Source organism: Rhodanobacter glycinis (genome assembly GCF_006438785.1).
Classification (GTDB): domain Bacteria; phylum Pseudomonadota; class Gammaproteobacteria; order Xanthomonadales; family Rhodanobacteraceae; genus Rhodanobacter; species Rhodanobacter glycinis_A.
In genome coordinates this window covers 113,697-1,024,128 of the sequence record NZ_RCZB01000001.1, presented here as the reverse complement: position 1 = coordinate 1,024,128, position 910,432 = coordinate 113,697, and the positions used below count along the sequence as shown (strand labels likewise).

Sequence of the window (910,432 nt, the reverse complement as noted above, 5' to 3'; positions counted from 1 at the left end):
GCCGGCAACCCAGCTCGGCGCTTCCGTTTGCAGCCGCTGCGAATACAGCCAGTGGTTTTCGCCACCTTGGGCGACATACAGCACGTTCGCCGCCACATCCTTGCCGACCACATACCAGGCCTCGCCACTGGCGCCGTGGCGACCGCCGATGCCCAGCCCGTTGCGCTGGCCGAGGGTGTAGTACATCGCGCCCTGGTGTTCGCCGATCAGTTCGCCGTCGGGTGTGCGCATCTCGCCGGGGCGGGCCGGGATGTACTGGGAGAGGAAGCCGCGAAAATCACGCTCGCCGATGAAGCAGATGCCGGTGGAGTCCTTCTTGGCATGGGTTGGAAGCGCCGCCTCGCGCGCAAGTTCGCGCACGTGTGATTTCTCCATCCCACCCAGCGGAAACAGTGTGGCAGCCAATTGCCGCTGACCCAGTGCATGCAAGAAATAGGTTTGGTCCTTGGCCGCATCCACCGCGCGCAGCAGGCGGTAGCGGTCTTCGTGGAAGTCGACGCGGGCGTAGTGGCCGGTGGCGATCTTGTCGGCGCCCAGTGCATGGGCCTCGTCCAGGAAGGTCTTGAACTTGATCTCGCGATTGCACAGCACGTCAGGGTTCGGCGTGCGCCCGGCGCGGTACTCGGCCAGGAAGTGCTCGAACACGCCGTCCCAGTATTCGGCGGCAAAGTTGCGCGCGTGAAACGGGATGCCTAGCCGGCCGCATACCGCCACGGCGTCCTTGCGGTCGGCATCGGTGGTGCATGGGCCGGAGCGGCCATCCTCTTCCCAATTCTGCATGAACAGGCCTTCCACCTGGTGGCCAGCCTGTTGCAGCAGCAGCGCCGCGACCGAGGAATCGACACCGCCGGAAATACCCAGCATCACCTTCACGTCGTGACACCTTCGGGCAGGTAGCTGAGCGTATCCAGCGGCAGCCGCTGGCCGGCCAGCCAGGCGTCGATGCTCAGCAGCACCATCGGGCTGCGCAGGCGCTCGCCGAGGCTGGCGATCTCGGCACGGGACATCCATAGCGCGCGCCGGATGTCGGTATCCAGCGGACGATCCGGGTCATGGCTGATCGTGCGGGCGGCAAAGCTGAAGCGCACCACCGCGTCGCCGTGCTCGGTGCTGCGCCACTGGTGCACTCCGATCAGGTGCTGCAGCTGCACCGTCCAGCCGGTTTCCTCCAGGGTTTCGCGCAGCGCGGCAGCGACCAGGCTTTCGCCATCGTCCAGGTGGCCTGCCGGCTGGTTGTAGGCAAGCCGCCCATTCACTTCTTCCTCCACCATCAGATAGCGGTCGCCATCGGCCACCACGCAGGCGACGGTGACGTGAGGGCGCCAGATCTCGACAGTGCTGCTGGAATCGGTCATGGGGGAGGCGGGGACTGGAAAAAGGGACATTGTGCCATCACCTCTGCTGACGCACCGCCGCGGCAGAGCTGCATCCATCGCGGCGTATACTTCGTATCAGAGATCTCACCCCAAGAAATCATGGCCCACGAACCAGAACATGAGCACGACAGCGGCCGCGGCCTGGCGCTGGAAACCGCCAAACCGGAGGTGGCGCGACCCCCGTTATTCCAGGTGCTGCTGCTGAACGACGACTTCACCCCGATGGATTTCGTGGTGGAGGTATTGCGCAACTTCTTCAGCCTGGACCAGGAGCAGGCGGTGCAGGTGATGTTGCACGTACACACCCGCGGACGGGGCGTGTGCGGCGTTTTCACGAGGGAGGTGGCGGAAACCAAGGTTACCCACGTCAACGAATATTCACGTTCCCATCAGCACCCATTGTTGTGCACTATGGAAAAGCTCTGAGCGCCCCCATTTTGTGCTCATCGCGGCGCTGAAGGCCGCTCAACTTTTCAAGCGGAGACGATCCGAATGTTCAGCAAGGATCTGGAAGTCACCATCGGCCATTGCTACAAGCAGGCCCGCGAACAACGCCACGAGTTCATGACGGTGGAGCACCTGCTGCTGGCGCTGACCGAGAACCAGTCGGCCCTGGGTGCCTTGCGCGCCTGCGGCGCGGATCTGCCGCGGCTGTCGGCCGAACTGGCGCGCATCATCAACGAAACCGTGCCGGTCTTGCCGCAGGGCGACGAACGCGACACGCAACCCACGCTGGGCTTCCAGCGGGTGCTGCAGCGCGCCGTGTACCACGTGCAATCCTCGGGTCGAAAGGAGGTCACCGGCGCGAACGTACTGGTGGCGATCTTCGGCGAGAAGGATTCGCATGCGGTGTATTTCATGCACCAGCAGGAAATCACCCGGCTCGACGTGGTCAATTACATCTCGCACGGCATCGCCAAGATCGGCGACGAGCCGGCCGCTGGCGTGTCCGGCGGCGAGCGTGAGGGCGAGGAGGGCGGCGAACCGAAAGGCAACCCGCTGCACGAGTTCGCCAGCAATCTCAACGAGCTCGCGCTGGAAGGCAAGATCGACCCGCTGATCGGCCGCGCCGACGAGATCGAACGCACGATCCAGGTGCTGTGCCGCCGCCGCAAGAACAACCCTCTCTACGTGGGCGAGGCCGGCGTGGGCAAGACCGCGCTGGCCGAAGGTCTGGCCAAGCGTATCGTCGATGGCGAAGTACCGGAGGTGCTGGAAAGCGCCACGATCTGGTCGCTGGACCTCGGCGCCCTGGTGGCCGGCACCAAGTACCGCGGCGACTTCGAGAAGCGCCTGAAGGGCGTCATCGCGCAGCTGAAGAAGCAGCCGGGTGCGATCCTGTTCATCGACGAGATCCATACCATCATCGGCGCCGGCTCGGCGTCGGGCGGCACCATGGACGCGTCGAACCTGATCAAGCCGATGCTCGCATCGGGCGAGTTGCGCTGCATCGGCTCGACCACATTCCAGGAATACCGCGGCGTGTTCGAGAAGGATCGCGCGCTGGCTCGCCGGTTCCAGAAGATCGACGTGGTCGAGCCCACCGTGGCCGACAGCATCGAGATTCTGAAGGGCCTGCGCTCGCGCTTCGAGGAACACCACCACGTTGCCTATACCAACGAGGCGTTGAAGGCGGCGGTGGATCTGTCGGTCAAGCACATTCCCGACCGGCTGCTGCCGGACAAGGCGATCGACGTGATCGACGAGGCGGGCGCGCGGCAGCGGCTGCTGCCGGAAGATCAGCGTACCGGCACCGTCGACGTGACCGAGGTCGAATACATCGTCGCCAAGATGGCTCGCATTCCGGCCAAGCAGGTCTCCGCGTCGGATCGCGACGTGCTGCGCAACCTTGAACGCAACCTCAAGATGGTCGTGTTCGGCCAGGATCAGGCGATCGAGGCGCTGGCCGCATCGATCAAGATGGCCCGCTCAGGCCTGGCTGATCCGTCCAAGCCGATCGGCTGCTTCCTGCTCGCGGGTCCGACGGGAGTTGGCAAGACCGAGGTGACCAAGCAGCTGGCGATGCAGCTGGGCATCGAGATGATCCGCTTCGACATGTCCGAGTACATGGAAGGGCATTCGGTGTCGCGGCTGGTCGGTGCACCTCCGGGCTATGTCGGTTTCGACCAGGGTGGCCTGTTGACCGAGGCGGTGACCAAGCATCCGCATGCGGTTCTGCTGCTGGACGAGATCGAGAAGGCGCACCCGGACGTGTTCAATATCCTGCTGCAGGTGATGGATCGCGGCGTGCTGACCGACACCAACGGTCGCGAGGCGAACTTCAAGAACGTGGTGGTGGTGATGACCACCAATGCGGGTGCGGCGATCGCTGCGAGGCGCAGCATGGGCTTCGTCGAGCAGAAGCACGAGTCGGACGCGATGGAAGTGATCCGCCGCATCTTCACGCCGGAATTCCGCAACCGGCTGGATGCGGTCATCCAGTTCGGCGCGCTCGACTTCGAGCACATTCTGCGCGTGGTCGACAAGTTCCTGATCGAACTGGAAAGCCAGCTGACCGAGAAGCGCGTGAGCCTGGACGTGGACGCCGATGCTCGCCGTTGGCTGGCCGAGCATGGATTCGATCCGCAGATGGGTGCCCGGCCGATGGCGCGGGTAATCCAGGAGAAGGTGAAGCGTGCGCTGGCTGACGAACTGCTGTTCGGCAAGCTGGCCGAGGGCGGCGTGGTTCGCCTGAGCGTGCAGGGCGGCGAGCTGAAGGTGGATTGCGAGGCCGCTGAGAAGCTGCCGGCCGTGGTCGAGTAGGTTCTTCAATCGCCAAACGCGAGGCAAAGCAAAGGCGGCGCAATGCGCCGCCTTTGCTTTTCTGACACCATCATCCCGCTACCTGTTCGCTGCGCGCAGGCGCGTCAGCCGCCGGCCAACCGCATTACTTCATGCGGTAGGTAATGCGTCCCTTGCTCAGGTCGTACGGGGTCATTTCGATCTTGACCTTGTCGCCTGTGAGGATGCGGATGTAGTGCTTGCGCATGCGGCCGGAGATGTGGGCGATGATGACGTGCCCGTTCTCCAGTTGCACACGAAACATGGTGTTGGGCAGGGTCTCCTGGACCGTGCCTTCCATTTCGATGACGTCGTCTTTGGCCATGTGTTCCGGGGTTCACGCACGGCCGTCATGGCCGCGTAAGCCGGCGAGTATGCCATGGATAGGCGTTTGGTTAAAGAATCATCAAGGATGATCAGGCGAAATGTTCATCCAGCTTGCGCCGGATTTCCTGCTCGACCATGCCTTTCAACGGCGCCAGCATCATGCCCAGCTCGGCCTTGACCTGGATGGCGTCGCTGCCGACAGCGATCGTGCCGCTCACGCCCGGGCGTGAAAACTGCAGGGTGTCGCCCTGCCATTGCCCATCCATGCCGAACTTTTCACGCATCCGCGCGGCCACCTTGTCGACCACCACACGGGCCTCCGCGATCGAGAGCTGATGCGGGCGGCGAATATCGATTTTCGGCATGGCGGGCTCCGGGTAAAAACGGTGCATCTTAATCCCAGCGATGTACTGGAGCGTGACGGACCGCATGCTAGAGTTTCGCGGCCCTCGACTGGTTCACACATGCGTATCGAATTTCCCAATGCGGCCCGCGAGGATTTCCATTGGGCACAGACGCAACTGCGTATCGGCAGCGCGCCCGACAACGACCTTGTGCTGGCTGCCAGCCAGGCGGCACCCCAGCACTTGCGAATCCAGCAGGATCGCCGTGGCTGGGTGTTGCAGGTGGTGCCGTCGGCCGATCGCATCTACGTCAATGCGCGACCCGTGCGCGAACGTGCCTTGCTGCGCGCGGGTGACGTGGTCAGCGTCGGCGATTGCCGCATGCTGCTGCGCGACGATCGCGATCCAACCGCTCGCCCGCCCCTGATCGTGCCGGAGCAGGGGCGCTGCACGGTGGCCTTGCGTGCCGTGGCCGGCCCGCTCTCCGGCCGCGTATTGCCGCTGCAGGACAGTCTCGAGCTCGGTCCGCAAGGGGGCTACCCGCTGGAGTTGCCGCAGGGCGACGTTGCCACGTTGCGCATTTTCTGGGACGACGGCCAGTTGCTGCTGCAGGCCGCCCAGACATCCGAGCGCCATCCCTTGCGGGTCAATGGTGCCGTCGTGTCGAGGTTGGCGTTGCAACCTGGCGATCAGATTGGCCTGGCCATGCATCGTTTCGTGGTCGAGGCGCCGGGGATGGAGCCGGAACCGGAGATCGTCATGCCCGCACCATTGCCGACGCATTTGCCGGAAGAGGTGGCTGGCCCGTCGGGCGAAGTGTGGTGGTTGATCGTCACTGCTGCCGTGCTGGCGCTGGGCATCGCACTGGTGCTGCTGATCCGTTTCTGACGTCACGCAGCCGATCGCCCGACGGGCAGTTGACCGTCATATGCTGCGCCGCGCCATAATGCGTGAACCACCTCGACGGGATGCACGCGCACGTGAGCAGAGTCTGGAATTTCAGCGCCGGTCCGGCGGCGTTGCCGCAAGCGGTACTCGAACGTGCCCAGCACGAGATGCTGGACTGGAACGGCAGCGGCGCCTCGGTGATGGAACAATCCCACCGCGGCAAACGCTTCATCGAGATGGCTGCGCGTACCGAGGCCGACCTGCGCAGCCTGTTGACGGTTTCGGCCGATTACGCGGTGCTGTTCCTGCAGGGCGGCGCCACCCAGCAGTTCGCGCAGATCCCGATGAACCTGGCCGGTGACGGCGACAGCGCCGACTACATCGTCAGCGGACACTGGAGCGCAAAGGCGGTCGCTGAAGCTGCGCCGTACGTGCAGGTCAACACGGCCGCCAGCAGCCAGAAGGACGACTTCCTGAAACTGCCCCCCCGCGACGGCTGGCAACTGGACCCGCGCGCCGCCTACGTGCACTACACGCCCAACGAGACGATCCACGGCGTGGAATTCCACGACATCCCCGACGTCGGCACGGTGCCGCTGGTGGCGGACATGTCCTCGAACATCCTGTCCGAGCCACTGGATGTGTCGCGTTTCGGCCTGATCTATGTCGGCGCGCAGAAGAACATCGGTCCGTCCGGGCTGGTAGTGATGATCATTCGCCGCGACCTGTTGCAACGCGCGGGCCGGCCGATGGCGAAGATCTTCCGCTATGCCGAACAGGCTGCGAACGATTCCATGCTCAACACGCCGAATACCTGGGGCTGGTATGTGGCCGGTCTGACCTTCCAGTGGTTGCATGCGCAAGGTGGGCTCACGGTGATGGCAGAGCGCAATCGCGCCAAGGCCGCGCTGCTTTATCAGGCCATTGATGGCTCGGACGGGTACTACAGCAACCCCATCGAACTGTCCGCCCGCTCGCGCATGAATGTCCGTTTCACCCTGCACGACAGCGCGCTGGATGCCGCCTTCCTCGCGGAATCGGAAGCCGCCGGCCTGATGGCGCTGAAGGGCCACAAGGCGCTGGGTGGCATGCGCGCATCGCTGTATAACGCGGTACCGCTGGAAGCAGTGCAGGCTTTGACGGCATTCATGCAGGACTTCGCGCGACGGCATGGCTGATTGGCCACACACGGCACTATCAGGCAAGATGCAAGCTATTCATTTGGACTTCTATCCATCCAGGCGGCTAAAGCATGACTGATACCAAGACACCGCTGAGCGAGATGCGCGAGCGCATCGACAGCATCGACCGGCAGATTCAGCAGCTGATTTCCGAGCGTGCGAATCATGCGCAGACGGTAGCGAAGGTGAAGGGAGCAGGGCTTTCGGCCATCGACTATTACCGTCCCGAGCGCGAAGCGCATGTGCTGCGCATGGTGGTGGACCGCAACGACGGCCCGCTGTCCGACACCGAGATGGTGCGGCTGTTCCGCGAGATCATGTCGTCCTGCCTGGCGCAGGAAGACCCGCTGAAGATCGGTTTCCTCGGCCCGGAGGGCACCTTCAGCGAGCAGGCAGTGCGCAAGCATTTCGGCCATGCCGCCTACGGCCTGCCGCTGGGCAGCATCGAGGAGGTTTTTCAGGAGGTCGCCGCCGGGCACGCCGACTTCGGCGTGGTGCCGGTGGAGAACTCGGGGCAGGGCATGATCCAGGTCACGCTGGACATGTTCCTCACCTCCGATGCCACCATCTGCGGCGAAGTGGAGCTGCGCGTACACCAATGCCTGCATTCGCAGGCCGGCAAGCTGGAAGACATCAAGCGCGTCTACGCGCATGCGCAATCATTGCAGCAGTGCAAGACCTGGTTGCGCATCAATCTGCCGGGCGTGGAATGCATTGCAGTCGGCAGCAACGCCGAGGCGGCGCGGCTGGCCCGGCATGCCGATGACGCGGCGGCGATCGCCGGCGAAACTGCGGGGAAAATCTACGGCCTCAAGATCGTGGCACAGGGCATCGAGGATCGTGCCGACAACACCACCCGCTTCCTGGTCATCGGTCGTTCGCTGTTCCCACCGTCCGGCAACGACCGGACGTCGCTGCTGATCACGGTGAATGACAAGCCCGGCGCGCTATATGACGTACTCAGTCCATTCGCCAAGCATGGCATCAGCCTGAACCGGATCGAGTCGCGGCCGGCGCATACCGGCAAGTGGCAGTACGCATTCTTCATCGACGTCTCCGGCCATATCGATGGCGACGCGTTGCAGGCGGCTGTGCATGACATCGGTGAATCGGCGGCGACGATACGCGTGCTGGGTTCCTACCCGGTGGCACTGCCCTGAGCCGCATGGAGACATCGGATTGAATCGCCTCGACTGGAGCAGCCGACCGGGCCAGCCCCTGCACGGCAGCGTGCGCGTGCCCGGCGACAAGTCGGTATCGCACCGCGCGTTGATGCTGGCGGCCATCGCCGAAGGGGATTCGCGCATACGCGGCTTCCTTGAAGGTGAGGACACCCGCGCCACCGCCGCCGTACTCGCGCAACTGGGCGTGCACATCGAAACACCATCTGCCGGCGAGCGCGTGGTGCATGGCGTCGGCCTGCATGGATTGCGCGGCTCGTCGCAGCCGCTCGATTGCGGCAACGCCGGCACCGGCATGCGCCTGCTGACGGGTTTGCTGGCCGGACAGGCTTTCGACAGCAAGCTGATCGGTGACGCCTCGCTGTCGAAGCGGCCGATGCGGCGGGTCACCGATCCGCTGGCCTCGATGGGTGCGCGCATCGACACGCACGACGGCCTGCCACCGCTGCAGGTGCGCGGTCGCCAGCCACTGCATGGCATTCGCTACGAATTACCGGTAGCCAGTGCGCAAGTGAAGTCCGCGCTGTTGCTGGCAGGCCTGTATGCCGCCGGCGAGACAGAAATCATCGAGCCGCACCCGACGCGCGACTACACCGAGCGCATGCTGGCCGCATTCGGCTGGCCGATCACGTTCGAGCCGGGCCGCGCGAAACTGGAAGGCGGCCATTCGCTGCGCGCTACCGATGTGGACGTGCCGGCCGACTTCTCCTCGGCGGCATTCTTTCTGGTCGCCGCCAGTATCGTGCCCGGTTCCGAATTGAAGTTACCCGCGGTCGGCCTCAACCCGCGCCGCACGGGGCTGCTGCAGGCACTGCGCCTGATGGGTGCGGACATCACGATCGAAAACCCGCGCGAAAGCGGCGGCGAACCGGTCGGCGACCTGGTCGTGCGTTATGCGCCACTGCATGGCATCGAATTGCCCGAGTCGCTGGTGCCCGACATGATCGACGAGTTTCCCGCGTTGTTCATCGCCGCGGCCGTGGCCAGCGGCAGCACCCTCATTCGCGGTGCGGCCGAGCTGCGGGTGAAGGAGTCTGATCGGATCGCCACGATGGCCGTCGGCCTGCGCACGCTCGGCGCGGCGATCGAGGAAACGCCGGACGGCGCGCTCATCCACGGCGGCAAGCTCGGCACCGGCAGCGTGGAAAGCCATCTCGACCATCGCATCGCGATGAGCTTTGCAGTCGCCGGGCTGGTTGCTGCTGGCCCCGTGCGGATCAACGATTGCAGTCATGTCGCCACGTCCTTCCCCGGCTTCCTCGAGCTGGTCAACGGTTGTGGCTTCGCCTTGCGTACCGTTGCTTGAACACCGCCACCTGGTGGTGTTGCGGTAGGCTTGTCGCCTGGTAAAAGGAACCCCATGTCCAACGCTGTGCCGCCTTTCATCGTCGCCATTCCCGCCCGCTATGGCTCCACCCGCCTGCCAGCCAAGCCGCTGCGCGACATCGACGGCGTACCGATGGTGGTGCGGGTGGCGCAGCGTGCGCTGCAGGCCGGAGCCAGCCAGGTCGTGGTGGCGGTGGACGACCAGCGCATAGCCGACGCTCTGGTCGGGCAAGGGGTGGAGATATGCATGACCCGCAGCGACCATGCCTCGGGCAGCGACCGGCTGGCCGAATGTGCCACCCGCTACGGTTGGGCCGACGACACCATCGTGGTGAACCTGCAGGGCGACGAACCGTTCGCACCGGCGGCCGGCATTCGTGCGGTGGCGCAGGCGCTGGCCGGTGACGATGCACCGATGGCGACACTGGCCACCCCGATCATCGACGCCGAGGAACTGTTCGACCCGAACGTGGTGAAACTGGTACGCACGGCCAACGGCCGCGCGCTGTATTTCAGCCGCGCGCCGCTGCCGTGGGCGCGTGACGCATTCGCCGCCGACCGGCACACCCTGCCATCGGGCTCGCCATTCCTGCGACACATCGGCATCTATGCATACCGGGCCGGCTTTCTGGATCGCTACAGTCGCCTGCCGCGCACGCCGCTGGAGCAGACTGAATCGCTGGAGCAGCTGCGCGTGCTGGAACATGGCTACGCGATTGCGGTGCGGCTGACCCCGGAACCGTTCCCGCCGGGCATTGATACCGAAGCTGACCTCGAACGCGCCGAACTATGGTTGCGCACGCAGCATTGAGCCACCACTTCTGACGGCAACGCGCCGGCGCGTCCGGCCACCTCCCACCCGTTAGAATGCCCCCATGCAGTCCGCGCAACCACCCCCCTTCGACGGCAAGGCCTTCGTCCGCACGCTCACTTCCTCGCCCGGCGTCTACCGTCATTTCGACGCGTCCGGCGAGCTGCTGTACGTCGGCAAGGCCGGCAACCTCAAGAAGCGGGTCGGCAGCTATTTCCTGAAGCCGCGGATGGAACCGCGCATCGCCGCGATGGTGGCGCAGATCGCCCGCGTCGAGATCACCGTGACGCGCACCGAGGGTGAAGCGCTGCTGCTGGAATCGCAGCTGATCAAGTCGCTCAAACCACGCTACAACATCCTGCTGCGCGATGACAAAAGCTACCCGTACATTTACCTGTCCAGCGGCGAGGATTACCCGCGACTGGCCTTCCATCGTGGTGCACGCAACCTGCCGGGTCGCTACTTCGGCCCGTACCCGAGCACTTATGCGGTACGCGAAAGCCTCAGCCTCATGCAGAAGCTGTTCAAGGTACGCCAATGCGAGGACAGCTATTTCCGCAACCGTTCGCGGCCCTGCCTGCAATACCAGATCGGTCGCTGCAGCGCGCCGTGCGTGGGGCTGATCAGCGTAGAGGATTACCGCAGCGACGTGCGTCACGCGGAGATGTTTCTGGAGGGGCGCAGCAACGCGGTGATCGACGAGCTGGCCGAGGCGATGGAGCAGGCCAGCACGGCGCTGCAGTTCGAGCGTGCGGCCAAGCTACGCGACCAGGTAGCCGCTTTGCGCCAGCTGCAGGCGCAACATCATGTGCAGGGTGCCAGCGCCGACATGGACGTGATCGCCTGCCGCATCGAGGCGGGCATGGCCTGCGTCAGCGTACTGTTCTTCCGCAACGGCATCAGCCTGGGCACGCGCGATTTCTTTCCACGACTGCCGCTGGATGCCGAGCCGGCCGATGTGCTGGCGCAGTTCATCGCGCAGTACTACCTGGATCGTCCCGTGCCGCGCGAGCTGATCCTTGGCGAGACGCTGGTCGACCAGGCCATCCTGACCGAACTGCTGACCCAGCATGCCGGTCGTGCAATCGAATTGAAATCCAGCGTGCGCGGCGATCGCGCGCAGTTCCTGCAGATGGCCGAGCGCAATGCACAGGCCTCGCTGACCGCGCGACTGGCCAGTCGGCAGACGCTCGGTGCGCGTTTCGATGATCTGCAGAAGGTGCTTGAACTCGCTGCGCCACCGCGGCGCATCGAGTGCTTCGACATCAGTCACACGATGGGCGAGCTGACCGTTGCTTCCTGCGTGGTATTCGGGCCGGAAGGTCCGGAGAAGTCGCATTACCGGCGCTTCAATATCGCCGGCATCACGCCAGGTGACGACTACGCGGCCATGCATCAGGCGTTGACCCGGCGCTTTCGCAAGGTCGTTGAAGGCGAGGGTGCGCGTCCTGATGTGTTGCTGATCGACGGCGGCAGTGGCCAAGTGGCACAGGCATTGGACGTGCTGAAGGACCTCGGCGTCAGCGGCATCGAAGTGGTCGGCGTGGCGAAGGGGCCGGGCCGGCGTGCCGGCGAGGAAACCCTTGTGCTCGCGCGGATGGCTTCGGGAAGCCCGGGGCGCGAGTTGCATCCAGGCTCGTCGTCGCCCGCACTGCATCTGGTTGCCGCCGTACGCGACGAGGCCCATCGTTTTGCGATCAGTGGCCATCGCAAGCGACGCGAGAAGGCGCGCGAGCGCAGCGTGCTGGAGGATGTGCCGGGCATCGGTGCGCGCCGCCGCTCGGCACTGCTCAAGGCCTTCGGCGGCATGCAGGGCGTGGAGAGTGCCGGCATCGAGGAACTGATGCAGGTGAAGGGCATCGACCGCGGCCTGGCCGAACGCATCTATGCCAGCCTGCATGGCTGAACATCGACCAGCGCCTTCGCTCGGCAGTGGCCCGTCGACGTGCGAAACTGCAACAAATCACTGGATCGAATCATGCGCATCAACCTGCCGACCTGGCTGACCCTTTTCCGCGTCGCATTGCTGCCGGTCATGGTGGTGGCGTTCTACCTGCCGTTCCCCGGCCACAACATCACGGCGGCGATCGTGTTCGTGCTGGCGGCATTCACCGACTGGCTGGACGGCTATCTGGCGCGGCGGATGAATCTCACCTCGGCATTCGGCGCCTTTCTCGATCCGGTCGCCGACAAGCTGATGGTGGCGGTGACCTTGTTCCTGCTGGTGGAGTCGCACCGTGGCGGCTGGCCGGGCATCCTGATGGCGGTGACTGCGGCGGTGATCGTCGGCCGCGAGATCAGTGTGTCGGCGTTGCGCGAATGGATGGCCGAGATCGGCATGCGTGCCACCGTCAAGGTCGCCTTCATAGGCAAACTCAAGACCGTCATGCAGATGGTCGCGCTGGTGGTGTTGATCGTGCAGCACGAGAAAGCCGCCGAGGCGTTGCGGCTGTATCACATCGGCGAGGCCCTGCTGGTGATTGCCGGCGTGCTCACGATCTGGTCCGGCCTGTACTACCTGCGCGCGGCATGGCCGATCTTGCGTGGCGACACACCGCCGCAACCGACCAGTGGAAATGATCACGCATGATCGCCATGACGCCCGCCCGATCATTACGGGCTTGACGATCTGCATTCACGTATTAGAATGCGCGGCTCCAATGCGGGAATAGCTCAGTTGGTAGAGCACGACCTTGCCAAGGTCGGGGTCGCGAGTTCGAGTCTCGTTTCCCGCTCCAGTTTGCAGACAAAGCCCCGATCCGATCGGGGCTTTGTCGTTTTTGCCGGAGTGTCTGGCGGCATGTCACGCGGCGTGCAGATACGGATCGAATAGTGGCGTCATGGCTATTCACAAGCGACTGCGTTCTGCTATGATTCGCGGCTCCGATGCGGGAATAGCTCAGTTGGTAGAGCACGACCTTGCCAAGGTCGGGGTCGCGAGTTCGAGTCTCGTTTCCCGCTCCAGTTTTCCGCAAAACCTCGGTTCACCGGGGTTTTGTTTTTTGAAGCAACTGCGATCATCACGGTCGCACTGCACCAAGCAATGGCCAGGTGGCAGAGTGGTCATGCAGCGGCCTGCAAAGCCGCGTACGCCGGTTCGATTCCGACCTTGGCCTCCATTGCGCAACAGGCTGCGACCCAGCCCTCAAAACCCGCCACTGGCGGGTTTTTTGTTGCCTGATGCGTGTTCAAAATCCGCTGAAGCTGGCTACAACAGCGCAACGAATACCTGTCGGAACGAAGCCATTGCGGCACCACAGGCGACATCGATTGATCCAGCTCGCCTGATTTGACGACCAGAATGCACTTGTTGCCACTCAAACCCGTTGGCTACAACGCAGAATTCCCCTACATTCACCCTGCCGAGAGGCAATGCAAACATTCCATCATTTATTGACGACGGGGAAATCCATGGCAAAGACGCAGAAGGCAGTCAAGAACAAAACAGTATCCAAGGCGAAGGCCGCACCCGCCGCTCCCAAACCGATCAAGGAAGTCTTGAGCAAATCCGGTCTGGTGACGCATATCGTCGAGGCGAGCGGTGTCATTGCCAAGGACGTGCGCGCCGTGCTCGCTGCGCTGGAAGGCGCTGTAGCCGGATCGGTGCACAAGAAGGGTGCAGGCTCGTTCATGCTGCCTGGCTTGCTGAAGATTTCCGCGGTCAGCGTACCGGCCAAGCCCAAGCGCAAGGGCATCAATCCGTTCACCAAGGAAGAGCAGTGGTTCGCCGCCAAGCCGGCATCGGTCAAGGTCAAGATCCGCCCGCTGAAGAAGCTGAAAGACGCTGCTGCCTGATCCCGTCGTACCTGACGACAGTCGATCACCGGAGTGCGGCGGCGTTGTCCGCCGCACTCCTCGAATCAAGACCGGAAAGCCACGAAGCATGCGCGACATGCGGCTGTTGGTGCCCGGGCCCGGAATCGAACCGGGATACCCGTGAGGGTGAGGGATTTTAAGTCCCTTGCGTCTACCAGTTTCGCCACCCGGGCAAGAGTGTTCGAGTGCGCTGCGAACAGGCCACAGGCGGCGCGAATCGTAGCATGGGCCGTGCTGACAACTGCCGTGAGACCACCGGCTGTAACGCTCAGATCAGGCTTTTGAAGATGTGGATCCCGGCGCTGTACTCGCCGATGATCGTGCCCACGCTGACCAGGAAGAAGTTGAGCAGGGTGCGCGCGACGCGGTTTTTCCACCAGCCGCTCCAGTGCACGATGTCATCGCGCAAGGTGTCGAAATCCACCACGCGTGGTCGGCGCACCCAGGCTTCGGCCATCGCGCTGATGCCACCGGCAGGAATGCCGGGACGGAACGGCTTGATCGGTGCGGCGATGAAGGCCGCGAGGATGCTGAGCGGGTGTCCACCCGCCGCCAATGCGCCGATGGCAGCGAAGCCACCGGTGAACAGCACCCAGGCCATCAGTGCCTGCGTACCCAGCGCCGCATTGCGGTGGAATGCCCAGGCGATCGCCGCGAATACCAGCAACACGAGTGCTGCTGCCAGCCATTTGGGCCAGCGTGCCTTCGCAGGCGTGGCCGCCAGTTCGGCTACCTTGCCGGCAGGATCCTCCTGCTGTTCACGCAGCAACGTGCACAGACCCTTGAGGTGGCCGGCGCCGATCACCACCAGCACGCGGCGATTTTGCGTGCCTGCCGATTCGACCGGAACTGACTGGGCCACCTCCTGGCGCAGGCGTGCCGCCATGAAAGCGTCGCGCTCGCCGATAAGGCTTTCATACAGCGGTTTCGATTCGCTGGCGAACTCGCTGAACGCGCTCTCCAGCAGATCGCCTTGCTTGAGTTTCTCGATCTCGGCCTGTTCGATTTCCTCACGTTCGAACACGCTGGCCAGCAGCCCGCCGAGCAGGCCGAAGCGCTGCCAGAAGCCGACGCTGCGCCAGGCCCGCTTCAACGTGGTACCCACTTCGCGGTCGATCAGCCACAACGGCAGATTGCGCTGTGTGGCGCCGTCCATCGCGGCCTTCATCTCGGCCCCGGGTTGGATGCCGGACTTGTCGGCCAGGCGTTTCTGGAAGGTCGACAGCACCAGACTGGCGGCCACCATGCCGGCCTTGCCCTGGCGGATCACCTTGAACAGGTCCATCTGCTTGAACGCTTCCGGATCGCGCATGCTCTGGGCCCGGCTCTCGCACAGCTCCACCGCAACGGCATCGAAGGGTTCGTGTGCCAGCAGTGCGTCGACGGCTTCCATGCTGCTGCGCGAGACGTGCGCCGTGCCCAGCACCACATACTCCACGCCATCACGCTGCACGCGCTCGATCGGCTGCCCCTGCAAGGCGGGCAACAGGGTGACTTCGGTTTCGGAAACACTCATGCGGTCAGCACGCCGTTCACTGGGGAAAATTCAAGGATGGGGACGGCCACTGTGCGGAACAAGCAGCGTGGGTAGCTGTAGACGCCGCTTCAGTCACGAAAGCGCCTGAGCAGATCGGCGTAGGCGTCGATGCGGCGGTCGCGCAGGAACGGCCAGATCCGCCGCACGTGTTCGCTGCGCGCCAGATCGACTTCGGCTACCAGCAACTCGCGCGCATTGGTGCCGGCCTGGGCCAGGAACTCGCCTTGCGGCCCGGCGACGAAACTTGAGCCCCAGAACTGGATGCCTGCACCAACCTGGCTCGGGTCGGCTTCATAACCGGTGCGGTTGCACGAGAGCAACGGCAAGCCATTGGCGACCGCATGGCCGCGCTGAACGGTGATCCAGGCGTCGCGCTGGCGATCCTTCTCGGCCTGCTCGTCGTTGGGATCCCAGCCGATCGCGGTGGGATAGAGCAGCAGTTCGGCGCCGGCCAGCGCCATCAGGCGCGCCGCTTCCGGATACCACTGGTCCCAGCACACCAGCACGCCGAGCCGGCCGACTGAAGTGTCGATCGGCTCGAAACCGAGATCACCCGGTGTGAAATAGAACTTCTCGTAGAACGCTGGATCGTCCGGGATGTGCATCTTGCGATACTTGCCGGCGATCGCGGCCGAGCGGTCGAACACCACCGCGGTGTTGTGATACAGCCCGGCGGCGCGACGTTCGAACAACGAGGCGACGACGACAAGCTTCAGCTCTTCGGCCAGCTTGCCGATGCGTGCGGTGCCGGGGCCCGGGATGCTCTCGGCCTGATCGAATACCTCGACCGATTCGTGCTGGCAGAAGTACGAGCCGTTGTGCAGCTCCTGCAGCAGCACCAGCTCGACGCCGGCCGCGGCCGCTTCGCGCAGACCGGCTTCGATCGCATCCAGGTTGGCATCGCGGCTGCCGCGATCGGTTTCCTGCAGCAGCGCGACCTTGAGGGTCTTGCGGGTCATCGGTGTGAATCCTCGGCGTTTGCCAGACTTGCCAGTTTAGCCGATGCGACTCAGGCGATGCCTGCCGGCAGCTGCATGGTGATGCAGTGCAGGCTGCCGTTCTGCCAGATCAGTGGACGGCAGGGCACCTGCACGATCTCGCGGCCCGGATGCGCCATGCCGATGCCGCGGGCGGCCTCGTCGTCGGCCGGATCGCCGTAGGCGGGCACCAGCACGGCGCCATTGACGATCAGGTAATTCGCATACGAGGCGGCCAGACGACGGCCCTGGTCGAGGATCGGCTGTGGCCACGGCAAGGGATGGAGCTGATAGGGACGGCCATCCGGCGTGCGCAATGCGGCGAGCTCGGTTGCCATCCGCTGCAGTTCGTCGTGATGCGGATCAGTGACGTCGGAGCAGGCCTGGAACACGATGCGCTGGCCCGGCGCGAAGCGGGCGAGGGTGTCGATGTGCGCGTCGGTGTCGTCGCCTTCGAGGTAGCCGTAGTCCAGCCAGAGCACGCGATCAGCGTGCAGGCTATCGCGCAGGATCGCGCTCATTTCCTCGCGTGACTGTTCCGGATGCCGTTGCACCAGGCAGCGCCAGGTGGTGAGCACGCTGCCTTGGCCGTCGCTCTCGATGCCGCCGCCTTCCAGCGCCCAGTCGATGCGCTTGTGCGCGGCATGGCCGAATACGCCCGCGTCGACCAGCCCGGCGACCAGCGCGTCGTCCTGCTCGGCGCCAAACTTGCCGCCCCAGCCGGTGAAGCGGAAATCGGTGAGCTGGAAATATCGTTGGGAATCGGCATCGCCGCCGCCCTGCAGGGTGATCGGGCCGGAGTCGCGCAACCAGGTGTCGTCATACGGCAGTTCGACGAAGCGGACCTTCGACAGATCCACGCCCGCGTCACGCAATTGTGACTGCACGTGGGCATGCAGCCCGGCATCGCCTACCACGATGATCAGACGCTGGAATCGGGTCACCGCAGCGGCCAAAGCCACGTAGGTGGTTTCCACCGAGGCCAGCCGATCGGCCCAATCGGTGCCTGCATGCGGCCATGCGATCAGCACCGCGGCCTGCGGTTCCCATTCGGCCGGCAGGCGCAAGGAGGGGTCGGTCATGCTGGGCTGTCTCATGCGATGGAAGAGGGTGCCGCTGGAGGCGTCAGGCGGCAAAGTGTACGACGAGGTGATCGCTGCACACACGAAAACGCGGCCTGTGTCGCCACAGGCCGCGCCGTCGGAAGGGTTGATCAGTTGACGCTGGCCGGATTGGTGTTGTTGCCGGCCGGCGTGTTCAGCACTGAGTGGATCACGTGGCTGTGTTCGAAATACACGATGAAATTCGCATACTCCCAGCGGTTGATCTGCGGGTGCTTGCTGGTGTCACCACCGCGTGGCGACAGCTTGCGCTGCGGGGTGCCCCAGGTTTTTTCCACCTGCCCCATGCTCATGCCGCGACTGGGCAGGTTCATGCCCTTTTCCTGCTGCACGCGATGAATCAGCAGATTGTCCCCGTGCTGGCGTGCCTGGGCGACCTGTGGCACGGCAAAACCGGCGGTGACCGCCAACATGACGATGAGCGGCAAACTGCTTGTGAACTTGACCATGGCTCCCCTCTCCATACAAGGCTGTATGCGGCGTCGTTGTAGCAGAACTGTCTATGCTACGCCATGCCGGTTTGTGCCGATTGCGATGGGCTCGGCATTCAGCCTTGTGCGGCATAACCGGCCGGTTCGTCGAGAATAGCGCCATCACCGCTATCATGGGCGGCTGCAGATGATTGCCTGCCCCGGTTCGGACACCTGTTATTCCATGATTTCCTTTCGACACTTTGCTTTGCGCCGCGGCACCCGCCTGCTGCTTTCCGATATCGACCTGGTGATCCAGAGCGGCTGGCGCCTGGGCGTGATCGGCCGCAACGGCTGTGGCAAATCCAGTCTGTTCGCGGCCCTGCAGGGCAAGCTGGAGAGCGATGCCGGCGAGCTGGACATGCCGGCCAAGCTGCGGCTGGCCTCGGTGGCGCAGGAAACCCCGGCGTTGCCGGATGCGGCGATTGACTACGTGCTGGGCGGCGACGAGGAACTGGCCGCAGCCATGCGCGACGAAGCCGACGCCGGCGAGCGTGGCGACATGGATGCGATGGCCAGAGCGCATCACCGCATCGAAGAGTTGAACGGCTACGACGGCCGCGCCCGCGCGGGCCGCTTGCTGCACGGCCTGGGCTTTCCGCCGGAAACGCACGAGCGCGCCGTGAAGGAGTTCTCCGGCGGCTGGCGCGGGCGCCTGAACCTGGCACGAGCGCTGATGTGTCCGTCGGATTTGCTGCTGCTCGATGAGCCGACCAACCATCTCGATCTCGATGCCGTGCTGTGGCTGGAGGAGTGGCTGCGCCGCTATCAGGGCACCTTGCTGATCATCTCGCACGATCGCGAATTCCTCGACGGCGTGATCACCCACACGCTGCATCTCAACGACGGCAAGGCGACCCTGTACACCGGCAACTACAGCGCATTCGAACGCCTGCGTGCCGAACAGTTGCGCCAGCAGCAGATCTCGCATGAGCGGGCGCAGGCCGAGCGGGCGCACCTGCAGTCGTTCGTCGACCGTTTCAAGGCGAAAGCCAGCAAGGCCAAGCAGGCGCAATCGCGCATGAAGCGGCTGGAGAAGATGGCCGGCACCGAAGCGGTGCGCGCCGAACGTCCTTTCAGCTTCCAGTTCCCGGTGCCTGGACGGCTGCCCGATTCGATGCTGCAGCTGGAAGACATCACGGCGGGTTATCCGACTGCGGATGGCGAGGATCTCAACATCATCCTGCGCGATGTCCGCTTCAGCCTGGAGGCGGGTGAGCGGATCGGTTTGCTCGGCCCCAACGGCGCCGGCAAATCGACCCTGGTGAAGACCCTGGTCGGCGAGCTCGATCCATTCAGTGGCGAGCGCAAGGCGCACAAGGATCTGAAGATCGGCTATTTCGCCCAGCACACGGTCGAGAGCCTGCGCGCAGGCACCAGCGCGCTCGATCATCTGCAGGACAAGGCACCGGGCGTGGCCACGCAGGTCATGCGCGATTTCCTCGGTACCTGGAATTTCGCCGGCGAACGCGCATTCGAATCGGTCGACGGTTTCTCCGGCGGCGAGCGGGCGCGCCTCGCGCTGGCGCTGATCGCGTGGGACAAGCCGAACCTGTTGCTGCTCGACGAGCCGACCAACCATCTCGACCTGGACATGCGCGAAGCGTTGGCTGACGCACTGGCCGACTTCGACGGCGCGCTGGTGCTGGTCTCGCATGACCGCCATCTGCTCGGCATGGTCTGCGACAGTTTCTGGCGCGTCGCCGATGGCGACGTAGAAAGCTTCGACGGCGATCTGGATGACTACGCCAAGTGGTTGCGCACACGCGGTGCGACCAGCAAGAAGGCGGCCAAGGCTGGAGCGGCCTCGGCGGCGGCCAAACCGGTGCTCAAGATCGTGCCGGACGAATCGCCCGAGGAACGCCGCCGCCATGCAGCCGTCCAGCGCGAGAATGAAAAAACCTCACGCCAGCGCGTGAAGCGGATCGAAACCCGCAACGCCACGATCGACATCGAACTGGCCACCCTGGAAATCCAGCTGGCTGATCCAGCCACCTACAACGGCCCGACCCAGGAAATGATGCGGCTGGGACAGCGTCAGACCGAACTGCGCCGCGAGAAGGAAGCGCTGGAAGCGGAATGGCTGGAACTGTATGAACAGCTGGAAGCGTAGGGGATAGCGGTGAGCGCGAAGCCGGAACGATCGTTGCAACTGTGGCTGCCCGCGCGGGCACACTTCGAGCCCGACCATCCGTTGCGTGAATGGCTGGTTCGTGCCGATCGACTGGCTGACGGAAGCACAGGTTATCTGGACGGCCTCGACGATTATTTCCAGGGCATCGATGCCGATGTGCCTGCGGCAGCCATCACCCGCGAGTTTCTCGCCGGCGATGCCGCCGGCGCCACCTGGCTGTCGGCCGACCCTGCCTGGGTGCAGCCCGACATGAATGGCGTGCGGCTGCTGGCCTGCGGGCGGTTGCAATTGGGAATGGACGAGGCACACGCACTGGCTGCGCCGCTGCGCCCTGTATTCGACGAGGCCGGCATTCAACTGGAAATTTCCACGCCGGACCGCTGGCATCTGAAGCTGCCAGCCAACACCCCGCTGCCCGGCTTCGCGGCACCGGAACAGGCATTGGGCGAAGACCTTTCGCAGCATCTGCCACAGGGTGCGGAAGGGCGGCGCTGGCGCTTGCTGCTCAACGAGATCCAGGTGCTGCTGCATCAGCATCCGTTGAATGCCGAACGGCGTAGCCGGGGGCTGGCCCCGGTCAACAGCCTGTGGTTGTGGGGCGGCGGCAACCTGCCTGGTCACCTGAAAAGCAACCTGCATGGCGTGATCAGCGACGACCTGCTGCTTCGCGCCCTGGCCGCGCATGCCGGCATGATCCAGCACACGCGTACGCCCGATTCCGTCGCCGCAGCCACCCCGGGCTGGCTGATTGACCTGCAGGATCTGCCGGCCGGCGAGATCGCCGCGCACTGGTGGTCCACGCTGCAGCCGCTGCTCAACCGCCAGTCCACCGTGCTGCATTTCGCCAGCGCCGAACGCTGGCAGCGCAAGCCGTGGCACCGCTGGCGACTGTGGCGTGGGGCAGGGCGTTGAGCATGCTGCAGTTGCGCCTGCGCGAAAGCAGCGGTGTGCCCAGCGGCTGGCCCGCTTCGGTGCATCCGGTGCTGCAACATATCTACGCGGCGCGTGGCGTGCTGGGTCCGGCAGAGATCGAACATCGACTGGCTCGCCTGCTATCGCCACAGATGCTCGGCGGCATGCCGCAAGCGGTCCATCTATTGACCGAGGCGATTCGCGGCGACTGGACGATCTTGATCGCCGGCGACTACGACTGCGATGGCGCCACCGGTACAGCCGTGGCCGTGCGCGGCTTGCGGCTGCTTGGCGCGAAGCGGGTGAGCTACGCCATCCCGAATCGCTTCACCCATGGCTATGGCTTGAGTCCGGCGCTGGTCGCATCGCTGCAGCCGTCGCCACAACTGATCGTCACTGTCGACAACGGCGTCGCCAGCGTGGCCGGCGTGGCCGCGGCCAAGGCACGCGGTATCCGGGTCATCGTCACCGACCATCATCTGCCCGGCGAGCAATTGCCGGATGTCGATGCGATGGTCAACCCGAACCTCGCCGGCGATCCTTTCCCGAGCAAGATGCTGGCCGGTGTGGGCGTGATGTTCTATCTGCTGCTGGCCTTGCGCGCGCAGTTGCGCGAGCAAGGTACATTCAATGGCGCTGAGCCGGATCTGTCCGTCTTGCTCGACCTGGTGGCACTGGGCACCGTGGCTGATTTGGTGCCGCTGGATTTCAATAACCGCGTGCTGGTCGAGGCCGGGCTGCAACGCATCCGCAGCGGTCGCGGCTGCGCCGGCATCACCGCACTGGTCGAAGCCGGCAAGCGCAGCGTGGCGACATTGTGTTCCAGCGATCTCGGCTTCGCCGTCGGCCCGCGATTGAATGCGGCGGGCCGGCTGGAGGACATGCGCCTGGGCGTTGAGTGCCTGCTCACCGACGACGTGGCGCAGGCACGCGGCTACGCCGAGCAGCTCAGCGCGATCAACCAGGAGCGCCGCGACCTGCAAGCCTCGATGGTGGCCGAGGCCGAACAGATGGTAGTCGGCCTGACCGACATCGACGCAGTGGGCGTGGCGTTGTATGAGCCGTCGTGGCATGCCGGGATCGTCGGTCTGGTCGCATCCAAGCTGAAGGATCGCCTGCATCGCCCAGTGATCGCCTTCGCTCCCGCCAGCGAGGACGACGTCGACAATCTGCGCGGTTCGGCGCGCTCGATCGCCGGCTTCCACATCCGCGATGCGCTGGCCGCGATTGATGCCCGCCAGCCGGGCCTGATCGAACGCTTCGGCGGCCATGCGATGGCGGCGGGGCTGAGCCTGAAGGCCTGCGATTACCCGCGTTTCAAGGCGGCATTCGATGCGATCGCCCGCGAGCTGATCGACGCCGAGCGCCTGCAAGCCGTGCTGTACACCGATGGCGAGCTGCCGCCGGGTGCCGCCACGCTGATGCTGGCGCGGCAACTGCGGCATGCCGGCCCGTGGGGGCAGGCCTTCCCCGAGCCGTTGTTCGACAATCGTTTCGAGTGCGCCAGCTGGAAGGTGATGGGTGAACGGCACCTGCGCCTGCAATTGCGCGATCCGCGCGACGGCGCCATGCACGATGCAGTGATGTTCAACGCGTATCACGGCCAGCCGCCACCATCGTCTTTGCGCGCCGCCTACGTGCTGACCATCAATGACTGGCAAGGTCGCGAAAGCCCGCGTCTGCTGTTGCGGCACATCGAGCCGGCCTGAACCAGCGGGCTGATCCACTAGCGAGTTTTTCACGCGGCCTGATCCAAGCTGACGTGAACACCGCCCATGGAGAACGCCAGTGATCGCACAGATCGAAGGATTGCCTGCAGGCACGCTGGGCTTTCGCGCCCACGGCCAGGTTACGGCTGCCGATTACGAGAACATCATCGTGCCGGATGTCGAGGCGGCGTTCGCACTCAACCGCAAGCTGCGCCTGTTGTATGTCACCGCCGAGGACTTCACCGGCTTCGACCCCGGTGCCATGTGGGACGACGCCAAGCTGGGCATGCGCCATTTCAGCAGCTGGGAGCGGATCGCCCTGGTTACTGATGTGGGCTGGTTGCGCACGGCGGCCACGGCATTCGGTTTCGCCGTGCCTGCGCAGTTTCGACTGTTCCATGGCGCTGAACTGGTCGAGGCGACGCAGTGGGTGACCGGGAACCAGCCCGCATAGCGCGCGTCCGACCGCCCCAGCACTTGCCAAGGCCGGAGCAATCTGCTCAAGTTGACCCATGTACTCCATCACGACCAGCTTCCTGAACCTCACCGCGCCTGTTGCGCGGGGCTTCTCGCTGGGCAGCAACAATAATCGCGCGAACAACAATAACGCCAACTTCTGGCGGGCCCGCGCGTAGCACCAAGTCTCCACGAAACCATACGCGACGAAGGCCCGCCCAGTGCGGGCCTTCGGCTTTTTGTTCCACACGAATCCGTCCACGAAAACAAGAACCAGCCATCCATGGCCGGACTTTTCAACCAAGGAAACATCCAACCCAAAGGACAGCAATCATGTGTGCGATCTTCGGAATGTTCGATCTGCAGCCGGGTGACGACCTGGCCGCGTTGCGCCGGCAGGCGCTGGAGCTGTCGCAGCGCCAGCGTCATCGCGGACCGGACTGGAGTGGGGTGTTCGTCGACGCCGGGGTAATCCTGGTGCATGAGCGTCTGGCCATCGTCGATCCGGCCAGCGGCGCGCAACCACTGCGTTCGCGCGATGGTGCGCTGGCGCTGGCGGTGAACGGCGAGATCTACAACCATCGCGAGCTGCGCGGTGCCAGCACGTATGACTTCACCACGGGTTCGGATTGCGAAGTGATCAACGCGCTGTATCGCGAGCACGGCGCCGCCGAATTTATCGAGCATGGCCTGCCGCGGCTCAACGGCATCTTCGCTTTCGCGCTATGGGACGGCGCAGCGCAGCGCTATCTGATCGCCCGCGATCCGATCGGCGTCTGCCCGCTCTACTGGGGCCACGACGCGCATGGCCGTTTGTGTGTGGCCTCGGAGATGAAGGCGCTGGTTGGCGTATGTGCCGACGTCGCGCCGTTTCCACCTGGCCATGTGTACGACAGCGTCAGCGGCGAGTTGCAGTGCTATTACGACAAACCCTGGCGCGACTACACCCACACTCGTGGCCATGAAGTTGCGGCGCCCGCCCTGCGCCAGGCGTTCGAGCAGGCCGTGCATCGCCAGCTGATGACGGACGTGCCGTATGGCGTGCTGCTCTCCGGTGGGCTGGATTCGTCGCTGGTCGCTGCCTGCGCCGCGCAGTTCGCACGCGAGCGGGTCGAGGACGACGATCGCAGCGAGGCATGGTGGCCACGACTGCATTCGTTCGCGATCGGACTCGATGGCTCGCCCGACCTGGCTGCCGCGCAGATCGCCGCCGACGCATTGGGTACTGTGCACCATGGCTTCGTCTACACGTTCTGGGAAGGACTGGACGCACTGCCCGAGGTGATCCGCCACATCGAGACCTACGACGTCACCACCATCCGGGCCGCCACGCCGATGTATCTGCTGGCGCGGCGGATCAAGGCGATGGGGGTGAAGATGGTGCTGTCCGGCGAAGGTTCGGACGAGCTGTTCGGCGGTTATCTGTACTTCCACAAGGCACCGTCGGCGGAGGCGTTTCACGAGGAAACCGTGCGCAAGCTCGACGCGTTGCACAGCTACGACTGCCTGCGCGCGAACAAGGCGATGATGGCCTGGGGCGTCGAAGCTCGCGTGCCGTTCCTTGATCTCGAGTTCATCGATGTCGCCATGGGCATGGACGCGACATACAAGATGGCAGGGCAGGGACGCATCGAGAAAGCGGTGCTGCGCGAGGCGTTCGCTGGTGCGCTGCCCGACGCGATCCTGTGGCGGCAGAAGGAACAATTCAGCGATGGCGTCGGCTACGGCTGGATCGACGGACTGAAGGCACATGCGGAGCAAGCGGTCAGCGATCGCGAATTCGCCGCGGCCGCAGCGCGCTATCCATTCAACACGCCGGCGACGAAGGAGGCGTATTTCTACCGGCGCATCTTCGAGCAGCATTTTCCCGGCGAAGCCTGCGCAGCAACGGTGCCAGGCGGCAAATCGATCGCCTGCTCGTCGCCCGCCGCGCTGGCCTGGGATCCGGCGTTCGCGAACGCGGCCGATCCGTCGGGCCGCGCGGTCAAGGGAGTGCACGACCACGCGCTGGCCTGAGCCATCAAAACAGTACCGTGAGCAGCGAAGCCGTCACGCACCATCCGGTGATGGCAAGCGCCGGCCATCGTGCCCAGGCGAGCAAGGCGAAGGCACTCAGCGCGATGATGACATCGAGCGGGCGATGCACGGCACTGATCCACACCGGGTTGTACAGCGCGGCGGCGAGCAAGCCGACCACCGCAGCGTTGACGCCAGCGAGCACGCGTGCGGCATCATCCCTCGCGGCCAGCGCCTGCCAGAACGGCAGCGCTGCGGAAACCAGCAGCAACCCCGGCAGAAAGATCGCAAGCAGGCAGACTGTGGCGCCAAGCGCGCCACTATGTCCGACGCCGATGCGTTCACCGAGAAACGCCGCGAGGCTGAACATCGGGCCGGGCACCGCCTGGGCCGCACCGTAGCCGGCGAGGAAGCTGTTGCCATCGAGCCAGCCCGGATCGACCACGGTCTGCTTCAGCAAAGGCAGCACCACATGGCCGCCGCCGAATACCAGCGCGCCAGCACGGTAGAACCCCGCCGTTAGCTGAGCCCATGCTGGCGCGCCAGGCCACGGCGCCAGGGAGAGCAGCAGCAAGATGGCGAACACGGCCAGCAATGCGATGCCGCCGCGGCGCCCATGCTGCAGAACCAGACGATCGCCCGGATGGGCCATTACCGTGCGGCACAGCCAGGGACCCAGTACTGCACCGAAGGCGATCACCAGCAATTGCATCCATGCGTTGCCAACGATCACGATCAGCACGGCAGCGAGCGCGGCGAGTAGCAGACGCGGTACGTCCGGTGTGAGCCGGCGTACCATGCCGAGCAGACCATGGGCGACCATCGCCACGGCTACTAGTTTCAGTCCGTGGATCGCCGCCTGGCCCAGCGCACCGGACAAATGGGTACTCAGCACGGCGAAGGCAAACATCAGCAGGGCCGAGGGCAGGGTGAATCCGACGAAAGCGGCGAGGCCGCCCCATCCGCCCGCCTGCAGCAGGCCGATGGAAAACCCCAGCTGGCTGCTCGCCGGTCCCGGCAGGAACTGGCACAACGCCAGCAGCTGGCCGAAACGCTCGTCATCCAGCCAGCGTCGCCGTTCGACAAACTCGCGATGGAAATAGCCCAGATGCGCGATCGGTCCGCCGAATGAGGACATGCCCAGCTTGAGAAATACGGCCAGTACCTCCCATGCGGACCCGGAGGTGGCCAGGGCAGATGTGCGTGCTGCGTGGTTCATGCGCAATCGAACAACGTCATGAAACCGAAATCCATGTGCAGCTGCATGTGGCAGTGGAACAGCGAGAGCCCACGCTGCTCGGCCGTGAAATCGACATCCATGCTCTGGTAGCCACCCAGCATCGCCACGTCTTTGATCACGCCGGCGACAGGCTGGCCGGCGATGCGGGTGATCTCGAAGCTGTGTCGGTGCAGGTGCATCGGGTGGATGTCGTCGCTGGCGTTGTGCATGCGCAGCCGGTAGCGCTTGCCGTACTGCAGTCGGTAAGTGGGTTGCATCGTGCGCATGTCGAACGGCTGGCCGTTGATCGTCCACTGGTTGAAGCCATGGACGGCCGCGTTGCGCTTGGCGAAGGTCAGCTTGATGGTTTCATCGGGGGTGGCCGGCGACGGCGCATTCGGCACGGCGAAACGGCGATAGTCCCACTGGAACGGTGGCGGCTTGACCCATTGCGGCTTGCCGCCGTATCCGGCGTACTCGACCACGATGCCCATGCCGCGTGTACGGTCGTCATCGGCCAGGTCGCCGAGTATCCACACCCCCGGATGCGTCATCTCGACGATGGCTGAAATGCGCTCGGCGGTGCCCAGCCACAACACCGGCACCGTTGCCGGATGCGGCACCGGATTGCCGTCCAGCGCCACCACCGTGAACGTGTGGCCGGGCAGGGCGAGGCTGCGGATCTCGGTGGCGCTGGCGTTGACGATGTGCAGCAATACGCGCTCGCCGGCGCGCACGCGGACAGGTTCGCCGTGGCCGAGCATGCGGCCGTTGATCGAGAACGACTGATAGCCGACTTCGTATCCGTGCGACATGCCACCGGCCAGCGAGGCTTTCATCGTCTTTTCGCCGCGCTGCTGCAAGGTCGGATCGCGTTCGCCCGGCCGCAGGAAATCCATCGCCATGTCGCCGCCCTTGCTGAAGAACGGATCGAACTCCTTCAGCACCAGGAACACCTCGCGATCATGGGCGCCCGGCTCATGCCGCGGCTCGATATACACCGGTCCGGCCAGGCCGCTGTACTGGCCAAGGTCGAGATCGGCACCGGCGCGCAGATGCGTGTGATAAAAGCGCAGCCCCGCCGGCCCCGGCGTGAAGGCGATCCGACGCATGCCGTAAGCCGGAATGTACGGAGTCCCTTCTTCGACTGCGCCATCCACCGCTACGGGCAGGAACTGTCCGTGCCAGTGCAGTTGCTCCGGCCTGTCAGTGTCGTTGAAGATGTCCACCATCACCGAACGGCCTTGTTTCAGTCGCAGCAGCGGCCCGGGAAACCGACCGTTGTAGGTTCGGGTGGAAACGATGTGATCGGGCGCAAGCTCCACCAGGCTCCGACCGATGCGCAGCGTGTAGTCGGCATTGCCATGCGGCCCGGATGACCGCATGGCCACCACATCATCGGCCTGCAACAGTCCCGGCATGGCACCACCCAAAGTGGCCAGGCCACTCAGCTTCAGGAACTTTCGACGGTCGATCGGCATGGCGAGCTCCGTTCGGAAGTGGGTATGGCTAGTGTAGTTGCAGTGCGTTGTACAGCGAAGGCAGCGTCTCCTCTGGTATTCTTGTGCGCTTGCATTCTGGACCGCCATCACATGATCGAGACCAATCCGATCCTTGCGCAGATCGCCGACCTCCGGGGCCGCGTCGAGTCGCTTAGGGGGTATCTTTGACTACGCCACAAAAAGCGAACGCCTGGAAGAAGTAAGCCGCGAACTGGAGAACCCGAACGTCTGGGACGATCCGGCGCGCGCGCAGGAGCTGGGCCGCGAACGCGCCCGCCTGCATACCATCGTCAATGGCATCGACACGCTGACCGCCAGTCTCACCGACGCCAGCGAGTTGCTGGAAATGGCCATGGCCGACGGCGACGACGAAACTGTCAGCTCGGTGATCGAGGACCTGGCCAGACTGGATGCGCAGGTCAGCAAGCTGGAGTTCCAGCGCATGTTTTCCGGCAAGATGGACGCGACCAACGCGTTCGTCGACATCCAGGCCGGCGCCGGCGGCACCGAGGCGCAGGACTGGGCTGAAATGCTGCTGCGCATGTACCTGCGCTGGTGCGAATCGCGTGGCTGGACGACCGAGTTGATGGAAGTCAGCGGCGGTGATGTGGCTGGCATCAAATCCGCCACGTTCCGTGTCGAAGGCGACTACGCCTACGGCTGGCTGAAGACCGAGATCGGCGTGCACCGACTGGTGCGCAAGAGCCCGTTCGATTCGGACAACCGCCGGCACACCAGTTTCACTTCGGTGTTCGTGTCGCCGGAGGTCGAGGACGATATCGATATCGACATCAACCCGGCCGATCTGCGCACCGATGTATACCGTTCGTCCGGCGCCGGTGGTCAGCACGTCAACAAGACCGAATCGGCGGTGCGCATCACGCATATCCCGACCAATACTGTGGTGGCCTGCCAGACCGGCCGCAGCCAGCACGCGAACCGCGCCACCGCGATGAAGATGTTGGCGGCCAAGCTGTACGAGCTGGAAGTGCAGAAGCGCAACGTCGAGCGCGATGCGCTGGAAGCGACCAAGTCCGACATCGGCTGGGGCAGCCAGATCCGCAACTACGTGCTCGACCAGAGCCGCATCAAGGATCTGCGTACCGGCATCGAACGCACCGACACGCAGAAAGTTCTGGATGGCGACCTGGACGAGTTCATCGAGGCCAGTCTGAAATCTGGCCTCGAGGCGGGTTCGAAGCGCAGCGACGCGTGAGTACTGATCCGTTGAATCGGCCCGATCGCCTGCAAGGAGTCCCGGCATGAACAGCAAGAAAATCTGCGGAATCCTTGTCGCACTCGCCGCACTTGCGGCGTTCGACGGCACGGCTGGAGCGCAGCAAAGCTCATCCGGCCAGGGCGTCAAGCAGGATGCCAAGGCCGTCGGCCATGGCATCGGCAACGGCGCCCGCGACATCGGCCACGCAACCAAGCACGTCGCCGTCTCGGTCGGGCATGGCGCGAAGGAGGCTGGCGTCGGCATCGGGCACGGCGCAAAGAAGGCCGGTATCGCCGTCGGACACGGCGCGCGCGATGGCTGGAATGCGACCCGACACGCGGTCAAGCACGTGTTTCACAAGGACGATTGACGGGCGACGCTGTTCCGAAGGAAAACCTCCCCTGTTGTTTGCGACCCAACCATAGACAAAAGAACGTCCGCCGCTCCGCGCGAGCGCCGACAGTAACGGAATCCCCATGAGTGAACCGACCGACACCCTGCCCATCGACGAGAACAAGCTGATTGCCGAGCGACGCGAGAAACTGACGGCGCTGCGCGGGCAGGGCATCGCGTTTCCGAACGACTTCAAGGTCGACAGCTTCGCCGGTGACCTGCAGGCCGAATTCGCCGACAAGGATGTGCAGACAGCCGAAGTGATCGAGGCCGCAGCGCGACGCGTGAAGATGGCCGGTCGCATCGTGCTCAAGCGGGTACAGGGCAAGGTCAGCTTCGTGCAGTTGCAGGATTTCAGCGGTCGCATCCAGCTGTTCATCCACCAGGGCACGGTCGGCGAAACCTACGACGCGTTCAAGGGCTGGGACGTGGGCGACATCGCGGGTGCCGAAGGTGTGCTGATGCGCACCAAGACCGGCGAGTTGTCGGTTCGTGTGGATAACCTGCGCCTGCTGACCAAGAGCCTGCGCCCGCTGCCGGACAAGTTTCACGGACTGGCCGATGTGGAGCAGCGCTATCGTCAACGTTACGTCGACCTGATCGTCACCGAAGAGGCACGCCGCACCTTCATGCAGCGCTCGCGAATCATCGGCTACATGCGCCAGTGGCTGGAGGCGCCGTCACGTCGCTTCATGGAAGTGGAAACGCCGATGATGCACGTGATTCCCGGCGGCGCCACGGCGCGACCGTTCGTGACGCACCACAACGCATTGGACATGGATCTGTACCTGCGCGTAGCGCCCGAACTTTACCTCAAGCGCCTCGTGGTCGGCGGCTTCGATCGCGTCTACGAGATCAACCGCAACTTCCGCAACGAGGGCGTGTCGACGCGGCACAACCCCGAATTCACGATGCTGGAGCTGTACCAGGCGTACGCGACCTACCACGAGATCATGGATCTTACCGAAGGCCTGATCCGCGACACCGCGCAGAGCGTGCTCGGCACCACCGAACTCGGCTGGGACGGCGCGGCGATCGACGTTGGCCCGGCGTTCCGTCGCTGGCGCATGGAAGACGCCGTGCTGGAACACAATCCTGAAATCGGGCGCGAGGAACTGCGTGATCGCGAGGCAATGGCCGCGCACGCGAAGCGCCTGCATGTGCAGGTCAAGCCCGGCTACGGCTGGGGCAAGCTGCTGCTGGAAATTTTCGAGAAGACCGTCGAGCACACGCTGATCCAGCCCACCTTCATCACCGACCATCCGGTCGAGGTATCCCCGCTGGCGCGCGAGAGCGATACCGACAAGGGCATCACCGATCGCTTCGAGCTGTTCGTCAACGGCAAGGAACTGGCCAACGGCTTCTCCGAGTTGAACGATCCGGAAGACCAGGCCGCACGCTTCCAGGCCCAGGTCGACGCCAAGGACGCCGGCGACGACGAGGCGATGCATTTCGACGCCGACTACATCCGCGCACTGGAAGTGGGCCTGCCGCCCACTGGCGGCCTCGGCATCGGCATCGACCGGTTGGTGATGCTGCTGACCGACTCGGCCTCGATCCGTGATGTGCTGCTGTTTCCCTATATGCGCCCGGAGGCTTGAACCATGTGGTACGCGATCATCGGCACCGACAATGCAAACTCGCTGGAAGCGCGCAAGTCCGCGCGTCCGGCACACTTGTCCCGCCTGCAGCAGTTGCAGGACGAAGGCCGCATGCTGCTGGCCGGGCCGTTTCCGGCGATCGACGCGGAAGATCCGGGCCCGGCCGGTTTCAGCGGCAGCCTGATCGTGGCCGAGTTCGCTTCGTTGGCCGAGGCGGAAGCCTGGGCAGCTGCAGATCCCTACATCGCCGCTGGCGTGTATCGCGAAACCTCGGTCAAGCCATTCCGCAAAGTGCTGCCGTGACCGCGGGCGTGGCGATGACCGGGCAACCCGTCATTGAGCAGATCCGCGCGCGCTTGCAGGTCGCATTCGCACCGAATGAACTGGAAGTACTGGACGAAGGCCACAAGCACGCCGGCCATGCAGGTGAGGGCAAGGGACACTTTCACGTGCGCATCGTCAGCGCCGCGTTCGCCGGCCAGGCGCCGATCAAACGCCATCGGATGGTTTACGCGGCGCTCGACGAGCTGATGGATAACGGCATCCATGCGCTATCGATCGACGCCGTTCAAGACAAATAACAATTGGCAACATGTAGTTATGTTTCACTGTTGAAGTGAAACTTCATACGAACCCGCATTGCAGCGCCGCCCCGCGTTTGGCACAGTGCCCTGTCGCCCCACCAGCGGGCGTTACCTGACTGACCCACTGATGACCGCATGCGCCTGAGCACGATCAAACTCGCCGGTTTCAAGTCCTTCGTGGACCCGACCACCCTGCATCTGCCGAGCAACATGATCGGCGTGGTAGGCCCGAATGGCTGCGGCAAATCCAACATCATCGACGCGATCCGCTGGGTGATGGGCGAGAGCGCGGCCAGCCGCCTGCGCGGCGATTCGCTGACCGACGTGATCTTCTCCGGCTCCAACACGCGCAAGCCCGTGGGGCAGGCCACCGTCGAGCTGATCTTCGACAACGCTGACGGCTCGATCCAGGGCGAGTATGGGCAGTACGCCGAGATCTCGGTGAAGCGCCAGGTCACCCGCGACGGCCAATCCGCGTATTTCCTCAACGGTGCGCGTTGCCGTCGCCGCGACATCACCGATCTGTTCCTCGGCACCGGCCTGGGCCCGCGCAGCTACTCGATCATCGAGCAGGGCATGATCAGCCAGATCATCGACGCGCACCCGGAAGAGTTGCGCATGCACCTGGAAGAGGCCGCCGGCATCTCCAAGTACAAGGAGCGCCGCAAGGAAACCGAGAGCCGCATCAAGGCCACCCGCGAAAACCTCGACCGCGTGCGCGACGTGCGCGATGAAGTCGACAAGCAGCTCGACCACCTCAATCGCCAGGCCCGCGCGGCCGAGCGCTGGAAGGCACTGAAGGAAGAGCAGACGCGCAAGGAAGCCGAACTGCGCGCATTGGAATACCGCGGATTGAAGAGCCAGCACGACGGTGAAGGCGCCGACCTTTCCGCAGCCGAGATCGAGATCGAAAAGCAGCTGGCTGGCCAACGCCAGATCGAGGCACAACTGGAAAGTGTGCGCGAACGTCACACCGACGCCAGCGAACATCTGAACGCGGTGCAGGCTGATGTTTACAAGGTCGGTGCCGAGATAGCGCGGGTCGAGCAGCAGGTCCGCCACAATCGCGAAACCGCCGATCGCCTGCAGCGCGCCCATGGCGACGCCGAGCGTGAACATGCCGAGCTGGCCGCACATATCGCCACCGACAACGCTCAAATCGAAACGTTGCGCATGGCGTTGGCCGAAGGCGAGCCGAAACTCGAAGCATTGCAGCAGTTGCAGGACGACACCGCCGAGGCCCAGCGCAGCACCGAAGCGAAACTGGCCGATTGGCAGCAGCGCTGGGATAGTCACACCCGCAACGCCGGCGAATCCAATCGTGCGGCCGAGGTGGAACGTACCAAGCTCAACTATCTGGATCGCCAGGGCATCGATCTGGCGCGCCGCCGCGAAGTGCTGGAGACCGAACAGAAAGCCACCGACGTGGCCGCACTGGATGCTGCCGGCGAACAGTTGCACAACGAACACGACACCCAGCGCGAGCGTGTGGAAACGCTGGGCAGTCTGCTCGACCAGCACAAGTCCAGCCACGAAAAGGTGTTGGAGGAAGAACGTCAGGTCCAGTCGGCGTTGAACGAGGCGCGCCAGCAATTGCAGACCGCACGTGGCCGGCACGCCTCGCTCGAAGCGCTGCAACACGCTGCACTTGGTCAGGAAGAGAGTGCCGCCAGCGGCTGGCTGGCTCGTCTGGGACTGAACAAATCGCGTCGCCTCGGCGAATCGCTGCAGGTCGAAGCGGGTTGGGAAACTGCGGTGGAAACCGCCCTGACCGGTTTTCTGGACAGCGTGCTGGTGGACGGATCGCATGCGTTGGCCACGGAATTCGGTGCGCTCGACAACGCCGACGTCGCGCTGCTCGATGCCGCCGAGGGTGGCGCCAACACCGCTGGCACACTCGCCGCACACGTGCGCGGGCCGGCGGCGGCGATGGCCATTCTCGGCCACGTGCTGACGGCTGAATCGCTTGCCGACGCCCATCAACGTGTGGCCTCGCTGTCTGCACTAACGCCATATCAGTCAGTGATCACCCGCGGTGGCGAATGGCTTGGTCCAGGCTGGGCAAGAGTGCGCCGGGCGCAGGGCAGCCAGGTCGGCGTGCTGGCACGCGAGCGTGACCTGCGTTTGCTCGGCGAGCAGATCGCCACACTCGAAGCACAGCTTGAGGAAGCCAGCGAACAACTCGACAACTTGCGCACCAGCAAGTTCGAGACCGAGCGCGCGCGGGACGACGCGCAACGCGAGTTGTACAACGCGCATCGGCGCCAGTCCGAATTGGCCGGACAGTTGCAGAGTCATCGCGGCAAGCTGGAAACCGCCCGCGCGCGCGCCGACAAGGTCAATGGCGAGCTGGCGGATCTGGCCACGCAGATCGACGAATTGCAGGGCCAGACCCGTGAAGCGCGGGCCCGGCTGGATGAGTCGGTCGGCCTGATGGGCGACTTGGAAGACCAGCGTCGCGAGCTGGAAAACGAACGCCGCGCGTTGCTCGAATCCCGCGAGGAAGCACGCATGAATGCGCGCGAGGCAGCCGACCAGTCGCATTCGTTGGCACTGTCGCTGGAATCGAAACGCTCGTCGCTGGCTTCGCTGGAACAGGCATTGGGGCGCATGGATGCCCAGTTGCGCCAGATCGAATCACGCCGTACCGAGATCACCGAACAACTCGCAGCCGGCTCCGACCCCATCGCGGAACTGGAGGCTGAGCGACAGGCTTATCTGGATCAGCGCCTGCTGGTCGACAAGCAGCTGGTCGACGCGCGTCGTGCGCTGGAAGATTGCGACCTTGAATTCCGCAAGCTGGAACAGCAGCGCCATGTGGCGGAGCAGGGGCTTTCGAACTTGCGCGAAAGCCTGTCGGAGAAACGCCTAGCTGCGCAAGCGCTGCATCTGCGTGCCGAGCAGCTGGCCGAGGCGATCACTGCCTCCGGCCTTGAACTGGAAACCCTGCTGGCAGAACTCGCTGACGACATCGACGCAAATCAATGGCGCCTGCAGTTGGGCGACATCGGCCAGAAGATCGCCCGGCTGGAGCCGGTCAACCTCGCTGCGATCCAGGAACATGCCGAGCAAAGCGAGCGCAAGACCTATCTGGACAACCAGCTGGCCGACCTGGTCAGCGCGATGGATACACTGGAAGGCGCGATCAAGAAGATCGACCGCGAAACCCGTCAGCGTTTCAAGGATACCTTCGACAAGGTCAACGCTGGGGTGCAGGAGCTGTTCCCGCGCCTGTTCGGTGGCGGCCATGCATACCTGGAGCTGACCGGCGACGATCTGCTCAGCACTGGCGTGTCGATCATGGCGCGTCCGCCGGGCAAGCGGGTTTCCAACATCACCCTGCTATCCGGCGGCGAGAAGGCCCTTACCGCGGTATCGTTGGTGTTCGCGATCTTCGGGCTCAACCCCGCACCGTTCTGCCTGCTCGACGAGGTCGATGCGCCGCTGGACGAGGCGAACGTTGGACGCTTCTCCAGTTTGGTTCGCGAGATGAGCGAGAAAGTACAATTCATCTTCATCAGCCACAACAAGGCCACCATGGAAGCGGCCACCCAGCTGTGCGGCGTGACCATGCGCGAGCCGGGCGTGTCACGACTGGTACAGGTTGATCTGGCCGAAGCGGCTAAACTGGCAGGCGCTGCCTGAGGAACCCATGATGACGCTGCAACCCGTGATTGCCTTTGCCTGGAATCCTGCCGTCGGCATTCCGCTGCTGATCGTCGGCGTGATCGTGCTGGCGCTGATATGGCTGTTCGGCCAGCCGAAGAAAGAGCAGGGCAAGCGTCGAATCGTGCCCACCCAGCATGGCGGTGATCGCCGCGAACCCACGCTGGGCGAGCGGGCTGTCGACGAAGAACCGTCGTTCACCGGGTTCGACGCGGTCATCGACGATCCGTTGGCCGGCGGCGCAAAACCCCAGCAGGGTGAACTTGAAGTTGGCCTGCGCGAAGAGCTGGAGCGTCTGGGTGCCACGCTTTCCGGTGAGCGCAGTCAGCCATCGGCTCCCGCCGCGGCGGCCAAGGTCAAGCCACCGCAACTCAAGCTCGCGGATCACGTGTCATCGATCATTGACGCCTTGCGTGCCCCCAGCTCCAGGGAACCGGCTCCACAGGACGCCCCGGCGATGGCACCCGTGGCAATGCCGCCATCGCCGACGACAGCGGCTACGTCGACCGGTACGCCACCGCGTTCGGATCTCGGTCGGCGACCGGCGCAGCTGCCGGTCGAGCGCATCGTCACGTTGTTCGTGGTTGCGCGCGAAGGAGGGCACTTCAATGGGCCGGACCTGGTGGTTGCCGCCGAGAAGGCCGGGCTCGAATTCGGCGACATGGGCATCTATCACCGCTTGGTCGATGGCAAGCGCGAACTCGGTCCGATCTTCAGCGTCGCCAACATGCTCAAGCCAGGCAACTTTGACCTGAGTCGTCTAGACACACTGCATACGCCCGGTGTGAGCTTCTTCATGACCTTGCCGGCACCGTTGCCGGCACTCGACGCATGGGACGCCATGCTTCCCACCGCACAGCGTCTGGCCGAACTGCTGGATGGCCAGGTCCTCGACGAAGAGCGCAACGCGCTCGGTCGCCAGCGCATCGCCCACATCCGCGACCAGCTGCGCGGCTGGGATCGCGATCATGAAGGCAAGGAAATCATCTTCGGGCGCTGAGCCAATCCCAACCGAGGGTCGGCAGTGGTCGTTGTCTAACAACAAGGAATTGCCTCAATTATAAGTAATTGAATTTGCATATTATATTGAAATCGATGTGGTGATTTTTGAGCAGATGTCTAGTCCAACAAGCCGCCCTCAATTTCGCCGAGATCGAAGAAACTGCCCCCAATTAGCCGAAAAAGCCGATAAATCGCCCTGAATTCAGAAAGCCAACCATCGTGCGTGTTCCGGCAGCAGCGAATGAGCAGCCGATTGGGTTAGCGTGCTTGACGCTTTCGCGGCGCTTGGTTCGGTGAGGGTGGTTTACGGCCCCGTCGGCGAAGTCTTTTACGAGATGCCTTGCCGCCTTTTTGGGGCCGCGGACTTGACTCGACAGTTGGCGGTTTTACGGGGATCCAACAGACTCTAATGCTCTCTAGATGTCCTTTTTGTCCGCGTATTTCAATCACGGGCACCCGCCATGCTCGAATGCGCGTGCGTTGTTGTAAATGAACGCGACACAAGGCGTCGAGTCCTTGGGCGAATCCTCTCGCTAGCATTTCCTCGAGTGCCTGAGCCAAGCGCCATCGTCCATTGACGCGGTCCAAAGCGTCGGACTGCTGGACGTGGGGTGATCGCAATGCATCCCCTTGCGCGGGTTCTCCGAGGAGTTGGTACACCGATTCTGCCAGCCGCGCGCACATCTGAAGTGCACAAGGATCAACAGCCGACAAGTGGAGCCAAACGGTGTCGGCTCCTATGCTGCCATGGGGCAGGATGAACCTCTCCATTTGACTGTATTGCTCGCTGCGATCGGTCAAGCCGCCCGAGGGCTGGTCAGGCATATCGTCGGCGCCAGAGAGTGTCGCGGTGGGGGCGGTTAGGCGCGCTCGTGTTACGGCAGCCAAGCGGTGATGAACCGAAGCCGGCAAGGGGGCAATAGTCAATGACCTGTCTGACCCGAGCAGACTCCATCCCCAGAAGGTACGAGCCGATGGCTCTCGCCTTCCCTCCATGGGTTCTAACAGGGTGCGTTGATGTGGAGGGTCTCTAATGGCGGGCTGCCAAGCCATGGGGGCACGGGCTAAGTTTGCGAAGCCCTCACGAGATACACGGTCGTGGGATGGAGCGATGAAGTGGCGGTGAGTGCGTTCGCGCTCGGCCCAGGCAAGATATTGGGTGAGTGTTTCCTCTGCGGTTTGGTGTGGGAAGGTCCACATGGCTGTACTGGCGATATCACTGTCGAAACTATCGTGACCGCAGGCACAGCAACCGAGCTCAAGATCGAGATGTGAACGGACGGAATATGGAGCACCACATTGTGGGCAGCTATCGCGAATTGGCTGCTCATGCCACGGGCAGTGTGTAATAGATGGAAGCTGAAACAATCCGCAGTGATAGCCAAAGCGTGCGCACTCAGGGCAGTGGCGAATAGGTAGATCCTCATCGCTCCAAAGTCCATGCAGGTCGAGTGGACTCCACGACTGAGCATTCCAGTACGCCGGTACCTGCGTGCCATCCAAGCCGCAGATGGCTTCGAACCGGGTGCGCGAGGCACCCGGTCGATGGCAAGCTTTCATCAGGTTCAGGTCGGCGGGTGCTCGGATCCCGAGCACCGAAAACAAGTTCTTGGATTCGAGGCAATTAAGCCGATAGACGCGCCAGGCAATGCCATACCCGGAGATAAACGGGAAGGGCTCGAGCTCCAATCCAAGCAGGCCGGGTTGCGGTATGCGTAAGGCAAGCAGATTCCTCCAGTGACTCATGCGACAGCCTCCCGCATAAGAAGATTGGCTCGCACATATTCGAGGCGCAGGTAACCGCTAACGGAGAGAGCGTCAGCGATCTGTTCGGTCGTGAATTCCCGAAAGCCAGGTACTTTGGCGGCAACATTGGCGAGGAGGTAGCGTACTGTCCCCGTGAATGTCGCCATCGGCCAAGCATTGCTAGGAGGAAGGTTGGCCTGACTACGGATAGCATTGACGACATCCACGATCAAAGCAGCTTGGCTGGCCAGCCGCCAACCATCATCGAATGCTGCCCTGGCGAAGTAGCGCGTGAACGGCATGTCGGGAGTCGGCCAGAACGCTGACCCATCAAAGCGATCGAGGGCATGGGTGACCTCATCCAATCCAGTGAGCGGCAGAAAGGGATGCGAACCCATGAACCATCGGCGGAGCATGTGCGATGGGTAGTCGGACCAATCGTCGGCGACCTCTACACCCGAGGCGTCGCTTTGACGCATGAACACCACAAACAACCGGAGCTTTGCGTCAGTGATTTGCTCGTCGATGTCAGCGAGATAGTCGTACTCTGCTCGCGTGATCCGCTGTGCGTTATCAATGAACATCACCATGAGTGTTTGTTGGGCTTGGCCGCAACGCGTCTTGATGAAGTTCACCAGGCGTTCTTTGCCTTTCTGCGGCGTAAGTCGGTCCGCGTTGGTAAGCCGGAGACTATTGGCCACGGCGGTATAGAAGGCACCATCGCTGCGCCGCGCGCCGCTAGGCATGATCAGGCGAGAAGCCACGCCGATGGGGGCGTCACTCTCATCCACCAGCCAGCGTGAGGCATGGTCGGTCATAAATTGCTGTGCACTGGTTTTTCCAAGCCCACCGCCTCCGTAGAAGGCGGTGCCGTGATGGTCGTTTTCGATGTGCTGCAGAACGAAGTTGGCCGCGGCTTCAGTAGGCTTGGTGTAGATCTGAAAGCCATTCGGAATGAAGATCGGATGCTTGTCCATGCGGGTGCTCCGAGATCAAAAGGGATGATCTCCGGGCGGACCCACGTGGTCCGCCCGGAGGGCGCCATGGCAGATGAAGTTAGGCGTCGCGCATCTTGTCCAGGCTGACCCAGCCACGACGCGGCGCGCGAATGGGTGTGTCCATGAGCGAGTGCCGTGCGGGAGGGACCGGCATCGTTGGATGCTGCTGCTGGATGCGAGCCAACTGGTCCACGGCCTGTTGGGACTGCTTGGCGGATTGACGCAAGAAGTTGATATAGGCGCTGACCGCGCAGTCCGCTCCGGCGAGTGACAGGCCGCCCGGTTGCCGCGACCACTGATAAATCAACTTCCGTGTGGTTTCGTCGTGTCGGGTGTGTGACCACGGGCCAGTGGCCCGCAGGATGCCTACAGGTTGTGTGGCGGTGCGGTACAAGGCGATGGTGCGCAAGTCCTGTCGAAGGACGCGTGCAGTGAGAGTCTTGCCGATCAGCTCCCAACTATTGTCGAGCTCGGGACTCCGATAACGCACGTAGGCATAGTTGATGTGAGGCATGACGCCGGTCTTGCGATTGCCCAACACTTTGACCGGAACCAACACGCTGCTCATATCAACCGCGCAGGCGTCGGCATCGCTTGGCTCATAGAACCAATGACGCTCATGCGAGCGCTGCTGTAGGTATTGCAGGGGGCTCATATTGCCCAAGGCCGGGTGGGGCGTGGCGTTGTAGTTGGCAACAATGACGTCCAGCAGTTCTTCCAGCAGATGAAGTTGGATGGGGTGATCTTCCGGTGCAAAGTTGCTGATGCGCAACTTGTGCTCGCCCAACTTGGTCGCGGGTTCGAAGCCACCTGCGATGTCGCGAAAAGCGCCTTTCTCCAGACGTGAGAAGAGCTGTTCAATGATGGGGCGCGTGCGGGGTTGATGCGGCAGGCCAAAGGTGAGGATCCCGTCATGGGCGCGACAGAAGGCCTGTTCCACGTCATGCGCGTGGTGCGCCTTGTGGTTGTCGAGAGCCAACATCCGCCCGCGGCGGAATTGAATCGGCGGAGGCAAGCCAGAGGGCATGCCCGCACCAGGCGCGTAGGCAAGATTGGGGATTGTCAGGTCGCGTGGAACCCATGATTGCAAACTGCTCGCAATGCACTCTGTCACATCCAGACTGTTGTAGTTGCGTCCCACGCGCAGGGTCCAAGATGTGATCGCGCGCGACTCACACTCGACTTCGGCCAGGAACCACAACGCCGTCAGATTGCGGGTGGCCAATCCCCCCTTGGGCATCTTGATCTGCATGGCCGCCTCGATGTCGATGCGGTGACCATCGAGCTCCATCCGGTCAAACGGGTGCCCACGAAAGATTTCTGCCAAAGCGGTGGGCTGGACGGCGTCCAGTTCGTCCATGCCAGGCATGGGAGCCGTTTCGATACGACGCGTGCGGATGTACCGGAGTAACGCCCGTTTGCCCTTATCGGGCTGGTTCAGGGGGTAATACGCGTGGAGATCCAGGCGTTTGAGTTCCTTGACGATCTTGTCGTGCAGGCGAATAAAGCTGCGCGGCGCCCTGCCGGGCGGCAGCGGTCGGCTGTAGGCACCTACCCAAGTGCCGATTTGCGGCTGTGCCAGCAATAGGGTTGCGATCGCATGGGGCACCGCCCGCGTGGGCATGCTCACCTCGATAGACGTCTCAGCCTTGCAATACCCGCCCCACGGAACACAGACACGAAAGCCATAGGGCTGACCATCCGGTGCGAGGCGAAGGGCGCGTTCGATCATGGACCGAAGCCGCTTGCGACAAAGACTGTGATCTTTGGCGGCAGCACTGAGATTGGTCTCACCAATCAGAACGGCATGAAGGGCGGCGCACCGAGCGTTGTAGCGAGCCCGATACTTCTCCGCAACCGTATCTTGAGGCGGGCGGTACCACTTGCTCAGCTCTTCCTCGCTATGGATCGCATTTCGTTCACGCAGCATGGGTCACCTCCAGCATCGTGTGCAAAGACAGGGGCGCAGAGTCGACAAGCCGAAGGCCTCCTTCGTGAACCATGGCGGCTGCCACGGCGACGACATGGTCGGGGCTGAAGTTGTCGAAGGCGGCGGTTAGCTGTTGGAAGCTAGCCCGCGGCATGGTGTTGAAATACGCCAGCAACCCTTGGCGGATGGTGGTACGTGCCAGCACGCGACGGGCGGATTGCACATGCGGCAAGAGCAGGAAGTGCGTCCGCAGTTGCGTGCTTGCGGCCAGGAGCTCCTGCTCGACGATGTACGTCAAATGGATGCCATGGCGTTCGGCGGCACCTTCCATGCGTGCGCGGTCACGAAGAGCAGTGCTGTCGCGAGCATTGCCTACCGTACCGGCCTTCGGGATGGCCAGCAGGAAACGTTCCTGCCCAGTTTTCCCACTTTCTCCACTTTTGTCTCGGGTCCAAAAGGCGACATCAATGGTTTGCTTGGGTCCCAGAGCGAGTCGGCATGGACGCTCCACATAGGTCGTCAGCGTAGGCGTGAATTCCAGTTGCATCGCCAGTGCCAGATGCAGGTATTCACAGACGGTGACGATGCGCTGGTTGCGTGGTGAGTAGAAGACGAAAATCTCGCGACTCGTGGCTTCTCCACGGGATAGCGCGCGAGGCTTGTAGGGCAGCTCAGGCGTCACATAGTGACCCGTGCCCGGCGTGGGTGTGGCGGTCGCACTCGTTCCAGCACTCATAGAAAATGCTCCTCTTCACGAATTCAAGGCGTCGACGTCCCCGCAAGGGGCATCGAAATGGGCCGCCGCTGTAAGGCGACGATTCGGATGAAATTCAATAGAGCTTCGCCCGGGGCGCTCTAGTCCCCGGGGAAGGTCGTTGGGTCAGCCGGTCCGCTACTAGAACGAGGGGCAGGTGGGAGCGAGGCGAAGCCGATATCAGGATGTGGGTCCGCAAACCCAGAATTGGGCCTGCAAGGACGCGCTCCATCACCTTTCTTGATGCACTCCCTGGAAGGGCATCGTGGGTGGATAAGTGTGGCTGCGAATAGATCGGCGAAACGGTCGTAGGTCATGACAGATATCCTCTTGTTCGGCAAAACCTGCCCGTCGCGTACCCGGTGACGGGACGCGAAAAGGGCTTGACCTGGAAAAAGGAAAATGGGAACCTACAGACGTGTGATCAGTAAGTCCAAGTCCCCGCCGCCAAGCGGGGATTTTCTTTTTTTCAGGACTAAAAGTGCGATTGAGCTGCCTGGGCTCATGCGGCCGGCGCGGCCACCGCAGCCAGACAATATGGCGTGCGCGGCGATAGCCGCAGAAAGTTCTCCTCGTCGTACGCACCATTGCGCACGGCCGAAGCTATAACCGTGTGTTGCGTCCGGTCAATAGAAATTTCATTTACGAAACAATGTGGTATGACGTCATACCGTATGGTATGACACCATGCAGGCTGGCCCGTGTAGGGCTTCCACCTAGATGGTACAAACCATGTCTAGGACCGCAGCATCTCCTCCATCTCTCGGAGCAGAGCATCTTGCTTTTCCCTTGAAAGCCGCGAAAAGGCAATGATTGCGCGGGCGAGGCGCTCATCCCCAGAATAGAGATAGGCAAGCGGTACCGTCAAAACTCGTGCAAGGCGCTCAGCCGTCTGCACATCAGCCTTGTGAATGCCTTTCTCGTAGCGGTTGATTCGCGTGCTCGCCACAAACCGATCCAGTCCGGCGAGTATGCCTAGCTCTTTCTGTGAGAGTCCCGCCGCTTCGCGCGCTTGCTTGAGGCGAGCACAAAAAACGGCCCGAGGATCTACTTTCGGCGGCATTGAGACGAATCGGAAGCTTGGGGCTACGAGATTCGTAACTTTGCCTTGCCACCGATACTACGAATTACGTAGCATAGGAGCAAGCAGAGCCCGGGCGGCCGCCTTTCAGCGAGAAGTATCTGTGACACGCCAGTCTTATTCGGACGATGTGTGGGTCATTCCGATCGCCGCCGATGCCTACATTCGGGAGGCTTGGGAGGCACAGCAGTCGAGGGCGGCCAGCAAGGGGACGTCGGGAGACCTAATGCTTCGTCTTGCGGAATGCTTGGCGGCTTCCGTGACAGAGTGTCTCGACCCGGATCTCAAGCCGCCGACTCCCGCCCAGATCGTGTATGCGACGGACATTGCCCGAGTGTTGGGGCTGGCGATTCCGCCAGCGGCCATTCGCTATCGCGGTGCCATGGCGGTCTTCATTGAAAGTCACGTGGACGGTTTCAATTTGAAGCGAAGACCTCGTTTCCTTGGCACTCAAAGAACGATGTCATGTGGCTCCCGAAAGGTTCGGGACTCAACCCAGTAGTGCCGCCCCATAAACGTACACCCATAGAGAAATTGAAGCTGGTAGCCTTGGCCCATGAGCAAGCCTCTCTGCCACTGCGAACGAATACCACGAACCCGCATTTGAGCGAGTTCTCAAGCGTATTTCTTCGCCCCCGTGGCCGAGAGGTTAAGGCGACCGGCTTATACCCGGTTGAGGCAGCGGCCAGATAAGCCGCTCACGTAGGTTCGAATCCTACCGGGGGCACCAATTCTAGGTGCCCGTATGAACTCTGAAAATTCTCAACGACTACAGTCAGCCTTCCCGCAGCTATACCGATTGCAAAGGCTTGACCCCGTTCGTCAGGATAGCCCCACCCTGATCGCGCTCTGGGGCTTCGAGTGCGGGGATGGATGGACGGACTTGATCCATCGCCTTAGTCAGGCGATTTCCACACATATCGAATCCATTGGGTTGGACATCGTTGCGACGCAGGTCAAAGAGAAGTTCGGCACGCTACGGTTCTATGTCGATGGTGGGGACGAGGAAGTTTTCCGGCTAATCGATGCCGCGGAACAGGAGTCAGCAACGATTTGCGAGCTATGTGGCGCACCCGGAGCGCTTGTCATGAAGGGGTGGTGTTCAACGCGATGTTCGTCATGCAGGCAGAAGTGCTAACGGGCTTTTTCCACCCTGACTTTTTGTGCATCAACGCGACAGCGTGTCGAGGAGGTTCGATGTGACAGACCACCAGGGTTCCTATTCCGATTGGCGAACCATCGCCCCGGTAGGCCGTTGCCCTCAATGCAGCGGAACGCATCTACGATCACGAGACTGCCCAGTAGGCATGGAGGTCGAATGCGCCAGCGGCTGTAGCTATCGCGAAGTTCTCACGGATTTCACTGGCAAGGACTTTGAACTATGGATGGGACGCATGCGCTCGCAAGGCCGTTCGTGACTTTCCGGCACTCGTGTCTATGCCCGCCCTTTTCAACTATGGGATAGACAGCAGGGCGGATGATTAGGGTGCGTTATCGAGGGTAGAGGAGGGTAATCTCGCGCCGAACCGTCGTCCTGCTCGATGGGGCCCTTGGGCGCTGACTGTTGCTGAGCCACTTCGCCAGATCCCAAGAGCCTGCATACGTTCGCTCCGAAATGAACTCGACTGAATCCGATCAGGGTGGTTGCTGGATCTAAGGGATCAATACCGCCATGTCGGCTGGTGACCCAGAGAGCATCCTCCATGATCGATGCGCACCTCGTCCTGTCTGAATGTGCCTCGCCAATCTGATCTACGCGAGGTAATCGCGAGGTTCTGGCTGCGCAGGTTCGTGGCCACTTCGATATCCTGGAACAGGTCGGGCTGGTCCTTCAGGTGCCATACGGCACCGCCGATATCGAGCACCGCCGAAGCGGAGCGGAACCTTGCCCGGTTGGCGGGACGGCGCGCCACAACGCACTGGGCGTACGCGCGCGAGATGCAGAAGCGCTTTCCGGACATTCGCGTGGAAGAAGACCGCATCTACATTGTCGACGGTTCGGTCTGGACTTCCGCCGGCATGACGGCCGGCCTGGACCTCGCGCTTGCGATGGTGGAAAAAGATCTTGGCGGGGACACGGCCCGTTCGGTGGCGCATGGCCTGGTCATGCATCAGCGCCGGGCGGGCGACCAGTCGCAGCATTCCGAGATGCTGGACCTGGCACCGAAGTCCGATCGCATCCAGAACGCGTTGAACTATGCGCGCCAGAACCTGAGCCGCGCGCTGACCGTCGAGGAGTTGGCCGAAGCGGCCCACTTGAGTCCGCGTCAGTTCAGTCGTGTCTTCACGCTCGAAACGGGACAGTCCCCTGCGAAAGCCGTGGAAAGGCTACGACTGGAGGCTGCGCGGCTGATGATCGAGCAGAGCCGGCATCCGTTTGACGTGATCGCCAAAGAGACCGGCTTTCGCGATCGCCGCCACTTGCGCGACGCCTTCATGCGGGGGTTTGGTATTCCGCCTCAAGCGGTCAGGCGCGACGCGCATCTGGAAGTCCAAAGGACCTTCTAGGCATCGAACTCAGAGCGGCTTATCCGGTTGAGCGAGGTGATGGTCATCCAGCGTGGATGACCATCACCAAATCATGGTGGAAAATGAAAGAAAGCTTCACCTGGCGTAGGCGTGAGTGCTTCCTGCTCTTCATGACAGAGAATCAAACGAACTCACGCCAGATCGAAGCGGTCAAGATTCATCGCCTTGACCCAAGCCGCCACGAAGTCCTTCACGAACTTCTCCTTGGCATCGGAGCAGGCATATACCTCGGCCAGCGCGCGCAGTTCGGAGTTGGAACCGAACACCAGATCGGCACGCGTTCCGGTCCATTTGGTAACGCCAGTCCTGCGATCCTTGCCTTCGTAGGTACCATCGGTGGCCTGTTTCCACTCCGTACCCATATCGAGCAGATTGACGAAGAAGTCATTGCTCAATGTGCCAGGCTTGCTAGTGAACACACCATGCTTGCTGTTGCCGGCATTGATGTTTATCGCGCGTAGGCCACCGATTAGTACGATGAGCTCCGACGCAGTAAGGGTGAGCAACTGGGCCTTGTCGATCAGCAGGGCTTCGGCCGGGATGCTGTATTTAGCTTTCTCATAGTTTCGGAAACCATCGGCGAGGGGCTCCAGTACCGCGAAGGATTCGACATCGGTCTGCTCCTGCATGGCATCGGCGCGTCCAGGTGCGAAAGACACTTCTACGCTTACGCCTGCTGCCTTGGCGGCTTGCTCGATGCCCACGCCACCGGCCAAAACAATCAGGTCGGCGAGCGACAGTTTGCCGGAAGCTTTCTGGATTTCTGCCAGCTTGGCCAGCACCTTGGCCAGCTTGGCCGGTTCGTTTGCGGCCCAGTCCTTCTGCGGAGCGAGGCGGATACGTGCGCCGTTGGCGCCGCCACGCTTGTCGCTGCCACGAAAGGTGGATGCGGAGGCCCATGCCGTGGATACCAGTTCGGACACCGTGAGGCCAGAGGCGATGATCTTCGCTTTCAGGTCAGCGATATCCGAGGAACTTGGCGACGGCAAGGTTGCCTTGGGGAGCGGGTCCTGCCAGATCAGATCTTCGTTGGGCACTTCCGGGCCGAGGTAGCGCGCCTTCGGGCCCATGTCGCGATGGGTTAGCTTGAACCACGCGCGGGCAAAGGCGTCAGCAAAGGCCTGCGGATTATTGAGGAACTTACGCGAGATCTTCTCGTAGGCTGGGTCATAGCGCAGCGAGAGGTCGGTGGTGAGCATGGTCGGCAAGCGTTTCTTTGACTTGTCATGCGCGTCCGGGATCACTGCTTTGGCGCCCTTGGCGACCCACTGGATGGCCCCGGCCGGGCTCCTGGTCTGCTCCCACTCGTACTTGAACAGGTTCTCGAAGAAGTGATTGCTCCATTGCACTGGAGTTTGCGTCCAGGTCACTTCAATGCCCGAAGTGATCGCGTCGCCAGCCTTGCCGCTGCCGAACTTGCTCTTCCAGCCCAAGCCCTGTTCTTCCAATGAAGCGGCTTCCGGTTCGGGACCGACGTTATCGGCTGGGCCGGCACCGTGGGTCTTGCCGAAGGTATGGCCGCCGGCGATTAGCGCGACGGTTTCCTCGTCGTCCATCGCCATGCGGGCGAAGGTTTCACGTATATCCCTGGCAGCGGAGATCGGATCGCCATTCCCGTCCGGGCCTTCCGGGTTCACGTAGATCAGGCCCATCTGCACGGCGGCCAGCGGATTTTCCAAGTCGCGGTCACCGGAGTAGCGGCTGTTGGGGTTGTCGGTCGGCGCAAGCCACACTTTTTCGCTGCCCCAATAGATATCCTCATCTGGCTCCCAAGTGTCCTCGCGCCCTGCGCCGAAGCCAAAGGTACGAAAGCCCATGGATTCCAGCGCGACGTTGCCTGTGAGAACCAGGAGGTCCGCCCAGGAAATCTTCTGGCCGTATTTCTGCTTGATTGGCCAGAGTAGGCGATGTGACTTGTCGATGTTCACATTGTCCGGCCAGCTGTTGAGCGGGGCGAAACGTTGCTGGCCGCGGCCGGCACCTCCGCGGCCATCTCCAGTGCGATAGGTGCCAGCGGCGTGCCATGCCATGCGGATGAACTGCGGGCCGTAATGGCCGAAGTCGGCGGGCCACCAATCCTGCGAATCGGTCAGCAGTGTCAGCAGATCCCTTTTAAGCGCTGCGTAATCGAGTTTCTTGAACTTCTCGGCGTAATTGAAGGTTTCACCCAGCGGGTTCGACTTGTTCGAGTGCTGGCGCAGAAGCTTAGCGTTGAGTTTGTTCGGCCACCAGTCGGTATTCGATGCGCCGCCGCATGTCACGGTGTGGTTAAAAAGGCACTTCGCTTCGGTTGACATGTAACTTCTCCTTCGAATGGGCTACAAGTGCAGGACTGATAAGTGGACCAAAGCATCAGGAACATCTGCATAGGGCAGTGCCCAACTCTGTGGAGCTTGTGCGCTCGACTGGAGAATGCACTGACGAGAGAGCTGATCCGATGTATCTACGACAAGGAACGCGCTTGATCGTCCAGCCTGCGACGAAATAGCACAAATCGTTTTTCTATAGTTTCGATAGTTAATATCGATTGTCAGTGTCGATGACTTCTGTCAATAAGGGCGATTGAGTACGGTTATAAGGTAGTGCCTAGCGTGGTCGTGCCATAGGCACCGAGGTCCGGGTCGATGGCCTGATCATGTCCCGTTGCGGCCAGGGCGCGACGCATAGCGCTGCGCGCTGGCACTCATACGCACCACCGCAGTGCGCGTCGTTTGCCCAATCCTCGAGTCGTCTTCTGCCGCACCAGCTGTCGTCGTGCAGGTGCGGTCACCGCTTTTTTTTCGAAGCGCTTCCCGGGTGATCGCGCTCTCCAGCATCGACTCGGCCAGTAGCTTCTTCAGCCATGTGTTCTCGGCCTCCAGCTCCTTCAGTCGTTTGGTTTAGGAAATCATCATCCCACCGAACTTGCTACGTCATATTTTCAGCATTTCGATCGAAATTCATTGAAGCCAGATCTGGTCACCCTGGTCACATTCGTGATCCAGGAAGGTCTCGGTGAGCGATTAGAGATTAAGGGCGAATCCTACTAGCGCCATCGTTTCCCCACGATTGGGTTTGTGAAGCGCACCGTTGGAGATATGACGAATCTGAAAACTGAAGTGCTGCCCCTGCCAACCGACTGTGCTGACGAATTCATAAGCGCTGCTCAAAGCCTGCGTTCGCCCGCTATGAAGCGCTGGCTGAAAGCTGACGAACAGTGACCGGTACCAATCGCCAGCGTCGCCGTAGTGGACTCGTACTCCGCATGCGACCAGTCCGATGGGGTTCTTCGTCGTGTAGCGGCCGTATTGGAAGCGCTGAATTTCGCGACCCTCGATCCAGCCCAGCGAGACTTCCGGTGACCAAGTAAAGCGACTTGAGCCGATGCTCTTCTCGTTGAATATGCTCTCGACGAATACAGCGGTCGTGCTGGTGGAGTCCATATAACTTGGACCACTCTGGATCTCCCAGCGGGTTGCCGCCATGGCGGGATGGATAGGGGCTGCAATGCTAAACGCGAGGAGGCCACGAAGGCACATGACATTGCGGTGGCGTATGGGCGACGCGCCGGCGAGATCGGAGGGGAGGTGGTTGCAGTCAGCTTGATAACTCGTCTCACCGTTTTGGATCATGGTGTCTGTCCCGACGTGTTGCTGTCAGGTACATCTTCCCTTCGAACAATCGCAGCTGTATTTCACGAATTGGCTGTGCATTGGATCAATGTGCTTTCCGGCGACGGATGGGCCAACTTCAGGTTCAAAGTGTTCGAAAATTGGGGCGACGACGTCTCCCCCAATCTGAGTAGCACGAAGCTTTAGAGTCCGATCCCATGTGACCCACCCCGATTCCAGGGCCATCAGCCGGTAGAGATTTCGACCTTGGATGTTGATCGCTTTGGTTTTGATCTCGCAGCGCACTTGAGCCCCTCAACGAATACTCAGGGCACGATGCTTGACTGTCTCTCAATATTGACTTCGCCGAGCTTTGGGTACACACGTCTCGTAGGTAGCACACGAGGCGAGGTGAATGTGTAAATCAACAACCAAGTTGTCATTTATTCCAATTCTTTATTAAGTGGTTCGGTGATAAAAGTTTGCGGATGATTTCAGTGGCAATGGCCTCGCCGATGCCTCACACACATTAGTCGTTCCGAAGGCAAGCCATGCCGCAGCACGCAAATATCGTTTCGGTTCTAAAAGTCGCTGATTTGGCCGGTCACATCGCGGGACCTGCCGCAACGACCATCCTCTCCGACTTCGGCCAAAACTTCGGAAGTCGCCGAACATGCCATTGAAACGAATCATCATTCTTGGTGGCGGCTTCGGTGGTGTCGCGGCTGTTCGCGCGCTGAAGGGATGCGATGCAGAGGTCCTACTGCTGGATCGTCGAAACCATCACATATTCCAGCCACTACTGTATCAAGTGGCAACTGCTGTGTTGGCCCCATCAGAAGTGGCTGCGCCGCTACGGCAGCTCTCCCAAGAGCAACCCAATCTGTCGGTGATGATGGGCGAAGTCACTGGTGTGGATCTTGCCTCCAAGATCGTGCGCCTTAAAGCCCCTGGGCTGCCAGAGCGAAGGCTGGCCTTCGACTATTTGGTAGTTGCCACAGGAGTGCACCCGACCTACTTCGGGCACGACGAATTTGCGGCCTACGCACCTAGTCTTAAAACACTGGCGGATGCAGAAGTAATTCGTGCACGGGTGCTCAGCGCTTACGAATTAGCCGAGCAGACAGACGATCTTGAGGAACGCTCCCGGGCCCTCACTTTCGTTCTGGTAGGCGGAGGTGCGACCGGTGTGGAACTCGCCGCTTCAATCGCGCAGATGGCTCGCATTACGCTGCGTCGCAACTTTCGACGCATTGACGCTGTCGACACTACGATTCTCCTTCTTGAAGGCGGCAAGCGCATTCTCGCCAATTTCGACGAATCACTTTCTCACAAGGCAGCTCGGCGGCTCGAGAAACTAGGGGTAACTGTCCGCACCGGCGTCGTAGTTGAAGTTGTCGACGAACGAGGTGTGTTCACTTCCGGTGAGAGAATCGAAAGCGCAACAGTTTTGTGGACGGCGGGTGTCCAGGCATCTCCGATTGTCAAAATGCTGGACACGACGACAGATCGTGCAGGCCGTGCTTGTGTTGGACCTTTTCTTTCTCTGGCAGATCACCCGAACGTATTCGTGGTGGGGGATGCCGCTGCGTTCATTCAGGCAGATCGGCCACTGCCTGGCGTTGCACAGGTGGCGATCCAGCAAGGTCGCTACGTTGGCAAACGGATTGCCGGAGAAATTCGGAAGCGCCGGTCAGATTCGAAACCCTTTGAGTATTTCGACCGAGGCAACATGGCCGTGGTTGGAAAGAATTTTGCTGTCTTGGAGCGCGGCCGCATCCGCACAAGCGGCTTCGCAACCTGGCTCCTCTGGGCGTTCCTTCACGTGATGTTCCTGCCGCAGCTGCAAAACCGTCTACGGGTTCAAATGCAGTGGCTCTGGTCCTATTTCAGTGGGCAACGCAGCTCGCGTTTGATACCCGAACCTCTGAGCGAAAAACCTGAGAGGGTCGTGCCGCCAGTGGGCACTCGCTAGTGGAATCACGCTGCTACCATTCTCGTGCGAGCCATTCGTTTTGCGTTGAAGCTAGCCAGGAGGCCGTGGTGCCGCGGCCATAGGCGGACTTGGTGCGGCCTGCCTGCCACGATATCTATGTCGTCGGGCGTTGTCGTCCGGCGAACTGATCGAACTCTTCGACACGGAGAGCACCTGGGCACCCCATGCAGGGAAGTTGTATGCCTTGCTGCCTACTCGCCGTTGTAACACGCTGGCCGTGAAAGTGTTCCTTGAATTTGTGCTGCCTTGTCTTGGCGAAGTGCTCTGAGAAGTTGACTGGAAGCAGCGATGACTCGAAAGAGTAGAAAAATTTTACCGAAAGTGAGGTTGGCTATTGGAAGGGCTTCGTAGAAAGTAGTAACAATCATCAAAACTCATGTCATTACGAGAGGTGCGGTGGCGACATGAGTAAAGAGGTGCACATTCATCCCGATCTCATGCTCTGCGAGCAGTGCGATGAGGTCTACGACCGACAGACCATGGCGCAAGGCGCCAGTTGTTTCTGCAGGCGCTGCGGTTCACGGCTTGGAAAGGGGGCGCTGCTTTCGATCGGTGCGTGGCTAGCATGGACGATCACAGCCGGATGCTTGTTCATTTTTGCCAATACGTTCCCAATGGCGACCATCAGTCTCGACGGTTTGCAAAGCGAAGCGACCGTGTGGCAATCCATCTCGGCGTTGGCGCAAGGGCCTGGGACGCCTACGGCAATCGCCGCAGGAATCGTCATCATTGGAATACCGGGATTTCAGATCGTACTCCTATTGTGGCTGCTGTCATTTGCCGTTGCTGGAAGAGCGTGTCCTTACTTCGTCAACATCTTGCGCTTTCTTCATGTCAGCCGCCCCTGGGGCATGACCGAAGTTTTCTTGCTCGGCGTGTTGGTGGCCATCGTTAAGTTGTCCAGCTACTTACATGTGGTGGCCGGGGCAGGGGTGGTCTGCGTCGCGTTGCTTGCGCCACTTATGGTGGTTATTACAGCGCACGACACTGACGAGCTGTGGCGCCTGTATGAGAGGCATTTGCCATGTCGAATGGTGTGAGGGCGTGCGAACTCGATTTGGTCTCCTGTCACCTCTGCGGAATGGTTCGCGACGGTCGATCCCGCTGTGAGATTGAGACGCTCTATTGCGGGCGATGTGGAAGCGCCTTGCGTGTTCGGAAGCACAATTCACATGCGCGATCAACCGCCTATCTCATCGCGGCATTGGCGTTGTATATCCCCGCGAATATCTATCCGGTGATGTATACGAAGATGCTGGGTGATGAAGCTGATAGCACGATCGTCGGCGGCATCATGGAGTTTTGGGAATCCGGCTCGTGGGATATCGCTCTGCTGATTTTTCTGGCCAGCGTCGCCGTGCCATGCACGAAGTTCATCGCCATGAGTTTTCTATTGTGGAATGGATCGACCACGGAACACGCGATGGCAGGCAAGACTCGACTTCTGAAGTTCGTCGAAGGGATTGGCTATTGGTCGATGCTCGATGTCCTTGTCGTAGCCATTGTTGCCGCGCTTATTCAATTTAATGCGCTTGGTGTCGCCGAGCCGCGGCTCGGTATCGTTTTCTTTGGTGCTGTGGTGGTGCTGACCATGATGTCTGCGCTTAGCTTTGATGGGCGCTTAACGTGGGATCGAAAGGTGGATCATGGCTGAGCCTACAACCTCTCCTCCAGGCCCATTTCGCGATCCCCGTATTCAACCTCGAAGGCACCGCACACCGATCGTGTGGGTCATTCCTATCATCGCGATCGCGATCGGCATTGGCCTGCTGGTCCATGCAAAGCTTCAACAGGGCCCCTCGGTCGTGGTGACCTTCGACTCAGCCTCCGGTTTGCAGGCGGGCAAGACCCTCGTCAAATATAAAGAAGTCGTTGTCGGCACAGTCAGTTCGGTTGCACTGAATGACGACGACCGCGTTCTGGCGACGGTGCAATTTGAGAAGAGCGCGCAGCGCCTGCTCCACGCCAATACGCAATTTTGGATGGTGCGTCCACAAATTGGTCCTGGGGGGATATCGGGAATCGATACATTGCTTTCCGGGGCCTATATCGCACTTGATCAAGGCACCTCAGGAAAGTCAAAGAAATCCTACGTCGCGCTTGAGAACCCTCCGATGGTTACCAGCGGAGAGCAGGGGCGTAGTTTTGTATTGAAGACGGATGACCTGAATTCGATCAATGTGGGTTCGCCCTTGTATTTTCGACACATCGAAGTGGGAAGAGTATCGGCATACTCACTCGACGGTGCGACGAAGACCGTTGCAATTAGTGTCTTCGTTCGCGCGCCTTACGATCAGTTTGTCAGTGACGCCACGCGATTCTGGAATGCCAGCGGGCTGGATGTATCGCTCACCTCCACCGGACTCAAGATGCGAACTCAGTCGTTGGCGACGATTGTGTCCGGAGGCATCGCATTTGATAACGCCTCCGAAGCGAAAGACTTGACCGAGGTTGCACCGGACACGGTATTTCCGTTGACGGTCGACCAGGACACGGCGATGTCCGATCGCGAGGGCACGCCTATCTTTTTTCAGCTTCGCTTTCCGGAGGCCCTTCGAGGTTTAGAGAAAGGGGCTGCGGTTGAGTTCTTCGGAGTCAACGTGGGAGACGTGCGCAAGGTCGCCCTCGATTACGACCCACCTACACGAAAGTTTAGCGTGGTCGTCGATCTGGTTGTTTACGCACATCGATTGGGGCCGGTGCTAGCCAAGTTTCCGTCAAGCGAGGGCAATGAAGCGCAAGTGGCCAGCTTTGTCGGATCCATGGTGAAAGATGGATTGAGAGCACAAGCGCGCTCGGGAAATTTGCTCACTGGGCAGCTCTACATATCGTTCGACTTTGTCCCCCATGCATCTACCGTATCGTTTGACGAGCAGCGCAGGCCTCTGTCGATACCCACCGTTCCGGGCAGTTTGAGCCAATTGCCAGAACAACTGGCCGGCATGGTCAATAAAATCCAGAAAATTCCTTTCGATTCGATCGGAAAAGGGGTCGATCACGACGTCGCTGAACTGGGTAAGACACTCCATCTCCTCAATACGCAGACCATTCCTACTGCGCATGCGACCCTGGGGCAGGCGACATTGACCCTCCAGACAGCCAACGGCGCGCTGCAACCCGAGTCGTCTCTACAAACGAACCTCAACCAACTCCTCGTCGAGTTGACCCGACTGAGTTACTCCCTGCGAGGTTTGTCGGATATGTTGAACGAACATCCGGAATCCTTGATCCGCGGTCGTCCGAATGCTTCGTCTTCCGACCACTCTTCGGGCGGCGAAGCACCGCAAGGCGGTCATCCATGAAGATCTATGCGATGGTGATCGTGTTGGCGCTTCTTGTGGGATGTGCTTCCACTGGTTTCCGATTTCACACCCTGCAACCGGGGACCAGCAATCCAGAGACTTCGGCCTCGAAGTTCAAGGCACGCTTGACAACGGTGCAAATCCCCGCAGAAGTGGATGCCGCGGAATTGGTGGTTCGCGATAGCGGCAACACCTTGATCCGAGAGCCAGCAGATCGATGGGCCGCGCCTTTAACAGATGAAATCAGGGCTGCCTTGGGGGATGCCTGGCGGCAGGACTACGGTTTGGATGATGTTCAAGGCGTCGACAGTACGGGGGCCTCCATCCCGCAAGTAGGCGTCAAAATTCAAAAGCTCGATGCGACGATGGGATCTCATGTTGAGCTTGTGGCCAGCTGGTGGGTTTCTCTGGACCAAGGGGAAAAGATGAAGTCATCGTCATGTCAGCGTGTTTTCTTCGAGCATGCGACCGGCGGTATCGATGAATTGGTCGACGCCGAGCAACGCGTCTTCCGCTCCCTTGCTGGGGACATGGCCTCGTCTGTGATTGCCATGACCAACCGCCAGCCTCCCTTCTGCCCTGAGCATTAAATCGATTCGCGCCAAGACCTACATGTCGCCACTCATCTTAGCGGCGACATATAGCAACGTCTCTAAATTCCAATGTTTTCTATCGAGCCTGAGCATAGGCGTCAAGCAACTCTCGGAAGAGGAGCCAGCCGCCACAGCGGCTGACTAGGCCACGAATTCGATCGATCTCGACCACGTGTCCGGTTCGTCTCTGGCTACGGTGTTATCTGACATGCCCAGGCCTAAGCGGTGATGTCCGCCTTCCGACACGAAACGAACTGCTCTGACATGTCGACATACACTTTTGAGCCATTCGAATTATTCCTTTGGGTCAAGAATTCTACCCTGATGGAGGCATCGGGCAGCTCTGAATGCGCGTAACGTTTAGATGAGCGCAGGTGTACATATCAGGTTGAGAGAGACGGCTATGTATGAAGGTGCATATGGTGAAAGGTTAGGACGTTCGTTTCAGATAAGTAGTCCGCCTACGCTTCAGAGTCAGACAAAGGAAGGAAGCCGACTCGCTGTTACAGAGCTGAGTATCGACAAAGTCGGCTACGGAATGACCTCGCCGATAGGAAACGATGATGCCTATCTAATCTGCTTGAACTTCATGCAGCAGACCGCGCACGAGTTGTGGTGCGATGGTCGATCGGTATGTTCGACGGCATATGAGGCGGGCACCACATATCTCCTAGATTTACGCAGAGATCCTTTTATATACATTGGCGATCCGCTTCATTCGTTGTATTTCTACATGCCGCGAAGCGCGATCGGCGAAGTAAACGGAGAATTCGATGATCCGAGTGCCGGGGACATTGCTTTGCAGCCTGGCGAATGCGTCAAGGATTCAACCATCCTGTGCATTGGCCAAACGCTGTTGACTATCCTTCGTAATCCACAGGGTTTTCATCAGCCGCTCGTAGACCACCTCCTTCAGGGCGTATGTGCTTACTTCGCTTCAAACTACGCCGGGTCTTCGTCTACTAGCACCATCGTCAAAGGTACGCTCGCCCCATGGCAACAGCGGCTAGTCATGCAGATGATGCGTGATCGACTATTTGAGGGCATTTCGATCTCTGAGCTCGCGGAAGCCTGTGGCCTGTCCGCCGGGGCGCTAGTGAGAGGATTTAAGAGGAGTACCGGGGTGTCGCCACATCAGTGGCTACTCAACCGTCGCATCGACCTGGCGATCGAACTCATGTCGAGCACCGATGCGTCCTTGGCACAAATTGCCTTTAATGCTGGCTTTTCGGATCAAAGTCACTTTAGCCGCGTCTTTGCGCAAAAATCGGGTGTGACCCCCGGTGTATGGCGCAAGTCCCAAGCCTCCTCCAGAAGAGCGGAAAGTGCGTAGTTGGTTAGGGCGCCAGCTCGCTAGGGTAACGAATCCAGGAAGCCACGCTTGACGGCGATCATCACGGCGTGAGTGCGGTCCTCAGCGCCCAGTTTGGCCATGATGCTCTTCATGCGTGCCTTGACCGTATCTTCGGTGACATTCAGTGCCTCAGCGATATCGCGATTACTGCGTCCTTGAGCCACAAGAGAAAGAACGACAACCTCACGATCAGTCAGTCTCTCTCGTCCCGTATGGCTTGCAATTTCTTGAGCTACCTCAGGGGCCACGATATGGCGACCAGCGAGTGCACCACGTATCGCCTTAATGATTTCGTCACGACGAGCGGTCTTCAGAAGGTAGGACGTGGCGCCGAGCGTAAAGGCTCGAACCACTCGCGCGTCTCCAGGGAAGGTCGTTAGCACGATGATGATCGCGTCGGGAAATTCGGCACGAATGGCGGTAATGGCCTGCAACCCGTCCATGACAGGCATCTGGAGGTCGATCAACATGACGTCGGGAAGCAGCTTTCGAAACTGATCGATCGCTTCCTTGCCATCGGCGGCTTCGCCGGCTAATTCCATATCGGATTCTTGTTCGATGACTGCCCGCAACCCGTCTCGCATGACGGGATGGTCATCCACAACGAGGATCCCGAATCGTTCTTTGGTCTCGCTCAAAAGAGTCACCTGTTCTCCACCACACGCACCAAAAATCCGGATGTGAGCGGGATCCCCACTTTGTCCTCAAGCGTAGCGACTATGCGCTGACGTATGGGGCAATTCAATGCTCAAAAGTGTATTTTTCTTCGTTACCTAGCACGGCCTATTGCTCCCCGCATACGGCGGTGCCAACCGGCGTGGATTCCAGCGGGCGATTTGGAAAAACCCACATTCCAGTGCAAAAACCTACAAGAAGAAGATCGGCATTGTGCGTACTGTAGCCTGCACTGGCCCGTGATGAGGATTGCACGATGGCGACACACCTTTTGGCGGCCACATGGCAGAAGGCTCCCACAACCAATGCCGCTCACAATGGTGTATTGGATAAGGACTTCGAGGCTGTGCTGCGATTGGCTAGAGAAATCGACCATGAAGAAGAACGCTTACGCGATTGGTACCTGACGGCGAAGATAAGTGAACTCGGCGGCAAGACGGCTAAGGAATTGGTCCAGGCGGGTGATGTCGGCCTCGTTATAGGTTTTTTGAGATCGATTGGGCGTGGCTATCGCGACTGATTTTTGGGGTCACGCACATGAGAGAGAGAAATCCATTCGAGACGGTGAGCGCGCAACTCGAAGAGGCCTATTCCATGAAGGAGAAGACAGCCTTTGTCGCGTTCTCGATCCTTGAGGAGCACCTCAGCGATTTCTCCAATACGCTGATAAGCGGGCTTGGCGACCGGGCGCGCGCGGTGCGATGGATGTGCATGCATCACAGGGTGTTTGAAGGTAGAAACGCCTATCAAGTCATCGCCGATGGCGAGACTGATCGGCTTTGGGAGGAAGTGACCCGTGCTTGCGGCCTGGCTGACTGAGTTCGTTAGGTATCTGCGAAGGAGTGATTTTTCATCCTTCGTCGTCAACTTTGTCCAAGAACGGAGTGGTTTCGGGTGCCATAGTCACCTTGATTGAGTCCGCATCGCAACACGCTTCGTTTCATGAAGCATCTATCTACTTCTCACGAAAAACTCGCCAAGCTCGTAAAGAACGCTTAGTGCGCTGAGTGCGGAGGAATTCACCATGACAAATATTTCGTCGATCATCAGCTGTCTTTTCGCGGCCCTCTCCGGGGCGGCGTTGACGTGGCTCGTGATCCGTATACCGGGTGAATACGCCTATGCGAGCGTGTGGCTCATGCCAACGGTAGCCGCCTTCTCTGCGTGCGCGACGGGGTTTGTGGTTATGTATCGCAGCATGGAACATAAAGTGGCTTTAGCCGGGAAGCCATCTAGCTCTCCTCAACTACTCTCGGGCCACCTACGCATGGCCGGCGTGTTCGATTCCGTCGGTAGGGTATGCATCGGTACAGGCGTCTTGAGTGCATTGATTCAAACAATTTCCAGTCCGGCTCATTGCAGTTGGGAATTGCCGTTCGCCATGGGTGTGGGCATCTTGGTCGGCGTCAAAGTCTTGAGAAAAATATCCGTTCAGCGTGTTGAAACAGGGTCCGGGCCTTTTTCAGGATTTACTGTCAGTTGAGCATGTTGCTTACCGTTGAGTGTTCGGTCGAATGACCGATGGCGAAAAAGATCGTCTCTGGCAAATGCTGGAGGAGCTGTTCGGGACACAATAACTCTGATCAGCATTCACGTCGCGGCGTAAGTTTTCTGCTTTTGTAGTCATATTTGTTCATGACCCGTCGAGCTGTGAATGTCATCGTATTCGCCCGGGCCATAGTCGTGTCGACGGGCCGCTCTTGTCTGACGTTCATCCAGGAGATGCCATATGAAACGCAATTTTTTCGTTCCCCTGACACCCCGCGGTCTCTCCAACATCTCTCCGCCTCCGCCTTGGCACTACGCCGGCGATTTCCTCGTCATTGACTTCTGGGCGCGTCCAGACGCTGTTGCGTCTCTTCTGCCTGCGGAGCTGCAGGAAGATACCAAGGCGGAAGGACACGCGCAGGCGTACTTCATTGATTGGCAATTCACCGGCGAGCATGACGAGTTACTGAATCCGGCACGATATCAGTACCGGGAATTCTTCATACTCGTTGATGCGTTGTTCGACGGTAAACCGGTTGCATTCTGTCCTTATATCTTCGTTGATAACGACGCGGCGATTGCGCGCGGTTTGGCGCAGGGTTTCCCAAAGCGCCTAGGCTCGGTTTTCCAGACGCGCACGTTTAGTGCGAAAGGCCCCGCTGCCACCAAGCTCGCAGCCGGAAGTCGATTTGGCGCGAGTGCGTCAACGAACGGGCAGCGCATAGCGAAGGGTATCGTTACCCTTGAAAAGCCTGTAACGGACCCTGCTGCCCTGGGTTCTCGTCCTACTATCAATATGCGTCATTTCCCCAGACTCGCAGCTGGACAGTGGGAGCGTCCTGCTGTGCACGAATTGGTGGAATCCATCATGGATAATTTCACGGTGGCTGATGCATGGATGGGTAAGGGCGAGCTGACGCTGCCGGAGTGCGAGAACGAGGAGATTTCGGACCTTTCACCCGTGCGATGCGGCAACGGTTATCGGATGTGTGTCTCGTATTCCGTGACTGATCTCAAGACGCTGGTCGATCATTCGGTGAAGTGACGCCTGTTGCGCTGCGCTGGTGCCATCAAGCATTAGGGATAGATAAACTTATGCCTCTCTACACGCTAGTGACACAGAAAGGAACGCTCGATGGTCACGCCAAAAATCGCTTGGCGAAACAATTGACATCGTTTCACTCCGAATATGCTGGTGTACCGCAAAACTGGGTGCATGTAGTGTTTCAGGACTTTGAGCCGGGCGATGGTTTTAGTGCGGGCGAAGAGGCGCCTACTGCTGCGCTTACCGTGCTCATTCGGTCGGGGAGGTCGGCGGAATACAAAAGGAAATTTCTCACCGAGTTGTGGGCCATGTTTCAGGCAGCAACCGCTGCGCCTGACGAACAAATCGTCATCGGAATACAAGAGGTGTCTCCAAGTCAGGCTATGGAAATGGGGAAGGTCATGCCTGACGTCGCAGGAGAAGAGTAAAGCGGATGCCCATGTACGGTGTTAGTCCATGGCTTCCTCTTGGTCACACTGTTAGGCGGCCTATCAATCTGGAGGCGTCGCGGTGGATCTGGGAATCACAGGAAAGACCGCCTTGGTTTGTGGTGCCAGTCAGGGACTGGGGCGGGCATGTGCCGAAGCGCTAGCTGCAGAGGGTATCAACGTGGTCTTGCTGGCGCACACACACTAGCGACGCTTGAAAGCGCTCCGGATGAAATACGTCAGCGCTACCAGGTAAACGTCTCAGCACTACCTTGCGGCGTCACCACGGAGCAGGGGCGCCGCGAAGCTACCCGCGCAGACAGTCAATTGGCCGGTCAAGGCTGCCTCGCAGCCGGCGGCGAAGGCACCTGCTGCTTCATGGCGAACATGCACCCATTCAATGGTGCTCTTGTCGAGATGTTCGGCGATCAGATTAAGGGTATCGCCGACGATGCCGTAGCAGCGTTTGACACCCGCTTGTTCGAGGACTTCCACGATGATTTCGGCGACTTTCTTGCTCATGGCACACTCCACTGCTTGGATGATGCAAGAGATGGATGGCAGGCGTTATGGCGATACCGGTTGACGACCGAGTGCAAGATCGAGCGCGGCCTTGGCAATTTGCACATCGGCATCTGCGTCTTCCTGATCCGCCTGCGCTTGCGCGAGAACCGCCTCGTTATTCATGAGATCGGTAATGCTGCTGAGACCGCGTCGATAGGAATCCAAGGTCGCTTGATAGGCGACGTCTGAGGCCTTTGTGTAGGCAAGCGACTGCGCGCGGTTATCGAGGCTGGTTTTGAGATTGTTATAGGCCTGCACGACTTGCTGTGAAGCACCGTTCTTGGTGGCTGCCAGGGAATCTTCGGCAGCGGATTTCTCGGAAAGGGCGACTGACACGTTGGTCGCGCGCGCGCCGCCATCGAATAGTGCCCATTCGAACGAAACGAACACGGCATTGCCGGTACGGTTAATCGACGAATAAGGGCTGCCGTCGCTGCTGATTTCGCCAATGTTCTGAAACATCTGTGCAGCCAAACTGATCGTGGGACGATAGGCCGCCCTCGTTGTGTCGACTTTGGCTTCTGACGCTGCCACCTTGTCCTTGGCAGCGAGAATGTCCGGTCTTGATTCAAGCGCATCATCGATCAGCACGTTAAGCGGCCTCAAGGAAGCCGACGTTGCGACGTCCGATGGTGTGGCGACTTGAAAGTGACTTTCGGGTGGTAAACCGACTGTCGCGACAAGGCCTGCAAACGCGATATCGGCGGCACCGGATGCTTTGGTGAGCGCCAAATGCATGGCAGCTGTCTGACGCTGAGCTTCGGCCAACTGCACTACCGTGGCGCGTCCATGATTGCGTTGGTCGAGGACGGCCTGTTCGGCAAGTCCGGCAGCGTCGAGGGCTTTCTGCGCGGCACGAATGCGTCCTTGCGCGGAGACGGTATCGAAGTAGGCTTCCGACACTTCGTAGATCAGCTTTTCCTGCGTCCCCAAGACCGCCGACTGCGCGGCATCGGCGTTGTGTCGGGCCTCTTCGACTTCACCTTTGCGCCGACCGAAATCGAACAGGAGCCACTTCATTTCGAGGGTTGGAAAAACCTCACGCGTCGACGAAACGAAGTAACCCTTCGCCGAGACGGTCGGTGGAATGGCTAGCGGCGTGCGTTGGATACCACCTAGCGCCTTGAGGCTAACCTGCGGCGCGTATTGGCTCTTGGCCAATCGCGTCGCCAGGTCCGCCTGGTACGCCTGTTCTTCAACTTCGCGCGTTTGCGGGTTGATCGACAACGCCAATTTCAACAGTTCAGCCAGCGAATAGGCTCGGTTTTCGACCGCGGGGGTATCCGCTGCCGCCGGCGCGGCGGTGGTTGTCGACGCCTGTGCCCACGAAACGGGCGCGTCGTTCGCGAATGCAGGCGTGGAGTGAGCCCAAAGCGCGATGGTAACGCCACAGCCGACAAGGAGCGACGATCTATAGCAAGCGCGATGCATGATCGATCTCTTCGTTCAGGCGCAGACGGGCACGGCCGGCAAGTGACGTCGGATCCGGCAGGTCAAGGAGTAGCGAAGCGGGAGCAGCTCCTTTGGAAAGCGCGAGCAGGCGCTGCGACATGTGAAGATCGGCGGCAGCTGGGGAGGGAACCGAAGACTGCAGGCGTCGTAGGACAAAGGTCGAATTGGCCAACCGTTCCATGGCAGATGCTTCGAGTTCGGCGGTATGAGCTGGCCGACGGCGCTGAATCCATGATCCTTCGAATACCGAGCGCGACTTCAGCAACTCCGCTTGTTGGGCATTGGTGTTGATGTCGATCCGCAGGTCTGCGGCAGCTTGTGCCGACGGGGCGACAAGGAGTGCGCTTAGTTTCTCCAGCGACGACAACCAAAGGTTGCGTGCGTGCTGAAGCGCGCTGACGGGCCAAAGACTTGTGAAAAAGACACTAATCCAGATGTTTCCGATCACGATGCCGACAACGCGATCCCGAAGTACCGTCAAGTCGCTTGCCGGTGCGTACCCTTGTAACACCCCTAGAAAAAACGCAAACGCCATTTGCATGCCGGCGTATGAAATGTTTTCGCTGCTCGTGGAGATGCATGCGCAAAATGCGGAGACGGTAGCGACAAGCAGGCATAACTGACCGATATCTGTCAGCAACGGGATGACGAAGACCAGGCACAGGCCGCCGAGGATACCTCCCAAAACGGCGCCAGAAATTCGTAGTGTCAGCTTATGCACACTTTCGCCGAAGGTGGTCAGAGAAACGAAGAAGCATGTCGTGACGGCGGTACTGATGCCTGGCCAATCCAGCAGCGAGTAGGTGGCGTAGGCGGCCAAAACGGCAAAAGTCACTTTGAGCGAGTAGCGCACGTATGCCGGGTTGTGAAAGGCATCGGGCACAAACAGCCGACGAGCAGCGGTGGCGTGAGCATTTGAAGTGCCCACCTGGGCGTGCCCGCTGGCTTCCCTACGCAACTCCCAAAGCGCCAGACGAAGGGCTGCATACACGGGGTCGGAGTCGGATTTTACGCCCCCTTGAGCCATCGGAACGGCCGCGTCGTCGATTCCTCTGCGCTCGAGAAAGAGCGCCCGGCTTTGGCGAACGCTCGAAGCCAATCCATGCCGGGAGGTCGCTGGAAGCTGCGGCGGCAAAGCCCGGGCGATCTGAAGTATCTCGAGCATGAGCCCCAACAACCGTTGATCTTCTCCCGCGAATGCCTTGAGCTTTTTGTCCCACAAAAGGGCTTTCCCTTTTAGCTGGTTAAGCGCTACAAGCTTTTCGCGCAGCAAGGACGGGTCCTGGGAAAGCGGCAGTTCGATGTAGTCCGCGACGGCGTCCATCAACGCCGCGGCTCGTTGACGGGAAAGCGAAACGGGGCTTTGTCCGGTCAAAAGATTGAGCACGATGACGGTAAAGACAGGTATGGCGACCACGACCCAAAGCCACAGCACGATGTGCGTAACCGCCTCGGTATTGGGTGCGTTATCGACAAGTGTTTGCGAAAGCACCAGGACGAAGCCAGAGAGAAAGGCGATGGGGCCCAGCGTGCTCGTCCGCGACAGGAACATGCCCAAGAACGTACTCAGGGCCAGCAACGGAATCCGTAGCGCGGGTTCCGACGCGTCGAACACGTAGAACAGCAGCGAGAGCGCGGCCGCAAGCGTTACGGCGACCAGTCCACCGATCGCGCCGATAATCGTTGAAGCCGTGTCTTCCTGACTAAGAAGAAAGATCAGGTACGCCACGTAAGCGGGCAGGGGTATTTGAAATACCATGGCGACCGTAACCGCGATGGCCGTGCCTGTCGCGATGCGCGCGATGGAGCGAATCCGCACTGCATCAAGCTGTAGCTCACGGCGCAGTAGCGTTGGTAGTCGTGCAGGGGAGGCGCTGTCGCTTACGGCAGTCATTTCGCCACCTTGACCGAAGCGGTGGCGCCGATGCGCAAGAAGCTCGTTTCGGCATGATCCAAGCGCACCCATACCGGGAAGCGCTGCGCAACGACGACCCAGTTGAGGTTTCGATCGACCTCGGGCAATCCAGGGCCAGCCTGTCCCTCCGGTTGTACGCCTGCTCCAAGGCTTTCCACCGCGCCTTGAAGCGGATGCTCGTCGTAGCCCATTACCCAGACCGTGGCACGATCGCCTACCTTAAGGTGATGCAGATCCGTTTCACGGAAATTGGCGATCGCATACCAATGGTTGTTGTCGATCAGCGTGAAAAGCGGATGGCCCACGACAGCGAACGAGCCGATCGACAAATTGAATCCGGCGATTCGGCCATCGACCGGCGCCCGAATCACCGTCTCACGGACGTCACGCGCGGCCAGGTCCCGGGCTGCTTGGGCTCCGAGCAGCTGCGCCTTGAGGCTCTCCACGTCGCCGATGGCTTCCTGGGCTTGCGAGGCCTGTTGAATCGTTGCTGCCAACTGTGCGTTGGCCGTGCGCTCGCTCGTACGCGCTTCGTCCATTTGCTGTGCTGTCACGAAGCCTTTCGCCAACAGAGGCGCCATGCGCTCGACCGTGTTGTGCTCTAGCGCAAGTTGTTGGCGTGCGCGATCGACTTCGCGAGCAGCTGCTTGCGCACCCGAACCTTGCGCTGTTACCTGACGACTGGTCAGGTCTATTTCGGCCTCCAGGGCCGCGACCTGCGCATTCGCCTGACGAAGCTTCATCTCAAACGGTTCGGGATCGATGCGAAGCAGCACGTCGCCCTGGTGGACAAATTGGTCGTTCTTGATGTCGGACTCGACGATGCGACCGCTCACCTCCGGCGTAATGCCTGCGCTGTAGGCAAACACGTAGGAGTCATGTGTGCGAGGGCGCTGGTCCAGGACAATCATCGTCGTGATCAGCATCACTACTGCGCTGGCAATCGCAACAAATGCGATGATTCGACCCAGAGTTGTCTTTTCGGACATGCGTGGTGTCTCCTTCATCCCAGCCATAGCAGCCAGATCGCCAGGGTGACGGCCACCCACGTGCACAAGTAGACGACCACCGGAATCGGTAGCCCCGCGTCGATGCCAGTTTTTCCAAACACGGCGCGCAGAACCACTACGCCGGCCAGTCCAAGCAATGCGCAAATCATCCAGGTCGGAAAATAAGATCCCAAGATATTTCGAGAAGGGGACGCGCTACACGCAGCCAACGCGGCGACCGAGGTCAGGGCTAGCGCGGCACGCCACCAGGCTCTTGCTTGCAGTAATGAAACCCGTGGCTTCGAGCATCGACGTGAATTCATGGTGCGTTATTTCCTGGTATCAGCGTCATTTGCGCGAGAGTCATAGGTGGATTTGGCGGCCAGTAGCGGAGCAAGTACTTTTCGAAGATGCGCGACTTGTCCGGCGTCCACGGTCGTTTGTTGATCTCCCCAACCGGTCCTGACGAAACTCGGAATGTCCGCAATATCGTGATCCGAGAGGTGGTCTGCGAAAGGCGGCATTGTGAACTGAGCGGGAGTCCTGACCCCTCGGTGCAAACGCGTGATGCGATTCTCCTGGTCAGCGAAGTAGGTTAACTTTCGCCAAGTCGACCAACTGGCTTCCTCGGCCATCGAGAACCGCCTTGATCATGAAGAGACCGAATTTGTAGGCTTCATCGAACGTTGTCGTCGGCGGCATTGCCAATTCCTGGCGCGCGCTAACAACGTCCACTAGCGCGGGGCCGTCGTGGTTGAACGCTTCAACGAGCGCCGCGCGAAGGTATTGTGGATCTTCAACGCGAATGCCTCTGACACCCGCGGCGTTCGCCATGTCTGCGAAATTGGGATTGACTAGGTCGCAGCCGGTATCCACAAAACCGTTGGCCTTCATCTCCATCTCAACGAAGCCCAAGGTTCCATTATTGAGCAGGATGATCTTGACCGGGAGCTTAAGTTGTACGAGCGAAAGGAAATCGCCCATCATCATGGAGAAGCCGCCGTCGCCAGACATTGAGATCACTTGGCGTTGGGGGAAGGTGACCTGCGCGCCTATTGCGTGCAGCATCGCGTTCGCCATGGAGCCGTGGTTGAACGAGCCGACGATACGGCGCTTACCGTTGACTTTGAGGTAGCGCGCCGTCCAAAGAACGGGGGTACCGACGTCGCATGTAAAAATCGCATCCTCAGCAGCTAACTCGCTGACGAGTTGAGTTACGTATTGCGGATGGATTAACTTGCTGCCTTCCCTGGGTTCGGCCAGTTTATCAAGGCCTTTCCGCGCCTCTTTGTAGTGAGCGAGAGCCGCGTCCAAATGGCTGGAGTCGACCTTTTCGGGAATCGAGGGAAGCAGGCTCTGAAGTGTTTCCCTCACGTCACCAATGAGGCCAAGCTCAAGTGAGCAGCGATTGCCCAGTGCTTCGGGGCGAATATCGATCTGCGCGATCTTGGCGTGTGTTGGAAAGAATTGGCGGTATGGAAAGTCGGTGCCTAGCAGCAACAATGCGTCGCAGTCCTTCATGGCGGCATAACCCGACGAGAAGCCCACGAGTCCAGTCATGCCGACATCGTACGGATTGTCATACTCAATGAATTCCTTGCCGCGCAAGGTGTGAACGATCGGTGCTTTCAATCGCTTGGCGAGCTCGATCACTTCGTCGTGCGCTCCGGCGCAGCCTGCACCACAGAAAATGGTGACGCGTGTCGCATCCCTCAGCAGGTTCGCCAGTCGTTTGAGATCCTTCAAGGAGGGGTGAATGATCGGCCTGGTCGGCACCACCCAGCGTGGCGGCTCAGCAACCGCGTCCTTAAGTGCGACGTCGCCAGGTATGACGATAACCGCCACGCCGCGTCGAGCGACAGCAGCGCGGATGGCGCGCCCAAGAATCTGTGGGAGCTGGCTTGGATTCGATACCAACTCCACGTAATGGCTGCATTCCTTAAAGAGTGATTCCGGGTGCGTCGACTGAAAGTAATCGATGCCAATTTCGCTACTTGGAATGTGCGCCGCGATAGCGAGAACGGGAACACCGCTGCGATGACAGTCGAAAAGACCGTTGATGAGGTGAAGATTGCCCGGACCACAACTGCCAGCACAAATAGCCAGTTGACCCGTCAAATGCGCTTCTGCACCGGCGGCGAACGCAGCGCTTTCTTCGTGACGTGTGTGGATCCATTCGATGGCGCCGGACTTGCGGAAAGCATCTGTCAGGCCGTTGAGCGAATCTCCAACGACGCCGTAAACGTGTTTGATGCCCGCTAGCTCGAGTACGCGGGCAATGTATTCGGCAGACGTCATGGCCATACCTGCGATCTCCTTACAATGAAAGTCAACGCACACCTGGGTGCCAATCATGCGAATCGAACGAATCCGAAGGTAGTTGGACAGCCTGAATCGGCTGATGTCCGTGCAGTTCTTTCTTGAAAGAACCAAGCTCTAACCGAAGACGACGTTAGCGCCAACGTAACCCGATAGGCTTGTACGCGATTGACCGGATATGTACGAAAACCACGTGACTTGTTTGGTCTACGACTTTGTCGAGTAAATCGACACTTTTGAGTCAGGGTGTGCGCCACTCTATTTGCAACGATCACGACGACAGGTCTCATCTGTTCCTTGCGGGGCAGTTTTGTCCAAGACCGCGTTGGTGGTTGCGACCTAACGTCTCCGCATTGTTATGTCGCGCAGTGGACGAATTGTGGCCACCCATCGGGCCGCCGATCGCGGAGACCAATCATGATGCTTAGAAATACGATCTCGTCGTCCTTGGTTCGTTTGACGACGGTGGCGGTCTGTACGTCTTTGGGCGCCTGCAGCGAAGGCGTGCTTTTACCTAAGGGACCTGTTGGGGCGCAAGAAAAACAGCTTCTGCTGGAAGCGCTCATTCCGATGCTGATGGTAGTTACACCCATCATCATTCTTACGCTTTGGTTCGCCTGGTGGTTCCGCGCATCCAATGCAAGGGCGAAATATCGGCCGCAGTGGGAATACTCCGGGGCCATCGAGTTTTCCATTTGGATGATTCCCATGCTCGTCATCCTGTTTCTCGGAAGCTTGGCTTGGGTCGGTGCACACCAACTCGACCCGTATCGGCCACTGGCGTCAAAGCAAAAGCCGCTTGTCGTCCAAGTCGTCGCCATGGACTGGCGCTGGCTGTTCATCTATCCGGAGCAGGGCGTTGCCAGTGTCAATGAGTTGGCCATACCGATCGACACGCCGGTCGCCTTCAAGCTGACATCGGCGACCGTGATGAATTCGTTCTTCATCCCCTCATTGGGCGGTCAGGTCTACGCCATGCCAGGCATGCAGACGCAGTTGCAACTGCAGGCGAACGAGGCGGGCAACTACCGTGGCCTATCCGCGCAGTTCAGCGGCGATGGATTCTCCGACATGCATTTCCAAGTGCTTGCGACCGATGCGGCAGGCTTCGAAGCGTGGGTCGCGCGGACGAAGTCGGCGGCGACACAACTGGATGCGACGGCCTATGACCGTTTAGTGGCGGATCACAAGGTCGGCGAGGTCACGTACTACTTCCCGGTATCAGGCGATCTGTTCGACCACGCCATCGACCACGCCACGGAACGTCCGGAATCGACGTTGGCCGTCTCTGCAAGCGCCCCTGGCGCCGCGCACATACCCGCACGATCGGAGCACTGACATGTTCGGAAAGCTTACGTTAAGTGCGATCCCCTTCGACCAGCCTATCGTCATGATCACGTGTTCCGTGCTCATTGTCGGCATCCTGGCGATCCTTGCTCTGATCACCTACATGCACAAATGGACATGGCTTTGGACCGAGTGGATCACGACCGTCGACCACAAGCGCATCGGCATCATGTACACGTTGTTGGCGACGGTGATGCTTCTTCGCGGATTCAGCGATGCGATCATGATGCGTTCGCAGCAGGCGTTGGCAAGCAGCAACGCCCACGGCTTCTTGCCACCTGAGCACTACGATCAGATCTTTTCCGCGCATGGCACGATCATGATTTTCTTCATGGCGATGCCGTTCGTGGTGGGCTTGATGAATTTCGTCGTGCCGCTGCAGATTGGTGCGCGCGACGTGGCGTTTCCTGTACTGAATTCCGTCAGTTTTTGGCTAACCGCAGCCGGGGCACTCCTGATCAACCTTTCCCTTGGTATTGGTGAATTTGCGCGCACTGGCTGGTTGGCCTACCCACCTCTATCCGAGTTGCCTTTCAGTCCTGGCGTAGGAGTCGACTACTACCTTTGGTCGTTGCAAATATCGGGAGTCGGAACGCTCCTCTCGGGCGTAAATCTGGTGACGACGATCCTGAAGATGCGTGCTCCCGGCATGCGCTTGTCGATGATGCCTATTTTCACGTGGACGGCGCTTGCGTCAAACATGCTCATTGTCGCAGCGTTTCCGATCTTGACGGCAACGTTTGCGATGTTGCTGTTGGATCGCTATCTAGGAATGCACTTTTTTACCAACGATGGCGGTGGGAACCCCATGATGTATATCAACCTCATATGGACATGGGGTCATCCAGAGGTATACATCCTCATTCTTCCGCCATTTGGCGTGTTTTCGGAGGTCATAGCAACGTTCTCCCGCAAGCCGTTGTTCGGATACCGGTCGATGGTCATAGCAACAATGGTCATCACCCTTTTGGCGTTCACCACGTGGCTGCATCACTTTTTCACGATGGGCTCGGGCGCGGACGTCAATGGATTCTTTGGCATCACCACCATGGTGATTGCCATACCGACAGGCGTGAAGATCTTCAATTGGCTCTTTACGATGTATGGCGGGCGCGTGCGTTTTGCCTCGCCGGTACTATGGACCATCGGATTCATGGTGACGTTCACAATCGGCGGCATGACCGGTGTTTTGATGGCGGTGCCTCCGGCGGACTTTGTACTGCACAACAGCCTGTTTCTCGTCGCGCACTTCCACAACGTGATCATCGGCGGTGTTGTTTTCGGCTGCTTTGCAGGTTTCACCTATTGGTTTCCGAAAGCTTTTGGATTTCGACTTCACGAAGGTTTGGGCAAAGCCGCGTTTTGGTGTTGGTTCTTCGGCTTCTATCTTGCCTTTATGCCGCTCTACATTCTTGGCTTCATGGGCATGACACGTCGTATGAACCATTACGACGATCCGGCATGGCTGCCATACCTGCTCTTCGCCGAGGGCGGAGCCGTGTTGATCCTGATCGGCATCCTGCTTCAGGTCACCCAATTGGTATGGAGCATCAGGCACCGCGAGACGTTGCGTGGCGGCGCGGCGGACCCGTGGGATGGACGCACCCTGGAGTGGTCAACGACCTCGCCGCCTCCCGCTTATAACTTTGCGCGAGTACCGAAGGTGAGTGGTCTCGACGCGTACTGGGGAGCAAAGCAGGAGGTCATGCCTGCCTCAAGCGAATCTTTCGAGGCTATTGAGATACCAAAGAACTCGGGGCTTGGATTTTTCATGAGTTTCTTCGCCGTCATCGGCGGGTTCGGCATGATCTGGCACATCTGGTGGATGGGTGTCCTGGCGATCATTGCGTTTATCGCGTTGATCGCGTGGTCGTCCTGGGACGAAAACGATGAATTCGAGCTTTCGGCCGCTGAAGTAGGCCGGCTCGAGCGCACACAACCTCACGTCGTCTGATCAGGAAGGGACAGACTTATGTCTAGCAATGTTGCATCGTTGGATATTCCCGTAGAGGGCTCGGATGAGCAGTTGTCCTCCAGACAACATATCACTGGCTTTGGCTTCTACATCTACCTTTTGAGCGATGGCATCCTCTTTGCTGCGCTGTTCGCCGTGTTCGCCGTATTGAGGACTGCGACGGACGGTGGTCCTGATGGACACATGCTCTTCAGTGCGCACAACGCATTTATCGAAACGGCTTGCCTTCTTACAAGCAGCTTTACATGCGGTATCGCCATGCTGGCGTGCGATCGGCGAAACAAGTTCGTGGCGCTAATCGGATTTCTTGTTACGGCTGCGCTTGGCCTGACATTTCTAGCGCTAGAGGTTCATGAGTTTGCCGACCTCATATCGAGGGGCGACGGCCCCGATCGCAGCGCGTTCCTATCCTCGTTTTTTACGCTCGTCAGTACGCATGGTTTGCATGTGACATGCGGGCTCCTATGGCTCGGCGTTCTCCTTGTCCAATTCCTTGGACGCGGATTTACGCCAGCAATGGTGCGTCGCTTCCTATGCTTCAGCCTTTTCTGGCACGTCCTCGACGTGGTTTGGATTGGCGTCTTCACATTTGTCTATTTGGTCGGAGGCTATCTATGACGACACATCTACGGCACGCCCCCCACCGCGGGGATTCACATACCCCTGGATTGGTGACTCGAGAGGCCCACGGAGGCCTACGCGGCTACATTGTTGGCTACGTTTTGGCGGTCATGCTCACGGTCGCCGCATTCAGTGTGGCACGCAGCACGAATATGGCTCCGTTCAGCGTCGAGGCCGGATTGGCTGTTTTGGCGATCGCTCAGATGCTTGTTCATCTCATCTTCTTTCTGCACATCAACACTGCTCCCGCGCAGAAGATCAATGTCATAGCGTTCGCAACGACAATGCTGATCATCTTGATCGTCGTCGTCGGATCCATGTGGATCATGGGTCACCTCAATCACAACATGGTCCCTATGGATCATCTGATGCAAATGCAACGCTAAGGTCCTCAGCACGAAGTGACACCATCGACGGATAGCGGGTGAGGCTCTGATATTCACGAAGACCGCGATTTCGTCGACATCGCGTGGTGGTATCGAAGGCATCAGCCTGGGACTTTCCGCAGGCAGGGCATCGATTATCAAGCGCAGATTCTGAAATTTCGAGAACAAAGGGCGCCGCACGGCGCCCTTTGTTCTGTTGTGCTCCGGTTGAAAGGCTAGACTGGAAACCGGCAGCCTTTTGAGTTCTCGCATAAGTCTTCTACCCAGCTGTGGGCTTGGGAACGATCACTACCTAATTGTGTCGGTGCAAAGATGAAAATTCCAAAAGTAACGGGAAAACTTCGCGAAGTGACTGCGGAATATGCGAGAGATCCGAGCATGATTGTCGAGAGGTCCTATCGGGCGATCTCGCAAAGTGACGGGACTTACAACAACCTGTCATCGAGCACCAAGAGCGATGTCATGGAGTCGATTCGGCTCTCAGCAGCGCTTTGGTTCAACTCCATGTTGACGGGACAAAGTCCTTCCGATGAAGACATGGAGATATTTCGAAATCTTGGGCGAAGACGTGTTCATCAAGGTGTTGACCTCGCGTCACTCCTAAGAGCCTATCGAGTCGGCTCAAAAGAGCTGTGGAACGCTTACCTGGAGCTCGCGTCAAAGCACCAGGGAGTACAGAACGAGCTTCTTTTCACCGTATCACCGTATCTTCTCGATCATTTCGACGAAATGGCACAGTCGATCGCAATCGCCTATATGGAGGAGCAACACGGGCAGTCAAGGTGGAAGGACGCACTGCGATACGAACTCTGCAATCTGATCTTTAGCCCACCCGGCGATATAGACGAGTTCAATCGAGTCTCGGAGGCCATTGGCATCGATCCGACCATCGCGAGGGTCGCGTTGGCGTTCGATACGAATGCGATAGATACGATGCCATCCCGCATGGAAGCCGAGCTAGACCGAGTGCAATTGGTTGTCACGCGCATGGCCAAGATTAGCGGGTCGGATCTTGTGAGGGTGATGTATCGCGGGCGATTGATTTTTTGGATGCCCTGCATTCGAGGTGATTCGCTTCTCGCTAGTGATCGAAGAATGGGAGAGTTGGCTGCGCGATTAGTCGAGACCGTCCCCGAGTTCAAACAGGTAGGTGTCGGGATGATGGGATTGGGCCCATCCGGTTGGTCCGGTTCCGTGGACGAAGCGGTCAAGGCACTGGAAGTCGGTGAGCGCGATGAGAGCGGCAATCGTGTGTATAGGTATTCAGACATCGCGCTGAACGAAGGCGCGAGACGTTCAGATAACGTTCTTCGCTACTTAGAGTCCCTCATTGAGCGGCTGTCGCATGAACCGGATCTATTGAGAACCTTGGAGTGCTATCTGGATCAGTTCCAAAAGCGCAAGCAAACGGCTGACATCTTGGGGATCCACCCCAATACGCTGAACTATAGGCTTGAGCGGATCCAAGAGGTTACTGGAGGGACTATTCAAGATCCTGCATGGCTGGCGAAGCTGCATGTGGCGATACGGCTTCGCAAAGGGAGCTTGTGAAAGCAGCTTGGGCCCGCGACGTCACCTGTCGCGTCGGACTTACCTCAGATACCTCGGCATTTCTTTGCCGCGGCTGCCCATTTGCGCTTAGAAAAAGTTCGTAGCTAGCGAGCCGTCAAATGCGAGTTGCCTACACGCTTTCCCGCCAGGCGTTGTGGGTTTCTACAAAAGAGATCAGGAATCTTCCAATTTCTATCAAGAAGGCATGCAGATATACAGGTGGCCGAAGGCAAGTGTGCCGGCTACTGAGGCTGTATCTGTGTGGAGCGGGCTATCCATTTCTTCCTCGAGCTGGATGTGGCTGCTGGGGAGTGGCGCGACACTGGTCTTCGCGCGTTGGAACTTAAACAGATTACGGCCTGGATGCACAGAACAAGGGAATCTTCCTCTGGAAGATGAGAGGCGTGCCGAGCGCAAGCGCATAGCGCGAGAACTGCACGATACCTTGTTGCAGGGGCTGCAGGGAATCCTGCTTGAGATTGAAGTTCTTTCCTCCAGGCTTCCGGAAGAAGAGCGCGAGCGCGCGACAACGATTGAGAAAAAGCTTCGTCATATCGTCGTGGACGGGCGCAACGCAATCAATGCGCTTCGCTTGCCCGACGACGACGAAAAAGATTGGGTGGCCACGACCCTGGAAATGGGAGAACGCGCTGCCTCAGATTCGAAGGCCAAATTCACTTTAAAGATCAAGGGTTCGCCCTGGAAACTGCGGCCAAAGGTACGAGTCGAGGTGTTAGCTGTTGTTCGCGAGGGTTTGCGAAATGCTTTTGAGCATTCGCTTGCAAAAAACATCTCTGTTGTCGTGATCTACGCGAAACGCGGATTGAAGATTTCGATTCAAGACAACGGTATCGGTGTCAGCGAGCAGCGCCTTGAGTTATGCCAGAAAGAAGGCCACTGGGGAATCGCTGGTATGCGCGAGCGAGCCGAGAAATTGGGAGGAAGGTTGATCATCAAGAGCCGACTCTCCAGAGGAACGACGGCCAGTCTAGTCATGCCAAGGGAGCCTGTGCTTATGGGGCATCGCCTCACATGTATGCCTGAGGCAACGGTGGCCATTGAGTGACAGTAAACGCCAAGGGAAGTTCTCTCTGCCACGGTGGTAACCGCGTCAATCTTGCAGCAGGTGGAGTGAGAAACGGACGAACAAGCGGTAGGCACCTCGTGCGCAGATATCGTTCATCCCGACGATTTCCGTGAGCATCGACGATGCGCTCGTGTTTGCAATCGTTGGCGTGGGAAGTCGGATCCAGCCGATTTTCATAGTTGTCTTGGTTCTCTCATTTAGATGAAACAAAAATGAAATAACAACCATTTGAAACGCAATTAGTGACTCGAAGCTCGCCTGAAATCGAATTAGTAAAAATCACAATCGTCCCTATGGTGGCGGTTTCATTCAATACCAGAAGCGTCACTCGCGGCACTGTAGCGCTTTGGATCTGACCAATTTCGTGTCAGATCGATAGATAGGTATCCCATGTCTGAAACTATCAAAGGAAACAATCGAGACGTTGACGTCAAAGCCACCGTCTCTCGTCTTTTTGTGCTTGAGTTGAACGCTGGGCGCATTCATTCCATGAATCCGGATGGTTCGGACCGTAAAACCATCGTAACGGATTGCCGGTTGCCGGATGGCATCGCGGTTGACGTAGATGCGGGTCACATCTATTGGACCAACATGGGTGTGCCGAGTCTCAACGATGGCTCGGTCGAACGCGCGGACATTGACGGCAAGAATCGGAAGACGATCATCGCGCAGGGAGAAACCCACACGCCGAAGCAGATCATCCTTGATAAGCGAGACGGCAAGCTCTATTGGTGCGATCGCGAAGGAATGCGTGTCATGCGCTGCAACCGTGATGGCTCGCAGCTGGAGACACTGGTCGAGACTGGCCATGGCGACACCGATCGCCACGATCAAAGGCGCTGGTGTGTCGGACTGGCGATCGATGGGAAATACGAACGGATCTACTGGACGCAAAAAGGACCCGATGATGCCGGGCTCGGCCGCATCTTGCGCGCTAATCTCAACATTCCAGCGGGTCAAACGGCAGCAACCAGAACCGACATCGAAATCTTTTTCGATGACCTGCCGGAACCGATCGACCTTGAACTCGACGTCCATAGCCGTGTGCTCTACTGGACCGACCGCGGCGATCCTCCGCGTGGCAATACCGTCAATCGCGCCTCTATCGACGACAAGCCGGCCGAGCCGGAGATCCTGATACACCATCTGATGGAAGGCATCGGCATCGCCCTGAATGTAGCCGGCGATCGCATGTTCGTGACCGATCTTGGCGGATCGATTTACTCCGCACGGCTCGATGGCTCCCATAGACAAAATGTTCTTTACGCACAGGGCAACCTGGCCGGTGTCGCCTACGCCGAAATCCCGCAGGAGCAATGACGATGTCGCAAAACAAACCCATTCGCCGGATTGCGATTATTGGCACAGGCGTCATCGGCGCCAGTTGGGCCGCCCTCTTCCTTGCCAAAGGTCTTGATGTAGTCGCCACCGACGTTGCGCCGGACGCGGAAGCAGCGTTGAGGCGCTTTGTAGCCAATGCCTGGCCGGCACTGCAGCGGCTCGGTCTCGCAGCTGGAACCTCACAGGATAGGTTGTCGTTCACGGCGTCCCTTCCCGATGCCATTAAAGATGCCGATCTCGTGCAGGAAAATGGGCCCGAGAAAATCGATTTCAAAAAGACGCTCTACCGTCAACTCGATGAGCTATTGCATGCCGACGTGATCATCGCTTCCAGCTCGTCAGGCTTGACGATGAGCGAGATCCAGTCGGCATGTGCCTTGCACCCCGAGCGCTGCGTCATCGCTCATCCCTTCAATCCGCCGCATCTGGTGCCCTTGGTCGAGATCGTCGGTGGTGCCAAGACCTCAGAAAAAACCATCGAACGTACCGCTGAATTTTATACCGGCCTCGGCAAGCGGACCGTCCGCTTGAACAAGGAAGTACCTGGGCATGTGGCGAACCGTTTGCAGGCCGCGCTGGCACGCGAGGTCTACCATCTCGTCGCCGACGGCGTCGTCAGCGTCGCCGATGTCGATACCGCGCTGTGCTGGGGGCCTGGTTTGCGCTGGGGCATCATGGGCCAGGTGATGCTCAATCATCTCGGTGGCGGCCAAGGCGGCATCGAGCACTTCTTCCAGCAATTCATCGGGCCGATGACCGCTTGGTGGCATGTGCTGGGCAATCCGCAGCTGACGCCCGAAGTCCAACAAAAACTGATCGATGGCGTGCATGCCGAGGTCGGTTCGCGCTCGATCGATGAACTGGCGGCGGAGCGCGATGAAGTTCTGCTCGGACTGATTGAGCTGCGCAACAAAGCCGACAAGTTCCGCTCAACTACATCGAACTGAAATCAGGCATCAGCGCCAAGATCGATCACACCTTTTCAAATCCTCCGGCTTTCCAGCCGCAGGAATAGGAACTCTACATGTCCACAGCGACCGAAACGAACAGGGCCGCCGGGCCGAAGCCTGTGCCAGTACCGAATGGCGATTTCTATCTGCTCGTCGAGCTTCTCACGCCCGAGGAGAGAGCGGTCGTCAAAAAAGTGCGGACCTACATGGAAACCAAGGTCCAGCCAGTTATCAACAAATACTGGTCCGATGACGCGTTTCCGTTCGAACTGCTGCCTTCGTTCAAGGAACTTGGCATCGGCGGGCTTGGCTATGAGGGTTATGGTTGCGCCGGCGGTAGCCAGAAACTGTTCGGCTACGTCACGATGGAGATGGCGCGCACCGATGCATCCATGTGTACGTTCTTCGGTGTACACAGCGGCTTGGCCATGGGCTCGATTTTTCTCGACGGCTCTGAAGAACAGCGCCAGAAGTGGCTGCCGCCGATGGCGCGCTTTGAAAAGATCGGTTGTTTCGGGCTGACCGAACCGCTGGTCGGTTCGGGATCCAGCGGCGGTCTGAATACGACGGCCAAGCGCGAAGGCGATACCTGGGTTATCAACGGCCAGAAGCGCTGGATCGGCAACTCGCCATGGTGCGATATTTCGATCATCTGGGCACGCGATCTGGATGACAATCAGGTCAAAGGCTTCATCATCGAGAACAAGACCACGCCCGGTTTCGTCGTCGAAAAGATGGAGCACAAGATCGCGCTGAAGGTCGTTCAGAACGGCCAGATCACGCTGACCAACGTCCGGGTGCCGGAGGAGAATCGCCTGCAGGGCGGCAACTCGTTCCGCGACACCGCACGCGTACTGCGGATGACGCGCTACATGGTGGGCTGGGCTTCCACCGGCATCCAGATGGGCGCGTTCGAGGCCACGCTCAAATACACGCAGGAGCGCTCGCAATTCGGCAAGCCGATTGCCTCATTCCAGTTGGTGCAGGACATCCTGGCCAAGATGCTCGCCAATGTGACCGCGTGCCAGTGCATGATGCTTCGGCTTGCGCAACTCGATGACGAAGGGAAACTCAGCGATCACCAGGCCGCGCTCGCGAAAGCATTTTGCACGGCCAAGTCGCGCGAAACCGTCGCCTGGGGGCGCGAGCTGCTAGGAGGCAACGGCATCCTCGCCGACTACAACGTCGGGCGTTTCTTTGCCGATGCCGAGGCGCTCTATTCCTACGAAGGCACGTATCAGATGCAGAATCTGATCGTCGGTAAAGCCATCACCGGTCATGGCGCCTTCGTTTGACGCGCGTCGCGGCGACCAACCAGAAAATCTAAGGAGATGGAAATGCCTGAGATCGTGACCGAGCGCTTCGAGAACATACTTCGAATCCAGTTCAATCGACCGGAAAAGAAGAACGCAATGACCTCCAACATGTACTCGACAGTAGCCGAGCTGCTCAATGCCGCTGCCAAGGACGACGAAACGCGGGTTGTGCTCCTGCACGGAGCCGACGATGCATTCTGCGCGGGCAATGACCTCGAGGATTTTCTCCATAACCCCCCCAAGAGTGACGACAGCCCGCAGGCCCGCTTCTTCGCTGCGTTAATCGAGTTCGACAAGCCACTTATCGCCGCGGTGCATGGCGTCGCCATCGGCGGGGGCACGACCATGCTCACGCACTTCGACTTCGTGTATGCCGCGGAGCATACGAGATTCCAGATGCCTTTCGTGAATCTCGCCCTGGTACCGGAGCTTGGAACGAGCTATTGGCTTCCCGCCCAGATCGGCTACCTCGCCGCAGCGGAATTGGTTTTACTAGCGCTGCAGTTCGATGCACGCCGTGCGGCGGAGCTGGGGTTCATCACGCGCATCGTGGCCGAGGCAGACCTCATGGCAACAGCTCTGGGCACGGCACACAAATTGACACGACAGCCGGCTGGGGCCGTTCGCGCGAGCAAGCGGCTAATGAGGCGCACCTTGACCGCTCAAATGACGGCTGCCGCGGAACTCGAATTCCGGGAGTACGCATCGCGTTTGCAGTCGGGTGATGCTAGGGAAGCCATCACGGCATTCTTCGAAAAGCGCCAGCCTGACTTCACAAAGTCGAAGGCTACAGTTGGAGGGTCCTTACAATGACCTCGCCCATAACCACTTCGGCACTCGAACCATCTTCAACGACGGGGCCGAACCTCGAGAACGTTCTATACGAGAAAAAGGGTTTGATTGCCTACGTGACAGTCGATCGACCCAAGGTGCTCAACGCTCTGAATACGTCGACATGGGCAGATCTGAAAGCTGCATTCGAGGATGCGAAAGCCGATACCTCCGTGCGCGGCGTGATCCTCACCGGTACGGGTGACAAGGCATTCATTGCTGGCGCCGATATCGGTGAACTCGCGCATTTGAACGCCTACGAAGCGGAGGAGTCCAGCCGGTTCGGGCAAGGTGTGCTGGACCTTATAGAAAATCTCGGCAAGCCGGTGATCGCTGCGATCAATGGTTTTGCACTTGGTGGAGGCTGCGAGACGGCCATGGCCTGCACCATGCGAATCTCTGTGGAACATGCCAGATTCGGACAGCCCGAAGTGAAATTAGGCCTGTTGCCCGGCGGGGGTGGAACGCAACGTTTGCCGCGTCTTGTAGGAAAAGGGCGTGCGTTGCAACTGATCCTCACCGGCGAAACTATTTCCGCGCAAGAAGCCTACCGCATTGGCCTTGTCAACGAAGTCGTTTCTGCGGACAGCCTGATTGGTCGTGCCGAAACCATCCTGAAGCAGGTCGCGGCCAACGCGCCCATCGCTGTGAAGTTTTCCTTGGATGCGGCGAACAAAGGCATGGAGACCAGCCAAAGCGCAGGGCTCGCACTGGAAGCTGCCTACTTCGGCATTTGCGCCGCCAGCGAAGACAAGATGGAAGGTACCTCTGCTTTCCTCGAAAAGCGTGCACCTGAGTTTCGGGGGCGTTGAAGTCACTGCCGCACACTGCGAATTAAAGAGAATAAACATGGCAAGCGAAAATATTTTTTCGGGGCTGAAGGTAGTCGACTTGGCGAGCTTCATCGCAGGCCCGAGTGCTGCGGTAATTTTGTCCGACTTCGGCGCTGACGTCATCAAAGTGGAGCCGCCGAGCGGCGAACTTTGGCGGCATGCGCACAACGTCCCACCACAACCGAGCGCCGAGGATGCATACCCCTGGCACTTGGCCAATCGCAACAAGCGAGGCATGGCGCTTGATCTCAAATCCCCGCGCGCACAGGAGGTTCTGGAAAGGCTCGTCAAATGGGCAGATGTTCTTATCGTCAATACGCCGCATCCGGCACGCGCACGACTCAAGCTTGAATATCAAGATGTTGTTCGATGGAACTCGCGCTTGATCTATGCAGACATCACAGGATTCGGCGAAAAAGGGCCTGACGCTGATCTCCCTGGCTTTGACATTACGTCGTATTGGGCTCGCAGCGGGTTGTTGTCGATGACGCGGGATGCTGGGGCGCCGCCCACTTGGCCGGTGGCGGGCAGCGGCGACAATGCAACCGCCGTCAGCCTCTATTCTGCGATAGTTACCGCGCTGTATCGTCGAGAGCGAACGGGGGAAGGCGCACATGTCACCACCTCGCTACTTGCGGGAGGCATCTGGTCTGCAAGCGTGTCTATCCAGGCCGCGCTATGCGACGCGAAGTTCTTTGGGTTGCACGATCGCAAAAACCCCGCGAATGCAGCGATGAATGTCTATCGCGCCGCGGATGACACATGGTTTGTTCTTGTCGTCACATCCGACAAGTTGGCGGCTGTGGCGACAGCAATTGGACGCCCCGACCTCCTGACCGACCCGAGATTTTCCGTGCCGGCGAAGCTGATGGCGAACATGCCCCAGCTCACTGCCATCCTCGATGAAGTTTTCGGCACACAGCCGATGGAGTATTGGTACAAGGTATTCCAAGGTATTCATGTGACGTTCGGCGCTGTGCGAGATCCGAGAGAGGTCATTAGCGATCCACAGCTTCTGGCAAATAACATCATTGTTCCGCTTGAAGGTGCGGGTGGAAAGCTGACCTCCACCATCAGTAGCCCACTTCAGGTGCATGGTGTCGATAAAGTGTCCGCCAGGCGCGCTCCGAAGATCGGAGAGCACAATGACGAAATTCTCCTGCAATTGGGATTCGGCGTAGCCGAAATAGAAGGGCTGCGCGCAAGTGGGGCTGTTCCGGTAACGAAGGAACATGCAGGCTAGTACAATAGAACGGCCGCATGATCATGAGGGGCGCCGGTACCCAGCCCTTTCTAGCTGCCAGCTAATTGTCGAGTGGCGGAAAAGGTACATGATGTCGTGACAATAAAGCGTATGGGAGCTGGATAAGCGTCCCTACATCATCTCGACCCTAATCTCGTAAGAGTGCTTATGGAAACGGCATTGATTGGCACATTGTCTGCTCTCACTGGCTCTGCTATCGGCGCGCTCGCGCCAGTTCTAAGTAACGTCATTTTGCAGAGGAGCACGACTCGCAGAGAATTCCTGACCAGGAGCGTGGCGTCCAGGGAATCCCTATATTCTGAATTTATTAACCAGGCGTCGCACTTGTACGTCAGTTCGTTAACGCGTGACATAGAGGACTTCGAGAACTTGCTGCAAGTCCACGCGCTGGTAGGCCGAATGAGGCTTACATCTTCCAGCGAAGTCGTGAAGGAAGCTGAGGCACTTATGCGCAAGATAACGGCTAATTTTTCTAAAAAAAATATGACGCTGAATGAAATACAGAAGCTCTCGCTGAGCGCTGGAAAGTCGCCCATTGAGCCATTTAGCCTGGCCTGCCGCATTGAACTGAATACCATCGTACAAACCATGCATCTTCCTCGATACAAATTGGATCATGCGTAGCAGTGAGCAACGTCGCATCATGCATGTGAGTGCGGCCAATCTTTAGTCGGGGTTATTTTGCAGGCGAGAGTCTGCCTATAAAATCCATCTCCAACTCGCCTTCATACGTTTCGGCGCCGACCGTCAATGCTTCCTTCACGAGCGCCTGCGACACCTCGCTAGCGACACTCAAATCGGACTCATGGGCTTCCACCAGAAGCCCCTCTGCCAAGGAGCCAAATGCTCCAATGTCCACCGCCGCCTTGACATGAGCGATGGTATGCGCAGGAAATGCAGCGATACGGTGAGCCAGTTTCTCGACAAAGGGCGTCAACTCATCCGCCGGCAACGCTCGATTGATATAACCGTAAAGTTCTGCCAGCTCCGCCGAGAGATCATTGCAACTCAGCAGCACCTCCAAGGCGCGCGCGCGCCCCATGACCCGTGGCAATCGTTGCGTAGCGCCGCCACCCGGAACAAGCCCAACCGCAACCTCTGGATGGCCAAAGATCGCTTTGCCTATGGCACCAAAACACATGTCAGCGGCTAGCGCGATCTCACTCCCGCCGCCCCGACACCGTCCTTCGATTTTGGCAATGGTGACCTTGGGCATGTTTCTGAAGCGCTCGCCGATCATCTGTGTAAGACGGAAGCTGCGCGTATGCGATACCAATTTGGAAGCGGCTCCAACCCGGCCCAAACCAGAGTGGGCAATAAAGAAATCAGGAAGAGCGCTCTGCAAGACGATCACGCGGACACTCTCATCGAATTCGAGTTCTCTGCCGAGTTTGTCGAATTCCGGCGACAGAACTTCATCAAGAAGATTTATCGGCGGATGATTGATGCTAACGAATGCGACTCCGGATTCGAACTTTATGTGGAAACATTTGTAGTCAGAATATGGCATGGGTGGCTCCTATTCGGTGATCGTTTTAGTGAGGCCCGATTTCAGCGGGATCCAAGTTTTTGCTTGCGTGGCCTTATGCGGCATTTGGCAACTCGCGAGCAGCGGCGAACGAGGCCGAGTTGGATGTGGTGAGGCATAGCGCAACAGTTCTGCTGGCCACTATTCGCAATTTACCGAAGCGTTCATGGGGGCGATCTGTCGGTAAGAAAACAAAACGTCTCGATGCGCTCGGGTCGTTCGTCAGCGCGCCTCCGGACGACTCAACTCTTCGAGCAGGAAAACAAACGACTCATACGGTCGCCCGGTCGCATGCCGAAGTCCCATCTCACAGGTTCGGTTCGCTGAAATGTAGGCCTCAGCCGGGTGAGCATCCAGAACGGCTTTGACCTCGCGGGTCGACGAGACGACGAGTTCGGGATGTAGGAGGCCTCTATCTCCGGCTGTGCCACAACAGGTCGTACCAATCGGCACCTCGACATCATCGGCCAAATGCGTCGCGATTTGCTTGAGCGCCCCAGCTAATTCCAAATGCGTGATCGAGCACGTTGGATGTACGGCGATCCGTCCGAGTTTCCGCCGGATCGTCAACTTCGGAAGCAGGTCGCGACACCACGCAATCGAGTCGATGATGGTCAGACTCTCGTACTTGGCCTTGGTTTCGGCGTCGAGTATTGAAGCAATATCCTGGCTGAGTGCGAGGGTGCACGATGCTGCATCAACGACGATCGGGAGCTTACCGCCGTCGCTCCACCGCAGCATGGCGTCGGCGATGGATTTGGCCATGAACTCGTGGCCTTTGGGATAGCCTTTCGACTTCCAAGGGGTGGAGCAACATAGACCGGCGACATCAGGCGGAATCCACAACGGCTTTCCGGCTCGTTCGGACAGTGTGACGAAAGCCTCCGGCAAGGAAGGCGAAGCCGGACCATCCGGATCGCGGCCAAACATCCGATTGATGCAGGCGGGAAAGTAGACGGCTGCGGCACCGTTCTTTTTGGTCGACGACGGAGCCCGAGCTGCCCGAGGCATAGGACCCGGCACACTGGGTATCAGATCGGGACTCACGACTGCTCGCGCAATCCCGGTCAACGCCTTCAGCGGCTTGACTCCGAATAGAGTGTAGAAAGCATGCGTGGCGGACAGACTGCCTCGGGCTAGCGTCTCGACCGCGCTCCAGTTCTTGGCAAGTCGCAATGCGACGCTGTCGGCCGCCGACGTGGTCTCCTTCGCACGGAATTCACGAATCAGAGCACCGGTATTGATTCCGATCGGGCAGGGAATGGCGCATGTACCATCACCGGCGCAGGTCTCGATGCCGTCGTATTGATACTCCTCCTGCAGTTTGGCAAGCATCGGTGATTCGGGCGATTGACGGGCCATTTCGCGCCTAGTCACGATCCGCTGCCTTGGCGTCATGGTGACATTACGGCTGGGACAAACCGGTTCGCAAAATCCACACTCAATGCATTGCGTGGAGTCCGTGACGTTCTCGATCAACGGCACCGATTTCATATTCTCCAGGTGGATTTTTGCGTTGCGGGTCAGGATCACATTCGGCCCAAGAATGCCCTTAGGGTCGGCGAGTTCCTTGATTCGCCACATCATGGCGGTGGCCTTTGCGCCCCATTCGGCCTCGACGAAGGGCGCCATGTTGAGACCGGTACCGTGCTCGGCTTTTAGCGAGCCGTCATGTTTGTGGATGACGAGATCGACGAGTTCTTTCATGAAGACCTCGTACCGTGTGTGATCCTTTGGATCGCCAAAGTCCGCGACCAGCGTGAAGTGAAGATTTCCGTGGGCTGCGTGGCCCGCAACTCCTGGGATAAAACCGTGCTTACTGAGCAATTCCTGGACGTCCCTAGCCCCTTGCGCCAGTCGTTCTGGCGGAAAGCACACGTCCTCGGTTATGAGCGTCGAGCCCTTCGGACGCAGCTTGCCGATCAGTCCGAGCAGTCCTTCGCGTACGTGCCACGCCAGCTCAACGGCTTCCTCCATGCTAGTGAACTCTACGGAGTGGAGTAGATTGGCGTGGGAGGTCAATTCGAAGACTTTGTTCTGCAAGGCTTCAAGCGCTGGCACGTCCTCGGCACCAAACTCCACGAGCAGGGCAGCCGCTTTTGGATCGAGTGTTTTCCAATAGCAGGGGGTCTTCGCGAAGGCGTTGCCGGCAGCAGTGAGAGCGGGGGCGACCATCAACTCAACGGCAGTGGCTCCGAGACCGACGAGGCTTGGGACAAGGCTGACCGCTTCGTCGATGGTTGGGACCGGTATCCAGGCGACGCTGGTCACGTTAGGAGCAGGAAGTGTGCCGATCACAGCCTCGGCGACGAACGCCAGTGTGCCCTCGGATCCCACAAGAAGACGACGAAAGATTTCGAGTGGCGTCTCGCCGTCGAGCAGCGCGCAGAGCCGGTAGCCATGGGTGTTCCGTATCGAATACTTTCGTCGCACGCGATCGGCTAGTTCCCGATCGGCGAGCAGCTCTTCGCGAAGTGCCAGCAGCCCTCTTGCTAGGTCCGGTTCGGCTCTTTCGAACGCTGCCTCCGCGTCGGACGCCGAGGTGTCGATTACAGCGCCGGAAGCCATTACGAATGTCATCGCCGAGACGGTCTGATAAGCGTCGTTCTTGACGGTGCAGCGCATCCCACCGGAATTGTTGGCTATCACGCCACCGATGGTGCACGCTTTCGAACTTGCCGGATCCGGCCCGAGCCGTCGGCCGTATCGCCCGAGCATTGCGTTGATGTGCGCTAGGATCATTCCTGGGCGCGTGCGCACTCGGTAGCCATCGTCCTCCACTTTGGCGCCGTACCAATGCCGGCGCACGTCGATGAGTAGATCGTCCGATAGGGATTGACCGTTCAGGCTAGTTCCCGCGGCGCGGAGCGTCGCGTGCCTCCCGTTCTCTCGGCAATAGCGGAAGAGCTTGACGATGTCATCGGTGTTTTGAGGCTGCACGACAACCTGAGGGATGAGCCGATACGGGCTCGCATCGGAGGCAAACCGGACGAGATCGATCGCTCTGTGGAGGACGTTCTGTTTTCCCAGGAGAGCGATGAGATCCGTCTTCAGATCAGTTGGTGTCCCATCGACCAGAGAGGCGGGGACTGCATCGTTCTCTGATGGCCCATTGCCTCGTCCTATGCGTGCAGGGGTCGCGGAAAATAGCTTTCTCATCGCGGCGTCTCCTCTTGTGATTCGCGCTGGACAGGGTTGCTCAAGATACCCATCCCCTCGATCTCAACTTCGAAGACATCGCCTGGCTGCATGTAAACAGGTGGTTTGCGCGCAGCCCCAACGCCACCGGGTGTTCCAGTGATGATCACGTCACCCGGCTCAAGAGTGATCGCGACGCTGATCATTTCAATCAGCGTGGGGACGCTGAAAATGAGCTTGTCGATAGACGAATCCTGCATCACCTGGCCATTCAAGCGACCTTGAATATGCAACCCGTGAGCGCCAGGTGGCAGTGCATCGGGAGTCATCAGCCAGGGGCCGAACGCCCCTGTGCCATCGAAATTCTTGCCCATCGTCCATTGCGGCGTGCGCAGTTGAAAATCGCGGATCGTCGCATCGTTGAAGAGGGAGTAGCCCGCAACGTGGTCGAGGGCTCTGTCGTGGTTGATACGGCGTCCGCCCCGGCCGATCACCACAGCGAGTTCTGCCTCATAGTCAAGCGCGAGCGATTCGCGTGGCAGACGGATCGGCTCACTGTGGGCGATAAGACTCGTCGCGAACCGCGCGAAGATTTCGGGATAGACCGGCTTTTTGAGTCCGCTTTCCTCGAGGTGATCATCGTAGTTGAGACCAACGCAGAGGATTTTCGGCGGCTTGGGCACCGGTGGCATCAACCGTACTGAGCTCAGGTCGATTGAGTGCATGGGAAGAAGGTCTCTGCCTGTGCGCAACAGATCTGCACCTTGTGCAATCAATTCGGGGAGAGTTCCTGGAAATCCGGCTTCGCGCTCTGTAAGGCCGTACCAGCCCGAACCGTCATCCGCCGCAATGCCGGGGACGCCGCCCTTGTCGAAATTGACGATGCGCATGGGTTTCTCCTTCAGTGGTCTGCGGACCCGCGCCTCAGCCCATAGATTCGTTCTGGCCAAAGAGAATTTCTAAAATCAAAAAAGCGCTTCCGGCGGGCCCATTGGTCAAGCGGCTTCGCAATGCTCACGTTGATACCAAAGCTAGCGCAGCGCAGTCTCCATCGCTTGTACGAGGTTGATTGGGAATGTATAAAAGCTACGTGCGTTAGAAGAGATTGAGCGAAGGCTAGCCGCGCTGACAACCTGCCTGGAATCATCCCGCATGACGATCCGTAGTCATTTTGCGCAGGAAGAGATGGGGGTCTTTGATTTCGTGATGCGCCACAAATGGAACGCGACTCGGGCATTCTGTGGATGGGTCCTGGTCGCCGTCATCCTTTTGCTGTCATGCCAGATCCACGCCGAGTCGCGACCATGGACACTTGATCGTTACCAGCATGTTGCATGGACGGGCAAAAGCGGCGCGCCCACCGGAGTAGCCGCATTAGCGCAAACGTCGGATGGCTATTTGTGGATCGGCACCGATCACGGTCTATACCGCTTTGACGGAGTGCACTTCGAGCGCTTTGAAGAACTGCCGGGAGAATTGTCTTCGGGACGCCCCGTCTACGGCTTGTATGCCAGTACCGATGGCGGCCTATGGATCTGTTACGAATTCGGCGGCGTAGGTTTTCTCAAAGATGGTCACATCACTCAGTACGGCTCAAAGGCCGGGCTTCCTGAGCATGGCCAAATTGAAGGGTTTGCTGAGGATCAGCATGCTGCGATTTGGCTTTACGGTGCTGGAGGTCTCTACACCCTCGTCGGAGGGCATTGGGAAAACATTGGTGGCGATGTGGGATTCAAGGGTAACTACGCGACATTCCTGTTGATTGCGCGTGACGATGCTTTTTGGGTGGGCACTCCAGCGGGGCTGTTTTACCGTGCCGCGAATGCCAAGCAATTTGTGCCCCTGGAACGAGAGGGGTCCGTGCACCACATCGTAGAAACCTCCAACGGCAGCATATGGGTCGCGCATTTGCGCGGCACCATTGAACGCTGGACAACCGGCACCTCGACGCCAGTCCGGGTTCCCGGAAACATAGCGACGAACTCTGCAGATCGCATGCTATTCGATCGTCAGGGTGGGCTTTGGATCAATGGATTGGGCGACGGCATACGCCATATCGCGTCAAATGCGATCAATGAACAGACGAATCTGTCTGCGCTGAACGAAAAAGTGGAGCTGTTTAACAGCTCCAACGGACTTAGTGGCGACTACGCGTGGCCACTGCTGCTCGATCGAGAAGACAATATCTGGGTCGGTACCGGCGCTGGTGTGGATCGATTCAGTCGCAGCAATTTCACGCCAGCCCCGTTTCCGGCAGGCGCACACGATTTCGCATTGGCTGCCGGAGCGGATGGATCGATCTGGACAGGAAGTTCCTCGAAACCGGTCATGGAACTCAAAGACTCGAAGGTCAAGACGTTTGACGTTCCGCCTTACACGCTTGCCGCATACGCTGACCGCGACGGTGTGGTGTATATCGGAGGCGTAAGCGGCATCTGGAAGATGAGCGATGCAGGTGCCGAGCATCTCGCAAGTCGCCCCAATGCTAAAGCGGCGGCATTTGCGCTTGTCTTGGCAATAACCAAAGACTTGCACGACACGTTATGGGTGTCGGTCGGCGGCACATCAGAGGCGGGCCTGTATACATGGGCAAATGGTCAGTGGAAGAAATCGTCTATCAGCGGCACGCCGCGCGTCGACTTCACCGACACCGCCGGGAGGATCTGGCTGGGCTACAGGGACAATCGAATTGTCATCGTTGACGGGGATAACGTCACGGTGTTGGGGTCCAATCAAGGCGTGGCAATCGGCGATGCGAAAGCCTTTCAACAGGATGGTCATAGCTTATGGCTAGGAGGTAGCGACGGACTGGGCTACATGGATGGGCTGCGGTTGAAGATGGTGGGGCTGGCCGATGGCGGTTCGCTGAAAAACGTCACGGGAATTGTGTTCTCGGCGCAGGGCGATTTGTGGTTCCACACGCTGGACGGCGTCTTCCAGGTGCAAGCAAAAGACGTGCGCCAAGCTGAAATGAATCCGTCCTATCCGATGCATTTCCGAAAGTTCGACACACTGGATGGACTACCTGGCTCACCAGCACTGCAATTTCCGCTCCCATCGATCATCAGAAGTACCGATGGAAGACTCTGGTTCGCGACAAGTAACGGGGTCGTTTGGCTCGACCCTGCGCAGTTGATCTCCAATCCCTTACCACCTCAAGTGGTCATCGATTCTGTTGAGGCGGATGGCAAGACCTATACGCCACAAGACGGGATTACATTGCCGGCGCATACCGAGAATGTTCGGATCACCTTTTCCGTGCTGAGCATGACCATGCCGGAACGTGTGGACGCAAAAATTCGTATGCGTGGCCTAGACAACGAATGGCGAGACGTGGGCTTGCAGCGAGAGGTGAGCTATTCAAATCTTAGGCCAGGTCAACACCACTTCGATGTCATCGGGTCCAATGGGGATGGTGTCTGGAACAACGCGGGCGCCCACGTAGGGTTCAGCATAAAGCCTGCGTTTTATCAGACGCTCTGGTTTATGGTGCTCTGCGCATGCATGGTGGCTCTCGTACTTTGGCAAGTTTTTGCATTTCGTGTGCGTCAGGTAAATCGCCGACTGCGCCTTCGCTTAGAAGCACGTCATGCGGAGAGGGAACGGATCGCGCGTGATTTGCACGACACGTTGCTTCAGAGCTTTCCGGGACTGCTGATGAAAATGCAGGCTGGTGTAAACAGGCTTCCACTTCCGGAAGGGGCTGCCGAGCGACAATTTCTAAATCAAACACTTGAGCAAGCTCGTGGGATCATTGTGGAAAGTAGGGATCAAGTGTCCCGGTTGCGGTCCGATGACTACGGCAACCTCGCTGAGGCTATATCAGCCTTTGCCAACGATCATGCAAGTCGCTCTGGAATGGTGTTGAAGGTGTCGGTTGAAGGCGTCGAACGAGATCTGAAGAAGGAGATTCTTGAAGAGGCGTCATTCATCCTGAAGGAAGCCATGTTCAACGCCTATAAGCATTCTGGTGGAAATCTACTGGACGTTCACCTGGATTATTGTCCCGACGCACTGATTTTGGAGGTGCAAGACAATGGCAGCGGCATCGACCCGGCCATCCTAGATTCAGGTGAGAAGCCGGGACACTGGGGCTTGACGGGTATGCGCGAGCGCGCCAAACAGATGTCGGCGAAGTTCTCTATCGAGTCGTCACCGGACAATGGGACTCGTGTCGCGCTCTGCATTCCCGGGCGCATCGCTTATACAACGCTCCCGAAAGTACGCAATTTTTTTGGTCGAGGCGTCACGTAGCTGAAGGCAACGCAACGCGAGGCAACGAGTAACGAGAAGGCGGCCGACAAGGCGTTGTGGAGCTCCAGGAGCAACCGATCGCCGGCCTCAACACCGACCCCGCAGCCACTCGGCTAAATGCGAGTGGTCTCATCAAGCGTGGTGTCGGGGCGAACAAAAGCCCTCCAAAGCTCGGTGATTAGATCGGGTTATCGAGGGTAGGGGACGGCCGCTTTCGACTGCGGATTCCGGCCGGTGGCCTCGCGCCGGTGAGGATGCAGATGCGCTGATCATGATCGATCGGTGCTACTGGTCACCTTCATCGGTGTGCGCAAACGGATGTACGCAGTGTCGTCCGGAAGTCGGCGCCATGTAGTGATTTTTCACGTTGCCAGCGATGGCGATATCCAAGCTGGCAGGCATGCGTTTCCGATGGCTGCGGTCCGGGAGCATCAGGTTTCCGGCTTCGCCAGTTGATGCTCATAGAACGGACGCACACGCCGGTCGAGAATGGCGTAAAGGGTTGGGAGGTCATTTGGGTCTGGATCGAGCCACGCATCGATGTCGTCTTCGTGTAACGGAACGGGACACCGGTCGTGACCGGCCTCGACGACCTCCAAGGGCGGGTCGTCTGTGATCACCGCAAACGTGTAGAAGCCGGGATCGTCGCCGGCAGCCTCGACGTATGTCCAGAGACAGGCCACAAAGAGATTCTCACCGGTCGCTGGCGTGAATAGGATTTCAACGCTCTGCTCGCGCTCCCCTGGCACCAACTGCCGCTGCTGCAAGTTGTGGAGATAGACACTTTCGTAGAATCGGTCGACAACCATGATGCCGTGGTGGTGGCCGAATACCCTCCGCCACACCGTAGAAAGCTTGTCTCGTCGTGCGTTGTAGGTGCCGGGCTTCTCGATCTCGTCGGCTTCCGTCCAGCCAGGTAAGCGACACCGGTAGCGCATGGGCACCACCGAGCGCTCGCCTGTTTCCGGGTTGCGAATCATCACCGGGGCAAAGTAACCCGGCCAGATCCGGTCAATACCATCGGCCGGCGCGGGTGAGGCCATGTCGTCGAGCTTCTTCTTTCCGGCGTCAATCTTGTTGGTCGCAACGCGGCGATCGTTCTCGGCCTTCTTGGTCGGTTTCGCTGATGCAAGCTTGGCGTTGGCCTCGACCAAGCGCGCTTCCTGGACACCGATCTCCGAGGCGATCAGGGCGATCGCCTCCGCGTCTGCCTCGCGCGCCAACTCGACCGTGCCGATGTCCAGCACGCCGCTCGTAGCATCGGACATGGCGCGGCGCATGGCCTTGGGCACGACCTTCACCCAGTTGCCCTTTTTCTTCGTCCAGCCGGCGAGCTTGGTGAATTCCTTGATATCTAGGTTGCCGCCGAAGCGTTCGTATTTCCGGAAGTCAGCCCAGATCTGCGCGCTGTAGCACATGGAATTCTCCATTGGTTGGCGGACAGGATACCGGCGACGAGTCTTGCAGACGCCATGTGACGTGCCCATGCAACGTCATCGCGACAACGCCGCCAAGTGAAGCAAGAATCCCGCCACGCTTTTGAGATCTTGGCTGTTGTGCGTGAGCACGCGCCGGAGGTTCACTGCGGAGCCACCACGCAGATAGTTCAACCATGCCGCAGGTGCTTCGGAACCAGGTAGATCGTCCTCTCTGATCACACCCAGCAGCTCACGCTCTGCGGTCGCCAGCCGGCAGTTTTCCCACACTCCTTTCCAATGTCGACGCACGGGATGCAGCAGATCGAGGTGACCTAGGCCTGTGAGCGGGCAAGGCAAGCGGGCCAGCCGATAGCGCGTTTTCAGCAGCGGTGAGTCATAGCTCTTGCCGTTGTAGCTCACGAGAACGGTATCCGAACGTAGCCAAGTGGCGAACATCCGCAGCATGTCGGTTTCGGCGCCCATGCGCGTGATCGTCAGCTGACGCAGCCTGAAATGCCCATCATCAAGCCAGTCGGCGGCGCCGATCATCCAGGCACGCGTGCCGGTGCCGCCGGCAAGGCCCGTGGTCTCGGTATCGAAGTGCAGCAACCGATGGTAAGCGACCGGCTCTTCCCACCGCGCGAATGTGGTGTCGATCATTGGTGTTGGCCGGCCCCAGTCCACAATAGCTTGGGTGAGGAACAGACCCGGCGAAACTTCAGTCCCTGGCACAGTACGATCGGCCGAGGTGAGCGGCTGTCTGACACCTTGCAGGCGGGAACGGCCCTGGATCAGCCGCAACACATCGGATGACAGGGAGGGTTTGGTGGGAGCAACGGGCAACGCCTGTCCCGATTGCGTGCGCAGTTGCCGCAGCTTCGCAGCAAAGGCGCTCACAGGGCCACCAGCAGCGCCAGCACGCGCAGGGCCAACGCCTTCGGTGTTGTGGCCGCGTCTTCATCGGCGGCCAGCGCCGGCCCCACGCAGCCCGGACACCCACCGCGGCAATCACAGCGCTCGATGAGGGTCACCGATCGCGCCACCAGGTCTTCGCGCCGGTTGAACAAGGGTTCGCTCTGGCCGATCCCGCCGGGAAAGGCATCGTAGAGATAGACCGTCGGGGTGAAGGGAGTGTCGGCCGCCAGAGCAGCAGGCTGGCCGTCGGTGCCTCGGATCTGGCCGCGACCGCTGATGTCGGCACTGACAAACCACGCCCCGTCGCCACTGCCCACGGACTTTTGCAGGTCGCGTGCTTCGGCCATCACGGCGACAGTCGCCACGATGTGCAGTGCGTAGGCCGCGCCGAGAAAACCGTCGAGCGCCTGCTGGCGCTGTTCGAACGCGGCATCCAGCACGGCCTGTGGCAACTGCCACCACACAGCGGTGGTGTGCAGTTCCTGGTCGGGCAGGTTGACCGGACCGAAGCCGATGTTCTCGTGCGAGTAGAACCGGATCTTCTTGTAACCGGGCACGCGCCGCACGACATGCACTTCGCCGTGGTGGGCCTGCCCACATCCGGCGTTGGACGTGTCGAAGCAATCGAGCACCTTGAGTTTCGTGTAGTCGATGGCGTCGGTGTAATAGTCCACGTGGGTGCGCGTGACGTAGGCCTTGCGGCCTTCCCAGTCGAGCCGTTCCACTTGGTAGGGCACGGACTGAATCATGTGGATGGCGCCCTCGTAGAGCGTTACTGGCGCTGCGGTGTAATCGACCTCCGCGATGATCGTTTGCCGACCGTTCGTGCGATCGACCACCACGAAGTTGCCATCGGCCACAGACCGGAGCGACACAGCAATGGCCGGGTAGCTGTCGGCGATCCACTCCCAACGATCGCCTTCGCGATGCAGCACGCCCTCCTCGCCCAGCACGTCGAGCCAGGGCGTCGCCACTTCGGTGCCGAACATCTCGTCACCGATGAAGGGCAACTCGAAGGCAGCGCAACGGATATGGTCGAGCAGGATCAGCGGTTGATCAGGCTGGATGCGTGCGTGTTCCGGCGTGGCACCCTGGAAGAACTCCGGGTGCCGCACGAGGTATTGATCGAGCGGATCAGAGCTGGCTACCAGCACACCCAGCGCCGACTGCTGCCGGCGACCGGCGCGGCCGAACCGCTGCCAGGTAGCGGCGACGGAACCGGGATAGCCGTTGAGCACGACAGCGTCGAGGCTGCCGATGTCCACACCCAATTCTAAGGCCGACGTACTCACGATCCCGTCGATGGTGCCGGCGCGCATCTCGCGCTCGGCGGCGCGCCGTTCCTTGGGAAGATAACCGCCGCGGTAGGCGCGGATCCGCGCGGGCTTGCGTGGATCGCTGTCGAACACGTCTTTCAGATACTTGGTCAGCACTTCGACCATCGTGCGCGACTGCGCAAACACCAGCGTCTTCATCCCCGACTTGATCGCCAGCCGGGCGATCCGGTTGGTCTGCGATCGCGCCGAGGCGCGCAGACCGAGATCGGGGTTCACCACGGGCGGGTTCCACAGCAGCACGTGCTTGTCGCCGGTCGGCGCGCCACTTTCCGTGATCGCCGTGACGGCATCTTCAATAAGTGCTTCGGCGTGCTCCTTCGGGTTGCCGATCGTGGCCGAGCAGAGGACGAATTGCGGCGTCACGCCATAGAATGCGCACACGCGTTTGAGCCGGCGAATGACATTGGCGACGTGCGAACCGAACACGCCGCGATAGGTATGCACCTCGTCGATCACTACGTAGCGCAGGTTCTCGAAGAACTGCGCCCACTTGGTGTGATGCGGCAGGATGGCCTGGTGCAGCATGTCCGGGTTGCTGACCACGATGTCGCCATGTAACCGGATGGCTTGGCGCGCATCACCGGGTGTGTCGCCATCGAAGGTGAAGGCTTTGACGCCCAGATCGCCGGCTTGGTTGAGTTCGAGCAGGTCGGCCACCTGATCCTGCGCCAGCGCCTTGGTCGGGAACAAATAAAGCGCCTTGGCATGCTGCGTCATCGCAGCGGTGATGACAGGCAGCGTGTAGCAGAGCGACTTGCCGGAGGCGGTAGGCGTGACGATGGCGACATGCGCACCGGATTGCGTCGCCGCCCATGCCTCGGCCTGGTGGCTATAGAGCTGGTCGATGCCACGCGAGCGCAAGGCGTGTGCGAGCGCTGGGGGCAAATCTTCCGGCAACGGTGCAAACGACCCCTCACGGCCGGGCACCACGAAAGCACCGGTGATCCTCGCCGCATACCGCTTAGAGAGACGCAGTGCCAACGTGCGGCCGTCACCCGGTTCCCGCAGGACCAGTTCATCGGAAGCGTAGCGGTCGGGAAGAGCGTTCATGCGGCGGCCTAGTCGAGTAGTGGCTGCAGTGAATCGCGGCGCCATCTCATGCCGTGAGACCTCGACCCGCGAGGCTGAGTCCGAAGCCGGTCATCGAATACGGATACGGTTGATGTCGTAAGCCGTTGATCCGTCGTAATTGCCGAACGCAGCGAGTTCCTTTTGCCGCCATTTTCGCCTAAATAGGCGAAACTGATACTTCCATTTTCGCCCATTTAGGCGAAAACTCGTGACCTATGACTATTCAGATCACTTCCCGTCAATCGAACATTCTTGCATTCATCCGTGCGTCGATCGAACGCGATGGCGAAGCGCCCACGCTCGAAGAAATTGGCGCGGGTTTGGAGATCGGGCAGGTGAGCTCCGTGCTGAAGCATCTGCGTTCGCTGGAAGCCAAAGGTCGTCTGATCATCGAGCCCAACCGACCGCGTGGCATCCGACTGGTGCGTGAAGTCGACCCCCTGGATGCAGACACGCTGGATCTGCCGCTGATCGGTCGCATTGCGGCCGGTGAGCCATTGTTTTCGGAGTCACGGGTCGATCGCAGCGTGCGCGTGTCTCGTTCGTTTTTCCGGTTGCGACCGGACTTCTTGGTGAAGGTGGTGGGCGATTCGATGAGCGGGGAAGGCATCTTGAATGGCGATCTGGTGGCGGTGCACGCCACGCCGGTGGCCCGCCACGGCCAAGTGGTGGCTGCGCGTGTGGACGGCGACCGTTTCACGATCAAGCGTCTTCACTGGAAAGGCGATGTGATCCGGTTGATGCCCAACAGTCCGGGCTTCAAACCCATCGACGTGGATCCCACCGAAGACTTCGCGATTGAAGGTCTGTTTGCAGGCCTGCTGCGGGGCAGCTGATGAACGCCGTGGTTCCACTTTCCGCCTTGCTCGATGCCCGTCAGGTCTGGCGTGGTCGAGCTCCCGAGGTGCCAGTCGGTGACCAACCCACCGGTTGGCGTGCACTCGATGCCATGCTGCCTGCAGGCGGTTGGCCCGAGGCTTCGCTGTCCGAGATCCTGTTGCCCGTCGATGGGGTGGGCGAACTTCGCCTCGTACTGCCCACACTCGCACGGTTGACCCAAGGCCAGCGCAACGTCGTGATCGTGTCGCCGCCGTATGCGCCTTGTGTCGCCGGCTGGCGCCAGCAAGGCCTCGATATGCGTCGCGTAGAAATCGTGGATGCCGGCGAGAAGGATGTGCTCTGGGCCACTGAGCAGTGCCTGCGATCGGGAAGCTGCGCCGCCGTGTTGGCGTGGCCGCATCACGCCGACGATCGCGCCTTGCGTCGCCTGCAGGTGGCCGCAGTCACAGGCCAGGCCCTCGCTTTCGTGTTCCGTGATCGCTCCCACCTTTCTAACGCATCGCCGGCCGCGCTGCGTCTAGAATTGGAAGCCCCGCCACGTCCGCAAATCTGGGTGCGCAAATGCCGAGGCGGCGCCGTGCCTGCCCAGGCGATCCCGTTGCCACGTGTCGTCCATTGATGGCGTGCAGACATGCTTTGGGCCTGCATCACTTTGCCAAGTCTGGCGCTGGACGGGATTCTCCGACGCCGGCCCACGGACGATCCGTTGGTGCTCATCGACGGACCGGTCAACGCACGGACGATCGTTTCTGCCAATGATGCCGCCCGAGCGGCAGGCTTGCATGTCGGGCAGCGGCTGAGCGCGGCGCAAGCGCTGCTGTCGCACTTCGAAGCCATCCCGTATGACCGCGAGTCGGTAGCGCGGTGGCTCCGGTTCCTGGCTGCTGTGGCATACCGCTACAGCTCCGAAGTCAGCTTGCTGCCGCATGCGATCGTGCTGGAAGTCAGCAAGAGCATGGGCCTGTTCGGACCGTGGCCGCGGCTTGAATCCATGTTGCGCGCCGACTTCACCGACCTGGGATTCCGTCACCGCATGGCGGCAGCGCCGACGGCCCATGCCGCGCATGTGCTGACCACGGTTTCCGACGGGCAAGCAGTGCTCTCCATCGACACGTTGCGCAACGCCTTGCAGCGGGTGCCGATCGCGAAGAGCCGCTTGCCCGCAAATGCCATCGCCGCGTTGCCGAGCATGGGCATCCGCACGTTAGGCCAAGTCCTGGCGTTGCCACGCGATGGGTTGCGTCGACGCTTCGGTGCAGAACTGCTGGCGTCGCTAGATCGCCTGACCGGCGACCTGCCCTCAGGCTTGGAACTGTATCGGCCGCCGGACACGTTCGACCTTCGCATCGAGTTGCTCCATGAAGTCGAGAACCAATCCGCGCTGATCTTCCCCGTGAGGCGCATGGTCGATGATTTGGCGGCGTATCTCGCCGGACGCGATGGCGGCGTGCAGCGCTTCCTGCTGCGCCTGGAGCATCGCGAGGGTCGCTTCACGGATGTGTCGGTCGGGCTGCTGGCATCGGAGCGCGATGGCGCCCTGTTGTTCGAGTTCGCACGGGGCCGGCTGGAACACGTGACGCTGCCTGAGCCGGTGCTGGCATTGCGCCTGATCGCCCGCGATCTGCCGGCGTTCGTGCCCGCGGGGCGGGATCTGTTCGATGAGCGACCGGCGAATGCGTTGCCGATCGAGCAGCTGCGCGAACGACTGCGCGCGCGATTAGGCGATGGCGCGGTCTATCGGCTGGGGAGCACGCAGGATCCCCGGCCCGAACGTGCGCAGCGCGAGGCCACGCATGATGAAGTGCCGATCGAGCCGCACCCGCGCCCCACGTGGCTGCTTCAAAGGCCCATTCCGTTGCGCGGTGGCAACCCGATCATTCTGGCCGGTCCAGAGCGCGTGGAAACCGGCTGGTGGGATGGGGGCGAAGTCTGTCGTGACTACTACGTCATCGAAACTTCCTTGGGGCAGGAGGCCTGGGCGTTTTGCGCGCCCGATGAGCAGACCGGCTGGATGATCCACGGGTGGTTCGCATGACGGCCTATGCGGAGCTCCATTGCCTCTCGAACTTCTCCTTCGGCCGTGGGTCATCCAGTGCGCGCGAACTGTTTGAGCGTGCGAAGACCTGTGGATACGCGGCCCTGGCGGTCACCGACGAATGCTCACTGGCCGGCATCGTCCGCGCGCTGGAAGCCTCACGTGAAACAGGCGTGCCGTTGATCGTCGGATCGGAGATCCAGCTCGCCGACGGCCCGAAGATCGTCGTGCTGTGCGAAACGAAGGCCGGCTACACGTCGTTGTGTGGCCTCATCACCACGGGGCGCCGTGCCTCAGAAAAGGGCACCTACCGCCTGACGCGTGCCGACCTGGCCACCGGCTTGCCGGGCACGTTGGTCCTATGGGCTCCCGACCTGACTGTCGACATGGCTCACGGTCGCTGGGTGCAGCAGACATTCGGCGATCGCGCCTGGCTAGCCGTCGAGCTGCATCGCGGACCGAACGATGCTCGGCGAGTGCGTGAGTTGGAGGCAATCGGCCGGGAGGTCGGCCTGCCTCTGGTAGCAGCGGGCGACGTGCATATGCACATCCGACGCAGGCTGGCCTTGCAGCACATCCTTACTGCGATCCGACACCGCGTACCCATCGCCGAGGCTGGCGGATTGATTGCGCGCAATGGTGAGCGGCACCTGCGCCGCCGCCATGTGCTGGCCAAACTCTACCCCGAGACCTTGCTCGAAGAGAGCGCACGGATCGCTGCAAGATGCACCTTCACGCTCGACGAGCTGCGCTATCGCTATCCGGCTGAGCTCGTGCCGGATGGCCACACCGCAACCAGCTGGTTGCGTCAGCTGACAGAGGACGGCGCGCGGTGGCGCTGGCCCGAGGGTGTGCCGGAGAAAGTGCACAAGCAGATCGAGCACGAACTGGGGCTAATCGAGGCGCTTCGCTACGAATCCTATTTCCTCACCGTGCACGACATCGTGCGCTTCGCGCGTAGCCAGAACATCCTGTGTCAGGGCAGGGGATCCGCTGCGAACTCGTCGGTGTGCTTCGCCCTCGGCGTGACCGAGGTCGACCCGATGAAGATGAGCCTGCTCGTCGAACGGTTCATCTCGAAAGAGCGCAACGAGCCGCCGGACATCGACATCGACTTCGAGCACGAGCGTCGTGAAGAGGTCATTCAATACATCTATCGCAAATACGGGCGGGAGCGTGCTGCCCTGGCGGCTACCGTCATCTGCTACCGCGGCAAGAGCGCCGTGCGTGACGTGGCCAAGGCCATGGGACTGCCGCTGGATCAAGTCGATCAGTTGAGCCAGGTGTTCGCTTGGTGGGACGGTGAGGAGTCACTCGCCGAGCGGTTGCGCGAGCGTGGTTTCGATCCCGAGAGTGCGGTCATCCGACGCATCCTCAAACTGACGGCGGAGATCCTGGATATGCCGCGACACCTGTCGCAGCACGTTGGTGGATTCGTGATCGCCGATGCGCCCCTGAGCGAATTGGTACCGGTGGAGAACGCCGCGATGCCCGATCGCACGATCATCCAGTGGGACAAGGATGACCTCGACACGATGAACCTGTTAAAGGTCGATTGTCTGGCCCTGGGCATGCTCACGTGTGTGCAGAAATGTCTGAACATGCTGCGCAACCAGCGAGGACAGGACTACTCGATGGCCACCTTGCCATCGGAAGATCCCGTCACCTACGCCATGATCCAGCGGGCGGACACGGTGGGTGTGTTCCAGATCGAGTCACGCGCCCAGATGGCCATGCTGCCGCGGCACCGCCCGGAGAACTTCTTCGACCTGGTGGTGCAAGTGGCGATCGTTCGGCCAGGTCCTATCCAGGGCGACATGGTGCACCCGTATCTTCGGCGACGAAGGAAAGAAGAGCCCGTCGACTATCCGTCCGAAGAATTGAAGGAGGTGTTCGAGCGCACGCTGGGTGTGCCGCTGTTCCAAGAGCAGGTGATGAAGCTGGCGATGATCGCCGCTGGTTACACGGCAGGCGAAGCGGATGGACTTCGGCGCGACATGGCCGCATGGAAGCGGCGTGGTGGATTGGAGAAGCACCGCGAACGCATCCTGACCGGCATGACCGATCGCGGCTACACCACGGCCTTTGCCGAGAAGCTGTTCGAGCAGATCAAAGGCTTCGGAAGCTATGGTTTTCCTGAGAGCCATGCAGCCAGTTTCGCCGGCATCGTCTATGCAAGCTGCTGGTTGAAGTGTCACGAGCCGGCAGCCTTCGCCTGCGCGTTGTTGAACAGCCAGCCCATGGGCTTCTATGCGCCGAGCCAGATCGTGCAGGATGCCCGACGTCATGACATCGACGTTTTTCCGATCGACGTTCAGTGCAGCGATTGGGACAACACGCTCATTACCCGGGAAGAAGAAGCGCCGGCGATCCAGCTTGGTTTGCGCCAGGTGCGCGGCTTCAGTGAAGAGGCCGCACAGCGGATCATGGCAGCCCGCGCGCAATGCCCGTTCGCCGACATCGCGGACCTCTGCGCGCGAGCGGCCGTGGACAAGCGCCATCAAGACTTGCTGGCGCAGGCCAGCGCGTTACGGGGACTGTCGCGGCACCGATATCACGCACACTGGGAGATCGCCGGTGTGGAGAAGCAGCTGCCGCTCTTCGGCAACGTCAGTCCAGTAGAGATCGAGGTGACGTTGCCGAAACCGACGCAGGCCGAGGACACGCTCGCGGACTACGCACGGACGGGCCTCACGCTAGGGGCCCATCCCATGGCCCAGATCAGAGATCGATTACGCGCAGCGCGATGCACCGATTCACGGACTCTGCGCAAACGGCCGCATAACAGCTATGCGCGTGTGGCTGGCATGGTCACAATGCGTCAGCGGCCGCAAACGGCCAGCGGGGTGACGTTTCTGACGATGGAAGACGAACACGGCATGATCAACGTCATCATCTGGTGCGATGTCGCCGAAACCCACCGGCGCGTGTTGCTGGAATCGGAGCTGCTGGGAATCGACGGACGTTGGGAGGCTGTCGATGGCGTATGTCATTTGATTGCCAGTCGCCTGCTCGACATGAGCGAGCTACTCGGTGGGCTGGACGTGCGGTCGCGCGATTTTCATTGATACATCCCGGGCTTGGCTGTTGATAACAGCCAAGAACGATCCACAACCCACAAAAAAGGCACCCCGAAGGGTGCCCTGGTTTCTCAAATTCGGTATTTCTTAGGCCTTCTTGGCGGGAGCCTTCTTGGCCTTTTTCACCGCTGCCTTTTTGGCCGGCACAGCTTTCTTTGCCACAGCACCACCAATCAGCAGGCTCTGAGCAGTGACGGCGCGTTTCTTGAGCGCTTCAGAGAACCACGCCGGCTGTCGACCACGGCCAGACCAAGTCTCACCGCTGACGGGGTTGCGGTACTTCGGAGCAACCACGCCTTTCTTCCCAGTAGGCTTCTTGCCACCGCGGGTCGGATAGACCTCATTGATAGACAGGCCAGCAGACTTGAGCACTGCATCAATCTTTTCGCGAACTGAGCGAACTTGATTCGAGTACGCTTCTTGCATCTGCGCGTTCGCGCCAGCGATCAGGGCTTGGAGTTCTTTTGGCAGACAGTGCTTTCAGATCGATTGCCATTGATTGGCCTCTTCATAATTGGTCAGATTAATTAGGATAACACCTTACTTCTTAACGAGTTTGGCCTTTTCAGCTTTGGCTGAAGTCAAGTCGCGCAAATATCTAAGCCTGTCGATCTGTCGATTTATTCCATCCGATCATTAAAGCTTGCGACCGTTCGTTGAGCTTGGTGTGGGGGGTACCTCGACGGGTTTGAGATACGTCGTGTTGCGCAAGCGTCCTAGCCACTGCCAGCCCATCGCCTCGACGACTCGGAACCAAGGCCCATGGAAGCCGGCATCGGTCACCAGAATCGGGCGCACGTCCCATCCGCACCGTTTACGCGGTGCCTAGTCCGCACCGAGCGTGGCGCCGCGTTTCACCTCGGCAGCGGTCAGCAGATCCAGTGCACCGTCGCGTTCACCGGTGCCGCTGGCGTGGCGCACGTCCACGGCCACCAACAGGCCGTTACGGTTTTCCATCAGGGCATTGGCCAGATAGCTCAGCTTGGCCTCCTTGCCTTTGCCCTTGCGGATCAGGCGTGCGTCCGGGTCGGTGACCGCGACGATGCGTCGTAGTTTCTCAACAGCCTGTTAGACGCATTCAGAATGAAGGGGCGCCTTTGTCTTGGTCTGGCTCCGAAAGGTGTTTCTCCTGTTGTTCGGCAGCGAGCTCAATTCCCCAACTCGCACCAAGCACCGTTGCGAGACCTACTTCCGTGGCCGTGGCACTCCGTGCAAGCCCGTTAACCCACTCACCGATCACTTGCCTGGTGTCATCCGAACTGCCTTTGAAGAGCGGTGCAAGTGCAGCGGCCTGCGTCATCAAGTAGGTTTCTGCTTCAGGCTGCGCTTTGAATACCGCATAGATCCGCCGAATGAAGTCGTCAGCTTTGTCGACGAAGCGCCCATCTTCAATCAACGCGGGGCCGCCTGCCGTGAGCACGGGCTGCAATGGCGTCGCGGGGTCGACTGTCAGAATGCGGTCGCGAAGGGTCTTGAGAAGCGTTCGGCGGTTCGCGTCAGGCAGGAGAAAAGCCAGGAAAAACCACCGTGCAAGCCATTCTGGCGAGGGTGATGCAAAGGTTGTTTCCATGGTCCGGGTCAGCGGGACTGCGAGCGCGGGAAGCTCAAGGCGACCGAGGTCGTGGAGCTTGTAAAGCTCAATGGCAGCGGTGGCATCGTTCGGGCCCGCAATGGCAGCTGTCCAGGTCTCTTCAGGTACCTTGCCAAGGATAGAAGCCAAAGTTGTGAACGCCTGCGGGGCGAACGTTGGATCCGCGCTCAGCTGACGGAGAAGAGTGACCGAGACGCTGTCCACAGGACGTGCCGCAATGGCTGTCCAGAACGAGGCTTGTTCGGCCATCAAGCGCGACAGTGCAGTGGACTCCTGCTCAGCGAACACCGACACCAGCAAGGCAAATTTGGCGAAGTGGTCGTCAACGGTAAAGTCTGAAACTTCGCCAGTTTCGATGGATCTCGCAAGGGTCGGGTGGAGGACGAAGCGAGTGGCTGATGCCGCATGGACAATGTTCAAGAGCGCGCCAAAAGTCATCCGCTCCGGTCCGGCAAAGTCAGCGAGGGCCTGCGTGACAAGGAGTGAAAACTGGTCAGGGGAGGGCAGTTTGAGCGCCGGGCGCGCTGACGGGAACATGCCCGGGTTGTTCAAGAGCAGCAACACGCTGGCCCTTGCATAAATGAGCAGGGTGTCTAGGGTCCAGGCATCATTGACGATCTCGAGCAGGCGATTGCTCGACACAAGCTGGCTGATATGTTCAATAGCCGCCTTGTTGCCCGCGCGAGCTGCCAGGCCAAGCGCGAGGAGCGCTGTCTCAGAACCAGGCCCGACCGGGTTTCCAAGACGTGTGGCAACTGCGTCAATGTAGGCCCTGTCTTGTTCACCATAACGCGTCTGAAGGACAGCCCTAAATCTGGCTTCAGTTCGCTCTGCGTCGAGAAGGTTAAGATCGGTGGCGAGCACGCCAAAGATGGCGCCGCTTTCCGCATCAGTCGATAGCCGCGCCAAGACCTGTGGATGTGAACTGCAAAGCTCGGCCACCCGGGCGAGCGTTTCCGGCGGGTTGGGAATGACTAGGGAGTCAACGCCCTCCACAAGGTCCGGGAAGCGCGCATCGATTTCGTTGAAAAACACCCCAAGGGATTCGGCATTGGATGCCTCGGCAGCAGTGACGGCATCGATAGTGTGCGAAAGAGTCGACACGAGTACTTTTTTCTTCTGTTCGAGCAGCTCTCCGCGCTCAATCAGGTGCAGGCTGGCCGAGCGCAATGGCTCGCCAAACATGTTCCACCGGCTTGTCTTGATGAACGCTTGCTGCAGCAGCGCCCACTCCTCCGCATGGTGACTCTTCAAGGCCGGCGAAGCGTCCTGGAGGTGGTTGATACAGGCAACCACACCTTCAGTGGCAACACTGTCTGGGCTTTGCAGCTGTTGCACGAAACGACGAAAAACAGGGTCAAAGCCTGGAGACTCCATCAGCTTGCCAAGTTCTCCCTTCTTTTCGCTGGCCAGGGCTGCCCGGATGGGGCCCTCAAGCAACACCTGGTAGGCGACCTTTGGCGGAACCCCAAAGTGCAGCGCCGCAATGGACCGCTGCCAGTTTGCATCATGCTGGTCAATGGACGCCTGGGGTGTCGCGATTTGCATCATCAAACCATCATCGATACGCCTTTGGAAAACGCAGTAATAGGCCACCGAAACGAAGCTGACGTCTTCCATTTTCCACTGCCGCCAGGTCACCGCAATCGTGTTGAGGATGGAGTTGATGCGACGCGGTGTAACGGGAATACCTGTTGGAATGAAATAAGCGTCCAGAAAATCAGTCGTGCGACGAGTCCAGCTGTCTTCGAGATCGGTCCCAAAAAGATGGACCATCTGTGACTTGACGTAATCCTGCCATCCGGTGAGCACAGGACGGGTCACCCGGAAGGTCAAATCAAAGGTCTTTTCCATGAACGCGGCCGTCCGGCTCATCTCGCCTGATTCCTCCACACCGTCCTTGTAGATGTTGCGCAGTGCCGTCTCGTCAAAAGGTAGCACCACGGTCGGCAGCTCGTACAAGGGAGGGTCGCCAGCAGACGATTTACCGAGGAAAAAGCTCCGGATAGTCGCCCACATTTCCAGAGCATCCTCGGCTGGGAGCCGGTCGAGGTTGTCGATGACAAAGACAAATCTCCGCGCTGGCTTGCCGACCTCGTGCATGATGGTGCGAAGCAGGTTCTGGAACTCGATCGCCGTCGGAATCGGGTCCCGCGTGATGCGATTGAGATGGTTGGTAACATCTTTACTCATGAACATCGCAAGGACCGACTTGCCCTTCATCTCATCACGGTGCTCCGTGAGGTTTTCCTTGTTCCAGAACTTCTGGCTGAACACTTTTTTCCAGGGTCGCCAGCTCAGATAAATCCGTCCAGCAACCACCAGGGGTGCGGCAAGAAACGCGAGTCCGAATAGCGAAATGATGCCTGTTGACAAGGATGGCCAGAATCCTTCCAGTTTCAGTGCACTTTCAATGGTGGACTTCATCAGCAGGGATAGGCCGATGGGGGCCAGAAGCAATGAGATAAAGACGCTGGCCCCTTCCTTGGTCAATAAGGGTGTCTTGGTGATTTCCGTCACTTCGATGCGGCCATTGAGGCGGTCGAGTTCTTCCTTCCAGCTTTTTTCGGTACCAAGTTTCGAATCAATCAGGAAGTGGATAAAGCCCTCGGGGAAGGCCCTGCGCGGTGGGTCGCTCTGGTGAAGCCACGCGTCGTAGGTAAACACGTAGCTTTCAATGTCCTTATGATCTTTGAGGTTGCGCTCGAAAAAGCGCACCACCGTCGACTTACCGCTGCCCCAGGGCCCAACCAACCCGATGACGCCGAGGGCTGGATTGATGAGCACAGCGTCGGCCATGCCCCGGGCAATCCGGTCGTGACTGCCAAACTGGTCCGCGTCTGCAGGCAGATCGCGGAGGTAGGTGTAGGTACCCGGTGTTGCCGGTGGCGTCCCTGCGCTCATGGTTAAGTCCCCTTGTTGGTGGCCTGAGCCTACGCGCCATCGCCCCCTCGTGCCAGCGCCCACAACCATCCAAGTGGCGCGCTCGAGCCTTGACGAACAAGGCTGGAATGCTGATCGCGGTGCCTATGCTTATCCTAACGCTCAATCGATTCTGGCTAAGAAGCAGATGACAATGAATAGCCCGTGTTATCGGGGGGTAGGGTGTCGACTACCGACCCAAGCGGTCGTCCTCGTAATGCAAACTGAGAAGCCGACTATTTTCACTCTTCCGGCAGCTATCCCGTATCGTGGGTAGGTTGGCAATGGGGCAGTGAAGTCGCGTCGGAGGCGCAAACCCATGGTTCGAGGCATCCGTCCGTCGTGCTCACCTCAAGGTCCGTCGCGCCAGAACCACTACGTGCCCGAATGGTACCAAGCCGGGTTTGGTGTCAATGGTGCCGATAACTGGCTGCTCAATCTCTTGCCGTCCGGCCGTCGGCCCGACGGCCGCCCAATCGTATTCGTGCCGCGCCAGCGACCGCCCAAGGCGTGCTTTTGGGAGCGGGACCTGTACATCACGCGCTTCGGCGAACAGCTCAACGACCAGATCGAAACGGTGCTGTTCCAGGACATCGACGACTTCGGCGCGGCGGCGGTGCGCGCCTTTCTCAGTGGCGATCCGGTTCAGGTGCACAGACAGTACGAGGCGCTTTTCGCGTACCTCGGGGCGCAGAAGTTGCGCACCCCAAAGGGCCTAGACTGGATCCGAAGCCGGTATCCAGCGTTGTCGCAGGTCGAACTCATGGTGGAGTTGCAACACCTTCGCCAGATGTTCGGCACCTTGTGGGCAGAGTCCGTTCGCGAGATCGTGTCGGCAGAGGACGCCGGGGTGAAATTCCTCGTGACGGATCACCCGCTCACAACTTTCAATGTCGCCTTGTCCGACAAGGCGCCGCAACTGGCCTATCCGCACGACGCGCCAATCGCATGGAACGGCACCCAAACTCTGTTCCCGCTCGACGCCAACCATTTGTTGATCCTGACGCATGTTTCTTATGCCAAGGCGCCGGACGACGTCGTGCTCGCGGCCAGGCGCGTCAATGCACGCCACTTCGGCGACACCTTGATGCGCACCGACGCCCTGATTCGATCGCGCCGCCTGGACACCGGCCAAGTGACGGCCATCAACGCTTGGCTCAAATCACGGGCCAGCCGCTACATCGCGGCAGGGCGTGCCGAGTGGCTATATCCCGAACGGAAGCATCCGGTCGAACGCGCGGAGCTCGCAAAAATGCTGCGGCCGCCCGAGGGCGAATTGTGGCATTTCGGCGGCGAAATCCACATCGGCTACGCGGACGGCACTTTCGGCTATCGGGACGAATTCGGGCGCACGTCGAAAGACCACGAGTTTGTCGCCAAGGACGCGCCGGCCGCCCCGCCGGCCGCGGAGGCCCCCTGTCCTTGCGGCAGTGGCGAGTCGTACCGCGCGTGCTGCCTGGACCGCGCCGCATGGGAGCGCCCACCTTGGGATGTGATGAGTCTGCGCGAACGCAACCTGGCGTTCGTTCGCGCGCTGACGGGCGTGCTCGGCTTGGACCAGGCGACCCCATGGGTCTCGGTGCAGCGCGGGCTTTCGGAGGAACAAGTCGCGCGCCTCCATCGCATTGCGCAGTATCTATGGCCAGAAAGCACAGACTTGGCAGAACTGCTTCCCCGCCCGGCGGCGGGTCGAACGCGCGCTGTGTACATGGGGCCGTCTGATCCAAGGACCGTTGCCATGAGCGTAATTAGCCTAGTGCCGCTATTCGATCAGGTCCTGGTGATGGACCCATTCCTGACCCCACGCAACCTGCGTCCAGAGTACAGCCCCGTCACAACCCCCGGTGCGCATAAGCAGCAGCTGTTGAAGAACGCGATATTTTGGCTCACGCTCGCGCCGCTGATCGACGCGGGCAAGGTTGTGGTATTCCCCGATCCGGGCGATGTAAGCCCGCAGTTTCAGAATGCGATGCGCACCATGGCGGAGCAACGGACCGCTGAGTGGCAGATGGACCCGAAGGACCTCGACGAGCTTCGTTGGCTTGGGCGCGACGACTTCGAGCGATCATTGCTGGTGTTGCACGACGAAGCGCTTCGGTCGATGTTCAAGGACGCATCGCCGGGGCTGTCCGATGTGCAGGTGCAGGGCGTCATCGATGAAGTACGCCAGCAAGGCGAACGAGACCCCTTCGCACTTCTGCAGATCCTGGCCTTTGGTGAGCGCGGTGCGCAGCACCATGTCATGCGCTGTACCAACCTGGAGTTGGCACTATTCATCGCGCAACTGACAGAAGCGGTGATCGTGACCGATGTTCGCGCGCTCTGGACCCATTTACACCTGCACACTCGGGCGACGCTCGCCTCGGGTGAAGCCACCCAAGCATCCCATGAACCCCTGCGCTTTCGCACGTCCTTATACCCCTTGGATGCACTGACTATCGCCGCGCAATCACCCGCCCAGGCAGTCCATGACGCCATGCGCGACCTGAAGATGGCAGCCGAGAAGCGCGCGGATGATGCGACGACACGTGCTCGTACCGAGGTGCTCCAGGCAACTTTGGGGGAACTGTGTCCAGATTCGGACTGCTTGGTGCACCCCGAGCTGCAAACGACGATGACCTTGACCCCGTCGATCCCGCCTTATGGCTTTGAGTCGCCGACAGCGCAGCGGTTGGTCGTAGGCTTTGGGCGTGATGACGTGCCGGTGTCCCTCGGGCTGGCATTTTTCCGCCAGACCGACAAGTGTGATGTTGCTGAGGCGCCGGAGGCTGCGACGGAATAGAACGCTGTTGAACGGCCATCGCAAGGATTGGTATGAAATTAGTCATACTCTGTCGACAGCGGGGGCGGGCGCGCAGTGAGATCACGAGGAAACGTAGTTGAAACTGGGTGCGCCACAGGATTCGGAAAGATGCATCTGGCTGCCCGAGTGTCTACAAAACTCGGGCAAATCCACGCGACGCCCTGCGGTTAGCCTGTGTTATCGGGGAAAGGGGCGGGGCCGATTCCACCCATTACTGCCGGTCGTCGTGGATGGATGTCAGCTGGATCTTCGCCGTCTACCAGGCTGAGACTTCTCAAATCGAGGCTCAGATTGGCGCGATGATCGAGCGATAAGGTCGGTAGTCGGCCTATTCAGCCGGCCCCGGAGCCCTTCTACGGTTTTGCCTTCCAGCGGTCATATAGAATGCAAACCTGTCGTTGCAGCTGCTGGAACGTGGGGGACATGGGCAGAAAGGGAAATCTGCGGCGCTGGAAGGCGAAGCGCATCGGGGCGAAGCGACTTCGCAAGAGTCTCAAGCGGCTCCGAGTGTCACGGCGGACGCCTGAGACTCTGGGAAGAGTCTTCGTGAGCACCGACGGTGTCTCGGGCATCTACATGCCAGAGTTGATTTCACTTTCGGATCAAGCCCTGCATGAGACGCTTGCTTGGGCCATGGCTAGCCTCCGCTCGGCGTTCACTTCTGGCGCCCGCGAAGTCCGAGTGGATTTTGGCTACACCACCGGACTGCACGCTGAGGGCATGCTCCTCGTTTACGCGGAGCTGACGAGGCTCATCGACGCATTTCCGGAGATACAAGTCTCGTGCGTTCCGAGTAGGGTGGCAAAAGTCGATCAAGCGCTACAACATCTTGGGGTCTATGGCATGTTGGGACACAAGAGCCCAGTTGCTCCAGAGCTTCCGGATGCTGTGAACTGGCGCGTGGCGCAGGGTGCTAACGTGGACGGCCCGAAAATGGGTGAGCTGATCGAGGAGATTGGGCGACTATCCAGTGAAACGGCGAGCAGGTTGTTTCGGAGCGTCACTGAAGCCGTGACCAACGTAACCCACCACAGCGATCTCGCGAAGCGCTTGGATGGGTTAGAATTGGAGCCCACCAAGGAATGGTGGATGTTCTGCCGGCCTGAAAAACACTCTCTCTATGTGGCGGTTTGCGACCTGGGCATCGGTATCCCCAGGTCATTGCCACGTACTCATCCTGAGATCTGGGCGGATGTCCTATATCGGATGTTTGGCGACCGGCGTATGACAGATGGCCGAATGATCAAGGCGGCGCTTCGAATGCGCCGGACGAGGACTGAGGAAGAGCACCGCGGCATGGGATTCTCCGACATTACGCGGGTGTTGGAGGAGGTTGATGGAAGTCGACTTCGCGTATACAGCAATCGCGGTAGCCTCCAGTACTCAAACCCTTCATTGATGCCGGCGATACACATCCACAACTTTAAGTATTCGATACTCGGCACAATATTGGTGTGGAGCTTCCCATTTCGGGACGATCAACATGTCAGGTGAGAAAGTCGTGGACGTTGCCAGAGACTTCAGCAGGTTCCCAGCTGGTCGCTTTAAGGAAGATGGTCCTTTCAGCGGGCAAGCGTTTAGGGATGAGGTGCTTCTACCTCGCCTGCGACAGAACCAAGAGGCCCTAACCATTGAGCTAGATGGCGCGCTTGGCTACGGCTCGTCGTTTTTGGAGGAGGCTTTTGGTGGCCTCGTGCGTCTTTGTGGCTTCAAGGCCGCCGACCTCCTGCAACGCCTGAATCTGCGCTCGGTCGATGACTCCCTTGTCCGCGAGATTCGCAGTTACATCACGCGAGCTGTCTGAGGGTGTGGTCCACATTAGGGTGGCTCATAGCTTGGCTCACCGTAATTATCGGCTGGGTCGTCGTAAGCGACCAACAAAATCACCGGGAACTGAGGAAGGATAGATCGACGCGACTGACGGATCTGAGGGCGGAGATCGCGGGCGTTGAACAAGATGCGATCGCTTTCCACACCGCGGACACATGCGATCGCGAAAAGGCCCTCGCTTTGATCCGCCGTCTGTCACATCTCACGCGCGAGATCGCTCTGCTTCGCCGCTGCGAGTACTTGAACGACGACTGCGGTGAAGCCAGAGTCCTGTTTCGGCAAGCGTGCACGGGCGAGAACTTCGACCTCAATGACGCTACCTTCGTGAAGCAGCATACGGAGTCGCCGGTTGTGGGCTCCATCATGGCTGCGCGTGATGGATTGGAGGAATTGGTTATTGATTCTCTTACGCACACGCTGACGGTGAACAAGTCGGTCTGGGCGTCGGTGGGAACCGGCTATGACTATGTGAGGAGTCGGACCGTGCCCTTGTGGCGTCGACTGGTCGGTCCACCCGCATATCGCGGCGAAGAAAGCGAAGAGGACACGTGAGAGGAGGAGGGTGGTTCGAGTCCTCAAGGGGGAATCGTGCCTTGGCTTTCCGCTATGCTGCCAGCTGGATTCGGGGGAATCATGCGAGCAGGGACGTACTACGCTATTGCCGTGTTGCTCGTGCTCGCGACGGTGCCGATGTATCGCTACATCTTCGCTCACGCTCGTGACGGGACGGCCGGCATGGAGGCTGCTCGATCGAGTGAACCGCTCCCTTCGCCTCGGATCGACGTTGCTTCTCTTCGCCGGCCCGTGGAGTTGCCCGGGTTTAAGGTTCATTACCTGTACGGCGAAGCATTGCCCGATGGCTATAAGTGTTCCGGCGCAGGCGGTACCGTCTATCGAATGAGTGCACGTGACGGCGTGACCGAGCTGGAAGTGCTCAAGGTTGGCGGTGTCGTGGTCACCTGCAACGGCGATCGACGTTCCAGCATTCGGTAATCGGCTGCTAAAACTGCGTGAGTTGTCGGCGGCTTGTTTCGCGGCGTTCCCAGTCGCATGCCTGCACCAGGTTACGCATGGTGTGTTCCGGGACCCTGATGGACCGAAATAGGCTTTGTCATGGACCAGTGGCCAAAAGCCATAGGCGTAGACTGGGGCCTGCCGTCACGGTCAATTGGCGCTTTGCGGCATGTTGATCGCGAGCATGCATTGCAGGCTGGCAGGCATGATAGGGGCGACCATTTCTCGCCCACAAGGAAGCCCTTAAAGATGTCCATCGAGATGCCGCATGCCGACCGTTGCGCCTTTTGCGACTACCTCAGCGGCAAGCGGCCATACACAATTCTTCTCACCACCTCTCTTTCGGCGGTGCTCGTGACCCGGGAGCAGCGAGGCGTCGGACACTCGCTGGTGATTCCCCGCGCGCACCGGGATACCATCTTGAACGTGACCGAGGAAGAGGCGGCGGACCTCGGGGTTCTAGTCATGCGTATGGCGCGGGTCATTGATGCTACGTATAACCGGCCAGGCATCACGGTATGGCAAAACAACGGAATGCCGGCACATCAGTCGATTGGTCATGCGCACTTTCACGTGGCCGGTACAGTAGCCGGCGGCGGGACAAGGTGGGGCAGAGTCGATGAGCTATCGATAGCGCAGACCGATGCCATCGCTCGGGAGTTGCGGCACGGCCTCAAGAACATTTGAATCAGAAAACTCTAGGGAGCCTGGGAAGACGACTGAAACGGAGTAGTGTTGTTCCTACGTTAGAATCATCCGCAGCTCGCGCCGTCATAGGGCACGATTCATCATCATCAGTGGGGGGAAGCCGAGCATAAGCTGACAATGTATGTTCCGCTGGCACGGAAGGGCGCGCCTCCGCGGTCGGTGGAGCAGCGGCAATGCCAGTGCCTTATCGCGAATCCTGCCCGGCCGGCAAATAGGTCAAGCAGCGGAGTCAGCCGGGATACCCAAAGTTGCGGTACGCCTCCGTGTTGTAGATGCCTAAGCCGCCTCCTCGTGGGAGGGCGTCGTGGCCGAACTGGCCGATGGCGTCGAGCAACGCCTTTTTGTTGAACGGGATGTGGATGACGTGGGCCGTGTTGTTCCTGATACGGCTTTCGAGCGCGGGCGGCCAGTATTGGCTGAAACTGGTGGGCATATATATTGGCGCCGTGACCTTGGTGTAGGTAGCGATGATGGGAATTCGATAGTCATCAACCGCCTTTACAATCTCGAATGGCACCCAGTCGGTGTCGGCCTTGGTCGTGGGTCCGAGGATAAGGACCATGTTCTTCGAGTTTCGCAGGCGCTCAAGGAGAGAGCGGCGCAGAGTCTCCTTGGCGCTCGTATCCCGGATCTGACCGGTCTTCTCGTGGCTGTTGACGAGGGGAAATTCCCTGTTGAGCTCTGCCCACGCCTTCATCAGGTTGTAGTAATCAATGTCGGAATTCCCGCCCGGAATGTTCGTGCCGTTGGCGTGAAAGGCGATGTAGGTGCCGTTGCGGTAGGCCATTACTGCACGCTCCAGTATTTCTTGACGTCACGAAGATCCACCGCGTCCTTGCGGTCGTCGTAAAGAACAATGCGGATGCGGCCTGCAACCCGCTTTGCCTTTGTCGCGGTAATGATGGACAAGATGAGTGCGTTCAATGCTTCCCGGGTCGGAAGATCGACCCCCGACTGACCGGTGCCAACGAGAGGAACATTGACGGTCTCGCCGTTTGATTCAGCGCGCGCACGATGCCAGGCGGCAGCAAGTGCGACAAACATTTGCGGGACGTCGGCGGTCGCCTTGTGGTCGATGGGGTCCGATTTAGCTAGGGCAAAGAGGAGGTACCGCTCTTTGGCAGCCTCGACCATCGCGGTGGTGCCGACGGGATACACCTTGTCCTTGCCCTGTGCTGTGGTGATGACCGAAAAGGATGTCTTTGCAAGTTCGGCGTCTACGCTTCGGTCGAACGCGTCCGGGTGACCACCGAACCCGCGTTCGATAAGTTGGCCGTGGAGGGATTTCGGAGCAACCGGTTTGCCAAGTTTGCTGTCGAAGTAATCGTTGACCGGGATGAGGCGAATGCCGTCCTGGTCGAAGAGGTTTCCGAAACACACCTCGATAGTGGAATCCGTGGTGGCGACCTTCCATGAGACACTGGTGGGCTTTCTTAATCGCCACAGCCCGATAAGCAGACCGATAACACCGATGGCGATACTGACCGAGACGTTATCCAGCCAAGTCTTGGTGAACGGCAGGACAAACGTGACCGTCTTGCTGATGCCGAACAACGAACTGTATGCGGTGAAAACAATGCCACCCCTCTTCGTCCACTTTCCCATCCCGCCTCGCCCCTATCGATGTTGTTGTTCCCAAGGGTTGTTGTGCCTCGCGCGCAACGCCCCCCTGACGCATGACCCGCTCCTATCAGCTCGCAAGATGCGTGTTGCCTAGAAAGTTCTCAAGTCATAAGGACCGCTTTTTTGGATCAACGACCGCCCAAGAGTCTGGGGTTAGGATCGGGAACCCGCTCATAGAGGATGTCGAGTGCCATGGCGCCGACCAGGGAGTCTCCCAGAGTCTCGCGAGCCTTGCGCACGTCGACCTGCCACGCGCCAAGGTCGACAACGCCTATGCTGGCGAGGTGGGCCACGGGCGCTTTGTAATTGACGTGCATTTCAAGGCTCGCGCTATCCATCGTGATGTGCTCACGCTGTGCCGTTTTCTTTGCGAAACGCGGTCGTGACAAAGGGTTGCGGCGAATCAGGCGACTGGTGTTGAGCTCGTGGTAAATCCAGGGCGAGGCTGTTTTCTCCTCAGCCCTCTCCTTAGCATCCTTGACCTCGATGGACTCAGGCGTATTGAGAAAAATGATGCACTCGCAGCGATCGATGACCTCACTCAGCGACGCGGCGAGCATCATATGCACGTGACTGGTTGAGTAGTTCCGCTTTTTGTACTCGTATCGATAATCGCTGCCAAGTTCGGACCGGCAATAAAGCTCGTCGAATTCCTTGAGGAGGCCATCGGCGCTGCTCCACACGAAAGAGTCGACGAACGGCGTGAGGCCAAGCTCCTTGTGCAGATAGCCCGCGAAGCCATGCGCGAGCCCAAGGTCATTGTGTGAGTGCGAAATAAACACGTTGGCGTCGACCTGCTGGAACCAGTCCTGCATTATCTTGTCGCCATCAATGGCGTCACTGCCGCTCAACTTGGCGAGGCTTGGCTCAAGCTTTGGCCAGCGCTTCTTCATGAATTGCTCGCCCGTGGCGCGGTATGCCTCGAACTGCGTCAGTTCGCGGTCGAGAGAAAGGTTGAATCCCCTGTACATGTACGCTCCCTAGCAATCAATTTGGACGGCTCAGAATCCGTCGACCCGTCAGAATGGCGCGCACGCGCTTGCACGCCCATTCTCCCGGTGTGTATCCGCTTATCGGTTCTTCAAGCAAAACACTCGACCGGGTGCGCCGGACAGAGTGCCGGCACTACTCCTCTCAAAATTCAGCGGAAATAGTACTAGGCACAATTCAATCATGACCGATATATGCGACGGCTACTGCTTTTGGTCATGAAGGCCCTGGGACGACGGAATAGCCAAGACCGATAGAATGCAGACAATATTGCGTTCGGGCTATGGAGGAGATCGCTTCATCCGGGACCCGCGCTCTAATGCTTCACCTAAGATTCGTCGAGGAGGTGCGCTGCCGGGTTGTCCGCCGCGCTGCCCGTGTGAAAATACCCCATGACGCTGGACACTGCTCGGTGCTCCGTCATCGCCATGATCGCCGGCAACGAGACGCCCTGGCGGCTGGCCTCGGTCACGAACCCCGAACGCAGGCTGTGCCCGCCAAAGTCCCCCTCCAGACCCGCGAGCCTCGCCCGGCGCTGCACGATCTCGCCTACCGCAGCTGGGGAGAGTGCAGGGCCGACCCGCTGCTTCCACAGCCGCCGAAACATCGACCCCTCGGTGATCCCCGCGGCACTCAGCCAGGCCTCCAAGGCTTGCGCGGCCCGATCGAGAATGGGCTTGTCCGGCGTCGAGGAGGCGGTCACGCCGGCCTGCTGCGTCTTGCTGTGCTCCAGCCGGTAGATATAACCCTGCGGGCCGATCCGGCGCAGATCGCGCAGATCCGCCGCGGCGATCTCGCTGCGCCGGCGGCCACCGCTGGCGAAGCCGAAGCAGAGCAGGGCGCGGTCACGAATCCCTTCGAGGGTGTCATCGCAGGTCGCCAGCATCGTCTCGAGTTCCGCCAGGGTGATCGCGGTCTTCTTGCGCGGCCGCACGCCGCGTTTCACGGCCGCCCGGGCGGCGCGGCTGAGCACCGTGCGGATTGCCGGCTGCTCGCACGGGTTCGGCACCTGCTTGAGCCGATGCGCGGTCGACAGCACCGCGACCCGATGACGGACCGTCGCCAGCGTCCAAGGGCCGAGCTTGGCCTTGAGGCCGGCGGCCACCAGCGTCCGATCGACCGCCGGCGGCAGCTCCCAGGCGAGTTCGCCTTCGGCCGAGCGACGGACGACGTGGTCGACAACGAACTGCAGCACGGTCGCTTCCGGCACCGGCAGGTTGAATTCCACGCCGTAACGCGCCGCGTGCCAGCCGGCCCAGTAGCGAAGGGCGCTGGCGTAGCTGCGGGTGGTGTTGGCGGCGGCGGCTTCCGCCAGCAGTTCGCGCACGGCATCGGCGGCTTGCTGCGCCAGCTGGATCGGCAGAGTCAGGCTGGAACCCGGCTGGGCGAGGGTAGGAATCAGAGAATTATCTTTCATAGTATGTAATGTATACTACAGAATAGGGCGCCTAGCCACGATAATCATCACTTATCACCAGTACGTCAACCAGCGGGCAGGGCGCCAATCAGGGAGACACCAGCAATGGCCAGAGGCATCACCCAAGACCAGGTCAGCGCCGCGGCCGACGCGCTCGTGACCGCCGGCGAGCGGCCGACGGTCGAGAAAATTCGGGCGCAGCTCGGCACGGGCTCGCCCAATACGGTGACCCGCATGTTGGACACCTGGCGTGGCGCGCTCGCCACACGACTGAGCCAAGTGCTCGTGTTGCCCGAGCTGCCGGCCGACGTGGGGCAGGCGTTTACCGAGGTTTGGCGCCTCGCCATGGCCCAGGCGGGTTCGCTGGCTCAGACTGCACTCGCTCACGAGCAGAACGCCCTGCTGGCCGCGCAATCGTCGCTCACGCAAGAACGCAAGCTCTGGGACATCGCGCTCGCCGAAGCCCAGGGGCAGGCACAGAGCGCGGATCAGGCCCGTGAGGTGGCTGAAACGCGACTGGCGGATATCCAACGTCTCGTCGAGCAACAGGCCGGCCAACTGGCGGAGCTCCTGCAACAACGCGATGGGTTGCAACAGCGTGTGGAGCAACTCGGCGAGGCGTTCGAGGCGCACAAAAGTGCGGTGACCTCCGAACGGGAAGCCCAAGCGACCCATGTCCGCGCCGTCGAGGATCGCGCGCACACGGAAATCGATCGGGCCCGGGAAGAAACCAAGACGCTCCGGGCGACGCTGCGACAGAAGGAACGCGAAGCCTCGGCAGTCGCCGCACGGCTGGAAACGGCCGTGGCGTCGGCCCGTGCCGCCGAGCACTTGGCCACCGAACACCGAGCTCGCGCAAACGCCCTGGAGCAGCAACTGACACGAATGGACGGTCTTCCCGCCGCCTTGCTCGCGGCTCAGCAGGCGCTGCAGGCGGCAACCCTGCGTGAAGCGGCGTTACGCACTAAATTGGAGAGCCCCAAGGTGAAGCCATCGGGTACTAGAAAGAAACGAGATCCGCCTGGAGCCCGCCGGTAGCCTATCGCCGTCCAGCAGGAATTAGCACGCTTTTGCTCTTCTTGCTAATTTTAGCTAGGTTCAGCTAATTCTTCAGAACCAATCACTTATGATTGGTTGTCGATGAAAGGCTTGAGGCCAAGTCACCGAGCGAGTGCCCACTTATTTGCGCGACTTTGCTTGAGCACACGATATGACCACCGGATTTCCGAGGCGGTTTGTTAGATGTACATCGTTGGTTGGTCAGCGACTATTAGGCTGGTACCGCTGACCCTCAATGTCACGGTCAGACCGCGCCATGGCCGCCATTTTGCTAGCGAGCTCGATCACGGCCTGTGGGTCCTCAGCAAAAACGTCGGCCGGGTTACGGGCCTGTGCATCCCGGCGCGTCGCGGTCTCGATCCACTGACTGATCATTGCCAATGCGCCTTCAGGGCTGCCATGCAGGGCATGATCGACGCCGAGAGGGTACGCCGTTGCGAACGCGTTCGCTCTACGACTCAACGAGCGGAAAGGCTGGTACAACCAATAAGTGCGTCGCCAACCGTTAGGGTCGGACCGGGGTGTCCAATCCGGATGCTCGGCCATCACGGCGAGCAGCTCTTGCACCTCGGGGCGGATGGAACCGTCGGCAGCAAACTGAAAGTCAGGATGACGGTATGTATGCTGGACGTCGTCCCAGACCCCAAGCAAGCGCCCACCTTCCCGGGCATCCTTCGCCCACTGACCGGCGTTGCTGGGGTTCTTGGTGGCGCGCTTCCCAGCCTCGATTGACGTGGGCCAGCCGAAGGCAAGCAGCCTGACTCGGCGAGCTTCGGCCGGGTTCCCCCGTGAATCAGTAGCAGCGAGCTCGGTCATAGCTGTGTACTTCTAGGGTCAGCAACCAAGTGTATTCAAGGTGGGCGACGGCAAATCGATTCGTTGAGGCTCCAAGATAAAGCCTACGCCCGGGAAGAAAAAGCGAGTCGCGGCTGGAACGTCCCATATTGTCAATCAATTTGGCCCAGATTTCGTGGCCACATTCAGCAACTGAAAATGATATTCGGTCGGAGAGCGGGCAAAGTGTGACGGAGTAACAAAGCCAGTTGGCGCCACATAACGGAAACAGTTGTTCCGGCTTAATTCGCGGCGGTTTGTTAGCGACGACGGCGAGAATGAGGCACATCGTTGGTCGATCAGCGACTATGCGGCAGTTTGTTGGCTGCTAGGAGGCGGGTTTTTAGTTGCTGCTGGGGCAGTTCGTCGTCGTTAGACAGTCGTCAGCAGGGCGAGAGTGTTCTAGTTATTTGCGCAGCTACCGATCCTCTATAATTTCGCATAATGTATATTATGTAAAATGTTAGGTTCTACATTAAGAACATCACATAACAGTTTGATTTATCGGCAACAAACCGGCTTGTTGTGGGTCCACTACTGGACCCCATGTGTGATACCACGCCGTTACGGTCAAATAAAGCGCCAAACTGGTGAAAGCGTGGCGCTGCATGTGGACCTGCAGGATGCGCTGGCGCGGTTTGCGCGCATCCTGATGGGAAGTCGGTCGCCGACGACGGTACGGCTGTACGTCGGCGTGGTTCGTCGCTGGTTGGCCTACGGCGGCGCAGCTGACCGGCTCGATGCCGATCTGCTGCAGCGCTGGCTGGCCGATCGCCGCCGGCAGCGCGCTGCGCCGGCCACGATCAATGTGGATTTGAAGGCCCTGCGATCGTTCTACGACACGATGGCGTTGATCGGTGCCTGTCCGCAAGCAGAATCGAATAACTGTCCGTCCAATCGTCGCGTGCCGCCCAAGCTGGTGCGCTCGTTCGATGACGGCCAGGTGCTGGCCATGCTGGCCGCCCCGGACGTGGCCACCTTTATCGGCTACCGCGACAGCGTGCTGATGCGCACGCTGTGGGAAACCGGCCTGCTCGCCAGCGAGTTGATCGGCCTGGGCCTGGGTGATGTGCTGCCCGATGCCGTCTATGTCGCCCACGGCAAAGGCGGGCGAACGCGCTGGGTGCCGATCAGCGACGAGCTGTACCAGCTGCTGCTGGGATATATGGAGCTGCGCGCCACCACCCGGCCCGGCAAACGCGCCGCGCTGTGGGTGTCGCAGCGTGGGCAGGCCCTGCGCAGCCGTCGCAGCGTGTGGGCCATCGTCAGTCATTGGGCACGCGTCACGTTGGGTGGCGCCGTCGGCTATGAGAACGTGCGTCGCGCGGCACGCAGCAGGCCATGGACAGGGCAGTACCCGCACCTGCTGCGCGCCAGCATGGCCACCACCCTGCTCCGCCACGGCTGCCCGCTCACCGCGATCATGCAGATGCTTGGGCACACCAGCCTGGAAAGCACGGCGCGCTACCTGGAAGCGGATATAACCCACCTGCGGGTAGCGATCGCGAAGCTGCCAAGGTTTCATCGGTCACCCAGCCTTAGCGAGTCGGCCGCGCCGGCCGGCGTGGCGGGATCCGGCGATCCACCGCGGCGAGTCCGGCAGCGCACGAAGCCCCACCAGTAACTGGTGTAACTGATCGCGGCCCAGCTTCAGCGAGGTGCTGACACCCACGGCGGCCAGGCGCAGCCGGTACTCCTCGTCGGTGAGCCCTTTGCGCGCCCTGGCCAGCACGTGGATCATGCGCACCCGGTCGTGCGTCATCCGCCAGCGCTTGCGTGCCAGCAGGTCGATGCCGCAGCACCAGCGCTCGGCGGTCAGTTGGGCGCAGCGTGGACAGGTGTGTTTTATCATGGGGCCGCGTCCCTCTCTTCGTTGTAGAGGCCGTCCTGCCGCTCTTCGAAGCCGCTGACAGGCGTAAACCAGTGCGCATCGATCCAGCCGCCCAGGTCCGGCAGCACCCGGTACATCACGCCGGATTCGCAATGGGCATCGAGCTTGCGCGCCACGATCGCGTGGATGGATTCGCGGCCATGATTGAAAGTGGTCGACACGTGGGCGCCGGCTTCTAGATCAATAGGCGCATTGCTCATGGCTTCACCCACTCGATCAGTGGCGTGTCATAGGCCAGCATCAGCGGGTGCAGCGGGTCGCCTGACCTGGCGAGTCCGAACACGCGCACTGGGCGGCCGGAGCAGTTCATTAAGTCACGCATCCAATCAAGCCGACCATGCAAGCGTTTCGGCAGCTTGTTGCGAGTGCCCCAGCATGGAACTAGCACGTCTGCCTCGGCGATGATGCATGCCAGATGGTTGTAATTATCCGGCCCGATGGCCTCATGCGATGGCATGTCCGCAAGGCGTTTCACATCGGTGGAACGATAGGCGAACGCATTGCCAACGATGAACCGGCTGGCACCAAGGCGCTGGCTGAAGCCCCGCCACTTGCGCACCGTGGCATCGTCAATATCGGCATCAGCGCGCGACGGATTCACGCCGAAAAAAGCGATCACTGGGCCGGCATGGCTGATGCTGCGCTCCAGCCGATAGCGGTACTGGCCGCAGTTGGAAATGACCGCGCTGTTGGTGTTCGGCTGCTCGGATCGTTCGGTCATGGCGCGTTGTCTCCGCCGCACTTGGGGCATGCGGTGTACTGCTGGCGCTCGCTCAGATAGCCGCCGCAGTGAATGCAATGGCTCACCTCGCGCCGGCGCAGCGCTGGCTTGATAAGCACGATGCCGGTACCGGCCAGCGCTTCAGCTCGCTTGCAGGTCTGCATGTCGACCACCGGGCGAAGCCGCGCGTCGATGTAGGCCACGGGCCACGGGATGTCTGTCTCGCGCGACTGGTGGTGTTTGATCGCCTCGGCCTGGGTGAACTTCGCTGCCAGCCGAAGATCAGTGGTGTATCCCCGCCCTTCGACGCACCAGAACTGCATGTCGTTTCCCACGTATTGGCGACTGTCCTGCAGGTAGAACATCGGGTGTTCGGTCGCAGTGTTATCAGCCATAACGCCTCCCTTCGCGTGGAACACCAATCCATTCGGCGAAGCTGTAGCCTGGATCAGCGCGAAGCCATTCCCGGTACCGCTTCTGCGATTGCGTCAGCTTCGGTTCCGGCTGTGGTGCCGGACTATGTAGGGCGACGTACTCAATGCCCGCTGGCGTGACGCGGAAGAGGTCATCGCCGCCGGTGAGCGTGTGGCCACAGGTACGCGTCATCAGTCCGGCATCGACCAGTCGCATGCATACGGGATGGTCGATGGAGCCCTCACCCGTCACGAAGTGATTGCGGTATTGATCGCCCTGGCCGTACTTATCGACACCGAGGGCGTGCTGAAGGATGTGGAGATCGTCAGCCATTCGCCTTCTCCATCTCCATCAGCACCCGGCGCCGCTTGTCGGCGCACGCCTGGCACACCTTGCGACCGCGGATGATCACGGGCGTGCCAATGGCGCGGTGCGCTGACGACGAACAGTAGAACTTGCCGGTGGCGCGGTCGGCGACAGCGGTCAGGCGGCGGTCCTCGACCTTCCTTGCAGCGTAGCTGAGCTGTCGGCTGCTCATGGCTGCGGCGCTCCCGGCGCTGAAGTGGCGGCGAAGACATTGAAGCCGGCCGCATTTTTGGCAGCGTTTCGGGCTGCAAAATGCGCCAAGGGTTTCGACAGGATGCGTTCGATCTCTTTTGTTTCCGATGCATCAGCATCGAGACCGGCGGCCTGAGCTAATGCCAGCATGGTCACGCCGACACCACCAAGCTCCTGTGATAGGTCACCCGTGGGCTTGCCATAGATGTGATCGACCAGGCGATGCACCATGTCTGGCTGGCATCCGCATGCCTGTCCGGCTTCGATCGCTTCCTCAACGAGACGTATGCCGCGCTGCTCGATCGATGCCGCGTGGTCGTCGCCGAATGCAGCGACGCACCAGGCGTGGACGACGCGTTGACGATCCAACCGACCATTCAGCGACTCACGCGGCTGGGCGCAGTGTTCTTCAAGCCGCTCGCGCAAGCATGCATGAAAACTTCCCAGCGCATCCTCATCGTTGCTAAGGTCGTATCCACCGTGGTCGGTCATGACGTCGCTGACGATCGACAGGATCGTGCCCACACCGTCACCCTGCGCTATCGGCTCGACAGCGATGCTCGCGCGTCGAATCCCATCAGCGATCAGTCCGCGAAAATCGAATGAATACCTCGGAACACGATCGCCCCACGCTTGCATGGTTTCTTCGGCGATGCGACCAGCATCCACCTGCGCCGGTAATGGCTTGGCAGTGGGTGCGGTCGATTCGCCGTGGTGCCATAGGAACGCGCAGTACGCCGCCACATCGCGCGGATCACCCTTGGCGATGTGCTGCATGAGGTGATTGCGGCACTCGTCCATCCAGTCCGGACGCATCCAGTTATTGCTGTAGCCGTATTTCTTCTCAGCGGCCGCTAGCTTGCAGGCGAGCGCGTAGGCGAACCGCTGGATCAGCAACAGCGTGTCGCGGTGCAAGCCGTAAAACCCGTCGATGCCGCAGTCCAGGTCGCCATCCACCTGCGCCGCCCGTACTGGCGGTTTCATTGAATCCGTCATCGTGAAACCCTCAAGGTAAGTTGTCGCCCTTCCAGCTCGTGGCTGTAGCGCCGCCGCACACCGGTAAGCGATGCGAGCCACGGCTGGCGTGCGAGAATGTGTTGCTGCAGCCGCCAGCTGTTGGCGTGCCGCAGGTGGCCCTGCTGGCTGGCCCAGCGCGAGCTGAGCAGCCGCAGGTCGTCCGGCGTGGCTGTCGCTACGCCATCGCGAATGTGGTCGTGCTTCCACTCGGCCAGCGCCTGCTGCGCATGCCGCAGCACCCGTGGCCGCACGCGGGTATGGGTGGGGAAAACCACGTAGCCAAGGAAATCGCAGCCGGCAGTCAGCGGCCGCAGGCGAATGTCCGCCTTGAACTTCAGGTGCAGGCGTTCGGCGAGAAACTGCTCGATCTGTGCCTGCCAGCGTTCCAGCTGCGCGCGGTCGTGGTGCACCAGCACGAAGTCATCCACATAGCGCAGGTAACGGGGCACCTTCAGCACGTGCTTAACGAACTGGTCCAGTGCGTCCAGATAGACGTTGGCAAAGAACTGCGACGACAGGTTGCCGATCGGCAAGCCACAACCAGGCGCCGCGTTCTCCAGCCGCTTGTGCGGCGGCACCTGTGCCCGCTCGTCGGCGTTCGAGCGATGCACCACGCCCTGCCGGCTCACCGGATACCGCAACAGTGCATGCACCGACCGCAGCACCCGCTCCGGTACGCCCGCGCGTTGTAGCCGCGGCTTGAGCATGCCGTACAGCGTCGGCCGATGGATGCTGTTGAAGAAATTGTGCACATCGAGCTGCAGGTACCAGCCGCCGCCCTGCCCGCTTTGCACCTGCCGCACGAACTGCTGCAGCCGCTGCACCGCGGCGTGGGTGCCCTTGCCCTTGCGGTTGGCGTAGCTGTCGTGGATGAACCCCGGCTCGTACAACGCCTCCAGCTGCGGCACCAGCCAGTGATGCACCACGCGGTCGCCAAAGTCCGGCGCGTGGATCTGCCTGGCTTTGGGCCGCTGGGCGATGAAACATGTCGCGCGCGCCGGCTCCCACCGTTGCGCATTCAGGCGCTGCTGAATGCTCAGCAGGCCGTCGATCCAGTTCGATTCGAACGCCAGCTGGTTGCTGCTGGGCTTCTTGCATCGGCGCGCTGCCCGCCAGGCGCGGTACAGCGCTTTCAGTTCCACCTCACCCTGACACTCACCGGACGGCGACACGGAACGCACCGCCCGGCACCAGCACCGGTTGTTGCGGTTGTTGTTGTTCACGTTGCCGTTGTTGAAATTGACGATCCACACGTAGCCCGAAGAGCCCGCGTCCCCACGCACTTGCGATCCGGCCACACATCCAACGGGGTAGCGTGGCGTCGTCATGAATTGACCTCACACGTCGAGGCGGCATGGGTACTCAGTGTCATGGCACGCTTCTCCGCCGCTCGCGGCGGGGAATTCTGGCCTTTGGGGTTCAGCTGTTTGTTCCACCCACCGACCTGCCGGCCGAGGTTGGAAAGGTCCCGCGATAACGCTTCAAACTCCGCAAAGCTGCCGAACGCATGCAGCTCCTTGGCCAACTGCATCGTCAGCCGCAACTTGTCTACCCGCTTCACCAGCTTGCGCACCAGGTGCGCCTGCCGATCGCGTTCGATCCACGCCTGCTGCGCCGTCTCCCACACCTTCATCGCCCGGCGCCGCAGCTGCGCGCCGATGACGTATTTCTGCGAATGCGCAAACCGTGTCACAGCCTTCTCGATGTCACGAGTCAGGCCGCTGGCAAGGCGAACGATGGGAGGGAGTGCGTTCATGGAGTTAAGAGCCCAAAAGCCCGATCACTGACCGGACGGCGACACGGAACGCACCGCCCGGCACCAGCACCGGCCGTTGCGGTAGTTGCCGTTCACGCTGCCGTCGCTGAAACGGACGAACCACACGTAGCCCGAAGAGCCCGTGATGGCATGCTTGGTCCGGTACCAGTCGTTCTTCACGTTGCGGAAAAATCGCTCGTCGATGGCCGGGCCATACTTCGACAGGTCGAGGATCGCCTCCAGTTCGAAACGGTGGCTGGGCTGCGCCCAGTCGGTAAAGCCGCCAAGCGTCAATGCGCTGCAGGCGGCGTCGGCATCCTCTTCATCGAGCCTCTTGCCGCCCACGTTGTCGGCGCTATACATCAGGCCCAGCTCGGGCACGTGCACGGCGTCCCATTCAGTCGCCTCGATGGGCAAGGCCTCGCCGGTGGCGCCGATCTTGATGAAGGTCAAATTCTGGAGGAGTGACATAGAGATTCCTTAGGTGGGGTAGATGGCCAAAAAGCCAATCACTGACCGGACGGCGACACGGAACGCACCGCCCGGCACCAGCACCGGTTGTTGCGGCCGTCGTCGCCCACGCCGCCGTGGTGGAAATGGACGATCCACACGTAGCCCGAAGAGCCCGCCGGCTTGTCCTTGTCGAGCTTGTAAGGCGTCGACGTGAGCAACCAGCCGCCCTTGCTTTTGAAGATCGGATGACACGCCGGTTCACGCAGCGATCGATCGACGATCGTCTGCATTTCCATGTCATCGGCGATGCGCCAGCGGAAGCCGCCGAGGTTCATCTTGGCCACGTACTTCTCGGCCGCGTCCGCATTCGGGAACTCGCGCTCCTCCGCGTCCCACGTCAGGCCGGTTTCGTGGTCGGTGATCATCGTGCCGTCGCTGGACAGCTCGTAGCGCTCTTTGTTGTCATCTGCCGGCCTGATCAGCGAGCTGAGATCAAGGGGCTCGGCCGACAACAGCAGGCGCGATGACGGGCTGTGGATATGGACAACGCAGTGGTTGAAAACAGCGGGTTTCATGGTCGGTTCCTTGCCGGCGTGTCCGGCGTCTTAAGATCGAATAGATGGAGGTTTAGAGATCGGCCGGCCGCGGCAGACCGAACACGTCCACCAGCTTGTCCAGCATCCGGCGCAGCTCGGCGGTCATCAGCCACCACGTGGCGGTGGCTTCGGTCTCGGCGTCCTGCATGTCGTCGCCGAGTTGATCCATCACCACATCCAGAAACCGCAGCTTGCGCACGCTCAGGTCCTCGCCCAGCACGAAGCTGATGCGGCCATCGAACACCAGGCCCAGCGCGAAAACCTGCTTGCCGTTGCGCAGGTGTTCCTTCACCTCCTCCGCGTCCAGATCCTGCCGGCGGGCGCGCACGATGGCGCCGGTGGCGGTGGCCGGGTCGCGCAGTTCGCACTCGTCGCCCAGCGCGAAGCCGGCCGGCAGGTTGCCGTTGGCCAGCCAGTCGGTCATCAGCACGCGCGGGCCCTCCTCCGGCGCCAGCGGCACGGCGGGGAAACTGCCCAGCGCCTCGCGCCATTGCGTCAGCACGCTCTCGGCCTGCTTGCGGCTGGCGGTGTCGATCACCATCCAGCCGTCTTTGGTGTCGACGTAGGCCGGCGTGATCGAGCGCCGCACAAAAGCACGCGGCAACAGCTCGGTCAGCAGATCCTCTCGAATGCGCTTGCGCTCGCGCCCGCCGACCTTACGGCCCTCCTCCTCGGCGATCTGTTGCACCTTGCGGCGCAAGGCATCGTTGAGCACCGCCGCAGGCAGCAGCTTGTCCTCGCCGGCCACGGTGGCGAACAGGCAGCTGTTGATGTCGGCGGTCATGGGCGCGTTGGCGTCGCCGACCGGCGGCACAAAGCCCTTGGTGTACATCTCCAGCGGGCCGCAGGCGCGCAGCGGGTGCTCGGCGATACCCTCGGCCAGGCGCTGCACTAGGTCAGCGGCTACGGCCGGGGAGAATCGCATCAGGGTGAGGTGGCGATAGAACATGTTGCGATGCTCCTAAGCGGTAGTGGTCAGGCGCGCTTGGCAGCGCGGCGTTTGATCAAGCTGTATTCGGCTACGCGCACCACGTGCCGGCGGCGATCGCGCACGGTCACCATCTGCATGCCGATCTGGTAGCCGTGGCGGGTTTTAAGCTCGTGCATGCGGGCGCTGACACAGATCACGCCGCAGCGCAGGATCAGCTGCATGGTGGTCATCGGTCCGCGGCGAAGCTCGGCGAGGATGGCCTGGTGCTGGGGGCTCAAGTGGTTGTTCATGCGGCCGCGGCCTCCGGTGTTCCTACGGGGATAAGTCGCAGCGTCGGGTGCCGCTCCCTGCCGCATTCCTTGGCGGTGAACAAGCCGGCCTTCTGGCGCTCCCGCGTATAGCCGCGTGCCTCCGGTCGCCAGTACAACTGGTGTTCGTTCGACCAGATCAGGTACATCGGCTCTTTCGAGTGCGCGGCCAGCGCGTCGCGGATGGCGGCGGCACGTTCGAACTGCTCGCTGGCGATCGCCTTCGCTTTGGCATCCACCAGCCGTGCGCGCACGCGCGCCGGTTCGAACCAGCGGCCCTTCATGGGCGTGAGCGGGCGCGAGGCGTACAGCTCGAACGAAGCCATGTGCTCGACCACGCCACCAGCCACCAGCACCATCCACATGTTGTTGGCGCAGTGCCAGGCCTCACCATGCCGCAGCCGTCCATCGCGGCCGCGAACCCACACCGCCTGCCCATCGCTGAGGCTCACTCCGTCGGCGCTGCCGGCGTTGTACGCGGGGATCGGTTGGCCGTACATCTTCGGCCCATGTGACTTCACCCATTCCGCACGCCGTTGCTCGATGTAGGCGCGTCCGCGTAATGGCATCGGCTCGCGATTCAGCGTCACGTCCAGCTCCGTGAGCATCCGTTGCAACGACAGCACGGTATGGTCGTAGCGCAGCCGGATCAGGTAGGGCATCTTCGATCGCCTGTCGAAGTCGTACGCGCCACCGTTACGGTTGACGGTGACCAGGTTCTGGTAGAACTTCAGTTCCACGACCCGGCCACGCTGCTCGATCGCAACGCGCAAATGACCATGAAATCCCAGACGGGTGCGAGCGCTCAACGAGGGGTAGTACTTTTTAACGCGTGGATCTGGGCCCACCTTGAACCCGATACGGCGCAGGTGTCGGATCACTGCCCCATATGTCTCCGCGACTTGGGGATCGTCCGGCGATTCGTACCAAATGCCGATCTGTGTGTCGTGCTCGCGCGCTTCCATGCTCACTCCTCCCACCCAATACAACCGGGCGTGCGGCACTGGCCCTTGCTGTGCACCACCTTGGCGCCGTCGTACTGCACCTCCACCTCGCAGCGCGTGCCGCAGGCCTTGCAGCGGTAGCTGCCGCGGGTGGCCATGAAGCGGGTCGCCTGGTTCAGCACGAACGCCTTGGCGGACAGGCCCAGCGGGGTCTGCATGATGTCGGGCAGTGCGGCGGTTTCAGCGCTGGCGTGCATGGGTCATGGACTCCGCAGTGGTGCGGTTGAGGGCGTCGAGCAGCGCGTCGGCGTAGCGCACCGCGCTGCGGGCGTACTGCTCGGTGTTGCTCGCGGCTTGCGTGGTGGCGGGCGTGGCGGCGAGCAGACCGGTCAGGGCTGCCTTTGCCGCTTCGAAGCGGCGCGCCTCGTGTTCCGCCTGGCCTAGACGTTCGGCCGCGATTCGCACGGGTGAGGGCGGCGCCGGTGGCGCCGGCGGGCGGGCGGTCGTCGGCGCTGGATTGGAGCCATTTCTCAAGCTCATCCCTGCACCCTCCCCTTTGCCCGCAGCGGCCGCACATTGGTGGGCGCCACCAGCGGAAGCGGCAAGGTTTCGCCCAGCAAGCCCCACGCCCGCTCGGCCTCGGCCAGCGACGGCTGCCACCCGGTGCAGCGGCGGCACAGGCATTCCAGCTGGTGCCGCTCGGGGATGGCGGCAAACGTCACGCCCTCGCGCGTGGTGCTGCCAGTGGCCGCGTAATGCCGTGGCTCTTTGCTGCAAGTCGCGCAGGCGGAAAACGTGCCGGGCGCGTGGGTAATCTGACGCTGTTTCATAAGCGCAACTCCTTGGTCTCGTCGCCGGCATCGAGCATCACCACCAGGGCGGTGCCGATGTCCGACAGCCGCAGGCAACGGTCGCCTGCCTCGCAATAGCAGCCCTCGCCACAGCCTCGGGCCGGGCATTCGAAGGATTCGATCAGCTCCGCATCGCTGGCAAAATCCTGCAGGTCGCCGCCATCCACGCCACTCACGTCGCCGGGCATATCGCCGCGGTGCGCGTGCAGCACCCGGGCGGCAAACATCGCCACGCCTTCGCTGTAGGGAATGTCCAGCGCGGTCGCCAGCTGGGTGAACAGCGACAGCGCCGCCTCGCGCGGCAGGTAGGAGTACGTGCTGGCGATGTAGACGGCTATGCGGCCGTTCTCGTGCTTGCTGGCGATGGGGTTGATCTTCTGCACGGCGTTCATGCGTCACCGCCGTCAGCTGGCAGAATCGCCAGCCCTTCATTCACCAATCCGGCAAGCACCCGCCCCGCCTTGGTTAGATAGACACCCTCGCCAGCCCGCTTCTCGCAGATCCATTTTCGGAATTTGCGATGCCCGCAGCACCAGCCTTCAAGGTGGTCGTAGTAGTCGTCGGCAGACATGGCACCGAGCACGGCGCCATCGAAGTTTTCAGCGCCGTCATCGCCCTGCTGCTCCAGCAGCGTGATGATGAATGCACACAATGGCCCGGCAACGTCGTCGGCCACGCCGTTGCGCGTCAGAATCTCGCGTGCCTTGGTATCCCTGAGCGCGTTCATACCCCACCCACCCGCGCCCGCGGCGCATCCAGATCGGCGTGCTCGCGCAGCACGTGGCGTACCACCGCAGCCGCCTGGGCGCCGTACACGTTGGCCGTGGTGCTTTTCTTGGCATGGCGCGCCAGGTGCTGGCCGGCTTCCAGCCCCAGCGTTTCCACCACGTCGCCCACGCGGCGGTGGCGCAGCAGCTGAAAGTGCAGGCCCGGCAAGCCGAACTGCGCGCCCCAGTATTTGATGCGGTTGTGTGCCTGCTGCCGGGTGATGCGCGTGCCGCGGTTGCTCACGAACATGGCCGGCTCACCGCCACGCGCCACGTCGGCCCGCACCGCCAGCCACGCCTCCAGCCACTGCACTGTGCGCTGGTTGATCGGCACACAGGCCGGCTTGCCGCCCTTGCCCACGGTGTGAATCTCGCGACGCTGCAGGTCGACGCTGTGGCGCGCCCGCATCACCGGCTGCTGCACGTCCAGCCCGATCACGTCGCCGATGCGCAGCGCACCGTCCAGCGCCAGGCGAAACATCGCCCGATCGCGCAGATCCTGCGCGGTGGCCACCGGCACCTGGTCCAGCATGGCCAGCAGCGGCGCCAGCTCCGGCGCGATCACCGGCAGCGTGTTGAAGCGCACGCCGCAATCCTTGGTGGGGTCGTGCTGCAGCCAGCCCTCGCGCTGGGCGTGGCGCACCAGCTGGCGCAACACCACCAGCTTGCGGCCCTGCGTGCGCAGCGACAGCCCGCGATGGCCCAGCATGTCCAGCCAGCGATCCACCAGGTGCTCACCCAGCAGCCCGATCAGGCCCACGCCCTGCAACTCGGCGAACGCGGCGAAGTCGTGCAGGTCGCCGCCGTAGGCCACCAGCGTGTTGAGCGCGGCGCCGCGCAGCCGTTTGCGCTGCAGGTAGTGCGCGATCGCCTGATCCATCGACACGGGCACCACGTTGTGGCCGGCGATGGTGATGATGTTGGCGGTCATGCTGCACCGCCGTTGCGCTGGAACGCGCATCGCGCTTGGAGCTCACGAGCTGCCCGAAAAGCCGTTAGAGCATTGAGCTCAACGCCGGACAAAATGCAGTAAGCCGCGCCCGGCTTCCCAGCGTCTGAAAGATCAATCGCATGCTTGCGCCAGCGCTCTACCTTTTCGGCCTCAAATAGAATCGTTCGAACAAGCTGCTGACCACCCTTGACGCGCTTCATGCCGCCACCTCGCGTAGCTGCTTCTGCAGTGCATCCCACTGCACCTTCACTGCCTCGATCGCGCGCTCCTGTGTCGGCAGCAGGTGGCTGGTGCGCGCCTTCACGCTGCCGTCGTTGCCGATCACCTGGCCACGCCAGTCGGCGCCCTCGCGCACACCGTGAAAATAGACGTCCATGGGCTTTTTCATGCGGCACCCCCGGTGTACCAGTCTGGCCGGTGCTGCTTGCCGGCGAGGTCGCCCGCCATCAGCCACAGCGACGGCACGTTGAGCGCGCGGGCAAGGGCGCCGATCAACTCGGGCGACGGCGGCGCGCTTCCGCCCATCTCCATCGAGGTCATGCGCTTGGCGGTGATCTTGACGGTGCCGGCCAGCGCCTCCTGCGTCATCCGGGCGCGTTCGCGCGAGGCGCGCAGGCGCAGGGCAAAGCTGTCGCCGTGTGCCGAGTGTCGAAGTTCCAAGGCGCGCATCAGGCAGCCCTCCGCTGCGGGGCTGCTTCGTCGCGTACGGCGTGCAGCTGGAAGCGTTGATCGCCCACCAGCAGATACCAGCCGGGAAGCTCCAGGCCTTTCAGCGTGCCTGGGTATTCGCGGAACGCAGCCACGGCTGCAGCCATCGCACCCTTGGGCGTGATGACATGGCATACCGCCATGGGCGCCGCACCGTCGCGAGCCAGTTTCACCTGATACTCGCGCATGGCTTTGTGCGCCTCGACCATCCGCCGCAAGGTGCCACGCGATACGCCCAGATCCACCGCAATCTCTTTCAACGTGTCCTTGTTGGTCTTGGCCGCCGCCACGGCTTCCGCCGCCTGTGCGCAGCGGGCCGGCGAGCTTGGCCCAACGTAAATGGGGGGGGGCGTGTTCATCGCGCCGGCCCCTGCGCCGCCTTGTCGCCCGCCATCAGCGGGTAGCCGGGGCGGTGCAGGCGGATCGCATCGATCAGCCGCAGCGGCATGGCCGGGTACCAGCGCATGAGCGCGGCGCGAGCCGCAGCCATCTGGCGCGGCGGTAGTGCCTGGGTTACGATGTTCATGTCTTCCGTTCTCCAAAGCGCGGTGGGACAACCTGAACGCCTGGGGTAGCCGCCCCGGGCGTTCTTCATTTCGGGTAGCGGGTGCTGCGCTGATGGCCCGGCCGGTGCCGGCGTTCTCGGGGGGAGAGGCGAAGCCACCTGCGTGGCGGCCAGGCCATCAGCGAAACAACCGCTCGTTACTGCATACGTCGCAGCCGACAGGCGCTGCGCAGATGGCCGTGCCGTCTCCTGACAGGCCGAGCGCGCACCATGCGAGCCCGCCACGTCACGGCCATCTGCAAAACGCCCGCTTATCACTTCACGCTCCGCAGGCAACCGCCCTGTTTCAGAACGTTCTGGCGTATGCCATCGCACAAGGTGGCGGCGCGTGCCTGCAGCGCTTCCAGCCCGCGTAGCGCGGCCTCGGCATAGACGGCATCGCGTTCATCCAGCACGCCGTCGTCCAGCATCGGCGACAGCCGGTCCAGCGCTTTGCCCACGTCGCTGATCAGGTCGCCCACCTGGTGCTGCTGGCCGGCCGGGTTGGCGCTGGGCAGCTCGGCGGCCATCAGGCCAAGGCGCTCGGCCAGCTCCGCCTGCAGATGCTGCTGGTAGGGTTGCGGCAGCGCGAGGATCAGCGACTCCTCCAGATCCACCGGCATGCGCACGCGGCCGTCCAGCAGGCGTTTCACGATCTGGCCATTGCGCCGCGCGTCGTCGTAGGGATCGCGGCTGCTGTGAAACTCCAGCGTGCGTGCATGCAGCGGCGTGCGTTCGTGATAGATGTCCACCACGGCCTGCGCGTAGACCCGCTCGATCATCGAGCAACGGCTCAACGCCAGCGCCACGTGGGCGGCAATGATCTGGCTGCGGCACTCACGCATGGCGCACCTGCTTGCCCAGCAGGGCCGTGTCCAGCAGGCGATCGACCGCCGCCGCTTCGTGCGCATCGCTCACCAGGTCGGGATCTATGCTGATGCGCCGCGCGCGCTCGGCCAGCATCTCGCCCACCAATGCATGTACCTGCTCCACCGTCGTCAGCCCACGGCTACGGATGCGCGCATTCAACGTGCGCAGCGTCATCGCCTCGTGTGCCGTGGCGTGGGTCAGCCGCGCAAAAGCGGCGCGCGCCTCGGGCGTCATGGCCGGCATGCCGTCGGCCTCCATCTGCAACTCAGACATGAGCAGAAACTCCAGCTTCAGTTGCCGCGGTGGAAATCGTGGCAACGTGGTCAACGTCAGCCATGGGGAGGGATGCAAGGGAGGCGTGATGCGTACGCAATTCGCGCAGGGTGTTGAGGCTCCACACACGTCGGCCGGTGGGGCTGGGGATGCCGCGTTCCAGAAGCTCGGCGCGCAGCGTGCGCAGGGATACGCCCGCGGCCAGATCCTCGACGATCGTGCGGCGCCAGCCCCACGTGAACGGCTGCCGCATGAGTCGGCGTGCATCGCCCTCGCCCACCGCGATGCAGCCATAGGGCACGGTGCCGTACACCCTGCCCGACTCGCGCATGCTCACGCTGCACTCGGTGGCACGCTGCACGGCCAGATCGCGCTCGTACTGCGCGGCAGCCAGTTGAATGGTCAGGCTCAGCTTGCCGGCGGGCGTGCTGCTGTCGATCAGCTCGCTGATGCTGTGCACGGTGGCGCCGGTGCGATCGGCGTGGCGAAAGAACGTGAGGCCGTCCAGCGCATCGCGAAACAGGCGGTCCAGCCGCACCACCACCACGCCCTGCACGTCCTTGCCCTTCAATGCCTCCAGCATCAGCCGGCCGCCCGGGCGTTTGGCCACTGGCATGCTGGCGCTCACGCCTTCATCGCTGTAGCCGTCCACCAGTACGTGGCCGTGCAGCGCGCAATAGGCTTTCAGCCGCTCAGTCTGCTGGCCCAGGCTCACGCCCTCGCGGGCCTGCTCCTCGGTCGACACGCGCACGTAACCGACGAGGTTCATGCGGCCGCCCTGCTCTGCGGATAGATATGTTCGAACTTCAGGCCCGGCAGCAACGTGGTCAGAAGCATGGCGCGCGCCGGGTCTGGCCGGGTGCCCTTGACCATCTCCCATTGCGCGACGGCGCCGCGCGAGACGTTCATGTGGTCGGCGAGTTCCGACTGGGTCCAGCCCTTAGCTTTACGAGCGGTCTTGATGTCCATGACGCATAGTATAGCTAGCAATTTATGGATTGCAAGCGATACGAGCGGCATGGAATTGTTCGCGCAGCTATACAGCGCGCACAGGGGGCAATTCCATCGGGAGACACATGTTTTGGGCGATATGCATGCGCGTATTCGCGAGGCTAGAAGCCGCGTTGGCGTATCTCAGGAAGAGTTCGCGGCACGGCTCGGCGTAAGCCGTGGCGCCGTGGCGCAATGGGAGATGGAGAAAGGCACATCACCCAGCGTCAAGAATCTTGAACAGGTCGCAATTCATAGCGGCTTTGCCTTCGAATGGCTGGCAACAGGACGTGGCCCGCGCGTTTTCGGCGAGCCGATGATCAAGGAGCCGACCGCAACGTATGGTGTTGCACTGTCAGTCGACGAACACTTGGTCGTGGCAGCGATGCGGCGAATGGAGCCAGCGCGGCGTTCCGGATTGGTAAGCTTGCTAGCGCCGCCAAAGTGACGGGAACTTTGAACTGATCTGCACACGAACAGGGCTTGCGAATGAAAATGATCTTGGGAACATTGCTCATGCTTGCATTGCTTTCTGTGGGTGGCCGCGTAGCGGCCGCGTCACAAGATTCAGTGCAAGGCCTTGCCACCGTTTTGGCGAGCGCGCGCGATGCCTGTGCACAGCAAGCGCAGCAGGCCGCCGAGGGTGCCAGCACCGCAAACTACAAGGCCGCACTTGACCTGCAGACGGCACAAACACAAGCCGAGATGGATGCGCAGGTGTACGGCGTTGGACATGGCCACCGCGAGACGCGTGATTTCCTGTCGAGTCGACTGCAGCAAGCCAGCGATGCGTCCGTGGCTGAATCTCAGCGCATCGCGGACAAACTGAGCTCCGACAAACAGGCGGTCGCGGCATGCGTAACCCAGGCTCAAATGCAGGGCAAAGCCGACTACAGCGCTTTCAAGGCAGATAAGCGGCATAAGCGCGCCATGCCGGAAGCCGAATCGCTGATGACGGCATGGCTCACGAACCTTGGTGAAATTGATACCGGGCATCCGCAGGGCAGCGATGCATCACTGGCCGCGTGGCGTTCTGCGAAAACTCACACTGAGCTTTCGGCGCTGTAATCCTTGCGCCTACGGGTGTGCCGGCTCCGCCGGCTGCGCCGCCCGTATAGCCGCCTTGTCGGCATTGCACTTCTGCAGCGCCAGTTTGCGGGCATTGGCGACCGCGACCGCCTCGTACACGGACCGGTTCGCCGGTTCCGCGATCGGGCAATCATCCAGCAGGGTGGGATCGAGCGGGACAAACTTGTCCACCTCGACATACACGGTCTTTGGCAGCTGCGGCTGCGGCCTCACGTCGCCCGGGCAGCCCGTCAGCACGAACGGAACGGCGAGGATCAATAACCCATGGCGGATTCGCATATCTGCTCCTGCAGGGTTTCGCACCCCTTCGCGCCCTGTGCCGCCTTGAACTTGGCTTGCCATGCGGCGTTGGCGTTGGCCAGCGCTTGCTTGGCTTCATCTGCGTGCTTAGCGGCGGTGGCGGCGATGGCGCGCGCAGCCGCGGCGGCGTCACGATTGGCGATGGTCGCGGCGCTGGCGGCGCGCAGTGCGGCGGCAGCGTTGGCCAGCGATTCGCCGGCAGCGCTCAGTGCCAGGGTCTTCTGCGTGATCACGGTGGCATCGACCGCCTGCTGCGATACCGCGCCGCGATGGTGCGCCCAGGCATAGGCGCCGAGCAGCAGCAGCACGACGGCACCGAGCGCGATCAACTTGGATTCGAGGGTGGCCAGCATCACGCATGCTCCGCATTGTCGTCACTTTCCGACGGCTCGCGCAGCTTGGGTTGCGGGATGCCGCGCGACAGGATGCTGGCGAAAGTGCACAACACGGCAGCCAGCACCAGGACGCCAACGGCCTGTTCGGGCACCCATCGAACCAGCGCGGCATCCATGGCCTTGAAGCCTTCGTAGGCAGCAACCGCGCCAGAACAGGCGCCTGAGATGACGCCCCACCGAACCGACCAGAATTTCCACAGCTTGAGCAGCTTGCCATCGAGTTCGTCAATCAGTTTCATTTCAGCCGCCTCGTCTGCTGCAGCTCGCGAATGTCGGAGGTGTTGCGTTCGATCTGCACCTTGGCCTCGGCCATGGCGCGCGTCAGGCCGGGCACGTCGGCGAGCTGCTGGCTCAGGGTCTGCAGCTGCGCGTTGGTCACGGCTTGTTGGGTCACGACGGTTTGCATCGTGGAGCCCTGCGCTTCGGCCCGCATCGAAGCTGTGGAACACGTAACCGAGCAGGAACACCAGCAAACCGAAAGCGCCAGCGATCACCCAACGCTCCACCGGTCCGAGCTTGAATTGCATGTGATCGTTGTCCAAACGGGTAATGTCCATCGAGCTCTCCGTCATGCAGCGAGCGATGCAGCGGCGAGATACGTTTTCACGGTGATCGCAGGCGCGGCCGGCAGGGTGACCTGCTGATCCATGGCCATGCTCCAGGCGCGATCGATCACGCCGGTGTCGGTCATCTGGTGGCCGGGCATGCTGCCCATGACGCGACGCGTCCAGCCGGCACCAAACGTGATGTAGGTCGGCAGGCTGCGCAGAAACTGGTCGCGCGCCGTACACAGCGAGTCGATGAGCGCGGTGGCGCCATATTGGTTGGCGTAGCGCTGCACACTTGCCAGTGTGGCGGGGCCCATCGCCCCGTCTGCGGTGGCGCCAGTCACCTGCTGCAGCGTGGTCACGGCCCGGCCCACGCCGCTGTTCACCGCAAAGTCGAATACCGCGTAGTCGACGCCGGGCGACAGATCATCGCAACGGGCAAGGTTCCAGTAGCGCTTGTGATAGATCGCTTCGCGCTCGGCCTGCGTACTCAGCCGCACCGGCTGGCGCGGCAATCGCCGCGCATCGCGGTCCTCGTCATACACGCGCTGGGTGATGCCGCACATGGTGGCGCCGCCGGGGTCTTTGGGGTTGTTGGAGAACAACCCCTCATAGACCAGGGTCAGGGCCAGGCTCGCGGCAAAGTTGCCGGCACTCACCGTCAACCGCCCTGAGTATCGTTGTCAGCCATGCCCTGCCCCGCTGCGTGAGTCTGCATGCAGCATCGGCGGCTGGCGCGCGGCGCTTCAAGGCCATGGGCGCCGCAATCAGGCGGTGATCGAGCGGCTCCTGCGCCGGCTCAAGGAGACATAGCGCCCATCACCTCGCCACGCCAATGGCCGCCCGTACTGCCGCCTCCCACCGCTCGCGCGCACCAAACGCCAGCACATCCGCGTCATAGGCCGCGGATGCCGCCTGCAACGCCGCCAACGCCACGGCCTGTTGCTTCGCCACTGCCAGCTTGGGTCGCACAACACGCCACCAATACAGCCCGGCCGCCACCGCAACGATCGCTGCCGCGATCATGGCAGCGGATCCCGTGACAAGGTAACCCGCTCGCGCGCCAGCTGCGCGACGTAGCCGGCCGCCTGCGGCGCCACCAGCCCAGTAAACGACTGCTGCAACACGCCGCCCACATCCTGATAAATGCGGTGCAGATTGGTCAGCAGGCCGGAGCTGTAAAGCCGCTGTGCCTGCACGAACAGCGCGTCGGCCTCGGCAGCTGTTGAAGATTGCACGCTCACGCCGACAATGAATGTGGTGAGCATCGCCAGGTCGCTGGTGTTGACGTTGGCGAGAAAGGTGGGGTAGTCGACAGGTTGCGGCATGGTGTGTCTCCGGTTAGAGGCCGAGGGCGGCCAGTTTTGACGCGTTGTCGATTTGCGCATCGAGTGCATCGGCAAAGCTCTGCGCGGCTTTGTTGAGGCAGCCCTGCTGATACGTATAAGGCTGATCGGCCGCGGTGTCGTAGTAGCCACTGCCGTAAGCGGGAGTTGTGCTGGGTGCGCCGCTACCGCTAGTCCAGCCTTCCGGCAGCGTGGTGGCGTTGATCGTGGTCTGCGAAGCCGGCACGTACTTGCACCAGCCGTCGTACAGGCTGCGCGTGCCGGCCAGCACGCCCGACAACACCACGGTGCGCTGGCTGTCCGTGGTGGCAATCGGCGCTGCGGTGGTGGCATCGAGCACCGGCACACCGGCCTCGTCGATCTGGTAAGCCCAGCCGGTCATCACCAGGTTCTGCCCATCGTTGCTCACCGTGCCGAGTACCACGCGGCAGTAGCCGGGAGCGATGGTGAAATCAAAAACGGGCTTGCCAGCGGGGCGGTTCGCAATGGTGGTGATAGGTGTGCTCATGGTGTCCTCAAGGTTTCAGGTTGTGGTGCGAGAACAGGCACTCCGGATCGTCACCGACCCAGAAGAAATCGTCTTCGCAGGTGATGTGCTGTACCCAGCGATCGCCAATGTCATCGATGGCATTGATGCGGATGCCGTCGATCCAGTGGCCCGCGCGCGACATGACGTACTCGTCGAGCGCTTCGGGTGCGAGGACAGGTGCGCCCTCTTCCAGTCCGAGCGGTGCCGTGCGTGAGCAGCACAGCGAATAGCCCACGGTATTGGTCACCCGAACGCACGGCACCAGCTTCGGCGCCGATTGCGTCACCAGCCCCCATCGACCCGAAGTCAGCAGCAAGTAATCGCCGACAACTACATCGCCAGCCCGCACCTGCTCATGCTCACCGTTCGGGCCGCGACGAAGCACCCACGCCTCACGCACCGGGCATCCGCCCGAGCCGCCACCACCCGACGAACCGGTGCTTGGGATAGTGACCTGGCCGCCCAGCACCACGTCATCGCCCTGCTGCATCGCGGCCTGCACGCTCGTTGCCGCAAACCACGTTTTCGTTCCGCCTGTCGGTGGCGAGGGGTCGTGGCAGTAAATCTGGTATGTCGACCCCACCGTGAGGCCAGTGACAGCGTTGCTCACGGCGCTATAGCTGACAGACGCGCCGCCGAGATATGCCGTAAATGCACTGACGCTCACCGCGCCGGCAGACGTAGCCGTCAGCGCCGTCGTGCTGCGCACTGAGCCATAAGCCATCGTGAGCGAGTTGGGGGCATTGAACTGGTTGCCGAGCGTACTGCCGCTGTTGGCGATGGCCAGTGCGTTGTCATAGCTACTGCAGCGGGCCATGAATAGGGCGTCGAACTCGACAGCCACGGAGCCGGGATTGAAGTTCGCCATGATGAGCTTGGCGTAAACAGCCGTGGCGGGCACTTTCCCGGTGTTGGTTTTATAGGCCCATCCCGACGTGTTGCTGGCGATGGCAATGTTGCCCACCTGCACGTTTGCCGCATTGAAGAAATAAAGTGCATAGACGGCCGCCCCGCTGGCGCCGACCACAGCGCCACCGATGGCGTAATAGTCGCCCGGGTTGACCTGATACGATCGGATCGACTCCACGCCGTTGTACTGCGTGGCAGTGAATCCATAGGCCCGCGTGCCTGCATACATGCTGATAGTGTCGTAGCTTTGAGATACGACGCTGCTGCCAACGATCAGCGTGCCGAGCGCCCATCCAGGCGGAGGAAACACCCCCGCCGCACCGACCTCGAAATCACCGTTCTCTACTAGGCCTTGAGCTCGCGCCAGAGACTTGAGATAGGTGGCGCTGTTCGGTACTTCGTCCAGGCTATTCGGCTGATAGTTCCAATCGGCCGCCGTGTAGGTGTAGTACCCGACGGTGTGGCTGTAGGCGCCTACCTCGATGTGCGCGTAGACCGCACCAGCCGGCGCCGTACCCGTGACGCGCGACATGCCGGTGCCGGTGGCATTCGTGATCTGGTTGCCTCGATCAACGCGGATTTCCGCTTGCGACGAGTTGCGCCACGAGATACGCACGTCAGCCGTACCATCGGGTCCGCCTGACGGGCGGATCAACACCGATGCGCTGATGATGTGACCGGGATTCACTACACCGAACCCGGTGTTGCGCAGCGCTGTCGTCGCGATGTGGTTGGTATTGACCGCAACGGTCGATCCGGCATGCACAGCATAGGTGCCGATCAACGGGCTGGGCGAAACACCACCAGTCTCGCCGTACCAGCCACCGGGGAAATAATCGACGGCCCAGTAGTTGATCCCGCTGATGAAATTGGGGTCGATGATGTAGAGGTTCGACTGGGCGATATTCGCCGTCGCCTGCGCCGCATCCGCCTTCGCCTTCGCCGCCGCATAGATCGCATTGAGCAGCGTCTGCCGCGTGGTATAGACATCCGCGAACTTGCTGCGGAACGTCGCCCCGACAATCGTGGTGTTGCCGGTCAGGTTGCTCCACAGCACCGGTGCTGTGAGCGTGGCCAAATACGTGGTCAGCGCACTGACGGCGGTGTCGTAGGCGGTTTTCTCGGTGGTGATGGCATAGGCCGTGGCCTGCGCATCGATGCCGGCCTGCTCGGTGGTGATCACGTTGTAGTCGCGAATCACCACCGGCTTTTCGCCGGGCGTCAGCAGGTTGTCGCTGGCAATGTCGGCCAGCGCGGCATTGGCCGCATCGGCATCGGCCTGGGCGGTGGTGACCTCGTTGGCGATGTCGGCCAGCACCAGCGTGCCCGGGGGCGCTATCGGTACGGTATTCGATGCCGTGCCCCAGGCGCTGCGCGCACCGCAGGCCGATACCGCACGCACTTCGAAATCGTATGGCTTGGTGCGGTCCAGGCCTTCCACCACGATCTCGCCCACCGGTGAGCAGGGCGCGATGTCGCTCCATTGTTCGGTGCCGGTGACGCGCCAGCGCACCTCATATTTTACCGCGGCAGAAGCGGTCATCGGTTGTCCTGCAGTCGCGCGCGTTTGTTATGGTGCAGCAGGTAGCCGGCGCTGCCGGCGGCGCCTGCCCAGAAACAGCTGTCCTCGCAGGTGATGTGCTGCACCATGCGCGCGCCGAGGGTGCGCAGGTGGGTCACCCGATCCCATCCGGCCACGCCATCGATCAGCACGGCCACGCGGCGGCCGGCAAGGTTGGGCGCCGTGATGCACCCGCGATCCGTGGCGATGGGTGCGCTGATCGAGCAGCGCAGCACCACGCCGCGTTCCGTCACGATCTCCACGCAAGGCTGCAACGTGGGCTGGCTGTAACTGACGGTGCCGGTGCGGCCTGCCAGCGTGGACTCGTCCGCCAGCTGCATCGTGTCGCCCACGGCGATCGTGCCGGCTTCGCGGCCGTCAGGCAGCACGCTCTCCACCACCACGCAGCCGCCGCCACCGTAGATCGGTACGCGCAGAATGCCGGGGGTAGGCGCGCCCGAGACGCCCTGCACAGCATGGATCACGCCGGCATCGTCGGGCGCGCTGTCGCCGCTGCGGATGGACACCACCGGCACCGCTGGGGCGGAGCACCATGGCGTGCCCGTGATGGCCGACACGAACGGCGGCGGCGTGCCGGTACCGGCAGCGGGCACGGTGGGCTCTGCATCCACGCCGGTAAGCCGCGCGGTCAGATCCTGCATCGGCTCGATCATCTGCACGATGATGTCGCGCGTGCCCAGGCTGCGCTCGCCGATCACGCACAGGTCACCAGGCAGGATGGTCGAGGGGATCGCGCTGGCAAACACGAAAGTCTGCACGTCGCCATTGCCGGTGGTGGTGGTGTTGATCACCTGTTGCACGCCATCGTTCTGGCGTACCTCGATGGCGTACAGCTGCCCGGTCACCAGCGGCATCGCGCCATCCAGCGTCACGCTGAGCCGGTCGCCGCTGATCGACTTGATGCGCCCGCTGCCCACGCCCCACTCCACCACGTCATGCGCCACTCGCACCAGGTCGCCGCGCTCGCACACCAGGTTCTCCACATCAGCCATCCAGGTGTAGGTGTTGGGTCGTTTCTTGGCCGCTTCGAGGTGGTAGTTACCGATGCGCCACACCGGCAGTGGATCGGTGCACATGCGCAGATCCATCACCTCGTAGAGCGTGGCAAGGGTGGTGCCACCACTGCCGTCGGCGCTGTAGCCGTCGGCATACACCACCAGTTCGTCCTGCTGGTTGCTGGCCGTGGGGTTGATCCATTGGCAGCGCAGCGCATGCGGTGCGTTGTAGAACGCGCGCTGGCCGGCGAACTGCCAGCTGTTGTAGGGGGTAAACATCTGCACTGGCGTGGTTTGCACCACGTCGCGCACGCAGGCGTATTTGCCGTTGCGCATGCCGAACGTTGCCCGCCCGCTGGCCAGCACATCGCCCAGCAGCGCAAACAGCGTGCGGCCGGATTGCTCCAGCTGGTTGTAGGTGTAGCCCATGGCATCGCAGTCGGCTGCCCACGCCACGATGGCGTCGATATCCACCCGCGATGTATCGATCAGGCGCGCCACGCCCGGGCACGCGGTGAGCAGCCAGTGATAGACCCATGCGTTGTTGCTGGTGGCCACGCTGCTGGTCCACAGCCCGGTACCGGGGTCGTAGGTGCGAATGCGCTGGCTACCCAGCACGCTGACCGTGCTGACCACGCTGTTCAATTGGTCGGTGGCCTTGATGCGTATGCACAGCTTCAGCGTGCCGGTGGTGCTGGGGTTCTGCGCGCTGATCGAGCGCAGCACCGTCCAGGTCATGTCGGCGTAGTTGGTCGAGGTAGTGGCATCCCACGTGGTGCTGCCGCGCGTGATCTGTACGTCGTACTGGCCGGGAGGAACCTGCCAGCGCACGCCGACACGCACCGCCTTGCGCACTGAGCTGCTGATCGTGAACGCACTGACGCCGTCCGATACGATCTGCCCCGACGAGGGCGACAACCCAGTGGCCACGGCGGCATTCGACCAGGTGGGGCTGCCGGTGAGCCGATACTGGATTGTCACGCCGACATGACCGGTGATGTCGTTGCCCTTGTTGTCCACTCCGAACAGGCCGGAGGGAAACTGCACGTCGACTGACAGCTCGCTGCTGTTGGTCTGGCTGGTACGCAGGCCATTGTTGCCGGCTGCATTCAACGCAGCGCCCACCTGCAGCTCATAGATGTCATTGGTGTACAGCGTGGGGGTGTGCGTCACCTCCCACTGCACATCGCTGTAGCTGCCGATGGGCGTGCTGCCGATCTGGATGTCGCTGATATCCAGATCGCCCGGACCCAGATCCAGCATCATGCGCAGCCATTGGTCGTTGCCGCTGATCTCGGTGTACGGCAGTGCCGCATGGGTGGGGAAAAACCGCACCGTGCCTATCACCATGGGGATCGGGCTATAGATCGCCGCGTTGTTCTGCGTGCCGGTCAGCGACAGCAGCGGGTCAAACGCGGCACCCGGGCCGGGCAGCTTGGGCTGCGGCGGCGGTACCAGGATGTTCACGGCGGTGAAGCCGTAAGCAACGATCTGCGCCGCGCCCTGAAAGTCCCACGTGTAGTACAGATAGACGGCGGCCACGACCAATACCACCAGCTTCAGCAGCTTGTTGTTATTGCCACCGCCCTGCGGAAACGCCGTGATGGTCAACCGCTGGCCAGCCTTGGGCCGCACGTGATGCCATAGCGTGGCGGGCACCTCGATGCCGCCCACCTCCACGCGCAGGCTGTGCGAGGCGCCTTTGCCGAGCAGCTGCGCGATGGTCTGCCCGGCTTCTGCCTCCGCGTACACCGTATCGGTGTCGAACGGATGCGGGCGGGCCACCAGGGTCACCATGCCGGTGTTGCGGGCGCCGTCAGTCATGCCGGTATATCCCCTCGATGCGCCGCGCCCAGCGCGGCGTGTCCAGTCGCTCGATCACCGTGCTGTCACCCGGTGCCGCATGCAGAAAATGCAGGCCGCTGAGCATCAGTCCGCAATGCCACGGCCGCATGGCGATCGTGAGTATCAGCAGGTCGCCTGCCCGCGGTTGCTCGGTGCGCTGCCAGCCATCGGCCAGGCCGGCGCGTACAGCGGCACCGATCGCTTCCCAGTCCTCGCCGTCACGGTAGGTGTCCAGATAGTCGGGCGTGTCCACGTGGAACACCTCGGCCAGCACCAGTCGGCAGACACCCCAGCAGTCAACGCCATGGCGGTCACGCCCCTTGTCGACATAGCGGATGCCCACATAGGGCTCGGCAAAGGCAGGAATGATGCTCACAGGAAAAGTCCCGGGCTGTTCGTTGGCGTGTATTCCATCGCCGGCACTTTTTGATTCAGCACATCGTCGGCGTAGCCGATCGTGCCGGTCAGCACCATCACGTCGTAGGCGGCCACGAGCAGCGAAAAATCGAACGGGCCAGCCTCCACTACATCCGGGCTGCTGGCCAGCACTACCTCCATGGTTACCTGCGGTATGCCGGCCACCGTGCGGATCTGCTCGAGCACCGTGCGATCGACGTTGTCGATCACCAGGTTCACCTGCGGTATCTGGTCACTGCGCTGCGCTGGCAGTGTCATTTGCATGGGGCATGGCGTATAGGTGCCCGCCGAGCGTACGAGCGCCTGCGGATTGTTCACCAGTCGCTGGGTGACGATCGCCGGATGCGTGATGGTGATGCAGCACAGGAAAACCTCGGCGGTTTCCTGTGCCAGCATGGCGCGCAGCGCATTGACGCTGACCACCCTCATGGCAGCAGCTCCAGCGGCAACGTCACGAGCCAGCGATCGATGCTGCCGGCGACATAGCTACCAGCTGGCCGCTTAATGAAGCGATACGTGGCCACTGCGCCGGTGCGGAAGTCGAGCCAGTCGAACGGCAGAACGTCCAGCAAGGTCGTGGTGTAGAACGCCATCAGCGTGGCGTACTGCGTTTGGGTCAGCTTCACCGTGCAGGTGAACGGCGTCGCCACGGCCGTGAAGCGGCGGCGTACCTTGTTCACGCCGGCCTCGGTGTTGCTGCGCACGGCGTTGTCCACCGCATCGAAAGCGGCGGTGGTGTCGGCGAGCGGTGCCGGCAGGGTGCTGGGCCAGGTGGGGTTTGGCATGCTCAGCCCCCCGCCGTCGCATAGCTGCGCGCTTGGCGTTGCACGCCGAATGCGCTGCTCATGGCCTGCCCTAGCCGACCGCCGCGTGCCACGTCCTGCGCAGCGGCGTTGATGAACACATCGATATAACGCAAGCCATCTCCGCCGTCGCGCTGCTCCACACGGGCGCCGTCCTGCGCGCCGTAGATGTTGACCGTGATGGGCTGGCTGGCGACAGCCCCGCCAGCGCCCGCCGACGATCCCACCGGACCACCCTGCGCGAAGCGTGGCAGGCGCATGTTGTTCACATCGTCCATGAATTTCTGGCCGTAATAGCTGGTGGCTTTCTCGGTGATCACGTTCTCGCCGTTGGACAGGCGGGCGAGAATGCTGTCGCTGGTGCCGGTACCGGGGCCGTTGATGCGGCCGCCGTCCGCATGACCGGCGCCAAGCGTGCCGTAGCTGCCGCCGCCCACGCTCGCCATGTCACTGCCGAAGCTGCCGCTATTGCCACCCAGGTCAGCTATCGCACCGCCGCCACCGCCGGCAAACATGTTGAGCAGCGCTGTCTCGGCCTGGGCAATCAGCGCCTTGGCCACCATGTGCGCCAGCATGTTGTCGAAGTCCTTTTCAAACGTGTCCATCGACTGCTTGCCGCTAGTACCCCACGTCGCCAACGCGTCCTCCATATCGGTGGACATGCCAGTGAAAGCCTGCTTGGTTTGATCGGCGACATCCTTGGCCTGGTCAACGTAATTTTGCAGTGCCGACTTTGCGCCGTTCGTCCAGTCGGCCTGCGCGGCATCCATCGCCGCATAGCCAGTGCGCATGATCTGGACTTTCTGGGCAGTGGCTGTACGCAACGCCGCCACGTCGGCCTCGTAGGCTGACTGCGACAAGCCGCCCGACTGCCCATTGATGCCCGCCTGGCGCTGCAACGCCAGCTTCTCCAATGCATCGGCTTCGTCCTGATAGGCCTTGGCGATCTGCTGGGTCTGCTGGTATTCCTTGTCGCCCATGCCGATGCGGGCGATCTCGTTATTCACCCGCAGCTGCAGGGCGGCATTGCTCTTGTTCAACGCCTCGGCGTACTGCTGCTCCGCCAGCTGTTCCTTTACATGATTGGCATCCAGCGTCTTCTGCAGATCCTGCTGGCCGCGGTTGAACAGGTCTGCGGCCTTGGTGGCATCGCCACCCTTGGACATATAGATGGCCATCTGATCGGCCAGCTTCGCAATGCCCTGCTCATACTGTGTCAGTGCGGCACTGTCGGCGCTGATAGATTTGACATCGAGCGCATCCACCTGCGAGGAGAACGTGTCGTAGGCTGATATCTCGGGGGCGCGCTTTGCTTTTTTGGGCGGGTTGAGCTTTTTGACGATCGCATCCCAGCCCGCACCCTGCGGCAGGTCGGCGGCCGATCCGTTGAAATTTACGCCGGGAAAATTGACGCCGGCCAGGTGGGCCTTGTACAGCGCCGCGGCGGCGTCGTTGACTTTCTCCTGCTTCGTTTTCAATCCGTCCAGCGTGATGCCGAGCTTGGCAAGGGTCTGGGTGGCTTCCACGCCATCGTCCTGCACGCCCTGCACCACGGCGGATATCTGTTTCTGGTCGCGCTCTTTCTGGAAATCCGGGCTGTTCCAGATATCCATCACGTTGTTGTAGGCGCTCTGCGCCGACGACACGTTGAGATCGTGCGCAAGACCGGTCCGGCCGTTGGCCCGATCCATTTCCAGTTGCTTCACCGCCTCGTTGTATTTCTTGACGGCATCGGTGTACTGATCGATCTCGGTTTTCTTGCCGCCCAGCGTCAGGATGTCGCCGACGCCGGCACCAATGTTGGAAACGCCCTGCTTCCAGTTGTTGAACGCCGTGGTGAACCATGGCGCATCCTCTTTGGCCTGCATGGCGCGCGCATGCATCACGGCGCCAAGCGCATCAAAGGCCACCTTGGCGGCATCGGCCTTGTTGCCAGATGCCTCCAGACTGATGATCTGCTCGTTCTGAGCCGCCGTCAGAAAATGGAATTCATCATTCAATGCCGCCGCTGCCGTGACTGGGTCCTGCCCAAGCCGCACTACCGCCGATACAGCGCTGTCCATGCTCTGGCCGGTGAGCGTCGCCATGTCCACGGCGGCCTGACCGGCCGTCAGCAAACTGTCGCCGGCCACCTTGCCAGACGCCGCCAGCTTGCCCAGCACGTCGATGGACTGGCCGTAGCTGGCGCCACTGGATTGCAGCTGCGATGCCATGCCCTGCAATTGATGCACGGTCACATCGGCATAGTTGCCAGTAGCCACAATCGCGCGGCTGAGCTCGTCCTCCTGATTCACCGCGTGCACGCCGGCAGCTACCAGCAAACCGATCGTTCCCACCACGCCAGCGATCGCCAGGCCGGTGCTGGTGAACACTTCCTGCAGCAGGCCGGTGCGGTTGGCCAGGGTGATCGTGGAGCCTTCCAGCCGCGTGTAGTTTCCGCGTGCGACTTCGCCCACCAGCACGCCCATTTCGCGTGCCACACCGCCGTTGATTGCCGTGGCTTCGGTGTTGGCGATCTTGGCCGCGGTATCGCGCGTCGTGGCGGCGGTGGCCTCGGCCTCGGCGGCTGCAAACGCTTTCATGCTGACCATCTGCGCGTCCTGCGCAGCGACAGCGGCACGCGTAGCCGCTACCTCGGCGGCGGTGGCTTCCGTGCGCAAGCCGGCCCGCTCGACAATGCTGGCCTCGCTCTCGGCGATGCCGCTATTGGCCGCCTGCTGTTCCAGCGACAGGGCAATGGCAGCTTTGATGCGTGCCGTTTGCTGATCGTAGGATTCGCCCGTCACGGCGGTGGCGGATACGATGGCCGCCGCCGACTCCTGCGCAGCGAGGCCGGCCGCCGCCGCCGCGGCGGCATTCTCGTGCAACGCCGCCGTGGCCTTGCCGGCCGTCTCGGCCTGCGCCTGCTGCGCCTTGTCGACAGCGATAACGCTCTGCTCTGCACCGACCAGCGACGCCTTCAGTGAACCGTCGTCGGCACCTTCGATCTTGACCCGCAGGGTGTTTTCGGTGATCACTCGTGGCCTTCGCTTTCGCGTTGTTGGCGTTCTTTCTCGGCTTTCTCGGCCATGCCGGTGAGCATGGCCTGCTCGATCGTGCGCAGATCGTCCAGCAACTCCGGCACGGTCAGGTCAGCGGTCGGCAGTTCCTTGTTCCAGCGCGGCAGGTACAGCGTCAGCGTGGCAATGCAGGCGGTGTAATCGAGGCCGACCGCACCGCCGGCACCCACCCGCCATTGCGTTTCGCAGGTGTCGTAGGCGCGCAGCGCGGGCAGGTTTTCCGGCAGCAGATGCGGGCGCGGGCATATCTCCCCTTTCGTCGCATCGCAGCCACCGGCGATGCGACATTGGCGGCAATACGCCGGCAGATCGGTATCGGGGTATTGCTGCTCCGCATCCCATAGCTGCTCCTCGACACCGTGGATGTTTACGCCTGGGCTGGCACCGGCAAGCCAGCGAGCCCAGGCAATGAGTTTTTTGTTTGCGCACCCGCGCTGGCATCAAGCAAGCCGCGCAGCAAGGTGGTACGCAGCAGCTCGTCGTTGATGAAGGCATCCAGCGCTGCCGTGCTGAACGGCAAGGCGTTGCCGTCCTGGTCGGCGATGTTCGCCCAGCCCTTGACGCGGGCGCGCAGCAGCTCGTCATCAGCCGCGATGCGGGCATCACTCAGTGCGGCGCGCTTGGCGGTCAGCTCGGCGGTATCGTCGGCGCCATCCGTGGGAAGCGCGGCGCGAAACTGCTGGGTGAACGCCAGCACCTCGGCGTCGCGCTGTTTCTTCTCGGCGCGCGTCAGCCGTTCATAGGTGACGATGAACGACTGCTCCGCGGCGCTGCCGTCGTCCTGCATCTGCTGCAGGGTGACCGGCCAGCGTACGCAGCCATCTTTGGCGAATCGGAACATGGTGTCTCCTTACTGGATCGTCGCCAGCGGCGTTTTCAGCGTGAAGGTCACGCCGGTTTCGCCGGTGGTGCGGTGGCTGTCGAACGTGCCAGTGAGCAGCAGGCCCTTGGGACCGGGCACGGTCGGCGAGGTAGCGGCGAACACGAGCGCCGGGATGTTGATGGCCAGCGATTCATTGCCGGCCGTGCCATCGCCCGTGCCGCGCGTCAGCGTCAACAGCAGGCTGGTGTCGGCATCGGTCAGCGCCAGTTGCAGCAGGCTGTCATCCTTCAGCAGCGTCTCGATGCTGCCGGTGACGGCGATCAAACCTTCAGGCAGATCGCCCAGGCGCCCGTTGCCACCGACCACATACCCGGTGGCATCCAGGTTGTTGTTGATAGCCAGATCCACCTTGGTGCTGTCCAGCGTCACGCTGCCGCCACCAAAGACGAGCGCGGTGGTGAGCGTGCTGAAAGCGGCATGACCGGTGTCGGTGGGTGCGGCATCCAGCACCGTGGCGCCGGCCACGAAATCCGCGCCACTGATGGTGGGGTTGAACTGCATGAAGCCTGACGGGGTGATGCTGATGGCGGCCGACGCAATGCGGCAGCCGAGGTAACGCATATAGCGCGAGGCCGAGGTAAACCCGGCACCCATGTCCTCCTCCATCGTGAAGCTGGGCGGCAATGCGTTGGCACCGCTGGCGGCCGGGGAGAACACGTGCGTGGTGACGCCGGTGGCCGTGGTGCTGGTGGGCGCGCCGATCAGGTGCTTCAGCCAGAAACCGATCGTCTGCGGCGCCGCATTGATCTGCAGCGCGCCGCTGACCTTGCGGGCACCGGCAACGCTGCGTACCATGCCGCGAAATCCGCTGATGGTCTGGTCCTGATCGCGGGTCTGATCCGCTTTCACGTTGTTCTGCACATACGGCAGGATCAGGCTGCTTGGCGTGACCGGCGGCGTGCCGAACGTGGTGTCGGTGACACCGATCAGGCGAACAAGGGAACCACGTACCTGCTTGGCCATGATCAGTGCTCCTCGGAGGATTGTTCAAATGTGGAATCGGCAGATGCTTCGTCGGATCGATCCGGATGCAACTCCGCGTTGCGTTGCTTCACTTCGGCTGGGTCGAAGTCACTCCCTCGAGAGAACCAGTTCGGATCACGGCCCATGATCAGAGCTCCTCTTCATGGGTAGGACTTTCATCGCTATGCGGCAGCGGCGGCGGCTGGGGTGCGGCGAGCTCGGCGCGCGCCTCGGCATCGCTGTCGGCACTGGCAAAGGCCAGGCCTTTCACGTCGACCAGTCGCACCGCCTCGGCGGCCTCGACGGTGGCGCTCTGTCCACGGCGGATGCTGCCGATGGCGAAGACGCCGGGCAATGCATCCGTACCGAAAACCACTTCGTAGGTCTTGTTCATGGCGTCCTCTCGATCATGTATTCGGCGTGGATGCGGGCCATCCAGCATTGCCGCGGATGCAGCACGCCCTGGTCGGGCACCCACTGCTGCAGCCACGCGCCGTCGACATCGCCGGGTTGCGGGTTGCGCATCATCAGTTGGGCAAAAAGGTCGGGTAGTTGCGCGCGCTGGTCGGCGGCGGCCTCGCGGCTTGGCTCGTTCCACAGCACGCACACATCGAGGTCACTGGCAAAAGCCTGCGAGGTCTGGCCGATGGTCAGCCCGCTGGCATCGCTGTTGCCATGCGGCGAGGTCTGCCCATCGCCCTGCTCGATCACAAAGCACGGCAGCTGACTGGCGGCGATCTGCGCCCACGGCGTGTTGGCCTTCAGCACGGTGACCACGGTGGTGCCGATCAGCGCTTCCAGCTCGGCCACAAACGGCTGCTCGGTGGTCAGCAGCACGCGCAGCGCATCGGTAAAGGTCTTCACGCCCATGCGTTGAGTGCCTCCACCACTTCGTTCTGAATCACCATCAGCGGCTGCGCGGCTTCCACCGCGTCATCGAGGTAAGGGCGTGGAAATGCCTTCATGCGCATGCTGTGCTTGCCGCGCCCGGCCCACTGGCTGACGTAGCCGTTGTGGATGGCCGCCGCATAGGCGGCGGTGTTGAACACGTAGGCGCTGGTCGGCGACTCGATTTGCATCTGTTGCTGCGCGCGCAGGCCGCCTGGCGTGCGTACCGGTACCGGGTACGTCCATGGCTCGGCCTTGCGATTGCCGCTGAGGTTGTCGATAGCAGCACGGTTGGTCACGGTTGCCGCTTTTTTCACACCACGGCTGAGCGCTTTATCCAGCGCCGCGATCACCGCCCGCACCTTGGTGCCGAATTCCTGTGGCGTATACATGCTCATGCCGTACCACCGGGTGCGGTGCTGAGCGGGTAACGGCCGGTTTCCACGAAACCGCTGGTGACGCCGGTGCCGTCATACAACCCGGATTCGTCGACGCCCATGGCGCGCATCGCCTCGCCCAGCCAGTAGGTGGCGTCCTGCAGGCGCATATCGGCATGCTTGCGCAGCTCGGCCAGCACCATGGCCTCGTCCTTGTTGTTGCCGCTGGCCGCGTTGCTTTCGTAGAACACGACACGGCGCCGAAACAGCACGGCGCTGGCATAGTTCACTTCGGCCTTTTGCGCGCAGTCGCCGGCATAGGTGCTCAGGGTGGCTGCCGCATAGGCCGCCGCCGTGCACTTCTGCTCCACCCACAGGCTCGCCGACTGCAGTACCTTGCCCAGATAGATGACGAAATCGGAGTCGCTCAAGCCACCAAACTGGATGGCGATGAACCCCTCGTCTTTCAGGTCGTCGGTGGTGGCCTTGGGAGTGCTCATGCTGCCTCGTTGAAAAAATGCCGCACGGTGTCGCCGCGCGGCATTTTTGGGTGCCTACGGTGTCGGGATCAGGTGAACAGCACGCGGGCGACCTGGTCGGTGTCGCCGATGGCGGCATTGGTCTGGAAGGTGCCGACGTAGTCGTTGGCGCGCACGTAGATGTTGCGCTCGCTTTCGACGGTGAGGTCTTTCCAGTCGCCGCGCTTCATCTTGCGACCCGGCAGGCACAGGTAGTAACCGCCGATGTTGGCCGGGATATAGGTGCTTGCCACCACCTGGCTCACGTGCACGTTCACCGGCTGCACGTTGGCGTTGTAGGCCACGATCAAGGTGCCGGCGGTCGCCGTCAGCATCTTGGTGATGCGGCCCACATCCTCCGGCGCGCAGACGATCACGAAGCCGGCGTTCTGGCCGGCGCCGTAACCCTTGGCGCGCACCGCACGCAGGATCTTGGCCGCTGCCTTGTTGAGCGTCTTGGTGTCGTCCGTGTCGAACGCCACGTTCACACTGGACGAAAGTGCGGTGAGCAGCGCGTAATGCCACGACGCCTTCTGGTCCCACGCCTTGGCGTTGAACTCGGACACGGTGTCGCTGACCTGCCACCACTTCTGGAAGCGCAGCCAGTCGTCCTCGATGCCCACGCCGTCGGCGAAGGTGCACACCGGCACGCTCATCTTGCTGTCGGTCACCGCGCGGCGGATCTTGACGCTCTCGCCGGACTTGATCTGACCGAACGTGATGCCCTGGTTCGCATCGAGGATATCGAAGCTGTCCAGGATCGAGCTGCGCATGTCCACCATGTCGAAGATGGCGGTGTACCCCGTGTCCATGTCCGGCATGTTGGTGTGGAAGAACTGCACCACGCGGTTGGTCGGGTCGACCAGGTTGGGGTTGTCGCCCGGCACCGACCATTTGACGGACAGTGCCGCCTTGACCTGATCGACGCTGGGCACCTGCACGTGGCTGTGCTTGCCGCCGATGACCTTGATGCCGCCCTCGGTGGTCGACACGCTGCCGCCCAGGTCGCGGAACATCGCCGGCAGCGAGAATTCCATGTCGATGCACTGGGCCAGCGCCTTGAGCTTCGCTTTCCCGTCGGCGATCGCCCCGAGCTTTTCGAACTTGCTGAAAGTTTGCATGGGGTGGGCTCCTTAAGCCGCGAAAGCGTTGAAGGCCACAAGGCCCGTGATGGCGTCACCGCTCAGGGCATCCTGCAGCGCGTAGCCGATCAGCGTGTTGCTGGTGGCCACGTTGGTGATCACCTTGGCGGTGTTGTCCCAGTACAACTTGTCCAGCGCCGACCAGGCCACGGCGGCCTTCGGTGCGTCGCTGATCTCCGACTGGTAGACGAAGCCGTTGATCGCGTTGGCCAGCGCGTAATCGGTGGGGATCAGCAGGTGCCCGTTCTGCAGCACCGGCACATGAGCATTGGTCGCACCCGCCAGCGTGAGTTGTACGGTTTTGATCTGGTCGAACGAGGAGCGAAGTTGCAGCGACATGGTGATATCTCCTGGTGCCGTAGCGGCGGGTTAGGCCGCGATGGCCGGGTTGGCGAGCACGGAGCCTTCGGCCGGCGCTGCCGAACCGGCGGCTGCACGGTTCGCATCAGCGCCCTTGATCTGGTGCTGGGTCGGCAGGCGCGCCTCCAGGCCTTTCTGCATCGCCTTCAGGCGATCTACCGGCATCTCGGACAGGAACGTCTTGGCGGCGGCCACGTCGCCCTCGGCATCGCCGGTGATCTTCAGCTGGCGCTCCATGCCCACGATGTCGTCAACCAGCGACGACTTGTAGGTCTTGGCATCGGTGATGTGGGCTTTCAGCGTGGCCGGGTTGTCGAGCAGCGCGGCATCTTCGCCGAGCGCCGTCTTGATGGCAGCCAGCTGCGTGGTGGACTTGTCGCCGTTGGCAGCCTTGGTCTGCAGCGCGGTGATTTCTTCGTTCGTCAGGCTCATGGTCTGCTCCGGTTCGGGATTCGTTTTTGCGTTTTTCACAGCCCGCGCGCCCTGCTGCGCGCCGAGCCATATGAGGGACATTTCCAGCGCTTCGCCCGGCGCCATCCAACGGCGTGCCGTCAGCTCGCGGCCATCCACGTCTTTGATCGGCACAGGGCCGACCGCGTTGAAACCCACGCTGACATCACCAGCGATGCCGGCATCCTGTTTGATCAGCAACGCGGTGTTGTCAGGCGTCTTGGCGTAGTACGCGCTGGCAAAAAGAACCTTCACCTGGTTGCGATCGGGCGGCAGCATCAGGTTGGGTTCGCGCAGCAATGCGCGAGCGGCATCCAGCGTCATCGACTCAGTGCGCGAGGCATACACCTTGCCTTCGGCCGGTCCGCCATCACTCTTCCAACTGGTCGGGTGAACGATGTGAACACCCTGGCCGGTCAACGTCGTGGCGAAGTTGTCCAGCAATGCCTCGTCGAAAACTTCGTTATCGCGGTCAATGCAGTTGTGCGCCAGCACATACTCGCGCAACTGCAGTTCGTCGGCAGCGAAGGGGCGGAGCGTGAAGCTGTTGACGAGCGCCAATGCTGCATCGTCGGCGGCCGGAGCCGCCTTGACGTTGAGCATCAGCGCCTTGGTGTGGCTCACTTGGTGCGCACCTTCTCGACCGGCTTGATGTTCGCCACGCGCCAGTTGGCCTGCTCGCCATTCAGCGGGCCGGCATAGTCGGGGTGACGGAAATCATCCTTGGTGATCTTGGCCGGCGGCTTGGGTGCCTCGGCGGCCTTGGCGGTGGCTTCCGCTTCCTCGGCCGCTGCTTTCTCGGCTGCTGTCGGCGCTGCGCCGGCAGCATCGTCGCCACCAGCATTGCCGCCCTCTTCCGCAGCATCCAGTGCAGCCAGCTGCTTGTCGATTGCCGTCTGCAGCGTGGTGCGTGGCGCAGTGCTCGCGGCCTCCTGCGCAGCCAGCTCGATCAGCGATACGCGATCCAGCGTGGGCAACTGCTCGGTGATGTTCGGCACCGACTGTTGCTGCAGGTTGGTGATTGCTGCCTTGTCCATCACATGATCCGCCCCATGAGGTCTGATGCCCGCTGTAGGCTGCATCAAACCGTTGCACGGGGCGGCGCATCAAGGCCGCGGGCGCCGCCTCTTCAACCCGTTTCGATGGGTGCGCCGATCCAGAACTGGAAGCTGGGCGGATCATTCGGGAACAACAATGGGCGCAGGGTCCCCTCCACGTGATGCAGCACCGTCATGACGTATTCCATCGGTGCCCACTTCGTGGCGACCAGCAAGCCACCGGATTCGTCGTCGACGTTTCCGACCCATAGGGGCACGCCGAAATACTTGCCGTGATGCGTGAAGCCCGCGGCGAGCGCATCGGCGATCGTGATATAGCCAGGCATCTTCATGAAACGTGCCCGTTGATCACGCAGAAGCACCCCGGGTGCGAGTCGCGTACCGGCATCGGCCCGCTGCCCACGGTGTAGGGGCCAGCCTCGGCGATCTTGGTGCAGATCGGGCAGGCATCGGGGGCGAGGATCCAGTCGTATTGCGCAATGCCCATGCCCTTGAGCGCATCGGCATTGCCCTGTGCGTGCGCGGCCGCCATTTCCGACTCGGCCAGGCGCTGGAAATCGTAGTCGTGGCCGTCGAACTTCTTGCGCAGCTGCGCCGCCACTTCGCGCGGGTTGGTGCCGTTGTAGACGCCATCGGTAAGCGACTGCACGATGTCGTCCTGATAGACGCGCATCGTGGTTTTCTGCAGCGACGCGCGCAGCCCGGTTTCCACGTTGGCGGCATGCAGGGCGCGGGCGTTAGCGATGACCTGCGCGGCCTCGGCTTCGCGATCCACGCCGGCGGCGGCGTTCTCGATGCCGCGCGCCCAGATTTCCAGCGCCAGTTGCACCAGTACTGCATCGGCCGACGTGCTGGTGGCGACAAATTGCGCCTGCAGCTGCGTCAGCTGTTGCAGCTGGCTGCTGATGTCGAACGTGAACACCTCGCCTTGCGCCTTGGTCACGGGCAGCTCCAGTGCCTGCAGGGTCTGGTTGGCCAGCACCTTCCATGCCGATTGTAGCGCCGCGATGGCCGCGGTCTGGATCCGCGGCAGGTTGGGGTCGTCGATGGCCCATGCTTCCTTGCCGGCGCCCTTGGCGTGGGTGTGCCCAGGCTGCTTGTGCACAAGCGACAGCAGCGCGGCGCGCACGATGGGGTCATCGAAGGTGCTTGCGGCGATCTCGATCGCCGATTTGCTGGGTCGTGGCAGCGCCTCCACAGCTTGCGGCCCGATGGTCACCGGGTCGCTGTTCTGCGCTGGCACGCCGGCACTGGACAGCATCATCTGGGTTTGCGCCTCGAGGAACTTGGCCTGCGCCCGCTTGAGCTCGTCGCGCAGGTTGGGCAGGCGTTGCACCAGCTGCCAGTCGCCAGGCTTCCACGTTTTGCCGCGGCCGCGCAGCCAGTTCGTCACCAGCACCTGAAGTGCAGGGACACGCGACTCGAAGCGGGTTTTACTATCCTGCAGCATCATTTCCGCCTGGTTGTCGGCCAGCCCGGCGGGAGCGCGACCCAACTGCACGCCAAGCACCCATGACGCCAGCCCGGTCTTGGCGAGGATCTGCTCGAACATCTGCTGCGCCGGCATTTCGATGCTGAGCGCCTTGCCATCACCCCCAATGATGTTGATCACGATGTCATCGTCGGCGCCCACGGCGGTAACGAAGTCCGCACTGTTGCCCTGCCGCTTGGCATTCAGCGTGGTGCCGAAATTACTGGCGATCTCCAAGCGGCGTGCCTCCAGCGTGGGACCCTTCAACATGCGGTTCTTGGTCTTGTAATTGACGTGGAACGAGGGGTCACCGAACCGGTCCCATGCCTGCGAGGTTGCGTTATGCATGCGCAGCAGGATCTGGCTGACAAACTCGATGCCGCGGAACAGGCTCACGCCATAGGGCAGATCGTTCTCGGGGTTGAATACGCTGTAAACCAGCGTGTCCGGGTTCAGAAACTCGTAGCCGCGCCCCTGGATCAGGTTGACGTTCAATTGCCGCGGGCTGTTGCGCAGCACGTTCTGCACGCTGTCGGTGCCATCGCGGCGGCCCAGCGCGTTGGGCATGGGCGGCAGGTACCAGCTTTCCATCACGCCGGTGTCGAGATTGCGGTGGAACAGCACGCCCTTGCTGTCGGCTACGCGCAGCGCGACGATTTCGCGGCCGCGCCGGTCGTACACCATTTCACCCAGCGAGAAACCTTGCTCGTACTGTTCCTGACCCATACCGGTGTAGAACGCCTGCAGGCCGGCGTTTTTGTCGCCCACCGGGATGGCCCCGATCAGCTCACGCTGGATCAACTGCACCAGCGCATCGTTGCCGCCCTCCACGTCGATGATGCCGTCGATCGTCACCATGCGATTCACCGCGCCATCAAGGATGCCCAGCGATTCGCGCAGCGCCTCCAGAAACCACGGGTTCACCTCGCGCGGGATGAACATGCCGAGCGCCTGCTGCCATGGGCCCATGGCCATCTGCGCGCGCACCAGCGCGCTGGAGCTGACGGGGTTGGAGGTGCCTTTGCTGCCGGCGAACCAGGTGCGGGGGTTGATGTTCATTGCGTCAGTCCTGATCAGAATGGGAGGTGATCGATAGCATCGTCATGCCGACCAAACCGCTGGCCGCACTCCTCGCACCGATGGAAAAGGAAAAATCGGACGCCGACCGCCAAGCGCACAACCCACCGTGCGGCGAGCACCGCGCGCACCTTGGTCCGCGCGATCGGAAATCGCCCGCAGCCGAACTCACGGCCGCAGTGCTCGCACTGATCAATGCCGTAGTAGTACGACGCGTCGACGTGGAAGCAGTGGCCGAGCCAGCGGCAGCGGAGAGGGATGCGGATCACGTGGCCAGCGGCTCGGTGTATGGCGCAAGCCCATCGACCCACTCCAGGACATCCCTGAGGCTATCGAACTGATTGAATTCCAGTTCGCCGAACGAATCGGCTACTTCTGCCGATAGCTGGATGTTCCATGCAGGCACTGATTCGCCGGGCGTTGGCTCCCACTCATAGGAAATTCTCTCCACCTGAATGCCCTTGCGCTTCATCGCGCTCAATATCTTTCGCTTGCTCATGCCGCCCTCGCCTCCGACCCGCAACTGAAAACATCGACCTCGCCGCCCACGTCGTCGTACAGCTTGCGCAGCATCTGCATGCGGCGAGCGTCGATGTCGTGGTCGTCTTTCTTGGCGTAGATCGGCCATTTGGTGCCCTGCCGGGCGGTGTGGTTGGTCATGTGGTTGAGCACTTCCACGTCATACGCCAGCGCGTAGCCGATGGCCTGGGCGCGCTGGGTGATGCATTGGGTGGCCCAGTGCTTGGCCGGCGCCCGCACGATGGCTTCGCCGCTGCCATCGTCTTTCGACTTGTCCACCAGTGGCTCGCCGTCCTCGCCCACGCAATCGACGGCGTTGGAAAACTGCAGGCCGGTCATGACTTCGTCGAAGCGCATGTCGGCATAGGCCTCCATGGTCTGCAGATCCTTCACCACGACGGTGCCGGCGCTGCCCAGATCGACGCCCCAGTGCGGCAGGCCGCCGAACAGCTCCTGCAGGCAATAGATCAGCTCGCGCTGGATGTAGTAATCCACGCCGCGCGCGTTGATGCGCAGCACATCCTGCAGCACGGGCCCGCGCTGCTCGCTCAGGATGATCTCGGTGGGATCGTTGGTTTCGCCCAGATCGGCGCCGGCCCAGTACACCCCAGCGGTGGCGCCGGTGAGGTGTTCGCGCAGCAGTGCGCGCATCGCTTCGCGCCGCTCGCTGTCGTCGCGACTGGAAAACGGGGCCAGCGGCAGCGTGATGTCGCACAGCCAGTCGTAGCTGCCACTCTTGCGGCCTTGTTCCACGTGGAGAACAACGCGTTTCACGGCCACGTGCAGCTCGCCGCGCGCCCGGTCGATGTTGAGCGCAAGCACGCGATAATCGGGCAGGTCGTGCACGTTGGGCAGCAGCAGATCCCAGCTCCACACCGGGTTCTCGGCCTCGCCCCACTCGCCCAGCACGTTGCGCTTGTAGCCCGGCGTGTGCCGGCCGCCGAAGTCGCGGATGAACTGCGCATCGCGCTCAGGGGTCCAGAACGGTGCCGGCATGATGGTCTTGGGCCACAGGAACAACCGGCGTCCCGGCTTGCCTTCCGGCAGGTTCACCACGGCGTCGTTGCACATGGCGAAATACTGGGTGCTGCGATCGCCGTCCGGCACGCTGTAGGTCTTTTTGATGCAGCCCGGCTCGCACGATCGCCAGAACTCCGACCACTGCACCGCGCGCTTGAGCTTGGCCGCCTCGTCCACCAGCGCCATGGCGTTGACGTGCACACCGCGGAATGCTTCGCCGTCGAACCCGGCGGGGCGGTAATACACGCGGCCGATGCCGGGCTTTTCGTTCTCGCCCAGCGGGATGGTGAGAAACCGCTGCATCATGTGCGGCGTACGTTTCGGCCGCATCCAGAACTGGCTGAGCAGTGAGCCGGTGGCCTTGTCGCCGCCCTCCTGCGCGCCCACCTGCGTTTCGATCGCCAGGATGATCTCGTCCAGGTGTGTTTGCTGCGGGGCGCCCACCAGCATCCACGGCCGGCGTACCGTAAACCCCATCGACGTGCACATGCCCCACAGGATCAGCACGGTGATTTCGCGGGTCTTGCCGACCTCGGCGCCGTCCTGGTGCACCACGTCCTGCCGCCAGGCGCGCACGCTCTCGCGCTGGTAATCGAAAAACTGCCACGGCTCGCCTGTGCGTGGTTCCACGAGAAACGTCTCGGCCCAGCGCACCGGATCTTCGAACACGAACAGGAACATGGCCTGCTCCAGCGTGATGCCATAATCGCCACGGTCCAGTGCCTGCCACGCCCAGCCCTGCTGGCACAGCCACGCATCGAACTCCTCCGGCGCAAACACTTCGCGCTCCGCCATCTGGCGCAGCACGTCGTGGTTGCTGTCGGGGCGGCGCAGCTTGGCCATCAGTCGTCAGCCTGTGGTGCGGGCAGCTGCTTGCGCTTGGCGCGATTGAAAATAGCACCCATCAGCTGCTGCAGGCCTTGCGCGGCATCATCGTCGTCCTTGAGTTTTTCGCGGGCGCGCGGTGTTGCCATCAGCTCGGCGAAGTTGATGCCGAGCGATTCGTTGAACTTGATCAGGTGGCCCATGATCGGGTTGACCTGCATCGCGGCGATGTAGGGCTTGCCGCTCCTCTCGTCGATGATCACCTTGCCTTCCTTGGTGACCATCGGAACCTCAATCATCAGACCCTTGTTCGCAACTTCCTCGCGAATCTGCCGCAGCAGTTGCAGGTTGCTGGCCATCTCGGTGGCGAGCAGACCGTGCATGCCGTCCATGTCGCCGTCGGCAAATACGCGCATCAGCGCATCGAGCGCATGCACGTAAACGGTTTTGTCCAGACAGCTGCCGCCGGCATGCGTGAGGCCATCCAGCACCAGGCTGCAGGGTGACTCGGTGCGGTTCGGATTGTCGGGATGGAACGGGCATGTGGTGACGCACGGCTTGCCGAACATCTTGGCCATGCTGGTGGCGCCCAGTCCGAACTGCGCGCGATTCACTGCGCTGTAGCGGCCGTGTTCCCACCCATTGCGGCTGCTGGCTGCCTTGCCCTCGATCGTGACCGGCCCGGTGGCTGCTGCCGCCGCCGCCGGCAGATTTGCCCGGCGCTGCTCGATCGCGGCCGGGCTCATCGTGTAGGGGCGCTTGGGTTTGTCGGTCATGCGCGCTGTTTCGCATGGATCGGGGCGGCGCTTACAGGCCGGCGATGGACAACCCGGCGGACGGTTCGCGGCTTTACGCCCAACCGCAGGCAGATTTCGTTGGTGGTGAGGTGCTGTTCATCGCGCAGCCGCTGGATCTCGCGATCGCGGATGGCCAGCCATACGCGCCGCACCAGCTGTTCGCGCGTCGGCACCCACAATTTCAGGCTGCCAAGCTCATCCAGCACCACCAGCAGGTTCTCGGCGCCGATGCGTTTGCCGAGCATCAGCCACAGGTCGTCGTCGGTTCGTGGCGCGAGCGTGGCGTGATTCGCCAGCAACTCGCGCTCGAACGACGTGGGGTGCTCACCGCGGCGGGAGAATGCCGGATCCATCGCGTTTCCTCTCGATGTCTTGCGCCCACAAGGGCAGATCGTCCGGCACGGTGCCCAGGGCGGCGTGCTGACGGTGGGCTTTCAGGCTGTGGCGGTTCATGCGGCTGCTGACGGCGAGATAGCGGCGGGTGGTCTCGATGGATTCGTGGCCCATCAGCACGCGGATGCGCTCGATGTCGGTGCCGTCGTCGTAGAGCATCGTGGCGAACGTCACGCGGAACCGGTGCACGCCCCAGCTGCCGAGGCCAGCGCGGCGGGCGGTGCGCTTCACGGTGTTCTCGACACCCTTCACGCCGAGCCCGGCGCCCTTGTCGCCGGATCGCGACAGGTTCACGAACACGGCATCGGTGTGCAGTTCCTCGATGCGGCTGCGCGCCTCCAGCCACTTCACCAGCTCGCGCACCACCGGGCCGACGATCGGCACGGTGCGCTCTTTCGCACCCTTGCCGAACACATGCACCTGACCCTTGCGGTCGCTCACCAGGTCCAGCTGGTCGACGCGCAGCGTCGAAATTTCCTCGCGCCGCAGGCCGGCGGCCAGCAACAGCAGCAGCATGGCGCGGTCGCGCTGCACGATCAGCTCGCTGTCGCCCTCGTGCACCACGGCAAACAGCGCCTTGAGCTGGACGGTGCTGTACTTTTTCGCCTGCGTGGTGACGCGTTTTGGACCCTTGTAGCCCTTCGTCACGTCAGTGCCTTCGCCACGTGAGTCGAGGTAGCTGTACAGGCTGCGCACCGCCATCAGCGCCTGCCGGCGCGACGATGCCGACAGCCGCCGCCGGGTGTACAGCCACCGCTGCCAGCCGTCGAGCTCGCTGATCGTCAGCTGGCGAAAGTCCAGGCCAGCCTCCTCCGCCCAGCCGATGAACCGCGCCACCGCCTCCACGTAGTCGGCCACCGTCGTGGCGTTGCGAAACCCGCGCACCACCACCAGGCACTGCACCCACAGCCAGCACGTGGTCAGCCATCCGGCACTGCGCCACTCCCGCGCCTCGACCGCCCGCATCGAAGCCGCCAGCGGGCCACCCTGCCCGAGCAGCTGCGCCCGAATCTGCAGCTCCTGCGCCGGCAACGCGAGCCCAGCCGGTGCGGTCGGCACGTCAACCACGAGCCACCCCCGCAAAAGCTGAAAACCCTTCCCATTTTTCGAGGGGCAACCAGGTAAGGCGTGCTGCGCCGCAGCATGGGGTTTTGGGTAGGGGGTGGGTGCGAATCACTCGCATCCGTCCTGTCCCGACCCCGACCGCCTGCCCGCAGACCGCGCCACCGTTGGGCTGCCAGCTTTCGGCTTTCGGCTTCAGTTCAGTCTCACGAAGGTATGAGACGGTAAGAGAGCGCGCAGCGGGATAGACCGCACCACGTAGCCATCCACAGCCCTGCATCGCGGCTGGTTGGATGGTGCAATGAACAACGGTAAGGCGAGCAGTCATGGTGCGAGCCCGAGCTGGCGAGCCAACTTCACACGCTGTTCCGTGATGTGCGCGGGCTCGGCGCCCAGCGGAATCGGCGTTCCGATCTCCGCTGGCAACGCACGTGGAATGGGCATATCCAGCGACTCGCCACGCGCCAGGCGCTGCAGCGCTGTGGCATATGCAGCACCAAACACCCGCCGCAACTCCCGCTCATCCAGCGAGCGAAGACTCCACTGCCCAACCGACCTCGCGGCCGCACCGATCGCCGCGTGACTGAACTCGTGCGATGCCGCGCGGCTCCAGGCCTGTGCTTCGCGCAGGGCAGTATCGACAGTCGGCGCGCTCAGCACGCACAACTCGATGAACTCCTCGTCACTCGGCGGCCAGCCTGCATTCCCCGGTGCGCGAGCGCCCGGCACTGACAGCTTCGCCAGTCCCCGTTTCACCATTGCCGCCGTCACACCAGCAGCGCGCAGTGAGGCAAACCACGTCGGGCGGGCTGCCGGATCCTCGAAGCGATCACGCCAACGAGGCCCGTACTTGCGCTGGAACACGCTGAACAGTTCCGCCACCGCCATCTTCAACTCCTGCTGCTCAGCGAACGTCGGCGAATTCACGGCTGAGCTGATCTCCGCGCTCATGGCCACCTCCTGTCGTGGTTTTCATGGGTGCACCGCTCAACACCTCGTCGGCGAGACAGGCGAGGAAACCGAGATTCACTGGTGCAGTGCTGTTGTCATCCGCCCGCCGCTTCTGGGCGCGCTTCATCGCTTCGGCCAGGTGCTGGTCCGTCAAGCCTTGCTGCAACCAGCCCGCTATGCGTTGGCGGTTGAAGGTGCGAGTACCGATGTTGGCTGGGATTCCTGCAGCGGCGATCCACGCCCAGATTTCACCGACATTGATGAACGCACGCGCCTGCTCGCGCACGCTGCGCGGGGTATCTAACTTTAGCGAGGAGTTTGTATCTTGCTCAGAGCTATCGGAGAACGAGCACTTGCTGTGCTCTTTCTCCTCTGTGGTCGTTACTGTCGTTACGTCGTTACCAGTAACGTCAGTAACGCCGTTACTGTTAGTCATCGATTGAGGTTGGCGGCTCTCGTCCTGAAGCTTCTTGGCCTTTGCGCGATGGCGCTTCTGGCGGTCTGCGTTGGTCGCATCCAGCTTCACCGGCTGCTTTTCCAGCCAGTCAACGATCACGCCATCAACGATCAACCCGCGGGCGCATATGGCATCAACTGTGCCTGTGATCTGCTCCAGTGGCCAGCCGGTAAAATCAGCGAGGGCGCTGGCGTCGAACCTGGTGATGATGCCGCGCGGCGATGCCCTGGACGCGGATTCTTTCAGGTAGCTCCAGACGACATACACATGTCCTGGGGTAACACCGTTACCAGCTTCCCGGGCAATGCCCAGCCAGCGCGGATCGCACACCTCGCCGTGGTAGTGGCGCAGCCAATCCATCAGCCACACCTCGCCAATGAAAGTCCCGCGTCATGCACGAAAGCCACGGACGTGGCAGGCTCACACTGCGGGTTCAAATGCCCCGCAAAGCCTTGCTCTACAACAGTCTGTTCCACCATGGCCCATCCCGGGCCGGCGCGTCAGCTGATACTGTCAAACTGTATATTATGTCAACTTGCATTGTTGGCCTCATGGCGGTTGGCACTGTCGTCACTCAGTTAACCCTGTCTGTACTTCTGCCACAACGTCGATGGGCGCATGGCACGCCGCATCAATCAGATGTCAGGTGCGACCATGTGTTAGTGGCGTAAGCACACAAGTTTGATGGAGGCCTATGATAGATGTGCCGGACATCCAGATGGCTCTTGGTCGGCATTGGGCTGCATCTGCTGCAGGTGATCAAATTGCCGAGCATGAGATCTATCACGATGATGCCGTTTGCGAGTACCCACAGTCAGGCGAAATCATTCACGGCCGACATAACCTTCATTTGTTGCGTAGCCATCACCCAGGCAAGCCGTCGGGGTTCGTTGTGCGGCGTATCGTAGGCGCGGGCAATCTCTGGGTTACCGAGTATGTGATTACCTATGAGGACAAGCCCGCCTACACCGTGAGCATCATGGAGTTTCGGGATGGAAAGGTGGCGCGCGAGACCCAATACTTCGCCGATCCGTTCACAGCTCCCGCTTGGCGCGCTCAGTGGGTCGGTCGAGGGGCGTGATCAACGGCGCGGATCAGTTGCAAAACTCGCGACGAGAGGTGGTGTATGAGCCATAGGTCCAACCTGTCCTGGGTTCAGCCATGACTCGCGCTTTTGATGCAATCGTCATTGGCGCCGGGCAAGCCGGGCCACCCCTGGCGGGTCGCCTGACGGCTGCTGGGCTGACTGTGGCGCTGGTGGAGCGTCATTTCTTCGGCGGCACCTGCGTCAATACCGGGTGCATGCCCACCAAGACCCTGGTGGCCAGTGCGCGCGTTGCGCATCAGGCACGGCGCGCTGCGGATTATGGTGTCGTGTTAAATGATGGCGTTAGCATCGACCTTCCGCGCGTCATGGGCCGGGCGCACAAGGTGACAGAGACATCCCGCGGCAACGTGGAAGCTTGGCTCAACGGCATGGAACACCTCACCGTGTTGCGTGGACATGCCCGCTTCGAACGTTCCGATACACTGTTGGTCAACGGCGAAGCCATCACCGCGTCACGCATTTTCGTCAACGTTGGCGGCCGTGCGCGAATACCAGATGACATGCCTGGTATCGACGATATCAACTATCTAACGAATACGTCGATACTCCAGCTTTCCGAGCTTCCGCGACATCTCGCTGTGATCGGCGGAAGCTACATCGGCCTTGAGTACGCGCAAATGTTTCGCCGCTTTGGCAGCAATGTCACGGTAGTGGAACGTCAGTCGCGGTTGATTGCCCGTGAAGATGAAGACGTCTCGGAAACGCTCCGAAGCATTCTTGAGGCCGAGGGCGTTGCCGTACGCACAGACGCTGAATGTATTGCATTTGCATCGCGTGCCGAAGGCTCGATAGTAAAAGTCGATTGCACCTCCGGCGATAGTGAAGTCGTCGCCAGTCATGTGCTACTGGCGGTGGGCCGCTACCCGAATACAGACGATCTTGGACTAGAGCATGCTGGTGTCAAAACTGACCAACATGGTTACATCGTCGTTGACGATATGCTCGCCACGAACGTACCAGGCATCTGGGCCATGGGCGACTGCAACGGCAGAGGGGCCTTCACGCATACGGCCTACAACGATTTTGAAATCATTGCCGCGAATCTGCTCGATGGTGAGCAGCGGCGTGTTTCATCGCGCATTCCCGGCTACGCGCTGTTTACCGACCCGCCATTAGGACGGGTTGGCGCAACTGATGCGCAGGCGCGTGCCAGCGGCAAGCGACTGCTGATGTCCAAACGCCCCATGACACGTGTCGGCCGTGCTGTTGAGCGCGGCGAAACTCAAGGCTTCATGAAAGTGGTCGCTGACGCTGATACGAGGCGCATCCTTGGCGCCGCGATTTTAGGCGTGGGCGGTGACGAAGCTATTCATGGCCTGCTCGATTTGATGAGTGCCGATCAGCCTTTTGACGCGATGAAATGGGCCGTACCGATTCATCCCACCGTGTCGGAGCTATTGCCCACCCTTATTGGCGACCTCAAGCTTATTTAATGCCACGTGGGTTCTACCCCCTATCGCGCAGCGATCCGAGTCGCCTGGGCACGTTTGATCTGGTGCAACCAGTCATAGCCATCTCTTGTTTCAAGACTCGCGATGTCGGCTACACCCTGGGATTTCGAGATTCGGCGGGTGTCATGGATGCTTTCGATCTCGACGCGCTTGCGTTGCAACAAGGAAGTGAGGTGACTTTTCATCTTGCGGACCCTGGGGTAATTGGACGATGACCGGATCAATCACGCGGTATCAGTAACGCCGGCCGGCCTGCTGGCGTGTACAGAACATCGGGGTTTCGGCAGCTCGGATAAACGGCCTGAATGTGATCTATCTGTTCCTGTGGACGAACAACGAGTTGATGCTGGCTGCAAGCCTGAGGTTCCCGATTGATTGTTCATGCAGGGAAACTCATTGGCGCACGGCGAAGACTTTCATCGGGAGTTGAGCAGACCCATGTTTGCGGCAACAAAAGTCCTGGTGCTGAGTCATGTACAGATCATTGCTGTCGCTGCTGACAATCGCGCTGCTGAGTGTTGTCGCTGTCACGATGCCTTTGAACAGCCGCGCGGCCACACTCAACGATAACGACTACGTGAGAATCGGCGTACCGAACCTGCCGCAAGCTGTGAGCTTTTTCCAGGATGTCCTGGATTGCCAACTGGTCGGTCCGATATCCACTGCATCGAACACGTTGAAAGACACGAGCGAATCACGACTTCTGGCCTGCGAATCCGGCTCGATCGTGGAGCTGTTCGACAATCATGCAGCTGCCTCGCCTTCCCCGCTGCGACGTGCGACCCAATCCGGCAACGAGCCCGTTCAATTCATTTCAGGAAACGTTGCCAACGCAGATCAGTGGCTACGGCGTGCGGGCGTTCGTGTTGTCGGCTCGCCGCAGAAGCTGAAATCAGGCCCGTTTACGGGCATGACGGTGGTGAATTTCATATCACCGTGGGGATTGCAGCTGCAGCTGGTGGGCTTGGACACGAATGTAGCCACAACGGGGCATTGACCTCGCTGGCACTCAGCGACGCGCGCGGAAAAAGTCACGCAGCAGGCGGGCGGATGCCTCGGCGAGCAGGCCGCCGGCAACTTCGATGCGGTGGTTGTGGCGCGCATCAACGAGCGTGTCGAATACGCTGCCCGCAGCTCCCGTCTTGGGGTCGGCAGCGGCATAGACCAACCGACCGATACGTGCATGAATCATCGCCATCGCGCACATCGAGCACGGTTCCAGGGTCACGTAAAGCGTGGCACCTGACAGCCGATGGTTCGAAAGCTTTTCGCCGGCCGCGCGCAGCGCCATGATTTCGGCGTGGGCGGTGGGGTCGTGCAAGATGATGTTGCGGTTCCAGCCCAGACCCACGATCTTGCCGCCCTGCACCAGCACTGCGCCCACCGGCACTTCATCCTCGGCATCACGCGCATGCACGGCGAGCTGCAATGCACGCTGCATGTATTGCACATCCTCGGCCGAGAATGCCCCGGCTGGGTTGGAAACCTCGTCAGTCATTTCGGTACATCGCTACGGCGGACGCCCTATTCCCACTCGATCGTGGCAGGTGGCTTGCCGCTGATGTCGTAGACGACCCGCGAGACGCCACGCAGCTCGTTGATGATCCGGTTGGAAACCTTGCCGAGGAATTCGTACGGCAGATGTGCCCAGTGCGCCGTCATGAAGTCGATCGTCTCCACCGCGCGCAGCGCGATCACCCATTCGTAGGCGCGTGCATCGCCAACCACGCCGACGGACTTCACCGGTAGAAACACTGCGAACGCCTGGCTGGTCCTGTCATACAGATCCGCCTTGCGCAACTCGTCGATGAAGATGGCGTCAGCCTGCGCAAGCAGCTCGGCATACTCGCGCTTCACTTCACCGAGTATGCGCACGCCCAAGCCTGGGCCCGGGAACGGGTGGCGATAGACCATCGCGCGCGGCAGACCCAGTTCCACACCGATGCGGCGTACCTCATCCTTGAACAACTCGCGCAGCGGTTCGACCAGCTTGAGCTTCATGTGCGCCGGCAGGCCACCGACATTGTGGTGGCTCTTGATGACGTGAGCCTTGCCGGTCTTGCTGCCGGCCGACTCGATCACGTCGGGATAGATAGTGCCCTGTGCCAGCCACTTGACCTTGCCACCGGCGGCGATCAGCTTTTCCGACTCCTCGTCGAAAATCTCCACGAACAGTCCGCCGATGATCTTGCGCTTGGCTTCTGGATCGGCCACGCCAGCCAGCGCGTCGAAATAGCGATCGGCGGCGTTGACGCGGATCACCTTGACGCCCATGTGTTCGGCCATGGTGGCCATCACCTGGTCACCTTCCTGCCAGCGCAGCAGGCCGGTGTCGACGAACACGCAGGTCAGCCGATCACCGATCGCCTTGTGCAGCAGCGCGGCGACTACCGAGGAATCGACGCCACCGGACAGACCGAGCAGGACATGGTCGTCTCCGATCTTTTCACGCACACGGGCTATCTGGTCGTCGATGATGTTGGCGGCGGTCCACAACGTGGCGCAGCCGCAGATCTCGGCGATGAAACGCTTCAGCAGCACCCCGCCCTGCTTCGTGTGCGTCACTTCCGGGTGGAACTGCACGCCGTACCAGTGTTTGGCCTCGTTCTCCATCACCGCGACCGGAATGCGGTCGGTGGTACCGGTGATCGCGAAACCTGGCGGTGCCTTGGCGACGTGGTCGCCGTGGCTCATCCAGACGTCAAGCTTGTGTGCGCCGGCATGATCACTGAGGCTGTCAAACAACCGACTCGGTGCCACGATATCGACCTCGGCGTGACCGAACTCGCGCGCATCGGCGGCCTCGGTGGCACCACCCAGTTGGGCGGCCATCGTCTGCATGCCGTAGCAGATGCCTAGGATCGGCACGCCGGAGTCGAACACCTGCCGTGGTGCTTTCGGCGCACCTTCGAGCGTGGTCGATTCCGGACCACCCGACAGGATGATGCCCTTCGCACCGAACGCGGCGATCTCGGCCGGCTCGTGATCCCATGCCCAGATTTCGCAATACACGCCGAGCTCGCGGATGCGTCGCGCGATCAATTGCGTGTACTGCGCGCCGAAATCGAGGATCAGGATCTTGTCGCTGTGGATGTTGGTCATCGTCCGGTTCCGTCATGTGGCAGCGGGGCCACGTCGACGCCTTTGATCTTGAAAGTCGCGCAGCGCCGGGTCGGCCCCGTCGCTGCCTGCAAAGCAAGGCGCCGGCCCTCGGGCCGGCGCTTCAATCACGAGTTGAGCCGGTAGTTTGGCGCTTCCTTGGTGATCTGGATGTCGTGCGGATGTGCTTCGGTGACACCAGCCGAGGTCACCTTGACGAATTGTGCGTTGTGACGCACGTCCTCGATGGTGGCCGCGCCCAGGTAACCCATCGACGCGCGCAGACCGCCAATCAGTTGATGGATGATATTGCGCAGCGGACCGCGGTACGGGACGCGGCCTTCGATACCTTCAGGCACCAGCTTGTCGGCGTCGGCTTCTTCCTGGAAATAGCGATCTTTCGAGCCCAGCTGCATCGCGCCGATCGAGCCCATGCCGCGGTAGCTCTTGTACGAGCGGCCCTGGAACAGCTCCACTTCACCGGGCGATTCCTCGGTGCCGGCGAACATCGAGCCGAGCATCACCGTGGATGCGCCGGCGGCCAGCGCCTTGGGGATATCGCCGGAATAGCGAATGCCGCCATCGGCGATCAGCGGAATCTCGTCCTTCAGTGCAGTGGCCACCAGATCGATCGCGGTGATCTGCGGCACGCCGACGCCGGCCACCACGCGGGTGGTGCAGATCGAACCGGGACCCACGCCGACCTTGACCGCGTCCACGCCCACGTCGAGCAGTGCGCGCGCCGCTTCGCCGGTAACGATATTGCCGGCGATCACCTGTACCTGTGGATAGTGTTTCTTGACCCAGCCGGCGCGTTCGATCACACCTTGCGAATGGCCGTGAGCCGTATCCACCACCAGTACGTCGACGCCGGCATCGACCAGCGCGGCGATGCGCTGCTCGGTATCGCCGCCCACACCGACGGCGGCACCAACCAGCAGGGCCTCGTGACGATCCTTCGCCGCGTGCGGATTGTCGCGCGCCTTCTGGATGTCCTTGACGGTGATCAGTCCGCGCAACTGGAAATCATCGTTGACCACCAGCACCTTCTCGATACGATGCTTGTGCAACAGCAGCAGCACGTCGTCCTGGCTGGCCCCCTCGCGTACCGTCACGAGCTTGTCCTGCCGCGTCATGATGTTGCGCACCGGATCGTCGTGCTTGCGCTCGAAGCGCAGGTCGCGACTGGTGACGATGCCGACCAGCTTGGCACCATCCACCACCGGCACGCCGGAGATGTTGTGCGCATGGGTCAGCCGAAGCACTTCGCGGATCGAGGTATCCGGGCCAACGGTGATCGGACTGCGGATCACGCCAGCCTCGAACTTCTTCACCAGGCGCACTTCGGCGGCCTGCTGTTCGGCCGTCATGTTCTTGTGGATGATGCCGATGCCGCCGTTCTGCGCCATCGTGATGGCGAGTCGTGCTTCGGTGACGGTATCCATGGCGGCAGATACGATCGGAATGTTCAGGCGCAGGTCGCGGGTGAACCGCGTTGACGTATTCACATCACGCGGCAGCACGATGGAATGGCCTGGAACAAGGTAGACGTCGTCGTAGGTCAGGGCCTCGGCGAGGATGCGCATGCGAAAAGTCCCGCTGCAAAGAGGGAATTATACGCGCCTGGCCGTGAGGCTCGCCAGCCGTGCAGCCGAATGCAACGTCTGTCAGCGGGCCTTTCGGGATGCTGCATGGGCCTCGGCGGCTTCCAGCGTGTTTTCCATCAGCGTGGCTACGGTCATCGGACCGACTCCGCCGGGTACCGGAGTGATCCAGCTGGCGCGCGCCGCCGCAGCATCGAATTCCACGTCTCCGACCAACCGGCCATCGTCGAGCCGGTTGATGCCGACGTCGATCACCACGGCACCGGGCTTGATCCACTCACCCTTGACCAGGCCGGGCTTGCCGACCGCCACGATCACGATGTCGGCTTGGCGCACGAAGCCTGCCAGATCACGCGTGAAGCGATGGCAGGAGGTGGTGGTGCACCCGGCAATCATCAGTTCCAGCGCCAATGGTCGGCCCACATGATTGGACACGCCCACCACTACCGCATGCTGGCCGCGCACCGGACGATCGGTGTGGCCGAGCAGGGTCATCACACCTTTCGGTGTGCATGGGCGCAGGCCGAACCGGCGCAATGCGAGGCGACCCACGTTCACCGCCTGGAAACCATCCACGTCCTTGTCGGGGTCGATGCGGTCGACCAGTGCATCCTCGTCGATATGTTCAGGTAACGGTGATTGCACCAGGATGCCATGCACGTCCGGATCGGCATTCAGCTGATCGATCAGCGCGAACAACTCGTCCTGAGTGGTGTCGGGTGGCAGATCGTAGTCGAACGAACGAAAACCGACCTGATGGCAGGCCTTGCGCTTGTTGCGCACATACACTGACGACGCGGCATCGCTGCCAACCAGCACCACCGCCAGCCCCGGCGCAGCCAAGCCTTGCGCCACCCGCTCGGCGACGCGCAAGCCCACGCGCCCCAGCAGTTCCTGCGCGATGCGTTTGCCGTCGAGAATGCGTGCGCTCATGTTGATGCCTGGCTGGAAGTTGCTCATTATCGCGACTGACAGACATGCATACAAACGAAAGGACGGCTGATGTCCACCGAACCAGCCTTGCCAGCGCCGGAACTTGTCGAGGGACCTCTGCGGCTGCGTCCATGGCAGACGCAGGATGCTGAAGACTTGTTCGATGCCGTGCGTTCGTCAGTAGCCCACGTGGGGCGCTGGCTGCCTTGGTGCCATGCCGATTACCAGCTGGGCGACGCAAACGCATGGATAAGCCACTGCCAGGACGGCTGGTCACGTGGCGAACACTTTGCCTTCCCGATTTTCGACCGGCGAACCGGCGAGCTGCTGGGCGGGGTCGGACTCAACCAGCGCAATCGTCAGCATCGCAGCGCCAACCTTGGCTATTGGATACGCCAGTCGCGTCATGGCGAAGGCATTGCTGCACGCGCCGCCAGCTTGGTCGCGCGTTTCGGCTTCGAGCAGCTGGGACTGATCCGCATCGAGATCATCACCATGCCTGACAATCATGCAAGCCGACGCACCGCCGAAAAAACAGGTGCGCGCTTCGAAGCGATTGCGCGGCAACGCCTGTGGGCGAACGGGCTGGCCCATGACGCTGCAGTGTACGGTCTGACTCCGGCGGATCTGCGCGGTGCGCGCCATGAGCCCGCTCATTCGCTGTAGCCAGGCACGCGTGTGGCGGAGAATCAGCGTGTGCGCTTGATCAGATCGCTGACCCTGCGCCGGGCCTTTTGTTCCTGCTCCTTGGTCAGCACTTTCTTGCGCCCCGCGAACGGGTTCTCACCCTCGCGGAAAGCAATCCGGATCGGCGTGCCCTCCAGCTTGTAGCGCTTGCGGAAAAAGTTTTCCAGATAGCGCTGATACGCCGGTGCAATGTGCTTGGTGCGAGTGCCATGGATCACGATGGTCGGCGGATTGTTGCCGCCCGGATGCGCAAAACGCAGCTTCGGCGAGTGGCCATGCACCAGCGGCGGCTGGTAGCCCTCGTAGGCTTTCTCAAGTGTCTTGGTGAGATCGGACGACACCAGCACCTTGGTTGCCGACGCATGTGCACGCACGACCGCGCGCATCAGTTCGCGCAGGCCCGATCCGTGCAGCGCCGAGATGTGCACCTGCTTGGCCCAGTCGACGAACACCAATCGGCGGTCCAGCGCACGCATGCACTCGTCACGCTGATACTGGTCCAGGCCATCCCACTTGTTGATGGCGATCACCAGCGCCCTACCCTCGTCCATCGCGTAGCCGATCAGGGTGAGATCCTGGTCGGCCAGATTTTCTCGCGCGTCGATCATCACCACCACGACCTGGGCAGCGGCGATCGACTGCAGTGTCTTGATGACGCTGAATTTCTCGACGGCCTCCTCAACGCGCGCCTTGCGCCTGATGCCGGCGGTGTCGATCAGCGTGTAGCGCTTGCCGTCGCGTTCCAGCGGAACGCGGATTGGATCGCGGGTGGTGCCAGCGACATCGGAGACGATCAGCCGATCCTCGCCCAGCAGGCGATTGATCAGGGTCGACTTGCCGGCGTTCGGACGGCCGACGATGGCGACGCGAATGCTGCCGCCCTCGCCTTCCGCCTCGATTGTGCTTTCCTCATCGACCGGCAGCAATGGCAGGATCAGCTCGATCAGATCGCCAGTGCCGCGATTGTGCGCAGCGGACAGCGGCAGAATTTTGCCGACGCCGAAGGCAGCAAACTCTGCCAGCACGGCTTCCTCTTCCAGTCCGTCGGTCTTGTTGACCGCCGCGATGATGGTTTTGCCGCTACGACGCAGCTCGCCCAGAATCACGTAATCCTGTGGCAACAGGCCCTCGCGCGCATCGACCACGAACACCAATACGTTCGCTTCCTCGATCGCCAGGCGCACCTGTTTCGCGGTCAGCACATCCATGGCCTCCTCGACACCGGACAAACCACCGGTATCGACTACCACGAAGGGCCGCTCGCCTGTGCGGCAGACGCCGTAATGACGATCGCGGGTAACGCCCGGCATGTCGGCCACCAAGGCGTCACGGCTGCGCGTCAGTACATTGAAAAGGGTCGATTTACCGACATTCGGACGACCAACCAGCGCGACGACGGGCAGCATGATGTGTACTTCGTTCCAGCGATCAGTGCGCAGACAGACGGTAGGCGCCGATACGGCCCTCCACGTCCTCGACGTAGACGATGTCACCCACTACCAGCGGCTGGGCGCGGATCGCCTTCTTCGACAACCGCTCGCGTGCAGCCAGCGCGCCGTCACCAGTCTGCAACCAATGCACATAGCCTTCCATGTCGCCGACGACAACATAGTTGCCCTGCACGGCCGGGCCAGTGAGCCAGCGATACTTCAGGGCATCGTTCTTCCACATGTCGGCGCCGCCGTTCTTGTCGAACGCCCACACCTGCGACTGGTCATTGACGCCGAAAATCGCATTGCCGCCAACTGCCAGCGAGCCGAAACTGGAGAAAGGATGCGACCATAACGGCCGACCGCTGGGGCCATCCACGGCCGCCAGATTGCCGTGGTAGGCGGCGCCGTAAAGCGTGGCGCCATCGAGCAGGATCGCGCCGTCGACGTCATTCAGACGGTCGATCTCGGTACGGCCCTCACCGCTGGACAGTTTCTGCTCCCACAGCTTCGAGCCATTATCCAGACGCAATGCGACAAGCTTGCCGTCGTCACTGCCGAAAAACAGCACGCCATTGGCTACCAGCAACTGGCCGTTGCCGCGAAGGCTCAATAACGGCACGCTGCCTTGGTCATACACCCAGCGACGCTGGCCGGTCGCGCTATCCAGCGCATAAACCCGACCGTCGCCGGTACGCACCACTACCTGGTCACCGACAATCACCGGTGACACCAGTACTTCGGCATTCAATTCGGCTTCCCAGCGCGGGCTGCCATCTTTTGCATTCACGCCATAGACATGGCCATCCAGCGTTCCCACCGCCAGCAGATCACCCGTGACAGCTGGCCCGCCGGCATACAGGGCGTCCTTGCGTTTCTTGTCGCCCCAGCCGAACCAGCCGTGCGTGCGCGAGCTTTTCGACCAGAGGGTCTTGCCGCTGGTGGCGTCGATTGCGACCAGCTTGCCGTCCGTGCTGTCGGCATAGAGCACGCCATCGACCACGGCTGGGCGCAGGGGCGCGCCACTGACGCCAGCGCCATCACCGACGCTGGTGCGCCACAGGCGGGTTACCTGCAAGGTGGGTTTGAAATCCTTGGCCAGCGGAGTCGGTGGCTGGACGTTTTCCTTCTTGAACGAATGGCAACCGGCGAGGGCCACCAATGAAGTCAGCGTGATCAGTAGAAATCTTTTCATGCACCCTGCTTCCCGGCCACAGCCAAATCATCGAGTTTCATCTGCAAGGCGCCGCGTTGCGGCGCTTCCCCGCTCAACGTCGACAAGGCCGTCTGATAGGCCTTGCGCGCTTCGTCGGAACGTCCAAGCTTGACCAGCACATCACCGCGGAGTTCCTGGGCGAGTCCCTTGTAGGCATCGGCCGGGATGCGATCCAGCGTGGTCAGCGCGGCCTTGCCGTTGTCGCGAGCCACTTCAACCTGCGCTATCCGCAACAGCGTCAACGACTTCAACGCCGGATCCGCAGCATGGCTTTCGGCCCATTCCAGCGAGGTCTCGGCCTTGTCCAGCTGTCTGGCCTGCACCTGTTGCCTGGCCCGATCGCTGACCGCGAATACGGCGTACGGCGACTTGGCGTAATCCTTCATCAGCTGATCTGTCAGCTGTGTTGCAATATCCGGCTTGCCCGATGCCTGCGCGATCTGCACCTGCTGATAGAGCTGCGAGGCTTCGCCCGCGTAGCGCGCCTGGTGATTGCGCCATTGCTGCCAGCCGAAAATGCCGACCAGGCCGATCGCGATGCCGACGATGATCGACACGCCATTCTCGCGCAGCCATTTCTGAACCAGCTCGCTTTGTTCGTACTTGTCGTATTCTTCAAATGCCATGCAATCACCATTCAAAAGGCTGCGCACCCGCAAGCGCGTGCACTGGCCTGCGCGGTAAACAAGGGGAAACACTGTTTATGTCCGGCGCCGATTGCACCCGGCCGCTCGCGTTCGCCAGTTGCCGGGCGAACAATGGGCAAGCATAACCGAAATGGACCGCCCGGAGCGGTCCGGGGCGGCGATCAGAGGCTCGCTGCGGAGGCCTTGCCGTCCTGCATTTGCACGCGGAAACGCGCCACATTGGCATGACGGAAATCATCCAGCCCCACCGGCTGGCCATCGATGCTGATCTGCGCGCCACTGGCGTTGCCGATGCGCACATCCAGCGGCTGATCGCTGTGATAGGTCTTGCTGCTGCCGGCCGGCAGCAGACCGTACTCCAGCCGCGCGCCACCTGATCCGATTACTTCGACCCAGCTGGCTGCGCTGAGGCTGAGCGTCAGGCTGTGGCCACCGGTGCCGGCATCGACAGCGGCGGAATTGGAATTGGGAGGCGACAAACTGCCGCTCTCCAGGTTCGGGAACGGCGCCATCGACGCCATCAGCGGCTCATCCTGCGCCTGCGGCAGCATTACCTTCGGCGGCACTACCGGCGCCAGTTGGGTGCTCGGGCCGTTGTTGACCGCAACCCCGGTTGCCGGCGCATCCATCTGCGCCACCGGTGCCGCATCCAGCGGCGCGAGATGACTGAGGTCGCGATCCAGTGTGCCGCGCACGCCAAGCCAGATCATCGGCACCACAATCACCGCCGTCAGCACCACATAGGTAGCCGCCGTGGCATAGCGGTCCAACAGGAAACGCGAATGCGAGATACCACCCGTGGCCACCAGCGGCGGCTCGATCTGCCGGATGCGGTCCACCTCGACCTGGATCGATGCCTCGTTGATGCCGAGGTAGCGCCCGTACTTGCCGATATAGCTGCCCAGATAAACCTTCGAGTCGATATCATCGTACTGGTCACGTTCCAGTTGACGCAGCACGCGAGCGGGCAGTTTCAACGTATGCGCGCAGGTTTCCAGGTCCACTCCGCGGGCTTCACGCGCCGCATGCAGGCGACTACCGAAACTGACGCCGTGGGGCTCTGTCGAGGGCACATCCATATTGGCCAAATGAATGCCGAACAAATCGGATTTGCTCGACCCCTGTTCGTTCGGATTAGGCTGCATGGATGTCATGGGCGGGCGGCGGTTTCAAGAGTGTGCGCCTGCTCCGAGTCCGGGAACTGGCTGAGCAATCGCTTGCTGTAAACGAGGGCACCTTCCGGGTTGCCCAGACGAGATTCGATATCGTGACCAAGCTTGAGTGAGGCAGCCGTGGGCTGGCCCAAGGCATCAAATCGTTGAATGAAGGCCCTGGCGCGAAACATATCCTTATTCAGATAGAGCATGTTGGCAAGCTGAAAGAGTGCCTCTGCATTATTGGGATTTCGCGCGATGGCGTCACGAAAACTCGCTTCGGCCCCTTTCGCGTCGCTGGCTTGCAGCTGGCATACGCCCTCGTTCGTCAGTGCCACGTCGGGCGTCTGGTAGAACGGATCGGCAACCGCCTTCTGAAAATATCCGGTCGCCTCGGCGACCTTACCGGTGTGGCACAGGAACACGCCAAGATTGTTGTTCGGCGCGCCTTTGCCGGGTTCCAGAGCCACCGCCTTGCGGTAATGCTCCTCGGCTTCGGGCAGCTTGTGGATGCGCTCGTACAAGACCGCGATCACGGTATGCGCCGGCGCGTAGTTGGGATCGAACTGCAACGCCTTGGTCAGCTTGCCCAGCGCCGTCTCGAGGTCGCCGGCGGCCATGTAGCGCTGACCCAGCTCGGTATGAATGCGCGCGGCATCCGACGCCTGATCGGCCTTGCTGCTCTGCGGCATGCTCTTGCCGAGGCTGCTGCTGTCGGTATGCGTGGTGACACAACCCGCCAATGGCAGCAACAGGCTGAAGATCAGTACCCGGTCAAATCGCATGCAATGCCCCCTCATCCTGCCGCTTGCGAAGATCGGCGCTACGTCGGGTGCGATCGGTGACCTGCCCGGCCAACTGACCGCAGGCAGCATCGATATCGTCACCACGGGTACGCCGCAACATGGTCAACACACCGGCATTGAGGAGCTGCGTCTGGAAGTCGTGAATGTCATTCGCGTCCGAGCGCTCGTAGCGGGTGCCAGGGAATGGGTTGAACGGAATCAGGTTGACCTTGCAGGTCGGCAGCTTGCGCATCAGCTTGATCAGCTGGCGCGCGTGCTCGGGCTGGTCATTGATACCCTTCATCAAGGTGTATTCGAACGTGATCGAAGTGCGCGGCTTGCGCGCAACCCAGCGCTGGCAGGCGGCCAGCAGCTCGGCGATCGGATAGCGCTTGTTGATCGGCACCAGTTCGGTGCGCAGGTCATCGTTCGCCGCATGCAGAGACACCGCCAGCGATACGTCGATGGCGTCGGACAGCTGGTCGATCAGTGGCACCATGCCGGCGGTGGACAGCGTGACGCGCTTGGCAGCCAGGCCAAAGCCGAGGTCGTCGCGCATCAGGCGCATCGCCCGCACCACATTGTCGAAGTTCGCCAGCGGCTCACCCATGCCCATCATCACCACATTAGTGATGCGACGGTTCTGGTGAGTGATGTTGCCCAGGTACTTCGCCGCCACCCACACCTGGCCGATGATCTCGGCGGTGGACAGGTTGCGGTTGAAGCCCTGTGCGCCGGTGGAGCAGAAGCTGCAGTTGAGCGCGCAGCCGATCTGCGATGACACGCACAGCGTGCCACGGGTCGGCTCGGGGATGTACACCGTCTCGATCGCGTTGCCGCTGTCCATGCCCAGCAGCCACTTGTGGGTGCCGTCAGTGGCGGCCTTGTCCAGCAGCGTCTTCGGCGCGCCGATGTAGCAGACCTCGGTGAGCTTGGCGCGCAGCGCCTTGCCCACGTCGGTCATGTTTTCGAAGTTGTCTTCCAGGTCGTGGTAGATCCACTTCATCACCTGCTCGGCGCGATAAGGCTTCTCGCCGGTCTGCGTGAAAAAATCACGCAGACCCTGACGATCGAAATCGAGCAAGTTGACCTTGGCGGGCGGATTCACAACAACCTGGTTCACAACTCATGCCTCACAACATTGATGCCTCAGCGCGACAACACATCCGTCGCGGCGAAGAAGTAAGCGATTTCCACCTTGGCGGTATCCACCGCATCGGAACCATGCACGGCATTGGCGTCGATGGAATCGGCGAAGTCGGCGCGGATCGTGCCCGGCGCGGCTTCCTTCGGATTGGTGGCGCCCATCAGATCGCGATGGGCCAGCACGGCGTTTTCACCCTCGAGCGCGGTGATCATCACCGGACCGGAGATCATGAAGTCGACCAGTGCCTTGAAGAACGGACGCTCGCGGTGCACCGCGTAGAAGCCTTCGGCCTCCTTGCGCGACAGCTGCTTCATCTTCGCGGCAACGATCTTGAGACCAGCCTTTTCAAAGCGGGCGTAGATTTCGCCGATGACGTTCTTGGCAACGGCATCGGGCTTGATGATGGAAAGGGTGCGCTCCAGCGCCATACGGGTCTGCTCCGGGAAAACGGATTGAGGAAAGGGGTGGTGGCCAGCCTGGGCCGGCAGATGAGCTAAACCTGACAAGGATTGAGGCCTTAGCTCACGAAAGTTTGACAGATTCTAACTCATACGCAAATAACCTGCGGTTTGCAACCGCCAATGGTTTGACGGCTGCGGAGCCCTCCGCGTATCCTCAAACGATCGTTTGAACCGACCGTCTGGTCGATGGGTGCTCCGCAGTGAACAGCTCTGGCTCAACCAAGGAACGCATACTCGGTGCCGCCGAGGTGCTGTTTGCCCAGCGCGGCTTCGACGGCGCCTCGCTACGTCAGCTGACGACCGCCGCCGGAGTCAATCTGGCCGCGGTCAATTACCACTTCGGATCCAAGGACAAGCTGGTCGAGCAGGTATTTCGCCGCCGGCTTGACGCACTGAATGCCAGCCGACTGACTGCCCTGGCCAAGGTCGCCGGCGCCGCCGACACCACCCTCGAAGACGTGCTGGATGCCTATATCCGCCCGGCACTGGACCTCTCACACGACGGCAGTGGTTCGTTGTTCATGCGCGTGCTGGCCCGCGCGTTCGCCGAACACGACGACACTCTGCGCCAGTTCCTGTCCGCCAACTACGGCCACGTGATGCGCCAGTTCACCGCCGAATTCGCCCGCCTGCTGCCGCAGCTGAGCAAGCCGGAGCTTTACTGGCGCATCGATCTGGTCACCGGCGCGCTGACCCACGCAATGTCCGGCTTCGGCATGATCCAGCGCCAGAAAGACGTCAGCGAAAACGCGCATCGCGAAGAAACCGCGCGGCACCTGATCCGCTTTGCCGTTGCCGGCCTCAGCCACCCCTGATTTCCCGTCTCAACCGCCTCATTCCTGTTTGTACCTCGGAGAAGCCAATGACCGCTGCATCGTCAACCCATCCCGCACTGCGCATCCGCAAGGCCGCCGTGCTGGGCGCCGGTGTCATGGGCGCGCAGATCGCCGCGCACCTGACCAACGCCGGCGTCGAAACCGTGCTGTTCGACCTGCCCGCCAAGGAAGGCCCGAAGAGCGGCATCGCGCTCAAGGCCATTGCCAACCTCGCCAAGCTCTCGCCTGCCCCGCTGGCCGACAAGAACCTTGCCGCCGCGATCATCCCCGCGAACTATGACGAGGACATGGCGCACCTGAAAGATGTCGACCTGGTGATCGAGGCGATCGCCGAGCGGATGGACTGGAAGCTGGACCTGTACAAGAAGATCGCGCCGCATCTGTCGAAGACCGCGATCCTTGCCTCCAATACCTCGGGCCTGTCGATCAACGGCCTCGCCGAGGCGCTGCCGGAAGAAATGCGCCACCGCTTCACCGGCGTGCACTTCTTCAACCCGCCGCGCTACATGCACCTGGTCGAGCTGATCCCGACCAAGCTCACCGACCCGGCCGTGATCGCTGGCCTCGAAGCCTTCCTGGTCACCACCGTCGGCAAGGGCGTGGTGATCGCCAAGGACACCCCGAACTTCATCGGCAACCGCATCGGCGTGTTCTCGATGCTGTCGGCGATGTACCACACCGACCAGTTCAAGCTCGGCTTCGACACCGTCGACGCGCTGACCGGCCCGGCGCTGGGCCGTCCGAAGAGTGCCACCTACCGCACCGCCGACGTGGTCGGCCTGGACACCATGGCGCATGTGATCAAGACCATGGCCGACACCCTGCCCGACGACCCGTGGCACCAGTACTTCAAGGCGCCGGCGTGGCTGCAGGGCCTGATCGACCAGGGCGCGCTGGGCCAGAAGACTGGTGCCGGCTTCTACAAGAAGGCCGGCAAGGACATCGTGGTGCTCGACCCGGCCGCGAAGGATTACCGTCCGTCCGAACAGAAACCCTCCAATGAAGTCGCCGCGATCCTGGCGATCAAGGACCCGACCGAGAAGTTCGGCAAGCTGCGCGCGTCCAGCGATCCGCAGGCGCAGTTCCTGTGGGCCAGCTTCCGCGACCTGTTCCACTACACCGCCTATCACCTGGCCGACATCGCCGACACCGCGCGCGACGTCGATTTCGCGATCCGCTGGGGCTACGGCTGGAAACTCGGCCCGTTCGAGACCTGGCAGGCCGCCGGCTGGCAGCAGATCGCCGGCTGGATCAACGAAGACATCGCCGCCGGCGAGGCGATGAGCAAGGCGCCGCTGCCGGCGTGGGTCACCGATGGCCGTAAAGGCGTCCATGGCAAGGACGGCTCGTACTCGGCCAGCGCCAACGCCGACAAGCCGCGTTCGCAGCATCCGGTCTACAAGCGCCAGCTGTTCCCCGATCCGCTGATCGGCGAGAAGTTCGACCAGGGCACCACCGTGTGGGAGAACGACGGCGTGCGCCTGTGGACGCTGGGCGACGACGGCGTCGGTATCCTCTCGTTCAAGACCAAGATGAACACGGTCAACGACTTCGTGCTCGACGGCGTGCAGCACGCGATCAAGCTGGCCGAGGAAAAGCTCAAGGCCGTGGTGATCTGGCAGACCGGCGAGCCGTTCTCCGCCGGCGCGGATCTCAAGGGCGCGCTCGGCCTGCTCAAGGAAGGCAAGATCGCCGACTTCGAGAAGATGGTGGAGAACTTCCAGCGCACCAGCATGGCGATCAAGTACTCGCTGGTGCCGGTGGTGTCCGCCGTGCGCGGCATGGCCTTCGGCGGCGGCTGCGAGTTCCAGATGCATTCGGCACGCACCGTTGCGGCGCTTGAGAGCTATATCGGCCTGGTCGAAGCCGGCGTCGGCCTGCTGCCGGCCGGTGGCGGCCTGCATGAACTGGCCGTGCGTGCCGCCAAGGCAAACCCGGGCGACCCGTTCGAGGAACTGAAGAAGGTGTTCGAGACCGTGGCGATGGCCAAGGTTTCCGCCAGCGCCTTCGAAGCGAAGCAGCTCGGCCTGCTGCGCGACAGCGACGTGGTGGTGTTCAACGCCTACGAGCTGCTCTACGTGGCCAAGCAGGTGGCGAGCGCACTGGCCGAAAGCGGCTACCGTCCGCCGCTGCCAGCACGCGCCATTCCGGTCGCCGGCGACGTCGGTACCGCCACCTTCAAGGCCTCGCTGGCGAACCTGCAGGCGGGCTACTTTGCCTCCGAGCACGACGTGAACATCGCCACGCGCATCGCCGATACCTTGTGCGGCGGCGTGATCGAGCGTGGTTCGACGGTCGACGAGGAATGGCTGCTGGCGCTGGAGCGCAAGCATTTCGTGGAACTGGCGCAGACCGAGAAAACCCAGGCCCGCATCGCCCACACCATGACCACCGGCAAACCGCTGCGTAATTAATCGAAGGCTCGTCATTCCGGCGAAGACCGGGATGACGACAAAGAAAATCACAGCGCGTCGCCGCGAACCGCGCGACGCAACGGAGCAAAGATCATGACCAAGCAAGTGCAAGACGCCTACATCGTCGCCACCACCCGCACGCCGGTCGGCAAGGCGCCGCGCGGCGTATTCCGCAACACCCGTCCGGACGACATGCTCGCCCACGTGATCCGTGCGGTGATGGCGCAGGCACCCGGTATCGACCCGCACCGCATCGGCGACGCCATCATCGGCTGCGCCATGCCCGAGGCCGAGCAAGGCATGAACGTGGCGCGCATCGGCGTGCTGCTGGCTGGCCTGCCCGACACCGTGCCCGGCGTCACCATCAACCGCTTCTGCTCGTCCGGCCTGCAGGCCGTGGCGATGGCGGCCGACCGCATCCGTCTCGGCGAGGATGATCTGATGCTCGCCGGCGGCACCGAGAGCATGAGCATGGTGCCGATGATGGGCCACAAGATCGCCATGAACCCGGCGATCTTCAGCAACGAACACATCGGCATCGCCTACGGCATGGGCATCACCGCCGAGAACGTGGCCAAGCAGTGGAAGGTCAGCCGCGAGCAGCAGGATGCGTTCTCGGTGGAAAGCCACCGCCGCGCGCTTGCCGCCCAGGCCGCCGGCGAGTTCAACGACGAGATCAGCCCGTTCCTGCTTGATGACCATTACCCCAACCTCGCCACCCGCGGCATCATCACCGACAGCCGCAGCATCGGCACCGACGAAGGCCCGCGCGCCGGCACCACACTGGAAGTGCTGAGCAAGCTCAAGACGGTGTTCCGCAACGGCCAGTTCGGCGGCAGCGTCACCGCCGGCAACTCCTCGCAGATGTCCGACGGCGCCGGCGCCGTGCTGCTCGCCAGCGAAAAGGCGATCAAGGAATACAACCTGCAGCCGCTGGCCCGCTTCGTCGGCTTCTCCGTCGCCGGCGTACGCCCGGAGATCATGGGCATCGGCCCGAAGGAAGCGATCCCCAAGGCGCTCAAGCAGACCGGCATCACCCAGGATCAGCTGGACTGGATCGAGCTCAACGAAGCGTTCGCGGCCCAGGCCTTGGCCGTGATGGGCGACCTCGGCCTCGACCCGAGCAAGGTCAACCCGCTCGGCGGCGCCATCGCACTCGGACACCCGCTCGGCGCCACCGGCGCAGTGCGCATCGCCACGCTGCTGCACGGCATGCGCCGTCGCAAGCAGAAGTACGGCATGGTGACCATGTGCATCGGCACCGGCATGGGCGCGGCGGGTATCTTCGAAGCGCTGTAATCGAGCTTTACCGAAAACCAGGAACGGCGCCGCTGCAAGACGGCGCCGTTTCTTTTTGGACGATGCTCTCCAACCTGATATCAGGCGGTTGAGTGATCTGTCACCGCCCGGCGACATCGCGATGTCAGCCACCTGCGCGGCCGGCAAACTGCACCTGACCTGCCACCGACGTTCCAACCGTCCGAACGGAAGCACTCTTTTTTTGCCGGGCGGCTCGCTATAGTGCGCCGAGCATGCCGGGTACCCTGCCCGGCCACAAATCACGGAGAGATGTCATGGGTCTTTTTCAGGCAGTGGCGGGTTCGGTGGGTGGTGTGCTGGCCGACCAGTGGAAGGACTTCTACACGGTTCCGGAGGGTTTGCCCGCGACGGTAGCGCTGTTCGCCGCTGTGCCGCATGGGAGCAACGCCGGACGCGGTTCGAATACCAAGGGTTCCTCGAACATCATCACCAATGGTTCGAAGATCGTCGTCCCCGAAGGCTACGGGCTGCTGCTGTTCCAGGATGGCAAGATCACCGGCTTCGCCGCCGAGCCGGGCGGCTATGAATGGCGCTCGGACGACCTCAACTCGAAGTCGATCTTCTCCGGCGACGGCATCGTCGATTCGCTGGTCAAGCAGAGCTGGGAGCGCTTCAAATTCGGCGGTCAACCAGGTTCCCAGCAGGCCGCCTTCTTCGTCTCGCTGAAGGAGCTGCCGGACAACCGCTTCGGCACGCAATCGGAAATCTACTGGGACGACGCGTTCCTCAACACCCAGGTCGGCGCGGTGACGCGCGGCTCCTACACGTTGAAGATCGTCGACCCGATCCTGTTCGTGAAGAACTTCGTGCCGGCCGCCTATCTGCAGCCGGGCCAGGTCTTCGATTTCACCGACATCGACAATGCCGCCGCCAGCCAGCTCTTCAACGAAGTGGTGGGCTCGCTCGCACCCGCCTTCAGCCTGTACTCGAATGACGCCGACAAGGGCCATCGCATCACCAAGCTGCAGCAGGATTCGATCGGTTTCGCCAAGAGCCTGTCCGATGCAGTGGAAAATGCCTACCAGTGGAAGTCCGATCGCGGACTGGTCATCGTCAAGACCGCGATCGTTTCCATCGAATACGACCCGAACACGCGCGAATTGCTCAAGACCGTGCAGCGCGCCGACGCGCTTTCCGGTGCACGCGGCAATGCCAATCTGCAGGCAAGCGTCGCGGCGGGCATGCAGTCGGCCGGCGAAAACGGCGGTGCGGCCGGCATGGTGGGCCTGGGCATGGCCTCGGGCATGATGGGCGGCATCGGCGCCTTGCAGCAGCCGGTGGCACCGGCCGCGCCGGCTGCCGACGACCCGCTGGCCAAACTGAAGAAGGCCAAGGAGATGCTCGATCTCGGCCTGATCACGCAGGCCGACTACGACGCGGCAAAAGCCAAAGCCCTCGGTCTGTAAGTCGCAAACGGCGCCCCCACCATGTCGAACGCCACCAATCCGCCGCTGCCGCCCACCGGCCCCGGGTCACCGCAGGATGTGCCGCCGCCACCCGGCAGTTTTCCGATCGACCCGACCACCCTGCCACCGCCGATCCGCGACGAAGTGCAGGCGCCCGACCCGGCCGCCATCGACACATCGGCCGCTGAACTCCAGGACGGCCTCAACCGCTGCCCGAAATGCGGCTCGACCGAGATCCGCCAGAAACCCGGCACCGACCTGCTGATCTGTCTGTACTGCCGCAACGAATGGCATGGCGAGGGAGTCGAAGAGGAATTCGGTCTCGGCGAGGGCATCGACCAGCTCCAGGGCACCGTCATCGCTTCCGGTGCCAGGGATATCGCCGCCGATGCGGCCAGCGTGATGACCTTCAAGTGCCCCGGCTGCGGCGCCGAGGTGACGGTCAATACCGCAAACGCCATGACGGCGCGCTGCCACTGGTGCCGCCACGTCTTCGGCGTCAACGAGCAGATCCCGAACGGCGCCGTGCCCGACGCGGTGCTGCCCTTCCACATCAAGAAGGACGACGCGGTCGCGCGCATCCGCCAGTTCGTGGACAAGCGGCGCTTGTTCGCGCTGAAGGAATTCAAGGAACAGTTCACGCCCGAGAACGTCGTCGCCGTCTACCTGCCCTACATGATCGTCGACGGCAATGTCAGCGCAAGCGTCGCCGGCCAGGGCGAGATCAAGACGCGCGAATACACGCAAGGTAGCGGTGACGACAAGAAGACCTACTACGACGCCGACGTCTACTCGGTGGATCGGCAGGTGGACTTCACCGTCGACGACCTGCCGCTGGAATCCTCCGCCCAGCGTGGCAACCTGGACACGCGCAGCAACACCAACAACATCATCAACACGATCCTGCCGTTCGATACCAAGAACGCGGTGAAGTGGAACGCGTCCTACCTTGCGGGCATCACCTCGGAAAAGCGCGACCTCGACGTGGAAAAACTGCGTCCGCACCTGGAAGACGAGTTGCTGTCGATTGCCCGCGCCCAGGTCGAAAAATCGGTGGCCCGCTACGATCGCGGCGTGCGCTGGGAACAGGAACGACTCAGCGTGCACGGCACGCGCTGGGTCTCGATGTACCTGCCGGTATGGCTCTACTCGTACCACCAGCCGGGCCCCAACGGCGGCATGCTGCACTACATCGCCGTGAACGGTCGCACCGGCGAGACCATGGGCAGCGTGCCCGTCCAGCAGTGGAAACTCCTCATGACCGCGCTCACCGTCGGTACCTTTCTCGAAGCCATTGCACTCTTTCTCGTGGGGCACTCGTCATGAGCGGCGATGGCGGAACATGGCTGCTCCTGCTCGGCCCAGCCGGTGCAACCGGGCTTTACTGGGCCTTGTACCGGTATTACCGCAACACCGACAAATCCCACGACTTCGAACACGAAACCACCGTCGTGGCCAAGCCGGTCACCGGCTCGGAGCAGAAGGTCGACGAGGTGAAGGGCACGCGGGAAACGCGCATACGGGGCGACAATGTGCGCGAGTACCGCAGGCGCGTGCAGCGCATCCAGGGCGACACCAGTTAAGCGGCGCGCATCCATCGCTTCACCACAGCAACGGCGCCGCAGCGATGCGGCGCCGTTGTTCGTTGCGGCAAGCCCATGGCACTACCATCTGCATCGGCGTGCTGTATCGGCGTGACCCGCTCCGCCATGCGGGCGTCAACGCGACATTCATTACCGGGGACCCTGATGCGTGCCGAGACATTGCTCGTCGTGAGCGTCATGTTGCTGCTGTTGCTGTCGCTGCCGTTCTACCTGCGCTGGTACTTCCGGCAACAGGACGCGATGCTTTCGTCGTGGGCGGCGGCGAACGGGCTGAAGATCCTCCAGGCCCGCCGCAAACTCTTTCCGCCGTTGAATCAATGGCTGACCTCGAGCAACCAGCAGAGCTTCATGGACGTCACCGTGCTTGATCTCTCGACGCAGCGGATCCGCCATGCGCGGATCCGTCTGGGCGGCTACTGGCTCGGCGTGCTGAACACCGACGCCATCGATGTCACCTGGCAGCCGGACTGAGCGGGAGCCGTCTGCCCTCCCAGTGCTGACGGCCCCGCAAGTCGGGCGCGTCGCGCCACGGACCGATGACGCCGAGCTTCGAGGACGGCGCAGCCATCTCACACGATGAGACGTGCCCGCGGCCTAATGCCCCGACTCATTCGGGACATGCCATGAACGCCTTGCCAGACCGCTACGCCACCGACGAACTCGTGCTGCGCGATCCCGGCGATGGGCGCTCGCTGGCGCAGCGCCTGTCTAAACGTTATGCCGCGCGGATCACCGGTGCCTTCGTGGTGCCCGGTCGGGACGGCAGCTACGCGCCCCTGCCGGATGACCTTCCGCCTGCACTCGCGCAGGCCCTGCGCTCGCGCGGCATCGACCAGCTCTACAGCCACCAGGCCGAAGCATGGAAGGCCACGCAGGCGGGCGCGCACGTGGCCATCGTCACGCCCACTGCCTCGGGCAAATCGCTGTGCTACACCCTGCCCGTCATCACCGCAGCGATGACGAACCATGCCAAGGCGCTGTACCTGTTCCCGACCAAGGCGCTGGCACAGGATCAGGTCGCCGAGTTGCTGGAGCTGAACCAGGCCGGTGCGCTGGGCGTCAAGGCGTTCACCTTCGACGGCGACACGCCCGGCGATGCGCGCCAGGCGATCCGCCTGCATGGCGACATCGTGGTCAGCAACCCGGACATGCTGCACCAGGCGATCCTGCCGCATCACACCAAGTGGGCGCAGTTCTTCGAGAACCTGCGCTACGTGGTGATCGACGAGGTGCACACCTATCGCGGCGTGTTCGGCTCGCACGTGGCCAACGTGATCCGCCGGCTGAAACGCGTTTGCGCGTTCTACGGCGTGACCCCGCAGTTCATCCTGTGCTCGGCGACCATCGGCAATCCGCAGGAGCACGCCGAGGCGCTGATCGAGGACGCCGTCACCGCGGTCACCGAAAGCGGCGCGCCCACCGGCGACAAGCACGTGCTGCTGTGGAATCCGCCGGTGGTGAATCCGGATCTTGGCCTGCGCGCCTCGGCCCGCTCGCAGACCAACCGCATCGCGCGGCTGGCGATCAAGTCGGGGATGAAGACGCTGGTGTTCGCGCAGAGCCGCACGATGGTCGAGGTGCTGACCAAGTACCTCAAGGACGTGTTCGACCACGACCCGCGCAAGCCGCCACGCATCCGCGCCTACCGCGGCGGCTATCTGCCGAAGGAGCGCCGCGCCGCCGAGCGCGAGATGCGCGCCGGCACCATCGACGGCATCGTCAGCACCTCGGCGCTGGAGCTGGGCGTGGACATCGGCAGCCTCGACGTGGTCGTGCTCAACGGCTATCCCGGCTCGGTGGCCGGCACCTGGCAGCGCTTCGGACGCGCCGGCCGGCGCCAGCAATCCTCGCTCGGCGTGCTGGTGGCCAGCTCCGATCCGCTCGATCAATACCTCGTGCGTCATCCGGAGTTTTTCCAGGGCGCCACGCCGGAACACGCGCGCATCCAGCCAGATCAACCGTTGATCCTGCTCGACCACATCCGCTGCGCCGCATTCGAGCTGCCCTTCATCGGCGACGAGATGTTCGGCACCGAAGTCGCCACGCCGTGGCTCGACCTGCTCGGCGAGGAAGGCGTAATGCATCGCGAAGGCGATCGCTGGGAATGGATCGCCGACAGTTATCCGGCCATCGCGGTGTCGCTGCGTTCGGTCGCCGACGGCAACTTCGTGGTGGTCGATCGCACCAACGGACGTCAGACCATCATCGCCGAGGTCGATTACTCCGCCGCTGCCGTGACCCTGTACGAAGGCGCCATCCACATGATCCAGTCCACGCCCTACCAGGTCGAGCGGCTGGACTGGGAAGGCCGCAAGGCTTACGTCACCCGCACCACCGTCGACTACTACACCGACGCCATCGACTACACGAAACTCAAGGTGCTCGACTGCTTCGACAGCTCGCACGCCGGCTGCGGTCACGCGCACCACGGCGAAGTGCACGTGGTGCGCCGCGTGCCCGGCTACAAGAAGATCCGTTTCTACTCGCACGAGAACATCGGCTACGGCCCGGTCAACCTGCCCGATCAGGAGCTGCACACCACCGCGGTGTGGTGGCAGCTGCCACAGGCGGTGCTGGAGTCAGCGTTCGAGCAGCGCCAGCAGGCGCTGGACGGTTTCCTCGGCGCCGCCAACGCGCTGCATCTGGTCGCCACCGTGGCGGTGATGGCCGAAGCACGCGACCTGCAGAAATCCGTCGGCAGCGGCGACGGCGCTTGGTTCGTCAGTGCCGACATCAGCGGACGCGGCCAGCTGCGCGGCAGCGATGGCCAGCCCACTGCGCTGGCAGCGGATGCGCCGTTCACCCCCACCGTCTATCTCTACGACGCGTTTCCCGGCGGCATCGGCCACAGCGAGCCACTGTTCCAGCGGCGCGAGGATCTGATCGCGCAGTCGGTCAGCCTGATCGAACGCTGCGACTGCCGCGCCGGTTGCCCTGCCTGCGTCGGCCCGATACTCGCCGCCGACGAACAGGCTGGCGACAACGTTGCCGACACCACACCCAAGGCGCTGGCCCTGCGCGTGCTCGCCCTGCTGGTGGCACTGTGAGCGCACTGATCGCGCGCATGCGCCAGCTGCGCGCAGAGGCAGGACAAGCAGCACCCGCGCTCGCCGACGTTCGTCCCCGGCGCAACGAAGCACCCGCAAGGAACGACCTGCCCTCCCCGCGCCCGCCGATACGTTCCAGCAAAGCCGGCGTCGCCCCGCCCAGCCGGGCGATCTCGGCCGATCTTCGCCGGCTGCTGCAGCGGCATGCGCAAATGAAGCACGCGCCGGCGGCGCTGCCGTCCAGCGATCGCGACGTATCCGGCATCGAGATCGCGGCGGGCCTGCGCTACACCGAAGTGATCGTCGACTGGCTCACGCCGCCGCCGATCATCGACGCCGCCTTCGCACGCATGGAACCCGTCCATCACGATCGCCTGCTGCACTTCGACACCGAAACCACCGGCCTGGCTGGCGGCACCGGCACGCGCGCCTTCATGATCGGCGCCGCCGACTGGATCGACGGCCGCTTTCGCATCCGCCAGCTCACCATCACCAGCATGGCCGCCGAAACCGCGATGCTGCGCACCTTCGCTGGCTGGCTCGACCACGACACCGTCCTCGTCAGCTACAACGGCAAGTGCTACGACGCACCGCTGCTGGCCACCCGCTACCGCCTCGCGCGACTGCCGAATCCGCTGCTCGGCCTGGGCCATCTCGACCTGCTGCACCCGGTGCGCCGCCACTGGAAACACCAGTGGGAAAACTGCCGCCTCGCCACCGCCGAACGACAACTGCTCGGCGTGGTGCGCGAAGACGACCTGCCCGGCGCCGAAGCACCGGCCGCGTGGCTCACCTATCTGCGCGGCGGCTCGGCAAGAAACCTGCGCCGGGTCGCGCAACACAACGCGCAGGACCTGAAGAGCCTGGCCGGTGTGCTGGTGCACATGGCGATGATGGAAGGTGAGTTGGTGACGTCCGTCACCGCTACACAATGATCAATGTCAAAGCCATCGATGTTCGCGCGCTATGCTGAATGATCGGCGATCGGGTTCGCCGAAAACAGGGGAAAACATGAAGCACGTGATTACAGCTCTATCGGTGTTGGCGCTTGCCGCCTGCACCAGCGTCAAAGTGAAACCCGTCGATGCCAGCGTCGCTATGAAGCACGTCTGCATCCACAATAACCCGGCAGTGGCCGTCGACGACTTCGTCATGGTCATGCAGGACGGCTTTCAGCGGCACGGCATTGCAGCGGAAGTTTACGACCGGGACGTGCCTGCATCCTGCGAATACGTCGTGGACTACACCGCGCTGCGCTCTTGGGATTTCAAACCCTACCTGTCGCATGCCGAGATCCGCATCACCGAACATGGCCGACTCGTCGCCTCGGCCACCTACCATCTCAACGGCAAGGGTGGATTCGACATGGGCAAGTGGCGAGGCACCAAGGCCAAGATGGATCCGGTGATGGATGAGTTGCTGGTCGGGTTTCATTGATCGCTTAGGATCAGTCCAGAGCACTTGAGCGGCGCCGTGGAAACGCGGCGCCGCTCTTTTTAGCTAGTGAGACTGGTTCAAGTAATTTGCACTACTGGCGTTTCTAGAATCGCTTCGATAGGCGGAAGTGGTACATAGTCTTCCCGCATCATCAGTTGGTAGTGCGACTCTTGACCCGAGCGGAAGAAGATTTCGTGGAAAGCCCTCAGGTAGACGTCCACTGTGCCTTGGTCCGCTGCTACGTAGATATCGTCATGTACACCATGCGAGCCATCGTTGACCCAGGACAATAGGGACGCGCAAACCGTTTTTTTGATGCCCTCAAACTTGCCGAGCAAATTGTCTTTATCAATGCCACCCAGAATCTTGAAATAGCTCTCCATGATTCTCCGCAATGTATTCTGTATGCTCAAGCCGACATTTTCGGGCTTTCTCACATCTTGCCAAAGAAGCTCATACGAGGTCTTAATAGGGTTGCCGTCATGGCGGACTAGCTCAGAAACATCTTCGCGCTTTCGAACGGTCCAAAACGTCTCCTCGTTCATTGAGCCGGTGCCCCGATTTGAAGCAAAAGTCACTTCCTTGTGAAAATAGACGTTATGGGTCAATACGAAGACCTGTTTAATGAGCCCTTTACCATGCCTAACTTCGTTGATGGTGTCACGGATTAAACTAGAGACGATAAAGAGGATGTCGCTGTCAAGGCTCGACACTGGATCATCAAAAACAACGATCCGATTGGTTGTTATCCCACTGTCGGAGTCGCTGCCTTTCAGCAGCTGGTAGAAATACAAAAAAGTTACAAAGGTCCTCTCGCCTTCGCTTAAGGATTTTCTGGCATCGAGACCATTCGCCCGTACTAGCCGATATGTGTGGCTGTCAGCCGGCACAATCTTGAAGCTTGAGAAATTGAAGGATTTCAAGATTGAATTGATGGCATCTACCGCAGGTTGTGTGCTTGTGGTCTGCTTCTCGAGCTCACGAATCTCGATGTCCTTTTCGGTAATCGCATTGTTGGCGGTCGCAATCCCGCCCTGCAGCCCTGTGATGGCTTTCTCCACCCCAGCGGATTTTGCTGTGTAGTCTGCCAAGGGCTGTTTGAGCTCGACATCCAATATGTATCGCCAGACCCGATCGGTCAGTTTTTTCTTTTCCTTTACCAGATCCGCAACCATCTGATTATGTCTACCGATTTGCTCATTTGTCCCTGCAATGAGGTCATTTGTATCAGTCAGCACATCCATCAATGATTCAAGTGAAACGGAACTACTCGGCTCCCTGACCTTTTCCGCGATTCGCTGAAGGTTTACCGTCGTTCTGGCTTCAAGGAGCTCTTTCTTCGCAAAAATCTTTGCTGTATCCAAGAACAGCGACGGGCTTATCAGCAGAATGTCGAGTACTTGCAGCACCGTCTGTACTGCGCCTTTGTAGTTAATCTGCAGTTCATTAATAGCCTTAGTGTCGTTGATGAACGCCTCGTCAAAGTACTCGGTAAGACTCTGCTCCAGAGTATGAGGTGCGATTTGCTGGCAAAACGGACAACTTCCATCGTTGGCTTCAAAAAATACACGACCCTCTTTTACCCAGTCGGAATTGCTTAGCTTTTTAATCATCGCTGCTATATCAACGTCCTCACGCCCGACAATTTTTCTAGTCAGAATTGGATCTATCTCGCAGGAAAGCAGTGATGCTGTTGCAATGCTGGATAGTAACTGTTCGGCAACGGGAGCCTTTCCAAATACTGTTTCCGCTTTAACCGCCAACACATCCAATGTTTCGAGTGGAGCTTTATTTGATTTGCTTTCAAGAAGTACTTGACCAAGAAATTTTTCAGAGTCACCACGTACGCCGTGGGCCGCAAAGGCATGCTGGAACTGAGCGTCGTGCTTCTTTTTTTGCTCCCAGCACTTTTCCTTTAGCGCCAGTCGCAGCGCGCTAAGCTCACCCATTTTTCCCCCAGCACCATTATTGCCTTGAAGCGTTTCAGTTAAGCCCGCAATCTTTTCGGCCCAAGTATCCCGAATTTCTTTTGCCGCTTCGATCGCCTGAATTGTCGCGATGTTTTTATGGCCAAGGGTGAAAATACCTTTTATCGAGGTAGACGGATCGAGGTTTGTATCAACAAAGTCACGGTTGTAGACCAGAGCCTGCAGCGGTATTCCGCCTTTCCATCCGATGTTGCAGCCCTTGTACTCGTCGTCAGATGGGCCGTTTATCAGCTTCGACAAAGTGGTCTTTCCAGCTCCGTTTGGCCCGTAGATATAGTTGAACGCGGAAAGGTTGGCCATTTCCCCCTTGTCCGGGCCATACGTCGCCACGTTGGCAATGCGGATTGTCTCAATCATCCGTCGACTCCTTCGAATTTCCCATGTTCCAAATACAAGTAACGGGCCAACCTGTAGGAGCAGAGCTACCTATCGCACACCCTGCTGCGCCCGAAACGCCCGCCTCACCTCCGGGTCCAGGACATCCACCTGCCGCTTCTGCTGAAACATCGCCCGCTCCCCTGCCCCGAGCTGGCAATTCCGCGACAACGTATCCGAGCCTTCCGACGTGGTCGCCATCACGTCCTGCACGTTGACGACGACGCTCAGCGTGTCGCCCAACGGTTCCAGCGCGAGGCAGACGTTGTCGATGGTGGTCATGTTGCGGTACTGGCTGCCGCCGACCATCACCAGCAGGTTGGCATTGTCGATCCACACGCTGGATTGCACGCCTTGCACTGGGCGCACGGCGGCGCGGGCGGCTTCGTGGTCGATGCGGCGCGACGGGTCGGCCAGATGCATGGAGCGCATCGTGTCCTTCTGCATCGCTTCGATGTGGCTGCGCATGGCTTGCTGGTCGCCGGTCAGGCCTGCGGCTTCGACGCCGGCCAGGTGGGCAGCGGTGACGAGTGGATGGGTCGGGCCAGCCTGCGGCTGGCGTTCGGTTTGCGTCGTCGTTCCTTGTGGCGCTTCGCTACAGCCTGTAGCGGCGACGCAGGTCACGGCGGTGGCTATCAGCCAGCGCTGCATGGTCATCCATTCCCCCCGGAATATGTCGGCCGAGCATAGCGCGATGACCGCCGCCACGCAGGCTGTCGAACGCTGCCGCCGGCAAGGCGCCGCTTCCTGCCACCCGGAGTGCCGCCGCAGCTCTGCAACGCCCAGCCGCCCGGACCGGCGGCGTGCCATGCGGGACGCGGGGCCTGACATGGCCAGATGGTCTCGCCAAACGAGGGGACTGCCACCCGGCCATCCGGGCTTTTTACCAGGCTTGCCGAGCTTTTTGCCTGACTCGCCGAGCTTCGTACTCGACGCTTGCAGCTTTTTGGCTGGCACGCCGAGCACATCCACTCGACGTGTCGAGCTTCTGGCTCGGCGCTTCGGGCTTTTTGCTCCGCGTTCCGAGCTTTTTGCTCGACGCCCCGAGTTATTTGCTCGGCGTTCCGGGTTATTTGCCTGACGCGTCGAGCTCATCAGCTCGGCGCTCCGGGCTTTTTGCTCGGCACGCCGAGCTTCTTGCCCGGCTTGCCAGGCTCCGGCCCGCGAAGCGGCACGTTTTATGGGCGTGGCTGGAGCATCGGACTTGGCGTGTGGGGAGTGTCAGGAATCGTGTGTGCACACCATGGACTGCCCAACAGGCGGGGGCCATGTCGCAAGACCTTCGGCGTCACCGGCGGGACGTTCAGTCCGTCGGCCACGGCGCCGCTTTCCAGCACGCGCTGAAATACTTCTTCAAGTCCTCCCTGACCGGGTCGAGCTCGAACACGAAGCCGTTGCGGAACGACTTGTTCTTGCCGTCGACCCAGGCGCCGATGGTGCGCGCCAGCAGCAGGTGGCCGATCTGGGTGGGCGGATAGGTGTGCATCATCGTCAGCGAATCGTTGACGACGCGGGCGCCGCCGGGCGGCTGCAGCAGCGTCTCCTGCCGGTTGATCTCGATATAGGCGCGCGTGCCGCGGCGCAGGATCTCCCGCGCAGCGGCGGCGCCGACCATGTCGAACGAGGTGATCGTGAGCTGGCCGGGCCGGCACTGGATGACCAGCCGGTGGCGGCCGTTGCGGTCTACCTGGTCGAGCGTCACCGAAGGCGCCGGCGACACCAGCAACGACCGTACCGTGAGCGGGAGACGCGCGTTGTTGGCCAGCCCCGCCGAGATCAGCTGGTCGGTGGTCAGCCACAGCACCGGATCGCGGGCTGTCGCCAGGCTCGCGGTGAAGGCACCGAGGTCGATACCCATCTCCTTCAGGTAGGCGGCGACATCGTCCGCGCCTTGCACGTCCACCGCATGCGACGAAGGCAGGCCGAAACGGTCGCTGCCGGTGGGCGCCCAGCGGTAGAGCCCACCGAAGTACGCATAGCTGCACGCACCGGCGCAGGTGGCCGTCTTGCTGACCTTCGCGGCAAGCCGGCTGCGCCGTGGCGTGCCCAGGTGGGTGACCATCGCGTCCTTGCGGAACAGCCGCCCCAGCGCCATGCCGGCGCGCAGGTCGCCGCTGGAGGCATTGAGGTAGATGTCGGAGCCGCGCGGGATCTTGCCCTCCGCCACCATCGACTCGAACCGCTGCGGCGCGTCGGCGTCGATGACGCCATAGAGATAGACCTGCGGCACCTTGGTGATCGCCAGCGTCATGCGGTCGTTGTTGAGCTGGATGGACAACCGTCCGGCCGCCTGCCCTTGCGCACTTGCCGGGGCTGGCGCACTTGCAGTGGATGGCGTGCCGGCGCCATGTGCATGCGAGCCCATCGCCACCAGGCAGCCGACCAGCCACAGGCTGCATGGCGTCAGGTATCGGCGCAATCCGCGCCGGCTGGAAGAACGTTCAATCGCATGGCCGTGATGCACTGCAGCTCCCGTGGTTCAAACCATGAAGTCTCTGTCGTTGCAGATGTCCTGCGAGTGAACGCGGTATGTCGCGGATGCGCGGCAGGTGTGCCCTGCACGCCCGCATCACGCGGGCCAGTGCCTAGTGGATGAGAGCACTTCAACATTTTTCGCGAAATGATGCGGCCAGGGCAGCAGGACAGAGCCGGCTACTTTTCGCACCCACCCACCTGACGCAAGGCATTCGCGGTCGCACAGCCGGCCGCACACAGTGCGCTGTGTCGGTCGTCATCCAGAGCCACAGCATCGACTGCGCGGGCACTACGTCCGTCGTGGCGAGGAAAGTTGTTCTCGTTTTCAAGTCACACGTTGACCTCCGGGGTGATACGCCAAACGGGGACTGACGAGCGTTCCGCACCTGCTGACCCAGTGGGCCAAGCACTACCGCGAGCTTCGTTCGCACACCCTGCAGGACATCCCCGTGAAAAAAACACTCCTCATTCCCCTCCTCGGCTCGGCCATGGTGGCCTGGTTGCCCATGACCGTGGCGCGCGAAGTCGTCGTGCTGCCCGGTGTGGTCAATCCGGTCGGCGTGGCCAGTGGCGTCGATACGCAAGGCCCCGGTTTGCTCACCGTGGGCGCGCAGGACATCAACACGGGCAATGACCCCGGTGGCGCGATCACCACCGATGCCGCCAATACCGCGAGTGTCCTGTTCAGCAACAGCTCGACGGTAACCGGCTTCGTCGGCTCGACCGGCAACACCTTCCTCAACATTTCCGCCGGCACCAATGCCAGCACGGTTACCTTCAACGGCCCGGTCTACTCGACGACGTTCTCGGTGGCCGGCACCGGCACGGTCAATTTCAACGGCGGCTTCATCAGCAACACCGGATCGACGATGGATTTTGCCGGTGACGGCTTCATCAATGTCGGCGCGGGCCAGACCGTCAAGGCCGCCATCACCAATACGGCGGGCGCCAGTACCGGCACGCTGACGCTGCAGGCCAACAGCATTCTGGATGGTGCCGTGGGTGCCGCCAGCGGGCTCAAGCAGATCAACGTGGTCGGCGGCAATGCGCTGATTACCGGCCAGGCGAATTCCGCCGCCTACACGCTCGATACCAACACGCTCAATGTGGCAGGCGCCTTCAAGATTCCGGTGGCCGGCACCATCAACACCACGATCTTCAGTCCATCGCTATACGGCAAGATCGTGCCGGTCGGCGCGGCTACCATCGGCAACGCGCTGCAGGTCAACGTGACGGTCACCGGGCCAATCCCGGTGGGCAGCATTTTCAACATCGTCGATGCCACCAGCGGCACCAATGGCAGCACCGTGACCGCGACCAGCAACACCACGCGCTATCTGTTTTCGGCCGCTCCCACCACGAACGGCCAGGTGCAGATCATCGCGACGCAGATTCCGCTGGCGACGGTGGTAGCCCCGGTAACCAATCCGACCGCCCCGATCATCGCCCCGGTCATCGACGCACTGCCGCTGACACCGGGCACCGCGCCGCTGCTGACGGCGATCACGCTGCTGCCGGATGCCGCCGGCGTTGCCGATGCGCTGGCGCAGCTTCAGCCAAGTGCCGTCAGCCTCGCCTCGCCGCAGGCGAGCTATCGCGTCACCCAGCAGTTCCAGGGGCTGTGGGCCGAGCATATGGAAGCCATCCAGCCATCGTGCGACCAGCGCGACCAAACCGATGAGCGGAACCGGCCGCGTCAAGATGACGCCGCGGCATGCCAGTCCGACAAGCGACGTCCACAGGTGTGGGGCGCGGCGTTCGGCTATGCAGGCACGCAGCGCGGCAAGCAGGGCTACGAGGGCTATACCGACAACAGCTATGGCGCGATGCTCAGTGTGGATTTCCCGCTGAGCCAGGCGACCACGGCCGGTGTCGGCGTCAGATACGCCCGCTCCACGCTCGACGGCCTCGACTCGGCCAGCCGCGGCCATATCCGTTCCTACCAGGCCACCGCCTATCTGGGTTATGCGCCGGGCCCGTGGTTCGTCAACGGGGCTCTGGTCTATGGACTGGATGATTATTCCAGCTCGCGCCGGGTCGCGTTCCCGGGGATCGACGAGACGGCACGCGCCGACTACAGCGGTCATCAGTACACCGCGTTTGGTGCTACCGGTTACCACTTTTACGTCGGTGATGGGCGCAGTGTGATCACGCCGACCGCCACTGTGCAGTACACCCGCATGAACATGCCAAGCTACCGCGAGTTCGGCGGCAACTCGGTCAATCTGGCAGTCGATGCGCAGACGTACCATTTCCTGCAGTCCGGCCTGGGCGTGAAATTCTCCCGCGACCTGGCCACCTCCGGTGACCTGACCGTGCGCCCCGAGATGCATGTCAACTGGCTGCATTCGTTCAGCGGCCGCAGCGTGAGCGAGAGCGCGCAGTTCGCCAGCGGCGGGCCGTCGTTCACCGCCACCGGGGTCAAGCCGGGCCGCGATCTGGCCGAGCTGGGCGCGGGCCTGCTGATCGCCGGCGGCAATCGCTGGTCGCTGGCCGGCACCTACGACTACCAGTTCAACCACAGCTACAAGGCAGGCCAGGTCATGGTGAAGTTCGCCGTGGCACTCTGAGAGCAACTCCTGTCCGAGATGGCAGGCGCTGATGGGTTGACACGGTGCTCGCACGGGTCCGGGTTAAACGGCAAAAAGGGAGGCCCCGCGATGCGGGGCCTCTCGCGTTGCGACTTCCCTCACAGCGCCGACAGGAAAGCCACCAGATCGCGTTTCTGCTGCGCGGTGATGTTGATGTTGAAGCGGGTGTTGTAGAAATCGACCACGTCGCCCAGCGTCGCCGCCGAGCCGTTGTGGAAGTACGGCGCGCGCGCCACCACGCCGCGCAGGATCGGCCCCTTGAACTTGCCGATGTCGGCCCACTTGCCGGTCCGCAACGCCAGGCCGGGATCGGTGGTCTGCACGGTCTGGCCGGTGCTGTAGTTGGTCAGCGTATACAGCGGCATGTCCAAGGTACGCCGGCTGGCGTCGGCGACGCCGATGTTGATCGGCAAGGCTACCGAGTGGTTGCCGATGTTGGGCGAGTTGTGACAGGTGGTGCAGGTTCCATGGATGACCGGCAGGCCGGTCGCGTCGTTGAGGCCGCCCACGCCGCTGATGGCGATCGGCAGGGTGTTGAACAACTGCTCGCCGCGGGCGATGGCGGCACGCGCGCGGCCGCGGGCGTCGTGGCTGAACTGCGCATTGGGATCATTCCAGTCATCGAACAGGCGCATGGATTTTTCATCGAACAACTCGCCGGTGGGATCGTTGCCGAGGGTGTCGTTGATGCCAATCCAGAAGCGTTGCTGGGCGACGATGTTGGCGCCACCCATGCCATTGTCGTTGTTGAGCCGGCCGGCATCCTGGTCGGCGAGCTGGGCGGTGAACAAATGCGATTCGAAATCGACGATCTGGTCGATGACGGCGGCGCTGGGTGCGGCGCCGGCCTGTTCATGGCCGACGATCGCATCGCGCGCCTGCGTGGCGAGGCTTTCGAGCAGGTCTTCGTGATTGATGCCGGCATCCATCGGCGGCTTGAACGGCGCGGCGGTCTCGCGACCGTCCCACATCACCGCGGTGAGCCAGATCAGGTTGGTGGAAGGCAGCGGACGGCGGAACAGCGACAGCTCGCGTGCGCTGGCGTAGCCGTAGGGGTCGTCGACGCGGGTTAGGCGGAATTCGGCATTCGCCGGCAACGGCATGCCGACGCGTATCAGACCGCGGCTGAGCAGCATGGAATACGCATTGCGCCGCGCGTAGACGCTGGAGACATCCGCCAGCGGCGAGTTCGCACCATCGACCAGGGCGAAGATCGGATCGTTGCCGTTGGTCCTGGTAAAGCGCTGGCGCAACTCATCCGGCGTGATCGACCAGCCCTGCGCCTGGCGATGGCAGGAGTCGCACGAGCGGCCGTTGGTGCCGAAACTCTGGAAGAACGGGTTGCTGTTGTCGATGCTGTCGCCGGGTGCATGGGTCTGCAGCGTGCCGGAGGGATCGGTGGTGATCAGCGGGCTGGCGTGCGGCGACTGGTTATTCGCCGCCTGGACCGGCGTGACGCTGGCACCCGCCAACAGAAGGAGCACGGCAGCAGCAGTCAGTCGCTGGCGTACGGCGGATCGGTTAATGCGGTAAAGCTCCATGACGATGTCTCCCCTCGGTTTGTCGTTGCGCGGCCCCTGCCCCTGCCTCCGACCTTTGCGGACGTGGCATGACGAGAAACACCGCTTGGCGGCAAACTGCGACATGCGCCCGCGCGCACGGCTCCGGCCATGAAACAAGGCGGATCCGGCAGGTCATGCTCAGGTGGCGCCCCGCCTGGCGGGGCCTCGGGGCACTGGCTACTTTCCCGACGCCAGCTGCGTGAGTTCCTCGACGAGCTGTGCATCCCGCGTCGCCGGCGTTGCCTTGATGGCGAGCGCGTCACGCGCGGCAACCGCAGCCTCGCCGGTGCGATGGGCACGCGCCAGCGCGCGCGCCTCCAGGGCCGTGATGTCGAAACGCGAGTTTCCGGTGGGAAACATCGCCGCGTACTTCGGCGCGATATCGAGCAGCTCGGTCAATGCCTCGGCGTTGCGCCCGAGGGCGAACAACGCCTGCGCCCGCACCAGGCGGGTGCCCAGTTCGCGCTGGATCATGCCGCCCTTGGCCGCGCGATAGATCGCCAGCACGCGGTCGGTGGTGGCGATTGCCTCGGCGTAGCGTTGCTGACGCAGCTGCAGATTGGCTTGCTGTTCGAGCACATACGCGTAGTTCGGGTTGTTGTCGCCGCCAAAGGCACGCTGCGCGTCGAGCGCGGCGTGGATGTCCGCCTCGGCTTTGACGAACTGCCCCGCCGCGCCGTAGGCAAGCCCGCGCAGGCCCAGCAAACGCGGACATACCAGCTTGTGCAGCGCGACGCGCCGGCAGGTGTCGATACCCTGGGTGTACCAGTCGGCCGCGTCCTGGTAGCGCCCCTGGCCATAACGCAACTTGCCCATGCCGGCCACTGCGTAGAGCGTGCGCGGATCATCGCCACCAAACACACGGCGGCGTAGCTCAAGCCCGCGCGTGGCGTAGGGTTCGGCCTCGGCAAAACGGCCCTGGGCAATCAGGAACGAGCCGTACATGCCCACGTTCCACGCCTGTCCGGGATTGGGTTTGTCGAAGAAGCGATCGCCGAGCGTGATCGCCTGGCGATAGGCGTTCTCCGCACGCACCATGTCGCCGCCGGCCTCGGCACCCAGCGCGATGCTCTCGTACAGATCAAGAATGCGCGGATTGGCCCGTGCGCCGCTGGATTGCCACAGGGCGAGCGCCGCATCGGCCCGTGCCAGCCCGGCCCGGAAGTGCTCGGCATCGAGCAGCGCGGTCGCCTCGTCGATCGAGGCCGACAGCTGGGCATCGGGCAGTTGCGCATGCGCGGCGGTCTCGCGGGCCTGATCCAGCAGCGCCAGGCCCTCATCGATACGGCCGTTGTGCAGCAGCGCATTGCCCAACGCGCGCAGGCCCTCGATGCCGATCGTGTCTCGGCGGGTGAGCAGCTCGGCGCGCAGGGGCTGCAGCAGGCGGATGACGTCGATGTCGTGCGCCCCGTCCTCAAGCACGCGGGCGCGCAGGACGCGGGCATCCCACCATGGTGTATCGCGCGGACCATACAGCTGGTCGATGATCGGCTCGCCGCGGTCGAGCAGCGCCAGCGCCTGGTCGGTCGAGCCGACGCTGCGCGCGACCTTGGCCAGAGTCAGCAACAGATCCACGCGCACGGCCTCGGGCACATTGTTTCTTGTCATCAGGCGCGAAGCCGCCTGTTTGACCAGATCCTCCGGCGTGGGTCGCTGGTCCTTCGGCAGGTCGGCCCCGGCCGACTGGAACACCGACACCAGGAAATCACGCACCGTGTTCGCGCGTGCAGCCTGCTCGCGTGCCACGCCCGTCTGCCACAGCGCGATACCCAGCGCGGCGAGCACCGCGAGCAGAAACACGCCCGTGACGACGACGCCACCGCGATGCCGCGCCACGAACTTGCCGGCGCGATACCAGCGCGACGGCGGATGCGCCAGCACCGGCTGGCGGTCCAGATGGCGCTCGATGTCTTCGGCCAGCGCACCGGCCGAGGCGTAGCGACGCTCCGGTTCGGTGGCGGTGGCCTTCAGCACGATGTTGTCGAGGTCGCCGCGCAGCTTGCGCCGTATCGAGGCCACCGATGCCAGCGCCTGCCCCGGACCATAAGCAGTGACGATGGACGGCGGCGTGATGCGCGACGATGGCGTGCCGGTATCGCCGGCGGCGCGTCGGCACCCGGTGATCAGCTCGTCCAGCAGGATGCCCAGCGCATACACATCGGTGGCGGTGGTGATCGGCTGCTGCGCGAACTGCTCCGGCGCGGCATAGGCCGGCGTGAGTGCGCGATGCTGGGTGCGGATGGCATCGGTCGCGTCCTCGTCGAGCAGTTTGGCGATGCCGAAGTCGAGCAGCTTGACGTGGCCGCCGGCGGTGACCAGCACGTTGGACGGCTTCAGATCGCGATGCACGATCAGTGCGCGGTGCGCCGTCTCGACCGCACGGCAGACCATCAGGAACAGTACCAGCCGCTGGCGCAGATCCAGGCCGTGCTCGCTCGCGTAGCGCGTGATGGGCAAGCCATCGACCAGCTCCAGCGCTATATAGGCGTGGCCGCTATCGGTGATCCCGCCCTCGATCAGGCGCGCGATGCCCGGATGGCGCAGCCGCGCCAGCGCCTCGCGTTCGCGGCGGAACTGGCGCTGGGCATCGGCGGTATACAGGCCACGCGCCAGCAGCTTGATGGCGACTTCCTGGCGCACGCTGTCGGCATCGCGAAACGCGCGGAACACCGTCGACGAACCGCCCTCGCCGAGCACCTCGACCAGTTCGAACGGACCGATGTAGCTGCCGGCAGGCATCGCTTCGACGACGCTGGTATCGCCGATGACGCGCGCGGCGTTGACGGCATCGCCGGTCGACAGCAACTCGCCTTCGACAGCATCGGCAGCCAGCATGCGTTCGATCTCGGCCCGCCGCACAGGATCCGGGCAGCGCTCGGCCAGCAGGCGCGCGTGCGCCGCAGCGGGCAGCGTGAGTGCTTCCTCGAACAGGTCGCGCAGTGACGGTGTGGATTCCACGACAGACTCTCCCCGCGATGCCCTGCCTTCGATAAACCCCAACTGCGCGCCAACTGCGACCTTGCCCCGGCAAGGCACCCCGTTCTATTCCATGCGTGCCTTGATGTACGCGCGGGCAAAACGCCAGTCCCGGTCGATGGTGCGCCGGGCCAGTCCGAGGGTTTCACCGACCTGCTCCAGGCTGAGCCCGGCGAAGAAACGCAACTCCACCACTTGCGCGGCACGCGCATCGGTCTGCTCGAGCGTATCCAGCGCGGCATCCAGGGCCAGTGCCTGCTCGGCGGTGTCGAGCGCGAGTTTCAGGTCGCGATCGTCCAGCGTCACCCGCATCCACTGCCCGCCAGCGCAAAGGCGTAGGCGATCGCGCGCGCGATTGATCAGCAGGTGGCGCATGGCGCGCGCGGCGTAGCTGAAAAACTGGGCCGGATGCTCGAACTGCAGCGACTGCCGCTGACCCATGCGCAGGTACAACTCGTGCACCAGCTCGGTGGTGTCCAGGGTGGCGTTGCGGCGACAGGCCAGTTGCCGCGCAGCCATCGCCTTGAGACGCGCATAGACCGCGATAAACAGCACATCCGTCGACTCGACGGTGGGCACCTGCCGGGTATCGGGCATAGCGGAACCCCTCCATGCAGATGCATGCATCCACCGCTGCATGGTACGCCGCTGTCGACATGTCGGAGTGCTGTCGAGGAAAGCTGCGGCGACAACGTTCGCCGACTTCGGAGCGGAAGCTATCGCAGCGCCCGCTGATTCCCGTGACCGGCGTTCAGCCGAACGCGGTGAACACCGGTGCAGCCGCTGCGACACTTGAGTCGCCACGCCGCCAGCCGTGCACGAATGTGCGCAGCCGGCCGCCCACGACGGCGATCACAGGGCGCACAGTCAGGTTCAGTTCGGGGAATACCTTCGGCGACATGGCCAGCCCGATCTGGTGTTCGGCCCGCATGCGCGCGGCCTTGGCGGCGAACCATGCCTTGGGACCGGTCAGCAGGACGCCCGAGGCGGACTCCGCCTGGCGCGAATTCTCGATGGTCTGGCGCAAATGACCGAGATGGCATTCGGTGAAGGCCTGCGCCAGGGCGTCGACCGTGAAAGGCGAGGCAACGTATTCGTCCAGCAGGCTGCCCAGCATCGCCGCGACGCGCAATGCGATCTGGCGATTCGCGTGCTCGCCATGCGATGCACCGGCGCAAGCGTGCCAGACCCCATCGATGGCGTTGACCAGGATGTGGAACTCGGCCTGATTGAGCGGACGCTGCTGCAGCGGGGTGTGGCGTCGATCGATCAGCCACGCCTGATCGGCAGCCGGCAGCGCATGCGAGCGACGGGCGGCGCGATGCCGCGCCTCCTCCATCGACAGGCCTTCGGTGGCAGTCAACTGTGCAGCGAGAGCTTCCTGGGTCAGCGGTTGCGCACGCGCGGTGCCGTCCGCGTGGTACCAGCGGCGGTACTCCAGCGTGGCGGCATGGAACAGCCCGTGCGGCGGCCGCACCATCGCACGCGCCTCGGCGGCATGGTCGAGTGCCGGAACCATCGGGCGAAGCCCGGCCGCATGGGCGGCCAGCACGCGATCAAGCAGCACTTCGGCTGTGACCAGATGCTGATGACAGGCCGTCCAGCGATCGTTGCCGTCGGTCGTCGGGAAGTAGACAAAGCGGATGCGGGGCGCGCGCGGAACTGCGGTGGAGCCTGCCGTGCCGGAAAACTTTCTCGCGCCATGGCAGCCCTGCCCGGCAATCCGGCGCCCGATCGGTGGAGCACGATGCGCGGTGGGCAGATCCCCAAGCATGAGGTCGATGGCCGGGGTTGAAACAACGACAGACGGGGCCGGTACGGCCGCTTGCTCATTCACAGCAACTGCTACTTGCACACTCACGAAACAACCTTCGCCGCTGTGGGTGGTCATGGCGCGCAACTCCGCTGGCGCCATGTCCCCCGGGGATATTCATGCCGTCCCGCCTGGACAGCCACGCCGCCACTTTTGCATGAGCCATGCCATCGAAGTGTGCGGTGGCCTGCAGTATCGGCACCCCGCGGTTGCGGCGGGTGCGACTATATGGCTGCAGCGGCTCCGGGCCGCATGACCCGTTTCCCCCGAAATCCGGCCGGAACAGGCAAAATACGCGGTTGGCGGCCGGCGATGCCGCCCCGCTGCCTGTAACGAAGGCGCCCTGTGCGCCACCCCACTCGACGACGGATGACACTCTTGACGATCACGACGGCCACCACACCTCCGCCGGATGACACGGATACGGCCCTGCTCGAGCGTCTGCGCGCCGCCGCGGAACTGCTGGAATCGGTGGCGGCCGATCGGCAACTGCTGGACCGGCTGCCGGCGGATGACCGCCAGCGGCTGCACCAGGCGGTGGCAAAGGCCTATCACCCCGATCCGGTCGCCCGCCGGATCCAGCTGAAGGCGGCCGAGAAAGCACGGCATGCGTCGAAGATCCAGGCCGAGGACAACGTGCTCAACCAGACCGGCATCCGCGCACTGCGCCGCAAGCCGGTGTTCACCACGCCGAACGTGTTTGTACCGCTGGGCTTCGACGCACACGACGTCGACCCCGCGGTTGACGCCACGCAACCGCGCGAATCGATCGAGCCGAAGCATTGCTACGTGTGCAAGCAGAAGTACTCGATGATCCACTTCTTCTATGACCAGCTGTGTCCTGCCTGTGCTGCGTTCAATTACGCCAAGCGCACCGAGCTGGTCGACCTGCGCGGTCGCGTGGCGCTGCTGACGGGCGGCCGCGTGAAGATCGGCTACCAGGCCGGCCTGAAGCTGTTGCGCGCCGGCGCCGAGTTGATCGTCACCACGCGCTTCCCGCGCGATTCGGCCGCGCGCTACGCCGAGGAGCCTGACTTCGCCGAGTGGGGCCACCGCCTGCAGGTCTACGGCCTCGACCTGCGCCACACGCCCAGCGTGGAAGCGTTCTGCCAGGAACTGGTCGCCACACGGCCGCGGCTGGACTTCATCATCAACAATGCCTGTCAGACCGTGCGCCGTCCGCCGGATTTCTACGCGCACATGATGGACGGCGAGACGGCTGCGCTGCATGACATGCCCGAACATGTGCGCAAGCTGGTCGGCCACTACGAAGGCCTGCGCGGCTCGAACATCCTGCCCGAAGCCGGCGCATCGTCGAGCACGCTCGCCGGTCGCGAATCGAGCATTCCCGGCCTGACCCGCGCTGCCGAACTGTCGCAATTGCCGCTGTTGCCGGAGGAGCTGCTGGCGCAAAGCCACCTGTTCCCCGAGGGCCGGCTCGATCAGGACTTGCAGCAGATCGACCTGCGCGAGCGCAATTCATGGCGGCTGCTGATGGCCGAGGTGCCGTCGGTGGAATTGCTGGAGGTGCAATTGGTGAATGCGATCGCGCCGTTCATCATCAACGCGCGGCTGAAGCCGCTGATGCTGCGCACGCCCGAACGCGACAAGCACATCGTCAACGTGTCGGCGATGGAAGGCCAGTTCTACCGCAGCTTCAAGACCACCCGCCACCCGCATACCAACATGGCCAAGGCCGCGCTGAACATGATGACGCGCACCTCAGCCACCGATTACCACAACGACGGCATCCACATGAACAGCGTCGACACCGGCTGGGTGACCGACGAGGATCCCGCCGAGCTGGCCGCGAAGAAGGTGCTGGAGGAACGCTTCCACCCGCCGCTGGACATCGTCGACGGCGCCGCGCGCATCGTCGACCCGATCATCAGCGGCATCAACACCGGCGAGCACGTGTGGGGGCAGTTCCTGAAGAACTACAAGCCGACGGACTGGTGAGGTCATGTCCGCTCGCGGACCGAGCGGATAGCGACGTGTCCGGCGCCTTTCAACGCTGGACACGTCGCGGCGCGACAAGCGCTACTGCGTGGCTAGTCGTTTGCCGGTGCTGCGCATTGGTCGTGAGGACAGGCAAAATCAACCTCGGCGCCACCGCCCACGGTGAGCTTGATGTTCGAGCGCGTGTCGACGGCTTTCCCGTCCTTCTCCAGCGTTACCGCGTAAACCCCCATCGGCAACGCGCCGATGGTGTAGCGGCCCTTGTCATTTGCCTTGGCATGACGACGGGCACCGGATGTGCTGTGCGCCGTGATGGTTTCGCCCGCCGGGGCCCAACCAAAGACCCTGCCGACGGTGGCCTGCGCGTGAACCGCAACGGACCCCGCTGCGCCATAGACGCCAATGGTGACGGCAATGAGCAGGCTCCACGCAGGGAAACCCGCGCGACGCCTGAGATGGTTTATCCCGATATACCTGCTGCTTTCCATGGAACCCCCTGATTTCATCGGTGACAACTCCGACATTAAATGTTCCAAACGATCGATGATCGATTCGCCTGCCAGATGATTTTATTTACGACACTTCTGTTCCGCCTATCGTTCGACAGCCTGCCTCATGACGTCGCCGTGTACGGCCAGGCGAGCCGCGGTCAGCCTAAGCTGGCCAGGGGTGTTTGCCGAAGGGTCAAAGGTCATGGCGCGACGCGATCATTCGGCCGTCGCGGCAGCGGTGTCTTCAGCTTCACGACTGGATGACCGAAAAGGACCCGTCCGAACTGGACGCGAAGAAAGTGCTGGAGGAACGCCTCCCTCCAACGCTGGATATCGTCAGCGGTGCCGCGCGCATCGTTGACCGGTTCATCAGCAGTATCGACATGGCGAGCACGCCGGGCAGTTCCTGGAGGACCACCAGCCAGCGAATGGGGCCCGCATGGCCGAGTCGCATAACAAGATGCCCGACGCCTTTCGGCACCGGGCATCCTGATATCGACGTGACTTCAGGCTGACTGGCTGCAGCCAGGCTGCGTGTTTACCTGCCTCCCTGGTAGTGCACAGAAAGCTGACCCGGTCAGGGCCCGTTCGGCGCTTTACTGATTGCCTGCCGATTCCGTGCACTGGCCTTGGGAACAGGGAAAGTCGACCTTGATGCCGCGACCCACGGTGAGCTGGACGTTGTTGTGCTGCAGAACGGGAGTGCCATCCTTCTCCAGCGTTACCGTATACACGCCAACCGGCAGCGCGCCGATGTTGTAGCGACCCTTGGCGTCTGCCTGGACATGACGGCTGAGTCCCGTCGTGGTGCTTTTCGCGGTGATGGTCTGGCCTGCCGGCGCGATGCCAAAGACATTGCCCGCGGTAGATTGTGCATTGACTGCAGCGGAACCGACCACGCCACCGATACCGATGATGACCGCCATTGCCAGACTCCACACGGAGAAGGCGCGGCGACGCATGGGATGGTTGTGTTTGATGTGCATGCTGTTGTTCATGTGACTTCCTTATTTCATTACGACCATGGGGATACGAGCCTGCAGAACTCACTTTCGGCGATTGGCTCATGGGGAATACCGGACGGTTCTATCTGCCTGCCATGCATACAACTGAACACTGCACGCGGCTTCATTTCGCTCGCCGTCCACAGCCATCTGGCGAATGGCTAACGCCAAATACCAGCTGGCCGAGCGCAGCCTATGCCGACCCATATCTTTGTCGAAGGGTCAAAGGTCATGCATCAACGCAACGCGCTTGAGAGAACAATCGGCATGCCATATCCGGCGTCGTGGCAGCGGTGTCCTCACACCCCGCTTTCCCTCTCTCAGATCAATGTGGCCCGCTTTTTTGCAGGTCAGCCTGATCGACGTGACGTGTCCTTGAAAAGCGTGCGACGGATGGCCGAGATCGCGCCACACGCAGCGTTGCAAGGCGCGGGGAAGAACACGCCGCGACCGGGAAAGCGCATGCAAATCCGCAATCCGGTGACAGTCCGTTTCTCAAATGATCATTTCAAGTTGATGTGCACAGCTCTATGTTGTCCGCCATGCGCCATGGCGGCGCCATGGCACCCGGAGAATCACCATGATTGAACGCAGACCCTTCGACAGTCTGGGCGGAGCCGACCACGGCTGGCTCAAGGCCAAACATCATTTCTCGTTCGCCAGCTACAACGATCCCGGCCGCATGGGCTGGGGCGCGCTGCGCGTGTGGAACGACGACACCATCGCGCCGCAGACGGGCTTTCCGCCGCATCCGCACGCGGACATGGAGATCATCACCTACGTGCGCGAGGGGGCGATCACCCACCGCGACAACCTCGGCAACGAAGGCCGCACCGAGGCGGGCGACGTGCAGGTGATGAGCGCCGGCAGCGGCATCACCCATTCGGAATACAACGTGGAGCCGGGCACCACTCGTATCTTCCAGATCTGGATCATTCCCGACGAAAGCGGCAAGCCGCCGTCGTGGGGCGCACGGCCGTTTCCGAAGGGCGAACGTTCGGGCCGTTTCGTGGCACTCGCCAGCGGCTTCAAGGAGGACACCGAGGCCCTGCCCTTGCGCACCGACGCCCGCGTGCTCGGCGCCACGCTGAAGGCCGGCGACACCGTCGACTACACGCTGGAGTCCAGCCGCTACGCGTATCTGGTGCCGTCCACCGGCGCCGTGGAAATCAACGGCACCCGGCTCGACGCGCGCGATGGCGCGGCGATTCGCGACGAGTCCGTACTGCGCATCACTGCCATCGAGGATGCCGAGCTGGTGCTGGTCGACACCGCGGCCTGACCAGTGGTTGTTGAGGGCTGTCCAGCCCTCAACAACGCGCCACGGTACCTGGCTAACCGGCCGCTTTGCCGAACGACGGCGGCCGATCCGCCGGAGCCGCGCCGAACTCGATATTCGGCGTGCTGCCCATCTGGAACACCAGGGTTCCGCCGGCGGCCAGCTCGGCATGGCTGATCCAGCTGCGGCTCCACGGCTGGCCGTTCCAGCTGACCGACTGGATGTACGGACTCTCCGGTCCGTTGCCCGGCGCCAGCACCATCAGCTTGCGCCGACCGGCCAGCTCGATCTCTGCACGATCGACCAGTGGGCTGCCGAACACGTAGTTCGCACTGACCGGATCGACCGCATACAGGCCCAGCGCACTGAGCACGTACCAGGCGCTGGTCTGGCCGCAGTCCTCGTTGCCGGCGAGTCCGTCCGGCTGCGCCTCGTACATGCTTTCAAGCAGCATGCGCACACGCGCCTGCGTCTTGTGGTGCGCGCCGGTGTACGCGTACAGGTAGGCCACGTGGTGGCTGGGTTCGTTGCCGTGCGCGTATTGGCCGACCATGCCGGCGATGTCCGGCGGCGCGTCGGCCGGCAACGCCGAGCTGGTGTTGAACAGTGCATCCAGCTTGCGCTCGAAGGCCCGCTCGCCACCGAACAGCTTCATGTATTCGTACAGATCGTGCTGGTTGAGGAAGCTCGCCTGCCACGCGTTCGACTCGGTGAAGTCGCGCCATTTCGCGGCGTGGCCCATGCCGCGCGGATCGAATGGTTCCAGCCAGCGGCCGTCGCTGGCGCGTGGCCGCACGAAGCCCAGCTTGCGGTCGAACACGTGCCGGTAATTGCGCGATCGGTGACGCAGCCGGGTGGCGTCGGCGTGCGCGCCGGCAGCATCGGCGATATGCGCGACGGCCCAGTCGTCGTAGGCGTATTCGAGCGTCTTGCTGACCGCCTCGCCTTCCCTGTCGCTGGGGATGTAGCCCAGCTTGCGGTAGAACGTCAGGCCACGATAATCGTCGTCCATCGCGCGCTTGCGGAACAGCGGCCACGCCTTCGCGTAGTCGATGCCGGTGAAGCCTTTCGCATGCGCCTCGGCTACCACCACCGCCGAGTGGTAACCGATCATGCAGCCGGTCTCCACGCCCTGCAGCGGCCATACCGGCGGGCCGTCGGGACTCTCGCCGGCCATCCGCACCAGGCCGTTGACCAGATCCGGCACGCGATCGGGCTGGTACAGGGTGAGCAGCGGATGCTGCGCCCGGTAGGTGTCCCACAGCGAGTAGGTGCTGTAGTTGTTGGCACCCTGCGGCAACTGGTGCACCGCCAGGTCCATGCCGCGATAGCGGCCGTCCACATCGCTGAACAGGGTCGGCGCCAGCATGGTGTGATACAGCGAGGTGTAGAAAATGCTGCGCACGTCTTCGGACACCGTGTCGATGCGGATGCGGCCGAGCTCGCGTTCCCATGCCGCGGCGGCGGCGCCACGCACCTGCTCGAAATCCCAGCCCGGAATCTCCGCATCGAGATTGCGCAGCGCGCCCGCCACGTCGACGCCGGAAATGCCGACCTTCACCAGCAGTGGTGCGCTGGCGATGTTGTCGACATGCAGCGCAGCCTTCAGGTGTGTGCCGTGCGCTTCGCCGGTGCCCGCGGGTAGCGGGGCATCCTCGACGTACAACGTGGCCTGGGCGATGGGCCGCGACAGCTTCATCGCGAAATAAATGTGCCGGCCGCCGGCCCACTGATGCACACGACGCTCGCCGACCAGGGTGTCGTTGCCGACCAGTTTCAGCCGCGCGTCGCTGACCTTGCACGGCACCGCGGCATCGTCGTGATAGCCGTGCGCGAGGTCGACCAGCAGGTGGCCGCCGCCCTCGCCCCGGAACGTGTAGCGATGCAGCCCCGCGCGCAGCGTCGTGGTCAGCTCGGCGAGGATGTCGTGATCCTTCAGGTGCACCTGGTAGTAGCCGGGCTGCGCCTGCTCGCGGTCGTAGCGCGAACGGTAGCCCGGCCCGGGCTGCACCTCGCTGTCGGCGGCAAGCCCGGCACCAGCGGCCGCGCCATCGTGGCGTGAATGGTAGTTCTGCTCCGGCAAGCCGCGCGCGCCGGGCTGCAGCAGCACCGGCCCCTGCGCCGGCATCACCAGCACGTCGAGCATGTCGCTGGCGCCGGTGCCGCTCAGATGCGTGTGCGAGAAACCCATGATCGAGCCGTCGCCCTGGTGATAGCCCGAGCAGGCATCCCAGTTCGCGTCGTTGGTATCCGGGCTCAGCTGCACCATGCCGAACGGCAGCGAGGCGCCGGGATAGACGTGGCCGTGGCCGCCGGTACCGATGAAGACATCGACATGCCGCGCAAAGCCATCCGGCGCGGGTGCCGGCGACATCGCACTGCCACTGCGGGGCGCCGCGAATGCAGCCAGCGGTTCAAGCCGGCTGCCGAGCAGGCTCAGTGCGGCTGCGCCTTGCAGGAAACGTCTGCGTGTCACCATGGTGCGTTCTCCATTGCGTATTCGGGATGGCTCGGGGTATTCATGCGCGCCGCAACAGCTCCGGTCGCTGCGCCGCCAGTTGCACGATCAGTTCGCCGAACAGGGTATTGGCCCAGGCGAACCACGTGCGGGTGAAGTGTGCCGGATCGTCCTGATCGAAGGCCTCGTGCATGAAGCCGGTGCCGGCGTGGGTGGTCTTCAGCCAGTGCAGGCATTGGCGGATCTCGCCGTCGTCGTCACTGGTCAATCCGCGCATGATGATCGACATCGGCCAGATCATGCGCAAGCCCTCATGCGGACCGCCGATGCCCTGCGCTGCGCTGCCGTGGAAGAAATACGGGTTGCGCGAACTCCATGCCAGCTCGCGACTGCGCCGGTAGCGCGCATCGTCGCTGCGGCAACAGCGGAGGTAGGCCAGGCTTGACAAGCCCGGTGCGTTGGCGTCGTCCATGAACAACTGATTGCCATAGCCATCGACTTCGTAGGCCCAGAACTCGTTGCCGTGCTCGTCGTGCATCACGCCGAACTCCTGCAGCGCACGCTCGATCTCGTCGGCCAGTGCGTTGCACTCGGTGGCGAAGGCGCGGTCGTCGTGCAGCGCCGTTGCCAGTTGCGCCAGCTGTCGCAACGAGCTCACCGCGAACAGGTTGCCGGGGATCGACAGCAGATAGATGCAGGCGTCGTCCGACGGACGGAACATCGCATGGATCAGCCCGACGGCACGGGTCGGATTGCCGTAGCCGCCGAGGAACTGGGTATCGGTCGGGTTGGCCGAAGGTCGCTGGAAGTGGTATGGACCGGGACCGTGCTTGCGCTGCTGTTCGCGGAAGGTCGCCAGCACCGCATGCATCGCGGCGCGCCAGTCATCATCGAACGGCCGACGGTCGCCGGTGGCCTGCCAGTAGGCATGCGCGAGCCGGATCGGATAGCACAGCGAGTCGATCTCCCATTTGCGTTCGGCCACGCCCGCATGCATCTCGGTGAGGTCCTGTTGCGCCCACGACAGCGGTGTCTTCGCCTGCGGGTCGGGCAGGAACGCATTGGCGTACGGGTCGATCGAGATGCACAGCGCATGGCGCCGGATCAGGCCGCGAAACAGCCGGCGCAGTGATTCGTCGTGCGCCGCCAGCGGCACGTATGGCCACACTTGCGCGGAGGAATCACGCAGCCACATCGCATCGATATCGCCGGTGACGATGAAGGTGTCCGGCTTGCCATGCAGGCTGCCCAGCTGCACCGTGGTGTCCAGCGTGTTCGGGTAGCAGTTCTCGAACAGCCACGCCAGTTCGGGGTCGCCGATCTTCGCCTTGGTGCGGGCGATTAGCGCTTCCACGGCCGGACTGACGAACTTGCGCTGGCCGATCGGCGGGCGATGACTGATATAGCGCGGCGCAGCCTGTGCCATCGGCATGCGTCCCAGCATCACGCCACCGGCGGCGCCGGCCATCAACTTCAGCAGGGAGCGGCGCGAAGTAATCATGGTCGTGCCGTCTCCGGGGTGGTTGGTGCGCTTTCGCGCATGGTGGCACCGAACAGCGAACGCACATGCAGTGCATCGCGCAACGATGCAATGCCAGCCGTGCCGGTGACCTGCAGTTCGACATGCTCACCGGGCAACAGGTCGAACGCATTGTCGGAGACCTGCGCATCGAGCGTACCGAAATCGATCCAGACCTCGCGCGCAAGGCGCTCCGCACGCACCTTCAGCACGATGCCGTGGCCGCTGTCGACGAGCTCGGCGTGCAGCCCCGGATCGGGCAGCTGCAATCTGAGTGCAGGCTCGAAGTAGAGCAGATGACGCGATAGCAGCCTGCCCTGCCCGACCAGTTCGAACACGGCGAAGCTGCGCTGCGGATCGGTGCCCTGCAGCAGCGCCGCATCGGTCAGCTCGGCGGCACGGCTGCTGGCCAGCACAGGCACATGCACCGTGTCGACATGCTCGTGCAGCAGCCGTCCATCCATGTCCATCACGCGCGTGCGCAACTGCGCATCCAGCGGCGTGGTTCGATCGGAAACCAGAAACACTTCGGTGCGCCCGTCGCGGCGGATCGGCGCCACCCGCAGCGGCGCGTAGAAACGGCGCGCATGGAATTGCAGCGCCTTCCAGCGCCCGAAATAATCGATGCTGGACCACGATGCCCCGGGCCATACGTCGTTGAGCTGCCAGTACAGCGAGCCCATGCTTTGCGGTCGCGCGCTGCGCAGATGATCCGCGGCCAGCTCGATGCCCTCGGCCTGCATCACCTGGCTGAGGTAGATGAAGGAGGCGAAATCCTTCGGCTCGCCGTAGTACTTGCGGATGTAGAGCAGCAGGCGCTGGTTGCCATTGCCGCCGTCGAATTTCTGGTGCGCGCGCATCACCGGCGAATCCGGCGACAGGTCGGCCGGCGCGGCGAAGGTCTGGATCGTCGCCAGCGCCGGCAACGACTGCAGGCCGTACTCGGACTGGAACCGCGGCGTGGTCTTCAGATAGTCCTCGATCGGTGCGGAGCCGGCCCAGACATCCCATACATGCATGTCGCCGTCATCCGGCACGTTGGCGGGTCCGTCGAAATCCGTGCTCGGCGAACTGGCCCAGTACGGCACGTCCGGCGCGTAGCGCTGCACCACACCGCGCAAGGTTTCGCCGAACAGAGTGCGCATGCCGCGCTCGACGCGCGCGCGTTCGGCCGGTCCGATCGCCTGTGCGAACGCCTTCCGATCCGGCCAGGACTCCCAGCCCGTCTGCACTTCGTTGTTGCCGCACCACAACACGATGCTGGGATGGTCGCGCAGGCGCATGACCTGCTCGGTCGCCTCGATCCGCGTGTTCTCGCGGAACGCGTCGTCATACGGCGGAACCGCGCCGCCGAACATGAAGTCCTGCCAGATCATCAGGCCTAGCCGGTCGGCCATCGCGTAGAACGCATCGCTCTGGTAGTAGCCGCCTCCCCACACGCGCAGCATGTTCATGTTGGCGTCGCGCGCGGACTGCAGGATCTGCTGCATGCGCGCCTCGGTGACGCGCTCGGGAAAGCTGTCGAACGGAATCAGGTTGGCGCCCTTGGCGAAGATCGGCACGCCGTTGACCACGAAGGCGAAGCTGCGCCCCCAGCGATCACGCTGCCGCCGCAGTTCCACACTGCGCAGTCCGGTGTCGCGCTCGCTGCTGGCGACGATCTTTCCGTCGACGACGACATCGGCGTGGAAGTGATACAGATTCGGCGCACCGTAGCCGGCCGGCCACCAGCGTTGCGGGTGTTCGATGCGCACGGGCAGATCGAGATGGTTGTCGCCCGCCTCCAGCGATTTCTCCAGCGTCGTGCTGTGAGGAATGCCGTCGGGCGCACTCCACGTCAGCTGCAGCCGGGCTTTGCCAGCATGGTCGGCACGGATATCGAACTGCGCCAGCAACTGCGCGACATCCGCATCGACATGCTGCTGCGCGATATGGAAATCCGCCAGCCGCAGATCGTCCCAGCTTTCCAGATGCACCGGCTGCCAGATGCCCTCGGTGACGTAGCGCGGACCCCAGTCCCAGCCGTACTGGTAATTGGCCTTGCGCACGTAGTTGGACGTCTGCCGGCCTTTCGGCTCGTCGCCGAACGCGGAATCGAATTCGCCCGGCAACGCATGGGGCTGCCGCAGCAGCCATGGCTGCAGCCGGGTGATCGGCGAATGCAGCGTGACCAGCAGCGTGTTGCCACCTGCGTGCAGCACGTCCTTCACCGGCACCCGCCAGCGTCGGAACATGTTGTCGGCGGCCAGCAGCTCGCGGCCATTGAGCGAGACATCGGCAAAGGTATCCAGCCCATCGAAGACCAGGTCCACGTGATCGCGCCGCAGCGTCGCTTCATCGACCGTCAGCGGCAATTGATACTGCCAGTCCGCCAGGCCGATCCATCGCAGCCGGGCCTCGTTGTCCCGATCGAACGGGCCGCCGATCGCACCGGCGGCCAGCAGGTCGGTCTGCACGCTGCCCGGCACGCGGGCGGTGCGCCATGCTGCCGCTTCCGGATGCGCCTGCACGGCTGCCGAGCCGGGCAGCAGGCGAAAGCGCCAACCTGTAGCGAGCGTCTGCGTGGCCGCCATGACCGTGCCCACGCTGCATGCCCATGCGAACAGGACCAGGATCGCCATGCGCCCACGCAGGAAGACCGCGGCGGTTGAGGAGACATCCCTGCCCTGTCGCATCCCATGCTTCGTCATGCGCGAGCCTTTGGCCAGATGATATGGCGCCGTTGCGGATTTTCCATGCAACGACTCCATGAAGGTATACGCGATCAGGCGCGCGGTAAATCTGACTTTCCGCACGGGTCGAGCCTCCCGTGCCGTGCAATGCGGACACTTGATATATCGCGCATCGGCGCCAGTGTCTGATTACTGATTCACCAGGCGAAACCGTCATGACCATGCGAGCCATCGAGATCACCCGCTTCGGCGCACCGGACGTCCTGCAGCTGGCGCGGCGCCCGATCCCGCAAGCCGGGCCGGGCGAGGTGCTGATCAAGGTAGCGGCATCCGGCGTGAACCGGCCGGACGTGTTCCAGCGACAGGGGCATTACGCACCGCCACCGGATGCGTCCGACCTGCCCGGCCTGGAGGTGGCCGGCGAACTGGTGGATGGCGACTTCGATGGGGACAACCCGTTCGGCCTCAGACGTGGCAATGCCGTGTGCGCCCTGCTCGCCGGCGGCGGCTACGCGGAATACGTGGTGGCGCCGCTGGCGCAGTGCCTGCCGGTGCCGGGCGGACTGTCGCTGATCGAGGCGGCCGCGTTGCCGGAGAATTACTTCACCGTGTGGAGCAACGTGTTCGATCGCGGCCAGCTCGGTCATGGCGAAGGCGGCATCCACGAAACCCTGCTGGTGCAGGGTGGTTCCAGCGGCATCGGCGTCACTGCGATCCAGCTGGCGCATGCGTTCGGTCATCGCGTATTCGCCACCGCCGGCAGCGCGGAGAAGTGCGCGGCGTGCGTGCAGCTCGGTGCAGAGCTCGCGATCAACTACCGCGACGAGGATTTTGTCGCGGTGGTGAAACAGGTCACCGATGGCCGCGGCGTGGACGTGATCCTCGACATGGTCGCTGGCGATTACATTCCGCGCGAAATCGACGCATTGGCCGAAGGCGGCCGGTTGGTCTTGATCGCCACGCTGGGCGGCAGCAAGGCCGGCATCGACGCGGCGACGATCATGCGCCGCCGGCTCACCCTCACCGGTTCGACGCTGCGGGTGCGCCCGGTCGCGTTCAAGGGCGCGCTTGCCCGCCAGCTGCACGACAAGGTCTGGCCGTTGCTCGAGGCTGGCAAGCTGCGGCCGGTGATCCATCAGGTGTTCCCGGCTGCCGAGGCGGCCCAGGCGCATGCGCTGATGGAAAGCAGCGCGCATATCGGCAAGCTCGTGCTGCAATGGTGAATCACACGAATTCAAGCGCAAGACCCGGAGTGTCGCAGGCACCACCGATCCGTAGATTGGGCAGCACGCGATAATCTATCGGAGAGAACTCCCATGAAAACGTCTGACAAACATGCCTCACTTGCCGCCACCACACAGGCTGACCCGCGCTGGGCCGCGGTGCAGGCGCGCGATGCACGCGCCGACGGCACGTTCTTCTATTCCGTCAGGACCACCCGCGTGTACTGCCGTCCTTCCTGCGGCGCTCGCCCGGCCCGACCCGAAAACGTGGCGTTTCACGATACCGCTGCCGCGGCGGAGCGCGCCGGCTTTCGTCCATGCAAGCGCTGCAAGCCGGACCAGCTGTCGTTGCCGGAACAGCACGCCGCCATGGTCACCGAAGCCTGCCGGCTGATCGAGAACGCTGAGACACCGCCCACGCTCGAACAGCTGACGAAACCGAGTGGCCTGAGCCCGTTCCATTTCCACCGCGTGTTCAAGGCTGTCACCGGATTGACGCCAAAGCAGTACGCCACAGCCCATCGCGCCAGCCGCGTGCGCAGCGAACTGGATCGGGGCGGCAGCGTGACCGAAGCGATCTTCGACGCCGGCTACAACGCCAGCAGCCGATTCTACGAGTCGTCGAACCAGATGCTCGGCATGACGCCGTCCAGCTATCGCGCTGGCGGTGTCGACCACGACATCCGCTTCGCGATCGGTGAATGCTCGCTGGGCGCCATCCTGGTCGCGCAGAGCGGGCGCGGCGTCTGCGCAATCCTGTTCGGCGACGATCCGGATGCGCTGGCCCGCGACCTGCAGGATCGCTTTCCCAAGGCTAACCTGATCGGGGGCGATCACGCGTTCGAGCAGTTGGTGGCGCGGGTGGTCGGTTTCGTCGAAGCGCCGGCGCTCGGCCTCGACCTGCCACTGGATGTGCGCGGTACCGCGTTCCAGCAGCGTGTATGGCAGGCGCTGCGCGACATACCAGCTGGCGTCACCGTCAGTTACAGCGACATTGCTCGACGCATCGGCTCGCCCAAAGCCGTGCGTGCGGTAGCCGGAGCCTGTGCAGCGAACATGCTGGCGGTGGCGATCCCCTGCCATCGTGTGGTGCGCAATGACGGCGGCCTGTCCGGCTATCGCTGGGGCGTGGAACGCAAGCGCGTCCTGCTCGCACGCGAGGCGCAGGCATGAGCGCACAGCTGCGCGCGATGCCCGTCGCGACGACGGATGACGCCGGTATGCGGTTGCAGGTTTTCGACTGGGCCGGCATCGCAGACGACCTCGACGCACAGGGTTGCGCGATGCTCGAAGCCCTGCTGTCGCCGCAGGAATGCCGCGCCTTGGCCGCCCTCTACGCGGACGACAGGCTCTTCCGCAGTCGTGTCGTGATGGGCCGGCACGGCTTCGGACGCGGTGAGTACAAGTACTTCGGCTATCCGTTGCCGGACACGGTGGCCGCCCTGCGCACCGCAATCTATCCGCGACTGGCGCCGATCGCGAACCGCTGGAATGCAGCGATGGGGATCGACGTGCGATACCCGGACACGCACACCGAGTTCATCGAGCGCTGCCACGTCGCCGGCCAGCAGCGCCCCACGCTGCTGCTGCTGCAATACGGTGCGGATGACTACAACTGCCTGCATCAGGATTTGTACGGCGAACATGTATTCCCGCTGCAGCTCGCGATCCTGCTGTCCGAACCGGAACGCGATTTCAGTGGCGGCGAGTTCGTGCTGACCGAGCAGCGCCCGCGCATGCAGTCGCGGCCGCAAGTGGTGCCGCTGCGCCAAGGTGATGCCGTGGTATTCGCGGTGCACCAGCGTCCAGTGCAGGGTACGCGCGGTAGCTACCGGGTGAATCTGCGGCATGGCGTGAGCAGGATACGCAGCGGTCATCGGCATACGCTGGGCATCATCTTTCACGACGCCACATGATCACGACCGATCTGTTTCCCGCTGTGCCCGATCCCTCGCGCCGGGACGAACCACTGTGCGATGGCGCCGCAGTGCTGCGCGGGTTTGCGCTGGCGAACGAGCCGCCGCTGCTGCAGGCGATCGACACCATCGCGGCGCAGGCGCCGTTCCGTCACCTGATCACGCCGGGCGGCTTCCGCATGTCGGTGGGCATGACCAATGCCGGCCCGCTGGGCTGGGTCAGCGACCGGCGCGGTTATCGCTACGACCCGATCGATCCGGATAGCGGCCAACCGTGGCCGCCAATGCCTGATGTCTTTCTGGAACTGGCTGGAGCCGCCGCCGCACAAGCCGGCTTTTCCGGTTTCGTGCCGGATGCCTGCCTGATCAACCGCTACGAACCGGGCACCCGGCTGACCCTGCATCAGGATCGCAACGAGCGCGACTTCGAGCAGCCGATCGTTTCCGTATCGCTGGGCATTCCGGCCGTGTTCCTGTTCGGCGGCATGCAGCGCACGGATCGCGCGATGCGCGTGCCACTGGCCCATGGCGATGTGGTCGTATGGGGCGGCCCGGCGCGGCTGCGTTACCACGGCGTGCTGCCGCTCAAGCCGAATCTTCACCAGGCGTTCGGCGAATGCCGCATCAACCTGACGTTTCGTCGTGCCGGTTAGCAAGGGAAGTCCCGCTCCGATGAAAAGCCGCAAGCCATCATCCGCCGATGCGTCGAAGTATCTGGCATCGATCGACGCCGACTGGGCGCGGCTGGTGGCGCAGCTCGGCCCCTGCGGCCACGAACCGAAACCCGCGCGCGAACCATTCGAGGCACTGGTACGCGCGGTGGCGTATCAACAGTTGCACGTCAAGGCAGGCGACGCGATTCTCGCTCGCCTGCTGGCGCTTTATCCGCAGCAACCGTTTCCGCCGCCGTCGCAATTGCTCGATACCGGTTTCGACGCCATGCGTGCCTGCGGTTTCTCGGCGCGCAAGATCGAAACGATCCACGGCATCGCCGCCGCCACGTTGAGCGGCGTGGTACCGGATCTCGCCGCAGCACAACTGCTGCCGGACGACGAACTCATCGCACGGCTGAGCGCGCTGAAAGGCATCGGCCGCTGGACGGTGGAAATGTTCCTGATCTACAGCCTGGCCCGGCCCGACATCCTGCCGGTGGACGATTTCGGTGTGCGTGAAGGCTACCGGCTGCTGAAGTCGCTCGACCTGGCGCCCGCGCCGAAGGCGATGGCGCTGATCGGCCAGGCCTGGAGCCCGCATCGCACCGCTGCCGCCTGGTATCTGTGGCGCGTGCCGCGACCGACAAAGGCGAAAGGCTGAACCCGCTACGGCGGACTGACGCCTAGCCGATGCCCATACACCAGCTTGCCGCCGAGCCAACCCGCCGCGGCCAGAAACAGGAAACCCAGCACGCTCATTCCGATCGCAAGGAGGCCCGGTTCGATGAGATGAGTACCTTGCAGACGCAGGAACAGACTGGCCGTATAGAAGGCCAGCGCGCACATCACCACGATCATGTGCCGGTTGACATCCTTGATCGCCGGGTTGTCTTCGGCAACCTTGGCCAGTTCGAGAAAACCGGCCAGCATGGCGGGGATCGAGAAACCGATCCCCGCCACCAGTAACACGCCGGCAAGGCGCCACGCCGGTTCACCCCAGACCAGGCTGGCAAGATCCGCCACTGTCGCCAGCGACCAGCAGGCGATCGGAAAATGAACCAGCGCGGGATGGAGTGGATGGCGCATGGCTCAACCCAGCAGGAGGCTGAGCAGGGTCAGGAAACCGGCCACCGCGACACCGGCATGCACGAACACCACAGCCTTCGGCGCGACCTGCTTGCGCAGGTGGAACGAGGCAAGGAAGAAACCACCCAGCGCGGCGACCACCAGCAGACCCAGCGCCGCGGTGAGGCGACCGGGCGCGGCGCCCTTGAGCACCTCGATGATCAGCAACACCAGGCCGCTGGCACCCAGCAGCGCGTGCAATACCGAGATCGCCCACGGCGCCAGCTTGCCACGCAGAACGCTGGAAGCCAGCACCAGACCGCCGATGGCGGCGATCGCAAAAATCAGAACTGCATAGAGCAACATGTCGTCTTCCCCTGGTTGCATCGCATTGATGAAATGGAATCGCTACAGATCGGATGCGCCAGCGCACAGGAGGTTCCCGTGTCGCGCAAGGATGTCCTTCGCCGGTCGCTCAATAGATCAACCGTATGCCCAGCTGTATCTGGGTAATCGCTGACGCCGCCGGCAATCCGGCATCCACGCGCTGCGTCCGCACGCTGTCGATACGCAGCACTTCGGCGGTCAACCGCAGCCATTCGCGGGGACGCCAGTTGAGTGCCGCCGTGATGGCATTGCCGTGCTCACCCTGGGCGATCCCCGGATCGGAATGGGGGGCGCGTGTACTGAAGTGCTCGATGCGAAGCGTGGGACGCCAGGCGCCGCGATTCCATCCGGCCAGCAGGAAAGCCGAGCCGAAGTGTGTCTCGAACTGGAGTCCGTGCAGCGGTTCGATCACCGTGCCGCCATCCATCGCCTGGGTGATCCAGGTGACCGGGCCGGTGTCGGCGGTGGCGCCCAGGGTCCAGAAGTACGTGTGCCAGGCAAACACGCCGCTATCGCTGTGTGCTGCTGGATCGGCGCGATTGTCATAGCGCATCAGGCTCACGCTGCCGCGGCCCGGCGCACGCCAGCTCAGGTCGGCGTACCAGCCATTGCGGTTGCCGATGTTCTGGAACGGATCGTAGCGGCCGGGTGGTTGCCGGCCGTCTTGGCGCACCATTGCATCGGGTTCGCGCAGGCGGCTGCCCAGGCCATAGGTGAGATCGCTGAGCGACCAGCCCCGGATGGCCAGCAGGTTGCCGGCCGGATCGTTGTGCCGGAACAGCGCGCTGCGCAGCTCCCAGGTATCGGCGTCGCCACGCCACTCGACATGCCCCTCCGCACCGACCGCGCGCAATTCTTCGCCCACCCAGCTGTTGATGGCCGACGGCGTGAGCGTCCATGGGCTGGTCCAGCCGATCGCCTCGTTCTCCAATGAGATCGGCGGAATGAAGGCGCCGGCCTGCACCGACCAGCGCCAGCGCGAGAGCGATACCGGGCGGTAGCGCAGGTACGCCTCGACCACACTCATGCTGGGGTAATCGGTGTTCTGGAACTGCACCTCGGCCAACGCCAGCAGCGCCGGCGTGAACTGGGCGGCGCCGACGAGGCCGGCACCACCGAAACGGACATCGACACCGCCATTGCCAAAGCGTGTCTTGCCAAGGCCGCCATGCGTCCAGCTGGATTCATCGGGTGCAGCGACCAGCCGTCCGTCCAGCCAGGCATGCAGCTTGAAATCCTGTGCGCAGGCAGCGGACGAGGACAGCCCCAGCAGGCACAACAGCCATGCGCAGCGCATCACCGCAACAATCCTGCGGATACGTGACCGGCCTGCCCGGCAACGAATGCAGCGAAGGCATCGACCGGCATCGGCCGGGCAACGAAAAAGCCTTGTGCATGATCGCAGCCGATCGAAGCCAGATAATCCTGCGCGCCCTGGTCCTCCACGCCTTCCGCAGTGACGCGGTAACCCAGCCGGTGGCTCAGGTCGACGATGGAACGCACGATGATCTGGTCGTTCGTATCGGTGGCCAGATGCTTCACGAACATCTGATCGATCTTCAATTCACTGACCGGCAGGTGCCGCAGGTAGGCGAAGGTGGATTGCCCCACGCCGAAATCATCGATGGCGATGCCGATGCCCTGCCCGGCCAGCCGGCGCAGGATCCGGATCGCGGTATCCGACTCGCCGATCACCGCGCGCTCGGTCACCTCGACCGTGAGATGGCTGGCCGGTATCTGGTGGATCGACAGCAGCCGGCCAATCCGCTCCGGCAGCTCGGCCTCCTCCAGGTCGCGGGCCGACAGGTTCACCGCGATATGCAATGGCAAACCCTGCTCGATCCACTGCTGCGCCTGCGCCAGTGCGCTTGCCAACACCCAGCGTGTCACCCGGTGGATATTGCCGGTGTCCTCGGCCATGCCGATGAACGCCTCGGGCGATACCCAGCCGCGCCGGGGATGATTCCAGCGCAGCAACGCCTCGGCACCACCGAACCGACCGCTGGCGAGGTCCAGTTTGGGCTGGTAGTACAGCGACAGCCCGTTGCAGTCGAGTGCCTCGCGCAGGTCGCCCATCAGTGACAGACGCTCCGGACGATGCGGATCGGTGGCGGCGTCGTAGAAACTCAATGCGCTGGCCGAGCCACTGGCAGCGAACTGCGCCACCTCGGCATGACGCAGCAAGGTGCTGGCCTGCACGCTGCTCAACGGCGCCATCGCGATGCCTACCGAGGGCAGCCGGTCGATGCTGAGGTCGGTTTCCTGGTAAGGCTCGTTGAGTACATCGAGGATGCGCAGGGCCACCGCGACAGCGGCTGCCTGGTCGGCCGACGACAGCCACAGCATGAACTGCGTGTCGCTGGCGCGCGCAAGATAGGCGCCGGCCGCAACCCGCTGGATCCGCTCACTGGTATCACGCATCAGGCGATCGCACAGCGCGTGCCCCATCGTCTTGACGATCTCCGGCACGCGGGTGAGGCCGATCATCAGCAGCGCACCCCGATTGCCATCATCGGCGGCGAGGGCATGGTCGATGATGGTTTCGGCCGCCACGCGATTGGGCAGGTCCGTGACGCTGTCATGCATGGCCTGGTGGCGGATGCGCAGCTCGCGCTGGCGGACTGCCTCGGTCATGCTGCCGAAGGCGCTGGCCAGCTGCCCGATCTCGTCGTGCCGCTGCATGCCCGGCGCTGCGCGATAGTCGCCGGCCGCGATGCGTCGCACGGTGGTGGCGAGCAATTCGATCGGGCGCGATACGCTGCGCGCGGTGAACCATGCACCGAGCAAGCCCACGCCCAGACCCAACGCCAGCAGCGTGGCCCAGGCGATCGCCACGGAGCGGAACGGGCTCAGCGCGTCGTCCAGCGAATAGCCCAATACGGCCACCACCGGAGTGCCCTGCTTCGGCTGCTTGAGGCGCTGCGCGAGCACCATGTACTCCTTGCCACCAACCTTGGTCAGCAGTGGCTTCCACGGCAAGGCATGGTGTGCGGCGGAGAGGCTGTCGACCAGCCCGGATCGGCGGTCGCCGCGCGCTACGACCGTCCAGCGGCCGGATGCCGACTGCGCTGCCAGCTCGATGTCGCGCGGCAGCGCGGAAAGTTGCTGCATGTGGGTCAGCAAGGCGTCGTCCAACGGCACGTTCACCACCACCAGACCCACCGGCTGAGGTGCGTAGATCGGCACCACCACCATCCACGAAGCCTGGCCATCCAGCGCCACCACCGCGGCGGTGCGGCGGTTGTAGGCACTGTCGATCAGGTCGGGAAAGGGAAAGCGCCCTGGCGCGGTGGCGACTGCGCCGGTGTCGGCCTCCACCGTTCCGTCCAGATCGATCAGCAGCATGCGCGACGCTCCCACCCGGCGACCATGGTTGCGCAGCACCGACAGCACCGTGCCACGATCGCGTTCGGCGATGGCCGAGCGCAGGGCGTAATCGAGCGAGAGCACTTCAACGTTGCCGGCTACCCGCGCCGAGATGTCGTCCATCTGCGCCACGAACGCCTGGGCATTGGCAGTCAGCTGGCGCTCGCCTTCCGTCACCAGTGCGCGCCGGGTCACCTCGTAGACAAGCCCTGCGGTCAGCAGCTGCACTGCCACCAGGGTAGCCACGAAGAACAGCGCGAGACGAAGCCGGAAGCCCATGGTTCGCATGGCAGACTCAGTAGTCCAGATGCTCGCGATCCATGGACATGCGCGGATCGGGCATCAGCGACAACGTGAAAGCCAGATGCAGCACATCCGCATCACTTGCGATGGTCACCTTCTGGATAGGCTCCGGATGCCCGGGGTGCAATTGCGGATGCCATACATGTGCCGTGTAGTGGCCCGGGGCAAGATGGCTGAGCATGGCATCGCCGCCATGGCTGGACATGGTCGTCGCCGGCACCGCTGACACAAACAGGTAGGCGATCATGTGGTCGTGGATGTTGCATCCGACTGCGGCGATGCCGGTCTTGTCCATGCTGAGTTCCGGCGAGCTTTCACCGGGGCGCAGCACGAACTCGAACGTCCTGATGGCCGCGAATGAATACACGTGGTGGCGCGTGGTGTCGCTGTTGCGAAATACAACCTTGTCACCGGGTCTAAGCACCTGCACGTACGGAATGAAGGTCTCGTTGCGCTGGTCAATGATGTGCGTAACCGGACGTTCGGGCACAGGAGCCGTGGCTGGCGCTGCGTCCGTCGTCAACATGACCACGGCATCGTTCACCGCATGGCCCTGGCCATCGCTGAGGTGAACGGTGACTTCCGCTGCCATGGATGACCAGGCAGACCCGAGCAGGAGCGACGCGACAACGAGCAGGCAACGCATTGACGGATTCCCCGATTCCCCATCGGCAACTAGCCTACCGCAGTTTTGTCCGCGCGCCGGGCGCGGTGACTGCGCCAACGTCACTTTGCCCGACCAAGGTGCAAGTGCCGGCTGCGTGGCGACTTGCTACCCTCATGGATCGGCCAACCACGAGGCAGGCATGATTTCCGTCCACGGCATCCACACCATCGATACCGGTTTTGTGCGGCCGCGGTTCGACGCGGCATATCTGATCGTTGAGAAGGGACGCGGCGCGTTCATCGACTGCGGCACCAACCTTGCCGTACCACGCCTGCTGGCGGCACTGCACGACGCCGGGATCACAGCCGCCGATGTGGACTGGCTGATCCTCACCCACGTGCATCTGGATCATGCCGGCGGCGCTGGCGAGTTGATCGCGCGCTTGCCGAACGCGCGACTGGTGGTGCATCCGCGCGGGGCACGGCACATGATCGATCCATCGGTATTGTGGGCCGGCGCCAGTGCGGTATATGGCGAGGCGGTGATGGAAGAGACCTACGGCCGACTGCGCCCGATCCCGGTCGAACGCGTGATCGAGGCCGCGGACGGTCACGTGGTGGAGCTGGCGGGTCGACCGCTGTTGTGCATCGACACGCCCGGCCATGCGAAGCATCACCTCACTGTCCATGACAAGCGCGCCAACGTGTGTTTCACCGGCGACGTGTTCGGGCTGTCGTACCGCGATTTCGACACCGCCAGCGGGGCATTCATCCTGCCCACCACCTCGCCGGTGCAGTTCGATCCAGCGGCGCTGCACGCGTCCATCGACCGCCTGGTCGCGCTGAAGCCCGCCGCGATGTACCTCACCCACTATGGTCGGGTGGAGCACGTGGAGAAGCTCGCAGCCGACCTGCACGCACAGATCGACGCGATGGTTGAGCTTGCCCGCACCGCGCACGGCAAACCCGATCGGCATGTCGTGCTGATGGAATCGCTCACTGACCTCTACCTTGCCCGTGCGGAAGCCCACGGCTGGAACCGGGGGCGCGACGTGTTGCGCCAGCTGCTGGGCATGGACATCGAGCTGAATGCGCAGGGGCTGGAGGTGTGGCTGGACCGCTGACCATTGCGCAAGCCGGCGACGGATCACTTGCCGGTTGCGTGCGCGTCCTGCCGCTCCGTCACCAGCCGTTCCTCGAAGCGTGGGCGCGCCGCCGCGGCATACGCGCGGCAGGCACCGGCGTCGATCAAGGGCGCCGGCGAACGGCTGCGATCACGTGCGGCGATCTTCTGCATGAAGCCGCTGGCGTCCGGATGCGGGGTGATCAGGATGTCGCAGGGCAAGGCGGCGACGGTCGCGAACGACTGGCGAAAGCTCGCGACCCGCGCCGCATCATCGCTGTAACGAAAGCCGTCGCGGCCGAGTGCGGTGAGGCTGTCGACGTAGGCCAGGGTCAGGCAATTTGCCTTTTCGCAGGAACGCCAGGTCCACGAGGTACTGCCTGGCGTGTGACCCGGCGTGTAGTGCGCGACGATCGTGATCGGCCCCACTCGCTCGGTTCCTCCATCAGCAACCACCTTGACCTTGCTGACCGCTGGATAGCGTGTCGCCATGCCGTATTGCGGATCATCCGGATCATCGCCGCCCGAACGCAGCTCTTTGGCGCCCGCCACACTCGCCGCCACGGTGGCGCCGCTGTCGCGCGCCAGCTGCGCAATCGCCCCGGCATGATCGGAGTGGGCGTGCGAATTGAGGATCAGCTTGATGTCGCGCAGCCGGAAGCCGAGTGCGCGGATATTCGCCTCGATCTGCGCCGCATTCTCTTCCAGCGTGCCGTCGATCAGCACATGTCCCTGCGGCGAGGTGACCAGGATCGCGCTCAGCCCCTGGGTGCCCACGTACCAGCTGTTGCCGTAGATGCGAAACGGCTGCCGCGACTGGCTCCAGCTGGCATCGTGCGCATGCGTCAGGCTTGTCGCGAACAGGGCGGCGCCGATCCACAGCGTGCGGAGGATGGGATTCATGCTGGACTCCATGGCGGGGAAAGGCGTCATGGTGGTCAACGATGGTGCGCACGTGCTGGCACGTTGCTGGCAAATCGCGGGCAACGCAAATCCGCCTCAGGCCAGCCGCGTGCCGTTCGGCACGGGTCGCTCGATCGCCGTGACCACCACGCCTGCATCGGTGTGGAACCCGGTCAGCAGGAATTGCGAGCGGAACGGGCCGATCTGTTTCTCCGGGAAGTTGATCACGCCGAGGATCTGCCGGCCGACCAACTCCTCAGCGCTGTACAACGCGGCGATTTGCGCGCTGGTCTTCTTCTCGCCATGCGGGCCGAAATCCACCCACACTTTCCACGCCGGCTTGCGCGCTTCGGGGAATGCTTCCACCCGCGTCACCGTGCCGGCGACAATCAACACCTTCTCGAAATCGGCCCAGCTGATTTCTGCGGAATCTGCTTCAGTCATCCTTCCAGCCTCGCCTTCAACCAGTCACGGCCCTGTTGCCACCAGTACGTGGCTTGCGCGCCAAGATAACCGAACGGCCGGTGCGTGCTGCTCAGGCCATAGTCGGTAAATTGTTTCCAGCGATCATCGCCTTCGGCAATCGCCGCCGCCAGCAGTTCGCCGGCGGCACAGGTCGGCGCCAGCCCGTGGCCACCGAACGCCTGCGCCCACCATAGGCCATTGTCGATGCCACCGATCTGTGGCATCTGATGCCTGGCGTAGCTCATCAGACCTGACCATGCATAGTCGACTTTGACGTCCTGCAATTGCGGGAATACCAGTAGCAGGTCTTTCGTCAGCAACCGCTGCACCGCTTGCGGCGAACGGTTGAGGATCGAGATGCGGCCGCCCCACAGCAGCCGCGTATCCGGCAAAGCGCGGTAGTAGTCGAACGCGAAACGACTGTCGTAGACAGCCGCACGGGTATGCAGGCAATCATCCATACGATGACCCAGCGGCTCGGTCACCATCACGTAGGTCGCGATCGGCAGGATCGCCCGATCGATGGATTTCTGCAGGCCAGCCAGATAACCGCCGCACGCCAGTACGACCTGATCGACCAGCAAATCGCCTTGCGTGGTGCGCACACGCCATTGCAGGCCATCGCGCGTGAGGCTGCGGACGCCACTGTTCTCATGGATGCGCACGCCGTGCCCGACTGCCGCCGCGGCAAGACCAATCGCGTAATTGAGCGGATGCAGATGCAAGGCGTCACGCTCGTAAAGGCCGTCGTGGTAACGCTCGCTGCGGACGCGCTCGCGCAGTTCGGCCTTGGGCAGCCATTGCCACTGCACGCCGTAATGCTCGGCCAGCAGTTGCTGGCGCTGGCGCAACACGGCAGGGTCGCGGAACCAGTTGGCCCAGATGACGCCCTCGTCGACTACATCGCACGCAATGGCATAGTCGGTGATGCGCTGGCGGATGCGTTGCACCGCCTCGGTGGTGAGCTTGAACAAGGCCTGCGCATGCGCTTCGCCCAGTTGATCCAGCAGCGATTGCTCACCCAGCGAATACCCGGCAAACACGAAGCCGCCATTGCGACCGGACGCGCCGAAGCCGATCTGTTCGCGCTCCAGCAACACCACGTCGCGCACGCCGCGCTCGGCCAGTCCCAGCGCCGTGTTCAATCCCGCAAAACCGCCGCCGATGATGGCCACTCGCGCATGCTGCCTGCCTTGCAATGGAGCAAAACTTTCGTACGGCACGGCCGTGGCACGGTAATAGGATGTGGCCTGGGATGGCGACATGGGGCGGCGGACATCTTGGGTGTGGTGCTGAGACAGCAAGCATAGCGCAGCGTTCCAGGCGCCACCCGTGCGGCTACTCAACCAATCCAACAGTCAGCGGTCGCTGGTCGCTGCGACCGTGATCGTCGACCACCCGCACGTTGTAGCTGCCAGCCGTCTGCGGTTGCCAGAACAGCGATTCGCCCGGTGCACTGCGGCCAACATAGGCATCGTCGACGAACCAGTACAACGCATGCGCGTCGGCATCCGTCGTGGCCACGAAGGCGATGCGCTCCTGCCCGAGCTGGGCCAGCCGCATCGCATAGGTGCTGCCACGCAGCGGCGAGGTGATCTGCGGCGGATCGCCATCGGGCATGCCGGCATTTCTGCAATAGACGTTCTGCGGTGGTTTGCGACGCGGAATGCCGGCCTGCGCAAACACGTGCTGCAGGTCGGACGGCCAGAACTCGTAGACCTCGACATGGGTACGCTTGCCGGCATACGGCGGGCACGCCGGCTGGCCGCTGGCGTCGTCGATCACCACCGGTCGATGCACGTTGCTGACGCGGATCGGCGACTTGCCTGGAATGAACCAAGTCATGCCCTTCTGCGGACACCACTGGTTCGGCAGATCGCCGCTGGCGAGACATATCTGCACGCGCTTGAGGTTGGCCGGCATGTGCCGGATCGGCTCGGACAACTGCGGGCGTTCGGCGCGCAAGGCGTCGATGATCTGGAAGAACAGCGGCGCCGCGGCCTCCGCACCGACGAAGGCGGGATTGCCGGTGCTGTCGAAATTGCCCACCCACACCACCAACACGTAAGGGCCGAAGCTGCCGGCCGTCCACGCATCACGAAACGCCCAGGACGTGCCGGTCTTCCAGTACACCGGCAGGTGCGAGGGTTGCGCGCCAGTGGTCTCGTCCGGACGCGGGTTTTTCCGCAGCATGTCCATCACCATGAAGCTGGCTTCCTCGCTGAGCATGCGCGTGCCGGCGACCTGTGGTTCGTCGGCGAGCAGGCGCAGCGGCTTCAGTTCGCCGCGGTTGGCCAGCATCGCGTACAGGCCGGCGAGCTCCTGCATGGTCACCTCGCCTCCGCCAAGTACCAGGGCCAGCCCGTAATGCTTCTCGCTGGCCATGCGGCTGATCCCGGCGTCGCGCAGGAACTGGTAGAGGCTCGGCTGCCGCAACTGCGAGGCCACCCACACGGCGGGAATGTTGCGGCTGCGGATCAACGCATCGGTGGCAGTGATCGGACCGAAGAAATGGCCATCGAAGTTCTCCGGCGTATACGGGCCGAACGAGGTCGGCACATCGCGCAGCACGGTCTGCGGATGCAGCACGCCCTGGTCGAAACCCAGCGCGTAGATGAAGGGCTTGAGGGTGGAACCGGGCGAACGCTTGGCCAGCGTGCCGTTGACCTGGCCCTGGATCGTGCGGTCGAAATAATCCGCCGAACCCACCATCGCCTTGACGCCCATGTCACGCGTGTCGACCAGGATCGCCGTCGCGTTGCGGATGCCGCGCGACCCGTTGTGGGCGACGTATTGCGTGATCTGGCGTTCCAGCGTGTGCTGCAGGTCCAGATCGAGCGTGCTGACCACACGCTGGTCGCCAGCGTCGCCCTCGATCTGCCGTTTCGCCAGGATCTGCTCCACCGCGTGCGGCGCCTCGAACGGCAATTGCGACAGCGGGCGAAGATTCAGCGGCAGCGCGAACAGCGGCTTCAGCGCAGCGTCCTTCGGATGATTGCGCAGCCAGCTGGCGTAGAGCCGGTTGCGCGATGCCGCCAGTCGCGGATTGATCAGGTTGTCGGCGGCAGCGCTTTGCAGTCGTCGCGTCGGATCCTGCGGAATCACCGCGAGGGTCAACGCCTCGGGCAGGCTCAGCGCACTTGCCTGCTTGTTGAAATACGCCAGGCTCGCCGTGCCCACGCCCTCGACATTGCGGCCATAGGGCGCGGCATTGAGGTACGCCTCGAGGATCTGTCGCTTGGAATAGAACAGCTCCAGCTGGACGGCCCGCGCGATCTGCCGCAGCTTGCCCAGTGGCGAGCGTGTATTGAGCTGCCACAGCAACCGCGCCAGCTGCATGGTGACGGTCGAGCCGCCTTGCGGATTGCCGTTACGCACGTAGGTGATCCATGCGCCGCGTGCCAGCCCATACGGATTGATGCCGGGATGCAGCCAGTACCAGCGATCCTCGTGCAGCAGTACGCCATCGACCAGTTGTGGCGAGATTTCTGCCAGTGGAACCCACAGCCGATAACGGTCGTCGCTGGCTAGGGTCAACCGCAGCAGTTGGCCATGGTCGTCGTAAACAGCGGTGGAGGAAGGTTGCCAGTCGCGCAGCGACGGATGCGGCCACAGCCGGCACCCTACCAGCACGGCGACGATCAGCAAGATACCGACCAGCCAGTTCTGCCAGCGGCGCAACCACTCCAGCATGCCGCGCGACAGGCGATTGAGCGAAATGGACGGGTTCATGGCTGGCTTTCGTGGGCGCCGGTTCGACATCGGCATGCTCCCCTTGGGAAGCATGCCGGCGCAAGTTACGGCTTGCTCACCACGGTCAACGTGCCACCGCCCGGCGAGCGCGCCTGCACGCTGCGGTCGTACATCGACTCGCCATAAGCCGGTGGCACGATGAACGTGCCGGCATTGCTGGCCTTGATGCGATAGACGAACTCGCGCACGTCCGGCGTGGCCGTGCCGTAGATCACCACGCGATCCTCGCGGATGTCGGCGTAGTCGGGCTGCCAGGTGGACGTGGACAGGCCGATCGGCGAACGCCATGTCGCAGGCTTCACTTCGCTGTCGCCGCCCTCGTCGGCCCCGCTTCCATCAGCGCCGTTGTCGGCATCGGCCGTCTGCTGATCGGTGACCGGCGCTGGCGGTTCGATGACCGGTTCGAAACCACCCGGCAGCAGGTCGACGATCGCCACGTTGCCGACACCCTGATCGCCGGTGGCGCGGATCTTCACATGGACGTCTATTTCCTCGCCGACGTCGATCTTGTCGAGCGGTTTGCCCTTGCTGTCGGTGTACTCGCGCACGATCTCGATGCCGTCCTTGATCGCTTTCGCTGGAGCATCGCGGTCGTAACCGCCCTGGCTGGTGACGCGCCACGCCGGCAGGCTGCTGCCGTTGGTGAAGCGTACGCGTGCCGCCGCAGCATCCCAGCTGCCGGCCTGCACCAGGTTGGCCTGCATCGCGGCGATCGACCTCGCGCTGCCATCCGCACGCACTTCGTCGATACCCAGCTTGTCCAGCCCGCCGGCATTCTGCGCAGCATAGGCATCCAGCGCCAGGATTGTCATCGACGAGGACAGGGTGTTGAACTGGTTGTGCGCCAGCGGCCACACGATGTTCTCCATCACCTGCGGCGAGAGCGCCTTGGCACGGTCCGGGAAATACTTCGACAGCAGGTACAGCACGCTGGCGTCGCGCGTCAGCGGATCGTAGTAGTAGCTGTAGACGTAGCTCTCCTTCGCCAATTTGCGCTCGAGCGCCTTCTGCGGCCCGGCGATCAGCTGGTTCGCTTCCTTGTCCTGCTTGAGCAGTTCGTACGAAGCAGCCAGCCATGCGGCGGCGAGGTCGTTCTTCCAGTCGTTCGGGAACGCATCCTGCAGACGCTTCTGCACCGCCGCCAGGTCGTTGGTGGTGACATTGCCCTGCCGCGTCAGCAGATACACCGCGTAGGCGCGCTGGCGCAGCTCGTCGAGCGAATCCAGGCTCTCGTCGGCGGCGAGCTGATGCAGGTATTTGTTGCCGGCATCCAGCATGTCTTTCGGCACCGCGACACCACGGTCATGCGCCTCGAGCAGGAAGTGCATCGCGTAAGCCGACACGAACGGCTCGGCATCCGGCGTTGCCGTCCATACCCCGAAGCCGCCCTGCCCGTTCTGGCGCGAATGCAGCACGTCGAGGAACTGCGCCAGCGCCTCGTCATTGCCCAGCTTCTTTTCGCTGAAGGCTGGTTGCAGGGCCTTCGCGAACATCGGTGCTGCCGGCCACTTTGCCACCACCAGCCGCGGCATCGCGGCGCTGACCAGCTGCTCGCTGCAGTAGTTCTGATAGTTGATCAGATAGGTGGTCAGACCCTGCGCCAGCACGATCGGCACGGTGGAGAAGGCAGCATCGCGGGAGGCGTAGGCATCGTAAAGCTTGCGCAGGTTCGGCAGATCTTCCTGACTGCCTGGCGCGACACGGCCGACATCGATCTGGGTGCGATAGGCCGAGGCTGGTCGCACTGAAAGATCCACCGCCTGCTTCGCTGTTTTGCCACCATAGCCGGCACTGAAAGTGAGATTGCCCGAGCCCAGTACATCGGTGGCCTTGACGTGGAACACTGCCACGCCTTCGCGCAGCTCGCCCAGGGTCAGGCTTTGCGTTGCGCTGCCGACGACCTGCAATTGCGGTCCGGTCTTCAGCGTGACCGCCACCGGCACCTGCTTGCCGTTCAGACCCGTGAGGTTGTTGGCCACGCCGACGCTGATCTGGGCCTGATCGCCCGGTGCCAACGTGGTCGGCACGTTGGACGACAGCACAAAATCGCCGCGTACGGTGGTCGAACCTTCGTACGTGCCGATGCGATCCGACGATACCGACATCGCCATCACCCGCAGCTTGCCGTTGAAGTAGTCCGGCACGGTGTAGCTGAAGTCCTTGTCGCCATTCACGTCGATGATGCCGGACCAGTACACCACCGGCTTGTCGCGCTTGCGCTTGAACGGATTCAGCTGGCGGCCGATCGCGCCGTCAGCGTCGCCGCCGGGTGCCGCCATCGCCATCAGTTTCTCGAAGTCCGGCAGGATCAGATCGAGAATCTGCGAGGTACCCACTTCCAGCATGCGCTTGCGGAAGAAGAACTTCAGCGGGTCGCCCAGCTTGTAGCGCGCCACCTGCAGGATGCCTTCGTCCACCGCGAAAACCACTGCCCGCGTCGGCTGGGTCGAATGCAGCCTGAAGGTCACGGTTTCTCCCGGCTTCACCAGCGCCGGAGCATCGACGGTGATCGGGTTGCGGCGCGCGTCGAGGTTCACCGAGAACGGCACCACGCCGTAGCTGAGCGGACTCATGAACACCTCGTCCGAGGACGGGTCGCGGATGTACTGCACGTTGATGTAGCCGTTGCCCTCGAAATCCGCTGGCACCGTGATGTGCTGCACCGAGCTGGTGGTGTCGGCATGGAACCACGCATGCGCATAGACCTTGTCGCGCTCGATGGTGATCAGGCCGCTGCCCGCATACGGCGCGCGGATCGCGATCTCCACCGGCTCGCCCTGCGCGTAGTCCGGCTTGCTGAGGTTGAGCTGCAGTTCGGCATTGCGGTCGAGCGAACGGGTGACGTTGGCATTGCCGGCCACGGCGTATTCGATGCGGTTGACCTCGGTGCGATCGGCACGGCGGATCACCAACGCGTAGTTGCCCGGCCTGTCAGTCGGCAGCGGGTAATCCATGCCGGCGGCGGGAATCGCCAGCGGCTGCTCGCTGATCGGGATCTCCTTGAGCTTGGACTCGTACTTGTAGACGCCCGAATCCTGCTTGGTCAGCACCGAGACGTAGCGCCGCTCGATCAATTGTGCCTTCAGGTCGTTCAAGGCAAACGCCCTGGCCTGCGGATTGATCGCGACCAGGCGTACCGTGCGCGGGCTGTCGCGGGTGATGTAGTCGAGGTTGTCGACGGCCTTGTAACCGACCAGCCAGTCGTTACTCGATACCAGCGTCTGCACCGCAGCAGCGACACTGCGCCCACCTTCGGCTTCGTACGCCTTGCTGAGGAAGTACAGCTGGTAGGTGGCGTCGGCGTACTTCTTCAGGTCCAGGTCGAATTCGGCGTGGCCCTTGTCGTCGGTCTTGCCATCCTGCAGCGACTCTTCGTAGCCGTCCCTGGCGCGGCGCACGTCGTAGAAGTGGTAGTCCGGCCAGCTGTGGAAAGCCGGCCATGCCGGTCGCAGAGTCAGCGAAGCTTCGACACGACGATCCGCGGCCGGCGTGCCAAACAGATTCTGCACATCGACGATGCCCTTCAACTGCTCGGGCTTCACCCAGCCTTCGGGCACCTGTTGCGACAGCTTCGCCTCGACCTTCATACGGTCAGGCAGGAATTCCTTCACTTGTATGGTGGTGGTACCAATCTGTGCGTCCGCCTTGCCGTCCCTGACGATGTAGAGATTCACCGTCCAGGTGCCGGTGGGCGCGGTTTCGGTGGGGGTGTAATCCAGCTCGCCGAAGCCTGACGCGTCCATGGTCAGGGCCTGCTGTTTCACCGTGACGCCGCGCGGGTCGACGATCTCGGCCTGCAACGGGATGCCTGCCACGTTGCGCGACCAACTGGCCGCACGCACGATCAGGCCGATGTGGAACAGGTCGCCGGGGCGGTAGATGCCGCGATCGGAAAACAGATACGCGGAGAGTTGACCCTGGCTCGCCGCATTGGGTTCGCCGCCGATGTCGAAGCGCGAATAGTCGAGCTGACGGTCGCTTCCCTCGATCGGCAGGAAGGAAAGATCATCACCCTTCTTCACCACGTACATCACCGGCTTCTTCTCGCGCTGCAAGCCCTTGAAGGTCGGGAAATGCACCACGCCATCGGCGCTGCTGGACTGTGTGTAGAGCGTCGCTCCGTTGACCGCGAGCACCGAGACGCTGGCGTCGGCCACCGGCTGGCCGGTATGGATGGACTGCACGAACACATCCTGGCTGCCGTCGAGCGAGCGTTTGACCAGCATGCCCAGATCGGTGACCACGATCAGTCGCGTATCGGTCGGCATCGGGGTTTCAGCAGACTCGTCGCTGTCGTTGTCATTCCTTGAATTCGCGGCGTCATCGCCAGCGCTGCTGTCACTGCTCGTGACGGCATCCGCTGTGCTGGTCGTGACTGCGCTTGCCGGCTCGTCGCCTGCTGCGGGCGCGGTACCTTGCAGCGCCTTTGCCCTGGCCTTCGCTGCCGCCGCCGCTTTCTTCGCTTCGACCACCGGGTCGTAACCGGAGAGGTGCAGCAGGAACACGCCGCGCTTGCCTTCCTTCAGATACTGGCCAAGGTCGACGCCCTCGTAATGTGCCTTGCCCGGATCGGCTTTCGGGAATGCCGACTTCTGCTCAAAGCGCTCGACGATATGGTCTTCGCTGAAACCGTAGACAAGTTCGGGATGGGTGTAGGTGCCCTGATTGAGGCTGACCAGGTGCTGCAGTTGATCGGGCAGCACACGGCCGATCTCCAGTTGCATGCCGGGCATGTTGCGCGACACCACCGAAATCCGCTTGCTGCCGCTCAGCGACAGCAGCGAACCATCGGCCATGAAACGCAGCAGCTTTGGATAATCCGGCACGCTGAAGGTCTGCCCTGTGGGCTTGCCCAGCACGTAGCCGCCAAAGGACTTGAGTCCGGCGCCGATGCGCACATAGACCTGCTGACCGGGTGTGGCGTGGTACTTGAAACTCTGTAGTTCCGCGTAGTCGTTCTCGGTGGGCACCAGTGCCAGCGACAACGGCTGCGACTGACGCAGGACAGCTTCGCTGACTTCGGAAACGTCCCAGGCATAGGGTGCGTCGCCGCCGGACTGGTCCGCACCCACTTTGCGCGTGGGCAGGATCCAGGCCTTGGTCAACCCGGCCACATCGCTGCCGCGCACGCTGCCGCTGACATTCGCCACCAGCACCTGCTCGGGTTCGTACTTGTCGTTGTCGACCAGGGTCGGGCTGATGTCCTGGATCGTCAGGCTGTAGAGGCCCGGAACATGCACACTGGTCTGTAACGGATCGCGGGTTCCGTCGCCACCGCGCGAACTGCGTACGCCATCGCGCAACTTCAACAACACCGCGCTATCGTCCCGTGGCAGATCCAGCGGCTGCGAATGCACCCAGGCGTTGAGCTTGAATGCGTCATAGGTGACGGTGAATTTCAGCGGTGTGCCGAACTTTCCATCCTTGTCGGCCAGCGCGATCGCGATGCGCTTCTCGAATTGCGCGGCGTCCACCGGATAGTTGAAATTGACCGGAACGATCGTCTTCTTCGCCGTGGCGTCCTGCGGATCCTGATAGAACTCGCCGTTACCGAATGTCGCCGCGAACTTCGGCAAATCGAAAGTCAGATGATCATCGGCCATCAGCACATGTGGTGCGAAAGTCTGCGTCACATCGAACTGCACCTTGACGTGCACGCCAACCGGCCAGTCCTCGGCCGGCACGAAGCGCAAGGTGTGATCGTCGAGCCAGTTCCATTCGCCCTTGAGCGCAGGCTGCATCGCGATGCCCTTGCCCACCACTTTGCCGACCAGCTCGATCGGCGCCGCCGAGCGGGAAAAGTCGATCTCCAGCGGATGAATGGTGATTTTCGGATTGCCGTCGGCCTGCGCCGCGTATTCGGTAATGGCCGGTGCCTTAACTTCGAAGGTAATCCGTTCGGGCTCGACCGGCCGCGGCCGATGCTGGTACCACTGCCAGCCGAACCAGCCGCCGACCAACAGGATCAGCGCTGCAAGCAGCCCACCGGCAAACTGACGCGGTCGCCGGCGGATCGCTGCGCCAGTGGCGGGAGCCCATCCAGGTGCAGCCCAGGAAACATTGCCGATGAGCGGCCGCAGGATCGACCCGAGCAGGTGAAACAGGCTACGCACCAGGCGCACCGGCAACATCAGCAGAAAACGCAGCAAATCCATGATGCTCCCCAACCTTCATCCATTGACGAACCCGACGACGCCGGATCCGGACACGACTCGCCGCAACACTGCATGACGCAGGCTCGACGATACCGAAAGATTTCCCCAGACCATCCTGCGCGCCAGCCATGGCAAAACGCGGCGCTGATTCTGACATGTCACGGGTAATCGAGGCAGCCTGACCTGGAAAAGAGAAAGCCGGCATCTGACTGATGCCGGCTTCTTTGGCCGCAAGTGAACCTGAAACTATCTTCGGACGATCAACCGGTCAGAGTCCGGCTGCGAATTCGCGTACCACTGTGGCCAGCTTCGGATCCTGCATCGCCATGTGCATGGTGGCTCGTACCAGGCCGGCTTTGTTGCCGCAATCGAAGCGGGTGCCTTCGAAGCGATAAGCCAGCACCTTGCCCTGCTCTTTCAGCAATGCCTCGATCGCATCGGTGAGCTGGATCTCACCACCAGCACCCGGCGTGGTCTGCTCCAGCAACTGGAAGATGCGGCTGGGCAACACGTAACGACCGACCACCGCCAGGTTCGACGGCGCGTCGGCCGGCTTCGGCTTTTCCACCATGTGCCGAATCAAGGCACTACGCTCGTCGACCGGCGTGGCATCGACGATGCCGTACTTGTCGGTTTCGTTGTGCGGCACTTCCTCCACCGCGATCACGCCGGCCTGCTGCGCATCGGCCAGCTCGGCCATCTGCCGCAGCGCGCCCTTGCCAGTGCCGACTGCCCCGTTCCAGATCAGGTCATCGGGCAGCACCACGCCGAACGGCTCGTCGCCAACCACCGGCTTCGCGCACAGCACGGCGTGGCCAAGGCCAAACGCCTCGGGCTGGGTCACAAAGATCGCCCGCACGTGTCGCGGCAGTGTGCCCTGCACCAGTGCCAGCAATTCGTCCCTGCCTTTTTCCTGCAGCTTCGCTTCCAGCTCATAGGCCTTGTCGAAGTAGTCGGCAATGGCGTGCTTGTAACGGTTGGTGACGAAAATCAGGGTGTCGGCGCCGGCGTCCACCGCCTCATCGACGGCGTACTGGATCAGCGGCTTGTCGAGAACCGGTAGCATCTCCTTGGCGACGACCTTGGTCGCCGGCAGAAAGCGTGTGCCGAGTCCGGCTACGGGAAACACCACCTTGCGCAGGGGTTTGCTCACTCACTGATCTCCGGGTTGGCACGACGGATCGACACAACATTGTCCGGCTGTGCCGATTCGCTCCAGCGGAACGAAGGCAGCAGGCTGGACACGCAGCGGCGAAGTTCTTCCTCATTGAAAACATCAACCGCTTCGGCAGCCTTGTGCAGCAGCGCCTGCAACAGCTCCCACGATACTTCGCGATGTTGCGCGAGAAAGATCTTGGCGTGCGCGGTGGCGCTGTAGTTTTCCAGCGGATGAAACAGTTCCTCGAACAGCTTTTCACCGGCACGCAGGCCGGTGTACACGATTGGGATCTCGCTGCCCGGCTTCTTGCCGGCGAGGCGGATCATCTGTTCGGCCAGATCGCGGATCTTCACCGGCTCGCCCATGTCGAGCGCAAAAATCTCGCCGCCTTTGCCGATGCTCGCGGTCTGCAGGATCAGCTGACAGGCCTCCGGGATCGTCATGAAATAGCGGGAAATTTCCGGGTGGGTCACGGTGACCGGACCGCCGTCGCGGATCTGCCGCCGGAACAGCGGAACCACCGAGCCGGCCGAATCCAGCACATTGCCGAAACGTACCGTCATGAAACGGGTGTCGGCATGGGCGTTGAGGTTCTGGCAATAGATCTCGGCAACGCGTTTGCACGCACCCATCACGCTAGTCGGGTTGACCGCCTTGTCGGTGGAGATCAGCACGAAACACTCGACCCCGAACTCGCGGGCCACGTCGGCCACCGTGCGCGTGCCCAGCACGTTGTTGCGGAATGCCGCGCGCAGTTGTCCCTGCAGCATCGGCACATGCTTGTAAGCCGCTGCATGGAACACCACCTGCGGCATGACCTCGGCGAATGCCTTCTGCATCGCCGGGAGATCGCCGCAATTGGCAAGAATGCCTTCGAGGATCAGTTCCGGAAAATCTGCGCGAAGTTCCTGAGTGATCCGGTAGAGGTTGTATTCGCTCTGCTCCACCACGGTGAGCGACTGCGCACCCAGCCGCGCCACCTGCCGGCACAACTCTGAACCGATCGAGCCACCGCCGCCGGTCACCAGCACGCGACGTGCGCTGAGGGTTTCGCGGATCGCGGTCCAGTCCAGTTCCACGGTGTCGCGGCCGAGCAGGTCCTCGATCGCCACCTCCTTGATCTGGTTGAACTGGGCCCTGCCGGCGACCACGTCTTCGAGCCGCGGTACCGTCCGGTAAGGCAGGTCGGTTTCATCGCATAGCGATACCACGCGCCGCATCTCGACAGTCGACGCCCCCGGCAGCGCGATCAGCAGCATGTCTACCGCCGCTTCGCGCGCCACCTCGGGCAACTGATCGAAACGACCCAGCACCGGGTGACCGTTGATGCTGGCGCCGCGCAGGCTGGTCTTGTCGTCGACGAAGCCGACCACGGCATAGCGACTGTCGTGACGAAGATCGCGCGAGAGGACCTCGCCAGCGCGATCCGCGCCGACGATGAGGACGCGTTTCACGGTCTGGTTGTGCAACAGGTCATTGCGGCTGTCTTTCCAGTACCTATAAGCCAGCCTCGGCGCCCCCAGCAACACCGCGAGCAGGACCGGATAGAGCAGCAGCACCGAGCGCGGCACGCCTTCGAGGCGGTTGTACAGGAACAAGCCGACGTAGATCGCCACCGCTCCCGTGAGCGACGCACGCAGGATGTTCCACAGGTCCGGCAAGCTGGCAAAACGCCAGACGCTCTTGTACAGCCCGGTCCAGCGGAAGATCAGACTCTGCACCAGCAATACGATCGGGAATTCCAACAGCTGGAAGCTGACGATCTCGTCCTGGTTCAAGGCATAGCGCAGCAACTTGGCGATCCACCAGGCGATCGCGGTCACCGCCAGGTCGTGAAGCACGACCGCGATGCGAGGATGGATTATGCCGACGAATTTACGCAGTGACATGGGGTGCCTTGGGCCGGTGTCGTCGCAGGCAGCGACGTTTCAGTGACAGCCAGGTTGCTGCCGCCCCCAGATAGATGACCATGGTAACCGGCAGCGCCATTCGCAGATGACTGCAGGCCAACCAAGCCGACGGTGCCGCAATCAGCAGATTCCAGCTCAGATAGGCGACATCCACCCGCGCATGGGTTGCACCGCGACGCACCAGCCACTGGTACAGATGCTCGCGATGCGCAGTGTACCAGCGACGTCCGCTGCATATGCGCGTCAACAAGGTCAGGCTGGCATCGACCACGAACGCCGATGACAGGATCAGTGCTGGCCACAGCAAGGCATGATCCACCCGCCACAGCATCGCGCTGAACGCAAAGATCAGCAGGCCGATGCTGCCACTGCCAACATCACCCATGAAGATGCTCGCCGGGGGGCGGTTGTAGTAGCCGAAGCCCAGTGCTGCAGCCGCCAGGCTGGCCGCAGCGATCGCCAGCGCCGGTTGCGCAGCTGCCCACGCCAGCCATGCCAGACCGCAACCGACGAAGATGGCCTGCTGTGCCAACAACCCGTCTATGCCGTCCATGAAGTTGTGCAGGTTGATGCTCCACACCCCGCCAACCAGCAACACCGGCAACCACCACCACGACAAGTCGGTCATTACCAGGGTGAACGAAAACACACCAGCACCCAGCAGCTGTGCGCTTAGCCGCGGCAATATTGGCAAGGCGCGATGGTCGTCCCACCAGCCCGCCAGCGCCACCAGGAAAAGTGCAACGAACAGGCCCGCGATGACGCTGGACGGCCATGCCGCGGGCAGTCCCCACAGCGTCCCGGGCAGGCAGGCCAGCATCGCGATGACGATGCCGATACCACCGCCACGCGGAGTCGGCAGACGATGCGAACGGCGCTGGCCGGGTTGATCAAGCATGCCGCGTCGATGCGCGTAGCCGATGGCTCCACGCACCAGCAACCAGGTGATCAGAAACGCTGCGGGCAACCATCCGATGGCCATGTACATCCTCATGCCTCGGTCACTCGCTGGCGACGCCGTGGATCGGACGGATCGTACTCCAGCTCTTGCAGCTGGGGCACTGCCAGTGATGTGCCTTGGCACCGAAGCCGCAGCGGCTGCAGCGGTACATCGCCTGGCCTTCCAGCAGCTTGTGGGTGAGGTCGCGCAGGATCAGGAAATTTTCGCGCGCCTCGCCCTCGATCTTGTCCATGGTCGCGTCGATCAGCGCCATCAGGCCGCGTACCGATGGTCGCTGGCGCAACTGCGCGGTGAGGAAGTCGATTGCCGCCCGCTCGCCATCGCGCTGCCGATACAGGTGGGTCAGCGCAAGCACCGGTGAAACGCCGTGGTATCGCCCCAGCATGTCACGCAGGAAACTTTCGGCGCGCTCCATTTGCTGTGAACGGGCGTAGCTGTTGAGCAACGGCGGCAGGATTTCCGGAGTGAACGCGATGTCGGCATTCACCGCGGCTTCGTAAGCGGTCACCGCCTCGTCATGATGACCGTCCTCGGATTGCAAGCGACCGGTCAGCATGAACGCACGCACGCAATCGAGCTGGCACTCGAACGCCTGATGCAGATAGTCGCGGGCTTCGGCGCGAGCACCATGCTGGCGCGAACGGTCGGCCAGTTCGCAGTAGAACTGGGCGATCATCGGCGCCTCGTCTTCGCCGGTCATCACCTCCAGCCGGCGCGCATGCTCGATCGCCTTGTGCCAGTCGCGTTCATGCTGGTAAATCGCAATCAGATGGCGCAACGCCGATGGCGCATGGGCGTCCATCGCAACCAGGTCGGAGAACAGCGCTTCGGCGCGATCGAGCAGGCCGGCGCGCATGTAATCCTCGCCGAGCTCCAGCAAGGCCACGGTCTTCATCGCATCGGACAGGCCCGGCCGTGAAACCAGATGCTGATGCAGGCGGATCGCTCGATCCACTTCACCGCGACGGCGAAACAGGTTGCCCAGCGCCAGGTGCGTCTCGACCGTATCGCGGTTGTATTCGGCCAGCTTGAGGAAGACTTCGATCGCCTTGTCCTGCTCTTCGTTGAGCAGGTAATTCAGACCGCGAAAATAGTCCGAGGAAAGTTCGCTGACTTCAGCACCGGAACGACGTGCGCCGGCCTGACGAGAGGCCCACCAGCCCAGGACAAACGCTACTGGAACCAATGGCACCAGCACATAAAGGAGATTCATAGCTTGGCCAGCGGCTTCTTGTCCGCATGCAGTTGCTGGCGGCGCTGACGGCGCTGTCTTGAGCTGACCCCGAACCACGCGGTAAGGCCGCCAAGCAGCCAGCCGACAACCACCGCACCCAGCAAGGCAGCGCCCTTGGGTAGCTGCATCTGGGTGAACGAGAAATCGTAGCCGACCATGTCGGCATTGAGCGCGCCCAATACGACGCCGGCGGCGATGAAAATAAGCAGGATGATGATGGCGAGCAATCGCATGTCGCGACTTTACCCGATTGGCTGTGACAGGCACAGGCAACAGGGGCGATCCATGCGGCCATGATTCAGGGCGATATCCGGATCTTGCTGTATTGCAGGCAAAAAAGAAGGCAGAACCGACTTGCGTCGCCTGCCTTCTGACAACTTTCCTGCGATGTCTATCTGCTTGGTCAGATAGCTTGCTGGTCCAGATCCAGGTTCACGCGTTCGCGCAGTTCCTTGCCCGGCTTGAAATGCGGAACGTGCTTGCCAGGCAACGCCACGGCTTCGCCCGTTTTGGGATTGCGGCCCATGCGCGGTGGTCGGTAGTGCAGCGCAAAACTGCCGAAACCACGCACTTCGATGCGTTCGCCATGAGCCAAGGCATGACTCATCTGCTCGATCACGCTCTTGACAGCCATTTCGACGTCGGCAAACGCAAGGTGAGTCTGGCGTCTGGCCAGCGCCTCGATCAATTCGGATTTGGTCATGGGACCCCAATGTCCGTGACATGAAACAACGGGGCGGCGATGTGCCGCCCCGCGTCAGGCTCGTGCTTGCGATTAGTCAGCCTTGTTGAACTGCTCTTTGAGCAACGCACCAAGCTTGGTTGTACCGCTGGCTGCGGACGCATAGTCGACCGCCGCTGCCTCCGGCACATCTTCCTCGTCCTTCGCGCGGATCGAGAGCGCCAGCTGGCGACCCTTGCGGTCCATACCGGTGAACTTGGCCTCGACCTTGTCGCCCACCTTCAGATGCAGCGTGGCATCCTCGATGCGCTCCTTGGCGATGTCGTTGGCGCGCAGGTAACCCTCGACGCCCTCGCCCAGATCGATCACCGCACCCTTCGCATCGACTTCCTTGACGGTGCCGTTGACGATGGTGCCGCGCGGATTCGCTGCCATGAACTGGCCGAACGGGTCCTGCTCCATCTGCTTGATGCCCAGCGAGATGCGCTCACGCTCCGGATCAACCGCCAGCACCACGGCTTCGATTTCGTCACCCTTCTTGAAGTTGCGAACCAGGTCTTCGCCGGACATCTGCCAGGAGATGTCGGACAGGTGCACCAGACCGTCGATGCCGCCGTCCAGGCCGATGAACACGCCGAAATCGGTGATCGACTTGATCTGGCCGGAGACCTTGTCGCCCTTCTTGTGCATCGCGGCGAAGGCTTCCCACGGGTTCGAGCGGGTCTGCTTGATACCCAGCGAGATGCGGCGACGCTCCTCGTCGACGTCCAGCACGGTCACTTCGGTCTCGTCACCGACCTGAACCACCTTGGCCGGGTTGACGTTCTTGTTGGTCCAGTCCATTTCGGACACGTGCACCAGGCCTTCCACGCCCGGCTCGATCTCGACGAAGCAGCCGTAATCGGTGACGTTGGAGACCTTGCCGAACAGGCGGCTGCCGACCGGGTAACGACGGGCGATGGCGACCCACGGGTCGTCGCCCAGCTGCTTCAGACCCAGCGAAACGCGGTTGCGCTCCTTGTCGTACTTCAGCACGCGCACGTCCAGCTCGTCGCCGACGTTGACCACTTCGGACGGATGACGCACACGCTTCCACGCCATGTCGGTGATGTGCAGCAGGCCGTCGATGCCACCCAGATCCACGAACGCGCCGTAGTCGGTGAGGTTCTTGACGGTGCCCTTGACCACAGCGCCCTCGGTCAGACGCTCAAGCAGCTTCTCGCGCTCCTCGGAGAACTCGGTCTCGACGACGGCGCGGCGGCTGACCACCACGTTGTTGCGTTTGCGGTCCAGCTTGATGATCTTGAACTCGAGTTCCTTGCCCTCGAGGTAGGTCGGCTCGCGCACCGGGCGCACATCGACCAACGAACCTGGCAGGAACGCACGGACATCCTTGATGTCGACGGTGAAACCACCCTTGACCTTGCCCGAGATCATGCCCTTGATCGTCTCTTCCTTGTCGAACGCCTGCTCCAGGTCGTCCCACACCATCGAGCGCTTGGCCTTCTCGCGCGACAGCTTGGTCTCGCCGAAACCGTCTTCCAAAGCTTCGAGGGCTACCTTCACCTCGTCGCCTACCTGCACCTCCAGCACGCCGTCCTCGCTCTTGAACTGCTCGATCGGGACGATGCCTTCGCTCTTCAGGCCAGCATTGATCACGACGACGTCATTGCGGATTTCCACAACGATGCCGGTGACGATGGCGCCGGGCTTCAGCTTGGAGATAGCCTGTTGGCTCTGTTCAAACAGTTCGGCAAAACTTTCAGTCATGTTGATTCCATAGTGGGAAAAGACCGTGATCCGTTGCGCTCTGGTGTGTTGCGCACGAACTTTCCGGTCCACCGGTTGAGGGTGCGTTCGGGTGGTTCATCAAAGAACCGACCGTCGTCACCGTTGACCAAAACCTCCTGCCGTAGCAGGAGCGCAGAAACCGTCGCGTAGCCGGTTCATGGCTGCACGACGGCAAGTACTTTCGCGACCACCTCGTCGATCCCCATGCCAGTGGTATCCACCAGCAAGGCATCCTCGGCAGGCTTGAGTGGCGCGACCGCGCGCGATGCATCGCGACTGTCACGCGCCTCAATTTCACGCTGAAGGCCGCCAAGTGTAACGCTGAGTCCCTTTTCCTTCAACTGCTTATAGCGTCTTTTCGCGCGCTCGGCAGCGCTCGCCGTGAGGAAAACCTTGTACGCCGCATCGGGAAAGATCACCGTGCCCATGTCGCGCCCGTCGGCTACCAGACCGGGCGCCTTGCGGAAACCCAGCTGCAACGCCACCAGGGCCTCGCGCACCGAGGGCATCGAGGCGATGGCCGAAGCCGCGGCGCCGGCAGTTTCGGTGCGCAGCTCGTCGGTGGCGTCGTGCCCGTTGACGACCACTCGTGTCTCGCCGGCATCCATCGCCGGCCGGAACTGGATCTTCGTGCCATGCGCACAGCGGGTCATCGCTTCCACGTCCGACAGGTCCAGTCCGGCCATGCCAGCGGCGTAGCCCACCGCACGGTACAAGGCCCCTGAATCCAGCAGCCGCCAGCCCAGCCGTTCGGCCACCAGCGCGCTGATGGTGCCCTTGCCCGATCCCGACGGCCCGTCGATTGTGAGTACGGGGACGGCGGATGGGGCATGGCTCATGACGATTCCTGGCTGAACGGGAAAAGCGGGAGTTTAACGCGTTGACCCCGCCCCGGACGCGTGCTATCTACCCGGTCTCCTTGGTAAACAAGCCATGTCCGATCCACCCCATGACTGATCTTCGCCGCGAGTTCGAGCAGGCCGCCAAGGACATCCAGCAACTGGGCACGCGCCCTGACAACGATACCCTGCTGAAGCTCTATGCTCTCTACAAGCAGGGTTCGGAGGGCGATCTGCGTCGCACCCAACCGGGCTTCTTCGATTTTGTGGGCACCGCCAAGCATGAGGCGTGGGCGCAATTGAACAGCGTGCCCGAAGAGGAAGCCATGCGCCGCTATATCGCTCTGGTGCATCAGCTGCTGGCCTGAAACCGCCCTGGCATACGAAACACTTGCTTTCAAACACCCAACACCGGCACATTCATACGATCGTTTGAGCCTCGTGTGGGTCGCATGAATTATCCAAAACTGTTCACCCCACTCGATCTGGGTCACGTCACCCTGCCCAACCGGATCCTCATGGGCTCGATGCATACCGGGCTGGAGGACAAAGCCGGCGATTACGACAAGCTGGCCGTGTATTTCGCCGAACGTGCCCGCGGCGGTGTGGGACTGATGGTCACCGGCGGCATCTCGCCAAGCATCGAGGGCTGGCTGAAGCCTTTCGGCGGACTATTAAGCATGCCCTGGCACAAGCCACGGCACCGCAAGCTCACCGACGCCGTCCATGCAGAGGGGGGGCGGATCTGCATGCAGATCCTGCATGCAGGACGCTACGGCTACCACCCGCTGTCGGTCGCGCCTTCGAGGATCAAGTCGCCAATCACCCCATTCACGCCACGTGCGTTGTCCCCGAAAGGAGTGAAGCGCACCATCGAGGACTTCGCGCATTGCGCGAAGTTGGCGCAGGACGCCGGCTATGACGGCGTCGAAGTGATGGGTTCGGAAGGCTACCTGATCAACGAGTTCATCTCCGCACGCACCAACCAGCGCAACGATGCCTGGGGCGGCGATGCAACTCGCCGCATGCGCTTTGCCGTCGAAATCGTGCAACGCACCCGCGAAATCGTTGGCCGCAACTTCATCATCATCTACCGGTTGTCGATGCTCGATCTGGTCGAAGGCGGCCAGGACTGGAGCGAGATCGTGGCCTTGGCCAAGGCCATCGAGACGGCTGGCGCCAGCATCATCAACACGGGCATTGGCTGGCATGAGGCGCGCATACCGACCATCGTCACCAGCGTGCCGCGCGCCGGCTTTGCCTGGGTCACGCACAAGCTCAAGGGCGAGGTGGGGATTCCGCTGATCGCAACCAACCGCATCAACATGCCCGACGTGGCCGAGCGCATCCTTGCCGAGGGCGAGGCCGACATGGTTTCGATGGCGCGTCCGTTGCTGGCTGATCCCGACTGGGTCAACAAGGCCAGGACCGGCCACAGTGAACGCATCAACACGTGCATCGCCTGCAACCAGGCTTGCCTTGATCATGTATTCCAGAACAAGCGTGCAAGCTGCCTGGTCAATCCGCGCGCCTGCCACGAAACCGAGCTGAAGATCGAACCAGCCAATGCGCGCAAACGCATCGCCGTGATTGGCGCCGGGCCAGCGGGAATGGCTTGTGCCAGTACGCTCGCCGAACGCGGCCATGCGGTCACCCTGATCGACCGTGCCAGTGAAATCGGCGGGCAGTTCAACTACGCCAAGCAGATTCCAGGCAAAGAGGAATTCCACGAGACATTGCGCTATTTCCGCCATCGACTGAAGGACAGCGGCGTCGATCTCCAACTGGGCCAGACCGCCGATGCCGCCTTGCTGCGCGCCAGCGGCCATGACGAAGTGGTGATCGCTACCGGCATCACACCGCGTCAGGTGAGCTTTCCCGGCAGCGACGATCCGCGCGTATTGAGCTATATCGATGTGCTGGCCCACCACCAGAGCGTCGGCGCAAAGGTGGCGATCATCGGTGCCGGCGGCATCGGCTTCGATGTGGCCGAATTTCTGGTGGAACGGGCACCCTCAGCCACTACCGACGTGGCTCGCTGGACCCGCGAGTGGGGAGTGGACATGCAGCTTGCCGAACGTGGCGGCCTGCAGCTGCCTCACCCGGAAGCGCCGGCCCGGCAGGTCTGGCTGTTGCAACGCAGCGAGGGCCGTCTCGGGGCACGCCTCAACAAGACTACCGGCTGGGTGCACCGGGCCACGCTCAAGGCCAAGCAGGTAATCATGCTGGGTAACGTCCGTTATCAGCGCTTCGACGATCGAGGCCTGCATGTGACGGTCAACGGCAGCGCCCAGATCCTGCCTGTCGACAATGTGGTGGTCTGTGCCGGTCAGGAACCGAACCGCCGGCTGGCCGATGAGCTGATTGAGGCGGGCCTCAAGGTGCATGTCATTGGGGGTGCCGACGTAGCCACCGAACTTGACGCCAAGCGTGCCATCGCCCAAGGCACCCAACTAGCCAGCCAGATCTGATTCCATCGACCAGACACACCGGCGCCGCTGTCTGAAAGGCAGCGGCGCCGGAACACAAAAGAAAGCGCCCCGCAGGGGAGACGCATCGATATGGGCTCAGGGGGGGAGTTGAACCAGATATCGTATTTAGCGTCGCTGCGGGGCGAGGGCCGCCGCCACTAGGGGGAGGGGAAGTGGCGGGACGAGAGAGAGTTTATGATCGACGCAATAAAGTATCTAATATATATTTAGCGCCTGATTAATTCGATATGGCTATATGTTCGATTTCCGCCAGCTGCGCTATTTTGTGGCCGTCGCCGAAGAGCTGAGCTTTACCCGTGCGGCCCTGCGTCTGCATCTTTCGCAGCCACCTCTGTCGCAACAGATCCAGTCGCTTGAGCAGGATCTTGGCGTGCGTCTGCTGGAACGCACCAAGCGCCATGTGGCGCTGACCGAACCGGGCCGGGTGTTCCTGGAACAGGCCCGACAGATCCTGACCAAGGCTGATGAGGCGCGTAGCCAGGTAACCGCCGCCGCTGCCGGTTACAGCGGTCAGCTGCGCCTGGCGTACACGGTCTCTGTCTCATTTCATCCGGCACTGCCGCAAGCCTTGCTGCGTTACGGCCAGATCGCGCCCAATGTCCGCCTGAAACTCAGCGAGATGTATACCGAGCCCCAGTTCGCCGCACTGCTGGCTGGCGAGATCGACGTCGGTTTTGTTCGCGACGAACCGCTTCATGCGCAGGATGCCCGACGTTTGCGGCTGAGCGTGATTGATCGCGAGCCGCTGTTGCTTGCCCTGCCCGCTGGTCACCCGCTGGCGGGCCGCAGCAGCTTGCGTCTGGCTGAAGTCGCCGACGATGCCTTTGTTTCGCAACCACGTGAACTGGCCGCCACTCTTTACGATCGACTGGTGAAGCTGGCGACCCGAGCCGGCTTTCAGCCAACGATCGCCCAGCATGCGCAGCAGATCAATGGTTTGCTGGCGCTCGTCGCCGCAGGTCTGGGACTGGCTCTTGTACCGGCCAGCATGCGGACGGTGCGACTGGCCGGGGTCAGCTACGTACCGCTGGAAGACTCTGATGCGTACCTGTTGCTGGCGGTGGCCTGCCGCGCCGACGATCCTGCCCCTGCCTTGCAGCAGTTTCTGTCCACAGTGGCCGAAACTGCAGTCGCAGCGGGCTTGTGATAAGCCATTGGAGTCGTTACACTTGCACGCTTACATTTTCGTTTAGTGTCAGGAGCTGGCCGTGAAGGTGCTTAACTCTTTGAAGTCCGCCAAGGCGCGGCATCGCGACTGCAAGATCGTGCGTCGTCGCGGCAAGGTGTTCGTGATCTGCAAGAGCAATCCCCGTTTCAAGGCTCGTCAGCGCTGAGTCCAGTCGGGCTCGTCGCAACGAAGTCGTGAAAAAGGCCGCGCAAGCGGCCTTTTTTGTGGGCGTCCGGTTCTCAGCAGCCGGACGCCCAGCTGTCGGCATCACTCGTAACGAACGCCGATGATCTCGTAATGCTTGACGCCATTCGGCGCAGTGAATTCGAAACTGTCGCCAGCACTTTTGCCGATCAGTGCCCGCGCAATCGGCGAAGACACCGCAATCATGCGGAGCTTGATGTCCGCCTCCAGGTCGCCAACGATCTGATAGGTCACGGCGGTGCCGCTGTCCTCGTCTTCAAGATCGACGATGGCGCCGAACACCACGCGGTTGCCCGGATTGAGTTGGGTAACGTCGATCACTTCGGCGTTCGACAGCAAGGACTCCAGCTGACCGATGCGGCCCTCGGCGAAGCTCTGTTGTTCACGTGCAGCGTGATACTCGGCATTCTCCTTGAGGTCGCCGTGCGCGCGCGCCTCGGCAATCGCCGCGATGATGCGCGGCCGATCAACGAATTTCAGTTTCTCAAGCTCGGCGCGCAGGCGCTCGGAGCCCGCTTTGGTGATCGGGGGGCGGCTCATGCGCTTAGCTCCTGATGCAGTTCCTGCAGACTGTGCACCTCGCCATCGCCGCGGAAATCCAGCGAATGCACGAGCGCGCGGGCGCCTGCCACGGTGGTGGAATACGTGACGCGATGCTGCAGTGCCTCGCGCCGGATCGAGAACGAATCGGCGATCGCCTGCTTGCCCTCGGTGGTGTTGACGATATAGACGATCTCGCCGTTCTTGATCAAATCAACGATGTGCGGGCGGCCTTCGAGCACCTTGTTGATGCGTTCACAAACCACGCCGTGTTCGGCCAGGTAGCTGGCGGTGCCAGCGGTCGCCACCAGGTTGAAGCCGCGGGCGATGACCTCTTTGGCTACTGGCAGCAAGCGGTCCTTGTCCGCATCGCGCACCGACAGGAACACCTTGCCGACCGTCGGCGGCCTGATCCCGGCGGCCTCGTGACCGCGGGCGAAAGCGGCGCCGAAACTGCGGCCCACGCCCATCACCTCGCCAGTGGAGCGCATTTCCGGGCCGAGGATCGGATCGACGTTCTGGAACTTCAGGAACGGGAAGATCGCTTCCTTCACCGAGTAGTACGCCGGAATCACCTCGCGCGTCGCACCGAGGCTGGCCAGCGAACGACCGGCCATCACCCGCGCCGCGATCTTGGCCAGCGGCACGCCAGTCGCCTTGGACACGAACGGTACGGTACGCGAGGCGCGCGGATTTACTTCCAGAATGAATACGATGTCGCCCTGGATCGCGAACTGGGTGTTCATCAGACCGATGACCTTCAACTCCTTTGCCATCGCGGTGACCTGGCGACGCATCTCGTCCTGAATTTCGGCGGTCAACGAATACGGTGGCAGCGAGCAGGACGAATCGCCCGAATGCACGCCAGCCTCCTCGATGTGCTCCATGATGCCGCCGATCAATACGTTGCCTTCGGCATCGGCGATCACATCCACGTCAACCTCGACTGCATGGTCGAGGAAGCGGTCCAGCAGCACCGGCGAATCGTTCGACACCTTTACCGCATCGCGGATGTAGCGCGACAGGTCGGCGTCGTCATGCACCACTTCCATCGCACGGCCGCCGAGCACGTAGCTCGGCCGCACCACCAGCGGATAACCGATCTCACGGGCCAGCGCCAGAGCTTCATCGGCATTGCGCGCGGTGCGATTCGGCGGCTGCTTCAGACCGATCTTCTCGATCATCTGCTGGAAGCGCTCGCGATCCTCAGCCAGATCGATGCTGTCCGGGCTGGTGCCGATGATCGGCACACCAGCCGCCTCCAGCGCACGCGCCAACTTCAGTGGAGTCTGGCCGCCGTACTGCACGATCACTCCCTTCGGCTTTTCCAGATGGACGATTTCCAGCACGTCCTCCAGCGTCAACGGCTCGAAGTACAGGCGGTCGGACGTGTCGTAATCGGTCGAGACGGTTTCCGGGTTGCAGTTGACCATGATGGTTTCGTAACCATCCTCGCGCAGCGCCAACGAGGCGTGCACGCAGCAGTAGTCGAACTCGATGCCCTGCCCGATCCGGTTCGGACCGCCGCCGAGCACGATGATCTTGTCGCGATCGGTCGGATTCGCCTCGCACTCTTCCTCATAGGTCGAATACATGTAGGCGGTACTGGTGGCGAACTCGGCCGCGCAGGAATCCACCCGCTTGTAGACCGGACGCACGCCGAGCGTATGGCGCAGGTGGCGCACAGCGGCCTCGTCCGTATTGAGCAGTTCGGCCACTCGCGCATCGGCAAAGCCGAGCCGCTTGAGTTCACGCATGCGCGGCTCGTTCAGCGCGGTCAACCCTTGCTTGATGACGTCCGCCTCGGTCAGCACGATGTCCTCGAACGCAGCGAGGAACCATGGATCGACCCGGCTCAGGCTGTGCACTTCTTCCAGTGACATACCGGCGCGGAACGCATCGGCCAGATGGAACACACGATCCGGTCGCGGCTCACGCAGTTCGCGCTTGAGCACGGCCAGGCCATCCTCGGTGCTGATGTCCAGCCCGGTCGGATTGAGTCCGGTCTTGCCGATCTCCAAGCCGCGCAGCGCCTTCTGCAGCGATTCGTGGAAGCTTCGACCAATCGCCATCACTTCGCCGACGGACTTCATCTGGGTGGTCAGGCGGGCATCGGCGGCCGGGAATTTCTCGAATGCAAAACGCGGAATCTTGGTGACCACGTAATCGATCGACGGCTCGAACGACGCCGGCGTGAGGCCGCCGGTGATGTCGTTCTTCAATTCGTCCAGCGTGTAACCCACCGCCAGCTTGGCGGCGATCTTGGCAATCGGAAAGCCGGTCGCCTTCGACGCCAACGCCGACGAACGCGACACGCGAGGATTCATCTCGATGACGACAACGCGGCCATTCTCGGCATTGATGCCGAACTGCACATTGGAACCGCCGGTGTCCACGCCAATCTTGCGCAGCACGGCGATCGAGGCGTCGCGCAGGCGCTGGTATTCCTTGTCGGTGAGCGTCTGCGCCGGCGCCACGGTGATCGAGTCACCGGTGTGCACCCCCATCGGGTCGAGATTCTCGATCGAGCAGACGATGATGCAGTTGTCCGCGGTGTCGCGGACCACTTCCATCTCGAACTCCTTCCACCCCAATACCGACTCCTCGACCAGCACCTCGCCCACCGGCGACAGTTCCAGGCCGCGCTTGACGATCTCCTCGAACTCCTCGCGGTTGTAGGCAATGCCACCGCCGGAGCCGCCCAGCGTGAAGCTCGGGCGGATCACGGTCGGATAGCCGACCTTGGCCTGGGTCAACAGCGCCTGCTCGAACGTGCGTACCACCTCGGCTTTCGGACAATCCAGCCCGATCTCGGCCATCGCCACACGGAACAGCTCGCGGTCCTCGGCCATGCGGATCGCTTCGCGCGAGGCGCCGATCAGCTCGACGTTGTACTTCTCCAGCACGCCATGGTCGGCCAGATCGAGCGCGCAGTTCAGGCCGGTCTGACCACCCATCGTGGGCAGCACGGCGTCAGGCCGTTCCTTGGCGATGATGCGCTCCACCGTCTGCCAGTTGATCGGCTCGATGTAGACCGCGTCGGCGGTTTCCGGGTCGGTCATGATCGTGGCGGGATTCGAGTTCACCAGGATCACCCGGTAGCCCTCTTCTTTCAACGCCTTGCATGCCTGCGCACCGGAGTAGTCGAACTCGCAGGCCTGGCCGATCACGATCGGACCGGCACCGATGATGAGGATGCTCTTGATATCGGTACGCTTAGGCATGCGTGCGGGCCTCCTGCATCAGGGTCGCGAAACGGTTGAACAGATAGCCCATGTCGAGCGGGCCCGGGCTCGCCTCGGGGTGACCCTGGAAGCAGAACGCGGGCCGGTCGGTCAGCGCGAAACCCTGCAGCGAGCCGTCGAACAGCGAGGTATGCGTGACCCGCACATTCGCCGGCAACGTGGCCGGATCGACCGCGAAACCATGGTTCTGCGAGGTGATCAGCACGCGACCATCATCGTGATCCTTGACCGGGTGATTGGCACCGTGATGGCCGAACTTCATCTTCAGCGTCTTGCCGCCCAGCGCCAGGCCCATCAGCTGATGGCCAAGGCAGATGCCGAACAGCGGGATCTTCGCGTCGAGAAACGCGCGGGTGGCGTCAATGGCGTAATCGCAGGCCGCTGGATCGCCCGGGCCGTTGGACAGGAACACGCCATCCGGTTGCATCGCCAGCACCTCGGCGGCGGCGGTCTGTGCCGGCACCACGGTCACCTCGCAACCTTGCTCGGCAAGCAATCGCAGGATGTTGAGCTTGGTCCCGAAATCGTACGCGACCACCTTGAAACGCATCGCCGGTTGATTGAACGCCGTGCGATCGAGGTCGTACACACCCTGATTCCACACATACGGCCTGGACGTGCTGACCACCTTGGCCAGGTCCATGCCGTTCAGGCCGGGGAACGCGCGTGCCTTGGCCAGTGCACTCTCGGCGTCAACCTGCTCACCCGCCATGATGCAGCCGGCCAGTGCGCCCTTGTCGCGCAGGATGCGGGTCAATCGCCGCGTATCGATACCGGCAATGGCGACGGTGCCGTGACGTTTGAGATAGTCGGGCAGGCTTTCGGTGCTGCGCCAGCTGCTGGCGCGGCGCGGCACATCGCGCACGATTAGTCCGGCAGCATGTACGGCAGTGGATTCGACGTCCTCGGCGTTGACACCGGTATTGCCGATATGTGGATAGGTCAGCGTGACGATCTGGCGCGCATAGGAGGGATCGGTGAGGATCTCCTGGTAACCGGTCATCGCGGTATTGAAGACCACTTCGCCAACGGTATCCCCCGATGCGCCGACGGCATGACCATGAAACACGCTGCCGTCTTCGAGGGCCAGCAGAGCAGGATGAGGCATACGAATAACCGCCTTTTAGATGCAGCAAAGTCCGCAAGCCGCTGGATTGCTGGCTTGTGGAGCTTGGAAAGGAAAGGATCAGGGCGGGTTGAAATGATAGGCGGCGACGGCGTTTCTGTCCACCTTACGAAGGCTGAATCGTAGGTTTCAGCCTCCATCGCCGCCATGCGGTCAGCGCTACACTAGGCCACATTTCAATGGAGTTGAATGTCCCATGAGTGCTGCCGTACTGCTCGATCCCGCCCGACTTGATCGCCCGGATACCACGGTGCAGCAGCAACCCTTCCCGTTCATGGTTGCGCACGGCCAGCTGCCCGATGAAGTACGCAGCGACCTGGATCGCGACTTTCCGCGCTATGCCAGCGCCGGTTTTTTTCCGTACGACCCGAGCGACTGCGGCCCGTCCGTCAATGCGCTGATCGAAGACATGACCACTCCGGCGTTCGCCAGCGCCGTCGGCCAGCGGCTTGGTATCGACAACCTTGGTCAATACCCGACCCTGGTGACGCTGTGCCGCCTGCTGAACAAGCGCCACGGCACCATCCATACCGACAGCAAGTCCAAGGTGGCCACGGCGCTGATCTACCTCAACGCGCAATGGCCGGATACCAGCGACGGCTGCCTTCGCTTCCTGCACCGGATCGATGACATCGACAGCATGGTGACAGCGGAACTGACTCCTCTTTACGGCGAGTTTGCAGTATTCAAACGTTGCGAGAACTCCTTCCACGGCCATCTGCCCTACGAGGGCGAACGGCGGGTCATCCAGGTGGCATGGCTTACCAGCGAAGAGGAAAAGTTGCGCAAGACGAAACGCGGCAAATTCTCGCGTGCGTTCAAGAAACTGTTCGGCCGCCTCGATACCAAGCTGGGCGCAGGACGCGACCGCAGCGCATCCCATCCCGACTGATCCAGCACAGCTGATGACCCCGGTCGCGCTGCATACCGTCTTCGAAGCGCTGGCTTACATGGTCGGGTTCCGTACGTTCCTGTGGACGCGTCGCCGGCTCGCCCCGTCCGCTTTCCAGCACGATGACCATGTGGTGTGGGTCGGTGTCGGCGCCATCGTCGGTGCGGCATTGGGCGCCAAGCTGGCGTTCTGGATCGACGATCCGATCGCCGCCTTCGCCAGCTTCCCCGACCTGCGCCATCTGCTCGAGGGCAAGTCGATCGTCGGTGCGTTGCTCGGTGGGTTGATCGGGGTGGAGCTGGCCAAGAAAATTGCGAAGGTACCCCGCTCGACTGGCGATGCGTTCGTGCTGCCTCTCACCGTGGGCATGTGCATCGGCCGCGTGGGATGTTTCCTGGCCGGCCTGGGCGATCACACGTACGGCGTACTCACCTCGCTGCCGTGGGGCGTGGATTTCGGCGATGGCGTGCCACGCCATCCGACCCAGCTCTACGAGATCGCGTTTCTGCTCGCGCAATACGCCGTGATTCACTGGCGGCATGACGTCTTTGCCAAACCCGGTGACCGCTTCCGCGCCTTCATGATCGGCTACCTGATGTTCCGCCTGCTGGTCGAATTCATCAAACCCGTTTTCTACAACTGGCCCGGCGGGCTCTCGGGCATTCAATGGTTGTGCGTGGCGGGGCTGGCATACTACGGACGCGACATCCCGCGTATCCTGCGGGCGTTGTTCGCCAGGGGAAGCGGTGCATGGGAGCCAAGGTAAGGCCATACCTGTTCTACGACAGCGCGGTGTCGATCTGCACCAGCTGCCTGCGCCGGGTCGAGGCTAAAATCCTGATCAAGGACGAGCGTGTCTACCTGGAAAAATGGTGCCCGCATCACGGGCGTGAGCGCGTGCTGATTTCGGATGACGCTGCGTATTATCGCCAGTGCCGCGAGTTGTACATCAAGCCGCCGGAGCTGCCACAGCGCTTCAACACACCACAGCATTACGGCTGTCCGTACGACTGTGGCCTTTGTCCGGAGCACATGCAGCACTCGTGCCTCACCCTGATCGAGATTACCGATCACTGCAACCTGCATTGTCCGATCTGCTACGCCGAAAGCGGTCCGCACCGTCCTGGCTTTCGCGATCTGGCGACGGTGGAACGCATGCTCGACGCGGTGGTGGCCAACGAGGGCGAGCCCGACGTGGTACAGATTTCCGGCGGCGAGCCGACCCTGCACCCGGATTTCTTCGCGATCCTCGATGCGGCAAAGCAGCGACCGATTCGCCATCTGATGGTCAACACCAACGGCTTGCGCATTGCCAAAGAGCCCGAGTTCGCCGCGCGCCTTGCCAGCTATCAGCCTGGCTTCGAGCTGTACCTTCAGTTCGACTCGCTGCGCGACGAGGTGCACAAGGATTTGCGCGGCGCCAAGCTGCGTGACGTTCGCCTGAAGGCGCTGGAGCACCTGAACAGGCACGACATCTCCACGACCCTTGTCGTCACCGTAAAGAAGGGACTCAACGACAGTGAGCTGGGCGAGATCATCGACTTCGCGCTGACCCAGCCATGCGTGCGAGGCGTCACGTTCCAGCCCATACAGGCCGCTGGCCGTCTGGATGGCTACGATCCGGAACACAACCGCCTGACCCTCAGCGAAGTTCGTCGGCGCATCCTCGAACAAAGCCCGCTGTTCCAGCCCGATGATCTGATCCCGGTGCCCTGCAATCCCGATTGCCTGGCCATGGCATACGCATTGAAGGTCGGCGATCAGGTCGTTCCGCTTACCCGCTTCGTGTCACCTGAAGCCCTGGTCAGCAAGGGGCGCAACACAATCGTGGTGGAGCGCGACGAAGAGCTGCGCGCCCATGTATTCGAGCTGTTCGCGACCAATCATTCACCGGAATCCCAGGCCTGTTCCCTGTCCGACCTGCTGTGCTGCCTGCCGCAGGTACAGGCGCCCAGCGAGCTGGGGTATCGCCATGTATTCCGCGTACTCATCATGCAGTTCATCGACGCCCACGGTTTCGACTTGCGTGCAGTCAAGAAATCCTGCGTACATATCGCACAGCCCGATGGCAGGATCATCCCGTTCGACACCTTCAATCTGTTCTACCGCGACGACAAGGCGACCACGCTGGCCAAGCTGCGGCGTGAGATCGACCAGAGCCGGACCTACGAGGAGCAACCGCATGAATGAAATGCGCCTGGAGCCACCCACCTCCGTAGCCTCGCCCCCGCAGGCACCGACGCCGATGCCAGGCAACATCCCCGAACCATCCACCGGATCGCTTGCTGCCGGCGTCGGTCTGGCATGGCTGGTGATGGTGGTCGGCGAAGCACTGGTGTTGTTCACCGGCAGCCTCGCCGCCATCCTCGGTGGGATCTGGCTGCCACCGTTGGCAGTCATCGTGTGGGCTGTGGTACTGCTCAACCGGGGCAAGTCACGCACCGGCAAAGGCATGTTCCTCGGCCTGCTGTCGATCGTGGCCGTGCTGCTCCTGCTAGTTGCTGCGTGCTTCGGTCTGATGAGCAATTACCACTGAGCAATCATCGAACAAAGTGCCATGCCACGAATGCGGCGAACACGCCGTGCAACAGGCCGATCGGCAACAGCCAGCGCGCATCAACATTGCCGCGACGGAACACACTCCACAGGTAGACGATGGCGATGGCGGTCAGCACGCCGGCCACGATCAATGGCGTATCGAACAGCCACGGCGTGGCGAACAGGGCCAGTGAACTGGGAATTGTCGCCTGGATCATCATGGCCTCGGAGATGTTCGCCAGTGCCAGCCGCTCCTTGCCCTGACGTACCCAGATAATCGCGTTGATGCTGGGTCCGGCGAGCGAGTGACCGTTGGACAAAGGTCTCGCCGGGCATGTCCACCACCGGATGGTGACGGTTGCTGTTCGCACCATGGCGCGGAAACCACCGCGACCAAGTATGTTGATGCGAACGCCTCTGGGAACGAGGCTGGCTACTCCCCAATGACGAAGTTGCGCATGCCAGCGGCAGCGGCTGCACCGCACAAGCCGATATCTATCAGCCCATGTTCAGACTGGCGACGCGATCACGTCGTCGAGCTGCCACTGTCCAGGCGCCCGACCTGCCAGCCAATGCGCCGCCTGCAATGCACCCCGCGCAAAAATCGAGCGATCGGTGGCACGATGCACCAGCTCCAGGCGTTCGCCCTGGCCGATCAGCATGGCGGTATGTTCGCCGACGATGTCGCCGCCACGCACTACCGTGAAGCCGATGCTGCCATCGATGCGTTCGCCCGTCTGGCCTTCACGGCTATACACCGCGGCGGCTTCCAGCGTGGTGTGGCGCGCCGCGGCGGCAGCTTTGCCGAGTGCCAATGCGGTGCCGGACGGCGCGTCCTGTTTGCGGCTGTGGTGCACTTCGACGATCTCCAGATCCCAGCCCGGCAACGCCGTGGCAGCCTCGCGCAGCAGTCGCGTCAATACCGCCACACCGAGACTGAAATTGGCCGCGCGCAGTATCGCGATGCTCTTGCCAGAGTCGACAAGCCGCGCTTCCAGCGCCGCGTCGATGCCGGTGGTACCACTCACCAATGCCTTGCCATGCGCCAGGCAATGATCGAGTGCCAACACCAGGCCAGCCGGGCCGCTGAAGTCGACGACGACATCGAGTGCCGGCGCATGCGTCCAGTCATGCGCGTAACGCAATGAGTCCGTACCTCCGGCAAACACCGGTTGGCCAGCGTGGGCCGAACCCGGCGCCACTACTGCATGCACCAGCTCGAAGCGAGCGTCATCGCCAAGCAAGCTGAGCAACGCGCAGCCCATGCGGCCGGAGGCGCCACTGATGGCGAGGCGAACAGGTCGGGTCATCGGCACATTCCAGTCAAAACCGTCGATCGGCACATGCTACTGTGTGTGCCGTTGTGTCACGCGGTGACTTTCGACCAGAACTGCTTCACGCCGTCGACCCAGCCTTTCGCGCGTGGCGTGTGCTTGCCGGCGTCGTTGCTGTCGAACGTGGCCTCGAGCGATTCCAGCAATTCACGCTGCTGCTTGGTCAGGCGCACCGGCGTTTCAACCACCACGCGGCAGATCAGATCGCCGTGACGGCTGCTGCGCACCGATTTGACCCCACGGCCGCGCAAGCGGAACTGCGTGCCGGTCTGCGTCTCGGGCGGAATGCTGATCGGCACCTCGCCTTCCAGCGTCGGTACCGGCAACTCGGCGCCCAGCGCAGCCTGCGAGAAACGGATCGGCAGTTCACAATAAAGATCGCTGCCTTCGCGCTGGAAGATCGCGTGCTCGCGCACGTGCACTTCCACATACAGATCGCCCGCCGGGGCACCGGACGGGCCCGCCTCGCCCTGCCCGGTCAGGCGGATGCGGTCGCCGTTGTCGACGCCCTCGGGAATCTGTACCGACAACGTGCGGGTTTCCTCGATACGGCCTTCGCCGTGGCACTTCTTGCATGGCTTCTCGATCGCCTGGCCGGTACCGCCGCAATGCGGGCAGGCCTGCTGGATCGAGAAGATGCCGTTTTGCATGCGCACCTGGCCGTGACCATGACAGGTCTTGCACTTGCTGACCTTGCCATCTTCCGAGCCGCTGCCGTTGCAATGGTGGCAGTTGACCTGGGTCGGCACCTCGATCTGCCGGCTGACGCCGAACACGGCCTCCTCCAGATCCAGCTCCATGATGTAACGCAGGTCGGAGCCACGCCGCGGACGTCCGTGACCACCACCGTTCCGGCCGAAAATGTCGCCGAAGATATCGCCGAAGATATCGCCGACGTCACCGAAGCCGGCGCCGCCGCGACCACCCATGCCATGCTCGAACGCAGCATGACCATGCTGGTCGTACATCGCGCGCTTCTGCGCGTCGGACAGCACTTCGTAGGCCTCCTTGGCCTCCTTGAACTTCTCCTGCGCATGCGGATCGTCCGGGCAGCGGTCCGGGTGGAACTTCATTGCCAGCCGACGGAAGGATTTCTTCAGCTCGACTTCGGTGACGCTGCGCTCGACGCCCAGCACTTCGTAGTAATCACGCTTGCTCATTCATGCATCCACACTGCTCTTCGCGCCCCAGGATGGAAACCGACGGTTCCGCACCCTGCATTCAGCAGACAGCCCACGCCAGGATAATTCCCGGCGCGGGCTGCTGATTTCGACCGTGCCGATAGCGGCTGCCGATTACTTCTTGTCGTCTTTCACTTCGGTGAACTCGGCATCGACCACGTCGTCCGGCTGGGCTGAGCCGCCGCCCGGCGCGGACTGCGCACCGGCATCGGCCGGGCCGCCATCGCCCTGTGCCGCCGCCTGCAGCGCCTGCGCAACCTGCTCCAGCTTCTCCACTTTGGACTCGATGGCCGCCTTGTCCTCGCCATCCTTGACCTTTTCCAGATCGGACAGCGCGCCCTCGATCGCGGAAAGCTGATCAGGCGGCACTTTGCCGCCGTGCTCCTTCAGTGCGCTGCGGGTAGCGTGCACCAACTGATCGGCCTTGTTGCGGGTGGCGACCAGCTCGTGGAACTTCTTGTCCTCTTCCTTGTTCGCCTCGGCATCGGCCACCATGCGCTGGATCTCGTCCTCGGACAAACCCGAACCGGCCTTGATCTCGATCTTCTGCTCCTTGCCGGTCTTCTTGTCCTTGGCCGACACGTGCAGGATGCCGTTCGCGTCGATATCGAACGTGACTTCGACCTGTGGCATGCCGCGCGGCGCCGGATCGATGCCGGACAGATCGAACTTGCCCAGAGATTTGTTGGCGCTGGCGCGCTCGCGCTCGCCCTGCAGCACGTGCACGGTCACCGCAGTCTGGTTGTCGTCGGCGGTCGAGAACGTCTGCGCGGCCTTGGTCGGCACCGTGGTGTTCTTCTCGATCAGCTTGGTCATCACGCCGCCCATCGTCTCGATACCGAGCGACAGCGGGGTAACGTCCAGCAGCAGCACATCCTTGACCGTACCGCCCAGCACGCCGCCCTGAATCGCTGCACCGACGGCGACGGCTTCGTCCGGGTTGACGTCCTTGCGCGGATCCTTGCCAAAGAAGTCCTTCACCGACTCCTGCACCTTGGGCATGCGGGTCTGGCCACCGACCAGGATCACATCGTCGATGTCGGACACGCGCAGGCCGGCGTCATTCAACGCGGTGCGGCACGGTTCGATGGTGCGCTTGATCAGTTCTTCCACCAGCGCTTCGAGCTTGGCCCGGGTCAACTTGATGTTCAGATGCTTCGGGCCGGACGCGTCTGCCGTCACGTAAGGCAGGTTCACGTCGGTCTGATGGTTCGAGGACAGCTCGATCTTGGCGCGCTCGGCAGCATCCTTCAGGCGCTGCAGCGCCAACGGATCCTTGCGCAGGTCGATGCCCTGCTCCTTGTTGAATTCGTCAACGAGGTAGTCGATGACACGCATGTCGAAGTCTTCGCCGCCGAGGAACGTATCGCCGTTCGTCGCCAGCACTTCGAACTGCTTCTCGCCGTCGACTTCGGCGATCTCGATGATCGACACGTCGAACGTGCCACCGCCCAGGTCGTACACCGCGATCTTGCGATCGCCGCCCTTCTTGTCCATGCCATAGGCCAGCGCAGCCGCAGTCGGCTCGTTGATGATGCGCTTGACGTCGAGGCCGGCGATCTTGCCCGCGTCCTTGGTCGCCTGGCGCTGGCTGTCGTTGAAGTACGCCGGCACGGTGATCACCGCTTCGGTGATCGTCTCGCCGAGATAATCCTCGGCGGTCTTCTTCATCTTCATCAGCACTTTGGCGGCAATCTCCTGCGGCGCCATCTTCTTGCCGTCGGAGGTCTCGACCCAGGCGTCGCCGTTGTCGTGCGCGACAATCTTGTACGGAACGATGTGCAGGTCTTTCTGCACTTCGGCGTCGGTGAACTTGCGGCCGATCAGGCGCTTCACTGCGTAGAAGGTGTTCTTCGGATTGGTCACGCTCTGGCGCTTGGCCGAGGCACCCACGAGTACTTCGCCATCCTTGTTGAAGGCGACGATGGACGGTGTGGTGCGGTCACCTTCCGAATTCTCGATGACCTTGGTGGTACTGCCATCCATCACGGACACGCAGGAGTTGGTGGTGCCCAGGTCGATACCGATGATCTTGCCCATGTGTGTGCTCTCCAAATTTGCTTGCGGCCCCCGCGGCCGCGATGGTTTCCAGATGGGGGTCTGCTCTGGCGATTCAATGCCGGCAAGGCCCCGGATGCGATTTCGTCGTGTTCGCCGCTGCGCCGTTCAGGGAGGCGCCAGCGACAGGAACGCTCAGTCCCTCGCCACCGCGACCAGTGCGGGGCGAAGCAGGCGATCATTCAACACGTAGCCTTTCTGCAGCACGGTGACCACGGTGCCCGGCGCGGCGCCTGGGGCATCCACCATGCTCACGGCGTGATGGCGTTCCGGGTCCAGCGGCTGCCCGAGTGGATCGATCTGCGACATGCCATGGTTCTCGGCCACCTTCAGCAAAGCCTTCAAGGTCAGATTGATGCCTTCGCGCATCGAGGCGATGTCGCCGCCCTCGACCGCAAGGCCACTCTCCAAGCCGTCGTAAACCGGCAGCAATTCGTTCAGCAGTTTCTCGTTGGCGAAGCGGCGGGCCTGTTCGAGGTCCCGGTGCAGGCGGCGACGCTGATTCTCCAGCTCGGCCTTTTCGCGCAGTACGGTTTCGAGCAATTCGGCATTGCTTGCCTCCAGCTCAGCCACGCGTACCTGCAGGCTTTCCAGTTCCGTGGTCGAAGACTCACCCGACTGACCCTGTGGTGACGTATCACCAGGCGACTGCGGATCGTTGTTCTGCATGCATCACTCCAAACGATTGTCATGGCCGACATGCATGCCGACCGTCCAAATTGCGAGAAACCCCGCCTCCCGCAGCGGTTATAGGGTCGTGGCGGCGCGATTCAAGGCGTCACTGAGCAATCCGGCGGTGGCCTGCACCACCGGAATCACCCGCTCGTACGCCATCCGCGTCGGTCCGATCACTCCGACCGCGCCCAGCACGCGCCCCTGCGCACCGTAACTGGCAGTGACCACACTGCAGCCATCGAGTGCGGCGAAGCCGGATTCCTCGCCGATGAACAGCCGCACGCCAGGTGCCTTGGCACACACTTCCATCAACTGCAGCAGTTCGTTCTTCTGCTGGAATGCATCGAACAGCTCGCGCAGACGCTGCAGGTCGGCCAGTTCCGAGTACGCCATCAGATTGGTCTGGCCACTGACCAGTACATCGGTGCCGCCCGCCTGTGGCGCGAACGAGGCGGTGGCCAGCTCCACCGTGCTGGCCAGCAGCCGGTTGAGCTCGCTGCCGGTTTCGCGCAACTCGGCCAGCAGGTGCGTACGGATGTCATCCACGCGCAAGCCGGCAAAATGGGTGTTGAGATAGTTTGCCGCCTGCTCCAGTTCGTGACTGTGCAGTGGCTTTGCCAACTGAACGATGCGGTTCTGCACCTGGTTGTCGGTGAATACCAGGATCACCAGCACCCGCGCATCCGGCAGTGGCACGAAATCGATGTGACGCAGCGGAAAGTCCACCTGGCGCGGCACCGTGACCACACCGGCAAAATGGGTCATCGCCGACAGCAGGATCGAGGCATTGCCAAGCAAATCGCGGGCGGTGGTCGGCCCCGGAGGCAGTTCGCGCTGCAGACGTGCCATCTCGTCATGGGGCACCGGCTGCAACTCGATCAGGCTGTCGACAAACAAGCGCAATCCGCGCGGCGTCGGCACGCGACCGGCCGAAGTATGCGGTGAGGAAACCAGGCCGGCGTCCTCGAGGTCGGCCATGATGTTGCGGATCGTCGCCGGGCTTACGTCCAGCCCGGACGAACGCGACAGCGTACGCGAGCCCACCGGCTCGCCGTCGACCAGATACTGGGCGATCAGCGTACGCAACAGTCGGCGAGCGCGGGCATCGAGGTCGTGGCCATGCGGGTTGATCATGTGCTGTAGCAGTCCTTGAGACCCGACACAAATGAGGTCTGCACGCGTTGCTTGCAAGTGGAAGCGGTGACTAGATGTGCTCTCTCAGTAGGTTGTTCATCCATAGTGAACCCGGATGGGGGTGCGGCCCACCCAAATCTCCGGGAGCCCCGGATGAACCTGCATAAAGGTGCCCGTTTGACGCCCTATAGTCGAGCCCTTCTCGTTGAACGCATGGCGCAGCAAGGCATGTGTTCCGAAGAAGCGGCCAAGGCGGCCGGGTCAGTGTACGCACCGCCTACAAGTGGCTTCGACGGTTTCGCGAAGTAGGCGCTGCCGACCTGATGGACCGATCGTCGCGCCCGCCAGTCCTATCGCACCATCGCTCACAACCTGGTGTTGGCGCCGAGTACCGTGGGCCGTCTGCTGCAGCGAGCCGGACTCAACCGCCTGTCCGTGCTGGAGCCTGCCGAATCGATCCGATGCTACGAACACGAAGCACCCGGTGACCTGCTGCATCTGGATATCAAGAAACTCGGCCGTTTCCGGTGTCCCGGACATCGGGTCACCGGCGACCGCCAGATCACCTCCGGGGTGCTCTGGCTGGGAGTACCTATCGACGACCATTCACGGGTCGCCTTCAGCAGCATCGAGCCCAACGAGCAGGCATTGAGTGCCTGCAGGGCATTGCTGAAGGCTGTGCGCTACTACCGTGCAGTGAGCGTGCGCTTCACCCGCGTTCTCACCGATAACGGGGCATCCTATCTCTCACGCTCTTTTGCCCGCTTCCTGCGACGCCTCGGGCTACGTCACAAACGCACGCGACCTTACACACCACGTACCAAGGACAAGCCGAACGCTTCATCCAGACGGCACTGCGCGAGTGGGCATACGCACGCAGCTAAGACCACTCTGACCAACGCGACGCCCACACGAACCCTTGGCTGCATGAATACAACCGGCATCGTCTCCACACCAGCCTCGACTGCCAGCCACCCATCTCTCGTATCCCTGACGTCATGAACAACCTGCTGGATTTACACAGCTAGACGCTCCGCCCACCCGATTGTGTTCTTCGCCCGCTTGTTTGTGCGTGCAACGCTTACTGGCGCATGAAACGGCGGCGCGCCAGGAACAGAAGCAGTCGTTGCAGCGGATTGTTGTTTCCCCCCGGTCGCCACGTGCGTACGAGCTTGTTGCGGTAGGCATCGAAGTGCAGGCCGTGCGGTACCGCGAGCACCTTGCCCCGGCCAAGCAGGATCTTCAACGCCTGGGTACCGGCTATCCCGGCGCAGATTTCACATGCCATGGGCGTCGACGGTCCCCGCTGGTGGACCAGGTCCACCGCGGACGGATCGACCAGATAGCCTTGATGGAGCACGGCTGGTGCCAATCCCACCATGAAGCGCAGCAACTGCTCGTTGGTCGTCTTTCCTTCCAGCCGGAAATACTCTTCGAATGTCATCTGACCCGGCAGGAACGCCAGCACCGCGGCACCCATGCCCAACGGCGCCGCGGTAATCGCCGGAATGCCGCGTTCGGCGCAAAGGGCGAACAGCCTGGCACGGATATCGAGTACGAAAAAGTCCAGCCCGTCGACGTACAGATCCACCCCTGACAGAAATTGCTCCATGTTGTCGAGGGTGACGCCGCCGGGAAATTTGTTGATGTCCAGATCCGGATTGATGTCCCGCGCCATCCGGGACACCACGTCGATCTTGGGCTGGCCGATGGTCGATTGAAACGCCCCGGCCTGCCGGTTGAAATTTTCCGTGCCGAAACGGTCGAAATCGGCCAGGTTGAACGACTGGATGCCGAGTCGGGTCAGGGTCAGCAGATGGCTGCCGCCAACCCCGCCAAGCCCGGCAATCGCCACGCGCTTGGAACGAAGCGCCGCCTGCTCGGTCGTGGTGATCCAGCCGATCGTCCGGCTAAATGCCGTTGCGTAGTCGAACGGCGCAGTCGTGGCCGGTGCATCAGACATCATGAGACATCTACTCTCGGCATTATTGCGTAAAGCTGTTGCCTAGCCGGCACGGTAACACCGGCTTGCGGCGGTACCGATCCCACCATTGCGCCCCGGAGTCCGCGATTGATCGGGTGCATGCATGGGAAAATCCCGCGGGGTGCAGTGGGTCGGGGCGTGCCGGGTGCGAGGTGACCGCGACCGGCCAGCGAACCCGTTCAACGCAAACAAAATGGCGCCGCATCGGAAGCGGCGCCATCAATCGCCAAACCGCATGCATGAGGTGCCTGCCCTATGCGCGCCCTTCACCCTCTTTGCGGCGCCGCCGGATAAGCAAGCCCAAGAAGGTCAAGCCAAGGCCCAGCAGACCCATCTCACCCGGCTCGGGTACTGTTCTGCCGATCAACGTGGCCGTTCCCGTAATCGGATAGTGGCAAATATTGGTCGGATCCGGTGAGGGCGTACTCGAACACCCTCTGACTATCGAAAACAGGAATTCCGAATTAAGCGTAAAGTCCGCGAATCCACCCAGCCCGTCGGCTTGTGTATGGGTCTGGAAGTAGGACGCCGCAGGGCCTCCGGTCGCGTCCAAAAACCCGATTCCGGTGGATCCAGTCAGGGGTTGGGTAACCGTGCCATTGATCGTGGAAAAAAGCTGCGCGGTGCCCCCAAAGCCAAGAAACGAACCCGTATGGCCGGACAACGTGAGCCACGGCGTACCGACGCCGGCCGTAGTCGGATCCAGCACATTGAAGCCACTGGTGTTGTCAACGAAAAAGCTGATGGATCCAGGACTGAACTCGACCTGATTACCGGTGATGTTCGACACCGTGTACTGGAAGGTGAAGTTGAGGTCACAACCCGGACAAAACGTTGCCTGATTTGTCCCGTTGAACGAGGCAATCTGCCCGTAGCCCGTCAGCACGTTGCCAACGCTCGAAACGCTCGATTCGCGGAAGTTGATTGCCTGGACAGTCAGGTCCAACGGACTGCTGGGATCCCACACGACGCCGCCTACGTTTATGGGAGTTGCAAGCGTCGATCCACTCCACGCACCCAGCGCCAGCGCGCATGCGAGTGCGACTCCGATGCTTTTCTTCATCAACATGTTTTTCTCCTGATAACCGATCAAAAGAGCCGCGACCGGCAATGGCTCGCGAGTGACCCTGCGCTGTAATCGAGCAAGTCGCGTGCCATGTATATAACATGCTATTTTTCCTATGATTTTTCGCTATCCGCTGTCGAAATCACCCAGTATTTGTACGGTATTCCGACACTCTGCCGCGATAAGATGACTGACCTCACCACGTCGTAATGCATGCAACAGATTGTTTTAGCTACAGTTTTACGACGACGACGAAGGCAAGCCGCGTTTGTAAAGAACCCCGACACAAGGATGGAAAACTCATGTCCTTCGCCCTCGCAGTCTGAAACCGCAAGAGCGACCCAGGGCGATTGCGGCACGACTTTACGCTTGCGACGCGTCCGGCCGCGGCAGGTGGGCGAAGATCAAGGTCGCGCAGTGCCTGAAGGGCCCGCGCACAAACGAATATCATGCGGCCCTATGGGAAAGTGCCGAAACTTGCAGGCACTCGTCGCCCGCTGCGACCGTGCGGTGCGGACCGCGCATAGCCAAGCCGTAAAAACACCAGCCCATATCCCGGCGCACACAGGTCGCCCAAGGCCGTACCCAGACGCGAGAGCTGCCGCCGAAAGGCCGGCTCGACGGGTACGAACCCCAGGCTGAAAACTCCCGCCGCCGCATATGGCTGGACCGACAGCCCGTCCAGGGTGGCCTGAAGCCACACGCGCTGCAAAGCGCGGCCACCCGCGAGCACATCGGATCGCGCCGTGGAAGGAATGACGAGCAGACAGAGTCCCGGCGACAGCCGGATTGGCAGCCAGGCCGAGCGCCACCCCAGAATCGACGCCGCGCCCAGCCGGTTGACCATGGTCATCACCACGGGACGACGCAGCGCCTGAAAGACCGGGCGCATCGGCGGCTCCACGGCCAGCGTCACCGGGGCCAGACCTTCCTCGCAAGCGGTGTGCCAGCCAGCGGCAAAGCGGATACTCGAAAACAGCTCCGCGTGCAGCGTCGGGCTCCTGAAACGCAGCGTCTCGGCCTGCCTGATGACGCTCAGTGCGGCTTTTCTCTCACGCGGTGTCTGTGGCCAATAAAGCCGCTGCCCGGGCATCAGCTTGGCCTGGGCATTCAGGCGCGCCTGCGTATCGGGGGTGACTGGACCGCTCCAGGGGAAGCGGCGGTCGGTGTGACGCTGCTCGATCGCACCAGCCAGCGGCTCGGGTTGGTCGCACTCTGGATCGCGGCGCCAACGGATACGGGCGGCCCACAGCTCGTCGTCGGGGCGCGGAAAAGTCTGCACGTCCGCCGCATAACCGAGCGAGCGAGCGTGGATAACCATGTTTTCCAGGCATGCACCGGCGGACAGGTCGCTCAGGACATATCGGGTATCGGATACGCGGCCGCTACGGCCCTCATCGATTCGAAGGTCCAGGTCGTCGCCGCGCCATTCAAACAGCCACGGCTGCGAATTGTCCGCCGAGGGCGCGGCTACGCCTGCGCGCAGAATGGCTGCTTTGATATCCCGGTTCACGGCCTGCGCCCGTTCATATATACAGCTGTGTCATTTGACGCAAAACACCCGAGATCAGTCAGGTATTCCGGCCAATTTAAGTTTACGTTGCGTACCGAGTATTCAGCTCGGCCGCCCAAGCACTATACCGGGAATAAAGGTCTCCACCAGAACCGTCCTTTCAATAAATACAGACCATAAGTCTTCAACATCAAGTGGATGGCTTCTGGCATCTCAAACACGCTGGATGACCAGATTGTCGACTCCCCGTAAACTTGATCCAGGCATAACCAGAGGTCTCCGGGAAAATGACGTTGTTCCGAATTTCGGACACGTTGAAACTAGAAACAGGTCGCTTCTGACGTTGTTTCCTGACCTCGTTTTGCATACTCGCTCGGGGTCAGATGACCGAGCGAGCTGTGCGGACGGCACTGGTTGTAATCGATCCGCCATGCTTCCAGCTTTTCACGTGCGTCCTCGATGGACATGAACTCATGAACATTGAGACATTCGTCCCGCAGGCGGCCGTTGAATGATTCGATCATTCCGTTCTCCGTAGGCCTTCCCGGCCGAATGAAGTCCAGCTGGATACCTCGCTGATAGACCCACTCATCCAGCACCTTGGACGTGAATTCGGTGCCGTTGTCCACCGTGATCGCCTTGGGCAACGGATGCTGTTTTCCCAGTCGCTCAAAGGCATCGATCACCCGGTGCCCGCTCAACGAAAAATCTGCCTCCAGCAGAATACTCTCGCGACTCCATTTATCCACCACGGTGAGCACCCGGAAGGCTCGCCCGTTGATCAATTGATCATGCACGAAGTCCATCGCCCAGTACTGGTGACAGGCGGTGGGTCGGGGCGTGGGGCCACGATGCAGGCTGATCGTCTTGCGCCGCCGGCCGCGCATTCGAAGTTGCAATCCTTCCAGGCAGTACAGCCGATGCACGCGCTTGCGGCCAACCGGCCAACCCTCACGGCGCAGCATCACCATGATTCGCTCGTAACCAAATCGTGGTCGAGCTTGGGCAATGTCGCGGATGCGCATACGCAAGGCCGACTGATCTCTTGCCTGGCTGCAGCAGTACCACGTCGATCGCTGCACCTTGGCCAGTCCGCACGCGCGCTGGGCGCTCACCTGGAACCGCTCATGGATCCAGTGAGCGATCGCCTGGCGACGAACTGGCCTCAGACTTTTTTCGAATGACCTCGGTCAGGATCTGCTTGTCCAGCGTCAGATCGGCCACCAGACGTTTGAGGCGACTGTTCTCCTCCTGCAACTGGCGCAGTTGCCGCAGTTCGGCGACGGCTAGGCTCGCGTACTTCTTCTTCCACACGTAGAACGTCGCCTCGCTGATCCCCATCTGTCGACAAACATCAGCGACCGGGGTGCCGGACTCGGCCAGACGCAGGCAATAGGTGACCTGTTCTTCGGTAAAGCGCGACTTCTTCATCGCTCCTCCTTCGACCCTTCCGGGCCTGGCATGAAGCGACCGTAACTCTACTTTTCAGTGGTGTCGAAAAAGCGAGCCGACGTCAAGCGCTCCTTCGTGATCGCGATGACCGGTGCTGAAGCTTTCCCCCGCCTGGCCATCGGAAACCGGCGGGTGGAGTCACCAAAATCCTGAACGAATCTCGCCCCTGGACCTGGCACAGGGGCTTGCAGCGACCGCCTGGGCGCCTTTCCGGGGGTGCCATCGACCGACACTACGCCTCATGCAATGTGAGTTTGCACGTGTATGCGGATGGTGGGTTTCCGGGCCTTGATCCGCTTTTTTCACCTGGAGTTCACACAATTACAGCTTGCTTATATCCTATATTCACAAAACCGTGACATGATGAAATAGAAGGGAAAACAGTATCCACGATGGGCACTGGCCGTCTCTGGCGCGACCAAAGGCATGGATGTTGCCTGCGGTCCACCTGATCAGGTTTCATTACTCAGTCATGAAAGTTTCCAACAGCTCGAAAACCTCCTCCGGCCAAGAAGGGCTGCAGAGCAAGACAGTCATCGACATCACTGCGCGTCTCCCGCGTTCAGCGGTACGCAGCAGCGAGCCGCAGTGTTTGTGCGCGACCAGCCTTGAGCAGGTGGAATCGGCTTGGCGGTTGGTATATCAACGCTACTCGCAAATGGGGCTGATCGACGAAAACCGGTTTGGCATTCATGCCGCTCCCGCTGCCGTCGGACAGCATGCATCCGTGATATGGGGCCCGGAAGGGCCGGAAGTCGGCTATACCATGACGCTGTTCCGCGATAATCCCATGGGGCTCGCGCTCGACAGCGTATATGAACGATCTCTGGATGAACTGCGACGAAAGGGGCGCCGCCTGCTTGAGGTGGGGATGCTGGCGGATCGTCGTCAGTCTGCTTCACGCGGCGTCGGTGTCCTGTTCAGCATGATGCGCTGGGCCATCCACTATGGATTGCATACCGATTTGACCGATATCGTTATCGGCGTGCATCCGCGACATGCCCAGTTCTACGAACGCTGTTACGGCTTCGAGAAATTCGCGCCACCGACAAGCTACCCGCTGGTGCGAAACAACCCGGTGGTACCGTTGCGGCTCCGTCTACGCGAGGAACTGGCAAAAGACGAGTTGCCACGCGGGCTGGCTGATGCGCGCGATAACCCATTGCCTGCCAGTGCGTTCTCGCATCGCTTCGGGTTTGAGCCGGAGCAACTGCGTGGCTCCCTGATCGAGGGCTTTTTGAAAGACCGCTATGGTATTGATCCGGGCCGTGAGGCCGCCCCCGGCCGAGCCGACTGCGGTCTCGCTTTATCAGCCTAGGCTTCATGCCGAACTCCACCGATTGAAAGGTCATTCCGCGTTAGCCGCGCGGACGTGCACATGAAACATCATCTGCGTCATTTGTTAGCAAGCGCGGGCGGGTACGGTGGCGTCCGTTGGCGTGGTGTAACAACGCTCCCCTGCCAGACGTGACCAAGCCAGCAGGCTGAGCGGCCATCGGAGTGTTGGGGCAAGTTGGGGTTGCCAACGATGACATGCCGCCCGCCAGCCGCACCAATCGACAGTTGATAAAGTCCATTCCCTCAAACGAGGACGGACCATCGCAAGAGCAGATTCAGCACTGAACAGGTCAACGGCTTCATCAAACAAGTTGAGGCGGGGCTGGCAGTTGCAGAGTTGTGCCGCCGGCACTGCGCCAGCACGGCGATCGTCTACCTGTGGCGTTCGAGTACGGCGAATTGAGTGTGGCCGATGTCCTTGAAGTCGACCGCAAGCTGTTACTGTTATTTAATGAGCTGACGCTCAGGCTGCAGAGCAGTTTTCCGGTCTCGCCCACGAGTACCCATCATGAATACCATCCTCGTCACCGGTGGCGCGGGCTATATCGGCAGCCACGTCGTTCAGCAACTTAGTCAACGCGGCGAACGGGTCGTTGTCCTCGACAATCTGGTCAGCGGTTTTCGCGAGGCAGTGGGGGACGCCGAACTGGTGGTCGGCGATGTCGGCGATCGATCATTGGTCGCACGAGTCATGACGGAGTACCAGATCGGAGCCGTGCTGCACTTCGCGGCCCACACGGTGGTGCCGGAGTCGGTGCGTGACCCGCTCAAGTACTACGGCAACAACACCTGTAACACACGCAACCTGCTGGCCTGTTGCGTCGATGCCGGCGTGCGCCGGTTTTTGTTCTCATCGACCGCGGCCGTCTACGGCATGGGGGCCAGCGGTATTGCCGATGAGGATACGCCGGTACGGCCGATCAATCCGTACGGGGCCTCAAAGCTGATGTCTGAAACCATGCTGCGCGACCTTGGCTCAGCGGGGGCAATGCAGTATGTGATCCTTCGCTATTTCAACGTCGCCGGCTGCGATCCACAGGGCCGCATCGGCCAGTCCACGCCCAATGCAACCCTGCTGCTCAAGGTCGCCTGCGAACACGCCCTCGGCAAGCGGCCAAGCATATCGATATTCGGTACCGACTACGACACCCCGGACGGCACCGGCATTCGCGACTACATCCACGTCGACGATCTGGCTGCTGCCCACCTTCGCGCACTCGACCATCTTCGCGCCGACGGTGAATCACTGACCCTCAATTGCGGTTACGGCCACGGCTACAGCGTGCGCGAGGTGATCGACGCGGTGCAACGGGTTAGCGGCCAGACATTGACTGTGATCGAGCAACCGCGTCGTGCCGGTGATCCGCCGATGCTGATTGCCCGGGCGGATCGCCTGCGCGAAAGACTCGGCTGGGTCCCGCGCCATGACGATCTGGATTTCATCGTATGCACGGCGCTGGAGTGGGAGCGCAAGCTGCCTGCCACCGAAACAGCCACATGAGTACGCAGCAATGGCTGCGACGGGAAGATGTCGACCGAACGATCCTTTGCAAAGCGATGCGTGTTTTTTTTGGCATCAACAAATTTCCCGCCGCTGTTCGCGTAAGCTCCCCCGTCAAGCGGACATTTCAAAAGTAGAACTTCCGGCGAACGTGTTGCGACAGTCCGCTCGCCCAGGAAGCCGTGCGGTGCAACGGCGAGCTGTACGCCATCGACGCCAAGCTCCGTGACCTCGACGATGAAACGCGCCGGCGCGAGCAGCGAACCCGCGGAGTACGGGGCGGACGCTTACCGTTTGACGCCTTGGCGCAGCTATGACCACTCCGACCAACGAGCCGCACGCCTGAAACCTTGGCTGCATGAATGCGACCGGATCGTCTCCACACCAGCCTCGGCAACCGGCCGCCCATTCCCCGTCTCCCTGTCGCCATGAACAACCTATTGGGTTCAGATAGCTAGGTTTGGTCTGGCACTCGGTAGTAGTCGCGATACCAGCGCACGAAGTTGGCCACGCCCTCCTCCACCGACACCTGTGGGCAGTAGCCGACGGCGCTGGTTAAAGATGACATATCGGCTTCGGTATCGGGTACGTCACCGGCCTGCAGAGGCAACATTTCCATCTGTGCCTTGCGCCCCAGACACTGTTCCAGTACGTCGATATAGCGCAGCAGCGCCACTGGCTTCTCGTTCCCGATATTGAAGATACGATATGGCGCGAGGCTTGATGCCGGATCCGGCGCCTTGCCGTTCCAGCCCGGATTGCCCTCCGGCACGGCGTCCAAGGTTCGAATCACCCCTTCGACGATGTCGTCGATGTAGGTGAAACTGCGCCTGTGATGGCCTTGGTTGAAAACCTTGATCGGCTCACCCGCCAGGATTGCCCGGGTGAACAGAAACAGCGCCATATCCGGTCGCCCCCACGGGCCATAGACCGTGAAGAAGCGCAATCCAGTGCAGGGCAAGCCATATAGATGGGCATAGCTGTGCGCCATCATCTCGTTGGCCTTCTTCGAGGCGGCGTAGAGCGTTAGCGGATGTTCGGCCGGCTGGTGCTCGGAGAATGGCATCCGCGTGTTGGCCCCATACACGGAGCTGGTCGAGGCGAATACCAGGTGCTCCACGTCATGATGTCGACAACCTTCGATGATGTGCAGGAAGCCAGTGACGTTGGTCGACACGTAGATATGCGGATTTTCCGCCGCATAACGCACACCGGCCTGCGCCGCCAGGTTGATCACGCGCTTCGGCCGGTAGCGGGCGAAGGCTGCATCGATCGCCGCGCGATCGGCCAGGTCCACCGTCAGGTGGGTGTACTGCGGATGGTCGCTGAACCGCGCAAGACGCGCCTTCTTCAGGTTGACGTCGTAGTAATCGCTGAGGTTGTCGATGCCGATCACCTCGTCACCGCGCTCGAGCAGGCGCAAGGCCAAATGAGAGCCGATGAAACCGGCAGTGCCGGTTACCAAGATTTTCATTGCCTGTTTTTCCCGGGCCCGATCACCTATTCCACCTACACGCCAAAGGTCTCTGCTCAGAGTCGGCCATCAACCGCATCGCGTGGCAATACATACTTGACGTCGTACAGCACCGAGGCCGGCTTGCCGAATGCCCGTATGCCGTCACCGCCAAGCTCGGCAAACTGCCGATGACCTACCGCCACGATCACCGCATCGTACTGACCGGACGAAGGCATGGCGATCAGTTTGAGTCCGTACTCGTGCATCGCCTCGTCAGTAGCCACCCACGGATCGAAAACCTCAACTTGGGCACTGTAGCCTTGCAGCGCTAAAACGATGTCGACCACCCGCGTATTGCGCACATCCGGGCAATTTTCCTTGAACGCCAGCCCCAGCACCAGCACCCGGGCACGTACCGGATTGATGCCCTTGCGGATCATCAACCGGATGACCTCACCCGCGACGTACTCGCCCATGCTGTCGTTGGTACGCCGCCCGGCGAGTATGACGTCGGGGTGATGGCCGACTTCCTGCGCCTTGTGGGTAAGGTAGTAGGGATCCACGCTGATGCAGTGGCCGCCAACCAGACCGGGCCGGAAGGGCAGAAAATTCCACTTCGTACCGGCCGCCTGGAGTACTTCCAGCGTGTCGATGCCGAGCTTGTTGAACAACTTGGCCAAGTCGTTGACCAGCGCGATGTTCAGGTCGCGCTGGGTGTTTTCGATCACCTTGGCCGCTTCGGCCACCTTCAGCGAACTGGCCTTGTGTGTCCCAGCGGTAATGATGGACCCGTATAGATCATCAACAAAGTCGGCGACCTCGGGCGTGGAACCGGAAGTCACCTTGAGGATGCTGGTCACACGATGCTGTTTGTCGCCAGGGTTGATCCGCTCGGGGCTGTATCCAACGAAGAAATCAACGTTGTAAACAAGTCCGGATACCCTTTCGAGGATCGGAACGCAGACTTCCTCGGTGCAACCGGGATACACCGTGGATTCGTACACCACGATAGTTCCCGGCCGGAGCACCCGCCCCAACGCTTCGCTGGCACGAATCAGCGGCGTGAGGTCAGGACGCTTGGCCAGATCGATCGGCGTCGGTACGGTGACGATGCAAACGTGACAGTCTCTAAGGTCCTCCGGCGCATTGCTGAAACGCAGGCGGGAAGCCTCCGCCAATTCAAAGGCATCCACCTCGAGCGTAACGTCTTTTCCTGCACGCAATTCATTGATACGGTTGGCATTGATATCGAAACCGACAGTGTCGTACCGCTTGCCGAATTCCACCGCCAATGGCAGTCCGACGTAGCCCAGACCGACAATGGCGATCTTAGTATTTTCAAGTGATTGCATGTGGCACATCCATGGTTATGTCCATTACCTGATTGTTACGTCAAGACTAAAGTGAAAAGCCAAGAAAATTGCCACGGCAATTCCGTAATCAGCCCAAGCATGGACACATTTCCTTCCAAGGACTATCTGCGCCTGACGGCACTAACCTGCATGCTGCCGGCTTTGTGAAATCCGCTTAATCCACCCACACGAATTCACGAACACCCAGAAATGGCATTACTTGCCAGGACCACCACCTGCACCACCCAACTCGCGGTACAGTTTTTCTGCGGCTTGCTTGTCCTGATAATCGGCGCCTGATTTTTGTAGCGCCTCGAGCGTGGCTCGAGCGCCGGCTTTGTCGCCGGTGCGCGCCTGCGCCACGGCCAGGTGATATTTGACGGTCGGCACCTTCGGCGCCGCCTTGGCCGCGTTCACCAGGAGTGGCAACGCGGTCTTGGGCTGATCGTCGGCGATCAACGCCCAGGCATAGGTGTCCGCAATGCCGGACGAATCAGGCGCCAGCTTGTGAGCCTGCTCCGCGAGCGCCAATGCCTTGGGATTGTGCTGTTCGGTGTAGATCCAAGCGAGGTTGTTGAGCGCGTCGAGATTGGTTGGATAAGACTTCAACACCTGTTCGTACTGCGTGGCAGCGGGCGTATTTTGCGCGTGATCCAAGTAGTACTGGGCCAACAGCAGGCGTGTGGACGCATCGTCAGGGTGCTTGACCAGCCAGTCGCGCAGTACGCCATCCGGTTGGCTGGCGCCGCTCTCGCTCAGCGCCATGAAGCTCTTGACCACCAGTGGCCGCACGTTGTCGATCTTCAATCCTTGCTGGTAGGCCAGGGCGGCCTTGCTCCAGGACTTGTCCGCCATGTACAGGTCGCCTTCGAGACTGAAGCCCGCCGCCTTGGTTGCTGGCTGCTTTTGCAGCGTTTGTGCCATGGAGATCGCGCCGGGCAGATCGTGGTCATGCAACTTCATGAATGCCCGCAACGTCACCGCGGTCAGCTCACCCGGATCCGCCTTGATCACCTCGTCGAGATTGCCTTCGGCAGCCTTGGTGTCCTTGTTGAGCATTTGCGCACGCGCCAGATTGGTGCGGTACAGGGGTACCTGCGACGCGAGGTTCACCGCCTGCTGCAACGGTTTCAACGCCTCGCTGTGATGGCCGGCGTTGAGTTCTGCCGCACCGAAGGCATTGAGCGCCGCCGGATTGTTGGGGTCGGCGTCAGCAAACTGCTTGGCGGTGCTGACGGCCTCATCGAATTGACCGCTTTCGCTGTACAGCAGCACTAGTCCGACGTACGCAGCGCCGGCCTTCGGTGCCGCGTTGATGGCCTGCTTGAGCCATTTCACCGCTTGCGCCTTGTCATTTTGCAGCATGGCGAGCCGACCCAATGCCGTCATGGCCAGTGCGTTTTGCGGGTCCTGTTCCAATACCGTTTCATAGCGGCCAACAGCGTCCTTGTAGTGGCCGTCAAGTGAATCCAGGCTGCCGAGGCTCAGGAGCGCCTCGATATTCTTCGGATTCAGCTTGTACGCCTCGGAATACTGGGCGCGTGCTTCGGCACGCTTGCCGGCGGCGACCAGCGTGGTCCCGTACAGCAGGTGCGCAGCGCTGTTTTGCGGATTCTTCCTGGCGTATTCAGCTCCCATCTTGACTGCTTCGTCCGGGCGGTTCTCACGGACATAAGCCATGGCCAGCATGGACGCGCGTCGCGCCTCGCTGGTCGCATCGCCCGCGGGAATCTTCTGCAGCAGGCGTATGGCTTCGGAAGCATTCCCGCTGCCGAGCACGTTGCCGGCCTGCACGAACTGGGCGTCGAAAGGATGGCTTTCCCCCGTTGCGGGAGCTCCCGACCACGCTGCGCTGGCACTCGCTGCTGAAGCTACCGCCCCCGGTGTCCCTTCGGCGGCAGCCCGCTGCAACAGCGCCAACAGCTCGGTGTCGGACGGCGTACCCGGCGCGGCCGGACGCAGCATGTCCAGCGCCTGGCGCGAGCGTCCTTCACGGTACAACGTCAGCGCCAGCAACTTGCGCGCTTCGACATTCTTCGGATCCGTACCCATGACGTTGCTGAGGTACATTTCCGCCTGGCCGTAGTTGCCCTGCGCGTAGTTGACTACGCCTGTGAGCATCTGCGCTTGCGGGTTGTCGGGCGACGCCTTGAGCACCTGCTGGAGCTGGGAAATCGCGTCGTCGAAATGGCCCTGCTTGTACAGCACCACGGCGTACAGATAATGGGGATACGGCTGCTGCGGCGTCATTTTCTCCAGCGTCTGGATGCTGGCCAGCGCCTTGTCCAACTCGTTCTGTTGCACCTGAGTGTTGGCCAGCCGGGTCAGCGCGTAAAAATGCTCCTGCGGCATCCAGTCGGGGTTCTTGAAGCCGAGCACTTTCTGGTAATCCGATTCGGCGCCAGCAAAATCACGGCTGTCGAATGCCAGATCGCCCTTGGCAACCCACGCCTGAGGGCTCTCCGGCGAGGCAACCAACGCCTGACGCACGTACTGGTCTGCCGAAACCGGATCGTTGGCGATGGCGGCCAGCGTGGCGAGCCCCACCAGTGCACGCAGATTCTTGGGGTCCAGCGCCAGTGCAGTCTTGTACGATTGTCGTGCCTGGTCATTTTGCTTCAGCGCACGATAGGCATCGCCCCTCAGCGCCTCCACGCTCGCCTTGACCGAGGGTTCGAAAGACTTTTCGGAAGACACGGTGCTGAGCAGCTTGTCGTATTGTTGTGTTACCAGCAGCGCCCGCCCCATCGGCACCGCCCAGCGTGCTTCCGGCGTGCCGTTATCCTTGGCTTTTTGCAAGCTGCTCAGGGCGTCCGCCGGATCCCCAAGCATCAGTGAAGCCTGCCCGAGCAGCAGCCAGGCGTTGCCGTTCTTGCTGTCGCGCTGCAGGACCTTCTTGGCCTCGATGTAGGCCGCGCGATACTGTCCGCTGGCTTGGTATTTTGCACCGGCATCCAGGTCTCCGCGTCCTTTCGCCAGGCCGCAGCCGCTCAACAACAGGCTGATGCAAAGCAGCGCCAAACCGTGGCGGATGGCTCCAGTGTTCAGCTTGGTCAAGCGCATATTGTCACCCCTTGGATTTGCCGCCGCGCGGTGCGCGGAGTCAGTCTACGTGGGCAGGCTTCTTTAAGTCGTACTTGTCCAAAAGATCGTACAGTGTCGGCCGACTGACGCCGAGCAAGTCCGCCACCCGCGTGAGATTGCCGCCAGCTTGGCTCATGGCCCTCTCGATGGCACGCTTTTCGGCGACAGCCCGCACCTCATGCAGGTTCAGGGCATCGCCGCCGCCGATCGCGCCGAGGTGCAACTCCTCGACCCCGATTTGCTTGCCCTCCGCCATGATGACCGCGCTGTTTACCGCGTTCTCCAGCTCGCGTACGTTGCCGCGCCAAGGGTACGCCTCGATTGCCTTGAGGGCCTTGGCCGTAAAACCGTGGATCTTGCGTCCGTGTCGACTGGCGGCCTGCTCAAGAAAATACCGTGCAAGGAGCGCCACGTCGCCAATCCGGTCGCGCAGGGGCGGAAGCAGGATGCTCACTTCGCTGACGCGGTAGAAGAGGTCCTCGCGGAAGCGCCCTGCACGGATCAGCGCGTGCAGGTTCTGATGAGTAGCGCAGATGACGCGCACATCCACCGGGATCAGCTCGCGACCGCCGATGCGTTCCACCACGCGCTGTTGAAAGAAGCGCAACAGCTTGGCCTGCAACGCAACCGGCATATCGCCGATCTCGTCGAGCATCAAGCTGCCGTCACTGGCCAGTTCGATCTTGCCCTTAGTTTGCTTGTGGGCGCCCGTGTAGGCACCTTTTTCGTAGCCGAACAACTCGGCTTCCAGCAGCGGCTCGGGAATCGCCGCGCAGTTGATCGCCACGAATGGACCGTCGCGCCGCTTGCTCAGGCGGTGCACCGCGCGCGCGAACAGCTCCTTGCCGGTCCCGGTCTCGCCGAGCAGCAGGACAGTGGCGTTCGAAGGGCTCACCTTTTCCACCAGCCGGCAAGCGGCGCGCATAACTTCACTGCTACCAATGATGCCTTCGAGCGTCGCGGCCGACTGGCTTTTGAGCTTGCGGTTCTCGGCTTCGAGTTCGTGAACCCGGAAGGCGCGATCGACGATCAGTCGCAGGATATCGAGATCAAGCGGCTTGGAGCAGAAATCGTAGGCGCCGCATCCGATCGACTTGACAGCGTTGTCACGATCGCCGTTGCCTGTGACCACGATGATCTTGGTGTGGGGCGCCTGCTGCAGGATATCCGTAATCGTGGCGAAGCCCTCGGTGGTGCCCGCCTCGTCCGGCGGCAAACCGAGATCCTGTAACACGACGGCAGGCTCGTGGCTGCGCAGCATGGCGAGCGCCGCGGACCGGTCGCCGGCGATGACCACGTCGTAATCCTCGAAGCTCCAGCGCAGCTGGCGCTGCAAGCCGACGTCATCCTCGACGATCAAAAGGCGGCGCTGCCGCTCGCTCATGACGCAGTCCTCAGCTGGCTGTCCGACGTTGCATCCCCGGCGGGCTTGGCCAGCGGCAACCGGATTGCGAACACGGTGCCCTGACCAGGGGTGCTGCGCACGCTCATCGCTCCGCCCAGCGAATGCACGTACTTCCGGGCTTGGTAGGCGCCGATGCCCATACCCTTGCTTGCCTTGGTGGTGAAAAACGGCTTGAACAGCTGGTTGCGGATAAAGTCCTCATCCATGCCCGGGCCATCGTCCTCGATTTCGATCGCGGCATCGCCCGCAGCGCGCTCCACCCTGAGCGTAACATGGCCGCGGGCCTGCGCCGCGTCTTGGGCGTTGCGGATCACATGGCCCAGCACCGTGGCAAGCTGGTCAGCGTCGGCGCGCACCCACAAGTCCTCCGCGGTCGGCCTGTACTCCGGTCGAGGCGATTGCGTGCTGCACTCGGCGAGCGTCTTGTCGATTACCGCCCCGAGCTGCACGCGGCCACTCGCGCCGGGCGTCGCGTCGCCACGTAATTGGTCGAGCAGCAGCGAGATGCGCTGCACGGAATTCGCCACAGTTGCGAGCATGTCGTCCACGAACGCAGGATTGTGCTTGTGGCGCTCGGCATTTTGCAGCAGCAGCGATTGCTGGGCCGCGACATTCTTGAGGTCGTGCATCAGGAAAGCGGTGAGCTGGTTGAAACCCTCGAACTGGCGCGCTTCGGCCAGGTGCTGCGCGTCGGCCGCCTGCGCCAAGGTGCTGGCTACTTGGCTGCCGGCGGCCCGCAGCAAATCAATATCCTCCCAATCGAACGCGCGGCGTGCGCGCGCCTGCGCCAGCACCGCAAAGCCGATGAGGCGATCTTCCAACACCAGCGGGGCCACCAGCCAGGCGCGCGGCAGACTGGTCAATTCCGGCGGCGCCCGCAGCTGTTCATCGCCCAGCGGCGGCGGTTGCTCCAGATCGTAAATCCAGCGGCGCTCGCGCATGAACTCCAACGCAGGCGCACGTGTCGGGAGCTTCAGGCCAGCCGGCGTCGGCATGTTCAGGCGCGCCTCCGGTACGAAATCGTCGGCATCGCCACGCATGAACAACACGCCCGCCGGGCTGTCCATGGTCTGCGCCATCGCGCGAAGCGCGCGCAGCGGCAGTTCCGTATCACCGGTCGACAACGTGGCGGTCAGCCGCAGCCATTCCTCGCGGTAGTCGTGGCGAAAACTGAAGAAGTTCTTGTGCAGGAATACTCGCAGATGCGAGCGCGCCCGGCCTGAGAACCCAATCGACACCGCGCTCAGCAGCGAAAAGCAGACCAGTGTAATTTCCGCCACCCGACCCCAGTCACCCCCATACAGGCGCACGTAGTAACCGCCGAGCGCCGTAGCGAGGATGTAGAACGCGACCACCATCAGGCTCGTGGAATAGAACACCGCGCGCCGCGAAATCCCGACCTCCAGCGACCACTTCGGGTTGCGCACCGCCGCCACCATCAACAGCGGCACCAGCAACGCGTCGATGAAGCCACGCGCCGCCCAGGCGCTCAGGTTGAACTGCCGGTACAGCACCGCGTACGAATACAAAAAGATGTCGTAGGCGAACAATACGCCGAGCGCAATCACTAGAAACTTGAGCGCCCAGCGCTGTTCCGGCGCGATGTTTCGGTAGATCTGTTCGAGAAACACCACGCCGAGCAAGGCCAGGATCAACACCCCGACCAGAAGCACATTTACGCTGAACGGCAACACGGCGGTTTGGAGTAAACCGGTCGCCGGTAACAAGCAATACAGCGCGAGCGCAATCCAGAGCGCGTGCGCACCCACGCAGAAACGGCGCAACAGCCCGGCCATCTGCCCTGTGCCGATGAGGGCGCTCACGAAAACAAGCCACGCGCCGTAGCGCAGCACTTCGGCCATAAGTAGCCAATTGACAGCCACGCCGCGCTGCCATTCGGCGTAAACCAGAAACGCGGCCCACAGGGCCGAGACCGCTGTAGCCAGGATCAGTAGGCCCCCGGTACGCTGGCCACGCCAACTGACCGCTAGCAGTGTCGTGCCCACGAGGTACGCGATGGCGGCAGCCAGGTAACTGATGATGACGATGATGTGCATAGCGTGACGATCGCTGACAACCCGACTGTCTGCGCTCAGCCGGACGCCCGCTCTCCCCCGGATTCAGGCATTGCCCAGCGCTTGGCGGGTGGAGAGCTCGACAACTCCTGCTTCCTCGACCGCTCGCTCCGGCGTGATCAACAGCCGCTGGCGGATGTCGGCCACTACGCGCGCAGCGGTCTGTCCGTCCCAGAGTTCGGGCTTGCCGCCGTGCGTCCAGTGACCTGCGAGAACCTCGTCCACTGTTCGCTCGAGCTCGGTGACCGTCACCAGCCGGTTGCTGCCCTCGGTGATGGTGATCGGTCGCTCGGTGGTGGTGCGCAACGTCAGGCAGGGTATGCCCAGATAGGTGGTTTCCTCCTGGATACCACCCGAATCCGTGATGGCGAGGCGCGCGCCGCAGACGAGATTCATGAAATCCACGTAACCGAGCGGCTCGACGACTTGCACACCGCTCGCTGTCGCCAGGTCCGTCCAGAGGCCGAAGGCTTCAAGATTCTTGCGAGTGCGCGGATGCACCGGAAACACCAGCGGCAATCTGGCCGCGATACGCGTTAGTTGACCGACCAGTGACGTGAGCGGTGCGGGTGCGTCAACGTTGGAAGGGCGGTGCAAGGTCACCACAGCATACTCACGCTTCTCCAGCCCGAGTCGGCACCGCTCGCCGCTGGCATCGATGCGCTCGCGCATCAGCTCGTAGGAATCGATCATGATGTTGCCGACGCGTGTGACCTTGTCCGGCGCCACGCCTTCGGCCGCGAGATTTTCGTCCGCGTCCGGCGACGGCGTCCACAGGATGTCGGCCAACGTATCGGTCACCAGCCGGTTGATCTCCTCGGGCATGTTGCGGTCGCGGCTGCGTAACCCTGCCTCCAAATGCGCCACCGAAATGCATAACTTCGCGCCGACCAGTGCGCAGGCGAGTGTTGCATTGACATCTCCGACCACCACAATCAGGTTCGGTCGGTCCGCGACGCAGGCTCCTTCATAGGCAAGCATCACGTTGGCAGTTTGTTCCGCATGGCTGCCGCTGCCTATACCCAAATGCAGATTCGGCGACGGCAAACCCAAGTCACGAAAAAAAGCCTCCGACATGTTCTGGTCGTAGTGCTGGCCGGTGTGCACCAGTCGCAGGCGGCACCAGGGTTGCGCGTGCAACGCGTGAAACAGCGGCGCGACCTTCATGAAGTTTGGCCGCGCGGCCGCAATCAAATCTATCCTGAGCCGCTGCATGACGGAATGTCTCCCTTGAGTCCCGTACCGCGTTCAGTGTATCAGCGGTGTTAGCTGAGTTTCTGGTTTTCACGATGACCACGATCTTCAGCCGCATCCTTACTCTTGGCCGAGATTCTGGCTGGTCACGGTCAGGGAACGCGAGACTAAAATGGCCCGCCAAACAGGCAGGCCAGGTGTGATCGAACGAGTTCAGTTTGTTGCAAATCTGCAGCAAACGCCTGCCTCAGACATCCTCACGACGGCGGCGCAGCCCCACGGCGAAGCCGGTCATGAGGGCGCCGAGCCCGAAAATACCAAGCGCCGCCGGTTCCGGGACCGGATGAACCGATTCTACAAACACCACGAAATCGTTGTAGTCCAGATCCGCCGTACCCCACGGCAAATCCTCCCAAGCCAACATCCACTCGTTGGAAAGGAATCGACCTTTGGTATTTCCCGTCTTGAGGGTAGTTGCGTTGTCTCCCTGGAATGCCACCATGTGCGACATTCCGTTTGGATACGTGCTGCCACCCGTTTCGTTCAGTGACGAGTCGGAGAAAAAGGTTCCGTTCTCCAGCGTTCCCAGGTAATACCCAAACAGGTTCGTGACTGCGAAATGCGCGGTTGCCTGGCTTTGGTAGATGCCATGTTCATCAAAGTACGTGGCTATGTAATTGCCGCCTCCCAGACTTCTCAGTGTCGTGCTCCAGCCGGTAGTGGCGGGACCATTGAACAGCATCAGTGCATTGCTCGGATTGGTGGGATCGAAAATACCGAACGTGTTCGAGCTGGCGTTCCCCGCCCTTTCCAGCGTGATCACGTTTTCACTGCTGCCGGTCGCACCGATGGACCAGTACGCGCTGGAAGAGACCTGATCTTTGTATACGTTTATGCCCGGACCACTGACCCTCCGATCATTTACCTGTTCCTGCAGACTGCTGCCTGCCCCATCCCCGCCTGAGGTCGCGACGCACACGTGCGTTCCCTGGGTTGGAGTGCCACCCGGGGTGTCCGGGCAGACGGTAGCAAAGGCCTGACCCGTGAACAGGCTCGCAGCGACCAGACCGACGAGTGCGAAAGATTTGTATGTCTTCATGACATGCTCCTGGAGGGTCTAGCGAGGCACATCTGATACGTAAAGCAAATTACGCGCCAAACATGTAACATTATGATTTAGAAATGTATTAATCTTTAAAGAATCGATCAAAAACCTGAAAGGTGTAAAGATTCCCGACATCACTTTTGCGAGGTGGATCCGGCTACGTCCCGGAGCCCCTCCGCCCCGCAGCAGTGGGTGATAGCCGCTTCCGGCCATCCCAGACGACTTCGAACGGCACATGGCGAAGCACCAAAATGTAAAGAAAGGCCGATGCTTGCAAGGCCTTTCCACGTGGAGACTCACAGAGTGGTCTTGCGACGCCTTCGGCCGGAGCCCCGGGGTCGTGAAAGTGGCCGGGCAAGTCGGCGTGCGGGGGATCAGCGAAGCTGACTCGAAGGAGCCCGCGGCGTGAACTACCCGAGTAAACGCCGGATGGGATTCGGCACTGCGCGTACCGGCAATACCTGCACATCGACAGCACGCTGCAAATGAGTACCTGTCACTTCGTGGCAGTCTTTGCCTTCTGCGCGCAAGTCACGGGATCTTTTGAAGTGGGATGTGTATACGCGAAAAGCGAAATCGGCCTGCCGCCAATCCGCCTCCATTTTTGGCAACGGTGTCTACTGGCCTGGATCGGTACGTCTGTCGATAGCCGTGTGCCCGCTCACCTGCAAGGCGATCCAGCCTAGAACGCGCTCGGATGGAAATTCGTGCCCGAAGGCGAAGAACATCGACAACAAAATACCCACGATCATCCAGTTGCTTGCCAACGGCGCTTCCACCACATGCCGCCACGTGAGTGTCAGGAAGACCGTGGCGACGGCCGTGCCCCACAGGGCTCCCAGAATGACTTCCGATAACGAATGGTCCCGTAACGTCCAACTCGAGACCGAGATGGCGAGCGCGAGAGCCGCGCCCAGACCGACGGCGACGGCACGCAACCCGGTTCGGTGGCGACCGGTGACGAGCGCGGCCGCTGAGGGCCAGAACAGAAACGACAGGGCAGCATGTCCGCTCAGGCCGATGAAGTTCCATCCGGCAGGGTGCCATCCTGAAACCATGTACAGCAACTTGCTCAGCGCCACGCCGCCGGCTACCAAAAATACGGCGACCAGCCACCACCACCCGGCGCGCCGGGTAGCCTGGAACGCGATCAGCCAGGCAAAAAGCAACACCGCGCACGGCACCAGGACGACACCATCGCCGATATAGCTCAATGCATGCCAGACGCGGAGCATCGCCATTTCAAACTATTGACCGATTGGGCAGAGTCCTCTGCAGGCGGCGGCATTGAAGACCGTGACCGCGCCGGCCAAGTGGACGTAGATTACTAAGGATGCGGGGAATGACCATGAATGGGGCGCTACTGGCCGAGTGCAAATAATCATGACACTGCTTCGCTCTCAAAGGCTCCCAGGCCTCTGACGATCGGTCAGCGACTCCTGGATAACTTTGGTGCGAGCCAAGCGCCGGTCGCAATGATATGGTTCAAGCGCGCCGGTCGTCTGTGAGCATCCATGCCAACGCCGACGATCCCGTCATGCGCGGAGGATGCCTATGAAGGCAAGGAGCATCCTTCGGAGAACTGAAACGTCGCAACGTGCTGCGCGCGCGTACTTTGTCCGATTCGACGGGTCGAGCCGCCACGGGAATCGAGCAGCCGCCCAACGGCTCCGAACCGACAGGAACATCCAAGTCTCTAGAAACACGCCTGAATTGCTCAAGATGAGTACGAGTTCACAACTCGTCAAACTCCAAAGAGTATCGTCGATCGATGGTTTTGTCGGCGGATACCAGCGGTATCGCCGCGCCGACACGACGCCAAGACAGCGTGAACGAGGTCCAAGTGATCCCTCGGGCGTCCCGACTCCAGTGTTCATAAGCACAGGCCATTACACAATGGTGCGTTTTCCGTGCCGCTCACCCGATGCAAGGTAAAGAAATCACAATGCTTACAGTCCGACAACCACGACTGTCAAATGAAAAAGACCGCCTTTTTCGAGTGGCAGGAAAATTGAGGGGTGCTTACGCAGGCTGCGTATTGCTGCTGGGTGTGGTATCTGCGCACGCCGCAACGGTGGTGACGGAAAACGTCGTCAGTCAGTCGATGCAGACACAGAGCCACGTGCCGGTCACCTTCGGCCAGGTATTCAAGGCTGGCGACGTCCCCGGCGGCGCAACGTTGACCGCCACGCTCAACGGTCAGTCAGTAGCTTTGCAGGTCGATGCCAAGGCGACCAACCCGGATGGCAGCCTGCGTCACGCGGTATTGACGGCGATGGTTCCGTCGCTGCCCGGCAGCGCAACAATGCCCCTGACGCTGGCCACAGGAACGGGTCGGGGTCAAAGCGGACCGATCACACTGTCGCAACTCCTCGCAACGAACTACGACGCTCATGTGTCGCTCAATATCGGTGGCAGAGCCTACACGGCCAGTGCCCGTGCGCTGTTGCAATCGGCGAACAGCGCAAAGACATGTGCGTCGTGGGGCGCGCAGTGCAACGTATGGCTCTCCGGCCCGCTGGTAGGCGAATGGGTGGTGAATGGCGCCGTGACCGCAGCCGACGGCACCCCCGCGAACCTGACGATCTACTTCGCGGTACGTGCCTACGCGGGTGCCACGCCGGGCACGGTGGGCGATGTGCGCACGGACGTCATTGTCGAGAATTCGTCGGCATTTTCACCGCAGGCACAGCCGCAATACACGGCGACATTGACATCGGGGACCGCGAGCTACACCAGCCCGGCACTCACGCAGTACGCCTATACGCGCTGGCACAAGCTGCTGTGGTGGAACAATGCGCAGTCAAAGGTCTATCTGCAGCAGGACACGCAATACATCCAGGAGAGCAAGGCCGTATCGCGCTACATGCCGTTGAAGCCGGACGAATCGTTCCTGAGTGGCCTGCGTCAGTCTTGTGCACCGCTGGACAACTGCGACCAGACCAAAACCATGGGCAACACCGGCGCGCAGGCGTCGATAGGCCCGCTGCCGCGCTGGACCAGCGTTTATATCGTCCATCCCGACGTTCGCGCTTATAACTGGATGCTCGCCAACACTGACGCGCTCGGCGCGTACAGCACCCATTACCGTGACCCGAAAACGGGATGGCCAGTCAGCATCCAGAAGCACCCCTATGTGACCCTTACCAACTGGGCATCGGCGAGCAAGGTGGCGGCCCAGAACAGCACGAAGGGAGCGGCATACAAGGCGGACATGCTGCAAAACTGCTACAACAATGCCGTGGTCAGCAAGTGCGTAACGGCCTGGTACGGCACAGGAAATCCCAATGTGTGGGACAACGCCCACCAACCTTCCGGGGCGTATGTGCCCTACATGGTGACGGGTGATTACTACTACATGTCGGAACTCGCCCTGGGGGCCTCGTTCAATGAGCTCTGGTCAAACGAAGCCTATCGCGGGTTTTCCAAAGGCTTGATTGACGCCTCGCATGCGCAAGTGCGTGGCAAAGCCTGGGTGCTGCGCGAGATGGCTGATGCAGCGTGGCTGCTTCCGGACAGTTACCCCTTGCAGGCGGAATTCACGGCAGACGTCGAGAACTCACTCGCTGACTGGAATGCAAAATACACCAACAACCCGAACGTCAACCCGCTGGGGCTGATGAACGATGGCCCCGTTTACAACGTGAATGGCGGTAATCACAACGCCATGGCGCCTTGGCAGCACAATTTCCTCACCTGGTCGGCAGGGCATGCTGCCGAGCTTGGCTTCACCGGCGCGGCGGAGTTCCGCAACTGGTTGGCGAAGTTCGAGATCGGTCTGATGACCGACTGGCAGGGCTACTCCGGTCGAGGGTATTGCTGGCTGCAAGCATCGGCTTACAGCATCCAGGTCAAAGATTCCTCAGGCAACTGGTTGCCGTCATACACCACCGTCTACAGTACTAACTGGCCGACGCTCACAGCCCTCGCTTGCAACTCCCCGGCCATGCTGCAGGAACTCGCGAAGGTGAGAAAGCAACCCGCGCAGGCCGGTGAAATGTCCGGCTACGCTTATTCCACCACGGGCTATCCCGCCAACTTTCAGATTGGCGTGGCGGCCGCAGCCGATAGCGGTTTACCGAAAGCACAGGCTGCATGGAATCTGTTTGATTCCCGCAGCGTGAGGCCCTCGGGCAGTACCGCCTACAACAACTACCCCAACTTTGCGGTAGTGCCGCGCTCCGCGCCGTACACACCTGTTGATACGGCACCTATCATCAGTCCAGTCCCGCCGACCACGCCCAACCCTGCGCCCACACAACCACCTCCCCCAAGCACGCCTCCCAGTCCACCTCCCGTCGGTACCGTTTCACCGGCCGCGTCCCGCACGGCCAACAGCATTCAGTTCATCACGACAGGTTGATCTGGACGCGGACTGCCACGCTCCTCGGAGGCATCACACGACGCAACTGAGGTGCGCCCGGTAGTGAAGGTTGCGACAACCGGATCAGACTGCGATCGCGTCCTCACCGATTGGCAAAATAATGCGCAGGGCGGATCAGCCCCACGGCGATCCAGCCCCTTCGCACACCTTCTCACGCACGCCGATCTTCTGGCCGCGCCCAATCTCTCACCCTCGGGGGATACCTATCACGCCATGCCGCGACATCTGGCGGGCGCGGCAACGGTTGCCGCGGCTTGTGGAGCAGCTGTAAAACTGTGAAAGTGGCCGCCTGGAATCGGTACGCGCGCCGTCGGCAGGGTGGCAACAAGTCGTCGGCCAAAACAGAGGTGGCACGCTATCGACCAACACGTTGCGTGAAGGAGACGGCATGGCCAGCCGATCAACCCCCGAAATTGCCGGAGCTGGTTATGGGACGCAATGGCTGCGCGCAGGCATGAGTACGGTTTTTCAAAAACTGGCTTGGGCGTGCACTGGCGGCGTATTGCTGCTCGGCGCGCTGCATGCCCGTGCGGCAACGGTGGTGACGGATACCGTAGTCAGTCAAGTCTCGCAAGCACAAGGCAACGTGTCGGTGACCTTCGGTCAGATCTTCAAAAGCGGCGACGTGCCCCAGGGAACGACGCTAGCCGCTACGGTCAATGGCCAGCCGGTAGGTTTGCAAGTAGATCCCAAGGCGACCAATCCGGACGGCAGCTTGCGTCATGCGGTGCTGACGGCGATGGTTCCATCGCTGCCAAGTAACGCAAAGTGGCCGTTGACGCTTTCCGCGCAACCCGCGCCGACGGCGGCAGAAAAGGTCGATCACGTAAGCTTGTCGCGATTGCTTGCAACCAGCTACGACGCCGAGGTGTCGCTCAACATGGGTGGCAAGAGCTACACAGCAAATGCTCGTGCGCTGCTGCAGGTAGCCAGCACCGCCCATGCGTGCAAGCCGTGGAACAGCCAGTGCGACCTGTGGCTTTCCGGCCCGCTGGCGAGTGAGTGGGTTGTGAATGGTCCCCTGACGGCGACCGATGGCACGATCAGTCCGAACCTGAGAGTCTATTTCGCGGTGCGAGCCTACGCCGATGGCTCGTCGGGCACGCTTCACCAAGTACGGACGGATGTCATCGTGGAAAATACCTGGGCCTACACGCCTCAGGCGCAACCGCAGTACATCGCGACGTTGATTTCGGGAACCGCGAGCTACACGAGTCCGGCACTCACTCAGTACGCCTACACGCGCTGGCACAAGTTGCTTTGGTGGAACAATGCCGAGCCGCAGGTCTATTTGCAGCAGGACACGCGCTACATCCAGGCGAGCAACGCGGTGTCACGCTACATGCCGCTGAAACCCGACGAGAAGTTTCTGGCTAGTCTGCGACAGTCTTGCGCACCCCTCGATCGATGCGACCAGACCAAGCACATGGGCAACGTTGGCGCACAAGCGGCCATTGGTCCACTCCCGCGGTGGACCAGCGTTTACATCATCGACCCCGACGTGCGTGCCTACAACTGGATGCTTGCCAACACGGACGCGCTCGGCGCCTACAGCGTCCATTATCGGGACCAGGCGACGGGCTGGCCGATCAGCATCGAGAAGCATCCTTACGTGACGATCGCCGACTGGGCCTTCGCGAGCAAGGCTGCACAACAGAGCAATGTAAAAGCTGCGCACTACAAGGCGGACCTGTTGCCGGGCTGCACGAACAACGCGGTGGTCACGGATTGCAAAACGGCCTGGTACGGCACGGGCAACCCGTACTTATGGGACAACGCGCATCAGCCATCGGCATCGTATGTGCCCTACATGGTGACCGGCGATTACTACTACGTGTCGGAACTCGCGTTTGCTGCCTCACTCAACAGCCTCTGGCCAAATGAGACTTACCGAAACTTTTCACAAGGGTTGATTGACCGTCCCTACAGCCAGGTTCGCGGCAAAGCTTGGGTTTTGCGCGAAATGGTCGATGCGGCGTACCTGCTTCCCGACGATTACCCATTGAAGACCGAGTTCAACACTCAGGTCGAGAACTCGCTTGCCGACTGGAATGCGAAATACACCAACAATGCCAGTGCCAACTCTCTGGGACTAATGGATGCTGGAACCGTTTACAGCATGAACGGCGGTAACCACAACGCCATGGCTCCTTGGCAGCACAATTTCCTCACTTGGTCGGCAGGGCATGCTGCCGAACTTGGCTTCACTGGCGCGGCAGAGTTCCGCAACTGGTTGGCGAAATTGGAGATCGGCCTGATGACCGACTGGCAGACCCATCCTGCTCAAGGTTATTGCTGGCTGGAAGCTTCGGCTTACAGTATCCAGGTCAAGGATGCGCGCGGAAACTGGCTGCCGACGTATAGCGCAGTCTATGACGCAACTTTTCCGACACTTGCCGACCTCGAGTGCAACTCACCGGCCATGGTCGCAGAGGCTGGAAGGTTGACGAAAAAGCCTCGTCGCACGGGCGAAATGTCAGGCTACCCGTATTCAGCGACAGGCTTCCCTGCCAATTTTCAGATCGGCGTCGCGGCTGCGGCCGATAGCCGCCTGCCGAACGCAAAAGTTGCCTGGGACATTTTCCAGTCCCGCAGCATGAAACCGGCCGCGCCAGAGGCCTACAACAACTATCCGAACTTCGCGATCCTCCCGCGCTCCGCGCCCCACTGACGCACCCACCAATCCCTCACATCCCTGCTCCGGCAACCGCGGATTTGCGTTGATGTCCGGCCTCCCGCCGCCGCTCTCGCTCCGACGCGAGAGGTTTGGGCCGGTGCCTGACGGATTCGTCCGCGGCCAAGCAACGTATCCGAAATCTGGCGGCGTTACCGATTGTCCAGATAAAACCCCAACAAGATCACGCCGGCGCCCACGATCCAGCCGATTGACATCGCAACCGCGAGCCGTCCAATCCCGACATTTCTCAATCGCCAGATCAGATCAGACAACAGCCACCACAGGCCGGTGAATACGACAAGCGCAAAGACGCCCCATCCCAGGTGGCCAGACGACCAGAGGAATCCATTCATGGGGCGGAAAAGCCTTCTGCTATTGCAGTTTCTCCCGCCCACACGCGATCGCCTGTACGCACTAACAGCTTCGTGCCAGCTGGCAGCTCAAGCACCACGGTGCTGCCCAGCAATATCCTGCCGATCCTCTGGCCACGCTCGACTTCCTCTCCCTCCCGAACCCACGTCTCGATGCGCCGCGCCGCGATGCTGGTAATCAGGCGCACTGCAACCTGCCCGCAGTCGGCTGCAATCACGAGACGTTTCTGCACCGGACAGGCTTTCTCCCGCAAAAACGCAAACTCCCGTCCCTCACCGTCCATGAAGTCGTCACCATGCGAGTGCACGCTGAGCACCTTTCCGGCCGTTGGGCTGCGCTGCACATGCATGTCCCAGAAACTGAGTGCAATCACGAAATAACATATCCCGTCACGCACGTCGGCACTCGTCACCAGCCCGTCCGCCGGGGCAAGCAGACTATTGCCGAGGGGTGCCACACGCTCGGGGTCGCTGTAAAAATGACCAAGAAATGCACGCTGAAACTGCCCTGACTTGAGCCAACTGCGGATCTGGCTTTCGGGCCAGCGCTTGCGTGGCGGCAGCCAGCGCCGCACGAGAGGCGAAGGGTAAGGAAAATAGACGCACTGGTACGCTAGCGCAACGGTCAGCGGTGCCAAGACTGCGAGTTGCAGAATAAGTACCATCATGAACCTACAGCCCTCATCAAGAAGCCCCTGAACACCAAATCTGACCGCCGATATTTGTCTATCGTAGTCCGCCGCGAGCTTCTGCCTTCCATCCAAGTAAAATCACAGCAACCACGATAGCGCGAGCACGAGCATTCGCTCACACGGAGCCGCGATGAACGCTCCAATCGCTTGGGTGAAACCCCACCTCGTAACCCCCGGCACCTTGAACCGCGTCATCTTATTGCATGACGGACCGGCAATGTGCAGGGAGCAAACGGAAAGCGCGTCGTACTGGAAAAATGGGGTGTCGGCAGATGCCGCGCAACGGAACATGAATCAGCTGACCGGCCGAACCGCAAACAGAGCAAGGCTACCGCTTAGCCGCGCTGTTGATTTCGAAGGGCAATCAGGCCCGTGGCCGGGTGAAAGCTGACGCCAGATAGTCGGGCTGCGTTAAGTCCCGAGTCCAGCGAAAGAGAGTTTCCCACCGGCGAAGTTTGCCGCTACCCTGCCAGCACGGCAGGTCGGTCGCAAGTCAATCATGCGGATCAAGAGAACTCCGAAATAAGGCGAGAAGTCCAGTGGATGCCAAAGTCTCACTCATCATTCCTGCGTACAACGCCGGGGGGTATATAGAGAGGGCGCTTGCCAGTGTTGAGAACCAAACACAAAAGCCGGATGAGGTCATCGTCATTGATGATGGCTCAACTGATGATACAGCTGCTCGTGTAATTGGATTTTCTGAAAAATCAAATCTAAACATTAATTTCGAGAAGCAAGAAAACAAAGGTCCTGGTGCGGCACGTAACCTAGGGATCAAGAAATCCGTCGGGGAAATTATTGCATTCTTGGACGCCGACGATATCGTCTACCCAGATTTTTTAAAGCAGGTAGTGTGGGGACTGCGCCAGCACGCGCATTGGATTGCGTGTTTCAGTGATCGCGATATCGTAGACATCAATGGGCGGCCTACATCAAAAGATCTAGATCACCCAAAATTCCGAACAATCCAGAAGAAAGACTTGGGAAACGGGTTTGCCGAGCTGACAGATAATTCGCTATTTTCCAAGATGCTCGAGGGAAGCGTTATTCCAATGACAATAGCTTGCCGCCGCGAGCATGTTGAAGCGATTGCGGGTTTTGACGAGGATATCTGGCTCGGTCAAGACAAGATATTTATGCTCAAATTGATAAAGCGCGGAACTTTTGGTTATGCGGTAAATTCGCTTGGAACATGGCAGAGACACGATAAAAATTTGACCCATGAGTCCAACTCGCTGAGACGGTTTCCATACAGCGACTTGGGCCTGCAGAGGCTTCTGGATACCAGGGATCGGTTGGGACTTACCGCTGAAGAACTAACCCAAATAAAAACGACCCAGGCCAAACTGGCAACTCAATGGGTCTATGCAGCATCTAACAAACACGCGGCTGAGACATTTCCATTGGCATATCGTCTGTTTCGTGAACGCAGAATTTCGTTCGGCTGCCTCATAAAGTGTACTTTGCGCTATTTTGTTCGTTCAATTTAATGTAGCTTGAATATCGAAGTTCGCTTGGAAACTCATTTTTGATCCCTATCGGGCCGACGTTGTCCCCGAGAAACGTATCCCTTGCCGTGTGATTCAATCCACGCGAGGAGAACGATATGACGAAGACAACGCGGGCATGCCATACAAGACTTGCGTGCTGCATCGTCCGCCCCGGCAAGCTCCATTCGCGCGCACACGGGACAAGCAATCATGGACAGCACACGGGGAGCGTTCCGCCTAGGTTACCGGGCTGACATCGAGGGTTTGCGCGCGATTGCAATCCTGCTCGTGGTGGCCACACACGCAGGAGTGACATGGCTTCCTGGCGGATTTGTTGGAGTGGACGTGTTCTACGTCCTTTCGGGATACCTGATCACTGGCTTGCTGGTTCAGGAAGCAGCAATCACCGGGCACCTGCGCTTTGCAAATTTTTATGCCCGACGGCTCCGACGTTTGTTGCCGGCGTTGTTGTTAATGCTGGCGACGACTTGCATCGTGGCAAATGTAGTGGTGGCGCCTACCGAGTTGCCCGAACAAGCGTCGAGTGCAGCGAGCGCGGCACTGTGGCTAAGCAATTTCCAGTTCGCTTTCTGGAACATCGACTACTTCTCTTCGAAATCGGACACTGTGCTTTTCTTGCATACGTGGTCACTGGGCGTTGAAGAGCAGTTCTATCTGGTCTGGCCGTTGTTGGTAGTTGCGGCTATGAGTGCGTGGAAGTATGCAAAGCACACCGCCAATTTGATACGACTGAAATGGCTGTTTGGCGCCATTTTCGTGGCCAGCTTCGCGCTGTCGTTGTACTGGACTCATCGCTCGCCAATGCTGGCGTTTTACATGATGCCCTCTCGGGCTTGGCAGTTCGCGTTAGGTGCGATCGTGTTTCTGCTAGTGGGGTCGCCCGCTTTCGGTGCCTCCACCGTCGTCTCGCAGTCTGCCTGGTTGCGCCCAATGGGGTGGCTGGGACTCGTCATGATCCTGCTTGCCTCACTGCTTATCGCTCGCACCACGCCGTACCCGGGCACTTCGGCGTTGCTGCCTTCGTTCGGTGCGGCGCTGGTCTTGGCGGCTGGTGCGCAACAACAAGCGTGGGTAGGCCGTTTGTTGTCATGGCAGCCCATGCAGGCGCTCGGACGCGTTTCCTACTCGTGGTACCTGTGGCATTGGCCGGTACTGCTGCTCGGGGCAACTCTGCTGAATATCGGTGACGGATGGAATCGCCTACTTTTGGTCGTCGTGTCGTTGTTGATCGCCGCAGCCTCATACCACTTTTTTGAAACGCCCATTCGGCGTAACCACAAACTCCTCGTGAGACCAGGCGTGGCCGTAGTTACCGCGTTTGCTGTAATGGTAGTTGCTGTGCTGCCACTCCGGATCTGGAAGACTCAAGCCAAAACTTTTTCTGAGACTCCGGCACTTGCGCGATTCGTCGCCGCACAAAACGACAAGCCAGCCGTCTACGCCATGAGCTGTTGGGGCTCATCTCGTTCGACGAAAGCCCAGATCTGCACATTCGGCGATCCGCACGCAGCGCATACAGCCGTTCTCATGGGTGACAGCAAGGCACTGCACTGGTTTCCGGCCTATCGGCGGATCTTCGAGAAGCCGGGCTGGCGTTTTCTGACCGTTACGAAATCCGGGTGCCCGATGGTAGACGCACCGGTCGTTGATCTGGCACTCCGTCGCCAGTACACCGAGTGCGCGTTGTGGCGACGTGACGCTGTGCGCACAGTCGTCGCTCTGCGGCCCGATGTAGTCGTGCTTAGCGAGAGTGTCACCTATCCATATACGAAGGAACAGTGGATAGCGGGAACGCGACAGGTACTAAGCGCGTTGGCCGGCAACACACAACGCATCTATCTGATACGCCCGACGCCCGAACTCCTCGTCAACGCTCCGCTCTGCCTCGAGCCGCGCGGACGACTATACGATGCACTCGTGAGCAAATTTCACTGCACTGGCAATGCGCATACCGCGCGATTTGACAATGTCGGACGATGGCTGCAAGTTACCGCCGCGTCATTCCGAAACGTCCAATTCGTCGACATGACGAACAGCGTTTGTCCAGACGGCGTCTGTCGCGCCGAGCTTGATGGTGGGATTGTGTTCTCGGACACAGGCCACATGACCGCTACCTTCGCCCGTACTCTTGCGCCCGCGTTGGCCACGGCTCTCGAATCCAGCCGCCCGCATGCTCCAGACGCGGCCGTCCAGGCTAAATCACAATAGCAATCGGATGGTAATCCCCCACCAAAGACCGCGACATCGACACGCTGCTGCCGCTGGCGTAACTGATACGAAGTTCGAGGGCAAGGTCATACATCAACAGCTGCTGTGGCAGGCAGTAGATACCCCGGACCCACGGAACTGCGGATCGTCCGACAATAGACGTTAGCGAAGCCCTGAAACCAAACCGACTCGGCAAGCAATCGAGGATATGCCGCGCACGATCTCTGATAGCAACGGATGCCTGGTAAGGACGATTCCCAATATCCATCCGAGCCCACTGCCAGCCGCAGCTACCAGAAAAGCGGAAACATAGTGCTGTGAGGGCGGCCCCGGCCAGAGATACAATACCGCCGCTGGAACCGCGCAACTGCTGAGCATTACCAGACCACTTGGCAACAGCGCAGAAACTACGTTCGAGAGCCTGGTCGATTCATACTGCACCACTTTTCTGTAATAGAGCACCGCGGCGACCATATACACCAGAATTTGAGAGGCAGCAACCGCTTCAAGGCTGTGAAATGCGGCGAGAATGGTCAGCCCTATCCGTCCCACTTGGTATTGAATCTCTACCCGAGTCACATCGCGGTATCGCCCAACCGCGGTAAAGAATCTGTTGCATTGGAAAGTCAGCGTTCCGACAATGGCAGCACCGCAAAGCCATTGCATCAAGGGTACCGCGGCATCCCACTGGTCGCCGAACGCAATGCGGATGATCGGGAATGCCATCAAGGTACAAAACCCAAAGAAGGGCCAACTTATGCCGGTAAGGTAGACGACGGACTTCAGAAAGAGCTGTGGAGCCGTATTGCTTTCACGATGTTCCCTGGCGTAAGCCGGAAAGGCGACGTTGCCAACGGCACCAATCACGTTGGTGACAAACATGTTGACGACCCCATACCCGCGTGAGTAATACCCCGCTGCCGCCATACCGAACATTTTGCCCACGATGATATTCGCGGACTGGGTCCCCATCTGCATGACGAGGTCGGCAATCGTACGATTCCAGCCGAAATCCATGACGCGCCTCCAATGCGCGAAGCTAACTCCGCGCACCCGGTACTGCCACCCCCAGATTTCGCAGCCGAGAATCAAAGCACCCATGCCGGCAACGGATCCCCAAGCCATGCTCATGTAGGAGAACCCTGCGTACGCCAAGCCAATGGTCGTGCCACCCCTGACCGCTGTTTCCGCCAAGCGAATTTTCAGTATGGTGTCGAATCTGAAGCTTCGCTTCATAAGCGCCATATGCGTGGTACCAAAGGGCAAAAGCACGAACACGAGGCTCATCGCCCGAGTTACGCGTGCAACGCCGGGGTCACCATAAAAGAGTCCAATCAGTCCGCTGCTTGCAAAGACAATGGCGGCCAGGCACCAAGCGATAATAAGGTTCATGGTGAACGCGGTGCGAATAACATCGTTGTCCAAGGACAGATCCTGTACGACGAATTCGCTTACCCCAAAGTCCCGAAGCATGTGCACCAGAGCGACAAAACCCACAGCTACGGAATACACGCCTATCTCCGCCGGTTTCAGCAGACGGCTCAAAATAATGATCGTCGCGACGCTAAGGACAAGGCTGATGCATGTTTGAGCAAACGACAGGGTCAGCGCTTTGCGAATACCGGGCTTTTCTTGTGACATATGATTCCGTGTATTTCGTCGCCCTGAGTGCCTTGCTATTCAACCGATGTTCTGACGGTTGGCACCCTTCCCATTGCATGATCGAAACCATTCACAGCAGAGGACGTGACCGAGCCAACGGTCACGTTGTACGGCGCGTGCATCTGCCTTTGAGACCTGCTGGGGGCGACGCATTGGAAGATGATTAAAACGTTCGTACCCTTTTTGGGCATCGCCTGGAAAACCCCGGGGAAACGACCGATATCGCTCAAAGCTGAGCGGCCAGCTTTTGCACGACAGGACGTATTCTCCAATTCGCGTAAATTCCCGAAAGCGGACCGCGCTGCCGGTACCTGCCCCAATAGCACAACATGAAATACAATTGCGCCCAGCGCAATGCGTTTAGTTCCTGCCCATTGAGGAAGCCATATCCGTTCAGAAACTCTTCTTCAACTTGCTGATATTCCCCAATACCGGAACGCATGAAACCGGGGCTAGCGAGCAACAAGTGGTTTAAGAACGAGGCAAGATCATAAACGAAGACTCCGCGGGTCCCCAGTTGCGTGTCCAGGATCATGTATTTGTGGCCGTCGCAAAGAACATTTTCGGGCTTGAAGTCACCGTGACTCCATGTCGCCCGAAGCTGGACTGCGCTGATTCTCGTCGCTTCCTCCACCAATTGATCACATATGTTACTGGTAGCACGGTCGCTACGCAGTCGAGCGCCGTATGTCCGTGACAGGTAGGCCACTTTATCCTCTACGCGAAGGGTCTGCGGCCGGTATCCCTCGGGGCAGCTATCGTGCAATCTTCGCAACAAGAGTCCGGCGGGTCGGAATAGCCCTCGCTTCCGGCCCCCACTGAGCTTGGAGGCATGACGAACGAGATCCACGCCATCGAACTTCCGTGTGATCATTGCTCCGTAACCATTGAGCTCGAGGTAACCAAGGGGCACCAGAGTTCCGAACTCGTCGTCTTGCGGGAAAACCGCTTGCAGCTCGCAAAGAACGCGGTATTCCTCTTGCGCCAGCTGCCCCCCTCTCGCAGCACAAGCGGCCGTCTGTGTCGTTTTCACGACGATTTCTTCCCTACAACGGCGACATCCGAATCCCTGGATCGTGGAAGCCTCCCTGATCATGGCGCGAGCGGACGCACTCCAGTCACCGGAAGCATGGCATCCGGGACACTCAAAACGCCGATTGAGAAGCTGGCCGATGTTCGCGTTCATGATGACGTTCGGATAGGTCCGAGACTTCCGATTTATGGTGTTCGACTATTTTCCGGGTCAATCTTCTCGGCGATGATGTATATCGCTTCACTGATGATGGGGAACAGTCGGCGACGTTTCACCTCGCGCAGACCTGCATTCTTTAACAGCACTCTGATATCTCTGTTATTTATCGGATGAAGAGCGGATGCCTGGTGTCCCACGAGTCGCTTGAGCCGCCGCCGAAGCCGATGATAGCCAGAATCCAGGCTGTGATTTATGACAACAACGGAACGGCTCAGCCGCGCCACACCAGTCAAAAATCCAATTTGTTGATCCAGCGGAAAGTGCATCAGCACGCGTGCGCACAGGGCGCCGTCATACATTGGCACCTCCGCCGGCAGCCGCTTTACATCTGCCACTTCAGAAGTGAATCTGGATCCGTAGGTGCGCAGGCGCTGGCTGGCGACGAGAAGCATCTCCGCGGAGATGTCGATTCCATGCACGCTATATCCGTGCGCAAGCAGCGCCTCGGCAAGTCGGCCGGTCCCACAGGGCACGTCGACGATTTTTTGCGCCTTTGGAAGCTTATGAAAACATTTCCCGACCATCCGCTTTTCCAGATGATTGAAAATTTTTCCCGAAATGCTGGAAAACCGGGATTTGTCATATTCAGCTGCAACCCGATGACTCTTGTAATGTTCGTCAGGAACCCAGCTCATGTTCTCTCCATTCGCAAAAGAAAAAGGGATCTGAAGGCGGCTCAATATTTTCTCGCAAAAAGGAGCGATGTACTCGAGCCGACCAATGGCAATTCGAGGGCGCGATACTTCACGAACTGGACAAGGTCGCTGCCATACTTGCACCGCCCCGAAAAACTGGAGATCGCCTGGCGCCCGCACATCTGAGCCAAGGGGAAGGCTAGCAGATTCAGTGCCGATCACGCATGAGCAAGAGCGCCATGGCACCGGGCACGACGGCGATGATCGTACGCCTGCGCGACGGTGCAGCGTATCTCGCCCGCGAGGCCAGGAGCACACAAGCATGAAGCCTCCGGCTCTACGGGGAAACTCGCCTTTGAAACCGCGCTGTCGGAGCCATTCGTGTGATCCTCATGCAACCAGCTTGCGCCATGCGACTTCCACCGCGAGCGCGCGCGCGAAAGCAAAGTTGTCGGGCAAACGTGCCAGGTCGAGTACCGGATCCAACTGCCACTCGCCGGGTAACAGAGATCGGCAGTGCGCACTCATGTCGGGCGCCACCCCGAGTCCACGCAAACGGCGTCGCGCCGAGTTAATGAATGGGCGAGCGAATACCGGTCGCGCGCAGTGGGCCCATTCCGAAAAATGCGCACGCCAGTCAGGACCATCGCTGAATCGAAAGCCATATGCCGAGAGTTGTCGCGCAATCGCAGGGTCCAGCCTCGCGACGAGGTGACTTTCCAACTTTCCGGCATTTTTCTGGGCAATTGGCAGCTGCCAGGCAAGCCGGACCATATTCAGATCCACCAGCGGCGTCGCGTAGTAGCCGTGCCGTATCGCCACACTGTTGTTCACGCTCATCCAGTGGTGGCAACGGAACAATGGGTAGACCAACTCCACCTCCGCTCTTCGCAAGGTTCGGCCTGCAGCCAGGCTTTCCAGCCCTAGCGATGCCCCGATCGATGCAACGAGATGGTGGTACCAGGAAGCCAGTCCGTCGGGGCGGCGAAATATCTTCGGATCGAACCCGCGATAGAAGGTACGCACGATATCTGCGGCGTGCATTGACCGGTCGGGCAAATGAAAGAAATTGCGGAATATTTCGCCGCCGCCGCCGTTCAGGGCGATGCAACCGCCGGCATTCTGCTCAAGCCGAGTCTGCTCATCTGCGCCCGCATCGTAAATACCGTCATTCGGCAGACCGTCAAAAAACAAGGCATTGTTCACGAGACGCTCGATGTCGGGTCGTGACACCGGTCGGTTCAGTTGACTCTTGTCGATCACCTTTATGGGCAGGCCTGCGCTTTCAGCAACCGTACGCGCGATGGCTACGTCGTCGGACGTCGACTGGCCATAGACGAACAATTCTGGACGGCTGCCGCATGCCAGCAAGCCGGCGACTATCAAACGCGAGTCGAAGCCTCCTGAGAGTGCGGCGCGTGTGCGTCCTGGGAAGGCCATCGTAATCTCCCGGCAAACTGTCTGCAGGTGGCTGCAGATCTCGTCTACCGCTGCCTCCAATAAAAGGGGAATCCGAGCTTCGTCCCATATGCCCATCGGCAGACGTGCCTGCGGCTTCCTTTGGATGAGGTCAAAGGCGCGCGCCACGGGTAATGTTGTAACGCCGCGCGCCACGGTTCTGTCCGAGTGGGACGCGCCGAGCAGCACATATTCAGCCGCGGCAACCTCATCCAGCGCCACACCGCCGGCATAAGCGCAGGTTGCAAGCCAGCTGGTGCTGTAGAAAAACACGTCAGGGCTGGCGTAAAGCCGTACCAAGCCCAGCACGTCATTCATCAATAGACAGTGATCGTGCGTGCGAAGAAACAGCGCGAAGTTGCCGCGCAATTCCATCTCGTCGATGCGCCCCACTCCGCCGAGTTCAACGAGCAGCAAATCCAGAGCCGGGTTGCCGAAGCGCCCCCGATACCATAACGGACCAACACAACAAGCGACGCCGGAGGACGTTCGAACGGCAAAATTTTCCACGCTGCGTTGCGATGGATTTCCCCACGCGTCCAACACACCACCCATCCATTCAAATCGCGAGGCAGATTCAAACCCTTGACGTCCCATGGATCGGGCTGCACGCCGGTAACCGTCTTGGTTCCCACCATGAAGCAGGACGGATATTGCGTTCAGCATGTCGACAAACCCTCCAACTCACGTTCCGCTGACGAATGGGTTTCCTGATCCGTCGATGCATTGACGTCATTGATAAATTCCGCACTCGCATGATCTTGCATCGACACTTGCCTCGACTTGTTCCCTGACGGGCAAAGTCAGCGGCCGTCCGGGAGATCAGTATTTCCGACCCAAAGGCTTCTTTCGGCGCCAGCCAATGGAATCCTGTCGGACAAGCTGACCATGTCCCAGCCTCTGGCTTCAGACGACGACCTCGTCAAGCAAGCTCGCGAGCAATACCGCACCATGGTGCCTTGAATACTCCTGCACGACACTTGCGTTCGCCGCTGGAGCGCGCTCGTCGCGCAATGCCTGGACGAATTCGCAAAGTCCTCCCGCGATCGCGGCAACATCGTCCGGAGGCACCAGCGTGGCACCGCCTGCACGACGCAACAACGCCGCCGTATCCCCATCCTCACCGACCAGCGCAAAAATCGGGCGACCGATGCGCAGGTACTCATAGGCTTTCGCTGGAATCTGGCGATCGTATTGGCGACCCTGGAACAGCAACAGGGCGTCTGCGTCAAACTGCTCGTGCAGTGCTTCCCGATTGGATATCGGCGGCGCGAGCGTAATCATCCGGTCGAGACCACGCCGTCGTATTTCCTCGGTGTACATGGCTTCAGAACCGCTGGCACGCAGCATGATCGCCACATCCTCCTCGCTCAATGCTCCTGCAGCTTTAAGATCCGCGAGCGCGTTAAAGAACGGCAACGGGTTCCGCCCTTCGGGATACAGAATGCCGCTATGCAGCAGCCGTAGCGGCCGACGGGGTTGACGGTCCACGGCCACCGGCAGATCCGAAAATGTTGTCTCATCGTAACCGTTTGGGATCACGACCAAGCGGCCATCCAGGAATGCCTGCGGATACTGTTCGGCGTAACCGCGCATGGCCCCTGGAGTGGTGAACGTCGTGCGAGTTGCGTGAGCCAGCACACGCTGCTCCCAACGTTTTTGCGACGAGACGGAAAACCGGTTTCCCGCTTCCACGGAATTCACGACCGGGTCTCTGAAATCCGCTACCCATGGCAACCCTGTCATGCGACTCAACGTATGGGCGATGCAGTGCGCGGTCATGATCGGATATGTGGACCAGATCGCACTGATCTGGTGGCGGTGGATCAGTTGCAATCCCTGTGCTACTGCCGCCGGCCACCAGGAGGCCCAGCCATCCGGCTGCGCCAGGAATCCGGGGTACCTCCCGCGGATGGACAAATGCCGCCGCACGTCCAGCGCGAACGCGCGGTGGACGCGGCAGTCGTCGGGAATCAACTTCAGGTTTTCGGCATCGACGCGAGGGAAAGCCGCTGCGTTCGCCGACAGCACGGTAGGTTCCCAGCCCCGCGCGGGCAAATACCGGACGAAGCCCAGAGTACGAAGGTGCCCGCTGCCCATGGCTACCGGAGGGAAGTGGAACGCAATCATCAGCACGCGCTTCACGCATTACTCCGGCAACGCTTTGTGTGTGGCCATTGACCGCAAACGCATATCGGCGCTGTCGTGGCGATGTGCCTCTGCGGGTTGGCTTGCGCGCTGCCGCACATGGAGTTCAAGAATCGCGCACAGTGCCATCAACTGATAGGCCAGGTCGAAATAACCCATGGGTAGGAAAGCCCCCCCCGTCATGAACGCAACCACGGAAACCTGCAGCATGGACGCCAGATCGAAGGCCCACCTCTCTTCCGGAATTTGGCGCGTCTGTTTCCGCACCCGGCTGCAAGTCCTCCAGCTTACGAACAGCAGCGCCAGGAATAAAAACAATCCGGGGAAACCTTGTTCGCCCAAAACCCGGAAATAGATGCTGTGTATGGCACGGGGTATCGCGTCCGGCGGTCCATACTGCTGCCACATCGAGTCGCTCTGGTACACATTGAAGCCGCCTCCCAGCAACGGACGGTGCAGCGCAACGTTGGCCGCAAACTCGTACGACTGAATTCGCGTTACTCCTGAACCGGTCTGCTGGGCGTCCTGCAAGGTGCCCATTCGGTCGACCCATTTGTCCGGCATGAAATGAGAGGCGGTGAGGCCCACTGCGACGACGATTACAGCGACGGCCAACCGGCGCCGGCTCTTCAAGAACAACGCGCCACAGACTATCGTCAGAGCAATCAGACCGCCTCGCGAATAGGTCCCCAGTATCGCGACGCCGGTAAGCAGCATGGCCAAGGCCAGGCCGAGACGTACGAATTTCCGTGCAGAATGAAGCTGCAAGTAGCGCATAAACGGCAGCGTCATGCACAGTGCGAGCGCCAAGGCATTATTGTCGGCGATGAAACTGGAAGGTGGCCCAAGTACATGATTGACTCCGCCTCCGAGTATCGTGAACGCGCCACCCTTGACCCCATAAAACCCCAGCGAAACCACAATCATCCATACGAGCCAGTGCATGCGCTCGCGACTGTTGACGAGGACCAAGGTTACAAACACCATGACCAGAACTTTCGCGAATTCTTCCCACTTGTTCCAAGCTGCATTGGGCAGTACTGCAAAGACAGTGGTCAGTCCCGTCCAAAGCAGGAACATCATCAGCAGCACGCTGGTGGTAGACCATGGGATTCTTTTGCTCTCCTTGCTAAACAGCAAGCTCAAGAGCGTGACAATGGCAACCAGATGCACCCAGGGAAAGCTGATGGCAAAGCCATAGCACAGCCGGTTGGGGTTCATGTAGCCGAGCCAGGACCATATGAGCAGGCCCACGTAGGGGCGTACCAGGATGTAGGGAAGCATTCCGAAGATGAACAAGGCAAGGGCGATGTCGCGCATGTCGCTAGCTCGCTTCCAGTTGCAGCATGAGCGCGTCCATGAAGAATTTGGCTGCCCAGTTTGGATAGCGGTTCTTCATGTAGCCACCTGAGCGCGGGTACGAGCCTGGCATTCCGCCACGTACTCCCGCATCGATTGCGGTCAGGTTTTGAATCGACAAATTGAAGCGGATGACATTTTCTGCCGCTGGCTTCCAGGCGTGATCGCCGGTTTCCGCCGCCAGACGCTGCCAGATGATGGCCATTTGCGCATTTCCGGTGACACACGTCCAGCGGCTTGCCGGACGCCAGGCGGAATCGAGACGCCCGGGCAGCGCGCCGTCGCGGCGCTGGCTCTGCGCTACCGCTCGGGCCATGCGTGCTGCCACTTCCACGAAGCTGCCTTGGCCAGCGATCACACCGACTTCCAGAATGCCGCGTGTGGCGTACGCGATGGTATGCGTGAGCGGCCGATCGTTGTCCTCCAGATCGTTGTTTTCCAACCAGCCATTGGGATGCATCTGGGTAAGCGCCCACTGCACATTGCGCACGGATGCATCCAGATAACGCGGTTCCTGCAGTGCGCGGCCTGCCTTGGCCAGCGCGAAGGCGACGCGGGTGTTGTAGGTATTCAAGGCGTGCGCGGAAAACGGCGAAGCGAAGCGCCGCCAGGCACCATCTGGATCCTGGGCGGCTACCAGCCAATCGGCCGCGCGCGCAGCTGAGTCTCGAAAGCGCGCGTCACCCGTATGCTGCCAGGCAGACAGCCAGCCGAACAATACCTGGCCGGTATTGAAGATGGTCGGCACGACCTGCGTGGCATCCATCGTGCCGGCGCGAACGCCACCGTCGGGAAGCTGGATGTCGGATTCCCAGGCCGCCATGCGCACGGCTCGTTGACGATATTCGTCATTGCCCGAGAAATCTGCATAGCGGAAAAACGTTGGTATGATGTAGCCGGTGGTTTCCGGATAGGCGCCTGTCCACTGACGTTTGGCCGCATCGTAGGAAGCGCTGACACCGCCGCAGCCGCTGGCGTCCTGCGCATGTGCCAGCCACTCTGCCGCCGCTTGCAGTCCGCTGCGTGCGTCCGCCGCGGGGCGCGTCCGTCGTCTGGAAAGGAATTCGGCAACTGCACTCACGACTTGCTCCCGGCCGCTGGCGACCCGCCCATCATCTTTGAAGTCCGGCTTCGCAGCGAGCCCACAACGCGTCGCAAACGCTGCACCACGAACGGCATCGGGTCATCCCAGCGCCACAAGGCATCGGCCACGTAACCACCGCGCGGATAACCTTGCTTGAGTGGCTGGCCTTGTGCGACTGCCGATTGCAGATCCTCGGAGCGCACACGCCATACCACGGGCCGCTCTCTCATAACAGGTGCCGGGAACGGTCGGCCAAGCTCGCAACACCAGGCCGCATACGGCAGATTGATGCCGTTCAAGGTTGCCACTTCTTCCTGGTAGTCCGTGCGCCCGACTGTGGGTTCCACCATCCGGAATTCCCCACTGCGTGCGTCGCGCTTGTATTCCATGCTGGCCATCCCGATCACGCCTGCCGCCTGAAAAAATCGTGCAGTCATGGCGGAGAGTTCGTCATGGACTTCCGGGGCCACGACGCAACTCGCGGTACCACCGACCTGCGGAGGCCAGGAGCGGATTTTTCGGCCGGTGAATGACGCGGCAAGCTGTCCCTGCCCGTCCAGATATTGCAGGCAAAAATAAATATTTGCATCCGGCCCCTCGATCCACTCCTGCACCACGACGTCGGTCATCACCATGAGAATGCGGCGGATCAGATCCATGCCTGCCGATGCGCTTTCCACGCGGTAAGCCTTCTTGAATATCCGCCCGTATTCGATATTCCGCTCGCCGGGTTTGATCACCACGGGATAACGCAGCTTCTCGATCGCGGGCAGGTCCGCGAGCATACGGACGTGCACCAGCGGCGGAATCGGACCGCCGAGCTTTTCGGCAAGACGCTGGAAGCCCTCCTTGTGCTGCAAAATATCTACCATGTCCACGGTCGGCAGGCTGAAACGGTAAAGAGCCGACAGCCGCTCGCGATGGTGCGAGACGGTCTTGACGCTTTCTTCCTGGGTCAGCAGCAACACCGGGCGCATACCTGCAAACTGTGCCGCAGCCAGGCGCACCAGCTCTTCAACCAATGCTTCGCCATGCAAGGCACGCACGGTCACGGCATTCGCCGCGCGAGTGTGCATTTCCGGGCGGTTGGCTTCGGAATCCAGCAGCCAGACCCGCACTCCCTCGACCGCCAGGCTACGTGCCACGCCCAGGCCATTGACCCCAGCACCAACGACCACCGCGGGTACATCAACGGCCATCAGCTTTCCTCTCGCCCTGCGGGTGGCGGTAGAGCACGTTGGCATAAACCGCACGATAGCGTTCCACGCTTGCCTCCCAGGTGCGTTCGCCGGCTACATACGCTCGGCCGTTGGTTATCATCCCGCCCCAGGTCTCCGGCGTTTTCAGCAGGTTGATCAAACAACGCGCAAGAGCATCGACCGACCCCGCGGGAAAAAGACGACCATTGTGACCATCGCGTATCAGCTCCCGGTGGCCGCCTACATCCGAGGCCACCACCAGCTTGCCCATGGCCATTGCCTCGAGCGGTTTCAGCGGCGTCACCAATTCCGTCAGACGCCGCGAAACCCGCGGATAGACCATGACATCCATCGCGCTGTAATAGCGGGTCATTTCGTTGTGCGGCACGCGCCCTGCGAAATGCACGGCGCGCTCGAGGCCAAGCTGGGAAGCCAGCGCCTGTAGATCGTCTTCCTGCGGACCGCCACCCAACAAAAGAAGGCGCGCCTGCGGTACCTCGCGGAGCACCAGCGGCATCGCGCGGAGCAACGCGTCGAGTCCTTCATAGGCATAGAACGAGCCGGCAAACCCCAGCGTGTGCCCGGGCGTGAGTCCATATTTCTGCAACAACTCTGTATCCGCCGTATCGGTGAAACGGAACAGGGACAAATCCACGGCGTTGGGAATCACCGTGATCTTGTCGGCGGGAATCCCGCGCTTCAACATGTCGCCGCGCAAGCCGTCACAGATCGTGGTCACGGCGTCCGCTCGCTGCAGGGCACGCGATTCCATGGCGCGCGTCAAGCGATACCGGGGGCCCCACTCGCGCGCCGTTCCCTGGTCGACTGCCGCGTCTTCCCAGAATGCGCGAACCTCATACACCACCGGGATACGGGCGGCCCGGCCAACTGCGAGCGCGGGGAACGCGTTGAGCACCGGTGAGTGCGCGTGGATGATGTCGGGGCACACTTTGGCCACCACTTCGGCAAGTCTGGTCTGTAGCGCTTTCATCAGATAGCGATATCTGAGCAGCGGCAGCTTCGCGGCGAGTGCAGACGCCGACGGCGTCCGGTGGAAAATCCAGTCGTCGATCTGTTCCTCACGCTGCCGACCACTGCCTTGCTTGGGACCAGTCAGTTGTATCGTTTCCCAGCCAAGCGCCCTCTGCTGGCCCAGGATGGCGAGCGTCCGAAACGTATAGCCGCTATGCAAGGGCAGCGAATGATCGAGCACATGCAAGATGCGCAACGGTCGGTCGGCGGCCGATGTGCGGGAATCGTCGGGCGGTCGCGCGATACTCGACATTTTGCTCATGATGCAGATCCCATCCTTGCACCCGCAGCACGAGCCGAAAGCACGCGCGCATAAAGCGCGCACTGTGCCTCGATCACCGAATGCCACCCCAGGCGTTCGGCAAATTGGCGCGTCGCAACACGGTCTGGTTTGCGCGTTTGCAACATGGTCCACGCCCGTACCAGGGCCTTCGGACTGCGCTCGCGCATCAGCTCTCCTGCCTCGGGAGCTGTGATCAGTTCCGGTACGCCACCGACCGGCGTGGCAACCACCGGTGTGCCGCAAGCCATGGCCTCCAGCACCACGTTGGGCATGCCTTCGCGGCTTGATGCAAGCACCAGTGCATCCGCAGCGTTGTAGTAACTGCATAGCTCGGCCTGGGGGACCTCGCCGAGGAAGCGCACGCGCGCGACTAGACCGAGCCTTTCCACCAGTCGACGCAACTTGTGCTCTTCCGGTCCGGCACCGGCGATCAACAACGTGTTATCCGGCACCTGCGCAAGCGCCTCGATGGCGATGTCTACTCCCTTCAATTCGATCAGATTACCCACCGTCAACCAGACGGGGCCCTGCAGACCCAACCTGGCTCGTATCGCAGTGCGGTCGCGGGGCCCGAAGCGTTCCAGATCCACCCCGTTGCGCAAGACCGTCATCTTCCCGGGATTCACACCCAAGGTCGCCAATGTGTCCTTCAGTGCCTGCGAAACGGTCACGATGGCAGCCGCGCTCTCTGCAGCCCGCTGGATTTGTCGTCTGCAGCGACCGTAGCGCGGTATCCATGTGACGTCGGTACCACGAGCGGTAACCACGACAGGCCTGCCTAATGCTGCGCCCAAGCGTGCGGCGGCCACGCCATCGGGATAAAAGTAGTGTGCATCAATCAGATCGAAGTCGGTTCTTGCGGTTCGCAGTTTCCGTAACACTGGCAGCAGTGCGCGATACATGAGGAACGGCGCAATGTTCATGCCCAGCTTTGGTATCACTGGATAGCGTGGATGCAAAATCCTGATGCCGTAACGTTCTTCGGACTCGGGCACGGCGGCAAACGTGGAATAACCACCGAACATCGGACTTCGGAACGGAAACCATGGCACCGGCGCCACCACAGTCGCGGCAATCCGCCCCGAATCCACGAGATGGCGTAACCTCTCTTCGACGAACACGCCGTGGCGCGGCTGCGCGGCATTCGGATACAGACTGGTGAAGACCAGCAGACGGATCTTGCGTTGGCCACCCGCTGGAACGAGCCCCTCGACCGCGGCACCACGAAGCGCCCCGCGGGATGGCTTCGTCGCTGTCGGCATAACCTGGTCAGCCGCAATATTGATCGACGCCGTGGTCATGATATGCCCCCCGCCAGCACCTGAACGCAGTGATTCATGACAGTATTCCGGAGGCTAGGATCCTGGCCTCCGGTCTGCCAGGGGCGGTGACAGCTGGCTCCTGCATGTGTCGAAGGAAGGCATCCAGCATCAGCAGGCTCCACAGTGTTGCGCTGTGATCGTAGCGACCAGCTGCATGCTCGCGCACCAGCCGATCAAGCATGGACGGCTCGAAATACCCGCACTCTGCAACTGCGCCGTTGAGCAATGCCTCGTGAACGTGCTTCGCGAGCGGGCCCCGCAACCATGTCGACATGGGCACACTGAAGCCCATCTTGGCCCGGTAGAGCACGTCGTGCGGCAAATCGGGCTCGAGCGCTTTCTTGAGGATGTACTTGCCAGTGCTTCCCCTGAGCTTCAACGCCGGCGGCAAAGTGGATGCCCATTCGACCAGGCGATGATCGAGCAGAGGCACGCGGACTTCGAGGCTATGCGCCATGCTGGCGCGGTCCACCTTGGTCAGGATATCGCCAGGCAGCCAGGTCTTGAGGTCCAGGTATTGCGCCAGCAGCAGCGGATCGTCAGTGGGCGCATGGTTCGCGTGGGAACGAAACACCGAGAGCGCGCTGTAACCCTGGAGTTCGCGCTTGAAGCGCGCACTGTAGAGTCGCTGGCGCATCGCCGCCGACGTGGTGCTGACGCTGTGAAAATAGGCTTCAACATTGTCGCGGGCAAGGGCCTGCAGCGTGGTCTTGGCACGTAGTGGGCGCGGCGCCCAATCGGCCTTGGGATAGATGCTCCCCAATAATCCAAAAACCGGCTTGCGTAACGACTGCGGCAAGCGTGCGCGCAGGCCGCTTTCCCACGCATGCAAGCGGTAACGCCGGTAGCCCGCAAAATTTTCGTCGCCACCATCGCCGGACAGCGCGACCGTCACCTGAGTGCGTGCCAACTCGCACACGCGGTAAGTGGGCAGCGCCGAGCTGTCGGAGAACGGTTCATCATAAACCGCCGCCAGCGTGTCGAGGAGCGTGTAATCGTCAGCGTTGACTCGCTGCTCGAAGTGTTGCGTATGCAGGTGCCGGGCGACCTGCCGCGCATAGACGGTTTCGTCGAAACCATCATGGTCGAAGCCGATCGAGCAGGTGCGCACGGGTTGCCGCGACGCCCGGCTCATGCTCGCCACCACGGCGCTGGAATCCACGCCACCGGATAGGAATGCTCCAAGCGGCACGTCGGCGATCATCTGGCTTGCCACCGCTTCGTCCAGCAGCGTCCGCAGTTTTGCGGATGCCTCGCCTTCGGCCAGTTGGGTGTCAAGTTTGAATGGGACATCCCAGTACTGTCGGGCGGTCGGAGCGGGCTCGCCGGCACGCCAAGTCAGCCAATGGCCTGGTGGCAGCTTGGAAATCCCGCGATAGATGCTTTTTGGGTCCGGCACGTAGCCGAGTGCCAGATAGTCCTCCAGCGCCTGTGGATCGAGCTGGCGTTCCACACCGGGATGCGCCAGCAGCCCCTTGAGCTCGGAAGCAAACACCAAGTCGCCGGAGCTTGTGAAGCCGTAATAGAGCGGCTTGATGCCAAGCTGATCGCGAGCCAGAAAGACCCGCTGCGCACGCGCGTCCCACACGGCGAACGCAAACATGCCGACCAGGCGCGGCAAACACTCTTCACCCCATTGCTGCCAGGCCCGCAACAGAACCTCGGTGTCGCTGTTACTGGTGAACAAGATACCCAGCGCTTCCAGTTCGGCTCTGAGCGACTTGAAGTTGTACAGCTCACCGTTGTAGATCAACGCCAGACGGGCTTTGTCATCCACCATGGGTTGCTGGCCGTGGGCCAAGTCAATGATGGACAGGCGGCGATGGCCGAGCCCGACGCCTTCACCCAGATAGACACCAGCCTCGTCTGGCCCGCGGTGACGCTGAACATCCCGCATGGCCAGCAGAACCCGTTCATCAGGGTAGCCGTGCTGTGACGAAACGATTCCGGCCAGACCGCACATGTCAGTTCTCCTTGCGCTCAGCCAGGCCGGACAATGTGCGTGCCGGCGCGGCACTCGCCAGCGCACCCAGCAGCTCGTCGTATAACGTTACATACGCGGTCGCCATGGCGTTCAAGCTGAATTGCGCGGCGACGCGAGCGCATCCCGCGGCACCATGTTGACGACGCAGCGTTGCGTCTGCGACATAGGCGCGCAGCGCCTCAGCCATGGCGTGCGGATCGCCGGCAAGCACCAGCGTACCGGTCACACCGGCCTCCACCACCAAGGCCACGCCCCCGACGTCGGTTGCAACCACTGGAAGTCTGGCGGCCATCGCTTCCAGCAATGTGACGGGCATGCCTTCGGCGATGGACGACAAGGCGAACACATCGCACTCTGCGAGCAGTTCCGCCACATCATCGCGATTGCCGAGTAGCCGCACCGTTTCCACCAGGCCGAGCTGAACAATCTGTCGTTCCAGCGCCTCCCGTTGTGGCCCCTCACCGGCAATGATCAAGCGGCAATTGGCATGTCCTGTTTTTTCACGAAGGAACTTGAACGCCGAGAGCAAACCGGCTTGATCCTTTACCTTGTCGAGGCGTGCAATATTGCCGACAACCACGGTGTCCGGAGGCGCAAAATCGCCCAGCTGCCGACGCGGCTCGGACGCAACGCGTGGCACGTTGAACATCGCGGCATCAATTCCGTTGGCGATATACACCACCTTGGATCGTCGAATGCCCGCGCGTTCCGAGAGCCAGCTTTGCAAGTCGGGAGAAACCGCGACGTATCGATCGATGAGCGGCGCCATCCAACGTCGCAGTCGGAGATATTTGGGGTTCTCACCTTCCGGATCTGTCGCATCGCGTCCGTGTTCGGCGTGAACCAAGCGGCTCACGCCGGCCATTTTCACGACCGGTGCGAAATCCAGGGTTCCGACGTTGTAAGTCTGTACTAGATCCGGCTTCAACGCTCGCAGGGCGCGCCAGAGTCGCAAGTAGCACGGCCAGTCCTTGCCCGGCTTCTTTTCAAGTGACACGCACGCTGTAACGGTATTTTCTATCTCCCCTCTCAGAACTCCAAAACCGGTCAGCGCAATCACAGCGTGCCTGTAGCGATCACAGGTCGCGTTGATCAGCGATACGACGATGCGCTCCATGCCACCGGTATCCAGCCGGTAGAGCACGTGCACGATCAGCGGTTTGTCTTTCACGGCTCGTTTCCCGAAGGGACGTATTCACGTCCGATCTGTGGATCCGCCGAGGCTGTCGCCGGGAGCATCTGCGTAAATGCACGCAGATTCGCCCGCGCCTGATCGACACCGCCTTCGCCGATCGGTGATGACACTGCCCACACTGCCGATTGCAGCAGATGCCCGCGCAGCACATCCCACGCCTGCAGCAACTTGGTGAGCATCTGCGAGCTAGTACAGCGTTGATCCACGCAGTACCAGTACCACACGAGACGTGGACCCGCCGCGCCACTCAGCCGCAATTCGCCGGCACGGAGGCTTCGGTCGCCGGTGAGATTGACCTGGCGGCTGGCGGTGCTAAGGATTTGCGCCTGCGCCGGGTCGTAAAGACGGTTGCCGTAGGTAATCAATGTATGCCCGCGGCGCGGATTGCCGGTGTAGACAGCATGAAATAACTCGACCACTTCGCTGCCCGCGTCCGATCGATAAACCCCCTTTACTTGCCCCGCAGCTCCATTGAATGTGGGCCGCCAGTTGTCTGCCGCAGCTTGCGGCCCGCTCCAACCGGCGACCGCTGGTGCGGTCACGGGCATCTCTTCCGCCGGCGCTGGTGATGAAAGTCCGGCAGCCACGGCCGGACCGACGATCAACAACGCGAACACCACTGGCCAGACCACCATGCGCGGGGTAGCCGGCATGTTGCCATTTTCGTGGGGATGCTCGCGCGCCACGGGAGGATCGCGAAAAAACCAGCCAGCCAGCAACAACAGCACCAGCACAGCACCGAAGAATTGCCAGCCGAAAATCAGGTGATCGGTGCCGGTGGCGTATTTCAGCCCCCAAGTCTCGCCAATCAATATCGTGAAATAAACTCTGAAGCCATTCGCGATGACAGGCGTCACCGCCGCGAGCACCACGAAAACCGCCTGCTTCCACCAGCGTTGGTACATCAGGTAGGCATACAGGCAGCCGAGTGCGATACAGGCAATGAAAAATTTCACACCGCTGCACGCGTCCGCCACCATCCATACCGCCGAGGGGGTCAGGATTTCCCGACCGTCGAGCAATACCGGGGTGCCGGTCAACTCCAGTGCGCGCACCGCAAAATGCGCCGTGATGTCCTGCAGCGGACCTACCAGTCCATCGCCCCAGGGAACCGCAAACACCACCAGATAACCGAGTGGGAACGCCAGCACCCGCAGCGCACTCCATCCGCAGCAGGCGAGCACCAGCGCCGGAAACAGCGCGACAAGAGCAAAATGCTGCGCCAGATTGACATCGAGCAGACGCCCGACATACCAGACAAACACCAACGCGGCCACCGCAGCCAGGCCCCAAACGCTCGGCGCGGGCGGGTGCGTTCGCACCCGTTGGCGCAGACCGAATGCCACCCACACGCTTAGCGGAAAAATCAGAAACCCGTACTGATAGGTTCCGTCGTGATCCCAAACCCACACCAGCGATTGCACCGTCTGCCAGTAGCAGACCAGCAACACGACCACGGCGACGCCGAATGCGGCTGCGGCCAGCGCCCAGCCGGAAGTGCGCGTGGAAATGCCGGCGTTGGCGTCCAATACCCGACTCACGAACATGCTCCCAACCCGGGAGTGCCCAAAGCACGGATGGAGGCTGCGCCGGGCTGCGCGTTACCCAGCACTCGTTCATAGGTGTCGAGATTGCGCTTCCAGTCGTAGCGCGACAGAACCATCGCGCGGGCCGCCGGCACGTGTGCGACTTGCGGCGTATCCAGCCAATGCGCGGCTTCGGTCGCCATGACCTCGGGTGAATCGCTGATGCAGCCTTGGCGACCCGCGAAATCCTCGATACCCTCCCAGGCTTCCGGTGTTGCCAGCAGCACCTTTTCCATGGCTAGCGCTTCCAGCACCTTGTTCTGAATGCCTCGGGCAATACGCAACGGTGCCGTCACGGCATGGGCATGCGCCAGATATGGCCGCACGTCTTCCACGCGCCCCGTGACTGTGATGCCCGCGAGCTGACCCAGCGCACGAACTGCCGCTGTCGGCTTGCTTCCTACGATGTAAAAACGTGCATCCCGGCACCGGGCGAAAATCCGCGGCCACACTTCGCGCGCGAACCATTGCGCGGCATGCACGTTGGCGCGGTAATCCATGGCACCTACAAACACTACTGCACGCTCCCCTGGCCGATAGGGATTGGCACAGGCGCGATGCGGATCCCAATACTCACCGTCCACGCCATTGGGGATGCCGTATACGTTGCCGGCCGCCGCCGGCACTTGCTGGCGGAAAAACGCCGCCTCAGCTTCCGAGACAAGCACACTGGCGTCGAATTGCGCAGCAACCTTGCGTTCGAAGTCCGCCAGCCGACGCGCTTCCCGCCGATAGATCATGCGTGTCAGACCATGATTGGCCTGTGCATATTGGCGCCATTTGTCGGAGTCCACATCCACGAAATCCATGACTCGCCGCAGTTGCGGGTGCGCCATGACGAACGGCGCCACGCCGGACGAATAGCACAAGGCCAGGTCTACCTTGCGCTCGGCCAGCAGTCCTTCGATCCAGCGCCGCATCACACGGTCGCGGTACACCCCAACCGTAAGTGCTTCGCCCCGCATCAGCGACGCAAGCGCCCGCCAGCGCACAGACCAGTGCGGCAAAGGTCGAACGCAGACCTCGGCGCACAAGGTCTCGACCGGCGCAAGGTATTGCCAGTCAACTGGATCGTCCACGAACGCGCCGAGATACACGCGATAGTGCTGCGCGAGCCGCCGCAACACGTGATACGAGCGGATCTTGTCGCCCTTGCTGGGAGGCCAGGGGAGACGGTGGCAGAGGAACAGTACCGAGCGCATGCGCTAACCCAGATCCCGTGCAAGCCATGGTCCCAGCGCGCAACTGACCGGCAGCGGCAGACGCTGCCAGGCCTTGATGAACAGGCTGTATTTGTTGTTGGTAGGGCTGATATTGGGAACCGTCTTGGCGCGTACCAGGTGATAGGAATAGTGCAGCGGCCGGGGCTCGAAGCCCCAGTGTTTCTTGAAGTGATACGAGCCACTGTCCTGCTTGCTGCGGCCGAAGTCGAAAAGCCGTGCGCCACGCTCCACCGCGCGCTGCATCACCGACCAGTACATGAAATCGTTGGCAGCCAGATCGCGGCCGCGCGCCACGCTGCCACCGTAATACGGATGCACTTCATCGCGAAAATAGAAGCTCATCACCGCGGCCACCGGCTGCCCCTGGTGAGTGACCACAGTAATTTCGCAATCCTCGCCAAACATCCGCTGCAGCCGCATGTAATAGTTGCGTGACAACACGGGCGTACCCAGATTGCGCACGCTCTCGGCGTACACCCGGTAAAACTCGGCAATGTTGCCGCCGTGGTGCGCCTGCAGACCCGCGGCAATGCCTTTGCGAACCATGGCGCGCTGCTTGCGTGGGATCGCCTTCAAATTCTTGTCAGGGTCCGGATCAATCGCCTTGCGGAAGCCGACGTACAGATCCTTGACCGGCCAGGTCGTTTGGTGCAACTCGCGATCACGCAATTCGAGATAATCCACATGCAACTCGTCGGCGAGGATGGTCGCAGCGTGCGTGAGCTGAGCTGCGCTGTCCGGGTCGCGCGCGACCACGCCACCATATACGCAGAATGGCGTCGAAATCAGTGCATGGCCAAACAGCCGACTGCGTATTTCCGCGAGCGGCAGGATCCCGGTGATGACCCCATTCCGCTGCGCGTACAAATAGTGACAGCGGTGGCCGAGTCCGTGCTCGATGATGCCGCGCCAGGCCGCGCGGTGGAAAAACGTGGCCTGCGGCGCGTCCTTGGCAAAGTCGTCCCAGCGCTCCTCGTCATCACTTCCCAGGCGCTTGATGGCACAAGTGTCGTCAGAACGACTGTCGTCCGCTTGGTCCAGCATGTCCTGTTCCCCCTCAGTCCGCACAGAGTTCGGTGGCCTGCAGCGCCACCACCGGATAGTCGGCATGTGCATCGGCGAGAAACACACGGTCCATGCGATCGAACCGGAAATCGCGCATCAATCGCTCGAGCCGGGGCACCGTGCGCGTCAGGTTCAGGTAGTGCCGTACCCGGTTCTTGAGCGTCACGCCGGGCACTCGTGGCTGCTGCGGATCTATTTCCCATGGATGGAAATAGAACACGCCCGAGGACTGTTCTTGCCGGTTGACGCGACGCAGACCGCGCTTGAACAGCGCATAGGGCAGTAGGCGGAAATAACCACCACCACCGCAAGGCCAGTTGCGTCCCCATTGGCGCACAGTGGTCACCGGGATTTCGAGCAAGCCGGAGCGCTCGGTGAAAAACGCAAAGCGCGGCGCCCCCGGCATGCCATACAGATCATGGTGGATCGGCACGATGCTGGAACTGTAGCGGTAACCAGCTTCGCGCAGTTCCTCATGGGCCCAGAGTGTTCCGGGGCCGATGGAATAACTGGGCGCCCGGTAGCCGACCACCGCAGTGCCGGTAATATCCTCCAACAGGCGTTTGGTGCGGGTAATGCCATCGCGGAATTCGCCGCGGCTCAGATTGGTCAGGCGCTCGTGGCCAAAACCGTGGCTTGCGATTTCATGGCCGGCCGCGCTGATATCGCGCACCAGTGCGGGGAAGCGTTCTGCCACCCAGCCAAGCACGAAGAAAGTGGCGTGCACACCGTGACGAGCGAAAAGCTCCAGTACGCGCCGGGTGTTGTCCTCCACGCGGATCGGCCAGCGCGGCCAGTCCTCGCGCCGGATACACTTTTCGAAGGCGGCAACCTGGAAATAGTCCTCGACGTCGACTGTCATGGCGTTGATGACAGGCTCAGGCAGCAGCGGCAGCTTGTTCATTTGCGCTTCCGCCTGGAACGCCCACGCCGCATATTGGCAACCATCGCGTCGTCAGTGGCGGGCGTTGGCGCCGGCTTAGTCTTCAGCATCCCCCTGAGTTGGATATTTTCGTGCATTAGCTGCAACAAAATGTTGTTGCGTTGTGTGAGGTCCAGCTCGGTAAACTCGGTTTCCCGCTCGGAGGGCGTAGTGGCAAACCCCGGATCCCGGCGCTGAGGGATCGCGGGTGCCTCCAGTGTCTGCGGCACCTCGGCCATCTCCTCATGAATTTCGTCGAGCACGACAGTGAGCGCCGCCTGGTTCAGGCTATGCAGATCCTCCAGGTAACCGTGCAAAAGCAGCCGGTCCATGATCAGGTTGACCTTGCGCGGGATGCCGCGGCCGGCCAGGTAAACCCCTGCAAAGATTCCCGGCGCCAGCTCCGGGTCGTTGTTCCAGCCGACTGCATGCAAGCGGTGCAGGATGTATTCGCGGCTTTCCTCGGCCCCCATCGGCTCGAGCTTGTGGGAGGCAATGATGCGTTGACGCAACTGTTCCATGCGATTGGTGATGATGGTGCGCTGCAGTTCGGCCTGGCCGATGAGAAAGACTTGCAACAGCGCGTGACCGTTGACCTCGAAATTCGACAGTATGCGCAGCATCTCCAGCGCCGCCGAGGTAAGCGTTTGCGCCTCGTCCACAACCAGAAGCGCATGCGAATGCCGATCACGCAACGCCATCAGATGCCGCTTTACATCCTGCAGCAAGGACTCCTTGCCGCGCCCTTCGTAAGACAGCGCAAACGCTGAAGCCACGGCCGGCAATATGTCCTCACCGTCGAGATTGGCGGAGGCGATACTCGCCATGGCGATGTTGCGGTGCGCTAGTTCTTCGAACAGTTTCTGGATGAGCAGCGTCTTACCCGTGCCAACCGCTCCGGTAATCATCACGAAGCCTTCGCCCTGCTCGAGCCCGTAGAGCAGGTAAGACATGGCACGCTTGTGACCCATGCTGGGAAACAGCATTACTGGATCCGGGGTCAACTGGAAAGGCTTGCCGCGCAGTTTGTAAAACGCCTGATACATATCGATCTCAAAACAAATGGGTCCATTGCAGGAAGAGCACATTCACCCGGTAACCGTGCGCGCCGGGAGTGCCGGGAGCGCCGGACTGCACGTTTCGCGAGTCGCTTCGCAGCCGCAAACTGCCGAAGTTATTCGGGTTGACCTGATGTACGAGAGCCAGTTGTGTATAACGATTGTAGATTATCTGACCGTCCTGAAATTGATATCGCTGCCAACCGAATGTCGAAGTAAGCGTGGTGGATGCGCCGATATCGAACAGCCAGTCAATATTCGCATTCGCCACCCTTTCCTCGCGGTTATCCAAGAGGAAATAGGTGCGGCGCTCGTCGTATAGGACCAAGCGCAGGCTGCCCCTCGGCATGGTGTAGCTTGCCGAAGCTGTAGCGCGCTTCATCAGATAAGTCTGATGGTTTCTGAGCGAGGGAATGTAGGAAATGCCGGCGGGTGAGGTAACAATCGCACTGGGGTCCTGTCCCAATAATTGCTGGTTGAGATCAGTCGGTTGTTCCATGTAACTCATCGCCGTTGTCAGCAAGGCCGCAGTGCGCATCCAGGAAAACTGGTAGCTGCGCCCGTAGAACCGGTGTCCAACCAGCAATTTCAAATTATCCCGGGTATTCGACCAATCGAACCCGACGTCCCAGAAACTGGCGCCAAGTTTCCTGGACGTACCGTCCAGCAGGAACCGGTTTTCCTTTCCGACATCCGCCAGCAACTTGGTATTGTCGTTGATTTGCCACGAGGTCCCGAGCTTGGCTACCGCATACTCGATACCTCGGCCGAAGTCTGGCTCGATGCGCTGGTCGGAATACGCCAGGTTCCAGCCCCAGGTTTGATACGCAGGACTCACCACGCTGAACTGCAGCGCTTTGCTGGTGATGTCGGGAATCCCGTTCAACAGACCGGCATTCTGCCCCGAGATGCCGTGGTGGTTGTAGATTACTCGTCCCAAGGTGTAACGCAGCAGCATCGTGCCGACGTTGCCTAAGTCCTGAACCCAGTATGGACTGATCGTACCTCTGGCGACGTTGGCGCGGTTATTGTTCAGGAAAAACGTGCCGGACCCGGCCGGTAATTCATTGTTGATGACCTCGCGCCCATACAATGCGGTACCGTCGAGGAAAAAATGCTGCGGAAGAATGATGAATGTTCCGTGAGCTTTTAGATCGTGCGCCAACTGATTGGAGCGCGATTGCCCTGCGTATAGATAACCCGTCATCGTGTAATCAAGTACGCCGGAAAACCGGGGACCATTCCATGCCCCCTTGAAGAACGGCTGGATCTCGGTAATCCAACTCGTTTGTTTTGGTTTGCCCGAGGCCGCAAGCTTCAGGTTGTCGGTGTAGAGCTCACCGAGAGTGGCACCCAAGACCATCCCTGGAGAGTCGATACTCGGCTGCGGAATGACGCCGACTGGCTCATCCTTGGTGCCTGTGGCTTGTTCATCCGGAACCGAACTCAGCGCATTGCCTGCATCGACATTAACGTTCTGGGCGGTGACCCCGGTCAGCCAGCCACTCAGGACGATCGACGACAAGACAGCGGACGTCGACAGTGCGCGCATTTAGGCTTCCCCGTTAAAGATCCGGAGATAGTGACCCTGGCGGCGGTTGTAGTAATCCGCGCCCGCAGGCAGGCTGCTCATGTTGAGAACCAGACCAACATACTGGAAGTCATCCAAGCATTGCAGCGCTGCATTTACCACCTGCCGACGAGTTCGGTCTGCGGCCACAACCATGACAACCTGACCCATGTGGGAAGCCAGCACCTGGGACTCGGAAGTCGCCAGTAGCGGCGAAGAGTCAAACACCACCAGACGTCGCCGATCGCGCCCGCCAAATTCGTCGAGCACGTACTCCATGCGGCGGCTACGGAACAATTCGGCGGCGAGCGGATGACGTTGCCCTGCCGGTACCACCAGCAGATTCTGCACATCGGTATGTACGATGACTTCGGCGGGAGCGCGCTGTTCGTCAGCCAGCACATCCATCAGACCGGGCTGTCCGCTGAGGCCGAGAATGCGCGTGATGTCGGATTTCGCTATATCGCCGTCCACCAGCAGCACTTCGAAATCCGTCTCGCGCGCCAAGCTCAGGGCGAGATTCATTGCTACAAAGGTCTTGCCCTCGCCCGCCTCCGCGCTGGCCACCATGATGCGCTTCCCGCGGACAAGTGTTTCGGCACCTTTTCCAATCGCATTGTCCAGCAGTGGCCGCTTGATAAGACGCAGTTCGTCTGCAAGCCTGGCCCCCGCCGCGTCGTCAGCGGGGAGTATGCCCATGCGCTTGAGCGCTGCCGGCTCCACGTGCCACAGCGGCGCGGATTCAACCGGCTGGTCCACCACGCGCGTCCGTTCCTGCAAACGTTCGACCGTGGATGCCGTGTGTAGTGGCGCGACCTCCAGCGGTGGCGACACCGGTGAGCCCGCCGGCAAGTTCTTGAGTTTTTCGACGGCTTTCTCAACGATGCTCATGCGACACCTATCATGAAGAAATGCTGCACCAGATGGGTCATGTGTCCGTCAAAGGCAAACCCCAGCACCAGCATCATTGGCAGCAGACAGGCCCCGGCCCAGAACCCGATCATGCCGCGGCGCAGTTCCTGACGACGTGCCCGCGACACAATCAAACTGAAGGCGCCAAGCACCGGGTAATCGCCAGAAGCCTGCAAACCCCTGAGACTCACAAATACCGGCGTTATCTTGTGCATGAGATATGCATACCCACTGCCGATGGCCACGGCCAGACCGAACACCAGGAGTAACAGCAGGCTGCGATGTGGGCTCTCCGGTAACAACGGAACGATTGGTGGGTTGACCACGCGGAATTTCAGATTGTTGCCGCTTTGGGTTGCGTCCTGGGACAGCTGGGCCGTGTTCGAACGCTCCAACAATTGGTCATACTGCTTCTTGGTAACATCGTAGTTGCGTGTCAGTTGCTGCAACGTGACTTGCACGTCGGTGATCTTGTTCCCGTGGCTCTTGAGTTCGGCGATCTGCCGTTTCTGCAGGTCGATCTGCATCGCCAGCGTCTGGATGCTCACCTGCGTGGCGTACATGGATTTTTGCATTTCCTGATACACCGGATTGTCCGAGGCCACGTTCATCATCGAGCTGCTTGCGACATTTTTTTGCGGCGCCGCGCGCCGCGCCTGAAGTTGCGCGATCATGCGTCGTGTGGACATCACGTCCGGATACGCATCGGTGTAACTCAGGAGCAGCGTGTTGAGTTGCTGCTGGTAAGCGGCAATCTGCTTGTCCACTTCCTGGGTGCGCGGATCGATTCTTGGAGAGGTAGCAGAGCCAGCCGCCATCGCGCGCATTTGCTGCTGGATGGTCGCGCGGCCGGCGACGGCCGTATCGTACTGGGATTGCAATGTCTGCAACTGCGCCTCAGCGGCCTGCAGGCGCGTGAAATAGCTGCTGCCGCCCTGGCTAGGAATGTAGCCAATATTGGCTTCCTGGAAATTCGCGAGTTTCTTCTCCGCCTCGGTCAGACGTTTGCCGTAGTCCTGGACCTGTTGCTCCAGAAAATTTTGCGCCGTCGTGGCAGAGGCGGTATTCGCGCCCACGGTATCGTTCATCAGTATCTGCAGAAACGCCTGCACCACCGTCTGCGCCATTTGCCGGTCGGAGTCGGCGTAACTGAGGTTGTAGAGGTTCTTCGTGCCGGCGTCCTTGATTTGGACGGCAGTGCCCAGTTTCAGTAACAGCGCGTCCCTGTCCGCCGGGGTGGTCGCGCGCAAAGCCAAACCGGTTTTGTCCGCCACTGCCTCGAGATTGGGGCGCGAGAGCATGGTGTGGGTGACGACCAGCAGTCGCTCACGAACGTCAGGCTGCACCGCAACCCCGCGCAACAGCGGATTCGTCAACGCATCGGTGTCGGCATACACCTGCGCGTTGGCTTCATACTTGTTCGGGAGGCTGAAAACCAGCAGCGTCCCCAGAATCATCACGCACCACGCGACGATCAGCGCACGCCAGCGATAGCGCCAGGCGGCACGAGCCTCCAGCAGTACGTACTGGAACAACTCATGTAAATCAAATGACTGGGTCTGCATCTCTTTCTTTCCCAATGTCGTTAGCGGTTCCCATGTACTGGGACTCGTCGCGTCAAAACAGTGATTGGGGAATGATCAGAACATCCCCGGGACGCATGACCTCGTTGTACTTGATCGCGCCATTCATAAGTTCACCCAGTCGCACCGGGATGGTTTGGTCGTTGCCTTCGGGCAGATGGCGGATGATCTTGGCGCTGTTGCCAGCGGCAAACTTGGTGAGGCCGCCGACGTCAATCATCACGTCGAGCACGGTCATGCCGCTGCGATAAGGCACAGCCCTGGGCGTCACCGCTTGACCGACCACGCGCACCTGTTGGCTGTAAGCGCCCACGAACCCCTTGACGATCACGGTTACCAACGGATCACGGATATAGCGGCTCAACTCCTTTTCCAGGTCGCCAGCCAGTTCCTCCGGAGTCTTGCCGGCCGCCACCATGGACTGCACCAGCGGGATCGAGACGCGCCCGTCCGGACGCACCGGCACGGTGGTGGTTAGCGTGGGGTTGTCGCGCACGAAGATTTCCAGCGAATCGCCCGGTCCGATGATGTAGTGCTCCACCGGTTGCGGATTAGCCACGGCCAGAGAGTTGACAGTTGGCGCAGTGCTGCAACCGCCAATCAGCAGCAAACCAACCACCATCACCAGCCAGAAAATGCAGTCTCGCGGTAGTCGTTTCACTCGTCCTTCTCCTTGATTTCAGCGGGCGCCACGTCCGAACAACACCACTTCCAAGGTCTGGACCAGGATGGCCAGATCGAATACGAAGTTATGGTTTTTCACGTAGAAGAGGTCGAACTTCAACTTTTCCTCGGCATCCTCCAGGGATGAGCCGTATGGATAGCGCAGTTGGGCCCAGCCGGTCAGTCCCGGCTTCAGGCAATGCCGCAATGAATAATAGCGAATGCATTTGTTGAAACTGTCCACGAACTGCGGCCGCTCCGGTCGCGGGCCGATGATGCTCATGTCGCCACGCAGCACGTTCCAGAGCTGCGGCAACTCGTCTAGTCGGGCCTTGCGGATGAAGCGCCCGACCCTGGTGACCCTGTTGTCATGCTCAGTAGCCCAACGTGCCACGCCATCGCGCTCGGCGTCGGCGCCCATGCTGCGAAACTTGATGACCCGGAAGAGCTTGCCGTTTTCACCGACTCGATCCTGGTAGTACAGGATCGGCGCGCCACCACCCGACTCCAGCCGAATTGCCAAGGCCGTCAGCAGCATGAACGGCCATGTCACCAGTAATACCAGCGAAGCAGTGAGTAAATCGAAAGCACGCTTGATCGCGAGCCTCACGGGGGAGATATTGAAGCCATCCGAAAATATCAGCGACGACGGGTTGGTTAGTTCCATCATGATTTTTCCGGCCTCGCGCTCGAAAAACTCGGCGAGTTCGGTCACTGCTACGCCGTGCCGCTTGCATTCCAAGAGCGCCTCCACCGGCAAGGTCCCGCGGCGGTCGTCCGGCCCCACCACGATTTCCTCCACGCCGAGCTCCGTCACCCATTCACACAAGGCCTCGTCGGGGTGCAGCAGCAGAGGCGCGGAAATGGACACCGATCCGGCACCGACGGGCGCGCAACCCAGTATCTTGAACCCACGTTGATCGGTCTTGCGGCGCATTATGCGGATCAACTCAGCGGCGCGTTCGCCGGCACCCAGGATCATCACGCGGCGCTTGAACAAGTCGGCGTCCACCAAACTCAGGAACAACACTCTCCACAATGCCACGACGAGATAGCCGAGCAGCAACGCAATGCCTAGAACCCCCCGACCCAGATACGAGGGAGGAAGCGCGTAGTACAGCACCGTAAGCACTACGCCGCCCAACACGAACGCGACGCCTTGTCGGCTAAGCCGCCCCAACCAACCCGCGCGCAGGTGAACTTGATATAAACCCAGCGAGGCCATTGAGAAAATCAGCACCAACGCCACCGGCAGCGCGCGCAACTGCATCGAATGGACGAACGCGGATTGGGTGCCGCCATGCCCCCAATAACGCAGCACCACCGCGGCATAAACACACCCTACCAGCAGCACAAACTCGACCAGTACCAGCAGCAACTGCCAGCGGACTCCGTATCGGAACGATCGGTACATGCGGCACCTCCCTTACTGACGAATCCCTCTGTCAGCCAACCCTCTTCGACACTACCTAGCACAGATCGGAACGCATCTATATCACATTGGTGTGATTAAGTTCACGTTTTTAACCCTTGTGTATTACGACGCCAAGCAACTTATGGGTTCTACACCGGCTCGGGCGTGCCTCGTGACCAAGAGATAGTCAGGCAAACTGGCCCGGGTGAAGAAGGAGCGCGTTTTTTGTGCGATGCGGCAGCGTTCTTCGCCAGGGAATCGAGCTGAAGTATCAGACGACCCAGCGCTGTCGCGATCTCTATCCTGTCCAGCTGATGTGTCGATGCCTGAAGGTGTCGACCAGCGGCTTCCATGTCTGGAGCAAGCGATCGGCCAGCACTCGCAAGACCGACAACCAACGCTTGTTGGTTCGGATTCGCGAGTACCACGAGGCCAGCGATGGCGTGATGGTGGGCCAGCTCCGCGCCCTGATCCCAAGTCAGCGATTTGCGGAGCTGTTAGGGCGGCGTCGCGATCTTCGCAGCGATGACACCGCGGACGGCTTCGGCGCCGTGTCAGGCCAATGCGGACCCGTTCTTGATTCTGGCATCGGAACTTTGACCCAGCATGGGTGGCAAATGCAGTGGCATCGCGAACCGCGTCGTGCGTTTGACCAACGTGCCGATCGCAGAGCTGTTCAGGCCCATGATCAGGTCGCCCTCCCAATGGCGCAAGGCGCGGTCGGCGACCTCGGCCGGGTGTTGGCTGATCATCACCTCGGGGGTAATGAACTGCTTGCCCGTTGCCGCGTCCTGGCACGTGGCACCCGCAACGCTCGGCCGGTACGCAGACAGCCGGACAGTTCGCGGCGCAGCGCACCACTACCTTGCACGATAGAGCGCTTGGTAGATGGCTTCGTGGGAGATACGCATGGATGCATCATGCGAGAAGTCGATTCCCAATCGGCGGCTAATCTGCAGCGGGCTCCAGCGGTGCCCCAGCGCCAGTCGGCGCGCAGGCCATGGCGCCGCCCCTTCCACGGCACGTCGGATCTCTGAATCGGTCTGCCCTCGGCATCCATGGCCACCCCGGCGAGGCGGTCTTGCACATACACTGGCAACCGCTCGTTCTCGGCAGGCTTGGCGAGCTTGGAACGCTTGGTCACTCGCTCAACTTTCCACTGTGCGACGGCAGCCCGGTACTGCAGCGAACCACTGCGGGTCGCAGCATTACGCCGCAGTTGGCGTGAGATGGTCGAGGGCGACCGGCCCAGCTGCCGGGCAATCTCGCGAACTCCGCATCGTTGGGCCTTCAATAGCGCAATTTCCTCGCGCTCGGCAAACGACAAGTAGCGTCCCGAATGCGGGACCAAGTTTATCGGTGGGATCCCGCCCGCCTCACGAAACCATCGTGGGCCCAACGGCTGCGACACGCCACACGCTGACGCGGCTGCCTCACTTTGCATCCTCCTCCGGAACGCCTGTTTCGCCTCCAGCTGGTTGACACCCGGCCGGCCAGGCGATGGCACCAGTGCTCGCTCTGACTGTTCCTCCGCCCAACCGCCTGATCGTCCCATTTGTCACCCCAATCTGGAGATGTTGCAACGACCACTGAAATCCACCGCCATCCATCTCTCGTATCCCTGACGTCATGAACAACCTGCTGGGTTTACACATTTCTACCACCCAGGCTCCTGGTGCCATCAGGCTGCCGCTACAATCCGTCGACCTCATCAGTTTCCTGCCCATGCTCACTTCGCTCTACGTCCGTCAATTTGCCGTCGTCGAAGCCGCCGAGGTCGCATTCGGCCCTGGCCTCACTGTGGTCAGCGGTGAAACCGGCGCCGGCAAATCGCTCCTGGTCGACGCACTGATGCTGCTGGCTGGCGCCCGCGCTGACAGTGGCATGGTGCGCGCTGGCAGTGACCGCGCCGAACTGGCCGCGGAGTTCGATCTGGCCGAGCTGCCCGAAGCACGCCAATGGTTGCTGCGCGAGGAGCTGGACGAGGACGGCAGCTGCCAGTTGCGCCGGGTGATCCGTACCGAAGGCAGCTCCAAGGCCTGGATCAACGGTCGACCCGCCAATGCGCGTCAACTGGGCGAACTCGCTTCGCTGTTGGTGGAGATCCACGGTCAGCACGAGCATCAGGCACTGCTGTCACGCTCGCACCAGCTGGCCCTGCTGGATGCCTATGCCGGCCACGATGAATTGTTGACGCAGGTGCGCGACAGCGCGTTGCGGTGGCGTGAGCTTGGTGCTCGCATACGCAAGCTCAGTGGTGGTGAGGATCGCGACCAGCGCATCGACATGCTGCGCCACGAACTCGATGAGCTGGAAAAATGGGCGCTACCCGAAGCCGAACTGAGCGAACTCGAGGCCAACCACAGGCGCCTCGCCAATGCCGGCCGGCTGGCTGAAGGCGCCGCCGGCGTGGTCGAACTGCTCGATGGCGACAGTGAATTTGCGCTGCGCCGCGCGCTTGGCCGCGCCCATACCGAACTCGGCAAAGTCGCCGCACTCGACGACAAACTGGGACCTTTGCTGGAATTGCTCGACAACGCCAGCATCGAACTGGGCGAGGCCGCTGATGGACTGGGTCGCTATGCACAGGACGTCGACCTCGACCCCGAACGCTACACGGAAGTCGACAATCACCTGGCGCATCTGCATGAGCTGTCGCGCCGACACCGGCTACCGATGAACGAACTTCACGACAAACTCTCCACCTTGCGCGCCGAGCTGACGGAACTTGAAGGCGCCGGCGATGCGCTGGAACAACTCGCCGTGCAGCGCCAGCAATTGCAGCACGACTACACCCACATGGCGGCCCGACTGAGCCAGGCACGCGCCATCGCGGCCACCAGGCTTGGCGAGGAGGTCAGCGTATTGATGGCCGAGCTGGGAATGGTCGGCGGCCTGCTGCGCATCGAACTGGAAGCAGTCGCTGGCGACGAGCCGGACCCGCAAGGCCAGGAACGCTGCGAGCTACTGGTCAGCGCCAACCCCGGCCAGCCACCGCGCCCCCTGCGCAAGGTCGCCTCCGGTGGCGAGCTGGCGCGCATCAGCCTGGCTATTGAAGTCGCCACGCTGGGTAAGGACACCGTCGGCAGCATGATCTTCGATGAGGTCGACACCGGCATCGGTGGCGCCGTAGCCGAAGTGGTCGGACAGAAACTGCGTGCGCTGGGCGGTCAACGCCAGGTGCTGTGCGTTACCCACCTGCCGCAGGTCGCAGCACAAGGCCACGCTCATCTGCGTGTCAGCAAGCACAGCGACGGCGATTCCACCCGCACCAGCATCGACAAACTCGACGCCAGCGGCCGGCGGGATGAACTGGCGCGCATGCTCGGCGGCGTCGAGATAACCCGTGAAACACGGGCGCATGCCAAGCAGATGCTGGAGCGGGCCCAGACCGCCTGACCGGATGCCCAGCTCGCCCGACCGTCAGCTATTGGATGACAGCAACCCGCGCTCGGTCGCCATCCGGTAAAGATCAAGTTCCGAACCTGCGCCCAGCTTGCCCATCAGGCTCGCCCGATGGATGTAGATGGTTTTCTGGCCAATACCCAATTCCGCCGCCACCTGCTTGGGTGCCCGGCCACCTGCCAGCAGCAGGAACACCTCGCGCTCGCGCGCCGTCAGTCGATTGATCGGATCCAGTGCAGCGTTCGGTCGATCGGCCCGACGCTGGCGCAGATCCGAGCTCAGAAAGCACTCGCCCTGCATCACCGCGCGAAGGCCTGCCACCAGTTCTTCGGGCGCTACCCCCTTGGTGACATAGCCGCTGGCGCCACGGCGCAAGGCCTCGGACACATACGGCTCACCGTCGTGCATGCTCAGCACCACAATGCGCGTCTGCGCGCAAACGCTGAGCAGGTGCTCGATCAAGGGAAGTCCGCTGCCATCGGGCAACGACAGATCTAGCGCAACCAGATCGGGGCGCCAGTGGCCGACGGCCTCCACCGCATCATCGGCGCTGCGGCATTCGGCCACGACGTCAAGATCCGGCTCCATCTCGATCAGCCGTTTGAACCCCTCACGAACGATGGCGTGGTCATCGACCAGAACAATGCTGTACATGCCCCTACTTTACACATTGAGCTTGGTTTTATGCACGTCCGTTATCGACGACCGTACCGCGCACCCTTGCGGAGCGCACATGTACCATCTCGTCCATGCGCTTGAAACCACTCCATCTGCCTGACTCCGGTCCGTTGCTGGGTGCCGGCTATCTATTGATGTGGCTGCTGCTATGGCCGACGGTGCAGCCCTTCTGGATGTTGCCGTACGGCCTGCGTTTTGGCGCCTTGTTATTGATACCGGTGCGCCACTGGGGCTGGTTGCTGGGAGCGGAACTGGCTGCCACCGCCGGTCTCGCCATGGCCCAGGGACTGCCATTGGGCTGGGCCGGCTTTGCCATGGACGAATTGCCCGAACCGCTGGTAATGGCGGCGGGCCTATGGCTGTTGCGGCGATTCAACCTGCACGCCAGCCTGCACAGCCCCCAGGAGGTGACCCGACTGTTGCTTTCCGTCGTACTGATGGTGACGGCCACCACAGCGGTGGATGCTGCCTTGTTCGCCTTGATCCGCGTACCGGATTCCCCTGAACTGATGCTTCGCGTTCTGGGCGAGGAATTGCTCAGCCACTATCTGGGCATTCTGTTGATTGTGCCGCTGATGATCATGCTGTTGCGTACCCGGCTCGAACAGAGAGCATTGGCGAGTCTGATCATGGATGGCCTGTTGGTAATGCTGCCGTCCATGACGATCCTGCTGGTGTTGTCCGAACAGGCCGCGCCGCAACCGCAATTTGCCCGCGTACTGTCGTTGGCTCCGGTGTTGTTTTTCGCCTTCCGCCACGGCTGGCGCGGCGCCAGCCTGGCGATGCTCATCACCAGTCTGGGCATGACCCTGGTCGATCAGCATCTTGGCCATGCGCCATCGACTGCCGCCGCTTACCTGTTTCTGGCCGTAGCGGGCACGGGTGCCCTGATGCTCGGCTCGGCAACGGACGCCTTGCGCCGGAGCAGCGACCGGGTCGCCGAACAGAACGTCTACCTGGGGGCAGTCAATCGCCGGCTGGATCAACTTGCCCACCAGTTGCGTGACGCTGCGCGCGGCAACCTGCAGGCAGACGAGAACCAGCGCCGCCACCTGGCAGCAGAACTCCACGATGAGCTGGGCCAGAACATCACCGCCATCCAGACCCACGTCAAACTGGCCCAGGCGCGCCTACATCAGGCTGGCATGGAAGATATCAGTACCTCGATCAATACCATCCTCGCGCACATGCGGCGTGCCCTGCACCGCCTGCTGGACGACCTGCGACCGGCAGTGCTGGACGAGTTTGGACTGCTGCGTGCACTCGACGAAGGCCCGATCAGGGACCTCCTGAACACTGCCGGCATGGCATATCACACCGAACTGCATGGCGACCCGCGCCTACTGGACGACGATACGCGCACAGCGATCTACCGACTGGTCCAGGAAAGCGCCACCAACGCCGTCAAGCACGCACAAGCCAGCGAGTTCAAACTGCGCCTGCGCATCGGCGAACGCCAGGGCATCGCATTGGCCGTGCTCGATCTGCGCGATGACGGCACCGGCCTGCCCAGCCGGCTGCCTCGGGGGGGCCGGGGGCTGCAAGGCATGCGCGATCGGGTCACATCCCTGGGTGGCCAGTTTCGCCTTCGCCCCGACCATGTCGGCGTTCACTTGCGAATTTTGCTGCGCAGCAACAACAACAATCCTGCGGACAGCGGGAGGTAGTTTCAACGGGATCTAGGAATTTTTCCGATACCGGAAACGTGAAGCCCTCGTTACGATCGGTTCATCGATGTGGGGGAGCCACCATCGCAAGATGGTGGATCAGAGTCACCGTGGGGACGGGGGCTCTGAAACAACGGCAGGATGCCGTTTCGCCACTACCTGATGACGAGTAGGCAATCGCGAGCCATTCACGAGCGCCGACCGAAACAGGTAGGGGAGCAGCCGCGAGTGGACAGGAGTCCTCCTCGCGGCTTTTTTTATGCGCGCAATTGGCGACCTGGCCTGGTCATCGGCCCACACATGTCCCTAGTTCAGCTTTTACGTGAATGGGGCTTCGGCCGCACATACAGCACCAGGCTGTGATCCTCGATCACATAGCCATGTCGCGCCGCTATCTCGTGCTGCAGGCGTTCAATCTCTTCGCTGACGAACTCAATCACTTTCCCGCTGTCCACATCAATCATGTGGTCGTGATGTTTGCCACGATCGAGTTCGTAGACGGCTTGGCCACCTTCGAAATTGTGCTTGACGATGATGCCGGCCGCCTCGAACTGGGTCAGTACGCGGTACACCGTCGCCAGGCCGATATCTTCCTGGTGGGCAAGCAGATTCTTGTAGACGTCTTCGGCCGTGAGATGCTGCACACCTTCCTCGTCGAAGATCTGCAGAATGCGCATGCGCGGATGGGTCACCTTGAGGCCAACCCTGCGCAACTCTTTGGTTTCCTGTTCCATTAGCCACCCTCCACACACGGCGTTTTCAGCCGGTAGTGTATCATCCGACACCTTTACGATCCGGACGCAACAAGCATGCAAAAGCTGATCACCCTGCTGGTTTTCGCCATGCTGGCGCTTTCCCTGGCCGGCTGCCACATCGTCTACAAACCCGACGTGCAGCAAGGCAATCTGCTCGACAAAAAAGTGGTGGATCAGCTCAAGCCCGGCATGACCAAGCATCAGGTGCTGGTTTTGATGGGCACGCCATCGGTCAGCACGCCGTTCGACCAGAGCCGCTGGGACTATGTCTCGACGTTTTCGCATCGTGGCAATCCACAGAAGGTGCGCACTTTCACGCTGACCTTCAACAACGACACGCTGGTACGTACCGAAGGCGACTTCTTCGCGCAGGATGCCCAGCAACTGGTCAAGGACAGCAAGAAATACAACGCTGGCTACCCAGTCAACGAGACTGAAGGCGACAAGAGCAAATCGCCGGACGAGAACAAGAACGACGGCGGTTTCGGCAAGGGCGACAACAGCAGCCACTGATCGAAGAGGTTGGTCCGGATCGGGTACCTCGCCGATCCGGTCTCATCGGGCGCGCTGGCGCCGCGCTTCCATCGGGTCGAGCACCAACGGCCGGTAGATCTCGATCCGGTCGCCCTCTTGCACCATGTGATCCGGCGCGACCTTGCTGGCGAATATACCCAGACGAAGAAGGTCGACCACACCGTCCGGAAGCATCCCGGCTATGCCTGAAGCATCAATCGCCTGCTTTACCGTGCTGCCCCAAGGCAACTCGACCCGCAGCAGAATCTGCCGATCAGCACCCGCATAAACCACATCGACCACGACTTTGCGTTCAGCCATAGACACGCTCGGCCTCGCGACAGAAGTCGTCCACCATGCGCCCGGCCAAACCCTGGAAACCAAGCTTCAACGCCCCGCCACCGAGCCGACCTGCATAGTCAAAATCCAGCGCAAACGCGACCTTGCAGCCAGTATCGCCCAGAGCGATGAAATCCCACACGCCTTCGAGGCGGCGAAACGGACCGTCGACCAGACTCATCTGCAGACGAGCAGGCGGGTCGACGGTATTGCGCGTAGTGAAACTCTGCCGAAACCCAGCGAACTTGAGATCCAGCCGCGCCACCAGCACATCGCCATGACGCTCAAGAACCTCCGCACCGGCACACCAGAGGAAACGCTTTGGGTATGCTTCAACCTCATTGACCAGGTCGAACATCTGCATCGGCGAATACTTCACCAGTGCGCTGCGTCGGATTTCGATCACGGCAACCTCTTCACATCACGCTTGGTTTGGCCCGGTATGCGGCGGAATCAGCATCAGGGCAGCAAGGCCCGAGTTTAACGGACATGGCCAAGGCGAAGGGCAAAGACAGCAAGGGCGGCGGCACGATTGCGCTCAACAAACGCTCGCGTTTCGAATACCACATCGATCAGCGTTTCGAAGCCGGCGTCGCCCTGCAGGGTTGGGAGTTGAAGGCACTGCGCGCCGGTCGGATCAACTTCGGCGACAGCTATGCCGCAGTCCTCAAGAATGAAATTTTCCTGATCGGCACCTCGATCCCACCGCTGATCAGTGCCTCGACTCATGTCATCGCCGAGGATCGGCGCACGCGCAAGCTGCTGCTTCACCGCAAGGAAATCGACCAACTGGTCGGCGCCGTCGAGCGCAAAGGCTACACCCTCGTACCCACCGCGATGTACTGGAAAGGCAACAAGGTCAAGGTCGAGATCGGCCTCGCCCGCGGCAAGCAGGAACACGACAAACGCGACACCGAAAAGCAACGCGACTGGCAGATCGAGAAGCAACGCACCATGCGCTCGCACAATCGCAGCGTCTGAATTTGTTGCAGATAGTCAAAAAAAAACCCCCCGATGATTCGGGGGGTTTTGTGTTGGTGGAGGTGGCGGGAGTCGAACCCGCGTCCGAAGGCGTTAAATGCCCGGATCTACATGCTTAGCTCACCGTTCGATCTCGTTCCGCGACAAGCACGGTGTGCAAAGCGCACCGCGGAACCAGCCTGATTGATTTGACCTAGAACCGCCAGGCGGCAGCGTTCGGCGATCTCATGATAATGACCCTACACCGACGAGCATGAGCACAAGTGGGTTCGGGGCTTACGCCTTAAGCGGCGAGAGCGTAGTTGTCGTCGTTGGCAACTAGAAGTTTGCTGCTGGATTAACGAGGAAAGCTGCCCCCTCGGCATGCACCAAGTCATCTCACTACCCCCGTCGAAGCCAGGACACCCCCGGGGAAAACGATTTGACCCATCCAGTATATGGGGCTGGCCGCCGCCACATCAATCACCCAGGCCATCGAATTTTCAATGGGCCGATCTTGCGCAGACGACGGGGAGGCTTGCTCGCCGCGACGACTGGTTTGGTCCAGGCACAAGCAGCGACCTTGCCCACGCCGACGAGTCAGATCGGATGACTTGCCACCCGATCGCCAACGCCGGAGTGTTGTTCACGTGCGGATCCAACGTCTATACTTGCCGACTTATATCACCCTGTACCCGCCGTACTCGTGGGAATGATCTCGATGACTCGATTGCAATTGATTGGCCTGGCCGCGGCCACGGCGCTCTTCGCCACCATCAGCGCGCACGCTGAAGGGGACAAGGTCGCTGGCCGCAAGTTGATCTACACCTGCGCCGGTTGCCATGGCGTTCCGGGCTACACGAACGCCTACCCGCAGTACCCGGTGCCGAAGATCGCCGGGCAGAACGCGCAGTACATCGTCAACGCGCTGCACGGGTACCAGAGTGGTGATCGCAAGCATCCGACCATGGGTGCGCAGGCGGAGAGTTTGTCCGATACGGACATCCAGAACATCGCCGCCTATCTTTCCAGCCTCGCCAAGTAGTTGCCAAGGAATCTCCGCATGAAACGTGCGCTTACCCTGCTTTCATTCGGCGCCATGCTGGCGTTCGTTTCCACCCAGTTGTTGGCCAGTGGCAGCATCGAGAACGGCAAGCAGAAAGCAGCCACCTGCTTCGCCTGTCACGGCGCCGACGGCAATTCGGTCGACCCGCAGTACCCGCGCTTGGCCGGTCAATACAACATGTACCTGCAGCAGGTGCTGCATGAGTACAAGGACGGTCAGCGCGAAAATCCGATCATGAAAGGCATGGTGGCCACCCTGTCGGATCAGGACATTGAGGATGTCGCCGCGTACTTCTCCAGCCTGCCGAGCAAGCTCGATACCCTGAAGGGGCATGTCGAGGGCGACAAATAAGCCAGCGCAGCTGCTTGCGAACAAAGGCCCGCCATGGCGGGCCTTTGTTCGTCTGAAAGCTGGAAAGTACGCTCAAGCGATCGCCGACTTGCCCTCGGCCTTGGCGTAATAAGGCTTTTCGCCGACAGCATGATCCGTAGCATCGCGCACGGCGGTGATCTCCGGTACCCGCTCGCGCAAGGTTTTTTCCACACCCTGCTTGAGGGTGACGTCGACCATGCCGCAGCCATGGCAGCCCCCACCAAACTGAAGCAGTACCGCGCCGTCAGCGGTGATTTCGAGCAGAGTAACCCTCCCCCCGTGCGAGGCCAGCTTCGGATTGATCTCCGCCTCCAGCACATAGCGCACGCGCTCGATCACTCCCGCTTGCACGCCTGGCACCTCGCCCTTGATCTTCGGTGCACGAATATTGAGCTGGCCGCCGGTGGCATTGGGCTCGAAGTCGATGCTGGCGTTGTCCAGCCAACTGGCGCTGTCGCCATCGATATGGAAGTTGAAGCCGGCGCATTCGATGGTCCACTCGCCACCCGCAAGATCGATCGGTTCGCAGAATTCGAGCTCGCAGTTGGCCGCAGGCGTGCCCGGCGCAGTCACCCGCAAACGGATACCCAGGCCATCAATGCCCTGCTGTGAAAGAAGCCGCAGAAAATGCTGCTGTGCGCGTTCGGAAATATCGATCATGCCTGCTCCAATGTCACCAGACGGATGCTGACAAGCCTCATCAGCGAAACAGAACCATTTTAGTCCTGTTTCGGTATCCATGCGCGCTTTGACTTTTGCACGCACAACTTCGACGCTTCGCATCCTGACTTTTGCCTCAACGGAGACGCGCATGAACACCACCGATCTGGCCACCCAGCATTGCCGGCCACGCAAGGGCAAGGAGAACGCAGTAGATTCCGCGCAGGTCTCCAACTTGTTGCAGCAGCTACCAGGCTGGCAACTTCATGCTGATGGCTCGGCGATCGTCAAGGACTTCAAGTTCGCCGATTTCCACCACACGCTGGGTTTCATTAATGCGGTGGGCTTCATGGCCAACCACGAAGATCATCATCCCGACCTTGAAGCCGGTTACGGCCACTGCCAGGTCCTGTGGTCGACACACGATGTCGGCGGGCTGTCGCTGAACGATTTCATCTGTGCAGCACGGGTCGAGGCCCTGCTGGCGCGCTGATCAGAAATCGGTGCGCGACTTTTCCTTCATCCATAGCAGTCGCTTGCCTTTCACCGACAGCACGTCAAGGAAGTCCTTCAAGTCGTCCGGCAACGGCGCGGAAAAGCTGTAGGAGCGCCCGTCCAGGTCGAAGCTCATGTGTGAGGCGTGCAGGAACATCCGGTTCAGACCCATGTCGCGGAAGCGCTTGTTCATCTCACGATCGCCGTACTTGGGATCACCGGCCAGCGGATGGCCGATATGAGCGGCATGCACGCGGATCTGGTGGGTGCGGCCGGTGCCCAGCGTGGCCTGCATCAGGCGGGCGCTCGGGTATTGTTCCATTTCACGGAAAAACGTCAGCGACGGCTTGCCGTTGTCGGCCACCCGCACCATCCGCTCGCCACCTTGCAACACGGACTTCAGCAATGGTGCGTTGACGTCGAACTTCGCCTTGGACGGATGACCGAGCATCAGACACAGGTATTGTTTGGTTACCTCGCCGGCCCGGATCGCCGCCTGCAGTCCGGTCAGCCCGGCGCGGGTTCTGGCAAACACCAGCACGCCGCTGGTATCCCGATCCAGCCGATGCACCAGCTCGAGATGTTCCTGCGGTCGCGCCGCCCGCAGCAGTTCGATCGCGCCATGGCTGATCCCGCTGCCGCCGTGGCTGGCCACGCCAGATGGCTTGTCGATGACCAGAAAGTGTTTGTCCTCGAAAATGATCGCGTCTGCTACCTCTGCAACCTGACCACTCGCCGGCCCCTGCCGTTCGGGGCGTTCGGCCACCCGTACGGGCGGAATCCGCAACGTATCACCGTCGGCGAGACGGGTATCCGGCTTGGCTCGTTTCCCGTTGACGCGCACCTGACCGGTACGCAAAAGTCGGTAGATCATGCTCTTGGGCACACCCTTGAGCAGGGTCACCAGCGCATTGTCGATGCGTTGGCCATCCCGTTCGGGACCGATCTCGACTTGACGTACACCGTGAGGTGCGTCGGGGGAAGTTGCCGTCTGCATTGAAAAAAACCTGCTGAAATAGGATACTCGACAGGCGCTACATTCTGCCCATCGATGTCTGGATCGGGTCGAGTGCCCGCCCGTAACGTCGGCGAGGATTGCGCCGGCTGCCTTGGCGGCCGGTCGCGGCTCCCTTTCATCGTAACGGTTTGGGCTGCTGTTTGTCCGATACCATGAGGTATCGGGGCGGCAGGCGCAGCTGACCGAATCATCCCGACGCCGGAAACGGTGCCGTTTTTTTTGCCGCTTAACCGCAGCGGCGCGATCCCCGGCAGGCCGCCATTGTGGCGCCACCGCGGCACGCGACGCGCGGCCAAGCCGAGGATAACCACCATGAAACGTATGTTGATCAACGCGACTCAGCGTGAAGAGTTGCGCGTGGCCATTGTCGATGGCCAGACCCTGTATGACCTGGACATTGAAATCCCCTCGCGGGAACAGAAAAAGTCCAATATATACAAAGGTCGTATCACTCGTGTTGAGGCTTCACTTGAAGCCTGCTTCGTCGAGTATGGCGCCGAGCGCCATGGCTTCCTGCCACTGAAAGAGATCTCCCGTGAGTACTTCACGGCTGGCCTCGACCACCATAAATCCAGTATCCGCGAACTGATCAAGGAAGGTCAGGAAGTGGTCGTCCAAGTGGAAAAAGAAGAGCGCGGCAACAAAGGCGCTGCCCTGACCACGTTCATCAGCCTGGCCGGCCGCTACATGGTGCTGATGCCGAACAACCCAAAGGCCGGTGGTGTCTCGCGCCGGATCGAGGGTGAGGACCGGCAGGCGCTGAAAGAAGCGCTCGAGCACGTCACAGTACCGGACGATGTCGGCCTTATCGTGCGCACCGCCGGCCTCGGCCGCGACGCCGAAGAGCTGCAATGGGATCTCGATTACCTGTTGCAGCTGTGGAAGTCGATTTCCGAAGCAGCCAACAAACAGCGGGCACCGTTTCTGATCTATCAGGAATCGAAGCTGTTCATCCGCGCCCTGCGCGACTATCTGCGCAGCGACATCGGCGAAATCCTGATTGATGAGGAGTCGCTGTTCAACGATGCGCGCGACTTCATGCAGCAGGTGATGCCGAACGCGCTGCGCAAGCTCAAGCTGTACAAGGACGACACCCCGCTGTTCACGCGCTACCAGATCGAGACGCAGATCGAAAGCGCGTTCGACCGCCAGGTACGCCTGCCCTCAGGCGGCTCGATCGTGATCGATCAGACCGAGGCGCTGACCGCGATCGACATCAACTCCTCCAAGGCCACCAAGGGCAGCGACATCGAGGAGACCGCGTTCAACACCAATTGCGAAGCCGCGGTAGAAATTGCCCGCCAGGCGCGCATCCGCGATGCCGGCGGCCTGATCGTGATCGATTTCATCGACATGGATAGCCCGAAGCACCAGCGCGAGGTGGAGGATCGCCTGAAGGAAGCGCTGAAGCAGGATCGCGCGCGCGTGCAGATCGGCCGTATTTCGCGCTTCGGCCTACTCGAGATGTCGCGCCAGCGCCTGCGTCCCAGCCTCGGCGAAGCGACCCAGATCGTCTGTCCTCGCTGCGAGGGCCATGGCCACATCCGTGGCGTGGAATCGCTGTCGCTGTCGACTCTGCGCCTGATCGAAGAACACGCCATGAAGGACAACACCGGCCAGGTGCTGGTGCAGGCGCCATCGAGCGTGGTCAATTTCCTGCTCAACGAAAAGCGCGCAAGCGTGGTCGAGATCGAACTGCGCCACAAGGTGCACGTAATGATCGTCGCCGACGAGAAGCTGGAAACCCCGCATATCGAGATCCAGCGCATCCGCGAAGCGGACATGGGTGAGCACAGCAAGCCCAGCTATGAGCGTTTGACCACCGTGGAAACCGCCGAGCTGCCGAAGATGGGCCAGGCGCTTGGCAGCAGCGAACAGCCCGCGGTGAGCGGCATCGTGCCATCCAGTCCCGCCCCACTTCGCGAAGAAACAGTTGCATCCGCCGCCATGGCGACACAGCCAGTTGCGCGACGTCAGCCAGTTGCTGTCGCCGTGCCCACCCGCACGGCACCTTCGGGTGGCGTCATCTCGCGGCTCCTCGGCTGGTTCCGTAGTGCCGCCGAAGCGGCTCCGACACCAGCGCCGAGGCGCAGCGACGACAACGAACGTGACAACGGCAATCGCAATCGCCGCGACGAGCGCAACGCGCGCGCCGGCACATCGAACGCTTCTTCGCCGCGCCAGCCGCGGCGTGAGCCAGCGCAGCCGAATTCGCCGAAAGCCGGTGCGCAGCAGCAAGCCAGAAACAATCGCCAGCGCAACAACGAGGCGCAGCCGCGCCAGCCACAGCAGGCCCAGGCTCAGGTTGCCAAGGCAGAGCGTCAACCCAAACCCGCGGCAGCTGAAAACAATCAGGCCCGAGCCGAGCGCAAACCCAATCCGCCGCAACTGAAGACCGAGCGTCAGCCGCGGGCCACCACAAGCGAGCGTCCGGCCGCCGCACCGCTGGATGATGCAGCCAAGGAAGCCGATCTGCTCGCAACGCCCACCGAATCGATCGCACCGGAATCCGCGGACAATGCTCTCGACGCGGATGGCAGTCAGTCACGGCGGCGGCGTGGTCGTCGCGGCGGCCGTCGTCGGCGTCGCCATGATGAAGTCGCCCCGGACGGTGCTAGCCTCGAAACGGCGCAGGCACAGGCGCTCGATGACGAAGATCGCGATGAAACTGCTGGCGCCCCCATGCCGGTAAAGTCTGCAGCCCACCGCGAATCGGCCAGCGAGTCTTTCGCTACCGTCGCTATCACAGCCCCCGCCGTCGCCACTCAGGCACTAGGCGATACCGCGGACAGCGCTAAACCGACAGCAGCAACTGAGGTTCTCCCAACAGTCGCCTCGCAGCCAGTCGAGAAGGCTTCCCCGATCAACGTGACCCACGCCCTGACGGACAGCAAACCAAAGCCAGCCATTACGGCGCCGGTCAGTGCAGCGCTCAATGCTGCCGCGCCAATCACCACTGCGTTCAATCTGCCGACGCTACCGCCGATTCCGGATCAGGCAAACCCCGCGACAAGCACCGACGAAGAAACGGATCAGAACAAGGTGGTCATCGCGTCGCCTGCAACCACTCAAGCTTCGATAAGCAGCAATCCGCATGCGCAACCCACCAGCGTGAACGGTATTGTCAAAGCGGAGGCTGCCGCTCCCGCCCCCGGGAACGCGAATCCGATTGCCGCAGCGCCTGTCACAACGCCATCCGACCAGCCCTCCCGGGATGCTGTGCAATTCCAGGCCATACCGACCGTGCGGCCCAGCTCCGCTGTTGTGATCCCGGCAGCTCCTGGCAGCCAGCAGAGCGGTGAATCTGCCGGCGCCGCGACGCCAATCATGGAGGTCGCCGCGTCTGAAGATGAAAAGCCTGCCGCACCCATGCCAGTCGTTTCGTTGCCGTTACCCAAGCAGGGCGACCTGCTGGCGCAGCCTGTTCGCCAGGAAAAGCCGGCGGCGATGGCACCTCATGAAGAAGACAAGCCGGCTCCCGCTTTCCCCACAGGTAAACGTGACGAACAGACCGACTCTCACAACTGAGTCACCGGACGCCGTTTCAAGCAAAAAGAAAACCGGACGCTAGTCCGGTTTTCTTTTTGCAGTCCCGTCACCAGGGCCTAGCTACACACTTCAATCGGAAGTCAGTTGCCCACGTGGTGATTGGGCGTATCGATCAAGCCGTGCATCGTCATCAGGTGGGCCAGGCTGAGAACATGATCCACATGCAGCTTCTCCATCAGACGCTGCTTGTAGGTGGATACGGTTTTCGGGCTCAGGTTGAGTTGTTCGCCGATGATCGTCAGCGGCTTGCCGCGAACCAACATCATCGCCACTTCCAGCTCGCGGCTGGACAATACGTCGAACGGTGAAGCGCTGCCGTCGAGGGTAGCCAGTGCAAGCTGCTGCGCCACGGCCGGGGCAAGGTAACGGCGGCCCATGGCCACTTGACGCACAGCGGACACCAGCTCATCGGCAGTGCAACCCTTGGTCAGGTAGCCGAGTGCGCCAGCGTCAAGCAACCGTTTGGGGAAGCGCGCGTCATCGACTACCGTGACAATGACGATGTGTGTGGGCAACTTCGAACGACAGACCCGCTCGGTAAGTTCGATGCCGCTCATGCCAGGCATGTGCACATCGACCAGTGCGATGTCCGGTACCAGCGTGCGGATCAGCCGCAAGCCTTCCTCAGCCGTACCTGCCTCACCACCGACGTTGATATCCGGCTGTTGCTGCAAAATCATCCGAAAGCCGGTACGGACCAGCTCGTGATCGTCCACCAGGACCACATTGATCACTTGATGCCCTCCTTGGTTGGGCTTACTGAAATTAGGCCGCACTGCGCTTCATTGCAAGCACGGCTGCCGCCTCATGCACGACATGACCCATGTGCGCCGCGCTGTCGTCAACAGCTCACGGCAATCCAATGCATCCTTATCCTGACGTGACACCTGAACGCCAAACTGCCCGCTCGCTCATGCCGCCATCGCAGCAGCGGCATCCGGGACATCGCCATTCACATAATGCGCCAGTACGATCGTGGAAGTCGGCCCCGGCATTTCCACGCACACCTCGCGTCCCATACGCTGGTGTTCATCGCGCGCGATTTCCCTGGCCAGATTGATCGCCGGTCCCAGTTTCAGATCACTGAACAAGGCGATCTGACAGCGCCGGACAGTCCAGGTATCTGCATTCGATTGCTTGAGTGAAATCGTCACCATGGCAGCCCCTTTACCCAGCGATGAAAACGGCAGCGATCCGACGGATGGATGCCTTTCGCTACCTTCATCATTGGATCGCAATGTGCCACGGCGAAAACGGCTGTTATGTCGGCCGACACCTACAAGCTATGTGCGGTAACCGCGGCGCATCGTCCCCGCATGCAGACAAAGGATCGTCATGCAGGTTCGAATCCCTTCTTGGGCTCCATAAAAGAAAACCGCCTTGCGGCGGTTTTCTGTTTGACCGGCTTCAGTGATATCCACTGAAGCCCTGTAATGGTGCCCAAGAGGGGACTCGAACCCCTACGACTTGCGTCGCTACCACCTCAAGGTAGTGCGTCTACCAGTTCCGCCACCTGGGCAGGTGTGTTGCCTAGTGCTTGGCCGGTGGCTGCGTGGCCGCCGGCACCTCACCCTGACTCTGGGTGGGGGTTGCCGCCGGCGATGCAGCCGGTACGGCGTTGTTGGTTGCAGCAGGGGTTGCCGGCGGTACTTCCGAGCCAACCGGCGCGGCAGGTACGGCCTTCGCGGCAGCCGGCTTTTCGGCGATTGCCCCCATGACGCCCAAATCATTGACGTTGCTGTGAGGTGCACCGTTGCCGTGCAGGTAGATCCCCATACCCAGGCTGAGCAGGAAAAACAGCCCGGCGAGCACGCCAGTGGCACGGGTCAGGAACGTGGACGAGCCACGCGCACCGAAAACCGTGGCCGACGCACCACCGCCGAAGCCGGAGCCAGCGTCGGCCCCTGCACCGTTCTGCAGCAGGATCAGCACGATCATCGCCGCAGCGATCAGAATGTAAAACACGCTGAAAATGACGAACATAGGTTTTCTATTAAGCCTGTAGCGCCTGATGCGCCGCGGCGCAGATTCCAAGGAAGTCGGACGCGGCCAGAGAGGCACCGCCGATCAGTCCTCCGTCCACATCCGCCTGCGCGAACAATTCCGCGGCATTGGCCGCCTTGACGCTGCCGCCGTAAAGCAGTCGGGTCAGACGGGCAATCATAACATCTTCTTTTTCCAGTTGGCTACGAATGAAGGCGTGCACCTGCTGGGCCTGTTCCGGGCTGGCGGTGCGGCCGGTCCCAATCGCCCAGATCGGCTCATAGGCGATCACTGCCGTATCGAAACTGGCGATACCGTTGAGCGACACCACCGCCTGCAGCTGGCGTGCGATGACCGCCTCGGTTTCGCCAGCTTCACGTTGTTCAAGCGTCTCGCCGATGCACAGGATCGGCGTGAGGCCGCCAGCGCACGCCGCGGCAAACTTGCGCGCGACCAGACCATCGTCTTCGCCGTGATATTGGCGACGTTCGGAGTGGCCCACCAGCACCCAACGCGCGCCGATATCCGCCAGCATGGCCGCGGAAACCTCGCCGGTGTAGGCACCCTGCCCCAGATGCTCGCTGACATCCTGCGCACCAATGCCCAACCCCGCCTCGGCGTGCTGCAATGCCAGTGCGGCGAGGTAGGGAAACGGCGGAAACACGGTGACGTCAATGGAGTCCGGCTTGGCGGCTACAATGTCGTTCGCCAACGCGGTGGCCATTGAATGGCTACCATGCATTTTCCAGTTGCCCGCGACAAATTTCTTGCGCATGGTCTGCTTCCGCTGCGATCAAACCGCAAGCTTACCCGGCGGCTCCAGCTATCGGCAAACCACCGGATGGCTGGCGCCGAGGAGTTCGCCCGGTCAAGAATGCCGTTCTCAACTCGGAACGCCTCATGACAATGCCCCGTCCACTCAGCCTGATCACCGGCGCGTCCTCCGGTATAGGCGCCGCGTTTGCCCGACAGCTGGCTGCACTCGGTCACGACCTGGCACTGACCGCGCGTCGTACCGATCGACTGGAATCCCTCGCCAGCGAGCTGCGCGGTCAACACGGCATCCAGGTGACCGTGCTGACCGGTGACCTTGCCGATCCAGCCACGCCACAGACGCTTTGCGACGCGCTGGAACAACGCGGCCTGCAGATGGACTGGCTGATAAACAACGCCGGTTACGGGGTGCCCGGCACGTTCGAGGCCAACGACTGGACGACGCATGCCGACTTCCTGCGAGTGCTTCTCACGGCTCCCACCGAATTGGCGTGGCGATTGCTGCCCGGGATGCGCCAGCGTGGTCGTGGTCGCATCATCAATGTCGCTTCGCTCGCCGGACATGTACCCGGGCCGGCCGGACATACGCTATATGCGGCATCCAAGGCGTACATGATCAAGTTTTCGCAATCGCTGGCGCTGGAAAACCGCGCCGCTGGCGTGCATGTCTGCGCGTTGTGCCCTGGCTTCACCTGGTCGGAGTTCCACGATGTCACCCGCACCCGCGACAAGATGAACAAGTTGCCGGCCTTCATGTGGCTGAGCGCGGAAGAGGTGGTGCGCCAGGGCATCGCTGCAGTGGAGCGCGGCGATGCGGTCTACATTCCCGGGCGGGTCAACCGCACCATCAAGACCATCGTCCAGTTGATGCCCGATCGGCTCGCGCTCTGGCTTTCCGCGAGGGAGTCGAAGCGCTATCGCAACACCCAGGGTTAGGTCGGCTCACACCCATCCCGCGATTCGCGCCGCCGCATCGGCTACTGTTGCCCGCACCTTCATCCACGGCTCTCCACACCATGTCCCTGTTTCCGACCCAGATGCGCCCGCTGCCTTATCGCAAGCCCGTCGAAGGTCGCGACTATTGGGTGCTGGACGATGCCTTGCCGAATGCCGGTGAGGTGCGTGCGCGTTGCCTGGCCAAAACCGATTGGGAACTGGGTTATCCCTACACAGCTGAAGTGTGGCCTGGCATGCGCGCCACGCCTGCCTTGCTGGACGAAGAGTTGAGCACATTGGATGCGAAGGTCTGTCTTTTGACTGGCGCGAAAAAAGTCTGGGTCGAGCAGGCCGAGACGGGCATGCGGCTCAATCACAATTGCGTGCAGATGGTTGGATCCGTCGAAGGCGCAGTCAAGCCGCACACCGATTCGACGAATCTTTGTCGTTACGCGGCCGTGCTGTATCTCAACCCGGACGTGCCCAGCCAATGCGGCACCAGCTTCTTTCGCCAGCGCATGCCGGGTGGTCAGCTCGGCGGCAACATCGTGATGCCGCCGTATCGCACTCTGGCGGAGGCGCTGGGCAACCGCTTCGTGCAGCCGAATGCCTTTGTCGAGGACGTGCGCGTGGAACATCGCTTCAACCGGCTGCTGGTCTACAAGGCCAACCTGATTCACAGCGCCACCGCGTACTGGGGACTGGAAACGGCGACCAAGCGAATGACCGCCGTGTTCTTCTGGATGGCCTGACACCTCAGATCAGCTTGATTTCGCGCAGACGCTGCAGCAGGTATTCGTGTGAGCTGATCGAGGTGTCGTAGCGCCGCGGATTATCCGCCGTGATGCATGAATCGAGCGGATCCAGTACCACGTCCGGATTCGGATGCAGGAAGAACGGCACCGAGTAACGCGGCTTGCGTGCATTCTCGTTCTGCGGATTGACCACCCGGTGCGAGGTAGACGGATACACGTGGTTGCTCAGCCGCTGCAACATGTCGCCGATGTTCACCACGATCGCATCGCCCTCGGTGGTAATCGGCAACCATTCACCGTGGCTGAGCACTTCCAGCCCCTCGGCACTGGCGCCAACCAGCAGAGTGATGAAGTTGATGTCCTCGTGCGCACCGGCACGCACGTTCGGAATGTTGTCCTGGGTGATCGGCGGATAGTGGATCGGGCGCAGGATCGAGTTGCCGACGTCGGTCTTGTCCTCGAAGAAGTTTTCCGGCTGATCGATATGCAGTGCCAGTGCGCGCAACACGCGGGTGCCGAGCTGATCCAGCGCTTCGTACAGGCCGTAGCCGTACTGTTTGAAGTCCGGCACCTCGCTCGGCCACAGATTCGGCGGCATCACATCGGCGAACTTCGAATCACGCGGAATTTCGCGGCCGACGTGCCAGAACTCCTTGAGGTCGGCGTACTGGCTGTCCTTGGCAGTCTCCACCTTGAACGGCGTGTAGCCACGCGCCCCGCCGCTACCAGCGACGTGATACTTCATCTTGGTCTCGGTCGGCAGCGCGAAGAAGCGCTTAAACACGTCGTACGAGCCGTCAATCAGCTCATGCGGAATGCCATGTCCGCTGATGCAGCAAAAGCCGAACTCGCGGTAGGCCGCGCCGAGCTCGGCAACAAAGGCGTCGCGGTCGCTGTCGTAACGACGGATATCGAGGGTGGGAACATTCTTCATGGCTGTAGTCCACTGGGCAAGGCGTGCGGTCGGTCATCCGCACCGCAAGGGCGGGGCACGTCGGGCCAATCCATGGCGACCCAATACGGCTACAGGTTCACGAGCGTTCGGCTGCGGATTTTACAGTCTCGGCGAGCTTCTCGGCCAACTGTTGCACTTCCGCGGCATCCGCACCTTCGATGGTGACGCGTACCAGCGGCTCGGTACCGGACGCGCGCAGCACCACCCGGCCGCGACCGTGCAGGATCCGTTCCACCTCGGCCAGCGCCTGCCGCACCTCGTCGCCGGCGAGAGCCTCGCGGGCACCGGCAGCACGCACGTTGAGCATGACCTGGGGCAATTTCTTCAGGCCCTGGCGGGCCGCGGCGAGATCCTGGCCCGACAGCGTCAACGCCTCCAGCACCGCCAGTGCAGCGACGATACCGTCACCGGTGGTGGCCCGGTCCAGACACAGGATGTGGCCGGACGTCTCGCCGCCGAGCATGCCACCGTGCTGCCTGAGTTGCTGCATCACATAGCGATCGCCCACGTTGGCGCGAATCAGCGGCACGTCGAACTCCGCCAGCGCCAGTTGCAGGCCGTAGTTGCTCATCAAGGTGCCCACCACCGGCCCCTTGAGCAATCCCTGCGCATGCAGGCTGCGCGCCAGCACGTAGAGAATGTCATCGCCATCGGCCAGCACGCCGTGCCGGTCGACCAGCATCACCCGGTCGCCATCACCATCGAACGCAATGCCGATATCGGCTCCATGCGCCAGCACCGCCTGCTGCAACGCCTGCGGGTGCGTCGATCCCACCTCGCGATTGATGTTGAAACCGTCCGGCTTGTCGCCGATGGCCACCACCTCGGCGCCCAGTTCGGCAAACACCTTCGGTGCCACCTGATAGGTTGCGCCATGCGCGCAGTCCAAAACGATCCGCAACCCGCGCAGACTGAAATCGTCCGGCACGGTGGCCTTGCAGAACTCGGCATAGCGCGTCACCGCATCGGCGACACGAACCGCCTTGCCCAGCCGCTCGGAGGCCACGGTGACGAAGTCCGCATCGACCTCCTGCTCGATCGCCAGTTCGATCGCGTCGGACAGCTTTTCGCCATCGGCAGAAAAGAACTTGACGCCGTTGTCATGATGCGGATTGTGCGAGGCGCTGATCACGATGCCAGCCTGCGCGCGCATCGAGCAGGTGAGGAAAGCCACGGCGGGCGTGGGCATCGGCCCGAGCAGTCCCACATCGGCACCGGCGGCCACCAGCCCGGCTTCCAGTGCGGCCTCGAACATGTAGCCTGAAATGCGGGTGTCCTTGCCGATCAGCACCTTGGGCCGATCCTCACCTTCGCGCGACAGCACGCTGCCGACAGCACGCCCCAGCCGCAGCATGAAATCCGCGCTGATCGGCCATTGCCCGACCAGCCCGCGAATGCCATCCGTACCGAAATATTTGCGTTGGTTCATCGTGTCCACAATTCCCGCGAGTTTCCCCTGTCCCGAATCAATGCGCCGTCACGAACATGTCGTTCAATCGTCGTCCGGCCAACGCGGCATGGCCGGTTTGTCGTCCCGCCGCGGCACTGCATCGACAGCACGCACGGCCCGCCACACCGCCAAAGCATCCACGGTGGCGGCCACATCATGTACGCGGACCATGCGCGCGCCACGCTGAACGGCAATCAGCGCCGCCGCCGCGGAGCCCGCCGCGCGATCGGCTGGTTCCGTCCGGCCGGTCAGCGTGCCGATCATAGCCTTGCGCGACAGCCCGGCGTATACGCCACTGCCGAGATTGCCGAAGCGTTCCAGCGCGCACAGCAGCGCCAGGTTGTGCTCCAGCGTCTTGCCGAAACCGAAACCGACGTCGACCAGTACCTTGCGCCGGTCGATCCCGGCCAGCTCGCAGGCGAACAGCCGGTCAGTGAGAAACCGATGCACGTCGCCGACCACGTCGTCGTAGTGCGGATCGGCCTGCATGCTGCGCGGCTCGCCCTGCATGTGCATCAGGCACACCGGCACGCCCAGTTCGGCCACAACCCCCATCGCACCGTCGCGACGCAGGGCATACACGTCGTTGATCATGCCGGCACCTGCGGCTACCGCCGCGCGCATCACTTCCGGTTTGGAGGTGTCGATCGCAATCGGCAGCGTGGTGCGCGTGATCAGCTGTTCGATCACCGGCAGTACGCGGCGCAGCTCTTCCTCGACCGACACCTCCGCCGCGCCAGGCCGCGTCGACTCGCCGCCGACATCGAGCATGTCCGCGCCCTCCTCCGCCATGCGCAAGCCATGCGCCACAGCTGCTTCCACGCCGGCGTGCATGCCACCGTCGGAGAACGAATCGGGAGTGACGTTGAGGATGCCGACCACACGCGCGCGGTCGAGCCGCAATGGGCGCCCGGCGCAATCCAGTACGGTCGCAAACAGATCGATCGACATGCTCTTTACCTCATTGGATACCGCAACCGGCCACACAGCATCAAACCGGAACCTGACCGCCCAGCTCACCCATGAAACGGCGGTAGTGGCGCAGCTCGGCGATGGAATCGCGGATATCGGACAGCGCCGTGTGCGCCGACTCCTTGCCGACACTCCTGGCGATCTCCGGCGCCCAGCGCCGAGCCAGTTCCTTGAGCGTGGACACATCCAGGTTGCGGTAATGGAAGTAGCGCTCCAGCCGCGGCATCTGTCGATGCATGAAGCGGCGGTCCTGGCAGATCGAGTTGCCACACATCGGCGACTTGCCCGGCGGCACCCAAGCGCGCAGGAAATCCACCGTGGCCTGTTCGGCCATCGCGTGATCCGTTTCCGAAATCAGCACCTGTCGCCATAACCCGGACTTGTGGTGCTGGTTGGTATTCCAGCTGTCCATCGACTCCAGCCGGTCGATCTCATGGCGTATCGCGAACACCGGCCCGTCGGCCAGCACGTTCAGGTCCTTGTCGGTGACCACCGTGGCGATCTCCAGGATCGAGTCGTTGTCGGTGTCGAGGCCGGTCATCTCCAGATCGATCCAGATCAGGTTGTCTTCGTGGGCTTGGCTCATGAGCTCTCCTTGTGGCGGGAGTTTATCAGTCTTGTCCCCCGCACTTTTGAGCATGCGATGATTCAGCCCATGCAGACTTTCTTCTGGCACGACTACGAGACCTTCGGCGCCGATACGCGGCGCGACCGACCGGTGCAGTTTGCCGGCATCCGCACCACCCTGGAGCTGGAGATCGTCGGCGAGCCGGTGATGTTCTACAGCCGGCCGCCGCTGGAGATGCCGCCGCATCCCGACGCCTGCATGATCACCGGGATCACCCCGCAACTGGCCGAGCGCGAGGGCATCACCGAGGCCGCCTTTGCCGCCCGCGTGCACGAGCAATTGTCTGCACCGGGCACCTGCGGGGTCGGCTACAACTCGTTGCGCTTCGACGACGAGTTCACCCGGCAAATGTTGTACCGAAATTTCTACGAGCCCTACGGCCGCGAGTGGGAGAACGGCAACTCGCGCTGGGACCTGATCGACCTGGTGCGCCTGTGCCAGGCACTGCGGCCCGAAGGCATCGTCTGGCCGACCCGCGAAGACGGCTCGCCCAGCTTCAAGCTGGAACACCTGGCCAGCGCGAACCAGCTCAAGCAGGAGCGTGCCCACGATGCACTGTCGGACGTCTACGCGCTGATCGACCTGGCGCGATTGATCCGTGTGCGCCAGCCGCGATTGTGGGATTGGTACTACGGCCTGCGCCGCAAGCAGAAAGTGTTCGAGCTGCTCGATGTGGTGAACATGACGCCGGTCGTGCATGTGTCCTCGCGCTACCCGGCCAGTCGCCACTGCCTCGCCGTGATCGCCCCGCTGGCGCCCCACCCGAGCCGGGCCGGTGAAGTGATCGTGTACGACCTGGCCACCGATCCGGCTGAATGGCTGGCGCTGGACGAGGACGAGATCGCCGACCGCATCTTCACCGCGCGCGCCGATCTGCCCGAAGGCGTCGAGCGCATCCCGCTGCGCACCGTCCGCGCGAACCACGCACCGGCGCTGGCGCCGCTGTCGGTACTGCAAGGCGTGGACCTGGAACGCCTGCAGCTGGACCTGGCCCGCTGCCAGGCCCATCGCGATGTGCTGCGCGCCGTCGACGGGCTGCCGGAAAAACTGCGGCGCGTATTCCAGCGCGCGGCCGAACTGCCGCCGCCGGAAGACCCCGAGCTGGCGCTGTACGGCGGCGGTTTCCTGCCCGATTCCGACAAGCGCCTGCTGGCCCAGGTACGTGCCACGCCACAGGAGCAACTGGGCACGCGCCCATTTCCGTTTCGCGATGCGCGTTATCCGGAGCTGCTGTTCCGCTACCGCGCGCGCAACTGGCCCGAGACACTGGATGCCGACGAACGCGCGCGCTGGGAAGCTTTCCGCCAGGCGCGACTGACCCGCCACACCGCCTTGACCGGCCTGACCCTCGACGACTACTTCACACGCCTGGCCGAGCTGCGCAACGATTCGCAGGCGCAGGACAAGCTGGCGCTGCTCGACCAGTTGCAGGCCTGGGGCGAGCAACTCGCCGCCGGTATCGACACCCACTGAATCACCCTCACCCCAAACCCATCGGCCCACCATGCCCCAAAGCTATTTCACCGCCGCCACCTTCCGCTTCCTGCGTGCACTGGACCGCAACAACAGTCGCGACTGGTTCCATGCGCACAAAGCCGACTACGAACGCCACGTGCGCGAGCCATTTCTGCAACTGATCACCGACCTGCAAACACCGCTGGCGAAAATCAGCCCGCACTACCGCGCCGACCCACGCAAGAACGGCGGCTCGCTGTTCCGCATCTTTCGCGACACGCGCTTTTCCAACAACAAGCTTCCCTACAAGCCGTGGCAGGGTTCGCGCTTCTTCCACGAACGCCGCCACGAGATCCCGGCGCCATCGTTCTACATGCACATCCAGCCCGGCGACTGCTTCGCCGGCGGCGGCATGTGGCATCCGGAGCCGGACGCGCTCAAGCACATCCGCGGGTTTCTCGCCGACAACCCCGCCGCCTGGAAAAGCGCTACGCGCAGCAAGGCCTTCCGCGATCATTTGCAGCTGGGCGGCGAATCACTGGTGCGGCCGCCACGCGGTTACGACCCGGCGCACGAGCTGATCGACGACCTCAAGCGCAAGGATTTCGTCGCCTCGGCCGGCTTCAGCGAAGAGCTGGCCTGCTCCACCGAGCTGCTGCCGTGGACAGTGACCACGTTCAAGCGTGTCGCACCGCTGGTCGATTACCTCTGCGCGGCGCAGGAGCTGGAGTTCTAGGCACATCGCGACGCGTCGCGCGACGTGGCGATCGACCAGCCGGCCACGCCGATGCCGATCAAGGCGGTAAACGCCACGTAATGCGCCGGCGCCAGCACGCCGAACCGCCTGACCAGCAGACCGATCAGCGGCGGCGTAAGGCCGCCGAACAGCGCGTAGGCAATGTTGTACGAGAACGACAGCCCGGAAAACCGCACCGCCGGCGGAAACGCCAGCACCATCAGCGTCGGCACCACGCCCGTCACGCCCACGCTGAAGCCGGCCAGCGCATACAACACGACAAAATGCGCGCCGCCGGCCTGCAGATCGAAATACAGCACATAGCTGCACAGCAGCAGGCCGATCGCACCCACCAGCAGGGCACGCGCGTGGCCGATGCGATCGGTCAACCAGCCATAGAACAGGCAGCCCAGCGCCAGCGCAAACGATGCCACGCTGTTGCCCAGAAATGCGCGTGCCGGTTCGATGTGGAACACCGATTGCGCCAGCGTCGGGGTCATCAGGATCATCACCACGATCGCGGCGGTGAGCATCCAGGTCACCAGCATCGACAGCAGCACGCTGGGCAGATGTCGCTCGAACACCTGCCGCAACGGCAGCCCGCTCGCCAGCTCCTTGCGTGCATGCATTGCCTCGAACACCGGCGTCTCGCTGAGCCAGCGGCGCAGCCACACCGCGAAGAAGCCGAACACGCCGCCGACCAGGAACGGCAGCCGCCAACCGTACTCAAGCACCTCGGCCGGCGTCAGCTGGCGATTGATCGCCGCGGCCACCAGCGAGCCGACCAGGATGCCCACGGTAAGCCCCGACGTAAGGCTGGCGCAGGCGAAACCGATCCGCTGCGCGGGCACATGCTCGGCCACGAACACCCACGCACCGGGTACCTCGCCACCTACCGCGATGCCCTGCACCACCCGCAGCAACAGCAGCAGCAACGGCGCCAGCATGCCGATCTGCGCATACACCGGCAGCAGGCCAATAGCCAGCGTGGGCACCGCCATCAGGAACACGCTGAGCGTGAACATCTTCTTGCGCCCCAGCTTGTCGCCGTAGTGCGCCATCACGATGCCGCCCAGTGGCCGCGCCAGATATCCCGCCGCGAAGATGCCGAACACCTGCAACTGGGCCAGCCATGCAGCGGTGTCAGGCGGAAAGAACAGATGGCTCAATGGAATCGCAAAGAACACGAACACCACGAAATCGTAGAACTCCAGCGCGCCACCAAGCGCGGAAAGACCCAACGTGCGCAGATCGCGGCGGTCGAGTGCACGTGGCGGTACGGAGGTATACGACGGAGATGAGATGGCGGCATCGGTCATCGGCGATTCCATGGGTCACTCAGGCAATGATCCGCGCAACATAGCGCATCGCCATGCAGCGGGGAGGAATCCGCGGGCGAGTTTCGTCATGTGCCATCGGCATCGCTTATGCTGCGTGCGACCGACAGGGATGCCGGGTGAAGTCGGGGGTGGCATCGCGCGTCCATCGGCATGCGTTGCCGCGACCCGAGCGGTTCTGGGGAAAACGTCCTCGCATGTTGTGACGAATTGCGCTCGCGGCGACGCCGCCTGCGCCACGCATTCAACCGACAAGGAGTTTTCTGATGAGCATGAGCAAGCGTCTTGGTGCCGAATTCTTCGGCACGTTCTGGCTGGTGTTCGGTGGTTGCGGCAGTGCCATCCTGGCTGCTGGCTTTCCGGAACTGGGCATCGGTTTTGCCGGCGTCGCGCTGGCCTTCGGTCTTACCGTGCTGACCATGGTGTACGCGGTCGGGCATATCTCTGGCGGTCATTTCAATCCGGCAGTCACCGTGGGCTTGTGCGCCGGCGGCCGCTTCCCGGCGAAAGACGTATTGCCGTACGTGGTGATTCAGGTGATCGGCTCTCTTGCCGCGGCCGGCGTGCTTTACCTGATCGCCAGCGGCAAGGCCGGCTTCGATGTCGGTGCCGGCAGTTTCGCTTCCAACGGTTATGGCGAACATTCCCCCGACCACTACTCGATGCAGGCAGCGATCGTGGCTGAGCTGGTGCTCACCGCGTTCTTCCTGATCGTGATCCACGGCGCCACCGACAAGCGCGCACCGGCCGGCTTTGCTGGCGTGGCGATCGGCCTGGCATTGACATTGATCCACTTGGTCGGCATTCCGGTCACCAACACCTCGGTCAATCCGGCGCGCTCGACCGGCGTGGCTTTGTTCCATGGAGGCTGGGCGATCGAGCAGCTGTGGCTGTTCTGGCTGGTGCCGCTGATCGGCGGCATCGTCGGCGGCCTGATCTATCGCTATCTGCTGGAAAGTCGCGACGCCTGATGTCATCCACCCCGCCCGGCAACGGGCGGGGTTCGGGCCGGCTCAGCCCGCCTCGTAAAGCTCGATCGGCAAGCCATCGGGGTCGGCGAAAAAGGTGAAGCGCCTGCCGGTGTATTCGTCTACCCGGATCGGTTCGCAACTCACTCCGCGCTCGCCCAGCATGGCGACTGCCGCATCTATATCGGGCACCGAAAAAGCCAGGTGACGCAGACCCTGCGCTTCGGGCCGTGACGGTCGCGGTGGAGGATCGGGAAAGGAAAAAAGCTCCAGCTGCACGCCGGGGCTGACCAGCAAATCGCATTTCCAGGAATTGCGCGCCTCGCGATAGACCTCGTGCACGATCGGCAACCCCAGCGTTTCGCTGTAGAACGCGCGCGAACGCGGATAGTCCGAGCAGATCAAGGCGACATGATGGATGGCGGTCAGCAGCGGCTTGCCCATGGTCCACTCAGGCCTCGTTGAAGGGCAACGCGAGCACGTCGGCGATCGCATCGGTGCCGGCCAGACACATCAACAGGCGTTCCACACCGAGCGCCACGCCGGCGCAATCGGGCAGCGCGTCGAGTACATCGAGCAGACGTTCGTCGATCGGAATCTCGCGCAGGCCGCGGCGGCGACGCAAGGCGTTGTCGCGCTCGAAGCGCCCGCGCTGCTCCGCCGCGTCGTTCAACTCGTGATAGCCGTTGGCCAGCTCGTAGCGCCCCAGATACAACTCGAAACGTTCGGCCAGCGGCGGCTCGCCAGGGCGGATCCTGGCCAATGCGCACTGCGTGGCCGGGTAATCGTGGATCAGCGTGATGCGGTCACGCGGAAACGACGGCTGCAGCTTGTGCGTGATCAGCAGATCGAGCCAGTCGTCACGCTCCAGCCCTTCCGGGCCGACGTTGTACTCGGCCAGCGGCGCGCGCAGCTGGTCGATCGATGCATGCGACGGATCGATGCCCAGCTCGTCCAGAAACAGCTGTCGGTAACTCTCGATCAGCACCTCGGCGCGCCGCCCGACCAGCGTCAGCGCGGCCTCGACCAGGGCGATGGTTTCCTGCATCAGGCGACGATGATCCCAGCCGACGCGATACCACTCCAGCATGCTGAACTCGGGATTGTGCCGACCACCGGCCTCGCCATTGCGGAACACCCGACCCAGCTCGTAGCAGTCGCCGATTCCGGCGGCGAGCAGGCGCTTCAGCGGAAACTCCGGCGAGGTACGCAACCAGCGTTCGCGCGCACCGGCATCGACGTGACCGCTGAACATCGTGCTGAAGCTCTCGATGTTCGGATCGGTGTTGCCGGCGGCGGACAGGATCGGCGTCTCCACTTCCAGCACCTGGCGTTCGGCGAAGAACCCCCGGATCAGCGCGTAGAGCCGTGCACGCAACTGCAGCGAGGCGATCCGATTCGCATCCATCAACCCGCCTCGTGTTCTTTCAGCAGCGCCAGCAACTGCGCCTCGTCCCATACCGCCACACCCAGCTCCTGCGCCTTGTCGAGCTTGGAGCCGGCGGCTTCGCCTGCGACCACGAAGCTGGTCTTCTTCGATACCGAACCGGAGACCTTGGCGCCCAGCGCCTCCAGCCGCTCCTTCGCTTCGTCGCGGCTGAGCGAGGTGAGCGTACCGGTGAGCACGATGGTCTGCTCGGCCAGCGGTGCCTGCGCCGCCGTTGCCTTCGCCGGAATCGCTTCGAGCAGACGCCGCATCGCTGCCTCGGCGTCGCGCAATTCGGCCACGGCAACCGGATCGGCAAGATGGACTTCAAGGCCGGTCGCTGCCGCCTGCGGCACGCCGGCGGTGATCCAGTGCACCGCCCCACCCGCCAGCAGCCGGTCGAGCGTGGGGAAATGTTGTGCCAGCAGCTTGCAGCTCTTGGGACCGAGCTTGTTGACCTTCGCCATGTCCAGCAGCACGCCCAGGTTGAGGCGCTCGCGCAGCAGCGGCGATGGTGTTGCCTCGTCGCTGAAAACGATGCCGGCAGCGAGCAGCGCATCGACCACCTGCTGGTTGCCTTCCTGCGCAAAGAATCCGGCGATCGACGTAGCCACTTCGCCGCCAATGTCCGGCAACACCTGCAACACCGGTGCCGGCGTGCTGCGCACGAAGTCGAGCCGGCCCAGCCACGCCGCCAGCGTCTTCGCGGTGCTCTCGCCGATATGCATGATGCCGAGCGCAAACAGGAAACGCGCCAGCGTGGTGTGTTTGCTGGCCGCGATCCCCGCGACCAGGTTCTCGGCCCACTTGGTCGCCACCTTGCCGGCTTTCACCGTCTCCGGCGTGGTCCCATCACGCTCGTCGACGCGCCGTTTCATGTCGACGAAATCGTCCACACCCAATCCATACAGATCGGCCGGCGTGTGCACGATATCCAGCTCGACCAGCGCCTCGGCGAAACGCTCGCCGAGACCTTCGATGTCCATCGCCCGACGCGAGGCAAAGTGGATCAGTGCCTCCTTGCGCTGCGCGGCGCAGATCAGGCCGCCGGAACAGCGCCAAGCCGCCGCGCCCTCTTCGCGGATCAAGGCGGAATGGCAGATCGGGCAGTGCTTCGGCATCGTCCATGGCGATGTATGTGCCGGGCGCTGATCCTCGATCACCCGCACCACTTCGGGAATCACATCACCCGCGCGGCGAACGATCACGGTGTCGCCAACACGCACGTCCAGACGCGCGATCTGGTCGGCGTTGTGCAAGGTGGCATTGGTGACGGTGACGCCGGCGACCTGCACCGGCGCCAGTCGCGCCACGGGTGTTGCCGCGCCGGTGCGCCCGATCTGTATCTCGATCGCCTCGACCGTGGTGGTCTGCTCCTGCGCCGGGAATTTGTGCGCGATCGCCCAGCGCGGCGCGCGCGAGACGAAACCCATCTCGCGCTGGCCAGCGTAGTCGTCCAGCTTGTAGACCACACCGTCGATGTCGTACGGCAACGCATCGCGCTTCGCACCGATGCGATGGAAGTACGCGAGAAGGCCGTCGAAGCCGCGTGCGGTATCCACTTCCGGCGATACGGGAAAACCCCACTCGCGCAATTGCCGCAGCGTGGCGGAATGCGTCGATGGCAGTTCGCCACCTTCGACCACACCGATCGCGTAGGCGAAGAAACTCAACCGCCGTTTCGCAGTAACCGCCGGATCGAGCTGGCGCAGCGAGCCGGCCGCGCCGTTGCGCGGATTCGCCAGCGGCTTCTCGTCATGCGCGCGGGCGTACTTGTTGAACGCCTCGAAATCCTTGCGCAGCATGACGACTTCGCCGCGCACTTCCAGCACGTCGGGCCAGTCTTTGCCGCGCAGTTTCAACGGGATCGCACGCACCATACGCAAGTTCGCCGTCACGTCCTCGCCAGTCTCACCATCGCCACGGGTGGCACCCTGCACGAACACGCCGTGCTCATAGCGCAGGCTGATCGCCAGACCGTCCAGCTTCGGCTCGACCGAAAAGACTGGTTCGGTCCGTTTCAACGTGTGCTCGATGCGCCGCTCGAACTCGGCCACTTCGCGGAAGCGCTCGCGCTCGGTCCCGCCGTCCTGCTCGAACGCATTGCCCAGCGACAGCATCGGCAACTGGTGCCTCACCTCGGCGAAGCCGCCCTGCGCCCGCGCGCCGACCTTGCGCGTCGGTGAATCGATCGAAGCCAGCGCCGGGTACTCGGACTCCAGCGCTTCCAGCTCGCGAATCAGGCGATCGTACTCGGCGTCGGTGATCTCCGGTTCGTCGAGCACGTGATAGCGGTAATTGGCCTGCTCGATCTGCGCCCGCAGCGCGGCGACGCGGGCGATGGTCTGGGCGGGGGCTGGGCGATCGGTCATGCGGGTCTCCTTGGCTTCGCCCAGTTTAGCGATACCCGTGGATTCCAGCCGCGAAGTAAGCGAAATGAAAGCTGACAGGCATAAGTTCGGGCCGCACGGTGCAGGAGTCATCGATCATGCGCACAAAACAGTACCTGGCATGTCTTGCCGCCCTGGCTATCTCGGGCACCGCCATCGCTGGCGGCGGGCCGCTCGGCATCGACCACCGCCTCCACTACGACAACAGCGGTATCTGGAAACGCGGCAACCAGAATGCGTTGATGTACGGCACCATCATCACCGTGGGCGCTGGCGCACTGGTGTTCGGCGACAACGACAAGCTCGGCGACACGTTCTGGCGCTCGGTGGATGCCATGGTGATCTCCGGTGTCGGCGCGCAGGCCATGAAATACACCTTCCAGCGCGAGCGTCCTTCTCAGACCGACAACCCCAACCGCTTCTTCAAGGGGCGGCATGCGCAGAGTTTCCCCAGCGGCGAGGTAACCGCGATTTCGGCGGCGGTCACTCCGTTCATGGTTGCCTACGGCGACGATCACCCAGCCGTTTATGCGCTGGCCCTGCTGCCGGTCTACGACGCGGTGGCGCGGGTCAAGACCCGCGGACACTGGCAGAGCGATGTGCTGGTGGGCGCAGCGCTCGGCACCGGCGTCGGCCTGTGGGCCGCCCATCGTCAGTCACCGTTGATTGTCGGCTGGTTGCCGGGCGGCTTTCAGGTGGGCTTCGTGCACCATTTCAAGCCGTGATGGCTCAGCGGTGGAAGTGTCCGGCCGCTTCCGGCTGGTAACTGATTTCCAGCACCTTCAGGCGACGCTTGTGCCCGTCCGGGGTCGGCCAGTCGATCTGCTGGCCACGGGCCAGCCCCAGCAACGCGCTGCCTACCGGTGCCAGGATCGACACCGTGCCCGGTGCACCGGCCGCCGCCGGATACACCAGGGTCAGGGTGAGCTTCTCGCCATTGCTTTCGTCCGCGAACGTGACGGTGGAGTTCATCGTCACGGTGTGCTCCGGCATCGCGGCCGGCTCGACCACTTCGGCGCGATCGAGCTCGGCCCGCAGCGCATCGAGCTTCGCAGCGTCGGCGGCAGGCAGTCGCTCCAGCAACGCTTCAATGCGCTCCATGTCGATGCGGGAAACGGTGATCGGTGGCTTGCTGCTCATGGCTTTTCCTGGTGCTCGCGGCTCCTGCCGCACAAAAGCACGCGCCGGAACGAAACCGTCCCGGCGCGTGGGGTCGTGAATGGCCACCATGACTATCTGGGCATGACTGGCTGATGAAACAAGGCTGACTCTGCGGATACCACCCGCGAAAAGCAAGCTGTCGTAGCAGGTATCATGCGGGACCATGCCCCACCAAGCCGCCGCGGACCCCCACGCTGCTGCCGCTGCTGTCTCCACCTCAGCGACGGTTCCTGCCGATCTGTCCGGGCCTGATCTGTCCGGGATGTCTTCGCGCGAGCGTTTCCGTGGCCTGTTGTGGCTGGTCGCCGCGGCGTTCTTCATGCAGGCGCTGGATTCCACCGTAGTCAACACCGCGGTACCGGCGATGGCCGAAGCGCTGGCGGTGACGCCGCTTGGCATGCGCACTGCATTGACCAGCTACGTGCTGACCCTGGCGATCCTGATCCCCGCCAGCCCCTGGTTGTGCGATCGCCTCGGCACACGCCGCGTGTTCGGCATCGCCATCGTGGTGTTCGGCGTGGGCTCGTTGCTGTGCGGCCTGGCGCAGACTCTGCCGCAACTGGTGGCGGCGCGCGTGCTGCAGGGCATCGGCGGCGCCTCGCTGATGCCGGTGGGTCGCTATGTACTGGTGCGCAGCATCGACAAGCACGAGTTCGTGCGCGCGATGAGTACGGTGGCCACGTTCGGCCTGCTCGGTTCGGTGCTGGGGCCGCTACTCGGCGGCGCGCTGGTGCAGTTCACTTCGTGGCGGCTGATCTTTCTGATCAATGTGCCGGTGGCGATCGCCGGCGTGTGGATGAACAAGCGCGACATGCCCGACTACCGGCTCGATCGCGCCAACCGTTTCGACCTGCTGGGCTTCCTGCTGTTTGCCGCCGCCTCCGCGTTGCTGCTGACCGCCTCGGAACTGGCTGGCAACCATCCGGTGCCGTGGATGCGGATCGGCCTGTGCAGCATGCTCGCGCTGCTGCTGGGCGCGGTCTACGTGTGGCACAGCCGGCGCACGGCGTATCCGGTGGCGGATCTGCGGCTGCTGCGTGTGCGCAGCGTGTGGGTGGCACTGGCGGGTGGACTGTTCACCCGGCTCGGCATCTCCGGCATGTTCCTGCTGCTGGTGCTGTTCCTGCAGGTGGGCTGTGGCTGGTCGCCGCTGATGGCCGGCTTGATGATGGTGCCGCAGGCGGTGGGTTCGATCAGCGCAAAATGGATGATCAACCGGGCACTGGTCCACTACGGCTACCGGCGCCTGCTGCTCGGCAACACGGTGATCGTGGCCGTGCTGCTCGCCGCGTTCGCCCTGCTCGGCCCGACTTCGCCGGTCTGGCTGATCGTCCTGCTGACCTTCGGTTACGGCTGTTTCTCGGGCTTGCAGTACACCGCGATGAACACGCTGATCTACCACGATGTGGATATCCGGCACGCCTCGATGGTCTCGTCGATGGCATCGACCGTGCAATACCTCGCAATGAGTTTCGGCATCGCGTTGGCCACCTTGCTGATGGAGGCGATGCTGCAAGGCCATGCCCACGACGACTATGTCGTGGCGTTCCGCTGGACGGTGTTGCTGCTGGCCGCGATCACGGCCGCGGCGAGCCGCGTGTTCAGCCGGCTGCGCATCGACCAACCGCCGGCCGCTGCGGTGGAGACACCGGCAAGACCGTAGCAGCAGTGGCCCGCGAGCGCCTGATACGCTGTGGCGATCACCCGCCGCTTCCCTTGAGGATCTTCCATGCGCTGGTTCGCCACCCTGGCCGCCATGTTTGCCTGTACGCCAGTATTCGCCGCCGAATCCGGCGCCGACGTGAACTTTCATCTGGTGCCGCATCCGGTCGGCTGGATCGCGCTGACGCTGTTCGTGCTGGCCTATGTGGCGGTGATTTTCGAGGAGCGCATCCACATCGCCAAATCCAAGCCGGTGATGCTGGCGGCGGCCTTGATCTGGGGCATGATCGCCTGGAAAACCGGTGCCGCGGCTGGTGACGCCACACTGACCCGGCAAGCCTTCGAAACGATGTTTCTCGAGTACGCGGAGATCTTCTTCTTCCTGGTCGTGGCGATGACGTATGTCACCGCGATGGGCGAGCGCGGCGTGTTCGAGGCGTTGCGTTCGCAGCTGACCCGGCGCGGTTTCAGCTACCGCTCGCTGTTCTGGATCACCGGCCTGCTGGCATTTCTGCTTTCGCCGGTGCTGGACAACATGACCACCGCGCTGGTGATGTCGGCCGTGATCCTGGCGGTGGGCGCCGGCAATGCGCGCTTCATCACGCTGGCGATGATCAACCTGGTGGTGGCGGCGAATGCCGGCGGTGCCTGGAGCGCGTTCGGCGACATCACCACGCTGATGGTGTGGCAGGCGAACAAGGCGCAGTTCTTCGATTTCTTCCGGCTGTTCTTTCCGGCTGTGGTCAACTGGTTGATACCCGCGCTGATCATGTCCTTCGCCCTGCCCGGCGGAAGGCCCGCTGGCGCCAATGGCCACAGCCGGATCAAGCACGGCGGCATCAGCATCTGCCTGACGTTTGCGCTGACCATCGCGATCACCGTGGTCGGCCGCCAGTGGCTCGGCATGCCGGCCGCCTACGGCATGCTGACCGGTCTGGCCCTGCTCAACCTGGTGGCCAGCCGCATCGACTACCGCCAGCGTCACTACGCGCTGGCGCAAGGTGTGGAGGAGCAAGGCTATTCGATCTTCCGCATCATCGCCAACGCCGAGTGGGACACCTTGCTGTTTTTCTACGGCGTGTTCGCCTGCGTGGGCGGACTGGCTGCGCTCGGCTATCTGGAGCTTGCCTCGCACGAGCTCTACGGCAACCTCGGTCCGACCACGGCCAACGCCGCCATGGGCGTGCTCTCGTCGGTGGTGGACAACATCCCGATCATGTTTGCGGTGATCAAGATGAATCCGCCGATGGATGGCGCGCAGTGGCTGTTGATCACGCTGACCGCCGGCGTCGGCGGCAGCCTGCTGTCGGTCGGCTCGGCCGCCGGTGTTGCTCTGATGGGCGCAGCGCGCGGGCAATACACCTTCATGAGCCATCTGCGCTGGAGCTGGGCGATCGCACTGGGCTATGTTGCCAGCATCGCGCTGCACCTGTGGATGGCCGCCGCGCTGTTCGGCGGCTGAGTAGAGAAAGACTCGAACGCCCCGCCGTGTAGCATCCACGCATCGCCCGAAGGAACGACGACCCATGCATCACGCCGCCGACATCCTGCTCACCCTGTTCATCATCTTCGTGGCTGCCCAGGTCGGCGCCGAGATCGCCCAGCGTCTGAAGCTGCCCGGCGTGGTCGGCGAGATCGCCGCCGGCTGCGTGGTGGGGCCGTCGCTGCTGGGCTGGCTCACTGCGGAGCAGATCCTGCCCGGCACCCCGCTGGACGTGCTGGCCGAGATCGGCGTGGTGCTGCTGCTGTTTTCGGTGGGCCTGGAAACGCGGCTGGACGACCTGAAGAAAGTCGGCAAGAGCGCCCTGCTGGTCGGCGTGCTCGGCGTGATCGTGCCATTCGGTGCCGGCGCCTTGTGGGCGCATGGCGAAGGCTTCGAATGGGTCAAGTCGCTGTTCGTCGCCGCGGCCTTCGTCGCCACCTCGGCCGGCATCACCGCGCGCGTGCTGCAGGAGCTGGGCGTGCTGCAGCGAACCGAGAGCCGGGTGATCCTGGGCGCCGCGGTGATCGACGACATCCTGGCCATGCTGCTGCTCGGCGTGGTGTCGTCACTGCAGGGCGGCGGCTCGCTGAACCTGCAGTCGCTGCTGCTGACTCTGGCCGGCGCGATCGGTTTCGTGGCGATCATCGGCTGGGGTGGCTCGAAGGTGATGCGGCACCGCTCGGCGTGGCTGGAAGCACCGATCAATCCGCATTCCGCATTGACCGTGGTGCTGGCGATCTGCATGGGGCTGGCATGGCTGTCGACCCGCTTCGGCCTGGCCGCCATCATCGGCGCGTTCCTCGCCGGCATGATCGCTTCGGAAACGCGCCAGCGCGACGCGCTGGAACACCAGACCCAGCCGCTGCTGTCGTTTCTCACCCCTTTCTTCTTCGTGGTGACCGGCGCCAAGGTCAACCTGGCGGAACTGGCCAGCGTCGATGCGCTGGCAATGCTGGCGATCGTCACCGTGATCGCGATCGTGTCCAAGCTGCTCGGCGGGTTCCTGGGCGCGTTGTCGCTGGGCCGGCGCGCCGCCACCATCATCGGCTTCGGCATGGTGCCGCGGGGCGAGGTGGGCGTGGTGATCGCCAGCCTGGGATTGGCTGCCGGCGTGTTCAGCGATCGCATCTACGCGATCATCGTGGCGATGTCGCTGCTCACCGCCATGGTCACGCCGCCGGTGCTGGCGTGGTTACTGAAGCGCGACGACGGCCAGGATCCCGCAGTTGAACGGCCCGGCCTGGAGGACTGAACCGCCGGCCCTTGCCGGCGCGTCAAAGCCGTTTCCCCACCAGGACCTGACTGGGAATATGCTAAACAGCGCTGCGTTGTTTCGAGGGATACCCGTGGAAACGAAAAAAACCGTACTCATCGTCGACGACGATGACCTGGTACTGCAATCCCTCGACATGCGTCTGTCCATGACCGACAGCTTCCAGACCATCCAGGTCAAGAGTTGCAATGGCGCGCTGAGCCACATGCAAAATGCGCCGTCGATCGACGTCATCGTCGCGGACGTGATCCTGGCTGGAGGCACCAACGGCATCGACCTTTGCCAGAGGGCGATCGAGCGCTATCCCAACATTGCCGTCGTCGTGATCACCGCTGACAACGAAGTGGACTGCGCCGAGATTCCGCCACGCGGCGTGTTCCTGCGCAAGCCGTTCAGCGGGGAGCGTTTGCTCGAGTCGATCGGGCTGGCGCTGAAACGGGTAAGCCCGACTTTCCAGGCCTAGCTCGCGCGATCCCAGTCCGCCACTCGGGCACATCGTCTCACCACGACAGGAAACCCTGCATGGCTGTCACTCCGCCGGAAGCCGCCGTTTCGCCCGCTGCCGATCCGGCGTTGCTGTGCAATCGCCCGTTCGCGCAGATTGCCGTAGGCGACGTGGCGGCAATGGAGCGCACCCTGAGCCTCGACGACATCCAGTTGCTGGCCCTGCTGTACGGTGACCTCCCGCAGCAGCTCGGTCCGGCCGCCGCCGGCTCCACCGATTTCCACGGCGTGATCGGCCACGGCATGTGGGCGGCGGCGCTGATTTCCTCGCTGCTGGGCACCCGCCTGCCCGGCCCCGGCACGATCTACCAAGCACAGACGCTGCAGTTTCGGATGCCGCTGCAGATCGGCGACACGCTGCAGATGCGGGTACAGGTGCGCGCGCTCGACGAGGTCAGCCGCCGCATCACGCTGGCCTGCATCGGTACCAACCAGCACGGCGCCGTGGTGATCGAGGGCGAAGCCGACGTGATCGCGCCGGATAACCCGATCGAACGCCCGCGCGCCAGCCTGCCCACGCTGCGCCTGCTCGACGGTGGCGAACAATCGCTGTGCGAACGTGCGCAGCAACTCGGCAGGATCCGGGTGGCCGTGGTGCATCCCTGCGATGCAACCAGCCTGGCCGCCGCGCTGGATGCGCGCGCCGCCGGACTGATCGAGCCGTTGCTGGTGGCACCTCGAACGAAACTGGAAGACGTGGCGCGCGAGGCCGGGCTGGATCTGTCCGGGCTCGTCATCGAGGATGTCGAACACAGTCACGCGGCCGCCGCGCGCGCGGCTGCGCTCGCCGCCAGCGGCCAGGTCGAGGCGCTGATGAAAGGCAGCCTGCACACCGACGAGCTGATGGCCGCCGTGGTGCGCACCGAGGCCGGCCTGCGCACGGCGCGCCGGATCTCGCACTGCTATCTGATGCACACGCCAGCCTATCCGCGGCCGTTCATCATCACCGATGCGGCAATCAATATCGCGCCCACGCTGGAGGACAAGGCGGACATCGTGCGCAACGCGATCGCGCTGGCGCACCTGGTCGGGGTGGCGATGCCGCGGGTGGCGATCCTGGCCGCGGTGGAAACCGTGAACCCGCACATGCCGGCCACGCTGGATGCCGCGGTGCTGTGCAAGATGGCCGAACGCGGACAGATCACCGGCGCGGTGCTCGATGGCCCGCTGGCATTCGACAATGCGATCTCCGCTGCCGCCGCGCGCATCAAGGGCATTGTCTCGCCGGTCGCCGGTCGCGCCGACATCCTGGTGGTGCCGGATCTGGAAAGCGGCAACATGCTGGCCAAGCAGCTCGAATACCTTGGCGGTGCCGCCAGTGCCGGCATCGTGATGGGTGCGCGTGTGCCAATCGTGCTTACCAGCCGCGCCGACTCGCGCGAATCGCGGGTGGCCTCGTGCGCACTGGCGTCGCTCGTGGCCCATCATTACCGCACCAGCCCACCATGAGCTCGCACCCTGCCAGCGATCTGATCCTGGTGCTCAATTGCGGATCATCCAGCATCAAGTTCGCGTTGTTCGACGCAGCGACAAACCCGTTGTCGCGCACGCCGGCATGGCATGGCAAGGTCGAAGACATCACCGACCCCAAGCCGACCTTCAGCCAGAACGATACAGTCGGCGAAACCGTATCGCTGGATGCCGCACAGCCGTACCACAGCGCACTGGCTTACCTGCGACAGCGCATCGTGGCGCGACTGAACGGCCGCCGCATCGTGGCGATCGCACATCGCGTGGTGCACGGCGGCAGCAAATACTTTGCACCGGTGCGCGTGGATGCCGCCGTGCTGACCGACCTGCAAAGCTATATTCCGCTGGCACCGCTGCATCAGCCGTTTGCACTGGAAGCCATCGCCGCGTTGCTGGCCGAGCTGCCGCAACTGACGCAGGTGGCCTGCTTCGACACCGCGTTCCACCAGAGCATGCCGACGGTGGAAAAGATGCTGCCGCTGCCGCGCTCGGTGTGGAACCAGGGCCTGCGCCGCTACGGTTTCCACGGCCTGTCCTACGCCTACCAGTCGCAGGTGCTGGGCGAGCGTTACGGCGATGTCGCGCGCGGCCGCAGCATCGTGGCGCACCTGGGCAGCGGCGCCAGCCTGTGCGCGATGCGGAACCTGCAAAGTGTCGCCACCACCATGGGTTTCTCGGCGCTGGACGGCTTGATGATGGGTACCCGCTGCGGCGCGCTGGATCCGGGGGCGGTGATCTACCTGATGCAGATCGGCAAACTGTCGCTGGAGCGCGTGGGCCACATGCTGTACCACGAGTCCGGCCTGCTCGGCATATCGGGTGTGTCGGCCGACCCGCGCGTGCTGTTGCCGCGAGAGCACGAGCCTGCGGTCGGCGAGGCCCTTGCATTGTATGTACGCAGCATCGTGCGTGAGCTGGGTGCGCTCACCGCCACTTTGAACGGGCTGGACCTGCTGGCGTTCACCGCCGGCATCGGCGAGCACAATGCGGTGATCCGTGAACGTGTCTGCATCGGCCTGGGCTATCTCGGCGTGGCGATCGATCCGGCCGCCAACGCGGCCGATGCGCCGGTGATTTCCAGCGCATCGAGCAAGGTACTGGTGGTGGTCGAGCCCGCCAACGAGGAGTGGGTCGCGGCCTCCGCCGCGCTGCCGTTCCTGTCGCGCTGAACCATTACCCCAGCGTGCCGGCGTCCGGTGCGTTCCACATCCAGTGACGGATCTCCGGCAGGTCCTGGCCGTTCTCGTCGATGTACTGCTTGTGCTGCAGCAGCTTGTCCTGCAAGCGCTGCTTGAGGTGCGCGGCCTGTTCACCGAGCTGCGGCACACGGTTGATCACGTCGATCACCAGGTGGAAGCGGTCCAGCGCGTTGAGCACGGTCATGTCGAATGCGGTGGTGATGGTGCCCTCCTCCTTGTAGCCATGCACATGCAGGTTGTCGTGGTTGGTACGCCGGTAGGTCAGCCGGTGGATCAGGGTCGGGTAACCGTGGAACGCGAAGATCACCGGCTTGTCGCGGGTGAACAGCTGGTCGAAGTCGTCGTCCTCCAGTCCGTGCGGATGTTCGCTGGGCGATTGCAGCTTCATCAGGTCGACCACGTTGACCACGCGCAGCTTCAGCTCCGGCAGGTAACGTCGCAGGATCGACACCGCGGCCAGCGTCTCCAGCGTGGGCACGTCGCCGGCACAGGCCATCACCACGTCGGGCTCGCCATGCTCGTCGCTGCTGGCCCACGGCCAGATGCCGATGCCCTGGCTGCAGTGCCGCTGCGCCGCGTCCATCGCCAGCCATTGCGGCGCCGGATGCTTGCCGGCGATCACCACGTTGACGTAGTGCCGGCTGCGCAGGCAATGGTCCATCACCGACAACAGGCAGTTCGCATCCGGCGGCAGGTATACCCGCACGATCTCCGCCTTCTTGTTGACCACATGGTCGATGAAGCCGGGATCCTGGTGGGTGAAGCCGTTGTGGTCCTGTCGCCACACGTGCGAGGCGAGCAGATAGTTCAGCGAGGCGAGCGGGCGCCGCCACGGGATTGCCGCGGTCATCTTCAGCCATTTGGCGTGCTGGTTGAACATCGAATCGACGATGTGGATGAACGCCTCGTAGCAGTTGAACAGGCCGTGCCGCCCGGTCAGCAGATAGCCTTCCAGCCATCCTTCGCATTGGTGCTCGCTGAGCATCTCCAGCACCCGTCCCTGCGGTGCCAGAAACTCGTCATTGGGTGCCGTGGCCGCCTGCCACTGGCGGTTGGTCGCCTCGAACACGGCGGCCAGCCCGTTCGACACGGTTTCGTCCGGCCCGAACACGCGAAAATTGCGCTGCTGCGCATTCAGGCGGATCACCTCGCGCAAGAACGGCCCCAGCACGCGCGTGTCGCCGATACCGCTCACGCCGGGCTGCGGCACGTCCACCGCGTGGTCGCGATAATCCGGCATGCACAGATCCTGCAGCAGCAGGCCGCCGTTGGTGTGCGGGTTGGCGCTCATGCGGCGGGTGCCGACGGGCGCGAGTGCGATCAACTCGGCTTTCAGCCGACCATGCTGGTCGAACAGCTCCTGCGGCCGATAGCTGCGCAGCCACGCCTCGAGTTGGTGCAGGTGTTCCGGCGGACTGCTCTCCGATACCGCAATCGGCACCTGATGCGCCCGGAACGTGCCCTCGTTCGGCTTGCCGTCGACCACCTTCGGCCCGGTCCAGCCCTTGGGCGAATCGAGCACGATCATCGGCCAGCGTGGCCGCGTGGTGACGCCATGCAGGCGCGCGTCAACGCGGATCTGGCGGATCTGCGCCACCACTGCATCCAGCGTGGCGGCCATCGCCTGATGCATCAGCTGCGGATCGCTGCCCTGCACGAAATACGGGGTCCAGCCATAGCCGCGCAGCAGCTGCTCCAGTTCCTCGCGGCTGATCCGCGCCAGCACGGTGGGGTTGGCGATCTTGTAACCGTTCAGATGCAGGATCGGCAGCACCGCGCCGTCACCCACCGGATCGAGAAACTTGTTCGAATGCCAGGCAGTGGCCAGCGGCCCGGTTTCCGCTTCGCCATCGCCCACGACGCAGGCCGCGATCAGCTCCGGGTTGTCGAATACCGCGCCAAACGCATGGCTCAGCGAGTAGCCCAGCTCACCGCCCTCGTGCAGCGAGCCGGGACACTCCGGCGACGCGTGGCTCGGTATGCCGCCCGGAAACGAAAACTGCTTGAACAGCCGCTGCAGCCCCACCTCGTCCTGGCCGATCTCGGGATACACCTCGCTGTAGGTGCCATCCAGATACGCGTTCGCCACCACCGCCGGGCCACCGTGGCCGGGGCCGGAGATGTAGAACATGTCCAGATCGTGCTGCCGGATCACCCGGTTCAGATGCGCATAGATGAAATTCTGCCCCGGCGTGGTGCCCCAGTGGCCCAACTGCATGCGCTTGACGTGCTCCAGCTTCAGCGGCTCGTGCAGCAATGGATTCGCACGCAGGTAGATCTGCCCCACCGACAGGTAGTTCGCGGCGCGCCACCAGGCGTCGATGGCATGCAACTGGTCGGGGTCGAGCGGCTGGCGAGCCAAGGCATTGGTGGTCATGATCTGGCAGTCCCGGTGAATGCGAAAATCCAATTCAGCGCACTATGTACCTCAAAGGTTGTGAATTTCACTGCGGCACCTCGCCACACGCACGGTGCGACAGTTTCATCATTGGATATCTTCACGCGCTGCCCCAAGCCGTTGCAGCGCCCCGGCTGGATCACTCTTCGGAAACAGCACAGCATGGCCGCACATGAAAACACCGAAGACGGCGGGCCGGAAACTCCGCCTTGGGCCAATCTCGGCGCTGGCCTGATCACCGGCGCGGCGGACGACGACCCCAGCGGCATTGCCACCTACTCGCAGGTGGGTGCGGCGTTCGGCTACGGCATGCTGTGGTGCGTGTTCCTGACCATGCCGCTGATGATCGCGATCCAGGCGATCAGTGCCGGCATCGGTCGGGTCACCGGCAAAGGCCTGATGGACGGCATGCGCCAGTACTACCCGCGCAAGCTGGTGTATGCGCTGGTCACATCCATCTTCATCGCCAACGTGATCAACCTGGCGGCGGACATCGGCGCCATGGGCGCGGCGCTGAAACTGTTGATCGGTGGACCGGCCCTGCTCTATGCCGCCGGCTTCGCCGTGCTGTCGCTGGTACTGCAGATCTTCATTCCATTCACCCGCTACTCGCCGATCCTCAAGCTGCTCACGCTGAGCCTGTTCGCCTACGTGGCGACCGTACTGGTCATCGACGTGCCGTGGCGCGCCGTGCTCAGGAGCATCGTGCTGCCACCGATCAGCTGGAACGCGCCTTATGCCGTGGGCCTGGTCGCGCTGCTCGGCACCACCATCAGTCCCTACCTGTTCTGCTGGCAGGCCTCCGAGGAAGTGGAGGAGATCGAGTCGAGCAAGCAACGCAAGCCGCTGCAGGATGCACCGCAACAGGCACCGAGCGCCCTGCGCCGCATCGGCATCGACACCACGGTGGGGATGATCTTCTCCAACCTGGTGGCGTTCTTCATCATCCTCACCGCCGCCGTGGTGCTGCACGAACACGGCAAGACCGACATCCAGTCCTCGGCCCAGGCGGCCGAAGCCCTGCGGCCGCTGGCCGGCAAGCTGGCGTTCGTGCTGTTCGCCGCCGGCATCATCGGCACCGGCCTGCTCGCCGTGCCGATACTGGCCGGTGCCACTGCTTACGCCGCCGCCGGTGCGTTCGGCCAGCGCAGCGGACTCGAGCACAAGCCGCGCGAGGCCGTGTTCTTCTACGGCGTGCTGATCGTTGCCAGCCTCATCGGCATCGCACTGAACCTGACCCCGCTCGACCCGATCAAGGCGCTGTACTGGAGCGCAGTGATCAACGGCGTAGCCGCCGTGCCGCTGATGATCGTGATGATGCTGATGGGGTCCAGCCGCAAGGTCATGGGCAAGTTCACCATGCCGTGGCCGTTGAAGGTATTCGGGTGGCTGGCGACGGTGGCGATGGCGACGGCGGCGGTGGTGATGTTTGTGACTTGGGTGAAGTGAGGCTGCGCTATTCCACTGTCTGCCATCGGCAAACCGGGAACCGGGATGCGTATTGCATCGTCTGCGTCGCCAGCGCTGGCCGGGGACCGTGACCGTGACCGATATTCCCACGCGGCAATCCGTCCAGGGCCACACTACCCGCACGACCCGTGCAGGGTCGCTCGATGCACTTTGTGGCAGGCTTCCGGTGTAACAGAACAGCCGGGGGCAATTGCCGACTTCCAGGTACCGCACCAACAGCTCTGGAACATCGCGAGATGAAAATGCACGCCGGGATGTCCCGAGCCTTTGGACCGCTGCTGCTGCTCCAGCTGGGCGTGATCGCGTGGGCGCCGTCGCATCTGCTCACATGGAGCTACGGCGTCGTGCTGGCCATGCTCACGCTGACGGTGCTGGCGTGCTGGCGGCGGCTTCGCTTCAGCGTCCGTCACAACCGTCCGCTGTGGAGCCTGCTGCTGCTCGCGTTGATTGCCCAGGGCGGCGCGTTCAGCTTGCTGTTCACCGACTCGCTGTCCAATCCGCTCGGCACCCTGGTGGCCTTCGATCCAACCCTCTACTTCTGCCTTAGCAGCCTCCTGCTCACCATTGCCGCGGCCTACAACCCGATCGCCACGCTCTACCGCTGGGCCAGCATCGTCGACAGCCTTCTTGCGTGCGCCATCGCGGCCCTTTTCTATTACACCCTGCACGGGGTGCTGAATGCGGCCTCGCCGCAATCGCCACCGGCGACCTTCGTGATGTGGATGTTCGACGCAATGGGCTTGTTCGTGGCGGTGTTCGCCACACTACGTCTGGTTTCCACAAAGCGCTCGGATGAACGGCGGTTCTTCTTCGTGCTGACCGTCTTCGCCTGGCTAGATGCGGTACTGCCCGGCATCCACAACCGGTTCATCCTCAGCAGCGAGTCGTACCTGCCCGAGCTGCTGCTCGGCCTGCCCTTCGTGGTACTCGGCTTTCTGCTCGGCCGGCGGCGAAAGGTATGGTTCCGTAATTACCGCCCGAGCCGCCGGATCCGCTACGTCGCCGAGAGCATCAGCCCGTTCGTGATGAGCCTGGCGCTGTGCTGTCTCGCGTTCGCGCAGCTGGGCAAGAACCCCGTCCTCGCGACCGCCACGTTGGTACTCGCGATCACGTCCTACGCGGCGCGCAACGCCATCGTGCTGGGACAGCACCTGGCCTTCGAGGACGACCTGCGACAGCTCAAGCGCGGCCTGCAGCAGGCCATCGTGCGCGACGAGCTGTCCTCCCTGCTCAACCGCCGCGGCTTCTACCAGCGACTCAGCCGCGAATGGGAAAACGCGCTGAAAACCGGTCGTTCGCTCAGCGTCGCGATGATCGACATCGACAGCTTCAAAGCATTCAACGACACCTATGGCCATCTCGCCGGTGACGACTGCCTGGCCGCGGTCGCGCATGCGCTGCAGCGCGAGGCGAGCCAGCAGCCCGACGTGATCGTGGCAAGATACGGCGGCGAGGAATTCGTTGCCCTGATGAGCGGCTACGATGTCGACGCATCGGGAGACATCCTGCAAAGGCTGCGGCGGCGGGTCGAAGCCATGCAGATCCAGCACGCACGCAGCACCCAGCACGTGGTGACGATCAGCGCCGGCCTCGCGTCGACAACGACAACCCCCTACCCGGACAGCGACAAGTTCCTGAATGCGGCGGACGAGGCACTGTATGTGGCGAAGCGGAGCGGGAGAAACCGGATCCAGTGGGCTGAGTGACTTGGAATCGGATAGTCGTCCAGTGCCAAAATATATGGACCAGACACCTCTTCCTTTTCCACACCCACCATCGTTCGACATGACTAGCGACACTCGATCACAGCAACCGCACGCGGCATGATCGCGCCTTCATGCCTCATCGCAGGATCCGAGGCGCCGCGCTCGACGCCACGCAACCAGGGAAACGTCATGCAGGGAAAGATTCGGACCATCGCAGCGCTGTGCACGCTGACCGTGCTGGGTAGTGCACGAGCAGCCAAGCCCGACGACGGCAGCCAGCTGCGTGCGCAGGTGACTCACAGTTATCCCTCGCTGCGTTACGTGGAACGCTACCGCCACGACTTTCCCGATGAGGTCCAGGGCCAGGCTTTCTGGTCGGCTGAGCACACCGCACCATCCCTCCCCGACGCCAACGCACTCACCCGCACACTGGCAGCGCTGCAGGACCAGCACGTCGCGCTGGTCGGTGCCAAGGCGGGCAAATCCGAAACCCTGGGCATGCTGTTTCGCACTGCCAGCGACGGCAGCCTGATCGTCTGGCGCGTATTCGATACCAATGCCGGAAACGTGCACGTCACCGAGGGCGATCAGGTGCTGGCGATCGATGGCCAGGACGCCCATGCCTGGATGCAACACGCAGCAACGCTGACCTTCGGTGGCCAGCGCCGCGGCCGTTACGCGGAAGCGGCTACGGAGCTCGGGCTCGCCACGCCGGTGGTCCATCGCGTTGCCGGACTCGGGAATGCAGTCGCCTTGCGCGTGCAGGATGCCAAGGGCCAGACGAAAGCCGTCACGCTGCACTACAAGCCCGTAGATGCGGGACTGGCCAAGTCGATGACGGCCGCGATCAACCGCGCCGACCTGCCGCAGCACTTCAAGGCCAACGGTCTGCGCATCGGCACGCTGCGCATCGGTGCGTTCGCGCCGCAGTACGACGACGCCTTCGTGACCGCTGCCGATGCGGCCAGCAAACAACCCGGTGCCAGCGACGATACCGCCATGCTTGCCGGCTACTGCGCCGTGGTGCGCAACGTCATCCGCGAAGCCGACACCGCCGCCCGCGATGCGGACGTGCTGGTGCTGGACCTGCGCGGCAATCTTGGTGGCTTCGACCGCGAAGCGTGGTTGCTGGCCGAGGCGCTCGGCACCAAGCCCTCGCTCGCCACACTCGACCTGTTCGCCGGCAGCAAGGCCGGCACCGTGCAACTCGCGAAGGAACACACCGACCCGAGCTGCGGCCACGTCGCCACCCATGCGCCACTGATCGTGCTGACCGACGCCGGCACGCGCTCGGCGGGCGAATTCATGGCGAGCTGGCTATGGGCCTCCGGCGCCACCGTGGTAGGCGAGCGCACCGTGGGCGCCGGCGGCGGCTTCGAGTTCAACGGCGAACCGGGCACCCCGCTGGCCGGCTCCGGCTATGCCGCGCGGCTCAGCGGAAATTTCTCGGTGTTCGATCCTGCCGGCACGCTCGGCGAAGGCGCGCATGACGAGGCCGCGTTGGTCGACATGCAGGCGCGGGATCACTTCGCACCCAGCCGCACGCACCCCTTCGCCATCCAGTCCGTAGGCCTGCGCCCAGACTTTGCTCTCAGCAGCACACTCGCCGATTTGCGCGATGGCGGCCGTAGCAGTCTCGCCAAAGTGCTTGTGCAACTGAAGGCGAAGCACCAGCTCTGAGTTGAGGAGCTCGATGGTCGTCCAAGCATCCAGAAACAGCGCAGGTGTGCATTAGGCCGAGTGCGGTCCGGCTATTTCCTTGGCAAGCCTTTCTTTGCCGTAGGCCGCGCTGTTTTGACCGCGCTCTTCTTTGCCACGACAGGCGCGGAGCTCTTCGCACTTGAAGCCTTCCTGGCACTCTTCTTCTTGGCTGCGATTACTGGCTTCTTCGTGGCTGGTGCGGCCACCGCCTTCTTCAATACCGATGCAACCTTCTTCGTGACAGGTTTCTTCGCAGACTGGGCAGCCCGAGTCGGCTTCTTCGCAATTACCGTACCCGACGCCGGAGCCGTGTTGGCTGCCTCACCACTCATGTGCACGAACATTTTCGGCGCCCAGGCACTCTGAAAGTGCGCCACCATGTCCCTGAATACTTCACTCTGTTCCAGCATCAACGAAAACAGGTCGTGCTTCTTCGACTTGTCCTTTTTGTGCGATTTGTCTTTGCTCATGATCAGGCCTCGGCAGTGGTGTAGCGCCACTGTAGCCGAGGTTGGGCCGATCCTGGATGACAATTTGTCGAAGACGATCAAGCGATCCAGTTGCGCCTTCGACCCCGCCAATGGTGTTGCAGATCGTGTCCGGGAATATTTCCCACACGATCTATGGCCCGGCCGCAGTCAAGCCAAACCTGGTGGCACGCGTCTCGATTTCCGGATCAAGCGCGTGCGCGGCGACCAGATCGGCATGGCCCGCGTCCGTCTGGCCACTGCGGATTTTCGCCAGGCCAAGGCCATAGCGTGACCACGCGGAATGCGGGTTTTGCGCGAGCGCCTGCTCGTAGGCCTTGATCGATTCGGGATAATGTCCCAGTCGTAACTGCACCATGCCGAGACTGTCGAGGTAGGCCGGCTTTTCGCCATCGCGCTTGATCGCCTTGCGGCAATCCTTCAAGGCATCGTCGAGCATCTGATTGCTCAGTCCACGCGCCCAGCAGCGCTCGTTGAACGCCGCGCCGAGCATGGCGTCATGGCTGTGCAGCCGAATCCAATCGTCGAGCATGTGCAGCGCCGCAGCGGGTTGATCGAGCTGGATGTAGAGGCCGGCAATCGAGCGCGCCTGGGCTGAGCCCGCTGGCGCCAAGGCGCTTGCCGCCATCGCGTCGGCTGTCGCACCCGTGCGGTCCTTGTGCACGAAACGAAGTTCGGCGCGTAGCAGCAAGGCATCGACGTTCTTCGGATCCAGGCTCAAGGACTTGTCCAGATCGTCGAGCGCCGCATTCGGCTGTTTGTTCGCCACACGTGCCCGCGCACGGGCAACGTAGTAAGCGGCTTGATCCGGCGCCATGCGGATCGCCTCGTCCAGATCGGCCACGGCAGCCCTCGCTTCGCCGCGCGACAGGCGCGCTTCGCCACGCAGAGCGTAATCGGGCGCAGTCTTGGGCATCGCACCGTTGTCGTCCGCAGCGGTGCCGGCCTCGGGTTTATCGCTGTCGCTCGGCGCGTCGGCAAAGGTAAACACGCGGCCGCCGTTGTAGGTGAAATAAGCTTTCCGTTGGCTGTTGGCGATGAACATGTGATGGGCGAGCAGAAAATCCACGCCGAGCAGCATGTCGGTGTCACCCATGTTTCCGTCAATCACCTGCATCTGGCTGTGCTGGATGGTTTCCGTGCCGACCGAGAACGAATCAATGCGTACCGTCCATGTCTTAACCGACCTGGCGCCAATGCCGATGCTGCTACTGCCAGCCTTGACGTCTGGTGCATCGAGGTCGATACCGGCCCGCTCGGCGGCGCGACGGCTGAGCACGGTGGCATAGGCCCCCGAATCGAGCACCGCCCGCACCTTCTTGCCGTTTATCATCACGTTGAAAAAAGTGCGCCGATCGTGCTCGTTGCCGGTCGACACGATGTCGGCGTCGTTGTACTTGCCATCCTTGGACCAATAGGCCAGCGAGTGTTTTTCGCAGTCGATCGCACTGAACAAAGTCAATTTGCCATGTGCCAGATCGATTTCCAGATCGACCAGATCAAGCAGGTTGGCGCCAAGCAATCCATGGCCCGCATCCGTGCCACCGACGATGAAGGCGATCTTGTGGAGCGTCGTATCGAGGATGCCGAAATCCTTCACCTGAGTGAACTGGACATCCGCCGTGCCTCCGATGCCACCGATGCGAAAACCAAATGGCGCAGGTCGCAGATTGAGCCCCAGCGACAACGCGTTGGCACGCGACATGGTGTTGAAGAAAGCCCCGGTATCCAGAACGAAGCGCGTATCGGCCCCGTTGATCTTCACCAAGGTCGTGGCTTGCCCGCCGACCATTTCCACCGGCAACGTGCCGTAATCCTTCAACTGGCAACCGTCAGCCCAAGCGTGGCTTGCGAGCAAGGCGCTGATGCCCAGGCAGCCCAAACGCAACATCCTTGTCATCATCGCCCCCTTGGATGCCAAGGCTGCGGAATGCAGGCGTGGCCGTTGAGCGCCGGGTTGTATGGGCGCTCCGGGCATAGTGGCGAAAACTCTGGAGGTGCTCAAGGAGGGGGTTGGCAAAGAGCAGTGTCAGGGACAATTTGAGGAACATGATCGTCGTCCGATCGGTCGCATCGCAGCGAAATGGCTTGTTCTAGCTCCGACCCACGAACGAAACCGATCCCGGCATCTTCCAGAAATTGCCGCTGTCACTTTTTCGGAACTCTCCAGGGCGCACCACCACAGTTGCACATCGTTGAATAGCTAGCGAAAACTGGCGGATTAGGTGTGAGTGCCGCCAAGGAAATAGCCGCACCAACAAAGAGGGCTTAAGCACCGCGAAACTGCACCAAGTTCCCGGCGATTGCCGGGGGGATTTTTTTCATCTATCGCTCACTCGCTATGCATGCAATCCGACATGGCGGTGCGAATGGAAAAAAGTTGATTGCTGCACGCGGGATCGTTAGCCACATGCGCCAGCAATTGCGCGGCTATGTAAGAAAGTGAGTTTGTGGTCCTAAGCATCCACACCAGTAATTCAGGCTCAAATCCGTTCAGCGACCTAGTCATCATTCGTAACCCGCCGTGCGTATACGAGTTGAGCGCATCCCATGCCTTGGCCTTTAGGGTAGCAAGTGATTGAAACAGAACCTGATCGGCAGATGACGCTGCAAGCTCTTCTAACATTTGATACACATCGGGAAATTTTGCTGGCTCCTTGCCGCTGTTGGATTTTGGCTCCGACGAAAATTTCTCGATCCAAACATCAGGGGCAGCGTAGAGCACCCATGAGCCTCTTAGCACGGCTTCATATTGCAAGCGGACAAGTGCCATCGCCGATGTCGCGTTATCAATGGCCAATAGGTGCTGAAAACCGGAGCCATGTTCCAGAGCAATTTTGCAGTAGGCGAATGCCGCATTCGTTCGCGCGCCTGGCGGGATTGCGCGTTCTGTTTCACCTATCAGCGCGGTGCGCAAAGCAGTGTCGAACGTGTTGGAGTTGTCCAGTAGCACCGCAATATCTACTGTCACGTTGCCGCCCTCTGTTGTCGCGATTGACTCCAAGAGTGTACCTACCGGCACAGCTTCGCGGCTTACTCAACGCCACGCCTGTTTCCTTACGAGCGGCATCCGTTGCGGTGCGCTTGTGCTTCCGAGGGCGTGACTCTATAGAGCCGTCGCAGTCTGCGCTGACGCTATTCGCACGATGAGCGCTGTTCTGCAAGGAATTTCCAACCACCAAAACAGAACATCCCACCATGGTTGGCGGGATGTTGGGTAAGTCATATTTGCGTCTGCGAGTTACTTACTTTACTTGTGCATTGGCGGAGAGAGTGGGATTCGAACCCACGGAAGGTTTGACCCTTCGCCGGTTTTCAAGACCGGTGCCTTAAACCGCTCGGCCATCTCTCCGCGGAACGCGCATTGTACGGCCAGTCGCGTCGCTAGCCAACGCGACGGCCTCGTCCGGCTCATGGGTCGCCGAAGACCACCGCCTTATCGCTGCCAAGTGCTGCGCAACGAAACGATCCCCAGACTAGACTGGCTGCCCGTCTTCAAATGAAGCCTGCGGCACATGGCATCGAAATTGTTCGGGCTGGAACTTGCTGAGGTGGCGTCCAGGCAGGCGCAGGAAATACGGCGGGCGCTCGAAAAGAAGCGTGATCGTCACCTGGCTGTTCACGAGGCCCGCAAGGCAATACGAAGGCTTCGGGGAACGCTGGATTTGGGCCGGGACGTTTTCGGCGCGAAGTTTGGTGCGATCGACAAATCGCTGGATCGATTGGCTGATGGCCTGTCTGCGCTTCGTGACGCTCAAGTTGTAGTGGAAACGGCGTCCAGGCTGTCAAACGACCACCAGCCGTACTGGAAAGAGATATCCGATCAGCTAGGTCACCGCCGCGACCTTTTGCTTGACGCTGCGTTGTCCCGCGATCCGGATTTTTCGAAACGGCGCGTCAGGATAAGCCGGATGGCATTGGCGATAACCGACCTTCCATGGACGGACCTGACGAAGAAGGTGGTGCGCGACTCCGTCCTGCATAGCCTGCGACGCCTGGAGAAGGCGAAGGCCGCTGCGCGGGAAGAAGGTTCGTCGGTCCGCCTTCATCGTTGGCGCAAGCGTGTACGTCGTCTTCGATTGCAACTTGAAACGTTGAATGGGGTTGAGGCGTCGGCTGATTGGAAAGGTCTCGAAGCCGTCAAACGCAAAGTGGAATCAACCCGTTCGCTGCGTCGTCTGGCAGACAAACTTGGCTGGCGGCAGGATTTGCAGGTTCTTCGCTCAAGCATCCGCCACGCTGGAAACCCGGCGCTGGCGAAGCAGCTTCGCCGCGGCATCGATCACGAGATCGGGCGCGTGAAATTATGATGCCGCCCGCCAGTTTGCGCTGCCGGCGGGGCAACTCGGTTTGTCAGGAACCCTGCGGCGGACGAATGTTGGCGCCTTTCCTGGACAGCGCAATCAGGCAACCCGCCAGGATCGCGATCGGGATCAGTGCACCGATCAGCGGGAACAGCAGCACGGGTTCGCGGATCACCATCGGCACGATCTGGGTGGCGGTGGCGAAGGCGATGCTCCACAGGCGCCAGCGGCGGCTTTGGCGGCCGGACCAGAAGCTGGCGAGGACCAGCAGCACCGCGATAACCGAGAGGACGAAATCGATCGTCGGCAATTGCCACACCGTGGCAAACCCTAATCGAGTGCCGATGAAGGAGATCAGCACCAGCAGCAGGAAATAGCTGGTGTAGAACTCGACCTTGTCCCACTTCCCGCGAACGGGCGCTGGCGAGTTCATGCGATGCGGTCCAGCCCGGCCATGTACGGGCGCAGTGCTTCGGGCACACTGATCGAGCCATCGGCGTTCTGGTAGTTCTCCATCACCGCGATGAGGGTGCGGCCGATGGCGAGGCCGGAGCCGTTCAAGGTATGCACGAGTTCGGGCTTGCCGGTGTCGGCGTTGCGCACGCGGGCCTGCAGGCGGCGTGCCTGGAAGTCCTCGCAGTTGGAGCAGCTGGAGATTTCGCGGTAGGTCTGCTGGCTGGGCAACCATACTTCGAGATCGTAGGTCTTGGTCGAGCCGAAGCCCATGTCGCCGGTGCACAACAGCAGCTTGCGATACGGCAGGCCGAGTTTCTGCAGCACCTTCTCGGCGTGACCGACCATTTCCTCCAGCTGCGCATACGACTCGCCGGCGCGGGCGATCTGCACCATCTCGACTTTCTCGAACTGGTGCTGGCGGATCATGCCGCGGGTGTCGCGACCGTAGCTGCCGGCCTCGGCACGGAAGCACAGCGTGTGCGCCGTCATGCGCAGCGGCAGTGCGTCGGCGTCCTGGATGGTGTCGCGCACCAGGTTGGTCAGCGAGACTTCGGCGGTGGGAATCAGGTAGCGCTTCGCATCGCCGACCTGGGTTGCGAACAGGTCTTCCTCGAACTTCGGCAGCTGGCCGGTGCCCTGCATGCTGTCGGCGTTGACCAGCACCGGCACGTTGCATTCGAGATAGCCGTGCTCGCCGGTGTGCAGATCGAGCATGAACTGGCCGAGCGCGCGGTGCAGGTGCGCGAGCTGGCCGCGCAGCACGGTGAAGCGCGCGCCGGACAGTTTGGCGCCGGCGTCGCCATCGAGCCAGCCATGGCGCTCGCCCAGTTCGACGTGATCCTTCACCGCGAAGTCGAAGCTGCGCGGCGTACCCCAGCGGCTCGCCTCGACGTTGTCGTGCTCGTCCTTGCCGACAGGTACGGACTCATGCGGGATATTCGGAATGCCCAGCGCGATCTCGGCGAGCTTCGACTGCGCCTCGGCCAGTGCCTGCTCGTTGGCCTTGAGCTTGTCGCCCAGGCCGGCGACCTCGGCCATCAGGGCAGCGACATCCTCGCCCTTCGCCTTCGCCTTGGCCTGGCCGATCGACTTGGAACGCGTGTTGCGCAGGTTCTGCAGCTCCTGCGTCTCCATCGCCAGCTGCTTGCGCGAACTCTCCAGCGCCTCGACGGCGGACACGTCGAGCGTGTAGTTGCGGGTTTCCTTGAGGCGTGCGGCGGTTTCGGCGAGGCGCGAACGCAGCAGTGCGGGATCCAGCATGATCGAGTCCAGATGAAGGCTTGAACCCTGAATTATCGCTGCCGGGCGGCAATCGCCGCAATGAATACCGGGCGACGTGGCTACGCCGCCCGGCTTGCAGCCAGCTCAGCTGGCCAGCTTGCGTTCGCTGCGGCCCAGCCACCATGCCATCGCGGCGCCGGCGATCAGCCAGCCGACGAGTTGTTCGACCAGCGCAGCCAGGGTGAAGTCGAGCGGAAAGCGGTACCAGTTCCAGTACGGCAGCATGGTGCTGAGCCAGGCGAATACCGCGGCCGCCGCCGCGATGGCGAGACGGCGACGGAAACCGACCACGGCCAACCCCATCACGAACGCCAGCGCCAGCGCGCTCAGGGTATCGGATGCCCACTGCCGCCCGATCTGCGGCCCCATCTGCATCATGTCGGTGCCTTGCGGCTGATACACCACGAAGGCATACGGCGAGCGGACAGCCTTGATCGAATACGTCCTCACCTCGGCCGCGTCGCCCATTTTCTTGGGATCCAGCGAGGGCAACATGTACACGCCGGCTTGTTCGCCCAGGCCTTGTTGGAGACCGCTGAGCGCGACGTTCTCGTTGGTGGGCAGCCTGAGGCCGACCTCGCCAAGCCCCAACGCCATGTGTGCCGCCACGCCCCAGACAAACATCAGGATGCCGCCGATCAAACCCGCCACGAGTACACGCATGATTCGCCCTCCCGGTTGATGGCCCGAATCTAAGTCGGACCTCGAAAGCCGTGCAAGGGCGCGCGCAGCAGCCGCGGATGCATAGGGCGCTACTTGCTGCGTGCCTTCTCGCGCGCCGCGCGCAGCGCCAGCAGTTTTTCGCGCAGCTGCAATTCCAGCCCGCGATCGACCGGTTCGTAGAACACGCTGCCGGCGAGCGCGTCGGGCAGGCATTGCTGATCGAGCGCGATGCCGCCTTCGGCGTCGTGGTCATACTGGTAGCCCTTGCCGTAGCCGAGCCCCTTCATCAACTTGGTCGGTGCGTTGCGCAGGTGCATCGGCACTTCCAGCGTGCCGCCTTCACGGATGGCGGCGCGGGCCTTGTTGTAGGCCATGTAGGCAGCGTTGCTCTTGGGCGAGATCGCCAGCCAGATCGCCAGCTGAGCCAGGCCCAGTTCGCCTTCGGGACTGCCCAGGCGCTCGTAGGTATCCCACGCATCCAGCGCCATGCGCCATGCGCGCGGCTCGGCCAGGCCGACGTCTTCCACCGCCATGCGCGTCATCCGGCGCGCCAGGTACAGCGGATCGACGCCGCCATCGAGCATGCGGCATAGCCAGTACACCGCGGCATCGGGATCGGACGAACGCACGGATTTATGCAGCGCCGAAATCTGGTCGTAGAACTGCTCGCCCATCTTGTCGAAGCGACGGGTGCGGTCGGCCAGCACCTGGGTCAGCGTGGTGTCGTCGATGCGGTTGTTTTCGGCGAGCTCGGCGGCGATTTCCAGCAGGGTCAGCGCGCGGCGCACGTCGCCGTCGGCGGCCTGGGCGATCGACTCCAGCGAGGCATCGCTGACCTGCAGCTGCAGCTCGCCGAGGCCGCGCTCGCTGTCGCTCAGTGCACGCTTGAGCGCCGCCACGATGTCGTCGGTCGAGATCGGTTCCAGCACGTGCACGCGGCAGCGCGACAGCAGCGCGGAGTTCAGTTCGAACGAGGGGTTCTCGGTGGTGGCGCCGATGAAGATGATCACGCCTTTTTCGATGTGCGGCAGGAACGCATCCTGCTGGGTCTTGTTGAAGCGGTGCACCTCGTCGACGAACAGCACGGTGCGCCGGCCCTGGGCGAAATTCACCTCGGCCTCGGCCAGCGCCTTGCGCACGTCCGGCAGGCCGGACAGCACGGCGGAGATCGCGCGGAAATCCGCATCGGCGTAGCGCGCCACCAGCAGAGCCAGGGTTGTCTTGCCGCAGCCGGGCGGCCCCCACAGCACCATCGAATGGATCTTGCCGGCCTCCAGCGCGCGGCGCAGCGCCTTGTCCGCGCCGACCAGGCGCTGCTGGCCGACGATCTCGTCGAGGCTGCGCGGGCGCATGCGCTCGGCCAGCGGCTTGAGCGCATCGGGTTCGGCGAACAGGCCGGGCGTGGGCGTCATGATGTTGCGAGGCATCCAGGCATGATACGGCATGCCCCGACGGGCCGGCCCGCGCATCAGGATGGAGTGGATTGCCGCTATGATGCGCTCACGTTGCGACCTTGATCCGCAGCGCACCGGCCGGGGGGCAGAACACAAGTGAAGGTGAGGATGCAGATTCCTTCCAGAGGAAGGAACGTCGTGGCAGATCGCGCCTGCGCACGTCAGCCCGGAATGGCGGGCAACGCATGAGCCAGTTGTTTCGCCCCGCCCATCGCCATTGCCTGAGCCTCGTCGGACTGCTGCTGTTTTTCCTGTGTGGTGCCGTCAGCGCTGGTAGCGACCCATGGGCACAGTTCGACGCACCCTGGTTCGACCAGGCCGGCACTGCCGAAGGGCTGCCGCAGTCGATCATCACCTCGATCGCACAGGACCAGCGAGGCCTGGTCTGGGTCGGCACCATGGTGGGTCTGGTCCGTTATGACGGCTATCGCACGCAGGTGTTCGATACCCGCTACGGCAGCACGCCGGGGCTGCCCGATGCCTATGTGCGCAGCCTGCTCGCACTGTCCGACGGTGGCCTGCTGATCGGTACCAATGCTGGCGGACTTGTGCGCCTGGACCCGGCAACCAATCGTTTCCACAGCTATCCGATCGGTGCGAACGGTACCTCGGACAGCAAGATCTACGACCTCGCCGATGATCATGCCGGTGGGGTCTGGATCGCTACCGATTCGGGGCTGGATCACCTCGATCTGCACACGGACACGATTACCCGACTGCAAACCGGTGCCGACACCGCGCCACGCAATTTCAGCGTGATGCAGGATCGGGCGGGCAACCTGTGGCTGGGCAACAACCAGGGGCTGTTCGAACGCCATGCCGGTTCGACGACGTTCGAGCGGCCTGACCATCCGGTCGGCACCGTGGCCAGCGTGCTGGACAACCAGATATGGGCGATCCACGAGGATCGTGCCGGCCGGCTATGGGTGGGCAGTGGACAGGCCGGCGCGGCCTATCGCGACACTGTTGGCCAGTGGCATCCGGTGCCAGGTTTCAGCGGCTATCGGAACGGCGCCCAGCAGTCCACGGTGCGCGACCTTCTGGAGGTCGCGCCGGACACGATGTGGATCGCCACCGACGGCAGCGGCGTGCTCGCGTATACCGTGGACGGTAGCCAACTGCGCCAGATCAAGCACGATCCCGCGATCGCCTCCTCGTTGCCGGGCGACTCGGTGCGGGGGTTGCTGCAGGATCGCTCGGGCAACATCTGGGTCGCCACCGACCTCGGACTCGCACATACCAATCCCAATGCGCGCATGGCTTTCTCGCTGCTGCCCTCGCCGCTGGAACAGAACGCGCTGAGCGACACCAGCGTGCGCGGCATCTACGTCGATACACGCGGCCGCATCTGGCTCGGCCTGGGCTCGGGCCGGATCGACATGATCGACCTCGCGGCCGGACGCATGAGCCACCTGCAGCTGAGCGGCAACCAGCTTCATCGCGACGTACAGACCTTCGTCGAGGCGGCCGATGGTTCGATCCTGGTCGGCACCCAGGGCCTGGCCCGGATCGATCCCGATACGCTGGCGATCCAGCCTTCGATACTGCCCGCACTGGAGAACAAGCCGGTACTGAGCCTGCAACGGGATGGCTCGCGCATCCTCATCGGCACCTATGACGGCCTGTATCGCTACGACACGGGTAGCGGAGCACTCGATCATGTCGGTCACGATGCGAATGATCCGAACAGCCTCGGCAGCGACACCGTGCGCGAGATCGCCCGCGTGGGCGACAGCTGGTGGTACGGCACCACCCACGGCATCAGCATTGCCGGCAGCACGCTGGCCCGCGACGGCTTCGAAAACCTGATCCACCGTCGCGACGATCCCTCCAGCCTGCCGCAGAACTACATCAGCTCGATCACGCTGGACCCACAGCAGCGACTGTGGGTCAGCACCTTCGGCGGGCTGGGCGTGATCGATCATTATTCACCCGGTGGCCCTTATCGTTTCCGCACCATCGGCGTTGCACAAGGCCTGGCAAACGACAAGATCAGCGGCGTGCAGTACGACGATCACGGCAACCTGTGGATCAGCACCTCCAACGGCGTGTCGATGATCGACAGCGACACGCAGGCCGTGCACAACCTTGGCCCGCGTGATGGCCTGCACATTTCCAGTTACGTCTACGTGGGCGCCGCGCGCGCACCGGGCGGCGAACTGCTGTTCGGCGGCATCGGCGGGTTGACGGTGATCCGGCCGCACTGGCGGGCGCCGACGGCCGCTGCCGCACCGCTGACGATCACCCATGCCATCGTGAATGGCAACGAGGTACCGTTCGGGGAGCTTCCCCGCGACGGCCAATCCATCCAGTTGGACTCGCGCAGCCGCAACCTGCGGCTGGACTTTGCCCTGCTTGACTACCAGACACCGTTGGAAACCTCCTACAGCTATCGCATGGAAGGCATCGACGACGACTGGACCAAGATCCCCAGGGGCAGCCTGCCCAGCGCGATCTACACCAACCTGCCCCACGGCGACTACCAGTTGCACCTGCGTGCGGCGACCCATGGCATGCAGCCCCACACCGTCGAAACCCGAGTCAGCATCACGGTCAAGCCACGCTGGTACGAAACCACGATCAGCCGGCTGATCGCCATCCTGTTGCTGATTGCACTGGTGGTCGTGCTGGTACATCTGCGTACGCTCTATCTCCGCCGGCAGGCCACCCAGTTGCAACGGCAGATCGACGAGCACACGCGCGACCTGCTCGCTGCCAACCAGCGCCTCGATGAGCTGGCCAGCACTGACGGGTTGACCGGCGTCTACAACCGACGCCGCTTTCTGGAACTGGCCGGAGGTGTGCGCGAACGGGCGCAGGGGCGTTCGGTCTGCATCGCGTTGTTCGACCTCGATCGGTTCAAGCAGATCAACGACACCCACGGGCACCTGGCCGGCGATGCGGTGATCCGCGGCGCGATCGAGGTGATCAAGCAGCACTGCCGGCAAGACGACCTGGTCGGCCGCTACGGCGGCGAGGAGTTCGTGCTGTGCCTGCCCGACACCAGCTTGGAGCATGCGCAGGAAATCACCGAACGCATCTGCGCGGCACTGGCCAGCACGACGGTAGCCCACGACGGGCGCTCGATCCCGGTGACCGTCAGCATCGGCATCGCCGCGCTGCATCCGGGCGAGTCCATCGAACAATGGCTGTCGCGTGCCGACAAGGCGCTGTACGAGGCCAAGCACAACGGTCGCAATCGCTGCGCCACCGCGAGCTGAAGCTCACCGCTTCAGTCCGTGCCGATAGCGGCGGTCGACTTCGTCGTATAGCGACCATACAAACCGACGGACACGCTGCGCGGCACGGGGCAGCACCGGCATTGCGGGATCAGTCTTTCAGTGGCTGAGTGGCGATCACCGGCACGTCGCCATCCACTGCCATGCGGGTCATCCTTCAGCGACGCGCCGATCTCCCGCTCAGCGCATGAAAGTGAGATGGCGGCGCCAGCTGCTCGCGCACCGCATCGAACAGGGGATTGGCCTGAGCCGGTGCCTGCAGATGTCGGCTCACGGCTGCCGCAGCCAGCTGCGCCACCTCCATCGGCAACGGTGGCGTGCCTCCGGGCCAGAACGCCAGTTCGAGTGCACCAAGCCGTCCGCTGCCCTCCAGATGCGGCAGCATTTCCGCGTAGACGGCGAGGCGCTGGGCATTTGTTTCCGCACTCTGACCCGGCGCGAGCATCAGCCGGAAAGCGCACTGATTGGAGGTCTTGAGATAAGTGCCATAGGCGGTCAGGCAGCCCGTGAACAACGAACGGCAGCGCGCGGCAGCGCCGCCCTGACGTTCACCCGACTCGAGTCGCACGATGGCGACCGCGAAGCGCACGGGCAGGCGTCGGATCAGCGTGGCCAAGGTGCTTTCGGCGGCCCCCCATTCGCGTTCAAGCGGACCACTCAGCTGCGGTGCCACCTGCTGCAACCAGGACGAACCCACCACGGGGTTGGACATCGACAGCCCGTCACGTATCGCGCGCATGGATGCGGCGGCCTCGGCGAGCGCCGACCACGCAGCGGGCATCGTGGGCCAGCACAGGACCTGCACGAACACGTTTTCCGCTGCAGCCTCCCCTATGAAGGCCACCTGTTCGGGTGCCAGTCCGATCCTCGACAGCGGAACAGCCTTGGCTGGGCCAGCAGCTTTCCGTCGCAGTGGCCGGGAGTCTTCAGCGCGCACGGACATGCGAGCCCCCGCGTGCCGGCACGGCCTTTTCGGCAACGTCGTCCTCGGCATGCCAGGGGTGTCCCAATCGCTGCTCGATGTAGTCCCGGATCAGTCGACGCACGACCTGCGACGATGTGGCGTCTTCTCCAGTACACAGCCGCTCGAAAACGGCTTTCTTGCGCGGATCGATCAGGATGGTCAGGCGGGCTGTGCGATTTTCTGTTGGCATACGCGTCTCATCAGTCTTACACTGGAAACAACTCTTATGATAATACACTTATCATGAAATACGCACGGGCACCGACCATCACCAGCCACCAGATCAGCCGTGGCAAGCCGAAATCAGGGGCGTGGCAGCGGTGAGCGCACTGGCCACAGTCACACCACTTGCTGTGCTGCTGTACCTGATCGCCGCATGGTTGCTGGTGGGGGCTCTCGGTCTGGTCCAGTCCAATCGCATCGGCTGGGTCGCCCGCATCCTGTTTCCGTTGGGAGCGCTGGTAGCACTCGGCGTCGCCGGTATGGGCGCGTTGGCACTAACGGCAGATTTCACCGCACAGAGCGCTCTGCTTCCGCTGGGACTGCCGGATCTGCCGTTCCACGTGCGGCTGGACGCGCTGTCCGGTTTCTTCCTGTTGCTGCTGGGCAGCGCTGGCGCCGGTATCTCGATCTTCGCCGCCGGCTATTTCCGGCAAGGCGAAGGCACGGCTCCGGGGCTGCTCTGCCTGCAGTACCACGTGTTTCTGGCCAGCATGGCCATGGTCATCCTGGCCGACGATGCCTACCTGTTCATGGTGGCCTGGGAAACCATGGCGCTGAGTTCGTACTTCCTGGTGACTACCCAGCACCGGCTGCCGGAGATCCGGCGCGCCGGTTTCCTTTACCTGCTGATGGCGCACGTGGGTGCACTGGCACTGCTGCTGTGTTTCGGCGTGCTGCATGGCGGCAGCTGGCAGATGACGTTCGACGCGATGCGCGGTGCGACGCTTGCACCGGCCTGGGCCAGCGTGGCGTTCGTGCTGGCGTTGTTCGGGTTCGGCGCCAAGGCGGGCATGGTGCCGCTGCATGTATGGCTGCCGGAAGCGCATCCGGCGGCGCCATCGCCGGTATCGGCGATGATGAGCGCGCTGATGCTGAAGACCGCCATCTACGGGCTGCTGCGGGTCAGCCTGGATCTGCTGCATGTCGGCCCGTGGTGGTGGGGATTGCTGACACTCGGACTCGGGCTCGGCACCGCGTTGTACGGCGCCATCTTCGCGGCCGTGCAGGCCGACATGAAGCGGCTGCTGGCGTACTCCTCGATCGAGAACATCGGCCTGATCCTCGCCGGCATCGGGCTCGCGCTAGTGTGCCGCAGTTTCGACATGCGCCTGCTAGCGGCGCTGGCGCTGGCGGCAGCGCTGATCCACGCGTTCAACCATGCATTCTTCAAGAGCCTGCTGTTTCTGGCCACCGGATCGGTGATGCATGCCACCGGCGAGCGCAGCCTGGGCAAGCTCGGCGGCCTGATCCGGCGGATGCCATGGGTGGCCATGCTGGCCCTGATCGGTTCGCTGGCCATCGCCGGGCTGCCGCCGCTGAATGGTTTCGTGTCCGAATGGCTGCTGCTGCAGGCATTCCTGCAGACACCACACATTCCGCATGCATTCCTCAACATGATCGTGCCGCTGGGCGCGGCCATCGTGTCGCTGACGGCGGCATTGGCCGGCTACGTGATGGTGAAGTTCTACGGCGTGATCTTTCTCGGCCAGCCGCGCGAACCTGCGCTGCGGGAAGCGCATGATGCCGGCGCGCTGGAGCGGCTGGGCCTGATCTGGCTGGCGCTGGGCTGCGTGCTGATCGGCATCTTTCCGCAGGTCGCGCTGGATGTCGTGGGGCGGGTGACCCTGAGCCTTGTAGGCACGACCGTGCAGCACGGGCAATCGGCCTGGTGGATGACGCCGGTAGCCTCCAATCGGGCGTCCTACAGCGGACTGTGGCTGTGGCTGGGGTTGCTGCTGGTGATCGGGGCGACCTTCGTGCTGGTGCGCTTGTTCCATCACGGACGACTCCGCCGCACCCCGCCGTGGGACTGCGGTTATCCATGGCAGACGCCGCGCATGCAGGACACCGCCGAAGGTTTCGGGCAGCCGATCCGTCACCTGTTCGGGCCGGTGTTTCGGCAGCAGCGCGAACTGCCGCTGCCCTCCGATCTGCAGCCGCGTTACAGCGTGCTGATCAGTGACCGCTTCTGGCACGCGCTGTACCTGCCGCTGGCACGGCTCACCCGGCGCATCGCAGACAGCCTGGCGTTCCTGCAGGGCGGTCGTCTTTCGATCTATCTGCTGTACAGCTTCGTGACGTTGATCTTTCTGCTGGTGTGCGTCCAGTGAACATCGCTGCCTACGTCTGGCAGATCGGTGGATGCCTGCTGGCGATCGCTCTGGCGCCGCTGTTTGCCGGCTGGGTGACGCAGTGCCGCGCCTGGTTGCAGAACCGCTCCGCACCCTCGCTGTGGCAGCCCTACCGGATACTGCGCAAGCTGTTGCACAAGGATGCGGCACTGGCGACGCACGCCTCGCCGTTGTTCCGCAGCGCGCCGTATGTGGTATTCGCCACGATGGCGCTCGCCGCCGCGATCATCCCCTCGGTGACCACCGAGCTGCCGCTGGCGCGGGTGGCCGACGCGATTGCGCTGGTCGGCCTGTTCGCCACCGGACGCGTCTTCATGGCGCTGGCGGCGATGGATGTGGGCACCGCATTCGGCACGCTTGGCGCACGCCGCGAGATGATGATCGGATTTCTTACCGAGCCGGCACTGCTGATGGTGCTGTTCAGCGCCTTCCTGATGTTCGGCAGCACCGCCCTGCCCGCCATCGTCGAGGGCACGTTGACCGCGCATCAATTCGTGCTGCATCCGAGCCTGGCGTTTGCCGGCGTGGCGTTCGTGATGGTGCTGCTGGCCGAGAACGCACGCCTGCCGATCGACAACCCCAGTACCCATCTCGAACTGACGATGATCCACGAGGCGATGGTGCTGGAATACTCGGCGCGCCACCTGGCGCTGATCGAATGGGCCTCCTGGCTCAAGCTGTTCAATTACGCCTGCATCGGCTTCGCCTTGTTCATGCCGTGGGGGATCGTGGTGAATGGCGCCGACCCGCGGCTGCTGGTTCTCGCGATCGCCGCGCTGCTGCTCAAGCTCGTCATCGCCGGGGCGGCACTTGCGCTGTTCGAGACCGTGTCGGCCAAACTGCGGCTGTTCCGCGCGCCGGAGTTCCTGACCATGGCATTCCTGCTCGCCGTGCTCGGCCTGCTCGTGCATCTGCTGCTGGAGGTCTGACCCGATGGCCACGATGAACCTCGCCACCCAGCTGCTGCAGATGCTGGCCGGTGCCCTTCTGCTGATCTCGTTCGCCATGCTCGCCGAGCGCCGCAGCCGGCGGCTGGTCACCCTGCTGGTGTGGCAGGGCGTGGTGCTGGTGGCTTCCACCGCGCTGGTCGCCGCCACCGCCCATCAGAGCCACCTGTACTATTCGGCCGCCCTCACGCTGCTGCTGAAAGTGGGCCTGCTGCCGTGGATCCTGCTGCGCCTGATGCGCAAGCTGGGCATCGAGCGCGACAACGAGCCGCTGGTCAACGTGCCGACCCTGATGCTGGTCGGGCTGGTGCTGGTGATTTTCGCGTTCGGCCTGGCGCAGCCGGTCAGTGCACTGGCCACCACCATCATCCGGCGCACGCTGGGCATCGCGCTGGCGGTGGTGCTGCTGGCGTTCCTGATGATCCTGGCGCGGCGCAAGGCATTCACCCAGGTGATCGGTTTCCTGGCGCTGGAGAACGGGCTGTTCTTCGCCGCCACCAGCACCACTTACGGCATGCCGCTGGTGGTGGAGCTGGGCATCGCGCTGGATCTGCTGGTGGGGGTGTTCATCTTCGGCATCTTCTTCTTCCAGATCAGCGAGCAGTTCGACAGCCTCGATCTGCAGCATCTCGAATCGCTCAAGGAGGACTGACGTGGAGATCCTGCTGGTGCTGGGGTTCCCCCTGCTCGGTGCCGCCCTGCTCGCCGTGGTCGGGGCGCAGCGGTATGCCGCCGAGGTGAATGTCGCGGTGAGCCTGGCCACCCTGCTCGCCGCCGCCGCGCTGGTGGTGCGGATCATCCATGGCGGCCCGATGACGGTCGCCCGCGAGCAGTTCTTCATCGATCCGTTCAACGTGTTCCTGGTGGCGCTGACGGCGCTGGTCGGCTTCACCACCGCGGTGTTCTCGCGTCCCTACATGCGCATCGAGGCCGGGCACGGACGGCTCTCGCCGGGTCGACTGCGCCTGTACCACAGCATGTACCAGCTGTTCATGGCCGCGATGTTCGTCGCGCTCACCACCAACAACATGGGCTTCCTGTGGGTGTCGATGGAGGCGGCCACGCTGTCGACGGTGCTGCTGGTGTCGTTGTACCGCACGCGTGCCAGCATCGAGGCCGCGTGGAAGTATTTCATCCTGTGCGGTGTCGGCATCGCGCTGGCGCTGTTCGGCACGATCCTGCTGTACGTGGCTGCCGAGGGGCTGCTGGGCGGCAGCGACATGGACGCGTTGCTGTGGACCCACCTAGACGCGGTCAAGGGTCAGTTGGAGCCGCGGGTGATGGGATTGGCGTTCGTGTTCCTGCTGGTCGGCTACGGCACCAAGGTCGGGCTGGCGCCGCTGCACAACTGGCTGCCCGATGCGCATGCCGAAGGCCCGACCCCGGTGTCGGCGGTGCTCTCGGGGCTGCTGCTGAACGTGGCGTTGTATGCGGTCATGCGTTGCAAGATCCTCGCCGATGGCGCGCTGCATTCAGCGCTGCCCGGCCACATGCTGATGGGCTTCGGACTGCTGTCGACCCTGCTGGCCAGCTTCTACCTGTGGCGTCAGCGCGACATCAAGCGGCTGTTCGCGTATTCATCGATCGAACACATGGGCATCATCACGTTCGCATTCGGCATGGGCGGGCCGGTGGCGAATTTCGCCGGGCTGTTGCACATGACGGTGCACTCGCTGACCAAGTCGGCGATCTTCTTCACCGCCGGTCACGCCGCGCAGAGCGCCGGCACCCAGCGCATGGACGGCATCCGCGGCCTGCTGGCGCTGCATCCCAGCGTCGGCTGGGGACTGATGCTCGGATCGCTGGCGATTCTGGGCATGCCGCCGTTCGGCGTGTTCGCCAGCGAGTACCTGATCCTCACCACCGCGATGCGCGATCATCCGTGGGCCACGCCGATCCTGCTGATCGCGCTGGCGGTCGCTTTTGCCGCCATCTTCAGCCGGGTTCAGCCGATGGTGTTCGGCGATACCGATGCCAGGCCGCTGCCGCATTCGCCGGCGCTGGTGCCGGTATTCGTGCATCTGGCGATCGTGCTGATGCTGGGCGTGTACATACCGCCGGCGCTGGCCGAGTGGTACCGGCTGGCCGCCCGTCTGATGGCCGGTTGATGGAGTGCCTGCATGTCCACTGACTTTCTCGAACGCGAAGGCACCCGGTTACCCGCCAATGTGGCGGTGCGCCGCGTATTGGTCGATGCCGCGCAGTGGTCGCAGAGCGCGCAGAGCCTGCGCGACCTGGACGCCTGTCTGCTTGCGCTGTGGGGCGCCGATGATCGGGACGTCGACGGCATGTTCCGCATCTTCGCCGCTTTCCTGCTGCCCGATCACGTGCTGCTGCTGCAACATGCGATGCCCGCGGCCACACCGGTGTACCCGTCGCTGGCTGGGTGGTTCCCGGTAGCCGACCGGCTGCAGCGTGCCGTATACGACCTGCTGGGGCTGCAGCCCGACGCGGGCGACCGCCGCCCATGGCTGCGTCATGGCGGATGGCCCGATGATCACTTTCCGCTGCGTCGGGACAGCGATTCCACGCAAACGTTTCCGGTGGAACCGGCGCCGTACTCCTTCGTGCCGGTGAGTGGCGACGGGGTGCACGAGATCGCCGTGGGTCCGGTGCACGCCGGCACGATCGAGCCGGGGCATTTCCGCTTTTCCGTGGTGGGCGAAAAAGTGCTGCGCCTGGAAGCGCGCCTGGGCTATACCCACAAAGGCATCGCCAAACGCTTCGAAGGACTGCCGCTGGCGGAAGGCCATCATCTGGCCGCACGGATCTGCGGCGACAGCACGGTGGCATTTTCATGGGCCTACTGCGCCGCGCTGGAGTCGATCACGGATACCGAGCTGCCCCGCCGCGCCGCGTCCCTGCGGGCCTTGGCGCTCGAGCGCGAGCGCCTGGCCAATCACCTGGGTGACCTTGGTGCGCTCGGCAACGACGCGGGCCTGGCGTTCGGGCTGGTGCAGTTCTCCAGCCTGAAGGAGCAGCTGCTCCGCCTCAATCAGGAGGCTTTCGGTAAGCGCTATCTGTTCGACTATCTGGTTCCCGGCGGAGTCGTCACCGACCTTGGCATGCACGCGATCCGCGCCATGCTCGATGAGGCGACGATGCTGGAACAGGCCGTGGCCACACTGCGCACCATCTACGACGACCATGCCGGCCTGCAGGACCGCTTCCGCGATGCCGGCCAGGTCAGTCCCGAGCTGGCCAGGGCGCATGGCGCGCTCGGCCTGGCCGGGCGCGCTTCCGGCACCGCGCAGGACGTGCGGATTGATCTGCCGTGGCCACCTTACGATTGGCTGCGGCCCAGGCGCGTCCTGCGTTTCGGCGGCGACGTCGCCGCCCGTGTGCTGGTGCGCTTCGACGAAATCATCGAGTCGTTGCGACTGTGCCGGTCGCTACTCGAGACGCTTCCGGCGGGGCCCAGCCTGATCACGCTGCCGACAGCAGCGACCGGTCGACTGGGACTTGGCCTGATCGAGGGTTGGCGCGGCCCGGTGCTGATCGCGCTGGAAACGGCAGCGGACAATCGCGTGCGGCGTTGCCACGCGCATGACCCCTCGTGGCAGAACTGGCCGCTTGTGGAGTACGCGATCCACGGCAACATCGTGCCGGACTTCCCGCTCATCAACAAATCATTCAACCTCGCCTACAGCGGTCACGACGGGTGATGCCAGCATGTTCGATATCCTGACCCGCATTCGTCGCACCGGCATCCTCAGCGAAGCGCTGCCGCGATCCGAAGCGCCCGAAGCACCGCTGGAAAAATTGCAGCGGAGCCTGCAAGCGGTATTCGGGCGCGCGCTGCGCATCCGCCATGTCGATGCCGGCTCGTGCAACGGCTGCGAGCTGGAGATCCATGCGCTGTCCAACCCGTACTACAACCTCGAGGGCAGCGGCATCGCGTTCGTGGCCAGTCCGAGACACGCCGACGTACTGCTGGTCACCGGCCCGGTCTCGGTCAACATGGAGCAGGCGCTCAGGCGCACCTACGAGGCGATGCCCGATCCCAAATGGGTCATGGCGGTCGGTGACTGCGGCGCCTGTGGCGGCGTGTTCGGTGCGAACTACGCGACGCGCGGCCCGATCAGTGCCGTCATCCCGGTCGATGCCGTGGTCAACGGCTGCCCGCCCACGCCGCAGGCGCTGCTGCAGGGCCTGCTGCAGATCACCCGGCAGCGCCCCGGCTAGGTTCGCCGATCAGTCCTTCAGCGGCTGGGTGCTGATCACCGGCACGTCGCCGATCACGTCGGCGCCCTTCGGTGGCACGAAGTTGAAGGCAGACGCCGGAATCGACGCATTGCGCTGCCAACCGGAGAAACGGATGTCGGTGGTCGAGCCGAGCTGGTCGCGGAACGTCATCCGCGCCAGGCCGTTCGCGTCGAAACCGAGGTCGGCGTAGTCGAACTGCGGATCCTTCGCGGTGGACGTGAGCCGCAGCCAGGCCAGACCATCGTGCTCGCCCTGTTCGGCAACCTTGAAGTTCCTGTCCAGCTGCTTGACGTCGGTCAGCACGGTGAGCGGGCTGTGTGCCTCCTCGGTGCTCTGGATGCGCACGGTGACCTGCTCCAGCTCCGGGTCGTACATCCACACCCGGCTGCCATCGGCCACGATCGTCTGCTTGTACGGCGCCAGCGTGTCCCAACGGAACTGGCGCGGCGCTTCCAGCGCCAGCGTGCCGGAACTGGTCTTGCTGCTGTGGCCGTTGATGTCGGTCAGCGACTGGGTGAACAGCCCGGTGAGCGAATGCAGGCCGGTGGCGAACGTGTCCAGCCGGGCACGCGCCGGACCGGTGGCGGCTTGCGCCACGGCGGCCAGCGAAAGCATCAGCACGAAAGCAGTGACCGCAAGCATGAAGCGTTTCATCGGATTCCCTTGGAACATGACTGCGAAGGCTGGCAGTGTGCGCAGCAATCGCTTAATGGACGCCAGCCGTCAGTTCTTGGGTGGCGGCGGCGCCAGTACTTCGCGATTGCCGTTGTGCTGAGGGGCGCTGACGACGCCGTCCTGCTCCATCTGCTCGACCAGTCGCGCGGCGCGGTTGTAGCCGATGCGCAGGTGGCGTTGCACGCCGGAGATCGAGGCGCGCCGCGTCTGCGTAACCACCGCCACGGCCTTGTCGTACAGCAGCGTGTCGGCATCGCCACCGCCCTCCTCGCCATCCTGCGGCAAACCGGAGTCGTTGATGAACTTGCCGTCGCTGGTCGGTTGCGCCTCTTCCAGCACACCCTCGATGTACTGCGGCGCGCCCTGCGATTTCAGCCAGGCGACGACGTGATGCACCTCGTGATCGTCGACGAAGGCGCCGTGCACACGCTCCGGTGTGGCCGTACCCGGCGGTAGGTACAGCATGTCGCCGTGGCCGAGCAGCGCTTCCGCGCCACTCTGGTCGAGGATCGTGCGCGAGTCGATCTTGGATGACACCTGGAACGCGATGCGGGTCGGGATGTTCGCCTTGATCAGGCCGGTGATCACGTCTACCGACGGGCGCTGCGTGGCCAGGATCAGATGCACGCCGGCGGCACGCGCCTTCTGCGCGAGACGGGCGATCAGTTCCTCCACCTTCTTGCCGACGATCATCATCATGTCGGCGAATTCGTCGATGATGATCACGATGTACGGCAGCGGCTCGAGCGGTTCGGCCGCCAGATTCGGCATGTCGGGATTCGGTCGGAACAACGGATCGAGCAGCGGCTGGCCGGCGTTCTCGGCGTCTTTCACCTTCTTGTTGAAACCACCGAGATTGCGCACGCCGACGGCGGCCATCAGCTTGTAGCGGCGCTCCATTTCGGCGACGCACCAGCGCAAGGCGTTGGCGGCCTCCTTCATGTCGGTGACCACTGGCGCCAGCAGGTGCGGGATGCCCTCGTAGACCGAGAGCTCCAGCATCTTCGGGTCGATCATGATCATCCGCACGTCTTTTGCGCTGGCCTTGTACAGCAGGCTCAGCACCATCGCGTTGACCGCGACGGATTTGCCTGAACCGGTGGTGCCGGCGACCAGCAGATGCGGCATCTTGGCCAGATCGACCACCACCGGCTTGCCGCCGATGTCCTTGCCCAGCGCCAGCGCCAGCGGCGATTTCAACTGGTCGTACTTGTCCGAGCGCAGGATCTCCGAGAGATACACGATCTGCTTGTGGGTGTTGGGGATCTCCAGCCCGATCACGTTCTTGCCGGGGATCACGTCGACCACGCGCACGCTGACCACCGACAGGCCGCGCGCGATGTCCTTGTCCAGGCTCGACACCTGGGAGCCGCGGATGCCTGGTGCCGGCTCCATCTCGAAACGGGTGATCACCGGGCCCGGATAGGCCCCGACCACCTTGGCCTCGATCTTGAAATCCTTCAGCTTGAACTCGACCTGGCGCGAAAGCACTTCGAGGGTTTCCTCGGAATAACCCGGCCCCTGCGGCGGTGCTTCATCCAGCAGCGACAGCGGCGGCAGTTCGCCCGGTGTGGCGGCACCGACGAACAGCGGAATCTGGGTTTCCAGCTTGGCCCGCTCGCTCTTGGTCACCGGTGCGGGTGGCGGCTCTATACGCACTGGCTCGCGCTTGGCCTGCTTTACCGCATCTGCTTTCTTGACCACATCGCGCTCGGTGCGCGCCTGTCGCGCAGCCATCGCCTGCGGCGCCTCACGCAGTTTGCCGCGGGCCCACGCCAACAGCCGCAATACGCCCTGTCCGGTCCAGTCCATCACCTTGAACCAGGACAGACCGGTGGCCAGCGTCACCGCAATCAGAAACAGCGCCAGCAACAGCAGCGGCGCACCCTTGGCGCCGAACGCGCTGAGCAGGGCGTCGCCGACCCACACACCGATGATGCCGCCGACGCCCTGCGGCAGCACCGGATCGTCATGGAAATTGAGGTATAGCAGCGCGGGGCCCGTGATGAAGAAGAACACGAAGCCGATCAGGCGCAGCGCCGGCTCCCACGGATGTACCGGCTGCTCGCCGCGCTGGCGCAGCACCTGCACGCCCAGCAACAGCAGCAGCAACGGGAAGCAATAGGCCACCAAACCGAAGATCCAGCGCAGCAGATCGGCGACGTACGCACCGACGGTGCCGCCGAAATTGCGCGCATGCTCCAGCTGGCCGGCATTCGTCCAGCTGGGGTCATGGGCGTTGTAACTGAACAGGCACACCAGCAGATACAGCGCCAGTGGCAGCAACAGCAGGGCGCCGGCTTCACGCAGCCGGCGCTTCAGCTCCTCGCTGAGGCCTTCCTTCGGTTGTGGTTTGACGTTCGCGCTTCGCGCCACCTTGGAGGGCTTCCCTTTTTTGGACCGGCTCGTTCCGGACAGGGTCAGAGCATACCTTGCAACGCCGGATGTACCAGCTTGCCGCCATCGACATTGATGCCGCCGCTCAGCGGGGCAAACTCGCGCCACTCGTTGCCGGCGGCCAGACGCTGCACATACGGCAGGATCGCGGCGGAGATCGCCACCGACGAGGTCTGCGGCACCGCACCCGGCATGTTGGTCACGCAGAAGTGCGTCACGCCGTGCACATCATAGGTCGGCTTTTCCCAGGTGGTCGGCTTCGAGGTCTCGAAGCAGCCGCCCTGGTCGATCGCGATATCGACCAGCACGCTGCCGGGCTCCATCGTCTTGACCATGGCTTCAGTGACGACCCGCGGCGCCTTGGCGCTGGGCACCAGCACAGCACCGACCACGATATCGGCGTCACGCACTTCCTCCGCCACCGACGATTCATAGGCGTACAGAGCGGTGACGTTCGGGCCCATCGCCATCATCTCGGCCAGGCGGTCCTGACGCTTGTCGAACACCACCACGTTGGCACCTGCAGCGGCAGCCAGCGCAGCAGCGGCACCACCGGCGGCGCCGGCACCGAGCACCACGACCTTGCCACGCGGAGTGGAAGCCATGCCGCCCAGCAATTTGCCCTTGCCGCCCTGTGGACGATGGAGCAGCGTGGTGCCGATCTGGGTGGCGATGCGGCCGGCGATCACCGACATTGGCAACAGCAGCGGCAAACCGCCGTTCTCTTCCACCGACTCGAACGCCACACCGGTCAGACCGATCGCGAGCAGGCTCTTCGTCAACTCCGGTTCGGCCGCCAGATGCAGGTAGCAGAACAGTAGGTGGTGTTTCTTCAGCAGTGCCAGATCGCCGGCAACCGGCTCCTTCACCTTGACGATCAGCTCACCGGCCTCGTACAACGCGGCGGCGTCAGGCACGATCTTGATGCCTTCCCTGACATAGGCTTCGTCGGCAAAGCCGCTCTTCAGGCCCGCACCGGCCTGGATGAACACTTCATGGCCACGGCGCACCAGGTCGGCAGCGGCGGCGGGAACGAGAGCAACACGACCTTCAAGGGTCTTGGTTTCGGAGGGGATGCCGATACGCATGGAAAAAGAATCCTGTGGGAACGTTGTAGATCCATCGCGCTGACACCGCGATGGGGTCGTTGAATCTGTCGCCTACCTTGAATCGGCCGAGGGTATTCCCCATCCTTGCGGGGTCACGCAACCCGCCATCGCCCGCTAGCCTCGCTTGAGGAAACCGTGCCGGGGGCTGCAGCGAATGAAGTGTCAGGCCATCGGTAAACCCAAGGATTATACCAACCATGAGCACCACCAAACACAGCCGCCTGCTGATCCTCGGCTCCGGCCCCGCCGGCTACACTGCAGCGGTATACGCGGCCCGCGCCAACCTCAAGCCGACCATGATCACCGGCCTGCAGCAGGGCGGCCAGCTGATGACCACCACCGACGTGGACAACTGGCCGGGCGACGTCGAAGGCCTGCAAGGCCCGGCGCTGATGAAGCGCATGGCCGAACATGCCGAGCGCTTCCACACCGAGATGATCTTCGACCACATCCATACCGCGGATCTGAAGCAGCGCCCGTTCCGGCTCAAGGGCGATTCCGGTGAATACACCGCCGACGCACTGATCATCACCACCGGCGCCACCGCCAAGTATCTCGGCATCGCCAGTGAAGAGAAGTACAAGGGCAAGGGCGTCTCGGCCTGCGCCACCTGCGACGGCTTCTTCTTCCGCGACCAGGATGTGGTGGTGATCGGCGGCGGCAACACCGCGGTCGAGGAAGCGCTGTACCTGGCCAACATCGGCCGCAAGGTCTACCTGGTGCACCGCCGCGACAAGCTGCGCGCCGAGAAGATCATGCAGGACAAGCTGTTCGAGAAGGCCGCCGCCGGCAAGATCGAGCTGGTCTGGAACCACAGCATCGACGAGGTGCTCGGCGACGACACCGGCGTCACCGGCGTGCGCGTGAAGGACGTCAACTCCGGCGCCACCCGCGACATCGCGGCCACTGGCTTCTTCGTGGCGATCGGCCATACGCCGAACACCGGCATCTTCGAAGGCCAGCTCGACATGCACGACGGCTACATCAAGATCCACAGCGGCCAGCACGGCATGGCCACGATGACCTCGGTGCCCGGCGTGTTCGCCGCCGGCGACGTCGCCGACCACGTCTACCGCCAGGCCGTCACCTCGGCCGGCTTCGGCTGCATGGCCGCGCTGGACGCCGAACGCTGGCTGGATCAGCAAACGCCGGCCAGCTGATGCTCTTGCTCCCTCTCCTCCAGCACAGCTGGGGAGAGGGCTGGGGTGAGGGGGAAAGCTCTTGCTCACTACTTTCAGGCAGACCCCTGCAAGGCACCCGGCGAAAATCATCTATAACCATTTCATGCTGACTATCCGTTTCCACACCGCGATCGCCGAGCTGCCTGCCGCGGAGTGGGACGCACTGCGCGCCGACACGAATCCGTTCGTGTCGCACGCATTCCTGAGTGCACTGGAACACACCGGCTGTGTCCGCCCCGAGTGGGGCTGGCAGGCACACCATCTCGGCCTGTACGAACAAGGGCAACTGATCGCCGCCGCGCCGCTGTATCTGAAAGGCAACTCGCATGGCGAATTCGTGTTCGACTGGAGCTGGGCCAGTGCCTGGGAACGCGCCGGCGGCGACTATTACCCGAAGCTGCTCAATGGCGTGCCCTACTCGCCCGTGCCCGGACCGCGCCTGCTGGCCGGCAACAACGAACGCACGGCACGCCTGCAACGCACGCTGGTCGAGGCGATGCGCAGCGAGGCCGACCGCATGGGGCTGTCCTCGGTACATGCCAATTTCCTGCAGCCGAACGAACTGGCCGCGTTCGATGAAAACTGGCTGGCTCGCTCGGACGTGCAGTTCCACTGGCACAACCATGGCTACCGTCACTTTCCGGACTTTCTCGCCGCACTGAACCACAAGAAGCGCAAGAACATTCTGCGCGAACGCCAGCAGGTTGCCGCCAGCGGCCTCGCGATCGAGTGGCGCAGTGGCGACACGCTGAGCCCCGGCGAGTGGCGTCAGGTGCATGCGCTGTATACGGAAACGTTCGACGCGAAGGGCAATCATGCCGCACTCACCGCGGCGTTCTTCAGTCAGCTCGGCGAACTGGGCCAGACCGCGCAGCTCGCGCTGGCACGCCGCGACGAAACCATCGTCGCGATGGCGCTGTTCGTGCAGAGCGACAGCGTGCTGTATGGCCGCTACTGGGGTGCCTCGATGGACGTGCCCGGGCTGCATTTCGAGCTGTGCTACTACCGCGGCATCGACTACGCCATCACCAACAAACTGACCCGTTTCGAACCCGGCGCCCAGGGTGAGCACAAGCTGGCGCGTGGTTTCCTGCCGGTGCGCACGCATTCAAGGCACTATCTGCAGAATCCGGATTTTCGCGCCGCCGTGGCGGCGGCGCTTGCCAGCGAAGCGAAGGCGGTCGACGCCTATGCCGCCGAGCTGCAGGGGCACAGCCCGTTTGCCGATCATGCTCAGGTCGAACGATGAAACGCCTGCCGCTGCTGGATCCTGATGTCACGGATCGCTTCCCCGATCCGCGCGATGCGCTGACCGACCCCAACGGATTGCTCGCCTTCGGTGGCGACCTGTCGCCGCAACGCCTGCTGGCTGCCTACAGCCGCGGCATCTTTCCCTGGTACGGCGAACGCGAGCCGATCCTGTGGTGGTCGCCCGATCCGCGTTGCGTGTTCCGCACGGAATCGCTGAGCGTGAATCGGAGCCTGCGCCGCCAGCTTTCCGGCAAGCACTGGCGACTGACCATCGACCACGCCTTCGACGCGGTGATCCGTGCCTGCGCCGCACCGCGCGCTGGCGATTCCGGCACGTGGCTGGTGCCGGCCATGATCGATGCGTACGGACAACTGCATCAACTGGGTTACGCGCACAGCGTGGAAGTATGGGACGACGAGCGACTGGTCGGCGGCATCTATGGCGTCGCGATGGGTCGGCTGTTCTGCGGGGAATCGATGTTCAGCGCCGAGAGCGGTGGCTCCAAGATCGCACTGGTCGCGATTGCCCGGCTGCTGCGCGAGATGGATTTTCCGCTGATCGACACCCAGGTCAGCAACCCGCACACGCTCGGCCTGGGTGCCATCGAAATGCCACGCGCGCAGTTCCTGCAGGAGGTCGCCCGCCTGAGCCAGTTGCCCGGGCGCGTCGGCAGCTGGGCCGATCTCACGCCGCGCCTGCTGCAACCCGGTCCGGACTCCGCCCTCGCGCGGACGCGCTGACGAATACGGTTAGCTGACCTCGGCCATGCGACCGAGCGCCTTGAGCTCGCCATAGTTTTCCAGGAACAGCTCGACCAGGCCCGGATCGAGCTGGCTGCCGGCGACATCGCGCAGATAATCCAGCACTTCCGCCTCCGGCCACGCCGGCTTGTACACACGGGCGGTGATCAGTGCATCCCACACGTCAACCACGCTGAATATCCGCGCTGCCAGCGGGATCGCCTCACCGCGCAGACCCTGCGGATAACCGCCGCCGTCCCAGCGCTCGTGATGGCCGTACGGAATGTCGACGGCCGCACGCAGGAAATCCACACGCTGCAACAGGTCGTAGCCGATTTGCGGGTGCCGGCGCATCTGCGCCATCTCCTCGCCATCCAGCTTGCCCGGCTTGATCAGGATGGCATCCGGCAACGCCAGCTTGCCGATATCGTGCAGCAGTGCCCCGAAGGTCAGGTCGTGCAGTGGCTTGCCCTGCACACCAACCCGCTTCGCCAGACCCACCGCCATGCGCATCACCCGCTCGGAGTGATCGCCGGTTTCCTTGTGACGGATGTCCATCGCCGATACCAGCACACGCAGGGATTGCTCGTGGCCATTGAGCAGCATCCGGTTGACCGCTTCCATGCGGCGCAGGTCGCGTCCGATCATCCAGTACAGCGCCAGCGCGGTGGCCAGCACGAACAGCCAGCCCTTGAGGCTCTGCAGAAAAGTAAGCTCCGTCTGGCTGTTCACCAGCGCGTTCAGCGCCTGGTCGGAGAACCATATCCACAGCGCAGCGGCCACCAGGTAGACCAGGGCCGTACGGAATTGAGGAGTCATCGCCACTGCCGACCTCTGCAACGCACCGGTGTGGCGCATTCTTGCCACACCGCAAGCCGCCTGTCGACAGGATTCGGCGGCATCAAATACGGGCCTGTGACGAAGACCTCAGCCCGCCCGCAGCGCGTACTTGCGCGCCACGTAGTCATCCAGGATGCCGACGAATTCGCTGGCGATATTGTCGCCGCGCAAGGTCATCGCTTTTTCGCCGTCGATGAATACCGGCGCCGCCGGCGCCTCGCCATTGCCGGGCAGCGAGATGCCGATGTTGGCGTGCTTGGATTCGCCCGGACCGTTGACGATGCAACCCATCACCGCCAGAGTGAGGTTCTCAACGCCGTCGTATTTCACCCGCCACAGTGGCATCTGCTCGCGCACATGTTCCTGCACGGTCTTGGCCAGCACCTGGAAGAATTCGCTGGTGGTGCGACCGCAGCCCGGGCAGGCAGTGACCAGCGGCGTGAACGAGCGCAGACCCATGGTCTGCAGCAACTCCTGCGCCACGATCACCTCACCGGTACGCGAGGCGCCCGGTTCCGGCGTCAGCGAGATGCGGATGGTGTCGCCGATGCCTTCCTGCAGCAGCACGGCCAGCGCAGCGCTGGAAGCGGTGATGCCCTTCGAGCCCATGCCTGCCTCGGTCAGGCCCAGGTGCAAGGCATAGTCGCAACGCGCGGCAAGGTCGCGGTATACCGCGATCAGTTCCTGCACGCCGGAAACCTTGCACGACAGGATGATGCGGTCGCGCGCCAGGCCGATCTCCTCGGCCTTCGCGGCGGAATCCAGCGCGGAGCGGATCAGCGCCTCGCGTGCCACGTGCGAAGCATCCCACGGGTCGGCGCGTTGCGCGTTCTCGTCCATCAGGGCGGTGACCATGCTCTGGTCGAGCGAGCCCCAGTTCGCGCCGATGCGCACCGGCTTGTTGTAGCGCAGCGCCATCTCGATGATCGCGCCGAACTGGCTATCCTTCTTTTTGCCGAAACCGACGTTGCCGGGATTGATGCGGTACTTCGCCAGCGCCTCGGCACAGGCCGGCTCGCGTTCCAGCAGTTGATGGCCGTTGTAGTGGAAGTCACCGATGATCGGCACGCCCACGCCCATCATCGCCAGTCGCTCGGCAATGCGTGGCACTGCCGCAGCGGCGGCCGGCGTATTCACCGTGATGCGCACCAGTTCGGAACCGGCACGGGCCAGCTCGGCGATCTGCTTCGCAGTGCTGGCCGGGTCTTCGGTGTCGGTGTTGGTCATCGATTGCACCACGATCGGCGCAGCGCCACCCACCTTCACCTTGCCGATCTGCACGGCCACGCTGGGCCGGCGCCGACCAGGTTCGGCCGGGTGCGGTTTCTGCGATGCAATCTCACTCATGGAATCAACCGGAAGACAGGTCGCGATGGGCCGCGACGACACTGCCAAGGATACCCGATCGAGCTTGCCATCCTGTGGCAAATCGGCGCAGCCTGAGCCGAAAAATTGTTGCTGCCAGTCGCGGCGGCGGGCACCATTTTGAAGCGACCGGAGTGTTCCGTTTACCCGGTTCCGCTCCGAAAGCCGCAGAAATACACGATCCCGGCCCACACGGCCGCTGCCATGTCGATGCGGACCGGGCCTGCCCCTGCCGGACCACGCAGCGAATTCGTGCAACAGGCCGCTCAGGACGAATTGACGCAGCGAATTGATCGTAGTCATGGCAGGGCGCCATGCTTGCACGAATACTGTAGGGATTGATCGGGGAAACCGCATGCCGAATACCGAGTACTACAACGACAAGGTCGTGCGCCAGTTCCTGCTGGCCGCGGCGGTGTGGGGCATCATCGGCATGTCGGTCGGCGTCTACGCCGCGGCGGAGCTGATGTGGCCCGCGCTGAACTTCGACATTCCGTGGCTGACCTTCAGCCGGATCCGCCCCGACCACACCTTCGGCGTGATCTTCGCGTTCGGCGGCTCGGCGCTGATGGGTACCTGCTATTACATCGTGCAGCGCACCGGCCACGCACGGCTGGCCTTCGGCAAGCTGGCCGGCTTCACCTTCTGGGGCTGGCAGCTGATCTGCGTGCTGGCGATGGTGACGATGCCGCTGGGCCTCACCCAAAGCAAGGAATACGCCGAACCGGAATGGTTCATCGACATCCTGATCGCCGTGGTGTGGGTGAGCTTCGGCGTGGTGTTCTTCGGCAGCCTCACGCGCCGGCGGATCAAGCACATCTACGTGGCGAACTGGTATTACGGCGCGTTCATCATCGCGGTGGGCCTGCTGCACATCGTCAACAACCTCGCCTTGCCGGTGTCGATGTTCAAGTCGTACCCGATCTACTCCGGCGTGGTCGATGCGATGGTGCAGTGGTGGTACGGCCACAACGCGGTGGCGTTTTTCCTCACCGCCGGCTTCCTCGGCATGATGTATTACTTCGTGCCGAGGCAGGCGCAGCAGCCACTGTGGAGCTACCGTTTCTCGATCGTCAATTTCTGGGCGCTGATCTCGGTCTACATGTGGGCCGGCGCGCACCACCTAATGTATACCGCCCTGCCCGACTGGGTGCAGTCGGTCGGCATGGCGTTCTCGCTGGTGTTGCTGATGCCGAGCCTGGGTTCGGCGGCGAACGGCCTGCTCACCTTCAACGGCTCGTGGTGGCGGCTCAAGACCGACCCCGCTGCCAAGTTCATGGTGATGTCGCTGGTGTTCTACGCCGCGTCCACCTTCGAAGGTTCGATGATGGCGATCAAGACGGTGAACTCGCTGTCGCACTACACCGACTGGACCATCGCCCACGTGCATTCCGGCTCGCTCGGCTGGGTGGCGATGATCACCATCGGCTCGCTCTACGCGATGGCGCCCCGCGCGCTGGGTCGGCCGGAGATGCATTCGAATCGCGGTATGGAGCTGCATTTCTGGCTGCACATCACGGGCACCCTGTTGTACGTGGGTTCGATGTGGACTGCCGGCGTCACCGAGGGCCTGATGTGGCGTGCCACCCAGCCCGACGGCGCGCTCACCTACGGCTTCCTGGACAGCCTGATCGCGATCAAGCCGATGTACCTGATCCGCTGGCTGGGCGGCGTGTGCATCCTGTCGGGCATGTGGGTGATGGCATGGAACCTCTGGTACACCGCGGCGGATGCACGGGCGCGGCTGATCAAGCCGATTCCGGTGCCGATCCCCGAGCCGGTGCCACACCAGGTACCTGCCCCGCTGCCTGCGGCCGGTTGAGGAAATTAGCTGATGCGCTCATCCATGATCGCCGCTTCGATCAGGTTCCTATTTCGGCAAGACATCCCGGTCCTGCAAGCCCAAAGGCGGCCATCCATGGCCGCACTCTTCAAGTAGAGCTCACCCCATGGCTTACAAACATTTCGAAGCGATCGAGAAACACGCCGGCCTGCTCGGCATTCTGATCGCGATCATGGTGTCGCTCGGCGGCCTGGCCGAGATCACGCCGCTGTTCATGGAAGCGCATTCGATGAAGGCGCCGCCCGGCGTGCAGCCGTACGATCCGTTGCGGCTGGCGGGCAAGGATGTCTATGTGCGCGAGGGTTGTTACCTGTGCCACTCGCAGATGATTCGCGCACTGCGTTTCGAGACCCAGCGCTACGGGCATTTTTCCACCGCCGAGGAGTCGGTCTACGACCGTCCGTTCCAGTGGGGTTCCAAGCGCACCGGACCGGATCTGGCGCGCGTGGGCGGCAAGTATTCCGATGCCTGGCAACGCATGCACCTGATGGGTCCGCGCCAGGTGGTGCCGCAATCCAACATGCCCGGCTACCCGTGGCTGGCCGAGCGGAAACTCGATGCCGCCGATATCCAGGCGCGCATGCGCACCCTGCGCAGGCTGGGTGATCCCTACAGCGACGCCGACATTGCCGCGGCGCCTGCCGCGGTGGACGGCAAGACCGAGATGGACGCGCTGATCGCCTACCTGCAAGGCCTGGGCATCCGCAACGAACAACCCACGCCGACCGCTGCCGCCGCCAGCGATGGGGGTGCGCCATGACGCCCGTGAGCCCGGTCTGGGGCCACGTCGCCGGCGCCATCATCCTGCTGATGATGGTCACCTTCATCGGTATCTGGATCTGGGCCTGGCACAAGCAGCACAAGCGCACGTTCAATCGCATGGCGCGGCTGCCGATGGAAGACGAACCCACCGATGCCGAAACGAAGGAGGATCGTCCATGAGTGCAGGATGGTCGTTGTGGGTGATGTTTCTGGTGGTGCTCAACATGGGCATCACTCTGTTCCTGTTCCTGTGGGGCCCGCGCGCGAAGATCCCGACCCTGCCCGACGGCACCAGCGGCCATGTCTGGGCGCACGGCGTGCTGCGTGAGGGTGTGCGCAAGCTGCCGCGCTGGTGGGTGGTGTTTTCGACCAGCATGTTCGTGGTTGCCTTCGCCTACCTGTACCTGTTCCCCGGCTTCGGCAGTCACAAAGGCGCGCTGAACTGGACGGCGCACGGCGAACTGGCGCGCAACGTGGCCGCCAATGACACCAAACTCGTCCCGTTGATGGAGCGCTTCAGGATGTATCCGGTCGAACAGCTGGCCAGCGACCCGGCCGCCCTTCAGATGGGCAAGGTGTTGTTCGAAGACAACTGCGCCGCCTGCCACCAGCGCGGCGCGAAAGGCAACGTGGTGCTCGGCGCACCCGATCTCGGCGACAACGACTGGCTCTACGGCGGCACCGGCAACGACATCATTACCTCGATCCACGATGGCCGCCGCGGTGTGATGCCGCCATGGGCGAGCCTCGGCGCGGACAACGTGAAGAACCTCGCGCAATACGTGCTGAGCCTGTCCGGGTCCCCGCATGACGCAGCCAAGGCAGCAGCCGGCAAACCCATGTTCGCTACCTGTGCCGCCTGCCACGGTGCCGAAGGCAAGGGCAATCCGGCGCTGGGCGCGCCCAACCTCACCGATCACATCTGGCTGCATGGCGGCAGCGTGGCCAATATCGAGAAAACCATCGGCGAAGGTCGCCAGGGCCAGATGCCGGCGTGGAGTCCGCGCCTGTCCGATGACCAGATCCACATGATCGCCGCCTACGTCTATCACCTGTCGCACGACGCCGATGCCAGCAGCCAATGACATCGCCGCCCGCACCGCATCGGTCTGGTATCGCCAGCCGGTGCTGTGGCTTGGCATAGTCATTTTCGTCGCCTCACTGGCTGGCTGCGTCTGGATGATCGTGCTGGGCATGCACCACGCCGACACGCCGCTGGATACTTCGCATACCGTCTTCGGCGTACCGGCCAGCTCGCACAGCAGCTCCCACCCACCGCCGCCCGATCCGCCGCGATGAACGCGCACGCGGCATGGGCAAATCCGCTGCTGGCAGCGCAGGTATTGCGCAGCCGCCGCGACGGCTGCAGCGAGATCGCGCTGCGGGTTGAATCGCTGCACGACCCTCGCCAGATCCTGTGGCTGGAGCAACGCATCCATGCGTTGCCCGGCGTCCGCCGTGTCGCCATCGACCGCACCGCGCGCTGCGTGCGGGTCGTATGGGACATGCAACGCACTTCGCTACCGACCTTGCTCGACAACTTCGCCGCCGCCCGCTGTCCGGCGCAGCCGCTGCAGCACGACAGCATCGACGACATCCGCTCGCATGAACAACATGACGCGCTGAAGCGCCTGCTGGTCGCCGGCATGTGCGCGATGCAGGTGATGACGTACGCCTTCGTGATCTACATCGGCGTGGTCGATTTCGTCGACTTCAGCACGCGCAACCTGTTCCGCTGGCTCGGCCTGATCACCACCGTGCCGCTGGTGTTCTATTCGGCGCAACCGTTCTTCGCCGGTGCCGTGCATGAGCTGCGTGAACGCCGGCTCGGCATCAACCTGCCGGTGGCACTGGCAGTGGGCCTGGTGTTCCTCGCCAGCACGCTGAACACGTTGCGCGGCAGTGGCGAGATCTATTTCGATTCGGTGAGCATGTTCGTGTTCCTGCTGCTCGGAGCACGCTATCTCGAACTGCGCTCGCGCCATCGCAGCGGCGCGCTGGGCGACGCGGTGATCGATGCCTCGCCGATGCTGGCGCAGCGGCGCAGCGCCGATGGCGCACTGGAGACTGTCGCCGCCATCACCCTGCTGCCCGGCGATCGCGTACACATCGCCGAAGGCGCCACGGTACCGGCGGACGGCATGCTGGAAAGTGCCGACGCGCAAGTGGACGAGGCGCTGCTGTCGGGTGAATCCCGCCCGGTGCAGCGCCAACGTGGGGAACGGTTGATCGCTGGCAGCGTGCTGCTGTCCGGCCCTGCCGACATGCGCGTGGAGCAAGGCGGTGCCACCACCACGATGGCGCGACTGGGCGCCCTGGCCAGCCGCGCACGACAAGCACGCAACGTGACCAGTGACAGCGACCGCGAGATCGGTCGTTTCGTCGCTCGCGTGCTGCTGTTGACCGTGCTTACGGCGCTGGGCTGGCTGCTGGTCGAGCCTGACCGCGCGTTCGAGGCGGCGGTGGCGGTGCTGGTGGTGGCCTGTCCGTGTGCGTTCGCGCTGACTCGTCCCGCCACGCTGACCCGTGCGCTCGGCGTGCTGGCCAGCCGCGGAGTGCTCGTCACCGACGGCGCCGCGCTGACCACGCTGGCGAGGGTGGACCGCGCGCTGTTCGACAAGACCGGCACGTTGAGCGTGCCGCGCCTGGATCGTCGTGCGGTCGAACCCCTGCGCGGCGACACGCCGGAACAGGTCCTGCAACTGGCCGCCGCGCTGGCCCACGAAAGCTCTCACCCGCTGGCCCGTGCGCTGGCCGATGTGGCGCGTCAACATGCGCTGCCATTGCGCGCGCAGTCCGTGCAGGTCAGTGCCGGTGACGGCATCAGCGGATTGATCGAAGGCCGCATGCTTCGTCTGGGTCGCGCCGGCTTTGCGCTCGCCGCCAGCGGCGAGCCGGTAGCCGCGGCGGCGACCGATGCCTTGATGCTGGCCGACGAGCAGGGCGCCATCGCGGCGTTTCATCTGGACGAACAACCGCGCGCAGATGCCCGCCGCATGCTCGACGCGCTGCGCGCCGAAGGCATCACGCCGATGATCGCCAGCGGCGATACCGCAACGCGCGTGGCCGCGCTGGCCCGACGCCTGGGTATCGACGATTGGCACGCGCGCCAGTCGCCCGCCGACAAGCTTGCGCGGCTGCTGGCAGCACGTCGCCACGGCCACATCACGCTGGCCGTCGGCGACGGCAGCAACGACGCGCCGCTACTGGCCGGCGCCGACGTTTCCGCCGCGCTCACCTCCGGCACCGAACTGGCCCAGGCGCACGCCGACCTGCTGTTGTTGGATGGACGTCTGGACGGCCTTGTCGATGCCCGCCTGATCGCCCGGCAGGTGCAGCAGGTGATGACTCAGAGCCGGCGCTGGGCGCTGCTTTACAACCTGTGCGCCGTGCCGTTCGCCGCGTTCGGCTTTGTGCCGCCGTGGCTGGCCGGTATCGGCATGTCGCTGAGTTCGCTGGTGGTGGTGCTCAACGCGCTACGCGTCGGTCGCCACACCGCAGCCGACCATCCGGATGCTTCCCTTCCGATGTCTCGCCCGCGCGAGCTGCGCGCATGAACATCCTGCTGGTGCTGATTCCGGTCACGGTACTGGTGCTGCTGGTCGCAGTCGGACTGTTCTTCTGGGCGGTGAACCACCAGCAGTTCGACGACCTGGACAGCCCCGCGATCCTGCCGTTGCTGGATGAGCCGGCGCCGGAAGAGCCGACCGCCAGGTCATCGGAAGAACCGCCCGTCGGTTGATAGCGTCGCCGCCTGGGCTTCTACAATTTCCGGCGCAGCGCGGTCTGCAGGATGCGTCGCTGCAGACGGTCGGACCATCGACCCGGCGCGCTCAGCCCCATCCGCGCCAACGCTTCCTGCTCACCCGCCGCCGGCTCGCCGGGACGAAGCGCCGCGCGCAGCAGCCGCAACCTGCCACGCCAGCTGCTGCCACCGGCCTTCAACCAGTTCAGCGCCGGCAGCAGGCGCTGCTCGACTTCGGTGAAATCACTGCCGAACGGGAACTTCGGCAACAAGCCCTTCTGCTGGTACGGGAGCAATGCCTCGCGCAGGTAACGCGGGCGATGCTTGCGCCAGCTCTCGGGTATCACGAAATCCGCGGCGAGCTTGCCGTGCGCTTTTGCCTGGGCGCACAACGCATCGAGAAAGCGCGCGTCGCTGATCGCCAGCATCGCCTCGACGCATTCGCTATCGCTCTTGCCGCGCAGGTCGGCAACGCCGTATTCGGTCACGTAGATGTCGCGCAGGTGGCGCGGAATGGTGGTCTGCGCATAGTTCCAGCGGATATTGCTTTCGATGCCGCCACGCACCTGTCGGGTGGCGCGCAGCAACAGCACCGAGCGGCCATCCGGCAGCTCATGCGCCATCGACACGAAGTTGTACTGGCCACCGACACCGCTGACCACCGCACCGTCGTCCAGCGTGTCGGACGCCGCCGCACCGAGCAGGGTTGCCATCATGCAGGTGTTGAAGAAACGCGCACCACGCCGCTGCAGCATCGCCAGCGCCTGGTGATCGCCGTAGAGCTGGTTGACGTTGGACACCGCGCACATGTCGATCGCATCGGGATCGGTCGCCTCGGTGGCATCGAGCCATTCGTACAGTTCGCGCGAACCCAGGAAAAACGCGCCGCGCAGGTAATGTCCACCGGGAACGTCGGTAGCCAGCCGGCCTGAAGCCGAGGCGCGTTCAAGCGCGAGGTTGTCCCAGCTGCGTCGCTTCAGGATGCCGCCGCGCTGCAGATGCATGAAGCCGTCCATCACCATTTCGCTGGCGCCGTACAGGCCGGTCTCGAAAGCCGCCAGGCCGCCCATCCATCCGGCCAGCGCGTGCGTGGCGCCGCGCCGATCCAGCGCCACCAGTGCGCGCCGCCACATGGTGTTGTCCTGCTGGCGCAGCAGCAGCGCCTTGACCAGTGCGTCGGACAACGCGCCGATGCCGACCTGCAGGCAACCACCATCCTTGACCAGCGCACTGGCGTGCAGCCCCAACGCGTACTCGGCCAGGTCGACGGGCGACCTCGGCAGCGCGAACAGTGGCGGCGAAGTTTCCGGACGCAGCTCGACGTCGAAATAAGCTTCCGACACCTCGGCATTGCCGCTCAGATACGGCAGATCCGGGTGCACCACCGCCACGCACATCGGCCTTTGCTTGCCGGCGATTTGCACCTGGCGCAGGAAATCCAGGGTCAGGTCCGGATTGCACGACAGGCTGTAGCGCACGCCGTCGGGTCCTTCGCGACGCGCCACCAGTTGCACCAGCAGGTTGATGTCCTGCACCGCCAGGTCGCGGGCGACGTGGGTGTAGTTCTGGCTGATGTAGCTGCGTTGCGCGCTACCCGAGTGCAGAAGAGCGCCGGATTGCAGGTAGAACTCGTGTACCTCGACATTCGGCGGCAATGCATCGCGCGCCTGGTCGAGCGCGTATTGCGGATCGATCTGATCAGCGCCGAAGTGGCGCTTGAGGAACGGTCCGAGAAAACGCTGCTCCAATCCCGGCGCCGGTTGCGGCCGGGTCAGCGACAGCGCGGTGTACAGGCGCAGCGAGCGGCTGCCATCGGCGCCGGTGAGCCGGTACAGCGCATTGAGCAGCCCATGCGGCTTGCCCAGACCCAGCGGCGCGGCGATGCGCAGGTCCGGCCCCAGTTCTTCGGCGAGGAAATGCGCGCAGGCATCGGTGTCGGCATATCGGTGCTCGATCGGCATGCGCGAGATCATGCCAGAAGCTTGCCAAAGACAGCATGCAGGCGGGGTATCGCCTAAACTCAGGCCATGCCCATGCCACTGATCCCATCCACGCCGAGTCGCCTGCTGGCGGAACAGGCACTGAGCCGCACGGCCGGCGCGCCGCTGCTGAACGGCAACGCGGTGGAATTGCTGATCGATGCCGCCGCCCATTACGACGCCTGGTTGACGGCGATCCGCGGCGCGCAGCAGCGTGTGCTGCTGGAGAACTACATCATCCGCGACGACGAGGTCGGCCGGGCGTTTCGCGATGCGCTGGTGGAGCGTGCGCAGAGCGGTGTGTTTGTCGCAGTGGTGACCGACTGGGTCGGTTGCCTGGGCCAGTCGCGCAGCTCGTTCTGGGCACCCCTGCGCGCGGCCGGTGGTGAGGTGCGCGTGTTCAATCCGCCCCAGCTGGGGCAACCGTTCGGATGGATCAGCCGTGACCATCGCAAGCTGCTGGTGGTCGACGGCCTGCTCGGCTTCCTGTCCGGCGTGTGCATCAGCGCGAAATGGCTGGGCGACCCGAGCCGCGACGTGCCGCCGTGGCGCGATACCGGCGTGGCGCTGCGCGGGCCTGCCGTGGCCGAGCTGGAAGCCGCATTTGCGCAAAGCTGGAGCGAGATCGGTGCCGCCCTACGGCAGTTTGTGCCGCTGCCGGAGCCTGCTACGCCGGCTGGCAACATCTCGCTGCGGCTGATCGCCACCCAGCCGGCCACTGCCGGCATGTACCGGCTCGATCAGTTGATTGCCTCGATGGCGCGCAAGACGCTGTGGCTCACGGACGCCTATTTCGTGGGCATTGCACCCTACGTGCAGGCGCTGGTGGCAGCCGCGCGCGATGACGTGGACGTGCGTTTGCTGGTGCCCGGCAGCAGCGACATTCCAGCGGTGGCCAACATGTCGCGTTCGGGCTATCGGCCGCTGCTGAAAGCCGGCATCCGCGTGTTCGAATGGAACGGCTCGATGCTGCATGCCAAGACCGCGGTCGCCGACGGGCAATGGGCGCGGGTCGGTTCGTCCAACCTCAACATCGCCAGCTGGCTGAGCAACCGCGAACTCGACGTGGCAGTCGAGGACGCCGGTTTCGCTGGCCAACTCGCCGCACAGTACGAACGCGATCTCGACAACGCCACCGAGATCGTGCTTGCCCCCCGCCGGCATGGCAGCAGCGAACGGGTGCGCAGCAGCCAGGAACGGCCACGGATGCGTCGCGGCGGCGGCAGCTCCGGCCGAACCGCCGCCGGCGCGCTGCGTATCGCCAACAACGTCGGCGCGGTGCTGACCAATCGACGCGTGCTCGGCGATACCTCCAGCGGTCCGCTGTTCATCGGCACGCTGACGCTGGCCGCACTGGCGGTCATCGCGATACTGTGGCCGGCGTGGATCGGCTGGCCGTTCGGGATCGTGGCGAGCTGGTTTGCGCTCAACCTGGGCATCCGTGCCTGGCGCGTGCGCAGGCGTCGCTTGCGCAATTTGCGCGAAGCGGAAGACGATTGAGCGTCGCGACAACGCTTGATGTTCTCCCTGCACTTCACCCGTCAAGCGGATGTTTTCTCACAACTTGATTTCTTCGGCATGCTAGGCTCGCGCCCTTATGCACGCGCCGTTCGACGACACCACGCCACGCCACGTCCTCACCCCCAGCTCGCTCAACCGGCTGGTGCGCGACCTGCTGGGCGACGCGCTGCCGCAGGTATGGATCGAGGGCGAGCTGTCGAACGTGGCGAAGCCCGCCTCCGGACATCTGTACTTCACCCTGAAGGACAGCGGTGCGCAGGTGCGCTGCGCGATGTTCAAGTTGAAGGCGTCCGCGTTGCGCTTCCGTCCGGTAGACGGCATGCAGGTCTTGCTGCGTGCCAAGGTCGGCCTGTACGAACCGCGCGGCGAATTCCAGCTGGTTGCCGAATACATGGAGCCGGCCGGCGAAGGCGCACTGCAACGCGAGTTCGAGCAGCTCAAGGCAAGGCTCGCGGCGGAGGGCCTGTTCGAGCCGACCCGCAAGCGCGCCCTGCCCCGTTATGCGCGGCGCATCGGCGTGATCACTTCGGCCACCGGTGCGGCCGTGCGCGACGTGCTGAGCGTGCTGGCCCGGCGCTGGCCGCTGGCCGACGTCGAGATATTGCCGGTACCGGTGCAAGGCCGCGAGGCGCCGCCGGCGATTGTCGCGATGCTCAACAAGGCATCCACCAGCGGCCGCTACGACGTACTGCTGCTGACCCGCGGCGGCGGCTCGCTGGAAGACCTGTGGGCGTTCAACGAGGAAGCGGTGGCGCGGGCCATCCATGCCAGCGCGGTACCCGTGGTTTCCGCCGTCGGCCACGAGATCGACTTCAGCATCGCCGACTTTGTCGCCGACCTGCGTGCACCCACACCGTCGGCCGCGGCCGAATTGCTGGTGCCCGATGCGGTAGCGATCGGCCGTCATCTGCAGCAGCTGCAACAACGGATGCTCACCTTGCAGCAACGTCAACTGCAGGCGCAGTCGCAACGCGTCGATCACCTGCTGGCCCGGCTGCAGGCGCAGCGACCGCAGGCGCGCCTGCAACGCGACCACGAACGACTGCTGCATCTGCAGCGTCGTTTGACCGCCGTACTGCGCGAACAGAGCCAGCTTCGCCACACCCGGCTGGAACGGCTGCACGCGCGCCTGCTGGCCCAGCATCCGCGTGCGCGACTGCCGCTGCTGGCACGACGGCTGACCGAACAGGACCAGCGCCTGCGTCGCGCCATCGCACATATCCTGGAACGCCGGCAGACCAGCCTGCGCCATGCCGGCCATGCACTGCACGCGGTGAGCCCGTTGGCCACGCTGGAACGTGGCTACGCCATCCTGTTCGATGCAGAGGGCAAGGTCGTGCGCTCGGCCAAGGAGATGGCAGTCGACACGAAGTTGCGTGCACGTCTCATCGACGGTGAACTGGCCCTGCGCGTCGACACAAATGGAAGTGAGTCAGCCTCTAGCTGAAAGACCAGACTGGGCCCTGACAGTCCCTCAGAAGCAAAATATGCGCTATCGGTGCTTTTTGCAGAACTTGGTGGCGTTTGCCTCGGCTCTGACATGCGCTGCCCATGCTTGCTCTCTTCCGTTTACAGGCCACGATACTATTGGCGAATGAATTCGCAGCCCCCCTTTACCGAGACTAATCGCCTTCGTCAGCGCGCCCAGCAGCACATTCGTGCCGAGCAATTATCTGAAGCGCAAGTGACGCTGGAGTCCCTGCTCAGGCTTGATCCTCTCGACACCGAAGCCTGCATCGACCTGGCCGAGGTGATGTTCATGCGCGGTCAACTCCGTGCATCGAGTCGCCCGCTGCTGCAGGCATTGCAACGCCTCCCCACGGATGCCCCCCTGATCATACGGCTCGTGCAGCACTTGCTGGCCCGTGGGGAAATTCTCGCTGCCCGCGCTTGTCTCGACTTCCTCTCGCAGGCTCCCAATCCGCCGCCCGAGCTGCTGGTTGCCCAGGCGCAACTGCGTTTTTCCACCGGCGAAATACCCATGGCAAAGGCTTTGATGGACAGGGCCATGCATGCCGGCGCCGACTCGCCGGGTGATCATCATCTGCATGCGATGCTTTTGCAGTTCAGCGGCAAGCTCGACCAGGCCTGCGAGGTGCTGGAGAAGTGCCTGCAACGCTGGCCGCACTTCGGCGACGCGGCGATGGTATTGGTGAATTTGCGCAAGCAGAAACCCGCATCGAACCGACTCGATTTCGTGCGGGAGCAATTGCGCCGCCTGCCAGAAGGCAGCCACAGCCAGGACGACAAATTCGTTCGCGCCGAGTTCGAATATGCGCTCTTCAAGATCCTAGATGACCTCGGACGCCATGATGAAGCGTGGCCGGCACTGGCTCGATGCAATGCCCTCATGCACGAGATCAACCCGTACGACGGCGACGGCGGCGCTGCAGTCGTCGAGGCGCTGACGAACATGCCTGAAGTCATCGGCAACGCCGACCACACCGCCATGCCAAGACCGGAGGGACCCACGCCGATCTTCATCGTCGGACTGCCTCGTTCGGGAACGACCCTGCTCGATCGCATGCTTTCGAGCCACTCCGCGGTGACTTCCGCCGGCGAGATCATCGACTTCTGGCGCCAACTGCATTGGGTGGCCGACGTCCCACCCGCCAGGACCACAGGGCTGCTCAAGGTGATCGAACGCAGCCCGAATATCGATTTCATGGAGCTGGGCGCACGCTACCTGAAGCAGACCCAGTGGCGAGCGCAAGGGCGCCGGTACTACATCGACAAACTGCCGGGCAATATCCAGATGGTCGCGTTCATCCGTCGCGCATTGCCGCACGCGCCGATCCTGCACATGGTCCGTGACCCGATGGACACGTGCTTTTCCAATTTCAAGGCCATGTTCGGCAATACCTCGTCGTACAGTTATGACCTGCAGGCAATGGCCCGGCATTACGGGCAATACGCACGTGTGGCCAATCATTGGCGTACCCGTATTCCCGATGCCATGCTCGATGTTTCCTATGCATCGCTGGTGCGTGACCCCGAGACAACGATGCGCCAGGTGATCGCGCATTGCGGGCTCGATATGGAAGAAAGCTGTCTGAAGCCGGAACTCAACGCCGCGCCCGTCGCCACGCCTAGCAACGCGCAGGTGCGCGAGTCGATCCATACGCGCGGCCTCGACCAGTGGCGACATTACGCGAAGCACCTGGAGCCCTTGCGACAGGCGCTTGCCGCACAAGGTCATCTCGGATAATCGTGGCGGCTTCGCAGCCTGAGCATGGCCACCACTGAGCTGTGCGCGTCTCACATTGCCTGAACACAGGTGGCTCTTATGCTTGCCGGAGCGAAACCGAAGGAAGCGCCATGCTCAAGAAAGCCTACCCCTACTATCTTGCCAACCAGCCGCAACAACCGAACACCGATCTGGCCGTGCTGGACAAGTACAGCGGCAAGCTCGCCACCCGGGTCGCGGTGCCGGATGCGAAGGCCGTCGAGAAGGCGATCACCGCCGCGGTGAAGGCCACTACACCGATGCGCAACTTCAAGCCATGGGCACGTCAGGCGGTGCTGCAGCACTGCGCGCAACGTTTCACCGAACGCCGCGACGAACTGGCCGAGGCGTTGTGCATCGAGGCCGGCAAGCCGATCAAGGACTCCACCGGCGAAGTGACCCGGCTGATCGAGACGTTCCAGATCGCCGCCGAGGAAGCGGTACGCATCAATGGCGAAACGCTGAACCTGGAACTGGCCAGCCGCCTGGACGGCTATCACGGGTACACGAAGCGCGTACCGCTGGGGCCGGTGTCGTTCATCACGCCGTTCAATTTTCCGCTGAACCTGGTCGCGCACAAAGTGGCGCCGGCAATTGCCGCCGGCTGCCCGTTCGTGCTGAAGCCGGCGGAGAAAACCCCGATCGGCGCGCTGATCATCGGCGAAGTGCTGGCCGAGACCGACTTGCCGAAGGGTGCGTTCTCGATCCTCACGCTTGATGGCAAGCATGCCGCGCCGCTGGTCGAGGACGAACGTTTCAAGCTGCTCTCGTTCACCGGCGGCCAGGTTGGCTGGGAACTGAAAGCCCGCGCCGGTCGCAAGAAGGTGGTGCTTGAACTGGGCGGCAATGCGGCTTGCATCGTCGATGCGGATCAGGGCGCGCATCTCGATCGCGTGATCGAGCGGCTGGTGTTCGGCGCGTTCTACCAGTCCGGGCAGAGCTGCATAGGTGTGCAGCGCATCTATGCGCATGCTGACGTCTACGATGCGCTGAAAAGAAAACTCGTCGCGGCCACAAAGAAGCTCAAGGCCGGCGATCCGAAAAAGAAGGACGTGTTCCTCGGCCCGATGATCGACGAAGCCGCGGCCGAGCGTCTGCACGACTGGATCACCGAGGCGAAGAAGGCAGGTGGCAGGATCCTGTGCGGTGGCAAGCGCAACGGCAACATGCTTGAAGCCACCTTGATGGAGGATGTGCCCAGCGATGCCAAAGCCAACAGGCAGGAAGCGTTCGGCCCGTTCGCCCTGCTCGCTCCGTTCAGGAAATTCAGCGACGCCATCGCGATGGTCAACGATTCCGATTTCGGCCTGCAGGCCGGCATCTTCACCGACAGCCTCGACCACGCGATGCGCGCCTGGAACGAACTGGAACAGGGCGGCGTGATCGTCAACGACATCCCCAGCTTCCGGGTGGACAACATGCCGTACGGCGGCATCAAGCTGTCGGGCCTGGGCCGCGAAGGCGTCCGTTACGCGATCGAGGACATGACCGAAGTGCGGCTGATGGTGATGCGCGAATCGTGAGGCCAGGGCCTAGGCGTCGCCCACCATAGCGCGCAACTGCTCCACATCGCGCAAAGGCGGCGCGCCGTACAGCCGGCTGTATTCGCGACTGAACTGCGACGGGCTCTCGTAACCCACCCGATGCGCGGCCGAGGCCACGTCGCAACGCTCGGTCAGCAGCAGGCGTCGCGCCTCCTGCAGGCGCAGCTGCTTCTGGTACTGCAGCGGACTCATCGCGGTGATCGCGCGGAAATGATGGTGCAGCGACGAGGAACTCATGTTGACCGTACCGGCCAGCTCATCGATGCGCAGCGGCTGGTGGTAGTGGTTCTTCAGCCAGTCGATCGCGTGGGAGATCTGGTGGCTGCGACTGCCGACGGTGACCACATGGCGCAGGCGTGACCCCTGCTCGCCGGTAAGCAGCCGATACAGCAGCTCGCGCTCGATCAGCGGCGCCAGCACCGGCAGATCCTTCGGCGTGTCGAGCAAGCGCACCAGGCGCAGCACAGTGTCCATCAAGTCGTCGCTGACCGGACTGACCGAGAGGCCCAGGCCAGCCGTGCCCGGCGGTTCCGGCAGGTCGGCATCGGCCAGCAGCTCGCCGATGCGGCGGATGTCGAAGCACAGCATCGCGCAGAGATAAGGACGGTCCGCGCTGGCGTCGATCACCTGCGAGGACACCGGCAGGTCGATCGAGGTGACCAGGTAGTTGGCCTGGTCGTAACGGTAGGTCTCCCCGCCCAGCAGTACCTGCTTCGCCCCCTGCGCCACCAGCGCCAGGCCCGGCTGGTACATGGCGCAAACCTGCGCGCCGGGCGTGCCCGCGCGAAAGAAAGTCAGTGCCGGCAGCGCCGTCGCGTGGTGACCGTCGGTGCCGGTCGATCGGTCAATGATGGCTGCCAATTCCTCGCGGTCGCGTTGCAGGCGCGTGCTCGGTTCGGTTGCCGAAAAGTGAGGTTTCATCGCAATGGCATGGCACATGGGGAACCGACAGATTGCCCGTTACTGCAAGCTGGCGCGAGTGTACAAACATCGCTTTGCAGGATCGGGCAAGGATCTCGCAGGATCCGGCTACCGGCGTTCACGCCCGGCTGCGCATACTTCCGAGCCTCGGCGCCCCATTCCCCCATCCCCTCCCCAAGGAGAAACGCATGCCCATGAACACCCGCGGTTACGCAGCCCAGTCCGCCACCACCCCGGTGGCGCCGCACAACTTCGAGCGACGCGACCCGCGCCCGGACGACGTGGTGGTCGACATCCTCTACTGCGGCGTCTGTCATTCGGACATCCACCAGGCCCGCAACGAGTGGCACAACAGCCTGTTTCCAATGGTGCCGGGGCACGAGATCATCGGTCGGGTCAGTGCGGTCGGCGCGGATGTCGACAAGTTCAAGGTCGGCGACATGGTCGGCGTGGGCTGCATGGTCGATTCGTGCCAGCACTGCAGTTCGTGCGCGCAGGGTCTGGAGCAGTACTGCCTCGAAGGCGCCACCTGGACCTACAACGGCACCGACCGCCGCGACGGTCTGCCGACCTTCGGCGGTTATTCCGAACGCATCGTGGTCTCGGACAAGTTCGTGGTGACCATCTCGGACAAGCTCGATCCGAAATCCGCCGCGCCGTTGTTGTGCGCGGGCATCACCACCTGGTCGCCGCTGCGCCACTGGAAGATCGGCAAGGGCAGCAAGGTGGCGGTGATCGGTCTGGGTGGCCTGGGCCACATGGGCCTGAAATTCGCCAAGGCGCTGGATGCCGACGTCACCCTGTTCACCCGTTCGCCGGGCAAGGAAGACGAGGCGCGCCGGCTCGGTGCCGATCATGTGGTGCTGTCCACCGACCCACAACAGATGAAGGCGGTGGCCGGCCAGTTCGAGTTCATCCTCGACACCGTGCCGAATCCGCACGATCTCAATCCCTACCTGCTGACACTGGCGCTCGATGGCGTGCACTGCATCGTCGGCCAGCTGCAGCCGCTGGATCCGCCGGTGAGCGCCGGAGCGGTGATCTCCGGTCGCCGCACGGTCACCGGCTCGGCCATCGGCGGCATCGCCGAAACGCAGGAGATGCTGGATTTCTGCGCCGAACACGGCATCAGCAGCGACGTGGAGATGATCGATATCCAGGACATCAACCATGCCTACGAGCGGATGCTCAAGAGCGACGTGCGCTATCGCTTCGTGATCGATCTGGCCTCGCTGCGCAAGGCGGCCTGATACAACCGGGCCAATATCTTCGTAGTGGCCCACCCGGTTCCTAAAGCGAGCCGGGCCTGGTCGCCTGCACGTTCCAGCCCATTGCGTTGTACCAGCGATAGCGCGCGACGCCTGCGTACTCGTGCAGGGCCACGTCGGCCATGGTGAAGTTGTACGACAACGGCAGCCACGACATCACGCCGTCCACATAGTCTGCCCGCACCGGCGTCGCCTGGATGCCGAAGTGGGTGAAGTACAGCATGCCGCGGCGCAGGTGGAAGCCCGACGACACCAGCAGCACGCGGTCGGCGCCCCAGGATTTCAGCAGCGGCGCGCTGAACTGCGCGTTCTGCCAGGTATTCATGCTGCGTGATTCCAGCACCAGGTCGGCAGCATCGACGCCGAGCCGCTGCAGGTCGTCGGCATAGATCGCCGCTTCCGACTGGCCGAGTCCACGCGCATCGCCACCGCTTACTTCGACCTTGCACGCGTTGCCGCTCTGCCGGCAGGCGCGATACAGCTCCGCGGCCTTACTGATGCGACCGTACGCGAACAGGCTCGCTTCCACCTGCCCGCTACCCGGCACCTGTACCGTGCCGGCACCGAGCAGCACGATCGCATTGCGCTGGGCCCAAGCGATCGGCGCATCCGCTGCGTCATCGGACTGCAGCTGGCTCAACAACCAGATCGGCACAGGCCCGCAGCCGACCGCCAGCCACACGATCACCGCCAGCGCCACCATCGTGCGGCTGCAGCGACGCCACCTCAGCAACGCCAGCACGATCGCCAGCAACACCAGGATGAGCAGCACGTTCAGGGTCATGGGCACCGTCAGCTTTTCAAAGTCGCAGGAATGAAATGCGATTATGCCGGTCGCAGTGCACACAGGTGGAAAATACATGACAGCTGTTCCGCCGCGCGACTTTGGTTAGGCTGGGCCACCCCAGCAGGAGCGGGCCATGACTACCCTCGTCTTTGTCCACGGCTGGAGCGTTGCCAGCACATCGACCTACGGTCTGCTGCCGCAGCAACTGCAGCAGCAGGCGGCAGCCGCGGGGCTGTCGTTGACGCTGACCGATATCTGGTTGTCCGAGTACGTGAGTTTCGACGACGCGGTGACCATGGCTGATCTGGTCCGCGCGTTCGATCACGCACTGCGCGACCTGCATCTGCTCGACGCCAGCTTCGCCTGCATTACCCACTCCACCGGTGGCCCGGTGGTGCGCGAATGGCTGCGCGCGCAACGCGACAAGCCCGCCACGCACAGCACGATCCGGATCAGCCATCTGGTGATGCTGGCACCGGCCAACTTCGGCTCGGCGCTGGCCCAACTGGGCAAGGGCATGCTCGGCCGGCTCAAGTCCTGGTTTGCCGGCGTGGACCCGGGCCAGCGCATCCTCGACTGGCTGGAGCTGGGCAGTGCCGAATCGCTGTCGCTCAACCTCGATTACATCCACAGCGACGATCCCGCCACGCACGGGCAGTTCCAGTTCGTGCTGATCGGCGACCGCCCGGATCGCTCGCTTTACGATCATCTCAACAGCTACACCGGCGAGGACGGTTCCGATGGCGTGGTGCGCCTGGCAGCGGCCAACCTCAACGCCCATCACGCCGTGCTGTCGCCACAAACCAATGCGGCACAAGGCGGCATCGATGCGCTGACACTCAACCTCAGTCGCGGACCGCGCTGTGCGTTCAAGCTGATCGCCGACGCCGCGCATTCCGGCCCCGTCCACGGCATCATGGCCAGCGCGGCGCCCGCCACGGTGCAGGCGATTCTGCGCTGCCTGGCGATCCGCACGGCGATCGATTACAGCGCCCTCTGCGACGCATTCGACCGCGAGAACGCCGACCGCGATGCGAACAAGGTGGAACTGGAGCCGGCCGGACCGTTCGCCCCGCGCGTGCATATCCACGACCCGCGCAGCCTGCTGATCGTGCGGCTCACCGACGAGGCCGGCGAGCCATTGACCGGTGCCGGCTTCCTGCTCACCGGCGGCACGCAGGCCAGCGCCGACCTGATGCCGGATGGCTTCATGCTCGACCGCCAGGCCAACTCGAAGAGCCGTACCACCATCTCGCTGTTCCTCGATCACAGCCTGCTGGCCGGCGACGCCCGCGTGGCCGACCCGCGCAATACCCGCAAGACGCTGCGTGCCGCCGTCGCCAGCCACCGCCCCTACGGTGCCAGCGTGCGGCCCATCGACCTCGACGGCCTCGTGCATCACGCGCTGGCCATCAGTGCCGCCGGTGATGACCTGCTAGGCGTGCTGGGCCCGCATCAAACCACCGTGCTCGACGTGGTGCTGCCGCGCAAGGTCCATGAAGGCGTGTTCCGGCTGACTGGAACCCTGGCACCACACGATTTCAGCAAACCGGTGCCGGGAGCCGTGATCGGCTGAGGACCGGACAACGCTGAGCATCCGCTACCCGCTTCAACGCGGTTAAGCTGCGACGTGCACACTGCCCATCCTTCGCGTACGCCGACCCGACCTGGCATGCAAAAGAAACCGATCTTCTTCGACCCCACCGGCCGGCGCGCCATCCATGTCTCGCGATTCGCGCTGGCCGCCGGCGTGATCAGCACGCTATTTGTAGTGGCCTGTGCCGTCAGCCTTTTCGTGGGACCGAACATGAGCGGACTGCATCTTGGCGGGCAAGGCAAGACACGGCATGCGCTGACCGGAGTGAAGGCAGCCGCACCGGAGCTGTTGAAGCCGGCGGCCAAGCTGGCGGCGGAAGTTCGCGCCAGGCAGAAGCTGCTGCACCCGCCGCACACGCATGCCAGCAAGGGCGCCGGCGTGCACACGCCGCCACCATCGCTGGACAAGCCCGCCGATCGCCCGCTGGCGATCGGCTTCTACGTCAACTGGGATGACAGCAGCTACCCATCGCTGAAGCGCGCACTGCCCACGCTGGACTGGGTGATCCCCACCTGGATGAGCGTGAGCGGCCCGGACATGGCTCTGCACACCGACATCGATGCCAAGGCGTTGAATCTGATCCGCGCGCAAAAGCCGTCCACGCCGATCCTGCCATTGCTGCAGAACGCGGTGAACGGCAGCTGGGACGGCCCGGGCCTGGCACGCATGCTGGCCGACCCCACCACGCGGCAGACGCGCATCGCGCAGATCGTCGCGTTTCTCGCCGCCAATCGCCTGCAGGGCGTGACGATCGACTTCGAGGAAGTGCCCGAGAACGCGCAGAAAGACCTCAAGGCGTTCCTGTCCGAACTCAACGATGCGTTCGATCCGCACGGCTGGGGCATCGTGCTGTCGGTGCCGTTCGACGATGCCGCGTGGGACTACGCCGGCTACGCCGAGATCGTCGATTTCGAACTGCTGATGGCCTATGACGAGCACTGGGCCGGCAAGGATCCGGGCAGCATCGCCAGCGAGGACTGGTTCGAGCGCACGCTGGACAAGCGCATGAAGGTGCTCGATTCGGACCAGACCATCGTGGCGATCGGCAGTTACGGCTACGACTGGTCGCGCGGTCAGAACGCCGAGGCGCTCACCTTCCAGGACGCCATGGATCGCGCCAAGGATGCGCAGGCCGACATCACGTTCGACCCCGCCACGCAGAACCCGTACTTCTCCTATAGCGAGGACAACGGCACCGCGCACCAGGTCTGGTTTCTCGACGGCGTCACCGCGTACAACCAGATCCACGCCGCCGACGATTACAAGCCCTACGGCTACGCGCTGTGGCGGCTGGGCTCGGAGGATCCGTCGATCTGGTCGGTGCTGGGCCGCCACTACGGCGCGACGGTGCCAGAGCAATTGCGCTCGATCGGCCAAGGCGAGGACATCGACATCGAGGGCCAGGGCGAGGTGCTTGAGATAGCCGCCCAGCCCTCACCCGGCGCGCGTACCGTCGAGGTGAACAAGGACGACGCCAGTATCGACGACGAAAGCTACACCAGCCTCCCCAGCTCCTACGTGATCCAGCGCGCCGGCACGCTGCCGCACAAGATCGCACTGACCTTCGACGACGGCCCCGACCCGGAGTGGACACCGCAGATCCTCGACATCCTCAAGGCCAAGCACGCACCGGCGACGTTCTTCATCATCGGCGAACACGCCGAAATGTCGCCCAAGCTGGTGCAGCGCGAGGTCGCCGACGGCCACGATGTCGGCAACCACACCTTCACCCATCCCAACCTCGGCGACACGCCGCCCGGCATCGTGGCGCTGGAACTCAACGCGACCCAGCGCCTGTTCGAGGCGCTCACCGGCCGCTCGATGCGGCTGTTCCGCGCACCCTACTTCGGCGACGCCGAACCGACCACCGCCGACGAACTGGTGCCGATCCAGATCGCGCAGAAAATGGGTTACCTCTCGGTCGGCCTGCACATCGATCCGGATGACTGGCAGCGCCCCGGCACGGATCAAATCGTCAACAACGTGCTGAACCAGATCGCCACCACCAACACCGATCGCAAGGGTCAGGTCGTGCTGCTGCATGATGCCGGCGGCGAACGCTCGCAGACCGTGGCCGCGCTGCCGCGCATCATCGACGGCCTGCGCGCGCAGGGTTACGAGTTCGTCACCGTGTCGACACTGGCCGGCCTCACCCGCGAGCAGACGATGCCGACGCTGGCGCCCGGCTCGCTATCGCAGTGGGCCGACCGCTCGGTCTTTCTTGCGCTGGGCCTGTTCGGTCACCTCATCCGCTGGCTGCTGACCGCCGCCATCACGCTGGGCGTGGCGCGCCTGTTGCTGCTCGGCGGACTTGCCCTGTGGAACCGGGCGCGCGAGCGGCGACGCAGGTTGCCTGTGCTCGGCGACGATCCGCCGCTGGTCTCGGTGCTGATCCCCGCCTATAACGAGGAAAAGGTGATCGCCAGTTCGATCCGGCAGATCCTCAAGAGCCGTTACACGAACCTCGAAGTGATCGTGGTCGACGACGGCTCCGTCGACGCCACCTCGGCCGTGGTCAGCAAGCACTACGCGCACGAGCCTCGCGTGCAGCTCATCACCATCCTGAATGGCGGCAAGGCGCACGCGGTCAACACCGCGCTGCGTGCGTCGAAAGGTGCGGTGGTGGTGGCGCTCGATGCCGACACCCAGTTCGAGCCGGACACCATCCCGCGGCTGGTACGCTGGTTCGCCGACCCCAGGGTAGGCGCCGTCGCCGGCAACGCCAAGGTCGGCAACCGGATCAACCTGATCACCCTGTGGCAAGCGCTGGAGTACATCACCGCGCAGAACCTGGAACGCCGCGCGCTCGCCGCACTCGGTGCGATCACCGTGGTGCCCGGCGCCGTCGGCGCGTGGCGGCGCGAGGCGCTGGAGCAGCTCGGCGGCTTTCCTGCCGACACGCTGGCCGAGGACCAGGACCTCACCATCGCCGTGCAGAAGGCCGGCTACCGCACGCTGTTCGACAGCGAAGCGATCGCCTGGACCGAGGCGCCCGACAGCGCCCGCGGGCTCGCCCGCCAGCGCTTCCGCTGGGCCTACGGCACCCTGCAATGCCTGTGGAAACACCGCGACGCCACCTTCAATCCACGCTACGGCGCACTCGGCACGATCGCGCTGCCGCAGGTATGGCTGTTCCAGATCCTGTTTTCGGTGGTATCGCCGCTGGTCGACCTGGTACTGGTCTGGCAGATCATCGCCACCGCGCTCGACTACCTGCAGCACCGCGGCCAGTTCGACGATACCAACCTGCTCAGGATGCTGGTCTTCTACGCCGCCTTCATGGCGGTGGACCTCGCCGCCGCAGCACTCGCCTTCGCGATGGAAAAGAAGGAGAAGTGGAGCCTGCTGTGGTGGCTCGTGCTGCAACGCTTCGGCTACCGCCAGCTGATGTACTACGTGGTAGTGCGTTCAGTCTGGACGGCTATTCGCGGGCCTTCGGTGGGTTGGGGCAAGCAGGAGCGCAAGGCGACGGTGAACACCAGCGACGAACTGAAGTCGTAGGCGGCGTCAATGGCTCTCAGTTCGCCAGCGGCTCAGCCAGCATGGGTCGACGCACGCTCAACGCGGTACCCGCCGCCGCCACGATGATCGTCACGATGGCCAGCCACTGCAGCAGGCTGAGCCGTTCGCCCAGCAACGCCACGCCAGCCATCGCCGCGATGGCCGGCTCCAGGCTCAACAAGGTGCTGAACGTGCGCGCCGGCAATCGGGTCAGCGCAACCATCTCCAGCGAATACGGCAGCGCCGAGCTGAGCACCGCCACGCCCAGCGCATACGGCAACAGCGCCGGCAACAGCAATGCGCTTCCGGCATGCGCGACACCGAACGGGATCGCCAGCAACGCACCGATCGAGGTGCCCAGCGTCACCGCGTCCGCACGGTAGGCCGCCCCTGCCTTCTTCCCCAGCACGATGTACAACGCCCAGCCTACGCCGGCGGCCAGCGCGTACATCACGCCCACCGGATCGAGCGACTGCACCTGCCCGCGCAGCGGCAGCAACAGGGCCAGTCCGGCTACCACCAGCGCGATCCAGACGAAGTCGAGCAACCGGCGTGAACCGAACAGCGCCAGCGCCAGCGGCCCGGTGAACTCCAGCGCCACCGCGATGCCCAGCGGAATCGTGCGCAGCGACATGTAGAAAACCATGTTCATCGCGCCCATCGAGAGGCCATAACCCCATAGCGCGCGCCAGTCGCGTTGACCAGTGCTGGACCGACGCCACGGCCGTCGCCACAGCAGCAGGATCAGCGCGCTGAACCCCAGCCGATAGGCGGTAGCGCCCAGCGCGCCGACCTGCGGGAACAGGTGCTTGGCCAACGACGCGCCGCATTGGTACGAGACCATGCTGATCAACAGCATGCCGACCGCGAGCACGAGCGGAGCAATGGTGGAACGTGAGGACATGAGCATAGCCGCGACGGGAAAACAGTCCGCTCATGATGCCCGCAGATCCGGACGAAACCCACATGCAAACCGTCTCGCTGTCGCCATTGCTGACAACCCGTGACAGCAGTATGCGGCACGACTCGCGGGTGATGCGTGGATGCCTGGACTCCCGCTGCCTGATCCATAGCCGCAGGCAGGCATTTCAAAAGTGGGTTGGCACCCTCTTCGCTCAGCCGTTACCGCGCACCCGCATCGTCAATCCCTACGATTCCGTTACGGCTGTTTTCGGCGTCAAGGTCATGGATCGCGCAGGAAAACACTCTCTGCCTACTTGACTGGAGCTATCTCAAACTGCGCTAAGATGGCATCGCCATGCGCAAGCGCTTTCACCTCAGCCGTCGCCGCCGCGTCCTCTGGACGGGGATCGTGCTGTTTTGTCTGTTGTTCCAGCAACTGGCCATGGCAGCCTATGTCTGTACGTTGCCCACCGCGTCGATCGACATCGTCATGACAGGCGATTGTGCGGCTATGGGTATGAGTTCTGCGATGAAGACGCCGGCCTCGCATCACGCAAGTACGGATCCGCGCTGCGCCGAGCATTGCGCCAGCAATACCGCGTCGGCGCACGATGCACGCCTGCCGACGGTTCCACCGCTCCCGCTCGCACCCGCATCACCCATGTTGCTGGGAACGCTCACGCAAGCACCTGACCAGGTCGCCCTGCCGAACACGGCTCTGCATCGCCCCGACCCGCCGCCCACGTTGCGGTTCTGCTCCCTGTTGATTTAGCCCCCATCGTTAGCCGTTCATCGGTCGTGCGCACACGGCTGTGCTGGTTTTCGATTGGAGCTCAACATGTTTTCCTGTCTCTTTGGCGTTCGCGCATGTTCGGCGCGATATGCCCGCTGGCTGTCGTTGGCTGCGGCGTTGTTTTTCATTTCACCGGCGGGAGCGCAGAGCCCAACCGCGCTGACGCTCGACGCGGCCATGCATCAGGCGATCGAGCGCGCACCGATGCTGGAAGCGCGTCGCGCCCAGTCGGAATCGGCCCGGCAGGAGGCTGCCCGTGCGGGTGCGTTGCCCGATCCCCAGCTCACTATCGGTATCGACAATCTGACTGTGCAGGGGCCGGGTGCGTTTACCGCCGGCGGTGACAGCATGACCATGCGCACCATTGGCATCAGCCAGGCTTTGCCTTCGCGCAGCAAACGTCAGGCCGAACGAGCGATGGGTAGCGCCAATGCGGCTTTGGCCATGTCATCGGAAGTGACGGCCGCGTTGTCGATCCAGCAGCAGGTGGCCGATGCCTGGATCGCCGCGTGGGGCGCGCACCGTGAAGCCATGATGCTGCAGTCCATGCGACAGGCGTGGGCACAAGACGTGGCGGTGGCGAAGGCGCGACTGCGGGGCGGCACCGGCAGTGCGGCGGAAGTGCTGGCTGTTCGCATGGCGGCCCTCGACCTGGAAAACCGCATCGATGAGGCAAACGCACGCGAGGCTCAGGCCCGCGCGGGCCTTGCGCGCTGGCTGGGTTCGCCGACCGATCAGCCGTTGGCGGATGCACCGGACTTTGCTGTGCTGCCGCATGACGAAGCATCCCTGCTGGCCAGCCTCGATCGTCAGGGCAACCTGCTGGGATGGCCTGCCCGCGAACAGGCCGCGGAAGCAGCTCTTGCCGCCGCACGCGCCGACAAGCATCCCGAATGGAGCGTGGGCATGAGCTACGGTTCTCGCGTGCGCGGCTTGTCCGACATGGCGTCATTGCAGGTCGGTGTGAGCCTGCCGCTGTTCACCCGCAATCGACAGGATCGGGGCATTTCTGCCCGTGCAGCTGACCTCGATGCTGTTCACGCCGAGCACGATGACGGGCGCCGCCAGCAGATCGAGGCCATCCAGTCCGCCTGGGCGCAATGGCAGTCATTCGGTGAACAAGTGCGCCGGCATCGCGATGAGTTGCTCCCGCTGGCCAACGACCGCGTAGCCCTGGCGCTCGCCGCGTATCGCGGCGGCGGTGACATCCAGCCCTTGCTGGACGCCCGTCGCGATGAGATTGCCCATCACACCGATTACGCCCGCGTGCAAGCGGAGTACGGCCGTGCCTGGGCGGCACTCGCCTATCTGTTGCCCACTTCGGAGACGACGCCATGAAACGCGCATTGATGATGCTCAGCGCCGCACTGCTGGCGATCATGCTCCTGCTGATCGGCTACTTCAGCGGCCGCCATCATTCGCCTCCGTCGCCGGCCAGCACCGTCGCATCCTCGCCGGAAAGTGGCGGCAAGAAAGTCCTGTACTGGTACGACACGATGGTGCCCCAGCAGCACTTCGACAAGCCGGGCCTGTCGCCGATGGGTATGCAGATGGTGCCCAGATATGCTGATGAACGGCCGGCTGATGACCGGCCGGCCGACGAAGGCGCCGCCAGGGATATGGTCCGGATCGATCCGGCGACGGTGCAGAACCTGGGTGTACGCACCGCCAGAGTCGAGCGTCGGGTGCTGGCATCCGCGATCCAGGTGCCGGGCACCGTCACGTGGGATTTGCGGCAAGCCACCACGATCAGTGCGCGGGTCGATGCCGTCATTGCCAGGCTCGATGTGCGTGCGCCGTACACGACGATCGCTGCCGGTGCGCCCCTGGCCGAGCTGCTGGCTCCGCAATGGAACAGCGCGCTGGCGGAATACGATGCGCTCCAGCAAGCACAGTCGGCCGACGCGAAAGACTTGCGTGCTGCCTCGCGTGAACGCCTGCAGGTGCTGGGCCTGACGCCTGCAGATATTCAGTCGTCACGTCATCGCTCGGGTGCGGCGATCACCCTGCACGCACCGCAAGCAGGTGTCGTCACCACACTGGACGTGCGTGAGGGCCAGCGGGTTACCGCGGGCCAGACCCTGATGACCTTGAACGGTCTGTCCACCGTGTGGGTCGAAGCGGCGCTGCCGCAAATGGCGGCCAGTACAGTGCGAAGCGGCACGCCAGTCACCGTCACGGTCGATGCGCTGGCGGGACGATCGTTTCGCGGCAGCGTGGAAACCTTGCTGCCGGATATCGACCCGATGACGCGCACGCAACGCGCACGCATCGTGCTCGACAATCCCGATGGCGCCCTGAGCCCAGGCATGTTCGCCACCGTGCAGCTCAACCCGGCGCAAGGCGAAGCCGTGCCGGTGGTGCCCGATGACGCGCTGATCGCCACCGGCAGCCAGACGCGGGTGATCGTCGCCGAGGATGGCGGACACTTCCGGGCGGTCGCGGTGCGTGCCGGGCGTTCGGCCGGGGGCTACACCGAAATACGCGATGGTCTCGCGGGCGGCGAAAAGGTTGTGGTCTCGGGCCAGTTCCTGATCGATTCCGAAGCAAGCCTGTCAGGTGCGCTGGAACGGTTGAATGGCGACGCCACCCCACCGGCAGCGACCACGAGTGCATCGATGTCCGGCGTGCCCATGGGAGACGGGCAATGATCGGCGCCCTGATCCGTGCCGCGATTGCGCATCGCGTATTCGTGTTGCTGGCTGCGCTGGCGCTCGCGCTGGCCGGTGTGTTCGCGGCATTGCACACGCCGGTCGATGCATTGCCCGATCTATCCGACACCCAGGTGATCATCCGCACCAGCTACTCCGGCCAGTCGCCACAGGTGGTCGAGGATCAGGTCACCTATCCACTGGCGACCACCATGCTGTCGGTACCCGGCGCGAAGGTCGTTCGCGGCTATTCATTCTTCGGCGACTCCTACGTCTACGTGTTGTTCGACGACAACACCGATCTGTACTGGGCGCGCTCGCGCGTGCTGGAATACCTGAGTCAGGTGCGCGGCAGCCTGCCCGCCGATGTCACGCCCGCACTCGGCCCCGATGCCACCGGATTGGGCTGGATCTACGAATACGCGCTGGTCGATCGCACCGGCCAGCACGACCTCGGCCAGCTGCGCGCGCTGCAGGACTGGTTTCTGCGCTTTCAGTTGAAGACCGTGCCGGATGTCGCCGAGGTGGCCAGCATCGGCGGCATGGAAAACGCGTGGCAGATCGTGCCCGATCCACAGGCACTGGCCGCGCGCGGCATCACCGTGGAGCAACTGGTCGAGGCGATCCGCTCCGCCAATGGTGCCGATGGCGGCTCGGTGATCGAGCAAGGCGAGGCGGAACTGATGGTGCGCAGCGAGGGTTATCTCAAAAGCCGCGAGGGCTTCGAAAACGTGCCGATCGCCACCAATGCTGGTGGCGTGCCGGTGCTGTTGCGCGATGTGGCGACAGTACGACGCGGCCCCACCTTCCGTCGCGGCGTCGCCGAACTGGACGGCCAGGGCGAAGTCGCCGGCGGGGTGATCGTGCTGCGCACCGGCAAGAACGCCAAGGCCGCCATTGCCGCGGTGAAAGCCAGGCTGACCGAACTCGAGCGCAGCCTGCCACCGGGCGTCGAGATCGTACCGACCTATGATCGCTCGCAGCTGATCGATGCGGCGGTGGAGAACATCTGGGGCAAGCTGCTGGAGGAGTTCCTCGTCGTCGCGCTGGTCTGCGCGCTGTTCCTGGGCCATCTGCGCTCCGCGCTGGTGGCCGTGATCACGTTGCCGCTTGGTGTGCTGACGGCCTTCATCGTGATGAACCTGCAGGGCGTGTCGGCGAACCTGATGTCGCTGGGCGGCATCGCGATCGCGATCGGTGCGATGGTCGATGCGGCGATCGTGATGATCGAGAACACCCACAAGCATCTGGAGCACTGGCGGGAGACCCACGCTGGTGAGGAGCCGCAAGGCAACGCACGCTGGTCGCTGATCGCCGAGTCCGCCACCGAAGTGGGTCCGGCGCTATTCGTGAGCCTGTTGATCATCGCGCTGTCGTTTGTGCCGGTGTTTGCGCTGCAAGGGCAGGAAGGCAAACTGTTCAAACCGCTGGCTTTCACCAAGACCTACGCGATGGCCGCAGCAGCGGGACTGGCGGTGACGCTGGTGCCGGTGCTGATGGGTTACCTGGTGCGCGGCCGCATCCGTGCCGAGCGTTACAACCCACTCAACCGCGGCCTGATCCGGGGCTATCGGCCGATCCTCGAAGCCGTGCTGCGCCATCCGAAGATGGTGCTGCTGCTGGCTGGCCTGTTGCTGCTCACCGCACTCATTCCGCTGAGCCGACTCGGCAGCGAGTTCATGCCCGCGATGGGCGAAGGCACGCTGCTGTACATGCCCACCGCGCTGCCGGGTTTGTCGGCCGGCAAGGCGTCCCAGTTGTTGCAGCTGACCGACCGCATGATCAAGACCGTGCCGGAAGTCGCGCATGTGTTCGGCAAGGCGGGACGCGCCGACACCGCCACCGATCCGGCGCCCATGGAGATGTTCGAGACCACCATCACGTTCAAGCCGAAGGACCAATGGCGTCCCGGCATGACGATGGCGAAGATCAAGGCGGAGCTGGACCAGGCAGTGCACGTGCCGGGGCTGACGAACCTGTTCGTGCCGCCGATCCGCAACCGCATCGACATGCTCTCCACCGGCATCAAGAGTCCCATCGGCATCAAGGTGCTGGGTACCGATCTGGCCACGATGCAGGCCGTGGCCGATCGCATCGAAACCGTGGCGAAGGCCGTACCCGGTGTCAGCTCGGCGATTGCCGAGCGCCCGACCAGTGGCCGCTACGTCGACGTGCATATCCGCCGCGACGACGCGGCGCGCTACGGACTGACCCAGCAACGCGTGCAGCAGCTGATCGCCACCGTGGTCGGCGGCGATCCGATCGGGCAGACCGTGGAAGGGCGCGAACGCTATCCGATCGTCGTGCGCTACCCACGCGCCGCGCGTGATTCGATCGAGGCGCTGCGGCGGTTGCCGATCGTCGCCAGCAGCGGTGCACAGATCACGCTCAGTCAGGTCGCCGACATCGCCGTCGAGGCCGGGCCGTCCATGCTGAAAAGCGAGGACGGCCAGCTGGCCACTTATGTCTACGTCGATACCGCCGGCAGCGATCTGGGCACGGTGGTGACCAAGCTGCAACGCGCGGTGGCGCAACAGATCACCTTGCCGCCGGGTACCACGGTAGCCTGGTCAGGCCAGTTCGAGTACCTGGCCAGCGCCATGCAACGTCTCAAGTGGGTGGTGCCGATCGCATTGGTGATCATCTTTCTGCTGATCTACGCCGTGTTCCGGCGCGTGAGCGAGGCGGCACTGATCATGGCCAGCGTCCCGCTGGCGCTGGTCGGCGGCTTGTGGCTGATCTGGCTGCTCGGTCACGCGGTGTCGGTGGCCACGATCGTCGGCTTCATCGCACTGGCCGGCGTCGCTGCCGAATTCGGCGTAGTGATGCTGCTGTATCTGCGCCAGACCTGGGATCACCAACTCGCCTTGAATCCGCTGGCCGGCATCGATGAACTCGATGCGGCCATCCGCGAAGGTGCCGTGCAGCGCGTGCGGCCCAAGGCGATGACCGTCGCCGTGATCCTAGCCGGCCTGTTCCCGATCCTGCTTGGCCACGGCGCCGGCTCGGAAGTCATGCAACGCATCGCCGCGCCGATGATCGGCGGCATGCTGACGGCGCCGTTGCTGTCCATGCTGCTCATCCCCGCCGCATTCCGTCTGCTGGTCCTGCACCGACTGCGTCGAGCCGATCAGACGAACCTCGCCTTTCACTCCAACCCACAAGGAAACTGATGCATGAAGAAGCACCTCATCGCCCTCGCATGGGCCTGCATCCTGCTGGCTGCACCCGCTTTCGTTGCCGCCCAGCGGATGGATCCCAACATGCCCGGCATGCAGCACGGCGCCAAGCCCGCTGACGCGCAGGGCGTGGGTGTGGTCAAGGCGATCGATACCGCCAAGGGCACCATCACCCTGCAACATGAGGCTATCGGCATGATGGGTTGGCCTGCGATGACGATGCCGTTCAAGGTGGCTTCGCCGGATCTTCTCAAGGTCGCCAAAGTCGGCGACAAGGTGAAATTCACCCTGCACCCGGCCGACATGGCCAACACGGTAACGTCGATCACGGTGCAGCACTAAGCAGATGCATGCCCATGACGTGAGACCCTCACACGTCATGGGCTGCGCGAGCGATGTACGCTGATGTTGGCACTCGCTTGCATCAGGGAGATTTGCTTGATCCACCACGGCGAAAACCCATGACGACTCAACCTGTTTTGCAGAGCACGTTGACCTGTCCACATTGCGGTCATCAGGCCACTGAGACCATGCCGACCGATGCCTGCCAATTCTTTTACGACTGCGCGGGTTGCGGTGAATTGCTCCGGCCGAAAGCCGGTGACTGTTGCGTGTTCTGCTCCTACGGGAGCGTGCCATGTCCGCCGATCCAGCAGCAGAAATCCTGCTGCGGATAGCCTCACGCATCGTCAGCCCTTTCAAAAATTTCGCAGCAGCGGATCGCCGCGCAAGCGGAAATCCTTGTGGTCAGGCTGGTAGAACAGTGCGCCAAGTTCGGGGTGAAAACCCATCGACAAGCACACAGGCCACGCATGCCCGCACAAAAAAAGGCCCTCGCCAGGCAAGGGCCTTTCTAACGCGGTTCGACATGGTTGGCCCCTGTAAAATCCAGCAATCCATCCCCGCTCAAAGATCGGAATAGGGCATCGCCATGGATACATGGTCGGCGGCGCCCGAATCAACGCAGGATGTGGGCCTAACACACGCCCCACCCATCCCGTCGCAAGCCCTATTTCAGGATCAATTCCCGCGTCAGCTGGCTACCCAGCAGTTCGCGCATCGACTCCCGATCCATGCTGGCCTTGTCCCGGCTGTCCATGGGGCCCATCACCTTGGTCGAGATTGCATCGGCCTCGTCGCTTCGATCGAGTGCCGCCATGTTCGGGTAAGCGACCGTCAGAATCAGGTCGGCATCCTGTGGCGCCCGCGGCTGCGAACGGTAAACGGCGTAGCCGGTGATCAGGCCAGCCTTTTTCATCGCTTCCATGTTGGCCTTGTAAGGCCCGTCCAGATATTTCATGTAATTGTTGAATTGTCCGGGCTTGATCTTGATGAAGCTGACTTGCAAGACCTTGCCTTCCTTGTACGGCTTCGCGTCCTGCGCAAACACCGACCCCATCACTGCGAACATCAACACTGACACCAGAAGCATCGTGATACGTTTCACAGCCCACCTCCTTGCCGATACTGCACGGATATGCAGTGCTGGCGGACGCTACGCCCAGCCTTCACAAGCGTCAATCGACCTGTTTGTCAAAGCATGCATCGCGCCAAGCGAGAGGTATCTGGCACCCGTAAAGTTCAGTCGTCGCGACGCACCCGCATCGTCAATCCCTTCAGAAAATTCCGCAGCAGCTGATCGCCACATAGCCGGAAATTCTTGTGTCCGGGCTGGCGGAACAGCGCGCTGAGTTCGGGCTTGGAGATCGGGAAGCCGGCGGCTTCGAGAATCTGGTGCATGTCCACATCCTTCAGCTCGAACGCCACGCGCAGCTTCTTCAGCACCACGTTGTTGGTGACGCGCTTTTCCACCGGGCGCGGCGGCAGATTTTCGTCGCGGCCGCGGCGGTGGAACACCAGGCCGTCGAGGAAGTGCGCCAGCACGGCATTGCTGCATTCGACGTAGCCCGGCTCCTCGTCCTTTTTCAGGTATGCCTGCACGTCCTCCTTCGTGATCGGGAAATTCGGGTCGGCCAGATGGGTGATCTCCACCACCTTGCCGTCGCTGAGGTCGAGCATGTAGCGGATGGCGCGCAGTACGTCGTTGTTGATCATGTCGTTCCGGTGGATCTCGCTGAGGGCGCCATGTTACCGCGCGGCGATTGACCCCGTTCGCCTCATGCCCGCGTTTCATCTTTCACGAACCGGAGGAGACCGCCGCCGGAGGAGAACCGTCCCATGAACGTGAAAGCCCTGTTGCGCACCCTGCTGCTTGCCTTGCTGGTGATACTGGCTGGTTGCAGCGTATCGAAGCCCGTCGCGAACGTGCCGGCGACAACCGGCAAGGCGCCCACCGCTCCGCCTCCACCGGTCAGGCCGGTGCCACCCGAGCCGACGACGGAAGCCGACAAGACCTTGAACGAGGTGGCCGCACCGATGCCGACCAACATGCCTGCGCCGGAACCGCCCAAGCAGCCGTCACCCGAGCTGCAGCGCAGGGCGATGAGCAAAGGGATGGTGGCAGCAAATGCCTATAGGGTAGCGCCGATGGTGATGCCGATGCAGCCGATGCCCGGCGACATCAACACCGAGAACTACACCCACCGCGATACCAATCCGGTGCAACTGGTCACCGGGCAACCGGTGTCCACCTTCAGCATCGACGTCGACACCGGCTCGTACACCAACGTGCGGCGCATGCTGAGCGCAGGCCAGCTGCCGCCGGCGGATGCGGTGCGCGCGGAGGAGTTCATCAACTACTTCGACTACGGCTACACGCCGCCAGCCGATCGCGAGCAGCCGTTCAGTGTGACTACCGAGCTGGCGCCCGCGCCGTGGAATGCGAAGCGCCAACTGCTGTTGATCGGCATCCAGGGCTATCGCGTGCCGGCCGCGGAGATGCCCGCATCGAACCTGGTGTTCCTGATCGACACCTCGGGCTCGATGGATGAACCGGACAAGCTGCCGCTGCTGAAAGCTTCGCTGAAGCAGCTGGTGCGCGAACTGCGCCCGCAGGATCGCGTGGCCATCGTCACTTATGCAGGCTATGCCGGCGTCGCCCTGCCCTCCACCCCTGGCGACCAGCACGCCGCCATCGACGCGGCGATCGACAGCCTCGGCGCGGGCGGCTCCACCAACGGCGGCGCCGGCATCGAGCTGGCCTATGCGCAAGCCGAGCAGGGCTTCATCAAGGATGGCGTGAACCGGGTGATCCTGGCCACCGATGGCGACTTCAACGTGGGCACGGTCAGCGAGCAGGCACTGAAGACCACCATCGAGGATCACCGCAAGAGTGGCGTCGCGCTGACCACGCTGGGCTTCGGCGAAGGCAACTACAACGACGCCATGGCGGTGATGCTGGCCGACGTGGGCAACGGCAGCCACCACTACATTGACAGCCTGCAGGAAGGCCGCCGCGTGCTGGTCGACGAGATGTCCGCCACCTTGCTGACGATCGCGAAGGACGTGAAGATCCAGGTCGAATTCAATCCGTCGCAGGTGCAGGAATATCGTTTGATCGGCTACGAGAAACGCTTGCTTAAGCGCGAGGATTTCAACAATGACAAGGTCGACGCCGGCGAGATCGGTGCGGGTGCCAACGTCACCGCGATCTACGAGATCACCCCGAGGGGCTCGGACGCTGCGCGCGTCGATCCACTGCGTTATGGCAACCAGGCCACACCGGCCAAGGGTGACAGCGAACTGGCCTTCCTGCGCCTGCGCTACAAGCTGCCAGGACAGTCGGACAGCAAGCTGATCGAGCAGCCGATCACTTCACAGGCCGGGGCACAACCCAGTGAACGGCTGCGTTATGCCGCCGCCGTGGCCGCGTTCGCCGACGCCTTGCGCGGCGGCAAATACCTGGACGGTTATGGCTATGCACAGATCGCGCAACTTGCCAACGGCGCGCGCGGCGACGACGCCAGCGGCTATCGCGCCGGCTTCGTGCAGCTGGTGAAGCTGGCCGATGGGCTGGCCACGCACGATCATGCCGACAACGACACCGCAGCGCGTTGAGGTTTCCGGCCCCGCTGCGCGGACCGCGGCTGTGACTGCAGGCGATATCCCCGCTGCAGTCCTCCCCCGCCGCCACCGCTCAGCGGGGCCGGAATTGCCGATCCACGCGATGGCCGTGCCCTCGCCCTGTCCGACGATCGCTCTGCCCACCCTCAGCGAGCGGCTCGAACGGAGTGACGGGTTTCGCCAGGACCATGGCGGCCTACCCGTTGGCAGGCGATTTGGCTTACGCTCGCTCCCCATGGATGCCGCGGTCGATCCCGATGCGATGCTGATGCTTGCCTATGCGCGCGGTGATCTCGCCGCGTTCGAGGCGCTGTATGCGCGCCATCGCGGCATGCTGTACCGGTTCCTGCTGCGCAGTGTGCGCGATCCGCATCGTACCGACGAACTGTTCCAGGAAACCTGGAGCCGCGTGATCAGCGCGCGTGAGCGCTACCTGCCGCAGGCGAAGTTCAGCACCTGGCTGCTGCAGATCGCGCACAACCTGATGATCGACAGCGCCCGCCGCCAGCGACCGATGGTCTGCGGCGACGAAGCCGATGCCGCGCTGGCCCGCGTGGCCACGCCGGAGCAGGAACAACCCGATCACGCACTCTCCGAGTTCGAACGCCGCCGCGGCCTGCAGCGCGCGATCGAACAACTGCCGGACGAACAGCGCACCGCGGTGCTATTGCGACTGGAACAGGAACTCAGCCTGGAGGAGATCGCCGCCGTGACCGGCGCCGGCCGCGAGACGGTAAAATCACGCCTGCGTTATGCCATGACCCGACTACGCGAAGTGCTGTCCGAATGACCACGCCACTGCCACCGCAAGGCTCGCCAGAGCCCGACGAAAAGCTGCCCGGTGAAGCCGAGCTGGCGGCGTTGTATCGCCAGTTGCCGCAGATCGAACCCGGCCCGGCACTGGACGCTGCTGTGCTGCGCGCCGCGGCGCAGGCACTGGCACCCGGCGAAGAAAGCCCTACGCTATTGCGCGAGCGCAGGAAGGCTTCGCGCGAACGTGGCGATTGGGTGCACCCGAAACAAAACGCGTCGACGCCGGTAGTGTCGCTGCCGGCCGGAGGCAACAGGAGAAGGCCGCGCTGGCTGATCGCGCTGAGCAGTGCGGCCACCCTGGTGCTCGCTGCCGGGCTCGCCTGGCACATGCATGGATTGCCATCGACGGAATCCGCACCCGCAGCCGTGAACAGTGCCGCACCAACGCAAGCTGCCGCCGTCGTGCCAGCGCCTGCTGCGCCATCCGCTGCAGCGATGCAGCAGGCGGAACCAGTGCCGCCACCGTCCGAGCCGCCCAAACAGCCGCCACCGAAAATGGTTGTCGCGGCATCACGCACGACTGCGGCAAACACGTTACGCAAAGTCTCGGCCGATCAGGACGCCGAACGCGCCTCCAGCAAAGCCCAGGTAGCCGGCGGGCTGGCCCGGTTCGCCCCGGCCCCGGCGGGCGCACCCGCTGCACCGCCCGTGACCCTGCAAGAGACTGCCAACGACTCGGCTGTGGCCATGCCATCGGTGGCCGAAGCAGCACCGAAGATGCCTGCGAACGCGGTCGCCGCGCCGGCGCCAGCCGAACTTGCAGCGGATGAAGCCACCGCGCGGAACGCCAGCGATACATCGGCACAGGAGCTGGACAAGATCCGCCAGTTGTTCGCACAAGGTCACGATGACGAGGCGCGGCAGCGATTGACCGCATTCCAGCACGCGCATCCGGAGTGGAATCTGTCACCGGAGCTTCGCGCGCAACTGCGCAAGCCATGAGCGAGATGTTGTCCACGCTGGCCCAGCCATGTCGGCATCAGGAAGAAATCAAGAAGAGCCGCTTCCTCGCACTGGCCGCACCGGTCGAATCGCCCGAACAGGCGCTGGCGTTCCTGCGCGAAGTGGCTGACCCCGTCGCCACGCACAATTGCTGGGCCTACCGCATCGGCCAGGACTACCGCTTCAACGACGACGGCGAACCCGGCGGTACCGCCGGGCGGCCGATCCTGCAGGCGATCGAAGGTCAGGACATGGATCGTGTCGTGGTGGTGGTGACGCGCTGGTACGGCGGCATCAAGCTCGGTGCCGGCGGCCTGGTGCGTGCGTATGGCGGCACCGCTGCCGAATGCCTGCGCCGCGCCGGGCGGGTGCCGATCGTGGCGATGGCGCGGCTCGTCGTGCATTGCGATTTCGCCGAACTGGCCCTGCTCAAGGCGCGCCTGAAAGACTTGCAGGCCGAGATCGAAAACGAAGCCTTCGGCGCCGATGGCGTGGAATTGCTGCTGCGCCTGCCGGACAGCCATGTCGCCGAAGCCCAGCTGCGCATCAGCGACATCAGCCGCGGGCGCAGTATCGCGAACCGCCTGGAGTGAGCGGGTGAGTTGCTGCAAGGATTGAATCGGCCGGCACACGCCCCACCTTGAATGGCATTGCCTGCGCCGCGCGGGCCCGTGTCTTCGATCCATCCTGCGAGAGCTCATGAGCGACGCCACCAACGATACCCCTCGTCCCACCCGCCGTATCGGTGCGTTGCGCGAACTCTGGCCCTTCCTGAAACCGCATCGCGCCCTGGCCATCGGCTGGCTGCTGTTCCTGGCCATGTCGTCCGGCGCTTCGCTGCTGCTGCCGATGGCATTCCGGCACATCATCGACCAGGGCTTCGGCCACTCCAGCCAGGCAGTGATCAACCAGACCTTCATCGCGCTGTTCGGCGTGGCGCTGGTGCTCGCCTTTGCCACTGCAGCGCGCTATTTCTGCATCACCCTGCTGAGCGAGCGGGCGCTCGCCTCGCTGCGCCAGACGCTTTACGCGCAGGTGATCCGGCTGGATGTCGGATTCTTCGAACGCAGCCGCGTGGGCGAACTGCTGTCGCGCCTGAGCGCCGACACCGAAGTGGTGCAGGCGCTGATCGGCTCCGGCGTCTCGGTCGCGCTGCGCAGTGCCGTGATGCTGATCGGCGCGGCGGTGGCGATGGTCTGGACCGCGCCTTCGCTGGCCGGCCTCACCGCGCTGGTGATCCCGGCCGTGATGCTGCCGATCCTGGTGTTCGGCCGTCGCGTGCAGAAGCTTTCGCGCGCCAGCCAGGACCGCCTGGCCGATGCGGCCGCGATCGCCAACGAAACCCTCAACGCCTCCACTGCGGTGAAGGCGTACGCGCGCGAAGACATCGAGAGCACCCGCTACAGCAACGCGATCATGCGCGCGCTGGCGACAGCGCGGCGGCGCATCGGCATGCGTTCGCTGCTGACCATGGCAGTGATCGTGCTGGTATTCGGCGCGATCACCCTGGTGCTGTGGGCCGGTGCCCGCCATGTGCTGGCCGGCACGCTGAATGCCGGCGTGCTGGGTCAGTTCGTGCTGTATGCCATTTTCGCCGCCGGCTCGGTAGCGGGGCTCTCTGAAGTATGGGGCGACGTGTTGCGGGCAGCCGGCGCCATGGAACGCATCGGCGAACTGCTCGCCGAGCGCGCGGACATCGTCGATCCGGCCCAGCCGAAAGCCCTGCCCCGCCCGATGCATGGCGCGCTGCGCTTCGACGGCGTGACCTTCCACTATCCGACGCGCCCCGATACCGCGGCGCTGCACGATTTCACGCTGGACATCCGGCCCGGCGAAACCGTCGCCCTGGTCGGCCCGTCCGGCGCGGGCAAGAGCACGGTGTTCGCACTGCTGCTGCGCTTCTACGATCCGCAGAGCGGCCGCATCCATATCGATGGCATCGATCTGCGTGCGGTGACTCTGGCCGACCTGCGCGGCGCGATCGCGCTGGTGCCGCAGGAAACCGTGATCTTCGCCGGCAGCGCGGCCGACAACATCCGCTTCGGCCGGCAGGACGCCAGCGACGAGGAAGTGCGCGAAGCCGCACGCGCCGCCGAAGCACATGACTTCATCAGCGCACTCGGCGACGGCTACGACGCCGAACTGGGCGAACGCGGCGTGCGCCTGTCCGGCGGCCAGCGCCAACGCATCGCGATCGCCCGCGCGATCCTGCGCGACGCGCCACTGCTGTTGCTGGACGAGGCGACTTCGGCACTGGACGCACAATCGGAAGCGGCCATCCAGCAAGCCCTGGAGCGACTCGAAAAAGGCCGCACCACCCTGGTGATCGCCCATCGCCTCGCTACCGTGCAGCGCGCCGATCGCATCGTGGTGATGGACAGCGGCCGCATCGTGGCACAGGGCACGCACGAGAGTCTGCTGGCCGAGGGCGGGCTGTATGCAGAGCTGGCACGGTTGCAGTTCGTGGCTTGAGTGATCCGCGGTTGCGCACCGACCGCATCGACGCCACCCCGGGAATTGAACCGTCGCGACTGCGCTTCTGACGGCTCGATGCCTTGCGATGTCCCTGCGGCGAACGTAATCTGCCCGGACATGGAATGGGAGTGCGCGAAATGGCCACCACCGATACGGATCTCTATCGCTCAGTCATGGGCAATGACTTCAAGGGCATCAAGGTCGGCGTTTATCCCGGCGATGGGGTGCTCGATCCCCGCTGGCAAGCAACCACGTATTTCAGCAAGAAATTGAACCGGAACGTCACCAGCAATGCCGACGTCAACGTCGTGATGGGCGGCACGAACGGTCCGGAAGTGGAGACCGGCGGCGGCACCTCGCTGCACAATGTGCCGGGCTGGTTCCCAACCAGGGAATTCTGGATCCCGAACGGCACTGAATATTCCGACGAGATATTCATCCGCAAGGACGGCAAGCAGAGGTCATCCCCGTCCAATCCCAACCTCAAGGGTTATCACTATCAGCTGGAGCCGCGTACGCGGATGACTGTTGCAGCGTTCAAGGGCGCGCTCGACAACATGGCGCGGGCGGCGGTCGTGCAGCAATGCAAATCGGCGAAGGTCTGAATGCGCGCCACTCCATCCCTGTCAGGAGGGCACTCATGCCCGAGATAAGCAACCAGACACTGGTCATTGCCATCCAGGCCGTCGCGGCTGAAATCCGCGCACTGCGCGAAGCCGTGACGAGCGGCGAGGCGGAACCCGAGGAGCACCAGCTTCTCGAGGACCGCATGCAGGCCGCGGAAGAACTCGAGCGCGCCTACGACCTCGCTGCGCGGACGGTGCTCAACTTGCCACCATACGACGAACTGGTCGGCGACTGAGCTGGCCGAATTTTCCTGGGCGGAAGTCGCCGCAGGGTTCCGGCCACACCGAGACGGCTCTATCCGGCGAGTGTCGCGTTGTCGATGACAGAACGGTATTTCACGTCGCCCTTCACCATCCGGTCGTAGGCCTCGTCGATCTTCTGTGCCGGGATCATCTCGATGTCGGAGACGATGCCCTTGTCTGCGCAGAAATCCAGCATCTCCTGGATCTCGGCAATGCCGCCGATCAGCGAGCCGGCGATCGCGCGGCGCTTGAAGATCAGGTTGGCAATGTTCGGCGACGGATGCGGATGCTCGGGCACGCCGACCAGCACCATGGTGCCATCGCGCTTGAGCAGGCCGGTGAACGCATCCAGCGAATGGCTGGCGGCTACGGTGTTCAGGATGAAGTCGAAGCTGTTGGCATGTGCCTTCATCTCGTCCGCATTGCGCGACACCACCACGTCGTTCGCGCCGAGATCCAGCGCCCCTCGGCGCTTGCTGTCCGACGTGGTGAACGCAACCACGTGCGCGATCTTCACGCCCATGTGGCCCAGCCCGCCGATGCCGACAACGCCGACCTTGCTGCCGGAGCCGACCTTCCAGTGCCGCAGCGGCGAGTAAGTAGTGATGCCCGCGCACAGCAGTGGCGCCACCGCGGCGAGCTGCGATTCGGGGTGGCGGATCTTCAGCACGAACTTTTGTCGACCACGATGCGCTGCGAATAGCCACCTGGCTGACCTTCAACAATACCCGCCACGTCATCGCCGCGGCGATCGATGGCTTCGGCCTCGCCTGCGTCCCCGAGGACATGGTCCAGGCCGAGATCGCGAGTGGCAAACTGCAACGCCTGCTCGCCGACTGGTGCCCGCCCTTCCCCGGCTATCACCTCTACCACCCGAGTCGACGGCAGCCATCGCCCGCGTTCTCACTGCTGGTGGAGGCGCTGCGTCGCCAGGTCTGACATCCGCTGTCGATGCGCGCGCCTTGGCGGCAAAGATGCCGATAGAGCGAGCCGCCTGTTCCCTCTTCGATGTGCGAGCGGCGGAGCTGAAGGCCCGTAGCTGCTGCCGCGACTTTTGCGTTCGACGGAAAGCATGAACCCTACCCCTGCTTTCACCCGAAAGTCACGCGCGCTTTCACGCCGTCGTCCTGAACACGGTGGTCCCATGCTGGCTGGGAGTGTCGTCCACCAACCCGCACTCTTTGAACGACGCCGGCACAAGCTGGCGACCGCGTTTCGTTTCAGCACCCAAGGAGTTCCCCATGATCAAGCGCATGCTTCCCCTGTTGATTGGTCTGTTGGTTTGCGGCGCCGCCTTCGCGCAGGACAGGCCTGCCACCGCCCAGTCGACGACCACACGTCAAACCACCACCACGATGACCAGGTGGGCAGTCCAGCCGCCCGCGGACGGGTCGACCGAGGAGGCCGTCAAGACCTCGATCGCCAACGCCGGCTACAAGGAAGTGAAGGATCTGAAATTCAAGGACGGTGTGTGGCGCAGCAAGGCACGCGGCGGGAACAAGCAGTGGGTCGAACTCGCGGTCGGGCCGGTCAACGGCAAGGTGTATCCAGCCGATGCACCGTCCAAGCTCAACAAGGACGAGATCAGTGCCAAGCTGGCGGCGGCCGGCTACCAGAACATCGATGACGTGAAGTTCGACGACGGTTTGTGGGCTGCCGAAGCCAAGACCCCGCATGGCGATGACGTCGACCTGCTGGTCGATCCGGACGATGGCAGCGTGGTAGCAAAGTCGCGCGATTGATTCGCCGCGTCAGCGAAGGTCACGAAAGCCCGGCGCATTGATGGCGTCGGGCTTCTTCGTTTGGTGGGGAACTCGCGCGCCTCGGAACCCGAATCGACTGACCACGGCCCCTTTTGATGAACAACGTTCCGTATGATGCGAAGCCGGCAGTTTGTCGGCTCATTCATGGAAGGCCGACCGTGTTCAAGTTATCCCGCGTTTGTGTGGTCATGCTGCTGTGCGCGTTTGCGCGAGTTTCGCTCGCGACTCCCCCTGCTCTCGCCGCCAAGGCCGCGAACGATGCCGGTATCGCGCCCGCGTGCGCTGCGGCAAAAAAAGGCAAGCTGGACGAGAAGGGCTTTGTCGTGATCGGCGGCATCGAGCAATGGGTCACGGTGAAGGGTGACAGTTGCGCCAACCCGATCATCCTGTTCATCAGCGGCGGTCCGGGCAACCCGCTCAGCCCCTACTCGGATGCGGTCTATGGCGCGTGGAGCAAGGACTTCACCCTCGTGCAATGGGATCAGCGCGGCGCGGGCATGACTTACGGCCGCAGTCCGCCGGCAGCGGGTGCGGTGCTGACGCTCAAGCAGATGAGCGATGACGGCAACGAGCTGGCCGCCTATCTCGCCCGCCGCTACGACAAGAAGAAAGTGATCCTGTGGGGCAGCTCGTGGGGCTCGATCCTCGGCGTGCACATGGCCAAGGCCCATCCCGAACTGTTCTATGCCTACCTGGGCACGTCGCAACTGGTCAGCAACCGCGAGAACGAGGCGATCAGCTACGCCGGCCTGCTCGCCCTGGCACGCGCCACCGACGACAAAGCCGCGCTCGCGGTGCTGGAAGGCGTGGGCTCGCCGCCGTGGACCGACCCGCGCAGCTTCGGCAAGGTGCGCCGCGTGATCCGCAAGTACGAGGCCAAGGTCACCACGCCGCCACCCGCCGCATGGTGGACACCGGCCGCCGAATACAACACGCCCAAGGCCAAGGCCGACTACGAGGCCGGCGAGGATTATTCCTTCATCAATTTCGTCGGCATGCACGGTGACGGCATGGCCTCGCAGGTCGATTTGCCGAAGCTCGGCATCGACTTCGCGATCCCGATGTTCTTCGTCGAAGGCGCGCACGACCTGCTGGCCACGCCCGACGTGGCCCGGCGCTACTACGACAGCCTGAAGGCGCCGCAGAAGGACATGGTGCTGCTCGAACACGCCGGCCACGATCCCAACCAGGATGTCGTGGACGCCGAATACAAGATGCTCAAGGAGCGCATCCTGCCGCTGACGAAGTAGCGGTTTGTTCGGAGGCTGGTGGCTTGAGTGTCACCTGCCTCCGTACTCTTTGATTGCGCTTCGCAACGTCACACGATCAGGGCATCGGCTTCTTCGAGTCCGCGTCCACCGCGCGCTTGACCGCGGCCACGAACTCGCGCCGCGCAGCGACCAGTTCGTCGGACGTCGCATGCGGCCACGCGCCGACCTGGGCGATCACCAGCTGGCGCGCGGGATCGACGTAGACCATCTGGCCGAAGATGCCGATCGCGGCATAGCTGCCATCTTTATCCGTCCACCACAGATAGCCGTAGCCGCGGTCCGGATCGTCGACGTTTTCCTGGCGGCGTATCGCGCCCGCAAGCCACGTCTTGGCGACCACCGACTTGCCCGCGATGCGACCACCGTCGAGCATGAATTGCCCCAGTCGCGCGTAGTCGCCCAGCGTGGCCGACAGGCCGCTGCCGCCGGTGTCGCCGCCGTCGCATTCGTCCTTGATCCAGTACGCATCGGCGGCCATGCCGTACGGCTTCCAGATAGTTTGCGAGAGGTAGGCGGCCAGCGATCGATGCGTGGCACGCTGCACCAGGATGCCGAGCAGATCGGTTTCGGCGGTGTTGTAGTTGAAGTGCGTGCCAGCGGGCCATTGCCGCGGCTGCCTGCGCAAATACGACAGCACATGCGCCTGGCCATCGACGCAGGCGTGGAGATACATCTGCGCCACGTCCGACTTGGCGTCGGCGTAGTCCTCGTTCCAGTGCACGCCGGAGGTCATCGTCAGCAACTGTTGCACCGTGACGTTGGCATAGGCGCTGTCGCGCAACTCCGGAATGTAGGTGCCCAGCGTGTCATCCATGCTGTGGATGTCACCGCGCTGCAGGGCGATCCCCACCAGGGTGGAGGTGACCGACTTGGCCACCGAAAACGATTCCCAGCGCTGCTCCGGCGCGAAGCCCAGCGCATAACGCTGCAAGCGGACGCGGCCGTGCTGCAGGACCATCACGCCGGCGAGGTGGTGCTGGTCCATATAGCTGGCCAACAACCCCGACGCACCCGTCAGCGGCTTGCCCTGCGGCAGCTCATGCACATGCATGCCATGCGCGGCGCGGTCGCTGGGAAACAGCGTGTACATCTGACGGAACTGCGCCTCGCGCTGCGCCTGCGGCCAGAACAGCACGGCCTCGCGTTGCTGGCCAATGGTCGGCGCGTGCTGCTGGTCGGCTGCCAATGGCAGCGAGATGGTCAGGCAGAGTGCGGTGGTGAGCAGGCGGAGGTAGATCGTTGAAAGCATGTGGGTGCCGGGTCGGAAGGATGCGAGGCCACTATGGTATCGGGCCGGTGCCTGCGGAGCGCGATGCGCACTATTCACGCTCGGACGCAATCTGGCTCGCTAAAGTGCAATCTGGCCGGGAAGCGCGAGACATCTACTATCACGGACCAGCGTCACTGTCCCTTTGCTTCCCACACATCCAATCACAGGAATTAGCATGAGCACCGTTCTGGTAACCGGCGGATCAGGTTTCATCGGCAGCCAAGCCATCCTGCAGTTGCTGGCTGCGGGCCATGAGGTACGTACTACGGTGCGCAGCTTGAAGCGCGAAGGCGACGTGCGCGCGATGCTTAAGGGCGGCGGCGGCGAGGCGGGCGACCAGCTGTCATTTGTGGTCGCCGATCTCGAAAGCGACGACGGCTGGCCGCAAGCCGTTGCCGGCTGCAATTACGTGCTGCACATCGCATCACCGTTTCCTTCCACCCTGCCGAAACACGAGGACGAGTTGATCGTGCCGGCGCGCGAAGGTGCGCTTCGCGTACTGCGCGCCGCGCGCGACGCGGGGGTCAAGCGCGTGGTGCTGACCTCCTCGTTCGCCGCGATCGGCTATGGGCAGAAAGTGCAGCAGGCACCGTTCAACGAAAGCAATTGGACCGATCCCGCCGGCGACGACGTGCAGCCCTACGCGAAATCGAAGACCCTGGCCGAGCGCGCGGCCTGGGATTTCATCGCCCGCGAAGGCGGCACCCTCGAACTTTCCGTGGTCAATCCAGTAGGCGTGTTCGGCCCGGTACTGGGACCGGACTACTCGACCTCGATTCTGCTGGTGCAGCGCCTGATGGACGGCGCCATGCCCGGCTGCCCACAACTCAGCTTCGGTGTCGTCGATGTGCGGGACGTCGCCGACCTGCACATCCGCGCCATGACCCATCCCGCCGCGAAGGGCGAGCGATTCCTCGCCGTGGCCGGCGATTTCCTCTCGATCCGCGACATCGCCCGGATCTTGAAGAACCGCATGGGCGCCGCGGCCAGACGGGTACCCACCCGGCAACTGCCGAACTGGCTGGTGCGCCTCGCCGCGCTGCGCGACCCGGCGGTCAAACAGATCCTTCCCGAACTCGGCAAGCCGAAGAACGCCACCAGCGAAAAGGCTCGACGGGTCCTCGGCTGGGTACCGCGTTCGAGCGAGGAAGCCATTGTCGCCACCGCGGAAAGCCTGTTGCGGCTCGGGCTATTGAAGGAAAGCCCGGTTGCATTAGACGCCAACGGCAAAGAGAACCGAGGCAGTTAAGGGAATCCAGTTACCTCCTTCCGTTTGATTCATACGCACCGCAGGAGAAAACCCCATGCCGGATACGAAGATCGATACCGATGTCCTGATCGTAGGTGCCGGTCCCGTCGGCCTGTTCCTCGCCAACGAATGCGCGCGCCGGAGTCTGCGCTACCGCATCGTCGAAACGCGCGCGGCGCAGTCGGAGCACTCCAAGGCGCTCGCGATTTTTCCACGCACGCTCGAAATCTTTGACATGGCAGGGGTCGTCGCACCCTTTCTCGATGTGGCCAACCGCGCCACGTCGGTTGCTGTCATGGCGCATGAGCGCACCTTGGCGCACATGCCGTTTGCGCCGGAGGACAGTCCCTACCCCTTCATCGCCATGGTTCCCCAGAACGTGACCGAGCGGTTGCTGGTCGAGCAGCTGCAGCGCAACGGCGGCAAGGTCGAGTACGAGACCGCGTTTGTCACCGCGATCCAGCACGATGACTACGTCAGCGTGACGCTGGACCGCAAAGGCCAACACATGGAACTCAATGCGGCGTTTGTCGTCGGTTGCGATGGCGCGCACAGTCCGGTCCGGCATCTGCTGAACCTGTCGTTCGAGGGTGCGGAATACCACGACCTGTTCCTGCTGGCCGATATCGAAACCAACGACACGCTGCCCGCCGACCAGCTCCAGCTATGCCCACATGAACTGGGCCCGGTGGCGATCTTTCCGATGAGCGTCACTCGCCGGCGCATCGTGGCCATGATCCAGAACCCACAAGGCGATGCGCCGTCGCTGGATCTGGTGCGGGAGATACTGAGTCAGCGCGCACCCGCCGGCATCGAGGCGCGCGCCCTGCACTGGAGCAGCTATTTCCATATTCATCATCGGCACGTCGCACAGTTGCGTGAGGGGCGCATGTTCGTTGCCGGCGATGCCGCCCACATCCACAGTCCATTCGGCGGCCAGGGCATGAATACCGGTTTGCAGGACGTCTGGAACCTGGCCTGGAAGCTCGACCTCATCCTGCACGGGCACGGCAACGAGCGTTTGCTCGACAGTTACGGAGCCGAGCGCCTGCCAGTGATCAAGAGCGTCGTCGGCATGACCGATCTATTGACCAAGGCCATGGGAACACCCAGCAAGTTCGCCCAGGCGCTGCGCGACGCCGTGATCCCCATGGTGTCGCGGCTGGCTCCGTTCCAGCATGCGTTCGTGCAGCGTCTTTCCGAACTCGGGATCGCCTATCGCGGCAGCCCGATCGTCGATGGATCGGGTGCGCGCTGGTTCGATGATTCGATCCGCGGCGGCCACGGCATCCTGAGTCGCTTCCTGCTCATGGTCGACAGCGAGGCGGAACTTGCAACCATTGAGACGGCGCGACAACTCGCCGACTCGTTTGCCGAACTCGTCGAACTGCGCTTATCGCGACAGTCCGGTGTATCGCTGATCCGCCCCGATGGTTACATCGCCTGCTCGGGCCAGGGGCGCGGCGATCTCGCTGTCCTCGCCTCGGCCAGCGAGCTGCTGCAACGGCAGACTGCGTAGGCAAAAGCATCCGGCCGGCGATTTTCCTGCGACCATGGTTTATTGGCCCACCGCGGGAAGCATCCCGATCGTGCTCATCCACGTCTCGGCCAGGGCGGGCCAGCGCGTGATCGGATTCGACGTGGGCCTCAGCCCGAACGCATGCCCGCCGTGCGCGTACAGGTGCATCTCAGTCGGCACCTTGGCGTTCTTCAGCGCGATGTAATAGGCCAGCGACTGGTTGACGCCATCCACGTAGTCGTCTTCCGCCTGCACCAGGAACGTCGGCGGCGTCTCGCGTGAGACCGGGACATTGGCATTGAACTTGTCGTCATCGGTCGCGAGATGCCCCGGGTAGATCGGCATGGCGAAATCCGGCCGGGCGCTTTCCGTGTCGGCGGCGTCCACGGGTGCATACAGGTGCCGCGCGAAGTTCGTGCTGATCTCCGCCACCAGAAAGCCGCCCGCCGAAAACCCGAGCACGCCCACCTTGTGCGGATCGATATGCCACTCCGTGGCGTGATGGCGCACCAGCCGCATCGTTCGCTGCGCGTCCTGCAGTGACGGCACCGACAGCTCGCGGTTGTGCGGACGGCAATCGCATTGCCAGACATAAGGGATACTCGGCACGCGATACTTCAACAGCACGCAGGTAATGCCCTTGGTCGTCAGCCAGTCGCAGACGTCGGTGCCCTCAAGATCCATGGCCAGACCCTGGAAGCCGCCACCCGGAAACACCACCACCGCGGTTCCCGTGTTCTTTCCGATCGGGGCGTAGACCGTCATCGTGGGCTGCGACACGTTGTAGACGCCGGTGATGGGTTTGCCGCCGATCAGTTTCTTGCCGGTCGCGGTGTACTCGGCCCCCGGCATGGGCTTGGCATTCGGCGGTGTGCCTGGCCACAGCGATATCTGTGTATGTCCGGCAGCGGGCTGCCAGACCAACGTCTTCGCAGGCGCGCCAGCGCATGCGGCCAGCAGACACAGGGCAATGACCCAAAGCTTCATGACGCTCCTCCGTTCTGGCGCTCGCCAAGGTTGTGCGATCAACGCAGCAAGCAGGCCCTGCATGCTGCACGCCGCATCGGGCCTGCTGCAGCCGCTTCCATGGATTTCTTCGGGCAGGCCGGCGGCAGTCCACGGTTCCCGCACCGGGAACGTGGTGAAGGGGCTTTCAGTGCCGCCGGCGCGCCGACGCGGGGCTGTCGCCGGCGTCGACCGACCACAGTCGACGCAGCTGGCGTGCCGAGCCCAGACCGGCGCGTTCCGCCGCGCGTTCCACGCTGTCGCCGCTGGCCAGTGCCTGGCGGGCAAGCGCCAGTCGCAGCCGCCCGTGGTAGCGGTTGATCGACATGCCGCTGGCCTCGCGAAAGTGGCGGGTAAGGCTGCGCACGCTCATGTGCCCGATGTCGGCCAGACGCGCCAGCGGCCAGTCCTGATCGGGCGCCTTTGCCAGCGCATCCTGCACGCGATGGATGGCCATGCTCATGTGGTTGCGTCCCTCCAGCCATGGGGACAGCGCCGGATCGCCGGACGCACGCCGCATATAGACGGCCATCTCGCGCGCGACGGCGGCGGCCAGCCATGGCGAACCGAGTGCGGCGATCAGGTGCAAGGCCAGGTCGATGCCCGCCGTGATGCCGGCGCTGGTGCACACCTCGCCGTCCTCGACGAACACGCGGCTGTCCAGTACCTCGGCGCTGGGCACCAGTCGGCGCAGCGTGTCGAGCAGGCTGTGGTGGGTGGTGCAGCGCCGGCCATCCAGCAAGCCGGCGGCGCCGGCCAGCAGTGCGCCGGAGCAAACACAGGCCAGCGACCGGCCGTTGCCGCCATGCTGCCGCAGCCATTCGACCAGGGACTTGCTGGCGGGCGACGACAACACCGCCTCGCCGCTGCCGGTGGCGCCGCAAACCACGATCAGCGTGTGCTCGCCCAGCTGAGCCGGCAGCGGTTCGATGCCGGCGAGGCCCACGCCCAGCGCGGTCGAGGCGGCCTCGCCGCGCTGTATGGGCGCCACCATCCGCAGGCGCACCGGCAGCCCCATCGACGCGGCGATCCGGAAAGCATCGGCTGCGCCGGCGAGATCCAGCAGGATCAGCGCCGGCGGCAGCACGAAGCACACCTCAGTGATCGGCGAGGACGTCATCGACGGTGCAAATGCGGGCAAAGCGGCCATCCAGAACCAGTTCGGTACGCTGCTTGATGTCCTGCGCATCGTAGCGAGTTCCGCTGCCGGCGTGGATCATCGGAAACGTCAGCGTCGCCTCGGTCACGTAGTCGACGGAGAAGCCCAGATCCGAAGCCACGCGCGCCGTGGTCTCGCAACACTGTTCCGAGCGGATGCCGCTGACGATGACCCGGTCGATGCCGCGCTCGCGCAACCAGGTCTGCAGGCCGGTATCGGTGAAGGCGTTGTGGACGTGCTTGTGGAACACCACGTCGTGCGCCTCCGGCACCCACGCCATCGGCCGCACCAGGCCGGACGCCGCGCTGAAATGCGCGTCGTTGTCTTCGTGCAGGATCCGCACGATCGGCCAGCCGCGCGCTGCCGCCGCATCGAGCAGCTTCAACAGGTTTTCGCGAAAAGCGGGTACATCGTCCTCGCGCCAGTACGGCGCATGCAGGAACGACTGCTGGACATCGATGACCAGTACGGCTGGCAGCTTGGACATGGGGCAACTCCATCGGCAAGGGAGTCACCACTTTAGGCACGGCGCGCACGGCCAACGAGCACCGTGGCGGACCACGAGCGGACGGATCCGGCCAGCCGCCGGCAAGCACGGCGCGCTCGCCCTGAACCCGTGAACTTGAGCTTCGCCGAATGAACTCGGCCGCATCCCGGACATGCCGCTCGCCGTGCATAGATGGCATCGCGCGGCACGGCATACGTTTCCCGGGAGCGCATCGGACTCGCTACAGCACACCCTGCCCGCCGCCTTCGGTCAGCAGGCCGGCAACGAATTCGCCGAAGGCCGCCACCTTCGGTGGCATCTGCCGACGACCGCTGGCGATCAGCGTGATCGGCGGTCCGTCCGCTTCGAAGTCCGCAAGCACCCGCTGCAAGCGATGGTCGGCCAGCAGCGCGCGTGCCGTCGACGCGTCGACCTGGACCATCCCCACACCAGCGACCGCCGCGTCCAGCAGCGGGTCCAGCGAATCCATGAGCACGTTGCCACGGACCGCAACGTGGGCCGTCCGGCCATCGCGAACGAACTGCCATGGCACCGGCGTCCGCTCGCCGACCGGCATGAAGCCGAGGCAGTTGTGACGGAGCAGATCCTCCGGCGTGCGCGGTTCGCCGGCGCGCTCGAGATAGGCCGGCGCGGCGCAGGTGATCCAGCGCACCGTGCCCAGTCGGCGCGCGACCAGCGAGGAATCCGGCAGCTCGCCGATGCGGATCGCGCAGTCCCAGTCGCGGCCGATCAGGTCGTCGGAACGGTTCTCCATCGACAGCTCAAGCGTGATCTGCGGGTACCGGCGCAGGAAGGCCGGCAGCTGCGGCGCAATGATCCGCCGGCCCAGCACCACCGGCACGTCCGCTCGCAGCACGCCGCGAAGCGCCTTGCCGCGCGGCGCCAGCAGGGTTTCCATGTGCCGGATGTCGCCGAGCACTTGCCGGCAGTGCTCGACATAGATCGCGCCGGCCTCGGTCAGCTTCAGCGAGCGGGTGTTGCGGTCGAGCAGGCGCACGCCGAGCGCCTGCTCGAGTTGCCGCACATGGGTGGTCACCGTGGCGGCGGACACGCCCAGCTCGGCGGCCGCGCGGCTGAAACTCTTCAGCGTTACCACGCGCACGAAGTACAGCATGCTCTGGAGACGGTCCATGGATTCTTCAGCGGCACCAAAGAGTGATTTCAGCAACGCCAGAATAAGCAGGCGGCCGCCGCGGATAAAGTGTCACGGCTGCCGTTCCTCCCGCTGGCTCTCGCCCATCCCCTGCCCCGGAACCCCCACTCATGCGACGACTCTTCATGGCCCTGGCCGGCCTCCTTTTCATCAGCGCAGCGGCCGCCGCCGCGCAGCCACAGGCGGTGTTCAAGCTGGAAAGCTATCGCAAGACCGTCGCCCTGCATGCCACGGTCCATGGCCACGACGGCTTGTTTCTGCTGGATACGGCCGGTGGAATCACCTTGCTGTCGCCGGCCTTTGCCGCCAAGGCCGGTTGCAAGCCGTGGGGACGCCTGAGCGGTTTCCAGATGATGGGGCAGCGGCTGGATGCGCCCCGCTGCGACAGCATCGACTTCACGCTGGGCGACCAGGTATTCCGCGCGCCGGTGACGGCGGTGCTCGACGTTGCGCCGCTGGTGGCCAAGGATGCGGCACCGGTGGCCGGCTCCATCGCGCTCGACCTTTTCGCCGGCAAGACCATCACCGTGGATATTCCGGGCCGACGCCTGATCATCGAATCGCCAGCGAGCCTGCAGGCGCGCATCGCCCACGCCCGCGAGCTGCCCGTGCTGCGGTCGCGCGAGATGCAGGGCCGCGCGCTGGCCGCTTCCGTGGGCGTGGCCACGTCCAGGGGCATGCTGTGGTTCGAGTTGGATACCGGCAACGGTGGAACCCTGCTGGTATCCCAGCCCTACGCGACGCTTCTCGGCCTCGACCCGACGGCCAAGGGTCCGCAACAGGCCAGCTTCGCTGTCGCTGCCGGACTGCGCGCACAGGGCATGGCATTTACCCCCGACATGATCCTCGACGGCAACCTGGGCATGCCGTTCCTGCACGACAAGGTGATTACGCTGGACCTGCAGGCAGGACGCCTGTGGATCGCCCAGGGCCAGCCCCGAGGGTGACCCGACCCTGACGGAAAAGGCGAGGAAGATCCCTGGACGCAGCGCGTGCTGGCCAAAGGGCGACGGCAGGCGGGCGCACCGACCGGGTACCGAAGTTACCCGCCCTGGATTTGACTTCCTGCGGCCCCGAGGTTTTCCAGTTGCCATAACTGCGTGCCGACTCATTACAATTCCGCCTTCTTTCGTGGAAGGTCGACCGCATGAATAGTCGTTCACGCCTTGCTCTGGTGAGCCGCATGCTCATCCTGCTGCTCCTCGCGCCAGTCGCCGCCATCGCCCAGGCCGTGACCGGCGTGGGATTCCAGGCGATCGCGATTCACGACCCGGTCAACGGCGGCACGACGCCCGGCTACGTGTTCTACCCATCCGCGCAACCCTCGAAGGTCACCTGGCGCGGGCCTTACGAATTGCATGCCACGCCCGACGCACCGCCCATCGCCGGCGCCAAGCCGCTGGTGGTGATCTCGCACGGGCATGGCGGGTCGGACCTGGGCCATCACGATCTCGCGGCCTACCTGGCGAGCCACGGCTTTGTGGTGGCGACGCTGGAACACCCCAAGGACAATTTCCACGACATGAGCGGCGTCGGAACTGCCGCCGTGCTGGCCGGCCGGCCGATCCAGGTAAAGGCCGCGGTCAGCGAACTGTTGAACGATCCGCACTGGAAGACGCTGATCGATCCGAACCGGATCGGTGTCACCGGTTTTTCCGCTGGCGGCTACGCCGCGCTGATGGTTGTCGGTGCGGTACCGCGTTTCGATCTCTACGTCGGCTACTGCGCACGACATCCCAAAGACCCGGACTGCGCGATGCTGCAGAAGCTCCAGTCCCAGGGGACCGCGACAGCGGCCCTCGCCGCACTGCAGGCAAGCGTCGACCAGTGGGGCAAGCCCGCTGACCCGCGCGTGAAAGCCGCCTTCGTCATGGCGCCGCTGAGCCTGGTGTTCGACAAGGCCGGTCTTGCCCACGTCAACCGGCCGGTTTATCTCTATTACGGTCAGGACGATCAGGTGCTGCTGCCGCAGGAAAACGTTCTGCACATCGCACCGCTGATCAGGACGCTCGCCGGCACCAAGATGATTCCCAAGGCGGGGCATTACGTGTTTCTCGCGCCATGCTCGCCGCAACTCGGCAAGGACGCAGCGGACCTTTGCAAGGACCCGCCTGGCGTCGATCGCGTCGCGGCGCACCAGCGCATCAACGCCAGCGCACTGGCGTTCTTCCGCAAGACGCTGGGCGCCGCTGCACACTGAGCCTTCGTGCTCGTCGACCGTCGTCGAGGTCGCAAGAAAAGCGCACGGCGGCGGAAGCAGGCACTCGGCCCCGTCTGATGAAGCAGGTTGGTGTGGAGTGTGATAGTACGACGCCACAGCACTGACGTTGTTTCAGCCAGGCGATGATCTCGGCCAGACGATGGCGTCGTCGAGAAATAACGATCGAAAGGAGCACTTAAGACCATGCCGTTCGACATCAGCCTTTCCTACCCACAATGGCAAGGATCGGGGCGGCACGAGAACCTTCCGCGCGGTGCAGCAGCGGCGGCTGCGGTCTGCGGGCAGTACGCCCCGCTGATCCGGGTACCGCTGGATGACAACCATGTGGATGATGCTAACGGCGTCCACCGGTGGGAAGCGATCTTTGCGCAGTTCCGCAGCGCGCAGGATATTCTCGCGCACTCCGGTGCCGGGCGCGTCCTGACCGCCGGCGGCGATTGCGCCGTGGATGTCGCGGTGATCGGCTATCTGAACGGCATACATCCTGACCTCCACGTGATCTGGATCGATGCGCATCTCGATGCCAACACGCCTGAGACGTCCCCCAGTGGCAACTTCCATGGCATGCCGGTAAGCGCGATCCTGGGGCGTGCCGCGGAGCCGATGCGGCCCTTCCTGGGCACGCCGGTTGATCCGGCACGCTTTCACTATTTCGGCATCCGTGTCGGCGATGATGGCGACTGGGCGTTGCAGCGCGAACTGGATCTGAAACTGCTGGATCCCCAAGCAACCATCGACGGGCCGGTGCACATTCATTTTGACCTGGACGTGCTCGATCCGCGCGAATTTCCTTACCTCGCATATCCCGACGGCAGTCTAGGGATCGAAGATGCGATCGCGTTGGTCGGCCGCATCGCGCGCGAAGCCGACGTAGTCGGACTTACGATCACCGAATTTGCTCCGTCCGATGAAAATGAGGCCCGCAAAGGCAGCCAGGTGATTGCGCGGCTCTGCGAGGCAGCGATCGATCCGGGAAGCGCGGACCAGCCTCGCGCAACGATGGACGTTTCGTAGCCACAAAAAAATCGACTCGCATTCTTGATGCAGGCGCCCAGGCCATCATTGAGCCAGGTAGAAATCCATGGGGATAAGCTCGACGGCCCATCCGCCTTCTTCGCCCAGCGTGGCGGCCGGGTGCATGGATGCGATGCGCAGCGCCTCGTCACGACTGTCCGCCTCGATAATGAACAGGCCGCCCACCACTTCCTTCGACTCGGCGTAAGGCCCATCGCTGACGTGCGTCTTGCCGCTGCGCGGGCGAAGCGTCCTCCAGCTGTCCAGGTCGCCAAGCGACGCGGAAACCAGAACCTTGCCGGTAGCGCGCATCTTCTCGTCCAATGCCGGGCATTGGCTCACCAATGCCTTGACATCGTCTGGCGCCATCGCGGCGAATTTTTCGGGAGTGAAGTAGGCCAGGCCGAGGTATTTCATGGGAGATCCTTTGGGTGGTGATGTATTGACGACGAAGCTGATGATCGGAAATCGACAATGCTCCGGGAGAGTTTGTAGCGGGGTCTCGGCCAGCCTGTCCGCTTTGGGTCGGCCTCTGCCCGCCGCAGCTTGCACGGCCGTCATCGGACCCGCACGGGCCGACGACGGCCAGATATAGCTAGTCCGTCCGACGAGCAGGTCTTGTTCAACTCGTAACGTGCTCGACGGTTTCGAGCAGTGTCGCCGATGGTGGCCGTGGTGGCGACGTCGATGCCGAGTGCAACTGCATCCCAGAGCGGGGATAAACTTCGAATCCTCGATCCTGTCGACATCCAACCGCAGCCGCACCCAATTCACCACCTATTCGAGATGCCAACGCATGCTTACGCCACCATTGTCATCTGGAGCGGAGCGGACTGACGAATCGGCCATCCATATCGGCGTGCTCGTTCCGCTCACCCGGCCTGGCTGGGTCGAGGCGGGCCGACACTTGCTCGCCGGAGTCGAGCTGGCCGTTCGCGACGTCAATGACGCCGGCGGGATCGTCGGAAGACCACTCGAACTGATCGTTCGAGACACCGCGGCTGATCCGCAGAGAGCCACGGCGGCCGTGGATGAATTGGCTGGCCTGGGCGTGGCGGCCCTGGTGGGGGAGTACCACAGCGTCGTCGCTCGCGCCGCGGCGGCCAGGGCCGACGCTCTCGGCCTGCCGTTCCTCTGCGCGTCAGCGGTTCTCGACGCGCTCACCGAACAGCCGACGGAATGGGTCGCGCGCCTGGCGCCGCCGCAGTCTCGCGGCTGGCAGCTCTACGCGGACTTCCTCCTCGGCGCAGGCCACCGTCGAATCCTCTTGGCAGCTCAGGCCAGTGTCTACTGGGCCGCTGGCGCCCGCATTCTGCGGGACCACCTCGCGCCACGCGGCGGCACGGTCATCGAACTCGACATGGGAGTGCTCGACCCGACGGCGGCGTGCGACCAACTCGTCGAGCATCGCGCGACGGCTCTTCTTCTTTTGGTCGGCTTCCCGGAGCCGGCGGTGTCGATCGTCAAATCCGTGCGTCACGACCCGCGCCTCGCCGGGATCCTGATAGGTGCTCCAGCCGGGCAACCGGAGTTCGCCGAATGGACGGCATTGCTGGGTGACGACGGCGCTGCGATCCCGTTCTTGCGCTACCTGCCCGGGCGCCTCAGCCCACTCGGTGTGCGCGTCGAAACGGCCCTGTGCGAGCGCCTGGCCCAAGCGCCTTCCTTTGTCGCCTTCGAGGGATACGACACCATCGCCGTCCTTGCCGAGGTGCTGCGTTCGCATGGCGCGGACCGGGCGCGCATGGCTGAAGCCTGGCCCCGCGTTGCAGTCGAAGGTACCCGCGGGCAGATCCAGTTCACCCGCACACCAGGTATCAGCGTTTGGCAATGGGCTTGGGCGCCAATCCAGGTCGTCGATCGGGATCCGGCGCAACCCGATCGCTTTCGGATTCTTCACGCCGGCTGAGCGCACACGGAGGTTGGTACGACCAGTATTTTGCCGCCACTCCTGGAAAAATGGACTCCCCGAAAGCGGACGCTTGCGAGCGGCGCACATAGGTGGCGAAAGCGGTCTTTCGCAAATAAAACCGCATTGTTTGAAACCCGCGTCGCGCGTCACCCGACTCAACGACGACCACAAACGTTTCAACCCAGGTGCCGGCAAAAACCGGCTGTTGCGCAGCAGGCCCGCCGAGACCAGCGACACCAGCATGCCGACCGGAAAGATCTCCGCGAACGTCATCGGCAGGCGGTACATCGGGTTCGCGTACTTCACCTTGAACGTCTCCATGTCGGCGCTCAGCTTCGCCAGCGCCTCGGCGCTCGCGCCCTTCGCCCTCGGGCTCGCGATGATCGCGTGCGCCTGGGAGCTGGCGAAATCCATGTGTGTCATCGCCTGCGCCTTCGGGCTGCGTCGAAGGCGGTCGGCACCGGCGCGGCGAATATCCGTACGCCAGGACGATGCCGGGTACCAGGAAACCGGCCGCCACTGCACGTGCCCTTCATGGCGAGCGCCGCACGCTGCCCTCCCACCGCACCAGCGCGGAAGTAGCGTGTCGCGCCGGATCGGGTGCGCGGTTGCCTGCCGACGTGCCCGATGCTCGCGGAGCCGGCGGCCCTCGCTGAAAATGCGGCGGTCGCATCCACCCAGCCAGATGCTCTCGCCCACAACCTGGCGCTTTCCCCGCACTCACGGAAACCCATGATCGCGAAACTGTTCAGCCTGCTTGCCGCGGCCATCATCGACCTGATCACGCGCAGCGGCTACCTGGGCATCGTGCTGCTGATGGGCGTCGAGAGCGCCTGCATTCCGTTGCCGTCGGAAGTAATCATGCCGTTCTCCGGCTATCTCGTTTTCAAGGGCACCCTGGTGCTGTGGATCGTGGTGCTGGCCGGAGCCATCGGCTGCGTGCTCGGCTCGCTGCTGGCCTACGCGGTCGGCGCGTGGGGCGGCCGCAGGCTGGTGGAGCGCTACGGCAAGTACGTGCTGGTTTCGCGCAGCGATCTGGATCTGGCCGACCGCTGGTTTCGCGAACATGGCGGCATCATCATTTTCGCGGGGCGGTTGCTGCCGGTGGTGCGCACTTTCATCGCCTTTCCCGCCGGCGTGGCACGCATGCCGATCTGGCGGTTCTGCCTCTACACCTTCCTGGGCTCGCTCATCTGGTGCGCGCTGCTGGCCTGGATCGGGGTGAAGCTGGGGCAGCACTGGGACACCCTGGGCGGCTGGTTCCACCGCTTCGATGCGGTCATCCTCGCCGCCCTTCTGATCGCCTTCGGCTTGTATGTGTGGCGGCACGTGCGGCATCTGCGCGACGAGTGATCCGCTGCTCGCCGAAGCATGGCGTCGGGCAATGATTCGGACGCCATGCAGGATTCACGATGCCCATCAATGGTCTCTGCGGCTCACTGAGGATACGTGAGCCTGCTGGCATCTTTTCCCTCATGTCCGTCAGCGGGTTGCTGGCGGCTGGGTCGGAAAGTCTCAATGATGCCCCTGCCGCCGTCCAGCGCGAGAAAATGACCCCGAGCCTCTTCGCCTGATCACGTCACCAACTCATGACATGGTCCAGGGTGGGAGAAGTCCAGTCGGTGTTTGCTCTGGATGTATCGCTCGACGCACGTCGGTCTGCCAGGTCGTCAGACCACTGCGCCCCTGCTTTGGACCACCGGTGAGGGAGGCAGACGAATGAAAGTCCGTACTGGGCGGGATTTCCCGATTGTCTGCGTGGGCGGATCGGCCGGCGGTCTCGACGCCTATATCCGGTTGCTGAAACACCTGCCAAACGACATGGGCGTCGCGGTCGTCATCGTCAACCATGCGAGAAAGTTCGCCTCTCGGCTTCACGAGATCCTTCCGGGTTTCACCACGATGCCCGTGGAACTCATCGTCGATAGCCTGCGGATTGAACCCAATCGGGTTTACATCATTCCTGCGCAGCGAGACCTGCACGTGCTTCACGGCGACTTTCGGCTCGAACCGATCTCGAAGCCGCGGGGATGGCCCGATGTCATCACCGTGTTCCTGCGCTCCCTGGCGGAACACTGGGACGGCAAGCTGATTGCCGTGATCGTCTCCGGCTACGACGGAGACGGCGCCGAGGCGCTTCGCGCCATCAAGGAAGTCGGCGGCACCACGATCGCACAGCGTCTCGACACGGCACGGCAGCCCGACATGCCGGAAAGCGCCATCGCCAGTGGCTTCGTCGATTTCGTACTCTCTCCCGAGGATATCGCCAAGGCCATCGTGCAAATTGCACATGCCGAACGGTAGCCGGAAGGCGGAATCCGCTTGGCGAAGGAACGCGTTCCGGTGGAAATACGAAGAGATCATGCGTCGATGGTCATGCTGTCCGCCGCAAGCGCACGATCATGGCGCCCACTTTTCCAGAGGCACAGCAGCATGGATTACCTCGGACTTGTTCAGTGGCCGGCCATGGTCGTTACGGTGATTGCGGCCTGGTACGTTTCGTCACGGACGAAAACACGCCGCGGCGTGGGCTTCTGGTGTTTCCTGGCGAGCAATGTGCTCTGGATCATCTGGGGCTGGCACACCGATGCTTACGCACTGATCGTGCTGCAGCTATGTCTGGCGGCGATGAATATCCGCGGGGCAAAGAAGAACGAGGCGGTGTAACCGGCTCAAAAGAAAGCCCCGCGATGCGGGGCTTTTTGCAACCTGCTGTCGGAGGCGACCCGCGATCAGTTCACCGTCGGCTCGGTCGGCGTGATCGGCGTCGAGGGAGTGCGCGGGCCGCGGGCAAAGCGGTTGGCGAGCATCTTGCGAAGGTCGTCCACGCCCTGCCCCTTGCCGGTGACCTTGAGCACCGCGTAACCCTCCAGCGCTCTTGGTCATCAGGTCACTGCCCACCGCCATCTGCGTGTCGTCGCCGCGCTGGCTCAACTTGGACAGCCGCGCCAGGCGCGGGCGCAGCGCATCCATCGTGGCCAGATCGCGACGGTAGACCGGCAGGTCGAGGTGGCGCCAATTTGGCGAGCTTCGCATCAAACACGGCGTCCGTCTTGCGGCAGAACGCTTCGAATTTGTCCGCCAGCTTGATGAGGGAAAATGAACCTGCTCCCCCTTTTTGCGGACCCCTTTTTGCCGTCAACCGAACCTCACGCCACCTTCTTGTGAACAGGCGGCACCTTCGATCGAGTAGAAGGAGTCTGACGTGGGACATCACCGGGCGTGCCGTCAAAGCGGGCGCGTGCGGCATGGATGTCGCCATAGCAACGGTCCGCCCACTCGATGAGGCCCGCCATCGGGTCCAGCAGCGATTGGCCCAGCGGGGCCAGACGATATTCAACACTCGGCGGCTTGGTCGGAAAGACATGGCGGGTGATCAGTCCATCGCGCTCCAGATCGCGCAAGGTCTGGGTGAGCATGCGTTTGGAAATGTCATGGACAGCGCGGTGAAGCTCACTGAAGCGGTGCGGTCGCATCGCGAGAGCCATGATCATGAGCATGCTCCATTTGTCGCCGATACGGTCGAGCACGTCGCGCACCGGGCAGTGCACGGATTGGGACTCGCCCAACGGATATCGGCTGAATCTTTCGATGGCACTCGATGCGTTGCTCATGCGGAATTCCTCGAGATCTGCTGGTTACAAAAAACTGCCTCCTTACGGCACGCGGAGGCGGTCTCTATAGTAGACCTACCCCAGGCCTGTTAGTTGGCCTCTACATACAGAAACCCCACAGATCAGGAGAACGCTCATGTTTTTAGTCATGGGAATTACGGGAAAAGTTGGCGGCGCCACGGCAAAACATCTGTTGGCGCAAGGCAGAGAAGTACGCGCGCTCGTCCGTAATCGTGAAAAGGCAGCGAAGTGGGCCGACCAGGGCGTGCAACTGGTAGACGGCGACTGGAATGATTCGGCAGCCATTGAGCTGGCGCTTAAAGATGTCGAAGGCGCGTTTGTCATGTTGCCGGCGGTATGGGCGCCTTCGCCTGACTACAAAGAAGCGAAGGCCGTGATTGCGAACTATGTTGGTGCGCTTGCCCAGGCAGCACCGCCGCGGGTGGTGGCACTCTCGTCGATGGGTGCAAACAGAACCAGCGGGCTGGGAATGATCACCGCCCTGTCGCTTCTGGAGCAGGCATTTCGCGACCTGACCTTGCCGGTCGCCTATGTGCGCGCCGGCGGATTTTTCGAAAACTTCCTCTACGGCCTGCATGTTGCCCAGGGTGGCACGCTCCCCGTCTACAACAACCCGACAGATCGGAAATCGACCATGGTCGCGACCCACGACATCGGCGCCGAAGTTGCATCGCTTCTGACCGGGCCCGCATGGTCGGGGCATCGGGTCATCGAGCTCGGTTCGATGGTCAGCGCGGATGAAGTAGCCACGCAATTGGGTGAAGTCCTGAAGGTCGACGTCAAAGCGTTTGCCGTCCCGCGGGCCGGGTGGCCGGCGGCGTTCGAGCAGCTCGGCATTCCGACGGGCCAGACCGGACCGGCCGAAGCGATGTATGACGCCGTCAACTCAGGCTGGATGGACCTCGGAGTCGCGGGTACACAGCACGTCCCCGGCACGACCTCCGCCCACGATGTCTTCGCGGCGGCCCTGAAGGCCGCGACGGCTTAGGCCCGCGGATCAGCGATGGGATACGAGTTTCGGAATCGACTCCGGAGATCGCATCCCATCACGATTCCGGTTTGGGTAGTCACACCGTCCCTCGGTAGAAAACTCATCATTCAAGGTCAGACCCATGTCCAAAATCTCCTGGCGCCAAATCTTGCCCTTCGCACTTGTCGCTTTCTTCGTCGTGGGCTCACTCAGCAATATCATCGCCCCGGGATCCATCTACCAGGAATACCTGAAGTGGGGGTACCCGCACTGGTTCCATTTCGTGACCGGATCGCTGGAACTCACCGCTGCCATTCTGCTTTCCCGGGCGCCGAGTCGCCTGTTGGGCGCGGCACTCGGCTGCACCGTCATGCTTGCCGCCCTCGCGACCGTCATCATCCACGGCGAATACAGGCACGCTGTGCCACCACTCGTCGCGGCGATATTGTCACTTGTGGTTGGCTGGATAAGCTGGCGCAAGCGGCTCACCGTCTCGGCGTGACTGACAGCACCGCGACAGGGAAGCTGCGCTGGCCGCGAGACATTGAGCTCTGCGGATTTCTATGGAACTGTCGTGCAGCAGGACACATCTCCCACCAGTTCATGCTGGATGAGGCCGCGCAACATCACTCCCGATCAGGCACCAGGGCCAGTCGATAGCCGAGCGCCTTCGCCACCCTCATGGTGTTTGGCAAGGCTGGGGTTGCCTTCACCCGACAACGCCTTGTACAGACCGGCCCGGGTCATACCGGCAGCTTCGGCCAGCTGGCTCATGTTGCGTGCGCGCGCCACCGCGCCGAAGGCTTTCAGCATGAACACGGGGTCGTTGGGCGCTTCCTCCGCGCACGCCTCAAGATAAGCGGCGATGTCCGCCTCGGTCTTGAGGTAGTCGGCACTGTCGTAACGGGAAAAGGTCTCGCGCACGCCTTTCATGATCCACGCTCCCACTCGTCTGCAACGCGCTGGGCTGTCTTGATGTCGATACGCTGGGTACGCTTGTCGCCACCAGCCAGCACCACCACGAGCACCGCATCGCGCTGCATGTAGACACCCGGTAACCGGATCCGTAATCGATTCGCAACTCGCTGACTCCGCCGCCTACCGGCTTGACGTCGCCAAAGTTTCCGTCGGCGATGCGGTCGAGCCGCGCCGCGATCCGCGCCCTGGCGCGAACATCGCGCAAGCTGCCGAACTAGGCATCGAACGTCGCGGATTTGACCAGTTCAAACACAGGCGAAGTGTAAACTGTGGTTGTCACTCAATCGAGCCATCGTGGATGGTCGCGAACTCAACTCATGAAGTGCGGGAAGAGAGAATCTCGCTACGGCTACTGCCCCCGGCAATACGCCATGATCGAATCCAAGACTCGACGCTTCGCCAACGCGCGAGCTGCCACCAACCGACGTGCGGTCAGGTGGACCCGCATTAAGTGAACCTGGCGCCCCTCCTTAACTTCCTCCGTCCCGGTTTTCGGTGTCGCAAGTTGACGGGGCGACCCACCGGACTTCCCCCGCTCCGTTTTTGGAGTTCGGATTCATTCCCGTCTATCACTCGAAAGAGGGAGTACCAACATCGGGTCGAGACTTACGCTGACGCCATTCCGGAGGTCGGCATGGCGCAAACCCGCCGCCACCGGAAAGCAAAGGCCTGTTGGTAATGCTCCAGCCGGCCAGAGACTCTCGCCGGCCCGAGCCAAGGCGCGCAGAGGTTTTCACCCAGATCCAGAACTGGAGAACACTCATGAACAAGCAACGCAAGGCAACTATCGTATTCGCGCACGGCATCTGGGCGGATGGCTCGTGCTTCGGCAAGGTGATTCCGGCATTGCAGGCGGACGGGCACGAAGTGATCGCGGCCCAGTACGGCCTGGATTCGTTCGCCGAGGACGTGGCCGCGTTGAAGCGCACTCTCAACCGTGTCGGCAGCCCCGTTCTCTTGGTGGGTCACTCGTACGGCGGCGCCACCATCACAGCGGCGGGAAACGACGAGCGCGTGGTTGGACTGGTCTTCATTGCGGCCGTTGCCCCGGATGTTGGCGAGACAGTGCAGAACCAGCTCGACAAGTATCCGACAGATGTATTCAGCCGCGTCGAGATAGCCGATGGGCGTGCCTGGATGCTGCCGAACGGCGTTGAATTCTTCGCCGGCGACTTGCCCGAAGATGAGAAGAAGCTCGTCTGGGCAACGCATTACGCCCCTGTTGCCGACCTGTTCCAGCAGCAGAAGCTCGATGCCATCGCGTGGAAGTCAAAGCCGAACTGGTACATCGTGGCCAAGAACGACCATACCGTGCATCCGGATCTTCAGCGCTTCCTGGCGAAGCGCATGGGGGCGACGATGATCGAGCTGGAAAGCAGCCACGTCCCCATGCTCTCCCAACCCGAGGTCGTCATCGACTTCATTCGAAAAGCAGCCGCTGCCGTCATGGTGAAAAGCGCCGCCTGATGCCATGAACCGCGCCTGGTCGGGGAGACCGGAACAAACAAGGTCTCCCCGGCTCAGCAGGCTGATGGCTCGGATGATTCATATCGTGACAACCCATCGCCGGATATCCTGCAGTCGTCCTCCGGCTAATCAGGGAAGCGCCAGAAAACCACGCTGCATGGCAATTTGAACCGCGTGCGTTCGATCGTTTGCACTGAGCTTGCTCAATACGTTCTTGACGTGGCTTTTCACTGTTTCTTCGGTAATGGACAGGCGGCATCCCACCATCTTGTTCGAATTTCCGGCAGCGATGAGGCGCAGTATCTCTATTTCCCTTTCGGTCAAATCATCCGCGTCATAATGCTGCGCGAGGCTGCCGGCAACCTCGGGGGGTACGCAGCGCAGGCCTTGCTGAACGTATCTGATGGTTCTGACCAGTTCAGTGCGAAGCGTACTCTTGAGGAGATACCCTGAAGCTCCAGCCGATATGGCGCGCTTGGCACGCACGTCCCCGGCGTAGGTGGTCAAGACGATGACGCGGGCTGTCGGGCACTCCCGCCGTATGGCTTCAAGGGCTTCAAGTCCGCTCATTCCCGGCATCTGCAAATCCATCAGGGTCACATCGGGACCGAGTCTGCGAAACTGTTCCAAAGCCTCCGGTCCATTCGAAGCACCGCCAACAAGCTCCATGTCGCTTTGAAACTGCAGCGCGAAAGAGATTCCATCGTGGACCACCGGATGGTCATCGACGCAAAGAATGCGGATTTTGTCGTTGCTGGCCATTGGCGTGAAATGGATGGCTGGAGCATCCCGGGTGCAATGCGTGACCACCATGATACGCCGCCGCAAAACCCACCGACACGGCCAATCCTGCCTGGCAGGCGGGACTTTCGGGTGTATGCGGCACCTTCGTCCATGGGCATCGATGCTTGCCGTCATCGTCGTTTTGCTCGTCGCGGGCAGAGCATCCGGCTTCAGTGTCCCGGGGCCTGATCCAGCCAGACCCATCAGGCAGATGCGGCATGATTCGTGGAATGAGTCGTCGGGGCTCAGCGGCAGTGTGTACTCCCTCGCGCAGACCACGGACGGATTTCTCTGGATCGGCACGTCGACGGGCCTTTACCGCTTCGACGGCATGAAGTTCGAGCCCTACCTGGAGTTCAATGAAGACCAGCCCGTCAGCGAAGTGAGCGCGCTTCTGCCGACTGGCGATGGAGGTCTCTGGATAGGCTATCGGGACGGCGTCGCCTTCCTGAAGCAGGATGTCGCCACGGTGTACACCGCGCCACAGGGCTTGCCTTATGGCCGTGTCACCAGTCTCGCGCAAACCGGGGACGGCGCCATCTGGGCCGCGGTGACGCTGTCAGGTGGCGAAAAGGCCGGCGCTGTCCAGGCCTCCGTGACTGGTCTCGCCCGTCTCTCTCATGGCCGCTGGGAAAAGATCGGACCGGCCTGGAACTACCCTGAAAAATCGGCGGGACGCGTCATCGTCGATGGCGCGGGCACGCTCTGGGTAACCGGTGGGGAATCCGTCCATTTTCTGCCCCGGGGCACACGGACCTTCCAGGAGACCGGCCTCAAGGTCAGTACATGGACACAAGTCTGCGCCGGACCGGACGGCTCGATCTGGCTGGCCGATCCCGTCGCTCACACGATCCTCCATTTCCCCGTATCGCTGCTGCACGATCATGTCACCGTCTCCGGCGAACCGCTGCAAGGCATCTATGCGATCCGCTTCGACCATGCTCGATCCTTCTGGATGGCCACGGACCGCGGTGTGTTCCGCGTCGGTCCGGGCTTGATCGGCGCAGTCCCGACCGTCACGACCGATGACATCGAAAAGGATTCGTTTCGCGCCGCCGACGGCCTTTCCAGCGCGGAGACCAATGCCCTCCTGCAAGATCGGGAGGGCAACATCTGGGTGGGCACCACCAACGGACTGGATCGATTCAGCGAGCGCAGTGCCACCCGGATCAACCTGGGCCACACGCCGTCGGATCTGATCACCGGTCCACGCTCCGAAGTCTGGGCAAGCCAGTTCGGTGCCTCCCCGTTGCTGATCCCGCTGCACGATGCCAAGCCCTACCCTCTTAGTGTCTGGTTCACTCGCAGCTTCTACATGGATCGCAGGGGCACGCTGTGGGCGGCGATGCAATCCGATGCAAGCTGGCAGAGTCGCGCGCTCTGGAAAGACGACAAGGGAGACCTGACCAGGGTGACGTCTCCACCGGGCGTCAACGGACCCCTCATCGACGGGATCGTTGGCGATGCCCATGGACGCTTGTGGCTGACCATAAGCGGCTACGGCGAATACACACTCGACGATGAAGGCCGATGGGAGAAGATCCCGGTCTTCTCCGGAAACGAGGCAACCATCGCTCCGGATGCACAATTCCTGGACGCAAGCGGACGCGCGTGGCTCGAGTACTACACCCACCATGCCGTCGTCATGGTCGATGGCACCAGACGAACCTTCTTCACTCCCGGTCACGGGCTTGAACTGGGACGTCCCCTTGCCGGTGGGGCATCCGGGTCACAGGTATGGATCTCGGGAACGGATGGACTCGGCTTTTTTGATGGAAAGGAATTCCAAATCGTCCGGGCTGCGGATGGTTCGACCTTTGCCAATGCTAGCGTCGTCATACCGACACAGCGCGATGGTCTGTGGCTAAAAGGGCCATCGGGAGTCACGCAGATTCCAGCGCACGAACTGGCCGCGCGTTATCGCGATCATGCCCACTCTGTCCGCTATCGAAGGTTTGATGGCTCAACCGACTTTGTCACGCCGCTGGCGCCGTCACGACGATCCGCATCCGACACGGGTGCGGTGGTCAGCGGTGACGGCAAGCTATGGTTCGCTGTCCACGATGGCGTCGCCATGATCGACCCCGCCCATCTCGCAAGGAATGAAATCCCCCCTCCCGTCTTCATCCGGAACCTGACGGCGAACGGCCGATCCCTTTCGGCCTACCACGACGTGACGCTCCCCCAGTCCACCACCGCAGTGTCGCTGGGATACACCGCGCTCAGCCTCACCCTGTCCGACCGGAATCGCTTCCGTTACCAGCTGTTGGGCATGGACAAGGGCTGGACGGACGCCGGTACTCGCCGGCAGGCCTTCTACACCAACCTCAAGCCAGGGACCTATACATTCAAGGTCATCGCGGCGAACAACGATGGCGTCTGGAATGAAACAGGAGCGGCGATAACCTTCCGAATTCCCCCCACGTTCTTCCAGACGATCTGGTTTCAAATCCTGCTTGCGGTCGTTTTTGCCGCACTGCTCTGGTTCCTTTTCCTGATACGCCTGCATCAACACCGGAAGCGGATCGAGACCGGCCTCAGGGAACGCGTCATGGAACGTGAGCGGATCGCAAGGGAGCTTCACGACACCTTGCTGCAGGGATTCGAAATGCTGGTGCTGCGATTTCAGGTCATCACTGACAACATGGCCCCCGACAATCCCTCCAGGGTTTTTCTGGAAGACAGCTTGTCGCGGTCCGAGCAGACCCTGAAGGAAGGGCGGGAAAGGGTAAGCGCCCTACGTACGGAAGCTGAGTCCGGCGAGGATCTGGTGGAGGACCTGCGAAAGTTTGGCGAGAACCTCGCCCAGGAAAGCACGACGACGTTCCAGCTTCGGGTGGAGGGAACGCCTACGACCCTCCGATCGATCGTGCATGAGGAAGTGCGCATGATTGCCCGTGAGGCCATGGCAAACGCGTTCCACCATGCCGAGGCCACGAGCATCGATTGCCGGATCATTTTCACCCGACGCCATTTCATGTTTGTCTGCGCCGACGATGGATGCGGCATTGCCAAAGCGGTATCGGGAAGCGGAAACATCCGCAACCACTGGGGCCTTGTGGGCATGCAGGAGCGAGCGCGCAAAATCGGCGCCATCCTCCACATGGGGTCCGGCGAACACCGCGGCACAAGCATCGAGCTCAAGCTGCGTGCAGACATGGCCTATGCCAAAAGGATGCAATCGCTCTTTTTCCGACGCATGAAACCCGAGCCGCCCGAGTAGGTGTTATGCGTTTCTGACATCGTTTTTGACTCTCTTCACAAAAAAGCCCCGCGATGCGGGGCTTTCCTGCGACGTGCTGCCGGGATCAGCCAGCGATCAGGCCACCGCAGGTTCGGCCGGGGTGACTGGCGTCGACGGGGTGCGTGGGCCGCGGGCGAAGCGGGTGGCGAGCATCTTGCGCAGGTCGTCCACGCCCTGCCCCTTGCCGGTGACCTTGAGCACGGCGTAACCCTCCGGCGCAGTGCTCATCAGGTCGCTGCCCAGCGCCATCTGGGTGTCGTCGCCGCGCTGGCTCAACTTGGACAGCCGCGCCAGGCGCGGACGCAGCGCATCCATCGTGGCCAGATCGCCACGGTAGGCTGGCAGGTCGAGGTGGCGCCAATTTGGCGAGCTTCGCATCAAACACGGCGTCCGTCTTGCGGCAGAACGCTTCGAATTTGTCCGCCAGCTTGATGAGGGAAAATGAACCTGCGCCCCCTTTTTGCGGACCCCTTTTTGCCGTCAACCGAGCCTCACGCCACCTTCTTGTGAACAGGCGGCACCTCCGATCGAGCAGAAGAAGCCTGACGTGGGGCGTCATCGGGCGTGCCGTCAAAGCGGGCGCGTGCGGCATGGATATCGCCATAGCAACGGTCCGCCCAATCGATGAGGCTCGCCATCGGGTCACCGGGCGCTTGCTGCGCAACAGCCAGCGCGCCGTGTCGGCATAAATCTGCTCGCGCTCACGATGCGCGAGCCACGTCCATCAACGTCAATCGTCGACCCGCCACCAGCGCCTCGATCGAGCGCAGCAGTACGCGCGAACGCGCGTCATGCATGGGTTCCAGTGAACGGGCAAGACACTTCTGCAATACTCGGCTGGCGCGCATGGTCAGCGGTCCTCGTATGGTTTCGTCGCCTTGAAGACTTCGCCATGCGCGCACTTCTAGCTATCCACGACTTCGGCAAGTCGTTGATCCAACGCCTGGAAATGTGGGGATACCTCAGACTCCGACCCGGTTTCGAAAGTTCGGCGACCTCTCAGGGCTTCACGAACCGATAGGCGAAGCGATCGGTCTCGCCCTTGATCGAGGGATCGAACACCTTGATCGAGTGAGTATCGTCCTTGTTCGCGAGTATGGTGCTTTCCGCGTCCAGTACGAAGCCAGCCGCCTCCACCTCCTCGCGAACGGATGCAGGCTCAATCCGATGCAGCGACTGGGCGTCGCTCGTGCCCGCGCCGACGGCGGCGGCATGGTCAACGATGATGTAGGATCCACCGGGCTTCAGCCGCTCGTAGGCAGTTCGATTGAAGAGCGCCGCCGTCGCGCCCCTGGCCTGGATCAGCGGGGTGTAGAGATCGTGGTAAAACAGGTGCAGCCACAGGACATCCGCTGGTGGCGTGGCCTCCTGCATCGCCACGAGGTCCGCCGAGACGGCTTCGACGTTCTCTCGGCCCGACTCCTTCGCGAGCGTCCGCATGCGGTCCACCTGATCGGGCCTTAATTCGGCAATTTCTGTCGGCACGAAGCTGTAGACCCGTCCTTCGGGTCCCACGACGTCGGAGAAGAGGCGCGTCCAATCGCCGTCACCTGGGTAAACGTCGATGACGATGGAGCCCGCATCGACTCGTGCGAACCGGATCAACTCGGATAGCTTGGATTTGTCGTACATAGAGATCTCCTTTACGGTTGGGCATTCGACGAGCGCGCGGTGTGCGAGGGGGCGATCCAGGGCTGATTCACCGTCTACCCGGACCCGAAGGCCGCAGATGGCCGGCGCTACGCCAGCCCGGAGGCGTCCATCTGCGAGGCCCGCGCCAGTGCCTGTGTGTCAATGTACTCCCGGATGCTCGTCAGTCCGCCGTCCCGGACCGTGATGGCGAAGACCCAATCGTCCTCGAACGTCTTATTCGTGGCTTTGATTTTCCCCGTAGCTTAGGCGTTAGGCGCCACGAGCGCTGGCACCACCACTACTCAGCAGAGGAAAGACGAATGTCCTTAACACGTGATGAGCTTGTAGCCCGACTTGTCAGAGCAGGCGAACTTGAGATCTCGGGAGAGGACCAGGTCGAGACGGATTCGTACTTTGACACGAGCCAGTTTCGCTTCCACGGACCGGACGGCTACGAAGCCGACTACGCCGACCTCACCAACTATTTCAAGTCCATTCGCGCCGCGTTTGATGACCGATCAATACGCCGAGGCATCATCGTTGCGGAAGGAAGCCATATTGCCTGTCAAACATGGATTGAGGGGCGTTTTGTTCGCGAATTCACGCATTCGCCTGCGGGCGCTTTACCTCCGAACGGCCAGCACGTGACGTGGGATCTGTCGAACATCTTCCGGTTTGACAGTCAAGATCGGCTCGTGGAAGAGTGGGTGCGGACCGACTACAGAAGTTTTCTCCGCCAACTCGGAGCGCAAGGACGGTAGGTCGCGTGCGAAACTCACATGCGTGTTTGAGGCGGGCTTGTCGTCACATTCAAGCCCGACGTCACCCGGTTTGAGTAGCACAGCGATTTGGAGTTTTATCCCACAGTAGGAACGTCAGCGAGGTCCTGAGTCCATTGGATCGATGAATGACGGGCTGTGGACCGCACTTGAGCAATGATCGCCATGCCCGAGGCTCGCGCTGGCAGGCTCCGAGACGCACAGCCATCGCGTCGGGTCTGAGTGGTACGGCCAGCATTTTGCCGCCAATTCCGGAAAATGTACTCCCCCAAAGCAGCCGTTCGCGACCGACTCAAATGGGTCGACAAGCGACCTTCGGTCGGGTCGTCAGCCGGTTGGCGAGGCCGATCAAGTTATGCGGCGAACCTGGTCAGCTGCGCTGGCAATGATTCGTCCACAAGCTGGCGTTCTGCAACAGGCAAAAGCGCTGGCCCGGCATGATAGACGGCCCGCTCTTCGCCCACGCCGGTTTGCGCACCGCGCGCCTGGCCGAGCCTCTGCGATTCCACCTGGCGGATGATTTCGCGCACCGCCCTCGCGTCGCCGCCGCGACCAGAAACAGGTAGACGTCGCCCGAATGCATCCGCACCAGGCGCTGGTAGTCAAGCCGCTGCAGGGCGAGCGTTTCCGCCGCCAGCAGCGCCCCGTAACCGGCCACCCGTTTCCACATCCCCCGCCTCCCCTCGCCCCGTGCTAGGTCATCTTAGCGCCGGTGCGCGGGCGGCAAGAAAAGGGCCACCCGGTTTCGGCAACGGGTGGCCTCGGTCCAGGCACGGTGCCAGGTTCACTTCCGAGATACGTATAACTGAGCCCGACCAACTGAGCCCGCCCCCTATTCGGTCTGGCAAGCGATCGCCGTGACTCCCGGCTACTGACAGGTTGGATGCTGCCGCACGGCGTACGACTCGCAACCCGAGGGCAAACGCGCGGGGAGCGCGAGGTAAGTGGCCCACTCCTCGCGCACGCCGGGTTTTGTGCCGTGCGGCGACTCAAGCCGCTGCGCATTCACGTCTCTGTTGATGTCGCGCAGCTTCTCGGTGTCGCGGACGATGGCATCCCCCATGATCGACAGCGTGACGTCGGATAGCTCGGCGTGATCGCTGCAGGTCACCACATTGCCAAGGGCCCGGAGGCTGCTCAGCAGCAGGTTGATCTCGTCGAACTGATCCAGGGTGACGCCGAAGAGGAAGCGGTTGCCGGCCTCATCCATCACCGGCTCGGCGGCGTCCGGTTCCGCGGCTTCCGTGCAAGCCTCCGCTTGCGCAGCGGCCTCGCAGGCTGCCGTCCGATCGCGACGCTCGGCCGGCCACGAGAGGTCGTCCAGCACTTGCCCGATCTGCTCCTCCAACAACTCCATGCAGATCGCCACCTCACCCGGGCGAATCTCCGCATACCACTCCTGATCCTCATCCGGCCTGCGCGGTCGCGCCAGATTGGTCAGGAACCCCACGTACTCGCGTAGCTGCTTCAGCCGCAGCTGGCTGTCCTCCGGCAGGAAATAGCCCGTCGTTCCCAGATCATTCGAATCGAACGTCGACATGGTCGCCTCCTCATTTCCATGAAATGCCCGTCCACGGCATGACGACGGACGGGGTGTCGGGAGGTTCGAAACCGCAAACAGTCGGCGGGCTTATTTCCCTTGCGGGTGTTGTATTCGCCGCCCTCCCGACGCAGGCTTCGCGTCGGTTGCACCCACAGATGCAGGCACAAAAAACCCACCAGTTTGTCGGAGGTGGGTACCGCTGTTTGGGGAGTTTCGACGCTCCTTGAGATGGAGTCTGCTATTGCCGTTGGATGGTGTCAACCGTTGCGTTTGGGCCGCTGCGCTGCGCACCTGACGCACAGAAGTGGGCACTAGAAAATGTGCAAACGCCTGAACCAAGCCGCGTCGCGAAACGACGACGGCTTGTGCATATTCCACTCGAAAGTCGGCCAGTATGACTAGTCTCTGCCGACGCCAACCGGCAGAAACCGCCATCCGAATGAGCCGTTCCTAGCGTCGATGATTGACGACACGATTCGAACTGGGTTGGGACGATCCCAGTCGGGGAGTCGACACCGGAATCCGCAATCGGTCGGGCCGTGTCAACGATGCTTGCTTAAAGAGAAGGCCCCTTGCGGAACCTTCTGCTTCACGCATTCGGCGCCTACTTGGATGTTGTAGCCACGCCCTTCGCGGCTTGTTCAATCAACGCCGCGACGACCTTCGGATTCGACACGTAAATCGCGTGACTGCCCTTGGTATTCATGACCGTCGCGCTTGCACGCTTCGCCATGGCACGCTGTGCCTCCACCGGAATCATGTGATCGCCATCAACCACCAGATAGAAGGTCGGTTTGGATTTCCATGCTGGCGTGGAGATGGTGCCCCCGAGGGCCGCCACATTCCAAGGAACCTGAGAGTCCGCCATGAACCGTGCTTTCTTGGGCGGCAGGTCGCTGGCGAACGCAGCGGAGAACTTGGCGTTATCCAGCAGCAACCAGCCGTCCCGAGGGGCGAGGATCGGTGGGGCTGGCGCGCCCGGAACCGGGTGCGAGATCAACGTTTGCACTGATTCGCCGGCATCGGGAGCGAAGGCCGTGATGTAGACCAGCGCCTTCACGTTATCGGCGTTACCGGCTTCGGTGATAACGGCGCCACCGTAGGAGTGACCCACGAGCACCACCGGACCTGCCTGCTGCTCGAGCACGCGCTTGGTAAACGCCACGTCATCGGCCAGCGAGCTGGTCGAGTTCTGGACGATGCTGACTTTGTAGCCATCGTGAGTGAGGATATCGTAGACACTCTCCCAGCCCGAACCGTCGACGAAACCACCGTGGACCAATACGACCGAGGGCCGCGCGTCGCCGGCGAAAGCCGACCCACCGGCCGTTAACATCATGCCGCCAACAGCGGCAGCCGCCAGGAATTTACTGATGTTCATATGCGAAGCTCCTACAGCGCGACAATGAGTGTGTGAGCAACGGCGCTGTTGCGTTGTCCACGCGTGGCCCATGAAAAGAGCCCGGGTAGTCTGCGCAAAACAGCCAGACTTTCCGTCTGAATGAAGCTACGCATGTTTCGCCCACTGCCACACGTTGTTAGTAGTAGTAGAAGACCTGCATTCTTCTACAGGTCGTTCGAGGCGACCCTCCTTGGAGGCGAGTCATCAATACAGCAAGTTAGCCGCCGTCACTGGCGATGACGATCATTCGGACGGCATTGCGCATCCGCTCTCAAGGTAACCGTTCGTGGAACCGTGAATCTGCGGTACAGCTCTAGCGGAATATGGTTCGTCCGGGAACGTGAAGGCGGACCTCGGTTCCACCCGTTGCGAGCTGGGTAACGCTGAGCGTGGCCCCAACCCTCTGTGCGCGTTCCGTCATCCCCTGTAATCCGAAGTGTCCTGGTTTTCCTTGCTCAACTTCGGACGCATTGATGCCGATGCCGTCGTCCTTCACTCTCAGACTCAGATCGTGCGTATAGGTCAACTCGACTTCGAGCGTCCGGCCGTGTGAATGCGACGCGGCGTTGCGGATCGCTTCGTAACCGATGCGGTAGATCTCGTCGCGCACGATCGGGTGCATCTCGCGCGTGCGGCCCACGACGGAAACGCGAATGACCATGCCACGTTCACCCGCGCATTCTTCGGCTGCCTGCTGCAAGCCCTCGGCGAGATCGTTGCTGAGCACAGTCGATCGGCGCAACGCGTTCAGCGCTGACCGGCCTTCGCGGATCGCCTCGCCGAGCCAGGACGAGATTCGCTCGAGGGCATGCCTGCGACGTTCATCGTCCGCGTTGGTATCGAGCGCGTCATCGGCAACGAGCTTGCCGGCCTGCACCGTCTGCAGCAGCGTGTCATGAAGCTCGCGTGCGATACGCAATCGTTCAGCCAGTCTCTCGTCGAAGCGCGCACTCATCGCCGCGGAGAGGCGGCGCATTCTCCAGTGGAACAGAAGCCAGACGATGAGCAGGCAGAGTAGAAACGCCACAACGCGAAAGGTCATGGTCTGGTACCAGGCAGATCTGATGCGGAACCAGATCGAATCGCCGTGCTCATTCCATACGTCGCCGTCGTTGCTCGCGATGACGGTGAACCGATAGTTTCCCGGCGGCAGATCCGTATAGAAAGCCTGACGACGGGCTACCGGCTCCTGCCAGTCCTTATCCCGACCCTCCAGCCTGTAGCGAAACCGCACACGTTGCGGAATACCGAAGCTCGTGGCGGTGTAATCGATGTGCACGTCCCTGACCAGCGGCGGCAGTTGCACGCCATCTTTGATTGCATAACCGACCCGATCGGCAACAAGCGACTCGATGTGCACGGGTGGCGCAGCCCGGTTCGCCGTGGCCATTGCGGGGTCGATCATCTGGGCGCTGTGGCCGCTCGCAAACCACAACCGTCCATCGGGAGACATCGCCGCGGCACTGAACGGTGCCCAGCCCGGATCGACGCCATCGAGTCCGTCGAAAACGCGAAGCTGCAGGCGCGCATGCGGGCTGGCCCACCAGCGCTCGATCTCGGAACGTGGTATCTCCACGAGCCCGCATTGCATGAACAACCATAGATCGCCGTTCTTGTCGCCAAGGGGCGCATGGGCATGGTTGCAAGGCAAACCGTTCGCCGAGGTGAGCGCTTGCGCCTTTCCGCCCCTCCACGCAACGATCCCGTTCGCCGTCGCGCCGAACACCGCGCCATCGGGCGTGGTTGCCATATGTTCGACAAAGCCGTTGACGCTCGCGCCGGGTGGCTTCGGAAATGCGATCGTCTGGGCTTTGCCGTCGCGAAACCTCGCCAGGTCTCCCGTTCGCAATCCGAGCCAGATTCCTGAGTGCGGATCCGCAACGATTTGCCGGCCCTCCAACTGCGGACCGAGCGGATATTCGTCGATCACGGCATTGTCGCGCATCCGGAACAGCATCTTCAGTGAGCGCGCCAAGACGTCATGCTGCGCATCTTCGGCCAGCGAGCCGATGAAGGCGATGTCGTTCGTACCATTCTTGGCGCGAACCGGGAGGAACTTGTCGTGGTCGACGATAGACAGCGTATGGTCGACGCCGACCCACATGCGCCCGGCGTGATCTTCGAGCAGGTCGGTCACCTGGTTTCCGGGCAGTCCGTTGGCCTTCGTTATCGACGTGATTTTTCCGTCGCGCAAGACGTCGAGGCCAGCGCTGCCAATCCAGATCGATCCGTCACGAGCCGTGGCGATAGTTGACACGGAATCGCTCGACAAGCCTTGCTTCTTTGCGAACGTAGTGACTCGCAGATCACGCAGTTGATCGATGCCCTTCGTCGTCGCTATCCATATGTTGCCCTCGATGTCCTCGAAGATGGCGTTGACTCGATCGTTGGACAGACCGTCGGTTGACCGGAATTGATCGATGGCGCCGTGGTAGATGCGATACAACCCCTGCCCATAGGTTCCGATCCACAGGGCGCCTTGTCGATCCAGCAACATGGCCGATACTTGCAGCGTGCTGGAATCGAATCCCTGGCTGATGAAGGGAGTGAATTTGCCGTCGCTGAACTGTTCCAGGCCAAGACCTGCGCCTGCGTGGGCAATCCCGATCCATAGTCCGCCCTCTGCCCTCGCTGCAATCGCAGCAACGCCGATGTCCTTGTGGTCCATATGGAGTGGCAGCGTGAACTTACTGGACGCGTGGTCACGCCATGCGGTCAATGTCGTGTCGCTTCCGATCCAGATGGTGCCCGCGCGGTCGGGCCAAAACGCCTGTGCGCAACACGGGGAATCTGGAAAGTCGAGTCCGTCGGCTCCACCAAAGCACTTGAACTCGCCCTCGGCAGAGACACGGCATACGTATTCGCCGGAACCCGTCCGCTCAGTCCGCGTGATCCAGACCGCATGCTCGCGATCCTCAGTGATCGACAGGATCGCGCCACCGGGAGTCTGCTGATAGTTGCGCAACTTGTCGTCTTTCCATCGATTCAGCCCCTGCTGCGTGCCTATCCAGAGGCTGCCGTCCGACGTGGCCAACAGGCGGGTGATGGCATCGGAGGGGAGGTGCTCCCCTATAGGCGCGGACCAGCGACTGAACCGCACGCCATCGAAGCGGACCAGACCGTTCAACGTGCCGATCCACAGGTACCCATCGGGGCCCTGAGCCATTGCCATGGGCATGCCGGGCAGATAGCCATCCTGCGATCGCCACGCGGCATGGCCGTATTGGGAGATCTGTCGTGCAGGATCGACTGCCAACGCCGTGGGCGAAAGCACGATAACGGCAATAGCCACCAGGATCCTGGTGAAAAGTCCAATGGCTCGCGCACTGAGCAATGTCATGTGGGTCTCGAAATCAGACTGGATTCAGAGCGTCCTTCGCGTTCCACCAAGTACCTTGGCGGTATCCAACGATACTGATCGTGCACGCGTCCGAGCACCAAGCGATCCCCTAGCTGGCTTACTGCAGTTTTCTACAGTCCACGGCGGCCTATATCGCCAGCAGTCCGCGCCGTAACGCGACAATGACGGCGTGCGTCCGGTCCTTGGCTTGCAACTTGTCGACGATATTCCTGATGTGGAAGTTGACCGTCGTCTCCGAAATCGACAGACAGTCGGCGATTTCTTTGTTGCGGCTTCCATCGCGAATCAGTTCGAGAACCTGGATCTCGCGTCGGGTCAGCTCGTCGTCGGCGAAGTATCCGGCGAGCCGGATCGCGACTTCCGCTGGAAAGTGCTTCTTGCCGCTATGAACGGCTCGAATGACATTGAGCAGATCGTCCTTTGGCATGCTCTTGAGCATGTACGCGACCGCGCCCGCCTTGAGAGCGTGGTGGATATCGCCTTCGCTGTCCGAGGTCGTCAGCATGATCACGCGCGCGCCGGGAGAGAGCTTGCGAAGCTCCATAAGTGTTTCCGTGCCGCTTGCCCCCGGTAGACGTACGTCCATCAAGATCACGTCCGGATTAACGCGCTGGAATTCGGCGATGGCCTCGTCCGAATTGGACGCTTCTGCCACGAGCTCCATGTCCGCCTGGGAGCCGATGATGAATCGCAGCCCCTCGCGGAATACGGGATGATCCTCGACGCTTAGGATTCTGATTCGAGCGCGATCGGACATCGACGATACTACCTGCAAGGCGAGCGACGTTTGAGGGAAATGTAGATTTCTATGATGCGCTGTTATGCGCATTTTTGGCAAAGAGTGATGCGAACGGAGCCGCACAGGTTCTCGGCAAATGCCTCTGTTTACAGCGATCTCACGACGGCCTCTCCTTGTTCCTGGCGCTGCCGACGCTGCGCCTCAATTCGCTCGATGCAGTCGTTTCGATCTAGGTATTCAACAGCGCCTACCGGTCGCCAGCTAATCCGACGCTCCCGCCTTCAGTTAGCGGTACGGTTAGAGTCCTAGGTTACTGTAGCGGCCGGCTTCGCCGCCGCTCAACTCCAGCGTTGACCGTCCGCTCCTGGCGGCGGATTCGACCGATCTGTCGCTGCCCTCGGTCCGCGTGATCCGGGCGTTGGAGCAGATCATCGAGTGGCGTGGCAAACCACAAACGACCCGCTGCGACAACGGTCCGGAATACATCAGTGGCACGCTGCTGACGTGGGCGGAGCAACAGGGCATCCGGATCGAACATATCCAGCCAGGTAAGCCGCAGCAGAACGCCTATGTCGAGCGCTACAACCGAACCGTGCGTTACGCCTGGCTTGCACGAACCCTGTTCGACTCGATCGAGCAGGTGCAGGACATCGCCACCCGTTGGCTATGGACTTACAACCACGAGCGCCCGAACATGGCACTCGGTGGCATCACGCCGATGCAGAAATTGGCACTCGCCGCTTAGCTCCACTTTTGCTGTCAGTTAAAAGTGGGGGGGATTACCGCATGACGCCGGAATCCGCGGCCATGCCGGCGGACGTCCTCGCGACGGTTCAAACGGTTGTATGTGAACCTGGCCCCGATAGTTGTGATCGCCCACAGCCATCAGCATAGGCATCCACGAAACGTCCTTCGCCGCGTGCCGTTATTAACTCACGCCAGAGTATCCAAAGCATCCATATTCATGCTGCTCCAGAACGATCGGTCACTCATCCAGAAGTTATGCCATCGTTCCACTTCAAGCCTCTCATGCCCTAACTTTACTGCCACACGCAATTCATCTCCCGTGCCGATCCCCGTTATCTTCGCGAGCTTCTGAAAGTCGCGATGCCGCGCCGCTCTCACGAAGAATGGGAAGGCCCCAGCACGTGACGAATAATGCAGTGTTTGCGGAAACCACCGACAGCCATCGGTGGTGAACGCCATCATCAACACAAGCAATTCTGCTTGCATTACGGCAGCAAACGGGAGATCCGTGCGATCTGCCTGCCGCTTGATAAGCTCCGCCGCGGGCGAATGGAGTTTCTTTCCCTCAGGCGCGAGAATCTGGAGCGTGTCGGAGTATCCGTAGAACGCATCGAACGTGTCGAAGCGGTTTCTCCCAGAGGCCTCCGTCTCGGGTACAAGATAGTGACTAGTAAGAATAAGGTGGAGTGCGCCAAACGAGTCGGTCTTTAAAAGTGCGGCTACGATGTAGAGGAAGGTCTCGTAGACGAATACCCGGTGCGCCTCGAACCACACATCGTTCCAAGAATTGACTTCCGTAGGCCGCGATTTAAGTTCGAGCAACCTCTCCAGTACCGAGACTAGCGCCTCGCCAAATTCTTCCGAAGGATTGGCTTCGGATTCGAGCAAGACCCAATCCACAATCTGGTCGCGCACTAGCTTGAGCTTGCCGCAATCCTCTAGAACGCGCTGACCTATGTTTGTAACGTCGGGGCGCTCGCGGATGCGCAGAGCATCCGCGTAATCGCAGCACGCGTCGAGAAAGTCCTGTCGGTAGGACTTCAACCCTCTCTTCTGCTGAAAAATGGCTTGCTTAAGCGCGGCAAACTTCGTCGCGGCAGGGCTGGCGGGCGCGGTGACATCCGTTGTGACGTAGGAGGGAGCATTTCCCAGACTAGGCTTCTCGTGTGCCGGCTTCCCATAGAGGACTCGGATGAGCTGTTCCCAATTGTCGTTCGCAGCTTCAGGACTGGAGAAGTCGATCCAAATTCGTGACTTAAGAAAGGCGGGAAGGACGGGCTCGCCGGATTCGTCGAATTCACAGACAATCGGGATGAACTTGGATTGTTGGACCTTTGAGTACACCTCACGCGAGATGATCTGCGACTCAGTGCCAACACCCGCCTTGCGTGCGTCCGCCTTGGTGGCGTATTCCGAATCAGAGAAGACGAGCACGTGGGTCACAGACACATCTGTGACCATCTTCTCCATGAAGGCGTACTTATCGTCTCCTTCTCTGAGATCCCAGACATCCAGGACAACGTCCACACCGTCGCTCACCATCTGCTCAGCCCACTGGCGTATACGCGCTTGGTGCCCCGGAGACGACCAACTGTAAGAGATGAAAACTCGTGGTTTCAATTGTTTCCCCGAGGGCCTCGGTTTTGGATGCGTGAGCAAGATCGGGTCAGGTTATTGTGGCCCGGGTTCTCGCATCGGCTTGAACGAATAGTCAAGCGAAGTTTTCCTTGAGCTCCGCGCCAATTTGAAGCTGTAGAACTTGCTCGAAAACCTTATTGCGAGCACGAGCATCACGTATGAGAGATGACGCCGGCATCACATATTGATGTAGTGAAACGGAATCATCTAAGCCAATTTTGAAATCTTGGTACAGAATCCGTTCGCCTATTGAGAACACATCTCTGAAATTTGTTTGTTTAAGTTCTCGGTAGAATGCATTGTCTATCTCAGTAACCGCGAACGCAAAAACCTCAAGAATGCTCTTTGCACGCTCAACAATTTCACTTGCATAATATCTGCATTGAGAAAGTGCTTTTGCATTATCAAAAACATCTGCGCTTGGCTTTTTGAATTCAATTATCACTAATTTGTTCGGTTCATCTTTGTCGTTTCGTGAGAAGAAGGCGGCAATATCCGGTCTGCGTTGCTGTTTTTCGTCGTATTCTGAATTAACTTTAGAAATAACATTAGATAGAAAGTCGTCGCTATGGATGCTGGAGTAAGAGAGGAATTTGTCGTCTACAAGCCAGACGTTATTCTCTCGGATGTCATCTCCGTCTGATCTTTTTGGCAAAATAGCCTTGTGAACTTGATCTTCAATTGCATCTCCAGGGAGTTTTGAGAGTGAGTCAAGCACAAGCGCTCGGTGAACGATATAACGAGCAAGATCCTCTTGTGCCAAGTGCGACAGATCGTCAAACGCTACTGCCCGCCCACTTTCGAGGCATTCGACAACATCATCCTCGTTCTTCGCTTTTTGAACTCGATATTGCCTTACAATTTCCTCGGCATCCAGCATTCCAGCTGCACCGTCAAGCGAAGACGCATCTATGTAAGGGTAGTAAGTCCTTAACTTTCGCACATTGGCGGCGCGATAATCATCTATATCGCCAGATGATTTCTCATTTATGAGATCAAGGCAATGCTTTTTTAAAGCAGGAAAAAGATCTTCGCGGCTTACCTTCGAAAATGCATCAGTGTCTGATTCCAATCTAGGAATCTCCAGCTTCTGTCGTTCAATATTAGCCCGACCATCAAGATACTCCGAGGTAACAAATACCAGGTGGCGGCAGACGTCAAATCTTTTGCTGATGAAGCAGTCTTCAATTCCTACATTGTCCGCGCACAAAATAGCTGTAACGCCTTTTTCTCCTTCGTCACGGAAAAGATGGGATTCAAATTTTTCTCCATTAACAATAAAGCTACCTTCATGCAGCGGTGAAATTTCTGATGACCTATATTGAAAATGGGAAGAAAATGATTGTTTAGAGTTGTGCGTAAAAGTAATAACGATATGTTGCCCATGTTTCTCTTTGAAAAAAAGTAATAGACGTAGATCGTCGCATACAGATTCTATTAGGGGGCGAACGTGAGTGTTGACCTGCCTTACAGGCTCCGAGATTAGAACCGATGTTCCTTTCGAGTCGTTACTAGGTGTCGATTTAATATCCTTAGCAGAAAAATTTGTGTCGTACTTAAACTCCACAAATTCACTGCCTGTATGACTTTTAATTTCAATATTCGTTGCGAATTTTAGAAATGCCAATCGACCAACGCCCTTGCCGCCTGTAAGGCTTTTATGCGGCGTGCAAACCTCATCAAAAGCTTCTAGATTCTCTGCAGTGAATCCTTCTCCATCATCAATGACTTCTATTGCTTGCAAGAAAGGGCGTTCTTCTCCGCCAAGTAAGTCTGCCTGGGCGTCGTAAAACTGGAGGTCGACGGTAATGCCTTCGGCCCCCGCATGAATTGCATTTGTAAGTGCCTCGCGCAGGACATCACGCGGACCAACACCTGCTTTGTAATGTGCAGAGATGAAACGCTCGAGATTGATTCCTGACATGAATTTGTCGCCTAAGGCTGCTTTGAAATAACGGCAACACCCGCGCCAGAGTGCACTTTCTACGACTATTCCAAGAAACTACTGAAGTCCCTGAACTTCAGTAGCTTCCTACCACCTCACCCCTCCAAACAATCAAACCGCCGATCCGCCTCGACGTCCTGCTCGTAATCCACATCCGCCCGATCAAACCCGAACAACTTCAAAAACTCGTGCTTGTAACCGGCGTAGTCGGTGATCTGCTTGAGGTTTTCGGTGGTGACGGTGGGCCAGATCGTCTTGCAGGGAATCTGCACATCGTCGCGCAGTTCCCAGTCGTCCAGGCGCAGGCGGCCTTCGTCGTCGGTGGGTGCGGCCGCACCATCAGCACGGTAGAGGCGGTCGTGGAACAGGCGGTTGGCCTGTTCGATCGGGTTTTCGTGGATGCCCTTCTCCTTCATGATCTTGAAGGCGATGGAGACGTACAGCGGGATCACCGGGATGGCGGCGCTGGCCTGGGTGACGACGGACTTCATCACGCCCACATACGCTTCGAGGCCGGGGTGGCGGCTGCGCAGTTGCTTGGCGGTGTTGTCCAGGTGCTGCTTGGCCTGGCCCAGCGTGCCGTGCCAGTACATCGGCCAGGTGATCTCGGTGCCGATGTAGCTGTAGGCGACGGTCTTGGCGTGCTCGGCCAGCACGCCGGCGGAGCTCAGCGCGTCGATCCACAGCGCCCAGTCCTCGCCGCCCATCACAGTGACGGTGTCCTTGATTTCCTGCTCGGTGGCCGGCTCGATGGTGGCCTCGATCACGGTGTCCTTGTTGGTGTCGACCGAGGTGTTGTGGAACGGCGCGCCGATGGTCTTGAGCGCCGAGCGCACCACTTCGCCGGTGTCCGGCAGCTTGCGCACGGGCGAGGCCAGCGAATAGACCACCAGGTCGATCGGGCCGCCCATTTCGTTCTTGATGATCTCGATCGCGCGCGCGCGGGTTTCGTTGGCGAACGCGTCGCCGTTGATCGACTTGCTGTACAGGCCGGCCTGCTTGGCCGCCTTGTCGAACGCGGCGGAGTTGTACCAGCCGGCGGTGCCGGTTTTCTCGTGGCTGCTGGGTTTCTCGAAGAACACGCCGAGCGTGGCCGCGCCGTAGCCGAACGCGGCGGTGATGCGCGAGGCCAGGCCGTAGCCGGTGGACGCGCCGATCACCAGCACGCGCTTCGGGCCTTTCGCGGCATCGTGGCCCGCGGCCTGGGTGACCTTGATCTGGTCGAGCACGTTGCGCTCGCAACCGACCGGGTGGGCGGTGATGCAGATGAATCCGCGGACTTTGGGCTTGATGATCACTCGAGGCTCCCGTTGCTATTTTGGCAATTCGCCATAGTAACCAAGCGGGGCGGCCATGCGCTGCCGTAGGGAGCCGTGGCCGCTACGGCTCAGGCCTGTGCCGGCGTGGCGGTCATGTGGAAGAGGCCCCAGCCATGGCCGTCCGGGTCGACAAAACTGTGCGAGTACATGAAGCCCAGATCTTCCGGCTTGTCGTAGGTCGTACCGCCCGCGGCGAGCGCCTTGGCCACGAGACCATCCACCTCGTCGCGACTCTCGCAATGGAGGTTGAGCAAAACCTCGACGGCCTTGCTCGTGTCGCAGATGGCCTTGGGCGTGAAGTCACGAAACCTGGCATGCGTAGCCAGCATCACGAAAATCGTGTCGCTGACGACGATGCACGCACCAGAGTCATCCCCCATCTGCGGGTTCCGTGAAAAACCGAGTGCCTCGAAGAAGGCAATGGACTTCGGCAGGTCGGCGACCGGGAGGTTGATGAATATTTGTTTGCTCACGGCTCTCTCCTTTGTGTCGATGGGTGTGTCGATGTTCGCTGCGGCCTGATGCCGAGTGCATTTCGAAACGAAGTCTAATCCTGCAGCGCGTCTCGGAAGATCAAGTTCCCTTGCGTCTCGCCGCAAGTCAGGATGAAGCAGCTGCAGCATTCAAAGCCGCAACAATGCCTCGTATCCGCTCGACATCGCTGCGCAACTCCCCACCCTGCATGTCCTTCAGCAACTCCGGTTGCCACTGCATGCCGGACGGATGCCGCCGTTTCGCCGACGCATGGAACTCGCTGGCGCCGGTAATCTCGTGCAACTTGCCGATGTTCCCGGCGTCCACTCCTGCGCCGGGCATCACGACGATACGCCCGGCCGAGCGCTCGACCAACTGACGAATCAACGGCGCTCCTTCCAGCGCACTGGCCTGTGCTCCCGACGTCAGCACGCGTTCGCAACCGAGTTCGATCAGGTCGTTCAATGCAGTCAACGGATCACGCGTGAGGTCGAAGGCGCGGTGGAAGGTGACGCCCATGTTGCCGGCGGCGGCGATCAGTGCGCGGCAGCGTGGCATGTCGATCTTGCCCTCGGCGTCGAGCACGCCGAGCACCACACCGTCGCAGCCCAACGTCGCGCAGGTTTCGATGTCGCGCTGCATCGTCTCGCATTCGAGATCGCTGTAGAGGAAGTCGCCCGCGCGCGGGCGGATCAGCACGTACAGCGGGATGTGCAGGTGCTCGCGGGCCAGCGCGATCTGCGCATGCGACGGCGTGAGGCCGCCGAGTTCCAGCGCGGTGCACAGTTCGACCCGCCCCGCTCCGCCGTCCTGGGCGGCCAGCGCGGAGGCGACCGAGTTGGCGGCGATTTCCAGGATCACGAGTAGCTCGTGGTGTAGACGCTTTGCGACGGGATCAGGTCGTCCTGCTTCTTCGCATCGCACACGGCATAGGAGAAGCCGTGCTGGATCGCATAGGCGCCGACTTCGCCTGCGCGGTTCATGGCGAGGAAGCCGACCTGGATGGTCTTGGAGGCTTCGCGGCGCTTCTTGACGATGCGCATCACCGCCTCCTTGCAGGCTTCGTGCGGCGAGCGGCCCTGGCGCATCAGCTCGACCACGAGGAAGCTGCCAGCGTTGCGGATCACTTCCTCGCCCACGCCGGTGGAGGTGGCACCGCCGACCTCGCCATCGACGTACAGGCCGGCGCCGATGATCGGGCTGTCGCCGACGCGGCCACGCATCTTCCACGCCATGCCGCTGGTGGTGCAGGCGCCGGCCAGGCGCCCTTGCGCGTCGATCGCCAGCATGCCGATGGTGTCGTGGTTGTGCGCGCCGCCGGGCATGCCGGTGCTGCCGCCCTTGCCGTAGTCGTGCACTTCGCTGTTGATCGACGGGTTGTACTTCGCCGTCTTCAGCCATTCGTGCCAGGCCTTTTCGGACTCCGGCGTCAGCAGCTCCTCCTTCTTGAAGCCCTGCTCCAGCGCGAACTGCAATGCACCCTCGCCGACCAGCAGCACGTGTGGTGTGCGCTCCATCACCCGCCGCGCCACCGCGATCGGATGGGCGATGTGTTCCAGCGCGGCGACCGCGCCGCAGTTGCCATCGGCGTCCATGATGCTGGCGTCGAGGCTGACGTGGCCGTCCCGATCGGGATAGCCGGCCCTGCCGACGCTATGGTTCTTCAGGTCGGACTCCGGCACCTGCACGCCGAACTCGACTGCATCCAGCGCATGGCCACCCTTGCCGAGAATGGTCCACGCGGCCTGATTCGCGGCGATGCCGAAGTCCCAGGTGGAGACCACCCGTGCCACCGTCGTCGGCGTTCGAGGTGCCGGTCCGGCGGCCAGCTTGCCGCTTCGGTCTATCGGTCCGGCGGCCAGCTTGCCGCCCCAGGCCAGCATCGAAGCGGAAGCTCCCAGCAGGGAGGTCTTGAGGAAACGCCTGCGATCAGTCATTGCATGCTCCGGTCACGAAAACAAAAAAACCCCGCATCGGATGCGGGGTTCTATTTTTGCATCAAGTGTATGTCTGACGGATCAGGCGGCTTCGACTGCCGAAGCCTGGGCGCCCTTCGGGCCCTGGGTCACTTCGAACTGCACGCGCTGACCTTCCTGCAGGCTGCGAAAGCCCTTGCTGGTGATCGCCGAGAAATGAACGAAAACATCCGCCCCGCCGTCCTCGGGTGAGATGAAACCGAAACCCTTGGCGTCGTTGAACCATTTGACTGTACCGAAACTCATTGCGCGAACCTCTGTATCCATGGATTGGGTGCGCCAGTACTCGCGCTGAACCACTTGCCCCCTCGGTTCGCCGCCCTGGCTGGCGAAAAGTAGCAACATGTGAAGGCTGAACGCAATACGAGAGATGCCTGGGGTCACCCCAGGCCGGATGCCTCGCTCAACTTTTCAGCATCGCCGCGAGGATGCGTGGCACCTCGGCGGTGGCCGCCGCCAGATGCGCAAAGATCTCCTCGATGCTGATTTCGGCTTCGTCGCCGCAGCCGGCGGCGAAGTTCGCCACCAGCGCCAGGCAGGCGTATTCGAGCGCGAGTTCGCGCGCCAGCGCCGCCTCGGGCATGCCGGTCATGCCGACCAGATCGCAACCGTCGCGCTTCATTCGCGCGATCTCGGCGCGCGTTTCCAGCCGCGGCCCCTGGGTGGCGCCGTAGCAACCGCCGCCGATCACCGCGATGCCCGCCGCGCGCGCCGCCGCCAGCAATTGCAGGCGCAGCGATTCGGTATAGGGCTCGCTGAAGTCGATGTGCTTTACCTCCGCACCCTCGACGTCGCAGTAGCTGGTGTAGCGGCCATGGGTGTAGTCGATCAGCTGGTCCGGCACCACGATCACCCGCGGCCCCATGTCGCCACGGATGCCGCCCACCGCGTTGACCCCGATCACCCGGCGTGCGCCGAGGCTGTGCAGCGCCCACAGGTTCGCGCGGTAGTTGACCCGGTGAGGCGGCAGCGTGTGGCTCTCGCCATGGCGGGCCAGGAAGGCCACCCGCTTGCCGGCGAAATCGCCGAGCACGACATCGCCGGATGCCGCTCCGTAAGGTGTGTCCACCGCATGCCGCGCGGTGTTCTCCAGCCCCGGAAAGTTGTACAGGCCGCTGCCGCCGATGACGGCGAGGTCGATGGGGGTGCGATTTGAATGAGGCATCGTGTGTTCCAATTTGCAGGTTTACCGCAAGAGACTCGCCAGCAGAAACTCCCTTCTCCCTCCGGGAGAAGGTGGCGCGAAGCGCCGGATGAGGGTGCGGGCGGGAGCGCGGACATCATGCTCGCGCGCCGGCGACATCTGGCTCCGGCCGTACCCTCATCCGCCCCTGCGGGGCACCTTCTCCCGGAGGGAGAAGGAATGCGCCGGGAGAGTTCGGTGCCAACCGCGACTCCCGACTCCCGATTTTCTATTCCCCATTCCCGGCTTTCAACGCATAGATCCCCGGCAGGTTTCGACCCTGCTCGTAGTAGTCCATGCCGTAGCCGAACACGTAGCGATCGGGCAGCTCGACGCCATTGAAGTCCGACGCGATGCCGTCGACCAGGCGATCATGCCGCTTGGTGCACAGGCTCGCGATCAGCACTTTTTTCGCGCCGCGCGCATGGCAATCCTCGCGCACCGCTTTCAGCGTGTGGCCTTCGTCCAGGATGTCGTCGACCAGCAGCACCACGCGACCGGCCAGCGGCACCATCGGCTCGCGCAGCCAGCGCAGGTCGCTGCCGGAGGTGGCGCCGCGGTAGCGGGTTGCGTGCACGTAGTCGAATTCCAGATCGGTGCGGATCGCCAGCGCGAGCTGGCCGGCAAAGATCAGCGCGCCGTTCATCACGGTGAGGAATACGGCGCGTTCGCCGCCCAGCGCGGCGTCGATCCGCCGGCCCATGTCGGCGATCACGGTTTCCAGTTCGCCGCGCTCGTGCAGAAGATCCGACTGCGCCAGCGCATCGGCAAGCGAAGGTGTTGGAGTATTCATGCGATTCCTTGATCGGCGTGCAGCGCCATGATGCGCGCGACGAAACGATCGCGCTGCGGGTTGTTGGTGAGGCTGCCCCAGCTCGCGCCCAGGGCGCCACGCAGGTTGGCCAGTTGCGGCGGCAGCACGGTTGCTTCGCCCTGCATCGCGGCGATCGCCTCGTCCACTACCTCCGGGAAGCAGGCCAGTACCAGGTCACAACCAGCAGCCAAGTGTGCGCGCACCCGCTCACCGACGCTGCCGGCGGCGCCGGCGGCGGCCATGCTGATGTCGTCGCTGATCACCGCGCCGGCGAAACCGAGCTCGCCACGCAGGATCTGCTCGATCCACACTTTCGAATAGCCGGCTGGCTGGCTGTCCACCGCCGGATAGATCACGTGCGCCATCATCACCGCCTCGACCCGCGCCTCGATGCACTCGGCGAACGGCAGCAGGTCGTCGCGGCGGATCTCGTCGAGGGGGCGCGGGTCGATCGCCTGCGCCTTGTGCGTATCGACGGCGACCGAGCCATGTCCGGGAAAGTGCTTCAGTACTGCTGCCATGCCGCCCAGATGCATGCCGCGCACGTAGGCCTGCGCCAGCTCGGCGGTTACCGCCGGATCGGCGTGGAACGCGCGCAGACCGATCGCCGCATTGCCTCGCGCGAGATCGACCACCGGCGCAAAACTGAAATCGACGCCGCTGGCGCGCAGCTCGCTGGCCATCACCCAGGCGTGTTCCTCCGCCAGCCGCACGGCGTCCACGGGATCGTGCTCGTATCTCGCACCGATCGCCGCCAGCGGCGGCAGGCGGGTGAAACCGTCGCGGAAACGCTGCACCGGGCCGCCTTCCTGGTCGACCGCGATCAGCAGCTCGTCGCCGCCGATCTCGCGCATCGCATCGCACAGCGCGATCAGTTGCTCGCGCGACTGGTAGTTGCGCGCGAACAGCAGCACGCCCGCCACGCCCGGCGCGGTCAGCCAGCGCTTCTCGTGTTCGGCCAGTTCCAGCGCGGCCACGCCGATCATCAGCATGCGGCATCCTCGGCAGCGCGCTCGGCTGGCGACCACTGCCGGTACGGATGCGCGATCAGGTTGACGTTGTAGTAGCGCATCAGTGCACTCACCTCGCGGCCCAGCCATGCCGGTCGCGGGAATGGCGCATCGACTGCCGGCAGCTCCACTTCAGCGACGATCAGTCCGTGGTTGTCGCCCTCGAACTCATCGACCTCGAAAAGCACGCCGTCGACCCGCACATGGTGGCGCACCTTTTCCAGCACACCATCGCACAGGCTGGCCAGCAACGCCTTGGCATCGGCCACCGGTATCGGATAGTCGAACTCGGCGCGTGCGATACCCGGCGTGGCCGCCTTGATGTTCAACCACGCCTGCTTGCCGGCGAGGCGTGCGCGCACCGAGGCGCGCGCACTGCCATCGCGCAACGCCTGCGCGCCGACCAGATAACCCTGCGCGATCGGCTCACTGCGTTCGATGGCTGCGCGCCAGTCGTCGCTGGCCAGCAGAAATTTGCGTTCGATTTCGATGGCCATGCTTTTTCGATGAGTGCGGCCATGGATGGCCGCTTTTTGATTTTCGCATTCAGGGACGAATGCACAAGTTACCTGTCAAACAACGCGATCGATTCGACGTGCGCGGTATGCGGGAACATGTCCATCACGCCGGCCGACTTCAGCTTGAAGCCGTGTTGATTGACCAGGATGCCGGCATCACGCGCCAGCGAGGCCGGATGGCAGGACACATAGACGATGCGGTGCGTCTGCTTGTGCGGCAGATACTCCAGCACCTTGTCGGCACCGGCGCGTGGCGGATCGAGCAGCACCTTGTCCCACGGCTGGCGTGCCCAGTCGGTGGCACGCTGATCCTCGAACAGATTCGCCACATGGAAACGCGCGTTGTCGATGCCGTTGCGCGCGGCGTTCTGCGCGGCGCGCTCGACCAGGCCGTGTTCGCCTTCCACGCCGACCACTTCGGCGACGCGGCGCGCGATCGGCAAGGTGAAATTGCCGAGGCCGCAGAACAGGTCCAGTACGCGATCGGTCGGTTGCGGATCGAGCAGCTCCAGCGTGCGCGCCATCATGCGCTGGTTCATGTCGGCGTTGACCTGCACGAAATCGAGCGGCTGGAACTCCAGCTCGACGTCCTCGATAGCGGCATCGCCGCTGGCGATGCGGAACGCCAGCCGCGGGTTTTCCGGCCACAACGGATGCACGCTGCTGTTGCCGCCCGGCTGCAGGTAGATCGCCAGCCCATGCTGCTGGCCGAACGCGATCAACGCGGCCTGGTCGCGTTCACTCAGCGGCTGCATGTGCCGGAACACCAGCGCCATCAGGTCGTCGCCGGCGGCGAATTCGATCTGCGGGATGGTGTCGACCGCGTCCATCGCGCTGAGCAGATCGGCCAGCAGACCGACCTTGGGGCCGAGCGCCGGATGCATCACTTCGCATTGCTGGATCTCGGCGACGAAGCGCGGGTTCTGCTCCTCGCGGAAACCCACCAGCACGCGGCCCTTCTTCGCCACGTTGCGCACCGACAGGCGGCCCTTGCGCCGATAGCCCCACGGCGCACCGGAGAGCGGCGGCAACCACAGCTGCGGCGTGACCTTGCCGATGCGTTCGAAATTTTCCGCCAGCACGCGCTGCTTGGCGGCGATCTGCGATTCCGCATCCAGATGCTGCAGCGAGCAGCCGCTGCAGTGTGCGAAATGCCGGCAACGCGGTTCCACCCGGTGCGGCGACGGCACGATCACCTCGACGACTTCGGCCTCGTCGAAATGGCGATGACGCTTGCGCAGCCGGGCCATGACCTGTTCGCCCAGCAGTGCACCGCTGACGAACACCGTCTTGCCGTCGATGCGGGCCACCCCGCGGCCGTCATGGCCGAGATCGGTGATGTGGGCTTCGAAAGGCGTCGGCGAAACGGAGTTGGATCGGGACATGAGGCTCGGACGGTTGAGGCCGCTGGGGCTGGCCGCCGATTATCCCAGATCGGCCCGGGTGACGCCCACGCGTTCTGCCTTGCGTGGCCTTTCGTGGGAGCGACTCCGTTCGCGATGCCTTTCCTGCATTCGGCCAAGAGCATCGCGACTGAAGTCGCTCCCACAGGAGCAGCATGTACCGCGGTGCGCTCCCGCAGCGCTTACTTTTTCTGCCAGGCGCCGGCGGCATCCTGGTAATACCAGCCGGCCCGGGCCTTCTCGATCCAGCTCTTGGCGAAGGTGACGCGGATCTGCGGCTCCCACTCCGGGTGGTTGTTGGCATTGGCCACTTCGCGGTACAGCGCGACGCGGTCACGGTTTTCGTCGGCCACCGTGGTATTGGCCTGCGCGCGCTGGCTCAGCGGCACTTTGGCAGCGTCACGCATGGCGACCATGCCGTCACGGGTGAAGCCCACCGCGCCGCTGTCCAGCAGATCACCCAGCGCCCCCTGGAAGCGCTCGTGCATGCGCCCGCTGATGGCTTCGGTGGCGCTGGTCTGGATGCGGATGTTCGGTGTGTCGGCGGCTTGCGCGGCGGGAATCAGCAGGTCGAGCAGCATTGCCGAAGGCTGCTGGCCATCGTTGCCGGCAGCCGGCTTCTGCTGTTTCGGCGCGGGGCTCGCGGCGGGCGCGGCGCCGTCCAGCACATTGCCGATGAACTGGTCGGCGGCTTTCTGCGCAGCGGCTTCCGGAAAGTACACGTTGATGGTGACGCAGCCGACCAGCGCCACGGCCAGTGAGGTCAGGATCACGTAGACGAGCTTGCGCATGGCGGACTCCGGCAGTTGTAGTGAGAAGGGGGAGATGCAGCGACGTCAACGAATCTGCGGAGCCGCTCCATTGATGGCGTCATGCAGACGTTGAACCAGCGTGGGCCAATCGACCTGGGTCTGGTGGCCGATCACCTGCAGCCGCGGCAAACCGCTGCCTTCGACGATAGTGTAGCCGTCATCGCCGGGCTCCAGACCGCTCATCTGGCAGACCGTGCCCTGGAGCGCACAATTGAGCCCGATCCGCTTGTAGCCGAAGGTCTTGAACAGTTTCAGCACGGCGCCTTGCAGACCGGCGGCAATGCCACCGCCACCGACTGCGGTGAGGTTGTTCACCGCCCGCTGGCTGATGCGCCCACCGCTGCCGGCGAGCAGGCTTGCCTTGAACGCAACCGGACTCCAGTCGACTAGTCGCAGGTCGTCCACCGAGCCGTCCAGTCGTCCGGTGATGTTGCCGAAATCGAACACGCTGGTGATTGCAGCGAGGTCGAGCTGCTTCAAGGCGATGTCGCCGTTCAATACCGGATTGGGTCCGAACGGCTGCTGCAACGATAGCCGGGTGATGTCGACGAAGCCGCCGAACAGGTTGGCCGACAGGCCACCCTGCAGTTCGAAACGATCATCGACCCAGCGCAAGGACGGAATCGCACCACCGAGGGTGCCGGGAAATGCCGGCCAGCCCATCGCCTGACTGAAAGCCGCCATGTCGACTCCGGTCAGCACCATCGAGGTCGAGAGACGCTGCCCTTTTGCCGCCGCCGGGCGCCAATCCAGTTCGCCGATCCGCAACTGGCCCTTCAACACCGGCACCAGCAGCGGCTGCTGCAGGCTGAGCGTGCCGTCGTGACTGCGCCATTGCGATTGCGCCACACCGTTGGGCACCCGATAGAACTGCAGGTTGCGCCAGCCGAGCGTGGTGGCGGGCCGATCGCCCTGGATCGCCCAGTCCAGCCCGCCATGCAGGTCTTCGATAGCGAGCCGGCCAGCCGCATCGGCCACATTCAGGCCATCGGTGGTGAACGCAAAGCTGTGCGGGCCGTCGGTGCGCAGATCCAGGCTGCCGTTGAGCTGTCCGGCAATGCGCATGTCGCGCAGCCCCAGGGTGCTCAGCCAGGCCTGACCGTAGCGTTGGTAGGCCGCTGGGAAACTCGCGTGCAGGCGGTCCAGTTTCAGTGTCTTCAGCTCACCCTTGGCATCGAATGCCAGCGCGCCATCGAGCTGCAGCGCATCGGCGTCATTCAGCCGCAGCCGGCTCACCTCGAACGCGCCGCCCTGCGCGCTGGCCCGTAGACCGAGCTGTACCGGGTGATCGGGCAACCTGGCGTAAAGCGGACCCAGCAGCAGCTCGCCGCCGCGCAGGGCAGCATCCAGATCCATCCGGGCCGGGCCATCGGTGGTATCCAGGCTGAAGCGGCCCGTGCCGTTCAGTCCTTGCCCGGCCAAGGTGCCAGTCGGAGTGTCAAAACCCACCCCATTCAGAGTGAATCGCCCGGATGACTGGATGCCGGGATCATGCAGGTCCAGCGCCAACTCGGCATCCAGCCGGCCACTGGTGGGGCGTCCCGACCAGACCGTGCCGAGCAGTCCCTGCAGCCAGCCGGCGGGAAGGTCGTCCAGGCGGATCTGCGCGTGGGTGGGTTGATCCAGCGGCAACGCGGTACTGACATGCGCCTTGCCCTGCAGGATATCCACCAGCAAGGTGTTGGCCGACTCGCTGAGCAGGATGTTTACGTGAGCGTCGCTGAGCGCGCCACCAGGAGCACCGGCCAGTCGTACATCGCCATCGAAAACCCAGCGCAGGCGATCGTCCCGCTGCAGATTGCCATCGAGGGTCAGGCCCAGTCGTCGCCAACCCATCGCCGGCACATCGGCCTGACCAGCGTGCAACTGCAGCCCAAGCCCGCCGGCAGCATCCACACCGAGCCTGACAGTTACCGTCTGCAGACGAACGCCGGGCACGTCGATGGACTTCGCCGTCAGCAGCACATCCGCGCGCGCAGGCAACCCCCAGCCGATCCCCAGCAGAAGGCAGCAACACAGCAAAAGATGGCTTGATGTCGGGCGCATGTCGCGCCATTCTGCCAAATTAAGCTGAACGACAAGGATTTCGTCATGACCAGCCCCTTCGCCAACGCTCATCCAGAGTCCTCCAACCTCACCTGCCCAAGCGTGCTGGTGGCGGACGATGACCCCGGCAGCTGCCGCTTCCTGTGCGATGGGCTGCGTTTGCTGGGCGCCAGGATCGAAGCCTGCACGGATGGCATGGCGGCGCTGGAACGGGCCCGAGCGCAAGCCTTCGACCTGTTGCTGCTGGATTGCCGCATGCCCGGCGCCGGTGCGCTGAGCATCCTCACCCAGCTGCGTGGCGATGCACGGGCAGGGTCGACCGACAGCATCGCGGTGGCCACCACCGCCGAGCTGGAGCCGGCCGAGCGCCAGCTGCTGCTGGACGCCGGCTTCAGCGATATCCTGCTCAAACCCTGTGGGGTATCCGATCTGCAGCGCGTGCTGGCGCTGGTGCAGCCGGACCACGATGCCAGCGTACTCGACGACCGCGCCGCACTGACCACCACCGGCGACGCCACCACGATGCGCGCACTGCGATTGCTGCTGCGCGAAGAACTGGCCCTGCTCCAGCAGGAGCTGGATCCGTTGAGCCGCAACCAGGGTGTCTTCAGCGAACGACTGCACCGGCTGCGCTCATCCTGCGGTTTCTGCGGTGCCGCCGCGCTGTCATCGCAAACCGTGCTGCTGCAGCGGCAGCTGTCGCAACACGGCGGTGCGACACCGGCCGCTCTGGTCCGCTTTCGCAAGACGCTGCTGGCGACGTTGCAGGCGCTGGACAGCTAGCTGGCGGCGCTGTCGCCCGGCCGGCGCGAAACCGCCATCGCCAATACCCGCCAGGCGCGCAACTCGCCGCCGCCCAGATGAAAACGGATGACCTCGCGCATCATGTCGCGCAGGGATTTCAGGCCGCCATTGTCGGGCATGCAGTCCTGCTCCAGCGCCAGCAGGTCGCTGCCGCGCAAGGCTAGCGCGCTATCCGCCGCGCAACGCACTGCGCCCTGCTCGACCCGGTAGCGGTAGGAAGCATCCGCCTGCAATGCCTCGCCTGTATCGGAATCGTGCTGCAACTGCAGGCCGTAACCGATCAGCTCCAGCAGATCGCGTTCGAATCGGCGCAGAGTCCACGCCAGCGACTCGCCCGCGGCCAGCCGCGCCAACGTTTGCGCATAGGCGTCGAACAGCAGCGGAAACGGATCCTGGCGACCTGTCAGACGTACCACCAGTTCGTTGAGGTAGAGCCCGGCCAGGCCCGCGTCGCCGGGCAATCTCAGCGGCGTACCGACCGTCTCGACTGCGGTCAGCGTGGCCATCTCGCCACGCAGCAACAGGTCCATCAACACCGGCTGGAACGGTTCCAGTTGCGCCCGCCGCAGGCGGCTGCGTTCGCCCCGCACGCCGCGTGCCACCACGCCGAGACGCCCGTGCTCACGGGTCAGGCATTCCAGCAACAACGATGTCTCGCGGTAAGGCCGCGCGTGCAGCACGTAGGCGGGTTGCTGTTCGATGCGCATGGAATTTGCCGGATATCGTGACTCGGAAAATCGGAATCCGCTCCATCGATTCCCTATTCCCGATTCTCTACTTCAGTCCGTATAACCGAACTTCTTGAGCATGTTCTCGTCGTCGACCCAGCCTTCGCGCACCTTCACCCACAGCTTCAGGAACACCTTGCGCTCGAACATGCGCTCCATGTGGCGGCGCGCACTGGTGCCGATCGCCTTGAGCTGGGCGCCGCCGTTGCCGATCACGATGGCCTTCTGGCCATCGCGTTCGACCCAGATGATCGCGTGGATTTCGGCGATGCCGTCGGGGCGGTCGTTGAATTGTTCGATCTCAACCGTGGTGGCGTACGGCAGCTCCTGATCGAGCCGCAGCATCAGCTGTTCGCGCACCATCTCGGCCGCAAGGAAACGCTCGCTGCGATCGGTGACTTCGTCTTCGCCGTATACCGGCGGCTGCACCGGCAGTCGCTTCAGGATCGCCTGCTCCAGCTCCTTCAGGCCCTGCTCCTTGAGCGCACTGACGTAATGGATTTCGTCGTAGCTGTGCTTGGCCACCAGATCGGCGACGAACGGCAACATCACCGTCTTGTCCTTGTTCAGATCGACCTTGTTGATCACCAGCAGCCGCGGCGACGACTGTTCGACCAGGGCCGCGTACAACGCTTCATCCTCGTCGGTGAACCGGCCAGCCTCGATCACCTGCACCACCAGGTCGACGTCGCTGATCGCCGAACGCGCGGCCCGGTTCAGGCTGCGATTCATTGCCCGCTTGGCGCCGCGGTGCAGGCCGGGTGTATCGACATACATGATCTGCCCGGCCTCGGTGGTATTGATGCCGAGGATGCGGTGGCGCGTGGTTTGCGGTCGCGGGCTGATGATCGACAGGCGGTAACCGATCAGCGCATTGAGCAGGGTCGACTTGCCCACGTTGGGACGCCCGGCCAGGGCGACCGTGCCGCAGCGAAAATTCTCATGCGGCAAGGTGCCGGCGGCTGGATCCAGTTCGTGGTTCATGACGTGAGGTGCTCGGCAAGTCGGAGGTCAAGTGTAGTGCTTCGCCGGAAACGGCATGGGGCCGGCGGTTTCGGATGCGCGGCGTGGCCGGGCGAAAGCCCATGCCACGCCTGCCTTGGCAGGGATGGTTACGGGTAAGGCAGAACCCGGATCAGGGTTTGCGCTGCTGTTCCAGCAACTGGTTCAGCACGATCTCGGCCGCATCTTGCTCGGCGGCGCGGCGGCTGCCGCCACGGCATTCGGCGGTGAGCGGAAACGGCTCGCCGATCGTGCAGCTGACATCGAAGGTCTTGGCGTGATCTTCGCCGTGGCTGGCGGTCAGCTCGTAAATCGGCAGTGGCCAGCCGCCTGCCTGCAGGTGTTCCTGTAACCGCGTCTTGGCGTCCTTGGAGGATCGCCGCAACGCCGCGATACGCTCGCCGAACAGCCCGCGCACGACAGCGCGGCAGGCGTCGAAACCATCATCGAGGTATACCGCAGCCACCAGCGCCTCCAACGCATCAGCCAGGATCGAATCGCGCCGGAACCCGCCGGTCTTCAACTCGCCGGGGCCGAGTTTCAACTCATCGCCCAGTTCCAGTTCGCGCGCGATGACGGCCAATGCCTGGCCATTGACCAGTTGCGCGCGCAGCCGCGACAACTCGCCTTCGTTGGACCTGGGGTGAACCTCGTACAGCAACTCGGCGATGATCGCGCCCAGCAGCGCGTCGCCGAGAAACTCCAGTCGTTCGTTGTTCGGTCTGCCGATGCTGCGGTGGGTCAGCGCCAGCTGCGCCAGCGCCGGATCGCGAAAACGATAATTCAGCTTCAAGGATTACTGGCCCACATTGCCCTGCAACGGCACGCTCTTGTTGAAGTGCAGCAGGAAATCGATGTTGTACATGAACGGGATCTGCTTGTCGTAGACCACCTGCAACTGGCTGGTACCGCCGGCGTCACGCTTGATCGTGATGTTCGCGGGCTTGATGGTGGCGTCGTCGACGTACTGGAAGCCCATCTTGAACATCAGGCCACGACGGATATCGTCCAGCGTCTTGCCATTGGTGCCCTCGGTGGCGACCTGGTTCATCGCCTTGACCACACCCATGTATTCGGAATACGACGGCAGCAACTTCATCGCCATGTAACCCAGAAAGCCCACGATGGCCATGATGATCAGAAACCCGATCAGGGTGACGCCCGACTGCTTGAATTTCATAGTCCCCTCGCTATGCCGCCTGCGCGGCGCACCAATCTGTGGATGAAGCGGATGTCACCGGGTCCAGCCCGCCCCCTTGTCGCTCGCCAGACGATGTTTCCATCGGGCCGGCGCGCCGATTATGCCTGCGGATTCTCGCACTGTTGACGGCCCGTGTGCGGCAGGCTCGATCCGATCACGCTTCGACCGATGGATCGCGCCCAGCCGCTCGCCTCAGTGGATCACCGTGCCGATCCGCGAGAAGTCGACGCCGCCGGTGCCCCAACCCTTCCAGCTCATCCAGATCAGGAACGCCTTGCCGGCCAGATTCTGCTCCGGCATGCAACCCCACCAGCGGCTGTCGAGGCTGTCATTGCGGTTGTCGCCCATCACCAGATAGCAGCCTGCCGGTACCTTCGACGGCACCCGATCGTTGGGGATCGAGTTGGGTACGTTGTAGGCGGGCATCCGCGCGATCGTGTGATTGACGGCACTGCCGTCTTTGCGCAGCAGGTGCTCGGTCCAGACCGTGGCGCCCATGTTCAGCATGATCTGGTCCACGCTGCGCTGCGGATTGCCCAGGTACGGACCGACCTCATCAGCCGTCACCGGCTGGCCGTTGACCAGCAGCTCGGCACCATGCACATCGATGCTGTCGCCCGGCAGGCCGATCACCCGCTTGATCCAGTTCTGCGAGGGCACCGGCGCATGCGGGTCGTTGCAACTCATGTCACCGCTGCGTACCAGCGCGCCGCCGTCCTGGCACAGATAGCCGGGAAAGCGGAACACCACCACGTCGCCGCGCTTGGGCTCGCCGAGGTCAACGAACTTGTTGTTGAACGCGGGCAGACGCAGGCCGTAGGCGAACTTGTTGACCAGGATGAAATCGCCCACGTCGAGCGTCGGCATCATCGAACCGGATGGAATGCGGAAGGGCTCGGCCACGAACGAGCGCAGCAGCAACACCACCAGCACCACCGGAAACAGCGAACGGGCCCAGTCCACCGGTACCGGGTCGCGATACTCGTCGCCAGCGGCGTCGAGACGTGCCTTGCGCTTCTTGTACAGAAACAAGCGGTCCAGGCCCCACACCACGCCGAACAGCACGGTGAGGCCAAGCAGAATCGCCGAAAAATCAAATTCCATGCCTTAACTCCAGGTTGCCAGGCAGATCATCGCTGATCATGCTTATTTAGATCAGGCTTATTTATCCACTCTCAGAACGGCGAGGAAGGCTTCCTGCGGGATCTCCACCCGGCCGACCTGCTTCATGCGCTTCTTGCCTTCCTTCTGCTTTTCCAGCAATTTCTTCTTGCGGCTGACGTCGCCGCCATAGCACTTGGCCAGCACATTCTTGCGCAGGGCTTTCACGGTGGATCGCGCAACGATCTGCGCGCCGATCGCCGCCTGGATCGCCACATCGAACTGCTGGCGCGGAATCAGATCCTTCATCCGATCGACCAGTTCGCGGCCACGTCGCTCGGCATGCGTGCGATGCATGATCAGGCTCAGCGCATCGACGCGCTCGCCGTTGATCAGCACGTCGGTACGCACGAACGGGCCGGCCTCGAAGCGATCGAAGTGATAGTCCATCGAGGCGTAACCGCGCGAGACGGACTTGAGCCGGTCGAAGAAATCCATCACCACTTCGGCCAGCGGCATCTCGTAGCTGATCTGCACCTGGGTCGCCAGATACTGGATCGAACGCTGCACGCCGCGCTTCTCTTCGCACAGGGTGATCACGTTGCCGATGTAGTCCGGCGGCGTGAGGATGTTGGCGATGATGATCGGCTCGCGGATCTCCTGTATCAGACTGGAGTTCGTCGGCAGCTTGGCCGGGTTGTCCAGCATCAGGATCGAGCCGTCGGTCTTGAGCACCTCGTACACCACGGTCGGCGCGGTGGTGATCAGGTTCAGATCGTATTCGCGCTCCAGCCGCTCCTGCACGATCTCCATGTGCAGCATGCCGAGAAAGCCGCAGCGGAAGCCGAAGCCCATCGCCTCGGAAGACTCCGGCTCGAAGAACAGCGCGGCGTCGTTGAGGCGCAGCTTGTCCAGCGCCTCGCGCATCGCCGGGTAGTCATCCGAGGACACCGGGAACAGGCCGGCGAACACACGCGGCTGCATGGTCTGGAAACCCGGCAAGGCCTTGTCGGCCGGCTTGCCGGCATGGGTCAGCGTGTCGCCGACCGGCGCGCCATGCACATCCTTGATCGAGGCATTGATCCAGCCCACCTCGCCCGCACCGAGCTTGTCCAGCTTCTTGCGCTTGGGCGTGAACACGCCGACATCGCCCACTTCATGGGTCCGGCCGGTCGACATCACCAGCAGCTTGTCGCCGGGCTTGATCTCGCCCTGCATGATGCGCACCAGCGACACCACGCCCAGATAGTTGTCGAACCAGGAGTCGATGATCAACGCCTGCAGCCGGTCGGTATCGCGCGGCTTCGGCGGCGGAATGCGGGCAACGATCGCTTCCAGTACCTCGACCACGTTCAGCCCGGTCTTGGCGCTGATCGCGACCGCGTCGGTGGCATCCACACCGATCACCGCTTCGATCTCAAGCTTCACTTTCTCGACGTCGGCCGTCGGCAGGTCGATCTTGTTGATCACCGGCACCACTTCCAGACCCATCTCCACCGCGGTATAGCAGTTCGCCACCGACTGCGCTTCGACACCCTGCGCCGCATCGACCACCAACAGCGCACCCTCGCAGGCGGCCAGCGAGCGGCTGACCTCGTAGGAAAAGTCGACGTGACCGGGCGTATCGATGAAATTGAGCTGGTAGGTCTTGCCATTGCGCGCGGTGTACGGCAACGACACCGACTGCGCCTTGATGGTGATGCCGCGCTCGCGCTCGATCGGATTGGTGTCCAGTACCTGCGCCTCCATCTCGCGATCGGCCAGGCCGCCACAAAGCTGGATGATGCGATCGGCCAGCGTGGATTTGCCGTGATCGATATGGGCAATGATGGAGAAGTTGCGGATCAATTCCATGGAGCGCTGGCGGCCTGTCGGGCTTGGGTTTCACTGCCGCGCACCATGCGCAGCAATGCATCACGAAGGAGTGATGCTAACCCGGCATTATCGCATGGAACCCGCCGGCCGCCGCGCCGCGGATGCGGCACGGGCGCCGGCCGATGCGGGCAGGCACCCGTGCTGACCTCGTGCGGCCTACCGGCCCTGTTATTTGTCGTCCGGTATCGTCAGGCCGATGAAGTTGCTTTGATCGCCGCGGCGCACCAGCAACAGCACCGTGCTGCCGGCCTTCGCGTCTTTGGTCGCCGCCTGAAACCCGGCCACGCTGCCGATCTTCTGCTGGTTGACCATCAGGATCACGTCACCCGCCTGCAAACCGGCCTGTGCGGCCACCGGCCCGGTGATGTCGCTGATCACCACGCCCTGCCCCGACTGCAATCCCAGTTGCTTGCGGGTATCGCTGTCCAGCGACTGCACGGTAAAGCCCAGCGCGGCCGAACCGCTTTGGCCCGGTGGCGTTGTGGCGCCCTGATTGTTCACCGCACCTTGATCACGCGAGGCTTCGCTGATGGTGACATCGAGCGTCTGCTTCTTGCCGTTGCGCAGGATCTCCACGGGAACCTTGCTGCCCGGCTTGGTCATGCCGACCAGCGGCGGCAAGTCTGCAGCCTGCTGCAGCGCCTGGCCGTCATACGACAGGATGATGTCGCCGGGCTGGATGCCGGCCTTGGCGGCACCGCTGTCGGGGCTGACGTCGACCACCGCAGCACCCGTACCATTGTCGAGCTTGAATGCCTTGACGATGTCGTCATTGACCGGCTGCATCGTGACGCCCAGCATGCCGCGCGAAACATAGCCCTTGCTCTTGATCTGCTGCACGGCGCTCATCGCCACGTCGATCGGGATCGAGAACGACACGCCGAGGTAATCGCCCGTGTTGGAATAGATCTGAGAATTGACGCCGACGACGCGGCCCTGCAGGTCGAACAACGGGCCACCGGAATTACCCCGATTGATCGGCACGTCAGTCTGGATGAAGGACGTGTAAGGCTGGTCGCGCTGGCCCAGGTTGCGCCCTACCGCGCTGACGATACCCTGCGTCACGGTGTAGTCGAAGCCGAACGGCGAACCTATTGCCAGTACCCATTGACCCGGCTTCAGGCTGCGCGAATCGCCGATGCTGACCACCGGCAGGCTGCCGGCGGCATCGACCTTGAGCAGGGCGATGTCATAGGTGGGGTCGGTGCCGATCACCTTCGCGGTGAGCGTGCGCCGATCCTGCAGCCGCACAGTCACCTTGTCCGCGTGATCGACCACATGGTTGTTGGTAAGGATGTAACCGTCGTGCGAAATGATGAAGCCGGAGCCGAGCGAGGTGTGTTTCTGCTCCTGCGGTGACGGCATCATCGGCATGCCGAAGAAGCGCCGCAGCATCTCGGCCTGCGGATCATCCGGCATGCCCTGATTTGGCATGGCCTGGCCGCGCATGCTGCGATTCGCGCCCTGCTTCTCGCCGGTGTATTTGGCCTCGACATGAACTACGGCGGGCGCATTCTTCTGCACGATGCCGGTGAAATCGGGCAACGCCGCAACAGCGGGCACCTGCGCCTGCACTGCGCCGACACCGGCAAGACCCAAGAGCGCGCAGCACGCTACTGTGCGCAAGATGGAATGCTTCATGACTCCTCCTCGTGGACTTCAGCCGAAAATCTGGGCCGATGGTTGATTCAATGACTCTGCACCAGGGCAACGCCTGGCGCGCGCCTTCCATCGGCCTGTGCAGCTGGCCGATGGCAGCGAAAAACAGAGTGGCAGCGAACCGCGGGCAATCACACGCGATTCGCCTTATTGCGCGGCGGCGGCAGCCTGACGCGCAGTGCCCGGCGCAGCTTGTTGCTCCGGGTCGAGCAGCAGCAGGTAGCTGCCGTCATTGTTGTCGAGCGTGCGGTAGCGAGGCATCGATGGATAGTTCGACAGACGCCGCGCATACGCCGACTGATTCGGGCCAAACGGTGCACCCAGCGTCGCGGAGGCTTGCTGGCTGAGCAGACCGGCAGAATTGCCGCTCAGCCATGGCGGTACCGCGGCCGGGGATGCAGGCTTGCTCGCCGGTGTCACGACGGCAACAGCGCTGCTCTGCTGGACGGTCGAAGCCGTCACGCGCTCCGCATCTCCAGTAGGCTGACCGATCATCAGAGCTGCAGCGGCCACGCTGGCGGCGATCGCCCCACCGGTCGACCAGCGCAACCAGTGACTGCGCCGGGTGGTGGCAGCCGGCATGGATTCCTGCCCGATCGCCAGCATCACCCGATCAACGAACCCGGCGTCCAGCACCGGCGGCAACTGCTGGCGCAGGCTGTCGCGGGCGATGTGATAACGCGTCCAGGTTTGCTGCAGCGCCGGGTCGTGATCGAGTCGGCGCAACAGGAAACGCAGCTGCTCTTTCGACAATTCGCCGTCGATGCCTGCGGAAAGGTTTTCCGGGGCATCCTGCGTCATGTCCGCCTGATTCATGCCTGCCTGATTCATGTCTGATCCTTAGCGGTCCGACAACAGAGGCCGCAGTTTTTCGTCAATTGCTTCACGTGCCCGGAAGATGCGCGACCGCACCGTACCAATCGGGCAACCCATCGCCTCGGCGATTTCATCGTAACTGAGGCCATCCACCTCACGTAGCGTGATGGCTGTCCGCAGTTCTTCGGGCAAGGCTTGGACAGTGGAAAACACGGATTGTTCAATTTCCTGGCGCATCAGCTCGCGCTCGGGTGTGGCGCTGTCGTGCATGCGCTCGGCACCTGCCATGAACTCGGCATCGTCGGCGTCGATATCCCCAGCTGGCGGACGTCTCCCCATCGCCACCAAATGGTTCTTGGCGGTATTCACCGCGATCTTGTAAAGCCAGGTATAGAAAGCGCTGTCGCCGCGGAACGAGCCGATCGCCCGCCACGCGCGGATGAAAGACTCCTGCGCAATGTCTTCACACTCGGCATGGCTTCGCACATAGCGCGAGACCAGCCCGATCACCTTGTGCTGGTATTTGCGCACCAGCAGGTCGAAAGCCCGCTTGTCCCCGCTCTGCACTCGCTCGACCAGCGCGCGATCCAGTTCGTTTTCGCCCATCCGGGCCGTATCCGTCGTCAATGCCGTCATCCGCTGCGGGAGCATGTTTTGAACTGAACGCCGCGCTCAGACCACAGTCCGGCGCCCGAGTTCAGCTTGCGTAGGGTTTCGCCGCCACCATAACGCACAGCCTGTTGGCTGGTTGTCATATCGGCCGCATGCCCCAAGCCCCAGATGGGCCCATTTTGTTATGGGGGCGCTCGTCAGTGGCTCAAGCCGGCTCGGTGGTTCGTCCTTCCAGCAGGCGCTGACGCTCGGCCAGCAGCTTGTCGAAACTGATCGGTTGCAGCGGGCGGCAGAACAGATAACCCTGCAGCTCATCGCAGCCGTACGTGCGCAGGAACTGCAGGTGCTGCTCGATTTCCACGCCTTCCGCCACCACAGCACGCTTCAGCCGATGGGCCATTTCGATGGTGGCGCGCACGATCGCCTCGTCGTCGGGATCCACCCCGATATTGCGCACGAAACTCTGATCGATCTTGATGCGGTCAGCCGGTAGCCGGCGCAGATAATCCAGCGAGGCGGCGCCGGTGCCGAAATCGTCGATCGCGATATGGCAGCCCATGCGATGCAACGCATGCAGGTTGTCGACCAGGTTCGGCGCGGCCTTGATGCTGACGCTTTCGGTGATCTCCATCTCCAGCAAGGTGGGGTCGAGGCCGGTTTCGCGCAGCACTCTGGCCACGGTCTCCATCAGTCGAGGCTCCATCAGCTGTACGGCGGACAGGTTCACGCCAAGGCGCAGGCGCAGGCCATAGCGCTGCTCCCACTCCTTGGCCTGGCGGCAGGCGGTGCGCATCACCCACTCGCCGATCGAGACGATAAGCCCGCTCTCTTCGGCCAGCGGAATGAATACCGCCGGACTGATCATGCCCAGCTCCGGATGCTCCCAGCGCACCAGCGCCTCCATCCCCACGATGTCCTCGGTTTCGGTGTTGACCTGCGGCTGGTAGACCACCCGCAACTCACCGTTGCCTTCGGCATGACGCAGACGGGTCTTCAACGCCATGCCGTGCTCCCGGGCGTATTCCGGGCTTACTTCATAGATCTGGAAATTGTTGCGACCGAGATGCTTGGCCGCATACATCGCCTCGTCGGCATGCTTGAGCAGGGTCTGCGCATCGCCCGCATCGTCGGGGAAGAAGCTCAGCCCCATCGATGCAGTCACCTGCAATTCGGTGCCGTCATCGAGGTACAGCGGCGTCTCCATCACCTGCACGATCTTCTCGGCCACACGTGACACGTCGTCGTTCTTCACGATGTGTCGCAACACGATGGTGAATTCGTCACCGGCATAACGTGCCACCGTATCGGAGGCACGGATGGCGCTGCACAGGCGCTGGGTGACCACCCGCAACACCTGGTCGCCGGCCGCATGGCCGTAGGTATCGTTGATCGCCTTGAAGCGGTCGAGATCGACGAACAACACCGCAAAGCATTCGCCATTGCGGGTCGCCTCGCGGATGATCGTGTCCAGCCGATCGTTGAACAACAACCGGTTCGGCAACCCGGTCAAGGCATCGACCAGACCCTCGGCGCGGCCCTGTTCCCGCGTGCGCCCCAGTTCCAGTACCTGCGCGAAACGGGCTGCGGCACAGCGCAACACCGGCTCAACGATGCCCATCTCGCCGAAACCCTTGCGACTACCGGCCAACATCGCGCCGAGCACCGTGTGGCGCTCGTCGTACAGCGGCAACCCGGCAAACCCGGCCAGATCGAGCTGCTGCAGCAGCGGGTCGATCGGCGCCAGCCGCTTTGCATCGGCCCGGTACAACATCGGCTTGCCGGCCAATACCAATTGCAGGGAGCTCTGCAGTTGCGCTGGCGGCCATGCCGGCGCCTCGCCGCTCCACAGCTGCAAGAGCTGGGTCGGGGTGTCGGCGCCATCCTGACGTGCGGACCAGACGGCAAGGTAGTCCAGACCCAGCTCGTCGAACAGCAGGCGGCCCGCCGCGATCTGCGCATCGACACCACTGGTCGAGGCAAAGATGCGTGACAGCAGCGACAGCGCAGCTTCGGCGCGCAGGTCGGCACGATCGCTGCGGAACATCAGTGCCAGTGCATCACGCCCGGCATGCCGCATATGCCGCACGCTGGCCTGGCCGGTGTCCACGCCCTGCGACGACTTGCGCTGACACGGGTACCAGCTGCGGTCGGCATCGGCCAGCACCTGTTCGATCGCGATACCTTCGAAGCGCAACACGTCGGACAGCAGCAAACCTTCCCACTGACTGGCATGCAGGCGGCTGTGGCGGGCCAGCGTGGGGCTGACTTCGAGCAGGTGGTGGGTCTGCGCGTCGGCAATCAACCATTCGTTATCGCCTTCCTCAAACGCGTAGCGATAATCCTCAAGCGCTGCAGTGGCCGGCAAGGCGGCCGCCTTGTGTGGCGCCTGGTTGCCCGCCAGGGAACGCCGCCAGCGCGGCACGAGTTCGCTGCTGATCTGTGCGCCCGAAAGCCAGTCGGTGATCCCTGGCGGCAGATCGGCAGGGCTGAGCGAGGCTTCTTCGGCCAATACCGCGATGAGCGGTGTCTCCACTGCGCCCGGCAGGCGACGCAATTGCTCGCAACTGTTTCGTGCCTGCTGCCCGTCGCCGGCCAGCACCACCACCATCAACTGCAGCGGCGGCAGTGACGGGCGTCCCTCCAGCAGGATCGCGGCGTGTTGCAAGTCGCGCGCGCTGTGGATGTGCGAGTAGCCCGCCTGATCGAGCGCGTCGAACAGGCCGCGGCGCAATTCGCGCTGTGCTGCCACCACCAGGATGCCGGAGTTCATGGGCTAGTGAGTCTCATGACAGCCAGCGGCCATCGCGCAGACGCAGGCGCCGGGGCTGGCTGTCCTCGCTGTTCAGGTGCACGGCCAGTTCGCCCAGATGCTCGACCAGCGCCACCGGCGCATCGATCAGCACGACGCGCCGAAGGTGCTCCTTGGGCGCACGGGCGAGCTGGCGCAACAAGGTGGCATCCATCGCCGACAACGGCAGCTCGAGCCCGAGCAGGAAATAGACACCGAAATGCATGCTCTGCTGCATGTAACGCAAGGCATTGCCCAGCCGCTGGCAATCCGGCACCCGCGCGTGCGCATCACGCAGGCTGCCCAGGCCAGTGTCCGGTTGCCACAGATACACCGCCTGCCCGGTATGCCGGGCAAGCACGCGGAACTGGCCGATCAATGCGTGGACATCCTTGCTGTCCAGCACGACCAGGCCGCTGGGAGCGGCCAGAATCCGATCGAAAATCTCGGCGCCGGCTTGCGGTGGGGCGGAGGCCATTGCGGAAGTCATTGCGTCCCCGTCCTGCGGCGTCGGCGGTAATGCCAGGGTGAAATCGTCACGCCAGCGATTGATTGGCCCTGTCGGGGGCTGCCCGGCCGTTGCGTGCCATTGAACCACGATGTGTGGCTTCATTGTCCAGCAAGTGGCCTATACCGCGACCCGATGCCCGATCGACGGGCTCCCAGCAGGCTTCCACTCACCAGGTTGGGCGATTTCACACTGGCGCCAAGGCCCGGTCAAGCAAGCCCGTCACATCTCGCAATCAAGGCGGCGGAACGGTATGGTTCAAGCTTCCTCCACGAAGCCTTGTATGCCCATGTTCGAAGGATTGCGCTTCAACCACTGGAAGACCAGCGAAGGCGACGACGGTGTTGTCACGCTGACCCTGGACCGTGCCAACAGCAGCGTCAACGCAATCTCGCGCGCGGTGCTGGATGAGCTTGAGCAGATCGTCGAGCGGCTGGCGATCGACAAGCCCGCTGGCGTCATCATCCACTCGGCCAAGTCGGCGGGATTTGCGGTGGGTGCCGACATCAAGGAGTTCGTCGAATACGCCAGACACGACACCGTGCTGGAAAACATCGAGCACGGCCAGCGCGTCTACGAATCGCTGGCGCGCCTGCCCTGTCCCACGGTGGCAGCCGTGCACGGTGCGTGCATGGGTGGCGGCACCGAGTTGATCCTTGCCTGTCGCCACCGTATCGCTGCCGATGACGACAAGACCCGGATCGCACTGCCGGAAGTGATGCTAGGCATTCACCCCGGCTGGGGCGGTACCGCGCGCCTGCCACGCCTGATCGGCGCCACCGAAGCGCTGCCGGTCATGCTCACCGGCAAACCCCTGTCGGCCAAACGTGCGCTCGGCCTGGGCGTGGTCGACCGTATCGCACGACCCGACGAACTGCTGGCCGAAGCGCGACTGCTGTTGCGCCATGCGCCACCGCGCCCGTTCGCACGGCGTGCCAAGGCCTGGGTCAGCAACACCTGGCTGGCCCGGCAGATCCTGGCGCCGATGGTGTTCAAGCAGACCGCCGCGAAGGTACGCAAGGAGCACTACCCCGCTCCGTTCGCGATGATCGACGTGTGGAAGCGCGGCGGCTCAAACATCCAGCAACGGTTGAAGATCGAAGCACGCTCGGTGGCGAAGCTGGCGAAGACGCCGACCGCGCAGAACCTGATCCGCATCTTCTTCCTGCAGGAACGGTTGAAGGGCCAGGGCGGTGGCACCGACCATGGCATCAAGCATGTGCATGTAGTCGGCGCTGGCGTGATGGGTGGCGACATTGCCGCGTGGGCCGCGTTCAAGGGTTTCGACGTGACCCTGCAGGATCGCGAGATGAAGTACATCCAGCCCGCGCTGGATCGGGCGCGCACGCTCTACGAGAAAAAGCTGAAGGCGCCGGAGAAGGTCGAGGCCACTGTCCGCCGGCTGCGCGCCGACGTTGGCGGCAGTGGCGTAGCCTCAGCCGATCTGGCGATCGAGGCGATCTACGAGAACGCCGAGGCCAAGCGCGCGTTGTACGGCATGATCGAGCCACAGTTCCAGGCCAACGAGATCCTCGCCAGCAACACCTCCAGCATTCCGCTGGACGAGCTGCGCAAGAACCTCACCGCGCCGCAGCGTTTTCTCGGCCTGCACTTCTTCAATCCGGTGGCGCAGATGCCGCTGGTCGAGGTGGTGCGCCACGACCGGCTCGACCCGGCGATCGAGAAACGCGCGCTGGCGTTCTGCAAGGCGATCGGCAAGCTGCCCATCGCGGTCAAGGGCACGCCGGGCTTTCTGGTCAACCGCATCCTGATGCCGTATTTGCTGGAGGCGATGCGTCTTTACAGCGAGGGTGTGCCCGGCGCGGTGCTGGATCGTGAGGCGAAGAAGTTCGGCATGCCGATGGGACCGATTGAACTGGCCGATACGGTGGGCCTGGATGTCTGCGCGTCGGTTGGCAAGGAGCTTGCTCCATTCCTTGGTCTCGAAGTACCGCCGGGGCTGGATGAAAAGCTCGCCGCGGGCAAGCGCGGCAAGAAGGATGGCCAGGGCATGTATGTATGGCAGGACGGCAAGCCGCAGAAGCCCGAGGTCGACAAGGACTATGTGATGCCGCCTGACCTGCAGGAGCGCATGATCCTGCCGATGGTCAACGAGGCCATCGCCTGCCTTGCCGACGGTGTGGTCGACGATGCCGACCTGCTCGATGCCGGCGTGATCTTCGGCACCGGTTTCGCACCGTTCCGCGGTGGCCCGATCCAGTACGCCCGCAGCGAGGGCGTCGACAAGCTCAAGACCAGACTGGAGCAGCTGGCCCAGCGTTACGGCGACCGTTTCCGCCCGAAGAACGGCTGGGATCATCCGGCGCTGGCATTGGGCGGCTTCGAATTGCCGGATACGCCTGCGAATTGAGCGGGACTGGTACGTTCAAATAAGAACGCCCGGCACAGCCGGGCGTTTTGCATGGTGCCCGGCTTCACCCAGGCTACACCACGATCACCACATCAGATCGTCAGGCACGCCGTCATCACCCATGCCATCCGCATTCGGATCAACCAGCAGCGCCACCAAATGCGCATCGATGGACTGCACTTGTTCGGCGATCTCGCGACTGACCAGCAGATAACGACCGCCCTGCTGCACCACACCGAGCTCGCCGGCATTGAGTGCCGCCAGCTGTGCCGCATCGACATGCACCCGACGGATCTTGCCGCCGTATTCGAAATTGCGCGGCTGGTCCGCCTCAGCCTTGTTCAATGCCTTGCCGTCGAGCAACTGCTGGATCTGCAACTTGCGTTCGCGCCGTAGCCTGGCCTGCTCGGCAGCCTCCTGCTCGATCCGCTTGCGTTCGTTCGCCTCGGTCTGCGCGCGTATCGCATAGGCCTTGGCCAGATCGATTTCTTCCCGGCCCTGGCCCGACGGTCGTGCCGCGTGCGACGGCGCAGGCGGCTTGCCACCCATGCGTGCGGGCTTGACGGACGATGGTGTCAGCGGGCGTTTCTGCTCGCGCACCCGGTCCTGTTGAACCTGTTTGACGATGCCGCTCTTGAGCAGCTGATCGCGCAGGGAATCGGCCATGCTGGTGTTCCGTGGTCGGTGGATTGATCAGTAATGTGGCGGTGGTGGCTCGTTGTGGGGATCGTCGGCCTGCGCCACCCGCATCGACGACAGTTCGCCCCGCAAGTCGCGCAACGCCCGTTCAAGTGCCGCAATGCGCTGCGACTGGTCGGCGTCTGCCGCCGTGAGCGCCTGCACCGCGTCGTCAATGAAGGTCAGCTTGACCTCCATCTCGTCCAGCCGCTGTTCGAGCGCATCGCCAGAGGTGCTCATCGGCGAATCTGCAGGCTGCGGCCGCGACCGATGCCGTAGTACGCCAGACCCGCCTCTTCCACGGTAGCCGGGTCATACAGGTTGCGGCCGTCGAAAATGGCCGGCTCGGCCAGCGCCGCGCGGATGCCCGCAAGATCCGGGCTGCGAAACGCCTTCCATTCGGTGACCACTGCCAGCACGTCGGCACCTTGCAAGACATCGTAGGCGTGTTCGCAAAGCACCAGGTCGTCACGATCACCGTACAACCGGTGCGTCTCTTCGCGCGCCTCCGGATCGAATGCGCGAACCTTCGCACCCGCATCCCACAACGCCTCCATCAGCTGGCGGCTGGGGGCCTCGCGCATGTCGTCGGTATTGGGCTTGAACGCCAGCCCCCACAACGCGATCGTCTTTCCTGCCAGCGCGCCGTTGAAGTGATGCGAAATCAATTCGAACAGCTTGGTCTTCTGCTGCCGGTTGACCGCCTCAACGGCACCGAGCAGGCGTGCTTCGTAGCCGTAGCTGTGCGCTGTGCGCTCCAGCGCCTGGACATCCTTGGGGAAACACGAACCGCCGTAGCCGGCACCGGGATAGATGAAGTGGTAGCCGATCCGCGGATCCGAACCAATGCCCTGCCGCACCAGCTCGACATCGGCACCCACCCGCTCGGCGATATTCGCGATCTCGTTCATGAAACTGATCTTGGTCGCCAGCATGGCGTTGGCGGCGTACTTGGTCAGCTCGGCGGAGCGTTCATCCATCACCACCATCCGGTCGTGGTTGCGATTGAACGGCGCATACAACTTGTGCAGCACCGCCACGGCGCGCGCGCTGGACGCGCCCACGATGATCCGGTCGGGGCGCAGGCAGTCGTCGACGGCCGCGCCTTCCTTCAGAAACTCGGGATTGGACACCACATCGAACTCGACCGCGGCATGACGCGCAGCCAACTCGGTCGCAACCGCCGCGCGCACGCGATCGGCGGTGCCGACCGGCACGGTCGACTTGTTGACCACCACGGCGTAGCGATCCAGATGCCGGCCAATGGTGGCGGCCACCGCCAGCACGTACTTCAGATCCGCACTGCCGTCCTCATCCGGCGGAGTACCGACAGCTATGAAGATCACCTCGCCATGGGCTACCGCCGGAGCCGCGTCAACGGTGAAGTCGAGCCGTCCGCTGGCATGGTTGCGCCGCACGATCGATTCCAGGCCCGGTTCGTAGATCGGGATATCGCCCCCCCTCAGGCGCGCGACCTTGGCCGCGTCGATATCGACACAGACCACGTGATTTCCCATTTCGGCCAGACACGCGCCGGTGACGAGTCCGACGTAACCGGTACCGAAAATAGTGATCTTCATCATCGTGCGAAACCCCTTCGAACATCAGCCGCCTATTCTAACCCGCGTGACGGATGGCGGAATGCGCTTGCGGATCCCCAAAAGCAGAAGGGCGCGAATCGCTTCGCGCCCTTCTGCTCTGCAGCGGTGGTGAAACCGCAGCGGGCTGTTCTGTTACTTGCCGCCCGGGGCGGCACCAGCCGGTGTCGGGCCGGTCTTGACCAGGGTCACGTCGAAGATCAACGTGGCATTTGGCGGCATCGGCGGCTGCGGCTCGGCACCGTAAGCCAGCGAGGACGGAATGAACAGCTTGTAGTGGCCGCCCGTCTGCATCAGTTGCAGGCCTTCGCGGAAGCCCGGGATCACGCCAGCCAGCGGGATCTTGGCCGCGCCCGGCGGATTGTGCTTGGCCGAGGCATCAAACACCTGGCCGTCGATGAAAGTACCGGTGTAGTTGATCTCAACGGTATCGTTCGGACCCGGACGAGCGCCCGTACCCTGGCTGATCACCTGATACTGCAGACCCGAGGCGGTGGTCTTGACGCCCGCAGCGGACTTGTTCTTGGCCAGGAAAGCATCGCCTTCGGCCTTGTTCTTGGCGCCGAGCTTGGTCATTTCCGCCTGGTACTTGGTCTGGATCTTGGCCATGAAGGCGTCGTGCACCTGCTTGGCTTCGGCATCGCTCATGGTCGGCTTCTGGCCGGACAGAGCAGCCTTCACCGCATTCGCCACGGCGTTCGGGTCCAGCTCGTCGCGCATGATCGGCGGAACCTGGGAAGCAATCTCCCAACCCACAACATAGCTGGCCTTGGCTTTGTCGACGGTACCGGCAGCACCGGCCGTCTGGGCGGATACGCCCGCCGTCATGCCCAGCGCAACGGCCATCGCGACCGCCGTCAGCGTGGGACGCAGAAAATGCTTCATTCGTAACTCCCTCATGTTTGGAAATGCCGGCGTTGCCGACCGGGCCCCCCCGATGGAGGCAGGCCTCGCATTGTGCGGTGCTTGTCCGGTCTTGGCAACGATTCAGGGCTCAGACCGTCAGTCCGCATAAAGGTTCACCGATGCCTGTGCTGGCGCCCGCTTTTCAGCCGGAACCACCCCCGGGCAGCCCCGGCTTGTCCAGGGTCTCCTTGAGCGCCGCCTGCAGACGCGCGTGCATCTTTACCAAACTGCGCCACAGCACCACCGCCAGCACCGTCCCGAGCACGACCAATGACATCGCGATACCGCGTGGTGGCAGGATCGTCGAGCCGAGTGCGCTGACCAGCAACGCCAGCGCCAGCAAGGTTGCCAGTGGGATGATCCGCGCCAGCACGTTGCGGATGGCCTGTGTGTAGGCGCCGGCAAACCGTTCACGGATGCCGATCTCGGCCAGCAACATGCCCAACGCCTCGGCCTTGCGGTATATCGCGATCAGCATCGGCAGGGACAGAAACAGCGCGCATGCCCAGATCAGGGTATGCCGCAGGTCGCGGTCGATACCCAGCATCGAGAACCAGCTCCAGCTGTGTCCATTGATGTAGGCGCCGATGATGAACAGTGCCACCACCAATAGAACATTGATCGCGATATGCCACAGCAGCCGGCGGAAAATCGCCGCAATCGCTGCGTTCTCGCTGACGGGCTTGAGGTTCTCCAGCCAACCGCTGTAACTGGTCGCAAGCAGCCGCATCGGACGCGGCGTCAATCGGCGCAGACCATTCGCCAGCGTGTCGGCGGAACGATTCAGGTACGGCGATGCTGCCATGCACAGCACCGACACCGCCACCGCAATGGGGTAGATGAAATCGCTGATCACGCCGAGCGAAAGCCCCAGAGTGGCGATCACGAACGAGAATTCACCGATCTGCGCCATGCCCAGCCCCGAACGCAGCGCGGTACGCGCGTCGTGACCGACAACGAAGATGCCCAGACTGCACGCCAGCGTCTTGCCAGCGATCACCACTACCGCAATAAGCAAAGCCGGCAGCGCGTACTGCAGCAGCATCGAAGGATCGATCTTCAGGCCGATCGCCACGAAGAACAGCGCGGCGAACATGTCGCGCAACGGCTCCACTAGGCGCAGCACGCGCACCACACTGCGCGATTCGGCGACAACCGCCCCGGCCAGAAACGCGCCCAACGCCACGCTGAAACCCATCCATGCGGCGAACAGGCTGGCACCGAAACAAATCCCCAGCACACTCACCAGCAGCGTTTCATCGCGACCGAAACCCGCTACGTAATCGACCAGTCGAGGTAACAGCAATAGTCCGAGGATCATCCCGACGACAATGAACAGCCCCAGATGACCGATCAGCGTGAACGCAGTTTCCGCCTGCACCGAGCCGCCGATCGCCACGGCCGTCAACAAGGTGAGCATGACGATCGCCAGCATGTCCTCGGCTACCAGCAGGCCCACCACCAATTGGGCAAAGGGTCGATGCCGCTGCCCTCCCTCGCTCAGGGTACGGGTGGCAACCATGGTCGACGACAGCGAGATGATCGCGCCGAGGAAAAGCGCATCCATGCCGGTCCAGCCGAACAATCCGCCAATGCCGTAGCCGACCCATAACATCAATCCGACTTCGCCCACCGCCACGGCCAGCACCCCGATGCCGACATCACGCAGTTTGCGCACGCTGAACTCAAGCCCCAGCGTGAACATCAGCAGCACCACACCCAGATTTGAAATATCGTCAATCGCCCGCGGGTCATCGACCAGCATGCCCGGCGTATGCGGTCCGATCAGCACACCGGCGAGGATGTAACCCAGCAGCACCGGTTGACGCAGGCGCTGGAACAGGATCGTTGTGGCGCCGGCCACGATCATCACCACAGCCAGGTCGCGAATGAAACCGATTTCGTGCATGCCCCGACTCTTCAGTAACGCAAGTCACTGCAGCTTAAACGAACCACGGCCAGCATCTGCCTGATCGCGACTTGAAGTCACGAACCGCGATGGATTCCATCGTCAACCATCCTGAAAAAAAGCTTGACGGATATCCAGCTCGACCCTATTCTTCTCGGCTTCCAGCGGCGGGGCCATAGCTCAGCTGGGAGAGCGCCTGCATGGCATGCAGGAGGTCGGCGGTTCGATCCCGCCTGGCTCCACCAACTTAATCCGTCCCCATCGTCTAGAGGCCTAGGACATCACCCTTTCACGGTGGCGACCGGGGTTCGAATCCCCGTGGGGACGCCAAGTTGGCTCGCAAAGCTGGAAGAAATGCGGAGTGGTAGTTCAGTTGGTTAGAATGCTGGCCTGTCACGCCGGAGGTCGCGGGTTCGAGTCCCGTCCACTCCGCCACTATTCAGACGAAAAGCCCGCCTCGTGCGGGTTTTTTGTTGCCTGTGCTATGGCCGCGCATGCGTCTCGTCGATCAGGCTTCAGGCACCAAAGTGCGGGTGGAATGCCCCTGCTCGGCCAGGTACTCCAGCCAGCGCGAAAGAAACCCGTTCATGCGCAGGCGATGCTGGAACACGGTATGCGCCGGTGAAAACGGCCCCAGCACCTGCCACAGGTGCCGCCCTGGGTGGCAGTGCAGCGCTTCGGCCACATGCGCGTCGGTATACATGCGCAGCTGCGCCGACGGTGCACGCTGGCCAGTATGTGCATCGACGAAATCGTAGGTGAGTTCCAGCTCCAGCGTATACGGATGGCATTCCTGCACGTGCAGATGCACGTTGAGTCCGTCATCCACCCTGGATACATAGCGACCCGGTGCCAGCTGCTGCGGCGCGAACAGCCGTGACAGGCGGTGATAGTTCTCCGCATACAGCCCCATCAGGAACTCGAAGCGCCCCGGCAGCAGGCTGTTGCGATTGTCCAGTACGACACTCATGGCGGGCAGGCAAACTCCGGTCGGCAATCAGAACATGGTCCGCTCGATACCGAAGCGGTCGAAGATCTTGCTGGCGATCTCCTCGATCGACACATGCGTGGTATTGAGACTGGGAATACTGGCCTGGCGCATCAGGCGATCCGCCTGCTCCAGTTCCCAACGGCATTGCTGCAGGGTCGCGTAGCGGCTGCCGGCGCGGCGCTGCTCGCGGATCTGCGCCAGACGTTGCGGATCGATGGTCAGTCCGTACAACCGATCCCGATACGGACGCAGGCGTGCTGGCAGTTCGAGCTTCTCCAGGTCCTCGTCGGTCAGCGGATAGTTGGCGGCGCTTACACCGTAATGCAAGGCCATGTAGAGACAGGTCGGCGTCTTGCCCGAGCGCGACACACCGACCAGGATCAAATCGGCCTCGGCGTAATTCACGTCAATGCCATCGTCGTGCGATAGCGCATAGTTGGTGGCATTGATGCGCGCCTCGTACTTGTCGAAATCAACCATGCCATGCGAACGATTGACCGCACCGGAACGCTTGGCGCCCAGCTCGTCTTCCAGCGGACCGATGAACGGTGCGAACACATCCAGCATCAACGCACCGCTGGTGGCGACGATATCGCACAGCGCACGTTCGGCCATGGTGTTGACCACGATCGGCCGCTGGGCGCTTTGCGCGTAATGGGTCTTGATGCGCAATGCGGCAGCTTCCGCCTTCTGCGCGTTGTCGATGAACGGCAGCCGGTGCTTGTCGAACTGCACGCCCTCGAACTGCGCCAGGATGCTGTTGCCGATCGTCTCCGCGGTAATACCAGTGGAGTCGGAGATGAAGAAAACCGTTCGCTGCATACAGGATCCCGATTGCGCAGATGCGTTTGATCGCACCTTAGCGCAAGCACAAAACGCTGTCTCCGATTGACCGCCAGCTGACTGGTATGCCGTTGGAATGCCATCGCACGGCAATGGTCTTCTTGTGCTGCGCACCATCGGCAGCGGACAATACCAGTCCTTTGCAGTCCCCTTTGGGCCTGCACGCCGTATCCATCCCGTCACCCTTAGTAGAGCTCTTGAGGAAATCCCCTTGAACGATCTGGTGCTTTGGCTCGACCAACTTCGCATGACCGACCTGGGCAAGGTGGGCGGCAAGAATGCCTCGCTCGGCGAGATGATCGGCAACCTGGCCAAGCTTGGCGTGTCCGTGCCGGGTGGTTTCGCCACCACGGCCGATGCGTTCCAGCAGTATCTGGAAAAGAGCGGTCTGGCCAAACGCATCCAGGAACGCCTCGCCTCGCTCGATGTCGATGACGTCGACACGCTGGTAGTAGCTGGCAAGGAGATCCGCGGCTGGATCGTCGACACTGCCCTGCCTGGCGAACTCGAGCAGGCGATTCGCGCGGCCTATATCAAACTATGCAAGGACGCCGGTGCCGACGATATCGCCGTCGCCGTACGCTCGTCGGCCACTGCCGAGGACCTGCCGGATGCCTCATTCGCCGGCCAGCAAGAGACTTTTCTCAACGTGGTCGGCATCGACGACGTGCTGCACAAGGTGAAGGAAGTCTTCGCGTCGCTGTACAACGATCGCGCGATCGCCTACCGCGTGCACCAGGGGTTCAAGCACGAAGACGTGTTCCTGTCCGCCGGCGTGCAATTGATGGTGCGCTCGGACGTGGGCGCCTCCGGTGTGCTTTTCACGCTGGACACCGAATCCGGCTTCCGTGATGTGGTGTTCGTCACCGGCTCGTACGGCCTGGGCGAAATGGTCGTGCAGGGCGCGGTCAATCCGGACGAGTTCTATGTGTTCAAGCCGACCTTGCGTGAGGGCAAGCCCGCCGTGCTGCGCCGCAATCTCGGCGCCAAGCAGCTGCGCATGGTCTATTCCGCTGCGCCGGGCGAACGCGTGCGCACCGAAGACACACCGACGGAAATGCGCAACAAGTTCTGCATCAACGACGAGGACGTGCAGGAACTGGCGCGGCAGTCGCTGATCATCGAAAAGCATTACGACCGACCGATGGATATCGAGTGGGCGAAGGATGGTCATACCGGCAAGATCTACATCGTGCAGGCGCGCCCGGAGACGGTGAAATCGCGCACGCACACGACCCAGCTCGAGCGCTTCCACCTCAACGAGAAAGGCAAGGTACTCGCCGAAGGTCGTTCGATCGGCCAGAAGATCGGTGCCGGCAAGGCGCGCGTGATCCGCTCGCTGAGCGACATGAACAAGGTGCAGCCGGGTGATGTGCTGATCGCCGACATGACCGACCCCGATTGGGAGCCGGTAATGAAGCGTGCCTCCGCGATCGTCACCAATCGCGGCGGCCGCACCTGTCATGCGGCGATCATCGCGCGCGAGCTGGGTGTACCCGCCGTGGTCGGCACCGGCAACGCACTGGAACTGATCCCGGATGGCGCCGAAGTCACCGTGTCCTGCGCCGAAGGCGACACCGGCACGATCTATGAAGGCATCCTGAAATTCGAACGCGTCACTGCCGATCTTGGCGACATGCCCGAGGCGCCGCTGAAGATCATGATGAACGTGGCAAACCCGGAGCGCGCGTTCGATTTCGGCATGCTGCCGAATGCCGGCATCGGTCTGGCCCGTCTGGAAATGATCATCGCCAGCCACATCGGTGTGCATCCCAAGGCGCTGCTGGAATACAGCCAGCAGGATGCCGAGACGAAGGCAAAGATCGACGAACGCATCGCCGGTTATGCCGGTCCGGTCGAGTTCTATGTCGATCGCCTCGCCGAAGGCATTGCCACCATCGCCGCCTCGGTCTACCCGAAGCCGGTGATCGTGCGCCTGTCCGACTTCAAGTCGAACGAGTACGCCGGCCTGCTCGGCGGCTCGTGCTACGAGCCGCATGAAGAGAACCCGATGATCGGCTTCCGCGGTGCCAGCCGTTACGTCGACCCCAGCTTCGCCGCGGCATTCGCTCTGGAGTGCAAGGCGGTCAAGCGCGTGCGCGAAGTGATGGGCCTCTCCAACGTATGGGTGATGATCCCGTTCGTGCGCACCCTGGGCGAAGGCCGCAAGGTGATCGAAGTGCTGGCCAAGAATGGCCTCACCCAGGGCGAGCATGACCTCAAGGTCATCATGATGTGCGAGGTGCCCTCGAACGCTCTGCTCGCTGACGAGTTCCTCGACATCTTTGACGGCTTCTCGATCGGATCGAACGACCTCACCCAGCTCACCCTGGGCCTCGACCGCGACTCCAGCATCGTCGCCAGCCTGTTCGACGAACGCGATCCAGCCGTCAAGAAATTGCTGTCGATGGCGATCAAGACCGCCCGCGCCAAGGGCAAGTACATCGGCATCTGTGGTCAGGGCCCGAGCGACCATCCGGATCTGGCCGAGTGGCTGATGGAGCAAGGCATCGAGTCGTTGTCGCTGAATCCCGATACGGTGGTTGATACTTGGTTGCGGTTGGCGAAGAAGAAGGCCGGCTGAATCGACTAGGCATCGTAGTCGCGACAGGGTTTGAAAAAGGGCCGGGGATCACCCGGCCCTTTTGTTGCGATTGCTGGAAAGCAAAACGCGCCAGGTGGGCGTGAAGCATCACCGACACCGGGTGGGATTGTTCGGCCCATCCCTGGGCCGAACCCCTCCGCGCTGCGCGCTGCGGGGCCAGCCTGCGGCTGTCCAAATTTGTTCCTGACAAATTTGTCGAACCCGGGTGGGTTCTTACCCAGCCGTCGCCATCAGAAAAGCACAACGCCCCACGAGGGGGCGTTGTGCTTTTCTGGCGGAGAGGGTGGGATTCGAACCCACGGTACGCTTACACGTACGCCTGATTTCGAGTCAGGTACATTCGACCACTCTGCCACCTCTCCGGTGCGGATGCATGGTGGCGCATGCGAGCCGGGAATAATACGCGAGCGAACTTGCCGTGACAACAACCAGGTCTTGCGGCATGCTTCAACAGCTCGCCCCAACTGAAAGCCCATGATCGAATTTGGACACGGAACGCATGTCGGCCTGCGCCGCACGCGCAATGAAGACACTTATTATGCCGATGCCTCACTCGGCCTGTTTCTGGTTGCCGATGGCATGGGTGGCCATCAGCACGGAGAGGTAGCTTCGGCGCTGGTACGTGATGCGGTGGTCGATCTGGTCACCCGCGGGCACAGCCTGATCGAGGCGGTGCACGGTGCGGCCGAGCGACTGCTGGCCCACACCCGCCACAGCTTCGACGTCCTACCCATGGGCACCACCATTGCCGCTCTGCGAACAGCCGGCGACAGCTACGAAGTGGCTTGGGTTGGCGACAGCCGCATCTACATGTGGAAGCAGGACCTGCGTCAGATCAGTCACGACCACTCCCTGGTGCAGGCATTGGTCGAAGCCGGCCAGCTGGACCCCGCGCTGGTGTCCCAGCATCCGCAACGCAATGTGCTTACCCAGGCGCTGGGTGTGACCGCCACCGAGCAACTGCACATCGGCATGGCACGCGGCCAGCTGGAGCAGGGCATGGGGTTCCTGTTGTGCAGCGATGGCCTGACCGAGGGCGTCGGCGATGCGTCGATTGCACGCACGGTCGCTCGTACGGACCTGGCTTCGCAGGAGTGCGTGGATCACCTGCTGCTGGCCGCACTCGACAGCGGTGGCGATGACAATATCAGCGTGATCATCGTGCGCTCCTGCTGAGCCCCGACCGCAGCGGTTTCGCTCAACCCAGTCGCCGCCATACACTCTGCCCGTCCACGCCCTTGTCGAGCGCATCCAGACGTTGTTCGTGCTGCAACGACTCATCTGGTGAAGCGTGCAGCACCAAAGGGCGTACCCGCAGGACAACCGGCTCAGCCACCACGGCGTTGTGTTGTTCCGCGGCACCTTCGAAACCCAGGTCGAACGCCACCTGCCCAGATGTCATTCCCAGATACACGTCCGCCAGCAACTGGGCGTCAATCAGACCGCCATGCAGGTCGCGCCGCGAATTGTCCACGCCGAGCCGCTTGCACAATGCATCAAGACTGTTGCGCTGACCCGGGTAGCGCTCGCGCGCCATCGCCAAGGTATCAAGCACGCGGCAACGGTCGCCGATCCTGCCGGCACCGTTGTCCAGGCGCGCCAGTTCGGCGTCTAGAAATCCGATGTCGAAACTGGCGTTGTGGATGATCAGTTCCGCGCCGTCGATGAAGGCAAGGAACTCGTCCACCACGTCGGCAAAATGCGGCTTGTCGAGCAGGAACTCGTCCTCGATGCCGGTGACCAGCCGGGCACCTTCGTCGATCGCCCGATCCGGGTTGAGATAGGTCTGATAATGCCGGCCGGTGAGGCGACGTTCGAGCATCTCGACGCAGGCTATCTCCACCAGCCGATGCCCCTGGCGCACTTCCAGTCCCGTGGTCTCGGTATCGAGAACGATCTGTCTCATGCCCGACCCCTGAGCAACTCGGCCTGCTCGCGCGCCGCCTGGTCGACCCGCTCGTTTTCAATATGGCCGTTATGGCCACGCACCCACTGCCAGCGCACCTGATGGGTACTCGCTGCATCCGACAACCGCAGCCACAGATCCTGATTCTTCACCGGCTTCTTGTCTGCAGTGCGCCAGCCGTTGGCGCGCCACTTGGGAACCCACTGCTCGATACCCTGCATCACATACCGCGAGTCGGTGGTGAGCACCACCTTGCAGGGCCGCTTCAATGCCTCCAGGGCACCGATGGCGGCCATCAATTCCATCCGATTGTTGGTGGTGGCCGGATCACCACCGGCAACCATGCGTTCGCTGTCTTTGGCGCGCAACAGGGCGGCCCAGCCACCCGGACCCGGATTGCCCAGGCAGGCGCCGTCGGTAAATGCTTCCACTTCGCTCATCGTTACTCACGTATTCCATTGAAAAGTCACAGCGCTGAACTGCGTCGTGTGCCTGGCGACAATTGGCCACTGGACGACACCCGTACCGGCATCGGCTTGATTCGCAGTGGCGCAATCATGCGCCGACGTTTGCGCGCGATCAGGACATAGCCCCCGCCGAACGCACTGGCGGGTGTCGAACCTGTCGTCTCCCGACCGGGCCACAAACGCCCCACCCGCTGCATTCGCTCGATTTCCAGTCCTGCCTGCCGTAGGTCGTGACCCAGACGCAATGGCATCCGCAGTGTCTGTGATTTGCCACGCGTACGCCAATAGAACCAGGGTGCCCAGCCACTGAGCGGATGCACGCCAGTAAGTACCAGTACGCCACCCGGCGCCAGTATGCGGATGGCATCGTTGAGCAGTGCCGATGCGCTCGGCGTCACTTCCAGCACGTGTCGCAGCACCACCAGGTCGAATGCATCGTCCACGAAGGGCAACGGCTCATTCATTGCTGCCTGCAAATCACCGCGATAGCAGCCGTTGTCCAGGCGCAGGCTGGTCCAGCAGCCGAGCATCGGCAAGGCAGGCGGCACGTCGTTGGCGGATGTGCGCAGCAACAGGCCGTGCGTGCCGAAACAGCGTTGCAGTTCAGGCGTCAGCGCACGCGTCTGCTCATCCAGCAATCGGCGCAGGGGCGCACTGGCATAGATGTCGTCATCGCGTTGATGCATGCAGCAGGCCTGGTCTCCATCTGTATCGGCATTGTAACGGTTGACGACAGCCGACTGCAGATTACAGACGCGCCGGAACTGCCGCACGCTGCTGAACGCCAGATCAGCTGATTAACGCTCTGCTAACGAGCTGGCGGCGAAGCCACCCTATAGTCGACCGCTTCATGCGCGCCCGGGACGGCTGCGTCTGTCGTTGATCACGGGAAACAGCACCTGATTCATCATCAGGCGCTCCTGAAACGCAGCGGAGCTCACCTTGCATCTCATACCGTTACCGGCACTGGCCGACAATTACATCTGGCTGATGCACGACGACGATGGCAATGCCGTCGTGGTTGATCCGGGTGACGCCACGGTCGTCGAACGCGCGCTTGCGGCGCGCCAACTGCGACTGCGTGCGATCCTGCTGACTCATCATCACCCTGACCATATCGGCGGCGCGGCAGCCCTGCGCATGCAGCATGGCGTCCCCGTGTATGCACCTGTCGATGAACGCATCGACGAGGCAACGGAACAGGTGCGCGACGGAGACCTGATCAACCTGGCCTCGCCGCAAACCCGCTTCGAGGTGATCGCGATCCCCGGCCATACCCTCAGTCATGTGGCATTCGTCGGAGCAGGCCTGCTGTTTTGCGGCGACACCCTGTTCAGCCTCGGCTGCGGCCGCTTGTTCGAAGGCTCGCCGGCCCAGATGCTCACTTCGCTGGATCGTCTGTCGAGGTTGCCGCCAGAAACCCTGGTTTGCGCGGGACATGAGTACACCGAAGCCAACGGTCGCTTTGCGCGCACCATCGAACCAGGCAATCCCGAGTTGCAGAAAAGGCTGCAGGAAGTCGCGAATTTACGCGCCCAACGCCTTGCTACCCTGCCGGTTGCATTGACCGTGGAGCTGGCGACCAATCCATTCCTGCGCGTGGACTCCAAAGTTGTCGCTGCCTGGTGCACGCAACGAGGCATCGATACCGATCGCGTCACCCGCTTTGCCGCCCTGCGCGAAGCCAAGAACGGATTCAGCGGATGAGCAAACTTCTCAAATTTCTGCCCATGGCACTGTCGATCCTGTTGGCGGCGTGTGCTGGCACACCCTCGCAAGCACCACACCAGCGGCCGACCAAGGCGATTCCGACAGCGACCGTTGCTCCCATAGTCGTGCCTTCTTCCAGCGAACCGGCGAAACCGCCATCGGACAATACTTGGGATCAATTGCGCAGCAGCTTTGCGATGGCCGACTGCGACGCTGATCCGTCGGTCATGGTCTGGGCCAAGCGCTACACACACAACCCCATACAATTCGAGAATCAGCTGCGGGAAGTGTTGCCTCGCCTGGCCTACGTGCAACAGATCGCGGCTCAGTACGATGTCGCGGGAGAGTTTGTACTGCTGCCCTGGGTGGAGAGCCAGTTCCAGCCGGTCGCGGCACGCCGGCGTCAACCTGCCGGTATGTGGCAAATCATGCCGATCACCGCCGGCGCGATGGGGTTGCGCGTCGATGGCCACTATGACGGGCGCCTCGATGTTCCGGCCGCCGCTCATGCGGTGATGAAACTGCTCAAGCAATATCACGATCAGTTTCATGACTGGCGGGTGGCTGATTACGCCTACAACGCCGGCGAGTTCTCCGTGCGCAAACTTATCCGAAAGCATGGCATGCCGGGAGACGACCCCGTGATTCCCGAGTGGCCGGTGCGCAAGGTCACTCGCGCTCATCTGACCAAACTGCTGGCGATCGCCTGCGTCGTGCGGGAACCTGGCCGCTTCCATGTAAGCCTGCCGACGCTGCCGGATGAACAGCAACTGGTACAGGTAAAGATCACCCATTCGATGCCGATCACCCGGGCCGCCGATCATGCCGGCATGTCAGTGAATACATTGAAAGGCCTCAACGCCGCGTTCCGCAGTGACATGATTGATGCCGGTGCTGCCTCGTACCTGCTGCTGCCGGCGAGTCGCGCGGAGCAATTCCGGAATGCCTTGCTGGTGCAGCCATCAATGGGACTCGCCGCCCCCCAGGGCCACGGCACCGCCGCCATCACGGCAGTCGCTGTCCCATCAAAGACAACGACACCACGGAAAACACATACGGTCAGGCGTGGCGACAGCCTGTGGCAGATCGCCCGGAACTACTCAGTGAACGTAAGCGAGCTGCAACGCTGGAACCACCTCCGCGGGCAGACGCTCAAGCTTGGCCAGGTATTGCGGGTGAGTGATACAAACTGAGCTGGCGGGTCAATCCGGCCTGGGCCACAAACAGAAGGGCGGCCCATGGCCGCCCTTCTGTTTGTGCTGGCTTGTCCGCTACACGGCAGCGAAACAGGATGGGCTACATCCGAGCCTTGTTGAGCTTGATTTCGGCCTTTGTCTTGAGCAGTTCGACCAGCTCTCTCGTCGTCTCGGAGCCGTAGGCCTGGGCCATCTGCTGGCGCAGCGACTCACGCTGCTCCGGCGGCACCTTCGAAAGGTCACCGCCCTGAACCTTGTCCAAGGCGAGCAGTGCAAAGGTCCCATCCTGCATGTCCACTGCCGCAAACTGCGCCTTGTCTGCAGTCGGGTGCGGCAACAGGAACGCCTGCGTCAACAGCGGCGCCGGCACTTCGGAATGCCGCACGGCCTCGCTCACACTGGTGATGGTGGCGCCCATCGATGTCGCCAATGCCGGCATGGCCTCACCTTTGTGCAAGCGCGCCAGCGCGTCATCAGCCTGCTTCTTCTCGAGGGCAGCGATGCGCTCGTTGAGGATCTTCTTCTGCACGTCAGCGCGCACTTCGGCCAGCGGCCGTGCCGCCGCCGGCACATGCTTGTCGACATGGATCACCACCGAGTGGTTGTTACCCAGATCGACCAGACCGGAGTTGTTGCCCTGCACCAACACATCATCACTGAACGCTGCGGCGATCAGCTTGGGGTTTGCCGTGAGACCTTCGCCGCCTGTACGCGCGAACAGCGCGGTCGCCTTGATGGGCAGGTTCAACGCCACCGAAGCCGGCTCCAGCGATGTCGGGTTCTGGTAAGTGTTGTCGGACATCTTGCCGGCGACCTCGTTGTACCTGCGGTCGCGCTCGGCTGCCGAAGCTTCCTTCACCAGTTGGTCACGCACCTCCTCGAACGGCTTGGATTCACCACTGCGAACATCGCGCAGCCAGATGATGTGATAGCCATCGGACGACAGCACGGGCTTGGAAATCTGGTTTTTCTGCAATGCAAACAGCGCCGCATCGAAGGCCGGGTTGGTCACGCCTTTTTCCAACCATCCAAGATCGCCACCTTGGCGCTTTGAACCAAGATCCTGCGAATCCTGCTCAGCAAGCTTGGCGAAGTCGCCGGGGTTGGCTTCGACGGCAATCTTCTCGGCCTTGGCCAACGCCGCCTTCTGCTGTTCTGGGGTGGCATTGGTCGGCACGTTGATCAGGATGTGCGAAACGAGCCGTTGTTCCGGCTGCACGAAACGCTGCTTTTCATCTGCATAGCGTTTCTTCAGATCGTCCTCACTGGGCGCGGCTTCCAACGGGAGGTCGGCACCGTTGACTTCGATGTACTTCACCGAGACCTGTTCGGGGTTCATGTAGTCGGCGAGGTGTGCCTTGTACCACGCCTCGATTTGCGCATCGCTGACCTGGTTGTCGGTGAGCGTGGGTCGCGGCAACAGGAAGTAGCGCAGGTCACGGCGCTGGGTAAGCAAGCTCAGAAAATGATCGACCTGCACATCGCTGACGATGGTGCTGTCGTTGATCGCATCGGGCAGCAACTGGATCGCCAATGATGAGCGTATTTCGCTCTCGAACATGTCCGGGGTCTTGCGCTGGCTGGCGAGCCATGCGCGGTAGCTGATAGCGTCAAATTGTCCATTGACCTGAAACGTGGGGATCCCGGCGATGTAATCGCGTACGGCCTGATCCGATACCCGCATGCCCCAATCGTCGTTGACCTGGAGCAACAGTTGCTGGTCGATCATGGCGTCCAGGACTCGCTGCTTCATCTCGGGCTTTTCGAAAATGCTGGAATCGAAATGCTCCCCCTGCTCGGCGCTTGCCTGCTGCCGCAGCTGGTTGATCCGATCCTGATAGGCGTTCTGGCTGATTTCATGCTTGCCGACTTTCGCCACGAATGCATCGTCGCGCGACGTGAAATAGCTCTCCATGCCGAACAGCGACATCGCCAGAACGGCGAGGCCAAGAACAATGATGGATGGCCATCCATGCATCTTGTTACGCATTGCCTGCAGCATTGAAATCTTCCCGCAACGTGGTTGATAACGCGTGGTGCGTGAGTGGCGCAAGCCGCGTGTCCGATCGCTCAAGAAGCTACACGAACACGCACTGCTCAAATGACAAGGGCGCCACACGGGCGCCCTTGCGAACTGTGGCGGAGTGGACGGGACTCGAACCCGCGACCTCCGGCGTGACAGGCCAGCATTCTAACCAACTGAACTACCACTCCGCATTTTTCTGGTGGGTGCTGTAGGGATCGAACCTACGACCACCGCCTTGTAAGGGCGACGCTCTACCGCTGAGCTAAGCACCCAAAACCAAGCGTCAGCCGCTTAGTTTAGGGCATCCTTGAGGGTCTTGCCAGCCTTGAACGCAGGCACTTTCGAGGCCTTGATCTTGATCGCTTCGTTGGTACGCGGATTGCGACCGGTACGAGCTGCGCGCTTGCGCACAGTGAAAGTGCCAAAGCCCACCACCGAGACGTCCTCGCCCTTCTTCAACGACTTCTGCACGGTCTCAAAAAAGGCTTCGAGGGCCCGGCCCGCATCGGCCTTGGTCAGCTCGGCTTTTTCGGCAATGGCATTGATCAGATCGGTTTTATTCATTGAAAGAAACTCCCTTATTCGGATTTCGCCAGCGTGGTCGGCCCCAGGGACGGGACAACACCGGCATGGATGGTTGGCTCTTGCTAGGCGCCTTAACGCAACCCCGCATCGCTGCGCTGACATATCAACGCCGGGACTGCGGTATCGCCTTTATACCAGTGCCTTACGGGAATCCGCAACACAAGCCACAGCAACGTTTCCGCAAGATCGGTGGCTGTCGAAACCGCTTGCAAAACGGGCGCCAGAAGACTAGATCAAAACTTCGTCGGCCAACAGCGAAAAAACATAAAGTGCCCTGCCGCAGCAGAGCACCATAGGAACCAGTCCGAAGGATGCCCTTTGCCGATCAATGCGTGAGCGAATGCACTTCCGCTGACTCACCCGCAATCGCAGCAGGAGCCTCATCCTTGGCCGGATTCGGGCGCAACGGGCGTTCGAGCGCGATGTCCAGCACCTCGTCAATCCAGCGAACTGGATGAATCTCCAGCGAAGAAGTGATGTTGGCCGGCATGTCCGCCAGATCCTTCTTGTTGTCCTCCGGGATGATCACCGTGGTTATCCCGCCGCGTAGTGCCGCCAGCAGTTTCTCCTTGAGCCCACCGATCGGCAGCACACGGCCACGCAAGGTGATTTCACCAGTCATCGCCACCTCGGAGCGCACCGGCACCTTGGTAAGCACGGAGACCAAGGCCGTGCACATGGCGATGCCAGCGCTGGGACCGTCTTTCGGCGTGGCGCCCTCCGGGACATGGATATGTACATCCAGCTTCTGATGGAACTCAGGATCGATACCGAGCTGGTCAGCACGCGCGCGCACCACCGACAACGCCGCCTGGATCGACTCTTTCATGACATCGCCAAGCTGGCCGGTATGCACCAGCCGGCCCTTGCCCGGCACCACGGAACCTTCAATGCTGAGCAGCTCACCGCCAACCTGGGTCCAGGCAAGCCCGGTCACCAGCCCCACTTCGTTCTGCAATTCCTTGCGACCGAAATCGAACCGCCGCACACCTAGGTAGTGATTCAGATTGGCCGAATCCACCGTGATTCGACCGGCGTTCGACTTTGCCTTGGTCTTGCCCGTCTTTACCGACGTAGCCTTTGCCTTGGCCTTCTTCACCTGACCCAAGGTCAGCTCCTTGACCACCTTGCGACAGATCTTGGAAATCTCGCGCTCCAGGTTGCGCACGCCCGACTCGCGCGTGTAGTACCGCACAATGTCGCGCAACGCCTCTTCGCTCACGCTGAGTTCGTCGGACTTGAGGCCGTTCGCCTTGAGCTGTTTCGCCAGCAGATATTTCTGCGCGATGCCGAGCTTCTCGTCCTCGGTGTAGCCAGGAATGCGGATGACTTCCATGCGGTCCAGCAAAGGGCCGGGAATGTTCAACGAGTTCGCGGTGGCGATCCACATCACCTCGGACAGATCGAGATCGACCTCGAGGTAATGGTCGTTGAACGTGTGGTTCTGCTCTGGATCGAGCACTTCCAGCAGCGCCGACGACGGATCGCCGCGAAAATCCATCGACATCTTGTCGATCTCGTCCAGCACGAACAGCGGATTCTTGGTGCCCACCTTGTTGATGTTCTGCACGATACGACCAGGCATCGAACCAATATAGGTGCGTCGATGGCCGCGGATCTCGGCCTCGTCGCGCACGCCACCCAGGCTCATGCGCACGAATTTTCGATTGGTCGCCTTGGCAATCGACTGCCCCAACGACGTCTTGCCCACGCCAGGCGGACCGACCAAACACAGAATCGGACCCTTCATCACGGACACGCGCTGCTGCACGGCGAGGTATTCAAGGATGCGATCCTTGACCTTCTCCAGCCCGAAGTGATCGGCGTCGAGCACTTCCTGCGCCATCTGCAGATCCTTGCGCACCTTGCTGCGCTTCTTCCACGGCACGCCAACCAGCCAGTCGAGGTAGTTGCGTACGACGGTGGCTTCGGCCGACATCGGCGACATCTGCTTGAGCTTGCCGAATTCCTGCCGCGCCTTGGTCAACACGGCCTTGGGCATGCCTGAAGTCTCGATCTTCTTCTGCAGTTCCTCGACTTCGTTGGGGCCCTCCTCGTTGTCGCCGAGCTCCTTCTGGATCGCCTTCATCTGTTCGTTGAGGTAGTACTCGCGCTGACTCTTCTCCATCTGCGACTTGACCCGTCCGCGGATGCGCTTCTCGACCTGCTGCAAGTCCATCTCGCCATCGACCAGGCCGATCAGCAACTCCAGCCGTTGTCCGACGTCAGCTGTCTCCAGCACCTTCTGCTTGTCGGCCATGCGCACAGAAAGGTGCGCGGCAATGGAGTCGGCGACGCGCGACGGATCATCAATGCCGGACAGACTCGCCAGCACTTCGGGCGGCAGCTTGCGGCTCTGCTTGACCAATTGCTCGAACAATGAAATCAGCGTCCGCGAGACGACGTCAAGCTCGCGCTCCTTGGCGTTGTAGACCGGTTCGATCAGGCGCGACCGGGCCATCAGCATGCCGTCCAGTTCCTGAAAATCCTCGACCGCCACGCGCGATTGGCCTTCGACCAGCACCTTGACCGTGCCATCGGGCAGCTTCAGCAACTGCAGCACGCCGGCCAGCGTGCCGACCTGATGCAAGTCGGCAATTTCCGGATCGTCGATATCCGGGCTTTTCTGTGCGACCAGCAGGATCTGCCGCTCGCCTTCCATTGCGCGTTCCAGCGCGCGCATGGATTTGTCGCGGCCGACAAACAACGGGATGACCATGTGCGGGTAGACCACCACGTCGCGCAATGGCAATACCGGCAGTGCGTCCAGTGCAGCGGGAAGGGGGGCGTTCTTGGCCATGGAAGAGGAGTCCCTCGAATTCGGTTTCTTGGTTCAACCCGACACTGCGCCGGGCCTGTTACCACGTCAAGTGGAGGCAGCCAGGCGCGCAGTCAAGGTGCGCGAGGTGCCGAAAAACAGAGCGGCCCCGGTGAAACCACCGGAGCCGCTGTCGTTGCAGGCACTTACACAAATCAGGCAGCGTCGCCACTCTCCCCTGCAACGCGCTGCTGCAGGCTGCCCCGATAGATCAGGTAAGGCTCGGCCTGACCGTCGATCACGGCATCGTCCACCACCACCTTGCTGACATGCTCCAGCGAGGGCAACTCATACATCGTGTCCAGCAGCACCTGCTCAAGAATAGTGCGCAGACCGCGGGCGCCGGTCTTGCGCTTGAGCGCCTTCTTGGCGATCGCCTGCAGCGCCTCGGGGCGGAACTCCAGCTCCACCTCCTCCATCTCGAACAGCTTCTTGAACTGCTTGGTGACGGCGTTTTTCGGCTCGGTGAGGATCTTCACCAGTGCCGCTTCGTCGAGCTCGTCCAGCGTGGCCACCACCGGCAGGCGCCCGACGAATTCCGGGATCAGGCCGAAACGCACCAGATCGGAAGGCTCGACGTCGGCCAGCACCTTGCCCAAGTTCTCGGTGCGCTCTTTGCTGCGCACCTCGGCCGAAAAGCCGATGCTGGTGTTCTCGGAACGCTGCTGGATGACCTTTTCCAGACCAGCAAAAGCACCACCGCAGATAAACAGGATGTTCTTGGTGTCGACCTGCAGAAATTCCTGCTGCGGATGCTTGCGCCCGCCCTGCGGCGGCACCGAGGCCAAGGTGCCCTCGATCAGCTTCAGCAGCGCCTGTTGCACGCCTTCGCCGGATACGTCGCGGGTGATCGACGGATTTTCGCTCTTGCGCGAGATCTTGTCGATCTCGTCAATGTAGACGATGCCCGACTGCGCCTTCTCGACGTCGTAGTCGCACTTCTGCAGCAGCTTCTGGATGATGTTCTCGACATCCTCGCCCACGTAACCGGCTTCGGTCAGCGTGGTGGCGTCGGCGATCGTGAACGGCACATTGAGCAGACGCGCCAGCGTTTCCGCCAGCAGCGTCTTGCCCGAGCCGGTCGGGCCGATCAGCAGGATGTTGGATTTACCCAGCTCGATGTCGTCGCTCTTCTGACGTGACTCGATCCGCTTGTAATGGTTGTACACCGCCACCGCCAACGCCTTCTTGGCGCGGGTCTGGCCCACCACGTACTGATCCAGCGACTCGCGGATCTCGCGTGGCTTCGGCAACTGGGTGCGCCCGGAGGCAGCCTTCTCTTCCAGTTCCTCGCGGATGATGTCGTTGCACAGTTCCACGCACTCGTCGCAGATGAACACGGACGGGCCCGCGATCAACTTGCGCACCTCATGCTGGCTCTTGCCACAGAAAGAGCAATAGAGAATCTTGCCGCTGTCGCTGGAACGCCCCTGCCGGTCGTCGCTCATACTCTCGATCCCGCTGGTAAATCTGAATGCGTCGCGAGAATAACACAGGGCCCCGCGTCTGCCTGCAGACGCAGAGCCCATCTCGCAACTCTGGGGTAAAACCTGGAAATCAGGCCGATTTCACCGTCTCGCCGGCGCGCTTGTCGAGCACCTCGTCGATCAAACCATACGTCTTCGCATCGACCGCATTCATGAAGCGATCACGCTCCATGTCCAGTTCGATCTTCTCGATCGACTGGCCGGTGTGCTCGACATAGATCTGATTCAGGCGCTGACGCATGTACAGGATCTCGCGCGCCTGGATTTCGATGTCGGTCGCTTGTCCCTGCGCTCCGCCGGAAGGCTGATGGATCATCACACGTGAGTTCGGCAACGAGAACCGCTTGCCCTTGGCACCTGCCGTCAGCAACAGCGAACCCATGCTGCATGCCTGACCGATGCACATGGTGCTGACATCCGGCTTGATGAACTGCATGGTGTCGTAGATCGCCAGACCCGCGGTCACCGCGCCACCTGGGCTGTTGATGTAGAAGTGGATGTCCTTGTCCGGATTCTCCGACTCCAGGAACAGCATCTGCGCGACAATCACATTGGCGACCTGATCGTTCACTTCACCGACCAGGAAGATCACCCGCTCCTTCAGCAGGCGCGAGTAAATGTCATAGGAGCGCTCGCCGCGGGCCGTCTGTTCGACGACCATCGGTATCAAATTGAGGTTCTGGATCGGGTCCATGGCCATGTTGGCAGCTCTCCGGTGAGTGTGCCTGTAAAAGCTCAGGCGTTAGCCGGGCGCATCACGTCGTCGAAGCTCAGGTCCTGCTGGGTAGTCTTGGCATGTTCCGCCACCCACTCGGCCACCTGATCTTCCATCACACGATTCTGCAGCCCAGACATCAGTTGGGGGTCGCCGTTGTAGAGTTCAATGACCTTCTCCGGTTCCTCATAGGTCGAGGCGATTGCAGCAAGCTGCTCGGCGATACGCTTGCGATCGATCTTGATCTCCTGTCTGCGCGCGATCTCGCCCATCAGCAGACCGGCGATCACCCGTTTGCGTGCGATCGGCGTGGCGGCATCGATCAACTGCGGCGGCGGCGGCTGGCCTTGCGGCACGCTGCCGGTCGCCATATTGCGCGCCTCGGATTGCACCATCAGCTTCGGCACGTCCAGCTCGGTGTGAGCATCAGCCAGTTTTTCAGCGACTTCTGACTTCAGGCGTGCCATCAGGGCAGCCTTCAGCTCCCGCTCCAGATTGGCACGAACCTCCTTGCGGAACGTATCCAGGTTGCCATCCTCGATGCCGAACAGCTTGGCAAACTCGCCATCGATCTCGGGCAGCTTCGGCTCCTGCACCTTGATGACCTTGAAGCTGACCTTCGCGGCCTTTCCTGCCAACTGCTCGTTGCGGAAATCCTCCGGGAACGTGATCTCGGCATCAAAGCTCTCGCCAGCCTTGCGGCCCGCCAGTGCCTCGTCCAGCGCCTTGAACAAGGTGCCTGAACCCAGCACGCTGCCTGCCCGCTCCAGGCCTTCGGCCGGAAAACGGTAGTCGCCCGCTTCAGCCGCGTACTCGAACATTACGAAGTCAGCCTCGGCCGAGGCGCGCTCTACTTCGTCGAAACTGCGGCGTTGCTGGCGCAGCGTCTCCAGCATCTTGTCGATGTCGGCATCGGTTACCGCCGCCATCGGCCGGTTGATTTCCAGCGCAGCCACGTCGACTGCCGGAAACTCCGGCATGACCTCGAACGTTGCGGTATAGGCAATTTCACCGTTTTCCGGCTTCCCGGTGGTGTTGATCGCAGGGTTCGCGATCGGCTGCAGCTTTTCCTGCGCCACCGCCTCACGCAACGTACTTCCAATCAGATCGGACAACACCTCGCCACGAACCTGTTCACCGAAGCGCTGCTTGATCACTGTCGTCGGCACCTTGCCCGGACGGAAACCCTTCAGACGAACCGTGCGGCCCATTTCCGCGATGCGCGCACTGACTTGCGTCTCGAACCGCTCTACGGGAAATTTCACCGTGAGCTTGCGCTCGAGCGTGCCAATGTTCTCAACCGAAACCTGCATGACGTCTCCTGGTACTACCTGATGTTGTGGGCCTGCCACAGGCGCCATGGCGGCTGTGCCGCCGGCAAAAACTAAGGAAAACCACCCGGCATGGTGCGAAAGGGGGGACTCGAACCCCCACGGGGTTAACCGCCAGAACCTAAATCTGGTGCGTCTACCAATTCCGCCACTCTCGCCTTGCCATTCTCATCCACGTTCGTAAGCACAGGATTTCGAAGCCAATTCGCCAATTGCCAGACAACTCGGCAACAGCAATGAAACCCGCTCGCCACGTCCGTCTAAGTCGATGATTCCCTTATACGAAAGCGGACCATTTTACGGTTGCATGACCTTGCAGCACAAGCATGCTGACGACGATGCCAAGCCTGCTGCGGTAACGCCAGCGAGCCGTAAACCGCACATCAGCACCGTAGCGGCTCAGCGGCCCGTTACGCTCCCGCTTGAGCGCACAAAGCAAGACGCCGATCGCAAGCGATCGGCGTCTTGGCTGCATTGGTGGGCCGTGAAGGATTCGAACCTTCGACCAATTGATTAAGAGTCAACTGCTCTACCAACTGAGCTAACGGCCCAGGAAACCTGGTTTGAAACTGGGGTGGATGATGGGATTCGAACCCACGACAACCGGAATCACAATCCGGGACTCTAACCAGCTGAGCTACACCCACCATAAATCTTGTAACTGGTGCGCCCGACAGGACTCGAACCTGCAACCGTCGGCTTAGAAGGCCGATGCTCTATCCGGTTGAGCTACAGGCGCAGTCTCTGCCGCAGGACACGTCGCTGGTCGGGGCAGAGGGATTCGAACCCCCGACTTTTGCGTCCCAAACGCAACGCTCTACCAGACTGAGCTATACCCCGCAACGAATCCTCGAACACTTCAAGTCATCGAAGCCTTCAAATGTTACGGGTGACGCTTCGCTCAGTCAATCCGTACGAAGCACACCATATATCTGAATCACTGCTTTCGCGCAAAAGGAAGCAAGCCTCTCCGCGAAAACAAAACGAGGTGCAAGCACCCCGCCTCGCCTTATAAAAATGGTGCGCCCGGAGAGATTCGAACTCCCGACCACCTAGTTCGTAGCCAGGTACTCTATCCAACTGAGCTACGGGCGCACTAAAAAAACTTTAACTTTGCCGCGCTGGCGTTTGGGCGCCAAGGCGGTGAAGCAAGAAGCGGAATTATTCAGACTCCGCTGCCGTGCGTCAACCCTTTTCGTAAAATTTATTCATCGCGATTCGCTGCAGAACGCAAATCGGATATTGCAGCCGTTTGCCAGCCACTCATGACGATTGTGTCGTGCGACTTGTAAATTCCATGGATTGCATGGAGACGGCGCCCCGTGGCTACCCTCCTCACCTTGCTGCGAAACGAAACCGGTTTGGCCGTCCAAACCCGTATCAACCTTCCATGCCATTACGGCTCTGTGGCGCCGGATCGCCCATCTTGCCCACAGTAGAGCCAGCGTCGCTTTTGGGCGGCGGAGGTGGCGGTGTGGCGCCAGCCGAGGCGTTCTTGGTCCAGTCGGCTGGTGGGCCGGGCTCACGTCCGGCCATGATGTCGTCGATCTGATGCGCATCGATGGTCTCGTACTGCAGCAACGCCTCAGCCATGGCATGAAGCTTGTCGAGGTTCGCCGTCAGCAATTCCTTGCTGCGCGCATAGGCCCGATCGAGAATGCCTCGCACCACTTCGTCGATCTTGCTGGCAGTCTCGTTGGAGATGCTCTTGTGCTGGGTGACCGAACGACCGAGGAATACTTCGTCCTCATCCTCGCCGTAGGTGATCGGACCGAGTTCGTCGGATAGCCCCCACTTGGTCGCCATGTTGCGTGCCATCTTGGTGGCCCGCTCGATATCGTTGGAAGCACCAGTGGTGACCTTGTCGGCACCAAAGATCAACTCCTCTGCCACACGGCCACCATACAGCGAACAAAGCTGTGACTGGATCGCCACGCGATTGATGCTGTATTTGTCGCCCTCGGGCAGATACATGGTCACGCCCAGCGCGCGACCACGCGGGATGATCGTGACCTTGTAGACCGGATCGTGTTCGGGTACCAGCCGGCCGACGATCGCATGACCCGCCTCGTGATAGGCGGTGAGCTTCTTCTCGTCCTCGCTCATCGCCATCGAGCGGCGCTCGGCACCCATCAGGATCTTGTCGCGCGCCTTGTCCAGGTGACTCATGCGAACTTCACGGGCGTTCTCGCGCGCGGCGAACAAGGCCGCCTCGTTGACCAGGTTGGCCAGATCCGCGCCGGAGAAGCCGGGCGTACCGCGGGCAATGGTCATCGCGTTGACATCACTGGCGGTCGGCACCTTGCGCATGTGCACCTTGAGGATCTGCTCGCGGCCACGCACGTCCGGCAGGCCCACCACGACCTGACGATCGAAACGACCCGGACGCAGCAGCGCCGGATCCAGCACATCCGGACGGTTGGTTGCGGCGATCACGATGATGCCTTCAGTGCCCTCGAAGCCGTCCATCTCGACCAGCAACTGATTCAGGGTCTGCTCGCGCTCGTCATGGCCACCACCCAGACCGGCGCCGCGATGACGACCGACTGCGTCGATCTCGTCGATAAAGATGATGCACGGCGCGTGCTTCTTGGCCTGCTCGAACATGTCGCGCACGCGGCTGGCGCCGACGCCCACGAACATCTCGACGAAATCGGAACCGGAGATCGCGAAGAATGGCACCTTGGCCTCGCCCGCGATGGCCTTCGCCAGCAAGGTCTTGCCAGTGCCGGGCGGGCCGACCATCAGTACACCACGCGGAATCTTGCCACCAAGCTTCTGGAACCGGCCGGGATCGCGCAGGAACTCGACCAGTTCGCCGACCTCCTCCTTCGCTTCGTCGCAACCGGCGACGTCGCTGAAATTGACCTTGATCTGATCCTCGCCCTGCAGCTTGGCGCGCGACCGACCGAAGCTCATTGCACCGCGACCACCACCGCCGGATTGCATCTGGCGCATGAACCAGATGAACACGCCCACGATCAGCAACACCGGCAGCCAGCTCACCAGCAAGCCGATCAGCGAGAAGCCTTCAGACGGATCCTGGCGAACTTCGACACCCTTGTCCTGCATCTGCTTGACCACCGCATTGGTGGAAAAACCGAGCATCGGCGCGACAGTGCGGAACGCGCTGCCGTCCTTCAGCTTGCCGCTGATGGTGGCCGGTTGATCGGCGCTGATTGTGGCGTTGGCGACGTTGCCGTTGTCCACACTCTGCACGAACGAACTGTAAGGCAGGTCGGAGGAGGCCGCGCCGCGGGGATTGAAGCTCTGGAACACGGTGAAAAGGACCACCGCGATGATTACCCAGAGCAACACATTTTTCGCTGTTTCATTCATGCACGGTTCTCGCCCGGTGACACGGCGGCAGGCTTCAGCCCCACCGCCAGTGCGTACACCTCACGCGAACGTGCGCGGGAGGCCTTAGGTTTACGCATGGTCACGCGGGTGAAGTCCGCGCGCAAGCTGCGCAAGTATTCATCAAAGCCGACGCCCTGAAACAACTTGATCAGGAACGATCCGCCCGGCTTGAGCCACTGCCGACTGAAATCCAGCGCCAGATCGGCCAGAGCCATTGCACGGATCTGGTCGGCCAGCGCCACACCACTCATATTGGGGGCCAGATCGCACAGTACAAGATCCAGCCGATGGCCCTGCAGTCGGCCCTCCAGCTCGCGCAATACCGATTCCTCCCGGAAATCGCCCTGCAGGAAGTCCACCCCCGCGATGCTCTGCATAGGCAGGATGTCCAGTGCGAACACTTTGCCGGTATCGCCCAGACGGTTGCGCACCAGTTGCGACCAGCTGCCGGGAGCGGCGCCCAGGTCGACCACGTTGATGCCCGGCTTGAGCAGGCGATCACGCTCGATCAGCTCCTCCAGCTTGTACACCGCACGCGAACGCAAGCCCTCGGCCTGGGCTTTCTTCACATATTCGTCGTTGAAGTGTTCGCGCAGCCAGACTGCACTGCTCTTGCTGCGGGCCATGTCGTCTTCGATCACAGATTGGGGAACGGGATGGCGCATGATACCCTTTGCCGTTCATTTACCGCGAATCGAGCACTACCGCATGACCCTTTCCTCCTCGCAGACCCGTTACCTGCGCAGCCTCGCCCACGACCTGAGCCCGGTTGTCCTGCTTGGCAACAAGGGCGCCACCGAGGCCGTAGTAAAGGAACTGAACCAAGCGCTGGACATTCACGAACTGGTCAAGGTCAAGCTGTCGGGCGGCGACAAGGACGAGCGGCAGGTCCAGATCGACACACTCACCGGCGGCACGCAGTCCGAAAAAATCCACCAGATCGGCCATGTGGTCGTCTTGTTCCGTCGCAACGCCGACGAACCGAAAATCGCCCTGCCGCGCTAGGGCCGCCGTACCGGGGATACCCTGATGGATCTGTCGCTCGATCGCCCCGAAGGCTATCTGCTCGTGCGGCGCGCCGGCGCCCGCACCATCACGCTGATTGATCGCGAACTCGCTGCCAGTTTCCTGCTCGCGCCGGATCGGGTCATCGAGAACTGGCCCGTCGATGCCGCCGTCATGCTGGATGTCAGCCATGTCGATGCCTTGCTGGCTTTGCAGCCTGAACTGGTGATCCTGGGCACCGGTGAACGCCAGGTCTTTCCGGCAGCGGCCTTCATGGCCGGCTTCCTGCGCAAGGGCATCGGCATCGAGGTGATGGACAACGCAGCCGCTGCGCGCACTTATAACCTGTTGGCCGGCGAAGGTCGCCGTGTCGTCGCCGGGTTCATCCTGCCGGTGGCATGACGCCGGGAACCGCGATCACCGAAGCTCGCGGTGCGTTCAACGCGGCGGTAGATAGCCCAATGGATCGACCGGATTACCGTCTTTGCGGATCTGGAACTCCAGTTCGTTGCGCACAGCACCGGTAGAACCCATCTCGGCAATCTGCTGACCGGCACTGACCCGCTGGCCTTCCTTGACCAGCCGCTTGCGGTTATGGCCGTAGGCGGACAGGAAGCTCTCATTGTGCTTGATGATCACCAGTTCGCCATAACCGACCAGGCCGTTGCCGCTGTAGACCACGACCCCGTCTGCGGCAGCGCGCACCGAATCGCCCGGCTTGCCGGCAATCTCGATACCGGGGATCGCATCGCCACTCTGAAAGCGGCTGACCAGCGCACCGTCGGCTGGCCAGCGCCAGCTAACCCCGCTTACGGCGCGTGAAGCGCCTGCTGCGGCAGGAACTGGAGCCGGCGGCGGCACGGTTGCCGGCGCTGGAGCCGGCACACCTGCCACTGGTACCACAGACGTCGTGGCAGTCACGGCCGGCGAAACGGGCGGTGTCCGCGCGGTTGCCGACGGACTCGTCACAATCGTGCGACCCGCGGAAGCGATGGTTGTCGATGGGGCTGGCACGGGTTCGAACCCGGTTGCCGCCGCGACCGCCAGCGTGGCGGCGGGTCGGCTCGGCGCAACGGGGGTAGCTCCCGTCGGCGGCGAAATATGGGCCGCATGCGCGGCGGCCGTGCCGCCCGACGGCGACAAGGTCAGTCGCTGACCTGGCCAGATCGTGTATGGCGCGGCGATACCGTTCCACTGCGCCAGGTCGCGAAAATCCACACCCTTGCGAAATGCGATCGAATACAAGGTGTCGCTCTTCACCACCACATAGCTGCCGCCGGGAATCGGCGTGCGGGCCGGCGGCGGCATCGTGTGGCCGACATGGTTGTACCCCGTGTTGCCGTAGCCGCTGCCGGCCGCCGGCTCCACCACGACCGAACTGCGCATGGTGCCGCAGCCCGCCAGCAGGAGGGACGCGGTCAGTGCTGCCAGCCAATGAAGATTTCGATCCATGCCTGCCAGCATACCGAGGCGGGATATGTTTTTCATGCGGCAGCAGTCCCCAAGATGGCTGGCAATCAACGTAGCCAGGACCACCACACCAGCAGCAGAACCAGCACCACCAGTGCTATCCAGCCGATCCGTTCGATGTACTTGTGCAGGACCCGCTCGGCACGCTCGCCAAACAGACGTATCAGCAGCGCCAGCAGCCACACACGCTTGCCGCGACCCAACCCGATGCAGAGCAGGAAGGGCAGGATCGGCACGCCGATGATGCCGCACGCCCAGGTGACGAACTTCATCGGCACCACGGGCTGCAGCGCGGCCAATATCAGCACACCGAACATGCCCCAGCGATGCTCGCGCATTTGCGCGCTGAGCGTCGCCACACCCTGCTCGATCGGTGCCGACAGATGCAGTGTATCCAGCAGCGGTCGCAGTGCGTGGAATGCCCAGTGACCCAGCGCATATCCGACCAGCGCACCGAGCAGCGAAAACAGCAGGCTGATATTGGCGTAGCGAAACGCGCGGTGTCGCTTGCCGAGCATCATCGGCGCCAGCATCACTTCCGGCGGAATCGGGAAGATGAACGCCTCCACGAAACTCAACCCGGACAGGTAATACAACGCCCGCGGCTCACGCGCCCACACCAGTGCCCGCGCATACAACGCCCCGAACAGGCGCATCAACCGATCCCGCCGAGCAGGGGTACGAAGCTGACCGCGCCGAGTTCTTCCTGGACGAAGTCGCCCTGGCCGTCGCCGCGCATGCGGATAAGCGTCTGCCGGCTGGGCGAGCCGACCGGCGCCACCAGTACGCCGGCGGGGCTGAGCTGATCCAGGATCCGCGAGGGAATGGTATCGCCGGCGGCGGTGAGGATTATCGCATCGAACGGCGCCTCGTCCGGCCAACCGAGCTTGCCATCGTCATAGCGCGTGCGCAGGTTGGTCAGGCCGAGCTGACGGAAGCGCCGCCGCGCCTGGCGCAGCAACTCTTCGATCCGCTCCACCGTGAACACCTGCGGCACCAGCGCCGCCAGGATCGCCGCCTGATAACCCGAACCCGTGCCGATCTCCAGCACCTTCTGCGGCATGCCCTGCTTCGCGTCGAAATGCTCAAGCAGCGCTTCGGTCATGCGCGCCACCACCCAAGGCTGCGAGATGGTCTGGCCGTGGCCGATCGGCAACGCGGTATTTTCGTAGGCGCGCGAATGCAGCGCCTGATCGATGAAGTGATGCCGTGGCGTGTTGCGGATGACATCGATCACGCGTGGATCACGGATGCCACCGTCCTTCAGATTCGCCACGAGGCGATCGCGCGCACGTTGCGAGGTCATACCCTCGCCCTTGAGGTCTGCCGGCGGCAGCGGATAGACATTCATCGCTCAGGCCGCCTGGTCGTTGCTGACGTGAGCCGCAGCCATATCGTCGCTGAGCGCCTGCATCCAGCTGCTGACTTTCTCCAGCGCCTGGAACCGGGTCAGGTCGACATGGATGGGGGTCACCGAGACAAACCCTCGTCGCACCGCGTCGAAATCGGTGCCGGGGCCGGCATCGTCCACCTCGCCCGCCGGGCCGATCCACCAGATCGGCCGGCCGCGTGGATCGGTTTGTGCAATGCACGGCGCGGAGCGATGACGCCGACCCAGCCGGGTCACTTCGAAACCTTCGATCTCGGCCCACGGCCGATCGGGTACGTTGACGTTGAGGATGGTATCGGCCGGCAGCGGATCGACCAGCAGCCGCCGCATCAACAGCAGTACCGCCTTGGCGGCCGAGTCGTAATGCATGCCCTTGTGATCGTGCGTCACCAGTGACACCGCAATCGCCGGCAATCCCAGGAAACGACCTTCCATCGCCGCCGATACCGTACCGGAATAGATCACGTCATCGCCGAGGTTCGCCGAATTGTTGATGCCCGACACCACGATGTCCGGTTCGTCGTCGAGCAGCCCGGCCAGCGCCAGATGCACGCAGTCGGTCGGCGTGCCTGCCACACGGTAGTAACCATTGCCCATCGGCAACACGCGCAGCGGTGCGTCGAGGGTGAGCGAGTTGCTGGCGCCGGAGCGATCGCGGTCGGGCGCCACCACCGTTACCTGCCCCACCGCGCCGAGACGCTCGGCAAGCACGCGGATGCCCGGGGCATCCACGCCATCGTCGTTACTTACCAGAACTCGCATGATGCTCCGTCGAAGGTTGACTGCGGACGCGCCATCCGTCACCTGACAGCGCTTTATCGATACCTTGAAGTCTACCGGAGCGTGCCTCCGGTTTCACACGGAAGTACGTCAATCCCACGGATTCGCGCCCTAACCGCGCGCCGTTGGTTAGCATGGACAGATGAAGCGCCGTACGCACGTACCGATCAACGCCGATGACAGCCGCCTGTTTCGCGAGGCGATCGGCGAGGTGCGTCCGCTCGATCCGGTACAACCGCCGCCCGCCGCCGCCAGGCCTGCCCCACACCCGCACATGCTGGAGGCGGACGAAGCCGCCGTGCCGGGTGAATTGCTGGACATGGCCTTCGACCCGGCTGTGCTCGAAGTCGGCGAAGAGCTCGGTTACCTGCGCGATGGCTATCCGCCGAAGCTGCTGCGCCAGCTCAAGCGCGGCCAGTTCAGCGTGCAGGATGACATCGACCTGCACCAGATGAATGCCGCCGCGGCGCAAGCCAGCATCATGCTGTTTCTGGCCGAGGCGAAACGGAACGGACTGCGCTGCGTCCGCATCGTGCATGGCAAGGGCCTGCGTTCGCGCTCCGCCGGTCCGGTGCTGAAAGGCCTCACCGATCGCATGTTGCGCCGGCGCGATGACGTGATCGCGTTTGCCTCGGCGCGACCGGCGCTCGGCGGCACCGGTGCGGTAGTGGTGTTGCTGAAGGGCTGAAGAACAACTGTGGGAGCGGCTTTGGCCGCGATGACTTGTCCCATAGCAGCAAGCAGGGAGCAAAGCATCGCGGCCAAAGCCGCTCCCACAAAATCGTGGTGCGTCGCGTTGTTTGTCTAGCTTTGCGCCAACTCGCGCACCACCACCGTGGCATAGGCGCCGGCCGGCAGCTCGAACGACAACTCCAGCGCAGCATCGTCCAGCCAATGCCACTTCAGATCCTTCGGCATCAATCGCAACGGGCGACGCTCCTGATCCATCCGAGCCAACGCCAGCCCCGTGGCCAGATCGCTGTTGGCCATACCGATCTCGCGCTCCAGTGCACCGGCCTCGCCCTGCGTCGGCGGCTCGCCCTGCCCCCACAACGGGCCGGACGGATGGATGTCCGCACGCGCCAGTCGCTCGGCCAACACGTCGGTGAACGGTTCCGGGCCAAACCAGGAACGCGATCCGGCCAGCGACCAGATTTCGCCATCCAGCGGCTTGTCCCAGGCGTCGCGTTCGACCCGGGCCGCCAGCACGCTGTTGAATATCTGCGAGCGCGCAGCCGACAGCAGGAACGAGCGCTTGTCGCGCTCGACCCGCCGCCCGGCAAACATCGCCCGCGCCTGCGCCACGTTGCCACCCTCGCGGCCGAAGCGCTGCTCGCCGTAGTAATTGGGCACGCCGCGCGCGGCGATCTGCGTCAGCACCAGTTCGGCCGCCGCGCGGTCGCCCTGCACCTCGCGCAATACCAATACGAAGCGGTTGCCGCGCAAGGCGCCGCGCTTGAGCTTGCGCGAATGCCGCGTTGCCGCCAGCACTTTCACCTCCGCATGCGGAAACGCCGACCAGTCCGGGTCGGGCTTGCCGGCCAGTTGCACCGAGAACGTCTGCCGGGTGACCGCATGGCGATCCTTCATCCCCGCGTAGCCGACGGCGACCTGCGACACGCCGGCAAACTTTGCCAGTTCGCGGGCGACCCAGTCGGTGTTCGCACCGCGCTTCTCGACCCACAGCAGGGCATGCTCACCTGTGCCTTCGGCGTCGTAACCGAGGATCTCCTCGACGACAAAGTCTTCCGGCGTGACGCGCAAACGCGCCTGCAGTGGTGGCGTGCCGTAAGCCCACGGCAACGGCAGCTGGGCAAGTTCGGATTCGGACATGGCACTCCGCCGGTCGCACCGGCATTCGGAACAGTTGAAACCCATGGGCCAGCGTCACACCAGAAAGATGGTCGCCAGGCCGAGAAAAATGAAGAAACCGCCGCTGTCGGTCATCGCAGTGATCAGCACGCTGGAGCCGAGCGCAGGATCGCGGCCGAATTTCGTCATCAGCACCGGAATGCCGACCCCGGCGAACGCCGCCAGCAGCAGGTTCAGCGTCATCGCGGCGGTCATCACCAGGCCGAGCGACACGCTGTCGTATAGCAGCCAGGCCACGATGCCGATCACGCCGCCCCACATCAACCCGTTGAGCAGCGATACGGTCAGCTCCTTGCGCCATAGCCGCTTGGCGCTCTCGGCGGTGATCTGGTTCAGCGCCAGCGCGCGCACGATCATGGTGATGGTCTGATTGCCGGAGTTGCCACCGATGCCGGCCACGATCGGCATCAGCGTGGCCAACGCCACCAGCTTCTGGATGGAATCCTCGAACAGGCCGATAACCCGCGACGCGACAAATGCAGTGACCAGGTTGACCGCCAGCCACGACCAGCGGTTCTTCAGCGACGCCCATACCGAGGCGAAGATGTCTTCTTCCTCGCGCAGGCCGCCGCGGCTGAGCGCTTCGCTCTCGCCTTCCTCGCGGATCACGTCGACCATCGCGTCGATGGTGATGCGACCGATCAGGTGACTGCGCTCGTCGACCACCGGCGCCGTCACCAGATCGTAGCGCTCGAATGCCTGCGCCACTTCGTAGGCGTCATCGGTGGGATGAAACGTGTTGACGTCCGGCGCCATCACCTCGCTGACCATCTTGTCCGGCGAATTGACCAGCAACCAGTGCAGCGGCAGCACGCCAGTGAGCAGGTTGTCGTGGTTGATCACAAACAGCTTGTCGGTCTGCGCCGGCAGTTCGTCGAAGCGGCGCAGATAGCGCAGCACGACTTCCAGGCTCACATCCTCGCGGATGGTGACCATCTCGAAATCCATCAGCGCGCCAAGCTGATCGTCCTCGTAGGACAGCGCCGACTGCACCTGCTCGCGCTGCTGCGCATCAAGGCCGGCCATCAGCTCAGGCAGCATCGCCGTGGGCAGATCCTCGACCAGGTCGGCCAGCTCGTCGGCATCCAGGGTTTCGGCTGCCGCGAGAATCTCGTGGCGATCCATGTCCGCGATCAGCGATTCGCGCACCGCATCGGACACTTCCAGCAGGATCTCGCCGTCGCGATCGGCTTTGACCAGCTGCCATACGGCGAGACGTTCATCCAGCGGCAGCGATTCGAGGATGAAGGCGATGTCGGCCGGATGCAGCTCGTCCAGTTGCTGGCGCAACTGCGCCTGGGACGCTGCCGGCAGCAGGTCGTCCTCATGCCGCCGCAACACCTCGACGATCGCCTCCAGCTGATCGTGCAGCCGGTTCGTGGCGCTGCGGGCCTCTACTTCGGTCACACGCGCTCCAGCAGCACGCACGCCTGCGCGGCAATGCCCTCGCCACGACCGCAGAAGCCGAGCTTCTCGGTGGTGGTGGCCTTGACGCTGATACGGTCGATCTCGCTGTCCAGGTCGGCGGCCAGGTTCTCGCGCATGGCCCGCGCGAGCGGGCCGACCTTCGGCGCCTCGCAGATCACGGTGATGTCGACATTGCCCAGCATGTAGCCGTGCTGCCCCATCAACATCGCTGCATGGCGCAGGAACTGCCGGCTGTCGGCATCGCGCCAGCGCGCGTCCGACGGTGGAAAGTGCTGGCCGATATCGCCCAGCGCCAATGCGCCGAAGATCGCGTCGCATAGCGCATGAATCACTACATCGCCGTCCGAATGCGCCACTACGCCACAACGATGCGGCACGCGCACACCGCCGATGATGACGTGGTCGCCATCGCCGAATGCATGCACGTCGAAACCCTGTCCGATCCTCATGTCGCTGTCCTCGCGAGCAGGAACTCGGCCAGCGCGAAATCCGTGGCCGTGGTCACCTTGATGTTGTCCTCGGCGCCTTCGACCAGCAATGGCGCGAAACCAGCCAGTTCCATCGCCATCGCTTCGTCACTGACATTCACACCACGCCGCGCTGCCTCGCGCAGTGCCGCCGACAGTTGAGCACGGCGGAACATCTGTGGCGTGAAGGCGCGCCAGCGCCGATCCCTTGGTTCGGTCGACTCGCTGCGGCCTGCGCTATCCGCGCATTTGAGCGTATCGCGCAACGGCGCACCCAGCAGGCCACCATCCGTCGCGCCGGCCAGCTCGATCAGCTTGCCGATATCCGCGAGCCGGACACACGGCCGCGCGGCGTCGTGCACCAGCACGAAATCCGCTGCACCGACCACATCCGGCAATGCGTCGACACCGGCCAGTACCGAATCGCTGCGCTCCATTCCGCCGATGGTCGTGAGCACAGGCTTGCCGTTGAGCATGGTTGTACCAGGCCAACGCGTATCCGTCGCATCCAGGATCACCAGCAGGCCGGCAATGCGCGGGTGCGTGGCGAGTCGTTCAAGCGTGTGCTCGATCAGCGGCCGTCCGGCCAGTGGCAGATATTGCTTGGGGCAATCGCCGCCGACCCGTGTGCCGCGCCCAGCCGCCGGCACCAGGCACCATACCGTCGGCCCGTTCATGGCGAGCCGGCGGACGCAGCAGGCGGTGGTGGAGGCAACATGCTGCCTGCATGCGCCGGCTGCTCGACCACCTGATAGAACACTTCGCCCGGCTTGATCAGGCCCAGTTCGGTGCGCGCACGCGCCTCGACTGCCTGATCACCGTGCTTGAGATCAAGCACATCGGCGCCGACAGCCTGATTGCGCTGCAGCAGCTTGGCGTTGTCGTCGGTCTGCTTCTTCACCGAAACGCGCAGCGCATCCACCTCGCGCATGCTGCCATTGCCGGACCACAGCTTCAGCTGCAATCCGATCAGGATCAGGATCAGAACCAGGGCGATCCAGCGCAGCATGTGTCGGCGATCTTCCCGCTCAGCCCGGCAAACGGGTCAGGTTGGGGAACGCATCGCGGCCGGCATAGCGCGCGGCGCTACCCAGCTGCTCCTCGATGCGCAGCAGCTGGTTGTACTTCGCCACGCGGTCGCTGCGGCACAGCGAGCCGGTCTTGATCTGGGTCGCCGTGGTGGCCACTGCGATATCGGCGATGGTGGTGTCCTCGGTCTCGCCGGAGCGATGCGAGATCACCGCCGAATACTTCGCCGCGTCGGCCATCGCGATCGCTTCCAGCGTCTCGGACAGCGTGCCGATCTGGTTCACCTTGATCAGGATCGAGTTGGCGATGTGCTTCTCGATACCCTCGCGGAAGATCGCCGGATTGGTGACGAACAGATCGTCGCCGACCACCTGGATGCGGTCGCCGATCGCGTCGGTCAGCAGCTTCCAGCCATCCCAGTCGCCTTCGGCCATGCCGTCCTCGATAGTGACAATTGGGTACTGCTTGGCCCAATCGGCGAGCAGGTCGACAAACTGCGCGGAGGTGTACTGCTTGCCTTCGCCAGCCAGGTCGTATTTGCCGTTCTTGTAGAACTCCGAGCTGGCCGCGTCGAGGCCGAGCAGGATCTCGCTACCGATCTTGTAGCCGGTCTTGTGGATCGCTTCGAGGATGGTGTCGAGCGCCTCGATGTTGGAGCGAAGGCTAGGTGCAAAGCCGCCTTCGTCGCCCACCGAGGTACTCAGGCCACGGCCCTTGAGTACGCTCTTCAAGGCATGGAAGATCTCGGCGCCGGCGCGCAGCGCCTCGGCAAAGCTTGGCATGCCCACCGGCAACACCATGAATTCCTGCACGTCGATATTGTTGTCGGCGTGCTCGCCACCGTTGATGATGTTCATCATCGGCACCGGCAACGCACCGGGCTTGCCGTTCGACAAATAACTCCACAGCGGCTCGCCGCGCGAAGCGGCCACCGCATGTGCCGCCGCCATCGAAACACCGAGCAGCGCGTTCGCGCCCAGCTTGCTCTTGTTCGGCGTGCCATCCAGCGCAATCAGCTTGGCGTCCAGACCGTTCTGGTCGGCCGCATCGAAACCCTTCAGTGCCTCGGCAATCGTGGTGTTGACGTTCGCCACCGCGTTTTTCACACCCTTGCCGCCGTAACGCGACTTGTCGCCGTCGCGCAGTTCGACGGCCTCGCGCGAACCGGTGGAGGCGCCGCTCGGCACCGCGGCGCGGCCAAAGCCGCCGCCAACCAGGGTGACCTCGGCTTCCAGCGTGGGATTGCCGCGCGAGTCGAGGATTTCACGGGCGTGGATGCGGGTGATCTGAGTGCTCATGCGGTGTCCGTTGCTTGAAGGATTGCGAATGATATGTTTCGACGGGAGCATCGCTGCGCCCGACAATTCAGGAAATACCCTGTTCCAGGAAACCATGCCGCTTGGTCACGGCGTCCAGCTCCATCAGCGTTTCCAGTAGCGCTTCCATCTTGTCCAGCGGCCAAGCATTCGGGCCATCGGAAAGTGCCTTGCTCGGATCCGGGTGCGTCTCTGCAAACAGGCCGGCCACGCCGACCGCCACCGCCGCGCGCGCCAGCACCGGCACGAATTCGCGCTGACCGCCCGAAGTGGCACCCTGCCCGCCCGGCAGCTGCACCGAGTGGGTGGCGTCGAACACCACCGGGCAGTTCGTATCGCGCATCACGCTGAGCGAGCGCATGTCCGAGACGAGATTGTTGTAACCGAAGCTGGCGCCGCGCTCGCACACCATGATGTCGTCGTTACCAACGACCCTGGCCTTGGCCACCACGTGCTTCATGTCCCATGGCGCCAGGAACTGGCCCTTCTTGATGTTTACCGGTTTGCCGGCGCGAGCGACCTTCTGGATGAAATCGGTCTGCCGGCACAGGAACGCCGGTGTCTGCAGCACGTCGACCACCGACGCCACTTCATCCATCGGTGTGTATTCGTGCACGTCGGTGAGCAGTGGTACGCCGATCTGGCGCTTCACTTCGGCGAGGATGCGCAGGCCTTCTTCAAGCCCCGGTCCGCGGAAACTGTCGCCCGATGAGCGGTTCGCCTTGTCGAAGCTGGACTTGAAGATGAAGTGGATGCCGAGCCGGCCGGTGATTTCCTTCAGCGTGCCGGCGGTGTCGATCTGCAACTGCTCCGACTCGACCACGCACGGGCCGGCGATCAGGAACAGCGGCTGGTTCAGTCCGATGTCGAATCCGCAGAGTTTCATGCCACCGACTCCTGCGCCAGCCGCGCGCCCTCGCGCACGGCCTTGTACTCACGCGCAGCACGCACGAATCCGCTGAACAACGGATGCCCGTCACGCGGCGTCGAGGTGAACTCCGGGTGCGCTTGGCAGGCGAGGAACCATGGATGCTGTTGCTGCGGCAGCTCGATCATTTCCACCAGCAGGTCGTCCATCGACTTGCCGGAGATCACCAGGCCCAGATCCTCGAACGACTGGCGATAGCGATTGTTGAATTCGTAACGATGACGATGACGCTCGCGCACCACGTCCTGGCCATACAGTTCACGCGCCAGCGTACCGGCCTTGAGGCGGCATTCCTGCGCACCGAGGCGCATGGTTCCGCCCATGTCGGAACGATCGCTGCGCTGTTCGACATCACCGCTGGCCGTGGTCCATTCGGTGATCAGGCCGATCACCGGGTCCGGCGTGTTGCGATCGTTCTCGCTGGAATCGGCATCCACCAGCCCGGCAATGTGACGGGCGAAATCGATCACCGCCGCATGCATGCCATAGCAGATGCCGAAATATGGCACGCCGTGCTCGCGCGCGTACTTCGCCGCCAGGATCTTTCCTTCGAAACCGCGCTTGCCGAAGCCACCCGGCACCAGGATCGCGTCGACCTGGCCCAGCACCTTGGCCGCACCCTCGGCCTCGACCTGCTCGGAATCGACCCAGTTGAGGTTGACCCGCGCCTGCTGCTTGATGCCGCCGTGCCGCAGCGCCTCGCCTAGCGACTTGTAGGCATCCTTGTGTTCGACGTACTTGCCGACGATGGCCACGGTGACCTCGTCCTTCGGGTGCTCCATCGCATCGACCGTGCGCTGCCAGCTGGACAGGTCGGCCGGGCCGGCGTCGAGCCCGAGGCGTTTGACCACGATGTCGTCCAGCCCCTGCGCGTGCAGCCACAGCGGCTGCTTGTAGATGATGTCCACGTCGGTGGCGCTGATCACCGCCTGCTCCGGCACGTTGGTGAACAGCGCGATCTTGCGGCGCTCGGCTTCCGGCAGCGGCTCCTCGCAGCGGCACAGCAGAATGTCCGGCTGGATGCCGATCGAGCGCAGTTCCTTGACCGAATGCTGGGTCGGCTTGGTCTTGATCTCGCCGGCGGCCTTGATGTAAGGCACCAGGGTGAGGTGCATGAACACCACCTTTTCCGGACCGTGCTCGATGCGCAACTGGCGGATCGCCTCCAGGAACGGCAGCGACTCGATATCGCCCACGGTGCCACCGATCTCCACCAATGCCACGTCGAAACCGCGGGTCGCCTCGTGGATGCAGTGCTTGATCTCGTCGGTGATGTGCGGAATCACCTGCACGGTGGCGCCGAGGTAATCGCCACGACGCTCCTTGCGGATCACGCTTTCGTAGATCTTGCCGGTGGTAATCGAGTTCTTGCCGGTCAGGCGGGTGTGCACGAAGCGCTCGTAGTGGCCGAGGTCGAGGTCGGTCTCCGCGCCGTCGTCGGTCACGTAGACCTCGCCGTGCTGGAACGGACTCATCGTGCCCGGATCCACATTGATGTAGGGATCGAGCTTCATCATGGTGACCGAGAGTCCGCGCGCTTCGAGGATGGAAGCGAGCGACGCCGCAGCAATGCCCTTGCCAAGCGAGGACACCACACCGCCGGTGACGAAAATCAGGGGGGTCATGGAAAGCAGCCGTGCTGGAAATTAGGCATTTTAGCTGCAGAAGCGTCCCGCTGCGAGATGGCAAAGAACAATTCGCCGTTTTGGTTCATTTCCGCTGCCATCGCGATGGATGAAAACGCCGCTGATCGCCTGCTAGCATGACTGGATGAACAACCCCATCCCCGCCCGTCTTGCCGCCCTGCGTGCGGCCATGCAGCAGCATGGCGTCGCCGCCGTCCTCGTTCCCAGTGCTGATCCGCATCTGTCCGAATACCTGCCCGAGCACTGGCAGGCACGGGCATGGCTGTCCGGTTTCACCGGATCGGCCGGCACCCTGATCGTCAGCCGCGAGCATGCCGGGTTGTGGACCGATTCGCGCTATTTCTCGCAGGCCGAGCAACAGCTCGCCGGCAGCGGTGTGACCCTGATGAAGCTGCGCGTCCCGCATGCGGCCGAACATCTGGAATGGCTGCAGCAGCATCTGCATCACGGCGACGTGCTGGCCGCGGCCGGCGACAGCCTGGCGCTGACCACCCAGCGCCAGATCGAGCGCAGGCTGGCCGACAGCGGCGCCAGCCTGCGCACTGACCTTGACCTGTCCGGCGCGATCTGGGCGGACCGCCCCGCGTTGCCGCAGGCTCCGGTGGTCGCCCACGACCCGGCCTACGTCAGCATCACGCGTGCCGAGAAATTCAGCCGGTTGCGCAAGGCGATGCACAAGCTGGGCGCCACCCATCACCTGCTGTCCAGCCTCGACGACATCGCCTGGCTGACCAACCTGCGCGGCAGCGACGTCGAGTGCAACCCGGTGTTCCTTGCCCATATGCTGGTGCAGGCGGACAGCCGCGCCACCTTGTTCGTCAACCGCGCCAAGCTCAGCGATGCATTGGTCGCCGCGCTGGCCGCCGACGGCATCGGCATCGCCGACTATGCCTCGGTCACCTCGAGCCTGCAGGAGCTGGGCGCCGCCGATCGCCTGTTGCTGGACAGCGGACGAGTGGTCAGCTCCATCGCCGCGGCGATCGCGCCAGCGGTCAACCGGATCGAGGCAGCCAACCCGAGTACCGCGTTCAAGGCGATCAAGAACGCCGCCGAGCTCGACCATATCCGCGAGGTGATGCGCCGCGACGGTGCCGCGCTGGTACGCGGATTCCGCCGACTGGAACAACGGCTCGCCGCCGGCATGACGCTGACCGAACTGGATGTCGATACGCTGCTGTACGAGGAGCGCTCGGCCCAGCCCGGTTACGTCGGTGAGAGTTTCGCCACCATCGCCGGCTACCAGGCGAACGGCGCGCTGCCGCATTACCGCGCCACGCCGGAATCGCACAGCACGCTGCAGGCCAGGGGCCTGCTGCTGATCGATTCTGGCGGCCAGTATCTCGGCGGCACCACCGACATCACCCGTGTGCTGGCGCTCGGCGAAACCACACCGGAGCAACGCCGCGATGCGACGTTAGTAATGAAGGGCATGATCGCGCTGTCCCGCGCACGTTTCCCGAAAGGCGCCAGCGGCCCGCAGCTGGATGCGTTGGCGCGCGCGCCGCTTTGGGCTTCGGGCATGGATTACGGCCACGGTACCGGCCATGGCGTGGGCTACTTCCTCAACGTGCACGAAGGCCCGCACAGCATCCGTGCACCCGTCTCGGGTGGCGCCCTGGTAGCGCTGGAGCCAGGCATGATCAGCTCGATCGAGCCGGGCCTGTACAAGCCCGGCCGGCACGGCATCCGCCACGAAAACCTGGTCGTGGTGGTGGAGGCCGAACAGACCGAATTCGGCGAATTCCACGCCTTCGAAACGCTCACGCTATGTCCGTTCGACCGCCGCGCGCTGGAGCCAAGCCTGCTCAATCCGGAAGAGCGCGCCTGGCTCGACGACTACCACGCCGGCGTACGTGCGGCGCTCAGCCCGTTGCTGGACGATGCCGATCTGGAATGGCTGCATCGCCACTGCGCACCGCTCTGAGTGACGACGCCCCGCCGAAACATCAGGTGCGTTTGGGGGGTACCAGCCTGAGCCGGGCCGGAACCGGTGGCTGGTTCGGACATAGCAGATGCTGGATCTCGTCCGGTTTGAGCGGGTACGAGTACAGGTAGCCCTGCCCTTCCATGCAACCAGCACGCAAAAGAAAGTCGTGCTGCGCCTCGGTTTCGATGCCTTCGGCAATCGTGATCAAACCAAGACTCCTGGACATCGCCAGCATCGCTTCGGTGATTGCCGCATCGTTCGTGTCGCCCGGCAGGCCGGTGACGAAGGAGCGGTCGATCTTCAGATAGGCCACCGCCGGCAGCTTGAGGTAGGCCATCGAGGAGTAGCCGGTGCCGAAATCGTCGATGGCCACGGCGATACCCAGCGCGTGCAGCGTCCGCATGGTGCGCTCGGTATCGTCACCCAGCTGCAGCATCGCGCTTTCGGTGATCTCCAGCAGCAGCCGCTGGGCGGACAACTGCCTGGACTGCAAGGTCCGGCTTACCCCGTCGACGAAGGCAGGGTGCCCGAACCAGCGTGCGGAGATGTTCACCGCCACGCGGATCGGTGGAACACCGGCCAGATCCCAGGCCTGGATCTGCGCGCAGGTCGCCTGCATGACCCACTCATCGATACGCCGGATCAGCCCCAGGCCTTCCGCCACCGGAATGAATTCCGCGGGCAATACCTCGCCGCGCTCCGGATGCTGCCAACGCAGCAAGGCCTCGACCGCCACGATGCGCCCCGTGCGCAACTCGATGCTGGGCTGGAACACCAGGTGAAACTCATTGCGTGCCAGCGCCTGTCGCAGCTCGGTCGCCAGCTGCAGGCGCTGACGGGTATCGGCATGCATCATCGGCGTATAGAAACGGAACGCGTTGCGCTCCTCGGTTTTCGCCGCGTACATGGCGGCGTCGGCGTTCCCTATCAGGGCCGCCGCGTTGTCCCCGTCCAGCGGATAACCGGCCACCCCGATGCTGGCGCTGAGCACGATCTCGTAGTCGTCCACCAGCAACGGTTCGGACAACGTGGCCAGCAGTCGGCTGACGATCGCCCGGGCGTCCTCGCGCAGAATCAGTCGCGGGATCAGCACAGTGAACTCATCGCCGCCGATGCGCCCGGCCACATCACCGTCGGACAATTGTCTGCGGATGCGTTCGCCCACCTTGATCAGCAGGCGATCGCCGATCGCATGGCTGTAGCTGTCGTTGACGATCTTGAACGCATCCAGATCGATGAACAGCACGACCACCGCCAGGCGTTCGCGCTCGGCAACCGCAATCGCTTCGCTACAGTACCGCTCGAACTCCGCACGGTTGACCAGGCCCGTCAGCGGGTCATGCCGCGCCAGATGTTCCAGACGCTGCTGGTTGGTTTTCGCCTCGTGGATGTCGGTGAACACCGCGACGTAATAGACCACCTGACTGTCCGCATTGCGGATCGCGCTGATGCTCAGCTGCTCGGGGTAGATGCTGCCATCGCTGCGGGTGTTCAGCACTTCCCCGAGCCAGTTGTGGCCGGCCGCAACGTCATCCCATATCGACTGCGGCAACGGCCTGCCGTCAGGCAGACGGCGGGTGTCGTCCAGTCGCTTGCCATACAACGCCTGGGTGGTGAAGCCGGTGAGATCGGTATGCGCTGCATTGGTCGAGATCACGTGACGCGCGGCGTCAGCGATGATCACGCCCTCGGCGATGCTGGCCAGTGCCTCGGCGGCAACCCGGCGTTCCTGCTCCATCGCCACCCTTTCGGAAATGTCGCGGATGATCGCCTGGCGCACCGGCTGGCTGCCCCAGTTGACGAGACTGGTTTGCGTCTCCACCGGCCGCGTGCCGCCGTTTGCACCCAACAGTGCGTTGGTGGCGGCCCGTCCGGCTTGCTGCTGCCCGGACAGCGACTGCACGAACAGATGCACGAAGCGATCGCCAACCAGGCTATCCACATCGCGCCCGGTCCATGCCGATGCCGTGCGATTGACGTCCAGTATCCGCCCGCTGGCTTCATCGACCATCACGATGGCATCGGCAGCACTGTCGAACAGCAAGCGGTAGCGTTCTTCGGTACCACGGACGCTGGCTAGAATCCGCCTTGCCATGCCCAGCCATAACAAGGCGGCGATAGCGGCCGCCGCCAGCACGCCGCCAAAGAGCACCTGGCCTATCCAGACGGCACCATCAGCAACTGCGCGCGAAAACAATTTGCTGCGCGGCTCGATGAAGCTGTTGATGGTAGCGATGCGTTCACGCTGCCGGAGGATCTCGGCGTAGCTGATTCCACCTGTGGCGTAGCCCGCCTTCAGGGCGGTCGCTATGGTGTCGAGTTCTGCGATGGAACTGTCGGTGGAACGCCAGGCCTGCAATGCATCGCGCATGTAGGGCGCATCGGCGAAATGGTGCAGGATGAAGATCACACCCGGGATCGCTATCGTAACCGTCCTGCTCCGACGCAGTGCGCCTGCCACCGCGTCGTAATCGTAGTTGCCCGAGGCAATCTGCTCACGCACCCAATGGTCGGCCATCAATAAATCGTAGTTGAGCTTGTAATTGGCCAGATCCGCCGCATCGCCCTTGGTCGCGTAGGCATCCAGAGCGATCACGGTCTGCTTCTGTGCCTTGGACCAGATGCTCTCGCCGTTGAGAAACCCGGCGAGAGCGGTTTGAACCTGCAACGCTCCCCAAGTCAATGCCAGGATCAGCCCAACCATCCCCACCAACGCATATGCCAGGGGCATCAAGCGTCGTGACAATGGTCGTTGCAAAGTGATCATGGAAGTGCGCATTGCTTCCCTTGTTTCGCTATGGGCGAATCAACGTCTGGGCATTGCATTAATGCGCAACCGGTTCCTTCAGGCGGCTGCGCTGCTCAGCACCTCCAACAAACGGTGCGGCTCAACACAGCGATCAGCAAGAATCCGCATGCTGGTATAGCTGCGCTTGATGCACTCACCAATATGAGCTACTTCATCGGCCGCAGGCTCCGTTCCCATTATTGTACAGACTATCTCCAATGCCTCCCACGGATGCGTGTCGTCGTACGCAGCATGAAGCTGCAGCCAGCGCAATGTTCCTGCCCTGATTTTGGAGGGAAAGCTTTCAGCGTAGCGCTTGCTCTCGAATATCAGTTGCGACCATTCGCCAGTTGCCCCTTCGACCGCGTAGTTGGTGGCGGCGATGCTTGCGGCAAGGGTGTCACGGCCACTGACATCCTCGCACCAGTTGGCGAGGACCTCGGTGCCACGCGGCGGAACCCCCTCCAGCAATTCTTCACGGGGAATGCCTGCCCCTTCTGCCCAGTTGAGCCAGTACTCGGCATGATTCTGCTCCACACGTATGTTGCGGACCAACCAGCGACGCGCAAGATTGTCGCCGGGACTGCGGCCGAAGCGCGTTTTCAACAGGCTCTTGGCCATGTAAGCGGGAAAGCGTTCGATCACCGGCCAGATCCCCACCATGAAATTGGCGGTGCCGGACCTGCCGAGTGTTCCGTCACTCATCTTTTTCCATAGTGGGTGGGCAATCACGCTCTGCTTGGTGCTTTCGCAATCGGCGACCATGTCCTGGGCCCATTGGGGATAGCTGGTCAGTTCGGTCAGGGGACCGGTGCGTTCGAAACGGGTATTCATGGATTTCTCCTCGGAATTGCACAGTTGGTTGATGCTTCGATTTGCCGGCACAGGAGAAGCCTGTGCCGGCCGTATTCCGGCATCGCGTAGCGACACCGAAAACCCTGAATGCTGGCTGCTGACACGCCGCCCGCGGCGCCCCGGCGCGCTGCGTGGACAACGCCGGCAGCGTTCATTGCGCCAGCCATGGATGGCCAAACCTCTGTTCGTTCCCGGCGCAGGGTAACCCTGCCGCAGCAACAGGACGAACGGCAACCGAACATTCCTGCGTGGAAATGGCCGCGGCTTCGTTGCCGTCGAAAGCACATGCGCGTCACGCGGCCCGTGCCCATAGTCCACGGCATGTGGTGAACCTGCCCCACATCCGCCAATGAAGGGAAACACTCATGAGCATTGCCGCACAACCGCTGACTCCGGAGGATCCAGCGTTGTCGCCGTGGTGGTTGCGCACGATGCTGATCGTGATGGTGCTGGGTTTTGCCGGCCTGCTCACCATCACCGCGCTTGCGTACCGCAACGCGCCACCGATCCCGGCACAGGTGCTCGACGCGCAGGGCACCCGCCTGTTCAGCGGTGACGACATCAGTGACGGACAGGCCGTGTTCCTCAGGTACGGACTGATGAACAACGGCAGTATCTGGGGCCATGGTGCCTATCTGGGTCCCGACTACTCAGCCGAGGCGTTGCACCGCATCGGCGAGGACACCGCCGCGGCGATTGCCCGGCAGCATTACCGGCAGCCACTGGCCGCGTTGACGCCGGGACAGCAGGCGGCGGTGCACGCGGAAACCGCGGTCGAACTGAAGACCAATCGCTACGATGCCACCAGCGGCACCCTGCAGCTGACTGCACCGGAAACCGAGGCCTATGGGCAGCAGCTCGGCTACTGGACCGACTATTTCCTGCATCCCGAGCGCAACGGCGGGCTGAAGGCCGGGCTGATCACCGATCCTGCCGAGCTGCGCCAGTTCACCGCCTTCGTCACCTGGGCTGCATGGGCCTCGGTCGCCAATCGTCCCGGCGAAAACTATTCGTACACCAACAACTTTCCGTACGACCCCAGCGTGGGCAACCTGCCGATTCCCGGCGCACTGCTGTGGAGCGCGCTGAGCCTGATCGTACTGCTGGCCGGCATCGCCACCGTGCTGCTGATGTTCGGCAAGTTCGATTACCTCGGCTGGATCAGCCGCGGCCAGCACATTCACCCGCATCTGCTGCCGGGTCAGTCCAGCCCCGGCCAGCGTGCGCTGGTGAAGTTCTTCGTGGTGGTGGCGCTGCTGTTTCTGGCACAGACCCTGGTCGGCGGTGCGGTGGCGCACTACCGCGCCGACCCGGGCAGCTTCTATGGATTCCAGCTGGAGACCATCTTTCCCAGCAACCTGATGCGCACCTGGCATCTGCAGACGGCGATCTTCTGGATCGCCACTGCCTATGTGGCCGCCGCGCTGTTCCTCGGGCGTTCACTGCGCACCGACGAGCCGCGCTGGTTTGCCGGCTGGGTGCATCTGCTGTTTGGCGCCTTCGTGATGGTGATCGGCGGCAGCCTGCTCGGTGAGTGGCTGGGCATCAACCAGATGCTTGGCAAGTGGTGGTTCTGGCTGGGCAACCAGGGCTGGGAATATCTGGAACTCGGCCGCGCGTGGCAGTACCTGTTGGTGGTCGGCCTGGTGGTGTGGTTCGTGCTGCTGTCGCAGCTGGTGCGGCCCGGCAAGCTGGCCAACCAGGCGTCGAAGCCGCTGGTGAAGATGTTCCTGTTCGCCGCCGTGGCAATCCCGGTGTTCTACATTCCGGCGCTGTTCTACGGCGCGAAGACGAATTACACCGTGGTCGACACCTGGCGCTTCTGGATCATCCACCTGTGGGTCGAGGGCTTCTTCGAATTCTTCGCCACCACGGTAGTGGCGCTCACGTTCTACCAACTGGGCCTGACCCGTCGCAACGTGGCACTGCGGGTGATCTATCTCGACGGCATCCTGTACTTCCTCGGCGGCCTGATCGGCACCGGCCACCACTGGTATTTCACCGGGCAGACCAACGTCAACATGGCGATGTCGGCCATGGTTTCGGTGCTGGAGGTAGTGCCGCTGACCTTGCTGACGCTGGACGCGTGGGATTTCGTGCGCACCACCCGCGGCGACTGCGATGTCTGCGGCAAGGCCATCGCGATCCCGCACAAGTGGACGTTCTACTTCCTGATATCGGTAGGCTTCTGGAACTTTGTCGGCGCCGGCATCTTCGGGTTCCTGATCAACCTGCCGATCGTCAGCTACTACGAGGTCGGTACCCAGCTCACGCCGAACCACGGGCACGCCGCGATGATGGGGGTATTCGGCATGCTGGCGCTGGCGCTGATGGTATTCGTGCTGCGCCAGACCAGCACCGACGCACGCTGGGCGGGCATGGTGAAATACATCAAGTTGGGCTTCTGGGGCACCAACATCGGGCTTGCGCTGATGGTGGTGCTGAGCCTGTTCCCGAGCGGCGTGCTGCAGGTGTGGGACGTGGTGCAGCATGGCTACTGGCATGCCCGCGCCCTCGATTACATCGGAAGCAGCCGCTCACACGTGCTCGAATGGATGCGCCTGCCCGGCGACCTGGTGTTCATCATCTTCGGTGCGATCCCGTTGACGATCGCCGCGTTCAAGGGCTGGCTTGGCGTGCGTGAACGATCACCATCGGCAAGCTGACAGGAGGCACCTGATGCGCCGTTTGCCTAGCTCATTCCGATTCACCGGATCCACATGCACCTCGTCCAAGGGAGAAAATGCATGAGCTACGTCGATGGTTTCGTGGTACCCGTTCCGCAGCAGAACCTGGCGGCCTATCGCACGATGGCCCGCAAGGCAGGCAAGATCTGGCGCGAGCATGGCGCACTCGAATACATCGAGTGCGTCGCCGACGACGTCAAGCCGGGCAAGCTCACCTCGTTTCCGCAGGCAGTGAAGCTCAAGGACGGCGAGGTCGTGGTGTTCTCGTGGATCGTCTATGCCTCACGCCGCGATCGCGATCGCATCAACAAGCTGGTGATGACCGATCCGCGTCTCGCCGCCATGATGGATCCGAAGTCGCTGCCGTTCGACGCGAGACGGATGTTCTTCGGCGGATTCAAGACGCTCGTCGAGTTGTAGCGCAAGCGGAGCGCCTGACCGATAAATCATCGGCCAAGCGCACTGATATCCACCGCCTCCAGCACCGCCTTCGGCGCACCGTGCCGGGCTGCGGCAAGCATCGCGCGGCCCATGATCTCGGTACTCAACACGGTATCCGGCATCAAGGCACGCAGCAGCGGCAATAGCGGCCGGCTAAGTGTGTAAAACCAGCGATACGAACCGGTTTTGGAGCGGATGCCATGCAGCGGCTGGATGATGCCGGGGCGGAATACGTACACCGCCTTGAACGGCAATCGCTGCAACGCATTCTCGAGTCTCCCGCGCACACGCGCCCACATGGTCCTGCCGGTTTCGCTGCTGTCCGCGCCGGCACCGGAAACGTAGACGAAGGTCATCTGCGGATTCAGCCGTGCCAGCACCTGCGCCGCCGCCAGCGTGAGGTCGTGAGTCAGCCGCGAGTACTGCGCCTCGCCCATGCCGGACGAAGTCACCCCGATGCAGAAGAAGCAGGCATCAAAGTTTTCGAGGCCGGCTTCGATGCCGGAGTAATCGAACAGGTCTTGCTGCACCAGCTCCCGGAGCTTCGGATGCTGCTGACCGGTCGCGGTGCGGCCGACCGTCTGCACCAGCGTCACGTCGTCGGCCAGCAGGCATTCGCGCAAGGCGCCCTGACCGACCATGCCGGTAGCACCAAAGATCAGGATCTTCATGGGCTTGTTTCCTGGCAGATATCCGGAATCATGCTGCGTCGCTAGCGGCAGCCATGCCAACCAGCTTGGCGACGGTATTCATGTTGCGCGCCGTGCCCGACTTTGCCGCCGGGATCTTCAACCGCGAATCGGCCATGCCATCATCGTAATGCACGTAGATTTCGCGCCGCCCCAGCGCAAGCCGCTCGCCCTTCGTGCCGGTGACATCGTGCAGGGCCGTCGCCGGCGGCGGTGCATCCAGGAAGATCGCCACCGTGCGGTTGGCTGCCGCTTCAGGGAAAGGGTTGGCCGCCAGCACCGCGGCCATTTCGGCGGCAGTGCGTACCATCACGCCGACAGGCTTTCCCGCGTAATCCTGCAGTTGCTGCTCTAGCGCCTTCTTCACGGCCTTTTCGGCCAGCTTGCTGGTGAACACCACATTGCCGCTGGCAATGTACGTGCGCACGTCCGCGAAGCCGGCTGCCGCACACAGTGTCTTGAGCTCGCTCATCGGCAGCTTGCCGGTGCCGCCCACATTGACGGCTCGCAACAACGCCACGTAGCTGGTCATGAGGTAATCGCCGCGCATCGGAAAACGGTCAGTGTCATCGCCGCTGCCGGCTTGTTCAAGTACACGTTAACGGCGGCCCGCCGATCAGCCACTCACCCCGAACAGCATGCCGACACCGGCGGTGATCGCCATCGCCAGCGCGCCCCAGAACGTGATGCGCATGGCGCCCACACCCACTTTCGCGCCACCGGTTCGGGCTGCCAGCGCACCCAGCGCGGCAAGAAACACCAGCGAGGTGGCGAACACCAGCCACAGCAATGCCGCGGCCGGGGTCAACGCCACCACCACCAGCGGCAGTGCGGAGCCCACCGCAAAACTCAGCGCCGACGCCCCGGCAGCCTGCAGCGGCCTTGCCTTGAACGCCTCGGTGATACCCAGTTCGTCACGCGCGTGGGCGTCGAGCGCGTCGTGCGCCATCAGCTGTTCAGCCACCTGCCTGGCCAGCTTCGGATCGAGTCCGCGGCCCACGTAGATCGCGGCCAGCTCCTTGTGCTCGCCTTCGGTGTCGGTCTGCAGCTCGTGATGTTCGCGTTCAAGCTCGGCGCGCTCGCTGTCGGCCTGCGAGTGCACCGACACATACTCGCCTGCGGCCATCGACATGGAACCGGCCACCAGCCCGGCGATGCCGGCGATCAGAATGTTCTGCCCGGTGGCGTGCGCGGCCGCCACACCCATCACCAGGCTGGCGGTGGAGACGATGCCATCGTTCGCGCCCAGCACGGCCGCGCGCAACCAGGCCACGCGGCCCGTGCGGTGTCTTTCGTAATGACGTCGGTGCACGTTGGCAATCTCCGCAGGGGTCGGGGACATCGGGATGGAACTGAAACGGGCTTCGCGAGCCTCCGCTGCCGCGTATCGTCGCACCGAATGAAGAGGTGCCGCGGCGGCCATTGTGTATGTGTCGCCGGGCAACGTGTGCAAATGCTTCTCGTCCCTGACATCTTCGGCCTGCGGCGGGCTCGGGGCTGCGGTACGAACTGCTCACCTGCTAGTGTTGGCCGATACGCAGTACGTACGACGAGCTTGTTCCGGTAGCGTTGGAAAACGTGCGCCGGCGCCGCAATAAACCGCTGAAGGGGAAATGCTGATGCAGGTACATCTGACGAGCCAGACTTGGTGGCCGGCGCACGTGATGCGCAACTGTGGCGTGTGCCGCCTGCTGCAGGCAACCGCGCTGCTCGTGCTATGCGGTGTCGCCAATGCCCAGGCACGCGCGCCCGATCAAGCGCGCTGGCAGCGACAAGCACAGGCGGTAACGATCACCCGCGACGACTGGGGCATCGCGCACGTCCACGGCAAGACCGACGCCGACGCCGTCTTCGGCATGGCCTATGCGCAGGCCGAGGACGACTTCAACCGGGTCGAGACCAACTACCTCAACTCGATCGGCCGGCTCGCCGAGACCGAGGGCGAATCCGCCATCTGGCAGGATCTGCGACAGAAGCTGTTCATCGATCCGGTCGAGCTGAAGTCGCTTTACGCGAAGAGCCCGACCTGGCTGCAGGCGCTGATGAACAGCTGGGCCGACGGACTCAACTACTACCTCGCCACACATCCCGACGTGCACCCACGCGTCATCGCGCATTTCGAGCCGTGGATGGCGTTGAGCTTTTCCGAGGGCAGCATCGGCGGCGACATCGAGCGCGTTTCGCTCGATCAGCTCGAAGCGTTCTACGGGCATGACCGCCCGGCACTCGCGCGCGTCGAGCCACCATCGAGCTGGACCGAACCGACCGGATCGAACGGTATCGCGATCGCGCCGAAGCTGACCGCCGACGGCCACGCCCTGCTGCTGATCAACCCGCACACGTCGTTCTTCTTCCGCTCCGAACTGCAGATGACCAGCGACGCCGGACTCGATGCCTACGGTGCGGTCACCTGGGGCCAGTTCTTCATCTACCAGGGCTTCAACCACCACATCGGCTGGATGCATACCTCGACCGGCGCGGATGTGGTCGACGAGTTTGCCGAAACCATCGTGCACAAGGACGGCAAGCTGTTCTATCGCTACGGCAAGGAGCTGAGGCCGGTCACCACGCGCACGATCAACGTGCCCTATCGCGAGAAGGACGGCTCGATGGCCACGCGCAGCTTCACCGCATTCTTCACCCACCACGGCCCGGTCGTGCGCGAGGAAAACGGCAAGTGGATCGCGACGGCATTGATGAACAAGCCGATGGAAGCGCTCGAGCAGAGCTGGCTGCGCACCAAGGCCAGCGATTACGCCAGCTACATGAAGGTGGCCGAGCTCAAGGCCAACTCGTCGAACAACACGCTGTTCGCCGACGACAAGGGCGAGATCGCTTATCTGCACCCTCAGTTCATCCCGAAACGCGACGACCGCTTCGACTACACGAAACCGGTCGACGGCAGCGATCCGGCCACCGACTGGCAGGGTCTGCTGCCGCTGGACAAGTCACCGCACGTGCTCAATCCGCCGAACGGCTGGGCGATGAACACCAACAACTGGCCTTACTCCGCCGCCGGCCAGTACAGCCCGAAGCGTGCGGACTACCCGCGCTACATGGACACCTTCGGCGAGAATCCCCGCGGCATCCACGCCACCCGCCTGCTCACCGGCGCGCACGACGTCAGCATGGCCGGCCTGATCACCAAGGCGTTCGATTCGTACCTGCCGGCGTTCGCGCGCCAGCTTCCGATCCTGATCGCCGACTACGACGCGCTGCCCGCCAATGATCCGATGAGACCCACGCTGAAAGGCCAGATCGCGATGTTGCGCGACTGGGACTATCGCTGGGGCGTCGCCTCGATGCCGACCTCGCTGGCGGTGTTCTGGGGCGACACCTTGTGGGACGAGGTCAACAAGGCCGACACTTCGGAGAGCCTGTCGGTCTATGACGTGATGGCCGAAAAGGCCGGCGCGAAGGCGCGCCTGGGTGCACTGATCGAGGCATCCGACCGGCTGACGAAGGACTTCGGGAGCTGGGGCGTGCCGTGGGGCGAGATCAACCGCTTCCAGCGCCTCAACGGCGACATCGTGCAACCGTTCGACGATGCCAAGCCGAGTATCCCGGTGCCGTTCGTGTCGTCGCGCTGGGGCTCGCTCGCGTCGTTCGGCGCGCATCGCTGGCCGGGCACCAAGCGCTATTACGGCACCAGCGGCAACAGCTTCGTGGCGGTCGTCGAGTTCGGCCCGAAGGTGCGTGCCCGTGCGATCACCGCCGGCGGCGAAAGCGGTCATCCGGATTCGCCGCACTTCAACGACGAGGCCGAGCGCTACACCACCGGCAACTTGCGCACGGTCTACTTCTGGCCCGAGCAGCTCAAGGGGCATACCGAGCGGGTCTATCACCCAGGCGGGTGAGCGGGCATCCGGTTCTACGCAGCCCGGCACGGACATGTGCCGGAGCTGGTACATCGGGAAAGGAAGACCGCCCTCTTCAACAAACGACTAGGTGCGGCTCGGAATCAGAAGGCCGCGCTGCACCGCCGGGCGTGCCAGCCCACGCTCGAGCCACGCCGCGACATTTGCGAAGGTATCGAACTGCACCAGCTTGCGCGCCTCGTAGAACGTGATCAGGTTGTTGACCCAACCCAACGTGGCGATGTCGGCGATGGTGTAGTCGTCACCCATGATCCAGCGGCGGCCTTCGAGTCGGGCATCGAGCACACCGAGCAGCCGTTTCGATTCGTCGGCGTAGCGCTGCAGTGGCCGCTTGTCCTCATAGCTCTTGCCGGCGAACTTGTTGAAAAAGCCCACCTGGCCGAACATCGGGCCGATCGACGCCATCTGGAAAAACACCCACTGGATCGTCTCCCAGCGCCGCGCCGCGTCGGCCGGAATGAATTGCCCCGTCTTGTCCGCCAGATACAACAGGATCGCACCGGATTCGAACAGCGCCAGTGGCTCGCCGCCGGGGCCATCCGGGTCGATGATGGCGGGGATCTTGCCGTTCGGATTAAGCGCGAGGAACTCCGCCGTGTGGCTCTCGTCCTTCATGATATCGACCAGGTGCGGCTCGTAAGCCAGTCCGGTCTCTTCCAGCATGATCGACGCCTTCACCCCGTTCGGTGTGTTGAGCGAATACAACTGGATGCGTTCGGGATGCGCGGCGGGCCAGCGCGTGGTGATCGGAAAGTCGGACAACCGGGTCACGTGACACTCCTGCAGTGAGGGATCACTGCAAGGTGGGTGCTTGCCCCGGCCGGTTCAACCGCAGGGAGGGTTCCGCTCGCGTCACCCGTCACGCCTGTATCGACGCAAATATGATTGACCCCGCGCTCGCCAGGGATAGCGACAATCCGGTGTCCATGCAGACGATGCAGATCCCGAGCCACAGGCCTTTGATGAATGCGCTGCTGCATCTGGCCACCGACCACGCCTGTTCCGACCAGCGGACTGCTCTTTCCGCCGCAATCTTGCGCTGGCTTGCGACGCTCCCCAGGCAGCCCTTTATCCCAGCAGGAATCCGGCGGCATCGACCATGAAGTGCGCCAGCATGTTGCCCCATAGATTGCGTCGCCACAGGTAGAGCAACGTGAGCATGGCGCCCGCGGCGCCTGCGACCAGCAGGTGATGCCAGCCCCAGTAGCTGAGGTGCTCGAGCGTGAAGATGGCCCAAGTGAACACACCGGCCACACTGCGACTCCCTGTCAGCTCCTGCACCCGCTCGGTCGCATATCCGCGGAACAGGATTTCTTCCGCAACCGCCGCGCGCACCACGGAAATGAATCGTAGCCAGAAGGGCACCACGGTCAGCGTCCGGAGTTGCTGCGTCTCGTCCCAGTGCAACGCGGGGAACACGACGAGATAGATGACCCCCAGCAAGACGATGATCAGGATGCCCGTGGCGAGCGCGACAAGAATGTCCCGACGGCCTGGCGCCTTGAATCCGATCGAAGCCAGCGGACGCCGCTCGATCCGCACGACGTAGCACAGCACGGCGGCGACCAGTCCCCAATAGACCAGCTCGTTGGCCGCCATATGGCCGATGCTGGCAAACGCGTGATCCCACGTTCCGAATGGAAGGGCGATGCCGCCGAGTGCCAGCAGCAATCCCGCGATGCTGGTCAGCCATGGCCTGGCGCGCCCTGTCACTGCCTGTGCAACGTCAGTCGACATGATTCATCCTCGCCCCGTGTTTGATGTTTTCGCAGCTTTTCCCCGGATGGCCGGTCGCGCTTCACGCGCGTCGTCGACCAGCCGGATAAATTGCAGGATGGCCTGGGTGGTTCGCTTCCTGTCCCCCGTGCTCATCAGTTCCAGGAACAAGCCGTCGAACACGGCTCCCAGCAAGGTGACCATGGCCGGGGTTCGCTCGGCTTCGGGCAGCGCGGTCGCGATCAGCGCCGACCAGTTCGAGGCATTGCGCTGCAGGTATTGCCCGTAGGCGGCGGGATTCTGCACCGCGAGAATCTGCAGCTCGTAGAGCAGCTTCAGGTAGGGATAATTTTCGCGCGCGATCGCCCAGTCCCAGAACAGTTTCAACGGCCGCTCCGACTGCCCTGCCCGACGCTCGATCATGCCGCCGAGGGACATCCGCAGGCGCGTCTGCATGCTGTCGAGCACTTCGGCCAGCAGACCTTCCTTTGATTTGAAGTGGTAGATGAGCAGGCGTGCACTGGTACCCAGTGCCTCGGCAAGCGGCCTCAGCGAGAGATCGGACAAGCCATGCTCGAGCAGATAGCCGACCAGTTCGTCAACCAGGATTTCCTTTCGGGTCTTCATGTAACAAACGTTACATGTAACACTCGTTACACGTCAAGCAAATCCGGCGACGCGCGTTCCGAGGCGGCCTGGTCCGTGCGCCACCCGTTATGCGGGCACGGACTCGAACGCAGGTTTCCGACAGCGGAAAGTGCTTTCGCCTTGCCCAGGAAAAGCCCCAGCCCTTTCGCGAAGTGCAACTGCCACGACCCGGTCACTCCCCTGCGCGCCGCACGGCGTCTTCGACGGCGGCAAGAATGAGCTTGTGAATTGCGGCGTTCGAGCGCTTGCCGGTGGCAAGCTGCGCGAAAACCGGAAGGCTGGTCAATACGAACAGCAGGTCGACCAGATCCCTCGCCTTGCGCGCACGCACGTCGCCCTGCTGGACCAGGCGCCCCACCAGGATCGAGAACCCGCCGCGCCGCCGCTCGTTGCGGGCCGCAAGGCCTTCAGCGAACTCGGCATCGTTAGAGGCTGCGCCGCTCAGGCTTGCCAGCGAATGCAGGTCGTAGCCCCAGAAATCGCAGAAGATGCCAACCAGCCGGCGCAGGCCAGCATGCGGGTCGCTGTCAGCCATCGCCTCACGGATGCGATGCAGCCCACCGCGAGTGGCGATTTCGTCGAAGACGGCTTCCAGCAGTGCACGGCGCGAGCCCAACTGGTTGTAGACCGTCAGACGGGCCACCCCCGCCGCCTTGGCCACGGACTCCAGCGAAAAGCCCGTCACTCCGGCTTCGCGAAGAAGCGCGGTCGCCGCATCGAGGATGCGCGCGCGCGTTTGCCCGGCGGCTTCGGCGCGTGCGGTGCTGCGATAAGGCCGCGTAGTCATCTTGTGCGTTCCAAAATTTCACTATACATTGCGTATATCAAATAAATCAGGCCGAGGCCGTCATGCAAAACCTGCTGGTTCTCCTTATTGTGCTGCACGTGCTGTCCGGTGTGTTCTGGGCAGGCTCGACCTTCGTGCTGGCGCGCACCGCCGGCGCCAATGTGGAACGGCTGGCCTTCCCGCAATTCGGTGCCGCGGTGGCCACCATCATCATGGGCGCATCCGTCTGGGGGCTGGCGCTGCGCAACGTTCCACCCATGCCTGCCCTCCACGTGCTTGGTGCCGGCGCCATGTGCGCGCTGCTCGCCGCCATCGTGCAGGGGCTGGCGCTGCCGGTGGTTCGCCGGCTCAAGGATTCCTCCGCAGACCCGACCGCAACACGCCGACGCATCACGATCCACCAGCGCATCGCCAGCATGCTGCTCGCCGCCGCGATCGTGTGCATGGCGCTATGGGGAAAAATCTGAGCGGCTGAAGGATCAAGCTGACTAACCCGGCCAGCCATCCGCCGGGCGGCTTATCCGGCCCGGCCCATGCAGCGCTGCCAGCGATCATCCACACGTTTGGCAAACCATGCCGTGGTGAGCTTGCGGGTGATCTTCGGGCTCTTCAGCGTGATGCCCGGCAGCACCGCGCGCGGCAACGGCTTGCGCTCGATTTCATCGGCGAGCGCGAACACTCGGGCATAGAGTTTCGTGTCCGCAAAATCCTGGCGTTCGCCCTGCCCTAGCGCGCGATGGATCGCCGAGTCGCTCATGTCCAGTTGCGCGGCCAGCGAACGCACCGCCAGTTCTGTCGCACCGGGTGGATCGCCGAAGCCCGCATCAGGCTGGACCAGATCGCCGTCCAGTGCCAGCGGGATTCCCGATGCCACGCTCACCGCATGCTGGAACGCGGCGTTGCGGCTGGCGTACCAGCCAGCGTTGAAGTCGGCGAAGCGGTAGAGAGGCTGCGTGTAATCCGCCGGATAACCCAACAGGTGCACGACGCCGAAGTAGATGCCGCCACGCCGGCTGAATACCTCGTCGCGGATCGAACCCTGCACCGGATACGGATAGCCCTGCGCATGCGCCTCGGCGAACGCGATGCTCACCTGCATCGGCCCGCCGGTGTGCACCGGATTTAGGCCGCCGAACAGGCGCTTGCCCAGCGGCACCATGCCGATGAAATCCTGAAAAATCCCGCTCAGCTGCTTCTCGGTGCGCGCCGCCGCCAGTCGTTCGCTGTAACGCCGGCCGTCCGGCGACTTCAGCCACAGCGCCGCGTCCACCAGGAACCCCGGCACATGCTTCGCGGCGGCGCGACGGTCGATCTCCTGCCGCGCGATCTTCGCCAGCCCCGCCACTACCGGATCGACCCGGAGACCGGATTCCTGCTCCGCCACCGCCAACACCGCGCACAGGTTCGATGTGGTCGGTGCGATGTTCTGCGCCGCGAACGCAGCCTGAATGTCCACCGCCCAGCCCTCGCGGTCGCCCGCACTGGTCGGCATCAGCCGCACGATCTCGGCGCGCACGTCGGCCGGACGACGCGGCGACTCCTGCTGCGTGCGCTGGAACGCGCAACCGCCCAGCAGCAGGACAACGGTCAGCAACAGCGTGACGAAACAGTGGCGCATGATTCGCCTCTTGCCGGAAGAGTGACCGAGCCTACGCCCGGGCCAACGACCAGAACCCGATGCCGCGGCGATGGCGGTAGCCGATCTGCTCGTACAACCGCATGGCGCGACGGTTCTGCTGGCTCACATGCAGGAATGGCGTACGGCCACGTTCGAGATTGTCGTTCGACAGCAGCGCCAGCAGACGACGGGCGTAGCCGCGACCGTTGAAATCGGGATGCGTGCAGACGGCGCTGATTTCCTGGTACGCGTCCATGCCAAGGCGCTCGCCGATGATCGCCGCCAGCCGGCTGTCCTGATAAATGCCGAAATAGCGACCCAGCTCCATCGTGTGCGGGCGAAAGTAATGTGGATACACCAGCGCGGTCAGCGCCAGCACATCCGCGCGATGCGCTTCCGACAACTCAATGACTTCCGGCCCGTCGGTCACCGGGATCGGCGCGAGGCAGATCATCTGCGCCAGTTCGTCGAACGTCTCGAGCCGACAGCCCGCCGGCACGTTCGGCGCCACGCCAAGCAGATAAACCGATTCACCCGGATCGATCAGCGACACGAGCGCATCGGCCACATCCGCCTCCGCACTCGTCACGCCGAGGAACGGCGCGAACTCCGCCGGGTAGCGCGCTGCGTCTCCGATGCATCGCGCCAATGCGCGATGCCGGCTGCGCAGTGAAGACCAGAAAGGGTTGTCGAGTTCCGGAGCCATGATTCTGTCGGGTAGTCACCTAGTCTCGGATCGCGGAATCTTAATAGGCCCCCGGTCCTCTTGCCGAACATCGTGTCCGGGAGAGACTAACGATTTCCCCGTCCAGCCAGACAGGCACGACGGAGCCGATGTCAGCCAGTGGGGCGTTGACCAGCGCTCAGACCACGGTGCGTACGGCCACCGTTAGGCACATCGTCACGTTCAGGGCTGCGTGGACCAGCCATGAGCCGATGATCGAGCCCGACTTGATACGCACCCAGCCCATGATCAGCGCAAGCAGAAAGATCAGCGGCAGCAACACCCACAGCTCCGGCATGGTTTTCAGGATGAGCAGATGGGGCAGCAGAAAGATCGCCGCCTGCAGCAGATTTGCCCAGACCAACGGGAGCCGTCGCGCGAGACTCCCTGCTATCAGGCCACGAAACACCAGCTCTTCGACGAAGCCGGTCTGCACCACACCGTAAAGCAGCGCCATCACGATGGCCGGAATGCCCATGCCCAGTCCGGCAAAGTCCCGTTGCGGCGACCCCGCCTGCACGAACGGCGCGATCGGTGGATGCCACAGCAGCAGAACGCCCACCACCAGCAACGCTACCGCCGCGCTGATCAGCACATAGCGCGCGCCCGAACCCTGCAACCCTGCGCGGCGCGCAATCTCGACGAACCGTCGCTTGTGTCGCCACTTGTGAAAGATGACATAACCCAGAAAGGGCAGCCCTGCCAGCAGCAGGACCGCAATCAGGGCATTGGTCACGGGAGATACGAGCCACATGGTCTTCCCCTTAGTTCGGCGTATTGCAGCGACCGTCATCCCGGGAGAAACCCGCCGGCGTCGACCGCGAAGTGCCAGCATGTTGCCAGATAACGAAGAAGGCGACTTGCAGCGATCAGCGCCGGATGCGCACCAGGCTCATCGACGCAGAATAGCTTGTAGTCCACCAGCAGTGGCAGCAGCGGCTCACGGAAACCTCGTTGGTCTTGGTTCAGCGTTTTTTTCCGGTGGCGTCCTGGATGACATACGGCTCACCGTCGACCCGACCCAGAAACATCATCACGTGGCCGATGGACGGCAGGCACAGCGGCCGGGTCGCGAACAATCCCAAACCGAGCCATCAGCACAAAGAGCAACTTCACGGTTGCATTTTGAATGCCATGGGCGCAGCCTGATGCGCAACCGGGAGGTGGCATATGAGCGATCGTATCGAGAAGCGCATCGAACTGAAGGCGCCAGTGTCGCGGGTGTGGCGCGCCCTGACCGACTATCGTGAATTCGGCGCATGGTTCCGGGTCGAACTGACCGGACCGTTCGAACCGGGCAAGGAAGCCGTCGGACGGATCACGCATCCAGGCTACGAGCACGTCACCTGGCGCGCCGTCGTGCAGCGAATGGAACCGGAGCGGCTGTTTTCCCTCACCTGGCATCCCTACGCCATCGAGCCAGGCGTGGATTACTCCGCCGAGCCGCAGACCCTGATCGAATTCCGGCTCGAACCCAGTGGTGAAGGCACCATGCTGACCCTGACCGAATCGGGCTTTGACGGCATTCCGGCTGATCGCCGCGCCGAGGCGTTCCGCATGAACGACAACGGCTGGGCACAGCAGATGGAGAACATCCGCCTTCATGTCGAAGCCAACCCCAACGAGGCCGGCCATGGCGGCTAGCGCACAAACCCGGATCGCCCGCCGATCACCCAACGCGGCGGTCGTGTTCGCCGCGCTGGGTGATCCGACCCGGCTGGCGCTGGTGGCCCGGCTCTGCGACGGGTCGCGTCGCTCGATTGCCCAACTCAGCGACGGCCAATCGCTGACCCGGCAGGCGATCAGCAAGCACCTGCGTGTACTCGAGAGCGCCCGTGTCGTGCGCAGCGAGCGAGCGGGCCGCGAAAGCCTGTTCGTGCTGAATCCGCAACCGATCGAAGACATCCGCAACTACATTGAACTGGTGTCCAGCCAATGGGATGCGACGCTGTCGCGGCTCAAGGCGTTCGTGGAGAAATAACCACACCACGCCATTCCCTCAGCGCGCTGATTCAACATTTGACGACGCTCTCGATGCGCCGGTCGGGAATCAGCCACAGCAAGGCCCCCAGCGCGTAGGTCAACTGCGCGGCCCACGCCTGCCAGAACGTCAGCGCGATACCGCTCAGGTAGAGCACGGGTGAGAGCTTGCCCTTCCAGTCGGAGCCGATCGCGCGAGCGAGTGCCGAGCCGGGACCGTCCACCGCGACAAGGGTTTGCTGGAGTATCCAGTAGGCCAGCGCGGCCATCAGCAGCACCACGCCATACACCGCGGTCGGCGACGCGGCAAAGTGGTTCTCGCCCATCCAGGCGGTGGCGAACGGAAACAGCGACAGCCAGAAAAGCAAATGCAGGTTTGCCCACAGCACACCGCCCGACACCCGGTGGATGGTGGAAAGCATGTGGTGGTGGTTGTTCCAGTAGATGCCGACGTACACGAAGCTCAGCACGTAGCTGAGCAGCACCGGCGCCAGCGGCACCAGCGATGCGAACGAATGGCCATCCGGCACCTTCAACTCCAGCACCATGATGGTGATGATGATCGCGATGACGCCGTCGCTAAATGCTTCCAGCCGCCCCTTGCCCATGTGTCGCCTCCCGCTCAACGACTGCTGTCGCCCCATGAAGTGCCAGCTTGCCTGACGACACACGCCGCTGCACAGCGCCGCCTGCCCTTTCACCCGCATCGCGTCAGCTGGTGTGATCCAGGATGATCTTCCAGCCATAGCCGGTCTTCTCCCACAGCAGCGAAAACACGCCATCGTCCTTGCTGGTTTCGCCGTGAGCGGTACGGTCCAGATGAAAACGGCCGGTGACGGCGGCGTAACGCACTTCACCGCCTTTGCCGGGCAGCAGGCGCACGTCGAGCGCGGAAAAGGTGAGCTGGCCCATCTGCTGCGGGCTGGCGTAATGCTTGCGGTAGCTGTCGAGAATCGTGCGATAGCCCTTGCGCACACTGGAACCCACGAAGGTGGTGTCGGGCGCTTCCTTGTAGCCGCGCATGTAGCCCGCGACATCGCCGCGATTCCACGCCGCCTGTTGCTGCTCCATCACCTGCCGGATCGCGGCGGCGTCACTGCCGATGGTTGCCGCGCGACCCGGTCCGACGCCGCCCGGACCGAACATCATCAGCAGCATCGCGAGTGCGATGAGAAAGCGTCGTGCGGTCATGGTGTGCTCCAGTGCGATGGTGAGCTCGCGGGTCGGAAGCTGCTTCTGACCCACCACGGACTCTTTGCAAAATGCGCTTTGAAAAGTCTACCTTGCCCCGTGTTTCTGCAACCCTGCCGGCGCGGACCAGGTGACGAAGCGGGCCGCACGACCACCTCGACAAACGCGCGCAATGCCCCCATGTTGCGGGCAGGCCACAAAACTTCGGAGACATCCATGACCGCAACGACCGAACGCGCCCTCCTCGCCGGCGGCTGCTTCTGGGGCATGCAGGAGCTGATCCGCCAGCAGCCGGGCGTGCTTTCCACCCGCGTGGGCTATACCGGCGGTGATGTGCCCAATGCCACCTATCGCGATCACGGCACGCATGCCGAGGCCATCGAGATCGTGTTCGATCCGCAGGTCATCGGCTATCGCACCGTCCTGGAATTCTTCTTCCAGATCCACGACCCGAGCACGCCCAACCGCCAGGGCAACGATCGCGGCGCCAGCTACCGCTCGGCGATCTTCTACACCAGCGAGGCGCAGAAACAGGTGGCCGAAGACACCATCGCCGACGTGGATGCCTCCGGCCTGTGGCCGGGCAAGGCGGTGACCGAACTGGCGCCGGCCGGAGACTTCTGGGAAGCCGAGCCCGAGCATCAGGATTACCTGCAGCATTACCCCAGCGGCTACACCTGCCACTTCATCCGGCCGGAATGGAAACTGCCGCGGCGCGCGTAGTGCGTGACAGGCCACCCTACCCTGATCCATGACCAGCTGATGACTCCACTGCAGCAATTCATCGAAGCCCATCCGCGCCTGTTCGTGTTGACTGGTGCCGGTTGCAGCACCGACTCGGGCATTCCCGACTATCGCGATCGCGACGGTCAGTGGAAGCGCACGCCACCGGTGAACTACGCCGTCTTCATGCATGAGACGGCCACACGCCAGCGCTACTGGGCGCGCAGCATGGTCGGCTGGCGGCGTTTCGGCAGTGCGCTGCCCAACGCCACGCACCATGCGTTGGTCCGGCTGGAACAGCGCGGACAGGTCGAGCTGCTGGTGACGCAGAACGTGGATCGCCTGCACCAGCGCGCCGGCAGCGGACAGGTGATCGACCTGCACGGTCGCCTCGACGAGGTGCGCTGCACGAGCTGCGACTGGCGGCTGGCCCGCCATGCGTTCCAACAGCTGCTGCTCGAACGCAACCCGGCCTGGGCGCAGCTCGATGCCACCGACGCACCAGATGGCGACGCCGATCTGGAAGAACACGACTTCACCCGGTTCGACGTGCCGCCCTGCCCGCACTGCGGCGGCATCGTGAAACCCGACGTGGTGTTTTTCGGCGAAGCCGTACCGCGTGACCGTGTGGATGCCGCCACGCGCGCCTGGCAAGCCGCCGACGCCGTGCTGGTCGTGGGTTCCTCGCTGATGGTCTATTCCGGCTACCGCTTCGTCGACGCCGCGGCGCGCGCCAGCAAGCCGGTGGCCGCGGTGACACTGGGCCGCACCCGCGCCGACCCGTTGCTCACGTTGAAGGTCGATGCACCCTGTAACGAGGCACTCGCCTTTCTGCATGAACAACCCCGGCTGGTCATGAACTGACGCGGGCCGCCTCACCACACCCTTGGTATCAACTCATCACGCCCCCTGGCTCGCGCACCCCGGATACTTCCGGCCTGGCTGGATGGCTACCTGGCGAGCCGGCGAGTTCGAGCGGCTGACTACCTGATCGTCTGGAGTGCTGATGGACACAAGCAACACGCCGACCGACACGCGGCTGCCGTGGCTGCGCAGGATCATCCGCATGGGGCGCTCCGCCTGGAACCACTCCGCATGGCCCATGGCATTGGCGGCCTTGCTGATCATCGGCGCAATCGGGATTTTTCGGATCTGGCCGAGGACGTCCACACCGCCGACCACATCACCGTCGTGGATTTGCAGCTGGCCAACTGGCTGCATGCACACGCCACACCGTCGCTCACGCGGGTGATGCTGGCGATGTCGACGCTGCACGACCCGCTGTCGATGAGCATCCTCACCGTTCTGCTCGCGATCTTCCTGCGCTGGCGAGGCCCGCGTGACTGGTTGCCGGGCCTGCTGCTGGTGGTACCCGGTGGGATGCTGCTCAACACCTTGTTCAAATACGTGTTCGAGCGGCCACGGCCGCTCTTCAGCGACCCGATCGTGGCCCTCACCAGCTACAGCTTTCCCAGTGGCCATGTGGCGGGCAGCACGCTGTTCTACGGATTCGTGGCCGCGTTGCTGGTCAGCCGCACCGATTCGCTGGCCCGGCGTGCCGCCATCATCGCCGCTGCGCTGCTGATGGTTTGCCTGGTGGCAGCCAGCCGGATGTATCTGGGCGCGCATTTCTTCAGCGATGTGCTCGCCGCCTTCTTCGAATGTTTTGCGTGGCTGGGGTTGTGCCTGCTCGGCATGCAGGTCGTCCGCAGCCGGGGTGCGGCGCCACCTCGGTAAGGTCTCGCGGAACCTCGACCGAGGTCATTGCCTGCGCGTGTGTTGTCTGTTTGGCAGGCCGCCGCCTTTTTGTTCGAAACCTTTCATCGCCCTTTTCCATGGCCTGGCACCAGCGTGCGCGGCTTTCGTCGGTGGGGTCCATGCCCACCTTGCGCGCGTGGATACGATGTTGCGGATTCAACGTGACGCCCGAAGTTGCCTGCAACCCAATCCGTAACCCAGGAATTACCCCATGCGTTCTCCGCTGCTGTTCATCGCGCTGGCCGTTGCCGGCGCCCTGCCTACCTCCATGCTGGCGCAAACCCCCGCCAGCCCCGCCGAGGTCACCCACTACGCCGAACGACTGATGGCAGCCACCTATCGCCCGGACGCTCCGGGCGCTGCCGTACTGGTCGCACGTGGTGATGAGGTGCTGTTCCGCGGCGCCCGCGGGCTGGCCAACGTCACGACGGGTGCGCCGCTGACGGCCGATGCCGTGTTCCGGATCGGCTCGGTCAGCAAACAGTTCGCCGCTGCCGGGCTGCTCAAGCTGGTCGAGGCCGGCAAGGTATCGCTGGACGATCCGCTGACGAAGTACGTACCCGGTTTTCCGAACGGAGAGCACATCACCGTGCTCGAACTGCTCAACCACACCTCGGGAGTGAAGAACTACACCAGCATCGCCGCCTGGCGCGCGAGTCCGATCGAGAAGGACCTCAGCACCGCACAGACCATCGCCATCTTCGAGAATGCCAAGGCCGATTTTGCGCCAGGTTCGGACTGGTCCTACAGCAACTCCGGCTACGTGCTGGTCGGTGCGGTAATCGAGGCGGCCAGCGGGCAGTCGTGGCACGACTATCTGCGCGACGCATTGTTCCAGCCACTGGGCCTGACCCATACCGGCTACGGCGCCGACCCGCGTTTCGCGGCGCAGCAGGTGGACGGCTATTCGCTCGACGACGGCAAGGTGGTGCCGGCCAAGGTGATCAGCATGACCATTCCGCATGCTGCCGGCGCGCTGGTGTCGACGGTCGACGACCTGCTGAAATGGAACCGCGCCCTGCACGAAGGCCGTGTGCTGCGGAACCCGAGCTACGCGCGGATGATCACCCCGGTCGGCAAGGCGCGCGCGGCGAAGTACGGTTTCGGCATCGAGCTGGCAACGGTGCGGGGTCGGCCGATGCTCGAGCACAGCGGCGGCATCTTCGGTTTCGAGTCGATGCTCGAATACGTGCAGGGGCCGGACATCAGCGTGGTCGTGCTGCAGAACAACGACAGCAACGACGACTACAAGGGGCCCGACATGATCGCCCGCAAGCTGGCCGCTGCGGCGCTGGGGGAACCATACCCGGAAGCGACCGCCATTCCCATGGACATGGCCACCATCAAGCAGTTCGAGGGCGTTTACCGAATCGACGACACGAGCGCGCGCGTGCTGCGTGTGGTCGACGGCAAGCTCACCGCCCAGCGCACCGGCGGCGAGCGCAGCGCGCTGATACCGATCGCCAGGGACGAGTTCCTTTACAGCGATGGCCTCAACCGCATCACCATGCAGCGCGACGCGGCCGGTGCGATCACCGCAATGCGCTTCTTCGCCGATGGCGAGCCGCCGGGCACGCTGGTCGCGCGCAGCCGCGAACCCCTGCCGACAGCGCGACAGGAAGTGCCGCTGCGACGCGAGGCGCTCGAGCGGGTACTCGGCACCTATGCAGCCGGTGCGGCACACCTGAAAGTGTTCATGGAAAGCAACCAGGTGAAAGCGCAAATGGGCGGACAGCCGGCGGTCGACATCTTCGCCGAATCGCCGGACCATTTTTTCCTCACCGTGGTGGACGCCACGCTCGCGTTCGCGCCGGGCAAAGGCAGCGCGGCAACGGTCACGTTGAGCCAGCCGGGCCACACCACCGAGTTCCGTCGCCTGCCATAGGCTCCTTTCTTCCGGCGGCACGGGGCGGGTGCCGACCGGCGCAAGCTCATTTCGCCCCGCCACACACTGGGTTCCCGCTTGACCAGCTTCGCTGTTGAAAAGCACCTCGCGGGAATGACGAAAAGTTGGGTTTTGCGCTTAAGTATCAGCGTGAGAACACTGCGCCGCGTGGCATGCCGGTGCCCTTCCAGCCGTGCGGCCACACGCACGTGTCGAAGCTGAAGCCGACCTCGCTGTCCGTGTCGCGGAAGCCCTGGTCCAGTGTGAGGGCGCCGGTCGCCGTGTCGAGCTACAACCGGTAGAGCCGGTTGTCGTCCTTCGAATCCGGCGTCGCGACGAGGCGATGGGTTTGCGGATCCCACGCCGTCCAGTGCGGAAAGAAGCGCTGGCTGATCGTGAGCCGCGAGACCTCGACCGGCCGCGCGCCATCGGCGATATCCAGCACGATGAGGCCGTACCTGTCGCGCAGCATTGAAGCTGTGAGCGGGCTGCGGGGTGCTGGCGTCAGGCAACGAGGTCGACCGAAAAGCGTCTTTGAAAAAAGGACCTGGCCTCTTTTCGCGAGGCCTGCGACGCATCACCTACGTCTTCTTTAGTTCCTCCAGGCGCTACCATGCCGGACTACACCTGCACAGCACCGCGACCGGGCGCCACGAATCCGGCACTCATGATCCCGAAACTGCCTCCGCTCGCCGAAGTGCTCGACCTGTTGCCCGACGCGGCCTGCGTCGTCGACGCCGAGGGCCGCTTCCTGTACGTCAGTGCGAGCTTCGAACGCATCTTCGGCTACACCCCCGACGAAGTGCTTGGCCGGCGAATATTCGAGCTGGTTCATCCCGATGACCGCGCAACGACCCTGCAGCAGGCCGAACAGGTGATGGACGGCTCGCTGCAGCGCCACTTCCGCAATCGCTACGTCCACAAGGACGGTCACAGCGTGGACATCCAGTGGTCGGCCCGCTGGCTGCCCAAGTACGGTGTACGCATCGGGGTGGCCCACGAGGTGACCGAACTGCGCCGCGCCGAACGCGAGCTGGAGCATCGCGCCAGCCACGATCCGTTGACCGGATTGTCCAACCGCCACCGTTTGCAGTGCGAACTGCAATTCGCCATCGCACATGCGACGCAGACCGGCGACGGACTGGCCGTGCTCTACCTGGATCTTGACGGCTTCAAGGAGGTCAACGACCGGGGCGGACACGACGTCGGCGACCGCCTGCTGCGCGAAGTCGCACAGCGCCTGCAGCAAGGTCTTCGGAAGGGCGACCTGGTGGCCCGAGTCGGTGGCGACGAGTTTGTCGCGCTGCTGCCCAGCTGCCACGATGCCGAGGCTGCCCGGGCTGTCGCCGACGGCCTCCGTGCCTGCCTGAGTCCACCCTTCACGTTACCCGATGGTTTGTTCCGGCTGGATGCCAGCGTCGGGATCGCCTGTTTCCCGGCAGACGGAAGCGACCCGGACGCCCTGCTGGCGTGCGCCGACCGCGCGATGTATGCGGCCAAGCGCGAGCGGTAGCGGCGTGGTGATGCCGACCTGACGCGCGACATCGCCGCGGACGCCTGACCTTTCGCTGTTGCAGGGCCGAGCAAATCCTGTTTGGCCAACCTAATAACCGAGCTCAAATGATCGGTCAGAGCCATTCCCTGCACGGCCAACTCGTCAAATCAAACGACTGTAAGCGGCGCTGAGGTGACCTGGGTTACTCGCCGCCCCTTCATCTAGCGTCCGATGTCGATCACGCCTGTTCTCGTTCGTCGCCTAGGTGAGGGGCGCCGTACCGGCCTCCCCAACCACCCCAGGAGAACACCATGTCCTACATCGATGGTTTCGTGATCGCCGTCCCCGTCGCCAAGCGCGAGCAGTTCATTGCGCACGCCAACACCTTCGACGCCATTTTTCTTGAGGTTGGCGCCACACGCGTGATGGAGTGCTGGGGTGACGACGTGCCCGACGGCAAGCTCACCGATTTTCGCCGCGCCGTGCAGGCCAAAGACGATGAGTCCGTGGTGTTCTCGTGGGTGGAATGGCCCGACAAGGCCACCCGTGATGCCGGCATGGCGAAATTCATGAAGGATCCCCGCATGGCGGCCGCCAGCGACATGCCCTTCGACGGCAAGCGCATGATCTTTGGCGGCTTCGCGCCGGTGGTCAGCCTGTCGGCGTAGCTACGGCAGGTCGCACCGCTCTACCCGTTCGCCCTGCAAGACCAAAGGCAGATTCCCTGCAAAGGAAACCTTCATGGCCACCGACACTCTCCGTCTCCACCGCGTGCTGCGCGCTCCACCCGAGCGGGTCTATCGCGCCTTCCTCGACCCCGAGGCCATCGCCAAATGGCTTCCGCCGAACGGCTTTACCTGCAAGGTGCACCAGCTCGACGCGCGGGTCGGCGGCAGGTACCGGATGACATTCACCAACTTCTCCACTGGCAACGGCCACAGCTTCGGCGGTATCTACCGCGAGCTCGTGCCGGGCGAGCGCATCCAGTACAACGATCGCTTCGAGGACCCCAACCTGCCCGGCGAGATGACCACCACCATCACCCTGCGCGCCGTCTCCTGCGGCACCGAATTGCAGGTCGTGCAGGAAGGCCTGCCCGAGGTCATCCCGGTCGAGCAGTGCTATCTGGGCTGGCAGGAATCACTGATGTTGCTCAACCAGCTGGTAGGGGTGGAAGTCCCGGATTGATCAGTCGACGCTCGTCGGCGTCGCAATTCGATCCCTTGCGCAACATCCAGGAGGTCCAGGTTGCCGTTGGTCAGTTCCGGCCGGTCCATGGCCTACCGATCAACCACCGTACTGCTTCGGGAGCGGCAGGTCGGGATGCTCGCCCTGCCAGTAGATCGTCACCACCCACCAGCGATGGCCGTCGAACAACAGCTGGAAGCTGTTGATGCCGCGCTGGAATGGCTTGGCATCCGCCGCAGCATGGCGCGATTCGTAGGTGCTGAACACCTGGGCAATGCCGCCGTAGCGATCCACGGTGCGGTGTGACTCGCGTTCGAAGAACCCATCCTTCTCCATGAGAGGTTGGGCCAGGCGAATGTAATCCTCCACGCTCATGACGCGTGCCTCGCTTGCGCCGTCCTTGCCGGCATGCACGGAAATCAGCCGGGCGCCCGGAACAAACAGCGAACGCATGCGATTCCAATCGCGCTTCTGGTCTTTGGGGCCTGAAATCACCTCGTAGACCGCATCGATGACCGCCTCCATCGAGGACACATCCGCGGGTCGCGCGGCCGGTATTGCGGACGTGCTCGAGGCGGCCTGGCTTGCCGGTGCATTTGGCGCGGCGACCGATGGCAAGGAAGACGCTGCGAACAGCAGCGCACAGGGCACCAGCAGCATGCGGAACGCGACAGGACTCATGGTGTGCTCTCCGTTATTGGTGGCGTGAAGGCCGGGTCGGATGTTGCAGGCGACTCCGCGCGGGAAATCATGCCCATGCCGCACGAGCGGCGCCAGCCCCTGCCTTGCAGTCGTCCCTGCTTCATCAAGGGCCGTCTGTCGCCAGTGACGGCGTATACGTCCTGGCAAGCTCCACCACGCGATGGGTGAAATCGTCATAGCCGTACGGCCAGTTGTCGCCGGGCACGTCGTCACGCGAAGCGATCTGCCGCACCGCCACCAGGTGCGCCTTCGGCACGATGACGATGTAGTTGCCGAGATAGCCGTTGGCTTCCCACGCCATGATCGGCGCGGGATCGAAAATGTCGTTGCCCGAAAGATGGTGCTCGCGGATCGACTGCATCAGGGCATCGCCATCCTTGCCGAAGCGCTGATGCAGCATCATGGAAAATGCGTCACCGTTGGCGAACGCCTGTTCGCGCATCGTCGCCAGCTGGTCGACGACGGCGGGTGGGGTGCCGAGCGCGCGCAGCCGATCGATGCCCTTCGCGCTGAGGTGCAGTTCGGCGGCCCGGCGCCACCACAGCAGGCCATACGCTTTCGTGTAGGGCTGGCTCTGAGCGGTCATCTGCTTCATGTATGCAGCATCGATCAGCTGGTGGCCATTCCAGCGCCCGCCATCCAGAACCAGCTCGCCGACACGGGCTGCCTCCTCCGGCGTCGCCATCCATCCAGCCATGGCGAACGGATGGCCGGCGTGATCGCGCTCGCCCCAGGGCGCGGCCTTGATCCCGAGCGGCGTCAGCACCTGCTTCGCGATATAGACGTCCATCGGCATGCCCGCCGCCTTCTCGAAGATGCCCGCAAGCAGGTTCATCGCCTTGTTGTTGTAGCTGAAGGCAGTTCCCGGCGGCGTGCTCAGTTCGGCGGCGAGAGCCAGCTTCAGCCCGTCCGGTGCCGGATAGATTTCGACGCCGGTATTGGGCACGTTCTGCAGGCCGGAGGTGTGGTCGAGCAACATGCGGATGGTGATCTTCGCCTTGTTGCCCTGCTTCCACTCGGGATAGAAGTCGCTGACCGGCTGGTCGATCGAATGCAGCATGCCCTAGGTCAGCATGCGGCCGACGCCGATACCGACCAGCGACTTGGTCGCGGACATCATGTCGATCGGCGCCGTCGGTGCGCCCGGCCGGCGATAGTCCACCAGTGTCTTGCCGTCGTGCACCACCATCAGGGTGTCGCTCTGCGATGCCTTGGCTCCATCGACCAGCGTATTCAGCGCAGCCTCGCTCGACGTGGGCGCGTGCGCCGATGCGGCGACTGATGCGAGTGCCAGCAGCAGCGTGGGTATCCAGATCAATCGCATGAGCTGTCCCGCAGACCGAGGTGCGCCCACCTTAGCTGCCCCTACCTGCGCTCCGGAACATGACTGACGACCCAGCCAGCCCCGCGCACCAGCATGATCGCGGCACCAGCAGTCAGATGCTGGTACCGCGACATAACGATCAGACGGGCGCAATCAGACCGAGCTGCTGAAGCGCGGTCACACCGTCATCCAGACCGATTTCCTCGACGATCTTGCCGTTCTCTAGCCGGAGCACCGTCGTGCCGGTGAAATGCATCTTGCGACCTGTCGCTGCCGGCAACGACCCGGCAAGAAAATCGCTGAAGGCCGGCCCGGTGTGTGTACCGCCGCCCACCCAACGACCCACAACATAGTCACCCTCGGCAATGAGCTCCGCCGCACCGGAGAAACCGAGGTCCGGGAATGCCTTGCGGAAATCCGTCATGAACGCCTTGATATCGCCATGACCACGGCGCGGCTCGTGCAATGAATAGTGCAAGAGCATGTCAGGCGCGGCGATCTCGTCCACAACGTCAAGGTTGCAGGTTGTGCCCCAGAAGTCGGTGAACCAACGACCGACGATTGCCTTGTTGTCTTGTTCTTTCGACATGTTCGAATCCTTAGGTGAATGAGGTCGTATCGAGGAGAGCAGGCCCCTCGCCTCGCACCATAGAATTCATCCTCCCCGATAAAACCCCGTTTCTTGCGGCGTCCGGCAGAGCATCGTTCCCCGAGGGTCGCGCCGCTTTTGCCCAAGTCCTGCGAAAGGGTGATCACTGCACTCGGAGAAATTGCACGGCTGACGACGCGCGGCGGGCATCGAGGATCAACCTCACGGGAGTCCTCGTGCATGCGCAATCACCGCGCCATCCTCGCCGCCTTGTTGTTTATCACCGGCACGCGGACCCATGCCGCCGACGTCATCCCGGTCAAGGTGGCGCGGGACAGGGAGGGCGTGATGTAGAAGGCCGAGACAGGCGCCGGCTGATGATGCGTGGCGCAAAGAAGCGTGAACGTCTCGAAACGTCACCCATAGCCCAAAGTTATGCGAACCCCCCATTTTTTCATTGGCCGTTTTCGCGCACCGGATTACGCTCCAACGTGCTGCAAGCGGTGAACGCGTGTCCGATCGACACTATCGCCATCGGGGACAAGATTCGCTTGTGAGACGGCCGGGTACTTGATGTTGTGCAGCGAGGCTGTCCTGTTCTGGCGGAGCCTGACCGGCACCAGCATGCCGACCGGAGGCTTGCTGCCGAAAGCTGCCACAGGGCTGTCTGCACGGATTCATCCATCGACTGGCGGGAGCGTGTGGCCAGGTTGGTCTGCAAAATTCCGTGACTAGCGGGCTCCGTATGATTCCGGTCGCCCGAAGGGCTCGGCGTTCAGGCGCTGCCCGTGATGTGAAGAAGCGACAAAACGGTTGTCGGGGACACTGTACAGGGCGTTTCACCAAGCGGAGTGCACATCGCAATGAAGGGCAAGTCTCTACGCGCATCGCATCGCAATAAATTCTTCCAGCGCAAGGCGCTGCCACTCGCCATCGGTTCGATAGTGTTGGGTTTCGCGGGCGCGGCCTGGGCACAGGCGACCAGCGGCACCATCTACGGCACGGTACCGGTGGCTGTCGGCGAAACCATCCAGGTCACCGGAGGATCGGGTTTCAACCGCACCATTCCGGTGGGATCATCCGGCAAATACTCGATCACCCTTCCGGTCGGTACTTATACGGTTTCCCTGCTGCAGGACGGCAAGGTCGTGCAGAGCCGCAGCGAAGTCAGTCCGGTAGCGGCGGGCGCCGTGGCTGTGGACTTCTCGTCCTCCGCCGAGGCGGCCGCCAACGCGCAGACGCTGTCGACGATCAACGTCTCGGCCAATGCCCTTCCGCCGATCGACGTGAGCACGACCAACCAGGTCACGACGATCACGTCCAAGCAGTTGCAGCAACTGCCGCTGTCGCGCACTGCCGAAGACATCGCCATGTTGGCGCCGGGCGTCAACATGGGTTCGCCCGAGCTGAGCGGCGGCCCGCTCGGCACCCCGATCAACGTGTTCGGAGGTGCCTCGACGGCCGAGAACGCGTACTACGTCGACGGCATGAACGTCACCGAGGCGCTCAATAATCAGGGCGGCATCACTCTGCCTTACGGCGCCATCGAGCAGCAGCAGACTTTCACCAGCGGTTACGACGCCAAATACGGCCGTTCCATCGGCGGCGTGATCAACCAGATCGGAAAGAACGGTTCCAACGAGTGGCATTTCGGTGCCCGTGTCCTGTGGCAGCCGGCCAGTCTGCAGTCCGATCCGATCAACTACCATTACGCCAATCCGCTTGAGACGGATACGGGCTACCGGCCCGGCGACCTGGCCGTGTACCGCAAGAACGACAGCTCCAGCGAAACGATCTACGACGCCTACGTCAGCGGCCCGCTCATCAAGGACAAGCTGTTCTTCTTCCTGGGCGCCGAGCAGGACGACAGCCATCACAAAACGACCTCGGAGTTCGGCGGCGGTGCCACCACCGAAACGTGGACCGCCCACGATCCGAAGATCTACACCAAGTTGAATTGGAACATCAACGACAGCAATGTCCTGACGCTGACCGGCCTCAAGAACTCGCACCAGACGTCCGGAACCTTCTACGACTTCGACTACGACACTTTGCAGCGCGGCGATTTCTCCAGCCTCGACCAGAGGAACAAGACCGCTTTCAACATGTGGGCGGCCAACTACACCTCCTACCTCACCGACAACCTGACCCTGAACGCGATGGTGGGGAAAATGCACGGCGAGTATTTCTCGCAGCAACCAGGGTATCCGGGGTTCGATCCTGATTTGCCACATATCGCAAGCGCTTCCGTGCAGGATCCGGCATTCGTCCCGCCGGGAGGCATCCGCAACTCGCAGACAAATTCGACAATCGCTGATCCCAAGCATCGCGAATCGATAACCAACTATCGCCTGAGCCTCGACTACAAGCTGGGTGACCATGACTTCCAGGTCGGCATCGACAACATCAACTCCCGGGACGTCAACGACGGTTCGCAAAACACCGGACCGGCCTATGAGTGGATCTATGGGCAAAGCGATCCTGGTAAGCCGGTGTTCGGCGCCGATGCCAACGTTCCACCGTATGTTGCCCCGTCGACTCAGTGCCATGACGGGAATTGCTACTACGTGCAAAAACACGTCGACCTCAGCGTTGCCTCGGTGCGCGTGACCCAGCGTGCCCAATACGTCGAGGACAACTGGCAGGTCACGCCCACCCTGTTGTTGAACCTGGGTCTGCGCAATGACCAATTCACCAATTACGACGCGTCGGGCGTGCCTTACATCAGGCTGACCCAGCCGCAATGGGCGCCCCGCCTCGGATTCAGTTGGGACGTGCACGGCGATGCCACCTTGAAAGTGTTCGGCAATGCCGGCCGCTATTACCTGGCGCTCCCGAGTCAGGTGGCGCTGTCCATCGCCGCTCCCGTGGTGAATGCCGGTGTATACGGAACCTACACGGGGATCGATCCGGCGACCGGCGTGCCGATCGGATTCACGCCCTTGCCGCAGAACCCGACGACGGGCGTGTCGATCGACAGTGAATATGGCCAGGCGAAGGACCCGCGCGTATCCGCCTCGCAGAACATCAAGGCCGAGTTTTCCGACAACTTCGTACTGGGCCTGCAACAGCAGTTCCAGATGCTGGGAACGCAATGGGTATTCGGCGCAACCGGCACGTACCAGAAGATGAACCGGATCATCGACGACTACGACGCCATCCAGAACGAGTGCACGGCGGGGCGTGCGCAAGGCTACGACTGGATGACGCCGGACAGTTGCGACCAGTGGGCGCAGAGCCTTGTGCTGGTCAATCCGGGTGTGACCAACGACCTCCTGATGAAGGCGCCGGACGGCTCGCTCGTGCCGGTGAAATTCACTTCGGTGGACCAGGGCTTCACGAAGGGACCGGAGCGCCGCTACTACTCGCTGGACCTGTCGCTGGAGCATGCGTGGGACGATCACTGGTTCGCCAAATTCGACTACGTGTTCTCAAGGACCTGGGGTAATACGGAAGGCCCGGTGAGCACGTATTCCCAACAGGGCGGATCGTACGAGTCGCTCACCACCGCATGGGACTTCCCGGAAAGGATGGAGTGGTCGAGCGGCGTGCTGCCCAACAGCCGCAAGCACCAGTTCAAGCTCTTCGGCGCTTATGCGATCACCCCGGAATGGACGGTCGGCGCCAACCTGTACCTCACCTCGGGCACGCCGCGTCTGTGCCGGGGCGGCTACGGTCCGAACGAGTTGGCTTTGCACGGTTCCCACACCTATTACTGGTGCGGCGGCAAGCCCGTACCCCCGGGTTCGCTGGGCACCACGCCATGGGTTCACGACCTCGGTCTCAATGTGGATTACAGGCCTGCCTGGGCTGGGCGCAAGCTCGATTTCAGCCTCGCGGCGTTCAACGTGCTCAACTCGCAGACGACGGTGTTCTACAACGACTTTTTCGGAACCACCGGCAGTCCCAACCCCGACTACGGCAGGGTCCAGGATACGCGGCCACCCCGCAGTGTCAGATTCTCCGTGGCCTACGATTTTTGAGTGACACGATCTCCCTTGCGCCGGGCTCGTGCCCGGCGTTTTTTTGCGACCGCCATCCTTGGCAGTCGCCCTTCGGGCCATCGCTGACGCGATGTCAAAAATCGCTCCCGACGATTTTTTGCAGCTTGTGCGCGACTTGTGTAGCGTGCCGCGTTGACGCCACACGCCAGTGATGACATGACACTCCAGACAGAGCCCACGTCGCTGCCGGGGCCGGCCCGACGGCCACTCTCGCCGGTGGCTGCCCGCCTGTTGGCGAGCGCGCGCAAGGAATGGGAGCAACGGCAATTCGAGGCCGCCGAGCGCTCGATAACCAGCGTGCTGGCACTGGCGCCGGATGACCCGGATGCCATCCGGATGTTGGGACTTGCGGCCCAGCGTCGCGGCGATCACGCCACGGCCATCGACTGCTTTCGGCGAGCCCTTCCGACGTGGCCCGAGGACTCCGATCTGCGCGTCGGGCTCGGCATCGCCCTGTACGAGCATGGCGAGATCGATGAAGCCATGACGCACTTGCGGCATGCCTGCCAACTGGCGCCTGGCTCCAGCTCGGCATGGTTCAATCTTGGCGAGGCACTCTGGCGGCAAGCTCATGCGGAAGAAGCTGTCGCGGCGCTGCAACGTGCACTCGAGCTTGACCCCGCACATATCTCGGCGCGGCTGTCGCTGGCCCGAACTCAGACGAGCCTGGGCCAGATCGACGCCGCGGTGGCCGGGTTCCGTGGCGTGCTGCGTCTCGATCCCGGCAACGCCGAAGGGTGGTTCGGGCTGTCAAATCTCAACACTGTCCGCTTCGACGCCGCGGATGCGGCATGCCTGCAGCGCGCCCTGGCGCGCAGGGATTTGTCGGACCGCCACCGCGAGCTGCTCAGCTTCACCCTGGCCAAGGCGCTGGAAGACCAGGACGATTATGCACAAGCCTTCGAGGTATTCCGGCTCGCCAACGCATCGCGGCGCAAGCGGGTGAAGTGGGACTCTGCGGGGGAACACCGGCGTGTGGACGCGATCCTGCGCACGTTCGCCAACGCGACACCGCCGCCGCTGGATGCCCAGCTCGGCCACGAAACCATCCTGATCGTCAGCCCTCCGCGTTCGGGTTCCACCCTGGTCGAGCAGATCCTGGCCTCGCATCCGGAGGTCGAGGGTGCCAACGAGATCAAGGATCTGCCGCAGGTCATCGACGCGGAAACACGACGCCGCGGCTTGGCTTTCCCATTGTGGGGGCCCGACGCGACCGCGCAGGACTGGCAGCGCCTCGGCAACGAATACCTTGCGCGAACCGCGCGCTGGCGCGAAACCAAACCGCGATTCACCGACAAGAACCTCATGAACTGGTATCTCGTCGGCGCGGCCTTGGCGATGTTGCCGGCGGCGCGCGTGGTCATCGTCTGGCGCGATCCGGTGGAGACCTGCCTGGCGTGCTTCCGGCAGTGCTTCACCGGCGACGTCGGGTTCGCCTGCGACCTCGACGAGCTGGCCGATTACTGCATCGACTTCCTGCGCCTGAAACGGTTCTGGCTGGAGAAGTACCCCAGCCGCGTGTTCGACCTCTCCTACGAAGCGCTGGTAGCCGAGCCGGAACCCGTAATCCGTCGTCTGCTGGATTTCTGCGGCTTGCCGTTCGATCCCGCGTGCCTCGATTTCCACCAGACATCCCGCACCGTGCTGAGCGCGCCCAGCGCCGCGCAGGTGCGCCAACCTCTGCGTGGCGACACCGCGCGCAGCGCACGTTATGGCGACAAGCTGGATCTCCTGCGTGAGCGCCTAATGGCTGCTGGAGTACCGATTCAGCCGCCATCACCTTCCCGTTGAGGTAGTCGAACAGGCTGCGGACGGAAAGACATCATGAGCCCGCCGAGTCCATCTAGCTCCTCGTGCGTCGGGGAAGAGTCGATGTCGCAAGACGCCTCGCGCAGAGTAGGCGGAGACGGTTGAACGCACCAATTTCCTCCATCCCGATTTCCGGTCTTTCGGCTACGAACACTCAATCGGCGGACCGGCGACCAACCCACAGACGTCGAGGACCCGTCCCCTGCTCGGCAAGCTTGTCGTACGGATTGCGCAGCCGGCAGCGATCGATGGACAGGCAGCCGCAGCCAATGCAGTCGTCCAAGGTATCGCGCAGCTTCTTGAGTTGGGCCATGCGTTCGTCCAGATCGGCACGCCACGCGGCGGACAAGCGCGCCCAGTCGCTGCGGGTCGGCGCGGCGGCGGCAGGCAGTGTCGCCAGCGCCGCAGCGATGTCAGTCAACGCAATGCCTACCCGCTGGGCCACGCGAATGAACGCCACACGCCTCAGCACGGCTCGCGCATAACGCCGCTGGTTGCCCTGCGTACGGTCACTGCTGATCAATCCCCTGGCCTCATAGAAATGCAGCTGACCCGTTGGGCTGGACCACGCGCCGCGGCTTGACACGCGTGTTTTCCCGGGATCGTTCCGTGGGGCCTAGGAAGTCACTTCCCGTAGGTGGGCTTGGGAAGCTGCATCCCCGGCGAACCTGCGGCGATAGGCGCTCGGGCTGGTGCCGAATCTGCGGCGAAAGTGGTGGCGCATGGTCATTGCCGTACCCAGGCCCGCCAGCTGGGCGACCGAGTCGATCGAATGCGACGAGACCTCCAGCAGCTCGCGGGCGCGATCCAGCCGCACGCCCGTCAGCCAGTCGGCCGGCGTCGTGCCGGTAGCGTCCTTGAACCGGCGGATGAGTGTCCGCTCGCTCAACGCGGCCATCCGCGCCAATTCCGCGATCGGTAGCGACTGGTCGATGCGATTGCGCATCGCATCCATCAGCCGCGCCAGCTTGTCATGCGAATGCTTCTGAACCGGCCGCTTCACGAACTGTGCCTGTCCACCGTCACGGTGCGGCGGGATCACCAGGCGCCTCGCGACCTGGTTGGCGATATCCGGCCCATGGTCACGGCGGATCAGGTGCAGGCACAGGTCCAGACCGGCCGCACTTCCCGCGGAGGTCAGCAGCGAACCCTCGTCGACGTAGAGCACATCGGCATCGACGCGGATCGATGGATATCGCTGTTGCAAGGCATCGGCATAGCGCCAGTGCGTGGTCGCCCGCTTGCCGTCCAGCAGCCCGGTCGCGGCCAGGACAAAAGAACCCGAGCAGATCGACAGAAGGCGGGCTCCCCGTGCATGCGCGTTGCGCAGTGCCTCGACAACCCTCTGCGGCACCGGCGCGTCGATTCCCGCCCAGCCAGGAACGATCACCGTACCCGCTGTGGCCAGGCGCTCCAGCCCGCCATCGGCCTTGATCTGCATTCCATACTGGCCGCGCACCGCGCGCGCCTGCTGTGCGCAGGTCTCGAAGCGGTACCAGTGGGGGCCAAGCTCCGGCCTGGACATGCCAAAGATCTCGGCGGCGCATGCGAATTCGAAAGCGCACAGGCCGTCATAGATCAGGACGGCGACCCGAGAGTTGACCTTGGCGTGGGGGCGGCGCGGCGTTGGCATGATTTGATCGAATGTTGTCAGTTCAGCCAATTGTCCGCCCGGCGGGCGAGTCCAACAATAGCGGCATCCTTGATGTGGAGAGCAGCGATGCAAAACGCCGTCAGGCAAGTTCCGGCCGCCCCTTCGGAGCTGGCAATCCAGCACTTCGAATCCATGTTCTCGTTCGAAACAGATTGCTTCGATACGCACGCCGCCATGGAATCTGGCGACCCCGGGTTCGTTCTTCTCGATGCGCGCAGCCCGGAATTGTTTGCGCGGGGACATGTCCCCGGAGCGATCAACATCCCGCACGGCAAGATCATCGAATCGCGCATGCGCACCTATGCGCCGGCGACGCTATTCGTCACCTACTGCGCGGGACCGCACTGCAACGGCGCTGCCCGTGCCGCCACGCGACTTGCACGACTTGGCTATCCGGTGAAGCTCATGGCCGGGGGCATCACCGGCTGGCTCGACGAAGGGTTTGCCCTCGCCCGCGATGGCGGATCGAACTGAAAGCGACCTTGCCGAGGGCGGCAGCGGTTATCGGCGAGCGACGTGGTGGATCGCATCGCGTCGCGCCACTCCGGAAATCTCCAGGAACCCGCGATGATGTCCGGATTCAAGCAACACCTGCCGTGGATGGTGCGTAGAGCCGGTCTCCAGGACGCCGGCACACTGGTCATCCTGTGTGCCGAGCATGCCCGGTACGAACGCGCGCCATACGACCGGGCCGGCAAGGCCGCATTGCTGGAGCGCGTGCTATCCGACGAACCGTCACGGCTGACGGTGTGGCTCGCGGAGGCCAACGGAAAAGCTATCGGATACGTCACGGCGACGAGTGAATTTTCGACCTGGTCGGCCAGCGATTTCCTGCACATGGATTGCCTCTTTGTGCGGGAGGGGTGCCGTGGCATGGGTGTCGGCGCGGCGCTGCTGGCCACGCTCGTGGGCTTTGCGCACGAGCGGGGTTATGCGGAGGTCCAGTGGCAGACACCCGACTGGAATACCGAAGCCGAGCGGTTCTATCGGCGCGAAGGCGCGCTCGCGCAATGCAAGCTCAGGTTCTCGCTCGCGATCGGGGCATCGGAAGGCGGGGGCGAATCCTTTTCGGTGACCCCATCGTCGCAGTGAAAGAAGCACGGCGCGCCACTCGCCCGCTGGCGAAGCCGCAAAGGGAATTGCGATGCGCCTGGTGACCGGAACCGGCATGAGAGGGAAATGGCAAGTGACAGGTTCGCCCGCGAGAGGCATCCGGCCAGGGTGCCGGGAGGAGTCTCGCCAAGGCATCTGAGACCCTTCGTTCGCCCCAGCCCCTTCTGCGTGGCTCGCCGGGTGCACTCCGACTCCGTTTTGCAGGCCATCAGGGACGCAAGTGGCCAGGACCCGGAGGCAAACGTATCGTGTCGATCTGCGCGCCTGTCGTTCGTCGAGGAGTATGAAGGGCATCCTCCCCGCCCTGAACCAGGAGAAGCCACATGGTCAGCAAGAACACGATTTGCCTTTGGTACGACGGCGCCGCACTGGACGCCGCCACGTTCTACGCCAAGACATTCCCGGATAGCGGGGTGGGAGCCATCCATCGCGCGCCGGGTGACTATCCCGCCGGCAAGCAGGGCGACGTGCTGATGGTGGAGTTCACGGTCATGGGCATCCCCTGCCTGGGCATGAACGGCGGCCCCGGAACCCCGCATACTCATGCGTTCTCGTTCCAGGTGGCCACCGACGACCAGGCCGAAACCGATCGCCTCTGGAACGCCATCATCGACAACGGCGGCCAGGCCAACGCCTGCGGTTGGTGCCAGGACAAGTGGGGCCTGTCGTGGCAGATCACCCCGCGCGTCCTGACTGCCGCGGTCACCGACCCGGATCCCGCGGTAGCCAAGCGCGCGTTCGACGCCATGATGCAGATGACGAAGATCGACATCGCCGCGATCGAGGCCGCCCGGCGCGGCTGACGAACGCCCGTTCGTCCTGAGCGTAGGCCGAAGGCCGCAGTCGAGCGACATATCGGTGGTGGCTTGGTCACGCCGGGCAGCGCTTCGACTCCGCCCCGTTTTCATGGCGTCATGCCATCACCTGGAGACCTCCATGACCCCCACCATCACCGCCTTTGAAAGTTCGCCCGATCGCGGCAAGGGACTCGCGCGCGACATGCGCGTTCGCTGGGCGCTTGAGGAGGCAGGCCAGCCTTACGAGGTTCGTCTTGTTTCATTCAGCGCGATGAAGGAGCCCGCGCATCGCGCGCTGCATCCGTTCGGGCAGATCCCCACCTATGAGGAAGGCGATCTCGTCCTGTTCGAGTCGGGGGCCATCGTGTTCCATCTCGCGCAGCGCCATGCGGGCCTGTTGCCGAACGATGCGAATGCCCGCGCGCGCGCGATTACGTGGATGTTTGCCGCGGTCAACACGGTGGAACCGCCGATCCTTGACCTCGTGATTGCCAGGTTCATGGAGGGCGACAAGCCCTGGGCCGAGCAGCGCCTGCCTCTCGTCAAGGATCGCATCCGCAAGCGGCTGGACGAACTTTCCGATCGCATTGGCGAGGCCGACTGGCTCGATGGCGCGTTCAGCGCAGGCGACCTGATGATGGTGGGCGTGCTGCTCAGATTGAGACCCTCGGGCCTGCTGGACGAGTATCCGACCCTCGCCGCCTATGTCGCCCGCGGCGAAGCACGGCCCGCCTTCAAGCGCGCGTTCGCCGCGCAGCTGGCGGTGTTCACGGACAGGGTTCCGGCCGACGGATGAAGGGCCGCTTCGGATCGTGGATTCGACGCCCGGACCAGGCTGACTTCACTTTCGCGCCTCATGCTTGCGAGTGCTGCCAGGGCTTGTGCACAAACTCCAGACTGTAGCCATCCGGATCCAGCACGTTGGCGGCGTAGTAGCGCGGGTCATAATGCATGCGCGCACCGGGGGCGCCGTTGTCGGTGGCACCGGCCGCCATCGCCGCGGCGTACGTAGCGTCCACCTCGGCATGGTTGCGGGCGACAAAACCGACGTGCGTGGCGCGGCCCTCCACCACGCCATCCCGCAGCCAGAAGAACACCCGGCCATCGGCACCGAAACCCTTGAGGTCGGGATGCCCGGGCGGCCCTTGCCGACCGTCGTAATTCAGCCGATGGGTGATGCCCAGCGGTGCCAGCGCGGCGGCGTAGAAAGCGACCGAACGCGCGGTGTCACGCACGGAAAGAAAAATGTGGTCCAGCATGGCCGTGCTCCTGTATGGCTTGTCGATCAGATGAGGTAGCCGCCCGCCACTTCGATGGACTGGGCATTGACCCAGACCAGGTCGTCGGAGAGCAACCCGGCAATGACGCGACCCACGTCGTCCGGCTCGCCCACCCGGCCCAGCGCGGTCTGCGAGGCCAGCAGCGCCTCGAATTCGTCATTGAGGCCGCCACCCAGCTCGGTGCGAATGGCGCCAGGGGAAACCGCGTTGGCCCGGATGCGGCGAGGACCGAACTCCTTGGCCATGTAGCGCGTCAGCACCTCCAGCCCGCCCTTGAACGCGGCATAGTGCGCCACCCCGGGCGTAGCCACGCGTGTCGTCGCGCTGGTGAGGTTGACGATGCTGGCGCCGTCGGCCAGCAAAGGCAGCAACGCCTGGGTCAGAAAGAACGGCCCCTTGAGATGCACGTTGAACAGGCCATCGAACTGCTCTTCGGTCACCGTCTCGATGGGCATGAACATTCCGTAGCCGGCGTTGTTCACCAGGCCGTCGAGCGTGCTTCGGTTCCAGGTCGTCTGCAGGGATTCGCGCACCTGCCCCGCAAAACCGGCGAAGCTGCTGCTGTTGCCCACATCCAGCTGCAAGGCCACCGCAGTACCGCCGGCGGCCTGAATGCGCTCGACAACGGCCTGCGCCGCGTCGGGCCGGGCGTTGTAGGTCAGGACGACGCCCATGCCGCGCTGGGCGCACTGGAGGGCGGCGCTGGCGCCGATGCCGCGGCTGCCGCCGGTGATGAGTACGGTTTTCATGGCTCAAGCTCCTGTGCGTTTCGATGCTGCACAGGCTACGGAGGCACGGCCGACGGCGCCTTTCCGATCCTTGCCGATTCCTGCCCATTCCTGCTTTTGCAGTTGTCAGGCGCGCCCGGCGCGTGTCTCATGTCGGCATGCAAACTGCACTTGAAGAACTGCGCCGCCTGGCATCGAGGGCCGAGAACCGCCGCACCGACACGGGGATTCCGCGCGTGGCGATGGTGCAAGGCGAAATCCCGGAGCACGCGCTCGCCGCGGTCTACGAGCCGATGGTCAACCTGATCCTGCAGGGCGGCAAGTCGATGACGGTGGGCGCAAGGACGCTGCATTACGATCCGGCCACCTACTTTGTCATGTCCGTGGAGCTGCCCGCCGTCGGCACGGTGCACCCGGCGACCACAGGCGAACCGTATCTGGCGGTCAGCCTCACGCTGGATCCGGCCGTGATCGCCGGCCTGCTGGGCGACCTGTCTCATTCCGGGAACGACAGCAAGGGGCGACCGGCTCGCACCGAGGCCTTCAACGTGGCCGCGGTGACGGGCGAGCTGATGGATGCGTGGTTGCGCCTGCTGCGCCTGATGGACAAACCGGAAGATATTCCCGCCTTGGCCCCCGTGTACGAGCGCGAAATCCTCTATCGCGTCCTGCAAGGTCCGCAGGGCTACATGTTGCGCCAGATCGCGACGCCGGACTCGATGCTGGCGCGGATCAACAGTGCCATCCAGCGCATCCGCCGCGACTACCGCAAGCCGCTGCGAATCCCCGCGCTGGCCAAGCAGGTCGCGATGAGCGAGTCGGCGTTCCACCGTCACTTCAAGAACGCCACCGCGTTGAGTCCGCTGCAGTATCAGAAGCAGCTCCGGCTGCTGCAGGCGCGGCAGCTGCTGACGGCACACGGCAAGAGCGTCACCGCCGCCGCCCTCGACGTCGGGTACGAGAGCCCGACCCAGTTCAGCCGCGAGTACACCCGCACTTTCGGTCGGTCGCCGCTGCAGGACGCGGCACGCATCACGGCGAGTTTCCGGCAGTCCGCACCGGTTTAGCTCGGCCTCACCACGTATCGCACATGGGGTTGCGCGGCGTGATGATCGTTGCACGCTCAAGCCGATGCGCTGCAACCGGGCTTTCCCGAATCATCGGATGGAGGAATCAGTCGGGCGATTCCTCGGCCCCTGAGCTTTCCAGCCGACGCCTGGTCAGCGGCCTTCAACTTGTTCGTTTGCTCATGTCGAGAACGCCGAGTGCCGTTCGTCGAACAGGAAGCAGGACTCTTACCCTGCTGCTCCCTTTAAACAAAGCTGAAGGATATCCACCGTGCCACGAATGATTTTTGTGAACCTTCCCGTCGGCAACCTCGACGCGTCCATGGACTTCTACAAAGCCATCGGCTTCGAGAACAACCCGCACTTCACCGACGAAACGGCCGCGTGCATGGTATGGAGCGAAACCATCCACGTCATGCTGCTCACCCACGCCAAGTGGCGCACTTTCACGAATCGCCCGATCCCGCCCACAAGCTCAAGCGAGGTCATGCTGGCGATCTCGCTGATCGAGCGCGACGCAGTCGACACCATGACCGGGGCGGCGGCAGCCAGCGGCGGAACTGCCGACATCAATCCCGTGCAGGACCTGGGCTTTCTGTACAGCCGCAGCCTGGCCGACCCCGACGGGCACGTCTGGGAGGCGATGTGGATGGACCCGGCAGCGATCCCCTCGGGCGATCAGCCAGGCTGAGCCAGCCAAGCTGCCGATCACCAGTCGGCGAGTGGCCGTATCTTGCACCGGCTCGGTCGAGCCGAGCAGACACACCCGGGTCAGACTGCACTTTCCCGGTTTGCGTCACTGGCATCGAGCTGTTGGGGACGCTGGCGCGGGGTACGCATGAGCCACGCGGGTACGGGCGCCGTGGGGCGCCCGTACCCGCGATCATCCGATGAGCTCACGCCACCTTGGGGAAATCCAGCGTGGTGTCGTTGATGCGGTTGACCATGTTGGTAAACAGGATCGCGCTCACCACCAGCGGGATCTCCACCAGCTGGCGGTCGTCGAAGCCGGCGGCCTTCAGCGCGTCGACCGCGGCGGCATCCAGCGTGCCGCGCTGCTGCACCAGGTGCAGCGCGAACTTCACCAGCGCGTCGATGCGCGCATCTTCGGCGAACGAGCCAGCGCGCAGTTCGCGCGTCTGCTCCGCCGTGTAGCCGGCCAGCTTGCCGGTCATGGTGTGCGCGGCCACACAGTAGTCACAGCCGGTGGCTTCGCTCACGGCGAGGTTGATCGCTTCCTGCTCGCGCTTGGAGAGCGAGCTCTTCGCCAGCGTGGCGCCGGTGCCGAGCACGTGGGCGAGTACGGCCGGCGCGTTGCTGCCGATGGTGGCGTAGAGGTTCGGCAGCTTGCCGAGGCTGCGCTTGATGGTGCCGAACAGCTCGGCGGTTTCCTGGTCGGCCTGGTCGTGGGCGAGAGTGTGCAAACGGGTCATGGCGGTTACTCCTGTGGAAGAAAGAGGCGGCGTTGCCTTGGGCATCGGCCGGTGGTGACAATGCTGGGCGTCGCGCCCCCGCCGTCGTGTCCCGCGCGTCTCGATCTTGGTTTCGTTCGTCTTGAGGTGACCGATGGACAGTTTGAGTGCGCTGGTGGCCTCGATGGGCCTGCGCGGACAGGTGGACCTGCTGTGCCGCTTCGCTGGCGCGTGGTCGGTGCCGCAACCGCAGGCGCCGCCGGGCCAGGTGCCGTACCACGTGGTGCTGGCCGGTGCGGGCGTGCTGGAAGTGGGCCGCCTGCGGCGCCCGTTCGTCGCTGGCGACCTGGTGCTGTTTCCGCGTGGCGCCGCGCACACCATGCGCCACGCCGATGGTGCCACCATGAAGTTTGCCGAGGTACGCCGCCCGCTGGGCCGCCTCGTCGAGGTGGCGAGCGAGGCGCCGCTCAGCGATTTCGACGTGCTCTGCGGCACCTTCGAGCTGGGCCAGCACCACGCTCTATTGCTTGAAGCGCTGCCCGAGGTGGTGCACCTGCGCACGCACGGCCGCAACGACTACGCCGGCCTGCACGCGCTGATGCACACCATGCGCCACGAGAGCCTGCAGGCCTCGCCCGGCGGCGACGCGGTGATCGCGCACCTGTCCGCCGCGCTGTTCACCGTGGTGGTGCGCACCCTGATGGACGAGGGCGATCTGCGCCAGGGCCTGCTCGCCCTGCTGATGGATGCCCGCGTGGCGCCCGCGCTGGCCGCGGTGATTGCCGCACCGGCCGAGCCGTGGACGCTGGAACGGCTGGCCGGGGTCAGCCGCATGTCGCGGGCCAGCTTTGCGCGGCACTTCGCCGAGCTGTCGCCGGTCACGCCGATGGACGTGGTCACCGCCTTGCGCATGGATCTGGCCGCGCGCCTGCTGCGCGAGACGCCGCGTTCGATCGAGATGATCGGCGAGGCCTGCGGCTACACCTCGCGCGCGGCATTCGGGCAGGCGTTCAAGCGCGTGCACGGCACCAGCCCCGCGGCGTTCCGTCGCCAGGCTGGCGAGACGATGTCCGCGACCAAGGTCTAGCCTGCGCCGCTGGCAGCGCCCGAACGGGACGCGCACACTTTCGGGCCGTCCCGTCCCCAGGAGATCCGCCATGCAACGTCCGCCGCTGCCCCCGTTCACCGAAGACACCGCGATGCAGAAAGTGCGCCTCGCCGAGGATGCCTGGAACAGCCGCGACCCGGCCAGGGTGGCGCTGGCCTATTCGCCCGACAGCCGCTGGCGCAATCGCGCCGAGTTCCTGCAGGGGCGCGAGGCGATCGAGGCCTTCCTCGCCCGCAAGTGGCAGCGCGAGCTGGAATACCGGCTGATCAAGGAGCTGTGGGCCTTCCGCGACAACCGCATCGCCGTGCGCTTCGCCTACGAGTTCCACGACGACAGCGGCCAGTGGTTCCGCAGCTACGGCAACGAGAACTGGGAGTTCGACGAGAACGGCCTGATGCGCCTGCGCATCGCCAGCATCAACGATGCGCCGATCAGGGAAGCCGACCGCAAGTACCACTGGCCGCAGGGAAGGCGCCCGGACGATCACCCGGGACTGAGCGAACTGGGGTTTTAGCCCTCGCCCGTGCCGTTGCGGCTCGCCTCGCTGTCATCCCGGAATCGCGCAGCACGATCCGGAAGGTCTTCATGCGTCGCGGCCAGTCATCCCGCGATGGCCCATGCCGCGAAGGGCGAAGCTCACTCGGCAAAGCGTTCGGCCAGCAACTCCAGCAGGCTGCGCAGTCGGTTCAGCCGCTTCAGGTCCTTGTGATACCCAAGCCATGTGTCGCGTGACGGTGGCGGATCGCCGAGGTCGACCCGCCTGAGCTCGGGAAAGGCTTCGCCGAGTGCCGTAGGCAGCACGGCCACGCCGATGCCTTCGGCGCACATGCGCGCCTGCGCTTCGCGGTTGTTGCTGGTGAAGGCGACGCTGGCCTGCGGCAGGTGCTTTTTCAGCCAGGTCACGTCGGGCATGCCGCCGAACGCGGCGTTCATCGTAACCAGGCGGGTGCCGCGGCCGTCCTTGCGCGGGCGCGGATCGCCGCGGCGGGCATAGAGCGCATAAGGCATGCGCAGCAGGCGGCGCGAGATCACGTCCGGTTCGTCGAACGCCTTGATGCGGAAGGCCAGGTCGGCCTCGCGACGCGCCAGGCTGTAGAGGCGCGCGTCGGTGAGCAGTTCCACGGTGACCGAAGGATGCCGACGGGCGAACTCGGCCAGCACCGGCGTGAGCACGTAACTGCCGAACCAGTCCGAGGCGGCCAGCCGCAGCTGGCCGCTGAGCGTGCTCTCGCGGCCGGCGAGCCGGCGCTCGAAGGCGAGCGCTTCTTCCTCCATGCGCTCGGCGCTGGCCATCACGGCCGCGCCTTCGTCGGTGAGCACGAAGCCATCGGTGGTGCGCTGGAACAATGCCTGGCCAAGCGCTGCCTCCAGCGCGCGCAAGCGCCGGCCCATCGTCGGCTGGGTCTGCCCGACCACGCGCGCGGCGGCGCCAAGCGAACCCTCGCGCGCGATGGCGAGAAAGATGCGTACGTCGCTCCACTCCACGGCCCTGCTCCCGCTGTTTTTGTTCATGCATTTTTGCATGGAAAGAAAACGAAAACGTCGATTTCCATGCATCGGAATCCGCTCTATCGTGGATCCACCTTCCCTGCTGGACACCTCGCCATGAACACCCTCCCCCTCACCATGCAAGCCGCCGTGCTGGAGCAGGTCGGTGCACCGCTTCGCCTCACCGAACTGGCGCTGCCAGTACCCGGCCCGGGTCAGGTACTGGTGCGCGTGGCTGCTGCCGGCCTCAATCCGCTGGACACCAAGATCCGCGCCGGCAGCGCCGGCCACGCGCGCCATCCGCTGCCGGCAGTGCTGGGCATCGACCTGGCCGGCACCGTGGTGGCACTGGGGCCTGAGGTGGACGGTTTCCGCATCGGCGACGCCGTGTACGGCATGACCGGCGGCGTCGGCGGCGTGCAGGGTTCGCTGACCGAATACGCGGCGGTGGACGCCGCCCTGCTGGCGCCGAAGCCGAAGGATCTGTCGATGCGCGAGGCCGCCGCGCTGCCGCTGGGCTTCATCACCGCGTACGAAGGGCTGGTCGATCGGGCGCACGTGCACGCGGGGCAGCGCGTGCTGGTGCACGGTGGTGCCGGCGGCGTGGGCCATCTGGCCGTGCAGCTTGCCCGCGCGAATGGCGCCCAGGTGTTCGCCACCGGCAGCGCCAGGCAGAAGGCGATGATCGAAGGCTACGGCGCAACCGCGATCGACTACGGCGCCACGCCCGTGGCGGACTATGTGCAGGCGCACACCGGAGGCGAGGGCTTCGACGTCATCTACGACACCGTCGGCGGCGCCACACTGGATGCTTCGTTCGAAGCGGTGCGGCCGTACCACGGCCATGTGGTCAGCGCGCTGGGCTGGGGCACGCACGCGCTGGCACCGCTGTCGTTCCGTGCCGCGACCTACTCCGGCGTGTTCACCTTGCGGCCGCTGCTGACCGGGTACGGCCGGGTGCATCACGGCGAGATTCTGCGCGAGGCCACCCGGCTGGCCGACCTCGGCCAGCTGCGCACGCACCTCGACCCGCACCGTTTTGCGCTGGCCGAGGCGGAACAGGCTTATCAGCTGATCGAGAACGCCGCAGCCACCGGCAAGGTCGTGGTGGACGTGAGCGGCTGAAACAACGAAGGCGGCGCGCCAGCAGGAGCCCGCAATGGGGTCAGTTCGACCCCGGTTTTGCCCGACTCCCCCTAGGCCTCCGCCTCACTCTGCGCGAGTTCCTTGATCTTGAGCAACTGTTCAGACCTTTTGAGTCCCTCGCGCGCCTCTTTGATCACCTCATGGGCAAGATTCCGGCTGGTGTGATGACGCTTTGCATCGATGGCGGCATCGAGCCGTTGCTGCGCTGCCTTGATCGCTTTATCGACGCGGTAAAGGGGTGCGTGAGGATTCGTGGTGAGCAGTGGCTCGTAGCTTTTCGTCATGGTGTTTAATCGTGATCAGAACGGCACGATAGGCTGGTTCGCACCGCTCCGCACGTGCGTGGGCGTTGCCCACTGGAGCGTTCGCCAGCTGCGTATGCCGCATCGCATGGGTGGTCATGTCATCGAGTACGTAGTTGGCCGTAGTCGCCGCCGCGAGCATCGCCAGACCTGCCGCCGTGATGCGTGCACAACCGCCTGGCGCGATACGCACGATGCATACGACGGCGTCAGCGGCAGCGCATCGAGGTGAACCAGATCCTTGGCTCGCTGGGCGTGGCTGATGGTCGCCATGGGCAATGGCCAGCGCGCGGGCGCGGATCGCATGCCAGCGATGCCGGTAACCATCCTTTTCATGACTTCGTCTCCCCAAAGACGCGGCCGACTTCGTTCAAGAAATTCGCCAACACTTGTTGCGGGCTGGTGAATGCGTACCGCACGCCCTTGTTGCGGGCAGGACGGGGCGATGGTCGCAGGCCGGACGCCGACCTTCGTTTCGATATCGTTTTTGTTGATCTCGGTCAACAGTCGTCGGTGCCGATGAACCGAACATCCGGGTGTTGCCACACTCCCGGCGACATCCCTGCAACTTAAGGCGAGGCTACTTCCATGCGAATCAGATACGTTTTCATGTCCGGTATCTCTGTTTTTTGCCTGCTCGCCGCCCTGCCGGCATTTGCCTACCAAAGCGGCAGCCAGCGCGGTGGCCAATCCGCACCTGTCGGCCAGCCGGCAGGCGGCATGATGCAGCGGGATCAGCTGCGCACACAGGACCGAACCACGCTGAAGGATCGCAGCCAGATCTATGGTTCCCAGCTGATGACTCCGGCCGAGCGCAGAGCGTATCGCGACCAGATGCGCAACCTGAAGACTGCCCAGGAGCGCGAGGCGCTGCGAAAGCAGCACCATGAGCAGATGCAGAAGCGTGCTGCCGAACGTGGCATGAGGCTGCCCGACATGCCACCCGGGCAGGGTGCAGGCATGGGTCCCGGTGGCGGCATGGGTCGGGGCGCGGGCATGGGCCCCGGTGGCGGCATGGGTCCGGGCATGGGTCCGGGTGCCGGCATGCGGCAAGGCACGCAACAGCAGACTATGCAGCAACAGCAAAACCAAGGCACGGAAAAGCAGGTCCAGCAGAAGCAGAGCACCGAGCAGCAGACCCAGCAGCAGAAGGATGACGGCAATCGCTGACCGCAGGATGTCTCGCACCGAGCCCGGCGCCGGTGGTTGCGCCGGCCAGCGCGACCTGGCATCGACAGGCGCGGCCGACGGCTCCGGTTGAGCCAGGACGACGGGTATGGCGACGATCCCGGCGACATCCGCCCCGGTCGTCTGGCCCGCGCCGCGTTCCCGCATCACCAGGGTTTCCTGGATACGTAACAGACATTGATAATTTCGATTGCCACCCAACTGCGGAGGGTCAGCTCATGTCGTCGATCAAGCTGGTTTCACTGATGGTTCTCGCATCCCTGGCGACAGGCCAGGCATGGTCGCAAACTGCATTGATGAAGCAGGCGCAGGGTCTGTTCAAACCGATACCCGCCAACGCGCCGCCATTGCCGGGCAATGCGGCGACCCCAGCCAAGGTGGAGCTCGGCAAGATGCTTTACTTCGAGCCTCGGCTGTCCGAGAGCCACGCCATCAGCTGCAATTCATGCCACATGGTCGGCATGGGCGGGGTCGACCTGCAGGAGACTTCGCTGGGCCATCGCTGGCAGCATGGTGGTCGCAATGCGCCGACTGTCTACAACGCGGTGTTCGACGTCGCCCAATTCTGGGATGGGCGTGCCAAGGACCTTGAACAGCAGGCCGGCGGACCGCTGGTCAACCCGGTCGAGATGGACACCACCGAGGCACATGTAGTCGAACAGCTTAAGGGGATTCCCGGCTACGCCGCCGTGTTCGCCAAGGCCTATCCAGCTGCGCCCGATCCGATCACGTTCGACAACGTGCGCAAGGCCATCGCCTTGTTCGAGGCCACCCTGATCACACCGAACGCGCCGTTCGATCGCTACCTCAAAGGCAACGAGAAAGCGCTCGACGCGAACCAGCAGGAAGGCCTGGCGCTATTCATCAACAAGGGCTGCGCGGCATGCCACAACGGCATCAACGTGGGCGGGGGCATGTACGCCCCGTTCGGCGTGGTCGAGCGGCCCGGTGCCGACATTCTCCCACCGGGGGACAAGGGGCGCTTCGCGGTGACCAAGACGGCCAGCGACGAATACGTGTTCCGGGTGCCCTCACTGCGCAATATCGCGCTGACCGCACCCTATTTCCATACGGGCAAGGTGTGGGATCTTCGCCAGGCCGTCGCGATCATGGGCAGCAGCCAGCTCGGCGCGAAGCTGAGCGACGAGGAGGTCGGCAAGATCGAGGTTTTCCTTGCGGCTCTGACCGGCGATCAGCCGAAGGTCGCACTGCCGCTCCTGCCACCCAGCGTGGCAACCACCCCGCGACCCAAGCCGTAGCCTGCACGAAGAGGATGCTCACATGGTCGTGAAATCCAGCCGCTACCACTGGGTGGTCCGCTACGCACACTGGCTGACCGTGCTGGCCATCGTGCTGGCCTACGTGTTGGTGGACCTTGTCGATGACGAGGGCTCCGAAGGGAACTCCCCGCCCTCGCTGATGCTGCAGGGCCATTACCTGGCAGGACTGGCGGTACTGGCACTGCTGCTGCCGCGGATCCTCGCGCGGCTCACCACCCCGGTACCGCCGATCGTGCCGGCGCCGAAGACCGTCATCGCCTTCGCCGCACATGGCCTGCACCTGGCGTTGTATGCGTTTCTGCTGGTGCAGCCGATCCTCGGCATCTTGCAGGTGAACTATGCCGGGCAGCTGGTCAGCTTGCCGTGGGTGGGTTGGAGCCTCCCTGCGCTGGTCGGTCCCGATCACGCGGCACATGAATTCGTCGCCGAGATCCACGAGACACTCGGCGAGGTTTTCTATTGGGTCATCGGTGCGCACATCGCTGCCGCGCTGTGGCATCACTTCCTGGTTCGCGACAACACGTTGCGACGGATGCTTTGAGCCAGGACGGATTCGGCAAAGAACAGGCTGCATGAAGTTCGCTGGCAATTTTCCATTGCCCCGCTCGATGGGCCGTGCTGCTTCCCTGGCGGGCCGTGCGGCAAATTCAGTCGCCGCGAAAACAAAAAGGCTCGGTGCCTGAGGTGGCTCGCCTCATGCACCGGCCCGCGTGGTCACCCTGTTGCGTGTAGCGCCGGCTCGGGCGAAGCGGGCGAGCTACCCGGCCTTCAAAGGCCCGGCGACCTTGTACGTACTGAGGATGATGCCGGACGGAAATGCTTGCGTGCTGACGAGCTCGAATGAGCGTGGCGGGGTTCCCTCCGCAAAGAAGCGCTTCCCCGTGCCCAGCAGGACCGGATAGACGATCAACAGGACTTCATCCGCCAACCCATGTTCGAGCAGCGTCGATGTCAGCGTGGAGCTACCCGAGAGAACAAGGTCCGGGCCGTCCTGCGACTTGATCCGGCGAACGCCCTCGACGAGGTCCGGCCCAAGGCCCTCGAACGGGCCCCATGCAAGACTTTCCGGACGATGGGTAGCGACATATTTCGTCGCCGCATTGAGGGCGTCCGCCATCGGACTGCTCGGCGCCTTTGGCCAGAAGCCCGACCAGATATCGTAGGTGAGACGGCCAAGCAGCAGATCGAAGCTCGCGCCATACGCGGCGAGGATCGCATCCCGGCCAGCGGGGGTCCGATAGGGCGCGGTCCAGTCGCTATAGGGGAAATCGCCGTCATCATCGGAGTGCTGGATCACGCCGTCCAGAGAGATGTGTTCCATGATTTTGAGCTTTCTCATTTGAATCTCCGTGTTCCGGGGGTGGCGTTTCTATTCCGTTGGCATGACGAGAAACTCGCGCACCTCGACCGATGCGCGGCAGGCGACGACGGCTTTGCGTCCCCACGCCAGGGCCTCATCCATGTCGGCTGCGTCGAGTATCCAGAAGCCGCCGATGTGTTCCTTGGACTCGATGTACGGTCCATCGGTGATCACCAACTCTCCGCCGGACTGCTTGCGCAGCGATTTCGCGAGGGGCGCCGATTGCAGGCCGCCGGCGAAAAACCAGGCACCGGCAGCCGCCATCTCGTCATTGAGCGCCTGGATGTCGCGGACCATCGCATCGTCTTCAAGCGATGCGTCGTAGTTGTCGGGGTGGTGGATCGCCACCAGAAATTGCGGCATGTCTTCTTCTCCAATGATCTGCAGGCCGGTCGCCAGCCTTCATCACAACGACGAGCGGCCAAAACAGATTTCGACAACCGTTCGAACATTTTTGTTCGACTCGGAGCTTTTGTTGGAAGCAGCAGCGCATGAGCAGCCTCTCGGGGTGAGAGGCCCGGCCTGCGAAACCGTGAACCCGGGGCCACCGGCGGGGTCACGGCTTGGGTGCCGAGACCTCGATCCACGTGGGTGCGTGATCGCTAGCCTGGTCCTTCAGGCGGACCCAGCGGTCCACGCCGGCGGACTTGAGCCGCCCGGCCAGCGCCGGGTTCAACAGCAGGTGGTCGATGCGCAGGCCGCGGTCGCGTTCGGCGTGGTGGCGGAAGTAGTCCCAGAACGTATAGACCTGGCAGTCGCCGAACACGTCGCGCAGCGCGTCCGTCCAGCCCTGAGCGAGCAGCGAGGCGTACGCCTCGCGAGCTTCCGGCTGCATCAGCGCGTCCTTGCGAAAGGCCTTGGTGTCGTAGACGTCCGCATCGGTCGGGATGACATTGAAGTCGCCCATCAACAGCACCGGATGCGGCAACCCGACCAGGGTCTGCGCGTGCTTGTGCAACCGCGCCATCCAGCGGAGCTTGTAGTCGAATTTCGGACCCGGCTGCGGATTGCCGTTGGGCAGGTAGAGCCCGCCGACGACGATGCCGTGGATCGCCGCCTCGATGTAGCGACTCTGGTCGTCCTTCGCATCGCCCGGCAGGCCGCGCCGGCTCTCGCTGGGTACGACGCCGCGGCCCAGCAGCGCCACGCCGTTCCACGACCGCTGCCCCTGCCATATCGCGCCGTAACCGGCCTTCTCCAGCACAGCCGCGGGAAACGCTTCGTCGGCCGCCTTGAGTTCCTGCAGCGCGACGACGTCGGGCTGCGCTTCCTGCAGCCACTCGAGCAGGTGCGGCAGCCGCGTGGCGATGCCGTTGACGTTGTAGGTCGCCAGCTTGAGAGTCTTACGGGATGCCATTGAAAACCTGCGTTGGAATGCAAGCCAGGGTACGCGCCAGGAACTCGTTGTGCGGTGAAAGCCGCAGGTACATGCGAGGTGGCTGCGGAGGATGACCCCGTCCCCCATCGGGAAAGCTGTCCATCTGGAACTGTTGCGGTTTCAACGTGGCCAGGCGGAAGAGCCAGCCACCCTTTCCCGTTCAACGTCCGACCCACAGGCGTCGAGGCCCCGCTCCCTGCTCGGCGAGCTTGTCGGCAGGATTGCGCAGGCGGCAGCGATCGATGGACAGGCAGCCGCAACCGATGCAGTCATCGAGTGTGTCGCGCAGTTTCTTGAGCTGCGCTATGCGCTCGTCCAGGTCGGCGCGCCATGCAGCGGACAACCGTGCCCAATCGGCACGGGTCGGTGCCGCCGAGGCAGGCAATGTCGCCAGCGCCGCAGCGATGTCGGCCAGCGCAATGCCAACCCGCTGGGCCACGCGAATGAACGCGACGCGCCTCAGCACGTCTCGCGCAAAACGCCGCTGGTTGCCCTGGGTGCGGTCGCTGCTGATCAGTCCCCTGGCCTCGTAGAAATGCAGGGCCGACACCGACACGCCTGCGCGCCGCGCCACTTCGCCCACGGAAAGGGTTGGAGCGACCCCGGCCTGTTCCAGTCTGGTTTTCATGCATCACCTCTTGACCTCAACTTTACATGAGGTTCTACAGTGCATGCTCGACCCGCCCCCACCCAACGCTCAGCAGGAGTTTCCACCATGACCAGCCCCACCCCAGCCAGCGACGGCGCATCGATCTTCCGGATCGACCGCTTCGTTGTCCCGACAGAAGCCCTGCCCGCCTTCATGGAACGGTTGCGCTTCACCCAGCAAACCCTGGACACGCTGTCCGGCTGCAAGCAGAACCTGGTATTGAAACAGGAAGACAGCCCCGGCGAATCCCGCATCATCACCCTGGTCGAGTGGAGTGACGCGGAGGCGATCACCGCCGCCAAAGCCACCATGCTGGCGAAATACACGGAAGAAGGCTTCGACCCCGCGGCGTTCATCCGGGAGCTGGGCGTGCAAGCCGATATGGGCGTCTATCGCAGCGCCTGATGATCGAGCCGGGCAACGCGTTTGCGGCAAACGACGAGTCCGTTTGCCGCAAACGGGAACTCGTTGATCCTGGTCGCCGCCCCAGCAAGTGCCAGGGTGGGCGTGTCTCATTCGCGGTGCTGCAGGAAATCCCCAGACCGGGTCATCTGGACCAGGGACAGCAAAAAGAACCTGACCCTTCGCGCGTGGACCAACGCTGCCCCGTCCTCGACACTGCCCTGGCCCTGTTCGGTTTTGGATGACACCCGTCACTATCGCGGCCGAACACGTTAGCCAAGAATCGTCTTGACCAATCGACGGATAAGGGCTCGAGGATGATAAGCGTCAAGCGCAACGGCCGTTACGGCATCGACGCTCCCTACGCACCGGCGATGATGATCGCCGGCGCGGTGATCTGCATCGGGTTGATCGTTTTCGCCCACTTGTTCCAGCTATGGATCACCGCGGTCATCCTGCTGGGCATGGCCGGCGTCTACCTGCACACCACGCGCCGCGGCAAATTCCAGGTATGGCGCAGCCTGCTCGCCGGTGCGGCCATCCGCGGCGATGAACGCGTGCTCGATCTTGGCTGTGGCCGCGGCGCGGTGCTGTTGATGGCCGCCGAATACCTGCCGCGAGGCCATGCCGTCGGGGTCGATATCTGGAGCATCAAGGACCAGTCCGGCAACGCCATGGCGACCACGGAGCAGAATGCGCTGGCCGAAGGCGTCGCCGGCAGGGTCGAGCTGCATACGGCAGACATGCGCCAGTTGCCGTTCGAAAGCGGCCGTTTCGACCTGATCGTTTCCAGCGTCGCCATCCATAACATCAACAACGCGCTCGGCCGCGACCAGGCGATCGACGAAGCGTGGCGCGTACTGCGACCGGGCGGGCGCCTTTTGATCGCCGACATTTCCAAAAGCCGCCGCTAACGTCAGCGCCTGCTGGCACTTGGCGCCACGGTGGTCCGGCGCAACCTGGGCTGGCGCATGTGGTGGGGCGGCCCGTGGGTGCCGACCATGCTGGTGGATGCACGCAAGCCAGCTTGATGCGCTCCCAGGGCCATGCCTGGAATCGACCCGCTATGCGCGGACTCGGACCGAGACTCGGCTTCACGTCAGCCGACCTCTGCACCGCGCCCCTGCACCGACAGCCACCCACATCCGCCTCCGGCATCGCTGCGGCGCCCCACTTTCGGCAATGAGCCGCAGGATGCGAGATGCAGTCATGAATGGGGAAAGATGTGCAGAACGCTCGTCTCTCCGCGGTTTGCTCAAGCCATCCTTTCGTCCTGCCGGTAGCTATCGTCCTAGCTCCTGAGACAGGGCGATGCTCTACTCAAAGGTCACGAAGACGCCGCGGCCGAGAGCCAACGTGGCACAGCACGTTTTGTCGCCGAGAATGCGCCCTCATCCGAGCACCACATGCCATCAGCCATGACCACATCCTGCGTCGATCCACAGCTCGTTTTCGCCTGGCAAGCAGCGCATTCCATCGCTCGGGGCTCCCCGCTCCCTGTTCACGATCGCGGGGGCTTCCGAGTAGATACCCACTCGGAAAAGGAAGTGAAACGCTGGGTATTTCCACGGTTATGTGATGGGTTGCGCGCCATCGCCCATGGCATTACGGCTCCCCGACATTACCTGAAGCTGTGCGGCTCCGATGACGAGCTGCGAAATGGCCTGCCCGCTCGCTGGGAGATCCAGCCCACGAACTATTTCATGACGGCGGCAGCGGCAACCCTCGATACCCAGCCCCTGCCGCAGGGGTACCGGATGGAGTTGCAGCAGGCCGGCCCTGTCATCCGAGCTTCCGTCATCGCGCCGGGTGGCGATCTGGCCGCAAGTGGATGCGCGGCGGAAACGGCCGATGCGTTCATTTACGACCGAATCGAAACCGCGCAGGACCATAGACGAAAAGGACTGGGTGTCGCGGTGATGATCGCTCTTGCAACGGCGCGAAAATCCCTCGCAAGTCCGCAGCTTCTGGTCGCGACAGAAGACGGTCGCAACCTTTATGCGAAGCTTGGCTGGACGGTGCTCGCACCATTCGCTGCGGCAGCCATTCCGGACATTTGAGCCCGCACGCGCAAAAAACGGAGTCCGGTTTACTCATCCCGATCGGATTGAGGTGGCAAGTGAACCTGCCCCCGTTCTCCGGTCGCGCTCACAGCCATCGCGCAACGCCTCCATGATGAGAACAGGTACCGCGACGGCTCATGCTGAAGCTGAATGTTCCGTCTCGACATTGTGCGGTTGCACCCGATGGAATCGCCCCGGTGGCCGTATGTGCGGGGCGATGAACGTCGAACCCCTCGCGGTTGATGTAGCGGCCCTTCTCCACAAGCGTCACCGCGCCGGTGGGGGCAGTATGTGACGTGGAAGGCTCACGGTTCTGCGCCAGCGACAAGCTGGGAGTGGCGCAAAGCAGGAGAATCAGGGGCACGAGCCTGAGCATGCAGGACCTGGGGCAATTCAACCCGGAACAGCAAGCAACAGGCCTGCCAGACCTCGGTTGGCAAAACCTGCACGCCGGGAAATTCTTCGGATCGGCCGGCAGCAGCGCTCGGCGCGCTGGGCGGGTCCTGAGGGCCTGGAACGGGAAGCTGCTGAGGTCGAGGGAAACGCCTTCGGCGGGCGAAAGCGGCCGGTGCGGTTGCCACGCCCGACGGGCTCCGGACATCGAATGGAGCGCCCGACCGGGCGTGGCGCGTCAGATTTGCGCCAGGCCGCCGTCGACGGCGAGCTCGCTGGCGGTCATGAAGCTGCTGTCCGACGACGCGAGAAAGGCAGCCGCCGCCCCGATCTCCGCCGGATCGGCCATGCGCTGGAGCGGATTCATCGAGGCGAAGACCTTCATGCCCTCCTCGCCTACCGCTGCCTTCGCGAGTTCGGTCGCCGTCGGCCCGGGCGACAGCACGTTTACCCGGATGCCGGTGCCCTTCAGGTCCTCCGCCCAGGTCCGCGCGAGGTTGCGCACTGCCGCCTTGCTCGCGCTATAGACGCTGAATGCCGGGGCGCCCGTGGTGCCGGCGCTCGATCCGGTCAGGATGATCGAACCGCCCTGGCCCATCAGCGGCAGCGCCTTCTGGACCGTGAAGATCGTACCCTTCACATTGGTGTCGAAGGTTTCGTCAATGTGCTCGGCGGTGATCTCGCCGAGCGGAAGCAGGCCTCCCGTCCCGGCATTGGCGAAGACGATGTCGAGGGTTCCGCGCTCGGCCTTCACCGCCGCGTAGAGTCGATCGAGGTCGGCCAGGTCGGAGACCGAGCCTTTCACCGCGCTGGCATGGGGCCCGAGGTCGGCCACGGCGGCGTCGAGCGCTTCCTGCCGGCGGCCGAAGATGAAGACGAAGGCGCTCTCCTCGATGAAGCGCTTTGCCGCGGCGCGGCCGATGCCGGTAGCGCCGCCGGTGATCACGGCGGTCTTTCCATTCAGTCTGGTCATGTCATGGATCCTTCGTTGGGATTGCACAAGCGAGTGATTACGATGCTGCCGCGGCAGTCGCAGGTCGCTCGGGCTCGTTCTTGAACAGGTCCTGGAAGATCAGAGGCGCCCAGCTCTTGTCCCGCACCTGTACCAGCGTGCCGCCCTCTTCGAGTTTCCCGAGATTGACGGGTGCGAAACCCAGTTGTTCGGCGAGGTCCGCCACCCGCGCCGCGGCAGCTTCGTCGTCGCTCGACAGGAACACGACCCGGCGGCTGCCCTTGACGTTCGGGTCGGCGGCCAGCGTCCTCGCGGGCAGATGATTGAAGCCCTTTACGAACCGGGCACCGGGGAAGGCTTTGGCGACGTCGGCAGAAGACAGACCCTCGAAACCGTTCATCGCGTCCACGACAGTCTTGCCCTGCCAACTCGACAGAGTTTTGGCGACCTCGCGATGACCCTCGAAGAGAACGGCCAGAAAAATCACCTCCGCCTCCATCGCTTCCTGCAGCGTCTTGGGAACGACCGTGGATCCGATCGCCTGCGCCTGTGGCAACAGTGCTTCGGGCGGCCGCCGACTGGCGACCGCGACTTCGATGTTTTTCCGGGCGAAAGCGCGGGCGAGGGCCTGGCCTATGGCGCCGAAACCAATGATTGCGTAGCTCATGTAGTTGTCCTTTTCAGTACGGGGATTGAGTGGTCTGACCCGTTCGGGCCTGTTGCTCGACCGATCTGGGTCTCTTGACGCATCAACTCAATTGACGAAACATTGCTTAATACGATCTATTTTCTGGATGCACGTGCTCGACAACGTCACCATCAACCAGCTGCGTGCGTTCGTTGCGGTGTGCGATCAGGGAAGCTTCTCGGGTGCGGCGCGGAAACTCGGACGCGCGCAGTCGGCCATCAGCCACGCGATCAAGGCGCTGGAAAGTGCGTTCGATGTCGAGTTGTTCGAGCGCAACACACGGAAGGCGCAGCTCACCGCGGCAGGGCGCAGCCTCCTGCCGGACGCGCGGGCGGTGATCTCACGTACGGAAGAAATGAAGAATCGCGCCGGCTCGATCGCCAAGGCCGGGGTTCCGCAGGTTTCGGTGGCGGTCGATGCCTACTTCCCGCGCACTCACCTGATCGACTGCTTGCGGACGCTGCAAGAAGAGTTCCCCACCGCAGCGATCAACCTGCGAATCACGACCATGCAGGGCGGCGAGAACCTGGTGCTCGAAAGGGTGTGTGCCCTGGCCGTCACGATCGAGAACGTGCCGGAGGTGAACCCGGAAGCCATCGAACGCCGCTGGCTGCGCGAGGCGGAGATGGTGACGGTGTGCGCGCCATCCTATCCGCTCGCTTCGACACCCAAACCCATCCCCGTGGACGAGTTTGGCCGACACACCCAGATCGTCGTCACGGACAACCAGCCCGGGGCAGAAAAAGCCCAGCAGGGAGTTGCCGGCAAGCGCCAGTGGCTGGTCAACGATCTCGGCGCCAAACGTGATCTTCTCAAGGCCGGTCTCGGCTGGGGACACTTGCCGCGGAACCTCGTCAGCGAGGATCTGGCAAGCGGACAGCTCGTCGCACTTGAGCGCCGTGCCTGGCATCTCGGTCCGCTCACGTTCATGGTCTCGCAGCGCCGGGGGCACGATCTCTCGCCATGCGAGTCGCGGCTGGTCGAGCTGCTTGGCGAACCTTAGCTTCATGCCGGTCCAAAACCGGGGTCCAAAACCAGCGCCAGCTCCTCTGCGTTGTCACCGTTTCATCGAACTCGGCCCAGGCCGCTCATGCGTACCGCCGGCCGCGATGTAACCTTCCGTTTCGGTTTCGCGTTGCTGGGCTTTTCGGTCCCGACCTGACCCGCGGAGCGTGGCCCCGCGCTCGCCGTCGCGCGAGTTCGATCAAAAGTCCGACTTGGCGAAACGCGCGACGCCCTGGTTTCTGCCCGGCGGATCGAGGGTGCTCAGATCGAGTTCGATCGGTGTCCCGATCCATCGGGCCAGGGTCGTGTGGTCCGCCAGGTCATCGTCCGTGAGTGGATGGACCAACGCGGTCAGCCCGGAGTCCTCGATCAGACGGAGGATCATGGGCACGGCTTCCCTCGTGAAATGCATCTCGAATTGCGGAATGGGATGCGGCCCGGCGTTGCGGTCCTTGAGCTGGCCGACAAAAAGGAGCTGGGGAATCTCGCCGGATTTCATGTTGTCGATCAGGCGAATCCGCAGGGCTTCGGCCGCCGCACGCGTATCGGGGAGGTAATAGACATGCGCGTGATACGGCGAGCCTTGCTCGGTCATGACGATCCTCCGGTGGCTGTCTTCATGCGTCCGCCAGCAACTTGCCGGCTTTGGCCCAGGCGTCGCGTGGCACTTCGCTGATCAGAATATCCACGCTTTCCGGTGGGCATGCCAGCGTCTGCGCGGTCACTCTGGTCACTTCGCTGACGAAGGTGCGCTTCTGTTCCAGGGTGCGGCCGGGGTGCATTTCCAGGTGCAAGGTAGGCATGACAGCTCTCCGATGAACGCCTCCCGGATGGAGGCAGGGCGGCCATGTTGCGCCCTGCCCGGGTGTTGATAAACATGCGATCATTTGACTCATACAAAACCCATGGGTTTTTAATCATGAACAAGCTTGCCGGCATGGAGATGTTCGTCCGCGTCGTGGAAAGCGGCAGTTTCAGTGCCGCCGCCGAGATCAGCCGGGTCTCGCCGACGATGGTCGCCAAGCACATTCGGGCGATTGAAGACCGGCTGGGTGCCCGCCTGCTTCACCGCACCACCCGTCGGCAACAGCTCTCGGACGTGGGCCGGCTTTACTACGAGCGCTGCAAGCACGTGCTTGCCGACGTGGAACTCGCCGAAGCGAGCGCATCGGAACTGCAGTCCAGCCCGCGCGGCCGGCTACGGCTGATCGCCCCCGTCAGTTTCGGCAGCCACAGCCTGGTGCCCGCACTGGGCGAATACATGGGCCGCCATCCCGATGTCAGCATCGAACTGACACTGGACAACCGCCGACCCAACCTCATCGACGAGGGTTTCGAGCTGGGCATCCATATCGGCGACATCGACGAGCCCGGCCTGGTCGCGCGAGCACTGCAACCCTACCGTCGACGGCTGGCCGCCGCGCCGGCCTACCTGGCGCGCCACGGCCAGCTCGACCATCCCGAACAACTGGGCTCGCGCGAATGCCTGGGCCTGTCGTATTGGCGACGGCACGATCGCTGGCGACTGGTCGGACCCAACGGGGAAACCTGCAGCGTCAGCGTGCAGGGGCGCTTCACCGCGAATCAGGGCGACGCCTTGCGCATCGCCGCCGTGAACGGCATCGGCATCGTGCTGCAACCCGAAGCGGTGCTGGCCGAGGATCTCGCCGCCGGCCGCCTGGTACCGGTGCTGCCCGACTGGTCGCTTGCGCCGTCACCGATGCACCTGATTTATGCACAGAACATCCGGCCGACGGCCAAACTGCGCAGTGCGATCGATTTCCTGCTGGCCCGGTTCGGTCAGTTGCAGGCCTGACTGCGCGCACGGGCAGAGTTGATCCACATACCCTCATTCCCCGGTCCATGAGGGTGCACGTCTGGACCCATGGCCTGGTAGTCCGGCCATCCATTCGCCCTGCCCCAAAAACTCTGGTCTTGGGTGCTGAGACAGGGCAATGCTTTAGTCCAAAACCACCACGGCGTCGCGACCAGAAAAGGGGATGTGGCGAATTAAGATCGGACAACTTAACCGGATCGGCAGGTGACTGACAAAATCTAATTTGCCATGAGGTGGCCCGGCTTTTTCGGACACGTTAATTAAGCACGCATGGCCTCGTCATCGGCAACGGTCGGTGTGCGATAGCCAAGTGTCTGATGCAGTCGTTTGCGGTTATAGAACCCTTCGATGTAACTGACGATAGCCACCCTCGCCGCATCGCGCGTAGTGAAGGCCTGACCGTGGATGAGTTCATTCTTCAGCGTTGAGAAGAAGCTCTCCGCGCACCTGTTGTCGTAACAGTCGCCATGGCGGCTCATGCTCGGCAGCAGGCCATGTGCGGCCATCAGGCGACGGTAGTTGCCCAGTACGCCGCGATCGGTGTGATGGATCGGGCCTGCGGCAGGCTAGGGAACGGGTCAGGTTAAGTTACTACTTGGGAGAAGTGAACTTGACCCCGTATTGTTGTACAACGAAGTAGTGTCATCCAAGACGTACGTGTCCGGCACCAACTGCACCAATTATGGCCTGGCCAAGATCAACCCCTCCGACGATACCTCCTGGGCCGGCAGCGTCAGCAATTTCATTGGCGAAAGAAACACCGCAGACTCTAATGGCATCATCGGTCTGTTGGGCAGGTCGCAGCCTGCGAGGGATCTCGTGACCGTGCGCAATCGCCGGTTCACGGGCTAACTGACCTTTGAAGAAGTGGTGACCGCGTTGGCCGCCATGGACTACACCGATATCCACTGCACGTTCTGCAGGAGCAGGCTGCTGGTTCCGGAATTCATGTATCCAGGGCACGCCAGGCACTTCTAGAGCTGCCGGAAACGAACGCGGGTTTACCTGCGAAATTAATTAGCCACGTCCCCTTTAATCTTCGGTCACGTTGAGGCTGGCAGCACCACTTCAGCGTTCAATGGCCCGCTTTCCGGATTGGAGCATCGGCACGGTGATGTGTGGCGAATCGATTCACCATCGCCTCACTTGCCTGATTGAGACCGACAACCTCGACATCGGCTCCGTGCCGACGCAGTTTCAGAACAATGTCGTCAAGCGCGCTGATGGAACTTACGTCCCAGAAGTGGGCGCCGCGAACATCGATGCGAACTTTCGATGGCACGTCCTGGTAGTCAATCGCATCGATGAGGCCGCTGGCTGATGCGAAGAAGACCTGCCCGGTGACGTAGTAAGTGAGCGATTTTCCGTCATCGGCAAGCTCCGAAGTCACTGCAAACATGCGCGCCACTTTTCCGGCGAAAAACACGCCGCTCAGCAAGACGCCTACGAGCACTCCCTTGGACAGGTCGCGCGTGACGACCACGACGATCACCGTCGAGAGCATGACGACATTGGATGACCAGGGATGAGAGCGCAGATTGCGGAAAGAAGACCAGTCAAACGTGCTGATCGACACCATGATCATCACGGAGACCAATGCAGCCATCGGGATGCGTCTTACCCAGTCCCCGGCCACGACAATCAGGAAAAGCAGAAAGCAGCCGGCGAACAAGGTGGACAGTCGGGTTCGGCCACCGGCCGTAATGTTGATGACGGACTGCCCAATCATCGCGCAGCCGCCCATGCCGCCGAGGAAGCCGGTCACGAAATTCGCCACGCCCTGGCCGACGCATTCGCGGCTCTTGTTGCTGGGGGTATCCGTCATGTCGTCCACAATCTGGGCGGTAAGCAAAGACTCCAGCAAACCGACTGCAGCCATGGCGAGCGAGTAGGGGAAAATGACCTTCAACGTGTCCAGGTTGAACGGCACGTGCGGAATACCGAACACAGGCAGGCTTGAAGGCAGGTGCCCCATATCGCCCACCGTGCGGAGTTTCAGGCTGGCCAGTATCGCGAATGCGGTGAGCACGACGATGCTCACCAAGGCCGATGGCACACGCTTCGTAACAAACGGAAAGAGATAAATGACCGTCAGGCCGCCAGCAACCATGGCGTAGGTCTCCCAGCCTGCTCCCACGAACTGGGGGAGCTGCGCCAGGAAGATCAGAATGGCCAATGCATTGACGAACCCGGTCATGACCGAGCGCGACACGAATTTCATGACGAGGCCCAATCGAGCTGCGCCGGCGGCAGCCTGCAGCAAGCCCATCAGGATGGTCGCGGCGAACAGATATTGAAGGCCATGGTCACGAACCAGTGTGATCATCAATACCGCCGTGGACGCCGTGGCGGCGGAGATCATCGCCCTTCGGCCACCGAGGAACGCGGTCACGACAGCTATGGAAAAAGAGGCGTAGAGGCCAACTTTCGGGTCGACGCCTGCCACGATGGAAAAGCCGATGGCTTCCGGAATGAGTGCAAGAGCGACCAATGCGCCGGACAGCAATTCGGTAGGCACATTGGTGAGCCACTCACGACGAAGAGTATGAAGAAACCTCATTTTTTATAGACCAATTAGAAGATCGCGAACACAGCCACAGCGGCACAACTCCGTTGCCCCGACGGGGTGCGAGTATGGTGTGTTGCGAGGTTTCCGGGGGATAGGCGCCCGGACAAGCCACCCGGCTGTGCCGGGTCCGATGGATGCGCTTATTGTCGCTTTTTTGCACCGCGGCATCAATCGCATTAAAGGGGACGGCAGCATTAAAGGGGACGGACGTCCCCTTTAATTGCCTTTAATTGTCCCGCCTGCGCGCGAGGCACAGAGGCTCAGGGAACCAGCAGCCAGCTCACCTGATGGATGTTCGGCGGCGGCGGCAACCACCAGCCCATCGCCGGGTAGCCGTATTCATAGGTCACGGCGTCCTGCATGGCGAAGGAATGCATGGGCTTGGCCTGGCAGACCACGTCCCTGACAGGCATGACGCCGGAATTCAGATAGGCAAATTCGGCGTTGGTGATGCAGGCGTTGTCGTCGAACATGGCGCCGTGGGTAGTGGCGTTGTTGACCAGCACCATCCGTGCCGCGGGGCCGTTCGCGAGTCGATCCTTGAGAGCCTCCGAGTAAGGCGTGGACGGATCGAACTCGTTCTGCACCATCAGGGCCTGCACGCTGGTGCGCGACTCCAGCCTGCGGTCGAGCGCCGGCTGCCACGGCCAGTGCTGGCACTTGTCCACCACGGTGGAGGCGCCGATGGCCCAGTACGTGCGGACGTCCGCGATCTTCTGGGCGGTGCTGCGCGGATCGGTGGAGCCGGAGTCGTTGCATTGAAGGACGTCCGACATCGGGTTGAAGCTTGACTGGCTGCGCAAATCGGCAAAGGTCATCGCGGCCATCTGCTCGGCATTGGCAATATGGGCTGGGTCGCCATCCAGCGCCTGGGACATGGCGCTCAGCGACGGCGACACCAGCAGATCCCAGAACACCCACATGCCGGTGCCGTCCAGCGAACCCAGCGCCTGGTCCGGTGTCACGCTGCCCATGCGGTGCTGCGAGGTGGCCTGATAGATTCGCTGGAACGTCGTCATCACCTGCGGCGGCGTCGTGCCCATGTGGAACTGGTCGTCGTGCCGTGCGATGAACGGGATGAACGCCTGCCGCACGTTCAACTGATCCATCGACATCCGGCTCAACGCCTGTCGCTGCCAGTCCAGATGCAGCCAGTTCATGTTGCTGTCGAGCACCACGCGCTCGAACCGGTCGGGGAACATGCGGGTTGCATACGCCATCAGGCTGCTGCCGCTGGAGACGCCGAACAGATCGGCGCGAGGGAAGCCCAGCACGGCACGCACCAGGTTCAGATCACGCGCGTGGTTGGGCGTGGTGATGCTTTTGAGGAACGTCGCATGCTGTTGCAGGCATGGGCCGATCGAACGACTCCACCAATTCTGCTGCGCTCGCACGCTTTCAACCGTGGGATTGCGGCTGTCGCCGTCCATGAAATTCTCGGCACCGCTGCGCTGCGCATAGTCGCAGCTCACCTGAGTGCCCAGGCCATCGGTAATGCCGCGCAGGTCGACGCCGACCACCAGATGGTCGACCTCAACCTGCGGCTGCAACTGTTCGAGCATCTCCGCCTGGGAAGCGCTGGAGTTGTCCGGACCGCCGGCGTTGACCAGCAGCAGCCGGGAGTAAGGCGCCGGGTTGAGCGGCCTGGAAATACCGATGGTGATGTCACCCTGACTCGGGTCGGCCCAGTCGACAGGCACCGTGACCAGGGCGCATTGAATGGTGCTGCCGTCGGTGAACAACGATGGCGGACAGCCACCCCAGTTCACCGCTTGGTGGTAGTACCTGGCGTAGGCCGGATCGCCGCTGTGATCGTCGACACCGTGGGCGCTGGCCAGCCCCGAGCACATCACGCAAGCGGTCAACACCACCAGCTTGCGCGCAGACAACGTAAAGAGCTTCATCCTGATGATTCCCTGGTCGGTAGTGGCCGCATACATGAGTCCCGCTATGGCATTCACTGCCATCGGCATTCCGGCTTTTTTTGACGGTCTTGGCGTCCTGCGAGCCGTGGCATGATCATCCTCAGGGTGAGCGGGACCGTAAATGACCGGTCGCGAGCTTTTTCGATGTAACCACTTCGAGCCGCCACGGAGAGCATGGATGGCGAACAGGCGGCAAAACGACGAACCGATGTATGTCCAGATCGCCGAGTCGATCCGGCGGGATATCGATTCGGGTCGCTTCCAGGTGGGTGCGCGCCTGGCCGGAAGCCGCTCGATGGCCGTCGCCCTGGGGGTTTCTCGTACCGTCGTATTGATGGCTTACGACCAGCTGGAAAGCGAGGGCTACCTCGAATCGCGCTCGGGCAGCGGCAGCTACGTGAGTACGCGCCCCGCCGGGGTGTTCGCGTGCGAGACGTTCGTGGAGGAGCAGGTCGAGGCGCCGGGAAATCCGCGGTTGTCCCGCCTGGCCCGGCGCGCCGTGCTGCCTGCCGTACCCGAGGCGGACCTGCCTGCGCCTGGAGCGGAGGTGATCGAAGCGGATGTGATCGATCTTGCGCAGCCTCGCGTGAAGTCCGACCCACGCAGCCTCAAGGCCTGGGTGCAGAACCTGATGGCGTTGCTGCGCCGTCGCGATGCACCTGACTTCCCCGAACTGCAAGGCGCCGTCGACCTGCGCAAGGCCGTGGCCGGCTATCTGAGCGTCGAGCGGGCGATCGAGGTCGATCCGGACGACATTCTGATCGTCAGCGGCGCCCAGCAGGCATGCGACCTCATCGCGCGCGTCTTGCTCGACGAAGGCGATGGCGTCGGCGTGGAGGAACCCTGCCACTGGAGCGTGCGCCATACCTACGAAGCGATGGGAGCGCGGATCGTGCCGTGTCAGGTGGGCCCGCACGGCCTGGACATCGACCGCCATGCCGCGGCGCTGGACGGTGTGCGGTTGGTCAACGTGGCCCCGTCCTTCCAGTTCCCCACCGGTGTGGTCATGCCCGAGGAGCGGCGCCGGGCTCTCCTGCAATGGGCCTATGCGCACGATGCGTGCCTAGTGGAGGACGATTTCGATTGCGAGCACCGCTTCGGCGTGCGTACCTCCCCGTCGTTGTGGTCGCTGGACCGCCACGGCCGGGTGATCCACGTGAGCAGCTTTGCACGCTCCATGTTTCCCGCGCTGCAGCTTGGCTACATGCTGGTGCCCCGCCCGCTGCGCGAGCGGTTCCTGGCGGTCAAGTGGCTGGCCGATCGCGGCAGCATGTCGATGCAGCAGCACGTACTCGCCGCGTGCATCACCAGCGGCCAGTACCTGCGCGATCTGCGGCGGATCGCACACCGTCTGGCTCCCCGCCACCGGGCTTTGCACGACGCGCTGCAAGTGCGTCTGGGCAGCGCCATGGCGGTGACCGGCTCGGTGGCAGGTGGATCGCTCTTCGTGCACTTGTCCCGATTGCCACGTAGTGCCACCGGGACATTGATGGCCGAGGCACTGGCGCGTGGTGTGCGCATCCGTTCTGCCGAGCGCTTCCACCGGATGCCGCCCGCTCACGTCACGCTGGTGCTCAGCTACGCCGGCTTGTCCGAGGCCAGCCTCAAGCGAGCCGGAGCCCGGCTCGCCGAGGCCTGTCTGGCGGTCGAAAAAGGGGTCAACCGAATTGACGTCAGGAATAATCTAACCGCCCTGTGACTGCGTCAAAATTATCCCTAACGCCTTTTCGCACCTCCTTTTCGCACTGGGCACTTTTCGCTCAGCCGGGCGATCGCAGGACCAGCCAGGCCATCAGCACCACGCCGATCAACACGCACACCGACGCCAGGGCGAGTAGCGGTTCGAGCGTCGATTCAGCGGGAACGGGGTCAGGTTCACTTCCGAAAGGAGGATAAGTGAACCTGACCCCGTTGTGCAGCGCCATCGCCAGGCGATTGAACGAACGTCCGAGGAAGACGTGAGGCTACGAAACACCCGCCGAACGTTATCGGCAATGTGTTGCGTCGACCGGTTGAATCCGCCGCCAGGAGCGGTCATTCAACGGTTGAGTTTGGCGGCCGCCGAAGGCGATCCGCTGGAACGAAGAGTTGGGCACATTCCTCAATCGACAATGAACAGCTTTGCGCCAAGCTCTGTGTATGAGCGGTGGGGTTCGGCGTTATCCGCAACTTGGTAGCTCATGCCTGGCTTGAGAACGAATATCCGACCATCCTCGAGTTCGGTATGAAGTTCGCCTTCAGTGCAAAAAAGGACGTGGCCTTTGACGCACCAATGGTCCGCGAAATAGCCTGGTGTGTATTCAACAATGCGCACGCGGATGCCTCCGAAGTCTTGCGTGCGCCAATAGGCGAGCCCGCGCTCGCCTTTATGTTCAGTTCGCTCGATCGTCGACCAGTCGGTGGTACCGAATGGAATGCCTGCCATTTGCACGGGTTGCCCCTCTCTGCAGTAGTTCCTAACTAGCTAGTGGGCCGACGCGCAGGTCGGGTTATATGTTTGCAGCTTTCCGCATCGGCCCCAAGCGCAGCCTCGCTTTCGGACACCCCAAAAGGGGACGGCAATTATCCTATTTTAATTCACTCCGTCCCCTTATCGGCTTTCGAGTTGCCTATCGGCGCTCCCTTCGCCAGGCGTCGATGATCTCCAGCACCGCGTCGGAGGGCTCCTGGTCGGAACGCCATTCGACCGGCGAGCCGGCATCCAGCAGCAGTCGGCCAACCGCTTCGTGGTCGCCACATCGGCCTTCCGACATACGGCTACCCTCGGCGGCCCAGACCAGTGGCTGAGCGTGAAATTCCAGATCGCGCACAGCGGTGGAGGCCCCGCGCGCCAGCAGCAAGCGCGCCGCCTCCACCTGCCCACTCATCGCCGCACAGTGAAGCGCGGTCTTGCCGATCTCCTCGTCACCGCGATCCGGATCCAGGCCGCAGGCCAGCAACGCATCGATCGCATCCGCATCACCCTGCTCGGCGGCACGGTACAGCGCCGCGTAGTGATCAGGCCGGATCTGGGTGCGCAATGCCGGATGCCCGGCAAGCATGGCGTCCACCGCGACACGATCGCCACGGCTGGCCGTGGCGATCAGTTGGTCGACCAGCTCAAGCGCCTCGCTGGCGCCATGCAGGGCCAACCACTCCGCCACGGCGCGGTTGCCGTTCATCGCCGCCAGGGCATACGGGGAATACCCATCGGCCCGACGCCGCGACAGATCCGCCCCACGTGCGGCCAGCAGTTCGACCAAGGCCACGTCACCACGCGTGGCTGCCGCATGCATGGGGCTCTCACCGTTGGGCTCGAAGACCGGGTCTGGATCGGCGCCATGATCAAGCAGCCAGCGCACGCCATCGATGGCGTTCGACCACTGGAGGATCGCGTACAGCGTGGCCGCTCCGTCCGTGGCCCAGCGCTGGTTGGCCGAGGCGCCATGCGCATGCAGAAAATCCAGCTTGGCGATGTCGCCCGCGCTGGCGAGTATGGGCAACGTCACGCCATCGTCGGGATCGGCGCCGGCTTCCAGCAACACCTCGGCCACGGGAAGCGAACCGGTCACCAGCATCGCGCCCCACAGCACCGGACGATGCACGCCATGGTGCTTCCACGGAAAGCGCAGCTGCACGTCTTCACCCAATGCCAGCAGCCGTCGCGCGATCGCCACCAGGCCATCGGGGTCGGCAAGCCCCGCGGCGTGAAGTGCGGTATGACAGATGTAGTGCAGCGGCCGCCAGTCGCGTGGCCCGCCCTGCTCCTGCGCAAGCCTGGGGTTTTCGGCCAGCAAGGCTTCCACCCGGGCAGCATCCCCCAGTACAAGTGCGGCGTGAAAGCTGACGCGGGACAGATCGGGATACCGCTCCAGCAATCGGCGCGCACGTCCGCTGCGTCCATCCGTCGCCGCTTCGACGAAGGCGACCACCGCTTCATCACCTTGCAGCGTCAGCTCCTCGATGCGCTCGGCAAGTGCCTTCCATGAGGGAAAGCCATGCTCGCGCGCCATCACCGACTGGGCGTCGTGGAGAGCCAGGGAAACGCCGGCCAGGGCATCCATGGGCAGATGGGCGAAAGCAGGCAGGATGCGAAAGCGTTCGAGCGCGGCGGGATCGCCACCTGTGGCCAGTCGCTTGAGCTCCTTGGCCTGACGCTTCAGCTGATCGATGTCCGGACGGTCCGGAAGAATACGGTGGGTCATCACGACAACCTCCATGCAGAGGCCGGCGGTCCGCAAGCTGGCCAGCACGGAGACGGGATGCCGTCATGCGTGTTCAACCAGGGTGGACTCCGTCCTTCGCGCGGACCCGCGAGCGCCCCGAAGCGCCCGGTGATGATGCGCCACGCATTCGCAAAGAATCAACACACATGGGCCGTTTGGCATCAAGCGAAGCGGGAATGGGGTCAACCGGGAGCGGGGTCAGGTTCACTTCCGAACGGAGGATAAGTGAACCTGGCCCCGTTTTGGTTACGTCCCTGACACCGTTTCGGCCGTCCCGCAATAAGGGTGGCTGCGCGTGGTCCATGGACAGTGCGCAGCAGCCATGGCGATGTCGAGCCTGAAGAAGGCGCATTCAGACTTTTTCGGCACTTCTCGCCGCAAATTCCGTTGAGTACACTCCGGCCAATTCCGACGGGACGCCACTGGGTCCTTGCGGAAGGGGAATGGGGAGTGCAGTCCGCGCCCGCTTTCAGATCCCCACCGGTTCAGCATGGCGCGACTCAGCGGGTAAGCCCGGAACCGTAACTGCCGGCTCGCTGCGCACCACGCAGACTCCAAGCGCTTTTTTTTGCTCTTTGCGCAAAAACATCCAACGCGTCCAAGAAACGAAGCCAGTCACCCGATGCCGCAACCCGGACGTCGGCTGCCGCAATCCCAATGCCTCGCCCCGGTCGGTGGAGCGCCTTCTCCTTCGACCGCCACGGAACGGAGGATTGACATGCACTTCTCGCCTCTCGCTTCTCGAAACAGCCACCGCGATCGTCGACGCTTCGCGATTCCAGCCATGATCCTGCTCGCGTGCCTTGCCGTCACGACAGGCGCCCGAGCCATGCAGGGCCCACCCGCGCAGGCGCCCGCGAATGCCCCGACCACCGCAACCGCCCCGCCCAATCCCGGCGCGTTCAGCAATGCGCCGCGCGAACCCCAACGGCTGTCGAGCGAACAGCAGGCGCAGCACTCCATGCTGACGGACCGCGAGCAACTGCTGTCATACGCCATCCTGCTGTTCGGCACCGCCGTCCTGTTCGTGCAATACCTTCTTTTGCGCACGCCAAAGCGAAACTCGTATGAAATCCTGCAGCTTCTGGCGATCAACCTGATCGTCACGGGCACACTTTTCCTGATCAGCGCCGGCTTCAGCGCGCAACAGATCTCACCCGGACTCGGCCTCTTCGGCACCATCGCCGGTTATGTGCTAGGACGCAGGGCCGGCGACGCCCCCAAACCCGATAGCGCGGATGACAATCATCGAGGTGCGCCATGAATATCTCGCCCTGCCATGTCTACGGACCACTGCTGCTCGCCATCCTGCTGACAGGCTGTTCTGGCCAGGAGAGCGGACAGGCAACCGAGAGCACAGCCGCCGTGATGGCGGCGCAGACCGCAAGCACGCCGTCAACGCCGGCTGGCACCGTCGCCGAGCCGGATGCCAGCCATCGCGCGGCACCAGAGATGCACGATGAACCTGCACCTCAGGCCGCGATGTCTGCGGCCCAACCCGCGCCGACCGGCACGGCCCCGCCATCGCCTGAGGAATCCGTAGCGCCACCCGCGGCCCAGGCCAACCAGCCGGACCAGGCGAGCCTCGCCCGGCAGGCGGAGCCGGCATTGAAACCGGCGGCAAACGCGGCGGCGGGTACGGACAAGCAGAACGCCATGGCCACGCTCGCAAGCCCCCACGCCACACCGCAACAGTTGGCGCACGCCGCCATGGCCAGCCACGCCATCACGCAGGCGTCGACGGTCCATCCGCCACGTGCGACATCGCAGGTTACGCATGCGTCCACGGTACTCAACGCGCAATCTGCCAAGGCGCAGAAATTCGCTTCGCTCATGACGCGCTTCCATCGTCCCGCGGCGCTCGCGCGCTACGACACTCTGGTCGCGCCGCCGCCGACCATGACAACCATGAGTCTGAAAATGGGCGGCGTCGGCATTTCCAACTTCGACGACGTCGCCCGCGTCAATTTCGCACTCAAGACGTCCGACAGCGACTGGACCAATAACTACCTCGATCCCCGCGACACGCGGGAATTCGGCTGCGGCCTGATAGGAGACTGCCTGTTCTGGATGCAAACGGGTGACAGAACCCCCGTCTACTACGCGATGCATCACGAGCAGCGCTACGCGATTTTCTGGGACCAGAACAAAGCCATCTGGGATTTGCGCCTGGCCGTGCAGGACCCGTGACGACCGATCACCTGGCTCATGTGAAGCAACACGCGGTTTGCCTCATGGATGAGGCTGCTGCGCCTCATCCATGACCCGGAAAGACTCGGCGATGAGGTTGCCGATAGTCGGCGATGAAGCGTTCGGGCTCACCGACGAAGGGGCAAGCCTCATGCGTGCGCGGGACGAGCCTCATCGTTGAGCCGCGGAGCCTCGCGCGTGAGTCTTTCCGGCTCAGCGATGAGGCAGAAAGACTCAACGATGAGCCAGCGAGCCTCATGCACGAGTGGTTGCTGCCTCGTCGATGACATCAAAAGACTCAATCGTCAGCATGGGCAGCCTCACCGTTGAGCAAGGGAGCGTCATGCATGAGCCCTTCCGGCTCATCGCCGAGGCTGAAGGACTCGACGGTGAGCCGGCGAGGGTCAGCGGCAAGGCGGCGCGGCCACAGCGGCGAGGTGGAAAGCAAGGCCTCCGGCGCGGTTCGGCTTTGCCCACTTGTGTCGAATCGCAATTCACCCGTTCGTCGTGAAGAGAATGGCAGCCACCGGGGCTGCGCGGTCGCGGAGCATGGCATGAGCAAGTACATCATCTACTTCAACCAGGCGTGGGTCGGCGAGCACACCGAGACGTGGTTCGCCGCGCGCGGTCCGCTTGCACGCGCGGTCGTGGACGATATGAAGGCGGCTGGCGCCTACGTGTTTGCCGGAGGGCTGGACGAAGACCCGGAAAATGCCTTCAGCGCGGATGCCACCAGCGGCACGCTGAGGTTCACCGAGGGGCCGTACGTGCGGAACCCCCAGTTCCTGGGCGGATTCGCCGTGATCGACGTGGCCGACGAGCAGGCGGCAAGGCAATGGGCGGGCAAATTGGCCGAAGCATGCGGCTGGCCGCAGGAGGTTCGCCGGGTCAAGTAGTCGAACAATGGTGTCCGAACAATGGTGTCAGGGACAATTTGACGAGGCCTTTGGCGACCCGAAATTGTCTCTGACACCTTTTCGGCTTGGACGGATTGTTATGCGCCGTGCTTGAGTTGTCGAAGCAACAGGCGAGAGGCGGCTGCAATGGCAAAAATAATCAGAAAGTTCAAAACTAGTCGACAGAGAGGCGGCCGTGCTGCAACTGCTCGTCCCGAGCGACATGTAAAGGGCCAGGATCGGCTGGAGATTCAGCCGCAGTTGCCAGTGCACACATTTTTGGCGGCAACGCGTCCCGAACGGCGCCCTCCTTCAGATTCAAAATTTAGCTGGCTCCTTGCGTTGCCTCGCATCTGCGCGTACATCATCAGCGCCCTCTCAACCCGTTCACCCGGCGCATGATAATGCGCGCTTTCGCTAGCTGTGAACGACGATTTAATTATTTCGAATGCTTCCACATTGTTGATGCCAAAAACACGCATTAAATACACTCCCACGGCAATGACAGACCGTGTTCGACCATGATTGCAGTGAACTACCACAGGCACGTTTCTGTTGGAACACCTGACAAGCTCATCGCTGAGCAGATCGAGTCTGGCAGCTATCTCTTCGTCTAATTCGTGCTCCCTACCGTAGTAGCCATCTAATTGCACATCAAAGACTGTTGCGTTGGGAATCGTGTAAGCACCATTCGCAGATGATAGGTACAAAGTCCAGCCATTAAAGTGAATGAACGGTACAAAACCAACGTTGCCGCCCGCTCCCAACAAATGCCCTTGTACGTGGTTTGTCTGGCACATTACGACTCTCCCGTCATCGTTGTTAGACGTTTACCACATTCCGTGGATCGATTTAGAAAAGAAGAATGGTGTCAGGGTGAGATGCCCGGGTCTGACGGCCACCTTTGTTTTTGGGTTGACTGGTCTTCTACCCATTCTTGCCGAGCCCGAAGAATGGTGTCAGGGACAATTTGATGACTCCTGTTGCCGCCCCGAAATTGTCCCTGGCACCTTTCTGGGCTTAGGAACCGCCGGGCTGACCGGGCACCGCGTGCAAGGCGTCGGCCTTGCGCGCAAGGCCAAGGGAAAGGTGTCAGGACAATTCACGAGTTCCGCGCGCGGCGGGATCGGATATCGCTGGCGGCATTCAATGGTCCCTGCCCCTCTTTTGGTTTGGGTAGCTGACGCCGTGCTCCGACTGCAGCTACCACAATCTCCGGACGCCGACGTCTTCAGCGCGCGCGAACGAAAAGGCAGTCCCATCACCGACAGCACAGGCCTCAGTTCGAAGACGTCTACATCGCGGGCATCGCGGCAGGCGTCCCGTCTGACCAGGTGGCGACGCCGACCAGCAGAACCGACAGCGGCGGCAGCTTGGCAGCATCGGCCTGGTGATCCGCCGTGTAGAACCAGTAGTTGCCGCCGAAAACGGGGGAGCCGGACGCGTTGGCGCCCCAGTCGGCGCCATCCTTGGACGGGATGTAGAACATGACGTGCGCCATGTCATGGCCGCCGTCGTCGGAAAGATAGGACGACTTCGACATCATGTAGCACATGGCGCCCGGGCCCAGAGGGGGAATTTCCCCGGTGCGGAGGGCAGCCCCGATGCGGTCGGCGACTTCGGCGTCAGAGCGACCGGCAAGGGTCATCGCCGTGCGAAGTTTGGCGATCGGCGTCATGCTGCGCGCGGCCTGCGGGTTGTCGCATCCTGCGGCGCGGATCTTCGGGCTCCATCGCTCGGGCCAGTCCGGCGCACCGCTGAAACCCCTGGCCACCCAGCAGACGAACCCGTTGGTACCGGTGACCGCGGTTTCATAGCCCTTGGGGGTCAAGACCAGGACGGTCGCGTCCTTGGAAATGGAAGCGGGTGCGGCACTTCTGGCCAGCGCGATTTCCTGGGCACGTTCCATCAGGTAGGCCTTGACGGGGGCCATGCGGGGGTAGGACTCGGCCGCATGCGCGACAGCGCCGATCAAGGCGAAACCGACCAGGGCCGCGCAAGCCATCCGCCTGGCGGCCAGCCTGCCCGTCAAGCGCGGATTCGCCGGCCTCCCAACGGTCCGGAGAGAGCCGCGTTCATGGCTGCCAGACATCCTTGCGATCGTCGTCATCAACATGGCGTTGCCCTCTGGATAGCGCCGGCTGCGCGGCTCGATTCACGGTTTTTGCTGCACGGCCTTTACCGACCGCTCATCGGAACGACGAGTCGGATCTTCCGAAATCGACATCAAGCTGGAAATTTTTGCCGCCCCACGGGTTCGTAATATCCGGCTCCGCTCGTTGGCAAAGCAAGACGAAGCGGAAGACTGCATCGGTCGGGATCATTTCCCGGCGGGCCGGAAAAAAAGCTCGACCGGCCGGGCAAGAAGCTCGGCGGGTCGAGCAAATAACCTGGCGCGTCGGGTTCGGGTGCTCGGCGCGCAGACAAAGGGGACGTGGCCAATCAAACGGACGTCCACCGGCACGGCCAATCAAGGTGGCCGATGGAATCAATCAGCCACGTCCCCTTCAATTTCCGCACTATTTTTTTCTTCTCGCGGGAAGCCGTTGTCGATTGTTGCAGCCAGGGCAACATGCTGAGGACCTTCACGGTACTACCGGCGCGAGCTCCCCTGCCTAGACTTGATCGCACGATCAGTCGAAAGCGCGAGCACAACGAAGCGCGCGACATTCGCGGTCGTGCTCGTGCACCGCGCCCTCCCCCGCGGATTACCCCACGCAACCCACAGGACTCCTGAAAAATGAGCGCTACAGCCCGCAACGTGCAACCGGTTACCGCCAACATTGGCAATGACGATTCCGGCGAACTCGTGTCTTCCCGCTACGCCGTGCGCATTGGCGACGTCGACGTCGTGCTGATCAGCGATGGCATCCTGCCGCTGCCAACCTCCACCATGTCCACCAACGTAAGCGAAGCCGACCGCAACAAATGGTTCGACCATCGTTTCCTGCAACGTGACATGTTCGACTGGGCGCTGAATATCGCGCTGGTACGCAGCGGCGACCGCCTGATCCTGATCGACTCGGGCGTGGGCGACGGTTTCGAGTACTTCTCGCGTGCCGGTCGCTCGGTGTTGCGGCTGGAAACGGCAGGCATCGATCTCGCGGCGATCACCGACATCGTGGTCACGCACATGCACATGGATCACGTTGGCGGGCTGAACGTGGATGGCATCAAGGCCAAACTGCGCCCGAACGTGCGTATCCACGTGGCCGCGGCGGAAGTGGAGTTCTGGAAGCACCCGGATTTCAGCAGGACGGTGATGCCCGAAGCAGTGCCGCCCGCGCTCCGCAAAGCGGCTGCGAGGTTCGTGGAGCTCTACAGCGACAACATCGCGCCGTTCGATCGGACCGTGAAAGTCGCCGCAGGCGTCACCGCGCGCGTGACGGGTGGCCACACGCCGGGACACTGCGTCGTGGACGTTGCTTCACAAGGCGAAAAGTTGACGTTCGTCGGCGACATGATTTTCGAAGTGGGCTTCGATCATCCCACATGGCAAAACGGCTTCGAGCACGAGCCTGAAGTGGCGATGGCCGCGCGCATCGCGCTGCTCAACGAAGCCGCTGAAACCGGCTCGCTGCTGGCCGCAGCGCACATCGCGTTCCCATCCATCGGTCACGTTGCAAAGAACGGTGAGAGCTTCCGTTTCGTGCCGGTGCAGTGGGATTACTGATGGATTTTCGACCAGCAACCATCATTCTGTAGGTTGCACTGACGATTGAAATGGGCCGCCGCGAGTTCGCAAGACTCGCGGCGGTTTGTTCTTTGGAAACAGAAACGAACGTGGCCAGATTCACTTCCGTACGCCAAATAAGTGAACCTGACGCCGTTTTGCGAGCTCGGCTCAATGACCGCCGCTCCTCTATGCCGCCCTCAAGGCCCTAGTGCGCTACCCGATGCATTGGCGACGCCGTCACTACTGCCGTTCAAACCGAAGCTCATGGGCAGCACGATGGCCGTCGCCACCGGTTTGCCGTCGACCCATTCGGGCTTGGCGAGCATGGTCCGCATCGACTCCCGCAAAACCCGGGCGAACACTTCGGTAGCGTGGTGCGTGCCCACGACGACATGCTGGGAGAGCTTGGCATCCTTGAGCTGGATGTCGGTCACGCGGCCGTCCGGCTGCACCACGGCGGACATGGTGACGGTGCCCTCGACCCTGTCGCGAACCATTTCCGGCGGGTAACTGGGATTGTGGGTAAAGGTCAGACTGGGTCCGTTGGAGAGGCAGTCGATCTTCATCCCGTAGTGATCCTTGTCCTGCGGTACGAGCAGCAACTGCACCCGGCCATAGGTACGCGCTGTCACCGGCACGCCATTCCGCACCGGTGCTTTGAAAGTCCAACGGCGCGCCGCCTCCTGCAGCGGCACCACGAATGGCGTCGGCACACCATCCGGCAACGCGACGTGCGAGACGTGACCCTGCACGTCAATGTCCAGCGCCAGGTCGTAACGGAAACTCCGCTCCGCAGGTTGCGCGACCGCGGTACCGATACATCCCATCGTCAGCAAACAGACCATCATCCATTTCATCGCATTCCCCCTGTGTTGTCGGCTCCGCGCCGCATGCAATCAAAACCGGGATCAGAGCCGACTTCCCAGGGTCGGCCTGAAGGAAAGTGCACTCTGACCCCTGCTTTCGAACCCTGTTTTCGCCTGTCTTGAACGCTGGCTTCTGAGGAAGCGCGGCTTAACTTCCTCCGTCCCGGTTTCGCTCTGAGGTGATCCGTATCGTCACGCTCCGGCGCTGAGTGGCCCAATCGACCAATGGCGAGCTGCTCTTCTATTACCCGCCGTGCCATTACTGCAGTTGAACGCTCAAGGACAGGTTTGCAGATTGTAGTAAAGCGAAAGATCAGACCAAGCTGGCTGCATCGCAGGTGTCGTTCCATTGAAAGATGCAACTAGTCCATACCAATTGCTCCCGGTGTATGGATAGTCATTGCCAGCAACCCAAGCAAATTTCGAGTACCTCTTCTGACGCATACATACGCTCGCGCCAAGGAATCCCTGGTAGGCAGCAACCTGATCCTGCACCGTCCAATTGGTACCAAATGACATGCCGTACTCGTCGATCCACAGAGCTTTCGAAGACACTGAAGCATACGAATCAAGGATTGCGTTGGTAGCCGTAGCGTAGCTTTGCCATGTTGAACCAGATGGTAGGGAGACATAGAGCGCTGCCGCCACGATGGGATTGGATGGCGTATTGGCGTTCATCCATGTCGCCAATTTACTGATGAGCAGGGGATTGTTGTTGCTATTTCCCTGCACTCCGATGACCTCATAAGAGGCGTTCAGGAACGGCGCGTAGGACTGCTTCCAAGCCCAGATAGATTTGATCCACGCTCCGTGATTCATGGGCAGCGGCTGCACCGCGACCTTATCTCCTTCGCACCCAGACAGATAGCACGGAGAGAGATCACCACCCAGCATGATCATTCCGAGATTGGTGTAATTAAGGTTGTCAATCCAAGTTTTGTACCAAAGCTTGTCATGCAAGTACGGGCTTACATCCGTAAACAAGCCATTACTGTCCGTTTGTGTCACAAGTACCAATTCGATAGTGAAAGCGCCCGCGTTGGAACCACTACGGGTTATTGCCATGAAATCATTGACTTCACGAATTAACGTGGCACTAGGGACTGGCTCTACTTCACTTCGATTTGGAAAATGATTGTAGGCTACCAACAGGCGAATCCAGTTAACGCCGGCGCTACGATATTGCGTAAGCAGCGCATCAATCTTGGCGCGAATAGCAGGATCGTATTGATTGGCGAGTACCCAAGGGAAATCCTCCGCTACTCCATCCAGATAGAAAAAAGTGACTCCGCGAACATCACCGCTAATGTTCGGAGTGGCCGACACACTGCCGGTGATAAATATGCTAAACATCAACATCAGCGAAACGAACATTTTTTTCATGGACCTTAACCTTCCTTAGATTTGGGTTGGGGAAAATTCAACTACGAAGTGCACCGCGGTTGAAGGAGACATCGAAAGCTTGCTGTTGGTGTGCGAAAACGTAACCGTTTGCGGAAATCGGGACGGAGGAAATTAAGCGGGCCCAGGCGAAGAAGGCCTTGTGCCGCCCGGTAAGTGTGCGACGGACTGGACGGCCGAAGCGAGCCGAAAACCAGCCCAAGGGCATTTAACTTCCTCCGTCACGGTTTTCCGGAAATTTTAAACAGCGGCTGCGGCCTTGCGGATTACGTCGATGACGACGTCCGGCTGGGAAAGCATCGGCACGTGGCTGCTTGCTACCTCGGTGACGGTCGCCCCCATGCGCTTTGAGACCCACCGTTGCAGGTCGGGATGCACAGTGTGGTCTTGCGTGGTCAAAATGAACCAGCTCGGCTTCGACTTCCACGGGGTGCGCTTGATCTTCTGTTGCTGGAACAGATCGGCGACGGGTGCATAATGGGTCGCCCAGACGAGCTTCTGCTCTTCCTCGGAAAGGTCTCCGCAGAAGAACTCAGTACCATTCGGAAGCATCCAGGCACGTCCGTCCGCGACCTCCACGCGTGAGAAGATATCCGATGGATACTTGTCGAGTTGCTCCTGTACGGTTTCGCCGACATCCGGGGCAACCGCTCCGATGTAGACGAGGCCGGCCACCCGATCATCGACGCCAGCGGCCGTGATGGTAGCGCCCCCATAAGAATGACCCACGAGGATGGCGGGGCTGCCGACGCGGTTGAGCGTGCGCTTTATCGTAGCCACGTCCTCCTCGAACGAGTCCAGGCCATATTGAACTGAGATCACCTCATGCCCGTCCGCCTGCAAAGCGGGGATTACCTTGCTGAAGCACGATCCATCGGCCCAGATACCGTGGCAGAACACGATGGCAGGTTTGGATATTGCAGACATATTGAATTCTCCTTCGCTTCTCAGCTTTGACTGGAGTGATTGGGGGTGCTTCCGTTGGTACAAAGACGGCAGCGACTGCGACGATACGTCTCCCCTCTATCGATGAAAAATACTTTGTGTGATCGAACCTATGCCTTGAATGCATACGGGAGGTCAGATGGAACTTCGACATTTGCGCTATTTCATCGCCGTCGCAGAGGAAGGCGGACTATTGGCCGCTGCTCAGCGGCGACTTCACACGTCGCAGCCGTCGTTGAGCCGGCAGATTCGCGATCTGGAATCCGAAGTCGGTGTAAAACTGCTGGAGCGTGGAGCACGTGGCGTGGCGCTCACCGCTGCCGGGAAAATTTTCCTCGATCACGCGCGCTTGGCGCTCTCGCAAGTTGAAGCCGCTACCGACGGTGCACGGCGGGCAGCACAGCCGGAAAAGCTTGTGTTAGCCATCGGTTTCCTTGCCGGGCAGGAAGTCGTGTGGTTACCCCATGCGCTGCGTATCCTCCGGGAGGAGGCGCCGGAGGCCGAAATCACGCTGTGCAGCCAGTCCTCCCCGGAACTTGCGCTCGCGCTGATGCGAGGGAAGCTGGACGTTGCCTTCCTTCGCGCGGAAGCACAGACCGAAGGCCTGTCCTTCAAATTCCTGGCAAGGGAGCCGCTGATCGCCGTGTTGCCGGCGGATCATCGCCTGACGTCACGCAAAAAGATCCGGCCGCAGGACCTGGCCAGCGAAATTTACGTCAGTTCGGCGAGAACGTCTCCGGTATTGAAGTCCGTGATTCAGGATTACGCAGCGAAGGTCGGGATCACGCTCAAGGCGGAGTACGAAGGAGAGAATCTGCCATCGGCGATGTCGCTCGTCACGTCCACGGGTGGCGTAACGCTCATTCCGCTGTATGCGCAAAACATGCTGACACCGAATGTTGTTGCCCGGGCGCTCGACGGCGTACCTCCGACGATTGATCTCGCCCTGGGATACAACAATGCGAATTCATCTCCCCTGCTCCTTCGGTTTCTATCTCGTGCCGACGAGTTGGTGGCAAGCGTTCAAAACCACAGCATCATCCGATATGTCGTTTAGGTATGTAGTGTCGAACAGGCTCACTGACCTCCCGTGATCACTTCCAAAACAGGGGTCAAAGTCGCCTTTTCACAACGGGCGCCACTAGAAAGTCCACTCTGACCCGGGTTGACCCCGGGTTCAAATAATCGTCCTCTCTAATCCTTCATCGAATGGATGAAGTCAGGCTGATGCTCGTCAGGGAAGGGACAGGATGGCCATGCGACAGGGCGGGTGACCACGTTGTACTCATGAGAGCGGCGCGCTCCTTGGCGGTGAGTCGGACGCCAGCGGGATAGGAAATCTCGGCAGCCTCGGTCTTGCCGCTGGCATCCAGCGCCAATACAAAGCAGACGAGCGTTGTGTGGGTGCGGTTGAACGGCTCGCCGCCATAGAACCGGGGAAATTGCGAAGTGATATGGGGAGGCGCATCCGCCTCGGTACCCAGCACGTGGTCAGGTAGCTGCTTCTCGAAGTCGGACAGCAACGGCGCCTTGTCGCACGAGAGAATCGGCGCTCCCGCCTGGACCGATAAGCAGCCAATCATGCCGAGTGATGCAACAAGTAATCGCTTCATCATGTTTTCCCCTATCAATTGGATACTCAACCAGGATCAGGAAAGAGCCGACCGCGATTTAATTGCCCTGCCCCTTACCGCTGGACGACCTGATTTAATTAGCCATGTCCCCTTTAAATCCCCAAGACTCCTTCAACGAAGAAAGTGCACTCTGACCCCGGTTTTAGTCCGCAGAAACGAACGAGGCCAGATTCACTTCCGTATGCCAAATAAGTGAACCTGACCTCGTTTTGTGCCCCGGCTAGCTCCGAGCCCGGCATTCAAAGGAAGTCCACTCCGACTCCAGCTTTTGTTTCGTCACCTGACCAGGGTCAAGACGACCATCGTGCTGCGCGGGGAACATGCGGTATCGCCACGCCACAACGACAGGCATGAAACGAGGCCATACGATGGAATTCCATATCGCGCTCACCGATGCGTGCCCCGGCCCCGACGTCATCCAGGACGTCATGTTCGACATCGATCCCAACGCGGTAGTCGATCTCGACATGAGTGGCTTGGTGATGCGGATATCCTCCTACGTGACGGTGAGCGACCTGATCGAGTTACTGCGGCGAACCGGCTGGGCGGTGGCGCCGGAACAGGTGGTGCAGTTGCCGACCATATGTTGCGGTGGCTGCTCTGGATGAAGTGGATCTTGGCCGGCTGCCCTCCGGACCGATGAAAAAGGGGTCAGAGACATTTTATAAGGATGAAAAATATATCTGCCCCCTTTATTCCGAATCCGACCTGCTCATCGACCGCTACACAACAAGTAGGCCTTGGGAAGTGAACCTGAACCCGTTTTCCGAACGGCCCTCTCCTCTCGTCAAACGGGCGGTGTCAGTACGATCTTCCGGCCCTTTCCGTCCTTCTTGCTGTCGCCGAACTGAAAGCTGTAACCCTTGCGCAACAGGCACCATATTTCGAGCGCTGTCCAGGTCGGGCGGTTGTAGCCATCTTTGTCAAACCATAGCAGGGAGTTCTTCCCGTCTGTCTTGCACAGGGCAAGGAAATCTTCGGCGTCGTACGCCGGCACATCCTTGAACTTGTTGAGAACCGTATCGGGAATGTTCGCGTACTGGTTCGTCGAATCCAGCTTGATCTTGAAATGGGCCTTGGCACTGATGCCGCCCTCGACCCATGCGACGTTCAACCCGGGAGACCAGTTCGGAACATCGAGAATGCGAAATTTCTTGAGTGGTCCCTTGTCGCGGTGCTGCGACACATACTGCCGGTTGCCGATGTACAGCTTGTTCTTCTGGGACGCGGCCTCGACGCTGGCTGCGCTTCGGTAGGCCGTACCCGCATCGCGATTGACGGCGTCACGATTGCCCAGGTCGTCTATCGCCGAGTCCAGCTTGGCGGCCGCCTCTTCTGCGTCCCGGTGCCGCTGCCCCGCAACGAGCGCTGCATTGGTCTTCCTCTCTATCTTTTTCAACTCCGACACGATCGTGGGAATGTCCGGGTTCTGCAGCGCGTTGTAGGCAAGCTCGCAGTTTCTTCGTTCAGCACATGCCTGGTCGAACTCGATCTTCAGTCGATCACGTTCCGCCAGCGCCAGCAGTAGCTTCTGCTTCAACTCGACGATGCGGACATCCTCCCGCGCCAACACCACCGGGTGGATCTCGCCCGTATAGTTCTTCCAGGAACCCGTTTTGTGGCACTTCGGGCAGGTAAATCCGGCCAGTTCGTAGGCATAACGCTTGCTCGAGTTGAGCAAGATATGACCGCAACCTTTTGTTTCGCACTGAAACGTAACCATGGTTATCCCCTGATTGACGATTGGCCCATGTCCTGGCGGCGCCGCACGGAGCGCACCGGGCACAGCTCGAACACCGTCACGCGTCACGAATACATCTGGCAGCCCCGAACCGACAGCTTGGCTTGCGCGATTGCCCCTCGCCCATTTATAGCGACAACAAGAGGCGGAGTGCACTTTTCCTTCGAGCACACTTCCCCAGCAAAGGGGACGGAGGTAGTCAGCTCGGCTTAACTTCCTCCGTTCCGGTTTCGGGACGAAGTCGGCGAGAAAGGGGCAGGTTCATTGATGGAGCGAAATCAAATGAACCTGACCTCTTTGCCTGGCTTACCGCACCCGCTCCAGCGTCTGCACCCAGTTCGTCTCCCAGGTCTTTCCGCCATCGTTCGAATATGCCTGCTCCCAGTGGGCGGCGTTGCGGCTTATTCCCGACCAGATGAAGCGGACCTTGATCGGTTTTCCCCTGAGCGTGTCATCCGCATGGAAAGTGCCGACGCCGTGCACGAAGCGTCCCTTCACCGGGGGATCCAGGTTGCCGAACGGATTACGGCCGTCGATCCACCAGATGGCCCATTGGCCAGTCTTTGGATCGTAGGCACGCGGCGCCACGCCCCGGTAGATGCCGCCTGGCATGTGGAAAACCGTGTCGTCCACGTTTGCCCGGCCTTCCATCAGCGTGCGCGAACTGATCGTGCCCTCGAACTCGATCCATTCCTGGCGGCCAGACAAGGGTTCTTTCAACTTGCGGCTGTGCACTCGCCAGTCGCCAACCAGGAAGTCGAAATCGTGCAGCCCGCTCATGTCGGGTCGGTCGAGGGCCTTTGGCGTGTCCTGCGAGGCAAAGGCCACCGGCACCAGCGCGGCGACTGCCATCATCGCGACGATCACAAGCAAGGTACGGGAACGCTTCACGCAACACCCCCTGTCAGTCAGTGCCAATCCGGCCTTGCGCAATGTGACACCGGACATCCTCGGGCGGCAAGTTCCTCTGGCCATGCCGCCGCCCGAATAGGGGGACGAAACCAGGACGGGATCGGTGAGCCCGACCTCGCTTTTGGACCCCGTTTTTGTCAAGCCCGTACTGCCGAGGTGATCGCGGCATCAAACGTCTGGAGGAACTCGCCCCGTGGCCGCTCTCCAAGGTCGACCACCTTGGTTCCCCCGGCAGCCACGAAGGTCACGTCTTCGATGCCGATGACCTTGAGTATCAGGCGCAGATACGTGGTTGCGATATCCCGGTCCCGGATCGGCGATCCCTCCGTGTAGACACCTCCCGAAGCCATGAGGACCGTGCACGTCTTGCCGTGCACCAAGCCTTCGCCGGTCATGCCCAGCGTGAGGCCCTTGCGCACGATGTGGTCGATGTAGGATTTGAGATTCGCGGGGACGTTGTAGTTGTAGACCGGCGTGCTGATCGCAATGTGGTCCGCCGCCAGAAGTTCGGCAACGAGTTCATCGGAAACCTGCAGAACATCCTTCATTCCCGGCGTGTGCCTGTCGGCCGGCGTCAGGCTGGCCTGCAACCAGGGCAGATTCATGTAAGGCAGATGGGTCGTTGCCAGATCTCGCTCGACGATCTCACCCTCCGGATGCGTCAGCTTCCACTGCGCCATGAAATTTATTGCGAGATTCCGGGAAATGGAATGTTCTCCGCGGGTGCTCGCCTCGATCATCAAAAGCTTCGTCATCGTCGTGCTCTTCCTTCCGTTGCGGCGTTCTTTCGCCTGGACTAACCTCAACGAACAATTTGTTCGCAACGCTAGTTTGGGAAGCACGACGGCATGGCACAAGAAGGCACTTTTATGTCCGAAACGAACAATCCTGTTCCCGAGAACGCCTTGTCCGCGACCGAGTGCAAGGGCCTGGCCCAGGTGCTGGCCAGCGTCGGAGACAAGTGGACCATCATGGTGGTGGGTGCATTGTCCAGGGGCTCGCTGCGCTACAACGAAATCCAGCGACGTGTCAGCGGCATCTCGCAACGGATGCTGACGCTGACGCTGAAACGACTGGAGGCGGATGGCATTGTCACCCGCACCGTCTTTCCCTCAGTGCCACCGCGCGTGGACTATGAACTCACGCAGCTCGGGCAGACATTGCGCGGGGCACTCGTGCCACTTCACGTGTGGGCATCGAAGAACAAGGAAACCATCGCCCGAAACCGGATGGACGCAGCGAAGTAGCCGCGCAGAGGTCGGCTCGCTCCAAAACACGGTTCCGAAACATTGCAGGCCTTCACAGGATCAGTGATTCGAAATGTTTTAGAGCACCGGCAACTTCAACCCCTGCCCCTTCGCACACGCCACCGTCGTGGAACTCCGTCGCTGGGCGAAGTCGCAGCATGTTGAGGGTGCCGAACAGGATGTCGAGGGCATAGTTGTTCCCATGCGCCCGCATGGGAACAAAAGAGGCAGGTCCATTCATCATCCGTCAAAAAAAGAACCCGACCCCTCATTCGAAAAACTCGCGTTCGTAGGTTTAGGGCTTGCACGCGGGTCAACGGACGTTACCGTTGATAGTGACAGTGGGTGCGTCGCGCCTAAAGAAGTGCACTCTGATCCTGGCTCTGTTGGAGAAATTGTCCCTAATACCTTTTCGGCAGCGCCACAGGCAGCATGGGCCTAAATTATCCCTGACACCTTTTTCTCCTGTCTCCCAACTCACAGACCCACGGGCATCGGCACTTCGATGTAATGCAAGGTGGGATCGAGCTGGGTCCACTGGTGGGCGGCAAAGACGGTCCGGGTCACACCGCTGAGCGTAACCAGCTCCGGCGGGCAGCCCGCCTTGGCATGGACAAAGTAGCCGGGCGACACCAGGTTCTCATGGGCCGCGTTGTGGCCCACGGTATTGGAAGTCAGCAGGTGGAAGTTGGTCCTGCCACGACCACTGTTATTCTGCAACGCAGCCAGGTTGTGCTCCTGACAGATTTCCACTCCGCCGGTGAGCGTGCCGCCGGGAATGTCGAAGCTCGGCTCGCTGGTCCCGGGGATGAAGCGAATGCGTCCGTCGTAACGTTCGCGCGCCGACTTGATACCGGGCGCTGCCGGGAGCGCAGCGCCACCGGGGCCACGACGAACCGTGTTGTTCGTCAACGAGGCTAGCTCGCTCATGTTCCCGGTTGCCTGGATGATGTTGTACAAGCGATTGCCAAACGGATCGACCCCGTTCGGATCGTACATCTGGAGATCGATTGCGCCGCGACGTGCCCGGTACAGGCGAAGGGTGTCCTCGGCATAGACCTCGCCCCCTCCATGGCGCTTTCCGTACAGGGCCAGAAGATTGCCGTTGTAGTGGACGGGAGCTTCGTTGCGGACCACCCAGTCGGTCTTCTCACCCCAGTTTTTCTCCGTCTTCGCCCAGCAGATGCTGCCGCCAACCAGCAGCAGACGGCCGAAGAGCAGCGAAGCCGCCGCCAGCCCCTTCAGCGTCTTGTCGCGTTCGGCCTTGCTATACCAGCGGAGGCGATCACTGCCCGCGTGCCCGTGCATGAACATGAATTCCGGCGCGACGAACACGATGAAAGTCGGCGTCGTTGCCGCCTGCACGCGCTGAATATGGTTGCGCAACCGTGTCAGCCGCGCAGACACCTTCTCGTTGGCGACATTAGTGGAATCTTCCGTGCACACCGCGAATACCAGATTCATCCCCACACTCCATAGATCGAGAAATCCCCACTCATGAGCGGACAATCAAAAGGGACGGAGGTAGTTATCCGCGTTTAATTACCTCCGCACCCCTATTTACTATTTACGACACCTTTTCCCCGCTATTGGTAGGTCGGATGCTGCCGCACGAGGTAGGACGCGCCGCCCGTGGGCACACTCGCGGTCAGCGCAAGGTAGCAGGCCCGCTCTTCGCGTACACCGGGTTTCGTGCCGTGCGGTGGCTGCAGATCCTGCGCATTCACGTCGCGGATGATGTCGCGCAGCTTCTCCGTGTCGCGGACGATGGCGTCGCCCATGATCGACAGCGTGACGTCGGACAACTCGGCGTGATCGCTGCAGGTCACCACATTGCCAAGAGCCCCGAGGCTGCTCAGCAGCAGGTTGATCTCGTCGAGCTGATCCAGGGTGACGCCGAAGAGGAAGCGGTTGCCGGCCGCATCCCTCACCGGCTCGGCGGCGTCGGGCTCCGCGGCTTCCGTGCAAGCCGCCGCTTGCGCAGCGGCCTCGCATGCTGCCGTCCGATCGCGACGCTCGGCCGGCCAGGAGAGTTCGCCCAGCACCTGGGCGATCTGCTCCTCTAGCAGTTCCATGCAGATCGCCACTTCGCCCGGGCGAATCTCGGGAACCCCCTCCTGCTCCTCGTCCGGCCTTCGCGGTTGCGCGAGATGCGAGAGGAACTCCACATACTCGCGCAGCTTCTTCAGCCGCAGCTGGCTGTCCTCCGGCAGGAAATAGCCCGTCGTTTCCAGATCATCCGATTCGAACGTCGACATGGTCGCCTCCTAGTTCCATGAAGTGCCCGTCCACGGCATGACAGACGGACGGGAAGTCGGGAGGCTAGAAACCGCTAAGAGCCGGCGGGCGTATTCCCCTTGCGGGTGTTGTATTAGCCGCCCTCCCGACGCAGGCTTCGCGTCGGTTGCACCTACAACGCGCGTAGGCACAAAAAACCCACCGGTTTGTCGGAGGTGGGTACCGCTCTTAGAGGAGTTTCTAGGCTCCTTGAATTTAGTCTGCTACGGCAGTGGAGGGGTGTCAAGGCAGGTCCATGGCTATCGGCTGTCGTCGAATGGCGTCCGAAATTGTCCCTCACACCTTTTCGCGCACGCTGACTCCGGTTCGCCGTTTCGCTTAGGCTATCTCTTCGCCAAACCATTCCTTGATCATCGTCTTGCAGAGTTCCGCGACCGTGAGCCCGTCACAAACGATTTGAGGATGAAGGTAGACGGGTCGTGCATTACCGTTCGTCATCGAGTGTACAAATCGGTACGATGGTCTGCCTATCGCAGACTTTCTCTGGTCAAGTTCCTCAGCTTCTTCAAGCCTTCCGCTCAACAGTGCTTTCCAATGGTCTGCGTCCAAGTTGCTCCACGCCTGGTGATCGGCGTCACTGAACTCCGCCGGAGGTACGTAGAGAGGAATCCTGTGAGCTAGCGCATCACGGTAGTCTTTCGAGTAGGTTTTATGCCAATTTTGGATAGCAGGGTCGTCGAGATAACGGCGCATACCCTCCGTTAGGTGCGGGCGAGTGCGAGGATTGAATAAACCAATATTCAAGGGATTGAGCTTGATGCCTTGTTCGAGCAAATAAGCCCACGCCCAGTTATCGTGGACGCCGCTCACATTGATTGCAAAGGCTTGGAGGTTTATTTGAAGATTCTCCAAGACCGCTCTTTGCAACGGATACAACGTGTCTGGGGGAAATAGCTCGTACACATTAGTTATGCAAGCCTTGATCGTTCCAAGACGACGCGCCACACCTTGAAGCAGGTATTCGCGCGCGTCCGCATTGGCAATTCCTGGCGCACATTTATGGACGAGAGTTAGGCCCACTTCATTGAGGTCACGGCACACGCTTTCGCCTTGCTCATACATCTGCGCAACATGCTTAGCACTATAGAAGGCCATTTGACACTCCGAAAACAAGCGGTTTCTCTGATCAGGAATTAACTTCCCCCATCCCCTTATTCGTCCGCATGGCCTGCGAAATCGCCGGGATCGATCAGTGGCTGATACCATGCCAAGCCAAACGACGCCTGTACTCGATCATGCGACTGGGCTGTGAGGCGCTGGTACGACGATGGTCAAACGCCAAGCTCGAAGAACTCATGAAAACTGGGGGGTCAGAGTCGCCTTTCCAAGGCGGCGGCCTCGAAGAAAGTGAACTCTGCCCCCGTTTTCAGCTGTTCGAAGGAATCTCCATGGCCGGTAGACGCCAGCACTATATCCCCAGGTTTCTGCAACGAGGCTTTCTTGCCCACCGTCAAGCGAAGGGAGAAGGTGAGCGCACTTGGTTGCATCTGAGGAGCCAGAAGGCGAAGCTCACGGGGATTCGCCACGTGGGCGTTGAGGAATACTTCTATTCCCGACCACGCAAGGACGGCGTGCCCACGCTCGACGATGTGATCACCAAGGTAGAGGAAATCTTCCGCGAGGATCTCGCTTACGTTTCGGGTGAGGCCACTGGGGTCGAACTCGACCGTGGCCGAGTGGCACGACTCACCGCACACCTCGTGCTTCGCACCGCTTTCATTCGATCCGCATTTTCCAACGCAGCCGAGCAGGTCCTGGACGGCGTCATTGCGGAAGTGGGTACTCGAGAAGGCGCCAGGTCCCGCTATGGGATCGACGACCCCACCCAGGATATCGGGGCATCCGCTCTCGTGGTGGCCACCGTCGCGGCCCTCACGGACGCCGGGATCACGATGCCACCTCGGTTGGCCGAACGCGTCGCTGGATACGCCTTTCGGGAACGATTCGATGAGTTCTTTGCGGATATCGAGCCGCAGATCACACTTCTCCAGACAGAGATGGCTCGCACCCTGTCTTCCATCGTCAGCGATGCCCATAAAAAGGCCCTCGCTAAGGCTGACCAAGAGGCGTGGGAAACAGCACTCGCAAGGCTGACTTGGCGCGCTCACGAAGTCGATGGCGCAGTCCTGCCGGATTGCATCGCCATCGCGCAGGCAGCCGGAAATGAGCTGACTCCGCTCATACTCGCTGGATTGGAAGGGCTTGAGACGTGCATCGTCCCCATCCGCACCGACCGGGTACTCATCGGGACGGTTCACGAAGCATTGTCGGTCGACGTAACCTTGCTCAACCTCGCGAGCGCAGCATGCAGCGATCGCTTCTTCATCGCATCGAAACCGATGGATGAATCGGAGTTGGCCGAGCACATCGGACGACGGGGCGCGAACGCTATCTTGGAAACCGTGCAGGACGCTCTCACATCCCTCCATCGCATACCCACGACCACCGCGATCCCGGGAACAGCGCCTCCCCGAAGCAGACATGCTTCTGAATCGAGCCAATTTTCCTACACGCTGAGCGCGCCCGCGTTTGAAGAACCAGAACAATTCGCCGCATTTCAGGAGATTGTCACCGTCGTGGTGCGTGAACTCTCGCGTGGTATGCCACTTGGGTCCCTCGATGGCATCACCTTCGCCTCCGAGTACGGCACCGCCATCGCGGAGCTTGATCGTGGCGACCCCACTCTGGTCCCGGATCTCAGTGAACCCCGCAGTTACGGCAGGCCGGTGGCCAAGTGCGTCGACGTGGTCCGCAATGGCATGCCCAAGAGTCACCTGATTCTCGATGCCATGCTCGCGCTGGACCTCATCTCGGATTCTGAGACCGACCGAAGCTCTGCGCTGCACATGCTGGTCACCATGCTCGGCCATGTTGCCCACGACGTGCTCTACCTGCGCCCCTTGAATGAGAGCAGGCCTTCGTTTCCGAACTCGCTCATCTCACTTCTGCATAGAGCGACCGCGCCTGTGCCGGGTCATTACTTCACCGCAAGGGAGTCCGCCTTTGCCGACCCCTCTGCCGGCGCTCGGTATGCCGAACTATTCCGTGACAGCATGGCTGCGGCTCGTGCCGAGATCGAGGCCGCTCGACTGGATTACCGCATCACTCAGGACATGGACGCCCTGCTGGAAGTCGCGATAGGTCATGTGCGTCACGTCATGTCCCATGCCGCGCAATGGTGCGGGCATAACGACGGCTGCATAGATGGTAGCGATGCTCATGACCAATCCATGATCGATGTTGTCACATCGCTTGACCTCGATCATTGGCTCGATCTTCTAGGCAACGACCTTCGCCAACTGTACGGTCCGTCCGACGATTTCTCGATCAACCGGATCTTTGCTCTCACTCGGCACGTTGAGCGGCTCCTTTGGACATTCCAAATTTTTCCGTGGCTGATGGACGATGGAAGAACCTATGTGACGTTGCCCATGGGCAACGACGAAGCCCTCTAGCATCAATGGGATGATGCAGCGCTTGCGGGAACAGGCGCCTGAGAATTCGCCTCGTCTCGAGTCAAACCTGACCCCTGTTTCGCGTAGACCCTTGTTTCGCGTACCTGTTCAAATTGTCCCGGACACCTTCTTTAGCAGCATCACCACAAAGAGCGAAACCGGGGTCAGAGTCGACTTTCCAAAGCGTCGAGCCAAAAGAAGTGCGCTCTGACCCCCGTTTTGTTGGGATTGCAAACAGCCGCGTGTGAACATTGGAGACCGAACTCGATGCCTGGAAGAAACGATGGTGTGCCGGAATCTGTTTACGAGAGTTGCCCTGGGGCTGGCAATACTGATGCTGGCAGGATGCGGGACCAAGCAGGCGGGCTGCGCCAATATCGCGGCAAACGGATCGGCGGGCAGACCGTCTCACGCGGAAATGACGGCCGACGTTGCCAGCGCCAAACCCGTTCCCAGTGATGCAGTTCCCGGCGTGGTCCTGCCCGATACGGAAGCACTATGGATTCACGACCCTGTCGGGCGCGACTATCCGATCTGGGTAGCTCTCCCCGCGGGTTACGCTGCGCATCCGAAGCAACGCTACCCGGTGCTGTACGTGACCGACGCTCTGTACAGCTTTCCGCTGGTGCGAAGCCTGCGTAATCTGGTAGGCCAGCATGGAGTCAATCTGGAGGACTTCATCCTGGTCGGCCTGCCACCGCAACAAGGACTGACGTCCAAGCAGAGCCGCTCGCGCGACTACACGCCCTCCACACCGGTTCGGCGCAGTCCCGATGATTTCAGTGCCGAGGAATACGGCGGAGCCGCCCACTACCGTGATTTCCTGGCCACCACCGTGCTGCCGATGATTGACGCGCGCTACCACACGGATCCCGCCCGTCGCGCGTTCGCCGGCCACTCCTATGGCGGCTTGTTTGGTGCCTACGTCCTGGTGACGCGGCCCGAGCTGTTCCATACCTACATCCTGTCCAGCCCGTCCCTGTGGTACGACGACCACGTGATCGACCGCATCGAGCGGAACTACGCAAAGGACCACCATGCCTTGCATGCACAGGTGCTGCTGTCGGTGGGCAGCTACGAGACGTTCGGGCCAGGACCGCGCTACTTCCACCAGAACAACATGCTGATGCACAACCGCAGCTTTGCCCAACGCCTGCGCAGCCGCCACTACGAAGGCCTGAAGGTGGAAACATCCGTCATTGAGGGCGAAGACCACTTCACGGTCTACCCGACCGTGCTTACCCGCGCCTTGATAGCGATATTCCCTGGCACTGGCCCATATGTGAGCGGTTGAGGGATGGTAAAACCCGGGTCAGAGTCGACTTTCCAAAGCGGCGAGCCCAAAGAAGTGCACTCTGACCCGTGTTTTTGGCCTCCGTCCCCTTTTACGGATGAAAGTGATCACCCGAGCCCGTCCGTGCTACAGGTCAGTGATGTCGCCCTGGACCAAAGGAACGAAATCGCTGCGATGGAAAGCTCGGCCGCGTTTGACCGTCATGACCACGCTTTGCAGGTTGGCCAGGCTGTCCAGAGGGTTCCGCGCCAGCACTACCATATTGGCGAGTTTGCCCGTCTCGATGCTGCCCATCTCATGCTCCTGGCCGGCCGCGCGTGCACTGACGAGCGTGGCCGAGTTGATCACCGCCGCGATCGGCATGCCGGCCTTGCTCGACAGCTGATCGAGCTCGTGGAAAAGATCCGGCCAATGATCCGTCCACGGCGCGATGTTGTCAGTGCCGGCAGATACCTGCACGCCAGCGCGCCAGGCCTGGCCCGTGATGATGCCGCCGATCGTGTCATCGCAACTCCCGGGTGGCAGTGGCGGGCTGTTGACCGATGCCGCAGCAGCAGCCGCGCCATACGTCCAGACGGTCGCATCGAGAAGGGTGCCGCGACGAACCATGGCCTTGAACAGTCTGGCGAGCGCCGGATTGTTGCCATCCTTGAAGGACGCAAGCGCCACCGGATCGCGCGGCTCGCCCCAGCGGGAAACATGCGCCTGCGGCTCACGCACGAGAAGGCAGGCATGGGAAATCGCATCGACACCCGCCGCCACGACTTCCGACGGTTTGGCTGGATAGAGCGTGGCGTGGGCCCACACGAGCATGTGTTGCCGATGCGCTTCGGCGGTGATCCTTGCCGCCATGTCAGCCGTGAGATCTGCATACAGCTTGATGGCGGTGGCGTAGGTTCCTTTCGCTTCGGCGACAGCCAGCGGAAGATCGGTGGCACTCGTTACCGCCTGCATCCATGGCACCTTGCCGACGACGGCTCCGGCCGAAACCTGGATCGTCCGTTCGTCAGTGAAAAAGCACGGGCCAGCCATCAGAGCGGCGTAGTAAATGTCGGGGCCCGCGATTTCGCCGACCCGACTCGCGCGCGTGATGTCCCCGAGCGCGCGCAGATCATCCGCCATGTCCCTGACCGCCGTTACCCCGCCATAGAGATCACGGCGCATGATCGCTTCGGCCTGCCGACGATTGGGCGGCGTAGCAAGATGGACGTGGGAGTCGATCAGGCCGGGCATGAGATATCGCCCGCGCAGATCGACGACCTTCGCCTTGGTCAACAGATCGGGTGCCAGCTCGCGATCCGGCACAACCCGCACGATGCGCTCGCCAGACACCAAGACGTCCATATCGGGGCGCGGCGGTTGGCCCGTGCCGTCGATCAACGTGGCCCATCGGTACAACACCAGGCTGTCGCTGCCGGTTGCAGCGAAGGGGGTCGGTGCGCCAGCCCACGTCAGCGACGACCAGGCCAACGTGCCGACGACAAGCATCTGCGCGATACGCGACATCTTCAATGGCACACGCTGTCTCCCTCAGAGTGGAACTTCAAAACCCCCAGACCTCACAAAAAGCCGGGGGTCAGAGTGCACTTTTCCGGGTGTCTCGTCAGCTTACAACGACAGACAGCGCGTTGGACCGCAGGCAAGGTGAGCTTCTTTGGCAGGAGGCTACCCATGGCCCGCAGGCCGCGCATCGACCTACCCGGCATTCCCCAACATATCGTCCAGCGCGGCAATGATCGCCAGCCCTGCTTCTTCACCGATGCCGACCGGCATCGCTATCTGCAGGAGCTGAGGGAAATCGCGTTGCGCGAAGGCTGCGCCGTTCACGCCTATGTCCTGATGACCAACCACGTGCACCTGCTGATGACGCCCGACGAAGGCGGCCAGGTCGCCCGCATCATGCAGGCGTTGGGCCGGCGCTACGTGCGCTACGTCAACGACCGCTACCGCCGCACCGGCACGCTCTGGGAAGGACGCTACAAAGCGTCCCTGGTCGACCGCGACACCTACCTGTTGCACTGCTACCGCTACATCGAGCTGAACCCGGTTCGCGCCCGCATGTGTGCCGATCCGGCCGACTATCCCTGGTCAAGCCATGCGGCCAACGCCTTGGGCCACAACGACCCGCTCGTCCACCCGCACCCGACCTACCGGAACCTGGGCTCCACGCGGGAGGAGCGCTGCACCGCCTACCGCGCCATAGCGCTGGAAACACTCTGCGACGAGGACATCGAAGCGATCCGGTTACACCTTCAACGCCAGCATGCGCTCGGATCCGACCGCTTCCGCACCGCCATCGAGGCCCAGCTCGCCCGACCGGCCGGGCCGCTCAAGATCGGCCGTCCACGGAAACCTCATGATTCATCGGAAAGTCGAACCTGACCCCTGTTTTTGACAGCGTGAGTGTGGGCGAGTGGATCAACCTTCATAACCGGCTGAACCGCGCTCACTGGTGTGGCTGTTTCAGTTGCAGCGATAGGGAGCTGATCGAGGCGGTGCGAGCCACTGGCAGCACCGAGGTGGGCGTGGTGGGGCTGTACCTGGCGACCAGGTACGCACTGGAGGGCTTCGAGGCTTCCGATGCGGGCATGAACGGCGCCGCTGCGTGTTAACAGCGCTGTGCCGTTAGCAGCACATCCGCAAGCACATGGTGACGATGGGTTCAATTCCAAGAGCCCTGGAGCAACCGTATGGCTTGCAAGCTCGATCGCGATGAACGGGACATGCTAGGCCAGCTCTGCAAGGAGCCGTGGGTCTGGAATCGCAGCTATGACCCTGATGTGAGTCATCGATTGGAGGTGCGGGGCCTCGCCCAACTCTCGATGCTGGGTCAATGGTGCCCGACGCCGGCTGGTCGTCTGATGGCGGCTTCGATCTGAGCGGTGCCGTGACAACAAGCACGTCCTAGAGGCAACTTTGGGGGCAACCCAAATGATTCGTCGGAAAGTCGAACCTGACCCCTGTTTCTGACAGGTTCGACAACGCGAACAGCGTGAGTATCTGAGCGGTGTTCTTGAGCAGCCCCTTGAAGCGCACCTTCTGGTAGCCGAACTGCCGCTTCACCACCCGGAATGGATGTTCCACTTTGGATCGAACTGCTGCCTTCATGTGTTCGGTGTGCTTGACCGCGTCCTTCAACGCGCCCTCGGGCATCGCCTTGACGCCGCCGCGCTTGGCCGCGATGTACCACGTGCGGCCGCGCTTGGGGGCTCGTTTCTCGGCCCCCTGATAACCGGCGTCGGCGTACACCGTCTGCTCCTGGCCGTGCAGCAGTTTGTCCACTTCCGTCACGTCGCCCACGTTGGCGGGTGTCGTGGTTACCGTGTGCACCAGCCCCGATTCCACATCCACGCCGATATGGGCCTTCATGCCGAAGTACCACTGCTGGCCCTTCTTGGTCTGGCGCATGTCCGGGTCGCGCTGCTTGTCGCGGTTCTTCGTCGACGATGGCGCCTGGATGATCGTGGCATCCACGATCGTGCCTTGGCGCAATAGCAAGCCCCGCTGGCCCAGGTGCGCGTTGACTGCTTCAAGGATCTTCACCGCCAGGCCGTGCTGCTCAAGGAAGCGCCGGAACTTCAGGATCGTCGTCTCGTCCGGGATCGCGTCCTCGTTCAACTCTAGCCCGGCGAAACGGCGCATCGACTCGATCTCGTACAGCGCATCTTCCATCGCCGGATCGCTCAGCGCGTACCACTGCTGCATGAAGTGGATGCGCAGCATCGTTGCTGCCGGCATCGGCGGCCGACCGCGGCGACCAGAGGTGGGATAGCTGGGCTCAATCAACGCCAGCAGCGCCGCCCACGGCACCACCTTGTCCATCTCGCCCAGGAATTTCTCCCGCCGCGTCGGCTTCTTCTTGGACTCGAAACTCAGCGAGGCAAAGGAACGCTGCTTCATCGGCGATGGGCTTCCTGGGGACGGCTGGCTATGATGCCGTAGACGGGGAATAAATCAGAGCATCCTTAGCGATGTGGATAATGAAATTCGCAAACAAATAATATTAGGACAATTTACCTTCCCGGGCGAACTAATTGACTTCCTTACCTCGATCTATGGGCCCAACAAGTTTGAAGCTCTGGCGGAAATCGTCGTTAAGGGTCGGAGTTATTATTGCTTAATACGAGATAACCACAAGTATATCCGCGAAGACTATCTTAGCTCCGGCGAGCACTTTCTTATCAGCTTGTACCGAAGTATTCGTAGTAAGGCGCGACTAGTAGTCGTCGACGAAATTGATCTTTCGTTGGATGCAGCGGCTCAAGTTCTCTTACTGCGCAAGCTTCGCGAATTCTGCCAAGTCTATAGTTGCAATGTTGTCTTCACGACACACTCGTTGGCGATGATGCGAACCCTCAACGAGGGAGAGCTGTTCTACATGGAACGACGTAACGAATCGATTACGCTTGAACCAGCGTCCTACAGCTATATCAAGACTTTGCTTTTTGGCTTTAGTGGGTGGGATCGCTACATCCTCACCGAGGACATTGAGTTAAGTACCCTGCTGGAGGAGATCATCCGTCGCCACTGTCCTCAGGTATTTTATCGATACAAGATCATTTTTGTCGGTGGCGGCAGTCAGGTCACCAGCCTTCTAAAGAGAAACGTTGCCGAGCAATTCCTCGCAGATCCGCAACATGTCATCGCCATCCTTGACGGGGACCAAGATGGTCTTCGGCACGCGCGACAAGACAATGTGTATTTTATTCCGTTTCCCAATGTCGAGCAGGCATTGATAGACCGCTCAAAAGATGCAAATTTTCCTTATCAGTTGCCAAATGCGGTGACGATCCTTACGGATAAAAAGCAGTTTTACAAAGCGGTTCTTGCGACGCGCAGCATGTCGGGTGCGCAGGTCATCACGTATCTTTGCGACCACTACGATCCGCAAATGGCTAAATTGAGCTCCGCGCTTAATCGTTTTTTGTCGATTGCGTAGTAGCACAGATTCATCGACTTCACCGCGAAGGCTAATTAGCCGTTGGTTGGCCAAAATTAAGAATTTCTAATTCTACAGATCGAGAGTTTAAAAAAGAATTTCAAGGAATGGTTTTTTATCGATGATTGCCGCATGAGCTTTTCTCTTAAGGAAAGCTAAAAGATCGTCCTGACGCTGTAGCAACATCACTAACTCTTGTAGAGAGCATAGAAATGTTGTGCGCTGGTTAAGAAATTCAGCACATTGCTTAATAACGGGCTCGGTATATCCGCTGTTCGATATGAAAATGCCGCTCGCATTTGCCCTACCGAATATGCGGACGAGGTGGGGGCCAAACTCCGCAACACCAACTGGATCTTTGAGCCACTTCATTTCTACAAGATGAATTGTTCCGTCTAGCTCGATCACGCCATCAACTTGCTCCAGCACGACGGCGTTATCTGTGTCTCTTCGGCGAAAGTCCTCTCTAACAAGGATTTCGTAAGCTTTGAACAGGTCGTTTAACACTGCTTCTAGCAACTTGCCGCGCTCTTGAGGTTTGTCGTCCATCGCAAACAGGGCGGATAGCCGCTTGCTTACGGCCTCAATTTTGGCGCGCTTCTGGCCAACTGCGACCTGCTTTGCCCGTTGACGATCCAAAACCACCTCTCGCTCTGCTTCGCGCTCTTGCCTCATTCGCGTGAAGGAGTCCTTGGCGTCCACAGCCTCGCGGATGCTAGCAACTAGACCTTTGGCCTTGTACTGGTCAGTGGGCCAACATGTTTCGAAGCTTTCAAATTCAACTGTGCGCTTAAGAAGTTCTCGGCGCGGTCGAAGACCGCTGTCGCCGCGTGCATTCAGCTTTGTAAGTACGTTACGAACGATATCGAATTTGTTTATGGCATTGCGGTCGGCTCGAAGAGAACTTTCGACTTCAGTGAGGTCTTCCTGTGCTACCCCTGCGCCACGAAGAAACAGGATGACGTTTTGCTTGCTTCTACATAGAAGCGGAATGGTATCGACCAACAAATTGAAAACTTCGGGCGGATATTGAAACGCGTCGGACATCTTTTTCGCTCGTCAACAATGCTTTGTTGGTTGTGGGCTTCCACGTAGAGTCAAATGAGGAAGCTTGTCTACTCGCTTACATCGAACACATAGCAGAGAGATTAGGAATCGAGCTTTAGTCAAACCATCGGCAACTTCAACCCCTGCTCCTTCGCACACGCCACTGCATCCTCATATCCAGCATCCGCATGCCGCATCACCCCTGTCCCCGGATCGTTCCACAGCACCCGCGCAATCCGCTTGTCCGCCTCGGCCGTGCCGTCGCAAACGATCACGATCCCGGAGTGCTGCGAATACCCCATCCCCACCCCGCCGCCGTGATGCAACGACACCCAGGTCGCGCCGCCGGCCACATTCAACATCGCGTTGAGCAGCGGCCAGTCGCTGACGGCGTCGCTGCCGTCTTTCATGGATTCGGTTTCGCGGTTGGGTGAGGCGACGCTGCCGGAGTCGAGGTGGTCGCGGCCGATCACCACCGGCGCTTTCAGCTCACCGTTGCGCACCATCTCGTTGAAGGCGAGGCCGAGCTTGTCGCGCAGGCCCAGGCCAACCCAGCAGATCCGCGCAGGCAAGCCCTGGAAGCTGATGCGCTCCTTGGCCATGTCGAGCCAGTTGTGCAGGTGGGCGTCGTCGGGGATCAGCTCCTTCACTTTCTGGTCGGTCTTGTAGATGTCTTCCGGGTCGCCCGAGAGCGCGACCCAGCGGAACGGGCCGATGCCGCGGCAGAACAGCGGGCGCACGTAGGCGGGCACGAAGCCGGGGAACGCGAACGCGTTGTCGCAGCCGACGTCTTTCGCCATCTGACGGATGTTGTTGCCGTAGTCGAAGGTGGGGATGCCTTGGGCGTGGAACGCGAGCATGGCTTCGACGTGGGTGCGCATGGAGTGCTTGGCGGCGTCGCGGGTGCCTTCGGGATCGCTCTTGCGGCGCTCGAACCACTGCTCCACCGTCCAGCCCTGCGGCAGGTAGCCGTTGACCGGGTCGTGCGCGCTGGTCTGGTCGGTGACGGCGTCGGGGCGCACGCCGCGCTTGACCAGTTCGGGCAGGATGTCGGCGGCGTTGCCGAGCAGCGCGATGGATTTCGCTTCGCCTGCTTCGGTGTACTTCTTAATGCGCGCCAGCGCGTCGTCGAGGTTGCTGGCCTGCTCGTCGACGTAGCGGGTCTTCAGGCGGAAGTCGATGCGGCTCTGCTGGCATTCGACGTTGAGGCTGCACATGCCGGCCAGCGAGGCGGCCAACGGCTGCGCCGCGCCCATGCCGCCGAGGCCGGCGGTGAGCAGCCATTTGCCTTTGAGGTTGCCGCCGTAGTGCTGGCGGCCCATTTCGACGAAGGTTTCGTAGGTGCCCTGGATGATGCCTTGCGAGCCGATGTAGATCCACGAGCCGGCGGTCATCTGGCCGTACATCATCAGGCCTTTCTTATCGAGCTCGTTGAAGTGCTCCCAGGTGGCCCAGTGCGGCACCAGGTTGGAGTTGGCGATCAGCACGCGCGGCGCATCGGCATGCGTGCGGAACACGCCGACCGGCTTGCCGGACTGCACCAGCAGGGTTTCGTCGTCTTCCAGCGTGCGCAGCGATTTCAGGATGGCGTCGAAACACTCCCAGTTGCGCGCCGCCCGCCCGATGCCGCCGTACACCACCAGCTCGGCCGGGTTCTCGGCCACCTCGGGATCGAGGTTGTTCTGCAGCATGCGGAACGGCGCTTCGGTGAGCCAGCTCTTGCAGGAAAGCTCGGTGCCGCGCGGTGCGCGGATGGTGCGGGTGGTGTCGATGCGGGTGGGTGCGGTCATGGTGACAAGGCTCGGCTGGTAATGACTTTCCGGAGTATAACGCCGGGGTAGCAGGCATCCGGCCGGGTCTGCCCGTGCCATGAAGGGCGGCGTGTAACCGCTCGCCACCGCCGGGCGAAGGATCTGCATCGGCGGAGAATCCGGCGCCACGATCGGCCGCGACAACGCCGGCGTGCATCTCAGGAGTCGCAGCATGCAAAAAGAACTTTCCGTGCCCGCACGGCGCAAAGGCAACGCGGGGTCGTGGGCGCTGATCGGCGCGGTGGTGGCGGTCACCGTGGCCGCGTTCGGCTACGTCGGCGGCTGGCTGGCGCCGCAGCGGCTGACACCGGCCAGGCTGATCGATCAGTTCCAGCGCAATGCCGGCACGTTTGCGGGCTACCGGCGCAACCACGCGAAGGGCGTATGCGTGGCGGGGTATTTCGACAGCAATGGCCAGGCGCTGGCGTACTCCGCCGCGCAGGTGTTCGCGCCCGGGCGCACGCCGGTGGTGGGGCGCTTTGCGATCCCCGGCAGCAACCCGTATGCGCCGGACAGCAGCGTGCCGATCCGCAGCATGGCGCTGCGCTTTGCGCTGGCGAACGGGCAGCAATGGCGTACCGGCATGAACAGCATGCCGGTGTTTCCGGTCGCCACGCCGCAGGCATTTTTCGCGCAGTTGCAAGCGCAGCAACCGGACCCTGCGACCGGCAAGCCGGATCCGGCGAAGCTCGCGGCGTTCTTTGCGGCGCATCCGGAGACGGCGGCGTTCCGCGCGTGGGCGAAGACGGCCAAACCGTCCGCCAGCTTCGCGACGGAAAGCTACGAGAGCCTCAACGCGTTCGTATTCGTCGACGCGCACGGCAAACGCCAGCCGGTGCGCTGGCGCATGCTGCCGCAGGCAACCGATGGCGGCGGCGCCGCGGGCAAGGCCGGCGACGCGGACTATCTGGCGGCCGATCTCGCCGGACGCCTGGCGCACGGACCGCTGCGCTGGCAGTTGCAGATCACGCTGGCGAATGCCGGCGACCCGACCAATGACGCGACCAAGACATGGCCGAGCGACCGCCGCACGATCGACGCGGGCACGCTGGTGATCGATGCGACCACGCCGCAGCAAAGCGGCGAATGCCGCGACATCAACTACGACCCTCTGGTGTTGCCCGCCGGCATCGTCGCTTCCGACGATCCACTGCTGCCGGCGCGGTCGGCTGCCTATGCCGACTCCTACCTGCGCCGCACCAGCGAGGAAGCGCACCTGCCCGGCACCGCCGCGCCGCAACCGGAGAAGCAGCCATGACGCCTACGACCGGCACGTTCACCCTGCCCGCGCGCGTACTGCACTGGCTGATGGCCATCCTGATCGTGGCGATGCTGTTCATCGGCGTCGGCATGGTCGCGTCGGTATCCGCGCGGCACGAATGGCTGCTCGCCATCCACAAGCCGCTGGGCATCGCGATCCTGATCCTGGCGATCGTGCGGCTGGCGGTGCGCCTGCGTCATCCGCCACCGCCGTTGCCGGCGGATCTGCCCGCGCTGCAGAAGCTCGCTGCGCTGGCGTCGCACTGGCTGCTGTATGCGCTGATGCTGGCGATGCCGCTGATTGGCTGGGCGATGCTGTCGGCCGGCGGCTATCCGGTGATGCTGGGTTCGTCGCTGCGGCTGCCGCCGATCTTTCCGGTCAGCCCGGTCGCGTTCGCCGTGCTGCGCCACCTGCACGGGTGGTTCGCGATGCTGCTGTTCCTGACGTTTCTCGCGCACATGGGCGCGGCGCTGTATCACGGCCTGATCCGCCGCGATGGGGTGCTGTCGAGCATGATTCGCGGGCGGCGAAAAACGGCGCCGGCTTCGATCGGCTACAGCGGTGAGCCCGCGGAAAATGCGCATGCAGCGGACGCGGGGAGCAACGGCCCGGACGCGGCGGAACGCATCGAGTAGCGCGCCACGTTCATGGTCAACGCGGGTCGGCGCTTGCATCGCTCGACCCGATCATCTGATGAAGCTGCCGGCAAGCGGCGGGAAGCTGCCGCTCGGTCACTGTCGCGACGCCGAGAAGGAGGCCCGACTCGGCGGCCGTGCCCGGGCTGAACCATGGCGAGAGCGGCGACGGAGCCAGGCCTTTGGCAAGCGCGTGCCGGGCGACGCTGACATCCGGCACGCCCTCGGGCAGGAGCACCACAGCGGCGAGGCCGCCTATATGGACGCGGTAGCCTTTGCGCTCCCATGCGGCCTGCAGTGCCTGGCTTCTTGCGGAGTAGATGCGCTTCATCCGGCGCAGATGCCTCATGTAGTGCCCCTCGCGCATGAACTGCGCGATCGCCTGTTGCACGGCAGGGCCCGGGGCCGATCCGAAGCACAAGGCCGCCTCGGTGATCCGCGTCACCAGTGCGGCGGGGGCGACGATGAAACCGAGCCGGAGCGCCGGGCTGATGGTCTTGCTGAACGATCCGATGTGGATGACGCGGCCGCTGCGATCGAGCGAGGCGAGCGCCGGTGCGGCGCGGCGATTGAGCTGCAGCTCGCCGAGATAATCGTCCTCGACAATCCACGCTCCGGTGCGTGCGGCCCACGCCAGCAAGGCGATCCGCCGCTTGAGCGACAGCGTCACGCCGAGCGGCGCCTGCTGGCCCGGCGTCACCAGAGCCAGGGCAGCGTCGGGCGCGTACTCCATGCCGTGGAAAACATCGAGGCCCTCCTCGTCCACCGGAATGGGGACGGGAACGAGCCGGGCGAGCTCGAGCGCCTTGCGGCTCTGGAAGAAGCCGGGGTTTTCCATCCAGGCCTCGCGGCCTTCCGCGCCCAACACCCCCAGGACGGTGCCGAGCGCACCGGCGAACCCTGCCGTGATGAAGATCTGCGACGGGCGGCACTCGATGCCGCGGGCCAGTGCAAGATGTGCGGCGATCTCGCGCCGCAGTTCCATTTCACCGCGGGGATCCGGATAGAGCGCAGGCGCAGCGACCTCGGCGCGAGCGGCCTGCGCACGCAGGCGGGCGAGCAGGCTCGTCGGGAAACCGTCGCGGGCGGGCACGCCCATCTGGAAGATGCCTGGAGCGGCAAGCAGGTGCTGGTATAGCGCCGGCGCTGCATCGGCCTCCGGCGCAGGAACGGCCCGCCCCGCTCCTGCCGGGTGCTCGGCCACCCTGGTGCCACCCGGGCGCGACGAGACGATGGCCTGTTCGTCGGCCAATCGTTCGTAGGCGGTCTTGACCGTGCCCCTGGCCACGCCGAGTTGCGCCGCCAGGGCGATCCACGAGGGAAGCCTTGCACCCGGCGCGAGCGCGCCGCTGCCGATCGCCGCGAGGACGCCCAGGCGGATCTGCTCCGCCAGCGTGGCCTTGGCAGACCGGTCGATCCGGATATGCATCGCCGCTGTCATGCCTCATGGTACATCGAACAATTTCATTTCTGGTTCTTTTATATGGACTGGTGTGGAGCGCAAGATGCGCCGAATTCACCAGGAGTCATCCATGAAAACCAAGGCCATTTTCGCCGCCCTGCTCGCCACCGCCGCGCTGTCAGTCACGGTCGCGGCGAGCGCCCACGCGCCGGGCGAGACCGTTGCGCCCAATTTTTCGCACGCGATCTCCAACGTTCCGGGCAAGTCCCTCGTCGCCGCCGAAGTGCGCTACCCGCCGGGCGGCGCCTCGCTGCCGCACACCCACGCGAAGTCGGCTTTCATCTACGCCTATGTCGTATCGGGCGCGATCGAAAGCCAGGTCGACCATGGGCCCGCACGGATCTACACGGCGGGCCAGTCGTTCTACGAAGAGCCCGGCGCCCATCACCGGGTCAGCCGCAACGCGAGCAAGACCGCACCGGCCACGTTGCTCGCGGTGTTTGTCGTCGACACCGGCGACATGCCCCTCACAACCCCGCAGAAATAGGTAGTCCCATGTCACAACGCATCGATTACACGAAGGTTTCCCCGGCCGGCATCAAGGCGCTCGGCGGCGTCTACGGTTATGTCGCGCAGTCCGGCATGGATACGCGGCTGATCGATCTGGTCTACCTTCGGGTAAGCCAGATCAATGGCTGCGCGTACTGCCTGGACATGCATACCGGGGCCTTGATCAAGGAAGGAGTTCCCATCGAGAAGCTTGCATTGCTTCAGGCGTGGCGCGAGGCTGGCAAGCTGTTCGACGCGAAAGAAAGAGCAGCCCTCGCCTGGGCCGAGTCGGTGACGCAGGTGGCGCAAACGGGCGTACCTGACGACGATTTCCAGAGGGCGTCCGAAGTCTTCAGCGAGAAGGAACTGGTCGACCTGACCATCGCCATCGGCCTGATGAATGCCTACAACCGGCTCGCCATAAGTTTTCGCAGGCCACCTGAAGCAGCCCGCATGGCGGGCGATTGATCGAGAAAGAAATGACCATGCCCTCCAGCAACATCCTCGGGGTGCGCATCCCCGATAGCACGATCGCCCGCGAGGCGACGCAGCTCCTTCGCGATACGGGAAGCGACCTCCTGTTCCAGCACTCGATGCGGGTCTATTGCTGGGCTGCCTTGACCGCAAAGCACAAGGGCCTCTCCTTCGACCCGGAACTGCTGTACGCCGGGGCGATGTTCCATGACCTCGGCCTCACCGCACGCTTCCACGCAAGCGCGCTGCGTTTCGAAGTGGATGGCGCGAATGCCGCGCGCGACTTCCTGAAAAGCCACGGCATCCCCGAAACGGACGTCCATAAAGTGTGGACCGCCATCGCTCTCCACACGACGCCGGGCATCCCCCAGTTCCTGCATCCGGAAGCGGCACTGCTGCACGTCGGGGCGGGCATGGACGTGGCCGGACGGTCGTACGACCAGTTCACGGACGAGGAGCGCGAGGCGGTGGTGGCGGCCTATCCCCGTGAAGCGGCATTCAAGCGCGACATCATCGATGCTTTCCACGAGGCCTTGAAGGATCGCCCCGCCACGACCTTCGGCACGTTCAACGACGACTTCCTGGCATTCAAGGACGCAAGCTTCCAGCGAGTGGACATGTGCAGCATCATCTTGAATTCACCGTGGGCAACTTGAGTTGCCGATAGCGGGCGATCGAAAACGTTCGCGTACTATTATTTCGCGGCGATTTCGGCCTCCCCAACTGGTCGCCACTACCTGCCTGCCGTGGCGGCGTCGGACGAAGATCACGGAGAAGCCGATTTGGTCGGGCGGCGATGCTGTTCATCGGCGCCGGCATGGTGGCGTCGGCATCCGCGCGGCACGAGTGGCTACTCGCCATCCACAAGCTGTATCACCGGCCTGATCCGCCGCGACGGCGTGCTGTCGAGCATGCTACGTGGTGAAAGGAAGAAGGAGCAGGCGGAGCCGGACACGCTGCCTTGAGCCGGGCCGTCTTGAGGTCGGGTCGTCTGAGATCCGACCGATGCTCAGGCCAGCGAGGTCCTGTCGCGTCCGCGATTCTCGGCAGCGGCTGCCGGCTCGGCGCAGCGCACCGGCATGCGGAAAATGAAATGCGTGCCCGCGTCGGTGGATGAGATGACCTGCAGCGTGCCGCGATGCGCACGGGCGATTTCCGCCGCGATATACAGGCCCAGCCCCAGCCCCGGTTGCGCCGACTGATCGGCGTCGCGCGAGAACGGCTGGAACAGGCGCGCGATCTTTCCGGCCGGAATGGCATGGCCGCCGTTCGACACGACCAGTTCGAATGTCTCGTCGTCGCTGCGTGCGGCGATGCGTACCGGCTGGTCGGCGGCGCCGTGGATCACCGCGTTGGTGAGCAGATTCGCCAGCAGCTGCGCGACACGGCGCACATCGCAGGCGACCGGATGCCCGATCGCCACGCTGACATCGATGGCGCGATCCTGATGCGCCTGCTGCACTTCGGCAATGACGTTGCGCAATTCCTCGGCCAGGTCGTCTTCCTGCTCGAACACGGCCGGGATGCCGCCGCCGAGCCGGCCGCGGGCAAAATCCAGGATGTCCTTGATCAGCTCGGCCATGCGCAAGGAGCTGCGCTGGATGTGGCCGATGGTGCGCTGCGAGCTGGGATCGAGTGCGGTGAGCTGCAGCAGCTCGGCGCCGACCCGGATCGCCATCAGCGGGTTGCGCAGGTCGTGCCCGAGCACGGCGATGAACTGCTCGCGCAGCTTCGCGGTTTCCTGCGCGTCCAGGAGCGCGCTTGCGCTTTTTTCGAGCCGATCCTGGGTGTCGAGTTCGGCGGCGATCAGTTTCGCGAACAGCTGCAGGGTCGCGACGACATTCGGCTCGTCGAGTTTGGCCGGCAGCGGATCGAGCGCGCACAGCGTGCCGAAGAACTCGCCATCCGCCAGGAAGATCGGGATCGAGATGTAGCTCTCGAAGCCATACAGCTTCGGCGTAGGGTGCTGCGCGAATTGCGGATGCGCGCTGGCATGGCCGAACACCACCGGCTGATGGTGCTGGCGGATCTCGTTGCAGATGGTGGATTCCAGCATCAGCTCTTCGCCGGGCTTCAGGCCGAAGTCGATCAGATCGTGGACCGCACAAACCGTCCAGTCGGTGTCGGTAACGCGGGCGATCGCGGCGAAGCGCATGCCGGTCGTGTGCGCGACGGCCTGCAGAATCGTGGGCACCGAGCCGATACGACGGATCGCCTCCAGGTCGGCGGTTATCGGCCGGTGCTTCGAGATTCCCGGGGTGCTGTCAGCGCGCATTTCCACAGCTTAGCCCACGACCGGAATCGTGCGACAGCCGGCGGCAAACTTTCGGCCCGGACAGACCATCCGGCCGCGAGTGGCGCCAGGCGGTCGGCAAAACGGTAAATCGGGACCGCCGGCGAATGCGATTCGACGGCGTTGTCCATCTGCCCGCTTCACCGATTGACCGGCTTCGGGCAGCGGCACAGACTGCGCAAGGGGAACCCGGCGGTGACCGTCCACGTCATCATGGGAAAGCAGTCATGTCCAAGAGCTTGATCAACCGATTCACCGTTGCCGCGGCGATGCTCGCTGTCATGGGCGGAGCGCAGGCAGCCGACAAGAGCACACCCACCGACGCGCAATTGATCGCCAGCGCGATGCGTGCCGCACCGGCGCGCGTGGCGAAGAACGCGACGATCATCGCGATGGGTGCGGATGGCCAGATGCGCACGCTGCGCAAAGGCAGCAACGACTTCACGTGCATGCCGGACAACCCGGCCACGCCGGGACCGGATTCCATGTGCATGGACAAGAACGCGGGCGAATGGATCGACGCGTACATGGCGCACAAGACGCCGCCGGCCGGCAAGCTCGGCCTGATGTACATGCTGGAAGGCGGCACGGATGCGAGCAACACCGATCCGTACGCGAAGAAACCGGACACCGCCAACCACTGGATCAAGACCGGGCCGCATTTCATGATCGTAGGCGCGGACCCCGCGTTCTACGCGAACTACCCGAAGGGTCCGAACCCGGATACCGCCGCGCCGTACATCATGTGGGCCGGCACGCCGTACGAGCACCTGATGGCACCGATCAAGTAGTAAATACGATGGGATCACGTGGGTTGCCGCCCGACCGGTTGGCGCGATACGCACCGACCGGCCTGCTCGCGCGTCTCATCGCATCGCGGACGCGGCGAATTCCGTCGCACAAGCGCACCACGGCATTGATGTCCGAAAACGGCGAGTCAGGTTGATGGGGCGGTGCTAGCCTGCACGCATGAGCGAACACGCTTCCCCGCCCGACCCGCACATCTGCGAACAGGCCCGACTCAGCCGCGACGCGCGCTTCGACGGGCTGTTCTTCACCGCGGTGAGCAGCACCGGCATCTATTGCCGACCGGTGTGCCCGGCGCCACGACCGAAGCGCGAGAACGTACGCTACTACGCGAACGCCGCCGCCGCGGAAGCGGCCGGGTTCCGCCCGTGCCTTCGCTGCCGGCCGGAGCTGGCACCGGGCAACGACCAGTGGCAGCGCGGCGATCATGTGGTGGCGCGTGCGCTGAAGCTGATCGAGGCCGGCATGCTGGCGGAGCAATCGCTGGACGAACTGGCGGCGTGCGTCGGCATCGGCGCGCGGCAGTTGCGCCGGCTGTTTGTGGAGCGCGTCGGTGCACCGCCGATCAGCGTGCACACGACGCGGCGGTTGCTGTTCGCGAAGCAGTTGCTGACGGAGACGGCGCTGCCGGTGACCGAGGTGGCGCTGGCGTCCGGCTTTCGCAGCCTGCGCCGGTTCAACGCGGCGTTCGCGCAGGCGAACCGCATTGCGCCGCGCGAACTGCGCCGGCATCCGCGTGCGGTGGCGGGCGCGGCGCTGGTGTTGCGGCTGGGTTATCGGCCGCCGTACGACTTCGAAGGGCTGCTCGCGTTCCTGCGCACGCGTGCGCTGCCGGGCGTGGAGCGGGTCGACGAGCACAGTTATGCGCGGGTGTTCGGCCCGGCCGACGCGCCGGGCTGGCTGCGGCTGAGCGCGTGGCCCGGCGGCGAGCACGCGCTGCAATTGCAGCTGCATTGTCCGCAACCGACGCAACTGCTCGGCGTGGTGACGACCTTGCGGCGAATGTTCGATCTGGATGCGAACCCGCAGGCGATCGCGGATACGTTTCGTCATGACGCGATCCTCGGCCCGCTGCTGGCGCGTCGCCCCGGCCTGCGCCTGCCCGGCGGCTGGGACGGTTTCGAGATCGCGGTACGCGCGATCCTCGGCCAGCAGATCAGCGTGGCGGCCGCGCGCACGCTGGCGACGCGCATCGTGCAGCGCTGGGGCGAAGCGTTGCCCGCCGCACCGATGCCGGGACTGGAACGACTGTTTCCGACGCCGGCTGCACTGGCGCACGCGGACCTGCGCGAGATCGGCCTGACCACGACGCGCGCCGCGACGATCAGCGGCATGGCACAGGCGCTGCTGGACGGCCGCGTGGATTTTCGGGCGGAACAATCGCTGGATGAATTCGTGGCGCGCTGGATCGCGCTGCCCGGCATCGGCGAATGGACAGCGCACTACATGGCGATGCGCGCGTTGAGCGATCCGGATGCGTTCCCCGCGGCGGACCTGATCCTGCGCCGCGAAGCAACGACTGACGCCGCGCCGCTCAGCACGAAAGCACTGACGCTGCGCGCGGACGCGTGGCGACCGTGGCGCGCGTACGCGGTGATCCATCTATGGCGCGGCACCTCGGACGCGCCAGCACCGGCGCGCGCACCACGCCGCAAGAAACCGGAGACCCTCGCATGACAACCATGCCGGACACGATTCACTACGACGAGATGGACAGCCCGGTCGGCACGCTGCGCCTGGTCGCGGACAGCCGCGGCCTGCGCGAGATCTGGTTCGAGCGCGAACGCCATCCGAAAAAGGCGCATGCGGGCTGGGTCCGCGCAGCGGGGCCGCTCGCGTTCGCGCGCGTCCAGCTGGAAGAATATTTCGCCGGCGAACGCCAGCACTTCGAACTGCCGCTGCATCCCGTCGGCACGCCGTTCCAGCTCGCGGTGTGGGATGAGCTGGGACGGATTCCGTACGGCGTCACGATCAGTTACGGCGAACTGGCGCGGCGCATCGAGCAACCGCTGGCGGTGCGTGCGGTCGGCGCCGCGAACGGACGCAACCCGTTGCCGATCGTGCTGCCATGCCATCGGGTGATCGGTGCGGACGGCAGCCTCACCGGCTTCGGCGGTGGCCTGCCGACCAAACGTTATCTGCTGGCGATGGAAGATCGCATCGCGCGGGGCGACCTGTTCTTCGGTCCTACATGACACCTGTTCCACATGCCCTCCCTTTTCGTCATTCCGGCGCAGGCCGGAATCGCACTTGCTTTCCATTCACCACTGATGGATGACCGTCTGTCTTCGCTGATGATGAAGCGATGACCAGCTTCGCTGTTGAAAAGCTCCTCCGGCCTGCGCCGGAATGACGACCTGTGGTTGTGCCGCGACTTGATCGTGCCTGGCCCTACCCGATCTTGCTCGGCCCAGCCCGCTATTGACGCCGCGAAAACTTGATGTATACACTGTATACATGAAGAAGCTCACCACGCCGGAAAAGATCCTGCGCGCCGCGCACAAGGTGTTCGATCGCGAGGGCGCCGACGCCGTGAGCATGCGCCGCGTCGCCGAGGCGGTCGGCATCACGCCGATGGCGATCTACCGGCACTTTCCAAATCGCGAGGCGTTGCTGAAGAGGTTGTCCGACGACAGCTTCAACACGGTCGCGCATGAATGGGAAGCACGCGCGACGCATCCGGACATCCTCAAGCGCCTGCTCGCGCTGCTGGAGCCGTATCTGAATTACGCGCTGGAACATCCGCACCTGTTCGACCACGCGTTCTCGGTGCGCCGTGACGATGCGCGGCGCTTTCCCGAGGACTTCCGCGCGCGCCAGTCGCCGACGCTCAATGTCATTGCCGATGCGGTCGCCGAGGGCGTGCGGCTCGGCGTGCTGAAACAGGACGATCCGTGGGACGTGGCGATGTCGCTGTGGGCGCATGCGCACGGCCTGGTCGCGCTGTATCGCGCCGGCCGCTTCAGCTACGACGAGGTGCGGTTCCGCAAATTCTATTTCGAATCGATAGGGAGACTGGTTGATGGCATCAAGGCTTGATCGTTTCATGCTGCCGGCATGGCTGGCAGCGACCGCACTGGCCGCGCTGGGCTGGTGGTTCGGCAGCGGCGTGCATCCGCTATGGTGGCTGACCTGGCTGGCACCGTTGCCGGTGCTGTGGCTCGCACCGCGGGTGCGCGCCCGCTGGGCGGCGCTGGCGGCGTTTGCCGCGTACGCGATCGGCGGGATCAATCAGTGGGAGTACCTGCACGGGTACATCGGCCTGCCGGTGGTGGCGATCATCCAGGCCGTCGGCACACCTGCCCTCATGCTCGCGTTGTGCGTACTGCTGTTCCGGCGATTGTTGCTGCGCGGCCACGCGCTCGCGGCGACGTTGGCTTTGCCGGTGGTGTGGGTCGCACTGGAATACATCAACAACCTGATCTCGCCCCACGGCACGTTCTTCAACATCAGCTACACGCAGATGGATGCTCTGCCGATCATCCAGATCGCCGCCGTCACGGGCCTCTGGGGCATCGGTTTTCTGGTGTTGCTGTTGCCGGCGGCGATCGCCGTGCAGACGGCGCACCAGGCGTCGAAGCGCAGCCGCATGACGGCTGCCGCGCTCGCCGCATTGCCGATCATGCTCACGCTCGTCTATGGCAGCTGGCGACTGCGGGCCCCGGCCACCGCGACGATCCGCGTCGGCCTGGTGTCGTTGCAGGAACCGGCACGGTCTGCCGCAGCCCTGCAGGTGCGGGACGCGCATTACGTGGACGCGATCAACCGTCTCGCGGATGCCGGCGCCCGCATCGTGCTGACCCCGGAAACATCCTTCGCCAGCGACGATGCCAACCTTCCTGCGTTCGCGGAGCTGGCGAATCGGCGCGAACTGACCGTGGGCATCGGCATCGACTCCACGAGCGATCCCCGCGCCGAGCGCAACATGCTGATGGTGTTCCAGCCGGGAGCCATGTCACCGGCCACCTACAGCAAGCATCATCTGCTGGTCGGCTTTGAGCAGTACGTTCCGGGCGACAGCTACACCATGCTCGAAAGCACGCCACGGGTCGGACTGGCGATCTGCAAGGACATGGATTTCCACGACATCGGCCACGCCTATGCAGCACGCCACGCGCAACTGCTGCTGGTGCCCGCATCGGATTTCACCGTCGATGGTTGGCTGCACAGCCGCATGGCGATCATGCGCGGCGTGGAAAGCGGTTTCGCCATCGCGCGTGCCGCCCATTCCGGCCGCCTCACGCTGAGCGACGACCGCGGCCGCGTGCTGGCCGAGGCTTCCAGCGAGAAGCACGACGCCGAGCTGGTGGGCGACCTGCCGCTACGCGAGACGCATACGCTGTACGCGCGCTGGGGCGACTGGTTCGCGTGGCTGGATCTGGCCGGCCTGATCGTGCTGCTGGGGCTGGCCCTGCGTCCGCTGCATCGTTGAAATGAATGATCAGCCGCTGTGCGCGGGTGCCGGCAGATCCTTCGGCACCACGCGCGGCAAGGTCGAACTGTCCCGCTCGCGATCGAGCAGATCCTGCTGGTTCGCGCGATCGCGCTCGCGCTGGGCACGGTCGGCATCGTCCAGTCGTTGCTGGCTGCGTGGGTCGCTCGCGGTCGGGCGCTTGGCGTTGTCGGCCACACCCTGACGCAGCTGCTGTTCGAGCTGGCTCTTCTGCAGCTGATCGCGCGTTTGCTGCTGTTGCGCCGACTGCTGGAACTGCTGGCTCGGTGACTGCGCCGCCCGGCTTGTCGGCTGCGTGGCGGATTGCCAGGCACAGGCCGCACCGAACGGCGCCAGCGCCAGTGCGCCGACCAGCAGCGTGCGCAACATCGGGCCATGCAGAACGACAGGTGTAATGGTCATGTCAGTGCGCGATCATGAGGGGGATGATGTTTTCCATCCTAAGGCTGTACATATGAAATTACTGTTTCGCCTGCTGCTGTGTTCACTGGCAGCATTCAGCTTCGGCTGCGCCACCCAACGCCCGGACACCGCTGCCGCCACCGCCGCCAACCGCGTCTCCACCCCGCTGTTGCTGATCTCGATCGATGGCTATCGCCACGACTACATCCAGCGCGGACTCAGCCCCACGCTGTCGATGCTGGCGCAAAACGGCGTGCAGGCCGCTTCGCTGCAGCCGGCATTCCCGTCGCTGACATTTCCGAACCACTACACCATCGTCACCGGACTGACCCCCGACCACCACGGCATCGTCAACAACACGATGTTCGATCCGCGACTCGGCAAGTTCTCGCTGAACAGCCGCGACGCCGTCAGCGATGGGCGCTGGTGGGCCGAGGGCACGCCGATCTGGGAAACCGCGGACCAGCACGGCCTGCGCACCGCGACCATGTTCTGGCCCGGCTCCGAGGCGGACATCCACGGCCATCACCCGGTTTACTGGAAACCGTTCGATGGCAAGCTGACCTCCGACCAACGGGTGGACCAGGTGCTGGCGTGGCTGGATCTGCCGGCCGCCGAGCGGCCCGGCTTCCTCACCCTGTATTTCGACGCGGTCGACCACGCGGGCCATGTCTACGGCCCGGATACTGCGCAGGTGAACGATGCCTTGCGCGAGACCGACGCGGCGATGGCCCGACTGGTATTGGGACTGAAGCAGCGCGGCCTGTTCGAGCGCATCAATCTGATCGTGCTGGCGGATCACGGCATGGCGGACGTGCCGGAGTCGAACAGCGTGATGATCGATCAGTTGATTCCACTCGACCAGGTGAAGACGGTGAGCATGGGCATCCTGGCCGGCTTCAACCCGAAATCGGAAAGCCCCGGGGCGCGTGCCGATTTCGCGAAGGTCGAGCAGACCCTGGAGCGGCCGCATCCGCACATGCAGTGCTGGGACAAGACCCGCGTGCCGGCGCGCCTCGCCTACGGCAAGAATCCGCGCGTGCCGCAACTACTGTGCCTGGCGAACGTGCATTGGCGCATCACCACCAGCGACTATGCGGCCAAGCGCAAGGACCGGCTGAGCCTGGGCGAGCACGGCTACGACAATGCCGAGCCGCTGATGCAGGCGCTGTTCGTGGCGCACGGCCCCGCGTTCCGGGTCGGCGCGAAGGTGCCGGCGTTCCCGAACGTGGACGTCTATCCGCTGATGACCCACCTGCTCGACCTTCCCGCTGCCGCGAACGACGGCGACTACGACGCGGTGAAGGACATGCTGAAGCCGGCGGCGCGCTGAAGCACGATTCCCTCTCCTCCGGGCTTTGCCAGGAGGAGAGGGAATCACCCGCTTACGGCATCGCGCCCTTGCTCATCGGCGTAGGCGGCGTCGCCACGTTCACCAGCGGCGGCAGCCGGAACAGGCGCAATGCGATCAGCAGGCCGGCCAGCACCAGCGTGCCGACGAACAGCGCCACACCATTCCAGCCGTGCGACGCATAGAACAGCCCGCCGCTGGCGCCGGCGATGCTGGAGCCCATGTAATAGCAGAACAGATACACCGACGAAGCCTGCGCCTTCGCAACACCAGCGCGCCGACCGACCCAGCTGCTGACGATCGAGTGGCCACCGAAGAAGCCGAACGTGATCGCCACGATGCCCAGGATGATCAGCGGCAGCGGTTGCGCCATGGTCAGCGCCACGCCGACCAGCATCAGCGCGAACGCCGTCCACAACACCTTGCGCCGCCCGAGCTGACCAGCCAGATGCCCCATCCACGCCGAGCTGAAGGTGCCGACCAGATAGATGCCGAAGATCAACCCGACGACCGCCTGGCTCAGGTGGTACGGCGGCGCCAGCAAACGGTAGCCCAGGTAGTTGTAGACGGTGACGAACGCGCCGAGCAGCAGGAAACCTTCGACGAACAACCACGGCAGGCCGCGGTCGCGGAACATGCCGGTGAAGCGTCCCAGCACCATGCGCCAGCGCAACGGCTGCGCCACGAAATGCCGCGAAGGTGGCAGCGCACGCCAGAAGATCAGGCCGGCCAGCACGCCGATCACACCGACCACACCCACACCGAAGCGCCAGCCGAAGAAATCGGTCAGCACACCGGTGATCAGGCGCCCGCCCATGCCGCCGACCGCGCTGCCGCTGATGTACAGCCCCATGCCCAGGCCGATCGACTCGACATCCATTTCCTCGCCGAGATACGTCATCGCCACCGCCGGCAGGCCGCTCAAGGTCAGGCCCATCAGCGTGCGCACCACCAGCAGCGCCGACCAGCTTGGCATCAGCGCCGTCAGCAGCACCAGTACCGCCGACGACAGCAGCGACACCACCATCACCGACTTGCGCCCCCATGCATCCGACAGCGCACCGGCAAACAGCATCGCAAACGCCAGCACGCCGGTGGTCAGCGACAGCGACAATGCGCTGACCGCCGCACTCACGCCGTAGTCATGACTGAACTCCGGCATCAGCGGCTGCACGCAATACAGCAGACCGAAGGTGGCGAAGCCGGCCGCGAACAGTGCGAGGTTGGTGCGACGGAATGCCGGCGTGCCGTGGTGGATCGTCGGCGCCGACTCCCCATGGAGCGGTGCAGTGCTACTGGAAGCCGTGTCCATCGTCATGCTCGATCGGTTGCTGTAATCACCGCGCAAGCATAAACGCTAGCTCCGCACCATTGAGCGTCTATTAACGATGGCATTGATGCGTTTGGGCTACGAACAACGTCGGACGAACTCACCGTGATCGGTGTCCTGCCGCATCTCAAGGCGAACCCGACGGCGGCGGCGTAGCCACCGAATGGCGGGACAGGAAGCCGTTTATCAGGGTCGCTATCTCATCGGGCACTTCGAGCGAGGCGAAGTGGTCCGCGTCGAGCAGATGGACCTCCGCCGTGGGCACGTCACGTTGGTAGGCAAGCGCACCGGACGTGGTGAAGAACGGATCGCGGCGGCCCCAGAGCACCAGCAGCGGCACCCTCATCTTGCGCAGCATCGCCTGCCACGCCGGATAACGCAGAACGTTGTTGCCGTAGTCGAACCATAAGTCATTGCGGCCGTCGATCACTCCGGGCCGCTGCGCGGCGGCAACCATCAGCAAGGCCGCATCGGGCGTTACCCCATCATCGGGACTCCAACCGTCCGCCCGCGGATACGCCAACCGGGCCACGTAGCCGGCACGACGCCGATCAACTGCGGGATTGCGCGTCTGCCAGTGGCGACGCAATTCCCCTTGCGGGTCCTGTGCCGAAGGAAAGCCGTCGAGATGAATCACGCCGTTCTGCACGACGATCACGCTGATCGCGTCCGGGTTCGCCTGCATCAGGCGAAAACCCACGGGCACGCCGTAATCCTGCATGTACAGCCCATAGCGAGTGATGCCCCGCGCAGCCAGGAACTTGCGCACCGTATCGGCGACATGATCGAAGGTGTAGCGATAGGTCGCATGATCGGGCGCATCCGAGTAGCCGAATGACGGGTAGTCGACCGCCAGCACATGCAGTTTCCCGGTGGCGGCAAGATCTTCCATCAGCTTTTCGTACATGATCGACGACAAGGGATTGCCATGCAGGAACACCAGGGTCGGCGCATCGCGGGGACCGCCCTCGCGGTAGAACAGGTGGATGCCGTCGACCTTCTGCCAGCCATAGGTGAGCGTCTCCGCCTGCGCCTGCATGCAGCCCAGCGCCATCAATAGAACCATCAGGCAAAGTTTCCTCACGCGTTTCTCCACTGGCTGGAAGCGTCCCGCATGCCGACCTGGAAAATTTCCGGATCAAGGCCGTGCCGGCTTGCGGTTAGTATTGGGCGCCCGGCGCAAGCGGTGAAGTTATGATTTTTCACAACACGGTGAATGCATTTCATCCATGAAATATCTGTTGCCGCCCATGCATACGCTGCGTACGTTCGAGGCGCTGGGGCGTCTGCGGAACTTCTCGCGAGTCGCCGAGGAACTGCACCTGACGCCCAGTGCGGTGAGTCATCAGATCAAGTCCATCGAGGCGTTCTATCGGCTCGCGCTGTTCCAGCGAAACCGACGCGACGTCGCGCTGACACCCGCCGGCGAACACCTGATGGAGGTGGTGCGGACCACGCTCAGGCAGCTTTCGGAAGCCGGCGAACAACTGCGTCGACGCGACGGCAACCGACTGTCCGTCAGCGTGCCGCCGTCGCTGGCAAGCCGCTGGCTGCTGCAACAGCTCGGTGCTTTCCTGCACGAACATCCGGAGATCGACTTCACGCTGCATACCACCACGTCGCTGGTCGACCTCGATGCCGACGAGGTCGATCTCGCGATCCGCTTTGGCGGTGGCCGCTGGCCGGGCGCGCGCAGCGAAAAGCTGTTCGACGAAGAACTGTTTCCTGTAGCCGCTCCCGGCTACGTCACCCGCATGCGCTTGCGCAAGCCAGCCGATCTCGAGCGCTGCGTGCTGCTGCGGGATGATTTCGGCGCGTGGCCGGAATGGCTCGAGCGTGCCGGCGTCGCTGGCGGCGAGCATGTGTTCGGGCCGCTGTTCAACGACTCCGCACTGCTGCTGCAAGCTGCAGAAGCCGGCGCGGGCGTGGCGCTCGCGCGCAGCCGCCTGGTCACTGACGCGATCGCCGCCGGTACGTTGAAGCGCGTCGGCAGCGTTGCCATACCCTCGCGCGGCAGCTATTACCTCGTCACGTCTTCGCGCCGGCCCAAAGCGGCTGGCGTGATGCACTTCAGCCGTTGGCTGAGCGGATCAACGGATACATGACGGTCAAGCGCTGCGGTCGCTGCGCAATGCGCGCACCGCCTCGTCATCGCCCGCCGCGCCGCGTCCGCTGATCCAACCAAACAACGCGATGCCGACGATGATCGCCAGCGCGCCGAACAGCGCGTAACCATGCGGCCATGCTTCATCGAGAAACAGCACGCCGAGCAGCGTGGCGAACAGCAGTTCCGCCGCCTGCATCGCCTCCACCGCAGCCAGCGCGGTCGGCTCGCTGCGCACCATGTCGGTGGCACGGAAGAACAGGATGGTGGCGATGGTGCCCGAGGACAGCGCCACGCCGCCGGCCAGCAGCGCCTCGCGCCACGTCGGCGGGCCGATCGTGAACCACGCGACCGCCGCGAACAGCCACCACAGCGGCCAGCTGCACAGCGTCATGCCGAACACCCGCTGCACCGCGTTGAGCCGGATACCGCAGTGTTCGAGGTGCAACAGCAGCTTGCGGTTGCCCAGCGGATAGGCGAACGCGGACAACACCACCGCACCGATCGCCAGCCAGTCGCCCGCATGCAGCCGGCCTTGCGCATGGCCCCATTGCAAGGCGAACACGCCGGCGACAATCAGTGCACCGATCGCCAGCGTGGGCCACGCCAACCGACGCCGCTCATCGCGATAGATCAGCGGCGCCAGCAGCGGCCCGGCCAGCACGGTGGTCTGGAAGCTGCCTGCTATGAGCCACGACGGCCCGCTGTTCGCCGCCCAGGTCAGCGGCAAGCCGAACAGCACGAAGCCGACACCGCTCCACAACAACCACGGCCGCGCATGCCTGCGTAGCTCGCGCGGCAGATCGCCGAGTCCACCCTGCAGGGGCGCCACCACGGCCAGCAGCGGCAGGGTGAGCAGATAGCGGAGGATCACCGCCCATGCCCAATGTCCGCCGCCGGCGACGAGGCTCCGATTGAGCACGTAGGTAAGCGTGAAGAACAGCGCCGAACACAGCGCCAGCCCCACGGCGGCAAGAGCCTTCGAACGCATGCCGGCTACCGGATAAAAACGCGAGTGTGGCAAATCGGACGATGCTTGCGTAGCACTGTCGCGCTGTCATCGCCTCCACCGACGAAGTTCATCATGATTCGGAAACCGCACCATGATCCGCAGCGGTCGACGAGAAAGGCCGCAGCCTGTCCTGGTTCGCGCACCGCATGCCGACAGGCGCCTGCAGCGCCCCACCGTGGCCCTGACCGCCGACCCGGCGATGCCCGCGTGACTTCGTGCACATGCTGCCCTGACGTGCATGGATCCAGACTCGCGGCACCTTCCGCGGAGCCAGGACCATGCCGATATCCCGATGGGCCGTTGCGTGCGTGTTCGCATGCCAGTTGGGCACCCTGCACGCCGCGGAGGCGTCCAACGCGCTGCGCGACGAACTGGTGGCGATCACCCAGGCCTGGGTCGACGCGATCCCGCTGGGCGACAAGGCGATCTGGCAGCGGACGCTGACCGACGATGCCGTGCTGATCGACGAGTTCGGCCGCATCCAGCACAAGAAGGATGCGATCGCCTCGCTGCAAGTGTTCCCCGCCGGCTTCGCCGGCAGCATCGAACTGCGCCAGCCGAAGGCATGGCGATACGGCGATACCGCGCTGCTCCAGGTGGAGGAGTACGAGCGCGAGACTGTCTTCGGACAGCAGCTGGTGGTGCGCTACCAGGCGCTGGCGACGTTCGTGAAACAGCACGGCGCCTGGAAGATGGCCGGCATGGAGGATGTGACGATCCCGACGCCGCCGCCGGCACTCGATGTGCGCGGCCTGACCCTCGGCGGCTATGCCGGCACCTACCGCTACGCGCCGGATCGCGCCTGGACGGTCAGCGTGCGCGATGGCGTGCTGGGCTATGTCACCAAGGCCGGCCGGCCGTTCACCGCGCTGGAGCCGATCGCGCGCGATGTGTTCATGGGCACCGACGACGAGCGGAACCTGCTGATCTTCCGCCGCGATGCGGCCGGCCACGTCAGCGAACTGGTCGAGCGTCGCAAGTTCAACGACCTGCACCTGGCGCGCGAGACCCACGCCGGGTAGTTGCCGGCGCCGGCTCGCCGGCCAGCGCGGCAGCACCGGCGGCGGCGACCTGCGCGTCCTGCGTCGACTGCATGCCGGAGACGCCGATGGCGCCGATCACGCAGCCGTCGGCGATCAGCGGCAACCCGCCGTCCAGCGGCAGCAGGTTGTGCATGCCGAGCAGGCGCAGGCCGAGGCCGCCGGAGGCCACCGCATCCTCGAAGAGTTTGCTTGGGCGGCGGAAATTCACTGCCGTCTCCGCCTTGCCCTGCGCCACCGGCACGCTGCCGTGCTGGGCCTGGTCGAGCGCGTGCAGCATCACCAGCTGGCCGCCGCTGCCGACGATGGCGATCACCATCGGCCAATCATGCGCGGCGGCTTCCGCCTCGGCGGCGGCCGTCACGGCGCGGGCCTGGTCGAGCGTGATCGGCGCGCCGTAAGGCAGTGGCTTCATCGCGCCGCCTCCGTCGTCGAAGCGGCCGCGAAGTCCACGCGCTGCGCGGCACCCGTCCACACCGTGGAGGCATAGCCCGGCGGTTTGTCGCCCACCCCCACGCCGCCATGCAGGCCGGCCTGCTGGGCCGGCTCGAAGAAGCTGTAGGGGAACTGCGAAGGCAAGGCGGAGACCTCGTCCAGCCGGCGCATGGCCTCGTCAGGCAGCGGACGATCGAGCGCGCCGAGGTTGTCCTCGAACTGATCCAGGTTGCGCGAGCCGAGGATCACCGCACCCAGGGCGGGCTGGCGCGCGGCCCACTGGATCGCCACTTGCGCCATGCTCAGGCCGCTTTCGCGCGCCACCTGCTCGACCGCGCCGACGATGGCCCAGTTGCGCGGCGTGAACTTGTCCGCCAGCGACGGAAGGCCCATCGACTTGACCACCTGCAGCCGGCCTTCGCCCTCGCCGTCGTGGCCGGCCTCGCTGGGCCGGTACTTGCCGGACAGCAAGCCCATCGCCAGCGGGCTCCATGCGGTGATGCCCATGCCCAGCTCCTGCACCAGCGGCACGTATTCGCGTTCGATGTTGCGCTCGGCCAGCGAATACTGCAGTTGCAGGTTGACCAACGGATGCAGGTGGTGCGCACGCGCCAGCGTCTGGATCTGCGCGGCGTACCAGGCCGGCACGTCGGACAGGCCGGCGTGGCGGATCTTGCCGGCGCGCACCAGGTGGTCCAGCGTCTGCAGCACCTCTTCAGCCGGCGTGATCCGGTCCCAGGTGTGCAGCAGATAGAGGTCGATGTAGTCGGTGCGCAAGCGGCGCAGCGAGCCTTCCACCGCACGCAGGATGTTCTTGCGGCCGTTGCCGCCGGCATTCGGGTTGCCCGGTTCGGCGTTGTAGCTGAACTTGGTGGCGAGCACCACGCGGTCGCGGCTGCCGCTGTCGGCGATGAACTTGCCGAGCAGGCGCTCGCTGCTGCCGCCGGTGTAGAGGTCGGCGGTATCGATGAAATTGCCGCCGGCGGCGAGGTAGCGGTCGAACATCGCGCGGGCGGTGTCCTCCGCCGCGCCCCAGCCCCAGTCGTCGCCGAACGTCATGGTGCCGAGCGCGAGGCGGCTGATGCGCAGGCCGGAGCGGCCGAGGGTGTAGTACTGGTCGAGTGACATGGCAGGACGCCGTCAGTGGGGACGGCGCAAAGTCTGCGCCTTGTCATTCCGCGGAAAAATGCCGATTCTATTGATGCTTCATGAAGCTGGACTAATCAATGATCGACGACCACAGCCCGGCGCTGCGCGCCTTCCACACCATCGCCCGGCACGGCAGCTTCACCCGCGCCGCAGCCGAGCTGGAGGTGACGCCGTCGGCGCTGAGCCAGGCGATGCGCCAGCTGGAACAACGCATGGGCGTGCGCCTGCTGCAGCGGAGCACGCGCAAGGTGGGCCTGACCGAGGCGGGTCGGCAGTTCCTCGAACGCATCGGCCCCGCGCTGGCCGAGATCGACGGCGCGGTGGAAGCGCTGCGCCAGCACGGCGACCACCCTGCCGGTACCTTGCGCATCACCGCGCCGCACAGCCTGCTCGACCAGTTGCTCGCGCCGATGCTGGCGGACTTCCTGCGCGCCTGTCCCGACGTCACGCTCGACCTGATCGCCGACAACGCGCTCACCGACCTGGTCGCCGATGGCGTCGATGCCGGTATCCGCCTCGGCGAGCGGCTGGCACGCGACGTGGTCGCGCTGCCGCTGGGCGGACCGCTGCGCGCGGTGGTGGCCGGCGCACCGGCGTACTTCGCGCGGCATGGCCGGCCGCAGCATCCGCGCGAGTTGCAGCAGCACGTTTGCGCACGCTTTCGCTATCGCAGCAGCGGCGCGATCTACCGCTGGGAATTCGCCGATGGAAGCCGCGCCGATAAGAGCCGCCCCGATAAAAGCCGCGCCCATAAAGTCAGCACCGGCAAAAGCGGCGCGACGGCCCATCGCTGGTTCGAGATCGACGTGAACGGCCCGCTCATCACCAACGAACCCTCGCTGCCGATCCGCGCGGCGCTGGACGGCCTGCTGCTGGTGCACATGCTGGAGCCGATGGTGCGCGAACACATTGCCGCCGGACGGCTGCAGACCGTGCTGGACGCATGGCTGCCGCCGTTCGACGGCTTCTACCTGTACTACCCGAGCCGGCTGCAGGTGCCGCCGAAGCTGCGCGCGTTCATCGACTTCCTGCGCGAGCGGCTGGAACCGTCGGCCTGAGGGCGATCAGCGATAGCGCCAATGACCCTCGACCCAGACATGCCGCGGGCCCCAGTAGGCCGGCACCCATACGCGCGCACGTTCGACCTGCACCGGCGTCACCACGCGCACATGACGGACAGGACGCGGCCCCGCCACGATGCAACCGGAAAGTAAAATGCTGCCGACCAGCAACAGTGGGGCGATGGCGAGACGGGACGTGATGCGATGCATGGGACACTCCTTGCCGTGGATGTGTCTCCGCAAACGCGTTCCCGCGGGTGGCGATGACGCGAACGCCAGCCGATGACGGCTGGCGTTCAGCTCGATCACCGTGGCCTGAACCGGGTACCGCTCAGTTCCAGCGCCCGTTGCTGCCGCCCAGGCTGTAACGGCCGGCGCCGAGCAGCATGATCGCCAGCGCAGTGCCGAAGAACATGCCCTGCAGTTCCAGCGCCCAGCCACCGGTATCGGCCAGCGTGGCGAACTGGCCCAGGTGCACCAGCACGATCGCCACGACCATGTTGGCCACGATGATCAACGCACCAACCCGCGTCCAGTAACCGAGCAGCAACAGGACCGGCGCCACCACCTCGCCGACGTATACCCCGTAAGCCAGGAACGAAGGCAGGCCGGCGCCGGTCACCACGCCAATGATGTAACCCGGCCCGTGGATCAGTTTGGAAACCCCGTGAAACAGGATCAGCACACCCAGCACAACGCGAAGCACCAGCTTGCCCAGATCGGTGGAACCTTGCATGGGAACTCTCCTGAGGTGGTTTTCCGGAACACCGTCGTCGACGGCGCGCAACGCCGCCACCGTCTAGTCCGATGATGCATCCATCGCGTCGGCCGGTGCCAGCGGCAGGGACAGGTGGACGTCCAGTCCGCCGCCGTCACGATTTGTCGCCCGGAGCTCGCCGCCGTGGATTTTCGCCACGCGCTGCACGATGGCCAGGCCCAGCCCGTGGCCATCGGCACGGGCCGCGTTGCTGCCCCGAAAGAATGGCCGGAACAGCGACTCCAGCTCGGCCTCGGGCACGCCGGGGCCGCGGTCGCGAACGGACAACCCGGCCATGCCATCGGCCTCATGCACCTGCAGCTCGACCTGGCCACCCTCGACGCTGAACTTGATGGCGTTGGCGATCAGGTTGTCCAGCGCGCGCTCCAGCAACTGCGCACTGCCGAACACGATGACCGGCGCGGCGGGTGCACTCAACCGCAGCTCGATGCGGCGCGCCTGCGCTTCGAGTTCGGCCTGCTCCAGGCATTCGCGCGCCAGCTCGATCAGATCCAGATTCTCGCAACTCATGCCGGGGATGCCGCCCTCCAGCCGCGACAGCGCGAGCATCTCCCCGGTCATGCGATCCAGGCGCGCGATCTCCGATTCGGCCTGGCGGAAATACGCCGCGGCCTGCGCCGGATCGACGCTGTTCTGCGCCAGGTCGAGAATCAGGTGCAGCCGTGCCAGCGGCGAACGCAACTCGTGCGACAGATCCTGCAGCACGCGGCGATCGTGCGCCACCAGCGCCTCGATGCGTTCGGCCATGGCATCGAAATCGTGGGCGAGTTGGGCGAGCTCGTCGTGCGCCATGCCGCCCTGGCGACCGACCCGGGTGGAAAGCTCGCCTGCGGCCATGCGCCGGGTGGCATGGCGCAGCGCCTCGACCGGCCTGGCCACGCTGCGCGCCACCCACCAGCCGACCAGGCCGATGAACAGCAGCGATAATGTCAGCTGCACCACCAGCAGGATCTTTGCGCGGGTCTGCGGACGCAGCCGCGTATGCGTGCGGCTCAGCGCCACCAGCTGGCGCGCCTGCCCATCGCTGCCGGTGATCTGCTGCACGGAAAGATAGAGGCCCGCTCGTGGCTGCAGCAGGATGTCATGCCCGGCGTCGAGCCAGGCCGGCAGGGATGCCTGGATCGACGACGACAGCCGGATCGGCGACAACGGCCGCCCGTTTTCGTAAAGCGTGACGTCGATGCCTTCATGCCGCTGTTGTGCAGCCCACGTCGCGAGAGCCGGCGTACCGCCGCTTTCGTAAACCTGGTCGGCGTCTTGCGCCAGCGACGTCCAGTTGATTTCCACCGCCGTGGTGTATTCGATGAAACGTTGAGTGAGAAAGCTGCCCAGAAACAGCACCAGCAGGTTCGCCACGCAAAACCAGACCAGCAGACGCCAGTAGATCGAGCTCTTGAACGCGTTCATGGCGCACTCGCGATCATCAGGTAACCCGAACCGCGCACCGATTCGATCCGCGGCGATTGCGCCGATGCCTCGGCCAGCTTGTGGCGCAGGCGGCTCACGTGCACATCGATGCTGCGATCGAAACGCTCCAGCTCACGGCCCAGCGCGATGCGCGTCAGCGAGGCCTTGTCGACCAGTTCGCCGGCACGCTGCGCCAGCGTCAGCAGCAGTTGGAACTCCGCGCCGGTCAGCACCAGTTCCTGCTCGCCGATGAAAGCTCGCCGGTCTCCCGGTTGCAGGCGCAACGTACCCACCTGCAGATTCGCCGCGGTGGCCGGCGTGTTGCGCCGCAGTTGCGCGCGCACGCGCGCCAGCAGCTCGCGCGGCAGGCAGGGTTTGGACAGGTAGTCGTCCGCACCCAGCTCCAGCCCGATCACCCGATCCACCGGCTCGCCCTTCGCGGACAGCATGATCACCGGCAGGCGATGCTGCATGCGCAGCTCGCGCAGGGTATCCAGGCCATCGCGACCGGGCATCATCACATCCAGGATCAACAAGTCCGGGCGCAGCGTCGGGTTGCGCAACTGCACCAGCGCCGTTTCGGCGTCGTGGGACATATCCACCATGAACCCTTCGCGCTGCAGGTACTCGGCCAGCAGCCGGCACAGTGCGCGGTCGTCGTCGACGATCAGGATCCGAGGTGTTGCGGCGGGTTGCATGGGTTCCATTCAAGCGTTGCGGCGGGATGAACTCCACGAGCTTTACGCATCTTTACCTTTCGGCAAAGAACATACACACGGCATTGTCGTCAAATAGGTTGCAAGCCCTCCCCCCAACCACAGAGGTTCCAACCATGCGCAAGAACATCACCCTCGGCCTGATCCTGGGCTCGACCCTGGCCCTCGCCACGCTCGCCGTGGCCGCTCCCGCAGGACAGGATGCCGGCATGCATCAGGACCGGCACTCGCACCGACATGGGCACGAGATGGGCTTCAGCAAGCTCGACCTGAGCGATGCCCAGCGCACCAGCATCAAGCAGATCATGCAGACCAGCCACGCGCAGAACAAGACGCAGTGGGAGGCACTACGCCAGCAGCGCAGTGCGTTCGAATCGATGACGCCGGACCAGGTCGGCTATCAGGCCGCAGCGGCCCGACTGGCCCAGGCTGAAGGCGACGCTACCCGCGTCCGTGTGCAACAGAAGGCCACGGTGCGCGCGCAGATCTACGCGGTGCTGACGCCAGTGCAGAAGGCAAAGATGGCCACGATGAAGACGGAGAAGCAGGCACGCCGGGAGCAGTGGAAGCAGTTCAGGGCCGAGCACCCGGCGCCATCGTCGACATCGAACGCGGCTCAGTAAGCACCACCACGCCATGGACGGCGGCAACAGGCGGCGCCAGCATTCGTGCTGGCGCCGCTATCCGTTTGAAGGCTGCCAGTCAGCTGCCGTGCGCGCTCAGCGTGCGGCCAGGGCGCTCACCGTCGCCCGGTAGCGCATCGCAATGCGTTCCTCGTCACGATGACGGAAATCGCGCACCACCCATTCGCCGCCGCACATCACGTCGCGCACCAGCGGCGTGTTGCCGGCGAACAGGAAGCTGTCCAGCACCGAGCGGGCATCGCGCGCGGCGAGCAGCGGCGAGTTTTCATCCAGCACGATCAGGTCGGCACGTGCGCCGTCGCGCAGCTCGCCCAACGGCAGGCCCGCAGCCTGCGCGCCACCGTGCAGCGCGGCGGACCACAACGTCTCGCCCACGCTGACGCCCTGCCCGCGCGCCGCGACGTTGCGATGGCCGCTGGTCAGCCGCTGGCCGTACTCCAGCCAGCGAAGCTCCTCCACCGGCGAAATCGAGATATGCGAATCCGAGCCGATCCCCAGCGTGCCGCCAGCATCCTGATACGCCGTCAGCGGAAACAGGCCGTCACCGAGATTCGCCTCGGTGGTGGGACACAGCCCCGCCACCGCGCCGCTGCGGGCGAGCTGTACCGTCTCGGCATCGGTCAGGTGGGTGGCATGCACCAGGCACCAGCGCGCATCGACGTCGGCATGATCGAACAACCATTCCACCGGGCGCGCGCCACGCGTGGCGAGGCAATCCTGTACCTCGCCGATCTGCTCGGCGATGTGGATGTGGATCGGACAGGCCATGGCGAACTCATTGGCCAGCACCTCGCGCATCGCCTGCTCCGGCACGGCGCGCAACGAATGCAGCGCGATGCCGATGCGCAGGCTGTCGTTTTCGTGCTTGCGCAACGTGTCGAGCAGGCGCAGATAGCCGTCCACATCGTGGCCGAAGCGACGCTGCCGCGGAGTGAGCGCGCGGCCATCGAAGCCGCCGCTGATGTACAGCACCGGCAGCAGGGTGAGCGCGATGCCGACCTCGCGCGCCGCCTCGATCAGTGCCAGCGACATCGCCTCCGGCTGCGCGTACGGCGTACCGTCGGGCTGATGATGCAGGTAGTGGAATTCGCAGACCTGGGTATAGCCGGCCTTGAGCATTTCCACATAGAGCTGGGCGGCGATCGCCTTCAGCTCGTGCGGACCGACGGTGGCAGCGAACGCATACATCGTTTCGCGCCAGCTCCAGAAGCTGTCGTCGCTGCGGCCCTTGCGTTCGGCCAGCCCGGCCATCGCACGCTGGAACGCATGCGAATGCAGGTTCGGCATGCCGGGCAGCACCCAGTGGCCGATCGCATCGCCGGCATCATCGGCCGTCTCGCACAAACGGCCATCGGCTCCCACCGCCAGCACCGCGTCGATGTGCCAGCCATCGGCGCGCCATAGCTGGCCTGCCCGAAATTGCCGAACGGCGGCGTGGATGCTCATGCAGGCGACTCCCGTGGACGATGCCGCGCAGTGTAACCGGGTGGATGAAAGCGCCTTCACTTTGGCGTGTTTCGCGCTATGCATAATGGCCGGATGGCCAAGAAGACCCTCGAAAACACCCCGAAGTTGCTGCTTCGACAGGCAGTCCTGAGCGATGTACCTCAGCTTGCCGACCTCACCGCCCGGATCTACTCGGACGAATGGGGCCACTCGGTGGAGATGTTGCGTTCGCAGCAGACGCACTTCCCCGAAGGCCAGTTCGTGGTCGAGTACGAAGGCGTGATCGTGGGCTACTGCGCCACCTTCCGCATCGACGAGGCCACCGCGCTGGCGCCGCATAGCTGGATGCAGATCACCGGCGGCGGCATGGGCTCGCGGCACAAGCCGGACGGCAACTGGCTGTACGGCATGGAGGTGGTGGTGCATCCGGACTACCGCGGCATGCGCATCGGCCAGCGGCTGTACCAGGCGCGCAAGCGGTTGTGCATGGACCTGAAGCTGCGCGGCATCGTGTTCGGCGGACGCTTGCCCGGCCTGGCGAAGAACCTCGCGCGCTACGGCAGCCCCGAGGCGTACGTGCAGGCGGTAGTGGAAGGCAAGCGACGCGACCTCACGCTGAGCTTCCAGCTGTCGAACGATTTCGAGGTGGTCGGCGTCCTGCGCGGCTACGTGCCATCCGATCACGATTCGCTGGGCTATGCCGTGCACCTGGTCTGGCGCAATCCGCAACTGCTCGACCAGCCGGACATCCCGCCGATCACCTCGGCGCGGCTGCTGCCCGATTCGGTGCGCGTGGCTTCGGTGCAATACCAGCAGCGCCGGATCACCTCGTTCGAGGAGTTCGCCACCCAGGTCGAATACTTCACCGACATCGCCGCCGACTACAGCGCCGATTTCGTCACCTTTCCCGAACTGATCACGCTGCAACTGCTGTCGATCGAGAACACCGAACTGTCGCCGGTGGAGTCGATCCGCAAGCTCAGCCACTACACGCCGCAAGTGAAGGAACTCTTCAGCCGGCTGGCCGTGCACTACAACATCAACATCATCGCCGGCACGCATCCCACCGAGCAGGCCAACGGCGATATCCACAATGTCTGCTACGTGTGCCTGCGCGATGGCTCGATCCACGAGCGCGAGAAGCTGCACCCGACGCCGAGCGAGCGCAACGTGTGGAACATCAGCGGTGGCGACAGCGCGGCGACCGTGCTCACCGACTGCGGCCCGATCGGGGTGATGATCTGCTACGACGCGGAGTTTCCCGAAGTGGCGCGGCACCTGGTCGACCAGGGCGCGCTGATCCTGTTCGTGCCGTTCTGCACCGACGTGCGCGAGGGTTACCTGCGCGTACGCTACTGCTCGCAGGCGCGGGCGATCGAGAACCAGTGCTACGTGGTGCTCTCGGGCAATGTCGGCAACCTGCCCGGCGTCAACAACTTCGACATCCAGTACGGCCAGAGCTGCATCCTCACCCCGAGCGACTTCGGCTTCGCCCGCGACGGCGTCGCCGCCGATTCGACGCCGAACATCGAGACCGTGCTGTTTGCCGACCTGCGCCTGGAAAGCCTGGCCCGCGCGCGCAACGCCGGCGCGGTGCAGAACCTGAAGGATCGCCGCTTCGACCTGTACGAGACACGCTGGCGGCCGCGCTGATCGGCTTTCTGTGGGAGCGACTTCAGTCGCGATGCTGCTGCTTTTTAGCCCCTAAGAAAGAGCATCGCGACTGAAGGCGCTCCCACAATCCATCCTGTCGGCGGGGTCTGCGATAATTGCGTAATGTCCGATTTGCCCGAGCCCGCATCGAAGTCGACAAACCCTCGCCTGCAGGCATTGCTCGGCCATCAGTTTTTCGCGCCGCATCACTGGAAGCGCCGCCTCGTGCTGTGGTTCGGTGCGGTGCTGGTGGCGCTGGCGGCGATCCTGTTTGCCAAGGCCAGTGTCTGGTCGTACCAGCTGTTCCTGCGTGTCCTCAGCCATGGCAGCTGGATTCCGCTGATCCTGACTCCGGTGGTGTTCGGCCTGCTGGCGTGGGTTACCGAAGGACGCCTGCGCGCCACGCGCGGCAGCGGCATTCCGCAGGTGATCGGCACGCTGCATATCGAGAACGAAAGCTTTCGCGCGCGCATGCTGTCGTTGCCGATCGCAGCCGGCAAGATGGTGCTGACCCTGATTGCACTGACCGTGGGTGCATCGATCGGTCGCGAAGGACCGACCGTGCATGTCGGCGCCGCATTGTTCTATTCGATGGCCCGACGCTTCGGCTTCGACGATCCCAAGGCGGCTTCGCGCTTCATCCTTGCCGGCGGTGCGGCCGGCATCGCGGCAGCGTTCAATACGCCGCTGGCCGGCGTGGTGTTCGCCATCGAGGAGCTGGCCGGCACGTTCGAGCATCGCTTCAGCGGCCTGCTGCTGACCGCCGTGATCATCGGCGGCGTGGTGTCGCTGGGCATCATGGGCAATTACTCCTACTTCGGCGAAGTGCAGGCCAGCCTGCCGCTGGGACACGCGTGGCTCGCCGTGCTGCTGACCGGCGTCATCTGTGGCCTGTTGGGTGGCCTGTTCGCGCGATTGATCCTGCTCAACCGGCACGGCCCGCTGGCTTTGATCGGTGGCCTGCGCGCGCGCCAACCCGTGCTGTTCGCGGTGGGTTGCGGGCTGGCGCTGGCGCTGCTGGGCATGGGTTCGCACAGCACCATCTACGGCACCGGCTACGACCAGGCGCGCGCGATTGTGCAAGGCACTGCCAGCATGCCCGGCCAGGGTTTCGGCATCGAGAAACTGCTGGCCAACGTGGTGTCGTACTGGGCGGGGATCCCGGGCGGCATCTTTTCACCGGCGCTGGCGGTCGGTGCCGGCCTCGGCCAGAACATCGCGCACTTCCTGCCCGGTGCACCTGTCGCGGCGGTGGTGCTGCTGGGCATGAGCGCATATCTGGCCGGTGTCACTGGCGCGCCGCTAACCTCGGCGGTGATTGCGATGGAGCTGACCAACAACCAGGACATGGTGATCCCGATCATGGCCGCCTGCCTGCTCGCCCGCGCGGCGGCATCGTTGTTCTGTCCAACCCCGGTATATCGGGATTTCGCCGAACGCATGGTGCAGGATTTCGAACGCCAGCAAGCCAGCCAGCCGCCGGCCGGGGACCCGGACGGCGAACGAGACGAGTCGCTGCTACCGGCAGGCCGCACCAGCGCGTTCGACGAATCCGCCGCTCCGGCCGATACTCGCCCCATCAACCGACCATGAGCACCATCCGGGAGTCAGTGCAGACATGAGCGAAACACGCTGGGATCGACTGCTGCTGAATGCCACACTCGCCACCTTTGCCGGTGACGCGCCGTACGGCTTGATCGAGCGCGGCGCAATCGCGCTGCATCACGGGCGCATCGCATGGATCGGGCGCATGGAGACCTTGCCGGACGCGCCGGACATGTTGGCCGGCGCGGTCGAATCGCTCGATGGCGCGCTGGTTACGCCGGGGCTGATCGACTGCCATACCCATCTGGTGTTCGGCGGCGATCGTGCGCACGAATTCGATCTGCGCCTCAATGGCGCCAGTTACGAGGAGATCGCCCGCGCCGGCGGCGGCATCGTATCCAGCGTCAACGCCACCCGCGCCGCCAGCGAGGAGCAGCTGTTCGCGCAATCGCAGCAGCGCGCACGCGCGCTGCTGGCCGATGGCGTGACCACGCTGGAGATCAAATCCGGCTACGGGCTGGATCTTGAAAGCGAGCGGCGCATGTTGCGCGTGGCGCGCCGGCTTGGTCGTGAGCTGGGCATCAGCGTGCGCACCAGTTTCCTCGGCCTGCATGCGCTGCCGCCGGAATACAGCGATCGTCGTGCCGATTACGTGGCGCTGGTCTGCGACGACATGCTGCCGGCGCTCGCCGCCGAGGGCCTGGTCGATGCGGTCGATGCGTTCTGCGAAGGCATCGGCTTCACTCGCGAGGAAACCCGGCGCCTGTTCGAGCGCGCGAGACAGCTCGGCCTGCCGGTGAAACTGCATGCCGAGCAGTTGTCCGATCTGGATGGTGCCGCGCTGGTTGCCGAGTACGGCGGCTTGTCCGCCGATCATCTGGAGCACCTCAGCGAGTCCGGCCTCCGGGCGATGGCTGGCGCAGGTACCGTCGCGGTGCTGCTGCCCGGCGCGTTCTATGCGCTGCGCGAAACGAAGCTGCCGCCTGTCGCGCTGTTGCGCGAACATCATGTACCGATCGCGGTCGCCACCGACTGCAATCCCGGCACCTCGCCGCTGCTGTCGCTGCGACTGGCCGCCGGCATGGCCTGCACGCTGTTCCGGCTGACCCCGGAGGAAGCACTGCGCGGCGTCACCGTCAACGCGGCTCGCGCGCTGGGGCTGGGCGATCGCGGCACGTTGACGGCCGGCCAGCGAGCCGATCTGGTGGTGTGGAATGCGCGCCGGCCGGCTGAACTGTGCTACTGGATCGGCGGCAGTCTGGCTCGCAAGGTTTACGTGGCTGGCGAACTCGTCTCGCGGCGCAAGCCTTCAAGACGCTCGCCCAGCGCCTCGTAAAATGCTGCCGGCAAATCCGCCTGCACCGGCACCCGCCACCAGTGCGGCTGGGCGAAGCGACGGCATTTGACCGCGTCCTTGTCGGTCATCAGCAGGGGCAGCTGATCGCCAAAATCCAGTTCGTCCGCTGCAAAGGCATGGTGGTCGGCGAACGCATGCTCGATCACCTCGATACCCGCGGCGCGCAGGCTGGCGAAGAAGCGCGACGGATTGCCGATCGCCGCGACGGCGTGAGCCCGCTGGCCTGCAAAATTCGCGAGCGGCTGGTGGCGACCATCGCACAAGCCCGCCACCTCGCCGCCATGCAACTGCATGGGGTATTCGCCATCGGCAGGAACCCCGCCGTTGCAGACCCGAAAATCCACCCGCCGCAATCGACCCAGCGGCTCGCGCAGCGGCCCGGCCGGCAACAGCCGCCGATTGCCGAAACGGCGCACGCCATCGATCACGCAGATTTCCACGTCGCGGGCCAGCGCGTAGTGCTGCAAACCATCATCCGCGATCACTACATTGCAGCCAGCACCGAGCAGCAACCGCGCTGCCGCCGGTCGATCGCGGCCCACGGCCACCGGCGCGCCGCTGGCGTGGATCAGGCAGGGTTCGTCGCCAACGCGGGCAGGGTCCGGCGCATCGTCCAGCAGCAGGGGTTCGCGCTGACTGCCGCCGTAACCGCGACTGACCACACCGGGCCGGTAACCCCGCGCGCGCAATGCATCGACCACGGCGATCGTCAGCGGCGTCTTGCCGGTGCCGCCCACACTGAGGTTGCCGATCACGACAACCGGTATCGGCAGCCGTGCGCTGTGCAGCCAGCCGATACGGTAGAGCGTAGTGCGCAGACGGATCACTCCGCCGTACAGCGTCGCCAGCGGCCACGTCCACCACGGTGAGCGGCCGGCGCCGTACCAGGCTGATTCGAGCGTGCCGATCAGCGCCATGGATGCTCCTCAGTCGCCGGACTGATCGAGCGCGAGGTCGTGGAACTGCATGCGGTGCAGCGCGGCGTAGTGCCCGCCCAGCGCGATCAATTCGGCATGCGTGCCACGCTCGACGATGCGGCCCTGATCCATCACGGCGATCTGGTCGGCACCTTCGACGGTGGACAGGCGATGCGCGATGACCAGCGTGGTGCGATCTTTCATCAGCCGCTGCAGCGCCTGCTGGATCAATCGTTCGGATTCGGTGTCCAGCGCACTGGTGGCCTCGTCCAGCACCAGGATCGGCGCATTCTTGAGGATCGCGCGGGCAATCGCGAGGCGCTGGCGCTGACCGCCGGAAAGCATGTTGCCGCTCTGGCCGATCTGCGTGTGGATGCCCTGCGGCATGCGCGCGATGAACTCCATCGCATTGGCTGCCTCGGCGGCTGCGATGATGTCCGCTTCGCTGGATCCGGCCAGTTCGCCGTAGGCGATGTTGTTGGCTACCGTGTCGTCGAACAACACCACGCTCTGTCCAACCCACGCGATCTGCCGGCGCAGCGAGCGCAGGGTGTATTCCTGATAGTCCTCGCCATCCAGCACGATGCGGCCGGAGCTCGGCGCGTAGAAACGCGGCAACAGGCTGACCAGGCTGCTCTTGCCGCTGCCAGACCGGCCGACCAAGGCCGTCACGGTGCCGGGCGCGCAATGCAGATCCACGCCACGCAAGGCCTCGAACTCCCCGCGCGGATAGATCATGCGGATGTCTTCGAAACGGATGTCGCCGCGCGTGCGGGTGATCTCTTGAGAGCCCGTATCGGTCTCCGCCGGCATGTCGATGATCTCGAACAGATCGGTGGCGGCAGACAGGCCACGCTGGATGTTCGCCTGTACGGTGGTGAGCCGTTTCAGCGACGGCATCATGGTGCCCATGGCGGTCAGCACCGCGACGAACACGCCGGGCGAGATGCTGTCGATCACCGACGGCCGCGTGCCCAGGTAGACCAGCGCCGCCAGCGCGCAGGCGGCGACGGTCTGGATCGCGGTGCTCGACGAAGCATTGGTGGCGGCGATCTTCAGATTGAGCCGCTTGGCGCGCTGCGTGATCTCATCGAAGCGCGTGGATTCGTGCAACTGGCCGCCGTAGATGCGGACCTCGCGATGCGCCCCGACCGATTCCTCCACGGTGCCGGTGACCGAACCCATCATGCCCTGGATGCGCCGGCTGATCTGCCGGTAGCGCCGGCTGACCACGGTGGCGATCAACGCGATCGCCGGCACCATGATCAACAGCGCCATGGTCAGGTATGGGCTGTAGTACAGCATCACGTACAGGCTGCCGACAACGGTGACGCCTTCGGTCACCACGATCTTCACCGCGTCAGTGGAGGCCGAGGCCACCTGCTCGCTGGTATAGGTGATGCGCGAGACCTGGTGACCGGACGCCTCGGCCCCGAAAAACGCGGCCGGCAGGCGCAGGTAGGCGCCGAACACATCGCGCTGCATCACCTGCACCACGTTGCGGCCGATATAGGCAATGCCGTAGCTGCTGATGAAGGTACCCACGCCACGCACGGCAAAGATCATGATGATCCAGATCGGCATCCAGAAGATCAGGTACGGATCCTTCTTCGCGAACAACTGATCGATCAGCGGCTGCAGCAGCTTGGTGAACACCACCAGGCCACCGCCATCGACTGCCATGCCGACCAGGGTGACGAGTCCGATCGCCCAATAGCGTCGGGTGTAGCCGAGCAGGCGGCGGTAGACGCGCCAGCTCTCCGCATCCCAGACGCCGGCTTTCTGGCTGCTCACGGCTGGCTGCCTGGTTTGCTCGGCGTGGTGGCGATCGACAACCGGGTGAAACCGAGCTGGCCCAGCGCATCCATCGCAGTGACCACGTCCTGGTGCGGCGTCATCGCATCGGCGCGGATCGTCACCTGGCGCTCGCGGTCGGCACCGGCATTGCGTGCAATGGTCTGCTTGAGTGGCTCGATGCCCTCGCCCAGCACTTCATCGCTGCCCACGTAGAAGCGACCGTCGCGGTCGATCATGATGGTCAGCGCCGGAGCGTTCATGTCGCGGTCCTGCGTGCTTGCCTGCGGCAGCGTTACCTGCAGGCGCGAATGCTGGATGAACGTACTGGTCAGCACGAAGAACATCAGCAGGGTCAGCAGCACGTCGATCAACGGAATCACGTTGATCTCGAAATCGTCCTGACGGCGGTCGTTGCCGATACGCATCGGTGCGCGCTCAGCCCGCGCCCGGCGTGGTCGGCACCGGCGTGCGCCGTGGCCGTACCGGTGCCGCCGCAGCGGGTGCCAGGGTCAGGTCGTCGAGCAAGGCAGTGGCCTGCTTCTCCATCTCCACGCAATAGCCGGCCACGCGCGAGCGGAAATAACGATGCAGCACATACGCCGGAATCGCCACGGTCAGGCCCGACGCGGTGCAAATCAGCGCCTCGCCGATGCCGCCGGCCATCTTGGCGGGGTCACCGATGCCGCCGGCCATCACTTCCATGAACATGCGGATCAGGCCGATCACGGTGCCGAACAGGCCCAGCAATGGACCGATCAGGGCGATCGTGCCCAGCGTGTTGAGATAGCGTTCCATCCGATGAATGACATGCCGGCCGGTGTCCTCGATGCGCTCCTTGATCAGCTCGCGCGGCTGCCTGCGCACAGCCAGTGCGGCAGCCAGCAATTCACCCAGCGGCGAACCGTTGGCCAGATTTTCGAGGTGGCCCGGATCGAGCTGCCCGGCGCGCGCCCACTGACGCACCTCGTCGGTCAGGCCGGGTGGCAGGACCGACTTGCGGCGCAGCGTCCAGCAACGTTCCAGCACGATTGCCAGGGCAACCGCCGAACAGATCAGGATGGGCACCATCGCCCAGCCACCAGCCATCAGGATTTCCAGCACTTTTCGACCCACCGCGCTACCGGACAAGAAGCGCGCATGATAGCAGTCTCATCCTGCTGTACTGCGGCACGAGTGGCATTCTCCCACTCATTCGCGCCAGTAGCGTGGCTGCTGCAGTCGCCAGCCAGGCTCACGTCGCGGCGGCGCGCCAGCGGGAAACTCCAGCGGGATGGCGCCCTGCTCCGCGGTATTGAATACCGGTATGCGCGCCGCTCCATAGCGTGCCAGCACCTCCGGCTTTGGATGGCCGAAGCGGTTGTGCCAACCGGCCGACACCAGCGCCAGTGAAGGCCGAACGGCGGCGATGAACTCCATGCTGGACGAAGTCTTGCTGCCGTGGTGCGGCACCAGCAGGATCGGCGGCGGCCCCGGGCCTAGCGCCGCCGCCACCTGCGGCTCCACCGTCGAGCTGACGTCGCCGGTCAGCAGGAGGCGTCCGCCGCGGCTTTCCACCAGCAGCACGCAGGAACTGTCGTTGTCCCGATCACCCTTGCCGCGGCCCGGGTTGAGTACGCGAAAATACACACCGTCCCATTCCCACGATTGGCCGGTCATGCATTGATGCATCGGGATGCGCATGCGCGCGGGTTCGCCGGCATAGCGTGACGCCTGCGGAAATGCGTTCGCCACCGTTTCCGCACCGCCGGCATGATCGTTGTCGCCATGGCTGATCATCAGCATGTCCAGGCGGGTAATGCCCAGCGCATGGATCGCAGGCAACACCACCGCATCGCCCAGATCGAAACCCGACGGATAGCGTGCGCCGGCGTCATACAGCAGCGCATGGTCGCGGGTGCGCAGCAACACCGACAATCCCTGCCCCACGTCCAGCACCCAGACCCGGAAGGCACCCTCCTGCAACGGCTGGCGCGGCGGCCACAGCAGCGGCAGGAACAGCAGCAGGCCCAGCCAGCGCAACGGCACCCCGCGCGGCAGGAACAGCCACAACGCACCGAGCAGGGCCAGCAGCAACGCAAGCGGCTGCAGCGTCGGCAGATACCAGTGCGCACCGGGCCAGCTCGCCATCTGCTCCAGCAGCCACCATTGCGCATGCGCGATTCGCGCGGCCAGCCACAGCACGGGCGTGGCCAGCGGCGGGCACAAGCCCAGCAACAGCATGCCGGACAATGCGCACGGCACGATCACGAAACTGACTAGCGGCACTGCGATCAGATTGGACAGCGCACCCACCAGCGAGGCCTGCCCGAAAAACCATAGGCTCAGCGGCAGCAGCGCCACCGTCATCACCAGCTGCCCGGCTGTCAGCTCATGCAAAAAAGCGCGCAACCCACGTCCGCGCGCCTGCAAGCAGAGCATCAGGAACGCCACTCCGACGAACGACAACCAGAAACCCGCCGCCAGCACCGCCAGCGGATCGACCAGCAGGATCGCGATCATCGCCAGCGCCAGCGACTGCGCGCCGCTGCTGCCGCGCCGACTGCAACGCGCCAGCGCCACCACGGCGATCATCAGCAGGGTGCGCACCGTGGGCAGCCCGAAGCCAGCCAGCGCACTGTAGGCGGCGGCCACCAGCAACGCGGCCGCCGCCTGGGACTGTGGTCGCGGCAGCCACAGTCCCAGCCGCGGCCACAGCGCATGGCCCAGCATCGCCAGCCAGACGCCGAAGATCGCGGCCACGCCGACATGGAAACCGGAGATCGCGATCAGATGTGACACCCCGTTCGCGCGGGCGATCTCCCAGTCGCGCGGCGTCAAGCCGCGCGTATCGCCGACCGAGAACGCCTGCAGCAACGCCGCATCATGCGGGTCATGCACGCGTGCCGCGATACCCCGAGCCACCGCATCGCGCACGCCATCGACGCACCAGTGCGGCCCCGCCAGAAGCTCGTTGGCGTCGTCGTCGCGCACATAACCGGTGGCGACAATGCCGCGCTCCAGCGCCGAACGCTCGCTGTCGGCGCTGCCGGGATCGAGCAGGCCGCGCGGTCGTTTCAACCGCAGCAAGAGGTGCCAGCGCGTGCAGGGTTGCAGAACGGGCGCCCCTTCGTACCACGACACCGTGATCTCGCCGTGCAGTGCAACCGGCCCGTCATCCAGCGTGGCCTGCTCCACCCGCAGGGTAAAACGGCTGGCATCCGTGCGCGTCAGCGGCAGATCGGCCATTGTGCCGATGACGACAAGATCACGGCCTTCCAATGTGCGCGGCAGTCGTGCTTCCATCGCCGCCCCACCGCGCCATGCCGCCCAGACCATACCGAACAGAAGGCAGGCCAGCCAGCGCCAGCGCGGACAACGCCAGGCCAACAAGGCAACGACCAGCAGCAACAAGCCCAGGCACCAGGGCGGCGGCAACTTGGCCAACCACTGCACCAGCAGGACGCCAGCCAGCAACGCCGACGCTGCCGTGATTGCCGCGGGCATTGTCGTTCGTGCCATCCCTCGCGCCTCGTTCCGTCCTGGACGAGTTCGAGCCTAACGTGACGAATGCGGCGGCGTGGATGAAAGATGCGTAGGCCTGCGCCCGTACATCACGTCGAAGCTCCAGAGCAGCGTGTCCCTGCGCATGGGAGAGGCGCAGGAAGCGGCGTGCCTCAGTGCTTCGGGCTTTCCTGCAGCACGCCGTTGTGCAGCACCAGGGTGCGGTCCATCTTCGCAGCCAGACGGGTGTCGTGAGTGACCAGGATGAAGCTGGTGCCGATCTCGCGGTTGAGTTCCAGCATCAGCGCATAGACCTGCGCGGCGTTGCCTTCGTCGAGGTTGCCGGTGGGTTCGTCGCCGAGCACGCAGGCCGGCTTGGTCACCAGCGCCCGCGCCACCGCGCAGCGCTGGCGCTCGCCACCGGACAGCTCGGACGGCTTGTGATGCGTGCGGCCGCCCAGGCCAACCCGCTCCAGCAGAACGGTGGCTTGCTGCTGCGCCTCGGCGATGGCGGTGCCGCGGATCAGCAGCGGCATGCACACGTTCTCCAGCGCGGTGAACTCCGGCAGCAGGTGGTGGAACTGGTAGATGAAGCCGAGTGAGCGATTGCGCACGCGACCGCGTTCGGCATCGGAGAGTTTCGACAGCACCCGGCCGTCCACTTCCACTTCACCGGCAGTCAGCGTGTCGAGCCCGCCGATGATGTGCAGCAGCGTGCTCTTGCCTGAGCCGGACGCGCCAACGATCGCCATCGTCTCGCCGCGCTTCAGGGTGAAGCTGACGTCGCTGAGCACGTCGGTGCGCAGGCCGCCTTCGTCGTAGGTCTTGGCGACGTGGCTGGCGCGCAGCACGTTTTCGCCGATTTGATTGGTAGCGGTCGGATTCATGGCGGTCTTATTCATAGCGCAGCGCCTGCGCCGGCTGCGTGCGCGAGGCGCGCCACGCGGGATAGAGGGTTGCGAGCAGCGAGAAGGTGAAGGTCAGCAACGCGACCCAGCCCACGTCATGCCAGTCCAGCCGGCTCGGCACCTCGCTGATGTAATAGACGTCCGGCGACAGGAAGGTGACGTGGAAGGTGTGCTCGATCCACTTGATGATGCCCGGCAGTTTCCACGACAGCAGCGAGCCGAAGCCCACGCCGAAGCCGATCCCGACAAAGCCCACCAGCACGCCCTGCACCATGAACATGCCCATGATGCTGCGCGGCGTGGCGCCCAGCGTACGCAAGATCGCGATGTCGGCCTGCTTGTCGGTGACCAGCATCATCAGCATCGAGATCAGGTTGATCACCGCGACCAGGATGATCAGCGACAGGATGATGAACATCACCATCTTTTCCATCGACAGCGCGGCGAACAGATTCGCGTTGGTATCCATCCAGGTCTGCACCCGATAGATCTGACCCAGCTGATCGGCCAACTCGGTGGCGACCGGGCGCGCGTTGAACAGGTCGTCCAGGCGCAGCCGGATGCCAGTGGGGCCGCTCAGGTCATTGAGTTTCTCGGCATCGCTCATGTTGACCAGCGCCAGGCCCGAGTCGAATTGCTCCATGCCCAGCTCGAACGTGCCCACCACATGGAAGCTGCGCATCCGCGGGACGCTGCCCAGCGGTGATCCGCGCAGCTGCTGCACCGCCATGGTCACCCGGTCGCCGACACTGACCCCCAGCGTCATCGCCAGCTCGCGACCCAGCACGATATTCCAGCTGCCCGGGGTCAGCTCAGCGAGCTTGCCATCGAGCATGTGCTTGCCGATGTCGACGACCTTGGGTTCCTGCTCCGGCTCGATGCCACGCACCAGCGCGCCACTGGAACGACGCGCCAGCAACATCGCCTCGGATTCGACGTACGGCGCGGCGCCCAGCACGTGCGGATTCGCCTCGGCCATCTTCAACGCGCGCGGCCAGTCCTGCACGCTTTCGCCGACGCCTGAGACGGTTGCATGCGAGATCGCGCCGAGAATGCGCGAACGCATCTGGTAGTCGAAACCGTTCATCACCGACATCACCGTGATCAGCGCGATCACGCTGATCGCGATGCATACGATCGAGACGGTGGAGATGAAGGAGATGAACTGGTTGCGCCGCTTGGCGCGGGTGTAGCGCAGGCCGATGAAAAGTTCGAGCGGTCGGAACATGGGCGGGTCGCTTGTGGGGATCGCAGGGCTAGCCGCCCGGTCGTCCATTATCAGGTATTCGATCAGACCGCGCTGTGCCGGCGAAGTTGCCGGTCGGTCACAGGCGCGGCACAGCCTCGTCCGGTTGCATCGTGGCCAGCCGCATGCGCACGCGGCGGCGGATGTCGGCGTCGCTGTTGTCGGGCGCCAGCAGCACTATCTGCGCGCCGCGCTCCGCCGTCTGCAGACGTAACAGCACGAACGCGCCGAGTACGCGGAACGAGGCCAGCGTGGCAGGCACGTCCTCGTGATCGAGCAGGCGCAATGTCCAGGCGTTGTCGGCGCTCCAGCCTGCTGCCGCTATCGGGTTGGTGGCCAACCGGCGAACCGAATGCCACGTTGCCGCCAGTGCGGCCACCACCAGCAACAATTTCAGCCAGGGCTCCAGCGCGCATGACATCACGGCCAGGACAGCCAGGGCAGCGACAATGATCAACCCTCGCGGCAACAGTCGCGACGGTCGATATTCAAAGCCGATGGCGGGCGCGGATGTCATCGATGATCGCCTGCCAGTCTGCCCGCTCGGGACGGGCATGGCCCATCACCCAGTCCCACAGATCCGGATCCTGTACGTCGAGCAGTTCGTCGAACGCCTGCTGTTGCGCTTCGTCCACGCTGGCAAAACATTCGTCCAGCCAGCCGCCGAACAACGCATCCAGTTCGCGGGTACCGCGGCGGGTGCGCCAGCGCAGACGCTTGATGCGGGCGTCGTTCAAAGCTCACGCGACCGTTCGCGCTGCTCCTGCTGCTCACGCGCAATATCGGCATGAATCTGCGGCAGCGTCTTGTTCCAACCACGCAACAGTCCGGCATATATCTTCGGTAACCGGCCGAATATCACGACCGCCAACATGCGTGGCAAATAGTAAACACCAATGACGATGAAGAACCACGCAATCCATCGCGCGATCGCCAGGTCGTCGTGGCGGTGTGGCCACTGCTGCACCATCCCGCTGATCACCATGGCCGACAGGAGCGTGAAAACCAGTCGGGCTTTCCAGGATGCGCGCGGCAGGGAAAGCAAGTTGAACATCGCGAGCATCCTTACCAACGAGGGAATTGCCGCAGCTTACGCCGAACGTCGCTCCACCATCAGCTTCTTGATCTCGGCGATCGCCTTGGCCGGATTGAGACCCTTCGGGCAAGTGCGCGTGCAGTTCATGATGGTGTGGCAGCGATACAGCTTGAATGGATCTTCCAGGTCGTCCAGACGCTCGCCGGTGGCTTCATCGCGCGAGTCGACGATCCAGCGATAGGCCTGCAGCAGAATCGCCGGACCGAGATACTTGTCGCCGTTCCACCAGTAGCTCGGGCAACTGGTCGAGCAACAGGCGCACAGGATGCATTCGTACAGGCCGTCGAGCTTCTTGCGCTCTTCCGGCGACTGTAGCCGCTCGCGATTCGGTACCGGGCTCTGCGTGCGGATCCACGGCTTGATCGACGCGAACTGTGCGTAGAAATGGGTCAGGTCCGGGACCAGATCCTTCACCACCGGCATGTGCGGCAGCGGGTAGATCTTCACGTCGCCAGACGCGCACTCGCTGATCGCGCGGGTGCAGGCCAGTGTGTTGGTGCCGTCGATGTTCATCGCGCACGAACCGCAGATGCCCTCGCGACAGGAGCGGCGCAGCGTCAACGTGGGATCGATCTCGTTCTTGATCTTCAGCAATGCGTCCAGAACCATAGGGCCGCACGCGGCCAGATCGACCTCGTAAGTGTCGATGCGCGGGTTCTGCCCGTCATCCGGCGACCAGCGATAGATGCGGAAGGTACGCGGCTTCTTCGCATCCTTGGCCGGGTAGTGCTTGCCCGGCTGGATCTTGGAATTCTTCGGTAGCGAAAACTCTGCCATGTGCTGAACCCTTCAACTTTCTGCAGGAGGGCTTGCGCCCCGACCGTACAACCAATGATGCAACTGCCACGTGGCGGACGCAGCCGCCGTGCGGCATCAATAGACGCGTTTCGCCGGCGGCACGGCCTTGACCTCGTCGGTCATCGGATTCATGTGCACGGGACGGGAATCGAAGCGCGACTTTCCGGTCTCGTCGACCCATACCAGCGTGTGTTTCATCCAGTTGACGTCGTCGCGTTCGGGGAAATCCTCGCGCGCATGCCCACCACGACTTTCCGGGCGCTGCTCGGCCGAATGCATGGTGGCGACGGCCTGATCCAGCAGATTGGCCAGCTCCAACGTTTCGATCAGGTCGGAGTTCCACACCAGCGAACGATCGCTGACGCGGACATCCTTGAACGATTCACGCACGGCAGAGATTTTTTCGCAGCCTTCCTTCAGCGTCTTGCCGGTGCGGAACACTGCCGCATCGCTCTGCATCGTGCGCTGCATTTCCAGGCGGATCTGTGCGGTCGGCTTGCTGCCATTGGCATTGCGCAGCCCGTCGAAGCGGGCCAGTGCCTTGTCCAGCACGTTGGCCGGCAGGTCCTTGTGCGCTGTTTCCGGCTTGATCAGCTCGGCGCAGCGATGTGCCACGGCCCGGCCGAACACCACCAGATCAAGCAGCGAGTTGGAACCCAGGCGATTGGCACCGTGCACCGAGACACAGGCCGCCTCGCCGATCGCGAACAGACCCGGCACCACCGCGTCGACGTCGTCGCCGCGCTTTTGCACCACTTCGCCGTGATAGTTGGTGGGTATGCCACCCATGTTGTAGTGCACGGTCGGAATGACCGGGATCGGCTCCTTGGTCACGTCCACGCCCGCGAAGATGCGCGCCGATTCGGCGATGCCCGGCAGGCGCTCGTTGATCACGTCGGGGCCGAGGTGCATCAGGTTGATGTAGATATGGTCCTTGTGCTCGCCGACGCCGCGACCTTCGCGGATTTCCAGCGTCATCGCACGGCTGACCACGTCGCGCGAGGCCAGATCCTTTGCGCTGGGCGCATAACGCTCCATGAAGCGCTCGCCCTCGGAGTTGGTGAGGTAGCCGCCTTCGCCGCGTACGCCTTCGGTGATCAGGCAACCGGCACCATAAATGCCGGTGGGATGGAACTGCACAAACTCCATGTCCTGCAAAGCCAGGCCCGCGCGCAGCACCATGCCGCCACCGTCGCCGGTGCAGGTATGTGCCGAAGTGGCGCTGAAGTAAGCGCGTCCGTAGCCGCCAGTCGCCATCACCACCGCATGACCACGGAAGAAATGCAGGGTGCCCTCGTTCATGTCGAGCGCGAGCACGCCGCGGCATACGCCGTCCGCATCGAAAATCAGGTCGATCGCAAAGTATTCGATGAAGAACGTGGCGTCATGCGCCAGCGCCTGCTGATACAGCGTGTGCAGGATCGCGTGACCGGTGCGGTCGGCCGCGGCGCAGGTGCGCTGTGCGGTGCCTTTGCCGTAGTGCGTGGTCATGCCGCCGAACGGGCGCTGGTAGATCTTGCCTTCGTCGGTGCGCGAGAACGGCACGCCGTAGTGTTCCAGCTCGATGATCGAGGGAATCGCTTCGCGGCACATGTATTCGATCGCGTCCTGGTCGCCGAGCCAGTCGGAACCCTTGACGGTGTCGTAGAAATGGAAGCGCCAGTCGTCCTCGCCCATGTTGCCGAGCGCGGCGGAAATGCCGCCCTGCGCCGCCACCGTGTGCGAGCGGGTCGGGAATACCTTGGTGATGCAGGCCGCCTTGAGGCCTTTCTCGGCCAGACCGAAGGTGGCACGCAAGCCTGCACCGCCGGCGCCGACCACGATCACGTCATACAGATGTTGCTGAACCTTGTAGCTTTCCATGAAATCTCGGCCTCGCGTCTTATGGGGTCAGCGCAATGCGCAGCACGGCCAGCACGCTTGCCAGCGCGCCCAGCACCGCGAGGAACTTGATCGCCACCAGCAGGACGACTTCCTTCCAGCGGACATGTACGTAGTCCTCGATCACCACCTGCAGGCCAAGCACGGCATGCCAGAACATGGTGAGCACGAACGCGATCAGCAGCAGTGCGTTCCATGGTTTGGCGACGGTGGCGCGAGCGGTGGCGTAGTCGGCATGCAGCAGGCACAGCACGGTAACGACAAACCACACGCCCAGCAGCACCAGCGCGACAGCAGTGAGCCGCTGGGTCCACCAGTGACCCACTCCGGACTGGGATGAACCCAGGCCGCGGGCAACTTTCAGCGGGTTGCGTCGATCTTTCACGACGACGTCCTTCGCGCTCATGCCGCACCTCCGGGCGTCAATACATAAGCCCACACCAGCACGGTGAGCACGATGCTGCCGGCCACCGACAGCCAGCTCGAACGCACGAACTGGGGAATGCCGTAACCGAGCCCCACATCCTGGACCAGATGACGGATGCCATTGCACAGGTGATAGAACAGCGCCCAACTCCAGCCAACCAGCAACACCAGCCCGACCGGGCTGCCGATGAGACTCTTGAAGTAGTTGAAGCTCTCTTCGCCCGCCGCCAGGTGCAACAGCCCGCACACCACCAGCAGACTGCCGACAGCCAGCGCGATGCCGGTGGCACGATGCAGGATGGAACTCACCATCTGCACTTGCCACCTGTAGACCTGAAGATGCGGAGAGAGCGGTCGTTGCGTGTCTGCCATGGCGGCTACTCTGAGTGGAATCGCTGATCTCATGCCGCACCTGCCCCTGTCTGCCATCGGCGACGAGCGCCGTCGCGGCCGTTCAGAAGTCGATGCAACGCCCGTTCTTTTCCCAGTCGCCGTAGCGGGTGGGATCAGGCGCCGGTCGAGGTTCCGGCGCCTTGTCCTGCACCTGGCTCACCGGCACGGCAACAGCTTCCGTATGAACGGAAGCAGGTGTGGATTCGGCTGAGGAGAAGGTATCGGACATGGTTTTTGTAAGCCCGCAAAGGTTAATACTTGCGGCAAAGCAGCACAACCTCGACGGTGACCGACCACGCTGCCGCTGCTTCCGCCACCCAACCTTGCGCTGTCTGTCTGCCGCCCCAATCCTGCTACGCCTATGCCGACATCATATTCCGCGGAAACCCTGTTGATCGAAGGCGCTGACGCGAGGGCGTTTGCACATGCGCAGTTCAGCAGCAAGGTCAACCCGCTCGCCACTGGCCAGTGGCAGTTCAGTGCATGGCTCGATCCGCAAGGTCGCGTGCGCGCATTGTTTCATCTCCTGCGACTCGCCGATGATCGCTACATGCTGCTGCTGCGTGGCGGCAGCGCTGCGACGATGGTCGATGCGCTGCGACGTTTCGTGTTCCGCTCGAAACTCACGCTGACGGCACTGCCGCCGCGCACCCTTGCAACCGGCCCGGCGTTGCCGATGCACGCGATCAGCGATGAGGCCGAAGCACTCGTGCTTGGTTGCGGCACGCACAGCTTGCGAATCATCGCAGCAGGAACCGGCGACACCACTTGGCAACCGCTGCAACTGCGTGCGGGCTGGCCGTGGCTGCCGACTCAGGTATTGAATGAGTTGCTGCCGGCGGCACTATCGTTGCAGCACCTGCAGGCAGTCGCCGTCGACAAGGGCTGCTATCCAGGCCAGGAGATCGTCGCCCGGCTGCATTTTCGCAACGGACACAAACGACATCTGCACAGCGTCACATTGTCGCAACCAGCACGTGCTGGTGACGTGCTGCGCCATGATGATCGTGAAGTCGGTTGCGTGCTCGACGTCGCCACCACCGATGATTGCGTCGAGGCACTCGTCGTATTGAGTGATGACATTGCCGCACAGGCAGACGGCAGACGGCTGGCTTCGCTCAACGACAATCTCGTGATACATCTCGGCACGTCGTGGCCCGCATGAACGACACCTCGAGCATCAATTCGTTATGACAATGTCTACCAATTGTGAGCATGGGTTAAACCTCGACGCCTCGGCACTTGTCAGCGGCAGATTCCGCCACTAGGCTCCGCCGATCGAATATCGCGACATCCGGAACAAGGGGTGTCGAAGTACGCGACGAACCGGAAGAATCCGAATCGGCGCGACCCGGCAGCAATGGCCGGATGGCATACCGCCTCGCATCCAACGAGTGCGCAGCAGTAGTTGCAGGCAACACGGCCGATACCGGCACGCGCAACGCCAATGCAACATCCAATCCCGATCGGCATCAAACCGCCGCTCGTACCGCCACAATCCCGTGGCAAAGCGCCTGACCACAAGTTTCGGTCATGGCGATAGATCCAGGTGGAACGGCCTGCCCGCCCGTCCACCGCAACGGCGCACAAAGCTTGCTTCTTAAGTTTTGCGCGTACAGCACGCTGGAGGCAGAACCATGAAACTTTCCATGCTGTTGTGGCTGACGTCCCTGATGCCGCAACCCGTCGCAGACCAGGCTTGCCTGGCCACCACCGTCTACCTGGAAGCACGCAGCGAATCGGTCAACGGCCAGCTTGCCGTGGCAGAAGTAGCGCTACGCCGACGCGACCGCGGGCGCTGGGGCAGCACCGTGTGCAAGGTCGTGACAGCTCCACATCAATTCGCGACCACCACGACTCCCGGCTCGTTCGACATCAACAATCTCGAGGCCTTCAACAAGGCCTGGCAGGTGGCCGGCAGGTCAATCCACAACTGGCAACTGCCGCTGGCACAGCGTCACATGCTCGTGCCACGCGCCGATCACTTTGCCACGACCGCGATCTCCCCGATCTGGTCGCGAAATCGCCCCAGCGTCACCATCGGCGAACACGCGTTCTACGCGGTCAACTGACTCGCGATTCTAAGCACGAGAAACATGAAAGGCCCTCAAATGAGGGCCTTTCATGTTTCTGGACGTCCATATAAATAGACGTCTATACATCCACATCAAATCAACGTGCGTAAACCTGATCGCCACGGACCTCGACATAGTCGCCATTGCGAAGACTGGGGTTTTCACGCTGGGTGACGGTGGCATACTGACCGTTGTCCAGCCGCACGACGATGCGCCAGGCCGTACTGCTCCCGCCGCTGCGCTTGCCGACCTGATTACCGACCACGCCACCAGCTACCGCACCAGCCACCGTGGCGGCCTTGCGGCCATCGCCCTTGCCGACCTGGTTGCCCAGCACGCCGCCGGCTACCGCACCGATGATCGCTCCGAGCGTACCGCCGTTGCCATTGCCGCCGTCGATGTAGACCTGCTGAACTTCCTGCACCACTCCGCAGCTCTGGCAGCGCGTGTTCTGATTGCCGTAGCCATTCTGCTGTCCCTGATAGCCACGGTTGTAGTTGCCGCTGTTACCGTAGGGCGCAGTGGCGCAACCGGCGAGGGCGAGCCCTGCCGTCATCGCGGCAGTCAGGGCAAACTTTCCATTCAGTGCGTTCATGGGGGTTATTTCCTTTTCAATGGGCCAGTTCAGCGAGCGTCGGACACAGCTGTCACACCTTCCTGCACCTGCACCCGATCGCCCGGATCGTGATCCATGCGCACCGTGCGGGTCACTCCGTTGTAGACGTAGCGCACGTCATAGGCAACGATCTTGCTGCTGGTGTTGTTGACGGTGCTGCACTTGCGCTCCACCGAGGTAGTCACCTGGGCATGCTGCCGGCTGGCCTCGATGCGATTGCCCGCATAGCCGCCGCCGACCGCGCCGGCCACCGTGGCCAGGGTCTTGCCCTTGCCGCCGCCCACCTGATTGCCGACCAGACCGCCGACCACGGCACCGATGGCAGTTCCGGCGATCCGATGCTGATCCTTCGGCGGGGCGGTATGCGTCACCGTCTCGTCGTGGCAGACCTCGCGTGGATTGTTCGCGGTCGAACGCACCGGATCGACACTGACGACCTTGGCATATTTGGCCCCGGCGTCCGCACTGCTACCCGAATCAAGCGCCGCACTGCCATTGGAAGTGCCCGCATCCGCATTGCGGTTGCACGCGGCCAAGCCGGTCGCGAGCGCTGCAGCAATAGCGACATTGAGTACATTGACCATCAATCTGTTCATCACGTTCCTCTCCTCTGTTTGTATGCTGCTGGTGCTGCCTGGCGCGAACCTGCGCCCGCGCAAAGATTTGCGTCGCCATTGAACCGGTATCCAACTGAATCGGAGCTAGCTCGCAGTCGTTACATTATCTTCACGCCCACGTTCCGGAACTCTCTGCCAGTGCACGAAAAACACAGCACGCCCGGATTGATCGACAGCCACGTCCATCTCGATGACGCGGCGTTCGCCATCGACCGCGACGCGGTGATCGAACGCGCCGACCAAGCCGGCGTCGAGGCCATGATCGTGCCTGGCGTGGATGCCGAGAGTTGGCCACGCATCAAGGCGCTCTGCGCGAAACACACTCGCCTGCATCCAGCCTTCGGGCTGCATCCGATGTTTCTCGGCAAGCATGTACCCGCACATGTGGACGCGCTGTCTTCATGGCTCGATGAGGAGAACGCCGTCGCCGTTGGCGAGATCGGCCTGGATTTCCATGTGGAAGGCCTCGATCGCGAACTGCAGCGGGATTTCTTCCAGCGTCAACTGCAGTTGGCACGCCAGCGGGATCTGCCAGTGATCGTGCATGCACGCGGCGCGCTGGAGGAAGTGAGCCTGACCTTGCGCCGAACCGGCGGATTGCGCGGCGTGGTGCACAGTTTCTCGGGTAGCGAGCAGCAGGCGCAGCATCTGTGGGACATCGGCTTTCATCTGGGCATCGGCGGGCCGGTAACCTACCCGCGCGCGCAACGGCTGCGACGCATCGTGGCGCAAATGCCGATCGAATTCCTTTTGCTGGAAAGCGACGCGCCCGATCAACCCGATGCAGCCCACCGGGGCGAACGCAACGAGCCGGCACGAATCGCCGATGTTCTGCAATGCATTGCGGCATTGCGCGGCGAACCGGAAGCGCGTGTCGCCGCCGCCACTAGCGCCAACGCGCGCCGCCTGTTCGCGCTGAATCGACGCGACAGCTGAACACGTCCGCTTCAGTCACACCATCGTTCACTGCCACTTGCGCACAACGGCCAGCGCTTGTTATCTTTTATTTCATTGGTGAAATATGACTTGGTGAAATGGCGCATCTGACGAACTGCATCGAGATGATGGACGAGGGCATCGGACGGGTGAGCCAGATCATCCCGCAGATGCCCGCCGCCGAGGCCCGGCTGTGCCGGCTGATGCTGATGGTCGGCGCCAGCCTCGAAGGCGAACTCGAGTTCAAGCTGAAGCCGCACAAGCTCAATCACAGCGAATTTCTCACGTTGATGATCCTGTACAGCCGCCCCGACGGCAGTTCGACGCCAGGCGAACTGTGTGAATACGCCAGCCAGGGCGCCACCAACATGACCCGCATCGCCAACGCGTTGGTCAAGCGTGGACTGATCACTCGCGGCGCCAGCGAAGAGGATCGCCGGCGCGTGCTGATCCGAATCACCCCGGCCGGCCGACGTTTCGTGCAGAAAATGCTGCCGCCGATGTTTCCCCGCGTCGCCACCATGTTCGCGGACTTCAGCGACGGCGACAAACGCAACCTCAGCCGTTTGCTGCGCAAGCTGGCCCATAACCTCGACCAGTTGAGCGAAGCCACTCATCCATGAAGGAAGCCCCGATGAAGCATGCCCTGCTACGTGGCCGCACGGCGCTGGCCGTGGCGATCACGCTGGTGTTGGCCGCCTGCGCGGTCGCACCGGCAAAACTCGGTGCGCCGGTGCTGCGTGACGACGTTCCGCTGGCCGGCCTGCAGGCTCCGGCACGTGCCGGCTGGCCAGCAACGCAGTGGTGGCGGCAATACGACGACCCGCAGCTGAATGATCTGATGGATCGCGCCATGCGGCAGTCGCCAGATCTTGCCTTGGCGCAAAGTCGCGTGCAGAACGCTGACCAGTCCGCACGACTCGCCGCCGCGCAGCTCGGGCTGTCGATCAACGGTAGCGCGCAGGTAACACGCACGCGGATGAGCGAACATGGTCTGATCCCCAGCAAGTTCCTTGGTTTCACCTGGTACAACCAGGCCGACCTCGGGGTGCAGCTGCAATACGACTTCGACTGGTGGGGCAAGAAGCGCGCGACAGTGGAAGCAGCGCTGGATCAGGCTCACGCTGCCGAGGCGCAGCGCAGTGCCGCTGCATTGGCGATCCAGTACGCCGTGGCCGATACCTACTTTGGCTGGCAGGCCGATCAGGCACGCCTGCAGTTGACCGACCAACTGCTCGCCACGCAGCAGCAGTTGACGCATATCGCCGAGTTGCGTGTGCAGCAGGGCATCGATTTGCCGGACGAGGCCCAGAAGGCCCGCGCGCAGCTGGCCGGTGTGCGCGAGATGCGCGTGGCACTCGACGGCTCGGCAAAGATCCGCCACGTCGCGCTCGCCTCGCTGCTCGGCGTGGCACCGGCGCAATTGCCGGAACTCAAGGCACTGCCGCTGCCAGCGGTCGAGCGTGGCGTGCCACCCCATGCGGGGCTGGACCTGATCGCGAGGCGACCTGACATCGCCGCCAGCCATTGGCAGGTCGAAGCCGCGCTCAAGCAGACCGATGCGGCACGTGCAGAGTTCTTCCCCGACATCAGCATCAGCGCGATGGCGGGTTTGTCCAGCATCGACATGGGCAAGCTGCTCACTCCCGGCAGCCGCACGTTTGCATTGACCCCAGCACTGCATCTGCCGATTTTCAACGGCGGCGCTTTGGAGGCCAACTACGGCGTCAGCAAGGCCCAGCTCGATGCAGCGGTGGCGCAGTACAACAGCACCGTGCTGACCGCGGCGCGCGAGGTGGCCACCCAGGCCTTGAGTGCCGAACAGGTCGCCGCCCGTCAACACGAACAGCACACGCAGCTCGACGCCGACCGGCAGCTGCTGGCCAGCGCGCAAGCGCGCGCGCGCCAGGGCGTGCGCGATGTCCGCGAAAGCCTCGGCGCGAAAGCCGAACTGCTGCAACAACGCGATGCCGCAGCGCAGCTGCAGGCGCAGGCGTTGAGCACTGACCTCGCCTTGATCAAGGCACTCGGCGGCGGCTATCGCACTCCTGTGCCGGCTGACGTGACCACTCGAATCCCTTCCCCTTCTGTTACCGCCGGAGCCGTCGACCATGAGCGCCACTGAATCCGACAAGTCGCAAGTCGCCAATGACGCCGACGAGAGCGGCATGGCCGCCAAGGACCCGGCCAAGCGTCGCCGCGTCCTGCTGATCGTGGCCGGTGCGTTCATCCTCGCCGGCCTGGTCTGGTTCCTGCTGTGGCTGTTCGTGTTTTCCACCCGCGAGAAAACCGACAACGCTTATGTCGGTGGCAACCAGGTGGCGATCTCGGCGCAGGTGCCGGGCACGGTGGTGGCGATCCTCGCCGACGACACCCAGCACGTCGACGCCGGCCAGGTACTGGTGAAGCTGGACAGCACCGATGGCGAGACACGCCTGCAGCAAGCGCGCAGTGCGCTGGCCCAGGCCGTGCGCGGCGTGCGTCAGCAGACCAGTTCAGCCACCGGTGCGGATGCCCAGGTGGTAGCCGCGAAGCTCGACCTGAAAAAGGCCGAAGCCGATCTGAAGCGCCGCTTGCCGCTAATCGCCGCTCACGCCGAATCGCCCGAGATCGTGCAGCACCTGCGCGATGGCGTAGAGCAGGCGCGTTCGGCTGTGGCCGCGGCCGAGGCGCAGGCATCTGCCGCGCATGCAGCCACCGAAGGCACCGATGTGGCGCAGAACCCGGCGGTGCTGCAGGCGCGCGCCAACTTCCGCGCCGCCTGGGTCGCCGCACAGCGCAACGCGATCTATGCACCGGTGTCCGGCTACGTGGCCGAGCGCAGCGTACAACTGGGCAACAGCGTTGCGGCCGGCCAGCAATTGATGACCGTAGTGCCGTTGCACGATCTCTGGATCGATGCGAATTTCAAGGAAAGCCAGCTGCGCCATATCCGAATCGGCCAACCAGCGAAGGTTATCTCCGACGTCTACGGCAGCGATGCGGAATATCACGGCAAGGTGATCGGTCTGGGCGCCGGCACCGGCAGCGTGTTCTCGCTGCTGCCGGCGCAGAACGCCACCGGCAACTGGATCAAGGTGGTGCAACGCGTGCCCGTGCGCATCGCGCTGGACAACAAGGAGCTGGACAAGCATCCGCTGCGTATCGGCCTGTCCACCGATGTCACGGTGGACATCCGCAATGACCAGGGCCGCGTGCTTGCCGACACCTCGGTGCACACACCGGTGGCGCAAACCGACGTCTACGACCAGATGGCCAGCAAGGCGGATGCGGAAGCCGACCGCATCATTCAGGCCAACCTGTCCCACGCCACTGCCGCGAACTGAATCCAGCCATGGCCGCCACGCCGAACGACGCTGCACCCGACGCCCCGCTGAAGCCGCTTCACGGCGCTCCGCTGGCGCTGCTCACCATCGCCGTCGCGTTCAGCACCTTCATGGAGGTGCTGGACATGACGATCGTCAACGTCGCGGTGCCGCATATCGCCGGCAGCCTCGGCGTGAGCCCCAGCGAAGGCACCTGGACGATCAGCTCGTACGCGCTGGCCAGCGCGATCATGCAGCCGCTCACCGGCTGGCTGGCGCGCCGCTTCGGCGAGGTGAAGACCTTCGTCGGTTCGGTGCTGATGTTCGTGATCTTCTCGATGCTGTGCGGCCTGGCCACCAGCATGCCGATGCTGGTGATCGGACGGCTGCTGCAGGGTGCGGGATCCGGCCCGATGGTGGCGCTGTCGCTGACCCTGCTGCTGTCCAATTACCCCAAGGAAAAACAGGGCATCGCACTGGCGCTATGGGCGATGACCGTGGTGGTGGCGCCAATCTTCGGCCCGATCCTGGGCGGCTGGCTGACTGACAATTTCTCGTGGCCGTGGATTTTCTACATCAACCTGCCGGTGGGTATCCTGGCGGCGGTGGTCACCTGGGGCCTGCTGCGCAAGCGCGAGACGAGGACCTACAAGGCACCGATCGACATGATCGGCCTGCTGCTGCTGGTGGTCGGCGTCGGCGCATTGCAGTTCATGCTGGACAACGGCAACGACCACGACTGGTTCTCCTCGCCGATGATCCTGACCCTGGGTCTCACCGCGCTAATCTGCATCACCTTCCTGATCGTGTGGGAGCTGCACGCGAAGCATCCGGTGGTGGACCTGTCGCTGTTCAAGCAACGCAATTTCACCGTGGGCGTGGTCAGCCTGTCGCTGGGCATGTTTGCGTTCTTCGGCATCAACGTGGTGTTTCCGCTGTGGCTGCAGATCACCCTGGGCTATACCGCCACTTGGGCCGGGCTGGCCACCGCGCCGGTCGGCGTGCTGGCGTTCCTGATCGCGCCGATCCTGGGCAAGAACATGCACAAGCTGGACCTGCGCGCGGTGGTGACGTTCGCGTTCCTGGTGTTCGCCGGCACCGCGTACTGGTTCTCCACCTTCGACAGCTCCGCCTCGTTTTCCACCCTGATCGTGCCGCGCTTCGTGATGGGCCTGGCGATTCCGTGCTTCTTCATCCCGCTGAACCAGGTCTACCTTTCCGGCCTGCCGGTCGACCAGATCGCCAGCGCATCGGGACTGTCCAATTTCTGCCGCACCATCGGTTCGAGCGTGTCCACCGCGATCATGGTGACGATGTGGCAGCACCGCGGCGAAACCCACCATGCCGCGCTGACCGAGTACGTCAGCCCGGGCCATCCCGCGGCCACCCAATTCATCTCGCAGCTGTCGCATAGCGGCCTGTCCCACACGCAAAGCCTGGGGCTGATCGACCAGCTGCTGACGCGCGAGGCGCTGACGCTGGCGGTGAATGACGTGTTCTGGGCCTGCGCGATCCTGTTCGTGCTGCTGATCCCGATCCTGTGGTTCGCCAAACCGCCGTTCGGAAGCGCTGGCGGTGCGGTCGGCCACTGAGGGTGGCGAAAATGCTGCGTCCCGGGGCTGCAGCATTTTCGATACGGCCACGACTGGTGCGGCGCAATATCTTCTGTTAGCGTTCGCCGCATGGCACAAACAAAGCGCACCATCAAGAAGTACCCGAACCGGCGTCTCTACGACACGGAAATCTCCAGCTACATCACGCTGGAGGAAGTCCGTCAACTGGTGCTGGACAACGAGGATTTCGAGGTTCGCGACGCCAAGAGCGGCGAAGACCTGACCCGTTCGGTCTTGCTGCAGATCATCTCCGAACACGAGGACAAGGGGCAGCCGATGCTGTCGCCGCAGCTGCTCAGCCAGATCATCCGTTTCTACGGCAATTCGCTGCAGGGCTTCATGGGACCGTACCTGGAGCGCAGCCTCGAAGTGTTCCTGGATCAGCAAACGCAGTTCCGCAGCCAGCTCAACAGCCTGATGGGGCAGACGCCCTGGAACACGCTGAACGACCTGACCGAGCGCAACCTGGCGGCATTCCAGGCCATGCAGCGCGGACTCATCGATACCGCCGCCCAGGTGATCCCGACCCCGGGTGCCAGCAGCCGCAGCGGCAAGAAATCCGGCTGATTCCAGGCCTGGCTCACGGCGCGCATCGACGCGCCGTTCGTTTGTCCCCCTGATCCGATCGCTGCAGCACAGCACGTGCTGCCATGCCGCATGATCAAGCCAACTGACCGAAATCCATGAACCAGACTGCCGCTTCGAGACCTGCTGTTGAAAAGCCTGCTGTTGGAAGACGTGTTGCGCTGGTTACTGGCGGCATCGGTGGCATCGGCACGGAAATCTGCCGTCAACTGACCCAGACCGACTGCAAGGTGGTCGCAGTGGATCTGGCGGCACGCAGCGAGCGCATCGCCGCGTTCCGCGATGAAATCGCCAGCTCCCATGACGCCATCACGTTCGAGCCTGCCGACGTCAGCGACTTCGACAGCTGCCAGCAGCTGGTCGCCCGCATCGAACAACAGCATGGCCGCGTCGATATCCTGGTCAACGCCGCCGGTATCACCCGCGACGCCAGCCTGCGCAAGATGACGCCGCAGCAGTGGCATGAACTGATGCGCGTGAACCTCGACGGCGTGTTCAACATGTGCCGCAATGTGGTGGAGGGCATGACGGCGCGCGGCTTCGGCCGCATCGTCAACATCAGCTCGGTCAACGGCCAGACCGGGCAGTTCGGCCAGACCAATTACTCCGCTGCCAAGGCCGGCGTGCACGGCTTCAGCATGGCGCTGGCGCGCGAGACCGCGCGCAAGGGCGTCACCGTGAATACCGTCTCGCCCGGCTACTGCGACACACCGATGGTTGCCGCCGTATCGGCGGAGATCCGTGCGCAGATCATCGCCGACATCCCGGTCGGGCGACTGGGTTCGCCGGCCGATATCGCCCGCACCGTGGCCTTTCTCGCCGCCGACGATGCCGGCTACATCACCGGCGCCAACCTGCCGGTCAACGGCGGGTATTTCATGAGCTTCTGAGTCGCTCGGGCGACGCGGGATTGCAGTCGCGTCCCGCTTGCGGAACAGTGGGCAGATTACCTTCCGCGGATCGCAGCATGGCGCAGCAACCCATCACCCTCATTGGCGGCGGCCTGGTCGGCGCACTGCTGGCACAGCAGCTGGCGCAGCGCGGCTTTGCAGTCGAGGTGTTCGAGAAGCGTGCGGACCCCCGGCGAGCCGGCTTCATCGGCGGTCGCTCGATCAACCTCGCCCTCGCCGAACGCGGCTTGCAGGCTTTGCGCTCGGCGGGGCTGGCCGATGACGTGCTGCAACACGCGGTGATGATGCGCGGACGCATGGTGCACGATCTCGACGGCAACAGCGCGTTGCAACGCTACGGTGTCGACGACAGCGAAGTGATCTGGTCGGTCTCCCGCGGCACACTCAACATGCTGCTGCTGGATGCCGCCGAGGCTGCTGGCGTGCAGTTTCATTTCGGACAATCGCTGATCGGCGCCGACTTCGATGCGCAGCGCATCCGGATGGCCGACGCGACGGGAGTGGAACGCGATCTTCCGTTCGGCATGCTGATCGGTGCCGATGGCGCCGGCTCTTCGGTGCGCGCGGCGATGAATGCGCACAGCCCGCTGGGCGAACGCATCGAGTCGCTCGGCCATGGCTACAAGGAGCTGGAAATCCCCCCAGCCGGCGAACTGCCGGCCGCCGTGCTGCGGCTCAGCGGCGGTCGTGACCAGTTCGCGCTGGAGCCACACGCGCTGCATATCTGGCCCCGCGGCGGCTACATGTGCATCGCGCTGCCGAATACCGAGGGCAGCTTCACGGTCACACTGTTCCTGCCGGCGCAAGGTGAGGCACCGAGCTTCGCCACTCTGCCCGACGCCGATGCCGCCGCGGCGTTCTTCAGCAAACAGTTCCCGGGATTGCTGTCGCTGATTCCACGCTTCAACGAAGACTTCGACACCCATCCGGTCGGTACCCTGTCCACGCTGTATCTCGACCGCTGGCATCTGGACGGCCGTGCGCTTCTGGTCGGCGATGCCGCCCACGCGATCGTGCCGTTCCACGGCCAGGGCATGAACTGCGGCTTCGAAGACACCGTGGTGCTGGCGAACCTGCTGGCCGCGGCGCCGGACGACAGCGCCGAGGTGTTCGCCGAGTTCCAGCGCGTGCGCCTACCCAACGCGAACGCGATCGCCGCGATGGCGCTGGAAAACTACGTCGAGATGCGCGACTCGGTCGCCGACCCGCACTACCTGGCCAAGCGCGAGCTGGGTGCGCTGCTGGCCGCACGCGCGCCGCACCATTACATGGCGCGTTACAGGTTGGTCACGTTCTCGCACGTGCCCTACGTCTATGCGCTCGAGCGCGGACGTGCGCAGGACGCCTTGCTGGAACAGTTGCTGCGCGAGTCACCGCAAGTCGCCGATATCGACCTCGATGCGGCAGTACGGCTGCTCCAGTCCAGCCTGCCTCCCTTGCCGGTACTTCGCCATGGATGAGTCCCTGCTGGAGGCGTTCCACGCCACGGCCTACCACGTCAACCTGGACACGGTGACCTGGGCGACGATACGCGTCGACCTGATGCTGCCCGGCGAGCTCGTGTCCGTGGTCGGCTCGCGCCCATGGGCTTTCATCACGGCGTGGAATCCGCAGGCGCGCAGGCGCCCGCTCGCGGAGAATCTGGCTGCGCAACGCGAATTGCTGGCCACCCTGCAGGGCCAGCCCGACGTGACGGTCTACTCTGCCATCGGGGTCGGCAGCACGGGCTGGGTTGAACCCAGCCTGTTTGTGATCGGAGCGCCCATCGCCGTGCTGGACAGTCTGGCCAGAAAACACGCACAACTGGCGTATGTGCATGGCCAGGCGAATGGTGTCGCCCATTTGCGTCTGACGGACTGACCGGCTCAGCGGCAGCACGCCGCATGGACAAGCGCCATCGGCATTGCGGACAATCAAGGTAATGACCGCCGCAAATTCCACTGCGTCCCTGCTTGAAGCGCGAGCCCTGAGTTTCCTTCGCCAGGACGAACCAGTGTTCGCACCGCTGGATTTTCAACTGCGCGCCGGCGAACTGGCGCTGGTCGAGGGCGACAACGGCAGCGGCAAGACCACCTTGCTGCGCATGCTCGCTGGCCTGCTGCACGTCGGCGAAGGCGAGCTGCGCTGGCGCGGGGAACCGTTGCAGCGCGATCGCTGCGCCGGCGAGATCCTGTTTCTCGGCCACCAGCTCGGCCTCAAGGCCGATCTCAGCCCCTGCGAAAACCTGCGGATCGCCGCCGGCCTGCATGGCTGCCGCGACGGCGCCAGTGTGGCGGCAGTGCTGGCCGAGATCGGCCTGCGCGGTTACGAAGACGAACCGGTGCGCCGCTTGTCCGCTGGCCAGAAGAAGCGCGCCGCACTGGCCCGGTTGCTGTTGCTGCCGGCCACGCTGTGGCTGCTCGACGAGCCGTACGCGAACCTCGACCGCATCGGCATCGCGCTGGTCAATCGCATACTGGAGACGCACACCGCCGCCGGCGGTGCCGCGCTGGTGACCAGCCATGGCGCCGTGAGTTTCCATGGCGGCGAACCCCGGCATATCCGGATGCACGCATGAATCGTCCGGGCCTCCTCACCGCCTGCACGGCGATGCTGCGACGCGACCTCACCCTGGCCTGGCGCCGGCGCGGCGATATCGCGATGCCGGTGCTGTATGCGCTGATCGTGACGATGCTGTTCCCGTTCGCGCTGGGGCCGGAAGACACGCTGCTGCAGCGGATCGCCGGCGGTGTGGTGCTGGTCACCGTGTTGCTGGCGATGCTGCTGGCGCTGGATGCGATGTTCTCCAGCGATATCGAGGACGGTTCGCTGGAACAGCTGGTCATGGCCCCGCAGCCGCTGGCACTGATGCTTGGCATGAAGATCCTGGCCCACTGGATCACCACCGCGCTCCCGCTGATCGTGATCGCGCCGCTGCTGGCCTCGATGCTGCACCTGCCCGGCGCGGTGATTCCGGTGTTGCTGCTGGCGCTGTCGCTGGCCACACCGCTGCTCAGTCTGTTCGGCGCGGTGCTGGTGGCGCTGACGGCCGGCACCCGGCGCTCTGGTATGCTGCTGGCCTTGATGTTGCTGCCTTTGTGCGTGCCGGCGGTGATCTTTGCCGCGGGTGCCGTGGCGGCCGCCCAGCAGGGATTGCCGTGGCTCGCGCCGATCATCTGGCTCGCTGCTGCACTGGTATTGGCTGTGGTGCTGGCGCCACTGGCCTGCGCTGCCGCCCTTCGTATTGCCCTGGACGCATAACTGGTTATGTCTAACTGGATCCCGCTCTGGTTGCACAAGCTCGGCTCCCCGCCGACGTTCTATCGCTTCGCCGGTGCGCTGCAGCCGTGGGCGATGACGCTGGCGCTGCTGCTGGGTGCGATCGCGCTGTACGGCGGCCTGGTGCTGGCGCCGGCCGATTACCAGCAGGGCGACGCCTACCGGATCATCTTCATCCATGTGCCCAGCGCCGAGATGAGCATGTTCATCTATGCGGCGATGGGCGTGGCTGCGTTCATCGCGCTGGTGTGGCGGATCAAGCTGGCTGAAGTGGTGGCGATGGAGTCGGCGCCGATTGGCGCGGCGTTCACCTTCATCACCCTGGTCACCGGTTCGCTGTGGGGCAAGCCGATGTGGGGCACCTGGTGGACGTGGGATGCCCGGCTCACCTCCGAGCTGGTGCTGCTGTTCCTCTATCTCGGCGTGATTGGCCTGTATCACGCGTTCGAGGATCGTCGCCAGGGTGCGCGCGCCGCCGCCTTCCTGGCGATCATCGGCATCATCAACGTGCCGATCGTGCATTTCTCGGTGAACTGGTGGAACACCTTGCACCAGGGCAGCACGATCAACGTATTCGGCCAATCGAAGATGTCCTGGGACATGCTGTGGCCGCTGCTGACAATGATGCTGGCGACCAAGTTCTATTACGCCGCCAGCCTGTTTCGACGCGCGCGTACCGACTTGTTGGCAATGGAAGGCGGCAAGGATTGGGTGCGAAAAATCGCCGCAGACGAGGCGAAGCCATGAGTGCCCCGCAAACGTTCTTCACGATGGGCGGTTATGCCGCCTATGTATGGCCGGCCTATGCAGTGTTCTTCATCGTGCTGATCGCCGACACTGTGGCGCCGCGCCTGCGCCGTCGCCGCGTGCTGCGGGAACTCCGCGCACGGCTGGTGCGTCAACAGGCACGACAGGATCGCGCCGGCAGCAACTCCATTCCCACTCCACCTTCCCCCTGACGGGGGCGGCTCCCGACCATGCCCATGAATCCCACCCCCAAGCGCAGGCTCACCATCGTCCTGCTGATCCTCGCCGCCGCCGCGATCGCCGCCGTGCTGGTCGTGGTCGCCCTGCAAAACAACATGAACTACCTGCTCACCCCGAGCCAGGTGCAGTCGGGCGAGGCGGGCAGCTACAACACGTTCCGCCTCGGCGGCATGGTCAAGGCCGGCTCGATCCAGCGCAGCAACGACTCGCTCAAGGTCACCTTCACCGTGGTCGACGCAGGCGGCGCGATGCCGGTCGAGTACACCGGCATCCTGCCGGACCTGTTCCGTGACAACCAGTCGGTGATCGCCACCGGGCACATGGACAATGCGCACTTCATCGCCACCGAAGTGCTGGCCAAGCATGACGAGACCTACATGCCGAAAGAGCTGAAGGACGCGATGGCCAAGGCGCACGCCAACAAGAAGATCGAAGACGCCGCTGCGGCGCAGGACAAGATGCCATGACTCCGGAACTTGGCCAGCTCGCGCTGATCCTCGCCCTGCTGCTGGCGCTGGCGCAGGGTATCTTGCCGCTGCTCGGTGCCTGGCGTGGCAATCGTGCGCTGATGGCCGTGGCGCGACCCGCCGCAGCCGGCCAGGCGGTGTTCGTGGCGATGGCGTTCGGCATCCTCGTCTGGGCGTTTGTGCGCTTCGACTTCTCGGTGCAGTACGTGGCCGACAACTCGAACCTCGCCCTGCCCTGGTACTACCGCATCGCCGCGGTCTGGGGCGCACACGAGGGCTCATTGCTGCTGTGGATCTTCATCCTCAACGTGTGGACGGTGGCGCTGGCCGCGTTCAGCCAGAAACTGCCTGAAGTCTTCGCCTCGCGCGTGCTGGCCGTGATGGGCCTGATCGCGGTGGGCTTCCTCGCCTTCATCATCTTCACCTCCGATCCGTTCGGCCGGCTGTTGCCGATGCCGGGCGACGGTGCCGATCTGAATCCGGTGCTGCAGGATCCGGGCATGACCTTCCACCCGCCGGTGCTTTACACCGGTTATGTCGGCTTCTCGGTGGCGTTCGCATTCGCGATCGCCGGCCTGCTCGGCGGCGAGCTGGAGCAGGCCTGGGTGCGCTGGGCGCGACCGTGGACGAATATCGCCTGGGGCTTCCTCACCTGCGGCATCGTCGCGGGCAGCTGGTGGGCCTATGCGGAGCTGGGCTGGGGCGGCTGGTGGTTCTGGGATCCGGTGGAAAACGCCAGCTTCATGCCGTGGCTGGTGGGTCTGGGACTGATCCATGCGCAGGCGATCACCGAGAAGCGCGGCTCGCTGCGTGCATGGACGATCCTGCTGTCGATCTTCGCGTTTTCGCTGAGCCTGCTCGGCACCTTCCTGGTGCGCTCGGGTGTGCTTACCTCGGTGCATGCGTTCGCCTCCGATCCGCGCCGCGGCATCTTCATCCTGGCGTTCCTCACCATCGTGGTCGGCGGCTCGCTGCTGCTGTACGCGCTGCGCGCGCCGAAGGTAGTCGGCGGCAAACCGTTCAAGGTGGTCTCGCGCGAGACCGTGCTGCTGATCGGCAACCTGATGTTCGCGGTGGCCGCGGCGATGGTGTTGCTGGGTACGCTGTTTCCGCTGGTCGGCGACGCGCTGAATCTGGGCCGGGTCTCGGTCGGGCCACCGTATTTCGGTTTCCTGTTTCCGCTGCTGATGCTGCCGGTGGTGCTGTTGCTGCCGTTCGGACCCTTCCTGCATTGGGGCAAGGGCGACTTGCCGGCGCTGAAGCAGGTGCTGTTGCGCGCCGGCATCGCCGCGGCGGCGTGCGCGATCGTCGCCGCATTCTTCGTGAACGGCCAGCTCAAGGCGATCGCCGGCGTGGCATCGCTGGTCTGGCTTGCCGTCGGCGTGCTGCTGTACGCCATCAAGCGCTGGCGTGAAATGCCGCGCGGCCGGCGTTACCCGGCCGAGATGGCCGGCATGCTGCTGGCGCATCTGGGCATGGGTGTGTTCGTGGCTGGCGTGCTGCTGTCCGAATCGCTCAGTGTGACCAGCGACGTGCGGATGGCACCGGGCCAGACCCAGCACATCGGCGGCTACGATTTCCGTTTCGACGGCGCACACCGCACAACCGGACCGAACTGGCGCGCCGATCAAGGCGTGGTCACGGTCACCCGCGACAGCAAGGCCGTCGCCGTGATGCATCCGCAGAAGCGCACTTACTTGCGCGGTCAGGTACAGACCGAGTCAGCGGTGGACGCCGGCATCTTCCGCGATCTGTACGTGGCGCTGGGCGAGCCGATGGATGCGAACGACATCGAAGGCGCATGGTCGCTGCGGCTGTACTACAAGCCGTTCATCCGCTGGATCTGGGGCGGCGGCCTGCTGATGATGCTGGGTGGTTTCGTCTGCGCCGGCGACAAGCGCTTCCGCATCAAGCGCAGCGCGAAAATCGAAGAAGCAACTGCCGGTCTGCAGGTACAGGAAACGCACGCATGAGCCGGTTGTTGCCGTTCTTGGGATTCATGCTGCTGGTGGCGCTGTTCGGCTTCGGCATCTGGTGGAACACCCAGCACGACCAGAACGCGATTCCGTCGCCGCTGTTGAACAAGCCGGCGCCCGCGTTCAATCTGCCCAAGCTGTATGAACCCACGCAGAGGGTGAGCAAGGCGGACCTGCTAGGCCAGCCCTACCTGCTCAACGTGTTTGCCAGCTGGTGTATCGAGTGCGGCGTGGAGCACCCGGTGCTGGAAGCCGAAGGCCCGGGCCTGGGCGTGCAGCTGGTCGGCTACAACTACAAGGACGCGCCGGCCGACGCCAAGCGCTGGCTGGCCGAACACGGCAATCCGTACAACCTGCTGATCGCCGACGAGCCGGGCCATACCGCGATCGACTTCGGCGTGTATGGGGCGCCGGAAAGCTTCCTGATCGATGCGAAAGGCGTGATCCGCTACAAGCATATCGGCCCGCTCACGCCCGACGTGGTGGAAGACGAACTGAAGCCAGCGATTGCAGCGATGCTGAAGGAGGCACCGTGATGTTGCTGCTTCGCGGGAGCGCACCTTTCGCGCGACGTTTTGTCGATCGGAGCCAGAAACATGGTGCACAGGGTGCTTTCCTGCGACTCATGCTTACAGCGCTGCTAACGTTCATCGGCGTCGCCCATGCGCAGGCGATCGAGCCGATGCCATTCCGGGATCACGCGCAGGAGCTGCGCTTCCAGCACCTGACCCACCAGCTGCGCTGCCCGATGTGCCAGAACGAGACGCTGGCCGACTCCAACGCACCCATTGCACGCGACCTGCGCAACCAGATATTCCAGATGATGCAGCAGCGCAAGAGCGACGAGGAGATCAAGCAGTACCTGGTTGCGCGCTATTCCAACTACGTGCTGTACGACCCGCCGTTGCAGCCCGGTACATGGCTGCTGTGGTTCGGGCCTCTATTGATACTGTTCGCCGGTGCCTCCGCGGTGGTGATTGCCATCCGCAAGCGCCACCGCGGTGATGATGCACCCACCGAAGCACAGACCGGAAACGGGGACGACTGGTGAAAATGGTCTTTTATGCAATCGCCGCAGCGATGATCGCGGTGGCGCTGGCAGTCCTATTGTTGCCACTGGTTCGCCAGGGGCGCCGCAGCGGCCGCTCGCGTGGTGTATTCGTGCTGACCCTCGCGATCGCTCTCGTACTGCCGCTGGCAGCGGGCTGGCTGTATCTGGAGGTAGGCACCCCGGTGGCAATCAACGGAGCCGCCACCCAGACCGGCATGCCACTGACCATGCAACAGGCGGTTTCCCAGTTGCGCGCACACCTGGCGGAAAAGCCCGATGACCTGCAGGCCTGGACACTGCTGGCACAGACCAGCGCGATGCTGCACAACACCGACGATGCTCGCGATGCCTACGAACACATCCTGAAGCTCGATCCCAACAATGTCGACGCGATGGTTGGCTGGGCCGAGGCCGATGCGATGCTGAAAAGCGACCATGTCATCGGCGATCGCGCCGTGGCGCTGCTCAAGCATGCCGTACAGCTTCAGCCCGACAGCCAACGCGGCCTGTGGCTGCTCGGCACCAGCGAATTTCAGCAAGGCAACTACTCCGGTGCGGCCGCTACCTGGCGTCTGCTGGCACCGCAGCTTGAACCGGGCTCGGAGGTCGCCAAGGCCGTCGCCGAACAGATCAGCCAGGCAGATGCCCGCGCCGGCGGCGCACCGGCAGAGGCCGCATCCACGCACGCCGCTGCGGCGACGACGCAGGAGGCTGCCCTGCAGGTGCAGGTATCACTGGCATCCGACCTGAAAGCGAAACTCGCGCCCGGGGATACCTTGTTCATCTTCGCCCGACCAGTGAGTGGCCCGCCGATGCCTCTGGCGGTGACCAGGCTCGAGGCCAATCAGCTGCCGACCAAGGTGACCCTGACCGATGCGATGGCGATGACGCCGGCACTCAAGCTGTCATCGGTGGCCCAGGTATTCGTGGGTGCCCGGATCAGCCACAGCGGCCAGCCGATCGCCCAGCCGGGTGACCTGGAAGGCAACGCCGGTATCGTCGACGTGGCCAGGAAGACACCTGTCGCGATCCTGATCGACAAAGTGCATTGATGAGCCGGGACGCGCGACACTACCTCAGCCTGCCCTCGCCGTTCGCGATGAAGCGTGGCGGCGAATTGCGTGGTGCTCACGTTGCCTACGAAACCTGGGGCAGGTTGAACGCAGCACGCGACAACGCCGTGCTGGTGCTCACCGGCCTGTCGCCCAGCGCGCACATGACCTCGTGCGACGAAGATCCCACGCCTGGCTGGTGGGAGGACATGGCCGGCGCCGGCAAAGCCATCGACAGCTCGCGCTGGTTCGTTATCTGCGTGAACTCGCTGGGCAGCGACAAGGGCTCGACCTGCCCCGCCTCGACCGACCCGGCCACCGGGCAAGCCTATCGATTGAGCTTTCCCGAACTGGCGCTGGAAGACGTCGCCAACGCCGCACACGCTGTCGTCAGCAGTCTGGGCATCACCCGGCTGGCCTGCCTGATCGGCTGCTCGATGGGCGGCATGAGCGCGCTGGCCTACATGCTGCTGCATCCCGGCAGCGTGCGCGCGCATATCAGCGTGGACACCGCGCCGCAGGCGCAGCCATTTGCGATCGCGATCCGTTCGCTGCAGCGCGAGGCGATCCGGCTCGATCCGCAGTTCAACGACGGCCATTACGACATCCACGCCGCGGAAGGTGGCAGTTACCCCGACATGGGCATGAGCATCGCGCGCAAGCTCGGTGTGATCACCTATCGCTCGGCGATGGAATGGAACGGCCGCTTCGCGCGCATCCGGCTCGATCCGGAACAGCGTGAGGACGAACCGTTCGGCCGCGAGTTCCAGGTCGAGTCGTATCTCGAAGGCCACGCCCAGCGCTTCGTGCGCAACTTCGACCCCAACAGCTACCTCTATCTTTCACGCGCCAGCGACTGGTTCGATATCGCCGAATACGGCCACGGCAGCGTGCTCGAAGGACTCAAGCGCATCCATATCGAACGGGCGATGGTGATCGGCGTCAGCACCGACATCCTGTTCCCGCTGCAGCAACAGGAACAGATCGCCGAAGGCCTGCAGGCAGCTGGCGCGACGGTGGAGTTTGTGGCGCTGGATTCGCCTCAGGGCCACGACGCGTTCCTCGTCGACATCGACAGTTACAGCCGCGCGATCGGTGGCTTCCTGAAGCGTCTTTCGATCCCGTAACCGCCGCGCTGCTAAGATAAGCCGCATTACGCACCCCGAGACCGCCATGCTTACCCTGGATTTTCCCGGCAGCCGCACGCTGATCGACGCGATCGACGCCGCCGTGGCCAAGCCGACCACGCACGAGCTCACCGACAGCCTGCGCAACAGCCTGTGCAAGCTGATCCGCGACAACGCCGTGACGCTGCCCCCGTGCGTGTTCGAAGCCAACGCCGAACACTACGCCCGCCGCGAGCTGTACCGCAGCGAGGATCACGGCTACTGCGTGGTGGCGATGACCTGGGGCCCGGGTCAGGGCACGCCGATCCACGATCACGACGGCATGTGGTGCGTCGAGGGCGTCTGGAACGGCGCACTGGAGATCGTGCAGTACGAATTGGTGGAGCACGACGCACAGCGCTACTGCTTCCAGCCGGTCGGTTCGATCCAGGCCGGTGCCGGCTCGGCTGGCAGCCTGATTCCGCCGCACGAATACCACAGCATCCGCAACCCCAGCGACAACGCCGTCACCGTCAGCCTGCACATCTACTCCGGCCCGATGCTCCGCTGCGCGGTGTTCCAGCCGCTGCCGGAAGACCGCTGGTATGGCCGCGACGTGCGTCAGCTGGGACTCGACCGCGTGCACTGAACCCGGCATAATGCGCCGCTCACATGCCGGTGTGGCGGAATGGTAGACGCGGCGGACTCAAAATCCGCTGGCAGCGATGTCGTGTAGGTTCGAGTCCTATCACCGGTACCAACAAGAAAACAAAGGGTCAGGCGCAAGCCTGACCCTTTGTTTTTTCCTGTGACATCGCTCTTGAGGGGACATCGGAGTGTCCGCCGGTCTACAGCTCCCGTACCACGCGAAAGCCCACCCTGCCGCTGCGCACGTCGCCGTTGGCGCCCTGGCGATAAGCCGAGTTGACCTGCTCCGGCGAGCTGCCCCAGGAGCCGCCACGCACGACGTGGGCGCGGCAACCGGGGTTGAGCCACGCACTGCCGTCATTCGGGGCACGGATGTAGCTGTCGTGCCAGCAATCCTGCGCCCATTCGGACACGTTGCCGTTGATGTCGTACAGGCCGAACGGGTTGGCCGCGAAACTCATCACCGGTGCCGGTCCCCAGTAGCCGTCGCGGTAATTGCGGAAGGCATGACTCCAGCGGCGGCCGCTGTGCGAGCGATCGCCCGAGCCGGTGAGGTTTTCCACCGGACTTTTGGGTGTGCCGTCACCCCACCAGTAGCGGCTGGTGGTGCCGCCGCGCAACGCGTATTCGAATTCGGCCTCGCTGGGCAGCCGGTAGGCCTTGCCGGTGCGCTGGCTGAGCCAGTCGGCGTACGCCTTGGCATCGTTCCACGAGATATTCACCACCGGCAGCTTGTCGTCGGCCTTGTGCCCGGCGTAGTCGTCCTGCCACGTCGCGGCCGAATCATCGCGCAACGCGCCGCTACGCTCGTCGTACACGCTGGAGCCGCCGAGTTTCACCGAATCGGGCACGTAGCCGCTGGCCCGCACGAACTCGCGGAACTCGCCGACCGTCACCGCGGTGCGCGCCATCGCGAAACCCTTGCTGATATTGACCGTGTGCTGCGGCAGTTCGGCGTCGATGTGGTCATCTTCGTCGGCTGACGCGCCCATCTGGAAACTGCCGGTAGGGATCACCAGCATCGCCGGCGTCTTGCCGGGCAAATCGATGTAGCGGTCGCTGAAGACCTGGCCGGGCTTGTAGCTGGCATACAGGCGCGCATTGGTCAGTTGCTCGTCGAAATCCGTCAGCCCCGCCAATGCGGGATCGATCGCCCGGGCCTGCATCACCAGTTTCCTGGCCAGCTCGATATTGCCCGCGTCCAGTGCCGAACGCGCCTGCGCCAGCACGCCGTTCGCGCGCTGCTCGCGCATGTCGTCGACACGCTTGTGCACGTCCAGCATCTGCTGTGAACCCGGACGGATGGTCTGTGCTTCGGCCAGCTCGCGGTCGGCACCGGCAAAATCGTTCTGCGCCACTGCCGCCAGTGCACGATCGAGTACCGCGCGCTGCACCTGAAAGATGCCCTGCTCTGCCACGGCATTCTGCGGGTCGAGCTGCTGTACTTCGCGGTACATATCCAGCGCACTCTCGCCACGCGGCTGATCCACCTTGCCCTGTTGCAACAGACCGGCGGCGCGGGCAAGCATCGGGCGCACCTTGACCAGGGTTTTCAGGCTGGCTTCCAGTTGTGCCACATCATCGGCCGCATCCGGCAACGTACGCAGCGCATCGATCAGGTCGGCCGCGGCATCGGCATCGCCAAGCGCAATGTCCTGGTCGATCTCCGCCACCAGCCGTGCCCGCACGTCGAACAGGCCCTGCGCGGCCAGCCGGCTGTCCGGCTTGTCCGTCAACGCCTGTGCAAACAACGCCGCGGCGCTGTTTGCGTCGCCGACCAGCTGACCGGCATGCAGCGCCTTGGACGCGCGCACCAGCAATGCCTGCACCGCGGGCGGGTCCGCGCTCAGCTGCTTGGGCAGGTTGGCGTTCCTGCTGCTGTGCGCGGCAATCACTTCCGCGGGCGCCAGGGCCAACGGCGGTCCGGCATTGAGTTCGTTGATCGCCGACACCCGCTCCGGCTGCAAGGCACTGGTGGGCACCGCGGCACCCATCGACATCGACCGGCGCGGCGTCTGGGTCGGGTCGACGTGGAACAACCGCGGAAAGAAGTGATATGTCAGCGCGAAACCCAGCACGATCACGCCCAGCGCTCCACCTAGAGTTCGCTGACGGCGCAGGGTTGCATTGCTCGGCATAGATGGGCGTCCTTGGTGCGGCCTGTTATCGTGCGCTGTCCACCATAGGCACAAACCGCCGACAGGGCAATCCGCGCTGGCGCCTTCCAAGGAGTACCGATGTCACTGCCCGAAACCGCTGCCGCCGAATGGATCGATCATCGCGATGCGCTGCAGGCATGGCTGGCCACGATACCCGCGGATGCGGCGGTCGGCCTGGATACCGAGTTCATGCGTCGCAACACGTTCTATCCGCAACTGGCGCTGCTGCAGCTGGGCTGGAATGGTCGTCACGCGCTGGTCGACCCGCTCGCGTTCGAGATCGCCGATGCACTGCAGCCGCTGCTGGGCGCAGGCCCCGCGGCTACCGTCATGCACAGCGCCAGCGAAGACCTGGAAACCCTTGCGCCGCTGTTGCCAGGTGGGCCGCACATCCTGTTCGATACCCAGATAGCCGCCGCTTTCGTCGGCATGGGCCTGGGCATCAGCTACCGCGCGCTGGTGGCCGAACTGACCGGGGTGGACCTGGACAAGGGTGAGACCCGCTCGGACTGGCTGCAGCGCCCGCTCACCACCTCGCAATGCAGCTATGCCGCGCTCGACGTGGTCTACCTCAAGACCATCCACGAGCAGCTCGGCAAACGTCTGCTGCAACGCGACCGCAGCGCCTGGCACGCCGAGGATTGCGAACGCCTGAAACGCCGCGCCAGTCATCGCGACGGCGATCCGCAACCGCAGCGCACGATGCGCGCCGCTGCCGAATGGCCCGCCGCGCAGCAAGCGCTGTTGCGTCGCTTGCTGCTGTGGCGCGATCGCAGCGCACGCCGCCTCGACGTACCGCGCCCATGGCTGCTCGACGACACCCTGGCGCTGAGCCTGGCGCAACAGCCGCCGGCCAGCCTCGGCGATCTCGAACAACGCAGCCGTGGCCAGCGCGCCCTGCGCTCGGTCCAACGCAACGAATTGTTCGAAGTGTTCGTGCCCGCGGTCAGCGCCGAGGAAATCACCGCCACCGCCCGCATTCCCGGCCATCCGCTGGGTGAAGCAAAGAAGTCACTCGGTGCGATGAAACAGCTGGTCGACAGTCTCGCCGGCGAACTCGACCTGCCGCCCGGCCTGCTGTGCCCGCGCAAGGCGCTGGAGGAATACGTGGTCACCGCCGAATGGCCCGAGTTCCTCGAAGGCTGGCGCCGCGACGTGCTGCACGACCGGCTCGTCACCCTGCTGCCCGACTGATCCCGACCAGGACCGAACGCAGGGCTTGGCGAAAACCGGCGCACGCTGCTAACATTTGCGGCTTCCGTGGGGCGGTAGCTCAGCTGGGAGAGCGCCACGTTCGCATCGTGGAGGTCGTGGGTTCGATCCCCATCCGCTCCACCACGGATTTTACGATTGACGGGAAGCCGGCCTTGCGCCGGCTTTTTCGTGCCTGCACCCATAAAAGGCACCGGCAACGTCAATGCGCGCTGCCTGCCCCGCACAGCTTCTCCATCAATTCAGTTTGCACGTCGCGAGCCGATTCGCCGCTTGGCACAGCCGGGCGCAGGTACTGGCCATCGGATTGCAGCAGCGAAGCGCTGGTGTTGTCGGTGAGATACAGCTCCAGCGCGTTGCGCACGCGCTGCTGCAGCTTCTTGCCTTCGATCGGGAACGCGGTTTCGACCCGACGGTCCAGGTTGCGCTCCATCAGGTCGGCGCTGGAGAGGTACAACTGCGGTTCGCCATCGTTGGCGAACCAGTAGGCGCGGCTGTGTTCGAGGAAGCGACCGATGATCGAGCGTACCTGGATGTTCTCCGAGACGCCTTCCACGCCAGGACGCAGGCAGCAGACACCACGCACGATCAGATCGATCTGCACACCGGCGATGCTGGCCTTGTACAGCGCGCGGATCACTTTCGGCTCGGTCAGCGCGTTGACCTTGAAGATGATCTGCGCCGGCTTGCCAGCCGCTGCATGCGTGGTTTCGCGCGCAATCAGCTCCAGCAGGGTCTTCTTCAGCGTAAACGGCGCATGCAGCAGTTTCTTCATGTGCAGCACCTTGCCCATGCCGGTGAGCTGGCTGAACAACTTGTGCACGTCCTCGCACAGCGCCTCGTCGGAGGTGAGCAGGCTGTAATCGGTGTACAGGCGCGCGTTGCCGGTGTGGTAGTTGCCGGTGCCCATATGGGCATAGCGCACCAGCTCGCTGCCTTCGCGACGCTGGATCAGCATCAGCTTGGCATGCGTCTTGATGCCGACCACGCCGTAGATCACCATCGCGCCGGCCTGCTGCAGGCGCGAGGCAAGCGTGAGGTTGGATTCCTCGTCGAAGCGCGCGCGCAGCTCGACCACCGCGGTCACTTCCTTGCCGGCGCGGGCGGCGTCGACCAGCGCATCCACAATTTCCGAATTCGCATTGGTGCGATACAGCGTCTGCTTGATCGCCAGCACCTGCGGATCCTTCGCCGCCTGGCGCAGCAGATCGACCACCGGCGAAAACGATTCGTACGGATGCAGCAACAACACGTCCTGCTTGCCGATCACCTGGAACAGGTCCTCGGCATGCTTGAGCGCCTTGGGCAGAACCGGCGTGAACGGCAGGTACTGCAGTTGCGGATAGCTCACGTTGTTGGCAATGCGGAACAACCGCGCCAGATTCACCGGGCCTTTCACCTCGTACAGCTCCGACTCGGTGAGCCCGAACTGTTTGAGCAGATAGTCGATCAGATCCTTCGGGCAGTTGTCGGCCACCTCCAGCCGCACCGCGTCACCGAAACGGCGCGAGTACAGCTCGCCGCGCAACGCCAGTGCCAGATCCTCGACGTCTTCCGGATCGAGTGTGAGATCGGCATTGCGGGTCAGCCGGAACTGGTAGCAACCGAGCACCTGCATGCCCGGGAACAATTCCTCGGCATGCGCGTGGATGATCGACGACAACAACACGTAGTTGTCGCCGCCCTCGCAGATTTCCAGCGGCATGCGGATCAGCCGCGGCAGCACGCGCGGCGCCGGCACGATCGCAAGGCCGGAGTCGCGCCCGAACGCATCGACGCCTTCCAGACGCACGATGAAGTTGAGGCTCTTGTTGACCAGCAGCGGGAATGGATGGGTCGGGTCGAGCCCGATCGGCGTCACCAGCGGCGCCACCTCCTCGCGAAAATAGCGGCGCACCCACAGCTTCTGCTTGTGCGTCCACTGCGTGCGGCGGACGATGCGGATGCCGTGCGCAACCAGCTCCGGCAGGATGCGTTCGTTGAGGATCGCGTACTGCCGTTCGATCTGCCGGTGTGCGATCTCGCTGATCTCGGCCAGCGCACGCTTCGGCGGGATGCCGTCCGGCCCGATCATCTCGTGGTCCAGCGCGATCTGGCCCTTCAGCCCGGCCACCCGGATCTCGAAGAATTCGTCCATGTTGCTGGAGAAGATCAGCAGGAACTTCAGCCGCTCCAGCAGCGGCGTGCGCTCGTCCAGCGCCTGGTCCAGCACGCGGATGTTGAACTGCAACTGCGACAACTCGCGGTGGATGTACAGCCGGTTGTCGGTGAGATCCACCACCGCTGCCGCCGGCAAGGCCTCGTTGGCGGCCGGCACGGAAGTATCGGTCGGCGAAGTCTCGCGAATCAGGCGGCTGTTCATCGGTACACCGGGTCCGGCAAAAGTGGGCTACGTGGTTCCGACATGGTACCGCGCTACCGGTGATGGCTCGGTCAGCACGCGCGAGCACCCGGGCAGCACGCAGTCTGCGACATTTTCCTGACCGGCAGATGACAACGGCCTGTAGGAGCGGCTTCAGCCGCGATGACTTTCAAGAGCATCGCGGCTGAAGCCGCGCCCACAAGAGAATGCTGCAGCCGGACAGCTGGCACATGCGGGCCACTGGCAATTTGTCATATCGTTGTCATCCCCGACGGCGCGTGGCGCCGTGCCACATTTCCCGGCCGAACGTTCCCCATGCAGACCCGCGTCGAAAGCGCCCCGCTGTCCCCCGCCGCCATTCCCGTATCGACCGATACCCCAGCCGGCACGCCCTCCAGCGAAGGCACTGCCTTCGGTGTGCTCGGCGGCATCAGCTTCGCGCACATGCTCAACGACATGATCCAGTCGCTGATCCTGGCGATCTATCCGATCCTGAAGGGCGACTTCCACCTCAGCTTTGCCCAGGTTGGCCTGATCACGCTGACCTACCAGCTCACCGCCTCGGTGCTGCAGCCGCTGGTCGGCATGCTGACCGACCGCCGACCGATGCCGTACTCGCTGCCTGTGGGCATGGGTTTCACCCTGACCGGCCTGCTGTTGCTGGCGGTGGCACCCACGTTTCCGGTGCTGTTGCTGGCAGCTGCCTTGGTCGGCACCGGGTCGGCGATCTTCCACCCGGAATCCTCGCGGGTGGCGCGGCTGGCTTCGGGCGGTCGGCACGGCTTGGCGCAGTCGCTGTTCCAGGTCGGCGGCAATACCGGCTCATCGCTGGGGCCGCTGCTTGCCGCATGGATCATCGTGCCGCACGGCCGTGGCAGCGTGGCGTGGTTCTCGCTGGCGGCGCTGCTGGCGATCGTGGTGCTGCTGCAGGTCGGGCGCTGGTATCGCCAGCATCACGTCAGCCGCAGCAAGTCGACCTCAAGCCATCTGGCACTCGTATCGCTGTCGCGCAACCAGATCATCGGCGCGCTGACGATCCTCGGCCTGCTGATCTTCTCCAAGTATTTCTACCTGGCCAGTCTCAGCAGCTATTACACCTTCTACCTGATCCACAAGTTCGGCGTGTCGGTGCAGAGCGCGCAGGTGCATCTGTTCGTGTTCCTGTTCGCCGTAGCCGCCGGCTCGCTGATCGGCGGCCCGATCGGCGACCGCATCGGACGCAAGTGGGTGATCTGGGTATCCATCCTCGGCGTGGCGCCGTTCACCCTGTTGCTGCCGCACGCGAACCTGATGTGGACCGGCGTGCTGACCGTGATCATCGGCTTGATTCTGGCGTCCGCGTTCTCGGCGATCCTGGTCTACGCGCAGGAGCTGATTCCCGGCCGCGTCGGCATGATCTCGGGGCTATTCTTCGGTTTCGCCTTCGGCATGGGTGGCATCGGCGCCGCCGTGCTCGGCGGGCTGGCCGACACGCATGGCATCGAGTATGTCTATCGGTTGTGTGCGTATCTGCCGCTGATGGGATTGATCACGGTGTTCTTGCCGAATCTCGAAAGGCGGAGTCACGCTTGATGTTGTTGTAGGAGCGCACCCTGTGCGCGATGCTCTTGCTCTTTGATTGATTGTTTGAAGCGAACAGCTTTCACCCTCCTGCGGAGGGCGAGGTACTTCTCTTTGTGCTTGCCCAAAAGAGAAGTACCCAAGAGAAAACGACACCCCGCTTACGCACCCTGCGGGCTTTCCTCCACCCGCGCGCCGCTTCAGAGGGGCCCCGGGTAGAGCAGAGCGCTCCAAGCGCACACTCTTCAGAAGAGTCAGATCAAAAGAAGTGGGGCCAGAGCAAAACAGCTGCAGAGCGATGCTTTGCTCCTGCTCTTGCTTGTGCGCTTTCAGCTCTTCACCGAGTGCGGGCCACGATGGCCCGCTGCTGCTCTACCGGGGCCCCTGTGCGGCGGTGAGTTGGGGACGACAAGGCCCGGAGGGGAATCGGCAGGGACGCCGATTCCTTTTCGTCAGGGCAGGAAGCCCTGTCAAAAAGCCCGGCCCCGGCTCGCGAACTTGCCGGGCATGGACGCCCGGCAAGCGCCAAGCGGGGTGGCCTTTCTCTTTGGTTACTCTCTCTTTGGCCACGCAAAGAGAAAGTGACTCGGTCGCCAACAGCGATCGAACGCTCTGCACTCAATCAACAAGAACGAGCAAGAGTTGTCGCGGCTAAAGCTGCTCCCACAGAAAAGCTCAGCGCGCGCCGATCACCACTGGTTCCGGCTCAAGCGTTACGCCGAACTTGTCGTGCACGCCCAACATCACCCGCTGCGCCAGTGCCCACAGTTGCGGCCCTGTAGCCTTGCCATGATTCACCAGCACCAGCGCATGCCGGTTGGAAATGCCGGCATCGCCTTCGCGGATACCCTTGAAACCAGCGGCCTCGATCATCCATGCAGCAGACAGCTTGCAGCGTCCGTCAGGCTGCGGCCATGTCGCAAGGCCAGGATGCTCACGCTTGAGCGCATCAACCAGCGCAGCGTCCACGATCGGATTCTTGAAAAAGCTGCCGGCGTTGCCGATCACCGACGGGTCGGGCAGCTTGCGCGTGCGCAGATGCACCACCGCCTCGGCGACGTGAAACGGCGCGGGCTTGTCCACGCCCATCCGCACCAGCTCCTCGTCGATGCCGGCGTAGTCGGTGCGCAGCGGACGGCTGCGCGGCAGCAGGAAACGCACGGCGGTGACGATGTAGCGGCCGGGCTCGTGCTTGAACAGCGAGTCGCGATAGGCGAACGCGCAGGTGGCGTGATCGAGCGTCACCACCCGTCGCTCGCGAGTGTCCCACGCCTCCACGCTCTCGACGAACTCGGCCACCTCGCAGCCGTAGGCGCCGATATTCTGGATCGGTGCGGCGCCGATGGTGCCGGGTATCAGGATCAGGTTTTCCAGGCCGGCGTATCCGTGGCCAAGCGTCCAGCGCACGAAATCGTCCCAGCACTCGCCGGCAGCCACTGCGATGCGCGCGCTGTCGCCATCGCTTTCCACCTGCACGCCACGGGTTTCCATCACCAGCACGGTGCCGTCGAAATCGTCGGTGAACAGCACGTTGCTGCCCTCACCCAGCACGAGCAGACGGCCGTTGCGGATGGCCGGAAAGTCGAGCAGTTCGGGCAGCTTGGTGGCGTCGCGAATTTCGGCGAGCAACGTCGCGCGAGCATTCACGCGCAACGTGTTGCGCGTGGCCAGCGAGGCATTCTCGGTGAGCATGTAGCCGCCCATGTCTATACGCTCCGCTGGCATGTCTATCCGTTCAGGCGGCATCGGCGGCCTCGCGCTGGCGGCGTATTTCGTTGACACACTCACCGACCAGAAGCGGGCCGCGATAGATCAACCCCGTGTAGACCTGCACCAGCGACGCACCGGCGTCGAGCTTCTCTGCCGCATCGCTGCCGTCGAGAATACCGCCCACGCCAATCAGCGGAATACGTCCCTGCAGGCGCTGGTGCATGCCGGCCAGCACCGCGGTGGATCGCTCGAACAGCGGCTTGCCGGACAAGCCGCCTGTTTCGCCCCCATGCGGATCGTCAGCCACCGACGCATGGTCGATCGTGGTGTTGCTGCAGATCACGCCGTCGATGCCGGTGCGCAGCAGCACCTCGGCGATCGAATCCAGTTCGGCTTCGCTCAGGTCCGGCGCGATCTTCAGCAGCATCGGTTTGCGCCGGCCATGCTGCGAGCCGAGCCGCTCCTGCGCCTCACGCAGGATCGCGATGAAGCGGCGCAGCGTGGCCTCCTGCTGCAGGTCGCGCAGGCCCTGGGTATTGGGCGAGGAAATATTCACCGTGATGTAGCTGGCGTGTTCATAGACGCGCGTGAGGCAGATCAAATAATCGTTGACCGCCTTCTCGTTTGGCGTGTCCTTGTTCTTGCCGATGTTGATGCCGAGTACACCGTGATAGCCGGATCGCTGCACGTTGCGCACCAGCGCATCCACACCGCCGTTGTTGAAACCGAGGCGGTTGATGATCGCCTCATGCTGCGGCAGCCGGAACATGCGCGGCTTGTCGTTGCCAGGCTGCGGCAGCGGAGTCACCGTGCCGACCTCAATGAAACCGAAGCCGAGCGCGTTCAGCGCATCGAGGTGTTCGGCATTCTTGTCGAGCCCCGCGGCAAGGCCCACCGGATTCGGAAACGTGATGCCGAACACCGTGGTCGGCAGATCCGCCGGTGGCGTGGCGATCCACTGCGCGAAATTGCTGCGCTGGGCTACGCCGAGCCCATACAGGGTCAGTCGATGCGCGGTCTCGGGATCAAGCTTGAACAGCAGCGGGCGCAGGAGATCGTACATGGCTCAGGCCAGTTGGCCCGCGAAAATGCGGGTGTCGTAATCGAAGCTTATCCTGCCGTCCACGGCGCAGGCGTCGAAGAGTTCTCGCAGGGCACGCAGCATCGGCTCGTGCTGCGGATGGCCCGCTTGCGGCGCATACGACGAGGACATCAGGCGCCCGCGCAGCGCGTCGAAATCCAGTCGCTGGGCATGTTCGAAACGGGCGCTGCCGCGGAGCCCGGTGCCGAACCAGTCGCGCATCCGTGCATCGTCGGCGTAGCGCTCGGCTACGCTGGTGTAGTCGGTGCCGAACGTCTGCAGCAACGCTTCGTACCCTTCGAGGAAGCGCGTGCCGGTCAATCGGCGCGAGTTCCACCAGATCGCCACCAGCCCGCGCGGCCGCAGGATGCGCGCGAATTCGCGCCGCGTGGTTTCTTCGTCGAACCAGTGGAACGCCTGCGCCACGGTGACCAGGTCCATGCTGGCATCGGGCAATCCGGTGATATCGGCCCTGCCATCGACCGCATCGAAATTTTTGTACGCCTGCAACCAGCGCTCGGCGGCGACACGCATCGGCGCATTCGGCTCCACCGCGGTCACGCGATAGCCGGCATCGAGAAACATCTTCGACGAGATGCCGGTGCCGGCACCGACATCCGCAATCCGCCAATCCACATCGACACCCTGCTCGCGCTGCAGCCAGTCGAGCAGCGCCGGCGGATAGTCCGGGCGGTAGCGCACGTAGTCGTCGACGCGGTCGCTGAAGCGTGCGGTGGAATGCAGCCCTTTCATGTCGTTGTCCTCACGGAACGCGTCAACCATTGAGCATCTGGCCGCCATCGACCACCAGGGTTTGTCCGGTGATCCAGCCCGCGAACGGCGAGGCGAGAAACAGCGCGGCGTGCGCGATTTCTTCCGGCTTGCCGAAACGGCCGAACGGGATCTTCGCCAGCGTCGCCTCGTAAAGCTCCGGCTGTTCGAGCTTGCGGCGTTCCCACAGGCCGTCGGCAAACGCGATCGAACCCGGTGCGATCGCGTTGACGCGGATGCGGTGTTCGGCCAGCGCCAGCGCCTGCGAGGTAGCGTACTGACTCAGCGCCGCCTTCACCGCTGCATACGGCGCACCGCTGGCACGCGGGCGGAATGCGGCAATCGAGCTGGTGTGCAGGATGCACGACTGCGGCGACGCCTTGAGATATGGCAGGGCCGCCCGCGACGCGCGCACGGCCGCCATCAGATCCACGTTGAAGCCGGCGATCCAGCCCTCGTCGCTCTCGTCGAAACCGTAGCCGCTGGCGTTGTTGACCAGCACGTCGATGCCGCCGAGCGTGGCGGCGGCATTCGCAATATAGGCTTCGATGGCGTTGGCGTCGGCCAGATCGCAACTCTGCGCATGCGCCATCGCGCCGTGAGCGGCCAGTGCCTGGCGAGTTTCCTCCAGCGCTGCAGCGCCGCGTGCGCAGATCGACACGTCCGCGCCAGCCTCGGCGAAGCCCAGCGCGATGCTGCGGCCGATGCCGCGGCTGCCGCCTGCGACGACGACGCGATATCCGGTGAAGTCAAAAGGCACGCGGGGCATCAATGCCAGTTCGAGAAGGCGAAACCGAAAATCAATGCAGCGATGACCAGGAACAGCGCCAGCACGCAAAACACCAGCTGCACGTAGCCGAGAACCAGCCCGGTCACGGCCATCCCGTCGCCCTCGGTGCGGGTATCGACCGGGCTGCGGCGGATTTCACTGCGCGCCAGATGGCCGCAGATGATCGCCACGATCGCGCCCACGAACGGCAGCACGCACCAGGCCAGGATGCCGAAAACCAGGCTCACCACCGCCAACGAACTGGTACTGGTGCCCGGTCGATAGGAAGGTTGATAGCTCATCGGGTCGCTCACTCGGGTAAAGAGATGGAACAGCGCCGTCGTGCATCGTCACCGGTCACGGGCGGCAAACCGCCCTTGGCCGGCTTCAGCGATTACACCGTGAACTTGATGCCCTGCGCCAGCGGTAGCGCATCGGAGTAATTGATCGTGTTGGTCTGGCGACGCATGTACACCTTCCACGCATCGGAGCCGGACTCGCGCCCGCCGCCGGTTTCCTTCTCGCCGCCGAACGCACCGCCGATCTCCGCACCCGAGGTACCGATGTTGACGTTGGCGATACCGCAATCGGAACCGGCCGCCGACAGGAACTGCTCGGCACCACGCAGATTGTTGGTGAAGATCGACGAGGACAGGCCTTGCGGCACGTCGTTCTGCATGTCGATCGCTTCGTCCAGCGTCTTGAACGGCATCACGTAGAGGATCGGCGCAAACGTCTCGGTCTGCACGACGTCATGCGAATTGGCGATGCCGGTGACGATGGTCGGCAGCACGAAGTTGCCCTTGCGATCGGTCAGCGCCGCGCCGCCGGTGGCGATGGTGCCGCCGGCCGCCTTGGCCTTCTCGATCGCGGTCAGGTAACCCTGCACCGCTTCGGAACTGTTGAGCGGTCCCATCAGCGTGGTCGACAGGTTCGGATCGCCGATCTTGCCCTCGACCTGCTTGTACGCCTTGACCAGCGTCTCCAGCACATTGCCGTAGATCGATTCGTGCACGAACAGTCGGCGCGTGGTGGTGCAGCGCTGGCCGGCGGTGCCCACCGCACCAAACACGATGCCCGGGATCGCCAGCTTCAGGTCGGCGCTTTCATCGAGGATGATCGCGTTGTTGCCACCCAGCTCCAGCAGCGAACGACCCATGCGCTGCGCCACGCGTTCGCCGACCATGCGGCCGACCTTGGTCGAGCCGGTGAAGCTGATCAGCGGGATGCGCTTGTCGTCGACGAACGCCTGCGACAAATCGGTGCCGGCATCGTTGAACAGGAAGAACAGATCCGGGAAACCGCCGGCCTTCAGCGCATCGTTGCAGATGCGGATGGTGGCGACTGCCGACAGCGGGGTCTTCGGCGACGGTTTCCAGATGCAGATGTCGCCGGCGATGGTGGCCAACATGGCATTCCACGCCCACACCGCGACCGGGAAGTTGAACGCGCTGATGATGCCGACCAGGCCCAGCGGATGGTATTGATCGTACATGCGGTGACCCGGACGCTCCGAGTGCATGGTGGCGCCGTACATCATGCGGCTCTGGCCCACCGCGAAGTCGGCGATGTCGATCATCTCCTGCACTTCGCCGTCACCCTCGGGCTTGATCTTGCCCATCTCCAGCGCAACCAGCGAACCCAGCGCGTCCTTGTGCTTGCGCAGCGCTTCGCCGCACAGGCGCACCGCTTCGCCACGCGCCGGTGCCGGCGTGGTGCGCCATACCTTGAAGGCCGCCTGCGCGCGCTTGACGATCATTTCGTAATCGGCGGTGCTGGACGCATGCACGGTGCCGAGTACGTCGCCGGTGGCCGGATTCACTGGCTGCAGCGCGCCGGCGTCGGTGGTCTTCGACCACTCGCCCTGGCCGAGATACGTGCCCGACTGGTCACCGTGAAGGCCTAGCGCGCTGAGGATTGCATGGGACATGGGTGTCTCCTGGACTTGCGGCGCCAGCCGGCACCGTGATGGAAGGTGGGAAAACGTTCATTCTAGCAGGCCACCCGAACCTGCCTGTTCGAAGCCGGCCGGATCGCGTCGCCGCGGGATCCATGCGAAAATCCCGCTGCTGCCCTCGTAGCTCAGTTGGATAGAGCGGCCCCCTCCTAAGGGATATAGGCTGGCAAGAATGGCTCTATATCAAGGGGTTTGCAGACGCAAAAGTGCACGAAATGACCCTGTTTTGCACAGTCAATGGCACAGTTGGCACAGTAGATTCGACAGGCATGCCCATCAAGCCAACGATGCTAGAATTTTCATGGATATTTAAGGAGAAATTCCGATGCAGGAAATCAACCGTCGTTACCCAAACTTCGACCTCATGCGCCTACTGCTCGCCGCCGAAGTGGTCTTTGTCCATGCCGCCTATTACATCAACAATGCCTTCGCATGGGCCGGCTTCATCATGGCTGTTCCGGCGTTCCTTGCGATCAGCGGGTTCCTTGTCCTCAAGAGCTACGAAGAGTCCGGATCGTGGTCATTCTTCCTCAAGAAGCGCGGACTACGCCTGTTGCCCGCCCTCGCAGTATCCATGGTGCTGTGCTTTTTGCTGTTTGATGCCTTCGCCGTCAAGAACTCGCTTCTGAACTATCTCTCCGGTGGCATCTATACGCTTGAGGGCGCGGCCAATGCTCCGCTGTGGTCGTTGGCGTGGGAAGAACTTGCCTATTTCTGCCTAGCCCTGTTGTGGATGGCTGGCGCCTACCGGAACCGCATCTCCATCTGGCTTCTGCTTCTTGCATCCATGATCGTTGTGCATGGCGGTCGTCATCTACCGGGACATGTGCAGATCATCTTGTTTCTGGGTCCGGCGTTCTTCATCGGAAACCTGATGTATCTCTATCGCGATGTGCTGCTTAGAGTGCACCCCGTAATCCCATGGGTGCTATTCCTTGCCGTATGTTTCAATGCGTACATTCCGGGCGTGCACGGAATTGTCGATATTTACCCGCTTGTATTCCAATCATTCTCTATCGTTTGGGTAGGGATGGCTGGTTTCAGGGCGATCCCTTTCAAGTTTCCCGATATAAGCTATGGCCTCTATATCTACCACTTCCCGCTGGTGCTGTTCATCGTTAGGCATAACCTTGCCACAACTTATGTGGGCATGGCGACTTACCTCATCCCGCCGCTTGTCATGATCTGTGTTGCTAGCTGGTATCTCATCGAGAAACCGGCGCTAAGATTAAAGAACGTCCCACTTCGCCCTTATGCGAGGCGTGTTCTTGCGGTGATTAATTGATAGCCTCAACCGCAAGCCATGTCGCCGCCCCAGCAGTGAGATTCAGTGCGCCGCCGCTGTTCTGGTACGCCTGAACGCTGAAGGTATCGCCAGCAACAACGGATATAGCCGTGGATGATCCTGTCAGCGTTGTATCGCCACCTGAAGAGGCATTCATTTGTGCGGTGGGAACGCCATACGGCGTGGAGCCGTTCTTCATGACAAATAGCTGCCTAACGCCCGTAGCATTGGCCGCGAAGTCAAGTGATACCGAAACCCGTACTTTGTTGACGCCGCGAGGGACGACGATGGCATTTGACGCCAGGGTCGCGCCTAGATCGTTGGTGTTGAATGCTGCATTCCACACCTGCAAGGTCATGGTGTTATTGGTCAACGATTGTGAGGACGACATGTAGGTTATGGCTCGTCGCCCAGACACGGTCGCGTTAGCCACTTCAACGGTTCCCGTCACTGAGTCCGCCGCAGTGCAGCCAGCGTCGTTGAACATGTCCTTGTGGCAGGTTACCTGACCCGATGACCCCGCCAGAATCAGCGCGCGATCCGAGACAGTGCCGCCGTAGGCATTACCCCCAAGGATTTTGAAGTCAATCGGGCGGCTGTTACTGGTCGCAGCGGTGATGAAGCTCGCGTACGTTCCCGCAGACGCGGCGCTGTTGCTCAGGCCATAGCACCCGGAGAACACTACTCCGTGAATATCCTGTGCCTGCGTGGGGAGGCCCACGGCAGATGCGTCACTCGTGGTTAGCTGGAAAGCATCCTTTTGGTTTGACTCGGCGCCGCAAGCGGTGAACTGCACGCTCTGCATATTGGACATGGCCCAGCCTTGCTGACCATTGCTGTCCGCACCGCACGCGGAAAACTCCGAGTAGATGATGGCGTTGAGAGACCAGCCTGCCCCGGTGTTGGTTTGTGCATCGCATCGCGATACGTGCAGCGAGGTGGAAAATCCTTTGAAGTTGAATCCTACGCCGCCCGAATTCCTTGACAGGCAATCGCGGATGGTTCCGAGGTACGCATTGACCAGCACCAGGCCGTCACGTCCCGAACTCTGCACGATCACGTTATCTACGAGGAACAGGTTGCAGTAGTTTGACCCTGAGTTTCCGAGGCCGATGACTAGACCATCGCGCGGCGCGCTGGCAATGGACAGGTTTTTGACAATGAAGTGCGTGCCGAGGTTGAACGTAAGGCCGTCCGTACCTGCGGGACAGCCGCTGAAATCAAGTATGGTGCTGGCGGGGCTATCACCCTCAAGGATGATGTTGTGGACTAGGCCCGCCGCGTAAGACGAAAAGGCCCATGTCGTGTTGAATTTGTAGGTGCCCGCACCGAGCCGGATACGACGGCCTCGGCCATTCACGTTTGTCTGAATGTCCGCCAGCATGATCGCCAGCTTGGCGGAATTGTCCGTTGCACCCGTATTGTCGAACCCATAGTCCCGCGCGGGTACAATGATATCGGCGTTAACCATCGCCGCAAGAGTGGATGCGACTGTACTAGGCAGATCAGTGCGTTTAATACCGACAAGGGACGCGCCCTTCCCCGGTGCGGTACTGGCAAGGTCGGCCAAATCACCGCCGCCTGCGATCTAGTCCCAAATCAGGTTATTGAATCCGTCATAGACCATCTGGCGGATATAGGTGCCACCAGCAATCCATATGGAGCAACGGCCTGCCGCATCAAGGGTTATCGGATTGCTATTAAGAATAGACAGGCCGGAATCCTAATATGTATTTACATACGTGGTAGTGCTAGGGATATAGGTATAGACAAAACCCCCTGCAAGCGGGTTTCCGTTATTGTCAAAGAACTATTGCCGACCATTGGGGATCTGGATTGCCATAGTTAAGCCACGTAGATGTTTGATAGTTTGATAGGAATGGCAATCGTCGTGACCGCCCCTGAAGACGTATCTGTTACTGTGTCTATGGCGGTATAGTTATCTGTTCCTGGTGAATATGCCCCGCCGCATGTCTATCCTGAGAATGTCGTTGTGGCCGAAGTTGGTGATGCTACGGAGCATGTTCCGGAACTATCAACCGATCCCGATGGAACAAAAGCAATAGACCAAGAATGCGTATATGGCCCCGTTCCACCTGATGGCGTTATAGTCACTGATCCGGTGGTGACTACCGGTCTGAATAGGGGCGGACTGCTATTTGCAGATGCGGACAAAGATGTAGGCGACGCCACCAGCGATAGCGGAGATGCATTAAGTGACTTCCACGAGCCGCCCACGCCAATCCATGCCCCTGTAATGGATTTCCATGAGCCGCCCACGCCGATAAATGGAGTTATAGGAAGCCATGCACCGCCCACGCCGATATTCATCATGCGTGTTGGAACCAGAGTTGGCCGTTAGCCGGCGTACCGGTCGGGGCTGATGCAGAAACCGTAATAACGCCGACATTGGCCGCGATGGCATAACCCGAAAGTACCAGTGTGGCCTAAGCGCCGATTCCACCCAATGCCGCCGCCGTTCCTGCCGGATCTGCGCCCACATCAGCCGCAGTAAGCGCGCCATAAGCAAGAGCGGTGCCATTGGAAATGGGGACTTGCCGATTGGCACCAATGCCAAGCCGAGCGGGTGCGCCAGCCGTACCGCCCACAATGAGATCCCCGGCCACCGACATAGGATTGCTGAACCCCACAATGCCCGTCACCTAATCCCATATCACGTTGCCTAGCGAATCCTTGACGATCTGGCGATAGGAGGTCGAGTTAGCGCCCCACGCGATGCATTCCCCATTGGCATCAAGCGTGATGGGATTGGGGTTTAGCGTGTTCTGTGCCTGATCCTGCCACGTATTGGCTGCTGTCAGCGTACCCGGCAGGTAATATGCTACACTTCCGCCCACGAGAGGGTTGCCGTTAGCATCCGTATACTGCTATTTGGCGTTCTGGATTAGCTGGCTCATTGGGGTTCCCGCGAATGGAAAAGGGTTATGTGTTGCCGTGGCATTTCAATGTCAGCATCGTATTTGGCGTGCTGATCTTGCTGGTTGAGAAAAGCAGCATGGACATGCCGGGATTCTGGGCCGACAACTGGTGGCCCCTGTTACGGCTGATCGGCGGCTTTTTTGCCTTCCTGTGGTTCATTGACGCCTGCACCAATGGGCCGACACGACGCGCCAATGATCGCTATTTCAAGAGCCAGCGGAATCAGTGATTGTAGATCTGCTATGTCCCCAGCGTTGCGGCAGGAAGCGCCGCACCCTTGCCGCCCTGAATGAGCTGATTTAGCAGCTGCCTAGCAACTCCGGGCTTCATCTTGTCTAGCGCCTATTGCAGCTGTTCAGTGCCAGCCTGCCCCGGCTTGAACAAGAGATTACCCAGCGCCGTAGACTGCGCTTGACTGGGCTGCATCAGGTAGTTGGCTACACCCTTGACGCCTGACGTAATTGCTGACCCCACATTGCCCGATAATAGCTGCCTGCCAGCGTCCGCAAGTGGTTGTGCGGCATCGGCCTGTCCCGCCAGTCGCCGTGCTGTCTGCGATCCCTTCAAGACCTGATTGCGCGTCTGCGCAAAGGTCGATTCCGCTTCCATCTGCTGCTGGAACTTGGCGAACGCTGCCGGATCATCGAAAGCAGCGGCAATCTTGTTGCGAATAAGGTCATTGCCGAAGATGCGGCGAGTTACGTCGGCGCCGTCCTGCGCACCTGAAATCTTGTCCTGCAACGCGCGCGTGACGCCCTACAAGTAAAACTGCTTGTCTCCATCGGAAAGATTGCCAACGATCTTGGCATTCACCTCGGGGTCATTGGATAGGGCGCGCTTACCCATGTTCATCGCATCGAGCGATTGCGACGGGCCGGCATAGGCTTCACGAGCAGCCGCATAGTCAGGATTCAAGCTGTCAAGATTGTTGACGTAGGATGCGCGCAGGTTGTTGATGGCACGGCCCTGACTGTCGAGATTCAACTTGCCAGTCGTCGGATCGCGGTACTTTTCCAGCATGTCATCCAAGCCCTGTTTTGCTGCATCCAGGGCTTTCATGGTCGGTGCAGTCGGCGTGGAACCATCCGGGTTGAAATATGCCTTGGGATCGAACGCCTCACCATTCGCAGCCGCATTCGTTTCCGCAATCTTGGCGCCATCTTTCATAGCGGCTTGGATCAACGGATTCTGCAGCTGCACGGATAGCTTGTCATTCGGAATGACGGGATTCGACAGCGCTTTGTCATACAGCGGAGCGGCATCCTGTGCGCGCTGCGCCATGAGCTGATCGGCCTCGGCATGAATGTTACCCGTGACACCTGTGGCATCCTTCACAGCCTGATTCACGCGGCCAGCCTGCGAGCCAGCGCGAGACTCTAGGGCTTGCTGCGCTATATCCGATCCGGCACCCGGTGAATTGGCAACCGTCTCGGCGGCATTGCGCACATTCGCCCCGCCTGCATCGGCAAGCATGCCCTGCTCGCCCAACGCCGTCGCTTTCGCCATGGCTTGGGCGGGGGTCATGCCATCAGCCTTAAACGCCTGAACTAGCTTGTTGACGGCAGCGCGCTATGTAGCCGCTTCAGACATGTCGGTGATCGGAGATAGCATGTTCTTTCCGACCGTGGCAGCTGCTCCCAAGACCTTGCCAGCCAATGCACCAGCAGGACCAATCGCCGCGCCGTATTCCATTCCGGTGCCCACGGGTTGCCCTGTATAGGCTGCTGCTTGTCCGCCGATCTGAGCGCCCTACGCCACCTTGGAGGCGAGTCGCGTTGCGCCACCCGCAATGCCCTCCATGCCAGCACCCGCCGTACCGCTTAGCAGATTGGCGCCACCTTGAATGATCTTGGAGGCTATGGGCGCGGAGTCGGCCACGCCAGCAGCTAAGCCTGTAGCTCCCGCGCCAGCCAGTGCGCCACCCGTCGAAATGAGCGGCGCGATGACAGCGGTTTGCCCGATGACATTACCCAAGCCGGCTGACGTGCTTTTCCCATAGGCCGCATCGTATTGCGCAGCATTGGACGCATCGTTGACCTTCGACTGACCCAATGCGGGGGCAAGCTTGTTCGCCGTATCTGGCGATACACCCGCCGCCGTCAGGGCGTTGCGGATCTTCGCCGAGACACCCGCCTTTGCCGCCAGATCGCCAAGCAGCTCTGCGGGCTTATCAACCGTCCGCATCGCACCGTTGTAGACGCCATGCAGCAATGGCGCGGGCGAAGCAACAACAGACGGCGAGAAATGCGCGTCCATATCGTCCACGGTCAGGGCTTTCGGCGCTTCCGTCTATGTTGGGATCAGCGTCTATGTCGAGGCGTGGCTTCCGAATTGTGCATCCATGTCGTCAATGGACGGGGGTGCGGCGGTATTGTCCAATGCGTTCCCCTGATTACTTGCCGTTCTTCACGGGCTGGATGCCCACTGCCTGCATGCTATCTAAGAGTTGCTGCTTCGAACCCTTGTCCAGCGAACTCCAATACTTCGATTGCTCCGCTGCGGGCAGATGGTTGAACTGGAACGCGGCAGCATTGGGCACTTTATTGTTCCACTGCGTCTGGAACTGGCCGAACGACTGCGGGCCATTAGAAGCCTGATACTGCTGCCATGCTTCGCCCTTGGCCTGTTTGTAGTCCACCAAGCCCTGCAACATGCCCGTAGCAGCACGCGCCGCTTCCGGTGTCATCGTGGCATTCGGTGTCGCCGCCATGACAGCACTCATTTTGCCATCCGTAGGCACGCCGAGATTGCTCGATACCGTGCTGAGCGTGGCGAGCATCGACGCCTTGTGCATGAGCTGCGAGGACGTGGCCTGTTCGTTGGATACGCCCAGCTGCGTCAGGATGCCGCCAAGCTTCGTCAGCTGATCATTCAGCGGACCCGGATTCGCGCCGGAAATCTCCGAGGCAACCTGCTGCAATGCTGCCCGAGTCTGCGGCAATGCAGCCATATCGTTAGTAAGCGCCGCGCCACCCTCGCCCGCCTGACGTCCTGCCGCCGTAGCAGCCTCGGCGACACCGGGAGCTAGGCCGGTAGGGACGCCGCCAGAAGAGGCGCCAGGGGCTAGAACGGGCTGTGGGTTGCGCCCCTGTGCCGCAAGCTGCTGCTGCAACCATGCTTGTGCGGCGGGAGCGTTTGCTCCGGGTCCGCCCTGATTCGCCATCTGCGTTGCTTGCGCGGTCAGTTCATCGACGCTTGGCACTGCGCCGCCGCCGTTCTGCATATGCAGCACATTGCCAAGATTCTGCACGGTCGGCTGACCTTGTGCGTTGATGATGGGAACCTGCGTAGCCAGCTGCGACGGCCCAAGCTGATTCGGCACGGGGGTTGCGCCCGCAATGGGGCCAATCGAACCCGCTGCTGCGTTGGTGTTGATCGGCACATTGGCCGCGCCATTGTTGACCATGCCGACTGCTGGGGCGAGTGAAGCGGCAGATTGCTGGGCAAAGGCATAACGCGCCGCAATGGCCTGATGAAGCTGATCCGCATTCATCATGGATGCTTGCCCGATCAGATCAGCACCCTCTTTCGCATCCATTGGGTGCGCCGGATTAGCCACCAAATCAGCCACCACGTTCTGCACGTCTTTCTGACCGATTGGCTTTCCGGATTGCAAAAGTGATCCAAGCGAGTTACCTACAGCGGTAAAGCGCTGGAATGCCTGCTGTTGTTGCTGACCAGCATTGCTAATACTAGTTGCCGCATTACTCTGACCGGCCTGCGATGCGGCAATGGCAGATCGAGCCGCCACGGGGTCATTGGCTAGACTCTGGTTGAGCAGCGCCGTATTGAGCTTGCCGTCAGGACCGATAGCGCCCTGGAAATCCTTACCCGCCGCACCCTGCGAACGAAGCGTCAATAGGTTCTGCTGGGCATTCGCTAAGTCGGTGGCATTCTGTGCCATCGTCAGCAGGTTGGAAGGCTATGCGGCCCCCTGCCCAGCACGAAGCGGGATGCTTGCATCAATACCCATGTCAAACTCCCGCGAACTTGTTATACATCAGATATTGCGATGCTTGGTTGGTCGAATTCGTCAAGGCATTAGACCAAGCGTTCGCCGCGCCAATGGTGCCGGCAGCGGATGCGTTAGCCGCCCCCATCTGAGCCTATGTGGCCTGATTGACAAAGCTGGTTCCTAGCGTGCCCGACTGAGCCGCCGCATTCTCACCCAGTGATGCGCCGCCCATGAGCTTGTTATAGGCGTTCTGCTGGTTCGCGGAGAAAATCTGCTGCTGCTGCGTCAAGGTATTGCTGGCAAGCCCGGTGGCATAATCGGCGGCGCCTTTCATGGCGGCGCCAGAGCTTCCAAGGCCTTTGGAAGCAAATCCGTTCTATGCCGCCTCAAGCCCCTGCTGCTTGATGAACTGATAACCCGGCGTGGATTCAAGCTGCGCCATGGTTGGATCAAAGTTGGCAGTCAATTCAGGCATGCGTTGCTAGAGCGCAGTGTTATAAGCCTACCCTGCCTTCTGATAAGGCATCAGGTCATTGCGCGTCTGCGCATACTTCTGCATGGACATGCCGGCAGAATTGTTCGCCGCGTCTGCCTATGTCTGCGCCGCATCCTGGGCGCCACTGGATGATATCTCAGCACCCGCCACAGCCCCAACAATGCCAACGCCAGCCGCAATTGCAACAACCATGGTTAATCCCCCAACAGCTTTGTGAACACAATTTCGGTTTCATTGTATCCTGCAGCCTTGAATAGCGCGGAGTGGTTTAAGTGCAATTTGGTTGCGGTGAAAATGCGCTGCACGCCTCGCGCCTTGAGCATCTTTTCAACGAAGGCGAACAGGTCTTGCCCGACGCCTCGCTTACGGTACTCCTTCTCTACGAAGTACACATCGGTATAGGCCGTCAAGCTGTCCGCGTAGTGCAGGTGCGCGCGGATAAGACCCGCCCAATACCCGACAATCTCGCCCTTGTGTCGCGCTACGATGATATATAGCGCCCCGTAGGCATCCTGTCGATCGTACTGGTCGTAATCGACGTTAAGGCTGATCACGTCCTGATGTACCGCAACCTCTTCCCAATGCTTGACCCACAAACGCCCAGCATCATGGCGAAAGCTGCTCCACGGCTCGACGGCAAAGGTAATCACTCGGCGTTTCCTTCCAGAATGCTGCGCATCAGGTATTCAAAGAAGTCTTCGCCTTCATCCATTTCGTAAATCAGCATTAGCGTGTCCTCAGATCGACAATCATGTGAATGCGCTCGACGGCGCTGTTGTTGATGACTTGGTGCTTCGGTACTTCGCTGCCATCGGTGCGGTCTTTACCGTTGTCGAACCACCAGCATTCGCCCGGCGCCATGTAAACCTGCTCGTCGCCGGCCTCAAAGACGACGCCCGGAGCACTCTGCAAAACAATATGGTGGCGATCCCAGTAGTTCGCATGGGCCGGCGTATCGGCGTGCTGGAAGATTCGCCCTCCCGGTTGAATGCGATTGAGCATGACGCGGCCTAGGCGAGTTGCCCCGACATAGCTCATCAGGTTCATCACCAACTGACGCGCCTGCGGAATGCGGCCATAGATGGGCTGATCGATGCATTCGTGCTGATCGTAACCGGGCCGTCGCAGCAATTCCTCGGCCTGATCTTGCGTTTCGGCCACGGTGCGCGGCGGAAAGCGAAGAATGATGCTGTCAATCTCACCAAATGGGCCTTGTGGATAGGACCGCAGATAGGTGTCCTCATGCCACCAGTCGGCATTGCGCGTCACGGCCGCCAGCAGCGGCATCACGTCAAGACCTTGGGCAAGTCGAAGAAAGTTTTTCATGCGGGGAAAAGGCTCATGGTGGGAGCTACTGAATAAGTGACCGTCACAATGTCGCCGTTACGGACTGAAACGCTTGACGTTACACCCAGGGTTGCCGAGGTTGCTCCGCGAGCCAATGAGACGGCGGAAACGGTGCCTCCCGAGATAGTGACGACGCCGCCAGCAATTGCGGTATAGGCAAAGGGTGATGCGGTTACCGTGATGGAGGATGCTGCGGCAGGAGATCCTGAAAAGGCCACAAACAGACCTTCGCACTGCGAGCGTCGCATGGCCTGATTCGAGCCTGCCGTGGCGTTGCCCACCAAGAACGACTGCGTTTGATTTCCCGCGAGCGCGGCATAGCGTCCATCAGCCTGCGACAGATTGACGGCGTTGGAACTGTCTGTGCCCGCTGCGACGTTAAACGCCTGATTGGCATTTCCTGCTGCGGGGGCGCTGATCGAGCCTGACGCGCCACCCTAATTGGCCCATAGCGAGCTAATGAGGGCGCGCCAGACCGGCATAATGTTGCCAGACTTGTCCACCATCGGTGAATTGAGCTGCGGAAAGGGCTGGCTCATGACGCCGAAGCCTCCACATCCGCATAGGCGCCATTGAGGGCCGTCATAACCGGCGATGACCACGACAGTTCGAAAATGCGGTCACGTGACATGCCGAGGCGGCGGAACTGGATGCTCTGCAGGAACTGGCCTACGGCACCCAGGGGCTGCGTGATGGCATTGCCCCAGCTCGCACCGCGATCATCGCTCCACCGCAGAGAAAGGATGGGCGGATCGGCATTGGGATCGGTCTGCGCGCCCGTCTGCATATCGGCAATGAACTTTCGGTAGATGATGCGCTTCAGCTCATTCACGACATGCGGGAACGATCGAACTCGCTTGATCGGCGTTCCGTTATCGGTGTAATTGTTCTGATCCAACGCGTACAGGTTGCCATTGCTCCAATCGCCGACGACGTAGGAGCCGTAGGCGTAGGCGAAGACGTTAGAGCGATGGCGATGCTCTATACCATTGCTGTCCAGCCATACGCGCTCATGCCACAGCTGGCTAGAAATGTCATAGACCCACGTCCTATCGGCAGTCGGGAAGTTAAGCACATAGAACATGTGCCCCTCTTCCTGATACACGTAGCCGATGGCATCCGACAGCGCCGCATAGGTGGAAAACTCATGCTCGATAGCATGCGTTGAAATACGGGTCACGTTGTAGTTGCTGCCCATAAGCACGATGGACGTACCCTGTGGGTCTTTGCTGATCCAGAAAACGGCCAAATCCTGCGAAGCAACAGAGTTTTTTGCAATGCAACCGTGTTGAATGAAGGCGCCAGGCACTTCCTGAAACGGGAACGCCGCCGAACCCGCGTTGAACCATACCTCCGTCGTCTAGTCGCCGATCAGCCAGATTTCCCGGTGCATGACCTCGATAGCCATAAGCTTGTCGGCATAACCTGTCTTGTTAGCCAGATAGAGTGGATCGAACGTCACGCTATTGCTGAGCGAGGTGTAAAACGTCTGCGTACCGGGCTTGTTGAACAGGAAAAAGGTGTCTAGATACCGAACGCGGTCAGATCCGACAAAGGCTCCCGTGGGGTCAACCAGCGTAGCGAAAGCATTCGTGGTTAGGTTGATCGTGTAGCCGTTCACTGTCCCGTCAACCAACACCAGTGTCATGCCATTGTCAGCCATGGAACATAGCGTGGTGGCTGGCGTGATCGTTCCAAGCAGGGTCAATGACCATGACGAGCCAATTGCGTATACGTTCTAGCCGCAAACGCCATAGAGCTAGCCATTACTAGCAGGATAGAGGCAGCGCCATACATTCGTCGCAGCGGTCGCCAACAAGGTCAGGCCCGGCGTGGGATAGTGCGTGATGAGCGTTGGCGCACCCGCCATCTAGGGCATGCCTTGAAACGATTCCATCTGGTTAACCTACGGGTACAGATTCACGCAGCGTTGCGCTGAGGCGATGATTGAGCGGGCCTCATAGGCGCCGGATAGCAGGGCGAGCTGCATTAGTAACTCTGATCCGAGTACACGTTATACAGGCTGTCTCGCGTCAGGCTTGGCGAGATGGTCAGGCGCGGGATCTGCGCATTGGCGTTGCGGATGACGTTCAGCGATGTCATCGCCATCGTTGTAATGGTCGGTTCGGGCTGCAGTCCATACATCGGGCGCAGCCGTGCGGCGAGGTTGTATAGCAATGCCTCCTGATACTCCGGGGGTAGGTTCATCGTGCTGGTGAGATTGGTGAACGCGGTGAGCTGCGTCTTGACCGTGATATGCACCTGATAGTTCGTGGCCGAGGGTGCCGGCCAGATGTAAAGGTTTCCCAGCGGGAAAGCAGCGTCGTAGAACGCCACTTGCGGAAAGGTCTACATACCCTTGAGCGCGAAGCGGTTGTAATCCTCGCGGGCCTCGACCAGGGCCAATGGATAGTCCACCGGCAACGGGCCATTGGTAAGGCGAACGAAAGCCGCCTCTATCTTGTCGGGGCGAGGGATATTTACATCGCCGCTAGCTCCCACGGTGTAGGACAGCGCGCCAGTGGGCGTAAAGAACACGTCGTCCAGCGAGTAGACCAGCCAGCGTTTGCGCTGCCATTGCGCCAGCATCATGTTCATGACAGTTAGGGCGTCGTTGGAATCTTCCGCCTAGGCCGTCTAGCCGATGCCCAGCACGCCTGACATCTTCAAGGCGAGATTGATAATGCTGCCAGCAGTCGGCAAGACGTTAGCCATTACTTGTCCTTACGGTTGTACGGGCGTTTGACGCGCTCGGCAGGTTCGCCGGCAGACTCCAGCAGTGCCGCCTCTTCGTCTGCATCCTGCACGATCACGTCACCAACCCACTTGGGATATTCCTGATAGACGTAATCAGGGAACTTGATGTGGTCGTATCGGTTCATGGTGAAGCCCTGAAAATGACGCCCCCGAAGGGGCGCCAAAGGGTTGAGGTTAGATTTTGTCAGCCACGATGCAAGCCCACTCCGGACGCACCCACTGCCAGCCATACAGCACGTCAAGACGCGTGATGAACTGGTCGGTGGACACGTTGTACTGGCTCACCATGCGCATCGACACGCCGTCGTAAGACTCGCGAGCGGCATCATGCACGCCCTTGGGCATGATCAGGTCGGCGGTCGCCAGCGTGACGGCCTCCGGACGCAGCACGAAGTTCTTGCGATAGCTCTCGCTGGCCTGAGACACCACCAAGATAGCCGCACCCGATGCCGGCGATACGTCCACGGTCGCATACTGCACCGTGCCGCTCGCACCCGGAATCAACGCCGGGTAGATCGGGATCGACGTGGCCGAGGTCGCCACATCGGCGGTCACCACGAACTGTCGCAGCGTGCCCACCGATGTCTTGGTGACGCGGTTCAACTGGTTCACGCCGGCAAAGGTGATGATGTCACCCTTCTTCAGCGGACCAGCCAGCGCCGAGGTGGTGATAGCCGAACCGGTCTGCGACGCGCCCGACACAGTGCCCAGCGTGCTGTAGGCACCCGTGGCATGCTTCAGCACGGTCTGATCGCTCATCCACGACTCAATGCCCAGCGCCGGACCCATCATTTCACCAGAAGTGAACTGACGCGAGACGGTGCCGGTCGGATTGAACAGTCCGGACAGGCTGGACACGGTACGTGCCTGCGTGTACGGGTCCAGGATCGCCTTGCGGCCACCACGGGGGGCGGAGTTAAGGTCAAGGTTAGCGCCCGCCAGCAACCACTCATTGGCGGTCGGGGTGACCACAGCGCCGGCCGAGGTGTTCGACACATAGTTGCAGATGGATTCCGCGCCCGTCATGACGTTCTGCGCCACGGAACCGGCGAGGTTGTTCACCATCGGGGCGAGGATGCGCTCCGAATAGTCCTGCAACGACAGGGTCAGATCCTGCGAGCTGTACTGCACGTCAACGTGATCCTGATTGGTCAGGGTCAGCGTGGTGTTCGGCTCGACGGTGTTCTGCGGAGAGGCGGTAACGGTGCCGGTGGTGACGGTGAAGTCATTCGGAAGGCGGATGCGCAGGGAGCTGCCGATCTTGGCGCCATCGCGGGCGAACTAGTCGTCGTACTGGCGGTTGATCGACCCGATGAAGGCGTTGCTGTTCTTGAACAGACGAACGGCCTCACGCGTGATCTGGTTGAGGGTGAGAAGGGTATTGCTCATGGTGCATTAACTCCGAGATGAGGGATGATGGTTACTTCGCCAACTGCTTTTCACGCCACGCAACCCATTCCTTCATGGACATTTTTTCGGGGTCGTCGGAATGAACTGCCGTGCCGCCAAGCGGCTTGATCGGCGCAGGGGCATTGGATACAGGAGGGGCTTTCGACAGCTTCTGGCTGAGTTTCGTCAGTTCCAAAGCCATCTTGACGGGAGAAAGGGCCAGCACATGCGCGCCTTCATCGAGATTCTTTCCGAGGTGGTAGAAGATTTGCGAACCATTGGGGAGGGAGTTGACCGCTTCCAGGAATTCGCGACGCCCATCCAAGCCACCCAGCAACTGGTAACCCTTCACAGCCTCGTCAAAGTCCGGCAGCACTTCCTTGCCCTTCTGGTAAGTGGTGTTGCACGCCTCGTTAAATGCCTCGACCTCACGCATTTCTGCCGCACGCCGGTTCACGAGGGCATCAATGTCGGTCGGCGTTTCCGCTGGCTGACTGCCATCTTCCGGCTTGCGGTTTCGCAGGGCATCAGCTAAGGCAGTCGCTGCCTGTGCCTCCCTACGGGCCTCCCACTTCTCGCGGGTGAGTTCGTCAATGCGCTTTTGAAACCATGGGGCGCGTTTGGCGTGTTCACCCTCTGCTTCGGTCGGAGTTTCCTCGGCCTTGGCAACGTCGGTTACTTGCTCCGATCCCGTGTCGGCAGCGTTATCAGTGGCGGGAATAACCGCAGCTTCTTCGGTCTGCGTACCGTTTACTTCATCAGTCATCATCGGCTCTTTATTGGCTAGTGCCCGGTTGCCCACCGGTGGGTTCTTGAGCGTCGTCAGCGCCCTGATTCAAAATGTCATTACTTGCCCCGATCACATTGCCCATGTCCTGCTGCATGGCCTCAAGGACCAGCTTGTGAACCATGGGCGCAAAGATGGCGGGGTCGATATCCTTCAACACGGCAGCGCGATCCGTTTCGGCCTTGTACACGTCGATCGCCTTCTGCTGCTCGACGCTGGTGCGCTTGCTCTTCTCATCGGCAAGGTTCTGCGTCATGGATTCCAGCGCCTTACCCATGGCGCCTAACTTCTGCTGCATCTCCATGACTTGCGGCGACGGACCACCCAAAGCCTGCGGGGGGACCATATTCTTGAGGCGTTCGGCCAACTCTTCCGCCATCGGGAAGTCAGCGGCCTTCATGATCAGGTCGCCCGCAATCTGCATGATTTCCGGTGACTGCGTGGCAATCAGCGTCAAGGCGTTGAACGCTTCCTCACGCTTTGTCGCGAAGGCCGGCCCGACTTCGGAGATAACGTCATACTCGCCGACTGACGGGTTGAAGATGGCCGCAATCTGACTGCCCTGTTGCTGCTGCTGGGCCTAGTAAGCCTGTTGTGCGGATGGGTCAAGCTGAATCTACTGCTGGTCTCCGTTCTCTTCCACAATCCGCAGAACGCGCTTGGTGTCGTAGATCTTCGGGATCAGGTCGATCAGAATGCGTCCCGTAAACCGGATCGCGATGGCCTGATGGTCAATGTAGTGATAGGTCGCGTTGTCGCCCTTGCGCTGGCGTGCCTGAATCGCAATACCCGTCTTTTCGTTGGACTTCTCGCCGAACTGCGCTTCGTACTGACCGCTGACAGCTTGCAGTTCCTCGCCGGAAACCTGCAAGCCTTGCAGATAGGCTGGGGCGAACGTGGGCGGCGCTTGACGCGACGGCGGAGGGATCGCCTTGCCCTGATCGTCAAGCCCGTTGTAGGGCAACAGCGCAAGGTTGTCGCGGTTCGCCGACTCCCAGTACACCTCTAGCCCCGAGATAGCCTCCACGGGCGCGATATAAGGTGTCTTGGACTGCAGCGCGACGAACTCGACCGCTGCGCTAGTCCAGTAGTTGTAGGTACGCTGCGGGTCTTTCAGTGCCCGCGTATGGCCCTTGCGATCCAACTTGCCGTCAATGACGGTCTCTTCGCCAATGACTCGGACAATCGGGATGTATTTGCCGGGCCAGATGTTCTTGTCCGCAATCTCATCACCGACGATCAGGAACCACTCAATCTCCTGCTCGATAATGTCGCGAACCTTGGCGTTCGGATCGGCCAGCATCTCGGCGCGAATCTCAGGCGGTAGGTTACTCGCCTTGACTACGCCTGATTCCGTGGCAATCAGCTTGTCTTTCTTCTCCTTGCGGCGGTAATACTCGGCAACGCGTACTGTGTCCTTATCGCTCCAACCGTCGCCAGACTCGCCCAGCGTGCCATGCGGAGCAGAGTCCTTGTACTTCGGGTACTCCTTTTCGAACAGCTCGCGCGGACGATCCTCGTACACGAAGGCAAAGCGCGCATCGGAGCCATCAACCTCCGTGATATCCGGATCAAGGTAGATCGTCAGTGGATCTTTGACGCGACGGAGATAGATTTCCTGATCGAAGGTGCGTTCGTTCGGGTAGTCCGTGACAACGCGCCAGTAGCCAATGCCAGCCTCGATCTGGAACGTGTTGGCCGTGTCATAGACACTCTAGGCGTTCGAGATGTATTCGATGTGGCGAACGATGCCTTCGAATATCTCGGCGGCTTCCTTGGAAGCGCCGCCACCTGTCGGGCTGACCTTGACGCTGGCCTTGTTCTGCCTACAGTCGTTGATGATCTGCAGGTTGTGTTGACGCGTCTTGTTGATCGTCAGCGCGGGACGGTTGTCGATAGCCCGCGCTTTGCGAATCTCGTTCGGCCACTGGAAGCCGTTATCAGCATCGGCATTGGCGAACTTGTAATCGTCCTCCCACGACTAGCGCGCAGACGACTCCCAGTCCTGGCAACGCTTGAAGCGCTTCTTGGCCTCGCTAACGATATCTTCAGGCTTCATCAATTCATCCACGCGCCGTCAACGACCGGAGCATTCAGGTGCAGCTTAGGCTTCATGGTTTGCTTCGGGGCGCGCGTCAGGCCGGGGAACAGTTCAGTCAGCACCCATATCCACGCATCAGCGCGGTTAGGCGAGTTCTCGCCCGTGAATCCCGAGGTGGAGAAGGCTGTCAGTTCGTCCTCAAGGTCATGGAAGACGCCGACATGGCGCACCTTGCCTTGTTCGTACAGTGCCGAAAACGGCTCGGCCCGCACTGCCTTGCCGCGTGTTGCTGTGACCTGCTTGTAAGGCGTCCGTGGCCGCGCGGTCTGGATCACATGCTGCACCATTGCGCCGCCGTAGTTGATTTCGCCTACCACGAGATCTGCGGCGTGGCGGTCAAAAGCGTCTGTGGCGATCTTGCCCCAAGTAGCAGGTCCCGCTTTGACGGTGTAATCGGCGAGCAAGTAGGCATTTCCATCGGTACCAATGCCACCAACAGAGATTCCAATGGCGTCATTATCGGCGTTGTCGGCATCACCAGAACCTGATGGATCGACTCCAACCACGACGCGGACCATGTCGGGCACGATGCCATCCTGTACGCGCCACTTGTCGATGACCTCGTCAGTGAACAGCGCGTTGGGTGTTGCATCGGCGAATTCTCCCAGCAGGAATCGTTTGCGAAGGCGTGCGCTTAGCCCCTACAGCGTCTCAAGGTAGCCATCAGACAGGTTGTCCGCGTTGTCCTGCGGGTTCAGCTGGAAATAGGCGTAGTCGGCCGGATTGGCAAGGTTCTGTTTCGTCTCCGGATCGCGCTTCATCACGAATAGCTGATATGACCAGTGCGCCTTGCTCGGCGGGTTGCAGTCGTAGTACATGCGCGGCTTGAGGAACCCACCAGCACCATCCTTGATGACCTGCATGACACGCTGGGCTAGTCGAGTAATCGCAATGCCTACGCTGCCATAAGGAATCTGGCTAGCCTCATTGAGATAGATCGTGGCGTATTCCTAGCCGAGAATCTTTTCGGTTCGCTCCTTATCATCCAGACCCGCAAACCAGATCTGCGAGCCGTTCGGGAACTCCACGTACCAATCCGTCTTGTTGAGGTTCCACTTCACGCCGGGGAACGCTAAGTCCATCACCTTCGGGAACGTATCCTGGACGATGGACGACTTCACGTGGTTGAAGCGGAAACGGAAGATGGCGTGTCGCGACTTAGGAGCCTTGAGCGCACGGAATACGACATTGCGCACCAACAGGAACGTCTTGCCACTGCGCGAGCCACCGAACAGCATGATGTGCGTGGCGTCACCCGCAAGGACAGCCTAGGCAAGTTGCTGGCGTGCGGTGAACTTCACAGTGCCTCGTCGTGGCTAGTCGCCTGAATGATGATCGCGCCGCCACCTTCTCCCGTGAGCTGCAGCGGCAAGACCTTGCCAACCAAGCCCATGAACGCAACGGGCTGATCCTTTGAGCGGGCGACGAGATAGTTTTCACCACCCGCCTTATCAAGCGCGCCAAGGATCATCGCCTTCACGTCCGCTGTGATCTTGTTCGGAACGCCTTTGCGCGAACCGCCGCCCGTTTTAGTTCCCTTTGCCATGACACAGCGTCTCAGTTTGCGATGATACTGTAGACTACGGGTACTTCTAGCGCAGTCCACGGAAGGTGGCGGCGAGCGTAGGATTCGAACCTACATACGACGGGTTAGAGCCGCCTGCACTACCACTTGTGCTAGCCCGCATCAAATCATTCACAGGTGCGAGCGCAGATCCGCAATGGCCTTGTTGAACTTTTCCTCAAGCACCAGAAACTCAGACTTGAGATGCTCAATAAGCCCATAGACATGCGAGGTTGCCGCACTTACTGCGGGTGACACTGGCTCAGCTACAGCGGGGGCTTGCTCAACAACCGCTTCGGCCTCAACTGCTGGTACAACCTGTTCTACTTCGTCAGTCATTGGTATTCATCTCTTCGTCTTTAAGCGGGAAGGCGCGGTCTATCGCCTGAATGTCGGACTCGGTAATGTCTATGCCTAATGCCGGACAGCATTTTCTCAGCATGTCCAAGGCAGCTAAGCGCAACTCCTTTGCGGTGACTGCTCTAGCGGTCATGGCGATTACCACTCAATGGAGTAACTTGCTAGCCGGGTCGTCCAGCGACTTAGCCGCAGCCCTAAGCAGCGCGGCCCGGATCAGCATTGCCATGACGTTCTGCTTCACGTAGCAGCGGATGAGGTCAGCCGCCGCCTGATCGGTCAGTTCGTCGTCAGTCATGAGACTTCGGCACAGTGGGCGGCTTAACCGGCTCTTCGCTCTCACGCGTCCAGATCAGCGCACCCAGTGCGATCCATCCAGCAATGAAGATCAGCGCGCCGAGGATGTGCAGTAGGGTCATTTCCGCTCACCCATCAATACGGCTTGGAGTGCCCTGATTTGGGCGTCAGCGTCTGCGGCGAGTCGAATAAGATCTGCCGCGCCTTGCTCTCGTAATGCGGTGTCTGCATCAGGCTTGCCGGCACTGGCTGCGGCTGCGGGTACACCCGGACATGTCCACTGGTGGCGCAGCCTGACAGTGCCAGCACGCAAAGCAGCAATAGTGTCTTTGTACTTTTGTACGGCATTGGCGTTGTCCTGCATCATCTGGCGTTCGGCGGCAGCGGTTACAGCTTCCTGGCGCTTCTCTATAGCGGCAGCAACAGCCTTCTGCTCGATAAGTTCGTTGGCGTCACGCGCCACGATGGCGGCAACGTTGGCGTCGCCCTTGGCCTTACCCGCCTCGTAACGCGTGTGGCCGTAGTACCAAAAACCGTAAAGTATCAGGATCAGTGCAGCCCCATAGGCATACAGTCGGGTCATCGCGTCACCTCGTCCAACTGCGTCTTGGTGAACATCAGCGGGAAGGCGCCCATGACCTTTATGAATCCGTTCGGGCTGAGCTGCAGATCAAGCACTGAGGTAACGGCGACTAGCTTGCCGTCCATGCTGAAAATACCGCTGCCGCTATCACCAAAATAGCCGTTGTAGTCGAGGATGTAGAGCATCTGTCCGGCGATGACTGCATAGCCCGATACGTACCCATGCCGGTACATGTCGCGCAGATTGCCGGGATTGCCGAGATTGAAAATCTCTTCGCCCTGATATACCTCGGGCTTTACCTCCACCCAGTGCTTATATGTGGTCAGAACGCGAACAATGGCGTGGTCGCGGTGATCCAGAACAACGCTCAGCACTTCAACGGGAACACTATCGACGGCGAGAGTCTTAGTCCTGGTCAGGCAGTGTTCTGCCGTCAGGATGGCATGAGGCCCGATAATCGTTCCGCTGCATGTACCGTTATCTATCGTCAGCAGTACGGTTGCCTTATGCACCCGCGCCATAGGGCTGATACAACCCGACAGCCCCACACACAGTAGGGCGGCGAGGATGCGCATGGGTCAGCTATCCGTGGGTTTCTTGGCTACGGCGGAATCGGCAACGCTCGACCCGAAGTAAAGGCCCAGCGTCCATGTGGTGAAGCTCACCCATTGCTCAGATGTGAGTATGTGGGCGATAAGCAGACCCAGCCCCGCAAGGAATGCGGCACAGGCCAGTTTGAATTTGGAGTGTAGAAACCAGTTGGTCATGGCTGCACACACAGCGCGTACTCGCCCTGCCTGCGTGCTACCAATCCCTTGAGCTTCCGTCCGCCGCTATACGTCCATCGCAACAGATCGCCACACCAGACAGCGGGCGGCTGGCCTTCATTGAGCTTGCGCACCAGCGATGAGTGACACGCGGCAGTGACGCCCACGTTCCATTCCCAGCTCGCCAGCGCAGCGGCTTGATTGATCGTGATCGGCCGATGAATACACGGCTCGAACTTGCCCCATTCGATGGCTAGGCGCTTGTCCAGGCGCGCAAGGCATTGCTCCATCGTGAGCTTCATGCCCCACTTCACGTCAGGGCCAGTCTCGCCAGCACAGACGGTCGCCACGCCATTCACGTCGGCGTAGGTATGCGGGACGTTGCCCTCGTAATGGATAATCAGGGGAGCGGCAACCATCAGCAAGGCACCCAGCGCAATGCCGGACTTACCTTTAGCAGCTGGCATCGGGCGGGTATTCGTCGTCGTGACGGTGCTTCAGCCATCGCGACAGTCGGTAAATCTGCTGCGCGATCAGGCCCATGGTGTAGACAAGCGCGGCAATCTGCACAACGTCAGGAAGGGACACGCCAAAAATGGTCAAGGCTGCGGCCCCAATGGATGGTGAGGCTTTCGCCAACTCTGTCTGTACGTCTTGCGGGATCTGCATTGGCGTTCCTGTCTATGGCCGCCAATGCGGGCCGGTTGGGTTACTTGATGGCCGTCACTTGACCGGGCTTACGGCTTGGCGAGCGCATCAGGCCGGTCGAGTTGTCCTCACCCGTGATGGCGCCAGTCTTGTACTCCACGAACAGGGCGTTGAAGCCGTGCGCGTCGGCGTACCAAGCACAGCCATGCGGGAAGATGATCTGGCCCTTCTCGCACTCGACGTATTCGGAATCGCCGTCAAGCTCAACCTCGATATCACCAAGGTCGATTGCTTCGTCCTCGGGCTCATCGGTCATCGCGGCTCACTCGTCCAGCCACCATCGCCGTGCGTCCACTTCCTTTCGGGTAAGGACTTCACGTAATCGGCATAGCTGCCGAAGATGCGCGCCAGTGACTGCTCAGAATCGACCTCGGCAATGCTGGGTTCGTCGGTCATGGCTGGTTATCCTAGAAACGGATGCGGGTACGTATAACGGTGCTGAATTCAGTCCGGGATAGCGCCCCACGGCGGCGTTGACTGCCTCTCGGCGGTCTGCGGTAGATCAGTTTCATCTAACGGAAAGAGTGAGTCGTGCCAATCCGCCAATCAGGATGAACCATTTCAGGTTCCCCTCTCGCACTGCCGCAATATGATTTGGGGAGACGGGCCGCGCTAGCCCTTATGCACGTCCGGTTTCGACCTTAACGTCGGCTCAGCGGACTCCGGAGGTCACCACGGCAGCTAACCGTGATCGTGTGTACGTGCATTCCCCAAAGGTGAATCAACGGAACGGAGGCCTGTGAGCGCACCTTTTCAGTCCGCGCTATCGTCGTGACTGCCGTCGAAAATGAATCGCCGCCCGTTCGAGCTTGCCGGCCTTGCGAGGCTTCGGGAGATTTCGGTAGAGGCCGGGCGGCAAAATTTGTGGATTTACTATCCTTAGAAACAGCATACCAATGCGTCAGGTATTGCCGTCCCACTTAGATTCGTTGCGGCCAAGTGCGCCCGGTCGCATCCTCCCACCGCTGCGTGAACCAGCGATTGAACTGTCCGGTTCGGCACTGCTCCATGTCGGCGCGGAATCCCGCAATCAGGTCTTTCGCCTGACTGCACACCTCATCCCTCACCCGCTGATACGCCTGCTTGCCACAGCCGAACCGCTCGCAACGTGACGTGATGCCCGGCACATCCTCAAGATCGCCCCAAAGGGCCATGAACACGCCGTCACGCGCTGCTTGATGGCCCCAGTCTGTCCGGTAGCTCTCGACAAGGTTGCGGCGACGTGGGCCGACGCCTTTGCCGCTGGCAAACTTGGCAGCTACCTCGTAAGCCCAATCCTTGATGGCTCGGCGCTGGCTCATGTCTTCGGCAACGTTTGCCAGATACAGTGATTGCGCGACTGGATGCGATCCAACCATGCGGCACGTCGAAAGCCACCACGCAACGCTTGCGTCAGAGTGGCCCCACCAGTACGCAGCAGTACGCTGGTCGGCGTCAGGGTCCTCGCGCTGCTCGTGTACGGTCTTGAGCATGGCGACGATTTCAGCAGCAGTGAAGGCGGTCATGTGGCGGCCCTCGCCAAGCTAAACCGATGCTCGGCGTTCTCGTAATGCTCGCGAAGGTATCGGGCGACGCTCATGCCCTCGTACTTGCGGCAGAGGTAGTCCAGCGTTAGCGGCATCTCGCAGAACGTGCCGTCGCGCACTTCGTTAAGCACCACCACGCCGCGCCAGTGGCTGTTAGCCATGCCCTTGTAGTCCTCGTCGTGCAGGTAGGCAGAGCCAGCCACGATGCCCTTGCGGACTACGCCAGTGGCGTACTGTTTCGTTCCAACCTCGTAGCCCTGTACATGCCCCTGCACAAACGACGTGCCGACGTGGTTTAGCTTGTTGTTCGCGGTGCCGCCGATCGCGCGGCCGGTGTTGACCGCCGAAAAGTAGTGGGCATAGATCACTCCATCAATCGTGATCTGCCCCGGTGATCCGCAGTGGTAGTCCACCACTTCCCACCCAAGCGAACGATCATTGAACTGGTGAAAGCCCATCGCGCCGGACAGTTTCGGATTGCGGTCGAGGTAGCGCGTCAGGCGGTTCTCGTGGTTGCCACGCAGCAGGACTTTCCTGCCATTCCACGCGCCCATTGCCTTGTGCAGGATGCTCAGGCCGTCATTGCCAGCCTTTAGATCATCCTCGTAGCGTAGCCCTTCCATGGCGCCGGACTCGGGAGCGGAGTACGTGGACAGGCTTGGAAAGTCCCAGTGATCGCCGATGTGCACAACCACGTCAGGCTTATATTCGCGAATGGCCTTGCCGATCCAGCGCAGGTTATCCAGCGGCTCGCCGGGCTTGCATTGAGTGTCCGGCAAAACAAAGTGACGACGCGGCGCCGTATCCGGCTTGGGAAACGTCTCAGCCCATCGATAGAGCGTCTTGCGCGATATGCCGGTGACTCGGCTTACTTCGCGCTGGCTGGTTCCGTTGGCGAGCATGGTGAGGGCGGTGGACTTGGGGGCGATCATTTGCACAACCCGGCGAAAAATGCGGCCCAAACGGAGAAAATTACTGCCCACGGAATAAGTCCAGCACTACCGCCAAACCGTCTATCAAACAGATCGGCGAGTGCCCACGTTCCACGAAGCACAAGACAAAAAAGAATGACAGACACGAATACGATGAAAGAGGCTGCCAAGTTCATAGCTCACGCCCCGGCAGCGTCATGTGGTGCAACGGGTGTCTCGGATCGGCTACACATGAAGCCTTTGCGGCTACATGGTCAACATCGCCGATGCCGAAGCCCTTCAACTCTTCAGCGCTCAGCAAGTCGCGCATGGCGTCGATTTCCGCAGCCGTGGCAATGCGCGAACCATTCGGGCTGAAGCTGGCGAGGTAGGCGGATTCGGCGGGGATAGAGTCAGTCCATGACGGCGCGGTGTAATCACGCTCGATCTCTTCCTGCAGCGCAGCCAATGCACGCCATGCAACCTTCGTGCGATGGCGAACCTTATCGGTGTCTATGGTCCCGCGCGCCATGAAGTGCCGCATAAGGCAATCGTCGTGGTCGGTGGACTTCGATCGATCCCAGTGCAAGTGTTGACCGGGGTTGTGCTGCGCGTTGGCAATGAACGACAAGCCTGCTACAGCTATCAACGCATCCGGGAAATAGTCGATCAGGCCGGATGCGATCGGTACTGTCTTGCGTGATGCAGCATCATCGGGAAGCGTGAATGGCGGAGTGTGTGCGTGCATTGCCTCAACCCTCTTTTGGTTGAGACATTGAAACCCTTATTTGTCCAATTACCCTGTAACTTTTTTGGAAATTAACCCAAGCGCAAATGTCCGGTGGTTATACGGCGTCGTCAGGCTTTTGCATTCGTACCGCTCGCGCATCGCTTCCGCACCATGCTCGTTGAAGTCGAACAGAAACTGCGAAGCCTTGGCGATAATCTTGTCCGTGCCTAGATCTGCAAGCCGGCCCAAGTCATCGGCATATTGCGATTCACGAAGCCCCATTGACCTGAACATCGCCTCGGACTGTTCACGCCACCGCGCAAGCTTACGAATGTTGAACTTGTTCTCGTTCATCACAACCCCTTGGTTATCAGTGCAATGGCTTCGTCAATTTCCCGAATGATGTGAACCTCACCGCCCGCCCTGCCTATCTCCGCATGCACGCGAATCTGTGCGGGCGTCAGCGACTGGTCAGCCTTGGGCTTTGCTGGGTTCTTAATCTCGATCATCCACACACGGCCCCGGAAGATCACAAGCAGATCCATCACGCCGCCACCCGAGCCGGACAGGTCAAGCACGCATGCGCCGATGGCTTTCAGGGCCGCGACAATCGACTTTTGATTTTCGTCCACGCGTCGGCGGTGGTGGATCATCACGCAGCCTCATACAAGCAAGGATTCCGGCCAGATCGCCCCGTTACCGCCTTGCCCGTCCGCCTAGCCATGCCGCGCCTTACGAGGCCCGTGATAACAGTCAGCGCGGTACGTTGATGCAGGCCAAGGATGTTTGCCGCCGCGACAACCGTCATCGGCCCATCGCGTAGAACCTTTGCCATCTTCACCGTGGTTGCTTGATCGGCGGGTGCCTGCGTATCCACTACTCCGCCAAGCCGCTGAGCATCACGCAAATCACCAGCGATGAATGACAGTTTCCACTTAGCGTTGAACGGCCCAACCAGTGACGGCGATCCAGAACGCTGCAACATGTCGGCGTAACGCGAACCGACCCGCGCCATGATGTAGCCCTCGTCGTCAATCGCGTTGACGATCCACTCGCCACCCTGTGCGATCATCACTCCCGCGATTTCATGGGCTGCGCGGTACGGTCCGGTTTCTTTGATCTGGATCATTACTTCACCTTCAGCACAAGTTGGCCGGCGTCGATCAGTCGGCTATGGGTTAGGACAATGGCGCGGTCCATCTGTGCGCGGCGCTCGGCGCGGTCTAGGAGGTGCCCGTTATCTATTTCGTGATGGCACTCGGGGCACAACGCAGCAGTCATGTGACATGCTGACTTCTGACTCATGCCTCGGTCGATGTTGGAATGGGCTACCTGGACGCCCCACTTGCCGCACAGGCTGCACGTTTCGAGCGAGGCCACGGCCTGGAACCACTTTCGGTCGGCGGCGGTGCTGCTCATGCCGCCCTCCTCTCGCGCACATGGAACATCACGCCAAGGCTTGCGCCGAACGCCTCGACCTGTGTCATGTAAGCCGCCATGCCGCGCACGGTGAGTTGCGTCGTGGAACCGATCAGCTCGCGCGATCCATCCGGCAAAATGTCCCACTTGCGGTAGCCTTCACGGCAAAGCTGCGGGTCGTACTCTTCCGGCAAATACTGGCGCTTGAAGTATTCGTGCCACACCTCGGCGCTATACGTCCGCCCGTCGAGATAGCCCTGTTCCTCGATATCGCGCAGCGGGCCAGCCCACATCAAAGAATTCTGGTCAAGCTTGCGCGACTTCTGCTTTTCGCGCAGAACCAGTTCAAGCGGGCTATCGTCATCGAGCGGCGCGTTGTTGATCATCGAAATAGCCGTCTCGCGCTGAATCTTGGTGCGCAGATAGACGGTGCGTGGCGGGTATTCGGCGCGGGAGGCTTGTGCGCTCATAGCTGCCACCCACATGCCTGAGCGAGTCCGCGATACGCCGGCATAGCCACGGCCAGCGCCATCATTTCCGACGCCTTGACTCGCCAGTGGTTCCTATGCGTCCCCGACTTGTCGTAATGCCCTGCCCCGTTGCGCGAGTCGCAGATTTCGCGGGCGAGACGCTCCAACGCTTCGTGATTAATGTTCATCGTCCCACCCTCCCGTGCCGCTTGGCGTCCATCTCGTCCAGGCGGATCAGCTTGTCGATATCCGTTCCGTCGAAAGGTTGTGGCTTGCCCATCGTCTTTCCGCCCTCTTCGAAGTATTTGGCCTTCACGCCGTCACCAAACACGGCGCGGAACTGGTCGATGATTGCCGTGCAGTTGGGGAAGTCGATGCGGATCTGTTCGCGCTTGACTTCATCCCTGCGCACGTTGGCGCGGATCATTTCCACTACGTCAGCCATTACACGTTCTCCCCTGGGAGATTCACGAAGCGCATGGTTTCTTTCAGCCATGTGCATTTGACGAGGCCGGTAGGGCCGTGCCTGTTTTTGCAAACGTCGATTTCGGCAATGCTGTCGTCTGCGTTCTCGTCTGCCGTGCCGGGACGGAACAGGGTTAGGATCTGGTCAGCCTCTTTCTCGATTTCGCTGGAATCGGAAAGGTCGCCCATGCCCGGCTGGCGGCCTTCGGCTTGCCGGCCAACCTGCGCCAGAGCCACTACGGGTATTTCCAGATCACGGGCGAGGTTCTTCAGGCCGCGCACTACCTCGCCTACCTTCTCGGCCTTGTTGGCGCTAGAACGGGTCTGAGATGCCTCAATGCGTTGGATGTAGTCCACGAACAGGACGCGGATGCCGTTCTGCTGCTTCCACTTGCGGGCCATGCGCGAAACATCGGCAATCGTGGGTGAGCTGCGGTCATAGATTAGGCAGGTTCGATCGCACAACTCGCCGACAGCACCTTCCAGCTTTCGTAGGTCGTGAGATTCAAATCGCCCGTTCCTCATACGCTCGGCAGGTACATGGGATTTGATCGACATGACGCGGGCGCCGATCTGCTGCGCGGGTTGTTCGGCGGAAATGATTCCTGATGGCAAGGAACAGGACGTGGAGAAGTTCAGCAACGCAGCTGTCTTACCTTGTGCCGGGCGAGCGCCAATCACGATCAGGTCGGAGTCGTGCCAACCGCCAAGGATTCGATCCAGATCAATCAGGCCCGATGCAATGCCGGGAATCCTTCCGCCCAACGCCTTAGCGCGCTCAGCCTCGGCAAACGCCATCGTCATGGCTTGGCGTAGCGTGAACTCCGACCGCGCCTCTACCTTCTGCAGGGCCATCAGTTGCGTGATGCCGCGATCAACCAGCTCAACGCCGCTTGACTCATTCCCGTAGGCGGATTCGACCAATTGCGTCGCTTGGTCGATCACCAAACGCAACACAGACTTCTCGCGGATAATCTGCGCGTAGGCCGCAATGTTGGCCGCGCTAGGCGTGTTGTTGGACAGCTCGATGCAGTACGACCCGCCGCCAATCAGTTCACTGAGACCGTTGTTGTCAAACCAGTCACCAAGCGTCACGGCGTCGCATGGCTGACCGCGCCCCGTAAGCTCAAGCACGGCCCGCCAGATCATCCGATGGTCTTTCCGGTAAAAGTCCTGTTCCGACAGCTTGTCGGCTAGCGTCTCGATCTTGTCCGGCGCCAGCATCAGCCCGCCGAGAACGGCCTGTTCCGCGTCGATGCTATGCGGAGGAACACGAAGGCCCATGCTGCGCGCCTCGGATATGCGGACGACTGCGTTCATGCTGGGTCACCGTAATTTGTGGATGATCCTTCGCCGAGTAACTTACGTTTTTTGGTTGGAGTACCGGGGGTGTGCGCTCCATTCGTCAGCCACGCCGCCTTGAACGACGCCCAGCCGCGCTCGCAGCTTTCGGTAAGCGCTTGCTCAAGCGACATTCCGGCCTTCTCAGCCTCGCGCTTAATCCCGGTTACGGCGGTTTCCGTGAGTGGCTGCTTTTTGGCCTTTCGAATCGCGAGGAAGTCAGCAACGATTCGTTCGGAGATGCCAGGAAGAAGATCGACGCCCTTGGGCGTAGTCTTTTGCTCTTTCTTCTCTTCTCTACTCTTCTCTTCTCTAGTCTGCTTTTTGTCTTCATCATCTGCGGACAGAATGCGGACAGAGTTGCGAGTGTTTTTCTTACGTTTCTGATCCTCTGCGCGCCGCTTTGCAGACTGCCCGTTATGCTCCGTAAACTCAGGCAACGTAAGGGTTTCAAGGCCATCAAACAGAAGCCAGCCGACTGATTCCATCGCCCTAGCAAAGCCGTCCCAGCCGATGATGTGATCAAGTGCTTCCGGCGTATAGCCCCTCAATTCACCGTCCTCGGAATGTGTGTCGAACACACTCCACACCGCATGCAGTCCGCCGACAACACGAAATTTGTCCGTATGCGTTGCGGACAAAATGCGGACAACTTTCGGATGCGATTGCAGGTCAATGCGCATCTTGATCCAGTCGCCAGCCATTACCGCCCCACCCCCATTCGCGCTTCCATGCGCCGGATCGTGTCGGGGCTACGGGTAGCAATCAGCCGCGTCAGGCGTGCCCAGGCGTGCCTCGCAGCCTCGTGGTCATGCGCTGCTATGGCGCGCTCACAGACGGCGCTTGCAACGCGTTCTGCGGCGGCGTGGAACAGTTCACTCCCCGTACCCGTCACATTCACGGCTGGCGTGTTGTGCTTAGGGTGGGCGATATGAAAAGCTGGCTTGCGGAAGTACGAAATTAAGGGGTTCATGCGGCGCTCCGTGCTACGTACTGGCACTGCGCGATGAAGTCCCGATAGTCCATGTCGCCCTTCATGCGGTTGCATGCGCGGCAGGCGGGAAGCATGTTGCTAATACCGTTTCCGCCGCCCTTGGCTTTGGGATGAAGGTGATCAAGGGTTATGTCTGAATCAGTCAGGCGCGTGCCGCAGTAGTGGCATTCGACGAATGGCCGACCGTTGAAGATTTTTGCGCGTAGCGTGCGGCGCTGGCCCGGACTCATGCTCATGCGGCGGCACTCCGCAGATCGGCGTTCTCCGATTCAAGGCGAGCCAGCTTCTCTTCCAGCGACTCCGCACGCGGAACCATGTCCATGCCGCAGTCGAAGGCCACCCACTGCTGCCAGCCCCAGTTACCGCAGGCATAGGCAAAGGAGCGAGCCTTGTCAGTCGGCATGTGCGCGTTGCCGCAGATCACGCGGGCAAGTTGCGATGGCTCAATCCCTACCATGCCAGCCACCTGCCGCTGCGACTTCTTGCCGTAGCGAATCGCGAGCAAGACGGCTTCACCGGATGACCGACACAACGACACCAAGTGAGCGGGGATGCGCTCTGGCGACTTGATGGCACCGATTAGTGATAATTCGCTTTGCATGGTGTGGCCTTGTGTTGACGGTTGGATTCAGGTGAAAAAGAAGGCACGTCAAACGACATGCCTTTGGGGGAACGTGATGCAGTTAGGAAGGAACGGATTTCGCGGCAATCTTCGCCAGTTCGTCGGCCAGCAGCTGGTGTGCCGTAACGCCCGTTTCGCGTTCGATAGCGGCGAAGTGTTTGGTTGCGATGGCCTGCCCGCGCGTCCACTGCCAGACAAGTCCTTGGGAGACTCCGATGCGAGCAGCCAGGGCGGTTTGACCACCTGCCACCTTGACCGCTGTATTGATGGCTTCTGTCTTCATGGCCCCTATACTAGCTCAGGTAGTTTTGCAATACAAGCCCTGTTAGTGGTTTCTTCCGATGACGATCACTAGCCTTACTTGTATGAACAAGAAACGAGAACTAACCCCAGAAGAGATGCGCATGGCCGCCCTGATAAAATCGCGGCTTGATGCCATTCCAGGCATGACTCAGGACAGCCTTGGCGAGCAACTAGGGGTTTCTCAGGGCATGGTTTCGCATTGGGTAGATGGCCGGTCAGCAGTCACGGCGAAGCGTGCCCGCGCCTTGGCGAACGCCCTTGGAATTGACGATCCGGCGCTGATCAGCGTTGATTACAGGGAAATAGTTGGCCCAGTTAGTGCATCCGTTGGAACGTCTGAAGAGTCTCTAGCCCTGCGACTGGACACCTCTACGATTCTTAAAATCGTGGAGACATTCGAAGTTGTCCAAGAGATGTACAAGGACGAAGGGCGCGTTTACGACATAGAAGCGGAGCCAGAGCGGTTTTACGAGGCAATGACCACGTATGACCAACTCCCTGAGGGTCAGACGCTTAGCGAGTTTGTAAAGCTCAGCAAGCAAGTTCACTGGATATCGCCGCAGGGGGCGACTAGTTATGGACGAGGGAAAGAAGTGCCGGCTAAAGGCACTATTGGCCGAAAAGTGGGGAAGTGAGTTCACGGTAAGGCCTAGGCTGCAGCTGGTTCAGAGTGCCAACCAGCTCACAGAACGGAAACCTCTATGGATAGGGACTAGACCAGATCCGGTCGAGATGCAGATAGATGCAAAGGCCATGGAGGGTCGGCGGTAAGGCAACGCCGAACCTGACACGGTAAACACAGCACGAGGAACCCTAGGCCCGCTTCTGCGGGCCTTTTGTTGCGCTGCGCTAATTACTGAACTCTATCGTTTCGCTTTTCTACTAGTTCGGCTATTGCATTCTTCACTAGCACGGCTAATACTTCTCCCACGCCACCAAACCGGCGAAGGAGAACGAGATGACGAATTACACCTGGAAGTCCCACCCCATCCAGATCCGCGCCACTGTATTCGTCGAGGTCCGCGCCAATGCAAAGGGCGGCGTACTCGGCCAGAGCGACGACGTGTGGTTCCACGATCTTCACCTCACGCCAGAACAGATGCGCGCTATTGCCGCCAATCTGATCGAGGGCGCTGACAAGGTTGACGAAGCGGCACGGGGTGAGAAGTGAGCGCCGTCAAGAAGGTAGTCAAGCCAAAAGCCAACAAGGCTCCGGTCGTCATGGCGTACAAGGGTTTCGACAAAGACCTAAAGTGCCGCGACTTCCAGTACGCCATCGGTGAGACATACATCTACGATGGGAAGGTCGGCGCTTGTAACTCCGGCTTCCACGCCTGCGAGTATCCGCTACATGTCCTGCGTTATTACAAGCCGGGAACATCGCGCTTTGCCGTCGTAGAGCAGTCAGGCGAACTATCGCGTCACGGCGACGATACGAAGATTGCTAGCTCAAAGATCAAGGTCAGCGCGGAAATCAATCTTGCCGGACTGATCAAGGCAGCTATCGAATACACGACGAGCCGCGCAAAGCCGGTTAAGGGTTCGACCACCACCGCCAAGAATTCCGCTGCAACCGCATCGGGCTACTGCGGTGCTGCAACCGCATCGGGCAACTACGGTGCTGCAACCGCATCGGGCAACTACGGTGCTGCAACCGCATCGGGCGACTCCGGTGCTGCAACCGCATCGGGCTACTACGGTGCTGCAACCGCATCGGGCGACTGCGGTGCTGCAACCGCATCGGGCAACTGCGGTGCTGCAACCGCATCGGGCTACTGCGGTGCTGCAACCGCATCGGGCAACTACGGTGCTGCAACCGCATCGGGCGACTCCGGTGCTGCAACCGCATCGGGCAACTCCGGCGCTGCAACCGCATCGGGCTACTCCGGCGCTGCAACCGCATCGGGCAACTCCGGCGCTGCAACCGCATCGGGCTACTACGGTGCTGCAACCGCATCGGGCAACTGCGGTGCTGCAACCGCATCGGGCGACTCCGGTGCTGCAACCGCATCGGGCAACTGCGGTGCTGCAACCGCATCGGGCTACTGCGGTGCTGCAACCGCATCGGGCAACTGCGGTGCTGCAACCGCATCGGGCAACTGCGGTGCTGCAACCGCATCGGGCGACTCCGGCAAGGTGCGTGGCATCGACGGCTGCGCCCTGTTCTTGGTCGAACGTGATTCAAATCGAAAGATCGTCGCCGTATGGGCTGGTATCGCTGGGCGTGATGGCATCAAAGCTGACACATGGTATTCGCTCAAAGGCGGAAATCCGGTGGTGGTTTCATGAAAACTCACACCTTCCGCTACCAGAAGATCCAAGACCTGCGCAGCCCTCGCACGGCACGCAGCGAGTTCCGCAGCCACGCGAAGCGGCTGGATATTGTCAAGTTCCCGCCGGCACCGAAGCCCGTCCCTGAGTCGCACGAAACACCGTGGATCGTCGCGATGTTCGCAATCGGCTCATTCCTCCTTGCTGCACGACTGATGTGGTTGCTGTGATGAAATTCGAGATTTGTAATCGCTGGTCCGGCGCGGTCCAGTACACCTGCGAACTGAGCGCTGAAGTTGCCGACAAGTCGTATAGCTTCCAGCTCGGTTTTGCAGTAAGGGCGGCTCGCGATAGCGGTGCCAACCTGAGCGGTGCCGACCTGCGCGGTGCCAACCTGAGCGGTGCCGACCTGCGCGRTGCCAACCTGAGCGGTGCCAACCTGCGCGATGCCAACCTGAGCGGTGCCAACCTGCGCGATGCCAACCTGAGCGGTGCCAACCTGCGCGATGCCAACCTGAGCGGTGCCAACCTGMGCGRTGCCAACCTGAGCGGTGCCAAAAAAGCAGAACACGCTATTGCGAGAACGCGAATCCTTCCTGACGGAGACCTGATCGGCTGGAAGAAATGCAGGCACGGCGTGATCGTGAAGCTGCGCATTCCCGAGGACGCAAAACGCTTCCACGCTTTCGGTCGCAAGTGCCGTGCCGAATATGCCGATGTTCTGGAAGTGTTCAACGGCGACAAGGGCATTTCCACCCATGACGGCAAAACGGAGTACGTCGTCGGTGCACGCATCCTCCCCGATGCATTCGATACCGACTGGACGAAGGAATGCAGCAACGGCGTGCATTTCTTTATCACCAAATTGGAAGCTGAAGACTATGTCTGAAGCAACTAAAATGTGCACATCCTGCAAGAAAGATTTGCCGGTGACTGAGTTTTACCCGCATAAGCGGGCAAAATCTGGTCTTCAACCAAATTGCAGGACCTGTGCCAGAGCTTGGCATAAAGCAAGACCTGATTATGTTCGAGCAAAAAACGCTGCATACAAGGCCGCAAATCCAACATATTTCAGGGATTGGCAGCGAATCAATAAGTACGGCGTTACGCCGGAGGACGCGTCTGCTATGCGGGCAAGCCAAAACGGCAAGTGCCCAGGGTGCCTACGTGAACTTTCTGAGCACAAGGAGTGTGTTGACCACTGCCATACAACAGGAAAGGTGCGCGGGCTCTTATGTGATGACTGCAACGTTAGCCTAGGTAGGTTGCGGGACAGTGCGGAAACACTACGCCGCCTTGCTAACCACATTGAGGCTGAGGACTACGTATGAACCTAGCCCGCGCACAACTGAACTACGACAACAGGCTTCCGCCAGATGACTCGATGCGAGAGGCTGCTATTGAGTCCCGCACTGAGCAGCTAACCGCCGATTACTGGCAGGACCTGGAATACCTCAGCGATGCACTAAGCGACGTGGCAATCACGGTCGGCTGGTATCGCAACCGTAAGCCGGTTCACCACGGCGCGGTTCGGCTGCTGACTCTACTTCGCGACGGATCTGACGATCTGGAATTGGCCCAAATAATCCGAGAGGCGGCGCTGCAGTATATCGCGGCGACTGCTGGCGATGAGGCTGAACACGAATCACTTGAAAGGGGTGACTTGTGAGCGAGCAGATTAAGGATGGTGGGCCGCTTGAGCTTGCAGTGTTCTCCGGCAAGTGCCTGGAGGGCGTGTGCGGAATAGCCACAGGATTTCATGACATGCATGGAAAGCCGTTGCGCACAGGTGACATTGTAATCACCTATGCGGTGCGCGAAGGCGACGAGGGTGCGGCTAGCTACCTGCCGGATGGGTTGACCGCTGTCGTCAGTGATGAATGGACGAGCTATTCAGATGGCTCATTTGTGCGCAAGGAAGATGCTCCGGTGTATTTCGTCATGGGCATCAGAAGCGTCCCTCTCGATGATCCGGACACATGGCGCGTGAGTCGCGTCAAGGGCTACGAGGACGTAATTGACGGCGAGCATTGGAGCGCCTATGGCTTCAATTACGGGCCGATCCCTGAGCCAGTCCGCCCGGAGCTTGCCGTGGCCCGCGAGTCCAAGTCATGACCGCCCGCCACACCCTAGCCAATCCCCACACGCTGACCGACGCCCAGCTACGCGCCGAGTTGTCACTAGCCATCGCAGCCCACCACTACCCGCGCCATGCGTATGCACAGCGCAATTTTCCCAACGCCGCCCATGTCAGACAGGAACCCTCGCCTGCTGATACTGGCGTGGGTGGCGAACTTTTGAGGATGGAAGGATGAGCCAGAAAATCGTATGTGAGATTGGCCTGACAGAGACGGAATTTAAGGCGGTGCTATCACTAATTGGCTGCACTGCTGGCCGCAACTCTGAGCCAAACGATGCACTCAGCGACGTATTCGACGCGCTTCATAAGTTTGGCGAGAAGAGCGAGATACCGAGGAAATACCTTGATATTGAAGCCGGATTTTACAAGGGCGCCATTCAAGTAAATGGCTGGTCAATCGACGCACCGCGGTGAATTCCACCCTCCTCACCCTCGCAAAAGTAGCCGCCATCGTCCTATGCGCAGACCTGTTCGTGTGGATGTTCGGCGTGGTGGTTAAGGGTTTGGCAAACTAACTCAACAACGCCGGGATTCCGGCAGGGATTGAAATGAGCAACATCGCACGAGTTGAGCAGCAAGTGATTGCGCGGGATGTTTCGCCGATGCTTTCCATGATCGAGCGTGCTGCGCGTGATCCGTCTGTGGATATGGACAAGATGGAGCGTCTTGTTCAGATGAAGGTCGCCGAGGACAAGCGGCAGGCACAGGCGTCGTTCGATGCTGCCATGGCCGATTTGCAGCCCGAGTTGCCGACGATTGGCGAGCGCGGCAAGGCTGTTGTGCAGGGTCAGACGCGATATACCTTCGCGCTATGGGAGGACATTAACGCGGCGATCAAACCGGTTCTGATGAAGCACGGTTTCGCACTGACGTTCCGCACGTCCTTTGCGGATGGCATCACGGTCACCGGTGTCCTGTCGCACCGTGCGGGGCATCGAGAGGAAACCAGCATCACGCTCCCGAGTGATTCCAGTGGCAGCAAGAACGCCGTACAGGCCGTCGCGTCAAGCGTCAGCTACGGAAAGCGGTACACGGCTGGCGCGCTGCTGAACCTCACCAGTCACGGCGAGGACGATGACGCCTACCGCGCTGCTGTTGAAACGATCAGCGAGGAACAGGAAATACTCATCAACGACATGTTGGAAGCTACCGGAAGCGACAAGGCCAAGTTCCTGAAGTGGCTCAAGGTAGAGAGGGTAATCGACATTCCGGCGAAGTCGTTCGATTCGGTGATGGTCACGCTCAAGGCTAAGGAGCGCGCCAAGTGATCGATGCGCCGGAAATCTTCGATTGCAAGCAGGGAACGGCGGAATGGTTCGCCGCACGTCTTGGCATCCCGACAGCCTCAAACTTCTCCGCTGTTCTGGCGAAGGGCGAAGGAAAGACGCGCCGCGCCTATCTGCTGAAACTGGCTGGTGAAGCCATCACTGGCGAGTGCGTCGAGAGCTTCGGAAACATGCATACCGAGCGCGGGCATGCGATGGAGCCGGACGCCCGGAGCCTGTACGCCTTCGCGCATGACGTGGAGCCGCAGCTTGTCGGCTTCATGCGTCGCGGTCGTGCCGGGGCGAGTCCTGACAGCCTTGTAGGCGATAACGGCCTGCTGGAAATCAAAACCAAGCTTCCACACCTTCAACTCGACGTGCTGGACAAGGGCAAGTTGCCTAGCGAACACGTTGCCCAAGTTCAGGGGCAGCTCTGGATTTCTGGCCGTGAGTGGCTGGATTTCGTTTCCTACTGGCCCCGACTACCACTCTTCTGCGTCCGCGTCGAGCGTGACGAAAAGTACATCGAAAACCTTTCCCAAGCCGTCGCTGATTTCGTCGGCGAGCTTGATACCTACATCGAACGTTTCGGAGTGAAAGCAGCATGAGCGACATTCAATTCATCAACGGCCTGAACTTCAAGGCTCCCAACGAGAAAGCGCCGGAATACGTAAAGGCGAAAGGCTCGATCAAGCGCGCTGATTTGATTTCGACGCTTCAGGGTATGGATGGCGATTGGGTCAATTTCGACGTGAAGGTATCGCAGAACGGGAAATGGTATTGCGCCGTGGATACGTGGAGGCCGAACAGCGAAGGCCAGTCAGACCGCCCGGCACAGCGCCAGGAGTCGAAGGCGGCGCCAGTGGATAACGGATTTGATGATGACAGCATACCTTTTAAGTGAGGATTCACGCCATGAATGACTCGGCAACGAGTTGCGCTGAATCCACAAAGACATGCTTTAAATGTGGCGCCGTGAAGATGCGCTCTGAGTTCTACCAGCACCCGAAAATGGCTGATGACTTGTTAGGAAAGTGTAAGGAATGCACTAAGAGGGATGTTCGCAAGGGCCGGCATGATGGCGTCCGCGCGTATGACCGCCGCCGCTATAAGGAAAGGACTCACGAGCATAAAGCCAGGATCGCCGTAAATATGGCGATAGCAAATGGATCGCTGGTTAGGCCGGACGGTTGTTGGTATTGCGGAACAGCTTGCAAGCCAGAGGCGCATCACGCTGATTATATGAACCCTCTCGGCGTGGTGTTTCTTTGCAAGGAGTGCCACGCGGGATGCCACAAAATGACTACGGCAATCAAGAGTGGAAATGACTATGCGCGTCAGCTTGGCAAGCTTATGCGTGAAGAGTTTTGCGAATTAGGGCTGATTTGCAGCCTGACCACCACGAAGAGGATTGAGGGATGAGCAGTATCAGCAAGCATCACCGCGAATTGAACGAATCCGGCGAAGGGAAATGCTCTGTGCCGATGTGGTCTGGCGGATGCCCCAACGGATTTTGCGACAACGCCGCGTATGGGGAGCCGGAATTCAGCCAGCGCGCCATAAACCGTGTAACAGGTCAAACGTATCGCCTTGATGGCAGGTACGACGGCTATGTGCCTGGTCTAGCGTGCCATGCACATGGCGGGCCTCGCGTACGCACATTCATGGATGGTAGCGCGTGGTGCGCCGTATTGCCTGATTTCATCAACCTGCAGGAAAGCAATGCAGGGTTCGGCGAAACGCGTGAAGCGGCGATTGCGCAACTTGGATACCAGCCATGACCGCCCTTCGCGAACGTATCGTCGAAGTGCTTAGCCTTGGCAACTCGGCTAATACGCTGATCGAGTACGCACCGGCTGGCGAAAAGGCCCTCCGGATTATTCCCGAGATCCTTCAGATGCTCGACGCCGAGGGCGATGGCGGGGCGGTGGATGAGTGGAATAGACCACCCGTAACGTCATGGATGAGAAAGCGAGCCTGCGAAATCCTGCGCGAGCGGAATAGGTCACCCACCACTGGCGCGATTGGGGAGAATGGGAATGGGTAAGCGAATTGCGCTGTCCGCTGCGGCCTTTGTAGCCGTATGCGTAATGGGTGCGGTTGTCGGTAGTGCTACCGGCGCCTCATGGGGCAGCATGGATGCAGGATTCATCACGTTATACACTTTCATGGCGGCCAGTTTTGCGTTCGGTGCAGTTCTGGTATTGACGGAGCAAACCCCATGACCCTGCCCCAGGTAGTACAGGATGCGGTGAAGAATGTTGCGCGATCGCTGCGTGACGTGTTCATCGAAGAAGACATCGTGCACGAACAGATTGCCGAAATTCGCGCCCACATCACGAGCCAGGAGGCGGAGATTGAGCGACTTCTTGGCCGCGCCGTCCCGTTATCTGAATGGCAGATCATGGAATCCCGCCTCGCTGCGGCGAATGCGCTGCTGCGTGAGGCGCTGCAAGAGACCTTATCGAACGTCGGATTTATGGCGATGCACAACATCACTTACGGGTCAATTGAGTCGTCATCTTCCGTAGCAAAACGCATTGAACACCACCTGCAAGGAGCTGGCGATGAATGACTGGTTGCCAATTGATAGCGCGCCGAGGGATCGCCAGATACTGATATGCCGCGAAGGCGACGAGTGCTCGCATGCCGGATTCTGGCAAGAGGCCGTTGAGGATGGAGTCGATTACATGGGCGAAGATGCTGGATTCGTTGATGTGCATTTCCAGAACTTCTACCCGTCGCGGTCATTCGGGCAAATGGGAAGTCGATACCCCGGACGGCAACCTACGCTATGGCAGCCACTCCCGCCACCGCCAAGCACACCGGAGAAGGCAGAGTGAGCCAGAATCAAGCCGCCGTTGCGGAGCCGTGGCTAACCGTGCCGGAAGCAGCGAAGTATTGTCGCTGTTCCGTCCGCGCGTTCCTCAACATGCACCTGCCGGCCAATGACTCAGGCGGTCGCAAGGTCTACCATCAGCAATCCCTGGATGCTGCAATCACGGCCCGGACATGGCGAAACTCTACAAGCGCGGCCCCTGCTACTACCTCGACTGGTCAGACGGCGGCGAACGATTCCGGCGCAGTCTCGGGAAGATTGACAAGCAAGCGGCTCAGGCCATACAAGCCGAGAAAGAAGCAGAACTGCACGGGCTGATTACGCCCACGCGCGGCGCTAACGTCGCGCAGATCCTTGCCGAGTACATGGCGTGGTACGAACACGCGCGGCCGACCACGTTCAAGCGCGCCGTCTATACGTTCAAGCCGTTTTTGCTGAAGTTCGGCAACCATGCCGCCGAGGGCATTGACCCCGGCAAAGTCGAGACGTGGGAGCTTGGGCGCGAGGCACGAGGAAGCGCCAACAAGGCGGTCAGGCTCGCTAAGGCGGCGTTCAACCGCGCCATGCGTACCGGCGTCATCCGCGTCAACCCGATGAGCCGTGTGCAGTCCACACAGCCGCCGATTAGCCGCGCTCCGGACTATTACCGCCTTCCCCAGCTTAAAGCCCTCTACGGCTGCGAACGCGGCCCGCTGTGGCGCTTCATGGTCAACACCGGACTACGGCGTTCCGAAATGGCGAAGGCGCGCAGGGGTGACATACGCGATGGTCAGATCATCGTAGAGAGTACCGCCGAGGGGCGTACGAAATCAGGGAAGTGGCGAGCCGTGCCGCTGAATAGCGAGGCTTTGACGGCGCTCAAGAAGTTGGGCGCTGATCGACTGGCACTGTGCCATCCCGACACACTTGGGGATTGGTTCGCACAGGATCGCGACATACTCAAGCTGCCGGGATCGCTTCACTGGACGCGGCATACCTTCTGCACTGCCCTCGTCCAGCAGGGCGTCAGCCTGTACGATGTGCAGCGCCTTGCCGGGCACAGCTCGATCAAGGTGACGGAACAGTACGCCCGTCATGCACCAGGCCATGGTGTCGAAGCGGTCGGAAAACTTGCCGAATGGCACAGCGAATGGCACAGTAAAACCCGCAAACCCAAGCGCCCTCGTAGCTCAGTTGGATAGAGCGGCCCCCTCCTAAGGGGCAGGTCGGACGTTCGAATCGTCTCGAGGGCACCACTTTTCAAGTGCAAAGGCCGGCCTTGCCGGCCTTTGTGTTTTTGCGCTCACGAACTGCACGAGAGCATCGAGCAACCGGCCTTGTGCCGGGCCCAGTCCGGGCGCTTCTGCGCGAACGCCTCGCGGCCAGGCTGGTCGTCGTACGGGTGACGCATCACGTCGAGTAATTCATGAATGCCGCTCGCATCACCCTGCCCGGCGCGGTCGATCGCCTGCTGGGCGAGGTAGTTGCGCAGCACATAGCGCGGGTTGGCCAGGTGCATGCGTTCGCGGCGCTGGCCGGCCGATGTCGGATCATCGGCGAGCCGCGCGACATAGCGGGCCAGCCATGCGATGAGCACCGGCTCCGCCTCGCGTCGTTTCGCCTCGTCATAGAACGCGTCACGCATCGGCGCCAGCGTCGGCGCCCGCATGTCGACATCGGCCAGTGCGCGAAACCACAGCGTCATGTCGATCTCGGCCCGCTGCATGATTTCATGCAGCGACTCCATCAACGCCACGTCGTCATCGCGGCATTCACCCAGACCGAGCTTCGCGGCGATGTTGTTGCGATCGGCAGCGGCATACGTCGCCGCATAGCGATCCAGTCCAGCCTGCAGCGGCGCGACGTCACCAAACAGCGGCGCCAGCGCGCCGGCGAGACGGCTGAGGTTCCACCAAGCCACATCCGGCTGCTGGCCGAAGCGATAGCGGCGGCGCTGCGCGTCGGTGGTATTCGGCGTCCATTCCGCGTCGTAGTTGTCGACCCAGCCATACGGGCCGTAGTCGATGGTGAGGCCGAGGGTCGACATGTTGTCGGTGTTCATCACGCCATGCACGAAGCCCACACGCATCCAGTGCGCGATCATCGTGGCGGTGCGTTCGCACACCTGTGCGAACCAATCGGCGTACAGCGCCTCGCCCTGCCCGGCGAGCTCCGGGAAATCACGGCGGATGGTGAAGTCGACCAGCTGCCGCAACAGCGCGGTATCGCCGCGCGAGGCCGGCAATTCGAAGTTGCCGAAACGGATGAACGACGGTGCGACACGGCAGACAATCGCACCCGGCTCCGGCGCCGCGTGGCCGTCGTAGAACATGTCGCGCAGCACCGGCTCGCCGGTGTCGACCAGGCTGAGCGCGCGCGTGGTCGGCACGCCCAGGTGATGCATCGCCTCGCTGCACAGGAACTCGCGCACCGACGAACGCAGCACCGCGCGGCCATCCGCACCGCGCGAATACGGCGTCAGTCCCGCGCCCTTCAGCTGCAACTCCCAGCGTTCGCCGGCCGCATTGATCACCTCGCCCAGCGAGATCGCGCGACCATCACCGAGTTGGCCCGCCCAATGACCGAACTGATGCCCGCCATAGTTGGCCGCATAGGGCTGCATGCCATCGAGCAGCGCATTGCCGCCGAACAGCCGGGCGAAGTCGGGCGCAGCGACATCCGCTTCGCTGAAACCGAGCGTCGCCGCCATCTCCGCCGAGTGTGCCAGCAAGCGCGGCGTCGGCACTGGCGTGGGCTCGACGCATGAATACAGCGCGCCTTCGACCTGGCGCAGACGCGCGCCCTGCTCCGGATCGCCGGGCAGCTCTCGCACGAATGCGTTGTCGAATTGCAGGGTGAGCATCGTGATCGCGCCAGTGGAAACGGTGCAACTTATATCCGGGCGCCATCGGCTCCATGCAAGGTGAAGCCCCGCAATCCGCATGGGTCGGGCCGGGCGACGGACGTCGGCACGTCAGGCGTTCAGCGCGCCCTGACCTGCCCGCGGCCTGGCTTGCGATGGAGCGCGTTCAGCCGCTGGTAGACGGTCAGCACGGCGGTGCCGTAATCCCTCGCCAGGGTCGGCGTATGGCTGTGGTAGTAACCCACACCCAGCACCCGATCGCGGGTCTGGTGCATGCCATCGTGCAGGATCTTTGCGGCCACGGTGATGTTGGTGCGCGGATTCAACAGGGTCAGTGGGTCACGCACCGCGTCGCGGTGCATCGGGTAGTAGACCTGCATGATGCCGACGTCCTGCACGGGCGAACCGAACTGGCTCGCCGCAGCCATCGCCAACTGCACGTCATGACGGTCGCCGCGCACCAGGTGGTCGTTGACGCGGAACAGCCACGGCGTGGGCGCGACCCTGCCATCCGGGTACAGCGCTTTCGATTCCACCAGGGCGACGCTGTACAGCAGCAGCGGATCGACACCGGAAGCCTTGCCGATTTCGGACCACAGGCTCTGCCGGGAGGTGATGTCCAGATCGGGCTCCTCGATCGGCATCATCAGATCCATCGTGCTGACATCGGACAACAGGCTGCGATCGGTTTCGGCTGCCCCGGGACGGGCGGCCGATGAAACCGTCGGCTCGATGGCCGGCGCCGGCGCGATAGTCGCCAGCGCGGGAACCGCCATGGCCGGCATAGACAACGGAAATACGGCAGGTGCATGTCTCGCGGGAGCGGCAGCCGCCATTCTGGCGGGTGTCGCCGGCACCCCCGGATGCCGCATGCCCATGCGCAGCAGCAAGAGCGCAACGCAAGCGACAGCACCGACGGCGACATCCGCCATGAGCCTGTAACGATGTGCGCTTACCCATACGGGCCACGGCATCGCCCGCGTCCGCGCCCACAGCACGATCCTGGCGTCGACGACCCGACGCAAACCGGCCGCCGCCATCACGCGCCATCCATCCAGCGGCCACGCGGGCGGCAACAGCCAGCCTTGCGCTGACGGCGGCGATACGCCCGGGCTCAGGCGGCCGGCCACGACTCGCGAACGCATCCACTGGGCGGGTGCCGGCATCCGGACAGCCCGGTCGATGCGGCTTGTCGGAGCGTCACCGGATTTCCAGCGCGCCGGCGCCATCAGATGCACGTGCCCCGATTCCCCGCGAGCGCCTCGCGCAGCCATGGCAGCGTCGAACGAAGACTTGCCCCCATCCGTCTCGGGGCATGCGTTCGAGGGCGAACGAAGTCGGACGCGGTCGCGCTTGGGTCGAACGAATTGGCACTCGGGAGACGTGGTCGCCACGAGAGATGTGACCAGGAAGCCGCCGGTACGAGGGTGCTCGTGGCCCTCGTCGTGCAGAGCCTCTGCGGTCGCTGGGATCAAACCATCCACGAGTGCATCCTGGTCAGAAGCCTTGCTGCGGCAGACGCCACGGTCGCGTCGGGGCCGCCATTAAAGCAGTTTTGCCATGCACGTTCCTGCGAGCGCCCTGAAGCAGGCCGCAGGCCTGGCCCGCGGAAGATTGCGCAGCAGGTACGAGCCGGTTCAGCTGCCGCTATAGTCGGCACCGACCCTGCCTCCGAGAAGCGCATGAACGACTTAGCACCGCCCTCTGGCCTCAACGCTGATGCCCTGCCCGCGGATGCGCCTTACATCGTAGCCACCACCCGCTGGGTGGAGCGCGCGGTGATCGGCCTCAACCTGTGTCCGTTCGCCCGCGCGCCGCATGTGCAGGGCAAGCTGCGCCTGCGGGTGAGCCATGCGCGCGACACCGACGCGCTGCTCGACGACCTGTGCGGTGAACTGCAGTCACTCAACGCGCTGGCGCCGGACGAGTGCGAAACCGGCCTGCTGATCCATCCGTTCGTGCTGACCGACTTTCTCGACTACAACGACTTCCTCGATGTCGCCGATGCCGCCGTGCAGACGCTGGGGCTGGAAGGCGAGTGGCAGGTAGCCAGCTTCCATCCCGACTACCAGTTTGCCGACAGCGCACCGGGTGCGATCGAGAATTTCAGCAACCGCTCGCCCTACCCCACGCTTCATCTGCTGCGCGAATCGAGCATCGAACACGCGATGGATGCGATGAGCGACACCGACAGCATCTACCGGCGCAATATCGAGACGCTGCAACGCCTCGGCACCGATGGCTGGCAGGCGCTGTGGCGCGATGACGACAGGTAAGCACACCGCCTTCACGGCAGTCGGTTCATGTGTGCAAGCCCCGACCCTGTCATGCTGACGAGTGAACAATCTCCCCGACCCCTACGCGGAAAGCGTCGACCCCAGCGTGCAATGCACGACCTGCGAAGCCGTGTGCTGCCGCCTCACCGTGGTGCTGATGCCGGAAGATCATGTGCCGGCGTGGCTGGTCGATCGCGACACCCATGGCATGGAAACCCTGGCCAAGGGCGAGGACGGCTGGTGCGTCGCCGTCGATCCGAAAACCTCCGGCTGCACGATCTACGACGATCGCCCGACCATCTGCCGCAAATATGCGATGGGTAGCCCGAGCTGCCGTGACGAGCGGCACAAGTGGTTCGGCGCGACGATTCCCACTGCGGTGCACATGCTGTAACTGAGTCGTGACGAGTCAGGCGGTGCCGCTGAAGATCAATGCGACCTCATCAGCATCGATCGCGCGCCATTCGCCCAGCGGCAGCTCGCCCAGGGTGAGTCCGCCGACCGAAATGCGTCGCAGCGTCTCGACGTGATTGCCGGCGGCGGCGAACATGCGGCGCACCTGGTGATAGCGGCCTTCGGTAACAGTGAGCCGCGCATGCCGTGGTCCCAATACGTCGAGCACGGCCGGGGCCAGCGGCTCCTTCTCCGTCTCCAGCATCAGCGTGCCGCTGGCGAACAACTCAGCTTCGTCGCCGCGCAGATCCTGCGCCAGCGTGGCCTCGTAGACCTTGCTCACCTGCGCCTTCGGCGAGATGATCCGGTGCAATAGCGCACCGTCGTCGGTGAACAGCAGCAGACCCGTGGTATCGCGATCGAGCCGACCCACGCTGGACAGCACCGGCGAACGCACGTTGTAGCGCGGCGGCAGCAGGTCGTAGACGACCCGACCGGGATCCTTGCGTGAACAAGTGACACCGAGCGGCTTGTTCATCATCAGCACCAGACCCGGTGGCGGATCAAGTGGCTCGTCGTCGACGCGGATGGTTTCGTACGGAACCACATCGTCGGCGTAGAGCACCTCGCCATCGGCATCGGTGATGCGGCCGGAGCGGAACAGCTGCGTCACATCCTTGCGGCTGCCATAACCCAGGTTCGCAATGAGCTTGACCAGTTTCATGGTTTGACCTGTTTCATTGCTTCACTCCAACCGCTTCGATCACCTTGAATCCCTCTTGCGTCACCAGCGTGCGCACGTCGCGAAAACGCGCCGTCAGTATCGCCTCATACGGCAGGTGGCGGTTTGCCACGATGAATAGACGGCCGTTTGGTTGCAGCGCTTCGGCCGCGGTTGTGATGAACGCCCGGCCCAGTTCCGGCAGATCGGCACGGCCCTGGTGAAATGGCGGATTGCTGACGATGGCGTCGTAGCGCTGCGACAGGCCACGCGTGACATCGTGCCAGCGCACGGTCACCGCCACGTCGCGGCCGCACTCGCGCTGCGCCCTGGCCAGATTGATCCGCGCCGGTTCAAGCGCGCGCGCCTCGGCCTCGTACAGGTCGATCGCGCTGACACCATGGCAACGCGCGACGACCTGGCTGGCAAGGTAGCCGTAGCCGGCGCCGAGATCTGCCACCCGCCCTTGCAGATCGGCCGGCAGATGCGCCGCCAGCAGCGCTGACGCTCGGTCGATGCGATCCCACGCAAACAGGCCGGGACGGCTGACGTAACCGTCGACGATCGCGCGCGGCGCATCCAGCGCCAGCCATTCGGCCAGCACGGCTTGATCGATTTCGGCTGTGTTCGGCGTGCTCCAGAACACCCGGCACTTGTGCTTGGACTGATGTTGCACGGCACCGGCCAGCCTCGCCAGATCCGCCTCGCCCGACTTCGCGCCCTCGGCATTCGGCATCGCCGCCAGCACGGTGCCGCCCGGGGCCGTGTGCAACAAGGCACGGGCAAACAACGCACGCGCCTCGTCGCGTTGACGCGGCGGCAGCACCAGTACCAGCGGGAATACTTCATCGGCCGCCGGCTCACCCACACGCAGACCGTTGCGGGCCAGCTCGTCGGCAAACGGCATGAAGCCCTGCTCGCATAACCAGCCGGGCTGCGCCACCTCGCGCAGCCGTACACCGGCACGCGCACTCAGGAACAGCACGCGGCCATCGGCCGGCAGGCGCAATTCCGACGACTCGAAGGGCACGAACAGGGCAGCCAGCGCCGCATCCGGCGCGGCCGCGGAGAATCCGGCAGCAGTCACGTCATGTCTTCAACAGTGAAACGGAGGGGCATTGTACGTGGCTGCCGCCCTCACGCCGGCTGATGGCGTATATCTGCGGATTCAGCTGCCGCTGTGTGCGTTGACCGCGTCCATCACGCGCGCCGAAAACACTATCGCGGCACCGGCATTCATCGCCACGGCCACACCGAGTGCCTCGGCAATTTCCTCGCGGGTGGCACCGTGCTTCAGCGCCTCGCCGGTATGCACGGTGATGCAGCCATCGCAACGGGTGGTGACCGCCACTGCCAGCGAGATCAGTTCGCGCGTCTTGGCATCCAGATGGCCGGTCTTCTCGCCGGCACCGGAGAGGGTCTGATAACCCTTCAACGTATCCGGGCTCAGCTTGCCGATCTCGCCGATGCGTCCGATCAATTCCTTGCGGTAACCCAGCCAATCCAACATGGGAATCACCTCGCTGACGTGGCGGCCAGACACCGCGCCCGGCCGTGGTTGCCGATGATGCGCCAGGGTCAGTAAATTCGCACTAGCGACTCAGCGCGTGCTGCCGATCGTCGCGGCAGCAGCAGCAGGCAACTCCTGCAACATCTGCGCGGCCAGCGGCTGGTAACCACCGTCGAAATGATGACTGCCCTTCTTGGCGTGAACCGTCACCCAGGCCGGCAGGTTCGGTGCGCTGCAGATACTGTCTTCGCTGTCGTCCAGGCCGTAGTAGCAGACCGTGGGCGGCTGACCCTGCAACGCTTGCAGCGGCGGCAGGGTATCGTAATGCCGGATCGGATTGAGGTGCTGCAGCAGCGTCTTGACGTGTTCCTTGAACCAGCCCTGCCGGATCATGTAGCCCTCGAGTTCGATCTCGAAGGTTGTATCCCGGCTTGGCGACAGCAGCACCAGCTGGGTGATCCGCGCGCGATTGACCGGACTGAGCTTGCCGATGATCGTCGGCAACACATCGGCGCCGAACGAAAAGCCCACCAGCCAGATCCGCCGCTTGCCCCACTCGGCGACATATTTCGTCATCAGCGCATCGAGCTGTCGCGCCGACTCTTCCGGCGTGCGCTCGCGCCAGTAGTACTTGAACGTGTTGACGCCGAGTACCGGAATGCCCCGATCGATAAACGCGATGCCCAGGCGCCGGTCGAGGTCGGCCCAGCCACCGTCACCGGAATAGATGATTGCCATGACGTCGTCCTTGCCCGCCGGCGCTGGTGTGCTGATGCCCGCGACGGGCAGCACCACGGTGGCCTGCTCCAGGCTGACCCGCGACCACGGACTCCAGATCAGCGCGATACCCATCAGGCCTGCGCCTGCCGCTGCCAGCATGATCCAGCTCCTGCGTTTCATCGGCGCACAACGCCGGAGAGTCCACCGCCGATCAGGCTGGCCACGTTGGCCAGGATCATCGGCAAGGCGATGCCGCCGGGCACCGCAATGTAGCGCGGCTCCCATTCCGGATCGAATTTGTTCTTGTAGTGCTGCAGCCCGCGAAAATTGTAGAAGCGCTCGCCGCGGCCGAACACCAGCGCGCCGAAGCGGTTCCACAGCGGCGCCTGCCGCCGGTTCTGCAGCCCGGCCAGCGGCGCCATGCCCAGGTTGAACCACTGGTAACCCTCGCCGCGGGCCCACAGCATCAGTTCCACGAACAGGTAATCCATGATGCCGCTGGGACCGTCGGGCAGATGTCGCATCAGGTCCACCGATGCTTCTTCGCGGGTATCGTTGAGAAACAGATTCGCGAACGCCACCAGCTGACCGCCCTGCCACACCAGTGCCATCGGTGTGCGCACCAGGTAGCTCGGGTCGAACGCGCCCAGCGAGAAGCGTTTTTCGCGTACGCGCTTTCCGCGCAACCAGGCATCGGAAACTTCCCGCAGGTGCGGCAACAGCGACGCCACCGCGTCGGCGGATACGATCTCCATGCGCAGGCCATCGCGGGTCAACTTGTTCACCGTGTTGCGCAGCACCTTTCTGGATTTTCCGTCCAGGTTGAACGTCTCCAGCCGCACGCGCGCCTCTTCGCCGATCTTGAGCAGGTTCATGCCCACTTCCAGGTACAGGTCCAGGTCCGCCGGGCTTACCTGGTAGAACACCGGCCAGCCACCGGCGCGCTCGCACTGTTCGAGAAACGTCCAGACCAATTCGCGCCGCGCGTCCTCGTCGACGCCGACCGGATCTCCCATCGTCACCCAGCTGCGGCCTTCGATGTCGTACATGACGAAGGCCTTGTGCGTGGGGTCGAACAGCAGTGTCTTGTCGCCCATCAGCGCCAGATGGGCCTGCGCGGAGGGAAACTGCTTGATCAGCGGCAACGCCCGGGCCAACTCTGCCTCGCTCGGTGGCTCGCGACGCAGCCGCACGGGGCGGATCAGGCTGGCCAGCGCAAACAGCATGCCTGCTGTCGCCGCGGCAACCAGTGCGCGCAACGCGCGCGGCGCGCCGCCCTGATGGAAGCTGAACTGCCACCACAAATCGGCGCTGTAATCGACATGCTTGTAGCTGAACATCACCAGCCAGGTGGCACAGCCAAGCACCGCCACGATCGCCACGATCCAGCCGATCGAGAAGGTGGTGCTGAATAGCGACGCGCGCCGATGAAACAGCCGATGCGCCGGTGCCAGGGCCATCGCCAGCAGGGTCAGCAGGGTGGCCTCCTCGTAATCGATGCCCTTGAGCAGCGAAAACGCCGCGCCGGCCACCAGCAACACCAGGGTCAGCACGTACGCCGCATCCAGCCGTCGTTGCAGGCCGCGGGCCAGGATCAGCAGCAGCATGCCGATCACGCTGGCCAGCAGGTGCGAGACTTCGAGTACCGACAGCGGCAACACCTCGCGCAGGATCGCCATGCGCTCGGGCAAGGCGCGGGTCGCGCCGGAGAACAGCAGCACCGCGCCGGATACCAGTGTCAGCCCGGCAAAGAACGACGGCAGCAGACCGGTGAACCATGGCGCCCACAGCGACTTGCGGCGCAGCCCGCGCGCCTCGCGCTGCAGCACCAGCACGGTGGCCGAACACAACGGCAACAGGTAATAGATGACGCGGAACACCGCCAGCGCACCCAGGATCGGCGCCGCCAGCGCCTCGTTGCCGGTGGCACCGAAGCCGGCCAGCATCACCGCCTCGAATACGCCCAGGCCGCCGGGCACGTGACTGATCAGGCCGATCATCTGGGCGATCACGAAGATCGCCAGGAAATGCCCGAAGCCGTTGTTCAGCTCGTTCGGCATCAGCACGTAGAGCACCGCCGCGGCCAGGCCCCAGTCGAACGCACCGACCAGGATCTGCCGCAAACCCGTCGCCGGTGATGGCAGGCTCACGCGCCAGCGCCACAACCGCAGCGGATGCCGGATCAGGCCACCGGCCAGCCACGCCAGCGGCAGCAAGGTCAGCAGCATGCCCATCGGCAGGCCGAATGCGGCCAGCGGAAGCTCCGGCGGCACCGGCACGAGCAGCAGGGTCACGCCGGTCAGCGCCAGCAGGCCCAGCCAGAAACTGAGAGTACAGAACAGCACGACACGTGCCACCTCGGTGGTGGACAGGCCGCTCTGGATATAGAAGCGATAGCGGATCGAGCCGGATACCAGCAGCGACATGCCCACCGCATTGCTGAAGGCATAGCTGATGAAGGAAATCAGGCTGACCCGGCGCCACGGCAGCTGGCGGCCGATCGAGGCCAGCGCGAAGCGGTCGTACAGCGTCATCACCGCGTAGCCCAGCGTGGTGAGCAGCACGGCCAGCAGCAGTCGTCCGTGCGAGATGCCCTGCACGTACCGCCGCACCTGGTGATAGTTCACCTCTCTGGCCAGCAGGTGCAGTGCCCACAGCGCCAGGCACAGCATGGCCACCGACAGCAGCGGCCCGGCGAGCCTGCGCAGCAACATCATGCGCTGGCTCGGTGGCGCCAATGCGGGCCCGGCGCCGGGAACCTGCTCGACCTTTTCCTGCTGCTCCACGCGACGACCGACTCCCCTGAGGACTGCTTAGTGTAGGGCTTCAACCATTGCAGGCAATGCAGGAAGCCCCATACCGGATCGTCGCGCAGGGTCGGCCCGTCACGCCGCCGTCGATGTCCGACCCAGCCGGGCCACCCATCGATACAACGCGACATTGACGGCGACAAACGCGATGCCGCCGATCCAGATCGCCGCGGTACCGAAGCCAGGCCCGACCAGGGCCAGCGGCGCCGCCTTGCCGGAAAACACCACGATCGCCGCGATCAGCACGCCGATGATGCTCTCGCCCACGATCATGCCCGAGGCCAGCAACACGCCCAGCTGCCTGGTCTCCTCGGGCTTGCTGCCGCGCTCGGCGCGCCTGTCGAAATACCAGCCGACGACGGCACCGACCACGATCATCAAGGTGGTGGAGGTCGGCAGGTAGATGCCCAGGCCCACCGCCAGCGGCGGCAACGCGGCCGATTTCGTCGAGCGGCCAAGGACTGCATCCAGCACGATCAGAACCACGCCAATGGCCGCGCCAAGAATGATCAGGCTCCAGTCGATGTTGCCCTGGATCACGCCCTGCGCCAGCGCCGAAATCAGCCCCGCCTGCGGCGCCGCCAGCGCGCGCGCGGGATCGACCCCGGGCATGCCGGCAAAACCGTACGCCTTGTTCAGCAGGTCCAGCACCGGCGGGATCACCGCCGCGCCCACCAGCACGCCGACCACCAGCGCCACCTGCTGCTTCCACGGCGTGGCGTCGACCAGCTGGCCGGTCTTCAGGTCCTGCAGGTTGTTGTTGGCGATGGTCGCCACCGCAAACACCACCGAGGTGGCAAACAGCGCGAACGCCACCAGCCCCTTGCCGGCGCTGATTGGCAACTGCGACTGCACGGTCACCACTAGCAGCAGCGCGGCGATGATCACCACCAGGATGCCGACGCCGGACAACGGGCTGTTGGACGAGCCGATCAGGCCAGCCATGTAGCCGCACACGGCGGAAACGAGGAAGCCCATGATCACCACGAAAATCAGGCCGCCGATCACCAGCAGCCACAGGTGATCGCCCAGCCCTGTGGTCAGGCTGAAACTGCCCAGCAACCAGCCGATCGGGATCAGGCAGGCCAGGCTGGTGAGGCCGACGATTCCGATCGGCATGTCATGCTCGGTACGCGCGAGCGTGGCGCCCTGCCCGGCCTTGCGCGCCCGCGAGGACGCCATCGCCGAGCTGAGCCCGCTGATCACCGGCTTGACCAGCTTGGCCAATGTCCAGATCGCGGCTACGCCGATGGTGCCGGCGCCGAGGAAGCGCACCTTGGTGCTCCACGCGGTCTGCGCCATGTCTGCCGCGGCGCCGGTTGCCGCCGCCAGCATGGTGTAGTGCGGCACGGCCCAGCCCCACGCGATCAGCGCACCCAGCAGCATGGCCAGGCCGACCCATAATCCGCATAGATGCCCTACGGCCAGCAGCGCGAACGACAGGTTGAAGTCGTAGCCGGTGGCGCCGCCGCGATCGCCGACATGGAAGTATTGCGCCACATCGCTGGCGAACACCTTGGTAGCCACCACGATCGCGAACACGGCCGAGACGATCGTGCCCCCGGCCACCGCGAGCAGGCCCGACTTGCTGCTTTCTTCCGAAGCGGCGGCTGCGTCGTCACCACCGCCCACCTTCAGCACCTCCGCGCAGGCCACGCCTTCCGGATACGGCAGGTCGGAGTCGGTCACCAGCGCGCGGCGCAGCGGGATCGTGTACATCACGCCGAGGATGCCGCCGGTGGCGCAGATGCCGAACGTCACCCAGAACGGAAAGCCGGTCCACCAGCCGATCATCACCAGGCCTGGCAACACGAAGATGATCGCCGACAGCGTGCCGGCCGCCGAGGCGACCGTCTGCACGATGTTGTTCTCCTGCATGGTGGAGTTCTTGAACCCGCGCAGGATCGCCATCGAGATCACCGCCGCCGGGATCGACGTGGCAAAGGTCAGGCCGGCCTTGAGGCCGAAGAACACGTTGGCAGCAGTGAACACCAGCGTGATCACGACGCCGATGATCAGGCCGCGTACGGTCAACTCGGTGCGCGGTATCGCGCTGGACAATGGCTTTGCACTCACAAATGACTCTCCCCCGTATGGACGCTGCGGTGGAAGATAGCGTGGAATGGCCGCACGTGGTTATCCCGGCCCGGTCTGGCGCGGACGCCCTGGCCGGTCGGTGCCTTTCAGCGCTGCAGGCTCAGCCGGCTTTCGAATCGCCGCCGCTCGCCGGACAGCGGATCGACAAAAGCCAGGCTCTGCGCCAGCAGCATCAGTGGTTGCCGGTGATCGTCCGCCGACTTTTCGGCCAACACGGGATACAGCGTGTCGCCCATGATCGGTGCGCCCAGGGCGGCCATGTGCACGCGCAACTGATGCTTCCTGCCGGTGACTGGCTGCAGCGCGTAGCGCCAGTCGTGCTCGCCGCGCTCGATCACGTCGATCTGCGTCTCGCTGTTCGGCTCGCCATCGCTCTCGCGCATCCGGAAGAACGGCTCGCCCGCGACGATCCGCGTGCAACGCCGCAGCGGGAACGACAACGCGGGCAAGCCGGGCGCCAACGCCTGATAACGCTTGTCGATGCGGCGCTCGCGGAACAACGCCTGATACGCTGCCCGGCTGGCCGGGTTGGTCGAGAACAACACCAACCCCGCGGTCAGCCGGTCGATCCGGTGCAATGGCACCAGCTCGGGATTGCCCAGTCGGCGGATCAGCCGCCGCAGCAAGGTCTGCTCGACATAGCCGCCTGCCGGCGTCACCGGCAGGAAGTGCGGCTTGTCCGCCACCACCAGATGATCGTCCGCATGCAGCACGGTTTCGGTGAACGGGATCGGCGCCTCGTCCACCACCTCGCGGTAGTAATGGATGCGCAGCCCCACCCGGTACGGCGTGTCTGGCGTGATCGCGCCGCCCTGCCCGTCCAGCACCCGCCCGCGCGCGATACGGTCCAGCCACTGCGCGCGACTGACCGTGGTGAATTGCGCGCACAGGCCATCGAGCACGGTCGCCCAGGCACCGGGCGGCAGATGCACGGTACTGGCGTGGGGATCGCGAACGACGGCTGCGGCGGGTGGACTCATGAGTCGCCAGTCTAATGCGCTACGCCAGACCGGCTGCTTGGCAGCGCAGCGCGTAGAATGACCGGCTGTTGTCCCTAGGCACCCTCATGGCACTCAACTCCACCATCTACAAGGTCGAACTGCAGATCAGCGACATGGATCGGCATTACTACGCCACCCATGCGCTGACCCTGGCGCGGCACCCGTCGGAAACCGAGGAGCGCCTGATGGTGCGGCTGCTCGCGTTCGCGCTGTATGCGGACGAGCGGCTGGAGTTCGGCAAGGGCATCAGCGACGAGGACGAACCGGCGCTCTGGCGCAAGGCGTACACCGACGAGATCGAACTGTGGATCGAGGTCGGCCAGCCGGACGAGACGCGCATCCGCAAGGCCTGTGGCCGTTCGCGCCAGGTGGTGGTGATCAGCTACGGCGGCAACGCGGCGGAGATCTGGTGGAACAAGATCGGCGCAGCGCTCGGCCGCAACAAGAACCTCACCGTACTCGACATCCCCGCCGGCACCGTAGCCGAACTGGTCGAACTGCTGCAGCGTGGCATGCGCCTGCAGTGCCTGATCCAGGACGGCCAGCTGCAGCTGATGAACGATGCCGATGCAGTGGCCATCGACCCGCTGCGGCGCATGGCACCCGCTGAAACAGTGAGCTGAGCAGGCATGCCGACGACCACGAATGACACAGCGCTGCGCCGCGTCGTGGGTATCGTGGCGCTGCTCAACCTGGGCTACTTCGGCGTCGAATTCGCGGTGGCGCTGGCGATCGGTTCGGTCTCGCTGTTCGCCGACAGCGTCGATTTTCTGGAAGATGCTTCGGTGAATCTGCTGATCCTGCTCGCGCTCGGCTGGAGCCTGAAGGCTCGAGCGCGCGTGGGCATGGGGCTGGCTGGCATCCTGCTGGTGCCCGCGCTCGCCACGCTGTGGGCACTGTGGAGCAAGTTTCAGCTGCCCGCGCCACCGGCACCACTGCCGTTGACCATCACCGGCCTCGGCGCGATGTTCGTCAACTTCGGCTGCGCGATGCTGCTGGTGCGCTATCGCCATCACGGCGGCAGCCTGACCCGGGCTGCGTTTCTGTCGGCGCGCAACGACGTCTTCGCGAACATCGCCATCGTGATCGCCGGCGCGGCCACCGCGATGACGCGTGCGGTCTGGCCCGACATGGTCGTCGGCGCGGGCATCATGCTGATCAACGCCGATGCGGCACGCGAAGTCTGGCAGGCGGCGCGTGGCGAGCATCGGGACGCGGCCGCCGATCTGCACGCCTGAGCGATACCGGTCGCGACGCCGCGCCCCGTTTGCCGGATAATCGCCGCTTCGTCCACGTTCCGATGGAGTCACCCATGCGCTGGTTGCTGTCCCTGTTCGCCGTCTGCGGTCTCGCCGCCTGCACCGCCGCCCCGCCGGCCCATGCCACGGGCACCGTGGACAAGCTCTCCACCATCGACCAGAAAGTCGGCACCGGCGCCGAGGCCAAGGACGGCATGCAGGTGACCGTGCATTACACCGGCTGGCTGTATGACGACAGCGCCAAGGACAAGCACGGCGCGAAGTTCGACAGCTCGCGCGATCATGGCGAACCGTTCTCCTTCATGCTCGGCCAAGGCAGCGTGATCGCCGGCTGGGACCAGGGCGTGGCCGGCATGCGCGAAGGCGGCAAGCGCATCCTGCTGATTCCCGCGGCACTTGGCTATGGCGCCCGTGGCGCCGGCGACGACATCCCGCCGAACGCTTCGCTGGTGTTCGAGGTGGAGTTGCTGAAAGTCGGCAACTGACCAGTTGTGGGAGCGACTTCAGTCGCGATGCCTTGGCATGTAGCGCGAAGAGCAATCGCGACTGAAGTCGCTCCTACAACAGCCGGAATACGATCAATCTTCCTGCGCGGCCGCCTCGCGGCCTTGCTGGCGGATGATCGCCTCTTCCCGCGCGTCGATGATCGACTGCATCACGCTGTCGACATCGGCGATGCTCTCGTCGAACTCGAAATGGCCGGTGAGCTCGCTGTCCGGATGCAGCTCGCCCAGCTCGTACAGCGCCCACATCTCCTCGCCGTAATGGGTGTCGAGCAGCTCCGGCGCGAAGCGCGACAGGCTGATGGTGATGTTGCCCACGTCACGGCGCAGCATGGTGCGCGCCGAATTGTTGCCCGACGCGCTGACCGCCTGCGGCAGATCGATGATCACCGGCCCCTCCGGTCCCACCAGCACGTTGTACTCGGACAGGTCGCCGTGGATCAATCCGACGCAAAGCATCCGCGCCACCTGCTGCATCAGGAAGCGGTGGTACTCGCGGGCAGTGTCCGCTGACAGTTCCACCTCACCGAGTCGCGGTGCGGAATAGCCGTCCGCGTCGGTGACCAGCTCCATCACCAGCACGCCGTTGAAGTAGCCATAGGGCTTCGGCACCCGCACGCCGGCGGCGGTGAGCTGGTACAGCGCGTCGACCTCGGCATTCTTCCAGGCGGCCTCGGCCTCCTTGCGGCCGAACTTGGTCGCCTTGCCCATCGCGCGCATCTGCCGGCTGCCGCGCACCTTGCGACCTTCCTGGTATTGCACGCGCGCCTGGAAACTGCGCTGCGCCATGTCCTTGTAGACCTTGGCGCAACGGATATCCTCGCCCGAACGGACGACGTAGACGGAGGCTTCCTTGCCGCTCTTCAGCGGCCGAAGCACCTGATCGATCACGCCCTCTTCGATCAGTGCCTGCAGGCCCTTGGGTGTTTTCATGCGTGGGAAAGCTTCAGCAATTCGTGGAATAACGCCCATTATGGCCGATCGGCGGCCCTGCCCGTTCTTTCCAGGCCGCGCCGGTCAGTTCTCAGCCATCAATCGATCCCGCACGGCCGCAGCGATCTCGAACGAATGCCGCCGCGCCGCGTGCTCGAACACGTTGGCGGTGATCAGCAGTTCGTCGGGCTGGTGCCGGGCGATGAAGGCCTCGATGCCGTCCTTGACGGTGTCGGCAGCGCCAATCACCGCGCAGGCCAGCGCACGTTCGACCATCAGTTTCTCCGGCGGCGTCCAGTACGACTCGATATCGTCGATCGGCGGCGGGATCAGCCCGGGCCGGCCGCGACGCAGGTTGATGAAACTCTGCTGCTGGGTAGTGAACAGCCGGCGTGCCTCGGCATCGCTGTCGGCGGCGACCACGTTGAGGCCCAACATCGCGTATGGCTGCCGCAGGCGTGCCGACGGCTGGAAGTCGCGCCGATACAGCGCCAGCGCCTCGTCCATCGCATCCGGTGCGAAGTGCGAGGCGAACGCGAACGGCAGGCCGAGCTGCGCCGACAGCTTGGCACTGAACAGGCTGGAGCCGAGCAGCCATACCGGCACCTCGATCCCGGCGCCTGGCACGGCACGCACCAGTTGGCCGGGCACGGCCGGCTCGAAATAGGCGAGCAGTTCCAACACGTCCTGGGGAAACGCGTCGGCGCTGTCGAAATAGCGGCGCAATGCTTTCGCGGTGGGCTGGTCGGTACCCGGCGCGCGGCCCAGGCCCAGGTCGATCCGCCCCGGATACAACGACGCCAGCGTACCGAATGCCTCGGCCACCTGCAGCGGCGCATGGTTCGGCAGCATGATGCCGCCGGCACCGACGCGGATGGTCGAGGTGCCGCCGGCTACATGGCCGATCAGCACGGCGGTTGCCGCACTGGCGATACCGGGCATGTTGTGATGCTCGGCCAGCCAGTAGCGCCGGTAGCCCAGCCGCTCGCCCAACTGGGCCAGATCCAGCGTGTTGCGGAACGCCTGTGCGGCATCGCTGCCTGCGGTGACCGGCGCCAGGTCGAGGATCGAAAACGGAATCATGTCGCACTCTCGCCATAACGGAAGCCACTGATCTGGGGGCTGTCGCGCCGATTGCCACCGGTTCCCACCGGCCGGTGGCGCATACAATGGCCGCTTCTCACTTCACGGCATCCCGATGACAGAACCGGTTCGCCTCGCCAAACGTGTCGTCGCGCTGACCCAGTGCTCGCGGCGCGAGGCCGAGCAGTACATCGAGGGCGGCTGGGTGCGCGTCGACGGCATCGTGGTGGAAGAGCCGCAGTTCATGGTCGACACGCAAACTGTCGAGCTCGATCCCGGCGCCAAACTGATTGCCACCGAACCGGCCACCCTGGTACTGCACAAGCCGGTCGGCTATGACGCCGGCAACGGCCCGAACCCGGCCAGCGCACTGGTCACGCCGGAAACGCGATCACCCGACGATGCCTCCGGCGTGCGCCCGCTGAAGCGGCACCTGCAGCGGCTGACCATACCGTTATCGATGCCGACCAGCGCCAGCGGCCTGCTGATCTTCACCCAGGATTGGCGCGTCACGCGCAAGCTGACCGAGGACATCGAGCGGATCGAGCAGGAATTCGTCGTCGATGTCGAGGGCACGCTGATCCCGAACGGACTGGCCCTGCTCAACCATGGCCTGCGCTTCAACAACTACGCGATGCCGCCGATCAAGGTCAGCTGGCAGAGCGAACAGCGGCTGCGCTTCGCGTTCAAGGTCCTGCAGCCGACCCAGATCGAACCGATGTGCCATGCGGTCGGCCTCAAGGTGCTGGTGATGAAGCGCCTGCGCGTGGGCCGCATTCCGCTGGCTAAACTTCCGCCGGGACAATGGCGTTACCTGGCTCCCGGCGAACGCATCTGAGGATATTTCGTTCATCGACCGATTCCGCCCAACCGCCATCGGAACAGCTTAGACTTGCCTGTGCGTCACATGTCGCAGTCATCTACCCACATTCACGGAGAGCAGCATGAGCAAGGGTCTTGATTCAAAGAAGAGCGAAAAGAAAAAGCCGGCCAAGACGATGAAGGAAAAGAAGGCCGCCAAGCAGGAAAAAAAGAAGAACAAGTAGTCGGCTTTCCGCGCCCGATCCAGCGGGATGCCGCCTGTCGCTGCACCCTGCTTGTCCACGGCAGTCAACCGGATATCAACGGAGCCGCTCGCAGCCATTGCGGACGGCTCAATTTCTGCCACTCGCGGCCGATGTAGAGAGTCGAACGGGCGGAATCGGCGCGCAGCAAGAAAGGACACCGTATGGTGGTGAACATGTGGCGGCGCCTTTTCAGCAATCGCAAGGCAACGATCAGCCGCGCACGCCCCCTCGTTGCCACGCGGCCGGGTGCGCGCGTCCCGGCACCGGATTCCGACTCCGCGCCGCCGGTGCTGTCGCTGATCGAGATCGGCGATCGCTTTCACCGCTTCGTGCTTGGCCTGCCCGCGGCGGAAAGCAGCGAACCGAGTGCTGCCGAGCTGGCCACGCTGAAGCGGCTGGAGCTGCTCAGTACGCGCTTCGACATGCGCAGCCTGCCGCGTTTGCCGACCGTGTTGCCGCAGCTGCTGCGCACCCTGAAGAACGACAATGCCGCCGGCGCCGAGCTGGCCAAGCTGGTGGGCCGCGATCCGCTGATGGTCGGCGAGGTCATGCGGGTCACCAGCAGCGTCTTCTACCGCTCGGCACAGCCGATCACCAGCTTGCAGCAGGCGGTGGTGTTGCTTGGTCAGGACGGACTGCGCCGGGTACTCACCCAGCATGTGATGAAACCGATCCTGCAGGCCAACGCGGGCGCGCTGGGACATGCCGCGGGCGAGCGCCTGTGGGATCACGCCGAACGCTGCGCGCATGCCTGCGCCTGGCTGGGCCGCAGCAGCGGCTGCGACGCGTTCGAGGCCTATCTGGCGGGAATCATTTGCCATACCGGCACCGGCGCCGTGGTGCGCCTGCTGGATCAGCTGATGCCCGCCGATGCCGAAACGGAAGCCGCGCCACTTTCCTCCGGTTTCCTCAGCGCCTGCTCGCAACTCGCCGCCCGGCTGTCGCTGCAGGCCAGCCAGCATTGGGAGTTGCCGGCGCGGGTGATCGAGGCGATGACCGAATGCCAGAACCCGGCAACCCCGGCGGGCTCTGCCTTGGGCAGGACGCTCGCAGTCGCCGACACCTTGGCCATCGCCCAATTGCTGGGCGAGCACGACCGACTCGCGGCCGATCTCGACCTCAGTCACAGCTGGCCGGATATCCTGGCGCCGTCCTTGCTGGCGCGCTGCCAGCAGGATCTTCGGCGGCAGTTTCCGGTCGAGCCGAAGCGCATCTGAGTTGGCGGCTCCCCGCCTGTGCCAACCCGAATCGTCACTCACGCCACGCTTCACCCGGCTCAGTACTGGCCCATGTAGTCGCGCTTGCCGATCTCGACACCGTTGTGCCGCAACAGTGCATAAGCCGTGGTGACGTGGAAGAAGAACTGCGGCAACCCGTAACTGAGCAGATACGCCTGGCCGGTGAAATGGCGTTCCTTTGGCGTGCCCGGCCGGATCACGATCTCGCGCTGCGCGCCACCTTCGAACCGTGCCGGTGCAAAGCCGTCGATGAACGCGATCGTGCGGGCTATCAGGTCGCGCAGCTGCGCGAAGGTCTGCTCGTCGTCGTCGAACTTCGGCACCTCGGCGCCAGCCAGCCGCGCCGACACGCCCCGCGCGAAATCGCAGGCAATCTGCACCTGCCTCGCCAGCGGGAACATGTCCGGAAACAGCCGCGCCTGGATCAATGCTGCCGGCTCGATGTTCTTTTCGGTTGCATGCGCCTCGGCCTTGGCCAGGATCGCGGCGAGGCCACCGAGCATCTGCCTGAAAACGGGAATGGAGCTGGTGTACATGGCATCGGTCACGAACAGTTCCTTGCGTTGGGTAATCCACGCAGTGTAGCCCGTTGCCCGTCGAGGCCGGCCGCACTACCCGCCATGCGGCATCGCATGACGGGAGGCGCCTGTGCGCCTCCCGTCCGCCGGCTCATTGCACCTTGACGCTGACGTCGTCGATCACGAACGAGGTCTGCTTGGTGCTGTCTTCCACGCCGTTGAAACTGATCCGCAGAGTCTGTCCCTTGTAGGCGTTCAAGCTGATCGTATGCTCCTGATAGCCGTTGGCCGCATCCTTGTTGGAGAAGGTGGCCAGCGTGAGGACCTTGCCGGTGGAGGTGATCACCTGCACTTGCAGATTGTCGTAGGCGGTGGTCTTCGGCTCCGCCGTGTCCACGTGCATGAAGAAGTCCAGGGTTGCGCTGGACGCACCGGCGGGGATGCTGATCTGCTGACGCACGTAGTCGGTATGCGTTGCACCGTAACCATCGAGCCAGGCCTTCCAGCTCCCCGCATGGGCCGGCTCACCGCTGTCGCTGGTGATCACACCACTGGTCTGCGTCCAGTCGGTAGAGCCGCTCTCGAAGCCGCCATTGCCAATCGGCTGGGTCGTGCCACCACCGTTGGAGACGCTGAAACCGACCGAAGTGCTGGTGCCGATATTGCCGGCTGCGTCATACGCCTTGGCGACCAGCGCATGCGTGCCATCGGCAAGGGTGGTCGAATCCAACATAGCGCTGTACGGCGAGCTGCTGTCGGTGGCCTTGAGCGCACCGTCGACATAAAACTCCACGCGGGTCACGCCGACGTTGTCGCTCGCCGTGGCATTGAACGTGATGGTGCCGCTGCTACCGCTTTCGCTGGCAGTTGCCGTGGGCGCCGTGGTGTCGCCACCACCGCTGCTGTTGGACACGCTGAAGCTGACCGAACCACTGCTGCCCACGTTGCCAGCCGCGTCGTACGCCTTGGCGACCAGCGCATGCGTGCCATCGCCCAGCGTCGTCGAGTCCAGCGTAGTGCTGTACGGCGAGCTGCTGTCGGTGGCCTTGAGCGCACCGTCGACATAGAACTCCACCCGGATCACGCCGACGTTGTCGCTCGCCGTGGCGTTGAACGTGATGGTGCCGCTGCTGCCACTTTCGCTGGCAGTTGCCGTGGGCGCCGTGGTGTCGCCACCACCGCCACCGGAGCCCTCGGTCACCCACACCGGCGCCGACCACAGCCGCAGGCCGTTGGCCTGGGTGATCTTGGCGTAGTAGAAGTGGTCGCCGGCCGTTGGCGTAACCGTGGTTGTCGAGGTCTCCGACGGACTGCTCACGGTGCCATTGCTGCCCGGCACACCCTCGAACAGTTGCACGCGTTGTGCGGTCTGGCCGGATGAACTGGCGTAGTTGACGATTAGCGTCAGCGGGCCGCTGTTGCTGAAGCGCTCGCCCATCACGTGACCGTTCGCCGTCAACACGATCTGCGCGGTCTTGTCCTCGGTGGCGAACACACGGCGCGCGCGCAGGGCATCAAGGAAACTGTCCAGACTCAACGCGGCGCCAGTCGGAATCAGCACGCCGGTGCGGTTGGTGAAGCTGGCGCCCCAGTTGGCGCAGTGGTTGTCCTGATCCGAACTGGGCGCCACGTGGTAGCCGCGTTCGAGGATGGTGTTGAACGCTGCCTCGTAATTGGGCCGGCTGGTTTCCGATTCGGTGGTGTTGACCGAGAACGCCGAACTGTTCAGCACCTCGGCCAGCACCATCACCTGATCCCCGTCGGCGGCGTAGCCGAAGTCGGTGCCGCCGACATTGAACTGGCCGCTCTGCGCCGGGTGGTTGAACTGGCCGATCCAGCCCTTGCTCTTCATCAGCGTGTACAGCGAACCGTAGTCGCCCTTGGCGATCTCGTAATCGCCGATCAGCTGGCCGGCACTGTTTTTCTCCCACTCGATCAGGCCATCGGCGTTGAAGATGTTCATGTGGCCGCCGTTGCTGATCACGCCCCATTCCTGACCGTAGATCGACAGGAAATTCGGGTGCGCGGCCCGGAATGTGGCCGCGGCCTGCAGGCCCGAGGCGAACAGGTTGTGCGCGGTGGCCGGGTTGGCCGACGCATTGGTGCCGGTGGAACCGTCGAACATGTGGTTGTGCTCGGACGTCATCAGCATGTCCAGGCCACGGTTCATCGCATACTGATAGGCGTCAGCCGGACCATACGCGCTGCTCTGCGGGCTCTGCTCGCCATGGCAGGTGGCGAGGTCGCCGCCGCCGTCGCTGTGGTTGGTCTGGCTGTGCAGGTTGCCGTACCAGATCGTGTACGGCAGTCCGCTCGCGCCGACCGACATGGCATGCGCACCGCCGTGCTGCGGCAGTCCACTGAAGCCAGGCATGGCGGCAGCCGCGACCTGGCCAACCTGAATGTCGTAACGCTGCTCGGTGATACGGGTCGGTGCAAGCCGCGTGGCCAACGCCAGCGCGTTCGTCGCGATGCCGGTGCCGATGCGACGTGCGTTGTCGTCGTCCAGCGCAATCGCGCGCAGGCGCACGGTGTAATAACCCGCCGGCAACGCATGGTGCCGGCTGTCGAAACCATCCCAGCTGACGCTGGCCCGAGCCGTGCGCGTATGCAGCACGGAGTTGCCGTTCCACTCCCGCAGCACGTTTCCGCTGTGGTCGAGCAGCGCGATCTGCCACGCCACCGGCGTACCCGCGGTGGCGCCGGGGTATTCGAAGTGCATCACGATGGAGCGTTCCGCGCTGGCCCGGAACGGCACCTGCAAGGCAGCGTCGAACTCCTGGTGATCCGGCAACACCGGCGCAGCCAGCGTCGGCAAACAGAACACCAGACCCGCAAGCACGAGGCTGCGGGCGATCATTGTTTTCAATTGCATCGCTAGATCCCTACGCGTTGGCAAGGATTCCCCCGGCGTGTTTATAGGCGACGAATGCTTGCAGGGGTATGACCAAAATTCGTAGATGCCGTGGCAGTGTCGAATGCGTCACACCGGCGTCGAACGGTGACCGTCAGTAATCGCCCGACCCCGAGCCCTGCAACGAGACACGCATGCGGTTATCCGATGGCACGCGGTCGATCAGCTTATTGTACGGATCGATACCGGCCTCGTACGGCGCCTGATCGACGACCACGTTGATGCTCTGATTCTCCTTGGTGATGCGATGGCGCTGCAGGTACAGCACCTTCTCGCCGCTTTCCTTGCCCGACGGCCCCCGCGCGAATACGCCGATGTCCATCCAGTCGTCCGGCGTGCCGGCAGTCTCGTTGCCTTTGCCGTCGGCATAGCGCTTGGCGGCATGCAGCCGGAGGATGACGTCGTACCTGCCATCGCTGCGCTTCATCGCCGTGGCGTCGACGACGCGATCGTCGTAGAAGCAGATCTTCTCGAACAGGTCGGTGATCAGCGCCTGTTGTTCCGGCTTCGCCTCGGCACGGATGAAATCGAGCAGTTCCAGCGACGTCGTATACGGCGGCCTCTGATAGGCCTTCGCCGCGACGAACTTGCGCAAGGCGCGGTTGAGCACATCCTCGCCCAGTTCCTCGCGCAGCCGGTAGAACACCAGCGAGGCCTTGTTGTAGTGGATGTACGGCTGGTTCTCGACCCGGTACAGCGGCATTTCGTCCAGCGCTTCGCGGCCACGGCCGGCGAGGTACTCGTCCAGTTCGTAGCGGAGGAAACGACGCATCTTGTCGCGGCCGTAGATATGCTCCATCACCATCAGCGCGGAGTACTGCGCCAGCGATTCGGACAGCACTGTCGCGCCCTGCACGTTGGCGCCGATCACCTGGTGCCCCCACCACTGATGAGCGACTTCATGCGCGGTGACATAGGACACGTAGTCGATCGCGTCACTGTCGCGCAGGTCGGTGATGAAGCCCAGCGACTCCGAATACGGGATGGTGCCGGCGAAGCTCTGCGCGAACCGCGCGTAATCGGGAAATTCCAGGATGCGCAGCTGTCGGAACGGATACGGACTGAAGTTGGTCTCGTAGTACGCCAGCGCGGTCCGCGCCGCCTGGATCATGCGGTCGACGTTCCACGGATGCTTCGGGTCGTAGTAAACCTCGATCGGAACCTTTCGGCCGGAGACGCTCATGTATTCGCCCTTCTTCACCAGCCAGCGCGCCGACAGGTAGGCGTAGAAATTCTCCATCGGTCGCTCCGTCGCGTAGCTGAAGCAGCGGCGGCCATCGCGGATGAAGGTTTTCTGCAAGACGCCAGGCGCCAGCGCGATCTGATCCGGCGCGGTGCAGATGGTGGTGCTGAAATCGAGCCAGTCGGCATCGTCGGTGAGATAGCTGCCGGCGCGCGCGGCCTGATCTTCCAGCTTGTGCATGCGGCTGGGTTCGCCGAGCCCGCGCTTGCGCCGCTCGTTGCGGTCGGTGAGCTGCATCCGTTCCCGGTAACCGAAGCGCGGAAGCATCCGGTTGTTGAAGAAACTGCCGTTGGCGACCAGCGCCGTCTGCGCCTGATCGGCGGTGATGCCGTTCGGGTGATAGTCGAGCGTGAACGCGATCTCGCGCTCGGCGCCCGGTTGCAGCGGTTGTTGCAGCCGATAGATGCGGTAGCCGAGCGGCTTGTCATGGGTGACCAGCTCGGCTCCGCCGAAGTCCATGCGGGTCAGTGCAACATCCTGATCGCCCATGTCGATGTGCACGTCGCGGATCGGCTGTGTCCCGTTGTTGCGCACGCGATAACGGCCATCGACGCGCATCGACTGGGTTTCCGAATGCAGGTCGACGTCGATCGAGGCCGCCACGATCTTCGGCTGCGGCAGGTTCTCGTAGCGCTTGTAGTCGCGCTCGTAGCGAGCCTGCAGGTCGAGCTGCTGCTCCGGCGAGAGAAACGTGTTGCGAATGTTGGTGTTCCAGAACAGGAACCCGCCAACGGCCGCGAAACCGATCACGCCAACTGCCAGAAGCGCGCCGGACCGACCGCGCAATCGCTGGGTGGCGAGCGACCAGCGCCGACGGCGGCCGATCGCCACGCCGCGTACCCAGAACGCGCAGGCGAGCGACATCAAGGCCGCCAGGAACCAGCCCCAATACGCCTGGAACCACAGCTGCCCCGGCAGGAAGTGGCCGTAGCCGTTCATGTCCGAGTACGGCGCGTTCGCCCAGCTGCCGAAGTTGTACAGGTTGCTGGTGAGGTCGAGCGAGCCGAGCATGCCCTGCCCGATCATCACCAGCAACAGCAGCGCATAGCCGACGAACTTGTTGTTCGCGAACACCTGAAATACCAGCGCCAACCCACCCATCAGCACGTAGAGCACCGAGTCGAGCGCGAGTCGTTCCACATACAGCGTCGGCTCGAGCCGCGTGTATCCCTTGTCCAGCTGGATCAGCATCGATGCGAGCGCGCCGACCGCCTGGAAGCTCGCGATCACCGCCACCAACGCGATGAACTTTGCCAGCAACGGCACCGCGTTCGGCAGCGGCATGGCATCGGTGACTTCGTTGATCTTCGCGCCGCGCTCCTTCCACACCAGTTCGCCGGCATGGAACAGCACCACCACGACCAGCAGAAAGCTGTAGCTGTTCTCCAGCGCCGACAGCATCTGCGAGGTGAGCGGATGGATGCCGGTGCCGTACATGCTCTCGCGCATCAACGCGGCGGGAACGAAGCTCGCCAGTCCGGCAACCAGCATCAGCAGGAACGTCACGCTGTTGAACACACCCAGCGTGTCGAAGCGGACCTGCTGCACGAACTGCCGCCATGGGGTGGCTGCGGTGAATGTCGGCGTCACGCGTATGACGGTTGCCGATGCGGGGTGAGAACGACGCGTTCCATTCGTCGCGACGACTGACGTGTTGCGTCCCCAGCGACGACGTGAGGTGCCGCTGCGTTCGGTCCTGAACAGTGCGAAAGTCGCGACCAGCAGCACCAGCGCACCGGTCAGCCACAGTGCGCGGTTCGCCAGCAGGTAGCCGGCAACCGCGGGGAGCTCCGTGTTGCGTTCCGCTGACGACCAGTAACGCAGCGCGCGCGACAATGCGCGGATGCCCAGCGGTTCGATCAGCGTGGCGATGCCGGCGTTTTCGACGTCCCGGAGCAACATCGCGCTGACCCCGTACATCACCAGCAAACCGAGCACCCCGATGTAGACCCACAACACGCTGCGCGTAAGTGCAGCCAGCAAGGCCAGCAGTGCGCCGGTGACCAGCAGGTTCGGCAGCACCATCACCGCGAACGACCACAGGTACGGCGCCAGCGACACCGGCCCGAACAGCTGCGCCTCGACCCACGGCATGAACGGCGCGGCAAACAACCCCAGCGCAGCGACCAGGTAGACACCGAGGCTCGCCAGCAGCGCCGCACCCAGTCGGCCCGCCAGGTAATCACGCTTGCGCACCGGGCTGGAGAAGATCAGCTCGGCCGTGCCCTGCTCGAAATCGCGCAGCAACGCACTGGCGATGAAGGCAGTGATCACCAGCATGCCGGGCAAGGTGAAGAACACCAGCAGCGTCGCGGTCACCGTGGGCGCATTGCGCAGCACATTGCCGACGCCACCCGCCATCTGCATCGCATCGGTGGAACCGGCGCCGAGCGCCAGCGCACCGAACAACGCGGCCAGCAGCCACAGCAGCGGCGAACGCAGCTGCCCGCGCAGTTCGAAACGGAGGAACTCGAAAGTCATGTCGGGCTCCGCTCAGGCAGCTTGGGCGTGCAGACGAAGGCGCTGGAAATACACGTCCTCCAGAGCAGGCGCGACGGGCTCGAAGCCCGCCTCCGGACGTTCGCCACTGAACACATGAATCACCGGACTGCCCGCCACCAGCCGCGTCGACAGCACCGTGTGACGCAATTCGTAATCCGCCAGCGCACTCTTGTCGATGCGCTTGCGCCACACCTGCTGCACCAGCGCCGCGATCGCATCGACAGGTTTGCCGGTCAGCAGCACCTGCCCCTTGTTCATGATCGCCATGCTCGAACACAGGTCGGTGACGTCCTCGACGATATGGGTCGAGAGGATCACCGCCACGTTCTCGCCGATCTCGGCAAGCAGATTGAGGAAACGATTGCGCTCTTCCGGATCCAGTCCCGCGGTGGGCTCGTCGACGATGACCAATCGTGGGTCGCCGAGCAGCGCCTGCGCAATCCCGAAGCGCTGGCGCATGCCGCCGGAAAACGTGCCCAGCTTGCGCTTGCGCACGTCCCACAGATTGACCTGCTGAAGCAACGCATCGACGACCTCGCGGCGCTGCCCGCGCGCGGTGATGCCCTTGAGCACGGCAAAGTGATTCAGCAGGTCGCGTGCGCTGACCTTCGGATACACCCCGAAATCCTGCGGCAGATAACCGAGCTGGCGGCGCAGCAGGCCGGTCTCGCGCAACACGTCGATGGATTTTCCGCCTGCGGTTTCCAGCGTCGCGCTGCCACGATCGGCCTCCTGCAGCGTGGCCAGCGTGCGCATCAGCGATGACTTGCCGGCACCGTTGGGGCCGAGCAGCCCGAACATGCCGCGCGGAATGTCGAGACTGACGTCGTCGAGCGCGCGCACGCCGTTGGCGTAGGTCTTGCCGAGATGGCGGATGGTGAGCATGGGATCCCCTGTCGTGGAATGACTTCCCGGATTCGGCGGAGGTTTCGACCGGTCCGGGAGTGACAACTAGACTAGTCAGCGCCGGCGTGGAAATCCCCGCTGTTGCGACGAAGCACGATTCGCGGCGACGAAGCGTAGTGTCTGCGGTGTGGAAGGATTCGTGCGATGTGCGGGCGACATGGTTTTCAAGACGTCCATGCAACTACCGACAACCTCATCCCCACATCTCGTTATTCCCGCGAAGGCGGGAATCGCACCACGACGGCGACGCGCTCATGCAGTTTGGCAATCGAAGCCAAAGGAAAAATGCGATTCCCGTCTTCGCGGGAATGACGGAACACTGGCGGATACTCGCGGAAAGCGACCCGCTACATATTCCGGAACAGCACCATGAACGGTTGGCTCACCGTCAGTGTTTCCAATCGCTGGCGCAGCCGCACGATGCCCTTGCCGGTGTCGTCGCGCACGATCGAGGCGACGGCTTTCATGTTGACGATGGTCGAGCGGTGGATCTGCTTGAACACGGCCGGATCGAGCACGTCAAGCAGCTCGCGGATCGGCTTGCGCAGCAGCGCCTCGCCGTCGGCGGTCATCACCGTCGTGTACTTGTTGTCGGCGCGGAAGTAGACGACGTCGTCGAGCAGGATCAGCCGTGTTTCGCGGCCGGTGCTGGCGGTGATCCAGCTCAACGGCGGTTCGGCTCTGGCTTCCGGCGCGCGCGCGCCGAGCTGTCTGATCAATGCCGCCAGTGCCGCGGCATCGTTATGTCCGGCGGCGGCTCGCGCCTGCACGCGCTGCACGGTGGCGGCGAGGCGGTCGGCGGCAATGGGTTTGAGCAGATAGTCGATCGCACCGCGCTCGAACGCGCCGATGGCGTACTGGTCGTAGGCGGTGACGAACACGATCTGGGTGGCAGGGCTGGCTTCGGCGCTGGCCGTCGCCACTTCCAGTCCGGTCAGGCCGGGCATGCGGATATCCAGGAAGGCGACATCGGGACGATGCTCGGCGATCGCTTCCAGCGCACTGGCGCCGTCCTCGCATTCCGCAACGATTTCCAGCTGCGGCCAGGCCTCGCCAAGCGCGGCCAGCAAGGCCTGACGCAACAACGCTTCGTCCTCGGCGACAACGGCCTTAGCCATGATGCTGACCTCCGGCCACGTCGGCGGGAACGCTGATCGTGGCGGCGACACCTTGCGGGAAATTGGCGGCGATGACCAGCGTGCCCGCGGCACCGTAGATCAGCTGCAGGCGTTCGCGCACATTCTTCAGGCCGATGCCGCTGCTGGCTTGCGTGTTGAACCCTAGCCCGTCGTCGGCCACGGTCACCGCCACCAGCGCAGCGTGGCGGCGCGCGAAGATCCACACCGTGCCTTCACCGGGCCGCGGCTCCAGTCCGTGCTTGATCGCGTTCTCGACCAGGGTCTGCAGCATCATTGGTGGCATCGGCGTTGCCAGCAGTTCGTCGGGCACGTCGATCTGCAGGGTCAGGCGCGGGCCCATGCGGATCTTCAGGATTTCCAGATACGCGCGCGAGCGCTCCAGCTCGTCGCCCAGGGTGGACAGCGCGTGGTCGGTGCGCGGCAGCGAATGGCGCAAATACTGGATCAGGTGGCCGAGCATCTCGTCCGCCGCCGCCGCATCGCTGCGCACCAGGTATTGCGCGTTGGCCAACGTGTTGTAGAGGAAATGCGGTTCCACCTGCGCCTGCAGCAGGCTGAGTTTCGCGATGGCCAGTTCCTTCTCGGTGATGGTCTGCGCTGCCGCCGCCTGCTCGCCGCGCCGGTGTTCGGCCATCGCCAGCGTGATCGCGTGGGTGACCGCCTTGGCGTGCTCCAGATTGATGCCGTCGTCGACCTGCAGCCAGTCGCTCCAGGGCGCGGATGCCGGCTCGAAGATCAGCGTCAGGCTGCTGTTGCCGTCGCCGCGGGTCACCGTGGCCAGTACGCGGTTGCGCTGGCTGACGATCCAGCCCATCGGGTCGTAACGCCCCAGCAGCTTGATGCCGTAGGGGTCGGAATACGTCACCACCGCGCGTACCTCCAGGCGGTTTCGCACGCTGTCGATGTGCTCGATGCCTGGCAGCTTGCGGATCGCCGCTTCCAGCAGGTCGAACGCCTCATCCGCCTCGAACGGCATCTCGATCTGCCGGTGCTGCCGGCTGGCCAGCGCCGTGGCATCCAGCTTGCCGCCGTTGAGCATGCGCACCCGGCGCAGGTGCGAATGGGCGCGGATGATCACGAAGATCACCGTCACCAGCCCCACCAGTGCCATGGCGTTGCCCAACGGCGCCCAGATCCAGTCCGCCGCAATGAACAGCACCAGGAACAGCAGGTACCACGCGATGACGAGGCGGGCGTAGAAAAGAAAGCTTCTGATCACGTCGGTGGTTCCGGATATCTGGGGTTGCGGTCGAGCATAGTGAACGCATTCCCGGAAATCCCCGCTGTCGCGATGAAATCGCGTCAGCGACGACAAAACACGTCGAAGTCAGCGCGGAGCCTTCCGCACCCGGCTGCCGACCCGCTCATGGCAGGTCGAGGTGCATCGGCTGGGTGGCCAGACCGGTATCGCTGACCAGCAACGGCCCACTTGGCACGAAACCGAAGTGCAGGTAGACCGGCAGCGCCATCGCGGAGGCCTTCAAGGTGAAATGGCGCGTGCCGGCGCGGCGTATCGCATCGCGCATCGTGCGCTGCCACAGCTGACGCGCAATACCCTGGCCATGCAGGCGCGTACTCACGAAGAACTGGAACAGGTGGGAGTCGCCGCGCATCGCCGCCACTCCAGCCAGGCGCCCGTCATCCTGCCAGGCGAGATGAAAGCGCTGGCCGTCCTGCATCTTCTGCCGGATCGACTTCGCGCTCATGCCGTAGAGCAGCGGGCCGGCCGCGCTGGCAGGCTGTTCCGGCAGGATCCAGCGCTGGGTCACGCGGCGCGCCAGCACGCCGATGGCAACCGCATCCTGCGTTCGGCCGAGGCGATAGCGGATATCCATCGGCTCAAGCCTCCACGCGAAACACCAGGCTGCAGCAGGTCACTGCGCCTTCGGCCTTCTGCAATTCGGAAACGTCGACGGTAGTCACGTCAAGGCCGGCGTCGACAAGCCGCTGCCGCGTACGCGGAAAGTTGGCCGGCATCACCAGTGCGTCGCCGATGCGCAGCACATTGGCGGCGTGCAGTTCGGCGGGGTCGACCTCAATCACGCGGAAGCCGGCGAACCGCGCGCGATCCACCCGCGCCGGCTGCAGCAGCACGGTGCCATTGTCGAGCTGGGTCACCGCGGATTTCAGGTGCAGGCAGCCGCGGGTCGGCACGCCCAGCACCGTGTAGCCATGGCCGGCCAGCAGCTCGCGCAACTGCGCGATGCCTTCTGCATTGCTGCGCGCCGATTCGCCGACGTACAGGGTGCGACCGACGCGCAGCACGTCACCGCCATCGAGCGTGCCCGGTGCATCGATCGCCAGTACCGGCCGATAACGACGCAGCACCTCGGCCACGCTGGCCACTTCGGCACGACGGGACGATGCGCCGGGACGGGTCAGCACCGCGACCTCGTCCAGCACGATCGCCACGTCCTCGACGAAGACCGAATCGGGCAAGCCTGCTTCCGCCGGCAGGGTCAGCAGACGGCAGCCCAGCGTTTCCAGTGTGCGCTGGTAATCGCGATGCTGCGTACGGGCACGGGCCACGTCGATCGCTTCGCGCGGGACGTACGACAGTTCGCAGTCGCCGAGAACAGGGCTGACTTCACGGGTGATGGCAATCCACATGGAACTTCCTGGGAGCGTGCAACTCAGGGGTGACGTGCACGCCAGGCAGCCAGCTCGGCCTGGTAGCGTTCGAGCGCGTCCTCGTAGAGGTCGTACACGCAACGCACGCAACCTTCGCCACAGCAATCGGCGGCGCCTGGCTCGGCCGGGTGTCGCGGTGGTGGATCATCGGCCGGATTGTGCACCGGCGAGGCGGGGTCAGTGGGACTCACGGCGTTCCTGTCGGCATCGCGCATTCGGCGGAAACTCCGCCGCGATGCCCGGATGATGCAGCGAATGGCCGGTGCAGCTCAAGCCAGCCGCGCGCCTTCGGGACGCGGCTGGCTTGCTTGGCACAGGTTATTTTGCCGGCTTGCGGAAGCGGTAGATGAACTGGTCGGTGTGGCCGCGTATCGACTTGTCGAACACCTTGATGGTGTGCGGATCATTCGGGTTGCGCAGGGCGTTGCTCTCGCCGTCGAACGCGAAACCAGCCGCTTCCGCCTGTTTTTTCACGATGGCCGGATCGATCCGGTGCAGCGTCTCGGTATCGGCCATGCCGGAGCCCGCCGGCGCCACGTGGTCGATGATCACCCACAGGCCGCCGGGCTTGAGCGCATCGAACACCTGCTTGTTGAGCACGGCGGGATCGACCTTGCCCATGAACTTGTCGGGATAGTCGTGATAGTTCTGCGAGGTGAACACCAGATCCACCGGCACCGGCGAACTCAGCTGATTCGCCGGCTGGGTAAGCAGGCTGATGTTGGCGTAATGCGGCTGCGCCGCGAGCTTGCGCATCGCGGTCACATCCGATTCGGCCTCCTTCGCATACTCGTCCGGCCACACCGTGTAGACATGGCCTTGCGACCCCACGATCGCGCTGAACACGCGGGTGAAATAGCCGCCGCCGGGAATCAGTTCCAGCACCTTCTGACCCGGCTTGACCTCGGCAAAGGTCATCACCAGGGCCGCCTTGCGGCGGGCATCGTCGGCCTTGTCGGCCTGACGGGCCGGATCGTCGACCGCTTTCTGCACTACGGCGGTGATCGCGCCGCTATGCAGATTCGAGGCCTGGGCCAGCGCAACCGTAGGCAGCGCGAGGGCCAACAACACAGAAAGCACAGTCTGGCGCATGACGTATCTCCGCAGTGGGGGCAAGGTAGCGCCGATTGTGCTCCCGAACGGCGACGCCGAACCTGTGCCGCTTGGCACGGGCGGCCAGCTGCCACTCGTCATTCCGCCCGGTCGACTGGAATGCGCGGCAGGCTTATCGGGTTCCCTACCCAACCGATGGGCTACACACGATCCCCCGGGCTCTGGCAAAGTGCAGCGATCGGCTGTCGTCGGCCACTGGGGAAGGCTCACCATGCACATGTCCATCCGGATTTCCTTGAGCGCCCTGCTGGCGCTGGGCACCCTCGGCACTCATGCGGCGACCGCTACCGGTGGACCCACGGATTACGCCCGCGCGCCGGGCCAGCCGATCGACCAGGTCTATACCGCGCAGATCCTGAAGTTCACCACCGATCCCTCGTTCAACTCGCCGCTGACCGACTACCTGCCCGCCTCCGCCAGCGTGCCGACGCCGGAGAAAGTACTCGGGCACATTTCCGGCGCGCCGAACTACCTGCCCTACTCGGCCGACGTCTACCGCTACTTCCGTGCGCTGGCCGCAGCCAGTCCGCGGGTGAAGGTGTTCTCGATCGGCAAGAGCGAGGAAGGCCGCGAGATGATCGCGGTGGCGATCGCCGACGAAAGCGTGCTGGCCGATATCGACGCGAACAAGGCGCGTCTGGCCAAGCTGGGCGATCCGCGCAGCATCAAGATGGACGACGCCACGGCCGACCAGCTGATCGCGCAATCCACGCCGGTCTACTACATCACCGGCACCATCCACTCCACCGAAACCGGCTCGCCCACCGCGTTGATGGAGCTGGCCTATCGTCTGGCCGTGGACGATGCGCCGTACATCCAGCACATCCGCTCTCACGTGGTCACGCTGATCACGCCAATCGTCGAGGTCGATGGTCGTGACCGCATGGTCGACCTGTACAACTGGCACCTGGCGCACCCGGGTCAGAGCTATCCGCCGCTGCTGTACTGGGGCCACTACGTGGCGCACGACAACAACCGCGATGCGATGGGGATGACGCTCAACCTCACCCGCAACGTGGCCGACACCTTCGTCGGCTGGCACGCGCAGGTGCTGCACGACCTGCATGAATCGGTGCCGTTCCTGTACGACAACACCGTGGGCGATGGCCCGTACAACGCGTGGATCGACCCGATCCTCACTGGCGAGTGGCAGCAGCTCGGCTGGGACAACGTGCAGCAGATGACCACGCTCGGCATGCCCGGCGTGTTCACCCATGGCGACTTCGATACGTGGAGCCCGGGCTACCTGATGTTCATCGCCGCCATGCACAACGGCATCAGCCGGCTGTACGAAACCTTCGGCAACGACGGCGCCGACACCGTGCAGCGCATTCTCGAACCCGCCGAGTACCAGCGCACCTGGTACAAGCCCAACCCGCCCCTGCCGACCGTGCTGTGGTCGCAGCGCAACAACAACAACTACCAGCAGACCGGCCTGCTCACCGCGCTGAATTATTTCTCCGGCAACGGTCAGCAGTTCCTGAAGAACTTCTACCTCAAGAGCAAGCGCTCGATCGAGAAGCCGCAGCAGGCCGGCCCGGCCGCCTACGTGTTTCCGGTCGACGACAAGCGCAGCGGCTCGCGCGCCCAGCTGCTGCGGATCCTGCAGTTGCAGCATGCCGAGGTCAGCCGCAGCAGCGCGCCGGTCACGGTGACGTTGCCGAAGCAGGACGACGACAAGAAGGCCAAAACGCGGACCTTCGCCGCCGGTAGCTACGTGGTGCGCATGGACCAGCCGTATTCGCGCATCGTCGACACCTTGCTTGATCGCCAGTACTGGTCGCCGAAAGATCCGCAGCAGCATCCCTACGACGACACCGGCTGGTCGATGGGCGACCTGTTCGACGTGGAGGTCGTGCGCGTCACCGACAACGCGATCCTCAAGGCGCCGATGAGCGTGCTTGAGTCCATCACCGTGCCGCAGGGCCTTGCCGCGCTGGACATGCCACGCGCGAAGCTGCCGCGCATCGCGATGATGCACACCTGGCTGGGTACCCAGACCGAAGGTTGGTGGCGAATGGCGCTGGACAAGCTGCAGGTGCCGTACGACTACATCAGCACCCAGGACGTGGCGAAGGCCGGCAACCTGCGCGCGAAGTACGACGTGATCCTGTTCGGCCCGATCGGTGGCACCAGCACACAGCAGATCGTCGACGGCCTGCCGATGTGGGGCAATCCGATGCCATGGAAAACCACGGCGCTGACACCCAACCTCGGTCACATCGACTCGACCGACGACATCCGTCCCGGCCTCGGCGCCAGCGGCGTCGCCAGTCTCAAGCGGTTCGTGCAAACCGGCGGCCTGCTGATCACCGCCGAGGATACCGCGAGCTTCGCCATCGACGTCGGCATGGCACCGGGCGTGTTCATCACGCCAAGCAGCAAGCTCAAGGTCGTCGGCAGCGTGCTGCAGGCGAAGTTCGTCGATCGCCGCAGCCCGATCGCCGCCACCTACACCCGCGACGAGCTGGCCCTGTACAGCGCCGCCGGCCAGTCGTTCACCGTGTCCAACCAGATCACTGGCGACCACGGCCTGCCGAACGCGAAGGACTTCCAGCGTCCGACTGGCCGTGGCGGCCCGCATGACACGGATACACCCGAAGGACGCGCATCCATCGAGGCACCGGCCCTGCCCGACGTCAAGCCGTGGCAGGCGTTGCCGCTGAATGCCGAACAGATGCGCAACAACCCGTGGGCCATTCCGGTCGGGCAGCGCCCGCAGGTGATCCTGCGCTACGCCGATGCCAAGAACCTGTTGATCTCCGGCCTGCTCGACAGCGGCGACGAGATGGCCGAACGCGCCGCCGTGGTGGACGCCCGCTACGGCAAGGGCCACGTGCTGCTGTTCGCCAGCAACCCGATCTGGCGCGGCGAAACCATCGGCAGTTACCCGCTGGTGTTCAACGCCATCGTCAACTTCGACAAGCTGGACATGCCACCGGCCAAGGCCACGGTCAAGGACTCCCCATGATGCATGGCCGGCCTGCCAGGACTCATCAGACCCTCTCGATGGAGACCACCTCGGCGCCGTGGCACGCTTCCGCACCATCGTCGCTGACCCTGACCCGGTTGCGGCCTTCGCGCTTGGCCCGATACAGCGCTTCGTCGGCATGCACCAGCAGCAAGTGCAACTCGTAGCCTGAACGGATCGAGCAGGCAACGCCAAAGCTGGCGGAAATCTGGATGCCCAGATCGTCTCCATCGGACGCTGCCGAGGCGACCGCCGCGCGAAGCTGGTCGGCGCGTGCCAGCACCTGCTCCAGCGAGCACTCGGGCAGCAGGATGCCGAACTCCTCGCCGCCGAGGCGGCCAAAGACGTCGGTCGAGCGCAGATGCGCCTTGCAGGCACCGACAGCGCGCTGCAGCACACGATCACCCACGGCATGGCCGTGAGTGTCGTTGATGGCCTTGAAATGATCGAGGTCGATCAGCACCAGACAGGCATCGCGCGAGGCCCGGCGGCAATACTGCAACTGCAGCTCGGCCTCGTTGAGAAAATGCTGCCGGTTGAAGATATCCGTAAGTCCGTCACGACGCGCCAACCGCATGAAACGCAGTTGGGAAAGTTTTATCCGGTAAGCCCATAGCGCGATGAAGACCAGCACGCTGAGCAGCAACGCGATATACAACCGACTCGTCTCGGAAGCTTTCCTGTCCAGCGCCTGCTGCAGCTGCAGTATCTGGTTCTGCTTGCCCAGCGTTTCGACTTCGAGCTTTTTCGCCTGCACCTGCTGCTTGACAACCTGGTACGCCAGCGCCTTCGTACCGACGTCGTTCAAGTAGGCCTTGTCGGCCGCCATGTACTTCTCGTGCCAGGAAAGCGCGGCAGCAAAAGCACGTTGCTGCAGCTTGATCCGGTAAAGCAGCTCGTAGGCCGTGGTCAGGGATTCGGTGTATTCGTCCCTGATGCTGCTGTTGATCGCGTCGTGAGCGAATTGCTCCGCCAGAGCAACCTGACCGTCTTTCCAGTACGCCATTGCCAGCAGTGCGTCGAACTGTGAAATCAAACTCTGGTACTTGGCGCCCAAGACCTCGGCATAGTTCCTTTGCAAGAGGTTGATGGCTGCTGCCGCGCGCCCCTGCTGGATCTCGAACCTCGCCATGTCCGCGCGAATCCCGTTGGCGAAAAGGGTTCCACCGACATCGACGCAGACATCGATGCCTTCCTGGAATTGCCGGGCGATATCCTGCAGCTTGCCGCTGCGATAACGCGCATCGAGCACCAGATACCTGCCTTTGCAGGCATATTCTCCCGTCGAGTTTTCAGCGAGCAGCTGATTCGCGTAATTCAAGGCAAGGTCGTACTGGCCCGCTTCAATGTACAACTGCGCAGCTTCGCCCAACCCCTGGAAGCGCGCCTCCTTGTCGTCAACCTCCGGCAGTTGATCGAGAAGCTGGCTCAGTCTTGCGAACGCTTCTTCGTAGCGATGTCCGATGCCGAGCATGTTGACCAAGGTGGCACCCGCGCGAAATCGCAGGGTGGTGCTGGGCGATTGATCCATTATGGCGTTCAGCGACGTTGTCGCGGTCTTGTAATCGCCACTGTAGGCGGCTTCCCAGGCATCGAGAAAACGCAGGTACCACTGCTGCTCCGCGGACAGTTTTATCGTCTCACCATCAAGCTGCTTCAGGAGTTCCGCGAACTCCGCATGGTTCGATGTCTTGATGGTGTCTGCTCGCCTGAGCAATTGCTCCGGGTCTACAGTTGCAGGCACAGCCGCAGAGAGCGTGCCTGCCAGCAAGGAAGCGAGCAGGATCGAAATGGCGAAGAACACCACGCGCAACCTGCCCGATCCAAGCATCGGTCAGACTACCGAAGCTGTGCTGCAGAACGTGGCTTTAAAGCCATTTCCTCGCCTTCCCGTGACGGGCTTTCCTCAGTATCGTCCTCCTCCCCCTCTTCTTCGTCCTCCTTGCCGGGGAACTGCATGCACAGTAGCTGCCCACGCCCCAGCAATGCTTCCAGCCGCGAAATATCGCGGTCGAGAATTGCCGACCGCAGCTCCGGCTCGATCTGCGCATTTGCCAACGCAAGCTCCACTTCAACGTGCGATGCACGTCTCAACAGCGCGTCCTGTCCCGCTCGTTCAAGAAAATCGATGACGTTCGGCATTTCCCCTCCCCCTTGATAATTGGCTGTCTCGCTATTGATCGTGTCGGCTGCTTGTCGCAATAACCGAAATATCGGTCAGGCGCATTTTACAAAAACCACTTTCCTCCGTTGCTCCCAGCGCAAGGCACAAGCCCTGCGCTGGGATTGAATCAGCGATCCGCCAAACGATTGCCTTTGCAATGGACACCCAACGGCATGTTGGTCATCGCCCAAACGAGCCTGGGCACTGGTCAATGCTCCGTCAATACCTCAGGCACACCGTTCGCCAAGGATCTCATCTTCGTCATTCATGCCGGACATCAGCAGGCAGCTGACTCGGCCCGGCATCAGCATGCAACAGGTATTCTTCGCCCTCAGCAACTCCGACAGCCGCTGTTGATCCCCGGCCAGCACAGCCTCCTGCAGCTCGTTATCCACCTGGCTGTCGGCCAGCATATGCTGCATTTTCTCCGACGAAGCATAGCGCAGGCTGGCGTTTTGCCCGATGGTTTCAAGGAAATCAATGATGTTCGACATGGCGCTCTCCAGATAGTGATGAGTTGGGAATTGCGCAGGTCGCTCGGCTGCCAGACGGCAAGAACCACCAAGAGCCACCGGCAACCGCAAACCTGCGCCAAACCATCGTAGAGACGCCGCCAACACCAACTTGTCTACCTGCTCACAGAATACCCACCGGAGTTGCACCCTCCGCCCGGTCCAGTTCGGCCAGCCGCGCGCGAATTTCCGCATTCGGCTGCAGCGGGGCAGCGGGAGGCACCACTACCGTATCCTCCATCTCGACCTTCGCCTGCGGCAGGTCGCCGAGTTTCACCCGTTCGATCCGTGCCTGCTGGATCGGCAAGGTGGCGCTGCGGTAGATGGTGATCTCGTGATCCAGCGGATAATCGCGCGCCAGCACGTCGACCAGCACCTGCTTGTAGGCCGGGCCGGTCGAGAAGCGGGCCAGCGACTGGTCGCCCACCAGGCCCACCTGCCACAGCACCAGGTAGGCGGTCGGATCGATCCGGCGCTGGTAGAACAGCAGCTGGCTGGCCTCGAAGTGCTGGCAGCCGAAGCGGCCCGGGTCGATGCCGAGGTCCGCATAGAGGCAATCCTCGGCGGAAATGCCCGGCTCCATGTGTGCGGGATAACCCTCGCTGCGGGCGACCTCGATCGACTTGTGCGGGGCCCAGGCGAACACGCCGGGGTGTCCATAGAAAACGCCGCATACCCGCTTGCCCGCGCGTACCTCGGTCAGGATGGCTTCCACCATCTGCCGGTAAGTCTGCATCCGCGATTTGCCCTCCTGGTAATACGGCTGCAGGCTGCGCACGTCCGCGTGCATCTGGTTCAGCCACATCTCGACGATGCCGTCGGAGAGCCCGGCGAACACCACGTCCGCCTGTTCGATATGGCTGCGCGCCAGCGGACCGAGGTGCGAGCCCAGGGTCATGCCGAGGCCCACGCAGACCAGGCTTCCGGGTGAACGTGCTGCATCCATGGTGATCGCTCGTCTTGGCAGGAGGTGAACGGCATTATTCACCCGCTTTGAACGGCTGCGCCAGTTCAGCGGTTCGAGGCCGGATCGGACTTTGCCGGAAACGCCTCCATCAATGGCCGGATCAGGTCCAGCGGCAGCGGAAACACGATGGTCGAGGATTTGCCGTTGTTGGACATGTCGGCCAGCGTCTGCAGGTAGCGCAGCTGCAGCGCCTGCGGCTGCTGCGACAGCATTGCAGCGGCGTCGCGCAATTTCTCGGCGGCCTGCATCTCGCCCTCGGCGTGGATCACCTTGGCGCGGCGTTCGCGCTCGGCCTCGGCCTGGCGAGCGATCGCGCGCACCATGGTCTCGTTGAGGTCGACGTCCTTGATCTCCACGTTGGCGACCTTGATGCCCCACGGGTCGGTGGCCTCGTCGAGAATCGTCTGCAAGGTGTGGTTGATCGAATCGCGCTGCGACAGGATCTCGTCCAGCTCGTGCTGGCCCAGCACCGAGCGCAAACGCGTTTGTGCCAGTTGGCTGGTGGCCTGCAGGAAGTTCTCCACCTGCAGTACGGATTTGTCGGGTTCCACCACACGGAAATAGACCACCGCATTCACGCGCACCGAGACGTTGTCGCGCGAGATCACATCCTGCGGCGGCACGTCCATCACGGTCACCCGCAGGTCGACCCGGATCATCCGCTGTACGGCCGGCACCAGCAGCACCAGCCCGGGGCCCTTGGTCCCGGTGTAGCGGCCCAGGGTCAGGACCACCCCGCGCTGGTACTCCGGCAGGATCTTCACCGCGGAGAACAGCAGCAACACACCAAGGATTACCAGTATTCCGAAAAATCCGAACATGACGCTATCTCCTGTAAATCGGTGAGATTGCCAAACCATTCGCTTGTGGGAGCGACTTCAGCCGCGATCGAGGATTGTCCGCGGAGCAGGAGCATCTCGACTGAAGTCACTCCCACAAACAGATTCCGCGCATGAATCACACTGGCTCAACCCACAGCAGCAGTCCCTGCCGTCGCACCACGCGCACCCGCGCACCGGCCGGCAATGCGCTGTCGCAGCGCACGCGCCAGCGCTCGCCGCGCAGCATCGCCCAGGCTTCGCCGCCAGTACTCACCGGCTCCAGCAGTTCGCCGAACTCGGTGAGTATCGCGACGTCGCCGTTGACCTGATGGGCGCGCCGCGAACGGAAGACCAGCCAGACGACCAGCGCCAGCAAGGCGGCAGCTCCGGTGGCAAGGCCGCCGATGACGCCGAGGTTGACGCCGTAGCCCGGCACCCCGGTCTTCATCAGCATCACCGAGCCGATCACGAACGCGACCAGTCCGCCAGCACCAAACGCGCCCACGCTGGGAATGACCGCTTCGGCTACCAGCAGGCCGATCCCCAGCGCCATCAATGCCAGCCCGGCGTAATTCACCGGCAGCAGTTGCAGGGCATACAGGCCGACCAGCAGACAGATGCCGCCCACGATGCCCGGCAACATCGCGCCGGGATGCAACGCTTCCAGCAGCAACCCGAAGATGCCACCCAACAGCAGAAGGTAGGCGATGGTGGGATTGGTGATGACTGCCAGGAAACGCGTGCGTGCGCCCGGCGAGTAGTCACGCACGGATGCTCCCTTGAGCTGCAGCGTGACGCTGCGGTCACCCACCTGCACGTTGCGACCGTCTGCCCTGGCCAGCAGATCAGCAACGTCCGTCGCCACGAAATCAATCGCGTGTTGTTGCGCCGCTTCGCTGGCGGTCAGCGTGGCCGCGCCGCGCACTGCCTGTACGGCCCATTGCACGTTGCGCCCGCGCAATTGCGCCAGCGAACGCATGTAGGCAACGGAATCGTTCAGTACCTTGTGCGACTCGGCATCCTCGCCATCGGCTGGTTTGTCCTTTGCAGACGAGCCCGTCGCCGCTGGCTTGTCGTTGGCATCCTGCATCGGCGTGGCACCGCCAAGCGGCACCGGTGTCGCCGCGCCAACGTGCGTGGCCGGTGCCATCGCGGCAATCTGCCCGGCATACAGGATGTACGTGCCCGCCGAAGCCGCCCGCGCACCGCCCGGAGCGACGTACACCAGCACCGGCAGCTTGCACGCCAGCATGCTGGCGATGATCTGCCGCATCGAGTCGGCCAGGCCGCCGGGCGTGTCCAGCCGCAGCACGATCGCTACCGCGCCATCGGCCACGGCACGCTGCGAGGCATCATCGAAATACTCTGCCGCGGCCGGGCCGATCGGGCCATCCAGCGCAATCTGCGCCACCATGCCAGCGTTTGTCGCGCGCGCGGGGACAACTGGCCCGGCCGCGAATGCAAGCGGCACCGGCATCGCGAAAAAAACTGCCATCCAGAGCAGCCGTAGCCAACGCATCACACCGACCCCCACAAGACATCAGCGGCGATGTCGCCACTGTAACGCGGCCAATGTTCAGAAACCGATCGTTCGCCCACGCGGCACAGCAACTCGCCGCAGAGGCACAATGGATGCATCCCTGCCTTATATGGATCAAGCCATGCCGAAAATCGATATCGCCAAAGTGCCCGAACGCCGGGGTTCGGACTATCCCGCCCCCTATGCGGAACCCGTCAATGCTCGTGTCCGGCAGGCACTGGGGCACGCTGGCGGCCTGACCGATGTCGGCGTCAACCTGGTGCACCTGCCGCCGGGCTCATGGTCAAGCCAGCGCCACTGGCATACCCGCGAGGAGGAGTTCGTCTACGTGCTGGCCGGCGAACTGACCCTGCTGACCAATGCCGGCGAGCAGTTGCTGCGCGCCGGTGATTGTGCAGCCTTCCCCAGGAACGTGCCCGATGGTCACCACATGATCAACCGTGCTGAAGAGACGGCCGTCTATCTCGACATCGGCACCCGCCACGCTGACGACACCTGCAACTATTCCGATATCGACCTGCACCTGGAGCCGGAGCCTGCTGACTACTCGCATAAGGATGGAACGAGTTATCCCTGAGCAGCCACTCTCAGTGCGATGGTGGCGGCGGGGGAGATACCGCCCCTCTGATGGGTTGCCCGAAATTGTTGCCCGGCAGTGAACCGATGGCGCCAGGGCTTCCATTGCAATTGGGATTCTTCGCACTTTGCAGATTGCTATTGCAAGCTCCAGCAACAAGGGCAGTCAGGTAGCTGCTGTACTCTGCCGCCGAAAGCCGATGATCATGATTTTGATCGTACTGGTCAAAGTGCGTGCGCAAATCATGCAGCTCCGTCGGTATCTCGGAACGGCTGAGGTAATTGTCATGATTCTTGTCAATATGGGGAAAGTAGAGCGGAGAATTTGCAACATTGTCCTTTGTGACACTTTGCGCCATTACAGCAAGAGCTAGTGATAATCCAGTGATCGCCAATGCAATGCGAAGTCCCTCAAATCTCGTAATTTCCATGATAGTGATCCCCAATTGAATGAAAGCGCCTCGAACGAATTAGGCGATACTCCCCGCGGCATGACTGTATCTCATGACAATAACGGCGACCGTGGCTGACTTGCCAAGGGAACGTCGCCTTGTAAGTGCCGGACCGCCGGGTCAGGATAATGGAAACGAATGGCTTTACAGCTACCGTTGAAGCACTTCAAGTCAATTCCTGGCTGGCAGCGGCCCGCCAGCACCCATTCGAAGGGCAACAAGTGCAACCTGCTACGGAAACAACGACGGCTTCGGCCACGTCCCACAGCAGCGTCACGTGATTGCCGTAGAGATGCGCGTTGGCGCCAAAGGCGGAGCATGCCCATCTGCGCAAGTTACTAATGCGCGCGGGATTGCCACTTGCTGCCTGTGGTCGGCCTAAGCACAGCACAGCGTTGATCGCCCAGGGCTGGGGCGTGCGGTATCGCACGATTCCTGGGCCGCCGCCAGCCGTATCAAAGCAGCTTCACGAAGTAGCATCGGTTCCCCACGACGCCTCCATACTTACCGTCAACTGCAGGATGTCGAGGCCGACCACCTCGCTTACCGCATGGACTGACACATCACCGCGACGGCATATGGGCCGGATAACCGCTGTCGTCCGGGCGCTCGTGATGATCCTGCACGATATCAAGCCACGGCTCGCTGCTCATCCCGTGCTCACGCAACATGGCGGCGCTGCGCTCGCAATGGTTTCGTATCGCTTCCTGCTGCGCGTCCACGAGCGGACGTTCCAGTGCCTGCAGCTGCTGCAGTTCGAACATGCCGATGTTCATCGCCCATGCGAGGCTGTCATGGGCGGCACCTGCGCGGGCCCAAGGCGCAGGCGCGACAGGACACGATTAACCAGAGCTACTCGCGGCAGCCGGCGCGGGAGGCAGGGTTTGGCCGATCAGGGCGGAGCGGATCGCACGCAGCTTCGCCTTGATCTTCGCCTCACTGGCGGGGCCGGCGCGCAGCAGCAACTTCTGCCCGGCCGACAGCGATTCGAGCGCGGGGTCGGCATAGACGTAGAACCCCTTCGACAGGATCACCGCGGGTGACCGGCCCGGTTCCGGCGCCGCCAGCAGGTTGTCGATGACAACGATCAGGCGATCGTTGAAATAGCCCTTCGGATAGCCCAGTTGCTGATAGGCCTGCTGGAACAGCGGATAGGCATGCGCGTACCACGCTACCAGCGCCTGCGGATCGGCGACATCGACGACCCGCATGTACGGTGCATAACGCGCGCTGTTCTGCGCGCCGATAACGATCGTGCCCTCGGCTTCGTCCACGACGAAGTTGCCCTTCGGCGCATGCAGCGGCGACATGAAACTGGCCAGACCACGCCGCGGCAACGCGTCGATGGTCGCCACGATGCGCGCGATGATCTGCTGCCGCACTAGCAACGATGGCAACTCGCTGCCCTTCGCCAGCGCCGCCAGCGCCGCGGCAACACTGGCATCGCTGTCATCAAGTGCCGGCAGCGCGGCGGTCGAGGCCGCGGCCGGCCCAGCGTCGGCCTGGGTGATCGGATGCTGGATCGATGCGGGTGACGCGCTGGAGACCATCGACGACGAGCTGGCTGGCGCAATCGTGGACGGCGCTTCAGCCTGCCTCGCCGTGCGCGCCAGATACACACCTGCCACGACGACGCCCAGTACGACCAACACCGCTCCGATCCAGCTTGCCACCGACGACTCTCTACGCATGACTCTTCCCGTTTTCCGTTTCATCGGAGTATTGGACTTGCACCAGCGCCATTTGTTCATCGCCTGAGGTTCACCACGCCGATTATCATGGCCGCGGCAACCGCCCTCCGACCTTCGCAGCCATCGCCCCATGAGCCATCTGCTCCTGCCAATCCTTCTGCTGGCACTGATCCCGCCCTACATCTTCTGGTACCTGGCGCGCACGAAATCCATGCTGGCCGCATGGGCGGCGTCCTGCGGCTTCAGGATCCTCGAAGCGAAACGCAGCTACTTTCCGCCGTGGCGGATGTGGCTGACCACCAGCAAGTCACAGGTCGTCATGCATGTGAAGGTGTACGACGACGCCACGCATCGCATCCGCAGCGGGTGGCTGCGACTGGGTAGCTACTGGTGGGGAGTGTTCGATGCGGATGCGGTCGAAGTGCAATGGGATGACGAGTGAGCCTGCGCATGACCGTCACACCGCTCCGCGCGAATTGACCCGAACCTAACCCCATTGCAGATAGGATGGGCTTGCTTCCGTTCCTCTTCAGCGCCTTGACGACGATCGCCGTCCCGCTCCCTTCTCCTGCCCATCCTGTCCGGTGACTCCAGGCATTTCCCTGCCGCCTGAGGAGTTGTACCGACCGTGACGACACCTCCACGGGAGCTCTCATGCCAGGCTACGCCACCCGGGAACTCAGCGTCTGCCTCGGCGGCCACGACTACCGCATCCGTGCGCTGAGCGATCTGCAGCAGTTTGCCGATCCGCATCGGCTGGCCGACCGTATCGGCATCTCCTCGGCGCTGTGGAGCTTGTTCGGCCAGGTATGGCCGGCCGGGCGCGTGCTGGCCGAGGCGATGGCCACGCATGACATCGTCGGCAAGCGCATCCTCGAACTCGGCTGCGGACTCGGGTTATCCAGCCTGGTGCTGCAGCAGCGCGATGCCGACATCACCGCCAGCGACCATCACCCGCTGGCCGAGTCGTTCCTGCGCCACAACGCGGCGCAGAACCAGTTGCTGGCGATCGTCTATTGCGACCTCCGCTGGGAGGTGCCTGACGTCACGCTGGGACGCTTCGACCTGATCATCGGCAGCGACATCCTGTACGAGAGCGGCCATGCCGACCTGCTGGCGGCAATGGTGTTGCGCCACGCGCTGCCCGACGCCGAGGTACTGATCACCGACCCCGGGCGCGGCAACAGCGCACCGTTCACCCGTGCGCTTGTCGAACAGGGCTTCACCGTCACCGAGTTGCGCAGTCGCTTCGATGCCGCCGATGTCGCCCCGTTTCGTGGCCGCCTGCTGAGCTACCGGCGCGGCGATGTATTGGCAAATGGCGTGCCGACGCACGCTCACTGATCGACAACGGGCCGTCGCCGGTCCGGCAGGTACCCTTCGATAACAACACGGTCACATGCCGGTGACGCGGCTCCGACAAAAATCGGACATTACCGGCCGGTGCCCGCGCGGCACGCCCGAACCGACACCGCCCCGCGCGACTGATGCCAGGCCGGAACACGGAGGGAGCGCCCATGAAAACCCGATGCGTCTTCAGTACGTTCGACCTGGCCGCTGCGCGAACCGCCATGGCCGCGGCACAGGAAGCCGGGATTGATGATCGCGACATCTCGCTGGTCGCCCGCGAGGACATCGAGCTGGAAAGAATCCCCGATCACCTGATGCAGGGGCGCAACGATTTCTATCCCGCCGCGCTTCGTGGCGGCGCCTGCGGCGGCGGTACCGGACTGCTGCTGGGACTCATCGCCGTGGCCGTGCCGCCGCTGGGTGTGACCTTCGCCGGCGCAGCGGCGATGACCGTGGTGGGTGCCGTGTTCGGCAGCTGGATCGGCGAGCTGGTCGGCTTCGAGGTACCCGATGTGGTCAGCCGCAAATTCAAGGACGAGATCGCCGCCGGCCGCATCCTGGTGGTGATCGACGCCAACAAGGAACAGCTCGCGCTGGCCGAGCCCGCAGTCGCGCGCACCGGCGCCACGCAGCTGCCGTTCCACGCGTATACCGCGCTGACCTGAACCGGCTCGTCTCACGCCTTCAGCCGATAGCCGCTGCGGAATATCCACCACACCAGCGCGAGACAGGCGGCGAGAAATACCAGCGTCATCCCCACGCTGACGCCCAGGCTGACGTCGGAAACGCCGTAGAAGCTCCAGCGAAACCCGCTGATCAGGTACACCACCGGATTGAACAGGGTGACCTTCTGCCAGAACGGCGGCAGCATGTGGGTCGAGTAGAAGCTGCCGCCGAGGAAGGCCAGTGGCGTCACGATCAACAACGGCACCAGCTGCAGCTTCTCGAAATTGTCCGCCCAGATGCCGATGATGAAACCGAACAGGCTGAAGGTCAGCGCGGTAAGCAGCAGGAACGCCAGCATCCACAACGGATGCTCAATGTGGAACGGCACGAACAGCCGTGCGGTGACCAGGATGATCAGCCCCAGGATGATCGACTTGCTCGCTGCCGCACCCACATAGCCGGCCACGATCTCGAACGGCGACACCGGCGCCGAAAGGATCTCGTAGATGGTGCCCACGAACTTCGGAAAATAGATGCCGAACGAGGCGTTGGAGATGCTCTGCGTGAGCAGCGACAACATGACCAGTCCTGGCACGATGAAGGCGCCGTAGCTGACGCCGTCGATCGCGGTCATGTGCGCGCCGATCGCTGCGCCGAACACCACGAAGTACAGCGAGGTGGAGATCACCGGCGACACGATGCTCTGCAGCAGCGTGCGCCAGGTGCGCGCCATTTCGAATCCGTAGATCGCGCGTATCGCGTGGATGTTCATGCGCGTTCCCTCACCAGATTCACGAAAATATCCTCCAGCGAACTCTGGCTGGTCCTGAGATCCTTGAAGTCGATGCCTGCTTCGCCAAGCTGCCGCAACAACACATCGATGCCGGTGTGCTCGCTCTGGGCGTCGAACGTGTAAACCAGCTGCTGACCGTCGGCCGACAATTCCAGCGGGTAACCGGACAGCGCCTGCGGAATGTTCTCCAGCCGGTTTTGCAGCTGCAGGGTCAGCTGCTTGCGGCCGAGTTTGTTCATCAGCTCGGCCTTGTCCTCGACCAGAATGAGTTCGCCCTTGTTGATCACGCCGATGCGATCGGCCATCTCCTCGGCCTCGTCGATGTAATGGGTGGTCAGGATGATGGTGACGCCGGTGGCGCGAAGCGCACGCACCATCGCCCACATGTCGCGGCGAAGCTCCACGTCGACGCCGGCGGTCGGCTCATCCAGGAACAGAATCTGCGGCTCGTGCGACAGCGCCTTGGCGATCATCACGCGCCGCTTCATGCCGCCGGACAGGGTCATCAACCTGCTGTCCTTCTTGCTCCACAGCGACAGGTCCCTCAACACCTTCTCGATATGCGCTGGATTCGCGCTCCTGCCGAACAGGCCGCGACTGAAGCTGACTGTGTTCCACACCGTCTCGAACGCATCGGTGGTCAACTCCTGTGGCACCAGGCCGATCTTGGCACGCGCCGCGCGATAGTCGCGTACCACGTCATGGCCATCGGCCAGCACCGTGCCCTTACTGGGATTGACGATGCCGCAGATGATGCTGATCAACGTGGTCTTGCCGGCACCGTTCGGCCCCAGCAGGGCGAAGATTTCGCCCTGGCGGATATCCAGGTCGATCTGCTTGAGCGCCTGGAATCCCGAGGCGTAGGTCTTGCTGAGCTGGTTGACGGAAATGATCGGCGGCACGCGATCTCCTTGGATGGGGTGCGGGGAGGGCCGATGGTATGCCCAGACCGGCATCGCTGCTAGCGTCTCGCCGCCAGCCCCGTGCGCGCCGTGCAGTTCACCGCTGGCTGACACGACCATCGACAGACTGAACGCAGCAAGTCCCCGAGCCGACCGTCGATGTCACTCATGTCCACTGCCCCACCAGACGAACCATCAGCCGATAACCAGCCCGGCGACCGCGCCGTGCCGATGGTGTATGTGGGCTGCGCCGGCTGGTCGATTTCCTCGACGCACGCCGCGGCGTTCGCTGCTGGCGACAGCCAGCTGGAGCGCTACGCCACCGTGCTCAACAGTGTCGAGATCAACTCCTCGTTCTATCGCCCGCACCGGCCCGCAACCTACCGTCGCTGGGCCGCGTCGGTACCCGAATCATTCCGCTTCGCAGTCAAGATGCCGCGCACGATAAGCCACCTGGCCAGGCTGCGGGATTGCCAGACACTGCTGGAAACCTTTCTGGACGAAATCGGCCCACTGGAAAACAAGCTTGGCTGCCTGCTGTTGCAGCTGCCGCCCAGTCTGGCGTGGGAGCCGTCGATCGCATTGCCGTTCCTCGGCCTGCTGCGGCGCCTGCATGCCGGCCCGGTGGCGTGCGAGCCACGCCACGTCACGTGGTTTCGTCCCGCCATGAACCGCGCGCTGCGCGAGCACGGCATCGCGCGCGTTGCCGCCGATCCTGCCCGCCTCTTGCGCGCCGCCGTGCCGGGTGGCGATCAGTCGTTGCAATACCTGCGCCTGCACGGCTCGCCGCGGATCTACCACGACGCCTACCCCGACGCCCTGCTGCAACGCATCTCGCACTGGCTGCAGCGCCCCAGCCAATGCACTACGCAGCGCTGGTGCATTTTCGACAACACCGCGCTCGGGCATGCCGTGGGCAATGCATTGACGGTGCGGGATCGCGTACGCGCCACGCAGCAGAACTGAATCGGCTTCACTTCGCGTGGGCACGCGTCACATGCACGCTGCGATGCCTCGCCGGGAAACATGTCATACCCGAAAGTCCCTCAAGAATGAGCTGCTCTACCGGATACGTGCCTGGGCAAGACCCATCGCCGCAGTTTCTATGCCAGAAGCTTTATCAGAAAGCGGGAAAACCGTGGCGAGGCCGGGAAACAAGGGTGACGCAGCGTTTACTGCGCCACCCTTTTGGTCGATCTGGCCGGGGTCGATCAGTGACGACGCTTGTCCGCGTCGCGTTGCTCGTCGGCGGCCTTGCCGATTTCCTTCTGCAACTTGCCGGCATTCTTCTCCAGGTTTCCGACTGCCTCCTTCATCTTGTTGCCGGTGACCTTGCCAGCCACTTCCTTCACTGCACCCTTGATCTCGTGTTTGGTACCCTCAACGCGATTCTTGTCCACGCACCATCTCCGGTAATAAAGCCTGCGACATTGCAGACGAGGGCATTTATAGAGTTGTGCGAGTCGGCGGCTCGTGACCGTGGTGTTGGCATGACGTTGCCCAACTGGCGGCGTTCATCAACGTCATCGACATGTCACGGGCGCCCCTCACCGGTGCTCATCATTGCCAGCCCCAAGGCACTGCCATACTGTTGGCATCAACTGCTCCGGCCCACCCGCCAAGGAACCGCGCATGCTCCACGTCATGCTCATGACCCTGATGATGGCTGGCACCACGCCCATCGCTCCCCCGGCGCTGCCCAACCAGCCTGTGCCCACGCTCGATCTCGCCCGCTATGCGGGGCAGTGGCACGAGATCGCGCACCTGCCGATGTTCTTCCAGCGCAAATGCCTGGGCGCGGTCACCGCCACCTACACGCCCATGCCGGACGGAACGATCCATGTACGCAATGCTTGTCAGACCGCGGATGGCCAGCAGACCGTGGAAGGCGTGGCGAAAATCGAGGATGGCCAACCCGCCGCGTTCAAGGTGCGCTTCGCACCCGCCTGGCTGGGCTGGTTGCCGCGGGCATGGGCTGACTACTGGGTGATCGAGGTGGACCCCGACTACCAGTGGGCCGTGGTTGGCAGCCCCAGCCACAAATACCTGTGGATACTCGCGCGCCGTCCCGACATGCCTCGCGCGCTGTTCGAAGACATCAAACACCGCGCCCGCCAGCGCGGCTACGCCGTGGAAGACCTGCTGCTCATGGCGCCGGTGAACTGACCCAACGCGCTGGTGCGTCGCAGAATGCCGGTGTCGAACGGAGGTATCGGCGGCAGCGCTCACGGTACCGCGACATGCGACATCCGAGCCTGATGGTGCGCCTCTTGCGCGCCTGAAACCCGTGAGATCGGCATGGATCTGAAAAGCGGTTACCCGTTCTGGGCGATCAAGAACGGCCTGATGCATGCGTTCCCGCAACTGCAGCAAGACGCCCGTTGCGACGTGGCCGTGATCGGCGGCGGCATCAGCGGTGCGCTGATCGCCAGCGAACTGGCCGAACACGGCCACGAGGTCGTCGTGGTGGAGCAGCGCGATATCGGCTGGGGCAGTTCCGCAGCCAGCACCGCGCTGCTGCAATACGAGATCGACACTCACATGATCGACCTGGCCAGGCGCTACGGCGAGGACAACGCCGTGCTCGCCTACCGCGCCTGCGCCGAGGCGATCCCGTTGCTGCAGGAGTTGGCCGCCAGTGTGCGTAATGTCGACTTCCGCCACATGCACAGCCTGTATTACGCCAGCCGACGCCGCCACGTGCCGGTGCTGCAGGCGGAACTGGCAATGCGCCACAAGCATGGCTTCGAGGTCAGCTGGCTGGCGACCGAAGCGCTGCGCGAGGCGTACGGCATCGACGCACCCGGCGCGATCCTCAGCCAGCTCGCCGCCCGGATCGATCCCTACCGCACGGCTTACCGCCTGTTCGCGCGGCTGCAAAAAAGTGGCACCGGCGTGTTCGACCGCAGTGCTGTCATGCGCATCGACGCCACCTCGCGCGGTGTCACCCTGCATACCGCCAACGGTGTGCGGCTGCGTGCGGCGCACGCCGTATTCGCTGCCGGCTATGCCAGCCAGCAATGGCTCGACCAGCGCGTGGCATACAACCGCAGCAGCTACGCCTTCATCACCGACCCGCTCGATCCAGCCCGACTGCATGGGCTGGCCGACACCATGGCGTGGGAATCGGCACGGCCGTATCTGTACCTGCGCACCACCGGCGACGGCCGCCTGCTGGTCGGTGGCGAAGACGATGCCATCGACATTCCCGCGCGCCGCGATGCGCGCGTCGATCGCAAGGCGCGCAAGCTGGTGAAGAAGGTCGCCAAGGCCATACCTGACCTGGTACTGACGCCCGCGTTCGCATGGGCCGGTACCTTTGCCGAAACCGACGACGGCCTGCCGTTCTTCGGCCCCCATCCGCAATACGGTTCGCGCGTGCAGTTCGCCATGGCCTATGGCGGCAACGGCATCAGCTACAGCGCGGCGGGTGCGCCGTTGATACGCGCCCTGATCGAGCGGCGCAAGCATCCGCTGGCCCAACTGTTTTCATTTGGACGGCTGGATCGGAACGACTGAATTCGAATGAGGCATGCGCCCCTGTTTCGAGAATGCCCCATGCCACTGACACCCGCCATTACCAACCACGACCCCGAGCCGCTGTGCGATCGCGTGGTGCCGATCACCGGTGGCGCGCAAGGCATCGGACGCGAAATTTTGCGCAGGCGGTGCTCGGCGCTGGCGAAAGCGCATGGATCGATCGTCAACACCGCTTCCACCTGCGCGCTGCAACCCGAACCCGACAGCGGGGCCTGCGCCGCCAGCCAGGGTGGACTGCCGGCGCTGACCCATGCCATGGCAATCGGCACCGGCCCGAACGTGCGGTCAATGCGACCCTGCCCGGATGGATTGCCACCGATGCCTGGCGCAGGCCCGCCACACGACGGGCACCGAAACTCAGGATGGATCACGCACAGCATCCGGTCGGACGTGTCGGCACGCCGGAGGACATCGGCGCGCTAGCGTTCTATCTGCTTGGCGCGCCATCTGCAACACCATTCTCTCGCGCCACGTTCACGGCGCCGGAGGCACTGTGTTGGCGTGCCCGAATCCGGATCCAGTCATCGGGCCCGCGTAATGGCGTATGCGTTTCAGTAGTCGACGCACGCATGATGCAGTGGCCTTCTGGATCCCGGTTCGAGCGAGAAGGCGGCAGACGTGAGAGCGATACCACGACGTATGGGCGCTGCAGCCATCCTGATGATGATCGGGCTGCTTCTGGGCGCCTGCTCCACATTGCGCGCCGACTACGTCAAGCAACCCTCGAAGGCGCTGCCGCCGGCCACTGCCACACCGAGCGGGCGCTACATACGCGCCGCCGTGAAACAGCATATCGACGAGTCCGGTTTCCGCCTGCTGACGCTCAGCAACAACGCGCTGATGAGCCGCGTCGTGCTGGCCGACCACGCGCAGCATTCGATCGACCTGCAGTACTACATCTTCAACAATGACGCGACCGGCCGGCTGGTGGCGCAGCGTCTGCTGGCGGCGGCGGATCGCGGTGTTCGCGTGCGCCTTCTGCTCGACGACATCAGCGCGACGAGTGCGATCGACATGCTGGACGCGCTGGATGCGCACCCGAACATCGAAGTACGCCTGTTCAACCCGTTCCACACACGCAAGCCGTCGTTTCTGTCCAAGACCACGCAGTTCCTGCTCGATGCGCACCGGCTCAATCGCCGCATGCACAACAAGTCGTACATCGTGGACGGCAACGTGGCGATCGTCGGCGGACGGAACATCGGCGACGCCTACTTCGATGCCGGCAGTGACACCAATTTCCGTGACCTCGACCTGATCGCGATCGGCCCGGTGGTAAAGGACGCCTCCCACGCGTTCGACGAATACTGGAACTGCGACGCGGCCTATCCAGTGGAAGCCTTCCGCGGCAAGCACGCCAGCCACTACGACCTGGTGCAGCTGCGTGTGGACCTGCATCGCGACGCCCGGGCGTTCGCGCAGACCGACTATGCGCAGGCGATCCTGGACAAGCTGCCCAACGGCCCCTCCGGTGACCGCCCCGGCGCGTGGTTCTGGGGTCCTGCGGTGCTGGTTGCCGACCAGCCCGAGAAGATCGACGCCAACGAGGCGGGAACGCGTGCACTGCGCATCGGTCCGCAGATCAAGGCAATGACCGACCAGGCGCAGCAGGACGTCCTGGTGATCTCGCCCTACTTCATCCCCGGCGATAACGGCACGCGCTATCTCACTGGCCTGGCCACGCGCGGTGTGGCGGTCGAGGTGCTGACCAATTCGCTCGCATCCACCGATGAGGCTGCTGTGCATGCGGGCTACTCGCGTTACCGTCGCGCGCTGCTTGAAGGAGGCGTGCAGCTGTACGAATTGCGCCCGGCCTCCGGCGTGGAACAGCCGGCTACCGCGAAAGGCACCTCCTCCGGCGTCAGCCTGCATGCGAAGGCGATCGTGGTCGACGGGCAGCAGGTGTTCATCGGCTCGATGAACATGGACCCGCGCTCGAAACTGCTCAACACCGAGATGGGCATCATCGTCGACTGCCCGGCCCTGGCTTTAGCGGTGACGAATTTCTTCGACACCGCCATCCAGCCTACCAGCGCCTACCACGTGACGCTGACCGCGCCGCATGGCGGGCGGATGCAATGGCAGGCCAGCAAGAATGGCAAGCTGGTGATCTACCACCGCGACCCCGAGGCCAGCACGAAGCGCCGACTGGAAGTGGACCTGCTCAGGTTCATGCCTATCGAGGGCATGCTCTGATCGGCGCACCCGTCTATCATGCAACATAACGCCGGCGGCACTCCACCGCCGGCAGCAGAGTGAATCCATGCACAGGATGATCGCGACACTGATACTTTTTACCCTGCTGGCGCTACCGGCGTTCGCTCAGCAAGATGTCGAGCAACAGAAGATCGCCTACCTGATCGAGTCAGTGGCCACGCTGCAGGGAGCGACCTTCATCCGCAACGGCACCGAGTACGATGCCAAACGCGCCGCCGACCACATGCGCCTTAAACTGCGTTTTGCGGGCAGCCGCGTGAAGACGGCCGAGGACTTCATCACGTACTGCGGCACCGGCTCGTCGATGTCCGGGATCAAGTACACGATCCGGTTTCAGGATGGGCACATCATCGATTCAGCCACGTTCCTGCACGGCAAGCTTGCCGGGTACGAGGCGCGAATGGCCAGCGACACGCACTGATCGAGTCGACCCCGCGTCGATCGTCACGACGACCTTGGCAACACCAGCCTGATCGGCTGCTTGCGACCATGCTGATCAGAGGGGCCGGGACGGGTCCTGCACGAAGCAACCCGCCTCGCTGAACCAGTGATATACCTGATCCTGCGGTGGCAGCGTCGGATAGGTGGGATAGGTCATGCGGCATTGCAGTTCGGTCTGCTCGCCCGCGGTGCCGGCGATGATCGCCGATGCCAGGCCAGAGGCACCGACACGACAGCTGAGCTCAAGCTTCACCACGGTTGCCACATTCTTGGAGTCGACGCTCAACGCGTCCAGGCTGAATGCATGCGCGGCGCCTTCCACCAGGGGAAACAGCGGCCCGCCCTGATGGCTGAGCGCGGTGGTGTGGTAGCTGCTGTTGACGATGGCGTACTTGCTCGCCATGCGACTGGTAATGCTCAACGGCAGCAACCCGGCCCAGGTCAGCCCGTGGCCGGTCGTCACGAACGGTTCGGTGTCGCCGGCGGTGACCTGCTGTTCGAGCCGGCACAGGTTACCCACCTCGCGATGCATCTTGTTGATCATTGCTATCGGCACCTTGACCGTGCCTACCGTGCTGACGCGCCTGCCGGCATGTTCCAGCGCCATGCCATGGCCGTCAGGAACCTGGAACGACGCATCGGTGAGCGTGGCGCGTACCGCGTCGTCGATCGGCAGGGTCGGATCCACCTGTGGTGTGAATGACGACGCGGCGATCGGCGTGGCAGGCACCACCGCTCCAGCCCGATCGCCGCGGCGCAAGCGTTTGGCTTCCAGCCGCGCCAGCGGTGCATGGCGGCCTTTCGGAAAAGCCTTAAGGTAATCGTCGAAGTCATCGGCCACCTTGCTGTCGACGATACGGCTCCAGTAGTCACCCTCGATATCGCCGGTGTCCTGCTGCATGGCTGCAGGTTGCACCCGCGCAACGGCTACGGCTGACGCTGGCGCTGCAACCAGTGCGACTACCGATGCGACTACCGGCGCGGGTACAAGCGCGGTGCTGCCGAGGGTGCCCACGGCACGTCGTGGATATCGACTCCGCTGAAGCGGAACAACTTGCGCATACGCTTGTGCTCCGCTTCGCCTTCAGCCGCCGTAGTCTTGAACGTGCAAAGAGCATGTTCATCGGCTGCCAATCCCGGCGCGCTCGCCCGCACCACGTCGCGGAACTCCCGGCTTACGCGTTCGGTTTCGGCGAACAACTCGCCGTACCGCATCTCGTGCTCGAACATCGGCGAAACCCAATGCTCGCGCAGCGGTACGCTGGTCACCCAGCAGACGCCAAAGCGCTCCGGCAGCACCGTTTGTGCAACGCCGAGCGTGGGTACAGCAACGCACCCAATCAGCAGACTGGCAGCCAGAAATCTCATCATCGAATCCCCCCGGATAGTGCTGCCGATCCTAGCGCAGGTACTTGCGAAATAGGCGATGGCCGGCGAAATGGCGATTCCGGCGATGCTGGAGAAAGCTGGGTTCGGTATGGGAGCCCATTGCCAAATGCGATGTATCCATTCGATGGCAGGAAAAAATGGTGCAGGGATACAAGTAGCTTGCAATCATGTAGCGCGCTATGTAATATGCGCAGCCATGAGCACTTCCCGTCCATCGCCATCGACTGCCACGGCGTCCACACCTCGGCTGGATGCGCAGTTGTGCTTTGCGCTGTACTCGGCCGGGCTGGCGATGAACAAGGTGTATCGCAAATTGCTCAAGCCGTTGGGGCTCACCTATCCGCAGTACCTGGTGATGATGGTGTTGTGGCAGGACGAGAGCCAGAGCGTGTCGGAGATCGGCGCGCGGCTGTTTCTGGATTCGGCCACGCTGACGCCGTTGCTCAAGCGTCTGGAGTCCGCCGGGCTAGTGGCCCGTCTCCGCTCGCGCGAGGACGAGCGGCACGTAGTCATCACGCTGACTGCCCGCGGCAAGGCATTGCAGGCCAGAGCCGGCAAGGTGCAGGAATCGGTGTTCTGCGCCACCCAATGCACGCCCAGCGAGCTGAAGCACCTGAAAAGCGAATTGCAGGATCTGCGCGGCAAGTTGTTCGACAGAGTTTGATCAGTCCATTTTTTTCATCCATAAAATAGCGTGCTATTGAATAGCTAGCTATAAATTGCAACAACCCACCCCACCCGCAGGAGACACCCATGTCCATCGAAAAAGTTCTGTACCGCTCCAAGGCCATCGCGACCGGCGGTCGTGATGGTCGCGCCACTTCATCCGACAATGTGCTGGACATCAGCCTGACCACGCCGAAGGAACTCGGCGGCGCGGGCGGTAACGGCACCAATCCGGAGCAGTTGTTTGCCGCCGGCTATTCGGCCTGCTTTCTTGGCGCGATGAAGTTCGTGGCGGCCCAGCAGAAACTGCAGTTGCCGGCGGACACCCAAGTGACCGGCCAGGTTGGCATCGGCCAGATTCCCACCGGCTTCGGCATCGAGGTCGAACTGACCATCTCGATCCCCGGCCTGCCCCGCGCCGACGCCGAGGCGCTGGTACAGAAGGCGCACATCGTGTGCCCTTACTCCAACGCCACCCGCAACAACATCGACGTCACGCTGACAATCGTCTGAGCTACCGGCATTCTCCCCTGAACGCCATCGCGGCAAAATTGAGGACGGCAGCCACAAGAGGCCGCCGTCTTCATGTCAGTTCGCGGTCGCCTCAGAAAAGCATGAGCAGCAGTGGCACGGCAAAACCGGCAAGCAGGATCGTGCCGAAGAGCCTGGGCTTGCGGCTGTAGCGCCAAGCCATATAGACGCCGCTCAGCACCGAAATAAAAAGACTCAGCGCCACCAGGGCAAAGAAAGCCTTCATCGGCTGCAGGTTGCTTTTCGCCTGCGCCCCGGTGCGCCCGGCCTCCCGATCCGCCGCCGGGGCTGGAATGTTTGTCTGCGACGGCCCCGTTGCCACAGCGTCGGGGCGCCCGCCGGCGGCAACCACTTCAGGCGGTTGCCGCCGCACCGGCATCACCGTGGTCTGCTTCTTGTGAAACTGCGCCGCGCTCGCCAGCCACGCCGGTGGCGTGTAACTGCTGCCGCGCGTGGTCTCATGCAAGCTGAAGCTCTGCAGGCCGCCGGTGATCGCGAAGAACAGCAGCATCGGCGCGGTGAACACGCCCAGATAGAGATGGATCGTGCGGGCGGTCTTGAGGAAACTATGGGTCAGTGACATGGAACCTAGGCGCAGTCAGGGAAGGCCGGAGCACTGTAGCTGTGCCTCTGCGCTACGCCAACATCAGCGCAAAATCGTGCAGCATCCTCCCCGGCGTGGAGTCGGGCCATTGCGTCAGCCAACCGCCCAGCCAACTGATCGCTGTTGTACGTCGATTCTTGCCATGCTCAGGCCTGCCCGATAGGCGCAAGATGAGCATCAGATATCGCGGCCGGCAAGCCGCTGAAACGGTGACCGGCGCCAAGCCGTGGCATCCTCATCGGAAACACCGCTGAACATCACACGGACAGATTCGGGATAGGCTTCGAGCCATCAGCGCCACCCAGCCAGACCAGGTCTTTTTCACCGTTATTCATGAACCAGCTGCCTTCCGCCCTCGACCCAAAGGCCGGCATCACGCTCGGCAAGGTCATTGACCTGCTGCTCGACGCCATCTGCGTGGTGGATGCCCATGGCCGCTACGTTTTCGTCAGTGCAGCGTTCGAGCACATCTTTGGCTATACACCGGAGGAGATCATCGGCAGGTCGATGATCGAACTGGTGCATCCCGACGATCGCGAGAGGACCCTGCGGGCGGCCAACGAGATCATGGCCGGCCAGCCCAAACCGCACTTCCAGAATCGTTACGCGCGCAAGGACGGGCGGATCGTCCACATCATGTGGTCGGCTACGTGGTCGGAAGCCGACGGGATGCGGATCGCAGTGGCGCGCGACATTACCGAACTCAAGCGCGCCGAACTTATGCAGGTGGCGCTGCACGCGATCTCCGAAGCCGCCCATTCGGCCGAAGACCTGTTGGCGCTGTTCCGGCATATTCACCTGATCATCGGCAAGCTTCTGCCTGCCCGAAATTTCTTTGTGGCGCTGTACGACGGGAAGAAGGACGAACTGAGTTTTCCCTACTTCGTCGACGAACACGACGTGGCGCCCTCCCCAAGCAAGCTGGACTCCGGCACGCTCAGTGCCGAGGTCATCCGCAGCGGCCAAGCGCTGCTGATCACTCCCGGCACCCAGGTGGTACTGCCCGAACAGGTCGGGCCCATCATCGGTCGTGATTCGCTCGACTGGCTCGGCGTACCACTGGGGACGCAAAGAGGCATCATCGGCGCCCTGGTGGTGCAGAGCTATTCCGGCGACGTTCGCTACACCGAAAAGGACATGGCACTGCTGCAGTTCGTTTCCACCCAGGTGGCGGCGGCGATCGAGCGCAAGCAGACCGAAACCTGGCTGCAGTATGTCGCGCGGCATGACCAGCTCACTTCCCTGCCCAATCGCGAACTGTTTCATGAGCGCCTGCATACTGCCCTGGTCAACGCCAGGCAGAGCGATCAGCGACTGTCCGTGCTGTACATCGACCTGGATCGCTTCAAGCTGGTGAACGACAGCTTCGGCCACGACATCGGCGACCTGCTGTTGTGCCAGGTGGCCGAGCGCATCAGCCGTTGCGTGCGCGTGTCGGACACCGTCGGCCGTATCGGCGGCGATGAATTCGTGGTGTTGATCAACGGCATCGACCTGCCGGAACACGCCATGGCGATCGCCGAGAAAATCCGCGCCGCGTTCGACTCGCCGTTCGAGCTCGCAGGTCATCGCCTGCAGGTGTCGTCGAGTATCGGCATCGCCATGCATCCCGCTCACGGCAGCGAGGAAAAGCAGCTCATGCGCCATGCCGACGATGCGATGTACAACGCCAAGCGACAAGGCGGCAACCGCTGGCTGATGACCGCCGAGCCGTTGCCACAGGAGTCGCCCCAGATTTCACTGCAATCGTGACATTCCACCAGAACAGGTCGGGCGCACCATGTCTGACCGTGCGCTGATGCGCTCAATCACGGATCCCGGCAACACCCGGGCGGCCCTTCCATCGCCTCGGTGCAATGGCCCGACCACGGCCACCCCGATGCTGCCAATTTCCTCGTCGCTGCAGATGTCGTTGGCCGAGAAAAAGACATAGGACTTGCCGCATCTGGTCACGATCGCCGGTGGCCACATGGCTTTCTTCGCCCATTTCACTGTTGCGGCTTCCTGTACCCGCGGCAGCTTCGTCCAGTGCATCAGGTCGGGTGAGGAAAGCATCGAAAGAGAGTTGTCGGCCACAACTCGCCGACGATGCCGGATAGGTCCAGTACTGGCCTTCCAGCACCGCGACCAGCAGCACTCCCGGGGGGAGTCTCCTTCCGGCACCCAGCAGTTCAAACAGTCCGATGCATTTGCTCCAGACAGGGGAGCCGCTTTCTGCGGAGACGGGCCAGCGTGGACGGTTCGGTCCCGCCACCTGCAGTGCAGGCCGGGCAATGATTTCGTCCGCGTGCCAAGACCCGATTCCAATCGTGCTGATGCAAAAAGATCCGAGCCAGATTTCTTTTTCATGACCGAGTCGACAGTTTTGTGACATTCGCCCTCGACAACGCCAAGTTCGTGGGGTAAATCGAATTTAGATCGAGACAAATTGCTTCACAACCCCATAACGGTAGAAATTTCTCGGATCATCCGATTCTGCCATCTGCCGCGGCCTACGATTTAGATCGTTCTAAATTCAAAGTCACCACTGTCCGGCGTTTCGCAACAGTTCCCACTGTTGCAGGCGCCCCGCCGCCACCGGCTTCGACGAGGGAGCACATGAACAATACGATTTCACCGCGCAGACATATTTTGACCCGGCCCCTTGCCCAGGCTATCGCCCTCGGCGCAGGGCTCGGCGTCATCAGCCTGGCCTCGGCCCAGTCCACCACCGGCACGCTGGTAGGTCAGGTTGCCGATCACGCCGGCAATACCGTGCTGATTCAGAGCAGCAATGGTCTTGTTCGCCAGGTGCCGGTCGATGCGCGTGGTCGCTACGTTGCCGCGCAACTGCCGCTGGGTGCCTACACGGTATCGCTGCAGCAGGATGGCAAAACGGTCGACTCACGCGAGAACGTCACCCTGCATGTCGGTGCAGCGACCAACGTGTCGTTTTCTGCTCCACCGGGGGCTACCGCCGGCAACGCAGCCGTTCTCAGCGCGGTGAACGTCACCAGCAGCGCCCTGCCTGCCATCGACGTGACCAGCGTCGACTCGCGTACGGTGGTGACCGCCGATCAACTGGCGAAGCTGCCGCTGGGTCGATCCGCCGAGGCGATTGCGCAACTGGCGCCGGGCGTCAACCGGAATACCGCCAACTTCACCAGCGCCACCGGGCAGGCCCTGGTCAGTTTCGGTGGTTCGGCCGCCAGCGAGAACGCGTACTACATCAATGGTTTCAACACCACCGACCCGCTCAACGCCGCCGGTGGTCTGACCCTGCCTTACGGCGCAATCGACCAGCAGGAGGTCTACACCGGTGGCTACAGCGCCCAATACGGCCGCTCGGACGGCGGTGTCATCAACCAGGTCGGCAAGCGCGGCAGCAACGACTGGCACTTCGGTGCGCAGGTACTGTGGGAGCCTTCGTTCGCGCGCAGCGATTACACCGATATCTATTACGCCAACGGCAACCCGAAGACACCGGTGGCCGGGAACCTGTACAACCCCAAGAGCAAGAACGAATTGTCGAGCACGACCGTCAGCGCCTACGCGGGCGGCCCGTTGATCAAGGACAAGCTGTTCTTCTTCCTGGCTGGCGAGTTCGAGCGCGAACAAGGCAAGAGTGTCAATGCTGTCGACAACACCTCGACGCCCTACCAGCAATATCACTACGACGACCCACGCTGGTACGGCAAGTTGGACTGGAACATCAACGACAGCAATATCCTCGAACTGACCGGCGCCTCCGACAAGCGCATCGGCGCCGGCTCGGTCTACAACTACGACTACACCGCGCGCAGCCGCGGCCAGTACACCCGTCCGCTCGACAACACCAAGAAAGGCGGCGACCTGTACCTGGCCAAGTACACCGGCTACCTCACCGACAACCTGACGGTGAGCGCGATGTACGGCGAGATGAAAACACACGACTACGACGGACCGGGCAACTACGACGACAGCCTGACCTACGTCGGCGGCGTCACCAATCAGAACCCGGCCCTGATCGGTGGCGTGCCGCGCGGCAATACGCAGATTTCGTCGCTCGCCGATCCCGCGCGCGGCAACAAGACCACCAACACCCGCCTTGATGTCAGCTATCACCTGGGCGATCACACCATCAGCCTGGGTATCGACAACCAGAAAGCCGAAGCGCTGCACCAGGGTACGCGCAACACCGGACCGGGCTATGCCTGGGTCTACGGGCACACCGACCATCCCGACCAGCCGCTGGTGACCGGCGCCAACGGCGTGCCAGCGCCGGGCGACTTTGCCAACGGCCAGGACGGCTACTTCGTGCAGAAGAACATCGACAACAACGCGGTGAGCGTGCGCTCGCAGCAGCGCGCCCAGTACATTGAGGACAAGTGGCAGGTGAGCGATCGCTGGCTGCTGTCGCTGGGTCTGCGCAACGACCAGTTCACCGACTACAACTCCAGCGGCCAGCCGTTCATCACGCAGACCCGTCCGCAGTGGGCACCGCGGCTGGGCTTCAGCTGGGACGTCAACGGCGACTCGAGCTTCAAGGTGTTCGGCAACGCCGGCCGTTACTACCTCGGCCTGCCGCTCAACCCCGCGACCGGTGCCGCCTCCGGTTACGTTTCAACCCAGCAGTACTACACCTACAGCGGGATTGCCGCCGACGGCACGCCGACCGGCCTGACCGTGATGTCCAATCCGGTCTCGGCCAACAATTCCTTCGGCAATCCGCCCGATCCGAACACGGTGACCGCGAAGAACATCAAGGCCGAATACCAGGACGAGTTCATCCTGGGCTTCACCAAGACCGCCGGCACCCACTGGCTGTATGGCGCCAAGCTGACCCAGCGCATCCTGCGCAATGCCATCGACGACTTCTGCGACATCGACCGGGTGACCGCCAAAGCCGCCGCGCTTGGCTACGACGTGGGCTCAAGCAATAGCTGCTACCTCATCAATCCCGGACGTGAGAACACGTTCAACCTGCTCGACCCCACCGGCAATCCATTCAGCGTGACGCTGAGCAACCAGGAGCTGGGGTTCCCGCAACTCAAGCGTCGCTACTACGCACTGGAGACCTTCCTCGAGCATCCGTTCGACGGTACCTGGTATGGCCGCATCAACTACACGTTCTCGCGCAGCTACGGCAATACCGAGGGCCAGTTGCGCTCCGATCTGCTGCAGAGTGGCGCGTCGGCCAGCGAAGACTGGGACAACTCGGTGATCATGGAGAACACCAACGGCCCGCAGAACAACGACCATACCCATCAAGTCAGGGCGTTCGGCTACTACCAGTTCAATCCGCAATGGCTGGCCTCCGCCAACCTCAGCGTGCAATCGGGCAACCCGCGCATCTGCCTGGGTTACTACGGCCCGGACCACACCAACCCGGTGAACTACGGCAATGCGTACCACTGGTGTGACGGACTGCCATCACCGCCTGGCAGCCACGGTCGGTTGCCGTGGACGTATCGGCTCGATCTGGGCGTGACTTATCGCCCGGCGTTCGCGGCACACAAGCTCGGCTTCAGTGCCAACGTGTTCAACGTGTTCAACGAGCAGCGCCCGACCTTCCTGCAACCCAACTCCGAACAGCAGGCCTACACACCCAACCCGCTGTACGGCACGGCGCTCTATCGCGAAGACCCGCGGTATTTCCGTCTGAGCGTCAGTTACGACTATTGAGTTTCCCTGCCAGACATCCGCGCATCCCTCCCCTTGTTCCGACGCGGATGTCTGGTTTTTTTATCGAAGGGGGCAGCGACGGGATAGCTCGCCTTTTCCACAAGCCAGTACACAAGCGTCAGGCTTTCCTGAGATAGCACGTCTTCAGCACCAGACCCTTGATCTTGTCCGAATGGCCTTCGATGTGATCGGGATCGCCATCGACGAGACGGATGTTGCGGATCACGCTGCCCTGCTTCAGCGGAATCGACGAGCCTTTCACCTTCAGGTCCTTGATCACCGTCACCGTGTCGCCGCTGTTGAGGACATTGCCGTTGACGTCCCGCACCATCATCGCGTCGCCTGCATCCACGCCTGTCGCAATCGGCCATTCATGACCGCAATCGGCACAGACATGATTGCCGCCATCCGGGTAGATGTTCTCCATCGCGCAGAGCGGGCAGGCAAGAGTTTCGGGCACGGTCGATCCTGGGGCAGTTGATTCAATCAGGCCGCAAGTATACGTGCCGGCATGCGCCTATCCTGACAAGGGATGCGCCAAGCGGGTCCGCGTCAGGCAGGCACGACATCCCCACCCTTCACGCGCCCGACATCCGCATCGGGTTATATGTGTGCGACCGCCGCGGAGACTCGTCATGAATGCACACCAGGTTCTCGCCACTGTGGCCGTGAGCGATTTCGCTGCGTCCAGCGCCTGGTATGCCCGCCTGTTCGGACGTGCGCCCGACCACAGCCCGAACGCATCCTGCGTTGAATGGCAGATCGCCAAATGCACGCGGATCCAGGTGCTGCCGAGGAACGACCTCGTCGATCAACTGAGCCGAGCTGGCTGTGCTTCGCTCGGTATCATGGTCGCGGATCTCGACGAGGTGCTGGTCGAACTGCAAGGTCGCCAGATCGACGTGGCACCGCAGGCGGCGACGCACTTCGTGCGCTTTGCTCCGGTCAGCGACCCGGACGGCAACCTGGTGACTTTCGTCGAGTCAATCGCCGGCTGAGCCGTCGCCGTGCTGTTCGCCAGACGGGTCGGCGCGATGCCGACCCGTCGCCTGCCTGCCGCCTTCAGCGACCCAGATCGTGCAGGAAACGCTTGGTGTACTGCAGTGGCGAGCTGCCACCGACCGAGTTGCAGATCGGCGAGGCGGATCCGCTGCCGCCCTGACACGGCGTGTCGCGATCGAGCGACCAGAAATGCGCCCCCGCCATGCCCTGGGCCACCGCGTAGCTGATGACTGTATCGGCATCGGTGACGGTGAACACTTCACTGCTGACGTCGTTCATGCCGATCATCGGAGTCAGTTCGATCCGGCTGGCCGGGATGCCGTAGGTATGCTCCAGATTCAGCGCCGCCTGGATCGCGGACTGGCCCATGTTGCACTGCCCGTTCGACACCACGCAGACGCCCGGACTGGCCGAACCGAAATCCATCACCATCAGGTTGATCGTGTAGTTCGGCAGGTTGGCGGCCTTGACCGCGCGCACCACCATGTCACCCACGCCGTTGAGGCCGCCGTAACTACCGTCCGATGCTGCCAGCGTGGCCAGCGTGAACGAGAAGCGCAGGTTCGGATACAAGGTGTGCGCGTACCCGGCGTTGGCGATCAGGTTGTTGATCTGCGCCGGGGTCTGACCGCCCTCGATGTCGAAATCCACGCCGACCAGATACGGCGATGCATAACGCGACAGGAACTGCGCCATGCCCGAGGGCGTCGAGCAGGTGAAGCTGCCGGCCTGGCCGCCGGTGGAAACCACATAACTCACCCCGGCACTGACCAGCCGCTGGATGTTCGCGCTGGCAAAACTGGCCGCCGGAATACCACCCCAGCTCTCGCTGCCGCATTCGCCCGAGGCGAATGCGAGGGTAAGCGCGCCAAGGTTCGGCACGGTGGTGGCGACCAGGCTGCCGCTACCCACGACGGGAATCGGCGTGCCGGTGACGGCGGTGCGCATCACATCGGTGTTCCAGTCCAGATTGATGGTGACGTCCTTGTACGGACTGAACAGGAAACCCTGCGCGGGCGGATTGGTGGGTGGATTGCCAGGATCGCCCGGATCGCCGGGATCCGTCCCGTCGCAGGCGCCCTGCGAAGTCCACGGCTGACCGGTGCCCACGGCGCCGTTGTGGCTTGCCGGATCATCGCCCTGCGTCCACCAGTTCGCCTTGTAGTTCACGCCGTTCTCGCTGGCGATACCGCCGCTGCCATAGTCTGTCGACGCAGTCCACGCCGCGACGCAGCCACCCGACCCCGGCGGCTCCGTCGGTGGCGGATCGGTGGGCGGAGTCGATCCGCCACAGGCGCCTTGCGACGTCCACGGCTGACCCGACCCGATGGCGCCACTGCTGGTGGCCGGGTCATTGCCCTGGGTCCACCAGTTCGCCACGTAGTTCGTGCCGTTCTCACTGGCGACATTGCCACCGCTGTACGCCGTTGTCGCACTCCACGCGGCGACACAGGCGGGGCTGGATTGCGCGTACACCACCTGCACCGGTATTGCCGCCAGCAGGGTCACCGACAAGCCGGCTCCCACCGCACTGCTCAACACACTCAGGGTCAGGCCTGACCACACAGCCGATCGTTTCACAAACATGAGATGTCTCCTGATGGAATTGCATCGCTACGGGTGAGTTACCAAGGCGAGTGCATGGCCGCGCTCCGATCAGCCGTCTGGGTGGGGACCCGATCACCTTGCAGCTTCCCTGCTCGCTACCGCTTGTTGTGCATGGAACTGTCTCGTCTTAGGCTCTATATGACAACGTTGTCTAAAAGCCTTTTTCCCAACTGTGACGGTTTTCGCGAAACCTGCGTATTCGCATGAATGCCTGCACTACAAACGATGCATGGTGCTTTGTCGCGGCATTCAATCCATTGAATGGGTATCGGCTCGAACCGCGATCAAGTCTTTTGGTGACCGGGATCGTTTTATGATGACAACGTTGTCTTTGCTACTTGCTCGTACCATCCAGTGCGTCGTCGAGCCCCGTCCGGTTATCTTGTGCGCACCCCAGCGAAAGGTGCCCGAGATGATCCGTCTGCTGCTGTCGATCGCATTTGGTGTAGCCAGTGTTGCCGCCATGGCGACCTCACCTGCGCAGGATGGTTTGAGCCGGCTGTTCAACGTCGCATTCCCCGCATCGCATCGGATCGCGTCCGGTCGCCTGCAGCCGGGTGACATGGCGGCGCTGAAGCACGCCGGCATTCGCAACGTGATCGATCTCAGTGTCGATAACGAAACCCCGGACTTCGACGAAGCTGCCGCCATGCACGCTGCCGGCATCGAGTATCACAACCTGCCCATTCGCGGCGCACAGGACTTGACCCGTACCAACGTCGGGCAGTTCAACCGGCTGCTACTCGATGCCGGCACCGAATCCACCCTCGTGCATTGCGCCAGCAGCAATCGTGTCGGCGCCATGATCGCCCTGCGCGCTGCGCTCATCTACGGCGAGTCCACCGAGGCTGCGCTTACCGAGGGTCGGCGCTGGGGACTTAAGAGCCTGCAACCGGCCGTGCGCGAACGGTTGGCTGCATGGTCGACAGGCGCATCCGGCAATACCCCACTGCCCGCGCGCTGAGCCCGATGGAGGCTGGTTGACGTGTGAGGGCCAAGCCCGGTTGGGATACCATGAGCGCCTGCCCGCCACCTGCATCACGGCTCTGGATTCGACTCTCGCACCGATGCCAACTGCGACGGCGCTGCCCCTGCGCGCCGTATGGCTGATGATGGCCAGCGCCAGCCTGTTCGCATTGATGGCGGTGGTGATTCGGCTCGCATCCGCGCAGCTGCATCCGTTCCAGATCACCTTCTTCCGCAGCAGCTTCGGTGCGCTGTTCGCGCTGCCGCTTCTCTACATGCACGGCTGGCAACTTCTGCGCACGCCGCGTTTCGGTTTCTACGTGATGCGCTGCGTACTCGGCATGGGCGGGATGCTGGCCGGCTTCTGGGCGATCGTGAACCTGCCACTGGCCGAGGCGGTGGCGCTGTCGTACTCCTCGCCGTTGTTCGTCACCATCGGCGCCGTGCTGTTTCTCGGCGAGGTCGTGCGCATGCGTCGATGGAGCGCCGTGGTCGCCGGTTTCATCGGCGTGCTGGTCATCGTGCGTCCAGGCAGCGACAGCTTCACCGCCGGCAGCCTGGTTGCCCTGATGGCAGCGGGACTCACCGGCGCCGTGACGATCAGCATCAAGTCGCTGACCGGCAGTGAACCAGCAGACCGCATCGTGCTGCTCACCACCTTGCTGTGGGTGCCGCTGTCGCTGCCTGCAGCCCTTGGCGTGTGGCAATGGCCGCACCCCGATATCTGGCGATGGCTGATACTTTCCGGCGCGCTGGGTACCGGTGGGCATTATTGCTGGACGCGCGCGCTGCGGCTTGCCGATGCCTCGCTGCTGGCACCGTTCAGCTACCTGCAGCTGCTGGTCGTAGCCGTGCTGGCGTGGTTGATTTTCGGCGAGAACGTCGACCGCTACACCGTGATGGGTGCAGCCATCATCATCGGCGCCAGCCTGTACATCACGCATCGCGAATACAGCCTGGCACGCCGGCGCCACCGGCAGGTTTCCGCCGCGCGTGCCGAGCCGACAATCTGACGGCGTCGACCAGCACAATCAACCCGCATCAATCCTCGGCAGGCAAGTCGGGCAGATCCGGCATGCGGGCCATTTCCTCCAGCAGGTCATGCACCTCGGGTTCGGCTTGCAACGTCAGCGGCCAACAGCCGATCACTTCGTATCTGGATTGGCCGAAGAAACTGCGGATCAGCACGAACTCGTGCACATGCCATTGAATCGGTGTAATCGATTCCTCGATGGCGTCGACCGCATGACCCTGCAGCAGAGTGACGTGCGGCAGGAAACTGGAAACCCCGCTCACCTGCAACCCGACGCGAAGCTGCGCTGCGGCGATCGCCTTGCGCAGGTCCAATGCCGCCGCCGTGGTGGCGGCGTCCGTGCACAGCACGAACGGAAACTGACCATCCCTGGCGCTGAAGCGCATCGCCGAATCCAGCATGGCGTCGAAACTTTCGGCGACCACCTCCGCCGCAGCTGCCAGTAACGCGCTTTCCAGTGGTTGTCGCAATCGTTCCGGCTTGCCCATCGGACACAACGACAGATGCAGGCTGTCGACGCCCACCGATGAACCGCTTACCCGATGCGATTTGCGAAAGCGCTCGCCCGCGCCAGCGATTTCGGACTTCGCCCGGTCATCGGGCAGCACGGCAAAGAAGTAGCTGATTCCAGGCGCAAGCTCAGGTTGGTTCGGTGGGATCGGAATGGCCTGTGTCTCCACGGCAAATCACGGTTGAGGGCAGCCGGCATGTTCCCACGATACCGCCCAGGCGCGCCACGAAGCCCCATGGAAGTGCAGCGCCATGGCCCGTGGCAGGCCGGGTCTGGCGAACTGCCCGCCCGTCGTCCACGTTACCGCGACATGCCGAAGAGAAAACCACAAACGCCCGCTTCCAGCGCATCACCCCGTTCCGGTGGTTCGACGACCAGGCCGAACAGGCCGCCACGTTCTACACCTGTCCGCCGGTGGCGACGAGAACGCCCAGCAATGCGGTTGGCTGAAAGATCGCTACGGCCTCGTGGCAAGTGTGTACCCAGGCAGCTGATCGAGTGGCTGACCGACCCTAACCAAGCCAAGGCGCGACGGGTAATGGCAGCCATGATGCAGAAGATCGACGTGACGGCGCTGCAGTGAGCGGCTGCGTGATTCGCGATGCGCCTCGGCACCTCGCCAGCCTCCGCGCAGGCAGGAGTAAGCTGGCCTCGCCACGGTCCGCCAGGCGTGGCGTCGATCGACCTTGTCACGTTCATCAGGAGGAAGAATCATGGCTTTCCCTGCTCGCGTTTCCAGTGTTGCCGTTTCACAGATCAACGTCACTCCACTCGTCGACGTGCTGCTGGTGCTGCTGATCATCTTCATGATCTCGACGCCGGTCGTCACCCACAAGCTGAAGATCGATTTGCCGCGACCGATCCCGGACGGAACGCAACAAAAAGTCGAACCGATCCAGTTGGCGATCCACGCCGATGGCTCGTTGTACTGGAATGACATGCCGGTGGACCAGATCGCCATCAACGCCCAGCTGGCCATTGCCGGGTTGCAGAAGATCCAACCGGCGCTGTACATCGATGTTGCCGACGGCGCGTCCTATCAGGTCGTGGCACATGTGCTGTCCAGCGCCAAATCGAACGGCATGGCCAGTATCAACTTCATCGACCGACGATAATCAGGCCACGGGGCGCGGCAAAACAGCCGCGCCGCGTGTCTTCACAGTCAAAGCCTCGTGGGTGGGTCGCTTGCACCGACTGGATTACACGTGTAGTTTTTAATAAAATTACATGAGTAATCCTAATCATGCCGACACGAATCTCTGCCGCGATGCTTTGCCTTTCCGTGTTGCTCGCCATGAACGCGATGAATGCGGGCGCTGGCGAACCCATACCGCCGGTGACCCACGATTTCTTCAGCGAGCTGAAGCCGTTGACCAATGACCTTGCGCGCTACGGTTATCTGCGCCGCATCATGCCGCAGCTTTCAGCCGACGATCGGTTGCAGGCCCGCCAGTTTCTCGCTTTCGCTGACGCCAATCTTGGGCTGTATCGGGCCGCCATAGCTGACTTCCCATTCACCGGCGCGATCCATCCCAGTCCGGTCATGCCATCGCCATCTCTCTGGCGAACTGCAAACGCGGTAACCGCGATAACCAGGCTCGCCGCAGACGGCCGCATCGTAATGGTCAACGAGGCCCATCACGACCCGCAAACCCGCCTGCTCACGCTGGCGCTATTGCCACGCCTGCGCAGGCTCGGCTTTACACATTTCGCCGCCGAGGCCATCGGCGAGGAGGACACCGGGCTGACCCGCCGCGGTTATCCGGTAGCGGCCAGCGGCAGTGAATATCTGCGCGAGCCGCTTTACGGCGAAATCGTGCGGGAGGCGATCCGGCTGGGCTTTGTGATCGTGCCTTACGAATCGGTTGGGAAGACACAACAGGATCGGGAAAGCGGTCAGGCTGGCAATCTCTATCGCCGCGTGTTTGCTGAAAATCCAGAAGCGCGCCTGTTCGTGCACGCAGGCTATGGGCATATAGACAAGGCCGAGGGGTTCATGTTAGGCGCCAGGCCCATGGCGATGGAACTGAAGCGATTGAGTAGTTTCGACCCCTTGTCCATCGACCAAACAAAATTCCGTGGTGTCGATCCCGACCGCCAGACGCCAAACTATCGACAGCTGATCGCGGCATTCCATCCGAACCGTGCCACGATTCTGCTGCGCCGCAGTGATGAAAGTCCGTGGAGCGCCGACCCGCTGCGCAACGATGTCAGCGTGATCTTGCCGCCTGCAGACAGGCAGCTGCGTCCCGAATGGCTGAGCTTGGATCACCGGCGTCATGCGTGGCCCATCGACTCCTCCCTTTGTGCCGGGAGACGCCCCTGCGTGGTCGAGGCCCATGCGGCAAACGAGTCTGACGACGCCACGCCAGCAGATCGCTTCACTCTGTTGCACATGCGGGAACAAGCCTCACTTTACCTGGAGCCAGGCGCGTACTTCGTGCGCGCGTGGGGTATTGCCGGCAAGACGCTAGGCGAGCGTGTCATCTCAATATCGAAGAAGGGACACTGATGCCGCTGTTCGCTCATGCATGGCACCGATTCATTCCAATAGATGGAGATTCCTCGCAATGGTGTTTCGCTCTGTTTGGCACGCTCTGGCGAATGAGGCGATGATCAGGCGACATACCACCAGAGATTTCATCCATGACCATCCCCACCGTCCGTGCCACTACCGGTGCCGTCCCGTTCACCGTCACATTCACCGACGATCCCGGGCACAGCTGGCTGGCGGATGAGCCCGCCGACAAGGGCGGCGGCGACACCGCTCCGTCGCCACATCAATTACTGCTTTCGGCGCTCGGAGCATGCACCGCGATCACGCTGCAGATGTACGCCGCACGCAAACAGTGGCCGCTGACCGGCGTTGGCGTCGAGCTGCAATTCAATCCTGATGGCACACCCGCGGCAGGCAGCGACATCACGCGTGCGATCGCTCTGCAGGGGACATTGACCGACGAGCAGCGCGGTCGCCTGCTGCAGATCGCCAATATGTGCCCCATCCACAAGGTGCTGACCGGCGAGGTGCGCATCGCCACGCAGCTGACTGCTGATTCTTAGACATCCGCCACCCAATGCCGTCATTCCGGCGAAGACTGGAATCCATGGGCTCCTTCGTAACGGCAACATGCATTCCGGTCTTCGCCGGGATGACGACAGAACAGGGGAATTCGAAATTCCCTCAAAAGATTCGCCGGTGGCTGCACCTTGCGTTCGAGCGTCAGCGCAGCTGACTGTCCTTGCTGCCGCGGCGGTTGTAGAGACCAGCGCCGCGGCTTTCTTCGTCGCGGAGCTCCTGGCAGGCCACGCACAGGCGCACGCCCGGCACGGCCTTGCGCCGTGCTGCCGGGATTGCCGCATCGCATTCCTCGCAGCGCTTCAGGCCGGGGCCCTTGCGCAACTGCTGGCGCGCCCGCTGCACGGCATCGTTGACCGTGGCGTCGATCTGCTCCTGCACGGCGCCGTCGCCTGCCCAACCCGTTGCCATGGAAACCTCCGGTAGTACACATCAGTTCAAGACACGAGCCTGTCCCGATGGAAAGTATGGGCGTGGCCGCGAAAATCCACTGCTGCGCTCAATGTCCGCTCTTCGACCCCAGCGCCCCCGCCGCAGCAAATTGTTAAGCGCATCCTTCTTGCGGGTGGATTTGCCGGTGCGCGGCGTCTTGGCGCCGGTATCTTTGGATCCGGTCAGGCCCGCCTTGATCACGCTGGTGACCGCGGCCGGATCGATCTTGAAGCGGGGTGCGCTGGCGGTACCGGTAACGTGCATGCCGCAGCTCGCCGGCAACATGTCGCCGTCTGACGATACCAAGATGATGCCAACAGCGCGTCGAACACGGCGAATGTCGATTTCCCGGCCGACCATTCGTCGCTCTGGCAGACCCCCCACAAGACGACCGATCGATGACCCTGAAGCTGTACGCCCATCCGTTCTCATCCTACTGCCAGAAGGTGCTGATTGCGCTGTACGAAAACGGCACGCCGTTCGAGTGGCGCATGCTCGCTCCGGGCGCCGCCGACGCCGCCGAAGAGTTCGCGCGGCTATGGCCGCTGAAACGCATGCCCCTGCTGCTGGACGGCGAGCGCTCGGTGGTCGAGTCGAGCATCATCATCGAGTACCTCGACCTGCACTATCCCGGCGCGGCGCGACTGATCCCCATCGACGCCGATGCCGCGCTCGAGGCGCGCGTGCTGGATCGTTTCTTCGACAACTACATCCAGACGCCGCTGCAGAAGCTCGTGTTCGACCGCCTGCGCCCCGACGCCGATCGCGATAGCTTCGGCGTGACCGAGGCGCGCACGATGCTCGACACCGCCTACACCTGGCTTGACCAGAAGATGGCCGCGCGCCGCTGGGCCGCCGGCGACAATTTCAGCCTCGCCGACTGCGCCGCCGCACCCGCGTTGTTCTACGCCGACTGGGCGCACCCGATCCCGCCGAAATACGCCAACGTCACGGCGTACCGGCAACGCCTGCTGGCACGTCCCTCGTTTGCGCGTGCCGTCGATGAGGCGCGGCCGTACCGCGCCTACTTCCCGCTTGGCGCACCCGACCGCGACTGATCGAATCCTTCGACGCATCCCGAGGAGACCGCCATGAGCCATCCACCCATCGTCTCGCGTGAACAATGGCAGGCCGAGCGCCGCGCCTTGCTCGTTGAAGAGAAAGCGCACACCCGCGCGCAGGATGCCTTGAACGCACAGCGTCGACGCTTGCCGATGACACGCGTCGACGACAGCTACACATTCGGCTCGACCGCCGGTACGCGCACATTCGCAGACCTGTTCGAAGGCCGTCCGCAGCTCATCGTCTATCACAACATGCTGGCACCGGATTCGGACCACGTCTGTCCCGGCTGCTCGTTACTATTGCGCACAAGATGTACTCCTACGGCAACGGGAATCCCCGCATGGCAGCGCGGCCGTCAGTCATTCACCGCGCCGCCCACCCGATGGATCACTCGGCCGGCATTACGCGGCCCGGCGCGCCCGACGTCCCTTCCACAGGTAGCCGATCGCCAGCAGCACGAACCACACCGGGCTGGCGATCAACGCTTCGCGGGTATCCGGCTGCAGGCTCAGCAGCACCAGCACGAACACGAAAAACGCCAGGCAGACGTAACACATCGCCACGCCGCCGGGCATCTTGTAGATGGACTCTTCGTGCAGCTGCGGGCGCTTGCGCCGGTAGGCGATATAGGCGAACAGGATCAGCGACCACACGAACATGAACAGCACCGCGGACAACGTGGTGATCAGGGTGAACGCGGTGATCAGGTCGGGGATCAGGTAGATCAGTGCCGCGCCCAGCAGCAGGCAAAAACAAGAGAACAGCAGGCCCAGCGACGGCACCGCCGCGCGCGACAACCGCGCGAACATCTTCGGCGCATGCTGCTCTTCGGCCAGGCCATAGAGCATGCGACTGGTGGAGAAGATGCCGCTGTTGGCCGAGGACGTGGCCGAGGTCAGCACCACGAAGTTGATCAGGCTCGCCGCGGCCGGGATACCGGCCAGCACGAACAGCTCCACGAAGGGGCTCTTGCCGGGCTCCACCAGGCGCCACGGCGTCACCACCATGATCGCGACCAGGGCCAGCACGTAGAAGATGATGATGCGCACCGGGATCGAGTTGATCGCCTTGGGCAGGTTGCGCTTCGGGTCGGCCGTCTCGGCGGCGGTGGTGCCCACCAGCTCGATGCCGACGAAGGCGAATACCGCGATCTGGAAGCCGGCGAAGAAACCGCTCATCCCCTTCGGGAACACGCCCCCGTCATTCCAGAGATTGGCCAGCGAAGCCTTGTGTCCGGTCGGCGACGTGAAGCCCCAGGCGACCAGGGCGAAACCGGTCACGATCAGCGCGCAGATCGCGATGATCTTGATCAGCGCGAACCAGAACTCCATCTCGCCGAACAGCTTCACCGTCACCAGATTCAGGCTGAGCAGCAGCACCACGCACAGCACCGCCGGAATCCACGGCGCCAGCCCGGGAAACCAGAACTGCGCGTACGCGGCGATCGCGATCACGTCGGCGATCGCGGTGATGATCCAGCAGAACCAGTAGGTCCAGCCGCAGAAGAACCCGGCCCATGGCCCGAGCAGATCGGTGGAGAAATCGATGAAGGATTTGTACTCGAGGTTGGACAGCAACAGCTCGCCCATCGCCCGCATCACGAAAAACAGCATCACGCCGATGATCAGATAGACCAGCAGGATCGACGGTCCGGCCAGACTGATCGTCTTGCCCGAGCCCATGAACAGGCCGGTGCCGATCGCGCCACCGATGGCGATCAGCTGCAGGTGCCGGTTCGACAGGCTGCGCCTGAGGTGATCTGGGTGTTGCTCCAGCGATGCGGTCATGGTGCGCGCCTTTGGCTTTCGGAATGCGCAAACATACGCGAGAACCCGGCCAGGCGTGAAGTTTTCGTCAGGGGACCACGGATGCCACGGCTCCGCCCGGATTCCACGCCACCTGGTTGCGGCCTTGGCGCTTGGCCCGATACAACGCGACATCGGCGGCACTGACCAGCTGCTCGAAGTTCGCGTCGACCGCCGCGGCGCCGCCGACGCTGGTGGTGATGTTGATGGGGCGACCATGGAACAGCGCGGATCTTGCTGCTACGGCGGCGCGCATGCGTTCGGCCATGGCACCCGCCTGCGCAGGGTCGATCGCGGGCAGTACCAGTACGAATTCCTCGCCGCCATAGCGGGCGAACAATGCGCCTTGCGCCAGTCCGGTGTCGCGGATCACCTCGACGAAATGATTGAGCACTGCATCGCCCGCGGCGTGGCCCCAGCCGTCGTTGATCGCCTTGAAATTGTCCAGGTCGAACATCAGCACGCAGCACGCCTGGCCGCGCGCACGGCATGCATCGACCAGGCGCAGGCCCGCTTCGATCAACGCGCCGCGATTGAGCAGGCCGGTGAGCCCATCGGTGTGCGCCAGCCGGCGCAGGTCCAGGGTCAATCGCTCGGCCAGCATCAGGGTGAACCCGGTGCTCAGCAGGAACGAGGACAGGATGCCGAAGAGGTAATTCCACGTGGTAAGCAGGTCGTCGAGCGCTGTGCTCGCGAATCTTTCCGGAAACAGGACGACGACCGAGCGCAGCAAGTAGAAGACCGCGTCGATGGCAAAGATCAGCGCGGTAAAGCCGCAGGTGTTGCGCATGTCCCGCGGCGAGCGCCACAGCAGCACCCAGATCATCCACAGGTCCCATACCAAGCTGTAAGCGCCAAACATCAGCGCCGATACCGTCTGCGATGGCGGCGACAGGTAGACGCTGATCTGGTTGGCGAGGAACAGACCCACTACCGCCATCGGCCAGCGCCAGCGCAACGGATAGCGCAGGTGGATGGCGATGCCCATCAGCATCAGCGCATTGGCCAGCGCGATCATGCCGCCACCCACGATCGTCGAGAGCATGCTGCCGTCTTCGTTCAGCCCCTGCGCGAGCGCGGCGGCGGTCAACACCCAGAACGCGATGACCCAGATGCGCAACGCCGGCAGGCCACGCAGCACCAGCCCGAGCAAGGTGAAGCTCATCGAGATGGCAATGCCAATGGCTGCACCAATGACGCCCAGCGTAAAGAGGTCGAAGTGCATGCCCATTCCCGTATGCAGACCCGAAAGCCAGGGTCAGCGTGCCGCCTCTTTCATGCGCACACGGGACTTCAGGACTGACATTGCCTTCAAGGTAACACGGCCGAACCCGCATGCCGGACCGAGCCCAGCTCACCCCGCGCTTCGACGCCAATCGACGCCAGGCTGCCACGACAGGCCAGCCGGAAAAGTCTGCGCACAACATTGAAGAGGCGACCCGGTGCCGGTCCGGGTCAGAACGGATCAGGACGCGTCAGGATTCCCGCCGGCGTCACGTCGCGCCGTGTGCGATGCCGCGCAATGCAGCAACGCCGAGCGGGCGAGCCAGGCCTGATCGGGGTAGTACGAGAACACGAACTGGCCATCCTTCATCACGTCGATGATCGGCTTGGCCACTGCGTTGCGCAGTGCCGGGCAACCCCAGCTGCGGCCAAGCCGGCCCATCTGACGGCCGCTGTCGGCATTCACGTAGGGAGCGCCGTGCATCACGATGGCGCGCGCCATGGCATCGTCGTTGATGCCTGGCTCCAACCCGTCCATGCGCAACGAGTAGCCGTTGTGGCCGGTGTAGGTGTCACGGGTGACGAACAGGCCGAGACTCGAAGCATGGCTGCCATCCGCATTGGAAAAGTGCGTGGGTATATCGCCACCGGAACCGCGACCATGTGCCACCAGCTCCCGGTACAGCAGCTTGTGGCTGGCCAGGTCGAACACCCACAACCGCGGCTGCAGCGACGAGCGGCTGTAGTCGATCACCGCCAGTCGCCGTGCGGTCGTGCCGTTGCCCTCAGCCTGCGCGCAACGCACGGCGGACAGCGCCAGCGCCAGCACCTGCGGATCGGCTGCGGGGGCCAGTTCGACAAGCCGTTGCGGCAGCGGCAAATGCGAAGGGGAAGCGCGCCGCGACGATATCGCGGCAGATCGTGGGCCATGCGAAAGCGGTCCCGGCGAAGTCGCCGCGATCGCGAGGCTGGAAGCGGACACAGCGATGACCAGTGCCAGCCGGGGAGCGAGATGCTTGCCTGACATCGGGCAAGTCTAGCGAGGATCGCTGAACGAATTGTTGGGCTGCGGCAAAAGTGCCGCCGCGTGCCCGCTTTCACGGCTGGCCGGCGAATCGTCCGTAGGGATTGATCGAGGTGGCGTGCCACCACTGCTTTTCCGGGCCGAGGATCTCGATCTCGAAATGCAGGTGCGGCGCATCGGCGCTCGCGTTGCCGGTACTGCCGACGAAACCGATCGGGTCGCCCCGATGCACGATCTGCCCCTCGGCCAGGCCCGGCGCATAGCTGTCCAGGTGCGCGTAGTAGTAGATGACCTGATCCTGCGGATCGAACTGGTACACCGTCAGTCCGCCTGGCTTGCTGGTAAACAGCTTGACCACATGACCATCGTTCACTGCCACTACCGGCGTGCCGCGCGCCGCCATGATGTCGATCGCGTCGTGCACCCGGCCCGCGCCACGGGCCTGGGTAAATGTATCCACCAGATCGCCGGCCTTCACGCCGACGACTGGTATCAGCAGACCGTTCACCGCCGGCGCGGCCAGCTTTGTCAGGTCGACCGGCGCTGCAGCGGCCGGCGCGGCGACAGACGTCGTGGATACGGCTTCGGACAGTGGACTGGCCGTCATCGAATCGATCGCCACAGCGGGTTTGACGGCCGTGGGCAAACCGGCCGCTTGCGCAGGTGGCGCCTCATGCCTCAGCGATGCTGCCGACGCCGGAAGGCCCACCATGGCAGCGTGCAATTCACTGATCCGGGTACCCTGCCCGTGCAGCGGCACGTACCACCGGCCGGACAAATGGAACATCGCCGCTGCACCGCATGTCGCACCCAGCAGGAAAACGAAAAACCAGCGCATGCTCACTCCTGCAATGTGGCGATCATGCCGGGCTTCACCGCTTCGGAGACTTCCTGCGCACTCCAGTTGGTCATGCGGATGCAGCCGTGCGACTGGGTCTTGCCGATCTTCGACGGCTCCGGCGTGCCATGGATGCCGTAGTGATCCTTGGAAAGATCGATCCACACCACACCGACCGGGTTGTTCGGGCCGGCGGCAAGCGTGGCCTTGGCATCCTTCGCCTTGGCATCCCAGAACAGTTTGGGGTTGTAGTGGAACACCGGGTGCTTGCCCACGCCCTTGATCTTCCAGTCGCCGAGCGGCAACGGGTCGTGTTCGCTGCCGGTGGATGCCGGGTACTGCGCCACCACCCTGCCGGCCTCATCCAGCAACGACACGGTGGAGTCGGACTTGTCGACCACCACTTTCGCGACCGCTGCCATCGGTGAGGTGGCCTGCACGCCCGGCACCATCAGCTGTTCGCCGGCACGGCCAAAATCCTTGCCTGGGTTGAGCTGCCTGAGCAAGGTCGGGCTGGCGTGAAACCGCTCGCCCAGCGCCTCCAGCGAAGAGACATAGCCCAGCGCGTCGAGCTTCGCCTGCGCCGGCATGCCCGATGGCAGCGACCGGAACGGGCCGGCCACATCCTCGGCGCTCAACGTCACACTGATCAGCGCCGGCGCGCTGTCGCTGTCCAGTGCGGTCCAGGTCGGCGCATCCATGTTGCCACTGACCTCAAGGCCATGACTGGCCTGAAAGCCCGCAATGGCCCGATGGAGATTGGATCCGTAGGCGCCGTCAATCTCGCCCGGCGAAAACCGCGCGCGATCCAGCAGGATCTGCGCGCGCAGCACGGCGGCGCCCTTGTCGCCGGCTTTCACCGGCGTGGTCAGGCCGGCATCGTTGACCGACTCAGGCGTCAGCACTCCCGGCACCGCAGGAGAAGCAGCGGCAGTCGTCTGCACCGTCGCCATCACCATCGCGCAAGCAAGCAACCAGATCGTCACATTGGTGATTTTCACAAAGCGGTCTCCCTTGGGGAAACCGAGCATGCATGAGGGTTTGTGAAGAAAGCCGGGGGGCGACGATGTGCGGCATCCAGGCTTTCGGCCGCGATTGCGCAGCGGTGCCGCAACCGGCGCCGAAGTCCGGCTCTTCCAGCTGGCGCACCTCGCAGGCGATGTCCCATTCGTCACCATGGATGGTGAGGAAGCGCGTAGTCCATTGAACGGCTTCTTCCATCGACTTCGCCTCCAGCATCGCGTAGCCGCCGATCACTTCCTTGATCTCGGTGAACGGGCCATCGACCAGGCTGATCTTTCCATGGGTGAACCGCACGCGCACGCCCGCCGACGTCGGCTTGAGGCCGGCGGTGTCCAGCAACACGCCGGCCGCGGTCATCTCCTCGATCAACTTGCCCATGTCGCTCATGAGCTGCTCGCTGGGCCGCAGCCCGCAATTTTCGTTGACCCTGATCATCGAAAGGAATCGCATCTGCTTCTCCTGCAGTGGATGATTGAATCGGGCCTGGCATCGGACGGTTTCGTATCGCCGGCACCGCGGCTACCCATGCAACGAATGAGTGAGGGCCAGATCGACATGCCTGCCCCGCTTCTCTGCGCCCGTGCCCTTCCTCGCCCGATGGCCCGCGCCATGTCGATTCCGTGCCCGCCCGTTCGTCACACAAGGAGCATGTCAAAACCAGAGAGGCCGATCATGACAATTACTTCATCCCTCGTATCCGCCGTCGAACTGGCCGGTCGAAGCGGCTTTCGCTACCCCAACGAAAGCGACGACTACCGCCGCGCGCGCCATGCACTGCTGGCGGAGGAAATCGAACTGCGCCGGCACATCGAACGCGTTGCTGCGCAGCGCCGCGCCCTGCCGCCCGGCGGCGAGGTGAATGGGCGCTACCAGTTTCAGGGCGAACACGGGCTGCTCGATCTTGCCGACCTGTTCGGCGACCGGCAGACCCTCGTCGTCTACAGCTACATGTTCGGCCCGCAGCGCGAACGCCCCTGCCCGATGTGCACCTCGCTGCTGAGCGCATGGGACGGCGAGGCGCGCGATATCGAGCAGCGCGTGGCGCTCGCCGTGGTTGCCCGCTCACCGATCGAGCGCCTCGTGGCGTTCAGGAACGAACGCGGCTGGCGCGACCTGAGGCTGTATTCGGATATCGACGACTGCTACAGCCGCGACTATCACGGTATCGGCAACGATGGCGGCGATGACTCCGCCATCAACGTGTTCACCCGTCGCGACGGCCGCATCCGCCACTTCTGGAGCGGCGAGATGGGCTTCGAAACCGCCGATCCCGGCCAGGATCCGCGCGGCGCCCCCGACCTGATGCCGCTGTGGACCATTCTCGACATGACCCCCGAGGGACGCGGCACCGACTGGTATCCGAAGCTCGACTATCCGGGCTGAGGCGCCCCTGGCGGCGTGTCGAACAAGTACGGCGTCCACTGCGCCGAGGCGCGCTTGCCGAACACATGCGCGAACGCAGTCAGGCGCTCATAAGGCGCCAGAGAAATCGTCGCGCGAAATGCGAGGTGCTCGACCAGACAGAACAACGACGCTTCCAGCATGCTGATGTCGCGGGGTGGCAGGGCATCGATCACCGACTGCACCCTTTCATCAAGCCATGCCAGGGCGTTGCGCATTCCCGCAGTCGCCTTCGCGAAGTAGATGCTTTCGGCGGGCAGCTTCGCGATCTGTGTGCCGAAGCCAAGCTGCACCTGCGCCTGCATGGCGTGCCAGACCAGCTCCTGCGCGTTGCGCGCCTGCGCGTCGTGCATCTCCTCTGGCCAGACGATCCGATGGCGGGAAGGCGCGGTATCCGCCAGCGCGCGACAGATGTTTTCGGCACCGAAGATCGTCACCCCGCCCGCCCTGAGCACGGGCAATTTGAGCGCGGGATTCCCCGCGTAGTCACGCGCATCCAGTGATGAAAGGTCGTACACCGGGGCGAACTCGCAGGCCACGCCAAGCTCCTCCGCAAATACGCGCACGAGACGAGTGAAGTGCGAGCTGCTGCGCCCGACGATGCACGGAACCGGCATCTGGCCAATAGTGGTCAATGCATCACCTCTTGAAAAAAGATCGATCGGTTTCCTGTCCATGCGCGATGATACTTTCGAGGCATGCTCACAGCCATGTCATGTACTTCCCGTCGAACGCGCGGCGCTCTTCTACTTGCACGTCAGGTCGGCAGCGATCCTGTCTGCCGGCCTGGATCGCCGCGGCCAGACCCACCTGCGAGGGCAAGAGATCCGCACCGCATGACGAGGTTTCCGCCACCGACGCTGTCTACCCGGACTTCATTCGTTGGGATGCGCATGAGGAATCGCTTTGTCACACTCCCGTGGTTGGCCGACTGGGCCGGACGCGGACGATGCGCATCCTGCAAACCCCACGGCTACCCATGCAACGAACAGGTGATCGTCGGATCGACACGCCTGCCGGACTTTTCCGCACGCACCGGATATTGCCGCCACACACTTTTGATCATTGAAATTGTGACTTTCATCGCATTTTATAAATAATAAGAACTTGCAAATTGTTTTTTTATTTGCTAAGAATCGCGCGCCCTATCGCGGGCGCACCCGGGGATTTCGATGGTTTTCAATTCCCTCGCCTTCATGGCGTTCTTCGCCGTGGTGCTGGTGTTGCACGCGATGCCATTCAGCTGGAACACCAAGAAGGTCAACCTGCTGATCGCCAGTTATCTGTTCTACGCGGCGTGGAATCCGCCGTTCGTGATCCTGCTGTGGATCTCCACGGTGGTCGACTGGTTCGCCGCGCAGAAGCTGGTGCATGCGCGCAGGCAGATGGTGCGGCGGGCGTGGATGCTGCTGTCGGTGGTGGCCAACCTGGGCATGCTGGGTTATTTCAAGTACGGCCATTTCCTGCTCGACAATTTCAGCATGTTGATGACAGGCATCGGCGTGCATTACGTGCCACCGGCGTGGGACATCGTGCTGCCGGTGGGCATTTCTTTCTACACGTTCGCCACGCTGTCCTACACGCTGGACGTCTATCTGCATCGCGCCATGCCGGCGCGCCGGTTTCTCGACTACGCGCTGTTCGTGACTTTCTTTCCGCATCTGGTGGCGGGCCCGATCATGCGCCCGACCGAGCTGGTGCCGCAGTTCGAGCAGCCGCATCGCGCCAGCGCCAACCAACTGCGCTTCGGTCTGGCGCTGATGACGCTGGGGCTGTTCCAGAAAATCGTGCTGGCCGACAGCTTTCTGGCCCAGGCCGCGGAAATGATCTACGACAGCGACAAGATCCCCGGCGCACTGGACGCCTGGTTCGGCACGCTGGCCTTCAGCGGACAGATCTTCTGCGACTTCGCGGGCTACTCGACCACCGCCATCGGCGCGGCGATGTGCCTGGGCTTCGCCATGCCGGACAATTTCCGCTTTCCCTACGCGGCCATCGGCTTCTCCGATTTCTGGCGCCGCTGGCACATCACGCTGTCGTCGTGGTTGCGCGATTACCTTTATATCCCGCTCGGTGGCAATCGCCACGGCGCGGCGCGCACCTATCTCGCCTTGATGACCACCATGCTGCTCGGCGGCCTCTGGCACGGTGCGAGCTGGACCTTCGTGGTGTGGGGTGGCCTGCACGGCCTGTACCTGTCGACCGAACGGCTACTGCGTGCGCGCTTTGCCGGCTACCGCCCCGGTCCTGGCATGCTACTGGCGCTGGGACTGCTCACCTATGTGCTGATCAATGTGACCTGGGTGTTCTTTCGCGCGCACAGTTTCGGCAAGGCTTGGAGCGTGCTGCGCGGCATGGTCGGCAGCAACATGGCGGCCGCGCCGATCCTGCCCACGATGTATCTGGTGATGACGGCACTGATCGTGGGCGGGCTGGTGCTGGCGCACTGGCTGATGCGCGAACGCACGCTGGAGTCGATGCTGCAACGCGCGCCGGCCGTGTCGTTGTCGGCGGCCCTGGGCGTGATGCTTTTCACCATCGTGATCGCGCAGGGGGCGGGAAATGCCTTCATCTATTTCCAGTTCTGACTTCGTCGCGCGCGACGCGGACGCGCGCCCCGGCTTCGTGCGTCTCACCGCCGCCGATCGCCCCGGCGTGGCGCAGCCGGTGCCGGAACGCGACATCCCTGTGCAGCCGTGGCGCTTGATCTGGCTTGGCGCGGCTGTGCTCGCATTACTGGCGTTGGGCGCATGGGAATCGCACTGGCGTGCGTTCGGCGTCACCCCGAGCTATCGCAACAGCAATGGCGCATGGGCGCAGCAACGCCTGCGCATCGATCACGGCGAAGGAAGCAAGACCGTGCTGATCGGCTCGTCGCGGGTGCTGTTCGACGTGCAGTTGCCGCAGTGGCAGCAGATCACCGGCGAACGACCGATCCAGCTTGCGCTGGAGGGCACTTCGCCCATACCGATTCTGGAGGACCTGGCCGCCGATCCGCATTTCACCGGACGCCTGTTGATCGGTGTCGCACCAAGCCTGTTCTTTTCCGGCCAGGCCTATCGCGGCGATGTTCTGGCGTATACGCGCAAGCAGAGTCCGTCGCAGCGGGTGGGTCACTGGCTGTCCGTACATCTGCTGGAGCCGTACCTGGCCTTCGACGACCCGGACTTTGCGCTGGACACGGTGCTGAAACGCCAGCCGTGGCCGGTGCGCCCAGGCACTCACCCGAGACCGGCGGTGCGCAAGCTGGCCAACTCCGAAGCGGACCGCAACACGCACATGTGGCCAAAACTGGAGGCCGATGCCGACTACCGGGCGGTGGCACGGGGTATCTGGATGCAGATGATTACCGCACCGCCGCCGCCCCAGATGGCTACGCCGGCGGCACTGCAGCGGGTCATCGACACGCAGATCTCGCGGGCGACCGCGGCGGTGGCCACGCTGCGTGCGCGCGGCGTCAAGGTGCTGTTCGTGCGCATGCCAAGCATCGGCCCGTTCTACGCGATGGAGGAAAAGGTGCTGCCACGCGCACGGACCTGGGATGTGCTGCTGCAACGCACGCACGCGCCCGGTATTCACTTCACGGACTACCCGCAATTGCAGAATTACCAGCAGCCGGAGTGGTCACACCTTTCCGCGCCGGAGGCCAGACGCTTCACCACCGCGCTGGTGCCGATCGTCGAGCAGGTGTTTTCGAAGCCCACGCCGCAATCGCGGTAGCTGCGGCGAGCGGTTCTGCCTTCGCCACGATCGACGGCCCCGGCTCCACGCACATCCCGATCCGGTGCGCGATCCGCTGATCATTTCGCTCCCCGCTTCAAGGAGACACCGCCGCGATGACCGGCGAGCGAATGCAGCGCGCCACTGTGGCCCGCCACGCTCGGCACTGCGTTCCTTGCGCGTTCCGGCCCGGCGATGACCGGGGTCAAGGTGACGGACACCGGGTCAAAGCGATGATGGGCAAAGGCGCCAGTCCGGCGTCCACCCGATCTTGAGGAGCAGGCGGTGGAATATCACATTGACATGTCCGGGGCGAAACCGGACCTGCGTGCCATCGAGGACGTCCTGTATGACTCGGATCCGGCGGTGGTGGTGGCCATGGCGCGGGACGGCTGCACCTTGAGAATCGCCACCTACCTCCCTGTGACGGACTTGCTTGGCATGATGCGGCAGGCGGGCTGCCAGGTGGAGCTGCACCAGGTGGTGGAGCTGCCATCCATCTGTTGCGGCGGTTGCGGTGGATAGGCCGTTCGAAGCGGACGGTATTCATCAACCGGCGCGGCGGCGGCATGCATCCGGGTTGACCGACACAGGGATCGCGGCGTGGCCTGCCGTCGACGGCGGCGGCCCGGCATCGGCCACGTCGCCATCGCCGGCACCGGGTAGCGTATGGGGCGCGAGCCGCGTTCGCTGAAACGACGCCTCAAAGCGGGGTTTCTGAAAACTCCGACAAAAGCCATGGAGAGTCTCGATGAGCCTTGCCGCGGACGAATCCGCCCACGACGTTGCGGAAAAGCGCTCGGTGCTGCGGCGGATACCACGGGGTATCTGGGCACTGGGATTCGTTTCCATGCTGATGGATACCTCCTCGGAGATGATCCATGCGCTGCTGCCGGTGTACCTGGTCACCGTGCTCGGCACGTCGGCGCTGACCGTCGGGCTCATCGAGGGTATCGCCGAATCCACCGCAGCGATCACCAAGGTGTTCTCCGGCGTGTTGTCCGACTGGCTGGGTCGACGCAAGCTGCTGGTGGCGATCGGTTACGGCCTGGCGGCATTCACCAAGCCCGTCTTTCCCCTGGCCAGCACCGTGGGTTGGGTAATCGCGGCGCGCTTCGTCGATCGCATCGGCAAGGGCATTCGCGGTGCACCGCGCGACGCCCTGATCGCCGACCTCGCCCCGATCGAGCTGCGGGGAGCCTCATTCGGCCTGCGTCAATCGCTCGACACAGTTGGCGCGTTCATCGGGCCGGCGCTGGCGATCGGCCTGATGTGGTTGACCGCCGACAACATTCCGTGGGTGTTCTGGGCGGCACTGCCACCGGCCTTCGCCGCGCTCGCGCTGGTACTGTTCGGCGTGCACGACAAGCCCGTGCACGGGCGGGAAGAGCGCGTGCACGCACCGCTTTCGCGCGTCGAACTGGCGCGCCTGCCACCGTTGTACTGGGGCGTGGTGTCGATTGCCGCCGTGTTCGCGCTGGCGCGTTTCAGCGAGGCGTTCCTGGTCTTGCGCGCGCAGGAACTGGGGTTGACGCTGGCCCTGATTCCGCTGGTGCTGGTGGTGCTCAACGTGGTGTATGCGTTCTCGTCCTATCCCGTCGGCGTGCTGGCCGACCGCTTCGACCGCGGCACGCTGCTCGCGCTTGGTGTGGCCGCACTGGTGGTGTCGGATCTGGCGCTCGCCCTCGTCGGCGGCATGGGCGGCCTGGCGCTGGGTGTGGTGTTGTGGGGCCTGCACATGGGCATGACCCAGGGCCTGCTCGCCACCCTGGTGGCTGACGTGGCGCCGGCAAACCTGCGCGGCGCGGCATTCGGCGTGTTCAACCTCGTGAGCGGGCTGGCGCTGCTGCTGGCGAGCATCGTGGCCGGCGCGCTGTGGGATGCCTTCGGTTCACGCGTTACTTTTCTCGTTGGCGCGGGCATTGCGGCCATCACCGTGCTGGCCTTGATGCCGGTCGCGCATCGGGTGCGCCGGCGCAAAGCCTGAGGTGATAGCGGCTTCGCGATGAACGCGTCATCCGTTGCGGATTCGACGTGCCGACCCGATCAAACGAGCGCCCAGCGCGCCAACGGAATATGGCGTGTCTGCCCGAGCAGGCTGTGGATCAACACAAACTCGTGAGCGCGCCAGCGCACCGGCGACACCGCCTCCGGCACGATCGTGCGTGCGTCGTACGCCAGCGTGACGTGGGGCTCGAAACTCTCACGCGCAAAATGCGCCAGGCCGACCTCGCGAAGCTGCTCAGCCAGCTCCGCATGGAACGCACGCAACGGCGCATTGCCGCCGTCAGCCTTGAGCACGAACGGCAACTTGTCCCGCCGGCCGGCAAAGCTGGCGACCTGATCGAAAACCAGCTCGAACGATGTCGCCTGCACTCGCGAGGCCGCTTTCGATGCAGTGTCCACCACATCCTGGCGCAGGCCGGCCGAGTCGCCGAGATGGAACAGCGTGACGTGGAAGCGCTCGGTGCCCAGCGGCCTGCCGCGCAAGCCGTGATGTGCGCATTGGGTGGCCGCGAGCGCAGCCAGCTGCGCCGCGATGTCACGATCCGGAAAGATCGCCAGAAACAGTCGATCCGTGGCCGCCGCCGGCGCAAAGCCGGGAAGTGATGCTTGCTGCGACATCCTGTGTTCCGCCGAGGTTCTCGAGCCGCATCGTACAACGCCACATCCGACCTGCCGGCAAGCCCGCCCCAGTTGCTGACACCTGTCACTGTCTGGGCCACGATGGATCGGTTAGCGTAGCGCCGACACGCGACGCACGGGCGGCAAGCCCAGCCGCTCATCCGCAGGCATCCATCGACCACCGCATATCAAGGAAGCTTGTGCCGAAGCGCATGAAGGGAATGATCCGGCTGAAACTCCTTGTCACCCTGGCGCTGGTCGCCGGGGTGGCCGGACTCACTGCGTGGAAGCGGCCGGATCGGGCGTTGCATGTCGCCACCGCCAACGTCGCGCAGACGCTGTGTGCGGACGTGTTCGTTTCCGGCCTGGCGCCGGATCGGGTATTTGCCGAGAACATCGCGCCGATGCAGGGCATGCACATCCTGCTGCCGCACCTGCGCTACGCCGTCGACACCGCGCGGCAAACCGTGACGGCGCAATGGCACGGTCGCTTCACCAGCGTGGCGACCTACTACCCGGGCTATGGCTGCGCGCTGCCCACGACGACACCGGATGCGGCGACGCTGCAGGCAGCGCGCGAAGTGGCGTCGCCGGCAACGACATCTGCAGCGCCAGTCGTCAACACCGATCCGGCCATTGTCGACGCGCTGGCGCACGCATTTGCAGAGCCGGCCAGCGGCCCGCGCCGCAACGTGCACGCGATCGTGGTACTGCACGACGGCCAGCTCGTTGCCGAGCGCTATGCCACCGGTTTTCATCCGGACACACCGCAACTCGGCTACTCGATGAGCAAATCGGTAGTGAACGCGCTGCTCGGCATCCTGGTCCGCCAAGGCAAGCTGGACATGCACGCGATGGCACCGGTGCCGACCTGGCAAGCGCTCGACGACCCGCGTCACCACATCACGCTTGACCAGCTGTCGCGAATGACCTCGGGGCTCGATCTCACCGAAGACGACAGCGGTTTCGATCCGGTGTCCAACATGCTGTTTCTGCACAAGGACATGGCCGCGTACGCCGCCCATGCCGCGCTGCGCATCCCGCCCGGAACGCAGTGGGAATACACCAGCGGCAACACGCTGATTCTCGGCGGCGTGCTGCGCGATGCGATAGGTGGTGGCGCATCCGGCCTGATCCATTTCGCGCATCGCGAACTGTTCGATCCGCTCGGCATGCGTCACGTGCTGATGGAATTCGATGGCGCGCAAACCCTGGTCGGTTCCACGCGCATCTACGCCTCAGCCCGCGACTGGGCGCGCTTCGGCCAGCTCTACCTCGACGACGGCATGCTCGACGGCCGCCGCATCCTGCCCGAAGGATGGAGCGCCTACGTCAGCAAGCAGACGCTGAACAGCATCTACGGCTCCGGCTTCTGGACCAATACCGGCACCGGAGCGGATGGCAGTCACATCATCACCGGCATGCCGGACGATGCCTACTTCGCCTCGGGCATGAACGGGCAGCGCATCGTCATCGTGCCATCCAGACGGCTGGTGATCGTGCGGCTCGGCTCCACCCTCGATCCACCGTACTTCGACATGCGCGGCCTGCTGCGTCTGATCAACGAGGTGTCGGCGGCGGTGCGCTAGAGCACGCGTGATCTGCACAAAAACGTGCCCACAGCCGCCCCTGCGCCTCGTCGCTTTCAGCAATACTTTCCGGACTGTCGGAAAGGTCGGCATGCATGAGAAAGTGGCGGCCCACTCCTTCACCGATCCATGTTGCGCAAATGATTTCCGCAGCCACCACAACGCAGCAGCCAGGCACGGCGGCAAATGTAGCTGCGGCCCTGCGCACACTACGGGAAGCCTGCGTGACCATGTTGGCCGCCATCGCCACCATGCTGTGCGCGCTGGCGATCGCCCCCGGGCCTGGCCCGGCGGTGCTGGCCGTGGTGCTGTGCCTCTCGCTCTCGCGCAGCCAGCTCGATCGCGACCTGCGCGGCCGCATTGAAGCGGCCATCGCGTTGCCTGTCGTCGGCGTGCTCGCGGTGGGCGTCGGCATGCTGCTGCATAGCGCACCGTGGCTGGGTGCGCTGGTCTTCGTTGCCGGCATGTTCGTGTCGATCTGGCTGCGCCGGTTCGGTCCGATGGCGCGGCGAGCCGGTTCGCTGATCGCGCTGCCGTTTGTCGTGCTGCTCACTACACCGCACATCCAGGCGGTGCCAGCCAGCGCCATTCCGGCGCCGCTGGTGCCGATACTCATCGCGCTGCTGGCCCTGCTGTGGGTAGGCACACTGCAAGCGCTGGCCCGCCGCCTGCGTTTTCTGCCATCGGTGCGCGCGTCGGCACGCCTGGCACCGACACCAACACGCGAAAGCTCGCTACGACCGATGGCGAGCACGCGAATGGCCATCCAGATGGCTATCGCGCTCACGGTATCTTTCACAGTCGGCTACGTCTTCTTCCCCGAGCGATGGGCATGGATCGTCCTCACTGCCTTCATTGTCATCAGTGGCAACCGGGGCCGGCTGGATGTCGCCTACAAGAGCGTGCTGCGCGTGCTGGGTGCGGCGGCCGGCACCGTGCTTGCGTTGACGTTCACTCTCCACGCTGGATCACACGACGCGACAGCGGCGGCGCTGATCCTTGCCGCGGTCTTTCTTGGCGTGTGGCTGCGCCCGCTGGGGTACGCATGGTGGGCGCTGTTCGCCACTCTCGCGCTGGCGCTGCTGCAGGGCTTTGCCGGCGCATCGGCACCACGCATCCTGTGGCCGCGGCTGGAGGAAATCGTGATCGGGGCGATCATCGGTGTCGTCTGCGCCTGGTTCGTGTTGCCCGTGCGCTCGACCGCTGTACTGCGCCGGCGCATAGCGGATGCGCTGGCCGCGCTCGCCACTGCGATGGACCCGGCCATTCCGGTACGAACCATCGATGGCTTCATCGCGGCAGTCGCCGGGGTGGAGCAACTGGCCCCGGCGTTTCGGGCAAGCCGGCTCGTCACGCGGCGTTTCCGTGTCATGCAACCAGCCGACTGGGTGGATGCACTGGTGGCGTGCCGCGCTCCTGCGATCACGCTGATCGAAAAGGGCGACACGCCGGGCGCCGTACGCCGGGCGATCGGTACGGCCCGCAAGTCGGTGCGCGAGCCCGCGGAGCTTCTATCGGCCTTGCGGGACTTGCGTCGATCGTTGCCTTCGTAATCGGCTACCACTACAGCTGGATTCCCATCCGCCGTCGGCGATCAACCCCATGCGTGCTGCGGGTAGTAGCGCTGCATCATGCGGGCCACATAAGCGGCCAGGTTAGGGTGGGCTTCCGCCGCGCGGCGCAGCGGCGTGTCGAAGAACGGCGTGATGACACAGGCAAGTACGCCGAACGCGGTGGCGTCCACGCCACTGGGCGACGCGCCCATGAGATACGGCTGATCGCCCAGCAGTTGCGCCAAGGCATCGATCGAGCGTTTGCCCAGTGCAGCGATCTGCGCAGGCGCATGCCGACCAAGCCCCTGCGCGTGCAGCTCGACAGCCTTGCGTGCCTGCAGGTCTTTGCGCAGCTGCGCGCGATCCGCCTCGGGCGCGCCATCCGCAAAATGCGCCGGGCCCTTGGCAAAATTCTCCGGATCGATCCAGCGGAACCAGACCATCGCAAAGTAGAGGTGATCCTCCAGCAACCGCTCGATCGCCCAGGCCTGCGCGCGCTGGGGTGCGTCCAGACCCTCGTCCAGGTCCACCCCATACTTGCGCTCGACATGCGCGCGGATGAAGGTGGAGTCGCTCACTACTTCGTCGTGGTCGTTGATGAAAGGCAGCTTGCCGTTGGGCGCCTGCGGCGGAATGGCGGATGCCCGGTCATAGGCAAGGCCGGCCATCTGCAGCTGTACTTCGGTCTTGATCACGAACGGGCTGGAATCGGGCAGCCCGAAGGCGGCACGAGTGGCGTGCAGGGTGAGGCCTGATGACGACATGGGAAAGCTCGGCGGCGAAAGGTGAGCGCAGCATGGCTGGAAGCTGCTGACAGCATCGTGTCAGCAGTGACGGGCCGATCTCAGGGGTGAAGCGCGCACCTCATCCGGCCAGCCTGAGCAGGGCTTGCGACGGGTGGACGGCAATATCCGATCAAGGAGTCAGCAACCTGGTCGCGCCATCGAATGGAAATCGAAATACTTCGCATGGACGTATGGACATCCATTCGCCAGAAGGTGATTTCCGGTTGCTTCCCGCCACGCTTCCTGGCAAACACCGGTCATCGGCGCACCCTGTTCGAACCGCACCAGCCGATCAACGTAGCTGGAAACCGAACGTGATCTCCAATCCGTGATGGGCTCACTAGTGGCCCGCAGAACGACGGGCATGCTTGAATCGGATGACCACAAGGCAGAAGCCCCTACCCTCTGGGAGCTGGCTCCTGATCAGCCACCCTGCTTTTTGACGGCGGCCTGCTTGCGCTTGACGGCGCGGACGCGGCCTGCGGACTGGATGCGGTGTGCGTTCAGGATCGCGGCGAGCAAGCCCGGGAAGCGTTGCTCGATCTCCATGCAGCGGCTGGTGTTGTGCATTTCGACGCCATGCCGTTCGCTACGCACGAGCCCCGCCTCTCTGAGCGCGCGGAAGTGCTGTGAAAGCGTGGATTTGGGGATGCTGCGGTCGCTGACCTGCAGAAAGTTCGAGCAGATGTTGGTACACGTCGAGCTTGCCAGTTCCGCATAGATCGCCACCCGCACAGGATCGGATAGGGCATGCAGGATGCCCTCCACGGTGATGTCCTCGATCGATGGGTGAACCAGCGGCCTCATGACATCCATGCTAACAGCACTTGACATTTAGTTCTATAGTTCATAAGTTACGAACTATAGGAATACAAAGCCTTCCACACCACGCACACAGGAAACGTCATGAGCAAGCTCAAAGGTAAAGTCGCCATCGTCACCGGCGCATCCAAAGGCATTGGCGCTGCCATTGCCAAGTCACTGGCCGCCGCGGGCGCGTCGGTGGTCGTCAACTACGCATCCAGCAAGACAGGCGCCGAGACCGTCGTCACCGAGATCGGTGCAGCCGGCGGCAAGGCGGTTTCCGTGCGCGGTGACGTCTCCAAGGCGGCCGATGCGCAAGCCATCGTCGACGCGGCCATCGAGCATTTCGGCCGGCTGGATATTCTCGTCAACAATTCGGGCGTCTATGGCTTCTCCCCGCTTGAGGAGATCACCGAGGAAGACTTCCACCGGCACTTCAACGTCAACGTGCTCGGCCTGCTGCTGACGACCCAGGCTGCCAGCAAGCATCTCGGCGAGGGCTCCAGCATCATCAACATCGGCTCCGTCGTCACCCGAATCACCCCTCCGGGAAGTGCGGTGTACACCGGCACCAAGGGCGCGGTGGATGCCATCACCGGCGTGCTGTCACGCGAACTGGGCCCGCGCAAGATCCGCGTCAACGCGCTGAACCCGGGCATGGTCGAAACCGAGGGTACACACACGGCCGGTTTCATTGGCTCGGATTTCGAGGCCGACGCCATCACGCGGACACCGCTGGGACGCACCGGCCAGCCGGACGACATCGCCTCTATCGCCGTGTTCCTGGCCTCCGATGATTCCTACTGGCTCACTGGCGAACAATTGCTTGCCGGCGGCGGTGTGCGCTAATCGGCCGAAGGGCGCATTCCGATACGGGAATGTGCCCGAACCGACGTGGAAACCGCGGCAAGACTGCTGCAACTTGCGATAGCTCAACTCCAGTATTCCAGCACCGTTCTTTCCGTGTCGATAAAGGCATGGCCCTCGTCAGGGCTGTGTCGACCAGACTCGTGATTCGACGATTCCTGCGGCATCGCACCGGCGCACAGCTGGAACATTGAGGTGCTCTGGAACAATGCAGGCATGGGCGATGCCGGTCCGGTGCCAGAGATACCGATCGATCTGGTCCGCAGAAATTTCGAGACCCATGTCTTCATGCCGATCATCCTGACCCAGGGTTTCATCAGGAAATGGGTCGCAGGCAAGAAGAAGGCGAAAATCGTCTTCACATCCGGGATGGGCAGCTTGTTCACCCCGGGAGGTTTCGGCAACTGCGGCAGCGGATGGCCTGGAGGGCTCTCGCTCAGTCGTAAACTTCCTTTTTTGTGCATAATTTGTGATTTACATCACATTTATGATGATATCTTTCTGCGTAGCAGACAGCCGTCGGGGGTCGATTGTCTGGCGCCGCCCGTCGGACTGGATGGATGGGGGCTTCCCGGCAAGGGAATGCGTCATCTGCTGCAGGAGTGCGGTGCGCCATGACGCAAGCCTCCGCGACACCGGCTTTCCGGTACCGCGCCTTCATCAGCTACAGCCACCAGGACAAGTCCTGGGCCGCGTGGCTGCACAAGGCGCTGGAAGCCTACGTGATCCCCAGGCGGCTGGTCGGCCAGACCACGGCGGTCGGCGTGACGCCGGCACGCTTCGCGCCCGTCTTCCGTGACCGCGACGAGCTGGCCAGCGCCACCGATCTCGGGCACAAGGTCAACGAGGCGCTGGCGCAATCGGAATGTCTGGTCGTGATCTGCTCGCCGCGTTCGGCAGTTTCGCACTGGGTCAATCAGGAAGTGCTGGCTTTCAAACGGCTCGGCCGCAGTGAGCGCATCTTCTGTCTGATCGTCGATGGTGAACCCGGTGCCAGCGATCAGCTTGGGCGCGAAGCGGAGGAATGCTTCGCGCTGGCGCTGCGCCATCAGCTGACGGCGAACGGCGCGTTGGGCGAAGAACGCACCGAGCCGATTGCAGCGGATGTGCGGCCCGGCAAGGACGGCAAGTCCAATGCCAAATTGAAGCTGATCGCCGGCATGCTGGATGTCGGCTTCGACGCATTGAAGCGGCGCGAGCTGCAGCGACATATCCGTCGCGTGGTGGCACTGGCCACGGTCGCGGTGATGGTAATGACGGTGACCACCGTGCTGGCGATCGCCGCCGTCATCGCGCGCAATGCCGCGGTGGCCGCCAGCCACGCCGCCGAACGCCGGCAGAAACAGGCCGAAGATCTGGTCGATTTCATTCTTGGCGATCTCAACGACAAGCTGGCGCAGGTATCGCGACTGGACATCATGGAGGCGGTCGACAACCAGGCCATGAACTATTTCCAGTCGCTGCCGACCGGCGACGTCACCGAAGAAGCGCTCGCCCAGCGCATCAAGGCGCTCGAAAAAATCGGCAGCGTGCGCCTTGATCAGGGCCACCTGCCCGCTGCCATGGCGTCCTACCAGGCCGCGTTGAAACTGGCCGTGCCGCTGGCCGCTGCCGCACCGGCAAACACTTCGAGGCAACTGGCCTGCGCGGAGGTATCGGCGTTCATCGGCATGACCCACTGGCGCCAGGGCGAGCTGGATGCCGCGCAGCAGAGCTTTGTGGCGGCGCAGACCCTCCTTCACCGCGCGCACCTGCTGACCCCCGACGAACCCCAGCTGCGGTTTCAGCTGGCCACGATCGACAACAACATTGGCCATGTACTGGAAGCGCGCGGCCAGCTGGACGAGGCCCTGGTGCAGTACCGCAGCATGCTGCAGCTGATGCAGCAGCTGGCCCCTACGCAGCCGGGCAATGCGGAATGGATGTCCTCTCTCGGCTCGGCCTACAACAACATCGGCAGGCTGGCGCTGATGCGTGGCGAACTGGCTGTCGCAGTGGCGCACTACGCAACCGACGATGCCATCGAGTCTGCACTGACGGCGCGTGACCCGAAGGACGCCAGCCAGCGCGACAGCACGCTGACCGTACGCGCGATCCTGGGGCGCACGCAGGCGCTCACCGGCGATCTCAAGAACGGCATGGAGCGGCTGCAACAGGCCGTCGACATCGCCACGCAACTGAAGCCGATCGACCCCAGCAACACCGACTTCCAGGAACACGCGGCCCTGTACGCCACCCAGCTGGCCCGATTGCGGCGCCTGAGCGGCGACCTGCGCGCAGCGAACGCACTCACCGTACAGGCGCTGGCGACCTTTGCCACGCTGACCCGTCAGGCTCCCGCCAACATCGGCTGGCGGCGCGAGTTTGCCGAGGCGCAGCTAGAGCAGGCCGCGCAATCGCGTGCCGCAGGCCGGATCGACGCATCGCGCATGCAGGCAAGCGCGGCCCTGCGTGTGCTCGACCCGCTGCTTGCCCGGCAGCCCGAGGATCGCGCCACCTTGCTGGCCACGGCAGGCGCGCGGTTGTCGCTTGCCGCGGTGGACGATGCGCCGACCGCGCGGCCGCTACGCGAGGACGCACTGCACGCGATGCAGACGGTGAAAAACGGGCGTGGCGATCCGCGTCTGCTGGCGCTGCAGGTCGACGCGCTGCTGGCGCTCGGCAGGACAGCCGAGGCGCAGCCGCTGATCCGGCAACTGTGGAACAGCGGCTATCGCGATGCGGCACTGGTGCAGGTATTGCAACGCGAACGGATCGACTACCCGGTCAATGCCGCGTTCCAGCAGGAGCTGCTGGCGGCATCCGGCGACAGCCAGAGGAAATAGTCGCGCCTGCCGCACCACGACAACCGTCGAGGGCGTCCCACGAGCCCGACAACCGGGAACAACCAGCACGCGCTGCATGCAAGTAGGGCCATGGAGTCAGGCGAGCACACCGCGTACCGGGCATGCACGCACCTGGGCACGGCCAACGGCAACTTCCACCACCACGACAGGAGAACATCATGTCAATGACCGGCAATGAAAATCAGGACGCCCCGGACACCGGGGAAGAAGAGAACAACGACTCCGCGCTGCAGCCAGAGCCGGATTTCGAGCCGCAGGCACCCGCGCCCCGCACCACCACGGTGCCGAGGATCAAGCCCAGCTGAGGCTCGCCAGCGCCATCACCACAGGTCGGGCAGAAGGCCAGACCGATCGCATGGAACGGCAGGCGGCAACGCCTGTGACCGGCGATACGGTCGCGCGGCCGCGCATTGCCCATCGCGATATCCACCATCGTCCGGAAGCCGCCCATGACGCCCCTGGTTGTCGGTGTCACCAGCCATCGAAACATTCCCGCGCGCGAGATCGAACCGATCCGGCAACGCGTGCGGGAGTTTTTTGCGCAACTGCGCCACGATTTCCCCGAACTGCCACTGGTGGTGCTGTCGGCGCTGGCCGAAGGCGGCGACCAACTGGTTGCGCAGGAAGCACTCGCCCAGGGTGCGCGCCTGATGGCACCGCTACCGTTGCCGCGCGAGATGTATGTGGACGACTTTGCCGACCCCGCGGTGCGCGCCAGCTTCGACACGTTGTGCAGCCAGGCCGAGATCGTGCTGCTGCCCAAGCTGATGAATCAGCCGAGTCTTGCGATCGGAGCACAGGGCATGCCACGCGACCGCCAGTACGCCAAGGCCGGCGTGTACATCGCCAGCCATTGCCACATCCTGCTGGCGATCTGGGACGGCAAGGCGTCGGGCCGGCTCGGCGGCACCGCGCAGATCGTGGACTATCACCTGACCGGCGCGCTGCCCGGCCTGATCGATCGCCGTCGCGATACGCGCCATGTGCTGGGCGGTGGCGACGAAAGCCTGCTGTATCACATCGTCTGCTCGCGCGCTCACCCCGACGGTGCTCCGGCTGAGGGGCTGCTGCCGTTGCAGGCAGGCTGGCGCAGCGCCGACACCCTGGCCACCCAGGTCAGCCTGCCGGCGGAGTTCCATCTGATGTTTGCGCGAATGGCCGAGTTCAATGCCGAACGCGACAACTACGCCACCCAGATCGAAGCCGCGCCGCATGGCGTTCCGTCGAACGCCACCCTGACCATCGACCAGACCTTTCATGCGGCGGACTGGCTGGCCATGCATTTCCAGAAACGCGTGCTGCTGGCGATGCGCCTGACCTACACACTGGCCGCGCTGATGGGCATCGCATTCACGTTTTATGCGCACCTGCCCGCGCAGGACTATCTGATCTACCTGTTCCTGCTGCTGTTCGCCAGTGGCGGCGCCGTGGCCGTGCTCGCGCGCCGCCGCGGCTGGCACCGCAAATACCTGGACTACCGCGCGCTGGCGGAAGGCCTGCGCATACAATCGTACTGGCGGCGGGCAGGCATCTCGGCAAATGCCGACCATGAGTTCGCCCATGATAATTTCCTGCAGAAGCAGAACATCGAACTGGGCTGGATCCGCAACGTCATGCGCGCCGCCAGCCTGTATCCGTCGATACAACCGGAACAAGCCACGCCCGCGGCACTGGCCGATGTCATCGCCGAATGGGTAGGCGAATCCGGAAAATCCGGACAGCTGCATTACTACGAATGCAAGATCGTCGAGCGCACCGGGCTGCACCATGTCACCGAAACGGTCGGAAGGATCAGCTTGTGGGGTGGCGTGGCGATCAGCGTATTTCTCGCCGCGTTTGCGCTCGTGCTGGCGCCGGACACCAAGATCTTTCTGGTGATGATCATGGCCGTGCTATCGATCGTTGCCGCCGTGCGCGAGGCTTACTCCTATCGCAAGGCCGACAAGGAACTGATCCGCCAATACCGCTTCATGCAGCGCATCTTCGCCGGCGCGCGCGCTGCACTGGATCGCACGCAGGACCCCATTCAGCAGCGCGAAATCCTGCTCTCGCTGGGCGACGCGGCGTTGACCGAGCACGCCGAGTGGACCTTGATGCAGCGCGAGCGGCAGGTGGAGCACAGCAAGCTGTAGGGGGAAACGAACACCGTGGCCGGCGAGACCGCGAACACCGGGGCAAGGCATGCGTCATGGTTGCAGACAGCCACCGATCCTTCGGCTCACCTTCAACGCACGTGCAGCCAATACACATGGACCCCGTTGGCACGATCTTCGGCACGATGCCCTTCGCGCCCTTCGATAACCACACCCCACACGGTGCGGATGCTGTCGCCCAGATGACTGTCCACCCGAACATGTTCGCCATGCGGCAGCGTAAAGCAGGTTTCCAGCACCATCGCCTGGTCGCGCTCCCAGACCAGCAGAGCCGGTTTGCCGGCAGCAGCGCCCCAGCCGATATGGATCTGTACCTCCTGCACCGGATAGACGCCACGGTTGTCGAGCTTCCAGCTTTCGGTCTTTCGCAGCAGCGACTCCAGATGCGGATCGCTCCAGTCCACATGGTTGACCGGCTTCTTTGCGGGTAGCTTGTGGTGGTTCATGTACGCGGACACCCCCCCTGGGTAGGCACGGCCAAACTCACCACCGACATCCCGGAAGCGGCATGCGACGGCTTGGCGGACAGTTGCGGTAAAGGGCGAATACATGTGAAGCACGGGTTTCCGGCGGCCGGGGAGATTTACCGGTTATCGGCCACGACGGATGCTTCTGAAGGATGCCACCCACAGCCTCTTGCCAACCCGGCTCAGCTGAAACCGAAGACGGCAGGTAATCGATGATGACCTGCGTGGCGCGGAAGCCCTGCGACTCGAGGGTTCCGCCGCTCTTCAACTTCGTGGCGTCCGTCCGGCGCCGCGCGCATATCGCTGGGGATCTATTCGCTGTCCGGGATGAAGTGGGCAGCGCTCGCTGGATCAGCCTGCCCCGACCCGGCACCAGCTCCCGGCCGAGCCATCAGTCGAGCGGCAGCGGCGGGATCGCCAGGCTGCGTTCGCTGTCGCCGGTCGCCCCGGTGAGCATGGCCGGTGGCAGATGTCCGACATCGCCGACGGCAATGACCTTGAAGCTGCCGTCAGCCTCGATGCGGATCTCGGTGATGCTGGCATTGCCCACCGACATTTCCAGCCATGCCGTGGTGTCGACGCCGAGCGCTCGGGTGACCAGGTAGCGGATCACGTTGCCGTGGCACACCAGCAGGTCGGTGCGCTCGTGGCCGGCGGCAGGCCTGAAGTAGCGGGCGAACAACCGGTCGAACTGCGTCTTGCAGGCGGCCAGGTCCTTCGGATTTTCGTGAACCATGATCTCGGCGCGCCGGCTGGGCGGCGTGCATTCGGCGAGATCATCGACCACCTCGAAGCGGCGCCCGGGGAAATTGCCGGCGATGACCGCCGCCGTGTCGCGTGCGCGCTGCACCGGGCTGACATACATCGCGTCGAAACGCGTCGGCAGACCAGCCAGCCGCGCGCCCACCAGTTGCGCCTGCGCCACGCCGATCGGCGCCAGATGCGGCCCCAGCCGTTCATCCGCAGCAGGGTCCGGGACGTAGTAACCGTGACGCACCAGCACGATGGTCCGCGCTGCGGGGGCCTGGCTTTCGGCAGCGTACGCCGGTGCGATCAAAAGCAGGAAGCAGAGGCATTGCAGGAGTCGGTTCATGGCCGAAGTATCGCGCAACGGCAAACGCGCTAGTTGCAGTGCCCGGCGGATGCGGCCGGCACGGACAAGGCGTGGAATTCGATCAAGAGTCCGAGGTCACCCTGCGTCGGCGCCAGAAAGGACTCGCCCTGCAATCCGCAGTAACTCGTCAGTTGCGTTTCGTATCCACGCTCGACCCGCCTTTTTGCCGCGTCGAAATCCGCGACGCCGATGCTGACGCCAAGCACCTGACTGCCGCCTTTGCGCAGCGCTTCAGCAGCGATACCCGCGCCATCCGGTTGCAGCACGAAAATGCGCTTCGATCCCATCGGCACCGCATACCCGCGAGCTGATATCTGCGGGATGCGAACAGATGTCGCGCCCATGTAGCCCATGCGCTCGAACTGTTTTCGATCGGCATCCGCGTCCGCCGAAAGAAGCCATAGCGCGGACAATTCGCGTGCCGTGTTGGGATGCTCATGCGCGATCTGGTCATCCGCGACACTGGCTGGCGTGATGTTGCCGGGTGCGTAGTCGATGAAGAACAGGTTGCTCGAAAGAGGCTGGTGGTTGAAGGCAAACAGCCGCCAGCGCGCAGGTGCGGACGGGCCAGCGCCATCGGGGTCCGTAGGCGACGCCGAGAAGATGGCAGTGGGCTCCAGGCCCTGGTGTTTCAGGAACGCACGAGCCTGATCGAGCGCCGACAAACGCAGCCCGAACGTCCGCGCGCCCGGGCCGCCGCGCAATACGGCCTGATCTGCCTGCATGCCGGGATCCATGTCCGCGTCCGGCCGCGTGATGCCTTCCAGTTCGAGATAGCTGCGGTCGGCCATCCGCACATAGCGGTTAGCCACTCCGCCGGGATCGCGCCCCGGCCGAACCTGGAACCCGAGCTTGACCGCCATGATCGCAGTGACCTGATCGAGGTTGCGACCCCACAGCAGGATGTGGTCGAGCGAGCTCGCATCGGTAGATGGCTCCATCGCACCGGCAGGCCGGCCCAGGCCGAACATCAGCAGCAATGCAAAAAACAGGAGAATGGATCGCACGGCGTTTGCTCCGTTGGAACGTGATATCGACATCAGGCGGCACGCCATAGACGCCGCGCCTCCTCGGCGATGATTTCGGGAAATTCCTCGGGGAAGAACAGCTTCCCTCCGGGCACGAGACGGATACCCCGGGACCGCGGAAACGTGCGATCGAGGTAATCGGCATCGGCCTGCGAAAAGATATCGTCGCTGGCGCCCCACACGATCCGCACCGGCACCGTGCTGCGCTTGAGCGACTTTTCAATGCCGCGCAGCGGGTTCGGCTCCAGTGCGAGGTGGAACGCGTGGTATTGCGCCCGGCGCAACGGCGAACTCACCAGCGGCTCCACGTAGTATTCGATGGTCTCGTCAGCGAAACGGCTGGGATCGCTGTATACCGCAGCACCGAACGTCGAGCGCGCCAGCGTTTTGTCGGTGAGCCATTGGGCGGTGGCACCCGCGAGCGTTCCGGCGCGCGCCATCTCGATCGCGGGCTTGACCTTGGGCGGAGGGCTGTCGGGTTCGACGTCGCAATTCGTCAGCAGCAGCGTGCGCACGCGCTCGGGATAGCGGACGACGAACAGTTGCGCCACCGCACCGCCGCTATCGCTGGCGACGATATCGACCTTGCGGATCGCGAGCTTGTCGAGCAAGGCTGCGAGCATCCCGGCCTGGGCGTCGGCGGCCAGCGATTGGTGCTCGGGAATCTGCGAATATCCGAGGCCCATGAAATCGGGCGCCACGCACCGCCGGTGGGCGGACAACCGATCGATCGCGCCGCGCCACTGAAAGCCGTTGAGCGGCGCACCGTGCAGAAACAACGCCGCATCGCCCAAGCCGCGCTCGACATACGCGATCCGGCCGAACGGGAGCTCGGCGAATCGTCGCGTCGCACGGAACGCTACGGCATCCATGGGTTTCAAAAGGCCGGCGCCCGTGGCGCCGCGATGAGTGTCGGCATGCGACACGCGCGCGCCAACGACGCCGGCGGCGAATGTGGCACCGGTCAACATCAGAAACTGTCTACGCCTCATTCCGGATCTCCATGCGGCAAGTGCTTTGCTTGCCGGCATGCTGGCAGCGCCGCTGCAACAGCGCGCGCACAAACGGCCGGCATCGGGTACAGGCGGATGATTTTCGGCACTTGCATCGAGGCCGCAGCGCGTAGAAGGATCAGTGCATGATCGACCGACCCACGTGCTATCCCAGCCCTCCGGCCGCGCTACTGGCGGGCGCCGACCCGCACCGCCTGCCACTGCTGGACGTACTCACGTCGCCCGTGCCATTCGGATTGTTCGATTCACCGGTGGATCATCGTCATGTGCTCTGCCTTCACTTGGGCGATCCGGTGCCGGTCTCCTATCGCGCGGGCCATTGCGAGCGGCACGGCGTTCGGCTCCATGGCCAGTTCTGCGTGGTGCCCGCGCATTCAAGTACCCGCTGGACATTGTTGCGGCCTGCACGTTCCCTGCTGCTGCGGCTGACGCCCTCGCTGTTGCTGGACACCGCGGACGCCATGGGCCTGGGCTCGCACGAGGCTCAACTCGCACCGTCGATCCACATACGCGACCCGCAGATCGAGCGCATTGGCTGGATGATGCAAGCCGAGGATCACGACGCGTATCCGGGCGGCCGACTCTTCGCCGACAGCCTCGCCGCCGCGCTTGCTGCACGTCTGCTGGCACTGCAATCGCGCAACGCAGCCCCGGCCGCAAAACCTGGTCGTGCGTTGCCGGCATGGCGATTGCGCCACGTGATCGAATACATCGAGGCCCATCTCGATCAAGACCTCACGCTGGCCGAACTCGCAAGCGTGGCGGGATTCAGCCTGTCCCACTTCAAACCGCTGTTCAGGCAAGCCGTCGGCATGCCGGTGCATCGCTTCGTGCTCGAACGCCGCGTGGAACGCGCACGGCTGCGCCTGCTCGAAGGCGGCAGGAGCATGACGGAGATTGCGCTGGAGGCGGGCTTCGCGCACCCCAGTCACATGGCCCGCTGCATGCGCCGCGTACTGGGGCTGAGCCCCTCGCAAGTCGCAGGTCAATCGGGATAGGCCCGCGGCAGCAACACGGAAAGGCGCGATCCTGCCGGCAGGCCCCCTTAGATCACCCTCATCGAGCCGGCCTGCGCGAAAGCAGCGAAACCTTCCACGAACTGGCGCAGCGAATCGCTGGTGCGCGCATCGACGATGGCGCCATCGGCATCGAACACGCTGCCCGCGCGCGACACCATCAGGCGGCCGCCGGTCCAGAGTTCCGCACCAAGCGTGCGCAGCACCGGCAGCCAGGCATTCTGCGACAGGATCGTGCCGAAGCCGCCGGGCGATGCGCCGATGACCGCCACCGGCTTGCCGGCAAACACGCGCGGGATATCGGCCGGCGGTCGCGTTAGCCAGTCCAGCGCATTCTTCGTCACGCCGGGGATGCTGTTGTTGTATTCGGGCGTCGCGATCAGCAGGCCGTCGGCCGCCGCGATCGCGTCCTTGAGCGCAGTGACCTCGGCAGGGATGCCGTGCGCGGCTTCATCGTCGCCGTTGTACAGCGGAAATGCGGCGATCGACATCATCTCCAGCCGGCTGCCGACCGGCATCATCGCGCCAGCGGCACGCAACAGCGCGGCATTGAACGAGCCCTTGCGCAGGCTGCCGGAAAACCCCACGAGAACAGCCACATTTCACCTCCGAAGCGATCGCGACGACAGAGTCGCAAGGGTAGCGTGGAAACAGCGGCCATCCATGTCGCGGGAACCCGGCGTGCCAGCCTGCGCCGCCGCACTTGGGCGTGATGTCCGCACCACCGTCCGGCACACCGTGTCCGGACAGCCCGATCGTCCGCGGACAACCGGACCTTGGCGATAGCAATCGAGGAAATCGCATGGGAATGCGGGTTTCCACACTTCCGCGAAGTTGGCACGCCACTTGCCATCCATCCCTTGAAAGCTTCATTTCCTCACAGCTCGGAGAACAACCATGAAATTCGAAACCTTGATGCTGCAGACCCTGTTCAGCGCCTGTGCCCTGATTTGCCTGCTGGCGCTGGGCGCCATGCTCACGACGAAGGTGCCCGTGTCTGCGGTGGCCGCAAGCCACGCACCAGTAGCTGCAGTGGTAAGCCCGGCGGGCTAAACCGACCGATGGCAGCAACCAGCGCCACCTCAAGCCCGATGAGTCGCGTGCCGTCGATTGGCACGCTGCGATACCGCATACGGCAATGAGTTCGCGATGGAGGCATTCAATTGTCTCCAGGCATGGCCCAACCTGACCCTCCTTTGTTTTTTTCCGCCATGCACTCCGCTCCAGCCATGCCAGTGGGTTACGATGCCGCCCCCTTCGTCGCGTTGCGGCAAGCTGTCGCCGGTTCATTACCGCTATTTCAGGAGATTGCCCGCCGTGCCGCATTATTCCGGCCCCCTGCTCACGCGCCCGACGGCCGAGGCACTGCTGGCCGCGCGTGATGCCGGTGCGGGCGAATGGGCCGGCTCGCTGGACCTGGGCCGCTCGAACGGCAACGCGTCACTGGAACCGGACAGCTGGCAGTGGCGGAGCCAGCACTATCCGTATCCGCACAAGCTGAAAGACCGCGCGATCTATTACTGGGACGGCGACGAATTCGCGCCGGTGTCGCGCTATTCCGGCTCGCTGATCAAGCTGGTGCCCACCGAGTGGGGTGCGCCAACCTTCGAGATCGACGGCATCAAGATGCTGCCCACCTCGAAGGAATCGCCGTTCGAGGATGCGCGCCGCAAGGTGGCGCTGATCGAGCCGCGCGGCAAGGTGGTGCTCGATACCTGCGGCGGCCTCGGTTACTTCGCAGCCTGCTGTCTGGAAGCTGGCGTGGCGCGCATCCACTCTTTCGAGAAGAACGCCGATGTGTTGTGGCTGCGCACGCTCAACCCATGGTCGCCTGATCCTGATGAGGTTGACCCGGACGTCCCCGCCAGCGGCGGCCGCCTGCAACTCACCCATGCCGACGTGTCGCAGGCGATCACGCAGGTCGCCGACGCTTCGGTGGACGCGCTGCTGCACGACCCGCCGCGCTTCGGCATCGCCGGCGAGCTGTACTCGCAGGTTTTCTACGATCAGCTGGCGCGCGTGCTGCGCCGCGGTGGACGCCTGTTCCACTACACCGGCAGCCCGAACAAACTCACCAGCGGCCGCAATGTCCCGCGCGAGGTGGAAAAGCGCCTGGAGAAGGCCGGGTTCAAGGCGCAGCTCGCGCTTGATGGCGTGCTGGCAACTCGGCGCTAAGCCGGGCCTTGCGAGCCGGAAGAGCAGTTTCATCTGGCCACTTGGTTGATTTGCTTGACATGATGTTAATGAAATAGGCCGTACGGGTCGCGCGTCATGGTCATGCCGTTCAACAATGCTGGCTGGAAGCTCGTCAACACCGCGCTGTTGTTCATCGTGCTGGCCGAGACGGCGCGCTACGCGCTGATCCTGATCGGCTACCGGAGGCCGCGCCTTGTCCACTGAGTCCTCGACCAACGACGTGCGCCTGCTGCGGTTCCTCGCGCAGGACATGACGCAGGCCGAATTGGGCAAGCGTGTTGGCCTCACCCGCCAGGACCATCGCCGCGATCGAGCAGGGGCGTTATTCGCCCTCGCTCGACATCGCCTTCCGTATCGCGCATGTATTCGGCAAACGGATCGACGAGCTGTTCCACTGGCAGCCGGCCGGAGATGACCGCAAGGAGGCTTGAAAGCTGTCCGTCAAACCCGGGCCGCCCCACTCTTCCCATCGGCTTTGTCGTTCTCAATCCCGGCGTGCTTCAGCCCCGGTAGTGTCCTACTATCGAATGATGGACACGCTGACTATTCCGCCATCGAACGGCGCCCGACGCGGCAGCCTGGCCTGCGTTGGCTTGGGCATGACCCTGGGCTCCCACCTCACCCCGCTGGCACGCAGCCATATCGAGCAGGCTGACGTGGTGTTCGCCGCACTGTCCGATGGCGTCGTGGAGCTGTGGCTGGAACGCATGCACCCGGATGTGCGCAGCCTGCATCCCTATTACGCCGAGGGAAAGTCGCGGAGGGTCACCTACCAGCAGTGGGTCGACGTGATGATGACCGAGGTCCGCGCGGGCAAACGCGTCTGCGGCGTGTTCTACGGACACCCGGGGGTATTCGCCTGGTCGCCGCACAAGGTGATCGAAGTAGCCCGTGCGGAAGGCTTTCACGCCCACATGGAGCCCGGCATCTCCGCCGAGGACTGCCTGTACGCTGATTTGGGCATCGATCCCGGCCGCTTTGGCTGCCAGCACTTCGAAGCCAGCCAGCTGCTGTTCTACGAGCGTCGTATCGACCCCACGGGCTATCTGGTGCTCTGGCAGGTCGGGCTGGTTGGCGACCTCTCGTTGACCCGCTTCACGACGGGCTCGGCCTACCGCCAGGTGCTGGTGGACGTGCTCGCGCAGGACTATCCGCTGGATCACGAGGTGCTCATCTATGCGGCGGCCACACTGCCGATCCAACGCCCGGATATCCAGCGCGTGGCTCTGCGTGACTTGCCAACGATTGCGATGACCGCCAAAGAAACTGTAGTACTGCCACCCGCAGCGCCTTTGAAGCAGAATAGGCTGATCCGTGCCCGGCTGGCAGCGCTTGATGAGCAACTGGTCGCGGAAAGCGCCTGAGCAGGTGCCTTCCGCATAACGGGATCACAGGGGGAAAACATGTCAGACACGATTGAACTGCTGAGCACCATCGGCCAGGACGCTTCGCTGCGCCATGCGTCCGCCGAGGAACTTGCACCGATCCTCGAACAGGCGAATGCGTCAGAAGCCCTGAAGGCAGCCGTCGCTGCGGGCAATAGCTCGCTTCTTTCCGAAGAGCTTGGAAACAAGCCGAGATTCGAGCCGCAGATCGTCCATTCTCCGGGACATGAAGACGAGGAGTCTGATCAGGGCGATGCCGATTCATCGCAGCCGTCCGAGCCTGACAACGATACGCTGTCGAAGCGATAGAAAGACGCGACGTGACACTTTGGCGACAACGCAGAGGACCAGGCACCGCCTTGGCGGGCTTGGTTCTATGCATCCTGATTCAAACCGGGCATGCCGCCGATACCGGCAAGATCACCGATCCGGGCAGCTTTCTGGCTCAGACCGAGAATCTACGCGTCAAGGACCACCGACAGTTCGCCCAACGACTGGTGCAGATTCATCGCGAGTCCCCCCCACTGACAACCGCCGAACAATGGCAACTGCAATATCTGGACGCATTGGAGGTATCGCTGGAAGGCAACTTCGGGGCGGCGAATAAGCCCTTGCGCGACGTGATTGATCGCTCGGGTGATCCGACGCTTGCCGCAAAAGCATCGGTTGTTCTCCTGACCAACCTGGCCGGCAGTCACCGCTATGAAGACGCCTTCAAACTGGCTCAACAGCTGGCGACCGATCTGCCTCAGATCCACGACAGGACAACACGCTTCCAGGTGCTAAGCGGCCTGTCCCAGATGCTGAACCTGGCCGGCCAAACCGATCTGGCCATCCAGTACGCCCGCATGATGGAGGACACGGTTCCGGCAGGTGTCAGCCTGTGCGACCCCCACTACAAGCGGGTTGCAGCGCTTTACAACGCGAAGAAACTGACTTCTTCGAGCCCCGATCTGAAGCAGGCCATTGATACCTGTGACGCGGCTCAGCAACCCATCTACGCCACTGCTGCCCGACTCATCCTGATTACCCTCCATCTGGAAGACCACCAGCCGGCCAAGGCCCTGACGCTGCTCGACCGCGTGGCACCGAGCATTCTGAAAAACCACTATTACCCGCATACCCTGTCAGCGCTGGTGCACCGCGCCCAGGCCTATGAAGAAATGGGCAGGGACGACGACGCCCGCAAGGCGGCCCTGACAGCGGTGGCACTGGCAAGACCTGGCGAGATCAACGACTGGCAGAAGAACGCGTACGAGGTGCTCTACCGGATCGCGAAGCGCCGCGGCAACATGGCGTCCGCGCTCTCCTACTACGAGCAGTACGTCACGCAGGACAAAGGCGCGATCGACGATGCTGCCGCGCAGGCACTGGCCTATCAGACAGTCGAGCAGCAGGTACTTGCCCACAAACTGGAGACCGAAGCGCTCGGCAAGCAGAACAGCGTCCTGAGGTTGCAGCAGGCGCTGGACACCAAGGCAGTGGAGACCAGCCGGCTGTACATCGCGCTGCTATTGATGGCCCTCGCCTCCATCGTGCTCTGGCTCTACCGACTCAAGCGCTCGCAGCTTGGCTTCAAGCGGCTGTCCCACCATGACAGCCTTACCGGCATCTTCAACCACCAGCATTTCATCAGCGAAGCCGAGCGGGTCCTGCGCCTGCTGCAGAAAAAGCTGGGCCATGCCTGCCTGGTATCGATCGACCTGGACCACTTCAAGCAGGTCAACGATACGCATGGCCACGCCATGGGCGATGCCGTGCTGAAACGTGCCGTCGCCATCTGCCAGCAGCACCTGCGCCCCACCGACTTGTTTGGCCGCCTGGGCGGCGAGGAATTCGGCATCCTGCTGCACGAGTGTTCTCGCGAGCAGGGTATGGATATCGCCAATCGCATCCGGATTACCATCGGAACAACCCCGATGGAAGAAGATGGAGATGGCATATCGATTTCCGCCAGCGTCGGCCTGGCCTCCACCGACAGTTCCGGCTACGAGTTGCAACGGCTTTGCAAGGAAGCGGATGCAGCGCTCTATCGCGCCAAGCGCGCCGGGCGCAATCGGGTCATCGCCGATACCGAGAAGGACAACCTGGTCGAAGCCTGAGGGTCGCTGCGCCGCCGCATCCGCCCGGGCGCTTTTGGCGTATAAAGCTGTTGCCCTCCCCCACCGTCCCAGGATTGTTGCCATGAAGTCTTCGATGAAGTTCGCCGCACTCGCCCTTGTCGTTACCGCCACCCTCGCGTCGCCGGCTTTCGCCGCGCTGAAGGAAGGCACCCAGGCACCCGATTTTTCCGCACCGGCCTATCTCGCCGGCAAGCCCTTCACCTTCAAGCTCGCCGACGCCCTGAAGCAGGGGCCCGTGGTGGTCTATTTCTTCCCCGCTGCACACACGGCGGGCTGCAACGTGGAGGCTCACCTGTTCTCGGAGGCCATCGACAAGTTCAAGGCGCAGCACGCCACCGTGATCGGCGTCACCGCCGGCAACATCACCGAGCTGGCCGATTTTTCGAAGGAAACCGAACACTGCGGCGGCAAGTTCCCGGTCGCCGCCGATGACGGTGCAAAGATCGCGAAGGAGTACGACGCCATGCTGCTGCTGAGGCCCGGCTGGTCGAACCGGACCTCGTACGTGATAGCCCCGTCGGGAAAAATCACCCATGTCTATTCGGACCTCAGCCCGAAGAAACATGTGGCAGAAACGCTCAATGCAGTGAAGGCGCTCGAGAAGTAGCACGCGGGCCCATCGCGAGGCAGCAGAGCAGATCAGGATGATCTGCTCCGCCGCTTGAACGGGGGAAAGCGCACGTTGGGGTATTCCTCGGACCGGCTCCTGTTTCCAAGAACGTGCCCTGCATCTAGACATGCCACACACACCGAGCCGACTAGCGTGCGCCGCTAATCCAACGGCGCGCATAGGCCTTGGGAACAGCAACGCGCAATGCCGCAGGCCCACGCGTATCCCCTCATCCTATCGAGACCGCAGCCCATGAGCTCTCGTACCGCACCGCGTCGCTCCGTCGTGGCCAATGCCATCTACGGACTTCTCAACCCGATCCCGTTCGGCTTCTTCGTCGCCGCGCTGATCTTCGACATCATCTATGCCCGCAGCGCCGAGGTGATGTGGGGAAAAGGTGCTGCCTGGCTCATCGTGTTCGGGCTGCTGTTTGCGGTGATCCCGCGTCTGATCAACCTGGTCCAGGTCTGGATCACTGGCAGGCGGTACTCCACGAGCACCGACAAGCTCGATTTCTGGCTCAACCTGTGTGCCATCGTCGCGGCGATCTTCAACGCTTTCATGCACAGCCGCGATGCCTACGCGGTGGTTCCCGCCGGCGTCTGGCTTTCGGTCTGCACGGTAATCCTGCTGTCGATTGCCCACATTGTCATTGCCGTGCAGCACTCCGCATCGGGGGATTTCGTCCATGACTAAGATCGTCTATCGCAACGCGCTGGCGCTGACCTTCGTGGCAATCCTCGCTGGCTGCAGCGGAAAAGCGGCGTTTGAGCCTGCGCAGCAGTCGGGCGACAACCCGCCACTGCCCCAGGCCCGGAACTTCCTGATACCGCCCATGCAGGTTCCCAAGGGAGTTGGCTGGGCTCAAGGTCAGGCGCCCAAGGTGGCGGCTGGACTGAAGATCGAAAAGATCGCCAGTGGCCTGATGCACCCACGTCAGCTCCTGGCACTCCCCAACGGCGATGTCCTGGTGGTGGAGTCCAATGGCCCCGGCACCGAGCCGGTGACGACCCCCAAGCAGTTGATTGCCGGCAAGGTCAAGAACCTCTCGGGCAAGGGTGCCAAGGGCGGCAACCGGATCACCCTGCTGCGCAAGAACGGCGCCGATGGCGAGTGGGAGAAGCATGTCTTCATCGAGCACCTGCACTCACCGTTCGGCGTGCAGCTGATCGGTGATTCCCTCTATGTCGCCAATACCGACGTCATCGTGAAGTTTCCCTACGTGACGGGGGAAACACAGATCACCGCGCCCGGCGTAGCATTCGCAGACCTGCCGGGCACCATCAACCACCACTGGACCAAGGCACTGCTGGCGAGCCCGGACGGCAGCAAGCTGTATGTCGGCGTCGGCTCCAACAGCAACATCACCGAGAACGGGCTGGCCGTGGAATACCGTCGCGCGGACGTGCTCGAAGTCGATGTGGCCACCGGCGCCAGCCGCATCTACGCGTCGGGCCTGCGCAATCCGACCGGGCTGCAATGGGAGCCGACCACCGGCAAGCTCTGGGCGATCGTCAACGAACGCGACGAGATCGGCGCCGACCTGGTGCCGGACTACCTGACCTCCGTCCAGGAGGGAGGTTTCTACGGCTGGCCCTACAGCTATTACGGCCAGCACGTGGACAGCCGCGTGATGCCGCAGCGACCGGATCTGGTCAGCAAGGCGATCAAGCCGGATTACGCGCTGGGCTCGCATGTCGCCGCCTTGGGGTTGTTGTTCTCCGACAACAACGCGCTGCCGGCGAAGTATCACGGTGGTGCTTTCATCAGCGAGCACGGCAGCTGGGACCGCTCGCCACTGAGCGGTTACCGCGTCACCTTCATCGCCTTCCAGAACGGCAAGCCGGTCGGCCTGCCCCAGCCCGTCGTCACCGGCTTTCACTCGAATGACGAGACACAGTTGTACGGCGCACCGGTCGGGCTGGTAACGGATAAAGATGGCGCGCTGCTGATCGCGGACGATGTCGGTGACACGGTCTGGCGGGTGACTGCGGACGCACGCTGAGCGGCGTGAGCGGCGCCGTCATGAACGGGGACAAGTTGAGCAGGCCCCTTTATGCAATCGAGGACGGAGGTAGTTGAATCCGGTCAACTACCCCATCCTCCTGGATACCGACGTCTACTTGCGCGCTGCGATCATCTCGCTCAGATAGTCCGGCGCGCCTTCGATGCGTGCCAGATGCGGATATTGCAGACCACCGTGATAATCCACCGGCACCGTGCGATAGCCGCCCTGGTACTTCAGCAGCAATTGGATCGGCGTCTTGCTGTCCCTGGCCGCTGCGATCGCGCTCTTCAGCACATCGCGTGAATAGGTCTGTCCGTTCACCGCAGTCAACGTGGCGCCGGTGCTGACACCTGCCTTGAATGCCGGCCCGTCCCAGCGTACGTCGTTGACCTCCCCCTTGTCGTTCATCGTCAGACCGATCGACCACGCAAAGTTGTACATATGACGGGATGGTTCCGGCCGGCTGTCGTACTGCTTTTCGTACGCGCTCTGCTGATCGGTATAGACCAGCTTCCAGCCTGATGCCGCAAGGCCGCTCAGCAACGGCGGCTGGTTCACATCGACCCGCGCGTGCAGGAAGCTTGCCCAGTCATCTTTCGCCACGCCGTTCAAGGCTGCGACCACGTCGTCGAAGGTATAGGTTTTCGTCACGAAGCTGCCGTTGTCGACACCAAAGAAAGCACGCGCGAAATCGTCCAGCGATTTCCCGTCGTGCGTCAGCGCGCGAATTCTGGCATCGACCGCCAGCCACAGCATCTGCCCGCCGCTGTAGTAATCCTCGCTCATCTGCCAGCTGCGATACGGCAGGCCCGAACGGCGAGCGGCGGTTGCATCGTTGGTGGTGTCCTCGAGCGTGCGCCAGTCGAAACCGGCGCGGTTGCGATCGTAGTTGGCAGCAACCATAGCCAGCGCGTCGCGGTATTCCTGCGGCGTCCACATCCCGGCACGGGCGGTCAGCACGAAACCCCAGTACTGCGTCTGGCCTTCGTATACCCACAGCAGCGAATCGCCCATCGGCACGTTGAAGTTGGGCGTCCACAGATCGGCCGGACGACGGAACTTGCCGTTCCACGAATGCGCGTATTCGTGCGCCAGCAGGTCACGGTTGGGCGCGTTGTCGGCCCAGGCGGTGAAGTAGTCGGCATCCATGCCGTCCTCGCTGGACTGGTGGTGCTCGGTACCGTTGCCAGCCAAGACATCCGACAACGAGAACAGGAAGTCGTAATGGTCGTAGTGATGCGAGCCGAACAGCTTGACCGCCTGCGTCACCAGCGCGCGATGCACCTTCAACTGCTCGGGCGTCATCTCCAGGTACTTCGGTGCGTCGGCGACGATGTCCAGGTGCACCGGCGCCGCGCCGCCCGGGTTGAGATCGACCCGCTTGAAATACCGACCTGCGTAGATCGGCGAATCGACCAGGTTGTTGAATGTCACCGGCTTGAAGGTGGTGGTGTCGCCCGATTGCGAAGTCGTGTCCAGCGCGGTGCCGAGCTGCCAGCCATGCGCCAGCGTCACGCTGGGCGAAAACGTGATGCCGCGCGAAAAATAGCCGGCCGGATACAGCGACACCTTGCTCCACTCCATGTCCATCATGCGGTCGGTGATCTCGAACCCCGCACTGTCGGTGCGGCCGGACATGTACTGGAAGGTCGCATCGACGCTGGTGACGCCCGCGGGCACGTCGAGATGGAACGCATACACGTTGTACTTGTCGCGCTTCCATTTAAGCGGCTTGCCGTTGGCGCTGAGCTTGAGGCCGGCGAGCATGGCGATCGGGCCGGTCGGCGAGTGATCGCCGGGAATCCACTGCGGATACAGCAGCGTCAACGCGCCAGCCTTCACCGGGATCGTCTCGTGCACGCGGAAGATGCCCTGCAACGTGTCGCCGGCATCGACATGAAGCGCGATCGTGCCGGCATACGGCGTGTCCTGCGGCGGAGGTACCAGGTCGGTTCGCGGATCCTGCGCATAGACGGCGGCGGTCGCGAGGGCCATCGATAGGGCCACGGCAAGACATGCAAACGTGCGGCGCGCGCCAGACGGCGACCGGGGGAGAGAGGCAACGGGCATGATGAACTCCGACAGGCTGACCCAGGGGATTCGCACAACTTAACATTGCTGCGCAAACTGTGTAGTCCGATTTATTTCTGGTCCCGAACGTGGAGAGAGAATCTGGCCACGGCGAAATGATGCTCCGCCATACTGTCTGCGCCCGCCTCCCTATTCCACCCGTTTCCCGCCGCTGGCCGAGACCAGGCGCAGAAAGGTTTCGTGCTGGTAGCGGCTCATGCGCAGTTTCTGGCCGGTATCCATCGTGACGACGTGGTGGCCGTTGAACCACGGATGGATGGCCTGGATCCGGCGTACGTTGATGATGGCCGAACGGTGGACGCGCGCGAAATGCCGCGGGTCGAGTCGCGCGGCGAGCGCGCTCATGGTCTCGCGCATTTCGTGGACACCGTCGGCCAGGTGGATTTGCACGGTGTTGCCGCTGGCCTTGATCCACACGATGGCATCGACGTCGATGAAACTGATGTGCTCGTCGATACGCACGGGCAGGCGCTGGATATAGTCGTCGCGCTGGCGCAAGGCGTCGAGCGCCTGCAGTATCCGCACGGAGGCGGCCCCGCCCACGCCCTCGCCGGTGGACAGCCGCGCCTTTACGCGCCGCAGCGTGTTCGCGAAACGCTCCCGGCTGAACGGTTTCACCAGGTAATCCACCGCGTTCGCCTCGAACGCCCGCACCGCGTATTGCTCGAAGGCGGTGACAAACACCGTCGCCGGCATGCGCTCTGCGCCAATGGTCGCTGCCACGTCTATGCCGCTCATGGCAGGCATCTGGATGTCGAGAAAGACCAGGTCCGGCGACTGGCTGCGTATCGCCTCGACCGCCGATACGCCATCGCCGCACTCGGCCAGCAGTTCGATGTCGGGATCGTCGCGCAGCAGGCGCACGATGGCACGGCGCGCGATCGGTTCGTCGTCCACGACCAGGGTAGCGATGCTCATGTGGACGCGACCTCGGGCGCATCGTCAGGTTCCTCGATCTCGCGAAACGGCAGGCGAAGCCGGCAGACCACGCCCTCGGGCCAGATCATGTCCAGGCGCACCTGCGCAACATCGCCATACAGTTCGCGCAGGCGCAGCTCGGTGTTCGACAGGCCGATACCATGCCCCGACCCCGGTGCAGCCCCTGCCTCCAGCGAGCTGTTGCGATTGCGCACATCGATGCACAGAGTGTCGCCCTCGCGCCGGCTTTCGACCTCGATGCAGTCCACGCCGATCCGCTTGCTGATCCCGTGGGTGATGGCATTCTCCACGATCGGCTGCAGGATCAGGCTGGGCACGGCACAATCCAGCGTGTCCGGGGCGACGTAGATCTGCGTGGTGAGGCGATCCTTGAAGCGTATGCGCTGGATGCCGAGGTAGAGATCCAGCAGCACCAGTTCCCGCCGCAAACTGACCTCCTGGCCGTCGTAGTCCTCGAGGAACGCGCGCAGCAGGTCACTCAGGCGCAGCAGCATGTCTTCGGCCGACAATGTGTCCTCGTCCAGCAACGTCGCGATCGCGTGCAGCGTGTTGAACAGGAAATGCGGCTGCAGCTGCGACTTCAGCGCACGCAGGCGCGACTGTGCGAGCTCCGTCGCCAGCTGGCTCGCCTCGATCTCGCGGCGCGTCTTTTCGGCATGGAACTGCATGGCCTGCTGAATCGCGAACAGCGACCAGTAGGCCAGCAAGCCGGTGGCGAAATGCTGGCCGAGAAACTGCCTGACCTGCTCATCGAACGAACTCGGCTCGAACGCCGTCGACACGAACGCGCCGATGAGCATGGCCAGCAGAGTCACGCCCACGCTCGCCGGCAATTGCATACCCAGCCCGCGCAGGCGCACCGGCGACTGGATCGGATACTTCGCTGCCAGCCGAAACACCATCGGTGCCAATGCTGCCCATGTATACCACTGGATGATCGACCAGCGCAGGTAGTCGAAGGCCGACCAGGTATGTCCGTTCATCGCGTCGTGCATGAACCCCTGCAGCGCAAATACCACCGCTACCGCCGCCCACAGGCCGAGATAGCGAAACAGACCGATCTGCGTGTTGCCGAGGCGAACCATCATCGCGGGATGTCCCGTGGGTTGAAGTGGCCATCCTAGGTGCTGCACACGGCGCTGAACAGCAAGACCGCGACGCCACTACGATTCGCCACCGCGTCACGACGATTCGTCCCGAACCGCTTTCGCAGGACACCTCCATCCGGCCATATCACGGTGCCGACCGTGTGCGCACGAGCCACCGGTGGCACCTCACCTCAGCCGGAGCACCTCCATGAATACGACCCGCGCCACCGTCCTCGTCGCCATGTTTGCCGTCGCGCTTGGCAACCTGCTCGTCGTTCCATCGGCGGCCTGCGCCGACGCAGGGCGCAGGCCCGCTCGGCACTTCGATCTGGTGAACGCCACGCTTGATAGTGTCATCGCGCTCGCCATCGCGCCGGCCGACCGTGATGCCTTCCAGGACATCGATCTCGGCCAGCCGCTACAAGGCGGCCTGTCATCAATGACCTTCGACGTCCCCGCTGGAGGATGTCTGCGCGACCTCCGCGTCACCTTCCACGGTGAACGTACCCAGCTCTTTCCACACATCGATGTCTGCCGCAGCAGTGGCCTGCGCCTGACGCTGCACGGCGGCAAACCGAAACATTCCGGAGCATGATCAAACCAAGGCCAGAGTCTGAGGTTTCCCTTTCCTGGTCAGAGCCATCACTCCGCAAGCCCGGGACCACCACCCATGCGATCTCGTCCCTCCGCCTTGGCGCGATACAGGGCCTCGTCCGCACAGCGAAGCAACTGTTCCGGCGAATCCATGGCAGTAGGTACGACGGCGGCGATGCCGATGCTGATCGTCACGTGCGGCGCGGTGTCGGAGCTGCGATGTTCGATCGCCAGCGCACGTACGGCGTTGAGCATGCGTTGCGCAACCACGGCAGCTTCGGCGGCGTCGCATTCGACGAGCAGTACGGCGAATTCTTCGCCGCCGTAGCGTGCGGCGAGATCCGCCGCCTTCGAGCGCAGCACGTTCGTCAGCGCTTCCGCTACGGCGGTCAAAGCGACGTCGCCGGCGAGATGGCCATACGTATCGTTGTAGGCCTTGAATGCATCCACGTCGCACATCAGTACAGCCAGCGGCGAGCCGCTGGCTGCGTGTTCGTCCAGAGCCTCGCGCAGCCGCAGGTTGAAGGCACCGCGGTTCGCGATATGGGTGAGGCCATCGAGTGCGGCGAGACGCTTCAGCTCGGCGTTCGCATTGCGCAGCGCCTCGGTGCGCTGCGCGACCTCGCGGGTCAGCTCGCGCTGGCGCTCATGCAGGCGCCATACGCGCAGTCGGTAGATCGCGGCAAGCAGGCCGATGACGGCCAGCGCGACGAGGGTGCGGAACCACCAGGTGGCGTACCAGCTCGGCACAATCGTGAAGGCCACGCTCGCCCCGTCGGTGTTCCACACGCCGTCGTTGTTGCTGGCGATCGCCCGGAACACGTAGTCGCCGGGCGGAAGGTTGGTGTAGTAGGCGACGCGGCTGGCGCCGGCGTCGATCCAGCCACGGTCGAAGCCCTCGATGCGATAACGGTACTTCACCGCCGCCGGCGCTACATAGCTCATCGCGGCATAGTGCAGTTCGATGCGTTCCACATCGGGGCCGATCCGGCCGACATGGTCCGCGGCCACGTCCTGGCCGTCCACCAGCACGCGCTCGATCGCGACCGGCGGACTCATCCGGTTCACGCGCTCGTGTTTCGGATCGACGATGACCACACCGTTGGCCGTGCCGAACCACATCCGCCCGTCGCGCGTGCGCCACGCCGGCGTTTGCGAGGCGCCATTGGCCTGCTGCGACAGCATGCCGTCATGCTTGCCGTACCAGTGGGGTTCTATCTGCTTCACCGAACCGCGGTCGAGCGCATCGATGTCGGCCCGCGCGAGTCGCGCGATGCCACGGTTCGAGCTCACCCAGAAGTAGCCCGCGTCGTCATCGAGCACGGCGAACACCGTGTCGCCGTAGAAACCCGCCCGCTCGGTGAAGGCCTGCACCGCCTGCCCGCGAATGCGCATGAGGCCCTGACTGGTGCCGAGCCACAGATCGCCATTGGGTTCGGGATGAAACGCGAACACGCTGATGCCCGGCAGGCCATCGGTGCCGCAACGGTCGACCACCCCATCGTGCAGGCAGCGCAAGCCGCTGCGCTCACCGATCCACAGACGCCCGGCTGGATCTTCATACAGCGCACGCGTGTCGTCGCCGTGCGTACCCGGAACCACGCTGACCTTGTCGTCGACTTTATCGCGGGTGATTTTCGCCACACCCTGCAATGTGCCTACCCACATGCCTCCATCGCGACCCGGCGCAAATGCAAACACGATGGTGCCCGGCAGGCCATTGCCGGTACCGAAGTTGCGCACCGTGCCATTGGGTGCGATACGGCTCAATCCATCGGTCGACCCCACCCAGAGGTTGTCGGCCGCGTCGGACTGGATCGCGCGCACAAGAAGACTCGGCAGCTTCGCGTTGATCGCCTTCGCCGGCACCAGCACCTGGTTCTCGTAACGCGCCAGCCCCGCGCCATCGGTGCCGATCCAGAGCGTGCCTGCGCGATCCTGGTAGACAGCACGCACCGCATTGGAATCCATTTTCCCGGTGACGGTGATGAGCTTCGAGTCGCTGAAACGATGGATGCCGCTGGAGGTGGTGCCCAGCCAGAGGTTGCCTTCGTGATCCTCGAACATCGAGCGGACGGTCTCGCCGACCATGCCGCTCAGCGTGTCGTCGCAATCGAAGCGTGCGGCGGTCAGGCGGCAGATACCCATGCCGAGTGGCGCGAACCACATGTTGCCGTCGCGGTCGCCGAACAGGGAATAGATGCGTTTCCCGTCCAGCGCGGCCGCGCGCGGGTCGCGCTCGAAGCCACCATCGCGGTAGCGCACCGGGCCAGCCTGCGTGCCCGCCCATACCGTTCCGACATGATCGATCGCGAGGCTGTGGACGGCATTGCTCGGCAGGCCGCGCCGGGTGTCGAACGTCTCGACGTGGCCGTTGAGCCAGTGCACGACACCGGCACCATCCGTGGCAATCCACACCCCGCCCGCCGCATCGGCCACGATCGAATGATAGAACCCGCGCGGCGGAAACCCGCTTTCCTCGCCGAGCAGACGAATGCCCTTCACGCCCATCCGCGCGACGCCGGCGTTGGTGGTCAGCCAGAGCGCGCCGCTCTGGTCCTCCACGATGCCGAACACACTCCTGATGTTCGCCGGCAGCGCCACCGACTCCAGCTCGCGCCCGCGCATGCGGTAGAGCCCGTCGTTCAACGTGCCGACCCACAACGTGCCATCGCGATCGACATAGACCGCGGTGATCGCCGTGCTCTTCAGCACCGGCGCCACGCGCGGGTCGATGGTGTCGAACTCCGCACCGCTGTGATGAACCAGCCCGCCGTACGTCGCCAGCCAGATCGAGCCGTCCTTGCGCTGCGCGATGGACAACACCGTGCCCTGCGGCAGCTGGTTCTCGTACCAGACGTGGGTCAGCTGCCCGATCGCGCGGTCAGGATCGAGCGCGCTTGCCGGTGTAAACGCCAGCAGGCCGCACACCACCAGGACGAGCGAAGCCCATCCTCCGACACGACGATTCATGCGCAATCCAACCGCTCCCCCCGCGATCCGGCTTCCATCCCGGCACCGTGCCATTCAGCAACGCGCCCGTCAGCCGTCGGTCCGAAAGACCGATGCACGAACTATGGCATATCCCGCTGAGGCTGGCGGCAAAACAGACCCGTGATCAAGGCGCAGCTCCCTGCCTGACCGCAGTTGACAGACCACCTGGCTCGCCGCCGGCACCATGGCAGTCACGCCTGTTGTGCAGCGGCGAACTCAGCGTGGCAATACGGCCTGACGTCCCTGCAGGAAACGCCGGACGGCGGGGTCGCTGGCGAGGCCGATCGCAATGTCGAAGGCAGCGCGAGCCTCGGCGTAGGCAGCGGTTCTTGCCAGCAATGCCGCGCGCGCTGCCCAGTAGGGTTGGTATTCGACGAGCCGGCCGTCGGCAGCGAGCGCATCCACGATCTCGAGTGCGGCGCACGGGCCTTGCAGTTCCGCGATGGCCAGCGCGCGGTTGAGGGCGACCACTGGCGAACCGGAGAGTGCGAGCAGCGCGTCGTAAATCTGCACCTCGGGGGTCCAGTCGGTGCGCCCGCTGCGGCGGCGCTCGACATGCGCGGACTGCAGCGCCGCTTCGAGCTGATAGCGGCCGATGTGGCCCAGAGCGCTCGCACGCAGCAGCAGCGCTTCGGCCTCGTCGATCATGACTGCATCCCACAGCGCGGCATCCTGCTCGGCCAGCGGCACGTAGTCGCCATCCGCATTGCGGCGCGCGCGACGGCGTGCCTCCGCATGCAGCATGCAGGCCAGCAGACCCAACGCTTCCGGTTCCTGCGGCAGCAGCCCGGCGACCAGGCCGGCGAGAAACAGCGCTTCCGCGGTGAGATCGCGCCGGATCACATCGGTGCCGCCCGGATCGCTCCAGCCTTCCGCAAACGCGGCGTAAATTGCATCCAGCACGCCGTCCAGCCGTCCGGCCAGCTCGTTGCATGCGGGGATGGCAAACCGGATGCCGGCCTCGCGGATCTTCTGCTTCGCGCGCCCGAGGCGTTTGCCCATGGCGCCCGGTGACGCGAGAAACGCCGACGCGATGGTCTTCGCATCCAGCCCGAGCACGGCCTGCAACATCAGCGGTGCGCGGATGCCGGCATCGATGGCCGGATGCGCGCAGGCGAACAGCAGAGCCAGGCGCTGATCCGGAATGGCCGCGTCATCCATCACCGTCGATGTGGCCGCGTCGAGCTCCGCCAGTATCTGCAACTGCACGGCCGCTGCTTCGCCGCTGCGGCGGCGTCGGATGCCATCGATCCCTTTGCGCCGGGCCACGGTCAGCAACCACGCTTCCGGATTCGCAGGACAGCCGTTGAGCGGCCAGTCCGCCAGCGCCGCTGCAAACGCTTCCGACAGTGCATCTTCGGCCGCCGCCACATCACGCATGGCAGCAGCCAGAAAGGCCACCAGCTTGCCGTAGCTGCGACGCGCGACGGCGTCTGCGGTACTGCGCGCCTGCGCCACGCCATCCAAGCCTACATGCTCCAGACCGGCCGCACTTCGACCGTGCCATGGCTCGCACCGGGATGGCGTACCGTCCACGCGAGCGCCGCATCCAGGTCAGGCACGTCGATCAGGTAGTAGCCGGCCAACTGCTCCTTGGAGTCCACATAGGGGCCATCCAGTACCTGCGATTTGCCGTCCGCCACATGCACGGTAGTCGCAGTCGTGCTGTATTGCAGGCGGTTTCCCCCGACCAGTACACCCGCCGTCGTCAGCGCCTGCGTATACGCCCCATAGGCCGCGGCGCCCTGCTCCTTTTCGGCCGGCGTCATCTGTGACCAGACGTTCTCGTTCGCATACAGCATCAACAGGTATTGCATCGGGACTCTCCAAAAGATGAGTGATTGGCGGGCAGCGTGCGCCACCATTCCCATGACGCGGGAGGTTCGGCGATTTGGACAGGGTCGATCTTATCGGGGATCGACCCAGCCAAACCGACGGGTCCTCTTGTCTCCACATGGTGCCGACGCTCTGCCACGGAGTCGCGAAAGTCGCCGGCATCTGGAGCGCCAGCGAGCCATGCTCGCCGCATCCTCCATGATCCCCGCGCACGACGTCAGTGCAAGCTGCATGGCGGCCTTATCCCGGGAGCCGGCCTGATTTCAGGAATTGTTCCTGATACCTTTTCACATGCTCCAGATGGGCCGCACTTCGATCGTGCCATGGCTCGCACCGGGACAGCGCGCCGTCCACGCAAGCGCTGCATCCAGGTCAGGCACATCGATCAGGTAGTAGCCGGCCAACTGCTCCTTGGAGTCCACAAAGGGGCCATCCAGTACCTGCGATTTGCCATCCGTCACATGCACGGTGGTGGCGGTCGTGCTGTTTTGCAGACGATTCGAGCCAACCAGCACACCCGCCGTCTTCAGCGCCTGCGTATACGCCCCGTAGGCTGCGACGCCCTGCTCCTGTTCGGCCGGTGTCATCTGCGACCAGCCGTTCTCGTTCGAATACAGCATCAACAGGTATTGCATCGGGATTCTCCACAATGAGTGATCGGCGGGCAGTGTGCGCCGCCTTTCCCATGACGCGCGAAGTCCGGCGATTTGGACAGGGCCGATCTTATCGGGGATCGACCGGGCCAACCGACCACCGAACTTTTGTTCCCTGCACGGTGCCGACGCTCTCCGCGACTTCTCACAGCTAGACTGTTTCTACTCGCGACGAGGTTTCGCCGGGGTACGGGCGGTGCGGGATTTTCCACAATCGTGCTGGGGGTTGGGTGTCATGGTCATGCCGTTGTCGTGGAAAATCGGGGCCGGAGTGGCGGGTTTGATCGTCGCCGTGTTTGCCTGGAACGGACTTTCCCAGTACCTCGCGGCCCGCCACGCCGAAGAGATCACGCGCGATTCCGCTCGCGTCGCCGAACTGGATGCGCAGCAGGCCAGAGCCCATGCACAGCAATACCAGGCACAACTCGCAGTCAATCTGAAACAGCGGCGTGAGGACTTGTCCAACACCTATCAAGAGGTGAACGAGCAGGCTCGGCAGTATCAGGCGAAGCAGGCCGTACGCCTGGACAGGCAACGACAGGAAGAGCTTCGCGTAAAGGCAAGTTACCGGCTGGACCGAAACCAGAAGTGCGTCGGCGGCATCGTCATCAACCGCAGCGGTTCGAGCTTCACGCAAGCTGTCGGCAAGGATGGCGCGCCGGTCCCATGCAAGGGTGACACGGCGACACAGCCGCTGCGCTGATCCTGCAGCGCCATCACCGCGGCTGCGTCAGGTATTGTCATCGGCACCTACCCGCTTCCGGCAACGGCATGACCCCGACCGTAACGCACAGCGCCCCCGAAATTTCGCGTGCCTCCATGGTGGTCGCGGCGTTGTCGACGGTGGTGGAGTGGTACGACTTCACGCTCTACCTGTATTTCGCCACGGTGCTGTCGCGGGTGTTTTTCGGCGGCGGCGACAACTCGTTGCTGACCACGCTCGCCGGGTTCGCCATTTCCTACGCCATGCGACCACTGGGTGCGATGGTGTTCGGCCATATCGGCGACCGCATCGGGCGGCAGCGCACGCTGGTGCTGTCAATGATGCTGATGACGCTGGCGATGCTGACGACGGCGTTGCTGCCTGACTATGCCGCGATCGGGCCTGCGGCGGGCGCGCTGCTGTTGCTGCTGCGCTGTTTCATGGCGTTCTCGGTCGGCGGCGAATATACGGGCGTGGTCGCCTACCTGCTGGAAGGCACGCGCGAGGACCGGCGCGGCTTGATCACCTCGCTGGCCTCCGCCGCCAGCGAGGTCGGCGCACTATTCGCCGTGGCGATCTCCGCCCTGGTAGTCGCCGCGATGAGCACCGCTCATCTCGACGCCTGGGGCTGGCGCATTCCGTTCCTGGTGGGCGCGGCGCTGGCCGGCTGCGTGTGGATCGCGCGATCCACCATGGACGAATCGCCGGATTTCCTGCGCCAGGTGCAGGAGAGCAGCGTGCCCGATTCCCCGCTCCGCCACACGATCGCCCATCACCGACCCGCGCTGCTGCGCACCTTCGCCATCTCGGCACTTGGCTCGATCACCTATTACGTCGGCATCACTTATGTGCCGGCGTTCCTGAGCTCGTCGGGCATCCTCGCCGAAGGCCGTTCGCTCTGGCTATCGACCCTTGCCGCGGTGGCGGTCATCCTGGTCACGCCATTGACGGGTGCACTCTCCGACCGGGTCGGACGCAAGCCGGTGCTGATCTGGCTGGGCGTCGCCGGCATGCTGCTGCCGTTGTCGATGTTCGGCCTGATGGCCGGCGGCGGCGAGCTGCACATCGCTGCCGGTGCGATCGTGCTGGCCTGTCTCGCCGGTAGCGTAAGTGCGGTAGGCGCCCCGGCGACCGCCGAGCAGTTTCCCGGCGAAGGCCGACTCAGCGGCCTGGCACTGGGCGTGACGATGGCAACCGCCATCTTCGGCGGCCTGACCCCCTTCCTCGCCGAACTTTTCATCCGGATGACCGGATGGACCGCCCTGCCCGGCGCGATGATCGCCGTCGTCGCCTTGGCCGTGATGCCCGTCTTGCTGACCATGCCGGAGACGCAGCCGCGCCTGGTCAGAGCCCATGCTCGAGGGCGGCCCGCAAAGGATGACGGCGAGATTTGATCGGCGCGGATGGGCTCCCACCCTCTGTCCCCCATCGCCATGGCTGCATCAGGATTTGTCCCTCGCACTCTTTTCGCTGATCGAGCCGCGTGGCAAGATGCTGGCTGCATCGAGGCTTGAAGCATCAGGCCGCAGTGGTGATCGCGAGCTATCCCGTACAACCTGAAACGGACGCCACGCCCTTGGACATTCGCGAACATTCCATCGGCTTGATCTCGGTCATCATCGGTCTGGGCCTGGCCAAGCTGTTCAGCGGATTCAACCGGCTGATGCGCCGACGGCAGGAGATCCGCTGGAACGCCCTGCCGCTGGCGTGGGCGCTTATCGCCCTGCTGCTGGTCAACAACTACTGGTGGGGGTTGTACCTGGGCGAGGTCACGGAAACGGCCGCATCCAATGCCGACACCTTTCTGCTCGGCCTCGTCCTGCCCATCCTGCTGTATCTGATCTGCGCCGCCGCGTTGCCCGATGTGCATGCCTTGCGTGGGCGCAACCTGCTTGCCGCCTACTTTGTAGAGAGCCGCTACTTTTTCATCCTCATCGTGCTCTACATTCTGGCGACCGCGCTTGACACGGTCGTGCATGCCGGCGCCTTCCACTGGAACAAGAACATGTGGCTGCGCCTGGTCATCATCGGCACCTGCACTCCGTTGATCTGGATACGCCGCCCTTGGCTCCACTGGTGCGCTACCATCGTGGTGATGGCGATCATTGCGTACGCATTGTTCCAGATGACGCTGCGTTAGCCGATGCGAAACCGGGTTGGGCATGGCACCGGGGAATGTGCCTGTGCGGCCGTCGCGCTTCGCGGAGCAACCACGCCCCGGCCGGGATCGTTCCCTCAGCCCACCGCCTGTTTCACCAGCGCGGCGATCCGCTTCTCCACCTCGGCGTTCAGGGCCTTGAGCGCGAATGTGGTCGGCCACATGGCGCCGTCGTCGAGCCTGGCCTTGTCATTGAAGCCGAAGGTGGCGTACCTGTCTTTGAATTTCTGTGCGCCCTTGAAGAAACAGACGACCTTATCGTCCAAGGCGTACGCCGGCATGCCGTACCAAGTCTTTGGCATCAACGCCGGCGCGCTGGCCTTGACGACGGCGTGCAGCCGCATCGCCATGCCGCGGTCGGGCTCCTGCATCGCGGCGATCGCCGCCAGCAGCTCACGCTCCCCTTCCTCCCGGCTCCTGTTCGCACGCGTCTCCGCTTTCAGCTCCTGGGCGCGGGCCTGCATCGCGGCCCGCTCCGCAGCCGTGAATGTCTCGGCACTCTTCGCGACCGCCGTGACGGACTTGCGTGGGGCCTTCTTTGCAACCGGGCTCATAGGAAACTCCTCACATGGATTCGCATCGAAAATCTCAGCGCCGCTCCTGCACACGCAGCAGGTTGCCCGCGGGATCGCGGACGGCGCAATCGCGAACACCGTACGGCTGCTGGGTCGGCTGCTCGACGATCTCGGCGCCGCTGGCCTGTATCCGCTCGAAGGCGGTGTCGAGGTCTTTGGTGGCCAGCAGCATGATGGCGTAGGTGCCCTTGGCCATCATCTCGGCGATGGTGTGCTTCTCGTCGTCGGTGACGCCCGGGCTGGCGGCCGGCGGATACAGCACGATGGACGTGCCGGGCTGGTCGGGCGGCCCGACCGTGATCCAGCGCATCCCGTTGTAGCCGACGTCGTTGCGCACCTCGAAGCCGAGCGTGTCGCGATAGAACGCCAGCGAGGCGTCCGGATCGGTTTGCGGAAGAAAGCTCGCGTGAATGTTGATGTCCATGGCAGTCCTGCTCGATATGGAAGGAGCCGTCATGCTAGATCCGACTCGGGGGCCGGCGCTTCTCCATTCCTGATCGGTTGCGTCCTGACTGGTCGCGTCACCTGTCGCGCCACGCAGGACGGCATGCCCGCAGTCGCACGCGCCGCCTCGCGCCGATAGACGCTGGGCGGCACCCCGGCCAGCTCGGTGAAGCGCGTGCTGAACGTGCCCAGCGATGCGCAGCCCACCGCGAAGCAGATCTCGGTGACGCTGAGGTCGCCACGACGCAGCATCGCCATCGCGCGCTCGATGCGCCGGGTCATCAGATAGCTGTATGGCGACTCGCCGAAGGCGAGCTTGAACTGGCGACTGAGGTGTCCGGCCGACATGTGCACGCCGCAGGCGAGCGTTTCGACGTTCAGCGGCTGCGCGTATTCCCGATCGATCCGGTCGCGAACGCGGCGCAGCCGCGCGAGGTCACGCAGGTGCTGTGCTGCGGCGGGGCGGCTGTTCATCTGCACGATCGTCCCACGCGGTGCCGGAGTGCTCAAGCCCGTTGAGCAACGGGCAAGTTTGTCGGAATTTTTCCTTTTTCTCAGCACCATCCGTCCCCTTTCAGACAACACCCCATGCGCCCGTAACTAGCTTCAGTCGGACATATTGCCTGCACTTTCTGAAACAGGCACGCTTGCCCACAGCTGACGGATGCAGGGGAAAGACATTGAAGAAGCTATACCTTATCGGCGTGCTGCTGATCGTTGCGAGTGCAGCACAGGCGTCGATCAGCCCTGCGCCGATGCAGCCTGCACCCACCGATCCGGTCATGGTCGTTCGCGAAAAACTGCAGCAGGGTTTCGATGATGCCAAGAGCAGTGATTTCGACGGCGCCGAGGTCGCATTCGACAAGGCTATCCATGCAAAGGCCTTTGCCGAGCTCCCGGAGGACCTTCGCTACCAGTCACTGATGGTGGCTGGCCTCGTCGCGAAAGAAAACAAGAAGAACGAGGTCGCGCATGGCCTGCTAGTGCAGGCCAGCACCTACGATGCAGCTGACGCGACGATCTGGTCGAACCGGCTGATCACCGCGTATGCGATACGTGACAATCGCGATGCCGCCCATTGCACTGCCATCCTGGCGAGCCGCTGGCCGAAGGCGATGGGCGAGATCCGCAGCGAGGCGATCTATGCCCTTCAGCGCGGACTGGTGGAATCGAACGACCACACTGCGGACTTCGAAATGCTGGACGCACTTTTCGATGCATCCTGGACCGACGAGGACGGAGATCCCGACACCTTGTGGCAGGAGCTGACGCGTCTCTTGCTCGAAAAAGGTAACGTCACCAAGGCCGCTGCCGTAGCCCTGCACATACGCTCGGCCGAAGTGGCACTGAGCATGCGTGTGGACAAACGGTTTGATGTCATTACCCAGAGAAACCCCGAAGCTTTCGATGTCGATCGTCTTGCAGCGGCGGAGATCACAGCGGCTGAAGCACGAGTCAAGGCAACGCCGGACCGGCTTGGCCCACTGCTTCACCTGCAACGGCTGTTGATGCTCACACGACAGGACAAGCAAGCCCTCGCCGTCACTGACGGTGTCGTCGCTGCAGCTGCCGCGGGTGAAGGTAGCAAGCGCTACAAGGATTTCGACGAGAAATACGTCTGGCTACTCAACGACCGCTCACGTGTGCTGGGTCGTCTCGGGCAATGGGACGAGGCAGCCAGACAGATGGCGAAGGCGGCGCGTCGCCCGGAAGATGGCGCCATGAACGTCAGCCAGGCCATCAATCTGGGCGGCCTATACGCGAACCTCCGCCAGCCGGACAAGGCGCTCGATGCCATCTCGGAAATAGGCAACATGAGCGACTTCGGGCGCATGCAACTTGAAAGCGTGAAGCTGCGGATCGCTATCGACCAAAAAGACACTGCCGGCATCGATACGCACATGGCCTACCTGCGCAAGCATCACGACATTGCCATCGGAACGTGGCAGAACGCGCTGCTGCTGCATGGCGATTTCGACGAAGCGGCGAAGTTGCTGATCGATCGATTGCGCGACCCGAAATGGCGCAATGATGCGATCGTCGGGATGCAAAAGTACGCCGATGTGCAGGAGTCGCCGGGGGCGAAGGACTTGAACGAGCGCCGGGATATGATCGTGGCGCGACCGGAAGTGCAGGCCGCGCTTCTGAAAGTCGGCAGAATCGAGCACTTCCATGTGACGTCCGACTGACAAGAATGGAAGGGTGGTGTCTGAGACAGTTGAGCCGATCAGGTGGCCGCCTCCGACACCTTCCACTTCAAAGCGGATCAAAACTCCTTCCTGTAGCAAATGGCTAACGGGACGTGAACGTGACTCCGTTTTTGCACAGGCAAGTGAACCTGACCCCGTTTTACGTGCCGTTTGGGGGGTAGGCTGACCCTCCGTCTGACCGAAATGGAGTCCCCCATGGCCCTGTGGAAAGAAACCAGCAAGACCTCCGCCACCGAAACGCCCGAAGCCACGGACCTGGCTCGCCCCGGCATCACGGAGACCAAGCCCGAAGCACAGACGCCGGTGCAGCCCGCATTCCGTCCCACGCCCACGCCCACACTCGCGCCGGGCAAACCCAAGACCGAATCGCTGATCGCGCCCGATATCACCATCGAGGGCAAGATCGAAGGTGAGGGTCATGTGCGCATCGCCGGCAACTTCAAGGGCGACGTCAACGTGCGCGGCGACCTCACCATCGAGCCCGGCGCCAGGGTGACCGGCAGCGTGCGTGCCGAGAAGGTCACCATCGCGGGCGAACTGATCGGCAACATCGAATCCGCGGCGCACGTGGAATTGCAGCAAAGCGGCGCGCTGACCGGCGACCTGAAGGCAGGATCGCTCAGCGTGGCGGCAGGTTCGCGCATGCGCGGCCAGGCCGAGTTCGGTTGGGACGATGCGAAGGACGGCAACAGCGCGCACAAGACCCACGGACTCGGCGGCACCGCTCCGTGAGCAACCCACACCCAGGCACAGCCGGAGCGACACGCACCTGTCCGCACTGCCGGGAGACGATCCTGGAAAGTGCGGTCGTGTGCCCCGCCTGCCGCCACAAGCTCCACTTCACCGATGCGACCAGCACGACCGCAACACCAGCGTCCGTACCGCTGCGCGTGGAAGGCAGCTTTCGCAACCCCGTCGACAGCGGTGCGTGGGAATACTCGATGGTGCTGACCATCCGCGACGAACGCGGCGAGGAGATCGCGCGCAAGCTGGTTGGCGTCGGTGCCATGCGACCGGACGAACAACGCACCTTCACCTTGAGCGTCGAGATGAACCCTGCCGTCGCGGGCGGCAAGCGCAGTACATGGCATTGATGCGCGCATCGCGCTCTTAAGCTGCGTACTCGGGATCAGAGACATTCAGCCCGCGAGGAATTGTCTCTGGCCCCTTTAGTTTCTGGCTCTCCCGGAATTCGAGTGCGCCTGGATGGCCATGGCCACTACCCGTTATGCTCGGCCTGCGCGGCGCGGGGGCGCCGATCATCGGGGAAGCAACACATGACCACACGATCCAGGGGACCGTCGGCTGGCTTTGGCTGGCTGACGAACGGCATCAGCGTGGGCTTTCGTCATCCGAAGCCGTTGTTCGGAGGAGCAGCCTTTCTGGTGGTGGCGTGCCTGCTGCCGTCGCTGATCACGATGCCGATGCAATTCCACGCAATGAGCGCGGGCACGCCGCCGAGCATGGCAACCTCCGCTTTGATCATGGCCATCTCCGTGTTGTTCGGACTGCTGATCATTCCGCTCTACGCGGGCTATCTGCAGCTGGTCGATGCAGCCGAACGGGAGCAGCCGGTCCGTGCACTCGACATCTTCAATCCCTATCGACAAGGCGAGGCATGGCGGCTGATCGGGCTCGGGCTGGCGAACTTTGTGGTCTACATCGCCGGGATCGCAATCATCATCGTGGCGACGGGAGCCGGGATCGCCAGTTGGTACATGCAAGCGCTGGCTGCACAGGTCAACCACCAGCCGCCACCGGCGCTGCCCGGCGGCTTCTGGATCGCCGTGGCGCTTCTCATGGCATTCGGCCTGTTGATGATGGGTTTCTATGCGATCAGCCTCGGCCAGGTCGCGCTGAACCGGCGCAACGTGTTCGGCGCCATCGGCGACGGCGTCACCGGCGCGCTGAAGAACGTGTTGCCGCTGCTCCTGTTCGCGCTGAGTTCCATCCTTGTCTCGATCGTCGTGGCCATCGTCTTTGCGATCGTGATCATGCTGCTCGCCCTGCTGGCCAAGCTCATCAGCTCCTGGCTCGTGCTCGCGGTAATCGTCCCGTTTTATATCGCCATGATTCTGGTGATGTTCACCGTGATGTTCGGGGTGATGTATCACCTGTGGCGTGATGTGTGTGGCGACGACACCGTGTCTGACATGGCGCCGGCAATCGCCGCCTGATCTGCGCCATCCATTCCCATGCGAAGGCGGCCACGGCCGCCTTCGCTATTTGCGCCCGAAGCGCAAATGTTTCTGAATACTCATGTCGCCACCTCCTGCGCATGGCGGTACGTTGGAACTACCACGCTTTCGCCTTCGCACCCGCCTTGCAAAATCCTTGTGACCGCTCTCATAGTCACAGGGTGCAACCGCGACAGGTTGCGGACGCGACCACCATCACGAGGACGCTCTGGACATGAAGAAAACCGCTCTGGGCTCGGCACTCGTTTCGCTTGCCTGCCTTTTATCAGCCGCCGCGTTCGCGATGCCCCCGACGGGCCAGGATTCGGCGAAGGTCACGCCCGACATGATCCAGACCGGGTCCGACATCCCGACCGACTGGAAACAGCCGCAAGGCAACTTCGACTACATCAAGCGCGACGTGATGATCCCGATGCGCGACGGCGTGAAGCTGCACACCGTGATCCTGATCCCGAAGAACGCGCATGGCCTGCCGATGCTGCTCGAGCGCACGCCGTACAACGCCAGCAACATGGCGCCCGGCAAAAGTCCGCACATGGCCGACGCGGTGTGGTCGGGCGACAAGGACTGGGCCGACGGCAGCACCATCCTGGTCTGGCAGGACATCCGCGGCAAATACAAATCGGAAGGCAAGTACATCATGACGCGCCCGCCGATGGGGCCGCTGAACCCGACCAAGACCGACGACACCACCGATGCCTGGGACACGATCGACTGGTTGGTGAAGAACACAAAGGAATCGAACGGCAACGTCGGCATGATCGGCTCGTCCTACGACGGCTGGACGGTCGCCATGGCCCTGCTCCACCCGCATCCCGCGCTGAAGGCCGCCGCGCCGGAAAGCCCGATGATCGACGGCTGGATGGGAGACGACTGGTACCACTACGGCGCCCTGCGCCAGATGAACCTCGACTACTTCAGCGGCCAGATGAGCAAGAAGGGCGAGGGCGAGAACATCCCGCGCGAGAACCAGGACGACTACACCAATTTCCTCGAAGCGGGCCCGGCCGGCGCCTATGCCGAGGCCAACGGCTTCAAGCAGCTGCCCTGGTGGAACCGCTTCGCTGCGCACCCCGCCTACGACGCCTTCTGGCAGCTGCAGGCGCTCGACACGCTGCTCGTCGCGCATCCCTCCAACGTGCCCACGATGTGGCTGCAAGGCCTGTGGGACCAGGAGGACATCTACGGCGCCGTGCATGCCTGGGAAGCACTCAAGAAAGCCGGACACGGCGCCAACAATCACCTGGTGATGGGCCCGTGGTGGCACAGCCAGATCAATCGCGACGGCTGGAACATGGGCCCGCTCAAGTGGCCGGGCGACACCACCGCGCAATTCCGCCAGAACGTGATGATTCCATGGTTCAACCACTACCTGCGCGGCACGCCGCTGCCCAAGCCATTGCCCGAGGCGATGATCTACAACCCGGTCGAACAGCACTGGGACAACTTCACGAACTGGAAGGTGGCGAGTGACCAGCAGCTCACCCCGCTCTACCTGCAGTCGGACATGGGCCTCGGCTTCGAGCAGCCGACCGACGGCAGCGACAGCTACGTCTCCGACCCGGCCAAGCCGGTGCCTTATCTGCCGCGCCCGATTCCGCAGAAGAACGACCGCTGGCGCACCTGGCTGGTGCAGGACCAGCGCTTCGCCGAAACCCGGCCCGACGTCCTCAGCTACACCACACCGGTGCTGAGCAAGACCGTGCGCGTCCAGGGCGCACCGATCGCCGACCTCTTCGCCAGCACCACCGGTACCGACGGCGACTTCGTGGTCAAGTTGATCGACGTCTACCCCGGCACCGATCCCACCGATCCCACGATGGGCGGCTACGAGCTGCCGGTCTCGCTCGATATCTTTCGCGGGCGCTATCGCAAGAGTTTTGCCGATCCCTCGGCGATTCCGGCGAACGAGGTGCAGGAATACAAGTTCCGCCTGCCCACGGTGAACTACGAGTTCAAGCCCGGCCACCGGATCATGATGCAGATCCAGTCCAGCCTGTTCCCGCTTTACGACCGCAACCCGCAGACCTGGGTGCCCAATATCCTCTTCGCCAAGCTATCCGACTACCGCAAGGCGACGGTGACGATCGAGCATGGGGCCGATGGAAAAAGCGCTGTGTTGTTGCCGGTGGTGTCGGGCGCGACTAACAGCGACTGAGCCGGGTCGTCTCTGCTCCTGCCGCTGCGACCGTGCCAGTGGGCAGCGAACCCGGCTTTCCACGTCGCACCAGCAGACAGGTGCCCGGCGATCGCCGGGCACGTCCCTTCTCTTTACTGCGAGATCCGGCGGGGCTGAATCGAATCCATGGCCCCGACGCACCCTCGAAGCTCAATGCGGCTTCGGCTGCCCGGCACGCATCCGGGTGAAGTCGGCCGGCACCCACTGATAGGTCTTCCCGGTGGCACGCAGATGGCCGATGCCCGGGAACGGGAGGTGCGCCCCGGCAACGAATGTGCGTTCCCTGGCTGCCTGGTTGAAAACCTTGATACGCGAGGCTGCTGCCTCCGCAGGATCGGTGTCGAAGGCGATGGTCACGTTCGGATGATCGAGCTGGACCGCCGGAACGTGGATCAGGTCACCCATCAGCAGCAACTTCTTTCCCGCGCTTTCGATCATGTACGACGTGTGCCCAATCGTGTGCCCGAAACTGGGGTATGACCTGACGCCGGGAACCAGCTCGACACTGCCGTCGAACGGGCTGAATTTGCCGGCCTGCACATAGGGGTTGACCGAGGCCATGGCGCCCTGGAAAAAGCCTTTGGACGCATCCGGTGCGCTGTCCAGGTTTTTCTGGCTGAGCCAATAGGCGGCTTCGTGCTGTTCGGCGTGAACGATCGCATTCGGAAACTGGATCACGCGGTTCGCCGACAAGCCGCCCACGTGGTCGGGGTGCATGTGGGTCAGGAAAATGTCATCGACCTGTTCGGGCTTGTAGCCCGACGCCTTCAGGTTGCCCATCAACTTTCCGAGCGTCGGGCCAAACAGATCGCCGGCACCCACGTCGACCAGCACCAGGCGCTTTCCGGTATTGATGAGATAGGCGTTATCCGAGATCTGCAGCGGCGTTTTCAGGAACGCCTTGTCCAGTGCGGCAATGGTTTTTCCGGCCGGTTCCTGCAGCAGTTGCTCGACCGGCAGATCCATCGTGCCATCGTTGAGCGCGGTGACTTCGAAGTTGCCGAGCATGAATCGGTAATAGCCCGGTGCGGCGGTCCCGGCCATCGGGGCAGCGGCGATGGCGGGCAAGGCGACGAGACCGAAGACCGTCGCGACGGTCGCGATGCGGATGGCTTTGTTGAGGATGTTCGATGACATGGATTTTCCTTGAGTGACGTTGGCGGATGACGAAACGGTGCTGCAGAGCGATGGTGAAAGATTGCGAACATCACAACAATGGAGTAACAAGCAACATCATTTTGCGTTTTACGCAAAGGTACGAAACGATGCTCGATGCGATCAGAACCTTCATCGAAGTGGCAACGGAGCGCAGCTTCACGACCGTGGCGAAGCGCCGCGATGTAGCGGTGTCTTCCGTGGCCCGCAAGATCGACACGCTCGAGGCCGAGCTGGGCGTGAAGCTGTTTGCCCGGAGTTCGCGGTCGCTCGTGCTGACCGACGCCGGCGAGCAATTCCTTCCGCGCGCCCGCCATATCGTGTCCGAGATGGACGACGCCAGGCACGACCTGGCGGATCTGCACGCAGATCCCCGCGGCCTGTTGACCATCACCGCGCCGGAAGCCTTCGGGCGGCGGCATGTCGTTCCCGCCATCGCCAGTTTCTTGAAGCGCTACCCGCTGATCGAAATCGACTTGCATCTCAGCGACCAACGCGTGGACTTGATGGCGCAGCGCGTCGATGTCGCGATCCGTATTGGCCTGCTGCCGGACAGCGACCTGGTCGCCACGCGGCTGGCGCCGTCGAGAAGGCTGGCCTGCGCCAGTCCCGACTATCTGGCGCGCTGTGGTCGCCCCGCAACACCCGCGCAACTGGTGCACCACAATTGCCTCACGCTCGCGTCGACTTCATCGCCGGGATGGTGGTGCTTTGCAGGCGTCCATCGCGGTGCCGCCCTTCCCGTCCGCGGCACGCTGCGATCGGACGACACCGAGGCGCTGCTGCAAGCCGCCGTCGCCGGTATCGGCATCGTCCATCTCGCCAGCTGGCTGGTCGGCGATTTCATCCGGGAGGGGAAACTGGTGTCCCTGTTTCCCCGAATACCCGCACCGCCCAAATTCTCCGACTCAGCGATTCATGCCGTCCGCATGCCGGGCCGCTCGCACACGGTGAAGGCACCGCTCTTCATCTCCCACCTCAAAAGCTGCTTCGACGATCCGCCGTATTGGGATCGTGCCCGGGGCAGGAAAACGAAATGAGCCGCCGCTGGCTTTGTTTCGGGCAGCAAGGTGGCCGGCGGGAAATGGCAGCGGCTCGCCATGGCGCGAGGCGCAACAGCCGCGGTATCGATGCCCGAGCCAGGCGTTACTTCGCCAGCGTGCGTTCGATGGCCTGCTGGGCCAGCGGTGCCATGATCGCGTAACCCGCGGGCGTCGGGTGTACGCCGTCGCTGGCCAGGCGGGAATCCATGCCGCCCCGCACGTTGCTCAGTGCGCTGTAGTAGTCGAGGTAGGTCGCGCCACTCGACGCGGCGTAGGACTTGAGCCAGGCGTTGAGCGCGCGAACCTTGTTCGCCGGCTGCAACCCCGGTTGCCGGGGATAGTCGCTGACCGGCAACACGGTCGCGAGAATGACCCGGATGTGGTTGGCCTGCGCCAGCTCCGTCATTGAACGAAAGTTGTCCTCGATCATCGGCAACGTGGCGAGCCCCGTATTGCCCGCAATGTCGTTGGTGCCGGCGAGAATGACCACCGCCGCGGGATGAAGCTCGATCACGTCCTGCCGGAAACGCAGCAGCATCTGCGCCGTGGTCTGCCCCGATATGCCGCGATTGATGTACGGCTTCCCGGGAAAGAACCGGGTGCCCTTGGTGCGCCCCCACGCATCCGTGATGGAGTCTCCGAAAAACACCACGCGCGCCCCGCCAGGCGCGGGCGCCGGCAGCTGCGCGTTGTCATCGCGGTAACAGCCCAGTTGCGGCCAGTCCGACAACAGCTGCTGCATGGATGCCACCTGCTCGGCAGTGACCGACGTCGGCGGCACGGTGTAGAGCGGATTGATGGCGACGGACGCCGCCGTGGCGGAGATGGAGGTCGCGGCCTGACCTGTGGCGTGCAACGCGCCTGCAACGCTGGCGAGAAGCAGGAACGTGGCGGCAAAGACCGACAGATACTTCATGCTCGAAATCTCCACGAAAAACTCGGGGCTCAACGAGTGACCAGAATACCCCGCGATCAAACGGGGCCAGCGTCGATTTCTGCAGCGCTTCCTCTGCCGTGACCGATGAGCTGCGCAGACATCGGCGCAGCGGGCGATCGTCGCGTCTATCTCGCGCTGGAACCGTGCCTTGCCAGACCACCTCGGGCCCTGCCACCTGCCGCCCGCGTGAGCGGCCAAGACTGGCCCGCGCGAAGGACAAACCTTGATTAGCCGTCCCCTTTACTCGCGGCGTCGACGGCGGAACCGTCCCGACGCCGGCTGGCCTCGCTCGGCGCATAGCCGAACTGCGCCTTGAAGGCACGGCTGAAGGCCGCGTCCGATGCGTAACCGGTGCGATCGGCCACCTGGGTGACGCGCAGGCCGCCGCTGGCGAGCATGTCCGCCGCCAGCGTCAGCTTCAGCCGCTTGACGTACTGCAGCGGTGCCTCGCCGACCCGCGCGACAAAGCGCTCGGCGAAAATCGAGCGCGACATCGTGGCGATGCCGGCCAGTCCTTCCACGGTCCAGTGATGATAGGGCGCGGCGTGGATGGCGCTCAGCGCGTGACCGATGCGTTCGTCGCTCAGCGCGCCGACCCAGCTGCGTGGGTGGGTCTGGCTGGCGGCCCAGGTGCGCAGCGTGCGGATTACCAGCAAATCGATCAGCCGTGAAATCATCAGCGACGAGCCGGGTTCGACCTCGTGCGATTCCTTGACCAGGAAATGGGTCAGCGCGTGCAGCCAGTCCGGCGTCCTGCCCTCTTCGCTGGGGATGTGCACCACCAGCGGCAAGGCCGCGATGATGGCGGCCAGCGATCCCCCTTCGAAATGGAACAGGCCGCCGACGATGCGGGTCGGCGCGCCGTCGCCGCCGTAATCGAGCACCGACTTGTCGCGATCGAAGTGTTCGCCGATGAGGCTGTCGATTTCCGCCGGCGGCGTGGCCGGGTCGTCGCAGATCAGGTGGCCGGTGCCATGCGGCAGCAGCAGCATGTCGCCCTGGCCCACGGCCAGTGGCTCGGCGCCTTCGGCCCTGACCCACATCGTGCCGGCCTCGGCGTAATAGAAATGCGCTGCCCCCTTGGGGAAAGCGATGCTCCACGGCGCCCGCAGCCGCGCGGAATACACCAGCTCGCCGCGAAGCCGGATCAGAGTCAGCACCTGGGACAACACGTCGGCGCGGGTGGCCGCCATCCCATAGTCCGGCACTTTTCCGGACGATCGGCCAAGCAATGCGGTCTGTCGGATATGGCTGCTCATGGCACTGCGTCCCATCCTTTGGCTTGTGGTTTTCAGCCCCACAAACCCTACCCCAGGAGCATGACATGAAAGCATTGAACGATTTGATTCCGACTCCCACCGACCAGACCGGCATGCCCGGTCTGCTCACCGCCATCGACCACGCCGCCCGCTAAGGAGAACGACATGACTTCCCTGTTCCACAAATTGCTGGGCCGCGCCCTGCTTGCCGCCGGTATCGTCGCCTCCTCCGCCGCGATGGCAACGGGCCATGCCGGCCCCGCCGCCAGCGCTCTGCCGACACCCACCACGGCCGTGCTGGTACACGGCGCCTGGGCCGATGGTTCAAGCTGGGCCGGGGTCACGCCGCTGCTGCAGCGGCATGGCTTGAAGGTGGTGTCCGTGCAGTTGCAGCGTGCTTCGCTGGGCGAAGACGCCGCCATCGTCCGCCGCGCCGTCGAGGCCCAGGCGGGCCCGGTGATCCTCGTCGGCCACTCATACGGCGGCGTCGTCATCACCGAGGCCGGAACCAGCGCCAAGGTCGTCGACCTGGTCTACGTCGATGCGTTCGCTCCGGGCGACAACGAGTCGATCGACGATCTCACCAAGCCCTATCCGGCCGGCGCCTGGCAGGCCGGGATCATCAAGGACGACGCGGGATATCTGACGCTTCGCAGCAGCGTCTACCTCGCCAATTTCGCACCCGATGTGCCGGCCGGCGAAGCGAGGGTCATGGCCACTTCGCAGGGACCGATCTTCGCCCATGTACTGGACGACAAGGTGAGCCACGCCGCCTGGAAGAGCAAACCATCGTACTTCGTGGTGGGCAGCGCGGATCAGATCATCCCGCCCGCGTTCCAACTGGGCGAAGCGAAGCGGATCGGGGCGCAGGTCACGATGATTCCCGATGCCAGCCACGTATCGATGGTGTCGCACCCGACCGCAGTAGCCAACGTGATCATGAGAGCTGCCGCCCGCGTCAACGGCATCTGACACGACGCAGACCCCGCCCGGATGCATGGGCGGGGTTTGCCGCGCATGGATGCAGGGCCTGATACCACCAAGACGCGAGCTGCAGGGTGGGCGCCCGGCGCGGGGTACTCCGGCTGCCGGGTCAGCAACGGATCCCATCCACGCGCCCATCGGATGAAGTTCGATATGACGCTCTTGCGCTTCGGTGCAGGCTGCATATGTGCTGCTTCCTTGAGAAAGCGCACTTCGGCCCAGATGCTCTTGAGCTTGTGACTCACTCCAGCATGTGGCCATGTTCGACAAAATCAGAAACTGGCGCGTCCGACGCATCGTCGCGCGGCACCCGATCGTCGAATCGCTGTGGCGAGACGCGTTGCAGCGCTGTCCCGCAGCGCACCGGCTGGGCGCTTCCGACCAGGCCACGCTGCGCGTGCTGGCAACGCTGTTCCTGGAGAGCAAGTCGCTGGAGCCGGCCAAGGGGTTGCAACTTGACGACGCCGATCGTGTCTTGCTTGCGGCGCATGCCTGCCTACCCATCCTGAAACTGGGCCTTGATTGGTACGACGGTTGGCACAGCATCATCGTGTACCCGGACGCGTTCATTCCACGTCGCCCGCAAACGGATGCAGCGGGAGTTGTGCATCAGACCAGCAACGTGATGGCCGGTGAGGCATGGGGGCGTGGGCCGGTGATCCTGTCGTGGGCGGATGTGCTGAATACAGGGAAGAAACCGGGGCACAACGTGGTCATCCACGAAATGGCACACAAGCTCGACATGCTCAACGGCGACGCCAACGGCTTTCCGCCCTTGCACCGGCGCATGGACCGCCGCGTGTGGTCGCGGGTCTTCTCGAGCGCGTGGGATCGCCTGCAGGAAGATCAACGCAACGGGGCCGAGTTGCCGATCGACCCGTATGCGCTGGAAAGCCCGGCCGAGTTCTTTGCGGTGGCCAGCGAGCAATTTTTCGAGACACCGGCGACCTTGCGCGAACATCTGCCGGACGTCTATCGCCAACTCGAGCAGTTTTACCGGCAGCACCCGTTCTGAGCGCTCGGTGCTCGAGAATGAACGACTGCGGGTGCGACAGGTAGCACTGTACGGGGACGACTTCCGGGGAAAGTGCACTCTGATTCTGAACCCTGATCCCTGCCCCCGTCCCCGGCACCTTTTTTCGCCTTCCAGCGCGAGCGTAAGCATCGTGTGTTCGGCGGCGCCTTCGGCACCCGGCTGCCGGCCGCCGCGTGGCACGACAAGCCGAGCTACGCGATCGTGGCCACCGGGGACCGTGAGCTCGACCCCGCCACCGCGCAGCGGATGGCCAAACGCGCGGGCTCGAAAGTGACCGTGCTCGAAGGCGGGCATCTGGTTTTCGTCGCCCGCCCCCGCGCCGTGGCCCACGTGATCGAGACCGGCGCGCGCGCCGTCCGTTAGCCAGGCCGCGCGCTCAGGCTTGCGCCCATGCCGTACTTTCCCCGTCCCGCTTTCTCCGCGGCTCCCCTCTTTCCAGCTGGCCGTCAGCGCCCGGTGCGATCGATCCGCTCCAGGATGCGGCGCAGGTGGGCGAGGTCGGTCTTGGATAGATCGTTCACACCCGGCGGCGCGTCGTCGCGCACGGTACGCCGCACCAGTTCGATCATCTGCCGGCCAGCCGGCGTGACCGATACGAGCTTGGCGCGCTTGTTGTCCGGGTGCGGGTAGCGCTCGACCAAGCCGCGATGTTCAAGATCGTTCACCGCAACGGTGGTGGCGGGCGCATCGCTACCGGTCGCCTCGGCCAGCTGGGTCAGGGTCATCGGCGCATCGAACAACCGCCGCAGCACGCGTGTACGGCTGAAGGGCAGCCCGGTGACCTCGCTGACTTTCCGGCGCCATTCGCCACGGGTTTCCCAGACCAGGCCGACCATCATCTGCCAAAGTTCGTCCGCTTCGCTGCCGCGTCGTGCCGGCGCCATCACGCGGGAGCTCCCGCGGGCGCTTCTTCCAGCAGATGCGCGGCGTGCCGCGTGGTGTCCCGCGCCCAGCGTGTGGTGGACAGCCACGCCAGAAACAGCACGGTGACGCCGCCGCCGGTGATGATCCACCAGAACGGATGCGTCGCCTCGGCGAAGCCGTTGCGCACATGCCCCGCCAGGATGGTGCCGGCCAGCGCCACGCCGAGCGAGGCGCCGATCTGCCGGCTGGTGGACGCCACCGCCGCGGCAAGACCTGCCTGCGCCTTGGGCATACCTGAGACGGCCGTGTGGGTGATCGGCGCGTTCACCATGCCGAAGCCGATCCCGAAGATCGCGTAGGTCAGCAGCAGGAAGGGCAACGGCGTAGTGGCCGTCAGCTGCGTCATCATCAATGCGCTGACGGCCGTGGCGGTGCCCGAGGCCAGCAGCGAAGGCAGCGTGCCGTAGCTGCCGACCAGCCGACCGGAGAGCGGCGAGCAGAGAATCGTCGCCAGTGCCAGCGGCAGGGTGCACAAGCCGGTATGGAAGGCCGACAGGCCGCGCACCTCCTGCAGGTACAGCGCATTGAGGAACAGGAAGCCGGAGAACGCCGAGAAGCTGCATATCGCGATCAGGGTCGCGCTGCTGAACGGCGCGCTGCGGAAAAACCGCACGTCGATCAGCGGCTCGTGCCGGCGCGGCTCGTAAACCAGCAGCGCGACCAGCGAGAGCGCCGCGGCGGCGAACAGGCCGATGATCGTGATCGAGCCCCAGCCATCATGCGGGCCTTCGATCACCGCATAGGTGACCGCGGCGAGAATGACGAGCACCAGCAGTTGTCCCAGCGGATCGACGCGCCGCGCGCGCGGCGCCCTGGACTCGGGAATGTAGCGCGCGGCAAGCAGCATCGCCGCCGCACCGATGGGCAGGTTGACCCAGAAGATGGAGCGCCAGCCGATGCTTTCGGTGAGCGCGCCGCCGATCACCGGCCCCAGCGCCATCGCTACGCCCGCCACCGCGCCCCATACGCCGATGGCCCGTGCGCGCGCCCTGGGTTCGGTGAACGTGTTGGCGATGATCGACATGGCCACCGGGTTCAGCATCGTCGCACCCAGCGCCTGTAGGATGCGGAACGCGACCAGGCCATGGATGTCCGGCGCCACGCTGCACAGCAGCGAGCCCAGCAGGAACAGCGCCATACCCAGCTGAAACACGCGCCGGCGGCCGAAGCGGTCGGCCATCGAGCCGGCCAGCATCAGCAGGCTCGCCACGACCATCGTGTAGGCATCGATGACCCACTGCAGCCCCGATACGGATGCGGCGAGATCGCGCCGGATCGAGGGCAGCGCCACGTTGACGATGGTGGCATCCATGGCGACCATCAACAGACTGAGGCAGCAGATGCCGAGGATGAGGTTGGGATGGGCATTGGCGCGCCGGGCATCGCTTATAGTTGTATTCATACAACTATTGTTGATTAACAACTATTGGCTGTCAATGGGGCGCCGCGAACCGGCAATATCCGGAGCCGGCGAGGTCGGGAAGGTCATCTGCTGTCCCGGCGACGGGAACACGGAACGGAGAAAGTCGAGCGAACCGCATCCTGCCTCCTCCGGGCCGGCTCCCGGGCACGGCAATCCCGCACGAAAGAACCTGCCAGTGTGCTTGGCCGCAACATGCGCT

871 protein-coding genes, 22 tRNA genes, 1 other RNA gene, 14 pseudogenes, 1 riboswitch and 1 other annotated feature (1 of these 910 running past the window's edge) are annotated in these 910,432 nt (G+C 62.9%); of the genes and pseudogenes, 378 read left to right on the top strand and 530 right to left on the bottom strand.

What is annotated here, in order from left to right; translation table 11 throughout:
- Positions 1–873, bottom strand: the 5' portion of a protein-coding gene (mnmA, locus tag EAH75_RS05025; RefSeq protein ID WP_140804646.1) for a tRNA 2-thiouridine(34) synthase MnmA. The gene continues 276 nt to the left of window position 1, outside the view; 873 of the gene's 1,149 nt are visible here — the first part of the coding sequence; its start codon is at positions 871–873; its stop codon lies beyond the left edge, outside the window.
- On the bottom strand, positions 870–1,355 hold the full coding sequence (locus EAH75_RS05020; protein ID WP_140651272.1) for an NUDIX hydrolase: 486 nt from the start codon (positions 1,353–1,355) through the stop codon (positions 870–872). Before EAH75_RS05020 ends, mnmA begins: the two co-directional genes overlap by 4 nt.
- Positions 1,356–1,475: 120 nt before the next feature.
- Here EAH75_RS05020 and clpS point away from each other — a divergent pair, with 120 nt between their 5' ends.
- Complete coding sequence (clpS, locus tag EAH75_RS05015; protein WP_140651275.1) at positions 1,476–1,802, top strand: ATP-dependent Clp protease adapter ClpS; 327 nt, start codon at positions 1,476–1,478, stop codon at positions 1,800–1,802.
- 66 nt (positions 1,803–1,868) lie between these two features.
- Entirely contained in the window at positions 1,869–4,139 is a 2,271-nt protein-coding gene (clpA, locus tag EAH75_RS05010) for an ATP-dependent Clp protease ATP-binding subunit ClpA (RefSeq protein WP_140651278.1), read from the top strand.
- 124 nt (positions 4,140–4,263) lie between these two features.
- Here clpA and infA read toward each other — a convergent pair whose 3' ends face one another.
- A complete protein-coding gene (gene infA, locus EAH75_RS05005; protein ID WP_007508585.1) occupies positions 4,264–4,482 on the bottom strand; it encodes a translation initiation factor IF-1 in 219 nt (72 codons plus the stop codon).
- 91 nt (positions 4,483–4,573) lie between these two features.
- Positions 4,574–4,849 (bottom strand): polyhydroxyalkanoic acid system family protein, encoded by a 276-nt coding sequence (locus EAH75_RS05000; RefSeq protein WP_140651387.1) that lies wholly within the window; start codon positions 4,847–4,849, stop codon positions 4,574–4,576.
- Between the two features lie 99 nt (positions 4,850–4,948).
- On the opposite strand from EAH75_RS05000, the gene EAH75_RS04995 reads away from it, so the two are divergent.
- The 11 genes from EAH75_RS04995 (at position 4,949) to EAH75_RS04945 (ending at position 14,010) form a co-directional block, all read left to right on the top strand.
- On the top strand, positions 4,949–5,716 hold the full coding sequence (locus tag EAH75_RS04995) for an FHA domain-containing protein (RefSeq protein WP_140651280.1): 768 nt from the start codon (positions 4,949–4,951) through the stop codon (positions 5,714–5,716).
- 92 nt (positions 5,717–5,808) lie between these two features.
- On the top strand, positions 5,809–6,894 hold the full coding sequence (serC, locus tag EAH75_RS04990) for a 3-phosphoserine/phosphohydroxythreonine transaminase (RefSeq protein ID WP_140804644.1): 1,086 nt from the start codon (positions 5,809–5,811) through the stop codon (positions 6,892–6,894).
- A 74-nt stretch (positions 6,895–6,968) separates the two neighbouring features.
- Complete coding sequence (gene pheA, locus EAH75_RS04985; RefSeq protein ID WP_140804641.1) at positions 6,969–8,057, top strand: prephenate dehydratase; 1,089 nt, start codon at positions 6,969–6,971, stop codon at positions 8,055–8,057.
- Positions 8,058–8,076: 19 nt separating this feature from the next.
- The gene (gene aroA / locus EAH75_RS04980; protein WP_241668892.1) at positions 8,077–9,384 is read left to right on the top strand and encodes a 3-phosphoshikimate 1-carboxyvinyltransferase; all 1,308 of its coding nucleotides are present in this window, start codon (positions 8,077–8,079) and stop codon (positions 9,382–9,384) included.
- A gap of 54 nt (positions 9,385–9,438) precedes the next feature.
- The gene (gene kdsB, locus EAH75_RS04975) at positions 9,439–10,215 is read left to right on the top strand and encodes a 3-deoxy-manno-octulosonate cytidylyltransferase (protein WP_140804637.1); all 777 of its coding nucleotides are present in this window, start codon (positions 9,439–9,441) and stop codon (positions 10,213–10,215) included.
- 64 nt (positions 10,216–10,279) lie between these two features.
- Positions 10,280–12,121, top strand: coding sequence for an excinuclease ABC subunit UvrC (gene uvrC, locus EAH75_RS04970; protein WP_140804635.1), 1,842 nt, complete (start codon positions 10,280–10,282; stop codon positions 12,119–12,121).
- A gap of 72 nt (positions 12,122–12,193) precedes the next feature.
- Positions 12,194–12,805 carry a CDP-diacylglycerol--glycerol-3-phosphate 3-phosphatidyltransferase gene (gene pgsA / locus EAH75_RS04965; RefSeq protein ID WP_140804633.1) on the top strand — a complete coding sequence of 204 codons (612 nt, stop codon included), beginning with the start codon at positions 12,194–12,196 and terminating at the stop codon, positions 12,803–12,805.
- A 72-nt stretch (positions 12,806–12,877) separates the two neighbouring features.
- Positions 12,878–12,953 (top strand) — tRNA-Gly (locus EAH75_RS04960).
- A gap of 150 nt (positions 12,954–13,103) precedes the next feature.
- A tRNA-Gly gene (locus tag EAH75_RS04955) sits at positions 13,104–13,179 on the top strand.
- A gap of 81 nt (positions 13,180–13,260) precedes the next feature.
- Positions 13,261–13,334, top strand: a tRNA-Cys gene (locus EAH75_RS04950).
- A gap of 292 nt (positions 13,335–13,626) precedes the next feature.
- Positions 13,627–14,010, top strand: a complete 384-nt coding sequence (locus EAH75_RS04945) for an HU family DNA-binding protein (protein ID WP_140804631.1) — start codon at positions 13,627–13,629, stop codon at positions 14,008–14,010.
- 107 nt (positions 14,011–14,117) lie between these two features.
- Here the strand turns inward: EAH75_RS04945 and EAH75_RS04940 are convergent.
- The 5 genes from EAH75_RS04940 to EAH75_RS04920 all read right to left on the bottom strand — a co-directional run bounded on the left by EAH75_RS04940 (position 14,118) and on the right by EAH75_RS04920 (position 18,115).
- A tRNA-Leu gene (locus tag EAH75_RS04940) sits at positions 14,118–14,204 on the bottom strand.
- Positions 14,205–14,299: 95 nt separating this feature from the next.
- Positions 14,300–15,547: a TraB/GumN family protein gene (locus EAH75_RS04935; protein WP_140804629.1), complete on the bottom strand. Its 1,248-nt coding sequence runs from the start codon at positions 15,545–15,547 to the stop codon at positions 14,300–14,302.
- An 89-nt stretch (positions 15,548–15,636) separates the two neighbouring features.
- On the bottom strand, positions 15,637–16,527 hold the full coding sequence (locus tag EAH75_RS04930) for a carbon-nitrogen hydrolase (RefSeq protein WP_140651301.1): 891 nt from the start codon (positions 16,525–16,527) through the stop codon (positions 15,637–15,639).
- A 50-nt stretch (positions 16,528–16,577) separates the two neighbouring features.
- Positions 16,578–17,627 (bottom strand): agmatine deiminase family protein, encoded by a 1,050-nt coding sequence (locus tag EAH75_RS04925; RefSeq protein ID WP_140804626.1) that lies wholly within the window; start codon positions 17,625–17,627, stop codon positions 16,578–16,580.
- A 131-nt stretch (positions 17,628–17,758) separates the two neighbouring features.
- Positions 17,759–18,115, bottom strand: a complete 357-nt coding sequence (locus tag EAH75_RS04920; RefSeq protein ID WP_140804623.1) for a hypothetical protein — start codon at positions 18,113–18,115, stop codon at positions 17,759–17,761.
- Between the two features lie 205 nt (positions 18,116–18,320).
- On the opposite strand from EAH75_RS04920, the gene EAH75_RS04915 reads away from it, so the two are divergent.
- From EAH75_RS04915 to asnB, 6 genes are all read left to right on the top strand, one after another.
- The gene (locus EAH75_RS04915) at positions 18,321–20,249 is read left to right on the top strand and encodes an ABC-F family ATP-binding cassette domain-containing protein (RefSeq protein ID WP_140804621.1); all 1,929 of its coding nucleotides are present in this window, start codon (positions 18,321–18,323) and stop codon (positions 20,247–20,249) included.
- Positions 20,250–20,258: 9 nt separating this feature from the next.
- Positions 20,259–21,182, top strand: a complete 924-nt coding sequence (locus EAH75_RS04910) for a phosphoglycerate mutase (RefSeq protein WP_140804619.1) — start codon at positions 20,259–20,261, stop codon at positions 21,180–21,182.
- Between the two features lie 2 nt (positions 21,183–21,184).
- Complete coding sequence (recJ, locus tag EAH75_RS04905; protein WP_140804617.1) at positions 21,185–22,891, top strand: single-stranded-DNA-specific exonuclease RecJ; 1,707 nt, start codon at positions 21,185–21,187, stop codon at positions 22,889–22,891.
- 79 nt (positions 22,892–22,970) lie between these two features.
- Positions 22,971–23,345 carry an STAS/SEC14 domain-containing protein gene (locus tag EAH75_RS04900; RefSeq protein ID WP_140651313.1) on the top strand — a complete coding sequence of 125 codons (375 nt, stop codon included), beginning with the start codon at positions 22,971–22,973 and terminating at the stop codon, positions 23,343–23,345.
- A gap of 58 nt (positions 23,346–23,403) precedes the next feature.
- The gene (locus tag EAH75_RS20025) at positions 23,404–23,526 is read left to right on the top strand and encodes a hypothetical protein (RefSeq protein ID WP_277752526.1); all 123 of its coding nucleotides are present in this window, start codon (positions 23,404–23,406) and stop codon (positions 23,524–23,526) included.
- 154 nt (positions 23,527–23,680) lie between these two features.
- Entirely contained in the window at positions 23,681–25,363 is a 1,683-nt protein-coding gene (gene asnB / locus EAH75_RS04895; RefSeq protein WP_140804615.1) for an asparagine synthase B, read from the top strand.
- 4 nt (positions 25,364–25,367) lie between these two features.
- Here the strand turns inward: asnB and chrA are convergent, their stop codons facing one another.
- Positions 25,368–26,582 (bottom strand): chromate efflux transporter, encoded by a 1,215-nt coding sequence (gene chrA, locus EAH75_RS04890; protein ID WP_140804613.1) that lies wholly within the window; start codon positions 26,580–26,582, stop codon positions 25,368–25,370.
- Positions 26,579–28,063: a multicopper oxidase family protein gene (locus EAH75_RS04885; RefSeq protein WP_140804611.1), complete on the bottom strand. Its 1,485-nt coding sequence runs from the start codon at positions 28,061–28,063 to the stop codon at positions 26,579–26,581. The genes chrA and EAH75_RS04885 overlap by 4 nt, the downstream gene beginning before the upstream one ends.
- 111 nt (positions 28,064–28,174) lie before the next feature.
- On the opposite strand from EAH75_RS04885, the gene prfB reads away from it, so the two are divergent.
- The 7 genes from prfB (at position 28,175) to zipA (ending at position 36,547) form a co-directional block, all read left to right on the top strand.
- Positions 28,175–29,300, top strand: a protein-coding gene (prfB, locus tag EAH75_RS04880) for a peptide chain release factor 2 (RefSeq protein WP_140804609.1) whose coding sequence is annotated in 2 segments (ribosomal slippage) — positions 28,175–28,249 and positions 28,251–29,300 — 1,125 coding nt in all. Because the reading frame shifts where the segments join, the coding sequence is not laid out codon by codon here.
- Between the two features lie 46 nt (positions 29,301–29,346).
- Positions 29,347–29,673, top strand: coding sequence for a hypothetical protein (locus EAH75_RS04875; protein ID WP_140804606.1), 327 nt, complete (start codon positions 29,347–29,349; stop codon positions 29,671–29,673).
- 106 nt (positions 29,674–29,779) lie between these two features.
- A complete protein-coding gene (gene lysS, locus EAH75_RS04870) occupies positions 29,780–31,297 on the top strand; it encodes a lysine--tRNA ligase (RefSeq protein WP_140804604.1) in 1,518 nt (505 codons plus the stop codon).
- A 3-nt stretch (positions 31,298–31,300) separates the two neighbouring features.
- A complete protein-coding gene (locus EAH75_RS04865; RefSeq protein ID WP_140651324.1) occupies positions 31,301–31,600 on the top strand; it encodes a YciI family protein in 300 nt (99 codons plus the stop codon).
- A 14-nt stretch (positions 31,601–31,614) separates the two neighbouring features.
- Positions 31,615–31,878 (top strand): BolA family protein, encoded by a 264-nt coding sequence (locus tag EAH75_RS04860; RefSeq protein ID WP_140805047.1) that lies wholly within the window; start codon positions 31,615–31,617, stop codon positions 31,876–31,878.
- Positions 31,879–32,016: 138 nt separating this feature from the next.
- Complete coding sequence (smc, locus tag EAH75_RS04855) at positions 32,017–35,526, top strand: chromosome segregation protein SMC (protein ID WP_140804602.1); 3,510 nt, start codon at positions 32,017–32,019, stop codon at positions 35,524–35,526.
- 10 nt (positions 35,527–35,536) lie between these two features.
- A complete protein-coding gene (gene zipA / locus EAH75_RS04850) occupies positions 35,537–36,547 on the top strand; it encodes a cell division protein ZipA (RefSeq protein ID WP_140651328.1) in 1,011 nt (336 codons plus the stop codon).
- A gap of 1,744 nt (positions 36,548–38,291) precedes the next feature.
- On the opposite strand, the gene EAH75_RS04845 is transcribed toward zipA, so the two are convergent.
- From EAH75_RS04845 to EAH75_RS04830, 4 genes are all read right to left on the bottom strand, one after another.
- Positions 38,292–39,272, bottom strand: coding sequence for an ATP-binding protein (locus EAH75_RS04845; RefSeq protein ID WP_241668891.1), 981 nt, complete (start codon positions 39,270–39,272; stop codon positions 38,292–38,294).
- Positions 39,273–39,351: 79 nt separating this feature from the next.
- Positions 39,352–41,223, bottom strand: a complete 1,872-nt coding sequence (locus tag EAH75_RS04840) for a hypothetical protein (RefSeq protein WP_140804600.1) — start codon at positions 41,221–41,223, stop codon at positions 39,352–39,354.
- On the bottom strand, positions 41,213–41,959 hold the full coding sequence (locus EAH75_RS04835; RefSeq protein ID WP_140804597.1) for a hypothetical protein: 747 nt from the start codon (positions 41,957–41,959) through the stop codon (positions 41,213–41,215). Before EAH75_RS04835 ends, EAH75_RS04840 begins: the two co-directional genes overlap by 11 nt.
- Before the next feature lie 754 nt (positions 41,960–42,713).
- Positions 42,714–43,040: a helix-turn-helix domain-containing protein gene (locus EAH75_RS04830; protein WP_140804595.1), complete on the bottom strand. Its 327-nt coding sequence runs from the start codon at positions 43,038–43,040 to the stop codon at positions 42,714–42,716.
- Between the two features lie 649 nt (positions 43,041–43,689).
- On the opposite strand from EAH75_RS04830, the gene EAH75_RS04825 reads away from it, so the two are divergent.
- Positions 43,690–43,788 (top strand) — tRNA-Ile (locus tag EAH75_RS04825).
- 1,208 nt (positions 43,789–44,996) lie between these two features.
- Positions 44,997–45,566 (top strand): GlxA family transcriptional regulator, encoded by a 570-nt coding sequence (locus EAH75_RS04820; RefSeq protein WP_241668890.1) that lies wholly within the window; start codon positions 44,997–44,999, stop codon positions 45,564–45,566.
- Positions 45,567–45,718: 152 nt separating this feature from the next.
- Here the strand turns inward: EAH75_RS04820 and katG are convergent, their stop codons facing one another.
- The 3 genes and pseudogenes from katG to EAH75_RS04810 form a co-directional block, all read right to left on the bottom strand.
- On the bottom strand, positions 45,719–47,884 hold the full coding sequence (katG, locus tag EAH75_RS04815; protein WP_140804593.1) for a catalase/peroxidase HPI: 2,166 nt from the start codon (positions 47,882–47,884) through the stop codon (positions 45,719–45,721).
- 345 nt (positions 47,885–48,229) lie between these two features.
- Positions 48,230–48,499, bottom strand: a pseudogene (locus EAH75_RS20135) (IS3 family transposase); the annotation flags it as partial.
- A gap of 90 nt (positions 48,500–48,589) precedes the next feature.
- Entirely contained in the window at positions 48,590–49,198 is a 609-nt protein-coding gene (locus EAH75_RS04810; RefSeq protein ID WP_343182727.1) for an acyloxyacyl hydrolase, read from the bottom strand.
- 652 nt (positions 49,199–49,850) lie between these two features.
- On the opposite strand from EAH75_RS04810, the gene EAH75_RS04805 reads away from it, so the two are divergent.
- From EAH75_RS04805 to EAH75_RS04775, 6 genes are all read left to right on the top strand, one after another.
- A complete protein-coding gene (locus tag EAH75_RS04805) occupies positions 49,851–51,152 on the top strand; it encodes an NAD(P)/FAD-dependent oxidoreductase (RefSeq protein WP_140804591.1) in 1,302 nt (433 codons plus the stop codon).
- A gap of 425 nt (positions 51,153–51,577) precedes the next feature.
- Entirely contained in the window at positions 51,578–52,213 is a 636-nt protein-coding gene (locus EAH75_RS04795) for a paraquat-inducible protein A (protein ID WP_140804589.1), read from the top strand.
- Positions 52,214–52,320: 107 nt separating this feature from the next.
- Positions 52,321–52,827, top strand: a complete 507-nt coding sequence (locus tag EAH75_RS04790; protein ID WP_241668889.1) for a paraquat-inducible protein A — start codon at positions 52,321–52,323, stop codon at positions 52,825–52,827.
- Positions 52,820–54,475 (top strand): intermembrane transport protein PqiB, encoded by a 1,656-nt coding sequence (locus tag EAH75_RS04785; protein WP_140804585.1) that lies wholly within the window; start codon positions 52,820–52,822, stop codon positions 54,473–54,475. The genes EAH75_RS04790 and EAH75_RS04785 overlap by 8 nt, the downstream gene beginning before the upstream one ends.
- The gene (locus EAH75_RS04780; RefSeq protein ID WP_140804583.1) at positions 54,472–55,065 is read left to right on the top strand and encodes a PqiC family protein; all 594 of its coding nucleotides are present in this window, start codon (positions 54,472–54,474) and stop codon (positions 55,063–55,065) included. The genes EAH75_RS04785 and EAH75_RS04780 overlap by 4 nt, the downstream gene beginning before the upstream one ends.
- Before the next feature lie 592 nt (positions 55,066–55,657).
- On the top strand, positions 55,658–56,401 hold the full coding sequence (locus tag EAH75_RS04775) for a helix-turn-helix domain-containing protein (protein WP_161596290.1): 744 nt from the start codon (positions 55,658–55,660) through the stop codon (positions 56,399–56,401).
- Between the two features lie 20 nt (positions 56,402–56,421).
- Here EAH75_RS04775 and EAH75_RS04770 read toward each other — a convergent pair whose 3' ends face one another.
- A complete protein-coding gene (locus EAH75_RS04770) occupies positions 56,422–57,060 on the bottom strand; it encodes a response regulator (protein WP_140804579.1) in 639 nt (212 codons plus the stop codon).
- A 293-nt stretch (positions 57,061–57,353) separates the two neighbouring features.
- Between EAH75_RS04770 and EAH75_RS04765 the strand changes: the two genes are divergently transcribed.
- From EAH75_RS04765 to EAH75_RS04740, 6 genes are all read left to right on the top strand, one after another.
- The gene (locus tag EAH75_RS04765) at positions 57,354–57,617 is read left to right on the top strand and encodes a hypothetical protein (protein WP_140804577.1); all 264 of its coding nucleotides are present in this window, start codon (positions 57,354–57,356) and stop codon (positions 57,615–57,617) included.
- A 74-nt stretch (positions 57,618–57,691) separates the two neighbouring features.
- On the top strand, positions 57,692–57,916 hold the full coding sequence (locus tag EAH75_RS04760) for a hypothetical protein (RefSeq protein ID WP_161596289.1): 225 nt from the start codon (positions 57,692–57,694) through the stop codon (positions 57,914–57,916).
- 205 nt (positions 57,917–58,121) lie between these two features.
- Positions 58,122–58,580, top strand: coding sequence for a hypothetical protein (locus tag EAH75_RS04755; RefSeq protein ID WP_140804573.1), 459 nt, complete (start codon positions 58,122–58,124; stop codon positions 58,578–58,580).
- A gap of 246 nt (positions 58,581–58,826) precedes the next feature.
- The gene (locus EAH75_RS04750) at positions 58,827–59,630 is read left to right on the top strand and encodes an acetoacetate decarboxylase family protein (protein ID WP_140804571.1); all 804 of its coding nucleotides are present in this window, start codon (positions 58,827–58,829) and stop codon (positions 59,628–59,630) included.
- A gap of 50 nt (positions 59,631–59,680) precedes the next feature.
- On the top strand, positions 59,681–60,058 hold the full coding sequence (locus EAH75_RS04745; RefSeq protein WP_140804569.1) for a tautomerase family protein: 378 nt from the start codon (positions 59,681–59,683) through the stop codon (positions 60,056–60,058).
- Between the two features lie 82 nt (positions 60,059–60,140).
- Positions 60,141–60,266 (top strand): SDR family NAD(P)-dependent oxidoreductase, encoded by a 126-nt coding sequence (locus EAH75_RS04740; protein ID WP_140804567.1) that lies wholly within the window; start codon positions 60,141–60,143, stop codon positions 60,264–60,266.
- A gap of 98 nt (positions 60,267–60,364) precedes the next feature.
- Here the strand turns inward: EAH75_RS04740 and EAH75_RS04735 are convergent.
- From EAH75_RS04735 to poxB, 6 genes and pseudogenes are all read right to left on the bottom strand, one after another.
- Positions 60,365–60,580, bottom strand: a pseudogene (locus EAH75_RS04735) (thiamine pyrophosphate-binding protein); the annotation flags it as partial.
- 45 nt (positions 60,581–60,625) lie between these two features.
- Positions 60,626–62,053, bottom strand: coding sequence for a TolC family protein (locus EAH75_RS04730; protein WP_140804565.1), 1,428 nt, complete (start codon positions 62,051–62,053; stop codon positions 60,626–60,628).
- Complete coding sequence (locus tag EAH75_RS04725; RefSeq protein WP_161596288.1) at positions 62,034–63,968, bottom strand: FUSC family protein; 1,935 nt, start codon at positions 63,966–63,968, stop codon at positions 62,034–62,036. Before EAH75_RS04725 ends, EAH75_RS04730 begins: the two co-directional genes overlap by 20 nt.
- Positions 63,965–64,978 (bottom strand): HlyD family efflux transporter periplasmic adaptor subunit, encoded by a 1,014-nt coding sequence (locus tag EAH75_RS04720; RefSeq protein ID WP_140804561.1) that lies wholly within the window; start codon positions 64,976–64,978, stop codon positions 63,965–63,967. Before EAH75_RS04720 ends, EAH75_RS04725 begins: the two co-directional genes overlap by 4 nt.
- A gap of 14 nt (positions 64,979–64,992) precedes the next feature.
- A complete protein-coding gene (locus EAH75_RS20020) occupies positions 64,993–65,301 on the bottom strand; it encodes a YtcA family lipoprotein (RefSeq protein ID WP_140804559.1) in 309 nt (102 codons plus the stop codon).
- 259 nt (positions 65,302–65,560) lie between these two features.
- Entirely contained in the window at positions 65,561–67,282 is a 1,722-nt protein-coding gene (gene poxB, locus EAH75_RS04710; protein ID WP_140804557.1) for a ubiquinone-dependent pyruvate dehydrogenase, read from the bottom strand.
- Positions 67,283–67,714: 432 nt separating this feature from the next.
- Here poxB and cyoA point away from each other — a divergent pair, with 432 nt between their 5' ends.
- From cyoA to EAH75_RS04645, 13 genes are all read left to right on the top strand, one after another.
- Complete coding sequence (gene cyoA / locus EAH75_RS04705; protein ID WP_206666197.1) at positions 67,715–68,635, top strand: ubiquinol oxidase subunit II; 921 nt, start codon at positions 67,715–67,717, stop codon at positions 68,633–68,635.
- A 1-nt stretch (position 68,636) separates the two neighbouring features.
- Complete coding sequence (gene cyoB / locus EAH75_RS04700; protein WP_140804555.1) at positions 68,637–70,598, top strand: cytochrome o ubiquinol oxidase subunit I; 1,962 nt, start codon at positions 68,637–68,639, stop codon at positions 70,596–70,598.
- A gap of 18 nt (positions 70,599–70,616) precedes the next feature.
- Complete coding sequence (locus EAH75_RS04695; protein ID WP_140804553.1) at positions 70,617–71,237, top strand: cytochrome c oxidase subunit 3; 621 nt, start codon at positions 70,617–70,619, stop codon at positions 71,235–71,237.
- On the top strand, positions 71,153–71,626 hold the full coding sequence (cyoD, locus tag EAH75_RS04690) for a cytochrome o ubiquinol oxidase subunit IV (RefSeq protein WP_343182726.1): 474 nt from the start codon (positions 71,153–71,155) through the stop codon (positions 71,624–71,626). Before EAH75_RS04695 ends, cyoD begins: the two co-directional genes overlap by 85 nt.
- Before the next feature lie 312 nt (positions 71,627–71,938).
- Positions 71,939–73,177, top strand: a complete 1,239-nt coding sequence (locus tag EAH75_RS04685; RefSeq protein WP_140804549.1) for a PucR family transcriptional regulator — start codon at positions 71,939–71,941, stop codon at positions 73,175–73,177.
- A 295-nt stretch (positions 73,178–73,472) separates the two neighbouring features.
- On the top strand, positions 73,473–74,243 hold the full coding sequence (locus EAH75_RS04680) for a sensor histidine kinase (RefSeq protein ID WP_161596287.1): 771 nt from the start codon (positions 73,473–73,475) through the stop codon (positions 74,241–74,243).
- A gap of 411 nt (positions 74,244–74,654) precedes the next feature.
- Positions 74,655–75,584, top strand: coding sequence for a 3-hydroxyacyl-CoA dehydrogenase (locus EAH75_RS04675; RefSeq protein WP_140804545.1), 930 nt, complete (start codon positions 74,655–74,657; stop codon positions 75,582–75,584).
- A 2-nt stretch (positions 75,585–75,586) separates the two neighbouring features.
- Positions 75,587–76,552 (top strand): 3-hydroxyacyl-CoA dehydrogenase NAD-binding domain-containing protein, encoded by a 966-nt coding sequence (locus EAH75_RS04670; protein ID WP_140804543.1) that lies wholly within the window; start codon positions 75,587–75,589, stop codon positions 76,550–76,552.
- Between the two features lie 77 nt (positions 76,553–76,629).
- Positions 76,630–77,850 (top strand): acyl-CoA dehydrogenase family protein, encoded by a 1,221-nt coding sequence (locus EAH75_RS04665; RefSeq protein ID WP_140804541.1) that lies wholly within the window; start codon positions 76,630–76,632, stop codon positions 77,848–77,850.
- 42 nt (positions 77,851–77,892) lie between these two features.
- On the top strand, positions 77,893–78,684 hold the full coding sequence (locus EAH75_RS04660; protein WP_140804539.1) for an enoyl-CoA hydratase-related protein: 792 nt from the start codon (positions 77,893–77,895) through the stop codon (positions 78,682–78,684).
- The gene (locus EAH75_RS04655; protein ID WP_140804537.1) at positions 78,681–79,514 is read left to right on the top strand and encodes an enoyl-CoA hydratase-related protein; all 834 of its coding nucleotides are present in this window, start codon (positions 78,681–78,683) and stop codon (positions 79,512–79,514) included. Before EAH75_RS04660 ends, EAH75_RS04655 begins: the two co-directional genes overlap by 4 nt.
- Positions 79,515–79,551: 37 nt before the next feature.
- Positions 79,552–80,778 carry a CaiB/BaiF CoA transferase family protein gene (locus EAH75_RS04650; RefSeq protein WP_140804535.1) on the top strand — a complete coding sequence of 409 codons (1,227 nt, stop codon included), beginning with the start codon at positions 79,552–79,554 and terminating at the stop codon, positions 80,776–80,778.
- A 168-nt stretch (positions 80,779–80,946) separates the two neighbouring features.
- Positions 80,947–81,423, top strand: coding sequence for a hypothetical protein (locus EAH75_RS04645; RefSeq protein ID WP_140804533.1), 477 nt, complete (start codon positions 80,947–80,949; stop codon positions 81,421–81,423).
- Between the two features lie 52 nt (positions 81,424–81,475).
- Here the strand turns inward: EAH75_RS04645 and EAH75_RS04640 are convergent, their stop codons facing one another.
- The 3 genes from EAH75_RS04640 to EAH75_RS04630 all read right to left on the bottom strand — a co-directional run bounded on the left by EAH75_RS04640 (position 81,476) and on the right by EAH75_RS04630 (position 86,355).
- Positions 81,476–82,309 carry an enoyl-CoA hydratase/isomerase family protein gene (locus EAH75_RS04640; protein WP_140804531.1) on the bottom strand — a complete coding sequence of 278 codons (834 nt, stop codon included), beginning with the start codon at positions 82,307–82,309 and terminating at the stop codon, positions 81,476–81,478.
- A gap of 240 nt (positions 82,310–82,549) precedes the next feature.
- Positions 82,550–85,486, bottom strand: coding sequence for an FAD-binding and (Fe-S)-binding domain-containing protein (locus tag EAH75_RS04635; RefSeq protein ID WP_140804529.1), 2,937 nt, complete (start codon positions 85,484–85,486; stop codon positions 82,550–82,552).
- A complete protein-coding gene (locus EAH75_RS04630; protein WP_140804527.1) occupies positions 85,483–86,355 on the bottom strand; it encodes a fumarylacetoacetate hydrolase family protein in 873 nt (290 codons plus the stop codon). Before EAH75_RS04630 ends, EAH75_RS04635 begins: the two co-directional genes overlap by 4 nt.
- A 262-nt stretch (positions 86,356–86,617) precedes the next feature.
- Here EAH75_RS04630 and EAH75_RS04625 point away from each other — a divergent pair, with 262 nt between their 5' ends.
- Positions 86,618–89,719 (top strand): sensor histidine kinase, encoded by a 3,102-nt coding sequence (locus EAH75_RS04625; protein ID WP_140804524.1) that lies wholly within the window; start codon positions 86,618–86,620, stop codon positions 89,717–89,719.
- A gap of 431 nt (positions 89,720–90,150) precedes the next feature.
- Here the strand turns inward: EAH75_RS04625 and EAH75_RS04620 are convergent, their stop codons facing one another.
- The 3 genes from EAH75_RS04620 to EAH75_RS04610 form a co-directional block, all read right to left on the bottom strand.
- Entirely contained in the window at positions 90,151–91,137 is a 987-nt protein-coding gene (locus EAH75_RS04620) for an SOS response-associated peptidase family protein (protein WP_140804522.1), read from the bottom strand.
- A gap of 75 nt (positions 91,138–91,212) precedes the next feature.
- Positions 91,213–92,034, bottom strand: coding sequence for a ribonuclease H-like domain-containing protein (locus EAH75_RS04615; RefSeq protein WP_140804520.1), 822 nt, complete (start codon positions 92,032–92,034; stop codon positions 91,213–91,215).
- Positions 92,031–94,439: a DEAD/DEAH box helicase gene (locus EAH75_RS04610; protein ID WP_140804518.1), complete on the bottom strand. Its 2,409-nt coding sequence runs from the start codon at positions 94,437–94,439 to the stop codon at positions 92,031–92,033. Before EAH75_RS04610 ends, EAH75_RS04615 begins: the two co-directional genes overlap by 4 nt.
- A gap of 236 nt (positions 94,440–94,675) precedes the next feature.
- Between EAH75_RS04610 and lexA the strand changes: the two genes are divergently transcribed.
- Genes lexA through EAH75_RS04590 form a run of 4 tightly spaced genes read left to right on the top strand, consistent with a single transcriptional unit; the run spans position 94,676 to position 100,403 of the window.
- On the top strand, positions 94,676–95,296 hold the full coding sequence (lexA, locus tag EAH75_RS04605) for a transcriptional repressor LexA (RefSeq protein ID WP_140804516.1): 621 nt from the start codon (positions 94,676–94,678) through the stop codon (positions 95,294–95,296).
- Positions 95,296–95,919 carry a translesion DNA synthesis-associated protein ImuA gene (gene imuA, locus EAH75_RS04600; RefSeq protein WP_140804514.1) on the top strand — a complete coding sequence of 208 codons (624 nt, stop codon included), beginning with the start codon at positions 95,296–95,298 and terminating at the stop codon, positions 95,917–95,919. The genes lexA and imuA overlap by 1 nt, the downstream gene beginning before the upstream one ends.
- Positions 95,920–95,931: 12 nt before the next feature.
- A complete protein-coding gene (locus tag EAH75_RS04595; RefSeq protein ID WP_140804512.1) occupies positions 95,932–97,335 on the top strand; it encodes a Y-family DNA polymerase in 1,404 nt (467 codons plus the stop codon).
- Entirely contained in the window at positions 97,332–100,403 is a 3,072-nt protein-coding gene (locus EAH75_RS04590; protein ID WP_140804510.1) for an error-prone DNA polymerase, read from the top strand. Before EAH75_RS04595 ends, EAH75_RS04590 begins: the two co-directional genes overlap by 4 nt.
- A 99-nt stretch (positions 100,404–100,502) precedes the next feature.
- On the opposite strand, the gene EAH75_RS04585 is transcribed toward EAH75_RS04590, so the two are convergent.
- The 4 genes and pseudogenes from EAH75_RS04585 to EAH75_RS04575 all read right to left on the bottom strand — a co-directional run bounded on the left by EAH75_RS04585 (position 100,503) and on the right by EAH75_RS04575 (position 104,910).
- Complete coding sequence (locus EAH75_RS04585; protein WP_241668887.1) at positions 100,503–100,841, bottom strand: H-NS family nucleoid-associated regulatory protein; 339 nt, start codon at positions 100,839–100,841, stop codon at positions 100,503–100,505.
- Between the two features lie 246 nt (positions 100,842–101,087).
- Positions 101,088–101,216 (bottom strand): annotated as a pseudogene (locus tag EAH75_RS20130) (IS4 family transposase); the annotation flags it as partial.
- 27 nt (positions 101,217–101,243) lie between these two features.
- A pseudogene (locus EAH75_RS19885) lies at positions 101,244–101,453 on the bottom strand (IS5/IS1182 family transposase); the annotation flags it as partial.
- Between the two features lie 40 nt (positions 101,454–101,493).
- Positions 101,494–104,910, bottom strand: a complete 3,417-nt coding sequence (locus EAH75_RS04575) for a P-loop NTPase fold protein (RefSeq protein ID WP_161596286.1) — start codon at positions 104,908–104,910, stop codon at positions 101,494–101,496.
- A 337-nt stretch (positions 104,911–105,247) separates the two neighbouring features.
- Between EAH75_RS04575 and EAH75_RS04570 the strand changes: the two genes are divergently transcribed.
- The 6 genes from EAH75_RS04570 to EAH75_RS04545 all read left to right on the top strand — a co-directional run bounded on the left by EAH75_RS04570 (position 105,248) and on the right by EAH75_RS04545 (position 111,262).
- Positions 105,248–107,710: a DUF4238 domain-containing protein gene (locus EAH75_RS04570; protein ID WP_140804506.1), complete on the top strand. Its 2,463-nt coding sequence runs from the start codon at positions 105,248–105,250 to the stop codon at positions 107,708–107,710.
- Positions 107,711–108,277: 567 nt separating this feature from the next.
- On the top strand, positions 108,278–109,225 hold the full coding sequence (locus EAH75_RS04565; protein WP_140804504.1) for a hypothetical protein: 948 nt from the start codon (positions 108,278–108,280) through the stop codon (positions 109,223–109,225).
- Positions 109,215–109,535 (top strand): STAS-like domain-containing protein, encoded by a 321-nt coding sequence (locus EAH75_RS04560; RefSeq protein WP_140804502.1) that lies wholly within the window; start codon positions 109,215–109,217, stop codon positions 109,533–109,535. Before EAH75_RS04565 ends, EAH75_RS04560 begins: the two co-directional genes overlap by 11 nt.
- 206 nt (positions 109,536–109,741) lie before the next feature.
- Positions 109,742–110,113, top strand: a complete 372-nt coding sequence (locus tag EAH75_RS04555) for a hypothetical protein (RefSeq protein WP_140804500.1) — start codon at positions 109,742–109,744, stop codon at positions 110,111–110,113.
- Between the two features lie 81 nt (positions 110,114–110,194).
- On the top strand, positions 110,195–110,554 hold the full coding sequence (locus EAH75_RS04550; protein ID WP_140804498.1) for a hypothetical protein: 360 nt from the start codon (positions 110,195–110,197) through the stop codon (positions 110,552–110,554).
- 270 nt (positions 110,555–110,824) lie between these two features.
- Positions 110,825–111,262, top strand: a complete 438-nt coding sequence (locus EAH75_RS04545) for an HIT family protein (RefSeq protein WP_140804496.1) — start codon at positions 110,825–110,827, stop codon at positions 111,260–111,262.
- A 250-nt stretch (positions 111,263–111,512) separates the two neighbouring features.
- On the opposite strand, the gene EAH75_RS04540 is transcribed toward EAH75_RS04545, so the two are convergent.
- The 4 genes from EAH75_RS04540 to EAH75_RS04525 form a co-directional block, all read right to left on the bottom strand.
- On the bottom strand, positions 111,513–112,070 hold the full coding sequence (locus EAH75_RS04540) for a TIR domain-containing protein (protein WP_140804494.1): 558 nt from the start codon (positions 112,068–112,070) through the stop codon (positions 111,513–111,515).
- Positions 112,070–112,837 carry a macro domain-containing protein gene (locus EAH75_RS04535; protein ID WP_206666196.1) on the bottom strand — a complete coding sequence of 256 codons (768 nt, stop codon included), beginning with the start codon at positions 112,835–112,837 and terminating at the stop codon, positions 112,070–112,072. Before EAH75_RS04535 ends, EAH75_RS04540 begins: the two co-directional genes overlap by 1 nt.
- Positions 112,838–113,034: 197 nt before the next feature.
- Positions 113,035–113,877 carry a hypothetical protein gene (locus EAH75_RS04530; RefSeq protein ID WP_140804492.1) on the bottom strand — a complete coding sequence of 281 codons (843 nt, stop codon included), beginning with the start codon at positions 113,875–113,877 and terminating at the stop codon, positions 113,035–113,037.
- A gap of 347 nt (positions 113,878–114,224) precedes the next feature.
- Positions 114,225–115,313: a site-specific integrase gene (locus EAH75_RS04525; protein ID WP_140804490.1), complete on the bottom strand. Its 1,089-nt coding sequence runs from the start codon at positions 115,311–115,313 to the stop codon at positions 114,225–114,227.
- A 105-nt stretch (positions 115,314–115,418) separates the two neighbouring features.
- On the opposite strand from EAH75_RS04525, the gene EAH75_RS04520 reads away from it, so the two are divergent.
- Positions 115,419–116,351: a DNA-binding protein gene (locus tag EAH75_RS04520; RefSeq protein WP_140804488.1), complete on the top strand. Its 933-nt coding sequence runs from the start codon at positions 115,419–115,421 to the stop codon at positions 116,349–116,351.
- A gap of 222 nt (positions 116,352–116,573) precedes the next feature.
- Here the strand turns inward: EAH75_RS04520 and EAH75_RS04515 are convergent, their stop codons facing one another.
- Positions 116,574–117,188: a hypothetical protein gene (locus EAH75_RS04515; RefSeq protein ID WP_140804486.1), complete on the bottom strand. Its 615-nt coding sequence runs from the start codon at positions 117,186–117,188 to the stop codon at positions 116,574–116,576.
- Positions 117,189–117,804: 616 nt separating this feature from the next.
- Here EAH75_RS04515 and EAH75_RS04510 point away from each other — a divergent pair.
- The gene (locus EAH75_RS04510) at positions 117,805–118,830 is read left to right on the top strand and encodes a tyrosine-type recombinase/integrase (protein WP_161596285.1); all 1,026 of its coding nucleotides are present in this window, start codon (positions 117,805–117,807) and stop codon (positions 118,828–118,830) included.
- Here EAH75_RS04510 and EAH75_RS04505 read toward each other — a convergent pair.
- The 29 genes from EAH75_RS04505 to EAH75_RS04375 all read right to left on the bottom strand — a co-directional run bounded on the left by EAH75_RS04505 (position 118,735) and on the right by EAH75_RS04375 (position 132,729).
- Positions 118,735–119,058 carry a hypothetical protein gene (locus tag EAH75_RS04505; RefSeq protein WP_140804483.1) on the bottom strand — a complete coding sequence of 108 codons (324 nt, stop codon included), beginning with the start codon at positions 119,056–119,058 and terminating at the stop codon, positions 118,735–118,737. The two genes, EAH75_RS04510 and EAH75_RS04505, sit on opposite strands and share 96 nt — an antisense overlap.
- Positions 119,055–119,297 (bottom strand): hypothetical protein, encoded by a 243-nt coding sequence (locus EAH75_RS04500; RefSeq protein ID WP_140804481.1) that lies wholly within the window; start codon positions 119,295–119,297, stop codon positions 119,055–119,057. Before EAH75_RS04500 ends, EAH75_RS04505 begins: the two co-directional genes overlap by 4 nt.
- On the bottom strand, positions 119,294–119,818 hold the full coding sequence (locus EAH75_RS04495) for a DUF1643 domain-containing protein (protein ID WP_140804479.1): 525 nt from the start codon (positions 119,816–119,818) through the stop codon (positions 119,294–119,296). The genes EAH75_RS04500 and EAH75_RS04495 overlap by 4 nt, the downstream gene beginning before the upstream one ends.
- Positions 119,815–120,183, bottom strand: coding sequence for a hypothetical protein (locus EAH75_RS04490; RefSeq protein WP_140804477.1), 369 nt, complete (start codon positions 120,181–120,183; stop codon positions 119,815–119,817). The genes EAH75_RS04495 and EAH75_RS04490 overlap by 4 nt, the downstream gene beginning before the upstream one ends.
- Positions 120,184–120,205: 22 nt before the next feature.
- Positions 120,206–120,565, bottom strand: coding sequence for a hypothetical protein (locus tag EAH75_RS04485; RefSeq protein ID WP_140804475.1), 360 nt, complete (start codon positions 120,563–120,565; stop codon positions 120,206–120,208).
- Positions 120,558–120,770: a hypothetical protein gene (locus EAH75_RS04480; protein WP_140804473.1), complete on the bottom strand. Its 213-nt coding sequence runs from the start codon at positions 120,768–120,770 to the stop codon at positions 120,558–120,560. Before EAH75_RS04480 ends, EAH75_RS04485 begins: the two co-directional genes overlap by 8 nt.
- Positions 120,767–121,786: a hypothetical protein gene (locus tag EAH75_RS19795; protein WP_206666195.1), complete on the bottom strand. Its 1,020-nt coding sequence runs from the start codon at positions 121,784–121,786 to the stop codon at positions 120,767–120,769. Before EAH75_RS19795 ends, EAH75_RS04480 begins: the two co-directional genes overlap by 4 nt.
- On the bottom strand, positions 121,783–123,090 hold the full coding sequence (locus EAH75_RS04470; protein WP_241668886.1) for an RNA-directed DNA polymerase: 1,308 nt from the start codon (positions 123,088–123,090) through the stop codon (positions 121,783–121,785). Before EAH75_RS04470 ends, EAH75_RS19795 begins: the two co-directional genes overlap by 4 nt.
- A 41-nt stretch (positions 123,091–123,131) precedes the next feature.
- Positions 123,132–123,563 carry a four helix bundle protein gene (locus EAH75_RS04465; RefSeq protein WP_140804469.1) on the bottom strand — a complete coding sequence of 144 codons (432 nt, stop codon included), beginning with the start codon at positions 123,561–123,563 and terminating at the stop codon, positions 123,132–123,134.
- Between the two features lie 24 nt (positions 123,564–123,587).
- Positions 123,588–124,034, bottom strand: coding sequence for a DUF1566 domain-containing protein (locus EAH75_RS04460; protein ID WP_140804467.1), 447 nt, complete (start codon positions 124,032–124,034; stop codon positions 123,588–123,590).
- Positions 124,035–124,072: 38 nt separating this feature from the next.
- The gene (locus tag EAH75_RS04455) at positions 124,073–124,528 is read right to left on the bottom strand and encodes a DUF1566 domain-containing protein (protein ID WP_161596284.1); all 456 of its coding nucleotides are present in this window, start codon (positions 124,526–124,528) and stop codon (positions 124,073–124,075) included.
- A gap of 115 nt (positions 124,529–124,643) precedes the next feature.
- Positions 124,644–125,561 carry a recombination-associated protein RdgC gene (locus EAH75_RS04450; RefSeq protein ID WP_140804463.1) on the bottom strand — a complete coding sequence of 306 codons (918 nt, stop codon included), beginning with the start codon at positions 125,559–125,561 and terminating at the stop codon, positions 124,644–124,646.
- Between the two features lie 26 nt (positions 125,562–125,587).
- Positions 125,588–125,833 (bottom strand): helix-turn-helix domain-containing protein, encoded by a 246-nt coding sequence (locus EAH75_RS04445; RefSeq protein ID WP_161596283.1) that lies wholly within the window; start codon positions 125,831–125,833, stop codon positions 125,588–125,590.
- A complete protein-coding gene (locus tag EAH75_RS04440; protein WP_161596282.1) occupies positions 125,830–126,624 on the bottom strand; it encodes a UvrB/UvrC motif-containing protein in 795 nt (264 codons plus the stop codon). Before EAH75_RS04440 ends, EAH75_RS04445 begins: the two co-directional genes overlap by 4 nt.
- Positions 126,625–126,818: 194 nt before the next feature.
- Positions 126,819–127,052, bottom strand: coding sequence for a hypothetical protein (locus EAH75_RS04435; RefSeq protein WP_140804457.1), 234 nt, complete (start codon positions 127,050–127,052; stop codon positions 126,819–126,821).
- The gene (locus tag EAH75_RS04430; protein ID WP_140804455.1) at positions 127,036–127,335 is read right to left on the bottom strand and encodes a hypothetical protein; all 300 of its coding nucleotides are present in this window, start codon (positions 127,333–127,335) and stop codon (positions 127,036–127,038) included. The genes EAH75_RS04435 and EAH75_RS04430 overlap by 17 nt, the downstream gene beginning before the upstream one ends.
- Positions 127,332–127,625 carry a hypothetical protein gene (locus EAH75_RS04425; RefSeq protein WP_140804453.1) on the bottom strand — a complete coding sequence of 98 codons (294 nt, stop codon included), beginning with the start codon at positions 127,623–127,625 and terminating at the stop codon, positions 127,332–127,334. The genes EAH75_RS04430 and EAH75_RS04425 overlap by 4 nt, the downstream gene beginning before the upstream one ends.
- Complete coding sequence (locus tag EAH75_RS04420; RefSeq protein WP_140804451.1) at positions 127,622–128,038, bottom strand: hypothetical protein; 417 nt, start codon at positions 128,036–128,038, stop codon at positions 127,622–127,624. Before EAH75_RS04420 ends, EAH75_RS04425 begins: the two co-directional genes overlap by 4 nt.
- Positions 128,035–128,373, bottom strand: a complete 339-nt coding sequence (locus EAH75_RS04415) for a hypothetical protein (protein ID WP_140804449.1) — start codon at positions 128,371–128,373, stop codon at positions 128,035–128,037. Before EAH75_RS04415 ends, EAH75_RS04420 begins: the two co-directional genes overlap by 4 nt.
- Positions 128,370–129,344 carry a tyrosine-type recombinase/integrase gene (locus EAH75_RS04410; protein ID WP_161596281.1) on the bottom strand — a complete coding sequence of 325 codons (975 nt, stop codon included), beginning with the start codon at positions 129,342–129,344 and terminating at the stop codon, positions 128,370–128,372. The genes EAH75_RS04415 and EAH75_RS04410 overlap by 4 nt, the downstream gene beginning before the upstream one ends.
- The gene (locus tag EAH75_RS04405) at positions 129,341–129,565 is read right to left on the bottom strand and encodes a hypothetical protein (protein WP_140804445.1); all 225 of its coding nucleotides are present in this window, start codon (positions 129,563–129,565) and stop codon (positions 129,341–129,343) included. The genes EAH75_RS04410 and EAH75_RS04405 overlap by 4 nt, the downstream gene beginning before the upstream one ends.
- Positions 129,562–129,753, bottom strand: a complete 192-nt coding sequence (locus EAH75_RS04400; RefSeq protein ID WP_140804443.1) for a hypothetical protein — start codon at positions 129,751–129,753, stop codon at positions 129,562–129,564. The genes EAH75_RS04405 and EAH75_RS04400 overlap by 4 nt, the downstream gene beginning before the upstream one ends.
- The gene (locus EAH75_RS19610) at positions 129,750–130,034 is read right to left on the bottom strand and encodes a helix-turn-helix domain-containing protein (protein ID WP_161596280.1); all 285 of its coding nucleotides are present in this window, start codon (positions 130,032–130,034) and stop codon (positions 129,750–129,752) included. Before EAH75_RS19610 ends, EAH75_RS04400 begins: the two co-directional genes overlap by 4 nt.
- Positions 130,034–130,432, bottom strand: a complete 399-nt coding sequence (locus EAH75_RS19605) for a hypothetical protein (protein WP_161596279.1) — start codon at positions 130,430–130,432, stop codon at positions 130,034–130,036. Before EAH75_RS19605 ends, EAH75_RS19610 begins: the two co-directional genes overlap by 1 nt.
- The gene (locus tag EAH75_RS19600) at positions 130,429–130,599 is read right to left on the bottom strand and encodes a hypothetical protein (protein WP_161596278.1); all 171 of its coding nucleotides are present in this window, start codon (positions 130,597–130,599) and stop codon (positions 130,429–130,431) included. The genes EAH75_RS19605 and EAH75_RS19600 overlap by 4 nt, the downstream gene beginning before the upstream one ends.
- Before the next feature lie 293 nt (positions 130,600–130,892).
- Positions 130,893–131,462, bottom strand: a complete 570-nt coding sequence (locus EAH75_RS04390) for a hypothetical protein (RefSeq protein ID WP_140804439.1) — start codon at positions 131,460–131,462, stop codon at positions 130,893–130,895.
- The gene (locus EAH75_RS04385; protein WP_140804437.1) at positions 131,455–131,760 is read right to left on the bottom strand and encodes a hypothetical protein; all 306 of its coding nucleotides are present in this window, start codon (positions 131,758–131,760) and stop codon (positions 131,455–131,457) included. Before EAH75_RS04385 ends, EAH75_RS04390 begins: the two co-directional genes overlap by 8 nt.
- Complete coding sequence (locus tag EAH75_RS04380) at positions 131,753–132,529, bottom strand: recombinase family protein (RefSeq protein ID WP_161596277.1); 777 nt, start codon at positions 132,527–132,529, stop codon at positions 131,753–131,755. Before EAH75_RS04380 ends, EAH75_RS04385 begins: the two co-directional genes overlap by 8 nt.
- On the bottom strand, positions 132,526–132,729 hold the full coding sequence (locus EAH75_RS04375) for a helix-turn-helix domain-containing protein (protein WP_161596276.1): 204 nt from the start codon (positions 132,727–132,729) through the stop codon (positions 132,526–132,528). Before EAH75_RS04375 ends, EAH75_RS04380 begins: the two co-directional genes overlap by 4 nt.
- Before the next feature lie 49 nt (positions 132,730–132,778).
- Here EAH75_RS04375 and EAH75_RS04370 point away from each other — a divergent pair, with 49 nt between their 5' ends.
- A complete protein-coding gene (locus tag EAH75_RS04370) occupies positions 132,779–133,198 on the top strand; it encodes a helix-turn-helix domain-containing protein (protein ID WP_241668885.1) in 420 nt (139 codons plus the stop codon).
- A 41-nt stretch (positions 133,199–133,239) separates the two neighbouring features.
- Positions 133,240–133,818, top strand: a complete 579-nt coding sequence (locus tag EAH75_RS04365; RefSeq protein WP_140804431.1) for a hypothetical protein — start codon at positions 133,240–133,242, stop codon at positions 133,816–133,818.
- Positions 133,819–133,827: 9 nt separating this feature from the next.
- On the opposite strand, the gene lysC is transcribed toward EAH75_RS04365, so the two are convergent.
- The 34 genes from lysC to EAH75_RS04200 all read right to left on the bottom strand — a co-directional run bounded on the left by lysC (position 133,828) and on the right by EAH75_RS04200 (position 162,138).
- Positions 133,828–134,118: an Rz1-like lysis system protein LysC gene (gene lysC, locus EAH75_RS04360; protein ID WP_140804429.1), complete on the bottom strand. Its 291-nt coding sequence runs from the start codon at positions 134,116–134,118 to the stop codon at positions 133,828–133,830.
- Positions 134,094–134,492, bottom strand: a complete 399-nt coding sequence (locus tag EAH75_RS04355) for a hypothetical protein (protein ID WP_161596275.1) — start codon at positions 134,490–134,492, stop codon at positions 134,094–134,096. The genes lysC and EAH75_RS04355 overlap by 25 nt, the downstream gene beginning before the upstream one ends.
- Positions 134,492–134,773, bottom strand: coding sequence for a hypothetical protein (locus EAH75_RS04350; RefSeq protein ID WP_140804425.1), 282 nt, complete (start codon positions 134,771–134,773; stop codon positions 134,492–134,494). The genes EAH75_RS04355 and EAH75_RS04350 overlap by 1 nt, the downstream gene beginning before the upstream one ends.
- Positions 134,770–134,928 (bottom strand): hypothetical protein, encoded by a 159-nt coding sequence (locus EAH75_RS19595; RefSeq protein ID WP_161596274.1) that lies wholly within the window; start codon positions 134,926–134,928, stop codon positions 134,770–134,772. The genes EAH75_RS04350 and EAH75_RS19595 overlap by 4 nt, the downstream gene beginning before the upstream one ends.
- A gap of 174 nt (positions 134,929–135,102) precedes the next feature.
- Complete coding sequence (locus EAH75_RS04345) at positions 135,103–135,741, bottom strand: glycoside hydrolase family 108 protein (RefSeq protein WP_161596273.1); 639 nt, start codon at positions 135,739–135,741, stop codon at positions 135,103–135,105.
- A gap of 160 nt (positions 135,742–135,901) precedes the next feature.
- A complete protein-coding gene (locus EAH75_RS04340; RefSeq protein WP_140804421.1) occupies positions 135,902–136,108 on the bottom strand; it encodes a hypothetical protein in 207 nt (68 codons plus the stop codon).
- Positions 136,105–136,410: a hypothetical protein gene (locus EAH75_RS04335; protein ID WP_140804419.1), complete on the bottom strand. Its 306-nt coding sequence runs from the start codon at positions 136,408–136,410 to the stop codon at positions 136,105–136,107. Before EAH75_RS04335 ends, EAH75_RS04340 begins: the two co-directional genes overlap by 4 nt.
- A 13-nt stretch (positions 136,411–136,423) precedes the next feature.
- Complete coding sequence (locus tag EAH75_RS04330) at positions 136,424–136,936, bottom strand: hypothetical protein (protein WP_140804417.1); 513 nt, start codon at positions 136,934–136,936, stop codon at positions 136,424–136,426.
- A gap of 7 nt (positions 136,937–136,943) precedes the next feature.
- A complete protein-coding gene (locus EAH75_RS04325) occupies positions 136,944–139,409 on the bottom strand; it encodes a fibronectin type III domain-containing protein (RefSeq protein WP_140804415.1) in 2,466 nt (821 codons plus the stop codon).
- Positions 139,406–142,267, bottom strand: coding sequence for a TipJ family phage tail tip protein (gpJ, locus tag EAH75_RS04320; protein ID WP_140804413.1), 2,862 nt, complete (start codon positions 142,265–142,267; stop codon positions 139,406–139,408). Before gpJ ends, EAH75_RS04325 begins: the two co-directional genes overlap by 4 nt.
- Positions 142,260–142,664 carry a C40 family peptidase gene (locus tag EAH75_RS04315; protein ID WP_161596272.1) on the bottom strand — a complete coding sequence of 135 codons (405 nt, stop codon included), beginning with the start codon at positions 142,662–142,664 and terminating at the stop codon, positions 142,260–142,262. Before EAH75_RS04315 ends, gpJ begins: the two co-directional genes overlap by 8 nt.
- Positions 142,661–143,134: a DUF1833 family protein gene (locus tag EAH75_RS04310; protein ID WP_140804409.1), complete on the bottom strand. Its 474-nt coding sequence runs from the start codon at positions 143,132–143,134 to the stop codon at positions 142,661–142,663. Before EAH75_RS04310 ends, EAH75_RS04315 begins: the two co-directional genes overlap by 4 nt.
- The gene (locus tag EAH75_RS04305) at positions 143,131–143,490 is read right to left on the bottom strand and encodes a hypothetical protein (RefSeq protein WP_140804407.1); all 360 of its coding nucleotides are present in this window, start codon (positions 143,488–143,490) and stop codon (positions 143,131–143,133) included. Before EAH75_RS04305 ends, EAH75_RS04310 begins: the two co-directional genes overlap by 4 nt.
- A gap of 2 nt (positions 143,491–143,492) precedes the next feature.
- Entirely contained in the window at positions 143,493–146,525 is a 3,033-nt protein-coding gene (locus EAH75_RS04300) for a phage tail length tape measure family protein (protein ID WP_140804405.1), read from the bottom strand.
- On the bottom strand, positions 146,522–146,782 hold the full coding sequence (locus EAH75_RS19880) for a DUF1799 domain-containing protein (RefSeq protein WP_277752532.1): 261 nt from the start codon (positions 146,780–146,782) through the stop codon (positions 146,522–146,524). The genes EAH75_RS04300 and EAH75_RS19880 overlap by 4 nt, the downstream gene beginning before the upstream one ends.
- 152 nt (positions 146,783–146,934) lie before the next feature.
- Entirely contained in the window at positions 146,935–147,408 is a 474-nt protein-coding gene (locus tag EAH75_RS04290) for a hypothetical protein (protein WP_140804401.1), read from the bottom strand.
- Between the two features lie 9 nt (positions 147,409–147,417).
- The gene (locus EAH75_RS04285; protein ID WP_140804399.1) at positions 147,418–148,413 is read right to left on the bottom strand and encodes a phage tail tube protein; all 996 of its coding nucleotides are present in this window, start codon (positions 148,411–148,413) and stop codon (positions 147,418–147,420) included.
- A gap of 148 nt (positions 148,414–148,561) precedes the next feature.
- Positions 148,562–148,807, bottom strand: coding sequence for a hypothetical protein (locus EAH75_RS04280; protein WP_140804397.1), 246 nt, complete (start codon positions 148,805–148,807; stop codon positions 148,562–148,564).
- Positions 148,804–149,283 carry a hypothetical protein gene (locus EAH75_RS04275; RefSeq protein ID WP_140804395.1) on the bottom strand — a complete coding sequence of 160 codons (480 nt, stop codon included), beginning with the start codon at positions 149,281–149,283 and terminating at the stop codon, positions 148,804–148,806. Before EAH75_RS04275 ends, EAH75_RS04280 begins: the two co-directional genes overlap by 4 nt.
- On the bottom strand, positions 149,274–149,699 hold the full coding sequence (locus tag EAH75_RS04270; RefSeq protein WP_140804393.1) for a hypothetical protein: 426 nt from the start codon (positions 149,697–149,699) through the stop codon (positions 149,274–149,276). The genes EAH75_RS04275 and EAH75_RS04270 overlap by 10 nt, the downstream gene beginning before the upstream one ends.
- On the bottom strand, positions 149,696–150,178 hold the full coding sequence (locus EAH75_RS04265; RefSeq protein WP_140804390.1) for a hypothetical protein: 483 nt from the start codon (positions 150,176–150,178) through the stop codon (positions 149,696–149,698). The genes EAH75_RS04270 and EAH75_RS04265 overlap by 4 nt, the downstream gene beginning before the upstream one ends.
- A 68-nt stretch (positions 150,179–150,246) precedes the next feature.
- On the bottom strand, positions 150,247–151,317 hold the full coding sequence (locus EAH75_RS04260; protein WP_140804388.1) for a hypothetical protein: 1,071 nt from the start codon (positions 151,315–151,317) through the stop codon (positions 150,247–150,249).
- Positions 151,318–151,329: 12 nt separating this feature from the next.
- Positions 151,330–151,677, bottom strand: coding sequence for a DUF2190 family protein (locus EAH75_RS04255; protein WP_140804386.1), 348 nt, complete (start codon positions 151,675–151,677; stop codon positions 151,330–151,332).
- A gap of 30 nt (positions 151,678–151,707) precedes the next feature.
- A complete protein-coding gene (locus EAH75_RS04250; protein WP_140804384.1) occupies positions 151,708–152,772 on the bottom strand; it encodes a hypothetical protein in 1,065 nt (354 codons plus the stop codon).
- Positions 152,769–153,185 carry a hypothetical protein gene (locus tag EAH75_RS04245; RefSeq protein ID WP_140804382.1) on the bottom strand — a complete coding sequence of 139 codons (417 nt, stop codon included), beginning with the start codon at positions 153,183–153,185 and terminating at the stop codon, positions 152,769–152,771. The genes EAH75_RS04250 and EAH75_RS04245 overlap by 4 nt, the downstream gene beginning before the upstream one ends.
- A 92-nt stretch (positions 153,186–153,277) precedes the next feature.
- Complete coding sequence (locus EAH75_RS04240; RefSeq protein ID WP_140804380.1) at positions 153,278–153,538, bottom strand: hypothetical protein; 261 nt, start codon at positions 153,536–153,538, stop codon at positions 153,278–153,280.
- Positions 153,535–155,736: a hypothetical protein gene (locus EAH75_RS04235; RefSeq protein WP_140804378.1), complete on the bottom strand. Its 2,202-nt coding sequence runs from the start codon at positions 155,734–155,736 to the stop codon at positions 153,535–153,537. The genes EAH75_RS04240 and EAH75_RS04235 overlap by 4 nt, the downstream gene beginning before the upstream one ends.
- A gap of 283 nt (positions 155,737–156,019) precedes the next feature.
- Positions 156,020–156,253: a hypothetical protein gene (locus EAH75_RS04230; RefSeq protein ID WP_140804376.1), complete on the bottom strand. Its 234-nt coding sequence runs from the start codon at positions 156,251–156,253 to the stop codon at positions 156,020–156,022.
- The gene (locus tag EAH75_RS04225; RefSeq protein WP_140804374.1) at positions 156,250–158,136 is read right to left on the bottom strand and encodes a hypothetical protein; all 1,887 of its coding nucleotides are present in this window, start codon (positions 158,134–158,136) and stop codon (positions 156,250–156,252) included. The genes EAH75_RS04230 and EAH75_RS04225 overlap by 4 nt, the downstream gene beginning before the upstream one ends.
- Positions 158,136–158,894 carry a hypothetical protein gene (locus EAH75_RS04220; RefSeq protein ID WP_140804372.1) on the bottom strand — a complete coding sequence of 253 codons (759 nt, stop codon included), beginning with the start codon at positions 158,892–158,894 and terminating at the stop codon, positions 158,136–158,138. The genes EAH75_RS04225 and EAH75_RS04220 overlap by 1 nt, the downstream gene beginning before the upstream one ends.
- Positions 158,891–159,268 carry a hypothetical protein gene (locus tag EAH75_RS04215; RefSeq protein ID WP_140804370.1) on the bottom strand — a complete coding sequence of 126 codons (378 nt, stop codon included), beginning with the start codon at positions 159,266–159,268 and terminating at the stop codon, positions 158,891–158,893. The genes EAH75_RS04220 and EAH75_RS04215 overlap by 4 nt, the downstream gene beginning before the upstream one ends.
- Positions 159,240–160,376, bottom strand: a complete 1,137-nt coding sequence (locus EAH75_RS04210; RefSeq protein WP_140804367.1) for a tyrosine-type recombinase/integrase — start codon at positions 160,374–160,376, stop codon at positions 159,240–159,242. Before EAH75_RS04210 ends, EAH75_RS04215 begins: the two co-directional genes overlap by 29 nt.
- Positions 160,377–160,694: 318 nt before the next feature.
- Complete coding sequence (locus tag EAH75_RS04205; RefSeq protein ID WP_140804365.1) at positions 160,695–161,321, bottom strand: replication protein P; 627 nt, start codon at positions 161,319–161,321, stop codon at positions 160,695–160,697.
- A complete protein-coding gene (locus tag EAH75_RS04200) occupies positions 161,275–162,138 on the bottom strand; it encodes a hypothetical protein (RefSeq protein WP_140804363.1) in 864 nt (287 codons plus the stop codon). Before EAH75_RS04200 ends, EAH75_RS04205 begins: the two co-directional genes overlap by 47 nt.
- Before the next feature lie 334 nt (positions 162,139–162,472).
- Between EAH75_RS04200 and EAH75_RS04195 the strand changes: the two genes are divergently transcribed.
- The 3 genes from EAH75_RS04195 (at position 162,473) to EAH75_RS04185 (ending at position 165,334) form a co-directional block, all read left to right on the top strand.
- A complete protein-coding gene (locus tag EAH75_RS04195; protein ID WP_140656138.1) occupies positions 162,473–162,859 on the top strand; it encodes a nuclear transport factor 2 family protein in 387 nt (128 codons plus the stop codon).
- An 80-nt stretch (positions 162,860–162,939) separates the two neighbouring features.
- On the top strand, positions 162,940–164,319 hold the full coding sequence (locus EAH75_RS04190) for an FAD-containing oxidoreductase (RefSeq protein ID WP_140656135.1): 1,380 nt from the start codon (positions 162,940–162,942) through the stop codon (positions 164,317–164,319).
- 490 nt (positions 164,320–164,809) lie between these two features.
- Positions 164,810–165,334, top strand: a complete 525-nt coding sequence (locus EAH75_RS04185) for a VOC family protein (protein WP_241668883.1) — start codon at positions 164,810–164,812, stop codon at positions 165,332–165,334.
- 12 nt (positions 165,335–165,346) lie between these two features.
- Here EAH75_RS04185 and tadA read toward each other — a convergent pair whose 3' ends face one another.
- The 4 genes from tadA to folD form a co-directional block, all read right to left on the bottom strand.
- Positions 165,347–165,835 carry a tRNA adenosine(34) deaminase TadA gene (gene tadA, locus EAH75_RS04180; protein WP_140656132.1) on the bottom strand — a complete coding sequence of 163 codons (489 nt, stop codon included), beginning with the start codon at positions 165,833–165,835 and terminating at the stop codon, positions 165,347–165,349.
- Positions 165,836–165,861: 26 nt separating this feature from the next.
- Complete coding sequence (gene guaA, locus EAH75_RS04175; RefSeq protein WP_140656129.1) at positions 165,862–167,439, bottom strand: glutamine-hydrolyzing GMP synthase; 1,578 nt, start codon at positions 167,437–167,439, stop codon at positions 165,862–165,864.
- Between the two features lie 125 nt (positions 167,440–167,564).
- Positions 167,565–169,022, bottom strand: coding sequence for an IMP dehydrogenase (gene guaB / locus EAH75_RS04170; RefSeq protein WP_140656125.1), 1,458 nt, complete (start codon positions 169,020–169,022; stop codon positions 167,565–167,567).
- Positions 169,023–169,103: 81 nt separating this feature from the next.
- The gene (gene folD / locus EAH75_RS04165; RefSeq protein WP_140656122.1) at positions 169,104–169,973 is read right to left on the bottom strand and encodes a bifunctional methylenetetrahydrofolate dehydrogenase/methenyltetrahydrofolate cyclohydrolase FolD; all 870 of its coding nucleotides are present in this window, start codon (positions 169,971–169,973) and stop codon (positions 169,104–169,106) included.
- 69 nt (positions 169,974–170,042) lie between these two features.
- Between folD and EAH75_RS04160 the strand changes: the two genes are divergently transcribed.
- Positions 170,043–170,639 carry a GNAT family N-acetyltransferase gene (locus tag EAH75_RS04160; RefSeq protein ID WP_140656119.1) on the top strand — a complete coding sequence of 199 codons (597 nt, stop codon included), beginning with the start codon at positions 170,043–170,045 and terminating at the stop codon, positions 170,637–170,639.
- Between the two features lie 23 nt (positions 170,640–170,662).
- Here the strand turns inward: EAH75_RS04160 and der are convergent, their stop codons facing one another.
- From der to ndk, 7 genes are all read right to left on the bottom strand, one after another.
- Positions 170,663–172,066: a ribosome biogenesis GTPase Der gene (gene der, locus EAH75_RS04155; protein ID WP_140656116.1), complete on the bottom strand. Its 1,404-nt coding sequence runs from the start codon at positions 172,064–172,066 to the stop codon at positions 170,663–170,665.
- A 22-nt stretch (positions 172,067–172,088) separates the two neighbouring features.
- Positions 172,089–173,285: an outer membrane protein assembly factor BamB gene (gene bamB, locus EAH75_RS04150; protein WP_140656113.1), complete on the bottom strand. Its 1,197-nt coding sequence runs from the start codon at positions 173,283–173,285 to the stop codon at positions 172,089–172,091.
- A complete protein-coding gene (locus tag EAH75_RS04145) occupies positions 173,282–173,932 on the bottom strand; it encodes a YfgM family protein (RefSeq protein WP_140656110.1) in 651 nt (216 codons plus the stop codon). The genes bamB and EAH75_RS04145 overlap by 4 nt, the downstream gene beginning before the upstream one ends.
- Positions 173,933–174,114: 182 nt before the next feature.
- Entirely contained in the window at positions 174,115–175,107 is a 993-nt protein-coding gene (locus tag EAH75_RS04140) for a helix-turn-helix domain-containing protein (RefSeq protein ID WP_140656107.1), read from the bottom strand.
- Positions 175,104–175,892: a type IV pilus biogenesis/stability protein PilW gene (gene pilW / locus EAH75_RS04135; RefSeq protein ID WP_140656104.1), complete on the bottom strand. Its 789-nt coding sequence runs from the start codon at positions 175,890–175,892 to the stop codon at positions 175,104–175,106. The genes EAH75_RS04140 and pilW overlap by 4 nt, the downstream gene beginning before the upstream one ends.
- Entirely contained in the window at positions 175,882–177,015 is a 1,134-nt protein-coding gene (gene rlmN / locus EAH75_RS04130) for a 23S rRNA (adenine(2503)-C(2))-methyltransferase RlmN (RefSeq protein WP_140804361.1), read from the bottom strand. Before rlmN ends, pilW begins: the two co-directional genes overlap by 11 nt.
- Positions 177,016–177,041: 26 nt before the next feature.
- Positions 177,042–177,467 carry a nucleoside-diphosphate kinase gene (gene ndk, locus EAH75_RS04125; protein ID WP_140656098.1) on the bottom strand — a complete coding sequence of 142 codons (426 nt, stop codon included), beginning with the start codon at positions 177,465–177,467 and terminating at the stop codon, positions 177,042–177,044.
- Between the two features lie 233 nt (positions 177,468–177,700).
- Between ndk and EAH75_RS04120 the strand changes: the two genes are divergently transcribed.
- The 10 genes from EAH75_RS04120 (at position 177,701) to EAH75_RS04075 (ending at position 189,564) form a co-directional block, all read left to right on the top strand.
- Entirely contained in the window at positions 177,701–178,315 is a 615-nt protein-coding gene (locus tag EAH75_RS04120) for a TetR/AcrR family transcriptional regulator (protein WP_140656095.1), read from the top strand.
- Between the two features lie 47 nt (positions 178,316–178,362).
- Positions 178,363–180,750: a 3-hydroxyacyl-CoA dehydrogenase/enoyl-CoA hydratase family protein gene (locus EAH75_RS04115; RefSeq protein ID WP_140804359.1), complete on the top strand. Its 2,388-nt coding sequence runs from the start codon at positions 178,363–178,365 to the stop codon at positions 180,748–180,750.
- 93 nt (positions 180,751–180,843) lie between these two features.
- Positions 180,844–182,049 (top strand): acetyl-CoA C-acyltransferase, encoded by a 1,206-nt coding sequence (locus tag EAH75_RS04110; protein ID WP_140804357.1) that lies wholly within the window; start codon positions 180,844–180,846, stop codon positions 182,047–182,049.
- Positions 182,050–182,324: 275 nt separating this feature from the next.
- A complete protein-coding gene (locus tag EAH75_RS04105) occupies positions 182,325–183,476 on the top strand; it encodes an SPFH domain-containing protein (RefSeq protein ID WP_140804355.1) in 1,152 nt (383 codons plus the stop codon).
- 21 nt (positions 183,477–183,497) lie between these two features.
- On the top strand, positions 183,498–184,802 hold the full coding sequence (locus EAH75_RS04100) for a TFIIB-type zinc ribbon-containing protein (RefSeq protein ID WP_140804353.1): 1,305 nt from the start codon (positions 183,498–183,500) through the stop codon (positions 184,800–184,802).
- Positions 184,799–185,059: a hypothetical protein gene (locus EAH75_RS04095; RefSeq protein ID WP_140804351.1), complete on the top strand. Its 261-nt coding sequence runs from the start codon at positions 184,799–184,801 to the stop codon at positions 185,057–185,059. Before EAH75_RS04100 ends, EAH75_RS04095 begins: the two co-directional genes overlap by 4 nt.
- A 165-nt stretch (positions 185,060–185,224) precedes the next feature.
- Positions 185,225–185,551: a hypothetical protein gene (locus tag EAH75_RS04090; RefSeq protein ID WP_140804349.1), complete on the top strand. Its 327-nt coding sequence runs from the start codon at positions 185,225–185,227 to the stop codon at positions 185,549–185,551.
- 152 nt (positions 185,552–185,703) lie between these two features.
- A complete protein-coding gene (locus tag EAH75_RS04085) occupies positions 185,704–188,127 on the top strand; it encodes a DEAD/DEAH box helicase (protein ID WP_140804347.1) in 2,424 nt (807 codons plus the stop codon).
- Positions 188,124–189,062, top strand: coding sequence for a ribonuclease H-like domain-containing protein (locus EAH75_RS04080; protein ID WP_241668882.1), 939 nt, complete (start codon positions 188,124–188,126; stop codon positions 189,060–189,062). Before EAH75_RS04085 ends, EAH75_RS04080 begins: the two co-directional genes overlap by 4 nt.
- 76 nt (positions 189,063–189,138) lie before the next feature.
- A complete protein-coding gene (locus EAH75_RS04075) occupies positions 189,139–189,564 on the top strand; it encodes an Sbal_3080 family lipoprotein (protein WP_140804345.1) in 426 nt (141 codons plus the stop codon).
- A gap of 77 nt (positions 189,565–189,641) precedes the next feature.
- Here EAH75_RS04075 and EAH75_RS04070 read toward each other — a convergent pair whose 3' ends face one another.
- From EAH75_RS04070 to EAH75_RS04060, 3 genes are all read right to left on the bottom strand, one after another.
- Positions 189,642–191,909, bottom strand: coding sequence for an AAA family ATPase (locus EAH75_RS04070; RefSeq protein ID WP_140804343.1), 2,268 nt, complete (start codon positions 191,907–191,909; stop codon positions 189,642–189,644).
- A gap of 69 nt (positions 191,910–191,978) precedes the next feature.
- Entirely contained in the window at positions 191,979–192,578 is a 600-nt protein-coding gene (locus EAH75_RS04065; protein WP_140804341.1) for a hypothetical protein, read from the bottom strand.
- 652 nt (positions 192,579–193,230) lie between these two features.
- The gene (locus tag EAH75_RS04060; protein WP_241668881.1) at positions 193,231–194,346 is read right to left on the bottom strand and encodes a hypothetical protein; all 1,116 of its coding nucleotides are present in this window, start codon (positions 194,344–194,346) and stop codon (positions 193,231–193,233) included.
- A gap of 505 nt (positions 194,347–194,851) precedes the next feature.
- Here EAH75_RS04060 and EAH75_RS04055 point away from each other — a divergent pair.
- Positions 194,852–196,972 (top strand): autotransporter outer membrane beta-barrel domain-containing protein, encoded by a 2,121-nt coding sequence (locus tag EAH75_RS04055; protein ID WP_140804339.1) that lies wholly within the window; start codon positions 194,852–194,854, stop codon positions 196,970–196,972.
- A gap of 119 nt (positions 196,973–197,091) precedes the next feature.
- On the opposite strand, the gene EAH75_RS04050 is transcribed toward EAH75_RS04055, so the two are convergent.
- The 4 genes from EAH75_RS04050 to EAH75_RS04035 all read right to left on the bottom strand — a co-directional run bounded on the left by EAH75_RS04050 (position 197,092) and on the right by EAH75_RS04035 (position 203,305).
- Positions 197,092–198,477: a hypothetical protein gene (locus tag EAH75_RS04050; RefSeq protein WP_206666194.1), complete on the bottom strand. Its 1,386-nt coding sequence runs from the start codon at positions 198,475–198,477 to the stop codon at positions 197,092–197,094.
- 255 nt (positions 198,478–198,732) lie between these two features.
- A complete protein-coding gene (locus EAH75_RS04045) occupies positions 198,733–201,513 on the bottom strand; it encodes a protein kinase domain-containing protein (RefSeq protein WP_140804335.1) in 2,781 nt (926 codons plus the stop codon).
- An 84-nt stretch (positions 201,514–201,597) separates the two neighbouring features.
- Positions 201,598–202,128, bottom strand: a complete 531-nt coding sequence (locus tag EAH75_RS04040) for an ECF-type sigma factor (protein ID WP_161596271.1) — start codon at positions 202,126–202,128, stop codon at positions 201,598–201,600.
- 154 nt (positions 202,129–202,282) lie between these two features.
- Entirely contained in the window at positions 202,283–203,305 is a 1,023-nt protein-coding gene (locus EAH75_RS04035; RefSeq protein ID WP_241668880.1) for a hypothetical protein, read from the bottom strand.
- A gap of 417 nt (positions 203,306–203,722) precedes the next feature.
- On the opposite strand from EAH75_RS04035, the gene EAH75_RS04030 reads away from it, so the two are divergent.
- Positions 203,723–205,303, top strand: coding sequence for an SDR family NAD(P)-dependent oxidoreductase (locus EAH75_RS04030; RefSeq protein ID WP_428993489.1), 1,581 nt, complete (start codon positions 203,723–203,725; stop codon positions 205,301–205,303).
- 92 nt (positions 205,304–205,395) lie between these two features.
- Here the strand turns inward: EAH75_RS04030 and EAH75_RS04025 are convergent, their stop codons facing one another.
- Positions 205,396–205,827: a carboxypeptidase-like regulatory domain-containing protein gene (locus EAH75_RS04025; protein WP_241668879.1), complete on the bottom strand. Its 432-nt coding sequence runs from the start codon at positions 205,825–205,827 to the stop codon at positions 205,396–205,398.
- Positions 205,828–206,054: 227 nt separating this feature from the next.
- Here EAH75_RS04025 and EAH75_RS04020 point away from each other — a divergent pair, with 227 nt between their 5' ends.
- Positions 206,055–206,309, top strand: coding sequence for a hypothetical protein (locus tag EAH75_RS04020; RefSeq protein WP_140804329.1), 255 nt, complete (start codon positions 206,055–206,057; stop codon positions 206,307–206,309).
- Between the two features lie 81 nt (positions 206,310–206,390).
- Here the strand turns inward: EAH75_RS04020 and EAH75_RS04015 are convergent, their stop codons facing one another.
- On the bottom strand, positions 206,391–206,792 hold the full coding sequence (locus tag EAH75_RS04015; RefSeq protein WP_241668878.1) for a carboxypeptidase-like regulatory domain-containing protein: 402 nt from the start codon (positions 206,790–206,792) through the stop codon (positions 206,391–206,393).
- A gap of 586 nt (positions 206,793–207,378) precedes the next feature.
- Here EAH75_RS04015 and EAH75_RS04010 point away from each other — a divergent pair.
- Positions 207,379–208,080: a pirin family protein gene (locus EAH75_RS04010; RefSeq protein ID WP_140804327.1), complete on the top strand. Its 702-nt coding sequence runs from the start codon at positions 207,379–207,381 to the stop codon at positions 208,078–208,080.
- A 52-nt stretch (positions 208,081–208,132) separates the two neighbouring features.
- On the opposite strand, the gene EAH75_RS04005 is transcribed toward EAH75_RS04010, so the two are convergent.
- From EAH75_RS04005 to EAH75_RS03995, 3 genes are read right to left on the bottom strand one after another with little or no spacing between them, the layout of a single operon-like run.
- On the bottom strand, positions 208,133–210,556 hold the full coding sequence (locus EAH75_RS04005; RefSeq protein ID WP_140804325.1) for a GH92 family glycosyl hydrolase: 2,424 nt from the start codon (positions 210,554–210,556) through the stop codon (positions 208,133–208,135).
- 40 nt (positions 210,557–210,596) lie between these two features.
- A complete protein-coding gene (locus tag EAH75_RS04000; protein ID WP_170212694.1) occupies positions 210,597–212,033 on the bottom strand; it encodes a glycoside hydrolase family 125 protein in 1,437 nt (478 codons plus the stop codon).
- Complete coding sequence (locus EAH75_RS03995) at positions 212,033–214,729, bottom strand: beta-mannosidase (protein WP_428993500.1); 2,697 nt, start codon at positions 214,727–214,729, stop codon at positions 212,033–212,035. The genes EAH75_RS04000 and EAH75_RS03995 overlap by 1 nt, the downstream gene beginning before the upstream one ends.
- A 218-nt stretch (positions 214,730–214,947) precedes the next feature.
- Here EAH75_RS03995 and EAH75_RS03990 point away from each other — a divergent pair, with 218 nt between their 5' ends.
- From EAH75_RS03990 to EAH75_RS03970, 5 genes are all read left to right on the top strand, one after another.
- Positions 214,948–215,949, top strand: a complete 1,002-nt coding sequence (locus EAH75_RS03990) for an NAD(P)H-quinone oxidoreductase (RefSeq protein ID WP_140655467.1) — start codon at positions 214,948–214,950, stop codon at positions 215,947–215,949.
- A gap of 93 nt (positions 215,950–216,042) precedes the next feature.
- Entirely contained in the window at positions 216,043–217,122 is a 1,080-nt protein-coding gene (gene ada / locus EAH75_RS03985) for a bifunctional DNA-binding transcriptional regulator/O6-methylguanine-DNA methyltransferase Ada (protein ID WP_140655407.1), read from the top strand.
- Positions 217,119–217,865, top strand: coding sequence for a 2OG-Fe(II) oxygenase (locus EAH75_RS03980; RefSeq protein ID WP_140655405.1), 747 nt, complete (start codon positions 217,119–217,121; stop codon positions 217,863–217,865). Before ada ends, EAH75_RS03980 begins: the two co-directional genes overlap by 4 nt.
- The gene (alkB, locus tag EAH75_RS03975; protein WP_140655403.1) at positions 217,862–218,518 is read left to right on the top strand and encodes a DNA oxidative demethylase AlkB; all 657 of its coding nucleotides are present in this window, start codon (positions 217,862–217,864) and stop codon (positions 218,516–218,518) included. Before EAH75_RS03980 ends, alkB begins: the two co-directional genes overlap by 4 nt.
- A 19-nt stretch (positions 218,519–218,537) precedes the next feature.
- Complete coding sequence (locus tag EAH75_RS03970; RefSeq protein ID WP_140804319.1) at positions 218,538–219,179, top strand: DNA-3-methyladenine glycosylase family protein; 642 nt, start codon at positions 218,538–218,540, stop codon at positions 219,177–219,179.
- Positions 219,180–219,184: 5 nt separating this feature from the next.
- Here the strand turns inward: EAH75_RS03970 and EAH75_RS03965 are convergent, their stop codons facing one another.
- The 5 genes from EAH75_RS03965 to EAH75_RS03945 form a co-directional block, all read right to left on the bottom strand.
- Positions 219,185–219,604, bottom strand: coding sequence for a DUF2231 domain-containing protein (locus EAH75_RS03965; protein ID WP_140655396.1), 420 nt, complete (start codon positions 219,602–219,604; stop codon positions 219,185–219,187).
- Positions 219,605–219,607: 3 nt separating this feature from the next.
- Positions 219,608–219,949: a hypothetical protein gene (locus tag EAH75_RS03960; RefSeq protein ID WP_170212254.1), complete on the bottom strand. Its 342-nt coding sequence runs from the start codon at positions 219,947–219,949 to the stop codon at positions 219,608–219,610.
- A gap of 109 nt (positions 219,950–220,058) precedes the next feature.
- Complete coding sequence (locus EAH75_RS03955) at positions 220,059–221,267, bottom strand: hypothetical protein (protein WP_140655389.1); 1,209 nt, start codon at positions 221,265–221,267, stop codon at positions 220,059–220,061.
- The gene (locus tag EAH75_RS03950; RefSeq protein WP_140655385.1) at positions 221,267–223,624 is read right to left on the bottom strand and encodes a putative bifunctional diguanylate cyclase/phosphodiesterase; all 2,358 of its coding nucleotides are present in this window, start codon (positions 223,622–223,624) and stop codon (positions 221,267–221,269) included. The genes EAH75_RS03955 and EAH75_RS03950 overlap by 1 nt, the downstream gene beginning before the upstream one ends.
- A 7-nt stretch (positions 223,625–223,631) precedes the next feature.
- On the bottom strand, positions 223,632–224,363 hold the full coding sequence (locus tag EAH75_RS03945; protein ID WP_140655381.1) for a hypothetical protein: 732 nt from the start codon (positions 224,361–224,363) through the stop codon (positions 223,632–223,634).
- An 82-nt stretch (positions 224,364–224,445) separates the two neighbouring features.
- On the opposite strand from EAH75_RS03945, the gene EAH75_RS03940 reads away from it, so the two are divergent.
- Entirely contained in the window at positions 224,446–225,369 is a 924-nt protein-coding gene (locus EAH75_RS03940; protein ID WP_140655378.1) for an MBL fold metallo-hydrolase, read from the top strand.
- A 23-nt stretch (positions 225,370–225,392) separates the two neighbouring features.
- On the opposite strand, the gene bla is transcribed toward EAH75_RS03940, so the two are convergent.
- From bla to cmk, 13 genes are all read right to left on the bottom strand, one after another.
- The gene (gene bla / locus EAH75_RS03935) at positions 225,393–226,271 is read right to left on the bottom strand and encodes a subclass B3 metallo-beta-lactamase (RefSeq protein ID WP_140655375.1); all 879 of its coding nucleotides are present in this window, start codon (positions 226,269–226,271) and stop codon (positions 225,393–225,395) included.
- Positions 226,272–226,367: 96 nt separating this feature from the next.
- Positions 226,368–226,715, bottom strand: a complete 348-nt coding sequence (locus EAH75_RS03930) for a tRNA-binding protein (protein WP_140655372.1) — start codon at positions 226,713–226,715, stop codon at positions 226,368–226,370.
- Positions 226,712–228,001, bottom strand: coding sequence for an NAD(P)/FAD-dependent oxidoreductase (locus EAH75_RS03925; protein ID WP_140655367.1), 1,290 nt, complete (start codon positions 227,999–228,001; stop codon positions 226,712–226,714). Before EAH75_RS03925 ends, EAH75_RS03930 begins: the two co-directional genes overlap by 4 nt.
- A 73-nt stretch (positions 228,002–228,074) precedes the next feature.
- Complete coding sequence (pbpC, locus tag EAH75_RS03920) at positions 228,075–230,468, bottom strand: penicillin-binding protein 1C (RefSeq protein ID WP_140655364.1); 2,394 nt, start codon at positions 230,466–230,468, stop codon at positions 228,075–228,077.
- A 65-nt stretch (positions 230,469–230,533) separates the two neighbouring features.
- Positions 230,534–236,644, bottom strand: coding sequence for an alpha-2-macroglobulin family protein (locus tag EAH75_RS03915; RefSeq protein ID WP_140804317.1), 6,111 nt, complete (start codon positions 236,642–236,644; stop codon positions 230,534–230,536).
- Positions 236,645–236,912: 268 nt separating this feature from the next.
- On the bottom strand, positions 236,913–237,797 hold the full coding sequence (gene galU / locus EAH75_RS03910) for a UTP--glucose-1-phosphate uridylyltransferase GalU (protein WP_140655357.1): 885 nt from the start codon (positions 237,795–237,797) through the stop codon (positions 236,913–236,915).
- On the bottom strand, positions 237,794–239,692 hold the full coding sequence (locus EAH75_RS03905) for a polysaccharide biosynthesis protein (RefSeq protein WP_140655354.1): 1,899 nt from the start codon (positions 239,690–239,692) through the stop codon (positions 237,794–237,796). Before EAH75_RS03905 ends, galU begins: the two co-directional genes overlap by 4 nt.
- Positions 239,679–240,701, bottom strand: coding sequence for an MraY family glycosyltransferase (locus EAH75_RS03900; protein WP_140655351.1), 1,023 nt, complete (start codon positions 240,699–240,701; stop codon positions 239,679–239,681). Before EAH75_RS03900 ends, EAH75_RS03905 begins: the two co-directional genes overlap by 14 nt.
- A 13-nt stretch (positions 240,702–240,714) precedes the next feature.
- Entirely contained in the window at positions 240,715–241,887 is a 1,173-nt protein-coding gene (gene lapB, locus EAH75_RS03895) for a lipopolysaccharide assembly protein LapB (RefSeq protein ID WP_140655348.1), read from the bottom strand.
- Complete coding sequence (locus EAH75_RS03890) at positions 241,884–242,141, bottom strand: lipopolysaccharide assembly protein LapA domain-containing protein (protein WP_140655345.1); 258 nt, start codon at positions 242,139–242,141, stop codon at positions 241,884–241,886. The genes lapB and EAH75_RS03890 overlap by 4 nt, the downstream gene beginning before the upstream one ends.
- Positions 242,142–242,311: 170 nt before the next feature.
- Positions 242,312–242,611 (bottom strand): integration host factor subunit beta, encoded by a 300-nt coding sequence (locus tag EAH75_RS03885; protein ID WP_140655342.1) that lies wholly within the window; start codon positions 242,609–242,611, stop codon positions 242,312–242,314.
- A 72-nt stretch (positions 242,612–242,683) separates the two neighbouring features.
- Positions 242,684–244,360, bottom strand: a complete 1,677-nt coding sequence (gene rpsA, locus EAH75_RS03880) for a 30S ribosomal protein S1 (RefSeq protein ID WP_140655339.1) — start codon at positions 244,358–244,360, stop codon at positions 242,684–242,686.
- A 176-nt stretch (positions 244,361–244,536) separates the two neighbouring features.
- The gene (cmk, locus tag EAH75_RS03875; RefSeq protein WP_193557827.1) at positions 244,537–245,220 is read right to left on the bottom strand and encodes a (d)CMP kinase; all 684 of its coding nucleotides are present in this window, start codon (positions 245,218–245,220) and stop codon (positions 244,537–244,539) included.
- Between the two features lie 110 nt (positions 245,221–245,330).
- Between cmk and EAH75_RS03870 the strand changes: the two genes are divergently transcribed.
- The 4 genes from EAH75_RS03870 to ykgO all read left to right on the top strand — a co-directional run bounded on the left by EAH75_RS03870 (position 245,331) and on the right by ykgO (position 249,046).
- Positions 245,331–245,588 carry an acyl-CoA-binding protein gene (locus EAH75_RS03870; RefSeq protein WP_140655336.1) on the top strand — a complete coding sequence of 86 codons (258 nt, stop codon included), beginning with the start codon at positions 245,331–245,333 and terminating at the stop codon, positions 245,586–245,588.
- Between the two features lie 84 nt (positions 245,589–245,672).
- Complete coding sequence (locus EAH75_RS03865) at positions 245,673–247,691, top strand: NADPH-dependent 2,4-dienoyl-CoA reductase (protein ID WP_140804315.1); 2,019 nt, start codon at positions 245,673–245,675, stop codon at positions 247,689–247,691.
- A gap of 256 nt (positions 247,692–247,947) precedes the next feature.
- The gene (locus tag EAH75_RS03860; protein ID WP_140804313.1) at positions 247,948–248,859 is read left to right on the top strand and encodes a LysR substrate-binding domain-containing protein; all 912 of its coding nucleotides are present in this window, start codon (positions 247,948–247,950) and stop codon (positions 248,857–248,859) included.
- Between the two features lie 61 nt (positions 248,860–248,920).
- Positions 248,921–249,046 (top strand): type B 50S ribosomal protein L36, encoded by a 126-nt coding sequence (gene ykgO, locus EAH75_RS03855; RefSeq protein WP_007080705.1) that lies wholly within the window; start codon positions 248,921–248,923, stop codon positions 249,044–249,046.
- Positions 249,047–249,147: 101 nt separating this feature from the next.
- Here the strand turns inward: ykgO and greA are convergent, their stop codons facing one another.
- The 3 genes from greA to carA are packed head-to-tail and all read right to left on the bottom strand — an operon-like array spanning position 249,148 to position 253,977.
- Positions 249,148–249,624 (bottom strand): transcription elongation factor GreA, encoded by a 477-nt coding sequence (gene greA, locus EAH75_RS03850; protein ID WP_140655326.1) that lies wholly within the window; start codon positions 249,622–249,624, stop codon positions 249,148–249,150.
- Positions 249,621–252,848 carry a carbamoyl-phosphate synthase large subunit gene (carB, locus tag EAH75_RS03845; protein ID WP_140655323.1) on the bottom strand — a complete coding sequence of 1,076 codons (3,228 nt, stop codon included), beginning with the start codon at positions 252,846–252,848 and terminating at the stop codon, positions 249,621–249,623. Before carB ends, greA begins: the two co-directional genes overlap by 4 nt.
- Positions 252,841–253,977: a glutamine-hydrolyzing carbamoyl-phosphate synthase small subunit gene (gene carA / locus EAH75_RS03840; RefSeq protein WP_140804311.1), complete on the bottom strand. Its 1,137-nt coding sequence runs from the start codon at positions 253,975–253,977 to the stop codon at positions 252,841–252,843. The genes carB and carA overlap by 8 nt, the downstream gene beginning before the upstream one ends.
- A 214-nt stretch (positions 253,978–254,191) precedes the next feature.
- Here carA and EAH75_RS03835 point away from each other — a divergent pair, with 214 nt between their 5' ends.
- Genes EAH75_RS03835 through EAH75_RS03820 form a run of 4 tightly spaced genes read left to right on the top strand, consistent with a single transcriptional unit; the run spans position 254,192 to position 257,423 of the window.
- Complete coding sequence (locus tag EAH75_RS03835) at positions 254,192–254,887, top strand: 2OG-Fe(II) oxygenase (RefSeq protein ID WP_140655315.1); 696 nt, start codon at positions 254,192–254,194, stop codon at positions 254,885–254,887.
- 13 nt (positions 254,888–254,900) lie between these two features.
- A complete protein-coding gene (locus EAH75_RS03830; protein ID WP_140804309.1) occupies positions 254,901–255,653 on the top strand; it encodes a prolipoprotein diacylglyceryl transferase in 753 nt (250 codons plus the stop codon).
- Complete coding sequence (locus tag EAH75_RS03825; protein ID WP_140804307.1) at positions 255,638–257,077, top strand: radical SAM protein; 1,440 nt, start codon at positions 255,638–255,640, stop codon at positions 257,075–257,077. Before EAH75_RS03830 ends, EAH75_RS03825 begins: the two co-directional genes overlap by 16 nt.
- Positions 257,070–257,423: a hypothetical protein gene (locus tag EAH75_RS03820; protein WP_140655303.1), complete on the top strand. Its 354-nt coding sequence runs from the start codon at positions 257,070–257,072 to the stop codon at positions 257,421–257,423. Before EAH75_RS03825 ends, EAH75_RS03820 begins: the two co-directional genes overlap by 8 nt.
- Before the next feature lie 4 nt (positions 257,424–257,427).
- Here EAH75_RS03820 and EAH75_RS03815 read toward each other — a convergent pair whose 3' ends face one another.
- From EAH75_RS03815 to hrcA, 6 genes are all read right to left on the bottom strand, one after another.
- A complete protein-coding gene (locus EAH75_RS03815) occupies positions 257,428–257,745 on the bottom strand; it encodes a hypothetical protein (protein ID WP_428993488.1) in 318 nt (105 codons plus the stop codon).
- Positions 257,725–257,879, bottom strand: a riboswitch (yybP-ykoY riboswitch). It overlaps the preceding gene by 21 nt.
- Positions 257,880–257,934: 55 nt before the next feature.
- Entirely contained in the window at positions 257,935–258,735 is an 801-nt protein-coding gene (dapB, locus tag EAH75_RS03810; RefSeq protein ID WP_140804305.1) for a 4-hydroxy-tetrahydrodipicolinate reductase, read from the bottom strand.
- Positions 258,736–258,791: 56 nt separating this feature from the next.
- A complete protein-coding gene (dnaJ, locus tag EAH75_RS03805; RefSeq protein WP_140804303.1) occupies positions 258,792–259,919 on the bottom strand; it encodes a molecular chaperone DnaJ in 1,128 nt (375 codons plus the stop codon).
- Between the two features lie 135 nt (positions 259,920–260,054).
- The gene (dnaK, locus tag EAH75_RS03800) at positions 260,055–261,980 is read right to left on the bottom strand and encodes a molecular chaperone DnaK (RefSeq protein ID WP_140804301.1); all 1,926 of its coding nucleotides are present in this window, start codon (positions 261,978–261,980) and stop codon (positions 260,055–260,057) included.
- A 153-nt stretch (positions 261,981–262,133) separates the two neighbouring features.
- Positions 262,134–262,667: a nucleotide exchange factor GrpE gene (gene grpE / locus EAH75_RS03795; protein ID WP_140655287.1), complete on the bottom strand. Its 534-nt coding sequence runs from the start codon at positions 262,665–262,667 to the stop codon at positions 262,134–262,136.
- A gap of 78 nt (positions 262,668–262,745) precedes the next feature.
- The gene (gene hrcA, locus EAH75_RS03790) at positions 262,746–263,807 is read right to left on the bottom strand and encodes a heat-inducible transcriptional repressor HrcA (RefSeq protein ID WP_140655283.1); all 1,062 of its coding nucleotides are present in this window, start codon (positions 263,805–263,807) and stop codon (positions 262,746–262,748) included.
- 153 nt (positions 263,808–263,960) lie between these two features.
- Here hrcA and EAH75_RS03785 point away from each other — a divergent pair.
- Positions 263,961–264,835, top strand: a pseudogene (locus EAH75_RS03785) (leucine zipper domain-containing protein).
- A gap of 53 nt (positions 264,836–264,888) precedes the next feature.
- Here EAH75_RS03785 and EAH75_RS03780 read toward each other — a convergent pair.
- From EAH75_RS03780 to EAH75_RS03765, 4 genes are all read right to left on the bottom strand, one after another.
- The gene (locus tag EAH75_RS03780; RefSeq protein WP_140804299.1) at positions 264,889–265,773 is read right to left on the bottom strand and encodes a ThiF family adenylyltransferase; all 885 of its coding nucleotides are present in this window, start codon (positions 265,771–265,773) and stop codon (positions 264,889–264,891) included.
- Between the two features lie 271 nt (positions 265,774–266,044).
- Complete coding sequence (locus tag EAH75_RS03775) at positions 266,045–266,860, bottom strand: PEP-CTERM sorting domain-containing protein (RefSeq protein ID WP_140804297.1); 816 nt, start codon at positions 266,858–266,860, stop codon at positions 266,045–266,047.
- 454 nt (positions 266,861–267,314) lie between these two features.
- Positions 267,315–268,370 carry a hypothetical protein gene (locus EAH75_RS03770; RefSeq protein WP_140804295.1) on the bottom strand — a complete coding sequence of 352 codons (1,056 nt, stop codon included), beginning with the start codon at positions 268,368–268,370 and terminating at the stop codon, positions 267,315–267,317.
- Positions 268,371–268,690: 320 nt separating this feature from the next.
- Positions 268,691–269,801, bottom strand: a protein-coding gene (locus tag EAH75_RS03765) for an IS3 family transposase (RefSeq protein WP_241668876.1) whose coding sequence is annotated in 2 segments (ribosomal slippage) — positions 268,691–269,540 and positions 269,539–269,801 — 1,113 coding nt in all. Because the reading frame shifts where the segments join, the coding sequence is not laid out codon by codon here.
- A gap of 493 nt (positions 269,802–270,294) precedes the next feature.
- On the opposite strand from EAH75_RS03765, the gene EAH75_RS03760 reads away from it, so the two are divergent.
- The 3 genes and pseudogenes from EAH75_RS03760 (at position 270,295) to galE (ending at position 272,661) form a co-directional block, all read left to right on the top strand.
- The gene (locus EAH75_RS03760; protein WP_240046331.1) at positions 270,295–271,140 is read left to right on the top strand and encodes an N-acyl amino acid synthase FeeM domain-containing protein; all 846 of its coding nucleotides are present in this window, start codon (positions 270,295–270,297) and stop codon (positions 271,138–271,140) included.
- 282 nt (positions 271,141–271,422) lie between these two features.
- Positions 271,423–271,548, top strand: a pseudogene (locus tag EAH75_RS03755) (transposase); the annotation flags it as partial.
- A 120-nt stretch (positions 271,549–271,668) separates the two neighbouring features.
- The gene (galE, locus tag EAH75_RS03750; RefSeq protein WP_170212253.1) at positions 271,669–272,661 is read left to right on the top strand and encodes a UDP-glucose 4-epimerase GalE; all 993 of its coding nucleotides are present in this window, start codon (positions 271,669–271,671) and stop codon (positions 272,659–272,661) included.
- 454 nt (positions 272,662–273,115) lie between these two features.
- On the opposite strand, the gene EAH75_RS03745 is transcribed toward galE, so the two are convergent.
- From EAH75_RS03745 to EAH75_RS03710, 8 genes are all read right to left on the bottom strand, one after another.
- Positions 273,116–274,135: an NAD-dependent epimerase gene (locus EAH75_RS03745; protein WP_140804293.1), complete on the bottom strand. Its 1,020-nt coding sequence runs from the start codon at positions 274,133–274,135 to the stop codon at positions 273,116–273,118.
- Between the two features lie 56 nt (positions 274,136–274,191).
- Positions 274,192–275,469, bottom strand: a complete 1,278-nt coding sequence (gene tviB, locus EAH75_RS03740; RefSeq protein WP_140804291.1) for a Vi polysaccharide biosynthesis UDP-N-acetylglucosamine C-6 dehydrogenase TviB — start codon at positions 275,467–275,469, stop codon at positions 274,192–274,194.
- A gap of 216 nt (positions 275,470–275,685) precedes the next feature.
- Positions 275,686–278,532 carry an XrtA/PEP-CTERM system TPR-repeat protein PrsT gene (gene prsT / locus EAH75_RS03735; protein ID WP_140804289.1) on the bottom strand — a complete coding sequence of 949 codons (2,847 nt, stop codon included), beginning with the start codon at positions 278,530–278,532 and terminating at the stop codon, positions 275,686–275,688.
- A gap of 40 nt (positions 278,533–278,572) precedes the next feature.
- Complete coding sequence (gene prsR / locus EAH75_RS03730; RefSeq protein ID WP_140804287.1) at positions 278,573–279,937, bottom strand: PEP-CTERM-box response regulator transcription factor; 1,365 nt, start codon at positions 279,935–279,937, stop codon at positions 278,573–278,575.
- Complete coding sequence (prsK, locus tag EAH75_RS03725) at positions 279,934–282,015, bottom strand: XrtA/PEP-CTERM system histidine kinase PrsK (protein WP_140655249.1); 2,082 nt, start codon at positions 282,013–282,015, stop codon at positions 279,934–279,936. Before prsK ends, prsR begins: the two co-directional genes overlap by 4 nt.
- 63 nt (positions 282,016–282,078) lie before the next feature.
- Positions 282,079–283,248 (bottom strand): non-hydrolyzing UDP-N-acetylglucosamine 2-epimerase, encoded by a 1,170-nt coding sequence (wecB, locus tag EAH75_RS03720; protein ID WP_140804285.1) that lies wholly within the window; start codon positions 283,246–283,248, stop codon positions 282,079–282,081.
- A gap of 226 nt (positions 283,249–283,474) precedes the next feature.
- Positions 283,475–284,326, bottom strand: a complete 852-nt coding sequence (locus tag EAH75_RS03715) for a DUF4114 domain-containing protein (RefSeq protein WP_140655241.1) — start codon at positions 284,324–284,326, stop codon at positions 283,475–283,477.
- A 623-nt stretch (positions 284,327–284,949) separates the two neighbouring features.
- A complete protein-coding gene (locus tag EAH75_RS03710; protein WP_140655237.1) occupies positions 284,950–285,573 on the bottom strand; it encodes a phosphatase PAP2 family protein in 624 nt (207 codons plus the stop codon).
- A gap of 797 nt (positions 285,574–286,370) precedes the next feature.
- On the opposite strand from EAH75_RS03710, the gene EAH75_RS03705 reads away from it, so the two are divergent.
- Both EAH75_RS03705 and EAH75_RS03700 read left to right on the top strand, forming a co-directional pair.
- Positions 286,371–288,695 (top strand): hypothetical protein, encoded by a 2,325-nt coding sequence (locus EAH75_RS03705; RefSeq protein WP_241668875.1) that lies wholly within the window; start codon positions 286,371–286,373, stop codon positions 288,693–288,695.
- A gap of 409 nt (positions 288,696–289,104) precedes the next feature.
- Positions 289,105–291,387, top strand: a complete 2,283-nt coding sequence (locus EAH75_RS03700; RefSeq protein ID WP_241668874.1) for a hypothetical protein — start codon at positions 289,105–289,107, stop codon at positions 291,385–291,387.
- Between the two features lie 155 nt (positions 291,388–291,542).
- Here the strand turns inward: EAH75_RS03700 and EAH75_RS03695 are convergent, their stop codons facing one another.
- The gene (locus EAH75_RS03695; RefSeq protein WP_140804283.1) at positions 291,543–291,746 is read right to left on the bottom strand and encodes a hypothetical protein; all 204 of its coding nucleotides are present in this window, start codon (positions 291,744–291,746) and stop codon (positions 291,543–291,545) included.
- Entirely contained in the window at positions 291,743–292,432 is a 690-nt protein-coding gene (locus tag EAH75_RS03690) for a phosphatidylserine decarboxylase (RefSeq protein WP_140804281.1), read from the bottom strand. The genes EAH75_RS03695 and EAH75_RS03690 overlap by 4 nt, the downstream gene beginning before the upstream one ends.
- Before the next feature lie 563 nt (positions 292,433–292,995).
- On the opposite strand from EAH75_RS03690, the gene EAH75_RS03685 reads away from it, so the two are divergent.
- Both EAH75_RS03685 and EAH75_RS03680 read left to right on the top strand, forming a co-directional pair.
- Positions 292,996–293,946 (top strand): glycosyltransferase family 2 protein, encoded by a 951-nt coding sequence (locus EAH75_RS03685; RefSeq protein ID WP_140804280.1) that lies wholly within the window; start codon positions 292,996–292,998, stop codon positions 293,944–293,946.
- A 210-nt stretch (positions 293,947–294,156) separates the two neighbouring features.
- Positions 294,157–296,175: an acyltransferase family protein gene (locus tag EAH75_RS03680; RefSeq protein ID WP_140804278.1), complete on the top strand. Its 2,019-nt coding sequence runs from the start codon at positions 294,157–294,159 to the stop codon at positions 296,173–296,175.
- Positions 296,176–296,337: 162 nt separating this feature from the next.
- Here EAH75_RS03680 and EAH75_RS03675 read toward each other — a convergent pair whose 3' ends face one another.
- The 22 genes from EAH75_RS03675 to EAH75_RS03570 all read right to left on the bottom strand — a co-directional run bounded on the left by EAH75_RS03675 (position 296,338) and on the right by EAH75_RS03570 (position 324,784).
- A complete protein-coding gene (locus tag EAH75_RS03675; RefSeq protein ID WP_140804276.1) occupies positions 296,338–297,816 on the bottom strand; it encodes a lipopolysaccharide biosynthesis protein in 1,479 nt (492 codons plus the stop codon).
- Positions 297,817–298,063: 247 nt separating this feature from the next.
- The gene (locus EAH75_RS03670) at positions 298,064–299,023 is read right to left on the bottom strand and encodes a phosphotransferase family protein (protein ID WP_140654288.1); all 960 of its coding nucleotides are present in this window, start codon (positions 299,021–299,023) and stop codon (positions 298,064–298,066) included.
- A 32-nt stretch (positions 299,024–299,055) separates the two neighbouring features.
- Positions 299,056–299,724, bottom strand: coding sequence for a class I SAM-dependent methyltransferase (locus EAH75_RS03665; protein WP_140654286.1), 669 nt, complete (start codon positions 299,722–299,724; stop codon positions 299,056–299,058).
- 390 nt (positions 299,725–300,114) lie between these two features.
- Positions 300,115–301,848: an asparagine synthase gene (locus EAH75_RS03660; RefSeq protein ID WP_140804274.1), complete on the bottom strand. Its 1,734-nt coding sequence runs from the start codon at positions 301,846–301,848 to the stop codon at positions 300,115–300,117.
- Between the two features lie 240 nt (positions 301,849–302,088).
- On the bottom strand, positions 302,089–303,327 hold the full coding sequence (locus EAH75_RS03655) for a glycosyltransferase (protein WP_241668873.1): 1,239 nt from the start codon (positions 303,325–303,327) through the stop codon (positions 302,089–302,091).
- 3 nt (positions 303,328–303,330) lie between these two features.
- Positions 303,331–304,650, bottom strand: a complete 1,320-nt coding sequence (locus tag EAH75_RS03650) for a putative O-glycosylation ligase, exosortase A system-associated (RefSeq protein WP_140804272.1) — start codon at positions 304,648–304,650, stop codon at positions 303,331–303,333.
- A gap of 4 nt (positions 304,651–304,654) precedes the next feature.
- Positions 304,655–305,512 (bottom strand): pectate lyase, encoded by an 858-nt coding sequence (locus EAH75_RS03645; RefSeq protein WP_240046305.1) that lies wholly within the window; start codon positions 305,510–305,512, stop codon positions 304,655–304,657.
- 254 nt (positions 305,513–305,766) lie between these two features.
- On the bottom strand, positions 305,767–306,972 hold the full coding sequence (locus tag EAH75_RS03640; protein ID WP_140804270.1) for an FAD-dependent oxidoreductase: 1,206 nt from the start codon (positions 306,970–306,972) through the stop codon (positions 305,767–305,769).
- The gene (locus tag EAH75_RS03635; protein WP_140804268.1) at positions 306,962–308,266 is read right to left on the bottom strand and encodes a TIGR04063 family PEP-CTERM/XrtA system glycosyltransferase; all 1,305 of its coding nucleotides are present in this window, start codon (positions 308,264–308,266) and stop codon (positions 306,962–306,964) included. The genes EAH75_RS03640 and EAH75_RS03635 overlap by 11 nt, the downstream gene beginning before the upstream one ends.
- Positions 308,263–309,588, bottom strand: a complete 1,326-nt coding sequence (locus EAH75_RS03630; protein WP_140654271.1) for a glycosyltransferase family 4 protein — start codon at positions 309,586–309,588, stop codon at positions 308,263–308,265. The genes EAH75_RS03635 and EAH75_RS03630 overlap by 4 nt, the downstream gene beginning before the upstream one ends.
- Before the next feature lie 34 nt (positions 309,589–309,622).
- Entirely contained in the window at positions 309,623–311,572 is a 1,950-nt protein-coding gene (locus EAH75_RS03625; RefSeq protein ID WP_140804266.1) for an XrtA/PEP-CTERM system amidotransferase, read from the bottom strand.
- 1 nt (position 311,573) lies between these two features.
- Positions 311,574–312,764, bottom strand: coding sequence for a TIGR03088 family PEP-CTERM/XrtA system glycosyltransferase (locus EAH75_RS03620; RefSeq protein WP_140804264.1), 1,191 nt, complete (start codon positions 312,762–312,764; stop codon positions 311,574–311,576).
- Positions 312,761–314,335, bottom strand: a complete 1,575-nt coding sequence (xrtA, locus tag EAH75_RS03615) for an exosortase A (RefSeq protein WP_140654264.1) — start codon at positions 314,333–314,335, stop codon at positions 312,761–312,763. The genes EAH75_RS03620 and xrtA overlap by 4 nt, the downstream gene beginning before the upstream one ends.
- Positions 314,326–315,576, bottom strand: coding sequence for a TIGR03087 family PEP-CTERM/XrtA system glycosyltransferase (locus EAH75_RS03610; RefSeq protein ID WP_140654262.1), 1,251 nt, complete (start codon positions 315,574–315,576; stop codon positions 314,326–314,328). The genes xrtA and EAH75_RS03610 overlap by 10 nt, the downstream gene beginning before the upstream one ends.
- A gap of 3 nt (positions 315,577–315,579) precedes the next feature.
- Positions 315,580–316,641, bottom strand: coding sequence for a FemAB family XrtA/PEP-CTERM system-associated protein (locus EAH75_RS03605; RefSeq protein ID WP_140654260.1), 1,062 nt, complete (start codon positions 316,639–316,641; stop codon positions 315,580–315,582).
- Positions 316,642–316,654: 13 nt separating this feature from the next.
- Entirely contained in the window at positions 316,655–317,566 is a 912-nt protein-coding gene (locus EAH75_RS03600) for an XrtA system polysaccharide deacetylase (protein WP_140654258.1), read from the bottom strand.
- Positions 317,563–318,570 (bottom strand): AAA family ATPase, encoded by a 1,008-nt coding sequence (locus EAH75_RS03595; RefSeq protein ID WP_240046304.1) that lies wholly within the window; start codon positions 318,568–318,570, stop codon positions 317,563–317,565. The genes EAH75_RS03600 and EAH75_RS03595 overlap by 4 nt, the downstream gene beginning before the upstream one ends.
- A gap of 67 nt (positions 318,571–318,637) precedes the next feature.
- A complete protein-coding gene (locus EAH75_RS03590) occupies positions 318,638–320,194 on the bottom strand; it encodes a TIGR03016 family PEP-CTERM system-associated outer membrane protein (RefSeq protein ID WP_140804262.1) in 1,557 nt (518 codons plus the stop codon).
- Positions 320,195–321,103, bottom strand: coding sequence for an AAA family ATPase (locus EAH75_RS03585; protein ID WP_140654252.1), 909 nt, complete (start codon positions 321,101–321,103; stop codon positions 320,195–320,197).
- Positions 321,100–322,689: an XrtA system polysaccharide chain length determinant gene (locus EAH75_RS03580; RefSeq protein WP_140804260.1), complete on the bottom strand. Its 1,590-nt coding sequence runs from the start codon at positions 322,687–322,689 to the stop codon at positions 321,100–321,102. The genes EAH75_RS03585 and EAH75_RS03580 overlap by 4 nt, the downstream gene beginning before the upstream one ends.
- Positions 322,690–322,741: 52 nt before the next feature.
- Positions 322,742–323,368, bottom strand: coding sequence for an XrtA/PEP-CTERM system exopolysaccharide export protein (locus tag EAH75_RS03575; protein WP_241668872.1), 627 nt, complete (start codon positions 323,366–323,368; stop codon positions 322,742–322,744).
- 18 nt (positions 323,369–323,386) lie between these two features.
- Entirely contained in the window at positions 323,387–324,784 is a 1,398-nt protein-coding gene (locus tag EAH75_RS03570) for a TIGR03013 family XrtA/PEP-CTERM system glycosyltransferase (protein WP_140654248.1), read from the bottom strand.
- A 150-nt stretch (positions 324,785–324,934) separates the two neighbouring features.
- On the opposite strand from EAH75_RS03570, the pseudogene EAH75_RS19875 reads away from it, so the two are divergent.
- Positions 324,935–325,228, top strand: a pseudogene (locus EAH75_RS19875) (IS3 family transposase); the annotation flags it as partial.
- Here the strand turns inward: EAH75_RS19875 and EAH75_RS19870 are convergent.
- Positions 325,207–326,339, bottom strand: a pseudogene (locus EAH75_RS19870) (IS30 family transposase); the annotation flags it as partial. The pseudogenes EAH75_RS19875 and EAH75_RS19870 overlap by 22 nt on opposite strands.
- Before the next feature lie 170 nt (positions 326,340–326,509).
- Between EAH75_RS19870 and recN the strand changes: the two are divergent.
- Positions 326,510–328,183, top strand: coding sequence for a DNA repair protein RecN (gene recN, locus EAH75_RS03555; RefSeq protein ID WP_140804254.1), 1,674 nt, complete (start codon positions 326,510–326,512; stop codon positions 328,181–328,183).
- Between the two features lie 24 nt (positions 328,184–328,207).
- Here recN and EAH75_RS03550 read toward each other — a convergent pair whose 3' ends face one another.
- Positions 328,208–328,843, bottom strand: coding sequence for a response regulator transcription factor (locus tag EAH75_RS03550; protein WP_140654243.1), 636 nt, complete (start codon positions 328,841–328,843; stop codon positions 328,208–328,210).
- A 95-nt stretch (positions 328,844–328,938) separates the two neighbouring features.
- Here EAH75_RS03550 and EAH75_RS03545 point away from each other — a divergent pair, with 95 nt between their 5' ends.
- Positions 328,939–330,534 carry an MASE1 domain-containing sensor histidine kinase gene (locus EAH75_RS03545; RefSeq protein ID WP_140804252.1) on the top strand — a complete coding sequence of 532 codons (1,596 nt, stop codon included), beginning with the start codon at positions 328,939–328,941 and terminating at the stop codon, positions 330,532–330,534.
- A 311-nt stretch (positions 330,535–330,845) separates the two neighbouring features.
- On the opposite strand, the gene fur is transcribed toward EAH75_RS03545, so the two are convergent.
- Positions 330,846–331,268 carry a ferric iron uptake transcriptional regulator gene (fur, locus tag EAH75_RS03540; RefSeq protein WP_140654238.1) on the bottom strand — a complete coding sequence of 141 codons (423 nt, stop codon included), beginning with the start codon at positions 331,266–331,268 and terminating at the stop codon, positions 330,846–330,848.
- A gap of 75 nt (positions 331,269–331,343) precedes the next feature.
- On the opposite strand from fur, the gene EAH75_RS03535 reads away from it, so the two are divergent.
- Positions 331,344–331,802 carry an outer membrane protein assembly factor BamE gene (locus EAH75_RS03535; RefSeq protein ID WP_140804250.1) on the top strand — a complete coding sequence of 153 codons (459 nt, stop codon included), beginning with the start codon at positions 331,344–331,346 and terminating at the stop codon, positions 331,800–331,802.
- 42 nt (positions 331,803–331,844) lie between these two features.
- On the opposite strand, the gene EAH75_RS03530 is transcribed toward EAH75_RS03535, so the two are convergent.
- Together EAH75_RS03530 and EAH75_RS03525 are read right to left on the bottom strand one after the other, a co-directional pair.
- Positions 331,845–332,123 carry an RnfH family protein gene (locus tag EAH75_RS03530; protein WP_140654233.1) on the bottom strand — a complete coding sequence of 93 codons (279 nt, stop codon included), beginning with the start codon at positions 332,121–332,123 and terminating at the stop codon, positions 331,845–331,847.
- Complete coding sequence (locus tag EAH75_RS03525) at positions 332,116–332,547, bottom strand: type II toxin-antitoxin system RatA family toxin (RefSeq protein WP_140804248.1); 432 nt, start codon at positions 332,545–332,547, stop codon at positions 332,116–332,118. Before EAH75_RS03525 ends, EAH75_RS03530 begins: the two co-directional genes overlap by 8 nt.
- Before the next feature lie 83 nt (positions 332,548–332,630).
- Between EAH75_RS03525 and smpB the strand changes: the two genes are divergently transcribed.
- On the top strand, positions 332,631–333,122 hold the full coding sequence (gene smpB / locus EAH75_RS03520; protein ID WP_140654228.1) for an SsrA-binding protein SmpB: 492 nt from the start codon (positions 332,631–332,633) through the stop codon (positions 333,120–333,122).
- A 54-nt stretch (positions 333,123–333,176) separates the two neighbouring features.
- Here the strand turns inward: smpB and ssrA are convergent.
- Positions 333,177–333,531: a transfer-messenger RNA gene (gene ssrA, locus EAH75_RS03515) on the bottom strand.
- Positions 333,532–333,822: 291 nt separating this feature from the next.
- On the opposite strand from ssrA, the gene EAH75_RS03510 reads away from it, so the two are divergent.
- The gene (locus EAH75_RS03510) at positions 333,823–334,146 is read left to right on the top strand and encodes a c-type cytochrome (protein ID WP_140654225.1); all 324 of its coding nucleotides are present in this window, start codon (positions 333,823–333,825) and stop codon (positions 334,144–334,146) included.
- An 18-nt stretch (positions 334,147–334,164) separates the two neighbouring features.
- Complete coding sequence (locus EAH75_RS03505; protein ID WP_140654222.1) at positions 334,165–334,518, top strand: c-type cytochrome; 354 nt, start codon at positions 334,165–334,167, stop codon at positions 334,516–334,518.
- Positions 334,519–334,590: 72 nt separating this feature from the next.
- Here the strand turns inward: EAH75_RS03505 and EAH75_RS03500 are convergent, their stop codons facing one another.
- Positions 334,591–335,199, bottom strand: coding sequence for an NfuA family Fe-S biogenesis protein (locus EAH75_RS03500; RefSeq protein WP_140654319.1), 609 nt, complete (start codon positions 335,197–335,199; stop codon positions 334,591–334,593).
- A gap of 151 nt (positions 335,200–335,350) precedes the next feature.
- On the opposite strand from EAH75_RS03500, the gene EAH75_RS03495 reads away from it, so the two are divergent.
- The gene (locus EAH75_RS03495) at positions 335,351–335,692 is read left to right on the top strand and encodes a 4a-hydroxytetrahydrobiopterin dehydratase (RefSeq protein WP_140654219.1); all 342 of its coding nucleotides are present in this window, start codon (positions 335,351–335,353) and stop codon (positions 335,690–335,692) included.
- Here the strand turns inward: EAH75_RS03495 and EAH75_RS03490 are convergent, their stop codons facing one another.
- Positions 335,693–336,691 carry an RluA family pseudouridine synthase gene (locus EAH75_RS03490; protein ID WP_170212244.1) on the bottom strand — a complete coding sequence of 333 codons (999 nt, stop codon included), beginning with the start codon at positions 336,689–336,691 and terminating at the stop codon, positions 335,693–335,695.
- Between the two features lie 333 nt (positions 336,692–337,024).
- Between EAH75_RS03490 and EAH75_RS03485 the strand changes: the two genes are divergently transcribed.
- Positions 337,025–340,240: a ribonuclease E/G gene (locus EAH75_RS03485; RefSeq protein WP_140804246.1), complete on the top strand. Its 3,216-nt coding sequence runs from the start codon at positions 337,025–337,027 to the stop codon at positions 340,238–340,240.
- Positions 340,241–340,341: 101 nt separating this feature from the next.
- Here the strand turns inward: EAH75_RS03485 and EAH75_RS03480 are convergent, their stop codons facing one another.
- From EAH75_RS03480 to tpiA, 5 genes are all read right to left on the bottom strand, one after another.
- A complete protein-coding gene (locus EAH75_RS03480; RefSeq protein WP_140654215.1) occupies positions 340,342–340,995 on the bottom strand; it encodes a response regulator in 654 nt (217 codons plus the stop codon).
- Positions 340,996–341,172: 177 nt separating this feature from the next.
- Positions 341,173–341,418 carry a hypothetical protein gene (locus tag EAH75_RS03475; RefSeq protein WP_140654213.1) on the bottom strand — a complete coding sequence of 82 codons (246 nt, stop codon included), beginning with the start codon at positions 341,416–341,418 and terminating at the stop codon, positions 341,173–341,175.
- A gap of 277 nt (positions 341,419–341,695) precedes the next feature.
- Positions 341,696–341,780: transfer RNA gene (locus EAH75_RS03470), tRNA-Leu, on the bottom strand.
- 11 nt (positions 341,781–341,791) lie between these two features.
- A complete protein-coding gene (gene secG, locus EAH75_RS03465) occupies positions 341,792–342,244 on the bottom strand; it encodes a preprotein translocase subunit SecG (RefSeq protein ID WP_140654211.1) in 453 nt (150 codons plus the stop codon).
- A gap of 10 nt (positions 342,245–342,254) precedes the next feature.
- Complete coding sequence (tpiA, locus tag EAH75_RS03460; protein ID WP_140804244.1) at positions 342,255–343,019, bottom strand: triose-phosphate isomerase; 765 nt, start codon at positions 343,017–343,019, stop codon at positions 342,255–342,257.
- Between the two features lie 125 nt (positions 343,020–343,144).
- Here tpiA and EAH75_RS03455 point away from each other — a divergent pair, with 125 nt between their 5' ends.
- Both EAH75_RS03455 and EAH75_RS03450 read left to right on the top strand, forming a co-directional pair.
- On the top strand, positions 343,145–343,954 hold the full coding sequence (locus tag EAH75_RS03455) for an SDR family NAD(P)-dependent oxidoreductase (RefSeq protein WP_140804242.1): 810 nt from the start codon (positions 343,145–343,147) through the stop codon (positions 343,952–343,954).
- 80 nt (positions 343,955–344,034) lie between these two features.
- The gene (locus tag EAH75_RS03450) at positions 344,035–344,706 is read left to right on the top strand and encodes a DUF6445 family protein (protein WP_140654205.1); all 672 of its coding nucleotides are present in this window, start codon (positions 344,035–344,037) and stop codon (positions 344,704–344,706) included.
- Positions 344,707–344,710: 4 nt separating this feature from the next.
- Here EAH75_RS03450 and EAH75_RS03445 read toward each other — a convergent pair whose 3' ends face one another.
- The 4 genes from EAH75_RS03445 to orn form a co-directional block, all read right to left on the bottom strand.
- Positions 344,711–345,643, bottom strand: coding sequence for an isopenicillin N synthase family dioxygenase (locus EAH75_RS03445; protein WP_140804240.1), 933 nt, complete (start codon positions 345,641–345,643; stop codon positions 344,711–344,713).
- Positions 345,644–345,740: 97 nt separating this feature from the next.
- Positions 345,741–347,093, bottom strand: a complete 1,353-nt coding sequence (gene glmM, locus EAH75_RS03440) for a phosphoglucosamine mutase (RefSeq protein WP_140654201.1) — start codon at positions 347,091–347,093, stop codon at positions 345,741–345,743.
- A 63-nt stretch (positions 347,094–347,156) separates the two neighbouring features.
- Complete coding sequence (folP, locus tag EAH75_RS03435) at positions 347,157–348,065, bottom strand: dihydropteroate synthase (RefSeq protein ID WP_140804238.1); 909 nt, start codon at positions 348,063–348,065, stop codon at positions 347,157–347,159.
- Between the two features lie 40 nt (positions 348,066–348,105).
- Entirely contained in the window at positions 348,106–348,672 is a 567-nt protein-coding gene (gene orn / locus EAH75_RS03430; protein ID WP_140654196.1) for an oligoribonuclease, read from the bottom strand.
- A 69-nt stretch (positions 348,673–348,741) separates the two neighbouring features.
- Between orn and sbcB the strand changes: the two genes are divergently transcribed.
- Both sbcB and EAH75_RS03420 read left to right on the top strand, forming a co-directional pair.
- On the top strand, positions 348,742–350,187 hold the full coding sequence (gene sbcB, locus EAH75_RS03425; protein WP_140804236.1) for an exodeoxyribonuclease I: 1,446 nt from the start codon (positions 348,742–348,744) through the stop codon (positions 350,185–350,187).
- Between the two features lie 31 nt (positions 350,188–350,218).
- Positions 350,219–350,905: a DUF2461 domain-containing protein gene (locus EAH75_RS03420; RefSeq protein WP_140804234.1), complete on the top strand. Its 687-nt coding sequence runs from the start codon at positions 350,219–350,221 to the stop codon at positions 350,903–350,905.
- Here EAH75_RS03420 and EAH75_RS03415 read toward each other — a convergent pair.
- Complete coding sequence (locus tag EAH75_RS03415) at positions 350,902–352,224, bottom strand: MFS transporter (RefSeq protein WP_140804232.1); 1,323 nt, start codon at positions 352,222–352,224, stop codon at positions 350,902–350,904. The two genes, EAH75_RS03420 and EAH75_RS03415, sit on opposite strands and share 4 nt — an antisense overlap.
- Before the next feature lie 284 nt (positions 352,225–352,508).
- On the opposite strand from EAH75_RS03415, the gene aqpZ reads away from it, so the two are divergent.
- On the top strand, positions 352,509–353,213 hold the full coding sequence (aqpZ, locus tag EAH75_RS03410; protein WP_206666193.1) for an aquaporin Z: 705 nt from the start codon (positions 352,509–352,511) through the stop codon (positions 353,211–353,213).
- A 42-nt stretch (positions 353,214–353,255) separates the two neighbouring features.
- Here aqpZ and gloA2 read toward each other — a convergent pair whose 3' ends face one another.
- The 3 genes from gloA2 to ligA are packed head-to-tail and all read right to left on the bottom strand — an operon-like array spanning position 353,256 to position 357,008.
- On the bottom strand, positions 353,256–353,654 hold the full coding sequence (gloA2, locus tag EAH75_RS03405; protein WP_140804230.1) for an SMU1112c/YaeR family gloxylase I-like metalloprotein: 399 nt from the start codon (positions 353,652–353,654) through the stop codon (positions 353,256–353,258).
- Between the two features lie 7 nt (positions 353,655–353,661).
- Positions 353,662–354,618: an EF-P lysine aminoacylase EpmA gene (epmA, locus tag EAH75_RS03400; RefSeq protein WP_140804228.1), complete on the bottom strand. Its 957-nt coding sequence runs from the start codon at positions 354,616–354,618 to the stop codon at positions 353,662–353,664.
- On the bottom strand, positions 354,618–357,008 hold the full coding sequence (gene ligA / locus EAH75_RS03395) for an NAD-dependent DNA ligase LigA (RefSeq protein WP_140804226.1): 2,391 nt from the start codon (positions 357,006–357,008) through the stop codon (positions 354,618–354,620). The genes epmA and ligA overlap by 1 nt, the downstream gene beginning before the upstream one ends.
- A 116-nt stretch (positions 357,009–357,124) precedes the next feature.
- Here ligA and EAH75_RS03390 point away from each other — a divergent pair, with 116 nt between their 5' ends.
- Positions 357,125–357,751, top strand: coding sequence for a phosphatase PAP2 family protein (locus EAH75_RS03390; protein WP_140804224.1), 627 nt, complete (start codon positions 357,125–357,127; stop codon positions 357,749–357,751).
- A 4-nt stretch (positions 357,752–357,755) separates the two neighbouring features.
- On the opposite strand, the gene rnk is transcribed toward EAH75_RS03390, so the two are convergent.
- Positions 357,756–358,166: a nucleoside diphosphate kinase regulator gene (rnk, locus tag EAH75_RS03385; protein WP_140654178.1), complete on the bottom strand. Its 411-nt coding sequence runs from the start codon at positions 358,164–358,166 to the stop codon at positions 357,756–357,758.
- A gap of 283 nt (positions 358,167–358,449) precedes the next feature.
- Between rnk and EAH75_RS03380 the strand changes: the two genes are divergently transcribed.
- From EAH75_RS03380 to EAH75_RS03355, 6 genes are all read left to right on the top strand, one after another.
- Entirely contained in the window at positions 358,450–359,850 is a 1,401-nt protein-coding gene (locus EAH75_RS03380) for an MFS transporter (RefSeq protein WP_140805013.1), read from the top strand.
- Between the two features lie 66 nt (positions 359,851–359,916).
- Entirely contained in the window at positions 359,917–361,311 is a 1,395-nt protein-coding gene (nhaD, locus tag EAH75_RS03375; protein WP_140804222.1) for a sodium:proton antiporter NhaD, read from the top strand.
- A gap of 64 nt (positions 361,312–361,375) precedes the next feature.
- Positions 361,376–362,584, top strand: a complete 1,209-nt coding sequence (locus EAH75_RS03370) for a cation:proton antiporter (RefSeq protein ID WP_140804220.1) — start codon at positions 361,376–361,378, stop codon at positions 362,582–362,584.
- Positions 362,559–363,068: a response regulator gene (locus EAH75_RS03365; protein ID WP_140804218.1), complete on the top strand. Its 510-nt coding sequence runs from the start codon at positions 362,559–362,561 to the stop codon at positions 363,066–363,068. Before EAH75_RS03370 ends, EAH75_RS03365 begins: the two co-directional genes overlap by 26 nt.
- A 59-nt stretch (positions 363,069–363,127) precedes the next feature.
- Positions 363,128–364,558, top strand: coding sequence for a bifunctional enoyl-CoA hydratase/phosphate acetyltransferase (locus EAH75_RS03360; RefSeq protein WP_140804216.1), 1,431 nt, complete (start codon positions 363,128–363,130; stop codon positions 364,556–364,558).
- On the top strand, positions 364,555–365,748 hold the full coding sequence (locus tag EAH75_RS03355) for an acetate/propionate family kinase (RefSeq protein WP_140654168.1): 1,194 nt from the start codon (positions 364,555–364,557) through the stop codon (positions 365,746–365,748). Before EAH75_RS03360 ends, EAH75_RS03355 begins: the two co-directional genes overlap by 4 nt.
- A gap of 4 nt (positions 365,749–365,752) precedes the next feature.
- On the opposite strand, the gene EAH75_RS03350 is transcribed toward EAH75_RS03355, so the two are convergent.
- Entirely contained in the window at positions 365,753–368,155 is a 2,403-nt protein-coding gene (locus tag EAH75_RS03350) for a phosphoketolase family protein (protein WP_140804214.1), read from the bottom strand.
- 183 nt (positions 368,156–368,338) lie between these two features.
- Between EAH75_RS03350 and EAH75_RS03345 the strand changes: the two genes are divergently transcribed.
- The 3 genes from EAH75_RS03345 (at position 368,339) to EAH75_RS03335 (ending at position 373,032) form a co-directional block, all read left to right on the top strand.
- Positions 368,339–369,625: an NRAMP family divalent metal transporter gene (locus tag EAH75_RS03345; protein WP_140804212.1), complete on the top strand. Its 1,287-nt coding sequence runs from the start codon at positions 368,339–368,341 to the stop codon at positions 369,623–369,625.
- Between the two features lie 149 nt (positions 369,626–369,774).
- The gene (locus EAH75_RS03340; protein WP_140804209.1) at positions 369,775–371,352 is read left to right on the top strand and encodes a GGDEF domain-containing protein; all 1,578 of its coding nucleotides are present in this window, start codon (positions 369,775–369,777) and stop codon (positions 371,350–371,352) included.
- Between the two features lie 189 nt (positions 371,353–371,541).
- Positions 371,542–373,032, top strand: coding sequence for a S41 family peptidase (locus EAH75_RS03335; protein WP_161596269.1), 1,491 nt, complete (start codon positions 371,542–371,544; stop codon positions 373,030–373,032).
- Between the two features lie 71 nt (positions 373,033–373,103).
- Here the strand turns inward: EAH75_RS03335 and EAH75_RS03330 are convergent, their stop codons facing one another.
- The 4 genes from EAH75_RS03330 to EAH75_RS03315 all read right to left on the bottom strand — a co-directional run bounded on the left by EAH75_RS03330 (position 373,104) and on the right by EAH75_RS03315 (position 376,893).
- Positions 373,104–373,523: a hypothetical protein gene (locus EAH75_RS03330; RefSeq protein WP_140804205.1), complete on the bottom strand. Its 420-nt coding sequence runs from the start codon at positions 373,521–373,523 to the stop codon at positions 373,104–373,106.
- 151 nt (positions 373,524–373,674) lie between these two features.
- Entirely contained in the window at positions 373,675–375,432 is a 1,758-nt protein-coding gene (locus tag EAH75_RS03325) for an aspartyl protease family protein (RefSeq protein ID WP_241668871.1), read from the bottom strand.
- 441 nt (positions 375,433–375,873) lie between these two features.
- Entirely contained in the window at positions 375,874–376,545 is a 672-nt protein-coding gene (locus EAH75_RS03320) for a DUF6988 family protein (protein WP_140804203.1), read from the bottom strand.
- Positions 376,546–376,803: 258 nt separating this feature from the next.
- Positions 376,804–376,893 (bottom strand) — tRNA-Ser (locus EAH75_RS03315).
- Positions 376,894–377,056: 163 nt separating this feature from the next.
- On the opposite strand from EAH75_RS03315, the gene EAH75_RS03310 reads away from it, so the two are divergent.
- Positions 377,057–377,851, top strand: coding sequence for a CHAD domain-containing protein (locus tag EAH75_RS03310; protein ID WP_140804201.1), 795 nt, complete (start codon positions 377,057–377,059; stop codon positions 377,849–377,851).
- 43 nt (positions 377,852–377,894) lie between these two features.
- On the opposite strand, the gene EAH75_RS03305 is transcribed toward EAH75_RS03310, so the two are convergent.
- From EAH75_RS03305 to EAH75_RS03290, 4 genes are all read right to left on the bottom strand, one after another.
- On the bottom strand, positions 377,895–378,278 hold the full coding sequence (locus EAH75_RS03305; RefSeq protein WP_140804199.1) for an LrgA: 384 nt from the start codon (positions 378,276–378,278) through the stop codon (positions 377,895–377,897).
- Positions 378,275–379,561 carry a serine--tRNA ligase gene (serS, locus tag EAH75_RS03300; RefSeq protein WP_140804197.1) on the bottom strand — a complete coding sequence of 429 codons (1,287 nt, stop codon included), beginning with the start codon at positions 379,559–379,561 and terminating at the stop codon, positions 378,275–378,277. Before serS ends, EAH75_RS03305 begins: the two co-directional genes overlap by 4 nt.
- A gap of 105 nt (positions 379,562–379,666) precedes the next feature.
- Positions 379,667–380,245, bottom strand: a complete 579-nt coding sequence (locus tag EAH75_RS03295) for a hypothetical protein (RefSeq protein WP_140654146.1) — start codon at positions 380,243–380,245, stop codon at positions 379,667–379,669.
- A gap of 89 nt (positions 380,246–380,334) precedes the next feature.
- Positions 380,335–381,657, bottom strand: coding sequence for a replication-associated recombination protein A (locus EAH75_RS03290; RefSeq protein WP_241668870.1), 1,323 nt, complete (start codon positions 381,655–381,657; stop codon positions 380,335–380,337).
- Positions 381,658–381,884: 227 nt separating this feature from the next.
- Here EAH75_RS03290 and EAH75_RS03285 point away from each other — a divergent pair, with 227 nt between their 5' ends.
- Positions 381,885–384,920: a ligand-binding sensor domain-containing protein gene (locus EAH75_RS03285; RefSeq protein WP_140804192.1), complete on the top strand. Its 3,036-nt coding sequence runs from the start codon at positions 381,885–381,887 to the stop codon at positions 384,918–384,920.
- Between the two features lie 175 nt (positions 384,921–385,095).
- Here the strand turns inward: EAH75_RS03285 and EAH75_RS03280 are convergent, their stop codons facing one another.
- Together EAH75_RS03280 and EAH75_RS03275 are read right to left on the bottom strand one after the other, a co-directional pair.
- On the bottom strand, positions 385,096–385,749 hold the full coding sequence (locus tag EAH75_RS03280) for a hypothetical protein (protein ID WP_140654140.1): 654 nt from the start codon (positions 385,747–385,749) through the stop codon (positions 385,096–385,098).
- 115 nt (positions 385,750–385,864) lie between these two features.
- Positions 385,865–386,092 carry a CopG family transcriptional regulator gene (locus tag EAH75_RS03275; protein ID WP_140654138.1) on the bottom strand — a complete coding sequence of 76 codons (228 nt, stop codon included), beginning with the start codon at positions 386,090–386,092 and terminating at the stop codon, positions 385,865–385,867.
- A 130-nt stretch (positions 386,093–386,222) separates the two neighbouring features.
- On the opposite strand from EAH75_RS03275, the gene hyfB reads away from it, so the two are divergent.
- Genes hyfB through EAH75_RS03245 form a run of 6 tightly spaced genes read left to right on the top strand, consistent with a single transcriptional unit; the run spans position 386,223 to position 393,388 of the window.
- Positions 386,223–388,235, top strand: coding sequence for a hydrogenase 4 subunit B (hyfB, locus tag EAH75_RS03270; protein WP_241668869.1), 2,013 nt, complete (start codon positions 386,223–386,225; stop codon positions 388,233–388,235).
- Positions 388,232–389,185: a respiratory chain complex I subunit 1 family protein gene (locus tag EAH75_RS03265; RefSeq protein ID WP_140654136.1), complete on the top strand. Its 954-nt coding sequence runs from the start codon at positions 388,232–388,234 to the stop codon at positions 389,183–389,185. The genes hyfB and EAH75_RS03265 overlap by 4 nt, the downstream gene beginning before the upstream one ends.
- Before the next feature lie 4 nt (positions 389,186–389,189).
- Positions 389,190–389,855: a formate hydrogenlyase gene (locus tag EAH75_RS03260; RefSeq protein WP_140654134.1), complete on the top strand. Its 666-nt coding sequence runs from the start codon at positions 389,190–389,192 to the stop codon at positions 389,853–389,855.
- 1 nt (position 389,856) lies between these two features.
- Complete coding sequence (locus EAH75_RS03255; protein WP_140654132.1) at positions 389,857–391,311, top strand: hydrogenase 4 subunit F; 1,455 nt, start codon at positions 389,857–389,859, stop codon at positions 391,309–391,311.
- A gap of 12 nt (positions 391,312–391,323) precedes the next feature.
- Complete coding sequence (locus tag EAH75_RS03250) at positions 391,324–392,868, top strand: NADH-quinone oxidoreductase subunit C (protein WP_140654130.1); 1,545 nt, start codon at positions 391,324–391,326, stop codon at positions 392,866–392,868.
- A gap of 7 nt (positions 392,869–392,875) precedes the next feature.
- Entirely contained in the window at positions 392,876–393,388 is a 513-nt protein-coding gene (locus tag EAH75_RS03245) for an NADH-quinone oxidoreductase subunit B family protein (RefSeq protein WP_140654127.1), read from the top strand.
- A gap of 9 nt (positions 393,389–393,397) precedes the next feature.
- Here EAH75_RS03245 and lolA read toward each other — a convergent pair whose 3' ends face one another.
- From lolA to EAH75_RS03230, 3 genes are all read right to left on the bottom strand, one after another.
- Positions 393,398–394,063: an outer membrane lipoprotein chaperone LolA gene (gene lolA / locus EAH75_RS03240; protein WP_140654125.1), complete on the bottom strand. Its 666-nt coding sequence runs from the start codon at positions 394,061–394,063 to the stop codon at positions 393,398–393,400.
- A 69-nt stretch (positions 394,064–394,132) separates the two neighbouring features.
- Positions 394,133–396,460, bottom strand: a complete 2,328-nt coding sequence (locus EAH75_RS03235) for a DNA translocase FtsK (RefSeq protein ID WP_140654123.1) — start codon at positions 396,458–396,460, stop codon at positions 394,133–394,135.
- Between the two features lie 44 nt (positions 396,461–396,504).
- Positions 396,505–397,569: an alanine dehydrogenase gene (locus EAH75_RS03230; RefSeq protein ID WP_140654121.1), complete on the bottom strand. Its 1,065-nt coding sequence runs from the start codon at positions 397,567–397,569 to the stop codon at positions 396,505–396,507.
- A gap of 218 nt (positions 397,570–397,787) precedes the next feature.
- On the opposite strand from EAH75_RS03230, the gene trxB reads away from it, so the two are divergent.
- The 3 genes from trxB to aat all read left to right on the top strand — a co-directional run bounded on the left by trxB (position 397,788) and on the right by aat (position 400,763).
- Positions 397,788–398,750 (top strand): thioredoxin-disulfide reductase, encoded by a 963-nt coding sequence (trxB, locus tag EAH75_RS03225; protein WP_140654118.1) that lies wholly within the window; start codon positions 397,788–397,790, stop codon positions 398,748–398,750.
- A gap of 124 nt (positions 398,751–398,874) precedes the next feature.
- Positions 398,875–400,020, top strand: coding sequence for a GNAT family N-acetyltransferase (locus EAH75_RS03220; protein ID WP_140654116.1), 1,146 nt, complete (start codon positions 398,875–398,877; stop codon positions 400,018–400,020).
- Positions 400,017–400,763, top strand: a complete 747-nt coding sequence (aat, locus tag EAH75_RS03215) for a leucyl/phenylalanyl-tRNA--protein transferase (RefSeq protein ID WP_140654114.1) — start codon at positions 400,017–400,019, stop codon at positions 400,761–400,763. The genes EAH75_RS03220 and aat overlap by 4 nt, the downstream gene beginning before the upstream one ends.
- A 9-nt stretch (positions 400,764–400,772) precedes the next feature.
- Here aat and EAH75_RS03210 read toward each other — a convergent pair whose 3' ends face one another.
- Positions 400,773–401,621: an HD-GYP domain-containing protein gene (locus tag EAH75_RS03210; RefSeq protein WP_205043260.1), complete on the bottom strand. Its 849-nt coding sequence runs from the start codon at positions 401,619–401,621 to the stop codon at positions 400,773–400,775.
- A 69-nt stretch (positions 401,622–401,690) separates the two neighbouring features.
- On the bottom strand, positions 401,691–402,950 hold the full coding sequence (gene ispG, locus EAH75_RS03205) for a flavodoxin-dependent (E)-4-hydroxy-3-methylbut-2-enyl-diphosphate synthase (protein ID WP_140654111.1): 1,260 nt from the start codon (positions 402,948–402,950) through the stop codon (positions 401,691–401,693).
- Positions 402,951–403,323: 373 nt separating this feature from the next.
- Between ispG and ccoN the strand changes: the two genes are divergently transcribed.
- The 7 genes from ccoN (at position 403,324) to ccoS (ending at position 409,315) form a co-directional block, all read left to right on the top strand.
- Positions 403,324–404,790 (top strand): cytochrome-c oxidase, cbb3-type subunit I, encoded by a 1,467-nt coding sequence (gene ccoN, locus EAH75_RS03200; RefSeq protein ID WP_140654109.1) that lies wholly within the window; start codon positions 403,324–403,326, stop codon positions 404,788–404,790.
- Between the two features lie 127 nt (positions 404,791–404,917).
- Positions 404,918–405,571 (top strand): cytochrome-c oxidase, cbb3-type subunit II, encoded by a 654-nt coding sequence (gene ccoO / locus EAH75_RS03195; protein WP_140654107.1) that lies wholly within the window; start codon positions 404,918–404,920, stop codon positions 405,569–405,571.
- Entirely contained in the window at positions 405,568–405,753 is a 186-nt protein-coding gene (locus tag EAH75_RS03190; protein ID WP_140654104.1) for a cbb3-type cytochrome oxidase subunit 3, read from the top strand. The genes ccoO and EAH75_RS03190 overlap by 4 nt, the downstream gene beginning before the upstream one ends.
- Positions 405,750–406,658: a cytochrome-c oxidase, cbb3-type subunit III gene (ccoP, locus tag EAH75_RS03185; RefSeq protein WP_140654102.1), complete on the top strand. Its 909-nt coding sequence runs from the start codon at positions 405,750–405,752 to the stop codon at positions 406,656–406,658. The genes EAH75_RS03190 and ccoP overlap by 4 nt, the downstream gene beginning before the upstream one ends.
- Positions 406,642–406,872 carry a hypothetical protein gene (locus tag EAH75_RS03180; RefSeq protein ID WP_140654099.1) on the top strand — a complete coding sequence of 77 codons (231 nt, stop codon included), beginning with the start codon at positions 406,642–406,644 and terminating at the stop codon, positions 406,870–406,872. Before ccoP ends, EAH75_RS03180 begins: the two co-directional genes overlap by 17 nt.
- Entirely contained in the window at positions 406,869–409,130 is a 2,262-nt protein-coding gene (locus tag EAH75_RS03175; RefSeq protein WP_140654097.1) for a heavy metal translocating P-type ATPase, read from the top strand. Before EAH75_RS03180 ends, EAH75_RS03175 begins: the two co-directional genes overlap by 4 nt.
- Positions 409,127–409,315 (top strand): cbb3-type cytochrome oxidase assembly protein CcoS, encoded by a 189-nt coding sequence (gene ccoS / locus EAH75_RS03170; RefSeq protein WP_140654094.1) that lies wholly within the window; start codon positions 409,127–409,129, stop codon positions 409,313–409,315. The genes EAH75_RS03175 and ccoS overlap by 4 nt, the downstream gene beginning before the upstream one ends.
- A 20-nt stretch (positions 409,316–409,335) precedes the next feature.
- On the opposite strand, the gene EAH75_RS03165 is transcribed toward ccoS, so the two are convergent.
- Positions 409,336–411,279, bottom strand: a complete 1,944-nt coding sequence (locus tag EAH75_RS03165; RefSeq protein WP_240046300.1) for an acetyl-CoA hydrolase/transferase C-terminal domain-containing protein — start codon at positions 411,277–411,279, stop codon at positions 409,336–409,338.
- A gap of 66 nt (positions 411,280–411,345) precedes the next feature.
- Between EAH75_RS03165 and EAH75_RS03160 the strand changes: the two genes are divergently transcribed.
- The 4 genes from EAH75_RS03160 (at position 411,346) to EAH75_RS03145 (ending at position 417,567) form a co-directional block, all read left to right on the top strand.
- Positions 411,346–412,797, top strand: coding sequence for a phospholipase D-like domain-containing protein (locus tag EAH75_RS03160; RefSeq protein ID WP_140654090.1), 1,452 nt, complete (start codon positions 411,346–411,348; stop codon positions 412,795–412,797).
- A 97-nt stretch (positions 412,798–412,894) separates the two neighbouring features.
- A complete protein-coding gene (gene xseA / locus EAH75_RS03155; RefSeq protein ID WP_140654088.1) occupies positions 412,895–414,265 on the top strand; it encodes an exodeoxyribonuclease VII large subunit in 1,371 nt (456 codons plus the stop codon).
- Between the two features lie 147 nt (positions 414,266–414,412).
- On the top strand, positions 414,413–416,026 hold the full coding sequence (locus EAH75_RS03150) for a tetratricopeptide repeat-containing sulfotransferase family protein (protein ID WP_140654303.1): 1,614 nt from the start codon (positions 414,413–414,415) through the stop codon (positions 416,024–416,026).
- 110 nt (positions 416,027–416,136) lie between these two features.
- Positions 416,137–417,567, top strand: coding sequence for an aldehyde dehydrogenase family protein (locus EAH75_RS03145; protein WP_140804186.1), 1,431 nt, complete (start codon positions 416,137–416,139; stop codon positions 417,565–417,567).
- A gap of 9 nt (positions 417,568–417,576) precedes the next feature.
- Here EAH75_RS03145 and EAH75_RS03140 read toward each other — a convergent pair whose 3' ends face one another.
- Positions 417,577–418,509, bottom strand: coding sequence for an AraC family transcriptional regulator (locus EAH75_RS03140; protein WP_140654084.1), 933 nt, complete (start codon positions 418,507–418,509; stop codon positions 417,577–417,579).
- Between the two features lie 194 nt (positions 418,510–418,703).
- Between EAH75_RS03140 and EAH75_RS03135 the strand changes: the two genes are divergently transcribed.
- A complete protein-coding gene (locus EAH75_RS03135) occupies positions 418,704–419,759 on the top strand; it encodes an NAD(P)-dependent alcohol dehydrogenase (protein WP_205043264.1) in 1,056 nt (351 codons plus the stop codon).
- Between the two features lie 40 nt (positions 419,760–419,799).
- Here the strand turns inward: EAH75_RS03135 and EAH75_RS03130 are convergent, their stop codons facing one another.
- The gene (locus EAH75_RS03130; protein ID WP_140654080.1) at positions 419,800–420,561 is read right to left on the bottom strand and encodes a YdcF family protein; all 762 of its coding nucleotides are present in this window, start codon (positions 420,559–420,561) and stop codon (positions 419,800–419,802) included.
- 136 nt (positions 420,562–420,697) lie between these two features.
- Here EAH75_RS03130 and EAH75_RS03125 point away from each other — a divergent pair, with 136 nt between their 5' ends.
- Complete coding sequence (locus EAH75_RS03125; protein WP_140654078.1) at positions 420,698–422,140, top strand: phospholipase; 1,443 nt, start codon at positions 420,698–420,700, stop codon at positions 422,138–422,140.
- 96 nt (positions 422,141–422,236) lie between these two features.
- Complete coding sequence (locus tag EAH75_RS03120; RefSeq protein WP_140654076.1) at positions 422,237–425,662, top strand: glycosyltransferase; 3,426 nt, start codon at positions 422,237–422,239, stop codon at positions 425,660–425,662.
- 16 nt (positions 425,663–425,678) lie between these two features.
- Here the strand turns inward: EAH75_RS03120 and EAH75_RS03115 are convergent, their stop codons facing one another.
- On the bottom strand, positions 425,679–426,566 hold the full coding sequence (locus EAH75_RS03115) for an EamA family transporter (protein ID WP_140654074.1): 888 nt from the start codon (positions 426,564–426,566) through the stop codon (positions 425,679–425,681).
- Positions 426,567–426,628: 62 nt separating this feature from the next.
- Here EAH75_RS03115 and EAH75_RS03110 point away from each other — a divergent pair, with 62 nt between their 5' ends.
- The 7 genes from EAH75_RS03110 to EAH75_RS19865 all read left to right on the top strand — a co-directional run bounded on the left by EAH75_RS03110 (position 426,629) and on the right by EAH75_RS19865 (position 433,865).
- The gene (locus tag EAH75_RS03110) at positions 426,629–426,883 is read left to right on the top strand and encodes a hypothetical protein (protein ID WP_140654071.1); all 255 of its coding nucleotides are present in this window, start codon (positions 426,629–426,631) and stop codon (positions 426,881–426,883) included.
- Between the two features lie 37 nt (positions 426,884–426,920).
- Positions 426,921–427,337, top strand: a complete 417-nt coding sequence (locus EAH75_RS03105) for a hypothetical protein (RefSeq protein WP_140654068.1) — start codon at positions 426,921–426,923, stop codon at positions 427,335–427,337.
- 66 nt (positions 427,338–427,403) lie between these two features.
- On the top strand, positions 427,404–428,696 hold the full coding sequence (locus EAH75_RS03100; RefSeq protein WP_241668868.1) for a TolC family protein: 1,293 nt from the start codon (positions 427,404–427,406) through the stop codon (positions 428,694–428,696).
- Entirely contained in the window at positions 428,693–430,009 is a 1,317-nt protein-coding gene (locus EAH75_RS03095; protein WP_140654066.1) for an efflux RND transporter periplasmic adaptor subunit, read from the top strand. Before EAH75_RS03100 ends, EAH75_RS03095 begins: the two co-directional genes overlap by 4 nt.
- The gene (locus EAH75_RS03090; protein WP_140654064.1) at positions 430,006–433,182 is read left to right on the top strand and encodes an efflux RND transporter permease subunit; all 3,177 of its coding nucleotides are present in this window, start codon (positions 430,006–430,008) and stop codon (positions 433,180–433,182) included. The genes EAH75_RS03095 and EAH75_RS03090 overlap by 4 nt, the downstream gene beginning before the upstream one ends.
- A gap of 3 nt (positions 433,183–433,185) precedes the next feature.
- Positions 433,186–433,530 (top strand): copper-binding protein, encoded by a 345-nt coding sequence (locus tag EAH75_RS03085; protein ID WP_140804184.1) that lies wholly within the window; start codon positions 433,186–433,188, stop codon positions 433,528–433,530.
- A gap of 119 nt (positions 433,531–433,649) precedes the next feature.
- The gene (locus tag EAH75_RS19865) at positions 433,650–433,865 is read left to right on the top strand and encodes a GDCCVxC domain-containing (seleno)protein (RefSeq protein WP_140654060.1); all 216 of its coding nucleotides are present in this window, start codon (positions 433,650–433,652) and stop codon (positions 433,863–433,865) included.
- A 332-nt stretch (positions 433,866–434,197) separates the two neighbouring features.
- On the opposite strand, the gene EAH75_RS03070 is transcribed toward EAH75_RS19865, so the two are convergent.
- Both EAH75_RS03070 and EAH75_RS03065 read right to left on the bottom strand, forming a co-directional pair.
- Positions 434,198–434,635: a hypothetical protein gene (locus tag EAH75_RS03070; protein WP_140654058.1), complete on the bottom strand. Its 438-nt coding sequence runs from the start codon at positions 434,633–434,635 to the stop codon at positions 434,198–434,200.
- A gap of 134 nt (positions 434,636–434,769) precedes the next feature.
- Positions 434,770–435,243 carry a DUF1456 family protein gene (locus EAH75_RS03065; protein ID WP_140654056.1) on the bottom strand — a complete coding sequence of 158 codons (474 nt, stop codon included), beginning with the start codon at positions 435,241–435,243 and terminating at the stop codon, positions 434,770–434,772.
- Between the two features lie 123 nt (positions 435,244–435,366).
- Between EAH75_RS03065 and EAH75_RS03060 the strand changes: the two genes are divergently transcribed.
- From EAH75_RS03060 to EAH75_RS03030, 7 genes are all read left to right on the top strand, one after another.
- The gene (locus tag EAH75_RS03060) at positions 435,367–437,145 is read left to right on the top strand and encodes a vWA domain-containing protein (protein WP_140654054.1); all 1,779 of its coding nucleotides are present in this window, start codon (positions 435,367–435,369) and stop codon (positions 437,143–437,145) included.
- A gap of 241 nt (positions 437,146–437,386) precedes the next feature.
- Complete coding sequence (locus EAH75_RS03055) at positions 437,387–437,941, top strand: RNA polymerase sigma factor (RefSeq protein ID WP_140654052.1); 555 nt, start codon at positions 437,387–437,389, stop codon at positions 437,939–437,941.
- Positions 437,938–438,906, top strand: a complete 969-nt coding sequence (locus EAH75_RS03050) for a hypothetical protein (RefSeq protein WP_140654050.1) — start codon at positions 437,938–437,940, stop codon at positions 438,904–438,906. Before EAH75_RS03055 ends, EAH75_RS03050 begins: the two co-directional genes overlap by 4 nt.
- Positions 438,903–439,499 (top strand): IMPACT family protein, encoded by a 597-nt coding sequence (locus EAH75_RS03045; RefSeq protein WP_140654048.1) that lies wholly within the window; start codon positions 438,903–438,905, stop codon positions 439,497–439,499. The genes EAH75_RS03050 and EAH75_RS03045 overlap by 4 nt, the downstream gene beginning before the upstream one ends.
- Before the next feature lie 106 nt (positions 439,500–439,605).
- On the top strand, positions 439,606–441,378 hold the full coding sequence (locus EAH75_RS03040; RefSeq protein ID WP_140804181.1) for an ABC transporter transmembrane domain-containing protein: 1,773 nt from the start codon (positions 439,606–439,608) through the stop codon (positions 441,376–441,378).
- Positions 441,379–441,518: 140 nt separating this feature from the next.
- Complete coding sequence (locus EAH75_RS03035) at positions 441,519–441,986, top strand: hypothetical protein (RefSeq protein ID WP_140804179.1); 468 nt, start codon at positions 441,519–441,521, stop codon at positions 441,984–441,986.
- A gap of 35 nt (positions 441,987–442,021) precedes the next feature.
- Positions 442,022–442,243 (top strand): hypothetical protein, encoded by a 222-nt coding sequence (locus EAH75_RS03030; RefSeq protein WP_140654041.1) that lies wholly within the window; start codon positions 442,022–442,024, stop codon positions 442,241–442,243.
- Positions 442,244–442,302: 59 nt separating this feature from the next.
- Here the strand turns inward: EAH75_RS03030 and EAH75_RS03025 are convergent.
- A pseudogene (locus EAH75_RS03025) lies at positions 442,303–442,958 on the bottom strand (zinc-binding dehydrogenase); the annotation flags it as partial.
- On the opposite strand from EAH75_RS03025, the gene EAH75_RS03020 reads away from it, so the two are divergent.
- From EAH75_RS03020 to EAH75_RS03010, 3 genes are all read left to right on the top strand, one after another.
- A complete protein-coding gene (locus EAH75_RS03020; protein ID WP_240046307.1) occupies positions 442,944–443,189 on the top strand; it encodes a LysR substrate-binding domain-containing protein in 246 nt (81 codons plus the stop codon). The pseudogene EAH75_RS03025 and the gene EAH75_RS03020 sit on opposite strands and share 15 nt — an antisense overlap.
- A 302-nt stretch (positions 443,190–443,491) precedes the next feature.
- Positions 443,492–443,992 carry a PepSY domain-containing protein gene (locus EAH75_RS03015; RefSeq protein WP_140654039.1) on the top strand — a complete coding sequence of 167 codons (501 nt, stop codon included), beginning with the start codon at positions 443,492–443,494 and terminating at the stop codon, positions 443,990–443,992.
- Between the two features lie 179 nt (positions 443,993–444,171).
- Complete coding sequence (locus EAH75_RS03010; RefSeq protein WP_240046298.1) at positions 444,172–445,263, top strand: alpha/beta fold hydrolase; 1,092 nt, start codon at positions 444,172–444,174, stop codon at positions 445,261–445,263.
- A 76-nt stretch (positions 445,264–445,339) separates the two neighbouring features.
- Here EAH75_RS03010 and EAH75_RS03005 read toward each other — a convergent pair whose 3' ends face one another.
- Entirely contained in the window at positions 445,340–446,533 is a 1,194-nt protein-coding gene (locus EAH75_RS03005; protein WP_140804177.1) for a serine hydrolase domain-containing protein, read from the bottom strand.
- A 196-nt stretch (positions 446,534–446,729) separates the two neighbouring features.
- On the opposite strand from EAH75_RS03005, the gene EAH75_RS03000 reads away from it, so the two are divergent.
- Both EAH75_RS03000 and EAH75_RS02995 read left to right on the top strand, forming a co-directional pair.
- Positions 446,730–447,803: an SDR family oxidoreductase gene (locus EAH75_RS03000; RefSeq protein ID WP_140804174.1), complete on the top strand. Its 1,074-nt coding sequence runs from the start codon at positions 446,730–446,732 to the stop codon at positions 447,801–447,803.
- A 55-nt stretch (positions 447,804–447,858) separates the two neighbouring features.
- Complete coding sequence (locus EAH75_RS02995; protein ID WP_140804172.1) at positions 447,859–449,322, top strand: FAD-dependent oxidoreductase; 1,464 nt, start codon at positions 447,859–447,861, stop codon at positions 449,320–449,322.
- A 39-nt stretch (positions 449,323–449,361) separates the two neighbouring features.
- On the opposite strand, the gene EAH75_RS02990 is transcribed toward EAH75_RS02995, so the two are convergent.
- The 4 genes from EAH75_RS02990 to EAH75_RS02975 form a co-directional block, all read right to left on the bottom strand.
- Positions 449,362–450,309 carry an alpha/beta hydrolase gene (locus EAH75_RS02990; protein ID WP_140654031.1) on the bottom strand — a complete coding sequence of 316 codons (948 nt, stop codon included), beginning with the start codon at positions 450,307–450,309 and terminating at the stop codon, positions 449,362–449,364.
- 166 nt (positions 450,310–450,475) lie between these two features.
- Positions 450,476–451,477: a GlxA family transcriptional regulator gene (locus EAH75_RS02985; protein ID WP_240046297.1), complete on the bottom strand. Its 1,002-nt coding sequence runs from the start codon at positions 451,475–451,477 to the stop codon at positions 450,476–450,478.
- Complete coding sequence (locus EAH75_RS02980) at positions 451,425–451,973, bottom strand: cysteine hydrolase family protein (RefSeq protein ID WP_140654029.1); 549 nt, start codon at positions 451,971–451,973, stop codon at positions 451,425–451,427. The genes EAH75_RS02985 and EAH75_RS02980 overlap by 53 nt, the downstream gene beginning before the upstream one ends.
- A 241-nt stretch (positions 451,974–452,214) precedes the next feature.
- Entirely contained in the window at positions 452,215–453,126 is a 912-nt protein-coding gene (locus tag EAH75_RS02975; protein WP_140654027.1) for a LysR family transcriptional regulator, read from the bottom strand.
- A 131-nt stretch (positions 453,127–453,257) separates the two neighbouring features.
- Here EAH75_RS02975 and EAH75_RS02970 point away from each other — a divergent pair, with 131 nt between their 5' ends.
- The 3 genes from EAH75_RS02970 (at position 453,258) to EAH75_RS02960 (ending at position 456,382) form a co-directional block, all read left to right on the top strand.
- A complete protein-coding gene (locus tag EAH75_RS02970; RefSeq protein ID WP_140654025.1) occupies positions 453,258–454,094 on the top strand; it encodes a hypothetical protein in 837 nt (278 codons plus the stop codon).
- 200 nt (positions 454,095–454,294) lie between these two features.
- Positions 454,295–455,347 carry an alpha/beta hydrolase family protein gene (locus tag EAH75_RS02965; RefSeq protein WP_140804170.1) on the top strand — a complete coding sequence of 351 codons (1,053 nt, stop codon included), beginning with the start codon at positions 454,295–454,297 and terminating at the stop codon, positions 455,345–455,347.
- Positions 455,348–455,551: 204 nt separating this feature from the next.
- A complete protein-coding gene (locus tag EAH75_RS02960; protein ID WP_140804168.1) occupies positions 455,552–456,382 on the top strand; it encodes an arginase family protein in 831 nt (276 codons plus the stop codon).
- 45 nt (positions 456,383–456,427) lie between these two features.
- Here EAH75_RS02960 and EAH75_RS02955 read toward each other — a convergent pair whose 3' ends face one another.
- Positions 456,428–456,799, bottom strand: coding sequence for a YciI family protein (locus EAH75_RS02955; RefSeq protein ID WP_140654018.1), 372 nt, complete (start codon positions 456,797–456,799; stop codon positions 456,428–456,430).
- 379 nt (positions 456,800–457,178) lie between these two features.
- Here EAH75_RS02955 and EAH75_RS20125 point away from each other — a divergent pair, with 379 nt between their 5' ends.
- The 4 genes from EAH75_RS20125 to EAH75_RS02935 all read left to right on the top strand — a co-directional run bounded on the left by EAH75_RS20125 (position 457,179) and on the right by EAH75_RS02935 (position 460,961).
- On the top strand, positions 457,179–458,291 hold the full coding sequence (locus EAH75_RS20125) for an ABC transporter substrate-binding protein (protein WP_140805007.1): 1,113 nt from the start codon (positions 457,179–457,181) through the stop codon (positions 458,289–458,291).
- Positions 458,292–459,026: 735 nt separating this feature from the next.
- Complete coding sequence (locus EAH75_RS02945; protein ID WP_140804166.1) at positions 459,027–459,647, top strand: DedA family protein; 621 nt, start codon at positions 459,027–459,029, stop codon at positions 459,645–459,647.
- 366 nt (positions 459,648–460,013) lie between these two features.
- Positions 460,014–460,598: a chemotaxis protein CheB gene (locus tag EAH75_RS02940; RefSeq protein ID WP_140804164.1), complete on the top strand. Its 585-nt coding sequence runs from the start codon at positions 460,014–460,016 to the stop codon at positions 460,596–460,598.
- Positions 460,599–460,727: 129 nt separating this feature from the next.
- Positions 460,728–460,961, top strand: a complete 234-nt coding sequence (locus EAH75_RS02935) for a hypothetical protein (protein ID WP_140804161.1) — start codon at positions 460,728–460,730, stop codon at positions 460,959–460,961.
- Positions 460,962–461,026: 65 nt separating this feature from the next.
- On the opposite strand, the gene EAH75_RS20015 is transcribed toward EAH75_RS02935, so the two are convergent.
- A complete protein-coding gene (locus tag EAH75_RS20015) occupies positions 461,027–461,152 on the bottom strand; it encodes a hypothetical protein (protein WP_277752525.1) in 126 nt (41 codons plus the stop codon).
- Positions 461,153–461,443: 291 nt separating this feature from the next.
- Entirely contained in the window at positions 461,444–461,908 is a 465-nt protein-coding gene (locus EAH75_RS02925; RefSeq protein ID WP_140804158.1) for a winged helix-turn-helix transcriptional regulator, read from the bottom strand.
- A 136-nt stretch (positions 461,909–462,044) separates the two neighbouring features.
- Between EAH75_RS02925 and EAH75_RS02920 the strand changes: the two genes are divergently transcribed.
- Together EAH75_RS02920 and EAH75_RS02915 are read left to right on the top strand one after the other, a co-directional pair.
- A complete protein-coding gene (locus tag EAH75_RS02920) occupies positions 462,045–462,917 on the top strand; it encodes an NmrA family NAD(P)-binding protein (protein ID WP_140804155.1) in 873 nt (290 codons plus the stop codon).
- Between the two features lie 124 nt (positions 462,918–463,041).
- Positions 463,042–463,401, top strand: a complete 360-nt coding sequence (locus EAH75_RS02915) for a DoxX family protein (RefSeq protein ID WP_140804152.1) — start codon at positions 463,042–463,044, stop codon at positions 463,399–463,401.
- Between the two features lie 134 nt (positions 463,402–463,535).
- Here EAH75_RS02915 and EAH75_RS02910 read toward each other — a convergent pair whose 3' ends face one another.
- Complete coding sequence (locus EAH75_RS02910) at positions 463,536–463,832, bottom strand: addiction module antidote protein (protein WP_170212692.1); 297 nt, start codon at positions 463,830–463,832, stop codon at positions 463,536–463,538.
- On the bottom strand, positions 463,829–463,942 hold the full coding sequence (locus EAH75_RS20120; RefSeq protein WP_428993487.1) for an addiction module killer protein: 114 nt from the start codon (positions 463,940–463,942) through the stop codon (positions 463,829–463,831). The genes EAH75_RS02910 and EAH75_RS20120 overlap by 4 nt, the downstream gene beginning before the upstream one ends.
- Positions 463,943–464,639: 697 nt before the next feature.
- On the opposite strand from EAH75_RS20120, the gene EAH75_RS02900 reads away from it, so the two are divergent.
- A complete protein-coding gene (locus tag EAH75_RS02900; protein ID WP_140804150.1) occupies positions 464,640–465,344 on the top strand; it encodes an alpha/beta fold hydrolase in 705 nt (234 codons plus the stop codon).
- A 129-nt stretch (positions 465,345–465,473) separates the two neighbouring features.
- Here EAH75_RS02900 and EAH75_RS02895 read toward each other — a convergent pair whose 3' ends face one another.
- The gene (locus tag EAH75_RS02895; protein ID WP_140804148.1) at positions 465,474–466,106 is read right to left on the bottom strand and encodes a response regulator; all 633 of its coding nucleotides are present in this window, start codon (positions 466,104–466,106) and stop codon (positions 465,474–465,476) included.
- A 142-nt stretch (positions 466,107–466,248) separates the two neighbouring features.
- Here EAH75_RS02895 and EAH75_RS02890 point away from each other — a divergent pair, with 142 nt between their 5' ends.
- The gene (locus EAH75_RS02890) at positions 466,249–469,350 is read left to right on the top strand and encodes a sensor histidine kinase (protein WP_161596268.1); all 3,102 of its coding nucleotides are present in this window, start codon (positions 466,249–466,251) and stop codon (positions 469,348–469,350) included.
- A 96-nt stretch (positions 469,351–469,446) separates the two neighbouring features.
- Here EAH75_RS02890 and EAH75_RS02885 read toward each other — a convergent pair whose 3' ends face one another.
- The 4 genes and pseudogenes from EAH75_RS02885 to EAH75_RS02880 all read right to left on the bottom strand — a co-directional run bounded on the left by EAH75_RS02885 (position 469,447) and on the right by EAH75_RS02880 (position 471,003).
- Positions 469,447–469,749, bottom strand: a complete 303-nt coding sequence (locus tag EAH75_RS02885; protein WP_140804143.1) for a hypothetical protein — start codon at positions 469,747–469,749, stop codon at positions 469,447–469,449.
- Positions 469,750–469,862: 113 nt separating this feature from the next.
- Positions 469,863–470,009, bottom strand: a complete 147-nt coding sequence (locus EAH75_RS19590; protein WP_161596267.1) for a hypothetical protein — start codon at positions 470,007–470,009, stop codon at positions 469,863–469,865.
- A gap of 69 nt (positions 470,010–470,078) precedes the next feature.
- Positions 470,079–470,219 (bottom strand): annotated as a pseudogene (locus tag EAH75_RS19585) (IS4 family transposase); the annotation flags it as partial.
- A 151-nt stretch (positions 470,220–470,370) separates the two neighbouring features.
- On the bottom strand, positions 470,371–471,003 hold the full coding sequence (locus tag EAH75_RS02880) for a class I SAM-dependent methyltransferase (RefSeq protein ID WP_140804141.1): 633 nt from the start codon (positions 471,001–471,003) through the stop codon (positions 470,371–470,373).
- Between the two features lie 320 nt (positions 471,004–471,323).
- Here EAH75_RS02880 and EAH75_RS02870 point away from each other — a divergent pair, with 320 nt between their 5' ends.
- Positions 471,324–471,764 carry an ester cyclase gene (locus tag EAH75_RS02870; RefSeq protein WP_140804139.1) on the top strand — a complete coding sequence of 147 codons (441 nt, stop codon included), beginning with the start codon at positions 471,324–471,326 and terminating at the stop codon, positions 471,762–471,764.
- A 388-nt stretch (positions 471,765–472,152) separates the two neighbouring features.
- Here the strand turns inward: EAH75_RS02870 and EAH75_RS02865 are convergent, their stop codons facing one another.
- The 5 genes from EAH75_RS02865 to EAH75_RS02840 form a co-directional block, all read right to left on the bottom strand.
- Positions 472,153–472,452: a hypothetical protein gene (locus tag EAH75_RS02865; RefSeq protein WP_140804137.1), complete on the bottom strand. Its 300-nt coding sequence runs from the start codon at positions 472,450–472,452 to the stop codon at positions 472,153–472,155.
- A gap of 198 nt (positions 472,453–472,650) precedes the next feature.
- Positions 472,651–473,322, bottom strand: coding sequence for an XAC0095 family protein (locus tag EAH75_RS02860; RefSeq protein WP_140804135.1), 672 nt, complete (start codon positions 473,320–473,322; stop codon positions 472,651–472,653).
- A 607-nt stretch (positions 473,323–473,929) separates the two neighbouring features.
- Positions 473,930–474,706 carry an alpha/beta fold hydrolase gene (locus EAH75_RS02850; protein WP_140804133.1) on the bottom strand — a complete coding sequence of 259 codons (777 nt, stop codon included), beginning with the start codon at positions 474,704–474,706 and terminating at the stop codon, positions 473,930–473,932.
- A 334-nt stretch (positions 474,707–475,040) separates the two neighbouring features.
- Positions 475,041–478,067 (bottom strand): sensor histidine kinase, encoded by a 3,027-nt coding sequence (locus tag EAH75_RS02845; RefSeq protein ID WP_140804131.1) that lies wholly within the window; start codon positions 478,065–478,067, stop codon positions 475,041–475,043.
- Between the two features lie 148 nt (positions 478,068–478,215).
- Positions 478,216–478,845: a response regulator gene (locus tag EAH75_RS02840; RefSeq protein WP_140804129.1), complete on the bottom strand. Its 630-nt coding sequence runs from the start codon at positions 478,843–478,845 to the stop codon at positions 478,216–478,218.
- Between the two features lie 364 nt (positions 478,846–479,209).
- Here EAH75_RS02840 and EAH75_RS02835 point away from each other — a divergent pair.
- Positions 479,210–479,572, top strand: a pseudogene (locus EAH75_RS02835) (integrase core domain-containing protein); the annotation flags it as partial.
- Between the two features lie 188 nt (positions 479,573–479,760).
- Here the strand turns inward: EAH75_RS02835 and EAH75_RS02830 are convergent.
- The 14 genes from EAH75_RS02830 to EAH75_RS02765 form a co-directional block, all read right to left on the bottom strand.
- A complete protein-coding gene (locus EAH75_RS02830) occupies positions 479,761–481,194 on the bottom strand; it encodes a TIR domain-containing protein (RefSeq protein WP_161596265.1) in 1,434 nt (477 codons plus the stop codon).
- A gap of 91 nt (positions 481,195–481,285) precedes the next feature.
- Positions 481,286–483,136, bottom strand: coding sequence for an ATP-binding protein (locus EAH75_RS02825; protein ID WP_140804125.1), 1,851 nt, complete (start codon positions 483,134–483,136; stop codon positions 481,286–481,288).
- A 116-nt stretch (positions 483,137–483,252) separates the two neighbouring features.
- Positions 483,253–484,455: an enoyl-ACP reductase FabV gene (gene fabV, locus EAH75_RS02820; protein WP_140804123.1), complete on the bottom strand. Its 1,203-nt coding sequence runs from the start codon at positions 484,453–484,455 to the stop codon at positions 483,253–483,255.
- 89 nt (positions 484,456–484,544) lie between these two features.
- Entirely contained in the window at positions 484,545–484,949 is a 405-nt protein-coding gene (locus tag EAH75_RS02815) for a VOC family protein (protein ID WP_140804121.1), read from the bottom strand.
- Positions 484,950–485,076: 127 nt separating this feature from the next.
- Entirely contained in the window at positions 485,077–485,811 is a 735-nt protein-coding gene (locus tag EAH75_RS02810) for a copper homeostasis protein CutC (RefSeq protein ID WP_140804119.1), read from the bottom strand.
- A complete protein-coding gene (locus EAH75_RS02805; protein ID WP_140804117.1) occupies positions 485,808–486,887 on the bottom strand; it encodes a N(4)-(beta-N-acetylglucosaminyl)-L-asparaginase in 1,080 nt (359 codons plus the stop codon). The genes EAH75_RS02810 and EAH75_RS02805 overlap by 4 nt, the downstream gene beginning before the upstream one ends.
- Positions 486,888–486,968: 81 nt before the next feature.
- Positions 486,969–487,172, bottom strand: a complete 204-nt coding sequence (locus tag EAH75_RS02800; RefSeq protein WP_140655135.1) for a cold-shock protein — start codon at positions 487,170–487,172, stop codon at positions 486,969–486,971.
- 157 nt (positions 487,173–487,329) lie between these two features.
- Positions 487,330–488,091, bottom strand: coding sequence for an S-methyl-5'-thioinosine phosphorylase (locus EAH75_RS02795; RefSeq protein WP_140804115.1), 762 nt, complete (start codon positions 488,089–488,091; stop codon positions 487,330–487,332).
- Positions 488,092–488,338: 247 nt separating this feature from the next.
- Complete coding sequence (locus EAH75_RS02790) at positions 488,339–488,902, bottom strand: hypoxanthine-guanine phosphoribosyltransferase (protein WP_140804113.1); 564 nt, start codon at positions 488,900–488,902, stop codon at positions 488,339–488,341.
- Positions 488,899–489,915, bottom strand: coding sequence for a beta-N-acetylhexosaminidase (nagZ, locus tag EAH75_RS02785; RefSeq protein WP_140804111.1), 1,017 nt, complete (start codon positions 489,913–489,915; stop codon positions 488,899–488,901). Before nagZ ends, EAH75_RS02790 begins: the two co-directional genes overlap by 4 nt.
- Positions 489,909–490,430, bottom strand: coding sequence for a CYTH domain-containing protein (locus EAH75_RS02780; protein WP_140804109.1), 522 nt, complete (start codon positions 490,428–490,430; stop codon positions 489,909–489,911). The genes nagZ and EAH75_RS02780 overlap by 7 nt, the downstream gene beginning before the upstream one ends.
- A 68-nt stretch (positions 490,431–490,498) precedes the next feature.
- Positions 490,499–491,836, bottom strand: a complete 1,338-nt coding sequence (gene rlmD / locus EAH75_RS02775) for a 23S rRNA (uracil(1939)-C(5))-methyltransferase RlmD (RefSeq protein ID WP_140804107.1) — start codon at positions 491,834–491,836, stop codon at positions 490,499–490,501.
- Between the two features lie 200 nt (positions 491,837–492,036).
- Complete coding sequence (locus EAH75_RS02770) at positions 492,037–492,645, bottom strand: YdbL family protein (RefSeq protein ID WP_140804105.1); 609 nt, start codon at positions 492,643–492,645, stop codon at positions 492,037–492,039.
- A 45-nt stretch (positions 492,646–492,690) separates the two neighbouring features.
- Complete coding sequence (locus tag EAH75_RS02765) at positions 492,691–494,712, bottom strand: hypothetical protein (RefSeq protein ID WP_140804103.1); 2,022 nt, start codon at positions 494,710–494,712, stop codon at positions 492,691–492,693.
- A 45-nt stretch (positions 494,713–494,757) separates the two neighbouring features.
- Between EAH75_RS02765 and EAH75_RS02760 the strand changes: the two genes are divergently transcribed.
- Positions 494,758–495,495, top strand: coding sequence for a response regulator (locus tag EAH75_RS02760; protein ID WP_140804101.1), 738 nt, complete (start codon positions 494,758–494,760; stop codon positions 495,493–495,495).
- Here the strand turns inward: EAH75_RS02760 and recO are convergent.
- From recO to EAH75_RS02705, 11 genes are all read right to left on the bottom strand, one after another.
- Positions 495,492–496,223 carry a DNA repair protein RecO gene (gene recO, locus EAH75_RS02755; protein WP_140655109.1) on the bottom strand — a complete coding sequence of 244 codons (732 nt, stop codon included), beginning with the start codon at positions 496,221–496,223 and terminating at the stop codon, positions 495,492–495,494. The genes EAH75_RS02760 and recO overlap by 4 nt on opposite strands.
- A 72-nt stretch (positions 496,224–496,295) precedes the next feature.
- Positions 496,296–497,228 (bottom strand): GTPase Era, encoded by a 933-nt coding sequence (gene era, locus EAH75_RS02750; protein WP_140655106.1) that lies wholly within the window; start codon positions 497,226–497,228, stop codon positions 496,296–496,298.
- A gap of 151 nt (positions 497,229–497,379) precedes the next feature.
- On the bottom strand, positions 497,380–498,039 hold the full coding sequence (gene rnc, locus EAH75_RS02745; protein ID WP_140804099.1) for a ribonuclease III: 660 nt from the start codon (positions 498,037–498,039) through the stop codon (positions 497,380–497,382).
- Between the two features lie 3 nt (positions 498,040–498,042).
- A complete protein-coding gene (locus EAH75_RS02740; RefSeq protein WP_140655101.1) occupies positions 498,043–498,426 on the bottom strand; it encodes a DUF4845 domain-containing protein in 384 nt (127 codons plus the stop codon).
- 213 nt (positions 498,427–498,639) lie between these two features.
- Positions 498,640–499,551 carry a signal peptidase I gene (lepB, locus tag EAH75_RS02735; RefSeq protein ID WP_140804096.1) on the bottom strand — a complete coding sequence of 304 codons (912 nt, stop codon included), beginning with the start codon at positions 499,549–499,551 and terminating at the stop codon, positions 498,640–498,642.
- 57 nt (positions 499,552–499,608) lie between these two features.
- A complete protein-coding gene (gene lepA, locus EAH75_RS02730; RefSeq protein ID WP_140655095.1) occupies positions 499,609–501,402 on the bottom strand; it encodes a translation elongation factor 4 in 1,794 nt (597 codons plus the stop codon).
- Between the two features lie 189 nt (positions 501,403–501,591).
- Entirely contained in the window at positions 501,592–503,064 is a 1,473-nt protein-coding gene (locus EAH75_RS02725) for a Do family serine endopeptidase (protein WP_140804093.1), read from the bottom strand.
- 165 nt (positions 503,065–503,229) lie between these two features.
- The gene (locus EAH75_RS02720) at positions 503,230–503,913 is read right to left on the bottom strand and encodes a sigma-E factor negative regulatory protein (RefSeq protein ID WP_240046326.1); all 684 of its coding nucleotides are present in this window, start codon (positions 503,911–503,913) and stop codon (positions 503,230–503,232) included.
- Positions 503,914–503,922: 9 nt separating this feature from the next.
- Positions 503,923–504,504, bottom strand: a complete 582-nt coding sequence (gene rpoE, locus EAH75_RS02715) for an RNA polymerase sigma factor RpoE (RefSeq protein WP_181524801.1) — start codon at positions 504,502–504,504, stop codon at positions 503,923–503,925.
- Positions 504,505–504,715: 211 nt separating this feature from the next.
- The gene (locus EAH75_RS02710) at positions 504,716–507,280 is read right to left on the bottom strand and encodes a putative bifunctional diguanylate cyclase/phosphodiesterase (RefSeq protein ID WP_140804091.1); all 2,565 of its coding nucleotides are present in this window, start codon (positions 507,278–507,280) and stop codon (positions 504,716–504,718) included.
- 13 nt (positions 507,281–507,293) lie between these two features.
- Positions 507,294–507,788, bottom strand: coding sequence for a hypothetical protein (locus tag EAH75_RS02705; RefSeq protein ID WP_140804089.1), 495 nt, complete (start codon positions 507,786–507,788; stop codon positions 507,294–507,296).
- Positions 507,789–508,095: 307 nt separating this feature from the next.
- Here EAH75_RS02705 and EAH75_RS02700 point away from each other — a divergent pair, with 307 nt between their 5' ends.
- Entirely contained in the window at positions 508,096–510,177 is a 2,082-nt protein-coding gene (locus tag EAH75_RS02700) for a 3-hydroxyacyl-CoA dehydrogenase NAD-binding domain-containing protein (protein WP_140805005.1), read from the top strand.
- An 84-nt stretch (positions 510,178–510,261) separates the two neighbouring features.
- Here EAH75_RS02700 and EAH75_RS02695 read toward each other — a convergent pair whose 3' ends face one another.
- The 5 genes from EAH75_RS02695 to EAH75_RS02675 all read right to left on the bottom strand — a co-directional run bounded on the left by EAH75_RS02695 (position 510,262) and on the right by EAH75_RS02675 (position 515,268).
- On the bottom strand, positions 510,262–510,843 hold the full coding sequence (locus EAH75_RS02695; RefSeq protein WP_140804087.1) for a DUF2058 domain-containing protein: 582 nt from the start codon (positions 510,841–510,843) through the stop codon (positions 510,262–510,264).
- 27 nt (positions 510,844–510,870) lie between these two features.
- The gene (locus EAH75_RS02690; protein ID WP_140655078.1) at positions 510,871–511,095 is read right to left on the bottom strand and encodes a SlyX family protein; all 225 of its coding nucleotides are present in this window, start codon (positions 511,093–511,095) and stop codon (positions 510,871–510,873) included.
- Positions 511,092–512,435, bottom strand: a complete 1,344-nt coding sequence (locus EAH75_RS02685) for a UDP-glucose dehydrogenase family protein (protein WP_140805003.1) — start codon at positions 512,433–512,435, stop codon at positions 511,092–511,094. The genes EAH75_RS02690 and EAH75_RS02685 overlap by 4 nt, the downstream gene beginning before the upstream one ends.
- A gap of 153 nt (positions 512,436–512,588) precedes the next feature.
- On the bottom strand, positions 512,589–513,338 hold the full coding sequence (locus EAH75_RS02680; RefSeq protein ID WP_140804085.1) for an FKBP-type peptidyl-prolyl cis-trans isomerase: 750 nt from the start codon (positions 513,336–513,338) through the stop codon (positions 512,589–512,591).
- A gap of 163 nt (positions 513,339–513,501) precedes the next feature.
- Positions 513,502–515,268, bottom strand: a complete 1,767-nt coding sequence (locus tag EAH75_RS02675; RefSeq protein ID WP_140804083.1) for a cation:proton antiporter — start codon at positions 515,266–515,268, stop codon at positions 513,502–513,504.
- Between the two features lie 169 nt (positions 515,269–515,437).
- On the opposite strand from EAH75_RS02675, the gene EAH75_RS02670 reads away from it, so the two are divergent.
- The 3 genes from EAH75_RS02670 (at position 515,438) to EAH75_RS02660 (ending at position 515,703) form a co-directional block, all read left to right on the top strand.
- Positions 515,438–515,513 (top strand) — tRNA-Ala (locus EAH75_RS02670).
- A gap of 9 nt (positions 515,514–515,522) precedes the next feature.
- Positions 515,523–515,598, top strand: a tRNA-Glu gene (locus tag EAH75_RS02665).
- Positions 515,599–515,626: 28 nt separating this feature from the next.
- A tRNA-Asp gene (locus EAH75_RS02660) sits at positions 515,627–515,703 on the top strand.
- 73 nt (positions 515,704–515,776) lie between these two features.
- On the opposite strand, the gene EAH75_RS02655 is transcribed toward EAH75_RS02660, so the two are convergent.
- Together EAH75_RS02655 and ppsR are read right to left on the bottom strand one after the other, a co-directional pair.
- Positions 515,777–516,238, bottom strand: coding sequence for a DUF1249 domain-containing protein (locus tag EAH75_RS02655; RefSeq protein WP_140655069.1), 462 nt, complete (start codon positions 516,236–516,238; stop codon positions 515,777–515,779).
- A gap of 27 nt (positions 516,239–516,265) precedes the next feature.
- Entirely contained in the window at positions 516,266–517,081 is an 816-nt protein-coding gene (gene ppsR / locus EAH75_RS02650; RefSeq protein ID WP_140655066.1) for a posphoenolpyruvate synthetase regulatory kinase/phosphorylase PpsR, read from the bottom strand.
- A gap of 232 nt (positions 517,082–517,313) precedes the next feature.
- On the opposite strand from ppsR, the gene ppsA reads away from it, so the two are divergent.
- Positions 517,314–519,686 (top strand): phosphoenolpyruvate synthase, encoded by a 2,373-nt coding sequence (gene ppsA / locus EAH75_RS02645; RefSeq protein WP_140804081.1) that lies wholly within the window; start codon positions 517,314–517,316, stop codon positions 519,684–519,686.
- A 293-nt stretch (positions 519,687–519,979) separates the two neighbouring features.
- Here ppsA and EAH75_RS02640 read toward each other — a convergent pair.
- A tRNA-Ser gene (locus EAH75_RS02640) sits at positions 519,980–520,069 on the bottom strand.
- Between the two features lie 112 nt (positions 520,070–520,181).
- Here EAH75_RS02640 and EAH75_RS02635 point away from each other — a divergent pair.
- On the top strand, positions 520,182–520,883 hold the full coding sequence (locus tag EAH75_RS02635) for a PP2C family protein-serine/threonine phosphatase (RefSeq protein ID WP_140655060.1): 702 nt from the start codon (positions 520,182–520,184) through the stop codon (positions 520,881–520,883).
- A gap of 22 nt (positions 520,884–520,905) precedes the next feature.
- On the opposite strand, the gene dnaQ is transcribed toward EAH75_RS02635, so the two are convergent.
- From dnaQ to EAH75_RS02620, 3 genes are read right to left on the bottom strand one after another with little or no spacing between them, the layout of a single operon-like run.
- Positions 520,906–521,613 (bottom strand): DNA polymerase III subunit epsilon, encoded by a 708-nt coding sequence (gene dnaQ / locus EAH75_RS02630; protein ID WP_140655057.1) that lies wholly within the window; start codon positions 521,611–521,613, stop codon positions 520,906–520,908.
- Positions 521,610–522,053 carry a ribonuclease HI gene (gene rnhA, locus EAH75_RS02625; protein WP_140655054.1) on the bottom strand — a complete coding sequence of 148 codons (444 nt, stop codon included), beginning with the start codon at positions 522,051–522,053 and terminating at the stop codon, positions 521,610–521,612. The genes dnaQ and rnhA overlap by 4 nt, the downstream gene beginning before the upstream one ends.
- Before the next feature lie 26 nt (positions 522,054–522,079).
- Positions 522,080–522,766 carry a methyltransferase domain-containing protein gene (locus tag EAH75_RS02620; RefSeq protein WP_140655051.1) on the bottom strand — a complete coding sequence of 229 codons (687 nt, stop codon included), beginning with the start codon at positions 522,764–522,766 and terminating at the stop codon, positions 522,080–522,082.
- Positions 522,767–523,022: 256 nt separating this feature from the next.
- On the opposite strand from EAH75_RS02620, the gene gloB reads away from it, so the two are divergent.
- A complete protein-coding gene (gloB, locus tag EAH75_RS02615) occupies positions 523,023–523,787 on the top strand; it encodes a hydroxyacylglutathione hydrolase (RefSeq protein WP_140804079.1) in 765 nt (254 codons plus the stop codon).
- A 200-nt stretch (positions 523,788–523,987) separates the two neighbouring features.
- Positions 523,988–524,983: a transglycosylase SLT domain-containing protein gene (locus EAH75_RS02610; RefSeq protein ID WP_140805001.1), complete on the top strand. Its 996-nt coding sequence runs from the start codon at positions 523,988–523,990 to the stop codon at positions 524,981–524,983.
- A 103-nt stretch (positions 524,984–525,086) separates the two neighbouring features.
- Here EAH75_RS02610 and EAH75_RS02605 read toward each other — a convergent pair whose 3' ends face one another.
- The 16 genes from EAH75_RS02605 to rlmE all read right to left on the bottom strand — a co-directional run bounded on the left by EAH75_RS02605 (position 525,087) and on the right by rlmE (position 537,934).
- Positions 525,087–526,988 (bottom strand): SurA N-terminal domain-containing protein, encoded by a 1,902-nt coding sequence (locus tag EAH75_RS02605; protein WP_140804077.1) that lies wholly within the window; start codon positions 526,986–526,988, stop codon positions 525,087–525,089.
- A 135-nt stretch (positions 526,989–527,123) separates the two neighbouring features.
- Positions 527,124–527,200, bottom strand: a tRNA-Asp gene (locus EAH75_RS02600).
- Between the two features lie 9 nt (positions 527,201–527,209).
- Positions 527,210–527,284, bottom strand: a tRNA-Val gene (locus tag EAH75_RS02595).
- 19 nt (positions 527,285–527,303) lie between these two features.
- Positions 527,304–527,576: an HU family DNA-binding protein gene (locus tag EAH75_RS02590; RefSeq protein WP_007511239.1), complete on the bottom strand. Its 273-nt coding sequence runs from the start codon at positions 527,574–527,576 to the stop codon at positions 527,304–527,306.
- Positions 527,577–527,922: 346 nt separating this feature from the next.
- Positions 527,923–530,397, bottom strand: a complete 2,475-nt coding sequence (gene lon, locus EAH75_RS02585) for an endopeptidase La (protein WP_140655042.1) — start codon at positions 530,395–530,397, stop codon at positions 527,923–527,925.
- A 173-nt stretch (positions 530,398–530,570) separates the two neighbouring features.
- Entirely contained in the window at positions 530,571–531,863 is a 1,293-nt protein-coding gene (gene clpX, locus EAH75_RS02580) for an ATP-dependent Clp protease ATP-binding subunit ClpX (RefSeq protein WP_140655038.1), read from the bottom strand.
- A gap of 109 nt (positions 531,864–531,972) precedes the next feature.
- A complete protein-coding gene (gene clpP, locus EAH75_RS02575) occupies positions 531,973–532,602 on the bottom strand; it encodes an ATP-dependent Clp endopeptidase proteolytic subunit ClpP (protein ID WP_140655035.1) in 630 nt (209 codons plus the stop codon).
- Positions 532,603–532,637: 35 nt separating this feature from the next.
- Positions 532,638–533,930, bottom strand: a complete 1,293-nt coding sequence (gene tig / locus EAH75_RS02570) for a trigger factor (RefSeq protein ID WP_140655032.1) — start codon at positions 533,928–533,930, stop codon at positions 532,638–532,640.
- 91 nt (positions 533,931–534,021) lie between these two features.
- Positions 534,022–534,106 (bottom strand) — tRNA-Leu (locus tag EAH75_RS02565).
- 317 nt (positions 534,107–534,423) lie between these two features.
- Positions 534,424–534,499 (bottom strand) — tRNA-Lys (locus tag EAH75_RS02560).
- A 19-nt stretch (positions 534,500–534,518) separates the two neighbouring features.
- Positions 534,519–534,595 (bottom strand) — tRNA-His (locus EAH75_RS02555).
- 15 nt (positions 534,596–534,610) lie between these two features.
- Positions 534,611–534,687: transfer RNA gene (locus EAH75_RS02550), tRNA-Arg, on the bottom strand.
- Positions 534,688–534,711: 24 nt separating this feature from the next.
- Positions 534,712–534,788: transfer RNA gene (locus EAH75_RS02545), tRNA-Pro, on the bottom strand.
- Between the two features lie 178 nt (positions 534,789–534,966).
- A tRNA-Arg gene (locus EAH75_RS02540) sits at positions 534,967–535,043 on the bottom strand.
- 285 nt (positions 535,044–535,328) lie between these two features.
- Complete coding sequence (gene ftsH / locus EAH75_RS02535; RefSeq protein WP_193557825.1) at positions 535,329–537,287, bottom strand: ATP-dependent zinc metalloprotease FtsH; 1,959 nt, start codon at positions 537,285–537,287, stop codon at positions 535,329–535,331.
- Positions 537,284–537,934: a 23S rRNA (uridine(2552)-2'-O)-methyltransferase RlmE gene (gene rlmE / locus EAH75_RS02530; protein ID WP_140655029.1), complete on the bottom strand. Its 651-nt coding sequence runs from the start codon at positions 537,932–537,934 to the stop codon at positions 537,284–537,286. The genes ftsH and rlmE overlap by 4 nt, the downstream gene beginning before the upstream one ends.
- Before the next feature lie 82 nt (positions 537,935–538,016).
- Between rlmE and yhbY the strand changes: the two genes are divergently transcribed.
- Positions 538,017–538,313, top strand: coding sequence for a ribosome assembly RNA-binding protein YhbY (yhbY, locus tag EAH75_RS02525; RefSeq protein WP_140655203.1), 297 nt, complete (start codon positions 538,017–538,019; stop codon positions 538,311–538,313).
- Between the two features lie 24 nt (positions 538,314–538,337).
- Positions 538,338–538,715: an Mth938-like domain-containing protein gene (locus EAH75_RS02520; protein ID WP_140655026.1), complete on the top strand. Its 378-nt coding sequence runs from the start codon at positions 538,338–538,340 to the stop codon at positions 538,713–538,715.
- A 36-nt stretch (positions 538,716–538,751) separates the two neighbouring features.
- Here EAH75_RS02520 and EAH75_RS02515 read toward each other — a convergent pair whose 3' ends face one another.
- From EAH75_RS02515 to surE, 4 genes are read right to left on the bottom strand one after another with little or no spacing between them, the layout of a single operon-like run.
- Positions 538,752–539,777 (bottom strand): peptidoglycan DD-metalloendopeptidase family protein, encoded by a 1,026-nt coding sequence (locus tag EAH75_RS02515; RefSeq protein ID WP_140655200.1) that lies wholly within the window; start codon positions 539,775–539,777, stop codon positions 538,752–538,754.
- A 53-nt stretch (positions 539,778–539,830) separates the two neighbouring features.
- Positions 539,831–540,439 carry a YqaA family protein gene (locus EAH75_RS02510; protein ID WP_140655023.1) on the bottom strand — a complete coding sequence of 203 codons (609 nt, stop codon included), beginning with the start codon at positions 540,437–540,439 and terminating at the stop codon, positions 539,831–539,833.
- Positions 540,439–541,134: a protein-L-isoaspartate(D-aspartate) O-methyltransferase gene (locus EAH75_RS02505; protein ID WP_140655019.1), complete on the bottom strand. Its 696-nt coding sequence runs from the start codon at positions 541,132–541,134 to the stop codon at positions 540,439–540,441. The genes EAH75_RS02510 and EAH75_RS02505 overlap by 1 nt, the downstream gene beginning before the upstream one ends.
- 3 nt (positions 541,135–541,137) lie before the next feature.
- Positions 541,138–541,935 (bottom strand): 5'/3'-nucleotidase SurE, encoded by a 798-nt coding sequence (gene surE, locus EAH75_RS02500; protein ID WP_140655016.1) that lies wholly within the window; start codon positions 541,933–541,935, stop codon positions 541,138–541,140.
- Positions 541,936–542,095: 160 nt separating this feature from the next.
- On the opposite strand from surE, the gene EAH75_RS02495 reads away from it, so the two are divergent.
- Complete coding sequence (locus EAH75_RS02495) at positions 542,096–542,641, top strand: Smr/MutS family protein (RefSeq protein WP_140655012.1); 546 nt, start codon at positions 542,096–542,098, stop codon at positions 542,639–542,641.
- Positions 542,642–542,757: 116 nt separating this feature from the next.
- Here the strand turns inward: EAH75_RS02495 and truD are convergent, their stop codons facing one another.
- The 8 genes from truD to EAH75_RS02455 all read right to left on the bottom strand — a co-directional run bounded on the left by truD (position 542,758) and on the right by EAH75_RS02455 (position 550,618).
- Positions 542,758–543,786, bottom strand: coding sequence for a tRNA pseudouridine(13) synthase TruD (truD, locus tag EAH75_RS02490; RefSeq protein WP_140804075.1), 1,029 nt, complete (start codon positions 543,784–543,786; stop codon positions 542,758–542,760).
- Between the two features lie 54 nt (positions 543,787–543,840).
- Positions 543,841–545,232 carry a magnesium transporter gene (gene mgtE, locus EAH75_RS02485; RefSeq protein WP_140655004.1) on the bottom strand — a complete coding sequence of 464 codons (1,392 nt, stop codon included), beginning with the start codon at positions 545,230–545,232 and terminating at the stop codon, positions 543,841–543,843.
- Positions 545,229–545,702, bottom strand: coding sequence for a 2-C-methyl-D-erythritol 2,4-cyclodiphosphate synthase (ispF, locus tag EAH75_RS02480; RefSeq protein WP_140804073.1), 474 nt, complete (start codon positions 545,700–545,702; stop codon positions 545,229–545,231). The genes mgtE and ispF overlap by 4 nt, the downstream gene beginning before the upstream one ends.
- On the bottom strand, positions 545,699–546,397 hold the full coding sequence (gene ispD / locus EAH75_RS02475; RefSeq protein ID WP_140804070.1) for a 2-C-methyl-D-erythritol 4-phosphate cytidylyltransferase: 699 nt from the start codon (positions 546,395–546,397) through the stop codon (positions 545,699–545,701). The genes ispF and ispD overlap by 4 nt, the downstream gene beginning before the upstream one ends.
- Positions 546,394–546,729, bottom strand: coding sequence for a cell division protein FtsB (gene ftsB, locus EAH75_RS02470; RefSeq protein WP_140804068.1), 336 nt, complete (start codon positions 546,727–546,729; stop codon positions 546,394–546,396). The genes ispD and ftsB overlap by 4 nt, the downstream gene beginning before the upstream one ends.
- 19 nt (positions 546,730–546,748) lie before the next feature.
- Positions 546,749–548,047, bottom strand: a complete 1,299-nt coding sequence (gene eno / locus EAH75_RS02465; protein WP_140804066.1) for a phosphopyruvate hydratase — start codon at positions 548,045–548,047, stop codon at positions 546,749–546,751.
- 67 nt (positions 548,048–548,114) lie between these two features.
- Positions 548,115–548,951 (bottom strand): 3-deoxy-8-phosphooctulonate synthase, encoded by an 837-nt coding sequence (gene kdsA, locus EAH75_RS02460; RefSeq protein WP_140804064.1) that lies wholly within the window; start codon positions 548,949–548,951, stop codon positions 548,115–548,117.
- A complete protein-coding gene (locus EAH75_RS02455; RefSeq protein WP_140804062.1) occupies positions 548,948–550,618 on the bottom strand; it encodes a CTP synthase in 1,671 nt (556 codons plus the stop codon). Before EAH75_RS02455 ends, kdsA begins: the two co-directional genes overlap by 4 nt.
- 145 nt (positions 550,619–550,763) lie before the next feature.
- Here EAH75_RS02455 and EAH75_RS02450 point away from each other — a divergent pair, with 145 nt between their 5' ends.
- Positions 550,764–552,563 carry an aminopeptidase P family protein gene (locus EAH75_RS02450; protein ID WP_140804060.1) on the top strand — a complete coding sequence of 600 codons (1,800 nt, stop codon included), beginning with the start codon at positions 550,764–550,766 and terminating at the stop codon, positions 552,561–552,563.
- Between the two features lie 22 nt (positions 552,564–552,585).
- Here the strand turns inward: EAH75_RS02450 and EAH75_RS02445 are convergent, their stop codons facing one another.
- Both EAH75_RS02445 and EAH75_RS02440 read right to left on the bottom strand, forming a co-directional pair.
- Complete coding sequence (locus EAH75_RS02445; RefSeq protein ID WP_241668866.1) at positions 552,586–555,297, bottom strand: putative bifunctional diguanylate cyclase/phosphodiesterase; 2,712 nt, start codon at positions 555,295–555,297, stop codon at positions 552,586–552,588.
- A gap of 114 nt (positions 555,298–555,411) precedes the next feature.
- Complete coding sequence (locus EAH75_RS02440; protein ID WP_140654976.1) at positions 555,412–556,188, bottom strand: TenA family transcriptional regulator; 777 nt, start codon at positions 556,186–556,188, stop codon at positions 555,412–555,414.
- Between the two features lie 386 nt (positions 556,189–556,574).
- Between EAH75_RS02440 and EAH75_RS02435 the strand changes: the two genes are divergently transcribed.
- Together EAH75_RS02435 and EAH75_RS02430 are read left to right on the top strand one after the other, a co-directional pair.
- Positions 556,575–558,875: a nitric-oxide reductase large subunit gene (locus tag EAH75_RS02435; RefSeq protein WP_140804056.1), complete on the top strand. Its 2,301-nt coding sequence runs from the start codon at positions 556,575–556,577 to the stop codon at positions 558,873–558,875.
- Positions 558,876–558,956: 81 nt separating this feature from the next.
- A complete protein-coding gene (locus tag EAH75_RS02430) occupies positions 558,957–559,316 on the top strand; it encodes a DUF1428 domain-containing protein (protein WP_140804054.1) in 360 nt (119 codons plus the stop codon).
- 26 nt (positions 559,317–559,342) lie between these two features.
- On the opposite strand, the gene EAH75_RS02425 is transcribed toward EAH75_RS02430, so the two are convergent.
- The 3 genes from EAH75_RS02425 to EAH75_RS02415 all read right to left on the bottom strand — a co-directional run bounded on the left by EAH75_RS02425 (position 559,343) and on the right by EAH75_RS02415 (position 561,338).
- Positions 559,343–560,008, bottom strand: coding sequence for an epimerase (locus tag EAH75_RS02425; RefSeq protein ID WP_140804052.1), 666 nt, complete (start codon positions 560,006–560,008; stop codon positions 559,343–559,345).
- Positions 560,009–560,036: 28 nt separating this feature from the next.
- Positions 560,037–560,558 (bottom strand): DUF1697 domain-containing protein, encoded by a 522-nt coding sequence (locus EAH75_RS02420; protein WP_140804050.1) that lies wholly within the window; start codon positions 560,556–560,558, stop codon positions 560,037–560,039.
- An 84-nt stretch (positions 560,559–560,642) separates the two neighbouring features.
- On the bottom strand, positions 560,643–561,338 hold the full coding sequence (locus tag EAH75_RS02415) for a VIT1/CCC1 transporter family protein (protein WP_140654960.1): 696 nt from the start codon (positions 561,336–561,338) through the stop codon (positions 560,643–560,645).
- A 352-nt stretch (positions 561,339–561,690) separates the two neighbouring features.
- Here EAH75_RS02415 and EAH75_RS02410 point away from each other — a divergent pair, with 352 nt between their 5' ends.
- Entirely contained in the window at positions 561,691–563,883 is a 2,193-nt protein-coding gene (locus EAH75_RS02410) for a penicillin acylase family protein (RefSeq protein ID WP_140804999.1), read from the top strand.
- Between the two features lie 87 nt (positions 563,884–563,970).
- Here the strand turns inward: EAH75_RS02410 and EAH75_RS02405 are convergent, their stop codons facing one another.
- The 4 genes from EAH75_RS02405 to EAH75_RS02390 all read right to left on the bottom strand — a co-directional run bounded on the left by EAH75_RS02405 (position 563,971) and on the right by EAH75_RS02390 (position 567,055).
- Positions 563,971–564,675, bottom strand: coding sequence for a glutathione S-transferase N-terminal domain-containing protein (locus EAH75_RS02405; RefSeq protein WP_140804048.1), 705 nt, complete (start codon positions 564,673–564,675; stop codon positions 563,971–563,973).
- Positions 564,676–564,972: 297 nt separating this feature from the next.
- The gene (locus EAH75_RS02400) at positions 564,973–565,641 is read right to left on the bottom strand and encodes a CPBP family intramembrane glutamic endopeptidase (protein ID WP_140654953.1); all 669 of its coding nucleotides are present in this window, start codon (positions 565,639–565,641) and stop codon (positions 564,973–564,975) included.
- 3 nt (positions 565,642–565,644) lie between these two features.
- On the bottom strand, positions 565,645–566,187 hold the full coding sequence (locus EAH75_RS02395) for a TetR/AcrR family transcriptional regulator (RefSeq protein WP_161596264.1): 543 nt from the start codon (positions 566,185–566,187) through the stop codon (positions 565,645–565,647).
- 253 nt (positions 566,188–566,440) lie between these two features.
- Positions 566,441–567,055: a TetR/AcrR family transcriptional regulator gene (locus EAH75_RS02390; RefSeq protein ID WP_140654947.1), complete on the bottom strand. Its 615-nt coding sequence runs from the start codon at positions 567,053–567,055 to the stop codon at positions 566,441–566,443.
- Between the two features lie 62 nt (positions 567,056–567,117).
- Here EAH75_RS02390 and EAH75_RS02385 point away from each other — a divergent pair, with 62 nt between their 5' ends.
- Positions 567,118–567,522, top strand: a complete 405-nt coding sequence (locus tag EAH75_RS02385; RefSeq protein WP_140654943.1) for a hypothetical protein — start codon at positions 567,118–567,120, stop codon at positions 567,520–567,522.
- 50 nt (positions 567,523–567,572) lie between these two features.
- On the opposite strand, the gene EAH75_RS02380 is transcribed toward EAH75_RS02385, so the two are convergent.
- From EAH75_RS02380 to EAH75_RS02370, 3 genes are all read right to left on the bottom strand, one after another.
- Positions 567,573–568,676: a DUF1615 domain-containing protein gene (locus EAH75_RS02380; RefSeq protein ID WP_428993499.1), complete on the bottom strand. Its 1,104-nt coding sequence runs from the start codon at positions 568,674–568,676 to the stop codon at positions 567,573–567,575.
- Between the two features lie 28 nt (positions 568,677–568,704).
- Positions 568,705–569,379 (bottom strand): GNAT family N-acetyltransferase, encoded by a 675-nt coding sequence (locus EAH75_RS02375; RefSeq protein WP_140804044.1) that lies wholly within the window; start codon positions 569,377–569,379, stop codon positions 568,705–568,707.
- 157 nt (positions 569,380–569,536) lie between these two features.
- Positions 569,537–570,232, bottom strand: a complete 696-nt coding sequence (locus EAH75_RS02370; protein ID WP_140654932.1) for a CPBP family intramembrane glutamic endopeptidase — start codon at positions 570,230–570,232, stop codon at positions 569,537–569,539.
- A 335-nt stretch (positions 570,233–570,567) separates the two neighbouring features.
- On the opposite strand from EAH75_RS02370, the gene EAH75_RS02365 reads away from it, so the two are divergent.
- On the top strand, positions 570,568–571,041 hold the full coding sequence (locus tag EAH75_RS02365) for an SRPBCC family protein (protein ID WP_140804042.1): 474 nt from the start codon (positions 570,568–570,570) through the stop codon (positions 571,039–571,041).
- On the top strand, positions 571,031–571,378 hold the full coding sequence (locus EAH75_RS02360) for an ArsR/SmtB family transcription factor (protein WP_140804040.1): 348 nt from the start codon (positions 571,031–571,033) through the stop codon (positions 571,376–571,378). Before EAH75_RS02365 ends, EAH75_RS02360 begins: the two co-directional genes overlap by 11 nt.
- A gap of 31 nt (positions 571,379–571,409) precedes the next feature.
- Here the strand turns inward: EAH75_RS02360 and EAH75_RS02355 are convergent, their stop codons facing one another.
- Entirely contained in the window at positions 571,410–571,985 is a 576-nt protein-coding gene (locus EAH75_RS02355) for a TMEM175 family protein (protein WP_140804038.1), read from the bottom strand.
- Between the two features lie 103 nt (positions 571,986–572,088).
- A complete protein-coding gene (locus EAH75_RS02350) occupies positions 572,089–572,568 on the bottom strand; it encodes a YybH family protein (protein ID WP_140804035.1) in 480 nt (159 codons plus the stop codon).
- A 216-nt stretch (positions 572,569–572,784) separates the two neighbouring features.
- On the opposite strand from EAH75_RS02350, the gene msrA reads away from it, so the two are divergent.
- Both msrA and EAH75_RS02340 read left to right on the top strand, forming a co-directional pair.
- On the top strand, positions 572,785–573,291 hold the full coding sequence (gene msrA / locus EAH75_RS02345) for a peptide-methionine (S)-S-oxide reductase MsrA (RefSeq protein WP_140654915.1): 507 nt from the start codon (positions 572,785–572,787) through the stop codon (positions 573,289–573,291).
- 39 nt (positions 573,292–573,330) lie between these two features.
- Positions 573,331–574,155, top strand: a complete 825-nt coding sequence (locus EAH75_RS02340) for an NAD-dependent protein deacetylase (protein ID WP_140804997.1) — start codon at positions 573,331–573,333, stop codon at positions 574,153–574,155.
- Between the two features lie 36 nt (positions 574,156–574,191).
- Here EAH75_RS02340 and EAH75_RS19580 read toward each other — a convergent pair whose 3' ends face one another.
- On the bottom strand, positions 574,192–574,512 hold the full coding sequence (locus EAH75_RS19580) for a hypothetical protein (protein WP_161596263.1): 321 nt from the start codon (positions 574,510–574,512) through the stop codon (positions 574,192–574,194).
- On the opposite strand from EAH75_RS19580, the gene EAH75_RS02335 reads away from it, so the two are divergent.
- Both EAH75_RS02335 and EAH75_RS02330 read left to right on the top strand, forming a co-directional pair.
- A complete protein-coding gene (locus tag EAH75_RS02335; RefSeq protein WP_161596262.1) occupies positions 574,483–575,028 on the top strand; it encodes a phosphatase PAP2 family protein in 546 nt (181 codons plus the stop codon). The genes EAH75_RS19580 and EAH75_RS02335 overlap by 30 nt on opposite strands.
- Before the next feature lie 232 nt (positions 575,029–575,260).
- The gene (locus EAH75_RS02330; RefSeq protein WP_140654909.1) at positions 575,261–576,934 is read left to right on the top strand and encodes a serine hydrolase domain-containing protein; all 1,674 of its coding nucleotides are present in this window, start codon (positions 575,261–575,263) and stop codon (positions 576,932–576,934) included.
- A gap of 289 nt (positions 576,935–577,223) precedes the next feature.
- Here EAH75_RS02330 and EAH75_RS02325 read toward each other — a convergent pair whose 3' ends face one another.
- The gene (locus EAH75_RS02325; protein ID WP_140654906.1) at positions 577,224–577,406 is read right to left on the bottom strand and encodes a hypothetical protein; all 183 of its coding nucleotides are present in this window, start codon (positions 577,404–577,406) and stop codon (positions 577,224–577,226) included.
- A gap of 195 nt (positions 577,407–577,601) precedes the next feature.
- Between EAH75_RS02325 and EAH75_RS02320 the strand changes: the two genes are divergently transcribed.
- The 3 genes from EAH75_RS02320 (at position 577,602) to EAH75_RS02310 (ending at position 579,617) form a co-directional block, all read left to right on the top strand.
- A complete protein-coding gene (locus EAH75_RS02320) occupies positions 577,602–578,447 on the top strand; it encodes a diguanylate cyclase domain-containing protein (protein WP_140654903.1) in 846 nt (281 codons plus the stop codon).
- A gap of 293 nt (positions 578,448–578,740) precedes the next feature.
- Positions 578,741–579,097, top strand: coding sequence for a DUF1428 domain-containing protein (locus tag EAH75_RS02315; RefSeq protein ID WP_140654900.1), 357 nt, complete (start codon positions 578,741–578,743; stop codon positions 579,095–579,097).
- Positions 579,098–579,170: 73 nt separating this feature from the next.
- Positions 579,171–579,617: an SRPBCC family protein gene (locus EAH75_RS02310; protein ID WP_140654897.1), complete on the top strand. Its 447-nt coding sequence runs from the start codon at positions 579,171–579,173 to the stop codon at positions 579,615–579,617.
- Between the two features lie 99 nt (positions 579,618–579,716).
- Here EAH75_RS02310 and EAH75_RS02305 read toward each other — a convergent pair whose 3' ends face one another.
- From EAH75_RS02305 to EAH75_RS02290, 4 genes are all read right to left on the bottom strand, one after another.
- A complete protein-coding gene (locus EAH75_RS02305; protein WP_205043277.1) occupies positions 579,717–580,298 on the bottom strand; it encodes a hypothetical protein in 582 nt (193 codons plus the stop codon).
- A gap of 124 nt (positions 580,299–580,422) precedes the next feature.
- Positions 580,423–581,379, bottom strand: a complete 957-nt coding sequence (locus tag EAH75_RS02300; RefSeq protein ID WP_140654894.1) for a serine hydrolase domain-containing protein — start codon at positions 581,377–581,379, stop codon at positions 580,423–580,425.
- Between the two features lie 3 nt (positions 581,380–581,382).
- Positions 581,383–581,643 carry a hypothetical protein gene (locus tag EAH75_RS02295; protein ID WP_140654891.1) on the bottom strand — a complete coding sequence of 87 codons (261 nt, stop codon included), beginning with the start codon at positions 581,641–581,643 and terminating at the stop codon, positions 581,383–581,385.
- A gap of 139 nt (positions 581,644–581,782) precedes the next feature.
- On the bottom strand, positions 581,783–582,232 hold the full coding sequence (locus EAH75_RS02290; protein WP_140654887.1) for an ester cyclase: 450 nt from the start codon (positions 582,230–582,232) through the stop codon (positions 581,783–581,785).
- Positions 582,233–583,095: 863 nt separating this feature from the next.
- Between EAH75_RS02290 and EAH75_RS02285 the strand changes: the two genes are divergently transcribed.
- Positions 583,096–586,215 carry a TonB-dependent receptor gene (locus tag EAH75_RS02285; RefSeq protein ID WP_140804029.1) on the top strand — a complete coding sequence of 1,040 codons (3,120 nt, stop codon included), beginning with the start codon at positions 583,096–583,098 and terminating at the stop codon, positions 586,213–586,215.
- 177 nt (positions 586,216–586,392) lie between these two features.
- Positions 586,393–588,027, top strand: a complete 1,635-nt coding sequence (locus EAH75_RS02280) for a tetratricopeptide repeat-containing sulfotransferase family protein (RefSeq protein WP_140804026.1) — start codon at positions 586,393–586,395, stop codon at positions 588,025–588,027.
- A 172-nt stretch (positions 588,028–588,199) separates the two neighbouring features.
- Here EAH75_RS02280 and soxR (EAH75_RS02275) read toward each other — a convergent pair whose 3' ends face one another.
- Positions 588,200–588,631: a redox-sensitive transcriptional activator SoxR gene (gene soxR, locus EAH75_RS02275; RefSeq protein ID WP_140654875.1), complete on the bottom strand. Its 432-nt coding sequence runs from the start codon at positions 588,629–588,631 to the stop codon at positions 588,200–588,202.
- 30 nt (positions 588,632–588,661) lie between these two features.
- Positions 588,662–589,708, bottom strand: coding sequence for a transcriptional regulator FtrA (gene ftrA, locus EAH75_RS02270; protein ID WP_343182724.1), 1,047 nt, complete (start codon positions 589,706–589,708; stop codon positions 588,662–588,664).
- A 57-nt stretch (positions 589,709–589,765) separates the two neighbouring features.
- Between ftrA and EAH75_RS02265 the strand changes: the two genes are divergently transcribed.
- From EAH75_RS02265 to EAH75_RS02250, 4 genes are all read left to right on the top strand, one after another.
- A complete protein-coding gene (locus tag EAH75_RS02265; protein ID WP_140804023.1) occupies positions 589,766–590,173 on the top strand; it encodes a rhodanese-like domain-containing protein in 408 nt (135 codons plus the stop codon).
- 45 nt (positions 590,174–590,218) lie between these two features.
- Positions 590,219–590,791 carry a GNAT family N-acetyltransferase gene (locus EAH75_RS02260; protein WP_140654867.1) on the top strand — a complete coding sequence of 191 codons (573 nt, stop codon included), beginning with the start codon at positions 590,219–590,221 and terminating at the stop codon, positions 590,789–590,791.
- A gap of 344 nt (positions 590,792–591,135) precedes the next feature.
- Positions 591,136–591,615 (top strand): VOC family protein, encoded by a 480-nt coding sequence (locus EAH75_RS02255; RefSeq protein ID WP_140654864.1) that lies wholly within the window; start codon positions 591,136–591,138, stop codon positions 591,613–591,615.
- 133 nt (positions 591,616–591,748) lie between these two features.
- Positions 591,749–592,405: a glutathione S-transferase family protein gene (locus EAH75_RS02250; RefSeq protein WP_140654861.1), complete on the top strand. Its 657-nt coding sequence runs from the start codon at positions 591,749–591,751 to the stop codon at positions 592,403–592,405.
- Between the two features lie 58 nt (positions 592,406–592,463).
- Here the strand turns inward: EAH75_RS02250 and EAH75_RS02245 are convergent, their stop codons facing one another.
- Both EAH75_RS02245 and EAH75_RS02240 read right to left on the bottom strand, forming a co-directional pair.
- Positions 592,464–592,868, bottom strand: coding sequence for a VOC family protein (locus EAH75_RS02245; protein ID WP_140654858.1), 405 nt, complete (start codon positions 592,866–592,868; stop codon positions 592,464–592,466).
- A 26-nt stretch (positions 592,869–592,894) separates the two neighbouring features.
- Complete coding sequence (locus EAH75_RS02240; RefSeq protein ID WP_140654855.1) at positions 592,895–593,638, bottom strand: SDR family NAD(P)-dependent oxidoreductase; 744 nt, start codon at positions 593,636–593,638, stop codon at positions 592,895–592,897.
- 137 nt (positions 593,639–593,775) lie between these two features.
- Between EAH75_RS02240 and EAH75_RS02235 the strand changes: the two genes are divergently transcribed.
- Both EAH75_RS02235 and EAH75_RS02230 read left to right on the top strand, forming a co-directional pair.
- The gene (locus EAH75_RS02235; protein ID WP_140654852.1) at positions 593,776–594,684 is read left to right on the top strand and encodes an AraC family transcriptional regulator; all 909 of its coding nucleotides are present in this window, start codon (positions 593,776–593,778) and stop codon (positions 594,682–594,684) included.
- Between the two features lie 280 nt (positions 594,685–594,964).
- Positions 594,965–595,375, top strand: a complete 411-nt coding sequence (locus EAH75_RS02230) for a VOC family protein (RefSeq protein WP_240046322.1) — start codon at positions 594,965–594,967, stop codon at positions 595,373–595,375.
- Positions 595,376–595,580: 205 nt separating this feature from the next.
- On the opposite strand, the gene EAH75_RS02225 is transcribed toward EAH75_RS02230, so the two are convergent.
- Positions 595,581–596,117: a carboxymuconolactone decarboxylase family protein gene (locus EAH75_RS02225; RefSeq protein ID WP_140654844.1), complete on the bottom strand. Its 537-nt coding sequence runs from the start codon at positions 596,115–596,117 to the stop codon at positions 595,581–595,583.
- 133 nt (positions 596,118–596,250) lie between these two features.
- Between EAH75_RS02225 and EAH75_RS02220 the strand changes: the two genes are divergently transcribed.
- Positions 596,251–597,183 (top strand): AraC family transcriptional regulator, encoded by a 933-nt coding sequence (locus EAH75_RS02220; RefSeq protein ID WP_140654839.1) that lies wholly within the window; start codon positions 596,251–596,253, stop codon positions 597,181–597,183.
- 70 nt (positions 597,184–597,253) lie between these two features.
- Complete coding sequence (locus EAH75_RS02215) at positions 597,254–597,718, top strand: DUF1348 family protein (protein WP_140654834.1); 465 nt, start codon at positions 597,254–597,256, stop codon at positions 597,716–597,718.
- A gap of 122 nt (positions 597,719–597,840) precedes the next feature.
- On the opposite strand, the gene EAH75_RS02210 is transcribed toward EAH75_RS02215, so the two are convergent.
- Complete coding sequence (locus EAH75_RS02210; RefSeq protein ID WP_240046321.1) at positions 597,841–598,716, bottom strand: LysR family transcriptional regulator; 876 nt, start codon at positions 598,714–598,716, stop codon at positions 597,841–597,843.
- A 93-nt stretch (positions 598,717–598,809) separates the two neighbouring features.
- On the opposite strand from EAH75_RS02210, the gene EAH75_RS02205 reads away from it, so the two are divergent.
- Positions 598,810–599,817 (top strand): zinc-dependent alcohol dehydrogenase family protein, encoded by a 1,008-nt coding sequence (locus EAH75_RS02205; RefSeq protein ID WP_140654829.1) that lies wholly within the window; start codon positions 598,810–598,812, stop codon positions 599,815–599,817.
- Between the two features lie 71 nt (positions 599,818–599,888).
- Here EAH75_RS02205 and EAH75_RS02200 read toward each other — a convergent pair whose 3' ends face one another.
- Complete coding sequence (locus EAH75_RS02200) at positions 599,889–600,122, bottom strand: hypothetical protein (protein ID WP_140654825.1); 234 nt, start codon at positions 600,120–600,122, stop codon at positions 599,889–599,891.
- 246 nt (positions 600,123–600,368) lie between these two features.
- On the opposite strand from EAH75_RS02200, the gene EAH75_RS02195 reads away from it, so the two are divergent.
- From EAH75_RS02195 to EAH75_RS02180, 4 genes are all read left to right on the top strand, one after another.
- A complete protein-coding gene (locus tag EAH75_RS02195) occupies positions 600,369–600,713 on the top strand; it encodes a hypothetical protein (RefSeq protein WP_140804021.1) in 345 nt (114 codons plus the stop codon).
- 36 nt (positions 600,714–600,749) lie between these two features.
- Positions 600,750–601,310: a hypothetical protein gene (locus EAH75_RS02190; protein WP_240046320.1), complete on the top strand. Its 561-nt coding sequence runs from the start codon at positions 600,750–600,752 to the stop codon at positions 601,308–601,310.
- A gap of 236 nt (positions 601,311–601,546) precedes the next feature.
- Positions 601,547–602,587 (top strand): cytochrome-c peroxidase, encoded by a 1,041-nt coding sequence (locus tag EAH75_RS02185; RefSeq protein ID WP_140654815.1) that lies wholly within the window; start codon positions 601,547–601,549, stop codon positions 602,585–602,587.
- Positions 602,588–602,609: 22 nt separating this feature from the next.
- On the top strand, positions 602,610–603,149 hold the full coding sequence (locus EAH75_RS02180) for a cytochrome b (RefSeq protein WP_140654811.1): 540 nt from the start codon (positions 602,610–602,612) through the stop codon (positions 603,147–603,149).
- Between the two features lie 216 nt (positions 603,150–603,365).
- Here the strand turns inward: EAH75_RS02180 and EAH75_RS02175 are convergent, their stop codons facing one another.
- The 4 genes from EAH75_RS02175 to soxR (EAH75_RS02160) all read right to left on the bottom strand — a co-directional run bounded on the left by EAH75_RS02175 (position 603,366) and on the right by soxR (EAH75_RS02160) (position 605,974).
- Positions 603,366–603,947 (bottom strand): dihydrofolate reductase family protein, encoded by a 582-nt coding sequence (locus tag EAH75_RS02175; RefSeq protein ID WP_140654807.1) that lies wholly within the window; start codon positions 603,945–603,947, stop codon positions 603,366–603,368.
- A gap of 30 nt (positions 603,948–603,977) precedes the next feature.
- Positions 603,978–604,331: a YciI family protein gene (locus EAH75_RS02170; protein ID WP_140654803.1), complete on the bottom strand. Its 354-nt coding sequence runs from the start codon at positions 604,329–604,331 to the stop codon at positions 603,978–603,980.
- A 193-nt stretch (positions 604,332–604,524) separates the two neighbouring features.
- Entirely contained in the window at positions 604,525–605,325 is an 801-nt protein-coding gene (gene xth / locus EAH75_RS02165) for an exodeoxyribonuclease III (RefSeq protein ID WP_140654798.1), read from the bottom strand.
- A 181-nt stretch (positions 605,326–605,506) separates the two neighbouring features.
- The gene (soxR, locus tag EAH75_RS02160) at positions 605,507–605,974 is read right to left on the bottom strand and encodes a redox-sensitive transcriptional activator SoxR (protein ID WP_140804019.1); all 468 of its coding nucleotides are present in this window, start codon (positions 605,972–605,974) and stop codon (positions 605,507–605,509) included.
- 87 nt (positions 605,975–606,061) lie between these two features.
- Between soxR (EAH75_RS02160) and EAH75_RS02155 the strand changes: the two genes are divergently transcribed.
- From EAH75_RS02155 to EAH75_RS02145, 3 genes are all read left to right on the top strand, one after another.
- Positions 606,062–606,400, top strand: coding sequence for an antibiotic biosynthesis monooxygenase (locus tag EAH75_RS02155; RefSeq protein ID WP_140654791.1), 339 nt, complete (start codon positions 606,062–606,064; stop codon positions 606,398–606,400).
- Between the two features lie 314 nt (positions 606,401–606,714).
- Positions 606,715–607,311, top strand: a complete 597-nt coding sequence (locus EAH75_RS02150) for a class I SAM-dependent methyltransferase (protein ID WP_206666191.1) — start codon at positions 606,715–606,717, stop codon at positions 607,309–607,311.
- Positions 607,312–607,944: 633 nt separating this feature from the next.
- Complete coding sequence (locus EAH75_RS02145; protein ID WP_140804017.1) at positions 607,945–608,457, top strand: GNAT family N-acetyltransferase; 513 nt, start codon at positions 607,945–607,947, stop codon at positions 608,455–608,457.
- A gap of 88 nt (positions 608,458–608,545) precedes the next feature.
- On the opposite strand, the gene EAH75_RS20085 is transcribed toward EAH75_RS02145, so the two are convergent.
- The 3 genes from EAH75_RS20085 to EAH75_RS02130 form a co-directional block, all read right to left on the bottom strand.
- The gene (locus tag EAH75_RS20085) at positions 608,546–608,836 is read right to left on the bottom strand and encodes a DUF3761 domain-containing protein (RefSeq protein WP_140804014.1); all 291 of its coding nucleotides are present in this window, start codon (positions 608,834–608,836) and stop codon (positions 608,546–608,548) included.
- Between the two features lie 255 nt (positions 608,837–609,091).
- Positions 609,092–609,826, bottom strand: a complete 735-nt coding sequence (locus tag EAH75_RS02135; RefSeq protein ID WP_140804012.1) for an SDR family NAD(P)-dependent oxidoreductase — start codon at positions 609,824–609,826, stop codon at positions 609,092–609,094.
- A gap of 37 nt (positions 609,827–609,863) precedes the next feature.
- Entirely contained in the window at positions 609,864–610,472 is a 609-nt protein-coding gene (locus tag EAH75_RS02130) for an NADPH-dependent F420 reductase (protein WP_140654771.1), read from the bottom strand.
- A 127-nt stretch (positions 610,473–610,599) separates the two neighbouring features.
- Between EAH75_RS02130 and EAH75_RS02125 the strand changes: the two genes are divergently transcribed.
- Entirely contained in the window at positions 610,600–611,496 is an 897-nt protein-coding gene (locus EAH75_RS02125) for a LysR family transcriptional regulator (protein ID WP_241668864.1), read from the top strand.
- A 201-nt stretch (positions 611,497–611,697) separates the two neighbouring features.
- Here the strand turns inward: EAH75_RS02125 and EAH75_RS02120 are convergent, their stop codons facing one another.
- Together EAH75_RS02120 and EAH75_RS02115 are read right to left on the bottom strand one after the other, a co-directional pair.
- Positions 611,698–612,093: a DOPA 4,5-dioxygenase family protein gene (locus EAH75_RS02120; RefSeq protein ID WP_140804008.1), complete on the bottom strand. Its 396-nt coding sequence runs from the start codon at positions 612,091–612,093 to the stop codon at positions 611,698–611,700.
- A 22-nt stretch (positions 612,094–612,115) separates the two neighbouring features.
- A complete protein-coding gene (locus EAH75_RS02115) occupies positions 612,116–612,301 on the bottom strand; it encodes a 4-oxalocrotonate tautomerase (RefSeq protein WP_140804005.1) in 186 nt (61 codons plus the stop codon).
- A gap of 116 nt (positions 612,302–612,417) precedes the next feature.
- On the opposite strand from EAH75_RS02115, the gene EAH75_RS02110 reads away from it, so the two are divergent.
- Positions 612,418–613,314 (top strand): LysR family transcriptional regulator, encoded by an 897-nt coding sequence (locus EAH75_RS02110; RefSeq protein ID WP_140804002.1) that lies wholly within the window; start codon positions 612,418–612,420, stop codon positions 613,312–613,314.
- Between the two features lie 281 nt (positions 613,315–613,595).
- Here the strand turns inward: EAH75_RS02110 and EAH75_RS02105 are convergent, their stop codons facing one another.
- From EAH75_RS02105 to EAH75_RS02095, 3 genes are all read right to left on the bottom strand, one after another.
- Positions 613,596–613,841, bottom strand: coding sequence for an integrase core domain-containing protein (locus tag EAH75_RS02105; protein ID WP_140803999.1), 246 nt, complete (start codon positions 613,839–613,841; stop codon positions 613,596–613,598).
- Between the two features lie 569 nt (positions 613,842–614,410).
- Entirely contained in the window at positions 614,411–615,895 is a 1,485-nt protein-coding gene (locus EAH75_RS02100) for a SulP family inorganic anion transporter (protein WP_140654739.1), read from the bottom strand.
- Between the two features lie 87 nt (positions 615,896–615,982).
- Positions 615,983–616,036, bottom strand: a sequence feature (sul1 is cis-regulatory element that is thought to sense ions involved in sulfur or methionine metabolism; They are found in Alphaproteobacteria).
- A 128-nt stretch (positions 616,037–616,164) separates the two neighbouring features.
- Complete coding sequence (locus EAH75_RS02095; protein ID WP_140803997.1) at positions 616,165–617,808, bottom strand: alpha/beta fold hydrolase; 1,644 nt, start codon at positions 617,806–617,808, stop codon at positions 616,165–616,167.
- A gap of 142 nt (positions 617,809–617,950) precedes the next feature.
- Between EAH75_RS02095 and EAH75_RS02090 the strand changes: the two genes are divergently transcribed.
- Entirely contained in the window at positions 617,951–619,528 is a 1,578-nt protein-coding gene (locus EAH75_RS02090; protein ID WP_241668863.1) for a PLP-dependent aminotransferase family protein, read from the top strand.
- Positions 619,529–619,930: 402 nt separating this feature from the next.
- Here EAH75_RS02090 and EAH75_RS02085 read toward each other — a convergent pair whose 3' ends face one another.
- Entirely contained in the window at positions 619,931–620,254 is a 324-nt protein-coding gene (locus EAH75_RS02085; RefSeq protein ID WP_240046328.1) for a DHCW motif cupin fold protein, read from the bottom strand.
- 184 nt (positions 620,255–620,438) lie between these two features.
- A complete protein-coding gene (locus EAH75_RS02080; RefSeq protein WP_161596231.1) occupies positions 620,439–622,013 on the bottom strand; it encodes an ankyrin repeat domain-containing protein in 1,575 nt (524 codons plus the stop codon).
- Positions 622,014–622,752: 739 nt separating this feature from the next.
- Between EAH75_RS02080 and EAH75_RS02075 the strand changes: the two genes are divergently transcribed.
- The 3 genes from EAH75_RS02075 to EAH75_RS02065 all read left to right on the top strand — a co-directional run bounded on the left by EAH75_RS02075 (position 622,753) and on the right by EAH75_RS02065 (position 625,120).
- A complete protein-coding gene (locus EAH75_RS02075; RefSeq protein WP_140803994.1) occupies positions 622,753–623,298 on the top strand; it encodes a hypothetical protein in 546 nt (181 codons plus the stop codon).
- Positions 623,295–624,224 carry a hypothetical protein gene (locus tag EAH75_RS02070; RefSeq protein ID WP_140654727.1) on the top strand — a complete coding sequence of 310 codons (930 nt, stop codon included), beginning with the start codon at positions 623,295–623,297 and terminating at the stop codon, positions 624,222–624,224. Before EAH75_RS02075 ends, EAH75_RS02070 begins: the two co-directional genes overlap by 4 nt.
- Positions 624,225–624,778: 554 nt before the next feature.
- Positions 624,779–625,120 (top strand): YciI family protein, encoded by a 342-nt coding sequence (locus EAH75_RS02065; protein ID WP_140654725.1) that lies wholly within the window; start codon positions 624,779–624,781, stop codon positions 625,118–625,120.
- Positions 625,121–625,371: 251 nt separating this feature from the next.
- On the opposite strand, the gene EAH75_RS02060 is transcribed toward EAH75_RS02065, so the two are convergent.
- Together EAH75_RS02060 and EAH75_RS02055 are read right to left on the bottom strand one after the other, a co-directional pair.
- Positions 625,372–625,920, bottom strand: coding sequence for a dual specificity protein phosphatase family protein (locus EAH75_RS02060; RefSeq protein WP_140803991.1), 549 nt, complete (start codon positions 625,918–625,920; stop codon positions 625,372–625,374).
- A gap of 494 nt (positions 625,921–626,414) precedes the next feature.
- Positions 626,415–627,236 carry a hypothetical protein gene (locus EAH75_RS02055; RefSeq protein WP_140803988.1) on the bottom strand — a complete coding sequence of 274 codons (822 nt, stop codon included), beginning with the start codon at positions 627,234–627,236 and terminating at the stop codon, positions 626,415–626,417.
- 624 nt (positions 627,237–627,860) lie between these two features.
- Between EAH75_RS02055 and EAH75_RS02050 the strand changes: the two genes are divergently transcribed.
- On the top strand, positions 627,861–628,793 hold the full coding sequence (locus EAH75_RS02050; RefSeq protein WP_140803986.1) for an MBL fold metallo-hydrolase: 933 nt from the start codon (positions 627,861–627,863) through the stop codon (positions 628,791–628,793).
- 200 nt (positions 628,794–628,993) lie between these two features.
- Here the strand turns inward: EAH75_RS02050 and EAH75_RS02045 are convergent, their stop codons facing one another.
- From EAH75_RS02045 to EAH75_RS02035, 3 genes are all read right to left on the bottom strand, one after another.
- On the bottom strand, positions 628,994–629,653 hold the full coding sequence (locus EAH75_RS02045) for an energy transducer TonB (protein ID WP_140803984.1): 660 nt from the start codon (positions 629,651–629,653) through the stop codon (positions 628,994–628,996).
- A gap of 285 nt (positions 629,654–629,938) precedes the next feature.
- Positions 629,939–631,045 (bottom strand): hypothetical protein, encoded by a 1,107-nt coding sequence (locus EAH75_RS02040; protein WP_140803981.1) that lies wholly within the window; start codon positions 631,043–631,045, stop codon positions 629,939–629,941.
- 258 nt (positions 631,046–631,303) lie between these two features.
- Positions 631,304–631,990, bottom strand: a complete 687-nt coding sequence (locus EAH75_RS02035; RefSeq protein ID WP_140654711.1) for an alpha/beta fold hydrolase — start codon at positions 631,988–631,990, stop codon at positions 631,304–631,306.
- A 157-nt stretch (positions 631,991–632,147) separates the two neighbouring features.
- Between EAH75_RS02035 and EAH75_RS02030 the strand changes: the two genes are divergently transcribed.
- Complete coding sequence (locus EAH75_RS02030; protein WP_140654709.1) at positions 632,148–633,065, top strand: LysR family transcriptional regulator; 918 nt, start codon at positions 632,148–632,150, stop codon at positions 633,063–633,065.
- 145 nt (positions 633,066–633,210) lie between these two features.
- Here the strand turns inward: EAH75_RS02030 and EAH75_RS02025 are convergent, their stop codons facing one another.
- Positions 633,211–633,621, bottom strand: a complete 411-nt coding sequence (locus tag EAH75_RS02025) for a hypothetical protein (protein ID WP_140654707.1) — start codon at positions 633,619–633,621, stop codon at positions 633,211–633,213.
- Between the two features lie 389 nt (positions 633,622–634,010).
- Here EAH75_RS02025 and EAH75_RS02020 point away from each other — a divergent pair, with 389 nt between their 5' ends.
- Positions 634,011–634,250: a hypothetical protein gene (locus EAH75_RS02020; RefSeq protein WP_140803978.1), complete on the top strand. Its 240-nt coding sequence runs from the start codon at positions 634,011–634,013 to the stop codon at positions 634,248–634,250.
- Between the two features lie 179 nt (positions 634,251–634,429).
- On the opposite strand, the gene EAH75_RS02015 is transcribed toward EAH75_RS02020, so the two are convergent.
- From EAH75_RS02015 to EAH75_RS02005, 3 genes are all read right to left on the bottom strand, one after another.
- A complete protein-coding gene (locus EAH75_RS02015; RefSeq protein ID WP_140803975.1) occupies positions 634,430–635,365 on the bottom strand; it encodes a hypothetical protein in 936 nt (311 codons plus the stop codon).
- Positions 635,366–635,689: 324 nt separating this feature from the next.
- A complete protein-coding gene (locus EAH75_RS02010) occupies positions 635,690–636,250 on the bottom strand; it encodes a DUF1579 family protein (RefSeq protein WP_240046327.1) in 561 nt (186 codons plus the stop codon).
- 182 nt (positions 636,251–636,432) lie between these two features.
- Positions 636,433–637,050: an FMN-dependent NADH-azoreductase gene (locus EAH75_RS02005; protein ID WP_140803973.1), complete on the bottom strand. Its 618-nt coding sequence runs from the start codon at positions 637,048–637,050 to the stop codon at positions 636,433–636,435.
- Positions 637,051–637,143: 93 nt separating this feature from the next.
- Here EAH75_RS02005 and EAH75_RS02000 point away from each other — a divergent pair, with 93 nt between their 5' ends.
- On the top strand, positions 637,144–637,542 hold the full coding sequence (locus EAH75_RS02000; protein WP_241668862.1) for a winged helix-turn-helix transcriptional regulator: 399 nt from the start codon (positions 637,144–637,146) through the stop codon (positions 637,540–637,542).
- Positions 637,543–638,019: 477 nt separating this feature from the next.
- Here the strand turns inward: EAH75_RS02000 and EAH75_RS01995 are convergent, their stop codons facing one another.
- The 3 genes from EAH75_RS01995 to EAH75_RS01980 all read right to left on the bottom strand — a co-directional run bounded on the left by EAH75_RS01995 (position 638,020) and on the right by EAH75_RS01980 (position 640,935).
- Complete coding sequence (locus EAH75_RS01995) at positions 638,020–639,006, bottom strand: hypothetical protein (protein WP_140803970.1); 987 nt, start codon at positions 639,004–639,006, stop codon at positions 638,020–638,022.
- A 122-nt stretch (positions 639,007–639,128) separates the two neighbouring features.
- Positions 639,129–639,800 carry an XAC0095 family protein gene (locus tag EAH75_RS01990; RefSeq protein WP_140803967.1) on the bottom strand — a complete coding sequence of 224 codons (672 nt, stop codon included), beginning with the start codon at positions 639,798–639,800 and terminating at the stop codon, positions 639,129–639,131.
- A gap of 358 nt (positions 639,801–640,158) precedes the next feature.
- On the bottom strand, positions 640,159–640,935 hold the full coding sequence (locus EAH75_RS01980) for a hypothetical protein (protein ID WP_140803964.1): 777 nt from the start codon (positions 640,933–640,935) through the stop codon (positions 640,159–640,161).
- A 68-nt stretch (positions 640,936–641,003) separates the two neighbouring features.
- On the opposite strand from EAH75_RS01980, the gene EAH75_RS19850 reads away from it, so the two are divergent.
- Together EAH75_RS19850 and EAH75_RS01970 are read left to right on the top strand one after the other, a co-directional pair.
- Positions 641,004–643,295, top strand: coding sequence for a DUF4238 domain-containing protein (locus EAH75_RS19850; RefSeq protein WP_241668861.1), 2,292 nt, complete (start codon positions 641,004–641,006; stop codon positions 643,293–643,295).
- Between the two features lie 334 nt (positions 643,296–643,629).
- The gene (locus tag EAH75_RS01970; protein WP_241668860.1) at positions 643,630–644,589 is read left to right on the top strand and encodes an alpha/beta hydrolase; all 960 of its coding nucleotides are present in this window, start codon (positions 643,630–643,632) and stop codon (positions 644,587–644,589) included.
- A gap of 126 nt (positions 644,590–644,715) precedes the next feature.
- Here EAH75_RS01970 and EAH75_RS01965 read toward each other — a convergent pair whose 3' ends face one another.
- Positions 644,716–646,107: an amidohydrolase family protein gene (locus EAH75_RS01965; RefSeq protein ID WP_241668859.1), complete on the bottom strand. Its 1,392-nt coding sequence runs from the start codon at positions 646,105–646,107 to the stop codon at positions 644,716–644,718.
- A 153-nt stretch (positions 646,108–646,260) separates the two neighbouring features.
- Here EAH75_RS01965 and EAH75_RS01960 point away from each other — a divergent pair, with 153 nt between their 5' ends.
- Both EAH75_RS01960 and EAH75_RS20115 read left to right on the top strand, forming a co-directional pair.
- A complete protein-coding gene (locus EAH75_RS01960; RefSeq protein WP_140803961.1) occupies positions 646,261–646,971 on the top strand; it encodes a transposase in 711 nt (236 codons plus the stop codon).
- 17 nt (positions 646,972–646,988) lie between these two features.
- The gene (locus EAH75_RS20115) at positions 646,989–647,201 is read left to right on the top strand and encodes a DUF3606 domain-containing protein (protein ID WP_161596230.1); all 213 of its coding nucleotides are present in this window, start codon (positions 646,989–646,991) and stop codon (positions 647,199–647,201) included.
- A gap of 292 nt (positions 647,202–647,493) precedes the next feature.
- Here the strand turns inward: EAH75_RS20115 and EAH75_RS01950 are convergent, their stop codons facing one another.
- Positions 647,494–648,489 carry an IS5 family transposase gene (locus EAH75_RS01950; RefSeq protein WP_241668858.1) on the bottom strand — a complete coding sequence of 332 codons (996 nt, stop codon included), beginning with the start codon at positions 648,487–648,489 and terminating at the stop codon, positions 647,494–647,496.
- 478 nt (positions 648,490–648,967) lie between these two features.
- Here EAH75_RS01950 and EAH75_RS01945 point away from each other — a divergent pair, with 478 nt between their 5' ends.
- Complete coding sequence (locus tag EAH75_RS01945) at positions 648,968–649,528, top strand: hypothetical protein (protein WP_140803959.1); 561 nt, start codon at positions 648,968–648,970, stop codon at positions 649,526–649,528.
- 87 nt (positions 649,529–649,615) lie between these two features.
- On the opposite strand, the gene EAH75_RS19845 is transcribed toward EAH75_RS01945, so the two are convergent.
- Together EAH75_RS19845 and hutU are read right to left on the bottom strand one after the other, a co-directional pair.
- Positions 649,616–650,575 carry a restriction endonuclease gene (locus tag EAH75_RS19845; RefSeq protein WP_140803957.1) on the bottom strand — a complete coding sequence of 320 codons (960 nt, stop codon included), beginning with the start codon at positions 650,573–650,575 and terminating at the stop codon, positions 649,616–649,618.
- Positions 650,576–650,694: 119 nt separating this feature from the next.
- Positions 650,695–652,365, bottom strand: a complete 1,671-nt coding sequence (gene hutU / locus EAH75_RS01935) for a urocanate hydratase (RefSeq protein ID WP_140803955.1) — start codon at positions 652,363–652,365, stop codon at positions 650,695–650,697.
- Positions 652,366–652,558: 193 nt separating this feature from the next.
- Between hutU and EAH75_RS01930 the strand changes: the two genes are divergently transcribed.
- Positions 652,559–653,644, top strand: a complete 1,086-nt coding sequence (locus EAH75_RS01930) for a catalase family peroxidase (protein ID WP_140803953.1) — start codon at positions 652,559–652,561, stop codon at positions 653,642–653,644.
- A complete protein-coding gene (locus tag EAH75_RS01925) occupies positions 653,641–654,282 on the top strand; it encodes a cytochrome b (protein WP_140803951.1) in 642 nt (213 codons plus the stop codon). Before EAH75_RS01930 ends, EAH75_RS01925 begins: the two co-directional genes overlap by 4 nt.
- Before the next feature lie 16 nt (positions 654,283–654,298).
- Here the strand turns inward: EAH75_RS01925 and EAH75_RS01920 are convergent, their stop codons facing one another.
- Complete coding sequence (locus EAH75_RS01920) at positions 654,299–655,711, bottom strand: PLP-dependent aminotransferase family protein (RefSeq protein ID WP_206666190.1); 1,413 nt, start codon at positions 655,709–655,711, stop codon at positions 654,299–654,301.
- Positions 655,712–655,814: 103 nt separating this feature from the next.
- On the opposite strand from EAH75_RS01920, the gene EAH75_RS01915 reads away from it, so the two are divergent.
- The 3 genes from EAH75_RS01915 to EAH75_RS01905 are packed head-to-tail and all read left to right on the top strand — an operon-like array spanning position 655,815 to position 657,363.
- On the top strand, positions 655,815–656,231 hold the full coding sequence (locus EAH75_RS01915) for a cupin domain-containing protein (protein WP_140803947.1): 417 nt from the start codon (positions 655,815–655,817) through the stop codon (positions 656,229–656,231).
- Between the two features lie 8 nt (positions 656,232–656,239).
- Entirely contained in the window at positions 656,240–656,701 is a 462-nt protein-coding gene (locus EAH75_RS01910) for a carboxymuconolactone decarboxylase family protein (RefSeq protein WP_140803945.1), read from the top strand.
- Positions 656,702–656,712: 11 nt separating this feature from the next.
- Complete coding sequence (locus tag EAH75_RS01905; RefSeq protein WP_206666189.1) at positions 656,713–657,363, top strand: HD domain-containing protein; 651 nt, start codon at positions 656,713–656,715, stop codon at positions 657,361–657,363.
- Between the two features lie 353 nt (positions 657,364–657,716).
- On the opposite strand, the gene EAH75_RS01895 is transcribed toward EAH75_RS01905, so the two are convergent.
- Complete coding sequence (locus tag EAH75_RS01895) at positions 657,717–658,982, bottom strand: GAF domain-containing sensor histidine kinase (RefSeq protein WP_140803943.1); 1,266 nt, start codon at positions 658,980–658,982, stop codon at positions 657,717–657,719.
- A gap of 245 nt (positions 658,983–659,227) precedes the next feature.
- Between EAH75_RS01895 and EAH75_RS01890 the strand changes: the two genes are divergently transcribed.
- The 5 genes from EAH75_RS01890 to EAH75_RS01870 all read left to right on the top strand — a co-directional run bounded on the left by EAH75_RS01890 (position 659,228) and on the right by EAH75_RS01870 (position 664,239).
- On the top strand, positions 659,228–659,791 hold the full coding sequence (locus tag EAH75_RS01890; protein ID WP_140803941.1) for a hypothetical protein: 564 nt from the start codon (positions 659,228–659,230) through the stop codon (positions 659,789–659,791).
- 178 nt (positions 659,792–659,969) lie between these two features.
- Positions 659,970–661,484 (top strand): AlkA N-terminal domain-containing protein, encoded by a 1,515-nt coding sequence (locus EAH75_RS01885; protein ID WP_140803939.1) that lies wholly within the window; start codon positions 659,970–659,972, stop codon positions 661,482–661,484.
- Positions 661,481–662,002, top strand: coding sequence for a methylated-DNA--[protein]-cysteine S-methyltransferase (locus EAH75_RS01880; protein ID WP_140803937.1), 522 nt, complete (start codon positions 661,481–661,483; stop codon positions 662,000–662,002). Before EAH75_RS01885 ends, EAH75_RS01880 begins: the two co-directional genes overlap by 4 nt.
- A 262-nt stretch (positions 662,003–662,264) precedes the next feature.
- Positions 662,265–662,846: a TetR/AcrR family transcriptional regulator gene (locus EAH75_RS01875; RefSeq protein ID WP_140803935.1), complete on the top strand. Its 582-nt coding sequence runs from the start codon at positions 662,265–662,267 to the stop codon at positions 662,844–662,846.
- Positions 662,830–664,239, top strand: coding sequence for a nitrilase-related carbon-nitrogen hydrolase (locus EAH75_RS01870; protein ID WP_140803933.1), 1,410 nt, complete (start codon positions 662,830–662,832; stop codon positions 664,237–664,239). Before EAH75_RS01875 ends, EAH75_RS01870 begins: the two co-directional genes overlap by 17 nt.
- Before the next feature lie 9 nt (positions 664,240–664,248).
- On the opposite strand, the gene EAH75_RS01865 is transcribed toward EAH75_RS01870, so the two are convergent.
- Entirely contained in the window at positions 664,249–664,662 is a 414-nt protein-coding gene (locus tag EAH75_RS01865; RefSeq protein ID WP_140803931.1) for a hypothetical protein, read from the bottom strand.
- Positions 664,663–664,714: 52 nt separating this feature from the next.
- Between EAH75_RS01865 and EAH75_RS01860 the strand changes: the two genes are divergently transcribed.
- A complete protein-coding gene (locus EAH75_RS01860; RefSeq protein ID WP_140803929.1) occupies positions 664,715–665,995 on the top strand; it encodes an ectonucleotide pyrophosphatase/phosphodiesterase in 1,281 nt (426 codons plus the stop codon).
- 52 nt (positions 665,996–666,047) lie between these two features.
- Here EAH75_RS01860 and EAH75_RS01855 read toward each other — a convergent pair whose 3' ends face one another.
- Together EAH75_RS01855 and EAH75_RS01850 are read right to left on the bottom strand one after the other, a co-directional pair.
- Positions 666,048–667,331: an MFS transporter gene (locus tag EAH75_RS01855; protein ID WP_428993486.1), complete on the bottom strand. Its 1,284-nt coding sequence runs from the start codon at positions 667,329–667,331 to the stop codon at positions 666,048–666,050.
- A 139-nt stretch (positions 667,332–667,470) separates the two neighbouring features.
- Positions 667,471–668,427 carry an alpha/beta fold hydrolase gene (locus tag EAH75_RS01850; RefSeq protein WP_206666188.1) on the bottom strand — a complete coding sequence of 319 codons (957 nt, stop codon included), beginning with the start codon at positions 668,425–668,427 and terminating at the stop codon, positions 667,471–667,473.
- A 145-nt stretch (positions 668,428–668,572) separates the two neighbouring features.
- On the opposite strand from EAH75_RS01850, the gene EAH75_RS01845 reads away from it, so the two are divergent.
- Positions 668,573–669,448 carry a LysR substrate-binding domain-containing protein gene (locus EAH75_RS01845; protein ID WP_140803927.1) on the top strand — a complete coding sequence of 292 codons (876 nt, stop codon included), beginning with the start codon at positions 668,573–668,575 and terminating at the stop codon, positions 669,446–669,448.
- 3 nt (positions 669,449–669,451) lie between these two features.
- Here EAH75_RS01845 and EAH75_RS01840 read toward each other — a convergent pair whose 3' ends face one another.
- A complete protein-coding gene (locus EAH75_RS01840) occupies positions 669,452–670,438 on the bottom strand; it encodes a multidrug resistance efflux transporter family protein (protein WP_140803925.1) in 987 nt (328 codons plus the stop codon).
- A gap of 299 nt (positions 670,439–670,737) precedes the next feature.
- Between EAH75_RS01840 and EAH75_RS01835 the strand changes: the two genes are divergently transcribed.
- On the top strand, positions 670,738–671,481 hold the full coding sequence (locus EAH75_RS01835) for a nuclear transport factor 2 family protein (RefSeq protein WP_140803923.1): 744 nt from the start codon (positions 670,738–670,740) through the stop codon (positions 671,479–671,481).
- On the opposite strand, the gene EAH75_RS01830 is transcribed toward EAH75_RS01835, so the two are convergent.
- On the bottom strand, positions 671,441–671,914 hold the full coding sequence (locus EAH75_RS01830) for a GlcG/HbpS family heme-binding protein (protein ID WP_140653008.1): 474 nt from the start codon (positions 671,912–671,914) through the stop codon (positions 671,441–671,443). The two genes, EAH75_RS01835 and EAH75_RS01830, sit on opposite strands and share 41 nt — an antisense overlap.
- Positions 671,911–673,062, bottom strand: coding sequence for an aldo/keto reductase (locus EAH75_RS01825; protein ID WP_140803921.1), 1,152 nt, complete (start codon positions 673,060–673,062; stop codon positions 671,911–671,913). The genes EAH75_RS01830 and EAH75_RS01825 overlap by 4 nt, the downstream gene beginning before the upstream one ends.
- 98 nt (positions 673,063–673,160) lie before the next feature.
- Here EAH75_RS01825 and EAH75_RS01820 point away from each other — a divergent pair, with 98 nt between their 5' ends.
- Complete coding sequence (locus EAH75_RS01820; RefSeq protein WP_140803919.1) at positions 673,161–674,141, top strand: LysR family transcriptional regulator; 981 nt, start codon at positions 673,161–673,163, stop codon at positions 674,139–674,141.
- A 6-nt stretch (positions 674,142–674,147) separates the two neighbouring features.
- Here the strand turns inward: EAH75_RS01820 and EAH75_RS01815 are convergent, their stop codons facing one another.
- From EAH75_RS01815 to EAH75_RS01800, 4 genes are all read right to left on the bottom strand, one after another.
- Positions 674,148–674,354 carry a YXWGXW repeat-containing protein gene (locus EAH75_RS01815; protein ID WP_140653000.1) on the bottom strand — a complete coding sequence of 69 codons (207 nt, stop codon included), beginning with the start codon at positions 674,352–674,354 and terminating at the stop codon, positions 674,148–674,150.
- Between the two features lie 121 nt (positions 674,355–674,475).
- A complete protein-coding gene (locus EAH75_RS01810) occupies positions 674,476–674,880 on the bottom strand; it encodes a DoxX family protein (RefSeq protein WP_140652998.1) in 405 nt (134 codons plus the stop codon).
- Positions 674,881–674,943: 63 nt separating this feature from the next.
- Positions 674,944–676,329 carry a sensor histidine kinase gene (locus EAH75_RS01805; RefSeq protein WP_140803917.1) on the bottom strand — a complete coding sequence of 462 codons (1,386 nt, stop codon included), beginning with the start codon at positions 676,327–676,329 and terminating at the stop codon, positions 674,944–674,946.
- Complete coding sequence (locus EAH75_RS01800; RefSeq protein ID WP_140652993.1) at positions 676,326–677,027, bottom strand: response regulator transcription factor; 702 nt, start codon at positions 677,025–677,027, stop codon at positions 676,326–676,328. Before EAH75_RS01800 ends, EAH75_RS01805 begins: the two co-directional genes overlap by 4 nt.
- Positions 677,028–677,161: 134 nt before the next feature.
- On the opposite strand from EAH75_RS01800, the gene EAH75_RS01795 reads away from it, so the two are divergent.
- Positions 677,162–677,668, top strand: coding sequence for a Spy/CpxP family protein refolding chaperone (locus tag EAH75_RS01795; RefSeq protein WP_140652991.1), 507 nt, complete (start codon positions 677,162–677,164; stop codon positions 677,666–677,668).
- Positions 677,669–677,764: 96 nt separating this feature from the next.
- Here the strand turns inward: EAH75_RS01795 and EAH75_RS01790 are convergent, their stop codons facing one another.
- Positions 677,765–679,135 (bottom strand): formimidoylglutamate deiminase, encoded by a 1,371-nt coding sequence (locus EAH75_RS01790; RefSeq protein ID WP_140652989.1) that lies wholly within the window; start codon positions 679,133–679,135, stop codon positions 677,765–677,767.
- Between the two features lie 93 nt (positions 679,136–679,228).
- Between EAH75_RS01790 and EAH75_RS01785 the strand changes: the two genes are divergently transcribed.
- From EAH75_RS01785 to hutI, 3 genes are all read left to right on the top strand, one after another.
- Positions 679,229–680,788: a bifunctional GNAT family N-acetyltransferase/carbon-nitrogen hydrolase family protein gene (locus EAH75_RS01785; RefSeq protein WP_140652987.1), complete on the top strand. Its 1,560-nt coding sequence runs from the start codon at positions 679,229–679,231 to the stop codon at positions 680,786–680,788.
- 123 nt (positions 680,789–680,911) lie between these two features.
- Positions 680,912–682,381, top strand: a complete 1,470-nt coding sequence (locus EAH75_RS01780) for a chloride channel protein (RefSeq protein ID WP_140652984.1) — start codon at positions 680,912–680,914, stop codon at positions 682,379–682,381.
- A 25-nt stretch (positions 682,382–682,406) separates the two neighbouring features.
- Positions 682,407–683,669, top strand: a complete 1,263-nt coding sequence (hutI, locus tag EAH75_RS01775) for an imidazolonepropionase (RefSeq protein ID WP_140803915.1) — start codon at positions 682,407–682,409, stop codon at positions 683,667–683,669.
- Here the strand turns inward: hutI and lpxK are convergent.
- The 15 genes from lpxK to EAH75_RS01700 all read right to left on the bottom strand — a co-directional run bounded on the left by lpxK (position 683,606) and on the right by EAH75_RS01700 (position 696,861).
- Positions 683,606–684,607, bottom strand: coding sequence for a tetraacyldisaccharide 4'-kinase (gene lpxK, locus EAH75_RS01770; protein WP_140652980.1), 1,002 nt, complete (start codon positions 684,605–684,607; stop codon positions 683,606–683,608). The genes hutI and lpxK overlap by 64 nt on opposite strands.
- Before the next feature lie 9 nt (positions 684,608–684,616).
- A complete protein-coding gene (gene msbA, locus EAH75_RS01765; RefSeq protein ID WP_140652978.1) occupies positions 684,617–686,401 on the bottom strand; it encodes a lipid A export permease/ATP-binding protein MsbA in 1,785 nt (594 codons plus the stop codon).
- A complete protein-coding gene (locus EAH75_RS01760) occupies positions 686,398–686,829 on the bottom strand; it encodes an ExbD/TolR family protein (protein WP_140652976.1) in 432 nt (143 codons plus the stop codon). The genes msbA and EAH75_RS01760 overlap by 4 nt, the downstream gene beginning before the upstream one ends.
- Before the next feature lie 10 nt (positions 686,830–686,839).
- Positions 686,840–687,490, bottom strand: a complete 651-nt coding sequence (locus EAH75_RS01755; RefSeq protein WP_140653103.1) for a MotA/TolQ/ExbB proton channel family protein — start codon at positions 687,488–687,490, stop codon at positions 686,840–686,842.
- Between the two features lie 102 nt (positions 687,491–687,592).
- Positions 687,593–689,902: a DNA internalization-related competence protein ComEC/Rec2 gene (locus tag EAH75_RS01750; RefSeq protein ID WP_140652975.1), complete on the bottom strand. Its 2,310-nt coding sequence runs from the start codon at positions 689,900–689,902 to the stop codon at positions 687,593–687,595.
- Positions 689,903–690,057: 155 nt separating this feature from the next.
- Entirely contained in the window at positions 690,058–690,786 is a 729-nt protein-coding gene (gene lolD / locus EAH75_RS01745; protein WP_140652973.1) for a lipoprotein-releasing ABC transporter ATP-binding protein LolD, read from the bottom strand.
- Entirely contained in the window at positions 690,779–692,020 is a 1,242-nt protein-coding gene (locus EAH75_RS01740; protein WP_140803913.1) for a lipoprotein-releasing ABC transporter permease subunit, read from the bottom strand. The genes lolD and EAH75_RS01740 overlap by 8 nt, the downstream gene beginning before the upstream one ends.
- A 97-nt stretch (positions 692,021–692,117) precedes the next feature.
- Complete coding sequence (locus EAH75_RS01735) at positions 692,118–692,555, bottom strand: protein YgfX (protein ID WP_140803911.1); 438 nt, start codon at positions 692,553–692,555, stop codon at positions 692,118–692,120.
- Entirely contained in the window at positions 692,527–692,775 is a 249-nt protein-coding gene (locus tag EAH75_RS01730; RefSeq protein WP_140652967.1) for a succinate dehydrogenase assembly factor 2, read from the bottom strand. Before EAH75_RS01730 ends, EAH75_RS01735 begins: the two co-directional genes overlap by 29 nt.
- Positions 692,772–693,092 (bottom strand): hypothetical protein, encoded by a 321-nt coding sequence (locus EAH75_RS01725; protein WP_140652965.1) that lies wholly within the window; start codon positions 693,090–693,092, stop codon positions 692,772–692,774. Before EAH75_RS01725 ends, EAH75_RS01730 begins: the two co-directional genes overlap by 4 nt.
- Before the next feature lie 36 nt (positions 693,093–693,128).
- Positions 693,129–693,911, bottom strand: coding sequence for a succinate dehydrogenase iron-sulfur subunit (locus EAH75_RS01720; RefSeq protein WP_140652963.1), 783 nt, complete (start codon positions 693,909–693,911; stop codon positions 693,129–693,131).
- 96 nt (positions 693,912–694,007) lie between these two features.
- Positions 694,008–695,795, bottom strand: a complete 1,788-nt coding sequence (sdhA, locus tag EAH75_RS01715) for a succinate dehydrogenase flavoprotein subunit (protein WP_140652961.1) — start codon at positions 695,793–695,795, stop codon at positions 694,008–694,010.
- Positions 695,796–695,814: 19 nt separating this feature from the next.
- Positions 695,815–696,219 (bottom strand): succinate dehydrogenase, hydrophobic membrane anchor protein, encoded by a 405-nt coding sequence (gene sdhD / locus EAH75_RS01710; protein ID WP_140803909.1) that lies wholly within the window; start codon positions 696,217–696,219, stop codon positions 695,815–695,817.
- Positions 696,216–696,611, bottom strand: a complete 396-nt coding sequence (sdhC, locus tag EAH75_RS01705) for a succinate dehydrogenase, cytochrome b556 subunit (RefSeq protein ID WP_140652956.1) — start codon at positions 696,609–696,611, stop codon at positions 696,216–696,218. The genes sdhD and sdhC overlap by 4 nt, the downstream gene beginning before the upstream one ends.
- Before the next feature lie 82 nt (positions 696,612–696,693).
- Positions 696,694–696,861 carry a DUF1674 domain-containing protein gene (locus tag EAH75_RS01700; protein ID WP_140652954.1) on the bottom strand — a complete coding sequence of 56 codons (168 nt, stop codon included), beginning with the start codon at positions 696,859–696,861 and terminating at the stop codon, positions 696,694–696,696.
- A 162-nt stretch (positions 696,862–697,023) separates the two neighbouring features.
- Between EAH75_RS01700 and EAH75_RS01695 the strand changes: the two genes are divergently transcribed.
- Positions 697,024–697,797 (top strand): YgfZ/GcvT domain-containing protein, encoded by a 774-nt coding sequence (locus EAH75_RS01695; RefSeq protein WP_241668857.1) that lies wholly within the window; start codon positions 697,024–697,026, stop codon positions 697,795–697,797.
- A gap of 472 nt (positions 697,798–698,269) precedes the next feature.
- Entirely contained in the window at positions 698,270–698,704 is a 435-nt protein-coding gene (locus tag EAH75_RS01690) for a cell wall hydrolase (protein WP_241668856.1), read from the top strand.
- A 100-nt stretch (positions 698,705–698,804) separates the two neighbouring features.
- On the opposite strand, the gene EAH75_RS01685 is transcribed toward EAH75_RS01690, so the two are convergent.
- Both EAH75_RS01685 and EAH75_RS01680 read right to left on the bottom strand, forming a co-directional pair.
- Positions 698,805–699,302: a glycine zipper 2TM domain-containing protein gene (locus EAH75_RS01685; RefSeq protein WP_140803904.1), complete on the bottom strand. Its 498-nt coding sequence runs from the start codon at positions 699,300–699,302 to the stop codon at positions 698,805–698,807.
- A 29-nt stretch (positions 699,303–699,331) separates the two neighbouring features.
- The gene (locus EAH75_RS01680) at positions 699,332–699,919 is read right to left on the bottom strand and encodes a glycine zipper 2TM domain-containing protein (protein WP_140803902.1); all 588 of its coding nucleotides are present in this window, start codon (positions 699,917–699,919) and stop codon (positions 699,332–699,334) included.
- Positions 699,920–700,078: 159 nt separating this feature from the next.
- Between EAH75_RS01680 and EAH75_RS01675 the strand changes: the two genes are divergently transcribed.
- The 21 genes from EAH75_RS01675 to EAH75_RS01575 all read left to right on the top strand — a co-directional run bounded on the left by EAH75_RS01675 (position 700,079) and on the right by EAH75_RS01575 (position 717,947).
- Complete coding sequence (locus EAH75_RS01675; RefSeq protein WP_140803900.1) at positions 700,079–700,876, top strand: TatD family hydrolase; 798 nt, start codon at positions 700,079–700,081, stop codon at positions 700,874–700,876.
- Between the two features lie 98 nt (positions 700,877–700,974).
- The gene (locus EAH75_RS01670; protein ID WP_140803898.1) at positions 700,975–701,499 is read left to right on the top strand and encodes a MarR family winged helix-turn-helix transcriptional regulator; all 525 of its coding nucleotides are present in this window, start codon (positions 700,975–700,977) and stop codon (positions 701,497–701,499) included.
- A gap of 11 nt (positions 701,500–701,510) precedes the next feature.
- Positions 701,511–703,001 carry an efflux transporter outer membrane subunit gene (locus tag EAH75_RS01665; RefSeq protein ID WP_140803896.1) on the top strand — a complete coding sequence of 497 codons (1,491 nt, stop codon included), beginning with the start codon at positions 701,511–701,513 and terminating at the stop codon, positions 702,999–703,001.
- Positions 702,988–704,202 carry an HlyD family efflux transporter periplasmic adaptor subunit gene (locus tag EAH75_RS01660; protein WP_140652940.1) on the top strand — a complete coding sequence of 405 codons (1,215 nt, stop codon included), beginning with the start codon at positions 702,988–702,990 and terminating at the stop codon, positions 704,200–704,202. Before EAH75_RS01665 ends, EAH75_RS01660 begins: the two co-directional genes overlap by 14 nt.
- A gap of 8 nt (positions 704,203–704,210) precedes the next feature.
- A complete protein-coding gene (locus EAH75_RS01655) occupies positions 704,211–705,773 on the top strand; it encodes a DHA2 family efflux MFS transporter permease subunit (protein WP_140652938.1) in 1,563 nt (520 codons plus the stop codon).
- Between the two features lie 90 nt (positions 705,774–705,863).
- Positions 705,864–706,361 (top strand): polyhydroxyalkanoate synthesis repressor PhaR, encoded by a 498-nt coding sequence (phaR, locus tag EAH75_RS01650; RefSeq protein ID WP_140652936.1) that lies wholly within the window; start codon positions 705,864–705,866, stop codon positions 706,359–706,361.
- A 116-nt stretch (positions 706,362–706,477) separates the two neighbouring features.
- The gene (gene phbB / locus EAH75_RS01645; protein WP_140652934.1) at positions 706,478–707,269 is read left to right on the top strand and encodes an acetoacetyl-CoA reductase; all 792 of its coding nucleotides are present in this window, start codon (positions 706,478–706,480) and stop codon (positions 707,267–707,269) included.
- A gap of 77 nt (positions 707,270–707,346) precedes the next feature.
- The gene (locus EAH75_RS01640; protein ID WP_140803894.1) at positions 707,347–708,750 is read left to right on the top strand and encodes an FAD-dependent oxidoreductase; all 1,404 of its coding nucleotides are present in this window, start codon (positions 707,347–707,349) and stop codon (positions 708,748–708,750) included.
- A complete protein-coding gene (locus EAH75_RS01635; protein ID WP_140652930.1) occupies positions 708,743–709,150 on the top strand; it encodes a DUF3293 domain-containing protein in 408 nt (135 codons plus the stop codon). Before EAH75_RS01640 ends, EAH75_RS01635 begins: the two co-directional genes overlap by 8 nt.
- A 61-nt stretch (positions 709,151–709,211) precedes the next feature.
- Complete coding sequence (ccmA, locus tag EAH75_RS01630; protein ID WP_140652928.1) at positions 709,212–709,847, top strand: cytochrome c biogenesis heme-transporting ATPase CcmA; 636 nt, start codon at positions 709,212–709,214, stop codon at positions 709,845–709,847.
- Positions 709,844–710,530, top strand: coding sequence for a heme exporter protein CcmB (gene ccmB / locus EAH75_RS01625; RefSeq protein WP_140803892.1), 687 nt, complete (start codon positions 709,844–709,846; stop codon positions 710,528–710,530). The genes ccmA and ccmB overlap by 4 nt, the downstream gene beginning before the upstream one ends.
- A gap of 6 nt (positions 710,531–710,536) precedes the next feature.
- A complete protein-coding gene (locus tag EAH75_RS01620; RefSeq protein WP_140652924.1) occupies positions 710,537–711,295 on the top strand; it encodes a heme ABC transporter permease in 759 nt (252 codons plus the stop codon).
- Entirely contained in the window at positions 711,292–711,507 is a 216-nt protein-coding gene (gene ccmD / locus EAH75_RS01615) for a heme exporter protein CcmD (protein WP_140652922.1), read from the top strand. Before EAH75_RS01620 ends, ccmD begins: the two co-directional genes overlap by 4 nt.
- Before the next feature lie 24 nt (positions 711,508–711,531).
- Entirely contained in the window at positions 711,532–712,002 is a 471-nt protein-coding gene (gene ccmE / locus EAH75_RS01610) for a cytochrome c maturation protein CcmE (protein WP_193557807.1), read from the top strand.
- Positions 711,999–713,975, top strand: coding sequence for a heme lyase CcmF/NrfE family subunit (locus tag EAH75_RS01605; RefSeq protein ID WP_140652918.1), 1,977 nt, complete (start codon positions 711,999–712,001; stop codon positions 713,973–713,975). The genes ccmE and EAH75_RS01605 overlap by 4 nt, the downstream gene beginning before the upstream one ends.
- Positions 713,972–714,514 (top strand): DsbE family thiol:disulfide interchange protein, encoded by a 543-nt coding sequence (locus tag EAH75_RS01600; protein WP_140652915.1) that lies wholly within the window; start codon positions 713,972–713,974, stop codon positions 714,512–714,514. Before EAH75_RS01605 ends, EAH75_RS01600 begins: the two co-directional genes overlap by 4 nt.
- An 89-nt stretch (positions 714,515–714,603) precedes the next feature.
- Positions 714,604–715,029 carry a cytochrome c-type biogenesis protein gene (locus EAH75_RS01595; protein ID WP_140652913.1) on the top strand — a complete coding sequence of 142 codons (426 nt, stop codon included), beginning with the start codon at positions 714,604–714,606 and terminating at the stop codon, positions 715,027–715,029.
- Entirely contained in the window at positions 715,026–716,081 is a 1,056-nt protein-coding gene (locus EAH75_RS01590; protein ID WP_240046265.1) for a c-type cytochrome biogenesis protein CcmI/CycH, read from the top strand. The genes EAH75_RS01595 and EAH75_RS01590 overlap by 4 nt, the downstream gene beginning before the upstream one ends.
- Positions 716,081–717,208: a homoserine O-acetyltransferase MetX gene (gene metX / locus EAH75_RS01585; RefSeq protein WP_140652911.1), complete on the top strand. Its 1,128-nt coding sequence runs from the start codon at positions 716,081–716,083 to the stop codon at positions 717,206–717,208. Before EAH75_RS01590 ends, metX begins: the two co-directional genes overlap by 1 nt.
- 46 nt (positions 717,209–717,254) lie before the next feature.
- Positions 717,255–717,836 (top strand): cysteine dioxygenase family protein, encoded by a 582-nt coding sequence (locus EAH75_RS01580; protein WP_140652909.1) that lies wholly within the window; start codon positions 717,255–717,257, stop codon positions 717,834–717,836.
- A gap of 25 nt (positions 717,837–717,861) precedes the next feature.
- A tRNA-Leu gene (locus EAH75_RS01575) sits at positions 717,862–717,947 on the top strand.
- Positions 717,948–718,035: 88 nt separating this feature from the next.
- Here the strand turns inward: EAH75_RS01575 and EAH75_RS01570 are convergent.
- Positions 718,036–719,973 (bottom strand): formylglycine-generating enzyme family protein, encoded by a 1,938-nt coding sequence (locus EAH75_RS01570; RefSeq protein ID WP_140803890.1) that lies wholly within the window; start codon positions 719,971–719,973, stop codon positions 718,036–718,038.
- A 99-nt stretch (positions 719,974–720,072) separates the two neighbouring features.
- Here EAH75_RS01570 and rnd point away from each other — a divergent pair, with 99 nt between their 5' ends.
- Together rnd and EAH75_RS01560 are read left to right on the top strand one after the other, a co-directional pair.
- Positions 720,073–721,188: a ribonuclease D gene (gene rnd, locus EAH75_RS01565; RefSeq protein ID WP_140803888.1), complete on the top strand. Its 1,116-nt coding sequence runs from the start codon at positions 720,073–720,075 to the stop codon at positions 721,186–721,188.
- 68 nt (positions 721,189–721,256) lie between these two features.
- Positions 721,257–721,332 (top strand) — tRNA-Ala (locus tag EAH75_RS01560).
- 76 nt (positions 721,333–721,408) lie between these two features.
- On the opposite strand, the gene ppk1 is transcribed toward EAH75_RS01560, so the two are convergent.
- Positions 721,409–723,568, bottom strand: a complete 2,160-nt coding sequence (gene ppk1 / locus EAH75_RS01555) for a polyphosphate kinase 1 (protein ID WP_140803886.1) — start codon at positions 723,566–723,568, stop codon at positions 721,409–721,411.
- Between the two features lie 315 nt (positions 723,569–723,883).
- Between ppk1 and EAH75_RS01550 the strand changes: the two genes are divergently transcribed.
- Positions 723,884–725,140 (top strand): MFS transporter, encoded by a 1,257-nt coding sequence (locus EAH75_RS01550; RefSeq protein WP_140652789.1) that lies wholly within the window; start codon positions 723,884–723,886, stop codon positions 725,138–725,140.
- 663 nt (positions 725,141–725,803) lie between these two features.
- Here EAH75_RS01550 and murB read toward each other — a convergent pair.
- From murB to amaB, 6 genes are all read right to left on the bottom strand, one after another.
- The gene (murB, locus tag EAH75_RS01545) at positions 725,804–726,832 is read right to left on the bottom strand and encodes a UDP-N-acetylmuramate dehydrogenase (RefSeq protein ID WP_140804977.1); all 1,029 of its coding nucleotides are present in this window, start codon (positions 726,830–726,832) and stop codon (positions 725,804–725,806) included.
- Between the two features lie 31 nt (positions 726,833–726,863).
- Complete coding sequence (locus tag EAH75_RS01540) at positions 726,864–727,901, bottom strand: quinone-dependent dihydroorotate dehydrogenase (protein ID WP_140652787.1); 1,038 nt, start codon at positions 727,899–727,901, stop codon at positions 726,864–726,866.
- 3 nt (positions 727,902–727,904) lie between these two features.
- Entirely contained in the window at positions 727,905–728,672 is a 768-nt protein-coding gene (locus tag EAH75_RS01535; protein WP_140652785.1) for a class I SAM-dependent methyltransferase, read from the bottom strand.
- Between the two features lie 22 nt (positions 728,673–728,694).
- Complete coding sequence (locus EAH75_RS01530) at positions 728,695–729,459, bottom strand: SDR family NAD(P)-dependent oxidoreductase (protein ID WP_140652782.1); 765 nt, start codon at positions 729,457–729,459, stop codon at positions 728,695–728,697.
- Entirely contained in the window at positions 729,459–729,761 is a 303-nt protein-coding gene (locus EAH75_RS01525; RefSeq protein ID WP_140652780.1) for a DUF4190 domain-containing protein, read from the bottom strand. Before EAH75_RS01525 ends, EAH75_RS01530 begins: the two co-directional genes overlap by 1 nt.
- 92 nt (positions 729,762–729,853) lie before the next feature.
- Positions 729,854–731,389 (bottom strand): L-piperidine-6-carboxylate dehydrogenase, encoded by a 1,536-nt coding sequence (amaB, locus tag EAH75_RS01520; protein ID WP_140652778.1) that lies wholly within the window; start codon positions 731,387–731,389, stop codon positions 729,854–729,856.
- Between the two features lie 352 nt (positions 731,390–731,741).
- Between amaB and EAH75_RS01515 the strand changes: the two genes are divergently transcribed.
- The gene (locus EAH75_RS01515; protein WP_140803884.1) at positions 731,742–732,701 is read left to right on the top strand and encodes an acyltransferase family protein; all 960 of its coding nucleotides are present in this window, start codon (positions 731,742–731,744) and stop codon (positions 732,699–732,701) included.
- Here EAH75_RS01515 and EAH75_RS01510 read toward each other — a convergent pair.
- Entirely contained in the window at positions 732,694–734,271 is a 1,578-nt protein-coding gene (locus EAH75_RS01510) for a right-handed parallel beta-helix repeat-containing protein (RefSeq protein ID WP_140803882.1), read from the bottom strand. The genes EAH75_RS01515 and EAH75_RS01510 overlap by 8 nt on opposite strands.
- 404 nt (positions 734,272–734,675) lie before the next feature.
- Complete coding sequence (locus EAH75_RS20110) at positions 734,676–735,032, bottom strand: hypothetical protein (protein WP_428993498.1); 357 nt, start codon at positions 735,030–735,032, stop codon at positions 734,676–734,678.
- A 601-nt stretch (positions 735,033–735,633) separates the two neighbouring features.
- On the opposite strand from EAH75_RS20110, the gene EAH75_RS01505 reads away from it, so the two are divergent.
- Entirely contained in the window at positions 735,634–735,870 is a 237-nt protein-coding gene (locus EAH75_RS01505; protein ID WP_140803880.1) for a hypothetical protein, read from the top strand.
- 113 nt (positions 735,871–735,983) lie between these two features.
- On the opposite strand, the gene EAH75_RS01500 is transcribed toward EAH75_RS01505, so the two are convergent.
- The 43 genes and pseudogenes from EAH75_RS01500 to EAH75_RS01320 all read right to left on the bottom strand — a co-directional run bounded on the left by EAH75_RS01500 (position 735,984) and on the right by EAH75_RS01320 (position 761,510).
- Complete coding sequence (locus EAH75_RS01500; RefSeq protein WP_140803878.1) at positions 735,984–736,382, bottom strand: hypothetical protein; 399 nt, start codon at positions 736,380–736,382, stop codon at positions 735,984–735,986.
- Between the two features lie 15 nt (positions 736,383–736,397).
- Positions 736,398–737,165, bottom strand: a complete 768-nt coding sequence (locus EAH75_RS01495) for a hypothetical protein (RefSeq protein ID WP_140803876.1) — start codon at positions 737,163–737,165, stop codon at positions 736,398–736,400.
- A 225-nt stretch (positions 737,166–737,390) separates the two neighbouring features.
- Entirely contained in the window at positions 737,391–737,906 is a 516-nt protein-coding gene (locus tag EAH75_RS01490) for a hypothetical protein (protein WP_140803874.1), read from the bottom strand.
- A gap of 127 nt (positions 737,907–738,033) precedes the next feature.
- Positions 738,034–739,545: a hypothetical protein gene (locus EAH75_RS01485; RefSeq protein WP_140803872.1), complete on the bottom strand. Its 1,512-nt coding sequence runs from the start codon at positions 739,543–739,545 to the stop codon at positions 738,034–738,036.
- Positions 739,546–739,747: 202 nt separating this feature from the next.
- Positions 739,748–739,930, bottom strand: coding sequence for a hypothetical protein (locus EAH75_RS01480; RefSeq protein ID WP_140803870.1), 183 nt, complete (start codon positions 739,928–739,930; stop codon positions 739,748–739,750).
- Positions 739,931–740,286: 356 nt separating this feature from the next.
- The gene (locus EAH75_RS01475; protein WP_161596261.1) at positions 740,287–740,742 is read right to left on the bottom strand and encodes a GNAT family N-acetyltransferase; all 456 of its coding nucleotides are present in this window, start codon (positions 740,740–740,742) and stop codon (positions 740,287–740,289) included.
- 76 nt (positions 740,743–740,818) lie between these two features.
- Positions 740,819–741,418: an aspartyl/asparaginyl beta-hydroxylase domain-containing protein gene (locus tag EAH75_RS01470; RefSeq protein ID WP_140803866.1), complete on the bottom strand. Its 600-nt coding sequence runs from the start codon at positions 741,416–741,418 to the stop codon at positions 740,819–740,821.
- Between the two features lie 556 nt (positions 741,419–741,974).
- A complete protein-coding gene (locus EAH75_RS01465; RefSeq protein WP_161596260.1) occupies positions 741,975–742,637 on the bottom strand; it encodes a hypothetical protein in 663 nt (220 codons plus the stop codon).
- 162 nt (positions 742,638–742,799) lie between these two features.
- Positions 742,800–743,102 (bottom strand): hypothetical protein, encoded by a 303-nt coding sequence (locus EAH75_RS01460; RefSeq protein WP_140803862.1) that lies wholly within the window; start codon positions 743,100–743,102, stop codon positions 742,800–742,802.
- Positions 743,103–743,428: 326 nt separating this feature from the next.
- Complete coding sequence (locus EAH75_RS01455; protein WP_140803860.1) at positions 743,429–743,776, bottom strand: hypothetical protein; 348 nt, start codon at positions 743,774–743,776, stop codon at positions 743,429–743,431.
- Positions 743,777–743,788: 12 nt separating this feature from the next.
- Positions 743,789–744,037 carry a hypothetical protein gene (locus EAH75_RS01450; RefSeq protein ID WP_140803858.1) on the bottom strand — a complete coding sequence of 83 codons (249 nt, stop codon included), beginning with the start codon at positions 744,035–744,037 and terminating at the stop codon, positions 743,789–743,791.
- A gap of 116 nt (positions 744,038–744,153) precedes the next feature.
- Positions 744,154–744,321 (bottom strand): hypothetical protein, encoded by a 168-nt coding sequence (locus tag EAH75_RS19575; RefSeq protein WP_161596259.1) that lies wholly within the window; start codon positions 744,319–744,321, stop codon positions 744,154–744,156.
- A gap of 49 nt (positions 744,322–744,370) precedes the next feature.
- Entirely contained in the window at positions 744,371–745,456 is a 1,086-nt protein-coding gene (locus tag EAH75_RS01445; RefSeq protein ID WP_206666202.1) for a P22 phage major capsid protein family protein, read from the bottom strand.
- A 160-nt stretch (positions 745,457–745,616) separates the two neighbouring features.
- Positions 745,617–746,351, bottom strand: a complete 735-nt coding sequence (locus EAH75_RS01440; RefSeq protein ID WP_140803856.1) for a hypothetical protein — start codon at positions 746,349–746,351, stop codon at positions 745,617–745,619.
- Positions 746,352–746,361: 10 nt separating this feature from the next.
- Entirely contained in the window at positions 746,362–746,829 is a 468-nt protein-coding gene (locus EAH75_RS01435; protein WP_140803854.1) for a hypothetical protein, read from the bottom strand.
- A 159-nt stretch (positions 746,830–746,988) separates the two neighbouring features.
- Positions 746,989–748,065: pseudogene (locus tag EAH75_RS01430) on the bottom strand (portal protein); the annotation flags it as partial.
- Between the two features lie 365 nt (positions 748,066–748,430).
- Positions 748,431–748,991 (bottom strand): hypothetical protein, encoded by a 561-nt coding sequence (locus EAH75_RS19775; protein ID WP_241668911.1) that lies wholly within the window; start codon positions 748,989–748,991, stop codon positions 748,431–748,433.
- Between the two features lie 123 nt (positions 748,992–749,114).
- Positions 749,115–749,336 (bottom strand): hypothetical protein, encoded by a 222-nt coding sequence (locus tag EAH75_RS19770; RefSeq protein WP_206666185.1) that lies wholly within the window; start codon positions 749,334–749,336, stop codon positions 749,115–749,117.
- Between the two features lie 87 nt (positions 749,337–749,423).
- Entirely contained in the window at positions 749,424–749,711 is a 288-nt protein-coding gene (locus EAH75_RS19765) for a phage terminase large subunit (RefSeq protein ID WP_206666184.1), read from the bottom strand.
- A gap of 59 nt (positions 749,712–749,770) precedes the next feature.
- Positions 749,771–750,019, bottom strand: coding sequence for a hypothetical protein (locus tag EAH75_RS01420; RefSeq protein WP_140803850.1), 249 nt, complete (start codon positions 750,017–750,019; stop codon positions 749,771–749,773).
- A gap of 150 nt (positions 750,020–750,169) precedes the next feature.
- A complete protein-coding gene (locus EAH75_RS01415) occupies positions 750,170–750,376 on the bottom strand; it encodes a hypothetical protein (protein ID WP_140803848.1) in 207 nt (68 codons plus the stop codon).
- 166 nt (positions 750,377–750,542) lie between these two features.
- The gene (locus EAH75_RS19570) at positions 750,543–750,692 is read right to left on the bottom strand and encodes a hypothetical protein (protein ID WP_161596258.1); all 150 of its coding nucleotides are present in this window, start codon (positions 750,690–750,692) and stop codon (positions 750,543–750,545) included.
- A complete protein-coding gene (locus tag EAH75_RS20010; RefSeq protein WP_277752524.1) occupies positions 750,685–750,813 on the bottom strand; it encodes a hypothetical protein in 129 nt (42 codons plus the stop codon). The genes EAH75_RS19570 and EAH75_RS20010 overlap by 8 nt, the downstream gene beginning before the upstream one ends.
- Entirely contained in the window at positions 750,810–751,274 is a 465-nt protein-coding gene (locus EAH75_RS01410) for a lysis system i-spanin subunit Rz (protein ID WP_140803846.1), read from the bottom strand. Before EAH75_RS01410 ends, EAH75_RS20010 begins: the two co-directional genes overlap by 4 nt.
- Positions 751,271–751,849, bottom strand: a complete 579-nt coding sequence (locus tag EAH75_RS01405) for a S1 family peptidase (protein WP_140803844.1) — start codon at positions 751,847–751,849, stop codon at positions 751,271–751,273. The genes EAH75_RS01410 and EAH75_RS01405 overlap by 4 nt, the downstream gene beginning before the upstream one ends.
- Positions 751,850–752,037: 188 nt before the next feature.
- Positions 752,038–752,508, bottom strand: a complete 471-nt coding sequence (locus tag EAH75_RS01400; RefSeq protein WP_140803842.1) for a lysozyme — start codon at positions 752,506–752,508, stop codon at positions 752,038–752,040.
- The gene (locus EAH75_RS01395) at positions 752,495–752,710 is read right to left on the bottom strand and encodes a hypothetical protein (protein WP_140803840.1); all 216 of its coding nucleotides are present in this window, start codon (positions 752,708–752,710) and stop codon (positions 752,495–752,497) included. Before EAH75_RS01395 ends, EAH75_RS01400 begins: the two co-directional genes overlap by 14 nt.
- A gap of 40 nt (positions 752,711–752,750) precedes the next feature.
- Positions 752,751–753,005: a hypothetical protein gene (locus EAH75_RS01390; protein WP_140803838.1), complete on the bottom strand. Its 255-nt coding sequence runs from the start codon at positions 753,003–753,005 to the stop codon at positions 752,751–752,753.
- Positions 753,002–753,145, bottom strand: coding sequence for a hypothetical protein (locus EAH75_RS19565; protein ID WP_161596257.1), 144 nt, complete (start codon positions 753,143–753,145; stop codon positions 753,002–753,004). Before EAH75_RS19565 ends, EAH75_RS01390 begins: the two co-directional genes overlap by 4 nt.
- Positions 753,146–753,669: 524 nt before the next feature.
- Positions 753,670–754,254 carry a hypothetical protein gene (locus tag EAH75_RS01385; RefSeq protein ID WP_140803836.1) on the bottom strand — a complete coding sequence of 195 codons (585 nt, stop codon included), beginning with the start codon at positions 754,252–754,254 and terminating at the stop codon, positions 753,670–753,672.
- On the bottom strand, positions 754,251–755,207 hold the full coding sequence (locus EAH75_RS01380) for a metallophosphoesterase (protein ID WP_140804975.1): 957 nt from the start codon (positions 755,205–755,207) through the stop codon (positions 754,251–754,253). The genes EAH75_RS01385 and EAH75_RS01380 overlap by 4 nt, the downstream gene beginning before the upstream one ends.
- Positions 755,208–755,379: 172 nt before the next feature.
- Positions 755,380–755,934 (bottom strand): dATP/dGTP diphosphohydrolase domain-containing protein, encoded by a 555-nt coding sequence (locus EAH75_RS01375; RefSeq protein WP_140803834.1) that lies wholly within the window; start codon positions 755,932–755,934, stop codon positions 755,380–755,382.
- A gap of 48 nt (positions 755,935–755,982) precedes the next feature.
- On the bottom strand, positions 755,983–756,270 hold the full coding sequence (locus EAH75_RS01370; protein WP_140803832.1) for a hypothetical protein: 288 nt from the start codon (positions 756,268–756,270) through the stop codon (positions 755,983–755,985).
- On the bottom strand, positions 756,270–756,569 hold the full coding sequence (locus tag EAH75_RS01365; RefSeq protein WP_140803830.1) for a hypothetical protein: 300 nt from the start codon (positions 756,567–756,569) through the stop codon (positions 756,270–756,272). The genes EAH75_RS01370 and EAH75_RS01365 overlap by 1 nt, the downstream gene beginning before the upstream one ends.
- A complete protein-coding gene (locus EAH75_RS01360) occupies positions 756,569–757,045 on the bottom strand; it encodes a hypothetical protein (protein ID WP_140803828.1) in 477 nt (158 codons plus the stop codon). Before EAH75_RS01360 ends, EAH75_RS01365 begins: the two co-directional genes overlap by 1 nt.
- A complete protein-coding gene (locus EAH75_RS01355; protein ID WP_140803826.1) occupies positions 757,045–757,335 on the bottom strand; it encodes a hypothetical protein in 291 nt (96 codons plus the stop codon). Before EAH75_RS01355 ends, EAH75_RS01360 begins: the two co-directional genes overlap by 1 nt.
- Positions 757,332–757,805 (bottom strand): recombination protein NinB, encoded by a 474-nt coding sequence (locus EAH75_RS01350; protein ID WP_140803824.1) that lies wholly within the window; start codon positions 757,803–757,805, stop codon positions 757,332–757,334. The genes EAH75_RS01355 and EAH75_RS01350 overlap by 4 nt, the downstream gene beginning before the upstream one ends.
- A 184-nt stretch (positions 757,806–757,989) precedes the next feature.
- Complete coding sequence (locus EAH75_RS01345) at positions 757,990–758,250, bottom strand: hypothetical protein (RefSeq protein ID WP_140803822.1); 261 nt, start codon at positions 758,248–758,250, stop codon at positions 757,990–757,992.
- Entirely contained in the window at positions 758,250–759,590 is a 1,341-nt protein-coding gene (locus EAH75_RS01340) for a replicative DNA helicase (protein WP_140803820.1), read from the bottom strand. Before EAH75_RS01340 ends, EAH75_RS01345 begins: the two co-directional genes overlap by 1 nt.
- The gene (locus EAH75_RS01335) at positions 759,587–760,315 is read right to left on the bottom strand and encodes a hypothetical protein (protein ID WP_140803818.1); all 729 of its coding nucleotides are present in this window, start codon (positions 760,313–760,315) and stop codon (positions 759,587–759,589) included. Before EAH75_RS01335 ends, EAH75_RS01340 begins: the two co-directional genes overlap by 4 nt.
- Before the next feature lie 265 nt (positions 760,316–760,580).
- Positions 760,581–760,841: an HNH endonuclease gene (locus EAH75_RS01330; protein ID WP_140803816.1), complete on the bottom strand. Its 261-nt coding sequence runs from the start codon at positions 760,839–760,841 to the stop codon at positions 760,581–760,583.
- The gene (locus tag EAH75_RS01325; RefSeq protein WP_140803814.1) at positions 760,838–761,206 is read right to left on the bottom strand and encodes a hypothetical protein; all 369 of its coding nucleotides are present in this window, start codon (positions 761,204–761,206) and stop codon (positions 760,838–760,840) included. The genes EAH75_RS01330 and EAH75_RS01325 overlap by 4 nt, the downstream gene beginning before the upstream one ends.
- A gap of 82 nt (positions 761,207–761,288) precedes the next feature.
- Positions 761,289–761,510 carry a transcriptional regulator gene (locus EAH75_RS01320; protein WP_140803813.1) on the bottom strand — a complete coding sequence of 74 codons (222 nt, stop codon included), beginning with the start codon at positions 761,508–761,510 and terminating at the stop codon, positions 761,289–761,291.
- A 121-nt stretch (positions 761,511–761,631) separates the two neighbouring features.
- Here EAH75_RS01320 and EAH75_RS01315 point away from each other — a divergent pair, with 121 nt between their 5' ends.
- From EAH75_RS01315 to EAH75_RS01230, 18 genes are all read left to right on the top strand, one after another.
- Entirely contained in the window at positions 761,632–762,165 is a 534-nt protein-coding gene (locus EAH75_RS01315; RefSeq protein WP_161596256.1) for a helix-turn-helix domain-containing protein, read from the top strand.
- Positions 762,166–762,488: 323 nt separating this feature from the next.
- Positions 762,489–762,701, top strand: coding sequence for a DUF4105 domain-containing protein (locus EAH75_RS01310; protein ID WP_140803809.1), 213 nt, complete (start codon positions 762,489–762,491; stop codon positions 762,699–762,701).
- Positions 762,698–763,819 carry a DUF7666 domain-containing protein gene (locus tag EAH75_RS01305; protein WP_206666183.1) on the top strand — a complete coding sequence of 374 codons (1,122 nt, stop codon included), beginning with the start codon at positions 762,698–762,700 and terminating at the stop codon, positions 763,817–763,819. The genes EAH75_RS01310 and EAH75_RS01305 overlap by 4 nt, the downstream gene beginning before the upstream one ends.
- Positions 763,816–764,031: a hypothetical protein gene (locus tag EAH75_RS01300; RefSeq protein WP_140803807.1), complete on the top strand. Its 216-nt coding sequence runs from the start codon at positions 763,816–763,818 to the stop codon at positions 764,029–764,031. Before EAH75_RS01305 ends, EAH75_RS01300 begins: the two co-directional genes overlap by 4 nt.
- Positions 764,031–764,690, top strand: a complete 660-nt coding sequence (locus tag EAH75_RS01295) for a pentapeptide repeat-containing protein (protein ID WP_140803805.1) — start codon at positions 764,031–764,033, stop codon at positions 764,688–764,690. The genes EAH75_RS01300 and EAH75_RS01295 overlap by 1 nt, the downstream gene beginning before the upstream one ends.
- Positions 764,605–765,132 (top strand): endonuclease VII domain-containing protein, encoded by a 528-nt coding sequence (locus tag EAH75_RS20105; protein WP_428993485.1) that lies wholly within the window; start codon positions 764,605–764,607, stop codon positions 765,130–765,132. Before EAH75_RS01295 ends, EAH75_RS20105 begins: the two co-directional genes overlap by 86 nt.
- Positions 765,129–765,470, top strand: a complete 342-nt coding sequence (locus EAH75_RS01285) for a hypothetical protein (protein ID WP_140803801.1) — start codon at positions 765,129–765,131, stop codon at positions 765,468–765,470. The genes EAH75_RS20105 and EAH75_RS01285 overlap by 4 nt, the downstream gene beginning before the upstream one ends.
- Positions 765,467–765,916: a hypothetical protein gene (locus EAH75_RS01280; protein ID WP_140803799.1), complete on the top strand. Its 450-nt coding sequence runs from the start codon at positions 765,467–765,469 to the stop codon at positions 765,914–765,916. Before EAH75_RS01285 ends, EAH75_RS01280 begins: the two co-directional genes overlap by 4 nt.
- A 196-nt stretch (positions 765,917–766,112) precedes the next feature.
- Entirely contained in the window at positions 766,113–766,355 is a 243-nt protein-coding gene (locus EAH75_RS01275; protein WP_140803797.1) for a hypothetical protein, read from the top strand.
- A 134-nt stretch (positions 766,356–766,489) separates the two neighbouring features.
- Positions 766,490–767,209, top strand: coding sequence for an ERF family protein (locus EAH75_RS01270; RefSeq protein WP_206666182.1), 720 nt, complete (start codon positions 766,490–766,492; stop codon positions 767,207–767,209).
- Positions 767,206–767,814, top strand: coding sequence for a lambda exonuclease family protein (locus EAH75_RS01265; RefSeq protein WP_140803795.1), 609 nt, complete (start codon positions 767,206–767,208; stop codon positions 767,812–767,814). Before EAH75_RS01270 ends, EAH75_RS01265 begins: the two co-directional genes overlap by 4 nt.
- A complete protein-coding gene (locus tag EAH75_RS01260) occupies positions 767,811–768,110 on the top strand; it encodes a hypothetical protein (RefSeq protein ID WP_140803793.1) in 300 nt (99 codons plus the stop codon). The genes EAH75_RS01265 and EAH75_RS01260 overlap by 4 nt, the downstream gene beginning before the upstream one ends.
- 11 nt (positions 768,111–768,121) lie before the next feature.
- Entirely contained in the window at positions 768,122–768,628 is a 507-nt protein-coding gene (locus EAH75_RS01255) for a hypothetical protein (protein WP_140803791.1), read from the top strand.
- Positions 768,625–768,987 carry a hypothetical protein gene (locus EAH75_RS01250; RefSeq protein WP_140803788.1) on the top strand — a complete coding sequence of 121 codons (363 nt, stop codon included), beginning with the start codon at positions 768,625–768,627 and terminating at the stop codon, positions 768,985–768,987. The genes EAH75_RS01255 and EAH75_RS01250 overlap by 4 nt, the downstream gene beginning before the upstream one ends.
- The gene (locus EAH75_RS01245; RefSeq protein ID WP_140803787.1) at positions 768,984–769,253 is read left to right on the top strand and encodes a hypothetical protein; all 270 of its coding nucleotides are present in this window, start codon (positions 768,984–768,986) and stop codon (positions 769,251–769,253) included. Before EAH75_RS01250 ends, EAH75_RS01245 begins: the two co-directional genes overlap by 4 nt.
- Before the next feature lie 174 nt (positions 769,254–769,427).
- Positions 769,428–769,781 carry a hypothetical protein gene (locus tag EAH75_RS01240; protein ID WP_140803785.1) on the top strand — a complete coding sequence of 118 codons (354 nt, stop codon included), beginning with the start codon at positions 769,428–769,430 and terminating at the stop codon, positions 769,779–769,781.
- A 437-nt stretch (positions 769,782–770,218) separates the two neighbouring features.
- On the top strand, positions 770,219–771,226 hold the full coding sequence (locus EAH75_RS19840; RefSeq protein WP_241668855.1) for a tyrosine-type recombinase/integrase: 1,008 nt from the start codon (positions 770,219–770,221) through the stop codon (positions 771,224–771,226).
- Positions 771,204–771,280: transfer RNA gene (locus EAH75_RS01230), tRNA-Arg, on the top strand. Before EAH75_RS19840 ends, EAH75_RS01230 begins: the two co-directional genes overlap by 23 nt.
- Before the next feature lie 47 nt (positions 771,281–771,327).
- On the opposite strand, the gene EAH75_RS01225 is transcribed toward EAH75_RS01230, so the two are convergent.
- Together EAH75_RS01225 and EAH75_RS19835 are read right to left on the bottom strand one after the other, a co-directional pair.
- Positions 771,328–772,887 (bottom strand): protein adenylyltransferase SelO, encoded by a 1,560-nt coding sequence (locus EAH75_RS01225; RefSeq protein ID WP_140803783.1) that lies wholly within the window; start codon positions 772,885–772,887, stop codon positions 771,328–771,330.
- 119 nt (positions 772,888–773,006) lie between these two features.
- Positions 773,007–774,053: a transglycosylase SLT domain-containing protein gene (locus EAH75_RS19835; protein WP_240046262.1), complete on the bottom strand. Its 1,047-nt coding sequence runs from the start codon at positions 774,051–774,053 to the stop codon at positions 773,007–773,009.
- 516 nt (positions 774,054–774,569) lie between these two features.
- On the opposite strand from EAH75_RS19835, the gene EAH75_RS01215 reads away from it, so the two are divergent.
- Positions 774,570–775,163 (top strand): DUF1415 domain-containing protein, encoded by a 594-nt coding sequence (locus tag EAH75_RS01215; protein ID WP_140652773.1) that lies wholly within the window; start codon positions 774,570–774,572, stop codon positions 775,161–775,163.
- Positions 775,164–775,224: 61 nt separating this feature from the next.
- Positions 775,225–775,557: a YkgJ family cysteine cluster protein gene (locus tag EAH75_RS01210; RefSeq protein WP_140652771.1), complete on the top strand. Its 333-nt coding sequence runs from the start codon at positions 775,225–775,227 to the stop codon at positions 775,555–775,557.
- Between the two features lie 15 nt (positions 775,558–775,572).
- Here EAH75_RS01210 and EAH75_RS01205 read toward each other — a convergent pair whose 3' ends face one another.
- From EAH75_RS01205 to EAH75_RS01175, 7 genes are all read right to left on the bottom strand, one after another.
- Positions 775,573–776,280 (bottom strand): pseudouridine synthase, encoded by a 708-nt coding sequence (locus tag EAH75_RS01205; RefSeq protein WP_140652769.1) that lies wholly within the window; start codon positions 776,278–776,280, stop codon positions 775,573–775,575.
- A 13-nt stretch (positions 776,281–776,293) separates the two neighbouring features.
- Positions 776,294–777,364 carry a class I SAM-dependent methyltransferase gene (locus EAH75_RS01200; protein WP_140803781.1) on the bottom strand — a complete coding sequence of 357 codons (1,071 nt, stop codon included), beginning with the start codon at positions 777,362–777,364 and terminating at the stop codon, positions 776,294–776,296.
- Positions 777,365–777,445: 81 nt separating this feature from the next.
- A complete protein-coding gene (locus EAH75_RS01195; protein ID WP_140652765.1) occupies positions 777,446–777,787 on the bottom strand; it encodes a carboxymuconolactone decarboxylase family protein in 342 nt (113 codons plus the stop codon).
- Positions 777,788–777,877: 90 nt separating this feature from the next.
- On the bottom strand, positions 777,878–778,666 hold the full coding sequence (locus EAH75_RS01190; protein ID WP_240046261.1) for an AcvB/VirJ family lysyl-phosphatidylglycerol hydrolase: 789 nt from the start codon (positions 778,664–778,666) through the stop codon (positions 777,878–777,880).
- Positions 778,667–778,683: 17 nt separating this feature from the next.
- Positions 778,684–781,293 carry a bifunctional lysylphosphatidylglycerol flippase/synthetase MprF gene (gene mprF, locus EAH75_RS01185; protein ID WP_241668854.1) on the bottom strand — a complete coding sequence of 870 codons (2,610 nt, stop codon included), beginning with the start codon at positions 781,291–781,293 and terminating at the stop codon, positions 778,684–778,686.
- 99 nt (positions 781,294–781,392) lie between these two features.
- Entirely contained in the window at positions 781,393–783,393 is a 2,001-nt protein-coding gene (locus EAH75_RS01180; RefSeq protein ID WP_140652760.1) for an OPT family oligopeptide transporter, read from the bottom strand.
- 107 nt (positions 783,394–783,500) lie between these two features.
- Positions 783,501–784,394 carry a pseudouridine synthase gene (locus tag EAH75_RS01175; RefSeq protein WP_140652758.1) on the bottom strand — a complete coding sequence of 298 codons (894 nt, stop codon included), beginning with the start codon at positions 784,392–784,394 and terminating at the stop codon, positions 783,501–783,503.
- Between the two features lie 86 nt (positions 784,395–784,480).
- Here EAH75_RS01175 and EAH75_RS01170 point away from each other — a divergent pair, with 86 nt between their 5' ends.
- From EAH75_RS01170 to EAH75_RS01160, 3 genes are all read left to right on the top strand, one after another.
- Entirely contained in the window at positions 784,481–785,038 is a 558-nt protein-coding gene (locus EAH75_RS01170) for a YaeQ family protein (RefSeq protein ID WP_140803779.1), read from the top strand.
- A gap of 6 nt (positions 785,039–785,044) precedes the next feature.
- Complete coding sequence (locus tag EAH75_RS01165) at positions 785,045–785,653, top strand: cation transporter (RefSeq protein WP_140803777.1); 609 nt, start codon at positions 785,045–785,047, stop codon at positions 785,651–785,653.
- 74 nt (positions 785,654–785,727) lie between these two features.
- Positions 785,728–786,159 carry an FKBP-type peptidyl-prolyl cis-trans isomerase gene (locus EAH75_RS01160; RefSeq protein WP_140652752.1) on the top strand — a complete coding sequence of 144 codons (432 nt, stop codon included), beginning with the start codon at positions 785,728–785,730 and terminating at the stop codon, positions 786,157–786,159.
- Between the two features lie 93 nt (positions 786,160–786,252).
- On the opposite strand, the gene EAH75_RS01155 is transcribed toward EAH75_RS01160, so the two are convergent.
- Both EAH75_RS01155 and EAH75_RS01150 read right to left on the bottom strand, forming a co-directional pair.
- Positions 786,253–787,110, bottom strand: coding sequence for a PA4780 family RIO1-like protein kinase (locus EAH75_RS01155; RefSeq protein ID WP_140652750.1), 858 nt, complete (start codon positions 787,108–787,110; stop codon positions 786,253–786,255).
- 84 nt (positions 787,111–787,194) lie between these two features.
- On the bottom strand, positions 787,195–788,193 hold the full coding sequence (locus EAH75_RS01150) for an LLM class flavin-dependent oxidoreductase (RefSeq protein WP_140652748.1): 999 nt from the start codon (positions 788,191–788,193) through the stop codon (positions 787,195–787,197).
- A gap of 115 nt (positions 788,194–788,308) precedes the next feature.
- On the opposite strand from EAH75_RS01150, the gene EAH75_RS01145 reads away from it, so the two are divergent.
- On the top strand, positions 788,309–789,031 hold the full coding sequence (locus EAH75_RS01145; RefSeq protein WP_140803775.1) for an rRNA pseudouridine synthase: 723 nt from the start codon (positions 788,309–788,311) through the stop codon (positions 789,029–789,031).
- Positions 789,032–789,433: 402 nt separating this feature from the next.
- Positions 789,434–790,477, top strand: a complete 1,044-nt coding sequence (locus EAH75_RS01135) for an HDOD domain-containing protein (protein WP_241668853.1) — start codon at positions 789,434–789,436, stop codon at positions 790,475–790,477.
- A 59-nt stretch (positions 790,478–790,536) separates the two neighbouring features.
- Here the strand turns inward: EAH75_RS01135 and EAH75_RS01130 are convergent, their stop codons facing one another.
- The 10 genes from EAH75_RS01130 to EAH75_RS01085 all read right to left on the bottom strand — a co-directional run bounded on the left by EAH75_RS01130 (position 790,537) and on the right by EAH75_RS01085 (position 803,443).
- Complete coding sequence (locus EAH75_RS01130; protein WP_140803771.1) at positions 790,537–791,046, bottom strand: DUF1993 domain-containing protein; 510 nt, start codon at positions 791,044–791,046, stop codon at positions 790,537–790,539.
- A gap of 121 nt (positions 791,047–791,167) precedes the next feature.
- On the bottom strand, positions 791,168–793,891 hold the full coding sequence (locus EAH75_RS01125; protein ID WP_140803769.1) for an Ig-like domain-containing protein: 2,724 nt from the start codon (positions 793,889–793,891) through the stop codon (positions 791,168–791,170).
- 133 nt (positions 793,892–794,024) lie between these two features.
- Positions 794,025–797,654 (bottom strand): M1 family aminopeptidase, encoded by a 3,630-nt coding sequence (locus EAH75_RS01120; RefSeq protein ID WP_140803767.1) that lies wholly within the window; start codon positions 797,652–797,654, stop codon positions 794,025–794,027.
- Positions 797,655–797,666: 12 nt separating this feature from the next.
- Positions 797,667–798,560, bottom strand: coding sequence for an ABC transporter ATP-binding protein (locus EAH75_RS01115; RefSeq protein WP_140803765.1), 894 nt, complete (start codon positions 798,558–798,560; stop codon positions 797,667–797,669).
- Between the two features lie 368 nt (positions 798,561–798,928).
- Complete coding sequence (locus tag EAH75_RS01110) at positions 798,929–799,699, bottom strand: LytR/AlgR family response regulator transcription factor (RefSeq protein WP_140803763.1); 771 nt, start codon at positions 799,697–799,699, stop codon at positions 798,929–798,931.
- Positions 799,692–800,939, bottom strand: coding sequence for a histidine kinase (locus tag EAH75_RS01105; RefSeq protein WP_343182723.1), 1,248 nt, complete (start codon positions 800,937–800,939; stop codon positions 799,692–799,694). Before EAH75_RS01105 ends, EAH75_RS01110 begins: the two co-directional genes overlap by 8 nt.
- Positions 800,940–801,084: 145 nt before the next feature.
- Complete coding sequence (locus EAH75_RS01100; RefSeq protein WP_140803761.1) at positions 801,085–801,555, bottom strand: GNAT family N-acetyltransferase; 471 nt, start codon at positions 801,553–801,555, stop codon at positions 801,085–801,087.
- 4 nt (positions 801,556–801,559) lie between these two features.
- The gene (locus tag EAH75_RS01095) at positions 801,560–802,330 is read right to left on the bottom strand and encodes a dimethylarginine dimethylaminohydrolase family protein (protein WP_140803759.1); all 771 of its coding nucleotides are present in this window, start codon (positions 802,328–802,330) and stop codon (positions 801,560–801,562) included.
- Between the two features lie 23 nt (positions 802,331–802,353).
- On the bottom strand, positions 802,354–802,542 hold the full coding sequence (locus EAH75_RS01090) for an oxidoreductase-like domain-containing protein (protein WP_241668852.1): 189 nt from the start codon (positions 802,540–802,542) through the stop codon (positions 802,354–802,356).
- Between the two features lie 127 nt (positions 802,543–802,669).
- Complete coding sequence (locus tag EAH75_RS01085) at positions 802,670–803,443, bottom strand: class I SAM-dependent methyltransferase (protein WP_140803755.1); 774 nt, start codon at positions 803,441–803,443, stop codon at positions 802,670–802,672.
- A 232-nt stretch (positions 803,444–803,675) separates the two neighbouring features.
- Here EAH75_RS01085 and EAH75_RS01080 point away from each other — a divergent pair, with 232 nt between their 5' ends.
- Positions 803,676–806,435 (top strand): M14 family zinc carboxypeptidase, encoded by a 2,760-nt coding sequence (locus tag EAH75_RS01080; protein ID WP_140803753.1) that lies wholly within the window; start codon positions 803,676–803,678, stop codon positions 806,433–806,435.
- 25 nt (positions 806,436–806,460) lie between these two features.
- Here EAH75_RS01080 and EAH75_RS01075 read toward each other — a convergent pair whose 3' ends face one another.
- The 6 genes from EAH75_RS01075 to EAH75_RS01050 form a co-directional block, all read right to left on the bottom strand.
- Positions 806,461–808,239 carry a GGDEF domain-containing protein gene (locus tag EAH75_RS01075; RefSeq protein WP_343182722.1) on the bottom strand — a complete coding sequence of 593 codons (1,779 nt, stop codon included), beginning with the start codon at positions 808,237–808,239 and terminating at the stop codon, positions 806,461–806,463.
- 35 nt (positions 808,240–808,274) lie between these two features.
- Positions 808,275–808,577: a hypothetical protein gene (locus tag EAH75_RS01070; protein WP_140652718.1), complete on the bottom strand. Its 303-nt coding sequence runs from the start codon at positions 808,575–808,577 to the stop codon at positions 808,275–808,277.
- Positions 808,578–808,826: 249 nt separating this feature from the next.
- Positions 808,827–809,093: a hypothetical protein gene (locus tag EAH75_RS01065; RefSeq protein ID WP_140652715.1), complete on the bottom strand. Its 267-nt coding sequence runs from the start codon at positions 809,091–809,093 to the stop codon at positions 808,827–808,829.
- 142 nt (positions 809,094–809,235) lie between these two features.
- Positions 809,236–810,057 (bottom strand): SAM-dependent methyltransferase, encoded by an 822-nt coding sequence (locus tag EAH75_RS01060; protein ID WP_193557804.1) that lies wholly within the window; start codon positions 810,055–810,057, stop codon positions 809,236–809,238.
- Between the two features lie 65 nt (positions 810,058–810,122).
- Positions 810,123–810,899, bottom strand: coding sequence for a slipin family protein (locus EAH75_RS01055; protein WP_140652713.1), 777 nt, complete (start codon positions 810,897–810,899; stop codon positions 810,123–810,125).
- 136 nt (positions 810,900–811,035) lie between these two features.
- The gene (locus EAH75_RS01050; RefSeq protein WP_241668851.1) at positions 811,036–812,313 is read right to left on the bottom strand and encodes an NfeD family protein; all 1,278 of its coding nucleotides are present in this window, start codon (positions 812,311–812,313) and stop codon (positions 811,036–811,038) included.
- 247 nt (positions 812,314–812,560) lie between these two features.
- Here EAH75_RS01050 and EAH75_RS01045 point away from each other — a divergent pair, with 247 nt between their 5' ends.
- Positions 812,561–813,016, top strand: coding sequence for a cupin domain-containing protein (locus tag EAH75_RS01045; protein ID WP_140652711.1), 456 nt, complete (start codon positions 812,561–812,563; stop codon positions 813,014–813,016).
- 10 nt (positions 813,017–813,026) lie between these two features.
- Here the strand turns inward: EAH75_RS01045 and EAH75_RS01040 are convergent, their stop codons facing one another.
- The 3 genes from EAH75_RS01040 to EAH75_RS01030 form a co-directional block, all read right to left on the bottom strand.
- Positions 813,027–813,446, bottom strand: a complete 420-nt coding sequence (locus EAH75_RS01040) for an EF-hand domain-containing protein (RefSeq protein ID WP_140652709.1) — start codon at positions 813,444–813,446, stop codon at positions 813,027–813,029.
- A gap of 584 nt (positions 813,447–814,030) precedes the next feature.
- Positions 814,031–814,231, bottom strand: a complete 201-nt coding sequence (locus EAH75_RS01035; protein WP_240046256.1) for an HD domain-containing phosphohydrolase — start codon at positions 814,229–814,231, stop codon at positions 814,031–814,033.
- Positions 814,232–814,309: 78 nt separating this feature from the next.
- Positions 814,310–815,119, bottom strand: a complete 810-nt coding sequence (locus EAH75_RS01030) for a DUF3014 domain-containing protein (protein ID WP_343182721.1) — start codon at positions 815,117–815,119, stop codon at positions 814,310–814,312.
- A gap of 169 nt (positions 815,120–815,288) precedes the next feature.
- Between EAH75_RS01030 and EAH75_RS01025 the strand changes: the two genes are divergently transcribed.
- The 3 genes from EAH75_RS01025 (at position 815,289) to EAH75_RS01015 (ending at position 817,173) form a co-directional block, all read left to right on the top strand.
- Positions 815,289–815,600 carry a hypothetical protein gene (locus tag EAH75_RS01025; RefSeq protein ID WP_140652703.1) on the top strand — a complete coding sequence of 104 codons (312 nt, stop codon included), beginning with the start codon at positions 815,289–815,291 and terminating at the stop codon, positions 815,598–815,600.
- 212 nt (positions 815,601–815,812) lie between these two features.
- Positions 815,813–816,502, top strand: a complete 690-nt coding sequence (locus EAH75_RS01020; RefSeq protein ID WP_140652701.1) for a class I SAM-dependent methyltransferase — start codon at positions 815,813–815,815, stop codon at positions 816,500–816,502.
- Between the two features lie 173 nt (positions 816,503–816,675).
- The gene (locus EAH75_RS01015) at positions 816,676–817,173 is read left to right on the top strand and encodes a hypothetical protein (RefSeq protein WP_140652699.1); all 498 of its coding nucleotides are present in this window, start codon (positions 816,676–816,678) and stop codon (positions 817,171–817,173) included.
- A gap of 11 nt (positions 817,174–817,184) precedes the next feature.
- On the opposite strand, the gene EAH75_RS01010 is transcribed toward EAH75_RS01015, so the two are convergent.
- Together EAH75_RS01010 and EAH75_RS01005 are read right to left on the bottom strand one after the other, a co-directional pair.
- On the bottom strand, positions 817,185–817,946 hold the full coding sequence (locus EAH75_RS01010) for an ABC transporter permease (protein WP_140803751.1): 762 nt from the start codon (positions 817,944–817,946) through the stop codon (positions 817,185–817,187).
- On the bottom strand, positions 817,943–818,869 hold the full coding sequence (locus EAH75_RS01005) for an ABC transporter ATP-binding protein (RefSeq protein ID WP_140803749.1): 927 nt from the start codon (positions 818,867–818,869) through the stop codon (positions 817,943–817,945). The genes EAH75_RS01010 and EAH75_RS01005 overlap by 4 nt, the downstream gene beginning before the upstream one ends.
- A gap of 168 nt (positions 818,870–819,037) precedes the next feature.
- On the opposite strand from EAH75_RS01005, the gene EAH75_RS01000 reads away from it, so the two are divergent.
- On the top strand, positions 819,038–819,835 hold the full coding sequence (locus EAH75_RS01000; RefSeq protein ID WP_140803747.1) for a DUF72 domain-containing protein: 798 nt from the start codon (positions 819,038–819,040) through the stop codon (positions 819,833–819,835).
- A 245-nt stretch (positions 819,836–820,080) separates the two neighbouring features.
- Here EAH75_RS01000 and EAH75_RS00995 read toward each other — a convergent pair whose 3' ends face one another.
- Entirely contained in the window at positions 820,081–820,269 is a 189-nt protein-coding gene (locus EAH75_RS00995; RefSeq protein WP_140652692.1) for a CsbD family protein, read from the bottom strand.
- Between the two features lie 232 nt (positions 820,270–820,501).
- Between EAH75_RS00995 and EAH75_RS00990 the strand changes: the two genes are divergently transcribed.
- The 5 genes and pseudogenes from EAH75_RS00990 (at position 820,502) to EAH75_RS00970 (ending at position 825,047) form a co-directional block, all read left to right on the top strand.
- The gene (locus tag EAH75_RS00990) at positions 820,502–821,035 is read left to right on the top strand and encodes a lipocalin family protein (protein WP_140803745.1); all 534 of its coding nucleotides are present in this window, start codon (positions 820,502–820,504) and stop codon (positions 821,033–821,035) included.
- A 132-nt stretch (positions 821,036–821,167) separates the two neighbouring features.
- Entirely contained in the window at positions 821,168–822,388 is a 1,221-nt protein-coding gene (locus EAH75_RS00985; protein ID WP_140803743.1) for an NAD(P)/FAD-dependent oxidoreductase, read from the top strand.
- 174 nt (positions 822,389–822,562) lie between these two features.
- Positions 822,563–822,870 (top strand): annotated as a pseudogene (locus EAH75_RS00980) (SDR family oxidoreductase); the annotation flags it as partial.
- 178 nt (positions 822,871–823,048) lie between these two features.
- Positions 823,049–824,605 (top strand): phospholipase D family protein, encoded by a 1,557-nt coding sequence (locus EAH75_RS00975; RefSeq protein ID WP_140803741.1) that lies wholly within the window; start codon positions 823,049–823,051, stop codon positions 824,603–824,605.
- Between the two features lie 67 nt (positions 824,606–824,672).
- Positions 824,673–825,047, top strand: a complete 375-nt coding sequence (locus tag EAH75_RS00970) for a DUF5329 family protein (RefSeq protein ID WP_140652684.1) — start codon at positions 824,673–824,675, stop codon at positions 825,045–825,047.
- A gap of 75 nt (positions 825,048–825,122) precedes the next feature.
- Here EAH75_RS00970 and EAH75_RS00965 read toward each other — a convergent pair whose 3' ends face one another.
- On the bottom strand, positions 825,123–825,968 hold the full coding sequence (locus EAH75_RS00965; protein WP_140803739.1) for a hypothetical protein: 846 nt from the start codon (positions 825,966–825,968) through the stop codon (positions 825,123–825,125).
- Positions 825,969–826,039: 71 nt separating this feature from the next.
- Positions 826,040–826,435 (bottom strand): hypothetical protein, encoded by a 396-nt coding sequence (locus tag EAH75_RS00960; protein ID WP_140803737.1) that lies wholly within the window; start codon positions 826,433–826,435, stop codon positions 826,040–826,042.
- Between the two features lie 217 nt (positions 826,436–826,652).
- Between EAH75_RS00960 and EAH75_RS00955 the strand changes: the two genes are divergently transcribed.
- Both EAH75_RS00955 and EAH75_RS00950 read left to right on the top strand, forming a co-directional pair.
- Positions 826,653–827,120, top strand: a complete 468-nt coding sequence (locus tag EAH75_RS00955; RefSeq protein WP_140803735.1) for a MarR family winged helix-turn-helix transcriptional regulator — start codon at positions 826,653–826,655, stop codon at positions 827,118–827,120.
- Positions 827,121–827,209: 89 nt separating this feature from the next.
- Positions 827,210–827,635 carry an organic hydroperoxide resistance protein gene (locus EAH75_RS00950; RefSeq protein WP_140803734.1) on the top strand — a complete coding sequence of 142 codons (426 nt, stop codon included), beginning with the start codon at positions 827,210–827,212 and terminating at the stop codon, positions 827,633–827,635.
- 91 nt (positions 827,636–827,726) lie between these two features.
- Here the strand turns inward: EAH75_RS00950 and EAH75_RS00945 are convergent, their stop codons facing one another.
- Complete coding sequence (locus EAH75_RS00945; RefSeq protein WP_241668850.1) at positions 827,727–828,179, bottom strand: PepSY domain-containing protein; 453 nt, start codon at positions 828,177–828,179, stop codon at positions 827,727–827,729.
- 411 nt (positions 828,180–828,590) lie between these two features.
- Here EAH75_RS00945 and EAH75_RS00940 point away from each other — a divergent pair, with 411 nt between their 5' ends.
- Positions 828,591–830,009, top strand: a complete 1,419-nt coding sequence (locus EAH75_RS00940) for a sensor domain-containing protein (RefSeq protein WP_140803730.1) — start codon at positions 828,591–828,593, stop codon at positions 830,007–830,009.
- On the opposite strand, the gene EAH75_RS00935 is transcribed toward EAH75_RS00940, so the two are convergent.
- A complete protein-coding gene (locus tag EAH75_RS00935; protein WP_140803728.1) occupies positions 829,995–830,333 on the bottom strand; it encodes a hypothetical protein in 339 nt (112 codons plus the stop codon). The two genes, EAH75_RS00940 and EAH75_RS00935, sit on opposite strands and share 15 nt — an antisense overlap.
- A 522-nt stretch (positions 830,334–830,855) precedes the next feature.
- On the opposite strand from EAH75_RS00935, the gene EAH75_RS00930 reads away from it, so the two are divergent.
- Positions 830,856–833,900 (top strand): TonB-dependent receptor, encoded by a 3,045-nt coding sequence (locus EAH75_RS00930; protein ID WP_140803726.1) that lies wholly within the window; start codon positions 830,856–830,858, stop codon positions 833,898–833,900.
- A 118-nt stretch (positions 833,901–834,018) separates the two neighbouring features.
- Here the strand turns inward: EAH75_RS00930 and EAH75_RS00925 are convergent, their stop codons facing one another.
- Complete coding sequence (locus EAH75_RS00925) at positions 834,019–834,360, bottom strand: zinc ribbon domain-containing protein YjdM (protein WP_140803724.1); 342 nt, start codon at positions 834,358–834,360, stop codon at positions 834,019–834,021.
- 175 nt (positions 834,361–834,535) lie between these two features.
- Between EAH75_RS00925 and EAH75_RS00920 the strand changes: the two genes are divergently transcribed.
- Positions 834,536–834,898 (top strand): VOC family protein, encoded by a 363-nt coding sequence (locus EAH75_RS00920; protein ID WP_140652664.1) that lies wholly within the window; start codon positions 834,536–834,538, stop codon positions 834,896–834,898.
- A gap of 64 nt (positions 834,899–834,962) precedes the next feature.
- On the opposite strand, the gene EAH75_RS00915 is transcribed toward EAH75_RS00920, so the two are convergent.
- Positions 834,963–836,489, bottom strand: a complete 1,527-nt coding sequence (locus EAH75_RS00915; RefSeq protein ID WP_170212691.1) for a carbohydrate-binding protein — start codon at positions 836,487–836,489, stop codon at positions 834,963–834,965.
- Between the two features lie 250 nt (positions 836,490–836,739).
- Here EAH75_RS00915 and EAH75_RS00910 point away from each other — a divergent pair, with 250 nt between their 5' ends.
- Positions 836,740–837,474 (top strand): beta-lactamase hydrolase domain-containing protein, encoded by a 735-nt coding sequence (locus tag EAH75_RS00910; RefSeq protein WP_241668849.1) that lies wholly within the window; start codon positions 836,740–836,742, stop codon positions 837,472–837,474.
- Between the two features lie 103 nt (positions 837,475–837,577).
- Positions 837,578–838,489: a DMT family transporter gene (locus EAH75_RS00905; protein ID WP_140803722.1), complete on the top strand. Its 912-nt coding sequence runs from the start codon at positions 837,578–837,580 to the stop codon at positions 838,487–838,489.
- A gap of 28 nt (positions 838,490–838,517) precedes the next feature.
- Here the strand turns inward: EAH75_RS00905 and EAH75_RS00900 are convergent, their stop codons facing one another.
- Complete coding sequence (locus EAH75_RS00900) at positions 838,518–839,189, bottom strand: 2'-5' RNA ligase family protein (RefSeq protein WP_241668848.1); 672 nt, start codon at positions 839,187–839,189, stop codon at positions 838,518–838,520.
- Positions 839,190–839,733: 544 nt separating this feature from the next.
- Here EAH75_RS00900 and EAH75_RS00890 point away from each other — a divergent pair.
- The 3 genes from EAH75_RS00890 to EAH75_RS00880 all read left to right on the top strand — a co-directional run bounded on the left by EAH75_RS00890 (position 839,734) and on the right by EAH75_RS00880 (position 842,080).
- Positions 839,734–840,135 (top strand): ExbD/TolR family protein, encoded by a 402-nt coding sequence (locus tag EAH75_RS00890; protein WP_140803720.1) that lies wholly within the window; start codon positions 839,734–839,736, stop codon positions 840,133–840,135.
- 128 nt (positions 840,136–840,263) lie between these two features.
- Positions 840,264–841,532, top strand: a complete 1,269-nt coding sequence (locus EAH75_RS00885) for a hypothetical protein (protein ID WP_140803718.1) — start codon at positions 840,264–840,266, stop codon at positions 841,530–841,532.
- Positions 841,533–841,666: 134 nt separating this feature from the next.
- A complete protein-coding gene (locus EAH75_RS00880) occupies positions 841,667–842,080 on the top strand; it encodes an OsmC family protein (RefSeq protein WP_140803716.1) in 414 nt (137 codons plus the stop codon).
- Positions 842,081–842,240: 160 nt separating this feature from the next.
- Here EAH75_RS00880 and EAH75_RS00875 read toward each other — a convergent pair whose 3' ends face one another.
- Together EAH75_RS00875 and EAH75_RS00870 are read right to left on the bottom strand one after the other, a co-directional pair.
- Complete coding sequence (locus EAH75_RS00875; RefSeq protein ID WP_140803714.1) at positions 842,241–842,507, bottom strand: DksA/TraR family C4-type zinc finger protein; 267 nt, start codon at positions 842,505–842,507, stop codon at positions 842,241–842,243.
- Positions 842,508–842,528: 21 nt separating this feature from the next.
- Positions 842,529–842,888: a hypothetical protein gene (locus EAH75_RS00870; protein WP_140803712.1), complete on the bottom strand. Its 360-nt coding sequence runs from the start codon at positions 842,886–842,888 to the stop codon at positions 842,529–842,531.
- Positions 842,889–842,926: 38 nt separating this feature from the next.
- On the opposite strand from EAH75_RS00870, the gene EAH75_RS00865 reads away from it, so the two are divergent.
- Both EAH75_RS00865 and EAH75_RS20100 read left to right on the top strand, forming a co-directional pair.
- Positions 842,927–843,586, top strand: a complete 660-nt coding sequence (locus tag EAH75_RS00865; protein ID WP_140803710.1) for a glutathione S-transferase family protein — start codon at positions 842,927–842,929, stop codon at positions 843,584–843,586.
- 33 nt (positions 843,587–843,619) lie between these two features.
- Positions 843,620–843,883 (top strand): annotated as a pseudogene (locus EAH75_RS20100) (DUF899 family protein); the annotation flags it as partial.
- Between the two features lie 111 nt (positions 843,884–843,994).
- Here EAH75_RS20100 and cycA read toward each other — a convergent pair.
- The 6 genes from cycA to EAH75_RS19830 all read right to left on the bottom strand — a co-directional run bounded on the left by cycA (position 843,995) and on the right by EAH75_RS19830 (position 849,957).
- The gene (gene cycA, locus EAH75_RS00855) at positions 843,995–845,380 is read right to left on the bottom strand and encodes a D-serine/D-alanine/glycine transporter (protein ID WP_140652644.1); all 1,386 of its coding nucleotides are present in this window, start codon (positions 845,378–845,380) and stop codon (positions 843,995–843,997) included.
- 67 nt (positions 845,381–845,447) lie between these two features.
- Positions 845,448–846,623, bottom strand: a complete 1,176-nt coding sequence (locus tag EAH75_RS00850; RefSeq protein WP_140803708.1) for a GGDEF domain-containing protein — start codon at positions 846,621–846,623, stop codon at positions 845,448–845,450.
- 240 nt (positions 846,624–846,863) lie between these two features.
- Positions 846,864–847,604, bottom strand: coding sequence for a murein L,D-transpeptidase catalytic domain family protein (locus tag EAH75_RS00845; RefSeq protein WP_428993497.1), 741 nt, complete (start codon positions 847,602–847,604; stop codon positions 846,864–846,866).
- A gap of 115 nt (positions 847,605–847,719) precedes the next feature.
- A complete protein-coding gene (locus EAH75_RS00840) occupies positions 847,720–848,484 on the bottom strand; it encodes a M23 family metallopeptidase (RefSeq protein ID WP_140803704.1) in 765 nt (254 codons plus the stop codon).
- Positions 848,485–848,486: 2 nt separating this feature from the next.
- Positions 848,487–849,443 (bottom strand): L,D-transpeptidase family protein, encoded by a 957-nt coding sequence (locus tag EAH75_RS00835; RefSeq protein WP_428993496.1) that lies wholly within the window; start codon positions 849,441–849,443, stop codon positions 848,487–848,489.
- A complete protein-coding gene (locus EAH75_RS19830; protein WP_277752523.1) occupies positions 849,376–849,957 on the bottom strand; it encodes a YciI family protein in 582 nt (193 codons plus the stop codon). The genes EAH75_RS00835 and EAH75_RS19830 overlap by 68 nt, the downstream gene beginning before the upstream one ends.
- Positions 849,958–850,179: 222 nt before the next feature.
- On the opposite strand from EAH75_RS19830, the gene EAH75_RS00825 reads away from it, so the two are divergent.
- Entirely contained in the window at positions 850,180–850,890 is a 711-nt protein-coding gene (locus EAH75_RS00825) for a DUF899 family protein (protein ID WP_140803702.1), read from the top strand.
- Here the strand turns inward: EAH75_RS00825 and EAH75_RS00820 are convergent.
- Positions 850,878–851,585, bottom strand: a complete 708-nt coding sequence (locus EAH75_RS00820; protein ID WP_241668847.1) for a glutathione S-transferase family protein — start codon at positions 851,583–851,585, stop codon at positions 850,878–850,880. The two genes, EAH75_RS00825 and EAH75_RS00820, sit on opposite strands and share 13 nt — an antisense overlap.
- A gap of 495 nt (positions 851,586–852,080) precedes the next feature.
- Here EAH75_RS00820 and EAH75_RS00815 point away from each other — a divergent pair, with 495 nt between their 5' ends.
- The 4 genes from EAH75_RS00815 to EAH75_RS00800 all read left to right on the top strand — a co-directional run bounded on the left by EAH75_RS00815 (position 852,081) and on the right by EAH75_RS00800 (position 856,615).
- Positions 852,081–853,496 carry an MBOAT family O-acyltransferase gene (locus EAH75_RS00815; protein WP_140803700.1) on the top strand — a complete coding sequence of 472 codons (1,416 nt, stop codon included), beginning with the start codon at positions 852,081–852,083 and terminating at the stop codon, positions 853,494–853,496.
- Positions 853,471–854,628: a hypothetical protein gene (locus tag EAH75_RS00810; protein WP_241668846.1), complete on the top strand. Its 1,158-nt coding sequence runs from the start codon at positions 853,471–853,473 to the stop codon at positions 854,626–854,628. The genes EAH75_RS00815 and EAH75_RS00810 overlap by 26 nt, the downstream gene beginning before the upstream one ends.
- 285 nt (positions 854,629–854,913) lie before the next feature.
- Positions 854,914–855,153: a hypothetical protein gene (locus EAH75_RS00805; protein ID WP_140652630.1), complete on the top strand. Its 240-nt coding sequence runs from the start codon at positions 854,914–854,916 to the stop codon at positions 855,151–855,153.
- 226 nt (positions 855,154–855,379) lie between these two features.
- Positions 855,380–856,615, top strand: a complete 1,236-nt coding sequence (locus tag EAH75_RS00800) for an MFS transporter (RefSeq protein ID WP_140652628.1) — start codon at positions 855,380–855,382, stop codon at positions 856,613–856,615.
- Between the two features lie 59 nt (positions 856,616–856,674).
- Here EAH75_RS00800 and thpR read toward each other — a convergent pair whose 3' ends face one another.
- Positions 856,675–857,253, bottom strand: coding sequence for an RNA 2',3'-cyclic phosphodiesterase (gene thpR, locus EAH75_RS00795; RefSeq protein WP_140652626.1), 579 nt, complete (start codon positions 857,251–857,253; stop codon positions 856,675–856,677).
- Between the two features lie 212 nt (positions 857,254–857,465).
- Between thpR and EAH75_RS00790 the strand changes: the two genes are divergently transcribed.
- Both EAH75_RS00790 and EAH75_RS00785 read left to right on the top strand, forming a co-directional pair.
- Positions 857,466–858,842: a serine hydrolase domain-containing protein gene (locus EAH75_RS00790; protein WP_161596214.1), complete on the top strand. Its 1,377-nt coding sequence runs from the start codon at positions 857,466–857,468 to the stop codon at positions 858,840–858,842.
- A gap of 230 nt (positions 858,843–859,072) precedes the next feature.
- The gene (locus EAH75_RS00785; protein WP_241668908.1) at positions 859,073–860,395 is read left to right on the top strand and encodes an FUSC family protein; all 1,323 of its coding nucleotides are present in this window, start codon (positions 859,073–859,075) and stop codon (positions 860,393–860,395) included.
- 41 nt (positions 860,396–860,436) lie between these two features.
- On the opposite strand, the gene EAH75_RS00780 is transcribed toward EAH75_RS00785, so the two are convergent.
- Together EAH75_RS00780 and EAH75_RS00775 are read right to left on the bottom strand one after the other, a co-directional pair.
- Positions 860,437–861,159, bottom strand: a complete 723-nt coding sequence (locus tag EAH75_RS00780; protein ID WP_140652620.1) for a glutathione S-transferase family protein — start codon at positions 861,157–861,159, stop codon at positions 860,437–860,439.
- A 444-nt stretch (positions 861,160–861,603) separates the two neighbouring features.
- A complete protein-coding gene (locus EAH75_RS00775) occupies positions 861,604–861,987 on the bottom strand; it encodes an ArsR/SmtB family transcription factor (protein WP_140652618.1) in 384 nt (127 codons plus the stop codon).
- Positions 861,988–862,086: 99 nt separating this feature from the next.
- Here EAH75_RS00775 and EAH75_RS00770 point away from each other — a divergent pair, with 99 nt between their 5' ends.
- The 5 genes from EAH75_RS00770 to EAH75_RS00755 all read left to right on the top strand — a co-directional run bounded on the left by EAH75_RS00770 (position 862,087) and on the right by EAH75_RS00755 (position 867,829).
- Positions 862,087–862,833, top strand: a complete 747-nt coding sequence (locus tag EAH75_RS00770) for a glucose 1-dehydrogenase (RefSeq protein ID WP_140652616.1) — start codon at positions 862,087–862,089, stop codon at positions 862,831–862,833.
- Between the two features lie 213 nt (positions 862,834–863,046).
- Positions 863,047–863,469 (top strand): hypothetical protein, encoded by a 423-nt coding sequence (locus EAH75_RS00765; protein ID WP_205043213.1) that lies wholly within the window; start codon positions 863,047–863,049, stop codon positions 863,467–863,469.
- The gene (locus tag EAH75_RS00760; protein ID WP_140803696.1) at positions 863,466–865,676 is read left to right on the top strand and encodes a toll/interleukin-1 receptor domain-containing protein; all 2,211 of its coding nucleotides are present in this window, start codon (positions 863,466–863,468) and stop codon (positions 865,674–865,676) included. Before EAH75_RS00765 ends, EAH75_RS00760 begins: the two co-directional genes overlap by 4 nt.
- 179 nt (positions 865,677–865,855) lie before the next feature.
- On the top strand, positions 865,856–866,002 hold the full coding sequence (locus EAH75_RS19555; protein ID WP_161596212.1) for a hypothetical protein: 147 nt from the start codon (positions 865,856–865,858) through the stop codon (positions 866,000–866,002).
- A 144-nt stretch (positions 866,003–866,146) separates the two neighbouring features.
- Positions 866,147–867,829, top strand: coding sequence for a hypothetical protein (locus tag EAH75_RS00755; protein ID WP_140652612.1), 1,683 nt, complete (start codon positions 866,147–866,149; stop codon positions 867,827–867,829).
- A gap of 92 nt (positions 867,830–867,921) precedes the next feature.
- Here the strand turns inward: EAH75_RS00755 and EAH75_RS00750 are convergent, their stop codons facing one another.
- From EAH75_RS00750 to EAH75_RS00735, 4 genes are all read right to left on the bottom strand, one after another.
- Positions 867,922–868,296 carry a hypothetical protein gene (locus EAH75_RS00750; protein WP_140652610.1) on the bottom strand — a complete coding sequence of 125 codons (375 nt, stop codon included), beginning with the start codon at positions 868,294–868,296 and terminating at the stop codon, positions 867,922–867,924.
- Between the two features lie 412 nt (positions 868,297–868,708).
- Entirely contained in the window at positions 868,709–869,410 is a 702-nt protein-coding gene (locus EAH75_RS00745) for a histidine phosphatase family protein (RefSeq protein WP_140652608.1), read from the bottom strand.
- Positions 869,411–869,439: 29 nt separating this feature from the next.
- On the bottom strand, positions 869,440–870,402 hold the full coding sequence (locus EAH75_RS00740) for a VOC family protein (protein WP_277752531.1): 963 nt from the start codon (positions 870,400–870,402) through the stop codon (positions 869,440–869,442).
- Between the two features lie 68 nt (positions 870,403–870,470).
- Positions 870,471–871,385 (bottom strand): alpha/beta fold hydrolase, encoded by a 915-nt coding sequence (locus EAH75_RS00735; RefSeq protein WP_241668844.1) that lies wholly within the window; start codon positions 871,383–871,385, stop codon positions 870,471–870,473.
- 212 nt (positions 871,386–871,597) lie between these two features.
- Between EAH75_RS00735 and EAH75_RS00730 the strand changes: the two genes are divergently transcribed.
- Entirely contained in the window at positions 871,598–872,470 is an 873-nt protein-coding gene (locus EAH75_RS00730) for an AraC family transcriptional regulator (protein WP_140652604.1), read from the top strand.
- A 47-nt stretch (positions 872,471–872,517) separates the two neighbouring features.
- Here EAH75_RS00730 and EAH75_RS00725 read toward each other — a convergent pair whose 3' ends face one another.
- A complete protein-coding gene (locus EAH75_RS00725) occupies positions 872,518–873,087 on the bottom strand; it encodes an NADPH-dependent FMN reductase (protein ID WP_140652602.1) in 570 nt (189 codons plus the stop codon).
- Positions 873,088–873,385: 298 nt separating this feature from the next.
- Between EAH75_RS00725 and EAH75_RS19705 the strand changes: the two genes are divergently transcribed.
- The 10 genes from EAH75_RS19705 (at position 873,386) to EAH75_RS00685 (ending at position 880,807) form a co-directional block, all read left to right on the top strand.
- A complete protein-coding gene (locus EAH75_RS19705; RefSeq protein WP_170212234.1) occupies positions 873,386–873,541 on the top strand; it encodes a hypothetical protein in 156 nt (51 codons plus the stop codon).
- A gap of 192 nt (positions 873,542–873,733) precedes the next feature.
- Positions 873,734–874,663, top strand: a complete 930-nt coding sequence (locus EAH75_RS00720) for a class I SAM-dependent methyltransferase (protein ID WP_193557803.1) — start codon at positions 873,734–873,736, stop codon at positions 874,661–874,663.
- A 96-nt stretch (positions 874,664–874,759) separates the two neighbouring features.
- Positions 874,760–874,888 (top strand): hypothetical protein, encoded by a 129-nt coding sequence (locus EAH75_RS20005; protein ID WP_275669868.1) that lies wholly within the window; start codon positions 874,760–874,762, stop codon positions 874,886–874,888.
- 71 nt (positions 874,889–874,959) lie between these two features.
- Positions 874,960–875,115 (top strand): helix-turn-helix transcriptional regulator, encoded by a 156-nt coding sequence (locus EAH75_RS00715; RefSeq protein ID WP_240046245.1) that lies wholly within the window; start codon positions 874,960–874,962, stop codon positions 875,113–875,115.
- Positions 875,116–875,214: 99 nt separating this feature from the next.
- Positions 875,215–876,048 (top strand): SAM-dependent methyltransferase, encoded by an 834-nt coding sequence (locus EAH75_RS00710; protein WP_140653057.1) that lies wholly within the window; start codon positions 875,215–875,217, stop codon positions 876,046–876,048.
- A gap of 39 nt (positions 876,049–876,087) precedes the next feature.
- Positions 876,088–876,378, top strand: a complete 291-nt coding sequence (locus EAH75_RS00705) for a hypothetical protein (RefSeq protein WP_140652598.1) — start codon at positions 876,088–876,090, stop codon at positions 876,376–876,378.
- 50 nt (positions 876,379–876,428) lie between these two features.
- Positions 876,429–878,171: a tetratricopeptide repeat-containing diguanylate cyclase gene (locus tag EAH75_RS00700; RefSeq protein WP_240046244.1), complete on the top strand. Its 1,743-nt coding sequence runs from the start codon at positions 876,429–876,431 to the stop codon at positions 878,169–878,171.
- Between the two features lie 82 nt (positions 878,172–878,253).
- A complete protein-coding gene (locus EAH75_RS00695; RefSeq protein WP_140652594.1) occupies positions 878,254–878,799 on the top strand; it encodes a peroxiredoxin in 546 nt (181 codons plus the stop codon).
- Positions 878,800–879,054: 255 nt separating this feature from the next.
- On the top strand, positions 879,055–879,498 hold the full coding sequence (locus EAH75_RS00690) for a DUF2231 domain-containing protein (protein ID WP_140653055.1): 444 nt from the start codon (positions 879,055–879,057) through the stop codon (positions 879,496–879,498).
- Positions 879,491–880,807, top strand: coding sequence for a PQQ-dependent sugar dehydrogenase (locus EAH75_RS00685; protein ID WP_140652592.1), 1,317 nt, complete (start codon positions 879,491–879,493; stop codon positions 880,805–880,807). The genes EAH75_RS00690 and EAH75_RS00685 overlap by 8 nt, the downstream gene beginning before the upstream one ends.
- A 114-nt stretch (positions 880,808–880,921) precedes the next feature.
- Here the strand turns inward: EAH75_RS00685 and EAH75_RS00680 are convergent, their stop codons facing one another.
- The 3 genes from EAH75_RS00680 to EAH75_RS00670 form a co-directional block, all read right to left on the bottom strand.
- Positions 880,922–882,880 carry a M61 family metallopeptidase gene (locus EAH75_RS00680; RefSeq protein WP_140652590.1) on the bottom strand — a complete coding sequence of 653 codons (1,959 nt, stop codon included), beginning with the start codon at positions 882,878–882,880 and terminating at the stop codon, positions 880,922–880,924.
- A 150-nt stretch (positions 882,881–883,030) separates the two neighbouring features.
- The gene (locus EAH75_RS00675; RefSeq protein WP_140803694.1) at positions 883,031–883,819 is read right to left on the bottom strand and encodes a LytR/AlgR family response regulator transcription factor; all 789 of its coding nucleotides are present in this window, start codon (positions 883,817–883,819) and stop codon (positions 883,031–883,033) included.
- Positions 883,816–884,928: a sensor histidine kinase gene (locus EAH75_RS00670; protein ID WP_140803692.1), complete on the bottom strand. Its 1,113-nt coding sequence runs from the start codon at positions 884,926–884,928 to the stop codon at positions 883,816–883,818. Before EAH75_RS00670 ends, EAH75_RS00675 begins: the two co-directional genes overlap by 4 nt.
- Positions 884,929–885,136: 208 nt before the next feature.
- Between EAH75_RS00670 and EAH75_RS00665 the strand changes: the two genes are divergently transcribed.
- Entirely contained in the window at positions 885,137–885,523 is a 387-nt protein-coding gene (locus tag EAH75_RS00665; RefSeq protein ID WP_140803690.1) for a hypothetical protein, read from the top strand.
- A gap of 47 nt (positions 885,524–885,570) precedes the next feature.
- Here EAH75_RS00665 and EAH75_RS00660 read toward each other — a convergent pair whose 3' ends face one another.
- From EAH75_RS00660 to EAH75_RS00645, 4 genes are all read right to left on the bottom strand, one after another.
- Positions 885,571–888,495 (bottom strand): ligand-binding sensor domain-containing diguanylate cyclase, encoded by a 2,925-nt coding sequence (locus tag EAH75_RS00660; protein ID WP_140803688.1) that lies wholly within the window; start codon positions 888,493–888,495, stop codon positions 885,571–885,573.
- A gap of 237 nt (positions 888,496–888,732) precedes the next feature.
- Positions 888,733–889,974 carry an RNA polymerase sigma factor gene (locus EAH75_RS00655; RefSeq protein ID WP_241668907.1) on the bottom strand — a complete coding sequence of 414 codons (1,242 nt, stop codon included), beginning with the start codon at positions 889,972–889,974 and terminating at the stop codon, positions 888,733–888,735.
- Positions 889,975–889,985: 11 nt separating this feature from the next.
- A complete protein-coding gene (locus EAH75_RS00650) occupies positions 889,986–890,333 on the bottom strand; it encodes a YciI family protein (protein ID WP_140803684.1) in 348 nt (115 codons plus the stop codon).
- A gap of 306 nt (positions 890,334–890,639) precedes the next feature.
- On the bottom strand, positions 890,640–890,987 hold the full coding sequence (locus tag EAH75_RS00645; protein ID WP_140652572.1) for a YciI family protein: 348 nt from the start codon (positions 890,985–890,987) through the stop codon (positions 890,640–890,642).
- 253 nt (positions 890,988–891,240) lie between these two features.
- On the opposite strand from EAH75_RS00645, the gene EAH75_RS00640 reads away from it, so the two are divergent.
- From EAH75_RS00640 to EAH75_RS00630, 3 genes are all read left to right on the top strand, one after another.
- The gene (locus EAH75_RS00640; RefSeq protein WP_140803683.1) at positions 891,241–891,708 is read left to right on the top strand and encodes a hypothetical protein; all 468 of its coding nucleotides are present in this window, start codon (positions 891,241–891,243) and stop codon (positions 891,706–891,708) included.
- A gap of 68 nt (positions 891,709–891,776) precedes the next feature.
- Complete coding sequence (locus EAH75_RS00635) at positions 891,777–893,102, top strand: MFS transporter (protein WP_241668843.1); 1,326 nt, start codon at positions 891,777–891,779, stop codon at positions 893,100–893,102.
- 116 nt (positions 893,103–893,218) lie between these two features.
- Positions 893,219–893,848 carry a hypothetical protein gene (locus tag EAH75_RS00630; RefSeq protein WP_140803681.1) on the top strand — a complete coding sequence of 210 codons (630 nt, stop codon included), beginning with the start codon at positions 893,219–893,221 and terminating at the stop codon, positions 893,846–893,848.
- A gap of 95 nt (positions 893,849–893,943) precedes the next feature.
- Here EAH75_RS00630 and EAH75_RS00625 read toward each other — a convergent pair whose 3' ends face one another.
- Genes EAH75_RS00625 through EAH75_RS00615 form a run of 3 tightly spaced genes read right to left on the bottom strand, consistent with a single transcriptional unit; the run spans position 893,944 to position 895,359 of the window.
- A complete protein-coding gene (locus EAH75_RS00625; RefSeq protein ID WP_140803679.1) occupies positions 893,944–894,420 on the bottom strand; it encodes an iron chaperone in 477 nt (158 codons plus the stop codon).
- 34 nt (positions 894,421–894,454) lie between these two features.
- Positions 894,455–894,865 (bottom strand): VOC family protein, encoded by a 411-nt coding sequence (locus EAH75_RS00620; protein WP_140803677.1) that lies wholly within the window; start codon positions 894,863–894,865, stop codon positions 894,455–894,457.
- A 29-nt stretch (positions 894,866–894,894) separates the two neighbouring features.
- Positions 894,895–895,359, bottom strand: coding sequence for a helix-turn-helix transcriptional regulator (locus EAH75_RS00615; RefSeq protein ID WP_140652559.1), 465 nt, complete (start codon positions 895,357–895,359; stop codon positions 894,895–894,897).
- A gap of 206 nt (positions 895,360–895,565) precedes the next feature.
- On the opposite strand from EAH75_RS00615, the gene EAH75_RS00610 reads away from it, so the two are divergent.
- The 5 genes from EAH75_RS00610 (at position 895,566) to EAH75_RS00590 (ending at position 901,451) form a co-directional block, all read left to right on the top strand.
- Positions 895,566–897,074, top strand: a complete 1,509-nt coding sequence (locus EAH75_RS00610) for a hypothetical protein (protein ID WP_140803675.1) — start codon at positions 895,566–895,568, stop codon at positions 897,072–897,074.
- Positions 897,075–897,290: 216 nt separating this feature from the next.
- Complete coding sequence (locus EAH75_RS00605) at positions 897,291–897,827, top strand: bactofilin family protein (protein ID WP_428993484.1); 537 nt, start codon at positions 897,291–897,293, stop codon at positions 897,825–897,827.
- On the top strand, positions 897,824–898,189 hold the full coding sequence (locus EAH75_RS00600; RefSeq protein ID WP_140803671.1) for a hypothetical protein: 366 nt from the start codon (positions 897,824–897,826) through the stop codon (positions 898,187–898,189). The genes EAH75_RS00605 and EAH75_RS00600 overlap by 4 nt, the downstream gene beginning before the upstream one ends.
- A gap of 243 nt (positions 898,190–898,432) precedes the next feature.
- Entirely contained in the window at positions 898,433–899,272 is an 840-nt protein-coding gene (locus EAH75_RS00595; protein ID WP_140803669.1) for a hypothetical protein, read from the top strand.
- Positions 899,273–899,507: 235 nt separating this feature from the next.
- Positions 899,508–901,451, top strand: coding sequence for a CocE/NonD family hydrolase (locus tag EAH75_RS00590; RefSeq protein WP_140803667.1), 1,944 nt, complete (start codon positions 899,508–899,510; stop codon positions 901,449–901,451).
- Positions 901,452–901,622: 171 nt separating this feature from the next.
- On the opposite strand, the gene EAH75_RS00585 is transcribed toward EAH75_RS00590, so the two are convergent.
- On the bottom strand, positions 901,623–902,609 hold the full coding sequence (locus EAH75_RS00585) for an MBL fold metallo-hydrolase (protein ID WP_140803665.1): 987 nt from the start codon (positions 902,607–902,609) through the stop codon (positions 901,623–901,625).
- A gap of 128 nt (positions 902,610–902,737) precedes the next feature.
- Here EAH75_RS00585 and EAH75_RS00580 point away from each other — a divergent pair, with 128 nt between their 5' ends.
- A complete protein-coding gene (locus EAH75_RS00580) occupies positions 902,738–903,667 on the top strand; it encodes a LysR family transcriptional regulator (RefSeq protein ID WP_140803663.1) in 930 nt (309 codons plus the stop codon).
- 106 nt (positions 903,668–903,773) lie between these two features.
- Here the strand turns inward: EAH75_RS00580 and EAH75_RS00575 are convergent, their stop codons facing one another.
- Both EAH75_RS00575 and EAH75_RS00570 read right to left on the bottom strand, forming a co-directional pair.
- Positions 903,774–904,586 (bottom strand): SGNH/GDSL hydrolase family protein, encoded by an 813-nt coding sequence (locus tag EAH75_RS00575; RefSeq protein WP_140803661.1) that lies wholly within the window; start codon positions 904,584–904,586, stop codon positions 903,774–903,776.
- Positions 904,587–904,834: 248 nt separating this feature from the next.
- Complete coding sequence (locus EAH75_RS00570) at positions 904,835–905,866, bottom strand: AraC family transcriptional regulator (protein WP_161596209.1); 1,032 nt, start codon at positions 905,864–905,866, stop codon at positions 904,835–904,837.
- Positions 905,867–906,031: 165 nt separating this feature from the next.
- Here EAH75_RS00570 and EAH75_RS00565 point away from each other — a divergent pair, with 165 nt between their 5' ends.
- The 3 genes from EAH75_RS00565 to EAH75_RS00555 all read left to right on the top strand — a co-directional run bounded on the left by EAH75_RS00565 (position 906,032) and on the right by EAH75_RS00555 (position 908,249).
- Positions 906,032–906,838, top strand: a complete 807-nt coding sequence (locus EAH75_RS00565; RefSeq protein WP_140803659.1) for an alpha/beta fold hydrolase — start codon at positions 906,032–906,034, stop codon at positions 906,836–906,838.
- Positions 906,839–907,109: 271 nt separating this feature from the next.
- The gene (locus EAH75_RS00560; RefSeq protein WP_140803657.1) at positions 907,110–907,865 is read left to right on the top strand and encodes a zinc-dependent peptidase; all 756 of its coding nucleotides are present in this window, start codon (positions 907,110–907,112) and stop codon (positions 907,863–907,865) included.
- A gap of 153 nt (positions 907,866–908,018) precedes the next feature.
- Complete coding sequence (locus tag EAH75_RS00555) at positions 908,019–908,249, top strand: alpha/beta fold hydrolase (RefSeq protein WP_241668842.1); 231 nt, start codon at positions 908,019–908,021, stop codon at positions 908,247–908,249.
- Between the two features lie 83 nt (positions 908,250–908,332).
- Here the strand turns inward: EAH75_RS00555 and EAH75_RS00550 are convergent, their stop codons facing one another.
- Together EAH75_RS00550 and EAH75_RS00545 are read right to left on the bottom strand one after the other, a co-directional pair.
- Positions 908,333–908,770 carry a MarR family winged helix-turn-helix transcriptional regulator gene (locus tag EAH75_RS00550; RefSeq protein ID WP_140803653.1) on the bottom strand — a complete coding sequence of 146 codons (438 nt, stop codon included), beginning with the start codon at positions 908,768–908,770 and terminating at the stop codon, positions 908,333–908,335.
- Positions 908,770–910,212 carry an MFS transporter gene (locus tag EAH75_RS00545; RefSeq protein WP_140803651.1) on the bottom strand — a complete coding sequence of 481 codons (1,443 nt, stop codon included), beginning with the start codon at positions 910,210–910,212 and terminating at the stop codon, positions 908,770–908,772. The genes EAH75_RS00550 and EAH75_RS00545 overlap by 1 nt, the downstream gene beginning before the upstream one ends.
- Between the last annotated feature and the right edge of the window lie 220 nt (positions 910,213–910,432).

Excerpts from the sequence above, each read along its gene's own strand:
- EAH75_RS05020 (WP_140651272.1), bottom strand. The coding sequence starts at position 1,355 with ATGACCGATTCCAGCAGCACTGTCGAGATCTGGCGCCCTCACGTCACC.
- clpS (WP_140651275.1), top strand. The coding sequence starts at position 1,476 with ATGGCCCACGAACCAGAACATGAGCACGACAGCGGCCGCGGCCTGGCG.
- clpA (WP_140651278.1), top strand. The coding sequence starts at position 1,869 with ATGTTCAGCAAGGATCTGGAAGTCACCATCGGCCATTGCTACAAGCAG.
- infA (WP_007508585.1), bottom strand. The coding sequence starts at position 4,482 with ATGGCCAAAGACGACGTCATCGAAATGGAAGGCACGGTCCAGGAGACC.
- EAH75_RS05000 (WP_140651387.1), bottom strand. The coding sequence starts at position 4,849 with ATGCCGAAAATCGATATTCGCCGCCCGCATCAGCTCTCGATCGCGGAG.
- EAH75_RS04995 (WP_140651280.1), top strand. The coding sequence starts at position 4,949 with ATGCGTATCGAATTTCCCAATGCGGCCCGCGAGGATTTCCATTGGGCA.
- pheA (WP_140804641.1), top strand. The coding sequence starts at position 6,969 with ATGACTGATACCAAGACACCGCTGAGCGAGATGCGCGAGCGCATCGAC.
- kdsB (WP_140804637.1), top strand. The coding sequence starts at position 9,439 with ATGTCCAACGCTGTGCCGCCTTTCATCGTCGCCATTCCCGCCCGCTAT.
- uvrC (WP_140804635.1), top strand. The coding sequence starts at position 10,280 with ATGCAGTCCGCGCAACCACCCCCCTTCGACGGCAAGGCCTTCGTCCGC.
- pgsA (WP_140804633.1), top strand. The coding sequence starts at position 12,194 with ATGCGCATCAACCTGCCGACCTGGCTGACCCTTTTCCGCGTCGCATTG.
- EAH75_RS04945 (WP_140804631.1), top strand. The coding sequence starts at position 13,627 with ATGGCAAAGACGCAGAAGGCAGTCAAGAACAAAACAGTATCCAAGGCG.
- EAH75_RS04935 (WP_140804629.1), bottom strand. The coding sequence starts at position 15,547 with ATGAGTGTTTCCGAAACCGAAGTCACCCTGTTGCCCGCCTTGCAGGGG.
- EAH75_RS04930 (WP_140651301.1), bottom strand. The coding sequence starts at position 16,527 with ATGACCCGCAAGACCCTCAAGGTCGCGCTGCTGCAGGAAACCGATCGC.
- EAH75_RS04925 (WP_140804626.1), bottom strand. The coding sequence starts at position 17,627 with ATGACCGACCCCTCCTTGCGCCTGCCGGCCGAATGGGAACCGCAGGCC.
- EAH75_RS04920 (WP_140804623.1), bottom strand. The coding sequence starts at position 18,115 with ATGGTCAAGTTCACAAGCAGTTTGCCGCTCATCGTCATGTTGGCGGTC.
- EAH75_RS04915 (WP_140804621.1), top strand. The coding sequence starts at position 18,321 with ATGATTTCCTTTCGACACTTTGCTTTGCGCCGCGGCACCCGCCTGCTG.
- recJ (WP_140804617.1), top strand. The coding sequence starts at position 21,185 with ATGCTGCAGTTGCGCCTGCGCGAAAGCAGCGGTGTGCCCAGCGGCTGG.
- EAH75_RS20025 (WP_277752526.1), top strand. The coding sequence starts at position 23,404 with ATGTACTCCATCACGACCAGCTTCCTGAACCTCACCGCGCCTGTTGCG.
- asnB (WP_140804615.1), top strand. The coding sequence starts at position 23,681 with ATGTGTGCGATCTTCGGAATGTTCGATCTGCAGCCGGGTGACGACCTG.
- chrA (WP_140804613.1), bottom strand. The coding sequence starts at position 26,582 with ATGAACCACGCAGCACGCACATCTGCCCTGGCCACCTCCGGGTCCGCA.
- EAH75_RS04885 (WP_140804611.1), bottom strand. The coding sequence starts at position 28,063 with ATGCCGATCGACCGTCGAAAGTTCCTGAAGCTGAGTGGCCTGGCCACT.
- EAH75_RS04875 (WP_140804606.1), top strand. The coding sequence starts at position 29,347 with ATGAACAGCAAGAAAATCTGCGGAATCCTTGTCGCACTCGCCGCACTT.
- lysS (WP_140804604.1), top strand. The coding sequence starts at position 29,780 with ATGAGTGAACCGACCGACACCCTGCCCATCGACGAGAACAAGCTGATT.
- EAH75_RS04865 (WP_140651324.1), top strand. The coding sequence starts at position 31,301 with ATGTGGTACGCGATCATCGGCACCGACAATGCAAACTCGCTGGAAGCG.
- EAH75_RS04860 (WP_140805047.1), top strand. The coding sequence starts at position 31,615 with ATGACCGGGCAACCCGTCATTGAGCAGATCCGCGCGCGCTTGCAGGTC.
- smc (WP_140804602.1), top strand. The coding sequence starts at position 32,017 with ATGCGCCTGAGCACGATCAAACTCGCCGGTTTCAAGTCCTTCGTGGAC.
- zipA (WP_140651328.1), top strand. The coding sequence starts at position 35,537 with ATGACGCTGCAACCCGTGATTGCCTTTGCCTGGAATCCTGCCGTCGGC.
- EAH75_RS04845 (WP_241668891.1), bottom strand. The coding sequence starts at position 39,272 with ATGGACAAGCATCCGATCTTCATTCCGAATGGCTTTCAGATCTACACC.
- EAH75_RS04840 (WP_140804600.1), bottom strand. The coding sequence starts at position 41,223 with ATGCTGCGTGAACGAAATGCGATCCATAGCGAGGAAGAGCTGAGCAAG.
- EAH75_RS04835 (WP_140804597.1), bottom strand. The coding sequence starts at position 41,959 with ATGAGTGCTGGAACGAGTGCGACCGCCACACCCACGCCGGGCACGGGT.
- EAH75_RS04830 (WP_140804595.1), bottom strand. The coding sequence starts at position 43,040 with ATGCCGCCGAAAGTAGATCCTCGGGCCGTTTTTTGTGCTCGCCTCAAG.
- EAH75_RS04820 (WP_241668890.1), top strand. The coding sequence starts at position 44,997 with ATGCAGAAGCGCTTTCCGGACATTCGCGTGGAAGAAGACCGCATCTAC.
- katG (WP_140804593.1), bottom strand. The coding sequence starts at position 47,884 with ATGTCAACCGAAGCGAAGTGCCTTTTTAACCACACCGTGACATGCGGC.
- EAH75_RS04810 (WP_343182727.1), bottom strand. The coding sequence starts at position 49,198 with ATGATCCAAAACGGTGAGACGAGTTATCAAGCTGACTGCAACCACCTC.
- EAH75_RS04805 (WP_140804591.1), top strand. The coding sequence starts at position 49,851 with ATGCCATTGAAACGAATCATCATTCTTGGTGGCGGCTTCGGTGGTGTC.
- EAH75_RS04795 (WP_140804589.1), top strand. The coding sequence starts at position 51,578 with ATGAGTAAAGAGGTGCACATTCATCCCGATCTCATGCTCTGCGAGCAG.
- EAH75_RS04785 (WP_140804585.1), top strand. The coding sequence starts at position 52,820 with ATGGCTGAGCCTACAACCTCTCCTCCAGGCCCATTTCGCGATCCCCGT.
- EAH75_RS04780 (WP_140804583.1), top strand. The coding sequence starts at position 54,472 with ATGAAGATCTATGCGATGGTGATCGTGTTGGCGCTTCTTGTGGGATGT.
- EAH75_RS04775 (WP_161596290.1), top strand. The coding sequence starts at position 55,658 with ATGCAGCAGACCGCGCACGAGTTGTGGTGCGATGGTCGATCGGTATGT.
- EAH75_RS04765 (WP_140804577.1), top strand. The coding sequence starts at position 57,354 with ATGGCGACACACCTTTTGGCGGCCACATGGCAGAAGGCTCCCACAACC.
- EAH75_RS04760 (WP_161596289.1), top strand. The coding sequence starts at position 57,692 with ATGAAGGAGAAGACAGCCTTTGTCGCGTTCTCGATCCTTGAGGAGCAC.
- EAH75_RS04755 (WP_140804573.1), top strand. The coding sequence starts at position 58,122 with ATGACAAATATTTCGTCGATCATCAGCTGTCTTTTCGCGGCCCTCTCC.
- EAH75_RS04750 (WP_140804571.1), top strand. The coding sequence starts at position 58,827 with ATGAAACGCAATTTTTTCGTTCCCCTGACACCCCGCGGTCTCTCCAAC.
- EAH75_RS04745 (WP_140804569.1), top strand. The coding sequence starts at position 59,681 with ATGCCTCTCTACACGCTAGTGACACAGAAAGGAACGCTCGATGGTCAC.
- EAH75_RS04730 (WP_140804565.1), bottom strand. The coding sequence starts at position 62,053 with ATGCATCGCGCTTGCTATAGATCGTCGCTCCTTGTCGGCTGTGGCGTT.
- EAH75_RS04725 (WP_161596288.1), bottom strand. The coding sequence starts at position 63,968 with ATGACTGCCGTAAGCGACAGCGCCTCCCCTGCACGACTACCAACGCTA.
- EAH75_RS04720 (WP_140804561.1), bottom strand. The coding sequence starts at position 64,978 with ATGTCCGAAAAGACAACTCTGGGTCGAATCATCGCATTTGTTGCGATT.
- EAH75_RS20020 (WP_140804559.1), bottom strand. The coding sequence starts at position 65,301 with ATGAATTCACGTCGATGCTCGAAGCCACGGGTTTCATTACTGCAAGCA.
- poxB (WP_140804557.1), bottom strand. The coding sequence starts at position 67,282 with ATGGCCATGACGTCTGCCGAATACATTGCCCGCGTACTCGAGCTAGCG.
- cyoA (WP_206666197.1), top strand. The coding sequence starts at position 67,715 with ATGATGCTTAGAAATACGATCTCGTCGTCCTTGGTTCGTTTGACGACG.
- cyoB (WP_140804555.1), top strand. The coding sequence starts at position 68,637 with ATGTTCGGAAAGCTTACGTTAAGTGCGATCCCCTTCGACCAGCCTATC.
- EAH75_RS04695 (WP_140804553.1), top strand. The coding sequence starts at position 70,617 with ATGTCTAGCAATGTTGCATCGTTGGATATTCCCGTAGAGGGCTCGGAT.
- cyoD (WP_343182726.1), top strand. The coding sequence starts at position 71,153 with ATGCTTCAGCCTTTTCTGGCACGTCCTCGACGTGGTTTGGATTGGCGT.
- EAH75_RS04685 (WP_140804549.1), top strand. The coding sequence starts at position 71,939 with ATGAAAATTCCAAAAGTAACGGGAAAACTTCGCGAAGTGACTGCGGAA.
- EAH75_RS04680 (WP_161596287.1), top strand. The coding sequence starts at position 73,473 with ATGTGGCTGCTGGGGAGTGGCGCGACACTGGTCTTCGCGCGTTGGAAC.
- EAH75_RS04675 (WP_140804545.1), top strand. The coding sequence starts at position 74,655 with ATGTCTGAAACTATCAAAGGAAACAATCGAGACGTTGACGTCAAAGCC.
- EAH75_RS04670 (WP_140804543.1), top strand. The coding sequence starts at position 75,587 with ATGTCGCAAAACAAACCCATTCGCCGGATTGCGATTATTGGCACAGGC.
- EAH75_RS04665 (WP_140804541.1), top strand. The coding sequence starts at position 76,630 with ATGTCCACAGCGACCGAAACGAACAGGGCCGCCGGGCCGAAGCCTGTG.
- EAH75_RS04660 (WP_140804539.1), top strand. The coding sequence starts at position 77,893 with ATGCCTGAGATCGTGACCGAGCGCTTCGAGAACATACTTCGAATCCAG.
- EAH75_RS04655 (WP_140804537.1), top strand. The coding sequence starts at position 78,681 with ATGACCTCGCCCATAACCACTTCGGCACTCGAACCATCTTCAACGACG.
- EAH75_RS04650 (WP_140804535.1), top strand. The coding sequence starts at position 79,552 with ATGGCAAGCGAAAATATTTTTTCGGGGCTGAAGGTAGTCGACTTGGCG.
- EAH75_RS04645 (WP_140804533.1), top strand. The coding sequence starts at position 80,947 with ATGGAAACGGCATTGATTGGCACATTGTCTGCTCTCACTGGCTCTGCT.
- EAH75_RS04640 (WP_140804531.1), bottom strand. The coding sequence starts at position 82,309 with ATGCCATATTCTGACTACAAATGTTTCCACATAAAGTTCGAATCCGGA.
- EAH75_RS04635 (WP_140804529.1), bottom strand. The coding sequence starts at position 85,486 with ATGAGAAAGCTATTTTCCGCGACCCCTGCACGCATAGGACGAGGCAAT.
- EAH75_RS04630 (WP_140804527.1), bottom strand. The coding sequence starts at position 86,355 with ATGCGCATCGTCAATTTCGACAAGGGCGGCGTCCCCGGCATTGCGGCG.
- EAH75_RS04625 (WP_140804524.1), top strand. The coding sequence starts at position 86,618 with ATGACGATCCGTAGTCATTTTGCGCAGGAAGAGATGGGGGTCTTTGAT.
- EAH75_RS04620 (WP_140804522.1), bottom strand. The coding sequence starts at position 91,137 with ATGTGCTACAGCGCGCAGATCTGGGCTGACTTCCGGAAATACGAACGC.
- EAH75_RS04610 (WP_140804518.1), bottom strand. The coding sequence starts at position 94,439 with ATGAACGCTCTTCCCGACCGCTACGCTTCCGATGAACTGGTCCTGCGG.
- lexA (WP_140804516.1), top strand. The coding sequence starts at position 94,676 with ATGACTATTCAGATCACTTCCCGTCAATCGAACATTCTTGCATTCATC.
- imuA (WP_140804514.1), top strand. The coding sequence starts at position 95,296 with ATGAACGCCGTGGTTCCACTTTCCGCCTTGCTCGATGCCCGTCAGGTC.
- EAH75_RS04595 (WP_140804512.1), top strand. The coding sequence starts at position 95,932 with ATGCTTTGGGCCTGCATCACTTTGCCAAGTCTGGCGCTGGACGGGATT.
- EAH75_RS04590 (WP_140804510.1), top strand. The coding sequence starts at position 97,332 with ATGACGGCCTATGCGGAGCTCCATTGCCTCTCGAACTTCTCCTTCGGC.
- EAH75_RS04585 (WP_241668887.1), bottom strand. The coding sequence starts at position 100,841 with ATGCAAGAAGCGTACTCGAATCAAGTTCGCTCAGTTCGCGAAAAGATT.
- EAH75_RS04575 (WP_161596286.1), bottom strand. The coding sequence starts at position 104,910 with ATGAGCGCAGGGACGCCACCGGCAACACCGGGTACCTACACCTACCTC.
- EAH75_RS04570 (WP_140804506.1), top strand. The coding sequence starts at position 105,248 with ATGGTTCGAGGCATCCGTCCGTCGTGCTCACCTCAAGGTCCGTCGCGC.
- EAH75_RS04560 (WP_140804502.1), top strand. The coding sequence starts at position 109,215 with ATGTCAGGTGAGAAAGTCGTGGACGTTGCCAGAGACTTCAGCAGGTTC.
- EAH75_RS04550 (WP_140804498.1), top strand. The coding sequence starts at position 110,195 with ATGCGAGCAGGGACGTACTACGCTATTGCCGTGTTGCTCGTGCTCGCG.
- EAH75_RS04545 (WP_140804496.1), top strand. The coding sequence starts at position 110,825 with ATGTCCATCGAGATGCCGCATGCCGACCGTTGCGCCTTTTGCGACTAC.
- EAH75_RS04540 (WP_140804494.1), bottom strand. The coding sequence starts at position 112,070 with ATGGCCTACCGCAACGGCACCTACATCGCCTTTCACGCCAACGGCACG.
- EAH75_RS04530 (WP_140804492.1), bottom strand. The coding sequence starts at position 113,877 with ATGTACAGGGGATTCAACCTTTCTCTCGACCGCGAACTGACGCAGTTC.
- EAH75_RS04525 (WP_140804490.1), bottom strand. The coding sequence starts at position 115,313 with ATGAAAGATAATTCTCTGATTCCTACCCTCGCCCAGCCGGGTTCCAGC.
- EAH75_RS04520 (WP_140804488.1), top strand. The coding sequence starts at position 115,419 with ATGGCCAGAGGCATCACCCAAGACCAGGTCAGCGCCGCGGCCGACGCG.
- EAH75_RS04515 (WP_140804486.1), bottom strand. The coding sequence starts at position 117,188 with ATGACCGAGCTCGCTGCTACTGATTCACGGGGGAACCCGGCCGAAGCT.
- EAH75_RS04505 (WP_140804483.1), bottom strand. The coding sequence starts at position 119,058 with ATGATAAAACACACCTGTCCACGCTGCGCCCAACTGACCGCCGAGCGC.
- EAH75_RS04500 (WP_140804481.1), bottom strand. The coding sequence starts at position 119,297 with ATGAGCAATGCGCCTATTGATCTAGAAGCCGGCGCCCACGTGTCGACC.
- EAH75_RS04495 (WP_140804479.1), bottom strand. The coding sequence starts at position 119,818 with ATGACCGAACGATCCGAGCAGCCGAACACCAACAGCGCGGTCATTTCC.
- EAH75_RS04490 (WP_140804477.1), bottom strand. The coding sequence starts at position 120,183 with ATGTTCTACCTGCAGGACAGTCGCCAATACGTGGGAAACGACATGCAG.
- EAH75_RS04485 (WP_140804475.1), bottom strand. The coding sequence starts at position 120,565 with ATGGCTGACGATCTCCACATCCTTCAGCACGCCCTCGGTGTCGATAAG.
- EAH75_RS04480 (WP_140804473.1), bottom strand. The coding sequence starts at position 120,770 with ATGAGCAGCCGACAGCTCAGCTACGCTGCAAGGAAGGTCGAGGACCGC.
- EAH75_RS19795 (WP_206666195.1), bottom strand. The coding sequence starts at position 121,786 with ATGACGGATTCAATGAAACCGCCAGTACGGGCGGCGCAGGTGGATGGC.
- EAH75_RS04465 (WP_140804469.1), bottom strand. The coding sequence starts at position 123,563 with ATGAACGCACTCCCTCCCATCGTTCGCCTTGCCAGCGGCCTGACTCGT.
- EAH75_RS04460 (WP_140804467.1), bottom strand. The coding sequence starts at position 124,034 with ATGTCACTCCTCCAGAATTTGACCTTCATCAAGATCGGCGCCACCGGC.
- EAH75_RS04450 (WP_140804463.1), bottom strand. The coding sequence starts at position 125,561 with ATGTTCTATCGCCACCTCACCCTGATGCGATTCTCCCCGGCCGTAGCC.
- EAH75_RS04445 (WP_161596283.1), bottom strand. The coding sequence starts at position 125,833 with ATGAACAACCACTTGAGCCCCCAGCACCAGGCCATCCTCGCCGAGCTT.
- EAH75_RS04435 (WP_140804457.1), bottom strand. The coding sequence starts at position 127,052 with ATGCACGCCAGCGCTGAAACCGCCGCACTGCCCGACATCATGCAGACC.
- EAH75_RS04430 (WP_140804455.1), bottom strand. The coding sequence starts at position 127,335 with ATGAGCTTGAGAAATGGCTCCAATCCAGCGCCGACGACCGCCCGCCCG.
- EAH75_RS04425 (WP_140804453.1), bottom strand. The coding sequence starts at position 127,625 with ATGAAACAGCGTCAGATTACCCACGCGCCCGGCACGTTTTCCGCCTGC.
- EAH75_RS04420 (WP_140804451.1), bottom strand. The coding sequence starts at position 128,038 with ATGAACGCCGTGCAGAAGATCAACCCCATCGCCAGCAAGCACGAGAAC.
- EAH75_RS04415 (WP_140804449.1), bottom strand. The coding sequence starts at position 128,373 with ATGAACGCGCTCAGGGATACCAAGGCACGCGAGATTCTGACGCGCAAC.
- EAH75_RS04410 (WP_161596281.1), bottom strand. The coding sequence starts at position 129,344 with ATGACCGCCAACATCATCACCATCGCCGGCCACAACGTGGTGCCCGTG.
- EAH75_RS04405 (WP_140804445.1), bottom strand. The coding sequence starts at position 129,565 with ATGAAGCGCGTCAAGGGTGGTCAGCAGCTTGTTCGAACGATTCTATTT.
- EAH75_RS04400 (WP_140804443.1), bottom strand. The coding sequence starts at position 129,753 with ATGAAAAAGCCCATGGACGTCTATTTTCACGGTGTGCGCGAGGGCGCC.
- EAH75_RS19610 (WP_161596280.1), bottom strand. The coding sequence starts at position 130,034 with ATGCGCGCCTTGGAACTTCGACACTCGGCACACGGCGACAGCTTTGCC.
- EAH75_RS19605 (WP_161596279.1), bottom strand. The coding sequence starts at position 130,432 with ATGAACACGCCCCCCCCCATTTACGTTGGGCCAAGCTCGCCGGCCCGC.
- EAH75_RS19600 (WP_161596278.1), bottom strand. The coding sequence starts at position 130,599 with ATGAACATCGTAACCCAGGCACTACCGCCGCGCCAGATGGCTGCGGCT.
- EAH75_RS04390 (WP_140804439.1), bottom strand. The coding sequence starts at position 131,462 with ATGCGTGAGTGCCGCAGCCAGATCATTGCCGCCCACGTGGCGCTGGCG.
- EAH75_RS04385 (WP_140804437.1), bottom strand. The coding sequence starts at position 131,760 with ATGTCTGAGTTGCAGATGGAGGCCGACGGCATGCCGGCCATGACGCCC.
- EAH75_RS04380 (WP_161596277.1), bottom strand. The coding sequence starts at position 132,529 with ATGAACCTCGTCGGTTACGTGCGCGTGTCGACCGAGGAGCAGGCCCGC.
- EAH75_RS04375 (WP_161596276.1), bottom strand. The coding sequence starts at position 132,729 with ATGGACATCAAGACCGCTCGTAAAGCTAAGGGCTGGACCCAGTCGGAA.
- EAH75_RS04370 (WP_241668885.1), top strand. The coding sequence starts at position 132,779 with ATGGAATTGTTCGCGCAGCTATACAGCGCGCACAGGGGGCAATTCCAT.
- EAH75_RS04365 (WP_140804431.1), top strand. The coding sequence starts at position 133,240 with ATGAAAATGATCTTGGGAACATTGCTCATGCTTGCATTGCTTTCTGTG.
- lysC (WP_140804429.1), bottom strand. The coding sequence starts at position 134,118 with ATGCGAATCCGCCATGGGTTATTGATCCTCGCCGTTCCGTTCGTGCTG.
- EAH75_RS04355 (WP_161596275.1), bottom strand. The coding sequence starts at position 134,492 with ATGCTGGCCACCCTCGAATCCAAGTTGATCGCGCTCGGTGCCGTCGTG.
- EAH75_RS04350 (WP_140804425.1), bottom strand. The coding sequence starts at position 134,773 with ATGAAACTGATTGACGAACTCGATGGCAAGCTGCTCAAGCTGTGGAAA.
- EAH75_RS04340 (WP_140804421.1), bottom strand. The coding sequence starts at position 136,108 with ATGATCGCGGCAGCGATCGTTGCGGTGGCGGCCGGGCTGTATTGGTGG.
- EAH75_RS04335 (WP_140804419.1), bottom strand. The coding sequence starts at position 136,410 with ATGCCGCAACCTGTCGACTACCCCACCTTTCTCGCCAACGTCAACACC.
- EAH75_RS04330 (WP_140804417.1), bottom strand. The coding sequence starts at position 136,936 with ATGAGCACACCTATCACCACCATTGCGAACCGCCCCGCTGGCAAGCCC.
- EAH75_RS04325 (WP_140804415.1), bottom strand. The coding sequence starts at position 139,409 with ATGACCGCTTCTGCCGCGGTAAAATATGAGGTGCGCTGGCGCGTCACC.
- gpJ (WP_140804413.1), bottom strand. The coding sequence starts at position 142,267 with ATGACTGACGGCGCCCGCAACACCGGCATGGTGACCCTGGTGGCCCGC.
- EAH75_RS04310 (WP_140804409.1), bottom strand. The coding sequence starts at position 143,134 with ATGAGGGTGGTCAGCGTCAATGCGCTGCGCGCCATGCTGGCACAGGAA.
- EAH75_RS04305 (WP_140804407.1), bottom strand. The coding sequence starts at position 143,490 with ATGCCAAACCCCACCTGGCCCAGCACCCTGCCGGCACCGCTCGCCGAC.
- EAH75_RS04290 (WP_140804401.1), bottom strand. The coding sequence starts at position 147,408 with ATGTTCCGATTCGCCAAAGATGGCTGCGTACGCTGGCCGGTCACCCTG.
- EAH75_RS04285 (WP_140804399.1), bottom strand. The coding sequence starts at position 148,413 with ATGGCCAAGCAGGTACGTGGTTCCCTTGTTCGCCTGATCGGTGTCACC.
- EAH75_RS04280 (WP_140804397.1), bottom strand. The coding sequence starts at position 148,807 with ATGAACAAGACCTACGAAGTGGTTTTCGGTACGGATGCATTGCCCGGC.
- EAH75_RS04275 (WP_140804395.1), bottom strand. The coding sequence starts at position 149,283 with ATGGGCGTGAAGACCTTTACCGATGCGCTGCGCGTGCTGCTGACCACC.
- EAH75_RS04270 (WP_140804393.1), bottom strand. The coding sequence starts at position 149,699 with ATGAGCATGTATACGCCACAGGAATTCGGCACCAAGGTGCGGGCGGTG.
- EAH75_RS04265 (WP_140804390.1), bottom strand. The coding sequence starts at position 150,178 with ATGAGCACTCCCAAGGCCACCACCGACGACCTGAAAGACGAGGGGTTC.
- EAH75_RS04260 (WP_140804388.1), bottom strand. The coding sequence starts at position 151,317 with ATGCAAACTTTCAGCAAGTTCGAAAAGCTCGGGGCGATCGCCGACGGG.
- EAH75_RS04255 (WP_140804386.1), bottom strand. The coding sequence starts at position 151,677 with ATGTCGCTGCAACTTCGCTCCTCGTTCGACCAGATCAAAACCGTACAA.
- EAH75_RS04245 (WP_140804382.1), bottom strand. The coding sequence starts at position 153,185 with ATGGACAAGGCAGCAATCACCAACCTGCAGCAACAGTCGGTGCCGAAC.
- EAH75_RS04240 (WP_140804380.1), bottom strand. The coding sequence starts at position 153,538 with ATGAAGATGCCTGGCTATATCACGATCGCCGATGCGCTCGCCGCGGGC.
- EAH75_RS04235 (WP_140804378.1), bottom strand. The coding sequence starts at position 155,736 with ATGAACATCAACCCCCGCACCTGGTTCGCCGGCAGCAAAGGCACCTCC.
- EAH75_RS04230 (WP_140804376.1), bottom strand. The coding sequence starts at position 156,253 with ATGAGCAAGCGAAAGATATTGAGCGCGATGAAGCGCAAGGGCATTCAG.
- EAH75_RS04225 (WP_140804374.1), bottom strand. The coding sequence starts at position 158,136 with ATGGCCAAGCTGCGCCGCCCCGACAGCAACCACGACGTGCTGCGCCAG.
- EAH75_RS04220 (WP_140804372.1), bottom strand. The coding sequence starts at position 158,894 with ATGACCGACAAACCCAAGCGCCCCTACACGATGAGCCCGGCCGCGATC.
- EAH75_RS04215 (WP_140804370.1), bottom strand. The coding sequence starts at position 159,268 with ATGGATCCGGCATTCTCCCGCCGCGGTGAGCACCCCACGTCGTTCGAG.
- EAH75_RS04205 (WP_140804365.1), bottom strand. The coding sequence starts at position 161,321 with ATGAGCGCGGAGATCAGCTCAGCCGTGAATTCGCCGACGTTCGCTGAG.
- EAH75_RS04200 (WP_140804363.1), bottom strand. The coding sequence starts at position 162,138 with ATGGATTGGCTGCGCCACTACCACGGCGAGGTGTGCGATCCGCGCTGG.
- EAH75_RS04195 (WP_140656138.1), top strand. The coding sequence starts at position 162,473 with ATGATAGATGTGCCGGACATCCAGATGGCTCTTGGTCGGCATTGGGCT.
- EAH75_RS04190 (WP_140656135.1), top strand. The coding sequence starts at position 162,940 with ATGACTCGCGCTTTTGATGCAATCGTCATTGGCGCCGGGCAAGCCGGG.
- EAH75_RS04185 (WP_241668883.1), top strand. The coding sequence starts at position 164,810 with ATGTACAGATCATTGCTGTCGCTGCTGACAATCGCGCTGCTGAGTGTT.
- tadA (WP_140656132.1), bottom strand. The coding sequence starts at position 165,835 with ATGACTGACGAGGTTTCCAACCCAGCCGGGGCATTCTCGGCCGAGGAT.
- guaA (WP_140656129.1), bottom strand. The coding sequence starts at position 167,439 with ATGACCAACATCCACAGCGACAAGATCCTGATCCTCGATTTCGGCGCG.
- guaB (WP_140656125.1), bottom strand. The coding sequence starts at position 169,022 with ATGCGCATCCTCGCCGAGGCCCTGACCTACGACGACGTCTACCTTGTT.
- folD (WP_140656122.1), bottom strand. The coding sequence starts at position 169,973 with ATGAGCGCACGCATTCTCGACGGCAAACGCATCGCGCAGGAACTGCTG.
- EAH75_RS04160 (WP_140656119.1), top strand. The coding sequence starts at position 170,043 with ATGTCCACCGAACCAGCCTTGCCAGCGCCGGAACTTGTCGAGGGACCT.
- der (WP_140656116.1), bottom strand. The coding sequence starts at position 172,066 with ATGCTGCCCGTCGTCGCGCTGGTTGGTCGTCCGAATGTCGGTAAATCG.
- bamB (WP_140656113.1), bottom strand. The coding sequence starts at position 173,285 with ATGAAAAGATTTCTACTGATCACGCTGACTTCATTGGTGGCCCTCGCC.
- EAH75_RS04145 (WP_140656110.1), bottom strand. The coding sequence starts at position 173,932 with ATGGCATTTGAAGAATACGACAAGTACGAACAAAGCGAGCTGGTTCAG.
- EAH75_RS04140 (WP_140656107.1), bottom strand. The coding sequence starts at position 175,107 with ATGACATCCATGCAGCCTAATCCGAACGAACAGGGGTCGAGCAAATCC.
- pilW (WP_140656104.1), bottom strand. The coding sequence starts at position 175,892 with ATGCGATTTGACCGGGTACTGATCTTCAGCCTGTTGCTGCCATTGGCG.
- ndk (WP_140656098.1), bottom strand. The coding sequence starts at position 177,467 with ATGGCGCTGGAGCGCACCCTTTCCATCATCAAGCCCGATGCCGTTGCC.
- EAH75_RS04115 (WP_140804359.1), top strand. The coding sequence starts at position 178,363 with ATGACCGCTGCATCGTCAACCCATCCCGCACTGCGCATCCGCAAGGCC.
- EAH75_RS04110 (WP_140804357.1), top strand. The coding sequence starts at position 180,844 with ATGACCAAGCAAGTGCAAGACGCCTACATCGTCGCCACCACCCGCACG.
- EAH75_RS04105 (WP_140804355.1), top strand. The coding sequence starts at position 182,325 with ATGGGTCTTTTTCAGGCAGTGGCGGGTTCGGTGGGTGGTGTGCTGGCC.
- EAH75_RS04100 (WP_140804353.1), top strand. The coding sequence starts at position 183,498 with ATGTCGAACGCCACCAATCCGCCGCTGCCGCCCACCGGCCCCGGGTCA.
- EAH75_RS04095 (WP_140804351.1), top strand. The coding sequence starts at position 184,799 with ATGAGCGGCGATGGCGGAACATGGCTGCTCCTGCTCGGCCCAGCCGGT.
- EAH75_RS04090 (WP_140804349.1), top strand. The coding sequence starts at position 185,225 with ATGCGTGCCGAGACATTGCTCGTCGTGAGCGTCATGTTGCTGCTGTTG.
- EAH75_RS04085 (WP_140804347.1), top strand. The coding sequence starts at position 185,704 with ATGAACGCCTTGCCAGACCGCTACGCCACCGACGAACTCGTGCTGCGC.
- EAH75_RS04075 (WP_140804345.1), top strand. The coding sequence starts at position 189,139 with ATGAAGCACGTGATTACAGCTCTATCGGTGTTGGCGCTTGCCGCCTGC.
- EAH75_RS04070 (WP_140804343.1), bottom strand. The coding sequence starts at position 191,909 with ATGATTGAGACAATCCGCATTGCCAACGTGGCGACGTATGGCCCGGAC.
- EAH75_RS04065 (WP_140804341.1), bottom strand. The coding sequence starts at position 192,578 with ATGCAGCGCTGGCTGATAGCCACCGCCGTGACCTGCGTCGCCGCTACA.
- EAH75_RS04040 (WP_161596271.1), bottom strand. The coding sequence starts at position 202,128 with ATGCCCGATACCCGGCAGGTGCCCACCGTCGAGTCGACGGATGTGCTG.
- EAH75_RS04035 (WP_241668880.1), bottom strand. The coding sequence starts at position 203,305 with ATGCTTGGGGATCTGCCCACCGCGCATCGTGCTCCACCGATCGGGCGC.
- EAH75_RS04025 (WP_241668879.1), bottom strand. The coding sequence starts at position 205,827 with ATGTCGGAGTTGTCACCGATGAAATCAGGGGGTTCCATGGAAAGCAGC.
- EAH75_RS04020 (WP_140804329.1), top strand. The coding sequence starts at position 206,055 with ATGACCGAAAAGGACCCGTCCGAACTGGACGCGAAGAAAGTGCTGGAG.
- EAH75_RS04015 (WP_241668878.1), bottom strand. The coding sequence starts at position 206,792 with ATGAACAACAGCATGCACATCAAACACAACCATCCCATGCGTCGCCGC.
- EAH75_RS04010 (WP_140804327.1), top strand. The coding sequence starts at position 207,379 with ATGATTGAACGCAGACCCTTCGACAGTCTGGGCGGAGCCGACCACGGC.
- EAH75_RS04005 (WP_140804325.1), bottom strand. The coding sequence starts at position 210,556 with ATGGTGACACGCAGACGTTTCCTGCAAGGCGCAGCCGCACTGAGCCTG.
- EAH75_RS03995 (WP_428993500.1), bottom strand. The coding sequence starts at position 214,729 with ATGCGACAGGGCAGGGATGTCTCCTCAACCGCCGCGGTCTTCCTGCGT.
- EAH75_RS03990 (WP_140655467.1), top strand. The coding sequence starts at position 214,948 with ATGCGAGCCATCGAGATCACCCGCTTCGGCGCACCGGACGTCCTGCAG.
- ada (WP_140655407.1), top strand. The coding sequence starts at position 216,043 with ATGAAAACGTCTGACAAACATGCCTCACTTGCCGCCACCACACAGGCT.
- EAH75_RS03980 (WP_140655405.1), top strand. The coding sequence starts at position 217,119 with ATGAGCGCACAGCTGCGCGCGATGCCCGTCGCGACGACGGATGACGCC.
- alkB (WP_140655403.1), top strand. The coding sequence starts at position 217,862 with ATGATCACGACCGATCTGTTTCCCGCTGTGCCCGATCCCTCGCGCCGG.
- EAH75_RS03970 (WP_140804319.1), top strand. The coding sequence starts at position 218,538 with ATGAAAAGCCGCAAGCCATCATCCGCCGATGCGTCGAAGTATCTGGCA.
- EAH75_RS03965 (WP_140655396.1), bottom strand. The coding sequence starts at position 219,604 with ATGCGCCATCCACTCCATCCCGCGCTGGTTCATTTTCCGATCGCCTGC.
- EAH75_RS03960 (WP_170212254.1), bottom strand. The coding sequence starts at position 219,949 with ATGTTGCTCTATGCAGTTCTGATTTTTGCGATCGCCGCCATCGGCGGT.
- EAH75_RS03955 (WP_140655389.1), bottom strand. The coding sequence starts at position 221,267 with ATGCGCTGCGCATGGCTGTTGTGCCTGCTGGGGCTGTCCTCGTCCGCT.
- EAH75_RS03950 (WP_140655385.1), bottom strand. The coding sequence starts at position 223,624 with ATGCGAACCATGGGCTTCCGGCTTCGTCTCGCGCTGTTCTTCGTGGCT.
- EAH75_RS03940 (WP_140655378.1), top strand. The coding sequence starts at position 224,446 with ATGATTTCCGTCCACGGCATCCACACCATCGATACCGGTTTTGTGCGG.
- bla (WP_140655375.1), bottom strand. The coding sequence starts at position 226,271 with ATGAATCCCATCCTCCGCACGCTGTGGATCGGCGCCGCCCTGTTCGCG.
- EAH75_RS03930 (WP_140655372.1), bottom strand. The coding sequence starts at position 226,715 with ATGACTGAAGCAGATTCCGCAGAAATCAGCTGGGCCGATTTCGAGAAG.
- EAH75_RS03925 (WP_140655367.1), bottom strand. The coding sequence starts at position 228,001 with ATGTCGCCATCCCAGGCCACATCCTATTACCGTGCCACGGCCGTGCCG.
- pbpC (WP_140655364.1), bottom strand. The coding sequence starts at position 230,468 with ATGAACCCGTCCATTTCGCTCAATCGCCTGTCGCGCGGCATGCTGGAG.
- EAH75_RS03915 (WP_140804317.1), bottom strand. The coding sequence starts at position 236,644 with ATGGATTTGCTGCGTTTTCTGCTGATGTTGCCGGTGCGCCTGGTGCGT.
- EAH75_RS03905 (WP_140655354.1), bottom strand. The coding sequence starts at position 239,692 with ATGTCACTGCGTAAATTCGTCGGCATAATCCATCCTCGCATCGCGGTC.
- EAH75_RS03900 (WP_140655351.1), bottom strand. The coding sequence starts at position 240,701 with ATGTACATGGCCATCGGATGGTTGCCCGCAGCGTTTCTGATCACCTGG.
- lapB (WP_140655348.1), bottom strand. The coding sequence starts at position 241,887 with ATGAATCTCCTTTATGTGCTGGTGCCATTGGTTCCAGTAGCGTTTGTC.
- EAH75_RS03890 (WP_140655345.1), bottom strand. The coding sequence starts at position 242,141 with ATGCGATTGCTCGCCATCATCATCCTGCTTATTTTCATCGCCGCCGGC.
- EAH75_RS03885 (WP_140655342.1), bottom strand. The coding sequence starts at position 242,611 with ATGACCAAATCCGAATTGATCGAGGCGCTGGCCAGACGCCAGACTCAC.
- rpsA (WP_140655339.1), bottom strand. The coding sequence starts at position 244,360 with ATGACTGAAAGTTTTGCCGAACTGTTTGAACAGAGCCAACAGGCTATC.
- cmk (WP_193557827.1), bottom strand. The coding sequence starts at position 245,220 with ATGAGCCATGCCCCATCCGCCGTCCCCGTACTCACAATCGACGGGCCG.
- EAH75_RS03870 (WP_140655336.1), top strand. The coding sequence starts at position 245,331 with ATGACTGATCTTCGCCGCGAGTTCGAGCAGGCCGCCAAGGACATCCAG.
- EAH75_RS03865 (WP_140804315.1), top strand. The coding sequence starts at position 245,673 with ATGAATTATCCAAAACTGTTCACCCCACTCGATCTGGGTCACGTCACC.
- EAH75_RS03860 (WP_140804313.1), top strand. The coding sequence starts at position 247,948 with ATGTTCGATTTCCGCCAGCTGCGCTATTTTGTGGCCGTCGCCGAAGAG.
- greA (WP_140655326.1), bottom strand. The coding sequence starts at position 249,624 with ATGAGCCGCCCCCCGATCACCAAAGCGGGCTCCGAGCGCCTGCGCGCC.
- carB (WP_140655323.1), bottom strand. The coding sequence starts at position 252,848 with ATGCCTAAGCGTACCGATATCAAGAGCATCCTCATCATCGGTGCCGGT.
- carA (WP_140804311.1), bottom strand. The coding sequence starts at position 253,977 with ATGCCTCATCCTGCTCTGCTGGCCCTCGAAGACGGCAGCGTGTTTCAT.
- EAH75_RS03835 (WP_140655315.1), top strand. The coding sequence starts at position 254,192 with ATGAGTGCTGCCGTACTGCTCGATCCCGCCCGACTTGATCGCCCGGAT.
- EAH75_RS03830 (WP_140804309.1), top strand. The coding sequence starts at position 254,901 with ATGACCCCGGTCGCGCTGCATACCGTCTTCGAAGCGCTGGCTTACATG.
- EAH75_RS03825 (WP_140804307.1), top strand. The coding sequence starts at position 255,638 with ATGGGAGCCAAGGTAAGGCCATACCTGTTCTACGACAGCGCGGTGTCG.
- EAH75_RS03820 (WP_140655303.1), top strand. The coding sequence starts at position 257,070 with ATGAATGAAATGCGCCTGGAGCCACCCACCTCCGTAGCCTCGCCCCCG.
- dapB (WP_140804305.1), bottom strand. The coding sequence starts at position 258,735 with ATGACCCGACCTGTTCGCCTCGCCATCAGTGGCGCCTCCGGCCGCATG.
- dnaJ (WP_140804303.1), bottom strand. The coding sequence starts at position 259,919 with ATGAGCAAGCGTGATTACTACGAAGTGCTGGGCGTCGAGCGCAGCGTC.
- dnaK (WP_140804301.1), bottom strand. The coding sequence starts at position 261,980 with ATGGGCAAGATCATCGGTATCGACCTGGGCACCACCAACTCCTGCGTG.
- grpE (WP_140655287.1), bottom strand. The coding sequence starts at position 262,667 with ATGCAGAACAACGATCCGCAGTCGCCTGGTGATACGTCACCACAGGGT.
- hrcA (WP_140655283.1), bottom strand. The coding sequence starts at position 263,807 with ATGATCAACCCGCATGGCCACGACCTCGATGCCCGCGCTCGCCGACTG.
- EAH75_RS03780 (WP_140804299.1), bottom strand. The coding sequence starts at position 265,773 with ATGATGTCTGATGCACCGGCCACGACTGCGCCGTTCGACTACGCAACG.
- EAH75_RS03775 (WP_140804297.1), bottom strand. The coding sequence starts at position 266,860 with ATGTTGATGAAGAAAAGCATCGGAGTCGCACTCGCATGCGCGCTGGCG.
- EAH75_RS03760 (WP_240046331.1), top strand. The coding sequence starts at position 270,295 with ATGAAAGTTTCCAACAGCTCGAAAACCTCCTCCGGCCAAGAAGGGCTG.
- galE (WP_170212253.1), top strand. The coding sequence starts at position 271,669 with ATGAATACCATCCTCGTCACCGGTGGCGCGGGCTATATCGGCAGCCAC.
- EAH75_RS03745 (WP_140804293.1), bottom strand. The coding sequence starts at position 274,135 with ATGAAAATCTTGGTAACCGGCACTGCCGGTTTCATCGGCTCTCATTTG.
- tviB (WP_140804291.1), bottom strand. The coding sequence starts at position 275,469 with ATGCAATCACTTGAAAATACTAAGATCGCCATTGTCGGTCTGGGCTAC.
- prsT (WP_140804289.1), bottom strand. The coding sequence starts at position 278,532 with ATGCGCTTGACCAAGCTGAACACTGGAGCCATCCGCCACGGTTTGGCG.
- prsR (WP_140804287.1), bottom strand. The coding sequence starts at position 279,937 with ATGAGCGAGCGGCAGCGCCGCCTTTTGATCGTCGAGGATGACGTCGGC.
- prsK (WP_140655249.1), bottom strand. The coding sequence starts at position 282,015 with ATGCACATCATCGTCATCATCAGTTACCTGGCTGCCGCCATCGCGTAC.
- wecB (WP_140804285.1), bottom strand. The coding sequence starts at position 283,248 with ATGCAGCGGCTCAGGATAGATTTGATTGCGGCCGCGCGGCCAAACTTC.
- EAH75_RS03715 (WP_140655241.1), bottom strand. The coding sequence starts at position 284,326 with ATGAAGACATACAAATCTTTCGCACTCGTCGGTCTGGTCGCTGCGAGC.
- EAH75_RS03710 (WP_140655237.1), bottom strand. The coding sequence starts at position 285,573 with ATGGCGATGCTCCGCGTCTGGCATGCATTGAGCTATATCGGCGATGGT.
- EAH75_RS03700 (WP_241668874.1), top strand. The coding sequence starts at position 289,105 with ATGGCCAGCCGATCAACCCCCGAAATTGCCGGAGCTGGTTATGGGACG.
- EAH75_RS03695 (WP_140804283.1), bottom strand. The coding sequence starts at position 291,746 with ATGAATGGATTCCTCTGGTCGTCTGGCCACCTGGGATGGGGCGTCTTT.
- EAH75_RS03690 (WP_140804281.1), bottom strand. The coding sequence starts at position 292,432 with ATGATGGTACTTATTCTGCAACTCGCAGTCTTGGCACCGCTGACCGTT.
- EAH75_RS03680 (WP_140804278.1), top strand. The coding sequence starts at position 294,157 with ATGGACAGCACACGGGGAGCGTTCCGCCTAGGTTACCGGGCTGACATC.
- EAH75_RS03675 (WP_140804276.1), bottom strand. The coding sequence starts at position 297,816 with ATGTCACAAGAAAAGCCCGGTATTCGCAAAGCGCTGACCCTGTCGTTT.
- EAH75_RS03670 (WP_140654288.1), bottom strand. The coding sequence starts at position 299,023 with ATGAACGCGAACATCGGCCAGCTTCTCAATCGGCGTTTTGAGTGTCCC.
- EAH75_RS03665 (WP_140654286.1), bottom strand. The coding sequence starts at position 299,724 with ATGAGCTGGGTTCCTGACGAACATTACAAGAGTCATCGGGTTGCAGCT.
- EAH75_RS03660 (WP_140804274.1), bottom strand. The coding sequence starts at position 301,848 with ATGCTGAACGCAATATCCGTCCTGCTTCATGGTGGGAACCAAGACGGT.
- EAH75_RS03650 (WP_140804272.1), bottom strand. The coding sequence starts at position 304,650 with ATGCGCGACATCGCCCTTGCCTTGTTCATCTTCGGAATGCTTCCCTAC.
- EAH75_RS03645 (WP_240046305.1), bottom strand. The coding sequence starts at position 305,512 with ATGGCGGCCTGGGAATCCGACATCCAGCTTCCCGACGGTGGCGTTCGC.
- EAH75_RS03640 (WP_140804270.1), bottom strand. The coding sequence starts at position 306,972 with ATGGCCGTTGATGTACCCGCGGTGGTCGTTGGTGCTGGGGTCAATGGC.
- EAH75_RS03635 (WP_140804268.1), bottom strand. The coding sequence starts at position 308,266 with ATGAGCAAAATGTCGAGTATCGCGCGACCGCCCGACGATTCCCGCACA.
- EAH75_RS03630 (WP_140654271.1), bottom strand. The coding sequence starts at position 309,588 with ATGACCACGGCGTCGATCAATATTGCGGCTGACCAGGTTATGCCGACA.
- EAH75_RS03625 (WP_140804266.1), bottom strand. The coding sequence starts at position 311,572 with ATGTGCGGTCTGGCCGGAATCGTTTCGTCACAGCACGGCTACCCTGAT.
- xrtA (WP_140654264.1), bottom strand. The coding sequence starts at position 314,335 with ATGTTCGTGAGTCGGGTATTGGACGCCAACGCCGGCATTTCCACGCGC.
- EAH75_RS03610 (WP_140654262.1), bottom strand. The coding sequence starts at position 315,576 with ATGCGCTCGGTACTGTTCCTCTGCCACCGTCTCCCCTGGCCTCCCAGC.
- EAH75_RS03605 (WP_140654260.1), bottom strand. The coding sequence starts at position 316,641 with ATGCTGGACCAAGCGGACGACAGTCGTTCTGACGACACTTGTGCCATC.
- EAH75_RS03600 (WP_140654258.1), bottom strand. The coding sequence starts at position 317,566 with ATGAACAAGCTGCCGCTGCTGCCTGAGCCTGTCATCAACGCCATGACA.
- EAH75_RS03595 (WP_240046304.1), bottom strand. The coding sequence starts at position 318,570 with ATGCTGTTTCCCAGCATGGGTCACAAGCGTGCCATGTCTTACCTGCTC.
- EAH75_RS03590 (WP_140804262.1), bottom strand. The coding sequence starts at position 320,194 with ATGCGCGCACTGTCGACGTCCGCTGTCTTGTCGTCGATCGTCCTGAGT.
- EAH75_RS03585 (WP_140654252.1), bottom strand. The coding sequence starts at position 321,103 with ATGAGCATCGTTGAGAAAGCCGTCGAAAAACTCAAGAACTTGCCGGCG.
- EAH75_RS03580 (WP_140804260.1), bottom strand. The coding sequence starts at position 322,689 with ATGCAGACCCAGTCATTTGATTTACATGAGTTGTTCCAGTACGTACTG.
- EAH75_RS03570 (WP_140654248.1), bottom strand. The coding sequence starts at position 324,784 with ATGTACCGATCGTTCCGATACGGAGTCCGCTGGCAGTTGCTGCTGGTA.
- recN (WP_140804254.1), top strand. The coding sequence starts at position 326,510 with ATGCTCACTTCGCTCTACGTCCGTCAATTTGCCGTCGTCGAAGCCGCC.
- EAH75_RS03550 (WP_140654243.1), bottom strand. The coding sequence starts at position 328,843 with ATGTACAGCATTGTTCTGGTCGATGACCACGCCATCGTTCGTGAGGGG.
- EAH75_RS03545 (WP_140804252.1), top strand. The coding sequence starts at position 328,939 with ATGCGCTTGAAACCACTCCATCTGCCTGACTCCGGTCCGTTGCTGGGT.
- fur (WP_140654238.1), bottom strand. The coding sequence starts at position 331,268 with ATGGAACAGGAAACCAAAGAGTTGCGCAGGGTTGGCCTCAAGGTGACC.
- EAH75_RS03535 (WP_140804250.1), top strand. The coding sequence starts at position 331,344 with ATGCAAAAGCTGATCACCCTGCTGGTTTTCGCCATGCTGGCGCTTTCC.
- EAH75_RS03530 (WP_140654233.1), bottom strand. The coding sequence starts at position 332,123 with ATGGCTGAACGCAAAGTCGTGGTCGATGTGGTTTATGCGGGTGCTGAT.
- smpB (WP_140654228.1), top strand. The coding sequence starts at position 332,631 with ATGGCCAAGGCGAAGGGCAAAGACAGCAAGGGCGGCGGCACGATTGCG.
- EAH75_RS03510 (WP_140654225.1), top strand. The coding sequence starts at position 333,823 with ATGACTCGATTGCAATTGATTGGCCTGGCCGCGGCCACGGCGCTCTTC.
- EAH75_RS03505 (WP_140654222.1), top strand. The coding sequence starts at position 334,165 with ATGAAACGTGCGCTTACCCTGCTTTCATTCGGCGCCATGCTGGCGTTC.
- EAH75_RS03500 (WP_140654319.1), bottom strand. The coding sequence starts at position 335,199 with ATGATCGATATTTCCGAACGCGCACAGCAGCATTTTCTGCGGCTTCTT.
- EAH75_RS03495 (WP_140654219.1), top strand. The coding sequence starts at position 335,351 with ATGAACACCACCGATCTGGCCACCCAGCATTGCCGGCCACGCAAGGGC.
- EAH75_RS03490 (WP_170212244.1), bottom strand. The coding sequence starts at position 336,691 with ATGCAGACGGCAACTTCCCCCGACGCACCTCACGGTGTACGTCAAGTC.
- EAH75_RS03485 (WP_140804246.1), top strand. The coding sequence starts at position 337,025 with ATGAAACGTATGTTGATCAACGCGACTCAGCGTGAAGAGTTGCGCGTG.
- EAH75_RS03475 (WP_140654213.1), bottom strand. The coding sequence starts at position 341,418 with ATGGTGACGATTTCACTCAAGCAATCGAATGCAGATACCTGGACTGTC.
- secG (WP_140654211.1), bottom strand. The coding sequence starts at position 342,244 with ATGTTCGTCATTTTCAGCGTGTTTTACATTCTGATCGCTGCGGCGATG.
- tpiA (WP_140804244.1), bottom strand. The coding sequence starts at position 343,019 with ATGCGCAAGAAATTTGTCGCGGGCAACTGGAAAATGCATGGTAGCCAT.
- EAH75_RS03455 (WP_140804242.1), top strand. The coding sequence starts at position 343,145 with ATGACAATGCCCCGTCCACTCAGCCTGATCACCGGCGCGTCCTCCGGT.
- EAH75_RS03450 (WP_140654205.1), top strand. The coding sequence starts at position 344,035 with ATGTCCCTGTTTCCGACCCAGATGCGCCCGCTGCCTTATCGCAAGCCC.
- EAH75_RS03445 (WP_140804240.1), bottom strand. The coding sequence starts at position 345,643 with ATGAAGAATGTTCCCACCCTCGATATCCGTCGTTACGACAGCGACCGC.
- glmM (WP_140654201.1), bottom strand. The coding sequence starts at position 347,093 with ATGAACCAACGCAAATATTTCGGTACGGATGGCATTCGCGGGCTGGTC.
- folP (WP_140804238.1), bottom strand. The coding sequence starts at position 348,065 with ATGTCGATCGATCTGTTTGCGACCGTACTGGATTGCGCCGGGCGCCCA.
- orn (WP_140654196.1), bottom strand. The coding sequence starts at position 348,672 with ATGAGCCAAGCCCACGAAGACAACCTGATCTGGATCGATCTGGAGATG.
- sbcB (WP_140804236.1), top strand. The coding sequence starts at position 348,742 with ATGCAGACTTTCTTCTGGCACGACTACGAGACCTTCGGCGCCGATACG.
- EAH75_RS03420 (WP_140804234.1), top strand. The coding sequence starts at position 350,219 with ATGCCCCAAAGCTATTTCACCGCCGCCACCTTCCGCTTCCTGCGTGCA.
- EAH75_RS03415 (WP_140804232.1), bottom strand. The coding sequence starts at position 352,224 with ATGACCGATGCCGCCATCTCATCTCCGTCGTATACCTCCGTACCGCCA.
- aqpZ (WP_206666193.1), top strand. The coding sequence starts at position 352,509 with ATGAGCATGAGCAAGCGTCTTGGTGCCGAATTCTTCGGCACGTTCTGG.
- gloA2 (WP_140804230.1), bottom strand. The coding sequence starts at position 353,654 with ATGGGCAAGCCGCTGCTGACCGCCATCCATCATGTCGCCTTGATCTGC.
- epmA (WP_140804228.1), bottom strand. The coding sequence starts at position 354,618 with ATGGATGCGAATCGGATCGCCTCGCTGCAGTTGCGTGCACGGCTCTAC.
- ligA (WP_140804226.1), bottom strand. The coding sequence starts at position 357,008 with ATGACCGATCGCCCAGCCCCCGCCCAGACCATCGCCCGCGTCGCCGCG.
- EAH75_RS03390 (WP_140804224.1), top strand. The coding sequence starts at position 357,125 with ATGCGCACAAAACAGTACCTGGCATGTCTTGCCGCCCTGGCTATCTCG.
- rnk (WP_140654178.1), bottom strand. The coding sequence starts at position 358,166 with ATGAGCAGCAAGCCACCGATCACCGTTTCCCGCATCGACATGGAGCGC.
- EAH75_RS03380 (WP_140805013.1), top strand. The coding sequence starts at position 358,450 with ATGTCTTCGCGCGAGCGTTTCCGTGGCCTGTTGTGGCTGGTCGCCGCG.
- nhaD (WP_140804222.1), top strand. The coding sequence starts at position 359,917 with ATGCGCTGGTTCGCCACCCTGGCCGCCATGTTTGCCTGTACGCCAGTA.
- EAH75_RS03370 (WP_140804220.1), top strand. The coding sequence starts at position 361,376 with ATGCATCACGCCGCCGACATCCTGCTCACCCTGTTCATCATCTTCGTG.
- EAH75_RS03360 (WP_140804216.1), top strand. The coding sequence starts at position 363,128 with ATGGCTGTCACTCCGCCGGAAGCCGCCGTTTCGCCCGCTGCCGATCCG.
- EAH75_RS03355 (WP_140654168.1), top strand. The coding sequence starts at position 364,555 with ATGAGCTCGCACCCTGCCAGCGATCTGATCCTGGTGCTCAATTGCGGA.
- EAH75_RS03350 (WP_140804214.1), bottom strand. The coding sequence starts at position 368,155 with ATGACCACCAATGCCTTGGCTCGCCAGCCGCTCGACCCCGACCAGTTG.
- EAH75_RS03345 (WP_140804212.1), top strand. The coding sequence starts at position 368,339 with ATGGCCGCACATGAAAACACCGAAGACGGCGGGCCGGAAACTCCGCCT.
- EAH75_RS03335 (WP_161596269.1), top strand. The coding sequence starts at position 371,542 with ATGCAGGGAAAGATTCGGACCATCGCAGCGCTGTGCACGCTGACCGTG.
- EAH75_RS03330 (WP_140804205.1), bottom strand. The coding sequence starts at position 373,523 with ATGAGCAAAGACAAATCGCACAAAAAGGACAAGTCGAAGAAGCACGAC.
- EAH75_RS03325 (WP_241668871.1), bottom strand. The coding sequence starts at position 375,432 with ATGTTGCGTTTGGGCTGCCTGGGCATCAGCGCCTTGCTCGCAAGCCAC.
- EAH75_RS03310 (WP_140804201.1), top strand. The coding sequence starts at position 377,057 with ATGGCATCGAAATTGTTCGGGCTGGAACTTGCTGAGGTGGCGTCCAGG.
- EAH75_RS03305 (WP_140804199.1), bottom strand. The coding sequence starts at position 378,278 with ATGAACTCGCCAGCGCCCGTTCGCGGGAAGTGGGACAAGGTCGAGTTC.
- serS (WP_140804197.1), bottom strand. The coding sequence starts at position 379,561 with ATGCTGGATCCCGCACTGCTGCGTTCGCGCCTCGCCGAAACCGCCGCA.
- EAH75_RS03295 (WP_140654146.1), bottom strand. The coding sequence starts at position 380,245 with ATGCGTGTACTCGTGGCGGGTTTGATCGGCGGCATCCTGATGTTTGTC.
- EAH75_RS03290 (WP_241668870.1), bottom strand. The coding sequence starts at position 381,657 with ATGACGCCCACGCCCGGCCTGTTCGCCGAACCCGATGCGCTCAAGCCG.
- EAH75_RS03285 (WP_140804192.1), top strand. The coding sequence starts at position 381,885 with ATGAGCCAGTTGTTTCGCCCCGCCCATCGCCATTGCCTGAGCCTCGTC.
- EAH75_RS03275 (WP_140654138.1), bottom strand. The coding sequence starts at position 386,092 with ATGCCAACAGAAAATCGCACAGCCCGCCTGACCATCCTGATCGATCCG.
- EAH75_RS03260 (WP_140654134.1), top strand. The coding sequence starts at position 389,190 with ATGGCCACGATGAACCTCGCCACCCAGCTGCTGCAGATGCTGGCCGGT.
- EAH75_RS03250 (WP_140654130.1), top strand. The coding sequence starts at position 391,324 with ATGTCCACTGACTTTCTCGAACGCGAAGGCACCCGGTTACCCGCCAAT.
- EAH75_RS03245 (WP_140654127.1), top strand. The coding sequence starts at position 392,876 with ATGTTCGATATCCTGACCCGCATTCGTCGCACCGGCATCCTCAGCGAA.
- lolA (WP_140654125.1), bottom strand. The coding sequence starts at position 394,063 with ATGAAACGCTTCATGCTTGCGGTCACTGCTTTCGTGCTGATGCTTTCG.
- EAH75_RS03230 (WP_140654121.1), bottom strand. The coding sequence starts at position 397,569 with ATGCGTATCGGCATCCCCTCCGAAACCAAGACCCTTGAAGGTCGTGTT.
- trxB (WP_140654118.1), top strand. The coding sequence starts at position 397,788 with ATGAGCACCACCAAACACAGCCGCCTGCTGATCCTCGGCTCCGGCCCC.
- EAH75_RS03220 (WP_140654116.1), top strand. The coding sequence starts at position 398,875 with ATGCTGACTATCCGTTTCCACACCGCGATCGCCGAGCTGCCTGCCGCG.
- aat (WP_140654114.1), top strand. The coding sequence starts at position 400,017 with ATGAAACGCCTGCCGCTGCTGGATCCTGATGTCACGGATCGCTTCCCC.
- EAH75_RS03210 (WP_205043260.1), bottom strand. The coding sequence starts at position 401,621 with ATGCGCCACACCGGTGCGTTGCAGAGGTCGGCAGTGGCGATGACTCCT.
- ispG (WP_140654111.1), bottom strand. The coding sequence starts at position 402,950 with ATGAGTGAGATTGCATCGCAGAAACCGCACCCGGCCGAACCTGGTCGG.
- ccoN (WP_140654109.1), top strand. The coding sequence starts at position 403,324 with ATGCCGAATACCGAGTACTACAACGACAAGGTCGTGCGCCAGTTCCTG.
- ccoO (WP_140654107.1), top strand. The coding sequence starts at position 404,918 with ATGGCTTACAAACATTTCGAAGCGATCGAGAAACACGCCGGCCTGCTC.
- EAH75_RS03190 (WP_140654104.1), top strand. The coding sequence starts at position 405,568 with ATGACGCCCGTGAGCCCGGTCTGGGGCCACGTCGCCGGCGCCATCATC.
- ccoP (WP_140654102.1), top strand. The coding sequence starts at position 405,750 with ATGAGTGCAGGATGGTCGTTGTGGGTGATGTTTCTGGTGGTGCTCAAC.
- EAH75_RS03180 (WP_140654099.1), top strand. The coding sequence starts at position 406,642 with ATGCCAGCAGCCAATGACATCGCCGCCCGCACCGCATCGGTCTGGTAT.
- EAH75_RS03175 (WP_140654097.1), top strand. The coding sequence starts at position 406,869 with ATGAACGCGCACGCGGCATGGGCAAATCCGCTGCTGGCAGCGCAGGTA.
- ccoS (WP_140654094.1), top strand. The coding sequence starts at position 409,127 with ATGAACATCCTGCTGGTGCTGATTCCGGTCACGGTACTGGTGCTGCTG.
- EAH75_RS03165 (WP_240046300.1), bottom strand. The coding sequence starts at position 411,279 with ATGCCGATCGAGCACCGATATGCCGACACCGATGCCTGCGCGCATTTC.
- EAH75_RS03160 (WP_140654090.1), top strand. The coding sequence starts at position 411,346 with ATGCCCATGCCACTGATCCCATCCACGCCGAGTCGCCTGCTGGCGGAA.
- xseA (WP_140654088.1), top strand. The coding sequence starts at position 412,895 with ATGCACGCGCCGTTCGACGACACCACGCCACGCCACGTCCTCACCCCC.
- EAH75_RS03150 (WP_140654303.1), top strand. The coding sequence starts at position 414,413 with ATGAATTCGCAGCCCCCCTTTACCGAGACTAATCGCCTTCGTCAGCGC.
- EAH75_RS03145 (WP_140804186.1), top strand. The coding sequence starts at position 416,137 with ATGCTCAAGAAAGCCTACCCCTACTATCTTGCCAACCAGCCGCAACAA.
- EAH75_RS03140 (WP_140654084.1), bottom strand. The coding sequence starts at position 418,509 with ATGAAACCTCACTTTTCGGCAACCGAACCGAGCACGCGCCTGCAACGC.
- EAH75_RS03135 (WP_205043264.1), top strand. The coding sequence starts at position 418,704 with ATGAACACCCGCGGTTACGCAGCCCAGTCCGCCACCACCCCGGTGGCG.
- EAH75_RS03130 (WP_140654080.1), bottom strand. The coding sequence starts at position 420,561 with ATGACCCTGAACGTGCTGCTCATCCTGGTGTTGCTGGCGATCGTGCTG.
- EAH75_RS03125 (WP_140654078.1), top strand. The coding sequence starts at position 420,698 with ATGACTACCCTCGTCTTTGTCCACGGCTGGAGCGTTGCCAGCACATCG.
- EAH75_RS03120 (WP_140654076.1), top strand. The coding sequence starts at position 422,237 with ATGCAAAAGAAACCGATCTTCTTCGACCCCACCGGCCGGCGCGCCATC.
- EAH75_RS03115 (WP_140654074.1), bottom strand. The coding sequence starts at position 426,566 with ATGTCCTCACGTTCCACCATTGCTCCGCTCGTGCTCGCGGTCGGCATG.
- EAH75_RS03110 (WP_140654071.1), top strand. The coding sequence starts at position 426,629 with ATGCAAACCGTCTCGCTGTCGCCATTGCTGACAACCCGTGACAGCAGT.
- EAH75_RS03105 (WP_140654068.1), top strand. The coding sequence starts at position 426,921 with ATGCGCAAGCGCTTTCACCTCAGCCGTCGCCGCCGCGTCCTCTGGACG.
- EAH75_RS03100 (WP_241668868.1), top strand. The coding sequence starts at position 427,404 with ATGTTTTCCTGTCTCTTTGGCGTTCGCGCATGTTCGGCGCGATATGCC.
- EAH75_RS03095 (WP_140654066.1), top strand. The coding sequence starts at position 428,693 with ATGAAACGCGCATTGATGATGCTCAGCGCCGCACTGCTGGCGATCATG.
- EAH75_RS03090 (WP_140654064.1), top strand. The coding sequence starts at position 430,006 with ATGATCGGCGCCCTGATCCGTGCCGCGATTGCGCATCGCGTATTCGTG.
- EAH75_RS03085 (WP_140804184.1), top strand. The coding sequence starts at position 433,186 with ATGAAGAAGCACCTCATCGCCCTCGCATGGGCCTGCATCCTGCTGGCT.
- EAH75_RS19865 (WP_140654060.1), top strand. The coding sequence starts at position 433,650 with ATGACGACTCAACCTGTTTTGCAGAGCACGTTGACCTGTCCACATTGC.
- EAH75_RS03065 (WP_140654056.1), bottom strand. The coding sequence starts at position 435,243 with ATGATCAACAACGACGTACTGCGCGCCATCCGCTACATGCTCGACCTC.
- EAH75_RS03060 (WP_140654054.1), top strand. The coding sequence starts at position 435,367 with ATGAACGTGAAAGCCCTGTTGCGCACCCTGCTGCTTGCCTTGCTGGTG.
- EAH75_RS03055 (WP_140654052.1), top strand. The coding sequence starts at position 437,387 with ATGGATGCCGCGGTCGATCCCGATGCGATGCTGATGCTTGCCTATGCG.
- EAH75_RS03050 (WP_140654050.1), top strand. The coding sequence starts at position 437,938 with ATGACCACGCCACTGCCACCGCAAGGCTCGCCAGAGCCCGACGAAAAG.
- EAH75_RS03045 (WP_140654048.1), top strand. The coding sequence starts at position 438,903 with ATGAGCGAGATGTTGTCCACGCTGGCCCAGCCATGTCGGCATCAGGAA.
- EAH75_RS03040 (WP_140804181.1), top strand. The coding sequence starts at position 439,606 with ATGAGCGACGCCACCAACGATACCCCTCGTCCCACCCGCCGTATCGGT.
- EAH75_RS03035 (WP_140804179.1), top strand. The coding sequence starts at position 441,519 with ATGGCCACCACCGATACGGATCTCTATCGCTCAGTCATGGGCAATGAC.
- EAH75_RS03030 (WP_140654041.1), top strand. The coding sequence starts at position 442,022 with ATGCCCGAGATAAGCAACCAGACACTGGTCATTGCCATCCAGGCCGTC.
- EAH75_RS03015 (WP_140654039.1), top strand. The coding sequence starts at position 443,492 with ATGATCAAGCGCATGCTTCCCCTGTTGATTGGTCTGTTGGTTTGCGGC.
- EAH75_RS03005 (WP_140804177.1), bottom strand. The coding sequence starts at position 446,533 with ATGCTTTCAACGATCTACCTCCGCCTGCTCACCACCGCACTCTGCCTG.
- EAH75_RS03000 (WP_140804174.1), top strand. The coding sequence starts at position 446,730 with ATGAGCACCGTTCTGGTAACCGGCGGATCAGGTTTCATCGGCAGCCAA.
- EAH75_RS02995 (WP_140804172.1), top strand. The coding sequence starts at position 447,859 with ATGCCGGATACGAAGATCGATACCGATGTCCTGATCGTAGGTGCCGGT.
- EAH75_RS02990 (WP_140654031.1), bottom strand. The coding sequence starts at position 450,309 with ATGAAGCTTTGGGTCATTGCCCTGTGTCTGCTGGCCGCATGCGCTGGC.
- EAH75_RS02985 (WP_240046297.1), bottom strand. The coding sequence starts at position 451,477 with ATGGCCGCTTTGCCCGCATTTGCACCGTCGATGACGTCCTCGCCGATC.
- EAH75_RS02980 (WP_140654029.1), bottom strand. The coding sequence starts at position 451,973 with ATGTCCAAGCTGCCAGCCGTACTGGTCATCGATGTCCAGCAGTCGTTC.
- EAH75_RS02975 (WP_140654027.1), bottom strand. The coding sequence starts at position 453,126 with ATGGACCGTCTCCAGAGCATGCTGTACTTCGTGCGCGTGGTAACGCTG.
- EAH75_RS02970 (WP_140654025.1), top strand. The coding sequence starts at position 453,258 with ATGCGACGACTCTTCATGGCCCTGGCCGGCCTCCTTTTCATCAGCGCA.
- EAH75_RS02965 (WP_140804170.1), top strand. The coding sequence starts at position 454,295 with ATGAATAGTCGTTCACGCCTTGCTCTGGTGAGCCGCATGCTCATCCTG.
- EAH75_RS02960 (WP_140804168.1), top strand. The coding sequence starts at position 455,552 with ATGCCGTTCGACATCAGCCTTTCCTACCCACAATGGCAAGGATCGGGG.
- EAH75_RS02955 (WP_140654018.1), bottom strand. The coding sequence starts at position 456,799 with ATGAAATACCTCGGCCTGGCCTACTTCACTCCCGAAAAATTCGCCGCG.
- EAH75_RS20125 (WP_140805007.1), top strand. The coding sequence starts at position 457,179 with ATGCTTACGCCACCATTGTCATCTGGAGCGGAGCGGACTGACGAATCG.
- EAH75_RS02945 (WP_140804166.1), top strand. The coding sequence starts at position 459,027 with ATGATCGCGAAACTGTTCAGCCTGCTTGCCGCGGCCATCATCGACCTG.
- EAH75_RS02940 (WP_140804164.1), top strand. The coding sequence starts at position 460,014 with ATGAAAGTCCGTACTGGGCGGGATTTCCCGATTGTCTGCGTGGGCGGA.
- EAH75_RS02935 (WP_140804161.1), top strand. The coding sequence starts at position 460,728 with ATGGATTACCTCGGACTTGTTCAGTGGCCGGCCATGGTCGTTACGGTG.
- EAH75_RS02925 (WP_140804158.1), bottom strand. The coding sequence starts at position 461,908 with ATGAGCAACGCATCGAGTGCCATCGAAAGATTCAGCCGATATCCGTTG.
- EAH75_RS02920 (WP_140804155.1), top strand. The coding sequence starts at position 462,045 with ATGTTTTTAGTCATGGGAATTACGGGAAAAGTTGGCGGCGCCACGGCA.
- EAH75_RS02915 (WP_140804152.1), top strand. The coding sequence starts at position 463,042 with ATGTCCAAAATCTCCTGGCGCCAAATCTTGCCCTTCGCACTTGTCGCT.
- EAH75_RS02910 (WP_170212692.1), bottom strand. The coding sequence starts at position 463,832 with ATGAAAGGCGTGCGCGAGACCTTTTCCCGTTACGACAGTGCCGACTAC.
- EAH75_RS20120 (WP_428993487.1), bottom strand. The coding sequence starts at position 463,942 with ATGCAGCGCGATGCGGTGCTCGTGGTGGTGCTGGCTGGTGGCGACAAG.
- EAH75_RS02900 (WP_140804150.1), top strand. The coding sequence starts at position 464,640 with ATGAACAAGCAACGCAAGGCAACTATCGTATTCGCGCACGGCATCTGG.
- EAH75_RS02895 (WP_140804148.1), bottom strand. The coding sequence starts at position 466,106 with ATGGCCAGCAACGACAAAATCCGCATTCTTTGCGTCGATGACCATCCG.
- EAH75_RS02890 (WP_161596268.1), top strand. The coding sequence starts at position 466,249 with ATGCTTGCCGTCATCGTCGTTTTGCTCGTCGCGGGCAGAGCATCCGGC.
- EAH75_RS02885 (WP_140804143.1), bottom strand. The coding sequence starts at position 469,749 with ATGCGAAGCTCGCCAAATTGGCGCCACCTCGACCTGCCAGCCTACCGT.
- EAH75_RS19590 (WP_161596267.1), bottom strand. The coding sequence starts at position 470,009 with ATGGCGAGCCTCATCGATTGGGCGGACCGTTGCTATGGCGATATCCAT.
- EAH75_RS02880 (WP_140804141.1), bottom strand. The coding sequence starts at position 471,003 with ATGTACGACAAATCCAAGCTATCCGAGTTGATCCGGTTCGCACGAGTC.
- EAH75_RS02870 (WP_140804139.1), top strand. The coding sequence starts at position 471,324 with ATGTCCTTAACACGTGATGAGCTTGTAGCCCGACTTGTCAGAGCAGGC.
- EAH75_RS02865 (WP_140804137.1), bottom strand. The coding sequence starts at position 472,452 with ATGTGGAAACGGGTGGCCGGTTACGGGGCGCTGCTGGCGGCGGAAACG.
- EAH75_RS02860 (WP_140804135.1), bottom strand. The coding sequence starts at position 473,322 with ATGTCGACGTTCGATTCGAATGATCTGGGAACGACGGGCTATTTCCTG.
- EAH75_RS02850 (WP_140804133.1), bottom strand. The coding sequence starts at position 474,706 with ATGAACATCAGTAAATTCCTGGCGGCTGCCGCTGTTGGCGGCATGATG.
- EAH75_RS02845 (WP_140804131.1), bottom strand. The coding sequence starts at position 478,067 with ATGACATTGCTCAGTGCGCGAGCCATTGGACTTTTCACCAGGATCCTG.
- EAH75_RS02840 (WP_140804129.1), bottom strand. The coding sequence starts at position 478,845 with ATGTCCGATCGCGCTCGAATCAGAATCCTAAGCGTCGAGGATCATCCC.
- EAH75_RS02825 (WP_140804125.1), bottom strand. The coding sequence starts at position 483,136 with ATGTCAGGAATCAATCTCGAGCGTTTCATCTCTGCACATTACAAAGCA.
- EAH75_RS02805 (WP_140804117.1), bottom strand. The coding sequence starts at position 486,887 with ATGACTGATCGCAGGCGTTTCCTCAAGACCTCCCTGCTGGGAGCTTCC.
- EAH75_RS02800 (WP_140655135.1), bottom strand. The coding sequence starts at position 487,172 with ATGAGTTTCGGTACAGTCAAATGGTTCAACGACGCCAAGGGTTTCGGT.
- EAH75_RS02795 (WP_140804115.1), bottom strand. The coding sequence starts at position 488,091 with ATGCCTCATTCAAATCGCACCCCCATCGACCTCGCCGTCATCGGCGGC.
- EAH75_RS02790 (WP_140804113.1), bottom strand. The coding sequence starts at position 488,902 with ATGAATACTCCAACACCTTCGCTTGCCGATGCGCTGGCGCAGTCGGAT.
- nagZ (WP_140804111.1), bottom strand. The coding sequence starts at position 489,915 with ATGCTGATGATCGGCGTGGCCGCGCTGGAACTGGCCGAACACGAGAAG.
- EAH75_RS02780 (WP_140804109.1), bottom strand. The coding sequence starts at position 490,430 with ATGGCCATCGAAATCGAACGCAAATTTCTGCTGGCCAGCGACGACTGG.
- rlmD (WP_140804107.1), bottom strand. The coding sequence starts at position 491,836 with ATGTCCCGATCCAACTCCGTTTCGCCGACGCCTTTCGAAGCCCACATC.
- EAH75_RS02770 (WP_140804105.1), bottom strand. The coding sequence starts at position 492,645 with ATGCGCAAGCTCGTCTACGTGATCCTGACCTCACTGGCCGTGGCGCTG.
- EAH75_RS02765 (WP_140804103.1), bottom strand. The coding sequence starts at position 494,712 with ATGCGCCCGACATCAAGCCATCTTTTGCTGTGTTGCTGCCTTCTGCTG.
- EAH75_RS02760 (WP_140804101.1), top strand. The coding sequence starts at position 494,758 with ATGACCAGCCCCTTCGCCAACGCTCATCCAGAGTCCTCCAACCTCACC.
- recO (WP_140655109.1), bottom strand. The coding sequence starts at position 496,223 with ATGCGCATCGAACAGCAACCCGCCTACGTGCTGCACGCGCGGCCTTAC.
- era (WP_140655106.1), bottom strand. The coding sequence starts at position 497,228 with ATGAACCACGAACTGGATCCAGCCGCCGGCACCTTGCCGCATGAGAAT.
- EAH75_RS02740 (WP_140655101.1), bottom strand. The coding sequence starts at position 498,426 with ATGAAATTCAAGCAGTCGGGCGTCACCCTGATCGGGTTTCTGATCATC.
- lepB (WP_140804096.1), bottom strand. The coding sequence starts at position 499,551 with ATGGAATTTGATTTTTCGGCGATTCTGCTTGGCCTCACCGTGCTGTTC.
- lepA (WP_140655095.1), bottom strand. The coding sequence starts at position 501,402 with ATGGAATTGATCCGCAACTTCTCCATCATTGCCCATATCGATCACGGC.
- EAH75_RS02725 (WP_140804093.1), bottom strand. The coding sequence starts at position 503,064 with ATGAAGCATTCCATCTTGCGCACAGTAGCGTGCTGCGCGCTCTTGGGT.
- EAH75_RS02720 (WP_240046326.1), bottom strand. The coding sequence starts at position 503,913 with ATGAATCAGGCAGGCATGAATCAGGCGGACATGACGCAGGATGCCCCG.
- rpoE (WP_181524801.1), bottom strand. The coding sequence starts at position 504,504 with ATGGGCGAAAACGAACTGGATCGCGCGCTGGTCGAGCGAGTGCAGAGC.
- EAH75_RS02710 (WP_140804091.1), bottom strand. The coding sequence starts at position 507,280 with ATGAACTCCGGCATCCTGGTGGTGGCAGCACAGCGCGAATTGCGCCGC.
- EAH75_RS02705 (WP_140804089.1), bottom strand. The coding sequence starts at position 507,788 with ATGACTTCCGCAATGGCCTCCGCCCCACCGCAAGCCGGCGCCGAGATT.
- EAH75_RS02700 (WP_140805005.1), top strand. The coding sequence starts at position 508,096 with ATGTTCGAAGGATTGCGCTTCAACCACTGGAAGACCAGCGAAGGCGAC.
- EAH75_RS02695 (WP_140804087.1), bottom strand. The coding sequence starts at position 510,843 with ATGGCCGATTCCCTGCGCGATCAGCTGCTCAAGAGCGGCATCGTCAAA.
- EAH75_RS02690 (WP_140655078.1), bottom strand. The coding sequence starts at position 511,095 with ATGAGCACCTCTGGCGATGCGCTCGAACAGCGGCTGGACGAGATGGAG.
- EAH75_RS02685 (WP_140805003.1), bottom strand. The coding sequence starts at position 512,435 with ATGAAGATCACTATTTTCGGTACCGGTTACGTCGGACTCGTCACCGGC.
- EAH75_RS02680 (WP_140804085.1), bottom strand. The coding sequence starts at position 513,338 with ATGAAGCATTTTCTGCGTCCCACGCTGACGGCGGTCGCGATGGCCGTT.
- EAH75_RS02675 (WP_140804083.1), bottom strand. The coding sequence starts at position 515,268 with ATGCACGAAATCGGTTTCATTCGCGACCTGGCTGTGGTGATGATCGTG.
- EAH75_RS02655 (WP_140655069.1), bottom strand. The coding sequence starts at position 516,238 with ATGAGTGTCGTACTGGACAATCGCAACAGCCTGCTGCCGGGGCGCTTC.
- ppsR (WP_140655066.1), bottom strand. The coding sequence starts at position 517,081 with ATGCAGCGAACGGTTTTCTTCATCTCCGACTCCACTGGTATTACCGCG.
- EAH75_RS02635 (WP_140655060.1), top strand. The coding sequence starts at position 520,182 with ATGATCGAATTTGGACACGGAACGCATGTCGGCCTGCGCCGCACGCGC.
- dnaQ (WP_140655057.1), bottom strand. The coding sequence starts at position 521,613 with ATGAGACAGATCGTTCTCGATACCGAGACCACGGGACTGGAAGTGCGC.
- rnhA (WP_140655054.1), bottom strand. The coding sequence starts at position 522,053 with ATGAGCGAAGTGGAAGCATTTACCGACGGCGCCTGCCTGGGCAATCCG.
- EAH75_RS02620 (WP_140655051.1), bottom strand. The coding sequence starts at position 522,766 with ATGCATCAACGCGATGACGACATCTATGCCAGTGCGCCCCTGCGCCGA.
- EAH75_RS02610 (WP_140805001.1), top strand. The coding sequence starts at position 523,988 with ATGGCCGACTGCGACGCTGATCCGTCGGTCATGGTCTGGGCCAAGCGC.
- EAH75_RS02605 (WP_140804077.1), bottom strand. The coding sequence starts at position 526,988 with ATGCTGCAGGCAATGCGTAACAAGATGCATGGATGGCCATCCATCATT.
- EAH75_RS02590 (WP_007511239.1), bottom strand. The coding sequence starts at position 527,576 with ATGAATAAAACCGATCTGATCAATGCCATTGCCGAAAAAGCCGAGCTG.
- lon (WP_140655042.1), bottom strand. The coding sequence starts at position 530,397 with ATGGCCAAGAACGCCCCCCTTCCCGCTGCACTGGACGCACTGCCGGTA.
- clpX (WP_140655038.1), bottom strand. The coding sequence starts at position 531,863 with ATGAGCGACGACCGGCAGGGGCGTTCCAGCGACAGCGGCAAGATTCTC.
- clpP (WP_140655035.1), bottom strand. The coding sequence starts at position 532,602 with ATGGCCATGGACCCGATCCAGAACCTCAATTTGATACCGATGGTCGTC.
- tig (WP_140655032.1), bottom strand. The coding sequence starts at position 533,930 with ATGCAGGTTTCGGTTGAGAACATTGGCACGCTCGAGCGCAAGCTCACG.
- ftsH (WP_193557825.1), bottom strand. The coding sequence starts at position 537,287 with ATGAATGAAACAGCGAAAAATGTGTTGCTCTGGGTAATCATCGCGGTG.
- rlmE (WP_140655029.1), bottom strand. The coding sequence starts at position 537,934 with ATGGCCCGCAGCAAGAGCAGTGCAGTCTGGCTGCGCGAACACTTCAAC.
- yhbY (WP_140655203.1), top strand. The coding sequence starts at position 538,017 with ATGACCCTTTCCTCCTCGCAGACCCGTTACCTGCGCAGCCTCGCCCAC.
- EAH75_RS02520 (WP_140655026.1), top strand. The coding sequence starts at position 538,338 with ATGGATCTGTCGCTCGATCGCCCCGAAGGCTATCTGCTCGTGCGGCGC.
- EAH75_RS02515 (WP_140655200.1), bottom strand. The coding sequence starts at position 539,777 with ATGCTGGCAGGCATGGATCGAAATCTTCATTGGCTGGCAGCACTGACC.
- EAH75_RS02510 (WP_140655023.1), bottom strand. The coding sequence starts at position 540,439 with ATGCGCCTGTTCGGGGCGTTGTATGCGCGGGCACTGGTGTGGGCGCGT.
- EAH75_RS02505 (WP_140655019.1), bottom strand. The coding sequence starts at position 541,134 with ATGAATGTCTATCCGCTGCCGCCGGCAGACCTCAAGGGCGAGGGTATG.
- surE (WP_140655016.1), bottom strand. The coding sequence starts at position 541,935 with ATGCGAGTTCTGGTAAGTAACGACGATGGCGTGGATGCCCCGGGCATC.
- EAH75_RS02495 (WP_140655012.1), top strand. The coding sequence starts at position 542,096 with ATGAAGCGCCGTACGCACGTACCGATCAACGCCGATGACAGCCGCCTG.
- truD (WP_140804075.1), bottom strand. The coding sequence starts at position 543,786 with ATGTCCGAATCCGAACTTGCCCAGCTGCCGTTGCCGTGGGCTTACGGC.
- ispF (WP_140804073.1), bottom strand. The coding sequence starts at position 545,702 with ATGAGGATCGGACAGGGTTTCGACGTGCATGCATTCGGCGATGGCGAC.
- ispD (WP_140804070.1), bottom strand. The coding sequence starts at position 546,397 with ATGAACGGGCCGACGGTATGGTGCCTGGTGCCGGCGGCTGGGCGCGGC.
- ftsB (WP_140804068.1), bottom strand. The coding sequence starts at position 546,729 with ATGCTGCGCTGGATCGCCCTGGTTCTGATCCTGATCCTGATCGGATTG.
- eno (WP_140804066.1), bottom strand. The coding sequence starts at position 548,047 with ATGAGCACTCAGATCACCCGCATCCACGCCCGTGAAATCCTCGACTCG.
- kdsA (WP_140804064.1), bottom strand. The coding sequence starts at position 548,951 with ATGAAACTCTGCGGATTCGACATCGGACTGAACCAGCCGCTGTTCCTG.
- EAH75_RS02455 (WP_140804062.1), bottom strand. The coding sequence starts at position 550,618 with ATGACCCCCCTGATTTTCGTCACCGGCGGTGTGGTGTCCTCGCTTGGC.
- EAH75_RS02450 (WP_140804060.1), top strand. The coding sequence starts at position 550,764 with ATGAACAACCCCATCCCCGCCCGTCTTGCCGCCCTGCGTGCGGCCATG.
- EAH75_RS02445 (WP_241668866.1), bottom strand. The coding sequence starts at position 555,297 with ATGCCCCTGGCATATGCGTTGGTGGGGATGGTTGGGCTGATCCTGGCA.
- EAH75_RS02440 (WP_140654976.1), bottom strand. The coding sequence starts at position 556,188 with ATGAATACCCGTTTCGAACGCACCGGTCCCCTGACCGAACTGACCAGC.
- EAH75_RS02435 (WP_140804056.1), top strand. The coding sequence starts at position 556,575 with ATGAGCATTGCCGCACAACCGCTGACTCCGGAGGATCCAGCGTTGTCG.
- EAH75_RS02430 (WP_140804054.1), top strand. The coding sequence starts at position 558,957 with ATGAGCTACGTCGATGGTTTCGTGGTACCCGTTCCGCAGCAGAACCTG.
- EAH75_RS02425 (WP_140804052.1), bottom strand. The coding sequence starts at position 560,008 with ATGAAGATCCTGATCTTTGGTGCTACCGGCATGGTCGGTCAGGGCGCC.
- EAH75_RS02420 (WP_140804050.1), bottom strand. The coding sequence starts at position 560,558 with ATGACCAGCTACGTGGCGTTGTTGCGAGCCGTCAATGTGGGCGGCACC.
- EAH75_RS02410 (WP_140804999.1), top strand. The coding sequence starts at position 561,691 with ATGCGCAACTGTGGCGTGTGCCGCCTGCTGCAGGCAACCGCGCTGCTC.
- EAH75_RS02400 (WP_140654953.1), bottom strand. The coding sequence starts at position 565,641 with ATGTCGACTGACGTTGCACAGGCAGTGACAGGGCGCGCCAGGCCATGG.
- EAH75_RS02390 (WP_140654947.1), bottom strand. The coding sequence starts at position 567,055 with ATGACTACGCGGCCTTATCGCAGCACCGCACGCGCCGAAGCCGCCGGG.
- EAH75_RS02385 (WP_140654943.1), top strand. The coding sequence starts at position 567,118 with ATGCAAAACCTGCTGGTTCTCCTTATTGTGCTGCACGTGCTGTCCGGT.
- EAH75_RS02375 (WP_140804044.1), bottom strand. The coding sequence starts at position 569,379 with ATGGCTCCGGAACTCGACAACCCTTTCTGGTCTTCACTGCGCAGCCGG.
- EAH75_RS02370 (WP_140654932.1), bottom strand. The coding sequence starts at position 570,232 with ATGCTGGCACTTCGCGGTCGACGCCGGCGGGTTTCTCCCGGGATGACG.
- EAH75_RS02365 (WP_140804042.1), top strand. The coding sequence starts at position 570,568 with ATGAGCGATCGTATCGAGAAGCGCATCGAACTGAAGGCGCCAGTGTCG.
- EAH75_RS02360 (WP_140804040.1), top strand. The coding sequence starts at position 571,031 with ATGGCGGCTAGCGCACAAACCCGGATCGCCCGCCGATCACCCAACGCG.
- EAH75_RS02355 (WP_140804038.1), bottom strand. The coding sequence starts at position 571,985 with ATGGGCAAGGGGCGGCTGGAAGCATTTAGCGACGGCGTCATCGCGATC.
- EAH75_RS02350 (WP_140804035.1), bottom strand. The coding sequence starts at position 572,568 with ATGACCGCACGACGCTTTCTCATCGCACTCGCGATGCTGCTGATGATG.
- msrA (WP_140654915.1), top strand. The coding sequence starts at position 572,785 with ATGACCGCAACGACCGAACGCGCCCTCCTCGCCGGCGGCTGCTTCTGG.
- EAH75_RS02340 (WP_140804997.1), top strand. The coding sequence starts at position 573,331 with ATGACTCCACTGCAGCAATTCATCGAAGCCCATCCGCGCCTGTTCGTG.
- EAH75_RS19580 (WP_161596263.1), bottom strand. The coding sequence starts at position 574,512 with ATGCAGCCAGTTGGCCAGCTGCAAATCCACGACGGTGATGTGGTCGGC.
- EAH75_RS02330 (WP_140654909.1), top strand. The coding sequence starts at position 575,261 with ATGCGTTCTCCGCTGCTGTTCATCGCGCTGGCCGTTGCCGGCGCCCTG.
- EAH75_RS02325 (WP_140654906.1), bottom strand. The coding sequence starts at position 577,406 with ATGCTGCGCGACAGGTACGGCCTCATCGTGCTGGATATCGCCGATGGC.
- EAH75_RS02320 (WP_140654903.1), top strand. The coding sequence starts at position 577,602 with ATGATCCCGAAACTGCCTCCGCTCGCCGAAGTGCTCGACCTGTTGCCC.
- EAH75_RS02315 (WP_140654900.1), top strand. The coding sequence starts at position 578,741 with ATGTCCTACATCGATGGTTTCGTGATCGCCGTCCCCGTCGCCAAGCGC.
- EAH75_RS02310 (WP_140654897.1), top strand. The coding sequence starts at position 579,171 with ATGGCCACCGACACTCTCCGTCTCCACCGCGTGCTGCGCGCTCCACCC.
- EAH75_RS02305 (WP_205043277.1), bottom strand. The coding sequence starts at position 580,298 with ATGAGTCCTGTCGCGTTCCGCATGCTGCTGGTGCCCTGTGCGCTGCTG.
- EAH75_RS02300 (WP_140654894.1), bottom strand. The coding sequence starts at position 581,379 with ATGCTGCATTCGATCGACCAGCCGGTCAGCGACTTCTATCCCGAGTGG.
- EAH75_RS02295 (WP_140654891.1), bottom strand. The coding sequence starts at position 581,643 with ATGCGATTGATCTGGATACCCACGCTGCTGCTGGCACTCGCATCAGTC.
- EAH75_RS02290 (WP_140654887.1), bottom strand. The coding sequence starts at position 582,232 with ATGTCGAAAGAACAAGACAACAAGGCAATCGTCGGTCGTTGGTTCACC.
- EAH75_RS02285 (WP_140804029.1), top strand. The coding sequence starts at position 583,096 with ATGAAGGGCAAGTCTCTACGCGCATCGCATCGCAATAAATTCTTCCAG.
- EAH75_RS02280 (WP_140804026.1), top strand. The coding sequence starts at position 586,393 with ATGACACTCCAGACAGAGCCCACGTCGCTGCCGGGGCCGGCCCGACGG.
- EAH75_RS02265 (WP_140804023.1), top strand. The coding sequence starts at position 589,766 with ATGCAAAACGCCGTCAGGCAAGTTCCGGCCGCCCCTTCGGAGCTGGCA.
- EAH75_RS02255 (WP_140654864.1), top strand. The coding sequence starts at position 591,136 with ATGGTCAGCAAGAACACGATTTGCCTTTGGTACGACGGCGCCGCACTG.
- EAH75_RS02250 (WP_140654861.1), top strand. The coding sequence starts at position 591,749 with ATGACCCCCACCATCACCGCCTTTGAAAGTTCGCCCGATCGCGGCAAG.
- EAH75_RS02245 (WP_140654858.1), bottom strand. The coding sequence starts at position 592,868 with ATGCTGGACCACATTTTTCTTTCCGTGCGTGACACCGCGCGTTCGGTC.
- EAH75_RS02240 (WP_140654855.1), bottom strand. The coding sequence starts at position 593,638 with ATGAAAACCGTACTCATCACCGGCGGCAGCCGCGGCATCGGCGCCAGC.
- EAH75_RS02235 (WP_140654852.1), top strand. The coding sequence starts at position 593,776 with ATGCAAACTGCACTTGAAGAACTGCGCCGCCTGGCATCGAGGGCCGAG.
- EAH75_RS02230 (WP_240046322.1), top strand. The coding sequence starts at position 594,965 with ATGATTTTTGTGAACCTTCCCGTCGGCAACCTCGACGCGTCCATGGAC.
- EAH75_RS02225 (WP_140654844.1), bottom strand. The coding sequence starts at position 596,117 with ATGACCCGTTTGCACACTCTCGCCCACGACCAGGCCGACCAGGAAACC.
- EAH75_RS02220 (WP_140654839.1), top strand. The coding sequence starts at position 596,251 with ATGGACAGTTTGAGTGCGCTGGTGGCCTCGATGGGCCTGCGCGGACAG.
- EAH75_RS02215 (WP_140654834.1), top strand. The coding sequence starts at position 597,254 with ATGCAACGTCCGCCGCTGCCCCCGTTCACCGAAGACACCGCGATGCAG.
- EAH75_RS02210 (WP_240046321.1), bottom strand. The coding sequence starts at position 598,716 with ATGAACAAAAACAGCGGGAGCAGGGCCGTGGAGTGGAGCGACGTACGC.
- EAH75_RS02205 (WP_140654829.1), top strand. The coding sequence starts at position 598,810 with ATGAACACCCTCCCCCTCACCATGCAAGCCGCCGTGCTGGAGCAGGTC.
- EAH75_RS02200 (WP_140654825.1), bottom strand. The coding sequence starts at position 600,122 with ATGACGAAAAGCTACGAGCCACTGCTCACCACGAATCCTCACGCACCC.
- EAH75_RS02190 (WP_240046320.1), top strand. The coding sequence starts at position 600,750 with ATGTCCGGTATCTCTGTTTTTTGCCTGCTCGCCGCCCTGCCGGCATTT.
- EAH75_RS02185 (WP_140654815.1), top strand. The coding sequence starts at position 601,547 with ATGTCGTCGATCAAGCTGGTTTCACTGATGGTTCTCGCATCCCTGGCG.
- EAH75_RS02180 (WP_140654811.1), top strand. The coding sequence starts at position 602,610 with ATGGTCGTGAAATCCAGCCGCTACCACTGGGTGGTCCGCTACGCACAC.
- EAH75_RS02175 (WP_140654807.1), bottom strand. The coding sequence starts at position 603,947 with ATGAGAAAGCTCAAAATCATGGAACACATCTCTCTGGACGGCGTGATC.
- EAH75_RS02170 (WP_140654803.1), bottom strand. The coding sequence starts at position 604,331 with ATGCCGCAATTTCTGGTGGCGATCCACCACCCCGACAACTACGACGCA.
- xth (WP_140654798.1), bottom strand. The coding sequence starts at position 605,325 with ATGGCATCCCGTAAGACTCTCAAGCTGGCGACCTACAACGTCAACGGC.
- soxR (WP_140804019.1), bottom strand. The coding sequence starts at position 605,974 with ATGAAAACCAGACTGGAACAGGCCGGGGTCGCTCCAACCCTTTCCGTG.
- EAH75_RS02155 (WP_140654791.1), top strand. The coding sequence starts at position 606,062 with ATGACCAGCCCCACCCCAGCCAGCGACGGCGCATCGATCTTCCGGATC.
- EAH75_RS02150 (WP_206666191.1), top strand. The coding sequence starts at position 606,715 with ATGATAAGCGTCAAGCGCAACGGCCGTTACGGCATCGACGCTCCCTAC.
- EAH75_RS20085 (WP_140804014.1), bottom strand. The coding sequence starts at position 608,836 with ATGCTCAGGCTCGTGCCCCTGATTCTCCTGCTTTGCGCCACTCCCAGC.
- EAH75_RS02135 (WP_140804012.1), bottom strand. The coding sequence starts at position 609,826 with ATGACCAGACTGAATGGAAAGACCGCCGTGATCACCGGCGGCGCTACC.
- EAH75_RS02130 (WP_140654771.1), bottom strand. The coding sequence starts at position 610,472 with ATGAGCTACGCAATCATTGGTTTCGGCGCCATAGGCCAGGCCCTCGCC.
- EAH75_RS02125 (WP_241668864.1), top strand. The coding sequence starts at position 610,600 with ATGCACGTGCTCGACAACGTCACCATCAACCAGCTGCGTGCGTTCGTT.
- EAH75_RS02120 (WP_140804008.1), bottom strand. The coding sequence starts at position 612,093 with ATGACCGAGCAAGGCTCGCCGTATCACGCGCATGTCTATTACCTCCCC.
- EAH75_RS02115 (WP_140804005.1), bottom strand. The coding sequence starts at position 612,301 with ATGCCTACCTTGCACCTGGAAATGCACCCCGGCCGCACCCTGGAACAG.
- EAH75_RS02110 (WP_140804002.1), top strand. The coding sequence starts at position 612,418 with ATGAACAAGCTTGCCGGCATGGAGATGTTCGTCCGCGTCGTGGAAAGC.
- EAH75_RS02105 (WP_140803999.1), bottom strand. The coding sequence starts at position 613,841 with ATGGCCGCACATGGCCTGCTGCCGAGCATGAGCCGCCATGGCGACTGT.
- EAH75_RS02100 (WP_140654739.1), bottom strand. The coding sequence starts at position 615,895 with ATGAGGTTTCTTCATACTCTTCGTCGTGAGTGGCTCACCAATGTGCCT.
- EAH75_RS02095 (WP_140803997.1), bottom strand. The coding sequence starts at position 617,808 with ATGAAGCTCTTTACGTTGTCTGCGCGCAAGCTGGTGGTGTTGACCGCT.
- EAH75_RS02090 (WP_241668863.1), top strand. The coding sequence starts at position 617,951 with ATGACCGGTCGCGAGCTTTTTCGATGTAACCACTTCGAGCCGCCACGG.
- EAH75_RS02085 (WP_240046328.1), bottom strand. The coding sequence starts at position 620,254 with ATGGCAGGCATTCCATTCGGTACCACCGACTGGTCGACGATCGAGCGA.
- EAH75_RS02080 (WP_161596231.1), bottom strand. The coding sequence starts at position 622,013 with ATGACCCACCGTATTCTTCCGGACCGTCCGGACATCGATCAGCTGAAG.
- EAH75_RS02075 (WP_140803994.1), top strand. The coding sequence starts at position 622,753 with ATGCACTTCTCGCCTCTCGCTTCTCGAAACAGCCACCGCGATCGTCGA.
- EAH75_RS02070 (WP_140654727.1), top strand. The coding sequence starts at position 623,295 with ATGAATATCTCGCCCTGCCATGTCTACGGACCACTGCTGCTCGCCATC.
- EAH75_RS02065 (WP_140654725.1), top strand. The coding sequence starts at position 624,779 with ATGAGCAAGTACATCATCTACTTCAACCAGGCGTGGGTCGGCGAGCAC.
- EAH75_RS02060 (WP_140803991.1), bottom strand. The coding sequence starts at position 625,920 with ATGTGCCAGACAAACCACGTACAAGGGCATTTGTTGGGAGCGGGCGGC.
- EAH75_RS02055 (WP_140803988.1), bottom strand. The coding sequence starts at position 627,236 with ATGTTGATGACGACGATCGCAAGGATGTCTGGCAGCCATGAACGCGGC.
- EAH75_RS02050 (WP_140803986.1), top strand. The coding sequence starts at position 627,861 with ATGAGCGCTACAGCCCGCAACGTGCAACCGGTTACCGCCAACATTGGC.
- EAH75_RS02045 (WP_140803984.1), bottom strand. The coding sequence starts at position 629,653 with ATGAAATGGATGATGGTCTGTTTGCTGACGATGGGATGTATCGGTACC.
- EAH75_RS02040 (WP_140803981.1), bottom strand. The coding sequence starts at position 631,045 with ATGAAAAAAATGTTCGTTTCGCTGATGTTGATGTTTAGCATATTTATC.
- EAH75_RS02035 (WP_140654711.1), bottom strand. The coding sequence starts at position 631,990 with ATGTCTGCAATATCCAAACCTGCCATCGTGTTCTGCCACGGTATCTGG.
- EAH75_RS02030 (WP_140654709.1), top strand. The coding sequence starts at position 632,148 with ATGGAACTTCGACATTTGCGCTATTTCATCGCCGTCGCAGAGGAAGGC.
- EAH75_RS02025 (WP_140654707.1), bottom strand. The coding sequence starts at position 633,621 with ATGAAGCGATTACTTGTTGCATCACTCGGCATGATTGGCTGCTTATCG.
- EAH75_RS02020 (WP_140803978.1), top strand. The coding sequence starts at position 634,011 with ATGGAATTCCATATCGCGCTCACCGATGCGTGCCCCGGCCCCGACGTC.
- EAH75_RS02015 (WP_140803975.1), bottom strand. The coding sequence starts at position 635,365 with ATGGTTACGTTTCAGTGCGAAACAAAAGGTTGCGGTCATATCTTGCTC.
- EAH75_RS02005 (WP_140803973.1), bottom strand. The coding sequence starts at position 637,050 with ATGACGAAGCTTTTGATGATCGAGGCGAGCACCCGCGGAGAACATTCC.
- EAH75_RS02000 (WP_241668862.1), top strand. The coding sequence starts at position 637,144 with ATGGCACAAGAAGGCACTTTTATGTCCGAAACGAACAATCCTGTTCCC.
- EAH75_RS01995 (WP_140803970.1), bottom strand. The coding sequence starts at position 639,006 with ATGAATCTGGTATTCGCGGTGTGCACGGAAGATTCCACTAATGTCGCC.
- EAH75_RS01990 (WP_140803967.1), bottom strand. The coding sequence starts at position 639,800 with ATGTCGACGTTCGAATCGGATGATCTGGAAACGACGGGCTATTTCCTG.
- EAH75_RS01980 (WP_140803964.1), bottom strand. The coding sequence starts at position 640,935 with ATGGCCTTCTATAGTGCTAAGCATGTTGCGCAGATGTATGAGCAAGGC.
- EAH75_RS19850 (WP_241668861.1), top strand. The coding sequence starts at position 641,004 with ATGGCCTGCGAAATCGCCGGGATCGATCAGTGGCTGATACCATGCCAA.
- EAH75_RS01970 (WP_241668860.1), top strand. The coding sequence starts at position 643,630 with ATGCTGGCAGGATGCGGGACCAAGCAGGCGGGCTGCGCCAATATCGCG.
- EAH75_RS01960 (WP_140803961.1), top strand. The coding sequence starts at position 646,261 with ATGGCCCGCAGGCCGCGCATCGACCTACCCGGCATTCCCCAACATATC.
- EAH75_RS01950 (WP_241668858.1), bottom strand. The coding sequence starts at position 648,489 with ATGAAGCAGCGTTCCTTTGCCTCGCTGAGTTTCGAGTCCAAGAAGAAG.
- EAH75_RS01945 (WP_140803959.1), top strand. The coding sequence starts at position 648,968 with ATGGAACGACGTAACGAATCGATTACGCTTGAACCAGCGTCCTACAGC.
- EAH75_RS19845 (WP_140803957.1), bottom strand. The coding sequence starts at position 650,575 with ATGTCCGACGCGTTTCAATATCCGCCCGAAGTTTTCAATTTGTTGGTC.
- hutU (WP_140803955.1), bottom strand. The coding sequence starts at position 652,365 with ATGACCGCACCCACCCGCATCGACACCACCCGCACCATCCGCGCACCG.
- EAH75_RS01930 (WP_140803953.1), top strand. The coding sequence starts at position 652,559 with ATGCAAAAAGAACTTTCCGTGCCCGCACGGCGCAAAGGCAACGCGGGG.
- EAH75_RS01925 (WP_140803951.1), top strand. The coding sequence starts at position 653,641 with ATGACGCCTACGACCGGCACGTTCACCCTGCCCGCGCGCGTACTGCAC.
- EAH75_RS01920 (WP_206666190.1), bottom strand. The coding sequence starts at position 655,711 with ATGCATATCCGGATCGACCGGTCTGCCAAGGCCACGCTGGCGGAGCAG.
- EAH75_RS01915 (WP_140803947.1), top strand. The coding sequence starts at position 655,815 with ATGAAAACCAAGGCCATTTTCGCCGCCCTGCTCGCCACCGCCGCGCTG.
- EAH75_RS01910 (WP_140803945.1), top strand. The coding sequence starts at position 656,240 with ATGTCACAACGCATCGATTACACGAAGGTTTCCCCGGCCGGCATCAAG.
- EAH75_RS01905 (WP_206666189.1), top strand. The coding sequence starts at position 656,713 with ATGACCATGCCCTCCAGCAACATCCTCGGGGTGCGCATCCCCGATAGC.
- EAH75_RS01895 (WP_140803943.1), bottom strand. The coding sequence starts at position 658,982 with ATGCGCGCTGACAGCACCCCGGGAATCTCGAAGCACCGGCCGATAACC.
- EAH75_RS01890 (WP_140803941.1), top strand. The coding sequence starts at position 659,228 with ATGTCCAAGAGCTTGATCAACCGATTCACCGTTGCCGCGGCGATGCTC.
- EAH75_RS01885 (WP_140803939.1), top strand. The coding sequence starts at position 659,970 with ATGAGCGAACACGCTTCCCCGCCCGACCCGCACATCTGCGAACAGGCC.
- EAH75_RS01880 (WP_140803937.1), top strand. The coding sequence starts at position 661,481 with ATGACAACCATGCCGGACACGATTCACTACGACGAGATGGACAGCCCG.
- EAH75_RS01875 (WP_140803935.1), top strand. The coding sequence starts at position 662,265 with ATGAAGAAGCTCACCACGCCGGAAAAGATCCTGCGCGCCGCGCACAAG.
- EAH75_RS01870 (WP_140803933.1), top strand. The coding sequence starts at position 662,830 with ATGGCATCAAGGCTTGATCGTTTCATGCTGCCGGCATGGCTGGCAGCG.
- EAH75_RS01865 (WP_140803931.1), bottom strand. The coding sequence starts at position 664,662 with ATGACCATTACACCTGTCGTTCTGCATGGCCCGATGTTGCGCACGCTG.
- EAH75_RS01860 (WP_140803929.1), top strand. The coding sequence starts at position 664,715 with ATGAAATTACTGTTTCGCCTGCTGCTGTGTTCACTGGCAGCATTCAGC.
- EAH75_RS01855 (WP_428993486.1), bottom strand. The coding sequence starts at position 667,331 with ATGACGATGGACACGGCTTCCAGTAGCACTGCACCGCTCCATGGGGAG.
- EAH75_RS01845 (WP_140803927.1), top strand. The coding sequence starts at position 668,573 with ATGAAATATCTGTTGCCGCCCATGCATACGCTGCGTACGTTCGAGGCG.
- EAH75_RS01840 (WP_140803925.1), bottom strand. The coding sequence starts at position 670,438 with ATGCGTTCGAAGGCTCTTGCCGCCGTGGGGCTGGCGCTGTGTTCGGCG.
- EAH75_RS01835 (WP_140803923.1), top strand. The coding sequence starts at position 670,738 with ATGCCGATATCCCGATGGGCCGTTGCGTGCGTGTTCGCATGCCAGTTG.
- EAH75_RS01830 (WP_140653008.1), bottom strand. The coding sequence starts at position 671,914 with ATGAAGCCACTGCCTTACGGCGCGCCGATCACGCTCGACCAGGCCCGC.
- EAH75_RS01825 (WP_140803921.1), bottom strand. The coding sequence starts at position 673,062 with ATGTCACTCGACCAGTACTACACCCTCGGCCGCTCCGGCCTGCGCATC.
- EAH75_RS01820 (WP_140803919.1), top strand. The coding sequence starts at position 673,161 with ATGATCGACGACCACAGCCCGGCGCTGCGCGCCTTCCACACCATCGCC.
- EAH75_RS01815 (WP_140653000.1), bottom strand. The coding sequence starts at position 674,354 with ATGCATCGCATCACGTCCCGTCTCGCCATCGCCCCACTGTTGCTGGTC.
- EAH75_RS01810 (WP_140652998.1), bottom strand. The coding sequence starts at position 674,880 with ATGCAAGGTTCCACCGATCTGGGCAAGCTGGTGCTTCGCGTTGTGCTG.
- EAH75_RS01805 (WP_140803917.1), bottom strand. The coding sequence starts at position 676,329 with ATGAACGCGTTCAAGAGCTCGATCTACTGGCGTCTGCTGGTCTGGTTT.
- EAH75_RS01800 (WP_140652993.1), bottom strand. The coding sequence starts at position 677,027 with ATGCAACCCGCCGCAACACCTCGGATCCTGATCGTCGACGACGACCGC.
- EAH75_RS01795 (WP_140652991.1), top strand. The coding sequence starts at position 677,162 with ATGCGCAAGAACATCACCCTCGGCCTGATCCTGGGCTCGACCCTGGCC.
- EAH75_RS01790 (WP_140652989.1), bottom strand. The coding sequence starts at position 679,135 with ATGAGCATCCACGCCGCCGTTCGGCAATTTCGGGCAGGCCAGCTATGG.
- EAH75_RS01785 (WP_140652987.1), top strand. The coding sequence starts at position 679,229 with ATGGCCAAGAAGACCCTCGAAAACACCCCGAAGTTGCTGCTTCGACAG.
- EAH75_RS01780 (WP_140652984.1), top strand. The coding sequence starts at position 680,912 with ATGTCCGATTTGCCCGAGCCCGCATCGAAGTCGACAAACCCTCGCCTG.
- hutI (WP_140803915.1), top strand. The coding sequence starts at position 682,407 with ATGAGCGAAACACGCTGGGATCGACTGCTGCTGAATGCCACACTCGCC.
- lpxK (WP_140652980.1), bottom strand. The coding sequence starts at position 684,607 with ATGGCGCTGATCGGCACGCTCGAATCAGCCTGGTACGGCGCCGGCCGC.
- EAH75_RS01760 (WP_140652976.1), bottom strand. The coding sequence starts at position 686,829 with ATGCGTATCGGCAACGACCGCCGTCAGGACGATTTCGAGATCAACGTG.
- EAH75_RS01755 (WP_140653103.1), bottom strand. The coding sequence starts at position 687,490 with ATGGCTGGTGGCTGGGCGATGGTGCCCATCCTGATCTGTTCGGCGGTT.
- EAH75_RS01750 (WP_140652975.1), bottom strand. The coding sequence starts at position 689,902 with ATGGCACGAACGACAATGCCCGCGGCAATCACGGCAGCGTCGGCGTTG.
- lolD (WP_140652973.1), bottom strand. The coding sequence starts at position 690,786 with ATGAATAAGACCGCCATGAATCCGACCGCTACCAATCAAATCGGCGAA.
- EAH75_RS01740 (WP_140803913.1), bottom strand. The coding sequence starts at position 692,020 with ATGTTCCGACCGCTCGAACTTTTCATCGGCCTGCGCTACACCCGCGCC.
- EAH75_RS01735 (WP_140803911.1), bottom strand. The coding sequence starts at position 692,555 with ATGACATCCGCGCCCGCCATCGGCTTTGAATATCGACCGTCGCGACTG.
- EAH75_RS01725 (WP_140652965.1), bottom strand. The coding sequence starts at position 693,092 with ATGTTCAACTTGCTTTCCCTGCCGCGCGCATCCTGGAAAGCCCGACTG.
- EAH75_RS01720 (WP_140652963.1), bottom strand. The coding sequence starts at position 693,911 with ATGGCAGAGTTTTCGCTACCGAAGAATTCCAAGATCCAGCCGGGCAAG.
- sdhA (WP_140652961.1), bottom strand. The coding sequence starts at position 695,795 with ATGGAAAGCTACAAGGTTCAGCAACATCTGTATGACGTGATCGTGGTC.
- sdhD (WP_140803909.1), bottom strand. The coding sequence starts at position 696,219 with ATGAGCGCGAAGGACGTCGTCGTGAAAGATCGACGCAACCCGCTGAAA.
- sdhC (WP_140652956.1), bottom strand. The coding sequence starts at position 696,611 with ATGGCAGACACGCAACGACCGCTCTCTCCGCATCTTCAGGTCTACAGG.
- EAH75_RS01700 (WP_140652954.1), bottom strand. The coding sequence starts at position 696,861 with ATGTCCGATACCTTCTCCTCAGCCGAATCCACACCTGCTTCCGTTCAT.
- EAH75_RS01690 (WP_241668856.1), top strand. The coding sequence starts at position 698,270 with ATGAAACTTTCCATGCTGTTGTGGCTGACGTCCCTGATGCCGCAACCC.
- EAH75_RS01685 (WP_140803904.1), bottom strand. The coding sequence starts at position 699,302 with ATGAACGCACTGAATGGAAAGTTTGCCCTGACTGCCGCGATGACGGCA.
- EAH75_RS01680 (WP_140803902.1), bottom strand. The coding sequence starts at position 699,919 with ATGAACAGATTGATGGTCAATGTACTCAATGTCGCTATTGCTGCAGCG.
- EAH75_RS01670 (WP_140803898.1), top strand. The coding sequence starts at position 700,975 with ATGGCGCATCTGACGAACTGCATCGAGATGATGGACGAGGGCATCGGA.
- EAH75_RS01665 (WP_140803896.1), top strand. The coding sequence starts at position 701,511 with ATGAAGCATGCCCTGCTACGTGGCCGCACGGCGCTGGCCGTGGCGATC.
- EAH75_RS01660 (WP_140652940.1), top strand. The coding sequence starts at position 702,988 with ATGAGCGCCACTGAATCCGACAAGTCGCAAGTCGCCAATGACGCCGAC.
- EAH75_RS01655 (WP_140652938.1), top strand. The coding sequence starts at position 704,211 with ATGGCCGCCACGCCGAACGACGCTGCACCCGACGCCCCGCTGAAGCCG.
- phaR (WP_140652936.1), top strand. The coding sequence starts at position 705,864 with ATGGCACAAACAAAGCGCACCATCAAGAAGTACCCGAACCGGCGTCTC.
- phbB (WP_140652934.1), top strand. The coding sequence starts at position 706,478 with ATGAACCAGACTGCCGCTTCGAGACCTGCTGTTGAAAAGCCTGCTGTT.
- EAH75_RS01640 (WP_140803894.1), top strand. The coding sequence starts at position 707,347 with ATGGCGCAGCAACCCATCACCCTCATTGGCGGCGGCCTGGTCGGCGCA.
- EAH75_RS01635 (WP_140652930.1), top strand. The coding sequence starts at position 708,743 with ATGGATGAGTCCCTGCTGGAGGCGTTCCACGCCACGGCCTACCACGTC.
- ccmA (WP_140652928.1), top strand. The coding sequence starts at position 709,212 with ATGACCGCCGCAAATTCCACTGCGTCCCTGCTTGAAGCGCGAGCCCTG.
- ccmB (WP_140803892.1), top strand. The coding sequence starts at position 709,844 with ATGAATCGTCCGGGCCTCCTCACCGCCTGCACGGCGATGCTGCGACGC.
- EAH75_RS01620 (WP_140652924.1), top strand. The coding sequence starts at position 710,537 with ATGTCTAACTGGATCCCGCTCTGGTTGCACAAGCTCGGCTCCCCGCCG.
- ccmD (WP_140652922.1), top strand. The coding sequence starts at position 711,292 with ATGAGTGCCCCGCAAACGTTCTTCACGATGGGCGGTTATGCCGCCTAT.
- ccmE (WP_193557807.1), top strand. The coding sequence starts at position 711,532 with ATGAATCCCACCCCCAAGCGCAGGCTCACCATCGTCCTGCTGATCCTC.
- EAH75_RS01605 (WP_140652918.1), top strand. The coding sequence starts at position 711,999 with ATGACTCCGGAACTTGGCCAGCTCGCGCTGATCCTCGCCCTGCTGCTG.
- EAH75_RS01600 (WP_140652915.1), top strand. The coding sequence starts at position 713,972 with ATGAGCCGGTTGTTGCCGTTCTTGGGATTCATGCTGCTGGTGGCGCTG.
- EAH75_RS01595 (WP_140652913.1), top strand. The coding sequence starts at position 714,604 with ATGCTTACAGCGCTGCTAACGTTCATCGGCGTCGCCCATGCGCAGGCG.
- metX (WP_140652911.1), top strand. The coding sequence starts at position 716,081 with ATGAGCCGGGACGCGCGACACTACCTCAGCCTGCCCTCGCCGTTCGCG.
- EAH75_RS01580 (WP_140652909.1), top strand. The coding sequence starts at position 717,255 with ATGCTTACCCTGGATTTTCCCGGCAGCCGCACGCTGATCGACGCGATC.
- EAH75_RS01570 (WP_140803890.1), bottom strand. The coding sequence starts at position 719,973 with ATGCCGAGCAATGCAACCCTGCGCCGTCAGCGAACTCTAGGTGGAGCG.
- rnd (WP_140803888.1), top strand. The coding sequence starts at position 720,073 with ATGTCACTGCCCGAAACCGCTGCCGCCGAATGGATCGATCATCGCGAT.
- ppk1 (WP_140803886.1), bottom strand. The coding sequence starts at position 723,568 with ATGAACAGCCGCCTGATTCGCGAGACTTCGCCGACCGATACTTCCGTG.
- EAH75_RS01550 (WP_140652789.1), top strand. The coding sequence starts at position 723,884 with ATGCAGACCCGCGTCGAAAGCGCCCCGCTGTCCCCCGCCGCCATTCCC.
- murB (WP_140804977.1), bottom strand. The coding sequence starts at position 726,832 with ATGGGCGGCTACATGCTCACCGAGAATGCCTCGCTGGCCACGCGCAAC.
- EAH75_RS01540 (WP_140652787.1), bottom strand. The coding sequence starts at position 727,901 with ATGTACGATCTCCTGCGCCCGCTGCTGTTCAAGCTTGATCCCGAGACC.
- EAH75_RS01535 (WP_140652785.1), bottom strand. The coding sequence starts at position 728,672 with ATGAAAGGGCTGCATTCCACCGCACGCTTCAGCGACCGCGTCGACGAC.
- EAH75_RS01530 (WP_140652782.1), bottom strand. The coding sequence starts at position 729,459 with ATGCCCCGCGTGCCTTTTGACTTCACCGGATATCGCGTCGTCGTCGCA.
- EAH75_RS01525 (WP_140652780.1), bottom strand. The coding sequence starts at position 729,761 with ATGAGCTATCAACCTTCCTATCGACCGGGCACCAGTACCAGTTCGTTG.
- amaB (WP_140652778.1), bottom strand. The coding sequence starts at position 731,389 with ATGTCCCATGCAATCCTCAGCGCGCTAGGCCTTCACGGTGACCAGTCG.
- EAH75_RS01515 (WP_140803884.1), top strand. The coding sequence starts at position 731,742 with ATGCAGGAAATCAACCGTCGTTACCCAAACTTCGACCTCATGCGCCTA.
- EAH75_RS20110 (WP_428993498.1), bottom strand. The coding sequence starts at position 735,032 with ATGAATATCGGCGTGGGCGGTGCATGGCTTCCTATAACTCCATTTATC.
- EAH75_RS01505 (WP_140803880.1), top strand. The coding sequence starts at position 735,634 with ATGGAAAAGGGTTATGTGTTGCCGTGGCATTTCAATGTCAGCATCGTA.
- EAH75_RS01495 (WP_140803876.1), bottom strand. The coding sequence starts at position 737,165 with ATGACCCCCGCCCAAGCCATGGCGAAAGCGACGGCGTTGGGCGAGCAG.
- EAH75_RS01485 (WP_140803872.1), bottom strand. The coding sequence starts at position 739,545 with ATGGCACAGAATGCCACCGACTTAGCGAATGCCCAGCAGAACCTATTG.
- EAH75_RS01480 (WP_140803870.1), bottom strand. The coding sequence starts at position 739,930 with ATGAAAGGCGCCGCCGATTATGCCACCGGGCTTGCCAGCAATACCTTG.
- EAH75_RS01470 (WP_140803866.1), bottom strand. The coding sequence starts at position 741,418 with ATGAAAAACTTTCTTCGACTTGCCCAAGGTCTTGACGTGATGCCGCTG.
- EAH75_RS01465 (WP_161596260.1), bottom strand. The coding sequence starts at position 742,637 with ATGGGCAGCAACTACAACGTGACCCGTATTTCAACGCATGCTATCGAG.
- EAH75_RS01460 (WP_140803862.1), bottom strand. The coding sequence starts at position 743,102 with ATGGCTGACAATGGCATGACACTGGTGTTGGTTGACGGGACAGTGAAC.
- EAH75_RS01450 (WP_140803858.1), bottom strand. The coding sequence starts at position 744,037 with ATGAACATGATGCTGGCGCAATGGCAGCGCAAACGCTGGCTGGTCTAC.
- EAH75_RS19575 (WP_161596259.1), bottom strand. The coding sequence starts at position 744,321 with ATGAACCGATACGACCACATCAAGTTCCCTGATTACGTCTATCAGGAA.
- EAH75_RS01440 (WP_140803856.1), bottom strand. The coding sequence starts at position 746,351 with ATGACTGATGAAGTAAACGGTACGCAGACCGAAGAAGCTGCGGTTATT.
- EAH75_RS19775 (WP_241668911.1), bottom strand. The coding sequence starts at position 748,991 with ATGGTCCGCGTCGTGGTTGGAGTCGATCCATCAGGTTCTGGTGATGCC.
- EAH75_RS19770 (WP_206666185.1), bottom strand. The coding sequence starts at position 749,336 with ATGCAGGTCATCAAGGATGGTGCTGGTGGGTTCCTCAAGCCGCGCATG.
- EAH75_RS19765 (WP_206666184.1), bottom strand. The coding sequence starts at position 749,711 with ATGCTGTTCGGTGGCTCGCGCAGTGGCAAGACGTTCCTGTTGGTGCGC.
- EAH75_RS01420 (WP_140803850.1), bottom strand. The coding sequence starts at position 750,019 with ATGGCAAAGGGAACTAAAACGGGCGGCGGTTCGCGCAAAGGCGTTCCG.
- EAH75_RS01415 (WP_140803848.1), bottom strand. The coding sequence starts at position 750,376 with ATGACTGACGAAGTAGAACAGGTTGTACCAGCAGTTGAGGCCGAAGCG.
- EAH75_RS19570 (WP_161596258.1), bottom strand. The coding sequence starts at position 750,692 with ATGACTGACGACGAACTGACCGATCAGGCGGCGGCTGACCTCATCCGC.
- EAH75_RS20010 (WP_277752524.1), bottom strand. The coding sequence starts at position 750,813 with ATGACCCTACTGCACATCCTCGGCGCGCTGATCTTCATTGCTGGATGG.
- EAH75_RS01410 (WP_140803846.1), bottom strand. The coding sequence starts at position 751,274 with ATGACCCGACTGTATGCCTATGGGGCTGCACTGATCCTGATACTTTAC.
- EAH75_RS01405 (WP_140803844.1), bottom strand. The coding sequence starts at position 751,849 with ATGCGCATCCTCGCCGCCCTACTGTGTGTGGGGCTGTCGGGTTGTATC.
- EAH75_RS01400 (WP_140803842.1), bottom strand. The coding sequence starts at position 752,508 with ATGCCAGCTGCTAAAGGTAAGTCCGGCATTGCGCTGGGTGCCTTGCTG.
- EAH75_RS01395 (WP_140803840.1), bottom strand. The coding sequence starts at position 752,710 with ATGCAGATCCCGCAAGACGTACAGACAGAGTTGGCGAAAGCCTCACCA.
- EAH75_RS01390 (WP_140803838.1), bottom strand. The coding sequence starts at position 753,005 with ATGACCGATGAGCCCGAGGACGAAGCAATCGACCTTGGTGATATCGAG.
- EAH75_RS19565 (WP_161596257.1), bottom strand. The coding sequence starts at position 753,145 with ATGACCGACGAACCCAGCATTGCCGAGGTCGATTCTGAGCAGTCACTG.
- EAH75_RS01385 (WP_140803836.1), bottom strand. The coding sequence starts at position 754,254 with ATGACCGCCTTCACTGCTGCTGAAATCGTCGCCATGCTCAAGACCGTA.
- EAH75_RS01380 (WP_140804975.1), bottom strand. The coding sequence starts at position 755,207 with ATGATCGCCCCCAAGTCCACCGCCCTCACCATGCTCGCCAACGGAACC.
- EAH75_RS01375 (WP_140803834.1), bottom strand. The coding sequence starts at position 755,934 with ATGCACGCACACACTCCGCCATTCACGCTTCCCGATGATGCTGCATCA.
- EAH75_RS01370 (WP_140803832.1), bottom strand. The coding sequence starts at position 756,270 with ATGAACGAGAACAAGTTCAACATTCGTAAGCTTGCGCGGTGGCGTGAA.
- EAH75_RS01365 (WP_140803830.1), bottom strand. The coding sequence starts at position 756,569 with ATGATCCACCACCGCCGACGCGTGGACGAAAATCAAAAGTCGATTGTC.
- EAH75_RS01360 (WP_140803828.1), bottom strand. The coding sequence starts at position 757,045 with ATGATCCAGATCAAAGAAACCGGACCGTACCGCGCAGCCCATGAAATC.
- EAH75_RS01355 (WP_140803826.1), bottom strand. The coding sequence starts at position 757,335 with ATGAGCAGCACCGCCGCCGACCGAAAGTGGTTCCAGGCCGTGGCCTCG.
- EAH75_RS01350 (WP_140803824.1), bottom strand. The coding sequence starts at position 757,805 with ATGAGCGCACAAGCCTCCCGCGCCGAATACCCGCCACGCACCGTCTAT.
- EAH75_RS01345 (WP_140803822.1), bottom strand. The coding sequence starts at position 758,250 with ATGGCTGACGTAGTGGAAATGATCCGCGCCAACGTGCGCAGGGATGAA.
- EAH75_RS01340 (WP_140803820.1), bottom strand. The coding sequence starts at position 759,590 with ATGAACGCAGTCGTCCGCATATCCGAGGCGCGCAGCATGGGCCTTCGT.
- EAH75_RS01335 (WP_140803818.1), bottom strand. The coding sequence starts at position 760,315 with ATGGCTGGCGACTGGATCAAGATGCGCATTGACCTGCAATCGCATCCG.
- EAH75_RS01330 (WP_140803816.1), bottom strand. The coding sequence starts at position 760,841 with ATGAGCATGAGTCCGGGCCAGCGCCGCACGCTACGCGCAAAAATCTTC.
- EAH75_RS01325 (WP_140803814.1), bottom strand. The coding sequence starts at position 761,206 with ATGCAAAGCGAATTATCACTAATCGGTGCCATCAAGTCGCCAGAGCGC.
- EAH75_RS01320 (WP_140803813.1), bottom strand. The coding sequence starts at position 761,510 with ATGAAGACAGAAGCCATCAATACAGCGGTCAAGGTGGCAGGTGGTCAA.
- EAH75_RS01315 (WP_161596256.1), top strand. The coding sequence starts at position 761,632 with ATGGCCGCCCTGATAAAATCGCGGCTTGATGCCATTCCAGGCATGACT.
- EAH75_RS01310 (WP_140803809.1), top strand. The coding sequence starts at position 762,489 with ATGACGAATTACACCTGGAAGTCCCACCCCATCCAGATCCGCGCCACT.
- EAH75_RS01300 (WP_140803807.1), top strand. The coding sequence starts at position 763,816 with ATGAAAACTCACACCTTCCGCTACCAGAAGATCCAAGACCTGCGCAGC.
- EAH75_RS20105 (WP_428993485.1), top strand. The coding sequence starts at position 764,605 with ATGCATTCGATACCGACTGGACGAAGGAATGCAGCAACGGCGTGCATT.
- EAH75_RS01285 (WP_140803801.1), top strand. The coding sequence starts at position 765,129 with ATGAACCTAGCCCGCGCACAACTGAACTACGACAACAGGCTTCCGCCA.
- EAH75_RS01275 (WP_140803797.1), top strand. The coding sequence starts at position 766,113 with ATGAGCCAGAAAATCGTATGTGAGATTGGCCTGACAGAGACGGAATTT.
- EAH75_RS01270 (WP_206666182.1), top strand. The coding sequence starts at position 766,490 with ATGAGCAACATCGCACGAGTTGAGCAGCAAGTGATTGCGCGGGATGTT.
- EAH75_RS01260 (WP_140803793.1), top strand. The coding sequence starts at position 767,811 with ATGAGCGACATTCAATTCATCAACGGCCTGAACTTCAAGGCTCCCAAC.
- EAH75_RS01255 (WP_140803791.1), top strand. The coding sequence starts at position 768,122 with ATGAATGACTCGGCAACGAGTTGCGCTGAATCCACAAAGACATGCTTT.
- EAH75_RS01250 (WP_140803788.1), top strand. The coding sequence starts at position 768,625 with ATGAGCAGTATCAGCAAGCATCACCGCGAATTGAACGAATCCGGCGAA.
- EAH75_RS01245 (WP_140803787.1), top strand. The coding sequence starts at position 768,984 with ATGACCGCCCTTCGCGAACGTATCGTCGAAGTGCTTAGCCTTGGCAAC.
- EAH75_RS01240 (WP_140803785.1), top strand. The coding sequence starts at position 769,428 with ATGACCCTGCCCCAGGTAGTACAGGATGCGGTGAAGAATGTTGCGCGA.
- EAH75_RS19840 (WP_241668855.1), top strand. The coding sequence starts at position 770,219 with ATGGCGAAACTCTACAAGCGCGGCCCCTGCTACTACCTCGACTGGTCA.
- EAH75_RS01225 (WP_140803783.1), bottom strand. The coding sequence starts at position 772,887 with ATGCTCACCCTGCAATTCGACAACGCATTCGTGCGAGAGCTGCCCGGC.
- EAH75_RS19835 (WP_240046262.1), bottom strand. The coding sequence starts at position 774,053 with ATGCCGGCACCCGCCCAGTGGATGCGTTCGCGAGTCGTGGCCGGCCGC.
- EAH75_RS01215 (WP_140652773.1), top strand. The coding sequence starts at position 774,570 with ATGAACGACTTAGCACCGCCCTCTGGCCTCAACGCTGATGCCCTGCCC.
- EAH75_RS01205 (WP_140652769.1), bottom strand. The coding sequence starts at position 776,280 with ATGAAACTGGTCAAGCTCATTGCGAACCTGGGTTATGGCAGCCGCAAG.
- EAH75_RS01195 (WP_140652765.1), bottom strand. The coding sequence starts at position 777,787 with ATGTTGGATTGGCTGGGTTACCGCAAGGAATTGATCGGACGCATCGGC.
- EAH75_RS01190 (WP_240046261.1), bottom strand. The coding sequence starts at position 778,666 with ATGCTGGCAGCGGCAGGCGCAGGCCTGATGGGTATCGCGCTGATCTGG.
- EAH75_RS01175 (WP_140652758.1), bottom strand. The coding sequence starts at position 784,394 with ATGAGTCCACCCGCCGCAGCCGTCGTTCGCGATCCCCACGCCAGTACC.
- EAH75_RS01170 (WP_140803779.1), top strand. The coding sequence starts at position 784,481 with ATGGCACTCAACTCCACCATCTACAAGGTCGAACTGCAGATCAGCGAC.
- EAH75_RS01165 (WP_140803777.1), top strand. The coding sequence starts at position 785,045 with ATGCCGACGACCACGAATGACACAGCGCTGCGCCGCGTCGTGGGTATC.
- EAH75_RS01160 (WP_140652752.1), top strand. The coding sequence starts at position 785,728 with ATGCGCTGGTTGCTGTCCCTGTTCGCCGTCTGCGGTCTCGCCGCCTGC.
- EAH75_RS01155 (WP_140652750.1), bottom strand. The coding sequence starts at position 787,110 with ATGAAAACACCCAAGGGCCTGCAGGCACTGATCGAAGAGGGCGTGATC.
- EAH75_RS01150 (WP_140652748.1), bottom strand. The coding sequence starts at position 788,193 with ATGATTCCGTTTTCGATCCTCGACCTGGCGCCGGTCACCGCAGGCAGC.
- EAH75_RS01145 (WP_140803775.1), top strand. The coding sequence starts at position 788,309 with ATGACAGAACCGGTTCGCCTCGCCAAACGTGTCGTCGCGCTGACCCAG.
- EAH75_RS01135 (WP_241668853.1), top strand. The coding sequence starts at position 789,434 with ATGTGGCGGCGCCTTTTCAGCAATCGCAAGGCAACGATCAGCCGCGCA.
- EAH75_RS01125 (WP_140803769.1), bottom strand. The coding sequence starts at position 793,891 with ATGCAATTGAAAACAATGATCGCCCGCAGCCTCGTGCTTGCGGGTCTG.
- EAH75_RS01120 (WP_140803767.1), bottom strand. The coding sequence starts at position 797,654 with ATGACTTTCGAGTTCCTCCGTTTCGAACTGCGCGGGCAGCTGCGTTCG.
- EAH75_RS01115 (WP_140803765.1), bottom strand. The coding sequence starts at position 798,560 with ATGCTCACCATCCGCCATCTCGGCAAGACCTACGCCAACGGCGTGCGC.
- EAH75_RS01110 (WP_140803763.1), bottom strand. The coding sequence starts at position 799,699 with ATGGCTAAGGCCGTTGTCGCCGAGGACGAAGCGTTGTTGCGTCAGGCC.
- EAH75_RS01100 (WP_140803761.1), bottom strand. The coding sequence starts at position 801,555 with ATGGATATCCGCTATCGCCTCGGCCGAACGCAGGATGCGGTTGCCATC.
- EAH75_RS01095 (WP_140803759.1), bottom strand. The coding sequence starts at position 802,330 with ATGTGGATTGCCATCACCCGTGAAGTCAGCCCTGTTCTCGGCGACTGC.
- EAH75_RS01085 (WP_140803755.1), bottom strand. The coding sequence starts at position 803,443 with ATGCGCCAGACTGTGCTTTCTGTGTTGTTGGCCCTCGCGCTGCCTACG.
- EAH75_RS01080 (WP_140803753.1), top strand. The coding sequence starts at position 803,676 with ATGCACATGTCCATCCGGATTTCCTTGAGCGCCCTGCTGGCGCTGGGC.
- EAH75_RS01070 (WP_140652718.1), bottom strand. The coding sequence starts at position 808,577 with ATGCCGAACGTCATCGATTTTCTTGAACGAGCGGGACAGGACGCGCTG.
- EAH75_RS01065 (WP_140652715.1), bottom strand. The coding sequence starts at position 809,093 with ATGTCGAACATCATTGATTTCCTTGAAACCATCGGGCAAAACGCCAGC.
- EAH75_RS01060 (WP_193557804.1), bottom strand. The coding sequence starts at position 810,057 with ATGGATGCAGCACGTTCACCCGGAAGCCTGGTCTGCGTGGGCCTCGGC.
- EAH75_RS01055 (WP_140652713.1), bottom strand. The coding sequence starts at position 810,899 with ATGTTCGGATTTTTCGGAATACTGGTAATCCTTGGTGTGTTGCTGCTG.
- EAH75_RS01050 (WP_241668851.1), bottom strand. The coding sequence starts at position 812,313 with ATGGTGGCGCAGATTGCGCTGGATGGCCCGATCGGCCCGGCCGCGGCA.
- EAH75_RS01045 (WP_140652711.1), top strand. The coding sequence starts at position 812,561 with ATGCCGAAAATCGATATCGCCAAAGTGCCCGAACGCCGGGGTTCGGAC.
- EAH75_RS01040 (WP_140652709.1), bottom strand. The coding sequence starts at position 813,446 with ATGGAAATTACGAGATTTGAGGGACTTCGCATTGCATTGGCGATCACT.
- EAH75_RS01035 (WP_240046256.1), bottom strand. The coding sequence starts at position 814,231 with ATGTTCGAACTGCAGCAGCTGCAGGCACTGGAACGTCCGCTCGTGGAC.
- EAH75_RS01025 (WP_140652703.1), top strand. The coding sequence starts at position 815,289 with ATGAGCCATCTGCTCCTGCCAATCCTTCTGCTGGCACTGATCCCGCCC.
- EAH75_RS01020 (WP_140652701.1), top strand. The coding sequence starts at position 815,813 with ATGCCAGGCTACGCCACCCGGGAACTCAGCGTCTGCCTCGGCGGCCAC.
- EAH75_RS01015 (WP_140652699.1), top strand. The coding sequence starts at position 816,676 with ATGAAAACCCGATGCGTCTTCAGTACGTTCGACCTGGCCGCTGCGCGA.
- EAH75_RS01010 (WP_140803751.1), bottom strand. The coding sequence starts at position 817,946 with ATGAACATCCACGCGATACGCGCGATCTACGGATTCGAAATGGCGCGC.
- EAH75_RS01000 (WP_140803747.1), top strand. The coding sequence starts at position 819,038 with ATGTCCACTGCCCCACCAGACGAACCATCAGCCGATAACCAGCCCGGC.
- EAH75_RS00990 (WP_140803745.1), top strand. The coding sequence starts at position 820,502 with ATGCTCCACGTCATGCTCATGACCCTGATGATGGCTGGCACCACGCCC.
- EAH75_RS00985 (WP_140803743.1), top strand. The coding sequence starts at position 821,168 with ATGGATCTGAAAAGCGGTTACCCGTTCTGGGCGATCAAGAACGGCCTG.
- EAH75_RS00975 (WP_140803741.1), top strand. The coding sequence starts at position 823,049 with ATGGGCGCTGCAGCCATCCTGATGATGATCGGGCTGCTTCTGGGCGCC.
- EAH75_RS00970 (WP_140652684.1), top strand. The coding sequence starts at position 824,673 with ATGCACAGGATGATCGCGACACTGATACTTTTTACCCTGCTGGCGCTA.
- EAH75_RS00965 (WP_140803739.1), bottom strand. The coding sequence starts at position 825,968 with ATGCAGCAGGACACCGGCGATATCGAGGGTGACTACTGGAGCCGTATC.
- EAH75_RS00960 (WP_140803737.1), bottom strand. The coding sequence starts at position 826,435 with ATGAGATTTCTGGCTGCCAGTCTGCTGATTGGGTGCGTTGCTGTACCC.
- EAH75_RS00955 (WP_140803735.1), top strand. The coding sequence starts at position 826,653 with ATGAGCACTTCCCGTCCATCGCCATCGACTGCCACGGCGTCCACACCT.
- EAH75_RS00950 (WP_140803734.1), top strand. The coding sequence starts at position 827,210 with ATGTCCATCGAAAAAGTTCTGTACCGCTCCAAGGCCATCGCGACCGGC.
- EAH75_RS00940 (WP_140803730.1), top strand. The coding sequence starts at position 828,591 with ATGAACCAGCTGCCTTCCGCCCTCGACCCAAAGGCCGGCATCACGCTC.
- EAH75_RS00930 (WP_140803726.1), top strand. The coding sequence starts at position 830,856 with ATGAACAATACGATTTCACCGCGCAGACATATTTTGACCCGGCCCCTT.
- EAH75_RS00920 (WP_140652664.1), top strand. The coding sequence starts at position 834,536 with ATGAATGCACACCAGGTTCTCGCCACTGTGGCCGTGAGCGATTTCGCT.
- EAH75_RS00915 (WP_170212691.1), bottom strand. The coding sequence starts at position 836,489 with ATGTTTGTGAAACGATCGGCTGTGTGGTCAGGCCTGACCCTGAGTGTG.
- EAH75_RS00910 (WP_241668849.1), top strand. The coding sequence starts at position 836,740 with ATGGTGCTTTGTCGCGGCATTCAATCCATTGAATGGGTATCGGCTCGA.
- EAH75_RS00905 (WP_140803722.1), top strand. The coding sequence starts at position 837,578 with ATGCCAACTGCGACGGCGCTGCCCCTGCGCGCCGTATGGCTGATGATG.
- EAH75_RS00890 (WP_140803720.1), top strand. The coding sequence starts at position 839,734 with ATGGCTTTCCCTGCTCGCGTTTCCAGTGTTGCCGTTTCACAGATCAAC.
- EAH75_RS00885 (WP_140803718.1), top strand. The coding sequence starts at position 840,264 with ATGCCGACACGAATCTCTGCCGCGATGCTTTGCCTTTCCGTGTTGCTC.
- EAH75_RS00880 (WP_140803716.1), top strand. The coding sequence starts at position 841,667 with ATGACCATCCCCACCGTCCGTGCCACTACCGGTGCCGTCCCGTTCACC.
- EAH75_RS00875 (WP_140803714.1), bottom strand. The coding sequence starts at position 842,507 with ATGGCAACGGGTTGGGCAGGCGACGGCGCCGTGCAGGAGCAGATCGAC.
- EAH75_RS00870 (WP_140803712.1), bottom strand. The coding sequence starts at position 842,888 with ATGGTCGGCCGGGAAATCGACATTCGCCGTGTTCGACGCGCTGTTGGC.
- EAH75_RS00865 (WP_140803710.1), top strand. The coding sequence starts at position 842,927 with ATGACCCTGAAGCTGTACGCCCATCCGTTCTCATCCTACTGCCAGAAG.
- cycA (WP_140652644.1), bottom strand. The coding sequence starts at position 845,380 with ATGACCGCATCGCTGGAGCAACACCCAGATCACCTCAGGCGCAGCCTG.
- EAH75_RS00850 (WP_140803708.1), bottom strand. The coding sequence starts at position 846,623 with ATGCACTTCGACCTCTTTACGCTGGGCGTCATTGGTGCAGCCATTGGC.
- EAH75_RS00840 (WP_140803704.1), bottom strand. The coding sequence starts at position 848,484 with ATGCGCTGGTTTTTCGTTTTCCTGCTGGGTGCGACATGCGGTGCAGCG.
- EAH75_RS00835 (WP_428993496.1), bottom strand. The coding sequence starts at position 849,443 with ATGGTGATGGCGACGGTGCAGACGACTGCCGCTGCTTCTCCTGCGGTG.
- EAH75_RS19830 (WP_277752523.1), bottom strand. The coding sequence starts at position 849,957 with ATGCGATTCCTTTCGATGATCAGGGTCAACGAAAATTGCGGGCTGCGG.
- EAH75_RS00825 (WP_140803702.1), top strand. The coding sequence starts at position 850,180 with ATGACAATTACTTCATCCCTCGTATCCGCCGTCGAACTGGCCGGTCGA.
- EAH75_RS00820 (WP_241668847.1), bottom strand. The coding sequence starts at position 851,585 with ATGGACAGGAAACCGATCGATCTTTTTTCAAGAGGTGATGCATTGACC.
- EAH75_RS00815 (WP_140803700.1), top strand. The coding sequence starts at position 852,081 with ATGGTTTTCAATTCCCTCGCCTTCATGGCGTTCTTCGCCGTGGTGCTG.
- EAH75_RS00810 (WP_241668846.1), top strand. The coding sequence starts at position 853,471 with ATGCCTTCATCTATTTCCAGTTCTGACTTCGTCGCGCGCGACGCGGAC.
- EAH75_RS00800 (WP_140652628.1), top strand. The coding sequence starts at position 855,380 with ATGAGCCTTGCCGCGGACGAATCCGCCCACGACGTTGCGGAAAAGCGC.
- thpR (WP_140652626.1), bottom strand. The coding sequence starts at position 857,253 with ATGTCGCAGCAAGCATCACTTCCCGGCTTTGCGCCGGCGGCGGCCACG.
- EAH75_RS00790 (WP_161596214.1), top strand. The coding sequence starts at position 857,466 with ATGAAGGGAATGATCCGGCTGAAACTCCTTGTCACCCTGGCGCTGGTC.
- EAH75_RS00785 (WP_241668908.1), top strand. The coding sequence starts at position 859,073 with ATGTTGGCCGCCATCGCCACCATGCTGTGCGCGCTGGCGATCGCCCCC.
- EAH75_RS00780 (WP_140652620.1), bottom strand. The coding sequence starts at position 861,159 with ATGTCGTCATCAGGCCTCACCCTGCACGCCACTCGTGCCGCCTTCGGG.
- EAH75_RS00775 (WP_140652618.1), bottom strand. The coding sequence starts at position 861,987 with ATGAGGCCGCTGGTTCACCCATCGATCGAGGACATCACCGTGGAGGGC.
- EAH75_RS00770 (WP_140652616.1), top strand. The coding sequence starts at position 862,087 with ATGAGCAAGCTCAAAGGTAAAGTCGCCATCGTCACCGGCGCATCCAAA.
- EAH75_RS00760 (WP_140803696.1), top strand. The coding sequence starts at position 863,466 with ATGACGCAAGCCTCCGCGACACCGGCTTTCCGGTACCGCGCCTTCATC.
- EAH75_RS19555 (WP_161596212.1), top strand. The coding sequence starts at position 865,856 with ATGTCAATGACCGGCAATGAAAATCAGGACGCCCCGGACACCGGGGAA.
- EAH75_RS00755 (WP_140652612.1), top strand. The coding sequence starts at position 866,147 with ATGACGCCCCTGGTTGTCGGTGTCACCAGCCATCGAAACATTCCCGCG.
- EAH75_RS00750 (WP_140652610.1), bottom strand. The coding sequence starts at position 868,296 with ATGAACCACCACAAGCTACCCGCAAAGAAGCCGGTCAACCATGTGGAC.
- EAH75_RS00745 (WP_140652608.1), bottom strand. The coding sequence starts at position 869,410 with ATGAACCGACTCCTGCAATGCCTCTGCTTCCTGCTTTTGATCGCACCG.
- EAH75_RS00740 (WP_277752531.1), bottom strand. The coding sequence starts at position 870,402 with ATGTTCGGCCTGGGCCGGCCTGCCGGTGCGATGGAGCCATCTACCGAT.
- EAH75_RS00730 (WP_140652604.1), top strand. The coding sequence starts at position 871,598 with ATGATCGACCGACCCACGTGCTATCCCAGCCCTCCGGCCGCGCTACTG.
- EAH75_RS19705 (WP_170212234.1), top strand. The coding sequence starts at position 873,386 with ATGAAATTCGAAACCTTGATGCTGCAGACCCTGTTCAGCGCCTGTGCC.
- EAH75_RS00720 (WP_193557803.1), top strand. The coding sequence starts at position 873,734 with ATGCCGCCCCCTTCGTCGCGTTGCGGCAAGCTGTCGCCGGTTCATTAC.
- EAH75_RS20005 (WP_275669868.1), top strand. The coding sequence starts at position 874,760 with ATGGTCATGCCGTTCAACAATGCTGGCTGGAAGCTCGTCAACACCGCG.
- EAH75_RS00710 (WP_140653057.1), top strand. The coding sequence starts at position 875,215 with ATGGACACGCTGACTATTCCGCCATCGAACGGCGCCCGACGCGGCAGC.
- EAH75_RS00705 (WP_140652598.1), top strand. The coding sequence starts at position 876,088 with ATGTCAGACACGATTGAACTGCTGAGCACCATCGGCCAGGACGCTTCG.
- EAH75_RS00695 (WP_140652594.1), top strand. The coding sequence starts at position 878,254 with ATGAAGTCTTCGATGAAGTTCGCCGCACTCGCCCTTGTCGTTACCGCC.
- EAH75_RS00690 (WP_140653055.1), top strand. The coding sequence starts at position 879,055 with ATGAGCTCTCGTACCGCACCGCGTCGCTCCGTCGTGGCCAATGCCATC.
- EAH75_RS00685 (WP_140652592.1), top strand. The coding sequence starts at position 879,491 with ATGACTAAGATCGTCTATCGCAACGCGCTGGCGCTGACCTTCGTGGCA.
- EAH75_RS00680 (WP_140652590.1), bottom strand. The coding sequence starts at position 882,880 with ATGCCCGTTGCCTCTCTCCCCCGGTCGCCGTCTGGCGCGCGCCGCACG.
- EAH75_RS00675 (WP_140803694.1), bottom strand. The coding sequence starts at position 883,819 with ATGAGCATCGCTACCCTGGTCGTGGACGACGAACCGATCGCGCGCCGT.
- EAH75_RS00670 (WP_140803692.1), bottom strand. The coding sequence starts at position 884,928 with ATGATGGTTCGCCTCGGCAACACGCAGATCGGTCTGTTTCGCTATCTC.
- EAH75_RS00665 (WP_140803690.1), top strand. The coding sequence starts at position 885,137 with ATGAATACGACCCGCGCCACCGTCCTCGTCGCCATGTTTGCCGTCGCG.
- EAH75_RS00660 (WP_140803688.1), bottom strand. The coding sequence starts at position 888,495 with ATGAATCGTCGTGTCGGAGGATGGGCTTCGCTCGTCCTGGTGGTGTGC.
- EAH75_RS00650 (WP_140803684.1), bottom strand. The coding sequence starts at position 890,333 with ATGCAATACCTGTTGATGCTGTATGCGAACGAGAACGTCTGGTCACAG.
- EAH75_RS00645 (WP_140652572.1), bottom strand. The coding sequence starts at position 890,987 with ATGCAATACCTGTTGATGCTGTATTCGAACGAGAACGGCTGGTCGCAG.
- EAH75_RS00640 (WP_140803683.1), top strand. The coding sequence starts at position 891,241 with ATGGTCATGCCGTTGTCGTGGAAAATCGGGGCCGGAGTGGCGGGTTTG.
- EAH75_RS00635 (WP_241668843.1), top strand. The coding sequence starts at position 891,777 with ATGACCCCGACCGTAACGCACAGCGCCCCCGAAATTTCGCGTGCCTCC.
- EAH75_RS00625 (WP_140803679.1), bottom strand. The coding sequence starts at position 894,420 with ATGAGCCCGGTTGCAAAGAAGGCCCCACGCAAGTCCGTCACGGCGGTC.
- EAH75_RS00620 (WP_140803677.1), bottom strand. The coding sequence starts at position 894,865 with ATGGACATCAACATTCACGCGAGCTTTCTTCCGCAAACCGATCCGGAC.
- EAH75_RS00615 (WP_140652559.1), bottom strand. The coding sequence starts at position 895,359 with ATGAACAGCCGCCCCGCCGCAGCACAGCACCTGCGTGACCTCGCGCGG.
- EAH75_RS00605 (WP_428993484.1), top strand. The coding sequence starts at position 897,291 with ATGGCCCTGTGGAAAGAAACCAGCAAGACCTCCGCCACCGAAACGCCC.
- EAH75_RS00590 (WP_140803667.1), top strand. The coding sequence starts at position 899,508 with ATGAAGAAAACCGCTCTGGGCTCGGCACTCGTTTCGCTTGCCTGCCTT.
- EAH75_RS00585 (WP_140803665.1), bottom strand. The coding sequence starts at position 902,609 with ATGTCATCGAACATCCTCAACAAAGCCATCCGCATCGCGACCGTCGCG.
- EAH75_RS00580 (WP_140803663.1), top strand. The coding sequence starts at position 902,738 with ATGCTCGATGCGATCAGAACCTTCATCGAAGTGGCAACGGAGCGCAGC.
- EAH75_RS00575 (WP_140803661.1), bottom strand. The coding sequence starts at position 904,586 with ATGAAGTATCTGTCGGTCTTTGCCGCCACGTTCCTGCTTCTCGCCAGC.
- EAH75_RS00570 (WP_161596209.1), bottom strand. The coding sequence starts at position 905,866 with ATGAGCAGCCATATCCGACAGACCGCATTGCTTGGCCGATCGTCCGGA.
- EAH75_RS00565 (WP_140803659.1), top strand. The coding sequence starts at position 906,032 with ATGACTTCCCTGTTCCACAAATTGCTGGGCCGCGCCCTGCTTGCCGCC.
- EAH75_RS00560 (WP_140803657.1), top strand. The coding sequence starts at position 907,110 with ATGTTCGACAAAATCAGAAACTGGCGCGTCCGACGCATCGTCGCGCGG.
- EAH75_RS00550 (WP_140803653.1), bottom strand. The coding sequence starts at position 908,770 with ATGGCGCCGGCACGACGCGGCAGCGAAGCGGACGAACTTTGGCAGATG.
- EAH75_RS00545 (WP_140803651.1), bottom strand. The coding sequence starts at position 910,212 with ATGAATACAACTATAAGCGATGCCCGGCGCGCCAATGCCCATCCCAAC.